Origin of the sequence: Vibrio ponticus, from assembly GCF_009938225.1 — a bacterium.
Taxonomy (GTDB): Bacteria; Pseudomonadota; Gammaproteobacteria; order Enterobacterales; family Vibrionaceae; genus Vibrio; species Vibrio ponticus.
In genome coordinates this window covers 230,687-1,153,432 of record NZ_AP019657.1, presented here as the reverse complement: position 1 = coordinate 1,153,432, position 922,746 = coordinate 230,687, and the positions used below count along the sequence as shown (strand labels likewise).

Annotated in this window: 792 protein-coding genes, 10 tRNA genes, 2 other RNA genes, 10 pseudogenes, 6 riboswitches and 1 other annotated feature (1 of these 821 running past the window's edge); of the genes and pseudogenes, 315 read left to right on the top strand and 499 right to left on the bottom strand. The window is 45.0% G+C overall.

Features of this window, described 5'->3' with window-relative positions:
* The first annotated feature begins 147 nt into the window (after positions 1 to 147).
* Together GZN30_RS05070 and GZN30_RS05065 are read left to right on the top strand one after the other, a co-directional pair.
* The gene (locus GZN30_RS05070) at positions 148 to 924 is read left to right on the top strand and encodes a RelA/SpoT domain-containing protein (RefSeq protein ID WP_075650166.1); all 777 of its coding nucleotides are present in this window, start codon (positions 148 to 150) and stop codon (positions 922 to 924) included.
* A 132-nt stretch (positions 925 to 1,056) separates the two neighbouring features.
* Positions 1,057 to 2,037 carry a DUF3187 family protein gene (locus GZN30_RS05065; RefSeq protein WP_075650168.1) on the top strand — a complete coding sequence of 327 codons (981 nt, stop codon included), beginning with the start codon at positions 1,057 to 1,059 and terminating at the stop codon, positions 2,035 to 2,037.
* On the opposite strand, the gene GZN30_RS05060 is transcribed toward GZN30_RS05065, so the two are convergent.
* The gene (locus GZN30_RS05060; RefSeq protein ID WP_075650170.1) at positions 2,034 to 2,777 is read right to left on the bottom strand and encodes a sporulation protein; all 744 of its coding nucleotides are present in this window, start codon (positions 2,775 to 2,777) and stop codon (positions 2,034 to 2,036) included. The two genes, GZN30_RS05065 and GZN30_RS05060, sit on opposite strands and share 4 nt — an antisense overlap.
* A 278-nt stretch (positions 2,778 to 3,055) precedes the next feature.
* Between GZN30_RS05060 and hutC the strand changes: the two genes are divergently transcribed.
* The 6 genes from hutC (at position 3,056) to GZN30_RS05030 (ending at position 10,477) form a co-directional block, all read left to right on the top strand.
* Entirely contained in the window at positions 3,056 to 3,766 is a 711-nt protein-coding gene (gene hutC / locus GZN30_RS05055; protein WP_075650172.1) for a histidine utilization repressor, read from the top strand.
* A 272-nt stretch (positions 3,767 to 4,038) separates the two neighbouring features.
* On the top strand, positions 4,039 to 5,277 hold the full coding sequence (gene hutI, locus GZN30_RS05050) for an imidazolonepropionase (RefSeq protein ID WP_075650174.1): 1,239 nt from the start codon (positions 4,039 to 4,041) through the stop codon (positions 5,275 to 5,277).
* Positions 5,270 to 6,268: a formimidoylglutamase gene (gene hutG, locus GZN30_RS05045; protein ID WP_075650176.1), complete on the top strand. Its 999-nt coding sequence runs from the start codon at positions 5,270 to 5,272 to the stop codon at positions 6,266 to 6,268. The genes hutI and hutG overlap by 8 nt, the downstream gene beginning before the upstream one ends.
* Positions 6,269 to 6,289: 21 nt before the next feature.
* Positions 6,290 to 7,987: a urocanate hydratase gene (gene hutU, locus GZN30_RS05040; protein ID WP_075650178.1), complete on the top strand. Its 1,698-nt coding sequence runs from the start codon at positions 6,290 to 6,292 to the stop codon at positions 7,985 to 7,987.
* A gap of 10 nt (positions 7,988 to 7,997) precedes the next feature.
* A complete protein-coding gene (gene hutH / locus GZN30_RS05035; RefSeq protein ID WP_075650180.1) occupies positions 7,998 to 9,530 on the top strand; it encodes a histidine ammonia-lyase in 1,533 nt (510 codons plus the stop codon).
* 218 nt (positions 9,531 to 9,748) lie between these two features.
* Entirely contained in the window at positions 9,749 to 10,477 is a 729-nt protein-coding gene (locus tag GZN30_RS05030) for a DUF3581 domain-containing protein (protein WP_075650182.1), read from the top strand.
* Between the two features lie 74 nt (positions 10,478 to 10,551).
* Here GZN30_RS05030 and GZN30_RS05025 read toward each other — a convergent pair whose 3' ends face one another.
* Positions 10,552 to 11,466: an alpha/beta hydrolase gene (locus GZN30_RS05025; RefSeq protein WP_075650184.1), complete on the bottom strand. Its 915-nt coding sequence runs from the start codon at positions 11,464 to 11,466 to the stop codon at positions 10,552 to 10,554.
* 306 nt (positions 11,467 to 11,772) lie between these two features.
* Between GZN30_RS05025 and artP the strand changes: the two genes are divergently transcribed.
* The 4 genes from artP to artM all read left to right on the top strand — a co-directional run bounded on the left by artP (position 11,773) and on the right by artM (position 14,663).
* On the top strand, positions 11,773 to 12,501 hold the full coding sequence (artP, locus tag GZN30_RS05020; protein WP_139312248.1) for an arginine ABC transporter ATP-binding protein ArtP: 729 nt from the start codon (positions 11,773 to 11,775) through the stop codon (positions 12,499 to 12,501).
* A 71-nt stretch (positions 12,502 to 12,572) separates the two neighbouring features.
* Entirely contained in the window at positions 12,573 to 13,307 is a 735-nt protein-coding gene (locus GZN30_RS05015) for a lysine/arginine/ornithine ABC transporter substrate-binding protein (protein WP_075649831.1), read from the top strand.
* Between the two features lies 1 nt (position 13,308).
* A complete protein-coding gene (gene artQ / locus GZN30_RS05010) occupies positions 13,309 to 13,998 on the top strand; it encodes an arginine ABC transporter permease ArtQ (RefSeq protein WP_075649832.1) in 690 nt (229 codons plus the stop codon).
* The gene (artM, locus tag GZN30_RS05005; RefSeq protein WP_075649833.1) at positions 13,995 to 14,663 is read left to right on the top strand and encodes an arginine ABC transporter permease ArtM; all 669 of its coding nucleotides are present in this window, start codon (positions 13,995 to 13,997) and stop codon (positions 14,661 to 14,663) included. Before artQ ends, artM begins: the two co-directional genes overlap by 4 nt.
* A gap of 106 nt (positions 14,664 to 14,769) precedes the next feature.
* On the opposite strand, the gene GZN30_RS21440 is transcribed toward artM, so the two are convergent.
* Positions 14,770 to 14,901, bottom strand: coding sequence for a hypothetical protein (locus GZN30_RS21440; RefSeq protein ID WP_260338217.1), 132 nt, complete (start codon positions 14,899 to 14,901; stop codon positions 14,770 to 14,772).
* Positions 14,902 to 15,144: 243 nt separating this feature from the next.
* Here GZN30_RS21440 and GZN30_RS05000 point away from each other — a divergent pair, with 243 nt between their 5' ends.
* Positions 15,145 to 15,393, top strand: coding sequence for a DUF3297 family protein (locus GZN30_RS05000; RefSeq protein WP_075649835.1), 249 nt, complete (start codon positions 15,145 to 15,147; stop codon positions 15,391 to 15,393).
* Between the two features lie 60 nt (positions 15,394 to 15,453).
* Here GZN30_RS05000 and GZN30_RS04995 read toward each other — a convergent pair whose 3' ends face one another.
* Both GZN30_RS04995 and GZN30_RS04990 read right to left on the bottom strand, forming a co-directional pair.
* The gene (locus GZN30_RS04995; protein ID WP_075649836.1) at positions 15,454 to 16,320 is read right to left on the bottom strand and encodes a pirin family protein; all 867 of its coding nucleotides are present in this window, start codon (positions 16,318 to 16,320) and stop codon (positions 15,454 to 15,456) included.
* A 104-nt stretch (positions 16,321 to 16,424) separates the two neighbouring features.
* Positions 16,425 to 17,357, bottom strand: a complete 933-nt coding sequence (locus tag GZN30_RS04990) for an ROK family protein (protein WP_232060455.1) — start codon at positions 17,355 to 17,357, stop codon at positions 16,425 to 16,427.
* Positions 17,358 to 17,882: 525 nt separating this feature from the next.
* On the opposite strand from GZN30_RS04990, the gene GZN30_RS04985 reads away from it, so the two are divergent.
* From GZN30_RS04985 to GZN30_RS04970, 4 genes are all read left to right on the top strand, one after another.
* On the top strand, positions 17,883 to 18,902 hold the full coding sequence (locus GZN30_RS04985) for a GGDEF domain-containing protein (RefSeq protein WP_075649837.1): 1,020 nt from the start codon (positions 17,883 to 17,885) through the stop codon (positions 18,900 to 18,902).
* A 227-nt stretch (positions 18,903 to 19,129) separates the two neighbouring features.
* Complete coding sequence (locus GZN30_RS04980) at positions 19,130 to 19,570, top strand: NUDIX hydrolase (RefSeq protein WP_075649838.1); 441 nt, start codon at positions 19,130 to 19,132, stop codon at positions 19,568 to 19,570.
* 195 nt (positions 19,571 to 19,765) lie between these two features.
* The gene (locus tag GZN30_RS04975) at positions 19,766 to 21,367 is read left to right on the top strand and encodes a long-chain fatty acid--CoA ligase (RefSeq protein ID WP_075649839.1); all 1,602 of its coding nucleotides are present in this window, start codon (positions 19,766 to 19,768) and stop codon (positions 21,365 to 21,367) included.
* Positions 21,368 to 21,505: 138 nt separating this feature from the next.
* The gene (locus GZN30_RS04970) at positions 21,506 to 21,721 is read left to right on the top strand and encodes a TIGR02450 family Trp-rich protein (protein WP_075649840.1); all 216 of its coding nucleotides are present in this window, start codon (positions 21,506 to 21,508) and stop codon (positions 21,719 to 21,721) included.
* A 79-nt stretch (positions 21,722 to 21,800) separates the two neighbouring features.
* On the opposite strand, the gene GZN30_RS04965 is transcribed toward GZN30_RS04970, so the two are convergent.
* The 5 genes from GZN30_RS04965 to GZN30_RS04945 form a co-directional block, all read right to left on the bottom strand.
* Positions 21,801 to 24,083: a hypothetical protein gene (locus GZN30_RS04965; RefSeq protein ID WP_075649841.1), complete on the bottom strand. Its 2,283-nt coding sequence runs from the start codon at positions 24,081 to 24,083 to the stop codon at positions 21,801 to 21,803.
* Positions 24,084 to 24,311: 228 nt separating this feature from the next.
* Positions 24,312 to 24,560 (bottom strand): DUF6482 family protein, encoded by a 249-nt coding sequence (locus GZN30_RS04960; RefSeq protein ID WP_075649842.1) that lies wholly within the window; start codon positions 24,558 to 24,560, stop codon positions 24,312 to 24,314.
* 273 nt (positions 24,561 to 24,833) lie between these two features.
* The gene (locus tag GZN30_RS04955) at positions 24,834 to 25,487 is read right to left on the bottom strand and encodes a DUF2726 domain-containing protein (protein ID WP_075649843.1); all 654 of its coding nucleotides are present in this window, start codon (positions 25,485 to 25,487) and stop codon (positions 24,834 to 24,836) included.
* Positions 25,488 to 25,588: 101 nt separating this feature from the next.
* Positions 25,589 to 26,278 (bottom strand): response regulator, encoded by a 690-nt coding sequence (locus GZN30_RS04950; RefSeq protein WP_075649844.1) that lies wholly within the window; start codon positions 26,276 to 26,278, stop codon positions 25,589 to 25,591.
* Positions 26,279 to 27,892 (bottom strand): ATP-binding protein, encoded by a 1,614-nt coding sequence (locus GZN30_RS04945; RefSeq protein ID WP_075649845.1) that lies wholly within the window; start codon positions 27,890 to 27,892, stop codon positions 26,279 to 26,281.
* A 319-nt stretch (positions 27,893 to 28,211) separates the two neighbouring features.
* Between GZN30_RS04945 and GZN30_RS04940 the strand changes: the two genes are divergently transcribed.
* From GZN30_RS04940 to GZN30_RS21365, 5 genes are all read left to right on the top strand, one after another.
* Positions 28,212 to 28,946 (top strand): amino acid ABC transporter ATP-binding protein, encoded by a 735-nt coding sequence (locus GZN30_RS04940; RefSeq protein WP_075649846.1) that lies wholly within the window; start codon positions 28,212 to 28,214, stop codon positions 28,944 to 28,946.
* Positions 28,946 to 29,743 (top strand): amino acid ABC transporter permease, encoded by a 798-nt coding sequence (locus GZN30_RS04935; RefSeq protein ID WP_075649847.1) that lies wholly within the window; start codon positions 28,946 to 28,948, stop codon positions 29,741 to 29,743. Before GZN30_RS04940 ends, GZN30_RS04935 begins: the two co-directional genes overlap by 1 nt.
* 10 nt (positions 29,744 to 29,753) lie before the next feature.
* The gene (locus tag GZN30_RS04930) at positions 29,754 to 30,575 is read left to right on the top strand and encodes a transporter substrate-binding domain-containing protein (RefSeq protein WP_075649848.1); all 822 of its coding nucleotides are present in this window, start codon (positions 29,754 to 29,756) and stop codon (positions 30,573 to 30,575) included.
* A 114-nt stretch (positions 30,576 to 30,689) separates the two neighbouring features.
* Positions 30,690 to 31,544: an amino acid ABC transporter permease gene (locus GZN30_RS04925; RefSeq protein ID WP_232060490.1), complete on the top strand. Its 855-nt coding sequence runs from the start codon at positions 30,690 to 30,692 to the stop codon at positions 31,542 to 31,544.
* A gap of 204 nt (positions 31,545 to 31,748) precedes the next feature.
* Positions 31,749 to 31,973, top strand: coding sequence for a hypothetical protein (locus tag GZN30_RS21365; protein WP_075649850.1), 225 nt, complete (start codon positions 31,749 to 31,751; stop codon positions 31,971 to 31,973).
* 63 nt (positions 31,974 to 32,036) lie between these two features.
* Here the strand turns inward: GZN30_RS21365 and GZN30_RS04920 are convergent, their stop codons facing one another.
* The 10 genes from GZN30_RS04920 to cadC all read right to left on the bottom strand — a co-directional run bounded on the left by GZN30_RS04920 (position 32,037) and on the right by cadC (position 45,534).
* Positions 32,037 to 33,209: a tetratricopeptide repeat protein gene (locus GZN30_RS04920; RefSeq protein WP_075649851.1), complete on the bottom strand. Its 1,173-nt coding sequence runs from the start codon at positions 33,207 to 33,209 to the stop codon at positions 32,037 to 32,039.
* Positions 33,206 to 33,826, bottom strand: coding sequence for an energy transducer TonB (locus GZN30_RS04915; protein WP_075649852.1), 621 nt, complete (start codon positions 33,824 to 33,826; stop codon positions 33,206 to 33,208). The genes GZN30_RS04920 and GZN30_RS04915 overlap by 4 nt, the downstream gene beginning before the upstream one ends.
* Positions 33,826 to 34,230: an ExbD/TolR family protein gene (locus GZN30_RS04910; protein WP_075649853.1), complete on the bottom strand. Its 405-nt coding sequence runs from the start codon at positions 34,228 to 34,230 to the stop codon at positions 33,826 to 33,828. Before GZN30_RS04910 ends, GZN30_RS04915 begins: the two co-directional genes overlap by 1 nt.
* The gene (locus GZN30_RS04905) at positions 34,227 to 34,790 is read right to left on the bottom strand and encodes a MotA/TolQ/ExbB proton channel family protein (protein WP_075649854.1); all 564 of its coding nucleotides are present in this window, start codon (positions 34,788 to 34,790) and stop codon (positions 34,227 to 34,229) included. The genes GZN30_RS04910 and GZN30_RS04905 overlap by 4 nt, the downstream gene beginning before the upstream one ends.
* Complete coding sequence (locus tag GZN30_RS04900) at positions 34,790 to 36,157, bottom strand: MotA/TolQ/ExbB proton channel family protein (protein ID WP_075649855.1); 1,368 nt, start codon at positions 36,155 to 36,157, stop codon at positions 34,790 to 34,792. The genes GZN30_RS04905 and GZN30_RS04900 overlap by 1 nt, the downstream gene beginning before the upstream one ends.
* 1 nt (position 36,158) lies before the next feature.
* Positions 36,159 to 36,920 carry a DUF3450 domain-containing protein gene (locus GZN30_RS04895; protein WP_075649856.1) on the bottom strand — a complete coding sequence of 254 codons (762 nt, stop codon included), beginning with the start codon at positions 36,918 to 36,920 and terminating at the stop codon, positions 36,159 to 36,161.
* Positions 36,921 to 37,101: 181 nt separating this feature from the next.
* Positions 37,102 to 39,198, bottom strand: a complete 2,097-nt coding sequence (locus tag GZN30_RS04890; RefSeq protein WP_075649857.1) for a TonB-dependent siderophore receptor — start codon at positions 39,196 to 39,198, stop codon at positions 37,102 to 37,104.
* Between the two features lie 312 nt (positions 39,199 to 39,510).
* Positions 39,511 to 41,646: a lysine decarboxylase CadA gene (locus tag GZN30_RS04885; protein WP_075649858.1), complete on the bottom strand. Its 2,136-nt coding sequence runs from the start codon at positions 41,644 to 41,646 to the stop codon at positions 39,511 to 39,513.
* Between the two features lie 120 nt (positions 41,647 to 41,766).
* The gene (gene cadB, locus GZN30_RS04880; protein ID WP_075649859.1) at positions 41,767 to 43,104 is read right to left on the bottom strand and encodes a cadaverine/lysine antiporter; all 1,338 of its coding nucleotides are present in this window, start codon (positions 43,102 to 43,104) and stop codon (positions 41,767 to 41,769) included.
* 819 nt (positions 43,105 to 43,923) lie between these two features.
* Positions 43,924 to 45,534 (bottom strand): lysine decarboxylation/transport transcriptional activator CadC, encoded by a 1,611-nt coding sequence (cadC, locus tag GZN30_RS04875; RefSeq protein ID WP_075649860.1) that lies wholly within the window; start codon positions 45,532 to 45,534, stop codon positions 43,924 to 43,926.
* Between the two features lie 373 nt (positions 45,535 to 45,907).
* Between cadC and GZN30_RS04870 the strand changes: the two genes are divergently transcribed.
* Positions 45,908 to 46,363 carry a DUF417 family protein gene (locus tag GZN30_RS04870; RefSeq protein ID WP_075649861.1) on the top strand — a complete coding sequence of 152 codons (456 nt, stop codon included), beginning with the start codon at positions 45,908 to 45,910 and terminating at the stop codon, positions 46,361 to 46,363.
* Positions 46,364 to 46,487: 124 nt separating this feature from the next.
* On the opposite strand, the gene GZN30_RS04865 is transcribed toward GZN30_RS04870, so the two are convergent.
* The 5 genes from GZN30_RS04865 to GZN30_RS04845 all read right to left on the bottom strand — a co-directional run bounded on the left by GZN30_RS04865 (position 46,488) and on the right by GZN30_RS04845 (position 53,173).
* Complete coding sequence (locus tag GZN30_RS04865; RefSeq protein WP_075649862.1) at positions 46,488 to 47,057, bottom strand: 1-acyl-sn-glycerol-3-phosphate acyltransferase; 570 nt, start codon at positions 47,055 to 47,057, stop codon at positions 46,488 to 46,490.
* A gap of 110 nt (positions 47,058 to 47,167) precedes the next feature.
* Complete coding sequence (locus GZN30_RS04860) at positions 47,168 to 48,475, bottom strand: histidine kinase sensor domain-containing protein (RefSeq protein ID WP_408646778.1); 1,308 nt, start codon at positions 48,473 to 48,475, stop codon at positions 47,168 to 47,170.
* A 70-nt stretch (positions 48,476 to 48,545) separates the two neighbouring features.
* Positions 48,546 to 49,214 (bottom strand): response regulator transcription factor, encoded by a 669-nt coding sequence (locus tag GZN30_RS04855; protein WP_075649864.1) that lies wholly within the window; start codon positions 49,212 to 49,214, stop codon positions 48,546 to 48,548.
* A gap of 182 nt (positions 49,215 to 49,396) precedes the next feature.
* Entirely contained in the window at positions 49,397 to 51,991 is a 2,595-nt protein-coding gene (locus GZN30_RS04850) for a TRAP transporter permease (RefSeq protein WP_408646832.1), read from the bottom strand.
* Positions 51,992 to 52,201: 210 nt separating this feature from the next.
* The gene (locus GZN30_RS04845) at positions 52,202 to 53,173 is read right to left on the bottom strand and encodes a TAXI family TRAP transporter solute-binding subunit (RefSeq protein ID WP_075649866.1); all 972 of its coding nucleotides are present in this window, start codon (positions 53,171 to 53,173) and stop codon (positions 52,202 to 52,204) included.
* Positions 53,174 to 53,730: 557 nt separating this feature from the next.
* On the opposite strand from GZN30_RS04845, the gene GZN30_RS04840 reads away from it, so the two are divergent.
* The 4 genes from GZN30_RS04840 (at position 53,731) to GZN30_RS04825 (ending at position 57,625) form a co-directional block, all read left to right on the top strand.
* Positions 53,731 to 54,438 (top strand): glycerophosphodiester phosphodiesterase family protein, encoded by a 708-nt coding sequence (locus GZN30_RS04840; RefSeq protein ID WP_075648882.1) that lies wholly within the window; start codon positions 53,731 to 53,733, stop codon positions 54,436 to 54,438.
* Positions 54,439 to 54,750: 312 nt separating this feature from the next.
* Positions 54,751 to 55,140, top strand: a complete 390-nt coding sequence (locus tag GZN30_RS04835; RefSeq protein WP_075648881.1) for a SulA-like leucine-rich domain-containing protein — start codon at positions 54,751 to 54,753, stop codon at positions 55,138 to 55,140.
* Positions 55,141 to 55,445: 305 nt separating this feature from the next.
* On the top strand, positions 55,446 to 56,549 hold the full coding sequence (locus GZN30_RS04830) for a phosphoribosylaminoimidazolesuccinocarboxamide synthase (RefSeq protein WP_075648880.1): 1,104 nt from the start codon (positions 55,446 to 55,448) through the stop codon (positions 56,547 to 56,549).
* Between the two features lie 161 nt (positions 56,550 to 56,710).
* On the top strand, positions 56,711 to 57,625 hold the full coding sequence (locus GZN30_RS04825; protein ID WP_075648879.1) for a LysR family transcriptional regulator: 915 nt from the start codon (positions 56,711 to 56,713) through the stop codon (positions 57,623 to 57,625).
* Positions 57,626 to 57,890: 265 nt separating this feature from the next.
* Here GZN30_RS04825 and GZN30_RS04820 read toward each other — a convergent pair whose 3' ends face one another.
* The 6 genes from GZN30_RS04820 to GZN30_RS04795 form a co-directional block, all read right to left on the bottom strand.
* Positions 57,891 to 58,853 carry a transposase gene (locus GZN30_RS04820; RefSeq protein WP_232060453.1) on the bottom strand — a complete coding sequence of 321 codons (963 nt, stop codon included), beginning with the start codon at positions 58,851 to 58,853 and terminating at the stop codon, positions 57,891 to 57,893.
* A gap of 240 nt (positions 58,854 to 59,093) precedes the next feature.
* Positions 59,094 to 59,972 (bottom strand): YjjW family glycine radical enzyme activase, encoded by an 879-nt coding sequence (locus GZN30_RS04815; protein WP_075648878.1) that lies wholly within the window; start codon positions 59,970 to 59,972, stop codon positions 59,094 to 59,096.
* A 20-nt stretch (positions 59,973 to 59,992) separates the two neighbouring features.
* Positions 59,993 to 61,534, bottom strand: coding sequence for a YjjI family glycine radical enzyme (locus GZN30_RS04810; RefSeq protein ID WP_075648877.1), 1,542 nt, complete (start codon positions 61,532 to 61,534; stop codon positions 59,993 to 59,995).
* A gap of 234 nt (positions 61,535 to 61,768) precedes the next feature.
* Positions 61,769 to 63,652, bottom strand: coding sequence for a methyl-accepting chemotaxis protein (locus GZN30_RS04805; RefSeq protein WP_075648876.1), 1,884 nt, complete (start codon positions 63,650 to 63,652; stop codon positions 61,769 to 61,771).
* A gap of 495 nt (positions 63,653 to 64,147) precedes the next feature.
* Positions 64,148 to 64,777: a LysE family translocator gene (locus tag GZN30_RS04800; RefSeq protein WP_075648875.1), complete on the bottom strand. Its 630-nt coding sequence runs from the start codon at positions 64,775 to 64,777 to the stop codon at positions 64,148 to 64,150.
* A gap of 181 nt (positions 64,778 to 64,958) precedes the next feature.
* A complete protein-coding gene (locus GZN30_RS04795) occupies positions 64,959 to 65,540 on the bottom strand; it encodes a TfoX/Sxy family DNA transformation protein (protein WP_075648874.1) in 582 nt (193 codons plus the stop codon).
* Between the two features lie 374 nt (positions 65,541 to 65,914).
* Here GZN30_RS04795 and GZN30_RS04790 point away from each other — a divergent pair.
* From GZN30_RS04790 to GZN30_RS04770, 5 genes and pseudogenes are all read left to right on the top strand, one after another.
* Positions 65,915 to 66,839 (top strand): annotated as a pseudogene (locus tag GZN30_RS04790) (HDOD domain-containing protein).
* Between the two features lie 16 nt (positions 66,840 to 66,855).
* Complete coding sequence (locus GZN30_RS04785; protein ID WP_075648873.1) at positions 66,856 to 67,761, top strand: lysine exporter LysO family protein; 906 nt, start codon at positions 66,856 to 66,858, stop codon at positions 67,759 to 67,761.
* Between the two features lie 66 nt (positions 67,762 to 67,827).
* Complete coding sequence (locus tag GZN30_RS04780) at positions 67,828 to 68,340, top strand: hypothetical protein (protein WP_075648872.1); 513 nt, start codon at positions 67,828 to 67,830, stop codon at positions 68,338 to 68,340.
* 152 nt (positions 68,341 to 68,492) lie between these two features.
* Positions 68,493 to 70,142: a pyridoxal-dependent aspartate 1-decarboxylase PanP gene (panP, locus tag GZN30_RS04775; protein WP_075648871.1), complete on the top strand. Its 1,650-nt coding sequence runs from the start codon at positions 68,493 to 68,495 to the stop codon at positions 70,140 to 70,142.
* 287 nt (positions 70,143 to 70,429) lie between these two features.
* The gene (locus GZN30_RS04770) at positions 70,430 to 71,284 is read left to right on the top strand and encodes a MurR/RpiR family transcriptional regulator (protein ID WP_075648870.1); all 855 of its coding nucleotides are present in this window, start codon (positions 70,430 to 70,432) and stop codon (positions 71,282 to 71,284) included.
* A gap of 77 nt (positions 71,285 to 71,361) precedes the next feature.
* Here the strand turns inward: GZN30_RS04770 and GZN30_RS04765 are convergent, their stop codons facing one another.
* Complete coding sequence (locus GZN30_RS04765) at positions 71,362 to 72,612, bottom strand: iron-containing alcohol dehydrogenase (protein ID WP_075648869.1); 1,251 nt, start codon at positions 72,610 to 72,612, stop codon at positions 71,362 to 71,364.
* A 250-nt stretch (positions 72,613 to 72,862) separates the two neighbouring features.
* Here GZN30_RS04765 and GZN30_RS04760 point away from each other — a divergent pair, with 250 nt between their 5' ends.
* Both GZN30_RS04760 and GZN30_RS04755 read left to right on the top strand, forming a co-directional pair.
* Positions 72,863 to 73,126: a GrxA family glutaredoxin gene (locus tag GZN30_RS04760; protein WP_075648868.1), complete on the top strand. Its 264-nt coding sequence runs from the start codon at positions 72,863 to 72,865 to the stop codon at positions 73,124 to 73,126.
* A 214-nt stretch (positions 73,127 to 73,340) separates the two neighbouring features.
* Positions 73,341 to 75,023, top strand: a complete 1,683-nt coding sequence (locus GZN30_RS04755) for an aspartate:alanine antiporter (protein WP_075648867.1) — start codon at positions 73,341 to 73,343, stop codon at positions 75,021 to 75,023.
* 93 nt (positions 75,024 to 75,116) lie between these two features.
* Here GZN30_RS04755 and metE read toward each other — a convergent pair whose 3' ends face one another.
* Positions 75,117 to 77,399, bottom strand: a complete 2,283-nt coding sequence (metE, locus tag GZN30_RS04750) for a 5-methyltetrahydropteroyltriglutamate--homocysteine S-methyltransferase (RefSeq protein WP_075648866.1) — start codon at positions 77,397 to 77,399, stop codon at positions 75,117 to 75,119.
* Between the two features lie 255 nt (positions 77,400 to 77,654).
* On the opposite strand from metE, the gene GZN30_RS04745 reads away from it, so the two are divergent.
* Positions 77,655 to 78,566 (top strand): LysR substrate-binding domain-containing protein, encoded by a 912-nt coding sequence (locus GZN30_RS04745; RefSeq protein ID WP_075648865.1) that lies wholly within the window; start codon positions 77,655 to 77,657, stop codon positions 78,564 to 78,566.
* A gap of 50 nt (positions 78,567 to 78,616) precedes the next feature.
* Here GZN30_RS04745 and GZN30_RS04740 read toward each other — a convergent pair whose 3' ends face one another.
* Both GZN30_RS04740 and GZN30_RS04735 read right to left on the bottom strand, forming a co-directional pair.
* The gene (locus GZN30_RS04740) at positions 78,617 to 78,817 is read right to left on the bottom strand and encodes a DUF4250 domain-containing protein (RefSeq protein WP_075648864.1); all 201 of its coding nucleotides are present in this window, start codon (positions 78,815 to 78,817) and stop codon (positions 78,617 to 78,619) included.
* Between the two features lie 99 nt (positions 78,818 to 78,916).
* Positions 78,917 to 79,594 carry a hypothetical protein gene (locus GZN30_RS04735; protein ID WP_075648863.1) on the bottom strand — a complete coding sequence of 226 codons (678 nt, stop codon included), beginning with the start codon at positions 79,592 to 79,594 and terminating at the stop codon, positions 78,917 to 78,919.
* Positions 79,595 to 79,850: 256 nt separating this feature from the next.
* Between GZN30_RS04735 and GZN30_RS04730 the strand changes: the two genes are divergently transcribed.
* Both GZN30_RS04730 and GZN30_RS04725 read left to right on the top strand, forming a co-directional pair.
* The gene (locus tag GZN30_RS04730; protein ID WP_075648862.1) at positions 79,851 to 82,232 is read left to right on the top strand and encodes a YgiQ family radical SAM protein; all 2,382 of its coding nucleotides are present in this window, start codon (positions 79,851 to 79,853) and stop codon (positions 82,230 to 82,232) included.
* Between the two features lie 467 nt (positions 82,233 to 82,699).
* On the top strand, positions 82,700 to 84,319 hold the full coding sequence (locus tag GZN30_RS04725; RefSeq protein WP_075648861.1) for a methyl-accepting chemotaxis protein: 1,620 nt from the start codon (positions 82,700 to 82,702) through the stop codon (positions 84,317 to 84,319).
* Positions 84,320 to 84,393: 74 nt separating this feature from the next.
* Here the strand turns inward: GZN30_RS04725 and GZN30_RS04720 are convergent, their stop codons facing one another.
* The 3 genes from GZN30_RS04720 to GZN30_RS04710 form a co-directional block, all read right to left on the bottom strand.
* Positions 84,394 to 84,969 carry an HdeD family acid-resistance protein gene (locus tag GZN30_RS04720; protein WP_075648860.1) on the bottom strand — a complete coding sequence of 192 codons (576 nt, stop codon included), beginning with the start codon at positions 84,967 to 84,969 and terminating at the stop codon, positions 84,394 to 84,396.
* A 256-nt stretch (positions 84,970 to 85,225) separates the two neighbouring features.
* A complete protein-coding gene (serC, locus tag GZN30_RS04715) occupies positions 85,226 to 86,308 on the bottom strand; it encodes a 3-phosphoserine/phosphohydroxythreonine transaminase (RefSeq protein WP_075648859.1) in 1,083 nt (360 codons plus the stop codon).
* 141 nt (positions 86,309 to 86,449) lie between these two features.
* Positions 86,450 to 87,718: a DUF945 family protein gene (locus tag GZN30_RS04710; protein WP_075648858.1), complete on the bottom strand. Its 1,269-nt coding sequence runs from the start codon at positions 87,716 to 87,718 to the stop codon at positions 86,450 to 86,452.
* A gap of 224 nt (positions 87,719 to 87,942) precedes the next feature.
* Between GZN30_RS04710 and GZN30_RS04705 the strand changes: the two genes are divergently transcribed.
* The 3 genes from GZN30_RS04705 to GZN30_RS04695 all read left to right on the top strand — a co-directional run bounded on the left by GZN30_RS04705 (position 87,943) and on the right by GZN30_RS04695 (position 91,105).
* Positions 87,943 to 89,886 (top strand): ATP-binding protein, encoded by a 1,944-nt coding sequence (locus GZN30_RS04705; protein ID WP_075648857.1) that lies wholly within the window; start codon positions 87,943 to 87,945, stop codon positions 89,884 to 89,886.
* Between the two features lie 3 nt (positions 89,887 to 89,889).
* A complete protein-coding gene (locus tag GZN30_RS04700) occupies positions 89,890 to 90,387 on the top strand; it encodes a response regulator (RefSeq protein WP_075648856.1) in 498 nt (165 codons plus the stop codon).
* Positions 90,388 to 90,559: 172 nt separating this feature from the next.
* Positions 90,560 to 91,105, top strand: a complete 546-nt coding sequence (locus GZN30_RS04695; RefSeq protein ID WP_075648855.1) for a hypothetical protein — start codon at positions 90,560 to 90,562, stop codon at positions 91,103 to 91,105.
* Between the two features lie 60 nt (positions 91,106 to 91,165).
* On the opposite strand, the gene GZN30_RS04690 is transcribed toward GZN30_RS04695, so the two are convergent.
* Both GZN30_RS04690 and GZN30_RS21265 read right to left on the bottom strand, forming a co-directional pair.
* Positions 91,166 to 91,906, bottom strand: coding sequence for a chromosome partitioning protein ParA (locus tag GZN30_RS04690; RefSeq protein ID WP_075648854.1), 741 nt, complete (start codon positions 91,904 to 91,906; stop codon positions 91,166 to 91,168).
* 18 nt (positions 91,907 to 91,924) lie between these two features.
* Positions 91,925 to 92,083: a hypothetical protein gene (locus tag GZN30_RS21265; RefSeq protein ID WP_167521307.1), complete on the bottom strand. Its 159-nt coding sequence runs from the start codon at positions 92,081 to 92,083 to the stop codon at positions 91,925 to 91,927.
* A gap of 249 nt (positions 92,084 to 92,332) precedes the next feature.
* Here GZN30_RS21265 and GZN30_RS04685 point away from each other — a divergent pair, with 249 nt between their 5' ends.
* Together GZN30_RS04685 and GZN30_RS04680 are read left to right on the top strand one after the other, a co-directional pair.
* Positions 92,333 to 92,671, top strand: coding sequence for a 50S ribosome-binding protein YggL (locus GZN30_RS04685; protein ID WP_075648853.1), 339 nt, complete (start codon positions 92,333 to 92,335; stop codon positions 92,669 to 92,671).
* 334 nt (positions 92,672 to 93,005) lie between these two features.
* A riboswitch (glycine riboswitch) is annotated at positions 93,006 to 93,103 on the top strand.
* A gap of 118 nt (positions 93,104 to 93,221) precedes the next feature.
* Entirely contained in the window at positions 93,222 to 94,592 is a 1,371-nt protein-coding gene (locus tag GZN30_RS04680) for an alanine/glycine:cation symporter family protein (protein WP_075648852.1), read from the top strand.
* Between the two features lie 71 nt (positions 94,593 to 94,663).
* On the opposite strand, the gene GZN30_RS04675 is transcribed toward GZN30_RS04680, so the two are convergent.
* Positions 94,664 to 95,293, bottom strand: a complete 630-nt coding sequence (locus tag GZN30_RS04675; protein WP_075648851.1) for a LysE family translocator — start codon at positions 95,291 to 95,293, stop codon at positions 94,664 to 94,666.
* A gap of 155 nt (positions 95,294 to 95,448) precedes the next feature.
* On the opposite strand from GZN30_RS04675, the gene GZN30_RS04670 reads away from it, so the two are divergent.
* The gene (locus tag GZN30_RS04670; protein WP_075648850.1) at positions 95,449 to 96,939 is read left to right on the top strand and encodes a carboxypeptidase M32; all 1,491 of its coding nucleotides are present in this window, start codon (positions 95,449 to 95,451) and stop codon (positions 96,937 to 96,939) included.
* 213 nt (positions 96,940 to 97,152) lie between these two features.
* Here GZN30_RS04670 and GZN30_RS04665 read toward each other — a convergent pair whose 3' ends face one another.
* Positions 97,153 to 97,644 (bottom strand): DUF523 domain-containing protein, encoded by a 492-nt coding sequence (locus GZN30_RS04665; RefSeq protein WP_075648849.1) that lies wholly within the window; start codon positions 97,642 to 97,644, stop codon positions 97,153 to 97,155.
* 104 nt (positions 97,645 to 97,748) lie between these two features.
* Positions 97,749 to 97,880: a hypothetical protein gene (locus GZN30_RS21435; protein WP_269472798.1), complete on the bottom strand. Its 132-nt coding sequence runs from the start codon at positions 97,878 to 97,880 to the stop codon at positions 97,749 to 97,751.
* 202 nt (positions 97,881 to 98,082) lie between these two features.
* Between GZN30_RS21435 and uhpT the strand changes: the two genes are divergently transcribed.
* From uhpT to uhpC, 4 genes are all read left to right on the top strand, one after another.
* Positions 98,083 to 99,480: a hexose-6-phosphate:phosphate antiporter gene (gene uhpT / locus GZN30_RS04660; RefSeq protein ID WP_075648848.1), complete on the top strand. Its 1,398-nt coding sequence runs from the start codon at positions 98,083 to 98,085 to the stop codon at positions 99,478 to 99,480.
* Between the two features lie 184 nt (positions 99,481 to 99,664).
* On the top strand, positions 99,665 to 100,273 hold the full coding sequence (gene uhpA, locus GZN30_RS04655) for a transcriptional regulator UhpA (RefSeq protein WP_075648847.1): 609 nt from the start codon (positions 99,665 to 99,667) through the stop codon (positions 100,271 to 100,273).
* Positions 100,273 to 101,772, top strand: coding sequence for a signal transduction histidine-protein kinase/phosphatase UhpB (uhpB, locus tag GZN30_RS04650; protein ID WP_075648846.1), 1,500 nt, complete (start codon positions 100,273 to 100,275; stop codon positions 101,770 to 101,772). The genes uhpA and uhpB overlap by 1 nt, the downstream gene beginning before the upstream one ends.
* Positions 101,773 to 101,777: 5 nt before the next feature.
* A complete protein-coding gene (gene uhpC / locus GZN30_RS04645) occupies positions 101,778 to 103,118 on the top strand; it encodes an MFS transporter family glucose-6-phosphate receptor UhpC (protein ID WP_075648845.1) in 1,341 nt (446 codons plus the stop codon).
* Positions 103,119 to 103,520: 402 nt separating this feature from the next.
* Here the strand turns inward: uhpC and GZN30_RS04640 are convergent, their stop codons facing one another.
* Complete coding sequence (locus GZN30_RS04640; RefSeq protein WP_075648844.1) at positions 103,521 to 104,072, bottom strand: carboxymuconolactone decarboxylase family protein; 552 nt, start codon at positions 104,070 to 104,072, stop codon at positions 103,521 to 103,523.
* 39 nt (positions 104,073 to 104,111) lie between these two features.
* A complete protein-coding gene (locus tag GZN30_RS04635) occupies positions 104,112 to 104,354 on the bottom strand; it encodes a DUF2798 domain-containing protein (protein WP_075648843.1) in 243 nt (80 codons plus the stop codon).
* Between the two features lie 148 nt (positions 104,355 to 104,502).
* Between GZN30_RS04635 and GZN30_RS04630 the strand changes: the two genes are divergently transcribed.
* The gene (locus GZN30_RS04630) at positions 104,503 to 105,426 is read left to right on the top strand and encodes a LysR family transcriptional regulator (RefSeq protein ID WP_075648883.1); all 924 of its coding nucleotides are present in this window, start codon (positions 104,503 to 104,505) and stop codon (positions 105,424 to 105,426) included.
* A gap of 86 nt (positions 105,427 to 105,512) precedes the next feature.
* Here GZN30_RS04630 and GZN30_RS04625 read toward each other — a convergent pair whose 3' ends face one another.
* Positions 105,513 to 106,028 carry a hypothetical protein gene (locus GZN30_RS04625; protein ID WP_075648842.1) on the bottom strand — a complete coding sequence of 172 codons (516 nt, stop codon included), beginning with the start codon at positions 106,026 to 106,028 and terminating at the stop codon, positions 105,513 to 105,515.
* Positions 106,029 to 106,456: 428 nt separating this feature from the next.
* Here GZN30_RS04625 and GZN30_RS04620 point away from each other — a divergent pair, with 428 nt between their 5' ends.
* Positions 106,457 to 106,960, top strand: coding sequence for a GNAT family N-acetyltransferase (locus GZN30_RS04620; protein ID WP_075648841.1), 504 nt, complete (start codon positions 106,457 to 106,459; stop codon positions 106,958 to 106,960).
* A gap of 136 nt (positions 106,961 to 107,096) precedes the next feature.
* Complete coding sequence (locus GZN30_RS04615; RefSeq protein WP_075648840.1) at positions 107,097 to 107,354, top strand: YjhX family toxin; 258 nt, start codon at positions 107,097 to 107,099, stop codon at positions 107,352 to 107,354.
* 252 nt (positions 107,355 to 107,606) lie between these two features.
* Here the strand turns inward: GZN30_RS04615 and GZN30_RS04610 are convergent, their stop codons facing one another.
* Positions 107,607 to 108,173, bottom strand: a complete 567-nt coding sequence (locus tag GZN30_RS04610) for a CAP domain-containing protein (protein ID WP_075648839.1) — start codon at positions 108,171 to 108,173, stop codon at positions 107,607 to 107,609.
* A 399-nt stretch (positions 108,174 to 108,572) separates the two neighbouring features.
* Here GZN30_RS04610 and GZN30_RS04605 point away from each other — a divergent pair, with 399 nt between their 5' ends.
* The 5 genes from GZN30_RS04605 to GZN30_RS04585 all read left to right on the top strand — a co-directional run bounded on the left by GZN30_RS04605 (position 108,573) and on the right by GZN30_RS04585 (position 114,888).
* Positions 108,573 to 108,956 (top strand): hypothetical protein, encoded by a 384-nt coding sequence (locus tag GZN30_RS04605; RefSeq protein WP_075648838.1) that lies wholly within the window; start codon positions 108,573 to 108,575, stop codon positions 108,954 to 108,956.
* Between the two features lie 156 nt (positions 108,957 to 109,112).
* Positions 109,113 to 109,817, top strand: a complete 705-nt coding sequence (locus GZN30_RS04600) for an ABC transporter ATP-binding protein (protein ID WP_075648837.1) — start codon at positions 109,113 to 109,115, stop codon at positions 109,815 to 109,817.
* Entirely contained in the window at positions 109,804 to 112,329 is a 2,526-nt protein-coding gene (locus tag GZN30_RS04595; protein WP_161987031.1) for an ABC transporter permease, read from the top strand. Before GZN30_RS04600 ends, GZN30_RS04595 begins: the two co-directional genes overlap by 14 nt.
* The gene (locus tag GZN30_RS04590; RefSeq protein WP_075648835.1) at positions 112,329 to 113,447 is read left to right on the top strand and encodes a lipocalin-like domain-containing protein; all 1,119 of its coding nucleotides are present in this window, start codon (positions 112,329 to 112,331) and stop codon (positions 113,445 to 113,447) included. The genes GZN30_RS04595 and GZN30_RS04590 overlap by 1 nt, the downstream gene beginning before the upstream one ends.
* Positions 113,448 to 113,550: 103 nt before the next feature.
* On the top strand, positions 113,551 to 114,888 hold the full coding sequence (locus tag GZN30_RS04585; protein WP_075648834.1) for an MFS transporter: 1,338 nt from the start codon (positions 113,551 to 113,553) through the stop codon (positions 114,886 to 114,888).
* Between the two features lie 57 nt (positions 114,889 to 114,945).
* Here the strand turns inward: GZN30_RS04585 and GZN30_RS04580 are convergent, their stop codons facing one another.
* Positions 114,946 to 127,647 carry a tandem-95 repeat protein gene (locus GZN30_RS04580; protein WP_161987030.1) on the bottom strand — a complete coding sequence of 4,234 codons (12,702 nt, stop codon included), beginning with the start codon at positions 127,645 to 127,647 and terminating at the stop codon, positions 114,946 to 114,948.
* Positions 127,648 to 128,309: 662 nt separating this feature from the next.
* Here GZN30_RS04580 and GZN30_RS04575 point away from each other — a divergent pair.
* The 4 genes from GZN30_RS04575 to GZN30_RS04560 are packed head-to-tail and all read left to right on the top strand — an operon-like array spanning position 128,310 to position 131,728.
* Positions 128,310 to 129,332: a TRAP transporter substrate-binding protein gene (locus GZN30_RS04575; protein WP_075652494.1), complete on the top strand. Its 1,023-nt coding sequence runs from the start codon at positions 128,310 to 128,312 to the stop codon at positions 129,330 to 129,332.
* A gap of 58 nt (positions 129,333 to 129,390) precedes the next feature.
* Entirely contained in the window at positions 129,391 to 129,966 is a 576-nt protein-coding gene (locus tag GZN30_RS04570) for a TRAP transporter small permease (protein WP_075652493.1), read from the top strand.
* Positions 129,967 to 129,981: 15 nt separating this feature from the next.
* Positions 129,982 to 131,265: a TRAP transporter large permease gene (locus GZN30_RS04565; RefSeq protein ID WP_075652492.1), complete on the top strand. Its 1,284-nt coding sequence runs from the start codon at positions 129,982 to 129,984 to the stop codon at positions 131,263 to 131,265.
* A 22-nt stretch (positions 131,266 to 131,287) separates the two neighbouring features.
* Entirely contained in the window at positions 131,288 to 131,728 is a 441-nt protein-coding gene (locus GZN30_RS04560) for a universal stress protein (protein ID WP_075652491.1), read from the top strand.
* 85 nt (positions 131,729 to 131,813) lie between these two features.
* On the opposite strand, the gene GZN30_RS04555 is transcribed toward GZN30_RS04560, so the two are convergent.
* The 11 genes from GZN30_RS04555 to GZN30_RS04505 form a co-directional block, all read right to left on the bottom strand.
* On the bottom strand, positions 131,814 to 132,263 hold the full coding sequence (locus GZN30_RS04555; RefSeq protein WP_075652490.1) for a hypothetical protein: 450 nt from the start codon (positions 132,261 to 132,263) through the stop codon (positions 131,814 to 131,816).
* A gap of 2 nt (positions 132,264 to 132,265) precedes the next feature.
* Positions 132,266 to 133,288: an AAA family ATPase gene (locus tag GZN30_RS04550; protein WP_075652489.1), complete on the bottom strand. Its 1,023-nt coding sequence runs from the start codon at positions 133,286 to 133,288 to the stop codon at positions 132,266 to 132,268.
* On the bottom strand, positions 133,278 to 133,550 hold the full coding sequence (locus GZN30_RS04545) for a hypothetical protein (RefSeq protein ID WP_075652488.1): 273 nt from the start codon (positions 133,548 to 133,550) through the stop codon (positions 133,278 to 133,280). The genes GZN30_RS04550 and GZN30_RS04545 overlap by 11 nt, the downstream gene beginning before the upstream one ends.
* The gene (locus tag GZN30_RS04540) at positions 133,543 to 133,812 is read right to left on the bottom strand and encodes a hypothetical protein (protein WP_075652487.1); all 270 of its coding nucleotides are present in this window, start codon (positions 133,810 to 133,812) and stop codon (positions 133,543 to 133,545) included. The genes GZN30_RS04545 and GZN30_RS04540 overlap by 8 nt, the downstream gene beginning before the upstream one ends.
* A gap of 1 nt (position 133,813) precedes the next feature.
* Positions 133,814 to 136,681, bottom strand: coding sequence for an FtsK/SpoIIIE domain-containing protein (locus tag GZN30_RS04535; protein ID WP_075652486.1), 2,868 nt, complete (start codon positions 136,679 to 136,681; stop codon positions 133,814 to 133,816).
* Positions 136,682 to 136,697: 16 nt separating this feature from the next.
* Entirely contained in the window at positions 136,698 to 137,348 is a 651-nt protein-coding gene (locus GZN30_RS04530; protein WP_075652485.1) for a hypothetical protein, read from the bottom strand.
* Positions 137,349 to 137,703: 355 nt separating this feature from the next.
* Entirely contained in the window at positions 137,704 to 139,329 is a 1,626-nt protein-coding gene (locus GZN30_RS04525; RefSeq protein WP_075652484.1) for an acyl-CoA synthetase, read from the bottom strand.
* A gap of 54 nt (positions 139,330 to 139,383) precedes the next feature.
* On the bottom strand, positions 139,384 to 140,754 hold the full coding sequence (locus tag GZN30_RS04520) for a solute carrier family 23 protein (RefSeq protein ID WP_075652483.1): 1,371 nt from the start codon (positions 140,752 to 140,754) through the stop codon (positions 139,384 to 139,386).
* Positions 140,755 to 141,096: 342 nt separating this feature from the next.
* On the bottom strand, positions 141,097 to 142,323 hold the full coding sequence (locus tag GZN30_RS04515; protein WP_075652550.1) for an ABC transporter substrate-binding protein: 1,227 nt from the start codon (positions 142,321 to 142,323) through the stop codon (positions 141,097 to 141,099).
* Entirely contained in the window at positions 142,320 to 143,714 is a 1,395-nt protein-coding gene (locus GZN30_RS04510; protein WP_197739795.1) for a sigma-54-dependent transcriptional regulator, read from the bottom strand. The genes GZN30_RS04515 and GZN30_RS04510 overlap by 4 nt, the downstream gene beginning before the upstream one ends.
* The gene (locus tag GZN30_RS04505; RefSeq protein ID WP_083627243.1) at positions 143,698 to 145,422 is read right to left on the bottom strand and encodes a sensor histidine kinase; all 1,725 of its coding nucleotides are present in this window, start codon (positions 145,420 to 145,422) and stop codon (positions 143,698 to 143,700) included. The genes GZN30_RS04510 and GZN30_RS04505 overlap by 17 nt, the downstream gene beginning before the upstream one ends.
* 214 nt (positions 145,423 to 145,636) lie before the next feature.
* On the opposite strand from GZN30_RS04505, the pseudogene GZN30_RS04500 reads away from it, so the two are divergent.
* Positions 145,637 to 145,894, top strand: a pseudogene (locus GZN30_RS04500) (DUF2301 domain-containing membrane protein); the annotation flags it as partial.
* Positions 145,895 to 145,999: 105 nt separating this feature from the next.
* Here GZN30_RS04500 and GZN30_RS04495 read toward each other — a convergent pair.
* The 7 genes from GZN30_RS04495 to GZN30_RS04465 form a co-directional block, all read right to left on the bottom strand.
* A complete protein-coding gene (locus tag GZN30_RS04495; protein WP_075652547.1) occupies positions 146,000 to 148,072 on the bottom strand; it encodes a sialidase family protein in 2,073 nt (690 codons plus the stop codon).
* Positions 148,073 to 148,191: 119 nt separating this feature from the next.
* The gene (locus GZN30_RS04490; RefSeq protein WP_075652546.1) at positions 148,192 to 149,298 is read right to left on the bottom strand and encodes a Gfo/Idh/MocA family protein; all 1,107 of its coding nucleotides are present in this window, start codon (positions 149,296 to 149,298) and stop codon (positions 148,192 to 148,194) included.
* An 82-nt stretch (positions 149,299 to 149,380) separates the two neighbouring features.
* Complete coding sequence (locus tag GZN30_RS04485; protein WP_075652545.1) at positions 149,381 to 150,697, bottom strand: MFS transporter; 1,317 nt, start codon at positions 150,695 to 150,697, stop codon at positions 149,381 to 149,383.
* A gap of 16 nt (positions 150,698 to 150,713) precedes the next feature.
* Positions 150,714 to 151,220, bottom strand: coding sequence for an N-acetylneuraminate anomerase (gene nanQ, locus GZN30_RS04480; RefSeq protein ID WP_161987029.1), 507 nt, complete (start codon positions 151,218 to 151,220; stop codon positions 150,714 to 150,716).
* Positions 151,193 to 152,080, bottom strand: coding sequence for an N-acetylmannosamine kinase (locus GZN30_RS04475; RefSeq protein ID WP_075652543.1), 888 nt, complete (start codon positions 152,078 to 152,080; stop codon positions 151,193 to 151,195). The genes nanQ and GZN30_RS04475 overlap by 28 nt, the downstream gene beginning before the upstream one ends.
* 2 nt (positions 152,081 to 152,082) lie before the next feature.
* Positions 152,083 to 152,769, bottom strand: coding sequence for an N-acetylmannosamine-6-phosphate 2-epimerase (locus GZN30_RS04470; protein ID WP_123781897.1), 687 nt, complete (start codon positions 152,767 to 152,769; stop codon positions 152,083 to 152,085).
* Positions 152,770 to 152,978: 209 nt separating this feature from the next.
* The gene (locus tag GZN30_RS04465) at positions 152,979 to 153,848 is read right to left on the bottom strand and encodes a MurR/RpiR family transcriptional regulator (protein WP_075652541.1); all 870 of its coding nucleotides are present in this window, start codon (positions 153,846 to 153,848) and stop codon (positions 152,979 to 152,981) included.
* Between the two features lie 201 nt (positions 153,849 to 154,049).
* Here GZN30_RS04465 and GZN30_RS04460 point away from each other — a divergent pair, with 201 nt between their 5' ends.
* The gene (locus GZN30_RS04460) at positions 154,050 to 154,775 is read left to right on the top strand and encodes an alpha/beta hydrolase (protein WP_075652540.1); all 726 of its coding nucleotides are present in this window, start codon (positions 154,050 to 154,052) and stop codon (positions 154,773 to 154,775) included.
* 71 nt (positions 154,776 to 154,846) lie between these two features.
* Here the strand turns inward: GZN30_RS04460 and GZN30_RS04455 are convergent, their stop codons facing one another.
* Both GZN30_RS04455 and GZN30_RS04450 read right to left on the bottom strand, forming a co-directional pair.
* Positions 154,847 to 156,040, bottom strand: coding sequence for an ISL3 family transposase (locus tag GZN30_RS04455; RefSeq protein WP_083627258.1), 1,194 nt, complete (start codon positions 156,038 to 156,040; stop codon positions 154,847 to 154,849).
* A gap of 140 nt (positions 156,041 to 156,180) precedes the next feature.
* Entirely contained in the window at positions 156,181 to 157,389 is a 1,209-nt protein-coding gene (locus tag GZN30_RS04450) for a NupC/NupG family nucleoside CNT transporter (protein ID WP_075649868.1), read from the bottom strand.
* Positions 157,390 to 157,846: 457 nt separating this feature from the next.
* Between GZN30_RS04450 and GZN30_RS04445 the strand changes: the two genes are divergently transcribed.
* Entirely contained in the window at positions 157,847 to 158,755 is a 909-nt protein-coding gene (locus GZN30_RS04445) for a glucosaminidase domain-containing protein (protein WP_075649869.1), read from the top strand.
* 130 nt (positions 158,756 to 158,885) lie between these two features.
* On the opposite strand, the gene fdhF is transcribed toward GZN30_RS04445, so the two are convergent.
* Positions 158,886 to 163,091 carry a formate dehydrogenase subunit alpha gene (fdhF, locus tag GZN30_RS04440; protein ID WP_075649870.1) on the bottom strand — a complete coding sequence of 1,402 codons (4,206 nt, stop codon included), beginning with the start codon at positions 163,089 to 163,091 and terminating at the stop codon, positions 158,886 to 158,888.
* A 349-nt stretch (positions 163,092 to 163,440) separates the two neighbouring features.
* On the opposite strand from fdhF, the gene GZN30_RS04435 reads away from it, so the two are divergent.
* The 3 genes from GZN30_RS04435 to GZN30_RS04425 all read left to right on the top strand — a co-directional run bounded on the left by GZN30_RS04435 (position 163,441) and on the right by GZN30_RS04425 (position 164,692).
* Complete coding sequence (locus GZN30_RS04435) at positions 163,441 to 163,866, top strand: DUF3429 family protein (RefSeq protein WP_075649871.1); 426 nt, start codon at positions 163,441 to 163,443, stop codon at positions 163,864 to 163,866.
* Positions 163,859 to 164,239: a thiol-disulfide oxidoreductase DCC family protein gene (locus GZN30_RS04430; protein WP_075649872.1), complete on the top strand. Its 381-nt coding sequence runs from the start codon at positions 163,859 to 163,861 to the stop codon at positions 164,237 to 164,239. The genes GZN30_RS04435 and GZN30_RS04430 overlap by 8 nt, the downstream gene beginning before the upstream one ends.
* Positions 164,240 to 164,341: 102 nt before the next feature.
* Positions 164,342 to 164,692 (top strand): rhodanese-like domain-containing protein, encoded by a 351-nt coding sequence (locus GZN30_RS04425; RefSeq protein WP_075649873.1) that lies wholly within the window; start codon positions 164,342 to 164,344, stop codon positions 164,690 to 164,692.
* Positions 164,693 to 164,777: 85 nt separating this feature from the next.
* On the opposite strand, the gene GZN30_RS04420 is transcribed toward GZN30_RS04425, so the two are convergent.
* Together GZN30_RS04420 and GZN30_RS04415 are read right to left on the bottom strand one after the other, a co-directional pair.
* Positions 164,778 to 165,161 (bottom strand): DUF2541 family protein, encoded by a 384-nt coding sequence (locus GZN30_RS04420; protein WP_075649874.1) that lies wholly within the window; start codon positions 165,159 to 165,161, stop codon positions 164,778 to 164,780.
* 277 nt (positions 165,162 to 165,438) lie between these two features.
* Entirely contained in the window at positions 165,439 to 166,551 is a 1,113-nt protein-coding gene (locus tag GZN30_RS04415) for an NADH:flavin oxidoreductase (RefSeq protein ID WP_075649875.1), read from the bottom strand.
* Between the two features lie 588 nt (positions 166,552 to 167,139).
* Between GZN30_RS04415 and GZN30_RS04410 the strand changes: the two genes are divergently transcribed.
* A complete protein-coding gene (locus tag GZN30_RS04410; protein ID WP_161987028.1) occupies positions 167,140 to 167,304 on the top strand; it encodes a hypothetical protein in 165 nt (54 codons plus the stop codon).
* Between the two features lie 231 nt (positions 167,305 to 167,535).
* Here the strand turns inward: GZN30_RS04410 and GZN30_RS04405 are convergent, their stop codons facing one another.
* The 3 genes from GZN30_RS04405 to GZN30_RS04395 all read right to left on the bottom strand — a co-directional run bounded on the left by GZN30_RS04405 (position 167,536) and on the right by GZN30_RS04395 (position 168,943).
* Positions 167,536 to 168,129 (bottom strand): class I SAM-dependent methyltransferase, encoded by a 594-nt coding sequence (locus tag GZN30_RS04405; RefSeq protein ID WP_075649876.1) that lies wholly within the window; start codon positions 168,127 to 168,129, stop codon positions 167,536 to 167,538.
* 136 nt (positions 168,130 to 168,265) lie between these two features.
* A complete protein-coding gene (locus GZN30_RS04400) occupies positions 168,266 to 168,598 on the bottom strand; it encodes a DMT family transporter (protein WP_139312250.1) in 333 nt (110 codons plus the stop codon).
* A gap of 48 nt (positions 168,599 to 168,646) precedes the next feature.
* Positions 168,647 to 168,943, bottom strand: a complete 297-nt coding sequence (locus GZN30_RS04395; RefSeq protein ID WP_075649878.1) for a hypothetical protein — start codon at positions 168,941 to 168,943, stop codon at positions 168,647 to 168,649.
* Positions 168,944 to 169,172: 229 nt separating this feature from the next.
* Between GZN30_RS04395 and GZN30_RS04390 the strand changes: the two genes are divergently transcribed.
* Positions 169,173 to 169,505: a PBPRA1643 family SWIM/SEC-C metal-binding motif protein gene (locus GZN30_RS04390; protein WP_075649879.1), complete on the top strand. Its 333-nt coding sequence runs from the start codon at positions 169,173 to 169,175 to the stop codon at positions 169,503 to 169,505.
* A 59-nt stretch (positions 169,506 to 169,564) separates the two neighbouring features.
* On the opposite strand, the gene phnR is transcribed toward GZN30_RS04390, so the two are convergent.
* The gene (gene phnR / locus GZN30_RS04385; protein WP_075649880.1) at positions 169,565 to 170,269 is read right to left on the bottom strand and encodes a phosphonate utilization transcriptional regulator PhnR; all 705 of its coding nucleotides are present in this window, start codon (positions 170,267 to 170,269) and stop codon (positions 169,565 to 169,567) included.
* Positions 170,270 to 170,404: 135 nt separating this feature from the next.
* Positions 170,405 to 170,761, bottom strand: coding sequence for a DUF3316 domain-containing protein (locus tag GZN30_RS04380; RefSeq protein WP_075649881.1), 357 nt, complete (start codon positions 170,759 to 170,761; stop codon positions 170,405 to 170,407).
* Between the two features lie 595 nt (positions 170,762 to 171,356).
* Here GZN30_RS04380 and GZN30_RS04375 point away from each other — a divergent pair.
* Entirely contained in the window at positions 171,357 to 173,354 is a 1,998-nt protein-coding gene (locus GZN30_RS04375) for a methyl-accepting chemotaxis protein (protein ID WP_075649882.1), read from the top strand.
* A 90-nt stretch (positions 173,355 to 173,444) separates the two neighbouring features.
* On the opposite strand, the gene GZN30_RS04370 is transcribed toward GZN30_RS04375, so the two are convergent.
* The 8 genes from GZN30_RS04370 to GZN30_RS04335 all read right to left on the bottom strand — a co-directional run bounded on the left by GZN30_RS04370 (position 173,445) and on the right by GZN30_RS04335 (position 181,530).
* Positions 173,445 to 174,500, bottom strand: coding sequence for a YjhT family mutarotase (locus tag GZN30_RS04370; protein WP_075649883.1), 1,056 nt, complete (start codon positions 174,498 to 174,500; stop codon positions 173,445 to 173,447).
* Between the two features lie 2 nt (positions 174,501 to 174,502).
* Complete coding sequence (locus GZN30_RS04365; protein ID WP_408646774.1) at positions 174,503 to 175,660, bottom strand: N-acetylneuraminate epimerase; 1,158 nt, start codon at positions 175,658 to 175,660, stop codon at positions 174,503 to 174,505.
* Between the two features lie 163 nt (positions 175,661 to 175,823).
* On the bottom strand, positions 175,824 to 176,657 hold the full coding sequence (locus tag GZN30_RS04360) for a MurR/RpiR family transcriptional regulator (RefSeq protein ID WP_075649885.1): 834 nt from the start codon (positions 176,655 to 176,657) through the stop codon (positions 175,824 to 175,826).
* Positions 176,658 to 176,757: 100 nt separating this feature from the next.
* The gene (locus GZN30_RS04355; protein ID WP_075649886.1) at positions 176,758 to 177,627 is read right to left on the bottom strand and encodes an N-acetylneuraminate lyase; all 870 of its coding nucleotides are present in this window, start codon (positions 177,625 to 177,627) and stop codon (positions 176,758 to 176,760) included.
* A gap of 102 nt (positions 177,628 to 177,729) precedes the next feature.
* Positions 177,730 to 178,626: a dihydrodipicolinate synthase family protein gene (locus GZN30_RS04350; protein WP_075649887.1), complete on the bottom strand. Its 897-nt coding sequence runs from the start codon at positions 178,624 to 178,626 to the stop codon at positions 177,730 to 177,732.
* A 60-nt stretch (positions 178,627 to 178,686) separates the two neighbouring features.
* Positions 178,687 to 179,970: a TRAP transporter large permease gene (locus GZN30_RS04345; protein ID WP_075649888.1), complete on the bottom strand. Its 1,284-nt coding sequence runs from the start codon at positions 179,968 to 179,970 to the stop codon at positions 178,687 to 178,689.
* 6 nt (positions 179,971 to 179,976) lie between these two features.
* Complete coding sequence (locus tag GZN30_RS04340; protein WP_139312251.1) at positions 179,977 to 180,498, bottom strand: TRAP transporter small permease; 522 nt, start codon at positions 180,496 to 180,498, stop codon at positions 179,977 to 179,979.
* A 66-nt stretch (positions 180,499 to 180,564) separates the two neighbouring features.
* Positions 180,565 to 181,530, bottom strand: coding sequence for a sialic acid TRAP transporter substrate-binding protein SiaP (locus GZN30_RS04335; protein ID WP_075649890.1), 966 nt, complete (start codon positions 181,528 to 181,530; stop codon positions 180,565 to 180,567).
* Positions 181,531 to 181,779: 249 nt separating this feature from the next.
* On the opposite strand from GZN30_RS04335, the gene GZN30_RS04330 reads away from it, so the two are divergent.
* Genes GZN30_RS04330 through nagA (GZN30_RS04320) form a run of 3 tightly spaced genes read left to right on the top strand, consistent with a single transcriptional unit; the run spans position 181,780 to position 184,480 of the window.
* Positions 181,780 to 182,478: a putative N-acetylmannosamine-6-phosphate 2-epimerase gene (locus tag GZN30_RS04330; protein ID WP_075649891.1), complete on the top strand. Its 699-nt coding sequence runs from the start codon at positions 181,780 to 181,782 to the stop codon at positions 182,476 to 182,478.
* Entirely contained in the window at positions 182,478 to 183,353 is an 876-nt protein-coding gene (locus tag GZN30_RS04325) for an N-acetylmannosamine kinase (RefSeq protein ID WP_075649892.1), read from the top strand. The genes GZN30_RS04330 and GZN30_RS04325 overlap by 1 nt, the downstream gene beginning before the upstream one ends.
* Positions 183,347 to 184,480 carry an N-acetylglucosamine-6-phosphate deacetylase gene (gene nagA / locus GZN30_RS04320; RefSeq protein WP_075649893.1) on the top strand — a complete coding sequence of 378 codons (1,134 nt, stop codon included), beginning with the start codon at positions 183,347 to 183,349 and terminating at the stop codon, positions 184,478 to 184,480. The genes GZN30_RS04325 and nagA (GZN30_RS04320) overlap by 7 nt, the downstream gene beginning before the upstream one ends.
* Positions 184,481 to 184,533: 53 nt before the next feature.
* Here the strand turns inward: nagA (GZN30_RS04320) and GZN30_RS04315 are convergent, their stop codons facing one another.
* The 8 genes from GZN30_RS04315 to GZN30_RS04280 all read right to left on the bottom strand — a co-directional run bounded on the left by GZN30_RS04315 (position 184,534) and on the right by GZN30_RS04280 (position 194,449).
* Complete coding sequence (locus GZN30_RS04315; protein WP_139312252.1) at positions 184,534 to 186,036, bottom strand: efflux transporter outer membrane subunit; 1,503 nt, start codon at positions 186,034 to 186,036, stop codon at positions 184,534 to 184,536.
* 15 nt (positions 186,037 to 186,051) lie between these two features.
* Positions 186,052 to 189,132, bottom strand: a complete 3,081-nt coding sequence (locus tag GZN30_RS04310; protein ID WP_075649895.1) for an efflux RND transporter permease subunit — start codon at positions 189,130 to 189,132, stop codon at positions 186,052 to 186,054.
* Between the two features lie 9 nt (positions 189,133 to 189,141).
* Positions 189,142 to 190,224, bottom strand: a complete 1,083-nt coding sequence (locus GZN30_RS04305) for an efflux RND transporter periplasmic adaptor subunit (protein ID WP_075649896.1) — start codon at positions 190,222 to 190,224, stop codon at positions 189,142 to 189,144.
* A 96-nt stretch (positions 190,225 to 190,320) separates the two neighbouring features.
* Positions 190,321 to 191,202 (bottom strand): LysR family transcriptional regulator, encoded by an 882-nt coding sequence (locus tag GZN30_RS04300; protein WP_075649897.1) that lies wholly within the window; start codon positions 191,200 to 191,202, stop codon positions 190,321 to 190,323.
* Positions 191,203 to 191,258: 56 nt separating this feature from the next.
* Complete coding sequence (locus GZN30_RS04295) at positions 191,259 to 191,867, bottom strand: sugar O-acetyltransferase (RefSeq protein ID WP_075649898.1); 609 nt, start codon at positions 191,865 to 191,867, stop codon at positions 191,259 to 191,261.
* A 37-nt stretch (positions 191,868 to 191,904) separates the two neighbouring features.
* A complete protein-coding gene (locus GZN30_RS04290) occupies positions 191,905 to 192,474 on the bottom strand; it encodes a GNAT family N-acetyltransferase (protein ID WP_075649899.1) in 570 nt (189 codons plus the stop codon).
* 249 nt (positions 192,475 to 192,723) lie between these two features.
* The gene (locus tag GZN30_RS04285; RefSeq protein ID WP_075649900.1) at positions 192,724 to 193,431 is read right to left on the bottom strand and encodes a DUF4336 domain-containing protein; all 708 of its coding nucleotides are present in this window, start codon (positions 193,429 to 193,431) and stop codon (positions 192,724 to 192,726) included.
* 76 nt (positions 193,432 to 193,507) lie between these two features.
* Complete coding sequence (locus tag GZN30_RS04280) at positions 193,508 to 194,449, bottom strand: LysR family transcriptional regulator (protein WP_075649901.1); 942 nt, start codon at positions 194,447 to 194,449, stop codon at positions 193,508 to 193,510.
* 124 nt (positions 194,450 to 194,573) lie between these two features.
* Here GZN30_RS04280 and GZN30_RS04275 point away from each other — a divergent pair, with 124 nt between their 5' ends.
* Positions 194,574 to 195,902 (top strand): MATE family efflux transporter, encoded by a 1,329-nt coding sequence (locus GZN30_RS04275; RefSeq protein WP_075649902.1) that lies wholly within the window; start codon positions 194,574 to 194,576, stop codon positions 195,900 to 195,902.
* A gap of 42 nt (positions 195,903 to 195,944) precedes the next feature.
* Here GZN30_RS04275 and GZN30_RS04270 read toward each other — a convergent pair whose 3' ends face one another.
* Positions 195,945 to 197,093, bottom strand: coding sequence for a hypothetical protein (locus GZN30_RS04270; RefSeq protein WP_075649903.1), 1,149 nt, complete (start codon positions 197,091 to 197,093; stop codon positions 195,945 to 195,947).
* A gap of 37 nt (positions 197,094 to 197,130) precedes the next feature.
* Positions 197,131 to 198,630, bottom strand: coding sequence for a thrombospondin type 3 repeat-containing protein (locus GZN30_RS04265; RefSeq protein WP_075649904.1), 1,500 nt, complete (start codon positions 198,628 to 198,630; stop codon positions 197,131 to 197,133).
* 336 nt (positions 198,631 to 198,966) lie between these two features.
* Here GZN30_RS04265 and GZN30_RS04260 point away from each other — a divergent pair, with 336 nt between their 5' ends.
* Both GZN30_RS04260 and GZN30_RS04255 read left to right on the top strand, forming a co-directional pair.
* A complete protein-coding gene (locus GZN30_RS04260) occupies positions 198,967 to 199,416 on the top strand; it encodes a hypothetical protein (RefSeq protein WP_075649905.1) in 450 nt (149 codons plus the stop codon).
* A 186-nt stretch (positions 199,417 to 199,602) separates the two neighbouring features.
* Positions 199,603 to 200,532 carry a DUF7916 family protein gene (locus GZN30_RS04255; protein ID WP_075649906.1) on the top strand — a complete coding sequence of 310 codons (930 nt, stop codon included), beginning with the start codon at positions 199,603 to 199,605 and terminating at the stop codon, positions 200,530 to 200,532.
* Between the two features lie 36 nt (positions 200,533 to 200,568).
* Here the strand turns inward: GZN30_RS04255 and GZN30_RS04250 are convergent, their stop codons facing one another.
* Positions 200,569 to 201,567 (bottom strand): LacI family DNA-binding transcriptional regulator, encoded by a 999-nt coding sequence (locus GZN30_RS04250; RefSeq protein ID WP_075649907.1) that lies wholly within the window; start codon positions 201,565 to 201,567, stop codon positions 200,569 to 200,571.
* A 238-nt stretch (positions 201,568 to 201,805) separates the two neighbouring features.
* On the opposite strand from GZN30_RS04250, the gene GZN30_RS04245 reads away from it, so the two are divergent.
* Together GZN30_RS04245 and GZN30_RS04240 are read left to right on the top strand one after the other, a co-directional pair.
* On the top strand, positions 201,806 to 202,726 hold the full coding sequence (locus tag GZN30_RS04245) for an aminoimidazole riboside kinase (RefSeq protein ID WP_075649908.1): 921 nt from the start codon (positions 201,806 to 201,808) through the stop codon (positions 202,724 to 202,726).
* 244 nt (positions 202,727 to 202,970) lie between these two features.
* Complete coding sequence (locus tag GZN30_RS04240; protein WP_075649909.1) at positions 202,971 to 204,620, top strand: methyl-accepting chemotaxis protein; 1,650 nt, start codon at positions 202,971 to 202,973, stop codon at positions 204,618 to 204,620.
* Between the two features lie 70 nt (positions 204,621 to 204,690).
* Here the strand turns inward: GZN30_RS04240 and pheT are convergent, their stop codons facing one another.
* On the bottom strand, positions 204,691 to 207,096 hold the full coding sequence (pheT, locus tag GZN30_RS04235; RefSeq protein WP_075649910.1) for a phenylalanine--tRNA ligase subunit beta: 2,406 nt from the start codon (positions 207,094 to 207,096) through the stop codon (positions 204,691 to 204,693).
* A gap of 18 nt (positions 207,097 to 207,114) precedes the next feature.
* A complete protein-coding gene (gene pheS, locus GZN30_RS04230; protein ID WP_075649911.1) occupies positions 207,115 to 208,098 on the bottom strand; it encodes a phenylalanine--tRNA ligase subunit alpha in 984 nt (327 codons plus the stop codon).
* A 250-nt stretch (positions 208,099 to 208,348) separates the two neighbouring features.
* Here pheS and GZN30_RS04225 point away from each other — a divergent pair, with 250 nt between their 5' ends.
* Positions 208,349 to 208,831 (top strand): GNAT family N-acetyltransferase, encoded by a 483-nt coding sequence (locus tag GZN30_RS04225; RefSeq protein ID WP_075649912.1) that lies wholly within the window; start codon positions 208,349 to 208,351, stop codon positions 208,829 to 208,831.
* A gap of 54 nt (positions 208,832 to 208,885) precedes the next feature.
* Here the strand turns inward: GZN30_RS04225 and GZN30_RS04220 are convergent.
* The 5 genes and pseudogenes from GZN30_RS04220 to GZN30_RS04200 all read right to left on the bottom strand — a co-directional run bounded on the left by GZN30_RS04220 (position 208,886) and on the right by GZN30_RS04200 (position 215,353).
* Positions 208,886 to 209,868, bottom strand: a pseudogene (locus tag GZN30_RS04220) (diguanylate cyclase).
* Between the two features lie 150 nt (positions 209,869 to 210,018).
* Positions 210,019 to 211,218 (bottom strand): hypothetical protein, encoded by a 1,200-nt coding sequence (locus GZN30_RS04215; protein WP_075649913.1) that lies wholly within the window; start codon positions 211,216 to 211,218, stop codon positions 210,019 to 210,021.
* 7 nt (positions 211,219 to 211,225) lie between these two features.
* Positions 211,226 to 212,020 carry an outer membrane lipoprotein-sorting protein gene (locus GZN30_RS04210; protein WP_083627182.1) on the bottom strand — a complete coding sequence of 265 codons (795 nt, stop codon included), beginning with the start codon at positions 212,018 to 212,020 and terminating at the stop codon, positions 211,226 to 211,228.
* A 22-nt stretch (positions 212,021 to 212,042) separates the two neighbouring features.
* Complete coding sequence (locus GZN30_RS04205) at positions 212,043 to 214,406, bottom strand: efflux RND transporter permease subunit (protein ID WP_075649995.1); 2,364 nt, start codon at positions 214,404 to 214,406, stop codon at positions 212,043 to 212,045.
* Between the two features lie 170 nt (positions 214,407 to 214,576).
* Positions 214,577 to 215,353: a TetR/AcrR family transcriptional regulator gene (locus GZN30_RS04200; RefSeq protein ID WP_075649915.1), complete on the bottom strand. Its 777-nt coding sequence runs from the start codon at positions 215,351 to 215,353 to the stop codon at positions 214,577 to 214,579.
* A gap of 221 nt (positions 215,354 to 215,574) precedes the next feature.
* Here GZN30_RS04200 and GZN30_RS04195 point away from each other — a divergent pair, with 221 nt between their 5' ends.
* Positions 215,575 to 216,657, top strand: a complete 1,083-nt coding sequence (locus tag GZN30_RS04195) for a PQQ-dependent sugar dehydrogenase (protein ID WP_075649916.1) — start codon at positions 215,575 to 215,577, stop codon at positions 216,655 to 216,657.
* On the opposite strand, the gene GZN30_RS04190 is transcribed toward GZN30_RS04195, so the two are convergent.
* The 8 genes from GZN30_RS04190 to uvrY form a co-directional block, all read right to left on the bottom strand.
* On the bottom strand, positions 216,654 to 218,129 hold the full coding sequence (locus GZN30_RS04190) for a diguanylate cyclase (protein ID WP_075649917.1): 1,476 nt from the start codon (positions 218,127 to 218,129) through the stop codon (positions 216,654 to 216,656). The genes GZN30_RS04195 and GZN30_RS04190 overlap by 4 nt on opposite strands.
* Positions 218,130 to 218,538: 409 nt before the next feature.
* A tRNA-Gly gene (locus GZN30_RS04185) sits at positions 218,539 to 218,614 on the bottom strand.
* A gap of 31 nt (positions 218,615 to 218,645) precedes the next feature.
* Positions 218,646 to 218,732: transfer RNA gene (locus GZN30_RS04180), tRNA-Leu, on the bottom strand.
* Positions 218,733 to 218,877: 145 nt separating this feature from the next.
* Positions 218,878 to 218,953: transfer RNA gene (locus GZN30_RS04175), tRNA-Gly, on the bottom strand.
* Positions 218,954 to 218,957: 4 nt separating this feature from the next.
* Positions 218,958 to 219,031, bottom strand: a tRNA-Cys gene (locus GZN30_RS04170).
* A gap of 265 nt (positions 219,032 to 219,296) precedes the next feature.
* The gene (gene pgsA, locus GZN30_RS04165) at positions 219,297 to 219,854 is read right to left on the bottom strand and encodes a CDP-diacylglycerol--glycerol-3-phosphate 3-phosphatidyltransferase (protein ID WP_075649918.1); all 558 of its coding nucleotides are present in this window, start codon (positions 219,852 to 219,854) and stop codon (positions 219,297 to 219,299) included.
* A 75-nt stretch (positions 219,855 to 219,929) separates the two neighbouring features.
* Positions 219,930 to 221,762 (bottom strand): excinuclease ABC subunit UvrC, encoded by a 1,833-nt coding sequence (gene uvrC / locus GZN30_RS04160; protein WP_075649919.1) that lies wholly within the window; start codon positions 221,760 to 221,762, stop codon positions 219,930 to 219,932.
* A complete protein-coding gene (uvrY, locus tag GZN30_RS04155; protein ID WP_075649920.1) occupies positions 221,762 to 222,406 on the bottom strand; it encodes a UvrY/SirA/GacA family response regulator transcription factor in 645 nt (214 codons plus the stop codon). Before uvrY ends, uvrC begins: the two co-directional genes overlap by 1 nt.
* Before the next feature lie 430 nt (positions 222,407 to 222,836).
* Between uvrY and GZN30_RS04150 the strand changes: the two genes are divergently transcribed.
* From GZN30_RS04150 to GZN30_RS04140, 3 genes are all read left to right on the top strand, one after another.
* Positions 222,837 to 223,322: a DUF3015 domain-containing protein gene (locus GZN30_RS04150; protein WP_075649921.1), complete on the top strand. Its 486-nt coding sequence runs from the start codon at positions 222,837 to 222,839 to the stop codon at positions 223,320 to 223,322.
* 130 nt (positions 223,323 to 223,452) lie between these two features.
* The gene (locus tag GZN30_RS04145) at positions 223,453 to 225,309 is read left to right on the top strand and encodes an Lnb N-terminal periplasmic domain-containing protein (RefSeq protein WP_075649922.1); all 1,857 of its coding nucleotides are present in this window, start codon (positions 223,453 to 223,455) and stop codon (positions 225,307 to 225,309) included.
* Between the two features lie 129 nt (positions 225,310 to 225,438).
* Positions 225,439 to 227,802, top strand: a complete 2,364-nt coding sequence (locus GZN30_RS04140; RefSeq protein ID WP_075649923.1) for a DNA polymerase II — start codon at positions 225,439 to 225,441, stop codon at positions 227,800 to 227,802.
* On the opposite strand, the gene GZN30_RS04135 is transcribed toward GZN30_RS04140, so the two are convergent.
* Entirely contained in the window at positions 227,788 to 229,824 is a 2,037-nt protein-coding gene (locus tag GZN30_RS04135; protein WP_232060452.1) for an EAL domain-containing protein, read from the bottom strand. The two genes, GZN30_RS04140 and GZN30_RS04135, sit on opposite strands and share 15 nt — an antisense overlap.
* Positions 229,825 to 230,021: 197 nt before the next feature.
* Complete coding sequence (locus GZN30_RS04130) at positions 230,022 to 230,789, bottom strand: nucleotidyltransferase (protein WP_075649925.1); 768 nt, start codon at positions 230,787 to 230,789, stop codon at positions 230,022 to 230,024.
* A 169-nt stretch (positions 230,790 to 230,958) separates the two neighbouring features.
* Between GZN30_RS04130 and yeiP the strand changes: the two genes are divergently transcribed.
* Positions 230,959 to 231,528, top strand: coding sequence for an elongation factor P-like protein YeiP (yeiP, locus tag GZN30_RS04125; protein WP_075649926.1), 570 nt, complete (start codon positions 230,959 to 230,961; stop codon positions 231,526 to 231,528).
* A 2-nt stretch (positions 231,529 to 231,530) separates the two neighbouring features.
* Positions 231,531 to 231,851, top strand: a complete 321-nt coding sequence (locus GZN30_RS04120; RefSeq protein ID WP_075649927.1) for an HI1450 family dsDNA-mimic protein — start codon at positions 231,531 to 231,533, stop codon at positions 231,849 to 231,851.
* Between the two features lie 145 nt (positions 231,852 to 231,996).
* On the opposite strand, the gene ihfA is transcribed toward GZN30_RS04120, so the two are convergent.
* On the bottom strand, positions 231,997 to 232,293 hold the full coding sequence (gene ihfA, locus GZN30_RS04115; protein WP_075649928.1) for an integration host factor subunit alpha: 297 nt from the start codon (positions 232,291 to 232,293) through the stop codon (positions 231,997 to 231,999).
* 664 nt (positions 232,294 to 232,957) lie between these two features.
* Here ihfA and GZN30_RS04110 point away from each other — a divergent pair.
* The 7 genes from GZN30_RS04110 to GZN30_RS04080 all read left to right on the top strand — a co-directional run bounded on the left by GZN30_RS04110 (position 232,958) and on the right by GZN30_RS04080 (position 238,271).
* On the top strand, positions 232,958 to 235,435 hold the full coding sequence (locus GZN30_RS04110; protein ID WP_075649929.1) for a hybrid sensor histidine kinase/response regulator: 2,478 nt from the start codon (positions 232,958 to 232,960) through the stop codon (positions 235,433 to 235,435).
* 119 nt (positions 235,436 to 235,554) lie between these two features.
* Positions 235,555 to 235,776: a hypothetical protein gene (locus GZN30_RS04105; protein WP_075649930.1), complete on the top strand. Its 222-nt coding sequence runs from the start codon at positions 235,555 to 235,557 to the stop codon at positions 235,774 to 235,776.
* A gap of 100 nt (positions 235,777 to 235,876) precedes the next feature.
* Positions 235,877 to 236,416 carry a septation protein A gene (locus tag GZN30_RS04100; RefSeq protein WP_075649931.1) on the top strand — a complete coding sequence of 180 codons (540 nt, stop codon included), beginning with the start codon at positions 235,877 to 235,879 and terminating at the stop codon, positions 236,414 to 236,416.
* A gap of 136 nt (positions 236,417 to 236,552) precedes the next feature.
* Entirely contained in the window at positions 236,553 to 236,948 is a 396-nt protein-coding gene (gene yciA, locus GZN30_RS04095; protein WP_075649932.1) for an acyl-CoA thioester hydrolase YciA, read from the top strand.
* Between the two features lie 110 nt (positions 236,949 to 237,058).
* A complete protein-coding gene (locus GZN30_RS04090) occupies positions 237,059 to 237,355 on the top strand; it encodes a YciI family protein (protein ID WP_075649933.1) in 297 nt (98 codons plus the stop codon).
* Positions 237,356 to 237,357: 2 nt separating this feature from the next.
* Positions 237,358 to 237,747 carry a GspS/AspS pilotin family protein gene (locus GZN30_RS04085; RefSeq protein ID WP_075649934.1) on the top strand — a complete coding sequence of 130 codons (390 nt, stop codon included), beginning with the start codon at positions 237,358 to 237,360 and terminating at the stop codon, positions 237,745 to 237,747.
* Between the two features lie 302 nt (positions 237,748 to 238,049).
* Positions 238,050 to 238,271 (top strand): hypothetical protein, encoded by a 222-nt coding sequence (locus GZN30_RS04080; RefSeq protein WP_075649935.1) that lies wholly within the window; start codon positions 238,050 to 238,052, stop codon positions 238,269 to 238,271.
* 30 nt (positions 238,272 to 238,301) lie between these two features.
* On the opposite strand, the gene GZN30_RS04075 is transcribed toward GZN30_RS04080, so the two are convergent.
* A complete protein-coding gene (locus tag GZN30_RS04075) occupies positions 238,302 to 238,553 on the bottom strand; it encodes a DUF1289 domain-containing protein (protein ID WP_075649936.1) in 252 nt (83 codons plus the stop codon).
* A 153-nt stretch (positions 238,554 to 238,706) separates the two neighbouring features.
* On the opposite strand from GZN30_RS04075, the gene GZN30_RS04070 reads away from it, so the two are divergent.
* The 5 genes from GZN30_RS04070 to GZN30_RS04050 all read left to right on the top strand — a co-directional run bounded on the left by GZN30_RS04070 (position 238,707) and on the right by GZN30_RS04050 (position 243,564).
* Positions 238,707 to 239,153 carry an META domain-containing protein gene (locus GZN30_RS04070; protein ID WP_075649937.1) on the top strand — a complete coding sequence of 149 codons (447 nt, stop codon included), beginning with the start codon at positions 238,707 to 238,709 and terminating at the stop codon, positions 239,151 to 239,153.
* A 229-nt stretch (positions 239,154 to 239,382) separates the two neighbouring features.
* On the top strand, positions 239,383 to 240,525 hold the full coding sequence (locus GZN30_RS04065) for an ABC transporter substrate-binding protein (protein WP_075649938.1): 1,143 nt from the start codon (positions 239,383 to 239,385) through the stop codon (positions 240,523 to 240,525).
* 61 nt (positions 240,526 to 240,586) lie between these two features.
* Positions 240,587 to 242,287: an ABC transporter permease gene (locus tag GZN30_RS04060; RefSeq protein ID WP_075649939.1), complete on the top strand. Its 1,701-nt coding sequence runs from the start codon at positions 240,587 to 240,589 to the stop codon at positions 242,285 to 242,287.
* The gene (locus GZN30_RS04055) at positions 242,253 to 242,942 is read left to right on the top strand and encodes an ATP-binding cassette domain-containing protein (protein ID WP_075649940.1); all 690 of its coding nucleotides are present in this window, start codon (positions 242,253 to 242,255) and stop codon (positions 242,940 to 242,942) included. The genes GZN30_RS04060 and GZN30_RS04055 overlap by 35 nt, the downstream gene beginning before the upstream one ends.
* Positions 242,932 to 243,564 (top strand): CDP-alcohol phosphatidyltransferase family protein, encoded by a 633-nt coding sequence (locus tag GZN30_RS04050; protein ID WP_075649941.1) that lies wholly within the window; start codon positions 242,932 to 242,934, stop codon positions 243,562 to 243,564. The genes GZN30_RS04055 and GZN30_RS04050 overlap by 11 nt, the downstream gene beginning before the upstream one ends.
* Positions 243,565 to 243,661: 97 nt before the next feature.
* On the opposite strand, the gene GZN30_RS04045 is transcribed toward GZN30_RS04050, so the two are convergent.
* The 4 genes from GZN30_RS04045 to GZN30_RS04030 form a co-directional block, all read right to left on the bottom strand.
* The gene (locus tag GZN30_RS04045) at positions 243,662 to 244,597 is read right to left on the bottom strand and encodes a class I SAM-dependent methyltransferase (RefSeq protein WP_075649942.1); all 936 of its coding nucleotides are present in this window, start codon (positions 244,595 to 244,597) and stop codon (positions 243,662 to 243,664) included.
* 8 nt (positions 244,598 to 244,605) lie between these two features.
* Positions 244,606 to 245,301, bottom strand: a complete 696-nt coding sequence (locus GZN30_RS04040) for a TIGR01621 family pseudouridine synthase (RefSeq protein ID WP_075649943.1) — start codon at positions 245,299 to 245,301, stop codon at positions 244,606 to 244,608.
* Positions 245,302 to 245,359: 58 nt separating this feature from the next.
* Entirely contained in the window at positions 245,360 to 246,976 is a 1,617-nt protein-coding gene (locus tag GZN30_RS04035) for a methyl-accepting chemotaxis protein (RefSeq protein WP_167521306.1), read from the bottom strand.
* Positions 246,977 to 247,259: 283 nt separating this feature from the next.
* Complete coding sequence (locus GZN30_RS04030) at positions 247,260 to 248,690, bottom strand: sodium-dependent transporter (RefSeq protein WP_075649996.1); 1,431 nt, start codon at positions 248,688 to 248,690, stop codon at positions 247,260 to 247,262.
* Positions 248,691 to 249,093: 403 nt separating this feature from the next.
* Here GZN30_RS04030 and cls point away from each other — a divergent pair, with 403 nt between their 5' ends.
* A complete protein-coding gene (gene cls / locus GZN30_RS04025) occupies positions 249,094 to 250,548 on the top strand; it encodes a cardiolipin synthase (protein WP_075649945.1) in 1,455 nt (484 codons plus the stop codon).
* Positions 250,549 to 250,672: 124 nt separating this feature from the next.
* The gene (locus tag GZN30_RS04020) at positions 250,673 to 251,878 is read left to right on the top strand and encodes a cystathionine beta-lyase (protein ID WP_075649946.1); all 1,206 of its coding nucleotides are present in this window, start codon (positions 250,673 to 250,675) and stop codon (positions 251,876 to 251,878) included.
* Between the two features lie 90 nt (positions 251,879 to 251,968).
* Here GZN30_RS04020 and GZN30_RS04015 read toward each other — a convergent pair whose 3' ends face one another.
* From GZN30_RS04015 to pspA, 7 genes are all read right to left on the bottom strand, one after another.
* Entirely contained in the window at positions 251,969 to 252,535 is a 567-nt protein-coding gene (locus tag GZN30_RS04015; protein WP_075649947.1) for a DNA-3-methyladenine glycosylase I, read from the bottom strand.
* A 48-nt stretch (positions 252,536 to 252,583) separates the two neighbouring features.
* Complete coding sequence (locus tag GZN30_RS04010; protein ID WP_075649948.1) at positions 252,584 to 255,682, bottom strand: efflux RND transporter permease subunit; 3,099 nt, start codon at positions 255,680 to 255,682, stop codon at positions 252,584 to 252,586.
* Complete coding sequence (locus tag GZN30_RS04005; protein ID WP_075649949.1) at positions 255,675 to 256,757, bottom strand: efflux RND transporter periplasmic adaptor subunit; 1,083 nt, start codon at positions 256,755 to 256,757, stop codon at positions 255,675 to 255,677. Before GZN30_RS04005 ends, GZN30_RS04010 begins: the two co-directional genes overlap by 8 nt.
* Position 256,758: 1 nt before the next feature.
* Positions 256,759 to 257,790, bottom strand: coding sequence for an efflux RND transporter periplasmic adaptor subunit (locus GZN30_RS04000; RefSeq protein ID WP_075649950.1), 1,032 nt, complete (start codon positions 257,788 to 257,790; stop codon positions 256,759 to 256,761).
* Between the two features lie 161 nt (positions 257,791 to 257,951).
* On the bottom strand, positions 257,952 to 258,368 hold the full coding sequence (gene pspC / locus GZN30_RS03995; protein WP_171972064.1) for an envelope stress response membrane protein PspC: 417 nt from the start codon (positions 258,366 to 258,368) through the stop codon (positions 257,952 to 257,954).
* Positions 258,331 to 258,564 (bottom strand): envelope stress response membrane protein PspB, encoded by a 234-nt coding sequence (pspB, locus tag GZN30_RS03990; RefSeq protein WP_075649952.1) that lies wholly within the window; start codon positions 258,562 to 258,564, stop codon positions 258,331 to 258,333. The genes pspC and pspB overlap by 38 nt, the downstream gene beginning before the upstream one ends.
* A gap of 78 nt (positions 258,565 to 258,642) precedes the next feature.
* Positions 258,643 to 259,311, bottom strand: a complete 669-nt coding sequence (gene pspA, locus GZN30_RS03985) for a phage shock protein PspA (protein WP_075649953.1) — start codon at positions 259,309 to 259,311, stop codon at positions 258,643 to 258,645.
* 183 nt (positions 259,312 to 259,494) lie between these two features.
* Here pspA and pspF point away from each other — a divergent pair, with 183 nt between their 5' ends.
* The 7 genes from pspF (at position 259,495) to GZN30_RS03950 (ending at position 266,614) form a co-directional block, all read left to right on the top strand.
* Positions 259,495 to 260,478 (top strand): phage shock protein operon transcriptional activator, encoded by a 984-nt coding sequence (gene pspF, locus GZN30_RS03980; RefSeq protein ID WP_075649954.1) that lies wholly within the window; start codon positions 259,495 to 259,497, stop codon positions 260,476 to 260,478.
* 120 nt (positions 260,479 to 260,598) lie between these two features.
* A complete protein-coding gene (locus tag GZN30_RS03975) occupies positions 260,599 to 262,215 on the top strand; it encodes an ABC transporter substrate-binding protein (protein ID WP_075649955.1) in 1,617 nt (538 codons plus the stop codon).
* The gene (locus GZN30_RS03970) at positions 262,216 to 263,178 is read left to right on the top strand and encodes an ABC transporter permease (protein ID WP_075649956.1); all 963 of its coding nucleotides are present in this window, start codon (positions 262,216 to 262,218) and stop codon (positions 263,176 to 263,178) included.
* Positions 263,165 to 264,052, top strand: coding sequence for a putrescine export ABC transporter permease SapC (sapC, locus tag GZN30_RS03965; RefSeq protein WP_075649997.1), 888 nt, complete (start codon positions 263,165 to 263,167; stop codon positions 264,050 to 264,052). Before GZN30_RS03970 ends, sapC begins: the two co-directional genes overlap by 14 nt.
* Positions 264,052 to 265,047 (top strand): peptide ABC transporter ATP-binding protein, encoded by a 996-nt coding sequence (locus GZN30_RS03960; protein ID WP_075649957.1) that lies wholly within the window; start codon positions 264,052 to 264,054, stop codon positions 265,045 to 265,047. Before sapC ends, GZN30_RS03960 begins: the two co-directional genes overlap by 1 nt.
* Positions 265,044 to 265,829, top strand: a complete 786-nt coding sequence (locus tag GZN30_RS03955; protein ID WP_075649958.1) for a peptide ABC transporter ATP-binding protein — start codon at positions 265,044 to 265,046, stop codon at positions 265,827 to 265,829. The genes GZN30_RS03960 and GZN30_RS03955 overlap by 4 nt, the downstream gene beginning before the upstream one ends.
* Positions 265,830 to 265,867: 38 nt before the next feature.
* A complete protein-coding gene (locus tag GZN30_RS03950; protein ID WP_075649959.1) occupies positions 265,868 to 266,614 on the top strand; it encodes a DUF2927 domain-containing protein in 747 nt (248 codons plus the stop codon).
* Between the two features lie 79 nt (positions 266,615 to 266,693).
* Here the strand turns inward: GZN30_RS03950 and GZN30_RS03945 are convergent, their stop codons facing one another.
* The 10 genes from GZN30_RS03945 to GZN30_RS03900 form a co-directional block, all read right to left on the bottom strand.
* Entirely contained in the window at positions 266,694 to 267,599 is a 906-nt protein-coding gene (locus tag GZN30_RS03945; protein WP_075649960.1) for a manganese-dependent inorganic pyrophosphatase, read from the bottom strand.
* Between the two features lie 296 nt (positions 267,600 to 267,895).
* Entirely contained in the window at positions 267,896 to 268,531 is a 636-nt protein-coding gene (gene hisIE, locus GZN30_RS03940; RefSeq protein ID WP_075649961.1) for a bifunctional phosphoribosyl-AMP cyclohydrolase/phosphoribosyl-ATP diphosphatase HisIE, read from the bottom strand.
* Complete coding sequence (gene hisF, locus GZN30_RS03935; RefSeq protein WP_075649962.1) at positions 268,528 to 269,316, bottom strand: imidazole glycerol phosphate synthase subunit HisF; 789 nt, start codon at positions 269,314 to 269,316, stop codon at positions 268,528 to 268,530. The genes hisIE and hisF overlap by 4 nt, the downstream gene beginning before the upstream one ends.
* Positions 269,298 to 270,035: a 1-(5-phosphoribosyl)-5-[(5-phosphoribosylamino)methylideneamino]imidazole-4-carboxamide isomerase gene (gene hisA / locus GZN30_RS03930; RefSeq protein WP_075649963.1), complete on the bottom strand. Its 738-nt coding sequence runs from the start codon at positions 270,033 to 270,035 to the stop codon at positions 269,298 to 269,300. The genes hisF and hisA overlap by 19 nt, the downstream gene beginning before the upstream one ends.
* A 12-nt stretch (positions 270,036 to 270,047) precedes the next feature.
* A complete protein-coding gene (hisH, locus tag GZN30_RS03925; protein ID WP_075649964.1) occupies positions 270,048 to 270,662 on the bottom strand; it encodes an imidazole glycerol phosphate synthase subunit HisH in 615 nt (204 codons plus the stop codon).
* 8 nt (positions 270,663 to 270,670) lie between these two features.
* Entirely contained in the window at positions 270,671 to 271,744 is a 1,074-nt protein-coding gene (hisB, locus tag GZN30_RS03920; RefSeq protein ID WP_075649965.1) for a bifunctional histidinol-phosphatase/imidazoleglycerol-phosphate dehydratase HisB, read from the bottom strand.
* Positions 271,745 to 271,831: 87 nt separating this feature from the next.
* A complete protein-coding gene (hisC, locus tag GZN30_RS03915) occupies positions 271,832 to 272,872 on the bottom strand; it encodes a histidinol-phosphate transaminase (protein ID WP_075649966.1) in 1,041 nt (346 codons plus the stop codon).
* On the bottom strand, positions 272,872 to 274,173 hold the full coding sequence (gene hisD, locus GZN30_RS03910) for a histidinol dehydrogenase (RefSeq protein WP_075649967.1): 1,302 nt from the start codon (positions 274,171 to 274,173) through the stop codon (positions 272,872 to 272,874). The genes hisC and hisD overlap by 1 nt, the downstream gene beginning before the upstream one ends.
* 5 nt (positions 274,174 to 274,178) lie before the next feature.
* On the bottom strand, positions 274,179 to 275,075 hold the full coding sequence (hisG, locus tag GZN30_RS03905) for an ATP phosphoribosyltransferase (protein WP_075649968.1): 897 nt from the start codon (positions 275,073 to 275,075) through the stop codon (positions 274,179 to 274,181).
* A 49-nt stretch (positions 275,076 to 275,124) separates the two neighbouring features.
* Positions 275,125 to 275,260 (bottom strand) — a sequence feature (His leader region).
* 266 nt (positions 275,261 to 275,526) lie between these two features.
* A complete protein-coding gene (locus GZN30_RS03900; protein ID WP_075649969.1) occupies positions 275,527 to 277,119 on the bottom strand; it encodes a Na+/H+ antiporter NhaC family protein in 1,593 nt (530 codons plus the stop codon).
* A 106-nt stretch (positions 277,120 to 277,225) separates the two neighbouring features.
* A riboswitch (Lysine riboswitch) is annotated at positions 277,226 to 277,409 on the bottom strand.
* A 635-nt stretch (positions 277,410 to 278,044) separates the two neighbouring features.
* On the opposite strand from GZN30_RS03900, the gene GZN30_RS03895 reads away from it, so the two are divergent.
* On the top strand, positions 278,045 to 278,449 hold the full coding sequence (locus GZN30_RS03895; RefSeq protein ID WP_075649970.1) for an H-NS family histone-like protein: 405 nt from the start codon (positions 278,045 to 278,047) through the stop codon (positions 278,447 to 278,449).
* Positions 278,450 to 278,551: 102 nt separating this feature from the next.
* Here the strand turns inward: GZN30_RS03895 and GZN30_RS03890 are convergent, their stop codons facing one another.
* A complete protein-coding gene (locus GZN30_RS03890) occupies positions 278,552 to 279,856 on the bottom strand; it encodes an inosine/guanosine kinase (protein WP_075649971.1) in 1,305 nt (434 codons plus the stop codon).
* Positions 279,857 to 279,949: 93 nt separating this feature from the next.
* Entirely contained in the window at positions 279,950 to 280,219 is a 270-nt protein-coding gene (locus GZN30_RS03885; RefSeq protein WP_075649972.1) for a hypothetical protein, read from the bottom strand.
* Between the two features lie 243 nt (positions 280,220 to 280,462).
* Here GZN30_RS03885 and mnmA point away from each other — a divergent pair, with 243 nt between their 5' ends.
* The 3 genes from mnmA (at position 280,463) to purB (ending at position 283,742) form a co-directional block, all read left to right on the top strand.
* Entirely contained in the window at positions 280,463 to 281,584 is a 1,122-nt protein-coding gene (gene mnmA, locus GZN30_RS03880; RefSeq protein ID WP_075649973.1) for a tRNA 2-thiouridine(34) synthase MnmA, read from the top strand.
* A 29-nt stretch (positions 281,585 to 281,613) separates the two neighbouring features.
* Positions 281,614 to 282,231, top strand: coding sequence for a high frequency lysogenization protein HflD (gene hflD, locus GZN30_RS03875; protein WP_075649974.1), 618 nt, complete (start codon positions 281,614 to 281,616; stop codon positions 282,229 to 282,231).
* A gap of 140 nt (positions 282,232 to 282,371) precedes the next feature.
* Positions 282,372 to 283,742 carry an adenylosuccinate lyase gene (gene purB, locus GZN30_RS03870; protein ID WP_075649975.1) on the top strand — a complete coding sequence of 457 codons (1,371 nt, stop codon included), beginning with the start codon at positions 282,372 to 282,374 and terminating at the stop codon, positions 283,740 to 283,742.
* Positions 283,743 to 283,791: 49 nt separating this feature from the next.
* Here purB and GZN30_RS03865 read toward each other — a convergent pair whose 3' ends face one another.
* The 10 genes from GZN30_RS03865 to htpX form a co-directional block, all read right to left on the bottom strand.
* Complete coding sequence (locus GZN30_RS03865) at positions 283,792 to 285,123, bottom strand: IS4 family transposase (RefSeq protein WP_075649976.1); 1,332 nt, start codon at positions 285,121 to 285,123, stop codon at positions 283,792 to 283,794.
* 139 nt (positions 285,124 to 285,262) lie between these two features.
* A complete protein-coding gene (locus tag GZN30_RS03860) occupies positions 285,263 to 285,766 on the bottom strand; it encodes a DUF3833 domain-containing protein (RefSeq protein WP_408646831.1) in 504 nt (167 codons plus the stop codon).
* A gap of 17 nt (positions 285,767 to 285,783) precedes the next feature.
* Positions 285,784 to 286,371 carry a chalcone isomerase family protein gene (locus GZN30_RS03855; RefSeq protein WP_075652193.1) on the bottom strand — a complete coding sequence of 196 codons (588 nt, stop codon included), beginning with the start codon at positions 286,369 to 286,371 and terminating at the stop codon, positions 285,784 to 285,786.
* Positions 286,343 to 286,870 (bottom strand): DUF2878 domain-containing protein, encoded by a 528-nt coding sequence (locus GZN30_RS03850; RefSeq protein WP_075652194.1) that lies wholly within the window; start codon positions 286,868 to 286,870, stop codon positions 286,343 to 286,345. Before GZN30_RS03850 ends, GZN30_RS03855 begins: the two co-directional genes overlap by 29 nt.
* A gap of 20 nt (positions 286,871 to 286,890) precedes the next feature.
* A complete protein-coding gene (locus GZN30_RS03845) occupies positions 286,891 to 288,132 on the bottom strand; it encodes an SAM-dependent methyltransferase (RefSeq protein WP_075652195.1) in 1,242 nt (413 codons plus the stop codon).
* A gap of 4 nt (positions 288,133 to 288,136) precedes the next feature.
* Positions 288,137 to 288,901, bottom strand: coding sequence for a DUF1365 domain-containing protein (locus tag GZN30_RS03840; RefSeq protein WP_075652196.1), 765 nt, complete (start codon positions 288,899 to 288,901; stop codon positions 288,137 to 288,139).
* Positions 288,902 to 290,194 carry an NAD(P)/FAD-dependent oxidoreductase gene (locus GZN30_RS03835; RefSeq protein WP_075652197.1) on the bottom strand — a complete coding sequence of 431 codons (1,293 nt, stop codon included), beginning with the start codon at positions 290,192 to 290,194 and terminating at the stop codon, positions 288,902 to 288,904.
* A 59-nt stretch (positions 290,195 to 290,253) separates the two neighbouring features.
* The gene (locus GZN30_RS03830; RefSeq protein WP_075652198.1) at positions 290,254 to 290,979 is read right to left on the bottom strand and encodes an SDR family NAD(P)-dependent oxidoreductase; all 726 of its coding nucleotides are present in this window, start codon (positions 290,977 to 290,979) and stop codon (positions 290,254 to 290,256) included.
* Positions 290,976 to 291,395 (bottom strand): nuclear transport factor 2 family protein, encoded by a 420-nt coding sequence (locus GZN30_RS03825; RefSeq protein WP_075652199.1) that lies wholly within the window; start codon positions 291,393 to 291,395, stop codon positions 290,976 to 290,978. The genes GZN30_RS03830 and GZN30_RS03825 overlap by 4 nt, the downstream gene beginning before the upstream one ends.
* A 219-nt stretch (positions 291,396 to 291,614) precedes the next feature.
* Positions 291,615 to 292,487 carry a protease HtpX gene (gene htpX, locus GZN30_RS03820; RefSeq protein WP_075652200.1) on the bottom strand — a complete coding sequence of 291 codons (873 nt, stop codon included), beginning with the start codon at positions 292,485 to 292,487 and terminating at the stop codon, positions 291,615 to 291,617.
* 325 nt (positions 292,488 to 292,812) lie between these two features.
* Here htpX and GZN30_RS21260 point away from each other — a divergent pair, with 325 nt between their 5' ends.
* Positions 292,813 to 292,980, top strand: coding sequence for a hypothetical protein (locus GZN30_RS21260; RefSeq protein ID WP_123782914.1), 168 nt, complete (start codon positions 292,813 to 292,815; stop codon positions 292,978 to 292,980).
* A 60-nt stretch (positions 292,981 to 293,040) separates the two neighbouring features.
* Here GZN30_RS21260 and bioD read toward each other — a convergent pair whose 3' ends face one another.
* The 4 genes from bioD to bioB are packed head-to-tail and all read right to left on the bottom strand — an operon-like array spanning position 293,041 to position 296,714.
* Positions 293,041 to 293,721, bottom strand: coding sequence for a dethiobiotin synthase (gene bioD, locus GZN30_RS03815; RefSeq protein ID WP_075652201.1), 681 nt, complete (start codon positions 293,719 to 293,721; stop codon positions 293,041 to 293,043).
* A complete protein-coding gene (gene bioC / locus GZN30_RS03810) occupies positions 293,718 to 294,530 on the bottom strand; it encodes a malonyl-ACP O-methyltransferase BioC (protein WP_075652202.1) in 813 nt (270 codons plus the stop codon). Before bioC ends, bioD begins: the two co-directional genes overlap by 4 nt.
* 5 nt (positions 294,531 to 294,535) lie before the next feature.
* Positions 294,536 to 295,690 carry an 8-amino-7-oxononanoate synthase gene (gene bioF / locus GZN30_RS03805; RefSeq protein WP_408646772.1) on the bottom strand — a complete coding sequence of 385 codons (1,155 nt, stop codon included), beginning with the start codon at positions 295,688 to 295,690 and terminating at the stop codon, positions 294,536 to 294,538.
* Positions 295,662 to 296,714, bottom strand: a complete 1,053-nt coding sequence (gene bioB / locus GZN30_RS03800; RefSeq protein WP_075652204.1) for a biotin synthase BioB — start codon at positions 296,712 to 296,714, stop codon at positions 295,662 to 295,664. Before bioB ends, bioF begins: the two co-directional genes overlap by 29 nt.
* Before the next feature lie 225 nt (positions 296,715 to 296,939).
* Here bioB and bioA point away from each other — a divergent pair, with 225 nt between their 5' ends.
* Complete coding sequence (gene bioA, locus GZN30_RS03795; RefSeq protein ID WP_075652205.1) at positions 296,940 to 298,217, top strand: adenosylmethionine--8-amino-7-oxononanoate transaminase; 1,278 nt, start codon at positions 296,940 to 296,942, stop codon at positions 298,215 to 298,217.
* Between the two features lie 65 nt (positions 298,218 to 298,282).
* Here the strand turns inward: bioA and GZN30_RS03790 are convergent, their stop codons facing one another.
* Positions 298,283 to 298,978: a DUF2057 family protein gene (locus GZN30_RS03790; protein WP_232060451.1), complete on the bottom strand. Its 696-nt coding sequence runs from the start codon at positions 298,976 to 298,978 to the stop codon at positions 298,283 to 298,285.
* Positions 298,979 to 299,062: 84 nt separating this feature from the next.
* The gene (locus GZN30_RS03785; protein ID WP_075652206.1) at positions 299,063 to 300,091 is read right to left on the bottom strand and encodes a porin; all 1,029 of its coding nucleotides are present in this window, start codon (positions 300,089 to 300,091) and stop codon (positions 299,063 to 299,065) included.
* Between the two features lie 511 nt (positions 300,092 to 300,602).
* Here GZN30_RS03785 and dinG point away from each other — a divergent pair.
* The 8 genes from dinG to GZN30_RS03745 all read left to right on the top strand — a co-directional run bounded on the left by dinG (position 300,603) and on the right by GZN30_RS03745 (position 311,327).
* A complete protein-coding gene (dinG, locus tag GZN30_RS03780; protein WP_075652207.1) occupies positions 300,603 to 302,675 on the top strand; it encodes an ATP-dependent DNA helicase DinG in 2,073 nt (690 codons plus the stop codon).
* Between the two features lie 50 nt (positions 302,676 to 302,725).
* Positions 302,726 to 303,505, top strand: a complete 780-nt coding sequence (locus GZN30_RS03775; protein WP_075652208.1) for a TSUP family transporter — start codon at positions 302,726 to 302,728, stop codon at positions 303,503 to 303,505.
* Positions 303,502 to 304,050, top strand: a complete 549-nt coding sequence (locus tag GZN30_RS03770) for a primosomal replication protein (protein ID WP_075652209.1) — start codon at positions 303,502 to 303,504, stop codon at positions 304,048 to 304,050. The genes GZN30_RS03775 and GZN30_RS03770 overlap by 4 nt, the downstream gene beginning before the upstream one ends.
* A gap of 1 nt (position 304,051) precedes the next feature.
* Positions 304,052 to 304,228 (top strand): pleiotropic regulatory protein RsmS, encoded by a 177-nt coding sequence (rsmS, locus tag GZN30_RS03765; RefSeq protein ID WP_075652210.1) that lies wholly within the window; start codon positions 304,052 to 304,054, stop codon positions 304,226 to 304,228.
* A gap of 86 nt (positions 304,229 to 304,314) precedes the next feature.
* A complete protein-coding gene (xthA, locus tag GZN30_RS03760) occupies positions 304,315 to 305,124 on the top strand; it encodes an exodeoxyribonuclease III (protein WP_161987027.1) in 810 nt (269 codons plus the stop codon).
* A gap of 172 nt (positions 305,125 to 305,296) precedes the next feature.
* Positions 305,297 to 306,979, top strand: coding sequence for a type I secretion system permease/ATPase (locus GZN30_RS03755; RefSeq protein WP_075650032.1), 1,683 nt, complete (start codon positions 305,297 to 305,299; stop codon positions 306,977 to 306,979).
* On the top strand, positions 306,972 to 308,321 hold the full coding sequence (locus GZN30_RS03750; RefSeq protein WP_075650000.1) for an HlyD family type I secretion periplasmic adaptor subunit: 1,350 nt from the start codon (positions 306,972 to 306,974) through the stop codon (positions 308,319 to 308,321). The genes GZN30_RS03755 and GZN30_RS03750 overlap by 8 nt, the downstream gene beginning before the upstream one ends.
* Positions 308,322 to 308,380: 59 nt before the next feature.
* A riboswitch (cyclic di-GMP riboswitch) is annotated at positions 308,381 to 308,460 on the top strand.
* A 32-nt stretch (positions 308,461 to 308,492) separates the two neighbouring features.
* Positions 308,493 to 311,327, top strand: coding sequence for a hypothetical protein (locus GZN30_RS03745; RefSeq protein ID WP_075650001.1), 2,835 nt, complete (start codon positions 308,493 to 308,495; stop codon positions 311,325 to 311,327).
* A 71-nt stretch (positions 311,328 to 311,398) separates the two neighbouring features.
* On the opposite strand, the gene fabV is transcribed toward GZN30_RS03745, so the two are convergent.
* From fabV to GZN30_RS03715, 6 genes are all read right to left on the bottom strand, one after another.
* On the bottom strand, positions 311,399 to 312,601 hold the full coding sequence (gene fabV / locus GZN30_RS03740) for an enoyl-ACP reductase FabV (RefSeq protein ID WP_075650002.1): 1,203 nt from the start codon (positions 312,599 to 312,601) through the stop codon (positions 311,399 to 311,401).
* 194 nt (positions 312,602 to 312,795) lie between these two features.
* Positions 312,796 to 315,081, bottom strand: a complete 2,286-nt coding sequence (locus tag GZN30_RS03735; RefSeq protein ID WP_075650003.1) for an acyl-CoA dehydrogenase — start codon at positions 315,079 to 315,081, stop codon at positions 312,796 to 312,798.
* A gap of 72 nt (positions 315,082 to 315,153) precedes the next feature.
* Positions 315,154 to 315,780, bottom strand: a complete 627-nt coding sequence (locus GZN30_RS03730) for a TetR/AcrR family transcriptional regulator (protein WP_075650004.1) — start codon at positions 315,778 to 315,780, stop codon at positions 315,154 to 315,156.
* A 353-nt stretch (positions 315,781 to 316,133) separates the two neighbouring features.
* Positions 316,134 to 316,553 carry a GtrA family protein gene (locus GZN30_RS03725; RefSeq protein ID WP_075650005.1) on the bottom strand — a complete coding sequence of 140 codons (420 nt, stop codon included), beginning with the start codon at positions 316,551 to 316,553 and terminating at the stop codon, positions 316,134 to 316,136.
* Positions 316,554 to 316,561: 8 nt separating this feature from the next.
* Entirely contained in the window at positions 316,562 to 317,962 is a 1,401-nt protein-coding gene (locus GZN30_RS03720) for an ArnT family glycosyltransferase (protein ID WP_075650006.1), read from the bottom strand.
* The gene (locus GZN30_RS03715; RefSeq protein WP_075650007.1) at positions 317,959 to 318,963 is read right to left on the bottom strand and encodes a glycosyltransferase family 2 protein; all 1,005 of its coding nucleotides are present in this window, start codon (positions 318,961 to 318,963) and stop codon (positions 317,959 to 317,961) included. Before GZN30_RS03715 ends, GZN30_RS03720 begins: the two co-directional genes overlap by 4 nt.
* A 152-nt stretch (positions 318,964 to 319,115) precedes the next feature.
* Between GZN30_RS03715 and GZN30_RS03710 the strand changes: the two genes are divergently transcribed.
* The 11 genes from GZN30_RS03710 (at position 319,116) to GZN30_RS03660 (ending at position 329,104) form a co-directional block, all read left to right on the top strand.
* On the top strand, positions 319,116 to 319,793 hold the full coding sequence (locus GZN30_RS03710; protein WP_075650008.1) for a response regulator transcription factor: 678 nt from the start codon (positions 319,116 to 319,118) through the stop codon (positions 319,791 to 319,793).
* Positions 319,790 to 321,067: a sensor histidine kinase gene (locus GZN30_RS03705; RefSeq protein ID WP_075650009.1), complete on the top strand. Its 1,278-nt coding sequence runs from the start codon at positions 319,790 to 319,792 to the stop codon at positions 321,065 to 321,067. The genes GZN30_RS03710 and GZN30_RS03705 overlap by 4 nt, the downstream gene beginning before the upstream one ends.
* Positions 321,068 to 321,104: 37 nt before the next feature.
* A complete protein-coding gene (locus tag GZN30_RS03700) occupies positions 321,105 to 322,001 on the top strand; it encodes a 1-aminocyclopropane-1-carboxylate deaminase/D-cysteine desulfhydrase (RefSeq protein ID WP_075650010.1) in 897 nt (298 codons plus the stop codon).
* A complete protein-coding gene (locus tag GZN30_RS03695; protein WP_083627184.1) occupies positions 321,998 to 322,297 on the top strand; it encodes a DUF1496 domain-containing protein in 300 nt (99 codons plus the stop codon). The genes GZN30_RS03700 and GZN30_RS03695 overlap by 4 nt, the downstream gene beginning before the upstream one ends.
* 114 nt (positions 322,298 to 322,411) lie before the next feature.
* On the top strand, positions 322,412 to 323,320 hold the full coding sequence (locus GZN30_RS03690; RefSeq protein ID WP_075650012.1) for a DMT family transporter: 909 nt from the start codon (positions 322,412 to 322,414) through the stop codon (positions 323,318 to 323,320).
* Positions 323,321 to 323,864: 544 nt separating this feature from the next.
* Positions 323,865 to 326,279, top strand: coding sequence for a DMSO/selenate family reductase complex A subunit (locus tag GZN30_RS03685; protein WP_075650013.1), 2,415 nt, complete (start codon positions 323,865 to 323,867; stop codon positions 326,277 to 326,279).
* A 4-nt stretch (positions 326,280 to 326,283) separates the two neighbouring features.
* The gene (locus tag GZN30_RS03680) at positions 326,284 to 326,907 is read left to right on the top strand and encodes a DMSO/selenate family reductase complex B subunit (protein WP_075650014.1); all 624 of its coding nucleotides are present in this window, start codon (positions 326,284 to 326,286) and stop codon (positions 326,905 to 326,907) included.
* Positions 326,908 to 327,675, top strand: a complete 768-nt coding sequence (locus GZN30_RS03675; RefSeq protein WP_075650015.1) for a dimethyl sulfoxide reductase anchor subunit family protein — start codon at positions 326,908 to 326,910, stop codon at positions 327,673 to 327,675.
* Positions 327,676 to 327,716: 41 nt separating this feature from the next.
* Complete coding sequence (locus GZN30_RS03670; RefSeq protein ID WP_075650016.1) at positions 327,717 to 328,307, top strand: TorD/DmsD family molecular chaperone; 591 nt, start codon at positions 327,717 to 327,719, stop codon at positions 328,305 to 328,307.
* Positions 328,307 to 328,762, top strand: a complete 456-nt coding sequence (locus tag GZN30_RS03665) for a 4Fe-4S binding protein (RefSeq protein WP_075650017.1) — start codon at positions 328,307 to 328,309, stop codon at positions 328,760 to 328,762. Before GZN30_RS03670 ends, GZN30_RS03665 begins: the two co-directional genes overlap by 1 nt.
* Positions 328,763 to 328,855: 93 nt before the next feature.
* Positions 328,856 to 329,104, top strand: a complete 249-nt coding sequence (locus tag GZN30_RS03660; protein WP_075650018.1) for a hypothetical protein — start codon at positions 328,856 to 328,858, stop codon at positions 329,102 to 329,104.
* Between the two features lie 85 nt (positions 329,105 to 329,189).
* Here the strand turns inward: GZN30_RS03660 and GZN30_RS03655 are convergent, their stop codons facing one another.
* The 8 genes from GZN30_RS03655 to GZN30_RS03620 form a co-directional block, all read right to left on the bottom strand.
* Complete coding sequence (locus GZN30_RS03655; protein WP_075650019.1) at positions 329,190 to 330,620, bottom strand: amidohydrolase; 1,431 nt, start codon at positions 330,618 to 330,620, stop codon at positions 329,190 to 329,192.
* Between the two features lie 179 nt (positions 330,621 to 330,799).
* Complete coding sequence (locus GZN30_RS03650; RefSeq protein ID WP_075650020.1) at positions 330,800 to 332,095, bottom strand: methyl-accepting chemotaxis protein; 1,296 nt, start codon at positions 332,093 to 332,095, stop codon at positions 330,800 to 330,802.
* Between the two features lie 185 nt (positions 332,096 to 332,280).
* Complete coding sequence (locus GZN30_RS03645; protein ID WP_075650021.1) at positions 332,281 to 333,183, bottom strand: LysR family transcriptional regulator; 903 nt, start codon at positions 333,181 to 333,183, stop codon at positions 332,281 to 332,283.
* A gap of 256 nt (positions 333,184 to 333,439) precedes the next feature.
* Positions 333,440 to 334,195 (bottom strand): LutC/YkgG family protein, encoded by a 756-nt coding sequence (locus GZN30_RS03640; RefSeq protein WP_075650022.1) that lies wholly within the window; start codon positions 334,193 to 334,195, stop codon positions 333,440 to 333,442.
* Between the two features lie 11 nt (positions 334,196 to 334,206).
* Positions 334,207 to 335,622 carry a LutB/LldF family L-lactate oxidation iron-sulfur protein gene (locus GZN30_RS03635; RefSeq protein WP_075650023.1) on the bottom strand — a complete coding sequence of 472 codons (1,416 nt, stop codon included), beginning with the start codon at positions 335,620 to 335,622 and terminating at the stop codon, positions 334,207 to 334,209.
* A gap of 12 nt (positions 335,623 to 335,634) precedes the next feature.
* Complete coding sequence (locus GZN30_RS03630) at positions 335,635 to 336,354, bottom strand: (Fe-S)-binding protein (protein ID WP_075650024.1); 720 nt, start codon at positions 336,352 to 336,354, stop codon at positions 335,635 to 335,637.
* A gap of 122 nt (positions 336,355 to 336,476) precedes the next feature.
* Positions 336,477 to 338,072 carry an L-lactate permease gene (locus tag GZN30_RS03625; protein WP_269472797.1) on the bottom strand — a complete coding sequence of 532 codons (1,596 nt, stop codon included), beginning with the start codon at positions 338,070 to 338,072 and terminating at the stop codon, positions 336,477 to 336,479.
* A 458-nt stretch (positions 338,073 to 338,530) separates the two neighbouring features.
* The gene (locus GZN30_RS03620; RefSeq protein ID WP_075650026.1) at positions 338,531 to 339,343 is read right to left on the bottom strand and encodes an enoyl-CoA hydratase/isomerase family protein; all 813 of its coding nucleotides are present in this window, start codon (positions 339,341 to 339,343) and stop codon (positions 338,531 to 338,533) included.
* A gap of 148 nt (positions 339,344 to 339,491) precedes the next feature.
* On the opposite strand from GZN30_RS03620, the gene GZN30_RS03615 reads away from it, so the two are divergent.
* The 4 genes from GZN30_RS03615 to GZN30_RS03600 all read left to right on the top strand — a co-directional run bounded on the left by GZN30_RS03615 (position 339,492) and on the right by GZN30_RS03600 (position 343,714).
* Positions 339,492 to 340,424, top strand: coding sequence for a LysR family transcriptional regulator (locus GZN30_RS03615; RefSeq protein WP_075650027.1), 933 nt, complete (start codon positions 339,492 to 339,494; stop codon positions 340,422 to 340,424).
* A 277-nt stretch (positions 340,425 to 340,701) separates the two neighbouring features.
* Positions 340,702 to 341,787 carry a hypothetical protein gene (locus GZN30_RS03610; protein WP_075650028.1) on the top strand — a complete coding sequence of 362 codons (1,086 nt, stop codon included), beginning with the start codon at positions 340,702 to 340,704 and terminating at the stop codon, positions 341,785 to 341,787.
* A gap of 63 nt (positions 341,788 to 341,850) precedes the next feature.
* Positions 341,851 to 342,174 (top strand): hypothetical protein, encoded by a 324-nt coding sequence (locus GZN30_RS03605; RefSeq protein ID WP_075650029.1) that lies wholly within the window; start codon positions 341,851 to 341,853, stop codon positions 342,172 to 342,174.
* Positions 342,175 to 342,328: 154 nt separating this feature from the next.
* Positions 342,329 to 343,714 carry a tryptophanase gene (locus GZN30_RS03600; protein WP_075650030.1) on the top strand — a complete coding sequence of 462 codons (1,386 nt, stop codon included), beginning with the start codon at positions 342,329 to 342,331 and terminating at the stop codon, positions 343,712 to 343,714.
* Positions 343,715 to 343,769: 55 nt separating this feature from the next.
* On the opposite strand, the gene GZN30_RS03595 is transcribed toward GZN30_RS03600, so the two are convergent.
* The 6 genes and pseudogenes from GZN30_RS03595 to yecR (GZN30_RS03570) all read right to left on the bottom strand — a co-directional run bounded on the left by GZN30_RS03595 (position 343,770) and on the right by yecR (GZN30_RS03570) (position 348,932).
* Complete coding sequence (locus tag GZN30_RS03595) at positions 343,770 to 345,389, bottom strand: methyl-accepting chemotaxis protein (RefSeq protein ID WP_075650031.1); 1,620 nt, start codon at positions 345,387 to 345,389, stop codon at positions 343,770 to 343,772.
* A 411-nt stretch (positions 345,390 to 345,800) separates the two neighbouring features.
* The gene (locus tag GZN30_RS03590) at positions 345,801 to 346,352 is read right to left on the bottom strand and encodes a hypothetical protein (RefSeq protein ID WP_075647884.1); all 552 of its coding nucleotides are present in this window, start codon (positions 346,350 to 346,352) and stop codon (positions 345,801 to 345,803) included.
* Between the two features lie 232 nt (positions 346,353 to 346,584).
* Positions 346,585 to 347,007, bottom strand: coding sequence for a universal stress protein (locus GZN30_RS03585; protein ID WP_075647885.1), 423 nt, complete (start codon positions 347,005 to 347,007; stop codon positions 346,585 to 346,587).
* 163 nt (positions 347,008 to 347,170) lie between these two features.
* Positions 347,171 to 347,326 carry a YecR family lipoprotein gene (yecR, locus tag GZN30_RS03580; protein WP_232060450.1) on the bottom strand — a complete coding sequence of 52 codons (156 nt, stop codon included), beginning with the start codon at positions 347,324 to 347,326 and terminating at the stop codon, positions 347,171 to 347,173.
* Positions 347,307 to 348,636 (bottom strand): annotated as a pseudogene (locus GZN30_RS03575) (IS4 family transposase). Before GZN30_RS03575 ends, yecR (GZN30_RS03580) begins: the two are co-directional and overlap by 20 nt.
* An 89-nt stretch (positions 348,637 to 348,725) precedes the next feature.
* Positions 348,726 to 348,932: a YecR family lipoprotein gene (yecR, locus tag GZN30_RS03570; protein WP_139312282.1), complete on the bottom strand. Its 207-nt coding sequence runs from the start codon at positions 348,930 to 348,932 to the stop codon at positions 348,726 to 348,728.
* A 313-nt stretch (positions 348,933 to 349,245) separates the two neighbouring features.
* Between yecR (GZN30_RS03570) and GZN30_RS03565 the strand changes: the two genes are divergently transcribed.
* The 4 genes from GZN30_RS03565 to GZN30_RS03550 all read left to right on the top strand — a co-directional run bounded on the left by GZN30_RS03565 (position 349,246) and on the right by GZN30_RS03550 (position 355,194).
* A complete protein-coding gene (locus GZN30_RS03565; RefSeq protein WP_083627223.1) occupies positions 349,246 to 350,283 on the top strand; it encodes a BMP family ABC transporter substrate-binding protein in 1,038 nt (345 codons plus the stop codon).
* The gene (locus tag GZN30_RS03560) at positions 350,280 to 351,806 is read left to right on the top strand and encodes a diguanylate cyclase domain-containing protein (RefSeq protein WP_075652319.1); all 1,527 of its coding nucleotides are present in this window, start codon (positions 350,280 to 350,282) and stop codon (positions 351,804 to 351,806) included. Before GZN30_RS03565 ends, GZN30_RS03560 begins: the two co-directional genes overlap by 4 nt.
* A 583-nt stretch (positions 351,807 to 352,389) precedes the next feature.
* Positions 352,390 to 353,862, top strand: coding sequence for an alanine/glycine:cation symporter family protein (locus tag GZN30_RS03555; RefSeq protein ID WP_075652318.1), 1,473 nt, complete (start codon positions 352,390 to 352,392; stop codon positions 353,860 to 353,862).
* A 318-nt stretch (positions 353,863 to 354,180) separates the two neighbouring features.
* Positions 354,181 to 355,194, top strand: a complete 1,014-nt coding sequence (locus GZN30_RS03550) for a DNA cytosine methyltransferase (protein ID WP_075652317.1) — start codon at positions 354,181 to 354,183, stop codon at positions 355,192 to 355,194.
* Between the two features lie 63 nt (positions 355,195 to 355,257).
* Here GZN30_RS03550 and GZN30_RS03545 read toward each other — a convergent pair whose 3' ends face one another.
* Positions 355,258 to 356,088 carry a hypothetical protein gene (locus GZN30_RS03545; protein WP_083627222.1) on the bottom strand — a complete coding sequence of 277 codons (831 nt, stop codon included), beginning with the start codon at positions 356,086 to 356,088 and terminating at the stop codon, positions 355,258 to 355,260.
* Positions 356,089 to 356,494: 406 nt separating this feature from the next.
* Between GZN30_RS03545 and GZN30_RS03540 the strand changes: the two genes are divergently transcribed.
* Positions 356,495 to 357,283, top strand: coding sequence for a hypothetical protein (locus GZN30_RS03540; protein WP_075652316.1), 789 nt, complete (start codon positions 356,495 to 356,497; stop codon positions 357,281 to 357,283).
* Positions 357,284 to 357,316: 33 nt separating this feature from the next.
* Here GZN30_RS03540 and GZN30_RS03535 read toward each other — a convergent pair whose 3' ends face one another.
* The 15 genes from GZN30_RS03535 to dpdA (GZN30_RS21350) form a co-directional block, all read right to left on the bottom strand.
* Entirely contained in the window at positions 357,317 to 357,568 is a 252-nt protein-coding gene (locus GZN30_RS03535) for a YeeE/YedE thiosulfate transporter family protein (RefSeq protein WP_075652315.1), read from the bottom strand.
* 14 nt (positions 357,569 to 357,582) lie between these two features.
* On the bottom strand, positions 357,583 to 359,289 hold the full coding sequence (locus GZN30_RS03530; protein WP_075652314.1) for a class I SAM-dependent methyltransferase: 1,707 nt from the start codon (positions 359,287 to 359,289) through the stop codon (positions 357,583 to 357,585).
* A gap of 184 nt (positions 359,290 to 359,473) precedes the next feature.
* Complete coding sequence (locus GZN30_RS03525) at positions 359,474 to 360,688, bottom strand: hypothetical protein (protein WP_075652313.1); 1,215 nt, start codon at positions 360,686 to 360,688, stop codon at positions 359,474 to 359,476.
* The gene (dpdK, locus tag GZN30_RS03520; RefSeq protein ID WP_075652312.1) at positions 360,672 to 361,235 is read right to left on the bottom strand and encodes a phospholipase D-like domain-containing protein DpdK; all 564 of its coding nucleotides are present in this window, start codon (positions 361,233 to 361,235) and stop codon (positions 360,672 to 360,674) included. Before dpdK ends, GZN30_RS03525 begins: the two co-directional genes overlap by 17 nt.
* A complete protein-coding gene (gene dpdJ, locus GZN30_RS03515) occupies positions 361,232 to 365,665 on the bottom strand; it encodes a protein DpdJ (RefSeq protein ID WP_075652311.1) in 4,434 nt (1,477 codons plus the stop codon). The genes dpdK and dpdJ overlap by 4 nt, the downstream gene beginning before the upstream one ends.
* Entirely contained in the window at positions 365,665 to 366,399 is a 735-nt protein-coding gene (gene dpdI, locus GZN30_RS03510) for a protein DpdI (protein WP_075652310.1), read from the bottom strand. Before dpdI ends, dpdJ begins: the two co-directional genes overlap by 1 nt.
* A 293-nt stretch (positions 366,400 to 366,692) precedes the next feature.
* Positions 366,693 to 368,227, bottom strand: a protein-coding gene (locus GZN30_RS03505) for an IS3 family transposase (RefSeq protein WP_408646770.1) whose coding sequence is annotated in 2 segments (ribosomal slippage) — positions 366,693 to 367,774 and positions 367,774 to 368,227 — 1,536 coding nt in all. Because the reading frame shifts where the segments join, the coding sequence is not laid out codon by codon here.
* Positions 368,228 to 368,237: 10 nt separating this feature from the next.
* On the bottom strand, positions 368,238 to 371,249 hold the full coding sequence (gene dpdH, locus GZN30_RS03500) for a protein DpdH (RefSeq protein ID WP_075651004.1): 3,012 nt from the start codon (positions 371,247 to 371,249) through the stop codon (positions 368,238 to 368,240).
* Positions 371,246 to 372,268, bottom strand: a complete 1,023-nt coding sequence (gene dpdG / locus GZN30_RS03495; protein ID WP_075651006.1) for a protein DpdG — start codon at positions 372,266 to 372,268, stop codon at positions 371,246 to 371,248. The genes dpdH and dpdG overlap by 4 nt, the downstream gene beginning before the upstream one ends.
* Before the next feature lie 2 nt (positions 372,269 to 372,270).
* Positions 372,271 to 374,682 carry a protein DpdF gene (gene dpdF / locus GZN30_RS03490; protein ID WP_075651008.1) on the bottom strand — a complete coding sequence of 804 codons (2,412 nt, stop codon included), beginning with the start codon at positions 374,680 to 374,682 and terminating at the stop codon, positions 372,271 to 372,273.
* A 2-nt stretch (positions 374,683 to 374,684) separates the two neighbouring features.
* Entirely contained in the window at positions 374,685 to 377,774 is a 3,090-nt protein-coding gene (gene dpdE / locus GZN30_RS03485; protein ID WP_075651010.1) for a protein DpdE, read from the bottom strand.
* 429 nt (positions 377,775 to 378,203) lie between these two features.
* Positions 378,204 to 378,818 (bottom strand): GTP cyclohydrolase I FolE, encoded by a 615-nt coding sequence (gene folE, locus GZN30_RS03480; protein WP_075651012.1) that lies wholly within the window; start codon positions 378,816 to 378,818, stop codon positions 378,204 to 378,206.
* A 4-nt stretch (positions 378,819 to 378,822) separates the two neighbouring features.
* Positions 378,823 to 379,494, bottom strand: a complete 672-nt coding sequence (gene queC, locus GZN30_RS03475; protein WP_075651014.1) for a 7-cyano-7-deazaguanine synthase QueC — start codon at positions 379,492 to 379,494, stop codon at positions 378,823 to 378,825.
* A gap of 9 nt (positions 379,495 to 379,503) precedes the next feature.
* Complete coding sequence (gene queE, locus GZN30_RS03470) at positions 379,504 to 380,169, bottom strand: 7-carboxy-7-deazaguanine synthase QueE (protein WP_075651016.1); 666 nt, start codon at positions 380,167 to 380,169, stop codon at positions 379,504 to 379,506.
* Entirely contained in the window at positions 380,153 to 382,474 is a 2,322-nt protein-coding gene (gene dpdA, locus GZN30_RS21350; protein WP_197739794.1) for a tRNA-guanine transglycosylase DpdA, read from the bottom strand. The genes queE and dpdA (GZN30_RS21350) overlap by 17 nt, the downstream gene beginning before the upstream one ends.
* Before the next feature lie 100 nt (positions 382,475 to 382,574).
* On the opposite strand from dpdA (GZN30_RS21350), the gene GZN30_RS03455 reads away from it, so the two are divergent.
* Genes GZN30_RS03455 through GZN30_RS03445 form a run of 3 tightly spaced genes read left to right on the top strand, consistent with a single transcriptional unit; the run spans position 382,575 to position 386,146 of the window.
* Entirely contained in the window at positions 382,575 to 383,513 is a 939-nt protein-coding gene (locus tag GZN30_RS03455; RefSeq protein WP_075647976.1) for a DUF6884 domain-containing protein, read from the top strand.
* Positions 383,510 to 384,925: a tRNA-guanine transglycosylase DpdA gene (dpdA, locus tag GZN30_RS03450; RefSeq protein ID WP_075647977.1), complete on the top strand. Its 1,416-nt coding sequence runs from the start codon at positions 383,510 to 383,512 to the stop codon at positions 384,923 to 384,925. Before GZN30_RS03455 ends, dpdA (GZN30_RS03450) begins: the two co-directional genes overlap by 4 nt.
* Before the next feature lie 3 nt (positions 384,926 to 384,928).
* The gene (locus GZN30_RS03445; RefSeq protein WP_075647978.1) at positions 384,929 to 386,146 is read left to right on the top strand and encodes a DGQHR domain-containing protein; all 1,218 of its coding nucleotides are present in this window, start codon (positions 384,929 to 384,931) and stop codon (positions 386,144 to 386,146) included.
* 68 nt (positions 386,147 to 386,214) lie between these two features.
* Here the strand turns inward: GZN30_RS03445 and GZN30_RS03440 are convergent, their stop codons facing one another.
* On the bottom strand, positions 386,215 to 386,454 hold the full coding sequence (locus GZN30_RS03440) for a hypothetical protein (RefSeq protein ID WP_075647979.1): 240 nt from the start codon (positions 386,452 to 386,454) through the stop codon (positions 386,215 to 386,217).
* Positions 386,455 to 386,620: 166 nt separating this feature from the next.
* Here GZN30_RS03440 and GZN30_RS03435 point away from each other — a divergent pair, with 166 nt between their 5' ends.
* The gene (locus GZN30_RS03435; protein ID WP_075647980.1) at positions 386,621 to 387,499 is read left to right on the top strand and encodes a 6-pyruvoyl trahydropterin synthase family protein; all 879 of its coding nucleotides are present in this window, start codon (positions 386,621 to 386,623) and stop codon (positions 387,497 to 387,499) included.
* Positions 387,500 to 387,594: 95 nt separating this feature from the next.
* Here the strand turns inward: GZN30_RS03435 and GZN30_RS03430 are convergent.
* Both GZN30_RS03430 and GZN30_RS03425 read right to left on the bottom strand, forming a co-directional pair.
* Positions 387,595 to 388,085, bottom strand: a pseudogene (locus GZN30_RS03430) (integrase core domain-containing protein); the annotation flags it as partial.
* Positions 388,086 to 388,112: 27 nt separating this feature from the next.
* A complete protein-coding gene (locus tag GZN30_RS03425; RefSeq protein ID WP_075647981.1) occupies positions 388,113 to 389,705 on the bottom strand; it encodes a DUF4145 domain-containing protein in 1,593 nt (530 codons plus the stop codon).
* A gap of 97 nt (positions 389,706 to 389,802) precedes the next feature.
* On the opposite strand from GZN30_RS03425, the gene GZN30_RS03420 reads away from it, so the two are divergent.
* On the top strand, positions 389,803 to 390,813 hold the full coding sequence (locus tag GZN30_RS03420) for a helix-turn-helix transcriptional regulator (RefSeq protein ID WP_075647982.1): 1,011 nt from the start codon (positions 389,803 to 389,805) through the stop codon (positions 390,811 to 390,813).
* Positions 390,814 to 390,868: 55 nt separating this feature from the next.
* Here GZN30_RS03420 and GZN30_RS03415 read toward each other — a convergent pair whose 3' ends face one another.
* Together GZN30_RS03415 and GZN30_RS03410 are read right to left on the bottom strand one after the other, a co-directional pair.
* Positions 390,869 to 391,468 carry a hypothetical protein gene (locus GZN30_RS03415; RefSeq protein ID WP_075647983.1) on the bottom strand — a complete coding sequence of 200 codons (600 nt, stop codon included), beginning with the start codon at positions 391,466 to 391,468 and terminating at the stop codon, positions 390,869 to 390,871.
* Positions 391,469 to 391,639: 171 nt separating this feature from the next.
* Positions 391,640 to 392,080, bottom strand: a pseudogene (locus GZN30_RS03410) (alpha-hydroxyketone-type quorum-sensing autoinducer synthase); the annotation flags it as partial.
* A gap of 108 nt (positions 392,081 to 392,188) precedes the next feature.
* Between GZN30_RS03410 and GZN30_RS03405 the strand changes: the two are divergent.
* Positions 392,189 to 393,826 carry a hypothetical protein gene (locus tag GZN30_RS03405; RefSeq protein WP_075647984.1) on the top strand — a complete coding sequence of 546 codons (1,638 nt, stop codon included), beginning with the start codon at positions 392,189 to 392,191 and terminating at the stop codon, positions 393,824 to 393,826.
* A gap of 360 nt (positions 393,827 to 394,186) precedes the next feature.
* Here the strand turns inward: GZN30_RS03405 and GZN30_RS03400 are convergent.
* From GZN30_RS03400 to GZN30_RS03390, 3 genes are all read right to left on the bottom strand, one after another.
* Positions 394,187 to 394,274: transfer RNA gene (locus tag GZN30_RS03400), tRNA-Ser, on the bottom strand.
* A gap of 120 nt (positions 394,275 to 394,394) precedes the next feature.
* Positions 394,395 to 394,895: an L-alanine exporter AlaE gene (locus tag GZN30_RS03395; protein WP_075647985.1), complete on the bottom strand. Its 501-nt coding sequence runs from the start codon at positions 394,893 to 394,895 to the stop codon at positions 394,395 to 394,397.
* Positions 394,896 to 395,129: 234 nt separating this feature from the next.
* Positions 395,130 to 397,541, bottom strand: coding sequence for a hybrid sensor histidine kinase/response regulator (locus GZN30_RS03390; protein WP_075647986.1), 2,412 nt, complete (start codon positions 397,539 to 397,541; stop codon positions 395,130 to 395,132).
* A 126-nt stretch (positions 397,542 to 397,667) separates the two neighbouring features.
* Here GZN30_RS03390 and GZN30_RS03385 point away from each other — a divergent pair, with 126 nt between their 5' ends.
* Positions 397,668 to 398,240, top strand: coding sequence for a UPF0149 family protein (locus GZN30_RS03385; protein ID WP_075647987.1), 573 nt, complete (start codon positions 397,668 to 397,670; stop codon positions 398,238 to 398,240).
* 120 nt (positions 398,241 to 398,360) lie between these two features.
* On the opposite strand, the gene GZN30_RS03380 is transcribed toward GZN30_RS03385, so the two are convergent.
* The 20 genes from GZN30_RS03380 to torE all read right to left on the bottom strand — a co-directional run bounded on the left by GZN30_RS03380 (position 398,361) and on the right by torE (position 418,258).
* Positions 398,361 to 399,395: a potassium channel protein gene (locus GZN30_RS03380; protein WP_075647988.1), complete on the bottom strand. Its 1,035-nt coding sequence runs from the start codon at positions 399,393 to 399,395 to the stop codon at positions 398,361 to 398,363.
* A gap of 173 nt (positions 399,396 to 399,568) precedes the next feature.
* On the bottom strand, positions 399,569 to 400,630 hold the full coding sequence (nadA, locus tag GZN30_RS03375) for a quinolinate synthase NadA (protein WP_075647989.1): 1,062 nt from the start codon (positions 400,628 to 400,630) through the stop codon (positions 399,569 to 399,571).
* Between the two features lie 157 nt (positions 400,631 to 400,787).
* Positions 400,788 to 401,552 (bottom strand): tol-pal system protein YbgF, encoded by a 765-nt coding sequence (ybgF, locus tag GZN30_RS03370; RefSeq protein WP_075647990.1) that lies wholly within the window; start codon positions 401,550 to 401,552, stop codon positions 400,788 to 400,790.
* 15 nt (positions 401,553 to 401,567) lie between these two features.
* Positions 401,568 to 402,083 (bottom strand): peptidoglycan-associated lipoprotein Pal, encoded by a 516-nt coding sequence (gene pal, locus GZN30_RS03365; RefSeq protein WP_075647991.1) that lies wholly within the window; start codon positions 402,081 to 402,083, stop codon positions 401,568 to 401,570.
* A gap of 34 nt (positions 402,084 to 402,117) precedes the next feature.
* On the bottom strand, positions 402,118 to 403,470 hold the full coding sequence (tolB, locus tag GZN30_RS03360) for a Tol-Pal system beta propeller repeat protein TolB (protein WP_075647992.1): 1,353 nt from the start codon (positions 403,468 to 403,470) through the stop codon (positions 402,118 to 402,120).
* Between the two features lie 15 nt (positions 403,471 to 403,485).
* Complete coding sequence (gene tolA, locus GZN30_RS03355) at positions 403,486 to 404,592, bottom strand: cell envelope integrity protein TolA (RefSeq protein WP_075647993.1); 1,107 nt, start codon at positions 404,590 to 404,592, stop codon at positions 403,486 to 403,488.
* 13 nt (positions 404,593 to 404,605) lie between these two features.
* Positions 404,606 to 405,049, bottom strand: a complete 444-nt coding sequence (gene tolR / locus GZN30_RS03350) for a protein TolR (protein WP_075647994.1) — start codon at positions 405,047 to 405,049, stop codon at positions 404,606 to 404,608.
* Positions 405,050 to 405,052: 3 nt separating this feature from the next.
* Positions 405,053 to 405,736 (bottom strand): protein TolQ, encoded by a 684-nt coding sequence (gene tolQ / locus GZN30_RS03345; protein ID WP_075647995.1) that lies wholly within the window; start codon positions 405,734 to 405,736, stop codon positions 405,053 to 405,055.
* The gene (ybgC, locus tag GZN30_RS03340) at positions 405,726 to 406,190 is read right to left on the bottom strand and encodes a tol-pal system-associated acyl-CoA thioesterase (protein ID WP_375732246.1); all 465 of its coding nucleotides are present in this window, start codon (positions 406,188 to 406,190) and stop codon (positions 405,726 to 405,728) included. The genes tolQ and ybgC overlap by 11 nt, the downstream gene beginning before the upstream one ends.
* Positions 406,191 to 406,313: 123 nt before the next feature.
* Positions 406,314 to 406,616: a cyd operon protein YbgE gene (gene ybgE, locus GZN30_RS03335; protein ID WP_075647996.1), complete on the bottom strand. Its 303-nt coding sequence runs from the start codon at positions 406,614 to 406,616 to the stop codon at positions 406,314 to 406,316.
* Complete coding sequence (gene cydX, locus GZN30_RS03330; protein WP_061781641.1) at positions 406,609 to 406,716, bottom strand: cytochrome bd-I oxidase subunit CydX; 108 nt, start codon at positions 406,714 to 406,716, stop codon at positions 406,609 to 406,611. Before cydX ends, ybgE begins: the two co-directional genes overlap by 8 nt.
* A gap of 12 nt (positions 406,717 to 406,728) precedes the next feature.
* A complete protein-coding gene (gene cydB / locus GZN30_RS03325) occupies positions 406,729 to 407,865 on the bottom strand; it encodes a cytochrome d ubiquinol oxidase subunit II (protein ID WP_075647997.1) in 1,137 nt (378 codons plus the stop codon).
* A 16-nt stretch (positions 407,866 to 407,881) separates the two neighbouring features.
* A complete protein-coding gene (gene cydA, locus GZN30_RS03320; protein ID WP_075647998.1) occupies positions 407,882 to 409,468 on the bottom strand; it encodes a cytochrome ubiquinol oxidase subunit I in 1,587 nt (528 codons plus the stop codon).
* A 530-nt stretch (positions 409,469 to 409,998) separates the two neighbouring features.
* Positions 409,999 to 411,003: a Holliday junction branch migration DNA helicase RuvB gene (ruvB, locus tag GZN30_RS03315; protein ID WP_075647999.1), complete on the bottom strand. Its 1,005-nt coding sequence runs from the start codon at positions 411,001 to 411,003 to the stop codon at positions 409,999 to 410,001.
* 21 nt (positions 411,004 to 411,024) lie between these two features.
* The gene (ruvA, locus tag GZN30_RS03310) at positions 411,025 to 411,642 is read right to left on the bottom strand and encodes a Holliday junction branch migration protein RuvA (protein WP_075648000.1); all 618 of its coding nucleotides are present in this window, start codon (positions 411,640 to 411,642) and stop codon (positions 411,025 to 411,027) included.
* Between the two features lie 73 nt (positions 411,643 to 411,715).
* Complete coding sequence (gene ruvC / locus GZN30_RS03305) at positions 411,716 to 412,237, bottom strand: crossover junction endodeoxyribonuclease RuvC (protein WP_075648001.1); 522 nt, start codon at positions 412,235 to 412,237, stop codon at positions 411,716 to 411,718.
* A 163-nt stretch (positions 412,238 to 412,400) separates the two neighbouring features.
* Positions 412,401 to 414,140, bottom strand: coding sequence for a glycoside hydrolase family 36 protein (locus tag GZN30_RS03300; RefSeq protein WP_075648002.1), 1,740 nt, complete (start codon positions 414,138 to 414,140; stop codon positions 412,401 to 412,403).
* A gap of 215 nt (positions 414,141 to 414,355) precedes the next feature.
* Entirely contained in the window at positions 414,356 to 416,818 is a 2,463-nt protein-coding gene (gene torA, locus GZN30_RS03295; protein ID WP_075648003.1) for a trimethylamine-N-oxide reductase TorA, read from the bottom strand.
* A gap of 25 nt (positions 416,819 to 416,843) precedes the next feature.
* Positions 416,844 to 418,028, bottom strand: a complete 1,185-nt coding sequence (gene torC, locus GZN30_RS03290; RefSeq protein WP_075648004.1) for a pentaheme c-type cytochrome TorC — start codon at positions 418,026 to 418,028, stop codon at positions 416,844 to 416,846.
* Positions 418,029 to 418,078: 50 nt separating this feature from the next.
* Entirely contained in the window at positions 418,079 to 418,258 is a 180-nt protein-coding gene (gene torE / locus GZN30_RS03285) for a trimethylamine N-oxide reductase system protein TorE (protein WP_005450728.1), read from the bottom strand.
* 438 nt (positions 418,259 to 418,696) lie between these two features.
* On the opposite strand from torE, the gene GZN30_RS03280 reads away from it, so the two are divergent.
* Together GZN30_RS03280 and GZN30_RS03275 are read left to right on the top strand one after the other, a co-directional pair.
* Positions 418,697 to 419,488 carry an ABC transporter permease gene (locus tag GZN30_RS03280; protein WP_075648005.1) on the top strand — a complete coding sequence of 264 codons (792 nt, stop codon included), beginning with the start codon at positions 418,697 to 418,699 and terminating at the stop codon, positions 419,486 to 419,488.
* A 137-nt stretch (positions 419,489 to 419,625) separates the two neighbouring features.
* A complete protein-coding gene (locus tag GZN30_RS03275) occupies positions 419,626 to 419,793 on the top strand; it encodes a hypothetical protein (RefSeq protein ID WP_161987026.1) in 168 nt (55 codons plus the stop codon).
* Between the two features lie 60 nt (positions 419,794 to 419,853).
* Here the strand turns inward: GZN30_RS03275 and focA are convergent, their stop codons facing one another.
* Entirely contained in the window at positions 419,854 to 420,705 is an 852-nt protein-coding gene (gene focA / locus GZN30_RS03270; RefSeq protein WP_075648043.1) for a formate transporter FocA, read from the bottom strand.
* Positions 420,706 to 421,164: 459 nt separating this feature from the next.
* On the opposite strand from focA, the gene GZN30_RS03265 reads away from it, so the two are divergent.
* A complete protein-coding gene (locus GZN30_RS03265) occupies positions 421,165 to 421,404 on the top strand; it encodes a TIGR02647 family protein (RefSeq protein ID WP_075648006.1) in 240 nt (79 codons plus the stop codon).
* Between the two features lie 57 nt (positions 421,405 to 421,461).
* On the opposite strand, the gene GZN30_RS03260 is transcribed toward GZN30_RS03265, so the two are convergent.
* Entirely contained in the window at positions 421,462 to 421,902 is a 441-nt protein-coding gene (locus GZN30_RS03260; protein ID WP_075648007.1) for a PACE efflux transporter, read from the bottom strand.
* 87 nt (positions 421,903 to 421,989) lie between these two features.
* Between GZN30_RS03260 and GZN30_RS03255 the strand changes: the two genes are divergently transcribed.
* From GZN30_RS03255 to GZN30_RS03245, 3 genes are read left to right on the top strand one after another with little or no spacing between them, the layout of a single operon-like run.
* Complete coding sequence (locus GZN30_RS03255; RefSeq protein WP_075648008.1) at positions 421,990 to 422,874, top strand: LysR family transcriptional regulator; 885 nt, start codon at positions 421,990 to 421,992, stop codon at positions 422,872 to 422,874.
* Positions 422,875 to 422,890: 16 nt separating this feature from the next.
* Positions 422,891 to 423,712 (top strand): NAD-dependent epimerase/dehydratase family protein, encoded by an 822-nt coding sequence (locus GZN30_RS03250; protein ID WP_075648009.1) that lies wholly within the window; start codon positions 422,891 to 422,893, stop codon positions 423,710 to 423,712.
* A 48-nt stretch (positions 423,713 to 423,760) separates the two neighbouring features.
* Positions 423,761 to 424,345, top strand: a complete 585-nt coding sequence (locus GZN30_RS03245) for a YdcF family protein (RefSeq protein ID WP_075648010.1) — start codon at positions 423,761 to 423,763, stop codon at positions 424,343 to 424,345.
* A 70-nt stretch (positions 424,346 to 424,415) separates the two neighbouring features.
* Here the strand turns inward: GZN30_RS03245 and clpA are convergent, their stop codons facing one another.
* Positions 424,416 to 426,683, bottom strand: coding sequence for an ATP-dependent Clp protease ATP-binding subunit ClpA (clpA, locus tag GZN30_RS03240; protein ID WP_075648011.1), 2,268 nt, complete (start codon positions 426,681 to 426,683; stop codon positions 424,416 to 424,418).
* A gap of 47 nt (positions 426,684 to 426,730) precedes the next feature.
* Positions 426,731 to 427,051: an ATP-dependent Clp protease adapter ClpS gene (gene clpS, locus GZN30_RS03235; RefSeq protein ID WP_075648012.1), complete on the bottom strand. Its 321-nt coding sequence runs from the start codon at positions 427,049 to 427,051 to the stop codon at positions 426,731 to 426,733.
* Positions 427,052 to 427,578: 527 nt separating this feature from the next.
* On the opposite strand from clpS, the gene cspD reads away from it, so the two are divergent.
* Positions 427,579 to 427,800, top strand: a complete 222-nt coding sequence (cspD, locus tag GZN30_RS03230; RefSeq protein ID WP_075648013.1) for a cold shock domain-containing protein CspD — start codon at positions 427,579 to 427,581, stop codon at positions 427,798 to 427,800.
* A gap of 159 nt (positions 427,801 to 427,959) precedes the next feature.
* On the opposite strand, the gene GZN30_RS03225 is transcribed toward cspD, so the two are convergent.
* The gene (locus GZN30_RS03225) at positions 427,960 to 430,185 is read right to left on the bottom strand and encodes an NADP-dependent isocitrate dehydrogenase (RefSeq protein WP_075648014.1); all 2,226 of its coding nucleotides are present in this window, start codon (positions 430,183 to 430,185) and stop codon (positions 427,960 to 427,962) included.
* A 343-nt stretch (positions 430,186 to 430,528) separates the two neighbouring features.
* Here GZN30_RS03225 and GZN30_RS03220 point away from each other — a divergent pair, with 343 nt between their 5' ends.
* From GZN30_RS03220 to GZN30_RS03210, 3 genes are all read left to right on the top strand, one after another.
* Entirely contained in the window at positions 430,529 to 431,221 is a 693-nt protein-coding gene (locus GZN30_RS03220) for a pseudouridine synthase (protein WP_075648015.1), read from the top strand.
* Positions 431,222 to 431,948: 727 nt separating this feature from the next.
* Positions 431,949 to 434,024: a protein-disulfide reductase DsbD family protein gene (locus GZN30_RS03215; RefSeq protein WP_075648044.1), complete on the top strand. Its 2,076-nt coding sequence runs from the start codon at positions 431,949 to 431,951 to the stop codon at positions 434,022 to 434,024.
* On the top strand, positions 434,021 to 434,536 hold the full coding sequence (locus GZN30_RS03210) for a protein disulfide oxidoreductase (RefSeq protein ID WP_075648017.1): 516 nt from the start codon (positions 434,021 to 434,023) through the stop codon (positions 434,534 to 434,536). The genes GZN30_RS03215 and GZN30_RS03210 overlap by 4 nt, the downstream gene beginning before the upstream one ends.
* 103 nt (positions 434,537 to 434,639) lie before the next feature.
* On the opposite strand, the gene aspS is transcribed toward GZN30_RS03210, so the two are convergent.
* The gene (aspS, locus tag GZN30_RS03205; RefSeq protein WP_075648018.1) at positions 434,640 to 436,418 is read right to left on the bottom strand and encodes an aspartate--tRNA ligase; all 1,779 of its coding nucleotides are present in this window, start codon (positions 436,416 to 436,418) and stop codon (positions 434,640 to 434,642) included.
* A gap of 331 nt (positions 436,419 to 436,749) precedes the next feature.
* Here aspS and GZN30_RS03200 point away from each other — a divergent pair, with 331 nt between their 5' ends.
* The 9 genes from GZN30_RS03200 to GZN30_RS03160 all read left to right on the top strand — a co-directional run bounded on the left by GZN30_RS03200 (position 436,750) and on the right by GZN30_RS03160 (position 445,047).
* Positions 436,750 to 437,616, top strand: a complete 867-nt coding sequence (locus GZN30_RS03200; RefSeq protein WP_075648019.1) for a DUF72 domain-containing protein — start codon at positions 436,750 to 436,752, stop codon at positions 437,614 to 437,616.
* A gap of 103 nt (positions 437,617 to 437,719) precedes the next feature.
* Entirely contained in the window at positions 437,720 to 438,457 is a 738-nt protein-coding gene (gene cmoA, locus GZN30_RS03195; RefSeq protein WP_075648020.1) for a carboxy-S-adenosyl-L-methionine synthase CmoA, read from the top strand.
* 70 nt (positions 438,458 to 438,527) lie between these two features.
* Positions 438,528 to 439,499, top strand: coding sequence for a tRNA 5-methoxyuridine(34)/uridine 5-oxyacetic acid(34) synthase CmoB (cmoB, locus tag GZN30_RS03190; protein ID WP_075648021.1), 972 nt, complete (start codon positions 438,528 to 438,530; stop codon positions 439,497 to 439,499).
* A 359-nt stretch (positions 439,500 to 439,858) separates the two neighbouring features.
* The gene (locus tag GZN30_RS03185; RefSeq protein WP_075648045.1) at positions 439,859 to 440,599 is read left to right on the top strand and encodes an ATP-dependent zinc protease family protein; all 741 of its coding nucleotides are present in this window, start codon (positions 439,859 to 439,861) and stop codon (positions 440,597 to 440,599) included.
* Between the two features lie 17 nt (positions 440,600 to 440,616).
* A complete protein-coding gene (locus tag GZN30_RS03180; RefSeq protein ID WP_075648022.1) occupies positions 440,617 to 442,125 on the top strand; it encodes an inactive transglutaminase family protein in 1,509 nt (502 codons plus the stop codon).
* A 3-nt stretch (positions 442,126 to 442,128) separates the two neighbouring features.
* The gene (locus GZN30_RS03175) at positions 442,129 to 443,109 is read left to right on the top strand and encodes an alpha-L-glutamate ligase-like protein (protein WP_075648023.1); all 981 of its coding nucleotides are present in this window, start codon (positions 442,129 to 442,131) and stop codon (positions 443,107 to 443,109) included.
* A gap of 194 nt (positions 443,110 to 443,303) precedes the next feature.
* Positions 443,304 to 444,152 carry a DMT family transporter gene (locus GZN30_RS03170; protein WP_075648024.1) on the top strand — a complete coding sequence of 283 codons (849 nt, stop codon included), beginning with the start codon at positions 443,304 to 443,306 and terminating at the stop codon, positions 444,150 to 444,152.
* A gap of 128 nt (positions 444,153 to 444,280) precedes the next feature.
* A complete protein-coding gene (locus tag GZN30_RS03165) occupies positions 444,281 to 444,814 on the top strand; it encodes a DUF2975 domain-containing protein (protein WP_075648025.1) in 534 nt (177 codons plus the stop codon).
* An 11-nt stretch (positions 444,815 to 444,825) separates the two neighbouring features.
* A complete protein-coding gene (locus GZN30_RS03160; protein ID WP_075648026.1) occupies positions 444,826 to 445,047 on the top strand; it encodes a helix-turn-helix domain-containing protein in 222 nt (73 codons plus the stop codon).
* 55 nt (positions 445,048 to 445,102) lie between these two features.
* Here the strand turns inward: GZN30_RS03160 and mukB are convergent, their stop codons facing one another.
* The 4 genes from mukB to cmoM are packed head-to-tail and all read right to left on the bottom strand — an operon-like array spanning position 445,103 to position 452,418.
* Complete coding sequence (gene mukB, locus GZN30_RS03155) at positions 445,103 to 449,560, bottom strand: chromosome partition protein MukB (RefSeq protein WP_075648027.1); 4,458 nt, start codon at positions 449,558 to 449,560, stop codon at positions 445,103 to 445,105.
* Positions 449,557 to 450,306 carry a chromosome partition protein MukE gene (mukE, locus tag GZN30_RS03150; RefSeq protein ID WP_075648028.1) on the bottom strand — a complete coding sequence of 250 codons (750 nt, stop codon included), beginning with the start codon at positions 450,304 to 450,306 and terminating at the stop codon, positions 449,557 to 449,559. The genes mukB and mukE overlap by 4 nt, the downstream gene beginning before the upstream one ends.
* Positions 450,287 to 451,624, bottom strand: a complete 1,338-nt coding sequence (gene mukF / locus GZN30_RS03145; protein WP_075648029.1) for a chromosome partition protein MukF — start codon at positions 451,622 to 451,624, stop codon at positions 450,287 to 450,289. The genes mukE and mukF overlap by 20 nt, the downstream gene beginning before the upstream one ends.
* Positions 451,625 to 451,626: 2 nt before the next feature.
* Positions 451,627 to 452,418: a tRNA uridine 5-oxyacetic acid(34) methyltransferase CmoM gene (gene cmoM / locus GZN30_RS03140; RefSeq protein ID WP_139312182.1), complete on the bottom strand. Its 792-nt coding sequence runs from the start codon at positions 452,416 to 452,418 to the stop codon at positions 451,627 to 451,629.
* A 391-nt stretch (positions 452,419 to 452,809) separates the two neighbouring features.
* On the opposite strand from cmoM, the gene elyC reads away from it, so the two are divergent.
* Complete coding sequence (elyC, locus tag GZN30_RS03135) at positions 452,810 to 453,613, top strand: envelope biogenesis factor ElyC (RefSeq protein WP_075648030.1); 804 nt, start codon at positions 452,810 to 452,812, stop codon at positions 453,611 to 453,613.
* A gap of 81 nt (positions 453,614 to 453,694) precedes the next feature.
* Here the strand turns inward: elyC and torR are convergent, their stop codons facing one another.
* Positions 453,695 to 454,405, bottom strand: a complete 711-nt coding sequence (gene torR, locus GZN30_RS03130) for a two-component system response regulator TorR (RefSeq protein ID WP_075648031.1) — start codon at positions 454,403 to 454,405, stop codon at positions 453,695 to 453,697.
* Positions 454,406 to 454,644: 239 nt separating this feature from the next.
* On the opposite strand from torR, the gene torD reads away from it, so the two are divergent.
* From torD to GZN30_RS03105, 5 genes are all read left to right on the top strand, one after another.
* Complete coding sequence (torD, locus tag GZN30_RS03125) at positions 454,645 to 455,298, top strand: molecular chaperone TorD (RefSeq protein ID WP_075648032.1); 654 nt, start codon at positions 454,645 to 454,647, stop codon at positions 455,296 to 455,298.
* Positions 455,299 to 455,501: 203 nt separating this feature from the next.
* Entirely contained in the window at positions 455,502 to 456,506 is a 1,005-nt protein-coding gene (gene purR, locus GZN30_RS03120; RefSeq protein WP_075648033.1) for an HTH-type transcriptional repressor PurR, read from the top strand.
* A 200-nt stretch (positions 456,507 to 456,706) separates the two neighbouring features.
* Positions 456,707 to 456,804, top strand: a riboswitch (cyclic di-GMP riboswitch).
* A gap of 111 nt (positions 456,805 to 456,915) precedes the next feature.
* On the top strand, positions 456,916 to 457,506 hold the full coding sequence (locus tag GZN30_RS03115; protein WP_075648034.1) for a TfoX/Sxy family DNA transformation protein: 591 nt from the start codon (positions 456,916 to 456,918) through the stop codon (positions 457,504 to 457,506).
* Positions 457,507 to 457,648: 142 nt separating this feature from the next.
* Complete coding sequence (locus tag GZN30_RS03110; protein ID WP_075648035.1) at positions 457,649 to 458,338, top strand: TVP38/TMEM64 family protein; 690 nt, start codon at positions 457,649 to 457,651, stop codon at positions 458,336 to 458,338.
* Positions 458,339 to 458,369: 31 nt separating this feature from the next.
* Complete coding sequence (locus GZN30_RS03105) at positions 458,370 to 458,681, top strand: putative signal transducing protein (RefSeq protein WP_075648036.1); 312 nt, start codon at positions 458,370 to 458,372, stop codon at positions 458,679 to 458,681.
* On the opposite strand, the gene GZN30_RS03100 is transcribed toward GZN30_RS03105, so the two are convergent.
* The 4 genes from GZN30_RS03100 to topA form a co-directional block, all read right to left on the bottom strand.
* Positions 458,678 to 459,475 (bottom strand): alpha/beta fold hydrolase, encoded by a 798-nt coding sequence (locus GZN30_RS03100; RefSeq protein ID WP_075648037.1) that lies wholly within the window; start codon positions 459,473 to 459,475, stop codon positions 458,678 to 458,680. The two genes, GZN30_RS03105 and GZN30_RS03100, sit on opposite strands and share 4 nt — an antisense overlap.
* 174 nt (positions 459,476 to 459,649) lie before the next feature.
* A complete protein-coding gene (gene glgA, locus GZN30_RS03095) occupies positions 459,650 to 461,107 on the bottom strand; it encodes a glycogen synthase GlgA (protein WP_075648038.1) in 1,458 nt (485 codons plus the stop codon).
* A complete protein-coding gene (gene glgC / locus GZN30_RS03090; protein WP_075648039.1) occupies positions 461,097 to 462,314 on the bottom strand; it encodes a glucose-1-phosphate adenylyltransferase in 1,218 nt (405 codons plus the stop codon). The genes glgA and glgC overlap by 11 nt, the downstream gene beginning before the upstream one ends.
* 439 nt (positions 462,315 to 462,753) lie before the next feature.
* Entirely contained in the window at positions 462,754 to 465,375 is a 2,622-nt protein-coding gene (gene topA, locus GZN30_RS03085; protein WP_075648040.1) for a type I DNA topoisomerase, read from the bottom strand.
* Positions 465,376 to 465,819: 444 nt separating this feature from the next.
* On the opposite strand from topA, the gene GZN30_RS03080 reads away from it, so the two are divergent.
* The gene (locus GZN30_RS03080; RefSeq protein WP_075648041.1) at positions 465,820 to 466,068 is read left to right on the top strand and encodes a YciN family protein; all 249 of its coding nucleotides are present in this window, start codon (positions 465,820 to 465,822) and stop codon (positions 466,066 to 466,068) included.
* A gap of 509 nt (positions 466,069 to 466,577) precedes the next feature.
* Here GZN30_RS03080 and aroA read toward each other — a convergent pair.
* Both aroA and GZN30_RS03070 read right to left on the bottom strand, forming a co-directional pair.
* Entirely contained in the window at positions 466,578 to 467,861 is a 1,284-nt protein-coding gene (aroA, locus tag GZN30_RS03075) for a 3-phosphoshikimate 1-carboxyvinyltransferase (protein WP_075651819.1), read from the bottom strand.
* Positions 467,862 to 468,018: 157 nt separating this feature from the next.
* Entirely contained in the window at positions 468,019 to 468,477 is a 459-nt protein-coding gene (locus GZN30_RS03070) for an outer membrane lipoprotein (protein WP_083627210.1), read from the bottom strand.
* A gap of 15 nt (positions 468,478 to 468,492) precedes the next feature.
* On the opposite strand from GZN30_RS03070, the gene aat reads away from it, so the two are divergent.
* The 3 genes from aat (at position 468,493) to infA (ending at position 470,210) form a co-directional block, all read left to right on the top strand.
* The gene (gene aat, locus GZN30_RS03065; protein ID WP_075651817.1) at positions 468,493 to 469,215 is read left to right on the top strand and encodes a leucyl/phenylalanyl-tRNA--protein transferase; all 723 of its coding nucleotides are present in this window, start codon (positions 468,493 to 468,495) and stop codon (positions 469,213 to 469,215) included.
* Positions 469,212 to 469,910: an arginyltransferase gene (locus GZN30_RS03060; protein ID WP_075651815.1), complete on the top strand. Its 699-nt coding sequence runs from the start codon at positions 469,212 to 469,214 to the stop codon at positions 469,908 to 469,910. The genes aat and GZN30_RS03060 overlap by 4 nt, the downstream gene beginning before the upstream one ends.
* 81 nt (positions 469,911 to 469,991) lie before the next feature.
* Complete coding sequence (infA, locus tag GZN30_RS03055; RefSeq protein WP_001040192.1) at positions 469,992 to 470,210, top strand: translation initiation factor IF-1; 219 nt, start codon at positions 469,992 to 469,994, stop codon at positions 470,208 to 470,210.
* Positions 470,211 to 470,311: 101 nt separating this feature from the next.
* Here the strand turns inward: infA and GZN30_RS03050 are convergent, their stop codons facing one another.
* A complete protein-coding gene (locus tag GZN30_RS03050) occupies positions 470,312 to 470,890 on the bottom strand; it encodes a thymidine kinase (RefSeq protein ID WP_075651812.1) in 579 nt (192 codons plus the stop codon).
* Positions 470,891 to 471,202: 312 nt separating this feature from the next.
* Positions 471,203 to 472,585: a cysteine--tRNA ligase gene (gene cysS, locus GZN30_RS03045; protein ID WP_075651810.1), complete on the bottom strand. Its 1,383-nt coding sequence runs from the start codon at positions 472,583 to 472,585 to the stop codon at positions 471,203 to 471,205.
* Positions 472,586 to 472,787: 202 nt separating this feature from the next.
* Between cysS and GZN30_RS03040 the strand changes: the two genes are divergently transcribed.
* The 4 genes from GZN30_RS03040 to GZN30_RS03025 all read left to right on the top strand — a co-directional run bounded on the left by GZN30_RS03040 (position 472,788) and on the right by GZN30_RS03025 (position 475,954).
* Positions 472,788 to 473,282: a peptidylprolyl isomerase gene (locus GZN30_RS03040; RefSeq protein ID WP_075651808.1), complete on the top strand. Its 495-nt coding sequence runs from the start codon at positions 472,788 to 472,790 to the stop codon at positions 473,280 to 473,282.
* A 45-nt stretch (positions 473,283 to 473,327) separates the two neighbouring features.
* Positions 473,328 to 474,089, top strand: coding sequence for a UDP-2,3-diacylglucosamine diphosphatase (gene lpxH / locus GZN30_RS03035; RefSeq protein WP_075651806.1), 762 nt, complete (start codon positions 473,328 to 473,330; stop codon positions 474,087 to 474,089).
* Positions 474,090 to 474,139: 50 nt separating this feature from the next.
* The gene (locus tag GZN30_RS03030; protein ID WP_075651804.1) at positions 474,140 to 475,354 is read left to right on the top strand and encodes an EAL and HDOD domain-containing protein; all 1,215 of its coding nucleotides are present in this window, start codon (positions 474,140 to 474,142) and stop codon (positions 475,352 to 475,354) included.
* 108 nt (positions 475,355 to 475,462) lie between these two features.
* Positions 475,463 to 475,954: a YchJ family protein gene (locus GZN30_RS03025; protein WP_075651802.1), complete on the top strand. Its 492-nt coding sequence runs from the start codon at positions 475,463 to 475,465 to the stop codon at positions 475,952 to 475,954.
* Positions 475,955 to 476,060: 106 nt separating this feature from the next.
* On the opposite strand, the gene GZN30_RS03020 is transcribed toward GZN30_RS03025, so the two are convergent.
* On the bottom strand, positions 476,061 to 476,348 hold the full coding sequence (locus GZN30_RS03020) for a YeaC family protein (RefSeq protein WP_075651799.1): 288 nt from the start codon (positions 476,346 to 476,348) through the stop codon (positions 476,061 to 476,063).
* Positions 476,349 to 476,448: 100 nt separating this feature from the next.
* On the opposite strand from GZN30_RS03020, the gene GZN30_RS03015 reads away from it, so the two are divergent.
* The gene (locus GZN30_RS03015; protein ID WP_075651797.1) at positions 476,449 to 477,270 is read left to right on the top strand and encodes a DUF2989 domain-containing protein; all 822 of its coding nucleotides are present in this window, start codon (positions 476,449 to 476,451) and stop codon (positions 477,268 to 477,270) included.
* A gap of 114 nt (positions 477,271 to 477,384) precedes the next feature.
* Here GZN30_RS03015 and msrB read toward each other — a convergent pair whose 3' ends face one another.
* Positions 477,385 to 477,804 (bottom strand): peptide-methionine (R)-S-oxide reductase MsrB, encoded by a 420-nt coding sequence (msrB, locus tag GZN30_RS03010; protein WP_075651795.1) that lies wholly within the window; start codon positions 477,802 to 477,804, stop codon positions 477,385 to 477,387.
* A 336-nt stretch (positions 477,805 to 478,140) separates the two neighbouring features.
* Between msrB and gap the strand changes: the two genes are divergently transcribed.
* The 6 genes from gap (at position 478,141) to GZN30_RS02980 (ending at position 484,668) form a co-directional block, all read left to right on the top strand.
* A complete protein-coding gene (gap, locus tag GZN30_RS03005; RefSeq protein ID WP_075651793.1) occupies positions 478,141 to 479,136 on the top strand; it encodes a type I glyceraldehyde-3-phosphate dehydrogenase in 996 nt (331 codons plus the stop codon).
* Between the two features lie 149 nt (positions 479,137 to 479,285).
* Positions 479,286 to 480,167, top strand: a complete 882-nt coding sequence (locus tag GZN30_RS03000) for a D-hexose-6-phosphate mutarotase (protein ID WP_075651791.1) — start codon at positions 479,286 to 479,288, stop codon at positions 480,165 to 480,167.
* 106 nt (positions 480,168 to 480,273) lie between these two features.
* Positions 480,274 to 481,092 carry a 23S rRNA (guanine(745)-N(1))-methyltransferase gene (gene rlmA, locus GZN30_RS02995; RefSeq protein WP_075651789.1) on the top strand — a complete coding sequence of 273 codons (819 nt, stop codon included), beginning with the start codon at positions 480,274 to 480,276 and terminating at the stop codon, positions 481,090 to 481,092.
* Positions 481,093 to 481,216: 124 nt separating this feature from the next.
* Positions 481,217 to 482,158, top strand: coding sequence for a ChaN family lipoprotein (locus GZN30_RS02990; RefSeq protein ID WP_075651787.1), 942 nt, complete (start codon positions 481,217 to 481,219; stop codon positions 482,156 to 482,158).
* Between the two features lie 164 nt (positions 482,159 to 482,322).
* On the top strand, positions 482,323 to 482,667 hold the full coding sequence (locus tag GZN30_RS02985; RefSeq protein ID WP_075651785.1) for a hypothetical protein: 345 nt from the start codon (positions 482,323 to 482,325) through the stop codon (positions 482,665 to 482,667).
* A 120-nt stretch (positions 482,668 to 482,787) separates the two neighbouring features.
* Entirely contained in the window at positions 482,788 to 484,668 is a 1,881-nt protein-coding gene (locus GZN30_RS02980) for a BCCT family transporter (RefSeq protein WP_075651783.1), read from the top strand.
* Positions 484,669 to 484,863: 195 nt separating this feature from the next.
* Here GZN30_RS02980 and GZN30_RS02975 read toward each other — a convergent pair whose 3' ends face one another.
* Together GZN30_RS02975 and GZN30_RS02970 are read right to left on the bottom strand one after the other, a co-directional pair.
* A complete protein-coding gene (locus GZN30_RS02975; RefSeq protein ID WP_075651781.1) occupies positions 484,864 to 486,519 on the bottom strand; it encodes a mechanosensitive ion channel domain-containing protein in 1,656 nt (551 codons plus the stop codon).
* 199 nt (positions 486,520 to 486,718) lie between these two features.
* Positions 486,719 to 487,156 (bottom strand): YcgN family cysteine cluster protein, encoded by a 438-nt coding sequence (locus tag GZN30_RS02970; protein ID WP_075651779.1) that lies wholly within the window; start codon positions 487,154 to 487,156, stop codon positions 486,719 to 486,721.
* Between the two features lie 132 nt (positions 487,157 to 487,288).
* Between GZN30_RS02970 and GZN30_RS02965 the strand changes: the two genes are divergently transcribed.
* A complete protein-coding gene (locus GZN30_RS02965) occupies positions 487,289 to 487,540 on the top strand; it encodes a GlsB/YeaQ/YmgE family stress response membrane protein (protein ID WP_075651777.1) in 252 nt (83 codons plus the stop codon).
* 143 nt (positions 487,541 to 487,683) lie between these two features.
* Complete coding sequence (locus tag GZN30_RS02960; protein WP_083627209.1) at positions 487,684 to 487,983, top strand: YkgJ family cysteine cluster protein; 300 nt, start codon at positions 487,684 to 487,686, stop codon at positions 487,981 to 487,983.
* Between the two features lie 72 nt (positions 487,984 to 488,055).
* On the opposite strand, the gene GZN30_RS02955 is transcribed toward GZN30_RS02960, so the two are convergent.
* The 3 genes from GZN30_RS02955 to GZN30_RS02945 form a co-directional block, all read right to left on the bottom strand.
* Positions 488,056 to 489,036: an aldo/keto reductase gene (locus tag GZN30_RS02955; RefSeq protein WP_075651775.1), complete on the bottom strand. Its 981-nt coding sequence runs from the start codon at positions 489,034 to 489,036 to the stop codon at positions 488,056 to 488,058.
* Between the two features lie 14 nt (positions 489,037 to 489,050).
* Positions 489,051 to 490,385 (bottom strand): 6-phospho-alpha-glucosidase, encoded by a 1,335-nt coding sequence (locus GZN30_RS02950; protein WP_075651772.1) that lies wholly within the window; start codon positions 490,383 to 490,385, stop codon positions 489,051 to 489,053.
* Positions 490,386 to 490,571: 186 nt separating this feature from the next.
* The gene (locus GZN30_RS02945; protein ID WP_075651821.1) at positions 490,572 to 491,270 is read right to left on the bottom strand and encodes a GntR family transcriptional regulator; all 699 of its coding nucleotides are present in this window, start codon (positions 491,268 to 491,270) and stop codon (positions 490,572 to 490,574) included.
* Positions 491,271 to 491,489: 219 nt separating this feature from the next.
* Between GZN30_RS02945 and GZN30_RS02940 the strand changes: the two genes are divergently transcribed.
* Positions 491,490 to 493,067: a PTS transporter subunit EIIC gene (locus tag GZN30_RS02940; protein ID WP_075652722.1), complete on the top strand. Its 1,578-nt coding sequence runs from the start codon at positions 491,490 to 491,492 to the stop codon at positions 493,065 to 493,067.
* Between the two features lie 104 nt (positions 493,068 to 493,171).
* Here GZN30_RS02940 and GZN30_RS21430 read toward each other — a convergent pair whose 3' ends face one another.
* The 5 genes from GZN30_RS21430 to GZN30_RS02920 form a co-directional block, all read right to left on the bottom strand.
* A complete protein-coding gene (locus tag GZN30_RS21430) occupies positions 493,172 to 493,297 on the bottom strand; it encodes a hypothetical protein (RefSeq protein WP_269472796.1) in 126 nt (41 codons plus the stop codon).
* Positions 493,294 to 493,698: a hypothetical protein gene (locus GZN30_RS02935; RefSeq protein ID WP_161987025.1), complete on the bottom strand. Its 405-nt coding sequence runs from the start codon at positions 493,696 to 493,698 to the stop codon at positions 493,294 to 493,296. The genes GZN30_RS21430 and GZN30_RS02935 overlap by 4 nt, the downstream gene beginning before the upstream one ends.
* Before the next feature lie 218 nt (positions 493,699 to 493,916).
* Positions 493,917 to 494,204, bottom strand: coding sequence for a SemiSWEET transporter (locus GZN30_RS02930; protein ID WP_075652724.1), 288 nt, complete (start codon positions 494,202 to 494,204; stop codon positions 493,917 to 493,919).
* 74 nt (positions 494,205 to 494,278) lie between these two features.
* Positions 494,279 to 495,616 (bottom strand): 6-phospho-alpha-glucosidase, encoded by a 1,338-nt coding sequence (locus GZN30_RS02925; RefSeq protein ID WP_075652725.1) that lies wholly within the window; start codon positions 495,614 to 495,616, stop codon positions 494,279 to 494,281.
* Between the two features lie 84 nt (positions 495,617 to 495,700).
* A complete protein-coding gene (locus tag GZN30_RS02920) occupies positions 495,701 to 497,323 on the bottom strand; it encodes an alpha-glucoside-specific PTS transporter subunit IIBC (protein ID WP_075652726.1) in 1,623 nt (540 codons plus the stop codon).
* Positions 497,324 to 497,609: 286 nt separating this feature from the next.
* Between GZN30_RS02920 and GZN30_RS02915 the strand changes: the two genes are divergently transcribed.
* Entirely contained in the window at positions 497,610 to 498,311 is a 702-nt protein-coding gene (locus tag GZN30_RS02915; protein ID WP_075652727.1) for a GntR family transcriptional regulator, read from the top strand.
* A 147-nt stretch (positions 498,312 to 498,458) separates the two neighbouring features.
* Here the strand turns inward: GZN30_RS02915 and GZN30_RS02910 are convergent, their stop codons facing one another.
* Complete coding sequence (locus GZN30_RS02910) at positions 498,459 to 499,115, bottom strand: helix-turn-helix transcriptional regulator (RefSeq protein ID WP_075652728.1); 657 nt, start codon at positions 499,113 to 499,115, stop codon at positions 498,459 to 498,461.
* A gap of 312 nt (positions 499,116 to 499,427) precedes the next feature.
* Complete coding sequence (locus GZN30_RS02905; RefSeq protein WP_075652729.1) at positions 499,428 to 499,808, bottom strand: RidA family protein; 381 nt, start codon at positions 499,806 to 499,808, stop codon at positions 499,428 to 499,430.
* Between the two features lie 303 nt (positions 499,809 to 500,111).
* On the opposite strand from GZN30_RS02905, the gene aqpZ reads away from it, so the two are divergent.
* A complete protein-coding gene (aqpZ, locus tag GZN30_RS02900; RefSeq protein WP_075652730.1) occupies positions 500,112 to 500,804 on the top strand; it encodes an aquaporin Z in 693 nt (230 codons plus the stop codon).
* Positions 500,805 to 501,455: 651 nt separating this feature from the next.
* Here the strand turns inward: aqpZ and recR are convergent.
* The 7 genes from recR to GZN30_RS02870 form a co-directional block, all read right to left on the bottom strand.
* A complete protein-coding gene (gene recR, locus GZN30_RS02895) occupies positions 501,456 to 502,055 on the bottom strand; it encodes a recombination mediator RecR (protein WP_075649826.1) in 600 nt (199 codons plus the stop codon).
* A 17-nt stretch (positions 502,056 to 502,072) separates the two neighbouring features.
* A complete protein-coding gene (locus GZN30_RS02890; RefSeq protein WP_075649825.1) occupies positions 502,073 to 502,402 on the bottom strand; it encodes a YbaB/EbfC family nucleoid-associated protein in 330 nt (109 codons plus the stop codon).
* A 104-nt stretch (positions 502,403 to 502,506) separates the two neighbouring features.
* Positions 502,507 to 504,723, bottom strand: a complete 2,217-nt coding sequence (dnaX, locus tag GZN30_RS02885; RefSeq protein ID WP_075649824.1) for a DNA polymerase III subunit gamma/tau — start codon at positions 504,721 to 504,723, stop codon at positions 502,507 to 502,509.
* A gap of 12 nt (positions 504,724 to 504,735) precedes the next feature.
* Positions 504,736 to 505,281, bottom strand: a complete 546-nt coding sequence (apt, locus tag GZN30_RS02880; RefSeq protein ID WP_075649823.1) for an adenine phosphoribosyltransferase — start codon at positions 505,279 to 505,281, stop codon at positions 504,736 to 504,738.
* A 146-nt stretch (positions 505,282 to 505,427) separates the two neighbouring features.
* Positions 505,428 to 505,820, bottom strand: a complete 393-nt coding sequence (locus GZN30_RS02875) for a YbaN family protein (protein WP_269472805.1) — start codon at positions 505,818 to 505,820, stop codon at positions 505,428 to 505,430.
* Positions 505,821 to 505,838: 18 nt separating this feature from the next.
* Positions 505,839 to 505,970 carry a hypothetical protein gene (locus GZN30_RS21425; RefSeq protein WP_123782946.1) on the bottom strand — a complete coding sequence of 44 codons (132 nt, stop codon included), beginning with the start codon at positions 505,968 to 505,970 and terminating at the stop codon, positions 505,839 to 505,841.
* Between the two features lie 154 nt (positions 505,971 to 506,124).
* Positions 506,125 to 507,228, bottom strand: coding sequence for a response regulator (locus GZN30_RS02870; protein WP_075649822.1), 1,104 nt, complete (start codon positions 507,226 to 507,228; stop codon positions 506,125 to 506,127).
* Between the two features lie 299 nt (positions 507,229 to 507,527).
* Between GZN30_RS02870 and GZN30_RS02865 the strand changes: the two genes are divergently transcribed.
* On the top strand, positions 507,528 to 508,403 hold the full coding sequence (locus GZN30_RS02865) for a LysR family transcriptional regulator (RefSeq protein WP_075649828.1): 876 nt from the start codon (positions 507,528 to 507,530) through the stop codon (positions 508,401 to 508,403).
* Positions 508,404 to 508,594: 191 nt separating this feature from the next.
* Here the strand turns inward: GZN30_RS02865 and GZN30_RS02860 are convergent, their stop codons facing one another.
* From GZN30_RS02860 to fadI, 4 genes are all read right to left on the bottom strand, one after another.
* Positions 508,595 to 509,143, bottom strand: coding sequence for an NAD(P)H nitroreductase (locus GZN30_RS02860; RefSeq protein ID WP_075649821.1), 549 nt, complete (start codon positions 509,141 to 509,143; stop codon positions 508,595 to 508,597).
* 155 nt (positions 509,144 to 509,298) lie between these two features.
* On the bottom strand, positions 509,299 to 510,522 hold the full coding sequence (gene trpB, locus GZN30_RS02855; protein WP_075649820.1) for a tryptophan synthase subunit beta: 1,224 nt from the start codon (positions 510,520 to 510,522) through the stop codon (positions 509,299 to 509,301).
* Between the two features lie 198 nt (positions 510,523 to 510,720).
* The gene (fadJ, locus tag GZN30_RS02850) at positions 510,721 to 512,844 is read right to left on the bottom strand and encodes a fatty acid oxidation complex subunit alpha FadJ (protein WP_075649819.1); all 2,124 of its coding nucleotides are present in this window, start codon (positions 512,842 to 512,844) and stop codon (positions 510,721 to 510,723) included.
* A complete protein-coding gene (gene fadI / locus GZN30_RS02845) occupies positions 512,844 to 514,151 on the bottom strand; it encodes an acetyl-CoA C-acyltransferase FadI (protein ID WP_075649818.1) in 1,308 nt (435 codons plus the stop codon). The genes fadJ and fadI overlap by 1 nt, the downstream gene beginning before the upstream one ends.
* Positions 514,152 to 514,822: 671 nt before the next feature.
* Between fadI and GZN30_RS02840 the strand changes: the two genes are divergently transcribed.
* The 4 genes from GZN30_RS02840 (at position 514,823) to GZN30_RS02825 (ending at position 519,266) form a co-directional block, all read left to right on the top strand.
* Positions 514,823 to 515,329, top strand: coding sequence for a sigma-70 family RNA polymerase sigma factor (locus tag GZN30_RS02840; RefSeq protein ID WP_232060487.1), 507 nt, complete (start codon positions 514,823 to 514,825; stop codon positions 515,327 to 515,329).
* Positions 515,322 to 516,053 carry a DUF3379 domain-containing protein gene (locus GZN30_RS02835; RefSeq protein ID WP_075649816.1) on the top strand — a complete coding sequence of 244 codons (732 nt, stop codon included), beginning with the start codon at positions 515,322 to 515,324 and terminating at the stop codon, positions 516,051 to 516,053. The genes GZN30_RS02840 and GZN30_RS02835 overlap by 8 nt, the downstream gene beginning before the upstream one ends.
* A 240-nt stretch (positions 516,054 to 516,293) precedes the next feature.
* Positions 516,294 to 517,616, top strand: a complete 1,323-nt coding sequence (locus tag GZN30_RS02830) for an outer membrane protein transport protein (protein WP_075649815.1) — start codon at positions 516,294 to 516,296, stop codon at positions 517,614 to 517,616.
* Positions 517,617 to 517,991: 375 nt separating this feature from the next.
* Positions 517,992 to 519,266, top strand: coding sequence for an outer membrane protein transport protein (locus tag GZN30_RS02825; protein WP_075649827.1), 1,275 nt, complete (start codon positions 517,992 to 517,994; stop codon positions 519,264 to 519,266).
* A gap of 131 nt (positions 519,267 to 519,397) precedes the next feature.
* Here the strand turns inward: GZN30_RS02825 and GZN30_RS02820 are convergent, their stop codons facing one another.
* The 23 genes from GZN30_RS02820 to sixA all read right to left on the bottom strand — a co-directional run bounded on the left by GZN30_RS02820 (position 519,398) and on the right by sixA (position 540,710).
* On the bottom strand, positions 519,398 to 520,162 hold the full coding sequence (locus GZN30_RS02820) for an MlaA family lipoprotein (RefSeq protein ID WP_075649814.1): 765 nt from the start codon (positions 520,160 to 520,162) through the stop codon (positions 519,398 to 519,400).
* A gap of 80 nt (positions 520,163 to 520,242) precedes the next feature.
* Positions 520,243 to 521,460, bottom strand: coding sequence for a c-type cytochrome biogenesis protein CcmI (gene ccmI, locus GZN30_RS02815; RefSeq protein ID WP_075649813.1), 1,218 nt, complete (start codon positions 521,458 to 521,460; stop codon positions 520,243 to 520,245).
* Positions 521,460 to 521,939 (bottom strand): cytochrome c-type biogenesis protein, encoded by a 480-nt coding sequence (locus tag GZN30_RS02810; RefSeq protein ID WP_075649812.1) that lies wholly within the window; start codon positions 521,937 to 521,939, stop codon positions 521,460 to 521,462. Before GZN30_RS02810 ends, ccmI begins: the two co-directional genes overlap by 1 nt.
* A complete protein-coding gene (locus GZN30_RS02805; protein ID WP_075649811.1) occupies positions 521,939 to 522,490 on the bottom strand; it encodes a DsbE family thiol:disulfide interchange protein in 552 nt (183 codons plus the stop codon). Before GZN30_RS02805 ends, GZN30_RS02810 begins: the two co-directional genes overlap by 1 nt.
* Complete coding sequence (locus GZN30_RS02800; protein ID WP_075649810.1) at positions 522,491 to 524,449, bottom strand: heme lyase CcmF/NrfE family subunit; 1,959 nt, start codon at positions 524,447 to 524,449, stop codon at positions 522,491 to 522,493.
* The gene (gene ccmE, locus GZN30_RS02795) at positions 524,446 to 524,931 is read right to left on the bottom strand and encodes a cytochrome c maturation protein CcmE (protein ID WP_075649809.1); all 486 of its coding nucleotides are present in this window, start codon (positions 524,929 to 524,931) and stop codon (positions 524,446 to 524,448) included. The genes GZN30_RS02800 and ccmE overlap by 4 nt, the downstream gene beginning before the upstream one ends.
* Positions 524,928 to 525,134, bottom strand: a complete 207-nt coding sequence (ccmD, locus tag GZN30_RS02790; protein WP_075649808.1) for a heme exporter protein CcmD — start codon at positions 525,132 to 525,134, stop codon at positions 524,928 to 524,930. Before ccmD ends, ccmE begins: the two co-directional genes overlap by 4 nt.
* A gap of 2 nt (positions 525,135 to 525,136) precedes the next feature.
* Entirely contained in the window at positions 525,137 to 525,889 is a 753-nt protein-coding gene (locus GZN30_RS02785; RefSeq protein WP_075649807.1) for a heme ABC transporter permease, read from the bottom strand.
* A 102-nt stretch (positions 525,890 to 525,991) separates the two neighbouring features.
* Positions 525,992 to 526,648, bottom strand: a complete 657-nt coding sequence (ccmB, locus tag GZN30_RS02780; RefSeq protein WP_123782961.1) for a heme exporter protein CcmB — start codon at positions 526,646 to 526,648, stop codon at positions 525,992 to 525,994.
* 14 nt (positions 526,649 to 526,662) lie between these two features.
* Positions 526,663 to 527,283 carry a cytochrome c biogenesis heme-transporting ATPase CcmA gene (gene ccmA, locus GZN30_RS02775; protein ID WP_075649805.1) on the bottom strand — a complete coding sequence of 207 codons (621 nt, stop codon included), beginning with the start codon at positions 527,281 to 527,283 and terminating at the stop codon, positions 526,663 to 526,665.
* A 221-nt stretch (positions 527,284 to 527,504) separates the two neighbouring features.
* Positions 527,505 to 527,987: a DUF2802 domain-containing protein gene (locus GZN30_RS02770; protein ID WP_075649804.1), complete on the bottom strand. Its 483-nt coding sequence runs from the start codon at positions 527,985 to 527,987 to the stop codon at positions 527,505 to 527,507.
* Complete coding sequence (locus GZN30_RS02765) at positions 527,987 to 528,481, bottom strand: chemotaxis protein CheW (RefSeq protein WP_075649803.1); 495 nt, start codon at positions 528,479 to 528,481, stop codon at positions 527,987 to 527,989. The genes GZN30_RS02770 and GZN30_RS02765 overlap by 1 nt, the downstream gene beginning before the upstream one ends.
* A gap of 35 nt (positions 528,482 to 528,516) precedes the next feature.
* Positions 528,517 to 529,548: a chemotaxis protein CheW gene (locus GZN30_RS02760; protein ID WP_075649802.1), complete on the bottom strand. Its 1,032-nt coding sequence runs from the start codon at positions 529,546 to 529,548 to the stop codon at positions 528,517 to 528,519.
* Positions 529,541 to 530,317: a ParA family protein gene (locus GZN30_RS02755; RefSeq protein ID WP_075649801.1), complete on the bottom strand. Its 777-nt coding sequence runs from the start codon at positions 530,315 to 530,317 to the stop codon at positions 529,541 to 529,543. The genes GZN30_RS02760 and GZN30_RS02755 overlap by 8 nt, the downstream gene beginning before the upstream one ends.
* Before the next feature lie 10 nt (positions 530,318 to 530,327).
* Positions 530,328 to 531,470 (bottom strand): protein-glutamate methylesterase/protein-glutamine glutaminase, encoded by a 1,143-nt coding sequence (locus GZN30_RS02750; protein WP_075649800.1) that lies wholly within the window; start codon positions 531,468 to 531,470, stop codon positions 530,328 to 530,330.
* Between the two features lie 25 nt (positions 531,471 to 531,495).
* Positions 531,496 to 533,694, bottom strand: coding sequence for a chemotaxis protein CheA (locus tag GZN30_RS02745; RefSeq protein WP_075649799.1), 2,199 nt, complete (start codon positions 533,692 to 533,694; stop codon positions 531,496 to 531,498).
* Positions 533,695 to 533,703: 9 nt separating this feature from the next.
* Positions 533,704 to 534,426, bottom strand: a complete 723-nt coding sequence (locus GZN30_RS02740; RefSeq protein ID WP_075649798.1) for a protein phosphatase CheZ — start codon at positions 534,424 to 534,426, stop codon at positions 533,704 to 533,706.
* A 45-nt stretch (positions 534,427 to 534,471) separates the two neighbouring features.
* Entirely contained in the window at positions 534,472 to 534,840 is a 369-nt protein-coding gene (gene cheY / locus GZN30_RS02735) for a chemotaxis response regulator CheY (RefSeq protein ID WP_075649797.1), read from the bottom strand.
* Between the two features lie 45 nt (positions 534,841 to 534,885).
* The gene (locus GZN30_RS02730) at positions 534,886 to 535,620 is read right to left on the bottom strand and encodes an RNA polymerase sigma factor FliA (RefSeq protein ID WP_075649796.1); all 735 of its coding nucleotides are present in this window, start codon (positions 535,618 to 535,620) and stop codon (positions 534,886 to 534,888) included.
* Entirely contained in the window at positions 535,613 to 536,500 is an 888-nt protein-coding gene (locus GZN30_RS02725; RefSeq protein WP_075649795.1) for a MinD/ParA family protein, read from the bottom strand. The genes GZN30_RS02730 and GZN30_RS02725 overlap by 8 nt, the downstream gene beginning before the upstream one ends.
* A gap of 9 nt (positions 536,501 to 536,509) precedes the next feature.
* Positions 536,510 to 537,991: a flagellar biosynthesis protein FlhF gene (gene flhF / locus GZN30_RS02720; RefSeq protein ID WP_075649794.1), complete on the bottom strand. Its 1,482-nt coding sequence runs from the start codon at positions 537,989 to 537,991 to the stop codon at positions 536,510 to 536,512.
* 32 nt (positions 537,992 to 538,023) lie between these two features.
* Complete coding sequence (flhA, locus tag GZN30_RS02715; protein ID WP_075649793.1) at positions 538,024 to 540,120, bottom strand: flagellar biosynthesis protein FlhA; 2,097 nt, start codon at positions 540,118 to 540,120, stop codon at positions 538,024 to 538,026.
* A gap of 125 nt (positions 540,121 to 540,245) precedes the next feature.
* Positions 540,246 to 540,710, bottom strand: a complete 465-nt coding sequence (gene sixA, locus GZN30_RS02710; protein ID WP_075649792.1) for a phosphohistidine phosphatase SixA — start codon at positions 540,708 to 540,710, stop codon at positions 540,246 to 540,248.
* A 339-nt stretch (positions 540,711 to 541,049) separates the two neighbouring features.
* On the opposite strand from sixA, the gene GZN30_RS02705 reads away from it, so the two are divergent.
* Positions 541,050 to 543,824: an insulinase family protein gene (locus GZN30_RS02705; protein ID WP_075649791.1), complete on the top strand. Its 2,775-nt coding sequence runs from the start codon at positions 541,050 to 541,052 to the stop codon at positions 543,822 to 543,824.
* A 20-nt stretch (positions 543,825 to 543,844) separates the two neighbouring features.
* Here GZN30_RS02705 and GZN30_RS02700 read toward each other — a convergent pair whose 3' ends face one another.
* Entirely contained in the window at positions 543,845 to 544,438 is a 594-nt protein-coding gene (locus GZN30_RS02700) for a VOC family protein (protein ID WP_075649790.1), read from the bottom strand.
* A 237-nt stretch (positions 544,439 to 544,675) separates the two neighbouring features.
* Between GZN30_RS02700 and argS the strand changes: the two genes are divergently transcribed.
* Positions 544,676 to 546,409, top strand: coding sequence for an arginine--tRNA ligase (argS, locus tag GZN30_RS02695; protein ID WP_075649789.1), 1,734 nt, complete (start codon positions 544,676 to 544,678; stop codon positions 546,407 to 546,409).
* Between the two features lie 551 nt (positions 546,410 to 546,960).
* A complete protein-coding gene (locus tag GZN30_RS02690) occupies positions 546,961 to 547,389 on the top strand; it encodes an HIT family protein (protein ID WP_075652270.1) in 429 nt (142 codons plus the stop codon).
* Between the two features lie 81 nt (positions 547,390 to 547,470).
* On the opposite strand, the gene GZN30_RS02685 is transcribed toward GZN30_RS02690, so the two are convergent.
* The 5 genes from GZN30_RS02685 to znuA form a co-directional block, all read right to left on the bottom strand.
* Complete coding sequence (locus GZN30_RS02685; protein WP_075652269.1) at positions 547,471 to 547,701, bottom strand: FeoC-like transcriptional regulator; 231 nt, start codon at positions 547,699 to 547,701, stop codon at positions 547,471 to 547,473.
* The gene (gene feoB, locus GZN30_RS02680) at positions 547,698 to 549,971 is read right to left on the bottom strand and encodes a Fe(2+) transporter permease subunit FeoB (RefSeq protein ID WP_075652268.1); all 2,274 of its coding nucleotides are present in this window, start codon (positions 549,969 to 549,971) and stop codon (positions 547,698 to 547,700) included. The genes GZN30_RS02685 and feoB overlap by 4 nt, the downstream gene beginning before the upstream one ends.
* Positions 549,971 to 550,198, bottom strand: a complete 228-nt coding sequence (locus GZN30_RS02675) for a FeoA family protein (RefSeq protein WP_075652267.1) — start codon at positions 550,196 to 550,198, stop codon at positions 549,971 to 549,973. Before GZN30_RS02675 ends, feoB begins: the two co-directional genes overlap by 1 nt.
* A gap of 918 nt (positions 550,199 to 551,116) precedes the next feature.
* Positions 551,117 to 554,293 carry a helix-turn-helix domain-containing protein gene (locus GZN30_RS02670; protein ID WP_232060443.1) on the bottom strand — a complete coding sequence of 1,059 codons (3,177 nt, stop codon included), beginning with the start codon at positions 554,291 to 554,293 and terminating at the stop codon, positions 551,117 to 551,119.
* A gap of 317 nt (positions 554,294 to 554,610) precedes the next feature.
* Positions 554,611 to 555,480 (bottom strand): zinc ABC transporter substrate-binding protein ZnuA, encoded by an 870-nt coding sequence (znuA, locus tag GZN30_RS02665; protein ID WP_232060442.1) that lies wholly within the window; start codon positions 555,478 to 555,480, stop codon positions 554,611 to 554,613.
* 118 nt (positions 555,481 to 555,598) lie between these two features.
* On the opposite strand from znuA, the gene znuC reads away from it, so the two are divergent.
* Together znuC and znuB are read left to right on the top strand one after the other, a co-directional pair.
* Positions 555,599 to 556,387 carry a zinc ABC transporter ATP-binding protein ZnuC gene (gene znuC, locus GZN30_RS02660; protein WP_075652264.1) on the top strand — a complete coding sequence of 263 codons (789 nt, stop codon included), beginning with the start codon at positions 555,599 to 555,601 and terminating at the stop codon, positions 556,385 to 556,387.
* Entirely contained in the window at positions 556,380 to 557,162 is a 783-nt protein-coding gene (gene znuB / locus GZN30_RS02655; RefSeq protein WP_075652263.1) for a zinc ABC transporter permease subunit ZnuB, read from the top strand. Before znuC ends, znuB begins: the two co-directional genes overlap by 8 nt.
* Before the next feature lie 89 nt (positions 557,163 to 557,251).
* On the opposite strand, the gene purF is transcribed toward znuB, so the two are convergent.
* From purF to fabB, 10 genes are all read right to left on the bottom strand, one after another.
* Positions 557,252 to 558,766: an amidophosphoribosyltransferase gene (gene purF / locus GZN30_RS02650; protein ID WP_075652262.1), complete on the bottom strand. Its 1,515-nt coding sequence runs from the start codon at positions 558,764 to 558,766 to the stop codon at positions 557,252 to 557,254.
* Positions 558,767 to 558,801: 35 nt separating this feature from the next.
* On the bottom strand, positions 558,802 to 559,293 hold the full coding sequence (locus tag GZN30_RS02645; protein WP_075652261.1) for a CvpA family protein: 492 nt from the start codon (positions 559,291 to 559,293) through the stop codon (positions 558,802 to 558,804).
* A gap of 62 nt (positions 559,294 to 559,355) precedes the next feature.
* Positions 559,356 to 559,892, bottom strand: coding sequence for an SPOR domain-containing protein (locus tag GZN30_RS02640; RefSeq protein WP_075652260.1), 537 nt, complete (start codon positions 559,890 to 559,892; stop codon positions 559,356 to 559,358).
* Positions 559,893 to 561,158: a bifunctional tetrahydrofolate synthase/dihydrofolate synthase gene (gene folC / locus GZN30_RS02635; protein WP_075652259.1), complete on the bottom strand. Its 1,266-nt coding sequence runs from the start codon at positions 561,156 to 561,158 to the stop codon at positions 559,893 to 559,895.
* A gap of 43 nt (positions 561,159 to 561,201) precedes the next feature.
* Positions 561,202 to 562,128, bottom strand: coding sequence for an acetyl-CoA carboxylase, carboxyltransferase subunit beta (gene accD, locus GZN30_RS02630; RefSeq protein ID WP_075652258.1), 927 nt, complete (start codon positions 562,126 to 562,128; stop codon positions 561,202 to 561,204).
* Positions 562,129 to 562,351: 223 nt separating this feature from the next.
* Positions 562,352 to 563,146, bottom strand: coding sequence for a tRNA pseudouridine(38-40) synthase TruA (gene truA, locus GZN30_RS02625; RefSeq protein WP_075652257.1), 795 nt, complete (start codon positions 563,144 to 563,146; stop codon positions 562,352 to 562,354).
* Between the two features lie 125 nt (positions 563,147 to 563,271).
* Positions 563,272 to 567,990 (bottom strand): FimV/HubP family polar landmark protein, encoded by a 4,719-nt coding sequence (locus tag GZN30_RS02620; RefSeq protein WP_161987024.1) that lies wholly within the window; start codon positions 567,988 to 567,990, stop codon positions 563,272 to 563,274.
* Between the two features lie 201 nt (positions 567,991 to 568,191).
* Positions 568,192 to 569,205, bottom strand: a complete 1,014-nt coding sequence (locus GZN30_RS02615) for an aspartate-semialdehyde dehydrogenase (protein ID WP_075652674.1) — start codon at positions 569,203 to 569,205, stop codon at positions 568,192 to 568,194.
* Positions 569,202 to 570,335, bottom strand: coding sequence for a 4-phosphoerythronate dehydrogenase (locus GZN30_RS02610; RefSeq protein WP_075652675.1), 1,134 nt, complete (start codon positions 570,333 to 570,335; stop codon positions 569,202 to 569,204). The genes GZN30_RS02615 and GZN30_RS02610 overlap by 4 nt, the downstream gene beginning before the upstream one ends.
* A gap of 362 nt (positions 570,336 to 570,697) precedes the next feature.
* On the bottom strand, positions 570,698 to 571,909 hold the full coding sequence (gene fabB / locus GZN30_RS02605) for a beta-ketoacyl-ACP synthase I (RefSeq protein WP_075652676.1): 1,212 nt from the start codon (positions 571,907 to 571,909) through the stop codon (positions 570,698 to 570,700).
* Between the two features lie 128 nt (positions 571,910 to 572,037).
* Here fabB and mnmC point away from each other — a divergent pair, with 128 nt between their 5' ends.
* Entirely contained in the window at positions 572,038 to 574,047 is a 2,010-nt protein-coding gene (gene mnmC / locus GZN30_RS02600) for a bifunctional tRNA (5-methylaminomethyl-2-thiouridine)(34)-methyltransferase MnmD/FAD-dependent 5-carboxymethylaminomethyl-2-thiouridine(34) oxidoreductase MnmC (protein WP_075652677.1), read from the top strand.
* Between the two features lie 48 nt (positions 574,048 to 574,095).
* On the opposite strand, the gene GZN30_RS02595 is transcribed toward mnmC, so the two are convergent.
* Both GZN30_RS02595 and GZN30_RS02590 read right to left on the bottom strand, forming a co-directional pair.
* Complete coding sequence (locus GZN30_RS02595; protein WP_075652678.1) at positions 574,096 to 574,623, bottom strand: NADPH-dependent FMN reductase; 528 nt, start codon at positions 574,621 to 574,623, stop codon at positions 574,096 to 574,098.
* A gap of 78 nt (positions 574,624 to 574,701) precedes the next feature.
* Positions 574,702 to 574,965 carry a YfcL family protein gene (locus GZN30_RS02590; RefSeq protein ID WP_075652680.1) on the bottom strand — a complete coding sequence of 88 codons (264 nt, stop codon included), beginning with the start codon at positions 574,963 to 574,965 and terminating at the stop codon, positions 574,702 to 574,704.
* Between the two features lie 153 nt (positions 574,966 to 575,118).
* Between GZN30_RS02590 and GZN30_RS02585 the strand changes: the two genes are divergently transcribed.
* Together GZN30_RS02585 and GZN30_RS02580 are read left to right on the top strand one after the other, a co-directional pair.
* Positions 575,119 to 577,314 carry an LruC domain-containing protein gene (locus GZN30_RS02585; protein WP_083627255.1) on the top strand — a complete coding sequence of 732 codons (2,196 nt, stop codon included), beginning with the start codon at positions 575,119 to 575,121 and terminating at the stop codon, positions 577,312 to 577,314.
* A 16-nt stretch (positions 577,315 to 577,330) separates the two neighbouring features.
* Complete coding sequence (locus tag GZN30_RS02580) at positions 577,331 to 577,777, top strand: hypothetical protein (protein ID WP_075652679.1); 447 nt, start codon at positions 577,331 to 577,333, stop codon at positions 577,775 to 577,777.
* 241 nt (positions 577,778 to 578,018) lie between these two features.
* Here the strand turns inward: GZN30_RS02580 and GZN30_RS02575 are convergent, their stop codons facing one another.
* Positions 578,019 to 578,549: an elongation factor P hydroxylase gene (locus tag GZN30_RS02575; protein ID WP_075647777.1), complete on the bottom strand. Its 531-nt coding sequence runs from the start codon at positions 578,547 to 578,549 to the stop codon at positions 578,019 to 578,021.
* A gap of 287 nt (positions 578,550 to 578,836) precedes the next feature.
* Here GZN30_RS02575 and GZN30_RS02570 point away from each other — a divergent pair, with 287 nt between their 5' ends.
* Positions 578,837 to 579,460: a trimeric intracellular cation channel family protein gene (locus GZN30_RS02570; protein ID WP_075647778.1), complete on the top strand. Its 624-nt coding sequence runs from the start codon at positions 578,837 to 578,839 to the stop codon at positions 579,458 to 579,460.
* A 90-nt stretch (positions 579,461 to 579,550) separates the two neighbouring features.
* Here the strand turns inward: GZN30_RS02570 and aroC are convergent, their stop codons facing one another.
* Entirely contained in the window at positions 579,551 to 580,636 is a 1,086-nt protein-coding gene (gene aroC / locus GZN30_RS02565; protein WP_075647779.1) for a chorismate synthase, read from the bottom strand.
* A gap of 191 nt (positions 580,637 to 580,827) precedes the next feature.
* Positions 580,828 to 581,760: a 50S ribosomal protein L3 N(5)-glutamine methyltransferase gene (prmB, locus tag GZN30_RS02560; protein ID WP_075647780.1), complete on the bottom strand. Its 933-nt coding sequence runs from the start codon at positions 581,758 to 581,760 to the stop codon at positions 580,828 to 580,830.
* A 74-nt stretch (positions 581,761 to 581,834) separates the two neighbouring features.
* Here prmB and smrB point away from each other — a divergent pair, with 74 nt between their 5' ends.
* Positions 581,835 to 582,365, top strand: coding sequence for an endonuclease SmrB (smrB, locus tag GZN30_RS02555; protein WP_075647781.1), 531 nt, complete (start codon positions 581,835 to 581,837; stop codon positions 582,363 to 582,365).
* Between the two features lie 244 nt (positions 582,366 to 582,609).
* Here the strand turns inward: smrB and flhB are convergent, their stop codons facing one another.
* The 27 genes from flhB to GZN30_RS02420 all read right to left on the bottom strand — a co-directional run bounded on the left by flhB (position 582,610) and on the right by GZN30_RS02420 (position 609,685).
* Complete coding sequence (gene flhB / locus GZN30_RS02550; protein ID WP_075650580.1) at positions 582,610 to 583,740, bottom strand: flagellar biosynthesis protein FlhB; 1,131 nt, start codon at positions 583,738 to 583,740, stop codon at positions 582,610 to 582,612.
* Positions 583,741 to 583,773: 33 nt separating this feature from the next.
* On the bottom strand, positions 583,774 to 584,556 hold the full coding sequence (gene fliR / locus GZN30_RS02545; protein ID WP_075650578.1) for a flagellar biosynthetic protein FliR: 783 nt from the start codon (positions 584,554 to 584,556) through the stop codon (positions 583,774 to 583,776).
* An 8-nt stretch (positions 584,557 to 584,564) separates the two neighbouring features.
* On the bottom strand, positions 584,565 to 584,834 hold the full coding sequence (gene fliQ / locus GZN30_RS02540; protein WP_075650576.1) for a flagellar biosynthesis protein FliQ: 270 nt from the start codon (positions 584,832 to 584,834) through the stop codon (positions 584,565 to 584,567).
* A gap of 12 nt (positions 584,835 to 584,846) precedes the next feature.
* Complete coding sequence (fliP, locus tag GZN30_RS02535) at positions 584,847 to 585,677, bottom strand: flagellar type III secretion system pore protein FliP (RefSeq protein WP_375732255.1); 831 nt, start codon at positions 585,675 to 585,677, stop codon at positions 584,847 to 584,849.
* Between the two features lie 43 nt (positions 585,678 to 585,720).
* Entirely contained in the window at positions 585,721 to 586,113 is a 393-nt protein-coding gene (gene fliO, locus GZN30_RS02530) for a flagellar biosynthetic protein FliO (protein ID WP_075650572.1), read from the bottom strand.
* 3 nt (positions 586,114 to 586,116) lie between these two features.
* Positions 586,117 to 586,527 carry a flagellar motor switch protein FliN gene (gene fliN, locus GZN30_RS02525; RefSeq protein WP_075650570.1) on the bottom strand — a complete coding sequence of 137 codons (411 nt, stop codon included), beginning with the start codon at positions 586,525 to 586,527 and terminating at the stop codon, positions 586,117 to 586,119.
* Between the two features lie 21 nt (positions 586,528 to 586,548).
* Positions 586,549 to 587,598, bottom strand: a complete 1,050-nt coding sequence (gene fliM, locus GZN30_RS02520) for a flagellar motor switch protein FliM (RefSeq protein WP_075650567.1) — start codon at positions 587,596 to 587,598, stop codon at positions 586,549 to 586,551.
* A gap of 8 nt (positions 587,599 to 587,606) precedes the next feature.
* Positions 587,607 to 588,101: a flagellar basal body-associated protein FliL gene (gene fliL / locus GZN30_RS02515; protein WP_075650566.1), complete on the bottom strand. Its 495-nt coding sequence runs from the start codon at positions 588,099 to 588,101 to the stop codon at positions 587,607 to 587,609.
* Positions 588,102 to 588,154: 53 nt separating this feature from the next.
* Entirely contained in the window at positions 588,155 to 590,146 is a 1,992-nt protein-coding gene (locus tag GZN30_RS02510) for a flagellar hook-length control protein FliK (protein WP_075650564.1), read from the bottom strand.
* A gap of 189 nt (positions 590,147 to 590,335) precedes the next feature.
* Positions 590,336 to 590,785, bottom strand: a complete 450-nt coding sequence (gene fliJ / locus GZN30_RS02505) for a flagellar export protein FliJ (RefSeq protein ID WP_075650562.1) — start codon at positions 590,783 to 590,785, stop codon at positions 590,336 to 590,338.
* Positions 590,786 to 590,792: 7 nt separating this feature from the next.
* Positions 590,793 to 592,115, bottom strand: a complete 1,323-nt coding sequence (gene fliI / locus GZN30_RS02500) for a flagellar protein export ATPase FliI (RefSeq protein ID WP_075650560.1) — start codon at positions 592,113 to 592,115, stop codon at positions 590,793 to 590,795.
* Positions 592,115 to 592,912, bottom strand: a complete 798-nt coding sequence (gene fliH / locus GZN30_RS02495) for a flagellar assembly protein FliH (protein WP_075650558.1) — start codon at positions 592,910 to 592,912, stop codon at positions 592,115 to 592,117. The genes fliI and fliH overlap by 1 nt, the downstream gene beginning before the upstream one ends.
* A 28-nt stretch (positions 592,913 to 592,940) precedes the next feature.
* Entirely contained in the window at positions 592,941 to 593,996 is a 1,056-nt protein-coding gene (fliG, locus tag GZN30_RS02490) for a flagellar motor switch protein FliG (protein WP_075650556.1), read from the bottom strand.
* A complete protein-coding gene (gene fliF, locus GZN30_RS02485) occupies positions 593,989 to 595,734 on the bottom strand; it encodes a flagellar basal-body MS-ring/collar protein FliF (protein WP_075650554.1) in 1,746 nt (581 codons plus the stop codon). Before fliF ends, fliG begins: the two co-directional genes overlap by 8 nt.
* A 15-nt stretch (positions 595,735 to 595,749) precedes the next feature.
* Positions 595,750 to 596,061: a flagellar hook-basal body complex protein FliE gene (gene fliE / locus GZN30_RS02480; RefSeq protein WP_075650552.1), complete on the bottom strand. Its 312-nt coding sequence runs from the start codon at positions 596,059 to 596,061 to the stop codon at positions 595,750 to 595,752.
* 98 nt (positions 596,062 to 596,159) lie between these two features.
* Positions 596,160 to 597,566: a sigma-54-dependent transcriptional regulator gene (locus GZN30_RS02475; RefSeq protein ID WP_075650550.1), complete on the bottom strand. Its 1,407-nt coding sequence runs from the start codon at positions 597,564 to 597,566 to the stop codon at positions 596,160 to 596,162.
* Position 597,567: 1 nt separating this feature from the next.
* Positions 597,568 to 598,602 (bottom strand): sensor histidine kinase, encoded by a 1,035-nt coding sequence (locus GZN30_RS02470; RefSeq protein ID WP_075650548.1) that lies wholly within the window; start codon positions 598,600 to 598,602, stop codon positions 597,568 to 597,570.
* A gap of 132 nt (positions 598,603 to 598,734) precedes the next feature.
* Complete coding sequence (locus GZN30_RS02465) at positions 598,735 to 600,201, bottom strand: sigma-54 dependent transcriptional regulator (protein ID WP_075650546.1); 1,467 nt, start codon at positions 600,199 to 600,201, stop codon at positions 598,735 to 598,737.
* A gap of 249 nt (positions 600,202 to 600,450) precedes the next feature.
* Positions 600,451 to 600,861: a flagellar export chaperone FliS gene (gene fliS / locus GZN30_RS02460; protein WP_075650544.1), complete on the bottom strand. Its 411-nt coding sequence runs from the start codon at positions 600,859 to 600,861 to the stop codon at positions 600,451 to 600,453.
* Between the two features lie 12 nt (positions 600,862 to 600,873).
* Positions 600,874 to 601,197: a flagellar protein FliT gene (locus tag GZN30_RS02455; protein WP_075650542.1), complete on the bottom strand. Its 324-nt coding sequence runs from the start codon at positions 601,195 to 601,197 to the stop codon at positions 600,874 to 600,876.
* Entirely contained in the window at positions 601,181 to 603,220 is a 2,040-nt protein-coding gene (gene fliD / locus GZN30_RS02450) for a flagellar filament capping protein FliD (RefSeq protein WP_075650540.1), read from the bottom strand. Before fliD ends, GZN30_RS02455 begins: the two co-directional genes overlap by 17 nt.
* 22 nt (positions 603,221 to 603,242) lie before the next feature.
* Positions 603,243 to 603,671, bottom strand: a complete 429-nt coding sequence (gene flaG / locus GZN30_RS02445; protein WP_075650538.1) for a flagellar protein FlaG — start codon at positions 603,669 to 603,671, stop codon at positions 603,243 to 603,245.
* Between the two features lie 75 nt (positions 603,672 to 603,746).
* Positions 603,747 to 604,877: a flagellin gene (locus GZN30_RS02440; protein ID WP_075650536.1), complete on the bottom strand. Its 1,131-nt coding sequence runs from the start codon at positions 604,875 to 604,877 to the stop codon at positions 603,747 to 603,749.
* Between the two features lie 278 nt (positions 604,878 to 605,155).
* Entirely contained in the window at positions 605,156 to 606,298 is a 1,143-nt protein-coding gene (locus GZN30_RS02435) for a flagellin (RefSeq protein WP_075650534.1), read from the bottom strand.
* Positions 606,299 to 606,847: 549 nt separating this feature from the next.
* The gene (locus GZN30_RS02430; RefSeq protein ID WP_075650532.1) at positions 606,848 to 607,981 is read right to left on the bottom strand and encodes a flagellin; all 1,134 of its coding nucleotides are present in this window, start codon (positions 607,979 to 607,981) and stop codon (positions 606,848 to 606,850) included.
* A gap of 214 nt (positions 607,982 to 608,195) precedes the next feature.
* Positions 608,196 to 609,098: a Dyp-type peroxidase gene (locus tag GZN30_RS02425; protein WP_075650530.1), complete on the bottom strand. Its 903-nt coding sequence runs from the start codon at positions 609,096 to 609,098 to the stop codon at positions 608,196 to 608,198.
* A gap of 128 nt (positions 609,099 to 609,226) precedes the next feature.
* On the bottom strand, positions 609,227 to 609,685 hold the full coding sequence (locus GZN30_RS02420) for a DUF2919 domain-containing protein (RefSeq protein ID WP_075650528.1): 459 nt from the start codon (positions 609,683 to 609,685) through the stop codon (positions 609,227 to 609,229).
* 181 nt (positions 609,686 to 609,866) lie between these two features.
* On the opposite strand from GZN30_RS02420, the gene GZN30_RS02415 reads away from it, so the two are divergent.
* Both GZN30_RS02415 and GZN30_RS02410 read left to right on the top strand, forming a co-directional pair.
* Positions 609,867 to 610,214 carry a DUF2956 domain-containing protein gene (locus GZN30_RS02415; RefSeq protein ID WP_075650526.1) on the top strand — a complete coding sequence of 116 codons (348 nt, stop codon included), beginning with the start codon at positions 609,867 to 609,869 and terminating at the stop codon, positions 610,212 to 610,214.
* A complete protein-coding gene (locus GZN30_RS02410) occupies positions 610,195 to 610,536 on the top strand; it encodes a DUF4156 domain-containing protein (RefSeq protein WP_075650524.1) in 342 nt (113 codons plus the stop codon). The genes GZN30_RS02415 and GZN30_RS02410 overlap by 20 nt, the downstream gene beginning before the upstream one ends.
* 6 nt (positions 610,537 to 610,542) lie before the next feature.
* On the opposite strand, the gene GZN30_RS02405 is transcribed toward GZN30_RS02410, so the two are convergent.
* Entirely contained in the window at positions 610,543 to 610,830 is a 288-nt protein-coding gene (locus tag GZN30_RS02405) for a winged helix-turn-helix domain-containing protein (RefSeq protein ID WP_075650522.1), read from the bottom strand.
* 200 nt (positions 610,831 to 611,030) lie between these two features.
* On the opposite strand from GZN30_RS02405, the gene GZN30_RS02400 reads away from it, so the two are divergent.
* From GZN30_RS02400 to GZN30_RS02385, 4 genes are read left to right on the top strand one after another with little or no spacing between them, the layout of a single operon-like run.
* On the top strand, positions 611,031 to 611,378 hold the full coding sequence (locus GZN30_RS02400) for an ArsC family reductase (RefSeq protein WP_075650520.1): 348 nt from the start codon (positions 611,031 to 611,033) through the stop codon (positions 611,376 to 611,378).
* A 14-nt stretch (positions 611,379 to 611,392) separates the two neighbouring features.
* A complete protein-coding gene (dapE, locus tag GZN30_RS02395) occupies positions 611,393 to 612,526 on the top strand; it encodes a succinyl-diaminopimelate desuccinylase (RefSeq protein ID WP_075650518.1) in 1,134 nt (377 codons plus the stop codon).
* A gap of 2 nt (positions 612,527 to 612,528) precedes the next feature.
* Positions 612,529 to 613,209 carry a M15 family metallopeptidase gene (locus tag GZN30_RS02390; protein ID WP_075650516.1) on the top strand — a complete coding sequence of 227 codons (681 nt, stop codon included), beginning with the start codon at positions 612,529 to 612,531 and terminating at the stop codon, positions 613,207 to 613,209.
* Entirely contained in the window at positions 613,209 to 613,394 is a 186-nt protein-coding gene (locus GZN30_RS02385; protein ID WP_075650514.1) for a DUF2897 family protein, read from the top strand. Before GZN30_RS02390 ends, GZN30_RS02385 begins: the two co-directional genes overlap by 1 nt.
* Positions 613,395 to 613,421: 27 nt before the next feature.
* On the opposite strand, the gene GZN30_RS02380 is transcribed toward GZN30_RS02385, so the two are convergent.
* The 5 genes from GZN30_RS02380 to syd all read right to left on the bottom strand — a co-directional run bounded on the left by GZN30_RS02380 (position 613,422) and on the right by syd (position 619,546).
* Positions 613,422 to 615,323, bottom strand: a complete 1,902-nt coding sequence (locus GZN30_RS02380) for a diguanylate cyclase domain-containing protein (RefSeq protein ID WP_075650512.1) — start codon at positions 615,321 to 615,323, stop codon at positions 613,422 to 613,424.
* Positions 615,320 to 615,853: a YfiR family protein gene (locus tag GZN30_RS02375; RefSeq protein WP_075650510.1), complete on the bottom strand. Its 534-nt coding sequence runs from the start codon at positions 615,851 to 615,853 to the stop codon at positions 615,320 to 615,322. Before GZN30_RS02375 ends, GZN30_RS02380 begins: the two co-directional genes overlap by 4 nt.
* A gap of 14 nt (positions 615,854 to 615,867) precedes the next feature.
* Entirely contained in the window at positions 615,868 to 617,955 is a 2,088-nt protein-coding gene (locus GZN30_RS02370; protein WP_075650582.1) for a TonB-dependent receptor plug domain-containing protein, read from the bottom strand.
* 266 nt (positions 617,956 to 618,221) lie between these two features.
* On the bottom strand, positions 618,222 to 618,998 hold the full coding sequence (locus GZN30_RS02365; protein WP_161987023.1) for a Zn-ribbon-containing protein: 777 nt from the start codon (positions 618,996 to 618,998) through the stop codon (positions 618,222 to 618,224).
* A gap of 2 nt (positions 618,999 to 619,000) precedes the next feature.
* Positions 619,001 to 619,546 (bottom strand): SecY-interacting protein, encoded by a 546-nt coding sequence (gene syd, locus GZN30_RS02360; protein ID WP_075650446.1) that lies wholly within the window; start codon positions 619,544 to 619,546, stop codon positions 619,001 to 619,003.
* Positions 619,547 to 619,632: 86 nt separating this feature from the next.
* On the opposite strand from syd, the gene queF reads away from it, so the two are divergent.
* The 6 genes from queF (at position 619,633) to GZN30_RS02330 (ending at position 628,082) form a co-directional block, all read left to right on the top strand.
* On the top strand, positions 619,633 to 620,478 hold the full coding sequence (gene queF, locus GZN30_RS02355; protein WP_075650448.1) for an NADPH-dependent 7-cyano-7-deazaguanine reductase QueF: 846 nt from the start codon (positions 619,633 to 619,635) through the stop codon (positions 620,476 to 620,478).
* A gap of 13 nt (positions 620,479 to 620,491) precedes the next feature.
* Positions 620,492 to 622,762 carry a tetratricopeptide repeat protein gene (locus GZN30_RS02350; RefSeq protein WP_075650450.1) on the top strand — a complete coding sequence of 757 codons (2,271 nt, stop codon included), beginning with the start codon at positions 620,492 to 620,494 and terminating at the stop codon, positions 622,760 to 622,762.
* Positions 622,763 to 622,873: 111 nt separating this feature from the next.
* The gene (locus GZN30_RS02345) at positions 622,874 to 624,439 is read left to right on the top strand and encodes a GGDEF domain-containing protein (RefSeq protein ID WP_075650452.1); all 1,566 of its coding nucleotides are present in this window, start codon (positions 622,874 to 622,876) and stop codon (positions 624,437 to 624,439) included.
* Between the two features lie 398 nt (positions 624,440 to 624,837).
* On the top strand, positions 624,838 to 626,205 hold the full coding sequence (gene ppnN / locus GZN30_RS02340; RefSeq protein ID WP_075650454.1) for a nucleotide 5'-monophosphate nucleosidase PpnN: 1,368 nt from the start codon (positions 624,838 to 624,840) through the stop codon (positions 626,203 to 626,205).
* 59 nt (positions 626,206 to 626,264) lie between these two features.
* Entirely contained in the window at positions 626,265 to 627,041 is a 777-nt protein-coding gene (gene xni / locus GZN30_RS02335; protein ID WP_075650456.1) for a flap endonuclease Xni, read from the top strand.
* A 261-nt stretch (positions 627,042 to 627,302) separates the two neighbouring features.
* On the top strand, positions 627,303 to 628,082 hold the full coding sequence (locus GZN30_RS02330) for a DUF2076 domain-containing protein (RefSeq protein ID WP_075650458.1): 780 nt from the start codon (positions 627,303 to 627,305) through the stop codon (positions 628,080 to 628,082).
* Between the two features lie 338 nt (positions 628,083 to 628,420).
* Here the strand turns inward: GZN30_RS02330 and rlmM are convergent, their stop codons facing one another.
* The 7 genes from rlmM to pomA all read right to left on the bottom strand — a co-directional run bounded on the left by rlmM (position 628,421) and on the right by pomA (position 635,391).
* A complete protein-coding gene (gene rlmM / locus GZN30_RS02325; RefSeq protein WP_075650460.1) occupies positions 628,421 to 629,512 on the bottom strand; it encodes a 23S rRNA (cytidine(2498)-2'-O)-methyltransferase RlmM in 1,092 nt (363 codons plus the stop codon).
* Complete coding sequence (locus tag GZN30_RS02320; RefSeq protein ID WP_075650462.1) at positions 629,513 to 629,908, bottom strand: DUF423 domain-containing protein; 396 nt, start codon at positions 629,906 to 629,908, stop codon at positions 629,513 to 629,515. It lies immediately after the preceding gene.
* Positions 629,908 to 630,537, bottom strand: coding sequence for an alpha/beta fold hydrolase (locus GZN30_RS02315; protein WP_075650464.1), 630 nt, complete (start codon positions 630,535 to 630,537; stop codon positions 629,908 to 629,910). The genes GZN30_RS02320 and GZN30_RS02315 overlap by 1 nt, the downstream gene beginning before the upstream one ends.
* Positions 630,527 to 631,441 (bottom strand): transcriptional regulator GcvA, encoded by a 915-nt coding sequence (locus tag GZN30_RS02310; protein WP_075650466.1) that lies wholly within the window; start codon positions 631,439 to 631,441, stop codon positions 630,527 to 630,529. The genes GZN30_RS02315 and GZN30_RS02310 overlap by 11 nt, the downstream gene beginning before the upstream one ends.
* A gap of 616 nt (positions 631,442 to 632,057) precedes the next feature.
* Positions 632,058 to 633,506: a tRNA uracil 4-sulfurtransferase ThiI gene (gene thiI, locus GZN30_RS02305; RefSeq protein ID WP_075650468.1), complete on the bottom strand. Its 1,449-nt coding sequence runs from the start codon at positions 633,504 to 633,506 to the stop codon at positions 632,058 to 632,060.
* A 163-nt stretch (positions 633,507 to 633,669) separates the two neighbouring features.
* Positions 633,670 to 634,617: a flagellar motor protein MotB gene (locus tag GZN30_RS02300; protein WP_075650470.1), complete on the bottom strand. Its 948-nt coding sequence runs from the start codon at positions 634,615 to 634,617 to the stop codon at positions 633,670 to 633,672.
* A 9-nt stretch (positions 634,618 to 634,626) separates the two neighbouring features.
* Positions 634,627 to 635,391, bottom strand: coding sequence for a flagellar motor protein PomA (gene pomA, locus GZN30_RS02295; protein WP_075650472.1), 765 nt, complete (start codon positions 635,389 to 635,391; stop codon positions 634,627 to 634,629).
* 283 nt (positions 635,392 to 635,674) lie between these two features.
* Between pomA and xseB the strand changes: the two genes are divergently transcribed.
* From xseB to dxs, 3 genes are read left to right on the top strand one after another with little or no spacing between them, the layout of a single operon-like run.
* Entirely contained in the window at positions 635,675 to 635,917 is a 243-nt protein-coding gene (xseB, locus tag GZN30_RS02290; RefSeq protein WP_075650474.1) for an exodeoxyribonuclease VII small subunit, read from the top strand.
* 23 nt (positions 635,918 to 635,940) lie between these two features.
* Complete coding sequence (ispA, locus tag GZN30_RS02285; RefSeq protein ID WP_075650476.1) at positions 635,941 to 636,825, top strand: (2E,6E)-farnesyl diphosphate synthase; 885 nt, start codon at positions 635,941 to 635,943, stop codon at positions 636,823 to 636,825.
* Positions 636,826 to 636,845: 20 nt separating this feature from the next.
* Entirely contained in the window at positions 636,846 to 638,711 is a 1,866-nt protein-coding gene (gene dxs, locus GZN30_RS02280; protein ID WP_075650478.1) for a 1-deoxy-D-xylulose-5-phosphate synthase, read from the top strand.
* A gap of 87 nt (positions 638,712 to 638,798) precedes the next feature.
* Here dxs and truC read toward each other — a convergent pair whose 3' ends face one another.
* A complete protein-coding gene (truC, locus tag GZN30_RS02275) occupies positions 638,799 to 639,524 on the bottom strand; it encodes a tRNA pseudouridine(65) synthase TruC (RefSeq protein ID WP_075650480.1) in 726 nt (241 codons plus the stop codon).
* The gene (locus tag GZN30_RS02270; protein WP_075650482.1) at positions 639,525 to 639,839 is read right to left on the bottom strand and encodes a YqcC family protein; all 315 of its coding nucleotides are present in this window, start codon (positions 639,837 to 639,839) and stop codon (positions 639,525 to 639,527) included.
* 77 nt (positions 639,840 to 639,916) lie between these two features.
* On the opposite strand from GZN30_RS02270, the gene GZN30_RS02265 reads away from it, so the two are divergent.
* Together GZN30_RS02265 and GZN30_RS02260 are read left to right on the top strand one after the other, a co-directional pair.
* On the top strand, positions 639,917 to 640,954 hold the full coding sequence (locus tag GZN30_RS02265; protein WP_075650484.1) for a DUF3549 family protein: 1,038 nt from the start codon (positions 639,917 to 639,919) through the stop codon (positions 640,952 to 640,954).
* 17 nt (positions 640,955 to 640,971) lie between these two features.
* Complete coding sequence (locus GZN30_RS02260) at positions 640,972 to 641,271, top strand: DUF3301 domain-containing protein (protein ID WP_075650486.1); 300 nt, start codon at positions 640,972 to 640,974, stop codon at positions 641,269 to 641,271.
* On the opposite strand, the gene GZN30_RS02255 is transcribed toward GZN30_RS02260, so the two are convergent.
* The gene (locus GZN30_RS02255) at positions 641,219 to 641,737 is read right to left on the bottom strand and encodes a GNAT family N-acetyltransferase (RefSeq protein WP_075650488.1); all 519 of its coding nucleotides are present in this window, start codon (positions 641,735 to 641,737) and stop codon (positions 641,219 to 641,221) included. The genes GZN30_RS02260 and GZN30_RS02255 overlap by 53 nt on opposite strands.
* Positions 641,738 to 642,379: 642 nt before the next feature.
* Between GZN30_RS02255 and GZN30_RS02250 the strand changes: the two genes are divergently transcribed.
* Positions 642,380 to 642,658, top strand: a complete 279-nt coding sequence (locus GZN30_RS02250) for a hypothetical protein (protein ID WP_075650490.1) — start codon at positions 642,380 to 642,382, stop codon at positions 642,656 to 642,658.
* Positions 642,659 to 642,953: 295 nt separating this feature from the next.
* On the opposite strand, the gene sucD is transcribed toward GZN30_RS02250, so the two are convergent.
* The 8 genes from sucD to sdhC all read right to left on the bottom strand — a co-directional run bounded on the left by sucD (position 642,954) and on the right by sdhC (position 652,588).
* Complete coding sequence (gene sucD, locus GZN30_RS02245; protein WP_075650492.1) at positions 642,954 to 643,826, bottom strand: succinate--CoA ligase subunit alpha; 873 nt, start codon at positions 643,824 to 643,826, stop codon at positions 642,954 to 642,956.
* Positions 643,826 to 644,992, bottom strand: coding sequence for an ADP-forming succinate--CoA ligase subunit beta (gene sucC, locus GZN30_RS02240; RefSeq protein ID WP_075650494.1), 1,167 nt, complete (start codon positions 644,990 to 644,992; stop codon positions 643,826 to 643,828). Before sucC ends, sucD begins: the two co-directional genes overlap by 1 nt.
* Before the next feature lie 197 nt (positions 644,993 to 645,189).
* Positions 645,190 to 646,395, bottom strand: a complete 1,206-nt coding sequence (odhB, locus tag GZN30_RS02235; protein WP_075650496.1) for a 2-oxoglutarate dehydrogenase complex dihydrolipoyllysine-residue succinyltransferase — start codon at positions 646,393 to 646,395, stop codon at positions 645,190 to 645,192.
* A gap of 11 nt (positions 646,396 to 646,406) precedes the next feature.
* The gene (gene sucA, locus GZN30_RS02230; RefSeq protein WP_075650498.1) at positions 646,407 to 649,262 is read right to left on the bottom strand and encodes a 2-oxoglutarate dehydrogenase E1 component; all 2,856 of its coding nucleotides are present in this window, start codon (positions 649,260 to 649,262) and stop codon (positions 646,407 to 646,409) included.
* Positions 649,263 to 649,365: 103 nt separating this feature from the next.
* Complete coding sequence (locus GZN30_RS02225; protein ID WP_075650500.1) at positions 649,366 to 650,076, bottom strand: succinate dehydrogenase iron-sulfur subunit; 711 nt, start codon at positions 650,074 to 650,076, stop codon at positions 649,366 to 649,368.
* A gap of 14 nt (positions 650,077 to 650,090) precedes the next feature.
* Entirely contained in the window at positions 650,091 to 651,857 is a 1,767-nt protein-coding gene (sdhA, locus tag GZN30_RS02220) for a succinate dehydrogenase flavoprotein subunit (protein WP_075650502.1), read from the bottom strand.
* Positions 651,858 to 652,202: a succinate dehydrogenase, hydrophobic membrane anchor protein gene (gene sdhD / locus GZN30_RS02215; protein ID WP_075650504.1), complete on the bottom strand. Its 345-nt coding sequence runs from the start codon at positions 652,200 to 652,202 to the stop codon at positions 651,858 to 651,860. It lies immediately after the preceding gene.
* On the bottom strand, positions 652,196 to 652,588 hold the full coding sequence (gene sdhC, locus GZN30_RS02210) for a succinate dehydrogenase cytochrome b556 subunit (RefSeq protein WP_075650506.1): 393 nt from the start codon (positions 652,586 to 652,588) through the stop codon (positions 652,196 to 652,198). Before sdhC ends, sdhD begins: the two co-directional genes overlap by 7 nt.
* A gap of 397 nt (positions 652,589 to 652,985) precedes the next feature.
* Here sdhC and GZN30_RS02205 point away from each other — a divergent pair, with 397 nt between their 5' ends.
* The gene (locus GZN30_RS02205; protein WP_075650508.1) at positions 652,986 to 654,275 is read left to right on the top strand and encodes a citrate synthase; all 1,290 of its coding nucleotides are present in this window, start codon (positions 652,986 to 652,988) and stop codon (positions 654,273 to 654,275) included.
* A gap of 516 nt (positions 654,276 to 654,791) precedes the next feature.
* Here the strand turns inward: GZN30_RS02205 and GZN30_RS02200 are convergent.
* Complete coding sequence (locus GZN30_RS02200) at positions 654,792 to 655,550, bottom strand: Nif3-like dinuclear metal center hexameric protein (protein ID WP_075652176.1); 759 nt, start codon at positions 655,548 to 655,550, stop codon at positions 654,792 to 654,794.
* Positions 655,551 to 655,639: 89 nt separating this feature from the next.
* Here GZN30_RS02200 and GZN30_RS02195 point away from each other — a divergent pair, with 89 nt between their 5' ends.
* On the top strand, positions 655,640 to 656,398 hold the full coding sequence (locus tag GZN30_RS02195; RefSeq protein ID WP_075652177.1) for a DUF1853 family protein: 759 nt from the start codon (positions 655,640 to 655,642) through the stop codon (positions 656,396 to 656,398).
* Between the two features lie 302 nt (positions 656,399 to 656,700).
* On the opposite strand, the gene pgm is transcribed toward GZN30_RS02195, so the two are convergent.
* Together pgm and seqA are read right to left on the bottom strand one after the other, a co-directional pair.
* A complete protein-coding gene (gene pgm, locus GZN30_RS02190) occupies positions 656,701 to 658,347 on the bottom strand; it encodes a phosphoglucomutase (alpha-D-glucose-1,6-bisphosphate-dependent) (protein ID WP_075652178.1) in 1,647 nt (548 codons plus the stop codon).
* A gap of 82 nt (positions 658,348 to 658,429) precedes the next feature.
* Complete coding sequence (gene seqA, locus GZN30_RS02185; RefSeq protein WP_075652179.1) at positions 658,430 to 658,969, bottom strand: replication initiation negative regulator SeqA; 540 nt, start codon at positions 658,967 to 658,969, stop codon at positions 658,430 to 658,432.
* A gap of 93 nt (positions 658,970 to 659,062) precedes the next feature.
* Here seqA and GZN30_RS02180 point away from each other — a divergent pair, with 93 nt between their 5' ends.
* From GZN30_RS02180 to fldA, 3 genes are all read left to right on the top strand, one after another.
* Positions 659,063 to 659,827 carry an alpha/beta fold hydrolase gene (locus GZN30_RS02180; RefSeq protein WP_075652180.1) on the top strand — a complete coding sequence of 255 codons (765 nt, stop codon included), beginning with the start codon at positions 659,063 to 659,065 and terminating at the stop codon, positions 659,825 to 659,827.
* Positions 659,828 to 659,911: 84 nt separating this feature from the next.
* Entirely contained in the window at positions 659,912 to 660,133 is a 222-nt protein-coding gene (locus tag GZN30_RS02175; RefSeq protein ID WP_075652181.1) for a DUF2788 domain-containing protein, read from the top strand.
* Positions 660,134 to 660,180: 47 nt separating this feature from the next.
* Positions 660,181 to 660,714: a flavodoxin FldA gene (gene fldA / locus GZN30_RS02170; RefSeq protein WP_075652182.1), complete on the top strand. Its 534-nt coding sequence runs from the start codon at positions 660,181 to 660,183 to the stop codon at positions 660,712 to 660,714.
* 94 nt (positions 660,715 to 660,808) lie between these two features.
* Here fldA and GZN30_RS02165 read toward each other — a convergent pair whose 3' ends face one another.
* Positions 660,809 to 661,306 carry a DUF4442 domain-containing protein gene (locus tag GZN30_RS02165; RefSeq protein ID WP_075652183.1) on the bottom strand — a complete coding sequence of 166 codons (498 nt, stop codon included), beginning with the start codon at positions 661,304 to 661,306 and terminating at the stop codon, positions 660,809 to 660,811.
* A 201-nt stretch (positions 661,307 to 661,507) separates the two neighbouring features.
* On the opposite strand from GZN30_RS02165, the gene fcrX reads away from it, so the two are divergent.
* Positions 661,508 to 661,954 carry a ferric iron uptake transcriptional regulator FcrX gene (fcrX, locus tag GZN30_RS02160; RefSeq protein ID WP_075652184.1) on the top strand — a complete coding sequence of 149 codons (447 nt, stop codon included), beginning with the start codon at positions 661,508 to 661,510 and terminating at the stop codon, positions 661,952 to 661,954.
* A 110-nt stretch (positions 661,955 to 662,064) separates the two neighbouring features.
* On the opposite strand, the gene glnS is transcribed toward fcrX, so the two are convergent.
* Positions 662,065 to 663,735, bottom strand: a complete 1,671-nt coding sequence (gene glnS, locus GZN30_RS02155) for a glutamine--tRNA ligase (protein WP_075652185.1) — start codon at positions 663,733 to 663,735, stop codon at positions 662,065 to 662,067.
* Between the two features lie 247 nt (positions 663,736 to 663,982).
* Entirely contained in the window at positions 663,983 to 665,557 is a 1,575-nt protein-coding gene (nagE, locus tag GZN30_RS02150) for an N-acetylglucosamine-specific PTS transporter subunit IIBC (protein WP_075652186.1), read from the bottom strand.
* Between the two features lie 480 nt (positions 665,558 to 666,037).
* Between nagE and nagA (GZN30_RS02145) the strand changes: the two genes are divergently transcribed.
* The 6 genes from nagA (GZN30_RS02145) to GZN30_RS02120 all read left to right on the top strand — a co-directional run bounded on the left by nagA (GZN30_RS02145) (position 666,038) and on the right by GZN30_RS02120 (position 674,779).
* Complete coding sequence (gene nagA / locus GZN30_RS02145; RefSeq protein WP_075652187.1) at positions 666,038 to 667,174, top strand: N-acetylglucosamine-6-phosphate deacetylase; 1,137 nt, start codon at positions 666,038 to 666,040, stop codon at positions 667,172 to 667,174.
* Positions 667,175 to 667,176: 2 nt separating this feature from the next.
* A complete protein-coding gene (gene nagC / locus GZN30_RS02140) occupies positions 667,177 to 668,391 on the top strand; it encodes a DNA-binding transcriptional regulator NagC (RefSeq protein ID WP_075652188.1) in 1,215 nt (404 codons plus the stop codon).
* A gap of 87 nt (positions 668,392 to 668,478) precedes the next feature.
* Positions 668,479 to 670,065: a cation:proton antiporter family protein gene (locus GZN30_RS02135; RefSeq protein WP_075652189.1), complete on the top strand. Its 1,587-nt coding sequence runs from the start codon at positions 668,479 to 668,481 to the stop codon at positions 670,063 to 670,065.
* A 209-nt stretch (positions 670,066 to 670,274) separates the two neighbouring features.
* Positions 670,275 to 671,939 carry an asparagine synthase B gene (asnB, locus tag GZN30_RS02130; RefSeq protein ID WP_075652190.1) on the top strand — a complete coding sequence of 555 codons (1,665 nt, stop codon included), beginning with the start codon at positions 670,275 to 670,277 and terminating at the stop codon, positions 671,937 to 671,939.
* A gap of 277 nt (positions 671,940 to 672,216) precedes the next feature.
* Positions 672,217 to 673,608 carry a peptide MFS transporter gene (locus GZN30_RS02125; RefSeq protein ID WP_075652191.1) on the top strand — a complete coding sequence of 464 codons (1,392 nt, stop codon included), beginning with the start codon at positions 672,217 to 672,219 and terminating at the stop codon, positions 673,606 to 673,608.
* Between the two features lie 301 nt (positions 673,609 to 673,909).
* Positions 673,910 to 674,779, top strand: coding sequence for a TraB/GumN family protein (locus GZN30_RS02120; RefSeq protein ID WP_075652192.1), 870 nt, complete (start codon positions 673,910 to 673,912; stop codon positions 674,777 to 674,779).
* Between the two features lie 297 nt (positions 674,780 to 675,076).
* Here the strand turns inward: GZN30_RS02120 and GZN30_RS02115 are convergent.
* Both GZN30_RS02115 and GZN30_RS02110 read right to left on the bottom strand, forming a co-directional pair.
* Positions 675,077 to 676,314, bottom strand: a protein-coding gene (locus GZN30_RS02115; RefSeq protein ID WP_408646766.1) for an IS3 family transposase whose coding sequence is annotated in 2 segments (ribosomal slippage) — positions 675,077 to 675,940 and positions 675,943 to 676,314 — 1,236 coding nt in all. Because the reading frame shifts where the segments join, the coding sequence is not laid out codon by codon here.
* Between the two features lie 346 nt (positions 676,315 to 676,660).
* Positions 676,661 to 676,737: transfer RNA gene (locus tag GZN30_RS02110), tRNA-Pro, on the bottom strand.
* A 257-nt stretch (positions 676,738 to 676,994) separates the two neighbouring features.
* Here GZN30_RS02110 and GZN30_RS02105 point away from each other — a divergent pair.
* The 4 genes from GZN30_RS02105 (at position 676,995) to GZN30_RS02090 (ending at position 680,842) form a co-directional block, all read left to right on the top strand.
* The gene (locus GZN30_RS02105) at positions 676,995 to 677,135 is read left to right on the top strand and encodes a DUF3149 domain-containing protein (RefSeq protein WP_075651770.1); all 141 of its coding nucleotides are present in this window, start codon (positions 676,995 to 676,997) and stop codon (positions 677,133 to 677,135) included.
* 165 nt (positions 677,136 to 677,300) lie between these two features.
* On the top strand, positions 677,301 to 677,879 hold the full coding sequence (smrA, locus tag GZN30_RS02100; protein WP_075651768.1) for a DNA endonuclease SmrA: 579 nt from the start codon (positions 677,301 to 677,303) through the stop codon (positions 677,877 to 677,879).
* A gap of 100 nt (positions 677,880 to 677,979) precedes the next feature.
* A complete protein-coding gene (gene rluF / locus GZN30_RS02095; RefSeq protein WP_083627207.1) occupies positions 677,980 to 679,278 on the top strand; it encodes a 23S rRNA pseudouridine(2604) synthase RluF in 1,299 nt (432 codons plus the stop codon).
* Between the two features lie 163 nt (positions 679,279 to 679,441).
* Complete coding sequence (locus GZN30_RS02090) at positions 679,442 to 680,842, top strand: Fic family protein (protein WP_075651766.1); 1,401 nt, start codon at positions 679,442 to 679,444, stop codon at positions 680,840 to 680,842.
* 356 nt (positions 680,843 to 681,198) lie between these two features.
* Here the strand turns inward: GZN30_RS02090 and upp are convergent, their stop codons facing one another.
* Positions 681,199 to 681,825: a uracil phosphoribosyltransferase gene (gene upp / locus GZN30_RS02085; protein WP_075651764.1), complete on the bottom strand. Its 627-nt coding sequence runs from the start codon at positions 681,823 to 681,825 to the stop codon at positions 681,199 to 681,201.
* A gap of 179 nt (positions 681,826 to 682,004) precedes the next feature.
* On the opposite strand from upp, the gene purM reads away from it, so the two are divergent.
* The 5 genes from purM to GZN30_RS02060 all read left to right on the top strand — a co-directional run bounded on the left by purM (position 682,005) and on the right by GZN30_RS02060 (position 685,180).
* Complete coding sequence (purM, locus tag GZN30_RS02080; protein WP_075651762.1) at positions 682,005 to 683,045, top strand: phosphoribosylformylglycinamidine cyclo-ligase; 1,041 nt, start codon at positions 682,005 to 682,007, stop codon at positions 683,043 to 683,045.
* A 3-nt stretch (positions 683,046 to 683,048) separates the two neighbouring features.
* The gene (gene purN, locus GZN30_RS02075; RefSeq protein ID WP_075651760.1) at positions 683,049 to 683,687 is read left to right on the top strand and encodes a phosphoribosylglycinamide formyltransferase; all 639 of its coding nucleotides are present in this window, start codon (positions 683,049 to 683,051) and stop codon (positions 683,685 to 683,687) included.
* 255 nt (positions 683,688 to 683,942) lie between these two features.
* Positions 683,943 to 684,596 (top strand): tellurite resistance TerB family protein, encoded by a 654-nt coding sequence (locus GZN30_RS02070; RefSeq protein WP_075651758.1) that lies wholly within the window; start codon positions 683,943 to 683,945, stop codon positions 684,594 to 684,596.
* A gap of 186 nt (positions 684,597 to 684,782) precedes the next feature.
* Positions 684,783 to 684,986, top strand: coding sequence for a YaeP family protein (locus tag GZN30_RS02065; protein WP_075651756.1), 204 nt, complete (start codon positions 684,783 to 684,785; stop codon positions 684,984 to 684,986).
* A 2-nt stretch (positions 684,987 to 684,988) separates the two neighbouring features.
* Positions 684,989 to 685,180 (top strand): DUF4250 domain-containing protein, encoded by a 192-nt coding sequence (locus GZN30_RS02060; protein ID WP_075651754.1) that lies wholly within the window; start codon positions 684,989 to 684,991, stop codon positions 685,178 to 685,180.
* 77 nt (positions 685,181 to 685,257) lie between these two features.
* Here the strand turns inward: GZN30_RS02060 and GZN30_RS02055 are convergent, their stop codons facing one another.
* Together GZN30_RS02055 and purL are read right to left on the bottom strand one after the other, a co-directional pair.
* A complete protein-coding gene (locus tag GZN30_RS02055; protein WP_075651752.1) occupies positions 685,258 to 685,593 on the bottom strand; it encodes a DUF3622 domain-containing protein in 336 nt (111 codons plus the stop codon).
* 247 nt (positions 685,594 to 685,840) lie between these two features.
* On the bottom strand, positions 685,841 to 689,734 hold the full coding sequence (purL, locus tag GZN30_RS02050) for a phosphoribosylformylglycinamidine synthase (protein WP_075651750.1): 3,894 nt from the start codon (positions 689,732 to 689,734) through the stop codon (positions 685,841 to 685,843).
* A gap of 386 nt (positions 689,735 to 690,120) precedes the next feature.
* On the opposite strand from purL, the gene mltF reads away from it, so the two are divergent.
* On the top strand, positions 690,121 to 691,716 hold the full coding sequence (gene mltF / locus GZN30_RS02045; protein WP_075651748.1) for a membrane-bound lytic murein transglycosylase MltF: 1,596 nt from the start codon (positions 690,121 to 690,123) through the stop codon (positions 691,714 to 691,716).
* 339 nt (positions 691,717 to 692,055) lie between these two features.
* The gene (locus GZN30_RS21420) at positions 692,056 to 692,190 is read left to right on the top strand and encodes a hypothetical protein (protein WP_260338245.1); all 135 of its coding nucleotides are present in this window, start codon (positions 692,056 to 692,058) and stop codon (positions 692,188 to 692,190) included.
* 73 nt (positions 692,191 to 692,263) lie between these two features.
* Here GZN30_RS21420 and tadA read toward each other — a convergent pair whose 3' ends face one another.
* The 7 genes from tadA to GZN30_RS02010 form a co-directional block, all read right to left on the bottom strand.
* Positions 692,264 to 692,839: a tRNA adenosine(34) deaminase TadA gene (gene tadA / locus GZN30_RS02040; RefSeq protein WP_083627205.1), complete on the bottom strand. Its 576-nt coding sequence runs from the start codon at positions 692,837 to 692,839 to the stop codon at positions 692,264 to 692,266.
* Between the two features lie 36 nt (positions 692,840 to 692,875).
* Positions 692,876 to 694,156 (bottom strand): hemolysin family protein, encoded by a 1,281-nt coding sequence (locus GZN30_RS02035; protein ID WP_075651745.1) that lies wholly within the window; start codon positions 694,154 to 694,156, stop codon positions 692,876 to 692,878.
* 111 nt (positions 694,157 to 694,267) lie between these two features.
* Positions 694,268 to 695,827: an AbgT family transporter gene (locus GZN30_RS02030; RefSeq protein ID WP_075651743.1), complete on the bottom strand. Its 1,560-nt coding sequence runs from the start codon at positions 695,825 to 695,827 to the stop codon at positions 694,268 to 694,270.
* Between the two features lie 258 nt (positions 695,828 to 696,085).
* Complete coding sequence (locus tag GZN30_RS02025; protein WP_232060441.1) at positions 696,086 to 696,532, bottom strand: type IV pilus modification PilV family protein; 447 nt, start codon at positions 696,530 to 696,532, stop codon at positions 696,086 to 696,088.
* A complete protein-coding gene (locus GZN30_RS02020) occupies positions 696,525 to 696,962 on the bottom strand; it encodes a hypothetical protein (protein ID WP_075651739.1) in 438 nt (145 codons plus the stop codon). Before GZN30_RS02020 ends, GZN30_RS02025 begins: the two co-directional genes overlap by 8 nt.
* Entirely contained in the window at positions 696,959 to 697,561 is a 603-nt protein-coding gene (locus GZN30_RS02015) for a PilW family protein (protein WP_232060439.1), read from the bottom strand. The genes GZN30_RS02020 and GZN30_RS02015 overlap by 4 nt, the downstream gene beginning before the upstream one ends.
* Complete coding sequence (locus tag GZN30_RS02010; RefSeq protein WP_075651735.1) at positions 697,539 to 698,048, bottom strand: GspH/FimT family pseudopilin; 510 nt, start codon at positions 698,046 to 698,048, stop codon at positions 697,539 to 697,541. Before GZN30_RS02010 ends, GZN30_RS02015 begins: the two co-directional genes overlap by 23 nt.
* A gap of 102 nt (positions 698,049 to 698,150) precedes the next feature.
* Between GZN30_RS02010 and GZN30_RS02005 the strand changes: the two genes are divergently transcribed.
* Positions 698,151 to 698,579, top strand: coding sequence for a type IV pilin protein (locus tag GZN30_RS02005; RefSeq protein WP_075651733.1), 429 nt, complete (start codon positions 698,151 to 698,153; stop codon positions 698,577 to 698,579).
* A gap of 85 nt (positions 698,580 to 698,664) precedes the next feature.
* Here GZN30_RS02005 and dnaJ read toward each other — a convergent pair whose 3' ends face one another.
* The 3 genes from dnaJ to GZN30_RS01990 all read right to left on the bottom strand — a co-directional run bounded on the left by dnaJ (position 698,665) and on the right by GZN30_RS01990 (position 702,398).
* A complete protein-coding gene (dnaJ, locus tag GZN30_RS02000) occupies positions 698,665 to 699,813 on the bottom strand; it encodes a molecular chaperone DnaJ (RefSeq protein WP_123782797.1) in 1,149 nt (382 codons plus the stop codon).
* 280 nt (positions 699,814 to 700,093) lie between these two features.
* Positions 700,094 to 702,007 carry a molecular chaperone DnaK gene (gene dnaK, locus GZN30_RS01995; RefSeq protein WP_075651729.1) on the bottom strand — a complete coding sequence of 638 codons (1,914 nt, stop codon included), beginning with the start codon at positions 702,005 to 702,007 and terminating at the stop codon, positions 700,094 to 700,096.
* Positions 702,008 to 702,077: 70 nt separating this feature from the next.
* Positions 702,078 to 702,398: a hypothetical protein gene (locus GZN30_RS01990; protein WP_161987022.1), complete on the bottom strand. Its 321-nt coding sequence runs from the start codon at positions 702,396 to 702,398 to the stop codon at positions 702,078 to 702,080.
* A 68-nt stretch (positions 702,399 to 702,466) separates the two neighbouring features.
* Between GZN30_RS01990 and GZN30_RS01985 the strand changes: the two genes are divergently transcribed.
* Complete coding sequence (locus GZN30_RS01985; RefSeq protein ID WP_075652290.1) at positions 702,467 to 702,817, top strand: four helix bundle protein; 351 nt, start codon at positions 702,467 to 702,469, stop codon at positions 702,815 to 702,817.
* Positions 702,818 to 702,962: 145 nt separating this feature from the next.
* On the opposite strand, the gene grpE is transcribed toward GZN30_RS01985, so the two are convergent.
* On the bottom strand, positions 702,963 to 703,568 hold the full coding sequence (gene grpE / locus GZN30_RS01980) for a nucleotide exchange factor GrpE (RefSeq protein WP_075652289.1): 606 nt from the start codon (positions 703,566 to 703,568) through the stop codon (positions 702,963 to 702,965).
* Positions 703,569 to 703,712: 144 nt separating this feature from the next.
* Between grpE and nadK the strand changes: the two genes are divergently transcribed.
* On the top strand, positions 703,713 to 704,597 hold the full coding sequence (gene nadK, locus GZN30_RS01975) for an NAD(+) kinase (protein ID WP_075652288.1): 885 nt from the start codon (positions 703,713 to 703,715) through the stop codon (positions 704,595 to 704,597).
* 114 nt (positions 704,598 to 704,711) lie between these two features.
* Here the strand turns inward: nadK and GZN30_RS01970 are convergent, their stop codons facing one another.
* A complete protein-coding gene (locus tag GZN30_RS01970) occupies positions 704,712 to 704,996 on the bottom strand; it encodes a GIY-YIG nuclease family protein (protein ID WP_075652291.1) in 285 nt (94 codons plus the stop codon).
* Positions 704,997 to 705,662: 666 nt separating this feature from the next.
* Positions 705,663 to 706,052 (bottom strand): YybH family protein, encoded by a 390-nt coding sequence (locus tag GZN30_RS01965; RefSeq protein WP_075652287.1) that lies wholly within the window; start codon positions 706,050 to 706,052, stop codon positions 705,663 to 705,665.
* A 102-nt stretch (positions 706,053 to 706,154) separates the two neighbouring features.
* Here GZN30_RS01965 and GZN30_RS01960 point away from each other — a divergent pair, with 102 nt between their 5' ends.
* The 3 genes from GZN30_RS01960 to bamE all read left to right on the top strand — a co-directional run bounded on the left by GZN30_RS01960 (position 706,155) and on the right by bamE (position 709,422).
* On the top strand, positions 706,155 to 707,012 hold the full coding sequence (locus GZN30_RS01960) for a LysR family transcriptional regulator (RefSeq protein ID WP_075652286.1): 858 nt from the start codon (positions 706,155 to 706,157) through the stop codon (positions 707,010 to 707,012).
* Between the two features lie 230 nt (positions 707,013 to 707,242).
* The gene (recN, locus tag GZN30_RS01955) at positions 707,243 to 708,907 is read left to right on the top strand and encodes a DNA repair protein RecN (protein WP_075652285.1); all 1,665 of its coding nucleotides are present in this window, start codon (positions 707,243 to 707,245) and stop codon (positions 708,905 to 708,907) included.
* Between the two features lie 155 nt (positions 708,908 to 709,062).
* A complete protein-coding gene (gene bamE / locus GZN30_RS01950; RefSeq protein WP_075652284.1) occupies positions 709,063 to 709,422 on the top strand; it encodes an outer membrane protein assembly factor BamE in 360 nt (119 codons plus the stop codon).
* 68 nt (positions 709,423 to 709,490) lie between these two features.
* Here bamE and GZN30_RS01945 read toward each other — a convergent pair whose 3' ends face one another.
* Positions 709,491 to 709,844 (bottom strand): RnfH family protein, encoded by a 354-nt coding sequence (locus GZN30_RS01945; protein WP_075652283.1) that lies wholly within the window; start codon positions 709,842 to 709,844, stop codon positions 709,491 to 709,493.
* Positions 709,834 to 710,277 carry an SRPBCC family protein gene (locus tag GZN30_RS01940; RefSeq protein WP_075652282.1) on the bottom strand — a complete coding sequence of 148 codons (444 nt, stop codon included), beginning with the start codon at positions 710,275 to 710,277 and terminating at the stop codon, positions 709,834 to 709,836. Before GZN30_RS01940 ends, GZN30_RS01945 begins: the two co-directional genes overlap by 11 nt.
* Positions 710,278 to 710,396: 119 nt before the next feature.
* On the opposite strand from GZN30_RS01940, the gene smpB reads away from it, so the two are divergent.
* The 3 genes from smpB to GZN30_RS01925 all read left to right on the top strand — a co-directional run bounded on the left by smpB (position 710,397) and on the right by GZN30_RS01925 (position 712,144).
* Positions 710,397 to 710,882: an SsrA-binding protein SmpB gene (gene smpB / locus GZN30_RS01935; protein WP_075652281.1), complete on the top strand. Its 486-nt coding sequence runs from the start codon at positions 710,397 to 710,399 to the stop codon at positions 710,880 to 710,882.
* Positions 710,883 to 710,949: 67 nt separating this feature from the next.
* Positions 710,950 to 711,317: a transfer-messenger RNA gene (gene ssrA, locus GZN30_RS01930) on the top strand.
* 320 nt (positions 711,318 to 711,637) lie between these two features.
* Positions 711,638 to 712,144: a GNAT family N-acetyltransferase gene (locus GZN30_RS01925; protein ID WP_075652280.1), complete on the top strand. Its 507-nt coding sequence runs from the start codon at positions 711,638 to 711,640 to the stop codon at positions 712,142 to 712,144.
* Between the two features lie 64 nt (positions 712,145 to 712,208).
* Here GZN30_RS01925 and GZN30_RS01920 read toward each other — a convergent pair whose 3' ends face one another.
* The gene (locus GZN30_RS01920; RefSeq protein ID WP_075652279.1) at positions 712,209 to 713,105 is read right to left on the bottom strand and encodes a LysR family transcriptional regulator; all 897 of its coding nucleotides are present in this window, start codon (positions 713,103 to 713,105) and stop codon (positions 712,209 to 712,211) included.
* 99 nt (positions 713,106 to 713,204) lie between these two features.
* On the opposite strand from GZN30_RS01920, the gene GZN30_RS01915 reads away from it, so the two are divergent.
* A complete protein-coding gene (locus GZN30_RS01915; RefSeq protein ID WP_075652278.1) occupies positions 713,205 to 713,813 on the top strand; it encodes a short chain dehydrogenase in 609 nt (202 codons plus the stop codon).
* A gap of 111 nt (positions 713,814 to 713,924) precedes the next feature.
* On the opposite strand, the gene GZN30_RS01910 is transcribed toward GZN30_RS01915, so the two are convergent.
* Genes GZN30_RS01910 through GZN30_RS01895 form a run of 4 tightly spaced genes read right to left on the bottom strand, consistent with a single transcriptional unit; the run spans position 713,925 to position 717,411 of the window.
* A complete protein-coding gene (locus tag GZN30_RS01910) occupies positions 713,925 to 714,773 on the bottom strand; it encodes a metal ABC transporter permease (RefSeq protein ID WP_075652277.1) in 849 nt (282 codons plus the stop codon).
* A complete protein-coding gene (locus GZN30_RS01905; protein ID WP_075652276.1) occupies positions 714,766 to 715,647 on the bottom strand; it encodes a metal ABC transporter permease in 882 nt (293 codons plus the stop codon). Before GZN30_RS01905 ends, GZN30_RS01910 begins: the two co-directional genes overlap by 8 nt.
* Entirely contained in the window at positions 715,640 to 716,527 is an 888-nt protein-coding gene (locus tag GZN30_RS01900; protein WP_075652275.1) for a metal ABC transporter ATP-binding protein, read from the bottom strand. The genes GZN30_RS01905 and GZN30_RS01900 overlap by 8 nt, the downstream gene beginning before the upstream one ends.
* Positions 716,524 to 717,411 carry a metal ABC transporter substrate-binding protein gene (locus tag GZN30_RS01895; protein ID WP_075652274.1) on the bottom strand — a complete coding sequence of 296 codons (888 nt, stop codon included), beginning with the start codon at positions 717,409 to 717,411 and terminating at the stop codon, positions 716,524 to 716,526. The genes GZN30_RS01900 and GZN30_RS01895 overlap by 4 nt, the downstream gene beginning before the upstream one ends.
* 290 nt (positions 717,412 to 717,701) lie before the next feature.
* On the opposite strand from GZN30_RS01895, the gene GZN30_RS01890 reads away from it, so the two are divergent.
* The gene (locus GZN30_RS01890; protein ID WP_075652273.1) at positions 717,702 to 718,964 is read left to right on the top strand and encodes a mechanosensitive ion channel family protein; all 1,263 of its coding nucleotides are present in this window, start codon (positions 717,702 to 717,704) and stop codon (positions 718,962 to 718,964) included.
* Between the two features lie 200 nt (positions 718,965 to 719,164).
* Here GZN30_RS01890 and GZN30_RS01885 read toward each other — a convergent pair whose 3' ends face one another.
* The 14 genes from GZN30_RS01885 to GZN30_RS01820 all read right to left on the bottom strand — a co-directional run bounded on the left by GZN30_RS01885 (position 719,165) and on the right by GZN30_RS01820 (position 732,790).
* Positions 719,165 to 719,734 (bottom strand): DJ-1/PfpI family protein, encoded by a 570-nt coding sequence (locus tag GZN30_RS01885; RefSeq protein ID WP_171972072.1) that lies wholly within the window; start codon positions 719,732 to 719,734, stop codon positions 719,165 to 719,167.
* Positions 719,735 to 719,923: 189 nt separating this feature from the next.
* Positions 719,924 to 720,778, bottom strand: coding sequence for a tagatose bisphosphate family class II aldolase (locus tag GZN30_RS01880; protein WP_075652271.1), 855 nt, complete (start codon positions 720,776 to 720,778; stop codon positions 719,924 to 719,926).
* A gap of 107 nt (positions 720,779 to 720,885) precedes the next feature.
* Complete coding sequence (locus GZN30_RS01875; RefSeq protein ID WP_075649019.1) at positions 720,886 to 722,367, bottom strand: DUF2264 domain-containing protein; 1,482 nt, start codon at positions 722,365 to 722,367, stop codon at positions 720,886 to 720,888.
* A 128-nt stretch (positions 722,368 to 722,495) separates the two neighbouring features.
* Entirely contained in the window at positions 722,496 to 723,545 is a 1,050-nt protein-coding gene (locus GZN30_RS01870; RefSeq protein ID WP_075649018.1) for a glycoside hydrolase family 88/105 protein, read from the bottom strand.
* A gap of 87 nt (positions 723,546 to 723,632) precedes the next feature.
* The gene (gene kduI, locus GZN30_RS01865) at positions 723,633 to 724,463 is read right to left on the bottom strand and encodes a 5-dehydro-4-deoxy-D-glucuronate isomerase (RefSeq protein WP_075649017.1); all 831 of its coding nucleotides are present in this window, start codon (positions 724,461 to 724,463) and stop codon (positions 723,633 to 723,635) included.
* Between the two features lie 17 nt (positions 724,464 to 724,480).
* Positions 724,481 to 725,659 (bottom strand): N-acetylglucosamine-6-phosphate deacetylase, encoded by a 1,179-nt coding sequence (gene nagA / locus GZN30_RS01860; protein WP_075649016.1) that lies wholly within the window; start codon positions 725,657 to 725,659, stop codon positions 724,481 to 724,483.
* A 2-nt stretch (positions 725,660 to 725,661) separates the two neighbouring features.
* Positions 725,662 to 726,105 carry a PTS galactosamine/N-acetylgalactosamine transporter subunit IIA gene (gene agaF, locus GZN30_RS01855; protein WP_075649015.1) on the bottom strand — a complete coding sequence of 148 codons (444 nt, stop codon included), beginning with the start codon at positions 726,103 to 726,105 and terminating at the stop codon, positions 725,662 to 725,664.
* Positions 726,106 to 726,160: 55 nt separating this feature from the next.
* Positions 726,161 to 727,054 (bottom strand): PTS system mannose/fructose/sorbose family transporter subunit IID, encoded by an 894-nt coding sequence (locus tag GZN30_RS01850; RefSeq protein WP_123783145.1) that lies wholly within the window; start codon positions 727,052 to 727,054, stop codon positions 726,161 to 726,163.
* A complete protein-coding gene (gene agaW, locus GZN30_RS01845) occupies positions 727,044 to 727,814 on the bottom strand; it encodes a PTS N-acetylgalactosamine transporter subunit IIC (RefSeq protein WP_075649013.1) in 771 nt (256 codons plus the stop codon). The genes GZN30_RS01850 and agaW overlap by 11 nt, the downstream gene beginning before the upstream one ends.
* A gap of 48 nt (positions 727,815 to 727,862) precedes the next feature.
* Positions 727,863 to 728,363: a PTS N-acetylgalactosamine transporter subunit IIB gene (gene agaV, locus GZN30_RS01840; protein ID WP_075649012.1), complete on the bottom strand. Its 501-nt coding sequence runs from the start codon at positions 728,361 to 728,363 to the stop codon at positions 727,863 to 727,865.
* Positions 728,364 to 728,376: 13 nt separating this feature from the next.
* Complete coding sequence (locus GZN30_RS01835) at positions 728,377 to 729,540, bottom strand: SIS domain-containing protein (protein WP_075649011.1); 1,164 nt, start codon at positions 729,538 to 729,540, stop codon at positions 728,377 to 728,379.
* 10 nt (positions 729,541 to 729,550) lie between these two features.
* The gene (gene kbaZ, locus GZN30_RS01830) at positions 729,551 to 730,837 is read right to left on the bottom strand and encodes a tagatose-bisphosphate aldolase subunit KbaZ (protein WP_075649010.1); all 1,287 of its coding nucleotides are present in this window, start codon (positions 730,835 to 730,837) and stop codon (positions 729,551 to 729,553) included.
* Between the two features lie 51 nt (positions 730,838 to 730,888).
* Positions 730,889 to 731,662 (bottom strand): transcriptional repressor AgaR, encoded by a 774-nt coding sequence (gene agaR, locus GZN30_RS01825; RefSeq protein WP_075649009.1) that lies wholly within the window; start codon positions 731,660 to 731,662, stop codon positions 730,889 to 730,891.
* Between the two features lie 528 nt (positions 731,663 to 732,190).
* Positions 732,191 to 732,790, bottom strand: a complete 600-nt coding sequence (locus GZN30_RS01820) for a DUF2913 family protein (RefSeq protein WP_075649007.1) — start codon at positions 732,788 to 732,790, stop codon at positions 732,191 to 732,193.
* A gap of 330 nt (positions 732,791 to 733,120) precedes the next feature.
* Here GZN30_RS01820 and GZN30_RS01815 point away from each other — a divergent pair, with 330 nt between their 5' ends.
* From GZN30_RS01815 to GZN30_RS01805, 3 genes and pseudogenes are all read left to right on the top strand, one after another.
* Entirely contained in the window at positions 733,121 to 733,414 is a 294-nt protein-coding gene (locus GZN30_RS01815; RefSeq protein ID WP_075649006.1) for a hypothetical protein, read from the top strand.
* A gap of 321 nt (positions 733,415 to 733,735) precedes the next feature.
* Positions 733,736 to 735,283, top strand: a complete 1,548-nt coding sequence (locus GZN30_RS01810; protein ID WP_075649005.1) for a bifunctional GNAT family N-acetyltransferase/carbon-nitrogen hydrolase family protein — start codon at positions 733,736 to 733,738, stop codon at positions 735,281 to 735,283.
* 225 nt (positions 735,284 to 735,508) lie between these two features.
* Positions 735,509 to 736,828: pseudogene (locus GZN30_RS01805) on the top strand (MBL fold metallo-hydrolase).
* A gap of 150 nt (positions 736,829 to 736,978) precedes the next feature.
* On the opposite strand, the gene GZN30_RS01800 reads toward GZN30_RS01805, so the two are convergent.
* From GZN30_RS01800 to GZN30_RS01790, 3 genes and pseudogenes are all read right to left on the bottom strand, one after another.
* Positions 736,979 to 738,490, bottom strand: coding sequence for a PTS transporter subunit EIIC (locus tag GZN30_RS01800; RefSeq protein ID WP_075649004.1), 1,512 nt, complete (start codon positions 738,488 to 738,490; stop codon positions 736,979 to 736,981).
* 164 nt (positions 738,491 to 738,654) lie between these two features.
* Positions 738,655 to 739,575: a DUF808 domain-containing protein gene (locus GZN30_RS01795; protein WP_075649003.1), complete on the bottom strand. Its 921-nt coding sequence runs from the start codon at positions 739,573 to 739,575 to the stop codon at positions 738,655 to 738,657.
* Positions 739,576 to 739,770: 195 nt separating this feature from the next.
* Positions 739,771 to 741,079 (bottom strand): annotated as a pseudogene (locus GZN30_RS01790) (O-acetylhomoserine aminocarboxypropyltransferase/cysteine synthase family protein).
* 218 nt (positions 741,080 to 741,297) lie between these two features.
* On the opposite strand from GZN30_RS01790, the gene GZN30_RS01785 reads away from it, so the two are divergent.
* Positions 741,298 to 742,686, top strand: coding sequence for a DUF4397 domain-containing protein (locus GZN30_RS01785; RefSeq protein ID WP_075649002.1), 1,389 nt, complete (start codon positions 741,298 to 741,300; stop codon positions 742,684 to 742,686).
* Positions 742,687 to 743,061: 375 nt separating this feature from the next.
* Positions 743,062 to 744,612: an alanine/glycine:cation symporter family protein gene (locus GZN30_RS01780; RefSeq protein WP_075649001.1), complete on the top strand. Its 1,551-nt coding sequence runs from the start codon at positions 743,062 to 743,064 to the stop codon at positions 744,610 to 744,612.
* 115 nt (positions 744,613 to 744,727) lie between these two features.
* Here the strand turns inward: GZN30_RS01780 and GZN30_RS01775 are convergent, their stop codons facing one another.
* The 3 genes from GZN30_RS01775 to guaB all read right to left on the bottom strand — a co-directional run bounded on the left by GZN30_RS01775 (position 744,728) and on the right by guaB (position 748,826).
* Positions 744,728 to 745,324: an acetate uptake transporter gene (locus GZN30_RS01775; protein ID WP_075649000.1), complete on the bottom strand. Its 597-nt coding sequence runs from the start codon at positions 745,322 to 745,324 to the stop codon at positions 744,728 to 744,730.
* 372 nt (positions 745,325 to 745,696) lie between these two features.
* The gene (gene guaA / locus GZN30_RS01770) at positions 745,697 to 747,250 is read right to left on the bottom strand and encodes a glutamine-hydrolyzing GMP synthase (protein WP_075648999.1); all 1,554 of its coding nucleotides are present in this window, start codon (positions 747,248 to 747,250) and stop codon (positions 745,697 to 745,699) included.
* A gap of 112 nt (positions 747,251 to 747,362) precedes the next feature.
* Positions 747,363 to 748,826, bottom strand: a complete 1,464-nt coding sequence (gene guaB / locus GZN30_RS01765) for an IMP dehydrogenase (RefSeq protein WP_075648998.1) — start codon at positions 748,824 to 748,826, stop codon at positions 747,363 to 747,365.
* Positions 748,827 to 749,056: 230 nt separating this feature from the next.
* Between guaB and xseA the strand changes: the two genes are divergently transcribed.
* Entirely contained in the window at positions 749,057 to 750,388 is a 1,332-nt protein-coding gene (gene xseA / locus GZN30_RS01760) for an exodeoxyribonuclease VII large subunit (RefSeq protein WP_075648997.1), read from the top strand.
* Here the strand turns inward: xseA and GZN30_RS01755 are convergent.
* The 13 genes from GZN30_RS01755 to GZN30_RS01695 form a co-directional block, all read right to left on the bottom strand.
* Positions 750,385 to 750,612, bottom strand: coding sequence for a zinc ribbon domain-containing protein (locus tag GZN30_RS01755; protein ID WP_075648996.1), 228 nt, complete (start codon positions 750,610 to 750,612; stop codon positions 750,385 to 750,387). The genes xseA and GZN30_RS01755 overlap by 4 nt on opposite strands.
* A 317-nt stretch (positions 750,613 to 750,929) precedes the next feature.
* On the bottom strand, positions 750,930 to 751,814 hold the full coding sequence (locus GZN30_RS01750) for a metal-dependent hydrolase (RefSeq protein WP_075648995.1): 885 nt from the start codon (positions 751,812 to 751,814) through the stop codon (positions 750,930 to 750,932).
* A 79-nt stretch (positions 751,815 to 751,893) separates the two neighbouring features.
* A complete protein-coding gene (gene der / locus GZN30_RS01745; RefSeq protein WP_075648994.1) occupies positions 751,894 to 753,381 on the bottom strand; it encodes a ribosome biogenesis GTPase Der in 1,488 nt (495 codons plus the stop codon).
* 175 nt (positions 753,382 to 753,556) lie between these two features.
* A complete protein-coding gene (gene bamB, locus GZN30_RS01740) occupies positions 753,557 to 754,717 on the bottom strand; it encodes an outer membrane protein assembly factor BamB (RefSeq protein ID WP_075648993.1) in 1,161 nt (386 codons plus the stop codon).
* A gap of 11 nt (positions 754,718 to 754,728) precedes the next feature.
* Positions 754,729 to 755,343, bottom strand: a complete 615-nt coding sequence (locus GZN30_RS01735) for a YfgM family protein (protein WP_075648992.1) — start codon at positions 755,341 to 755,343, stop codon at positions 754,729 to 754,731.
* A 65-nt stretch (positions 755,344 to 755,408) separates the two neighbouring features.
* Positions 755,409 to 756,677, bottom strand: a complete 1,269-nt coding sequence (gene hisS / locus GZN30_RS01730; protein ID WP_075648991.1) for a histidine--tRNA ligase — start codon at positions 756,675 to 756,677, stop codon at positions 755,409 to 755,411.
* A gap of 35 nt (positions 756,678 to 756,712) precedes the next feature.
* Positions 756,713 to 757,831 carry a flavodoxin-dependent (E)-4-hydroxy-3-methylbut-2-enyl-diphosphate synthase gene (gene ispG / locus GZN30_RS01725; RefSeq protein ID WP_075648990.1) on the bottom strand — a complete coding sequence of 373 codons (1,119 nt, stop codon included), beginning with the start codon at positions 757,829 to 757,831 and terminating at the stop codon, positions 756,713 to 756,715.
* Between the two features lie 8 nt (positions 757,832 to 757,839).
* Entirely contained in the window at positions 757,840 to 758,775 is a 936-nt protein-coding gene (gene rodZ / locus GZN30_RS01720; protein WP_075648989.1) for a cytoskeleton protein RodZ, read from the bottom strand.
* 407 nt (positions 758,776 to 759,182) lie between these two features.
* A complete protein-coding gene (locus tag GZN30_RS01715; protein ID WP_075648988.1) occupies positions 759,183 to 760,307 on the bottom strand; it encodes a bifunctional tRNA (adenosine(37)-C2)-methyltransferase TrmG/ribosomal RNA large subunit methyltransferase RlmN in 1,125 nt (374 codons plus the stop codon).
* A 186-nt stretch (positions 760,308 to 760,493) separates the two neighbouring features.
* The gene (gene csdE, locus GZN30_RS01710) at positions 760,494 to 760,922 is read right to left on the bottom strand and encodes a cysteine desulfurase sulfur acceptor subunit CsdE (RefSeq protein WP_075648987.1); all 429 of its coding nucleotides are present in this window, start codon (positions 760,920 to 760,922) and stop codon (positions 760,494 to 760,496) included.
* Between the two features lie 9 nt (positions 760,923 to 760,931).
* Positions 760,932 to 761,741 carry a tRNA cyclic N6-threonylcarbamoyladenosine(37) synthase TcdA gene (tcdA, locus tag GZN30_RS01705; protein ID WP_075648986.1) on the bottom strand — a complete coding sequence of 270 codons (810 nt, stop codon included), beginning with the start codon at positions 761,739 to 761,741 and terminating at the stop codon, positions 760,932 to 760,934.
* A 112-nt stretch (positions 761,742 to 761,853) separates the two neighbouring features.
* Entirely contained in the window at positions 761,854 to 762,954 is a 1,101-nt protein-coding gene (gene mltA, locus GZN30_RS01700; protein WP_075648985.1) for a murein transglycosylase A, read from the bottom strand.
* Between the two features lie 74 nt (positions 762,955 to 763,028).
* Positions 763,029 to 763,544, bottom strand: coding sequence for a DUF2850 domain-containing protein (locus GZN30_RS01695; RefSeq protein WP_139312233.1), 516 nt, complete (start codon positions 763,542 to 763,544; stop codon positions 763,029 to 763,031).
* A gap of 70 nt (positions 763,545 to 763,614) precedes the next feature.
* On the opposite strand from GZN30_RS01695, the gene argA reads away from it, so the two are divergent.
* The gene (gene argA / locus GZN30_RS01690; protein WP_075648984.1) at positions 763,615 to 764,955 is read left to right on the top strand and encodes an amino-acid N-acetyltransferase; all 1,341 of its coding nucleotides are present in this window, start codon (positions 763,615 to 763,617) and stop codon (positions 764,953 to 764,955) included.
* 218 nt (positions 764,956 to 765,173) lie between these two features.
* Positions 765,174 to 765,353, top strand: a complete 180-nt coding sequence (locus GZN30_RS01685) for a hypothetical protein (protein ID WP_075648983.1) — start codon at positions 765,174 to 765,176, stop codon at positions 765,351 to 765,353.
* Positions 765,354 to 765,413: 60 nt separating this feature from the next.
* Here the strand turns inward: GZN30_RS01685 and recD are convergent, their stop codons facing one another.
* The 4 genes and pseudogenes from recD to GZN30_RS01665 form a co-directional block, all read right to left on the bottom strand.
* Complete coding sequence (recD, locus tag GZN30_RS01680; RefSeq protein WP_075648982.1) at positions 765,414 to 767,588, bottom strand: exodeoxyribonuclease V subunit alpha; 2,175 nt, start codon at positions 767,586 to 767,588, stop codon at positions 765,414 to 765,416.
* Positions 767,585 to 771,199, bottom strand: a complete 3,615-nt coding sequence (gene recB, locus GZN30_RS01675; protein WP_075648981.1) for an exodeoxyribonuclease V subunit beta — start codon at positions 771,197 to 771,199, stop codon at positions 767,585 to 767,587. Before recB ends, recD begins: the two co-directional genes overlap by 4 nt.
* 291 nt (positions 771,200 to 771,490) lie before the next feature.
* Positions 771,491 to 774,961 (bottom strand): exodeoxyribonuclease V subunit gamma, encoded by a 3,471-nt coding sequence (gene recC / locus GZN30_RS01670; protein ID WP_075648980.1) that lies wholly within the window; start codon positions 774,959 to 774,961, stop codon positions 771,491 to 771,493.
* 151 nt (positions 774,962 to 775,112) lie between these two features.
* Positions 775,113 to 776,092 (bottom strand): annotated as a pseudogene (locus GZN30_RS01665) (TDT family transporter).
* 111 nt (positions 776,093 to 776,203) lie between these two features.
* Between GZN30_RS01665 and GZN30_RS01660 the strand changes: the two are divergent.
* Both GZN30_RS01660 and GZN30_RS01655 read left to right on the top strand, forming a co-directional pair.
* Entirely contained in the window at positions 776,204 to 777,094 is an 891-nt protein-coding gene (locus GZN30_RS01660; RefSeq protein ID WP_075648979.1) for a LysR family transcriptional regulator, read from the top strand.
* 144 nt (positions 777,095 to 777,238) lie between these two features.
* A complete protein-coding gene (locus GZN30_RS01655; RefSeq protein WP_075648978.1) occupies positions 777,239 to 777,544 on the top strand; it encodes a YebG family protein in 306 nt (101 codons plus the stop codon).
* A 107-nt stretch (positions 777,545 to 777,651) separates the two neighbouring features.
* Here the strand turns inward: GZN30_RS01655 and vexH are convergent, their stop codons facing one another.
* Both vexH and GZN30_RS01645 read right to left on the bottom strand, forming a co-directional pair.
* Entirely contained in the window at positions 777,652 to 780,765 is a 3,114-nt protein-coding gene (vexH, locus tag GZN30_RS01650) for a vibriobactin export RND transporter permease subunit VexH (protein WP_075648977.1), read from the bottom strand.
* Positions 780,765 to 781,817 (bottom strand): efflux RND transporter periplasmic adaptor subunit, encoded by a 1,053-nt coding sequence (locus tag GZN30_RS01645; protein WP_075648976.1) that lies wholly within the window; start codon positions 781,815 to 781,817, stop codon positions 780,765 to 780,767. The genes vexH and GZN30_RS01645 overlap by 1 nt, the downstream gene beginning before the upstream one ends.
* Positions 781,818 to 782,088: 271 nt before the next feature.
* Here GZN30_RS01645 and GZN30_RS01640 point away from each other — a divergent pair.
* The 9 genes from GZN30_RS01640 (at position 782,089) to GZN30_RS01600 (ending at position 786,620) form a co-directional block, all read left to right on the top strand.
* A tRNA-Tyr gene (locus GZN30_RS01640) sits at positions 782,089 to 782,173 on the top strand.
* A gap of 92 nt (positions 782,174 to 782,265) precedes the next feature.
* Positions 782,266 to 782,350: transfer RNA gene (locus GZN30_RS01635), tRNA-Tyr, on the top strand.
* Between the two features lie 72 nt (positions 782,351 to 782,422).
* Positions 782,423 to 782,507: transfer RNA gene (locus GZN30_RS01630), tRNA-Tyr, on the top strand.
* Between the two features lie 72 nt (positions 782,508 to 782,579).
* Positions 782,580 to 782,664, top strand: a tRNA-Tyr gene (locus GZN30_RS01625).
* 228 nt (positions 782,665 to 782,892) lie between these two features.
* Positions 782,893 to 783,645 carry a copper homeostasis protein CutC gene (locus GZN30_RS01620; RefSeq protein ID WP_075652738.1) on the top strand — a complete coding sequence of 251 codons (753 nt, stop codon included), beginning with the start codon at positions 782,893 to 782,895 and terminating at the stop codon, positions 783,643 to 783,645.
* An 80-nt stretch (positions 783,646 to 783,725) separates the two neighbouring features.
* On the top strand, positions 783,726 to 784,673 hold the full coding sequence (locus GZN30_RS01615; protein WP_075652737.1) for a LysR family transcriptional regulator: 948 nt from the start codon (positions 783,726 to 783,728) through the stop codon (positions 784,671 to 784,673).
* A 71-nt stretch (positions 784,674 to 784,744) separates the two neighbouring features.
* Positions 784,745 to 785,371: a hypothetical protein gene (locus GZN30_RS01610; RefSeq protein ID WP_075652736.1), complete on the top strand. Its 627-nt coding sequence runs from the start codon at positions 784,745 to 784,747 to the stop codon at positions 785,369 to 785,371.
* A 55-nt stretch (positions 785,372 to 785,426) separates the two neighbouring features.
* Positions 785,427 to 786,101: a hypothetical protein gene (locus GZN30_RS01605; protein WP_075652735.1), complete on the top strand. Its 675-nt coding sequence runs from the start codon at positions 785,427 to 785,429 to the stop codon at positions 786,099 to 786,101.
* Positions 786,102 to 786,110: 9 nt separating this feature from the next.
* Positions 786,111 to 786,620 carry a hypothetical protein gene (locus GZN30_RS01600; RefSeq protein WP_075652734.1) on the top strand — a complete coding sequence of 170 codons (510 nt, stop codon included), beginning with the start codon at positions 786,111 to 786,113 and terminating at the stop codon, positions 786,618 to 786,620.
* On the opposite strand, the gene phoU is transcribed toward GZN30_RS01600, so the two are convergent.
* From phoU to GZN30_RS01580, 4 genes are read right to left on the bottom strand one after another with little or no spacing between them, the layout of a single operon-like run.
* Positions 786,617 to 787,315, bottom strand: a complete 699-nt coding sequence (gene phoU / locus GZN30_RS01595; RefSeq protein ID WP_075652733.1) for a phosphate signaling complex protein PhoU — start codon at positions 787,313 to 787,315, stop codon at positions 786,617 to 786,619. The genes GZN30_RS01600 and phoU overlap by 4 nt on opposite strands.
* A 25-nt stretch (positions 787,316 to 787,340) precedes the next feature.
* On the bottom strand, positions 787,341 to 788,159 hold the full coding sequence (gene pstB / locus GZN30_RS01590) for a phosphate ABC transporter ATP-binding protein PstB (protein WP_075652732.1): 819 nt from the start codon (positions 788,157 to 788,159) through the stop codon (positions 787,341 to 787,343).
* Between the two features lie 2 nt (positions 788,160 to 788,161).
* Positions 788,162 to 789,808 carry a phosphate ABC transporter permease PstA gene (pstA, locus tag GZN30_RS01585; RefSeq protein WP_075652739.1) on the bottom strand — a complete coding sequence of 549 codons (1,647 nt, stop codon included), beginning with the start codon at positions 789,806 to 789,808 and terminating at the stop codon, positions 788,162 to 788,164.
* 24 nt (positions 789,809 to 789,832) lie between these two features.
* Positions 789,833 to 792,019, bottom strand: coding sequence for an ABC transporter permease subunit (locus tag GZN30_RS01580; protein ID WP_075652731.1), 2,187 nt, complete (start codon positions 792,017 to 792,019; stop codon positions 789,833 to 789,835).
* 598 nt (positions 792,020 to 792,617) lie between these two features.
* On the opposite strand from GZN30_RS01580, the gene ppk1 reads away from it, so the two are divergent.
* Together ppk1 and ppx are read left to right on the top strand one after the other, a co-directional pair.
* Positions 792,618 to 794,702 (top strand): polyphosphate kinase 1, encoded by a 2,085-nt coding sequence (ppk1, locus tag GZN30_RS01575; protein WP_075650381.1) that lies wholly within the window; start codon positions 792,618 to 792,620, stop codon positions 794,700 to 794,702.
* Positions 794,686 to 796,191 (top strand): exopolyphosphatase, encoded by a 1,506-nt coding sequence (gene ppx / locus GZN30_RS01570; protein WP_075650383.1) that lies wholly within the window; start codon positions 794,686 to 794,688, stop codon positions 796,189 to 796,191. The genes ppk1 and ppx overlap by 17 nt, the downstream gene beginning before the upstream one ends.
* A 68-nt stretch (positions 796,192 to 796,259) precedes the next feature.
* On the opposite strand, the gene GZN30_RS01565 is transcribed toward ppx, so the two are convergent.
* From GZN30_RS01565 to phoB, 3 genes are read right to left on the bottom strand one after another with little or no spacing between them, the layout of a single operon-like run.
* Positions 796,260 to 797,252 carry a PstS family phosphate ABC transporter substrate-binding protein gene (locus tag GZN30_RS01565; protein WP_075650385.1) on the bottom strand — a complete coding sequence of 331 codons (993 nt, stop codon included), beginning with the start codon at positions 797,250 to 797,252 and terminating at the stop codon, positions 796,260 to 796,262.
* Entirely contained in the window at positions 797,253 to 798,551 is a 1,299-nt protein-coding gene (gene phoR, locus GZN30_RS01560; RefSeq protein ID WP_075650387.1) for a phosphate regulon sensor histidine kinase PhoR, read from the bottom strand.
* 18 nt (positions 798,552 to 798,569) lie between these two features.
* Positions 798,570 to 799,259: a phosphate regulon transcriptional regulator PhoB gene (phoB, locus tag GZN30_RS01555; protein ID WP_075650389.1), complete on the bottom strand. Its 690-nt coding sequence runs from the start codon at positions 799,257 to 799,259 to the stop codon at positions 798,570 to 798,572.
* 269 nt (positions 799,260 to 799,528) lie between these two features.
* On the opposite strand from phoB, the gene rdgC reads away from it, so the two are divergent.
* The 3 genes from rdgC to GZN30_RS01540 all read left to right on the top strand — a co-directional run bounded on the left by rdgC (position 799,529) and on the right by GZN30_RS01540 (position 802,278).
* Positions 799,529 to 800,443, top strand: coding sequence for a recombination-associated protein RdgC (rdgC, locus tag GZN30_RS01550; RefSeq protein ID WP_075650391.1), 915 nt, complete (start codon positions 799,529 to 799,531; stop codon positions 800,441 to 800,443).
* Between the two features lie 177 nt (positions 800,444 to 800,620).
* Complete coding sequence (gene trhP, locus GZN30_RS01545) at positions 800,621 to 802,021, top strand: prephenate-dependent tRNA uridine(34) hydroxylase TrhP (protein WP_075650393.1); 1,401 nt, start codon at positions 800,621 to 800,623, stop codon at positions 802,019 to 802,021.
* 2 nt (positions 802,022 to 802,023) lie between these two features.
* On the top strand, positions 802,024 to 802,278 hold the full coding sequence (locus GZN30_RS01540) for a YfhL family 4Fe-4S dicluster ferredoxin (protein ID WP_075650395.1): 255 nt from the start codon (positions 802,024 to 802,026) through the stop codon (positions 802,276 to 802,278).
* 46 nt (positions 802,279 to 802,324) lie between these two features.
* On the opposite strand, the gene GZN30_RS01535 is transcribed toward GZN30_RS01540, so the two are convergent.
* From GZN30_RS01535 to queA, 8 genes are all read right to left on the bottom strand, one after another.
* Positions 802,325 to 802,633, bottom strand: coding sequence for a hypothetical protein (locus GZN30_RS01535; protein ID WP_075650397.1), 309 nt, complete (start codon positions 802,631 to 802,633; stop codon positions 802,325 to 802,327).
* Positions 802,634 to 802,906: 273 nt separating this feature from the next.
* On the bottom strand, positions 802,907 to 803,785 hold the full coding sequence (gene mepA / locus GZN30_RS01530; RefSeq protein ID WP_075650399.1) for a penicillin-insensitive murein endopeptidase: 879 nt from the start codon (positions 803,783 to 803,785) through the stop codon (positions 802,907 to 802,909).
* Between the two features lie 11 nt (positions 803,786 to 803,796).
* Entirely contained in the window at positions 803,797 to 804,129 is a 333-nt protein-coding gene (locus GZN30_RS01525; protein ID WP_075650401.1) for a DUF1904 domain-containing protein, read from the bottom strand.
* Between the two features lie 137 nt (positions 804,130 to 804,266).
* Complete coding sequence (gene secF, locus GZN30_RS01520) at positions 804,267 to 805,214, bottom strand: protein translocase subunit SecF (protein WP_075650403.1); 948 nt, start codon at positions 805,212 to 805,214, stop codon at positions 804,267 to 804,269.
* Between the two features lie 14 nt (positions 805,215 to 805,228).
* Positions 805,229 to 807,085 (bottom strand): protein translocase subunit SecD, encoded by a 1,857-nt coding sequence (gene secD, locus GZN30_RS01515; protein WP_075650405.1) that lies wholly within the window; start codon positions 807,083 to 807,085, stop codon positions 805,229 to 805,231.
* 20 nt (positions 807,086 to 807,105) lie between these two features.
* The gene (gene yajC / locus GZN30_RS01510; protein WP_075650407.1) at positions 807,106 to 807,432 is read right to left on the bottom strand and encodes a preprotein translocase subunit YajC; all 327 of its coding nucleotides are present in this window, start codon (positions 807,430 to 807,432) and stop codon (positions 807,106 to 807,108) included.
* A 192-nt stretch (positions 807,433 to 807,624) separates the two neighbouring features.
* Complete coding sequence (tgt, locus tag GZN30_RS01505) at positions 807,625 to 808,758, bottom strand: tRNA guanosine(34) transglycosylase Tgt (RefSeq protein ID WP_075650410.1); 1,134 nt, start codon at positions 808,756 to 808,758, stop codon at positions 807,625 to 807,627.
* A gap of 352 nt (positions 808,759 to 809,110) precedes the next feature.
* On the bottom strand, positions 809,111 to 810,163 hold the full coding sequence (gene queA, locus GZN30_RS01500) for a tRNA preQ1(34) S-adenosylmethionine ribosyltransferase-isomerase QueA (RefSeq protein WP_075650412.1): 1,053 nt from the start codon (positions 810,161 to 810,163) through the stop codon (positions 809,111 to 809,113).
* Positions 810,164 to 810,447: 284 nt separating this feature from the next.
* On the opposite strand from queA, the gene GZN30_RS01495 reads away from it, so the two are divergent.
* Both GZN30_RS01495 and GZN30_RS01490 read left to right on the top strand, forming a co-directional pair.
* The gene (locus GZN30_RS01495) at positions 810,448 to 812,388 is read left to right on the top strand and encodes a HAMP domain-containing methyl-accepting chemotaxis protein (RefSeq protein WP_075650414.1); all 1,941 of its coding nucleotides are present in this window, start codon (positions 810,448 to 810,450) and stop codon (positions 812,386 to 812,388) included.
* 231 nt (positions 812,389 to 812,619) lie between these two features.
* The gene (locus GZN30_RS01490) at positions 812,620 to 813,063 is read left to right on the top strand and encodes a CBS domain-containing protein (RefSeq protein WP_075650416.1); all 444 of its coding nucleotides are present in this window, start codon (positions 812,620 to 812,622) and stop codon (positions 813,061 to 813,063) included.
* A gap of 216 nt (positions 813,064 to 813,279) precedes the next feature.
* On the opposite strand, the gene aceA is transcribed toward GZN30_RS01490, so the two are convergent.
* The 3 genes from aceA to GZN30_RS01475 all read right to left on the bottom strand — a co-directional run bounded on the left by aceA (position 813,280) and on the right by GZN30_RS01475 (position 817,909).
* A complete protein-coding gene (gene aceA / locus GZN30_RS01485) occupies positions 813,280 to 814,587 on the bottom strand; it encodes an isocitrate lyase (protein WP_075650418.1) in 1,308 nt (435 codons plus the stop codon).
* A gap of 120 nt (positions 814,588 to 814,707) precedes the next feature.
* Positions 814,708 to 816,345: a malate synthase A gene (gene aceB / locus GZN30_RS01480; RefSeq protein ID WP_075650420.1), complete on the bottom strand. Its 1,638-nt coding sequence runs from the start codon at positions 816,343 to 816,345 to the stop codon at positions 814,708 to 814,710.
* A gap of 658 nt (positions 816,346 to 817,003) precedes the next feature.
* Complete coding sequence (locus GZN30_RS01475; protein ID WP_075650422.1) at positions 817,004 to 817,909, bottom strand: hydrogen peroxide-inducible genes activator; 906 nt, start codon at positions 817,907 to 817,909, stop codon at positions 817,004 to 817,006.
* 199 nt (positions 817,910 to 818,108) lie between these two features.
* Between GZN30_RS01475 and GZN30_RS01470 the strand changes: the two genes are divergently transcribed.
* The 5 genes from GZN30_RS01470 (at position 818,109) to mltC (ending at position 823,484) form a co-directional block, all read left to right on the top strand.
* Positions 818,109 to 818,717 (top strand): peroxiredoxin C, encoded by a 609-nt coding sequence (locus GZN30_RS01470; RefSeq protein WP_075650424.1) that lies wholly within the window; start codon positions 818,109 to 818,111, stop codon positions 818,715 to 818,717.
* A 256-nt stretch (positions 818,718 to 818,973) separates the two neighbouring features.
* Positions 818,974 to 819,049, top strand: a riboswitch (Fluoride riboswitch).
* Between the two features lie 123 nt (positions 819,050 to 819,172).
* A complete protein-coding gene (locus GZN30_RS01465; RefSeq protein WP_075650426.1) occupies positions 819,173 to 819,865 on the top strand; it encodes an iron-sulfur cluster assembly scaffold protein in 693 nt (230 codons plus the stop codon).
* Positions 819,866 to 819,888: 23 nt separating this feature from the next.
* The gene (locus GZN30_RS01460) at positions 819,889 to 820,872 is read left to right on the top strand and encodes a GGGtGRT protein (RefSeq protein WP_075650428.1); all 984 of its coding nucleotides are present in this window, start codon (positions 819,889 to 819,891) and stop codon (positions 820,870 to 820,872) included.
* Positions 820,873 to 821,194: 322 nt separating this feature from the next.
* Positions 821,195 to 822,226: a 2,3,4,5-tetrahydropyridine-2,6-dicarboxylate N-succinyltransferase gene (gene dapD, locus GZN30_RS01455; RefSeq protein WP_075650430.1), complete on the top strand. Its 1,032-nt coding sequence runs from the start codon at positions 821,195 to 821,197 to the stop codon at positions 822,224 to 822,226.
* Between the two features lie 145 nt (positions 822,227 to 822,371).
* Positions 822,372 to 823,484, top strand: a complete 1,113-nt coding sequence (gene mltC, locus GZN30_RS01450; RefSeq protein WP_075650442.1) for a membrane-bound lytic murein transglycosylase MltC — start codon at positions 822,372 to 822,374, stop codon at positions 823,482 to 823,484.
* Between the two features lie 39 nt (positions 823,485 to 823,523).
* Here mltC and GZN30_RS01445 read toward each other — a convergent pair whose 3' ends face one another.
* Entirely contained in the window at positions 823,524 to 824,708 is a 1,185-nt protein-coding gene (locus tag GZN30_RS01445) for an NnrS family protein (RefSeq protein ID WP_075650432.1), read from the bottom strand.
* 254 nt (positions 824,709 to 824,962) lie between these two features.
* Here GZN30_RS01445 and GZN30_RS01440 point away from each other — a divergent pair, with 254 nt between their 5' ends.
* The 3 genes from GZN30_RS01440 (at position 824,963) to GZN30_RS01430 (ending at position 827,826) form a co-directional block, all read left to right on the top strand.
* Positions 824,963 to 825,517, top strand: a complete 555-nt coding sequence (locus GZN30_RS01440) for a gamma-glutamylcyclotransferase family protein (RefSeq protein ID WP_075650434.1) — start codon at positions 824,963 to 824,965, stop codon at positions 825,515 to 825,517.
* A gap of 146 nt (positions 825,518 to 825,663) precedes the next feature.
* Positions 825,664 to 827,007 carry an MATE family efflux transporter gene (locus GZN30_RS01435; protein ID WP_075650436.1) on the top strand — a complete coding sequence of 448 codons (1,344 nt, stop codon included), beginning with the start codon at positions 825,664 to 825,666 and terminating at the stop codon, positions 827,005 to 827,007.
* Between the two features lie 147 nt (positions 827,008 to 827,154).
* Positions 827,155 to 827,826, top strand: coding sequence for a hypothetical protein (locus GZN30_RS01430; RefSeq protein WP_075650438.1), 672 nt, complete (start codon positions 827,155 to 827,157; stop codon positions 827,824 to 827,826).
* Positions 827,827 to 827,894: 68 nt separating this feature from the next.
* On the opposite strand, the gene GZN30_RS01425 is transcribed toward GZN30_RS01430, so the two are convergent.
* Positions 827,895 to 828,818, bottom strand: a complete 924-nt coding sequence (locus GZN30_RS01425; RefSeq protein WP_075650440.1) for a LysR family transcriptional regulator — start codon at positions 828,816 to 828,818, stop codon at positions 827,895 to 827,897.
* Between the two features lie 116 nt (positions 828,819 to 828,934).
* On the opposite strand from GZN30_RS01425, the gene chrA reads away from it, so the two are divergent.
* From chrA to GZN30_RS01410, 3 genes are all read left to right on the top strand, one after another.
* Positions 828,935 to 830,077 (top strand): chromate efflux transporter, encoded by a 1,143-nt coding sequence (gene chrA, locus GZN30_RS01420; protein WP_075652245.1) that lies wholly within the window; start codon positions 828,935 to 828,937, stop codon positions 830,075 to 830,077.
* Positions 830,078 to 830,376: 299 nt separating this feature from the next.
* The gene (locus GZN30_RS01415; RefSeq protein WP_075652246.1) at positions 830,377 to 832,065 is read left to right on the top strand and encodes an AMP-binding protein; all 1,689 of its coding nucleotides are present in this window, start codon (positions 830,377 to 830,379) and stop codon (positions 832,063 to 832,065) included.
* 370 nt (positions 832,066 to 832,435) lie between these two features.
* Positions 832,436 to 833,089, top strand: coding sequence for a LysR family transcriptional regulator (locus GZN30_RS01410; RefSeq protein WP_075652248.1), 654 nt, complete (start codon positions 832,436 to 832,438; stop codon positions 833,087 to 833,089).
* Between the two features lie 81 nt (positions 833,090 to 833,170).
* Here GZN30_RS01410 and fusA read toward each other — a convergent pair whose 3' ends face one another.
* Positions 833,171 to 835,258 (bottom strand): elongation factor G, encoded by a 2,088-nt coding sequence (fusA, locus tag GZN30_RS01405; RefSeq protein WP_075652249.1) that lies wholly within the window; start codon positions 835,256 to 835,258, stop codon positions 833,171 to 833,173.
* A 202-nt stretch (positions 835,259 to 835,460) separates the two neighbouring features.
* Positions 835,461 to 836,801: pseudogene (gene radA, locus GZN30_RS01400) on the bottom strand (DNA repair protein RadA); the annotation flags it as partial.
* Between the two features lie 298 nt (positions 836,802 to 837,099).
* On the opposite strand from radA (GZN30_RS01400), the gene GZN30_RS01395 reads away from it, so the two are divergent.
* Together GZN30_RS01395 and GZN30_RS01390 are read left to right on the top strand one after the other, a co-directional pair.
* Positions 837,100 to 837,720, top strand: a complete 621-nt coding sequence (locus GZN30_RS01395; RefSeq protein WP_161987021.1) for a hypothetical protein — start codon at positions 837,100 to 837,102, stop codon at positions 837,718 to 837,720.
* Complete coding sequence (locus GZN30_RS01390) at positions 837,721 to 838,692, top strand: Kiwa anti-phage protein KwaB-like domain-containing protein (RefSeq protein ID WP_075652250.1); 972 nt, start codon at positions 837,721 to 837,723, stop codon at positions 838,690 to 838,692.
* A gap of 135 nt (positions 838,693 to 838,827) precedes the next feature.
* Here the strand turns inward: GZN30_RS01390 and GZN30_RS01385 are convergent, their stop codons facing one another.
* The 3 genes from GZN30_RS01385 to GZN30_RS01375 form a co-directional block, all read right to left on the bottom strand.
* Entirely contained in the window at positions 838,828 to 841,914 is a 3,087-nt protein-coding gene (locus GZN30_RS01385) for a type I restriction endonuclease subunit R (RefSeq protein ID WP_083627221.1), read from the bottom strand.
* A 78-nt stretch (positions 841,915 to 841,992) separates the two neighbouring features.
* Positions 841,993 to 843,291 (bottom strand): restriction endonuclease subunit S, encoded by a 1,299-nt coding sequence (locus GZN30_RS01380; protein WP_075652251.1) that lies wholly within the window; start codon positions 843,289 to 843,291, stop codon positions 841,993 to 841,995.
* Positions 843,281 to 844,828 (bottom strand): type I restriction-modification system subunit M, encoded by a 1,548-nt coding sequence (locus tag GZN30_RS01375; RefSeq protein ID WP_075652252.1) that lies wholly within the window; start codon positions 844,826 to 844,828, stop codon positions 843,281 to 843,283. The genes GZN30_RS01380 and GZN30_RS01375 overlap by 11 nt, the downstream gene beginning before the upstream one ends.
* Before the next feature lie 119 nt (positions 844,829 to 844,947).
* Here GZN30_RS01375 and GZN30_RS21255 point away from each other — a divergent pair, with 119 nt between their 5' ends.
* Positions 844,948 to 845,112: a hypothetical protein gene (locus GZN30_RS21255; protein ID WP_165388033.1), complete on the top strand. Its 165-nt coding sequence runs from the start codon at positions 844,948 to 844,950 to the stop codon at positions 845,110 to 845,112.
* Between the two features lie 378 nt (positions 845,113 to 845,490).
* Here GZN30_RS21255 and GZN30_RS01370 read toward each other — a convergent pair whose 3' ends face one another.
* From GZN30_RS01370 to radA (GZN30_RS01350), 5 genes are read right to left on the bottom strand one after another with little or no spacing between them, the layout of a single operon-like run.
* The gene (locus GZN30_RS01370; RefSeq protein WP_075652253.1) at positions 845,491 to 846,000 is read right to left on the bottom strand and encodes a hypothetical protein; all 510 of its coding nucleotides are present in this window, start codon (positions 845,998 to 846,000) and stop codon (positions 845,491 to 845,493) included.
* Between the two features lie 8 nt (positions 846,001 to 846,008).
* A complete protein-coding gene (locus tag GZN30_RS01365) occupies positions 846,009 to 848,183 on the bottom strand; it encodes a phage integrase family protein (RefSeq protein WP_161987020.1) in 2,175 nt (724 codons plus the stop codon).
* Between the two features lie 18 nt (positions 848,184 to 848,201).
* Complete coding sequence (locus GZN30_RS01360) at positions 848,202 to 850,622, bottom strand: hypothetical protein (protein ID WP_139312265.1); 2,421 nt, start codon at positions 850,620 to 850,622, stop codon at positions 848,202 to 848,204.
* 14 nt (positions 850,623 to 850,636) lie between these two features.
* Entirely contained in the window at positions 850,637 to 851,986 is a 1,350-nt protein-coding gene (locus tag GZN30_RS01355) for a tyrosine-type recombinase/integrase (protein ID WP_075651295.1), read from the bottom strand.
* Positions 851,987 to 852,017: 31 nt separating this feature from the next.
* Positions 852,018 to 853,430 (bottom strand): DNA repair protein RadA, encoded by a 1,413-nt coding sequence (gene radA, locus GZN30_RS01350; RefSeq protein WP_075651293.1) that lies wholly within the window; start codon positions 853,428 to 853,430, stop codon positions 852,018 to 852,020.
* A 404-nt stretch (positions 853,431 to 853,834) separates the two neighbouring features.
* Here radA (GZN30_RS01350) and GZN30_RS01345 point away from each other — a divergent pair, with 404 nt between their 5' ends.
* Positions 853,835 to 856,174, top strand: coding sequence for a PilZ domain-containing protein (locus GZN30_RS01345; protein ID WP_075651291.1), 2,340 nt, complete (start codon positions 853,835 to 853,837; stop codon positions 856,172 to 856,174).
* Between the two features lie 67 nt (positions 856,175 to 856,241).
* On the opposite strand, the gene serB is transcribed toward GZN30_RS01345, so the two are convergent.
* Positions 856,242 to 857,222, bottom strand: a complete 981-nt coding sequence (serB, locus tag GZN30_RS01340) for a phosphoserine phosphatase (RefSeq protein ID WP_075651289.1) — start codon at positions 857,220 to 857,222, stop codon at positions 856,242 to 856,244.
* Between the two features lie 152 nt (positions 857,223 to 857,374).
* Here serB and GZN30_RS01335 point away from each other — a divergent pair, with 152 nt between their 5' ends.
* Positions 857,375 to 857,980, top strand: a complete 606-nt coding sequence (locus tag GZN30_RS01335) for a YtjB family periplasmic protein (RefSeq protein WP_075651287.1) — start codon at positions 857,375 to 857,377, stop codon at positions 857,978 to 857,980.
* Positions 857,981 to 858,340: 360 nt separating this feature from the next.
* On the opposite strand, the gene deoD is transcribed toward GZN30_RS01335, so the two are convergent.
* From deoD to GZN30_RS01305, 6 genes are all read right to left on the bottom strand, one after another.
* A complete protein-coding gene (gene deoD / locus GZN30_RS01330) occupies positions 858,341 to 859,060 on the bottom strand; it encodes a purine-nucleoside phosphorylase (protein ID WP_075651285.1) in 720 nt (239 codons plus the stop codon).
* A gap of 108 nt (positions 859,061 to 859,168) precedes the next feature.
* Entirely contained in the window at positions 859,169 to 860,389 is a 1,221-nt protein-coding gene (locus GZN30_RS01325; protein WP_075651283.1) for a phosphopentomutase, read from the bottom strand.
* A 57-nt stretch (positions 860,390 to 860,446) separates the two neighbouring features.
* Positions 860,447 to 861,775, bottom strand: coding sequence for a thymidine phosphorylase (gene deoA / locus GZN30_RS01320; protein ID WP_075651281.1), 1,329 nt, complete (start codon positions 861,773 to 861,775; stop codon positions 860,447 to 860,449).
* Between the two features lie 226 nt (positions 861,776 to 862,001).
* The gene (gene deoC, locus GZN30_RS01315; protein WP_075651278.1) at positions 862,002 to 862,781 is read right to left on the bottom strand and encodes a deoxyribose-phosphate aldolase; all 780 of its coding nucleotides are present in this window, start codon (positions 862,779 to 862,781) and stop codon (positions 862,002 to 862,004) included.
* Between the two features lie 524 nt (positions 862,782 to 863,305).
* Entirely contained in the window at positions 863,306 to 864,589 is a 1,284-nt protein-coding gene (locus GZN30_RS01310) for a NupC/NupG family nucleoside CNT transporter (RefSeq protein WP_075651274.1), read from the bottom strand.
* Positions 864,590 to 864,794: 205 nt separating this feature from the next.
* Complete coding sequence (locus GZN30_RS01305) at positions 864,795 to 865,568, bottom strand: TatD family hydrolase (RefSeq protein WP_075651272.1); 774 nt, start codon at positions 865,566 to 865,568, stop codon at positions 864,795 to 864,797.
* 325 nt (positions 865,569 to 865,893) lie between these two features.
* On the opposite strand from GZN30_RS01305, the gene GZN30_RS01300 reads away from it, so the two are divergent.
* From GZN30_RS01300 to GZN30_RS01285, 4 genes are all read left to right on the top strand, one after another.
* Positions 865,894 to 866,889: a BMP family lipoprotein gene (locus GZN30_RS01300; protein WP_232060436.1), complete on the top strand. Its 996-nt coding sequence runs from the start codon at positions 865,894 to 865,896 to the stop codon at positions 866,887 to 866,889.
* A 110-nt stretch (positions 866,890 to 866,999) separates the two neighbouring features.
* Positions 867,000 to 868,562 carry an ABC transporter ATP-binding protein gene (locus GZN30_RS01295; protein ID WP_075651270.1) on the top strand — a complete coding sequence of 521 codons (1,563 nt, stop codon included), beginning with the start codon at positions 867,000 to 867,002 and terminating at the stop codon, positions 868,560 to 868,562.
* Positions 868,559 to 869,683, top strand: a complete 1,125-nt coding sequence (locus GZN30_RS01290) for an ABC transporter permease (RefSeq protein WP_075651268.1) — start codon at positions 868,559 to 868,561, stop codon at positions 869,681 to 869,683. The genes GZN30_RS01295 and GZN30_RS01290 overlap by 4 nt, the downstream gene beginning before the upstream one ends.
* Positions 869,684 to 869,685: 2 nt before the next feature.
* Complete coding sequence (locus tag GZN30_RS01285) at positions 869,686 to 870,651, top strand: ABC transporter permease (RefSeq protein WP_075651266.1); 966 nt, start codon at positions 869,686 to 869,688, stop codon at positions 870,649 to 870,651.
* Positions 870,652 to 870,717: 66 nt separating this feature from the next.
* Here GZN30_RS01285 and GZN30_RS01280 read toward each other — a convergent pair whose 3' ends face one another.
* The 3 genes from GZN30_RS01280 to GZN30_RS01270 all read right to left on the bottom strand — a co-directional run bounded on the left by GZN30_RS01280 (position 870,718) and on the right by GZN30_RS01270 (position 873,203).
* Positions 870,718 to 870,858 (bottom strand): DUF5363 family protein, encoded by a 141-nt coding sequence (locus GZN30_RS01280; protein ID WP_161987019.1) that lies wholly within the window; start codon positions 870,856 to 870,858, stop codon positions 870,718 to 870,720.
* A 22-nt stretch (positions 870,859 to 870,880) separates the two neighbouring features.
* Positions 870,881 to 871,654 (bottom strand): peroxide stress protein YaaA, encoded by a 774-nt coding sequence (gene yaaA, locus GZN30_RS01275; RefSeq protein WP_075651264.1) that lies wholly within the window; start codon positions 871,652 to 871,654, stop codon positions 870,881 to 870,883.
* 118 nt (positions 871,655 to 871,772) lie between these two features.
* Complete coding sequence (locus GZN30_RS01270) at positions 871,773 to 873,203, bottom strand: alanine/glycine:cation symporter family protein (protein WP_075651261.1); 1,431 nt, start codon at positions 873,201 to 873,203, stop codon at positions 871,773 to 871,775.
* Between the two features lie 693 nt (positions 873,204 to 873,896).
* Here GZN30_RS01270 and GZN30_RS01265 point away from each other — a divergent pair.
* Positions 873,897 to 874,079 carry a DUF3545 family protein gene (locus GZN30_RS01265; RefSeq protein ID WP_075651259.1) on the top strand — a complete coding sequence of 61 codons (183 nt, stop codon included), beginning with the start codon at positions 873,897 to 873,899 and terminating at the stop codon, positions 874,077 to 874,079.
* 43 nt (positions 874,080 to 874,122) lie between these two features.
* Here the strand turns inward: GZN30_RS01265 and GZN30_RS01260 are convergent, their stop codons facing one another.
* The 3 genes from GZN30_RS01260 to nfo all read right to left on the bottom strand — a co-directional run bounded on the left by GZN30_RS01260 (position 874,123) and on the right by nfo (position 876,666).
* A complete protein-coding gene (locus GZN30_RS01260; protein WP_075651257.1) occupies positions 874,123 to 874,674 on the bottom strand; it encodes a hemerythrin domain-containing protein in 552 nt (183 codons plus the stop codon).
* 128 nt (positions 874,675 to 874,802) lie between these two features.
* Positions 874,803 to 875,489 carry a uracil-DNA glycosylase gene (gene ung, locus GZN30_RS01255; protein WP_075651255.1) on the bottom strand — a complete coding sequence of 229 codons (687 nt, stop codon included), beginning with the start codon at positions 875,487 to 875,489 and terminating at the stop codon, positions 874,803 to 874,805.
* A 295-nt stretch (positions 875,490 to 875,784) separates the two neighbouring features.
* Positions 875,785 to 876,666: a deoxyribonuclease IV gene (gene nfo / locus GZN30_RS01250; RefSeq protein ID WP_075651253.1), complete on the bottom strand. Its 882-nt coding sequence runs from the start codon at positions 876,664 to 876,666 to the stop codon at positions 875,785 to 875,787.
* A 328-nt stretch (positions 876,667 to 876,994) separates the two neighbouring features.
* On the opposite strand from nfo, the gene grcA reads away from it, so the two are divergent.
* The 3 genes from grcA (at position 876,995) to GZN30_RS01235 (ending at position 880,294) form a co-directional block, all read left to right on the top strand.
* Positions 876,995 to 877,372 carry an autonomous glycyl radical cofactor GrcA gene (gene grcA, locus GZN30_RS01245; RefSeq protein WP_075649274.1) on the top strand — a complete coding sequence of 126 codons (378 nt, stop codon included), beginning with the start codon at positions 876,995 to 876,997 and terminating at the stop codon, positions 877,370 to 877,372.
* A 248-nt stretch (positions 877,373 to 877,620) separates the two neighbouring features.
* A riboswitch (cyclic di-GMP riboswitch) is annotated at positions 877,621 to 877,708 on the top strand.
* Positions 877,709 to 877,815: 107 nt separating this feature from the next.
* Positions 877,816 to 879,276: an N-acetylglucosamine-binding protein GbpA gene (gbpA, locus tag GZN30_RS01240; protein WP_075649275.1), complete on the top strand. Its 1,461-nt coding sequence runs from the start codon at positions 877,816 to 877,818 to the stop codon at positions 879,274 to 879,276.
* 148 nt (positions 879,277 to 879,424) lie between these two features.
* Positions 879,425 to 880,294, top strand: a complete 870-nt coding sequence (locus GZN30_RS01235) for a LysR family transcriptional regulator (protein WP_075649437.1) — start codon at positions 879,425 to 879,427, stop codon at positions 880,292 to 880,294.
* Here GZN30_RS01235 and GZN30_RS01230 read toward each other — a convergent pair.
* The 6 genes from GZN30_RS01230 to secA form a co-directional block, all read right to left on the bottom strand.
* Entirely contained in the window at positions 880,221 to 881,000 is a 780-nt protein-coding gene (locus tag GZN30_RS01230; RefSeq protein WP_075649276.1) for a TSUP family transporter, read from the bottom strand. The genes GZN30_RS01235 and GZN30_RS01230 overlap by 74 nt on opposite strands.
* 172 nt (positions 881,001 to 881,172) lie before the next feature.
* Positions 881,173 to 884,403, bottom strand: coding sequence for a carbamoyl-phosphate synthase large subunit (gene carB / locus GZN30_RS01225; protein ID WP_075649277.1), 3,231 nt, complete (start codon positions 884,401 to 884,403; stop codon positions 881,173 to 881,175).
* A 16-nt stretch (positions 884,404 to 884,419) separates the two neighbouring features.
* On the bottom strand, positions 884,420 to 885,574 hold the full coding sequence (carA, locus tag GZN30_RS01220; protein WP_075649278.1) for a glutamine-hydrolyzing carbamoyl-phosphate synthase small subunit: 1,155 nt from the start codon (positions 885,572 to 885,574) through the stop codon (positions 884,420 to 884,422).
* A 527-nt stretch (positions 885,575 to 886,101) separates the two neighbouring features.
* On the bottom strand, positions 886,102 to 886,911 hold the full coding sequence (gene dapB, locus GZN30_RS01215) for a 4-hydroxy-tetrahydrodipicolinate reductase (RefSeq protein WP_075649279.1): 810 nt from the start codon (positions 886,909 to 886,911) through the stop codon (positions 886,102 to 886,104).
* A gap of 116 nt (positions 886,912 to 887,027) precedes the next feature.
* Positions 887,028 to 887,426 carry an 8-oxo-dGTP diphosphatase MutT gene (mutT, locus tag GZN30_RS01210; protein ID WP_075649280.1) on the bottom strand — a complete coding sequence of 133 codons (399 nt, stop codon included), beginning with the start codon at positions 887,424 to 887,426 and terminating at the stop codon, positions 887,028 to 887,030.
* 346 nt (positions 887,427 to 887,772) lie between these two features.
* Positions 887,773 to 890,505: a preprotein translocase subunit SecA gene (gene secA / locus GZN30_RS01205; protein ID WP_075649281.1), complete on the bottom strand. Its 2,733-nt coding sequence runs from the start codon at positions 890,503 to 890,505 to the stop codon at positions 887,773 to 887,775.
* 323 nt (positions 890,506 to 890,828) lie between these two features.
* On the opposite strand from secA, the gene GZN30_RS01200 reads away from it, so the two are divergent.
* Entirely contained in the window at positions 890,829 to 891,287 is a 459-nt protein-coding gene (locus GZN30_RS01200) for a DUF721 domain-containing protein (protein WP_075649282.1), read from the top strand.
* Between the two features lie 43 nt (positions 891,288 to 891,330).
* Here the strand turns inward: GZN30_RS01200 and lpxC are convergent, their stop codons facing one another.
* From lpxC to rsmI, 16 genes are all read right to left on the bottom strand, one after another.
* Complete coding sequence (gene lpxC / locus GZN30_RS01195; protein ID WP_075649283.1) at positions 891,331 to 892,248, bottom strand: UDP-3-O-acyl-N-acetylglucosamine deacetylase; 918 nt, start codon at positions 892,246 to 892,248, stop codon at positions 891,331 to 891,333.
* Positions 892,249 to 892,344: 96 nt separating this feature from the next.
* Complete coding sequence (gene ftsZ / locus GZN30_RS01190; protein ID WP_075649284.1) at positions 892,345 to 893,571, bottom strand: cell division protein FtsZ; 1,227 nt, start codon at positions 893,569 to 893,571, stop codon at positions 892,345 to 892,347.
* A gap of 30 nt (positions 893,572 to 893,601) precedes the next feature.
* A complete protein-coding gene (gene ftsA, locus GZN30_RS01185) occupies positions 893,602 to 894,876 on the bottom strand; it encodes a cell division protein FtsA (protein ID WP_075649285.1) in 1,275 nt (424 codons plus the stop codon).
* Entirely contained in the window at positions 894,860 to 895,651 is a 792-nt protein-coding gene (locus tag GZN30_RS01180; RefSeq protein WP_075649286.1) for a cell division protein FtsQ/DivIB, read from the bottom strand. Before GZN30_RS01180 ends, ftsA begins: the two co-directional genes overlap by 17 nt.
* 174 nt (positions 895,652 to 895,825) lie before the next feature.
* Positions 895,826 to 897,283 carry a UDP-N-acetylmuramate--L-alanine ligase gene (gene murC, locus GZN30_RS01175; protein ID WP_075649287.1) on the bottom strand — a complete coding sequence of 486 codons (1,458 nt, stop codon included), beginning with the start codon at positions 897,281 to 897,283 and terminating at the stop codon, positions 895,826 to 895,828.
* A gap of 11 nt (positions 897,284 to 897,294) precedes the next feature.
* Entirely contained in the window at positions 897,295 to 898,356 is a 1,062-nt protein-coding gene (murG, locus tag GZN30_RS01170; protein ID WP_075649288.1) for an undecaprenyldiphospho-muramoylpentapeptide beta-N-acetylglucosaminyltransferase, read from the bottom strand.
* Positions 898,346 to 899,536: a cell division protein FtsW gene (gene ftsW, locus GZN30_RS01165; protein ID WP_075649289.1), complete on the bottom strand. Its 1,191-nt coding sequence runs from the start codon at positions 899,534 to 899,536 to the stop codon at positions 898,346 to 898,348. The genes murG and ftsW overlap by 11 nt, the downstream gene beginning before the upstream one ends.
* A 116-nt stretch (positions 899,537 to 899,652) precedes the next feature.
* Positions 899,653 to 900,969, bottom strand: a complete 1,317-nt coding sequence (murD, locus tag GZN30_RS01160) for a UDP-N-acetylmuramoyl-L-alanine--D-glutamate ligase (protein ID WP_075649438.1) — start codon at positions 900,967 to 900,969, stop codon at positions 899,653 to 899,655.
* A gap of 18 nt (positions 900,970 to 900,987) precedes the next feature.
* Positions 900,988 to 902,070 carry a phospho-N-acetylmuramoyl-pentapeptide-transferase gene (mraY, locus tag GZN30_RS01155; RefSeq protein WP_075649290.1) on the bottom strand — a complete coding sequence of 361 codons (1,083 nt, stop codon included), beginning with the start codon at positions 902,068 to 902,070 and terminating at the stop codon, positions 900,988 to 900,990.
* A complete protein-coding gene (murF, locus tag GZN30_RS01150; protein WP_075649291.1) occupies positions 902,067 to 903,425 on the bottom strand; it encodes a UDP-N-acetylmuramoyl-tripeptide--D-alanyl-D-alanine ligase in 1,359 nt (452 codons plus the stop codon). The genes mraY and murF overlap by 4 nt, the downstream gene beginning before the upstream one ends.
* On the bottom strand, positions 903,422 to 904,903 hold the full coding sequence (murE, locus tag GZN30_RS01145; protein ID WP_075649292.1) for a UDP-N-acetylmuramoyl-L-alanyl-D-glutamate--2,6-diaminopimelate ligase: 1,482 nt from the start codon (positions 904,901 to 904,903) through the stop codon (positions 903,422 to 903,424). The genes murF and murE overlap by 4 nt, the downstream gene beginning before the upstream one ends.
* Before the next feature lie 15 nt (positions 904,904 to 904,918).
* Complete coding sequence (locus GZN30_RS01140; RefSeq protein WP_075649293.1) at positions 904,919 to 906,676, bottom strand: penicillin-binding transpeptidase domain-containing protein; 1,758 nt, start codon at positions 906,674 to 906,676, stop codon at positions 904,919 to 904,921.
* Positions 906,673 to 906,990, bottom strand: coding sequence for a cell division protein FtsL (gene ftsL, locus GZN30_RS01135; protein ID WP_075649294.1), 318 nt, complete (start codon positions 906,988 to 906,990; stop codon positions 906,673 to 906,675). The genes GZN30_RS01140 and ftsL overlap by 4 nt, the downstream gene beginning before the upstream one ends.
* Before the next feature lie 6 nt (positions 906,991 to 906,996).
* Positions 906,997 to 907,947, bottom strand: a complete 951-nt coding sequence (gene rsmH / locus GZN30_RS01130) for a 16S rRNA (cytosine(1402)-N(4))-methyltransferase RsmH (protein WP_075649295.1) — start codon at positions 907,945 to 907,947, stop codon at positions 906,997 to 906,999.
* A gap of 753 nt (positions 907,948 to 908,700) precedes the next feature.
* An RNA gene (gene rnpB, locus GZN30_RS01125) (RNase P RNA component class A) lies at positions 908,701 to 909,130 on the bottom strand.
* A 415-nt stretch (positions 909,131 to 909,545) separates the two neighbouring features.
* Entirely contained in the window at positions 909,546 to 910,409 is an 864-nt protein-coding gene (gene rsmI / locus GZN30_RS01120; RefSeq protein ID WP_075649296.1) for a 16S rRNA (cytidine(1402)-2'-O)-methyltransferase, read from the bottom strand.
* Positions 910,410 to 910,472: 63 nt separating this feature from the next.
* Here rsmI and GZN30_RS01115 point away from each other — a divergent pair, with 63 nt between their 5' ends.
* From GZN30_RS01115 to GZN30_RS01100, 4 genes are read left to right on the top strand one after another with little or no spacing between them, the layout of a single operon-like run.
* A complete protein-coding gene (locus GZN30_RS01115; RefSeq protein WP_075649297.1) occupies positions 910,473 to 912,296 on the top strand; it encodes a penicillin-binding protein activator in 1,824 nt (607 codons plus the stop codon).
* Complete coding sequence (locus GZN30_RS01110; protein ID WP_075649298.1) at positions 912,271 to 912,639, top strand: YraN family protein; 369 nt, start codon at positions 912,271 to 912,273, stop codon at positions 912,637 to 912,639. Before GZN30_RS01115 ends, GZN30_RS01110 begins: the two co-directional genes overlap by 26 nt.
* Positions 912,640 to 912,642: 3 nt before the next feature.
* The gene (locus GZN30_RS01105) at positions 912,643 to 913,233 is read left to right on the top strand and encodes a phosphoheptose isomerase (RefSeq protein WP_075649299.1); all 591 of its coding nucleotides are present in this window, start codon (positions 912,643 to 912,645) and stop codon (positions 913,231 to 913,233) included.
* Between the two features lie 4 nt (positions 913,234 to 913,237).
* Positions 913,238 to 913,807, top strand: coding sequence for a BON domain-containing protein (locus tag GZN30_RS01100; protein WP_075649300.1), 570 nt, complete (start codon positions 913,238 to 913,240; stop codon positions 913,805 to 913,807).
* Between the two features lie 81 nt (positions 913,808 to 913,888).
* On the opposite strand, the gene sspB is transcribed toward GZN30_RS01100, so the two are convergent.
* The 8 genes from sspB to zapE form a co-directional block, all read right to left on the bottom strand.
* Positions 913,889 to 914,374, bottom strand: coding sequence for a ClpXP protease specificity-enhancing factor (gene sspB / locus GZN30_RS01095; protein ID WP_075649301.1), 486 nt, complete (start codon positions 914,372 to 914,374; stop codon positions 913,889 to 913,891).
* A 10-nt stretch (positions 914,375 to 914,384) separates the two neighbouring features.
* On the bottom strand, positions 914,385 to 915,020 hold the full coding sequence (gene sspA / locus GZN30_RS01090; RefSeq protein WP_075649302.1) for a stringent starvation protein SspA: 636 nt from the start codon (positions 915,018 to 915,020) through the stop codon (positions 914,385 to 914,387).
* A 98-nt stretch (positions 915,021 to 915,118) separates the two neighbouring features.
* Positions 915,119 to 915,856 carry a cytochrome c1 gene (locus tag GZN30_RS01085; RefSeq protein WP_075649303.1) on the bottom strand — a complete coding sequence of 246 codons (738 nt, stop codon included), beginning with the start codon at positions 915,854 to 915,856 and terminating at the stop codon, positions 915,119 to 915,121.
* Positions 915,853 to 917,118, bottom strand: a complete 1,266-nt coding sequence (locus GZN30_RS01080) for a cytochrome b (RefSeq protein ID WP_075649304.1) — start codon at positions 917,116 to 917,118, stop codon at positions 915,853 to 915,855. Before GZN30_RS01080 ends, GZN30_RS01085 begins: the two co-directional genes overlap by 4 nt.
* The gene (gene petA, locus GZN30_RS01075; protein WP_075649305.1) at positions 917,118 to 917,711 is read right to left on the bottom strand and encodes a ubiquinol-cytochrome c reductase iron-sulfur subunit; all 594 of its coding nucleotides are present in this window, start codon (positions 917,709 to 917,711) and stop codon (positions 917,118 to 917,120) included. Before petA ends, GZN30_RS01080 begins: the two co-directional genes overlap by 1 nt.
* A gap of 322 nt (positions 917,712 to 918,033) precedes the next feature.
* Entirely contained in the window at positions 918,034 to 918,426 is a 393-nt protein-coding gene (rpsI, locus tag GZN30_RS01070) for a 30S ribosomal protein S9 (protein WP_038866232.1), read from the bottom strand.
* Between the two features lie 15 nt (positions 918,427 to 918,441).
* The gene (rplM, locus tag GZN30_RS01065; RefSeq protein WP_075649306.1) at positions 918,442 to 918,870 is read right to left on the bottom strand and encodes a 50S ribosomal protein L13; all 429 of its coding nucleotides are present in this window, start codon (positions 918,868 to 918,870) and stop codon (positions 918,442 to 918,444) included.
* Positions 918,871 to 919,117: 247 nt separating this feature from the next.
* Positions 919,118 to 920,221 carry a cell division protein ZapE gene (gene zapE / locus GZN30_RS01060; RefSeq protein WP_075649307.1) on the bottom strand — a complete coding sequence of 368 codons (1,104 nt, stop codon included), beginning with the start codon at positions 920,219 to 920,221 and terminating at the stop codon, positions 919,118 to 919,120.
* Between the two features lie 191 nt (positions 920,222 to 920,412).
* On the opposite strand from zapE, the gene zapG reads away from it, so the two are divergent.
* From zapG to degS, 3 genes are all read left to right on the top strand, one after another.
* Positions 920,413 to 920,856: a Z-ring associated protein ZapG gene (gene zapG, locus GZN30_RS01055; protein ID WP_075649308.1), complete on the top strand. Its 444-nt coding sequence runs from the start codon at positions 920,413 to 920,415 to the stop codon at positions 920,854 to 920,856.
* A gap of 182 nt (positions 920,857 to 921,038) precedes the next feature.
* Positions 921,039 to 922,406: a DegQ family serine endoprotease gene (locus GZN30_RS01050; protein ID WP_075649309.1), complete on the top strand. Its 1,368-nt coding sequence runs from the start codon at positions 921,039 to 921,041 to the stop codon at positions 922,404 to 922,406.
* Positions 922,407 to 922,580: 174 nt separating this feature from the next.
* Positions 922,581 to 922,746 carry the 5' portion of an outer membrane-stress sensor serine endopeptidase DegS gene (degS, locus tag GZN30_RS01045; RefSeq protein ID WP_075649310.1) on the top strand. It continues 899 nt past the right edge of the window, so only the first 166 of its 1,065 coding nucleotides appear in the window; the start codon lies at positions 922,581 to 922,583; its stop codon lies off the right edge, out of view.

Here is a 922,746-nt window from a genome sequence, read left to right as displayed (position 1 = left end):
CTAGTTAAAACTTTTGAACTATGACTTTTTGCTAGGATTGAGTTTGCTCAGGTAGCCCCCATAAATAGGGTAACGAACTGTTTTGTTTAGGCGTAATTACTTTTTAATTCCCTTTTTTCTAAGCAACGACAATTCTGAGGAGAGTGAATGAGCTTATTCCTACGCACCACGGCACTAATGCTTTTGATGCTGAGCCGTTCTCCAGCTTTTGCCGCGATGCCGATGCCATCTCCAACCAATGATGGCAGCCGAAGTGCAAACCAAGATCAGGTTTGCTCTAAAGCCTTCAAACACAATCTAAGTGGTTTGTATGGCATTTCTTCAACCGATTCAAAGCCATTACAGCCTTATTCTGATTTCGACGTGCTTTACAGTAAAGCGCACCAAGCTCAATTCGAGCTAGAAACTATCTGTAAAAGTACCGCCCTACTCACTGGCACCGACGCCTACTTTGCTGGCGTAAAATCTTCTCAGCGTGCCCAAGAAAAAATTGCATTAGAACTGGATGGTCAAGTTAACCGTATCACTGACCTTGCCCGTGCAACTATCGTGGCAAATGATGTAGCAAGCTTGATGGAAGCGTTTGAAGTTCTGGATCGTGAAACTACCATCGTTAAAGTGAAAAACCGCTTTAAAAAACCGGCAGAGTCAGGTTACCGTGACTTGAACGTCTTGGTGAAACTGCCAAAAACAAATCTGGTTGCTGAAGTGCAATTGCACCTAAAAGCCATTGCGGATGTAAAATCTGGTCCTGAACATAGCTTCTATGAACAAATTCAGCGCATTGAACGTACCGCAGATATCGAGCAGCGCGCCATGACTGAGTTTGAATTAGCACAAATTAATAGCATGCGTAGCCAATCTCGCCAGCTGTATCAGGATGCATGGCAACCCTACATTACCACTCATTTGAGTGCGGCATAATACTCACTCAACAGGCTGAACTCTCAGCCTGTTGTTTTACTTACCTTGAAAACTTACCTTGCCCAGCTTATTTACCAGTTCGCCAGTTCTTGACCTATAGTCAAAATAAGTACTCTCTTTCAAATAAGCGATATGGGCAAAATCTTCTTTTGTGCTGCTTCACCGCTGCTGGTTGCAATCAGCAGCTTCGCCTCTGAGGTCTCTTCAACACAATTTGGACCTTTGCATACTTACGCCCAATCCCCTTTTATCACTAACGGTCTTGCCCCCCAGTTACGTTCTGGCTTTTCGATGCCAAATCACGCAGTCGAACTCAATGCCTCATTAGCATTAGCCAGTATTTGGGCGAACAACAGCGTATACGAACTGGACTATTATCAAAACCAACTGCATCTCAACGGCAAATGGCAGATAAATGAAGCTTGGCAATGGGAAATTGGTTATCGCATTAATCATGCGGGCAACAATAGCTTAGATTCGCTCACGATAGCGTTTCATGACTGGTTTTCGATTGACCAGAACGGTCGAGATGAAGTGGACAACGATCGATACATCATTTCTGCGCCAAGTTACGGTATCGATGAAAAAGACTTTCATGGAGACATCATCAGCCAAGGCATTTATAGCTACTTACAATACCAACTTTACCAACACGATAATCACGGACTTTCGATAGGGCTAAGCCTTTACTACAGTGATTTAGGCAGTGGCTTTTTTGCTCATAGTGACTGGGAACAAGCATTACAGCTTAACTATGGTTTTTTAACTGGCAATCACGCTATTGATGTCACCTTAAGTCAAACTTTTCGTGACGTACCGACAAATTTTGACCAAATGCCCTATGTCGACAACAACTGGTTTGTCGGCGGGAGCTACCGTTATCAGTGGTACCAAAATCATTTTTTAGTGATGCAACTAGGCGTTTATGAAGGGATCTCTGAAGCTGACGATGAGTTCGCCAACGTCTCTACCGATGTCACCTTGGGGTATCGTTTTGAAATGGAACAATCTGCGCTGGAGTTTTCAGTAATCGAAAATATGATAAATGCAGACAACAGTACCGATATTGCGTTCACTTTCGCTTATCGGTACCGTTATGGCGGCTCTAATTAGATCGATAGTACGCGAGCAACTGCAGACTGCACTTCAGCATCTGAGGCGCCGCGAGATAGCGTAAATGACACATACTGATCGCCACGCAAGCCTAAAGAGCGATCCACTTCCGCTAAGCAATGAACATAATTGCCTTCCAACACAAATGACAACTCAATCTCTTTCTTATTGATAAAGCTGCCACCTCGAAACTCGATTTCTTGATAACAGCCTGACTTAGAACTGAAGTTACCACCGCGTAAATACCCTTTTTCAACGTCGGCTTTCACCATCTCGAAACCATTGCTTTGGATCATTCCAATCACTTTCGCCACCACTGGCAATGGCTGGACTTCAACATAATCACGATCTTTAGGATCTATCGCAAAGTCGATATCAAGGGTGGTTTCCACCCACACATGACACTGGTTTTTAATCGCATTAAGCGCAGTAACTGGCGTTTCATCATGCAATTTAAATTCGAATGGCACCTGCTTGTTTTCATTTGGCGCAATTACAAATGGCTGAACCGCCTGTAAACTACCTAGAATGAACTCTTGATAGCTGACACCATTATCCGATTCCACTTTCATCTCGGTACAAAGTTTTAAGTTAATCGCGTCGATCTGCTGCTCTACATCACCACCTTGGATATGAACCACACCTTTGATGCTCTCACCTTGCATGACAGCCATGCTGTCCAACACAGTATCCACTTTTGCTGCACCAATACCGAGCGAAGCTTTTAACTTGGCAAACATTCTCTATTCCTTTTGTAGCTTTTTGTAATTGAGTTAATTCATCAATAGGAAACACTATTTCGCATCAGTTCAAATGTGAACAATACGTATCAACAAACCAATAATGTCGCCAAATCAGATTGATAGTATCGGTATCTCATATCCTAGGCTTATCCATCAAGCACTTTACTAACAGATTGCGCCCTATCTCATTCGTTTGCTGAGATTTTAATCTTACCTTGCAATTGTATGGCGATTACAGTTACATTTGTATATACCTAAATTATTCAGGTTTCCCCATGACATCACTACCCATTTATCAGCAAATCAAGCAATACATCATTGAACAAATCGAGTCTGGTAGATGGTCGGTTGGGCAGCGCATCAGTACCGAATTTGAGCTCACTGAGCAATTTAATGTCAGTCGTATGACGGTTAACAAAGCAATTCGCGATCTGGTTACGGAAGGTAGACTTGAAAGAAAGCCGCGTCTGGGTACTTTTGTTTGTCAGCTACCAGACAAAGCGGAATCCCCCCTGCTGGATATTCGCAATATTGCTTTGGAAGTCACTGAGCGTGGTAAACATTACAGCAACCAAGTCTTGGCACAATCGCAAATCAATGCGGATGAGAAAATCGCTACTCAGCTTGGCGTGATGCGTGGCACTAAGGTTTTTTATAGCGAGATCATTCACTACGCCGATGAACAGCCCATCCAGCTCGAACTACGTTGGGTTAACCCAGAGTATGCGCCAGCCTATCTAGAACAAGACTTTAGCCTACAAACACCAACCCAATATCTTTTTGACGCCTGCCCACTTTCGGCTATTGAACACAGTGTTGAAGCAGTCATGATCGATAAATCAAAGCAGCAACAGCTTCGTTTGAAAGAACATGAACCTTGCTTATTGCTCAACCGTCGCACCTGGAGTGGTAGCAACTTAGTCAGTAGCGCGTTGCTTTACCACCCGGGCTCTCGCTACAAGCTCAGTTCAACCGTCAATTTCTAATGCCAGCTTGTCTGGTTAACTTTTGTCTGTCGATTGCCCTGTGGCAATCGCATCCGCTACCTAGCGATACAAATCCAGAACGCATGAATCAAGCATAAACAAATCAATGAGTTACCTTGTTTTTTAAGTTATCAATAAAATTGCAATCACTTCATAGACACGAATTAGTAGATAATAATTCCATAAATTGATCACATTTCTATTACATAATCATTGCACAATCATCATGTTCGAACCATTATTTGTATATACATTAAATATGGACGACGACGATGACCCTGCCAACGCAAGATTTAGCATCACCTCTGTATGACTTACATTTAGCCAATGTACGTTATGTCTCTCTGGTGCCAAACGCTGAGGGGTATCAAGTACAGCACGGTCATATCTATATTAAACACGGCAAGATTGCCGCAATCAGTGCAACGCCTTTAGCCGATGACGCTGCTCAATCGCGAGACTGCCAAAACAAGCTGGTCACGCCAGGGCTGATTGATTGCCACACTCATCTTATCTATGCCGGCAACCGAGCCAATGAATTTGAGATGCGCCTTAACGGCATTCCGTATCAAACCATTGCCCAACAAGGCGGCGGTATCCTCTCAACGGTGAAAGCGACTCGACAAGCCAGCCAAGAGCAGTTAACTGAGATCGCTTTGCCGCGTCTTGATGGTCTGCTTACCAGTGGTGTAACGAGTGTCGAGATAAAGTCCGGCTATGGGCTGACACTTAACGATGAAATCAAAATGCTGCGCGCTGCCAAATCGCTTGAAAGCTATCGAAATGTGCGTATTTCGACGACTCTCCTCGCCGCCCATGCTGTCCCACCCGAATTTACCTATGCACCTGATCAATATATTGATTTAGTCTGTAACGAAATTATTCCCTCTGTTGCCGAAGAGAAACTCGCCAACAGTGTCGATGTGTTCTGTGAGTCAATTGGCTTTAATCTCGCTCAAACAGAACGAGTTTTTCAAGCGGCTCACCAACATGGCTTGGCAATCAAAGGTCATACTGAACAGCTCTCTAACCTAGGTGGTAGTGCGTTAACTGCACGATACAACGGATTATCTGCCGACCATATCGAATACCTCGATGAACAAGGTGTTAAAGCGATGGCAAGCTCGGGAACAGTTGCGACACTCTTGCCGGGCGCTTTCTACTTTCTACGCGAAACACAGACGCCACCGATCGAGTTATTACGTAAGCATCAAGTGCCGATGGCGATTGCAACCGATCTCAATCCAGGTACCTCACCATTCGCAGATTTGACTATGATGATGAATATGGGCTGTACCTTATTTGGACTAACACCTGAAGAGACGCTGAGAGGTGTCACAGCTAATGCAGCCCAAGCCCTTGGAGTGAGCGACAGTCGTGGACAGATCGCGCTTGGTTATGATGCGGACTTAGCGCTCTGGGACATTGAACACCCCGCTGAATTAAGTTACCTGCAAGGCGTAAAACGACTCTATGCACGACTCATTCAGGGAGAGATCAGCTATGTCTAATCTACCAGTTACGCAACAAGATTTTCATTGGCAAGGTCGTATTGATGAAGAAGATGGCGCGGGCGGGAAACGTATTCACAGTGTCATCAAGACCATGCAAGTGAGCGAACTACAACCCTATCGCAATGCTGTGAGTATCCTTGGCTTTGCCAGCGATGCGGGTGTGGCTAGAAATAAAGGGCGCATTGGCGCTCGCAAAGCACCAGATTTGATTCGACGCGCGTTAGCTAACATGGCTTGGCATAAAGAGAGCCACTTAATAGACTTAGGCACTGTGGTTTGCGATGACGATTTACTTGAACAAGCACAATCTGATTGCGCTGAGATCATTGCTACAGCGCTGCGCTCAACACCAGTCATTACGTTAGGTGGTGGACATGAAGTCGCTTGGGCTTCCTTTCTTGGCTTAGCGCGCTATTTTGAGTACATCAACCCGGTTAAACCGCCACGGATTGGGATTATTAACTTCGACGCTCATTTCGATTTACGGGCATTTGAGCACAGCAACGTCAGCGTAAAACCAAGTTCAGGAACGCCGTTTAATCAGATCCAACACTACTGCCAAGAAAAACAGTGGCCATTTCATTACGCTTGCTTAGGTGTCAGTCGAGCCAGTAATACCGCAGCCCTCTTTGAGCGCGCCGATGAACTCAATGTTTGGTATGTTGAGGACAAAGATCTCTCTCATCTCAACCATGTTTATCACCTTACTCAACTACAACATTTCATCGATAACTGTGACTACATCTATCTCACCATCGATCTCGATGTTTTTCCTGGTGCGATAGCTCCAGGGGTCAGCGCCCCAGCAGCTCGAGGTATTAGTCTTGATACCATTAACCTCTTTTTAGAGCGCATCTTGCACTACAAAAACAAATTGGTGATTGCAGATATCGCCGAATATAACCCGACATACGATGTCGATAGCCAAACTGCCCGGCTCGCAGCCCGGTTGTGTTGGGATATCGCCAACGCATTTTCAGAGAAATAGTGAAACACAAGGAGTCTTCTTATGACGGAACGCAGCAGTAACGACACGCGTCTCGACACTCAACGAACCATTCGTGCTCCCCACGGCAATGAGCTTCGTGCTCGCTCTTGGTTGACCGAAGCCCCATTGCGCATGCTGATGAATAACTTAGACCCAGATGTTGCTGAACATCCACATGCACTTGTGGTGTATGGCGGCATCGGTCGTGCGGCACGCAATTGGGAGTGTTTTGACAAGATCGTTGAAGTACTGGAACGTTTGGAAGAAGACCAAACCTTGTTAGTGCAATCAGGTAAACCTGTGGGCGTTTTCCCAACACACAAAGACGCGCCGCGAGTGCTGATCGCTAACTCAAATTTAGTACCACACTGGGCGAATTGGGATAACTTTAACCAACTCGATAAACAAGGGTTAATGATGTACGGTCAAATGACCGCAGGGAGCTGGATATATATTGGCTCTCAAGGCATCGTGCAAGGTACCTATGAGACCTTTGTCGCGGTGGCGAAGCAGCATTTCCAAGGCGAAGCCAAAGGGCGCTGGATCTTAACTGGTGGTTTAGGTGGCATGGGTGGCGCTCAGCCACTAGCCGCAACCATGGCAGGTTTTTCAATGTTGGCCGTTGAATGCGATGAGTCGCGCATCGATTACCGACTGCGTACTGGTTATGTCGACAAAAAAGCCACCAGCTTAGACGAAGCACTGGAAATCATCTATAGCACTGATAAGCCTGTTTCTGTGGGTTTACTCGGCAATGCCGCGGATGTGTTCGCCGAGTTAGTTGAACGAAATATTACACCGGATGTGGTGACCGACCAGACCTCTGCTCACGATCCGCTTAATGGTTATCTACCACAAGGTTGGAGTATGGAGTACGCCGCCGAAGTGCGCACAACCGATGAAGCGAAAGTGGTCGCTGCTGCGAAAGCCTCAATGGCTATTCAAGTTAAGGCGATGTTGGAGCTACAATCTCGTGGCGCTGCAACGCTCGACTACGGCAACAATATCCGTCAAATGGCGCTTGAAGAAGGCGTTGAGAACGCCTTTGACTTCCCTGGTTTTGTGCCCGCTTATATTCGCCCGCTTTTCTGTCAGGGTATAGGACCATTCCGATGGGCTGCGCTTTCTGGCGACCCAGAAGATATCTACAAGACCGATCAGAAAGTCAAAGAGCTGATCCCTGATGACCCGCACTTACACAACTGGCTCGATATGGCTCGTGAACGGATTCAATTCCAAGGTCTACCTGCACGAATCTGTTGGGTTGGATTAAAAGATCGAGAGCGCCTAGGTCAAGCCTTCAACGAGATGGTGAAAAATGGTGAGTTAAAAGCGCCAATTGTAATTGGACGTGACCACCTCGACTCAGGCTCAGTCGCCAGTCCAAACCGCGAAACTGAAGCAATGATGGATGGCTCGGACGCGGTCTCCGATTGGCCACTGCTCAATGCGCTACTCAACACCGCAGGTGGCGCAACTTGGGTCTCGCTACACCATGGTGGCGGCGTTGGTATGGGCTTCTCACAACACTCAGGTATGGTGATCTGTTGTGATGGTACAGGCGATGCAAGCCGTCGCATTGCTCGTGTGCTACACAACGATCCAGCAACTGGAGTAATGCGTCATGCCGATGCTGGCTACGACATAGCGAAACAATGTGCAGCCGAGCAACGACTCGATTTGCCGATGCTAAATCAAGAACTGGCTAAACTACGTTAGGAGAATGAAGATGTTGAACCTCGTTTTAAAGCCGGGTCATTTAAACCTCAGTCAATTGCGCCAAATTAGCCGCTCGCCTGTCAACCTAAGCTTAGACAGTGCGGCTTTTGAGGCGATCGATCAAAGTACAGCCGTGGTTGAGCAAGTCATTGCTGAAGATCGCACGGTGTATGGCATCAATACCGGTTTTGGTCTGCTCGCTAATACACGCATCGAACCACAAGATCTCGAAGTACTGCAAAAAAGTATTGTCCTGTCACACGCAGCAGGCATCGGTGAATTTATGTCCGATGAAACTGTCCGTTTGATGATGGTATTGAAAATTAATAGCCTCGCTCGTGGTTATTCCGGCATTCGCCTCGCTGTGATTCAAGCCCTGGTTGAACTGGTCAATGCGCAAGTTTATCCATGTGCCCCCAAGAAAGGCTCAGTCGGCGCATCTGGTGATCTTGCGCCACTTGCGCATATGAGTACTGTGTTACTTGGTGAAGGTCAAGCGCGCCACAATGGCAAAATACTCTCAGGCGTAGAAGCGCTGGCGATTGCTGGCCTAAAGCCAATTACACTCGCGCCTAAAGAGGGCTTGGCTCTCCTTAATGGTACACAAGCCTCTACTGCCTTTGCCTTAGAAGGTCTGTTCGCAGCTGAAGATCTTTACGCCTCAGCCACCGTTTGCGGCGCAATGTCGGTCGATGCCGCGCTCGGAAGTCGCCGCCCGTTTGATCCACGTATTCACCGTGTGCGCGGTCATCGCGCACAAATGGATGCGGCAAGCGCCTATCGTTATATGTTGGATAACAGCAGTGAAATCGGCGAATCCCACACCCAGTGTGAAAAAGTACAAGACCCATATTCACTGCGTTGTCAGCCACAAGTGATGGGCGCATGTTTACAACAGATCCGTAATTCAGCGGAGATCCTTCAAGTCGAAGCTAACTCGGTATCTGATAACCCACTGGTGTTTGCCGACGATGGCGACATCATCTCAGGCGGCAACTTCCATGCCGAACCTGTGGCCATGGCGGCTGACAATCTGGCTCTAGCAATTGCCGAAATTGGCAGTCTGTCTGAACGCCGCATGGCGCTGCTGATCGATAGCGCACTGAGTAAACTGCCCCCTTTCTTAGTCGATAATGGCGGCGTTAACTCTGGTTTTATGATTGCGCAGGTCACCTCAGCCGCCCTAGCAAGTGAGAATAAAACTCTGGCTCACCCAGCATCGATTGATAGCTTACCAACCTCTGCGAACCAAGAAGATCATGTGTCGATGGCAACGTTTGCCGGTAGACGACTAAAAGATATGGCTGAAAATACCCGTGGCATATTGGCGGTTGAGTATTTGGCTGCCGCGCAAGGTCTCGATTTTCGCGCACCGCTGAAGTCATCAGAGAAAATCGAAATCGCCAAGATGAGACTGCGTGAAAAAGTACAGTTCTACGACAAAGACCGTTACTTCGCGCCAGATATTGAACAAGCGAACGCGTTGTTAAAACAAGCAATACACAACGATTTAATGCCTAGTGGCACATTAACCAGTCTGTAATAGCCAAACTGTTTAAAAATAGCGCATCGATTCGTTGCGCTATTTTTACTTTCTCCTCTATCTCAAGCAATTACCTCAAGCAATTGATTATCTTTTGTTCTCTCGTCAAGGCAGCGCTTACAAAACTCTTGATTTCACTCGCATCACTGACTGGATTGACCAGTCAAATAAATTCCTCATATATAATCGCAGGCAGTTTTGGTTACTAAGCGTAAGATATGTTTTTAACACCGTATTTTTCTTCTCAAGAAGAGCAGTTCCAGTTCACTCGCCTACAAGCAAGCCATTTTGCTAAGAAAGTCGCGGGCGATTTCAACCCAATCCACGATGAAGATAACAAGCGTTTCTGTGTACCTGGGGATCTACTGTTTGCCGTTCTACTCAGCAAACAAGGGATCAGCCAAAAAATGCGTTTTGACTTCTCTGGTATGGTCAGTGACGGTGTTGCCCTACATATCGAAAACAAATGTAGTAAAGAAGCCTCGGTCGTTGATGCAAACGGCAAAGAGTACTTGCACATGAGCCGTGAGGGTGACGTTAACCTGAATCCTGAGTTTATCGAACACGTGGTCACTAACTACGTTCAATTCTCTGGCATGAATTTCCCACACATCATGGTGCCACTGATGGAAGAGAAGCAGATGATGATCAACTGCCAACGCCCATTAGTGATCTATGAAAGCATGGAAGTTGAGTTTTCTCGCTTAGACATTTCTGCACCAGAAGTTAACTTTGCTGGCGCTACCTTTGATGTTGAAGGTAAGCGTGGTCTGGTCACACTTAACTTTGACTTTATTCAAGATGGCGAAGTAGTCGGTAAAGGCATTAAACGCATGGTAGCAAGTGGTCTAAAACCTTATAACCAAGAAGACATTGATGATTTGGTGAGCCGCTTCAACGCGCTAAAAGACAGTTTTTTAGCACAATTTGATAAAGCCGCTGCTTGAAAGTAACGGTCTACGTCAAACTGATTAACAACGCCCTGCCTTCGTGCAGGGCGTTTTATTGTCAAAAATAGTAACTATGTACGTATTTCTGCAGCAACCGCAGCGAGACAACGTTTTGCTGACTCACTGACGGCACCAAGTTGGAAAAAGCCGTGAATGGTTCCTAAGTAACGCTGACAGTATGCATCGACACCTTGAGCTCGCATTCGTTTATAAAGCTCCTCGCCTTCATCACGTAGCGGATCAAACTCCGCCGTTATAATGTGAGTCGGTGGTAAATCTGAAAAATCCGCATCTAACAAATTCAACTCAGCGCAATTACGCAAAGCCGCAGTATTTCCCGCATACATCTCAAAACCAGACAACAACATCCGAGCCGTTATGATGTAATCAAACCCATTCTCTTGATAACTCTGTGAACGCCCTAGCGGATCCAACATTGGATAGATTAATACTTGCTTTGTTGGTAACCAATCTTGCTGCTGCTTCAAGCGTATCGTCGTTGCTAATGCAAGTTGACCACCCGCACTGTCTCCCACAAACGTGATCTTTTCTATATTCCCTCCATACTTACCACCTTGACGATAAATACCTAAAACCGCTTGATAAACATCATCATGGGCACACGGATAGGTGTTTTCAGGAGCTAAGCGATAGGCAACACAAATCACAACGGATTGCCCTTGATGAGCAAGGTTTCTTAATTGCACATCGTGGGTCTGAAAACCACCACTGATAAAACAACCACCATGGAAGTACACTGTTATAGGTAAGTTTTCAGCATCACTTGGTCGATAGACTTTGACTTCTATTCCATCTACTACGTCGACAAATTCTTGATACATCTCAACATCAGCACCTGCTAGAGCAGTACTAGCCTCATAGCCAATTCGACGACTTGCGACATTAAAACTCGCCGGGCAAATTTTACCATTAGCAATAAACTCATTCACTAGGTCTTGAATCCCTAGTTCTAGCTTTGTGGTCATTGAAATACTCTATAAATCAAAAAATCGCACCTATCATATGGAGTAAAATCAAACTGTATATAAATACAGCTTAAATTTGTGATTGTGGATTGTTTTGGTGATTATCACACCAGTCTATTGCTCACCTGCCTCTTCATTGCCTATCAATGACAATTAAATTGCATATAAGCGCCAGAGTTATCTGTTGATCGACCGATTATTATTTATACATAACTTCAACAAAATAAATTTATATACATTTTTATTGCATAATCCATCAGTTTAGGTAGTATGAATGCCATATGGTAATTAATGCAGTTTTTAAGCATGAGTATTCAAGTAAAGCAAATTAATAAATCTTACGGCGAGACCCAAGTTCTGCACGATGTAAGCTTCGAATGCAACAATGGTGAAACCCTGGTTCTGCTTGGTCCAAGTGGCGCAGGCAAAAGCTCTCTACTAAGAGTACTGAACCTGCTTGAAAGCGCTGACAATGGGCAATTGTCGATTGCTCAAAACGAGTTTGATTTCGCAGCTCCCATTGCAGAAAAACAACAAATGGAATTGCGTCGTAAAGTTGGCATGGTATTTCAGCAGTACAACTTATGGCCGCACATGACGGTGATGCAAAACCTTATTGAAGCACCAGTTAAAGTGTCGGGCATGGCAGCCGATGAAGCCAAAAGCCAAGCAATTGAGATACTTACAACTTTGCAACTGGCAGACAAAGCGGACACATGGCCGCTACAACTTTCTGGTGGTCAACAACAACGTGTCGCGATTGCACGCGCACTGATGATGAAGCCAGATGTGCTGCTATTTGATGAACCAACTGCGGCACTGGATCCAGAGATCACGACACAAGTGGTCGAGATCATTAAAAAGCTAAGTGCCACTGGCATTACTCAGGTTGTCGTTACGCATGAAGTCGATTTCGCTAAGAAAATCGCTTCGCACGTCCTTTACCTTGAGAAAGGTCGCATCGTAGAACACGGTACACACGACGTATTTACCAATCCGCAAACCACACAGTTTTCCGATTATCTTAAACACTAATTATTCAGTTCTAGTCACACGTTCGCTGCCCATTGACGGAGTCAGCAATTGTAATTTTATGGAGTAATACAATGAAAAAAGTCCTTCTAGCTTCGTTAATCGGTTTAGTTTCTACTCACGCACTAGCTCAAGATGAGATCAAATTTGTGATGGAAGCGACCTACCCTCCGTTTGAGTTCATGGATGAAAGCAACCAAATCCAAGGCTTCGACGTGGATCTTGCCAACGCACTGTGTACAGAGATGCAGGCAAAATGTACTTTCCACAACCAAGCATTCGATAGCTTGATCCCTGCCCTAAAATTTAAGCGTTACGACGCGGCAATTTCAGCAATGGACATTACTGATGCGCGTCTAGAACAAGTGGCGTTCTCTAATGCCTACTACGATAACGCGGCAGCATTTGTTTCTCTAAAAGGTAAAGTTGCCGATCAAGCGGCACTAGAAGGCAAACGTGTTGGTGTTCAAAATGGCTCAACGCACCAAAGCTTCCTGATTGAACAAATGCCAGGTGTGACTGCGGTTCCTTATTCAAGCTACCAAGATGCGTTTATTGATATGAAAAACGGTCGTATCGACTCAGTCTTTGGTGATAACGCAGTCGTAGCTGAATGGTTTAAAGGCGACAAAGGTGAACTTGCTTACGTTGGCGACAACATCACTAACGCGAAATACTTTGGTAACGGCTTTGGTATTGCTGTGAACAAAGACAACCAAGCACTGGTTGAGAAACTCAACAAAGCGCTAGAAAAAGTGGCAAGCAACGGCGTTTACCAGCAGATCCACACTAAGTACTTCGGTAACTAATATGGCATTAACGGGTTATTCTCTTTCGCTCGTTCAGGCAAGCTGGATGACTATCCAGCTCGCTTGCGCCAGCTTGGTTGTTGGGCTAGTTCTCGCGGTCATTTTTGCCACTGGTGAAATGTCACGCCGAGTTGCATTCAAATGGCCAACAACCGCATTCGTCACAGTGGTTCGTGGTTTACCAGAGCTGTTAGTGGTTCTATTTATCTATTTTGGCTCTACCCAAGTGTTGTTTCTTATCACTGGTGAGTTTATTGAGATAAGCCCGTTTATCTCTGGCGTTATTGCGCTATCACTGATCTTCTCTTCATATGCCTCGCAAACCATTCGTGGGGCGCTAAAAGCGGTAAATAAAGGACAAAGAGAAGCGGCATTAGCGCTCGGTATGGGACGCGCTCATACCTTCTTTAGAATTGTGTTACCCCAAGCGGTACGTCATGCCCTTCCGGGTCTAACCAACCAATGGCTGGTATTGCTTAAAGATACCGCATTAGTCTCTCTAATTGGTGTGACAGACTTGTTGAAACAAGCTCAATTAACGTCAGCGTCTACTCATGAGGCGTTCACTTGGTACGCGACAGCGGCAGCAATTTATCTTGTTATCACTTTGATTACTCAATATTTGGTCAAAATCATCGACAACAAATTTGCCATCAAAGGCATGGGTGAACTTAAAGGAGCCAAAGCATGAATCAAGCGCATCTAATGCAAATGCTCGATGGGTTGGCAACCAGTTTCCAACTCACCGTAGCCTCACTACTTGTTGGCTGCTTACTTTCTCTTTTGATGACGGTTATTTTGGTGATGCGCACACCAGTGTTGCATTGGCTCAGCCGTGGTCTCATCATCCTCTTTACAGGGACTCCACTGTTAGTACAAATTTTCCTTGTCTACTACGGACCGGGGCAATTTGAATGGATTCGTGAAAGTATTCTATGGACTTGGTTAAGCCAACCTTGGTTCTGTGCGATGTTCGCATTGGCACTCAATACCGCCGCATACAGTACGCAGCTGTTTAAAGGTGCTTTTAACACCATTCCAACTGGTCAATGGCAGGCATGTAAAGCATTAGGCATGAGTAAAGCACAGAGTTTAAAAGTACTGTTGCCTTACGCTCTGCGCCGTGCGGTACCGGCTTACTCGAATGAAGTGATCTTGGTATTTAAAGGCACATCACTCGCCAGTACCATTACTATCATGGATTTAATGGGCTATGCACAACGCATTAACGCACAAACCTACGACACGTTAACCGTATTTGGTATTGCGGGCTTGTTCTACCTAGTCGTTAATGGCGTATTGACGCTGCTATTTCGTCAATTGGAAAGAAAAGCCTTGGCTTTCGAGGCTGCATAAGCAACGTTCGCTTATAGTCAGACAATGAAGTATAGATTTCAGAACGGGATACAAACATGAAAAAGGCGGCAGTTTTTACACTGCCGCCTTTTTATCAATTCTCTCTTTAGCGCTTCACTTTCACATACAACATAATCATGGCGAAAAGCATTGCCACGGTGATAGATGGAACTACCCAGCTAACAAACACGATTTGAGCCACATTCACCGCCCAATCAGAACTTAACATTACGTCCATTTTTACCAACTTGCTGTCTGTAAAGAAACTAAACAAGTAAATACCATTGAAACTCTCAATGAACAACACAAATCTATCATTAAGCAGTAACTAATGTACTGAAAGCAGACTTTCAGCATAGTTCACTGATTTTTAATCAAAACGCGGATGATTAAACAGAGCATCTAGGTTCAAAACTCACTTGAGCCCAATGCGCTCATTGACTACAATGACGCACTTTTTAATGACACTGGGTCAAAAACCATGAACGATACAACAGCTAGACCAGAGCTACCAGATCACCTATCAGGCAACCCACGTAGCCCATTCTTCGTGGCTGAGTGTTTTGAGCACCAAATCGGTATCCGCTTTAACGGTAAAGAACGTACTGACGTTGAAGAATACTGCGTTAGTGAAGGCTGGATTAAAATCGCGTCTCCTAAAGCTCTAGACCGTCGTGGTCAACCAATGCTAATCACGCTAAAAGGTACGGTAGAAGCTTACTACGTATAATTAGCTGACAAGTTACTAAAAGCTCGGCAATGCCGAGCTTTTTTGTCTCTGCCTAAAACGCTAGTAAGTGTGGAACACCCCTGAGTTGTAATCCTTAATGGCTTGATTAATTTCTTCCATGCTGTTCATCACAAACGGGCCATAGTGCACCACTGGCTCATCAATGGGTTCACCGCTAAACAGCAATACCCCACTCTCTCGTTTGGCTACTAACTCTAGTGCATCACCTTGAGTTAACAGCGCCATCTGCCCTTGCGTCACCAGTTGACCAGCAACGTCAATCTCACCTTGATAGACATACAGCATCGTATTGTGATCAGCAATTAGCCCAAGACGAATGGTTTGATCGCGATCGGCACGCCAATCTGCAACCGTGACTGCCACACCAGTTTTTTGCAGTGGTCCACTCAAATGCTTACCATCGATACTTAAACCACCAGAGAGTAAACGCACCAAGCCACCCGCATCGAAATGAGCTTCCGTGATCGTCTCTGGTTGAAAGTCGTAATATTGTGCTGGTTGCATTTTGTCGCGAGCAGGCTGATTAATCCAAATCTGAAATCCGTGTAACGAACCGTCCTGCATCACAGGCATCTCACTATGGATGACGCCCCTTCCAGCAGCCATCCACTGAGCACCGCCACTACGGAGTTGACCAACATTGCCCATGTGGTCTTCATGCTGAAAGTGCCCTTGCAGCATATAAGTCAACGTTTCGATACCACGGTGTGGATGGGGAGGAAAGCCGCCAACATAATCCGCTTTATCATCGGACTTAAGCTCATCAACCATGAGAAACGGCGAAAAAGTGCGATTGTTGAATCCGACAACGCGACGAATTTTCACTCCATCGCCATCAGATGTTGGGGTTGAATCAATAATCTGGCGCACTTCTCTGAGGTTTACCGCTGTTGCTTTTTTGTTCATATCATCACTCCTTTAAACTATTTATAATCAGTTTATAGAGTTCCTACACTGACAAACTCAGGTAAATTTGGTCTAGTCATTCGATAATTTTGAATGAGTGGCTCTTAACCCTGTCGCATTAGTTGGAAGTGCTCAACCGCCCCGATCAAATTGGCATCATTACCATATTTTGCAGCAACGACTTTCGGCACAATATGACAATATGGCATCGCTTGACGATATTTTTCTAACTCTGCATTTAGCAAAGGAATAAGCAGCGGTTGCTGGCTAATCGCCCCTCCGAGAATGATCACTCCAGGATCAACGGTATACTGAAGATTAAACAGGGCTGTCGCTAAATAACCGATCCAACACTGAACCACATTAAGCGCTGTCTCATCACCAGTGCGGTATAGTTCAAACACCTTTTTACCGTCGAGCTCACTTTTAGGGAGCTTCAGTGCCTTAGCCGCTTGTTTAATTAATCCGCGAGTCGAGGCGAGTTCAGACATAATCTGTGGAGCACCATTTTCGAAGCCAAGAATTGAGTAACCAAACTCTCCAGTATATAAATGATGCCCTTTAACCAATTTGCCATCAGCAATAACTGCACCACCGACACCCGAACCAATAACCACTAAACAAAGATGGTCTGAATCGTAGTTCTGACCATATCGGTATTCACACAAAGCAGCACAACACGCATCATTCTCAACCTCGACAGGTAGGTGGTAACGCTCGGTAAAGAGTGCTTTGACATTCACATCCAAAATATAGCGCAGTAAACTACCACCAAACACTAGACCTTGTTCGACATCTACCGCACCACAAGCGCTAATCGCAATGCCATTAATCGAATATTCACGCTCAAATTGAGCAAAAATAGGGTCAAACAAATCAAACCACAGCGAAAAGCTGGTCACTCTGCTTGGTACTGAGAATCTCTGAACTATCTTGGGGGCATGTCGGCTATCTCGAGAGGGTTCGACAATAGCGCCTTTTACTAGGCTCCCACCAAAATCCAACACGATATAAGCCATAATCTCTACAGACAACATTACAATTACTTTGCACTGTGGGCGATTAAAACACCTGTGGCAAGTCCACAAACTCCGTTCTGCTAGCAGACTCTTAGATCATCAGTGTTTGTCGTGTAACGGTGTCAACCCAATGTTCAATTTTGCAATCTAAACCAATCTAGTTGTCGACCATTACCTTTATCGTCATTTGTTTGTCTATTGGAGAGCATTGAATAATAGAATTAGGATCGATGAGCGTCTTGATAGCAAATATGATCTACCGCAATTTACGTTTGGATTTTTTCGACCAATACGGAACTAATGTATCAAATTTAATAGCCAGCCTTTATTCGAAGCCACGTTTTTACCATTGCAATGTCAATTTAGTGACAGTTTTGTGATGTGTGCTCGTAATTGCTATTGACCCTATTTCATAAAAACCTAACATACGCAATTAGACAATGAATACTCACACCGCATCCGTTAGGTGTGAGTATTCATGCAAGATCATAAACACAATAGAACCTGACTGTTTTCCAATAATAGCAATTAGAGGCACTAGTGATGGAACTAGACATATTTAATCCCTCTCAGCATTTAAGACGTGCTGTGCTATTCTGGTTAAGCATGTGTTTATCGGGTGCCGCCTTAATCGTCGCTTACCTAACGATCAGCACTAACAACTACCATTTTTTCCCAATAGTTGAATTAATCTTTGGCTTATTTTCAGCCTATATCTGCTACCAAACATACCGAGATAACACACCATCCATCTTACCCAAAATCTATGTTTGGTCGTTCATGATGACTATTGGTATCGGCGTGCTCTATCATCCCATTCAGCACGGCGTTTATGTTTGGGCAAATCTATTTCCTGTTATGTGTTACCTAATTTTAGGCAAAACTTCGGCTAAATTTGTATCACCGCTCGGGCTCGCCATCGTTGGTTCATTGTTGATGGTTCAAATTGTACAAAAGCCGCTAGATGCCCATGCCCACTTAATGGTTAACTTTGTATTAAGTTATCTCAGTATTTGGGCTGCCTCGCACATTTTAGAAGTCAAACGCATCAACTCTGAGGTTTCATTAGGCAACATGGCTTCACGTGATGCATTAACGGGAGTCTACAACCGCCATGCGCTAAGCCATAACTTTCAACGTTATCGCCAAGAAAGTGCCAAACTACCTTTATCGCTACTTATTTTAGATTTGGACTACTTCAAAAAAGTAAATGACCAGTATGGTCATGATGTAGGTGACCGAGTACTAGCGCAAACAGCTGCTCTGCTTGAGCACTTTAGCGATGAACATTTGGTGTACCGCATTGGCGGAGAGGAATTTTGTATCGCCTTTCACAATACCAGTATTAGTCAAGCAACGGCAAAAGCGGAACAGATCCGCCGAGGAATTGAATCGCATCAATTTCAAGTCGATGAAATAAATATATCCCTAACCGCAAGCATAGGTATATATGAGTGTCACCACTTCAACTCACTCGAAAATGTACTAAAAAAAGCCGATGAAGAGCTATATCGAGCCAAACAAAGCGGTCGCAACCAAGTCATGATTTCGCAGTTTAGTTAACTCCTAAACCATTCCGCATATGTGAACCAACAAAAGCGAGCCTGAACTCGATCTCTTATCGACATAAACGATGTCATTCCTTTCAATTGGTCACACTACTAGTACAAAATCACTTAAGCTTGATATAAATAAACCAATAATGACCTAAATTCACTCGACCATTTGTCATCAATGTACCGTTGATACAGCGGTCAATACGGATAATCCCAAGCAAAGTGAGCAATACTATGGACACAACCAAGAACCATTTAACTGCACCTCGCGTTGGCGTTATCGCTGTGACATATAAAGGCGATGATCTTCTGTTGATCCAACGAGGCAAAGAGCCAAATAAGTATGGGTGGGGTTTCCCCGGTGGTTCTGTCAATCCAGGAGAACCGTTACACCATGCTGCTTGCCGCGAATTATTAGAAGAGACACAAGTTAAAGCAACTGCCGAGCAAAATATTGATGTCATCGAGGTGAATGAATTTGATAAGCACGGCATACATCACCACTTTGTTTTGGTTGCGGTCCTCTGTCGCTATGAGTCAGGTAATGCCGTCGCGTCCGATGACGCACTTGATTGTAAGTGGCTGTCGATAGAGCAAATTACATCGGGTCAGCATGATTTGATACACCAAGTACCATCAGTGGCAGAAAAGACCGCCAGATTAATCCGCAACTAAACTAAAAGTATAATAAGCCAACAATCCCCAGTATTTTGACGCTGAAAAACTTTACCCATGTAACAGTTGGAAACTATCCTAATTGCTGTGTGGAAAAGAATATAACACTCTAATGCAAGCAATAAGCTCCTAAACCAAGGTGTGAGCTTGTTAGTAAACACAATAATCGAATAAAAAAGAAAACGAAGAATATATATGAACCAGTACGTAAATGAACCATCCAACTATCAGTTGCTGATCAAAAACCTGCTTTTCTCACCCGTTGCTTTCGATCCTAAACAAGAGATTGTCTACGCCAACCATCGCCGTCATAGTTACGAAACATTCCACAACCGAGTAAAACAGTTTGCTAATGCTCTGACCAAAATGGGCGTAAAAAAAGGTGACACTGTAGCGGTCATGGATTACGACTCACATCGCTATTTAGAGTGTTACTTCGCGATTCCTATGATTGGCGCTAAGTTGCACATGATTAACGTTCGCCTCTCTCCAGAGCAGATTCTTTACACGATTGACCACGCAGAAGATGACATCGTACTAATCCACGAGGAATTCTTGCCAATTTTAGACCAAATCAAAGGTCGTATTGATACCGTGACGCGCTATGTCGTTTTGCGTGATGGTGAAGGTTGTGAGTACGAAGAGTTACTTGAGCAAGAAGAGCCTCACTTTGATTTCCCTGATTTTGATGAAAATACCGTAGCCACAACCTTCTACACCACAGGTACGACTGGCTTACCTAAAGGCGTATTCTTCACCCATCGCCAACTTGTGCTGCATACGCTTGGTATTTTAAGCACCTTAGGCACCAATGCCGTCCAAGGCAGATTGCACCAAGGCGATATCTACATGCCAATCACGCCGATGTTCCACGTGCATGCATGGGGATTACCTTACATGGCGACAATGCTTGGTGTTAAGCAGGTTTATCCGGGTAAATATATCCCTGATGTACTACTCAACCTCATTGAGCAAGAGAAAGTCACCTTCTCCCACTGTGTGCCAACGATCCTGCATTTGCTACTTAGTTCACCTAAATCTCAAAATATCGACTTGTCACAATGGAAAGTGGTAATTGGTGGCGCTGCTTTACCTAAGGCGCTATGTAAATCGGCGCTCGAGCGAGGCATTGATGTGTTTGCAGGTTACGGTATGAGTGAAACTGGCCCAATCCTATCGATTGTTCAATTGAGCCCAGAACATTTAGAACTGGATATTGATCAGCAAGCTGAGTATCGCTCTAAAACCGGTAAAAAAGTGGCGATGGTTGAAGCGCACATCGTTGATGAAGAGATGAATCAGCTTGAGCATGATGGTGAAACCAGTGGTGAAATTGTCGTGCGTGCGCCATGGCTGACACCAAACTACTACAAAGAAAACAAGAACTCCAAAGCACTATGGCGTGGGGGTTATCTGCATACTGGTGATGTCGCGACTATTGATGATGAAGGCTTTATCAAAATCACCGACCGTGTGAAAGATATGATCAAAATCTCCGGTGAATGGGTCAGTTCATTAGAGCTTGAAGACATTATCCACCAGCATAAAACCGTTTCTGAAGTTGCTGTAATTGGCATGCCCCACAACAAGTGGGGTGAAGTTCCGTTGGCTCTGGTAACCCTTAAAGAAGGCGCAGTAGTGACAGAAAAAGAACTACTCAGTTTTGCCAAAGACTTTATCAGTAAAGGGATCCTTGCTCGCGAAGCACTGCTGTTGAAAGTGAAATTTGTCGATGCCATTGCCAAGACGAGTGTCGGTAAAGTTGATAAAAAAGAACTACGCAGACTACACCTCTAACGGATATTCATCTTTAACTAGAGTACAGATCGTCAACCGAGCAGCTCATTACGAGCTGCTTTTTTATATCGCTACCGTGAACCTTCTCTTATGTGCTTCGTAAATAGCTGGGTATAAACCATAATTTAGGCTCGCGCCATGAACCAAATAAGCCCTAAAAAACTACTCAACAGCAAATGGACAGCCAACCTGGCACAGAACAGGGAAAAACACTTCATCATAACTAAAGTTGAGTTTGATGAAGATGGCGTGGTAATCGCCTGTTTTATTGAGGCGATCATGTCGAAAAAACAATATTCAATAGACTGGCGCGATCTTAAAAACAACCAACAGTGGCGACAAGGATGGAAATAAGAGTCCGAGACTCCTCGACCGCCTAGATTAAATCAAAGTGAGTGTTAGACTGCGCTGTTTACAGGAACATTGTTGCTCACTAGGCGCACTCATTTAATCTGTTGTTAGATTGCTCCTCTGCTACATTGACGCTTTCACAAGGGATGCTTTTCACACCATCAATAAGTTCAGTGGCGATAGCTGTATCGTCAAACCATGCAGCTAAGCGGTCATTGTTAACATGCAGCGCACGACCGACAAACTGCTTACTACTTTCCCCCCAAACAACATTTTGCAGCGCTGATGTTTTCAATTCAATTTTCCACCCAACATTCACCTGCCCCTTTCGACACGTCAGATAGTTATATTGTCCGCTATGTGCTGAAATGACCGACTGCTCAAATTTATTGACTCGCTCTAGCCAGTATTTAACTTTAGTGAATAACTGTTGGCGCTCATGACAAATTAAACTCATTTGCTCATCGTTTTCGTCTAGTGCCTGTTGCCAAAGTTCGAAATACTCGACTTCTTTCTGATCAACATCCTTAAAAGTAAGATGCTGCAAATCCTCTGCCATTGTTTTCAGTAAAGGCGGTGCTGTCGCTAGATACCGGCTTGACTGTTCAGTTTGCAGTAACTCACCGATTCCCTCGTTTAGAGAACTCTCTAAAGAGGCTAACCGACGCCTTTCGAACTGATACCTATGGTACTTCGAATCTTTTTGCTTAATAAAGACTCCCCATAATATTACTAGTGCAATACCCACAATCCAGAATGGAATAGGTAATGTAAAGACCACAGCCAAAAGCGCCATAAGTAACGCAGCTAACACGCCCCAATCCCTCAGTTTTGTGTCTTCGATTTTCTTTATTTTTTGCTCTTGGCTAACGATATTTAGGCGGCACTCTTCTCGTTCGGATAGTACCTCTCTAAGACCGGTGAAAAGTAATTGCATTGATGAATTATCAGCATCAAGATTGTCACGAACTTTGGGTAATGCACTAAGTTTTGCTGTTATTGCTACATATCGCTCTGATAACGTTGCCGCCGCTTTCCTGAGGGTACTGTAGTTAAGCCATACATGTTGAGACGCGGTATAAACTCGTTGTAACAAGGAGGGATTATCAGCTATTTCTGGTCGTTGACTCTCTCTTTGCTCAAGTCGGTTTTGACTCCAATCGCGGTTCTCTTGCAACGAGCGACTCACGTCTAAGTAAAAACTATCTTGCTGTTCAAGGACTCGGCGATTAACTAGGTTCACAAATTTAGGAAACTCTTGTTGTAAGCGATTGATTACCGTGATGTATTGCGAAACTCTCTGCTTGAGTAAACGCTCCATGGTTTCTTGAGCCAACTCTAAACGCTCTGCTTTGCCTAGCTCCACCTGAGTTAAATAAACCTTGGTTAACAGCTCTAAAGACTCATAATTACGGTAATAGTCGTAGGCTTGGGTTAGTACTGACTCTGCTGTCTCAAGATCATTCTGTTTAAGATGCACCACCCCCTTATGATTTAAATACAGTGCATGCGTAAGCAAATCCTCATCCACCAGCATCTTTGCCAAGCTATTTGAGTACTCTAAGCTGGTTCGCCAATGCTCTTCGGTTGTGCCATAAAGAGCAAATAACCGGCTCAACCAAAAACAGACAAAAAAGTCCGAGCCAAAATCTTCACCCGCTTTTTGCAGACTCTTTATCGCGTGTTCTTGGTGACCGACTTCCAAACTCTTTAGCGCCCATACCTTGCGCTGATTTACATTTGCTGCGAGCCCACTTTGAGTAGGCTGCCTATCCGTTGGGGAATAAATACGCGCTAATTGTTGCTGGGCATGAACGGGTAAAGATTTGAGGTTGTCACGTGGGAACCCTGAGATATCGATTAAATCATGACTATCTGATAACTGATGAGCCTCACCTAACGATAACCACACATCCGCTTCGATTTTGTTGACTATCTGTCGGGCAATGTAATCGAAATCTTCGGTTGCCAAGGTACTTATGATGACATGGTCGCTCAAAGACGCGAAAATATCCGTCATGCCTTGTGGCAAAGTCGAATGCTCTTGATAATCGGCTCCGATTAAAAACGCAAACACATCAACGCCAGCATCAATAGCAGCTTCGATTTCTAACTCAATATCCGTTTTTCCATCACGAGTTAAGCAGCCGGCATTATTTCCCAGCAAACAAACCAAATAGCGGCTTTCTCTTACACTATTGAGGCGGCTTTCAAGCGACATATCTTTATATGCTTCTATCCTTGCCATTTGATGAGGAACAAGCCCACATTGCCTCAATGTGTCTGACTCTAACATACGCGGGCTAACGAGCTCAACAAGCGGCTTAAATTCAGAGAGAGAAAAGGAAAAGAAAATGTTATCCATAACGATTGAGGTTCCTTGAACAACCAATAGGCGCACAGTAGAGTGAGAATTGTATTCACTCTCACTGCTGTAGATTATCGGACGATTCTATCGTGCACATTAGCGTCCATAAAATGCACGCGCGATCAATTGGAGGGAATTCACGCTATTATGTCGTTATGAAAATCAGAGGAATGGAGCCCAAAATAGCCCCTTTAACCATCGAGTTAACCCTTATCGTTTATCGAACTAAGACCAGTCAAGCAAAGTAGTATTAGTCTCAGTCGACACAGTTTCACCGCACATTTCGTCATAGAGGTTACGCTGCACTACGCCGATAGATGCGTAGTTTCTTTCTGCAAGTGAGCTCCTGGCTTGTGCCAAACTTTGGAATTTGATGAAGGAGTCATCAGCTGCGCGTAATACTCTTCTCGACTCTCCATCAATTTCTACTGCCAGATAATTACCACCTTCAATTAACTCAAGTTCTAAGTTCATACTAAGTTCCCTTGTCTGATTTAATGGCTAGCTCAGCCGATTTAGGTTTAGTACGTAATTAAAATGAGTTTGGGGTCAAATATCAGCAGATTGAAAAAATTAATAGCATTGATTAGTCATGCAGCCAGATTCTAAGTTCTGCCCTTGTGGGAAAGACAGCCTATACGCTGAGAGATCGCTTGGGATAGAAACTAACTAAAATAAGATAATTCTAAATCACAATTATATAAGGCGACTTTAGGGTTAACAAAGTCGCCTTAGCGGACAGTGAGATTACTCTTCGTCAAAGACTACATTGTAGTTTTCTGTGTAGGTACAGTGTGGTTGGCGACTGCAAGTAAAGAAACGACGACCTTTGTAATCACCTTGAGCGGCGGTTTTGATGTTCATCGGGCTGCCGCAACGTTTACAAAAACGGACTTCTTTATCCGCTTCTATCAGGTCGATATGCGCAGCAAGTAAGCGGCGTAATTTACCAACTTGATAACTGTGTTTCACTGAAGTGCCAATTAAAGGGATACCGGCTGATTTACATACATGCATCAGCAGTTTTTGTCGTTCAACTTTACCCTTGCTGAGTGGCGCACCATCATCTAACTCAATTGCAACACGCACTTCTAAGCTACGTGGGTCACAGACCACAAAATCAAAGTGGCTCTTTGCAATTCGGTTGTTGGCAATAAACCACTGCTTTTTATCGGTAGTCTTTGGTGTGATCACTTTAGTCATAGTCACTTTCGACATCACAATTCCTTGTTGCCCAACAGCCGCGATCAAAGCGTTATAGAAAGCCGATTCCTTACTGTTAAGTAACGGACCTTTCTTTTTAAACGCACTGTCTTTCAACGTATCCTGTTTAAGGTAACGTTGATGAACAAAAAGATAAAATGCCACAAATAGAATGACTAAAATTGCAACGTATTCCATTGCGAGAGACACACCTTAAGTTTTGAAATGATGGATTAATATTACCCGCAAACTGTTTTTCAACAAAGAGTTATCAGTAGGTCGCTCTGATTCAAGCCTACTTAACGCCCTGCCATTGCGCGTTTATACGTTCGCTCTGGTCTACCAACTGTACCGTAATGCAGATCAGCCACCAACTCTCCTGTGCTAATCAAATATTCCAAATAGCGCCTTGCCGTGGTGCGACTCGCACCAATCTGTGAACCGGCATCTTCTGCGGTCAGGCTTATCGCCTGACTAAACAGTGCTCGAATCTTATCCAAAGTCACGCTATCAATGCCTTTTGGTAAACGCGCTTTTGGCGCTTCAGCGGCATGAGACTGCAACATTTTATCGACTAAACCTTGGTCAACATCACTGAGGTTATTGAGTTGCACTTTTTGCTCTTGATACTTTTTCAGCGCCATTTCTAAACGAGTAAAAATAACCGGTTTAAGCAGGTAGTCTACCACTCCGCCACGCATTGCTTGTTGCAGAGTATCGACATCGCGCGCAGCCGTTACCAGAATCACATCACAGCAGTTCTTTTCGCTACGGATTGACGCCAAAATATCTAAACCACTGCCATCTGGCAGAAACACATCCAGTATGACTAAGTGTGGATTTAAGATCTCAATTTGCAGCAGTGCATCGGCTTGCGTGGTCGCAATGCCCACAACTTGGTAACCATCTAATTGCTCAATATAACGTTGATGAAGCTGAGCTATTTTTAGATAATCTTCGATGATCATTACATCGACTACAGCAGTCATTTATTTTTCATCCTTTGGTAAATACACCGTGACTCTTGCTCCTGAGTCATCGTTATCAATCATTTCAATTTGCCCTTCATAGCGGGCAACCAGTTGTTGAATGAGATAAAGACCAACCCCGCGCCCCTCTTTTGCTTTACTCGAGACGCCCATTTCAACCAACTGCTCTATCTCTATGTTTTGTGGCAAGCCGATCCCTTGATCGCTTACCTCAAGGATAATTTCATTGCCATAATCCGTCAGCGAAATATCAATTTGCCGACGTTGAGCATCGATTACCACTTCACGCTCAATCACACTACGAACTGAATCAAACGCGTTATCAATCATATTGCCAAGAATCGTCACCACATCTTCGGCATTGATCCTATCTGGTAAAAATGACAAACAAGATCCCGCTTCTAATTCTAGGTTTAACCCTAGCTCTCTCGCCCTTTCAGTTTTGCCTAATAGTAAGCCTGCAATAAGCGGCTCATTGATGGTTTCCCGCAAGTTCTCCATCAAACTTTGGTAGTGCGCCGTTTCCTGACCAATTAAGGTCTGCACCGCTTCCAACTCACCCATTTGCACCATACCACTGATCGTACTCAGCTTGTTGCGATGTTCATGAGTCTGTGAACGCAGCATCTCCGCATACTCTTTGGTTTTTGATAATTGTTCCGTCAACTCAGTGAGTTCATCTCTTAAACGAAAGCTCGAAACGGCGCCGACCACTTCATCATCAACCACGATCGCGCTGCGGTTGGCAATCAGCCTTTGTCCGTTTAAATAAACGTTAATGTCTTTGTCGATACGCGGATTGGTCAACAAATTGTGTAGTTCGCTATCCGGTAAGACTTGTCGCAACGGGCGGTTAAGGCACAACTCTCGTTCTAATCCAAGAATTTGACAGGCACTCTTATTAAGTGAACGCACCCTTCCTTGTGAGTCGATACCAATGATGCCCTCTTTTAACGTTGCTAAGGTCACATCAAGCTCTACGTATAAACGGGCAATTTCTTCCGGTTCAAAACCAAGTATCGCTTTTTGAAAGCGTCGCGCAGCATAGTTCGAAACAATCGCATTAGCAGCCAGAACCATCAACGTCATCGCGAGTAAGTACGCCAAATAGGGCTCTATGCGGTCTTGCAAACGATCGATTAAATAACCCACCGAGACCACACCGATAATCTGACCTTGGCGATCAAAAATGGCGGTTTTACCGCGTACAGAGTGACCTAGCGAACCTTCCGCATAAGAGACGTATGACTCGCCCTTGACCAGTGCACGGTCATTGTCCCCTCCTTTCATCGGCTTACCGATACGTGAGTCTATCGGATGGACTAGACGAATCCCTTGCTTATCACCGATAACAATAAACGCGGCACCAATTATCTGACTAAGATCGCGATACTTATCTTGGTCAACCGTCCCGCCTTGGCGAACGATTTGAATCACTTCTGGTGATTGAGCCAAAAACGAAGCTACGCCCATCGCTTTGAGCCCCATCTCTTGCTCTTGGGAATGTTTAATATAGAGAAACCCTGCCGCAACCAGCACCAACAGTTCAATCATTCCTGATAAGGTCATGATCACAAGCATTCGCCTGCGAAAACTCATACCGCTCCAGTTCATTCCCTTTCCCTAGTTAAGCTTGCTCGTTAACTACAACATCAATCCTTATCGCTATAGATTAACAGCCAGTTAACAACAAGTGCGCTAACTGGCGCGCAAAATTGTGTTTCATCTATCAATAACTGGAGTTAATCGACGATAAGTTGTTCAATCAAGCTCGCCGTTGTTACTGTTGCCATAGCTTACTTTGCTGAAATTGTTGATAAAAACAGCAAAAGCGTTACAAAATCCGCACTTATTCCGCGAGTTTAAGTTAATCATGTGCAAAGAGTTCGATAAGTTGTTATTGTATCCAAAACAATAACAATACTAAGCAGCCTTGAAAGATAAAAATTCCATAATAGAGTTTCACGAGCTGAATAAGTGGTACGGTGAGTTCTACGCGCTTAAAAACATCAATCTCTCAGTCAAAGCCGGAGAAATCCTTGTCGTATGTGGTCCATCAGGCTCAGGTAAGTCGACCCTCATACGCTGTATCAACCATCTAGAGCAATTTCAGCAAGGTTCACTGAGCGTATTCGACAGTCCAGTTGGCAGCAAACATATCCAGCCCGGCAAAGTTGGCATGGTGTTCCAGCACTTTCATCTCTTTCCTCACCTAACGGTATTGGAAAACTTAACCCTTGCGCCACTGCGCACGCTCAAGCTTTCCAAGCAAGAGGCAGAACAACGCGCAATGAAATACCTAGAGCGCGTGAACATTGCCGAGCAAGCTAATAAATACCCAATTCAGCTTTCTGGTGGGCAACAGCAGCGTGTCGCCATCGCTCGTTCACTCTGTATGGAACCCGATATTCTCCTTTTCGATGAGCCAACATCAGCACTTGATCCAGAGATGATCAATGAAGTGTTAGATGTGATGGTAGAACTGGCGAATACTGGCATGACAATGGTGTGTGTTACCCATGAGATGGGCTTCGCTAAGAAAGTGGCTAACCGCGTGGTATTTATGGATGAAGGCGAGATTGTTGAAATTGGCGAGCCAAATAGCCTATTTTCCGCGCCGAAACATCAACGTACGCAAACATTCTTAAACCAAATATTGAGCTATTAATGATCTATCGAATTGTTAAGCCCGTCTTACAAGCCATACTGCAAATTGCTCTGATGATCGTCGCGATTGTATGGCTATTGGATTCTGGAGCCAAAGCGATGGACTATCAGTGGCAATGGCATCGTGTACCCGACTTTATCGCTTTTTATGAAGATGGCGAGTGGTGGTCTGCCGAGCTGATTGAAGGCTTATTGGTCACGATCAAAATTTCAGCGCTAAGTCTTGTCTTTACCTTACTGTTTGGTCTCGTCACTGCGCTCCTGCGCATGAGCAATTCGCGCGTTGGGCGTTTTCTTGCCACTAGCTACGTTGAGCTGATTCGAAATACGCCACTTTTAGTGCAAATCTACCTGCTCTATTTTGTTTTTGGACCAGTAATAGGACTGGATAGATTTAGCACTGCCGTATTAGCCCTTGCCCTCTTCCAAGGTGCTTATACAGCAGAGATCCTACGAGGTGGTCTACAAAGTATTCCCCGCGGGCAATTTGAGGCAGCAAAAACTTTGGGGTTATCTCCTTGGTACGCTTATAAAGATGTCATCTTGCCGCAAGTTATTCAACGCACGCTGCCACCATTGACCAACGAAGTGGTTTCTTTGATTAAGAACTCTTCAATCGTGAGTGTAATGGCGATATTCGATCTCACCACTGAGGCGCGTAACATCGTTTCAGAAACCGCGATGCCATTTGAAATCTGGTTTACGGTAGCGGCAATATACCTCGTATTAACTTTATCACTTTCTGCTCTGTCCGCTTGGTTGGAGCATAAATTAGGAGCCAGTTGGCGCAAATTATAAGGAGATAACCATGAAGTTATTCAAAGCATCTATAACGGCACTACTAGGACTTGCGCTTGCACTTCCGTCCTTTGCTAAAGCCGCGGATAGCACCACGCCGAACCTCGACACGATTAACGAACGCGGCACGCTGCGCGTTGGTATGTCAACGTTCGTACCTTGGGCGATGCGTGACAAACAAGGTGAACTGATTGGCTTTGAAATTGACGTAGCCAAGCAACTTGCTGCTGATTCAGGCTGGAAAGTCGAATTTGTGCCAACCGCATGGGATGGCATTATCCCTGCCCTGTTGGCGAAAAAATTCGATGTCATCATCGGCGGTATGTCGGTGACGCCAGAACGTTCTAAGAGCGTACTTTTCTCTACGCCTTACTCTCACTCCGGTGTTCAAGTTGCCGCGAGCAAAGAGCTTGCAGAGGGTTTTACCAAGTTCTCTGACTTTGACTCACGACGCATCAAGATTGCTGCACGCCGCGGTGCTTACACCGTACAAATCGCTCGCGAGACTTTCCCGAAAGCTAAGATCCTTCAATTTGATGATGAATCGCAAGCCTTTCAAGAAGTACTGAACGGCAACGCTCACGCGGTTATCGCATCAAGCCCAAAACCAGAGCATGAATCCATTAAACATGCAGACAAGCTATTCCTACCGTTTGATGAGCGCCTGTCACAAGGTAACGAAGCGTTTGCGGTTCGCCTTGATGAAGCAGATAAAAAAGCGTTCTTTGATGCTTGGATTGAAAAACGCACTCAAGATGGCTGGCTAAAAGAGCGTTACGAGTACTGGTTCTCAACGCTAGATTGGCAAAACCAAGTAGCCCAAGGGCAATAGTAGCAAACTGAATAAACCTTATTTTATTCGGAATAATTTTCGTAGGAACAGATAGTGACAGAGCACTCTTCCACCCAAGGCGTAACAGCAACAAAGCCTTCGTTGAAAAAGCGAATCCGCTTAAACAAGTTAGATATCGGTTTGATTATCGTGTCTATCGCCTTTGGCGCTTGGCTCTATTACCGCTCGTCGGTTGGAGTTAATTATATCTGGCATTGGCAAGAGGCTCTTTCACTACTTTTTACCCCGCGTGCTGACGGCAGTCTGCCTTATTTCTTTCAAGGCTTTATTGCTACCATCCGTTTAAGTATTTGGGGGCTTATCTTTGCCTTGGTGGTTGGAACTCTTTTAGGGCTCGCCAAATTCTCCACGTCATCTTGGCTAAACAAACCTGCCAATGCGTTCATCCAACTAGTGCGTAACATTCCACCTTTGGTGTTCGTGTTTATTTTCTATTTCTTTATCTCCAATCAGCTAATTCCATTACTTGGCTTGGAAGATCTTCTGCGTAATTACCCTAGTGAAACCAGCGCAGTTCAGGCATTCTTTTTCGGTCCTGCCAATCTTTGGGAAAACCTACTCTCTGGTGTGCTGTGTGTGGGTTTACTCTCTTCCGCTTATGTTGCCGAAGTCGTCCGTTCTGGCTTAGAAAGCATTGATAAAGGACAGTGGGAAGCGGCAGATTCATTAGGCATGTCAGGTTGGGTCAAGTATCGCTACGTCATTGCACCCCAAGTGTTAAAAGCGATCACACCCGCGCTTGCAGGACAAACAATCTCATTGGTTAAAGACACCTCGATTGTCTCTCTAATTTCGATTCAAGAGATGACTTTTGTTGGCACAGAGATCGCCAACTCATCAGGCTACATTTTCGAAATCTGGCTGATCGTCGGTTTTGCCTACTTTATACTTTGCTTTGGTCTTTCGACTTTTTTCCGTCAATTGGAAAAACGCCATCAATCACGCTGATATTTTCTTATGTAGTGAGAATGACTATTTTGGCGAACAAAAAACGCTCAATTCTTTGATCTATCCCACAGGAAATAATGGTCAAAAATCAAGCAATATCACGACTCTGTTCGTATAATTAAGATGATCTGGAGAAGTGTAGTTGCCAACACCTGCGTCAGATTAAAACCATTACAATGACGCTCAACGTCTAGGGGATTAGCCATGAAACGGGATGTTTATGGTATTTGTTTATCAAAGAATTTGCTGTCTAAAAACCTGTCTAGCACCTTTACCCATGTGCGCGCCTACTCTAAAACTGAAGTAATAGAGGACGCTTGCGTACGACACGCTTTTCCACAAATGTCGGGGAAAGACCTGCTAACATCTGTTCAAACCGACGCGACGCTGTTCTGGCGGGCAGAATTTGTTTGCCAAGCCAATAAATAGCGTCATCTGGTTGATAAAAAAGGAGCTATTCAGCTCCTTTTTCTATTGATATTAGCACTTCGGTTATCCAGCTTGTTGCTCGCTTACCTTACGCAGTTGTGACAAATATTTAATCCAACCTTTCGACTGATTGGTACTCGCGATGTTGTCGGCTTTTTTCGCTTGGATCAGCGCTTGTTCTAATTGGTTCAGCTTGTAGTATGCACGGGTTTTCGCCAATGCCACTTCTTCGCCACGACCTTGCACCTTATCAAGCACCACAAGAGCCTTCTGATATTGACCTTCTTGGACCATAATTTGAGCGACATTCCAGTGATATTTCGCATTGTGCTTGGCAGCGATTTGCCACTGAGTTAGCGCTTTATTCCACTCTCGTGCATGTTGCCAGTAGCTGGCTTGAGTAACAATAAGATCAAGATCGTTACCTGCATCATCAAGTTCACTTATCTCAATTGCCGCACGCTCTGGAATACCACGTTGGGCATAAAGCTGAGCTAAAAGCTTACGATCTTGCTGTGATAAAGCTAAACCTTGCTGCTTTGCTAACGCTAACGTGCCTAATGCACCCTTGTTGTCGTTAACCTGCATCTGTAAACTCACCAATTGACGCCACCAGTTGATCTTATCCGGTTGCAGGACAATAAGACGCTCTAGCGTCGGTATCGCATCTTTCCAACGTTTGAGTTGCAACTGCGCACCCAATTTAAGCGAGAGCGGTTGAAGCTCATCTTTGCTTTGAAAACGGCGGTATTTATCGACCGCTGGGATCACCTTCGTCCACTCACTCACTTGGTAGTGCGCTTGAGCAATACGTAGCCAAAGCTCATCCGCTTTCTGCTTGGCTGGTACTTGCTGAGTCAAATGATAATAATGTGGTAGAGACTTTTTGAACTGCTGATCACTTAACAGTAAATCCGCCAACATTTTCTGCGTTGTCCAAGCCTGCTCATCTTGTAATTGCTTTGAATCAACCGCGAACTGAAGCTGCTTAATTGCATTTTTTGCTTGCCCATCTTGCCAATAAAAAACGCCCAGCATGCGCGCAACAAAAGCTTGGTCATAAGCTCGTGAAGTATCAATCGCTTTCAGTGCCGTAATCGCTTGTTTGAATTGCTCGTCTTGAGCCATTTCATTAGCTTTTTGTACACGCACAGCGGTGTACTGACTTAACTCTGCCGCAACAGAGCTAAAAGCACTCAAGCTGAGTAAACTGATCAAGAGTGTACGTTTAATCATTTTGCTAACTTAAACTCCAATCTAACCGTTTGACCAAATTGCGATAGCGCGCTGCCATCTTCCACTTTCGGTTGATATTTCCATTTACGCAAAGCACGTACGGCTTCTTTTTCAAACATACGACGTGGGTTTGCATCAACCACTTCAATATCGGTTGGGCGACCGGTTGGATCAATCGTAAATTTCAGTACCACAAAACCTTCGGCACCGCGGCGCAGTGCTTTTGCTGGGTAACGTGGCTCAACACGGTAAAGTGGCATTGCTTGCTGGTTAACACCAAAATCGCCAAACGTTGGCGTACTAATCGCCAAGCCATCGATGGCAGTATCGAGCCCTAACGTTGGCTGCATTGCCATTGGTGACACACTAGCCGTTTCAGTACGAGCTTGCGATACTTCCATTTGCTTAGGTACTTCCGGCGGCTTAGGTTGCTCAGGCACACTGCGTTGACGGCGCTGAACTTCCTGTTCAGTTTCCATCATCACCATGTTAAAACTCATCGTTTCACTCGCCTCTGGCGCACGTTGATGACCGTTGTCGACCATCCACGCCATAAAGCTAAACAGTGCCAGAGCAATGGCGCCTGCAATCGGTATCGAGAATAAGAGACGAATCACTATTTCTTCTCCGCTGCCAGCGCGATGTTTTTCACTCCTGCCCCTTTCGCGGCATCCATTACTTTGACAACCGTACCACTGTAAGCATGCTCATCCGCTTGAATAACAAGCGACGCATCAGGCTTATCCAATAATAAATGCTCGAGTGTCGCTTCCACTCGCTCGACATCAACCACACGTTTATCAATGTAGATATCGTTCGCCGAGGTAATCGCAACAAAGATGCCCGCATCTTTCTGGCTCACCACGTTTGACGCTTGTGGACGGTTCACTTCAACACCAGACTCACGTACAAATGAGCTGGTTACGATAAAGAAGATCAGCATGATAAATACAATATCAAGCATCGAAGTAAGGTCGATCTGCGCCTCTTCTTGTTTATGTTGGCGTCTACCGAGTCTCATCGCTGACTCCTTAAAGATTTTTCTAGTTTAATTTCTCGAAGTTGACATGCTTTTGCTAATCGAGCGTGAACAAACATGCCAGCCAATGCGGCAACCATACCCGCCATAGTCGGCAGTGTGGCAAGTGAAATACCTGAAGCCATCAATTTAGGGTTACTGCTGCCTTGGTTTGCCATGACATCAAACACTGAAATCATGCCAGTCACCGTACCCAGTAACCCAAGCATTGGGCAGATAGCCACAAGCACTTTGATCATATTTAGGTTTTGGTTGAGTGCCATATGCGCTTGAGCGATCCAACTGTCGCGAATCGACAAGGCATACCAAGAGTGTTGCTCTGCTCTGGCATGCCACTGAGTGATCCATTCAGAGCGCATCTTTGGATATTGGAAGTAAAGAAAAATCACGCGCTCTACCACCAACATCCAACTCACTAACACCACTGCACCTAACCACCAAAGTACCTGACCGCCCTGCTCCATAAAGCTTTGCAGCGAAAGCAGCCAGTCACTCGACTGTAGGCTGCTTGGTAACCATGATAAGGAAAACAGTGAAGACATTAGGCAGCGCTCTCCACTGCATGAGGTTTTTCACTCTTAACCAATGTCGCTTTTTCAGCTTGCTCAGCCACTAAACCAATCCCTTGTTTCTCAAGGATGTTGCGAATACTTTCGGCTTGCGAACTCAATACATTGTGCGCAAGTAGCAGCGGCATTGCCGCGACAAGACCCAATACTGTGGTCACTAGAGCCATTGAAATACCACCCGCCATCACTTTTGGATCGCCGTTACCAAACTGAGTGATCACTTGGAATGTTTCAATCATACCCGTTACGGTACCCAGTAGACCCAACATTGGCGCCAGCGCCGCCAGCAATTTTAGCATCGACAAGCCGCGCTCTAAGCTCGCTTGTTCGTCAACAACCGCTTCAAGTAGACGCAGTTCTAACGCTTCTACGGTGCGATTTTGCTCTTTACTGTATACCGCTAAAATGCGACCTAATGGGTTATTGCCTGGCTCAGTTGGTTTCTTCAACTGTGCACGAATTTTCTGACGAGCGACAGCGAGACTCACTCCGCGAACCAGCGCGATAATCGCACCAATTGCCAGCAAGCCAAGGATGATATTACCTACCACACCACCTGCTTGTAGGCGATCTTTTAGGCTTGGTGCTAAAGCAAGTTGCTCCAGCATGACACCGCGCGACGGGTCCAGAATCACATTTGTCACTTGCCCTTGCGACACCGTAGACAAAGAAGCCATTGTTGGACCATTCTCAGGCTGTTTAATATACGCAGTGGCTTCGCCGCGAGCACCATTCCAAGCCAAGTAGCCTTGCTCACCAACAAGACCAATCGCACCTAAGCGAAGAGCTTCAACTTGACTCTTTTTACCTTCACCATCGATGAACGCTACTGAGGTTTGCGCAATTTTATCACTCGCGTGGATCTGTTCATCCATCGCCTGCCACAACGCCGTAAGCTGTGGCATTGAAGGCAATGTCGTCGCCGCAATAATCTCATCAATTTGCGCGTTGTATGACTGAGCACCCGCCCCTGTCACTGAATAGTTCAATTCACTTTGTAGCTCTTTAGCATTTTGGCGCACTACACCAAATACTTCACCTAAACTGCCCGTTTCAAGACGAAGCTGCTCTTCTAATCGGGCTAGCGTATCTTCGTTCTGGCTAAATTTCTCAGCCAATTTGTCATTATTTGCTTGTAAGCGATCACGCTTTGCCACCAACTGCGCTTTAAGCTGCTTCAGCTCTTGCTCAGTGGCTTTAAAACCTGACTCGCGCACTTGGTTGTGCTTGGCTTGTTGCTGGTCCTCTTGGCGTGCTTCACCAACAAAATCTGTGCTGGCAAAAGTCGAAAACGAAAGTGTGCTAGCAGCAAGAATCGATGCGATTAATTTCAGTTTCATATTATTTCACCTCCGCGATAAGAGACACCGGCAAGGTGATTAAACTTGGTGCCGTCTGTTTCGCCGCCACACCGTATGCTTTGTCTAACTCAGACTTCATTGCGCTATCGACTTCCACCCAAGCGTTGTCTTGTTTGTCCCAAGACCAAAACTTAGTGCCATTTAGGCTGCGTGCAACTAGAGCAACACGTCCAAGGTGAAGGATATCCGCTTCACGAGCTTCGCCTGCGACTTGGATCTGACCTTGGTAAAGACCTAACTTAGTACCGTAATCCATTTCAATCTGGTAAGCCTCTAGGATACGACGGTATTTTTCCGCATCACTAACATCAGCACGAGTCATGAGCGATTCAAGCTTAGCAATGCGTTCTTGACGTTGTTGTAATTTTATTGGCGCATCTTGCTCTACGATTGTTTTTAGACCCGCAACCATCTGGTACATCAAAGGCACCACACCTTGACGAGTGATCTTGATATCTTGGATTTGACCATCAATGCTGGTCATCTCCTCACTTTGGTTCGCGACCAAAGCCGTTAGGTGCGCCTGATACACTTCCAAGTTTTTGACTTCTTCTTGTAGCTGCTCAATCTCAGCTTGTAGCGACAACGCGGCATCATTACTTTTGTTGATGCGCTGCTGGCTAGACGCCGAAGCGGCATTGGTTTTGTTTTGAATAGATTGAGCAGTATCGAGATTCGATGCTGATGCTGGGCTGATCGCCGCAGCAATAAGAATAGCTAAACTGGTTTTAAGTAGGTTCATAATCGTAGTTAGTTAGATTAACAATCAAAAGCATTCGCTATGATTGAGGTTCCAATAAATCCCAAAATTCTATTTGATAAATATTATCATTCACAATTAACAACGCATATTAGCGAAATTTATTAAATTTGCAAACGACTAAAGGGGGAAGGTCTCCCTTCCCCCTATTATGCGGCGCAGATTAGTATTTTACCTGCAATGTAGCCATGTAGTTGCGACCTTCGCCAATAACTACATTCTCTGCATACACTTTACCGTTCACTTCACTTGTTGAACCACCGCCTGCTAGGTACTCTTTGTCAAACAAGTTTTCGACTGTAAAGCGAGCAACAATATCTAGGTTCTCATCATACTTCAGGTTGTAAGCCAAACCCATATCAACGCGAGCATAACCATCTTTCTTAAATAGGTTTGCTTCATCGCCGTAACGTGAACCTTCGTAAACAAGACCAAGATTCATATCCACGTTTTCAGTCGCTGCATAGCTTGACCAAATACTTGCAGCAAACTCTGGTACATCTGCCGGACGATTACCTGCATAGGTCGCGTGATTAGTAATTTCAGCGTCCAAATACATCGCTGAACCCGTAATGCTTAGTGACTCTGTTACTAGACCTTGCGCAGTTAGCTCTGCACCGCGGTGGTGTTGCTCACCATCTTGTGTGCGCTCGTATACATTCGCAGTATCGGTTTCGACATCTAGGATGATGTTTTCTTGAGTAATGTCGAATAGTGCACCTGATACGAATAGCGAGCCATCCATTAGCTCCCACTTGGTACCCACTTCGTAAGAAATACCCGTTGCTGCATCTAGCAGTTCACCATCGTTAGCGTAAACGGTACGACCAGAAGTCACCATACCTTGCGGCTCAAAACTTTCAGAGTAACTAAAGTACACGCTACCATTATCTGCTGGGTGGTAAATCACGCCAAATTTAGGAGATACATATTCTTCCGCTACACCATTCGCCACTTTACGATCAAAACGCACACCCGCCAGTACTTGCCATTGATCATTCAGCGTGATCATATCTTGTGCATAGAAACCCCATGTTTCGTATTCACTGTACGTGTCTGTTGGCTTCTTAGCCGTATTCCACTCAGGGCTACCTACAGTATCACCCGGTGCTACATCTTGCGCCACTAAGCTGCCTTGGTAACGGTCATAGCGGTAACCTAACCAGTTAGAACCAAACAATAGTTGGTGGTCTGCGCCAAGAAACTCAACATCACCTTTCAGGTCGAAATACGCTGTGCGGAAACCCCATTTATCCGTACGATCTGCACCGCCGTGAGTTACTGTGCCGTCTGATTCTAGTTTGCCGAAATCAGGGAAACTCTCTACGTCGTGACGCTCATAGCTTTGGTAGTTAAAGCCCGTCGTTGTCGACCAGTTGTCTGTTAGATTCGCATTAATGGTGATACCTGTATTTTCTACGGTATTTTCAATGTTAGACCATTGAGCATCCCAGATATGTTCACGGCTGCCGTAGCGCTTGCCATCAATAAATAGCGCACCAGAATCTACGCCACCATCATCGTTAGTGTAATCATGGTATACAGAAACCATCACATCATCGTTGATGTCGTAATCAACAAATAAACCACCCACGAAACGTTCTGTTTGTGGTTTTGAGCCATCACCGTATTCGCGCCAAGAGCTGTAACTCTCTTTTGCCAGTACAGCGCGAGCACGCAGAGTTTCCGCTTCGTTCAACGAACCGCTAACATCAACCACTGTGCGAGTGTGGTCGTTTGAACCTACATCTTGGCTAACGTTAACTTGGGTATCGTAAGTTGGCTTTTTCGAAACCATGTTAACTAGACCACCAGGTGCAGATTTACCAAATAGTAAACCAGAAGGACCTTTTACCACTTCAACACGCTCGAGCAGTTCGATTGGCTGACGGTAGTGAGACCACTGCTGGTGACCATCACGTAGGAAGCCACTTGAACTATCTAGCTCAAAACCACGCAGTGAGAAACGCTCACGGTTACGGTCTGTACCACCAGCACTTACACTCGCATCGTTTTTCAGTACGTCGCCTAGCGTGCTTGCACGTTGTTCATCAATAAGTTGTTCACCAATAACTGCAACTTGCCCAGGAGTTTCAAGCTGGGTTGCTTCCATACGCATTGCCGTTGAGTTGGTATCGGCTTTGTAACCGTACTCGCGACCTTCCACAACCATGTGCTCATCAGTTTGTACACTCTCTGCCATTGCAGGAGCAGCTAATACAGCGCCAATCACAAGCGCTAGCTGGCTCTTAGTAAACATCTTATTCTCCGATTTTTTATTAACAGTCCCACTGCGACTGCTTTTCATTTCGGGGGAGAATATAAGTGATAATTAATATCATTAGCATTGAAATTTACATTCTTTGCATTCGTAACAAATGTAAAAAAGCACGCCATGAGGCGTGCTTGGGAAGAAAAGACGTTCCGTGTCTTCAAAAATGCTGGGACTCTCCTTGCAAATACTTGGCTTTAAAAGCTTTTATTGTGTACTCCCATTTGCGGGTAGTTGACGATTTCTGCCGTGTGATTGGAGCATGCATTGCGTAATCACTCGCTTCATCAATCTATCTCATTAGTTTTTTAGAACTTTAACTGTGTAGCTACCATCGTCTTGTTGGTACACACCGTGAATATCAGTTTCAAAGCCTGGGTAATGGGCACCGATTTCACAAAGCATTTCCAAGAAGTCCAGTACTGGACGAGACTCTTCAGTTACCATTTCACCTGGAAGAACTAGAGGCACACCTGGTGGGTAAGGAAGGATCATATTCGCACTGACGCGATTCACCATCTCTTCCAGTTTAATCTCCTCAACATTGCCTCTTAACTCTTCTTGCCATGCTGCGTGTGGTGTTACTTTCATTTCTGGTAGTACGTCAAACGCTTTGTACATCAGCTCTGGCAAGTTGTATTTTTTGGTCAAGTCGTGGATAGCTTGAGCCAACTCTTGCACGCGCATGTCTTTGTAGAAATGTGGATCTTCTTGGTATAGCGCTGGCAACATATTGCGTACTGACAGGTTCAAATCGAAACCACGTTTGAAGTCTGTTAGTGCACGTAGCAGTTGCATTGCTTTTGATTTATCGATACCGATAGAGAACAAGAACAATAGGTTATATGGACCTGTTTTCTCTACCACAATACCACGTTCATCAAGGAATTTGGCAACAAGTGACGCTGGAATACCTGACTCTTCTAGCTCACCATCTTTACTCATCCCTGGAGTCAGTAGTGTGATTTTGATTGGGTCAAGATACATATGGTTATCATCCATATTCTTGAAGCCATGCCAGTTGTCTTTTGGATCCAGTTTCCAACATTCTGTTGTGTCAATGTTGTCTGGTTGCCATACATCGAAGAACCAGCTGTCACTTTCAGCACCCAGTTGTTTGATCTCTTTACGGAATCGAATTGCGCGGTCAATTGAGTCTTGCATCAATTTACGACCAGTATTGCCTCTCATCATCGCTGCAGCTGTTTCAGTTGAAGCAACAATACCGTATTGAGGAGATGTCGAAGTGTGCATCATGAACGCTTCGTTAAACGACTCTTTGTCAAACTCACCTTTTACGTGAATCATAGAAGCTTGAGAGAAAGCCGCTAGCAATTTATGGGTTGATTGAGTTTCGTAGAACACTTTGCCAGGCATTGCGTCACCACTCATACCACATTTACCTTCGTAAATTGGGTTGAAGTTAGTGTAAGGCACCCATGCACTGTCGAAGTGGATGTGTTTACAATCGAGTGACTCTTTAATGAATTGAGTATTGTAAAGCAAACCATCGTAAGTTGAGTTAGTCACAACCGCGTAGCTTGGCGCTGTTGCACCTGGTGTTTTCGCTACTTTTTCAGCGATCACATCGCGGTTAAATTCACTTTGTGGAATGCCACCTAAAATGCCGTAAGCGTTACGTGTTGGGCGGAAGTAGATTGGCGTTACATCGCTCATCATCATTAAGTGAGTTAATGATTTGTGGCAGTTACGGTCAACCAGTACTGTGCTACCCGCTGGCGCTGAGTACATACCAACGATCTTGTTTGAAGTAGAAGTACCGTTAGTCACAATGTATGAGCTATCAGCATTGAACGTTTTCGCAATAAACTCTTCTGCTTGTTTGTGTGGACCTGAGTGGTCTAGCAGTGAGCCTAGTTCAGGCATTGAGATTGATACGTCCGCTTTGAATGTATTTGGACCGTAGAAATCATAGAAAATACTACCTGCAGGGCTTTTTTGGAATGCGGTACCACCCATGTGACCCGGAGTACAGAACGTGTATTTGCCTTCTTCTACATATTTAAATAGTGCTTTAGTGAACGGAGGCATGATTGCATCTTTATACTCTTCCGTTGCTTGGTTGATTTTCACTGTAATGTCATCAGCCATGCCTAGTGCGTATTCAAAGAAATGAATGTTTAGGCGTAGATCGGTTAGTGAAATATCAAGTGTCGACTGCTCGTTAGCAAATGCGTAAACCGGTAGTTTTTCATTTAAGCCGTTAATTTCACGACATAGGTCTAGCGAGTATTTATCCCAGTCAAATAACACACCACAAATGCGTGGGTTCATTTCGATCATTTTGATCAAGTCTTTATCATCGACTGGGTAAACAACTTCGTAGCCAGCTTTTTCAAGCGCTGCGTGAAGTTGACGTACAGGCTCTTCTTTAAAGAAAACACCCATGTGGTTTAGGATTGCGAATATATTCATTTGGACATCTCCAAGACGAAAAGAGGCGCTCTTTGTCTAGCGAGACAATGAGAAATAAGAGCGCCGTGGAATATTTAAGTTATTTAGTCAGTCAGCAAATATTGGTGCTGAACCGTCAAATTAGTGTGTTGCGACTGGGTCGTTTTTGTGTTGCTCAACGTATTGAGCTAGACCTGCTTTTTTGCTGTAGAACATCAAGATGATTAGCGACATGATGAAGGTTGCTGCAAGCGTGGTGCTCTCAGCACCTGCAAGTGCGACCATACAGAAGACACATGCAATGCCAGAGAAGAACATTACGAAACCATTACGAGTTGTCATGCCTTCGAAGCGAATCAAGTTAATGCTTGAGTAGAAGTAAGGCAGCATAGTAAGTAGTACTGCGTCAGTAGTTAATTGGTTAAATAGGTCTGCTGCGTGCGCTGTTTTAGAGCTAAAGATTGTCAACACAACCATAAGCGCAGTCATTTTTAGCGAAGCTAGGATTAGACCTTTTTTAGGCACACCGTTTTTATCTACTTCACCGTAGATTTTAGGGAAGTTACCATCGTTAGCAGCACGACGACCCGCCTCACCTACCAACATCATCCAAGAACCAAGTGAAGTAAAACATGCTAACGCAGTGAAAGCAGATACGAATGGCGCTGACCAGCTACCAAAGATCTCTGTTGTTGCCAAAGCGAATGGTGCACCAGATGCAGCGACTTCAGACGCTGGGAACATACCACCAATCATTTGAGTCGATGCAATGTAAATCAAACCTGCTAGAGCGGTACCTAGCATAGTTGCTAGTGGTACAGTACGTTTAGGGTTATCAACCATACCTGAAGAAACGGCTGCCGATTCAACACCAACGAAAGACCATAGACAGATCAGTACTGCTGAAATCACTGCGTGGCTGTTGGTACCTGCTGATACGTTCCAGTTTTGTTGGTAAATCGCTGGGTCAAAGTGCGTCCAGCCGAATACTGCTGTGCCTACTACAGGGATAAGAATGAGCACCAAACCCAATGTACATAGTCGGCTTACCCAGCTACCGCCAAGCAAGTTAACCAATGTAAATAGCCATACCGCTGCAATTGTTGCGATACCCGCTGGAATTGGGTCGTTTAATACTGGGAAGAAGACCGATAAGTAGGAAACGCCGGTAATTGCGATTGCTAAGTTACCAATCCAGTTTGCGTGGTAATAAAGCACACCGGTTTGGAAACCGAATACAGGGGAAACCTCACCTGCATAAGCAATAGGACCACCCTCTTGTGGGTTTTTAGTTGCTAATCTAGCGAATACGAATGCAAGGCTAAGCGCACCAACAAGACAAATAAGCCAACTAAAGATTGAGATAGAACCCACGCTGGCAAGACTAGAAGGAAGTAAGGCAATACCACTGCCCATCATGTTACCGGCTACTACACCTGTACAGGCGATTAAACCAATTTTCTTTGTATTAGATGACATAACGTCTCCAAGTTTTTCTGCGAGCACATACGCTCAATTTGCTTACTTAGCGAGATGTCATCAGAAACTTATCTGCCTACCTCGCTAGATTTGCGATGCAGATTACGCCCAAAGTTGGAGAAAGAAATAATGATGAGATTATTAATAAAATGATGAGTTAATCATCATAATCCTGATATAAACTTGATTGTAATTTCAATATAAACCAAACAATAACAACCACTTAGACTAACATCAAAAACGCTATTTTATTTTTCCTAAAAACATAAACTTTATATAAACCCGTCATTCGTCACCCTACCCTTATACCAACACGCATTTATGACTATTCCACCCTATACCCAAGTGACTTCAAGATGCAGGATTCAGAGCGTTGTTATTGATTCGGTGAAAGTTTTTCCTAAACCAGACCCACAATCGTCACTATTTCTCGCGACTTTAGTCACTTAATTTGTCTCTTTAGCCGAACATCGCGATTGATTGGATACCAATATAAAACATATCAGCCAAAATGGGGCTCACCTGCTAAGTATCCGTTGCCAAATAGATGGGGAGAGAAACACAAGGATGCGGTCTTTGCCTGGATGAAGCTTCGCTGCAAGCGTAATTTAACGCTTGGTACACGCTTATAAATACTTTTCTAACGAGCTGATTTTGATTCAGCAAGTCTGTAGTACAACGCGAGTCACCACGGTTTAGTTTACCGTCACTCAAATACCACTGGGAATGAACGAGCACCAATCAGAACAAGATGAGCTAAATTGCAGGAATAAAAAACCCTCGCCTAAGCGAGGGTCGAAATACAATGGCGATTGATTATTAAAGCAAATGAACAACCGATGGATGAACAGAGCGATACAAAGAGTGATCGAGCGACTTAAGATTGGTGTAAAACAGCAAGTTTTCACACAACATATAAGTCTCCATCGACGTATCGATATAGAAAGCCTCGCTATATGCCTCGCTTGCCCTGTCTAAATCTCCCGTCAATTCGGAATATTTACCCAGTAATACGTACGCCATGGCGGAATCTCGCATCTCCATCGCTTGAGTGAGATGACGATGCGCCTTATCTAAGTTGTTGTTGAGCATTTCATACAACGCCAACGCTTCGTAGATTCTCGGCTGAACAGGCTCTACAGCATCAACCAAACTTTCATTTAACTCTTCAATTAGATTGCTCATACGCGAATAATCTATTTGGAAGGTAGGTTCGAGTGACTTTTGTGCGTAATAAGCGATCAACAACTCCGCTTGAACGTAGTTGTTTTGCGGTTCAATTTTCAATGTTTCCTCAAGCAGCGCCACACCATGTTGGAATTTATCTAACTCAGAAACATTTAAATAGTGATTAGCTTCGATTAACAACTTCAACGCTTCTGAACTGTTGGGTAAACCCGCGATGAGGAGTTGGGATTTTTTCTCTGCGTCCGGCACTTTTAATGCGGTCATCAAGTCAATCGACACTTGGCGTAACACCGCTTTAAGATGTGGCTGACTTAACGGATACTGGCGACTAAACAGTACTTTCTCCGAAGTATTGTTGATGTACTCCACTTCCAAAAATTGATTGCCGGATTCATTTGCAACCCGCACCGTAATCGTCTTTCCGGGTAGATTCCCTGAGGTAAACTTCACTCGGTCTAATTTGACTCGATAAGGCGTGACCTGAGTGATGTCGGACATCAGTTTTTGCACAATACCGTCCGCTAACTCTACGCTTTGTGTATCTTGATTAAACTCATCAACGAACTTGAATTCAACCAGATGGGAGTCAATCACTTGTGTGATTCGTACATTGCTCTGTTGATAGGTAAAAACGGCAACCGCAGCAATAAGCAAGCTGACCCAAAGTGCATTCAAACAGTTATGCTTAAAGCGCTTATTGAGTTTGCTCGATGGCTGATTGGCTTGGGCGATTTTATTCTGGCACACAGCGCGTGTCAGTGGCGCCGCAGGAAATGCCATTGCCTGCTCAGATTCTGACTCTGCTTCTACGTCGTGCGAATCTTGCTGGCGACCACCATTTTGGAGTTCTGCGTGGTGATGATTCGGCGATGAATGAATTGCGTGATGTGGCGTAGCGTGATGGTGAAACTCCTCACTTGGCACGGATTCGACTTGCGCCACCAGTTTATACCCGCGCTTGGGTACGGTGACAACATAGTGAGTCTGCTCTTCTCTTCCATCTTTTAATAGCTTGCGCAACTCAAAAATAGATTGAGTCACGACTTGGTCGGTAACGATCGCACCATCCCAAACATGCTCGATAAGCTCTTCACGACAAAAAACTTCTCCTGCATGTTCGGCTAAAAAATGCAGCAAATTTACTAATCTAGGCTCAACCGACACTTCCCTGTCTTGGCGATAAAGCTTATTTTCATCAACGCTTAAAATCCAATCGTCGATTTGAAAATAGATTCCAACCATTCGACACTCTTAATTAGTTGAAACGTCTGTCCCCGCAAATAAGGTGACATCGTTTCTGCCTGTAACCAAAGCGCATGAGTATACGCCTGTATAGCAAAAGCACCTATCAAACCGGCACGACAAAAATGCAAACTAAGTTTATTTATTGATGACATCAACCTTGATAGCTCATGCCTCTGTTTGGCGTTTATCTCTTTTGAGATTTTGTCATATGTGCTGCTAGACCTACTCACTTGTTAAGTAATTTAGTCAGACATTCAAGGTGTTAATTATAAATATTGATAACCTTTATTCTTTTATGTTTGTTTATAAACGAAATTAATGCCCTGTTTGTGCGGTCATCTATGCGAACTTAATTACAAGGAGAACCGCAATGAACGTTCAAAACGCGAAATTAGCGCAAGGTAACATTGGGTATTACGTTGGTGTCTTTGGGGTTGCACTCGTGTTAGCGTGGATTGGTATCTATAAATTCACGCCTACAGAAGCAAAGCTTATTGAACCTTTGGTCGCCAACCATTTTGCTATGGGATGGTTGTATAACGTGCTGTCCGTACAAACCGTTTCTAACCTCATCGGTGCCACGGAGATTGTTGTCGCTATCGGCTTAATCATCGGCTTTAAATACACACGAGTGGCTTACTATTCAGGGATAGCTGCTGCGATTATCTTTGTGGCAACGCTGAGCTTTCTGCTTACCACCCCAAATACATGGAAAGTCTCTGACGGGATTTTGATCTCAAACTTCTTCTTGGTAAAAGACATCTTGTTTTTGGCGATTGCGATTAGCGTAATTGAGAGAAATAGAGAATTGAGAGCTGAGAACTGAGAACTGAGAACTGAGAACTGAGAACTGAGAGCTGAGATTAGCCAAAGAGCCTTGTCAAATATGACAGGCTCTTTCACTAACACCACACATCAATGTAGAAGCGGCTACCCGTAAACCTTTGAGGTTATAACTTTAAAAAACGCTCTGGGTGCTTAGGATGAATTTGGTTGTAGAAATCGTATATCTCGCGTAGGTCTTTATCTAAGTCGCCACTTGGGTATATCACTTTGCCTATCCCTGCCTCACGCTTTTGATAGTCAAGATAACCGAGCAAGATAGGTACATCCGCTTTTAGTGCCACTTGATAGAAGCCTTTCTTCCAACGTTTTACTGGTGAACGCGTGGCTTCAGGGGTGACTAATACCGTGATCTCATCGGACTCTTCGATAAAACTCACCATCTCATCAACCATACTCGGGCGTTTTTCTCCTGGCTTTTTAGCCGAGCGATCAATGGCAATCGCACCAAGAGGTGACAAGATCAAATTGAAAGGAAACCGCAACCACTCTTTCTTAATCGTGAAGCGAGGGTTATTGATTCCCATATACGAATATGCAGCCATGGAATAAACAAAATCCCAATTACTGGTATGGGGAGCACCTATCATCACACAGCGTTTAATATCGGCTGGCGGATAGGAAACCACTTTCCACTTATTGAGTTTAAAACACGCTTTGAATATCGATTTGAACATCTAATTCATCAACCACTTCATACAACAGGAGTGCGCATAATGCAGGTTTTTGAATTCAGAATCAACTCAGCGTACAAGTGTAAGCTGTAATTTAAATGAAAATTTAGCGGTCAATCCAAAGGAAACAGTAACTCGATATGCAAGCCACCTTCGTTACGGTTGTAAGCATTGACCTTTCCTCCCATCAGGTGCATTGATTCTTTGACAATTGCCAGCCCCAAGCCATACCCTCCGGATTTTTTATCACGAGAAGACTCTAAACGCGTAAATGGTTCAAATACCATCTTGAGTCGGTTTTCTGAAATACCACACCCATTATCTTGAACTGCGAGCGCCATATACGGTTTGTTTGCTTCAACCACGCGATAAAACAGCAAGTCAATCACCGCCTCATCACCTGCATATTTGATTGAGTTTGTGATTAAGTTGCGCACACAACGCACCACCAACCTTTCATCAGCCAGCACCTGTGTGGGTTCATTCGCTGACCAGAAATTCAGGGTTTGATTGCCTTTTAGTTCAAGTCGGCTCTGTTTTACTTGAGAATCGGCATAACTTTCTAAGCTCACAGGCTTTAGATCTAATTCGTAGCGAGCATTTTCGAGTTGGCTAAAAGTAAGGATTTCAGCCACTAGGTTGTCCATCTCTTCAACTTCACGCTCAACACGTTCAACCAACTCCAATCCCTTATCAGAGACCTTGTGCTTAAGAAGATGTAATGCGAGGTTTTGCCTTGCCAACGGCGTGCGCAGCTCGTGAGAGACATCGCGAATTAAACGCTTTTGTTTTTCTGCCAATGAATGAATCTGGCGACTCATTTCATCAAAGTCTCGCGCCAACTCATTAAACTCTTTGGTCGAGGATTGCAGCTCCGACACCACACTGACCTTGAACTCTCCTTGAGCAAGGCGATGACTCGCTTCTCGAAGTCGATTTAGGGGTTGCTGCAGCTTACGAGCCAGAATAAGAGAAAATAGCGTTAATATGGCTAATGCGATAACCACTTTACTTGCATTTAAGTAATTGATGAAGCGGTGTGCAGGGTGCAACTCAGAGGGCAGTTGAATAACTAAAGTGCTTTTATTGGCGAGCGGAATACCGATTAGCGGTTTATTGACGTGTTCACCCATGTTACCACCCAGTTCACGCAAAAATTTTAGCTTAAATTCAAAGTGTGGGTGCATATCCCGATGAGACAAAGGTTTATTGTTCTTATCGAGAACAAACAGATAATAGGGTTGAGCATTCTCCCAATCGGCAAGCTCATCCATATCGCCATCTTCGATCAGCACATTGGCTTGATACGCCAAATCTCGCATCTGCTCTTTCACTGGCTCGGGCAGCACTAACATAGTACGGATCAGGGCCTGCTCGGTCACGGTTTGCAGGAGTAATATACACAGAACAACACCTGACATATAACTAAAAAGCTCAAATGCCAAGCTATGTCTGTAGCGAGCAAACAGCGTCGATATTACCCGCATCAGACTAACAATCTCTTACACTGGCAACAAAACTATACCCTTTGCCACGCACCGTTTTGATATGCTGTTTTGACATGCCCGCCTCAACTAACTTACGGCGTAAATTACTGATATGCATATCTAAGTTACGGTCAAAAGGACTAAGCTCTTTCTTGAGCACTTCAATTTGTAGTTCAGCCTTAGAAATCACAATACCTTCATTGCGTACTAAGTAGTTCAGCAAATCAGCCTCAGTACCGGTAAATGGTAGTCCCGAAATCGCGTCACCAAAGCTATCTCCTACCAACGCGCTATTTTGACGCTGCTTCTCCAGACCAACACGACGGAAGATCGCTTTAATACGAGTCAGCAACTCAGGCACTTTAAATGGCTTGGCAACGTATTGATCCGCCCCTGCTTGATAACCATCGAGCATAGATGTTTCATCATTGAGCGCAGTCAGCATTAAAATCGGTGTAGCAAAGCGCTGGCAAATACGGCGCGCGACTTGTAAACCACTCAGTTTTGGTAGCATCACGTCTAACAATACTAAGTCGACAGAGTTCTTTTCGATATATTGCAGCGCACTTTCACCACAATGCACGCACGTTACGTGGTAACCTTCAACAGTAAGAACTTCTGAGATGAGCTCACACAGCTCTAAATCATCATCAACAACTAGGATCTTAGACATTTTCATTCGCAGCCAACAAAGTAGGCGCTGATTCTAAATCGCAATTATTATCAGTACAAGCAAGAGTGACAAATTACTTAGTAATCAATTTCTGACATCTATTTTTCTGCACAACACGTCAATATAAAACAGACACAAAAATGCCCAGAAATCTCCGGGCATTGATATCATACTTGGGCATCCTACTGAGCCGCTGAACCCTCTTTCGCGTCAAGATCGGGCTCTTTGCTTAGGCGTCTGCGCTGCATCAGCACCACTAGACCAAATAGGAGTAATGCAGGAATCCACATCCATTCTTTCGCAAAACGCTCCACTGGTACGCGTACATCAACAATTTGTTGATCGAACTGCAACCCCGCCGCTTCTGCTGGGCTTGCAAAACCAACCACATCAATTAAAGTCGCTTGACCTTGCTGGTAAGTGGCAATACCTAAAGCATCCAATCTATCCTGCCCGGTTTCACCAGCGGGTACTTCGAACAACACCGAGAAATCACGCATCTTACCGACACTGTCTTCACCACTAATTCGCATGCGTACAACGCTGCCCTCTTCAAGCGTGCTCAGTGTCTGTGCAAGCTCTGCAGGCGAGCTGGATTGATAAGGCTCAACCACTTGGTCAACCCAGTAACCTGGTCTAAACAGCGTAAAAGCGACTAATAACAGCAGCACGCCTTCGTACCATTTATTACGAGTAAGGAACCAACCCTGAGTGGCGGCGGCGAAGATCAACATCGCAATCGTCGATATGACAAAAATAGCGATACCGTGCGCCCAATCCACATCAATCAACAATAAATCGGTGTTAAAGATAAACAAAAATGGCAGTGCAGCGGTACGTAAACTGTAGTAAAACGCGGTTAACCCCGTCTTGATTGGATCACCTTTTGAAACCGCAGCAGCAGCAAATGAAGCCAAGCCAACTGGCGGTGTCACATCAGCCATAATGCCAAAGTAAAACACAAATAGGTGCACCGCGATTAATGGCACGATCAAACCATGCTGCTCACCTAAGGTAACAATTACTGGTGCCAGCAAACTCGAAACCACAATATAGTTGGCGGTGGTAGGCAAACCCATTCCAAGGATAAGGCTAAGCAGCGCCGTCAAAAGCAGCATGAGTACTAGATTGCCCATTGAGAGGATCTCAACCAGATCCGCCAACACCAACCCAACCCCAGTTTGCGATACCGCACCAACGATAATCCCTGCCGTTGCTGTCGCGATGCCGATACCAATCATGTTCCGTGCGCCAGCGACTAAGCCTTCGCGCAGATCCTCCACACCATCTTTGGCGCTGCCGTAATTGTGCTTACCATCTTTGCGCAGCCAATTTAATAGCGGACGCTGGGTGAGGACGATCACCACCAGAATAACCGATCCCCAAAATGCTGATAGCCCAGGAGATAGACGCTCAACCATCAAACACCACACCAATACCACCACAGGTAGCAGGTAATGCAAACCCGATAACAGTACTTGACGGGTATTTGGTAATTGATCCAGCGGCTTGTCGGGATCTTCCTCAGGCAAAGGCTCATTGCTCGCCGCAATTTTGAGTAAACCAAGGTAAGTAAAGGCAAGCAGCAGTCCAACACCTTGCAAGGTGTAATCACCGAGCATTGGTTTTAGCCAACCTAAACCATAATAAACCACCAGCGAAATACCACTGACTAAGGCAACCCCAAAGGCAAAGCCAATTAAACGGGTCAGCCAAGGCTTGGACTTAGCGGTATCAAGCGGCTGCATGCCAAGCTTTAACGCTTCTAAATGCACAATATACAGCAGCGCAATATAAGAGATCGCAGCTGGCAAGAAGGCATGTTTGATGATTTCCACATACGGAATACCGACGTATTCCACCATCAAGAACGCCGCAGCCCCCATCACCGGCGGCATGATTTGCCCGTTAACCGAAGACGCCACCTCAACTGCGCCCGCTTTTTCAGAGCTAAAGCCAACTTTACGCATCATTGGGATGGTGAAAGTGCCTGTCGTCACGACATTGGCAATCGAAGAGCCTGAAATTAAGCCGGTTAAACCCGATGCCACCACCGCGGCTTTCGCTGGACCACCACGCAGGTGTCCCAACATACTAAACGCCAGTTGAATAAAGTAGTGCCCAGCCCCTGCTCTTTCTAGCAACGCGCCAAACAAGACAAACAAGAATACAAAACTGGTTGATACCCCAAGCGCGATACCAAACACACCTTCGGTGGTGATCCATTGGTGATTCGCCAGCGCTTCTAACTGAACACCGCGATGCGATAACAACCCCGGCATCCATGGTCCCGCTAAACTGTATCCGATGAAGACTAACGCGATTAGCGGTAGTGCTGGACCTAACACGCGGCGCGCCGCTTCAAGCAATAATGGCAAACCAATTAACGCTGTAGCAAAGTCGCCAGTGGTCAAGATACCCGGACGAGTAGCTAACTCTTCGTAGAGGACAAATAGATAAAGCGAAGATGCACAGGCAATCAAACCAAACATCAGGTCAGTGACCGGGACACGATCACGTGGGGAACGTTTAAAAGCAGGAAAAACCAAAAACGCCAGAAGCAATGCAAAGCCTAAGTGAATGGCGCGGGTTTCTGTATCATTCATTACACCAAAGCCAATAATAAACGGCAGTGGTGACGCAATCCAAAGTTGAAATAGTGACCAAAACAGCGCGAGTAGCGCGATAGATTTCTCCATCACGCCACCAGGTAAACGAGCGCCAACATCCTGAGCGATCAACTCTTCCGCCGACGTCGGGGCTGCAGTTGCAGACATCGGTTTATCCATAATAAATCTCGTATAAAAAGCTAAGCCTTACCGATAATGGGACCCTAGTAAGGCTTAGAAGCAAAGGGAAATCAAAATCATCGGTAAGTCCAGATGGACTTACCTTTCAATCGTGGCTTTTTATCAAGGACGATTTAAAGACATTATGTAAAGCCACGATTTAATGCCATTTTTTAGGTATACGGGCTTGGTAACTGACTACATCCAGCCGCGCTCTTTGTAGTAACGTACTGCGCCTTCATGCAGCGGTGCAGATAGACCGACTTTGATCATTTCACTTTCTTGTAAATCTTGGAATGCTGGGTGCAATCGTTTGAAACGGTCAACATTGTCAAACACTGATTTCACAAGCTGATAAACAAGCTCAGGATCCGTTTCTGCTGTGGTAGAGAGTACAGCTTTCCCCCCAATTGACGGTGTGTCGTCTGGGTTACCGCGGTACATACCACCAGGAATGACAGCTTTGGTGAAGTACGCTTTGTCGGCGAGTAGCTTGTCAATTTCAGGACCGGTTACTGCCACAAGAACCGCATCTGTCGTCGTCGATGCTTCTTGAATTGCACCATTTGGGTGACCAACAAAGTAGCTCATTGCGTCAATGTTATTATCACTCATCGCTGAAGCTTGTTCTGCTGGCTTAAGATCGGAAACTAGACTGAACACTGAAGGTTCCCAGCCCTTCTCAGCCATAATTTGTTCGAAGGTGTCACGCTGACCCGAGCCCGGGTTACCAATGTTAACTCGCTTGCCTTGAAGCTGTTCAAAATGGGTTACGTTGGCATCTTTGCGAGCCAAAATGGTAAACACTTCACTTTGCAACGAGAATACTGCGCGGATATCTTCCATTGGCTGGCTATTTTGGAATGGTGCAACACCGTTCATCGCCTTAAATTGATGATCAGATTGCATGATGCCAAAGTTATATTCACCGCTGCGAAGCCCATTCACGTTAGCAACACCACCCCCACTTGCCGGCGCATTACACTTAATACCATGCTCTTCACCACCGCGGTTTACGAAACGACAGATCGACTGACCAGCAACGTAATACACACCCGTTTGACCACCAGTGCCGATGGTGACAAATTTATCTGAAGCCACAACATTCTCACTAAAAGAGAATCCACCTAAAGCCACAGACATCACAGAGACAAGTGCTAATCCTTTCATTTAACAATTCCTTATAATTCCCCATAAATGGCTCATGCATAGAATTTTCATCTAGATCAGACTGAGTTTCACAATGAATTTCCGTCAAACCTAGATAGAAAGGCAAATGCACACCAAAAACCTGTAGGGATACCACTTAAAAATAATGTTTAAACTGCATAAATATTTCATCAGCTTTTCTGTCCCTGATGAATACATATCAATTTTCCTACCTATGTCTTCAAAAAAATTAACATGCACTGATAAAATCCGGTAAGAAACAATTCATTCACTTTCTCATACTTCGAGAATGAGGGTTAAATTTCAATTTTAGAAATTGCTGATATTAATGATTAAATTTTCACTAAAGCATTGTTTTATCGAAGTTTGAACAGTGAACAAAAAAACAACGGATGGCAGAACTATCTGATGATAAACCACCTCGTTAATTCTCACTGAGTGAGACGGCTTTCTGAAATTCACGGTATCTAATGGTTTCAGGCACTTAATGATGTCGCTAAAATAACAACTACAAGCAAGCCGAATTAGTTAGGCGAGATAATCTTAGAGGAATATCAATGGCGTTAACCATCGTTGGGCACAGAGGAGTCGCAGGGCTCTATCCCGAAAATACCCTAGTCAGCATTCAGGCAGCCATCGATATGGGATTAAAGTGGATTGAAGTCGATGTTCAGCCAACAAAAGATCATCAGTTAGTGGTATGTCACGACCATACCATCGATCGTTGCAGCAACGGCTTTGGTCGCGTGGACCAATATACCTTAGAAGAACTTCAACAGTTTGATTTTGGCGGTTGGTTTGCACCACAATTCAACTACCAACCCATTCTCACTTTAAAGCAGTTACTAACGTTAATAGAGCCATTGGAAATTGGTTTAAACATTGAAGTGAAGATTGATACCAATCGCTACAGCGAAACGGTATCCGAGCTTAAGTCGCTACTCGCACAGTTTAAGCTAGCACAAGAGCGCATTCTGATTTCAAGTTTTGATCACCCAACGTTACGAGCAGTACACCAAGCACAGATCGGTTATCCGATTGCGGTATTGAGTGAAAAGCTTTCAAGCCAAGATTGGCAGCTTTTGCAAGAGATTGACGCTGTGGCGTGCAACTTAAATGTCCACAAAACCAATAAGCAGCAAGTCGCGCAATTGCAACAAGCCGGCTATCAAGTGTGGTGTTTTACCGTAAACAACCCAAATCAGCTTAAACACTTACAGAACCTAGACGCGATTTTTAGCGACTATCCACAAAGGTTCTTCTAGTCACACCCCACTCTAATGATATAAATCAGTCCAAAGACACTGTACAAAAGTACTGTACAAAAGTACTGTATACATTCGCTATACAGTACTTTGCATCAACCATATACAGTGCTTTTTTACCTGCCTTTACAATTCAAATTACCTTTTACCCAATCAACAACTTCTAAAAAATATTATTAATTATCAGGTAATTATAGATACATCCACATACCTATTGCTTTTAATTCGTTTATTTATCAAACAAACTGCTTGACCTGAATATGCAAAACAACTACTGTATAAGCATACAGCATGTATATAAGGACAGTAATCATGATTCGTTCACATACTCAAACTATCTCTAAGTACAATGTTTTGGCTCAACCTACGCAGCCAATGAATATTGACGATAACGTAATGAATCGTCTTGCTGGTCTTTCTATGCAACAGCAATGGATTTTCTTTACTGCCGAGTGCCCTCGTCCTGACTACTCGCAGTTTTCAGCCAACAACGTTAGCTGCCAAAAGATCATCCAACTTAAGTCTTCAAATTCTCAATCTGAGCTAGACATTGTCATTAAGGCAATTAAGTCAGGTAATGCCAGTGCAGTCGTTGCATCTACACAAATTGATTGCGTTAATCAGTCACTGCTACAAGATTTAGCTCTAAACCATGGCTGCGAAGTATTTTTTGTTGAAGGCAGAAAAAATCAGTTCCACTAATTCTGTTGGTAACTGATACGAATAAATCTCAAGTTCAACAAAATTCAGCACTGTCTTTAGCCCCTAACTTGTCCTAGGGGCTTTCTTTGTAGCCACATCACCGCAAGATGCTTGAGTACCACTCCCACAACTCCGCAAATCGTCATTTGTAGCTAATAGTTTTTTGTTTATGAGTGTTAACAATCCATTTGCGCAAATTTTTGCGCAATCGTTTGCTTTTTATCTGGAAGCTGAAAACTTTTCTGGTATGATGCTTGTCATATTGCTTCACTTCACTCATTTCATGTAAACGATAGGAATGTCTCATGAGTCTCGCTGATCAAGTCCTCGCCGTTAACGACGATCTCCCTATTCGCACTAACAAGCCGGTTCACAGTGGTAAAGTTCGCTCTGTTTACTGGTTAACCGAAGAAGATAGCCAACGCCTAATTAAAGAGAAAGGCTACGATGTAGCACCTGATGCGCCTCTTGCCATTATGGTGATCAGTGATCGCATCTCAGCATTCGATTGTATCTGGCGCGGTGAAGGCGGTTTGAAAGGTGTTCCTGGTAAAGGAGCGGCGCTAAACGCGATTTCAAACCATTGGTTTGAGCTTTTTAAACAAAATGGACTCGCAGACAGCCATATTCTCGACATCCCTCACCCGCTGGTATGGATCGTACAAAAAGCCAAACCGATTATGATTGAAGCGATCTGCCGTAAATATATCACGGGATCTATGTGGCGCGCCTACAGCAAAGGCGAACGCGATTTCTGCGGTATTGAACTGCCAGAAGGTTTAGAGAAAGACAAAGTCCTACCTGAACTACTGATGACGCCATCAACCAAGGGCATTCTTAAGGGTATTCCAGGTGTTCCAGAAGCCGACGATGTCAACATTACGCGCAACAACATCGAAGACAACTTCGCTGCGTTTAACTTTTCTTCTGCGGCAGATATTGCTGAGTATGAAAAGCTACTTAAACAAGGGTTTAATGTTATCAGTGAGGCATTAGATAAAGTTGACCAAATTTTTGTCGATACTAAGTTTGAGTTTGGCTATGTCACCGATGCTTCTGGCAATGAAAAACTGATCTATATGGATGAAGTAGGCACACCTGACTCGTCACGTATTTGGGATAAAACCGCTTACCAACAAGGTCAAATCGTTGAGAACTCCAAAGAAGATTTCCGCCAGTTCTTGCTTAATCACTTCCCAGATGCCGACATCTTGTTGAACAAAGATCGTATGCCAGAACGCGAAGCACTGGCGCGTGACAACGAGCTCCCACTCGAAGCCTTAATGGGGGTTTCCAAGACCTACACCGCTATTGCAGAAAAAGTGACGGGGCGCCCGATTGTGTTAAGTGCGAACCCAAAACAAGAGATCATTGATATTCTTGGTTCACAATACGGTCTTATCGACTAATTGCTCTTAATTGCACGATTCTACCGATTGAGAAAACGCTCTTTTAAGGGCGTTTTTGTTTTTCTACAGCAACGTATCGCGTTAGCTATAGTGCAAGCGAGCCTTTAGGGTTAATATCCTGTCACTGCTGCTTTCAATTATTGTTTTCAAAGACGCTCACTATGGATTTTCTCGCCCTTTCACGTATCAGCCTTAAACATTTAACGGTGTTACATGTCATGCTAAGCACCAATAGCGTGACTCAAACCGCCAACACTTTGTACGTGACAGCTTCTAGCGTAAGTAAAATCATTAGCCAATTGCGAGAGCAACTTAATGACGACCTGTTTTACCGTGACGGTTCACACCTGGTCCCTACTCCATTCGCACTGAGCATTGCCCCGCAGATCCACAAAATTCTCGCCAGTATGAATGGCATTTTGCATCAAGGGGATTTCAAGCCTGAAGCTTTCACCGGCTCGGTGTCACTGTCGATGCGAGAAAGCACCTTCGAGCTGTTTGCTGCTAAGATTAATCAGATTTGCAGCAAGCTACCACAAGCAAGTCAGATTAAAGTCTATGCCAAAGAGCAAATGAGCTTTGATGCGCTTATTCGCGGTCAAGTCGACTTTATGCTTTTGCCCCATGATATCAGCCAACCGCCAACTAAAAGCCACGAGCTCGTTTGGCAGCAAATACTCAGTGATGAGATGGTGTGTTTGATGAGCCCTGAGCACCCGTTAGTTGATCAGTCATTAACCGTTGAAGCTTATCTTGCCTATCAACATATTGGTATTCACGACAAAGACCTATCCGAACCATTTTTTGAGCAAAACCTCAAACAGCAGCATGGTGAGCGTAAAGTCGCGATCTCTGTTTCAGATTTTGGTTCCGCGGCTGTTATGTGCCATCAATCAAATTATCTCCTAACATGCTCGAAAATGTGGGCAAGCAAAGCATTTCAAGCAAATGGCTTGGTACAAAAGACCTTACCATTTGAGTATGGAAAAGTTGCCTACAGCTTAGTGTGGAACCAAGCCAGCCTAAACGACCCCGCCTTACAGTGGCTTCATTCGCAATTACTAGACAATAGTTAACCTTTTCTTCTCGGGACACACGTTACAACGACTATCGCTTTTCTCTAATACGGACATACGCTTCAACGGCTGTTAACACTCCCTATTGGGACACACACAATAAACGTAACAAGATTTTGTTGCTTTGCTATTTTTCAGTGGGTTTTGATGAGAAAAAGAGGTCTCAATACTTGAAGACTGGACGATAAGAATCGCTTGCTCACGAACTATTGTGTTTGTTCGCAAAATTAATGTTCAAGTAGGAAAAAGGCGGGCGTTAAGCAGACTAACAATCTAAACGATAAAGATGCAGCCGTGTTTTATTTAGTGTTCGTTTTACAAATTCAACGTTATAAGCACACCCTACTGCAGTGCTGCGATATTTTTCTAGCTGCTTACAGACTTTAAGCCAGGTCTGTTGATTGATATTCAGCCTTTGCAGTATTGGCGGCATGCAGCCTGACATACTCGCTTTGTTCTCTCTAAACTGACGAGCAGTCCAATCAACCAATTCAATATAATCCATTAACCTAAAAGGAATGCCGTCTAATTTTTCATTGGATGAGTGACCAACAAACGGATAAAGACAAGGTGCGGTTTCTTGCTGGACATTTATCGCTTCCAGTCTGGCTTGAATTGAAGTGAATTCCGATGTTTCCGGTTTATCTGCAATACCTGCTCTTAAAGGATTTAAATCCACATACGCCATCGCTGCTGCCAATGCTTGCTCATCCAGCAAAGCTTGACTCTTGAAGCGGCTCTCCCAAAAATGCCCTTTGCATCCCTCTTCCCTATTGGCTTGGCAGGCGATATCAAAATTCAATTCTTTCATAAACCAACTTAAGCTCCAAAGACGGGAGCGCCAAGAATCGATGATTGACAAGCACGCCTCCTCTTCAGCCCGACTCGCCAATTGACCAGCGATCCAGCGTGAAACTAAGCTTGGTAGTTTGTGGTCTTGTTTCCAACGTTCGACAACTTGAAGATTAGATAAGGAAAGTGCTTTCTCTCGGTTAATATGCACCACCAGATGGTAGTGATTGCTCATGATGGCGTAGGCACAAATATCAATACAATAGACTTGAGAAAGCGCATAGATTTTCTGCTTAATCCACTCGCGGCGATGTTCGTAACTTTGCTCAGTAAGCGGATCGATACCACATAGATAACTGCGCCTCACACATCGAGAAACGCAGTGGTAGTAAGGGGTGACATCTACGTCTATCTGTTGGTTTCTTGCGGTCGTCATGGTTTGCCTCATGCAATTCTAGTCTCACCAGAATAGTGAAGCCATTAGCAACCGCAATATCAGTCAAACAAACTTATAACGAGCTTATCATCAAACCATACTTTGCTTACTTTAGGGTGTCTGTCCTTTCTAAGGTCTTTCTAAGGTCCATGGCAGCGTGATCGTACTTTGAAACGTGTGTCCTTCCAACTGATTCAACTTTGTTAGAAAACATGAAGTGTGTGTCCCCATTAAAGAAAGCTAGATGTAAACACTCGGCAGCGTGATCGGGTTAGATACTTTCGCCTGCAAAGTCTGATGAAAAGCTTCCATCTGATCTTTTGAGCATTTGTCCCAAGTTAGCGCTTCACCAACCACACCATGATGCTGGAAAGCATTAAGGCGGATTTTGACTTCATTCGATAAGCTCTTGATCAATCTTGAAATTGCGTCGACTTCTTGGTCCAAATCACTCTTGCCAGGGATGTGCAGCAATCGCAACTCATGCAGTTTTCCTGCAGCAGCAAGTATCTGAATTGATTGAATCACGCGGTGATTGTCTCTACCTACCAACCATTGATGCGTTTCATTTTGCCAAGATTTTAGATCAATCATCGCCCCATCAAGATACGGCAATACGCGCTGCCACCCTGTCTCAGGTAAGTAACCATTACTGTCAATAAAACAGGTTAGATGACGCAGCTCTTGATCCGCTTTGATCGCTTTGAATAACTCGACAATAAACGGCAATTGCATCGTCGCTTCGCCACCCGAGATGGTAATACCGCTTAAAAAGAAATGCTGTTTACGTATCAAGGCAAGCACGTCACTCACTGTGTAGTGCTTTACTTTAGGGCTCGAGCTGCTTGGACAGACGTCTAAGCACTGATCGCACTGAGTACAAAGGCTCTCATCCCACACCACTTTGTTTTGCTCATTGATGCTTAAAGCTTGAGTTGGACACCCAGCCACGCAATCCCCACAGTGATCACAGTGGTTGATGGTATACGGGTTGTGGCAGTTAATGCATTTGAAATTACAGCCTTGAAGAAAAATGACCAGGCGATTGCCTGGTCCATCAACACATGAAAAATTCAGAATGCGGTTAACAATCGCCTGTTTTTCAGAAACTAACGTCATTGTTACCACGTATCGGTGTGTTATTTGTAAGTTGGTTGCATTTCCATGCTCACTACACGTGGTGCACGATTTAGAATACCCGTGTACTCTGCTGCATCTGCGCCTAGGAATGTCGTATTCGTGCGAGAACCTTCTTCAGCGAACTTAGCAATGTCAGACAATTTCACCATGTAACCTGTTACGCGCACTAGGTCGTTTGAGGCAACGTTTGCAGTAAACTCACGGTAGCCCATTGCTAGTGCACCTTTACATAGGTTGAACATCGCTTCAGGGTTTGATTTTACTGTTTCATCAATAGTTAGAATGTCACTGATACCTGATGTGTAGTACTTATGGTGAGCAGCAGTTGCTTGGACATAAGTCACTGGATCGGGTTCTGTACCGTAAGGGATACGCACACCTGGAGTCGTGGTTTCGTCGATATTGATACCACCTTGAGCATGCAACAATGAGCGACCTTCTAGACCGTATTTCACTGGTGAGCTTTCTACGATTTCCGCCAGTTTCGCTGAAATCGCGTGACCAAGTTCGTTCGCTTCCACTGCATGACCGTATTGTGCTTGTTTACCTTCTTTCTCAAGAAGAACGTTCACCGCTTCAGCCATACCGAAGATACCGAACATTGGTGCAAAACGTGATTCGTTGATCAAACCTTCTTCCGTTAGGAAGCCTTTGAAGAAGTTAGATTCTTCATGTAGGAAACTACTACGTGCATCAATCAGTTCAATCATCGTTGCACAGTACTCAGGCAGCACTTTGATTAGGAAGTCTTGCGCATTTTCTGCTTTGTTTGCTGCTTCTTTTAGGTTCATACGAACAAGTGTGTTAGCGCCACCAGCAAGAGGCAGTGAGTTGTAGCAGCTCACAATACCAAAGTTCTTGTCACCGTAGCTTTGCGCGTGAACTGGGTAGTTTGCAATGTGCGGCTTGCTGCATTCACAAATATTCGTTGTTGCTTGCAGTAGTAGATCATCAGGGGTTACCGCTGGATCGTACATAAAGGTCAAGTTTGGCGCGATTTGCTTAAGCTCAGCATCGACTTTCAAAATAGTACGGCAGATGATGTTATTTTGAGGACCGATGTTTACGTGCATAAACGCGTCTGGCAATGTACGGTCCAGCATGATCCAGAAACGCTTCATTTTCACGTAGATTTCGTGATCAGACAGGTCGCCTACATACGGCATTAGCACGTCATCAAGTTGACCTAGGTAAACTGGAATATTAGTCACTGATGGTACGTGGTGATAGATGATTGTCAGTAGGTTAAGTGCATCATCAAAATCTTGCGCAGGCTCTAGTTCAAGGTATTTAGAACCTTGTTTTAGGAATTTTGCGTAATCAGGTAGCACGTAGCGTGGTTTGAACGGTGCATTACCTTCAAACATGTCACACAAGATACCCTCTTCCATCGCCTTTTCTACATCCACTGAAACCGCCATGTATGGTTGGCTTGATTCTGCAGTCGATGCTAGGAATTGGTTTTTCTGTTTCGGGTTTAGGTTCACATCCGTGATGATTTCACGAACGCGTTGTTGGAATGAATCTAGAGTATGGGACATGTGAGTATTCCTTATAATTTTTAAGGATTTTATGGTTTAAATCAGATGTCCACAATTGAAATTAGATGAAATAGACTTTTCCATTTTGGAAAACAAGCGATCGTTTAACTCGGCTTTAACAGGTTACATTTAATCATTAACCTTAAGTATCAATTTCCACCTTTATCCTAGGAGCAAAATGCTAGATAAAAAAAGAGCCCAGAAATCTGGACTCTTAAGTGATTGGTTAATCATTTATAGCTTAAAGCGATTGATCTCGTTTTCTAGCTCATAAGATAGCTGAGACAATTGCGCAGCTTGCTCTGCTGCTTCATTGGCTTCATCGGCTAGGTCTTGTGACACATCACGAATACCAATGGTATTGCGCGTGATTTCAGACGTTACCGATGCTTGCTCTTCCGCCGCTGAAGCAATCTGCGTTGCCATGTCGCTAATCACTTCCACCGCCGCTTGAATTTGCGTTAAGCTCACTGCTGCAGAATCTGAATCCACCACGCTGGTATCGGCTAGCTGGCGACTATCACCCATAATGCCCACCGCTTTAGCAGTCGTGGCACGCAGGGTTTCAATCATCTGTTGAATCTCTTGCGTCGATGAATGCGTACGCTGACTTAACACGCGTACTTCATCGGCAACCACAGCAAAACCGCGACCTTGCTCACCTGCTCGCGCCGCTTCAATCGCCGCGTTCAATGCAAGCAAGTTGGTCTGCTCAGCAATACCTTGGATAGTTGATAGAATCGTATTGATGCTGTGACCATGCGCTTCCAGCTCTTGAATCACTTGAGTCGCCACTTCGACTTCACGGGCTAGATTTTGGATAGATGATTGTGTCTGCACCACTTGCTGACCACCATGTCCACACACTTCTACCGCTTGTGAAGATTGTTGAGCGGTATTATCTGCGTTGCCCGCGATCTCTTGCGTCGCAGCAGCCATTTCGTTGATCGCGGTTGCTACCATATTGATTTCGTCTTGTTGCGTACGAATTCGTGTGCTGCGCTCTTCCGCTTGCTGCGCCGTCGTTTTCGCTTGTTCGCTTAATGACGCTGATACCATACTCAGCTTAGTCACCATTTGATGCATATTGCCAACAAAGGTATTGAAGCTCGTCGCAAGGCGACCTACCTCATCATTACTATGTGGTACGAGGCGTTGAGTTAAGTCAGCATCACCAGAGGCAATGTCTTCCAACGCTTGCGATACACGCACTAAATCACGGAACAAGAAACTCACCAACCAAGAAACAACCACACCCACCAGCACAGTAATAATTGCAGCAGTAATTAGCAGCTCAGCAAGTAATTTACTGTGCCCTGCTTCTTCAGTCTCACGATCCATCTCAATCGCAAATAGCCAATCAGTACCTGGAACAGGTTCAAAGTAGTAAAGCTTTTCGACACCATTACGCACAACGATCTCAATATCACCAGATTGTGCGTAGCTCTCGATTAGGTTCATATTTAGCTCAGGAGCCAGAGAAGAAACTGGTTTTAACAGTAAAGATTTGTTTGGATGAGCTAAGAAAGTACCGGTTTGTTTGTCAATCAACATCGCATAGGCGTTTGTACCCGCATCAAGGATGATCACATCATTAATTAGTTGATCGATCAGTACATCGGCACCTACAACACCGACAAGTTGACCATTGTTACGAATCGGCTCTGCGATAGTCACCAAAAGCGAGCCGGTGATCGCATCTTGGTATGCAGGCGTAATCACCTGCTTACCCGCACGAGTCGCATCAGTATACCAAGGGCGTGTACGTGGATCGTAATCAGCACGGTTGCGCTCTGGATGAGAACGGTACATATCCCCCGATGGTGTACCTAAGAAAATGTCATCAAAACCGCCCGCCATGCGTGCCTGTTTAAGAAATGGAACCACGTCAGATTGGTTTGCGTAGCCATTAAAAGCACTCGAGATGCTCTTACGGATATCAATCCAATCCGAAATTCCCGTCGCCGCGGTATTTGCCATACTTTCAGCGCGTGAATACATTCCGTTACGCGTTTGTTGATATAACTGGTCAGCAGATAACCAAGTGAGGGCACTTGCCATTAGCACTACCGCTAATAAGCTTGCACCGATGAGTTTTTGTTTTAGTGATAGGTTCATCGAAGTTTTCGTAGCAAGACAGAATAATAAGTATGCGAATACTAGCTATAAAAAATACAGCATGCACGAAAATTCCTACAAATTTAGATATTTAGCCTAATTTACAAACAATCAGTCAAACTCCAATATGCACAAAATTTAATAAAACAGTGTGATTTTATCATGGAGTGAGAGGGGCTGTTTTTCGCTATTTTGGTTGATTTTGCGTCCATTCAATTAACTCTCTGCGCTAAAACACTTCCGTCTGCCAATGCATAAACAGCGAGAATAAAAAGAGCGTAAAAGTCAAAGGTTGAAATGTCGGGCGTAGTGAGTTTTGTCATCAACGCAGAACAATGTTTGTGCTGTGACACGAGCGAAGGGATAAATAATAACAATGGCAATCAGAGCGATTAAATAGTGGCTTAATGCCATCCGTGTGAGTTGTCCAACAGGCTAACCCATTTCCTCAATGAAATGGGTTATTACCATAATAAAATTACGACTAGCTGGCGGTTATGCTTTGGTTGCCGTGGACAATACGCTACCCGCGCCAATAAAGACACCACCCGTGACACGATTGAAGATCTTCGCTCTACCTTTGGCAAATAACCAATTCGATGACTTCGCGCCTAAAAAGGCATAAATCGCTAACCAAGAGAATTCCATCACTATAAACGTAGCCGTAAAAATCAGGTATTGGCTAACAAGAGATAACTCAGGGTTAATAAACTGCGGAAACAATGCGGTAAAAAACAGAATCGCTTTTGGGTTGCTACTACCAACGATAAAACCGGACACGTAATGTTTAAGTGGTGAAACGACTTCTCGCGTTTGCCCTTGTTGGAGTTGATACTCTTCTTCTTTTGACATTAATGCACGGATACCTAAATAGATAAGGTAAGCCGCTCCAACATATTTAATCACATTAAACACCAGTTCAGATGACGCAATGATCAGACCAAGACCGGTGAAAGATAGCGTTAGTATTATTGTAATGGCGCTCAAACTGCCGAGTGCCGTAAGCACTCCGACTTTGAAGCCTTGTGTCACGCCTTTAGTCATGCACAATAATGAGCTTGGTCCTGGCGAAGCCGTTAAAATCAAAATGGCAATAAAGTAGAGTGCCCACGTTTCTAAACTCATACTCATATTCTCCTTGTTGAGTATTTAGACTCCCATTTGGAAATCGTTAAATGTTACCATCCTGTAACACTTCTAATTGAACAGAAATCCTTTCGCTTGTCTAGTTGATAGACCGCACTGTCACTCAGAAACAAAAAAACCGAGCATAATGCTCGGTTTTCAGAATTAACTAGTGTGATGATTATTGGCAACTGTCTAAAAGCTGACGTTTGCGTGGCTCTTGGATTAATTTCCAGTGAATACCTTCGATTGCACCATCAAATTTCCATAGTAACTTAACATCAACATCACTGCCGTATGTTTGCTTAACGCGAGAAAATACTTGCGCAGCACCTAACTCGATAAACTCGTCAACGTCATCAACACCAGATTTCTTAACCATGCGCTCCAAAGTCAGCTGCATGTTTGGTAAATCTCTTAAACGACGGTTTGCGGAAGAACGCTTGAATTTACGTTGCGAAACCGAGTAGTCGATCGACTGTTTAACTAAATCATCCAGCTTATCGTCACGAGAATTGTAAAGATCGCTGATATCGTAATAATTTACAGTCGCTGTAGTTTGTTTTTTAACATGCTTGTACTTTTCACACCCTAAAGCACAAAGCTCGTCATCTAAATTATCTCCACCGCGAATGAATACCTTTTCGTTACTCAACAAAGCGAACATAGCGTCATCTTTGAATAAACCGGTACCACCAAACATCGAACGCTTTTGGAAGTCACCATATTTACTTACGTACTGAATAAACGATTGTTCTGTCATATCCTTAGATCCTTCTAATCTTCCCCGATTATTGGTGATCACCAGATAGCAGCATAAAAAAATAAAATCTGTTTCTGCCTTTATTAAAATTGTACCAGTTGGCAGTTATTTGGTTCTTATGACCTAGTGGTTAAGATCATAGTTAACGTAGCAAATTAAGTCAGGTCAAAGTTCACATCAATGAGCCCAAAAACCACGTTTTATTGGACTAGTATCACATAAATCAAAATCATATGCCACTGAAGTGTCAAAAGTTTAACTTTTTCGAACAGCGTAAAATTATTGACTGAAATATCACTCAATAATATTCAGCCATTGCTTGATAGCTCTGAGAAACGTTACACTGCCGCTTCAAAACACATAATAACAACACTATGACTCATTTATCTTTTTATTGGCTACCGGAAAATCGAGCATTAATTAATAGAGAAAGGCATTCAAAGCGAATTTGCTGCATTTCTTGAAAGTTCAATCGAATCAGGAAAAATTACACTCCCTCCCATTCCTGAAGTGGTGACAAAAATTCAACGCTTGTGCTCGCTCGACAGCACAACCGTAATGGACGTCGCCGATTGCTTAGTTGAAGACCCAGGCTTAACTGCAGCGGTAATTCGCATCGCTAACTCAGTCATTTTCAATCGCCGCAACATTCAGTGCACTGAAGTAGTAACTGCCGTTTCACGACTCGGCATTGTACGCGTACGTGACATTGTCACAGCACAAGCGATTGAACAGTTAAAGAATTCGGTAAACTTGTCAAAAGAATGTAACCGTGTTCTACGTCAAAGCGCGTACACCTCTAAAGAACTTGCCGCCACTATGGTGATGGTAACCAAAGAATTCCGACAAACCCAATCACCTGATTATGCTCACCTCATTGCAGATAAAGCACTATTAACGGGATTATTGGCAGATATTGGCTTGTTCTGTCTGGTGCACGAGTACTACCTCTACTTAGAGAAAGGAAACTATCTCGATAGTGAATTGGCACTGCGAATTTTCAACGCCCTTTGTCCTATCGCGAGTCGCATGGTTTTGGAGAAGTGGGGATTTGACCCTGACTTTATTGATGTCGCAACCAACCAAAACAGCCAAAACCTTGATGTCGAAGTTTCTTATCTAGATGTTGCTCGTATCGCTAACCACATTCTGATGTTCCGCCGTAAAGATGAAAACATCGATGAGCATGAGGTAGAAGTTGATATTACAGGTGCAGATATTCTGTACAACCTCACCAATTTAAGCGATAGTGAGTTCCATACAAAAGTACAAGAACTAATAAGAGCTTGCGGTCTATAACCCTCTAGGAAGTCGTATGTTTTCAGGGATGTTGTTCATTTTTGCCCCACTGGTGGTGGGGTATCTAATTGCTGTTTCCAATCAAAAATTACTCGAGCAAATTAACGCCACAACTGCGCGCCTAGTGTTCGTGATCTTAGCGTTAATGGGCTTAAGCCTTGCCTCACTGGATAACTTAAGTGAGAACCTGCAAACCATTTTGAGTTATACCGCCACCTTTTTTGCCTGTCTTGGCGTATGCAACTTAGCCGTGCTGCCATTGGTGGATCGCTTTCTGCCTCTCGAAACTGATGCCAAACACACTAACCTTCCGCTTTCATCCATGGCGATGGAATCACTGAAACTGATCCTTGTGGTGGGTGGCGGCTTAGTGATTGGGTTAATGCTGCCGTTTGACTTATCTTGGGTGGATACAGCCAGTGAGTGGATTCTCTTCATTCTACTGTTCTTCATTGGTATTCAATTGCGTAACAGTGGTTTGACGCTCAAGCAGATCCTGATCAACAAACAAGGGATGTGCATTGCGACTTTAATTATTGCCAGCTCAATGTTGGGTGGCGCAATTGCCGCGATGATCCTCGATATCGACATTTATCGTGGTTTTGCCATGGCATCGGGTTTTGGTTGGTACTCACTTGCGGGCATTTTGATGGGGGATGCGTTTGGTCCTGTTTACGGTGGCGCTTCTTTCATGTTGGAGCTTCTGCGTGAACTTGTCGCTCTAGTACTCATTCCACTGGTGATACGTACTCGTCCATGTACTGCTATTGGTTATGCTGGCGCAACCGCAATGGACTTTACGCTTCCGGTGATACAAACCACAGGCGGTGTGCGCTGTGTCCCTGTCGCTATCGTAAGCGGATTTATCTTAAGTCTCCTAGTCCCTGTGTTGATGTTGTTCTTTGTCTCACTTGCGGGCTAGATCGCGGGAAATAATTTAAAATTCTCTTAAACTACGCCGACAATTAATAACAATTAGGAAGTTACCATGAAACGTACGTTGATTGCGTTGCTTTTAAGCGCGACTTCTACGGCGGCGTTTGCCGCAGACAATTCTTGCCTATCTGAAAAATACGATGCTTACATTGAAGCATCCATTCACTGGTACGAAGATTTAGCTCAACTCACTGCTCAACAATATCCGGATTTAGAAGAAGTGGCTAACTGGTATCTCGATGGTCGCAAAAATCACTTCATGTTTAATGCAGAAGCGGTGAAGTACTACCTCGACAATGATCCAGCTAAAGTAGCTACCGAGAAGAACGTTGAAGCGTGGTTACAACTCGATCAAAAAGAGATAAAGACGCTCGCCTCTCGTAGCGACACGCTGGGGTATATGGCAGCAAAAACGTTTGCCGATCGTCAATCTAAGCCACACCCAGACAACTATGAACTGCGCTCCGCTTTCGCTGATCTGCTCAGCCACCCAACCAAAATTGATAGTGCGCTAAAACGCTATAACTCCTCAATAGCTAAAGTCGAATCAATTACTTGCCCTTAGTCTGAGTATGGTTAATTAACCATCACTCAAGCGACATTTTAACCAACAGCCGAAGTTACAATCTAAGTTTCTTTAATTAAGACGGGACATTGTTTTGTTTTTCGTTTAGATTGTTCGGCTGCAACAAACTATGATAAGAGCAATGTTATTGCATGGTATCGGAACAAAAAACGGCCGACGCTAGCTTCGAAAGTTTACTTCGAATCTTTACCGTCCCAGAAGGCCCAGACTCAACACTTACTCAAATCGAAGCTGAACTGTCGCGCAACTTAAATAAGTTTTTGCGTGAGCATATCGTCGCGGAAGAAAAACCTCTTAAAGAGATCGAGAAGGATTTCTCATCTCCAGCTATCCCTGAACAGCCAGAGTTTGTCTCCGACCACACGCAACATTTGCTTGATACCTTGGTTTCGCATTCGGTGCATACCTCTGCGCCGAGCTTTATCGGGCATATGACTTCTGCCCTACCATATTTCTTGATGCCGTTATCAAAGATCATGATTGCGCTCAACCAGAACTTGGTAAAAATCGAAACCTCTAAAGCATTTACGCCTCTTGAGCGTCAAGTATTGGGCATGCTACACCGCCTTATTTACGCGCAAGATAATAGTTTCTACAGTCAGTGGATGCACAGCGCGAACCACTCTCTCGGTGCATTTTGTTCTGGCGGGACTATCGCCAACATTACCGCGCTATGGGTTGCGCGCAACAATGCATTGCGTCCACAAAACGGTTTCCGTGGCGTAGAAAAAGAAGGTCTATTCAAAGCGATGAAGCATTATGGCTATGAAGGCATGGCTATTCTTGTTTCTGAGCGCGGTCACTACTCGTTGAAAAAAGCCGCTGACGTATTGGGCTTAGGTCAAGATGGATTAGTTGCGGTCAAAACCGACAGCAACAACCGTATCTGCCCTGAGAGCTTGAAACTTAAGATCCAAGAACTAAAGGCGCAAAGTATTAAGCCATTTGCGGTTGTTGGTGTGGCTGGTACAACTGAAACGGGTAACATCGACCCACTCACTGAAATCGCTGCCATCTGTGCCCAAGAGCAGTGCCATTTCCACGTCGATGCCGCTTGGGGTGGTGCAACGCTGATGTCAAACAATCATCGTCATCTACTCAATGGCGTTGAACTCGCTGACTCTGTGACTATTGATGCGCACAAACAGCTCTACATCCCTATGGGAGCTGGCATGGTACTATTCAAAGATCCAAGTGCGATGAAATCTATTGAGCATCATGCTCAATATATTCTACGCAAAGGATCAAAAGACTTAGGTAGCCACACGCTCGAAGGTTCTCGCTCTGGTATGGCAATGCTGGTTTATGCCGCGATGCACATCATCAGCCGACCAGGCTACGAACTGCTCATCGATCAAAGCATTAGCAAAGCGGCTTACTTTGCTAGCCTAATTAAACAACAGAGTGACTTTGAACTGGTTTCTGAACCAGAACTATGTCTGCTCACCTACCGCTACGTACCTGAAAATGTACGTAAAGCACTGTCAGTCGCATCGAATGAGCAACTTGCAGAATTAAACAACTTGCTCAACGAGTTGACAAAGTTTGTACAGAAACGCCAACGCGAACATGGTCGCTCATTTGTTTCACGTACTCGCCTCAACCCAGAGCAAGTTAAAGGTCTTAACACGATTGTTTTCCGTGTCGTTCTTGCGAATCCACTGACCACGTATGAGATCTTAGAAAGCGTTCTGGAAGAGCAACGTGAAATCGCACAAACTGGTGCTCCAACACTGCTAGCAAAGATTAATCAAGTTGTAGACGAGATATTAGCAAACTGAAATTTTCTTTCTGTTTTAGTGTAATTTGTTATCAATAGTGGCTAGATAATCGACATGTGGCGCGAACATGAGCAGAATTTTTGTAGTTTTCACAAAATTTTGTTTGAGGCTTGTCATATTCTAGCCAATTGGTCTGTATAAAAATTACTGTAAAACTTGATGTTCGGTTTATACTGGTTCAACGGCGCTGTCAGGCATTTATTATCTCTTATCAGCTACGCTGATTTGCTTTTAATAAATACTAAAAGCTTGTTGAGCGAGTTGTTCTCTATACCCTTGTGAACACTATGAATACATTAGAAAAAATACAGAAAAATCTAGAGAATTTCAGTAAGTCTGAACGCAAGGTCGCGGAAGTGATTATGGCGTCGCCTCAGACTGCTATTCACTCTAGCATTGCAACATTAGCTAAAATGGCTGATGTCAGTGAGCCTACCGTTAACCGTTTTTGTCGCCGCTTAGACACTAAAGGCTTCCCTGATTTTAAATTACACTTGGCACAGAGCCTCGCAAACGGCACACCTTATGTGAACCGTAATGTCGAAGAGGACGATGGTCCTGACGCTTACAGCCACAAGATTTTTGAATCAACCATGGCATGCTTGGACGTAGCAAAAAATAGCTTAGATCCTATGCAAGTAAACCGTGCGGTTGATTTACTTACTCAAGCTAAACGAATTTCATTTTTTGGTTTGGGCGCGTCGTCAGCAGTTGCGAAAGACGCACAAAACAAGTTTATTCGATTCAATATTCCAATTACTTGTTTTGAAGATATCGTGATGCAACGTATGAGCTGCATCAACTGTACCGACAACGATGTTATCGTGCTGATTTCTCATACCGGTCGTACTAAGAGCCAAGTTGAAATCGCTAACCTAGCGCGTGAGAACGGCGCTACCGTTATCGCAATTACAGCCAAAGACTCACCACTAGATAAAGCAAGCTCGCTGACTATCTCCTTGGACGTACCAGAAGACACGGATGTGTACATGCCAATGGCTAGTCGTGTAGTACAGATGACGGTAATTGATGTTCTGGCAACCGGCTTTACGCTACGCCGTGGCACAGGTTTCCGTGAAAACCTACGTCGCGTGAAAGACGCACTAAAAGATTCTCGCTACGACAAGCTTTCACACTTCTAAACAGACGTTTGAAGCAACCCCATTAAAAAAGAGGCTTAACGCCTCTTTTTATTTGCCAGTTCAACCGTGCTGAACTGTTACGTTTGTTCGAATAATGACGCCCCACCGGTACCGGATTGTTCAATAACTGCAACTTCGCTCTGGTTATCAAAACTCGGCTCTTTTTCACAACTCCCATTACATTGGCATACCTGCTGCAAAATGTGCATCAAACGATCTTGAGTTAACGGCAGTGGGTTACCTTTGATTGCCACCGATTTAAGCGCATCATCAGCGACCTGCTCAAAAGAGGTTTGGCAAACCCCAAACTCGTTTAAGTTAGGCAGTTGAAGCTTTTCAAGCATCATATTGACCCACAATACCGCATCATCACGACAGGCGTTGGTTCGCCCAGTCAAGATGTGCGCCATCTTTCGATAACGCGCTAACACATCCGCCCTACCCGCCTGTTCCGCTGCACGTATATTCTCCTGCATAACAAAGGGCGCTAAACGAGCGGTAATCACACTATGAGGAGCCGCCAGCTTACCGCCTAGAGCGGATGCCAAACCATGCGCCGCCCCCAATTTAGCATTGGTAATCGCCATTCCACCCAGCATTGCAGCAAACGAGAGATCGCCGCGTGCAACAAAGTTATCTTCCAAGCAGCCAGCTAACACGGAATCACTCAACCTTCTTAACCCCTCTTCACAGATCATATCGGTGATGGGGTTTGGCTCACCACAAACATAGGCCTCCATTAGGTGCGTAAACGCATCCATCGCCCCCCGCCCTGATGTATATGCGTCAGTACCATAAGTGAGTGTAGGATCGACAATCGCCACATCGGCCAACATCTCCGGACTACGCAAACTGACTTTGACTCGATCTTGCCCTGAACGCAAAACGGCATTCTTGGTCACTTCGGAGCCAGTACTCGCCGTCGTAGGTATAGCAATAAATGGGATGGGTTTGGTTTTAAGAGGAACATTGCGCCCAACCACTTCAACGTAATCATAGACGTCACCTTGGTTGGGTATAATGGCGGCAAGCGCTTTACCCATATCAATCACACTACCTCCACCGATAGCAATGACCATATCAGGCTTAAACTTGCGCCCACTTAATGCGGTTTCTTCCACCATAGTGATATTGGGCTCACCCGATATCGCCACGTGTTGATAACGCATGCCTTGCATTTTTATATACTGAATAATTGGCGACGCGCGTTGTGTGTTCTTCCCTGACACCAACAAAACACTATAGCCAAACTGATTTATAACCGAGAGAGAGGATTGCAGCGCACCTTCACCGAAAATAATGCGCGTGGAGGTCATAAACTGGAACATACCAAATAGACTCCTTAGGCTAAATATTGAGCTAAATCTAGCTTGCCTCGTGGCGTAAAAAATTAATTTGACCTACAGCACCTTGTTGCAATTAACCATGTAATAAATATGGTTTTCGCGATTCTGGTCGCTAGTTTTGTTCAAAATTATAGCGATAGATTTTCCCTATTGAATCAAGAGGTAATTGCCGCTTTATTTTCTTTTAGCTTTGCGGCATAGTGACTACATCAAAATAAAGGAGAAAGATTCTATGTTCGTAGTTATTTTCGGTCGCCCAGCATGTCCATACTGTGTTCGCGCTAAAGAGCACGCTGAAACTCTTAAAGCAAAACGTGACGACTTCAACTACCGCTATGTTGACATTCAAGCAGAGGGCATCTCAAAAGCTGACCTAGAGAAAACTGTAGGTAAGCCAGTTGAGACAGTTCCACAGATCTTCATCGATCAAACTCACATCGGTGGCTGTGACGACTTCGAAGCATACGCGAAAGAGAACCTAGGTCTATTTGACTAATCGTTCCAATTCGAATTGGTAAGAAAACCGCTGCTTGTCAGCGGTTTTTTCATATCTACCAATTAATTAGCCATCACGAAGAAATTATTTTTCTACTGATAAAAATAATAGTACTTTCTGCTTAAGTTTTTTTATTAATCAGTTACAATTTGCAAAACTTATCCCAATGCTCAAACTTCTGGGTATTGGCTGGCATTGATACAAGAACTGCCCTGTGAATATTGACGTCGTACTCTTGCTCAAACAAAACCCAATTCTGCTCATCTTCGTGGTGTTAGCGATAGGTCTCGCTATCGGTAAAATTCGCTTTGGTAACCTACAATTAGGAAACTCAATTGGCGTACTCATCACCTCACTCATTATGGGTCACCTCGGCTTCTTCTTTAGCCCAGATGCATTAACCATCGGCTTTATGCTGTTTATCTATTGTGTTGGTATCGAAGCGGGTCCGAACTTCTTTGGTATCTTCTTTCGAGATGGTAAACACTACTTTATCTTAGCCTCAATCGTGCTAGGCACTGCCCTGCTAATCACCCACTTTAGTAGTGAAATGTTTGGTCTCGATTTCGGGCTTGCCGCCGGTATGATGGCAGGCGCGCTCACCTCCACTCCTGTGCTGGTAGGTGCGCAAGACGCACTTAATTCTGGACTCGCTGAAGTTCCACGTAACATGGACTTTGGTCTCGTATTGGAAAACCTGTCCGTTGGTTACGCAATGGCGTATCTGATTGGTTTAATCAGTATGATCATGTTCGCCAAGTTGCTACCAAATCTGCAAAAAGAAAACCTGTCAGATTCTGCTCAGCAAATCGCTCAAGAACGTGGCTTAGGCGGTTCTAGCCAGCGTAAAGTTTATCTGCCGATTATCCGCGCCTACCGAGTGGGTCCTGAACTGATTGATTGGACTGATGGTAAAAACCTGCGCGAGCTGGGTATCTACCGTCAAACCGGTTGTTATATTGAACGAATTCGTCGCGGGGGCATTTTGGCGCATCCCGATGGTGATGCTATCTTGCAAGAAGGCGATGAAATCGCACTGGTTGGCTTCCCTGATAGCCATGCACGATTGGATCCAAGTTTCCGTAACGGCAAAGAAGTATTCGACCGCAACCTACTTGATTTGCGCATTGTCGAAGAAGAAATCGTGGTAAAAAGCGACGCCATTGCAGGAAAACGCCTATCAGACCTCAACCTCTCTGAGTATGGTTGTTTCCTTAACCGCGTTGTACGCGCGCAAATCGAAATGCCGATGGATCTGGATATTGTGTTGGCTAAAGGTGATGTGCTGCAAGTGAGTGGTGAGAAAAGTCGAGTCCACGGTCTTGCGGAGAAAATCGGTTTTATCTCAGTACATAGCCAAATGGCCGACTTATTGGCATTCTGTAGCTTCTTTATTCTCGGTATTCTGTTTGGTTTGATTACCATGACCTTTGGTCAAGTATCGTTTGGTCTTGGTAACGCAGTTGGTCTACTACTCTCAGGAATTACCTTAGGCTTCTTACGCGCGAATCACCCAACCTTCGGTTACGTTCCGCAAGGCGCACTCAATATGGTCAAAGACTTAGGTTTGATGATCTTTATGGTCGGCATCGGTTTAAGTGCGGGGGGTAAGATGTTCGAACATCTTGCACAAGTCGGTCCTCAGGTCATCGGTTTGGCGTTTATTGTTAGTGTGGTGCCCGTCGCACTCGCATACCTATTTGGCGCATACGTTTTGAAGATGAACCGAGCACTACTATTTGGTGCGATCATCGGTGCCCGTACTTGTGGTCCGGCAATGGACATCGTTAACGACTACGCGAAATCGACCATCCCTGCTCTCGGTTACGCGGGTACCTATGCGATTGCCAATATCTTAATGACGCTTGGCGGTACGGTACTGATTATTTTAAGCTAGTCCCAAAAAACAGGCTCAGCAAAATAGTCACCCTAACACCAAAACTCCCCACGCAAAAACGTGGGGAGTTTTGTTATGTGCTTAATTTAAGCTTTAAGCAAATTCTTTACGTAACTTCTTCGCCGCTGAAACCATGTTCGCAAGTGACGCTTCTGTCTCCGCCCAGTTACGTGTTTTCAAGCCACAATCTGGATTGACCCATAAACGCTCTGCCGGAATTTTCTTCGCTGCGGTATTAATTAACCCTTCAATCCATTCCTCAGTTGGAATGTTTGGTGAGTGAATATCATAAACACCCGGACCAATCTCATTGGGGTAATTAAACTCTTCAAATGCTTTGAGTAGCTCCATGTTTGAACGGGATGTTTCAATAGTAATCACGTCTGCATCTAATGCCGCAACCGATTCAATGATTTCATTGAACTCTGAGTAACACATATGAGTGTGGATCTGAGTCTCTGGTTTGGCACTTGCTGCTGAGATCTTAAACGCGTCTACAGCCCACTCTAGGTATGCTTTGTGGTCACGCTTTTTCAAAGGCAGACCTTCACGAATCGCCGGTTCATCGATTTGAATAATGTTGATCCCTGCATCTTGCAGATCCGAAACTTCATCACGCAATGCCAAAGCAAGCTGATTGGCGATCTCTTTACGAGAAATATCTTCACGGGGGAACGTCCAACATAAAATCGTTACTGGACCAGTAAGCATACCTTTCATCTGCTTAGTCGTGAGCGATTGCGCGTAGGTCGACCACCCCACAGTCATTGGTTTCTCGCGTTCTATATCTGCCACGACAATAGCCGGTTTCACACAGCGAGAACCATAGCTTTGCACCCAACCGAATTTGGTCGTTTGGAAGCCCGCCAAGTTCTCCGCAAAGTATTCCACCATATCGTTACGCTCTGCTTCCCCATGGACCAAAACATCGAGATCGAGTGCTTCTTGACGCTTAACCGCATCTTCAATGTGGCCTTTTAACGCCGTCTCGTATTCGGTTTCACTTAACTTACCCGTGCGATAAGCGCTGCGCTGTAAACGGATTTCACTGGTTTGCGGGAATGAGCCAATCGTCGTTGTTGGGAATAGTGGCAACCCTAGCACTTCGGCTTGATGTGCTGCACGTTGTTTATAAGGCGCGCTGCGCTCAGCTAATGCCTTAGTAATATTACTTAGACGCTGCTGCACTTGCGGCTTGTTAACGTGAGTGGCACTCTTGCGGGCCTGGATTGGCGCACTGTAAGTATCGCACGCTAAAATCGCATTCTGATCGCCATCGAGTGCTTTCCCCAGCAGTGCCACCTCTGTGACTTTCTGTTTGGCAAACGCAAACCAACTGCGAACTTCCTCACCTAATGCTGGCTCTAACTCTAGGTCGACAGGGCTATGCAGTAATGAACAAGAGCTCGCTACCCAAAGTTTATCGCCCAGCTTCTGTTTCACTGGTGCAAGTAATGCAAGTTGCTTAGACAGATCAGCACGCCATACATTACGACCATTAACGACACCAGCAGATAGCACCCAATCTTGCGGAATTTTTGCCACAATCGCATCTAACTGCTCTGGCGCTGCGGAAAGATCCACATGTAAGCCGTCCACATTCAGTTCGATAATTTTATCTAGGGTCTCTTCTACAGAATCAAAATAAGTAGTAAGCAGTACTTTTACGTCACTACGAATCACTTGATAAGCGAGCTTAAACGAATCTACCCAACGCTTTTCCAACTCCAGACCAAGAATCGGCTCATCGATTTGTACCCATTCGACGCCATGTTTGGCTAACTTAGCTAAAATGGCTTGGTAGGCGGTCAATAAACGAGGCAGCAATGTTAAACGGTCAAAACCTTCATCGACTTCTTTGCCTAAGTAAAGGTAACTCAAAGGCCCAAGTAACACAGGTTTCACCTGATGACCTGCTTTGGTCGCTTCATTCACTTCTTCAAACAATTGTGGCCAACTAACCTCAAAAGAATCATCTTTACTGAACTCAGGCACGATATAGTGATAGTTGGTGTTGAACCATTTCGTCATATCAGAAGCTGCGCTACCCGCACAACCACAGTTGGCTTGAGACTGACCACGCCCAACACGGAAAAGTGTATCGAGATCAGGAAAACCATTATTGTGACGCTTTGGCACATGACCCAGAAGAAGTGTCGTAGTTAACACATGGTCATACCAAGCGAAGTCGCCCGCGGTAACGAAACTTAAATTGGCATCGGCTTGAGTTTGCCAGTTTTTGCCACGAAGCTCCGCCCCGACTTGCTTGAGCTGTTTTTGATCAATTTCGCCACGCCAATATTTCTCTAAGGCGAATTTAAGTTCGCGTTTCTCGCCAATTCGCGGGTAACCAAGAATGTGAGTTGTTGTTGTCATTTTACCTAGTCCTTGTACTGAGTGATTGGGCTGGACTATTTAGGAAGTCCGGATGGCTAAACTATCTCGCTTCTCGGCATCATGAACAACGTCCAATTATTCAACTTGTTTATTAAAAAAATTCATGTTCCGCTCGCAATCCAACCAAAGCCATGAATTTATAAAGTAAATTTAGACGTCTAGACGTTTACATTACATGCAAGACACGTTAGGTTAATAACATTCAAGGATTGAATTGGGGGATGAAAGGAATTCATGATCGAGCTCAAGCATCTACGCACACTGACATCATTACGCGATACCGGTTCGCTAACGGCTACGGCCACCGCATTGCATTTAACGCAATCGGCTCTCTCTCATCAAATCAAAGATTTAGAGGCTCGCCTTGGCGGACAGCTTTTTTTGCGTAAAACCCGCCCGGTAAAGTTCACCTCAGAAGGCGAAATTTTGCTGCGTGTTGCGGACGATATTCTGCCACGCCTTGCCAAAGCCGAAAATGAATTGGCGAGTCTAAAAGAAGACGTCAACGGTCGACTGCATATGGCAATAGAGTGCCACTCCTGCTTTCAGTGGCTAATGCCTGCACTCAAGGAATACCAAGTAACTTGGCCAAGCGTCACGCTAGACTTTTCATCCGGTTTTGGATTTGAGCCACTTCCAGCATTAATGAGCGGTGAATTGGATTTAGTGATCACCTCCGATATTCAAGCCCGATCGGAAGTGCATTTTGAACCTTTGTTTGATTTTGAGATGCGCTTGATCACTTCAGTCAATCACCCACTCGCCAGTCAAACGCTGATTCAACCGCAAGATCTCGCCGATCAAACTATGATTTCCTATCCAGTACAAAAACAGCGATTGGATGTAGTGAAGCATTTCTTGCAGCCAGCGGGAATAGAGCCGGCGAAATGGAAACAGTGTGACAACACCTTAATGCTGGTGCAGATGGTCTCTGCTGGTCTGGGAGTTGCAGCGCTACCAAACTGGGCGATCAGCGAGTTTTCTCGTCAAGGATTGATTACCAGTATCCCTTTGGCTGAAGGACTATGGCGACGCTTGTTTGCGGCAACACGTAATTCAGACAAAGATAAACGCTATCTGCAGGCTTTCTTTACAACCGCCAAGCAACAATGTAAGAGCCACTTGGACGGTATCAAGCTCGCATAAACAAAAAAGCCCCATCGTTAGTTCGATGAGGCTTTAAAATCTTTAAACGCTTAACGTTGATAAGCTTTAAATTGATTGGTCAATGGATCGTATTGGTAACCAAGTACATCGAGTTTGCCGACCACTTGCTCCACATCCATTTCATACATGCTTACCAACTCTTCAAAGCTGTCGCACTCGAGACGTAATTTCTCATTGACGATGCCCAGTAGAATGATGCTATCTAGGCTACGAACATTGCTCAGATCCATATCTCCACTCCCAATTTAAATGGCTTACTACAAGCCTAGCTCTCATTGAGTAAATTAACAGTGAAGAAGATCCAATTAGTGACTTAAAACGACCAGAGGTTAACCAAAGATTGGCTGACCTGCTAGCGTTGCTGCAACCAGTGCCAACAAGCCTAAGCCCAACTGTACTTTGTTTGCTGCTTTACCGCTAAACAGATGCCAACACCAAATCACCACACCAGTGATCATTAATGCAAATGCAGTCAGCAACGGTGTCACTAATGTTTCTAATTGTGCTTCAGGCAAATCATAAACGTGCAGCAGTACCGTCAAGCTAGTTAGCATCGCTGCAACCACGCCTGTAACCGGTAAAATACGGTGGAACGCTTGTAATCGCGAGCGTGCAATCACAAGCAGAAGCTGAGCAAAACAAGCGCCAAGTAAGAAGATTTGCATAAACACGTTTGCACCTGCAGCAAAGCTGCTTTGCTCACCCATCATGATAGCAACGTAAGCAATCGCAAGACCATTGGCTAGATACATCACCCATAGCGGACCTTGTTCGCGTGTCTTCTTGGTCTGGACTTGTGAGAAGAAATACATCAGCGCCGCAGAAACCATGAACGCTTGAATCTTAAGTGAAGCAACCGCCAGCCACATGACCGCCAATGTTGGCAACATTTTGTGCACACGACCACGTTGCCCTGGGCAAATTTCACCCTTAACCAATACTAGAGTCAAAATAAACTGCGCACCCAACAACATAGGTGCAAACGTTGCTAATAAATTTTGGATCATAATGATGTTACTAACGGAAAAATGAATTGCACCGGATGATACCAAACTGACGGGTTTTCGCTATCTTAATCACCGATTAAACTCTGGCTGAAGTGTAAAAACATTCTGCAAGTCAATATGGGTGTAACCCTTGTGTTTATAAGGGTTTGATGTAATTTCCCTCTATTGACAGAATGGCAAAATAACCGCTCTCCGACTATAGATAGATAACAGATAAGCCGCTATAATTCGCGCTCACTGGATCTAAGAGCAAAATATGTACAACGATATCACCCCTATTCATGAGCATAAAAAGTACTGGGCAGAATGCTTTGGTACTGCGCCTTTTTTACCGACTAGCCGTAAGGAAATGGATGCCCTCGGATGGGACAGTTGTGACATCATCATCGTCACTGGTGATGCTTACGTCGATCACCCTAGTTTTGGTATGGCGATCATCGGTCGTCTACTTGAATCTCAAGGTTTCCGCGTGGGTATTATTGCTCAGCCAGACTGGAACAACAAAGACGCCTTCATGACGCTAGGTAAACCAAATCTATTTTTTGGTATTACCGCCGGCAACATGGACTCTATGATCAACCGTTACACGGCGGATCGTAAACTGCGTCATGATGATGCCTACACGCCAAACAACGAAGGCGGCAAACGCCCAGATCGCGCAACACTCGTTTACTCACAACGCTGTCGTGAAGCCTACAAAGGCATACCAATCGTACTTGGTGGCATTGAAGCAAGCTTACGTCGTCTTGCACACTACGACTACTGGTCAGACAAAGTTCGTCGCTCAGTACTGTTTGATGCCAAGGCAGATATTCTGCTATTTGGTAACGCAGAGCGTGCGCTGGTTGAACTGGCTCATCGCTTGTCTGAAGGCGAAGATATTTCGACTCTCACCAATATTCGTGGTACCGCAGTAAACCTTGCCACTGCGCCAGAGGGTTACAACGTTATTGATTCATCTCGCATTGAAAAACCACGTAAAGAAGCGTTTGTTCCGCCAAACCCTTACGCGGTTGAAGAGCAGTGCGAAACAAAAACAGAAGAGAAAGCGGAAGCGCAACCAATTACGATTCGCCCTTCTCGCCACGATGCAGCAACCACTGCGGTACGTTTACCTCCGTTCGAGAAGCTAAACAATGACCGTATCCTGTATGCACACGCAAGCCGTATCATGCACCTTGAGACTAACCCATACTCAGGTCGTGCACTGATCCAACGCCATGGAGATCGCGAACTTTGGATCAACCAACCACCTATCCCACTTACAACGGAAGAGATGGACTTTGTGTTTGGTTTACCTTTTGCTCGTGTACCTCACCCTGGTTATGGCAAAGCAAAGATCCCTGCGTACGACATGATCAAAACTTCAGTCAACATCATGCGTGGCTGTTTTGGCGGCTGTTCTTTCTGTTCAATTACCGAGCACGAAGGTCGCATCATTCAAAACCGTTCGCAAGAGTCAATCTTGAACGAATTGGAAGAGATCCGCGATAAAGTACCAGGCTTTACGGGCACTATTTCTGACCTTGGTGGTCCTACTGCGAACATGTACCGCCTAGGTTGTAGCGATCCGAAGGCAGAGGCAAACTGCCGTCGTCCTTCGTGTGTTTTCCCTGGCATCTGTAACAAACTGAACACCGATCATAAGCACACAATCGATCTCTATCGTGCGGCGCGCCAAGTCAAAGGCGTGAAAAAAGTGATGATCGCATCCGGCGTACGTTATGACCTTGCGATTGAATCACCAGAGTATGTGCGTGAGCTGGTTACCCACCACGTTGGCGGTTACTTGAAGATTGCACCTGAGCATACTGAAAAAGGCCCATTGGATCTGATGATGAAACCAGGCATGGGTACCTACGATCGCTTTAAAGAGATGTTCGAGAAGTACAGTGCTGAAGCGGGTAAAAAACAGTACCTAATTCCATACTTTATTTCAGCGCACCCTGGCACTGAAGATGAAGATATGTTGAACCTCGCGCTATGGCTTAAAAAGAACAACTTCGAATGTGACCAAGTACAAAACTTCTACCCATCACCGATGTGTAATGCGACGTCAATGTACTATTCAGAGACTAACCCGCTTAAACGCGTGAAGTACAAACAGCGTGAAGTGGTTCCAGTGGCTAAAGGTGAACGCCAACGTCGTTTGCACAAAGCACTGCTGCGTTACCACGATCCTGCTAACTGGCCAATGATTCGTGAAGCACTGATCGAAATGGGTAAAAAGCATCTGATTGGTGATAAGCCGAACTGTTTAGTACCCTCTGAAGATCAGGATGTACTAACACCGGCTGAACGTCGAAAGTCGGGTCGTCATGGTTCACAACGTTTCGCAACTAAACATACCAAGAATCAACCTGGTTTTGGTAATCAAAACCATAGTAATCGTGGTGATAGCGGCAGACGCGGTGAAAATGGTAAACGTGGCGAGAATGGCAACCGTCAAGGTGGTCAAGCGCCAGCAAAAGGTGGATTTATTAAGCCGGGAGCGAAGAAACCTGGCGCAAATAAATCACAACCACGCGGTAATGAACAGTCTTCTCAAGGTAGCAATAAAGGTGGTGCCAATAATTCGCGTAACCAACAAGGTAATCGTGCGAATCCACAAGGCAACCGTAAACCTAAACGCCGTTAATCGCCGCTAGTATAAATAGAAAAGGCTGAGTCAAACTCAGCCTTTTCTGTGTCAAATCCATGTTCAAATCCCAACAATCATGTGGCATACCACATCAGCACCTGTTACTTAAATGTTGATAAGTCGTACAGATTATATCCCATTCCTTCCAAAGCCACGCTATTAAAATCGTCGATTAACCGATTATCCTTTGAGAGAATATTCTCACAGAGGCGACATTATTTTATTGACCCTACCGCAAACCTTGGTGACATCAGTTCAAGTTTAGTGCAATTTATAAACTAACAACTTAAAGTAATAAGTTTTCTTACATTTCAACTTAATCTCATGATTAATACTATGATCGACTCCTGTTAATCATAGTGCAACATAATGTATACATATAAAGCATGATTTGTGTCATTTGTGTTTCAGCGCAAATTGATAAAGTGACCACTAATAAATACACAAATTAGAGTCAGTTTGTTATGAAATTAAGCAATCTAAAGATCAAGTATAAGCTCGCCTCGATTGTTACTTTATCTATTTTCCTTATCGTAATGGCGTGTTTATTTAACCTGTTGCAACAAAAAAACACCTCATTACAAGAGCGAAAAGATAAACTCAGCGCCCAAGTTGAAACCGCAATCAATCTAGCCCAACACTATTATCAGCAACGCGATACTCTAGGTAATGACATTGCCCAGCAAAAGGCGCTGCAAGCCATTCAAGCGCTACGCTACGATGGTAATAACTACTTCTGGATTTTAAACCAGCAACTACAAGTGGTCATGCACCCTTTAAAGCCAAACCTCAACGGTAAAAATGCTGACAACTTTAAAGACGGCGCAGGGAAATATCACTGGCGTGAAATGGTCACTATCTCAAAAACGCCAAGTCAAAAAGGCTTTTTGGATTACCAATGGAAAAGCCCGCAAGGTGAACTAAAAGATAAGATTTCCTATGTGCAATTACTGCCAGAATGGGGTTGGATTATTGGGTCTGGGATCTTGGTTGCTGACATTCAAGAAGCGTTTTATGACTTGGCGGTCAAAGAAGCCATTGTCGCCGTTGTATTGTCAGCGGTATTATTTGCTCTCGGTTACGCAATTTCCAACAACATCAATATTCCACTAAACAAGTTAATCGAGAACACCCAGCAAATTGCTCAAGGTAATCTGCGAGTGCGTATGAATATGTCGCGCAAAGATGAACTTGGAGCAATGAGCACTCAAATTGATGAAATGCTCGATAAATTGCAAGAAACACTGGCGACTGCCAATGATTCCGCTGCCCAATCCAGCAATATGGCAAGCAATATCGCTCAAGCGAGTGAGGAAGCTGCCACCAGCGTCAACTCGCAACATGCACAATTAGAGCTGCTTTCCACTGCGATGACAGAAATGAGCGCCACCATTTCTGATGTCGCCTCAAATGCTGAAAGTACTTCTGTCAGTACCAATAAGGTTACCGAGCATGCCCATCTTAACGATCAAGCCATGGCACATACCTCTGAGACCATCGCAGAAGTTTCACAAAATACTGGTACGGCTAATGACTTAATCAAAGAGCTGCAAGTTGGCGTGAATGAAATCAGCAACGTTGTCGATGTTATCCGTGATATTTCAGAGCAAACCAACTTACTAGCACTTAACGCAGCGATTGAAGCAGCACGAGCTGGCGAACAAGGACGTGGGTTTGCAGTGGTCGCCGAAGAAGTACGTAACCTTGCCAGCCGCACCCAAAAATCCACCGACGAAGTACAGCAGACAATTGAAAAACTCACTGAGCAAGCAGGCAAGACCGTGAATGCGATGGAAAGCAGCCATGAGAAAGTGACTCAAAGTGTTCAGGCATCAGAAGACACACGCGAAAAGCTGAATGTTATTGTCGAAGAAATGCAGAAAGCGAACGATATGGTGGCGCAAATTGCCGCCGCGTCCGAGCAGCAAAGTACCGTCGCAACAGAGATGAATCAAAACGTCGCCAGCGTTCATTTATCAGCGAACGAAATCCTTCAAGCATCACAATCTCTGGCAACCGATAGCCAAGAAATGGCAATGACAGCAGAACAATTAAGTTCGCAACTTAAATACTTTAAAGTTTAAATGCCCTGCCCTTAAAATCACAAAGCCCCAAGCTATTGAGACTTGGGGCTTTCATCATCTCTTTGACAAGCCGACTATTTAAGCGCTTTTTTCATTTGTAAACCAAGGAAGATAAAGCTGATGCCTTCAAACAACAGAGAAATGCCGACAAAGGTACCTAGTAGCGACAGAGAGAACGCTGGATCATCAAGTAACGTAAAGAAGTAGCCACCGATAAGAAGTGAAATTAAGCCACTGATAATGATCCAACCACTACCTGGTAAAGCACGGCTGCGCAGACCAAAAATCATACGTGTTGCACCGTTAAACATCATTACAACCACCATCAACATGGTCATGGTAATCAATCCGGCAAAAGGCTTAAACAGAATAAACAAGCCGCCAACGATGTAAAGCACAGCGCTGAGTACATACCAGAGCTTGTCTTTCCAAGCTTGAATACTGAATGTGTGGTACGCCTGAACAAGACCGCTAAATAAAAATAGCCCACCAACAATAGTTGTAATAGTAACGCCTGCCGCTACCGGAAGGCTCAGAGCGCCAAACCCTGCTAGAGCCACTAAAACACCTACGATGGTGAACCATTTCCAACCTTTAGAAAGTAAAGTTTGCGCCGCTGCTTGAGGGGAATCTTGTTGAATATTACTCATGGTGAATTCCTATTATTTTTATTTGTCTATAAGCACAATCACTTAGCGACTATAAACCCAATTTACGCTTATAAATCTGCCTCGCAACCATCTATAGCAAAAGCAAATATTTCATTATTAATGCTTGTGTTCGGTCAATAACGCCAAGACAAACATCACTAATTCGCTCACCTAAGTGTAGTCAAACCTCATGCTACACAGACAAAAAAGCCGGCAAAAGCCGGCTCTAAAAATCAATAAGTGTTCATCAATACGATTAAGCGTTAGCTGCTTCAAATTCACGCATGAATTCAACCAAAGCTTGTACACCTTCCAATGGCATCGCATTATAAATAGAAGCACGCATACCACCTACGGCGCGGTGACCTTTTAGCGCAACCAAACCTCGCGCTTTCGCCTGCTCTAAGAACAACTCGTCCAACTCAGGTTTCGCCAATTGGAATGGAACGTTCATACGTGAACGATTGTTGCTGTGGATGTTATTGCGGTAGAAATCTGAAGTATCAATGTAGTTGTATAACAACGCCGCTTTTTCACGGTTCACTTGTTCCACTGCCGCAACACCACCCTGCTCTTTTAGCCACTTAAACACTAGACCAGATAGGTACCAAGCAAATGTTGGCGGTGTATTAAACATCGAATCTTTTTCTGCCAAAATCTTGTAGTTTAAGAAGCTCGGTAGAATATCACTCGCGAAATCCAATAGGTCATCACGCACAATAACGATACATAGACCTGAAGGACCAATGTTCTTCTGCGCACCTGCGTAGATCACACCATATTTAGACACATCAATTTGACGAGAAAGAATGTTCGAAGACATATCGGCAACGATTGGCTTATCCGTTTGCGGGAGATCGTCAATCTCAACACCGTCGATGGTTTCATTTGGACAAAAGTGCACAAACGCCGCATCAGAAACGATTTTCCACTCGCTCGCAGGTGTTACCGCAACTTTACCATCGATTTCCGTTTTCGCGTTGAAAACGTCTACTTCACAATATTTTTGTGCTTCGTCAATAGCACTCTCTGCCCAGTAGCCAGCATCGACATATGTCGCTTTGCTGTTTGAGCCAAGAAGGTTCATTGGAACCGCAGCAAATTGAGCGCGCGCACCACCATGGCAGAATAGAACTTTATAGTTATCTGGGATGGATAGCAGATCGCGTAAATCTTGTTCTGCTTCTGTTGCGACTTGAATAAATTCTTTACCGCGGTGACTCACTTCCATCACCGAGGTTCCTAATCCATTCCAGTTAATCAATTCCGACTGGGCTTGCTCCATTACCGCTTTCGGTAAAGCCGCTGGGCCGGCACTAAAGTTAAAAACGTTATCCACGGTTTCTTTCCTTGCTCATGCTTTATATAAGACTGGTATCATTAATAACACTTTTTGCCACATAGAAAAAGCGACAAAAGAGGTCTTAAGACCTCTTTTGTTTGGATAGTGTAAATTTGTTTATACTGAGTAAGCGCTAAGCTACATCATCAAAGGAAGTAAAAGACTCATTAGCGGCACTTTTTGTCCATTTTCAAAGACAATATTCCCTTCCTTAATTTCCGCTTTTACTTGGTAGCCTTTGTCGGTCTGCTTAACAAATTCCATAATCAAACCTTCATCGATAGTTTGTCTGATTGATGGGTATTGCTCGACCAACGCATTTGAAACAAACGAATCAAAGTGCCCTTGCAGCGCAGGCATCACTTTCATTGGGTCTTGAGATACGTTATCAGTCCCTTCTGGCACCACAAGTTTCCACTGCGACGTAAACTCACCTTCACCGATATTCATCGCGATCTTGTCGCTGGCTAAATAAAATCCTTTCGCAAACAGGCTATCTACATAAGGCAACATCTGTTGAATATCTTGTGCAGTCAATACTGGGGAGTTTTGGTATAGAGTAACCAATTGTTCAAATGCCACTGCATCCAAATCACCAAAAGAGAAATCCACCTCTAAATTATCGAGACTCTCTTGGTCGACACTGATTTCGCTCACGCTAACGCCATGCTTGCTCGCCACACGCTGGGTGGTCTCTGCATACTCTGCTGCGTAGTGGTATTGACCATTTTTCAGGCTAAACATTGAATTTTTCTGTGCGTCACTCACTGACACTTGACCAATGTTCATTTCCTGATCACCAATCCAGAAGCTATTAACTTTCTTGCCCGAACCCTGACCCGAAACGTTCTCAACCATCAGTTTCTCACCAGTATTAAAGTCCACCTCGATAGAAGGGACATCAAGTTGGTAATCGACTTGACCAAGTACCGTTGCGTGACCTTTTAGCGTTGATGGCGTGATCAACATCATCGCACCTTCGTCGCCTTCGGTGGTTTGACGCCAAGTATCCAGTTTAAACTCGAAATCCGTGTTGCCATTAAGTTGAGTCACTGTATGCAGCGTTAACGGCATTTCTGGCCAATTTTCTAATACCGAATCTGCCGTCAGGCTAATTAATCCATGACTTAATTCACTATTCACCAAAATTTCTGCCGGTACGCCATCCGCAGCCAACTGCGCGGCAATAATCGGATCAGTAACTTGATAGCGCGTGGTTACAGTTGAAGATAAATAACCTCTGTCATAGCTAACAATTTCAGCTTTAAGCGAATCAGAATTTAGGTTCGCAACGCTATCTTGAATAACATTTTGACCAATTTGACCAACAGCCAAAGGCCAGCATAGTGCCAAAGATATCGCGCCACCAATCGCAGCATATTTTTTTAGTTGTTGCATCGAACTCATTTATCTCGTTATCGGTTTTCTAAAAAGTATAGCGGCTGTTTTACCATAAATTAGTAAAATAGCAGCACTATGATGTTTAAAGGATACACTAAAAAAGCTTGAGTTAAATCAGACTATTGGAAGTTTTCAGTCAAGGTTAGTAATTTCTCAAACTCAGCTCTCAACACGCTTTTCTTATGATTGCTACATTAAAGGACTCGTAAGACATAAGGTTGGATACCCATTTGAACCAATACGCCTTAATCTATCTCGACAACAATTTAGCGAACATTGAGCGCCTTCGAGGCGAACTAAATGTGTTTGCTTCACGATTTGATCTTCACTTTGCTCACTCATCAGCAGCCGCTGAAGCTTCATTACAATCTTGCCAAGAAAATAACCAAGCGGTAGCACTCGTGATTGCCAATCACAATGAAAGCTTCAATGGCGCGGATTTTCTTATTCAATTGGGTAAATCACCCCTGACACAAAAAACTCGCAAAGTGCTAATAAGTTGCGGACAAGATATCCAGGCGATTCTAACTGCTGTAAATGAGGGACGTCTCGACCACTGTTTAACCCAGCCGCTACAAGAAAATCTCGTATACAAAACCGTTCAAAACGAATTGACCAACTATGTTGTCGAAGAGGATAAAGAGGACCTGCTTTCCTACGGCTTAATCCTAGACCAACAAAGATTGTTGCGTGCACATATCGATTTAAAGATGCGTAGCTACCAAGCTGGTTTTATCTCTGATCACCACCGAATGTCTGATAGCGAACTGGCAGAAAAAGTGATCAATGCCCTAAAGACATTTTTTGCCAACGGAGACGAGACCAACGCCGTCAGGCACTATTCCCGAGAGCACTTACTCACCGTCGAAGGTGAAGAGAACAACTTCCTTTGGTTTATCACCTCAGGAGAGGTCGCGCTGTATAAAAAAGACGAAATGGGAATGCAACGCGAAGTAGTACGACACCGTAAAGGCAATTTAGTTGGCGGTATGTCATTTGTCACTGGCGAACCCTCATTCTCTACCGCGGTTACCTTAACTGAAACCGATGTGATTAAACTCGACCGCGAAGTATTCAGCCGAGTAATGTACTCCGACACCGCCCTACTGCCATTGTTTACTAACTTACTCCTGCGCCACTTTAACCGCCGCTTGCAACGTAACATCAACACGAAAATACAATTGCAACAGACCTTAGAATCACTGGAATCAGCCCATCACCAGTTAATCGAAAGTGAAAAAATGGCCATGCTCGGGCAATTAGTCGCTGGCGTTGCCCATGAGCTCAACAACCCAATTGCGGCGATTTTACGCGGTACAGAGACGCTAACAGATAGCATTACTCATCTTGTCAATGGAGAGAAACGGTGCTCGCCAGAAATGACCAGCTACATCATGACACGAGCCCTGTCCGCGCGTCCTAACTCAACGGCAGAAGAGAGACAAAAAACCAAAGCGGCAGAAAAGATTGTTGGTGATCGAAGGCTAGCCAAAAAACTGGTTAAACTTGGGTTACACCAAGATGAACAATGGCTATCAAAATCCAAAAGTAACCCAAATCAAGCGAACGAAGAACTAACCGAATTGGAGAGTTTTCACGTTGCTGGCGCGACGCTGCGCTCGATTAATGTGTGTGCACAACGCATCGCTGATATGGTAAAAAGCTTAAAAGGTTATGCACGCCAAGACGATGAAACTTTCCACTTCGTCGATATTCATGAAGGCATTGAAGACACTTTGGTGATCTTTGAGAATAAACTCAAACTGCACCAAGTAGAAAAACACTTTGCTCCCCTGCCCAACATCCGCTGTCTGCCCATTGCTTTACAACAGGTTTGGACTAATTTGATCTCCAACGCGATTGATGCCTTTCCACCTCAAGGTGTGCTTACCATCACCACCAGCATGCAGCATAAAGATGGCAAACAATGGGCAGTTATTGAGGTACAAGATAATGGTAGCGGCATCTCACCCGAGCTTAAAGAACAGATCTTTGCCTTAAACTTCACCACTAAAAAGGAAGGAAACTTCGGCTTAGGTATCGGTTTGTCGGTTTGCCAGCAGATTATTCACCAACATGGTGGCATTATTGAAGTCACTTCAAATGTTAACCAATACACCAAAATGTCGGTTTGGTTGCCGATAGATCAACCACCCCATAACAGCGAGGGATAGACCATGAATAAATACCTCATTCTATGCGTAGATGATGAACGAGAAGTATTAGACAGTGTGCTTCAAGATCTCGACTGTTTCGAAGATCACTTTTTATTAGAAGGGGCGGAATCAGTCGCTGAAGCCAAAGAGATCATCGAGGAAGCAGAAACCGAAGGTACTCAACTAGCTTTGATCCTCTGCGATCACATAATGCCTGAGCAAACGGGTATCAGCTTTTTAATCGAATTGAACGACAATAAATTGACGTCAAAAACGAAGAAGCTGCTGCTAACCGGACAAGCCGGTTTAGAAGACACCGTCGAAGCCATTAATCACGCTAGCCTCGACTTCTACCTTGCAAAACCATGGGGTGGAGAACAAATACGCTCAGCCGTTAAAGATTTACTCACTCAATACATCATCGATAACGATCCCGAGCCAATGCCTTGGGCGCAAGTATTGGATACAGAGAAGATATTTAATGCGATCGCCGAAAATCGCATCAGTTTTGGTGAATAAGCTAACAGTTTTATCCCTGTTAAAGGCATCAAAATTGCATAAATTATAAATATCGACAAAACAATGACATTTAGCCCTAGAGATACCGTGCAACTATCAGTAATATGCACAAGGTATTAAGGGCTGTATTGTCGCCCAAACATGGACAAATAACTTAAAGGTTCAATTCCTTATGCGTAAAACCATCTTAGCTGCAGCGCTAGTGCTTGTATCTGGCCAATCTTTTGCAATGACTGATCCAAACAGTCCTACAGTTATGAGTAACTTTAGCTACGATTACCTTGAAGCTCGTATTGGCGCTAGCCCTGGTACGTTCGGTGCAGGTATGAGCAAATCTATCCACCCTAATGCTCACGCTATCGCTCGCATTGACTCTGAATTCGAAGGTGATTTTGACTCAGCAGCAGGTTTCGGCTTCCACGCGCCAATCAACAACTGGGCAGACCTAACGGGTGAAATGCTATTCCGCATGGTTGAAAACGATGCAATGGGCACAGAAACCGGTATGGAACTCAACCTAGGTATTCGTCAATGGCTTGGTCCACAACTAGAGGTTGGTGGTAAAGGTGGTTACGTATCTATCGATGACAACGAAGAGTGGACAGCTTCTGCTTACGCGCGTTTTCATGCGACAGAGCTATTCTCACTTGGTGGCGAAGCGCGTTTCAACGAGTTCTACGGTGACCAACTAATGTTTAGCGCGCGTTTCAAATTCTAATATAGCGCGACAGATAAACAAAAACCCGGCATTGCCGGGTTTTTTCGTTTTCATTACACGTTATTCAAGACCAAGTTGCTCAGAGATAGCTTGAATTTGTTCAAGATCCATTTCGTGTACGCGAATCATCTGATTAATTTGACTCATTCGTGAACTCGCCTCATCTTGTTTATCACAGGAATCTGATTTCGCATCCCATGATGTACCATCAAGATAAGCGTTACACTCTACTTTCAATGCTTCAAATTTTGGCTCTAGGGCTGCCAACTCCTTCTTTAAAGATTCAAGCTCTTGCTTCACTTTCAACTCATGTTGGAACAGCTCGCGCGAACGCTCAAGCAATGAAGATTGCATATCTGCTTGCTGATTTAGCTTAGTATTTACCTGTTCAGCTTGGTTCAACTGGCTTTTCTGTGAATCCAATTGCTGTGCTAAAACTTGCTTTTCTTTATCTAACTGAGCGATTTCTTGCTGCAATGCATCTAATTCTGCTTGATGGTGTTGCTGCACTTCTGCCATTTTTGCCGCAAGCTTCTTCTCTACTTCAAAGTCAATGTTAGCCACACGCTCTTCGACATCATTCACCAGTTGCTTTTGCTCACCCTGCACCGCTTGGTACTGTTGTTGCAACTCAACGTAGGTCGTTTGCCATTTATCTGCCGTTACCGTAGAACCCAGCAGCCCACCAAGCGCAAGACCTAACACACCAGCAATAGCGATATAGAGATAGCTGCGTTTATCGCGCTCCTCAATTACTACTACATCATCTTCGCTATTATCTAAATCAGGTGATTTATTCACTGTTGGCTCCTAAGACCGCTAACGCATAAGTTCGGTGATCATGATGCTGGCAGTGTAGACTAGAAAGCCGGAGATCAGCGTGATGACGACATACTTTTGCAGTTTCTCGTTAGTGCGGTAACGAATCAACACAAACGCAAGAGCAATAAGAAATACAATCGCAATTAATCTCGTCATAACTTCTCCTTAGCTAGACTCTACGCTAGGCACCATAAAAACTGGATTCTAAACACTTCTTTTATACCATTTTTTTGCTTAAAAAGGTCAGAGCTAGGTAGTTTTCTCCGCTTAAATATAGCCTACTCTACACTTCAACGATTCGATTGCTTAAGATCCACACGATCAAACCAAATTATTGGTATTATATTTGGGTGATGACGATATTTACTGTATAAACAGATTGTCCTAACTATTTGAGGCAAAGACATGAAACCATTTAAACAAGAAAACAAAAAACGTCGTATTTTGAAAAAAATGTACCTAGGCGAGTTCGCGATGCTAGGTTTCGAAGTAAGCTGCAAAACTAACATTGCTGACTTCGATCGTTACGACGTATTCGTTGATGAGTTCATCGACTACATTGACAGCCTAGGTCTATGCTTTGGCGGCGGTGGTCTTGAGCTATTCGAAGGTTTCATCTGTGCATCTAAGCGCTACCAAGACGTAACTGAAGAACAACAAGCTCAAGTTGTTGCTTGGCTGCAAGCTCGTGAAGAAGTGACTGAAGTCATTGCTAGTGAACTAGTAGACGCTAACTACTTCTAATTACGCGCATATTAATGCGGATCAACGCCCCTTTTTGGGGCGTTTTTGTTTTCTAAAGCCACACTTTTCTTCCACTCGACATCCATTTAAAACCAAGCAAAGGTTTTCGTTAATTTTTCTGCTTAAAAACCTATTGAATTGTTCAAAAAAAGTGATAAAGTCCCACAGTCGATAGCAACCAGTGCTAACGACTAGCATTTACTCACTATATGAGTAATTGTTCCGATGAAGACTGCAGGAGAGTGGTTATTAACCAAATTTTAACATTTGGTTAGCGTAACCTACCGAAGAAGTAAATCTTTCAGGTGCTACCTAGGTAGCGGGGACTGTAGTTGGAGGAACCTCTGGAGAGAACCGTTAAATCGGTCGCCGAAGGAGCAAGTTTTGCGCAAGCAAAGTGAAACTCTCAGGCAAAAGGACAGAGGAGTGGAAAGAAACATCCTGTCACTTAGACTCGTCTAAGTGCTCTATCTATTGATCGTCCTTTTTTATATTGGGCTGTCATGCCTTTCCCTCTTCTCCTTAAAGCGTTATTAATTAAGGGGAAACCATGGATAACCTTCATACATTACTAAAAACTATCGACGACTTTGTCTGGGGTCCACCACTACTAATTCTGTTAGTTGGTACCGGTATATACTTCACTTTTCGTCTAGGTCTACTGCAATTTAGATACCTACCAACCGCGTTTAAAATGATCTTCAGTAAAGAAGATTCAGATAAGCAAGGTGATGTATCGAGCTTCGCTGCGCTGTGTACAGCACTCTCAGCCACTATTGGTACTGGTAACATCGTCGGTGTTGCTACGGCGATCAAACTGGGTGGTCCTGGTGCGCTATTTTGGATGTGGCTCGCTGCCCTATTCGGTATGGCAACCAAATACGCTGAATGTCTCCTGGCGGTAAAATATCGCCGTATCGATGACAACGGTGAAATGGTTGGTGGTCCAATGTACTACCTACAATATGGCGTCGGCTCAAAAGCATTAGCGATCATGTTTGCTATTTTTGCGCTTGGCGTGGCTTGCTTTGGTATCGGTACATTCCCACAAGTTAACGCGATTCTTGACGCAACTGAAATTTCATTTGGTATTTCCCGTGAAATTGCAGCCAGCATTTTGACTCTCCTGGTGGCATTTGTAACGCTAGGCGGTATTCAGTCTATTGCGAAAGTGGCGGGTAAAGTGGTACCAACCATGGCGCTATTCTACGTGCTTGCGTGCTTAAGCGTGATCATCATGAACGCCGACCAACTGCTACCAGCTGTGGAGCTGGTGCTTACTTCTGCGTTTACTTCAACGGCAGCAACTGGCGGTTTCTTGGGTGCAAGCATTATGCTGGCTATCCAATCGGGTATTGCACGCGGTGTTTTCTCTAACGAATCTGGCTTAGGTAGTGCGCCAATGGCAGCAGCGGCCGCGAAAACAGACTCTTGCGTAAAACAAGGTTTGATTTCAATGACGGGTACGTTCATTGATACCATCATTATCTGTACCATGACGGGTCTGGCGCTGATCCTTACCGGTGCTTGGCAAAGTGATTTCGCTGGTGCCGCGATGACAACGCACGCATTTGCAGTTGGCTTGAACATGGACACATTTGGTCCAATGCTGATCTCGATTGGTCTAATGTTCTTCGCGTTCACCACCATTCTGGGCTGGAACTACTACGGTGAACGTTGTGTTGTTTTCCTATTGGGTACTAAAGCGGTACTGCCATACAAAATCATCTTCGTGGCACTCGTTGCATCAGGCGCTTTCTTGCACCTTGATATGATTTGGATTATCGCTGATATCGTCAATGGTCTAATGGCAATCCCTAACCTAATTGGTCTGATTGCTCTGCGCCAAGTGGTGATTGAAGAGACAAAACTATTCTTCTCTGCCAATAACGAGAGCACACTGGACTCAGTGAAAGCCTAACCACTTCGATAGATTCCAATGCAAAAAAACGCGGCTACTTAGCCGCGTTTTTGTCTCTAACTTTCTCAATCTTATTTATCTTCAAGTAACAACTTTACACCCAACGCCACCAACACGACGCCTGTTGTTGCTTCCATCCAAGTCATAAAACGGCTGCTCTTAAGTAAGCCTTTTGCGGTATCTAAAGCGCCAGCTAAACCACATTGCCAAATCATCGCAATCACAAAGTGAATTGCCGCCATCAGTAGTGACTGGGCGAAAGCTGAGCCTTCTGGGTTAATAAATTGCGGCAAGAAAGCGAGATAGAAAACCGCGGTTTTAGGGTTCAATACGTTAGAAAGAAAACCTTCACGTAATGAACGTTTCAAGTTCAAGCTCTGCTGGTTCAAGGTTAATTCTGAAGGCATCGCCTGCCCTTTCATTAAAGCTCGTAAACTCGAAAAGCCTAACCAAATCAAATACGCCGCACCCACCAATTTGACCGCAGCAAACAACTGAGCCGATTGCGCCAACAGCGCTGAAATACCAATGGCTGAAAATGTCGCATGAACAAACAAGCCCAAACATATACCTAAACTGGTTGTCGCACCATCAACCACGCCTCCGCGTGATGAGTTACGAATCACCAATGCGGTATCCACGCCCGGTGTTAACGTTAAGATAGTAATCGCGATTAAAAACGCTTCAAAGTTGACGATCATACTGCTGCATCCTTGTACTGAATGTTCTTTATACCGCTAAGCCCTACTTTCAACAAACTATTTGTTGTGTCGCACCTCACTTAAAGTGAGTTGAACTTTATCTAAACTCGTTGTTAGACTTGAGAATATATCTCACCTATTTAAGGGCTAAACGCATGAGCGCATTCGAAAAACTGGTTTCTCACTCCAAAAAGATCGCCAACTTTAACCACCTCTCTTCTATTTGTAGTTGGGATCAAGCATCGATGATGCCAGAAGGCGGTAATCAGGCGCGCTCTGAAGCGATGGCTGAGTTATCTGTACACATCCATTCATTACATACTCAACCGCAGCTAGCTGACTGGTTTGCCGAAGCAGAGCAAGAAGCTCTAACCAAAGAACAAACCGCGAGCCTGCGTGAATTAAAACGTGAATGGCAACAAGCCAACCTACTACCAGAAGATTTGGTTCAAGCGAAGTCGCTTGCAGGTTCAAAATGTGAACATGCATGGCGCTCTCAGCGTAAATCGAATGATTGGCAAGGTTTTGAAAAAAACTGGGCTGAGGTGGTGAAGCTCTCACAAGAAGAAGCGCAGTTACGAGCAGAGGCAAATGGCTTAACACCGTATGACGCAATGCTCGATATCTATGAACCAGGCACTTCCTCTGCATCGCTGGATACTTTGTTCGCGGATGTGAAGCTTTGGCTACCAGAGATGATCGATCTGGTAATTGAAAAACAGGCACATGAGGCTTTTATCGAGCCAACAGGTCAATTTGCCGCAGAAAAGCAAAAAGCGCTAGGGCTTGAAGTGATGCAGCTGCTGCAATTTGACTTCAACCATGGGCGTCTAGATGAAAGCGTGCACCCGTTTTGTGGCGGTGTGCCAAGCGACGTGCGCATTACCACTCGTTATAACGAACAAGAATTTGTCCAATCACTGATGGGGATTGTTCATGAAACAGGTCATGCGCGTTACGAACAAGGTTTGCCAAAAGCATTGGCTGGCACGCCTGCGGGTGAAGCGCGCTCAATGGGGATCCATGAGTCACAATCGCTATTCTTCGAGATGCAAGTTGGTCGTAGCGACGCGTTTATTGCACACTTAGCAAACCTTGCCAGCAAGCACTTTGACGGTGCAAATCCTGATCTGTTCTCACAGCAGAATTTCCAGAAGCTTTATACTCGCGTGAAGAAAGATTTCATCCGCGTCGATGCCGATGAACTCACCTACCCTGCTCACGTCATTCTGCGTTACGAGATTGAACGTGACCTTATCAATGGCAATATCAAACACACTGATGTTCCTGAACTTTGGAACCTGAAAATGCAGCAATACCTCGGTCTATCAACCGAAGGGAATTACATCAATGGTTGTATGCAGGATATTCACTGGACAGATGGCGTATTTGGTTACTTCCCTAGTTACACACTAGGCGCAATGTATGCGGCACAGTTTATGGCAGCGATGAAACAATCGGTTGATGTCGATGCAGCAATTCGCTCTAGCGACCTGACGCCTATCTTCAGTTGGTTAGGTGATAACATTTGGAGCAAAGGCAGCCTACTTACCACCGATGAGCTAGTGAAAGGCGCAACCGGTGAGACGCTAAATGCGAAATACTTCCAAGAGCATTTGAGAAGTCGTTACCTAAATAACGTGTAAGTCGTTAACGCTTAGAAGTTCATTGCCTGATTGATGACCTCTCTCAGGCAATTTTTTTCGATTTTTCTGTACGTTTAGTTGGATTGTACGTCCCGCTTAAAGTCGTCGCGACCTCAGCAAGGCTAACGTATAAAGCAAACGAGTAAAGAGAAAGGCATTTTTGGACAAAAGTTCTTTAGGTCTGAATTAGCGCACCTTAATGCATTCCTCGTTTTAGCTTAAGGGCATGTCCAACATACTTCGTAGTTGGTCTACGGTATGCTGACTAAACACCTTGATGCCCTTGCTCTCTAATAATGCAGTTGTCACCCCTGCCCCTTTAACCTTGGTTCCACTAAATGTTCCATCATAAATATTGGAACTACCACATGAGGGACTGCCCTCAGCAAGGACCGCATACTTGATTTGGTATCGCAGACAGAGATCTAACGCATTCTTCGCGCCGGCAACAAATTGTGTCGTCACATTCATGCCATCATTTCCTAAAACTTTCGAGGAACCTCTAAGCACGTCTTCCCCTTTTCCCGCGATAATTTCAGCAGGAGCTCTCGGAATAGGTAGGCCTGCCGAAACTTCGGGACAATAAACCACCAAATCAAATATTGACTGAAGCCAGTTCAAATCAAACTCAGGAATCGACAAGCAACTCGCGTTGTAGCGCACTTTATTTCCAACCAAGCATGAACTCACCAAAACTTTTTCCACACCACACTCCTTTATATGCGAAAACACCCAGCACAAAACTAAAAAAAGTCACAACCGTGACCTTTTTACTTTTACACTTTGAACTCGTCAACCTGTCTGTTGAGTTAATCACTTTCGGTACCTAACAGTCCGCACAGTTCATCGGCATGATTAAGCATTTGCACCATTTCACTACTATTTGACGCGATCTGCTGAATGTTTTGATTAATTTCTTCACTTAACGGAACTCGATTCAAAAATATGCTCTTCGCTACTAGGTACCTCCCACAGAATGTGATGATTTTCACGCTTTCTCGCACATTCGTAGTTTTCTAGGAATTCGCCCTAATTGAAGTAAGCCCTCCTCTCATGTGATTTAAAAGAGGACTCTCTAACATCGCCGGCAGATAAAAGAAAGCGAGCACGCAAGTGCATCACACTAATACAAGAGAGTTCACGATGTTAAAATTCCTTGAACAAGTCCGGAAGCCTACCCTCGACCTTCCTGTCGAAGTGCGTAGAAAAATGTGGTTCAAACCATTTATCCAATCTTACCTAGTGGTATTTATTGGCTATTTGACCATGTACCTAATTCGTAAAAACTTCAACGTCGCGCAAAACGACATGATTTCAACTTACGGCTTGTCGATGACAGACCTAGGTTTGATCGGTCTGGGTTTCTCGATTACTTACGGTATCGGTAAAACCGTAGTTTCCTACTACGCCGATGGTAAGAACACCAAGCAATTCCTTCCTTTCATGCTTATCCTTTCTGGTCTGGCAATGCTTGGTTTCAGCTTCAGTATGGGTGGCGGCAGCGCAAGTTTATTCTTGATGGTGGCATTCTACGGATTAAGTGGCTTCTTCCAAAGTACTGGCGGCCCTTCTAGTTACTCAACCATCACCAAATGGACACCGCGTAACAAGCGTGGTTCTTACCTAGGTCTTTGGAACATGTCGCACAACGTAGGTGGTGCAGGTGCTGCAGGTGTGGCTCTATTCGGTGCCAACTACCTGTTTGACGGTCACGTTATCGGCATGTTCGTATTCCCTTCTATCATCGCGATCATCGTCGGTTTTATCGGTATGCGTTTTGGTAGTGACTCTCCAGAAGCATACGGTCTAGGTAAAGTAGAAGAACTATTTGACGAAACAGTTAGCGAAGAAGATGAAGCGGCTGAAGAAAATCAAATGACCAAGAAAGAGATCTTTGTTGAATACGTTCTGAAAAACAAAGTGATCTGGCTACTTTGCTTCGCAAACATCTTCCTCTACATCGTGCGTATCGGTATCGACCAATGGTCAACAGTTTACGCTTACCAAGAACTGGGGCTATCAAAAGAAGCAGCAATCTCTGGCTTTACCCTATTCGAAGTTGGCGCGCTAGTCGGCACGCTGATGTGGGGTTACCTGTCTGACCTTGCCAACGGTCGCCGTGCGCTAGTGGCTTGTGTTTCTTTGGGCTTGATCATCGTATCACTTGAGTTCTACCAACACGCAACAAGCGAGTTCATGTACCTAGCGTCGCTATTTGTTCTTGGCTTCCTAGTGTTTGGTCCTCAACTTCTTATCGGTGTTGCCGCAGTTGGCTTTGTTCCTAAAAAAGCGATCAGTGTGGCTGATGGTGTAAAAGGCACATTCGCTTACCTAATTGGTGACAGCTTCGCCAAGCTAGGTCTAGGTATGATTGCAGACGGTACGCCAATCTTCGGCCTAACTGGTTGGAAAGGCACATTCGCAGCCCTAGATACCTCCGCCATGATTTGTATTGTTTTGCTTGCTTTCGTCGCTATCGCGGAAGAGAAAAAGATTCGTCAAAACAAGAAGAAGCTTGAACTTACAGAAAACCAAGCTTAACCAACTCGCGCGCTTTGCCAGTCAAAGCGCGCGAGATCATTAAATTAACTCGGTCAATTTAGTATCATTGTTGGTTCTTATTGAGCTCTCTATATCAAAAGGTGCCAAAGGATTGTCTCCTATTGCGCGCCAATTGGTATTGAGCTCATTTTCGTTTGTGTATTGCTGAAGTTTGGTATTTAAGATGATTAACGTAGCGCTTGTTGATGACCATGTCATTGTTCGTTCTGGATTTGCTCAACTGCTGAGCCTAGAAACAGACATGAATGTTGTAGGTGAATTTAGCTCGGTAGCAGAAGCTCGAGTAGGATTACCTGCATGCAAGCCTGATGTGGTGATCTTAGATATCTCGATGGCAGACGAAAGTGGGCTTACCCTACTCTCCGATATTCCTTCAGGTATTGCTTGTGTCATGCTCAGTGTGCATGACTCACCAGCGATGGTCGAAAAATCACTCAAACTGGGGGCGAAAGGTTATCTGAGTAAACGTTGTAGTCCAGATGAGTTAATTCAAGCGGTTAAAACCAGTGCATCTGGAGGTTGTTACCTAACGCCGGATATCGCTTTGAAATTAGCGACGCCAAGTGATAAAACCACCATGCTGACTCACCTCACTCGTCGCGAAAATGAAGTGTGCCAATTGCTGACTCGCGGTTTAGATGTGAAATCCATTGCTGCTGAGCTTGGCCTAAGCCATAAAACGGTTCACGTTCATCGTGCAAACGCAATGGATAAGCTTGGCGTAAAAAACAACGTTGAACTTGCCAAACTGTTTACGCAAGAGTCATTTTAATGCGTAGCAACACCATCACCTCTATTTGCGGCTTATTCACGACTGGATGCTCGTGGTTCTGTCTGTGGGTGATCGCTTATTACTTTGTGAACGATGCGGAGCTTGCGATCTTGCTGTTCCCCTTCGCCTTGCGTTTGGGGTTAACACTGCACACGCGCACAAAGTATTGGACAACAATTTATCTTGCCGAGTGGGGATTGACCGTTGCACTCGCTCTGCTTCTAGAACAACCACAATGGTTGATGGTGTTAGTTGCTAGCGTATTAAGTATTCCAGTGGTTTACTTTGCTAAGCGCTATTACAAAGGCGATCAAAACCAACGCTTGGTGGTTATGGCTGTCGTATTGCTCGTCACGTCTTGCATTAACGTGCTTGCGGTAGGCTATCATGTTCAATCTGTCTACATGGTCTGGCTGGCAAGCATTGCTGGCGGATTGTTGGTTCTGCCAATGTGTTACCTACTTTGGAATTATCTCTTCCAAAGCCCTTGGTCGCCACTGACCTCGAACTTGTTAGCTAATGAAGTCCAATTCAAAGTTCGTCATATCTTGCTTTATAGTGTGCTATTGGTTGCGAGCATTTTGGTTCAAACCAGCTTGCCGGATGAACTAGCTCGATTTGCGCCTTTCTGTATGGCAATCCCAATCATAGTGCTTGCGCTGCGCTACGGTTGGCAAGGCGCACTGCTTGCGACCATGTTGAACAGTATCGCCTTAATTGCTGCGCGGAGCGGTGTGTCAAATCTAGAGATCACTGACCTTCTGTTGTCCCTTTCGGCACAAACTTTAACGGGCATTATGCTTGGTTTAGCGGTGCAAAAACAAAAAGATCTCAACCAAAAACTTCGGGGCGAGTTATCCAGAAACCAAACCTTGTCTCGCCAGCTTATTCAAGCGGAGGAATCGGTACGTCGTGACGTAGCAAGAGAGCTTCACGATGAGATTGGTCAAAACATCACAGCAATTCGTACTCAAGCGAGCATCATTAAACGTGTAGATAATGCAGAAATGAACACGCGCTGTGCCGATATGATCGAGCATTTGTCGCTCAATGTTTACGACACCACTAAACACTTGCTGAGCAAACTACGCCCAAAAATGCTCGATGATTTGGATTTGAAAGAATCCATCCACCAATTAACACGTGAAATGGAGTTCGACAATCATGGCACCCACGTTGCCATTGATTGGCAAGGTGACTATGAATCTCTGGGCGACACATTAAAAGTCACCCTATTCCGCCTGTGCCAAGAAGCGTTAAACAACGCTGCCAAGTACGCAAATGCGACGTCTATTGTTATCGAGTTATCTATTGAAGAGAACATTTCATTAAACATCGCTGACAATGGCATTGGTTTTAAAACCGAAGACTGCATGACAGGCATGGGCGTGCGCGGCATGCAAGAACGCGTGCAAGCGCTTGGCGGAAAAATGTATATCTACTCTTTGAGCGATCATGTGGAAGGCACTCAAATCGCCATCACATTACCTAAGGTATAAAGAGCATGTTTGGATTATTTCAGTCTCCGAGCTACAACCAAGCTCCCCTTAGTAAAGACCAAGTGGATGAACGCTATCGATATTGGCGTCTGCATATCATGTTAGGTATGTATCTGGGCTATGCGGGCTTTTACTTTACCCGCAAAACATTCAACTATGCTACACCAGCGATGATTGCCGATCTCGGTTTAGATAAAGCAGATATCGGTATGATTGGTACGCTTTTCTACATCACCTACGGTTTATCAAAGTTTATTTCAGGCACCATTTCTGACCGTTCTAATCCTCGCTTTTTCATGGGTGTCGGCTTAATCACGACGGGGTTGATCAATATCGCGTTTGGCTTCTCTAGCTCTTTAATTGCACTCGCCGCACTATGGGTAATCAACGCTTGGTTTCAAGGCTGGGGTTGGCCTTCTTGCTCTAAGCTGCTTACCACTTGGTATTCACGCTCAGAGCGTGGCTTCTTGTGGGCGATTTGGAACACAGCCCATAACGTTGGTGGTGCTTTGATTCCGCTACTTGTTGGTTTTCTTACCATCCATTACAGCTGGCGTGAAGGCTTTATTGTGCCGGGTATTATCGGCGTGATTCTTGGTGTTGTCGTTTGTTGGCGCTTACGAGATAAACCGACAACTCAAGGTCTGCCGACTGTTGGTCAATGGCGTAACGATGCATTAGAACTTGCCCAAGAGAACCATGGACAAGGACTGAGCTACAAAGAAATCCTCAAACAATACGTGTTCAACAACAAGTTTATTTGGTTGCTCGCATTTAGCTACGTACTGGTTTACATCGTGCGTACAGCAATCAATGACTGGGGTAACTTGTACCTAACAGAACAACACCACTACAGCCTAATCAATGCCAACGCGGCACTGTCGATGTTTGAAATCGGTGGTTTTGTTGGTTCTCTCGTAGCTGGTTGGGGCTCAGACAAATTATTCGGTGGTAACCGAGGTCCAATGAATCTCTTGTTTGCGACTGGCATTTTCTTGTCTGTCGCTGCACTGTGGTTGATGCCGTTAACCAATTTTGCGTTCCAAGCTGCGGGGTTGTTCTCTGTTGGCTTCTTCGTATTTGGTCCACAAATGTTGATCGGCATGGCTGCCGCAGAATGTTCCCACAAAGATTCCGCAGGCGCTACCACTGGCTTTGTTGGTCTCTTTGCCTATATGGGTGCCGCACTTTCTGGTTACCCATTAGCATTGATTCTTGAAGAGTACGGTTGGACTGGATTTTTCATCACTATCTCGGTTTGCGCAGCCGTAATTGGCTTGCTGTTATTACCGTTCTTGCAGGCTCAGCCTACGAGAAAGCCGCTCGCTCCCAAGCTTAGGTTGTAGACATCTCATTGGAGATGCAACTTCTACTTCACAGCAAGACCAAATATAAAATCGGGTTCATCACGGCCACGTACACAGGGCTTAAAATTGGAGAATTGGCTGCGTTAACGGTATACAGGACTTACCCAATTCAAGCCACACAATCAAACCTCACAATCAAACCTCACAATCAAAGGCTTTCTGGGAGTTAGTATCACAGGCAATCAGCAGCCCTTGAAGCTCCGAATTGGACAGAAACGAGTTAAATTTTATGCTCTAACGCATCAATGCTTGACTATCAAACCTTATCAACCAGCACTCAACTTCTTCGGATACTCAAATAGCACTTTCTATCTCAACATCCCAATTTTCGTAAAAAAGAGCGAACTTACTCGTTCGCTCTATGAAATTTAGCGCGTGGGACTATTTCTTTGACCAAGCAAACTTCTCAAATACTTTGTCTACTGGCGTGTGAGCAACGTGGTTGACGTAGTTACTGATCACTTTTTGCGATAGACCAAGGATCACTTCCAGTACCTGTTGCTGACCGTAACCTGCCGCAAAGAATGCCGCTAGGTCTGCTTCTGATACATTGCCACGTTCACGAACTACTGCAAGAGTGAAGTCTTTCAGAGCTTGAAGCTTTTCAGTTGGCATTGCCTCATCGTTACGCAGTGCTTCACTCAATGCAGGATCAACCTTCATTGAGTGCGCGATCCCAGTGTGTGCAGGGACGCAGTAGTGACACTCGTGTTCAACGTTGATGGTCTGCCATACCACTGTTAGTTCTTCGGCATCAAATGATGTGTTGGTGAATTGCTGATGCAGTTGCGTGTACGCTGTTAGGATTTGAGGAGACTCAGCCATTACTGCGTAGAGACCAGGAATCATACCCATTTGCTTTTGTGCGCCTTCAAGAATTGCTTTGCTTTTCTCAGGTGCAGACTCAACAGTGTGTAGTTTAAATTCACTCATTTTCTCTTTCCTATTCTTTAACTTGTTAACTTTACTAACTTATTTTGCTTCTGGCTCTAGCAGCACTTTGGTTACGAAAAGACGAACAGTTGGTGCTACAAGGGCTAAAACTAACAGTGCAGATGGCACCATTTGTAAAACTGCGTTTAACCATGCATCAAAGAATGCGCCGTTCTCTGGCAGTGTTTTAGCTACCATGATGGCTGGCATGCTAAGAAGCATAGTAGGTAAAACCATAGAAACCATTAGTGGGTATTGGAACTTACGTGAAAACTTTTTCATGATTGACTCTCTTATGCCTGACTTCGATTGGCTAACTGATGGGGTTATATTAGCCCCGCCCATCACAATCAAAAATAGACAACATTGAACTTGAATCTTTCATATTTGAATGATTAACTCAGAGTGCAACCCTCAAGAGCGATCAACTATGAAAGCAAAAGACATCTCCAATCTCTATCTGTTTTGCCAATCTGTCGAGTGCGGTGGCTTTGCAGCGGCGAGCCTTAAAACACACGTTTCAGCCCCAACGTTATCAAGGGCTGTAGCGAGCCTTGAGGATAAATTGGGTGAAAAACTGGTACACCGTAATGCAAAACAGTTCCAGCTCACGACAGCTGGTGACGAATATTACCAGCGCTTCGCAGCCCTCTTTGTGCAGTTGAATGATGAATGGACACAGCTTTCGAATAGTCAGCCCGTATTAACGGGGGAAATCCGAGTATCTTGCCCAGAGCCATTTGCTGACAATTTCCTGCAAAAAATGGCGATTGAGTTTATGCAGCTTCACCCTGAGGTCTCCGTAACAATTCAATTTAGCGCAGGTACAGAACGTTTCTTTGATGAGCAGATTGATCTTGCGATAGTGACGACGCCTCCTCATGCCAATCATTTAATACAGCGTCAGTTGTTTGAATCACAATTAATGCTCGCGGCATCACCCAGCTATATTGAAAAATATGGTCAGCCAGAACGAGCAGAAGAGTTAATTAACCATCAGCTACTATCGGGTAATAACTTGCCATATTGGGAGCTAAAAGAAGACGGCAAAACACTCCGTATTCCCTATCAACCTCGTTACTCAATCAGCAGTCTACGTTTAAATATTGATGCGACATTGGCAGGTGCTGGGATCTGCATGATGCCAAGAGCAGTTTTTGAAAAGCATGCAGATAGAAAAGAGTTGGTCGAGGTATTGCCAGAACTTGAATACCCAACGGGTAAAGCATTCTTGGTGTGGGCAGACAGAAAGCTGATAGCGACCAGAGTGGTTGCCTTTAGGGACATGATTTTTGAACGGTTTGGGCAATCTGCTGAGTTTCTGGCTTCGATTCACTCTGAGCGAGACTCGTAGTTGTTATATTTATGAAATGCCTATTTATAAATGAAATGCGCCAGACTAGACGAACTAATCTGGCGTTTATTATGTGACTTTAGCGATTACTTTTTACGAAAATATAAGAATGCATTCAACCACGCTAAACCAAGAATAGTCAGCGTCATTACAGGTGGTTTAGACTGAAGCGGTAGCACTTCGGCAGGCACATTTGGCAGTAGGTGAACATACACTGCAACGATCATAATTGCTGTCGTTAATAGCGTTGATAACTCTATGGCTTTATCTTTAATCGGTGCCGCAAGTGCCTTATTACCAATCATCACCACAAGCAACAGTAGACCTGCAAAAATCTCACCTAATTGACCAGCCCAGCGAGACAACGTTGGTAAAGGCAGTTCACTCAGTGCAATTTGTTTTGCAAACATAGCCGTGAACGGGTCAAAGAATTTTACCATTCCCGCCATCACCATAAAGGCGCCAAGTAGACCTGTTAGGAGCTTTTGAACTTTTGTTCCTACGCTGTCGGTTTTGTCATAGCTACGAACCAAAAAAATACCCGTAACGAGTAGCATCGTGCCAATAAGAAATAGCTCAAGAATTAATTGTGATGTGCTCATAGTAAACCTTCATTATGTGTTATCAAGTTGATGGCACTATTCTACGAAGCACTCTAAGGTTCAAAAATAGACAACTTTGTTCTATATCCATGCAAAAATGAAAGATTGAATTGTTTATAGATTTACTTCCTAGACCGTTTTTGGAAAAAAAACGTTACTCAACCTCGAACAAAGACCGAGACTCCATCATTCTTGTAAACGGCAAACTCAAGTTTTCACAGCAAGTGCGTAAATGTCTTGACAAACTCAATCGTGATCTTTAAATTGCAAACCGACCGGACGGTCAGTAGAATTTCAATCAACGAAATCAAGCCAGAGTTTACCAATGGATAATGTTAACTCGCCGGTGATCACGCATCTCAATATGCGTGATTTTTTTAAATAAAATAACAGACTGACCAGTCAGTCTTTGACGTGAGAAGAATCGAGTGAACACGCCATATCAGATCCAGTTTGAAGCATTTAATGCGGACGATTTTTATACCGAAGCACATGCAAAATTGTATGCTCAATTTGCAGAAGATTTAATCGCTGAGGGTAACTATTCAATCGTTTACAAAGATGTCGCGCACGCATGCTACACCCCAATCACAATCGATGAAGCCCCTACCCTCAAGTGCTTTGTATTAGCGCCATTAGCGGTATTACCAGAACACCAAGGCAAAGGTTACGCAACGAAACTAATGGAGCAAGCGGAAAGCGAATTAGACGCTGATGTCATCTTCGTGCTAGGAGATCCAAAACATTACGCTCGACGCTTCAACGCGAAACATAATGTCGCCTTGCCTATTGGCACAGGTGAGTCACCGGATTTTTGGTTTGCTCGAGAGTTAACACCGGGGGCACTTGATGGTGTTGGTAAATCGTCATCAAGTATTAAGGGCGTATTCTCCAATCCGATTATGTGGAGCAATCCAGACGACCAAATTTAGAGACAATAGATAAAAGGTAATTTTTTGATTAGAACACTATTTAGCATTGTATAAATACGTGTTTGATGCCTAAGCAACAAACACATTTTCAAAATCAACCAAGAGGAAAAATTTAACATATAGACGGAGAGATCCTTTGAATATCTCAAAACAAGAACAGAGAGTACTTCATACATTAGCGATGGGCGGTGAAATCCGTCGTTACTTAGACGAAGATGGAAAGTTAACCGAAATAATCTGCTTTACCAGAGAAGGTTATGGTCTATCTAACTGCACCATGGAAACCTTTAAGAAATTAAAAAGTAAGAAGCTGATCAGCTCTAAAGGTGGGCTACCTTACCGTATCACCCAGCTTGGCGCGACATCAGTCCAAGCACAAATGAATCAACGTTAACTGCTTATCAAGGCAAAAATGCAAGGAAGCATTTTTAGAACTTCGGTGTCTGGAACGCCTAAATCCGTCCGAACAACATAAAAAACTAAAAGCGCCTTTCTGGTTGCTCTTTGCCCTTTATTGATAGCCAAGACAAAGAGTAACTGGAGCGCTGGTGAAAAGGTTCAAGAAGTTGAAAGCCTTCTAAGCGGGACATACGCAGCAAGAATTCAGTGAGTATGAAAAACGCAAACATAGACGTCAAAGCTCCCATCACTGCGGCTTAGCAAACACCTGCGTCCAGTAGTAACCATAACTTCCTGAGTGGTTCTCCACCAGCGAAGCACCCATCTGTTCAAAGTCAGCATTCATTATATTCATACAATGTCCTTCGCTGTTTAACCAAGCGTTAACCACTGCATTAATTGAACTCTGCCCTACCGCAACATTCTCCCCTATGCGGCTCCAAGTATAGTTCGTCGCATTTACACGATCTGTCAGCGTACTGCCATCCGAGCCGGTGTGACTCATAAAATCGCCATTCGCCATATCGCTAGAATGCCTAAACGCGGCACTTTCCAAGTCATAATCCCATGTGAGGGCGCTTACTGGCGGCATATATGTTGAACCACACTGACGTGACGTTGCTCGAGCGCTGTTCACCGCTGCAAGCATTTGTTCTGCAAACGTCGCTTGTGGATCACTTGGATCTGAGGGTTGTGATCCGCCACCGCCACTCGGCTGGCTGCCAGTCTGATTAGATTGAGAAGAACCACCTTCCCCTCCACCACACGCACTCAAAAGCAAAGCGAGAATAGGTACAAATATCTTGGTTGGCATCGTCGTTCCTTATTAAATGGCAAAGAGAACACGCTCTTTCATATAACTTCGCCCAATAAGCTAACAAACGACCATAAAATAACCATATGAAACATTAATGTTTAGCTCAATACTTACACAAATTTGTCATTTATATGTGTGTGGTTGAGTTGAAAAATAAGCATTAAATTATCATACACTTGCATATTTAACCATTTGAATAGCGTTCAGTTAAATTGCACTAATAAACATATCGATAATCTAAAAACCTGAAACGGAAAACCTGAAACGGACACACACCACTCCCACATAAATAAGGAAGTAATCCCAAAAAACTTCACCGTAATTCCTTTCTCTGTTTCATGGTTAAATTATTGGCAACCAAATTGTTTTAACCAACAACACTGAGGGAATCTAGTCATGAACCGTGAAGCAAAAGCCCTGCTCAATCACCTTTGTGCTGAATACGACAAGTTGTCGAAGAGTTTCGACGCTCGTCCATTTCCTGAATTCTCCGCAACCATTAACCATCCGTTTGGTCATTGCTTTGTGCGCTGCCCAGCAGGTAGTCAGCGTTTTTCCATCGTATCAGTGAGTTTTGCGCCGTTGGTTCGCGGACAAGGTGTGTTAACCGCCTTTCTCAACTACGTTGACCGTCATCGCTATCATTACCAAGGCGTTGAAGTTGCTATCATTGAAAACAAAAGTTTGGCGAAACGGCTTTTTAACTTGGACTGGCAATACAAGTCCCTATTTAGCAAATTGTTTTGCTCCAACAGACCGACTCTGGTTAAGGACTTTTAGTAAATTTGGTGCGTTTAACTGTTATCCGACAACGACCACCAAATAACTATCTGATCTTTCTTTGTCTATTGATTAACCGTTCCTAATATTAATTTATTGAACGTAAAAGTCTTAATGCTCGTAAGCATTAACAATCAATAACTAAAAGGAAATGAGATGACTTTGCCTCTGGTTAAACTGCACAATGCGACCAAAATTTTTGTTGATGGCAAGGAGCAACACCGTGTGCTGCATAACATCGATTTTGCTTTAGCCAGCGGGTCTAGTATTGCTTTAACAGGTGCCAGTGGCAGCGGTAAAAGTACCCTACTTAATCTTATTGCAGGGTTTGAGCCGTTAACCAGTGGCGAGCTTATTTTAGATGGACAAAACGCCTCAACCTGGATGGACAAACACTGGAGTCAGTTTCGTCATCAAAAGCTTGGTGTGGTATTCCAGCAATTCAACTTGCTTACCCCACTTAACGTTAAACAAAACATTGAGTTTCCGCTGCACCTTAATCAGCAAAAATGGGGAGAGTGGTGCGACTATCTAATCAACAAATTGGGTATCGAACACCTGCTCAATAGGCATGTATCTGCTTTGTCTGGTGGGCAACAGCAACGTGTCGCGATTGCCCGAGCCTTAGCTCATCAACCTCAGCTTCTGCTCGCTGATGAACCAACGGGTAATTTGGATCAAAAAGCGGGCATTGAGGTCATGCAACTACTCAGTGACATCACAACTCAAGGTAACACCGCGGTTCTGCTAGTCACTCACAGCCCAACTTGTGCTGCGTTTATGCAAGCCCAACTCCACTTACGCAATGGTCAGCTCTCTCAGCAGATGCCTGCATCTGAGATTAGCTATGAAATCGGATAACGCAGTCATTTCTGCCCTCTCCCAAACCTTTCTCACTTTGAGGGTGTTTGCTGCCCACTATCGGCAAGCGCCATTGCAAGCTGTGGCGATTCTGATTGGTATTGTGCTGGCGGTAAGCTTGTTCGTCGCGGTGCAAGCGATCAACCTTAACGCAAAACGCAGTTATAGTGGCGTTTCTGAGCCACTTAGCATTCAAGCTAAACAGCTCATCATTCCTCCAACTGGTCAGCGCTATTTGTCCGAATCGCTCTATTTTTCGCTACGTCAACTTGGCATTTCAAACATTTTGCCAGTGGTAGAGGGACGCGTACGCGATGACAATGGGCGCCGCTGGTCGATACAAGGCATTGATGTGGTCGCAGCCGTTACTGCTAGACAAAAAGCAAAGGATGATCCGTCATTGTCCGTCCAAACCAAGGACAATAGTTCAAACAATGTTTCGCTTTCCAGCACCGAAATCCCCTTAGCTGAGCTTATTTCGGGTGAACCTGTATTAATGATGAGCCAAACCCAGCACCAAAGTATCGACGAGGTGCGTTACCTTTTCTTAGATAAGAAAAAAATAAGGGTAGCGGTATTGCCCGACGAATGGCAGCTAGGAAATCGAGTATTAGTGGATATCAGCTTTGCTCAACAGCTACTCGGTCAATCAGGCAAGCTCAGTTATATCGCGATTTTAGATACCGATGCAGATAAAGCACTTATAGAAAAGAGCATCGGCAACCTCGGTCAAATAACCATTAATAAAAAAGAGACTCAGCTTGATTCGCTTACCGATAGCTTTCATCTGAACCTAACGGCAATGAGTTTATTAGCTTTCTTCGTGGGACTTTTCATCGCGTACAACGGCGTTAAGTACAGCTTATTAAAACGTCATCGCTTGCTGGTACAGATCCAACAAACGGGTGTCGCTCAACAATCGGTTTTAAGTGCTCTGGTATTTGAGCTGACGATTTTAGTCTCATGTGGCACCACACTAGGGTTTGTGCTTGGTCTTCAACTCAGCCACTGGCTTCATCCGACCGTGGCACTAACACTAGAACAGCTCTACGGCGCAACGATTCTACCAGGCTCTTGGCAATGGCAATGGTGGCTGCAAGCTTTGTTTCTCACGTTAGCCGCAACGATTCTGGCGAGCTGGCAACATTTACGCCAACGTGTTCGTCAGCCTCTCTCGTCACACGGAGGTTTTTATCATGCTCCTGTAGTTACGAACAACAATGCTTTATTTGTCGTCGCAGTTACACTGACCTTGTTCGCCCTATTTGGATTGTTCCTAAGCCACCATCATCGACTCACAATGGCGTGGCTTGGGGTTCTTGTGACTGCTATTCCACTCTACCTCCCCAAAGTTCTTTATGTACTGGCTGGTTGGAGCGAGCGACACACCCAACATGGGCTAATGCTCTATCTATTCGCTGAACTTAAAGAGCTTATCGCCCCACTCTCTCTTGCTATGATGGCGCTCCTACTCGCAGTCACCGCCAATATTGGCATGAATACTCTAGTAGGCAGTTTTGAGTACACACTCAAACAATGGTTAGAGCAGCGCCTACATGCCGATATCTATATAAGCCCAGCACAAAGTGAAATGGCAGAAATAGAACAAGCACTCGATCAGATGGATAGTGTCGACAAAGTCTATAAGCAGTTTTATGTGGATGAACCGCTGCTTGGTTTGCCGATCTTACTCGGCACCAAAGATCGCGATACTTTAGAACAAACCATGGTATTTAAATCTCATATCGATGACTTCTGGCCGCTATTTTTTGCCGGAAAAGTGGTTGCAATAAGTGAACCAACAGCAGTCAAACTGGGATTGTCATTAAACAGCCAAGTAGAGCTAGAAGCATTACCTAAACAAACTCTGATTGTTGGGGCGGTATTCCATGATTACGGCTCCCCCAAAGGTGAAGTACTAATCGCACCTCAGCTGTGGCAGCAAAACGGCTTTACTCAACTGCCAACTAGCCTTGGTGTTAAAGCCGCCAACGACCCACAAAACCTACATCAGCAGCTCATCGAGCGATTCCAACTTCACCCGAGTCAGGTTTATGACCAAACGGAGATCAAAACAATCGCGTTAGAGATTTTCTCGCAGACTTTTGCTATCACGCGTGCACTCAATGGCGTCACTCTGCTGGTTGCTGTTATTGGTTTATTCTGCTCTTGTTTTATGCTTCTCGATGCTCGTAAGGCTGCAATCGCAAGGCTTTACTCCCTTGGAGTAAATCAGCAAAAACTTATGTTGATGGTGGTTGGGCAGATGTTCGTGTTGGTCGTATTTACCTTAAGTATCGCCCTACCATTGGGAGCATTGGTGGGATTTGTCTTGACCGATATTGTCACGCTGCGAGCATTTGGCTGGAGCCTAGAGTTTGTTTGGCGTTGGCAAGATGCACTGATCATCGCAGGTATTACGCTGATCGTCGCCATCATCGCAACCTTCACCCCCCTCTGGCGTCTTGTTCGAAAACCGATCATGACCAGTTTGCAAAACGAGGTGCTGTAATGATTAAAATAAGGAAAATCGTCGCTCTATTTGTTGCCGCATTATTATTGATAGGCTGCGATGAGCCAAAATCTAACAGTATGGGTAACTGGCTAGGTGATAGTACAAAACCAAGTGAATCTTCCTACGCACCTGTGGTGAAGGGTGTCGATATTCACTTTCCTGACGATCACCAAGCTCATTACAGTTTTCGTCATGAGTGGTGGTACTTCACCGCGAATCTAGTCGACCAAAAAGGTAATCCGCTGGGTATCCAATGGACACAATTTCGTTTTGCAACCGCCCCGCAGGATAAGGATGGGGATGAGACGCCAAGAGAAGCGTATAACTCATGGCATAGTCGACAACTCTACATGGCTCATAGCGCAGTAACGACTGAAGCACACCACTCTGCTGATGAAAAATGGTCACGACAGCACACCAAACTGGCTGGCGTCGAAAAAAATCCCTTGCGAGTCTTTCTTGATGATTGGCAATGGCAATCGCAAAGTGAGGAACTGTTACCTGCCAAGCTGAATGTTAAGTCAAAGCGGTTTAGCTACACGTTAACGCTTGATAGTACAGCCCCTTATCAAAAGCAAGGAGAGCAAGGCTACAGCATAAAAAGTGCGAATGGTGAGGTCGCTTCTTACTATTACAGCCAACCTTTCATTGAAGTTGCAGGTGAAGTCGTCATTCAAGGCAAACGCCATCAAGTCAGAGGCAACGGTTGGATAGACAGAGAATGGAGTTCTCAGTTTCTGCTCGACTCGCAGCAAGGTTGGGATTGGTTCGCTTTGAGGCTTAATCATCAAACCACGCTCGTCGTCTTCCAGCTTCGTGGAGATGATAAAAACCAAGCTCATTACGCTCACGCACGGCTTATGCTCAAAAATGGCGAAAGTGTCACTATCTCGCAAGAGGACTTCCGTTTAAACCCTATCAAACAAACCAAAATTCAAGGTGTTGATTACCCAACTTTTTGGCAACTTCAGATACCGAAGCACAAAATCGACCTAACCATCTCAGCACTTAATCCAAACGCAAAGATGCCTTTGTCTGTACCCTATTGGGAAGGACCCGTTGAAATTGGAGGCTCTCATAATGGTACTGGGTATATGGAACTCACGGGGTACTAGAGTAGCGTGAGCAAATTAATACAACTTCATTTTAAACAGAACCTTAACACCTATTATCAAAACGCAGTTATACTTCTACATTATCCAAAGTGCTGTACTGTTCATGACGCTTAAAGACATTCTTCAAATTCGCAACGTGCGCTACTTCTTAATGTTTAGATGTAGTTACTTTGCTCGATTTTATTACCCTATTTTTACCCTGCTCTATTTAGACTACGGATTAACCCTTTCTCAGTTCGCAATGTTAAACGTTGTTTGGGCAGCCACTATTGTCTTAGCGGAAGTCCCATCAGGTGCGTTTGCCGATACGTTAGGTCGAAAAAAACTCGTCGTGTTGTCATCGCTTGTGATGTTTGTTGAGATCGCAATGATTGCGTTTGTGCCCACAGGCAACTCAACACTGGTGTTTATGGTGTTCTTTATCAATCGAATACTCAGCGGTCTTGCAATGGCATTAGCCAGTGGTGCCGATGAAGCGCTGGCTTATGACACGTTGAAGGAACAAGGCAAAGAAGACCTATGGCCTCGAGTGCTACAGATCCAATTACGTATCGCTTCCAGTGTCGGTATCTTTGTCACCCTAGTGGGTGCGGCAATGTACGATGTAAACTTCATGGCTTCTGTATTTAATCTGATCGGATTTGAGCCCCCAACAAGCACTCAAGACATCATGCGCATACCTGTTTATGCCACCTTAGGCGTTGCGATGATTGCCATCTATTCTGCTTTGAATATGAGGGAAGAAAAAAAGGTTTTACCCGCGAATAGCACAAAACTATCGACGACAATTGCAAGCCTTAAGCTAACGTTAAACACTGGCAAATGGGTACTCTCTACGCCTTACGTTCTATTTATCCTGCTCTACTACAGCTTGTTTGAACATACTTCACGCATGTTTTTAACCATGAACAGCCAATATTACCGAGCAATTGATATTCCCACCATTTACTTTGGTTTAATCGGGGCTGGAGTGAGTTTACTCAAAATCATTTTAGCTGGGCAAAGTCGCCACTTGGCTGAAAGCATGGCACCAAAGACATTTATCGCGGTGATGGGGATTGCTTCCATTGCGACCTACTATTGGATCAGTTTAGGTTGGTCAATTTACGGGGTGATTCCGGCGCTCATTTTAATATTCATCATTATGACCATGAATATTTTCATTAGCTATCACCTGAACAAAAGAACAGAGTCCCATAACCGAGCGACGGTACTGAGCTTTAAGGGCCTCATGTTTAACCTTGGATATGGTTTGATTGGCATTCTATATGCCTATTATTACAAACTACTTTCGCAAAACTATACACAAGAACAAATCGAGCAGCACATTGACTTTATCGCGTCACTCTCTTCGTTTGTTTACTACTTTGCATTTTTGTTTGTACTCATTAGCGTGGCTTTTTATATAAAAGATCAAAAAGAAGCAATTTTTGATAAATAACCAAAGACTCGTTTTGCAACTGATATAAAAAAAGGACCTCTCGGTCCTTTTTGTTTGTTATGTATGACCAGAATCAGGAACTGTTAGTAAATCTCGAATGATTGTGTCTGAATCCAGCAGGCTTCCCCCTTCTTTATATTGAGACGTGGCATTCTCCAATATCACTGTATGGGTTGAATCGCCAGATGATATCGTTAACTTGAGGTCATCACTGTCATTCTCATCTGGAGCAATGGCTAGGCTTAACAGGTCTTCCACGTTTTGACCTTCTACGACATCTAAAATATCGCTGATATCCAGTGCATCTTCACCTCTGGTGAAATCCTTGATGATGTCGACTTCACCGTCTCTAATTCCATCACCTTGATCGACAAACTTGAACAGGTCGAAGTCATCCCCACCCATGAGAATGTCATTTCCGAGACCGCCGATGATTACATCGCTGCCTTCTCCACCATCGATATAATCGTTGCCGGTACCACCTCGAATAACATCATAACCATCCCCACCAAAGATAGTATCATTACCCGAGCCACCAAAAATCGCATCAGATCCGCCTTCACCAAAAACAAAATCATCACCGGCACCGGCATGAGCTGAATCAAGATTCGCAACGCCTTGAACTAATAAAGAAGAGTTTTCCTCAGACTCACTCATTATGTCATTATTATTTGGATCTAAATCAGTAAAACGATCATCCGTAGCTTCTAAATGGACTCCATCAGCACCTTGAGCATAATTACGCAATGTCTCATTGACTTGATCTATACTTGCTTGCTGATTAGCGTGCTCGTCAAGTGGAGAGTGGCTATCACCCATGTATATCGTATCATTACCTCCGCCAAGATAAACCGTATCTCCCGCTTCACCGACATCGACCAAGAGCCCCTCTTTGTGGTCTGAAATTGCCTCATGACGAACTCCAGATGTCGACCAATAAAGAGTCTCATTGGCGCTCAGATAGTCAACGATCGCAACCTGGTCGACATGATTAGGGTGGATAGATGCAACCATTCTCTCCGTAGCCAAGTTGGCCGTTGCTTCGCTGCTGTATTCGCCCATTGAATCAATAGCTCTGTAATCAAATGCATCATTAACATTGTTCGCAGAACTAACTTGAACACCTTGTAATACATAGCCTGGACTACCATTTTTTGCATCAAGTACTAAGCGTACTTCATCAAAGCTGATGCTACTATTCAGACTAGTCACACCTTCCTTATTGTGACCATCGACTCGTTGGCTAATCGTTAACTCTTGATCTCCAACTAACTGCCCATCTTTGTAGTACAAAGCTGTAAGGGTTGGGCTATTCTGGCCGCTGTTGAAAAGCCCATTAACGCTGCCAAGGAAAACGTCAGCGTGGGTAACTTCAAGTGTATCGAATTTTATTGAAATATATTCACCTGGGCTATTTTCATCACCATTATCATTTGGTCTTTCACGCCCTGAAGTGTTTATCGCCAAGCCTTTTTCTCCAGCAGCTTGATCGTATACCAAGACTCCTTCTTGGGTGAAGTTATAGCTTTCATTCGTTTTATCAACCGTACCACCAGAAATGGTATACATTCCGCCGACCGATACACTTGCGCCACTCAGTTGGTTGAAATCTTCATCTTCAGCCTTCCACAAGCTGTTTTCTTTTAACATATCTGCGCTAACGACATACTCAATTGATAGGTTCTCTGAAACAACGTCACCAACTGAAAGGGTTGTTATTACACCATCAGCATTGGTATAAAATAGTTCGCCAAACTTAGGCTCTGACTCAATCACAACACGAACTTCTGCACTGGATTGATCATCTTCTAGGTCATCGACCAAATCAGTAAAAGAAAACTCTTTTCTACCTGCTACAGTATCAAAATCTGCATCCATCGCATTCGGAGGAGTATTCGGGAAACCATCCACCTTGTCGATGACGGTGACATTGATCACCACAGGATCGGATGTTGATGAATCATCATTACTTTTCTCAGTCGAAGTCGCAGTAATCGTTAATGGAATACTGCTGTCACTCGCGTTAGTGATCATGATCTGTAAATCAGCGAGTTGGTCTTGGTATTTGGTCAAGTCAGCAACACCGTCAACTACTTCAATATCAATAATTTTATCGCCGCTATTAATTCTTAACTCGGCATCATCAGGAATACCTTCCATCTTAATCGTCAGCGTTTCAGAGCCATATTGATGCCCTGCCATGCCAATGACATCCGATGCAGAAATATTGATATCGCTAAGGTTAATAAACTCGCCTTCATAGCCATAATTATCGGTCTTAGCTAATTGGATATTGTCGAGTAAAACGCCAAAAGTATCCGTGTCACTAGCGTTACCATGATCCGACTCAAACACCAGTTTGTATTCGCCATCGGTAGGAATTTGAAAATGCTGCTGAATGCTTGACCAATCTTTAGATTGCTCGTAAACAAACACTGGCGTGCGAATACCATCTGCATCTTCTAAGAAAACAGTGAGTGGTGAGCTGCCTGGTCTTCTTGCGGCGGCATCAAAAGAGATCTCATAGAACGCACCTGCTACACCTGTAAATTGGACAAAGAGGGAGCTGTCGCCAGTGTTACCTTCCAACTCCATAACCTGGTTGTTACTGTTACCTGCTCCGTAAGTGCTTTCTAAACCTACTTCAACCGTACTCGGGTCATTGTACGTCCCCCAAGTTCCGGAATCTGCACCGCTCAGATCTTCACCTATGACTTCTCCAGTCCATTCGGACCCATTAAGTTCGATGCTTTCGAAGTGTTGCGAAGCGATGATTTTCTCGTCTGCTAATTGAACAATTGGCTTATCCGCGACGGCTTCAACTTTTATATCAACCTTTTGAGCGCTCCCTAAAGGCTTACCCTCGACATTATTTGGCTGAACATTGAGAGTAAAGTCGCCATGACTGTCTTTAGGTGGTAAAAACTCGATTGTGGTATTGGCATCGATATCGAGGGTCGCTGACGAGTCATTCAGATCAACCGGTTCACCATTCACCAAAATTTTTCCGCCATCAGGAACATTAGAAAGCGTCAGACTGCTAATAAGAGATAAATCGACATTGGTAAGACCAAGGTCAATCGGTTGATCTTCAAAACCATGGGCATCCGCAACCACATTAATGATGTTGCCAGAAGCGGAAGCTGTACTGCCATCTGGTGAGGTGATCGAGACTGTATAATCCTCAAGATGCTCAAATTTACTATCATCAACGGTTGGGATAATAATTGAGAAAGAGCTGACACCCTGCGGCACAATCAACTGACCATTTTCAAGCTTAACGCCATGGGTAAATTGCGCATTACTGAGGTTAACATCGCTATCATTTGCAGCGTCGCCCGCCTTGCCAAATGCAATTTCATATTTAGCATTATCACCGGTGGCAAGTACGCCCTGCTTTAGTGCCACCAAGTAAACTAAGTTATCTCCCTCTGCCACTTCAGATTCTAGAAGCGACACCTGGGTAACTGGTACGGCATCTGGATTTGGGTTAACTATCACACTGACAGTCGCTTCAGCAAAGCCGCCTTTGTCATCGGTAATTTGGTAATCAAAGGTCGTTTTGCCCGGCACTGACGACTTGAAGTGCACCAAGCCGTCTTTGATATAAACTTCGGCGTCATCGCCACTTTTAGTTATAGCAGTGATGCGAATTGCATCGCCATCTATATCTGTATCGTTACGAAGTAGTTCACTCAGTGGAATTTTAAGCTCGCTGCCTTGATTAACGACGTAAGCACCACCACCCTTACCTTCAAAACCTGTTAAAAAGTAGTCTGAAGAATCGTCGCCTTTATTTGGATCCGGCTGAATAACAAAATCGGTCGCTTCGAAAACGATACTATCAAAAGCAATATCACCAAAATCATTTGAGTTAAATTCGTACTCACCTTTGTTGTTACCATCGTTAGCGGTAAACATCCCACTGGCGACGGCTACACCCTTAAAATAAGCGACCCACTTACCCTGTTCATGATTAGTCGTTCCACCCTCATTTTTATAAAGGTTTGACACTGAAAATTTGAATTCTGTAATTGGTTCTTTGAAGTTAATCGTTACCTGCTCTGATTTACCGTCTTCACGATTATATTGAATTTGGTTGCCCGGTCCGCCATTGACATCGCCATCAACGCCCAACTTATTACCGCTCGTATTCAGCGTTTTATCATTACCTCGATAACCCGCACTTAAGCCGTTCTTATCAGTTAAGCCATCATGTTGCCAGCTACCTTGGTTGTATCCACCTAGCAAAACAGTAAACGTACCAACAGGATCATCTGTAGCGACAGGCGGAGCATTCGCTTCATCAATAGTTACCGTCGATTGGTTACTTACATTACCATCACTATCAACTGCATGATAATCAAAACTGTCCGACAGTTCCGTTTCAAGATAACGCAGTTCCCAATTACCCTTGCCTTGTGTGCTCAGCTCAACACCGTCAACTAAAGCACCTTCTGGTAATGAATCTCCAACAGCGATTAACGAGCCATTTGGCATGTTTTCCGGATTTGGTGGGATGGTAATTTCATGGAAAAGATCAACATCTCCCGATGAATGCTTTTGATAAGTGTATTGGGCTGAGCCTGTAATACCATTTTGATCAACATAACTGATTGTAATAACAACTGAGGTCTCTTTATTTGTGCCTAGCCCTTCTTCAAAATAGCCTCCCAATCCATCAAGACCTAGGGTGATGCTATCCGCTGGACGACTACTAAATTCAATTGCTAGTGTTTCATTTTTATTAATGCCGTAATCACCACCAACACCGATACCATAGCCAACATGATTCTTGTTTGCTTCACCATTATATTGAGTAAGCGTGGCATCTTTATTTTTTGTGGAAGTCGAAGTAATCGTTACCACATCAGTATCGTTCAGTTTTAACTCTCGAACTGTATCGCTAACTTTTTCGCCCCAATTATAGAAATCAGTTGTGCTAGAGCCTTTGTTGTCCTGACCAAGAGGTTTTGATTCGGCATCACTATTAATACCTAAAATAAACCCTTCTGAATCTGCATCCGGTTCGTAATGAATTGAGTCTTGGTCAAACTGCTTATACTGGTCCGAACTCTTATCTGGGTGATATAAGTCATCAGCAGTGATTTCTATATAATTATCACCGTCCTTATAATAAAGCGTACCGTGATCCGGTAATTCACTAATTACAATCTTGAGGTCGATGTTAGCGGCATCATCCTCTAAATCGGAGATTCGGTCGTCAGACGTGTCAGTAATTGGGGTTTTGGCGGTATCAAAAACAACTTGTGTCTTACCGCTGTGACTAACCTCAGTGTCGAAGTCTTTTGACTCTGGTGGGTTGTTTTTAACCACCGTCACATTAATTACCACAGGATCGGAAGTTGATGCATCATCATTACTTTCCTCAGTCGACGTAGCTGTAACCGTTAATGGAATACTGCTGTCACTCGCGTCAGGGATCATGATCTGTAAATCCGCGAGTTTATCTTGGTATTTGGTTAAATCAACTACACCGTCAGTCACTGTTATGGGAATAATTTCATTACCGCTATTAATTCTTAACTCGGCACCAGCAGGAATGCCTTCCATCTTAATCGTCAGCGTTTCAGAGCCATATTCGTGCCCTGCCATGCCAATGACATCCGATGCAGAAATATTGATATCGCTAAGGTTAATAAACTCGCCTTCGAAGCCATAATTATCGGTCTTAGCTAATTGGATATTGTCGAGTAAAACACCAAAAGTATCCGTGTCACTGGCGTTACCATGATCCGACTCAAATACCAGTTTGTATTCGCCATCAGTTGGAATTTGGAAATGCTGCTGAATGCTTGACCAATCTTTAGATTGCTCGTAAACAAACACTGGCGTGCGAACACCACCGGCGTCTTCTAAAAATACAGTCAGTGGCGAGCTGCCTAGTCTTCTTGCGGCGGCATCAAAGGAAATCTCATAAAACGCTCCGGCAACTCCGGTAAACTCGACAAACAAGGAGCTATCGCCACGATTGCCTTCCAACTCCATAATCTGGTTATCGCTTTTACCTGGTCGATAAGTCCCTTCAAGACCTACTTCAACCGTGCCAGGGTTGTTATTCGTCCCCCAAACACCTGAGTCCGCATCAGTTAAATCATCACCCGTTACCTTTCCGGTCCATTTTGATCCATTAAGTTCGATGCTTTCGAAGTTTTGCGAAGCGATGATTTTCTCGTCTGCTAATTGAACAATTGGCTTATCCGCGACGGCTTCAACTTTTATATCAACCTTTTGAGCGCTACCTAAAGGCTCACCCTCGGAATTATTAGGCTGAACATTGAGAGTAAAGTCGCCATGACTGTCTTTAGGTGGTAAAAGCTCGATTGCGGTATCGTCATCGATATCGATGGTCGCTGACGAGTCATTCAGATCAACCGGTTCACCATTCACCAAAATGTTTCCGCCATCAGGAACATTAGAAAGCGTCAGACTGCTAATAAGAGATAAATCGACATTGGTAAGACCAAGGTCAATCGGTTGGTCTTCAAAACCATGGGCATCCGCAACCACATTAATGATGTTGCCAGAAGCGGAAACTATACTGCCATCTGGTGAGGTGATCGAGACTGTATAATCCTCAAGATGCTCAAATTTACTATCACCAACGGTTGAGATAATAATTGAGAAAGAGCTGACACCCTGCGGCACAATCAACTGACCATTTTCAAACTTAACGCCATGGGTAAATTGCGCATTACTGAGGTTAACATCGCTATCAGTTGCAGCGTCGTCCGCCTTGCCAAATGTAATTTTGTATTGAGCATCCTCACCTGTAGCCAGTACGCCTTGATCTAGCTTGACAAGGTAAACAAGGTTATCTCCCTCGGCAACTTCAGACTCGTGCATGGTTATGCTGTCAATTGATGCAGATGCAGGACCTGGGTTCACGATGACGCTTACCTCGGCTTCATCAAAACCACCTTTGTCATCCGTAATTTGATATGTAAAAGTGGTTGCTCCTGGTTTTGATGAGGTGAAATAAACATAGTCACCTTGAACGTACACGTCGGCTTGTTCACCACTTTTAGTAATAGCAGTAATGCGAATGGCGTCGCCATCTATATCTGTATCGTTACTCAGCAGTTCACTCAGTGGAATTTTAAGCTCGCTGCCCTGATTAACGACGTAAGCACCACCGCCTGTACCTTCAAATCCTGTTAAAAAGTAATCAGAAGAATCGTCGCCTTTATTTGGATCCGGTTGAATAACAAAATCGGTCGCCTCGAAAACGATACTATCAAAGGCGACACCACCTAAAGCGTCGCTATCAAAGGTGTACTCGCCTTTATTGTTACTGTTGTCATCATTAGCGGTAAACATTCCGCTGGCAACGGCTACGCCGTCAAAATAAGCGACCCACTTACCTTGCTCATGATTACCCGTGCCCCCCTCATTTTGATAAAGGTTTGACACTGAAAATTTGAATTCTGTAATTGGTTCTTTGAAGTTAATCGTTACTTGCTCTGATTTACCGGCTTCACGATTATATTGAATTTGGTTGCCCGGTCCGCCATTGACGTCTCCGTTGACGCCCAACTTATCGCCATTGGTATTCCAACCTTTATCATCACCGTTATAATCAGCGTTTAAGCCTTGATCATCAGTTAATCCACCATGGTGCCAGCTACCTTGGTTGTATTCGCCAAGCGAAACAATAAATTCACCTACAGGGTCATTATTAGCTTTAGGAGGGGCATTCCCTTCATCAATAGTCACTGTCGATTGGTCACTAACGTTACCGTCACTGTCCACGGCATGATAATCAAAACTGTCCGACAGTTCCGTTTCAAGATAACGCAGTTCCCAATTACCATTCCCCTGTGTACCGAGCTCAACGCTACTTATCAATGCACCTTCCGGTAACGGGGCTCCAACAGCTACTAATGTGCCATTTGACAAGTCTTCAGCGTTTGCTGAAATGGTAATTTCATGGAAAAGGTCAACATCTCCCGATGAATGCTTTTGATAGGTATATTGGGCGGTGCCTGTAATGCCATTCTCATCGGTATAATTGACAGAGATAACGACAAATGTTTCGTTAGGCTCTCCCACTCCTTGCTCGAACCAGCCACCTAAACCATCCAAGCCCAATGTTACTGTGTCTGCCGGACGAGTCTTGAAATCAATCGTGATGGTTTCGTCTTTTTGAATACCACCGTCATTTTTTACTCCAATACCATGACCGATATGGTTGGCATTCGGATCACCTAAGTATTGCACTAATTTGCCGTTGCTCGCGGTAATAGTGATTTCATCGCCACCAAGAGTTAAAATTCGCTCTTTAGCATTGGTACCTTCAGCTCCCCAATTAAGGAAATAGTCAGAGGTCGCTTTCTCTTCAGTGCCCAAATTAGCGTCTTTTATGCCGAGAATAAATCCTTCGGAATCAGCATCAGGTTCATAGTAAATTGAATCTTGATCGAACTGTTTATACTCATTAACACTTTTATCTGAGTGATATAAGTCATCAGCTGTGATTTCTATATAGTTATCACCGTCCTTGTAAAAAAGTGTGCCGTTATCCGGTAATTCACTAATTACAATCTTGAGGTCGATGTTAGCGGCATCATCCTCTAAATCGGAGATGCGGTCGTCCGACGTATCCGTGATTGGGGTTTTGGCAGTATCAAAAATGACCTGTGTCTTCCCGCTGTGACTAACCTCAGTTTCAAAGTCTTTTGACTCTGGTGGGCGGTCTTCTTGATCTTGAATAGTTGCTTGACCCAACTTCGGTGTTGCTTGTGTCTCTGTCGCGACAGCTAGGGTGAAGGTTTCATCCCCTTCGTAAATAGGAGCGTTCGCATCAGATGTGGTCTGCACCGCCACTTTAAAGCCCGTGTTCCCCGCCGGCAGGTCAAAACTAAACTGGCCGTTGCTGACCTCAACTTCTTTCGACTCTGACTGCCCTTTATTTATAAAAGTCACAACAACGGTGGTACCGGTATAGTCACTACCATTCGCAGTGCCATCCGCAAGACTCATCTCAATCTTTGTTGGAAGCTCACTGGCATTGCTCAACGTGACATCAAACGTCGCTAACTGACCTTCTTCCACCGTTAGGCTGGAAACCTGTGTGACTTCTGGACGATCGTCATCACTCTGCGCACCACCTTCACCACCATCTTGGATCGTCGCTTGCCCTGAGGTTGGTGTAGATTGTGTCTCTGTCGACGCGGTCAGGGTGAAGGTTTCATCCCCTTCGTAAATAGGTGCATCAGCATCAGATGTGGTCTGCACCGCCACTTTAAAGCCGGTGTTCCCCGCAGGCAGGTCAAAACTAAACTGGCCGTTGCTGACCGTCAGAGTTTGTGATTTTTCATCATCACCATCAAGATAAGTCACCACCACCTGGGTGTTGGTGTAGTCACCGCTCTCCGCGGTGCCATCTGCAAGACTCATCTCAATCTGTGTTGGAAGCTCACTGGCATTGCTCAACGTGACATCAAACGTCGCTAACTGACCTTCTTCCACCGTTAGGCTGGAGACCTGTGTGACTTCCGGACGGTCGTCATCACTCTGTGCACCACCTTCACCACCTTCACCACCATCTTGGATCGTCGCTTGGCCTGAGGTTGGTGTAGATTGTGTCTCTGTCGACGCGGTCAGGATGAAGTTTTCATCCCCTTCGTAAATAGGTGCATCAGCATCAGATGTGGTCTGCACCGCCACTTTAAAGCCGGAGTTCCCAGCAGGAAGCTCAAAACTGAACTGGCCGTTGCTGACCGTCAAAGTTTGTGATTTCTCATCATCACCATCAAGATAAGTCACCACCACCTGGGTGTTTGTGTAGTCACCGCTCTCCGCGGTGCCATCTGCAAGACTCATCTCAATCTTTGTTGGAAGCTCACTGGCATTACTCAACGTGACATCAAACGTCGCTAACTGACCTTCTTCCACCGTTAGGCTGGAAACCTGTGTGACTTCTGGACGATCATCATCACTCTGCGCACCACCATTGCCACCATCTTGGATCGTCGCTTGGCCTGAGGTTGGTGTAGATTGTGTCTCTGTCGACGCGGTCAGGATGAAGTTTTCATCCCCTTCGTAAATAGGTGCATCAGCATCAGATGTGGTCTGCACCGCCACTTTAAAGCCGGAGTTCCCAGCAGGAAGCTCAAAACTGAACTGGCCGTTGCTGACCGTCAAAGTTTGTGATTTCTCATCATCACCATCAAGATAAGTCACCACCACCTGGGTGTTTGTGTAGTCACCGCTCTCCGTGGTGCCATCTGCAAGACTCATCTCAATCTTTGTTGGAAGCTCACTGGCATTACTCAACGTGACATCAAACGTCGCTGACTGACCTTCTTCCACCGTGAGGCTGGAAACCTGTGTGACTTCTGGACGATCGTCATCACTCTGCGCACCACCATTGCCACCATCTTGGATCGTCGCTTGACCTGAGGTTGGTGTAGATTGTGTCTCTGTCGACGCGGTCAGGATGAAGGTTTCATCCCCTTCGTAAATAGGTGCATCAGCATCAGATGTGGTCTGCACCGCCACTTTAAAGCCGGAGTTCCCCGCAGGAAGGTCAAAACTGAACTGGCCGTTGCTGACCATCAGAGTTTGTGATTTCTCATCATCACCATCAAGATAAGTCACCACCACCTGGGTACCGGTATAGTCACTACCATCCGCAGTGCCATCCGCAAGACTCATTTCAATCTTTGTCGGCAGATCGCTAACATTACTCAACGTGACATCAAACGTCGCTAACTGACCTTCTTCCACCGTGAGGCTGGAAACCTGTGTGACTTCTGGACGATCGTCATCACTCTGCGCACCACCATTGCCACCATCTTGGATCGTCGCTTGGCCTGAGGTTGGTGTAGATTGTGTCTCTGTCGACGCGGTCAGGATGAAGTTTTCATCCCCTTCGTAAATAGGTGCATCAGCATCAGATGTGGTCTGCACCGCCACTTTAAAGCCGGAGTTCCCAGCAGGAAGCTCAAAACTGAACTGGCCGTTGCTGACCGTCAAAGTTTGTGATTTCTCATCATCACCATCAAGATAAGTCACCACCACCTGGGTGTTTGTGTAGTCACCGCTCTCCGCGGTGCCATCTGCAAGACTCATCTCAATCTTTGTTGGAAGCTCACTGGCATTACTCAACGTGACATCAAACGTCGCTGACTGACCTTCTTCCACCGTGAGGCTGGTGACCTGTGTGACTTCCGGACGGTCGTCATCACTCTGTGCACCACCTTCACCACCATCTTGGATCGTCGCTTGGCCTGAGGTTGGTGTAGATTGTGTCTCTGTCGACGCGGTCAGGGTGAAGGTTTCATCCCCTTCGTAAATAGGTGCATTAGCATCAGATGTGGTCTGCACCGCCACTTTAAAGCCGGAGTTCCCCGCAGGAAGGTCAAAACTGAACTGGCCGTTGCTGACCGTCAGAGTGTGTGATTTCTCATCATCACCATCAAGATAAGTCACCACCACCTGGGTGTTGGTGTAATCACCGCTCTCCGCAGTGCCATCCGCAAGACTCATTTCAATCTTTGTTGGAAGTTCACTGGCATTACTCAAAGTGACATCAAACGTCGCTAACTGACCTTCTTCCACCGTGAGGCTGGAGACCTGCGTGACTTCTGGACGATCGTCATCGGTTACATTATTTTCATCAGCCGAGCCAGTACCATCGTCTTTAATCGTCGTCAGACTTGAACCGCCGCCGACTAAACCTGTAACTGGAGTAACAACTAATTGGAATGACTCGTCACCCTCGTAAACGTTGTCTTGGTTAGTTTCAATGGTAACTTCAAGAGACGTCACACCAGAAGGGACTTGGATGGTGCCATCAGGATTGACTGTTAAAACCTCCCCAGTAGAAGATTTCACCGTCAGTAGCTCAAGATCCTCGCTTTCAGCACTAGTGAAGTTTTTCGTTAACTTAAGAGTCGTAGTTTGGTCAGAAGATTTATCGAAGTTTATCGTATAGTTCGCAGTAGAGCCTTCGTTGACATCCCCACCGCCAGTAATGCTTATTTCAGGAATTGGCGTAACGTTAACATTAACAACCAGTGTATCTGAGCCACCTTTACCATCACTCACAATGACTTCGAAACTGTCCAAACCATCATAATTTTCGTTTGGCGTATAGGTCCATGTTCCATCTGAATTGACTATAACGCTGCCATTTTTTGGGGGACTGGATTGGGTAAACTCGAGAACATCATCTACATTTGCATCTGTCGCTTGCAGGGCTCCTGTTACAGATGTATCTTCATTCGTTGTTACAGTTACGTCATCACCAATTGGTTGGCTATTTTGAAACTCGACGGCATCAGCACCATCATTGTTTGGTAGGTTATACTGTTGCAATAGCGTTAAGCTTTGAGTCTTTGAAAGTCCTAACTCTTCTAAATCTTGCGTTGTGAACGCTGTATCCGCGATAGTTTCATCACCGATTCTCACTACCGAAGTGGAATTGATTAAGCTTGAACCATCCACTGTACCGGCCGCGGTCGCAAAACTGTCATTCAACTGTGTCGGATCATCGCCTTGTTCTAGCGCTTCAAAAATCTCTGCTATGTCAGCAGTTAAATCTGTAGCGTTACCAGTTTGACCAAACAGTTGCGCTGTGATTTCGGGGGGATTATTTGGTTCATTGGTAATAACTTGAGCGAGCAGCAAATCACCCGCCTGGGGGGTATCATCCCCGTTTAGTATCCGTACATTTCCCAGCTCATCAATTACTGTCGGTTGCCCTGATACTAACTTGTTCAGTATTGCCATTTACCTAACCCCTTCTGTTGCGACAAGAAATGTTAAATGCGTCGATATTTATAAGTTGTTATTAATTTATCAATTACACGAATAATGTAACATTATATGCAACAACATTTAAACATTTGACCTTGTCCGCATATTACAGATTGTTAATAGTTTTACTGGCATCACAATTTAAAGTGTTGATGGTCTCGATTAGCGGTAATAATTGACTGTTAATAATCACCAAACAGCTCACCACACTAGTTTGCTAGTACGCATTGTCATTTAATCTGTTCAGTCGATATTCATCATGGATAAATAAAGAACTTAGGCATTTTAATTCGTGAAGAACAACGAAATACTTCATTCCAGAACGAGAACAAAATGATTACAACTGTAACTATTTTTACAGCTAATCCATCCAGACCAAATCAAGCAGCCACTTTGCGAACACACCTATTAAATCTAAATAATACCATATTACACTGAATTATTCGGTGCAGATCACAACACCAGCAACAGCTTTAAAACTCGCCTTATTGATTACAACTCTAACGTTTAGACTTGTAAATGAAATCTGTAACTCGTTGCTTATTTTAATTGAATTACGCAGTACTGAAACACTGTCAATTCAATAACAAATCTTGCTTCGAATCAGAAATAAATGACAAAACTGGAGGGACATGATGTCCATTTTTAACCATTTTAAGCAATTGACTGCGGTTTCATGCGTTGCGGCTGCGCTAAGTTTTTCATCTATCGCCAATGCTGATACTTGGCGTTACGCTCACGAAGAATACAAAGGCGACGTACAAGACGTATACGCACTGAAGTTTAAAAAATATATTGAAGATAACTCTGAGCATACGTTGCAAGTTTACCGCTTTGGTGAGCTGGGTGAGTCGGACGATATCATGGAGCAAGCGCAAGCTGGCATTCTTCAGTTTGTTAACCAATCTCCAGGTTTTACTGGTGCACTTATTCCAGAAGCTCAAATCTTCTTTATACCTTACCTAATGCCGACTGATATGGAATCTGTAGTTGAGTTTTTCCGTCAGAGTAAAGCGGTGAACGAAAACTTCCCTAAACTTTACGAGGCGCAAGGTCTAGAGCTACTTAAGATGTATCCTGAAGGTGAAATGGTGATGACCGTTGATGAGCCAATCACTTCACCTGAAGATCTAAAAGGTAAAAAGATTCGCGTCATGACTAACCCGCTACTTTCATCTACCTACGAAGCTTTCGGGGCAACACCTACGCCACTACCTTGGGGCGAGGTATACGGTGCGCTACAAACCAACATGATTCAAGGTCAAGAAAACCCTATTTTCTGGATTGAGTCTGGCGGTTTATATGAAGTATCTCCAAACCTTGTCTTTACTAACCACGGTTGGTTTACTACTGCGTCGATGGCCAACAAAGACTTCTTCGATAAGCTTTCCGCAGAAGATAAAAAAGTGGTTCACGATGCAGCTGATTACGCATTCGATGAAACCATTAAACACATTAACGGTTTAGCTGACAAATCTCTGCAAAAAATTCAAGCAGCTAGCAAAGATGTCACCGTAACTCGCCTAACAGACGCGCAAATCGCTAAGTTCAAAGAACGCGCACCACAAGTAGAAGCCACTTTCTACGAAATGACTGGTGATAGCGGAAAACAACTACTTGATCAATTCAAGCAAGATCTTGAAGCCGTAACCAAATAGTCGTTTATCAAACGGGCACTCCACTTGGGGTGCCTGTTTCTTTGCAGGGAAGTACGCAATGACTGATGCAGAAGCACTGACCTATCGTTCAACACTGCCTGGTTTTCTTGGCTTGTTGGACGATTTTATTTGTAAACTCGAATCTTTTTTACTCGCCGCTGGCGTCCTTTTGATGGCACTCAATACCTGTGTCAATGTCGTCGCCCGCTTTGTGTTTGGTGAGGGGCTATTTTTCTCCGGTGAGATCAACCGAATCCTGATTGTCCTGATCACGTTCGCGGGTATTGGCTACGCCGCTCGTTATGGTCGTCATATTCGGATGTCTGCCATTTATGACGCCCTGCCATTTAAAGGGCGAAAAATCCTAATGACCATCATCGCACTGTTCACTTCTATTGTGATGTTTGTCCTCGCCTACTTTTCTCTTGAGTACATCATATCCATATACGAACGCGGAAGAATTCTCCCTGCGCTGGGGTTTGAAATCTGGTGGATCTACGTATGGGTACCACTTGGCTTTGTCATTACAGGCATCCAATACGCCTTAACCATGTACAAAAACCTTACCTCTTCTGATGTCTATATTTCTGCTGGCGTTCTGGATGGATACGCTGAAACTGAAAGTGAAGTTTAATAAGGCAACTTTTCTATGGCTTTAACCTTAATGTTCATCATGATTGCTCTGTTGATTCTTGGCTTTCCAATGATGATCCCTCTAATTACAGCGGCACTGACGGGGTTCTATATGACCTTCGGCGGTGTCGGACAAATGGATACATTTATCCAACAGGTGCTCGGTGGTATTCGCCCTGCCTCGTTAATTGCGGTACCGATGTTTATTCTCGCTGCAGACATTATGACTCGTGGTCAATCAGCTGCGCGCCTGATCGATATGGTCATGGCTTTTATCGGTCATATTCGTGGCGGTTTAGCCATCAGCACCGCTACCTCCTGTACCCTTTTTGGTGCGGTTTCAGGTTCAACACAAGCAACGGTTGTGGCGGTGGGTTCTGCACTCAGACCTAAGCTACTAAGAGCAGGCTACAGCGATTCTTTTTCGCTGGCACTGATTATTAATGCTAGTGATATTGCCTTTTTGATCCCGCCAAGTATTGGCATGATCATTTATGGCGTCATCTCGGAGACTTCCATTGCAGAGCTATTTATCGCGGGTATTGGTCCAGGGCTAATGATCTTGTTCCTGTTCTCGCTCTATTGTCTCTACTACGCCACTGTCAATAACGTGCCAACCGAAGAGAAAGCAAGCTGGAGCGAACGTTTTCAGGCGACCAAACGCGCGCTGTGGCCACTCATGTTCCCTATTATCATCGTTGGCGGTATTTACGGTGGCGTATTTAGCCCTACGGAAGCGGCAGCCGTTTGTGTGCTGTACGCCTTTATTCTTGAGTTTGTTATCTTCCGTTCGCTGGGAACTCACGATATCTTCACCATCGCGCGCTCAACTGGCTTAATCACCGCCGTGGTATTTATTCTGGTTGGTGTGGGTAATGGATTCTCTTGGATAATCTCATTTGCACAGATCCCGCAAGCGATTCTTGAGGCAGTTGGCATCAGCGAAATGGGTCCAATGGGCGTATTAGCGGCGATCTCAATCGCGTTCTTTATTGCCTGTATGTTTGTCGATCCAATTGTGGTCATTTTGGTGCTCACACCTATCTTTGCCCCTGCTATTGAAGCGACTAACCTCGATCCGGTGCATGTCGGTATTATTATCACCCTGCAAGTGGCGATCGGGTCGGCAACACCACCTTTTGGCTGCGATATCTTCACTGCGATTGCCATTTTTAAAAAACCTTACTGGGAAGTAATCCGCGGTACTGGTCCATTTATCGCTATCTTGTTGCTTTCAGCAGCGTTGTTAGTTTTCTTCCCGCAAATCGCCCTATTTTTGCGTGATATTGCTTTTGCCTAATTGGCAACCTGAGGAGATAAAAATGTTTAAACGAATATTGGTTGCGGTCGATGGCTCATACTCAGCACTCAATGCTCTGGATAAGGCGATCGAGTTACAACGCCTTACCGATTGTGAATTGTTTCTATTAAGCGTTTATAAACACCATAGCTTATTTGAGAGCTCTCTTTCGATGGTACGCCCAGATGACTTGCAGATCCCTGATCAAGCTTTAAGTGAGTATGCTCGAAGCATCGTCGAGCAGGCAAAGCAGCATGCAAAAGAGCAAGGCGTGACACAAGTACGTGGCTTTGTAAAAGGTGGGCGTCCTTCACAAACCATTATTAACTTTTGCAAAGAGAAAGAGGTCGATTTGATCGTCATGGGAGCAAGTGGCACACATACAGGCAAAGATGGTATGTTTTTAGGTAGTGTGTCACACCGAGTTGCCGGACACGCGACATGCCCAACAATGGTTGTTTAACTAGTTACTGTTCTGAATCAAAAAGAGCTACCAAACACGAAGAATAGTCCGGTAGCTCCTTACCTATCTCTAGCACACAGCTGACTTAAAGTGGATTGACATAACTCTGAGCTTGACGGTTCATTTGCTCACTTTTATAAGCAAATTCAACCCCCTTATCTCGTTGTCGTTCACTAATTGCCGTCACCCTGTGATATTCATCATTAACGCGCAAAACGTCATCTTCTCTCTCTTCCAAGCTTGAATGTAGACCAGCATATTCACTAATCAGTCGTTTCATCTCATAAAAGCTTCTCAAGCGCTCTTCACTTGATTGAAGATATTGTTTTGCGGTGCCTTCAAATAATCCATATTGCTCTACCAAAGGGAGCATATGAATTTGTCTGATTCTACGTCCAGCATCATCCGACCAAATTGCGGATAGGGTTTGAGACTGTTCTTTGAAGCTCTGTACCGCAAGAGCAAGCTTCATTAACTCGTCTTCCAAATCCATATGATTGCGCTGGTAGAAAGCTGTATCAAATGTTGGTTGCATAGTTATCCTAGAAATACAGGGGCATCAAATGCCGCAAGCAAATTGGCTTTATTCTCGAGCGCGTAACGAACTTTATAAATTTCATAAACCAGATCCTCTTGGATCTGTTCATTATTACGTAAAGCTGTATTAGCGACAGAGTTATGCTGATGAAGTTCACGTTGACAGTTTTGTTGGCTGAAAACACAACTTTCAATACTGTTTAGAATGTCGTCCATCTGCTCCAATACTCGACGCTCTTCATCCAAACTGTATCGAGCGTTTAGTGTATTAGTTTTGGCATCTTCCGCACTAGAAAGGGCTGAATAAGAGTGCTTCTTGGCTACTTCCATATCCGCAACCGCTGACATACTGCCCTCGACTTGGTGAGAAGCACGAGAGTACTCTTCACGCGCGGCGCTGAGCTCTTGCCTTGCCACTTGTTCTTGCGATCTTGCTGAATCCAATCGACTAGAAGCCGCATTCAACGCATGAAGTTCTGCAGTCGCTGGATTGCGACGGTACTCATATTGCGCATTGCCACGGCTATCTTTACCAACATAAACTTGAATCATCTGCGAACGAGCATAATCATAATTTGACTTTGCTGAACGGTAATCGCTTTCAGCTGCTCGAGTTTTTCTCTCTGCTTGGTCGAGATCATATTCAGCCGATGTCACTCGCTTATGAGCGCGAGATTTCCAGTTTTGAGCTTGAGCCAGCTGATTTTGCCAAAATGAATGAGACTTTTTGGTGCTTTCGAGATCCAGTTGCGCTTGAGTTAACTCTTTTTCACGCTCATCTAGAGTACGTGCCGTTTGCTGATAGTTTCTCTCATGGCGATCCCAGCGTATTCTTTGCTCGTCCATTAGTTCTGCATAAAGAACCGCAAAACGATGAACGTCACTATCAAGTCGATTAGTATGCTCCACACCATGACTTTCCGTCAGTGTTAATACTTTTCGCACTTCATCACTGAGTACACTTTGAGATTGTGACAAGAAAGAAAACTCTTCAAGCTGAGCGATTAACCACCTAGGTTGCATGTGCTTCTCCCCTTTCTTTCAGCTCAGCAATCTCTTGAGCACACTCCATTATGAGTTGTTCCAGCAAATGCTGATACTCAGAGAATTGACCAGCTAAGACCTGAAATTGCATATCGGCCTCTTCAGCGCCTTGTCCCTCATAGCTCTCTTTTAACACAACCCAAGCAACATGCAGCTCATGATGCGCCTGTTCTAGATTTTTTAAACTACGCTGAGAACGTTGCTCTAAAGTTTCCAGCGCGGTTAACTGATGACTATTCATGCAAATAAGTCCTCAATACGTGCAGGCGGTATTCGAGACCTGATTGCAAGCCAGGAGCTAGGCTATGCGTGAGTTTGGATGCAACAGTATCTAGGTCAGTCGAAAGCGTTCGAAATGTATTAGCCTTAGAATGAGGCAACATCGCTGTCACCTCATCTGTTGGGTCGAGTAGCTCTCGCTGGCACTGACGGACAGCTTCAGAGAAGCTGTCCAATTGCGTCACAAACTGTTGTAGGTTTTGCTCTACATCGTTTAATGACACGTTATTTACTCCATGATTGTAGATAGTTATTTAGCTGATTTAGCTCACTAACATGATCTTCTACATCGCGGTAGCAATACGGCTTAAATTTAACTGGGTAGTTCTGTGATGCATTTGCGTATAAAGCATAGACAGGAACACGAGTCGTTTGTTGAAGTAAAGCAGCATGACGAGACTTAATTACACAGAAGCTGTCATCTTCTGACATTTGCAATACTACTTTGTGTTTGAATAAATCAACATCACGGCGGTCAAATACCTTGGTTACCGCACGTACGTTGTCAAAACTCATTACGATGTGGATGCCGTATTCAGCACCTTGCTCTAGCAGCTCTGAAATAATAGCACCTAAGTCACCGTGCTCTTTAACGCCATAGCGTCCAGCTTGTTGCTGTAGTTCTGTCGCTCGTTGCGCTTCATTAACCACAACATAGATGGTCGATTGAGCCAGCATTTGTTCTTCGTCCATTGATTTTCGACGCTCGAACTCTGCTTTGATGTTTTCCATATCACTCGCAAATTCAGCAACATTTTCGCGATAATGAGTTGCGGAACTGTCGCACATTTCCAGAGCTCGGCTCATAATACCATGCCATGGAGAACCTTTAATCGCACGTTCAAGCAAATATACCTGATATTCACCAGCCGCATGATTGATTGGCAATTGAGCCAGCATATAGCTTAACATTCCCGAACGAGCTTCAGCTGATTCACCAACAAGTAGCAAGTGTTCGTTAGTACGTCGGCGGATAACGATGTTCGCTTGACCATGAATATTCATCTCGCGACCAAGCCAGAAGTTAGCTGGCTTCTCAACCGGATACCACTCTTTTTGTCCCAAACCCTGTTGGTGCTCAGGCATGTTGGCGAAGTCAATCCACTCTTGCTGAGTTGGTTGCGATGTATAGGTAGCAAATAGTTTTTCTAGCTGAGGGTTTTCACTCAGATTTGGCTGACCAGAGCCATCAAGTAAAATTGAGTGATGGTGGTTAGCCAGCGCTTGTTGTTGCCATTTTTCTGCAAGTTGCTTAATCAGATCTAAACGTAACTTATCTGACAAGTACGTCACTCGACCAGCACGGTTTTTATCATCGTTAGCCGCAGAGTCATTGATAACAACTTGACCAGCTTCTTTACAAGCACGCAGTAGTCGTTTGCCATTTGGACCAAACTCTTGCAGTGCCGTCACATCAGCCTCGCTCATCTGCATACCAATACGCAAGTGAATGTTACCGAAGATGCTCTGCTGATTCTGCATGCCAGACGCACCAAAGCGCTGCGAGCCAACTAACATATGGATACCCGCACTTCGACCTTGCGTCGCCAGCTTTTCCATCAAATCCGAACCTAAACCGTCACGGTCATCTTCAAACAGAGTTTGATATTCATCCACAACAAGAAGAATTCGTGGTAAAGGCTTCTTAGTCTCTTTACGATAATCTCTTAAATTTTCGAAGCCTTCACGCTTAAACATTTCATTGCGTCTAACCATTTCTTCTACTAACTCGCCAAGCACACTGCGCGATAAGTCAGGAGAAGTATTGAGTGATACAACCTTGGCATGTGGTAACGTCGGATAGCACTTAAACTCCACACCTTGTTTGCCATCAATCAAATAAAGCTGTAGCTCATCTGGGCTATAACGACAAGCAAGACCCATGATAAACGCATGATATAGGTTCGATTTACCTGCACCGGTCATCGCACCCAACATACCGTGGGCACAGATTTGGCGACCATTACTTTCACCAAACCATAATTCAAGGTCATCTTTTTTAGCGCCAGTACCACCAACAGCTACGCGAATCTCGTGTTCCGTATCGCCTTTCCACCATTTCTCTGGGTTGGTGTCCGTCACGTCAGTAAACTCAAGCTTATTCTCTTTTGGTTTCGCTTTCGCCACGCAATCTAAAATGGTATTTATCGTCTCGTCACAGATAGCTTCTGAGGCAATCATATACATATCAAGATCAGGGATCGCTTTAGTATGATTTTCGCTAGCTCGAATGTTTTTTAAAGACTCAAACCAATCCATTGATGCACCATTAGGTAACTCAATGTCCTGGTTATGTTGAATAAGCACGTATTTACCAGCAACAGAACCTGTATTAGCTATTTGCGCCAAAAGTTCAATTGAACGGCGGTCATAACCTTTAGGGAAGTTTGACGCCACAACGAATTCAAATTTCTCACTACCACGAATTTCAGGATCAACATCGATCAAACGACGAGTACGGTTATCAAGGTAGTTTTGCTTAATGCGTTTAATGTCATCCAATACTTCCTCTAAAGTACGAGAAATATCGTTACTCAACGGACGCTTAAATGGTAACTGCTTAATGTATGGAAAGTTTTCACCCATCTTTGCCGGATCTAGTAAGCAGAACTGCGCACCATATGGCAACATAACACTCAAGCGCATGATAATTGTATGCAATGCATCTTGAGTCCACTCTAAACTATCTGCTCCAGCTGGATAGTAATAAGTATCATCGCCAGACATAAAAGGAACCGTGACCGGAATTTTAAAGCTCTCGTCTTCAATCACTAGCTCCTGATAACCGATCACCAGCTCATTAGGGATATACTGAGTATTAAAAGGGAAGTCATTCCAGTTTTGGGCTTTCAGTTCAGGTGCATCGACTTGCGATAGCCACGACATCGCTTGTTGAATAGTTTGCTTTGCATCTTCAAGCTGCTGCTTTTGCGATGCAACTTCTTGTGCCAGCACACGTTCCGCACATTTTAGGATTTCATTTTGAACTTTGGCATGTTCAGCAACACTACTTTCGATGTTTGGATATTGCTCAGCTTGATCAAAAGTATATTTAATTTTACTGCTGGTCAGATTTTGGATTAATTTATTCATATCGAGTTACACGTGTTTATAAGTTGATCATGTTTTTGACAAGATTTACGTAGTGCTGAAAGAGCTGAGGATCATTTTCCTTGAGAGCAAAAGCGAAGCCGCCCGCACACAGAATAACTGCGATAATGCTATTGCGCATAAAGCGACGCTTCTTCAATACTCTTTGTCTTTCGGTCTCGATTTGCTGACCAAGTACCGCCCTTTGTAGATGAGCATCCTTAATTGGTTTAGTAACTTCTTCGAACTGTTTTGCCACTCGTTGTTCATCTTGAGACAGCTGATTAAACTGCTCGTCGTTTAATAGTACGCTCTTAGGATATGCTGAGATTTTATCCATACTAGAAATGGTAAACGCTTTAGGATTAATGTTATCGCAGCGCTCAAAAAGTGAGTGCAGCGATTGTTTTAATTCAATTAATTTCGGGTCGTCTAGGACTTGCGGAATTTGTCCTGCATTTTTGATCGAGCTGAGTTGGTCATTCAATGAAGGAGATTTGAACTTTCCCGCATAGTTCAGCGCAGACTGGCTACTATGCTGAAGGTTCTGAAAGCTGTGATTACATTCAGAAATACGTTTTTCGGAATTAACTTTTTTATCGTATTCCTTTTTAAAAATATCGTGAAGTTCACGAACAGTTCGGTGCTCTTTTAGTTCTGCAACTGACATTTTAATTGATACCTGATTTATGTTATTTCGGTTCCATTTCTAGCGATAGGCAAAGCCCTGCTTAAGCTAACGCATTTTTATAAATGAATGAATTAACAATTAGATATATTGCAAATGAAAGGTTGCATATGTGACTCAACTCACAATAGGTACACCGCACAAATGAGACTTTGAATAAAACATAGTTGACAATAGAAAATAATGACTTGTTTACTTTCCGATCAATATGGTTATACATCAAGCAAAGAGTCTAGAGCACGGAAAAAAGAGAGCTACCCAACACTGACAAAAGGTAGCTCTCAAGCACAATTCTGTGGCTTCAAACTTAACAACTTAGAGCAGTAGATATCATTGCTTACTCGTTAACACGATCACGTAAGACGTATTTTTGGACTTTACCCGTCGATGTTTTTGGTAATGCGGTAAAGATGAACTTCTTCGGCACTTTAAAATGCGCCATTTGACTGCGGCAAAATGCTATCAGTTCTTCTTGAGTCAGGTCGATATCGTTTTTGGTTTTAACGAATGCGCAAGGCACTTCACCCCACTTTTCATCCGCCATGGCGATAACTGCGACCTCTTCCACATCTTGGTGACGGTACAAGACATCTTCAATCTCAATACTCGAGATATTTTCACCACCCGAAATGATGATATCTTTAGAGCGGTCTTTGATTTCAATGTAGTTGTCTTGATGCCATACCGCTAAGTCACCGGTATGGAACCAACCTTCTGCTAATGCTTCATCGGATGTACTTGGGTTTTTCAAATAACCTTTCATCACGATGTTACCGCGCAAGAAGATTTCCCCCATCTCTTGACCATTTTTCGCTACGGGCTCCATGGTGATCGGGTTGGCAACCATTAACTCGCCTTGCATAGGCGCACGCACACCCTGACGGGCTTTCATGCGGGCACGTTCAGTATTGTTAAGGCTATCCCAATCACGTTGCCAATCACATACTACACATGGTCCAAAGGTTTCCGTTAAACCATAAACGTGAGTCACTTCGATGCCTAATGCTTCCATACCTTCGATAACCGAGGCCGGTGGCGCAGCACCCGCGGTCATTGCTTTAATCTGATGGTGAATGTCCGATTTTAAGTCCACATCAGCATTGTTCATCATATTAAGCACTATGGGTGCGGCGCAGAAATGGGTCACTTTATTTTGTTTGATCGAATCAAAAATCGCATCGGCACGCACGTGGCGCAAACTCACACTCACACCTGCCGCCGCTGCAATCGACCAAGGGAAGCACCAGCCGTTACAGTGAAACATAGGTAAGGTCCAAAGATAAACTGGGTGTGAACCCATATCCCATGACATGATGTTACTCACCGCATTTAAGTGCGCGCCACGATGGTGGTAAACCACCCCTTTAGGATTGCCCGTTGTACCGGAGGTGTAATTTAGTGAGATCGCTTGCCACTCATCGCTTGGTGGGTAGTACGAATACTCTGGATCACCATCAAGAATAAACTCTTCATAGGTCAGCTCGCTGATCAGGCTGCCTTCGGTATACAGAGGGTCATCAATTGAGATAACCAGTGGTCGGTGAGCGATCATCTTTAACGCCTTCTTAACCACCTCGGTAAACTCTTTATCGACAATAACTACTTTGCTTTCCGCATGCTGGAAAATAAAGGCAATCGCATCCGCATCCAAGCGGGTATTTATGGCGTTAAGCACCGCTCCTGACATAGGCACACCAAAGTGCATCTCAAACAGTTCAGGTAAGTTCGGGGCAATCACAGACACCGTATCCCCTTCACCAATCCCTTGCTTTTGCAAAGCGGATGCGAGCTTGCGACAACGAGTTTCTGTCTCTTGCCAAGTTTTATGAATATTCCCGTGTACCGTTGCGGTGTAATTCGGATAAACACTCGCTGCCCTTTCTAAAAAACTTAGCGGACTGAGGCTTTCGTAGTTTGCTGGCGTTTTTTCTAAACCAATGTGATAGATATTATGTTTACTCATAGCAATTCTTCCTTAGCGCCCGGCGTAAACCGGGCGAAAACATTCCTTACTTGATCAATCTTCGAGAACTTCAATCGGCTCTTCGGCTTCCATTGGCTCCGCATTTTTACGGCGGTACTCAATTAGGAAATAAAGCGCTACACCCGCCAATAACCCGTAACCTGCGCCATAAACGGCCAGCACGACACCCATGGTGCCTGCTACGCCCATTTGAGTCGCATTACGAACTTGCTCTACACCCACAGAGATACACAGATAACCGGTGATCAGCAGCGTGATAGACAACGCGATCGGCAATACTGGTTTAAATAGCGTGATCAGAGGAAGTGCAAACAGTGCGATAAAACCAACAATCCAGAACACACCCGCGCCACTGTAAATACTGTCCATCGCACTACGACCATGACGGTATCGCTCCGCGATTGTCGCCATCGCACCAGTAAATAGTGGCCCAGCTAAACCTGGGTAAGGAGCAAAGAAAGAGTGAATTAAGTTACGCAGTGCGGTGACTAAGTGAACTCGGTCAACGTTGACTTCAATTTCTTCATCTGGACGCAAATGATCAACACGGTCAAGCAGGCTTTTCCCGACAATGATGTCACCAAACGCGATAACGTAAGCAATCAAGGCAGTAGGAATCGCCATCCAAAGCATTTCCAAACTTGGTAGACCAACCGTAAATGGCAGATAATTAATCATCTCGCCAAATGCTGGCGTAGAGACACCAAATTGAATATCCGGCAATGGATACTCACTGACTGCCCAGCCAACACCCATCGCAACTAAGGTGCCTGGAACCATGCCATAGCCAGCAATCACTTTTGCCCACTTATGATTATTTACATAGTCACGAAAATTGAGAGAGAAAAGGACATACGCGGTGACTAAGAAACCAATAATTAAGGAAACCGGAGTGTTTGCTAATCGCCCGCCTTCACTGATTTCACCAGTTAACGCCGCAATACCAGCACCAATCAAAATACCGGCTTTGATTGAATCAGGGAAAAGATCAACCAATTTGCTGCCCAAGCGGGTAATACCTAGTATGAAAAAGATCACAGTAACAATCAGTTGTAGCCCCACCAGCGCACGAATAGCTTCTGGACCTGGCTCAAAGTTACCTAAAAACAGCAGTACCACTGGAATCGCTGGTGTGATCCAACCGGGAACCATTGGCACCCCGAGTAAGTTCGGCAGCATAAAGCCAATGCCACAGACTACGACATACGCCAACGCAACGTCATAAGGTAGACCGAGGTATTTTTCGAGTAACGGAATCATTGCCATCCCGACCACAAACATGATCATTCCTTGGATGGTTTCCGCCATTTCCCAGCGGTAGTGAATAAACGGCAAGCGAATCTTAAAAGGTCCAGCGGGCCAGTATGGCTGCTCTTTTCCATGAGAGCGTTTAATGACTGACATGCGTACTCCTATTTTTAGTTAGTATTACTTGTAGGTATCAGTGAGTAAGTTTTTTATTGCAACTCAACCTTGTAATAGCAACCATGATGCCAGTGTTAATTTTTTGTATAAAACAATTAAACTTAAACATTCACAATGAAAACAACTGCGTTTCAATTAACCCATAAGCAATTGAAATGAATTAAATAATATAATTGATAATGTTTTATTTATATATGGTACGACCAGAACTAAAATGTTAAACAAAGGTAAATAATGACAGTATTTTATCTATCGAGAGATTGTTATGAGCGCCAATCGCTCACTAACTTGAGCGGTTAGCGCTCAGAGCGCTCAACGTATCTAGTCAGGCAAAGAAGATGGTGGGTAGGCATACCAGTCACCAAGCATACGCGTGGCAGGGAAAAAGCCGTCAACTTGTTGGGTTGTACCAATCGCTTGATACTGCATTATTTTGTGTGTCACAGGGTCAATATACGACTGAAAACCTTGAGGGTCTTCGGGCAGAGAAACTTTCAGGCCGGGCAATGCTTGATGCAAACCAACTAAACTTTTTCGATCAGCCTGATACCAAGCCGCTTCTAGTACTTTCATTACCGTGTAAGCATCTTGGGCAATAAAGGTGGGAAAGCGTTTGGTTCGCTGGAAAAATGCCTCAATATAAGCTCGATTCTGCTTGGTATCAGGCCAGTTCACATGTGAGCGCCCAGATAAAACGACGCCTTCGGGTAAAATATCGCCCAACCGCGAAAGGACAAAATAACCACCGCCGGTATCAAAATTAACGAAGTGAGTGTTATCAAGCAGTCCGGAGCGCGCGGCTTGCTCTAAAAAACTGACTAAATCGCGAGTCCAATGCCCACTGATCAACACATCGGGTGGGTCCGCCAACAACGCTTCAATGTATAACCGATAGTCGGTCTCCCCTAGCAGACTGTAGAACTCATCTTTAATTTGATACTCAACATTATAAGCGTCAAGGCTGGTCATCATCGTCTGCCAAATCTGATGACCATATTCGTAATCTGGACCAATATAAGAAACGGTCTGCCACTCCAATGTTGGCTTCACATCACGCAGGTAACGCGCACCCGCATCACTTGACTGAGAAGCATCATTGTTCAGGTGGAAATACCAAGCATGGCGCTCATCTTCGGTTAATCTTGCTGAACTATGTCCGGCTCCCAAAAACAAGATTTGGTACTGCTTGGCAAGTTGTGAAACCTCTAAAGCAATATTGGAGTTCACCACTCCACACAACACATCGACCCCTTGATTGACAAAGCCCGTGGCGATTTCACGTGAACGAAACTGCTTACCCATAGTATCGGCTACATACACCCTTATCTTTGGCGAGTCAGGTAACGCATGGATCTCTTCCAGTGCCATAGCCAATGCCACTACAGCGTCGTTTCCCCACAGCGCAGAAGGACCCGTTAAAGGGTACATACACCCTACTTCGAAATCCGCTTGTTGCTTACTCACACCCAGTACGATTTGACTGTGAGCCATGGTGCTCACCAGTAAGCCAATGACCAATAATGTAAGAGAAGTCAATCGTTTACTCATGCTTCTATTCCTAGCTTCTGCAAGCGCCGTTTAAGTGCATGACGGGAAATATTAAGCAGCTTTGCAGCATTGCCCTTGTGTCCGCCACTTTGCTCTAAAGCATGCAGAATCACTTGTTTCTCTTCATCAGCTAGACGAGATGAGATTGCTTCTAAACGTTCGTCATGACAAGGCTCATTATGAACTTCTGCACCTTGGGATAATCCCGCTGTTAAAACAGGCTGCGATGATGCCAACGCACCAAACTCAACGGGTAATTTATCCGTGTCTATCGATACGCCGCTGTACAACACCGATAAGCGCTCTACAAGGTTCTTTAACTCTCGAATATTACCCGGCCAAGAGTAATCAATAAGTCGTTGCAGCGTTGCGGGCTGGAAACCAATCGGCGCACTCTTACCGGCATATTGCTTGGCAAAATGCGCCAATAGCAACGGAATGTCATCCGCCCTTTGGGCGAGCGATGGCAAGGTTAATGGCATCACATTGAGGCGATAGTACAAATCAGCACGAAAACTCCCCTCTTCCACTGCGGTCGCTAAGTCACGATTAGTCGCGGTGATGACTCTGACATTCGCTTGTTTCTCCTTAGTCGAGCCTACAGGGCGATACCGCTGGCTCTCAAGAAATGAGAGCAATTTCGCTTGCAAAGCTAAGGTTAATTCACCCACTTCATCCAAAAACAGAGTGCCCCCATCAGCACTATCAATTAAACCCGAACGTGAGGTATTCGCCCCAGTAAACGCGCCTTTCTCTACACCAAATAGCTCCGACTCAAGCAAACTTTCTGGCAATGCTGCACAGTTCACCTCAACGAATGCCTTATCCGCAAGTTCACTCTGACGATGCAATTCATTTGCCGCTACGGTTTTACCCGTCCCAGAATCGCCAAGCAGTAACACGGTTCGCGCTTGGCTTCTGGCCACTAATACAAGATCACTGACTAACTTAGCCATAATCGATGTTTGTCCTATCAAACCTTGTTTGGTCGGCTCTGGTCGAGAGAGATAAGGACTCAACTGTGTTTTCAGTTCGGTCACATCAAAGGGTTTGGTGATAAAATCCTTCGCCCCTTGTTTGACGGCTTCAACGGCCGTTTTTATATCTCCATGTGCTGACATCATAAATACCGCACTATCGGGCAGCATCGTATTGAGCCTTTGCAGAGGCTTAAGATCTGCACAATCTGGTAATCGTAAATCGAGTAAAATTGCACTCGGGCGTAGCGCATTCGCTTTACTCAAACCTTCTTGCGCATTGTGTGCGATTTCGACGTGAAACTCTGGGTCACGTAACGCGATTTGCAGTGAACGAGTTAGCGCGACTTCATCGTCAATGATCAATAACGTGGGTTTTATTTCAGCAAGAGCATGATCAGCTGTTTGATTCACAAAAAGACTCCCTATCAAACCTCAATATTGCCTCAGTGCCCATCCCGGGCTGGCTGTAGAATTCCAAAACGGCGTGGTTCATCTCCGCAAGACGCTGTGAAACCGAGAGACCTAAACCTGTTCCGGTGGTTTTTGTTGTATAAAATGGCTGGCTAATCGTCGCGATTTGCTGCTCTGACATACCACAACCTTGGTCAGTAACCACTAAAGAGATACTGTGGTTTGTCACTACAATGCTTAATTCAATTTCACTGCCAGGCTCAGATGCCTCTAGCGCGTTAATCAGCAGGTTCATCACTATCTGTTGCAGTTGATTTTCATCCGCTTCGACAGAGACCTGATTTTGCAAACAAGTGTCATCTAGCTTAACCATCACCCCACGCTCTTTTGCCATTGGGGCAATGAGCGAAGATAGCCGTTGAATCAAATTCGCCAATTGCACTTGTTTCGTTTCTGGATCCGGTGGGCGAGCATAATTTAGCAAACTGGAAATCAATTGATTGATACGATCAATCTCACCCACCATCAAACTCTGTAGCTCTCGGTCTTCTTCTTTGCCCTGTGATAAAGTTTGCACGCACACTTTAATCGTTGCCAAGGGATTACGAATTTCGTGGGCAATACCAGTTGCAAATTCACCCCATACCGCTTTGCGCTCTGCTTCCCCCCGAGCCAGCATTAACGAGTCTAAGTGAGTAGTCATACGATTGAATGCGCCAGCCAGTAGAGAGATCTCATCATTGCCAGAAACTGGAATTTTCACCGCCCAGTTGCCCGCTGATACGGCATTGGCAACGTCGATCAAAGGGACGATCCGACGCCGCACTCTTTTAACTAAGAAATAAAAAAATGTTGTCACTAAAGAGAGCACCAACACCGCCATTAGCAATACCAGCAAACGTTCATGCTCTCTCGCGAGCAGCGGTTCGCTGCGCGTAAAGCTAATCAGTTGCCAATCGGCTACTATGGCTTCTGCTTCTCCAATGACAGTTGGTTTATCAACCTCTCTGGCCAACGCATCAAAGCAAGATTCATTGGTGCTAGAAAATGGACAAAGCATGGTGTCATCATAATCACCAACGGACAGATAATAGGTTAAGCTGGCAAGACGTAACTGAAAGGCCAGATAGCCAACCAACTGCTGGCGGTTACCTGATGCATAGACGGGCTGCGCCATTAGATACCAAGCCGACTTCCCTGGCGTAGCCATTTGTGGGCCGATTAAATAAGCGGAAGCAAACCTCTGCTTACTCAAGGCGGAAATATCAAACTCACCACGCCCCCAATAGGGATAACCGCTGGCGCTTTGCCCAGGCAACGCATTAATTAATTGCCAATTAGAATCGAAAAACAGCGCCCCATAGATTTCCGGTCGGTCAATATCAAAATGAATCAGACTTAATGTGGTTGAGGAGTGCTGAAAACGCTCTCCTGGTTGGAATAGCCCTGTGATTTCAGGTAGTTCAGACAGTGCTTCTAAGGCATGCAGATGCTGACGACTGTAGTGATAAATACTGTTTTGGGTCTGCAAAAGATCTTGCTGTGATCGCTCTCTTGCCATCTCTGCAACCAATCCGGCGGTTAATCGATCATACACCACTATCGTGACTAATAATGGTAGGCTCGCCACCAACAGCGATAAGAGAAAAAAGCGTCTAACGAGGCTATTTTTCCAAAACCGGATCGATTGTCTACTGGTGTAAGCCATAGCGCCGCCTAGCAAGCTTAAGTTAGGGTTCTCTCCTGCTTAATTATTATTTGATAAATGTTCTATGCAGGTTCATGGTTTACATTAGCATATTGTAAACATACCGTTAACAAGACTTATGTCGAACATCTAACTGGGTCACTCGTCACGTCGTCAGCCTAAATAAACAACTAAGTGAATTGCGAAATGAATGGTCGTATATTGAAAAAGCAGTGTATGGCTATCTCTTGGCTTTCTGTTTGTTACGTTCTCTGGCATTGCGCTCAAAGAGTCATTTTGTTTTAAAGTGGTTGGATTAAAACTCGTCCCGCTGTTACTTGCCAGTACGGTGCTACTGCTTTGGCTAAACTTAGCCTTGTATGCGGCACTCGTCATGATTGTTGCTAGTTTAATTATTGGTTATTTGTCGTATCAAAAATGGCGCATGCCACTGCACTTCGATATCGGCATTAAAGCTAATTACGAAGTGTAATTGCATTGAGTTGCAAAACGCCGATTCTTTTGATGTTATCGCATAACTGCCAAACACTATGGTTCGTAGTGTTTGGCAGATGTTCGCTTTTAATTTGCTGACACTTTATGGTAAAAACTTCAGTGAATCTAAAGTAAACTCACTGTATATAAGATGGAATAGTTTGTAGCGAGTATTACTATCCTCATAAAGGATGGCAATGTTTCCATTTTCTAATTCGGTTAAATTAGAGTAAGCAAATTCATCCGGCATGATGATTCGAGCATACTTCCAAGTGAAAGTGTAGCGAGGCTCGCCATTATCATAAAAACCATTCTCATTTATCAACCCAACCCGAATAGTGCCATTTGCACGTTTCGTTGCTGCGGGGTTACTAAAGATCACAGCTGGTTGCCCATCAATAAAACCTGAGTAATTGATGACGGATAACTGACATCCTGTTGTGTTACTCATCACTAAAGTAGTGTCGTACTCTACATCATCAAGCCAAGTGATACCTCCATCGAGACTTGTTGCAACCGCCGCTTTACCCACACTGCGAGCAAACATTTTGATCTGACCGTTAGGCATTTCAACAAACTGAGCTTCATGCAATTTTTCAGCCCCACCGATACGCCCATCATTCGGTGACTCGCCAAGCCTCCAGCTTACTCCATTATCATCACTGTACATCGCTGCAGCATACTCGGTCGTGTTGAGAGTTGAAGTGTAATAAATTGGGACCAAAATGCGACCTTGATTAACACCGTTTTTAATCGTAATAGCTCCACCTGGTGAAACACCTAAGAACTTCATATCAGACGTTTTAATCTGGTCGTTGACAATTTCCGGCTGACTCCAAGTTGCTCCCTCATCATCCGAATAAATCATTACAATAAATGAAGTAGAATCAACCACCAATGGTGAACGTTTGTAGAAAATATTACTCACCTCAATACCATCTTCAAACAATGTAAAACCATCGCCTACAGTATAACTTGTCGCATTTCCATCTAAGGTATAGACACGATCGTCATGACCAAGGTAGTACTGTATTGCCGGTTGATTCGTGCTCGTTAATGAAAGATATTGCTGACCATCTATGACGCGATACCCCGTGCCAGAAGTAGAATTAGCTTGACCAATCCCGCCTTTAAACGCATCGGCAAACAAGAAAATACGATTTTCATGCCCTTCTACAATCACTGAATCTATGTATGACGCACTATCTGTAATCTGGCTCGATGGCACACTAGGGTAATCATCGAATGCCAATATCACCTCTGGCTCACTCCAAGTAAGCCCATTATCGGAACTCCGACGGATCCCTACGTCAATATTATTAGGAGAATCATTACTGTCACCGTAACGGATATCAGCAGCAGTAATGATGGTGTTTTGTGCAGTACGAATCATCGCTGGAATCCGGAATGCAGCGGTATTCCATTCTTCTTTGTCATACAATTTAAAACTCTGCACGGGAGCCCGATCTGAAACATCAAGAAACGTCTTACTTCGTAGGGTTTCATCGTCTAGTGCTACGTTGTAAAGCTCAATTAAATCAATATCACCGACATAGTCATAACTATTGGCATTATAACGAATAGTTCGGCCAATTTGTGCGTTATTAATTCCAGGGATATCCGAAATCAGTCCATAGTTTGAGGGCGTTGGGACATCAAGGATCTTCTCACCGTTAAGAAACAACTTGTAACCTGTTTGTGGAGAAGCGGAAAAAGCGACAATATTGTCCGTACCATTAAGCAAGTTAATATCCACTTTGCTCGCTTTGTGGATATCACCTCCTCTCTGGCGACGGATCTCAAAGCCCAACTTCAAATCAGACACATATACATGAAAGTGATTATTCGGGTAGCCTGAACGACTATCACTTGCACCAAAAATAGAGTGGAAACCGTCAATCTGCGGATTAATTTTGGCGACTAATGTCATTGAGTCTAATGTTTTTACTTGCTCTACGACATTACTAGGTAATGCAATTGCGTCAGAGGGATTGTTAATTATTACGCTTGCCGCCTGATAAAGCGGCACTGACTGGTTACGCTGATTTTGGGCGTCTTCAGCCTGTTGTAACTGACTAAATTTATGATCTAGATAACTACTTACTTCATCAGCTTGAGTCGTTGGGATCATAGCTGACAGAACGAGTACGACAGGAAGTATTGCGTTTGCTTTCATTTTAACCTCAAGTATCGATATTTGATTATTAGGGCAGACAAAAGAAAGTCGTTCGCATAAAACGACAGCAATCTATATTTCAAAAAAAAGGTCAGCAATGCTGACCTCAAATACTTTAATTAGTGACCTAATACCTCTGAGAGACGCACTTTTCGATCTTCAAAGCGGGATTTGGTTGCAGCATCGGCTGTTGCGATCACCGATGTAGCAGCTTCACCTGTTATCAAAGCAACAAACTCTTCAGTGGGCTTCATCCCATTCAATAAATCATGTAAATACTGCATCTCAAGCTTCATTACAGACGACAGCCACATTGGTGTTTTTTTACCTGGTTTACCGTAAGCAATCGCACCATCCATCTCACTACTCATGTTACCAGCTCGACGGTCATCATCTTCTTCTTGACTCTGGTGTACGAGGAAATGCTCATTCTTTCCGTTAAGACGAAGTGTTCCTGCCGTTTCCTGCATGTCGATCTTAATGGCACCTTTTGAGCCTTGGATCAAAACATAATGTTCAGGCCAGTGGAATGCGCCCCCCCACTCTAGCGTTGCAAAACGTCCATCTGCAAATTCAAGATTTAAAAACAACATGTCATCTTCATCGCCAAAACCTGGTCCTTTATGAGCAAGATTGCCTGCCGTCATCGTGACTTTTTCTGGCGCTCCCCCCATCAAAAACTGAACACAATCTAATTCGTGTATATGGTGATACAAGTGCCCGCCTGAGATATTGCGCATTTTCTTCCACGAAATAGTTGGCTGTTCGTCTTCCCAACCATTTCGCTTGGTATGACAAGAGAGCACCTCACCAATCACACCATCTTTAATCAATTGCTTAGCATGACGAACCCCATTGAAAAAGTTCATCACATGACCCGCCATAAACTTCACACCTGCATCTTTACAGGCTTGTACCATTTCACTGCAATCTTGGTAATTTAGGGCTATTGGCTTTTCACAAAAAACGTGTTTGCCATTTCTCGCAGCAGCAAGTACCGGTTCTTTATGTGCATTATTTGGCGAAGCGACAATAACACAATCGATATCATCGCGAGTAACTAGGTCTTCTAAACAAGCTGTCGCGATACAATTCAATTCTTCTGCAATCGGTCCCGCATTTTCAGGATCATAAATAGCAACAATCTCTGCGCCTTCTATGCGCTGCATAAAGCGAGCAAGCTCTGCTCCAAAATAACCAGTACCAACCACACCGTATCGAGTCATTTTCATTATCCTTCTAAAATTGAAATATTGGAGTTCAGGCTGTACTTTCGTGTACAGCCTGATGGTTGTGATTCAACTATTTCTATACTTCTGCAGATTCCAAAGTTACTTCTGGTTGCTGTTTAGCACGAGCCGCACGTTTCTTATTCGCGCGCACTAGCAGCCAATCAGGAATACCTAGACCCACGATGCTAACGAGAGTAAATGTCCAGAATGAAACCACAAAGGTCAAAGCGGTTCCCAATCCATAAGTCATACCAATATAGGTCGCTGCCATAGAGTTAAAAGTGCCAGATGTAGCGGCTAAGTTATAAATCAAGCCCGTACCTAAACCACGAACTTCAAGCGGGAAGTAATCGTAGATAAATTTAGGCATCAAGCCGCCTACACCGACGTTTGTGAACATCAAACCAAACAAGCACAAACCAAGTAAGAAGTTATTACCTTCTGGGATCATAAACAGAGGAATTATGAAGAAAAACGATGATAATAAGCCGAAAACAAACGTCTTTTTCAACCCAAATCGGTCAGCAAGTAGTCCCCAAGTAATGTTACCCGCGACCGTACCAAATGCTGCAGCCGTCATAAGCTGTGAAATCACTGCAGTTTCAAAGCCTACACCCGCCATATACGTTGGTAATAAACCGAAGATTGGCCAGTTCGCACCGAAAATTGAGAAGAGTACGATGAAAACGACTAGTGTTAGTGGTAGCTGTATAGGGTTAAATAATCCTTTTAATGCCCCCCACAATACCGACAAGAAACCTTGATATTCCGGAGCTTCCCCGGTTGCTTCACGCTTAATTCGAGCAGCTTCCCACTCTTGAGATTCTGGAGCTTTAGAACGAATGTAAAGTACGAGCAGAATTGGTGTTAGACCGACAAAAAACGCCATGCGCCAACCAAACGCTTCGGCAAACGCAGGCATAAAGTACGCTGCGATGATATTACCAACCCCGAATCCACTGACTAGGAACGCACTTGCCTTTGCTTTAAGGTGTTTTGGAAAGCTTTCTACAGCATAAGTTGAAGCACAAGCGTATTCACCAGCCATACCCATACCAACTATGAAACGGGCTAATGCTAACGTTAAACCACTCACCGCAATGCCACTTAAACCTGTACCAACTGAATAAGCGACAATTGCCCACATCATAAGAGGCTTACGTCCATATCGATCTGCCAATAAGCCAAATATTGCACCACCCAGAGGGCGACCAATAAAGGCTGCAGTTGATAAAAACGCACCTTCCATATCCGTTAAACCTAATTCCGGTTTGATCAGATACATAATGTAGAAAATAAGCATGAAATCAAAACCATCAAAGACATACCCAAGCCAAGCTGAGAATATTGCCTTCTTCTGTGGTGATGTAACCTCTTTATACCACGCAAACATAATAAAGCCCCTTAAGTTAATTTTTCCGTAAATAACTAGTGTGTACTTTGATTACCGCTTTTTTCACCGTTCTCTCCTCATCTATATTACAAGTCGGCTTATGAGGCTCATTAGGATAAAAAACAGCAAACATATTTGGTTTTAAATTTAGAGTAGATATATTTGATAAAGGAACAACAGATTGAAAATCGTTGTTACCATCGTAATCAGACATAACCTCGCAACGTTCTGTAATTGATGCAAATTCCATACATTCTTGACCATGAATTAAAATTTGAACATCTGCATAATCACGATGAATTTCGAAGTTTTTTGAGTTTTTACAAACCGTTTTTACTGTCATGACATTGATATAAATTTTATCACCATCAATCTCATAACGACCATCATCCAAAATACTAAGGTCATTATCTCTTACGAATTTCAATGCGCTCCAAATATTACTTGGAATAGTGTACTTTAGATTTTTGTCATTTAAATCACCAAGAATCATACTTACCTCATCTGAATGTTTTTTGCCCAAAGGTATGCTCCAAGCAGACCTGATGAATGACGACATACTGCTGTTGTTACTGATATTTGATATATCTCTGGTAGTTGGCTTAGCCTGAGTTGAATTAGTTCAACATAACCTTCAGCCAATCCAACACTTCCGCCAATGACAATATATTCCAAATCAAGTACAACCTTGAGATCCGCGATAGCATCAGCGACCGAACTCGCTGACATTTCAATAATCCTTTTCGCTACTTCGTCTCCCAAACGATAACGCTCAAAAACGTCTTTAGCAGTACATATGTGATTAGTCTCTTTCTCCATAGCCATCGCTATCGCTGTACCTGAAGCTATTACTTCAAGGCAATTGTCTCGACCGCACTTGCAACGCTTCGCAACACCGTCATAAGAAATTTGACTGTGCCCAATGTGACCAGCTACTCCATTACAGCCTGTCAGCAATTGACCATTAATGACTAATCCACCTCCGACACCAGTTGAGACTGTAATAAATCCCATATCTCCTTTTCGATCACTTTTAATATATTCACAATAGGCTGCAGCTTGAGCATCATTGATAATATAAGTGGGAACATTTAAAATACCCTCTACCAATGTCTTTAAATCAAAGAATTTATGTCCCCAAAGATTATTAGCGCTCATTGCTCTAACTCTTCCTGCAACAACAACTCCTGCAGTTGCAATAGAACAATACTCAACATCACCTTTATACTTTGATATTAGATTAACCAATACATCTTTTATTATTTGATGCGAGCCATTTGTTTTTGGAGTTTGTAACTCCTTATTTTCAACAATTTGATTATTAAATATCTTTGCTGCCGATATCTTAGTTCCGCCAATATCTATCGATAACCAAACTGTCATGATTACACCTTCAATAGGCGCGCATTATTAACACTACGATTAAACCAATCACAAATATGTTCAATTCTGGTAATTGCTGAGCCAATAGTCACACAGTCAGCACCAGATAAAATCGCTTTTTCGGCAAGTATTGGTGAGTTATAGCGCCCTTCTGCCATCACGAACATATCCATTTTGCTAATGGTCTCTACAAACTCAAAGTCAGGCTCGATAGGAGTATATTCACCACAATATCCCGACAAAGTTGTACCAATAATATCTGCACCTAACTCAGAACAAGCGAGGGCTTCTTCAACGGTAGAACAATCAGCCATTGCTATGCAGCCATGATGATGAATTGTATCAATGATATTTTTGATGTTATCCGGACGCGCTCTATCTGTTCCATCAAAAGCAATGATCGAGGCACCCGCTTTAGCAAGATCGACCACATCGGTAAGATAAGGAGTAATTCTTATTGGAAAGTCAGTAAGGTCACGTTTCACAATGCCGATAATAGGAATCGATACTACCTTTACTACCGCCTTAAGGTTTGCAATGCCTTCTATACGCAATCCAGCGGCGCCGCCATCTTCACTAGCTTTTGCCATTGCCGCTATGATCTCAGGGGTATCCATAGGGCTGCCATCCACTGGTTGACAAGAAGATACAAAACCACGTCTAAGTTGAGATAAGATGTTTTCCTTCATAAAGTAAAACTCCATAATTTTTACTCAAAAGTAAACTTACATTCACAATAGATCTTATGGAGTTTTACTTCAACATGAAGTTGATGAATAATTGAACAACATCACAAGCGTAATGATCAAAAAGGCAGATAAATGAGATTTAGACAAGCTTTGGTAATGAAGATAAAGGGAAGCATTGCGCTTCCCTGTTTTACGGTAGGTACGAAATTTTACTTCACAACTACTTTAATAGTTTTCGATTTCATATCCATTTTCCCAGTCATATCAGTTTTAACTAATACGCTGTAAATTAGATCAACTACGAACAATTGTGCGATTTTTGTTCCGATAGAGTCTCCTTGCAGTTGACTCTGTCGATTGCCATTTATCAGGACAAAATCTGCGTGTTTTGCTAACGGAGATCTCGGGTTGTGCGTTATTGCAACCGTAGTTACTCCATTTCCTTTTGCAATTTTAAATGACTTAATCAGTTCACTGGTTACCCCTGAGTGGGAAATGCCTAGCAGTACATCTCCCGGTCCCATCAAAGCCGCTTTCATAGACATATTATGACCATCAAAGAAAGCATCTACATTCATGCCGATACGCATAAACTTGTGCTTGACTTGAGCAGCCGTAATACCCGATGAACCAATTCCAATTGCTGCAAAGGTGTTTGCGTTACTTATCGCCTCAACAACCTTGTCTAACTCACTAAAGTTCAGCAGGTTGATGGTTTCAGAAATCACATTATCCAAGCGCGATTTTAGTTTCATCGCAACAACACTAGACTCATCCTCAGGTTCTATATTGGTATCCAGAATTGAATTGTCGTAATTTAGCTTCGCGACTTCTATACCTAAGCTAGCCTTGAAATCCTTCAAACCTTTAAAGCCGATATAGCGACAAAATCGGATAATAGAAGCATCGCTTGAATCAGTAACTTTAGAGAGTTCAGATACCGAGAGCTCAACAGCTTCACTGGGAGATTCCAATACGAAATCAGCAATTTTTTTCTGCGCAGGAGATAGGCTTTCGTAGACACTACCAATTGTCGCGATAATCGCGCCAATATTCGTTTTTATTCTCTTCTCTCCCATGAGTATTTTCCATTTTCCTAATTAGTCTTGCAGAGATACTAACGTAACACCGTAGTCAAATGAAGTATTCCTTCACAAATCGCAACATATTCAACTTCTAACTTCACAGATTTAACGTGAACAATTTGCGAAACAGTCTCTTTACACTAAATTGAAGCTTAACTTCATACATCACTTAAAAATAGTAGTTGGACTTCTTTTATGAGTGAAAAAATCAAACTGTTTTATGGTAAACATGAAAAACAATTTGGACAGTTGTCCATACCAGACTCTACTACCCCATTACCTATAATAGTGGTCATACATGGTGGCTATTGGAAGGATAAAAATACTCTTGATATTTACCCTACTAAATTCATCGTCGACGAGTTTAATAGAAGCTTCGCAATTTGGGACCTAGAATACCGCGGTATTCCCGAAACAGGAGAAATTAGTCTCGAAACAATTCTAAGTGACATTAAACAAGGCTATGAGTACTTAACCAAGCTTACTCACCATAACCTTGACCTAGACCGAATCCTCCTCGTTGGGCACTCTGCTGGAGCTCACCTTGCTTGCTGGTTACTTGGCGAAAACCTCAGCATCGCTCCAAAACGAGCAATATCTATCTCAGGCGTGCTAGATCTCGCACAATATGAGTTACTTAATGAACCGATTCAAGTGAAAAAACTTCTGAATCATGACTTAAAAAAAATGCCATTCGCTAACCCGGTGGCACGCGGTCATGGAGAAACGCACCTTACAGTGATACACGGGCTGGAAGATCAAACCGTCCCCTACTCTATGGCAACTCATTATGCAGATTTGTGGGATGTAGAACTACTGTTACTCGAAAAATGTGGACATTTTAGTATGCTGCCACTGGAAGAAGGTGAATACTGGCAAACAATGAAAAACATCATCCAAAGTAATATGGAGCAACTCTAAAACTCAAGATGTGATTTACGATCGATACATTCTGAATAGTTTTCACTCTTCATTAGAGTGAAAAAAAAGGTTCATCGCGGCTTTCCGGGGAAAGCCGCTTTTATCTTTAAGAAGAAATAATCGGTATCTCGATAACCATAACCCATCCGCTTGATTAACTTTATTTTGTTGTTTATCCCTTCAAGAGTGCACGTATTCAACGGATAAATGGCTGAAGCGGTAATACCATGAAGGTAAGGAAGAAGCTTTCTAGCAAACTCTTTTAATGGCTTTATCCCGCTCTCATTCACTTGCTCCCACCATACCTTCCATAAGTTTTTTGCCTGAAGTTCAGACTCACAACGCCAGAGTTCCTTTAATTGCGCTCCCAGTACATAGGTAGTCATCAAGTCCTGATTTATCTTCAATATTTCAGTGAGATAGCTCTCCTGTTGTGTGTTTAAATTATCTCTATTTTTCAATAATACCCAACGAGAACGCTTGACCCATTGTCTCGCTTTTTTATCATGCTTTAGCTTATTGGCTTGATCGACTCGGACTCTATCTATGACCTCACGACCGAACTTAGCCACAACATGGAACAAATCATAAACGATACGTGCATTTGGGCAGTGCTCTTGGACTTCAAGGTCAAAAGCAGTATTCATATCCATTGCTACCGCCTCGATATTTTTACCATATTCGCCTAACCGCTCGAAGAACGGTCGAATGTCCTTACGACTACGACCTATACCTATCCAGATAACCTGATGAGTCTTTGCATCAGCAATGACAGTGGCATAACGATGTCCCTTAAAAATGGCGAACTCGTCCATAACGAGTTGCCTTAATTCGCTCCATTTAACTTGCGGTACCACTTGTTGAAGTCGACGCTTATCTATCTCTTTAATTGTGTGCCAATGAACACCAGTGATTTGTGCGATATGCTTAATGGGCAAAAGTGGCAGTAGCTGTTCGATATAGCTTCGTAAGCGATTAGTGATGCGAGAATAAGGCTCTAACCAAGATAACAGCTCTGTTTTAATGCCACATTTACTACACCTAACTCGTCGAGTTTGAACAAGTAACTCAACAGATATTCCAAGCAGTGTTGCGTCTTTCACGTTGCGCCATTGGTACTCATGTATTGCTTGAGCGTGAAGTCCACAGGGACATCTAGCGAGAGAGTTAGGTTTAAGGGTGAGTGTAATAAGTGATTCTGTCTGATGAGACTTTGCTACATGAAAGCCTTCCCAGAACGAAGATAGGAAAGTATGATTCGGCATGAAAACGGTAGTTTGTGTAGGTTTTGTTTGGCGATAAAACTCTATCACTTACTACCGTTTTTGTTTTGAGTTCCCGCTTATCCGCGATGAACCAAAAAAAAGGCAGATTGCTCTGCCTTAACGATCTATTTTAATTTTCATTACAGCGCGATAAATAGACCCGCTAGTGCTGCACTCATCATGTTTGCTAGTGTCGCGGCAGTTACTGCGCGTACACCCAGTTTCGCTACGTCATGGCGACGTTCTGGCGCCATAGCACCAATCGAACCTAGTTGGATTGCGATAGAACCGATGTTAGCAAAACCACACAGAGCAAAAGTGATGATGATTTGGCTGTGAGCAGATAGCGTCTCTTTCACTGCAACGAAATCTAGGAATGCCACGAACTCGTTCAGTACCGTCTTTTGACCGATAAGTGCTGCCGCCGCGAATACTTCATCCATTGGGATACCAGCAAATAGCGCTAACGGTGCAAATAGGTAACCGAAAATGGTTTGCAGAGTTAGGTTTTGCACGCCAACAAGTTCGCCTACCATTTCAAAACCAGCGTTCACCATAGCAATCACACTGACAAACGCGATCAACATCGTACCCACCGCAACAGCAACACGCACACCGTTCATTGCACCTGAAGCAAGCGCATCAATAATATTACTATCGGTGCTCTTTTCTAGCTCAATTTCATCTTGTGCTGCTGAAGCTTCACGCTCCGGCACCATCATTTTAGCCATTAGTAGACCGCCTGGAGCCGCCATGAAGCTTGCTGCAATTAGGTATTTTAGTTCTACACCTAGAGCTGCATAACCACCCAGTACCGAACCCGCTACTGATGCCATACCACCCACGATAACCGCAAACAGTTCCGAACGAGTCATCTTAGCTAAGAAAGGACGTACAATTAGTGATGCTTCGCTCATTGATAGGAAAATGTTACTCGTTGCAGCCAATGACTCCACTTTTGACGTACCCAGCGCGCGAGCAATCGCACCACCAATCACTAAGATTAGTTTTTGCATGATACCTAGGTAGTAAAGTAGAGAAATGATCGCAGAAAGGAAGATAATCAGAGGAAGAACGCGAATTGCGAAAATAAAACTGCCTGTTGCTAGCTCACCAAACACAAAGCCAATGCCTTCGTCAGCAAATGCCAGAATGCCCGATACACCATTACTGATAGAGCCAAGTAGAGATTGACCAAGAGGGAAATAAAGAACCAGTGCGGCAAAACCTGCCTGAAGTGCGAATGCGCCTAAAACAGTGCGCCAATTGATGTTTTTGCGACTTTCTGAAAGTGCGAATGCGCACGCTAAAATCGCGAAAATGCCAGCCAAGCTGTAGATGATTTGCATTTTGTTACCTTGCTATGTATCTGTGCTAAATATCTGTATTAAGGCGGAACCAAAAATCAGACGCGCACACGCGCAGGTAACATCAAAAAAATGTTATCTTGCCCGGTAGCGGATTTATGGCCCGTAAACGCTCACAGTTACGCTGGGCCCTGTTCCTTGGGGCAAGTTTCCATTTTGCAGCTGATTGAAAGCCGACCAGGTAAACGTTTTCGTTCCCAGTCGAGCGCGGAGTATAGTGACTCGATTTCACTGTGACAATGATCACTTTTGTTAAATTTGCCAGTTGGAGAATCGTTTAGTCAAAAAACAACCAATTTTTTACATAAAGCATGCAAACTTAATGTTTGATTTTGATCGCTGGCTCTAACCGAATATCAGACCGTATACTAGTAGCACATTAATCCTGCTTATTTTGCATACACAAAGCGGATTTACCTGACATTATGGAGAAACCTGAATGTCCTCATTAACACTTTCTCGCTTTACAACCTTTGGCCTTCTGGCACTGCTCTCAGTTTCGGCTCATGCCTCAACATCTTTACCTCTTTCTCCTGAGCAAATTGCGCACCCGTACCCAACTGAGCAAATCACTGAACTCAACTCAGCCAAGCAACTCATCACTAATTTTGCGCATAACCATTATCAACTCGACCAAGTCGCGACAAGCAAGAAACTGCCAAGCTATTTCATCGAAAACTTACCAAAAGACTTAAATGCTCTCCCGGTTGAACAGAAAACGTCAGGGTTTATTCGTCTGCTGCTACCAACCATTAAAGCCGTTAACGATCAGATCCTTGAAGTACGCGCTGAGATAAAACAGTTAGCGCAAAAACCGCGCACCCACTGGACCGCACAGGAACAAGCTTGGCTTAAACAGCTTATGATCTCCTATGATGTGAAATCCAACGATATCCATGATCTTCTACTGCATGTTGATATCATTCCTGTCGGAATGGTGCTGGCTCAAGGTATTGATGAAAGTGGTTGGGGAACCAGCCATTTTGCGGTTCAAGGCAATAGCTTGTACGGTGAACATCTCCCTGCCCATGGCGGTAAATACCTCACCACACCAGGTGGTCATGTCAAAGTTGCTGCGTTTGATAATCTTTATGCTGGTACCGCAAGTTATATGCACAACCTAAATACCACTCGCGCATACCAAGAGTTGTGGCACATGCGCCAAAACCTTCGCATGCAAAATAACCTTAACGGTTATGAGTTAGTCGCTGCGCTTGCCCATTACTCAACCCGCGGTGAATCCTATGTCGACAACTTACGTGCGCTGATTAAACGCCATCACTTAGACAGCTTCGACCATGTAACACTAGAGACGGCTAACTCCGAAGTCATCCGCTTTCGCCATTAATGATTTCATCTCTCTCTAAAACAATCACCACCGTCCTAGGCGGTGGTTTAGAGCTGACAATAAAATAAGGGGCGTATCTCAAATAGATACGCCCCTTTTACATTAAACAGGTTAAAGTCAGTGACTTTTACTACGCCATTTCTGCTTGTAACACCTCAATACGAACCGCGGCTACTTTGAACTCAGGGATCTTGGCGTGCGGATCGGTTGCCGTGGTCGTCAAACGGTTAACTGGCGACTCAACAAAGTGGAATGGAATAAAGACAACCCCTTGCTGAATACGCTTAGTCACGAATGCATCAATCTCTATCGAACCACGGCGCGTTGAGACTCGTAGACGCTGACCATTACCAATACCCATCGCTTCGGCGTCGTGAACGCTAATCATCGCCCTAGGTCCTGCCAAATTGTCTAACCCTTTGGTTTTACGTGTCATCGTACCGGTATGGAACTGCTCAAGTATGCGACCAGTCGTTAATACTAGTGGGTACTCTTCGTCAGGCAACTCAGCTGCATAACGGAACGGTACGCCCACCATCTGCCCTTTACCTCGAGTAAACTGCGTTTGGTGCATAATACGTGTGCCATGTGGGTTATTTTTACAACTTGGCCACTGCACACCGTTTGGCGTGATACTTTCCCATTGAAGACCTGCGTATTGTGGTGTTACACGCGCTATCTCACTGGTGATGTCAGCCACGCCTTGATAGTGCCAATCAGAGCCCATCGCATTGGCGATTTCTTGAATGATCCACCAATCCTCTTTTGCCTCACCCGGTGCTTTTAACGCTGCATTAACCCGTTGAACTCGACGCTCAGTATTAGTGAAGTGTCCTGATTTTTCAGCAAATGAATAAGCTGGCAATACCACATCCGCATACTGCGCCGTTTCCGTCAGGAAGATATCCTGCACTACTAAGAAATCTAACGCTTCCAAACCTTCAATGACGTGCTGCTGGTTAGGATCGCTCAGAACTGGGTTTTCCCCCATGACATACAATCCGCGCACTTCTCTATGGCAAGCGGCGTGAATAATTTCCGTCAAGGTTAAACCTGGCTCAATTGGCAGATCCGGCGCGTCCCACTCAATGGCAAACTTTTGGCGTACCATAGGGTTATACACTTTCTGATAACCTGGATAGCTATTTGGTAGCGCTCCCATATCACATGCCCCTTGCACATTCGATTGACCACGCAGTGGGTTAATACCACCGCCTTCAATACCAATGTTGCCGCACAGCAGCTGCAAGTTCGCGATCGAGCGAACATTATCATGCCCCGTGGTGTGCTGAGTGATACCCATCGAGTAGTAAACGGCAGTACGTTTAGCGGTACCAATGGTACGTGCCATCGCGAAGATATCGCTCGCACTGACCCCGGTAACCAGCTCTACTTTATCCAACGCGTAAGCCGGTGACATTACCTCTTGCAAGAAGGTATCGAAGCCATCAACGCGCTCTTCAATATACTCTTCGTCATACCAGCCATTTTTGATGATTTGTTGCATCACACCGTTTAGCAGCATCACATCTGTACCCGGACGATGAGCAAGATACAGCTCTGCATGATCAACCATATCAATGCGTTTCGGGTCTGCCACGATCAAACGGGCGCCATGATGACGTATTGCTTGCTTAATATGTGAAGCAATAATCGGGTGTGCTGAGGTCGTGTCTGAACCGATAATAAAAATCACATCCGAGTGCTGAATACTTGGAATATCATTGGTCATTGCCCCACTGCCTAACGACGCTTCTAAACCCGTCACCGTCGATGCGTGACAAAGGCGCGCACAGTGATCGACGTTATTAGTGCCAAGCTCTCGGCGAATGAATTTTTGGAAGGCGTAGTTATCTTCATTAGTGGTTTTAGCCGATGAAAAACCCGCCAGTGCATTGCTGCCAAAGTCCTGCTTAATCGCAGTGAACTTTTTGGCGATCAGCGTAATCGCTTCTTGCCAACTTGCTGGCTGCAACACGCCATCTTTACGAATCAGCGGCGTGGTTAAGCGCCCTTCATCACCGATAAAGTCAAAACCAAAACGACCTTTCACGCACAGCATGCCTTGGTTAACCGGTGAGTTTGCCCCCGTTACATACTGAATGCGGTTTTTCGCTTCATCAACATGCATGGTCAACTTACAACCCACACCACAATAGGTACAAATGGTATCCACTTTCTTTAAGTGCTCGACTCGCCCTTGAGAGCGGTCTCGCTTATCAACCATTGCCCCGGTCGGGCAAGCTTGCACACATGCACCGCACTGCACGCAGTTAGAGTCACCCATCAACAATTTGCCATCACAGCTCTTGCCGAAATGAGGGCGATCATCAGGACGCAACGCCGGTCGACCATTTTGGTCGTGCACAAAATTGAGAATGCCATGGACAGCTTGCTCGCTACAGGCTTGGATACATTGACCGCAACTAATGCAGCGGTTGGCATCAAACTCAATAAACTCTGAACTGCGGTCGACGCTGAATTTATGGCGAGGATCTTTTACTCGCAGATTAAGCCAGTCATGATGCGACTGTACATTGAGCGAATAATCAAACTTTTGCTCAGCTTGGTACTCAGTCGAGTAATCGCGCAGATCACAACTGGTATTCGCTTGGCAGCCACACTCTAAGCAACGCGCCGCTTCTTTGATTGCCTCATCATTATCAAATCCGAGTTCCACTTCCGCGAAGCTTTGCTCACGTTGCGCAGGCGTAAGCTCTGGCATAATGGTGCGCGCGACTTTTTGTAAGTTTTCAAAATGAACCGGATCCACTTGTTTCAGCGCAGGCTCTTTGCGTGAGTTGAATGCAGGTTTTGGCATATCAGCCATATCACCATTTAAAAACAGATCGATCGCTTTTGCTGCAACTCGCCCATCGCCTACCGCTTCCACGGCAGTCGCCGGTCCGCGGCGAAAATCACCAATACTGAAAATATTGCCCGTGCCTGTATGCATGGTGAGCGGATTCGATTCTGATGTATTCCAGCGCGTTAGTGGCAGAGTCAGCTCATCGTTTTCTAAGAAACTTAAATCTGGCTTTTGTGATACCGCAGCAATCACAGTATCAAACTCTTCGGTGAAAAACTCGCCCGTTGCCTTTGGACTGCGACGCCCTGAAGCATCGGGAGCGCCCAGCGCCATTCGCTCTAGGCGAACAGATTGCACTCGACCACTTTCATCGGCGATATTTTCTACAGGGTTGGTTAAGAATAAAAATTTAACCCCTTCATGCTCTGCTTCAATAATCTCATAGTCTTCTGCTGGCATCTCTTCGCGAGTACGGCGGTAGATGATTGTGGTATCAGCGCCGGCACGTCGCGCAGTACGCGCGCAGTCAATCGCGGTATTACCACCACCGATAACCGCCACTTTTTGCCCAGTGGTATAAGTCTGTTCAGTAACAAAATCTTTAAGATAGTCGACACCTAAATAGCAACCGGCTAAATCACTGCCGGTATAGTTCATCTCAACCGCCAGTGAAGCGCCAACGGCGAGACAAACAGCATCGTACTGCTCACTCAGTTGGGAGAGCGTAAAATCGTCTCCAAGCTTTTGCCCGGTTTTTACCTGCATGCCGTTACGACACATCAGTTCTATTTCTTTGTCGAGAATAGCTTTCGGTAAACGATATTCAGGAATGCCATAACGAAGCCAACCGCCTGCTTTAGGCATCGCTTCAAATACCGTTACATCATAACCTTCGTTAGATAGATAATAACCGGCGGTTAAGCCACCCGGTCCACTACCGACAATAGCAATCGATAGTTCCTTGTTTGGTTTTTTCTCAGGGACATACGCCTCTTGCGCAGCGAGATCCGCGTCAGCGGCGTGACGTTTTAACTGACGGATCGCTATCGAATCATCAACTAAAGAACGGCGACATTCGCTTTCACAAAATGCAGGGCAAACTCGACCAATAGAGAGTGGCATCGGTAACGTGCGTTTAATCACTTCAATTGCTTTTTGATGATCGTTTTGTGCAATGAAGTACAGATAAGATTGGATATCCACACCCGCTGGACAAGCGGTTTTACACGGAGCTTCACAATCCGCATAATGGTCTTGCATGATACGGTTTAACGCTTTTCTACGGTGTTCTGTTAGCTGGTCAGATTGAGTGATCACATTAAGACCAGAGTAGACTTTGGTTTCACACGCACGCACAGTGCCGCCACTTTCTACTTCAACCACACACAAATCACAGGGCACTTTTTGGTTTGATTTATTTAGCCCACATAGAGATGGAATCTCCACTCCACAAACTTTGGCAGCTTCCAGAAGTGTCGCACCTTCCTCTACAAAGCGATACTTGCCGTTAATCACGATTTCAATCATAGGGTACCTACAGCAAAGCCTAAATAGCCTTATAAAAGTTAAGGATACCCTCTAGCCTATAAAATTCGTACCACAAATATCACACAAACTTAATTTCCAATTCATGACAACAACAAAAATTAGAATTACTGCTCGCATTATTAATCTTAAGGCATTGATTTATTGATAATTAATAAATGTTGGATGTTAGGGGTCAACTGGTATCGATGCTGGTCTTATCAGTTATCTCTATCGGAAAAGAACAACAAATTTGAACAGTGATTCACCCTGCTGTACTAAATCAAACCTTCAATCCTTACCATCATCGACCATACTTGATCTTAAAACAGCTTACTACGTAGGTAACTGCATGATTAAAAAGCTTGGTTACTTTGGGTTAATTCCCTTCTTGGTGTTGCCACTTTTACTTTTAGCACCAAACTTAGTGACACCGTCACTTACTGTAAAGCTCTTTACCGCATACAGCGTCTGTATCGCAGCGTTTATGGCGGGCACTCTGTGGGGACGAGAGGTTGATAAGCCGTGTGCTAAGCCTTACATGCTAATGGTTTCTAATGGTATTGTGCTTTGCACCATCGCATTTGCACTGATAGCGGAAGTTAAGATTGTCGGTGCTATTCTTGGCTTAATGCTGACCCATTTGATGAACTTCATTAGCGAACGTAAACGACGTAACCAACGCTATTATCATTTACGTAAAGTGCTGACCATTGTCGTCATAGCGTGTCACGCTTTAATGATTTTATTGCTTTCTTGGAGTGTAAGCGTTGAATAATATTGCTGTATTTTATGATGCGAGCTGCCCGCTATGTGTCAGGGAGATGACTGCCCTTAGTAAGTACCTCGCCAAGCGAGTCACTTTTGTGAATGTGCTCGATAGCGATCTGATGTCAAGTTATCCAGAGATTTCCATTGCCGAAAGCAAACGGGTTTTGCATGTCATTGATGATAGCGGCGCATTGAGGTTGGGCGTAGACGCTAATGTGTATCTTTGGGAACTTACGGGAACCAAACGTTACTTAAGTCTACTCAGGTTGCCAATTATCCGCAACGTCGCCAATATTGGTTACTGGCTCTTCGCTCGCAATCGCTACCAATTGTCACGTTTACTGACTGGAAAAGCGAAATGTGAGCAGTGTCAACTCTAGAGATTTTCGTCAGTTAGCTCACCAAACCAAAACAATTCTGTCATCAGTATGTCTAATCCCTTGATATACTTTCGTTACTAACAAACGAATCACGGAAGAGTTATGAGAAAGGTTTTCCATTTATTGGTTTTATCGCTGTGCTTAGGTCTATCAACCCTCTCTGTGCATGCTTCAGAGCGCGCTCAAATAGGTTGGCAAAAGATCCAGCAAGGTGCACTGATCGTTGATGTGAGAACACCGCAAGAGTTTTCAGCAGGTCACTTGGATAATGCGGTAAATTTCCCTTTATCTGAACTAGACAAGCACTTCTCGAGCATCGATAAAGACCAAGCTATCGTGGTTTACTGTCGCAGTGGCAACCGCTCTGGTATTGCTTATGATTACCTAGTTGAGCAAGGCTTTACTCAAGTGCATAACGGCGGTGGCTTGGTAGAAATGCAATCCGCCAAATAGCCAAATCTGAATGCAAAAAATCGCCCTCGATGGGCGATTTTTCTATTTAAAACCTTGATGTAAATGCGATTTTGCGCTAGCTCAATTAGTTCTTTTCTTTGCCGTAAACTCGCACGCCTGCTTTTGAGCCTTCTGAATTACCATAAACGTCAATGCTCTTCACGCAGCGACGCTTACCGAAATAACGCCAATCGCTCTTTTCATCTTTATCAAAGCCACGGTAGAAGTTAAATGTTTTGCTTTCACCATTTTGGAACTTCACCACCGCTTTACGCAGATCAAGATCCTTTTCAGCTTTAACCTGAATCGCATTGGTGTAACGACAAACCAGTAGCGGGATCTTCGCAGCATGCTTGCCATGCTCAAGTAAAATTGTACGACCTAAAGTAAATTTGTCATCGGCATGTACGTTCGCGCTAAGTAATAGCGAACCTAACAGTGCGCTAACGATTAAAGATTTCTTCGCCATTTTAACTCAATCAATAAATGTTAAATCGGCGCGCATTCTATGGTTTCATCGCTAAAGGTGTTAGTTCTTTTTTGTCCAAGTGAGTAAATTTAGCAAGCCGCTGACAGTAACCTTGCAAAGCGTCGAGCTCTGGCGCATAACTGTCCAAATTGCTCACCTAACGCTTACGCTTTATAACTCAGGCAGTTAACGACCATGAGCTCAATACTTTGCTTCAATCTAGCCACCAATACAAAAAAGCTCCCTTGAAAGAGAGCTTTGGTCATTGAGCGATTAATTAAGCGGCTCGATTGCGCTGATTTGGCTTGTTATACACCACGCAGAAGTTACCGCGTTTGGTGCGGCACTTTGAACAACGTTCACAATCTACTGGTTTGCGATCAGCTTCTAACCAACGCTTAACTAGCAGTGGTTCAGCCATCAGAGGACGTGACAAAGCAAAGTATTGGATATTGGTGCGCTCAGCGATCTCTTCAATCGCGCAGATATCACCTAAACCACCAACGGTAATCACCGGCACATTCACTTCTTGACTGATCACATCGCCATATTCGTGGAAATAGCCTTCGGCTTGTAACGTGTAGCCATCAAATTGTTCGCCAATCATAGTGCTAGCATTACCGTGAATATTGCCGGAAATGATGATCGCATCAACACCTAACTCTTCTAGCTTCTTACACACGACACGTGTTTCATCAAAGGTTGCACCACCCTCAAAAAACTCAGTGGCAGTAAGCTTAACCAAGATTGGGAAATCATCGCCAACAAGTTTACGCGTTGCTTGATAAATCTCGACTAAGAAACGCATGCGGTTTTCTAAGCTACCGCCATATTCGTCTTCACGCTGGTTGTAGTATGGGCTTAAAAATTGGTTGATCAGGTAAGTGTGCGCCGCATGGATTTCAACGCCATCAAAACCGGAGTCTTGTGCACGCTTGCTTGCCAAGGCAAAAGCTTCAACAATGTAGTCGATTTCGGCTTTTGTCATCGCCTTACCTTGCGTTTTGGTACCACGTTCAGGCACTTCACTTGGCGCAAAGATTACACGCTCACCCACATTAAAGGTGGTTTTAGTGCCGCCATAGGCAAGCTGCATAACAATTTTCGAGTCGTATTGATGTACCAAATCCGTGAGTTTTTGATATTCAGGGATAAATGAATCGTTGTACATTCCCATCATACCAGCGTTCGGCTTCTCTTCTTCGACGATGTTGGCATAACCCGTCACAATCAAACCGACTTCACCTTGCGCCAGTTCCTCGTAGATCTCATACAGACGATCTGTCATATGTCCATCTTCTGTAGCAAGGTTTTCCCACGTTGCGCTGCGCACAAAGCGGTTTTTTAAAGTCATGTTGCCAATACGGCTTGGGGAAAATAGGAAGCTCACATCCAATCCTCTAATGCTTATTATTTTAATTGCCTCAGTATTCGCGAGGTTTCATCGCTTGAGAGCAAGAACAAAAAAGAGAACAGCCATACATCACTGCATAGCTGTTCTCTTTTGTGCACTTAAACCACAAAGTTTATCGCGTGATGATACGCTCTAGCGGCGACAAAACCTTAATCTAGATTAACTATTTATTGTAAATTTAAAAAAAAGTGGAGGTTTTTTACGCTCGATATGGTTACAACCATACTTTCTTCCACTCAGTGCAATCACGCCTCCACCCCAAATAGTTGATTTGACCCTTTGCACCAAAGTAGAGATAGCTAAATTATTAAATACAAATTTCGAGGACAAGTTGATAAACGATAATTTATAAAACCAGACATCTCTGAGGTGGTTAATTTTATAAATTAAGCCGTAGACATTGTCCTATAAAGGATTGAAAAAATACTGCCAAATCAATTAGAAAAGCTAATCTAAACATTACAAAAATAATTGTAATTTTCTTGCAGTTTTAATTTGACGAATGTCACATTTTGAGTAATATTTACCCTGTCTTTTGAAACTTGATTACATAAGGTGGAGACTATGAACTCAGCACTACTATCAATGTTGGACACTGAAAAAGCTACGCAAATAGAAACTAAAAATACCCAACAAGTATCGACTCTAGAAGAAGTCCTAACACTTGCAGTAATGTTCGTTTCTACCTCAGCAGTAGTTCTGTTACTAAGCCTATTTTGGGTACTGTAACCAGCCTTTCACGGAATCGAAAAAGTGATACTCTCAGCAAGTTTTTGTGAGAGTATCGCCTTAAATCATTAGTTTATCTAACATAAACCAAACTCCTAAACCGCTGCTTCACTGTTAGACATTCGTCTATCAAAACAGTGTTGACCACTGCTGTCACATTTCAGTTCATTGGTTTAAATCGGCGTTACTGCCTAAATATCACAACTAATATATGCTTTGGAACACCTCCCACTAGCGCTTAATTGCTATTACAGAATAGGTATGCCAATGCTTCACTACACCCAGAGATGTGGGCGCTCGTTCGTCTCGCTCAAAAAATCGGACAATTTCGAAATCATCAAATAACGCGAGAACTTGTTGCTCACTAAGGGGCGCAGTTGAACTGTGATAATTGCTCGCCCAACTGTCTCTTTCCCCCATAAAGTCACCAGCAAAAACGCCGCCAACTTCTAAACAAGTCTCAATGTTTTGCCAAGTGATCGCAAACCGCTCTGGCTTAGCAAAGAATAGACTGGAATTAGCTAAGACCACGCCGGCTTTAGGGTATTCAAACGATTCAAATGACGATTGCGAAATCTCTACCAATGATTTGCCCTCGAAACGCTTGTGACAAATCATCACAGAGTCTTGGTTGATGTCAAAACCATAAACTTGATAGCCGCTCTGCGCTAAATAATCGACGTCACTGCCGGTGCCGCAACCACAATCGATGGCAACTCTGGTTGTCGACTCGTTCAACTTTAGTGCAAATTCGGTACGTTTCAAATGGGGGCGCGATAATGCTTTTTGATAATATGAACGCCAGATTTCATCCACTTGCGTCATAGTTAATGATCCTTACTTATGTGTTTAGTTTCGTTACCTCACGTAACCATCCAACCCTAACATAAGCACTAAGCACTTCTCTTTACTCTTGACGGAAAATAGAAATTGGTCGCATCAATCGTACAGATCAATTCAACTAGTGGCTTGAAGTATTAGAAAACAAATTAATCACCACCACTCCGCTCACAATCAATACCATGCCAATCACAGCAGCTAAATCCAGTTTCTGCTTAAATACTACTGCGGCAACTAAAGAGATCAACACCACACCTAAGCCAGACCAAATTGCATAAGCAATACCAACCGGAATCGTGCGCAGCACCAAAGAGAGAAAATAGAAAGCGACGCTGTAGCCAATCACCACCACAACACTTGGCATCAGTTGAGTAAAGCCTTGAGAGGATTTTAGCGCACCGGTCGCGATAACTTCAGCGACAATAGCAATCGTCAAATAAATGTATCCCATAATTCAACCTCAGTAGTGACAAACAGCTTAAACTGACGTTAAAAGCCATTATCAAGCCAACATACTACCCAAAAGCATAATTACGCCGGCGGAAACCAGCTTGGTAAATAACACCACCCAAATGCAGTCGCCAAAACTGGCGTTAGCGGCTTTACTAAGCAAATAGATAAAGAGAACTAAGCCTCCAATCCAGCCAACAACAGGGATCAACGACACCAACGAAACGATCACAGCAATGATCAATAGCGCTCGAAACTCTACTGAAACAAATGAAAGCCGAGAGGCGATAAACATACAGCAAGTGGTGATAAATACATCAGTGGCAAAGATTAGAGCTTCCAAACCCATAGCGACCTCAACAACATCATAGATTTACGCAAAACCCTACTCACTTTTTACCTTTATGTCAGTGAGCTTTGATTGAAATTTAGACAGACAGAGAGTTAGACTTAGATCAAACGTGCACCACGCGAGTGAGATCGTTAACACGCTCTACATCCAACATATTTCTTTATCATTCGCAAATGATACGTATAATCCCCTGCTCTTTTATTCCACACTCAAACAAGAGTTAAACATGTCAAAACTGTTTTTTAAGGGTCGCATTGACGCTCGACAAAACCACGTAATTTCTGGTTACAACGTAAACCGCGATGTGAAACCTGGCAGTGAAGAAGCGCCACTTTCAGTGACTGTTGCTAGCGAAGCTCGCAAAGCTGAAATTGAAGCCATTGTTGAACAGCACGCTCTATTTGCCAACATCGTGGTTGATGCCAGCAAAGAAGAAAATACCATTGAATTGGACACAGTAATCAACAAGCCGACTACGACTGTTTTTGAAAAGACACCAAACAGAAACGATCCATGTAGCTGTGGTAGTGGCAAGAAATACAAGAAGTGCTGCGCTTAAATACGCAATAGTAAAAGTGGGTGATACATTCGCCCACTTATCTCTCCTAAGCGATGAGGCTAAAACGCCTTTTCCACCCAAGATTCAATACTGATGGCATCATGACGCCACGACTCAATCACGCAGTCAATCAATTCACCATGACGGTCATAATTCACACGCTCAACTACAATTGCCGGAGTGCCTACAGTCGCTCTCAATGCTTGTGCCGGTTCACCCAATAAAGACGTGGTCGCGATTCGAAAACTCGACTTATGGTAACTCACTGCGAAAGCGTCACGATAAACATCGCTCAGAGGTTGGCTAAGATCATTCTTCAACAAATTAGGGAAACGTTCTGAGCGGATGTATTTCGTCACATACGCCACTGGACGGTCTTCTAAATAACGTACCTGTTCGACACGATAAACATCAGTAAAAGGGGCTAAGTTGAGCAGACGAGTGGCAACCTTGTCGGCTAAAATACCTTTGGCTGCTATCAACTCGGTTTTGGCAACTCGATTCTGTGCTTGCGCCATGTCAGAAAAATTGGGCGCTTGAGTGAGATCGTAGCGCAATGGTAGCGGTGAGATAAACCAACCACGGCGGTCTTCACGATAAATTCGACCTTCGGCTTCAAGCAGCGACAACGCTTCACGTAAAGTCACTCGAGTCGTATCAAATGATTCAGCAAGTTTGCGCTCTGCGGGCAATTTTTGCCGTGGTGATAACATACCCGCTTCGATTTGCTCTACTATCGAATCTTTAATCTTTACGTATTGCACTCGGTGCCCTTTTCTATTTCCGTCGCTCTTTGCTTTAACGCATATTACCTGAGAAAAATTCGCTAATACATTGGAAAATGGAAAAGAGAGCCATTGCTCTCTTTGAACTAATTCAGACTTGGATAATATCAACGATTAGCGACTACCCGGCTCGCGCTTTCTGTATTCATAACGCACATCAAGTACAGGTTGGTAAGCCACTTTACCGTCACCACGTAAAAACTCATCAACCGTGACTCTCGTATCAGTAATGGAGAATGAGTTGCGGTCTACATAATCAAACGCTGACGAAAACTCGTTGCGCAGTTCTCGTGATGACTTATTGCGATAGTCATTGATCATATTTAAACCTGCGTCATAAGCCGCTTGTTTAGAATGGACAACATCGCCCTCTATAGTGGTGACTTTGCTTTGCCAATGGTAACCGCCTGCAAATACACTTGATGCAGCGGTAAGCGCTAATAGACCTGCAATAGTTGTTAAGCTTTTCATATCTCTTCCCTTCCTAGTGATTTAACTTAATGCATTAGGATATGGCTGACTGCTTGCTCTTATCCTTGCTCGAAACTCGTGTCTAACAAGTTTGTTGCCGATAGAGACCTTGCCAGTTTGTAAGGAATTTCATCGTATTCTATGAATTAAATCTAACTCTTTTCGGAACTTTTTTTGGAGAGAAAATTGCTTAAACTCATCGCCATTGCAAGCCACTGTTTAATCTAATTGATTCTCGAGCAATAGCCATGAAAGAGTTTGGCCGACCAAATATGAGCTTAAGGTTTTTATATTGAACCGTTCTTAATAAGATCTCATTGCGATATAGATCGGTGAACTAAACTGAGACTAAATAGAATCATCTGCTTGTCGAGGTCGAAGGCAACACATCACTTTTCCTTTTACGATACGAATCCTTTTTCCACTTAAAACTGTCGTTTTTTTAAGCTTTGTCACTATTGATTGGCTTCAATGCACAATATTTCATCCGTTCATCACTCTTTGATAATTTACTGATTAGTAACACTTTAGTACCAGCAAATATACAACTACACTAATAATATTTGCTTGCTATCGCGTCAGGGAGACAATAATAATGCAGTCAATTCTACGTCGGTTTCCACTCTACTTTGTCGTAAGCCTTGCTGTGGCAATACCTGTTGTTATCGCTATTGCGCTTGCAACTCTCGATATTTTTGCCCTCAACAACAAGTCACAAACCACGATCAAAGACGAACAACTGGTTAATCTCGTGATTCGCTATGACGATCTCGCTCATAACTTGGCGGTTGAGCGTGGTTTAACTGCGGGTGTACTCGGAAGTAAAGGTAATCAAGAAATCGTCGACAATCTAAGAAGCCAAAGAGCCAAAGTCGATACCGCAATTAACCAACTCGAACAATTCAAATCGCAAGCGATTGACAGTCAATTAACTGGCTCACTACTGCAAGATATCAACTCACAGCTAGCTAAGCTTAATGATGTTCGTCAAGGGGTCGACAGACTCAAACCACAAATTGCACCATTTGGTTACTACTCAAACCTTAATCAACTTATCATCGACAATATTGACTTGTTAATAAGCGAAACTCGCAGTCATGAGCTGAGTGCGCTTGGTAAATCGTTAATTTCTGTGGTGGTAATGAAAGAGCGAGCGGGACAAGTTCGCGGCGCGTTAAACGGTGTCTTCGCCAGAGGCAGCGCGACTGCCGTTGTCTATAACGACATCAAAGGCTACATCCAATCCGGTGAATACGCACTACGTAGCGCTAAAATCATCATGCCTGTCGAATTTGCTAGCCAACTCGATCAACTGCAAAGCAACCGTGCTTGGTTAGATGTAGAACAAGTACAACAGCAATTTCTAGCCCAGAGTCACTCGCTTGATGCCATCCAGGGACCCAAAGCCACTGAGTGGTTTCCAATGGCGACACAACGAATCGGTTTACTCAATCAGCTTCGCAATGCAATTCAAGCAAACATGCAATCCTATGCCTCTACCGTGTCAGCCCAATCCATTTTCGATCGTAACTTACTCGCTGGGATAACCATTGTTAGCACGCTAGTTATCGCATTTGTCTTGCTATCAATCGTCTCGGGACTGAGAAATCGCGTGGGTAACATTAAACGCTCACTTAACTCCATGTCGGATCAAAATGACTTAACGTGCCAATTAACAGTAAGTGGCAACGATGAGATCTCCTCCATAGCCAAAAACACCAATAAACTTATCGGCAACCTAAAGCACCTATTGCTCGATGTCACCAAAACCAACAATCACAATACCGAGCGTTTGGTTCGTATCGTGAACTCTTCAAAGCAGTTAGAGCAAAGCAGCCACTCTACGATTGCCAAATGTGACAACATCGCCACTGCGATGACTCAACTGGCACAATCGAGTGTGGGTATTGCTGAATCGGCAGAACGAGCCATGGACGACACGACAGCAATGAACAACCAAGTTCACGAATGTCAGCAACAAAGTGCACGTTCATTTAAATCGGTAGAAAGTTTAATTACGCAGATCAATGCAACCGAGCAGTGCATGGCTGAACTGGCAGCTGATACGCAAAGTATTGGGCAAATTGTTGAGACGATCAATGGCGTCTCAGAGCAAACCAACCTACTCGCACTCAACGCGGCTATTGAGGCGGCAAGAGCTGGCGAGCATGGGCGGGGCTTCGCTGTCGTTTCGTCAGAAGTTCGCGATTTAGCCCAACGTAGCCAAGTAGCAACCGAAAATATTGAGAAGCTATTGGCGAAAATTAGTGAGAAAACCCGCTTCTCTGTTGAAAGCATGGCGAGCAGTAAAAAAGCCAGTGATGCAACTTTCGAGTCCGTGAAGCACGTAAACGAGAGTGTCGCTATGCTTGAAACAAGCATTGAGCACGTCAATAGCCATATTAGTTCAATTGCCCAATCAACGATTGAACAGTCGAAAGCATGTGAAGCGATTGATAAGGACGTCGATATTCTTAACGAGATCGCCCACCAAACCAGCAGCCAAGCGGATGATCTCAACCAAATCGTTAACGGTTACCAAGCAGAAGCGGATGAACTTAAAGAGCAGCTAGACCGCTTCAAACTCAGTTAATTTGTGTTCCGCGACTAGACTTGGATAAAAAAAGCCCGATATCAAACTAAGATTATCGGGCTTTGGGGGGATACTAGAATCCAGACTCAATTAGGTCATCAATAAACACTGAGTGAACGCCTCACCTTGTTGCGACTCACCACCAATCAAAGCCAAACCGTATGGTGTTGTCAGAGCCACACCATACGCAGCGCCTTGTGGTAATTTGCCTGCCAATTGCCATTCACAGCCATCAAAACACCATAGATTGTCAGTAAATGTTTTGGTCAAGCCTTGGTGACTGTAGTATTGCTCTGAGCGGTAGTTATTTTGACTGCCAACAAAATATGCCCCACCCGCAACAACCCATAAATCACCAATCTCACCACAAAATGCGCCTGCAAGCCCTTCATGAGAAGAGTCCGCTTCAAAGATAGAAGGCAGATATCCACTTTCAACCAATTTGCCGTCACTGAATTGAAACTGTTTGGTCTGCAAACTCCGTAGCCCAGGTTTCACTTCACCTTCGACCAGCACCAAACCTTGTTCTGAGCGAAATACACCGGCACCACAGTTCGCTTGGAACGGATTCGCTGCCACTCGGCTCCACTGTTGCGTCACACAATCAAAGCGGTAAATTTGGTCATTCCATTGATAAGCTTCAATCGGACGTGACATAAATTCAGCCAAGGTTGCTTGCTTTAGCTCTGGCTGCTGCGCTAACTCCGGAGAGCTCAACTGAGCCATCAAACCATCAAATTGGCTCTTGTTATAGCCACCGACAAAGTAAAGGCTACCTTCGCTAGCCCAACCGGCTGCCCCAAGCAAACCGACTGGGATTTGCTCGGTAACTAAACTCCAGCTATCTTGCTCGCAATCATAGTAATAGCCATCATCCAAGACCGTGGTATAGCCCAGCTCTGCGGTTGTCCCTGCGCCAGAAAACACGTAACAACCACCATCAACAGGTACACATACTGAGTCGTTTCGCGCCACGCCGGGAAAAGCGGCTTTTTCTTGCCAAGCTTGCTGAGCGTCGAGATCAAGCATCAACCATTGATTACCTAGACTTCCTAGACCCGCATAGATGGTTTGATGATGAGAAAATCCCACACCGTTCTTTAACCCCGCAGGCAAAGAAGGCAACGGTGAAAACTGCATTTTCATGTTTAATCCTGTTGTTCGATTTGAGTGCCGTTCCATGTCAGCATCGCAACTTTGGTACTTGCTGATTTATCGGTTTTCTCGCCACCAACCATCAGCACACCTTGAGGAACGGTGAACGAAAGTCCATACGCAACGCCTTCCGCAAGGTCGTTACCTTGCTTCCACGCGCCATCTTTAAATACATAAGTTTCGGTGTTGAAAGCTTTCGCCAAACCGTTATGAGCAAACATATTGCCTTGATCAAAAGCTTGTTTAGCACCATGGAAGTTTGCGCCACCAGCGACCAGCACTGCACCGTTACTCATCCCTGCAAATGCCCCCGCGACACCTTCTTGCAATGGTTGAGATTCAGGCGTTGGCAATGGATGCTCGCTTATCCATGGTTGTGCTTGACCAAATTGATAAGTTTTCACTTCAGCAGTGCGTAACCCTGGCTTAATTTCACCGCTAATCAGCAGTGCATTTTGTTTATCGGTGACTAACGCCGCACCACAGTTAGGTAGATAAGGAGATGAACCTAAATCTTGCCATTGATTAGTGTTTGGATTAAAGCTCAATACTTGTCTATTCCATTGGTAATCAACCGGTTTTAGACCCATGTAATCATCAACAATTTTTTGCCATTTTTCAGGCTGTGCTTTTTGATCTGTGGTTAAAATGTCAGATAAATACTTGTCAAAAAGAGGTTTGTTATAACCACCAAAGAACACTATTTGTTGATTATCTGGAGAATAAGAAGCCGCACCTAGCAACCCAACAGGCGCTGTGGTTTGCATTTTCGACCAACTGTTATTCTGTGAATCGAAACGATAAACAGTATCGAAAATGACCGGTGATTTTGCTTTGGCATCCGCTTTACCCGAGCCACCAAAGATATAGATATCCTCACCAATCACTGACGCTGTCGCGCCATCTCGAGCAGGACCAGTAAATTGGGCTTGTTTTTGCCAACCCTTTTCAAGGTTGTCCAAGTCCAACATATAAAAGTCCTGACCAAGTGAGCCCAAACCAACATAAATCTTGGAGTCGACTTGCGCGCCAACGCCATTTTTTACGCCTTGTGGTAAATCCGGCCAAGTTTGATCTGCAGATACAGAGAAGGCAGCAAGCAAAGGTGCCGTCAACAGTACAGGGTACAACGTTTTGAGGTAACAGTTCATGTTCATTATTTCCTTATTAAACATGGAGATTGGTCTCTATCGGACTTTATCTTCCATAAAATAAAACAAAAATATTTTCCACTACCACATCTAAATAAAAATATTTCCTTTACAAAAGTTACAAAATAAAGCCCGCACAATGCAGGCTCATAAAATAAACCACTTATTTCAGTAGCGGCATAACCACTTGTGCGGTATCCAATACTGACTCTGAGTACTCAGGGTAGCTCTCTATCAAGTTGTTCACTAGCACATCAACCAATAGCAATGCGCCCACTTTTGACGCAAACGCCCCACCGGTTAACGGACCTTCTGGTCTTGCCGCCACCAACATCTCAGTACAAATGGCACTTAGAGGGCTATGACTGATGTTGGTTAACGCAATCACAGGAATATCGCGCTCATGAGCTTGCGTTACCGCGTGGATCACTTCACGAGTTGATCCCGAACTTGAAATCGCAAACCACAAATCGCCCTGTTCACTGCGCACCGCATTCATAGCAGCTAAGTGTGTGTCTTCAAACATGGTGACTTTCTTACCAATTCGCAGCAAACGATAAGCAAGATAACGTCCCACGATGCTTGAGGCGCCAACACCGACACAGTTAATAAACTTGGCTTCATGCACACGTTCACTGATCTTCGCTAAGGCTTTGCGATCAATCAGTTTCGCGGTATCTAACAGACCTGCTGCGGCATTTTGTGCCGACACATCACAAATATCCCCTTCGATATCTTGTGCACTTTGAGCCTGAGTTTGAGATAGCTCAACCGCCAATGCCATACGAAAGTCGGAATAACCTTTGTAACCCATGTCGCGGCATAAGCGAACCACGGTCGCTTCACTGGTCGCGGTATTACGCGCCAAGTCAGTAATTGTTTGATACTGAACTTCATTGGCGTTTTCTGAAATGTATTCCGCTACCACTCGCAATTTCTTGCTTAACGGCTCGATATTCGAACGTAGTCGAACTAGTAAATTTTTAGGTGAGCCCATACGTTGCCTCATGTCGACATCATCATTTTTGCTGCGGCAAAAATATCAAAAACGGCGTATTATTGACACTGTTGACCAGCAAAACGCCTTACAATTCATGTTACTTGAAGTAAATATCGTCTATTACGCGAGCGAGTAGACCTTTTTGCTGATTCGATAGCGGCAAAAATGGCTCGCGGCAATGTCCGTAATCTACACCTTTCTCGTGCATTAGGAATTTAATCGACTGATACACACCGTGTTTCAACAGCTCCGCGGTAACGCTATTCACTTTACGTTGCAGCGCCATCGCCGTTTCAGTGTCACCACCTTGCATCGCGTCGAACATCGCGACATAGTCAGCCGACATTAGGTTATAGGTGCTACCGATACCGCCACTTGCCCCCATCTGCAAGCCATTCACCAACATGGTATCTTCACCGTGGAAAATCGCGCTGTCGGCAAAGCGTTGACGCAGTTGCTCGATAAAGAACATATCGCTGGTGGTATGTTTTAGCCCAATCACATTCGGCAGCTCTGATAACTCAAAGAGCTCTTGATGAGTAAAATTCACCCCTGTCGTACCAGGGATGTTATACAAGAGCAGCGGCACTAAAGAATACTCTGCAATACTGCGATAAAAATGCCCTACTTCAGCTTTACTAAAGCCGTAATAAAATGGTGGCGTGGCAGAAATCGCGCTGTACTCGGCAGCAACCGCACTGTCGATTAACTGCTTTACCTCAAACAGAGAGATAGCCCCAACATGGGCAATAAGCGGCACTCTACCGCGATTGATTTTGGCAATTTCGCCCAGTAACCATTGGCGCTCTTTAATTGACATCATAAAACATTCAGAAGAGCTACCACCGACATAAAATCCGTGTACGCCTTGACGTATATGATGTTCAAACATCGCTTCTAAACAACCAAAATCAATCTCACCATTTAATTTAAATGGTGTCATTAACGGCAGGTAGATCCCTTGCATATCGCACTCCAACGTTCGATTTTCAGGCTAGTTGCTATCTAAAGCCCGCAACAAAGAGTCTTGCCCTTTGTTGCGGCTTAGACGGATTACATGTTGATCCGATTACATATTGAGAAAACCTGCATCACGCATTTTCGCAACAACATCTGCTTTTTGTGCTTCAGTCAGAGAGCGAATTGGTGTACGTGGGTTACCCGCGTCGATACCGTGCAGTTGCATTGCTGCTTTACCAGCCGCCACACCGCCGTATTCCACCAGTACGCGAATAATCGCAATAACGTTATCCATTAACGACGTTACCGTTGCTTGGTCGCCTTTGTTAAACGCTTCGATGATTTTTAGGTAAAGTGGCGCTGCGTAGTTATATGTACTACCTACTGCACCTACCGCGCCTACCGCAAGACCAGCTGGTAAGAACTCATCCACACCAAATGGCACGTCAAACTTACCACCACAAGCGCGCACAGCACGTTGGTATTCATAAAGATCTGAGTTATTGAATTTCGCGCCCGTTAGGTTTGGAATGCGTTGTTCACCTTTGATCAGGAACTGCTCTAGATCTAGGTTTACGCCAGACATGCCTGAGTGGTAGTAGTAGAAACCTTTTGAAGGTGCTGCGGCGGCAATTTGCGCGCAGTATTCAACTAGGTCATCAACGCTACCAGGTTTAAAGAAACATGGACCAATCGCAGACGTCGCAAGAATATCTAGCGTTTCTGCATGTTGAGTTAGCTCAATTGAATCCGCAATACTTAGCGCACCAGTATGAAGTACGATGTCCAGTTTGCCGTCCGCTGCTTTAACCCAGCGCTCTGCAATCGCTTTACGCTCTTCAACTGAACAGTGGATGCCTTCGCCGGTGGTACCACAAACATAAGCACCAGTAACGCCCTGTGCAATCAACAGTTCAGCAATTTGATCAATCGCGGCAAAGTTAACTTTGTTATTTACATCAAACGGAGTATGTGGAGCAGCAATCAAACCAGTCAATTTGTTCATTTTTACATCCTACTTAATCGGAGCCACCACAGTGGCTCACTTGTTGTTTTAATCTAAATTTTATTGTCCGTAACCGAGGAATAGCTCAGGTAAGAACAGAGTGAACTGAGGGAAAATCGCCACTAGCGCAAGTACGATAAACAGTGGCACTAGCAATGGAATCACGCCGCGAGTCAGCACGTGGAAAGGAATGTCACCAACCCTTGCCACCACGAACAACGCCATGCCCATAGGCGGAGTCAAGATACCAATCATTAGGTTCAAGATAGCCATTACACCAAAGTGAACAGGGTCAATACCAACCGACACCGCCACTGGCACTAGGAATGGAACCAGCAGTAATAGCAGCGCTAGTGATTCAATAAAGGTACCCAAGAACAACAGCAGTAAGTTGATCAGCAGTAGCAGCACTAGTGGGTTGTCACTGATGCTTAGGAAGAAGTCAGCCAGCATTTGCGGCAACTGTTCGCGAGCAACAATCCAACCAAATACGGTTACACCCATTACCATTAGTGCTACAACCGCAGTGTTATTAACGGTCTCTTTTAAGATCTCAACAAAACCGGCTAGCGTTAGCTGTTTGTAAACCACAGTGCCTAAGAACAGAGCGTACAGTGACGATACTGCAGCCGCTTCAGTCGGAGTAAACTTGCCCGAGAAAATACCGCCGATGATGATGATTGGCGTCAGTAGTGACAGGAAAGCTTCTTTAAACGCAACGAGACGTTCACGACCGCTCGCTTTTGGCAGCACCATGTAGCCACGCTTTTTACAGATGAAGTAACTCATGATCATCAAAGCAAGACAGCAAAGAATACCTGGTACTGCACCAGCTAAGAATAGTGCGCCGATCGAGGTGCCCGATACCACACCGTAAATTACCAGTGGAACTGACGGTGGTACAAGTGGACCAATAATACAAGACGCAGCAGTAAGACCGCCTGAGAAGTCGTCATCGTATTTCGCATCACGCATTGATTTGATTTCAAGCTGGCCAAGACCGCCCGCATCTGCCAACGCAGAACCTGACATGCCCGAGAACAACAAGCTAGCCATGATGTTTACGTGACCCAAACTACCGGTAATATGACCCACCATCGCTTTAGCAAAGTTAAAGATACGTTCTGTAATGCCCGCACTATTCATTAAGTGACCGGTTAGAACGAAGAATGGTACAGATAACAGAGTAAAGTTATCGACACCGGTGATCATTTGTTGCGCAGCAAAGTTAATGCCCGTACTACCCGTTAGAAGAAGAAACAGCAGCGCGACGAAAATTAGGGAAAATCCCACTGGCATACCTGCAAACAGCAGACCTAGCCAACCAAAAATAGAAGTTGCCATAATTTACTACCTCTCAGCCATCTGCGAATCAGATGCCACTAACTCTTTATCGCTATTGGAAAATTGCTTAGCAATACCCACCATTTTCTGCACTTGACGGAACACCATAAAACAGCCACCAATTGGCAATGCGTAGGTTTGCCACTTACTAGAAATGCCGAGTGTAATCAGTTCAAAAAACGCGGTACGTTGAACGTACTGATAACCAAGATAAATAATGGCGAAAATCGATAGAAGAACAGCAAACTCAAGCGAAAGAATTAAAGCAATGCGTGCTTTTTCAGGTAACTTGTCAGAGAAAAACGTAATGTTGACGTGAGCACCGCGTTTGATTGCCATTGAACAGCCAATCATACACATGTACATAAATAGAACCCTTGCGAGCTCCTCACTCCACAATGATGGAGAGTTGAGAAACCAACGAGTAAATATTTGCCATGTAAGGACCGCTAACAAAGAAGCCATTAGCGGTACGGTGATGATCTCTTCTATATTATCGATAATCTTGCGTAACATTTTGAGCTCCATGGCTGGCCGCAAGTGGCCAGCCTAGATATTGATACTTAAACTCGAGCCTTATTGGGCTCAGGATGTTTACATTGCTGCAAGTTTTTTCACTACAGGCTCACCTAGTTTCTCTTCAAACTCTGTGTATAGCGGCTGCATCGCTTCACGGAATGGCGCTAGGTCTGGGTACGTTACGGTTACACCTTCAGCTTCGAAGAATTCAATTAGCTCGGCTTCTTGTTTCTTAACGAATGCAGTGTGTGATTCACCCGCTTTCGCTACCGCTTTGTTAACGATTTCACGTTGCTCTTCGCTTAGACCTTGCCAAGTCGTTTCAGAGATGATCACCATTTGGTCATTTACGATATGGTTAGTCATCGCCAAGTTCGCCTGAACTTCGTAGAACTTCATGGTTTTGATCGCTGGCAATGGGTTTTCTTGACCGTCTACCGCATTGGTTTGTAGCGCTAGGTAAACTTCAGAGAACGCCATTGGTGTTGGTGACGCGCCAGAAAGACGAGCAAAGTTCAAGTTTGCTTTCGCATTTGGTACACGCAGTTTTAGACCTTTAAAGTCTTCGATGCTGTTAAGAGGACGGTTAGAAGAAGTTTCACGAGTACCGTTGTACCAAGTATCAAGCGCGCGCCAGTTAAACTTGGTTAGCATTTCTTCACGTACACCCTTACCGAAGTCTGAGTTAAAAATGGTTTGTAGGTGCTCAAAATCGCGCGCTACGTAAGGAAGCATGACCGCTTCAGCACGTGGGATCCAAAGACCCATGCGACCAAACTCTGCATAAGTAATATCTAGGTCACCCATTGATAGTTGTTGCAGCATTGCACGGTCATCACCGAGTTGTGCACTTGGGTAGATCGCAACTTTCATCTCACCGTTACTAAGTTCTTCAATGGTGTCTGCCAATAGTTTTGCAGAGTTGTATTCCACTGAACCTACTGATGGTTGCATACCCATTTTCAACGTAGTCGCAGCTTGAGCGGATACTGATAGTCCTAAAGCAAGCATAGCGAAGGTAATCTTGTTCATGGCTTTCATAGTGTTCCCTTTTTTGTTGTTCTCTACCTAGTTTCACGGATTTCAAAAAAATTTTTATTTTGTTTGAAAATTATTTTCGTTATGAATTATTATGGTGGTGAAGATTATTTTCAAACCAACTTTTTTTGAAATGTGATCGCGGACAAAAATTCGACAGAGATATGATTTCTACCTGCTTACTCTACGAATTGTGTAAGGCATAAAACTGCCCTCACTCCGCTATAGAAAGTCTTTTTTGAGAGGCCAAGCGTGAGAACAAATAATTTAAATATCAAACAGTTAAAAGAGTCACTCCACGGTCAAACGGTAGTGTCAATCCAGCCTGTTCCGGATAGTCCATTAGAGAAAACTGAGTTTATCGTGGCGATGGCACAAGCAGCAGAGCAAGCAGGTGCAAAAGCGTTGCGTATCGAAGGTGTCGATAACGTAAAAGCGGTGTCTCAGGCGGTAAATATACCAATTATCGCCATTGTTAAACGTGATTTAACGGACAGTCCTGTACGCATTACGCCTTATCTTTGTGACGTTGCTTCCTTAGCTGAAGCTGGCGCGACCATCATCGCCTTTGATGCGACAAATCGCCCTCGTCCAGAAAGCCGTGATGCGATAGCACAAGCGATTCAAGCATCAGGCTGTTTCGCCATGGCCGATTGTTCAAACTTTGAAGATGGTTTGTGGGCCAATGAAGTTGGCGTTGAAATCATTGGCTCAACTCTGTCTGGATACGTTGGCGGTGAAGAGCCTACTGAACCAGATTTGCAACTGGTCGAACAGTTTTCTAAAGCGGGTTTCTTTACTATGGCAGAAGGACGCTACAACACACCGGAACTTGCCGCGCAAGCCATTGCTCACGGCGCAACCGCAGTGACTGTCGGCTCAGCATTGACTCGACTTGAAGTAATGATCGGTTGGTTTAACGCACAAACTCAAAAGGCAGGAGCACACTAATGGCAACATTGGCGATTGATATCGGCGGTACAAAAATCGCAATCGGGTTGGTAGAGAACGATGCTATTGTCGAGCGTCGCCAATTCCCAACACCAATCGTGCAACAAGCTGAGCACTTTGCTGGCACGATATTGGAACACGCAACTGACTGGATTGGTCAATTCAGCCGCATCGGTATTTCCACTACAGGCTTAGTCACAGAGCAAGGGATCTCAGCAATCAACCCAGATACCCTTGCCTTTCCAGCACCTTTCCCGCTGGCTCAAGCACTAGAAAAATTAACCAAATTGCCAGTAGCCATGCTTAATGATGCTCAAGCTGCGGCTTGGTATGAATACACTCAACTCGATAACAACACCAAAAATATGGCTTTTATCACCGTGTCGACGGGTGTTGGCGGCGGGATCATTATCAATGGTCAGTTACACAGTGGCGCAACAGGTTTAGCGGGTCATGTCGGACACTTTTCCATTGACCCCAATGGTCCTCATTGTGGTTGCGGTCAAATTGGCTGCGTCGAAGCGATTGCCTCCGGCACCGCTATCAAACGTTTCAGTGATGCGCAATTCACCCCAAACATCAGTAATATTGAATTGTTTAGCCTAGCGCAAAGCAACCCTATTGCTAATGAGATCATTGAACAAAGCGCCAAAGCGATTGCGACTCTTTGTTGCAATTTGAAAGCTACGCTTGATTTAGATATTGTCGTATTAGGCGGTGGTGTTGGATTAGCCAACACCTACCTCGAGCGCGTACAACAGCACATTGTTGCTCGTCCAAAAGCTTTTCAAGTTACCGTAGTGCCTGCCAAAGGTGACTATGATGCTTGTCTGTTAGGCGCGGCATTTCAGTTCAACAAGGAAGAAATATGGTAATGAAAGCCATCTCAGCTCCACGAATATTTGATGGAGACAATTATCACCAAGATGCAGCGCTGGTGTGGGACGGTGAGCATATCCATGCCATTATGCCGATTAGCGCACTACCAACGGATATCGAGCACCAGCACTATGCTGATGGCTTAATTGCACCTGGTTTTATCGATATTCAAGTCAATGGTGGCGGTGATGTGATGCTCAATAACGACATCACGCCGACGGCTATGGACACAATTTGCAAAGCGCACCGAACCCACGGTACAGCTTACCTATTGCCAACGTTAATTAGTTCGACACCAAATGAAATCGCGCAGGCATTAACCGCCGCAGAGATCGCCTTTGAGCAACGTATCCCAGGAGTGCTCGGGGTGCATATTGAAGGCCCGTGGATCAATACCGCTAAGAAAGGGGCGCACAATGCTGAGCTGTTCTATTCACCAAGCATAGCCGATCTTGAAGATTTCCCTTGGCCAAACAATGCCAAAGTGCTCGTCACAGCAGCAACTGAAAAAATGTCTCTTGAAGCGCTTAATTACCTGCAACAGAAAGGCGTGATTGTCTCTTGCGGGCACAGTAATGCCACAGCCAATGAACTTAGCAACGAAAAGCTTTCACAGGTGAACGGTTTTACCCATTTGTTTAATGCCATGTCTCCTTTCGAAGGGCGTGAACCTGGGGTGGTAGGCACTGCTCTCAATAGTGATCACGCTTGGTGCTCGATTATTACAGATGGGATACATGTGCATCCACAAAGCTTTTTGCTGGCACACAAAGCCAAACCACCAGGCAAGCTGCTAATTATCACCGATGCAATGGCGACGGTTGGCAGCAAAACCAATCGCTTTGAGCTAGATGGGCAAATCATCGAAGTTATTGACAACAAATTGGTTAATGCTGAAGGGAGTCTCGCTGGGGCACATATTGGTATGGACGAGTCTGTTGCCAATGTGATTGAGTGGGGTATTGCAGAGCAAGAGGCTCTAAGAATGGCTTCAACTTATCCGGCGCAAGCTATGAAGTCATCTGACTTAGGTAAACTGCAACCAGGTTATCGCGCGGCAGCAACTGTGTTAAACAGCCACTATCGCTCCGAGGCAGTACTGGTCGATGGTCAGTTAATGTAACGACTTTTAAACTGAAAATGCCGCCTCAAATAGAGGCGGCATTTGATCAACAGCTAAATTTTCCAATCCCCCCCGAGCGATTTATACACGCCAACCGTGGTTTGCGCAGTTTGCAATTGAGCCGCAAGTTGCCTATCGAGCATCATGCGATGTTGTCTTTGCGCATCCAATACTGTCAAGTGATCCACTAGCCCCGCCTTGTAGAGCGATTTCGCTTTATTAAGCGCTATCTGAGATGACGATACCGCCTCATCAATCTGCTGCTGATTCTCTTGACTGCGCCCGTAAGCAAACAACATTGAATCCACTTCGGTAATCGCGCCATTCACCGCGTGCTGATAGCCCAACATCGCACTCTCTAAACGCGCATCGTTGATCTCAACTAACGCCTCACCTCGACCACCATCAAAGACATTCCAACTCATGCCAACCGAGCCAGCCCAGCCAAATGAATCACTGCTAAACAGATCATCAAAGCTGCTCGCCGATACGCCCGGCGCGCCGGTTAAGAAAAACTTGGGATAACGATTGGCGACTGACGCAGCAAGTTCTGAGTTAATTGCGGCAATTTCACGCTCGGCAATACGGATATCAGGGCGTCGTTGCAATAACTCAGAAGGCAAACCGGTTGGAATCCCCCCTTCTATACTAGGAATCGATACCCTTGTTTTTGCATCGCTAAGGTCCAAACTATTAACGCCCAAACGCTGATCAATGCGACTCAACGGCTCTCCTAACAAAGTCGCCAGTCTTTGCTTGTGTACCTGCTGGGCAATTTCAAGTTGTGGCAGCAAAGATTGTGTTGCCGCCAACATCGCTCGTGCTTGCGCCAGATCTAAGTCTGAACCATAGCCACTGGCGACCACTTTCTGTACTAAATCTAACGTCTTACGCTGATCGGCGATATTCTCTTTCAACAAGTCGGTGCGCGCCTGCGCGCCGCGATATTGAATATAGTTGTGAACTAAGTCAGCAGTTACCAGTGTATTGAGCCCACTTTGATAGATTTCAGCTTGCTCGACCCGAATTTCAGCCGCTTGGGCTTGGTGCTCAATGCGACCGAATAAGTCCATCTCCCACATAACCGATGCCCCAACAAAGGCGCCGTCATGCTGATTGTCGAGCATCACCGCACTGCCCATTTGTGGCGGTAAGCCCGCTACGCTGTCACCAATGGGATTAAGTGCTGGTCCCATGAGCGAGTCATTTTTACTCAGTTGATAATTGTAATAGCCCGCACCGATATTGACCGTCGGAACCTTGAATGATTCCACCACGGATTGATAACTGCGTGCCATATTGATGCGCTCAGCGGCGATCTTTAACGGAATATTTTGCTGTTGTAGATCCTTAACCAAGCGATTCAAAGTTTGATCGTCAAACTGCAACCACCAATGATCGTTGTCGATCGGACTCGCATCTGCGCTGTAGAGATAACTTTCTGCCAGTGTTACTGTGGGTACTTGATAATCCGGACCGACGGCACAACCAGAGAGAGCCACAGCCAAGGCTAATGGAGCAAGTTTTAACGCGAATTTAAGCGGTTGGTGTTTCATTGATATCTCCATAAACTACACTGGCTTTGAATCTGTTCCAGCCACAGAGACTGGCGTATCGAGCGTTTGCGCAGCAGGCAAAGTCTCTTGGTATGCTAAGCGATACAGCGCAGGCATGATAAATAACGAAAGCACCGTTGCCGCGGCAAGACCACCGATAATGGTTGCTGCCATTTGATCAAACAGCAGATCACTTAACAACGGAATCATCCCCAACGCAGTGGTTAGTGCCCCCATCGAAATCGCCATAGTACGGTTGATAGTCGCTTCCTTAATCGCATCGGATAACTGACGACCATTACGACGCTCAAGCTCAATTTGATCCATCAATACAATGCCATTTTTAATGATCATCCCCATCAGAGTTATTGCACCAATCAGCGCCATAAAACCAAACGGTTTGTTAAATAACAGCAGTGCAAATGTCGCCCCAGTTGCCGCTAACGGAATCGTGGCTAGAATAATGGCTGGCTGCTTAAAGCCATTGAACATTGCGACTAAAATGATCACCATAATCAGTAGCGCTTTAGGCAGTTGCTGCAAGATATCTGACACCGCTTTATGCTCGTCATAGTACTCACCGCCCCACTCCATGCTGTAACCCGGCGGTAATTCAATCGCTTCGATATCCGCTTTAATTGCGTTGCGCACTTTTGCAGGGGTCGTTGATCGTGAAACGCCAGCTTGAGCGGTAATGGTTTTCACTCGGTCGCGACGCCAAATCATGCTCTCCTCTGCACGCAACTCAAAACCATCGACCACTTGTCCTAGTGGCACCGAATGAAGCCCAAGTAACGATTTGACCGGAATAGATTCCAGCGACGCCATAGTTTGCTCTGTGCTGCGCAACTGAATCGGAATCAACTCATCATTGAGTTTCATTCGTCCTAACGGCATACCATCAGAGGCTCGCTTCATGGCAAAAGCAATATCAGCCCGGTTAATACCGGCGCGTCTTGCTCGTTCTTGGTTGATAATAGGCTCTAACAACTTGCTTTGTTGACGCCAATCGTCACGAACATATTTTGCATCCGGGTGGCTTGCCATAATGGTTTTAGCCTGTTCAGCCAATTGATGTAGCACCGCTTGATCAGGACCAGAAAAACGCGCTTCGACCGAATACTTATCCGTTGTGGCAAGTTTCAGCGAGCGAAAACGTGGACGCGCATCAGGGAATTGCTGTTTTACCCACGCATCCCCTCGTTCCACCAAGGCAGAAATGGCGTGGTAATCGGTGGTATTGACCAAGATCTGTCCGTAGGCTGGGTCTAACGGCTCTGGCTCTACCGTCACCGAGAACCTCGGCACACTAGCACCGATGCTACTTGCAATACTCGTCACTTCCGGCTGTTCAAATAACCACTGCTCGACTTTTTTCATATCGGCTGAGGTCTGCTCTATCTTAGCTCCATTGGGTAACCAATAATCGAAAAATACGATTGGGCGGTCGGACTGAGGAATGAAGTTAACCGACACATAAGGGACCAATACAGCAGTCACAACTACTAAAGGGATGAGCGTTGTCAGTGCTTTTTTAGGATTGTCGACGGTCCAACCGACCAGTTGTTTGTAGCGAGAAACTTTACTCTCATCTTTGCCCTTACTTGGATTAATAAACAGCCAGCACATCAACAACGTAAAGGTCATTGCCACCAGCCAAGACAACAGCAATGAAGAAGCGATAATGGAGAATACTGAAGCGGAAAACTCAGCCGCATCAGTCTTGGAGAACAACACAGGGCTTGCACCCATAATCGCGATAACAGTCGCCCCAAATAATGGCAGTGCTGTTTCTTTGACCGACTCCAGTGCCGCTTGCGTACGCTCAATGCCTTTATTGAGCTTAGCAATCATCATATCGGTGATCACAATCGCGTTATCCACCAACATGCCCAGAGCGAGAATAAAGGTCCCTAACGAAACTCGGTGTAAGTCAATCTGATTGATATTCATGAATATCAACGTCAGTAAAATGGTCAGTAGTAAACTGCCACCCACGATTGTGGCACTTTTAAAGCCCATGAAAATAAGCAGGACGACAAAGACAATCGCGACACTTTCTAACAGGTTGCCGACAAAATTATCGATCGACTTCTGCACTTCGTCCGGTTGATAAGCCACGGTGGAGATCTGCACGCCAAGAGGTAAAGAGGCTTGATAGTCATCAATGATCGCCCGAATGGTATCTCCCAGAGAAACCACATTAATGCCATTGACTGGGCTCACCGCTAATGTCACCGAAGGCTCACCGTTATAGCGATTTTCAGTCAACGCGGGCGTTTGGTAACCCATGCGAATATCCGCCACATCGCCTAAACGGACCAGTCCAGTGCCAAACTCGCTTACACCACCTTTGATTACCAAATTGCGAATATCGTCTAATGACTGAAACTGGCTACCTTGATGTACGCGAATGCGCTCGCTTCCGGCATCAAACTTACCCGCCTCATACGTCATATTTTGTGTGCTGAGTTGATTCCATACTTGTGCAAAGGAGACGCCATATTGTGCGAGGCGTTCGTCAGGCATATCGATGTAAACAGTACGCGGTTGTACGCCGTGCAGTTCCACCTTCTTGATGCCATCAACGGTTTTGATACGTCGTTGCAGTTCCTCAGCATAACGGCGTAACTCTTCGGGTTTGGCATCTTGACTGTGAATAGCAAACAGCATTCCATACACTTCTGAGAACTCATCTTGCACTATGCTGATCTGAGCCGTGCTTGGGAGCTGCAATTTGACATCATTCACCTTACGTCGCAGTAAATCCCACTGTTGAGGCAGATGCTCTGAATTTAGGCTCTCTTTAAGATCGACAAACACCATCGACATACCCGGTCTCGAAAGAGAACGTAAGCGATTCAGCTCGCCCATTTCTTGCAACTTGGTTTCGATAGTATCTGTTACTTGCAGTTCGACTTCTTCAGCAGAAGCGCCCGGATAGAGCGTAACCACCACTGCCGTCTTAACGGTAAAGCTTGGGTCTTCAAGCTTGCCTAGATCAAAGTAGGAGTAGATCCCTGCAATGATGCTCAGGGCAGTAAAAAAGAGCAAAAACGTTCTTTGACGAATTGCAAATTCAGCCAACTTAATCATGGTTCACCTTTATAACTCGCGAATAACGATATCGTCGGCGCGTTGCCCATTCGACAAATACTGACTACCGCTCACGACCACGTAATCATCAGCATTTAACTCGCCTTTAATACAAGCTTGATAAGCATCGAGCGAAGCAAGCTCAACCGGCAGCCCCACGACACGGTTGTCGCGAACTAAATTGACGTGCATTTGCTCCTTACTACCCACCAACGCTGAGTAAGGAATGCAGTAGCTTTGCTGGCTGTTACCGATATGAGTCGAAATTGAGACCGATTTGCCCGGGAAGAGTTGTGCACTGCCTTTTTCAATACGATAAGTAACGGTATAGGTTTGCTTGATTAGGTGGGGCAGCGGCGCAATTTCTGTCACGTAAGCATTGAGAACATGTTCTGACTGATACCAGGATACCGAGCTAATTTGCCCAACCTCAAACGCTTCAATTAAGGTTTCAGGCACATCAATTTCGACCTCAAGCTGACGATTGTCTTGCAACGTCGCGACTGCAATCCCCGGCAATACCTGCTCATGCTGCTCAAAGTCCACACGACCAATTACGCCATCAAACGGGGCTTTTAACTCGGTGTACGCCAGAGTATCTTTGGCGCGTTGAATGTTTTTTTCGACCACTTTAATCGCCGAGAGACTGCGCTCATAGCCACTGATCGCTCGGTCAAGATTCACTGAGGCGATAGCATCATCTTGTGTTGCCTGTTTAACGCGTTTCAGTTCTGCTTTTGCCAATTTATGCGCAGATTGCGCTTCAAGCATCTTAGCTTCTAGCTCTTCGTGCACGACCTGATAATCATGTGGATCTAAACGAGCGATAATTTGCCCTTTAGTCACCTTTTGCCCCTTAGTCACCAGCAGTTGTTCAATGGTACCCGGGACACGAAAGGCTAAAGCGGCTTGTTCTTGTGCGGTCACCAAGCCGCTAAAATGTTTCGCAGTTTGTCCTTGAGACTCGCTTAACTGGATAACTTGTAACTTGGTTTGTACAACTGGTTTTGTTTGCTCGACTTGAGCTTGATTGCAACCAGATAACCCCAGTGCAACACTGCAAGCCAGTGTGAGTGTGCTGATTCGATTCATGATAAATAGCTCCATGTTGATGGCGCTATTCTATTATTGAACAGTGTTCGAATAAGCCATCAACCACAAGACTTAATGTCATGAAAAATGAGACAATCAGGCGAGTTTAGGGATTTCTTGGATCAGATATTGTATCAGTTCGCGACTGGCATAATTGAGGGTTCGCGGCTGAGGATAGAGCAGATAGCCGTGTTCAGTTTTTGCGCTAACTTCTGGTAAAATCTGGTAAAGTTCACCATTTTCCAGCTCTTTCTCAACTAATATTTTAGGTAGAAATGCAATGCCGCGCCCTGAAAGAGTAGCATCTTTAAGAAAAGCGATACTGTTCGAAACCAAAGGCGAATTAACTTTTACCTCGCCCTCAACAAACTGCCAGAGATCATCAATCTCTCCACTCGGCCAGCGAAAACAAAGCGCGGTATGCTCAACTAACTGGTGCACATCCTCTGGCAACTGCTTTGATTGAAGATATTTTGGTGATGCGACTAAGCAGCGATCTAACGGTAATATCTGGCGAGCAATCAAGTCTGAATCAATCAGTTCTCCACCGTGAAACGCGATATCTAGCCCCTGCTGGTACATATCAATAAAGCCATTTTGGATAACGCGTACATCCAATTCCACTTCGGGGTGAAGATCCAAAAACGTAAACAGAATCGGCTGCAGTAACTCATGAGTCTCGGACAAAATGCCGAGTTTTATTTTGCCTTTAATCAGCGTATCGGCTTGAGTAATGGCTTGATTGGCGTTGTCGAACAGCGCTAAAGCTTGGAGAATCTCTTGGTAGTAAATTTCACCATGATTAGTGAGGGATAAGCTACGTGTCGTGCGATGAAACAGTGATGTGTGGAGTTGTGCTTCTAATTCATTGATTCGGCGGCTCACATTCGCGCGGGGAACATCAAGAGCGTTGGCTGCCGCAGTAAAACTGCCCAGCTCTACTACTTTGACGAATAATTTTAGATCTTCAATTTTCACACGCGTATCCCTATCGATCTCGATAAGGCATATTGTAGAGAATCTAGTCTGTGGTACTAGCAGATTTCGTCATCGAAGCGCAGATTTTTAAAGTAGTGCTCTTTATCTCTTGCGGAAATCTCTCTTAATACCCGACACGGGTTGCCGACGGCGACTACGTTTGGCGGAATGTCTTTGGTCACCACACTCCCTGCCCCCACTACACTGTTTTCACCGATCGTGACACCGGGAAGCACCTCAACATTGGCGCCAAGCCATACATTATCTTCAATTGTAATTGGAATATTGAACTGCGCCACTTTGCGCCGCCTGTCAGGATCAACCGGATGACCTGCGGTAGTTAGAACCACATTGGGACCAAACATCACGTGGTTTCCAATAGTGATTGTTGTGTCATCCACTAGGGTTAAATTGAAGTTCGCGTAAAAATTGTCGCCAATGTATGTATGCTTGCCCCAATTCGCTCGCAGTGGTGGTTCGATATAACACTCTTTGCCCACGCTGCCTAATAAAGTGCGCAGAAGCTCATCTCGCTGCACAAACTGACTTGGTCGACAATGATTAAAGTCATAGAGTATTTCTAGACACGCTTGCTGCTCAGCAATTAAAGATTGATCATCGCAATAGTACACTTGACTGCTGTGCATTTTTTCTCGGACACTCATACTTCATCCTTGTAGTACAAACATTATATTGACTCTTTTAGGACAGAGTGCCCAGCTGAGTCCCTGATACAACCGTCTGTTTATCAATCCTATATAAACAATGTCTTTGCAACTCGTGACCATCTGGCAACTTAGGATGGTTGAAATCAAGACGTGTATTTATCATACCGAGGCGTTTCATCACCATTTGTGAAGGAATGTTACTGAGCGCAGTAAAGGAATAAATCTCTTCAACACCAAGGACAAAAAAAGCATAGCGAAGTGCCTGATCAGCAGCTTCCGTAGCATAACCTTTATGCCAGAATTTCTCGTCAGTGCGCCAACCAATTTCCATCATTGGCGCACCCGGAATACCACTCTCGCCATCAAGCGTATTTAAGCCAACAAAACCAATAAATTCGCCGGTAGATTTGAGCTCTACTGCCCAAAATCCCCAGCCGTGAATATCAATCAAAGCTCGCAGTCTATCAGCGAGCTGAAAGCTTTCGCTCTCACACAAGGTCGCTGGAAAATATTTCATGACTTCCGGATTAGCACACATACGCGCAAAATGAGGATAATCCTCATCTTCCCATTGGCGCAGTATTAATCTTTTGGTTTCTAACATATGTCCTCGAGCTTATCATCCGATCCTGGAATGTTTATGATCATCAGTTGTGAGACGATGTGGTCATTACCACAATAATAACATTTTTAGTAAGGTTTAATGACGGCTCGAACAGAGGAATTGCGCCGATAAAAGGGATTTTCGACGCATATTTAATAAATACTTTGTTTTGAAATTGAGACACGCTCTAACTCCAGCAAGTAATGAAAACGTGCGATTTCAGCAAACTATTTTAATCACTGAAGCAGTTTAAACATTAGAAGCTTCGATTGCTCCCAACCAACCAAATGAACGCTGCAAAAAAGCAACAGCATTACTCTCTATGATTTTGCCATGGGCTAAAATAATCCGTTCTGGCTGCCAAGCGATTATCTGCGCGAGATGCTCTCTAGCTAACGGTTTATTGAACATGAATGTGATTCGCCAATCTAACGGCATCTTGCCTTCCGGCGCTAGAATACCAATCGCTTTGGCGATATTACGTTGCAGTGGTTTAAAGTGCTGCGGATCGAAGTTCTCTATTAGGTCAGTCACAATCAAAGTTTGGCTGTGTTTATGCAAAAAAATGCTCTCTTCCATCACCGATGAACCGGTAAAAAGCAGATGTTCTATTTCTTCTTGCCATGGAAATATCGCTGATTGCGCTAAACAATTTTCAAAGGTGAGATCTTGGCGCTTATTCACCACTTGCGCCGTACCGTAGGTAAACGCTTGAGGATAAGCTTCTTGCCACTGCTTAATGAACAAGTGATGTAAACTATTTGGGGCGATGAGATAACGCACGGTGCCAAGGGAATCCACTTGCTGGCGAACTTCTTCATTCAGCTCAATCGGGCTATGTAGCCAGAGGTCGCCACCAGCCAAACGTACTACCGTCATGCGTGTTGAAAAAGGAAAACTAAGAAAAGAGACATTGCCCCCGTTAAATATCCATAGGTTCGGTTGAATCTCAATCATTTGACGCTCCTTTCAATATGCAATCACACAAATACTATACCTAATAAAAGCCATGCAAAACTGAAACAAACGCAGGTTAAGCGAGTTTCCATTGATGCTTTTCTGCTAATACCTCTAAACGCTGTAGCTCTTGCTCAAACAAACTTTGCAACCAAACCAGCAAATCGCTCGCAATGTCACTTTTCTGCGGCAGATATGCGAAATATTGCCAAGGGCTACTGCGCACTGGCGCATTTCTCGGCGTGCGTAAAAATCCCCGCTCAAGCTCAGGTAACACCAGCAGTAAATCGGTTACGGTTGCCCCATGCCCTGCTAAGCTCGCACTTATCGCCAAATCTAGGCTGATAAATGATGTATCGCGACTTGGCTTGATCGCGAGATCCTCCTCCTGATTAAGCCAGGTACGCCAATCTAAGTGATCATCGGTTGCATGCAATCTTGGCATCTCAAGAACCTGCTTGATGCTTTTTTCACTGTGCTCGTCGCTTGGGGTGTAAATCGGCGCCATATATTCATCACGTAAGAAAGTCGCTTTAGGATGCCCGCGATAAAGCTCTGGTTGCCTGGTGTTAATAATAGCCAAATCGCTTTGTTCTGCGGACAAATCCCAGTCCCCTTCAATCAAAGGAATAATGACTATTTCATAGTCAGGGTAACGTTCATTTAGCTCTCTGACTCTTGGGATCAGTATCCGTGTAGCAAAACTGATGGCACTTTTGATCACCAAACGTTTCTTTTCAGGTTGAGTCCATTTCTCAAGTAACGTTTGTAACTCAAGATAGTTATTTCTTAGCACCTGAAATAGCGCCATCCCTTTTTCCGTCAGCTCAATCGAACGATGCTTACGAATAATCAAGGCAGCGTTAATTTCGAGTTCTAATGACTTTATCTGTCGGCTAACCGCACTTTGCGTCACATTAAGCTCTTGCGCCGCTTGCGTAAAACTCAATAAGCGAGCAACGGTTTCAAACACTTTCAAACTATTGTGGCTAAACGGTAGGTTCGGGTAGGCTTTCATTGCACTTTTCACATAACTTCAAGTCATGCAAGAGTGACATATTAATCATTTGATAGCGAATAGGAATCAGCGTTTAATTAGCGCAAATCACAATACACTTTATAAAAATCAAACTTGAGCCATCATGAGAAAAATTCTCTCTTTAGCATTCCCTCTTATCATCTCTCAGCTCATTGCCATGTCACTGGTGTTAACTGACGTTTGGATGATGTCACGCCTGAGCATTGAAGCATTAGCGGCTGGCGGTTTAGGCGCGGCAATTTTCAGCTTTATCTTTATTATTGCCAGCAGCACAATAGGTTGTGTCGCTAACCTCGTCGCCATTGCCTATGGGCAACGTGTTGCTAGACCTGAATTTGGTAACCAACAGATCCGCTTTGCGATTAAAGGCGCAGTGTTACTCGCCGTTATTCTCTCTGCATTGCTTGTTGCCAGTTTCTCGTTCGCTCCTCATTTATTACGACTTGCACAACAGCCCGAAATGGTTATCGCACCTGCGATGGAGTATGTAAACGCGTTAAAATGGACTATGTTGCCATCGCTATTTCTTTTGATTCTACGTGGTTTAACTAGTGCATTCGGTAACGTGCGCTCTATTTTGGTCATGTCAGTTGCTAACATATTCCTCAACATTCCAATTAGTTACCTTCTCGCGTTTGGTTTTAACTTGGGATTAAGTGGCTTAGGCGCAGGTACCGCGCTCTCCTCGCTGATCGTCTCTATCGGCTACGGTTACTGGGTGTTTAACCGTGCTGAGTTTGCTGAATTTGCACCTTGGAAAAATCGCCATGAGTATTCGCTCGCACTGACCAAACCGCTACTCGCAATGGGTTTACCTATCGGCTTGGCGGCATTGCTGGAGCACGGCTTAATTTACGGTGGCACACTCATGGCGGGCACCGTCGGCGTTGCCGCACTTGCTCTACACCAAATTTTGCTACAGTGCTTAAGTTTTACATGGAACATTAATTTTGGTTTTTCTCAAGCCGCGGCAATTTTAGTTGGACAAGACTTTGGCGCTGAAAACTATTCCGGCATCAAACAAACAGCAGTACGCAGCTTTGGTATCACAACGGTGATTAGTATTGTGCTTGCAGGCGGATTTATTCTCTATCCCGAGTTTATCGCCGCCATTTTCAACCTTGATGCTCATTTAACTGAGCTACTCATCTCGGTTCTTTGGGTGGTCGCGCTCGCTTTTGTCGTCGATGCTTGGCAACTTCTCGCGATTAACCTGCTGCGTGGTATGAAGATTGTAATGATACCAACCGTAATGACTGCCGTTGGTTACTGGGCGTTTGGCATTCCTGCCGCTTGGCTACTGATGAAATCCTATCAGCTAGGAGGTATTTGGGCGGGTATCGGAATTGGTCTCGCGGTAACCGGGGTACTACTTTTAGTACAACTGATGGTTTCAATACGCAAGCAAAATAGCGTAATGAGCCTCGCGTGAAAGTAAAAGAGCTGGCAATGCCAGCTCTTGCTGATTCTAAAACTATTGATACAACTCAGTCCAACTACCATTGATCGCGGATGAATAATTATCTATGTTGACTTTATTGTCTGCTGGCGTCGTTCCTTCAAATTGTGCATGGCAGCCTTTTTGAATACTCACCCCAAACACTTCGCCATTAGAAACCCAATCGAAAGTACCCGCAATGCTCGTATCACCTTGGATCTTCATTGTAGAATTAAATTGGCACTCCAATGTATCACTGGAAAAATCACCATCAACTTCTAAAGAACTATTACCATTAAGATAAAATTCTTCGGCAAAACTAGCATTGCCCCAAACCGCAATTCTTGAGTTACCATACGCCTCCCCTCTTCCACTAGCGTTGATACTGTCAACCTCAATGTAGCTGCCCCCTTCGGCAATCACTTCGGTGGCATTAAGAGCGGCTGCAAAAATAGAACTTGTCCCTATAGCTTCAACCAATCCCACACCAGCGTTAGATTTCGTCACAATGGTAGAATTGCCATCAGCAACGACCTGAAAGGCGTTACCCGTCACATCGCTTCGAATTTCCACCGCCGAGTTCTTATTGGCATGGAGAGAAACATTATCCAGCGAGCCCGATTGGATTCTCAGATAAGCCGATCGAATATCAAGGTTTGGCAAGTAATCAACGCCACCATCATCGTTTGATTCAATCACCGGCGTCGCAAATGTCACGCCCTCTAAACGAGCCGTTGAATTACTCGTTACGGTTAAAGTACCTTGTAAGTTGATGTCTCTCAGGCGAACGTTTGATTGTTTCTCTATATATAGAGATTCACCATATTCATTATAATTACCCAAGATTGTTGCACTCCCATCGCCGTCAATAACCACATCACTGCGAGTAATGTATGTGCCGTTACAATTACCAGTAACATTGTAGGTTGTTCTGACTGTCGCATTTCTATCGCTATCTAGAGCGTCGACTAGTGCATCGGCATCTGTGCCGCAATCGAGGTCAACCGTTGCATAAACCTCTTCAATTGCAGCCAATCGACTGTCGAGATCAGTGAAATTTTCATTAACTTCGCTGGCTAATGCTGGTGTGCCACTCGTAAAGGTATTTGGTACTGCAGCGAATGCGGAAATGGTGACTAATTGACTCATACCCGCAGCCAAAAGATACTTATTAACGTTGTTCATAATTATTTCCTATTAATCCTTTGTTAAACCTGGCTGTCTATTTCCAGTTAGCCTGATTCCAATTGCTCTCATCCCATACTAGTTCTGAGACCTCACAAGCATCTCCAATCCCATTCCCGTCGACATCACTTTGAGTAGGGTTACCAACATTAGGGCAATTATCATCGCCATCATTGATACTGTCGTTGTCATCGTCGTTATCAGCCACATCCCCTATACCATCATTGTCGTTATCAGCCCATTCGGTAGGGTCGTCGTCAAATGCATCGCTGTCGTTATCATAACTGTCGTTGTCAGTATCATTCGGATAAGGATCATCTTCGTTGTCACCTAAACCATCATCATCCTCATCTGCCCATTCCGTTGGGTCGTTGACAAACAGATCGGTCTCATTGTCATAGCCATCGTTATCACTATCATTTAGATACGGATCGTCCTCGTTATCACCCAAACCGTCACTGTCTTCGTCTGCCCATTCGGTTGGATCATTAACAAACAGATCGGTGTCATTGTCATAACCGTCGTTATCGGTGTCATTAGGATACGCATCGTCTATTTCGTCGATTCCATCGTTGTCTAAATCGCCCGCTCTAGCTCGATCCGTTGGATATTGATCGACAGTATCTGGGTAGATATCATCTTCACCATTCACCGTGTCATCATTTAAGTCAGCATTATCGCCAGTTCCGTCACCGTCTGAATCGAGCCACTCAGTCGCATCATCATCAAAATCATCCAAAGTATCTGGCACCCCATCTGAATCGCTATCCGTGCCGTTTAGATCAATAACCACACTTTCCGCACTGTCAAAGTCAGGTTCCTCACCATCTTGCGTTGCCTCTTTTACCTCTACAATTTTTTGCTTCACTTGGTGGTTTACCACCGTAACAACGGCGACAAATTGTCCATCATTCTCTTCTTCAGATACTCGTTGCAAATCTTCTGGTGTTTCTGGCAGTGCGTTCGATTTGACAATGTTTTCTGCAGCATAAGCGGCATCAGGGTCGCCTTTTATAAAGAAGTCTCCTAACACATCCTCTTGATCGAGCCCCAGCTGGTCTGCAACCGTTTGTATCGCATTTTGCTTAGCTGACTCTATCGCTTCATCACTCGAGCTCTCATCAATTACTTGCTCCATATAGACATGAACTAAGGTAGAGAGAGGAGTGACTTTGTCTTCACCGGGAGGCGCTGACATAGTGAAACCTTCCGTTACGTCACCATTGTCAGAATCGGTCGTTTGCCCTGGAATCGCCCGCACTACGACTGGATATTGCTCCGGATTCACTATTCCCGTTACATCTAAGCTAGCAACACCATCACTACCGGAAGTCGCCCTCGGCTCATTGTCATCCAAGATAAAATTACGGTTTCTATCTAACCAAACCAACGCGCCATCTAAATAACCATCAATTGCCGTTACTTTATAGCGACTCGAGCCTCCATCCCCTTCACTAGATGAACTACTACTGTCGCAACCAGTGAGAGCAACTGAACTCGCCAAGCCAAGCGCAATAACTAATTTGCTCTTCTTCATTTTTATTCCACACGTTAAATTTCAATTAACTCAACAAACAATTAAGCAACAAGATTTGAACTTTTCAATTCGACAATTAATTTATGACGTGTACGAAATAATATAATTTGGGCAATATAATCATGATGATATATTGATATTTATATATTTAACTGCGCCAGATTTTTACAAATAAATTTTAATTTTATAAATTTCAGAATGTTATGAAGTTGTTTACAATTGAAGCAGGACGGAACCTTTTTGTACATTTTGAGATTTTAGTCACACCGTTTTTAAGGCTATATTGTGAAATGTAGAATTTGGTAAAATGAATCGTACAACTCATTAAATATAACCATGAACAACACTGATATTGAATTTGAACACTTAATGCTTGAGATAAAAGCCCAACGTTGGCACTTGCTTGAGCGTTTTTTATTTAGTTATTTCTGCATGCGCCAAAACTATCTGTCGAAGTCTGGCAGCCCGGATTGGCAGAAAGCTCGTGACCATTGTCCCCGTTCTGACCAAGTAACCAGCAGCAAACATGCTGAACTTGAACCTCTGGTTCCCTTGGCAACGATCGTTGGTGAATTCAAACGTTATGAACGAGATGGAGAACTCTCACGACAAACCGTAAAACGCATCCTTGATAGCCTGTTGCATTACGTAGTCATCAGCAAAGAAGAGAAACAAAAGCTAAAAGAGGCAGCTCTGCATGATGCAATGCCTAAGGAATGGTATCGCTCAAGCAACAAAGATCCGTACTCTCGACTCGCCAAAGTTGCGATACATATCAGCCTGTAGCACAACCTTAGAGCACGTCATTTTGATTAAATTAATAGTTACGCCAACTAACACTGCTAGCTGTTTCTAAAATGGTGTATTTACATCATTTCTTCCAATCAACTCTTGATAACATGATGGTCATCTGTCGCAATTAGAACTTGGCGCTTAGAGCTTAACGCCAAGTTAAGCTTTATAAGGTGTCCTATGACAAAACGTTATTTAGATTGTTCTGCTTCTGAAATTTCTCAGTTACAAGGGCAAGACTTACTCGATTCACTACGCATGAGTGAAGGACGTATTTTAATGGCGGAAACCATTGGTGCGCTACAACCGATGTTAGTTTCAGTAAGTAATGCCGAACTGGCTGCCAGCCAAAGTGCTGATTTACTACTGCTTAACCTATTTGACGCTGACCAGCCTGAAATTAACGGCATGCCGACTGACATCGAAGCTGACAATCTACTCAAAGAACTCGCTCGGTTTACCGGACGCGCTGTGGGGGTTAACTTAGAAGCAGTTGCACCGGATTATCAACCTAGCCATCAAGATTTTTGGCAAGTCTCTTCGGGGCGTTTAGCTACCGGTGAAAACGCACAAAAACTGTATCAAATGGGCGCACGATTTATCACCATTACAGGCAACCCTGGCAATGGCGTCAGTAATGAAGCGATCTCCAACAGCTTGCGCTCAATCAGACAAGCCGTCGGCAAACAAATGGTGTTGATCGCCGGCAAAATGCATGCAGCCGGTATCCTTCGTTCTGGCAGCGAGAAAATCATCACCAAAGCTGATGTCAAAGAATTTGCCGATAATGGCGTGGACATCGTATTGCTGCCTGCTCCCGGCACGATTGCCGGCATCAGCCAAGATTACGTCGCCGAGCTAATAGACTATGCCCATGAGCTGGGAATTATGGCAATGACCGCGATTGGTACATCTCAAGAAGGAGCGAGTGTGGAAACCATCCGTCAAATTGCGCTCATGAGTAAGATGGCAGGTGCCGACTTGCATCATATTGGTGACACCGGCTGCGCGATTGGTATTGCCGCACCGGAAAACATTCGCGAGTACAGCATTGCTATACGTGGTGTGCGCCATACTTACGCACGGATGGCGCGCTCTGTTTGCCGCTAATCATAGTTTAAGACTTGGGAGCATTGTCTCCCAAGTTTAGCGTCTGAAATGAATGTTGGCGCGAAGCTCAACCGTTTCTGGCTCGTACTGCGGATTTTCCAGCAACTGATTAGAGAGTCGAAACAACGCCTCCGCCATAGCTTCATTGTCTTGTTCGATTGAATCGATCTTAATCGGTAAGCAATCTAGGATGGCATAATTATCAAAGGTGCCTAAGCGAATCACATCATTCAATAATTGCTGCTCGGACAAATAGCGAAGCACCCCTTCTAACAAAGAGTAAGACGCGGTAAACACCGCTTGTGGCAGGCGACCTAATTGCACCACAGCTTCTGCCATCAAGTCATAACCAGATTGTGGTTGGTAATCTCGGCTAAAAACCTTCGTATCGCTAAAAGCGACACCAGCTTGCTCTAGCCCTGCTTGGTAGCCTTCTAAACGCTCTTGGCTTGGTGATAAAAGCCATTGCCCACCAATATAAATACATTCATCAGCACCTTGAACCATGCGAGCCACCAGCTGCTTAGTTGCTGTATAAGCATCCGTTTTAACATTGATAAACTGGCTACGGTGAAATGTACGGTCGAAGAAAATAACCGGCGTTGAGCTTTTAACGCTGTAATAAAACTCTTCGCTCGGTAAGGCAGATGCGACCAACAGCAAATCAACCTGACGTTCAATCAACCCTTTCACAACCTGCTTTTCCAACTCTTGATCATCGTTTGAACAAGCAATCAACAACTGGTAGCCACTTTCTCTGAGCAACTTTTCTAACGCTTTGGCGGTGTTAGCAAACCCCATATTGGCAAGATCAGGGATCACCAAACCAATGGTATAGGTTTTGTTTGATTTAAGCGCGCGCGCGTAAACGCTTGGCGTGTAGTGATGCTGTTTGGCAATGCGCTGCACTTTTTCGACCGTTGCTTGGTTAATACGATGCTTTTCTGCATGCCCGTTTAGCACAAAACTCACGGTAGATTTAGATACCCCAGCCAACGCTGCAATATCAGCAAGTTTCAGTTTTTTCTGACTCATTCTATGTCCATATGAGTGTAATTAAGGTTACGCACTGTGGATGCTCATCCTACCTGCTTAGCGCATCGCTGTCAGTCAGATTACGGTTTTTCCCAAACGATTCCATGATCGTTAAAGATCGCTTTTGATCACAGTTTTAAGCAAATTTCATCGCTGGCTAAACAAGTTTATTGATTTGCTAAACCGTTTTAGCAATTATATCAGCAAAGCGAAACCTAACCAATTTAAGGTATAAACTATGAGCAAAGTATGGCTAACTGGCGACGCGGTTGTTGACCTGATCCCGGATACAGAATCCACCTATCTAAAATGCCCTGGTGGCGCACCTGCTAACGTGGCAGTAGCGATCGCTCGCCTTGGTGGTAATGCGGCTTTCTTTGGTCGCGTTGGTCAAGATCCATTGGGTCGCTTTATGAAACAAACACTAAGCGATGAAAAGGTAAACACCGACGCTATGCTACTTGATGAGGCTCATCGCACATCCACCGTAATTGTCGACTTAGATGACTCTGGCGAGCGTAGCTTCACCTTTATGGTAAAACCAAGTGCAGACCAATTCTTAGAACTGGCAGACGTACCAAGTTTTGCTCAAGGTGAATGGCTACACGTATGCTCGATCGCTTTGGCGAATGAGCCAAGTCGCAGTACAACACTGGAAGCAATGCGCTTAATTAAACAAGCCGGTGGTTTTGTTAGCTTCGATCCAAACCTACGTGAAGAAGTATGGGCAAATCCTGAAGAACTTATCCCTGTGGTGCGCCAAGCGATCGCTTTAGCGGATGTGGTGAAGTTTTCCGACGATGAACTGATGCATCTCACTCAAACCTCTTCTTTAGAACAAGGTTTAGCTGCGCTAAACGAGTTTAACAATACGCTTGTGCTTGTAACTCAAGGCGCGAAAGGCGCACTCGTAATCTTTGATGGCAAGCAAGAGCTAATTTCAGGACAAGCTGTTAAACCAGTTGATACTACTGGAGCAGGCGACGCTTTCGTTGGCGGCTTACTGGCAAAACTTGCACAACATTTGCAGTGGGCAAATGATGATGTTATCCGCCAGGCAGTGCGCTGGGCAAATGGCTGTGGCGCATTAGCGACAACGCAAAAAGGCGCGATGACCGCCCTACCAACCCAAGCCGCGCTTAACCAATACATCGCATAAAGTCGCACCTCATCGGCGGCGATTGTCCATTCGGGTGTCATCCCTCTCTGACACAACCCCAAGTTTATACTTGGGGTTTTTGCGTTTATCGTCCCAATTTTGACTAAACAACATACTGTTAAATCGATAATAGTCATCCTGTCACACTTTGAAACATCTAAGTTGCTTATAAATAGTTGATTACAAATACAGCAATCGAACCCTTTTCTAACAACTATTTTTGCTTCCCAAACAGGATGTCGCTATGTTTCTTAATAATATGACGCTCAAATCTCGGTTAATTCTGGCTGTTTTAGCCCCAAGCCTTGCCTTGCTCGTCGTCGCTGGTTTGAGTGTTAACTCAATGAGTCAAATTCAAACTCAGACAGAGGCTATCTATCAAAATACCGCTGAGCCAATGCGATCCATGGCTGAAGTCTCTTCACGTATACCTCGCATGCGAGTCGGTATTGATATGATGCTGCTGCAACAAGTTGATCAACTTAAAGACCAAAAAGGGGTAATGACTCGAGTCAAAGAAACCAGAGAAGAAGACATACCTCAACTTGTACAGTCATTAGAAGCCGCTGTCGCTGCACAAGAAAACCCTGAAATGGTCAAAGAAGTGACCGCGTTAAAAGTGGCGATGGAGACAATGATCGCTCAAGAATTAGCGCCAATGCTTGATGCGTTCGAGCAAGGTAATATGCCATTAGCCAGCCATATTTATCGCGAAAAATATGCCAAAAGCTACGGGGCTCTGCGCAAACAATCTGCCACCATTCTCGACAACTTGCTTCTGCAAGCCAAAGCGCAACACAAGCAAAGTGAAGCGACCTTCTTAGCGGGTGAATACACATTATTAATCGCAATCGTCATCGGCTTAGCCCTCTCTTCAAGTATTGCTTATGTGATAATTAGTGGCATGCGTAAGAAAGTAGATTCGCTAAAAACCAATATGAACCTAGCGGCTAAAAACTTGGCGTTAGATGTGCGCCTCGATGTCTCTTCTAACGATGAGTTGAGTGACATTGGTAGAAGCTTTAATAGCTTGATGGATCGCGTGCGCGATTCTATTGCCGAAATTGCGTCTAGTAGCCATAAAATGTCCCAAGCGGCAGAAAAGCTTGCGACTCAAGCCCACCAAACTCAGCAAATTTGTATCTCACAGCGTGATCGAACCACTCAAGTCGCGACCGCGGTCAATGAGCTGGGCGCTACTGTTGGGGAGATTTCTTCGAATGCAGCAAACGCGGCAAATGTTGCCAGAGAAGCCACTGAACAAGCAAACACCAGCGTAGGAAAAGTTGCCGAAACGACAAGCAATATTGAATTCCTGTCCAGCGAAATCAACGGAGCAAAATCCGTGGTCAGCTCCCTTGCGGTCCAAGTGGAAGACATCAGCTCGATACTTGAAACCATCCGCAGTATTTCTGAGCAGACCAACTTGCTCGCACTCAATGCAGCAATAGAAGCCGCTCGCGCCGGAGAACAGGGACGCGGTTTCGCCGTGGTTGCTGACGAAGTACGTAATCTCGCCAGCCGTTCGGCAGAATCAACCGAGGAAATCCAAGGAGTCATTAACCGCCTACAGCAAGAGTCCGCCAATGCCGTAGAATCAATGTCGCGTGGGCACGAACAAAGTACCATAGTGGTCGAGCAATCCGAACACGTTGCGGTATCGCTACAGCAAATTAACGCGTTTATCGAAATGATCAATGATCAAAATACACTGGTTGCAACCGCGACGGAGGAGCAATCGACCGTCGTCAATGATATCAATATGAACATCAACGAAATCAGTAGTCTAACCGATGAAACCGCGGATGCAGCCGAACAGCTTTCTTCCAGTAGCGAAACACTCAATGCGCTGTCAAGCCAACTCGAGCAACTGGCGAATCGTTTTAAGCTATAGTCAGTTATCTTTATTCAGTCGAAAAAAAACCTGCCGCTTGGGCAGGTTTTTGTATCAGTCTATCTGATGATTAGTCGCGAAGTGTCGCGCCAAATTTGTCAGATACGTGAGCAACGATAGCTTCAACCGCACCTGCGATATCTGCATCTTCAAGTGTGCGCTCTAGAGACTGTAGTGTCAGTGCGATAGCTAGGCTCTTCTTGCCTTCTTCTACGCCTTTACCTACGTACACGTCGAATAGACGTGCGTCTTTAAGGAACTCACCACCTTGCTCTAGACAAGCATTTACGATGTCGCCAGACGCGACTGCTTCGTCTACTACTACCGCGATATCACGACGGTTTGCAGGGAACTTAGACAGTGCTACTGCTTCTGGGATCACACGAGTGTTGATTGCATCCCATTCGATTTCGAATACGATTGTACGACCATTTAGACCGAACTTGCGCTCTAGCTCTGGGTGTACAGTACCAATCACACCGATCTCTTTACCATCTAGCATGATAGCAGCAGATTGACCTGGGTGTAGTGCTGGGTTAGCTTTTTTGCTTTCAGGTGACAGCGCAACGAAAGAGTAAGCTTGTGCGTTTGCTGATAGCTCAAGTACCGCTTCTAGATCTGCTTTAAGATCGAAGAAATCAACCGTCGCTGTCGCCATATCCCAGTGCTCTTCACCGCGAGTACCCGCGATAACACCTGCTAGCATTGGCTCTTGACGCATGCCGTTTTCTGCTGCTTCACATGGGATGAAACGTAGACCGTATTCGAATAGACGAACACGTGGTTGCTGACGTTTTTGGTTGTGAACCACAGTGTTTAGCAAGCCTTGGATTAGACCTAAGCGCATTGCTGACATGTCTGCTGAAATTGGGTTCGGCAGTACAAGTGGTGCAACGTCTGGCACGATCAGTTTTTGTTGCTCAGGCTCTACGAAGCTGTAAGTAATTGCTTCGTGGAAACCACGGTCAACGAGCAGATCACGCACGCGTTTTAGCGGTTGGTCCGCTTCAACGTGGTTGTGCATAGTCAGTGCAGCAATTGGGTGTTGATTTGGAATGTTATCGTAACCGTAGATACGACCAACTTCTTCAATCAAGTCTTGCTCAATTGCGATGTCGAAACGCCATGTTGGTGCAACAGCTACCCAACCTTCAGCGTTTGCTTCAACTGTCATACCTAGACGCTCTAGGATCTCAACCACATCTGCATCAGCAATGTGGTGACCTAGTAGGTTGTCTAGTTTAGTGCGACGAAGTGCAACTTGGTTTGGCTTAGGTAGGTCAGCTTCTGACTCTACTGCTACAACTGGTGCTACTTCACCACCACAGATTTCGATTAGAAGCTGTGTTGCACGCTCAACTGCGCTGAATTGCAGTGCGTAATCCACACCACGCTCAAAACGCATTGATGAATCAGTGTGTAGACCGTAGCTACGAGCACGACCACGGATGTGGTCTGGTGCAAAGAATGCACACTCAAGCAGTACGTCTTTAGTTTCAGTCGTTACGCCTGAATCTTCACCACCAAAGATACCAGCAATTGCTAGTGCTTTGTTGTGGTCAGCAACCACTAGAGTATCTGCATTTAGCTCAGCTTCGCTGCCATCTAGCAGTGTTAGCTTCTCACCTTGCTCAGCTAGACGAACAACGATACCACCTTCGATCTTCGCTAGATCGAATGCGTGCATTGGTTGACCTTGCTCTAGCATTACGTAGTTAGTTACGTCTACTACTGGGTCAATTGAACGCATACCACAACGACGCAGTTTTTCTTGCATCCATAGTGGCGTTTCAGCTTGCACGTTTACGTTTTTGATCACACGACCAAGGTAACGTGGACATGCGTCTGTTGCTTTGATTTCAATTGAAACTGTATCAGCAATAGTTTCTGCTACTGCTTCTACTGAAGGCTCAGTGACGTCAGCACGGTTTAGAACGCCGACTTCGCGCGCTAGACCGCGAATGCTGAAACAGTCAGCACGGTTAGCCGTTAGGTCAACGTCTACTGTTACGTCGTCTAGAGCTAGGAATTCGCGGAAGTCTGTACCAACCACTGCGTCTTCTGCTAGTTCCATGATGCCGTTTGACTCAACATCGATGCCTAGTTCAGAGAATGAACAAAGCATACCGTGAGAAGGCTGACCACGTAGTTTCGCTTTCTTGATTTTGAAATCACCCGGTAGAACAGCACCAACTGTTGCTACTGCAACTTTTAGACCTTGACGGCAGTTTGCTGCGCCACACACGATGTCTAGAAGTTCTTCTTCGCCAACGTCAACTTTCGTTACACGTAGTTTGTCAGCATCTGGGTGTTGACCACACTCAACAACGTGACCAACTTTCACGCCATTGAAAGTACCGGCTACAGGAAGAACGTCATCAACCTCTAGACCAGCCATAGTAATTTGGTGCGTTAGTTCGTCAGTGGTAATCGCAGGATTCACCCACTCACGAAGCCATGATTCGCTGAATTTCATTGTGATTGATCCTCTGGATTACTTGAACTGTTTTAGGAAACGAAGATCGTTTTCGAAGAACGAACGTAGGTCGTTTACACCGTAACGAAGCATAGTTAGACGCTCGATACCCATACCGAATGCAAAACCAGAGTATTTCTCAGGATCGATGCCTACGCTACGTAGTACGTTCGGGTGAACCATACCGCAGCCTAGTACTTCTAGCCATTTGCCGTTTTTACCTTTCACGTCTACTTCTGCTGAAGGCTCAGTGAATGGGAAGTATGAAGGACGGAAACGAACTTCTACTTCTTCTTCGAAGAAGTTACATAGGAAGTCATGCAGCACACCTTTAAGCTGTGCAAAATTCACGTTCTCATCAACTAGAAGACCTTCCACTTGGTGGAACATTGGCGTGTGCGTTTGGTCGTAATCGTTACGGTAAACACGACCCGGTGCGATGAAACGGAATGGTGGTTTACCATTTTCCATCGTACGGATCTGAACACCAGATGTGTGAGTACGCAGCATCAAGTCAGGGTTAAAGAAGAAAGTATCGTGATCAGTACGTGCTGGGTGATCCGCAGCAATGTTCAGTGCGTCGAAGTTATGGAATGCATCTTCGATCTCTGGACCAGCTTCAGTGCTAAAGCCTAGCTCGCCAAAGAACTTCTCGATACGCTCAACAGTACGAGTTACTGGGTGTAGACCACCGTTCTCAATACGACGACCTGGTAGAGTCACGTCGATTGTTTCAGCTGCTAGTTTCGCTTCTAGTTCAGCACTTTGTAGTGCATCTTTACGAGCTGCGATTGCTTGCTGTACTACGCCTTTTGCTTTGTTGATCTCTTGACCAGCTTCGCGGCGTTCTTCAGGTGGCAGTTTACCTAGGCTTTGAAGTTGAGTGGTTAGCTCACCTTTTTTACCTAGATACTGAACACGCACTTCATCAAGTGCGACTAGCGATTGTGCAGCTTCAATTGCTGCACTCGCATTAGCAATGATCTCTTCTAGATGTTGCATCGTTTCCTCATCTACCTACGCCCTCTTTTAAGCAAAGCTCAAACAGAGTGACATAAGTGGTAGTATCCATAAGCGTCCCAATTGGGATCTTGGGTCTTTAAATAGCTGTACATAGTAACGAATGACAAGTCTAAATCCAATCTGAAATCACTATTCTCACTGTCTTTGCGTAAAAATTCGGCTCTAATATTGATTGTTTGAATTTTTATACCCACATCAAGGGATATAGACATGTGCAAAGGAAGTAAAAATGTCGTTAATAGTCAAACCCATCGTGGCTGAACAAAATGAAGAAATATGCAATATTATCAAAGCAGTAGGCACTGAATTTGGCGCCATTGGCGAAGGTTTCGGACCATCAGATGCCGAAGTCGAGGCGATGAGCCACTATTACACTGAGGAAAACAAAAGTTTATATTTAGTCGCCACTCTGGATGGAAAAGTGGTGGGTGGCTGTGGTTTAGCACCGTTTAGTGGCTCTAATGAAGTATGTGAGCTTAAAAAGCTGTTTCTTTTACCGCAAAGTCGCGGACTTGGCTTAGGCAAACAACTGACTTTAGACTGTTTGGCATTTGCCAAGCAACAAGGCTTCAGTCAATGTTATTTAGATACACTGAGTTCAATGAAATCAGCAATCGCGCTTTATGAAAAAGTGGGATTCCAGCATTTATCAGCGCCAATCGAAAGCACGATTCATGGTGGCTGTGATGTATGGATGCTCAAACAACTATAATATCGTTAGCTGGTGCACCCCATATTGCCACCAGCTAATTTTCCCCGACTATACTTACTCGACACTCAGCCAAGCTGACACTCGGTTACGCCCTTCCGCTTTCGACAAATAAACGGCGTTATCGGCAACTTTGATTAAGTCGTGGTAGCTTTCCATATACTCTAGACGCTCTGCGACACCAACGCTGATACTTCCGCGCCAGTACGCACGCCCCAGATCGAGTTGCAGTTCTGATATTGATTCTTGCGCTTGGCGCGCAACATGCAAGCCGCCCTCTTGGTCGGTATTCGGACAGATAACAAAAAACTCATCGCCACCCAAGCGACAAACCACATCATCATTACGGAAATGGTGCTTAAGCAAAGTGGCGATCTCTTGCAGTACTAAATCACCGGCATCGTGCCCGGCACTATCATTGACTTCTTTAAAATGATCGACATCGATCATTATTGCCACTAAAGGCTCATTCTTACTTAATGCAATATCCCACAATTGCTTAAGTTGACGCATTGCACAGCGGCGATTAGGCAACTGAGTTAACGAATCCGTTAACGACAGCTCTTCTAACTTATGGTTGGCTTTGACCAACTGTTTAGTGCGCTCTTGAACCATATCTTCGAGGTTTTGGTTTAACTCAAGTAGTGCCTTATTGCGTTCAGAAACCTGCTCGAACAAGCCGGTTAACGCAGCAAGTAACGGCTCAGTACTGCTATCTGAACCGCGCTCTTCCTCTTCATAAGCGACTCTAGGATCAATGCCACGTTCAATCTTAGCCAATTGGCGCGGTGGATTTTGATATGCTTGTCCAAATGTGCCGAGTAAATACCACTCTTGCGCATCAGCGCTTCTTCTTCACGAAAGTGAAATTCTGAGTATTGATAAAGTTCAAACAAGATGGTGCGAATATCCTCCATCGATATTGTGTTTTCAGCCACTAAAGCACCATAGCGGTTGATAATATCAACAAGGAACTGATGCTGCTCGTCGACTTCGTCGATGCCAGTCTCATAGCAGCTGTCCCATTGGAAAGAATTCATCAGCAAACCTCAAAATTTCAGTATATGCCCAAATGCACTTATATTTTTTGCAATATTCTAGCCATTTTTTAACAAAACTCATTCATATTGTGTAAAAAAAGGGAGCTCGATCTGCTCCCTAAGTTTATTTTTGACCAATTACCTACTAGGTCAGAAGTAATACTCTAGCGATAGCTCGATAAAGTCATCCTTTCTAGCGAAATAGAGCAAGTCTGAAGGAGTCCGGTTTTCAAATAACCATGCATTGGCGCGCCATTTAAAATGATTACTTAAACGACTGGATGCTTCAATTTTTGCATTATAGACATCGCTATGATCAAGGTCTTGAGTGACACCAAACAGTACTTCGCTGCCAGCTTCGTCATTGAGGACCAAGCGGCTGCCGACAAACAGATCGTTTTGTCCAATCGTTTGAGCATTTTCACCGCGACTGTCATATAGATATTCTGCAATCCAGCCAATATCCCAAACCGAGTCAAACACTCCCACACTGGTGTATTCAAAGCCGCCGACAAAGCCCGTGTAGTTTTCTAAGGTATCGCGATAGATCCCCTCAAACTTCCACAACCAATCACCGACAATACCCTGCACATCAACGCCAAGCTGTTTTGATTGAGCATAAAATGGGGTCAATTCTAACCCCTCACCAGTCGGTGTCACATCGAAGTAAGGGTCTCGATTGGTCCCTTGAAAGTAGCTCACCCCTAAGTCCCAATCATCAAGCATTACCGAGTAACGCAAAGCGTAATCAATATGCTGTTCTTGCCGAGACGATTGGTAGTTAACATCATCATTGATAAGTAACGGTGCTCTCAGTCGCCCATCTTCTCCGGCAAAAGTCCGCTCTCTGAAATAGGGCAACAACAACGCATCGACGGTGCCCCAATCCTTAATCGCGGTGAGATGCAGCATAGTTTGACCGAGTTTCTGCTCGCCATCCACTGACTCAACGCTATCGGTTTGGTTGATCACATCGACTAAGTGCGCTGACTCCGTCACACCCCAAAATAGCTTGCTGATCCCGACGCGAACTTCATAATCATCCCAATAACTAAGAAACAGAGCTTCTCTAATGTCACCATGACTGCGCTTAGCATCGAGGCTATCGTATCGATAGAAAGGGGAAAATGTGAAACTAGCGTCACTGTTGAATAACGACCAGTAAAGTTCGGGGTTAATGACTATCGAACTTTGCTCCTTTGCTTGCCCTTGCAAACCGCGGTCAATAAATTGTCGGTGTTCTAGGTTAATCTGCCCCCCTAGTTCCACTGCGGTAACCGGCGCAGAGAGCACACCCAATGTAACTAAACCCGCTTTACTTAATGAATTCGAGATACGACTTAACCTCATCACTCACCTACCTTACGCGCTTAAGAACATTCTTTTGAAAATCTTTCTCTGTCAGACCCGTTTTAAATGCCATGCCACTGGTAATCAGCTCGGTACTTTTACCTGATTGATGATTCACCATCACCATCTTATGAGCCCGCCAGTATTTGTTTAGATGCTGCTGATAATCTTTGAACGTTAAAGTTTTCAGCAGAGCACCTCGTCGGTCATAAAATTCCACTTTCATTGGTCGATAGTGCTCACTATCCAGCCAAGCAATTTGCTTGGTGTAACCAGAGTTTTTGTCGGTCGGAATTTGCTCTAAAATATACGTTTCAACACCGTTTAGCTGCTCTCGATTTACATAGTTGAAGCTGTATTTCTCAAGTTCAAACGAACTCAAATCTTCATAAGAAAACTCACTGCCCATAAATGGTCCTGACTTATTACGAGAAGAGATTCGTTTAACGCGTTTTAATGCTGGTAAATAGAGCCATTGGTCATCGGCTTCAGAAATATGGGAATGGTTTAAAAATGCCGTTCCTTTGACGTCTCTCGGCTGGTCAAAAATAGTTAGACCTTTATCGCCATCGCCGTCAACCTCGAGATTTTTAATACGCATCAGACGAGTGCTGCTTGCACCTTGAGAGTCCTTGAGAACCATTTCCATGGTTGATAATGAATCTCCCCATCCTTGATCGCGCTGCTTGCGCTCCTGTGCTATTTCAAGACCTCGAGCTGCATCAGCCCAAGCCAAGTGGCTGACGCTAGCAAAAGCAACAGAAGCAATCACTACGCCTTTTATCCATTTTGTGGCTGTCATATTCATCATTTACTCCTTGTATTTAGTGACTTTCTTTTGCGGTCAAACCCGATATGGATGACGTTTGTTCGTCGAGCGCGTATTCCGCTTTATCAAATTTCATCAGTAGCGCAGGTAGGAAAATAAAGTCGACCACTAGCGCGAGGAAGATAACAATCGCACTCAACATGCCCATGTCGGCATTGAGTCTGAAGCTAGACATCGCAAGGATTGAAAAGCCCGCGACCAACACAATGGTGGTAATCCAAAGTGCTCGTCCAACGGTTTGAAACGCGTAGCGTACCGCCTGCTCTGCGCTTTGCCCCATCTTGCGTGCGCGTTGATACTTAGAGAGGAAATGGACAGCATCATCAACCACAATGCCCAACGTCAGTGTTACCACCACGGAAAGCCCTAAGTTGATCTCACCGGAAATCAGTGCCCAAAGCCCAAAACCAATCACTGCTGGCGCAATGTTCGGCACTAAGCTAATCACACCAAGTCGCATGGAACGCAGCGCAAAAATCATCAACGCAGAAACGAGAACTAAGGTAATGGGCAAAGTAGTCAACATGCTTTGCATATTCGTTTCGCCGATATGAGCGAACATCAAGCTTGGGCTGGAAGCAAGAACTTGATAGCTTGGCGCATGTTCATCAAACCACTGATAGATGCGATTTTCTAAATCAACCAACTCAACGCTACCAACATTCTTAGTCGTCACGACTAACTTTGATGAAGACTTATCTATGCTGATTTGATTATTGAGATCCAGTCCAAATGGTAATGACATCTCATACAACAGGAGATACTGCGCAGCTAACTCACGATCTTGTGGTAAGCGATAGTAGCTTTGCTGATCACTATGCATGTTTTTGTTCAAACGTTTATAGGTATCTGACAGCGTCGCAACATGATCGACCTCCGGCTGTTGACGCAACCACTCGCTGAAATTGCCTAAGGTAGAGATAAACTCAGGTGCAGCAATGCCCTGTGCTTCACCAGACTTGATTGCGATACTGATGTTAGTCATACCACTAATATTCTGCTCCATAAAATCCACTGCTTGGCGAAACTCATGGCTTTGATCGAAATATTTTACTGGCTCGTCGTTAACTCGATTGAGTGGAATTGCCGCAGCCGCAAGACAAATAACAACAATAGACGCGGGCAGTAATGGCGATCGATAAGCAATCACAAAATCCGCCAATTTGTCGAACATACTGGATGGTTGTTCACCAGGGTTGCTATCGACAGCAAATTTAATTGGCAATAATTTCAACAGCGCCGGTAGCAGCGATAACGACAACACACAGGCAAGCATTACCCCTAACGCAGCAAAGTTACCGAAATCTCTCAACGCTGGAGAATCCGACATATTCATCATCAAGAAACCAATAGCGGTGGTTACAGAAGTGACCAAAATTGGCATAGCGTTAATCGTAATACTGTAATTGATAGCATCCACTTTGCTGTAGCCTTGCTTCATTCGCTGGCGTAGCGTGGCTATCACATGCACACAATCCGCCACCGCGAGAGTCATGATTAAGGTCGGAATATTCACTGTTGCCGTTGAAATAAACATCCCTGCCCACCCCGTCAAACCAAGCGTCGATGAAACTGACGCGACAATCACGACAAGAGTGGCAATTACGCTGAGCAATGAGCGCAACATCAGAGTCAAAAAGAATAAGATCACAACAAACATGGTTGGCACCAACGTCGCAGTGTCCCCTTTGGCTGAGGACATAAATGCATAGTTTTGAGCAATAATGCCCACTTTGTGCAATTCAACCTGTGGATAGAGATGACGATATTTGTCCATCATCTGGTCAACAAATTCGTTCACCTCCATCGACTCAGCAGTCTTATCAATTTCCGGCAGTTGAATCGTGATGTTAATCACCGAGACAGCGCCAGAAGAAGCTATCATTGAATCAATTAACGCCGGTTCACTTAAAGCGATCTGTTTTACCTTAGCTATCCGTTCCGCCGAGAGATCAATATCCTCACTGAGTAGATCTGTGACTAATAAGTCATCTTCAATCGCTTCGGTATGTTGATAGTTAGCCAGTGAGTCAACACGGCTTGAATAAGGTACCTGCCATGCGTCTTCGGTTATCTTTTGAATAAGCGTTAATGTTTCACGACTGAAAACCTGATTATTACTCGGCGCGACGACAATAGAGACGCTGTCAGATTTAGAAAACGTGGCTTGAATTTCGTCAAATGCTTGTAATTGAGGGTTATCCTGATCAAAAAAGATTTCATAATCTCCCTCAAAGTAGAGGTTCTTCGCGCCTAAGGTTGCCAGTACAACCAGAGTCGCGGACAGGAGCAAGACTTGCAAAGTTTTACGGGTGGGTAAAGTAAGCCACCTTCTGGGGTCGGGCTGATTGTTATTCATCACACTCTCCATTTGTGACGTTTCGTCAAAAAAGTTGAAATAAAAACCAGATTTCTCTGGTTTAGCGCTCAACTTACTCATTGTGTGACTAGCCTTAGCAGGCTAATCCAATCAAAAGTGACGAATCGTCATTAAATGGTATTTTTTAAGCCCCGAAGGGCTTAAAACAACTAGCGACCAACCGACTGGAGATATTCAATTTCTTCTTTGAACAGCTCTTGCTCGACGCGTTGCCAAGTTTTCCGGTAATCCCACTCAGAAGAGAGCGGCTTCCAGTTTAAACCGTCCAGCAACATGTTGGCGTTGTTGAGTACCGTAAATGGATCTTGTAAACGACTGATACAATGGCTTTGAGATGCATTTTGAGCTAATGCGTTTGAGCCAAAAGCTATCGACCAGTTAGCAAACACGATAGAATCAGAACCAATCCCAGCGGTAAACCTTAAATCGCCCGCTTTAACAGCATTCTGCACCAAACCATCAGCATAAGAAATCACTTGCTCTTCCAGATCATTCATCTGCTTGACGCGCTCAGGTGACGCTTTTTCAAGTACCCAAGGGCTCTTCGCCATAATGGCACAAGTAGACAATACGGGCTCCATACGAGCAAAAATTCGATAACTTACATGCATCGCAACCACCTGTTCTCTGCTGTTTCCAGCAAATTGTTGCGCGCGAGCAAACAGCATCGCCTCGGCTTTGAGCGTATGGATACATAACGCAATAATCACATCTTCCTTGCTGCAAAAATGATTGTAAATCGTACCTTTTGAATAAGCGCTCAACGCTGTCAGCTTATCCATGGTTAAATTACTAAAGCCTTGTTCTTGTACTAACGACTTAGCTAATAGCACTAACTCAACTTCACGATCTGCAATAGATTGTTGCTTCTTACTTAAGCCAAGCTTGGCGCCCTGCTCTTTTTTCTCACAACGAAAACCAAACATGATGATATTGCCTGTATTGACTACTCCCTTGGCTGCCGATTATACCACGTTTAAAATCCATCAACGAATTCATTTGATGACACTTCGTCATTTTTGACGCTTCGTCATATTATGCTAGATATGCAACCAATTCAAGCGTTACGATAAATATAATTTGCTGTTTTGATAAGTTATGGTTTTGCTAAACTATTGATAAGTTGTTACTCAGACAAGGAAGTAAGATGAAATGGATTTTATCTTTAGCGGTACTCGTAGCCAGCTATACCTCCTACGCCAGCGAATGGCACACTCATCTCATTACTGATGGCCTCAACGTTCCTTGGGGGATGAGCGAGATTGATCAAAAACGGATCTTAGTGACTGAGCGTAATGGTCGAGTTGGTATTCTCAATTGGCACTCTGGTCACTATCTACCAATACGCAATTTCCCCAATGTCGCGGCGACAGGTCAAGGCGGACTCTTGGATGTGGCACGCTCGCCATTTAACTCAGGCGATTATTACTTTACTTATAGTCGTGATGTTTCTTCTGGCATCGAAACGGTATTAGCTAAAGGACAATTAGTCGAAAACAAGCTGATCAACCTTGAAGATATTTTTGTCTCTTATTCTGGCTCAACCTCAGGTCGCCATTATGGCAGCCGTATCACCTTCGACGACTCACACATCTATGTCTCGATCGGCGATCGAGGTGAACGCGGCAACGGGCAAAATTTACAAACTCATGCCGGCAGTATTATCCGGTTAATGCCTAACGGTAGTATCCCGTCCTCGAATCCATTTCTTTCTGCCGGTAAAGCTGCCAGCGCAATCTGGAGTTATGGACATCGAAACCCGCAAGGATTGTTTTACGATAACGTTGGTAACAACCTATGGTCAGTCGAACATGGTCCGCGTGGGGGCGACGAGATCAACTTAATCCAAAAAGGAGAGAATTATGGTTGGCCTATCACCTCACACGGCAAAGAGTATTGGGGACCGATTAGTGTGGGTGAAGCACAGGAAAAAGCTGGCATTCAATCGCCACGTAAAGTTTATATCCCATCAATTGCGCCTAGTAGCATGGTGCTCTACCGTGGTAAACAGTACGCCGAGCTTAACGGCAAACTACTGATTGGCGCGCTAAAGCTCACTCATCTCAATGTCGTCAGTTTGAATGGTCAAAACGTCATGGTTGAGCAGCGCATTCTTGAAGATCTGGGGGAAAGAATTCGGGCTATAATCGTCACATCGGATGATAACATTCTATTTTCAACCGATAGCGGAAAAATCTTTCAACTACTGCCCAATGAAAAGCAACTTTAGCTAAGCAGCACTGGCTTTTCGGTCCAGGCAGAGCAATTTCTGCCTGACTTCTTACACTGGTACATTTTTTGGTCCGCAGCATTAAACAGCGACTCAATAAGGCGCTCAAAATCCACACTGGCGTATTGTAAATGATTAACATGAGCGAACGAGCCGCCAATAGAAACAGTCACCACACTGTAATTCGAGTTGCCCTGATGTGCTAAATCCATTTCCTCAACAGAGCGACGCAAAAACTCACCAACATGGAGCAGTTCTTCACGATTGCGGCGACAGCACACTACCACAAATTCTTCGCCACCATAGCGAAAAGCAAGATCGACGTTGGTCAACTTAGACTCGAGCTGATTTGCGACCTTAATCAACGCTCTGTCTCCTTGCATGTGGCCGTAAATATCATTGTATGCTTTAAAATTATCGATATCACACACCATTAAACCCACCACTCTGCCCTCCGCTAAGTGGTGTTGTAGATAAGGTAGAATCGCATTACTGTATTTATAACGAGAACCCAAGCCTGTCAGTGTATCGGTGTCTGACTTCGCTCGCAGCGAATTTAACTGTTGATCATTCTTAAGCAACAAACTTTTGTAAGCACGAGCCAACTGCCCGATCTCATCATTGCGTTCTAACTCTTCAAAACCATCCAAACTTGATGAGTTGACGGCACTATTCATATTTGAAGCAAGCTTTTTTAAAGGTCTAGCAATCCAGAACACCGCCCAAAACACCACCACTAATGCCAGCAAAATGGCTATTGAAGCTTCACGTAAAATAGTAACGGCGAGATTAACATGCACATCTTTCAGCTCTTTCGCATCAAATACTGCCCAAATTGTGCCGCCATGTTGATTTCTCAGTGGCATAACAATATGCAGTAGATAATTCTCGGCATCGAGAAAATAGTTCCTCTCGAGTTGACTTGGTCGATGCCAATCCATAACGAATTTCGCCGCTATCTGATCACTACTTTCAATCAGAGACTTCTCTGCCCGAGCCTTATTTAACAAATAGTTCAGTTTTCTAGACTGTAATGTATCGTCACTATCGAGTTGTTTAAGCAGATACTCTAATTTATTCACACGCGAGGAAGATTTATACAAATCGGTATTTTTCAAATCCGCGCGCCATACTGTTCCTGTTGCGGGTACATATCTTACCGAGACCGGCTTTTGTCCCACATCCGATTGACCGGCAACTTCAACAAACATTACATTGTCCATATTAGCCAGCGTTTGAATAGTTGTAGGCAATGTCATGGTTGCGTAGCTGACACTTGCAATCGCTGAAGAGAATAGCTCGGTTTGAGGATAAATCGCCTGCTTGGCTAGCGTCGCAGAAAAATGAATTTGTCGATGCCACTCGCTCTCATATCGAGCGACACTCATACCACCGATAGCCAGTGAAGCAATGAGTAAGTGTGTACAAAATAGCGTTTGACTGACTGTGAGTTTTTTAAGCAATGTGATCATAGCTATCAATCCCGACACGGTTTCATTCATAGTTCAGGGTGAATGAAGCAATACACCGCAAAGACAAATATTGATATGTAAGTAGATAACGGCGTTCATAGCACTATGCGATCAAGCAAACGATCACAAAGAGAAAATTCATAGTGTATCCATGAGTTGATAACCGCTATATGAATCATGAACTTGATATATGGTATGGTAAATCGTCAATAATTGAAGCGATTTGCTTCAATTTACACTCGCTAACATTCAGCATGCGGAGCAAGTCTTGATCTAGTACTTTAGTTGCACTTATTGCAATAAGGAAGACGTGACTAAGACTCGGTGTTTTTAATAAATTGTGTAATTGACAGAATTAACGCAGGACATACGAAAAAGCCCTAATCTTTCGATTAGGGCTTTTAAGATTTGGAGCGACACACGAGGTTCGAACTCGTGACCTCAACCTTGGCAAGGTTGCGCTCTACCAACTGAGCTAGTGTCGCATTTGTTACATACGTAACGAATAAGGTTAGATGGTGCCCCGGGCCGGACTTGAACCGGCACAGCGCGAACGCCGAGGGATTTTAAATCCCTTGTGTCTACCAATTCCACCACCAGGGCACACAAATCTAAATTCGTGTGGGTTTACTGAAGTAAGTAAGACACCATCTAGTTATCGATTTTAAATCGTTAACTTAAATTTGGAGCGACTCGGCTGGATTCAGTCACGAGGTTCCTCGTGCAAGCCAATCATTCCAATAAAACTTGGAGCGACACACGAGGTTCGAACTCGTGACCTCAACCTTGGCAAGGTTGCGCTCTACCAACTGAGCTAGTGTCGCAAGATGGAGGCGCCTCCCGGAGTCGAACCGAGGTCCACGGATTTGCAATCCGCTGCATAGCCACTCTGCCAAGGCGCCATCTCTAACACCCTTAAGAACTTTGGTGAGTTCCTCTTGGGTACGGGATGCATTCTACGGATTCGCACTGATGAGTCAACACTATTTTTCGTTTTTTAAATCGTTTGAACAAAATACAATCAAAAGCCGTTAAATTGCTCACTTTATTGTCAATTCAAACGCTTATAAGACGAACTTATTGTAGATTTCTACAACTCGACGAGCTCGCGCCTATGGCTTTCTCCTAAACTAGGGTAATAAAAAAACGGGCTAACGCCCGTCTTTTTTAGTGATGCTCTTCGTTTAACAGATCGTCCTTGGCAGCTAACAAGTATTGCACCATAGACCAATAAGTCAAAACGGTTGCAACATACAGGGCCGCATAACCAACCCAAACCATCACATCGTTGTGTTGCCATATCAGTAGCCACAACGCCAACATTTGTGAGGCGGTTTTTACCTTACCCACCCATGAAACTGCGACACTCGCACGTTTACCGATTTCAGCCATCCACTCACGCAGTGCGGAAATGATGATTTCTCGAGCAATCATAGTCACTGCCGGAATAGTAATCCAAATGGTATGGTAATCTTCTGTGATAAGGATTAGTGCGGTAGCAACTAACACCTTGTCCGCAACGGGATCAATGAAAGCACCAAAACGAGACATTTGCCCAAGCTTACGAGCAAGCATGCCATCAAGCCAATCGGTAAAACCAGCAACCCAAAAAATCATCGCGGCAGCGAATGGGGCCCAGTCATAATCTAAATAAAACGCTACTACAAAAATTGGAATAAGGAACAATCGTAGTAGAGAAAGGATGTTCGGGATGTTGAAACGCATATTATTGGCTCTTATGGTGTGCGTATTGCGCTGTTTGCTACCTAAAAAACAGGCTCTTATGGTGCTGGATTTTTACTATTGTTTCAATGCTTGATAAATGTTTTCTGCTAAAGAATGACTAATACCCGGCACTTTGGCGATTTCTTCTACACTGGCGCGTTTTAACTCCTGTAAGCCACCGAGATATTTAAGCAGTGCTTGACGACGCTTAGGACCGACTCCTTCAATTCCCTCTAAGGCACTGGTTCGTCGAGTTTTTCCGCGTTTAGCTCTGTGCCCTGCAATGGCGTGATTATGGCTTTCATCACGAATATGCTGCATCAAATGCAGGGCAGGCGCATCACTTGGAAGGTGGAACTCTTCACCATCAGTAGTAATCAAAGTTTCCAATCCAGGTTTACGCGTTACTCCTTTGGCAATACCAATCAACCTCGGTCGCTTTGGCCAATCAGTCCAATATTGACTGATTATTTCGTAAGCACGATTAAGCTGCCCTTTACCGCCATCAATAAACACAATATCGGGAATTTTCTCGACATCGAGTTGCTTAGAATAACGTCGCTCCAATGCTTGCCCCATTGCCGCGTAGTCATCCCCACCGGTAATACCCGTAATATTGTAACGGCGATACTCTTGTTTAACTGGACCTTCTTGGTTAAACACCACGCAAGATGCGATGGTACTCTCACCCATAGTGTGTGAAATATCAAAGCACTCCATACGAAGTATTGAGTCGAGTCCCAAAAGCTCCCGCAACTCTTTGAAGCGTTGAGAGATGGTCATCTTATGATTAATCTTGGTGGTAATTGCCGTCAAGGCGTTAGTATTCGACAACTTTAAGTATCGAGCACGTGTACCTGTCGGGTTGATATGGAATTGAACCTTACGGCCTGCGATAGAAGACAACGCTTCTTGCAGCGAGCTGGTATCTTCAAGCAAACCTTCATTGAGAATAATACGCGTAGGTACCGTTCTCGCCTCGTTATGGCTGAGGTAATATTGACTTAAGAAGCTATAGAACACTTCTTGCTTAGTCGTATTATTAGGAATCTTAGGGAAATGACTACGACTGCCGAGCACCTTGCCTTGCCTAATCATCAAGATGTGAATACATGCAATGCCATTTTCCTGTGCAAAACCGAGTACATCGAGATCCTCCATCGAATCTTCCGACACAAATTGCTGTTCTTGCACACGTCGTATTGCTTGAATCTGATCGCGAAACTTGGCGGCATCTTCAAATTTCAACGCTTGACTAGCCACTTCCATTTTTTGCACAAGCGTTTCCAACACCTGTTTATCTTTACCACGTAAAAACAGACGTACGTACTCGACTAATTCCTGATACTCCTCATCAGAGATGATCGTACTGACACAAGGTCCCGCACAACGACCAATCTGATACATCAAACATGGTCTTGTTCGGTTAGCGTAAACCGTGTCTTCACACTGGCGCACCGGAAAAATTTTTTGAATTAAATGCAAGGTTTCTCGCACCGCACCAGAATCAGGGTAAGGTCCGAAATATTCCCCTTTACGCTTTTTTGCACCCCGATGCATCGATAGACGCGGGTGCTTATGGGCACTAATGAAAATATAAGGGTAAGACTTATCATCACGCAGCAATACGTTGTACTTAGGTAAGTACTGCTTGATGTAGTTGTGTTCAAGTATCAGTGCTTCAGTCTCGGTATGCGTGACTGTCACGTCTATCTTGGCGATATGGCTCACCAAAGCGCGTGTTTTTTCACTGTCTACTTGCTTACGAAAGTAACTAGAAAGGCGTTTTTTGAGGTCTTTTGCTTTACCGACATAAATAACAACCGACTCGGCATTATACATACGGTAAACGCCGGGTTGGTTGGTTACTGTCTTTAGAAACGAGACCGAGTCGAACGATGAACTCACTACAATGTCTCGGTATCTAGCATTCCATGTCGGATAGCAAGGTGCGTTAGCTCAACATCACCACTGATGCCTAGTTTAGCAAATAAGCGGTAGCGGTAACTATTCACCGTTTTTGGACTCAGACTCAACTGCTCAGAAATATCGGTAACTTTCTGACCTTTGGTAATCATCATCATGATTTGCAATTCGCGCTCTGACAGATCGGCAAACGGGTTTTCCGATGCTGGAGAAAATTGACTTAACGCCATCTGCTGAGCAATTTCAGGCGAAATATAACGCTGTCCGCTATTCACTACGCGGATCGCATTAACCATTTCGTCTGGACCTGCGCCTTTGGTTAAATAACCCGCTGCGCCTGCTTGCATCACTTTGGTTGGAAACGGATTTTCCGTATGAACAGTTAAAACGATGATTTTCATATCTGGATTAAAACGCAAGATCTTCTTGGTCGCTTCTAAGCCACCAATACCAGGCATATTCATATCCATCAATATAACGTCAGCATGGTTGCTTCTGCACCACTTAACTGCGTCTTCACCGCTTACAGCTTCCCCTGCTACGTTCATTCCACGGACGTCTTCAATAATACGTCGTATCCCTGTGCGAACCAGCTCGTGATCATCTACAAGGAAAACACTAATCAATCTTGTATCTCCACACTATTGTTTTGGCTCTGCACCCACCGAGGACAGTGGATAGCAACTTGGTTGCCTAGTTTAACTCAAAAATGAAAATTTCATTACTCCGAATATGTGCGCAAACGCAAAGTTTAGCAAGTACTAATTTTCGGATATCGAACTAGCGCAACAAATATAGTTCATCACTATAACTTAGTGCTTAAGCATTCGTCATCTACCTATCACTCAATTACTAAGAAAGCGATTTAAGCTCATGATGTTACAAAAATATGTTGTTGTAGCCCGAGCAGAACAGCTTCATTTTCATAAATTTTGTTACATAGATTGAAAATGAAACCAATTTCATTTATTTTTTCGCAATGGTAATTATCTAATTATCATGCATCTTAATGCTAATGAGTAACAATTAGCACGGTATAACGATTAAGGACATATTATGAAAAAGCTTCTAGCGGTGGCTGCACTAGCTGCAACTCTTCCACTATCTCAAGTTGCAATGGCTGATCAAGACATCGGTTGTGGTCTAGGTACTATGATTTTTGACGGCAAGTCAGGCAAAGTATTTAAAGTACTAGGTGCGACTACTAACGGCACTTCTGGTAACCAAACTTTCGGTATCACATTTGGTACTCTTGGCTGTGACGGCAACGGCACTATCTCTTCTTCTGAGAAACTAGCTCTATTTATCGATGGCAACATGGATAACCTAGCTCGCGACATCGCTAAAGGTGAAGGTGAGACTCTAGCGACTCTATCTGAAGTATGGGGCGTACAAGAAGCTGATAAAGCAGCATTCAACACTCTTGCTCAAGAAAACTTCGCAGAAGTATTCAAATCTGAGAACGTAACTTCTCAAGAAGTATTTGCTAACCTAAACAACCTAGTAGCTGAAGACGCAGCACTAGCTGGTTACGCTATCTAATTTCAACTTAAGTTGAACTCAAAGTGCCCTCGTTAGGGCACTTTTTTGTAGCCGTTTAGATAGTTAAGCTTTTTTAAACGAAAACCAAAGTGCTTAACTATCTAAATACAAAACACTTCTACGGATTTGAATGAAACATTCACTGATTTCTAAAGTACTGCTCGCTGGATGTGGGCTAAGTACGGCATCTTTCTCAACTCTCGCCGCACCTGTATTTGATGTTGACGCTCTCGCTCAAGATCCTTATTGGTTAAAACTTGGTCATTATATCCCGAAAACCATTTCTGGCTACAAAGGCACCGTAGACAGTGAGGAGTTCTACCTCTCCCCTCAAGGAGCGAAGTCACCGAGAAGTGAACTGAACGCCACGATAGACGCGCTATACAACCCAGACCAAGCCATAGCAAAGCAAAAACGCTGTGAGTACCCTGCTCGATATACTTGGCTTGAAGCCAAACAAGGCAACAGGGCTCAATTAGACTGCCCAGAGCTTGAAACATGGCGGGAAGTCTTGGACCCTGAAGGTATGACGCTGGTTTTCCCGACAGCCTTTATGAACAACCCATCCTCAATGTTTGGTCATACGCTATTGAGAATTGATGCCAAAGATCAAACCCGCCATAAAGAGTTAGTTGCCTTTGCGATTAACTTTGCCGCAGAGCCTGAAACTCAAGACAATGCAGCACTGTATGCGATTAAGGGCTTGGTTGGTAGCTACCCTGGGCGTTTTACCGTCATGCCTTACTACCGTAAAGTGCGTGAATACAACGATATCGAGTCTCGCGATATTTGGGAGTACAAACTCAAGCTAAACGAACAAGAAGTAGAACGAATTCTACTGCATTTGTGGGAAATGCAACGTGCTGAGTTTGATTACTACTTCCTTGACGAAAACTGTTCATACCAATTGCTCGCATTACTCGAACTCGCGCGTAACGACTTACAATTAATCAATAATTTTCCATTGCACGCTATCCCATCCGACACCGTTGAAGCGTTGAACAATGCCAATTTACTCGAGCGCCCAGCTTATCGAGAGTCGTTTGGTACGCGCTTGTTACATCAAGCCAATGAAATCGACCCTGAGCTTTTCGACGCAGCAGTGCGTGCTAAGCAAGGTGAATTCCCTAGTGCTGATCAATACAGTGAAGAACAACGTGCTGCCATTCTCGAGTTTTCTTACGAATGGCTTAACTTTGAACTCTATGATTTGGGGCTTGAGCGCGATCCAACTGCGAAACGTTTGACCGAATTGCTCTATCAACGTAGCCGCATCAAAGTTGACTCGCCTTTTAGTGAAGTGCCAACCCCGGCGATTTCACCAGAAAAAGGACATGCTTCTGCTCGTGCTGGTCTTGGTTATCAATATAGCGATTACTACGGCGCAATGATGACTTTTGAAGGGCGAATTGCCTATCATGATTTGCTTGATTCCCAGCAAGGATTTATCCCTGGTGCAAAAATTAGTTTCTTAGATACTCAATTGAGCGTCGATGAACAAGGCACATCTCGCCTTGACCGTTTCTACTTTATTGATGCTATGGCGCTAGCACCGAGTAATCGCGTTTTTGATAGCTTAGCTTGGAATGCACGTATTGGTTATGACCGTATGCCAAACGAGGGCAAGCTTGAGAGTCGCTGGTTTGGTCAAGGCGGCTACGGCAAAGCATGGGGAGATGCAGAATCACTGCACTTCTATGGTTTGCTGTCAGCAGAAGTGAGTGGCGGTGAATTGACTGATTATGACGCGACACTTGGCGGAGGCTTAGAAGCTGGGATGATTTATCAGCTCGCTGAAAACCATCGTATTGGTCTCCAGGGGCAATATCTCGCCCTAGTTGATAGCAACGCGGATCAAAATGCAAAAGCGACCGCGAATTGGCACTGGCAAATTGAACGTAACTTTGCGTTACGCAGTCAAGTGAGCTATCTACATTGGGGAGAAGAAGAAGTTATGGGTAAGTTAAACGCTTACATCTACTTCTAAACATCTTCTGAAGGTCTTTCAACTCTGCATCTTGCAGTGACTTGGGTATATAATAGGGCGAGTTATCGCCCTTTTTAATACCGATATTGGTTCGCTTTGGGCTCTTTAATATCAGCGCAGGACTTCCCTTTGACCATCCACCAAGGCTTTTTACTTACCCGACAAGCTCGTGACCTAAACGGCAAAACTCAAATTGAATTATGGGTAACGGGAGAGTCAGGTCCCTGCCAACTGCTGATTGATGGCGAAAGACCGGTGTTTTTTGTCGCACAACAAGATCGACAAACTGTGGCTGATATTGCCAATCAACTTAACATTCACTGTGAGCTAAAAACGCTCGATCTCATACATTTCGACCAAACGCCCCTGGCAGCATGCTACTGCTGGAGTATTAAAGAATCCCAAAAGCTATCACAACAACTTGAACAACGAGATATTGCCCGCTTTGAAGACGACATTCGCTTAGCCGATCGCTACCTAATGGAGCGCTTTATTCAAGGTGGCATTGAATTCACTGGCTTGCGAAAGTCCCAGCAAAACTACTTGTCGATGAGTCAAGTCAAATGTCGCAAGTCTGATTACACGCCTTCGCTTAAAGTCGTCTCTCTCGATATTGAATGTTCAGAAAAAGGGATTCTCTACTCGGTTGGTTTAGATAGTCCAATGGATAGCCGAGTCATTATGATTGGAGAACCACAGCAGTGCGATACCCCAATTGAATGGGTTAAAGATGAAAAAGCGCTACTCGAAGCGATGATGCGCTGGTTCAAACATTATGACCCTGATGTGATTATTGGCTGGAATGTGATTGATTTTGACTTTCGCTTACTGCACAAGCGCGCCGAGTGGCACAAATTGCGTTTGCTGATCGGGCGAGCAAATCAAGCCAGTTTTTTTCGCACCTCAAACACGACTCAGCAAGCATTTATCTCGATCCCGGGTCGGGTCGTCATGGACGGTATAGATACCCTAAAAACGGCGACCTATCATTTCCGTCGCTGGTCACTCGAGTCAGTTGCGCAAGAGCTACTTGGTGAAGGTAAGCAGATCCACAATGTTCACGACCGTATGGCTGAAATTAACCATATGTTTCGCCATGATAAAGCCTCGCTGGCACGCTACAACCTGCAAGACTGTGTACTGGTTAATAAAATTTTCGCCCACACTCACCTACTTGAGTTTGCAATTGAGCGCTCTAAACTCACTGGTGTGGAGCTTGACCGCGTTGGAGGGTCAGTTGCCGCGTTTACCAACCTATACATGCCACAATTGCACCGAGCCGGGTACGTAGCACCAAATTTATATCCTGAAAACTGGCTTGCCAGCCCTGGCGGCTATGTAATGGACTCGATACCAAACCTGTACGACTCAGTATTGGTACTCGACTTCAAAAGCCTCTACCCGTCAATTATACGCTCATTCTTAATCGACCCTATGGGTTTGATAGAAGGCTTGAAACTCCCCATCGGTAAACAAGACGATCAGGCTGTGCCGGGATTTCGTGGCGGTCAATTTCATCGCACCGCTCACTTCCTCCCAGAGATGATCGAAAAACTTTGGGCAGCACGTGATATTGCTAAGCGCAACAATGAAAAAGCGTTTTCTCAAGCGATAAAAATTATCATGAATTCATTTTATGGCGTACTCGGCTCATCTGGGTGCCGCTTTTTTGATACTCGCCTCGCTTCTAGCATCACTATGCGCGGACACGAAATCATGAAGCAAACCAAAGTATTAATCGAAGCCAAGGGATATCAGGTCATTTATGGTGATACCGACTCTACTTTCGTCTCTCTCAACGGAGAGTTTTCACAACATCAAGCCGATGCGATTGGACAGGAACTGGTGGGCTATATCAATCAATGGTGGAGCGATCACTTACGCCAAGAATATGCCCTTAACTCAATGTTAGAGATCGAATACGAAACCCATTATCGTAAGTTTTTAATGCCAACGATCCGAGGGCAAGAAACGGGTTCAAAAAAACGCTACGCTGGGCTTATTGGTGAAGGCACCAATGAGCGGTTGATCTTTAAAGGTCTTGAGAGTGCACGAACCGACTGGACGCCATTGTCTCAATCGTTCCAACAGCAACTCTACACCATGATATTCCATGGCGAGGATCCCGCTGTATTCGTTCGACAGTTTGTTGAGCAGACGCTTGCTGGTAACTATGACGACCGCTTGGTCTATCAAAAACGCCTAAGACGCAAACTTAGCGAATACCAAAAGAACGTCCCACCGCAAGTCCGAGCGGCGAGAATGGCTGATGAGATCAATCGCCAGCTCGGTCGACCGTTACAATATCAAAACCGTGGTCAAATCGAATATTTGATCACCTTGAATGGTCCAGAGCCAAAAGAGTATTTAAACAGTGCTATCGACTATCAACATTACATTGAGAAACAACTCAAACCGATCGCAGACGCAATACTGCCCTTCATTGGTTTGGACTTTAAAACATTAAGTGAGCCACAATTAGGTTTGTTCTAGTGTCATGTCGACATTGTTCGCATTACGACTTGCGATATACTCTCGCAGTGCTTGATGTGGCAGTGACTTACTGTAATACCAGCCTTGAATGGCAAGATGATTACGTAAAGGGATGCGTTCTAACTGTGTCTCGGTCTCAACACCTTCAGCAACGACCGCTAAGTTGAGATCTTGTGCGACACTGATGAGTCCATTGAAGACTTTCTGCCCTTTTGCATTTTCTAGCGTAGTCATAAAGGTTCGATCAATCTTGATCACATCAACGTCAAACATCGATAGATAGCTCAAGGATGAATAGCCAGAGCCAAAGTCATCAATACAGATTTTCGCTCCTACTTTATGCAAAGCGTGCAGAGCAGAAGAAACCTTCTCACGATCTCTCAGTAACGACTCTTCGGTGATCTCAACATGAACATATTCACCAACACGACTGATGTAGCCCGCAATCTGCTTCATTAACTCCGAGTCCAATATGGTTTCTGGTGTCAAATTCACGCTGGTAGGAATCGCCCACCCTTCTGCGATGGCAATTTTCAAGTCATGAACGGTCTGAATCACCGCCCAACGATCAATGTCTTTCATCAAGCCCGCTTGCTCGAAAGCGGGCAAAAATGAACCGGGATATTCGATATTACCGTTTTTGTCTACCGACCGGATCAGAGCCTCACATCCCACCACTTGTCCGGTTACACGGCAAACCTGAGGTTGATAGTGCAAACAAAACTCTTTGTCACTAAAGGTGTGTAACTTTAGCTCCAGATCCTGCTGCTGCTTTTGTGCAGTGACCATTTGAGAAACACGGTCATCGCTTAAGGTATGCGCCTCTTCAGCACGGCGTGAATAGGTGGTGTCTAACGAAGAAAATAAGATCGTTCGATCGCTGGTCGTACGATTAAGCATCAAGACAAATGGCGCATAGACTAAACAAGAAACAAAAATATTAAATAACTGCAATAAACAAGCATTCATGTCCCCTTGAGTGACAATCCATGCATTAAAAAATACCGGGCTACTAAAAGGCATGTTAGTAATAGGAACAGAAACCCATCCGCCACCAATCACCAAATAAGCGATCACCGTATTAATCACTGGTGCAAGGAAAAAGGGAATAAATAAGCGCGGATTAAAAATAATCGGCAAACCGAACAGTAATACTTCATTAATATTCAGCATACCCAAAGGTAAGCTCGCCAAGGCAATTAAACGGAATGCTTTGTTATTACTAAAAAAAAGCAAAGCTAACACTAAACCTAATGTTGCCCCTGCTCCGCCAAGAAAAGTAAATACCGCCATCGAAGAATGGTTAATAATAAACTCGGTCGTGCCTTGGAGTTCCATTTGGTAGTGCGCCGAATCAACCGCACTCTGCAACACATCAACCATCGGCAACAAGGCGTAGTAGCCGTGGATACCAACAAACCAAAACATCGAGTTGACCATCGCGAATATGGCACCAAACCCTAACGGCGAGTCACTATATTCTATCGAGAATAAATTCGACACATTGGTCGCCTCGATCGCTATGATCAAGCTTGAGTTAACCGTTAGGACAATAATGCCCACAATAATAGAAGGCAAAATTAAATTGAGTGACTCTTTAACTATTCTGCCTAAATGATTGTTAGTAACAAACTTCATCCAACGCAAACTGTAGATATAGGCGATGAGAGGAACCGCATACAGAGGGGTAACTAACGAGATCAGCAGTTCAAACACGACCGTGGTGTCACGAACACCAAACAGTTGGTCAAAAATGGAGAGATAAACAATTAAAACTAAAGCGATTGGAGGACGTGGTAAGCGCCAACGCATGGCAAGAATGTAGGCGAGTGCTGCGGTCAATAATATCGGAAAGAGTTCATTAACGAAGTGGTAAAGCTCGAACACCGCTTTGACCCACGGCTCCTCATTGCCAAAGAGGAACTCCCCTAAAGAAGCCGTGAATAGCGTCAATGAAATGATCATCAAGCACGGCAATATCCACAGCAAGCTCTCCCTGATCGCCTGAAGCTGATCTGCCATTATTTTCTTTAAACTTTCGATATTACGGACTAATAAGAACGTCAACTTGAAGCTCATCCATGAACAACACTTTGGTTTATTATAAGTTAAATAATTTCAGCACTTTGTGAGTAATTTCAATTTAAGCACTGCCTCTCAACTATGATGATAAGTTTTAGCCCGTTTGCTGTATTTTGTGTGAGACACATCAAGTCCCTTTAGCCGATCCTAAATTCCGTTTTTTGATACTGCTTAATCAGCCAATCACCAAAAGAATCAATCATGCCAATTGTTGCTCGCTTAGGTAAAACCCGCGAAGAAAGCATAATAACTAACCGTTCTACTTCTACTTGCATGTCAGGATAGTAACGCAAAAAGTGTTTACCGCACTCTACTGGAGAGTCGTACCACCCACGATCTTTGGGTATAACCAGCGAGTAGCTAGCGCGCAATAATTTCTTACCGACAAGTCTCTGAACGTAATGAAGCTCTTTGTCGTCACCAGCGCGTGCAATTCGGTTGCGATACACGGGCAACCACTCAATTAAATCCATGTTCCAATGCTTGGCAATTTCCCAGCTCGGTTCATAGTCGCCAAAGCACTCAGACAAATTCTCACCGTGCACGCAAACGGCACAATGGCGGAGCAAAAATCCCCAAGAAAAAATGCTCTCTAATGAGGCTACCTCACCTACTAAAGCGGTCTTGACGTTAATTTCAGTGATGTGGGGATAGCTCTTTTGGAATCGCCACTTAATGGTATTTAACAAAGTAGACCATTGCGTACCCGGACTTTGCTGTACCACAACTATAACGTCAAGATTAGAACGATAAGGAACCGCCGTTTTTCGCGCGACACTGCCATAGACATAAAGGCTATGCAATGTATGACCGAGACCAGAGCGCATCGCTGTCACTAGTTCGCTGACAGCTTGGCTATAATCAGGTTGAAATGGTTGTTTAGGATCTATTGCCGATAAAATCATCAAAGAATCTGAAGCTAATTCACTTGGTTGGACATAATCCCTTACTGAGGTGATTCAATCAAGACTATCACGCGGTTTATTACTGGTTAGATGCGATTTCAGATATTGTCGCCACTCATATAACGAGGATATAATGCCGCCCTTATAACTCATATGAAGGAAATTGTTCATGCCTAAGGCAAGTGAGCTAAAGAAAGGTTTTGCAATCGTTGACTCTAACGGCAAAACTCTACTAATCAAAGATATCGAAGTAACTACTCCAGGTGGACGTGGCGGCGCAAAAATTTACAAACTACGCTGTGTTGACCTAAACACTGGCGCTCGTGCAGATGAGCGTTACAAGTCAGATGACGTTGTAGAAACAGTTGATATGTTCAAACGTGCGGTATCTTTCTCTTACGTTGACGGCGACGAGTACATCTTCATGGACAATGAAGACTACACTCAATTCAACTTCAAGAAAGCGGATATCGAAGACGAACTAATGTTCATCACTGAAGAAATCCAAGGTGTGATGGTTGTTCTAGTAAATGGTTCTCCAGTTGCTATCGAACTACCTGCTGCAGTTGAGCTAGTGATTGAAGAAACTGACCCTTCAATCAAAGGTGCATCAGCATCTGCACGTACTAAACCAGCTCGCCTATCAACAGGTCTAACAGTACAAGTTCCTGAATACATCGCTCAAGGCGACCGTATCATCGTGAACACTGCTGAACGTAAATACATGAGCCGTGCGTAATTATGACTGAACTGATTTCTTACGATGATGCGATCGACACCGCTTATGACATTTTCTTAGAAATGGCACCAGACAACCTAGAAGCGGCTGATGTCATTCTGTTTACTGCGCAATTTGAAGATCGTGGTGCAGCCGAACTGGTTGAAACCGGAGATGATTGGGTAGCTCACGTTGGTTTTGACGTTGACAAAGAAGTGTATGCAGAAGTGCGTGTAGGTCTAGTTAACGAAGAAAACGATGTTCTGGATGATGTTTTTGCGCGCCTATTAGTGAGCCGTGATCCAGACAATAAGTTCTGTCATATTCTATGGAAGCGTGACTAAGTCAAATCGCTTCACTAGATACAAAAACACCCAAGCTTGCTTGGGTGTTTTTCTATTACTTGCCCAGTATTAGCAGCGTCACTACGCTACTATCACTTAGTCCCCTCACAAGTAATAGCAAAGGTTCGGTCCGTCGACAGCGTTATTAACTTTCGCCTTTAATAGTCTCAACACGAGCTTTTAATTTTTGCCCAGGGCGGAAAGTTACCACGCGGCGCGCGCTAATTGGAATATCCTCACCTGTTTTTGGGTTGCGACCAGGGCGTTCGTTTTTTTCGCGTAAGTCAAAGTTACCAAATCCTGAGAGCTTCACTTGCTCACCGTTTTCCAGTGCCTTGCGAATCTCTTCAAAAAATGCCTCAACCGTTTCCTTGGCATCGCGTTTACTGTATCCAAGCTTTTCAAACAGGTTCTCGGCCAAATCGGCTTTTGTGAGCGCCATAGATTTATCCTCAAAAGCTGTGTTAAACATCACTGCCCAAAGGCAGCGCCAAAGCATTTCACCCAGCCAATCAATGACATAGGCATATCAACAGGAAGTGTATGCCAACCTTATGATTTTCGCCAACTTTTTTCTATGCAGATAGCCACAATACTCACAAAATAGTTAGGTGAATTATCTATATATTAAACAATTGCAGACTTAATAACCCAAAAACCACCATAAAACGGAATTTAAATCCACAAAAACAAAGCATCACAAAATATAAACCCAGAGTGCAATATCAACGTTTTTGCGACATAAAAGTAACTTTATAAATTAGAACCGCGTTAGTTGTTGCTTTACAACTCTTTTCTCTGCGCTTTTGTCGTAAAGCGATCTCTTAGATCAGAAGGACTCCACCCTGCGGCTATTACGCATAAATCAAGCTTTATCCTGAGGTTGCTTTTTAATCTAGATAACTAAACTTACGATTAGATTAACCGATAATGCGACCTAGCACGCGTGACAGTGGTTTACAACACCTAGCAAAATATGGATAAATTCAATACAAAAGTCGTAAATTAACGAATGATTGCTTATATGGAAGTAGCAAAGATCATTATCACACCTCGAACAATCGCTGTACACACCCACGAACCGAAAGCGCATTTCGGAGTCGTCAATGCTTGAATCAGCTCTTCATCCTGTGTTTCTCGTCCTATTGGGAGCAGCTACTGTCGTCGCGAGTTGGACGATCTGCTTTATCCGCTCATTCCGCCAGTCCCACTCTGGCTTTGATCAACGAATTGGCACGCCATATTTACTTTATTCATCGTCGATTATGATGTGGATATTAAGCAATGCGTTTTTTTATTCGCCATTTGTCATCAGAGCCGACAGCACACTGGTTGTCAGTATGGCGCTTTTCTCAAATCTGACTTTGTTTTCCAGTTTTGTATTTGCTTGCATTATTACCCAAATACTCGTCACCGAAGTGATCAGCATTTGGGCAAAATATCTCCAAAACGGGAGCATTTTTGCCGTATCAATCTTGGCCATTTATCTCAATTATCTACCAGGGCATACCGTTGTTGACGTGACAGTGGCGGAGATTGGCAGCTTCGATGTCCATTTTGGTCAAAAGGCAGGACTGTTTTTCTGCATTATCTTGCTACTCGTTGCCATCAGTGTACAAAACATTGTCCTATACGCACGCAAAGCTCGCGCTTTACAGCAGGTAAAATCACTTTACATGCTAACGGGCATCAGTGTTTTTATGATCTCATCTGTATTAGTTAATGGCGCAATACCATTAATCTGGCACGACTTCTCAATGTCTTGGATACCGCCAGCATTCGCTATCACAGAAATGCTTTTAATTGGTTATGCCCTGATTACGTCAAGGTTTTATAGCAACCGCTATGTCATTTACTCTAGCCTCTCCCTTGTTCTCACTAGCCTAATAATCATCGCACCACTCACTCTGATTATGAGTGTATTGTCTACTTACGATCCGGCGTTGATCATCGTAATCAGTTGCCTATTTACTGGACTGATCTGGCGTCAACTATCCCAATGGATTAATCGGCTTTGTAGCCAAATTGTTTTTGGAACCAGCCAATCTCCAGACCGACGTATCCGCTCTCTTGGGGATGAGTTTCAAAATTCGACCAGCCATGCTTTTGCCAAGATCGAGAAAGCACTAGCGATCAATCCAGGGGACTTACAACTCGTATCTAACCTACAAGACGAGAAGCTATACACCTCTCAGCTCTACAAGCAAGACAGTGTACTTATCTTTGAAGAATTGGAGGAATTAGTTCTAGGCGAAGCTGCTGTCGGCAAAATGCTAAAAAAAATCTACTTCAAAATGAAGTCAGAGCAAGTTTCGTTGGCGCTGCCAATCTTCGACCAAAACAACCGCATGAGCCACCTTTTGTTAGCTAAAAACAAGCCCTGTGGACAAATGTACTATTTTGAAGAAGTTAAAGCGCTGCAATACGTATTAATCAAAGCGCAAGGCTATATAAATGCAGATAGAAAAGTACACCAAGCCCAAGCTTTAGCGAATTCAATTGCTCATGAAATGCGTAACCCTTTGGCACAAGCTCAACTGCATTTCGAATTGCTCAATGAGAAAATTCTCAATCAAGCCACCAGCGAAGAACTTGAAGTTGAACTCAGCAAAGGTAAGTCGTCGATTGAGCGAGGACGCCAGTTAATCGATATCATATTACGTGAAGTGAATCACGCATCACTTGAGCAAGAACCCACCAGCGAGATGTCGATTAAGCACGCTGTCAACATGGCAATAGACCGTTACGCCTATGAATCAAGTCAAGTACGTCGTCGAATATCTATCGATATCGCACAAGACTTCTCAGTCAAGGTCAATGAGACTCTATTTAACTTTGTCATTTTTAATTTGCTGCGTAACGGTATCTACTATTTCGATTCTCATCCCGAGTCGCAAATTGAAATCAAAACCCTTTCATCCAAGTACGAACACTTTTTAATCATTAGAGATTCCGGTCCTGGTATCCCGAGCTCGCTGCTTAATCGCGTCTTTGACGATTTTTTCACCTACAACAAGCCTGGTGGTAGCGGTCTTGGTCTGGGCTATTGTCGACGCGTTATGAAGTCATTTGGAGGCTCGATTCAGTGCTACTCCAAAATCAATCAATATACCGAATTTCATCTTTCCTTTCCGGCTGGCGCCGTATCACCTCAGCCACTGGCACTGCCAGAAGAGCAACCGACTATAGAACCTTCTGCGTCAAGCTTTAGCGATATTCCCGCATATAACAGTACTAAAATAATGGTTGTGGATGACAAAGAAATCCAAAGACAACTAGTCAAACTGTTGCTAAATCAACTCGGTTATGAGGTTGTGCTAGCTAACAATGGTCAAGTCGCCGTCGATATGCTGGACCAATCAAGTGTCGACTTCATCTTTATGGATGTGCAAATGCCAGTCATGGATGGATTTGAAGCCGCTAGGCTTATAAAACAACGCCACCCTAATCTGCCGATTTACGCACTTTCTGGCGAGTCAGGGCAGATTGAATTAGCGAAGATAAGGCAAATCATGGATGGGAGACTTACCAAGCCAACCACTAAACAAGCGCTGAAACTCGCCATAGAATCTGGACTCGCATAACTCATCAAGTTAACCGCTTAGACAAGTGAATAACGACCTTTCAACATAATTGGCATTTATTATGCTTCTTTCAATCCGTGCGGTACAAGGTTGCCGTGTATTTTGAGAGGAGCAAAGATATGAACCGTCTTACCTATTACAATCTGATTGAACACGGTATTCAAAGCCTACTTGATGATCGTTTTGGGCAAATCGCTCAATTAGACCCACCACACTACCTAAGCCTTATCATTGGCAAAGAAAGCTGCTCAGAGATGAGCGACGAGGAGCTTATTACCGTTGTTGAAAGTTTACGTAGTGAAGGGTATCTCGAAGACAGAAAATCAATGATCCCATATTGATAGCGATAGAAAATGGAAACTAACATTGGTTAAAACAGAGCATTGTTTAGTACCGGTATTTATGTAGACTGAGTTGATTACTTTGTGATTTGGTTATTTCATGAAACAACTGCTCGACTTCATCCCTTTAGTCATCTTCTTTATTCTCTACAAAGCTTTCGATATTTATTTCGCAACCGGGGCGCTAATCGCAGCCACTGCCGTTCAACTCGCCGTAACTTACGCTTTGTACAAGAAAATCGAGAAGATGCAGCTAGTGACCTTTTTACTTGTAGCCATCTTCGGTAGCATGACCATCGCTCTCCATGATGATAACTTTATCAAATGGAAAGTGACGATTATTTATACACTCTTCGCGCTAGGCTTAATCGTGAGCCATTTAATCGGCAAGTCAGCGATCAAGAGTATGCTGGGTAAAGAACTCTCATTGCCTGACCGAGTATGGGCTAAACTCACTTGGGCATGGGCTTTTTTCTTCAGTAGTTGCGCACTTCTAAATCTTTATGTTGCATTTCGCTTGCCACTTGATGTCTGGGTCAACTTTAAAGTGTTTGGATTATTGGTTGCTACCTTTATCTTTACCCTTCTCTCTGGGGTCTATATTTATAAACAATTACCCAAACAGAGCGACGAAGAATAACCGTTTGCCTAACAGGTGATTTTCCCTCTATCTGAGGTATAATTAAGGCATATAGATGCGACCATAGCGGGTCGCTTTTTTGTTATTAACTTACCGTTGCTCACTGAAGTGACGTCATTATGTTGTGGATGTCAAAATGAGTCAGGAAATTTGCTCACCTCGAGGACAACTTCTTCTTCGCACCCTTGCTATGCCAGCAGACACCAACGCCAATGGTGATATTTTCGGTGGCTGGATCATGTCACAGCTTGATTTAGCTGGCGGTATACTTGCCAAAGAAATCTCTGGCGGTCGTATCGTTACCGTTTCGGTCTCAAGCATTACGTTTAAAAAGCCAGTCAAAGTCGGTGACGTTGTATGCTGCTACGGTGAATGCACCAAAATTGGTCGTACTTCTATGAGTATCGATCTGGAAGTGTGGGTTAAACCAGTCAAAGAGCACGGTCTTGAAGATAGATTTATGGTTTGCGATGCGACATTCAACTATGTAGCAATTGATGGTAATGGCAAACCACGTGCAATTAATTGCTAACGAAGCATAAAATCAATCACATTTTCGATAATCAGTAACCTAACTCTCTGTGTGATAAGTTAGAGTTATGCCAACAAACAACCATTGCCTAAAACTAAAAGGAAATTCGCATGTGGTACGTTATTTTTTCACAAGATGTTGAAAACTCGCTTGAGAAACGTTTAAGTGTTCGTCCTGAGCACCTAGCTCGCCTACAGACGTTACAAGATGAAGGTCGCCTATTAACGGCAGGTCCAATGCCTGCTATCGATTCAGACAATCCAGGAGAAGCAGGCTTTACTGGTTCAACTGTTATTGCACAATTTGACTCACTAGAAGCAGCACAAGCATGGGCAGATGCGGACCCATATATTGCTGCTGGCGTATACCAATCAGTGATTGTTAAGCCATTTAAGAAAGTATTTTAATTATGAAACTGCGCTTTTTCACCAGCCTTTTTGCTCTAGCGACGCTAGCGGGATGTGCCGGTAATGCCCAGCAACAGCACCTAGAACTTCTTGCGAGTAATCGTGCCAGTGTGCTTGCTGGTGAGCTTCCACTGGAAGCAGGACCACTTTCGATTATGCGCGCGACAGCTAAAGGCACGACAATTGAAATCATGATGGTGTATAACCAAGATCAAACCGGTGCCAAGCCGATTGAACAAGTAATGAATCGTGGTATTAGTTACTACTGTTCTAACAAAGACACCAAAGCAAACTTGGAAGCCGGTCTTAGCTACCGCCTGAAAATGCGCAATACCCGTGGACAACTGATGCTTGACCAATTTATCAGTGAAGAAAGTTGCACTTCGAACTAGAACAACTTAAACGGATTAATCATGCCTTGGTTTGTGCCAAGGCATTTTTGTTTGTCTGAACCATGCTCATTGCGCAACACCTTGATTATTACCCTTCCATGATGACAATATGAATCTTTTTTTGCATTTTTTTTCTTCGCACTGACAGTTAAATATATGGAAATTAAACCATTTAATCGCAAAGTCACATCATAAAATATTATCAACCTAGCTAAAACGAAGAAAAAACATCTATTCACACATTGACGCTATTTCTAAGCAGTTCTAAGTTTTGTAAAGGCTGATCAACAAAGGACATCGCTATGAAACGTGCAAGTAACTCTTATCGTCTGCAAATCATTAAAGAAGTCGCAACGCGACAAGAGAGGCTGCATTGCGGAGACCCACTCGCCACCTACATCCAGAAGTTACTCGATGAACAACCCGATGTTGAGAAAAATAATGAAAAAAACCAGCACTTCTCTGGCTGTCACTTCGACGATCATGCGGGCGGTTGGGTAAGCGATAAGTGGGGGCTCAAGTAATCAAACGCAAAAACATCTCACCAAATAACTTTAGAACAGATCTTGTTGCGGCGTACTAACGTCACTGTTTGACTCTTTCTCCGCCGCAGCATTAGCTAACATTTTACGTCGATAACGTTGACGACAGAGTTTTAGGACATGCAGTTGTTGACCAGGCGTCATCGATAACCAATTAAATCGTTCATCGCGCTTGCGCATGCACCCTTGGCAATACCCTTTCTCATCCACACTGCAAACCCCTACGCAAGGGCTCGGCACAACAAAAAACTCTAATTGCTCCATACGCTCCTCCTAAGCAGTGTGAATATAAAAAGAAATCAAAAAACTATGACTAAATACTGACACAATTACCAACTTGTTGCCTATAATAAGCAACGATGAAAGTTCATCGTGGTGTACCTCTGTATACCTTATTGTTTTTTGGAGTTTAATACTATGAAGCTTAGTTTAAAAACGTTGCTAGCGGCAGTTTCTCTTCCTGTACTAATGACTGCTTGTGCATCAAACGGTGACGATGTGAAAACTATTACTGAAGCTGATCTACAACACCACAACTGGGAACTTGTTCAAATCGACGGTAAAGCAATTCAAGTTGCAGAAGGCGAACAAGCACCTAACTTAGAAGTTGGCGAAAAGATGACTGCAAACGGCAACGCTGGTTGTAACACTTTCTTTGGTCAAGCAGAGCTTAAAGAAAACCAATTCCGCATCGAAAAAATGGGTATGACCATGAAGATGTGTATGGGTGAAGCGATGAATGTAGAAAGCACATTCTCAAAAACTCTGTCTGATTGGAGCGACATGACGCTAACTAAAGATAGCCTAGTTCTGAAAAACGACGCACACACTCTAGTGTTCAAATTAAATGATTGGAAAAACTAATCGCCAATCATAATCGATTGAAGAGCAGCATCAAGCTGCTCTTTTTTTTCCATTTTCTCGCAAAAATTCGTCACAGAGCAGTTTTAATTCTTCCCCCCGCACACTTTAAGTACAATTAAGTAACAACAAACACAAATATCTAAAAAGTTTCAGTTTTTTTAGTTCATAATGAATGAAATTGTCGCGAGACTCGGTCTGTACCTAAACCTCAATTGCAATAGGAACCATTATGACAAGGCTGTTTACCCTTCTCTCTACTCTTCTGCTCACCTTCACGGCTTCGGCTACGGATAACTGGCAGATGGTCACCGATCAAGCCAAAGGTCAAACCGTCTATTTTCACGCTTGGGGCGGTAGCCAAGAAATTAATAATTACCTTCGCTGGGCGGCAGGTGAAATTGAAGATAAATATGACGTCACTCTAAAACACGTTAAAGTGACTGATATCGCTGAAACCACTTCGCGCCTTATCGCAGAAAAAGCGGCTGCCAAAAATAACGGCGGTAGTGTTGATCTAGTTTGGATCAACGGTGAAAACTTTAAGTCGATGAAAAACAATGGTCTACTTTACGGACCGTTTGTCGAAAAACTACCGAGTTGGCAGTTTGTCGATAAATCGCTACCTGTCGACAGTGATTTTACCGAACCAACGCTAGGTCTAGAAGCGCCTTGGGGTGTTGGGCAGTTAGTCTTTATTCACGATGCGGCGCGATTGAATAATCCACCACAATCTTTTGCCGAACTGTTGAGCTACGCTAATGCTTACCCGAATCGTCTCAGCTACCCTCGCCCGCCAGAATTTCATGGTACTAGCTTCTTAAAAGCACTACTTATTGAACTGACTAATAATGACCCAAGTTTAAGCCAACCTGTTGAGCAAGCGGACTTTTCTCTTATCACTCAACCTTTATGGCAATACCTCGATGATTTTCACAAAGTTGCGTGGCGCCAAGGTAAGCAGTTTCCATCTAGCTCTTCAGAAATGACCCAGCTGCTCGATGATGGACAAATTGATCTCGCGATCACGTTTAATCCAAATGCGGTATTTTCTGCACAGGCTACCGGCAAGCTAGCACCAAGCACCGCCACTTATGCGATGAACGCTGGCGCGCTGTCTAATATCCACTTTCTCGCCATTCCTTGGAATGCTACTGCGTCAGAGGGGGCGCAAGTGGTGATTAACTTCTTATTGAGCCCTGAGGCGCAATCTCGTAAAGGTGACCTAAACATTTGGGGTGATCCTTCAGTATTGGAAAATCAATACCTTAAGGGTTCAGCAAAAAATACCAAGCTGTTTAAATCCATCGCAGAACCGCACCCTAGCTGGCAAGTCGCATTAGAAAAAGAGTGGCTTCAACGATATGGCAATTAACATCAATAGCATAAAGCCTTATCAAGCATTCCCTTGCCGAATCGTCGTTTGCGAGTATTAGATGCTTAAAATTAGCTATTTAGTTTTAATTGTCATCTGCAGTTTACCGCTAATCCCTGGTTTATCTGGCGTAGTGGTAGCCTCGTTCGGCTTTATCCCGCCGTTGGACATGAACACGGTTAGCCTGCAAGGCTATCATCAACTAATGCAGTGGAGCGGTCTTGGACAGTCTATTGCTGCATCAGTGTTTAGTGCTACCTTAAGTACTCTAACCGCCGCTGCTTTTTGCTTTGCTATCTTACAGCGCCTTTGGTTAAGTAAATATTGGCATCGGGTCGAGACCCTCCTTGCCCCGCTGCTCGCCTTACCGCATGTGGCGTTCGCTATCGGCTTTGCTTTTTTGTTCGCGCCAACTGGCTTTGTGGCGCGAATCGCCTTTGATGCTTTAGGGTGGCAGAGCGACAGCAGCTCACAAGCATTATTGGTTAATGACCCATTGGCTCTGGGGCTGACGATTGGTTTAGCCTTTAAAGAGCTGCCTTTTTTACTGTTGATGAGCATCCCTGTTCTACAGCAATTAAAATTGGGTCAAACCGTTAAGGTTGCCACCATGCTTGGTTATTCACCCGCACAAATGTGGCTTAAAATTGTGTTTCCGCAATGGTTGGCAAAAATGCGTTTCCCACTGTTTGCGGTGATTTGCTATGGCATATCTGTGGTTGATGTTGCATTGATATTGGGTCCATCAAACCCTCCAACCTTCGCCGTATTGGTTTGGCAGTGGTTTAGTGATCCAGACTTGAGCTTAATGCCAAGAGCATCCGCCGGCGCCGTCAGCTTACTTCTGCTTGCAAGTTTGATGATGCTATTGGTGGTTTTGATTGAGAAAGCGCTGACGACAAAATTCAACCATTGGCAATACTCTGGACGAACAGGTGTTAAGCTACCGGGAATTGCGGTATTAGGCATTGCGATGGTCATCAGTGTCGCTATTGTGCCACTTTTGGCGATTTGGAGTTTTGCCCAACGTTGGCGATTCCCTGATCTCATGCCCAGTCAATTGAGTACGCGTTTTTGGCAATTTGAGTGGTCAAATATGCTGCCAACGTTACTCAATAGTATTGTATTGGCGGCCATCGTCGCGTCGATTAGCCTTTTGCTTGCCCTTATTGCACAAGAGTTCAAACTCAAACAGCGCTGGCATTTACCAGACTACGTCATTGCGCTACCAATGTTAATCCCACAGCTTTCAATGCTGTTTGGTATTCAAATCATGACTCTGTATATCGCCAGCGGGCAATTTGCTTTGTGGGTGATATGGTCACATGTCTTCTTTGCCTTCCCATTTGTCTACCTTGCGATAGATGGACCATGGAAAAGTTATGACAACAACTACACCAAAGCAGGTTTGAGTCTTGGTAAATCGCCCATGATGGTGTTTTTGAAGATCAAAATGCGTTTGCTTCTGCCCGCGATTCTTTACGCATGGGCGGTAGGTGCAAGCGTAAGCTTAGCTCAATACTTACCGACCCTGATGCTGGGGGGCGGACGCCTAACGACCATTACAACAGAGGCCGTGGCACTTTCAAGTGGCTTTGATCGACGCGTCACAGCGATCTATGCCCTTTGGCAAGCACTGTTGCCGTTAATCTTCTTTTCTGCCGCGCTGCTTATTAGCCGTATCACCACAAGACGCTCTGCCGATTTTGTTAAGGAATCAACTATCAATGACGCTTTTACTAAAAGACCTCACCGTTTATAAGCCCCACCAAGAGGCGCTTTTTCAACACCTCAACCTCACCATAAAGCCAGGGGAAGTGGTCGCGGTTATGGGACCAAGTGGTTGTGGCAAGTCAACTTTGCTCAATGCGATAGCGGGGCATCTCAGTGACGATTTTGAGCTTGATGGAACATTGAGTTTATGCGGCGAACCCATTGACCAGACTCCGCCCCATTTACGCAAACTTGGCGTGCTTTTTCAAGATGACTTACTGTTTCCACACTTAAACGTGTGGCAAAACCTCGCTTTTGCTTTACCTAATGATGTGCCAAAAGCACTAAGAAAAACGCGCGCGCTCGAGTGCTTACAACAAGTAAACCTACTCGATTTAGCAGCCTCCTACCCTGAACAAATATCCGGTGGGCAAAGAGCACGAGTAAGCTTGTTACGTATGCTGTTGGCACAACCTAAGGCTGCATTATTGGACGAACCATTTAGTAAACTTGATAAAGCACTTAGAGCTCAATTTCGTGACTGGGTATTTGAACAACTGGGGGCTGCGAATGTACCAACATTACTTGTGACCCATGATATTGACGACGTTCCGCCCGGAGCAAAAATACTCAACTGGCCTTGGCAGGCTACCTCTAATCAAACAAATAACACCAATAATTCAGAGACCGACCATGCTAGATAAATTCAGCATTAAACTGATTCGCGCGCCTTTAGCTTCAGCCGCGTCACTATTGAGCAGTAAAGGTATCACTGCCAATCAAACCACACTGTTTGGTTTTGCAGTGGGTTGCTTGGCACTGCCTGCTTTGGCTCTGCAGGAATATAACTGGGCGTTGCTGTTCATTGTTATCAATAGAGTATGCGACGGACTTGATGGGGCTTTAGCGCGGATTCACGGCATTACGGATGCGGGCGGATTCTTAGATATCAGTCTCGATTTTCTTTTCTACTCACTGATCCCATTTGGTTTTGTGATTGCCAACCCAGAGCAAAATGCGGTTGCCGGAGCATTTCTGATTTTCTCTTTCATCGGCACAGGTTCAAGTTTTCTTGCATTTGCAGTCATGGCTGGAAAACGCGGTATTGAAAATCCGGTATATCAAAACAAATCTCTCTATTACATGAGTGGCTTAACCGAGGGCACAGAAACCATTGCCTGTTTCGTATTATTCTGCTTGTTCCCACAACACTTTGCCTTGATAGCCTATATATACGGTATCGCCTGCTGGTTCACAACTTTTACCCGCATTTGGGCAGGCTATAAGACGCTCAACAATGAACCTCAAGAAGCAGACTCACCCTAGCGGCTTAATACCAAAACGCAGATTAACTAGAACATAAAATGTCCCAAAACGTAAAAAGCCCCAAACGGGGCTTTTTTCTTATCAGGATGTTTGGTGGTTATTTTTTAAATACTAAACATTTCAGTGACGCTTGCTCATCAATATCGGCAAATTCTTCTGGGTTTGCCAAGCGCTCGACAAAACTTAACTCTGGCGCCGCTTCCGCCATGCCATCAATTAAGAAATTACAATCCACCGCTGGTGAGTTCACACACGCTAGCACCTGACCATTGTCAGTCAGCAAGTCTGGCAAACGACGTAAGATTTTGGCGTAATCTTTTGTCAAAGCAAAACTGCCCTTCTGAAATGAAGGCGGATCAATGATGATCACATCATACGGACCCGACTTCTTAATCTTACCCCATGACTTGAAAATATCATGCCCCATAAACTTAACCTGATTTAAGTTATGACCATTCAATTTGTGGTTTTCGCGCCCTTTACTTAGCGAAGCTTTTGCCATATCGACGTTGACCACTTGATCGGCGCCGCCTGCAATTGCAGCAACGGAAAAGCCACAAGTATAAGCAAACAGATTAAGCACATTGGCGTGCTTAGCATTATCACGGGTCCACTCTCTTCCCAAACGCATATCTAAGAACAAACCAAAATTCTGGTTGCGTCCAATATCCAACTGGTATTTAAGACCGAGCTCTTCAACTACTGGGCGAGAATCTAATTCCCCCAGCAGCACTTCGGATGGTGCGCCGTCCGCATAACGGTGTTGCAATAAAATCACTCGTCCTTGGCGTGCTTGCCAAACGTCTGATTGTGATAATGAGATAAGGCCCGATTTTAATTGGTTAATAAACTCAGCATCTGCGGCTTTGAATAGGTTAACGATAAGCTGACCTTGTAACCAATCGCAAGTAAGCTGCTCTAAACCCTGCCAGCGCTGCCCGCGACCATGAAATAAACGGCGAACTTCATTTGGCACTGTGTGCAGTTGTTGCTCCACATGGCTTAAAAATACTGGGATCTGTTCTACTTGCATTACTGTCGCTACTTTTTAATGTTGGGCCATACTAGTTGCCAAGGTGGCAACCACGCATCAATACCCGGTTGAATTTCGGTTTCTAGCCATTTTTCCCCAAGAGAGGCAAATTCTCTTGGATCGCAAATCAATTGATGTGTCTGCCCTTGATAAGGGAAAGCCAGCGCAAAGGCATGTAAATAGCCCCTGTCAGCCACACTGCCGGTGTTATATATTGGGTCACCAACAATCGCTGAACCTATCGATTTCAAAGCCACTCTGATCTGATGAGTCTTGCCAGTATACGGCTTACATAGAAACAGCCTTTCCCCCGGTTTTGCGCCAGCAGAGAAAAACTGTGTAACTGCGGGGTTATTGTGACTATTAATCAACTTCCATGACGAACGGCGCGAGCGCTCCATGTCTCCACTGATCAAACCTTGCTTTTTTTTCGGCTTTTTAGCACCAATCGCAAGATAAAACTTTTCAACTAATCGATTAGCAAATGCTTGAGACAGCTCACTCGCCGCCTCTGAACTGCGCGCAAGTAGCAAAATACCTGAGGTCATCTTATCAAGACGATGCACCAAATAAAGCTGTTGGTCACCACTTTGTTTCGCCACTTCGGCTAATAACATCGTGTCACCATCATCTTTGTGCACAGAGACTCCCGGGTGCTTATTGATGATCAAAAAATCGTTGTGAGTGTATAAGATATCAAACATGAAAACGGCTCCATTGAGGAGCCGTGAGTATATACTTAATTTATCCTTGCCTAAACAGTTAGGCTAAACGGAATTGCTTCATCAACTGCTCTAATTCGCCAACTTTGTCACTTAGACGTTGAATATCTACCGAGCTTTCACTCGCCATTTGCAATGATTGAGTCGAAATATCACTGATCATGGTGATGTCAGAGGTAATTTCACGCGTCACCGCCGTTTGTTGCTCCGCCGCAGTCGCTATCGAGTTAATCATACTCTGTACATGAGAGGCGCCTGCCACGATTTCTTCAAGAGCACTTACCGCCCCAGAACTTTGACTGACACCAATTTCCACCAAACGACGGTTATCTTCGGTAAAGGTGACCGCTTCTTGGGTACCGAGTTGAATCGCTTGAATAATACCTGCAACTTCTTTGGTGGCATTAGTCGTACGTTCAGCCAATGCACGAACCTCGTCAGCAACAACGGCGAACCCACGACCAAACTCACCAGCACGTGCCGCCTCAATCGCTGCGTTTAGTGCCAATAAATTGGTTTGCTCAGCGATATCTTCAATCACTTTAATCACAGAACCAATCTTTTCACCATGATTACCGAGTGTCGACATCTGAGACGACATCTCCTCCATCTGAGTACTCACTTGCTCAATACTTGCTACCATTTCGACAATAACATCGCGTCCTGAATTGGCAACCCCTTCCGAACTGCTGGCTTGTTCATAAGTTTGAGTACTCTGATGCGCGACTTCCGCGATGGTTTGGCTTAGTTCTTCTGAAGCCGTTGCAATTAACTGCGCTTTATCAGCTTGATCCGAGGCACCCTTTACCAAGTGCTGACTCACATTGCTCAACTCAGAAGTGACTGTCTTCACTTCGCCGGTAACGACAGTAATTGAACCAATTAAAGACTTAAGCGATGACTGCATCATATTAATCGACGCCGCAACACTGGCTAGTTCGTCACCAGACGCATCTTTAATTTCAGTCGCGGTTAAATCTCCCTGCGCTACGCGCTGAGCAACCTGATCCAATATAGTCAGTCGGCTCGTAATCGAAGTTGATAGCCAGTATGCCACACCACAAGTCAGTACAATCGCGACCGAAGATAAAACTAAAATCGTCGTTTCAATGGTATTAAATGAATCACTCAATCCGAGTAGAGAGGCTTTAGACTCTTCAATTTCACCATTCGATACGTCATCCAAAATATTTTCAATCGGCACTAAGTTCGCTTGATAAATACGGCGCAATTCCGTTGTCGCAACGTCCAGTGACATACTCTTGCCAATGGCAGGGATAATGTTGCGCTCAAACTCTTGAGTAAACTGAGTCATGTACTGCTCAACTTGATGCACTTTTTGTAAATCCGATGTACTGCCTTGCTCTAACACCTTTACATTAGCAAGCACTTGCTCAAATTCTTCCTTGTTTGCATAGTAATCATTCAGTGCGTTAGCCGTACCAATCACAACACCCGTCGCGTCACGGTATACATCACCAGCATCATCAAGCAATACCAAGTAACCAACCACTTCTGGCACATCGTCCGTTCTGATTTCGTCGGCCACTCTATGGGACGAAAGCACTTCCATCCAAATAATGCTAACCATCAATAGAAGAGTTGCTAATACAGCACCAAATCCCAAATACAATTTCTTCCTGACAGAGAGTGTCACGATTCACCTTCCAATGTTTCTTTATCGTACTTTTTCAAACAGAGTCTACTGTTCGGTAAACGATAAATATTCCATTAGTAGCGCATGAGTGACAATCAAAAATCTTCGTTTTACGGCTCAGTATTGATTAAATACTCAACGTCTATGTTTTATATGCGACACATATCACGCTATTTAGAAATCCAACCTCATCTACGTCCCTGCCATATCGACATCACTCAAAAAACAAAAAGCCCACAGGATCACTCCTATGGGCTTGAGATTTTATTGACCAATTAACAGGTTATAGTTTTTTCGATAGTAGTGCGGCTAAGCCGATAATGCCTAAACCAAGTACCATAATCTCACCTTTGCCACTGTCGAAACCGGCTTTCACACCTGCAAAAGCGACGATAGCAACAGCGAAAGGAATCACGTATTTCACTAGGTTGTACCAAACACCGAATAGAGGGAACTTCACTTCACCATCGTTAGTGATTTCTTTCTCTAGTTCTGCGCGGTTTAGACGCCAACCAGCAAAGATACACACGAACATACCACCAACTGCTAGGAAGATTTTATCTGTTAGCAAGTCAAAAATATCAAATGCACCCGTATCAAATAGTTTCGGACCTGTACCACCAAGTGATAACGACGCGAACACACATAATGCTGCCATTACCGCACTTGCACTTAGTACCGCCGTTGGACGCTTCATGCCCTTTTCATCAATTAGGTATGACACAACAACCTCGAGTAGTGACACTGACGATGTTAAAGCCGCAACACTCAAACCGATAAAGAACAGTAGTGCTAATAGTAGACCAATCACGCCACCCATTTCAGCAAACAGTTGTGGTACAACGACGAACACCAAACCAGGACCTGCGGCAGGTTCCATGCTGAATGCGAACATTGCAGGGAACATTGCAACACCAGCAAGTAGCGCAACGCCCGTATCCATCGCGGTTACCATTGCGGTAGTTTGCACTAAGTTTTCTTTCTTACGCAGGTAACTGCCGTAAGTAATCATACAACCCATACCAAGGCTCAATGAGAAGAAAGCTTGGCCTAGCGCTGCCAGTACAACGCCACTATCTACTTTAGAAAAGTCAGGCTTAAACAAAAACTCTAGACCTGCCATTGCACCCGGAAGACTCAAGCCTTTAACTGCTACAAGGATAAGAATCATAAATAGTAGCGGCATGAGGATTTTACCCGCTTTCTCGATACCGCCTGATACACCACGAATAACGACAAAGATATTCAGTACTAGGTATAAACCCATCCACATCAGTGGTTGTACAGGATCAGAGATAAAGCTGCCAAAGCTATCACCAATCGCTTCCGGTGTACTTAGCAGACCTGTAGCAATCTTATAGATATAAGCAACAGCCCAACCACCCACAACTGGGTAGAAGCCCATGATTAATAGGCCACTTAGCACCCCAATTACGCCGACAAACGTCCAGCGGCGGTCGGTTGACTTAAATGCACCAACGGCTGATACACCTGTCTTACGACCAATCGCAAATTCGGTCAGCATTACGCTAAAACCAATAAAGATTACAAAAAGAAGATAGATTAGAACGAAAGCACCGCCGCCACTCTCACCAGCGGTGTATGGGAACTTCCAAATATTACCAAGACCAACTGCAGAACCTGCAGCGGCCATAACGAAACCTAATTTCGACCCCCAGCTATCGCGGGGCTTAGTGCTTGTAGTTGTAGCCACATTATCACCATTCATTTTATTGTTGTGTTTGCTTAATGTCGGCGTCTTAAAAGTTGTAGGTGTATTATTATTTTTACACTACGAAAAAGTTTGTGTGACGCTCTGTGTATAGCGAGTAAAACAGTTTCAGATTAAAATTGGAACCCCATCAGATTAAATTTCCACCGCGAAGTCTATTTTTACGTCTTAACTGCTGGATTTTTACTCAGTTTAAACATTTTATAACAATTCCATTCAATTTGTACACATATCAAACTCACGGAAAACACAATCTGAGTCGAAATCCGACAACTTTTACTAACAAATTTATTTTTAACTAGATGCAGCAAATTAGGCAGCTTTTGTTGTTAACTGCCTGGAATTAGGCTTAGTATTTAACTAATTGTTCTTACTGAGATCGTTAATGGAAAAGTTCTACCATTTCGTCACCTTGGCTAGCATTGTTCTTTACTGGGTTTTAGTCGCCGGTGTTACGCTTCGTGTTGTATTAAAACGTCGTGCTGTCAGTGTCTCTCTTGCTTGGCTGATGGTGATTTACATCATTCCTATTGTTGGCGTCGCCTGTTACTTTTTATTTGGTGAACTAAACCTTGGTCGCAAACGCGCCGATCGCGCCAAAGAAATGCTCAAACCATTTATTGACTGGTTTTCCCAGCTCAGTGATTGCCATGCTCACTCACCAGAAAACTTCGGTCGTCACATCTACCGTATTGATGAACTGTGTAACAATCGATTAGGGCTTCCTGCTTTGAGTGGTAATGAACTATCACTACAAAACTCGCCTGAAGCAATTATGCGTTCGGTGATAGAGGACATTAATCAAGCCAAACATAGCATTCGTATGGTGTTCTATATTTGGCATCCCGGCGGTATGGCGGACGAAGTCGCCAATGCACTGATTCTCGCCGCTCATCGTGGTGTGGATATCAAACTTTTGCTCGACTCCGCGGGTAGCCCTCGCTTTTTCCGCAGCCCATGGCTGGCAAAAATGCAGCAAGCAGGGATCAATGTCGTGCAAGCACTCGAAGTTAAGCCTTGGCGAATCTTCTTACGTCGACTTGATCTGCGCCAGCATCGCAAAATTATCGTCATCGATGAAAAAGTGGCTTATACCGGTTCGATGAATATGGTTGATCCTGCCTACTTCAAGCAAGATTCGGGGGTAGGACAATGGATCGATATTATGGTCAGAGTAACCGGTCCTACCGTTAACGTACTTTCGGCAATTCATTGCTGGGATTGGGAGGTCGAAACGGGTCAACGTTCGTTCCCTAACCTACCGGAATGTCCAATAGACCAGGATGCCGCTCAACATCCGATTCAAGTGGTGCCATCTGGTCCCGGCATGCCAGAGTATTTGATTTATCAAGTGCTGACGTTAGCGATTAACCAAGCCAATAAATCAGTACGAATCACGACGCCCTACTTTGTGCCTAGTGCCGACTTGTTAGAGACATTGAAAATGACGGCTCAGCGAGGCATTAACGTTGAGCTCATCATTCCTCATAAAAATGATTCAATGATGGTGCAATGGGCCTCACGCGCTTTCTACACCGAACTGATGATGGCAGGCGTAAAAATCTACGAGTTCTATGGCGGCTTATTGCATACCAAATCAGTCGTGATTGATGAGCAGTTCTGTCTGGTCGGTACGGTGAATATGGACATGCGCAGTCTCTGGCTCAACTTTGAAGTCACTCTAGCGATTGATGATCAAGAATTCACCCAGAAAATGCATCAATTACAAGATCAGTACATTGCACAGTCCCACACGGTTTCACTCGATGTTTGGCGACAACGCTCAATCTTCTCGCGTTTTCTGGAGCGAACCTTTTATCTGTTTAACCCTCTGCTATAACCTTCGTAGACCGAGCTAAGCCTCGGTCTTTTTTATCTTATCCCTAAACGCTCTAAGCGAGGGTCTTGCTTTGTCTCTTGGGGCATGTTTTAAATATACCCATGATTAAGGACAAGGACTGAAAATGTCAGAAGGCAAAAAGACTCAATATGTCACCGCTGGACGTGATAAAAAATGGACGAATGGAGTGGTAAACCCACCCGTTCAGCGCGCTTCAACCGTTGTATTTAACACTGTTGCAGAGAAAAAACACGCCACCATCAATCGTGCGAACAAAACGCTTTTCTATGGTCGTCGTGGTACTCATACCCATTTCGCCCTGCAAGATGCGATGGTGGAAATTGAAGGCGGCGCGGGTTGTGCTCTATATCCTTGTGGCACAGCAGCTATCTCTAATGCGATTCTCGCTTTCGTTGAGAGCGGCGATCATATTCTGATGGTCGATACTTGCTACGAGCCTACTCGCGATTTTTGCGAAAAGATCATGAAGAAGATGGGCGTCGAAACGACTTACTTCTCACCCACTATTGGTGAGGAGATTGCCGATCTAATCCAACCCAATACCAAGGTTCTATTTTTGGAGTCTCCTGGCTCTATCACCATGGAAGTACAAGATGTGCCTACCCTAGCGCGCATTGCCCATCAACATGACGTGATTGTCATGCTCGACAACACTTGGGCTGCGGGTGTGAATTTCTCGCCATTTGAACATGGCGTTGATATTTCGATCCAAGCGGCGACCAAATATATTGTTGGCCACTCAGATGTGATGCTCGGTACAGCGGTTGCGAGCGAAAAATACTGGGATCAACTGCGTGAACAGAGCTACTTGATGGGACAATGCGTATCCGCCGATGATGCTTATCTTGGTTTACGTGGTATTCGCACTCTAGATGTTCGCCTTCGCCAACACGCCGAGAGCAGTTTAAAAGTCGCCCAATGGTTACAAACCAGACCGGAAGTTGACCATGTGCGCCACCCAGCGCTCGAGACTTGTCCGGGTCACGAGTTCTTCAAACGTGATTTCACCGGCGGCAACGGTCTGTTCTCATTTGTAATGAAAACAACCAATCCAACCGCGACGACCGCTCTACTAGATGGCATGAAGCATTTCAGTATGGGTTATTCTTGGGGAGGTTTTGAGAGCTTGATTCTAGCCAATGAGCCCAAGAGTTTTAACTACTTACGCAGCGTAGCAAACCCGAACTTTGATGGCACTTTGATCCGTATTCATATTGGTTTAGAAGATGTCGATGATTTAATTGCTGACCTTGAAGCTGGTTTGGCTCGCTATAACGCGGTGATCCTCGAACAAGCTACTTCGCTCTAGCGGCTATCAGCATTTAAGCTTCAACTTAACACCAAACAGCCCGCTAAGCGGGCTGTTTTTTTATTCGGCATGCACTGAGCAGTAATGCCACTAAATCGCCTTGCCTTTCATCGGGCAGTTCACCAAGTGATCATCAACCATACCAACCGCCTGCATAAACGCATAACAGATCGTCTCACCAACGAACTTAAACCCTCGCTTTTTGAGAAATTTACTCAAGGCTTTAGACTCTTCAGTCGACACTGGCACCTGTGACATCTCTTTCCAATGGTTCACTTTGGGCTTGTGATCGACAAACTGCCACAACGCGTTCGATAAACTGCCGTACTCCTCAATCAAAGCCAGCGCCGCTTGAGCATTGGTAAACACGGAAGCTATCTTGCCGCGATGTTTAACAACATCATAATTGGCAATGATCTCTTCAGCCCGCGCTTGATCCTGCTGACTCAGTTTCACTAAATCATAATCCTCGAACGCTTGTCGATAACCGTCACGCTTTTTCAAAATCGTGATCCAACTTAATCCCGCTTGCGCACCTTCCAAGGTTATAAACTCAAACAAGGTTGTGTCATCAAAAACAGGCACGCCCCACTCAGCATCGTGATAAGCCTGCTCCAATGGGTGTTTCAGTGCCCACGCACACGTTTGTGATTCCATAATGATTCTCTACTAATCCATCTTGCACCTAGACTAACTTGGAACCGACTAACTTGGAACCGCTACCTTATGGAATAGGCGATATAGCACTGGCACCACAATCAAAGTGAGCACGGTAGCAAAACCTAAACCAAACATAATCGTTACTGCCATTGGCTTAAAGAAAATATCCGGTAACAGTGGCACCATTCCCAAAATGGTGGTGATTGCGGCCATACAAACCGGTCTGACACGGCTGAGCGCTGCCTCAACTACCGCGGTATACGGCTCTTTACCCGCACCTATCTCAATATTGATTTGATCGAGCAATACAATACCGTTTTTTAGCACCATCCCCGACAGACTGAGGAAACCGAGTAGTGCCATAAAGCCAAATGGCGTATTCAGCGCCAGCAAGCCAGTAGTCACACCGATTATCGCCAAAGGCACGGTACACCAAACTATCAACGGCTCTTTAACTGAATTAAATAAGAACACGGTTATTAAGAACATAAACAGATAGCCAAGTGGCATGGTAGTAAATAGGGACGCTTGAGCATCACCCGATGACTCATACTCTCCCCCCCACTCCAAGCTATAGCCCGGTGGCAGTTCAATCGCTTCAATTTGACCTTGAATACGTTTTTGCAGTGTTGCCGCCGTCTCTTCGCCTAAAATGTCGGGATCCGCCATAATGGTCAGCATACGTTTACGGTCTTTACGCACAATGATCGGATCTTCCCACAACATCTCGTAACCCAACGTCACTTGTTGCAGCGGTATATATTCGCTCAGCGCCGGGCTCCAAATTTTCATCCCTTCAATATTACGAATATCAACTCGCTCTTCTTCTGGTAGGCGCGCAACAATCGGCATCAATGTGGTACCGTCGCGATAAACACCAACCGCCTTGCCTGAGAAGGACATCGCCAAGAAATCATCGACATCCGATTTGGTAATACCATAACGTCGTGCTTGGCTCTCATTAAACTGCGGTTCAAGGATCTTAGTTCGTTGACGCCAGTCATGACGAATATTCGTCGCACCAGGATCGGCATGCATAATGGCCGTCACCTGCGCCGCTATCGACCGCAGCACGGTCGGGTCTGAGCCAATAATGCGCGCTTCAATCTTAGCTCCGCCGCCAGGACCAAGTTCAATCTGCTTAAGTTTATAGTTTACTTCTGGGAAGTTTTGCTCAAGATGCTGACGGAAGCGACTCATGAGATCCGCCAAGATCTCGTAGTTATCAACCCGGGTGGTAATTTCCCCGTAAGCTGCATAGCTTTTTTCAGGCGCATAAGTCAGCATGAAACGCTGTAAGCCTTTACCTGCGGTGGTGGTTACATGCTCTACGCCATCTTGTTCTGCAATCCAACTTTCAAGCGCAGTCAGTTTGGTGTTGGTTGCACGAATATCAGTGCCTTCAGGCAACCAGATATCCGCTTGGAATATAGGCGTGGTCGAAGAAGGAAAGAAAGACTGTTTTACATGGGTAAAGCCATAGATGCTCGCCACCAGACCCAGCACTAACACAGCCATAGTGACCCAAGCGCGCTTCATACAAAACTCTAAGAAGCCCTTATAAACAACAAAGATCATCCCATTATATGGGTCGCTATCTTCGTCTCCTTGTGGTGTCTTTTGCCCGCGGAAAAACAGATCGGCAAAAAATGGCGTTAGAGAGATCGCGGTAAACCAACTCAGCATCAAAGAGATCAGCAACACAGTAAACAAGGTGCCACAATACTCACCAGTTGAGTCCTCCGAAAGTCCGATCGGGGCGAAAGCGGTAACCGCAATCACCGTTGCGCCGAGCAAGGGCCATTTGGTTTGTGTGACAATGTCGGTGGCAGCTTGGAGCCGCGTCCTCCCTCGCTGAGTACCGATCAATATTCCCTCGACCACCACAATCGCGTTATCCACCAACATCCCTAAGGCGATAACCAACGCACCTAACGAGATACGCTGCAAATCGATTTGGTAGTACTTCATAAAGATAAACGTACCCAAAACGGTCAGCAGCAAAATCAAGCCAATTAGCAGCCCAGAACGTAGCCCCATAAAGAACAGCAAAACGATAATAACAATCGCCACCGCTTGTCCAAGGCTGACCACAAAACCACGTACCGACTTATCCACCTCTTTCGGTTGACTATAGATTTCAGAGATCTCAACCCCAACAGGCTGCTGATATTTAAGCTCAGCCAAACGACGGTCAAAGCTTTCACCAATTTTCACGACGTTAACGCCTTGCGCAAATGACACCCCGACGTTTAGCGCCACGCGACCATTAAAGGTGATCACATTGGTTGGCACATCGATATAGCCGCGTTTGATTTCTGCTACATCTCGCAGGTAAATCAAGCCTTGGGCGCCACTTTCAGTGATAATCAAATCCCCCAACTGGTCGACGTTTTGAAACTCTCCAGTCGGATGAATTCGAATATATTCGCTACCGATACGTACCGCCCCAGCACTAGAAACAATGTTTTGGGTCGAAAGCAAGTTAAATACCGTGGTCGGCGCGAGCCCGAGGCTGCTTAAACGCTTCATGGAGATCTCGATAAAGACTTGCTCTTGCTGCTCACCCGTGACGGATATTTTGCTTACCCCATCAACCAGTTCGAGCTCTCTACGTAAATAATCAACGTAATCGAGCAGCTCTTTGTAGCTATAACCTTCGCCTGTCACTGCCAGCAAAATGCCGTATACATCACCAAAGTCGTCAATCACTTGCGGATCGTTCACCCCTGGTGGCAAGGAACCTTTGAGGTCATTCACTTTTCGGCGCAATTCATCCCAAATCTGCGGCAGGTCATCGGGGCCATAGTTATTTTTCATTGTCACGGTGATCTGTGACAAGCCACGGCTAGAAATTGAGTTAATTTCATCGACGTAAGTAAGCTGTTGGATCGCTTTTTCGAGTGGATAAGTGACTTCCTCTTCCACTTGTTGTGGCGTCGCGCCTGGGTAAGAAGTGACCACCATGGCGTCTTTAATCGTAAACGCGGGATCTTCCAGTCGACCTAAGCCGAAAAACGAGGCGACACCGCCAATCAAAAAGATCAGTGCAATCATCCAACTGATCACACGATTACGAATAAAGTACGCCGCAATCCCCGTTACATCATCATCCGATTGAGGCTGTTGTTGTGGGTTATTCATTACCTGCCTCCTTGGCGACAACTTGTACTTTTACACCATCAGTTAATCGTGACATTCCGCCAATCACTACTTTTTGCCCAGCAGACACACCTGAAAGGATCTGAATTGAACGTTTCGTCGCTTTACCTATCACTACTTGTTGCTTAGAAACGGTTTGGTCTTGATTAAGCAACCAAACAAACTTATTGCTTCGTTCTAAGTCATCGCCGTCTTGATTAAATATCGCCTCAATGGGCAACTGCACCCCTTTCTTCAGATCCAAACCTACTTCTTCATTATTTGAGGTCACCTCAACCGCCATACCATCGAGAATGTATTCATCGTCTGGCATGGGTAGTGACAAGGTCACATTAAACGTGCCCGTTTGTGGATCGGGTTCAGTAGTGAATTCTTTGATGGTGGCGTGGTATTCATTACCACTTGGTACTTTGACAATCGCGTCAATTTGCTCAAGCTGCTCTTGATCGGGCTGATTAACGTAGATACGGTCGGGTAATTGGATAAGGATCTCCACGCTGTTTAAGCTATGGATGTTGACGATGTTTTGTCCGACTTGAATGTTTTCAAATTGATCGACTGAAACTCGTGAGATGATGCCTTCCACCGGCGCTTTCAGTTTGGTGAATGATAGCCGTAATTTCGCCAGTTCTAGCTCTGCCATCGCGATGCGTCTTTGAGCTGCAATTTCGTCAAACTGCGACTTGGCCAATAGGCCTTTTTTAACCAGCGGTTGAGAGCGACGATATTGACTATTGATTACTGAAAAGCGTGCCGCAGCGTTATCCACTTCCAATTGATAGTCCGTTGGTTCGAGCTCAGCAATTAACGCGCCCTTTTCGACTTTATCGCCTTCTTTGACGTAGACGCGGCTAATTTCCCCAGCGACGCGGAAACTCAAATGTGAACGCTCGGCCGCATTGGCAACTGCAGGAAAATAGAGACTCTCGGTCGGGGGATCAGATTCAACCTCAACCACTTCAACTTTGGGTAACCCAGCATCAAAATAAGTCACTTGCTCACCGCAGGCTGTCATCAAGGTACTGGCAAGCAAGGCGAATAGTATTTTGTCGGTCATATTACAATCCTCGCTCTTTAATCCATTCGCGCACTTTGATGCCGCTGTCGATGCCACTCACCCCAGAAATCACGATTTGGTCACCATCATTGAGCCCTGAGACTACTTGTTGACGTTCGTTTAACTCAATCGCCGCTTTCTCGACAATACCCTCTTGATTCACTCGCCAAACACACGTTTTGCCGTTCTCTTCAAACAGTGCAGAGGTCGGGATACTGGTTGCGGTCGAACTTGCGGCGACAACTCTAATCGAGCCAGCCATGCCGGGTAAAATACCGGTATCTTGTGGACGCTCCATAACCATGGTCACTTTATACGAACCCGTTTTAGGGTCCGCTTCGGTATCAATTTCTTGGAAAGTCAGCGGGTACTCATTGCCAGGAAAGGCATCAAACGACATATACGCCTCAGGATTGGCGCCGGTTGAAAAACGATTTAACAGATGATCAGGAAGTTGGAAAAACACCTTCATTAAGACGTTCGTCTGGATGTTCATCACCCCTTGCTTCGCCTCAATATATTCATGATTCTCGGCAGGAATCAGTGAGATTGTGCCATCGTAAGGGGCAACTAATTGGGTATAACGCAAGTTTGCATTGGCTTGATCCAACGTCGCTTTTGCTGAGTTTCGATTGGCTTTTGCTTGGTCAAAATCTTGCTCAGATACAACTTTGTCACGGCGCAACTTCTTATTGCGTTGATACTGGACATCGGCGAGTTGATATTGAGCCTGTGCTTGCTGCGCCAGCAGTTCATATTGATCGGGGTTAAGAGTCGCTAACACTTGCCCTTTCATAACCGGCTGCCCGGCGACCACATCAATAGTTTGCAATAATCCGGGGACACGAAACGCAAGAACCGCTCGATCGCCCGCTTCGGTGGTAGCTGGAAAACGACGTTCAAAAGCAGAATTCCCTACGGTGACAGAGAAAAGTTTGGCGGGTCGTGAGTCAGGTTCGGGGACAGGAGGAAGCTCTTTACCACAGCCTAACAGCATTAGAGCTATAGTAAAAATCAGTAAAATCTTGGGCATAATCAATCATCCATTTGCTTAGCGGGCTTGTTAGCCTTTACCAAAAGATAGATGACCGAACTCTACTCTGCCACTTTGAGTGGTTATATTCGTTAAGGAAATGAATAGCTTGAGAGGTCATGCAACCTCTCAAGTTTTAGATGTGGAATTGAGTATTGGCGTTACAACTTGCTAAACTCACGATTCACTTTAAACGTATCTGAAGTGACATAAGCCTCCATACGGCGCACTTTACCTTCAAGCTGCGCGAAGTCTTTGTCTAAGGTATCCAGTAGTTGCTCTGGTGATTGCCCTGCTTGCCACGGTTTATTTTTTAGTTTGTGCTCTTGTTTGGCTCGTAAACTTTCTACATAGTTTGCCGGCTGTTTCTCCAGCATCAACGTCAAAGCGATATAGGCCAGCAATACTAGGAATGAGCCACCAAGCAGTGCTGCCGAAATCACTAAGATACGCACCACCCAAACTTCTGCACCAATATAGTTAGCAAGACCCGCACAAACACCACTTAACTTACCATTGATCGTATCGCGATACAGTTCTTTACTCATAGTTGCGCCTCCAATTCGGCGACTCCGCATCCAAGATTCGCTCTAACGTATCGACACGCTTTTGCATTGACTCAGCACGCTCTGAAAGCTGCTCCAAACGCTGAAAATCTTCTTGCGATAATCCACTGCTGGTTTTGCGCTTACTGCGGTAGTGAAGAATCAACCATAATGGAGCCACAAAAATCAGGAAAACGATCAGTGGTCCTGCAATCCAAAACGAAGACATAAGTAACTCCTAAATTCATCGACACAAGGCAGGTAGGTCTACCTGCCTATTTTGTTGGTATAAGCTGAGCAGTAACAACTATTTCTTTTCTTCCATTTGTTGCTTTAGCTTTGCTAGCTCTTGCTCAATCTCATCTTGCGCTTGTAGCTCAGCAAACTCTTGATCAAGCGACTTACCTTGACCTGTTTTCGCATACAGATCTGCTTCCGCTTCAAGCTCATCAATCTTACGCGAATATTGGTCAAATTTCGCCATCGCTTCGCTTGTACGAGCTGTGTGCAGATGACGCTGAACATCGCGACGATTTGAGGCAGTTTGGCTACGAATCGCTAACGCTTGCTGTTTAGCACGCGTTTCAGTGATTTTGCTCTCTAGCTTACCAATTTCACCAGTTAACTTATTAATCGTCTCTTCAACTAGCGTTTGCTCAGTGTGAAGACCTTTTAACACATCTTGCAACTTCTGCTTTTCAATCAAAGCAGCACGCGCCAAATCTTCACGCTCTTTAGTCAGCGCTAACGTTGCTTTTTGTTGCCATTCAGACACTTGGTCTTCAATCGCTTCAACTTTACGCGCCAACTCTTTTTTATCTGCAATGGCTTTTGCAGAGTTAGTACGTACTTCCACCAGCGTGTCTTCCATCTCTTGAATAATCAAGCGGATCATTTTTTCTGGATCTTCAGCTTTATCCAGCAAAGCACTGATGTTTGAATTTACGATATCGGCGAAACGAGAAAAAATACCCATGGACGACTCCTTTACATTTATCATTTCGAGTTAAGACATATGTGTATAATCAAACTCCGTGCCAAGTTTATAATTATTTATATTTCAACAACTTAATAAATAACACTCAAATGACCCCTTGTATACATGACAAATTTAACCAACTATAGGTGAAATTTACCAACTCTATGAGCGCAGCTGACTATGAAACAAAACTTGATAGGCGAGTCCCCGGCCTTTCTCTCGGTCTTAGACAAAGTTTCTAAGCTGGCGAATATCGAACGACCTATACTTATCATAGGTGAGCGAGGGACCGGTAAAGAGTTGATTGCACAGCGCCTCCACTATCTGTCGAAACGATGGGATCAGCCACTCATATCACTCAACTGCTCAGCATTAAGTGAAGGCTTGATTGACTCAGAACTGTTTGGTCACGAATCAGGGTCATTTACTGGCTCTAAAGGTCGACATAAAGGTCGATTCGAGCGCGCTGAAAATGGCACGTTGTTTTTGGATGAACTCGCGACCGCACCGTTAATGGTGCAAGAGAAGTTATTACGCGTGATTGAATATGGTCAGTACGAACGAGTTGGTGGACACGATATGCTCAACAGCAACGTTCGCTTAGTCTGCGCCACCAATGCGGATTTACCAGCAATGGCAGAACAAGGACTATTTCGTGCAGACCTTCTCGACCGCTTAGCCTTTGATGTGATTCATCTGCCGCCGCTACGAGAGAGAAAAGAAGACATTTTGCTTTTGGCGGAATACTACGCGATAAAAATGTGTCGTGAGTTATCACTCGATTATTTTGTCGGTTTTACTGCCGAAGCACAGCAAAAATTATTAGAGTATTCATGGCCGGGTAACGTGCGAGAACTCAAGAATGTCGTAGAGCGCGCAGTATATCAAAACGGCAATTCGGACTTTGCGATTGATGAGTTGGTGTTTAATCCTTTTGCACGAGAAACACCAAACACGGACGATAATCAAAAAGAAGCCGACGATATCAGCAGTTTTTCCTTTCCACTCGACTACAAGGAGTGGCAGGAACAGCAAGACAGACAACTACTGCGAGCTGCGCTCGAAGAAAGTAAGTTTAATCAGCGTAAAGCTGCCGATTTGTTAGGTCTAAGTTATCATCAACTACGTGGTATGGTTAGAAAGTATGAGCTAACTGGTAAATAACCAGTACAGGTGGCTACTTAGGTGTACACAAGTAAGCTGTTTTATCAAAACAATTAGTAGTCATTGCAATGACCGTTAGGCATAATTAACGGTTCCTTTGCGCTATAAACGCTAGATCTTATGAGAGCAATCATACAATTGACAATCAGTTTCTTCGCCGCTGGCCTATTGGCTGGGTGTGGTGAAGAAATCAGTCACGAGAAAGCACGCCAAACTGGGTTCGTATTTTGTGGTCAAGCAGGACCAGCAACCTTTAACCCGCAGTTGGTGGATAGCGGTATTACTTCTGAAACACTCAGTTCTCAGTTATTTGATACGCTTTTGACGCTAGATAGCAAAACTTACCAACCTAAGCCAAGTATTGCGGAAAGCTGGCAGGTGAATGAAGCAGGCACGGAATATCAGTTCACGTTAAAACCGAATGTCGCTTTTCAAACCACCGATTGGTTCACACCAACACGCCCACTAAACGCAGATGATGTGGTGTTTAGCTTCCGTCGCATTATCGATCCTAACCACCCTTTTCATCATGTTGGCAGCGGCTACCCTTGGTTTAATGGTATCGACTTTCAAAACCTTTTGCTGGACGTGGTTAAGTTAGATGACTATCGAGTTAAATTTATTCTCGCTAAGCCTGACAATACATTCTTGTCTAATATCGCCACCAGCCATGCCGTCATTCACTCGAAAGAGTATGCCGACCAACTGCTGATGAGCGATGAATTGAGCTTCTTAGATAGCAAGCCGGTCGGTACGGGTCCTTTCTACTTAGATGACTACCAAGTCAACGATCTTGTTCGTTTAAAACGTCACGATAATTATTGGGCTGGTAAAGCGAAGATGAAGCAAGTGGTGTTTGATATCTCCCACCGTGGCACCGGCACACTGGCAAAATTACTGCGCAACGAATGTGATGTATTGACCTCTCCACGCTCTAGCCAAATTCCGACTATCGAAGCGCATGAACAGTTAACACTCACAGCCAAGCCAGCAATGAACATCTCATACATTGCGGTGAATACTGAGCATCCAGCACTAAGTGATGTACGAGTAAGACGTGCGCTAAACCACGCAATCAATCGTCAAAATATCCTCGATTCGGTTTATTACGGCACAGGTAGCCAAGCCTTCTCAGTTCTGCCACAAAACTCTTGGGCCTATAATGGCGACAGTATCCAAGTACGTTATGATCGCAACTATGCGATTGCGCTATTACGTGATGCGGGTTATGCCGATGGACTGACACTGAATATGCTCGTACCGCTTGAGCCTCGCTCTTATAATCCTAGCCCGAGAAAAACCGCGGAACTGATCCAAGCCAATATGGCAGATATCGGTATTACGCTTAATCTGTTAACCGATGACCGATTTAGCGGGGTGGCGAACGAAAATAGTGATAAAATCGATCTGTACTTAACGGGATGGATTGCGGACACTGGTGACCCAGATAACTTCCTAAGACCATTACTCTCGTGTAATGCAGAGCTTGCTGGTCCAAATATCTCTAGCTGGTGTAATCCGGACTTCGACTTCCTACTAGATTTAGCTTTGGAAGTGGAAACGCCTCGTTATCGCATTAACTTATATAAACAAGCGCAGAACATTCTCAATTCTGAGTTCCCGGTGATACCACTGAACCACGGAATGCAGTTCCAAGCGCATGATAGTTCGTTAGTAGGTTTTAAAATGAGCCCATTCAATGCTCAGCCATTCGACCAAGTAGAGAGGATTCGCTAGATGTTTCTCTACACAATTCGACGACTGAACTTATTTATTATTACGTTACTGATCTTAACCATTGTCGGTTACAGCTTATTACGTCTCGACCCAAGCTCACATTGGGCAATGCAAAGCTTCTGGGGCGGTTGGACCAGCTATATTGGCGAGCTCACCCACCTCAATTTTGGTGTTAACAAAGCCGGCGTACCGATTATTGATGAGCTAGAAACGGTGTTCCCAGCCACTCTAGAGCTAGGGTTAATTGCCTTTATAATCTCATTGATCATCGGCATCCCTGTCGGCACTATCGCGGGTATGAAGCAAGGAAAATGGGTTGATACCATTATCTCGTTTACCTCGATGTCTGGCTACTCAGCGCCAATCTTTTGGGTGGCACTATTAATGATCATGGTGTTCTCACTCCATTATCAAATGTTCCCTGTTGCCGGACGTTACGATCTGCTTTATCAAATTGATCACATTACTGGTTTCGCGCTAATTGATGCATTTTTAACTGAAGGACCACAACGTGCTCATGCGCTACAAAGCGTGATCAACCACCTGATCTTGCCGTGTTTTGTTCTCGCTCTGGCACCGACAACACAAGTTATCGGCTTAATGCGAGCATCGGTTTCTGAAGTGATGAGTAAAAACTATATTCGCGCGGCACGCATCAAAGGTCTATCTACGCGAGAAATCGTTATGCAGCACGTACTGCGTAATGCCATTCCGCCAATCATCCCGAAAATCGGGGTACAGCTCTCTAGTATGTTGACCTTAACGATTGTCACAGAATCCATTTTCAACTGGCCAGGCATCGGACGTTGGTTGTTAGACGCCCTCGCCAACCAAGATTACGTGGCGATTCAAGCTGGCGTAATCGTTGTGGCAACATTGGTACTTACTGCCAATATTCTTTCAGATTTGATTGGCGCGATGATCAACCCATTGGTAAGGAAAGAGTGGTATGCTAACCGATAACGTCTATCAAGAAGAGCGCATCCCTACTCAGTTTGAGCGCTTTTGGCGTAGTTTCCGCGCCAATAGCTTAGCCATGTTTGGTTTGTGGTGCCTGATCATTATTGCGCTTCTCACCATTATCGCCCCATGGATCACACCGCACGACCCACAAGTACAAAGTGGTGAACTGCTCTTACCTCCTTCTTGGAGCCCTGCGGGCACGGTTGAGTATTTTCTTGGCACCGATGATTTAGGGCGGGATATCTTGTCGCGCCTGATCATTGGTTCGCAACCAACGTTTGGTGCAGCGGTACTGATTACCGTTATCGCTGCGGCAATAGGCAGTGCTATCGGCACTCTAGCGGGCATGACCAAAGGCTTAATATCAAGTACGTTAAACCACCTACTTGATACCGTAATGTCTATCCCGTCGCTGCTGCTTGCGATTATCTTCGTTGCCTTTCTCGGCTTTGGTGAATTCAATGTGTTACTGGCGATCTGTATCGCATTGATCCCGAGATTTATTCGCTCGATCTATATCGCTGTCCATACTGAAATCGAGAAAGACTACATTATGGCCGCCCGCCTAGATGGTGCGAATAACTTCTATCTCCTGTGGAACTCGATCCTACCTAACGTATTAGTGGTGTTTGCCACCGAATTTACTTTGGCGCTTTCTATTGCCATTTTAGATATTACTGCGTTGGGTTTCCTTGGTTTAGGCGCTCAAGCCCCAAGTGCTGAATGGGGTGCGATTTTGGGTGATTCAGTAGAGCTGATTTATCTCGCTCCGTGGACAGTAACACTACCGGGATTGGCCATCATGTTTACTGTCGTGGTTGTAAACTTAGTGGGTGAAGGCGTGCGCCAAGCTCTAAATGCAGGGGTAGAATAATGCCGTTGTTAGATATTCGACACCTGACGATTGAAATCGAAACGCCACAAGGTCGCGTGAAAGCCGTTGACCGTATGAGTATGACACTCAATGAAGGTGAAATTCGTGGTTTAGTGGGTGAGTCTGGCTCAGGCAAAAGCTTGGTCGCGAAAGCGATTGTCGGCGTTTGTAAAGACAACTGGACTATCACTGCGGACCGTATGCGCCTTGGCAACATTGACCTACTTCAGCTCACCCCTCGTGAGCGACGCCGCGTAATCGCGCGTGATATCGCGATGATATTTCAAGAACCGTCTACCTGTCTCGACCCTTCAGAAGAGGTGGGAAAACAATTAATTGAGTCCATTCCTTCACGCTCTTTTGACGGGAAATGGTGGCAGCGTTTTCAATGGCGTCGCAAACAAGCGATCGCCCTGCTGCATAAAGTCGGCATCAAAAATCACCGCCAGATCATGAGTAGTTATCCGTATGAATTGACCGATGGTGAGTGTCAAAAGGTCATGATTGCGATGGCAATTGCCGCCAAGCCAAAATTGCTGATCGCCGATGAACCGACCAACGATCTGGATCCAATCACTCAATCACAAATTTTGCGTCTGCTAAGTCGCATGAACCAAATCAACAATACCAGTATCTTGTTGATCGGTCATGACCTGACAACCATTACCCAGTGGGCAAATCGCATCACCGTAATGTACTGTGGGCAATCGGTAGAGTCGGCGGATACAGATAAAATCCTCGAGAAACCAAAACATCCTTATACAGCAGCACTGCTTAAAGCGATGCCAGATTTCTCAGAGTGGATTCCACATAAGCAAAAATTACAATCGCTTCCGGGCTCGATACCGCCATTGCAACATTTGCCGATTGGCTGTCGCCTTGGTCCTCGTTGCCCTTATGCTCAGCGTCAGTGCGTAGAAATTCCGATGCCAAAACGAATTAAAAACCACAAATACGCTTGCCACTTCCCACTCAACACGGAGAAGAAAGGATGAGTGCATTATTAGAAGTCACCGACCTGTCCAAGGTTTTCATCAGTCGCCCGGGGCTATTTCGTAAGAAAGAGCACGTTGCGGTGCAGCCTGTCAGCTTCAGTTTAGAAGCGGGACAAACTATTGGTTTTATTGGTCAAAATGGCTCGGGAAAATCGACACTTGCACGCATGCTGGCTGGCATGGTTGAGCCGACGTCGGGAGAGATCCGAGTCAACGGCGATTTGCTGGAACACAAAGATTATTCGACTCGCTGTAAGCTCATTCGCATGATCTTCCAAGATCCCAACACCTCACTGAATCCAAAAATTCAGATTGGTAATATCTTAGAAGGTCCATTGAAGCGTAATACCAACATGCCGCCAGAGGCGCGAGTAAAACGTGTAAAAGACACGCTATTGCGCGTCGGCTTGTTACCAGAGCATGCGTACTTCTATCCACAGATGCTCGCAACAGGTCAAAAGCAGCGTGTATGTTTGGCTCGGGCACTGATTCTGCAGCCGTCGATCATCGTCGCGGATGAAGCGTTGAACGGTCTCGACATGGCAATGCGCTCACAGATCATCAATCTATTTCTTGAGCTGCAAGAAGAGATGGGCGTGTCATTTGTTTACGTATCGCAACATATCGGCACGGTTAAACATATCACCGATAAAATTATGGTGATGCATGAAGGCGAAGTGGTTGAAGCTGGCGATACACACACTGTATTGAGTAACCCGCAAAGCACTATCACTCAGCGTTTGGTGGATAGCCACTTTAATAAGGCGCCAAATTTCAGATAAGGATGTGAATTGTGGCAAGGATCGCCTCACTTCTCCTAATGCTACTCTGTTCGAGTTCTGTCCACGCAACTGGACAAACTTGGCTCGATATCAGTTTTGTGCGCGCTGCTTTCCTTGATGTGGCGCTGAAAAATGAATACTCGTCGGGCGATAAACCCCTAGTGAAGTGGCAGCAGCCAATCAAGGTTTGGGTGAAACATAAAGTGGGCGATCAAGATCTGCATGATGAATTGGTCGACGCCCACCTTCAACATCTTCAGCTAGTCACTAACCATCCCATCTATCGCGTTGCAACTCGCGAGCAAGCCAATGTGGTATGGATATTTACCCGCGAGTCACTGTGGCATCAGGATATCAGCCAAGAAATGGGCAAAGATGCACTGCAGCATATTCGCGGCGCCATTTGTAAAGCCAGTTATCGCACCTCAGTACAAAACAAAGAGATTGTTAAGGCGACGATTATCATCCCTGTCGATCAAAGCCGTGCACATGGTAAGTTGCTCGCTTGCATTGTGGAGGAGATCACCCAAGTGATGGGGCTACCGAATGATTCACAACTCGCCTACCCTTCTATCTTTAATGACTACACGCCGGATGATCTTTTATCACCGCTCGATGTGGTATTACTCAAACTCCTTTACGAACCATCGCTCAAAAGTGGCATGACCAAATCGCAGGTCACAAAGCAGCTTGATTTTTTACTGCCACAGTATCAACGCAGTGGTCTGCTAAAGGATGCAGTCAATATTTCACGCTCTGCACCACTACGAAAAATGCTGGAGTAAATTGCTAAAGTAAATTGATATAAAAAAACCCATCCGAAGATGGGTTTCAAAATCATTCTGTGCTCAGTTAACCAATGGATTAAGCAAGCTCAGTTTGTAGCCATGGCCAGCCTTGCTTCTTACGGCTTAGCGTGTTTTCCATCATTAGCATGCCGTCTTGTTCATGCTTAACTAGCTTCTCAGCCCACTCACCTTTGTAAAGTAGACGAGTTTGCGCTGTTGTGATGTCTGTTAGCATCACAGCTGCGAATGCTAGACCTTCTTCAGCGCAACGGCGCTCTAGGTCAGCTTCAAGTGCATCGATCATGCCGTCAACTTGCTCTAGAGTTGCAAGCTCAACTTGACCTACTACTACGTCACGACCGTTGAATGGGTAACCTTTAAGGTCTTTCTCAACAAGTTCAGCCGCAGATAGACCTTCGATGTCTGTCTTAGCGATCAGTAGATCTTTGATGAAAGCGTCAACATCTTGTACATCAGCAATTGCTGCTAGTTCAGCAACCGCATCTTTATCTTTTTGCGTACAAGTTGGAGAAGCAAAACCTACAGTGTCAGAAAGGATTGCTGACATCATAAGCTTAGCGATTTGAGGAGTGATTGCGTGACCTTCAATCTTGAACATGTTGAATAGTACAGTGTTTGTACAACCTACAGGCCAGATCCAAGCTTCCATTGGGTTCACTGTCATCACGTCACCTAGACGGTGGTGGTCAACGATACCTAGGATTTCTGCTTCAGCCACATCGTCTGGTGCTTGTGCTAGATCTGAGTAGTCAACTAACCAGATTTGCTCGCCAGCAACAGAAGTACGTAGAACTGGAGTTTCAGCGCCAGCTACTTCTAGAATGTGTTGAGTTTCGCGGTTGATCTCGCCTTGGCGAATTGGCATTGCTTCAACGCCACGTGCTTTAAGTAGCTCAGTTGCTACGATTGCACTACAGATACTATCACTATCAGGGTTCTTGTGACCTACAACTAGAATCATTGCTCTTCCTATTTAAGTCTTACCACTTGCCTAAATTATGTTTTTACCACGTAAACGCGGTTTTCTAGGCAATTACTTACGAAAGCCGATACTTTACCTGATTTTTGCAATTTGTCATCGGTAAATTAATCGGAACGCTTCGCTTACGGACGACGGATTACGGATTACGGATTCGGGAAGACGGATTACGGAACGCTCAACTTTGTTGAGCTACGGATGCAAGGATCGAGAAAGGAGAAAATAATAAAGGGTTGCCTTATTTCAGCAACCCTTGAGTGGTTTTAGTCAACAAGTGGTTATTTGTGGCGCTCTTTAAGCTTGTTGATCACATCATTGAACGACAAGCCTTGGTCTTGAAGCAGAACAAACAAGTGGTAGATGAGATCAGCAGATTCACAGACTAATTCCGCCTTGTCACCCGACGTTGCCGCAAGCGCGACTTCAACGCCCTCTTCGCCCACTTTCTGCGAAATACGTTTGGTGCCACGGGCATAGAGACTAGCGGTGTAGGATGACTCGGGATCGGCATCTTTACGAGCAGCCAAGAGCTGTTCAAGTTGATGAAGCCAAACCAATTGCGACTCTTCTTGCTTATCGCCATCCCAACAGGTTGTGGTACCCGTGTGGCAAGTCGGACCGATTGGATTGACTTTAACCAATAAGGTGTCGTTGTCACAATCAAGCGCTGCATTAACTAAGTTCAATACATTGCCCGAGGTTTCTCCTTTGGTCCAAAGACGCTGCTTGGTACGGGAATAAAAGGTCACATGCCCTGTTTCGCCGGTTTTTGCCAACGCATCTTGGTTCATGTAACCCATCATTAATACTTGGCTTGACTGGAAATCTTGCACAATTACAGGCAACAAACCATCCACTTTATCCCAGTCAATACGCTCGCTTAGTGCCGCGATATCGCTCACTTGAAAACTCATAACTTCACCTCAACTGGTCGTGCTACTACGCCTTGTGCTAGTAGGTACTGCTTTAATTCGCCAATATTAATCACTTGTTTGTGGAACACCGATGCCGCCAGTGCGCCATCAACGTTCGCTTTATGGAAAGCTTCCGCAAAGTGCTCCATCGCGCCAGCGCCGCCCGATGCAATCAGTGGTACCTTACACACTTCACGCACCATATTAAGCTGCTCAATATCGTAACCGTTACGCACGCCATCTTGGTTCATCATGTTGAGGACAATTTCACCCGCGCCACGCTTTTGCACTTCTTGTACCCAATCACGGGTTTGCCATTGGGTTGCTTTGGTGCGCGCTTCATCACCCGTGAATTGATACACCTGATATTTGCCCGTCTCTTTGTCGTAGTAAGAGTCGATGCCCACAACGATGCACTGCACGCCAAATTTATCGGCGAGTTCAGTGATAAGCTCAGGGTTTGCCAGTGCTGGCGAGTTGATTGACACTTTATCCGCGCCAAATTCTAAAATACGCGCCGCATCTTCTGCCGATTTAATACCACCGGCAACACAGAAAGGAATATCAATCACTTCCGCTACGCGTTTCACCCAGCTTTTGTCAACCACGCGACCGTCACTTGATGCGGTAATATCGTAAAACACCAACTCATCTGCGCCTTCTTCTGCGTAACGCTTTGCTAGCGGAACAATATCGCCGATGATTTCATGGTTGCGAAACTGAACGCCTTTTACTACCTGTCCATCCCGCACATCGAGACACGGAATTATTCGCTTTGCCAACATGCAAATGCCTCCTCTGCGGTAAACTTGCCATCCAGTAGAGCGCGACCAACAATGACACCTGCCACGCCAGTGCCTTTCAGCGCTTCAATATCAGCTAAGCTGCCGATACCGCCAGAAGATTGAAACTGCACTTGTGGGTACTGCTTACAAAGGTCGACATAAAGCTCAACGTTAGAGCCTGCGAGCGTGCCATCACGCGATATATCGGTGCAGAGCACATGCTTTAGACCAACCGTTAAGTAGTCATTGATCAGCGCTTCAATGGTGACGCCGGAGTCTTCTTGCCAACCTGAAATCGCCACTTTGCGTGTACCGTCAGCATCGATATTGATATCCAGTGCCAAGACAATTTTCTCCGCACCATATTTCTCCATCCAACCTTTCACTAGCTCTGGCTGCTTAACGGCAGTTGAGCCAACAACGACACGTTGTGCGCCCGCTTCTAGCAAGTCGACCACATCTTGCTCGCTGCGCACACCGCCGCCTATTTGAATGTTGGCAGGCGTACTGGCGAGTAGCTTAGCGATAAGATCAAGCTGACGAGCGGTGGTGTCTTTCGCACCCGTTAAATCAACTAAGTGCAACCAATTGGCGCCCGCTTGGTGGTAGAGGTTGAACTGCTCAGCCGGATCAACCTTGTATTCTGTTACTTGACCGTAGTCACCTTGGTAAAGGCGAACTACTTGTCCTTCAATTAAATCTAACGCTGGAATGATCACGTGTAGGTCCCTCTACAAATTTAAGAAATTCTCGATAAGTTTTGAGCCTGCGCTGCTTGAACGCTCAGGGTGAAATTGCACCCCATAATAGTTACCACTTTGCACCGCGGCGCTGAACGGCTGACCATAATCACATTCCGCAATAGTGTAGCCACCAACAGGCATGGCAAAGCTATGCACAAAGTAGAAATACTCGCCTTCTTCAATGCCTTTAAATAACGGATGTTCCGGTAGAGATTTGACGGTATTCCAGCCCATGTGTGGTAATGGCAGTTCACCGGTTTGCATCAGCTTTACTTCACCGTCACACAAACCTAAACACTCAACTTGCGCGTCCGCTTTCTGACCTTTCTCTTGGGAAAATTTGCCTAAAAGTTGCATACCAAGACAGATGCCAAGGAGCGGCTTTTCTACCTGCTTTACCAAACTAATCAGATTGCGCTCTTCGAGGTTTTTCATTGCCTCACTCGCCGTGCCTACGCCGGGTAGAAACAGCTTATCAGCAGCCAAAACCACTTGAGGATCTTTGGAAATTTCAACTTGGCAGCCCAAGCGTTCAATGGCAAATCGAACCGAGGAGACATTGGCACAACCGGTATCAATAATGACGACTTTCTGTTGTTTCATAATGCCTCCTACAATACGCCTTTGCTGCTTGGTAGTTCTGTACCTTCCACTTTGATGGCTTGGCGCAATGTACGACCAAAAGCTTTAAATAAGCTTTCGATGATGTGGTGATCATTATCACCAGACGACGATAAGTGCAGCGTACAAGCGAGAGTATCGGTTAATGAGCGGAAGAAATGCACCACCATTTCAGTCGAAAGGTCACCTACCTGCTCGCGGCTAAACTCGGCGTCAAACTTAAGGTACGGGCGACCTGATAAGTCAAGTGCACACTGCGCCAAACACTCATCCATTGGTAAGCTAAAACCAAATCGACCGATGCCGCGTTTGTCACCGAGTGCATCTTTAAGCGCTTGCCCAAGTGCCAGTGCGGTATCTTCGATTGTGTGGTGATCATCGATATGCAAATCACCTTCCACTTGGCAAATCATCTGGAAACCACCGTGGGTGGCAATCTGATCCAGCATGTGGTCGAAGAAGCCTAAGCCTGTTGAAATCTGGTTGCCACCTTGCTCATCAAGATTAACGCGCACTCTAATATCGGTTTCTTTAGTGGTGCGAATCACTTCCGCGATACGTGCGTTAACCGTCAAATCTTTGAGGATTTGCTGCCAACCCATGGTTTCTGGATGATATTGAATGCCACGAATCGCCATGTTCTCTGCCAATTGCAGATCCGTTGCGCGATCGCCAATCACCACTGAATGCTGGAAGTCAACCTTGCCACTTTGGAGATACTCTTTCACCATGCCAAGCTTTGGCTTACGACATGAGCAGTTGTCCTCTTCAAAGTGCGGGCAGATCAAAACATCGTCGAACTTCACGCCTTGTGAGGAAAAGATCTCCATCATCATGTCATGTGGGGCGTCAAAATCGGCTTGTGGGTAGCTGTCGGTGCCTAAACCATCTTGGTTCGTCACCATCACTAGGCGGTAACCTGCATTTTGCAGTGCAAGTAAGCTTGGAATAACGAAAGGTTCAAGTTTTAGCTTATCGAGGCGATCAACTTGGAAGTCGATTGGTGGCTCAACGATCAACGTGCCGTCACGGTCGATAAACAAGATTTTTTGCTGCTTGCTCACTGGAATATCCTTATCAATTTAGCGCCCTCGCCCTCAAGCCAGAGCGCACTATCTTATTTGTGGTGTCTCTAATTTGACAGCCCGTTACTAAGCGTAGAAATTACGAATAAAACCTAAGGTCTTTTCACATTCGTCGCGATTACCGACACTAATACGCACGCAATTTTCAATCGGCGAGTTACGCAAAATAATGCCGCTGTCCCAAGCCGCTTTAAATAGCGCATCGCCATCAGGGAATTTCACCAGTAGGTAGTTACCCCAACCATCGAACACTTGCACATCGGCAATCATCGATAAGCCGACTTGTAGATAAGCGCGGTTAGCGTTGAGGTCTAAAACTTGGAACTTCGCGCGTGCCAGTCCGGCTTCAGACAGCGCTTGAATCGCAATATCCGCCACTGGCACTGGCACTGGGTAAGGCGCGATCACCTTATTAAGCACACCAATTAGCTCTTCATTCGCAAGCGTAAATCCGCAGCGCAGCCCCGCAAGCGCAAACGCTTTTGATAAGGTGCGCAGAATCGCTAAGTTTGAATATTGCGCGAGCAAATCGACCGTTGAAGCTTCAGGGCAAAAATCAATATACGCTTCATCCATCACCACAATCGCGCGGTCTTTGGTCATCTCTAGTAAGCTGATAATGTCTTCACGCTTAACTAAATTGCCGGTTGGGTTATTTGGGCTACAAACAAACACCAATTTCACCGCATCTAAGTTGGCTTCTATGCTCGCTAAATCAAGTTGCCAATCCGCTGTTAGCGGAACAGTCTTGCGCTCCACCCCGATAGTCTCAGCACTGATGGCATACATACCATAAGTCGGTGGACAAAATAGAATCGCATCTTCACCCGGCTCGCAGAATGCGCGAATTAAAAGTTCAATACCTTCATCCGCACCACGTGAAGTTAAGGTTTGCTCTGGCTTCACGCCCGCATAGGCAGCGTAAGCTTCAATTAAGGCTTTAGGCTGACACTCACTGTAGCGATTTAAACGAGTAAAATCGGTCTTATATTCATTGTCGAACGGAGATTCATTCGCGTTGAGCCACACGTCGCCACTGCCGCCGATACGACGCGCAGAAAGATAAGGTGTTAACTGCTGAACCTGTTTACGTGCTAACTTTTCCATTACGCTTCTCCTCGTTGAAGCAACTTCTCTACGCGAATTGTAACAGCTCGCTTGTGCGCGTCTAAGCCTTCTGCTTCTGCCATCGTCACGACCGTTGGCGCGAGTGTTTGTAAACCTTCGGCTGATAGTTCCTGAACCGTCATACGCTTAGAGAAATCCGCCAAGCCAAGGCTCGAATAGGTGCGGGTATAACCATAAGTTGGCAGCACGTGGTTAGTACCAGAGGCGTAATCACCCGCGGATTCTGGCGACCAATCCCCTAAGAAAATCGAGCCCGCATTATCCAATAAAGGCAAAAGCTCACGTGGGCTCTTAGTCTGTACAATCAAGTGTTCAGGACCGTAGTAATTCGAGATAGAAACCGCTTGAGTCAGCGATTCAGAAATAATGATCAAACTCGAAGCCAGGGCTTTTTCGGCAATGTCGGCGCGAGTTAGCTCTTTGAGCTGACGCTGCACTGCATCCGATACTTGATCCGCAATCACTGGTGAAGGAGTGACTAGCACCACTTGTGAATCCGGACCGTGCTCTGCTTGGCTTAGCAAATCTGCGGCGATAAAGTCGGCATCAGCGCTTTCATCTGCAATCACTAACACTTCTGAAGGTCCGGCTGGCATATCAATCGCCGCACCGCGAAAATCGTTACTCACTTGTCGCTTAGCTTCTGTGACATAGGCATTACCCGGACCAAAGATCTTATCAACTTTCGCGACAGTTTCAGTACCGTATGCCATCGCCGCCACCGCTTGACCGCCGCCTACATTGTAAACTTCATCAATATTGCACAGCTTGGCGACATAAAGAATTTCATCAGCAATCGGCGGTGGTGAACACAATACCACTTTCTGACAACCCGCGATTTGCGCGGGTACACCAAGCATCAATACCGTTGACGGCAGCGGTGCACTACCACCGGGAATATACAGCCCCACTTTTTGAATCGGGCGAGTGACTTGCTCACACAACACGCCCGGCTGTGTTTCAACTTTAATTGGCTGTGGCTTTTGCGCCTTGTGAAACTTAGCGATATTGGCATACGCTTGCTCGAGCGCTTGCTTCATTTGCTCAGTCAGTCGCGCTGAAGCGGCATCAATTTCCGCTTTAGAGACGCGAATGGATTCTGGCTTTACGCGATCAAACTTTTCCGTTAATTCAACTAACGCTGCATCACCTTGCTGGCGAACTTGCGCAATCACTTCAGCAACCGCAGCGGTAATATTCGCCCCTTCAGCTATCGCTGGACGCTCTAATACCGCATCTTGCTGGGTTTCACTTAATGATTGCCAAACAACAGTTCTCATGACAATTACTCCATCATTTTTTCAATTGGCAATACTAGAATTGAACTCGCACCCAACTCTTTGAGTTGTTCCATGGTTTCCCAGAACAGATTTTCGGTACTAACTAGGTGAACGGCGACTTTTTGTTTTTCCGCAGAAAGCGGCAGTACAGTTGGGTCTTCTGCTCCCGGCAGCAGCGCTTTGATTTGATCCAAGCGGTCTACTGGAGCGTGCAGCATAATGTATTTCGATTCTTTGGCTTGTTGTACGCCTTGCATACGAGTCAGGAGTTTGTCGATAAGCTCTTGTTTCTCAGCATCAAACTCGCCTAAGCGCTGAATAAGCGTCGCTTTCGAGCGGAAAATAACTTCAGCTTCTTTTAAACCATTGGCTTCGAGCGTTGCGCCCGTTGAAACCAAGTCAGCGATTGCATCCGATAAGCCTGCGCGTGGCGCTACTTCAACCGAGCCGGTCAGCATACAGGTGGAGAAAGGGATACCCTCTTTGTCCATATACGCCTTTAGCAGTTGCGGATAAGTGGTGGCGATACGTTTACCAGCAAGGTCTTGCGGACCTTTGTACTCTTGATCTTTATTAATCGCGATAGACAAACGGCAGCCACCAAAATCAAGACGACGCAGCTGAACAAACTCACAAGGTTCACCCAGGGCTTTACGATCGAGACGAACTTCTTCTAATTCGTTTTCACCGATAAAGCCAAGATCTACCACGCCATCCATAATCAAACCTGGAATGTCGTCATCACGAACCAATAGCAAGTCAATTGGCATATTGAGTGAGTGAACAACCAAACGCTCACCCATAATGTTAAATTTTACGCCGCACTTTTTAAGCAATAGTTGGCTCTCTTTGCTTAGGCGACCTTTTTTTTGAATAGCGATTCTTAGGCGTTGTGTTTGCATTGCGTTATCCCTGTGCAAGTAATACTTAGATATTTTATAAAGCCGTAAAACTGAAAAACCCTCGGAAGATCTTTGTCTCCCGAGGGTTAATTCTTAAAATCTCTGACTTAAGCCTCCGGGAGTATCCTGTCCCCCGGGTACGCGTACATCTCCCGAAAGACTACATTGGGTGATGGTGATGATGAATATTCATGACAAAATTACGCATACTTATTTAAGCTCTTCATTTCTGCTTGGTTGATAACCACACTAACCAAGCTGTTAACTTTTTTCAACCATTAATTTAAGTTTTTTTCATCTTATAACAATATCCAGTCCATTGCGGCGTATTGATTGAACTTGGCTATATGTTGTTTGCTTTGGTTAGCTTTTCCCTTTCGCCTAAATCACTTTTCAACGGGCACAAAAAAAGGAAGCCGAAGCTTCCTTTCTATCATTGTTTTATCGAATTTTAGCAAGAGCTCATTTTCGACTTAGACAATACACTCAGCACGAAACATACCGCGACAAATGCCGCTGTTGCTGCTGCGAAAGAAATCGCTAGGTTATCCGTAATACCAAGCACGATAAAGCCAATACAAGAAACAAGCGCTACCGACAGTGCGTATGGCAACTGTGTCGCAACGTGGTCGATGTGGTTACAACGTGCACCTGTCGATGACAGAATTGTCGTATCAGAGATTGGCGAACAGTGGTCACCAAATACTGAACCTGCTAGTACCGCACTTAGCATAGGTAGCATTAAAGCGATGTCCGTGTTACCAGCCATGTCACCCGCGATTGGTAGCATGATACCAAACGTACCCCATGAACTACCGGTTGAGAATGCCATCACACCTGATAGTAAGAATAGGATCACTGGCAACCATTGTGGGTCAATATTGCCTTGTGCCATTGTTGACAGGTAACTACCTGTTTTCATATCACCAATTACAGTGCCGATTGACCAAGCAAACACAAGGATTAGAATCGCACCGAACATTGATTTTGCACCAATCCATAGTGTGCGATTAATTTCTAGTGCTGGCAGACCCTGTTTTACTACCGTAAACAGCGCAACAAACAGACCAACCAAACCACCGTAAATTAGCGATGTACCAACATTGGTATTTTCAAACGCACCAAGTAGTGCAAATGGCTTACCTGCTTCTGCTAGAGCTTGACCACCGGTGTAAAGCATAGAAGCAACCGTTGCGATAATTAGCGCAACAATCGGCAGAACAAGATCAGATACTTTGCCTTTTTCGCTCTCAGTAATGTCTAGCTCTTCATCTAAAGCACGCGCTTCTTCAAAATCGTCACTTTGCTCGTCATCAAAGCCGCGACCTTGCGCTGCTGCGATTTCGTGATCACGCATCTTACCAACATTCAAACCAAACCAAGCAACTGCAAATACCATCAGTAGAGCAAAAATTGCGTAGAAGTTCATTGGCACTAAGCGCATATAGGCACCCAGCGCAGAATATTCGGTAATACCGTGAGAAACTAAGATACCGCTGATGATGGTCATGATGTACGCACCCCAGCTTGAGGCTGGCATAACAACACACATTGGTGCAGCTGTTGAGTCTAGGATGTAAGCTAGCTTAGCGCGTGATACATAAAAACGGTCAGTTACAGGGCGAGAGATAGCACCAACTGCCAAGCTGTTAAAGTAATCATCAATAAAGATAAAAATACCTAAAAACGCAGCTAATAGTTTTGCACCACGTTTACTTTTTACTCGCGACTGAGCCCAGTCAGCAAATGCACGAGTACCACCCGATAGGGTTAATAATGCGGTCATCATACCCAGTAATACTAGGAAACCGATGATGCTCATATTACCTGCGTTGATCGAACCGTCTTCAACAAATACGCCAAACACCGTGTTTTTAACGTAAGTTAAAGCGTTACCCAACGAGTAATCAGCCAAAAGAATAGCGCCTAGTAGAATACCCATACCAAGCGATAACAATACACGACGCGTAACAATTGCTAGCGTCAAAGCTACTACCGGAGGCAGCAGTGATAAAGGAGATGATGCAAAATCGATTAAATTCATGATCTTCGAAACCAGTAATAAATGGTTAGAGATCTACTGCAGACACATAGATACCAATATCTATGCATGTTGAACATAGCGACAGGGAAGTGAACACTCCACCCAACCCTACAGTAGCGCTCCATAGTTATACAAATAATAGACTATGGCAGTGTTGCCCCTATTCGAACGCAACCCCAGCGAGTGGTTTTGATATACCGGTTCACTTCGGCGGATAAGACCTTTCACGCTTGTTCATTGGCATCACCCCAACAAACGTTACTGATTCATTCCGCTCCTCTACCGCGACAGCCAAAGATTAAGCTGAATTAAACATTCTTTAACACAACTTTAACCAATGTGACGCATTAGGTAACGGTCATTGTACTTATAAAAATCTCATTTACAACAGATATTGCTACAAAATCTTCAGCGCCATTTTCCCAACATACAGCGGAAAATTGTCACCCTCTCGCTTCAAGTACCCCATAATATTCCCGACAGTTTTGCGAAATAGAATACGGATTCATAATACATGCGATAAAATCACTGAGATTATAGAATGCTCATTATGATTTATTTTCACTCAACAAGCGCCTACAGATTATTGACTCTTACTCCACTCTCTGCATATCTATATTGTTTTCTAACACATCATTTCCCTCTTACTATTTGTCTTATGAAGCGATGCAAATGTAACAATAAATGAATTGGATATTATTTAATGCATTAAACTGGCGGTTATGAAACCAGGCACTATACTTATAGGCTGATTAAACCATCGTAACCACTATTTGATTAAAAATAGAATGTGAGGTGAGTTTAAAAGTTTCGCCTCTTATCCTCGTGAACAATTTATTTTATTTAATTTACAATATTTGAATTGTATTATTCGGAATACGATATTAACATTACTTTGTCGCTTACAATATATTGGTGAGATTTTATGTCGGAATTAACAAAAACTCTGTTGAACATTCGTAGCCTTCGCGCTTTCTCTCGTGAACTAACTCTTGAGCAACTAGAAGAAGCTCTAGAGAAATTAACTCTTGTAGTAACTGAACGTAAAGAAGTTGAAGAAGAAGAGCGTGCAGCGCAAGCAGAACAAGAAGCTAAACTAGCAGCAATCGCAGAACAAATCGCGAAAGACGGCATTGACGTTTCTGCACTAATCAGTGCACTAGCTGGCGAAACTAAAGCAAAAGCTAAATCTAAGCGTGCTCCACGTCCAGCAAAATACAAATACCTAGACAACGGTGAAGAAAAGACTTGGACTGGTCAAGGTCGTACACCTTCTGCAATCCAAGCTGAATTAGACGCTGGTAAATCTCTAGAAGATTTCCTAATCTAATTTATCTAGATACAGATATAGAAAAAGCTCCCATCAAGGGAGCTTTTTTGTATTCGTAGCTTTTATTAAAGCCCACATTATGGTGAGCTTTAATAATGTCGCTTATCTTTCCCAGTAAGCTTCTTCTAAGCTATCTTCTCGTTCAGGCAAACCACGAGACAAACGTGGAGAATGCTGAACAAGCACTTCATAACTTGCACGGTTTGAGTATTTACATACTTGAGAGAATGAAGAATAAGTTAAGAATGCATAAGCGTGCTTGCTTGAGTTAGGCACGTTTTCTTTGTGGTATTTATTTGCCGCCATATCATGCAAAAGCGCAGATAGAGCTGCATCACCAGCACCGTTAGTATTCTTAATTTTCTCCGGACCACCCATATAAGGTGAAATATGTGAGTAAACTTTGATCGGATTTTCACATAGTGATTTTGTCGCTGGACGGCTAAATTCATAACGGTTGAATTCAGCAATACAACCAGGAAGAAGTGGCAAAGTAGTTTCACGTTTTGCTTCGTCTTCACTGTAGCCAGCCATATATAAGCCAACTGGACCTGCAGTACACAATACCAAATCAACCCAATCTAGCGCTTTATCTGAAGCCGCTAGTGGATCATGTTCACCTGTTAATGCTTCCGCTTCATCTTCATTCATCGCAACAACACTTACGTGATCACGTAAGAAGTCTTGCCAGAATTTAGGGTCGTCTTGAATAACGAATTTAGTACCTAGCGTTAATACCACTGGCACATCATATTTTTTCGCATATTCAATTGCACGCATTGTTGCTTCAGGCATTGGATCACCTGGTTTACAACGTACTAAATAAGCAGTCAGTACTAACGCAGACGCATTTTTAAAGATTTTCTCTGGAATGCTATCTGGACGAAGTTGGTTCATTTGACCTTCGCTAATTGCGAAAGTGCGTTCGCCATCTTCCGTAATAAGAGCGAAACAACGACCAATTGCACCTTCAACACCTTGTAGGTAGTTCAGGTCCATACGGCTCGAGGTATTACATAAATAGCGGTAACCGTAGCTGCCAATTTTAATGTCTTGGCTCATTACGCCTAACAGCGTTGATTTGTCATCAGCGAGTACAGAGTAGTTGTGCAGCGTATTACCGATAGTGCCACCCGCATATTCATTAGTAATAAGGCAGCTTTCTTTTAGCTCGTTGTACAACGCTTCTGCTGTTTGATCATCAATCACTAATGAATGACCTTTACTCAGACCATATTTTTCGATCAGTTCCGAGTCAACTTTTGCTTCAATGTCCACCAATGTTTGATCGATACCAATAATATGGGTTCGAGACATTTTCTTACTTGTTTGCGCTTGGCTCACCAAAGGATCACGCGCATGTACTGGAAAGTAGTGCTTTGATTTACGTTGACCGGGAAATTTCATAATTCAGGTTCTGATTAAGGGAAAGACAGGAAAATGGATTCTACTGCGCTAGCGAATACGCTGCAATAACTGCGAGTATAGCAAACGTTTACTCTACTCACCTTCCATAAAACTCAGGTCAGGAAGACGTTCTAGATGCTCAGAATAGCGCTTCAAATTGAATTCCCCTTCGTTTTTCATAACATCAAAAATCTCAATTGATACTGCACATGCCATCATCGCAATTGCATCATCACGGCTGGTCCCTGTCATCATTAAACGCATTAAGGTTTCTTTGACTTTTAATGGATTACCATCAGCCAATTGGTTCTCAATCACTTCAATTAAATCTGATTCTTGGAAAACTTGGTTCTCATCACTCATGGTGCTTATATTACCTAATACAATACGAATTCAACTGTCAGGCGAAGATTGTTTGCCTAGCAGCGCTTGATTTTCGCCTACTATGCCATATATAGAGGACTTATCGTTATTAATAACGCGGGTTTTAACCGATAAATTGATAAAAAGACCATCATTTCGAAGTGTGATTTCGATCTCGGATCTGTCGCTGTGGAATGCTTTCTGTTAAAATCTGCCCCCAGTTAATTTTTGTGGTGTTAAGCAATGTCTGAGAACTGTACTGACAACAGTCAAAAGAAAGTCATCGTTGGTATGTCTGGCGGTGTTGATTCATCGGTTTCTGCGTATCTTCTAAAGCAACAAGGCTATCAAGTTGAAGGCTTGTTCATGAAGAACTGGGAAGAAGATGACAACGAAGAATACTGTACTGCGGCGCAAGATCTTGCCGATGCTCAGGCAGTGTGTGACAAGCTTGGCATTCACTTGCACAAGATTAACTTTGCTGCTGAATATTGGGACAACGTCTTCGAGTACTTCCTAGAAGAGTACAAAGCAGGTCGTACGCCAAACCCAGATATTCTGTGTAACAAAGAAATCAAATTCAAAGCATTCCTAGAGTATGCTGACGAAGTGCTTGATGCGGACTACATCGCGATGGGTCACTATGTTCGTCGTTCTTTCCCAACCAATGGAGAGAAGCCACAAATGCTACGTGGTCTTGACGGTAACAAAGACCAAAGCTACTTCCTCTACACACTTAGCCATGAGCAAGTTGGTCGCAGCCTATTCCCTGTGGGTGAATTAGAAAAGCCAGAAGTTCGTCGTATTGCTGAAGAGCAAGACCTAATCACGGCTAAGAAAAAAGACTCAACCGGTATCTGTTTTATCGGTGAGCGTAAGTTTACGGATTTCTTAGGTCGCTACTTGCCAGCACAACCAGGTAAAATTGAAACACCTGAAGGTAAAGTGATTGGCGAACACCAAGGTTTAATGTACCACACGCTAGGTCAGCGTAAAGGTCTACATATTGGTGGCACTAAAGGTGGCGGCGGTAACGAAGATCCTTGGTACGTTGCTGAAAAAGACCTAAAACGTAATGTACTGATCGCGGTACAAGGTGCAGACCACCCACTTTTAAAATCTAATGGGTTAATTGCATCACAATTACATTGGGTTAATCGCACACCAATTAATGAACCGTTACAATGCACTGTGAAAACACGTTACCGTCAAACGGATATTGCGTGTACTATCATCCCTGTGGATGACAACACAATCAAAGTGATTTTCGATGAGCCTCAAGTTGCTGTGACTCCAGGTCAATCAGCAGTTTTCTACCAAGGTGAAGTATGTCTTGGTGGCGGTATTATCGAACAACGAATTTAATCAGACGTATTATTCAGGAGTAACTCTACGTGGCTAACACTCTTTATGACCGCACCATTGCTTTTGCAGGTATTTGCCAAGCTGTGGCTTTAGTTCAGCAAGCAGCAAAGAACGGTTATTGTGACACTGACGCGTTTGAAACTTCACTGAAAGCGATTCTGAATACTAACCCAAGCAGCACACTCAATGTGTTTGGTCGCGAATCAGACCTAAAGCTTGGCTTAGAGTGCTTGGTGAAAGGCATTGATAGCACCCCAACAGGTAGCGAGATCACTCGCTACATCATTAGCCTTATGGCGCTAGAACGTAAGCTTAGCAGCCGTAATGATGCAATGGCGCAGTTGGGTGACCGCCTACAAATGCTGGAACGCCAAGCCGACCATTTTGCTCTAACTGACGACCAAATGATCAGCAACCTTGCGAGTGTTTATCTTGATGTCGTAAGCCCAATTGGTCCACGCATCCAAGTGACTGGCACACCAACAGTACTGCAGCAAACCAGTAACCAACACAAGGTTCGCGCCTTGTTGCTATCGGGGATTCGCTGCTCTGTACTCTGGCGCCAAGTGGGTGGTAAACGCCGACACTTGATCTTTGGACGCAAGAAAATGGTCGAGCAAGCACAAATTCTACTCGCTCGAATGTAATGTAAACACGCGGTCCACCGCGTGTTTATTTTTTCAGAGTAAAATAACCTTTGCGCAAACGTTTGCGCAACTTTAGTGACAAATGCCAAACTTCTTGGTATAAAGCTCACAAATTCTAGAAACCAATTCAGGAGAACATCATGGAACTGTCAGCATTGACTGCTGTTTCACCAGTAGACGGTCGTTACGGAAGCAAGACTATTGCTTTGCGCGAAATTTTCAGTGAATACGGTCTTTTAAAGTACCGTACTATCGTTGAAATTCGCTGGCTACAAAAGCTTGCTGCTACTGCTGAAATCGCCGAAGTGCCTGCATTCAGCGCAGAAGCTAATCAATTCCTAGACGATCTTGCTGCTAACTTCTCTGAAGAAGACGCACTACGCATCAAAGAAATTGAGCGTACAACTAACCATGACGTAAAAGCGGTTGAGTACTTCCTAAAAGAAAAAGTAGCTGATGTTCCTGAACTTCACGCAGTTAACGAATTCTTCCACTTTGCTTGTACTTCTGAAGACATCAACAACACCTCACACGCTCTAATGCTTAAAGAAGCGCGTGAAACGGTGATTCTTCCAGAAATTCGCAACCTAATTGATGCAATCAAAGCACTTGCAGTGGAATACCGCGACATTCCTCTATTGTCTCGTACACACGGTCAACCAGCCTCTCCATCTACCATGGGTAAAGAGATGGCGAACGTAGCGTACCGTATGGAACGTCAATTCAAGCAAATCGAAAACGTTGAGATCCTAGCGAAAATCAACGGTGCAGTAGGTAACTACAACGCACACCTTTCAGCTTACCCAGAGCTAGATTGGCACAAGTTCTCTGAAGAGTTCATCACTGAGTCACTAGGCGTAACTTGGAACCCATACACTACACAGATCGAGCCACACGATTACATCGCTGAGCTGTTCGATGCAGTAGCACGTTTCAACACTATCCTTATCGACTTCGACCGTGACGTATGGGGCTACATTGCTCTAGGTCACTTCAAGCAAAAAACCATTGCGGGCGAAATCGGTTCTTCAACGATGCCACACAAAGTTAACCCAATCGACTTTGAAAACTCAGAAGGTAACCTAGGTCTGGCGAATGCAGTATTCGGTCACCTAGCACAAAAACTGCCTATCTCTCGTTGGCAACGTGACCTAACCGATTCAACGGTTCTTCGTAACCTAGGTGTGGGTGTGGGCTACGCAATCATCGCTTACACTTCTACGCTAAAAGGCATCAGCAAACTAGAAGTAAACCGTGAAGCGCTACTTGCTGAACTAGACAAAAACTGGGAAGTACTTGCAGAACCAGTACAAACTGTTATGCGTCGTTACGGCATCGAAAAACCATATGAGAAGCTAAAAGAGCTGACTCGTGGTAAGCGTGTCGACGGCGAAGCAATGCGTAACTTCATCGACGGTCTAGAGCTACCTGAACATGAAAAAGCGCGTCTAAAAGAGATGACGCCAGCGAACTACATCGGTCAAGCTATCGAGCTAACTGACAAGCTGTAATTGCTTACAAATACTTAATTATTGAAGCCTCCCTTGGGAGTAATGCCAGTCAGTTAAGCTGACTGGCATTTTTTCTATTTGTCGCATATTTCTTGGGTTTCAGTTTCACCCAACGAGGATAACTTCTATCTTCTCTTCGGGGGGGTAGGATAAACATGGATATTTGCTGTAGTAGCACTTCATAGTGTTTAGGGAGTTTCCCTGGACTCGTTAAAGGTAAAGCTGCAAAGTATTGAGTCACAGCCATGGCACTACTCGTAAAGCTTAATTGGTTCGGCCAAACGCTATCTAACTTGCTCGCCGCTTTTGTCATAACCTGCCTTATAAGGTTATAGGCTAGCAAAATCCCCCAGAGCTCCTGTCTAACCATATCTGGGCGCTTACTTCGCAATGTATACTCACTATCAAGCAAGGTTTGCTTCATTTCTCTATAGCCTAATTCGATTTCCCAACGATAGCGATAGAGCTCTACAATGTCTTCTCCGGGAAAGCGCAACCCATCACGCATTGAGGTAAGAACCTGATACTCCTTACCTTTAATGGCTTTCGATACCAACCTTGCTTCTATTATCTCAGGCAGGTCACTGAACTTCTTCCTTGCCTGAGGTGATGTTTTTATAGCAACGATAGCATCACTCTGACTGTATTTATGGACAACTTCATACTGAAAGTCTTTTCTCACAGGGAGCATCCAATGCCTTTCTTGACCTACTTTGTTCCAGCGATTAAGCAGCCCTAAAGAGTAATATCCTTTGTCAAAAATGGTCAGTGATTGATCTGGCGTTTGTTCAATAAGCTCTTCTGCGAGCCGCATTTCGCTGGTGCGATAGTCAGAGAATGCACTATCGATTAGCTGATGACTTGTAAGCTCCATCAAGCAAACCATGCGGACCTTAGGGTAAATATTCTCAGATGATTGATTGCGCTGCGCTTTAAACTCTTGATGATTTTCGGGTGTATCTGTCGTTCTCCAAACGACACCATCGACAGATAGAAGGTTTAGTCCACACCAAGTTTCGAAGTTAGACGACTGATAGCTATGCGCAGCCATCTTCTTAAAGACTTGCTTTACACCTTCTTCGCCTAATCTCTGTCTCGCTTGAACAACTGCACTTGGTGCAACAAAACGTTGTTTGTCTGGCAAGACAATATCGAGTTGGTTAGCAATATCCCAAACAGATTGTTGACGAAAGAGACTCATTCCAACAACGGACCAAAGTACGGCTTCTAAAGGTAACCGTCTTCTTCTAACGGTTGCTACACCAGCTTGCTCAAAACCTTGCTGGATAAGCTCTGGACTAAGAATGTCAGAGTATTTATCAAAGTGGTGGAAGGTATTACATGACCGAAAAGTATTGGCAAGTTGGCTTTCTAAAGACATAAAAAAATCCGATATTAGTTTCCTAATATCGGATTTTGAAGCCTTTTGAGGATCGGTCAAATGATCTCACAAATTTCTTAACTGATCGGCATTACTCCCTTGGGAGGCTTTTTTCTAGGTTTTTAAATTTAAAACGCCATTACTGCTTCTGAAAAAAAATCGTCACCGTGGCGACCTGCACACCAAATTTTTCCACCTTAGTGATATTAAACAGGTGCTTGTCATCTTGGCGAAACAACCAATCGTCCATTGCCACAGTTAGCGTAGATCCATCGTAAGGCAGTTCAAAGTCGTATTGCCAACGCATCGCGTTGCCCTGCTCCGCTCCAGTCGCAATACCAATAATATCTTTCGCTGTGCCTTGATATGAACCATCTTGCAACCTTTCAATGTTCCAAATACGCTGCTCTTCAACACCATCGCTATATACAAAGTCTTCAACCAAAGTGAGCTTATTTCCCTCAACGGTCCCGACAATATCCACTTCAAAGCTTCGCGTCTTTTTTCCGGAAAAATCTTGCACCATCCCCCAAGCTTTTACGTCGCCTTGGAAATAATCAAATAACGCGAAATTAGGACTACTCTGTTTATAATCATCAAGCTGTGTACCACAACCAAACAATGCTAATAATGTTGAGAACATAACCAGCAATTTCATTTTCATCGTTTCATCCCTATTAGTTGTCGCCTTAAATCAGCATATTCCGTTTTCGGTGATAGCCAGATGGACAAAAAGGCATCATTGAGTCGCTCGTCAGATATGGTTCCAATCTGTCGACTGGTTGATGGTAACGGTGAATAAACAAATTGCCCTGTCTCACCGTTGGTTATATAAGTCAGCTTTTGTCCTGACTTAATATTGGGGAAAATAACTGACAGCTGCGCTATCCAGCGTTTCGCATCTTGTTCACGGTAGCCAAGTTTCAACCATTGCTCATAAGTCGCATCGAGCAGTTGATCTTGGGTAATATTGCGCTGGTATTCGATTGAAAGCGCCAGTGGGTGTGGTGACACATCTAAAGTCTGCTGTTGATATATCCCCGTGGGAGAGAGCAACTTTGATTGGTAAATATCGAAAAACAGAATTGAAAGTTGTGCCTCACCAACTTTGCGCCAACTTTGCCAATTATCTGTTTGTTGAAAACTTAATTGGTTCCCTGAGGATAAAGACGCTACCGAATATGGTGATGCAACCAAAACGACACCTAACAATAGCAATCTAAACCATTTTATCTTTTTCACCTTCATGATACTTTGCCCCAACATTTATCATTTTCATGCAGAGGAAAACAAACGCAACCCACTGCACAAAAAATAACACAAATGCCACAGGCATCGAAAACCCAAGTGACACCGCTCCTAGTTTGTAACCCGCCAGATAACTCAATGCTCCGGCTAGACCACCTACTATAGATACGACCCACAATGGGTAATGGCTCAATACTTTGCCAAGAAAGAGTGCATACCAGCAGAACGCCGCCCACAAAGCCACCAGCCAGATGGGAATAAAGGCACTATCAAAGGCAATCAAACCAAATTTAATGTTAACGCTATCGATCACAATCCCGATCATTGTGAGAATAAGCCAATTACGCCAAGTAAACTCTTCACGTGCTGCTGTCACTAAAATCAAGCAAGTTACGCCGGTCAAGACAACCCACTGCCATGCTTCTTTGCCGAGCACTGCTGCAAACCAGACCAATTGAAACAATGTCGAGATAATGAGTAAGCGCTTTAATTGACTCATAAATTACCTACATCATTACCCTAAGGTCGCTGAAAAGTCATATGTACGGTGCTTATCGTTTTGGCTTTAAAGCCGCCTTCACAGTAACAGAAGTAGTAATTCCACATCCGTACAAAGCGTTCATCAAAGCCTAATTCAGCCACTCTTGCCAGGTTCGCATTAAAACGTTGGTGCCAATGACTAAGTGTCATAGCGTAATCTTCGCCAATATCGAATAAGTCGCGTAACACAAGATCGCTACTTTTGGTTGTAGTCTGCGTTAATGCGGTAATCGAGGGTAAGAATCCTCCCGGGAAAATGTACTTTTGAATAAAGTCGACACTGTTGCTGTAACTCTTATAGCGTTGATCGGCAATGGTGATGGCTTGAATTGCCATCAAACCTTGTGGTTTGAGTAGTGACTGGCACTTTTGAATGTAAGAGGTTAAATACTCTTTGCCCACCGCCTCTATCATTTCAATCGAGACGAGTTTGTCGTATTCCCCTTCCAATAAGCGATAATCCTGCTTGAGCAATGTAATTCGGTTCTCGAGCCCCAACTCTTCTACTCGCTGTTGAGCATAATCAAACTGGGCATCAGAAATAGTCGTGGTTGTGACGTGACAGCCATAGGTTTGTGCCATATAGATTGCCATCGCGCCCCAGCCTGTACCGATCTCTATCACGTGGTCAGTCGGTTTGAGTTGTAACTGCTGACACAAACGTTCCATCTTGTTGATTTGCGCCTGTTCAAGAGAATCTGTCTCACTGCTAAATATCGCTGAAGAATAGAGCATGTTTTGATCGAGAAACGTCTGGTAAAGATCATTACTCAAATCGTAATGGGCGTGAATATTCTTCTCGGAATTTTCCAACGTATTGCGATTAAACCAATGGGAGACGCGATAAATAATATCGGTAAGAAAGCTAGTGCGACTCTCTAGGTTGTCTAACATCGCCAAGTTGCGAGCCATAATTTCAGTTAATGCTGTCAGATCAGGACTGTCCCACCATCCATCCATATAAGCTTCTGCTGCTGCAATACTGCCACCTTTCAGCAGGCGAGTATAAAAAGCTGGATTACGCACGATGATCACCGCAACAGGTTGTGAGTCATTGCCGCTACCGAAATTCTCTCGATGCACTACCTTACCGGCTTCAAATTCTTCAACCACGGTTAAGGTGCCGATAACGATCTTATGTATACAACTGAATACTACACTTCTAGCGGTTTTCTCAACCGATGTCAGTCGCTTTGGAAGGGTTAGAGTTTGAGTTGTCATCTTCCTATGCTCCTTTGCTGCTATTACTGCTCTGGTCTGAACTTTGCTGATATTTAGGGTGTGAGTAGAACGGTGCCCCTTTAACCCACAACTTTAGCGCATGCCAATAAATTCCTATGGTCACTTTTACTGCCATCGCTGGGGTAGCGATCAGTTTTTTCGCCAATGAATATCCACCAAGCGTTTGTTTCTGCATTGAAAGTGTCGCATCAAACTCTTTGCTGTCACGATGACACTCAAGATGAACGTGTAAACGCTTAGTTAACGGTTTCACCAGCCACTTATAACGCTGCTCGACTGGGTTAAAAGGCGAGACATGAAAGGCTTTTTGATGTTCAAAACGCCCATCTTCACTGGCTGGAATAGCGTAGTAGTGACGTTCATTCCAAGGGGTATTGCTCACCTCAGCTAACAGATAACGCCACTGTTGTTGCTCGTCATACACATAGTAAAAGTTGACGGGACTAAAATAGATACCCAAGTAACGTAAATGGACGACTGCTTCAACACGACCGTTGTGAAACCGCTCCCCTGTCAGTTGGAAAACTTTTTCAAGCACCGCTGTTTTTAAGTCTCCTTCACCTAGGTAATCTTCACGACGAAACCGTGCCCAATGCCACCATTGGTCACCCAGCCCCCATACTTTTTGAAATACCGTGTCTAACTCGTCCAAGTCCAGACACGGCATAAACAATGGATAATTGAGTGAGTGTTTAACCGGTGAGAAGCGGCGATGCCTCACTGTTCCCACAAGAAGCGAGCTATTCATCTAAGCGGCTCCTTTGATCACAAGTTTTTGAGGCTCAGACTTCAGCGCCTCAACCACATCCAGAGCACTACGCACACCATCTTCGTGGAAACCGTTATACCAATAAGCGCCGCAGAACCAGGTGCTTTGTTTGCCATTAATTAACTCGCGCTGCTGCTGTGCAGCCATCGACTCGGTATTAAATACCGGATGACTGTAATTGAACGTTCGTAAAATCTTATCCTTAGCAATTAAATCGGCGCTGTTCAATGAAACGCAGAAAGTCTCTGGGCTGTCGATATGTTGCAGGATGTTCATATTGTAAGTCAGTGTCGGAGGCGCGAGCTGTTCGCTGTCACTGCCGATAAGGCGATAGTTCCAAGACGCCCATGCTGCCTCTCGCTGAGGTAATAGGCTCGTGTCAGTGTGCAGCACCACCTCGTTGCTTTGGTAAGCTAATGGAGCTAACACTTTCTGCTCATCAAATGATGCATCACCAAGCAAAGCCAGTGCTTGGTCGCTATGACAGGCGAATATCACTTGATCAAAACGCTGAGTTTGACCATTCACTGTAATGTTTACGCCGCTGGCGTCTCGCGTCACACGCTCAACTGGCGAATTGAGCTGAATTCGATCGACAAAGCCCTGTGTCAGTGCCGGAATATATTGCTTCGAGCCGCCTTTAATCACATACCATTGCGGTCGATTAACTACATCCAGCAAACCGTGATTTAAGAAAAATCGGGCAAAGAAGCCAAGTGGAAAGGCACGCATGTCTGCCAACGTAGAGGACCAGATCGCTGCGCCCATCGGCAAGATATAGTTATCGCTAAAATAATCACTAAAACCATGCTCAGTCAAAAATTCGCCCAAGGTTTTATCTTCTTCACTGGCAGACAGTTGGTCGTTTTCCGCTCGCTCTCTAACGAGTTTGTTAAAGCGTAAGATCTCAAGAATGAACTTGTAGAATTTAGGGTTAAGCCAATTGCGCTTTTGCGCAAATAAAGTGGGAATGGTGTGACCGTTATATTCCAAACCATTGGTTTTGTTTGAAACCGAGAAACTCATTTGGGTTGCCAAACCTTCCACGCCCACTTCATTCATCATCCTGATGAAATTAGGGTAGGTTCTGTCGTTATAGACAATAAAACCGGTATCAACCGCGTAACTCTTACCTTCAACTTCCACATCAACAGTGGCGGTGTGACCCCCAATGTAATCGTTCGCTTCAAATAGTGTAATGTCATGCTGCTTGTGTAAGTAATAGCCGCACGTTAACCCAGATATACCAGTACCGACGATTGCGATTTTCATTGTTATTGTTCCTCTGTCCTTGGGTTTTATCAGTAATTAAGTATGCCGCACGGGCATCACTATCCTTTCAATAGCTTGGAACTTAATGCGTTTTGCCAGCGATATGGCAGTAAGCCAATCACACGTAAAATTGATGTGAAACGAGATGGGAAGTAAATATAAGGCTGACGCTTCTCTATACCACGACGAATAGCAACCGACGCCTCTTCCGCGGTCACAATCATCGGCATATCAAAGGTATTTTTGTCGGTCAGTGGCGTTTTAACAAATCCTGGATAAACGACTGTCACATCTATCTGCTTAGGCTTAAGTGTCATTTGTAGCGTGCGAGCAAGATAACTCACGGCGGCTTTTGATGCGCCGTATGCTTCAGCACGTGGCAAAGCCACTTCACTGGAGATAGAACCAATCACGATGACTTGGTCTCCCGGTTTGAAAAAGCGCTGTGCTGCTTGCAGCGAATTGACCAACCCTAGAAAATTGGCTTCAAACACTCGTTTCATCAACGCGCTATCGATTTCACCGCTCTCGATGTATTCACAATTACCAGCGTTAAAGATCCAAATGTTAGGTTTGGACTGCATGCCTTCGAGCGCCAAGCCCGTCGCCTCTGCATTTGTGATATCAAACTGTAAGGTCTCAACATTGGTACCTTGTTGCTCAAAATCTTTGAGTGCAATAGGGTTACGACCACACACGACAACCTGATCGCCATTTGCCAAGTAATCTTGCGCAAGCTGGAAACCAATTCCGGAGGTAGCCCCTGTGATCAGCACAGTACTCATTCACCCAGCCTCGACTTGATAGTTTTTACGATTGAACCTAGTAAAGGCAGGTTCTCGTAGAGCATTTCGCCCAGATCAAAATAGTCTCTGTGGTAGATGACACGTCCTTCAGAAAACTTCAGGTGGCTAACGCCATTAACGAAAATGGTTGCGCCTTTCTGCAGTTTCGGATGTTTGAGCTCCATCGTCCAAGTGATAAAACCGCTATCACCCTGTTGCTGCTGATCTTGAATATTGAACTGACAACGGTCGACGTTGCGATAAAGAGAGTCAAAATAGCGTTTGAGCTCACCCCAGCCTTCAAGGCGATGGGCAGCGTCTTCGAACACTACGTTTGGATGGTAAACATCGTTAAGCAGATGAAGATTAGACTTATTGAGTTGTTGATAAACTGAACCGACGGTTGCTACATCCATGAGAAACTCCGATAAATTGTACACAAATATTTTTTTTGTATAACATGTTCACTCTAGAACATATCAAAAAGTTGTACAAATTATTTTTTTGTATAACTTATTTCAGTTTACGGATGGTTTTCAGATTGGATCAAAAAAGGCTTGGATAAAAATCCAAGCCTTTTGTAACAAATTTAGCGTGTTAACTCTGGTGTCTAATGGTTAGCCACCAAGCAACAATTACAAGCCGCTACGCAGAGCTGCGATACGCTTATCAAGTGGTGGGTGGCTCATCAATAGTTCTGTCATAGAACGTTTACCATTGATACCAAACGCCATCATCGAACCTTCAAGCTGCGACTCGTGGCTCATCTTTAAGCGCTCAAGTGCTGCAATCATCTTCTCTTTACCCACTAGGTTTGCCGCGCCAGCATCGGCATGGAATTCGCGGTGGCGGCTGTACCACATAGTGATAAAGCTCGCTAGGAAACCGAACACCAGTTCAAGCACCATAGACACACCGAAGTAAACCATCATATTGCTGCCGCCTTCACCCTCTTCGTCACTGTTGTTAGACGAGACGATGTTAGCAATGAAACGTGATAGGAAGATAACAAACGTGTTCACCACACCTTGCATTAGCGTCATGGTTACCATGTCACCATTAGCAATGTGGCTCACCTCATGCGCAAGCACTGCTTCAGCTTCGTCACGAGTCATGTTGTGTAGCAGACCTGTTGATACTGCAACTAGCGAATCATCACGTTTTGCCCCCGTTGCAAACGCGTTGATATCTGCTGAGTCATAAATCGCAACCGTTGGCATACCAATGCCTACTTGCTGAGATTGACGACGAACCGTTTCCAGCAACCAGTGCTCTGTTTCGTTGCGAGGGCTTTCAATAACCATACCGCCCACAGAGCGCAGTGCCATACCCTTTGACATCATCAAAGAGATAAATGAACCACCAAAACCAAACACAGCCGCCATTACCAGCAAGCCTGATAGGCTACCAGGCTGCATACCAGTGACAGCATAAACAATATTCAAAACAACGCTTAGCACAAGAACAACTGCTAAGTTTGTTGCCAGGAATAACATTACTCGCTTCATTACTTTTCTCCGAAACAGGAAGCTCTTTTTCGTGGCTTGATTATGACAACATAATCGCCTTTATGTACAAAGGTCTTAGCCTTTAGTCAACTAGACCTCGCTAAGCCATAGGCTAGCACATAGATATAGACGAATCACACTAAACTCAAGTTATAGAAGCAAATTGATACACTTGTTTTCAACCTGACTAGGATTTGCGCCTAGTCTACCAAACTCTAACCGGCTAAATAGTGCTAAGGCGTTAGACTTTGGTCGAATTGAGACGATGCAAAAAAATGCTAGATTTAGTGTCAGGAACGAAACAACGTCTAAATAGGAAGAGCTCATGGTTGAAACAAACAACTACCAAATGGCAATTGATTTGTTGTGTTGTCATCTCGGTATTTCGGAAGAAGAAGCCAAGCAGCAGTTAGGGATCTCGTCAGAGCACGCTATGCAACAAAGAGTCGCTGAAACTCAATCTGCCTTAATGGGTTTAAATAGTGACAAATAGTCTGAATTGAAACTGAAAGAGCTGCCAACTGGCAGCTCTTTTTCTTGGTTCGAAAAGCGATTAGCCCACTAACGGGGTGACATCGATGTACTTCGCCAGCTCTTTGCGCTTCACGCTCGGAACATAAGGAATTTCACCAATCTTAGGGGCATCGATCTTCTGCTCTAACATCTCAATAATTTCAGCGTAGTGCTCGGTGCCTGGGTTAATGCGATTGGCAACCCAACCCGCGACTTTTAATCCGTCAGCTTTGATCGCATCAAGAGTCAGTAACGCATGGCTCAAACAGCCTAGCTTAATCCCAACCACCAAAACTACAGGCAAATCTTCACGCTGCACCCAGCTTGATAGACAATCGGTATCTGAAACAGGCACACGCCAACCACCCGCACCTTCAACGAGTACGATGTCTGAGTTCTGTTTGTGCTGCGCCAATTTGTCACTTAACACATCATAATCAATAACTACATCTTCACGCTTTGCTGCGATGTGCGGTGAAGCTGGCAGTTCAAGCGCATACGGATTAACGTCATCGTATGCCACTTCTACCGTCGCTGCTGCTTGTAGATAAAGCGCGTCAGAGTTACGCATACCTTGCTCTGTTTTTTCACTGCCAGCGGCAACCGGTTTATAGCCAATGGTGTTTAAGCCTCGCTCTTTTAAAGCGTTCAAAATAGCTTTAGAAGCGACTGTTTTGCCTACATCGGTATCCGTACCAGCAATAAAAAATGCGTCGATCATAGATTAATTTTCCCCAAACAAACCTGGTAAGTTGCGGGAACAAGCCCCTGATGGTTATGTTGAAAATTTTGGTACTCACGTTCTAAACGTTTTAGCGACTGGCGACTCGTCAACCCATGAGAGCGACCTTGAACATGGTTCGCGCCAATGCCTTTCAAATCACGCATTAACGAGAATGCGGATGAATACCAAGCGATTATGGTGGGCAAGTCTAAGTGATGGTTTTTACACTGGGCTTGCGCTAACGCAATTTTTACCTGATTGGCAGTTATAAAATCGTTGACGTGTTGATATGAGTCAACTTTTGCCCAAGCCTGCTTGAGCTCATTTAGTGAACCGTCCAGTAATGTCGAGAAGACAATGCTCCCCCCTCGCCGAGTAACACGGCGCATTTCTGCCAACGGCACCGACAAATCGTCACACCACTGCAGCGCTAAACTTGAGAAAACATAATCAAACTGATGAGCAGCAAACGGCAGTGATTCTGCATCACCTTGTTGGTACTGCATTCCTTGATGACCACAACGTGCTTGCGCTTGTTGTAACATTTCACTCGACAGGTCGCAGCAAACAACCTGCGCGCCTCTTGCTAATAGCTGCTGACTAAAGAACCCCGTTCCGCAACCAAGATCCAATACCTGTTTACCGCGAAGATCTTGGGGTAATAAATCAAGCAAACGAGAACCGACTTCACGCTGAAACGCAGCATGCTTATCATAGCTTCCCGCTGCTTTACCAAACGCATCGGCGATCGCTTGTTTATTAGCAAAGTCCATCTGTTGCGAATTCACAAATAACGCATTATTCATCAGAGTTAACCCTCTATTAATGCTTTTAACTCATCAGCTAAATGAGTGATTTGGTTTACTGAGTGATTCGCCGTTAAAGTGATCCTCAGCCTCGCTTTACCTTTCGCTACCGTTGGGGGACGGATCGCGGTTAGCCACTGACCTCGTGATTTGAGTTGCTGCGACAACAACACGGCTTTATCTGATTGACCCACAATAAACGGTTTTATCGGTGTTTCGGTGTATTGATAACCGGTGACATCTTGCAGTGCCTTATCATAGTGATAATAAAGCTCGCTCAACTTATCTCGACGCCATTGCTGCATGGTGATCATATCAACCGCATGAGACAAAGCATGAGCCTGAGAAGGCGGCATCGCTGTCGAATAGACGTGGTGGCGAGCAAACTGAGTTAAATAATCGCCTATCGCTTGGTCGCACATAATTGCCGCTCCAGATAAACCAAACGCTTTGCCAAAGGTAACTACTAACAGTTGCGGTTTAATCCCTGCAGCATCGCAGCTGCCCCGACCTTGATGTCCCAAAACACCAATACCGTGCGCATCATCGACAGCAAGCCAAGCTTTGCCTTCAATCGCTTGATCAATCTGGGCGAGCGGCGCGGTATCGCCATCCATGCTGAACACCCCTTCAGTGACCACTAAGGTGTTCGATTGCAGCAGCTTAGTTAGGCTACTCACATCATTATGCTGAAACCGTTTCATTGTCGCAGGTGACAACATACCCGCTTCCATCAACGACGCATGATTAAGTTTGTCTTGCAGCAGTAAATCGCCCTTTTCGAGCAAACTAAATAGCATTGCTTGATTGGCAGAAAACCCTGAACTAAACAGGATTGCCCGCGAATACCCCAGCCATTGGCAGAGTTTTTCTTCCAATAATTGGTGCGCATGGCTAAACCCCGTTACCAACGGTGAAGCTCCGCTACCATTGCCGTAGCGATCAATGCCTTGCTGCCAAGCCTTTGCCAACTCTTTATCCCCAGCTAAACCAAGATAGTCATTGCTGGAAAAGTTGCTATATTCGGCATGTTGATAGGACAACACTGGATGATTGCCCAACGCCACTGGCGCAATTTGGCGATTTAAGCCTTGTTGCTTACGCAACGCTAGGCTGTCAGCAATGCGCTGATTAAACGCCTGCGTCATAAAATAGGTCATCTTTCGCTGGACGGGCGGCAACTCGCTCAACCACGCGATCAAGCAGTTCGTTTTCCTCAATCTCATCCGGTCGTTGCGAGACCTGTTGACTATTGATGCCCAACTTTGCGAATAGCTGCATGTCTTTATCTTCCGATGGATTCGGCGTGGTCAACAATTTACAGCCATAAAAGACAGAGTTGGCACCCGCCATAAAGCACAAGGTTTGCATCTGCTCATTCATATTTTCGCGACCCGCAGATAAACGAACCGCCGACATTGGCATCATGATACGTGCGATAGCGATCAAACGAATAAAATCAAATGGGTCTACATCATCCACATTCTCTAGTGGCGTGCCTTTGACTTTCACCAACATGTTAATTGGCACACTTTCTGGGTGTGTCGGCAAGTTTGCCAACTCACAAAGTAAACCGGCGCGATCGCTGGCGCTCTCACCCATGCCGATAATGCCGCCAGAGCAAATTTTCATGCCCGCATCACGCACATGAGACAAGGTATCCAAACGATCTTGGTAAGTACGAGTGGTAATAATATTGCCGTAGAACTCTGGCGAGGTATCAAGGTTGTGGTTGTAGTAGTCAAGACCAGCGTCTGCCAGTTGCTGCGCTTGTTCTGGGGTAAGCATGCCGAGCGTCATACAGGTTTCCAGCCCCATATCTTTCACGCCTTTTATCATTTGCGTTAGATGTGGCATGTCACGCTGTTTTGGGTTCTTCCACGCAGCGCCCATACAAAAACGCGTTGAACCGGCATTTTTCGCCTTGGTTGCGGCATCCAGCACACGCTCCACTTCCATCAAACGCTCTTTCTCTACGTCCGTCGTATAGCGCGCGCTTTGTGGACAATATTTACAATCTTCTGGGCATGCGCCAGTTTTGATTGAGAGCAAAGTGCTTACCTGTACATGGTTGTGCTGCTGATATTTTCGATGCACTAACTGCGCTTCAAAAAGCAAATCCATGAACGGCTTTTGCATCAGTTGTTTGACTTCATCATGAGTCCAGTTATGACGAACTTCCACATCTCTTCCTTATTATGTTCTTCGCTAGGTCTGCCCAAAAAAGTGTGCACTCCAATCAAGCGGGTCAATTAAGCGCAAGACCTTCGCAAATCGATTTTATATCCACGACCAATCAATCATCGGGATGGTTTTATGGTTGACAGTCTATCGCCACAGAGTAAGCTGTCAACAACAAAACAAAACTCAAGTTTACAATTGGTTAATTTTTAATCTTTGCGAGTAATCATGGATCTAGATTTTGATCGCCAGCATATTTGGCATCCTTACACTTCAACACTTAATCCCCTGCCTTGTTATCCAGTAGCCAAAGCAAGCGGTGTAAATATTTATCTTGAGAGCGGTGAAGAACTCGTCGATGGCATGTCATCTTGGTGGTCGGCAATTCATGGCTATAACCATCCCTACTTAAACCAAGCCGCCCATCAACAAATTGATACGGTGTCACATGTGATGTTTGGTGGGCTTACCCATGCACCCGCAATCAATTTATGTAAAAAATTGATTAATATGACGTGTGATTCACTACAGCACGTATTTCTAGCGGATTCTGGTTCTGTGGCGGTAGAAGTGAGCCTGAAAATGGCATTGCAGTATTGGCATGCGAAAGGAGAAAAGCGGGCTAAATTTCTGACTCTGCGAGATGGTTATCATGGCGACACGTTCGCTGCCATGTCGGTCACTGATCCTGATAATTCGATGCACTCGCTTTATAAAGGTTTTTTGCCTGAGCATATCTTCGCTAACTCGCCGAAAACCGGTTTTTGGCAAGTGTGGGATCCCAGCGATCTGGATGATTTCAAACAGAAGTTAACGGATCATCACCAAGAGATCGCCGCCGTGATCTTGGAACCCATTGTGCAAGGCGCCGGTGGGATGCGTATTTATCATCCTGAGTTTCTTAAAGAGGTACGTGAGCTATGCGATCAATTTGAGGTGCTGTTGATCTTAGATGAAATCGCGACTGGCTTTGGGCGTACAGGCAAATTGTTCGCCTATGAACATGCCGATATCGAGCCGGATATTCTCTGCGTGGGTAAGGCGCTCACCAGTGGCTATATGACCTTATCGGCAACCTTGGCTACCAGTAACGTTGCCAATACGGTTTGTGGGGGTGAAGCAGGATGCTTTATGCATGGTCCGACTTTTATGGGTAACCCTCTTGCCTGCGCGGTTGCCACTGCCAGCATGGAACTGCTCGAGCGCAACGAGTGGCAAGCGCAAACCCAAATGATTGAGCAACAATTTGCTCGCTTACTACCACAAATCCAAGAACATTCATTGGTGGCGGATGTGCGCTGGTTAGGCGGCATTGGCGTGGTCGAGACGCACAAAGCGGTCAATATGAAACAAATCCAAGCGAACTTTGTCGAGCAAGGGGTATGGATTCGCCCGTTTGGTAAACTTATCTATATGATGCCGCCGTACATCAGCCAAGCTCAGCATATTGAAAAGCTGGTCGCCGCCATAGAGAGCGCGCTCAATAAACCTGAGTGCTTTCAATAAATACTAAAACAATAGAATGCAAAAAGGGTTGGCACTATGCCAACCCTTTTCAGATCATTCGATGATTACTCTTGGTCAATCATCCAACGACGGAATTCTTTACGCTCTTCTGTGCTTGCTTTCAAGTACCAAGCTTTAAGCTGTTCAACGTTCTTCACTGCTGCTTTTGGCGCTTGAGACGTTGCTTTTGCTGCATTGTTTGCAGTGCTATTCGCTGTTGCTACTGCCGATGTAGTAACAACGGCTACTGGAGCCAACTCAGCGGCAACAGGCGCATCAACCAATTCACCATTGTTAAAGTAGATACCGCGCTGTTTGTTGTGCTCAGCGACTAGGTTTTCCATGCCTGCGTATGGCATAAAGCCACCTTTGCCTTTTAGCACCGCTTGCTCAAACTGAACTTCTTTGCCATCAACCAACACTTTCCAGCCTGGGTTGGCTTTTTCAAACTCTTTGTCTGCTTCGATCTCGCTATATACTTTTGGAGCGAAGATTTCGATCTCACTACCTTTAGCATCAAAATTTAAAAAGAACGGCTTAGAGGTGTAAACTTTAGCACTATTACCCACCCCCAACTTGTCATCAAAACGAACTAAAGCTTGCACAAAGCCTTCTTCGATTTGGTTCTCACCAATTCTTTGCTCCGCCTTTTCGCCATTAATGTAGAGAATTGAAACTCCATCTTGCGCAGAAAGAACCGCAGCTTGCAACGGAAAAGCCAACACACCCGCCATCACGGCAAATAAACTTTTAATTTTCAAAGGAGTTCCCCTTAAACAGCAATATAATATAAGAAAGTAAAAAGCCACCCGAAGGTGGCTTTAGTATATCTGATTAAGCAATCATTAGAATGATGCTTTAACACCGATAGCTAGTGCGTCTTCGCTATCTTTCTTGCCATCAACGTCTTGACCAGCGTATTCGATGTATGCAGTAGTGTTTGGTGCTAGGTTGTAACCTGCGTTCACGAACCAGTTAGTAGAATCTAGCTTGTCGTTATCGTGGTCAGATGTAGAAACTGCAGTAGCAAACGTCCACTTACCTAGGTAGTAATCAGCACCTAGAGTAATAACATTAGTGTCTTGGTTAGCTTCGCCAGCAGCTTCGTCGATATCCGCAACGTAGTAACCTAGACCTAGACGAATGCTTTCGATACCACGGTAATTAGCTTCGAAACCATAAGCTGTTTCATCATTACCTTTTGAATTGTCTTCAAAGTTCAGGTTAGCGATGAATACAGACATATCTAGATCTGCTACACGGTAACCAAAGCGACCATCGTAGTAGTTGAAATCACTGCCGCTTACTTTTTCTAGAACTGGGTTACCGTTACCGTCGTCAACGATTTCACCAGTGTATAGGTCACTGTGACCTAGTTTGTCTTGGATAAAGCCAAGAGTAGTGTAGAACGTGCCGTTGTCGTAGTCGTAACGGATTGCTTCGTCAGCACACGTTACGTCATCAGAACCAGCTTCGTAAAGTTTATTTACGTCAAATTGGTAATCGCTAGTGATGCCACCTAGGTCATCGACAGCAGTACATAGACGACCGAACTTGATAGAACCGTAAGTTTTTGAGTATAGAGCAACATATACGTCGCCGCTGCGAGTTACTTCTGCGTTGTTGCTTTCTGAACCGTCGAATGCCCAGTAGCCACCAAATTGTAGGTCATCGTTAAGTGCGTAACGAACATCAAAACCGAAGTCAGCGTCTTCGATTTGTTGTTTCATTGAGCTTTCTGTAAAAGAGTTTTGGTAAGTAACTTCGATATCACCGTGAATGTCTACAGTCACGCCGTCTTGGTTGTATAGTTCGATTGCTTGAGCAGATGTTGCTGCTGCAAGAATTGAAAGAGCTACTAGAGTCTTTTTCATAGTTAATCCACTGCCTTTTCTTAGATTAGGGAATTCCTTGTCCGGTTCCCTTTTATTTTTTTGGAGGTGTTTCAAACTAAACCGCTTGACACCGCCGCTTTCAAATTTCGATGCTAGATTGCAGAAGATTGTTCGGACTGTCAAATCTTATAAAAACAACTCCTAAAAAAACATCAAAACGATAAAAAACAACAACTTATATGTAAAACAGGTAATTTTGCGACCAACTTCTAACCTAGATAATAGCTTCATCAATAGTTGATATGCGCCGCACTATCAGCATAAAACACTGCAAATTTACACAGGATTTACAACTAGCAGAATTTAATATCAACAAAGCCTATTTGTTGTGGTTTTATATTTTTCGAGTTTAGAAAAAAATATAACTATTTGAAGGTTCAGTTTTTTTTGTGAAGCGGATCTAGATTTATTCAAAAAGCATTCAGAATCGTGAACTACATAACAGTTAGAGAAGTGTGCTAATATCGCTTATCGTTAGAAAGGCGCCGTTATGACCAACACAAAAATCCACCAATCAATTCGTACCAGCTACCAAAACCTGCAAGCACAACTAGAAAACTTCGTTCCTCGTCGTGCACAAAACTATTTAGTAGCAGAAATCACTAAAACCCTCTGTGGTGAGTACCATAAAAAAAATCGTATGATTGTGGCGGAAGCCGGAACAGGGATTGGTAAGTCACTCTCTTATCTTATGGCGGCGATACCGGTGGCGTTTTTAAGCCAACGCAAAGTGGTGATCTCTACCGCGACGGTTGCGCTACAAGAACAATTAATCAATAAAGATTTACCTTTATTTAGACGCATCACCGACCTAAATTTCTCTTTTTTGTTGGCTAAGGGGCGTCAACGCTATTGTTGTGCAGAAAAACTCGCCAACGCTTGCGGTGCTGACGGTCAGCAAATGGCGATGTTTGAAACCAAGCCAAAGCGCAAAGATATCGAACTGCTTGAAACCATGTACCGTTCACTTGCGCAAGGTAAATGGGATGGTGATCGAGACTCATGGCCAAAATCAATTGACGAGCATATTTGGCAGTTAATCGTAAGTGACAAACACAGCTGTAACAACAGTATGCCCTCTCACCGCGGTTGCCCGTTTCAAAAAGCACGCAGTGAACTCGATAAAGCCGATGTGATTATCGCCAACCACAGCTTAGTTATGGCAGATGCGGATCTGGGCGGTGGCGTGATTCTACCAGAGCCGGAAGAAACCATTTATGTCTTCGATGAAGCGCATCACCTCCCGCATGTGGCACGCGACCACTCAGCAGCCGCAGCCAGCCTAAAGGGTGCCGCTACTTGGTTAGAGAGGCTCAATCAGTCAGTCACCAAATTTGCAGGTCTCGCCGATGAGAAACGTGTTGCGCGTTTTCGTAACGAACTGCAAGATGCCGTGCAGCAATTAATCCCTTCACTAACTCAGCTGGCAGGACGCTTTGACCCCGCGCATTTTAGTGAAAATATCTATCGCTTTGAGCATGGTGATCTACCTGAATGGCTAGCAGCGGAATCGAAAGATCTGAAACAACTGTCGCAAAAAGGCGCGCAAGCGACAGCCAAGATCGCTGATCTGATTGCCGAAAGAGTAAAAGACGGTGAAGTTGCGGCGCGTTTAGCCGAACCTGCGTTAGCTGAATTGGGCTTCTATATCCAACGTATGGATAACTTGGCGCAAGTCTGGCAACTGATGGCGGAGCCACCGCGTGATAAAGGGGCACCGCTCGCTCGCTGGTTAGAGATAAGCCCTGAACGTGAAGGCGACTTTATTGTTAACGTTTCCCCTCTCGAAGTCGGTTGGCAGCTTGACCAACAAATTTGGAGTCGCTGCTTAGGTGCGGTGTTGGTATCAGCAACGATGCGCGCACTCAATTCATTTAACTTTTTCTGCCGCCAAGCGGGAATCAGTGACAAAGCAGAAGATGGCACCAGATTCTTAGCGCTCGCATCACCGTTTGACTACCAAAACCAAGCTGAGCTGCGTGTACCCAAGATGAAATATGAGCCGCAAGCAAAGGAGTTTACGGAATATCTTATTGAAATTCTGCCTAATCAAATTAAAGACAAGCAAGCCAATTTAGTTTTATTCTCTTCCTATTGGCAGATGAATCAAGTGGCGGAAGCACTTGAAAAAGATTTCATCAAAAAAGGTTGGGCACTGCAGATCCAAGGTAAAGAGTCGCGCAATGAAATTCTAAATAAACATAAAACACTGGTGCAATGCGGTAAAACCAGCGTACTTTTTGGTACAGGAAGCTTTTCAGAAGGATTAGATTTACCCGGCGAACTGCTTGAAAATCTAATTATCACTAAGATTCCGTTTGGCGTACCTACCTCTCCAGTAGAACAGGCACATGCTGAATATATTGAGCACAAAGGCGGCAACCCGTTTATGCAGATCACGGTTCCAGAGGCAAGTAAAAAACTGATCCAGTCGGTTGGACGCTTACTGCGTAAAGAGCGAGATTCTGGTACAGTCATCATCTTAGATAGACGCCTGGTAACCAAACGTTATGGCAGTGCATTACTGGATTCACTACCGCCTTTCAAACGCATTATCGAATAACTAACGACCTCGCTGTCTATATTGAGCAGCCAGAATAAGAAGAATCATCAATGGAAATGTTTGAACCAACAGTGTTGTTGGTACTCGCGCTGGTCGCTTTTATTGCTGGGTTTATTGATGCTGTCGCCGGTGGCGGCGGCATGCTCACTGTCCCTGCCCTATTATCACTAGGCTTGCCACCTCATATTGCCTTAGGAACCAATAAACTTGCGGCTACCTTTGCATCATCAACTGCGGCTTTCACTTACTATCGCAAGCGGCTCTTTCATCCGCAATTTTGGAAAAGGGCTTTTATCTCAACGTTAATTGGCGCAACTCTTGGGACCTTGTTCGTTGATTGGATTAGCACAGAGTGGCTAGAAAAAGCGTTACCACTAATCATCTTAGCGGCTGCGATTTACTCTATCTGGCATAAAACCCCAAAAAATAGCAGCAACGAACTGCCACCAGCTTGCGCAGTGTTCAATAAAAAGCAGTACCTGCAAGGCAGTATTCTCGGTTTCTATGATGGTGTTGCAGGACCTGGCACCGGCGCTTTTTGGACAGTCAGCACCATGGCGCTCTATCGCTTAAATATCCTCATGGCTTCGGGCGTTGCCAAGGCGATGAACTTCACCAGTAATTTTACCTCATTGATAACCTTTGCCATCTTGGGACATATCGATTGGGTGCTAGGCTTAACTATGGGTGTTTGCTTAATGGCTGGCGCATTTGTTGGCGCCCATTCTGCAATCCGATTTGGCGCGAACTTTATTCGCCCTATCTTCGTTACTGTAGTTAGTGTCTTAGCGATTAAATTAGCCTATGACGCTTGGTTTATTGCAATATGAGTCAATTGAAACAACTTAACAGCACTTTAGAACAGCTTGCACGACAAGCGGCTGATCTCGATCGCTCACGCGGAGAGCATCATCAAGCGCTATTTGACGAGCGCCTGTTTCACGGTAGTGCGCGGTTACTGGTCCCTTGTGTAAAAGAAGCGCAAGCAACTTTGGATACCTTAATACGTGAGCAAGACAACGGAAAGTTAACCGCATTACGCGCTGAGTACCTCTCAGAAAGATTACTGGCACAGATCACTGCCCTCCAGCGCGAGCTTGCTACCCAAGCCATCCGCAAAAAAGAGCCCAAGCACCACAGCCACTTCCAAAAACCGATTAATGTGTTGTACCAAGAACTTGCACAGCACCAAGATTGGGAACGCCGCTTAATGGAAATGGTGCGCGACAAACAATTCGCGCTAAACAGCGCTCCTCCTTTTGCTCAACAGCAAGCGCAACAAGCGTTGCTTGCGACAGAGCAAAGACTCGAGCGTTGCCGTGCAGCAAAAGTAAAATTAGAGAAACAGATCACTTATCGAGAGAGAAACCAATAACATGACTTCACCAGCCGCTAGCCTTGACAGCGCACCAGATGAGATCAAGCTTGCTGTCGATCTCATTTATTTACTAGAAAGTAATCAAGTCGATCCACAAGTCGCACTCGATGCGATTAAGATCGTCAAAAGTGATCTTGAAGCTAAGTTGGCGCAGCAAGCTAAATCAGCCGAATAAGTCAGCAAAGCAAGTCAGCCAAACAAGTCAGCAAAGTAATCGAATCCAAACCTAGTTGGGAAAAACCTAGCCAAAAAGGACGCATAATGAAAGTCGTATCGTTTAACATTAACGGTTTAAGAGCTCGCCTCCATCAACTCCAAGCCCTAATCGACAAACATCAACCGGATGTGATTGGTCTGCAAGAAATCAAAGTTCATGATGAAGCTTTCCCTGTCGCTGATGTCGAAGCGATGGGTTATAAAGTTTATTTCCATGGTCAAAAAGCTCACTACGGTGTTGCCATGCTGTGTAAAAAGGAACCGATTTCAATTCAAAAAGGTTTCCCAACTGACAATGACGAACATCAAAAACGCATGATCATGGCAACTTTTGAAGCAGACAATGGCGAAAAAGTTACGGTTCTCAATGGTTATTTCCCGCAAGGCGATAATATTAGCCATGAAACGAAATTTCCTTATAAGCGTGCTTTCTACCAAGATCTAATGGGTTACCTAACTGAATACCATAGTAATGATGAAAATATTATTGTTATGGGTGATATAAATATAAGCCCAACCGATCTCGATATTGGCATTGGTGAAGTAAACCGCAAACGCTGGTTAAAAACAGGCAAATGTTCATTTCAGCCAGAAGAGCGAGAATGGCTGCAAACTTTACTCGATTGGGGCTTTGTAGATACCTTCCGCAGCATTCATCCAGATCTAGGTGAAAAATACTCGTGGTTTGATTATCGCTCTCGCGGATTTGACGATAACCGCGGACTTCGCATTGATGTTATTCTTGCTACAACAAAATTAGCAAATAACTGTATTGAGTCAGACATTGACTATGAATTGCGTGGTATTGATAAACCATCCGATCATGCACCAATCTGGTCAACCTTTAACTTATAATTTTATTTACGGGTTTCTTACATATAAGAAACCCTTTGCAAACCACTGTTTTAAAAGTTTTTATAAGTCAACAACCTCCTAAACTCACTTTATCTTTTTTTCTACCCCATAGTACATCTATATATTTGAGTGTTAGCATTGCGTCAATTTTATAATGTGTGCAAATACCAGTATGAATATAAGTACAAATGAATGGAAAACTCTAACTCCATTTAATTCGAAAGTAGTAACTTATCATCTGCTCATTGGTCTAGTACTAAATATTTTAGTACTGGTCATTCCTATCTATAGTTTACAAGTATTCGATAGAATATTAACCAGTCGTAGTATTGATACTTTAATCGCTTTAAGTTCAATTGCACTTTTTTTATTATCTACACAAGTTATTCTGGACATATTAAAAAGTCGCTACGCTTTTAAAAAATCCGTTCAAATAGATGCCATTTTTTCTAGTTACTTATACAAATCTCTGCCTATTTCTACTGGCAATAATTTACCTAGTCAAAATGATGTAAGAGAAATTAAGTCTTTTGTCGTATCGCCATCATTTTCAAGTGCATTCGATATTGTTTGGACACCAATATTTATCTTGGTTATGTTTGCTCTTCATCCAGTGATCGGCGCACTCTGCCTAGGCGCGATCATTTTAGTCGGTGGTTTTTCGCTCTATTCATTCAAAAGCAAACAAAAGCAACATCAACAACTTCAAGCGAGTCTCATCGCCTGCCGCAAAGCAAATGATGAATCACAAACACAACAAGAAAGTTATCGAAGTCAACACCTGATTAGTGGGTTAACACAGCAGTATCAACATATCACCGCAGAAAGGATCTGGCATGAACAGCAACTGGGGTTGAATTCCGCTACCTTAACCTCTTATGCAAAGTTTATCCGCTTTACTTTACAGATGGCGATCATGGCAGTCAGTGCCTTATTGGTCGTCAATAATGAAATGTCAGCGGGTGGGATTATTGCAGCATCAATCTTGATGTCACGCGCTCTGCAACCCTATGAGCAACTTACGTCGACTTTACAAGGATGGCGAACTGCCTATGACGCAGATCGTCGTTTACAACGCCACTTTGCAGCTCAAACGCCTGACCAAGATCTAGGAACCGAGTTTGACCAAATCGATGGTAGATTACATATCGATAACCTTACCTGGTATACACCTAACTCCACCGTCCCATTACTAAAAAACTTACGCCTGAAACTAGAAGCCGGCAATCATCTACTTGTTATGGGGGCAACAGGTAATGGCAAAACCGCTTTGTGTAAGCTTGTTGCCGGGATTTATGCCCCTACATCGGGGTCAATAAAGATTGATGGTGCGAGCATCACCCAATGGATGCCAGAACAACTCCAACATACCATCGGTTACCTACCGCAAAAAGTTGAGTTCGCCACAGGTTCAATTAAACAAAACATTGCTCATTTTGATCCGCATATGTCTGATCAGCAAGTGATTAGCGCCGCACGGAAAATAGGTATACACGAAGCAATTATCAGTTTAGCTGATGGCTACAACACCATCATTTGCGCCAATACGAATCACATCGCAATGGGACTGCACCATGGTATTGGCTTAGCTAGGGCGATCTATTACCAACCTAAAGTGTTAATTCTCGACGAGCCGACGGCTCACCTTGATGCGGAAAAAATGCACTGCTTTAAACGGTTATTAGAGCATCTCAAACAGCAGCAAGTCTCTGTGATTATGGCTTCCCACCAAAAAGAGCTTATCAATCATGTTGATTGGGTCGTTGAACTCAACAATGGGCAAATAACCTCTGCACAAAAAGCAGAAAAAATCACTCGAGTTCAGAATGTGCAAAAGGTGGTCGCCAATGCCTAACCTAAACTTTCATCAAATCCAACACAACCAAATCTCTTATCAAGACGGTCGAGAGCTAAATTTTCAAGCATCGAGAGGTGTGAAGCTAACCTTATTAGTGGTGCTATTGATGTTAGTCGGTTTTGTCGCTTGGGCTTCAATGGCGAAATTGTCTAGCGCCGCGATAGCGCGAGGGATGGTGATCGTCGAGTCCAAGAAAAAGCCGGTTCAACACCTTGAAGGCGGGATAGTAAAAGCGATTCACGTCACTGATGGTCAAAATGTCGAACAAGGTGAGCTTCTTATCACGCTCGATTCGACCAAAGCACAAGCACGCTATCAAGGCTTAAAATCTCAGTGGCAGAGCGATCTCGCGCGCCTAAACCGTTTACAAACCGAACTTAACGAACAAGAGAGCATTGCATTTGATCCTCGCCTCCTCGAACTAGAACAGGATACTCACGTCCATTCTATCCTTGCCACCCAAACCAAACTGTTTAGTAAGCGCCGAGCACTGCAAGCGGGCGAAAAGAAACTGCTCAAAGAAAAAGTCGCGCAAGCCCGAAATGATCTGCAAGGGTTACGACAACAATATCAAGCGGATAAACAAAACCTCGCTTATCTCAACCAGCAAGTCGATATGCATGAAAAGTTGCTTATCACGGGCAACACTTCGCGATCCAAACTACTGGATTTGAAGCGAGAACATTCCAATTTAAACAGTGATTTAGCCGAACTGATTACTAAGATCAATCGTGCGATTCGCGCGATAACTGAAGCAGAGTTGCAAGATCAAAATGCTGAATATCACTATGCCAAACAACTTGGTGAAGAAATTCAGCAACTAGAAAAGATGATCAATGAAACCAGCGAAGCCATGTTTGAAGCGCAGCAAATCCTAGATCGTGTTGAAATTCGTTCACCTCAAACTGGAGTCGTGGTGGGCATGTCCATATTTTCGCCGCAATCTATTATTGCTCCGGGCGAAACCGTCATGGAAATCGTACCTCAACAAGACAACCTCATAATCGAAGCGATGCTCAAACCTGAAGATATCGATAGCGTTTATGAAGGGCTGGATACTCAAGTTCGGCTCACTGCCTATAACTTTCGCCGCACACCACCTATTCGTGGGCAACTGATCCATATCTCAGCCGACACGATTGTTGACCAAGCGAATGGCGAAGCCGCCTATCTAGCAAAAATCAAACTTGAACAAGCCGATTTACAACAACTGGACAGCGTTAGCCTCTACCCCGGCATGCCAGCGGAAGTCATGATTCTACTCAGTGAGCAGACGCCACTTGATTACATTCTAAGCCCACTTTCCGTGAGTGCTTATCGAGCGATGAGAGAAATTTAAGGGCGATAGATGAATCCCCTGCCCTTATTCAATGCCAAAGGGATTCAAACACAATAACAATTGAGTAAAGCCAAACTTACTGTGAAGTAAGGACGGAAAGCTTCAGGTCTCACAGGAATGAGATAGCTGAGCCGCCTCACATTAATCATCAGATTGATAGAGGAAACATTCATGACGAGTAATCAATCCACAACTCGAAACGAAGCATTAACAGCCACGATTGCCGCTGAACTTTCAGGAACCCGCGATGCCACCCCTGTTTTTACCGCTGGTGACGACGAAATACACGGTTCAAGTGCCACCGATCTGATTAATGGTGGACCAGGTAATGACACAATAATCGCGGGCGATGAGATTGATTTCATCAACGCAGGAAGTGGCGATGATTTGGTCTTAGCTGGGGAAGGGAATGACGTTGTCATCGGCGATAACTTTGCTACTGGTTTTAGTGTTGACCCGACAACAGGCGAAGTTACGCTAGATTTCAGTGATTCGGTTGTTAACGATTTGAGTAAAGCTCAGGTCTTTAATCCTGATGGTACAGAAGCGGTGTTGTATCGCAAGAACTCTGCCTATGGCGTTAAAGGGAACTCCGAATCAGGTGACAACGGACAAATTGGCTATAGCTTTGTAGAAAATGATCCTGCTGGTGACCGTGCAGGTGCATCCGAAGTTTTATCGATTAGCGTTGATGAACATAGTTATGCAGCTCAAGTAACGATTGACCGTTTATATGCCAATGAAGGTCGCATCGAGGACGCCGGTAAAACGCAAATAAATGAAGTCGGAGTCTGGACTCTATTACGTGATGGCGTGGTAGTTCAACATGGTTACTTCAGCGCTCATAGTTTTGATCAAGCAACACTAGACGCTTACGGTTTAGATCCCGCAACTGACAATCTTAAAGTGTTAGAAGGTGGAAATGGCTACTCCAACGGAACCTTCACCATCGACCCAACAGAAACTGGATTTGTTGCTTTTGATGAAATCCAATTTTCAGCAGCGATCGGGCATTACTCCAATAGCCGTGGTGGTCTAGATTCGAGTGACTTCTTAGTTAAAGAGGTAAAAACGCTCGAACTTGGTTCCGATTCCACAGTGAGCAACAAAGACTTTCTATTGGGTGAAAACGGCGATGATGTACTTCTAGGCGTTGATGACAACGATTTTCTCTTCGGTGACAATCAATACGATTTTAATATCGCCACTGAAGTTGACCTTGCGTCTGCTCGAGTGTTTAATCCCAACGACCCAAGCGCGACTTTAAGCCGCAAAAATGACACGGTTGGTGTTTCGGGTAATGAAGAAACTGGATCATCAGAGCAATTAGGCTTCAGTTTTGACTCTGCAACAGAAGAAGGTCAATCTGAATCAATCACTTACTCATTTGGTGAGCCGCAAGGTGCTGCTAGATTAACCGTTGATCGTCTGTATTCCAACGAAGCAAGCAATGGTGCCAACGAAGTCGGAAAATGGACCGTCTATAGCGATGGTGTTCAAGTTGCATCCGGCTACTTTACCAGTACCGATATTGATCCAAATACCCTCTCAGAACATGGTCTATCACTCGCTGATAACATCAAAGTTCTGCAAGGCACTGACAACAAGAGCGGTCACTTTGACATCACTTTACAAGACACGCATGGTCTAAGCTTTGATACACTCGAATTGTCTGCAGCTGAAGGGGTATATAACTTTGACAGCAGTGGCGCTCTTGATTCAAGTGATTACTTCATTAAAGAGATCAAAACGATCGATTTCGACTCTACTCTAGCGACTCAAGAAGGCGATGATTGGCTAGATGGCGGAAAAGGTGATGATTTTCTTATTGGCGGTTACGGCAAAGATGTGGTGATTGGGGGCTCTGGCGATGATGTATTGTATGGGGATTACGCTCCAGCAACAGCACTGACTCAAGGCAAAGCAGAAGCGCTAGATGAAAGTGTCGCAATGAACCCAGACGGCTCTTTGGGCAAACTCGTCACCTCTGGCGGTAGCTACGGTATCCTTGGTAACGACGAGAGCGGTGTGTCAAAACAAATCGGATACAGTTTTGAAGATAACGGCGCTGTGGGTGATGTCCAAGGCTTATCGGAGACTCTATGTGTATTTGTCGATCAGCATACTGTTGCTGCTGACATTTCAGTCGATCGCCTATTTAAAGATGAAGCATTCGACGGCACAAACGAAGTGGGTTTCTGGAAAGTTTTGGATCAAGGTGTCGAAGTTGCTCGTGGTTACTTTACTGTTGGCGAATTCGATGCCAATACCTTAGCTACGTTTGGCATTAATCCCGAAGTCGACAACGTTAAAATTCTCGAAAATGGTAACGGCGTATCAAATGGCAGCTTGTCGATCTCTCCGGCAGACATCGGCACTGCAACATTTGATGAAATTCAACTCTCAGCCGCTCCTGGCGTGTTCGATATTACAGCGTCTACTGCTAGCGCAGACTCAAGCGATTTCTTAGTCGAGTCTGTCGTCACTTATCAAAATGACGACCTACTGGTCGGTGGTTTAGGCGATGATATTCTCGATGGCGGATGGGGTCTGGACGTTGTCAGCGGTGGTGAAGGTAATGACACCATTTACGATAACGGTAACGACTTTATTGACGGTGGCGAAGGCTTCGATGTGGTGATCACGGCTAACTCACCACATGCCGTAGAGTTAGAGTTAACCAGTGACTCTAAAATCCAAAATGTTGAAGCTCTAGTTGGCTCGCATCAAGTGGATAGCCTGCTATTAGATATCGATTCGGTGGCAGAAAATACCGATGAACTGTTTGTAGCCGATATTGAAGCGCTTGAGTACAGCTCAGCCAACTTCTCATTTAGCGGCTCTGAAGTGGTTGATGTCGCAACGGCTGACTTCAATGACACCGTAATGAGTTACTTAACTGACACCAGTACTGACCAAGTGCATAAGTACAGCTTCGATAACGAAGATGGTAGCTCGGTTAGTGTTTACTCTAACGTCGCATTTGATAATGTCGACCTAGTGTAATCAACCTGTCTCACTAAACAAAAACGGAGCTAAAATGCTCCGTTTTTTTAACTGACTAAGTAATTGTTTACTTAGATGTTGATAAAGCCAGCATCAACGGCAGGGTTTACTTCTGCTTCGTAATCTACGCCTTCAACGCCGAAACCAAACAGTTTCAAGAACTCTTCCTTATACTCAACGTAGTCAGTTAGCTCTTTTAGGTTCTCCGTTGTGATTTGTGGCCAAAGCTCACGACAGTGCTGCTGAATATCTTCACGCAGTTCCCAGTCATCTAGACGTAGACGATTTTGCTCGTCAACTTCCGCTGCGCTACCGTCTTCTTTGTATAGACGTTGGCTAAACATGCGGAAGATCTGCTCCATACAACCTTCGTGTACGCCTTCTTCACGCATCTTCTTAAATACCATCGCAATGTACAACGGCATAACTGGAATCGCTGAACTTGCTTGCGTTACTACTGATTTAAGTACTGCTACGTTCGCACTACCGCCTTTTTCAGCGAGTTTAGTGTTAAGCGCAGATGCAGCACGATCTAGGTCCATCTTAGCTTTACCTAGTGCGCCATCCCAGTAGATTGGCCAAGTTAACTCGGTACCAATGTAGCTGTACGCAACTGTCTTACAACCATCAGCTAGCACACCCGCATCAGCAAGTGCGTTAACCCAAAGTTCCCAGTCTTCACCGCCCATAACAGTCACTGTGTCTTTGATTTCTTGCTCAGTTGCAGGTTCAACACTTGCTTCAATGATCACATCTTTGTTGGTATCTACCGCTGTTGATGTGTAAGTCTGACCGATTGGTTTTAGCGCAGAACGAATAAGCTCACCCGATTCAGGCATTTTACGTACTGGAGAAGCCAGCGAGTAAACCACCATATCGATTTGACCAAGATCTTGCTTGATTAGATCAATCGCTTTTTGTTTTGCTTCATTAGAGAAAGCATCGCCATTTAGGCTTTTCGCATACAGACCTGCTTCGCCAGCTAGCTTGTCGAAAGCCGCAGCATTGTAGAAACCTGCAGTTCCCGGCTTCTTCTCAGTCCCTTCTTTTTCGAAGAAAACACCGATAGTTGATGCACCGCCGCCAAAAGCAGCCGCGATACGAGAAGATAGACCGTAGCCACTTGAAGAACCAATAACAAGTACACGCTTAGGTGCGTTTTTGATTGGACCTTGTGCTTTGGTGTAAGCAATTTGTTCTTTTACGTTAGCTTCACAACCCACTGGGTGTGTTGTGGTACAGATAAATCCACGAATTCTAGGTTTGATGATCATATTCAACTTCCTTTAAAAAACTTGGCTAGGATAAAAGGTTCAAAGCTAAATCTCACCAAATTTCTTGCAAAATCGCCGCTAAATGTAAGTGGTTGGAGCTGTTTCAAGCAAAAAGCTGGCATTGAGAAGAATATTACAATGTAAAAAGGCACCGCTTTCGGTGCCTTGGGTAAGACTATTTCATTCTAAGCTGATTACGCCACGCTATTGAGCTTTGGCTTGCGCTCATCGCTATGAGTTCGCACTTCAGAAAAGTCGTGGCTAAAGTGGTCAACTTGAATCGCTTTGTAACGTAGCTTCTCTGCCGCCAATACTTGTTCGATTTCTTGCTCGGTCAACACACCAGCATCTTTCGCTTGGGTAAGTCTATCACTCAGTAAGCCTTTACGCGCCACTTTGCCCTCTTTCGCTGCTGTAATGAGTTTGCGCTCAATCGACTTAACGCCATACATCGCTAAAAATGCATTCTCCATCAAACCAACGTTGTCATCTTCTTGCTTGCCGATATAGCACAGATGAGTTAAACGATCGCGATGTGCACCAGGCGTCATTAAGCTTTCCGCTAGCTTAACCGTTAGCTCATCACTCGGTTTCTCAAAATGGTTCCCCACTGGGAAGAGCAGTACTTTCAACAAACGACCTACTGACTTTTGTGGATAGTTACTAAACGCTTCCTGTAAAGACTTGGCTGCATGGTATAAACAGTGCTGCACCGCATAATGCACGTAATTAAGATCTTCTTGCTGGCGTCCATCATCTTCGTACTTTTTCAGTGCGGCTGAACCCATGTATAGGTAAGCCAACGCATCACCTAAACGCGCCGAGATCATCTCTTTACGTTTTAGTTCACCACCAAGCGTTAACATAGCAAAGTCAGCGCTCACCGCTAACGCACGGCTCATACGAGTTAAGTCTTTATAATATGGCTGAGTCGGACCGCTAATATTGGCTTTAATAAAGCTCGAACCAGTTAGCGCCGCACCAAAGGCACCAAAGGTATTTTTAGTGGCATGACCAATATGCTTAAACAGGAGTTTATCGAACTGTTTTGCTGCTTCTTCTTGATCCGGATTAGCCGCCGCTTCCATCTCTTGCAAAACGTATGGGTGGCATCGGGTCGCACCTTGACCAAAGATCATCAAGTTACGTGTCAGGATATTCGCCCCTTCAACCGTTATTGCAACTGGAATCCCCAAATAATGCTTAGCCAGATAGTTCATTGGGCCATCTTGGATTGCACGACCCGCGTGAATATCCATCGAGTCATTCAAGATGGTACGAGCCATCTCCGTCATATGATATTTGGCAATCGCCGTAACAATGCCTGGCTTTTCTTTCATATCCAGTGACGTTGTGGTTAGTGTGCGCGTCGCTTCAAGCAGATAAGTCAAACCACCAATGCGACCTAGCGCCTCCGCAACCCCTTCAAACTTACCAATCGACATACCAAACTGCTTACGTACATAAGCATAAGCACCAGTTGTACGGGACGTTAGATGACCGATAGCGGTCCCCAAAGCAGGCAAAGAGATACCGCGCCCTGCTGAGAGACATTCCACCAGCATACGCCAACCTTTACCGGCATATTCTTGTCCGCCAATTAGCCAATCAAGCGGAATAAATACGTCTTTACCACGCGTTGGACCATTCATGAAGGCTGAGCCAAGCGGATCGTGACGCTCACCAATCTCAACCCCTTGGTGATCCGCGGGGATCAGCGCACAGCTAATACCAATATCAACTTTATCGCCTAACAAACCATCAGGATCTTTCATTTTAAATGCTAGACCAAGCACTGTTGCCACAGGTGCCAGCGTGATGTAACGCTTATTCCATGACACACGAATACCCAGCACTTGATCACCTTGATGCTCGCCCATGCAGACAATACCTTCATCAGGAATACCACCAGCATCGGAGCCCGCTTCAGGACCAGTTAACGCGAAACATGGAATGTCAGTACCGTTTGCCAAGCGCGGTAACCAATAATCTTTCTGCTCTTGAGTACCGTAGTGAGACAGCAGTTCCCCAGGACCTAGGGAGTTAGGTACCATCACCGTTACCGCCGCGCTGATACTGCGCGTGGCAATGCGTGAAACGATGGTCGAGTTTGCTAGCGCAGAAAATTCTAAACCACCATAATGCTTGGAAATGATCAGTGAAAAGAAACGCTCTTTACGTAGGTACTGCCACACCTCTTCCGGTAGATCGCGATCATCCTTATTGATCTTTTGATCGTCTAACATCGCCAGCAAGGTTTCTAGCTGATTGTCCATAAAAGACTGTTCTTCAGCGGTTAGCGCAGGTTTAGGGTATTGATGTAAAGTTGTAAAGTTAGGGCTACCCGAGAAGAGCTCCCCATCCCACCAGACACTTCCCGCCTCCATTGCTTCTCTTTCTGTATCCGATAATGGTGGTAATACCTTTTTAAACATTTTGAAAGCAGGATCACTGACCCATTTTTTTCGTAGAGAGCTCATAACCAGTTCCTTTTGTTCACGGTTTCTATATTGGATCCAATCGTCGTTGGAAAATTGTAGTTATATTTTTGGTTACTCTGCTGACACCCCAGCAGCAAGATATGGAATCAGTTGGTCTAATACACATTGTGCGTCGATTTTTCGACCATAGTCATTAAAGGCAATCTCAGACAACGCTTGGCTCGAAGCCATAGTGAAAACACAAGTACCTAACGTAAAGTGCAATCGCCAAAACACCTCCTCTCGGCTGAGCTTCGGATTGGCTTTCATTACTGAATCAACAAACAGAACTAACGTTTCTTGATATCGCGTGGTGATAAACCAGCGAAGATGCCCCTGCACGTCGGTATAACCACGGCCAAGTAGCAACATAAAACGGCTGGTACCATTAGGACGCACATGATTCAGCGACATAAATGGGTCTCGCACCGCCTCAAATACCTGTTTCATCGTGTAGTCATTATTGAGATTAAGCGTGATCAATGCATCCGACACTGCTGGCATAAACGCTTCTAAGTAACGATCCAAAACCGCACGTACTAAGGTTTTTTTGTCACCAAAGTGATAATTCACCGACGCAAGATTCACTCCGGCTTTACTGGTTATGGTTCGCAAAGAAGTATCGTTAAAGCCATGCTCAGCAAACAAAGCTTCCGCAACATCTAGAATCTTCTCTTTGGTCTTATGCCTTGCACTCATTTCAATCACCTGTATTAAACGCTTGTTTGAAAATATACATACTTCAAACACCATTAACAACTGAGCAACATCACAGTTTCATATTTGAGTTATCAACTAAGACAATTAGCTAGATTTAGATCATTGAAAAATAAGAGAATTAAAAAAATTAATTTTTTTTGGGAACTGAATGGGAAATGGCTAGTCCTAATAAGTGTAGATAGCAGAGTATTGAACGTTTACTGGCCGTCAACTTTTCTGAATTGAATCTGTTATTTACACTGCTTTTTCCAAATTAACTCCTACCAAATTAGTTTGTATCAGCCCAGCGCAATTTGCCCTGGGCATTTTTTTATCTGCAATATCCATGTTGATTAACGTGAGCAAAACACCCAACGGCTACTCAAAATAAAGTTGCTGACCATACCGAATAAAACTCCGCATATAAGCGCCACATAAGGCATTAATCCATTGCTGCCAAATAGCAGCAAAATTGATTTGAAAACAATCAAATTGGGTATTGCAGAGAGAGTCGCGCTACTCATAAACTTCCCCCATTGCGTAGCCAATCCTCGCCAATAATGGTCGCTGTTTTGTGTATGAGAGGAAAACGTAAACACTCGGTTGCCTAACCAAGTGACGCTAGCAGCACCGAAAAATGCAATCAGTCGCGCTTGAAAAAGGGGCAATAAAAGCAGTTTAAAACACGAGATAAAAATTAAGGTGTCGGCAATAAAGCCAACACCTCCGACTAAAGCGAACTTAAACCACTTATTAGAGACAAAATTTCGCATGTCACTCCCTACGATGTTACGCAGCGGTAGAGAGTTCGCTTGCTTTTGGCTGTATACTCAACCACACAACTCAATGATTGTTGCTCGACCAACTGAGAGACTTGATCCTTACTGCCAATCAGTTGAAAACGAGGATAAGTCGACAACTTGACCTGATCCGTTAGTTGCATCGCTTGACCTTGGCTATAAAATTGTCCAGAAAAAGGTCTTTTCCCTACATAAAGCGTCGGCAACGAAGGATCTACTTTCTCAAAAATCACTTTGTCACTCTTCTTATCACCAACACTGATATTGATGATCGCAAGTGCAATCACAAGCAATACCGGTATAACTCCCGCACAAAGTTTAAACCACTTAGGATCATGTTTAGTATCAGAGAGCAAGATCGAAACTAACAGCCCAATAGCGGGAATCCCGGGTAACACATAAGCAGGTAGAATGTTGCCTGAGAAGGTAAACAATACGAGAGGAGCGATCATCCAGCAAATAAGAAAACTCACAATGCCTGACTGTTGTAATTCGCCATCTCTCAGACGCTGACGCTTTTTCCATAGCAACACTGGTAGCACAATTGACCAAGGCGCGGCTGAATAAAGCCAAAATAACCAAATAGTACCTCGCGGCTCATCATGAGCACTCCCATATAAATCCCCTTCCCAGCCACTGACCAAGAAACGTTTAAAATGCTCACCAACAATAAAGTAATCAATAAATCCTGGGGTCGCTTGCTCCGCCATCACATACCAAGGTAAAGCAATAGCTAACATCAACCCTAAACCGGAAAGTATTGGGAAACGTTGCCACAGTACTTTCAATGCCCCAACCACTCCGTGCTGGATAACGAGCCAAGGCACAACCGCAAGTCCCATCAGCACAATGACTAGCGGTCCTTTCGCCAATAAACCAATTGCTAAGCCAACAAAGCCGACATAACCCCATGTACGAGTTCCTTGCCAACAACGATAAAAACCAACCATGGCAATAGTCATACCTAGCGTTAACGCCATATCCGTCATCACTGCGCCCGCAGCAATCGCGAAAATCGCACAAGTGGCAAGTACAACCGCCGTAATCAGCCCACTAAAGCCGAGCTTACGGGCAAATCCTGCCATCAATCCCACAACCAAAAGCCCGGCTAGCCAATGCGGAACTCGAACAGCAAACTCATTAATACCGAATAACTCAATCCCACCAGCACTCATCCATGTAAACAGGGGGGGCTTGCCCCAAAAAGGGATGCCGTAATCAAACTGCGGGGTTAACCAATTACCTGTTTCTGTCATGATTCTCGCCATTTCACCATAGCGAGCTTCGGTGGTATCCATCAAAGGATAAGCGCCAAGCGAAATAAGACGAATAAGAAATGCTGCGCCTAAAATTGCCCAAAGGTGCACTCGATTAAAACTCACGCGCGCTTCTCCATCTGCTCAAAAATCATTACTGCTGGCTTTTCTTTAACTGAATCGACCAAAAATAGAGGACGTTGTTTAGACTCGATAAAAATTCGTCCGATATACTCACCCAACACACCAATTGACAGTAGTTGAATCCCGCCAAGCGCCAACTGCACCACCATCATCGATGGATAGCCTGTGACATCATTACCCCAAAGTAAGGTCTGAGCGACAATCACTAAACCGTAAATAAAAGCGCCACTCGCTATCAGTGCACCGCATACTGTGGCAAGTCGCAATGGTCGAATCGAGAAAGAAGTGATGCCATCGACTGCAAGACCAATCAGCTTGAAGTAATTCCACTTCGTTTCGCCACTAAAGCGTGCATCACGATCAAATTGCATCGTGTATTGCTTGAAACCAGGCCATGAAAAAATCCCTTTCATATAGCGATTTCTCTCAGGCATGCGATTGATTTGCTCAACAACTCGACGACTGAGCAGACGAAAATCACCGACATTTTCTGGAATTGATGACTTAGCAAGATGATTTAACAAGCGATAAAACACGGCGGCAGATTGACGCTTAAACCACGTTTCACCATGGCGTTCTTTACGCTGCATATTCACTACATCGTAACCTTCACGCCATTTAGCCAGCATTTGTGGAATAAGCTCAGGTGGGTCTTGCAAGTCGGCATCGATCAAAATTACCGCTTCACCACGGCTATACTCTAGCCCTGCACTCATTGCCGACTCTTTACCAAAGTTACGGCTTAATGAAATGCTACGTACAATGCTGCTGGTAGAACGAAAACCTTCAACGATTTGTAAGCTTTCATCACTACTGCCATCATTCACATAGATAATTTCGCAACGTTCTGGCATGCCATCGAGTACATTCGATAAGCGCGAATGAAGTGTTGGGAGTACTTCCGCTTCATTAAAATAAGGAACGATGACTGATAAAGTAATCGCCGATTCATATCGTCTTTGAGTGATTGAAATTAAATCCATAACGCCGCCATCATTAATTAGCTGTTATTAAAGTGCCTCTATGCCACTAATCTATGTCACGGTATGTGGAAAGAATGTTATTGACGTTTTTTTCACATCGAATTTGATGTTATATAGTGGACGTCAAAACTCGATTTCCTTTGGTACAACGCATGCACAAAATATTACTCGTAGAAGACAACCGTGAAGTCGCAGGAATCCTGTTTGATTATTTCGAATGCTTAGAAATGGAACTAGATTACGCCGACAACGGCGAGCTAGGGCTACAACTCGCTCTAGAGGGTAATTTTGACATGATTATTCTCGATTTAATGCTGCCAAGAATGGATGGTCTAACCGTATGCAATAAACTCCGCGAAGCCGGTAATACTACGCCAGTGTTAATGCTCACCGCGTTAGATAATCGCGATGATATGCTAGCGGGTTTCAGTCATGGTGCTGACGATTACCTAACTAAACCCTTTGATCTCGAAATCCTTGAAGCGCGCATGCACGCATTGATTAAGCGCTACCGTGGCACGATTGCCGCTACTAAGTTGAATGTAGGTCCAATCACCATCGACCAAAAAACGCGCAAAGCATACCGAGATGATAAGTTATTAGCCCTCAACCCCACCACTTACACTATTTTAGAAATGTTATGCTTGCGCGCTCCCGAAGTGGTCACTCGCAGAGACATTGCTGAGAAATTGTGGGATGAAGCTGAACCGAATAATGATGTCCTACGCAGTCACATCTATCAATTACGTGGACAACTCGATAAACCATTTGAGCAACAATTGCTGGTTACCATACCTAAAATTGGCTTTCGCTTAGAGATCACCCCATGAAACGCCTGCTACGCAGTACACAATCACTTACCAACAGCCTAGCTGCATTCTTTATCGGCATTTCCATTATTATTGGTGTGGTTTCTTTCACCGTGTTTGCACTAGCCATTCATTGGTCTGAAGACCGCATGGGTGAAAGAAGAGCCTTACTCGATAGAGATATCGCTATCGAGAGATTTATTGCCGGTGAGCAGGGTAAAATTAAGGTTGATGTCCTAACTGATGCATACAATGATATCGCGTTAGTACCAGATGAATACCGCCAATTCCTCAACAACCATGACTCTTTCTTGGGTGAGGTAGAAATGGATCACCTCAACATTTCTCGCATGGTTTACAAAGGCTCTTACAGCCACAATGGGAAAAGCTTCGATATTGTCCTGCTTTCTCGCATCGATAACGTCGAGTTTGACCTTGATGAGATTGTTTATTCAAGCCTAATTGTTGTTACTATTGTCTCTATCTTGATGTGTATTTTCGGCACGGTCCTATATCGTTTATCTATTCGATTAATCGAGCCTCTCAACGACATAGCCAAGCAACTTGAAAGTCACTCTGGCAATAGTGAAAACGAGTTTTCCATCTCAGAAGAAGCCGCAGAGGAGTTTCAAATTCTCACTGAGCGTCTCAATCAATATCGCACGGATTTAAACTTAGCGTTAAAACGCGAGCAAGCTTTTGCGCGTTATGCCAGCCACGAGCTTCGTACACCATTAACTGTGGTAAAAGGCGCCAGCAAGTTACTCGCACGCAAAGAGCAAACCGAGTTTAACCAACGTCAAATCGAACGAATTGATGGAGCCACTAGCCAAATGATCACTATGGTCGATGCCTTATTAGGTTTGGTTCGCTATGAAAGAAACGCGGATGATGTGCCACTTCGTGAAGTTACCCTGCAAGAACTTCAAACGATCGTGGCCGATAACAGTATGCAGGCGCGAGAAAAGCAGTTAGAAATCGAACTCAATATCGAGTCACTCCCTACTCTAAAAGCAACCCAACCTGTGTTAAACATGGTTATCGGTAACTTGATTCGCAATGCTATTGCAGCGACTCCTGAAGGAAAAATTACGATTGAAGTCAATCAACAAAGAATCCGTATCATCGACGAAGGCTCTGGGCTAAAAGATGCTCCAAACAGTGAAGGGCACGGGTTAGGATTATTAATTGTTGATGATTTAAGTCGCCGTTATGGTTGGCAATTCCAATTAACTAATCATGCTGAAAATGGCTGTGTTGCGACCATAGCGTTTAACCCAACGGCTAAGGTATGATTAGGCTGATTTTTCTTATGATCACTACCTAATCACCATGAAGCTCGCAAACACAGCAATCACTCACCATGTGTTTAATAACATCCCGTTCTACCTCAAACGGGATGATCAACTCCACCCGCAGTTCTCTGGCAATAAAGCGCGCAAATTTATGGCGCTACTGGACGGCGACTACGCATCAATCAAAACCTTAATTGGTTACGGCAGTCCTCAAGCAAACTCGCTCTATTCCATGGCAGCCCTCGCCCAACTAAAGGGCTGGCAACTCGAATTTTATGTCGACCGTATTCCTGACTGGCTTAAACAAACACCCATTGGCAATTATCAAGCGGCGCTAGAGTTAGGAGCAGAGATTATTCCGGTCGCCGAGAGTAACCTGCACCCAGCAGAGTATATTACTCACATTCGCCAACCAGATGAGACGTGCCTATTTGTGCCTGAAGGTGGTCGTTGCCAATTAGCTGAATATGGTGTCACCAAGCTGGGCAAAGAGATCTTAGACTGGGTACAAAACCAGCCTAAACAAGCGTTTGTTGTTGCTCTGCCGTCTGGCACCGGAACCACTGCTCTATTCCTACACAAATTCCTAAGTCAATATGACATTCCAGTACTGACCTGTGCTTGTGTAGGAGGGAAAGAGTACCTCACGGAACAATTTAATCAGTTAGGTGAAAGCTCACATCCAGAAATTCTTGAGTTAGAAACTAAGCATCATTTTGGCAAACTCTACCAACAAGATTATTTGATCTGGCAACAGCTCAATCAACAAACTGGCGTAGAATTTGAATTACTTTATGACCCGATGATGTGGCGTTGCCTGCTTGAATGGTATCCGCAAAATCAAGATAAACAGCTAATCTATATTCATCAGGGAGGCTTGCTCGGCAATGCCAGTATGTTGCCGCGTTATCAACGTAAATATGGAGAGTTATGATGAGAGTAAGTGGATTCTTTTTAGTTTGCCTGTTACCAATTTCTGCCAGCGCCGCAGAAAAGAGCTACTCCACACCCAATCACCGTGCAGCGGTCGTAGTTAACAGTGAGCAAGCCAACCATAGAATTTGCTACTATCAAGATCATGCATACTCGGAAGGTGCCCTGTTAGAAGTTGGCGGCTATCTAATGCGTTGCGAAAATGCCAATCAATATGAAACCAACGGCAAATTAAAGTGGGTAACCTTTGCTAAATCACAGCAATCGAGCGGGAAAAATCAAAGCAGCACAAAATAGCTTACGCTCGTAAATCATTCTAAACGACACCAAGTAGCCGAGATTGAGTTCGTCTCTGTCACTCTGAATTTTGATGACGTATGATATCGTTCTAATCCGTCACCTTGAAAAACCATGCTTTCTAAATTCAACGACATCATCCCTGTAGGGGTGCGCTTCATGCTGTTGTCAGCACTGGGATTCGCACTTATGTCTGCTTGCGTTAAATACGTGAGCGTCCATGGCATCCCTGTTTTCGAAATCGTCGCTGCCCGTGCTCTAGTTTCGCTTATCCTTAGCTACCTTGATGTAAAGCGCAAAAAGATCTCCATTTGGGGCAACAATAAAAAATTGCTGTTACTGCGTGGTACTGTCGGCACCTTGGCACTAATGTGTGTCTACTATGCCGTCACTGCTCTACCTCTAGCCGAAGCGACGATTTTGCAATACGTTCATCCGGTATTTACTGCCCTACTTGGTGTGCTGTTTCTCAAAGAACGTATTCAAGGCGCAACCATGATTTGTATCGCACTGTGTTTGCTAGGCGTTGGGCTTATGGTGCAGCCAAATATGTCGGATTCGATTACCGCACAAGCCCTACCGATTCACAGTGTGATGATTGCGTTGCTGGGCGCATTTGGTAGCTCCATAGCCTATGTCATCGTACGTAAACTTAGCCAAACTGAAGATAGCTCGGTGATCATTTTCTACTTCCCGCTAGTCGCACTGCCTGTTTCAACGTTCCTAATGTGGGATGAGTTTGTCGTACCAAGTTTGACCATCACGCTCTTATTGGTCATGGTGGGCATCTTCACTCAAATTGGTCAATATGGCTTAACCAAAGCGATGCAAACCCAAGAAGCGGGCAAAGCCTCAGCCTACTCTTATGTACAGATCGTGTTCTCAACCCTACTTGGCGTGGTGATCTTCAGTGAAATCCCATCGATCTGGACTTACATGGGTGGCGGTTTGATTGTCACTGGTGCCTTGATCAACGTGTTTGGCAAAAAGCTGTTACCCAAAAAGCTTCGCTACAATAGCTAACACGCACTAAATAAATGGAGGCTGTAATCAACCAGCCTCCTATCTCTGAATTAACCCCATGTGTCGATTTGTCGCAGTTTGGTGTAGCTGTTTATGTCCCGCTTAAAGATCATCCTGAATTTTTTCCTAGTAATGTTGGTTATCTTTAACCTGTTTTTAAAAATAGCTCATTGAGTAACTTGATTGAAAACCCACGCTTCGAAAACATTCCATACAAGTCAGTTACATACGCCACAACAATAGAACATCCACCTATACATAATTACCATTTATTTCAGAAAGTTATACTCACAGTTTCATCAAGAACACCAGCTAAGATTTTCGAAAAACCACGTAAATATCACAAATCCAAACTCTTCTCTCTGTCGAAGTTTTACCAGATCACATATCGATAAATCAGCCCCTATTGCTAAACCCTTACAGTTGTTAGGGTCTCATCTGGATGAGTGCTCAACCATCAAAAAATCCAATAGGAACAATGACATAAAAATAAAAATCATTCCTATTTGAATTAATTTTTGTCTTACACTGTAAAGGAATATCTATGGCTACTCTGCCGTTTCTAAATATAGAAACCACCCGCCGTAAGCTACTCGAGTATTCAAGCAAACTCAGCGCAACCGCTGCTGTTGCTGGCTCTCTAGCCACATTACCACTGAGCAAAAAAGTCAGTGCTGCACCAGCCTCCACTCCGGCTGAGTTTAAGTACAGCGCCTGTCTCGTTAACTGTGGCTCACGCTGCGCGCTAAAAGTAAAAGTTCAAGATGGGCGCATCCTACAAGTTGAGCCCGCTGATACAGACAGCGATGCTGTTTTTGGCGAGCACCAAATTCGCCCATGCTTACGCGGTCGCTCAAACAAATTCCGCATCTACAACCCTGACCGTTTAAAATACCCAATGAAGCGCGTTGGCAAACGCGGTGAAGGTAAATTCGAGCGCATCAGTTGGCAAGAAGCGACACAAACCATCGCCAATCAACTCACCCGCGTTTATGAGACTTACGGACCAGAAGCGGTCTACTTCCAGTACGGTACTGGTGCGTATTACCACACCCAAGGTCGTGAAGCTTGGCTACGTATGCTGACTCAAGCAGGTGGCTACCTCAACTACTTCAACTCCTACTCTACCGCACAAATCAACGGTATGACGCCATTCACTTGGGGTAAGTATGCCGGTACCCACTTTACCGAAATCGAAGATTCAGATTTGGTGGTGCTATTTAGCCTCAACCTATCTGAGACGCGTATGTCAGGTGGTGGTCAGGTTGAAGAGATGCGCCGAGCACTAGAAAAATCGGGCGCGAAAGTGATCCTGATTGACCCTCGTTACACTGACTCTGGGGTTGTGAGCGATGCTGAGTGGTTACCAATCAAACCAACCACGGATGCCGCTCTAGTTGCTGCCCTTATTCATACCATGATCAAAGAAGATCTGCTCAATGAAGAACAGATCCGCAAATACGCAATCGGCTTTACACGCGATACACTACCAGCCAACGCGGCACAAAATGGCAGCTACAAAGACTACATCTTAGGGACTGGCAAAGATGGCATTGAGAAAACACCTCAATGGGCGGCAACGATTACGGGCATTCCAGCCAAACGCATCGTACAGCTCGCGCGTGAAATCGCTAACGCCAAAGCGTGTTACATCGCACAAGGCTGGGGGGCGCAGCGCCACCATAACGGCGAGCACAGCGTGCACGCGATTCAATCTCTGTGTGTCGTGTCAGGTCATTTTGGTCGCGCAGGCACCAACACGGGTAACTGGGCATACTCAACCAAATATGGTGTGCCACTACTGCCTCGCCCTGCCAACCCAGTCAAAACGTCGATCCCGGTGTTCTCTTGGACCGATGCAATAGCCAACCCAGAAGTTTTCACTCCTGAGACGCACGGCTTAAAAGGTGCGGATAAATTACAGCACGGCATTAAGCTGATGATCAACCAAGCAGGTAATGTGCTGGGTAACCAACATGGTGACTTAAATCGTACCCGTGAAATATTGGCTGATGACAGCAAATGTGAGTTTATTGTCGTGGTCGATAACCATATGACGCCAACGGCGAAATTCGCTGATATCTTGCTACCTGAAACCACTTACCTAGAAGCATCAGACTTGGTTGACAACGCTTACGCGTCAGGCTCTAACCACTTTATGATCTCAATGGAAAACACCATTGAGCCGATGTGGGAAGTGCGCTCTACCTATGACGTATGTGCGGACATTGCCGAGCACCTTGGCTTTAAACAAACCTTTACTGAAGGTCGCAGTCAAGCCGAGTGGATTGAAAAACACTACAACGATATTCGCGCCAAACGTACTTACCTACCTGAGTTTGCAAAAGTACGCGGCAGCGGTGTTATCGACCAGCAACGCGCGAAGAAAGAAGACAGCATTCCGTTCGCGGATTTCTACCAAGATCCAGCAGCCAATCCATTAACAACGCCTTCAGGCAAATTCGAAATCTTCGCCACTAAGGTGCAAGAGCGCGTTGATACTTGGGTGCTACCTGAAGGTCACTACATGACGGCAATTCCTGAGTATGTGCCAGTACCAAACTCACACATGGATCTGGAGAAGTTTGCCCAATACCCACTGCAAATGACGGGTTTCCACACTAAAGGTCATACCCACTCAACGTATGCCAATGTTGGCGTTGTCGCCGAAGCGGTGCCAGATGAAATCTGGATCAACCCGATCAATGCCGAGCAACGTGGGATCAAAAACGGCGATATGGTTCATGTATTCAACGAATACGGCAAGATCCTTATCGCTGCTAAAGTGACTAACCGTGTCATGCCTGACGTGACCGCAATGCCGCAAGGTGCATGGTCGGTTGTGAAAAATGGTGTCGATATTGGTGGTTGTATCAACAACCTGACCAGTCACCTATTCTCGCCTATCACTAAAGGCAACCCACAACATACCAACCTAGTAGAAATTCAGAAGGCATAACTAAATGAAACAATTAGGCTTTTATATTGATTCATCTCGCTGCTCAGGTTGTAAAACTTGCCAAGTGAGTTGCAAAGATAAAAACGATATTGATGTCGGTCGTAAGTTCCGTCGCGTGTACGAATACGGCGGCGGCTCTTGGGCAAAAGATAGCGATGGTGCATGGACAAACCAAACCTTCGCTTACTACCTATCAGTTGCTTGTAACCATTGTGACGATCCAATTTGTGTCGCAGGGTGTCCAACCCAAGCGATGCATAAACGCCAAGACAATGGCTTAGTGCTGGTTGACCAAGAGAAGTGTATTGGCTGTCGTTACTGTGCTATGCGCTGCCCTTACGGTGCGCCGCAATATGACAAAGAGAAAAAGGTGATGTCAAAGTGTGACGGTTGCCTTGACCGCCTAGAGCAAGGGCTTAACCCTGTGTGCGTCGACTCATGCCCTCAACGTGCGATTGAGTTTGGTGACATTAATGAGCTGCGCGCCAAATATGGCAACCAACGTGATGTCGCGCCGCTGCCTGACTCACGTATTACCAGCCCGAACTTAATTGTACGTACCCATAGCCATGCCGTTGCGAACAACAGCAATGTGGGCGAGCTACAAAACCCGGCGGAGGTAAAATAAATGCACGAATTATCTTTGGTTTTCTTCACTTTCCTCGCACAAACGGCGGTTGGAATTGTGGTGTTATCAACCCTCGCATTCTTGATTGGCAAGATGAATCGCAAACAACATGAGAAAGCGTTGTATGCAGCATTTGTGGCATTGGCGTTCGGTGGCATCGCATCACTCACCCACCTTGGTCAACCACTTAAAGCACTTAATGCTCTTAATGCGATTGGGCAATCACCGATGAGTAACGAGATCATTGCCACCATCATGTTTGGTGGACTGCTGTTTGCAGCCATGGTGTGTTTAAAAGTTCGTCAAGGCAGTAACACGGTTAAAGCGGTAAGCCTATTCTCTAGCTTTGCTGGTATCGTGTTGGTGCATACCATTCCAACCATCTACACCATTGAAAGTGTTGCGGCATGGAATAGCGCATATACCTCGATCTACATGATCCTGACGGCATTTGTGATGGGTGCAACAGTTGTGTATCTAATCTGTGGTTGCCGCTTGTTTAAATACACTGCGCTGATTAGCTTACTAGTCGGCATCATATTAATGCCAAGCTACTTTGCCCACATCGGCTTAGCCGCACCAAGTTTGTTTGGTCAAGATGCGTTGTTCTGGATGCTCAAACTGGCGTTTGCAGGTCTGGCGATTATCAGTCTCTCATCCAGACAAAAAGACAACACACAGTTCGCTTCTTTAGCGGTGGTGTTTGTTGCCGCTTCAGAGATCGCTGGTCGAATCGGCTTCTATGAACTTTGGCAAATCGGTATGTAATAGATTATGGGGAGCTTAGCTCCCCTATTTTGGGATTTTCAATGAACAACTTAGCCCTACTACCACGCGCACTTGGCGCTCTGTTCTACTACTCACCGGTAGAGCAGATTAACTTGGCGACCCTCAATAACCTCGAATCTCTTGCTAGCGCCTATCAATGGCAAGATTTAGAGACCGTCAATCATCTAATCATTTCTCTAAAGCAAGAGCGTTACTCGGCAAACAAATACAATTTCTCTGTATTGTTTGAAGGGCAAGGTGAAATGTTGGCACCGCCATGGGGCTCGGTGTATCAAAACCGCGAAAACCTGGTCATGGGCGATTCAACTGCGGCTTACTACCAGTTTTTAGACCGTGCTGGCATTGCGTTTGAGATTAACAATCAACCACTGGATCATTTTGGCTTAATGATGTGGGCGCTGGCTCTGCTTATCGAAGAAGGCAACCAGGTCGCCCTAGTAGAGTTTCTCTCTGTGCATCTACTGCCTTGGAGTGGTCGCTATCTAGAATTACTGCAAAGCAACCAAGAGAGCCCATTTTACGCAGACTTAGCTAAATTAACTGAGCTCTTTTTAGAACAGGTTAAAACTGAAATCGGATTAACAATTGAACCTATAAAACTGTATAAATAATGACAGTAATCAACCCATCACGCAGGGCGTTATTTGAACGTTTTCGACCAACGCATGTTGAGTCGTCGAGCGGATTTATTCGCCCTCCGCAAGCGCGAGAAGAGCTACAGTTTTTGCGCATGTGCGATCAATGCATGCGCTGCTCAAACGCTTGCCCAAGCAACGCTATCACCCAAGAGCACGGTTATCCGGTGCTATCCGGAAACTGTGATAGTTGCTACTTGTGCGTGCATGCCTGCCCAACCGGCGCGCTGACGCATTCAGCGCTCAAGGCTAAGGTTGACTACCGTTGCAACCCGAAACTGGCGCAATACTGTAAATCCTGCAGTGAGGTGTGTCGTAGCAAAGCCATTTCGGTACAAGCTGGTGAAGCCGCAATGATTGATAATGAACTATGCTCAGGTTGTGGTGATTGTTTAAGCGCTTGTGAGTTTTTTGCCATAACTCTTGATTGATAAATGGATTTTGCGATTGAGACTGGTAAAGTACGCCTCAATCACTTGAGTGCAACCTATCGCGCACCATTCATATAATCCGAGAGTTTGAAAATGATTAAAGACGAACGCGTAATTGAAAATCTAGATGAATTAGCGGCATTTCTAACCGCAGTAGAAAGTGGCATTCTAGGTCTACAAAACATCGGTGGCGTGGCTCTAGCAACCAGCAATGCTGATGGTCGCCACTTCGTAGCGGTGTTGGATGATAAACACCAACTGATCTTAGGTCGCTGGGTAAGTGAAGAAGTCTTTAAGACTGGTCAAGACATGGTTCGTAACGGCGTTAATCCGAAACACTAATCCATTGTTCTACCGCAATGTAAAAAGCCCGTGCTTACACAGCCACGGGCTTTTTTCTAAGCTCTCAAATCTTGGCTCTCAATTCTCAATCCATCAAGCTCTTCGATTTAATCGCTTTCTTAGCCAGCTCTTTAGCAAAGTCGCTGATATCGGCTTCCATCGCATCAATCTCTGGGCGGATCTCTTCCATGGTAACCGTCTGCATTTGGCGATTTTCCATCACCACTTTACCGTTAACAATGGTGGTATCGACGTTACTTGGGTTCGCTTGGAACACCAAGGTCGCGTATGGATCGTAGTTTGGCATCATGTTGGCAGATTGGGTTTCAACGATGATGATATCCGCTTGTTTACCCACCTCAAGTGAACCGATCTTATCTTCCATATGCAGCGATTTTGCACCGCCAATGGTTGCCATTTCGATCACTTGCTCTGGGATCATGATAGTACGGTCATCATGCTTTAAGCGTTGCATGGTCGATGCATAGCTCAGTGTGCGCCACAAATCGACTTGGTTAGAACTCATTGGTCCATCAGTACCTAAACCAATACGTACGTCATCACGGTACATATCCCACGCTGGCGCCATACCTGTCGCGCCTTTGGCATTCGCCATTGGGTTATAAGCAACGCCTGCATCCGCAGCTTTGACTAGCTCAATGTCTTTTTCAGAGAAATGGATACCATGAGCCAACACCACACGCTCATCAAGAGCGCCAATTTCTGCTAAATATTCCACTGGTGAATTTGCGCTGTGGGCTTCTTTAATGCGCGTCTCTTCATTCGGAAACTCAGCAACGTGGATCAGCACTGGCACATCATGTTGCTTAGATAAGCGATTGATCTCTTGCAGCTTATCTTTACTTACGGTGTACACCGCATGCGGAGCATAAGCTGGCGTGATCAAAGGATCGTTTTTGTACTGCTGAATAAAGCTCTCTGCGTACTCAATACCGCCATAAGGCTGCTTACTGTCTACTACAGGGAACTTAATCACGGTTTGACCTAACACTGCGCGCAAGCCAACCTCTTTGGTCGCTTTTGCCATTTCATCCATGTGGTAATACATGTCAACGTAAGTCGTCACGCCACTTTGCGCCAAGTCGATTGTGCCAAGCTTAGTCGCATTATAGATAAGCTCACGGCTTAGCTTCTCACCTTCCAACGGGAAGAAGTAAGCAAACAAGCGATTGGCAATGCCTTCTTCACCTAAACCACGAAATGCAATCATCGGTAAGTGGTTATGAGTGTTAATCATCCCCGGCATCACAATGCCATCGTTAGCATCGATGGTTTTTGGCGCGCGGTATTGCTCAGCAATATCCGCCTCACCAACGGCGATAATTTTGTCGTCTTTCACCACGACCACGCCATCTTCAATCACCTGCATGGTTTGGTTAATCGTCAGCACTTCACCGTTAGTAATGATCAGGTCTGCATTGTAGTTAGGCGTGAACTGCGCACAGCCTGTAACAGCAACGGCGACAAGGGAAGCAAGCAAAGTCGGCTTAAGCATGAAATGTCTCTTCTGAAGGAGGATTATAAATTCGCGCGCATCATAGAAGAGCTTATAAATCAAAGCGACGCAAACGTTTCAATTTAGTGATTTCGTAAGCAAATTTGAGCGATAAAAAAGCCTCGCAGTAATTTGCATACTGCGAGGCTCCCAGTCAGTGTATCCGAAAAGCAATGTGCTTAAGCTAACTTCTGCTCATTCAAACTCATCACGGTATTAGAGACGTTCTCAGCCCCTTGGTAGATCTCTTCCATTACGGTAGAAACCTCAGACATTTTGGCACTACCCAAATCAGAAATTGTCGCCACTTCTTGCATAAACTGAGTAATATCTGCGGTTAAAACTTGGTTTTCATCCACTACATGAGTGATCTCTGCGGTGGATTCAGCGGTTCTAGAAGCCAGTTTTCTCACCTCATCTGCAACCACGGCAAATCCACGTCCCTGCTCTCCGGCACGAGCCGCTTCAATTGCAGCATTTAACGCTAATAAGTTGGTTTGCTCAGCAATACCTTTAATGGTTGAAACAATCTGTGAAATACTCTGCGAACGCTCATTAAGATCGGCAATTTTAGCCGCAGCACCAGCCACTTTGTCACTAATTTCATGCGACACTTCAACAGATTCTTGCAGCAGTTTAGAACCTTCCAATGCTATCTGTGAGGTCTCAACCGAAGTACTGTAAGCCACTTCTGATGCTTGTGATATTGCTAAATTTCGCTCTACTCGATCAGAAATATCCGATGCAAACTTAACCACACGACTTACATTACCGTGTTCATCAAATATTGGGTTGTACGTAGCTTCAATCCATACATTACGCCCAAATGCGTCTTTACGTAAAAACTGTCCAGATTTAAAACGACCCGCTCTTAAATCATCCCAGAAATCTGGATTCTCGCGATAGAAATCATCGAAACAAAACATGCGATGATGTTTACCAATAATTTCATTCTCGCGATATTTTAGAGTATTTAAGAAATTATCGTTGGCACTGAGCACGGTACCATCGGTAGAAAACTCAATCACCGCCATCGACTTATTTAGCGCATCAATCACGCTTTGCTTCTGCGCGTCGGTTTTATGTACTTGAGTAACATCCGCGGCGATTTTAAATACTCTTTCGACTTGCCCTTGATCATCAATAACTGGGATATAAGTTGCCGATAGAATTACATAATGACCATCTTTGCAGATACGCGTAAAAGTCCCCTCAAAGGACTCTCCCGCAGCCAGCGCACGCCAAAACTCTGCGTACTCTGAACTGTGCGTATAGCTCGGCTCACAAAACATACGGTGGTGCTTATTTTGCACTTCATCAAGTGTGTAACCAACACAGTTTAGAAACTTATGGCTCGCGGTAAGAATGTTGCCGTTTTTATCGAACTCGATGTATGCGGTATTTTTAAATATTGCGGTGTATAAATTCTCTTCAAATGAAGGTTTTTTAATCTCTTGTTTCTTTCTGAAAAACATAACTTAACCTGGACTTATTTTTATTATTCACATACCAACAACATTCAGTACGCTGTACGATTTTATCGCAAAAGTGTAATAAAATGTTAGTCATTTATTCTTATTGAATCTATTTTTAGACGGATAATGAACTAACCAATAAATCGCAAACAGAAAGTAGCAATTCGATTAATTTTCATGCAGGGCTAGAATCTTTCTTGCATATCCAAATAGCGCTGGCGTATATGTTCGATCAACACTTGAATACGTTTGGCTGGCTTTCTGGTGTATGGATAAACAGCATAAACACCAACCACTTTGGCGCTATACGGTTTGAGCACTTCAACTAAACTCCCCTGCTGGATATCATCGTAAATCAAACACATTGGTAAATAAGCGATGCCATTGCCAGCGAGTACCGACTTACGCAGTGCCGCGGCATTATTGGATGAAAAGTTACCGTTGACTTTAACGGTATAAACGTCGCTGTTGTTTTTAAACTGCCACTCAAAAGTGCCGCCACTTTCGTGGGTGTAACCTAGGCAATTGTGCTTACGCAGATCATTGGGTAACTCAGGCGAGCCATTCGTGGCTAGATAGTCTGGCGAAGCACACACCGCCCAATGCGAGTTGAAGATAAAGCGCGCAATCAAACTGGAGTCTTCGAGATAACCAGTGCGGATCACGAGGTCGTAATTGTCTGCTATCAAGTCGACAAAATTATTATCCATCGCCATATCCACGGTTAGACCTGGATTTTGCTGACAAAAATCAGAAATAGCTTCAGCGAGCAATAGCTCACCTGAAATGGTCGGCACCGACATACGAATATGACCCGAAAGGTTTTCGTTGTAACCCGTCACCGCATCAAATGCCGCTTTCGCTGTGGCATTAATGTCTTTGGCACGATAATAGAGTACTTCACCCGCTTCGGTGAGCGTCAGCTTACGGGTGGTGCGATAAAGCAACTGAGTACCTAAATCACTCTCAAGTTTGCTGACTCGCTTGCTCACCATCGATTTAGTGATGTGGTTCGCCTGTGCAACTTGACTAAAAGAGCCATGCTCTACAACTTGGGTAAATAAAACCAGATCATCTATCTGTGCCATCACATGCTCTTTATGCCTAATAACTCATTGAATCAATTATACACCCAAGTAATTTCAATACTTAACTGGATTGCGTTGATACGATTAAAAAGGCACACCCTAAAATAATAGAGTGTGCCTTATTGCTCTACTTCCTGTTCCCATTGAGTAATGGGTAAAGAGTTCCCAAAGAGCAAATTCTTACCTGCGTGACGTTACACCATCACGTCTTATTAACATCACTTCCCTAGCGTTGATACTTTCCTAGATTTGATAATCACATATCATCAATGATCACATAAGTCGCAAATACTGGACCGTGTACCCCAACCACCTTGATTAGCTCGATATCGGCGGTGGAACTTGGACCCGAGATGAAGTTAACGCAAGATGGCACGCGTTCACCTTGGCTAGCTTTTTGATGCAATAGCGCGGTTGCTTGGGTTAAGCGTGGCATCAGATTGCTCTTAGCCACCACAAAGACCGAGGCTTCTGGTAATAAGCTCACCGCTCGACCTTGATTCACTTGGCTATAAAGCACCATGGTACCGGACTCTGCCAATGCCTGCTCTGCAAGCACAATGCCGACTTTAGCGCGCTCAGCAATGGTTACATTCGCTTCAAAACCTGCCGCAGCATCCCAAACATGCACGCTATGCTGATCTGTTTCTAGCGCTTGCGGTGAGACTAGCTCAAGCAACTCTGCCGAGGCTGACAATATAGTCTCACCTGTAAGCGCTTCACCTAGCTCATCTTTGCAATAATCTAGACACACCTGTTTTAACGTCGCTTCCAGTTCCGCTTTGGTGGTGACCACCGCATGCGCACCGAGTGATGTTTCGGTGTAACGTACCAATTCATCTTTTAGCTCATCTTGGCTAAAACTTGCCATAACCTCTTTTTGGCAAGTATGGCGCAGCGCTGGACGCTTCACTTCTGTCAGTGGTTTGTCACGCCCAAGCTGGCGTGCAATGTTAGCCAGAAATGAAGTGCGGTTGTGCAAACGCTGCTCTTTATCTGTGGTATTAGACATGCCCATCACTCCTATTTCTTGTCTCGAGATTCAAACCAACTGCGGAACGACTCGCCGTCAGGCTCTGGCAAGTCACGAGTTTGTGACCACTTACCAATCGCGCCAACATTAAACGGCATTTTGCCATTTTTAATCAGCATGCCGCCCATCACCGCGCCCACTTTGACACCGAGGTTCCACACCAATGGCGTCGCATTAGCAATGGTAAAGCCCTTCACCACCGCGCGTTCGCTTAGCGGTGTAATGCCTTGCTCACCCATTTTTTCACGGTGTTTAAGCAACAAATCGGATAACGGGATCTTCACCGGACAAACATCGTGACACGCTTTGCACAAGCTGCACGCGTATGGCAATTCTTTAAAGTCATCATAGCCGCCAAGCAGTGGCGATAGCACCGCACCAATTGGACCGGAGTAGATTGAGCCATAAGACTGACCGCCAATATGACGATAAGCTGGGCAGGTATTCACACAGGCTGCGCAGCGCACGCAGCGTAAAATATCGCGAAACTCTGAACCGAGGATGTCGGAGCGACCATTATCAACAATCACAAGATGGAACTCTTCTGGACCATCACACTGATCGTTCTCACGCGGTCCGGTTAACGCAGTCACATAACCAGTCAAAGGCAGTCCCACTGCACTGCGGCACAGCAAGCTAATCACAATATCCAACTCTTCAAAAGTTGGCACCATGCGCTCCATACCCATCACGGCGATGTGGGTTTTCGGCAAGCTAGTGGCAAGACGGGCGTTACCTTCGTTGGTCACCAGCGCAACCGTACCTGACTCAGCAACGGCAAAGTTACAGCCGGTAATACCAATATCCGCTTCTAAAAAGTCATGGCGAATATGATTGCGCACAAAGCGCGTCATCTCTTCCGGATCATCACTGCCTTGATAGTTAAGCTTGTCTTTAAAGATGTCTTTAATCTGAGTACGGTTTTTGTGCAGCGCCGGGACCACGATGTGTGACGGTGGATCGCAATCATCAACTTGCAGAATGTATTCGCCCAAGTCGGTTTCAATCACTTCACAGTCATTACGCTGAATCATTTGGTTCAGACCGATCTCTTCGGTCACCATCGATTTCGATTTCACCACTTTCTTGGCGTTTTTCGCCTTGAGGATGCCTTCAATATAATCGGTCGCATCTTGCGCGGTTTTGGCAAAGAAAACATGCCCGCCATTATCGAGCACTTTTTCACTCAACTGGTGCAGGTAATAATCCAAATTTTCCAGTACATGATTGCGAATATCCATCCCCATTTCACGCCACTGTTCCCAGTTACCGAGCTTATCTGCGGCAATCTGACGATTGGCGAACATACGCTCTTGAGCATTAGCGACCGATTTGAGCATAAAGTCGTCTTTCATATGCACATCGATACGCTGCTTAAAACTTTCGTTACTGGTTTTCATCGACATAACCAATCACTCCTATCGGCTTAGCAGCACATCAACAATGTGCATTACTTTAACTGGCTTGCCTTCACGTGAAATGCGACCACCAATATTGAGTAGACAACTGCTATCAGCGCCAATCAAAAAGTCCGGTTCAACCTCGCTAATGTGTTGCACTTTTTCTTTGACCATCTCGCCAGAGATTTCTGCCATCTTGACCGAGAACGTACCGCCAAAGCCGCAACAGGTTTCTTGGTTTTTAATTGGCAACATTTCTAAGCCTTCAACCGCGCCTAGCAATGCCAATGGCTCTTCACGCACACCCAGTTTACGGATCAAACTGCATGATGGATGGTACACCGCACGACCTTTAAGACGAGCGCCAACGTTAGTCACACCGAGTTCATTAACGATAAACTGAGTGAGCTCATACAAACGGTCAGCCACATTTTGTGCTCGCGCTGCCCATTCTGGTTCATCGGCTAAATACTCTGGGTATTTCTTGATCGCTGCTGCGCAAGATCCCGCAGGAGTCACGATTGGGTAGTCATTGCCTTCAAACGCTTCAATCAAGTTTTTCATCGCAGGTTTGCTCTGCTCGATGTAGCCACTATTGAGTGAAGGCTGACCACAGCAACCCTGCTTTTTAGGGAATAGAATTTCACAACCGAGCTCTTCAAGCAGTAACACGGTTTTCTTTGCAACTTCAGACTTCACTGTGTCGCAAATACAGGTGACAAAGAAGTTAATCTTCATAACATTGCTCCGATTAAGGAATTTTTTATAGATATATTTATTTATTTATTTATTTATTTATTTATTTATTTAAGCGTAGCGCTCTGCACAAACTCGAGTGCTACGCATTTCAATTTTTTTACTTACAGCGCCAAACTCACAACGGCGACGATTGCGCCATATAACACCATTGGCACCACGGTACGCTTAATGATGTAACCTTCTTGGTTAGAAATACCTAAGATGGTGGAAACCGCGATAATGTTATTGATGCACACCATATTGCCCATCGCGCCGCCAACCGATTGCAGCGCCAACACCAAATGCTCTGGCAAGCCAACGTTATGTGCGATGGTTTGCTGAATACCACCAAAGGTAAGGTTTGAAACCGTCGCTGAGCCTGAGAAGAAAGCGCCGAGCGCGCCAAGATATGAAGCGAAGAACTGCCAGTTAGTGCCCATCAAATCAGAGAATGCGCGACCTGTGGTCATGATTGGTGAGTTGCTGCCGCCCATCATCATAAACTTGACCATGATGAGCGCGCCCACCAAGGCAATAAATGGAATTTTGATTCGGCTACCCGTCTCGGCAAACACTTGTGTGACTTGCGAGCGCGACATGCTGAAGATAAAAATCGAAACAAACACCACCAGCAAAAATGGGATAAGCGCTGGCACGTAAAGTGTTTTGTATGACCACGCAGCATCAGTACCAAGAATATGAGCAAACTTGATGATCAGCGCATGGCTTAGGCTAAATTCCCCCAGCGAACCGAGATTCAAGCTAAACATTGGGGTCGTATCAGTAAGCAGAGCTTTGATGCCCAATTGCTGGATACGGGTAACAATCAAAATGGCGATCAGCAGTAGTGTTGGACTCATCGCTTTGAACACTTGGGCAACGGTAACTTGAGCACTAGGTTGCTCGCTCTGCTCAACACGTTTTTCCATACCAATATTGTAACGAGCAAGCACAACCGAGAGAGCCAAACCAATTGCGCCCCCCACAAGAGCAGGAAACTCATAGTTCCACTGGGCAAACAAAACGTAAGGTACAGTGCAAGAGAGCACACTTAATTGAATAAAGACCAGGTTGCGTCTGATGGCTTGCCAATCCACCACAAAACTCAGCGCAATAACGGGAATCACAAACGCTGCGACAGTATGCAAAATAGCCGAGTACTGACCGATATTGAGCAGCGCCGCTTCATCCAAACCTAGACCAGCAAAGCCAAACCAAGTCGGCGTACCCACCGCGCCAAAAGAAACCGGTACTGAGTTCATCACCAATGCCAACATCGCCACACGCAGCGCGGGAAAGCCTAATCCAACCAGAATCGGTGCGGCGATCGCCGCCGGTGTACCAAAACCAGAAGCACCTTCAATCATAAAAGCGAACGCCCAGCCGATGATCATCAACTGCGCCACTTGGTTACGGCTAATGCTCTCTAGCCAATAACGAATCACGGTTTCAGCGCCAGTAATGGCTATAGTGCGGTTAAGTAAAATAGCGCCAGCAATAATGGAAATTGGGGTAATAGCAGAAAGGGAGCCAGCAATAATATTAGCGATTAAATGGGTGCTATCCGCACCAAAGTAGAAGAGTTGAATCAGTCCTATCAGTAATGCAGTCAGAGGTAGTGCAATGTGCGACGGTAAAGCATTTTTCTTGGTCATCATCCAGATTAATAAAATAATCGGAATAGTAGAAATAATCAGGTTTAGCATTCTTTTGTCCACGACATAGTTATTTTTGTTAATGATTAACACCTAGATAAAGTAAAAATCTGGTGCAAATTCGATAACCTTTGTAGTGCCCCACATCTTAGACAAATTTAACATTCACGCTATAACTAAAAAATTCCGTCCATTTTAAAGACCTTAACTTTTGTGATGCCTTACAGATTGCCGTTTTACAAATCTAGACACAATCACATGAAAACAACAACTTATCACCAAACCTCATTTCACCCACTCTCTTATTGTCGCCATTTTGGAAACAATCAAAGTCAGATTGAAAACCAATAACATTTGAAATCAATATTTAACAATATGAACAACCACTATCTAATTGAAAAAAGAATATTAATTAATTGGTTTTAAGTAAAAATATTAATAGGAATATAAAAATACCCAGTGAGTTAGCAACCATCTGGGTATATGAAAGTGTTTTATCTATTAAGGCAATTAAGAGTAGCTTATTGGCTAAGTTCAGTTGCTGTATCAACAAAGATGCCTTGAATATCTTTCGCCTCGCGCTCCGTTTGTCCGCCATGTTTCAAAAACGCAGCAATAATCGCAGCGGTTTTTTGCTCTTTTGCGCGCTCTAAGAAGTAACGCAACTCTAACTCTGCGCCTGCTTCTTCATCTTGAATTGAAGCGGCAATGATCTCTTTGTACATCACAATGTCACGCACTTCTAAACTACTAATCACCGCCAGTGTGGTTTGCAGAAATGCCTCCAACTCAGCTTTTGGTACAAATTGAGTAATGATGTTGTGTTGCTCTGCTTGCTGCGCAGTAAAATCATTCCCCATCAAAAGCGCCTGCAATGCTTTACCTTTGCCCATGCGGCGAGCAAATTGCACCGCACCTTGACCGCCAGTAGGAATATTGACGTGAATTTCTGGTTGAGCAAACGCCGCATTTTCAGTGCCATAAGCCAAATCACACGCCATAACAAATTCATTACCGCCGCCTCGTGCGACACCATCAACAACCGCAACCGAAAGCTGTTTCATCTTTTTGATATTGGCAATCATATGATTGAACTCAATCGATGCAGCTTGACCGCCTTGCGTGCCATTAATCACATTCAAATCAAGGTGCGCTAAAAAGAAAGACTCATGCATCGATTTAAACACCACGGCTTTTGTCTCTCTGTCGTCTTGTAGAGAAAGCAGAAATGCATTGATCTCATTGATTAAATCAATAGTCAGCACATTCACTGGTGGATTATTAATCTCAACTGTTGCGATGCCATTTTCTTGAGTGATAGTTAGCTTATTCATAATGAGTTTCCTCTTTGCTTTGCGCTCAACACTTTGTGGTGAGCACGGTATTCTTGGTTAGTGGTGCTACTATAATCACTGGCTTTGCTGGGAAAAATACAGCAATTGGCATAATATTGATGCCATAGAAGCAACAATAGGAATCAACATGGATTTCTCTAGCCGACTACTGCTATTACTTGAGGTGATTGAGCTCGGCTCCTTTACTAATGTAGCAGCACAGAAGAACGTCGATCGCTCAGTCATTTCAAAACAGATAACTCGTTTAGAGCAGGAGCTCGGTGTTCGCCTACTCAACCGCACCACTCGCTCACTCTCATTAACGACAGCGGGTAACGAAGTACTCAAACAAGCGAAAGATCTGCGCGAGTTACTGAACAACACCCATCGATTGGCGCAAAACCACCACAGCGAACCGAGAGGGCTACTCAGAATCACCAGTTCAATGATGTTTGGACGCCAATATGTGCAAGAGGCAATTTGTCAGTTTCAAGCCGAGTATCCGCAAGTAACCTGCGAGTTGCGCTTGGAAGACAAGCTGGTTGATTTGGTTCAAGAAGGATTTGATATTGGCTTTCGCATCGGCAAACCTAAAGACTCGAGCTTAGTCAGTCGCAAAATTGCCAGAAGTCGGCTGTTAATCGTCGCGGCACCGAAATTTATTCAGCGACATGGCAAGATCGATAGCTTAGAGCAATTACAAACCCTGCCTGCAACGGTCTACTCTGCACCAGGTTTGTTTCTGAATAAGTTTCGTTACTTCGATAGCGAGCAGCAGGAGCACTACTTTCAACTCAACCCTGCCTACAAGGTTAATGATGTTGAGATGGTGGTAAAAAGTGCGGTGGCTGGCAATACCTTAGCCGTGGTAACTGCGCAGATGATTCAAAATGAATTTAGAGATGGTCTGCTGGTGCCAATCATGCCTGAGTTAAACCTTGATGATTTCGGCACTTTTTATGCGGTCTATCCGCACCGTGATGCGCCAATAAAGACCAAGCTGTTTTTAGAGACCTTACAAAATATGATTGGTAAAGATGTCCCAATCTGGGAGAAAAATATCGCTGCATTTTTGCCATAGTTACAGAAACTGCAGCTGTTTTTGGACTGGTTATCCAAACAAGTTGATACCGTGTAAGCGAATATCCCATCTAGGCAAACTGGTACTGATCAATTTAGCCGACTAATTCGCTACTTTGCTCGCAGAATAACTGAACTTCAGCACACTTCGCCTCAACTGTGATTCTCGGCTTCAATTACATCTCTTTACCAGTTTGAGTGTGAAACCTAACCTGAAATCCATCTAAGCGCTGTTTACCCTACTCCACTCAACAGGAATATAGGGAGAGGAAAACAGCATGAAGCATATTTGGTGGGTGGCACTGTGTGTGGTGAACTTAAGTGGTTGCGCGACCACACCGATAAACAGCATCGCCGAATTTGGCATGTCGATGAATCAGGTATCACAGCAAATCGACAGCGATCTCGATAAACTCGGAGAATTAGCCATTCAAAGCCAAGCTGATTCCCTCGCCTACTTAACGTTAAATCAGTCTCACGACCAACCCTGTCAAACCAGTGCGACCGAGGTGATTCAAGGCTTAGCCGATATCACCCCAACTCAATGTAATCTTGCGCTGCAAATGAGTGACCTTGGATCAATCGTTAACCCAACCTCGCCACTATTGAGAAAGCAGATGCCTATCTTAGAGGCGAACCAACAACTCTCCGCCTACTCCGTCGCATTAACAGAGCTTGCCAACGCATCATCTAAAATAGCAATACAACAAAACGCCATTGAGCTTACAGGCGCGCTAAGTTCACTTAACGATAGATATTTAGATCTGCGCTACGCAACCGATGCGAATGGTGAGACCATAATTTTAACCAAGCAACAAGCCTTTCGTGACAATGAAGCGTTAATCGCTACTACGATTGCTGGCTTTGCTCAAACCATTACTGAACAAAAGCGCCGCAGCGCATTAAAAGAAATCGTCAACCAAGCTCAGCTGATCATCGAACAGCTCATACCCGCGATCATTGCGGAGTTGGAGTACGCCCAACTGCACCAATCAATGGCAACTTTTGAACGCTCTGCATTGACCGATGCCATTAGCCGCTACAATCAAACCTCAGCTAAGAAAGCTCAAAAACCCACCAAAGCCGCAGCGAGCATCCAAGAATTTCACCAGCGTTATTTAGAGATCCAAGCCGCTGCACTGAAAGATCAGCAGATGATCACCGCATTTAAGCAGATCGCCACCAGCCATCGCGAGATCGCTCAAGAGATCAATAAAAATCGCTTCTCAAGTAAAGAGATTATCAGCTCGATCTCTGCGCTAAACAAAGAGTACCAGCAGCTACACAGCTTTAAGACACTCCTTGCCAGTTGCCAGGGCAACATCGTCAAAAACAAGCAGGGATTTTTAATATGTAAGTCTTAGGAACACTTACTACTTTACTACTACCACCACCCAACTGTTTAATTCGCGATAAGGAAACGCACTATGCCAAACGTAAGACAAGCTATTGTCGATGCCATTAATGAAATCAATGAGGTGTTACCTACCATTGTCAACGATAACGCTCAATATTCACAACTGATGTTGCAACGCGCGCAACTCAATCGACAACTTACCCTGGTACTCTCTGAGAGATTAACAGGCACTAATGATGAGCTAACCGAAACAGTAATTGCGTTAAAAGAATTAGTCCGCAGCGCAGAGCAAGCCCAGCAAGATGTCCTGCAAGTGCAGCACTTAGTCGACAAGGCAATCAAAGCCGTGAAAGCGGTAGACAATGTTATCCAGGGCGTCCAAGAGACCATCTAAACCTCGAAATAGTGAGACTAGGATCATGCTTCACTAACGTTAGCCAACAGCAAAATCGTGTTACATGACCTAGCGCCTTGTTTTGAGAAAGCTAAAATAGAAAATGTCTCCAAAATTATTTCCAAAAACGCAGTAATAAATTGGAGAGATAGTAATGCTTTACCCTGCAGAACCCTTTCGTATCAAAGCGGTAGAAACCGTTGCCAAACTCGACCGCGAAACACGCGCGCAAAAAATGGCGGAAGCGGGTTACAACACCTTCTTGCTAGAGAGCAAAGATGTCTATTTTGATCTACTGACAGACTCGGGCACCAGCTCACTTAATGCCAGACAATGGGTCAGCATGATGAATGCGGGCTCATCGAGCCAAGCGAGTGATGTACCTTGTGAACTTGAGCAAACACTACAAACCACCTTTGGTATTAACCACGTTATTCCTACCACCAGAGGTCGTGGCGCAGAAAATATTCTCGCGATGCTGACTGTCGTACATGGTAGCTGTGTCGTCGGTAATATGTGTTCAACCTCACATCGCTTCCATATCGAAAGCCAAGGTGGTCGCTTTATTGATGTCATATGCCAAGCCGCCTATCAGCCAGCACTCAACAAACCGTTCAAAGGCAACATTGATATCGCTAAACTTGAACAGGTTATCGAACAGCAAGGCGCAGAAAACATCGCTTATATTCGCTTGGCTGCAACCGCTAATCTAGCTGGCGGTCAACCGGTTTCGTTGGCAAATATTGCTGCTGTTCGAGCAGTCGCTGACCAACACAAAATCAAACTATTCTTTGATGCAACCCACTGCGTAGAAAATGCTTTTTTCATTCAAGAGCAAGAAGCAGGCTATAGTGACGCGTCGATTCAAGATATCCTCAAGCAGATGTTCAGCTACGCCGATGGCTGCATTATCAACGGCACCAATAAAGAGTGCTTAGTCAGTAGCGGCGGCATTCTGTGCCTCAATGATGATGCGTTGTTTGAAGAAGCCAACGACATCATTATGCTCTACGGTGGCATGCCGATGGTCGACCAAGATACACAAAATATGCTGAACGGGATTCGTAAGTCTCTTGCCGTCGCTCTGCGTGATTCGATGGAACAAGATTACATCGAGCACCGCGTCAAACAAGTGCGCTACCTTGGTGAACAACTGCAAGCTGCAGGTGTGCCGGTGATTGAACCGATTGGCGGACATGCGGTGTTTATTGACGCGAGCCGTTTCTGCTCTCATTTAAGCCCAGAGCACTTACCAGCCCAAAGCCTTACCGCAAGCCTTTACATTGAAACCGGTATTCGAGCCATGGAACGCGGCATTGTTTCCGCTGGGACAAAAGCACCAAACACCGAACACGCTCAACCATTGCTTGAAACCGTGCGCTTAGCAATTCCACGCCAAGTTTATACTTACGCCCATATGGACACGATAGCGAACCAAATCATCGAACTTTACCACCAGCGCGAGTCGATCCCAGCTCTTAAATTCAGCTACGAGCCCAAATGGCTGCGTTTCTTTACTGCTCGCTTTGAGCACGCCTAAACAGATAAAGCGGAAGATTGACTTCCGCTTTATTTAACAATCGAACTTTTCTAGGTTAACTGACACTAAAAAACGACAGTTGTTGCTTTTGTGATTCTGCCAATTCTGACAATTGACGAGAAGCACTAACACTTTGTGTTATGCCTGCCGCATTCATATTTATTATTTCGGAAATATTATTAATATTGCTATTCAGTTCCATTGTAACCTGAGATTGCTGCTCTGAAGCGGTAGCGACTAGAGTATTAATTTCCGTTATCTCAGTTATTGAGGTTGCAATGGAATACAGAGCAGAATTTACTTCTTGAGCAAGCTCCTGGTTACGCTCTACTAAACTCAAGCAGGTATCCATGCTAACCATAGCACTCTCTGATTGGAGTTGTAATTCTTCAATAATAGATTGAATTTCAGTAGTTGAGTCCGATGTTCGTTTAGCAAGCATACGCACCTCATCAGCGACAACAGCAAAACCACGACCAGACTCACCAGCTCGTGCAGCTTCGATCGCAGCATTCAATGCTAGTAAATTCGTTTGCTCAGAAATTGAACGAATAACATCAATCACAGTGCTAATTTTATCAGACTGATTTTTTACAGAGTGTACGATATCAGCCATCTCAGATAGCCCCATACTAACATCTTTATTTGCTTCGAAACTTTCATTAAAGATAGTCACGCCTTTTTCTGTTATCTCTTCAATTTCGCGTGATTTAACATCAGCCGCTACTGCGTTATCACGTACATTATCAGCAGTGCTTGATAGTTCATTAATCGCAGAGGCTACTAGCAAAACCTCATTGTTTTCTCTATGTGCATTGTTTTCTGATTCTTCCATAATTGTAGATAGCTCCGTAGACGCCGCTGCAACTTCATCACTTACAGTAAGTAGACTTTGAACCGTCGATGACAAATTTACGCACGACTTTTGCAAATCATTATTCAGAACAAAAACTTCATTGGTTCCATTACAATCCAAATCGATATCTGACAGGTTACCATTAGCTAACAAGTTAATATTACATTGCGCACTGATTATTGGTTTTACTATTTGTTTAGAGAGAAAATAGGCTGCTACAGTAATAGAAGAAAATACGAAAAGACACAATCCAACACTGATTACAATCATTCGATTCAAATCTACATAAGAATGTTCAATCTCATTCTCTGCACTTTTTTTGATTAAATCACTTAACGCAAAAACTGAGGATACCATGTTGTTACCTGCGGCAGTCGCTTCCTCATCAAAACGTTGCCAATCAGCTTGAGAACTATCTCCTCTCTCATATTTACTTTTTTCAGAATATAAATTACGCGCAAAATAGGCATACTTTTCAACCTGACTACTTGTCTCGCTAACGTAACTCTTTATCGCATCAATTTTTTGTAAACTAGATAGGCTTTTATTTATTCCTGAGAACCAACTTTCGACATCACTAAGATAGTTATCGTTATGAACAAATGACGAAGAAGTCAGTATAAGACGAATTTTATAGGTATCTTCAATCACCTTTGCTATAAGTTCTTCTTCCCCTAAAACCTCAACAAATTTCCCATTAAGTGATTCAACATTGTTTTTTATGCTGTAAAACGAATATGCGCTCATTGAAGCAAGACAGATCCCCATCAGCAACGCTGGAAACAAGACTAAGTATCTAATTGATATATTATTTAACATTTCTCTCCCCCCCGAGAGCGATGACTGTTAATTATGAATAATTTGTAACACTTGAAACAACCAGTTACAAATCGGGGGCACTATAACGATTAATATGAAATTATTTCCATATTTTTAGCTGATTTGTTTTTATCGAGATGACAACAAAAGAAAATGATGAATATTTAGTTAGGTATTCACCATATGATACGGATAAGATTTACAAGCGTTGAATTTTTATTCGAAAAAATATTAATGACCATTGAGAATTTAATTAATGGAAATTCAATCTTACTTTATTTATTGTCACGCCTGAGGTCTTTTTTTATAAAACCAACCAAGTATCAACTTATCTTCCATAAATTATAGGGGATAATATTCTGATCCATTTAATGTGCAGACTCCTCTATTATTGAATTAAGCTTAAACATGTTACTCAAGATACTTCGCCGCATTGTCATAGGCTTCGATTTCGATTGGTGCTTCGCGATAACCAAACAACTTAATTTGTAAAAAATACTGTTTGGTCAGTTCTTCAAGCCCCAACTCTTCAGCTTGTCTAACATGAATAAATTCATGGGCGAGTAATAGCTTGTCACCTCTGGATTTTTTATTGATCCACACGCCATATCCGTAAGTCATACCCGCCAAAAATGGCGAATCTAGCCCTAACCTTTGCATTTGTAACAACAAAGATTCATTACTCGGCATGGGCAAAGCATCCACATAATGAATTCTTATTTTCTCAGGGTGCTTAACCCCGACTCGATTCGCTATCTGCAAATATTGAGGTAGCAGCGGTTCACCTTCTGATAACGCTATTCGCTCATTTTCTTTGGCAAAATCAATCGCCATCGGCAAGTAAGGTTCGATTTGTTCGACGATGTAAGCTGGAGGGTTTTGCAACAAATCGGCTTTATCTTCACAACCGACAAGAGCCAAAAGCGGCAACCCAACAGACACAAAAAACCAGCGTTTTTTCATAGCGCAATAATCCTCGGAAATGCGAAGTTTAATGCGCAGTTGCGAGTTCATTCCCCACTTTGAATTGCGCACAAATGGTCGATAGCTAAATAGCATAATGTGCGTTAATCGATTTGGCTTGAGAGAAATATGTTGGAGGCGCTTATTTTCGATGGAGTTAGCACTATTGGAAAAGTAACGATGGCTAGCACTGAGACTCGCACTAGCCACACAACTAAACTTACTTCTAAAATTACTTAACCGGCACCACCAAAACATCGACATTGGCTTTATTGAGTAGACGGCGAGAGTATGAGATGAAATGACTTAGCAAGTCATGATGATGACCAAAAATGATCAAATCGATACTCTGCTCTTGGCAAAGATCTTTAAGCTTTTCTGCCAAATCTCCAGTACCAACAAAAAAGTGCGAAAGAGGGTATTCGATATACTCTTGATACTTGTGCAACACTTCCATCGCGTGCAGATTAAGTGGGCGTTGATCGGGCTCTGCCTTGATATCAATAAGCTCTGGGTAGATTTCACCAATGCTACCATCAACGTGAATAAATGAGACTTTAGCGTTTACCAATTCGGCATGGTAAACCGCTTTATCAATCAATAAATTGCTTTCTTCTGATAAATCTAACGCTACAAGAATATGTTGGTATTTCATATCAATGTCCTCAGCTAACGGCTCTTTAATCAGCATAGCCTTGATTGATAGAAAATTGTGTATCGGTGATCGCGGATTGAATAAAAAACGCCCAAGCATTTGGCTCAGGCGTTCAAATTTATTGCAAGAAAGAGAGTTCTCTTTCTTCCTCAACTAGTGAGTCTTAATTAGTGCACTGATAGATTTGTGTGTAGCGAGTAGAAATACAGCCCAATAGCTTATCTTTACGTGCACAATGATCCAGTGGTGTGCCTAAAGCCTGAGCGCTCTTAAAGCCCCACGCTTTGCAGTAATGCCAGTCAGTTAAGCTGACTGGCATTTTTTCTATTTGTCGCATATTTCTTGGGTTTCAGTTTCACCCAACGAGGATAACTTCTATCTTCTCTTCGGGGGGTAGGATAAACATGGATATTTGCTGTAGTAGCACTTCATAGTGTTTAGGGAGTTTCCCTGGACTCGTTAAAGGTAAAGCTGCAAAGTATTGAGTCACAGCCATGGCACTACTCGTAAAGCTTAATTGGTTCTACCAAACGCTATCTAACTTGCTCGCCGCTTTTGTCATAACCTGCCTTATAAGGTTATAGGCTAGCAAAATCCCCCAGAGCTCCTGTCTAACCATATCTGGGCGCTTACTTCGCAATGTATACTCACTATCAAGCAAGGTTTGCTTCATTTCTCTATAGCCTAATTCGATTTCCCAACGATAGCGATAGAGCTCTACAATGTCTTCTCCGGGAAAGCGCAACCCATCACGCATTGAGGTAAGAACCTGATACTCCTTACCTTTAATGGCTTTCGATACCAACCTTGCTTCTATTATCTCAGGCAGGTCACTGAACTTCTTCCTTGCCTGAGGTGATGTTTTTATAGCAACGATAGCATCACTCTGACTGTATTTATGGACAACTTCATACTGAAAGTCTTTTCTCACAGGGAGCATCCAATGCCTTTCTTGACCTACTTTGTTCCAGCGATTAAGCAGCCCTAAAGAGTAATATCCTTTGTCAAAAATGGTCAGTGATTGATCTGGCGTTTGTTCAATAAGCTCTTCTGCGAGCCGCATTTCGCTGGTGCGATAGTCAGAGAATGCACTATCGATTAGATGATGACTTGTAAGCTCCATCAAGCAAACCATGCGGACCTTAGGGTAAATATTCTCAGATGATTGATTGCGCTGCGCTTTAAACTCTTGATGATTTTCGGGTGTATCTGTCGTTCTCCAAACGACACCATCGACAGATAGAAGGTTTAGTCCACACCAAGTTTCGAAGTTAGACGACTGATAGCTATGCGCAGCCATCTTCTTAAAGACTTGCTTTACACCTTCTTCGCCTAATCTCTGTCTCGCTTGAACAACTGCACTTGGTGCAACAAAACGTTGTTTGTCTGGCAAGACAATATCGAGTTGGTTAGCAATATCCCAAACAGATTGTTGACGAAAGAGACTCATTCCAACAACGGACCAAAGTACGGCTTCTAAAGGTAACCGTCTTCTTCTAACGGTTGCTACACCTTTTGCTCAAAACCTTGCTGGATAAGCTCTGGACTAAGAATGTCAGAGTATTTATCAAAGTGGTGGAAGGTATTACATGACCGAAAAGTATTGGCAAGTTGGCTTTCTAAAGACATAAAAAATCCGATATTAGTTTCCTAATATCGGATTTTGAAGCCTTTGAGGATCGGTCAAATGATCTCACAAATTTCTTAACTGATCGGCATTACCACGCTTTGCAGCCATTTTTTGCCATATCCAATGCTTGTTGTTCATCAACCACAGCTTGTTGAAGTAAGCCTTCATCATAAGCGATAGTGATAACCGCATCACTTTTACTGCCGTCAGTAACGAACCAGTCTTTATTTACCGGGTTGGCACAGCCCGCCAAAGTCGCAGCTGCCGCAAGCGTAATAATCAGTTTGAATCTCATTGATGTTGATAGTGTTCAGATTCTTAAAAAGGTGGCGCATTTTACACAACAAATGCCTTTTCGCATCACAAAATTAGCCACTACTCAAAAACCAACTAGATTGGCGTACACAATGCCGCTATCCCGCTTTGCCCTGATGTTTTCAACACCAGTAACGCCCCATCGCAATTGATACCAAACTTGATACAACAAATGAGAGCTAAGTCCTTGATATTGCCGTTTGAAATAATAAACTTGGCGCATAATCAACCAATATAATACGCAGCAGACCAATATCTGTCTGAGATAACAACAATAATAAAGAATCTACCCTATGAAACCTAAATCGCTCAGTCATATCTGCCGAATAATTAAACCTGCCTGCTCAGTGCTCGCCCTACTTTTAGCACCCACACTGTCGTTTGTGGCTCAAGCCGAGCGCAATGATTTTAAACCGATTGTGGTTTACCAAAGCGAGCTGATTGAAGGCTCCTATTTATCAATGGTTGATAAAGGTATTACTCAATTTGAGCAGAAATCCTCAATGGCAGTAAAACGCCAGCAAGTTGGGGATGGTGATTATATTGAGCAACTAAGCCAAGCCGCGACACAAGGCTATAGCCCAATTGTCGTGGTTGAAGCCAACTCGTTAGAGGCTTTTTCTCAAGTGGCAAAAGCTAACCCCTCGGTACACTTTATTTCATTGGATGTGTCATACCATGTACCAAACGTTTTGGGCTTAACCTTTAACCATGCCGAAGGCAGCTACGTTATCGGTTATCTTGCCGGCTTAAAAACTAAATCAAACCAAGTGGGCTTTATTGGTGGCATGGATATTCCTACCATCAATAACTTTAAATGTGGCTTCGAATTAGGGGTTAAAGATGCGAACGCCAAAGCGAATTTGACCACCAAATACATAAACAACGGGTTAAGCTCGTGGAATGACGTCGCTGGCGCTCAAGCCATCGCACAAACGATGTTAGACCACGACATCGACGTTATTTTTCCAGTCGCTGGCTTTGCCAGTGTTGGGGTAATGCAAGCGGTAAAACAAGATGGTGACGCGTTTAGCTTTGGCGTAGATCAAGACTATTCTCAGCAGTTTCCTGATACCAATATTGCTTCTCTCGAGAAGCGCGTCGATATCGCGGTTTTCGCCTCGCTAATGCAATTGAGAAACGGAATTTGGAATGGCAACCGCAAACACTTTGGTATTAAGCAAGGGGTGATAAACGTCGCGCTTAACCCAAATAGCCATGTACTGAACGCGGATGAGCATCAATTGGCAACCCAGCTATTGCGTGACTTTAAGGGCAATAACAACGCCATCGCACAGAAAATTGCACAAGGCTGTCCATCAAGGCTATGAAAACGCTCTCTTCCTACATTATTTCTGTATTCTTAACGCTGACCACCGTGCCAATCGCTCTGTTTGGTGGCACTTACATCATCTATGACTTGTACCATCAGCATCAGAGCCAAACCGCACGCTATGAGCAAGTGATTGCCCAGCAGTTACTCGACGCGCATGTGGCGTTAACTCAATTCGACTTGCTGCAAGCGGAGCTGGTAACCACGGAAATCGCGCAGCTTGACTACATTATCTCTGCAAAGCTCGATTCAATGGAATATGGCATCACCTTAGCCGAAGTGATCAACCCGATTAACGCGCAAGGTGATTTAACCACCTTTGTCTACCCGATTAACAATTTACAACACAAGCAAATCGGGCTGCTCACCGTCGATAAAGACAAAACCGCATTGATTTGGGATATTGCAAAATCCACCGTACCGAAAGTATTTAGTCTTGGTTTAATATTATTGGCGGTGTCACTCACCTTTACCCGCACGATTCTGGCTGCACTCAATAAACCGTTCACTGAGTTACAAAAAGTCGCGTTTCAAATCGCCAATGGTGACTATCACACCCCATCAAAAACCGATTCCAAGTTTCTTGAAATCACCACCATATTCAGTGCACTTGATGCAATGCGCGCTCAACTTAAGAGCACCATCTCCCTACTTAGAGATAGCCAAGAGAAACACGCCAGAACCTATAATCTTACCCAAGTTGGTCTGTTTGTGGTCAACATTAAAAAACGAAAAATCGTGCGTGCCAATTCAACACTCTCGAATATTTTCAAACCTTTTACCGAGCAACAAAAGCAATCCGCACTAGAAGCGTTTTTACCTAAACTGCTCCAAGAACCTCACACTAATAGCTTTAATTACTCCATCTCAATTGAAGGTAAAACACGTTATTTTCAGATCAATCGCAGCCAAGTGATCAATGATGAGATAGAGTGTTCTGGACTTGATATTAGTGAGTTAATGCAAGCGAAACTGACCACAGAACGCATGCTCAATACGGATGCTCTTACCCAAGTACCGAACCGACACCGATTTAATCTCGACGTGCTAGCAATAGAAGAACAGAGCAACCCTGAAGTCACCATTATGGTGTTAGATTTAAACGGCTTTAAAGCGGTTAATGACACTTTCGGTCATCTCGCGGGCGACCAAGTGTTAATCAATATCGCCCAGCGCGTAACAGCAATGCTCGCCAACCAATCGGCGACACTCTACCGCTTAGGCGGTGATGAGTTTGTCATTTTGGTTAATCAGCCCTATCACGCTGAGCACGTAACCCAACTGGTTGACAATATTCGCGCTACGATAGCGCTACCCATTGAGTTTGAGCACAACCAGTTTGCGGTTGCCACCAGTATTGGTATTGCGCACTACAATCGTCATTCGACCGATCTGCAAATCACCATCAAGCAAGCGGATAAAGCGATGTATCACGCGAAAACAACAGGCTTAAACGTGGCCTATGCGGCGCATCTTATTGATCAAACAGCCCTTGAACACAACCCTCTCGCCACCGTCTAAACACGCACCGAGGCTAACGGCTCACCAACCAAGCGAGACCGAAACACCATTGCCGCTCTCCCCGTCACGGGGAGAGTGATTGACCAGCCTGTTAGATGTTCTCATTAAATAAGAAATTACTTATATAAGCCTTATCCAGATGTAAAACGCTCCAAGTGATATTTTCAGCTCACTTAAGCAATAAAAACCCTTCAACTCGTTCAAGCAGCCGCCATTCTCATCTTTTCAACTAGCAGCAATCGTTTGCTAAAGATACGGGGTTGACGAAAAAACAATCAAAGCACAGAGCACAACCAGTACCCTTGAGTTACTGCTTTCTCATTAAATGATAAAGAGATACAACTCACACTGCTGAGCTTATTGCCGTTGCGGTTGGATAAATCTAGAATCCGGCAGATTAATTTACGAACTGCTTTTTGTTTTGTAAATCAGATCCATTAGCCAAGCTAATTTTAACTATCCATCGCGGCAAGACTGCGACCAGAAAGATAATTAAATGGATAGTTAATCAATGGTTAAGCTCATCAACTAAGGATATTCCCATTAGTTCTATTTAATAGATCATCATATACAGGAAATTAATATGATCGTTACGAATGAATCGTGGCTAGCTGCGTTAAATACGGGGTTAAATAACGTGGTAGGCGCCATCAATGGCGTACTTTGGGGTCAAGTACTGGTATATCTACTAGTGATTGTGGGCGTTTACTTCACCGTGCGTCTTGGTTTTATTCAATTGCGTCAATTCAAGCACGCGGTACAAATTCTCAAAAGTGGTCGTGAAGTTGACCAAGGTCTTAGCTCTTACCAAGTCTTCTGTACGTCAATGGCGGCTCGCGTTGGTACAGGTAACATGGCTGGCGTTGCAGTAGCGCTTACTGTGGGTGGCCCAGGTGCTATCTTCTGGATGTGGCTCATCGCCCTATTTGGCATGTCGACTGCCTTTATCGAATCAACCTTAGCGCAACTTTACAAAGTCAAAGACGTTGACGGTCAATACCGTGGTGGTCCTGCTTACTACATGGAAAAAGGCCTAGGACAACGTTGGATGGGCTCACTTTTCTCAATCTTCCTAATCATTGCTTTCGGCCTCGTGTTCAACGCCGTTCAAGCAAACACCATCACTGGCGCACTTAGCCACTCATTCGGTTTTAATGAAACCATCGTCGGCGTGATCATCGTTGCCTGCTCTGCGTTCGTTATCGTTGGTGGTATTACTAAAGTTGCCAAAGCGTCAACCAGCATCGTACCTGTAATGGCGATCGGTTACCTAGCGATTGCGCTGGTCATCGTATTGATGAACATCACTGAAGTACCAGCCGTACTGGCTTACATCGTTAAGAGCGCATTTGGCTGGCAAGAAGCAGCAGCTGGCGGCGTAGCATTTACTATCTCGCAAGCCATGCAAAGTGGTATCGCACGTGGTTTGTTCTCAAACGAAGCGGGTATGGGCTCTGCTGCTAACGTTGCGGCAAGTGCAACACCAAACCCGAACCACCCTGCTTCACAAGGCTTTGTGCAAATGCTGGGCGTATTTGCGGACACATTAGTTATCTGTACTGCTTCTGCTGCGATGATCATGCTAAGTGGTGTGATGGATCAACCAGACGCAGCAACTGGTATCGGTCTACTGCAACAAGCGCTAACTAATGAGCTAGGTTCATGGACAACCTACTTTATGGCCGCTGCCATTATCTTATTCTGCTTCTCGTCAATCATTGCCAACTACAGCTACGCTGAAACTAACGTTATGTTCCTAAACGGTAACAGCAAGAAAGGTTTGATGGCGTTCCGCATTTGTGTGCTTGGCATGGTGATGTTTGGTTCAGTGGCTTCGCTACCTGTAGTTTGGAACCTAGCGGATGCGTCAATGGGCGCAATGGCACTGATCAACATCGTTGCACTGGTACTGCTTTCTAAACTGGCAATCAAAGTAGTTAAAGACTATGAAGAGCAGCTAAAAGCAGGTAAAACACCAACCTTCGACCGCTCTAAGTTCCCTGAACTGGATGATCTAGAAGAAGCTTGGCAAGGTACACCTGCGGAAGTGAAATAACCGCTTACCTTTACGCTTATATCTTTTGCATGATCGTATTCATCAAGGGATAGCGTGTAAATGTTAAGTTCGCTATCTATTTATTGCCATACGACGTAGATAGCGAAACCTTCGAAGCATAAAAAGGAGTGCACTTTTTAGTATCAGCACTCCTTTTTCATTTCTACGGCTAACCATAAGGTTAGACCGCAAACTGCAACACTAACTACTATCCGTTACATCTCTGTAAGCCTTTGACTTTTCGCTAAAAAAAATCACTGACTAAACGTACAGTAATTTGTTAATATAGCGACCCAATTACACATCAAACAAAAACTCATGACAGACAAAATCGTTTCATTTTTCGCCGGAGCAGGCGGTCTAGATCTTGGTTTCGAGCAAGCCGGTTTTAACGTAGCGTGGGCTAACGAGTACGATAAAGATATTTGGGCAACGTACGAGAAGAACCACCCACATACCACGTTAGATAGACGTAGCATTACAAATATTGAAGCGGATGAAGTACCTGAGTGTGATGGCATCATTGGTGGCCCACCTTGCCAAAGCTGGAGTGAGGCTGGCGCGCAACGCGGTATTGAAGATAAACGCGGTCAGCTATTTTTTGACTTCATCCGAATCCTTGAAGCGAAAAAGCCCAAGTTTTTCCTAGCTGAAAACGTAAGTGGCATGCAGCATGGTCGACACGCTGAAGCGCTGAATAACATCAAGCAAATGTTTAAAGATGCCGGGTACGATCTTTACTACCAAATGATGAATGCTGTCGATTACGGTGCTGCTCAAGATCGTAAGCGCGTGATCTTCATTGGTTTTAGAAGCGATTTGAACATTCAATATAGCTTCCCTGAACCGATTGAAAAAGAAGAACGCCGAGCACTGAAACACATTCTACGTGACCTAGATGGCACCGCAGTACCCGCGCTTGATAAACAAAAACCAAACCCAGACGTGAAGTTTTTAAACCATGAATACATGATTGGCGGGTTCTCTACGATGTATATGTCACGTAATCGCGTAAGAACATGGGATGAGCCATCGTTCACGATTCAAGCTGGCGGACGTCATGCACCGATTCACCCAGGTGCGCCGCGAATGGAAAAAGTGGAAACCGACAAATTTAAATTTGTTGAAGGACACGAAGAAAAATACCGTCGTTTGAGTGTTCGAGAGTGTGCTCGAATTCAGGGCTTCCCAGATGACTTTGAGTTTGTGTATAACAACGTTGCCGCTGGCTACAAAATGATTGGTAACGCAGTTGCCGTACCTTTTGCCAAAGCGATCGCTCTGAGTATTCAACAGCACCTCGCGGAAGCGAAAGCGCGCCAAGCAGCCTAACGCGTGATTATCCCTGATAGCCCCTATCAGGGATATATACCCCAAACCACAATCAGCGCCGAGTTACTTTACTCTCACAGCCATATTGTATTGGTGGCGCAGTGCCTTTATATGGCGATTGTGGTTCAGCCGATACTCATGGTTTAAATCGACACTCTCAAAACGCCCAAACCTCAATAAATCGGCTTTACTCTCTAGCAATGTAGTTGCTTCAAATCGCTCATAAGGCACAAATTTTGTGTACGTTTGCTTGCCACGATTAGAGCCCTCCGTCATTGGGTTTATTGGACGAAAGACAATTTTGACACTCGAAAACAGCTCGCTAAGTAGCGCATCGTCAATGACTTGCAACTCTTCGACAACCTGCTCAACGCTGCCTGCCATCCCATCCGTGTGATAAATGACATTCGCTGTGGTATCTAAACAGTCATTGTGCCCTGCGACAATCGAACGGATGTCTCGCGTGGTAAAGATCTGATTGAAATCTAAGTAGGTATTGCCGGTACGCTCACCAAAATTGATGCTCACCCCTAGGAAAAAACTGCTTCTTTCATTCTCGATCCATTGGTTTGCCCACTCAGTGGTTTTTTCAACCAATCGATCAAGTGCCTGTTGCCCAAACTCTTGCTCAACTCGCTGATGGGTATACCAATTACCATAGTAATGAGCATTCTCTTTCTTTACCGAAATTTTCAGCTTACCGCCACACTCGAACACGACTAAAACATCTGTTTTTGAATCATGCTGACGCGCGATATCAGGATCAACCTCAATAATACGACTTGACCTAATACCAAGCTGTTGTTTTAGCCTGTCAGGCAACGCAATATTCTGCCCTATACTTTGGTGGAACAGTGACCACACTCTATCTTCTACAGCTTGGTAGCCAATCATTTTCAATCCTTAGGAATTATGTTCGCAGCAATTCTACACTACCTTGCCTGAGGCTAGATACTGAATAAGGACTCAAGTTGCCGATAACTGTTGTGAATAGGGGCGTAGCTTCCATCGCAGCACGGATCGTTTATACCTGTGGGCAATCGTGCAGAATCAGTAAGAAGCAATATCTATATGTCGTTAGCTGAATTTGCGCTGAAATCGGCAGTTTTACATAACAAAATGACATAGCATACGAACCAGAGTGATATGCAACGCATGGAAATTAAAGGCTTTTCATTTCTATAACGTTGTTATGCAAGACATTCTGAGGGCTGGACTTGAATAGCCATAGTAATTGAACAGAATTGCCAACCAGTCACTCAATAATAAACAAATTCTATTCTATAAGGTTATACAGGACATGACTGCAACAATCTCTGTAAGCAAAAGCGCAATATTTGAATTAATCATGGCAGGTATAGAGGCATACGCTGTAAAACATCAAGGCAGTAAACAAATTTCGGTAGAGACCGCTGCACACCTATGGGGTTACGTTAATAAGACCCACCCATTTAAATGTACAATAAACCATGTTTCAGTCGAAACATCAGCAAAAAGAACACGTTCATCTGTAGCTTTTAACTCGAAATCTCTGCTAATCAAAAAAGACATTGCAAAAGTTTTTGGTGAGCAATATCAATACATTGGCACTGCACACTCTCATCCATATCTTAGAAAAGAGGTGAACGACGCAGCTGAAATCCGAAAAAATAGTTTATATCAATTGTCAGAACCAGATCATCGCTGTGAAATTGGATACCCAGAAATAGAAGTTTCAGGAAAGCTGTATAGCGTCGCTCTTATATTAACCGTTCACTCGATGCTTAAGGCTAATGATAAAAAAGACGGACGTCATTTCGATAAGCCCTTAACTGAATTCTCTCTTGGCAACATAAAATTCTGGCTATATGGTCGTGTTTTTCAGCATAAGACTAAAGCTTCATTAAGTAACGAAGAAAAGCTAAGCTGTGGACGCTATGGATTAGATATCAGCAAATACTCTGACAATCAATTAATAGCCATTCCTATTGATACAGCTTTAGATAGTGATGTCTTTATAGATACTTTGTGCTCTGACTTTGGAAGACTTAAGTTCACAGACAATGACTCAGAATATAATTTGGCTGAATTAGCTGAAGGTCGATGGTAACCAGCCCCTCACCCAAAGTATTCCTATGCAGCGTTATATCTTGTGCAGTTTTGTACTCATAAATTTAACTCCAACATAGATCCCCAAAACAATAATCGCCACTGCGGTGAAACCATGTGGCGATAATGCGGGCATTGAAACTAAAAGTTGAGTATCGTTTCCACCTTGAGCCATCACTGCCCCCACTCCCATTAAAATACCAGCCAATAAGTGCTTAACCATTAGAACGGCGCTCGGCGTTTTTAGTTTAAAGAGCCCTGTCAATCTGCCGCAACGCTGTAGCACTCTGCATCTTCACACTACCATTCAGAGACTAATAGACGGCTTTTTACGCCTATTATTTGTAACCCCATCGCCTCGAAAACCTCTGCAAAGTCATTACACTGAGCTGACAAGTTAGGCAGAGAAAACTGAGCTTCTGTAAAAAAGCGCTGTTGATGCTCATCACTGCCCCACGCTATCTGCCACCAATCTAGGATTCGCTGTCGTGATTCTGATAGACGCTTAGCCGTGGGCACGCGGTCACTTTTACTTTGATTTTCACTCGATGAAGTGGGTAAAAGGTTCCACTTGTCATTATTTGGCCAGTAAGCAAAAGGCAAGCAATGGTCAACGTCATACTTCCCTTTAAGCGCGGCATTGCTCCAAACGTTGGGAATTTTGACCCCCTCCACTCTCAGCTCTTCCACACGTTTGCGCACATCGCGCGTATCACGGGTCGAATCAATCCAAACCAAGCATTCATGATAAGTTTGCAAGGCGATATTTCGGCTGCGATTGAGCTCAAAACGTTGCATCTCACGAACCCACTGGTTGACCACCAGCGGTTCGATCCAAGAGTTATAGAGCCTAAAGCAATCCCACAGCTTCTCATCGAGAATAAACTGACCATACCCAGCAAAAAATTCGCCATCCAAGATGATAGAACCTGAGTGTGCTCTGCGTTTACCTGCCGGCTGTATCTCAAATAGTTTGTTGGATTTGTCACCTTGATAGATAAAGGTAACCGGTCCGACTTTGATGGTATTCAGTGTGTGGGTAAATAATTTTTGTATCGCCGCCGCTTCTTCTCCCATAAAAAGGGAACCAATAGAGAAATCATCGGCAGCGAGGTGCTTTAGCTTGTTCCATCCATCCTCTTTTACAAAACCTAGTCCCTTACTCGTATTCGAATTTTGTTGAATACCAGCGCCCTCGATATCAACATCAATAAGGCGCTTAAACTGCCGAATCCAATACAGTGCGACAAGCCCCGCCGAAATCGCCACCCTGCCATCACTGCGATCAAGTACCGCACCTGGGTGTACATCAGCAATACGCAGTAAAGTTCGCAGTAGTGCTAGTTTGTACGTTGCAGATTTACTGTCATTAACGATAACCCGACGAACAGTATTTAGATTGCCAGAACCATCATCCGGTAGACTGAAGACAACAGTCTGCCATGAGACGCTTGTCCTATTGAGGTTATCTGCACTCTCAGAGACCAATTGCACTTGCAAAGCATGCTCGCTGGCCAACTTTTCCAATTCTTCAACCGAAACAGGGTAGCTTTGACGCCCATCGGTAAACTCGCCATGACGGAGGCTTATCACGAGCTTGCCGTTGGCAGACAATAGATTTGAGAGTTTACGAAATGCCCTAGCACGCACTGAAGGCGCTAAATGCATCCATACCGCACTCACCAAGATGAGGTCAAAGCGCATACCAAGGTTATTGACGTTTTTAAGCGCCGGTAATGAGTCATTCAACCATGTGACATCAGGACCGGTATTGTGCTTGCCTATTTGACGCAGCGCATCACTTGGTTCAACGGCAACAACCTCACAACTTTGCTCACTCATCCATTTCGCATCACGGCCCGACCCCGCACCAATATCTAATACACTGGCACCAGATTGTGGCCAATAACGCTTCCATGATTGATGCACAGACTCAAAGTCGAGACCATCATATTGCTTCGCCAGTTCAGTTGCATTTTTGTCGTAAAAAGAAGATGTTAAAACCATAAGCCATGCCGTATACCAATCTAAGCCGATGATATACGTGTTCGAATGTAATGGCGATAAAGTAGTAAAAAAGTATTAAGTTATGTGCGAGTTGTCATATTGGGCATGAACTTCAGTATGTGGAAAACAAAAAGCCCCAGCGTTTCGACTAGGGCTTGGATCACGACCGAGTCAATCTATTAAATCAACTACTTAGCCTCATAAATGCTAAGGCACTTTCTTCTAATTTAGACCACAAACGATAGTATAAACAATCCTGTTTAAGCTTTATCTTTAGAGATAGAGGAGCATTCTCTAGCCATTCATAAATCTGCTTCACCTCACGTTCATTACATGTTTGCGCATAATTAAGTACAAATAATATAGACTCTTGGTCATGAACCTGTGAGGTTAAATCTAACTTAGTATCAATATGTATCGGTAGAGCATTGACACTGGTATCTTGTTTAACGAGTGTATTCAACCATACTTCGTCTAGGTGAGGTTTGGCTTTATCAAATCCCTGCTCTATCTTAAATAAATGAACCAACACTGACCATAATTTCCACTGTTTCTCACCTTCGAATAACGGTGGCTTGGTAAAAATGGGTAAAAACTCAATGGCTCTTTCATACATTGAAGGCCAGTCTAACTCGAACGAATTTATCCCTTTATCGCTTGCGGTAGACAGAGAAATAACAGCGTGCATGATAGCTACACTGACACCACTCGAAATAACCTGAGCTGATACATTTCTTTGACGAGCAAACTCAATGATCTGTTCCCATTTCTCTTCTGCCTCAAGCAACATGAACTTCAACGTATCTTTGTTGCGGCGCTCAATGTCTTCACTGCTCGCAATCAAATCATAGTACTCAACCATCGATGCATGATCATTATTTTCGTATGCATCAATGAAGCCTTTCGCCAGCATCCCAATTGGTTTTGAGGTCTTACTATTTATCACTGGCGAACTCAGATAGCGAGCAATCAACCTGTTCAACCTCTCTTGACTCTGCTTCATCGCTTCTGGCAAAAACATGCGGTATTTGGCTTGCTCCATACCTACATTCTCACGTCTCCAAACTGTAACCTTGAGAAATCCATGTGGCCAATGCTGAAGTAATACTCCTTCAAAGTCATATTCTGCTGTTTTACAAGGGCGTGCAAACTGACAGTAATAGCGGGGTAAAGCGCAATTTAACCAATCTTTGGTATGCTCCATTAACTCTTCACTATCACACAGTATATAAAAACTTGGTGATGAACCTTGAGGGTAGCCGACCATATATTTGATCGCACTGCCACTTTCCAGTTGAGTCTGTGCATTGTTCACTTTTTCATGCCATTGACTGTTAGGGGTGATCTTATTCTCACCATTGAAAAAGCCTTGTAATATTTGATTAGAATAACCAGTCATCATCTTCCTCCTCATCTACCGTTGCAACAAGGTTGGAGAAGTACAAATCTTCATACGTGTTTTTCTTTTCTGCAATCGCACTCGGGTTAGTGGTGTAGGTAATTCCTTCGAAATTGATACTTGCACCAAAAAAGGTAAAGTTCATCGAACCACGTATCAAACATGAATCCGTGAGCAAACCCTTTTCGTGTAGGTCTTTATGTTCAGCGACCACAAATCGGCTCGGATAGTTCTTTAACGCTTGCTCTAACAAATATATTTTGTCTCTGTTTTCACGAATGGCTAATTTCAGCGTCGCACCTGCTTCAACACAATTTTGCAACAATTCAAAAAAATGAATTTGGCGGTGTCCCCAAGCAGGGTTTATCGAATCAAAATTGCCAGATGTATTATCTAAAACAGGAAAATCAGAAATCCATGGGCTTAATATATAGATCTCTCCAGGGTTTAAAGCCTCGCCCACTAATATAGAGGTGAGAAGATCTTTGACATGGGCTCGACCTATCGCTTCTTTTGTCTCAATAGAGCGCTCTGTTTGAATCATCATTGGAGGATATCCCTCACTTCAACCGTGATATGCATTGCTGATAAACGAGCTTGAACTTTCGTTATCCGCGGATAGAACATCATCTTATTGTATTCAATCATGCTAACATTTAACTCACAGAGCACAGATTTTACTTGTGACCTATCCCCACCGTTAAACACCAAGATACACTTACCTGATAATTTTAACTCAGCTGACAGTTTGTCACGCCAAGTTCCTATAGTATCGAAATCGACCAGAACATCTTTCGCAGTGATAATTTGAGTTAACAGAAGGCGTTCGGTCTTATTTTTATCTGCGCTAAACTGGTTATAAAAACCTAACTCTTGCTCTCGGATCATTGCACCACGCTGCCATAATTGAGACTGGATACGGTTTTTATTGCTATAAATATCGCTATGCGTACCTCCTAGGTTACGAGATGCAAGATAAGCCACAATATGCAATGGAATCTCGATATCTACACACGCCTCGTAATTACTCCATTCCTCGAGCAAATCTACAAGACATTGATCCGTCGAAGAATTAGCACCTTTTTTCAGGATGCGAGAATAAAGCACACTATTCCAAGCATGTGAAGGTAAGATACCTAATCGAGAGATCTGCAACTTCAGCGCTTTTGTCGCTTGTGAACGGTCATCTAAACTATTCGCTGAACGAATATTATTTACACCCTGCTGCAACACTTGATTTTGAGATAACTCTAACAAGAAATGCTGTAGATCAAAGTTTACCTGCTCATACTCGCCAGTCTCATACGCATGACTTAGATAACCCAACGTACGAAGTGGATCTTCCCGATATACCTCTCTGAACTTAGTGATATAACCAATCCCACCGACTTCGTTTTCATTCAACCAGATGTTTAATTTATCCCCTTCCCAACTATGATCGATATTAAATGACTGCTCCGAGACATCAGATACCAACTTCAAGAACATCGCATTAATACCCCCGCACAAAGTCTGCCCTAGAACCTTTTTGCCCCACTCAAAATAGCGCTCCGATTGCCCGTAACAAGGATCAAGATCAAGTGCACACCTAACTGCGCTCATGTTGGAATCACTTTCAAAATAGTCTGATAGGCGCTGATGTAAACCTTGCTCTTCATCCCCAACCTCTGTGCTACGGCGTTGGAACATACCATTCACCACCTCAAGCAACAATTGTTTACCAGTAGGTGAACAAAGAACTTCAAAGGCATCATTCAGTGCTAATTTTCTTTCATGACAAATTACAAACAATGCCGACATAACACATTCAAATATCCAGTTCGCCAAGAAGTACTCATGTTCGAACTGGTCTGAATTTAGAAAAGTGTCATGTAAATACTGATAATAAAGACCTTTCTGGTTATCGTTATGCGAGAGCAACTTTTGAATTTTCTCCTCAGAAAACTCAAAACTAAATTTCGCACTATCGACCCACAATTTAGTCCCTATAGCAACTTGCGCATTTTTCTGTTGCCATTGAAAAAATATGTTTGCTGGGTCTAGACCTTTTTGAGCAAATGGAATATTTGCTTTTGCTCCTGTACAAAATCGAATCAATTCTACTGACGTGGAGTGGTCATGTGTAAAAAAGTCGATAGACTTCAACACTTCAAACCATTCGCTATTTTTCGGTACCGGTGTCAAATTACTGTTCGAAGGCTCACGAATATCAAAGTGCCACTGAAGAACACTACTGCTTTTATTAGTAAGCGTTTTGTTCATCGCTCGCGTGGTTTTAACGAACCTAGGCTGATAAACTGCTATTTGGTTACCATCAAACTCGACATAATCTTGCAACACTTGCTTGCTTACATCACCGAAAGCATCTTCAATATCAAACCCTAAAATGTCTTTCTGGCCTGGCGTGGGTTCGAAATTTACAGGTACTAACCAGTCCGGTACATTCAACGCCCTAACCGTGTAACGTTTAGACATTCGCCCCGGAGCAAACTCCTTAAGAGTCTGAAAGAAAGCCATGTTTTCTCGTTTATAGCATTCTTCATTCTTAGTCGAGCGATCCAGTACAACCGATAGACCTTGAGTGTTGAGTCCAGAAAACAACTGAGATGCAATGTATTTAGGCATTGGTCCTGAATTACCATCGCCAATTCCCTGCCAATACTGACCTCTTGCTCCCCAACTATATGCGAGATTTTGTTCAAGCTCAGGAAGAAAAGACATCATTATTGAACGAGGTGGAGCCCACATAACCACTTTAACTTGCTCATCGTTCAGCCCCAGCGTATTTTTTATGTGGTTGGTTAATTGCGCTATCTTTGAAGGGTTGTCCAACAATTCACTCACTGCGCGATGTAAATTCTCGAGCCTTTCTGCATTTTTCTGCGGGTCTTTCAATGCGCTCCAAATATTTAACCATTTTAGCTGATGGTCATTTTTAACAAACCACTCCAAGGTAGCAAGAGAGGCGTGCATCTTATGGATATGCGAATTTTCTACCGGCAACTTAGTGGTACTGACTTTAGGGTCAATGAGTTGCTCATACTGCTGAAAGGCAATCCTATCTCGGCCAAAATCAGACAAAATAGTATACATCCAAGGTCGCATACCGCGTCGACGCCCAGCTCGTCCCTTACGCTGTAGATAAGATGCTACATTTCTTGGCGCTTTATGTTGAATTACAGCACCTACTGTAGGATCGTTATAGCCAACTTCTAATGAAGCGGTTGCAACAACCACATTTGCACCTTGGTTAACACCACTATCCTGACTTGATGTGCGCTCAACAATGTTAGCTTGTTCAAGATTGTGACCAATACCCTCAGTAGCAGACCAGTCTTGCCCAAGTTGACGCTTAAGCGCTCGTGAGCAATTCGTATTGTCAGAAGAACGTAAATAAGCTAACGGCTTTTCATTTCTTAAGCTCGGCCGTAATTGTCCAAAAAAGTCTTGCTTACCTTCTGCATCCAAATAATCGTTGTAAAGACGGTTAATAACATCAAGATCATCGGTAAACACAAAAGCCTTTTGACCAAATACATCGTCCGATATATTTCTCTTTACACCGACATGGGTATCCAGCATGCGACTTCCAAGCATCGTAGCCTGAATCGTTGCAGAAAGAAGACCTGTTTGAGAGGCAGGGTCTCCACGAAGTGCTAATAGATATTCAGCACCTTCTTCCTCAATCTCTCGCTCAAATGACTCAACCAATTCGGTATTTTGGGGCAAGGTGCCAGTAAGATCTGCAAAGAAGTTCTTTGCATCAGCAAGCGTTGCAGATAAACCAACAAAATGGGGGTTAATACCGCTAAATGACATCCAGCGTTTCAATAGAAATGAAGTTTGCGCTCCGGTACTGCCTTCATAAGTGTGCACCTCATCAAGCAAAACCAAAGGTATAGCAATGTTACTGTCGTTTACACCAAAAAGCTGATTGAAATTCTTGTCACTAAGACGCTGGTTCAACATTTCTGTTGTTGTAAAAAGGATATCAGGGGGATTTTTTTGAGCACCTTCTCGTGTGGTGATGACTTCCTCGGAAGAAAGAGTCGCATGACAGCTCGAGCAAACCACCTGTTTTGATTGCTTATTGAACTTTAGGATGCCACCACAATCGTGTTTTGGGCAAACCATTGGCCCAAATACCGCACCATCATCTGCATAACACTCAGATAACGTATCACCATAAAACGTGCCAATGGTGATTTTTCGCTTACCTTTGGATTCTAAGAAATCATCCAACTTACGTGCTTCTCGATAGGTTTCCGAAAACTGGTCTTTCAGAAGTTCTTTACGAGGATAAATCGCAAGAATGCGTACTCGTCGATCATCATCATTAATTAAATCGGCTGCCAGTTTAGTCATCGCAGGTAGGTAAAAAGAGAGTGTTTTACCGCTACCAGTGCCGGCACAAACAATCGTCGCGCTAGGATGATAAGCCCTTTTACGTCTATGCTGCTCATATTTTGTAAGGATGCGCTCTGTCGAGCGCACCTGAAAACCTGACAACTGAAACCAGTCGTCTCCTTTTTTCAATAAATTACTAAGAATGGCTTTCTCATTCGATGACTGGAATAGATTCTTTCGCTCCCATTGAGTAATTAGCGTTTGTGCATCGTTATCTCGCTTTGGATATTGGCGCGGTCGTTTTAGAAAACGAAAGTCCGATATTAGCGGTTTAGCGTCTTCAATTTCTTGTTTAGAGAACCACTGGCGAGACAACACTTGCAAGCGCACCGTCTCTGCCATTCGTGTTCGATAGCCATCATTATCAATCGAAAAGATAAAACAACGCTCTATAAGAGCGTCAAAATAATCGTTCACATGATAGTCAGAAACCCCGACATCTTTAAGGCTAGACTCAATCTCCGCGCGGGTAGAGAAAACTTCAACGTCCCCCCAAGCCAATAACTCAGATTCTTTGTCTTCTATTTTATCTAATGCTTCAATGAGCTTATCTTTATCGATCGTGGTCATTATCTTTGTTTTACCATCAATGTATCGAGTTTATTGTTCTTTTCTAACCAATCCATAACTTCTGGTGTCAGCATGGATACGAGCGCAACAGCACCGGCGTTGTTCAACGCATCAAAAAGCTTCTTTACACCTTCCGGCAACGCTTCCGTATTCATTTGCGATTTGAGTTCCGCACACTGTTTCGCAAACTGTTGAATTCTAGCTAACTGCCCTTGATCAAAAGTAAAGCCATCCATTTGGCTATCAAAATCCCTTTTCCTATCTATATACTTTTTATACAAATCAACATTGCGATGGACGGACTTCTGCTGCTCCAGAATCACGTCATTTACGTTTGCTAGGCTTTTTTGCTCTTTCGCCCACTCTTGCCAAATAACCTGGTGATTCTCAGAGAATAAGCTAGCAGTCGTGCTAACAGCCTGCGTCATTTCATAAAGAGTGTTTGCTTCATCAGCCAAACTTTGGGCTTCAATCGCTCCCCATAGGGATTTAAATGCCACATATCGTTCTCTAGCCGTTTCTAGCGATAACTCTCCGCCCTCACAATAGAGATCAACCCCATCAATCAACTTAAGGCACTCTAATTTCTTAGCCTCTTCTTCAATTCGGCTAGAGGGGTTAGCAATGCGCGTAGAGATCGTCTTAAGTGCGCTCATCTGGTCTTCCAAGTTCGCACTGTTATGGTAATACCCAATTTGCTCGTTCAGTTCTTCTATTTGGCGTTTAAGACTCATGCGCAACTCCTAAAATTTGTAAAGACTTTTCTACACATGAAAGACGATCATTTATCACTTTTTTGTAGGTCTCGATTTGGCTAACGCCATTCTTAGCGTTAAATTCTCTAATGTTTTTATCTACTTTTGGAGATATTGCTTTCCAGTCATTTAGCACTTTTACCCAAAGATCTAGTTCGACTCCGTTGATTTTATTCAGTAATTTCACAGGATCGTCTTGAGTTAGGTTTAGAGCAATTGCTGATTTAGGGGTCCGGCGTTTTTCAAGGTTGTTGTCATCATTCGCTTAGTTATTAAGCGGCTTCTCTTTCTGGATTTAGATGAACCTCACCAACGGGTTCACAGTTCCTAATTTTGCCTGACCAACGCGCAGGGTGTCGTTTTCTTGCTATCGACAATACATCAGAACGACGCCTTAAAATCTCGCTATCTTTACCACTGTGACGCTCTGATGGCGTAACGTAATTTAACTTACTGTGCTTGTGCTCGGTGTTGTACCAACGCACGAACGCCTCAACCCAACTACGACTTGCATCGAGTTGTTCAAAGCCTTTTGTTGGCCAGCTAGGCATGTACTTCACTGTGCGGAACAGCGACTCAACATACGGGTTATCATCACTGACTCTCGGGCGACTGTATGATGAAGTAATACCAAGCTCATCCATTTTCGCTCTGAACGTCAGTGACTTCATTGGCGCACCATTGTCCGAGTGAAGTACCAGTGACTGATTAAAGCACTGCTCGCGCATCAGCGTCCGCTGTAATAACTGTGATGCTAACTCACCGCATTCACATTCATAAACATCGTAACCAACGATTTTTCGGCTATAAATATCTTCAATCACGTAGAGATAATAGTGCTGACCGCGAACCCTAGATGGCAAGTAAGTAATGTCCCATGTGTACACTTGATTGGGACCTGTTGCCGTATAACTTGTTGGCTTAGCCTGCCTTTGTCGACTTCGCTGACGACCTCGGGGATGAAGTTGACCTTCCGCTTTCAAAACCCGATAGTAGCTCGACTCCGAAGCGATATACTCACCATTATCAAGCAACGTCGGAACAATTTGAGTTGGTGGTAAACTCGCGTATTCAGGGCGGTTGCACACCTCGATAATCGCATCACGTTCTTGCTGTGAGAGTTTGTTAGCAGGCGCAGGTCTGGTGCATGTCGGTCTTTTGTCTGCCCTTATTTCACCTTGCTGATACCAGCGTCGATACGTCCTCAAGTCGATTTGAACCTCATGGCAAGCGTACTCCAATCGGCAACCACTTTGCTGAGCGTCGTGGATAAGAGTGACCAAGTAGTGCCTTTCATCGGTTGAGGTTAATCTTCCTCTGGCTCTTCCCCGTAAAAGGCTCTCAGCTTTTTTCGCAGAACCAAGAGTGCTGCGGTTTCAGCTAACGCTTTTTCTTTAAAGCGTAACTCTTTTTTCAGCTCTTTAATTTCAAGCTTGTCAGCTTTAGCTTGTTTCTTGGCTTCAGCCTCACGCTCTTTAACAGACATAAACCCTTGCATACACTCACTTCGCCAATCTTGCACTTGTTCAGGGAACAAGCCTTTCTCGCGACAATACTGACTGAGTTCATTCTCCGTCATCGAGTAGGTTTCAGCGACAATGGCGAGTTTAGTTTGAGCAGACCACTGCTCTGATGAAGTATTACTATTTGGCACAGCGGCTCCTGAACGTCTAAGTTGCTGCCGCCAATGATACAGGGTTGCTGGGCTAATACCTTCCTCTTTTGCTACTTGGCTTACAGACATTGAATAAGGAGGTAGTAGCTTCTTCAATATGGCTTCTTTTCTTTCTGTTGGAATGCGATTCAAAACTCACTCATTACCACCCAAACTGGTTAAATTTTAACAGTGACAACAATCCTGCCAGAGGGGGGGTCTGAGAGGTCACTATTTCACCCAATTGCTTAACTCTCAAGCGCACGGTTTTTACACTCACTTCATAATCAGGCATCATCTCTGCTGGAATGTTTTTATAACTGATGTCCAGTAGTTCTAATAATTCTCGAAGTTGTTCTTTCGTTTCTGAACCTTCCAAGTACTCTCTTAATGAAGTACTAGATGCCTTTACTTCTTGCATGACAGCGACTAGTTCACTGGTCGACCTAACGACTTTGTCTCTGTTACGAAATGCATTAGCGAACGTAACTGGATGTATCGCGTTGTTTGTACCAATTAACATGGTGTTTAACCACTTGGTTCGCAATTCATCCCACTCTATCAGCCATTTATCGAATACAGCTTTATGTTGTGGATTGATTGCCGGTGGCAGTTCACTTTTAATCTGGCTCGACGTTTTTACTAACTGATTTAGGGCCTTGTCGATACCTGATAACTCAAACCCCATGCTATTTGCTAACGCGGCATGATTGCTAATTGGAGTGTGTGCCGTTTGCTTTGCTAACTCCATACATCTTGCCATAGCGACCGGTACCCATTTCTGCGCAAACTGCATGTATAGTGCGTAGTCTTCCAGTCCTTGATCGTATGACCAACCAGGTCTTTGAATGTTTTTATCATTATTATCTATTTTATTTTCAAATGCATAGCGCATAATAGCTATCATTTGCTTCTTTAACAGCAAGGCATCAAGAGAAGACGATAACTCTTTATCACCAAAAGCGTTCACTTTCGAATTTTGAGGGTTTGATCTAGAACCTGGTAAATAGATTAAGGTTAACGCACCTTGCTTAAAAAACGCGTTCAATAGACTCTGGTTTTTTCCGCCCCATACGTTGTTTGTATTTACCGAATAGTCAGCGAACCCTTTCTGTTGTTCAAGCATTTGGAAAAGTGCTAGTCGCAATGCATTACTAGGTTTTTGCTCTAACGCTGATTTTCCCGAGAACCATGCATTCACTATTTCAACAACTTCATCGTCATGTAGATTTACTTTTGATGTTCCTTGTGAACCTGAGGTTTTCGAGTCATCTTGTTTACGCTTCTTGTCTTCAGTGCTAGACGGTTTCATCCCAATATCTTCAAGCCTACCAGGGTTCGGTTTGAATACTGCTTGACCTGTCGCTTCTAGGGAAATTTCTTCAGGCAACAATGAAGCATCTAGACCAAAGGCTAGAGCCTGTCGTTTAGAGACTTGTTTGAAACAATCTTCACTTGTAGCAGCGTCCGAGTACAAAGACATAAAGCCAATCAGACGCCTTACCATACCTTTGTCCTGGATGTTTCGGTCAACTATCATAGCCGTTTCATCATTACGAAACTCACTAAGTTGCTCTTCAAACCAAGCACTTGGGTAACCATTTTGAATAAAACGTTCTCTATGATCGCGGAGAATAGCCAATAATACTTCTTGGATCACTACCCGAGGATTGAATCGAGTTCGGTTTCCTTTAAAAACATGCTTCTTAGCTAACTTTGTAATTGCTTGCTTGTTGTATGGAAACAGAGGAATTCCATTTTCTCCAGAACTGTCAGAGGATATGGAGACGTTAGAATAACCAAAGTCATCCAACGTCTTTTGCTCTGATTCTTCTAGGTCAGTACTCCAGGTTATTAACCCTGCCTCAATCTCTTTAACATTAATCAACCCGTCAAGTGCGTCAACACCGTGACGGGCAGCATTTAAGTAGCGTGCACAAAAATCAACGACATCCTCGGATGTAAACTTAAGTTCCGGGAAGTTCTCAACATCGAAATCCGTTGGCAGTCGCCACTCAAAACGACCTCGAGTCCAAATTGTATTTCGGTGACTCTTGTAACTCTCTAGATCATCTGTTGTTGCAATCACGGACTTCATAGGACAGAGTACTTGTACTCCGTCATCTATATCCTGCTCCAAAAGACTTTCTATCAGCACATCATCGATGGATGAAATCGCTGCAAGGTCTTCAACTAGCACTACCAAAGTTCTGTTTTGCTTCAATAGATACTTTCGGATCTCTTTGAATAAATCTTGGAAGTTACCCGTGCTAAACTGAAATAGGCGATTGAACATTAACTTACAAGCTCGTTCAATAGCCTTATTTGTCATCTCTGCGGCCATTTGACGCTTGGCCCCATCTGGTGCTTCTAATTGGAGATTAGCATAGGCTCTACGTGCTCTAGCGCCCAATTGCGTTGAGACCTCGTCGCCACTGGTGAATTTGAAATCGTCGGCAACAACTTGAAAATTATCTTCTAAAAGTTCCGCATAAGACTTAATTTCAATCAATCGTGAAACCCGGGCACTAACCGCTGAATCTTTGCCAGAAAATTTTGCTTTAATATGTGGGTCATCAAAAAAGTGCTGGAGTTCACTCGCAAATGACATTTCTGCCATAAACTCTCGCCCTTTTTCTTGAGTCATTTTTCCTTCAGACTGGAGCGCTTGATGCTGTTTTTGCAGCCTAGCAGGGACTTCTCGAAACGCTTCGACAATATGTGCGAACATTAGGCTTGTGGTTGTGTCACGGTCTAGGGAATTGGCGACTTTACCTATTTGATCGCGCGCATTGTCAAATATATCGCCTTCCAAGTCGCGAAGTAGAATCTCTAGTACTTGAGATAAACTCGCATTCTTTGGAATCCTAATAATATGCCACTTCTCTTGCTCTGCTTTAGGATGATTGTTAGCAACAGCGTTCAACCAACGTATCAAGTGAGACTTACCGCTACCAGATTCTCCGACTAAGGGAATAATATTATTATGAGCTAACAGTTGTTCCAGCAATTCCTGCTGAGTTTTAGCAAGTATTTCTTCTGAGCCGTAAGAAGTCACAACTAACTTCATTGGGTGATGTACTGCAAGAAGCAACTTATCACTCAATCGTTCGGCTTCGCTCAGAATGCAGGTTTCAATATTTTTGAAGCTTGGCCAATATGCTTGGATACTCATTTTTGTTCCGCTCTATTAAATCTGATGTTCGTAACTTCCGTGATCGTCGCCTTCGGCAACGTCAATTCAAAACGCTGACTACTGTCTGACCGAGCTTCTAGACGAAGAACATTCATCGCCTCCAAACGAATAAGGGCAAGGCTAATAGATGAAGAAAGTCGAATACTGCCAACACGTGATACGAGTTCTGGTCTGTTGGTATTGAGATATCTCTGAGCCGAATCCTGTTGCGGATTGGAAAGTTCAGTTTGATATGATCCAGTATCGAAGATCGGCAAAATACGGTTTAATTGGTCAAGAAACTCTTGAAGAGACATTTCACTTTCGGACTCAAAAATACTGTCCAAGTGCCACTGTATAAACCTCGTCGGATCTGGAATGTAGGTGTCTTTACCTACGATCTCTAAAAATCCGAGCATGTGTCCGTAATTAATTACCCCAGCAGACTCATTACTTCTGTTGTAAGTAATTTTTGCTGCTTGAGGAGTCACACTACTAACCATCAATTCATAAGCTTCAGATACTGTGAACGGCTTGTTTTTTACAAATGTTAACTCTTCTTGATACAGGAAAAAGCACATCGCCAATACAAACAACGAAAAGTCTTTAGATAGGTCGTCATCTTTGACGTAATCATATAATGAGATAATTAACTCGCCATCTCTAATATACTGTTTAGAGATAACATCGATAATACGCTTGGGCAGGTTGGAAGAATTACAGAGAGGACTAATTGCAGAATATGCTTTTCCCTCTTCTGACGTAGATACCTCCCAAAGCCCATATTTACCCCAAAAGGATAAAGATTCTCGCATCTTTTTATGGGCATTTTCATTAAGTTTAAGATCACCATCAGAATCCTGCTTTAAATAAAGAGCATCAGGCATCGTTGAACTGAGTAGTTTTGATTCTAATATTGTTGCTTCACTTTTTTTTGACTTTATGTTGTTCAACAGTTCATCTATTAATTGTAGCGTCGGTATATGACTACCTGGGTGTGCGTTGTTAATAATTGCCATAATTATAAATTTGCCAAAGTGGTTATATTCTTAATGTTGTTGCTCGACTCCCACCATTTTCTGTGGTCGTTCAGCGGATCTTTTAATTCGGAGTTTCCAAAATAATAATTAGGAAATTTTTCCATAAAGGTGATTGGCACCTTTAATATTGAATTCATGTCGGTTTCATTCTGTACGATGAATTTCCTGTGCTCATACAACATTTGATCATTATATTCGTATTGACTAAATGGGATATGGAACCAAACCTTATTAGCAAAGTTATCTAAATAAGGTTTTGCTAACTGTAAAAAATGTTCGCTACAAACAAGGGTTGTCACCTCTTCCCTGATTACTTTGTGTTTAAATACACTAATCAAACGTTCGACAAAGCCTGATGTCGGTTCGAAATAAAACTGATAAAGATTGTTCGAGTCACAGGTAGGTTGAGATACAGTGAAAACATCGCCCACTAAGGTCTTGTCTCTCGTCCTTCCGTTCTCTACATCGCTTCGACCACATACTTTCAATGGAATAAAGTTATCTAGCGTAAAGCTTTCTTGCAAAACTTCGCCTAGAGGATTTTTATCAGTGATCCAATCAAGCAATAACTCTCCACGCTTGTTGAGAACTTTGTTTTCTTGAGCACGGTGTGCATTAACCAACTCTTCCCATGTATCCTTGATTACGTGCCTATCATGGGTCACTTCTACCATTACTTTATTGGTAAAATCAGACCAAAATTCATCCCAACACTCTTCATTATCCGGGACTAACGTGGCGTCTGGGTAGCACAAACGCAGCAAACCTGCACGTTGCATCAGTAACAGCGTTTTCCAGTTCCATGTTGCGTTAGCATCAGAGTTTCTTTCTATATGACTTGCCTGAGTATTTACCTTAATCTCAAATAAGTTATCACCGACTTCAAAACGCTGTTTCCACATTGAGTTCCAACGTTCAAAACCCAGTTCAATACCAATTGTATTACTGCGACTGCGATTGGTAAGTTGGCCGCTGTGATAAATCACTTCACAGTACGAAGCTTTTCCATCTCGACCACTTCGACCTATTTCTTGATAATAGCCATCAATATTTTGGCTCAAGCCAGCATGAATTATTGTTCGTACGTCACCTTTATCCATACCAACGCCGAAAGCTGTCGTTGCTACAATAATATCTAAGTTGTTGGCATCCCATTTTTCAATGATATCCGAGCGTTGAGTGTCTCTCGTATCTCCAGTAAACAAGCAAACTCTATTGACGCCTTTTGCCGATAGTTGCTGAAAGATATCTGTACATTCTTGCTTAGTAGATGCATACACAATCAAAGGCTTTGGGGAGCCAATTACCTTTTTAACCACCGTTGATATGTAGTCTTCCTTTTTAACTATTTGCTTTAAGCAAATAGGTTCCGGGCGTAAGAAAGCACCGTTGATCAAAGTCGGTCGGTTGTGAGTAACGCCGAACAACGCTCGGATAGTAGCAAGAGACTGATTGGTAAATGTTGCGGACAGAAAAACTTTCCTAAAACAACCACCTTTCTTTTTTAGCGCCTCTAATAATGCACCTAGTTTTTGAAACTCTGGTCTAAAATCATCTCCCCAAGTGTCAATTAGGTGAGCCTCATCAAACACAACATTCTTTAATATTTTAGACTCAGCCGCTTTAAACAGAGTTGGCAGAATCCCACTCACCATAGATTCCGGCGACACAAACAACACACGTTGCTTTCCGGACAAAATATCCGACTTTATCTGAGCTTTCGTATCTTTACTCAACTCTCCTCGCCATGCGTACTCAGCACAGGGTTGGTAACCCATTCGAGATATCGATGCTTTCATACGTTTAGCTTGATCCAGTGCCAACGCAGTGGTTGGTATCACTACAATGGTGAGTTCATCCGCGCAACTCAACCCGGTAAGCGTTTCAGTGACCAGAGTTTTTCCACACCCCGTTGGCAAATTAACGATGACTGTAGCATCAGGCTTTGAAGCAAGCGTCAAACGCACCGCCTCACGCTGCGCAGGCGTTGTATAAGTGTCAAACGGCAGGTTTAGTTTGTCTAAAATAGGATCATGTGGTGGTTGCTCGGAATAACGCTTTACCACCTGTTTATAAACAGGATCAGCATAGGCATCTATAGCACCCGGTTCCAAAGCTACTGAATCACAAATTGGATCGAATTTTAAGCCAGCACTAATTCCAGCGGCCAACTCCTCTTGAGTTGGTCTTTTGCCAAGTCTCAAGCGCGCACTATCTAGATCTTCTTCTGTTGCCAGTAAATCTTTGGTTAAATACCAGAACTCTGTCAGTGTTAATTCCGGAGAATCCAATGCTTGTATAAAACGGTTCTTGAATTGAGAATCAAAAAAGAACTCAGCCTCTGACTTAAGGTTTTCTAACATGTAATTTGGATAAAATTCACAGAATTTCATAGCTAAGAACCAATCAACAATACATACTTCAAAGTCAGCAACTTCGCTTTAGAAACAACATCCACAAATTCACTTTGTTGTTCAAACTTCTCGATAGCAAGTGCCTTACTTTTCACGAGCACTAAATCTAGTGCACTAATAAACCGATCCTTACTCACTAGCGACTCAATGAGTTGCCATAGATCCGTATTAGAGTCATCAGCTTGGATAGTGATATTGGTGTCCTGATATGGAACCTGATTGCCCCCAATTTCAACTCGTCCATTTTTAGTACTGTACGCACCTCTTACTAGAGTCGCCATATTTGGTGGAATGAGATCACCACTTTCCCCAAACACCTCCTGAAAAACAACAGGTGGAAATATGGCGTCAACAGTGATTTGCTCAGATGTAGAACCTGCCTCTCCTTCTACCAACCATTGTGGTACAAAACACAATTTCGGCTCCTGGTTGAAAGGGAGCTTACGTATAATTGCGCTACAGTTGCCTAGTGGTGATAGTAAAGATGCCTCGGCTATTGCATCAACAAAAGGTTGCCCATATCGCAATGGGTAACTGCCATTCCTCACACTGTTCACTCGTGAAAGAGACAATTCTTGAGTCACTGGCGATGAGTAATCTGATGCTTCAATATCAAGACCAACAATACATTTGTCGATTAACGTTGACGATCGCATTTTGGTTAAACCTGACGCATATTTAAAACGATAAAGGTCTTGGGTTTCACCGCGAAGCTTTTGGAATAAAATACCTTGCGTGATCCACTCAGTAAGTGCAGAAGACTCTTCAAAGTTCTCGTCATCTTGCCGCATTTCTGCTAATAGTTTTTCTGCCTTTTCAGCATCGGTATCTACTGTTGCAAGCTTAGCGATAATATCTAAGTGCTCATACGTCTGCTTTGTCTTATCTTTTAGCTTTACTTGAGCATCTTCAAATGCAAGGTAACCCTCTTCCCAAACCGCTGGCCACACTTCTTGGTTTAGCAATGTATCGATTTCATCTTGAATATTGGCACGATAGTGAGAAAAACAACCGACTCCCATCGTCAACGCTTGGAGCCACTTACTGTACAGTGTGGGTCTCTGCGTCGATAGAATCATAGTATCGATAGGATGCACTCCGGTCGACAGTGCACTGTATCGATTCAAGCGACCATTGCGCTGCTCAATGCGGCTAATCTCCATTGGCATACTGTAATGTATCGCTAGACGACGCTGTCCCTGGAGGTTCAAACCATCTTCACCTTTTTCATCACAAACCAAAACTCTTACTCCGCTATCGGTAACAAAGTCTGGCGTTTTACCTTGTTGATGACGTTCCACGCCGGTTGAAATGTTGTCAACAAGGAACTGATACACATTGTCGGCAGTTAAACAATCTCCGCAAAAAATGACCGCCTTACCGTCAGGCATATCCTCCAACCATTTTGTTAGCGCAAAGACTGTTGCTTTGTTTTTGCTTAATTGCTCACGATCGGATTGCTCTAGCATATACTGCCAGTAAGAAAGTTCATCGCTGGTAGAAGTCACGGTTTTCAGATAGCGGTCAACTTCTGATTTGAAAGAAATTGGACTAGTTAGCAATGCTTCAACTAACTGCTTAAACTGCGAGATGTTCAATTGCTTAAACGTATCATTGCCCACCATTTCAGAGCGATACTGCTCAAAATGCTCGTCTAGGTAAGCTTCATTGTTTGGTGCATTCCATATAACCGTTTGGACAGGATTTAGGCCAGGGAACAGGTTTTCAATTTCATTAGCGTCATTATCTAATAGACCTGTTGATCTCGAGGTACGAATCATTCTGTAACTAAACAAGCACTTATTATTCAAATAAGACGACAGTTCACCGATGAGACGATCTCGTAACTCAAGGTCTTTTTCCAGCGCAAACATGTTAACCTGAGGAAGCAACGCTTCTGCCATTTCGTCTACGTTAGGATCACCAATCTCCAAATCCAATAAGTCATTGAGTGACGTATAAAGAAGAAAGTCTTCATTCTCAGGTACAAAGATACGGCTTAACTCACGAATTCGATCTTGAATCGGCAATAACTTATTGAACAGTTCAATCGTTCTATCAGTCAATGGAAAGTCATCGCCATTCAATAAGTGCAGCAATGCCAAATAAGCCGAATCGTGCCCAGCCATCGGTGTCCCCGTAAGCAACAGAGTCACGCCTGAATGATTGGCGAGTTTGGAAATTGCAACGAACAGTTCTTTCTCTAACCAATTTCCGTTAAATGGATAGCTTGATATTTGATGAGCTTCATCAATAACCACCATCGTTGGCTCAAATGTGTACGTCAGCGCCTGGGTGTAGGTCAAAATATGAACATTTGGATCTGCATTATCTTCATCTGTATTGAGTAACGATCCGAGATGGAAACGATCTGACAGTTCTCGCTCCCATTGTTGAGTCAATGCGTCTGGGACCAATATAAGTACCTTTGATTCTCGGCCTCGTTCCAATACATGCTGCCGAATGATAAAACCAGCTTCGATCGTTTTGCCCAAACCCACCTCATCACAAAGCAAGTATTTCTTTTCTGAGTCTTTGAGTACCTCATAAACAGCCGCAAGTTGGTGTTTTTCTAACTCAACCGAGCTTGATAGTAACGCCGAAATTGAACGACAAGAGCGTCGCTGAGAAAAGTATTCTTGATAGAAATTCGCTAATGCATTACAAAGAAAAGGAGATGAAGTACCTTGCCCTTTTAGAAATTCTCCAACAACGAATTCTTTAGCAGGATAAGCATTCGGAATGAATAAATCACCGAAATCATAGACACCTTTCACCTCTCGAGAAAAAGAGATGAGTGCTTGCTCATTTGGTCTTTCCCCTTGGTAGTGCCCCATTTTCCACGAATGAGAACCCGGGAACTGCACAAACACCTCGGTATTAAGGCCAAGAGAAGTCACTGCACGTAACTCACTCGCTGGCACATCAATGGTGCTGTCCAAAGGACGGAGTGGTGACGCAAAAAAACCAATTGTCGCAGATTGATCTTGAGCGTTAATAGAAACAATTTTACCAATACCACGAAAGGCGGTAGGACTCTTTACCAATGCCCCAACTCTCACCGACGACATGAATACCTCAAACTAAACAGCGAAACTAAATGACTATTCTTATCACACATCACAACAAATAAGCACCTAGTTACTTATAAATTACATAAAAACATCGTAAAAACTTAATAAAGGTCACTAAGGACCCACTCGTAATTTTCTTCAAAAGATACTGTTATTGGAAAAACCAACTCCGCAAGGAACTCTAAATATTTAATGGTCCTAACCCGGTATAACATACGAGAATTATATAAAAAATGCGTTACGATAAGCGACTTACAATAAATGTAATTGGTATAAACCCCATAGAGATGCCATCAATAACTATCTAATGTACATCGTCATCCTAAGACAACAGACGACAAAAAATGTCGCCTCCTTAATCCTGACAATAAAAAATCCTCACTATGAGGATTTTTCATTGGAACCGAGACTAACTTCAGTATTGCCTTACTTCTTAAATTTACCACCAGATTTTACTGTTGTTGTAGAACTTGTCGTGTCCCTGATACCTCGACTCTTTACGCAATAATGAGTGGCTTCAAGTTTAACGTAAACATCTTCAACCTCTAGCAGGGTTTTAAGGGCTACAAAAATCTGAGAAGTTAATCGCTCTTGAACCTGAGGTCTCTGAGAGAAAAAGCGAACCAAACGATTGATTTTTGACAAACCAATCACCTTATCATTAGGTATATAGCCGACAGTTGCCATTCCATCAATAGTCACCAAATGATGCTCACAAGTGCTAGTAAAAGAGATATCTTTCACTACGATTTCCTCATCAATAGCCATCTTGTTATCAATTGTTGTTATCTTAGGAAAGTTCTCATAACTCAAGCCTGAGAAAATCTCTTCAATGTACATTTTTGCGACACGTTTGGGCGTATCAGCAAGGCTATCATCATGTAAATCTAATGATAGTGCACTAAGTATATCTCTGGTCGCATTCTCAATGATTTCAAATCTATCTTTTGAGCTTAAGTCATTGTCAAACATCGGCGTTTCAAGTCCATTTTCTAGTAACGCTTGACGGACCATTTGCGCTTCTGGGCTAATTGCATTCATGGAGTTACACTGTTCCCAAATAGTGTTCTTTATTTTTTTCGTAAGCATCTAAGCCTTCACTTCTTAATTTGCATGAAGGACAATCACCGCAACCACTGCCAATAACCCCATTGTAACAAGTTAATGTTTTGTTCTTCACAAACTCTAGATGCTCGTATTTATCCGCTAAAGCCCAAGTTTGCGCCTTATCTATCCACATTAAAGGGGTTACTAGTGATAATCCATATTCCATACCTTGCTGCAACGCATTTTCCATTGCTTTAACAAATGAATTGCGACAATCCGGGTAGCCAGAAAAATCGGTTTCACAAACACCAGTAATGACTGAAACTGCACCTATTTGATAAGCATAAATACCAGCTAGAGTTAAAAACAAAATATTGCGCCCAGGGACAAACGAATTTGGCAGACCGTTGCTCTGAAGCTCATGAGAAACGGGAATATCATCTCGAGTAAGGGAACTAATAGCTAACTCATTGAGCAGTGATACATCTAATACCTTATGAGCTTTCACTCCTAACTCTTTAGCAATCGTTTTTGCGACTTCAATTTCAAGTTTATGTCTTTGCCCATAATCAAAAGTAATAGCATGGACTTCATCATATTCTTTCATTGCCTTAATCAAACATGTGGTTGAATCTTGTCCACCACTAAAAACAACGACAGCTTTTTTCATAAGGTACTCCTAAGCAATTTGTAGGTATTTGTGTGTTTGAATAGACAAACGCCAATTGTTTACAATGCAGTGATGTATACACAACTCAGTGGCTCTATCTTTTTGACTAATCGGCTGCAAAGCAACAACGACATCGTCCCGAGTAGAGTGCTCTTCTAGCATACGTTTGAGGTTCTCAATATCTTTCTCGGTTCCTACTGGATGCTTAATTTCATTAGCACGCCCAACCGCAGAACCAAGCACTTTAAAACCGCCCTTCATATTGACCTTCGGAGATACTGTTACCCATGTTGCTTCCGACGTTTTGACCTCAAATGTACCGCTAGTCTCAATCTGACACGAGAAACCTTCTTGTTCCAACTTCATAGTCAAAGCGGTCAGGTCATACATACATGGTTCTCCGCCTGTAATCACAACATGTTTGGCGGTCCATGTTTGTTTAAAATACTCAATTAACTCAGATGCACTCGTATTAGACCAAAGTGAGGAATCCTGCTGTTTGGTCACGATTTCAGTCAAACTTACCTCATTGCTTAGTTCCACATCCCAAGTATGCTTTGTATCACACCATGCACATCCTACTGGGCATCCTTGCAAACGAAGAAAAATGGAAGGGACGCCTGTATATACCCCTTCACCCTGAATTGTTTCAAATATTTCATTGACTTTTAACAAGTACAACCTCTCTTTCTTGTAAGTCGTATAAACGCACCAGATAGTCCGTTACTAAGCTAATATCTTGCGATAAATTTTGGATTTGATTCCATTTTTTCACTATAGGTTGCCCGTCAGGGTCTAAGCCAAAATCCCAAAAGCCCGAACTCCAGTTACAAAATGGTTTCAATCTTTCGAGCTTTTTCTTTGCACATTCACAAAACGATATTTCACTATCATCTATGTCAAATGTGTAAAATATCTCATCAAATAACTGGCCAAGAGCAACTATCCCTGCCCCGTGAAAAAGCCTAGAGTCTTTAGGCTTCTTCCCCCAATCATTTGAAAAAACACTTTTTACGGCTCTAAAATAATCAAAGAGCAGGCTGAGCATTTTAGCACAATCTTCAGGCTCGCATGTTTCTTGTGCCCTATCACTAAACGCGTACAAAGCCCCCTCTCGCAAACTGTTATCAATCATTTTCATCAGTGAATTATCAGCAATAATACCTGTGGGATTGGTAATAAGCTTAACCAAGCCATAAAGTGGAGAGTCTGCTTGATAATTAAGCAACTGAACAATTAGTGATGGTAACTTACGTCTGGTTAACTCTTGATTAAAGAAACCGTTCGCATGAGGAAGCAACTCATAGATTAAGCTTTTCGACAAGGGTTTCGCTGAGTTGATCAACAAAAACTGCTGTCGCTCAAACTCCTCATCATCATTAATAAACACACATACTGGTAGGTAAAAATCTTGCCTTCCTGACAACCGCAATGCTGCTATTCTTTGCTGGCCATCAACAATCAAAGCGCTTCTCGCCCGCTCAGGAATGGTTAATTCAAATAAATCATCGGCTATCCATTTACACTCTACATCACTATTTAAACTCATAATTATTGAGTTAGGGATAATCGCACCCTCAGAGTCAATATAGTCAGCTATATTACTGATATGGTTACGAACCTCTGTTCTTTGGTAACCTTTGAGTTCATGTTCGTCACGCATTACCCGAGTGATTGTTGATATTGCTTCTATTTCCTTTAAGTTCATATTGAGTTGGAAAAGTTCAACCTCACTGCTTTGCTGTATTCTCAACGCTTTTTTTTTATCATATATCCCTACCAAATTTTTATAGAAATCCTGCAAGTTATGAAATGCCCTTCGTTTATTCCTTTCAGTCCCACGAAAGACAACCACCTCAATACCAATATCGCGACAAATATTGCAACCACAACTCTCCCAGGGGCGTGCTTCCAAAGTACGCTTATATTCAAACTCAAGAGCATGTTTTCGACCAAAAACTAAATGTTCATAATCCTGTACGGCAGATAATGTTTCACCCAAGCCCAATTGGCGTAAACCATACAATCTAATCGCTTCAAGAGCCGTATACTCCAATTTTCGAACCAAATCTTGGCTGATTCTTCCAGAAGATATCAACTGCTTTACTTTATTGTTTGCAAATGACTGTGGTAAACGTATCGCGCAAAAAGACTCGCCATTTAATCGAAAATTACGCTTTTCACTGAGGAAAGACTGCTTTAAAGGTGTCGTACTGTCTACACTAATCACACCGCGCTTCGCAACGTACGGCAAAATATCGACTCGCCCGATGCCAAGCAAATGAATGCCATAATGCCCCGGCACCTGATAATGAATTTCATCCAACAAGTTACAAATCTGCGTTGAGTCTAAAGTAACTATTCCGCCAATAGTGATATGCTTGTAACCCATAGATTTCAACGATCGAACTGATTCGATGTAACTATCTAAGTCCCAACCTTGAGCCACCCCGTACGGCACAAATGAATACTCACTCTTTCTGGCTAAAAGCTCTTCTGCATTGTTTAGAGATATCTCAACTCGCGTTTCATTTTTTATTTGAACATCATCTGGTAAATGGCACTTACGATCGTTATACCCCACTATCACATGGTCTAAAGAAACGCCACTATCAACTTTTGACTTAACGTAAAAGTCGATCAAGTCGTCCGTTGTATACGGTGGTGTATCTTCACTGATATATGAAAAAGCACCGCTATCACCCATAACTAAATAGTTGTCATCAAACCGGAAGAATCGATGGGCACCCTCTCGATACAACCTGTATTTCTGTCCTTTTGTGTACCGAGTTCTATCTGTTCTTCCAGGCAAACCCTCAACAATTGACTTTGAAATTAAGATACCATCATAAGGGCGAGGTAGTAGATGATGAGCGTACACATCGTCGCGCTGAATGACTCGCAAAGGTTTGTGCTTCTCAGTTTCAAAATTAAAATTCGGATCGACGAAGTCTTGGCTATCTGGAAAAAAGTACTTCATATTCACCTCCTGATGAAACTAAGCATATACGAAGTTTCCTCTTTCAGCTAGACTCCCTTAGTAAGAAAAAGACGACGATTAAAACTCTAATGGTAATTGCATGAGCCAAATACACTTACTAATTCCTTGTACAGCCAGAAAGACTTTAGATGTTCCACTCGCTATGAATATCAAAGAACATGTTTCTGACTCAATACAAGAAACTCTAACTAACTGGCAGACAGCGTTCTCTGAGCAACAAACTAATAAAGTACAAGCCAGGGATTTATACGCAGGACAAGCATTTTCTAGTCTCAGAGCACTTGCTGATAAAATGGGGCTCTCTCTAAAGATTCTTTCGGCTGGATTTGGCTTAATTGACGGCACAATTGAGTTACCGAGTTACAATGCCACCTTTGCGCCTAACGTGAACCGCGTTCCTACACCGAAAAAACTATGGTGGAATGCCGTAAGCAGTTCTGCTCTTCCAAGTTCATCAATAGTCGAAACCTTCTCAAGGCATAAAAGTGACTACTTTATTATCGTTGCAAGCAATGAGTATCTACAAGCGATACAAGATGACTTAGTAGAGACCCTCCGTACTTTCTCAAATGCGTCTAATCAAATGGCTATCATCGCGACATCCATTCCATCAACATTAATAGAGTATTCTTCGTGCTTCGTTCAATGCTCAAGTGCTGTGTTAAGACATTCTACATCCATTAAACCTGGACTAAGCCTTACAAATAGGCATATTACCGCAATAGCATCACACTTGTTTTTAAGTAAATTAGATCTTACAAATCCAAACTTCAATGATACTATCTGCGTCCTAAATGAAGAGTTCGCGAAGCTAACCCACAAAACTAGAGTTGATAGACCGAAACAAACAGATAAGTTCATAATAGAGTTCATTGAAACTCAGATACTTACTGATGGAAAACGACAATTACCTGTAGCACAAGCACACAAGCGACTTCGAGATGCTGGCTATGCATGTGAAGATAAGCGATTCTCGAATCTCTACAAACAAGTTAAATCAGAAAAAGGTTTATCGTGACTAAGTTCCGTTTCTACTTTCCAGACAACAAAGACTTTGTCGACCCAAACTTTGATGGTCGTGACAACAGTCGAACTAAATATCATCGTGCATATGATGATGACCACTACCCACATGAGATCCTAACGGAACTTCCATTTGATGGAATGCTAATTTCTTTAGCGGGTGTTGGCACAATGCAAAAGCGTGGCAAGTACTACGAGCAAGAACTGACTGAAGACTTTTACTTCCTCGGCGCACGCGAATTTCTGCGTCTAAATAAATCGAAGTTTCAAGACGTAAAGCTAATGGGTGACTGTGGAGCGTTTGACTATCACGCAGAAAAAGAGCCTCCATTTACAGTAGAAGAACTTATTGAGTTTTATGACCGTGGTGGTTTTGACTACGGCATCTCACTCGACCACATTGTTTTCCCATACTTTAAAAACGAAGAAGCAAAAGACGAGTTCGTCAAAAACAATGGTTCACATGTATTCCATGAGTTAATACAAGAAAGCGAACGTCGCATCAAAATTACGTTAGATAATGCTGAGACCTTCTTGGAAAAGTCACAAGGTTATTCATTCGAAGCCTACGGTGTTGCTCATGGCTACGATAAAACCTCATTTATTCGCTCAGTAAAAGAGCTTCAAGAGATTGGATACCGAAGAATAACTATCGGAGGTATGATCAAAGCTAAAACTGACGAAATTCTTGATTTACTTGAGAGCCTAAATCAAGTTCGCCATCCAGATACTGAATTCCATTTACTAGGCATTTGCCGTTTTGACAATATTCCAGCCTATGTAAAGGCGGGGGTAACTAGTGCAGATAGTACATCCCCTCTTATGCAAGGACTTAAAGGTGGTAAGTACTACTCACTTTCAGAAGAAACTGAGAAAGCCAAAGTTGAAGAATCATTAATGATTCGAGCAAGACAATGTGATCACAAAAATGTTCAAGATCATATTGAAAAATATCGTGACGAGTTACATAACCATATCCGAACGATGGGTCAAAACAATGAGTACGATATCGATCTGTCCAATACTGCACTATCAGTCAATGAATGCGTAAAGCGTCTAGAACTAGATTGCCTTAAAAAGTTGCAACAATATGATGAAACGGCGCTTGATCTTGAAGGTACAGTCAAAGCACTAATTGCTTACGAGAAAGTAACAAATGAAGCATATCTCCCTTCAAAAATGACGCCATCGAAACTTACGGCGTTAAGTCGTGGAGAAGTCAAATACCGGAACTTTCTTGAGGAACGCAAGTGGCGTCAATGTACTTGTGGTATTTGTAAAGGTGGATTGATGAACATTATTTTCCGTTCAAATCAGTCAAATCGCCGCCGTGGTATCCATAACCTAGCGATAGTTACTAAGCACAAAAATCGTGTAATTAGATCACTTGAGACAATAGTGAAGTAATCCATGTCAGAAGTATTAAGAATTAAAGTTATTCAAGAGGTAGTAAATGGTGTAACTGTTTACACTGGTTGGATAGAAGGAAAAAAAGTTCGCGACGTTGCTAAAATTGTGCATATTACTCGTGAAGGTGAGTATATACATGGCTACCAACGTAGTGAACTACCAAAGCATATTGAGTCCATTACCGACTACGTTGAGTCAAAAAACTCTACAATTTTGGCTAACTTGGTTATTGGTTTTAATGAGTCAGTAAAATTCGAGCCTATCGCTGAAGGCTCTGAATTTGGTCATTTAGTTGTCCCTTATGATCCTGAGCTTCCATCAAGTGAACTCCCTGGTGCAATTGTAGATGGTCAACAACGTTCTGGCGGTGTTAAAAATAGTCATCATGAGAGTTACCCTCTTCCGGTGTCTATCTTCATCTCAGAAAACGAATCTGACTACATCCAGCAATTTCTAATCTTGAATTTAGGTAAACCACTGACATCTGTGCAATTGAATGCGCTAGCCCTTTATGATGATATTTATAAACCACCAGCGTTAGCAGAAAAAGCGTTCCCGCTTTCTATGTGTGAAGAGTTAGGTTTCCGCAATGCCGACTCACCTCTCTACGGTTTAATTAAGTCAAATGGGAACAAAGATGGCATGATAGCCGAGTCATCTATCACTGAGTTTGTTACAAACGTACAGCGACAACTTCTAAGTGTCGTGGGCGTTCGCGTATATCAAGAACTAGATGACGTTACTCGCGCGCAGTTTATTCAGGTAATCAAAAATTTCTGGAGTGCTGTTGCTACGGTTTTTGTTGACGATTGGGCAAAGAAATCTCGTGATATGAAGCGTACTTACATCACTCACGGTACCTCTATCATCGGTTTTTCATACTTATGTCGCCACATGTTGCGAGTGTTCTTAACGCCTGCAAAGAATGTGAATAACGAATCTATTTTGAGCTCTGAATTACCATCCCCGGCATTTTTTATTAAAGAGTTATCTATTATAAAGGATGACTGCCACTTTAGTAGTGAGCACTGGGAATTGGGTTTGCTGAAAACTAATCAAAAAGATGAAAATGGCGATGACCTGACGATCAAATATACACGCCGTTGGAATGATTTCCAAAATACAACATCAGAAAAACAATTGTTTGCAACAAACATTCTTCGTATTTACGAAGTGAATAAAGGTTGGCGTGAAGATTACGATATCTACATCGACTAAAACAATCACCACCGCCATAGGCGGTGGTTTAAGCTAGACAAAAAAGAGAAGTAAACCTTCTCTTTTTATTATTCTAATTCATCGATCAACTCAAACACCAACGCTAAACGCTCATATTTGCATAATGTAACTAACTCTCGCAACTCTTGGGGATTTAACAGGTTATTTTGTGCCTTATTTTTAAGCTCAGCCCACTTAGGTGAGTTACTCTCAGGAGCGATCTGCCCACTTGATACCCCTATTAGAAACGGGGTTAACTCGAACTCAAGTAGACGCGTGCACAAAATAGTTAGTTTACTAGACTCCATTTACATACCTCTGTCCTACTGGAAACATAATAACTCATTCAACAAATTTAACATCAAACCAGATACAAAGTAACTTCATATGTAGTGAACACGACTAACTAAAATACGATCTATGCTGTGCTGTTTGATATAATGTTGGGTAACTAACACTTTAAAGGATTTGGATGTGAACCTTTTTGTTCGAGATCTCACCGTTATAGACTCTTCTTACCTATGTGATAAACGTGGAATGGTAGGTGAGAGTTGGATTTTAGATATAAGCCTATCTGGTGAACTTAACGAGATGAGTATGGTGCTGGATTTCGGTCAAGTAAAAAAACAAATCAAGCAATTAGTTGATAATCATGTTGACCACAAACTATTAGTGCCAACTAAAAGCAAACAAGTATGCGTCACCAGTACACAACAAGGATACTCAGCCGTCGACCTGATCCGCGGAGAGCAAGGTATTCACTTACATTGCCCAGATGAAGCGCTTTGCTTAGTAGATGCTAATAGAATTACTATTTCTAGTGTTATCAAGCACCTCTACGCTATACTCAAAGCACATCTACCACAGAATGTGAATGACCTAGAATTAACTTTGAGAACTGAAAATATCGATGGTGCTTTCTACCATTACTCGCATGGTTTGAAGAAACACGACGGTAACTGCCAGCGCATTGCTCACGGACACCGTTCTCCAATTGAACTGATTGTGGATGGTGCACGTGATTCACAACTAGAAGCGCAGTTTGCCTCTCGCTGGCGAGACATTTATCTTGGTTCAAAAGAAGATCAAACAACTATTGCCGATCTTTCAATGAATACTCGCAGCACTGGAATCAGCGATGATACTCACTACGCTTTCAAATACACAGCCCCACAAGGTCAATTCGAACTTGCTATTGCAAAAAATGAAACCGAAGTGCTCGAATCTGACACCACCATCGAGTTACTCGTCAATTACATCGCCGATGAAGTAAAAAAAGAACTAAAAAATGAGCAACATTTAAAAGTAGTTGCTTATGAAGGTGTCGGTAAAGGTGCGATCGCAGTTAGATAAAAGAAAAGACGCTCTAATTATCTGAATAATATGAACTAGTTCAGACCTAATCTGACAGTCATCCCCCTTTCGACTCGGTGCCTGTCAGATTATCTCTAGGCTAGATTATTTTCAGCCCAGATTGATTTCCCATCCTCTAATGTCTCTATAGGCGTTCTACCACAGTACATTTTTCCTTGATGAGTACAATGATTGTTGTAGTAGTCCATTCGTCCAAATCTTTCTGTATCTCTTCCATTGAAGCATATAGTTTCGTTCTCAATGTTACTTGGAAGAACTCATTCAATATGCTCTTGTAGAAGCGCTCACAGATGCCATTTGTCTGTGGCGACATCGTTTTGGTGTGGTCGATATTATTGATGGCTAGATAGAGTTGATAGTCGTGTAGTCCAACGCGACCACAGTATTCAGTGCCTGGGTCGGTTAAGATTCTGAGCATAGGTAGCGCGTGAGTCTCGAAGAACGGTAGGACTTTGTCATTGAGAATATCTGCTGCCGTGGTTGCTGTTTTGGTTGTGTAAAGCTTAACGAAAGCCACTTTGTTATAGGTATCAACGAACGTCTGCTGATAGATGCGTCCAACACCGATGACTCAATTATTATTAAATTAGGTTCACTTGCGCTTTACTTTCTTTACCATCTTACGCTTACGTTTATTCTTCAGTTTTTGTGCTGCATCTTTCTGCATTTTCCCCTGAGAAGTAAAGCCAACTTTTTTCAGCACGGCTTTACCCTCTGCGCTGTTTACGAAGCGTCGAGCCTCAGCGTGCCCTGCATCTGCGGCTTCTTTTAACAAGGTAGGAATTGGCTTGGGCGTTTTCACGCCCGCACGTAGTTTGAACTTCTCTGCCGCGATAACCAACGCATGTTTTACGATTGAATACTTTACATCTGCAACTCCTAACTCATCTGACGCTTGTTTTAATGCGTCGTGATAGATGTCTAACATCAAATCATAATGCGCTGGATCTTCGGCAATTTGTTTAAATAGAAGCAGTTCAACCTCTAAATAGGTTGGCATGCATGGGTACTCATCGACCATTTTCTTTCGCGCACTTTGGGTATCCGATACTTTGTTAACCGTTAGTTCAACGTAAGATTGGAAGAAACCGACTGCTGGCGCACGGCGAGCCTGTGCGGTGACTAACGAAGAACGTAATGCTTTTAGCGCACTTTCCGTTTGCTCTGCTTCAAAAGCCTTCAGTTTGCATGCAACATCAGCAGTAAATGCTTCGGGCACACGATGTTCTAAAGCAAGTTCCAACCACTCACTTTGTTGAACTTTTGTTTTAAATGCTCGACTCAGCTCAGATGATAACGCTGGGTGGTAGCCTTGCTCGGCAGCCTGGCGAATATAGTTTACGCCAAGTTTATGCTCTTCTCGTTCAATCAAGTAAGAACCAAACTCAAATGCAGCCTCGCCCGATTGATCTATATTCAACGCCTGCTTAAAACACAGTTTCGCATCGCGTGAACTTTCTTCTTGCAGCAACTTATTTGCATAACACTTTGCTAAAAGTAACCAACTCTGTTCATGCCCTAAGCGATGTGTTTTTTCAAGCCAGTATGTTAAATCAGCCTGCTTATCAAGATAATGCTCTTTTCGCCACCAGCGTGTGTCACCCACTTGCTGACTCATTTCTAACAGTTCATTATAGAATCGAGTTGCAAGGTAGAAGCTCGCTTCTTTTGAGCCTTTAAGTGCATCGGCAACAAATAAACTCAGTTCACAAGAGTTTGGCTCTTGCCACGTATAAGTACACCGTGCTGGAGTTCCTAAAACCATTTGTCCAACATAATGAGCAATCTCATACAGACTATTCATGTGTTTTTGCATGCGTGCGCGAGAAATCGAAAGTTTCGCAATATAGGCACCATTCACTTCTGTCATGTGTACTGAGCGATTGCCGTCATATCGCAAATGATTCATCTCATCGATCACCCATTCATCAACACGTTGCGACGCTTGAAGCATCTTAATTTTGTTCGCAAGATCACCATGAACAGGTGGGCGCAATTTAAACTGCTTACCCAACTCGTGGCATGCTAATTCAACAAATAGGCGCATTTTTGCTAAGCTCGACTGAGGGTCGGTGAAGTAATAACGCTCTGCTAATACTGCTTGGTTATACAACTCCTCTAGACCATCTTTAAGAAAAGAGAAGTTGTCTTGGGTATTATTCTCAAAGTGTGGTTGAACATGCATTTTAAAGCGTTCCTATTTGCTGACTATGAACGCTATACTAACCATGAAGGCGACAATTATTGTCGCCTTTAGTTGTTCTTTTTTCACAGGCTAATTCATGAGTTTACAAATACAACGTTATCAAAAAGTCCTAGAATCAATTCCCTGCTATCCAGAAAGAATCTCCAGCTTGGAGATTAAAGAACGATTACAATCATCTGGACTATTGAGTACCAAAGCGGATGAGAAAAGCCAACTACGTACAGTTCAGCGTTGTATCAATGCTGTTGTTGCAGATCATGTCAGTATAGAAATAGATGATTCCAGCAGACCTTACACATACCAGATCGCCAGTGGGCATCGTCACCCCATCAAGCCTGATGGCATGTCTTCAGTTGTCTCTTTACAAGTCATTGAAAAAGAAATTAAGTCGATGCTTCCACCTACCTTGCGCGGTGATGTCGATTCAATTTTTTCATCACTTAAGCAAGTTAATACCAAACAAACCAAACTGTGGAGTGAACGATTCTGCTATTTCCAAAGCGAATACCCTTTGATTGCACCGTCAGTAGGCAATGAGTTCTTCAAGTTAATCGAAGAAGCACTACTAAACAAAAAAGATATCGCATTTACTTACCAAAAACGCGGAGCTAACGAGCCAAGTAATTACACCTCTACTCCACTGGGTTTATTTTTATATGGCAACAGCTTTTATTTGGTCGGGCTTGTCCCTGGAAAGCTCGACGATATTCGGACTTATGCTCTACACCGAATTCATAGCCTAAAACTCACTTACAGTAGTACCAAAATTCTGGATATATTTGATGTTCGATCCTATGTACAGCAGAACGCTCGCCACTTTTCTGGCGGAAATATGCATAAAGTGACCTTACGAATAGAGAATTACCGCGGCTTGCATTTAATTGAAGAATCCCTACTCTCTAGCCGTCAAACCATTATTGCTCGAGATGACGAGTACACTACGATAACTGCCGACGTAAGAGATAGTCATACATTTGAATGGTGGTTAATGAAGCATGCCAATATTATTGAGGTTATTGCCCCATCAGCGCTTCGAGATAAAATTATCGATAACCTCAAAGTAGGCTTAAGCTTGTATGGCATTTAGTCTAACGTAGCTTAAACCATGGTTGACGCACTGATTCACCCCTAATATCGAGTCATTAGAAGAGGCTGAGATCATACGTAACCGTTTCTAGCCTATCCGAGCATTGATCCGCTGTTGGCGCATCAGGGTTCCAAATATGTTTTACGACCTGTAACTGATTCCCTTGGACATTAGCAGATTCAAAACAAGGTACCCATGTTTGACTTAACTTGGTTAAAACACTGACTATCTGGTCATCTGACTCGCCAAAATCAAAGCGAACCTGCTTGGCTTCTAACCGATATAAACCAATGTATCCCGAGTGCAACACAGCAAACACATCATGCTCAGTTTTGCCTAACACTTCGTATTGGAAACTGAAGTTCTCGTCATTGGTGTTCGAGGAATAAGAGTTTGCACCTCGCGAAGTTATACTATAGTCGCGTCCCTCAAACGCAAGATTGCTCTCTTGGCAGCTATCAAGAATAACCGAGCGAAGAATAATGCCATACTTAGACGACTCACTCGGCCAAGCCTGCAGTAAATTGACACATTTAGGGTTGATGATGCTGCCCTTATAAACAAAGCCGTGATCAATAGCGGCAAGCGTCTCTCCATCTTGCGCAATTGCAAAGCTACTCAAGCCTATCGCCATTAATACAATAAGTTTCTTCATGTAGACCTCTCTACGACTATAAGTTTGAATAGCACCGAAATACCGTAAGATTAATGATTTGTAAACTGTTAAAAAAACGCTACCGCTCAGATCAGGAAAATGTCAGTGTTCTATATTTTCCTAATCTCCTTAATTCTTGGGAACGAAGGACAGCCATGGTTACTAAGTATGCTATGACGCGAACTCTAACTCAGGATGATTAAACGCTTCTTGGCACGCTGATAACACACGATCGATATCAGAAGCGGTTAAATCTGCATTTATGGAAAAACGAATGATGTTGTTGTATTTCCCGGTAACTGGGCGACAAAACACAGCGCCAAACACTCCTCGTTGTTCCAAGAAATCACGCACTCGTTCAGTATTCCTCTCACTGCCACATTCTAGAGCGATAATCTGTGACTCACTCTGGATGCGAAAACCAATATTCCTCAACCCTGATGCTATTGCCTCTGCATTTTTAAACAGTTTTACTCGCCTAGCATCCGCTCCTTTAATCACCTCTAACGTTTTCTCTAAACGCACAAGTTCTTGAGGTAATACGGTTGAGCTAAATATCGCGGGATAAGCAACAAATGGTAACGTCTTAGCCAGTTTAGCCGGGCCTAATATGTCACAAGCGCAAACCGCCAAATTCAAAAGGAAGTAGAGTTTTTCACTGCATATTAGTAATATTGCGCCTCGAAAATCATTTCGTTTACAAAATTAAAGAATATAAATATGAAAATCACAAAAACATTGGTGGCTAGCCTAATTACTTTATCTCTATCTGGTTGCGGATCAGACAGCGAAAGCCGTGTGACCAACCTAGCTTCTAACCACGTTAAAGCTGACGGTGCGGCTACACTAAACATCGTTGAAAATTTCGAAGATACTATCTTTGACAAAGATAATCTTCTTTACACAACACTTACACTACGCTCAGTTCAAGGTGGTTTCCTAATTACTCCGAACAAGCCAAACGGCACAGATTTCAGTAACAATGAACGTAATATTGAAATCCAAAAGCTTAAAAACGCTCGTACCATCATTGCTGATCTCGATGTTTCAGATGAAACAAAAGAAAAGTACTTTGATTTCATTGATTACTACACTGACTTGTACGAAAAGAATCAGGCTTATGAAAATGGACTAACCAAAGATCACATCGAATCTCTAGTGTATAAGAAATACCCAGAGATTAAAGATTATGTAGAGTTCCAAGAAAACCTTTGGGGTGAATCACGTTATGAAAAGAACCGTGAATCTTACGAACAAGTGGTCGCTGCACTAAAAGAAAGAGATAGTGCGTACCAAGAACTGCATGATGAATTTTCGAAAGTTGGTCGAGAGCTTCATATCACCCGATCTGAACCTCAGCAGAAACGATTTGAAGCTTTCAACAAGCCATTTGGTGAAAAACTAACGTCTGATTTTAACTACGGATTCGGCATCAGTTCAGGTTTCACACTAACGCCTATGAATGCAGATGGTACGTGTCCAGACATCAAAGTAATGGACCAACACGATAATGTGATTAAAAGTTTGCCAACTAACAAACAGCTTCATGGAAACCGTTGCTACACATTCACTTATGTCGGTGATCACGTCACCGTTGACGAATACCTTACACCAGAGGTTTACGACAAACTGTTCGACTTAGAAGAGGATTTGGTGGCAGCGGGTATTAAGCATTACAAAGCGGCAGAACAGCTGAAATCAGCAGAGAAAGAGTTTGCTCAAGCGAGAACTAAGCATAAGCGTGAAAGTCGCCCAACGAGAGAAGATCGCATCAAGATGAATGCATTTGATTATAATGACAAGACACGTGCATTTGCTCGAAACTCTGATGTACGTACTTTGTTTTTAGTTGAAACAAATGAGTTTGGCTTACCACTCCATGCTCGTGGCACTGAAGAAGCATATCGCTTTGTAAAAGCAATGGATGGCGTGCTTGAAGAGCTTTCGTTTAACCCTGAGAAATACTTCGCTAAACACCCAGAAGCAAGAGGTCTTTTCAGCGACAAGGGTATTTATGAATTGTTGAATGAGAATGCGGAGCGAATCCTAGCGTCAGCAACAAAAATTGAAGTTGGCGAAGATGGTGGTACTAGCATCAAAGAAGGCGAATACCTCAACATTCCAAAAGTGCTTGTAACCCCAATCGAGGGTGGTCGTTCAGTTTACTCAACAGTAGGCGAAGCTGTGAAAACACCGTCTCTAACTGATGAGAGCGAAGAGATTACACTCGCAGCTAAGACGCCAACAGCATTAGTGGAAAGCGTATTAACAACCGTAAATGAATACAACACATACTCTATGCCAAGAGGCTCATTTAACACTGTATTAAATGTAGAAAGAATGGCAGTTAACCAATAACACAACGTGGTCAATACATCAAAAACCTGCTTCGGCAGGTTTTTTTTATCTATCAAACTATGATGACATATTGAAAGTATGCGCTTGATGACACTACGGGGTGAGATTACTAATATCTAATATTTTCAGACCGTACCAATCCGTGAACGATTCAAGTTGACCATTACAATATGTTCCGCTGTTAGAAATATTCCAACGAAAAGAGTAAATACCAGTACGACTTTGCACCAGATACATGCATTCCCGACAAGATGGGTTGTGAGAAGATTGATGTGCCATTGTGCGCTCCATTGGGCCCTCTGGCAGCTCACTAGGCTTTAGATATGAAAAAAGGTCTGATAAATCAGACCTCTTAGAATGTGGCGGTGAGTGAGAGATTCGAACTCTCGATACGTTGCCGTATACACACTTTCCAGGCGTGCTCCTTCAGCCACTCGGACAACTCACCGAATCAAATTGTGGTTAACGATGTTCGCTAACGAGGCGCTAATTTAATGATTCTAGGGGGTTAGGTCAAGAGCTAAGCCCAAAAAATCCCATTTAGCGCGTTTGATTGGTTACGTTGTGGCTAATCTGCTGCTGGTTTGTCCACTAATACTTCAGGAACAGCGTCTTGAATCACTTCTTGTACGTAGTAACCCGGTACTTTAAACCAACGGCGGCATGTATCAAGAAAATGACCATATAGCACACCCATCACACATGAAACAACCGCATTAGAAGCGACTGCCGTTGCAATCTGCTCAAGGTTCGCCCCTACCACCAGCAAAATACAAGCGTAAACCGGTGATTGGAATAATACGTAAGCACTTAGATCAGAGATGTTCTTCATTAGATGAGATGGCGAGATTCGACCGCCCATGCGCAACATAAAATCTCTAAACACGCCATAAGGCCATGCTATCGCGATATTCACTGGGATAGATAAGGTACGCGACGCTAAAGACTGCTCAAACGTCATACCTGAAATAAATATCTCAATAATCATGCCAGTAACAAAACAAAACACGACCATAGCAAAAGTGTCTGCTAATGCATTTCGAATACTGAATGAACCACGGATTTTCATTACCACCTCAACATATAATTCTGCTGAAACAACATTTTAACAACATCAATATCTAGTCTTTTTGAAATAACTAGCAATTGGCGCTATTAGAACACTAAATAAGCAGAATTAGATTCCATATTTTATATTGCAAGGTGGATAAATCACTGTTTTTAGAACGAAAAGCAGCTAAAGCCACTACCATGACTTTAGCTGTTTATTAGAAGGTTCGGTGTTTATAAATTACTCAGTAAATTACGCGTCTTTTAGCAAAACTGTCAATACATCAAGCTCTTGTTGGGAAGGGAGTTGTTTGTCTTTAACCAGCGGTGCCAGTAGGGCTCCGGCATCACTTTCTGCGTCGTGGTTAAAGTAGCGGTATATGTTAGTCAGTATCTGGTGCGCTTCATCTGGCTTTTGGTCTTCCACGGCAATATAGAGCGAAACTAACTGCTCTTCAGCATTGAAAGGTGCTGCTGATTGTAGATCTTGTAGTGATTTATACTGATAGAGCTTATCTGAATGACGATAAAGCATATCGTCGAGTTCTTTCTCATCAATCGGTTTAGAGACGATGCCATCCACACCGGCAGCGCGCATGCGCTCTTGCGTCTCTTTAAATAGGTCAGCAGTACAACCAAAAATGAGTGTATTGGCAACGCTCGTTCGCAGCGCTCTAATCTCTTGTGTCGCAGTAATGCCATCTTTTACTGGCATATGGTTATCCATCATGATCAGATCAAATTGGCTAGCTTGAACGGCTTCTACCGCTTGCTCACCATCTGCCACGCAATGGCATTCAAAGCCTTTGGCTGACATAAAGCTCTTAATTATGATGGTGTTGGTGCGGTTATCTTCCACAATCAGCGCTTTGAGTCCTTTGTAGTTGAGCTTTCTATGCTCACTGTTTTCAGCTTGCTTAGGTTCGCACACTTCCATCTCAAGAAGCACATCAAATGTGGTGCCTTTGCCAAGCTCACTCTGCACTGAAACATCACCATCCATCAATTCACTGATCTGTTTAACTATCGCCAGCCCCAGTCCTGTACCACCAAATCGGCGCGTGGTTGAGGATTCAGCCTGCACAAACGGTCTAAAGATCTTCTCTAGTGCGGATTTATCTATCCCTACCCCAGAATCTGTCACTTTGATATTCAGGCAATTACGACCATCCATCTCAATTTCATCAAAGCTGATTTTGACAAAGCCTTGCGAGGTAAATTTGACGGCGTTATTAAGCAAGTTAAACAAGATCTGACGCAAGCGCGCTTTATCGGAGGTGTACCAACGCAAATTATTCACGTTGTTTTCAATCTCAAACTTAAGCCCTTTTTCAGCGCATAAGGTGTGATAAACACTATTAATACTGCCAATGATTGATTGGAGTGGAAACGGTGCTTTTTCTAGCTCTAAATGCCCTTGCTCAATTTTAGAAAAGTCTAAAATCTCATTGAGCAGCATCATCATGTGGTCGCCCGAGTCATAAAGCGTTTTCAAATGCTTGCGTTGCTCGTGGGTGAGATCGGTTTTGAGTAGAATTTGTGCGGTACCTAAAACCCCATTCATCGGGGTGCGCACTTCGTGGGAAATCGTCGCAAGGAATGCACTCTTGGCGTGCATAGAAGCGAGCGCTTTTTTCTTCTCTTGTTCTAAGAACACGGTCTTTTGATTAAACACATCGATGAGGTGTTTAATTTCGTCATCATTTTTATAGTCAAGGTTGATTAAGCCGCCATGCTTGGAGTCATCGACTTCACGGGCAATCTGTGAAATAGGGTCAATCAGCGAGCGGTTAATTACAACATAGCCCACCAATACGCACAGTAACATTATAGGTACAATGCCCATCTCAACTTTGGTGACCAAATCATAAGCTTGGTCGGCAACCAATCTGTCGGCATTCACCACATCAATCGTCCAGCCAAAATCACCAAACTGATGTTCGCTGATGTAGATCCCCTCAACCACCTTGAAGTTGTGCTCAATCACCACTTCCCCTTCGCTGTCTCGGATCAAGATACCCAAATCATACTGCTCAGAGTTAAGTTTGATAAATTCGACTAAGCTCTCGAGAGAGAGATCGACAGTAGCAACGCCGGCAAACTGGTTATCGACATAGTAAGGAGAGGATGCAGTAATCATCTGCACGTGAGTAAAAGGGTCTATATACACCGAGGACCAAGCAACGGTACCCAGTGGTTTATTGACAACATCGGTGTACCATGGCTCACCATCGTAGCCGCCTGTGGCGGGGTTGTCCCAAGAGTAAATGCGGTCTATCGCGCCGTCTTCGGCTCGGTTAAAAAATTGGCTTTTGTAAGGGCTGTTTTCATCATTGAGATCTGCCTTGGGCCATAAGCCGCCGCTTACGGCAGCACCATCGATTAGGCTAAAGAGGTTACGTAGAATGTCCGCCTGTAGCTCAGGAGCCTCACCGGTATTACCAATACTAACAATACTTTGCAGCACGCCCAGCGGGCTCTCTAATGACGCCTCAATCTCGCTAGAGATAATTTTTGAACGCGTGTCGAGATTACGGATCAGCTGCTCGCGAATTGGTGGTTCCATAACCAAATAGCTCACCGTGCCGACTATCGTGACGACAAAAACCATGTAGAGAGTCAGTGCAAAAATACTTTGTCGTTTTAGAGATGAACTCGTAGCCATAACCAACTGAATTTTTGATGTTTATAAGAAATTATAGTTAATAGAATCCAACCGCAAACTATTTTTGTTAACAATGGACTGTTACTATACCTCTATCCAAATATTAAAAACTTAATGGTATTGATTTTGACTTTACAAGAAATCCTTTCACAGCCAGAACTTGAAGGTAAGCTAATTAATGAAGCGAAGACTCACGGCTTCGTGACTGCAATGGCTGCTGCGCCTCATACGCTTGACCCACACGAGTGGCTACCATTCCTATGGGGTGGTGAAGAAGTGGCACCATTTAGCGATGGTGAACAGCTAGAGTGTTACATCGAGCAAGTGATTGGTCTTTGGAACCAATACCGCCCAGCACTAATGGGCAACCAATGGCAATGGCCTGAAGGTTGTGCGCTGGATGAAGAAGAGATCGTGACAGCTGAAGCGCGTGACTTCTGTGAAGGTCTACTGCAAGGCTGGCAGCTATCTCGTGATGATTGGGAAGCAATCATGCCTGAAGATAGCCAAGACAATGCGCTGCTTGGCGGTGTGCTATTGTCACTGACAATGCTTTACGATCCAGAAACGTCTATCGCGACGCTAGCAGAGCAAGGTATTGAAGGCTTAGAGCAGTTTGAAGAGATCTTCAACGCGATGCCAACCATGCTATGCGGTCTAACCATGCGCGGCATGCAGCTAGTCGAAGCTGGCGAGTAAGCTTTGTAGTTAGGCTAGTAGATACGAAAGGCTTCACGACAGTGAGGCCTTTTTTGTATGTGTTGGAGTAATGAAGAGCGAGATTCCTGACCACGCCTACGGCTATCAGGAATGACAACACTAACTAATTTTCCCCCACTCAAACTGATCAATGCGCTCATCGGCAATATAGAACAATTTATTTCCAGGCTTAATGACCGCATCCAGATCCGGGTTTAACTCAATACTGCCCTCGCCTTCAACCGCAATTAACGTCGCTTGATGGTGCTTTTTCATAAACAAGAACACCTTCTCTACCGAAACCTCTAGTGCCGCAGCCGGATAGTAGGTCGAATATTGCGTCATTCCCCGAGTTGATGCCAACAGCTCTTGGTGCAAGGCACTTGAGCCTGGGTCTACGGCCGCTTTGGCGATCATCTCAGCCCCGACGGCAGGAATACATTCTGCATTCGGGCAATGCTGGCTTAACAGCGCGCTCAGGGCCTCATCTTTAAAGTAGGCGACCAGATGCGCTTGGGCGTTAATATTGGCGCAGTAGAGCGCCGCTGAGAGCGTTATATCGTCTTCAAGGTTATCGACAATAATACAACTCGCCGCCTCAATACGGGCATTTTGCATCTCTTGCGCATCGGTGTAGCTGCTGACTTTTACAAAGCCGATCTCACCTGGAAGCGGGTTTTCAATATCCGAACGGGTACAGAGTACGATTGGTCGGTTGCCCTCTTCTTCATGCTGCAACATACGAATGAGATGCAAAGTTCGTTGACCATTCCAACCTAAGAGTAAAATGTGGTTATCTGTATTCACTTTTCTTTTCCCTAATACGCCAGCACGCCAATATTCCACAACATTCGACGCTAATCGCCCCAAGATCGAAGCAAACAACGCCAAGCCACCCGGAATCACAAATAGCACGACCACCCACTTGCCCATATCGCTGGCTGGCGAGTAATCGCCATAACCGACAGTGGAAGCCGTCACCATGAGGTAATAAATAAAGTTGGAGAAGTTATCGGTGAGATCAGATTCGCCAGCAGCGCGCAATAACAGCCATGACAGTGCGATATACACCAGTGTCAGCAGCGCAAGGTTGCGCCCGCTGAGAGTAAACAGTGTCGCGTGCAATTTACGCTTTAGGTATAGCCATAAACCCATATACCATCCCTAGTGGTTATCTGTCTTAATCCTATCTTCTATCGATAATTGTAAGCAAAGTTCACCGCAAAATGCCAAACATGCACAAATCACTGCGATCTCAAAAGCAAAAAAGACAAAAAAGCCAGCATAGTGCTGGCTTAGAAATTGGATATTGACTCTAAGGTAGGCGTTTAAGCGTTACCTTTCACTTGCATATTAAGCTGCTCGGCAAAATCAAGCATGCGGTTCAGTGGGATAAGAGATTTAACACGTAGCTCGTCATCAACGAAGATTTCATGCTGTTCGCCACCTTCAGTTAGTGCCGCTTCAATCGCTTGTAGACCGTTCATCGCCATCCAAGGGCAATGTGCACAGCTACGGCACGTTGCGCCCGCACCAGCGGTTGGCGCTTCAATCAACTCTTTCTCTGGCACAAGTTGCTGCATCTTAAAGAAGATGCCTTTGTCTGTTGCAACAATCATTTGTTGCTGTGGTAGCTCTTTTGCCGCTTTGATCAATTGGCTAGTTGAACCTACCGCATCCGCCAGTTCTACAACGCTTGCTGGTGATTCAGGGTGCACAAGAATCGCCGCATCTGGGTAAAGCCCCTTCATCTTACGCAGTGCATCAGCTGAGAACTCATCGTGTACGATACACTCGCCTTGCCACAGTAGCATGTCTGCGCCAGTTTTGTTGGCAATATACGAACCAAGGTGACGGTCAGGACCCCAGATAATTGGCTTATCTTCGCTATCTAGGTGCTCAACAATTTCAAGCGCAATACTTGAGGTAACTACCCAGTCAGCACGAGCTTTAACCGCTGCTGAAGTGTTCGCGTAAACCACGACCGTGTGATCAGGGTGCGCATCACAGAATTCAGTAAACTTATCGGCTGGGCAGCCAAGGTCTAGAGAACACTCTGCTTCTAGTGTTGGCATTAGAATGCGTTTTTCTGGAGTAAGAATCTTGGCTGATTCACCCATAAAACGCACGCCAGCGATAATCAAAGTGCTAGCAGGATGGCGGTTACCAAACTTCGCCATTTCCAATGAGTCACCAACAAAACCGCCTGTCTCTTCAGCCAGAGCTTGGATCTCAGGATCGGTGTAGTAGTGAGCGATAAGTACAGCGTCTTTTTCTTTCAGTAGACGCTTGATCGCCTCAATATGAGTGCGCTTCTCTTCTTCGCTTAATTTTTTTGGTTTAGGAGGAAAAGGGTAAACTGTATCGATTTTATCTAGAATGTGACTCATTGCCTTGCTCTACGCAACTTCCGTTAGTCCGAGTATTGTAACTCCGATCGACATCAAGAATCAAAGAGCTTTGGCTTATACCAAAGTCGTTAGGTGCGTAACAAAGCAGCAGATAGAAAAAGAGGTGCACATGGCACCTCTTTCGATTGATTGGATTTTATTTCAGCTTTTCTTGCGCAATATTCGCAGAAGCACTGCCTGGGTATTCTGTTACCACTTGTTGGTAATACTTCTTCGCCTGTTCGGCATTATTATTGCGCTCAGCGATGTCGCCTAACTTCACTAGGGCATCGGCACGCTTGTTAGAATCTTTGTAGGTAATAACCGCAGCAAAGCTCTTAACCGCCTCTTTATCTTGCTTCTTAGCAAAATAAAGCTGACCTAGCCAGTAATGAGAATTCGGCGTAAAGCTTGAATCTGGAAAATCTTTTTGGAACTGAACAAAGGCTGCAATTGCGCCTGTGTAGTCGCGCTTTTTAAGGATAAGATCAACCGCGTTTTGGTATGCTGTCTGTTCATCCACATTGCTACTAAACGTCCCTTCAGGCTCGCTCTCTTTCGCAGGTGTTTCAACAGGCACAACCGCCGTTGCTTTTTCTTGGCGCACTTTATCTAATTCGATAAACAGTTCACGTTGACGCTGCAACATCTGCTGCATGTCGTAGTTATTTTTTTCAATTTGACCACGAAGTTCGCTGATCTCAAGAGCCATTGAGTCTAGTTGTTGCTGCATTTGCAACTGAACACGGTTACGGTTCTCTAGAAGGCGCTCTAGACGTTGAATATCGGTCTCGTTTGAGTATGAGCGGGAGCTACTGGTACTGCCACCAATATCAGATACTGGGGCTGGTGCAGCGAACGCTAGGTTCGCTGCACTTGCCAGTAACGTAAGCGAGATGATGTGCTTTATGTTACTGAACATGAGGTCTTCCTCAAATTAGTACACTAGAACTGCGCGGCGGTTCTTAGCGTATGCTTCGTCAGATTGACCTAGCACTAGAGGCTTCTCTTCACCGTAGCTAACGATAGCGATTTGGTCAGCCTGTACACCTAGTGCTTGTAGGTACATAGATACTGCTTGTGCACGACGCTCACCTAGGGCGATGTTGTACTCAGGAGTACCACGCTCATCCGCGTGACCTTCGATCGTTACTTTAAGCGCAGGGTTAGATGTTAGGTATGCAGCGTGAAGCGCTAGAACTTTTTCGTAGTCGCTAGAGATGGTTGCATTGTCAAACGCGAAGTAAATTGTTGACGCTTGCATTACTTGATCTTTTAGCTCTTGCTCAGCTAGCTGACCGTTTTGATCGATCGGCGTTGTAACTGTAGTCGATGAACCGTTGTTAGTTTCTGAGCCAGATGCATTTGCTGCATCGTCGCTTGAACTACACGCAGTAACCGCTAGAACTGGTAGTGCAATTAGTAGCCCTTTAAGAACTTTATTAAGTTGCATTGCTATGTTTTCCTTACTTATTGATACTTACTTGCTACAAAAACGGTGACCACGCTGGTGCACGGACGCGACCATTTGTTGCGGGTAATCGAGCTTTAAATCGCCCATCTATTGAGACCATCGAAAGAACGTTAGTCTTGTTGTAGATCGAGCTATAAATAACCATTCCACCATTTGGTGCAATACTTGGAGATTCATCCAACAATGTTTTGGTTAAAATTTCTACTGTACCGGTCTCTAAATCTTGCTTCGCCAGATTAAAGCCAGTATTGCTTCGATTCACCATCACCAAAAAACGACCGTCAGGCGTAATTTGACCACCGAGGTTTTGACTGCCCTGCCAAGTTATACGGCTGGTGTCACCGTTTGCCAAATTTACTCGATATATCTGAGGTTTACCACCCCGATCGGAAGTGAAAATCAAGGATTTTCCATCCGGATACCAGAAAGGTTCTGTATTATTTGATCTGCCCCGCGTTATCTGAGTCAATTTTCGTGTAGCCAGATCTAGGGTGTAAACCTGTAAACTGCCCGATTTAGATAAAACCAGTGCTAGCTGCTTACCGTCAGGCGAGAATTTTGGCGCACCATTATGACGTGGGTATGACGTCACTTTCTCACTTTGACCGGTATAAATGTTCATAATGAAGATTTCAGCTTGACCATTTTGGAAGCTAACATACGCCAGTTGTTGACCATCTGGAGACCAAGATGGCGACATCAATGGCTGCTTCGAACGCAATACCAAACGCTCGTTATAACCGTCGTAATCTGCAACGCGCAGCTGGTAAGGGTATGAATCTTTGTCATTGACAACCACGTACGCGATACGAGTTAAGAATGCTCCACGCTCACCCGTCAGTTGCTCGTAAACCAAATCTGAAATGCGGTGGGCATATTCACGTAAACGGTTCTTAGGCACTGTCGCGCGCTTATTGAATAGTAGGTGGTCTTTTGATAGAACTAATTCACCATCACTGCCTAATGCACGGCTTTGACCTTTAGTTAACTGACCGCGAACTACATCCACCAATTGGTAGTTGATCACGTAGTCGCCTTTGGCATCTTGCGTGATGCTACCCGTAAGTAGTGAATCGACGCCCAAACTGGTCCAAGCATCGAAGTTAACTTCGGCTTCACTGTAAGGGGTCTGTGGCATTTTACTGGTTGCCACTGGGCTGAATTTGCCGCTGCGCTGTAAATCTGAAGCAATCACCGCTGACACATCTTGCGGCAAGGGTGCTGCGCCTTCCCATTTAAAAGGAACGATAGCAATCGGGCGAGCCGAGTCGATACCGTCGGTGATGACCAATTCCAGCGCCGCGTTGGCTACTTGAACGGTACTAGAGATAATAAGTGCTAGTCCTAATATAAGTCGCTTTAACACAAGCTAATCCTTTAATTACAGTTCAACGGTTAAATTGATGTTTTTCAGTTTGTTTACCACATCCGCCTCTTTAGGCAGCGGGAAACTCGGTACTTGAGCGACGGCGCGCTTAGTTGCCGCACATACGCGGCTATCACCTTCGAGTATGCTAAAGTCACCTACAATCGCTCCTGATCCGGTTGGGATCAAACGTAAGTTAACTCGACAAGACTTTCCCCGAAAGTAGTCCTCCACTAACAGGTTTTGCTTGATCAGTTGCGTGTAGATCGCACCAAAGCGTGCCACTTCACTATCCACAAATTGACCGCGCGCTGCGCTGTTCTGTTCTGATTCAGATTCTAGCCCGGCAAAGATATCGTTAAGTGCCGCTTCTTGCTCTTTGCGTTCGCGCTCTAGTCGCTGTAAACGCTCTTTCTCTTTACGCGCTTTTTCTGCAGCTTCTTTCGCGGCTTTTTCTTTGGCAATGCGCTCTTTCTCTGCTCGCTCGGCAGCTTCGCGCTCTTTACGTGCCTTTTCTTCAGCCGCTTTTGCTGCTTTTTCACGCTCAATACGTTGCTGCTCGGCTTTCGCAGCCGCTGCCTCTTTCTCGATGCGCTCTTTTTCCGCTTTGGCAATAGCCGCTTCTTTGGCTAAACGCTGCTCTTCAGCTTTACGCACCGCTTCTTCTTTGGCTTTACGCTCTTGCTCTGCTTTTGCTGCACGCGCTTTTTCTTGGCGTACACGCTCTTCTTCTGCTTTGCGCTCTTGCTCTTTCTTCACGCGTTGCTTTTCAGCCTCACGAGCGGCTTTCGCTTCACGCGCTTGTTGCTCTTTGAGCTTACGAATGCGTTCTTCTTCGGCTTTGCGATTCTTCTCAAGCTGCTCGCTTTCACGGCGCAACTTATCTAAGCGATCTTGTTCTTTACGCGCCGCTTCTTCCCGTTGGCTGCGGATTTGTTGCGCTTGTTGGCGCACCAACGCCGGATCAATCACAACAGCTTCAACCATACCCGCCGTTGGGGTTGGCTCCGACATTGTAAAGTCCGTGCCCCAAATCAATGCAGCAACAAGAGCCGCGTGCAGAGCCACCGATATTACTATCGGTTTGCCCATTTTGTTTTTGTTAGGCTTACTGTCTTTCATGAAGCGACTGAACTTATTCCTTGATGTCCGTTAGCAAGCCGACTTTCTCGATACCTGCTTGGCTCAACTCATCCAAAATCAACACAATCTCTGCGTATGGCGTCGCCGCATCACCACCAACTGCCACTGGGGAGTTCGGTTTAAGGCTCAACTCTGCTTTTACACGCACAATCAGATCTTGCAGTGAAATACCACGCATCACTTCTTCATCATTCACGCTCAAACCCAAATTACCATCACGGTCAACTTCAACGATGATAAAGGTAGTGTTGGGATCTTGCGCCATATCTTGCATTGATTCTGCCGCTGCTGTTTTTGGCAGTTCGACTTCAACGCCCTGAGTAACAAATGGTGACGTCACCATAAAGATGATCAGCAGCACCAGCATAACGTCGATATAAGGAACAACGTTAATTTCTGCGGTCATTTTACGCTTTTTAGGTTGATAACCCGCCATGCGTTACTCCCTGCCAGCCATAACTTGACGGTGAAGAATACTGTGGAACTCTTCTGAGAACGTTGCGTAGCTGTGCTCAAGCTTAGAAACTTTGTTGCTCAGGCGGTTGTAAGCCATTACCGCAGGGATTGCCGCGAATAGACCCATTGCAGTCGCGACCAGCGCTTCTGCGATACCCGGTGCCACCATCGCAAGCGTTGCTTGCTTGACTTCACCTAGCGCGATAAAGGCATGCATGATGCCCCAAACCGTACCGAATAGACCGATGTATGGGCTAATAGAGCCAACCGTTGCGAGGAAAGGTAGGCTATTTTCCAATTCATCTACTTCACGCGCAACTGCCACTCGCATTGCGCGACCAGTGCCTTCCATGATGTAGTCTGGAGAATTAGCATTTGATTTACGTAGGCGGGCGAACTCGGTAAAGCCTGAGTAAAAAATCTCTTCTGTACCAGACAGTTCGTCTTTACGTTTTGCGACAGATTGGTAGATCACCGATAGGTCGACACCTGACCAGAATTTGTCTTCAAAAGACTCAGACTCTTTTGCCGCCTGAGACAGCACTTTACTGCGCTTAATGATCATCGCCCAAGAGACGATAGACATGCCAAGTAGGATCAACATCACCATTTTTACCAGCAAGCTTGCTTGCAAAAACAGATCAAGAATTGAGATATCAGCGGTCACTTCGAGAAAACTCCATAAATATTGCGTGAGGGATGGCAGTTGGTCGCATCCTCTCGTTATTGATACATGCTACCTTAACCATTGCTCGGCACAATGTTTTGCCATCAGGATTTACGATCTCCTGACAGAATGTTAACGATGCTTTCTTTAGCTCCGCAATAGAGGTTCTCACCACCAGCTGATCGTCAAGCCTAGCACCCTGTAAAAAATCTATGTCCATATGTCGGACTACAAAACCGATGTTTTGTTCCAAAAGAACCTGCTGCGATACGCCAGCACTGCGCAGCATTTCTGTGCGCGCTCTTTCAAAAAATTTCAAATAGTTTGAGTGATACACCACGCCACCGGCGTCAGTATCTTCATAATAGACAGTGATTGGCCACTCAAATGCTACCTGTACGTTATCCACGTTTACGCCCGATGTTGATGCTATTAGTCCAATACTATAACGCATTCCAATAACTTATGCGCAAGCAGTGTTAAGGGATTTCAGACCTTTGACGTAAAAAAAAACGCCAGTTTAGATAAACTAGCGTTTTTTCAATATCTTCTTGATGAATTTTTGTGCGATTAAATTCTATAAAACGTAAGCAACTGTTAAATAGATTAAAATCCCTAAACTGATGTATGGGCTGAATAAGACCTGCCAGTACCAATTTCTTGGCTTAAACGACAGACCAAATACCATACTTGAACATACCGCCCAAATCAGCAGAGGCGAAATCACAGCATTGAAGCCGCCAATCGCTTCTGAGTAGGCATGCGGGTTCCACATCAGCATCGCGACATGAAAGAACCCAAGCACCAGAGATAAAACCCTAAGTAGGGTCTTATCTAAAGGGGCATGCAGTTTGGTCATCAAGTCAGCGAGATTACTCACTGTCTTGGTCCATCATTTCAGAGTGCTCTAGCCAAAGAGCGTTGATGATACCGAATGCACAAGCAAGTAGTACACCTAGAATCCATGCGAAATACCACATAGTAAATGCTCCTTAGTAAAGTGAGTTTTTGTTTTCTTCAATGAACTTGTTATCCAAGCGACCGAACATCTTGTAGTAAGTCCAAGATGTGTAGCCAAGAATAACTGGCACGAACACAGCTGCAACTGCAGTCATTAGGTTCAGTGTTAGTTCAGATGAAGTTGCGTCCCACATAGTCAAGCTGTGTGAAGGTACTAGGCTTGAAGGCATTACGAATGGGAACATTGCAAAGCCAGCTGTTAGGATCACACCTGCGTTACCTAGACTTGAGAATAGGAACGCAAACCCACCTTTTTCGAAACGTGACGCAATTACCGCTAGTAGTGGCATCGCTACACCTAGTGCAGGTGCTGCCCACATTAGTGGGTAAGTTTCGAAGTTGTTCATCCACGCACCCGCTTCACGAATCACTTCTTTGTTCAGTGGGTTAGACGCAGCGTTAGTGTCGATCACGCTAGTGATCACGTAACCGTCGATGTTTTGGATCCAGAAGCCCGCAGCAACGAACGCGGCAACAGTCAGTAGGCCCATTAGTTGAGCAACTGCACGTGCACGAACGTGTACTTCGTCAGTGGTCTTCATTTGTAGCCAAGTTGCACCTTGCATCACGATCATGAACACACTTACTAGACCACATAGGATCGCAAATGGGTTTAGTAGACCGAAGAATGAACCATGGTAAGTTGGCATCATAAAGTCGCTAAGTTGGAACGGCACGCCTTGCAGTAGGTTACCAAACGCTACACCGAAGATTAGCGGCGGAACAAAACCACTGATCGCGATACAGATGTCCCAAGTTTGACGCCATTTTTTGTCTTCGATCTTTGAACGGTAATCAAGACCAAGTGGACGTAGCCATAGCGCCGCAAGCGTTAAGATCATCGCTAGGTAGAAACCTGAGAATGACGTTGCGTAAACCAGTGGCCAAGCAGCAAATAGTGCACCACCAGCGGTGATTAGCCATACTTGGTTGCCGTCCCAGTGTGGAGCGATAGTGTTAATCATTACACGACGCTCAGTGTCGTTTTTACCGATGATTGGCACAAGCGCGCCAACGCCCATGTCAAAACCATCAGTGATAGCGAAACCTACCATCAGAACGCCGATAAGCACCCACCAGATAAGTCGCAAGATTTCGTAATCAAACATAATGTATCTCCTTACCTTACGCTTCTACTTGGCGGCTAACTTTGTCTTCTACAGAGTCAGCATTTTGCTCGAAGTGGTAGCGACCCGTTTTCAGGCTGCTTGGACCTTTGCGAGCGAATTTCAGCATTAGGTACACTTCTGCAATTAGGAACACAGTGTACAGCGCTAGGATTGCAAATAGAGATGTCCAAATCTCACCTGCAGTCAGTGCAGAAGCCGCAACGTGAACAGGAAGAATTTCACCTACTGCCCATGGTTGACGACCGTATTCAGCAACGAACCAACCTGCTTCAACTGCAATCCATGGTAGTGGAATACTGAATAGCGCAGCTTTTAGAATCCAAGGTTTCTGTTCGATCTTCTGACGACAAGTTTGTACAAATGCCGCACCGAATACGAATAGCATGATAAAGCCACACGCAACCATGATACGGAATGACCAGAATAGCGGCCATACGGTTGGGATAGAGTCATCCGCTGCTGCTTGGATTTGGTCTTCAGTCGCGTCAACAACGTTGTCTGTGTAGCGTTTTAGAAGTAGACCGTAACCTAGGTCACCTTTCACTTCATCAAATGCTGCCATGTTCGCTTCTGACTTATCGCCAGCACGTAGTTTCTCAAGTAGCTCGTACGCGTACATACCGTTACGGATACGATCAACGTGGTCATCACGTAGGTCACGTAGACCCGTTACTTGCTCGTCTAGAGAACGTGTCGCGATGATACCCATTACGTAAGGGATCTTAAGGGCGAAGTCAGTTTCCATCGTTTCTTGGTTTGGTAGACCAAACACAGTAAACGCTGCTGGTGCTGGCTCTGTGTGCCATTCAGCTTCAACCGCTGCTAGCTTCACTTTTTGCACTTCACCTAGCTCGTAACCTGATTCATCACCAAGAACGATAGTCGATAGGATTGCTGCCATACCGAATGATGCTGCGATAGCAAATGAACGACGAGCAAATGCTACGTCACGACCTTTTAGCAGGTACCATGAGCTGATGCCTAGAATGAACATCGCACCTGTGGTGTAACCAGAAGCAACCGTGTGAACGAACTTAACTTGCGCAACTGGGTTTAGCACAACTTCAGCGAAGCTCACCATTTCCATACGCATAGTTTCGAAGTTGAACTCAGCGCCCACTGGGTTTTGCATCCAGCCGTTTGCAACCAAGATCCAAAGTGCCGAGAAGTTAGAACCTAGAGCAACTAACCAAGTTACTGCGAGGTGCTGACGTTTCGACAGTCGATCCCAACCAAAGAAGAATAGGCCCACGAAAGTGGATTCTAAGAAAAAGGCTACTAGGGCTTCAATGGCAAGAGGTGCACCAAAAATGTCACCTACATAGTGAGAGTAGTATGACCAGTTAGTACCGAACTGGAACTCCATGGTAAGGCCGGTAGCCACACCTAGAGCGAAGTTAATACCAAATAGCTTACCCCAGAACTTGGTCATGTCCTTGTAGATTTGCTTGTTGGTCATTACGTACATTGATTCCATAATGGCAAGCAGGAATGCCATACCTAGAGTCAGTGGTACGAATAGGAAGTGATACATCGCTGTTAATGCGAATTGCAACCGCGATAGATCAACTATGTCAATCATGAGAACTCCTATGTGTCGGCTGAAAGACACGCTTTACGTTCATTGCTTTAGCATCTCAAGTGTTAGCCACTTATGAGAAATGTTTAAATAAACATCACATTGTTATAAATATGTACTGCAATCGTTAGTTAATTGTTAAGCATCAGCTAATATAGCTATCACTAATATTACTGCGAAAAGCCGGATGTTTCAAAAGGTTTATAAACGCAAATCGTCTTGATCTGTATCAAGTAAAAAACGCGAAAAATGGACAAAAAACACGCAGATTGATCTAAATCAAACTAAATTAAAGTTTGATGTTAAAAAAAGATGAAAACGAGAGATTGAAAGGGTTGCATTTTTCACACAACAATCACATTGAGTGATTTTTGATTACCTAAAAAGTATTAGATGGGTTTGGTAAAATGTGAGCTTATCCACACCAAGCCAGTGTCAAGCTCTATTAATCAATAAAAAAGCCCAAATATTCACAATCTATTTTATTTGATTACAAACACTTGAGCTTTAATTACCGGAAATGAAAACAAAGTTTACTTTTCAATACCGAAGTGCAAGTAAGCTCTATCGGTCGCGATACGACCACGCGGCGTACGTTGCAAGTAACCTTGCTGGATCAAGTAAGGCTCCAATACGTCCTCAATGGTGTCTTTCTCTTCACCGATTGCCGCTGCCATATTGTCTAAGCCCACCGGACCACCACCAAACTTCTCCATAATCGCTAGTAGAAGTTTGCGGTCCATGTAGTCAAAACCTTGGACATCCACATCCAGCATATTCAGCGCTTTATCAGCAACGTCAGCACTGATGTGACCATCCGCCTTTACTTCTGCATAGTCACGCACTCGGCGTAGCAGACGGTTAGCAATACGCGGTGTACCACGAGCACGTCGCGCCACTTCTAACGCCCCCTCAGACTCCATTGAGAGACCAAGGCAATCGGCACTGCGCTGCACGATATGTTGCAAGTCATCCACTTTGTAGTATTCAAGACGCTGGGTAATACCAAAACGGTCACGCAGTGGTGAAGTTAGTGAACCAGCACGCGTGGTTGCACCGATCAAAGTGAACGGTGGTAAGTCGATTTTAATTGAGCGAGCCGCCGGACCTTCACCAATCATAATGTCGAGTTGGTAATCTTCCATCGCGGGATAGAGCACCTCTTCAACCATTGGGCTAAGACGGTGGATCTCGTCAATAAAAAGTACATCGTTCTCTTCAAGATTGGTCAGAAGTGCCGCTAAGTCCCCTGCCTTCTCCAATACTGGACCCGATGTGGTGCGAATATTCACCCCCATCTCATTAGCCACGATATTCGCGAGTGTGGTCTTACCAAGACCTGGCGGACCAAAAATGAGCAGGTGATCGAGCGCTTCACTGCGCAGATTAGCGGCTTTAATAAAGATCTCCATTTGATCACGCACGTGATCTTGACCTTGATAGTCGGCGAGCTTCTTAGGGCGAATCGCACGATCAATGACATCTTCATCACGAAAACTGGGATTGTCTGGGGCAATTAAGCGGTCAGCTTCAATCATCTTGTTACCTTAAACTCTCGGTTACACCATGGACTTCAGCGCTTCACGGATAAGCTCTTCACTGCTCATGCCCGGTTTTTGCACTTGAGATACCACTTTAGAAGCTTGGGTTGGTTTATAGCCGAGTGCAAGCAAGGCACTTACTGCTTCCTCTTCCGCATTGCCTTGTGATGGCGTTAAGCCATTATCCAGTGGCGCAGCATCAGTAAACGGTGTAAATAGATCGCCCGCACTCCAACCTTTTAGGCGGTCTTTCATTTCAACCACTAAGCGCTCAGCGGTCTTTTTACCCACGCCTGGCAGCTTGACTAGCGTTGAAATGTCTTCACGCTCAACGCAAGCAACAAACTGAGTGGCGGTCATACCAGATAGAATACCCAAACCAAGCTTTGGACCTACGCCGTTGGCTTTAATCACTTCTCGGAATAAAGCGCGCTCTTTAACGGTGTTAAAACCGTATAGTAGCTGGGCATCTTCACGCACGACAAAATGCGTATAGATAATAGCCTCTTCACCGACATTTGGTAGTTCATAGAAGCAGCTCATTGGCATTTGTACTTCATAGCCAATGCCATTGACTTCAATCAGGAGTTCAGGAGGTTGCTTTTCTAGCAAGATGCCACGAAGACGTCCAATCACGGTAGGTACCTAGAGTTATAAATAGTTGCAGCGATAATAATAAATAACTGGATGGATAGCCAGTTAAAATCGACTAACGATAGCGTCCACGGCGTGCACCTGTGGCTTTGCCTGCTAGTGCAATCAGTGTTTTGTTGGTGTTAGCATGACAGATTGCCACACCAAGCGCATCGGCGGCATCCGCCTGCGGGCAAGCGGGCAGTTTGAGCATCTGCTGCACCATGTGTTGCACTTGTTGTTTATCCGCGCCACCGGTGCCAGTCACCGCTTGTTTAATCAACCTTGCCGCGTACTCATGTACCGGAAGATCAGCATTGACCGCCGCGACAATCGCGCTACCACGCGCTTGACCAAGCTTTAGGGCTGAGTCGGCGTTACGCGCCATAAACACTTGCTCAATTGCAAATACGTCTGGTTGAAATTGCGTAATGATTTCGGTCACACCAGCATAAATTTGCTTTAAGCGACCTGGCAGTTCTTTTTCTGAGGTACGAATACAGCCACTACCTAAATATTGTAAATGGCGACCTTGCTGACGGATCACGCCGTAGCCTGTAATACGAGAGCCTGGGTCAATCCCCAAGATAATGGACATAAAAAACCTAACCAATGTCTTTAATCGGTGCTTAGTGTATAGCAGCCGCCGTTTTATGGCGACTATTATGCCCAAGTAACCTCGAGATGCTAGGTTCAGCGAGAATGACTTGGTTTGTAGACGCGGCGGTGATTTAAAGGTCTAGTGGGTATATGCCCTGTGGTTATTCAACAGTAACGATTGCTCGAGCTGATAGCCCTGACTCAAGCGTCACTTCAAAGGCTTGTGTGGTGATCGAGTTGAGCTTTTCACCCGTCCAAAAGTCATACCAATCCACTGGATGATTTGCAGTTAACACCAAATCTCGTGCCGTTTGATGATAGTTGAACAGGCAATGTAGATCATTCGTTGGGGTAAGTTCTAACGTTGCATGTTGCAGCGTCATGGAGGAGAAACTCGCCGATTGCTGGCTATCAACATGGCGGATGATCAATCGTTTGATCGAATCGACAGCAAACGGCGTCATATCATCAAGTGGATCGCCAGAAAATAGCACCCCACCAGAGGCAAGCAATACGGTGCGGTGGAAGTCATAAAACCTTCTTTCACACCCTTGGTTTGGTAGCGAGGTTAATACCAAGCGATCAGGGTCAATGTGCCATAACTTGCCATTTTGCCAACTGCGTAAGAAGGTCGCTAAGGCGTTTTGCTCAAACTGGCGCGTGTCGCGAATCACGTCATCGGTGACTCGCATGCCATCAGCTAAACCTAATGACGGCCACAGTGGTGCTCTGCTCAAAAGTAAATGGGCACCGTTAGCGGCTTGATTGATGACACCAAGACCAATGCGATACGCCTCAATGCTCGTGATGCCGTCGTCTCGTCGCTGCCCTTTCATGGCGCCCCAATACATACCATCCAGCTTAAACAGCTCAATACCTAATTCTTGGCTCAAACATGCAATCAATTCATAGAGATGATCTTGCACTTCCTCATGGGTCATATCGAGTACATAGCAAGGCTTTCCATCCAGCCCTGCCCACGTCACTTTGTCGGCTCGAAGTGGCGCACCTTGTTCATCATGTACCAACCAATCAGGGTGCTCGATGAACAGCGCAGATCCGGGAGCGACGGTAAATGGCGTCAGCCACAAAGCAGGTTTTTTACCTGCTTGTTTGATCGGTTCGACAATCTCTCTCAGCTTCTCAACAAAAGGCTGTATACCTTCACACCAATCACCCAGCACCGCTTGATAGCCCTGATCGATGAGGACGTAATCAAGTTGGGAGTGTTGTTGGTATTGAATGGCTAAGTTTTTCAGCAGTAACTCGCTATCAAAGCCTTCGCTCTGTGACTGCAACGAACTCCAGCCTGTTGGCGGAGGGAGTGACTGACTCTCACGCGGTGGATGGTGTCGATGGATGTGCTCAACATACTGCTGATAGACCTCGTTAAAGTCTGCTGACTTTAAAATTACTACTGACTCTAGCTCATAGGTTGACCAATCGCGCGGTGAACTCTCTTCCCCATCAATGTAGGCGGTAATTCTGTGCCCACCAGGGCGCTTGGATATTTCGAAAAACCCAGCAAAACGATGGCAAGACGTAAAGCCAATTAAGGTGTAACCGAGCGAGTCACAGATCAACAAGTGGTTGTAAAAACGTTGAGGATCGGCACTTGAGTAGACGCGCAGCAAAGAGCTGTTATCAGGGTAATTACCAATTGAACGCAAGTTAGAGAGCGTACCAAGGGTTTGGCAGCCCATTTGGAAACCATCACCATAAAGCAAGGCATCTGGCTCGATATAGCCATCTAGCGAAAACAGCGTGTAACGGCTACTGATAGGATCATTGCTAAGCCCACTATAGGAAAAGCTCACCTCATCACCACGCTGTTTAACCAACAGATTATGGTTAGCAATGGCAATCTCAGCATGGCATTGTAAGGTGATTAGCGGCGACATAAGCAAGCTCTACAAAACAGTAGCGCAGGATTAAATCACCTCATTAAAAGTAAGTCTATGAAATGTAGATATATTAATTTTATGTGACTCACGTTTTCCAAATAACAGTTCTTTCGTACTAGAACTTCGCGTGACAAAAGACGCATCCATGTTGCAACAGGCATAAAAAAACCAGCCCGAAGGCTGGTTTTTATCACGCTTAATCAAATTTGCTATTAAGCAACTTCGATTGGACCACCGAATGAAGTTACTGGTGGTACTTTGCCTTTGAACTTCTCAAAGTCAACGATACAAGTGTTTGCAGACGTTGCTTGAGCTAGCTCAGAAGAGCCGATATCTAGCGTTAGTGTGTTTGGATCGCCGTAAGTACAGATTGCGCCCTCTTTCTCGTTAAGAGGACCGTACCATGCACCTTCTTCGATACGGATAACACCACGTGGGTAGCTGTCAGTTAGTACAGCACCAGCCATTAGCTGACCACGGTCGTTAAACACGCGTACTAGATCACCATCTTTGATGCCTTTTTCTTTTGCATCAAGAGGGTTGATGTATACAGGCTCGCGACCTTGAACAGCGTAAGTTGCGCGGAACTCTTCTGACTCACACATTTGTGAGTGCAGACGCTTGTCTGGGTGGCAAGATTGTAGCCAGAACGGGTGTTTCTCAGAACCAGGACCACCGTGTGAACGTTCTGTCTTTTCGAACCACATTGGGTGCTCTTGACAGTGTTCGTAACCGTAACGGCCGATCTTACGAGAAGTGATCTCGATAAAGCCAGACGGAGTACCTAGTGGGTTGATCTCAGGGTCTTGGCGGAAGTCCGCGTGACGAACCCAAGGTTTACCTTCACCGAAGTCTAGTACGCTCTCTTTCCAGAACTCTGCGAATTCTGGCATTTCGAACTTACCTTTGTTCGCTTCTTTACAATCGTTGTATAGGCTCTCGATCCATTCCATTTCGCTCATGCCACGAGTGTACTCGTCACGACGACCAAAGCGTTGAGTTAGTTCACTCATGATTTGGAAGTCTGGCTTAGATTGGAACAGTGGGTCTACTAGACGGTGCATCGCCACTAGACCTTTGTTCGAGTAAGAACCGTATACGTCGATGTCGTTACGTTCCCACTGTGTACATGCAGGAAGTACGATATCAGAGAAACGACATGTTGCAGTCCAAGCAAACTCGATAGTTACCACAGTCTGAAGCTTCTTAAATGCTTTCTTCATGCGGTTACGATCTTGGTGGTGGTGCCATGGGTTGTTACCCGAGATCACCATCATCTTGAAGTCTGGCAGGATTACTTTACCGCCGTTGTAACGGATCTCTTTACCTGGTTCTAGTAGACAGTCGATCCAACGCGCAACAGGGATCGTGCGGCTGTAACCGTTAAAGTCGTTGTTGTCCCATTTTGGTTTCATACCTGTATCTAGGTTACGAGGGAAACCACCAGGACCAGCAAAACCAGTTGAAGGTACACCGATACTTGAGTAGTGGTGACCGTAAGAGATACCACCGCCAGGTAGACCGATTTGACCAACCATTGCTGCAACTACTGCTGCTGCCCAGTATGGCTGTTCACCGTGCTCTTGACGTTGGATACACCAACCCATAAGGATCTGTGTACGACCGTTTACTAGCATGCGTGCGAATTCGCGGATCTTGTCAGCTTTAACGCCACAGATCTCTTCCGCCCACTCAGGAGTCTTAACTACTTTATCTTTGGTTTCGCCTTGAACGTAACCGATAAAGTCTTCGAAACCTAGACAGTAAGTTTCAATGAACTTCTTGTCGTAAAGGTTTTCGTTGTAAAGCGTGTGAGCTACAGCAAGCATGAACGCCACGTCTGTCATCGGGTTGATGTACAGGTGATCGTTCTCTAGGTAACGTTGAGTCTTGTTCTTAACTGGGTCTACAGAAAGAACGTTGATTTCACCCTTCGCTACTTTTTCTTTTAGCTGTGCTAGGTACTTAAACGACTCGTGAGTTTCACAGTTCCAACCTACTTGTAGGTTTTTCACTGGGTCGTTTGCCCATAGGACGATGTTGTCTGAGTTCTCTAGGATCTCTGACCAAGATGTACCTTGAGCGTAAACTTCTGTTGAACCTAGTACGTAAGGCATGATGGTTTGACCAGCACCAGTAGAGTAGTCGCCTACTTTAGTGATGAAGTTACCATGCATACCTACTGCACGTTGCATGTGCGCTGTACAGTTGTTGAATGCACCAGTTTGGTTCCAACCAGTTTGACCTGCGTGTAGAGCCCATGGACCGTAGTCTTTTTGTACGCGTTCTAGTTCACGGTAGAACAGGTCTAGCGCTTCATCCCAAGTTACACGGATGAAACGGTTGTTACCGCGAGTCTCAGCGCTGTACTTGTGTTTTTTCAGCCAGTCTAGACGTACCATTGGGTAACGTACACGTGATGGGCTGTAGATAATACCTTTGATACCGTTAAGCATCTCAGTTGGGTTCTTATCTAGTTCTAGCGGTTTGATCTCTTGAACTTTACCCGCGTAGATGTGGGCGCGGAACGCGCCCCAGTGAGAACCTGTTACTTTCCAAGTACCAGTAGTCTCAGCTGCACTAGCCGAAGCAGACGCTAATAAGCTAGGACCAATTACAGTCGCTGCACTTGTCGTTGCTACGCCTTTAAGAAAACTTCTTCGTGTAATAGCCATTAAAAATTACTCCATCCGACGCTTATTAGTGGTGACCTTCAGCGAAATCTGAAGAGTGCATTTGTAGATACTTCAGAATCAATGCTTCGCTGTCTGTGTCTAGGTTAACGAATGCAAGCATACCGTCAAACATACCTGGCCAAGTGTTCGCATCGAAGTGCGCTTCAGCAGGTTGAGTGTGACATACTGAACAGTTAGTTTTGTATGCTTCAGCTGATTTTTCCCAAACTGGCGTGATGTCGTTTAGCATAGACTCTTTCTTGATCCATACTTTCGCTGCCACTTTCTCCCAAGGAAGACCAGTTAGTTCGTCAACTTTCTTCTCACCAGTAGTCACAACATTGCTGTCTGTTGATGCTTCTTTAAGAAGAGATGCCACTGCGATGTTTTTACCGAAGTCAGCTTGGATTACGCGACCAAAGCCTTTCGCTTTACGCCAGCCGTCAATCTCAACTTCAGCGTAATCGCCTTTGTCAGCAATTACTTTTACTTCTGACGCTGGGTTTAGAAGACCTGCTTCTTTCTCGCCTTTGTCATCGAAGTAGATAGGTAGGTGACGAACGCTCACTAGAGTTTGACCAACATCGTAGTTAGTGTTTGAAGCTAGTGCTTCTAGGTCGCCTACGATACCGCCAATGCTATCCATACCCGCTGGAAGTTTGTGCGCGATACCTTTGTGACAGTCTACACAGCTCTGATCTTTCTCAGCAGCCTGCTTCATTTGGATACGAGCTGTTGGAGACATTTGCTCGAAGTCCATTGAGTTGTAGTTGTGACAGTTTTTACACTCTAGAGATTTGTTTGCCGAGAAACGATCCCATTCGTGTTTAGCAAGTTCGATACGGCGCTCTTCAAAAACACCTGGTTCGTCGTAGTTGCCAAATACTTGTGCAAATACTTCTTTAGAAGCCTGCATCTTACGTGCAATTTTGTCAGTCCAGTTGTGTGGAACGTGACAGTCTGGACAAGTCGCGCGAACACCAGAGTGGTTTTTCCAGTGAACGGTTTCTTGTAGTTCAACGTATACGTTGTCACGCATAGTGTGACAGCTGATACAGAATTTCTCTGTGTTAGTCACTTCTAGTGCAGTGTTAAAACCACCCCAGAAGATAACACCAGCGATAAAACCACCCATGGTTAGAACACCAAGGCTGATATGAACCGCTGGACGCGTCATTGTGCGCCACAGTTTAATGATTAATGATTTCATTGCTTGCTCTCTTAAAATCTTTTCAAAAGTGTGTACATGAGCTCAACGGCTTACATGCCGTGTGCGCCTGGAGGACCAAAGAAGAACACTTGTAGTGCCCAAACAATAAATCCGTAGCCGCCTACGAACGCCACACTTAGAATTGGGAAGAGAACAACTGCAATGAAGAGGAAAGATTTCCACTCCAGTGAGCGTTTTTCACCACTCTCAATTTTGTTAACATCACTCATACATTTGCCTATCGTGTACTTAGTGTTATTTATCAGCCCCGCAATTAGAACTGACTGTTCGACTGTTTCTGATAAAAATTTTAGACCATACTCTTTATAGGGTTCAATCAATTACTCCTCTTCAAGCCCTTTTAATCACTACTTTTTTGAGTTGATACAGAGATGTGTTCGAATAAAAATTCATGTGTAAAAATACCTATTTTTATTAAAATATGTTAACAGCATTTCTATCATGAACTCGCAGTTAGATGTGATCTGTATCACATGAAAATCTGTCGAATTTTACAGCTTCTTTTCGCAGAAATCTCCATTTAAGTTAGTCACTTGTTAATAATAGGTAACATTTTAATTCTTGCCGAGAAACTGATGTAAACAAAAAAATCCACCTGAAAAAGACCCGTTTTGCGGTACAATTTGCCCAATTCAGGGAGAAGAATTATGTCATCTGTTGTCGATATTCATTGGTCAGTATTAGCGCTATTTTTTACCACGCTACTCATCCCTTTTGCACTCAGTCGCTACTTACAATTAAAGATAGAAAAAGAGCTAATCATCAGTGTTGCTCGAATGACGATACAACTCGCTCTTGTCGGGATTTACTTAGAATATCTATTTAATATCAATAACTTGATTATAAATTTAGCTTGGTTAGTTGCGATGATAATGATTGGCGCAAGCTCAATCGTCAGTAAAGCAAAACTGCCGAAAAGCAAAGTGATGTTGCCGGTTATAGCGGGGCTACTTGTCGGGTTATTGCCCCTGCTTAGTGTGATTTGCTTAATGATCATCAAACCCACGCCGTTCTACAACGCCCAATACCTGATTCCTTTAGCTGGTATGCTGCTGGGCAATTGCCTAAGCGGCAACATTGTTGCATTACAAAATGTATTTACAAGCCTTGAGCAACGCAAAGCAGAATATGAGGGCGCGATATCGCTAGGCGCGTCTCCTCGCTATGCCACACTGCCATTTATTAGAGAAGCCCTACAGAAGTCGCTCGCACCTTCCCTCGCCTCTATGAGTACCACAGGTCTTGTGACACTACCGGGGATGATGACCGGGCAAATCCTCGGCGGAGCTAGCCCAATGATTGCGATTAAATATCAACTGATGATCATGGTCGCTATCTTTGTCATGCTCTCTATTTCCATCGCCATTACCTTGACGCTGTGCATAAACAGTTGCATTCATCCAAACGGCAGAGTTTTGGTCAATATGGGCAATAAATAGTCTATATTTTTAGTTGTTTAAGATCTTATCCACAGAATCTGTGGATAAGGCTGTAGGCAGAAATGGAAAAGATCATTTTCTATCCACCGAATTTGTCATCAAGTTGCAATTAAGTCGACCTAGATTGAACATCAATCATGTGGATAAAGGGAACTTCGATGCTGCCAACGATGATGGATACTGACTTGCCTCTCTATCTGTATAGTGAGTTAGAAATGAATAAGGATGAGGAAAAGAACTGGCTTGTAGATGAGCCCAAAGAGATCACGACTTCAGAGCGGCTTTTCTATTACGCAAAGCGCTAATCAAGTGATAAAAAAAAGGCTCGCATGGCGAGCCTTTTAGCATTTAAGTGGAACGGTATATCAGTGAATATCATCACGTAAGTAGATTAGCCAGTACCACATACCAACGAACAATCCGCCACCAATAATGTTGCCTAATGTAACTGGGATCAGGTTGTTCAGGATAAAATCAACCAGATTTAGATCCGCGTAGTCCGCGATGTTCGCCCCGGTCATTTGCCAAAACTCAGCCGGTGCAAAGTATTTGATGCCAATTGCCATTGGGACTTGGAACATGTTCGCAATACAGTGCTCAAAACCCGCTGAGACAAACATTGCCACCGGCAGGATCATGACCATGATCTTATCTGTTAAAGTGCGACCACTGAACGTCATCCACACCGCAATACAGACGAGTACGTTACACATAATGCCAAGCGCAACGGCTTGGAAGAAACCGTGGTGCAACTTATGCTGCGATATTGCCATCGCATTTAAGCCCACTTCCCCATGACCGAACATGTACTGTTTGGTGACTAGCATACAACCAACCAGCAACAACGCACCAATCAGGTTACCTATATACACCACTACCCAGTTTTTAAACAGCATACCCCAAGTGATCTTACCGCTTGCGCGGGCAACTAGAGTCAATACCGAACTGGTAAATAGCTCTCCCCCTGTTACAACAACAAGGATCAAACCTAAACTGAAGGCGATACCACCAATTAAGCGACTCATGCCCCAAGCCATGTCGGAAGCACCGGTCGTTACTGTGGTATAAAAGATGAAAGCGATACCAATGTGAATACCAGCTGAGATTGCCAGTAATAGAGATTTCATTGGATCTTTAGTTGCTTTGCCTAGGCCAATTTCCGCTGCGCGTTCAGCCATTTGTGGCGGCAATAGAGAGTCAAATTGGTTTAAGTTTATCATGGGTTAACAATTTGAAGCGGGTTAATAAGTGGTCGCGAATACTCCTCCTAAATGTGACTTTATTCAAGTGCTAATTTTTAAGTTAACTGAAAATGTTTGTAACGAGACTAACCACACAGAGTTATATTGAAAATTACCGTACAAAATTAGCTAAACCGAACTAAACCAAAATCAAATATTTTAAATAAAATCAACAACTTGATATTTTAATAAAAGTGTAATATTTGCTATTTCTGCTCTTTAGGCTAATTTTTCATAATAAAGCCATCCGTTATGCAAAATTCTACTTTTATGGGCGAGATAACAATTCTTATCAGATAACGTTGTTTCATCGCACTAATCGCAGTACTTTGAGCTAAGCCAAGACGCTCAACCGCATCACTTAAGTGAAGACGGTTATTTATTACCCACAGTGGCTGACGAGCACTTGGCATGACTAACTATAAGGAACAAACCATGAAATACTTGCCAGAACATCTATCTGAATTAAATTTGCTACTGCAATTCGATCTTAGTAGCGCAGCTACTGGCATTAAAGTTCATAGCGACGCATCAGAAGAAATGCAACAAGCAGTGACTCGCCTTTACGAGAAAGGTCTATGCACACTGCCAGACGGTGGCTACCTAACCGACGAGGGTATCGAGGTAGCAGAACACGCGGATAAAATTTTACGCGTGCTGAAAAGCGCGAAATAATCCCCAAACAAGAAAAGAGCACCAAACGGTGCTCTTTTGCTATCTCACGCCAAACGCTTAAGCCTTAGCGGTTGCCTTCGCTTTGTGACCGAATAACCATTTGTAAGGCTGAATGCGGTCGTACGCCATATTAAAGCCCGTCGCATAGAAGAAGAAAAAGACTAAGAATCCCGCTTCCAGCAACAATGCCGCGCCAATACTGATTTGTAAGAACCAAGCAATGGTTGGCACAGTCAGGAAAATCAAACCGCCTTCAAAGCCAAACGTATGCCCGATACGCATCTTCAAAGATCGGTTGCTACGATCACTACCAAACCAACGATCAAACAAGATGTTGTAAAAGTAGTTCCAAACGACAGTAAACAAACTTAGGCCAATACCCACAATCGCTAAGTCACCCGTCGCTTTGCCTGTAATCAAGGCAGTTGCAGGAATGATGATCGCTAGAGCAACCGCTTCAAAGGTGATGGCATGGAAAATACGCTCTTTAGTTTGCATGGTGTTTCTCTCAGTGTGTTTCGATTTGCGCTTATTATTATCTTGAAATATGATAGTTAAAAGTTAGGTACCATCAGTAAAAACGATATGTTCAGCATCGACCAACTAGAAGCATTTGTCAGCACAGTAGAACAAGGCTCTTTTTCAGCTGCTGCTCGTCATCTCAATAAAGTTCAATCAGCGATTAGCCAGCACATCATCAATCTAGAAATCGATTTTGGTGTAGAGTTATTTGATCGCTCTGGTAGATACCCAGTATTAACCGCCGAAGGCGCAAAGCTGTTGCCCTATGCCAAAGCGTCTTTGGTACAACATCGCCGTCTGCTGCATTGTGCCAATCAACTCGAGCACACATCGCATAAAGATATTACGTTAGCGATTGACGAAGGCATTCCGCTCACTCAATTATCTCAAGCTCTTAAGGATGTCTCTGAGCGCTTTCCAACTTTGCGCTTTGAATGTTTATCCGCTTCAAGTATTGATATTCGTCAGTTAGTGATTGATAAGCGCGCGACAATGGGGATCATGTTTAGTGAGGCTTCACTGGATGATAATGTCGACTTTGAAGGGCTTGGCGGGATTGAGTTTGATGTGTATGTCGCGAAAGAACACCCGTTATCCAATGAGACATTACCTCATCTTGATGTACTGCGTTTACACCGCCAAGTGGTTATCCGTTCGAAAACCAGTGAGATGAGCAGCTTTCAGCAAGCCTACAGCCCAGATGTATGGTTTGCTGACAATTACTATATGCTGATTGAGTTAGTTGCGAGTGGCTTTGGCTGGGGAATGTTGCCTAAGCACCTTGCTGAAAGTGATATCAGTCAAGATAAGTTGGTCCGTTTACGCTCTCAGTTTGAAAATTTGACCTGGCAAGCCAATATAGATGTGATACAACATCAAAGTGTGGGCAATTGTCCGGCACACAGTTATTTTCGCCAAAGACTACGTGAATTACGTAATGCCAGTTAATAACAAGGAGTCCAACATGAAACGAATTGGAATCGTCGGTGGCGGTTGGTTAGGGTTACCCTTAAGTAAGTTTTTAGCTAACCTTGGTCATGCGGTCGTGGTAACCAAAACCAGCTTAGAAGGCGCACAACATATCGACTGCGATGAAGTACCAGCGACAGTGGTTGATCTGTCACAAGGCGAATCTCACGTTGTCACTGCCCTTGCCCCTTTTCAGCCACAAATTTTAATCGGCTGCTTTCCACCCGGCTTTCGCCGAGGCAACGGCGATGAATACGCGCATTACTGGCAAACCTTGGTTGCCGCCGCTGAACGCTTAGCAGTCGAAAAAATCGTGATGGTCAGTTCAACCACGGTTTATCCCAACCGCGCTGAAAGTATGTCGGAAGAGATGGCAAGCTTGGTACTAACACAAGACTGCGATGACTTTTCTGCCAATGCCAAAGTTATGCTTCACGCAGAGCAATGTCTAATTGATAGCGGCATCGACTACGCGGTAGTACGTTGTAGCGGTCTCGTCGGTCCTGAGCGTAACCCTGCTCGTTTTGTCACGCATTTAAAACAAGTCAGTGATCAAGCACCGGCCAATATGCTGCATCTTACTGATGCCATTGGCGCGGTAAGTTACGCGGCACTACATATCGATAATCAAGTAGTTAATGCCACCACGCCCAATACCACCAGCAAAGCTGAATTTTACCAAGCTGCTATCGATCGCAGTGGTCTAGCTCTTAGCCTACCAGCTTTAGTTCACCACGCTGACAAGCACATCAGTGCAGATAAGTTGGTTGAGCTTGGCTACAAATTCCATTTCCAGCACACGCTTGAAATTATTTAAGAGGTGAATGTGAAACTCTATCAACACATCGATACCCTTTGGAACTACATGCAACTTGAGCATGCACTCGAGCCTGCCGACTGTCTGTTTGTTCTTGGCAGCAATGATCCTCGCGTCGCCGAGCATGCGGTCAGTCTCTATAAGCAGGGCTTAGCCAGCAAGATTCTGTTTTCGGGTGGGTTTGGTCGTTTAACCGATGGCGTTTTTGAGCAGAGTGAAGCGGAAACTTTTGCGGCGATCGCAAGGGATTTATGTGTACCCTCGCAAGATATTCTGATTGAAAACCAATCGACAAACAGTGGTGAAAACGTGCTGTTCAGTGCTCAGTTGTGTAACAAACTCGGCTTAACACTGCGCCGGATTATCTTAGTGCAAAAGCCCTACATGGAAAGGCGTGCCTACGCGACCTTTGTTAAACAGTGGCCTTATGAAGTGGAGTACGTTGCGGTAAGTTCAGCCAAACAGTCTTTCACTGATTATTTTAGCGAAGATATTGATTTGTTTACCGCACTAGAGGCGATGCTGGGCGATTTCGAACGCATTAAGCACTACCCTGCGCAAGGTTTTCAGATTGAGCAGCCTATTCCAGCAGAAGTGGAATTTGCCTATCAAGCGATTAAAGCCAAACTCTAATCGGTTTTAAACGGTAGAAAATGCAAAAAGCCAGAACACTGTTCTGGCTTTTTATTAGGCATGCTTAAGATTAATGAACTGGCTCTGCTTCTTTATCGAATTGGAACTTCAATTCATCACCTTTCAAGGTCACTTTCACTGAGCCGCCATCAACCAGTGAGCCGAACAATAGTTCGTTCGCCAGTGGCTTCTTCAGCTGCTCTTGGATCACACGACCCATTGGACGCGCACCCATCGCTTTGTCGTAACCTTTAACCGCCAACCATTGGCGAGCTTCGTCTGATACTTCCATCGATACGCCACGCGCATCCAGCTGTGCTTGCAGCTCAACAATGAACTTATCAACCACTTGAGCGATGACTTGCTCATCTAGGCTATTGAACCACATGATGTTATCAAGACGGTTACGGAACTCTGGTGTAAACACTTTCTTGATTTCCGCCATCGCATCTGGGCTGTGATCTTGTTGCACCAGACCAATCGAACGTTTCTCTGTTTCTTGTACACCAGCGTTGGTCGTCAGAACCAGAATCACGTTACGGAAGTCAGCTTTGCGACCGTTGTTGTCCGTTAGAGTACCGTTATCCATCACTTGCAGTAGCAAGTTAAAGATATCTGGGTGTGCTTTCTCAATCTCATCCAGCAGTACCACTGAATGTGGGTGTTTGATAACGGCGTCGGTTAACAAACCACCTTGATCGTAACCGACGTAACCTGGAGGCGCACCAATCAAACGGCTCACCGAGTGACGTTCACCGTACTCCGACATATCAAAGCGCAGAAGTTCGATACCCAGCAACTTCGATAGCTGCACCGTAACTTCGGTTTTACCTACGCCAGTAGGACCTGCGAATAGGAACGAACCGACTGGTTTATTCTCTGCACCAAGACCTGCACGAGTCAATTTGATCGCTTCGGTTAGTACATCAATCGCACTGTCTTGACCGAACACCAACATCTTCATTTTCTGATCAAGAGTTTGCAGTGTTTCTTTATCAGACGATGAGACTGATTTCTCTGGAATACGAGCCATCTTCGCGACCATCGCTTCGATATCCGCAACGCCAACGGTTTTCTTACGACGGCTTGCAGGAGCAAGACGACTACGAGCACCCGCTTCATCGATAACGTCGATGGCTTTATCTGGCAGATGACGCTCGTTGATATACTTCGCCGATAGCTCAACCGCAGCACGCAGTGCTTTGTTGGTGTAACGAACTTCGTGGTGCGCTTCATATTTTGGTTTTAGACCCATCAGGATCTTAGTCGTGTCATCAATGGACGGTTCGACAACGTCAATCTTCTGGAAGCGGCGAGATAGTGCACGCTCTTTCTCAAAGATGTTGCTGTACTCTTGGTAAGTTGTTGAGCCAATACAACGTAATTTGCCACTGCTCAATAATGGTTTGATGAGGTTTGCCGCGTCTACTTGACCACCAGAGGCCGCACCCGCACCGATGATGGTGTGGATCTCATCAATAAATAGGATTGCCTCTTCTTCTTTCTCAAGTTGCTTCAAAATGGTTTTGAAACGTTTCTCGAAATCACCACGGTACTTAGTACCAGCCAATAGCGAACCGATGTCTAATGAGTAGATCACGCTGTCTTTGATGATCTCAGGCACTTGCCCTTCCACAATGCGCCAAGCTAGACCTTCAGCAATCGCCGTTTTACCTACGCCTGCCTCACCCACCAACAGCGGGTTATTCTTGCGGCGACGGCAGAGCACTTGAATAGTACGCTCAAGTTCTTTATCACGACCAATCAGCGGGTCAATCTGACCTTTCTTCGCCACTTGGTTTAGGTTGGTCGCAAAGCTCTCTAGACGCTCCTCACCGTTCGCTTCTTCTGGCGTAGTATCGTTACTAAACGAATCTGAGGAAGGTTCGTCGTTTGATCCAGAACCTTTGGTAATGCCATGAGAGATGAAGTTAACGATATCAAGACGACTAACGTCATTTTTTTTCAGTAGGTAAGCCGCGTGAGATTCTTGTTCGCTAAAAATAGCGACCAATACGTTGGCACCGGTCACTTCACTGCGACCAGATGATTGAACATGGAAAACCGCACGTTGCAGCACGCGTTGGAAACTCAACGTTGGTTGCGTTTCTCGCGTTTCGTCATTTTCAGGAATTAATGGCGTGGTTTGATCAATAAAAACGTCAAGCTCATTGCGCAAAGCGTCAATGTCAGCTTGGCAAGCCGCCAGCGCATCTCGCGCTGCGTCGTTTTCTAATAACGCTAGCAGGAGGTGCTCGACAGTCATAAACTCATGTCTTTTATCTCGTGCACGGGCAAACGCGCCATTGAGACTCGACTCTAACTCTTTATTCAGCATAAGGACCTCCTAAAAGAACAACTTAATTGTAATTGTTCGACCAAGCTTTACGCTTGTTCCATTGTGCACAGTAGTGGGTGCTCGTTTTCCCTTGAATACATGGTAACTTGCGCTACTTTTGTTTCTGCCACTTCTGCAGTAAAGGTGCCACAGACCGCTTTACCTTCGTAGTGGACCTTAAGCATTACTTGCGTCGCTTTATCTATGTCCATAGAGAAAAAACGCTCAAGGATTTCAATTACAAAGTCCATTGGCGTGTAATCATCATTGTTCAGAACAACGTTATACATAGCCGGTGGCTTTACTTTCGTTTTCTCTAACTCCAGAAGATCTGAGTCCGGAGTTACCCATTCAAAATGCTTGCTCATGATACGTATCGTTTAGCTAGTTTCGCCGTTATTTTAACACTTTGCTGTACGGAAAAGGTGGATAGATCTCTTAATAAAAGCAAAAAGCACAAGCAGTTAAAAAAAGCCCATACTTAGAGACTAATCTAGCAATTGTATCGCTGCAAATAAAACATTTCTTTCTTACGTCGAATCACGACAAAGTGATTAAAATAACAACAAAAGCCACTCAATTTAGGTGCATTTTTATGATACGGCAGTGAAATGCGTTATTAAAATGTAAAAAGTGACGCAAGTTTGTATTCAAATATTTAGCATGTAATACCTTTTTACTATTGACTGTGCTCTCTCATTGACTACTCTGGAAAATAAGTGATTGAAATTTCGGCAGCGCTTGAATGGATATTCACTGTTATTCAAACGGCTTCAACTTGAAGAACGAAGCTTGGCTGGTTTGCTCGCTTTGAAAGCTCTTTGAGTACTAACTATTGGCGTACAGGAGTGCCGCCAATTGGGAAACTAACAACAATGCATGAGGGATGTATAGCATGGCTACAGGTACAGTAAAATGGTTTAACAATGCCAAAGGATTTGGTTTTATCTGTCCAGAGGGGGAGGACAGTGATGTGTTCGCACACTATTCAACTATCCAAATGGACGGTTATCGTACTCTGAAAGCAGGCCAACAAGTCACGTTCGAAGTAGAAGAAGGTCCTAAAGGATACCACGCTAGTGTAGTAACTCCGCTGGAAGCTCTGCCAGTAAAATAAACGCTGCCGATGTAGAACAAAGTTAGAAACGATAAACCCGCTCGACAGCGGGTTTTTGTTTGGTTGTAGATATCACACTCACTATGCCCAGTTAGCAAAAAGGCTTGGGGTCTCCCAAGCCTTTGCTTCATATCAACGATGAGCTATCAATATAGATAATTATGCATCAATGATTGCGTTCAGTGCCGTACTTGGACGCATCAATGGCGCCGCTTTATCAAATACAAGTGCGTAGTAACCACCTAGGTCACCTTTCACACCCTGTGCGTCATTGAGTTCTGCAACAATCTTCTCTTCATTTTCACCTAGCGCTTTCGCGATTGGCGCAAATTGTGCCGCTAGTTCAGCGTCCGCAGTTTGTGCAGCCAGTGCTTGAGCCCAGTAAGTGGCTAGATAGTAGTGACTACCACGGTTATCAAGTTCGCCCACTTTACGTGATGGTGACTTGTTGTTGTCGAGGAACTCACCTGTTGCTTTATCGAGAGCATCCGCCAATACCTGTGCTTTCGCATTGCCTGTGACCACACTTAGGTGCTCTAGAGAAGCCGCGAGCGCCAAGAACTCACCGAGCGAGTCCCAACGTAGGTGGTTTTCTTTCTCTACTTGTTGCACGTGTTTAGGCGCTGAGCCACCCGCACCCGTCTCAAACAGACCACCACCATTCATTAGCGGTACAATTGATAGCATTTTCGCTGACGTACCTAGCTCCAGAATTGGGAAGAGATCGGTTAGGTAGTCACGCAGTACGTTACCCGTTACTGAGATCGTATCGAGACCTTCTTTGATGCGTACTAGTGAATACTGACATGCTTCTACCGGTGCCAAGATCTTGATTTCAAGGCCATCAACATCATGCTCCGGTAGATAAGCATTTACTTTCTTGATGAGTTCTGCGTCATGTGCACGTGCTTCGTCCAACCAGAATACCGCTGGTGCGCCAGTTGCACGTGAACGCGTTACCGCTAGCTTAACCCAATCTTGGATTGGCGCGTCTTTTACCTGACACATACGGAAGATATCACCTTCTTCAACCGCCTGCTCAAGCAATACGTTGTCGTTGGCATCAACCACGCGTACTGTACCTGCTGCATCGAGGATAAAGGTTTTATCGTGTGAGCCGTACTCTTCTGCTTTTTGCGCCATTAGACCAACGTTTGGCACGCTGCCCATGGTGGTTGGATCGAAGGCACCGTTCTCTTTACAGAAGTCGATAACCGCTTGGTAGATACCTGCATAGCAGCGATCTGGGATCAGTGCTTTGGTGTCTTTTTGCTTACCATCAGGACCCCACATTTGACCTGAAGCGCGTAGCATTGCTGGCATTGATGCATCGACAATGATGTCACTTGGTACGTGTAGGTTAGTGATGCCGCGATCTGAATCAACCATTGCCAATGGTGGCTGTGTCTCGTAAACCGCTTGCAGTGCTGCCTCGATTTCTGCTTTTTGCGCTTCTGGCAAGTTCGCAATCTTAGCGTACACATCACCGATACCGTTGTTGACATCAACGCCAAGTTCAGCAAATAGCTGCCCGTATTTAGCAAATACGTCTTTGTAGTAAACCTTAACCGCATGACCAAAGATCACAGGGTCAGACACTTTCATCATGGTTGCTTTCATATGCAGTGATAGCAACACATCTTGAGATTTCGCCGCTTCGATTTGCTCTTCAAAGAAGGCAACCAATGCTTTCTTGTTCATTACTGAACTATCAATGATCTCTTTGTCTTGTAGCGCGAATGGCGCTTTAAGTTGTTTCACTGCACCATCTTGTGCAACGAACTCGATTTTTACTTCCGTTGCGCCATCAATGGTGGTCGATTTTTCGCTACCGAAGAAGTCTTTCTCTGTCATGCTCGCCACATGTGACAGAGAGTCTTTTGACCATGCGCCCATTGAGTGTGGGTTTTTCTTCGCATAGTTCTTCACTGAAAGAGGCGCACGACGGTCTGAGTTACCTTCACGTAGTACTGGGTTTACTGCACTACCCTTAATTTTATCGTAAGTCGCTTTAATCGCTTCTTCTTCGTAAGTGCCTGGCTCTTCAGGGTAGTTTGGTAGGTTGTAGCCTTTAGCTTGAAGTTCTTTGATTGCTGCGTGAAGCTGCGGCACAGAAGCTGAGATGTTCGGTAGTTTGATGATGTTCGCTTCTGGTGTTTTTGCTAGCTCACCTAGCTCCGCAAGTGCGTCACCGATACGTTGTTCTGCCGTTAAATGCTCTGGGAAGTTAGCAATAATTCGCCCAGCAAGAGAGATGTCACGAGTATCAACGTCAATACCTGAAGAAGCAGTGAAAGATTGAATAATTGGCAATAGAGAGTAAGTCGCTAGTGCTGGTGCTTCATCAGTAATGGTATAGATAATTGTCGGTTTTTCGGTAGGCATGAAATTTCCCTATTGTTCAACCAAAGCCTGTCGGATGAATGGCTCTGGGTTTGTGGTCGCTTACAAGCTAATGCTTCATCCCCTCACTTGTCGCGATTTGTCTGTCTCTTTTATTTATTTCAGCCACAAATGGCTAAATCCATGAGATCTATCTCCAAGTACCATACATCTCGCGGCTACTTGGGTACAATTGTTATAATTAAACAAAAGCTGGATAATAGTCTATTATCGTGTTCAACAATGTGTGTGCCAATCCAGATTTTGGCGCGCAAATAATAGCTTAAAACGCATTTCCGTTAAACCGAACAATACATTTTATTTACAAAATTGCAGGGTAGTTAACATGCAGACACGTTCAAGTCGTCCGTCTTCAAAAAATTCCACTCAACGTACGACAAAGCGTTTCAAACAATCAGATAAGTTCGGTAAAGCGAAGCCACACTCGTCTTCTCAACGAAAAAAAACGCCCTCAAATAAACCGCGTGTCCGACCAGAAGATCGCAAGGTTCTGATCTTTAATAAGCCTTTTGATACCTTGACGCAATTTACTGACGGTGACGGACGCAAAACGCTGGCAGATTTCATCCCAGTAAAAGATGTCTACGCCGCAGGTCGTCTCGATCGCGACAGCGAAGGCTTACTGGTGCTCACTAATGATGGCATCTTGCAAGCTAAGCTGACGCAGCCGCAATCAAAATCACCTAAGACTTACTGGGTGCAAGTGGATGGTGCACCAACTGAAGCCGATCTCGACAAGCTACGCAAAGGGGTTGAGCTCAAAGATGGTATGACGCTACCTGCGAAAGTGGAAGTGATGGCGGAGCCGCAAGTATGGGAGCGCAATCCACCCGTACGTTTTCGCGCTAATATCCCCACCACTTGGCTCGCGATTACGATTATTGAAGGACGCAATCGTCAAGTGCGCCGTATGACCGCCAACATTGGCTTCCCTACTCTGCGCTTAATTCGTTATTCGATGGGTGATGTTGTGCTGGGCGATCTACAACCAGGCGAATGGAAAGAAATCACGCTGTAAAATAGCGCGATAAGGACAATTAACAAGCTGGGCAAAAGTAACCCAAACAGCCACAGTAGGCTTTTTGTTTACAAATCTCAGCTTGAATCCGCCTACTATCTTCACTACGCTTGGCTCTCAACCATCAGAGACTTTAAACACGCGATGCACGGTCAACCTTCTCGACAACGTTTTCATGCAATCTGGGCAACTCTATTGGTCGCCTTAGTTGTGATCTCTTGTCTAAATAAAACCCTGACCGCTTCCACCCAATTGCTCTCGTCACAGTGGCGTTCGCAATCTAGTGCATTAAATAACAACCATCTTCAGCAACTTTACTTCTCTCATTTTACTGCGCAAATCGACACGCCTTCGAGCAGTGAAGATTCATGTCATCTAATTTCACAGACGCAGCCACAGATACAGTCAAAGACTGACTGGTTAGCACCGTTTTTGGTGTTATGTCTCATCGCACTTTTGGCTAACCATGTGCTGGTGCATCACTCGGTAAGATTAAGTAAAGTTTCTCTGGTGCCCAAACGGCGATTGCATCTCACTCAGTGTGTTTTTCGCGAATGATCTTGGTTTATCACTAAGTCAGCGCCCATCGTCGCGTCGACTTGTTGAACGTATTTCTATCACGCCCACATCGTGGGTAAATGAACCAAAATCAACTGAATAAATGGAGCAACAAGTGTTGCCATCGCTGAATAAAATTAAACGCTCACTAAACCGCCCAAGCTTAGTGATGCTTACTCTCTCTATCGCGCTACTATTTAGCGCACTGTCATCCTCGTTTGCCTATGCACAAACGACTGGTTGGATAACGGATGCCAAGCATCCTCCGGTCAAATTACGTCTGCTTTTAACCGGGGAACAGCAACCTCAGTTAAAACAAGTGCAAGCCGTATTAGATGTGCGCCTTGAAGGTGAATGGAAAACCTATTGGCGTAGCCCTGGCGAAGCCGGTATCGCCCCTGAATTAAACTGGTCAGATTCTACCAATATTGCAGCCGTTGAATGGCATTGGCCAATCCCCCACTATTTTGAACAGCTGGGAATCATGACCTTAGGCTATAAGCATCAAGTCAGCTTTCCGCTTACTCTGACGCTCGACAATGCCAATCAAGCAGCCAGACTTAAAGGCAATCTAAGACTGCCTTCCTGTACCGATATCTGTGTGATCACCGATTATCCTATCGATCTTAGCGTTGATCCAACGGCGCTGACACTCGATTCGGACGCGATGTTTTTGTTCAATCAGGGGATGAGCCAGAGCCCGAAAGCCAACCCTGATGTTAGCGTAACAGCCACCTATTGGAACGCAGAGCAGCAGCAGTTTATCGTGCAACTCAATAACCAACGACCATGGCAGACACCGCAAGTCTTGGTTGATGGCAAACAAGTTGAAAGAGAGTTTTTCGCCAAGCCAAAGCTTATCATCGACAACGATAAGGGACTCGACAGCCACCAGCTCACCGCTGTATTTGATGTGACCAACTGGAAAGGCGATGTGGATTTAACAGGCAAATCTGTCGCGGTCACGATTTCAGATCACACCTTCGCCACTGAGCATCAAGCCAGTGTCGGCACTTTACCGATTCAATATCGCCAAACTGGCTTAGTCACTATGCTCGGCTTTGCACTACTGGGTGGCTTGCTGCTCAACATTATGCCTTGTGTGCTGCCAGTGTTAGGTCTCAAGCTCAATACCATTGCGTTGCAACAGCAAGCATCGACAAGCCATATTCGCACCTCTTTTATCGCCTCTGCTCTAGGCATCATCAGCTCTTTTGCGCTGATTGCAGGCGTACTGAGTTTGCTAAAACTTGGCGGTGAAAGCATCGGTTGGGGCATTCAATTCCAGAGCGTAGAGTTTCTGCTATTAATGCTGATTGTCACTCTGTTATTCGCGCTTAACCTACTTGGTTTGTTTGAATTTAAACTCCCGGCAGGTTTAAACACTTGGATGGCAAGCCGAGGTGATAGCAGCCATCTGGGGCACTTTATTCAAGGTATGTTCGCTACTCTACTCGCGACGCCTTGTAGCGCGCCTTTCTTAGGCACTGCAGTCGCTTATGCGCTCGGCGCAAGTTATCTCGAATTATGGATTATCTTTATCGCTCTTGGCGTTGGAATGAGCTTGCCTTGGCTGCTGTTCGCTATCGCTCCAAGTTTAATGAGATTGATGCCTAAGCCTGGGCTTTGGATGAACCGCATCAAACTGCTATTTGGCTTTATGATGCTCGCTACGTCGATTTGGTTAGTCAGCCTGCTTATGCCGTTTTTTGGTAAGTTTGCGGTGCTGATGATTGGTAGCATTATCTTGATCGTCACGGTGATCTGGTTGGGTCGTGTTCACGGTCGAAAACTGCTGATTCCGTTGATCGCTTCATTGACCCTTTTCGCCGGTGGCAGCTTAGTAGTTGGCAGCCTAACAGCGGGAAACTGGGCGACACCTGTGGTCGATGATTTGCCTTGGCAAAGACTGCAAGCAGACAAAATTGACTCACTCACTCGCCAAGGTAAAACCGTGTTTGTCGAAGTGACTGCAGATTGGTGTATTACCTGTAAAGCCAATAAGATTGGCGTGGTGCTGCAAGACCCGGTTTATACCGCACTGCAACAACCTAACATGGTGTTGATGCTGGGTGATTGGACAACGCCAAACCCTAGCGTGACCGAATATTTGCAAAGTCATGGTCGTTACGGCGTGCCATTCAATATTGTTTATGGTCCAAGAGCGCCTCAAGGTATTCCTCTGCCCGTGATTTTGTCGGAAAAACAGGTAATGGATGCAATTAGCAGAGCGAGTCAACCATGAGTAAGACTAAGAATAAATCCGGTTGGAAATATTGGTTAAGAGAGCTCGGCTTTGCCTTCGTGATCATCGCGGGCGCATCTTATGCAATGGACTTTTATCACAGTAGTTCCGCCCCTAAAGGTAAAGCACCTGAGATCCAAGCGATGGATATTGAGGGCAACCCAGTTGATGTGAATGCACTCAGTAAACAAGGCGAGCCAGTGATTGTCTATTTCTGGGCGACTTGGTGCGGCGCGTGTAAGTGGGTTAGCCCAACTGTGGATTGGTTTGCCAACGATCATCAAGTGGTGACAGTGGCGCTTTCGTCCGGCGACGATGAGCGAATCCAGTCGTACCTAGATGCGAAGCAACACCAGTTTACGGTAATCAATGATGTTGAGCAGCCCGTAAGTCAAGCTTGGGGCATTAGCGTTACGCCAACCATTGCGGTGATTAAAGATGGTGAGATCAAGTACCTCACTGCCGGTATCACGACACCATGGGGACTGTGGTTAAGGATGTTGTTCGCTTAACTGCGCTGTTTCAATCGCGATATGCTTCAATTGCAAAGTTTGCAGGTATAAAAAAAGCCACTTCATCGGAAGTGGCTTTTTACTATCTGATTAGCAGGGTTAATTACTCTGCTGCTTTCTCTTTCGCTACTGTAACCGCAATTGCTAGCTCTTCAAGAGCTGCTGGGTTAGCAAGGCTTGGTGCGTCTGTTAGTAGACACGCAGCAGCTGTTGTTTTAGGGAATGCGATAACGTCACGAATATTATCAGTACCACAAAGCAGCATTACTAGACGGTCTAGACCGAAAGCAAGACCTGCGTGTGGAGGTGTACCGAATTTCAGTGCGTCTAGTAGGAAGCCAAACTTCAGTTTTTGCTCATCTGCATCGATACCTAAGATATCAAATACTGCTGCTTGCATTTCTGCGTTGTGGATACGTACTGAACCACCGCCCACTTCGTAGCCGTTGATAACCATGTCGTATGCGTTTGAGTTAGCTGATGCTGGGTTCGCTTTCAACTCTTCAGCAGTTAGACCTAGCGGCGATGTGAATGGGTGGTGCATCGCGTGTAGGTTACCTTCGTCGTCTTCTTCAAACATTGGGAAGTCAACAACCCATAGCGGTTTCCAAGCTGACTTATCAGTTAGCTCAAGGTCAGTACCTAGTTTAAGACGTAGTGCACCCATCGCTTCTGTTACAACGCGTTTGCTGTCTGCACCAAATAGGATGATGTCACCAGTTTCCGCTTGAGTGCGATCAAGTAGTTGTGCCACAACTTCTTCATTTAGGAACTTAGCTACTGGAGATTGTACGCCTTCAAAGCCTGCTGCACGGTCGTTTACTTTCATCCATGCTAGACCCTTCGCACCGTAAATACCTACGAAGTTAGTGTATTCGTCGATTTGCTTACGAGATAGCGCAGCGCCACCTGGTACACGAATCACTGCCACACGACCTTTCTCGTCATTAGCAGGACCAGAGAATACTTTGAAGTCGACATCTTTTAGGATATCTGCAACGTCAACAAGCTCAAGAGGGTTACGTAGATCTGGCTTATCAGAACCAAAACGGCGTGCCGCTTCTTCAAATGACATTACTGGGAACTGACCTAGATCAACGTTCAGTAGCTCTTGCCACATTTGACGAATCATCTCTTCCGTTTTTTCACGTACTTGATCAGCCGTCATGAATGACGTTTCGATATCGATCTGAGTGAATTCTGGTTGACGATCAGCACGTAGGTCTTCGTCACGGAAACACTTAACGATTTGGTAGTAACGGTCAAAACCAGACATCATTAGTAGCTGTTTGAATAGCTGTGGTGATTGAGGTAGCGCGTAGAAGCTGCCTTTGTGTACACGGCTTGGTACTAGGTAGTCACGTGCACCTTCTGGCGTCGCTTTAGTCAGTACTGGCGTTTCGATGTCTAGGAAGCCGTTGTCATCTAGGAAACGACGTACGAAGCTTGATGCTTTAGCGCGTAGTTTGATGCGGTCGCTCATTTCTGGACGACGTAGGTCTAGGTAACGGTACTTTAGACGTTGCTCTTCAGAGTTCTTTTGGTTGAAGTCTAGTGGTAGAACGTCGCTGCGGTTGATGATTTCAAGACCTGTTGCCAGAATCTCTACTTCACCTGTCGCCATGCCAGCATTTACTTGGCTTTCTGGACGTGCGCGAACTTCACCGGTTAGTTTGATACAGAATTCATTACGTAGTTGCTCTGCTACTTTGTAAGCATCAGCCATATCTGGATCGACAACTACCTGAACAACGCCTTCACGATCTCGCATATCGATAAAAATCAGACCGCCTAAATCACGACGACGGTTAACCCAGCCGCATAGTTCTACAGTTTGTCCTGCAAGGGACTTGTTCAGGTGACCACAGTAATGGGTACGCATAATGAAATTCCCAATCTCTCAAATAATGTTAATACTGTCCGCTGGGCACGATATTGCCAACGGACCAAAGTTCCATTTATACGCTGAAAGCCAGATAAAATCGACCATTCAGCATACAATTTATTGCGATTTACTCTCTATTGATGCTTTTTAAACCAGCAAAAGGGCAAAACCACATCAATAGCAAAAATTGGCAGAGATTATATACCCAACTTACCTCAAGATGCTAGGTTCAGCGAGTGCAGTGAGCACGACTAATTGGCACCAACGGTTGTCTCGGATCGCTATGCTCAGGTAAAGTCTCTTTATAAGGAATTACGTAGCTATCATTATGACATCATTACCTTTGCGTCTCGGCTTAACGATGTGGTCGCATAATCAATGGCAACAGAGCTTTTATGGCAGTGGCACCAAGCCAGCTGAAAGGCTAGAAAAGTACGCCAGTGTGTTTCATACCGTAGAGGGCAACACCACCTTTTACGCCACGCCAAACCTGACCACGGTACGTAACTGGCACGCGGCGACGCATGATGATTTTAAATTCACCTTCAAGCTACCTAAAGCGATTACCCACCAGCAAATGCTCAAAGGCTCTCAAGCTCAGCTGAAAGATTTCATGCAGATTATGGCGCCGCTGCACGAACGTATTGGGCAATGGACAATTCAATTGCCGGCGGCTTTTACCCCAGCCGATTTGCCGACATTACAAAAGTTCTGTGCGCTGTTTCCGCCTAATTTTCCTCTTGGTGTTGAAGTGCGCCATCTGGGCTATTTTGCCAAAAATGATGATGAAAAACGTTTCAACCATTGGTTAATCGAAGCTGGCATTGATCGCATCATTATGGACAGCCGCCCTGTGTTTGCTGCCGAACCCATTAACGAAGTGATCATCGATGCTCAGCAAAAGAAACCGCGCGTACCTGTGCATGCAATCGCAACGGCTCATCACCCGATGATTCGCTTTATTGGTCATCCTGAACTGGACGCTAATCTGGACTTTTTTAAGCCATGGTTGAGCAAACTGCCGCAATGGATAGCCGACGGAAAACAGCCCTATCTCATGATTCATACCCCAGACAATGTATTGGCTCCTGAATTGGCGCTTAAGCTCTATCAGAAGCTGGCTCAGCAGGTTGCACTGCCAGAGCTTGCGCCCTTCCCTGCCAACGATGGTCAGTCACAAATCAGTATGTTTTAACCACTACTGACGATTGGCTTGATGCAAAACATGACATGGACGCGAATTTTTCATAAAATACGCGCCCTTTTAATGCTGACTGTAAGTAGCAAGAGATAAATCTATGAACCCAAAGAGCAACCCAGATACCATTTTTTCGGCGCCAATCGACAAAATTGGTGACTTCACGTTTGATGAGCGTGTCGCGGAAGTCTTCCCTGATATGATTCAGCGCTCTGTACCGGGCTATAGCAATATTATCTCAGCTATCGGCATGTTGGCAGAACGCTTTGTAAAACCACACAGCAATATTTACGACCTTGGTTGTTCATTGGGTGCGGCTACGCTGTCGATGCGCCGTCACATTCAGCAAGAAGGTTGTCAAATCATCGCAGTTGATAACTCTTCGGCAATGGTTGAGCGCTGTAAACTGCACGTCAATGCTTACCGCAGTGACACGCCAGTAGAGGTGGTGGAAGCGGACATTCGCGATATCGAGATCGTTGATGCTTCGGTTGTGGTACTGAACTTCACCCTGCAGTTCCTGTCACCTGCGGATCGTTACGCTCTGCTGGAAAAGATCTACGCAGGTCTGCGCCCGGGCGGTATTTTGATCTTGTCAGAAAAGTACGTGTTTGAAGATGCCGTTTCTAATGAGCTGTTGATTGATCTGCACCACGACTTTAAACGCGCTAACGGTTACAGCGAACTTGAAATCAGCCAAAAACGCAGCGCAATTGAAAACGTGATGCGTCCGGATTCAAAGAAAGAGCACAAAGAGCGCTTCGCCCAAATCGGCTTTAGCAGTTATGACGTGTGGTTCCAATGCTTTAACTTTGGTTCAATGTTCGCGATTAAGTAGCGAGAAGCGAGAAGTGTCTAGCTGCCAGTACTTTATGTCAATTTTTTAACCTATTACTCTGTGAAAAACTATGTTTAATTTTGCCAATTTCTACCAACTTATCGCCCAAGATACGCGTCTGCAGCCATGGCTAAATGTATTGCCACAGCAACTGACCGACTGGCAAAACGCAGAGCACGGTGACTTTGATCGCTGGCTACGTGCGCTAAATAAAATTCCTGCTGGCACGCCAGATAACATCGATATCAAAGAGTCAGTAACGATCACAAACAACGAGCCAATGCACACCGGTGAGTTGAAAAAACTTGAGAACTTACTGCGCACCTTCCACCCATGGCGCAAAGGTCCTTACCACGTACATGGTATCCACATTGACACCGAATGGCGCAGTGACTGGAAATGGGATCGCGTATTGCCACACATCACTCCGCTGAAAAATCGCAGTGTACTTGATGTGGGTTGTGGTAACGGCTACCACATGTGGCGCATGTTAGGTGAAGGCGCACGCCTTACTGTGGGGATTGACCCATCGCACCTATTCCTGATCCAGTTTGAAGCGATTCGTAAAATGATGGGCGACGATCAACGCGCTCATCTATTACCACTTGGTATTGAACAGCTACCAAAACTCGAGGCGTTTGACACCGTGTTTAGCATGGGTGTGCTTTACCACCGTCGTTCACCACTGGATCACCTTATCCAACTAAAAGATCAGCTAGTTTCTGGCGGTGAATTGGTGCTTGAGACGCTAGTGATTGAAGGTGACGAGACTTCTGTACTTGTGCCGGTCGATCGCTACGCGCAAATGCGTAACGTTTACTTCTTCCCTTCAGCCAAAGCGCTAAAAGTTTGGCTGGAGCAAGTTGGCTTTGTCGACGTGCGTATTGTTGATGAAAATGTCACATCAACCGATGAACAACGCACCACCGACTGGATGACACACAACTCACTACCAGATTACTTAGATCAAAACGACCCAAGTAAAACGGTTGAAGGTCACCCAGCACCACGTCGCGCTGTATTGGTTGCGACTAAGCCATAGTACCAACAAATAAATCCTGGCGACTATTATCAATAATTGACATGGATTTAACTCAAATTGACTGCTCTATCAGTAACCTAACGAGGATGCATATTGCATCCTCGTTTTTTATTTGGCGAAAGTTAAAGTTGTGGTCACCGGTTTATTGACAAATCGGCTCTAGATCACATTTTATTCCTTTGCAGATATAGACTTAGGTTATTCCTTCTTCACTCAACACAACTTTTTTAAGTTCTTCTATGAGGTTTTGTGCACCTTAGTCTAAAATTAAAAACGTTAATTAACTCATACCATTATCAATGGGTGCTTCGCGATAACCACCTGTTGTAATGAAACAAAAAGAAAACGTAGGCATTTTAATGTTCATCCGATTAACACCTGTAGTAGCGCTTACTCTGTTATCTGGCTGTACCCTTACTAACAGCACACAAAATCATCAAGAGACTTTAGCCGCGATTCAAGCGGTTGAAACGAACCTTAACGCACAAATCTCAACCCTTGGCACTCAAGTTGATGCTCAATCTGAGTACATCACCAGCCTAGAGAAAAAAATCCAGCATCTGCAAGATAAAACCATCGACATGCAAACCGTGACGTTGGCAAAAATTGTTGAGCAAGAGAAAAAAGTGGTTGCCCCTGTTGTCATCCCGCCAGCGCCACAACCTGTTGCGCATGGCGTAGTTCTCGGCGCGATTGAGAAAGTGACGATTGATTCTATCAAGCAAACTTTCGATGCTCGTGTGGATACTGGTGCAGCAACCTCATCGCTGAATGCTGTTGATGTCGAAGAGTTCGAACGCAACGGTAAAAAGTGGGTTCGCTTCCATTTATCAGATGAAAATACCCCGTCTGATGACAGCAACTGGATTGAAGCGCCGATCGTCAAGTTTGTGAAAATCCGTCAATCAACCAATACTGAAGTAGAACGCCGCGCAGTGGTCGAACTTTGGGTTCAAGTTGGTAAAATTCATGAAAAAGCGCAGTTTACCCTGGCAGACCGCTCTCAAATGAGCCACCCTGTGCTGTTAGGTCGTGAATTTATTCAAGATATCGCGGTGGTAGACGTAAGCAAAAAGTACGTTCAGTCTGAACAAGAATAAAACCAATAAGGCTTGCTATGACTTCTAAGGTCCCTTTATACATATTCGTCGCGCTGCTTATCGGCGTGGGTGCTGCCCTAAGTATTTTCCGTCATGAAAGCTACGGTGTGCCTTGGACACCGGGTGAAACTCGTCAGGTCTGGGATATTGAGGCTCGAGTACAATTCGATGCGGAAGGTAAACCAGTCAAAGCGTCACTGGCAGTGCCTGATACACAAACTGGTTTTACTAAAATCAGTGAAAACTCATCTTCTGCGGGTTACGGTGTTGCCTATGCCAGTAACGAGCAAGGTCGCCGCGCCGAGTGGTCTATTCGCCAAGCAACGGGGCCTCAGACCATCTACTACAAGGCGCAATTCCTAGTCGACCCACAAGCGAAGGTAACACCTATTCCGCCGTCTGATGAAATCATCGCTCCCACTTTTGATGGTCCAACGGAAGCGGCAGTAGTTGCCCTTACTGAGCGTGCGAGCAAACGCTCAGCGGATGACATTACCTTTACTCGTGAGATTATTAAGCAGCTAAACGACAACGACAGTCAAAATGCCGCACTAATCCTAAACGGCATGTCCCGTGTACAAGCGGTTGATAAAATTCTGGCTTACAACAAAATCCCAAGCAAAATTGCTGGGGTGATTGAGTTAGAAGATGGTCGCCGTCGTCAAACGATCCAGCAAATGAACCAAGTTTGGGATGGTAAGCAGTGGCAACTGTTCAACCCAAGAACCGCTGATCAAGCGATCTCACCAAACATTCTGGTGTGGGATGAATCAAACATCTCACTGCTTGACCTAATGGGCGGTCAAAATAGCCAAGTGCATTTCTCAATGCTGGCGCAGGAAATTTCACCACAGCAAGCGACCCGAGACAAAGTAGAAGCGGACGCGCTACTTAACCTCTCAATTCACAGCTTACCGCTGGAAGAGCAAGCGATGTTTAAAACCATCATGCTGATCCCTATCGGTGCTCTGATCGTGGTATTCCTACGCGTCATTATCGGTCTGAAGACTTCTGGTACCTTTATGCCGGTACTGATTGCTGTTGCCTTTGTGCAAACGCAGTTGCTCACTGGTATTGTAGGCTTCTTGCTGATTGTCGGTACGGGTCTGGTGATCCGCAGCTATTTGTCGCGACTGAACCTATTGCTTGTTGCCCGTATCTCCGCGGTGATTATTACGGTAATTATGATTATCTCCGTATTTACCGTGGTGGCATTTAAGATCGGTTTGACTGAAGGTCTGTCGATTACCTTCTTCCCGATGATCATCTTGTCATGGACAATTGAACGTATGTCGATTCTATGGGAAGAAGAAGGTCCGAAAGAAGTAGTTATGCAAGGTGGCGGCTCACTGATGACTTCGGTTTTGGTTTACCTAGCCATGACCAACGAATATGTGCAGCACCTGACCTTTAACTTTATTGGTCTTCAGCTGATTGTACTGGCATGTATTCTACTGCTGGGTACTTACACTGGTTACCGTTTGACTGAGCTTCGTCGCTTTAAGCCATTAGTTGATGGGGAGTAAGCCATGTTTCTATCTCGACTTAGAGAGCGTTACACCTCCCCTTTTAAGCTAAAGCATAAGGGTATTATGGGCATGAACCAACGTAACCACAGTTACATTGGTCGCTACAATGATCGCTCAAAATACCCTTTAGTGGATGACAAGCTTAAAACCAAAATCATCGCCGAAGCGGCTGGGGCAACCGTACCAAAACTGATTGGTGTGATCGCCAACCAAGCGGATGTGCCAAAGATCCATGATATGGTCAAAGATTGGCCGGGCTTTGTAATTAAGCCTGCCCAAGGCAGTGGGGGTAAAGGTATCCTAGTGATCACCTCTCACAAGGATGGTACTTACACCAAGCCTTCAGGCTCAAGCATCAACAAAGAAGATGTTGAACGCCACATCAGTAACGCGTTAGCAGGGCTATTTTCACTCGGCGGTAAAAACGACGTTGCGGTGGTCGAGAACCTAATTAAATTCGATGACTGTTTCGATGGTTTTAGTTACGAAGGCGTGCCAGATGTGCGCATCATCGTATTTAAAGGCTACCCTGTAATGGCGATGATGCGTTGTTCTACCGCAGCGTCTGATGGTAAGGCAAACTTGCACCAAGGTGCGGTGGGTGTTGGGCTTGATATCGCTACAGGTAGAGCGATTCGCGCGGTGCAATTTGACCGCCCGATTAGCCATCACCCAGATACGGGTAAAGACCTGATGACCTTACAGGTACCACATTGGGAAAAACTGTTGGTGCTTGCCTCTAGTGCGTGGGAAATGACCGGGCTCGGTTACATGGGTACCGACATGGTACTCGATAAAGAAGAAGGTCCGATGGTACTAGAGCTCAATGCTCGACCTGGTTTAGCGATTCAAATTGCCAATGGCGCTGGTCTATTGCCACGCTTGCGTCATATTGAAAGTTTGGGTACCCCGGGGCGCTATCCTACACCTGAAGAGCGCGTTGCCTACTCGGCTAAACAATTTGGCTCTCATAGCGAGTAACTCAAGCATTGTGATAACAAGCTGCCAGATGGCAGCTTTTTTATTGTCGAGCATTTTTATCAACGCGTAATTCACGCACTCTCTTGGGTTTATCACTCGACTCAATTAAGAATAAGTAATAATCCTATCAACTAATTAACGCAAATTATTACTGCTACACTCCAGCATACCCACATAAACGATCTGGACAGCGAATGTCTCACTTGCCCATCATTGCACTAACCATGCTCGCCTTTGCTGCAAACTCAATCTTATGCCGGCTTGCTTTAGCCGAAGGGTTAATTGATCCTGCCAGCTTTACCTTATTGCGTTTATGGTCAGGAGCCATCACGCTGGCGCTTATCATGGCATGGAAAAATCATTGGCGGCTCGATTACCACACCGTGTCGTTGCGTTTTACTCTTTATGCGGGGCTCAGCTTATTTATTTATGCTGCGCTGTTCTCTTTTGCTTATCTTGAGCTGACCGCGGGTAGCGGTGCACTGCTTCTGTTTGGCGCAGTCCAATTGTCTTTATTGCTACTGCATTGGTGCCAGGGGCAAAGGTTTAATCGTTTTGAGATACTAGGGATGACAATTTCACTAGTGGGATTTATCTGCTTAATGTTGCCATCTGCCAGCCAACCCGACTTACTTTCTGCCCTACTGATGGTTGGTGCTGGTGTTGCTTGGGCGATGTTTACCGCATTAGGTAAACAAACCCCAACCGCAACAATTGGCACTACCTGGGGATTTATTGCCGCCGCTTTTATTAGTTTACTTTTACTGCCAATGACTCAAATCGATAGTGCCAATTTCACCGGGCTCGCCCTCGCAATTTTGTCCGGCACAGTGACATCCGCATTAGGTTATCTACTGTGGTATCACGTGATGTCAAAGATAAGCTTACTGCAAGCCGCCGTTAGCCAACTCTCTGTGCCAGCAATCGCTTTAGTGTTAGGGGCGTTGCTACTCAATGAACCGCTAACATTACGTGATAGCTTAATAAGCTGCGCAATCCTCGGTGGTATTGCGTTGGTGTTTATCAAGAAAACCTATCACTGACGCATAAGCTCAATATTTAAAAACAGTAAAAACTTATCGTTTTACGATAATTAATTATTGATCTACATTTCACTCGCGCATATTATCTAACCATCAACGATAGATAGCTGAAAATCTGGAGATCAACAATGAACAACCTCGATGGAATACGTACACTTAGTCAACGCCTACTCATCTGCTTATGGATGGTGCTGATAATAAACCCTCTTTTTAACGCTTTTCTTTGGTTTAACACGGCGTTTTCAGATGGGAGCGGTGATTTCATTATGCCACTCGCTCACGACATTGATTTACCGATGACAACAGGATCAGCATTAGTCGGATTCTTGGTGACCAATCTTGCGGTGATCGTTTCATCATTGATGATATGGCAATTAATCAAGTTGTTCCGCTTATACCGAGAAGGACAAATTTTCACCGTAGACAACGTCACTTGCTACAAACAACTTGGCAATTACCTAATACTATTCGTTGTTGTCAGTATTTTTGATGGTCTACTGATGGGTCCGGCGTTAAGTTTTCAACAAGAGGAAATGGACTTTTATTTTGAAATTTCTGACGGAGACTTAATGCTACTGGGCACAGCTGTTATCATTCGTCTTATTGCCAAAGTAATGAGTGAAGCTAAAGGGTTACACGAAGAGCAAGCTCTAACCATTTAGCAGGAATTTCTATGCCTATTGTTATTAATATTGATGTGATGCTCGCCAAAAGAAAAATGCGCTCTAATGAGCTTGCGGCAAAGATTGGCATCACCGAACAAAACTTGTCTGTGCTAAAAAATGGCAGAGCCAAAGCGGTCAAACTCGCGACGTTAGACAGTATTTGCAAACATTTGCAGTGTCAGCCCGGTGACATTTTAGAGTTCGTACCCGACTCAGCAGAAAGTGAATGATAGAAAAAAGGCTACCCGAGGGTAGCCTTTGATTTATCTAATTCGCGAGACGCTATTATAGCTCTTCGATCAACTCTTGAACTTCACTCTTAGGTTTGTCTGTTTGACCAAAGCCGCGCAGACCCACAACGTGTACATGTTCGTGGTCTTTAAATACCTTACGAACCAGTTTGTACGTGGTACCTTTCTCTGGGCTGATGTTCTCTGGCGCCGCGATAAGAAGCTGCATATCCAGACGGTCACAAAGTTCGAACAGTGTCGAGATTGACTTACCATCCAGACGAGCCGCCTCATCCAAGAACAGTAGACGACAAGGTACAATGTCTTTACTGCGTAGACGACGTGACTCTTCTTCCCAGCTTTGTACCACCATCAATAGAATTGACTGACCAGTACCGATCGCCTCACCAGTTGATAGAGCGCCCGATTCCGCTTGTAGCCAGCCATCAGAACCACGGTTTACTTCTACGCTTAGCTCTAGGTAGTTACGGTAATCCAGTAGCTCTTCACCCAGAACTTGCGGTGAACGTTGACCCATATCGATATGTGGGTTCACACGTTGGAACAGCTTCGCCATCGCTTCAGAGAAGGTGTAACGCGTCGTTTCAAACAAGTCTTTATGTTGTTCTTGCTGCGCCGCTAGACCGTTAAGTAGCACTTCGTGACTTTCGCGGATCTTCACGTTTAGACGCACGCCTTTCACCTGACCGAATGAGATGTTCGACAAGCCTTGGTTTAGCATACGAATGCGGTTTTGCTCGCGCTGAATCGTCTTCTTGATGATGCTTGCTACCGAATCTGAGCTGATCGCTAGACGGTTTTCACGTTGCGTTAGCTCTTCAGTTAGACGCGCTAGCTCCACTTCCATCTCTTCGATAGCTTCAACCGGATCATCGGTACGGATGATATCTTGGCGAATACGCTCACGTAGGTGTTGGTAAACAGCAATGTAGAACAGAACCTTACGCTCTGGATGCGCGGTATCTTCCGATAGGCGCAGTGAATCACGTAGGTCGTCATTGTCTGCCACAGCAAGACGCAATGCACCCAGTGATTTATCCGACATTGAACGCAGTTCAGCCGCTGACATGTAAGCCAGTTCACGCTTGTGTAGTCGACGCTCAACGTCGTTTTCACGCGCAAGACGCAATACTGAGCACCAGCCTGCTTTTGCTGCCACGACGAAAGTACGTAGCTCTGCATAATCTTTCTGAACTTTCTTCATGCGCTTAGCCAGCGCTTTCATTTCAAGCTCAGTAGAGGTGATGGTACGCTCGTACTCGCTCTTACGGCTACGTGAGGTGTGTAGGCGCTCATTAAGCTCGTCACGACGACGTTGTGCACGCTCTGCTGCACCTTCGTCAGCGGTTACGCCGTACTCTTGCAGCTCTTGTTTAAATTCTTGAACCGTTTCCAGTTTCGCTTGGTGTGAACTCTTCAATGATGCCAATACTTGGTTGTATTGGTTCATTTGGTTTTGCAGCTGTTTTAGCTCATTACGGCTACGAGTACGAAGCTGTTCCGCTTGGACCAATTTCGCTTTTAGCTGTTCACTAAGCTCACTGCTCTTACTCAAAAGATCCACTGAGTCAGAGTAAGCAAAGTAGTGGCGACGCTCTACCAGATCAGACAAGGCAAAAATCTGGGTTTTCAGCGTTTGTAGCTGTTGGTCAGCCGCTTGGTATTCCGCTTCTAGCGCTTCAAATTGCTCAGGGTCAGCATCAAGCGCACCAACCACTTTCTCTAGTGAGTCTAATGCTTTGGCGTGTTGCGTTAGGAACGCTTTCGCTTGAGAAACTTGTGCTAGTTTCTCTTCAATTTCAGCAAAACGCGCTTCTAGCGTGTCATCTTCGATAAAGCGCATGGTTGGCGCAAGTTTATCAAGTAGTGAAATAGCCTGTTTGCTACCCAGTAGCTGGGCACGTTGCTGCTGCTCTTTGCCATCTAGCTCGGTAAGCAGACGAACAAATTGGTTACGCTTATCACGTACTTTTTGCAGTGCTTGTTCAGGGTCCGCTTCGAACGCCACTTGAATGTGTTTAGCAACAAAGTTGTTGAACGCTTGGTATAAGCGCTGGAGTTTTTGTGAATCGAATGCCGCTTTCGCGTGCTCTTCTACCACTTCTTCGCGCTCGCTGCGTAGCAACTCCAAACGTTGCTCGCGTGCTGCGCGACCAAACAATGGAATTTCCGGCAAACGTGAATAACGCATTTGGCGATCGTTCAAACGAACGCACACCGCGCCTTCTAGCTCTTCTGCATTGAATGAGCTGTCATCAAAGGCATCAATATCACCTTCGATGATGTACAAATCTTCTGGACAGTCATCCAGCTCAACCAGCTTCTCTTCGATGCCAGAAAGATCAGAGACCACGATCGCGTGACGTGCTGGACCGTACATTGCACTGAAGTATGGCGCGTCATCAATCGTGATGTCGTCGTAAATTTCAGATAGCAGTACACCGCCTAGTGTGTCAGCCAAACCTTTTAAGCGTGAGTCATTTGAGCCACCTGGCGAGGCGAGGCGTTCGATTTCGCCGTCAAGGAACGTACGACGTTCAGCCAGCTTGTCTTTAGCAATCGATTGTTGCTTCTCTTGCTCAAGCACTAGCTGCATTTGGCTCATAACCGCTTGGCTATCAACCAGCTCTGCCCCACTTTGCTCACGCAAGCTTTCTAGTGCATCGTTCGCAGCAATCCAAGTTGGCGCAATGCCTTCAAGCTTAGCAATTTCTGCGGCTGCATCTTGCTCTAAACGACGCTGTTCACTGCGCTGCTCGCGCAGTTCTTCTTGCGCGTACTCAAGTGATTCGATCTGCGCACTGTGACGCTCACGCTCTTGTTCAAAGCTTAATTCATCAGCTAATTCAACATGGTGCTGCTTTTGGTACTCTTGCACCAATTCACGCGCTTGACGCTGCTGGTTTAAGCTACGCTCAAGGTCACGGTGCTGCGCGCGCCATTGTGGCTCGTTGTCATTCAGTTGCTTCGCTTCACGACCTTGCGCAAGCGCACTTTTCGCTTGCCCAGCGGCTTGGCTGCGTTCAACCGTACCAACGATGCTCGTCACCAATTGTAACGCGGTCTCAAACTGCTGCGCTGCCGCCGATGACATGTCTAGCTTATGCTTTAGAGCAAGCAGTGTGGTGGTGCTGTCGGCTTCACGCTGCTTGAGTTCTGCCACCAATGCTTGCGCCGATTCCGCGGTTAGAGCGTCATTGCTTAGCAGTTGCTTCGCTTTATCTAACGCTTGAACCGCTTGTTGATATTGCAGTGCACGAGTTTGCTGCATATCCAACGCTTGTTGGTAATCAGCAAGCTGAGTTTTTAGGCTATCAACTTCTTCTTCTGCAACCGTCGATTGCTCTTCAGCCATCAGAACGCGCTCTTGCGCTTCTTCCACTACCATCAACTGCTCTTCTAGACGCTCGCTTAGCTGCTCTAGATCTTCTTGGTAGCGTTCGATCTTCTCTTGTTGGCGCAGTGCGTTTTGCACTAACTGCAAGTGGTCAGATGCTGCTTGGTAGTCTTGCTCAAGTGCCGCTTCACTTTCCACCAGCATTTCCAGCTCTTCGTGAACGCGGTTTAGCAGTGAGTTTTGCTCAATCAGGCTTTGACGAGAGCCAAACAGTTCGCCACGCAGAGTCATGGTTTGCTCAAGCTTGTTACGACGATCGTTGGCGTGACGCATGTAGTCAGCCGCCACGTAGTTGGTCGACTCAGTGATCAAGTGTTTGAATAGATCACGGTCCGCCTGAGTAGTTTTAATCGCTTCAAGCGTCATGCGGTTTTCACGCAACGCCGATTCCATATCTTGGAACGCTTTTTTAACCCCGCCATTTTGTGGCAGTAGGTAGTCACGCAGTGAGCGTGTAATTGCACTCGAGATACCACCGTAAAGCGATGCTTCGATCAAACGGTAGAATTTTGAACGATCTGAAGAGTTACGTAACTTCTTAGGGATCACGCCAAATTCAAACATTTGCGCGTGGTAATCCACCACAGAAGAGAACGCTTTAAATTGCACGCCTTCGTACTGAGCAATGCTCTCTTTGACTTCGTTAATTTGGCGTACACGTGCTTGAGTCTCTGATACGCTTTCGATCAGCACGTCCGTTGGTTTAACGTGGCTTGGCAGACCTTGAATAACGAAAGGTTTGATGTCAACTTTCTTATCACGACCCGCCACTTGCTGCAGTTTTACCGCAAACAGTAGGCGTTGGTTGCGCGAGTTGACTACGTCTAATGCGGCGTAACACGCACCTGGCTGCAGTTTACCATACAGACCTTTATCGCGAGACGACTGGCTACTGCCCGCCTCTGTGGTGTTACGGAAGTGCAGTAGTGTTTGGTCAGGAATAAGCGCTGTGATAAACGCCGCCATGGTGGTCGACTTACCTGCACCGTTACCACCAGATAGTGTGGTGACTAGACCATCGATATCAAAAGTACGTGCAAAGAAGCCGTTCCAGTTGATCATGGTCAGCGATTGATATTTACCGCGTTGAATCATGCTTCGCCCTCAATGTCTTGGTGCACGTGTTGATCGTGATCAGCGTCTTGGTGATCGATGTCTTGCTGCTCATCATCCATTAGCAGGCTGCCTTGGCTTGGCTCTTTGGTATGCACTACCGCTTCACCATCACGGATCAGGCGTAGTTGTGCTTCACGCATGTCGTCACCAACACGCACGTCTGCACCAAAGCGGAATACCGCTTCGCTAATACGGAATTTACCGGTTTCACCGATATTGATGATCATGCCAAGACGACGCAGGCGACGTAGCGAGGTACGAACTTTCTCGAACAGTTTTTCTTTATCCAGATCTGAACCCGTTGCGCGGTTAGTCACCAGCTTCATTAGCTTGGTTTCGTCGGTCAACTGAACCAGTTCTTCATACAGTTCTTGGTTGGTAAAAATACCTTCGTGAGCCAAACGCTCAGGGCTTAAGTAAAGGAAACACAACACCTTACCCACCAGCATATCAAGCTCAGATAGCACGCTGCGGCTAATCAATGAGGTTGAACGTGGACGTAGGTAGAAAAAGCCTTCAGGTGCTTTGACCAATTCAGTGTTGTAACGCTGGTAAAACAGCGCCAATTCGGTTTCGAAATCCGCCAATAGTGCATGGTTGTCCAAATCTTCACTTGAGATGTGGCGACCCGCACGCAACATGCTATCCAGTGCTGGAAACAGCGGATTAGAAATTGCTTTTGCCAGATTCTCTGACATGTATTCGTTAGTATCTGTCGATGACATTTGCTTGTACCTTTGCACCAAATTCGTTGATCGCTTGCCAGTCTGGCTGAATCGCTTGGTAATCCGCTTCGGAGTAACCAAGTCTTACTGCTTGATCGACGACAATTCGTGCTAAATCAAAGTGATGAGTTCTTGGGTGTGCGGCTAAGTAGTCACGCAACACCGCCCCAAGATCGATTGGCATGCCCTGATCTTTATGAGCTCTAAGCATCTCGCCAATGCGCTCGGAAAGCTCATCATTGACTTGTTGAAACTCTTCGTATTCCACTTCCATTGGCACTTGACCCGTGACCTCGTCATCACGCAGCACTAGGGCTTCATCACGTAGGTCAACCAAGCGCTCTGCATCGGCATAAGTTAAGTACCAAGGCATCTCGAAGTAGTCTTTCAGTGATTGACGCAGACGCGTACTGAAAGCACGGTTCTTATCCATATCAATTGCGGTACGGATAAATTTGTGCACGTGTCGGTCGTAACCAATCCATAGGTCAATCGCTTGTTGACCCCAACTGGTGATACGGTCCAGCTTCATCTGCAAGCCAAACAGCGTCTCTTCGATAAACTCCAACTCGTCATCACCATAGACAATTTCTTGAATATCGAGAATTTGAGTTTGCAGTTCATCACCTGCCGCTTGCAGCGTATCTTGCAGCTCACGTAGGGTGGTCGAGGTTTCAGACAACAGCGATTCACAGTTATTGATCGCTTCGCGCCAATCTTTATTCAGCAGTTCAGCAATTTGCAGTTTTACCGACTGCTGCTGCTCATCCATCACACGTTGGTTAAGATCGATCTGATCGAAGATCTCGCCTACTGAATATTTCAATACGCCGTAAACGTTTTTCTTCCAGTGACCTGGTGTGCCACCTTTTTGCGCCGCTTCAATCGCTTTTGCCATCTCATCTGCCACCATGGACAGCTGAATCGAAAGCTTAAGCTTTGAGAACTCACGGTGACGAACGTAGTAATCGGTAATACCAATGGCTAGGGGTGATAGACGGTAAATACTCATGCCATCGGTAATTTCACTGGTAAAGCGGCTAATAAGGCGCTGCTTAACCATTTCGTTGATGGCGTTGTTGGCACGAAATGCCGACGCCTCACCGGTATCTTCAAATAATCGAGTGACGATCGTGAACGCATCATGGAGTTCACCTTCACCCAATTCTTCATCAAACCTTTCATTACTTAACACTGCAATGGCGATAAGAAAAGCCAACCTTTCGCTTGTTAGGTTCAATGAGAAATCGTGCTGCTTGACCCAACCTACCAGTTCATCGATAGGTTGATCGGCAACATTGAGAGTCATCTCACTCATTGTTATTCCTGTTTATCTTTCTTTTGTGCCCATACATGTATGTATCGACCTAATGAGAGGTATGGCTCTTGTCGACAAAGTTTCTCTTCAAGTGCCAGTACATCTTCAAATTGGTAATCGCCCATGTTCATTCGGTTGCCAATGTAGTCACTGAAACAACGAATGCCGGATTTACCGCAGATTTCAAACCCTGCGTCTTCAATCCACTGATACACATCTTGTGGCACTAAGCCTTTTTGTGGTTGCAGTTTAAAGCGCTTGCGATGAGGCATCCCTTCTAACACATGAGGAAGGTTGCCACAAACAACATTCTTGTAAACCAAGCCATGGTGGTTATAGAACATAATGGAAGCAATGCCGCCAGGCTTCACTTGATCCAATACTGTTTCTAGGGCGGATTTTGGATCCACCAACCACTCCATCACTGCGTGAAACATCACTAAGTCCACTGGTGCGGGCATATGCTGCGCAATATCCTGCACGGGAGAATGAATCAGGCGATAATTATCTAGCAAGCCATTCGATTCAATGTCCTGCTTCGCTAACTGAAGCATTTCAGAAGATAGATCACATAGCGCCACTTGGTGTCCGAGTTTGGCTATTTTTTGTGACATTTGTGCCAGACCACCACCTGCGTCTAAGACTTGCAGGCGTTGTTGGTCACTCTGTAGCATGGCGAGAGCTTGTGCAAGATCTTGCCAAACAATTACTTGGCGGATCTCACCTTTGTCGGAACCATAAATATTTTTTGCAAATTTGTGGGCAATATCGTCGAAATTGCGGTCTTCAGTCACAGCGGCTTGGGTTATCATGTTAAAGGTCTGCTGACCTTTTGTGGTAAATTTTGTTCGAGCAAAAAACGTTTTAGTCGCGACGAGAGGTTGGTAGCCTAGCATTCTAAGCACAACACTCTGACCAGAGCGAAAATGTTCTTTAGTCGAACCCATCATGCAGTGTTTGTCGCTCCCTTCTCTTTGTGCGGTTGAGTCAAAACCAGTAGTGAAACTACCGGTCAACGCCAACGCATACTCAAAAAAGAGTGGAAAGAAGCCAACAACAACTGTAAAAAATCATCTCAAAAGGTCAATAGACCCTTCGCGACGCTATTCTGTCACAAGAAAAGCAGATATAAAGAGCGATTCTCTTAATTTATAATCAACTGGTGTTTTTTCGGACTATTTTAGTATGTTTGAGCTGAAAAAAATCGTTTCGTCTTTACTCATGCCTCTGCCAGCGATGCTGATCATTGGTTTTTTGGGCTTAATGCTGATCATGTTTACCAGAAAGCAGAAAACCGGCTGCTTTGTGGTGCTGTTCTCTTTTATCGGTATCTTTTTGATCGCGTTCCAGCCTCTGTCTTCTCGTTTGTTGATGCCACTTGAACGCCAATACACTGCCTTCTTACCCGTCGATAAGCCTATCGATTATGTCATGGTGTTGGGCAGCGGTCATGTAGTCGACGATCAGATTCCACCGACTTCAGAGCTTAGCCGCACAGCATTAATGCGTCTATCTGAAGGCATTCGTATTCAACGTATCTACCCGGGCTCAAAGTTAATCTTGTCTGGTTATTCAGGCGGTTCAGAAGTTAGCAATGCGCGTATGATGGCAAAAGTGGCTCTGGCACTTGGGGTGTCTAAATCCGATATCGTGTTGCTGGAAACAGCCAAAGATACTTGGGAAGAAGCGCGTCAAGCGGCAGCATTTGTGCAGCATAAAGAGTTGGTATTGGTCACTTCTGCCAGTCACATGAAACGTGCACTGAATGAGTTCCATTCTGCGGGATTGAAACCTTATCCAGCGCCAACCAACTATCTAGCACAAAATGAAATTGATCAGTTCTGGAACAAGTACATGCCAAAAGCAATTTACTTAGAACAGACCGAGCGTTACTGGCATGAGACATTGGGTCGACTGTGGCAAGATTTACGTGACTGGGTTTCAAATACCGAAGAGTCCGTAATCGAACCATCACAAAGTAAGGTCTAATCCCTTAGCGGCTAACTTACTTAAGATAAAAAAACCGAAGCATCTGCTTCGGTTTTTTTGTTTTCAACTTCGGTTAGTCACTTAATCGCCAGCGAACATGTAACCTTCACCGTGAACCGTAACAAAAATTTGTGGGTTCTTCGGATCAAATTCCATTTTAGCGCGCATACGACGAATCAGTACATCGATGGTACGGTCGTTTGGCGCATCAACACGATGACTAATCATATTCAAAATACGTTCACGGCTTAGTACTTGGTTCGGGTACGAAGAAAGCGCTACCAACAACTCGTATTCTGCTTTAGTCAGTTTTACTGGCTCACCGTTGCGGCTTAACGCGCGACGTTGAATGTCAAACATCCATTCGCCAAAGCGAACAATATTTGCGTCATTCTTCTGATCAACCATAGTGCCCGCGTTACGTGCCGCAGAGATGCGCCACAATAGGTTTTTCACGCGCACTAACAATTCACGAAGTTCGAACGGTTTTGTCACATAATCGTCTGCGCCCATTTCTAGACCAACGATTTTATCAATGCTATCCGTGCGTCCTGTTACCAGGATAATTCCAATGTCCGATTGACTACGCAGTTCGCGAGTTAACATCAGACCGTCTTCACCAGGAAGGTTAATGTCTAACATAACTAAGTCGATCGAATGATTTTGTAGGGTGTCGCGCATCTGCTCGCCGCTTTCAGCTTCGCTGACTGTGTAACCTTCATTTTGAAAGTAGCCAACTAGCTTACTGCGAGTGACCGCATCATCTTCTACTACTAATACGTGATAGCTCATCTAAACCACTTAATTTACATTGGGAATTAATTTCAAGTGTATTCTATTCATAAATCGTAACATTTCTAGTATTTGTTATATTAAAATCTAGAAAGATGATTTTTTATTGATTCAAGACAAAACTAGCGCAGTTGTTAATCTTTTGCCATTTTTTGACTCATTTAATCACAACATGTGTTATCGCTATTCATTTTTGTTCGCTAAAATATTAATAGTACTGAAACTTGGAGCATTGCGAGATGCAAGAATTAAAAGCGTTTAATGAAAAACGTGCAGAGATTTACTGGTGGTTTTCTAGTCTGTTCGCTAAAGAGCTAACAGAAGCAGAACTTGAGCAATATCAAAGCCCTGCTATTCGAGGCTTTCTTGCCGGTCTGGGTGAAAACCCAACGCTAAAACCTGCGGTTGACCGCCTTGTTGATGCGTTAAATCGTCAGATTGACCGTGAAGATGGTCAGCTTGAACTTGCCGCTGACTTTTGCGACTTGTTCTTGAAGTCAGACAAAGAATCAGCACTGCCTTATGCGTCTATGTACGTTGGCACGACTGGTTTGCTGCATGACGAACCAGCAAACGAGATGGATGCCCTGCTGACTAAGCATGGCGTAGCCGTTAACCAAGATTTGAACGAGCCTGCTGATCACATTGCCATTGAGCTCGATTTGCTTGGTAACATGATCATTCGTTCTAACGAACTTGAACAAGAGCGTCATCTCAACGATGCACTGCTAGAGCAAGAAGCGTTTATTCGTCAGCACATTTTAAACTGGGTGCCTAAGTTTGCCGCGAAAAGCCAAACTTTAGATTCATTCGGTTTCTACTCTTCTGTGGCGTCACTGCTGGTTGCTTTCTTAGAATTGGACTGCAACTACCTAGTGGGTGAAGAGAGCTAAAACACTCATTCGTCAACAATGAATGGGTTTTTCGTTTGCTACTGGCGACGATGCGGTCTAAAATCGAAGCCGCAAACGATAAAAAAATACGAATCAAGTACAAACCGCTGTAAAAAAGCGGTTTTTGTATTTCTATTACTTTCTGCCAGTTTTATTCAAAAATGTGAATAGCCATGTGGCAGCTATAAATAGGATCATACCTTATGGCCACTATTAAAGACGTTGCTCGCCTCGCTGGCGTATCAACTACGACAGTCTCACACGTAATTAACAAAACGCGTTTTGTTGCAGAAGCGACTCAAGAACGCGTTATGGAAGCAGTAAAAGAGCTAAACTACGCACCAAGTGCGGTGGCTCGTAGCTTAAAATGTAATACCACACGTACGATTGGTATGTTGGTGACTCAATCAACGAACCTTTTCTTCTCTGAAGTCATTGATGGCGTAGAGAGCTACTGCTACCGTCAAGGTTACACGTTGATCCTTTGTAATACCGGCGGTATTTACGAGAAGCAACGTGACTACATTCGCATGCTTGCAGAAAAGCGTGTCGACGGCATTTTAGTAATGTGTTCTGACCTAACTGAAGAACTGAGCGAGATGCTAGATCGCCATAAAGACATTCCTAAAGTGGTCATGGACTGGGGTCCAGAGAGCTCTCAAACCGACAAGATTATCGATAACGCAGAAGAAGGTGGCTACCTAGCAACCAAATTCCTTATCGACCATGGTCATAAAGATATCGCTTGTTTGAGTGGTCACTTTGAAAAAGCAGTTTGCCAAGAGCGTATTCAAGGCTTTAAGCGCGCAATGGGCGAAGCGAACCTGACGGTTGATGAAGACTGGATTTTAGAAGGTAACTTCGAGTGTGACACTGCTGTGTTAGCGGCTGACAAGATTGTTGCGATGGACAAACGCCCAACGGCAATTTTCTGTTTCAACGATACGATGGCACTAGGCTTAATGAGCCGCCTACAGCAAAAAGGCATTCGTATCCCTGAAGATATGTCAGTGATTGGTTACGACAACATTGAACTAGCAGAGTACTTCTCACCACCGCTAACCACGGTTCACCAACCTAAGCGTCGTGTGGGTAAAAACGCATTTGAAATCTTACTTGAGCGCATTAAGGACAAAGAGCACGAAAAACGTGTGTTTGAAATGCACCCAGAAATCGTTGATCGCTCTACCGTTGCGAAAATCAACTAAATCAGAGTACCGAGCAATACGCTGGCAAATGTCCGAGCATAGTACTTTGAAGTAACTCGCATTTATATCAATAGCTGATGGTTAAACTGTCAGCTATTGTCTTTTCTATTCAACTTAATTCTTGCATTAGATTCACAACTATTTCATAGTAATAAGATACTTAGCTGCTAAGTAAACAATCTTTAGCAAAGCAAATTAAGTCACGCACAGGGCAAACCAGACTGAAAAGCTGGGACGCAAAGCCACCGGCCTAAACATCATTGTCATCGACAATATGTATGGTAGCGGGGTTGCCGATGGTAGAAATGCGCACGTTAACGGATTACTCTCCTATTTCCTGCACAACTGCTATTCTCTCGGACCTGATTTGGTGGCGTATTGACATACACATACACCGAGAAAGTACTGAATGGATAAACCAATTCTTAAAGACTCAATGAGGCTATTTGAGCCGCTAGGTCGTATTAAATCTCGATCTATGTTTGGTGGGTTTGGGATCTTTGCAGACGAAACAATGTTTGCACTAGTGGTACATAATAAGCTTCATATTCGCGCAGACAGTGCTCTAGCTGCACAATTTAAATTACAAGGCTTCGAACCATACGTATATCAGAAACGTGGCTTCCCGGTAGTAACCAAGTACTTCGCTCTTAGCGAAGAGTGGTACAACGACAGTGAAAAAACACTGCAGATCGGACGTGAAGCTCACACTCAAGCGCAGCAAGAGAAGTCGGTTCAAGCCGAAACCAAGCCGACTCGTATTAAAGATTTGCCAAACCTGCGCCTAGCAACAGAGCGTATGCTGAAAAAAGCAGGCATCGACAATGTCGAACAACTCGAAGAAGCAGGCTCTGTAGAAGCGTATAAGGCGATTCGAGACACTCACAGCAGCGACGTCAGTTTAGAGCTCCTCTGGTCATTAGAAGGCGCGATAAAAGGCACACATTGGTCTGTGGTTCCCCAGACTCGTCGAGAAGAACTGCTCTCTCGACTACAGTAGAGTAAAAAAGTCAGCAACTGCTGGCTTTTTTTATGAAAGTTTTTCTTTGCTTTGAGGTTCTTATTAAACAATAGGAACAAATTACCCGATAAATGAACTAAATTAACTCAAGGGCGTAGAGAAGGGTTAAAGGAGAGCAAAGATGAATAAGAAACTGATTATTGGCATTGCATTGATTGCACTGATTGCCCTATTGATCACTCAGTTTGGCGATCAGTTAACGTTAGAAAACGCGAAAGCCCAGCAAGCAGCCCTAGGCTCTTTCATTGATCAGAATTTCGCTGTTGCCGCCATCACATACTTTGCCGCCTATGTCGCGATTACTGCCTTTTCAATTCCAGGAGCGGCTGTCGTCACCCTCCTTGGGGCGGCTCTATTTGGTTTCTGGACGAGCTTGCTGCTGGTCTCATTTGCCAGCACTCTAGGCGCTACCCTCGCCTTCCTCAGCAGCCGTTTTCTACTGCGTGATTGGGTACAAGGTAAGTTTGGCGATAAACTCACTGCCATCAACCAAGGCGTTGCCAAAGATGGCGCATTCTATTTGTTTTCGTTGCGCCTAATTCCAGTCTTTCCGTTCTTCTTAATCAATTTATTAATGGGGCTAACTCCAATCACGACCGCCCGTTTTTATTTGGTCAGTCAAATTGGCATGTTGCCGGGTACGGCAGTGTACTTAAATGCAGGGACACAATTAGCGCAAATCGATAGTTTGTCAGGAATCGTGTCACCTTCGGTGCTGGTCTCCTTTGCACTGCTTGGCTTATTCCCAATCATTGCTAAATGGGCAATGAACAAATTTAGAGGTCAGCCTCAATCTCAGAGCCAAGCATAACCGCCCTAATTAGCCTGACACGGAGATAAAGGTGAAAATCTATAGTGCGACTAACCCTCCACAAGCTCACATCGTGTGTGAGCTTCTACGCTCGTACAATATCGCTTGTGAAGTAAGAGGCGAAGGTATCTTTGGTCTACAAGGTGAAGTGCCGTTTGGTGAGGCAAGTGCGCCCCATGTCTGGTTATTAGATCAAGACAAGAGCGCGGAAGCCAAACAGTTAATTGAGCAGTTTGAGCAACCACACACAGAGGCATCTTGGCAATGCCCTGAATGTGGAGAAATCAATGAAGGTCAATTCGCCCTGTGTTGGCAGTGCGGAGAATCCTTGGTTGAGGCTTAACCAATTTGTTGCTGGATGAAGCGAATCGAGTGCTGGTTAAATTCGTCTGGTCTTTCGATATTGCAAACATGACCACAATTGGCGATTTCCAATAGCTGGCTTTGCTGGTGCACCGCGACCATCTCTTTTACCGGTTTGATAAACATATAGTCTCTATCCCCCATCAGATACAGCGTAGGGATAGGTAACTCTCTTTCCTTAAAATAGCGCATTAAGGGATTCACATCAGACGCTAATCTAAACCAACGTTTAAATTCTTGCTGACAAAGCTTTTTCGCCTCGCGGATAAACAGGTGGCGAGATTGCTTTTGAGTTTTTTGCGGCATCACGATGTAAGCAAATAAGCTATACAACCACATATATGGCACAACATGCTTGAAAGCGTTGCCAACCGTGACTAAGAACTGTGAGCGAGTATTGAGACGGGTTACCGCCCCACCCAGCACCATTGATTTTACACGCTCAGTCGCGAGCTCTGCCAGATTGCGTACTATGATGGTGCCTAACGACATACCCACAAAGTGCGCCGACTGAATCTTCAAATGATCGAGTACTTGGAGAATATCCAGCGTCACTTCTTTGAAGGTATAGCGATTAGAAATAAGGTCTTTAAGCAGTTGGCTCGACTTGCCGTGACCACGTAAGTCAATCAGCAGTAAGTTGAAGTGCTGTTTGTATGCTTTAATTTGCTTGAACCAAATCGATGAGCTACCGCCAGCACCGTGGACAAACACAACCCATTCAGAACTTGTTGGGTGTAAATAGGTTTTATGAAATAACAAACCAGTACTCATTGCGGTTAAAAATTACGTTTGATGTTACCAAAGGATAAGCAGCCTAACATAGGTTTCTTGTGGCTTAACTCAGCTTATATCACTTTATATGAAGTTGAGACGAGAAAAGTGTAAAAAAAGGCATCAATTGATGCCTTTTTAACACTATCTGTTCATCTTTTTTGTCAGTTATGCTCAATGAAGTGCACTGCGATAGAGCGCAAGATACTCATCTGCCGCACGCTTCCAGCAAAATTGTTTCTGCATCGCGTACAGTTGTACCCTTGTCATCTCTTCTCGCTGCTGTAAATAGAATAACAAGGCGCGCTGCATAATACTCAGTAGCTCAACCGGCTCAGGGTTTAGGAATGCAAAACCCGTTGCGTTGTCTGGGTCATCATCATAATCCACTACGCTATCTTTCAAACCGCCGACCGCGCGAACGATAGGCAGCGTGCCATAAGCCATGCTGTAAATCTGGTTAAGACCACAAGGTTCAAACTCCGACGGCATAAGGAAGAAGTCCGAACCTGCCTCCACTAGATGAGCTAATTCGTTGCTGTAAGCTTCAACAAACGCAAACTTATCACTATGACGCGCAGCTAGCTCTGCCAGTTGGGTCGCCAGAATCGGATCGCCTGTGCCCACGATCACGAGTTGAGCATCCAGCTTTAGAAAACGCTCTAAGATCGGAAGAAGATAGTGAACGCCTTTTTGGTTGGTTAAACGACAAACCATGCCAAATACCGCGACTTCTTTGTTTGGCAAGTTAACTCGGCTTTGCATCGCCTGTTTACACGCTAATTTGCCCGCCTGCATGCTCGAAAGCTCTGCATGGTATTGGACCGGTAAGAAGCTATCCTTTGCCGGATTCCAATCGCTATAATCGCAGCCATTCAGTATCCCGACTAAGTCATGCTCGCGTGCGCGAAACTCTCTCGCCATACCATGGCTACCAAGTTCCGTTTTTAACTCTTCTGCGTAGGTTGGGCTCACTGCATTGATTTTATCTGCGGTCATTACCCCTGCCTTTAGCATCGTAATATGCGTTGGGCTCACCGCGGCATCAGGCGCATAGTGTCCTTGCATCTCAGCTAAGTTCGGCAGTTCTTCGTAGCTGAATACCCCTTTAAACACCGCGTTATGAATTGAAATCACGCTACGGGTATGGCTAAAGAATGGGTGTTCAGCATATCGATGTTTGAGCAGATAAGGGACAAAACCAGTATGCCAGTCATTGGCATGAATGATATTTGGTTGGAACTCAAGCTTAGGTAGCATGTCTAGACAAGCAGCGCTAAAGAACGCGAATCGCTCGCCATTGTCGGCATACGCTTGGTTGTATTCAGAATACATTTCATCACGAGAAAAGTATTTGTCACATTCAATCGCATACACAGTAACTTCACCAATCGCGAGTTGACGAACTTGGTATGGTGTATGCGGCCAATGATCAAGCTTAGTGTTCAGAACCAATTCAGCATTTTGTAATGCTTCGATTTTACGATAACCCGGCAATGCAATACGTACATTTTGGTTTAACGCGTGCAGTGCTTGAGGCAGAGCCTTGGCGACATCCGCCAAGCCTCCACTTTTGATCAAACCTTCAACTTCTGAAGCAACAAAGAGAATTGATAATTGATCAGTAACCAATGCGAGCTCCTTTCGGAATAACCACGATGCCTTCTTCAGAGACATGGTAAAGCTTACGGTCTTCTTTCAGATTGACACCAATTTGAGTGCCTGGGGCAATATCCACGTCTTTGTCGATAATGACACGACGTAGAACACAACCATCGCCAATCTTAACGTCGCCTAGCAAAATACTTTCACTAATGTCACACGCTGATGCGATATTGCTGCGGAAGCCCAGTACTGATTTTTCAATCCGTGACCCGCGCACTAAACTGCCGTTACAGACTAAGCTGTCAATGATCTGTACACGCCCGTTGTCTGAATCGGTAAAGGTTGCAGGTGGCAATGGTGGGTAGTAAGTGTGTAGCGGCCACTTACGGTTATAGAGTGAGAATGGAGCATCTTTCTTGAGAAGGTCCATGTGCGCTTCCCAATACGCGCCAATAGTACCGACATCACGCCAATAAACTTCTTCTTTCTCACCGGTAATTTGGTTACAACTGAAATCATAAACAAACACGTCGCCACGTGGGAACATCTTTGGAATGATATCTTTACCAAAATCATGAGAAGAATCTGGATTGTCGGCATCTTCGATAAGCTCTGCAAATAGGGTTGGTGCCTCAAACACATAGTTACCCATAGAGACTAACGCGTGTTCAGGATCACCCGGGATCGCTTTAGGGTTAGCCGGTTTTTCTTCAAAACCAACCATGCGACCTTCAGTGTCAACTTCGATAACACCAAATTGCGAAGCTTGTGAAAGTGGCATACGTAGCGCTGACACCGTCAGTGCCGCCTCTTTCTGTTTGTGAAAATCAAGCATCTGCTTGATGTCCATCTTGTAAATATGGTCTGAACCAAAAATACATACCTGATCAGGCTCAGCCAACTCCATAAAGCGGAGGTTTTGATAAATTGCGTCAGCGGTCCCCTCATACCAACGCTTGCCTGTACGCATTTGTGCAGGGATTGGATCGATAAAGCGATCTGTTATGCCATTGATGTTCCACCCTTTTTTCAAATGATGGAACAAAGATTGCGATTTAAATTGTGTCAGTACATAAATGCGCATCAGATCAGCATTAACGAAGTTGTTAAGCGCGAAATCAATTAGGCGATAGCTTCCTCCGAAAGGAACAGAAGGTTTACTACGAGATTCAGTAAGTGGACGTAACCTCGAGCCCTCTCCACCAGCAAGGATCATACCTAAAACACCAGCCATCGATTATTCTCCATATTATTTTTTATCATTTGGTGTCAATTGCTGACACCTTTTCCCTAGGTAGGCAAAGCCTTAACGGTTGGCGTTATTATCTGGATTGACTCCATTATTATCTGCAACCCGTCGGTTATAAACTATCCTATCCAATGAAGATTACAATTTTAATTAACCCATACTGCTGCATACTCACAGGTTGCTTCACAAGCACCTGATCTAAGTCACACTGCGACTCATTAATGACACAATTCAATAACAGTCAATGAACAGAAGTATGACGTTCATCATAAATTTCGTTCAAAAAACAGTCAGACGAAATTTTTTATTTTGTGAACTTCTCACATACAGAATGCTTGCATTATAAAACAGAATATTACTAGGCAATTTGACGCATAAAAAAAGCAGCGATAAATCGCTGCTTTTTCAATCAAACTTAATGCGCCTATTTTTTCTTACGCTTGTCGGTCACTTCCCATTTACCGTCAATGTAGAGCGCTGTGTAGCCTGATGGTTTACCATCGACTTCAGAACGAACGTAGTTCTCTTTGGTCTTGCGGCTAAAGCGCACAACCATTGGCAAACCATCTGGATCTTTCTCTGGCGCTTCCGTTAAGTAGTGGAATTTCGCTGAGATGCGATCCTTGAAGCGTTTCAGCTCTTCCACTAATGGAGCACGAGTTTCACGTGATTTAGGAAAAGTGCTCGCGGCTAGGAATAGACCTGACGCGCCATCGCGTAATACAAAGTAAGCGTCTGAGTTTTCACATGGCAATTCAGGGAAATGCACTGGATCTTCTTTTGGTGGCGCAACTTCGCCATTCTTTAAGATCTTACGGGTGTTTTTACATGTTTCGCTGGTGCAATCCATGTATTTACCAAAACGACCGTTTTTCAGTACCATGTCGCTGCCACACTTGTCACATTCAACAACTGGACCGTCATAGCCTTTTACTTTGTACTCACCAAACTCAACCACGTAACCTTCACAGTTCGGGTTGTTACCACAAACATGCAGTTTACGTTTGTCATCGATCAAGTACGCATCCATCGCTGTTTCACAGATTGGACAACGTTTCTTAGCGCGCAGAGCTGCGGTTTCAACGTCTTCCTCTAGAACATTGATGATGCCTTCTTCATCGCCAAGGTTAATGGTTGTCTTACAACGCTCTTTCGGTGGCAATGCATAACCAGAACAACCTAGGAATACGCCTGTTGATGCCGTACGGATACCCATAGGACGTGAACAGGTTGGACATTCGATATCGGTGTAGACGATGTGGTTTGGTTTCATACCACCTTGGTCTTCTTCTTGTTCTGCTTTCTCAAGATCACCTGAGAAATCACTAAAGAAGTTGTCTAGCACTGATTTCCATTTCGCTTCACCTTCCGCGATTTGGTCAAGCTTCTCTTCCATGCGTGAAGTGAACTCATAGTTCATTAGCTCATGGAAGCTACCGTCAAGACGGTCAGTAACAATCTCACCCATCTTTTCTGCATAGAAACGACGTTGGTCAACTTTCACGTAGCCACGGTCTTGGATGGTTGAAATGATTGATGCGTAAGTCGATGGACGACCAATGCCGCGCTTCTCAAGTTCTTTAACCAATGCCGCTTCCGTAAAGCGTGCTGGCGGCTTAGTGAAGTGCTGCTTAGGATCGAGCTCAACAAGATCAATCTTATCACCCACTTGTACCGCAGGCAGAATTTGGTCTTCGTTTTTACCTAAAGGACGTTGAACGCGTGTCCAACCATCAAACTTCAGGATACGACCTTTGGCTTTTAGCGTGTACTCAGCCGCTTTAACGCTCACTGTAGTTGAGTCGTATTGCGCAGGCGTCATTTGACAAGCGACAAACTGATTCCAAATTAGGGCATACAGTTTATGCGCGTCCGCTTCCATACCTTGTAGGTCTTCCGCTTTCACAGTCACATCAGAAGGACGAATCGCTTCGTGCGCCTCTTGTGCGCCCTCTTTGCTGCCGTATACATTGGCTTTAGCCGGTAGGTACGCATCACCAAATTCGCTGCTGATGTAACCACGAAGAGTTTCAACCGCTTCCGCACTCAGGTTAGTCGAGTCGGTACGCATATAGGTGATGTAGCCCGCTTCATATAAACGCTGCGCTAGCATCATCGTTTTCTTAACACCGTAGCCAAGGCGCGTACTCGCCGCTTGTTGTAGTGTTGAAGTGATAAACGGTGCTGACGGCTTGCTCGACGTCGGACGGTCTTCACGCTTACATACTTCGTATGCTGCGTTTTCCAACACAGACATCGCAGCCTTCGTCTCTGCTTCGTTAACCGGTTTAAAGGCTACGCCATCTTTTTGAGAGACTTGCAGACGGAAGTCCGTTTTATCCTGTGTTTTGGTATTCGCGTGAATATCCCAAAACTCTTCTGGAATAAACGCTTTGATTTCGCGCTCGCGCTCAACCAGCAGTTTTACCGCTACTGACTGTACACGACCAGCTGACAAGCCACGCGCCACTTTCTTCCATAGTAGTGGAGACACCATAAAGCCCACTACACGGTCCATGAATCGACGTGCTTGCTGTGCATTAACGCCATCCATACTCAGCTCACCAGGACTCTGGAAAGCTTGTTGGATCGCGTTTTTAGTAATTTCGTTAAATACTACGCGTTTATATCGCTCTTCATCGCCGCCGATGATCTCACGAAGGTGCCAAGCGATAGCCTCTCCCTCGCGGTCCAAATCGGTTGCGAGATAAACGCAATCTGCGTCTTTCGCCAGTTTTTGCAGCTCGGCAACTACTTTCTCTTTACCTGGAAGAACTTGGTAGTTAGCTTCCCAGCCGTTGTATGGGTCGATACCCATTTTTTTGATCAGCGATTTACGATCTTTTTCTTGTTTAATGCGGGCTTTTTCTTCGACGCTTAAACCTTTGGTAGATACCGCTGCCGCTTTCTGACCGGTGCTTTGACCTGCAGTTGGTAGATCACGCACGTGACCCACACTAGACTTTACTATGAAGTCCTTACCGAGATATTTATTGATGGTCTTCGCCTTAGCTGGCGACTCCACAATAACGAGTGACTTGCCCATAACTGACTCTGGTGTCCTTTAAAATGACTGATGCGAATTTTATCGCACAACATACTTAAAACATTGCTTCTTTTTTTACTATTGAGCGAGATTGCCAGAAGATCAATATCTTTTTTGAAAATCAACTTTGACTGCTCGACAAATCGTCGATCTTTGCGTTTACGAGGCAGAGATCGTTTCAACGCAACACGCAGACCGTATCCCTGCGATATATAAAGGGAATAAGCCTGTATCTGAAGTGCCACATACTAAACGGGGGATTCATGGTTCCGCCAATGGAGTAAACAGATTTATGTAGCCCGTCACAAAACATTTTCTCTCTTTAAATACAGTTGGATAGCAAACCAAGTTCCATTTTTATTGCGACAAGTCATTGGCATTTATATTTTCTTACCTTTAAAATCCTTGCCCATCTCGCCAAAATCACAGCCTAAGGTAACTATCATGAGCGATAAAAAAGTAATTTCTACATTCGACCTACTACTGATCGCCAACCAAATCATTCAAGAGCATGACGATTACATCGAAGGCATGCGCGCAGACAGCGTTGAAGAAAAAGAAGGCGTATTGGTTTTCAAAGGCAACTACTTCTTAGACGACAACGGTCTACCAACCAGCCAAACGACTGCGGTATTTAATATGTTTAAGTACTTGGCGCATCACCTTTCGAAAGAGTTCACGATCGAAAAATAATGAGCTGAGCTCATAATTTTTGGAACGCGAAGCTGAGCTTTGCTTCGGGAATCGGGAACGCAGAGCATAGCTCTGCTTCGAGATACGAGAAAAATCAGATTCCTTACTCGCGCTTACGCGCTCTATGGAATAACAAAAATAACAAAGGCTGACGCCACGTCAGCCTTTTCTTTTGCGTTTCAGAACCCATTACGTATGTTCGGAACGCGAAGCGAAGCTTCGCTCCGGGAATCGGGAACGCAGAGCATAGCTCTGCTTCGAGATGCGAGAAAAACCAGATTCCCTACTCGCGCTTACGCGCTCTATGGAATGACAAAAATATCAGCCCGCAATAAACGTTCGTTTTACGTTCCAGTATCCGTCGTCCGTAAGTAAAACCCCGTTTTACGTTCCCGCATCCGTAGTCCGAAAGTAAAACCTCGTTTTACGTTCCCACATCCATCATCCGTAAGTAAAACCCCGTTTTACGTTCCCGAATCCGTCATCCGTAGCCGAAAGGCGTTCCCTCATTAAGCTACGCTTAATGATTCCAGCTTCTCAAAATAATCTGGGAAGGTTTTTGAGGTGCATTTCGGATCGTTGATCGTCACTGGTGTATCGCTTAGCGCCACGAGTGAGAAGCACATTGCCATACGATGATCATCATAAGTATCGATTGCTGCATGTTTAAGTTGCGCAGGTGGGGTTACGATAATGTAATCGTGTCCTTCTTCTACTTCTGCGCCGACTTTGCGTAACTCTGTCGCCATTGCCGCTAAACGGTCGGTCTCTTTTACGCGCCAGTTGTATACGTTGCGAATCGCGGTTGTCCCTTCAGCAAAAAGCGCTGTCGTTGCAATCGTCATGGCAGCATCTGGAATATGGTTAAAATCGAGATCAACGGCGTTTAGCTTACCAACGCGGGAAATCACGTAGTCATCGCCCCATTCAATTTCTGCGCCCATTTTTTCAAGCGCATCAGCAAATTGAATGTCACCTTGAATACTGTTTTTACCAATACCGGTTACTTTGATTGCGCCACCTTTAATTGCGGCAGCCGCTAAGAAGTAAGAAGCCGATGACGCGTCGCCTTCCACCAAGAAATCACCTGGTGCGACGTATTGTTGCCCCGCTTTAATCGCGAACTCTTGGTAATTGCGGTTTTCAACCTCAACACCAAACTGCGCCATAATGTGTAGCGTGATATCGATATAAGGTTTTGAAACTAAATCGCCGACGATTTTAATGGTAACGTCATCTTGAGCCAGTGGTGCAGACATTAAAAATGCCGTCAAGAACTGGCTGGAAATCGAACCATCAATTTCAACCGTACCACCATTGAGACCACTGCCGATGATCTTAAGTGGTGGATAGTTTTCATTTTCAAGATACTCAATTTGTGCACCCGCTTGACGCAGAGCATCCACTAAGTGACCAATTGGACGCTCTTTCATGCGCGGTTCGCCGGTAAGAACAAACTCACCTTCACCCAAGCATAGTGCTGCGGCTAAAGGACGCATCGCCGTACCTGCGTTACCCAAAAATAGCTCGAGAGCTTGAGATGAATGGAACGCCCCACCTAAGCCTTCTACTTCACAAACCGTTTTGTCGGCAGACAAGGTGTAATTAACACCGAGTTTAGTTAGCGCATTGAGCATGTGACGGATGTCGTCACTATCAAGAAGGTTGGTTAGACGTGTTGTGCCTTTTGCTAACGCAGCTAAGAGCAACGCGCGGTTTGAGACACTTTTTGAACCCGGTAAGTTGACCTCACCATCGACTTTATTGATTGGTTGTAACGTAAGGCTTTCCATTAAAAACTACTATTCCTTGCTCGCACTCTTCCATAGGAGCGATGAAAAATTCTTCGTCGTTTCAGACTATCGAAAAAGCCCGAGTAAAACCAGACCTAATCTGGTTTTAACTCGAATTAGCTTGCAAGCAGATTTAATCGCTATTTTTAGGCAAATATCAGTATTCTTTATCTACCCTAACGCCATCATTGAAGTAAAGAATGCGAACACGGTCACCACGTTGGAAGATCATATTACTGTCGACATCCTGAATGACATTAATCAGACGCTTATCTTCAGTTTGGATCAGCAATTCGACTAAGCGATACTCAACCCGATAGCTTTGATTGGCTCGATTTCGCGCCACACTTGCCCCGGCAACAGCCCCCACTGCCGTTGCCACTTCACGACCCGTACCGCCGCCAAATTGGTTGCCGATGACACCGCCAACTACTGCCCCTAAAAATGTTTCCCAGCCGCTGCTTTCCGCTTTGACTATGTCTTGTTGCGTCATGTAACGGACTGAATCAACCTTACCAAAAACCACTTCATTGACTGGGCGTGCAACATTACGTTGGTATGCTGCATTGGCAAACAGTGGAAAAATCAATAATATCCATACCCACTTCTTCAACATAATTCGATTCCTCTGATGGCTATATATCTGACAGAACTAGACAGTGAAAACTTAAGCTTCCCATCTCCATTTGAAGCCCTCGACGACCCCAATGGTCTGTTGGCTTTCGGTGGCGATCTGTCAGTTGCGCGTTTGATGACAGCTTATCACAATGGCATCTTCCCATGGTATGGACCAAGCGAACCAATTTTGTGGTGGAGCCCATCGCCACGCGCTGTGTTTGATCCTAAGACCTTTAAACCCGCCAGAAGTGTCAAAAAATTTCAGCGTAAACATCAATACAGAGTGAGTATCAACCACGCTTTTGATCAAGTGATTGACCAGTGTGCTGCACTGCGTAGTGCTGAAGAAACGTGGTTAAGCCCTGAAATGCGCGCCGCTTACAAACAACTTGCCGCACTAGGGCACTGTCACTCAGTAGAAGTATGGCAAGAAAACCAGCTGATTGGTGGGCTATATGGTATTTCGGTTGGACAGCTGTTTTGTGGCGAATCGATGTTTAGTTTGCAGAGTAATGCCTCCAAAATCGCTTTGTGGTTTTTCTGTCACCATTTCAAACAACATGGCGGGCAGCTTATTGATTGCCAAGTACTTAATGATCACACCCAGTCATTAGGTGCATTTGAACTTGAACGCGAAGATTTTATTAAAAGCCTGCTATTCTTAAGGCAAGAAGCTATTAATAAACAGTGCTTTCAGCCACAATGGCTTTCATCACCAGTTGAGGAGCAACCATGAGCTCGGATATCCAACATATTCGTATCGGATTAACTGATAACCACCCTTGTAGCTACCTGCCAGGTCGCCAAGAACGAGTGGCGGTTGCGCTTGATCCTAGCTTACATTGCTCATCCAATTATGAAGTGTTACTCGCCAATGGCTTTCGACGCAGTGGGGATACCATCTACCGCCCGTTGTGCCAACAATGCAACGCTTGCGAGCCAATCCGAGTCTCGGCACATAAATTTAAGATGACCCGTAGCCAGAAGCGACTGCGCAATAAAGCCGGAGCAATTACTTGGCAGTTCAAAGAACAATTGGATGCGGATTGGTATGAATTATACGCGCGCTATATCGAGGCTCGTCATAGTGCTGGGTCGATGTACCCACCGAATCGACAAAGTTTTGAGCAGTTTACTCACTGCAACTGGCTAAACACTCAATATTTACACCTATATGAAGATGACACGTTAATTGGTGTGGCGGTAACAGATATCTTGTCCAACAGCGCCAGCGCTTTCTATACCTTTTACGAGCCTTCTCACCCGCTATCTCTTGGTACACTTGGCGTTTTATTGCAATTGGAGCATTGCCAAGAACAGGGGAAACAGTGGCTCTATCTCGGCTATCAAATAGATGAATGTCCGGCAATGAATTACAAAGTCCGCTTTCATCCTCATCAAAGGCTAGTAAATCAGTCTTGGCAAGGGTAGAATACGCCCCAACTTTGCTTAATTCATTTTTATCAGCTGAATATACCTGATAAAAACGCCCATTTATTTAAAGAGGATTAGATGGCTAAAGAAGACGTTATTGAGATGCAAGGCACTGTCCTTGATACTCTTCCAAACACAATGTTCCGTGTTGAGCTTGAAAACGGTCACGTAGTTACTGCTCACATCTCTGGTAAAATGCGTAAGAACTACATCCGTATTCTTACTGGTGACAAAGTAACTGTAGAGATGACTCCATACGACCTATCAAAAGGCCGCATCGTCTTCCGTGCTCGTTAATCTTAGATTACCGAATACAACAAAAAACGGAGCCAATGGCTCCGTTTTTTGTATCTATAATATACCCAGAGTTCTATAAACTTCCTGGGTATGCTACACGGTTACTTACCTAACGCTTCTTTGTAGTGTTGGCGGCATACCGAAACGTAGCGATCATTACCACCAATCGCCACTTGGTCACCTTCTTTAATCGCATTACCATGCTCATCAGTACGAATCACCATGTTCGCTTTGCGACCGCAGTGGCAAATGGTTTTCAATTCAACCAATTTGTCCGCCCAAGAAAGCAGGTACTTACTGCCTTCAAATAGCTCACCTAAGAAGTCTGTACGTAGACCGTAACACAATACTGGAATATGCAGCTTATCGACCACTTCGGTTAATTGATAAACCTGTTGTTTAGACAGGAACTGACACTCATCAATTAAAATACAGTGACGTTTCTCTTGTTCATTCAGCTCTGCAATTGCTTTAAACAGATCGGTTTCTGCTTGGAACAAATGCGCTTCAGATTGTAGACCAATTCGAGAACTCACTTTACCGACGCCATAACGGTTATCAAGAGCCGCAGTAAAGATAAGTGGATTCATACCACGCTCTTGGTAGTTAAATGATGACTGTAGAAGCGTAGTTGATTTACCGGCGTTCATCGCCGAGTAATAGAAGTACATCTGTGCCACAGAGAGATTCCCGTAAAATAATAATTCTTGTAGAAAAAAGGGCTGACAACTCAGCCCTAAAAATTTGCTTTATCTATTCGCTGCTTGATGTTGTTGTCAACAACGCCAAGAAGGACGTCTATACCAATACCATTGACTGAGTGTTCATCAGCAATTTAAGCAACATTGCTCAATCTAATTGGTGTTATCTACTAACTTATTGACGTTGTAGCTAGGCGACCAGGGAGAAAAGCCTCTGAGCATAGGTTTACTATGTGATGAGGTTTTCGAGTGCAGTCAACAACGCTACAACATCAAGAAGGACGTAGATACTTATTTGCGACGCCAGGTTGTACCTTCAGCACCATCTTCCAGCACCACACCTAGCTCATTTAGCTTGTCACGAGCCATATCTGCGTTCGCCCAGTCTTTTGCTGCGCGAGAATCGTTACGCAATTTAATGAGTGCTTCAATTTCAGCCACTTCGTCGTCGCTGCCTGCATCGCCTTTTAGGAACGCTTCTGGATCTTGGTGCAGAATACCGATCACGTCTGCCAGTTCACGCATTAGAGCACCTAGTGCGCTTGCTTGCTCAAGGTTTTCCGTTTTTAGACGGTTGATTTCACGCGCCATTTCAAACAACACTGAGTATGCTTCTGGCGTGTTAAAGTCATCGTTCATCGCTTCAGTAAAGCGAGTTAGGTACTCTTCACCACCTGCTGGTGCTGCTGTCAAATCTAGACCACGTAGAGACGTGTATAGACGCTCTAGTGAAGCACGTGCTTGATTTAGGTTCTCTTCACTGTAGTTTAGTTGGCTACGGTAGTGACCAGACATCAGGAAGTAACGAACCGTTTCTGCATCGTAGTGACCTAACACGTCACGAATAGTAAAGAAGTTACCTAGCGATTTAGACATCTTCTCTTTATCAACCATCACCATGCCACTGTGCATCCAAGTATTTACATACTGAGTGTCGTGTGCGCAGCATGACTGAGCAATTTCGTTCTCGTGGTGTGGGAACTGCAGATCCGAACCGCCGCCGTGAATATCAAAGTGGTTGCCAAGAATGGACGAGTTCATCGCTGAACACTCGATGTGCCAACCTGGGCGACCTGGACCCCATGGCGATTCCCATGTTGGCTCACCTGGTTTAGACATTTTCCATAGTACGAAGTCAAGCGGGCTACGTTTAGCGGTTTCGATATCCACGCGAGCACCGGCTTGTAGCTGCTCAAGATCTTGCTTAGACAGTTTGCCGTACTCGTCAAACTTACCGACTTCAAACATAACGTCGCCATTGTCTGCAACGTAAGCAAAGCCACGTTCAATCAGCTTCTCAACCAGCTCGATGATCTCTTGGATAAACTGAGTCGCACGAGGCTCTACATCTGGACGCTTCATGTTTAGCGCATCAAAGTCGGCGTGCATTTCGCCGATCAGACGTTCAGTCAGTGAATCACAAGTCTCACCATTTTCGTTCGCGCGCTTAATGATCTTGTCATCGATATCAGTAATGTTGCGCACAAACGTCAAGTCATAACCCAAATAACGTAGGTAACGTGACACAACGTCAAAAGATACGAAGGTACGACCGTGACCAATATGACAGAGATCGTAAATGGTTACCCCACAGACATACATGCCAACTTTGCCAGCATTGATTGGTTTGAATTCCTCTTTCTGTCTTGTGAGTGTGTTATATATCTTTAACATGATCTCTATACTTAATCTGGGCTAAATAAAATAGTGACTCAGTATACCAACTCATGCTCCGTTAGGTAATCCCTCAATCGCTCAAAAAGCCATCATTAGCGCCTATACTCAAGTCTGATTCACAGCTTTTCGCGTATGAATGTCAGAAAAGTTAAGTTAGAATCCCAAGCTCAAATCAAAAACATAGGTTAAGGACATAATCATGATCACCCTTCACACTAATTTTGGTGACATCAAAATTCAGCTAAATGAAGAAAAAGCACCAGAAACAAGTGCAAACTTCCTACAGTACTGCCGTGATGGTTTCTACGACAACACACTATTTCACCGTGTTATCGATGGTTTCATGATTCAAGGTGGTGGTATGGAGTCTGGTCTTCGTGAGAAGGCTTCTCGTGCACCAATTAAGAACGAAGCGAACAACGGTCTAAGCAACAAAGTAGGCACGCTTGCTATGGCGCGTACTATGGAACCACATTCAGCGAGCTCTCAGTTCTTCATCAACGTGAACAACAACACTTTCCTAGACTTCCGTAGCGAAAGCCTAGACGGTTGGGGTTACTGTGTATTCGGTGAAGTCGTTGAAGGTATGGACATTGTTAACCAAATCAAAGGCGTTAGCACTGGTTCTTACGGCATGCACCAAGATGTACCACTAGAAGACGTGGTTATCACTGGTACAACTATCGAAGAATAATCGATTTAAGAAGGGTGTTTATCACCCTTCTTTTCTATTGCTATTATGACCACACTATTTATCTCTGATTTACATTTATCACCCAATACACCTGAGATTAACGCTAGCTTTAAGCGCTTTATGCGTAACGAGGCGATCCACGCTGATGCACTCTATGTCTTAGGCGATCTCTTCGATTTCTGGATTGGTGATGACGATAACTGCGAATTTGCCCAACAAATTCGTGCTGAGTTTAAACGCCTCACCGACAGTGGTGTACCCTGCTTCTTTACTAAGGGTAACCGCGATTTCCTCGTGGGTAAGCGATTTGCAAAACAAACTGGTGTAACACTGCTGGGCGATGAAACTGTCATCAACCTCTACGGTCGCAAAGCGGTGATTTTACATGGCGACACCTTGTGTACCGAAGATGTGCAATACCTTGCTTTTCGAGCCAAAGTGAATCAGCCATGGTTACAATGGATCTTCAATCGCCTACCAATGGCAGTCAAAACACCGATTGTACGTAAAGTCCAATCTGGTGCTCGCGACACCAAAAAATCGAAATCCCTAACAATCATGGACGTCACGCAAAGTGAAGTAGAACGAGTGATGCTCGATCATCAGGTTGATTTGATGATTCATGGACATACACATCGTCCAAATATCCACAAATTCACTATTGAAAACAAAGAGATGACCAGAATTGTCCTCGGTGATTGGTACGAGCAAAGTTCAATTTTGTGCATTGACGCGAATAAATTTAGTTTACAAGCTTTCTCCCTAGATACAGAACAGCGTTTGTTTGAACTCGTTCAAGAAAAATAATACGGTTCAGTCTATTATCGACCTTAACTAAGTACGAGTTGATGTAGATTTTGAAATATTCCTATTTCGCACGCCAGCCGATCATGGACGTGGATAAACAAACCATCGGTTATGAACTGTTGTTTCGCGACGGTCCCAAAAACTGCTTCCCAGATATCGATGCCGATCTGGCAACTTTGCGTTTGTTGTCAGATCATATCTTAACCACTAAGCAAGATACGCTTGGCGATATGTTTGGCTTTATCAATTTCCCCTATCAAAGCTTGATTGGTGATGTGCCTAGTTTATTTCCGCCAGAAAAGTTGGTTATTGAGATCCTTGAGGATTGTCCACCTACCAAAGAGCTTTTAGCCACCGTTAAGCGCCTCTCTGAGCAGGGATACACGTTAGCGCTGGATGATTTTGTTCCGAGTAAAGAGTGGCTCCCCTTTATCCCTTATATCAACATCATTAAATTTGATGTACGCGCACTGTCTATCGCCAAAGCAGGTGAATATATTTCACTATTAGCCAATGGCAAAATTCGTTTCTTGGCTGAAAAAGTAGAAACTGCCGAAGAATTCGAGCATGCGAAAAAAGTCGGCTTTGACTACTTCCAAGGGTATTTTTTTAGTAAACCTGAAGTCATTCAAAAGAAAGCGCTTGAGCCTTCAATGCTTACCGTCATGCAACTGCTCACGGAAGTGTCGAAGCAACCGTTAGACTACAACTCTTTAGAGCACCTCATCACTCGAGATCTGACTTTATCTTTTAAACTACTTAGCTACGTTAATTCATCGGCATTGGTCTCCAACAAGATCCAATCATTCCATCAGGCATTGGTGTACCTTGGTGAAGATCGTCTACGTAAATTTATCTCCTTAGTCGCGCTGGCTTCGAGCGAGCAAAATAAGCCTGACTACCTATACAGTTTGTCGATTCAACGGGCAAAATTTTGCGAGATTCTAGCCAAGCAGTTGCAAACTCAGCCTCACTCCAGTGATGCCTTTCTCACCGGTATGTTTTCACTCCTGGACTGTTTACTCGATAGACCCCTCGAACAGTTACTCGAAGAAATACCCATCAGTACGGAGGTCAAGGTCGCGTTACTGGAAAAGCGAGGCGTATTAGGCGGTCTACTGGTGTTATCGAAGGCAATTGAAAGAGCCCGCTGGCAGAATGTCACCAAAGTCGCCGCTAAGCTCAGGCTCAAGCAAGATAACGTTTTCGCCGCCTATGATGAAGCCACTATTTGGACTGCGGAACTGATGGACGTGTATAACTAACTCGATCAGAACAATGTAATTTTGCGCTACAAAGACAGAAAGACTTTACTGACCAAGAGGTGCTCAATACACTTAGCCTCAATTAGAAGCACAACAAAGCATAGCTGAATGACTCATTGTCCATGCGGAAATGCAGCACCGTACGAATCATGCTGCCAACCTATTCATCAACAACATGCCAACGCAATCGTTCCTGAGCAACTGATGCGTGCGCGCTACAGTGCCCACACTCTTGGGCTGGTTGATTTCGTCATCAATACCTATCATTCGAGCTGTCATGCTGAGCAACAACGTGAAGCGATTGCCGATTCGGTAAATAGCGAATGGGTAGCTTTAGAGGTTTTAGATAGCAGTAGTGGCAGCCACGATGACGAAGGTTTTGTTACCTTTAAAGCCTTCTTTAATGAAGAAGGCAAACAGTATTGCTTAGAAGAGCGCTCACGTTTTATTCGTGAGGATGGTTTATGGTTCTATATTGATGGTGAATACCCACAAGTAGAAGATCCTCGTCTCTCGCAATCAGTTCAAAGTCTCAAAATTGGTCGTAACGACCCGTGTATTTGCGGTAGCGGCAAAAAATTTAAGAAGTGTTGCGGATAATTAAACAAAAAAGGTAGATGTACCCACATCTACCTTTTTATTATCTGTATAAATGAAATCGCAATTTTGAAACTAATTTGCGTAATTCAGAGTATTTATGCGAGAGCTATTCGCTTTTGTTCGGGTTAACACGCAATATATCTGACTGCTGCGGCTGAAACTGTTTCTTTAACTCCGCTTTGGATTTGAAACTCACTTCTCCACCTTGGGCTACAGTCATGTGCTGAGCTTCTGCATTGTGCTTAGATTGATATAGCATCACTGCTTGCATGCATGAATCGCGTTGTTCCTGCGACAAGACAGTTCCTTCTGGCCATTTGCCCGTTTCTACCGCATAAAGTAGACGTTGATAGGCTTCTGGTGTGATTGTATTGACGAGTTGCTCGACATCCATAGTTTATCCTTAACTTTTTTCTGAGAAACATAACTCTCTGTTACGGTGAGTCAAGAAAACCGCTCAGAATAAGTGTAATTGATCACAAGCAGCGAAAATTATGAACAAACTAAAGTTGGCGTGTATTGTTGGTATCAGTGTTCCCCTTCTCGGTTGCTTCGAAAGCAGAAAGAACACAGAGCAACTCTGCCAAGCAAATCCGGCTTTACAGTGCCAAGAGCTCAACATGAATGACGGGCAATGTCGCTTGCCAAGAACCGACCTGATTTGGCATCGCTTTGAAACACTCAAAAACCCCTCAGAATCCAATAAGATCAAGGAATTTCATTTTCTAGCTGCTTATGAAAAGTGCATGCACTTAGCCGCGCAAATCGAGACACTGACCCAATCAGAACGCAAAACGAAACGAGTAACTGCGGTGGTACATGCAAAAGATGAGCAACAGCGATTAATCACCGAGTTGCAAGGCTCTCGCTCACCACAAGCTCTTTATTTCCTTTGGAGCCAAACTGGGGATGAAAATGCCAGACGCCTATTTTTACAAATGGAAGGCTCTCCTGAGTTAGAGACAGCTGAAATGCAGTACGCTTTAGCTACCTTTTATACTCGAAGGGATTCTGAAAAAACCTTAGCGTTGCTTAATCGCACTCTAGAACTCGGCAGTCGCGATAACATCAATGTAGATGCAGTAAAATCATTAGCAAGTTTAAACCTACAACAAGGACACAAAGAGTTAGCTTATATTTGGTCTCAGGTTGCAGAGAAGCTTGCCGTACAAACCACAGCCGAGCACAACTATGCACTGATTTATGGCTTTAGTGATGAAAAGTACCAACAACTCGATCAAGTCGCGAGTAACGTGTACCAGGCACTACAAGAGGGTAGATTCCGCGTTAGCATGACCGCACTTCCGACTATGTAATTCGATCAGCGGAAAGTTTCAAAACTGTAAGTTGAGTGTTTACTAGAATTTAATCAGCTATTTACGCCATCTACCCGCTGAGACAATTGAAAGGATAAAACATTTAGCGGTGATTTAATCACCGCTTTTTTGTAGATTGTTGAAAATTAACGACACTGAATTAACACAGAATCTTTCACCTGTCGTCGGAGGTCCATCAGGAAAAACGTGACCTAAATGGCTATCACACACCGCACAACGAATTTCAGTGCGAACCATTCCGTGACTTAGATCTTCTATATAATGTATAGCTTGGTCGTTTATTGCCGCATCAAAGCTTGGCCAGCCACAGCCTGAGTCATATTTGTTTGAGGATTGAAATAAATCCGCGTTACAGCACGTGCATTGATAAATACCCGTTTCGCGATTATGCAGCAATTTACCGCTAAAAGGCGCCTCTGTACCTTGTTGTCGGCAAACACGATACTCTTCGTCAGAAAGGCGCTCACGCCAGTACTCATCAGGCTTCACCAACTTTTCAGGCTGTTTTTTCATTGACTTTCTTCTCCATTTTTTACGTTATTATTATCTAAATTTTCGTTAAAAACTTGCGTCGCACGGGCTTTGTAGCACATACTTTCTCACCATGATAGAGTAGCAATATCTGGCTGGGTTCAGTTTGCCCTCGCCCCTATTTTACGACAATAATTGGGAATAAGATTTCAACATCCGCGCAAAAGATAGCCATTTGCGACTAATTGTGAAAAAAAGCGTCGCTTTTTTTTGACTTTAAACAATTTAAGTCGGATTATCACTTGCAGATTGTTACTGGATTCTGTAATTTTACTACCAGTTATCTTTAATCAGAAATTAAGTTGTGGAGCAACTATAATGACTATCAAAGTAGGTATTAACGGTTTCGGCCGTATCGGTCGTTTCGTATTCCGTGCAGCGCAAGAGCGCAACGACATCGAAGTTGTAGGTATTAACGACCTTATCGACGTAGATTACATGGCATACATGCTGAAGTACGACTCAACTCACGGCCGTTTCAACGGTACTGTTGAAGTTGAAGGCGGTAACCTAATCGTTAACGGCAAAACTGTACGTGTAACTGCTGAGCGTAACCCAGAAGATCTAAAATGGGATGCAATCGGTGTTGACGTAGTAGCTGAAGCAACTGGTCTATTCCTAGACGACGCTACAGCTCGTAAACACATCACAGCTGGTGCTAAGAAAGTAGTTCTTACTGGTCCTTCAAAAGACGCTACTCCAATGTTCGTAATGGGTGTTAACCACACTTCTTACGCTGGTCAAGACATCGTTTCTAACGCTTCTTGTACTACTAACTGTCTAGCGCCTATCGCTAAAGTTCTTAACGACAAGTTCGGTATCGAATCTGGTCTTATGACTACAGTTCACGCAACTACAGCTACTCAAAAAACTGTAGACGGTCCTTCTGCTAAAGACTGGCGCGGTGGTCGTGGTGCTTCTCAAAACATCATCCCATCATCAACTGGTGCTGCTAAAGCTGTAGGCGTTGTTCTTCCAGAACTAAACGGCAAACTAACTGGTATGGCTTTCCGCGTACCAACTGCTAACGTTTCTGTAGTTGACCTAACAGTTAACCTTAAGAACGGCGCATCTTACGAAGCTATCTGTGCAGCAATGAAAGAAGCTTCTGAAGGCGAACTAAAAGGCGTTCTAGGTTACACTGAAGATGCAGTAGTTTCTCAAGACTTCATCGGTGAAGTTCAAACTTCTGTATTCGATGCTAAAGCTGGTATCGCTCTAACTGATAACTTCGTTAAAGTTGTATCTTGGTACGACAACGAAATCGGTTACTCAAACAAAGTTCTAGACCTAATCGCACACGTTTCTAAGTAATTTTTACTGAAACTATGATTAGTGAACTTATGTTTGAAACATAAGTTAGACAAAAGGCGGCTCTCGAGTCGCCTTTTTAGTATCTGAAATTCCTGCAAAAGATTACATTAGATAATTGTCATCACACGTAAAATTTAAGGATTTGCTAGATGGATTTACTCTCTCTACCGACTGTTTCGGTTCTTTCTGACAACGTCACTATCGTTGAGCAAGACCAAGTAAAAATCGTCCGTGTTATCCACGACAAAGCCACTGCGGGTATCGCCTTACACGGCGGTCATGTGGTGTCTTACCAACCAGCGGGTCAGCAAGATCTGATTTGGATGAGTGACAAGGCTATTTTTGATGGTAAGGCTGCTTTACGCGGCGGCATTCCTGTTTGCTGGCCTTGGTTTGGTCGAATTGCTGCACCAGCCCACGGCTTTGCCCGTACATCTGAATGGGAATTGGTTGAACACCGTGAAAACGACAACGGTGTGATCGTCGAGCTTGCGCTATTCCCAACCGAAGAGACGCATGACATTTGGCCAAATATGTTTGATGCGCGCCTACTGGTCGAAGTGGGTGACGAGCTGAAAGTTACGTTGAAAGTCACCAACATTGATGACCATGAGTGGACTTTCTCTGGAGCGTTACACACTTACTTAAATGTCGGTGATATTCTGCAAGCAGAAACCACAGGTATGGGTGGTGAGTACATTGATAGTCTACTTGAAAATCAAGTATGCCAAGGCGGTGATACACTGGTATTAACTGACACTATCGACCGCGTATACACCAAACCTGAAGCGCAAATCAAAGTAGAAGATAAAGTGCTGAACCGTACGTTGACTATCGAAAACAGCGGGCACAACTCAGCGGTGCTTTGGAACCCTTGGTCACAAGGTGCACAAGGCATGACTGATATGGCGGATGATGGTTATAAAACCATGTTATGCGTAGAGTCGACTGTTCACGCACCGTCTATCCAGCAAGGTATTACCCTGCAACCTGATCAAAGCTATGAACTAAGCACGGTTATCTCTGCTTAATTCCTGCTAATGAGCCAGCAAAATCGCTGGCTCTTTTGATCGCCTCTTTTGCCCTTGGCGCTTTCTTGCTAGACTCTGCCGCCTAAATTCATCTGTTGAGCTTGTTATGTCTTATCAATGCCCTCTTTGCCATCAATCGCTTTCATTCGCTGAGCGCACTTACCGCTGTAGCAACAACCACAGTTTTGACCTCGCCAAAGAAGGCTATGTCAATCTTATGCCAGTGCAACACAAGCGCTCAAAAGATCCAGGCGATAACAAAGAGATGATGCAAGCTCGTCGTCGTTTCCTTGAAAAAGACTACTACCAGCCAATGAAGCAGGCGGTAGCAACGCTGTGCGCAGAGTACCTGAAAGGGACCACTCACCAATTACTTGATATCGGCTGTGGCGAAGGTTACTACACTGATGAAGTAGCCGCACAATTAAAGCAACAAAACGCCCAAGCGGAAGTTTTTGGTCTCGACATTTCAAAAGTCGCGATCCGCTACGCAGCCAAGCGTTACCCAAATTGCCAGTTCACCGTTGCTTCTAGCCATCGCTTACCTTTCTCAGAGCAAAGCCTTGACGCAATTTTGCGTATCTATGCACCTTGTAAAGCAGAAGAGCTAGCCCGCACCCTCAAAGACGGTGGCATCGTTATCACTGTCACGCCTGCTGGTCGTCACTTGTATCAACTACGTGAACATATCTACCAAGATGTGCGCTTACACAGTGAAGCTGCGGAAGATTTGGCGGGTTTCACACTAGAGCACGAACAAAAGCTGAACTACGTGATGGATCTTGCCCAAGGCGATGGCTTTAATTTGCTGCAAATGACACCATTTGCGTGGAAGGCAACGGACGAGCTGCGTAATATGCTGAAAACCGCTGATCATTTTGCTTGTGAAGCTGACTTTATGATCCGTATTTATCGCAAAGGCTAATCTGCTACTGCACTCCTCTGGCGAACTATTTGCATCTTAACTGAGCCCTATTTAAGCTAAAAGAGTATTAAGTAATTTGGTATTCACTATCAAGTTACTCACTTTTGTTCATGGATAGGGCTTTATGCTAAAGAACTTACTACCGATACTCATTGCGCTGCCCCTTTTAGGCTGCGCCAACACCTCTCTCAACAGCAGTGAACACGCGCCTATCGCCAGCTTTTATGACTACCAGCTCTATTCGCCTAGTGCTCAATCGATTTCGCTAGAGCAATTCACCACGAAAGTGAAGAGTGCAGATGTGATATTGGTGGGTGAATGGCATACCCATTCCGCCATTCATCGCTTTCAAACCGATCTACTCAAACAGTTAGTGCAAGACGAAACAAAAATCGCGCTCTCAATGGAGCAGTTTACCCGCGATAAACAAAGTATTATTGATCAATACTTAGCCGGAGAAATTGGTGAGCAACCACTAATAAAACAAGGCAATGCTTGGCCTAATTACGAAAGTGACTATCGTCCACTGATCGAGTTTGCCAAAACAAATCAAGTAGACGTTATCGCAGCCAACGCGCCACGCGCTATCGTTCGCTGCATTGGTAGAGTCGGCAAAACTTATGTAGAAAAGCTGCCGTTAGAGCAAAAAAAATGGGTTGCTGCAGAGATAAATACTGACCAATCACCGTACAAAGCCAAATTTATGCAATCCATGCATCATGGTGAGACTGAGCAAAGCGAAAAGCACTTTGCCGCACAAATGACATGGGATGAAACCATGGCAGAGAGTATCGTTAGTTACCTGGCGGAAAACCCAACACATCAAGTGATGCACATCGCAGGCAAATTTCACATTGAGGGCGGTCTTGGTACCAAAGCCAGTATTCTGCGCCGCAATCCCAATCTAAACGTTATTGTTGTCACGCCAGTCACTGAATTGACGCCAGATTCCGATGATTACTTGCTCAATGTATTACCCCCACCTCTGCGTTACGTACAACAAGAAAATCGCATCAAAGCCATCCAAGCGATGGGACATAGTCGTAAGCCGATTAGCTGTGATTAAGATTCTGTTGACTCTAAATGGGGTGCTAAGCAAATAAATTTCGCTCTATGCTTATATTGGCTCAATTTTTGCTGATAAAAAATTCATCAGTTGTAGCTATATTTCGCACAAGTTTTTCACGCCTCGGTCGATACAATAGCTGAGGAATGTTAAAGGAGAAATTTATGACGCCAGTAGGAATGGGGCCAGCATCGCTGACGCCAACCCAACAGGTCACACCTCAAGCCAAGACTGCCGAGGTAGGTACTAGCTCTGCACCACTTAAAGTGGAGCAAAACACTGTGACGCTGTCTGACGAAGGGAAAGCACTGCTTGCCGCACTGCAAGAACTGGAAAAAGAGTCGAAACCAGAAAAATCTGTCGGTGATAAAGTGGAATCATTTGCCGCTGGCGCACTAGGTATGGACCACCCTGACACGATCAAAGAGGAAGAAGACGATTCTTACTCGGCAGGGCAGTTTGTTTCCGCTGCGGCAACCATTGGTGGTTTATTACTCATGCTTGCCTAATCACAACGATTAGGCAAGCTTTAAACATTTTTAATCTTCACGGTAAAATCTGTCGTTTGTCGACAATAAGCTCATATGAACATAATGGTCTAGTAATAGACTTTATGGATGAAGCTTACTATGAAAGACTCGTTTTCTTTGATCGACAAACCCACGTTCTTTGGCGCAATCGGCATGTTGCTGTCAGTGGTCCTTCCGCTGATGATTTTCCCTGAGCAAGGTGCCGAATGGATCGCAATCGCGAAAACCTTTATGACCGACAAGCTCGGTTTCCTCTACCTCGCGCTGGGTTTAGGCGCTTTCTTCTTTATGATCTATGTTGTCTTCAGCGACATGGGTCAAATCAAACTTGGCGAAGCTAACGAAAAGCCGGAGTTTTCCACCGTCTCATGGGCGGCAATGCTATTTTGTGGCGGTATCGGTGCCAGTATTCTCTACTGGGGCTGTATTGAGTGGGCTTATTACTATCAATCCCCTCCTTTCCAACTCGAACCTGGTAGTGAAGAAGCTGTTCGCTGGGCGGCTACCTACGGCATATTCCACTGGGGACCAATCGCTTGGGCTATTTACCTAATCCCTGCCCTACCAATTGCTTACTTCTACTACGTGCGTAAACAGCCTGTGCTGAAAGTATCCAGTGCCCTTATGCCTGTACTAGGTGAAACTCGCAGTAAAGGCGCGGCTGGTAAAATCGTAGATGTGTTATTTATCTTCGGTTTACTTGGCGGTGCAGCAACCAGTTTAGGTTTAGCGGCTCCTCTGATCGGTGAAGGTCTCAATTACTTATTTGGAATTCCAAAAAATACGTTTAGCCAAGTGATGGTGTTGCTGATCTGTACAGCCATCTTCGCGTACTCTTCCTATGCGGGTTTAGAAAAAGGCATCAAGATACTCAGCAATATTAACTTCTGGGGCGCAATGGGCTTACTGGCATTTATCTTAATCGCCGGTCCAACCATTTTTATGTTAGAAACAGGTCTCGATTCAATTGGTCGTATGCTGTCTAACTTCTTCGTTATGGCGACTTGGGCTGAGCCTTTTGGAGGCTATGGCTCATTTGAAGATACCCACTTCCCACAAGACTGGACCATTTTCTACTGGGCATGGTGGTTGGTGTTTGCGCCAAGCATGGGGCTGTTCGTTGCCCGTATTTCACGTGGTCGCACCATCAAGCAAATGGTGTCGGGCTCGATCTTCTTTGGTTCATTAGGCTGCTTCCTATTCTTTATGGTGCTCGGCAACTACGGTCTGTCGTTGCAACTTTCGGGCGAGTTAGATGTGGTCGGCATTTTAAATGCGGAAGGGGCAACCAAAGCGATCTTCTCAATGCTAGAAGCGCTACCAATGGGCACACTGGTTATCGCAGTATTTACCGTGCTGTGTATTATTTTTACCGCGACGACGTTTGATTCTATCTCCTACATTCTTGCATCTGTGGTGCAAAACAACGTCACTGAGGAACCGATGCGCTGGAACCGTATGTTCTGGGCATTTACCCTATCATTCTTACCAACCGTACTCATGTTTATGGGCGGTCTCAGCACCTTACAAACCGCCGCGATTGTGGGTGGCTTACCGCTACTTGGTATCTCTGTGATGCTAATGGTGTCTGCGGTACGAGCTACCTCACTCGATCTGCGCCATCAAGAGGATTACGTTGAACCAACGATTAACATTGAAGAGCTACCTGATATCGATCCTTGGTCATCAGAAGGTATGGCATTAGCACGCTTTGAAAAAGCTCGCGATACTGCACAGGAAGCTGCTGAAGCGGAACGTCTGGCGATGAATGAACTTATGGTGGTACGTAAACAGATCCGCGCTTTTGCTCTTGAGCACAGCCTAGATGAGCATTTTAGTGACCATCATTTACCGCAAGAGCTGCAAGATGCGTTGCAACAGGCGCAAGATAATGTCGCTAAAGCCAAGGAATATAAACAACAAGCTTCGGAATTGTCACAACAAGCTCGTATGGACTTTAATGATTTAATTCCAAGCTAAAGAATTGAGGCTCGGTGGTTCGCCATATCACCAAGTTTCGATGTGAACTAATGGCTCTATGAGCCATTCTTCTCTTCTCCTTCCGTAAGTCAAAGCCCACTTCTGTGGGCTTTTTTTGATCGTTCGCAATGATTGACGCTCAATAAAAAACGTCTCGGGTAAGCCGAGACGTTTGCTAATACACTTTCTGGTTAATTAAGCGTTTTGCTTCTCAACCATATGCAGATGAACATCTTGTTGCGGGAATGGGATCGAGATGCCTTCACGGTCAAAACGCAGTTTCACCTCTTTGGTGACGTCCCAATAGACATCCCAATAATCGTCTGTTTTCACCCAAGGGCGGACAATGAAATCAATCGAAGATGTATTTAGCACATGCACTTTGATCATTGGCTCAGGTGTGCGCAGTACCGATGGATGCGAAGTAACAATATCCATAAGTACCGATTCCGCTTTGAGTAAGTCATCGCCGTAACCGATGCCAAATACCATATCGACGCGGCGAATACGCTCATGAGTCACGTTTTTAATCACATCACCCCAAATCTTACTGTTCGGCACAATGATAATTTGGTTATCGAAGGTACGGATCGTGGTGTTGACTAAACTCATATGGCTTACCTTGCCATCCACGCCACCAGCGTAAACAAAATCACCCACATCAAATGGACGATAAATCAGTAGCATCATACCTGCAGCGAAGTTCGATAACGTGTCTTGCAACGCAAAACCGATAATCACACCCGCGATACCAAAACCGGTTAGGATTGGCGCAAGGTTCAAGCCTATCTGCGACAAACCTACCATAATACCGATGATCCACACCGCTTTGCCTGACATCGAGACAAAGAAGTCTTGCATCAATTGCGACATCTTGAGGTTTTTAGACGATACGGTTTTGGTGACAATTTTGCGTGCAATGTTTGCCAAGCCCTTGGCGATCAGCAAAATCAGCGCAAACACCATCAGCTGGAAAAGGTGTTGTGGCGCGTTATCAACCAACCAATCCAAAGCGTTACTTGACCAATTTGAGATGATCGCCCAGATCACTTTGGTATTAAGCAGATCATGAGTGATGTTACCCGTCACCTCAAATGCTAAACGCTTATAATCTGACGTTTGCAGCCCTAAATGGTCACCAATGACAATCAGGTCGCGTAAGCTCTTGGTTGCGATATCAAGACGTTGTTTAAGAATTAACTGGTTGAGCTGTATTGCCGCCTTTTCTGATTCTGGGCTTGTTGCTAGCTGACTAGTCGTAAACTCATGTTGCTGGTTGAGATACTCAATCGATGCAGACAGCAAACGTAAACGTGTATTGGTCGCATCACTTAGGCTTTCTTCTAACTTAGTATCCGGTTTTTCTAAGTCTTTAAGCCAATTTATATTTTGCCAACTCGCCTGATAGGTCGAATCAAGGTAGAACTGCAGTTCTCGGTAATGATTGATTAACGAGAGTTTATCTTCCGTTTTCGCTTCATTAATTTGTTGATTTATCGCTTTGATTTTTTCATCTAAAAAGCTGCGCGCGCCTTGAGAATATTTGATCTGCTGCTTAATTTGCTTTAGCAATACATCCTCGGGCAAACCTTTATGGTTCACTGCAATCGCTAACTGACTACGTAAATCTTCATTTTTTTGAAAAAGCTGCAATTGAATCGCATCACGCTCGTCACCGGTCGCCGTTTTCAGACTCTGGGTTAAATCCACGATATCTTGGTTGATAGACTCAATAGCGAGCTCTGCTTTTGACGGCTCTGGGGGTGTTTGCGCTTGCTGAGCAAAACCAGTGATTGAGAAAAAACTAATAAACAGTGCAAGAAAAAGATTCTTACTCGAAATGAATGACATATACACCTCACTTGCCAAGCTAGTCATAACAGTCTAGCTGCATCCATTCAACGCCACATCAGGTTGTGGTCAAAAGTAAGTGTAGTGTTAATAAAAAACTTTAACTGTGATTTTACTTGGCAGAGATTTAAATTCTCTTAAGAAATTTTCACTATCAGAAAAACAAAAAAGGCTTACTAACGTAAGCCTTTTCAATCAATTAACGATTGGGATGATTCAGGATGTGGTCTTCCCAGTTCACTACTTCAATCTCGTAAACCACTTTATTGCGTACGCTCTCGCCGGCTTTATGCATGGCTGACTTTGAGCCTGTGATCAGTGGATGCCACTCAGGAAGTTGCTCACCATTCGCCAGAAGGCGGTACGCGCATGTGTGCGGTAGCCACTGGAAGTCCTCGATATCTTCACGAGTCAACTTGGTGCAGTCTTCATCTGAGGTAAAGCGGTTTTCGTAATCTTTACACGCACACGTTTTGGTATTTAACCAGCTACACGCCACATTGGTGTAGTAAATCTCGTCGGTGTCTTCGTCCATGAGTTTATGCAGGCAGCACTTACCACAACCATCACAAAGTGCTTCCCACTCTTGATCGTTCATCTGCTCTAGGGTTTTCGTTTGCCAAAATTGTTCGCTCATAAACTCATACTTCGATTCCAAACAGGGTGCGATTTATACTCCTCCAAGCCAATAAGTTCAAGTCTAGCGCAACAATAAGCCATCTGTTCTATCCTTATAACGTCATTTCGACTTATTGATAAAGGAGTAAACATGGGAGTTATTTCATGGATTATTCTCGGCTTAATTGCCGGAGCTCTCGCTAAATGGTTAATGCCTGGTGATGACGGTGGTGGTTGGATTGCCACAATGGTGCTCGGTATTGCTGGTGCGTTTGTCGGTGGTTTTGTCGGCGGTTTCTTCGGCTTTGGCGGTGCTGACGGCGTCAATATAGGCAGCATTGTTACCGCAACACTTGGGGCTTTTATCCTGCTCTTTGTCTACAACCGATTCATTCGCGGCTAAGTGTAATCGGTATAATAAAGCTTGCACTCTATTCTTAGCCCCGCAAGGGGCTTTGTCATCACATAGACTAGTAACCAATCCAACATTGCTCTAGAATCGCCCCTCTTTACGATTCCAACTGATTTATTGCTCGAGGTGCCAGCATGACTATTTCAACTATCGATGTTTCTGATTGGTCACCGTGTATCTCAGCCAAACTGAATCGAGGCTGCGGCGCTTGCTGTATTGCCCCTTCGATTAGCTCTCCCATTCCAGGTATGCCAAACGGCAAACCAGCCGGAGTACGCTGTATTCAACTCAATGAAAAGAATCTCTGTAAGATCTTCGGTCAGCCTGAACGCCCTAAAGTCTGCTCGGCCTTTGATAGTGATGATGCCATTTGCGCTGGCGGACCTGATAAAGCACTGGAGATCTTGCTCGACCTTGAAGGTGCAACCAACTAGCTTGCAGAGATAAAAAAATCTCGCCGGGAGGCGAGATTTTGATTTAGGCGAGTGGACGTGCGATGCAAACGCTTATTTAAGGTTCCACTTCGCAACAATTTCTTCAGCACGCTTCAGAAGTTCGATGCTTGAAGTTGATTGTACAAATGCCGCATTGTCACGTACTTGCTCTTGCGTGTACGCACCAGCGATCACCGGACCGACTTCCTCTTGAGCAACTAACCAGTGAATAGCAAGATGCGCAAGTGGGATATTGGCTTCTTTTGCTAGCACTTTCAGCTCTTCAACACAGTTGAAGTATGGTTCAAATGCTTCACCGTTTAGTTTCGGGTTATTACGGCGGTCATCGTTTTCATCCCAGTTGCCGCTGCGCTTTAACGTACCCGTTAGCAAACCTTGCATTAGCGGTGAGTAAGGCAAGTACTTCATATCGTGCTGGTTACAGAAAGGTAGAGCTTCTTCACGCGCACGGTATTGCAGTGGAATGTTGTGGTAATGCTCTGGATTCTGCTCAAGCAAATTGTACAAGCCTTGGAACGTCGCCACTTCCACGCCAGCCATCATTTCACGCGTCATGTCCAGTGAGTAGTTAGAGACACCCACGTGGCGGATCTTACCTTGCTTTTTAAGTTCAGCTAGCGCTTCAGCCGTCTCGCTGATTGGCGTATTAGGATCTGGCCAGTGCACTTGATACAAGTCGATATAATCGGTTTGTAGACGAGTTAGTGAGTCATCGATCTCTTTAAAGATGCTCTCTTTAGTTAGATCTTTGCGCGTCTTCTTACGCTCGTCTTGTGACCAAGGCAAACCACATTTCGTCGCGATGATGATTGACTCACGCTTTTCATCTTTCAGTGCTTTACCTAGTACTGTTTCAGCGTGACCTTTGCCATAAACTGGTGCAACATCGAAGAAGTTAATACCCGTATCAATTGCCGTTTTAATCGCGCGGATTGACTCATCATCCGTCACGTTGTTCCAAGTACCACCGATAGCCCAGCAGCCAAAGCCTACTGCTGATGCGTTCATATCTTTAATTTGTTTGAATTTCATAATTCTAAATTCCGTTATTTAAGCTCTGGCCAGTAACCTTTATTCGCTTCGATCATTTCATCAAGGATCAGCTTAGCAACACGTGCTGAAGGAATGGTCTTGTTCAATGCAAATGCTTGTAACGCTTTTTCGTATGAGCCTTCCAGAGCCGCGTCTACTAGACATTTTTCAGACATCAATTGTTGCATAAGCATACCTTGGTAGAAGTGTGGCACTTCGCCGACTTGAATTGGGTAAACTTTGTCACGACCGAGCAGAGCTGGTACTTCTACCATTGCATCATCCGGTAGACCTTTGATTAAACCATTGTTTGGAATGATCACTAGCCATTTTTGACGTAGATCGTAAGCCATAGACATGGCTACGTCAGCAATAAACTCGCCATGCACACCTACGTGGAATTTGCCTTCAACGTTGCCGTCAGATGCTTTGATTTGTTCAATCGCTTCAAACATCTTCTTCTCACGACCTTCCATTACTTCGTTTGCACGAGTACGCTCTGGGTTAGATTGCTCAACAATCTCATCCGCCATGAGGTAGTACTGTAGGTAGGTGTTTGGTAAGTACTCAGGGAACATCTGTACCAGCGGCTTAGTGTTCTTAAATGTCTTGATCCAAGATGGCTCTGAGTGACAAGCATTCTCCACTTCTTGCTCTGTGAGCATGCCGAACTTTTGAATATGTTCGCGTAACGCCGGTAGTTTTTCTTCGCCATCCACTTTCACTGAAGTAAACCAACCGTAGTGGTTTAGACCGAAGTACTCAACATCAAGCTCGTAACGGTTTACACCAAGAATATTAGACAGGTTACGCTCAATAGCTACCGGCATATCACAGATATTCAGTACGCGTGAGTTTGGACGTAGACGGTTAACTGCATCTGCTACGATTGCAGCTGGGTTTGAGTAGTTCAGCATCCAACACGTTGGCTTAGCAAAGCGCTCCATATAATCGATAAGTTCAACCATAGGGAAAATAGTACGCATACCATAAGCGAGACCACCAGCACCACAGGTTTCTTGACCAACACAACCATGACGTAGTGGGATCTTCTCATCTTGCTCACGCATTTTGTATTGACCAACGCGGATTTGAGCGAAAACGAAATCTGCATGAGAGAACGCCACTTCAGGCTCTGTCGTGACAGTTAAGTTCACGTGTGGAGCGTGCGTTTTCACTACGTAGTCTACTAGCACTGCTACATTGTCTTGACGCTCAGCATCGATGTCGTAAAGACGAATTTCTGCGATTGGGAAGTCCTCGCCTTTCATCAATAGCGCTTTAACAATCCCAGCTGTGTAAGTAGAACCGCCGCCAGCAATAGCAATAATTTGTGGTTGTTTGTTCATAACCATCCTCGAGCAAATATCAGTAATTCATTATTCTTTAAAGGTTATATTTCATATGACCTATTTCTTAATTGGTCCCATCCTATCCTCAAGATAAAACATGACAAATAATTAAAGTGGATAATGTGATCTCAGCGCATTTATTTCGAGTATTGGTTATGGATATATTAAATTTGAAATACCAATTTAGCGTGGCAAGTAAATAGCGAGTTTGTGTGCATCTGGATGGAACCATGCTTCGGTATAATCAAATCGGCGACCATCTTTTAGATTGGAGACCGAACGCAAATTCATTACCGGATGGCTCTTGTCCATATCCAAAAGTTTCATCAAGGCTTCATCAGGCTCAACCGCCGTAAACTCTTGGCGACTGCCTTCAATTTGCATGCCTTTATCTCGCTCAACATAATCAAATTTTGACTTCTCTAAAGTTGAGATATTTAAGTCGGGAAACAGTGCTACCGGCATATAGCTATCTTCAACAATTCTAGGAAAATCATCGATATACTTAACTCTTCTGATGTAATAAAGCGGCTCACTATCTTCGATATCGAGCATTTTATGTATTGCGGGACTATCGGTAACCATACTGAATTGAAACACTTTATAGCGCACCGCTTTGTTGCAACTGCCCAATATCTCACTGGTGCCCGCTAAGCCTCTCAGCTCGTGGGAGTATTGTTTACCTAGCACATAAGTGCCTGAGCCTCGACGTTTCTCAACCAAATTCAACTTAACCAGTTCATCTACTGCTTTACGAATGGTGATACGGCTAACGTCATAGCCCGCAATTAACTGCCTTTCTGTTGGCAGCGCGGTCCCCACTTCATACACCCCGCTATTTATCTTTTGTTTAAGATCATCCAAGACCTTTTTGTATAACATTTTATTGATAACTCCAAAGTAAAGGTTATATGAAATATAAGATAACATGACATATTAAATTATAGATAGGTTATATATCACAAATATTAACTCTCTAAGTTGTCATGACATTTTTAGACAATAAAGTACTCAGCAACCTACTAAGGAATGACAGCTTGTCGTTTACTGCGCATTGGCTGCCATCTAGAAAAATTACTAATAATTAATCGAGACAAAAACATGAACAAGGAAGCAATCACCACTTACCTCAGTGATTTATCACGGGCAATGTTGGCTCCTATTTACGTACTGCCGCTAGTCGGCTTTGTTATCGCGATTGGCGCTGCTGTGACTAACCCGGGAATTGTTGAACTATTGCCATTTTTAGATGCACCTTTTTTCAAGGGTATGGGGGAAGTTCTGGTTTGGTCTACACTGAGTGTGCTGATCAACCTACACATTATCTTTGCGGTTGGTATTTCTGTCGGTCTAGCGAAGAAAGATAAGCATCTGGCTGGCTTTAACGCCATGATCCTCTACTTCGTTTATCTCTACACCATGAACACCTACATGAAGTTCAATGGTCTACTGATTGATGGCGATCTAGGAGGTACCGGTCAAGCCAGTATTATGGGCTTACAGGTTGTTGATACTGGTATTTTCGTTGGTATGCTGATTGGTATCATCAATGCCTACTTCCACAATAAATACAGCCAAAAGGTATTGAGTGGCGCGCTGTCACTTTATGGGGAATCTCGCTTGGTGCTGATCATCATGCTGCCAATTACCATTGGTCTTGGTTTATTGTTTGCCCATATCTGGCCACCAGTACAACAAGTAATTTTCCAATTTGGTGAGAACATTCGTGGAGCAGGCTCCATGGGTGTGGGTGTTTATGGTTTCCTTGAGCGTATTTTGATCCCAACCGGTCTGCATCACCTACTTTGGGTACCAATGCACTTCACCGATCTGGGCGGTTGCCAAGTGATTGCCGAGCAAACTTACTGTGGTGTAGAAAACATTTTCCTTGCTGAAATTGGTGACCCAGAGACAGCTCGCCTATCTAGCTCAATCATTTTTGACTCACGCAGCCTAGTGAAGATCTTTGGTCTAACCGGTGCTGGTCTTGCGATGTACCACTGCGCTGATGCGGACAAACGTGAAAAAGTAAAAGCGATTGTGTTCCCTGCTATCGCGTCATCTATCTTGGTGGGTGTCACTGAACCGATTGAATTCTCTTTCCTGTTTGTTGCACCAATTCTATTTGTTGTACACGCAATTCTAACCGGTCTGTTTATGTCTCTACTGGCGGTATTCGATATCGTTGCAGTGGGTAAAGGTGGTCTGATTGACTTTATCGTTTACAACGTACCACTAGGTACTGAGAAAACTGATTGGCCATATTACCTCTTAATGGGTCTGGTTCAGTTAGCGGTTTACTACGTCGTGTTCCGTGCGCTTATCACCAAGCTAAACCTAAAAACGCTCGGGCGTGGTGAAGCAGAAATGAAGCTGCACAACAAAGCGGATTACAAAGCGAAACAACAAGACCAAGCGATTGATGCGGCGGCGGGGCAATACAACTCAGCGGCGATTATCAAAGGTCTGGGCGGTAAAGAGAACATCATTGATGTGCAAAACTGCTACACTCGCCTTCGTGTTGAAGTACGAGACCCAGAACTGGTCAATGAAGCCATTATTCGTGAATCAAACCCTATGGGTGTGGTACTCAAAGGCACCAGCATTCAAATCATCTTCGGTAGCCACGTTGCGTCAGTAAGACAAGAAGTGAATGAACACTTACAAGTGATGGCTTGATGATTCACACTCAAAAAGCTTAGAACGCCGCACTCCAAGATACGAGAGTCGAGAGTCGAGAATATGAGAGTCGAAAGGAACTTCTTCTCGGCTCTTTTCTTTGTCTAGGATGCAGGATCTTTCTTTATGTACCCGCTCCTGGCGCTCAGTTCCCTCTCCTCCCCAGATCTCATCTCTTTCTCTTTCTCTTTCTCCTCTCTCTGGTCTCCTTCCTCCTTCTCTGCTCTCATTTCTCATTTCTCCAATAAGAAACAAACACCCAAATAAAGAACAGCATAAACACCAAGTCGTTAAGACCATAGATTGAGTAAAACAAACCAGCGAACAAATCTTGTTGGTAAACGTCGGCGAGACTATTGCTGTTTATCCAACGTAGCCAAGCGACCACATACACCAACTTCTCTAGAGAAAACGCAGCCGCTAACCAAGTTAAATTCGATGATATCGTTGCCGCGCCAAGATAGGCCCCCCCCCATACCATAATCATCAGCAAGCCAAAGTTAGACATAACCACTGGATCAAACTGGTTGATCACTTGATTGGTCAAGCCGCGTGAAAAGAGCAATACTCCGCCAATATTCATCCCAGCTGCGGCAATAAACCCCCATTTAACCTTGTTGCTATGCGTCATCTCATCGCTCCAAATTCTGTTCTATCCAAATCAGTTCGCCTCAAGCAGGACATTTACTACAAAATATAGGTAGCCACACCATACCGCGCTATGGTTGATTCAAACTAATTGATAGAAACAAGCATGTTAGGTAAGTCTAATAAGCCAGAAAAAGAAAAAAGCCAGAGGGTATCTGGCTTCGGTGGGGGGGATATTTCATTAAGGAGCAAGAATAGTCGCTAAGCACTCACGGGAGACGCTTTCTTATTACGCATTACATCACGAATTTTGAGCAGTAAAATCATACTCGCAAGCAGCAGCGTAATCGCATTAGCGACAATAATTGGCCAATCTTGCATTGTAATGCCGTACACCAGCCACAGAAACACACCAAAAACAAAGCAACTGTACATCGCCAAAGAAATCGATTTGGTATCGCTGGTTTTTAAGATGTGAAGTACTTGAGGAACAAAAGAACACGTCGTACAAAACGCCGCAACGTAGCCAAGAACAGTAATATCTATCATCTACTTATACCCAAGATAAGTCGTTCGACAAAAAAAATGCCCCGCTTATGCAGGGCATTCGTCAGCGTTTAGGCTTATTTCATTTCAACCCAGAACTCTTTGTTCGCTTCTAATAGGTCGTCTAGAATCGCTTTCGCAACTGTCGCACTTGGAATCGTTGCAGACAGAGTAAGCGCTTGCCATAGTCGTTGTTTAGACTGTTCTACGTGAGCTTGAACAACCAGTTTTTCTACCGATACTTGTTGGCTCATCATACCTTTTTGGAACTCAGGGATTTCACCAATTTGTAGCGGTTTCGCACCCGTGTTATCAACGATACATGGGATTTCAACCATTGCTGTTGGGTCAAAGTTGCTGATAGCACCATTGTTAGGAACAATCAGTAGCATGCGCTCTTTGGTATTGAATGCAATCGCTGTTGCAAGGTCAACAATGTAAGACGCGTGTTCTTCAACCTCGATCGTTGTATCTACCGCGGTACCCGCAGCGATAATGCGGTGACACTCTGTAAACACTTCTTTCTCACGACCTTCCATAACTTCGTTAGCACGAGTGAACTCTTTATTTGAGTGCTCTACTACATAGTCTGGGTACATGTAGTATTTTAGGTAAGTGTTCGGAATTGTTTCCGGGTCTAGTGCGTATACATCACGTACCTTGATAAAGGTCTCTTTCCAAGATTCATCTGTGTGCTGAGCACCATTCATCGCGCTTGGTGGTAGGTAACCAAACTCTTTGATGTACTCTTTGATGCGTGGCATCAAATCTTCACCCGTTTGTGCATCTTTAAACTCTTTCCACCAACCGAAGTGGTTTAGACCGTAGTACATGATGTCGAACTGTTTACGATCTTCGTAACCCAAGATTTCTGCGATACGCGTTTCGATACCAATTGGCATGTCACAGATGTTCAGTACTTTTGAGTTTGGACGCATTACACGGCAAGCTTCAGCAACGATAGCGGCTGGGTTTGAGTAGTTCAGCATCCAAGCGTTTGGTGAGTATTTTTCCATGTAATCGATCATTTCGATTACCGCTGGGATAGAGCGTAGACCGTAAGCCATACCACCAGCACCACAAGTTTCTTGACCTACACAGCCGTGGCGTAGAGGGATCTTCTCATCTTGCTCGCGCATTGCGTATAGACCAGCACGGATGTGCGCCATACAGAAATCGATGTCAGTGAACGCTTCTTCTGGATCAGTGGTGTAAGAGAACTCGATGTGTGGAGCACGTTCTTTAAGGAGGATCTTACACGCTTCAGCGACTGTTTCCTGACGCGATGCAAAGTTATCGTAGAATTTCAGCTTACGAATCGGAAAACGCTCTTGGTTTTCAAGTAGCATCATCACGATACCTGGTGTGAATGTTGAACCGCCGCCTGCAATAACTACTGAGAATTCTTTTTTCATGATATGCCTCTTTTATATTGGGCGGCGTCTAACCGCCCATTCGATAATTGTTGAAAATAAAGTTGGTAAATTTTGTTGTTTGTTTTAACTAGCCGGACTCGGTGTTAGCTCATCCATTTGTTGTTCTGTTTTATAAACGTCCACTATCTTTTCGCATTCTTCACGCAATTGCGGGACGCTTAAGCCAATGATTACTTGCACTGCGTTGCCGTTTTTCACTAAGTTCACTGCGCCAGTACTCATAAAGTATTCTGCTGATTCAACCTTGGCTGGGTCTTTCACCGTGACACGTAGTCGCGTTGCACAGTTGCTCAAGTCAGCGATATTTTCTACACCACCCAATCCCTCGATTGTCTCTACTGCTTGGATTTGCAGTGGGCTAACTTGTGCACCTTTTGGTGTAATACCGTGTTTCTTGTTGAAATCGTCTTTAGTGTGAAGTTTCATTTCCGCATCACCACGACCAGCAATTGGCACATCAAACTTGATGATCAAGAACTTGAATACGACGTAGTAAATCACGGTGAAACATAGACCAATCGCGATTTGCGTCACCACCATACTGGTGTGGTTACCCAGTAGTGGAATCCAGTTACCTGTCACGAATTCGATTAAACCACCACCCATGTTGCCGACTACGCCAAAGCTGTACATCACCATAGCCATCGTGCCTGCTAGTACTGCATGAATGGCAAATAACCAAGGCGCAATAAATAGGAAGGTAAATTCAAGTGGCTCGGTAATACCCACTAACACTGCAGTAAACGTCGCAGGAATCAGTAGAGCAGCGACCTTTTTACGGTTTTCTGGTTTTGCGGTGTGGTACATTGCTAAGGCGATACCTGCACAGCCAAATACTTTTGAGTTACCGTGGAGAGAGAAACCACCAGCCGGGAACAGTTCCTTCATACTTTGACTTGATTGAGTAAACGCTTCTAAGTTAGTGAACCAATCAACCGTAATACCATTAGGCGTCACTACGTTGCCAAACTGGAACGGGGTATAAATAAAGTGATGCAGACCTGTTGGGATCAAGATTCGTTCTAGTGCAGTAAATAGCCACACACCAAACGCACCAGATTCGACGAAAAATGTTTGTAAACCTAAAATACCGTGTTGAATCGAAGGCCATACATAAAGGGTTAACCAAGCCGCTGGCAGCATGGCAAAGAAAGAGATCATCGCGACAAACGAGGCACCTTGGAAAATACCTAGGTAAGCCGGTAGCTGCTTTTCAAATGTACGGTTGTGAATCCAAGTCACTAGACCTGAGATGATAATTGCACCAAAAATACCAGTATCTATGGTCTTGATACCTGCAATTTCAGTGAGACCTGACGTGCCGCCAATCGGTTGTGAGAAATCCACACCAAAGAATTCACCCCAGAAGCCACCCATCGCACCAACAAAGTAGTTAAAGGTTAAGTAAGAAACCATGACCACCATAACTGCGCGAGCGTGAGCTGTTTTTGCTAAGCCAATTGGCAAGCCAACTGCGAATAAAAGCGCCATATTGCGGAAGATGGTCCAGCCTCCCTCTTCTATGACTTGTAACACTTGATAATACAGACCGTTTTTATCAGCTAGATCGCCAACAAAAATCGGGTTTTTAAGAACAATGGTCAATCCGACTAATATCCCAACAAACGGGAACAGCAAGACCGGTGTGAACATTGCTCCGCCTAATCGTTGTATCGCACTCAACATGGGCAGGGTCCTTAATTTGTTATATATCTTTTTCAGAGTGTTCCGTCTTTCGACAAGGTTTAAATTACTCCCACAAAACAGATATGACAAATATAAGATATGTTAAACGTGATCAATGACAAATAAGAGATGTATTTTGAGATTTTGCTCAATATTTAGCACCAATGAATAACAATTAATCGCATTCTTACTTTAAACCTCTAATTTAAATGTGTGATAGAGCTCAAAGGTTATTGATTTGTACCATTAAAACGTGCTAGATTTGGACTCTTAAGAGAGGTGCAATATGCTTTATAAGAAGGTGATGCAAGATTTACGTTCTCGCATCGATTCAGAAGAATTCTCAATTGGTGATACGTTACCAACTGAAAAAGAGTTAATCGCGCATTACTCCGTAAGCAGAATTACTATTCGTAAGGCTATCGATGAGTTAGTGGCACTTGGCATGGTCGAAAAGCGCCAAGGCGCCGGTACAACGATTATCGGTAAAACCATGATTAGCTCTATGCTGGCGCTAAAAAGTACCAAAGAATATGTCGGTGACCCTGCGATTAAACTGGAATATAAAATTTGCGAATTTTCGTTGATTGATCCAGATGAAGACTTAGCCGAGATCCTAAAGATCGATATGGATGAAAAGGTCTACTTTATCCGTCGCTTTAAATTAGTTAACGGCGTACCTTGCGTCTATGAAGACTCTTACATGCCTGCGGCGATGTATCCGAAAATGAATGTGATGTCTTTGGAGGACTCTAAATACAGCTATCTAGAGCAGGAGCTGGGGTTTGAAATTGATGGTGCTTACCAAGACTTTGAAGCCATCATGCCCGATGAACATATGTGTGAAACATTGCAAGTCGACGCGAATAAACCACTGATGTGTATTTTATCTACGGGTATTCTGAAAGATGGTCGCGTATTTGAATACACCAAAATCACCTCTAAACCAGGTTCAACCTCATACAGACACTATCTAAAACGAGGTTAATAACTTAGGAGTCTAGTGATAACAAACTAGGCTCTTGATCAACCTTTGTCGCGCGATCAGAAACAAAAATCGCCCCGAAAGGCGATTGTTTGTGCTTATTTTACCGATGTAAAAATTATCGGTTTAATAGGATACCGTCAAAGAACACTATCCATTGTTACCCAATTCACGTAGGTATAGGTAAATCGTATCTCGCGAAATACCCAATTGATTTGCAACCATCAGCACCGCATCTTTAATTTTAAATACGCCCAAACCATGTAAGCGTGTCACAACCTCTCGATTACGTTTTGAAGGGGCAATCGCTTCATTTTGCCAAACTTCGGTTTGCACCGAATCGATGGTACTTTCAATCGTCTCATCAATGTTTCTGGCAAAAGTCTCAGGCGATGTGATCTCCAATTCATTATCGGTACGAGGTGGCAATAACGTTTTTAGAAATGACTGAATAGGTGCATCCATATCAACGTTAATACACAACAGACCGATCGGCTTATTTTTTGGGTTTCTAACGATGGTTGTAATAGAGTGCAATGTCTTGCCGCATTGAGTTTTAGTCAAATACGAATCAGAAACATCTTTGCCCTCTTTTAGTTTCATTAAAGCTAAGTTAGTAATTGGCGCACCTTCGCCTCGTTCTGTCACATGGCCGTTCGCGATTTTTATGATAGCCGGAGATTCGGCATCTAAGCTGTGGAGCACGACTTCGGTATGTTCGCCATACATGCGAGCAATTCCATCAACCACGTTTTTCATCGAGTGAAGGATATCTAAATCACTTTTGGTCAGTTTTTTAATTTCCAATGTACTTACCTTAGCTAAAATAAATGGGGCTTGAAAACAGACTCCAGCAATCGGCTGTAATGAATCATGTAGTCAAGCCCAAGCTCACCATAATGTGTAACTCTTCGCTTACTATACCTTGATAAAATAACCAAGGTTGTTGATGACTCTCACTTTCCTCTAGAAGTTGCAGCAAGCGCTATCTCATTTTCAATCCTTAAAAACTCGATAGCTGATACATAGCGCGTATCTATGTACGAGGGAATCATTCTATTGCTGCCAAATTACCCTTTAGTGGACAGTGATTTCACCGAAGCGAATTGTGATTAACAATTATAGTTTGTGAGCAATCGCTTCAACTTCAATAAGAACGCCTAGTGGCAGATCTTTAACTGCGAAACAGCTACGAGCTGGGCAGTCAGTTTTAAAGAAATCTGCGTACACTTTGTTGAACTCAGCGAAGTCAGAAATATTTGCTAGGTAACAAGTTGTTTTAAGAACTGTGTCGATGCTACCGCCGCCTGCTTCTAGAACAAGCTTAAGGTTTGTTAGTGATTGAACGCTCTGCTCAGTGATACCACCTTCAACTACTTTACCAGTCGCGCCATCTACAGGTAGCTGACCAGAAGTAAAGATCATATCGCCACAAGAAGTACCGTGTGAGTATGGGCCAATCGCTGCTGGAGCTTGTTCCGCGCTGATCACTTTTTTCATGATTTTCCTCATATATATTTTATTTTTTTAATCAAATTGTTTTGAGAAACAACTTATCACGGGGCTATACTCTCAACAAAATATGATTAAAACAACCGAATTGGATCACATTTTGATGAAAAATCGCGTTATAACCTAAAAATCCTCAAATATTTCTGATTCCAATCCCCACAAAAAATTCAAATTAATGCGAGTTTTTAATAAAACGTCTCTGATAGAAGCAAAACCGAGGCAAGCAAATTAGGCAAAAGTGACATTCCTTGACTATGTTCAGCAGGTACTCTTACAGAGGATCCTGTCACTATGAATAAACTTCTTGCAGAAACATTTGGCACTTTTTGGTTAGTTTTAGGAGGCTGTGGTAGTGCCGTACTCGCCGCTGGATTTCCTGATGTAGGCATTGGCTTACTGGGGGTTTCACTGGCCTTTGGTTTGACGGTAGTCACTATGGCGTACGCGATCGGTCATATATCTGGTTGCCATTTAAACCCAGCGATTACCGTTGGATTGTGGGTTGGTGGTCGCTTTGCTGCCAAAGATGTCTTGCCTTATATCATCGCGCAGGTCATTGGCGGCATTATTGCAGGTGGTATTCTTTATGTCATCGCCACAGGGCAAGCTGGTTTTGATGTGCCCGCCTCTGGATTTGCGGCAAATGGCTATGGCGAACACTCGCCAGGTCAATACTCACTGGTCGCGGCTTTGGTGTGCGAAATTGTCATGACAATGATGTTTCTGCTCGTCATCATGGGCTCAACTGACTCACGTGCGCCGCAAGGCTTTGCACCACTGGCGATCGGGCTATGCTTAACCCTGATCCATCTAATTTCTATTCCGGTGACTAATACCTCGGTCAACCCAGCTCGCAGTACTGGCGTGGCTGTATTCGTAGGCGATTGGGCTGTCAGTCAGTTATGGCTATTTTGGGTCGCACCTATCATTGGCGCGGCTTTAGGCGCATTAGCTTACAAGATGATTGCGGGGGAAGAAGGGTAAAGGGAACGCGTTGCTACGGAACGCTAGCGCTACGGATTTGGGAACGCTTCGCTACGGAAAGATAAGATGGAACGCTGACGCTACGGACTCGGGAACGCTTCGCTACGGAAAGATAAGATGGAACGCTGACGCTACGGACTCGGGAACGCTGCGCTACGGAAAGATAAGATGGAACGCTGACGCTACGGACTCGGGAACGCTGCGCTACGGAAAGAGAACAAGGCACTCTGACGCTACGCTTCCACACCCGTGAGTGAGGCGTCAGCCGAGCGTTCCCACATCCCGTATCCGTAAGTGAGGTGACAGCCGAACGTTCCCAAATCCCGTATCCGTAAGTGAGGTGACAGCCGAACGTTCCCAAATCCCGCATCCGTAAGCAAGGCAACAGCCGAGCGTTCCCACATCCCGCATCCGTAAGCAAGGCGACAGCCGAGCGTTCCCACATCCCGCATCCGTAAGCAAGGCGACAGCCGAGCGTTCCCACATCCCGCATCCGTAAGCAAGGCGACAGCCGAGCGTTCCCACATCCCGCATCCGTAAGCAAGGCGACAGCCGAGCGTTCCCACATCCCGCATCCGTAAGCAAGGCGACAGCCGAGCGTTCCCACATCCCGCATCCGCTCTACAAAAAAACCGCCTTGAGGCGGTTTTTTTAAAGCTTATGGCGTCCAAGTAGCGAATGGGACAGCGTGGTTCCATCGACTAGCTCGAGCTCTCCACCTACAGGGACACCATGCGCGATGCGGCTTGCATCAACTTGGTGCTCTCGGCACAGTTCCGCGATGTAGTGAGCGGTCGCTTCACCTTCCACGGTTGGGTTGGTGGCTAGAATCACTTCTTGAATATCACCACGACGTAGGCGGTAATCAAGTACATCTAAGCCGATATCACTTGGACCAATGCCATCAAGAGGCGATAAGTGCCCCATCAGAACAAAGTATCGACCTGAGAATTGACCTGTCGCTTCCACCGCTGCGATATCAGCAGGGCTTTCGACCACACAAAGCTGACCGTTTTCTTGGCGCTTGTGATTGGTACAGATATGACAAATATCTTCTTCAGTAAAGGTACGACACTCGCTGCAGTGACCAATTTCAGTCATCGCTTGGCTTAGTGCATCAGCCAACTGTAGGCCGCCTTTTCTATCTCGCTGTAACAAATGAAAGGCCATACGTTGTGCCGACTTGGGACCAACCCCAGGTAGACAACGTAAGGCCTCCATCAATTGCTCCAGCATATGACTGGTGCGCATCTACTAACCTTCAGTGATTAGAATGGCATTTTCATGCCTGGTGGTAGTTGCATACCGCCAGTCACTTGCGCCATTTTTTCTTTTTGCGTTTCTTCTACGCGACGCGCTGCATCGTTAAATGCTGCTGCGATTAGGTCTTCAAGCATCTCTTTGTCGTCTTCCATTAGACTCTCGTCAATTTCTACACGACGTACGCTATGGCTACCAGTGATAGTCACTTTAACTAGGCCAGCACCTGACTCGCCAGTTACTTCCATATTTGCGATTTCTTCTTGAAGCTTTTGCATACGCTCTTGCATTTGCTGGGCTTGCTTCATCAGGTTGCCCATACCGCCTTTACCAAACATGTTTATCTCTCTGGTTATGCTTAGCAAAACCTTACTCAATTCAGGTTCTACTAACTGCTTGTGGTTTTAATACTTAAATGGGGTCAAAAGGCTTACTTTCAACCCTAAACTGGTCTCACGCTATCTTTATCTAGCTCCGCTGAAAAACGTCGCTCTATAAATTGTACATGAGGATCTTGTTCTAAACTGTCAAATGCCTGTTGTAATTTGCCTTGGTAGAGCGCATCACGCAGCTCTAGCGGCGTTTGGCCTTTATCGCCAATTTCGACACTCAGGTGACACTCTTCACCGAGCTCACCATTCAATGCCTCTAGCAATTCCGCTTGGGCTCGATCGGTATTTAAGTGCGCCTGCTCTGCTCGAAGGGTCAACGAAATGGTTGAACCATTCTTCTCATAAAACGAGTTCAAAGCGAGCTGCTCAACTAATTTGGCGGTATTCAAACGAGTGATTAACGCTGCCCACTCATTTTGTTCTACCGATTCGTCAGCCAATTTTTTAGCCATTTCAGGTGTCTTTTCGTGCTCTAGCGCCTGTTTAATTTGCGTTGGCGTGAGCTCGTTTTTCTCTTGCTTGACTTGCGGAGAGGTTGGCGTCCAACGATAGGCCTCATCCTTTTTCTCCTCTGTTACTGGAACAGAAGGTAAGCCATGCTTTTGCAGCGACACCTGCGCAGAACCCGCGTGTTTTTGTGCTACACGATCGAGAACTGATTCTTTCTTAGCGGCAGATGTCGCATTAGCCTTTTTTGGCGTATTACCACCAGCAGGCGTTTGACCTGTGCGTTGCGAACGCAATTGGTGGCGCAAGCCCGCCATCGATGGGCGTGCTGGCGGAGTTGACTCATGCTGCGCAGCTGGCTGAACAGGTACACTTGGTGCAGACGTAGAGCCTTGCATTGGCGCTGAGTCATACTCTTCGTAATAATCTTCTGGTGGTGGTGCTAAATCATACTCAGGCGCCATTGGGCGAGCAGTTTGCTGTTCAGTGGTTTGTTGAACAGGAGCTTGTTGAACAGAGGCTTGCTGCATCGGCTGAGGTGATTGTTGAGCAGCCGTTGGTTGTGGTGTCACATGCTGTGGCGCCACTTGCGGCGGCAGTGATGGTCGCGTTTGTGCTGCCATATTAGCAGACGGCGTTGTCGCTGCTTGCGCTTGTGTTTGAGCCGGAGCCGCTGTTACTGGAGCCGTTACCTGTGGCTCTGCACTTTGCGTAGAAATCACATTCGCACTGGCTGGAGCAGGACGAAACGCCATCATACGCAGAACAACCATCTCTAAACCAACACGTTGAGATGGGGCAAACGGTAAGTCTTGGCGACCTTTCAAGGCAATTTGGTAGTAAAGCTGCACATCTTCAGGAGAAAGCGAACGACTCAGCAATTCCACTTTTTCGGCATCAGGCTGCGCTTTATCTAATGTTGACGGCAGAGCTTGGTACATCGCGATGCGGTGCAATTGCGTCGCCAATTGGTTGAGTAGACCATCCCACTCGACGCCATTTTGCGCTAAACGCAAAATCGCATCCATTGCCGTTTGCGCTTGCTTAGACGCAATCGCTTCGAGTAGATGCAAAGCTTGATCAGTATCCAAGGTACCAAGCATGTGACTAACCAGCTCAGTTTGAACCTGACCATTACCCAGAGCAATCGCTTGGTCTGTCAGGCTCAAAGCATCACGCATACTGCCATCAGCGGCATGAGAAATCATGCCTAATGCACGCTGCTCAAAACCCACGCTTTCATGATTTAAAACGTGTTCAAGTTGCTGATGAATATCATCAACACTGATTGGCTTAAGATGGAACTGCAAACAGCGCGATAAAATAGTGACGGGCAGCTTTTGCGGATCGGTCGTCGCTAGAAGGAATTTCACATACTCAGGCGGCTCTTCAAGCGTTTTCAACAACGCGTTGAAACTGTGACGCGAAAGCATGTGCACTTCATCGATTAGATAAACTTTAAAGCGACCACGTGCAGGTTTGTACTGCACGTTATCTAACAGTTCACGAGTATCTTCCACTTTGGTGCGCGAGGCCGCATCGATCTCTAGTAAGTCAACAAAGCGACCTTCATCAATCTCACGACAAGTATCACACTGACCACAAGGCGTCGAGGTTATCCCTGTTTCACAGTTCAAACCCTTGGCAAACAAACGCCCAATGGTGGTTTTACCTACCCCTCGCGTACCACTGAACAGGTAAGCATGGTGTAAGCGGTTCTGCGCTAAAGCATTCTCTAGTGCAGTTAATACGTGGGTCTGACCAACCACTTCATTAAATTTGGTTGGTCGCCATTTTCGCGCTAAGGCAAGATAACTCATGAACTATTCCGATTAGTGACCGTCGAACTCGCAGATGCTGTAAACATTCAGACCTAGTTTCTCTAGGCGCTTGTCACCACCGATTTCTGGTAGGTTGATAACGAATGCTGCGTGTTCCACTTCACCACCAAGTTGGCGGATAAGTTTAGTTGTTGCTTCAATGGTGCCGCCTGTTGCTAGTAGATCGTCGACTACTAGTACTTTGTCGCCTTCTTTGATGGCATCAACGTGGATTTCTAGTGTGTCTGTGCCGTATTCAAGATCGTAAGTTTGTGCAACTGTTTCACGTGGCAACTTACCTGGTTTACGTACAGGAACAAAGCCCACACCCAATTCTAGAGCCAGTGGCGCACCAAATAGGAAACCACGCGCTTCAGTACCAACAACTTTGGTAAAGCCCATCTCTTTGTATTTATCAACAAGTAGCTGGATAGTTGCTTGGTAAGCTTGCGCATCTTCTAGCAGACTGGTCACATCACGGAAAAGGATGCCTGGTTTTGGGTAGTCAGCAATGCTTTTGATGCTTGCTTTGATCAATGAGATTGTTTCAGTCGTCATAATTCTTTCTTAAGATTGGCTACGCAGTCGTAATCACTCTTGCTCACGACTTGCGAGTTAATTGTTTTCACCTATTCAAAGCTTAAAAAGCTTATGGTGAAAAAACAAACGCCCACTAAAATATGTGGGCACACTTCTCGCCAATCTTAGTGATTTTCTTCTTGGTCAGCAAGGTGCTCTATCACAGGCAAACGAATAAACCAGCTCAGCAACACCGCCAACATCACTGCTAGCATAATCTTTAACCAATCATGCGGCACGATATAGATAGAAAATGAAAAACTTGCCACCATCACGATAGCGCCACGCAATTTTACTTTTTGCGAAACAGCACGGTGTTGATGCCAATTAGAGATAATAGGACCAAATGTTGAGTGTTCGCTCAGCCAACGATGGAAACGTGGACTACTGCGCATAAAGCAAGCGCTAGCGAGAAGCACAAATGGTGTTGTGGGTAATACAGGTAGAAAGATGCCAAGGACACCTAAACACAAGCTGAGACCACCTATCAGGTTATACAACAAACGACGAATAACGATGGCTCAGCTCCAATTCAGTTAATAACCAGCGTAACCGTTAAAGACGCGAATCCATGTCAATGTTGCTGGTAAGGTTGGGATCAGTAGTACTGCGATAAACCCAAGGAAGTAAAAGATATTATAGGGCTCTTTAAAATCTTTGTCTGCCATTGCTCAATCTCAAATCTGTAAGGAAAAGATAAAAGTTTCAAATCGAAACAATCTTGTTATCGAATTGTATTCTTTTTGTTGAGTTTGGCACTATACATCAATATAGTGCCGACAAACACGGAGAGGAAATAGGGTTATTAACGAGGAAGAGCACTCAATTTTTAGAAACATCACTAATGTCGAGAGAAAAACTGCTGGTACCTAAACGGCTAGAATTGAGCGTACAACGACGACCAATTATCACATCACTGAGTCGTTGATTACGCAGTGCACGCTCACCAAGACGACGACCAGGTTCAGGTCGAATCGCACTGTCACTATTTGCAACTAAACTCACATCAAGTCCGGCAGGCAAAATACTCACCGTACCATCTACCGCATTAGCAATACCAAATACCGCATCAATTGGCGCGACACACTCAGTGCATGCCATCCCTTTCTCGATGATATCCACTAAGTCTCTCAAATTAGCGTTTTGTGACTTCAGCCCACGAACGTAATCGTGGAACAAGGCTCGCACCAGTAAAGTGGTTGCTGCGCCATGGCCGCTTTCCATATCAGAATCAATCAAATAGAAAACGAACTGTCCATTCATTACCCAAGCGTAATCAAACACCAAAGGCATCACTTCGGTCGATTGCAGCAAGCGATAGCTGCAACGCCAACTGCCTTGAGAGGTGTCTTTTTCTGGTAGCAAAGCTAAAAGAAAATCTTTTGCCGCAATAGGATGACTTTCAAGATAATCGAGATGCCAATGCAACTCCTGTTCTTCAGGTAGCTCGGCACCATCGACTCTAAACCATTGTGACGAGAAATCACGCTGATCGATAAGATGATTGTCAGCATCTTCTAGCGTACTCTCTATGGCATCGACCAAGTTATTTGGGTTGGAAATGGGTTTGGTAAGAAAGTCCTTAATACCGCATTTCACTACTTTGGCTACATCAGCAATGCTTTCTGTTGCCGAAACGACGATCATTGGTAAGGAAGGATAAGCAACACTCACCTCTTCAACGAACTCGACACCGTTTAGCACCGGCATAGACAAATCACACAGCACTAGATCAGGCTCTAGTTCACGCAGATGACGAAGCCCTTCTAATCCATCTTCAGCTTCGACAACCTCAAACCCTTGTGCTTCAAGGTAAGCACTGGTGATTCGGCGAAAAATAGGATCATCATCAACCAGCATAATACGTCTCTTTTGCGCAGAGACACTGCCTGCTGGCAACAGTCGCGCTTGTGAAATCTTATGCATGGTACAGCCTCTATATCTAAGTCATCAAAGACACTTTAACTATAGTCCGCCCGACATTACTCACCACTTAGACAGTTGAAGTTTGAGAGCCATCACACGAACTATGATTAGTTAAAAATAAAACTCTCATTACCTTAGTAGTGGAGACCGATTTATACAAACTGGAGAAATTTATGCAAATTTACATATTAGATATGCTAAAAATAACATAAGATCTCATTAGTTGTTGATGTGTCTCAATCTTTAACAGAGATGATCGATATAAATTAACCCGATTCGTAAAAAAATGTGTCCGAATGATGAAACTAGATGATTTAAACCTCTTTCGACTGGTTGTCGAAAATGGGAGCTACACTGCAACATCACGCAAAACAATGATTCCGGTTGCAACAATTACGCGACGTATTCAAGCGTTAGAAGACTCTCTGAACCTACGTTTACTGAATCGTCACGCACGCAAGCTATCATTGACCGAGGCTGGGGAACGCTTTTTCAACGAATGCTCACCTTTATTGCAACGTCTCTCCAATGTTACCGAAGAAATTTCTGACGAGTGCCGAGGTGCCGCGGGCAAGATTCGTATTTCATCCCCTTCGAATCTAACCAAGCGCATGATGATGCCAATGTTCAATGAGTTTATGCGTCAATTCCCTGACATCAGCATTGAACTGACCACCAGCAATCACGCTGATCAACTTGATCCTACTGAGTGGGATGTGATCTTCCGTGTAGGTCCGCAACGTGATTCGAGCTTAATCGCCCGCAAAATCAGTTCTGTAAAAGATATCTTGGTTGCAAGCCCTGACTATCTGCATCACCACCCTGCACCCGTTCACGCAGAAGAATTGCATAACCACCAACTGCTTAAAGGTCACCCATTATTAAAATGGCAACTGATCAATGAAAGCGGTGAAGTGGTTGTCAACAATGACAAAGGTCGCTTCCAAGCAAGCGCACTTAATGTGGTTCGCAGTGCATGTTCGGAAGGTTTGGGCATTACGCTAATGCCAGATGTGATGATCCGCGAGTTCATCGAAGATGGCAGCCTAGTACAAGTACTACGCGACTGGAGTGCCAACCCGCGCGACATTTACATGCTGTACAACCACAAAGATCACCTACCTGAGAAGGTACGCCTATTTATCGACTTTGTGATTGCCTACAACATTCACTAATCCTAAAAAAGCTTGGCTCAGCCAAGCTTTTTTCTTATCAACAAATGTTGGAGTGACTATGCGCTCTAAACTTTCGATTTCTGCCTTTCCGTCAGTGAGGCGATAGCCGAACGTTCCCGCATCCATATTCCGTATTCCGTATTCCGTATTCCGTATTCCGTAGCGAAGCGTTCCCGCTTCCGTTCCCTCCCCTACAGAAACTCAACAAACTTACTCAAATCACGCTCTGGCACTTTCATAGGGGTACAACCCGGCGTACCTAAATAAAGGAAGCCCACAATCTGATCTTCCCCTTCTAGGTTAAATGCTTGGTGTACTTTTTCGTGAAACATCCATTTACCTGAGCGCCAAAAGCCTTGGAAGCCTTGCGCAACTGCCGCCATTTGCATCGCGTGAGCCGCGCACCCAGCAGACAAATGCTGCTCAAACGCTGGTACTTTTTCATGGGCGGTAACTTTAGCAATCACGGTGATCACCATAGGGGCGCGAAACGGTGCGTTAGTCACTTTATCTAATACCGCTTGCTCACTGTTTTCAGCTTTAGCGGCTTCAAGCAAGATATCTGACAATTTTTGCAGCCCCGCACCTTGAGCAATCACAAAACGCCATGGCGTCAAACCACCATGGTCAGGCGCACGAAGACCAGCACGAATAATATTTTCTAACGCCTTACCTTCCGGAGCCGGCTCTGATAAACGCGCGATTGAGCGGCGATTAAGAAGTAAATCTAAAGCATCCATAACCATTCCTTACTAACTTTACTGTTTGTTTTTATTTATCTAGTTACCTAAACATAATAACCAACTGACAACATAGGGTGCAATTTCAGACATAAAAAAAGCTGGCACAGCACCAGCTTAGTTTTATTCGCCGTTATCTAGCTAAAAGATACCAATCAGATAAGCGACTCAATACCATATTGCTTACCGTAGTTTTCAACCACAAAGTCGATATCTTTATCACCGCGACCTGATAAGTTAAGCAAAATTGAGCCTTTCACGCCCTGCTTCGCCAGTTTCAGCGCATAAGCAACCGCATGTGAGGACTCAATAGCAGGAATAATCCCTTCGAGTCGCGACAGTTCAAAGAAGGCATCAATCGACTCTTTATCATCAGCCGTGCCGTACTGCACTCGTCCCAAATCTTTAAGGTAACTATGCTGAGGACCCACAGACGGGTAATCAAGACCACTGGCGACTGAATAGACTTCCTGCGGCTCGCCAGCGTCATCTTTCAACATGTAGGATTTAAAGCCATGCATGACGCCTGGTTCACCCAGGGTTAAAGTTGCAGCATGCTCGCCCACTTCAACCAATGAGCGTCCCGCAGGCTCAACACCATGAATCGCGACCTCTTGGTCGTCAAGGAATGCAGTAAACAACCCCATTGCATTTGAGCCACCACCAACACAAGCGACTAGGTTATCAGGCAATTTACCGGTCATCTCTTGGAACTGCTCGCGAGCTTCATTACCGATGATTGATTGGAAATCACGCACCATCATTGGGAATGGATGCGGCCCCACCACCGAGCCAATCGCATACAGTTGATTAATTGGATCTTTTAAGTACGCTTCAAACGCGGCATCGACTGCTTCTTTCAAGGTTTTACGCCCGTGAGTGGCAGGAATAACATTCGCGCCAAGAATACGCATGCGCACTACATTAGGGTGCTCTTTGGCGATATCGACTTCACCCATATAGATATCACACTCCAAGCCTACCAATGCTGCAGCCGTTGCTAACGCTACGCCATGTTGACCAGCGCCAGTTTCAGCAATGAGCTTCTGCTTGCCCATCTTCTTCGCCAGCAGAGCCTCACCGAGGCAGTGGTTGATTTTGTGCGCACCGGTATGGTTAAGATCTTCACGCTTTAAATAAATATCAACGCCATATTTGTTCGACAAGTTCTCCGCATGAAAAATGGGACTAGGGCGACCAACAAAATGCTTATACAGACGCGCCAGTTCTTTTTGAAACTCGGGATCTTGTCGGCACTCATTGTAAGCCGCTGTGATTTCATTCATCACCGTTTGCAGCTCTTCAGGAATAAAACTGCCGCCGTACTCGCCAAAGTAACCTTGAGCATCCGGTAAAGCATGATTGAATGTATTTTTCATGGGACTCCTTGTCCTATCCAACTAGTACGTGCAGTTATCTTATGGTTAAACCGTACAGCCGACAAACAACACAAGCCGCAATAGTTAGCAAACTCACATTTTTTAACAAAACTATAAACTTAGCGATATTTTATACAAAAAAGGTGGGCTATTGAGCCCACCGATGTTTTGTAATGATGATAACTAAATCAACTTAAGTTAAGACTCGCTGGAATAAAAAGATTCCCCAACGCTGGCACGAGTCAGTAGCCCGTCACACGGCGCAAAGCGATCGCCATATTTCGCGGCATGTTCATTCATCATTTCGACCAATTTCGCGATGCCAATTTGATCCATATAGCGGAATGGTCCACCTAAGAACGGCGGGAAACCAATACCAAAGATCGCGCCAATGTCACCATCACGTGGAGAGCGAATGATCCCCTCATCGAGACAGCGCACCGCTTCATTTAACATCGGCAAGATACAGCGCATGGCAATTTCCGCTTCGGCAAGTTTCGCTTCAGGCTTTAAGTTCAGTAGTTGATAAACCGTCTTATCAACTTTCTTCTCTTTACCTTTGTAAGTGTAAAACCCTTTGCCACTCTTACGTCCTTTACGCCCATCATTCAGTAACGTATCGAATACATCCGGACCTTGGAAACGTGGACCTAACTCTTTGACCAAAATAGGCATAATTTTCGCGCCAATATCTACACCAACTTCATCCAGTAGTGTGATTGGACCAACAGGGAAACCAGCATTTAACAAGGCATTGTCGAGTTGCTCAATCGGCTCACCCGTCAATAGAACCTGCGCCGCTTCGTTCATGTAAGGAGCAAGGATACGGTTAACATAGAAACCCGCTTGATCTTTTACTACGATTGGCGTTTTACCCTGTTTACGAGCAAGCTCTACCACCGTTGAAATGGTTTGATCGGACGTGCCCTCGTGCGGAATCACTTCCACCAATGGCATCTTTTCTACCGGGCTAAAGTAGTGCAAACCGACAACATTCTCTGGTCTTGCCGCTTTTTCAGCAATTTGTCCAATTGGCAAAGACGAGGTGTTAGTAGCAAAAATGGTTTCCGCTTTGGCATGTTGCTCAATGTCTGCCACCATTTGTTGCTTAAGGTTGAGATCTTCAAATACCGCTTCAATCACCACGTCTAACTGGTTAAAAGTGGTGAAATCCGTACCGCCCGAGATCTGGTTCATCTTAGCTTGCAACTGCGCTTTGCTGACAATGCGGCGTTTGCGCTGTTTATCAAACAGCTTGAAGTTGTAATTGAGTGCGTTCAGTACGCCATCATTACTCACATCTTTAATTCGCACCGGTACCTTGGCTTTCGCCACCGAAACATGCGCGATACCCGCGCCCATTAGACCGCCGCCAAGTACACCGACACGCTTAACCACAAGTGGCTCAGCATCTCCACCGTGCTCTTTTTTCATCTCAGTGGTGGCAAAGAAAATCGAACGCAACGCTTTTGATTCTGGCGTCATCACCAGCTCACCAAAGCGTTTCGCTTCATATTCTAAACCTTTGCTTAAGCCCTTCTCTAAACCATAGCGAATCACATCTAAAATAGCTGTGGTTGCCGGATAGTTACCCCGTGCTTTCTGCTCAGTTTTCTTTGCCGCTTGTTCAAAGATGACTTTGCGCCCTAATCCGGTATTCGCCATCAACTTCTCTTTGGTTGAGGCTTTGTGTTTTGCTTTCTTGTTTTTCTCAAGCAGTTGCTTAGCCACATCGAGTAAGATTGTTTGCGGTACGCAAGCATCCACCACACCCAGCTTTTTGGCTTTCTTGGCGCGCAGCTGCTTACCAGTTAGGATCATATCAAGCGATGGCAGTAAACCAATCAAACGTGGCAGACGCTGAGTACCGCCTGAGCCCGGTAACAGGCCCAATTGTACTTCTGGCAAACCAATGCGAGTTTTATCGTCGTCACTACAGACTCGATAATCACACGCCAGTGCGAGCTCCAATCCCCCTCCTAAACAAGGACCGTGAATTGCCGCAACGACCGGAAAAGGCAAGTCCGCCAGCTTTTGGAACATCTCTTGTCCCTTTTGCGCTAATGCTTGCGCTTCTTCACTGGTGCGACACGCATCCAACATGCGTACATCAGCACCAGCGACGAAGTTATCTGGCTTACCAGAATGAAGAATTAACCCTTTAATGGTTGATTTATCTTGTTCAATTTCAGCGAACACTTGCTCCATATCCGAGGCAAATGCCGCTTGTAGTGTGTTCATCTTTTCATTTGGAACATCAATGCACAGCCATGCGATCTTCTGTTCATCAATGGTTAGATTGAATGCTTTAGTATCCGTCATTACTCAACCTCCAAAATCATCGCCGCGCCCAAACCACCAGCAGCACAAGCGGTATTCAATGCTAAACCGCCGCCACGACGTTTTAACTCGTGCAAGGTTTGCGTCATCATCCGCGCACCTGTTGCCGCAAACGGGTGACCATAAGCAATGGAGCCGCCCAATACATTGAACTTGTCCATATCGATTTCACCAATCGCTTTGCTTCGCCCAAGTTTCTCTTGGGCAAACTTATCGCTAGCGAACATCTTCACATTCGAGAGTGCTTGAGCGGCAAAGGCTTCATGCATGTCGATTAAAGTTAAATCGTTGAGACTGATACCGGCACGATCAAGTGCGATTGGCGTCGCGTAAGAAGGTCCCATCAGCATATCTTTCTCAACGCCAATCGCTGAGAAAGCGTAAGAGCGAATGTAACCAAGGATATCTAAACCTAACTCTTTCGCTTTACCTTCGCGCATTAACATCACCGCCGCAGCACCATCGGTTAACGGGGTACTGTTTGCGGCGGTTACACTGCCGTATTGACGATCGAAAGCAGGTCGCAGTTTGGCGTAGCTTTCTAAAGTTGAGTCGTGACGGATATTGTTGTCTTCCGCCAACCACTTTTTGTAAGGTTCAGGGAATGCCGTCATCACCTCTGCGGAAATCTTACCCTCTTTCCAAGCTTGTGAAGCCAGCGTATGAGAGCGGTGAGCAAGCGCGTCTTGTTCTGCGCGTGTAATGCCGTGACTTTTCGCCATCTGTTCTGCAGTTTGCCCCATCGACAATCCAGTGGAGTACTCTGCAACCGCAGGTGGCACTGGCATGAGGTCTTTCAATGATAGGTTTTTAATAATGTTGAGCTTTTGCGACATGGTTTTGGCTTTACTTAGCGCTAATAAGTTTGCCGCGAGCTTTTTAGAAACGCCGATAGGCAGTACTGATGAAGAGTCCGCTCCCCCTGCGATCCCGACATCAATGGTGCCTGCCATGATGCTTTCTGCCACGTTTACCGCCGCTTGAAAACTGGTCGCGCAAGCACGAGTCACACTGTAAGCGTCAGTATGGATGTTCATTCCAGTACCCAAAACAATTTCGCGTGCAATGTTTGGTGCCTCTGGCATCTGAACCACCTGACCAAACACCACTTGCTCAATCAATTTAGGATCAATATCTGTTCGCGTCAGCATTTCGCTAACCACCATTTTGCCTAAATCAACCGCAGGTACTTGGCTAAATTCGGTACTCTGCCTAGCAAATGGCGTACGCAACCCCGCTACGATGGCAACTCGTTCTCCTGAGCGAGTAGTCACTTCCTGCTTGCCCATTGTTTCTCCTTTGTTATAAGAGGTCTGACCAGAATTATTGTAACCAGTTTGTTAATTAATTCAAACGCTCGTTTAATTAAACGTGATGTACTGTAAGTAAATATAGCTAAGTTGATGAATAATAAGGTTGTCGCAGAGTAGAATTACACTATAGTTAACGCAGGATTGTTTCGAACACAAGGTTGATGTCTTAGTGACGGCAGTGTGTGACAAATATCGGCTAGATGAAAGAGGAATGACAGGCAAAAAAAAACCACACGAAACTGTGTGGTCGGAATGTATAAAGCAATTAACTCACGCCAATTGAAAATAATCAGTTTCCTGATTAGGAGAAAGTAAAGTCAGCCTTCAAAAGGAAGTGTCATCTTGCTCAACTGTTAGTGCAAGCACTAACTAGATGACAAGATGTACTATAACCGCTCAGTTATGATCTTTTTTGAAATAGATCAATTTTTATTGCGATTTCTGACTCTATCACTCAGGTAATTGTTTTGAGCTGGCAAAACACGCCAATTTATGACGGTTTTATTACAGAATTACGTAATTTATAGACCATTTGCGCAAACTAACTGTGGTTCTCATCACATGAGATAACTGGCAATGGGAGGCTTTTCGTGGCCATCTTAGATTTTTTTGGAAAGAAAAAGTCCAAACGTCCGGTCGACTCTGATATGGACAGACAAAGAAAATATGAAGCGCTGGTTCGAGCCTATCATCGCGATCTTTACCGCTACGCCTACTGGCTATGTAAAGATCCAACGATTGCTGAAGACCTAGTGCAGGAAACTTGCTTACGAGCATGGAAATCTCTCGACAGCTTGCAGGATGATAAAGCCGCTAAGTCATGGCTGATTACCATTTTGCGTCGAGAGAATGCCCGCCGCTTTGAGCGTAAACAATTTGATTTGGTTGATATCGACGATCACGCTAACGAGGCGAGAGTCAGCGATGATTCACATCACCAGTCAGAATGGATTCACGCCCAAATCATGAAGCTTGAAGTCGACTATCGCGAGCCGCTGTTTCTACAAGTAGTGGGTGGATTTAGCGGCGATGAAATTGGTGAAATATTAGAGTTAAACAAAAATACCGTAATGACGCGGCTATTTAGAGCAAGGAACCAACTCAAAGAGATGTTGGAGTCCGAAGAGCAACATAAAGGAGCGCACAATGGATGAGTTAGAATTCCGTCGTCGTATTATGTCTGACCCTAAAGAGCGGGACAGTGACATTCTCGATGCGATGCGTACCAATGACAACAACAGTAAGTTTGCCGAAGAACTCTTAGATCTCGACAGCCGCATAGCTAAGGCTATGAATGTTGAGGTGCCAGAAGATCTCGCTGACCGAATTTTGTTTAATCAGAGTTCGCACAGCCAAAGCAATGTAGTGAGACCGAACTTTATCAAGCGCAGCATGGCGATGGCCGCTTCGGTTGCATTTGTTGTGGGATTGCTGGTCGGTCAAATCAACTGGGGCAATATTGTGGTCGCCCCCGCACAAGCGAGTATCGCCGATACTGCGATTGAACATGTGATGGCTGAAAAGCCGTTTATTGCCAACTTAGACGAAAAGGTTAACACCGCACAGATCAACGCCAAGATGGCGCCTTTTACTCACGAACTGAGTAAACAGTTTCCTTACCACGTCTATTACCTTAACCACTGTGGTTTTGGAGAAGCTAACGCGCTGCATATGGTGTTTGAAGGCGAAAAAGGCAAGGTCACACTATTTATGACGAGCATGCCTTCTGATGGCGTAGTCGATTTCCAAAAACAAGGCATGGATGGCGTGGTTGAGCCGGTCGGCAATAACAGTATGGTGATTGTGGGCGAAAAGGGTGAAAACGTCACTAAGATCGCCGATTCAATCAAACAACTTATCCAACCAGTTGCTATCTAACTGAATGAGCTTCGGTAATCCTCCGAGGCTCTTTTTTCACCACAAAATTAGAGCATAAACTCTAAAAAGACGACTTTTACAGCATTTTCCTGCCTGATCACCGATATTTCCGCAATTTTATCATCAAATTAGACAATGGTCGGATTTCTATATTCTATACTTCGGCTTAGGATCAGCCCCAACTGAGCAAAAGCTCAAAAAACAGCGCCCATAAGAGGCGACTAAAAAGGAAAAAGCACAATGAATAAAACGCGTCTGTTTAAAAAGACACTGTTAGCAGTGACCGTTTCAACAGTTACACTAGCATCGCAACAAGCTCTCGCCGCTGGTTTCCAGCTTAACGCACAATCTGCAACAGGTATCGGCCGTGCATTCGCTGGTGACGCAGTAATTGCTGATAACGCATCAGTAATGGCTCGTAACCCTGCTGCAATGGCTCTATTTGATAAAACTGAGTTTTCTATTGGTTTTGAAAGCATCACTTCAATGATTGAAGTTAAAGATGCGGAGTACCGCAGCGCAGGCTTAGCAGCAGGACCTTCAATTGTTACAAATAAAACCGATGTCCCAGATACCGATGATGTAGGCGCGACGTCAATTGCACCAAATATTCACCTTATTGTTCCTGTTAATGACAAATTTGCCTGGGGTGTAAACGCGTACTCTAACTTTGGTACTAAAACCGAATTTTCTGACGACTATATCGCTTCAGAATACGGCGGTTTGACTGATGTTAAGAGCTTTAACTTTGGTCTCGCAGGTTCATACCGCCTGAATGAGCAATGGAGCTTTGGTGCGGGTTTAGATCTAATCTATGGTCAAGGCACAATGAAACGTACTGGTAGTGATCTGCTGCTAAGTGGCGCAGGAGAAGATCTACTAAACGTTGATAAAGCAGATGGTTTCGCATTCGGCTTTAATGTAGGTACGGTTTACGAACTCGATGAAAATAATCGCTTTGGCTTCTCTTACCGCTATAGCCCAGAATTTGAAGCAGAAGACGATAAAGGTCAAAAGATCACTTTACCACTACCAGATATGGCAGAGTTCTCAGGCTACCACAAAATCGAAGATACTAAATTTGCGGTACACTACTCTATCCAATACATTGGTTGGGGTGCATTCGATAAAATTAAATTCCGTAATCTTGACGAAAACGCTTCACCTGTTGGCAATGACTCAGGCGGTTCTTACGACAAACAATACAAATGGCAAGATGGTTGGCACTACGCGATTGGTGGTACTTACTACCTAAACAATGACTGGACACTACGTGCAGGTTACATGTATGACACCAGCGCACAAGACAGTTTAACTTCTATCTCTGTACCAGACTCTGACCGCCAATGGTTCTCGACTGGCTTCACTTACCACATTGATAACAGTTCAAATATCGACTTTGGCTTTACTTACCTATTAGGTGATGATGTTAAAGTTGATGAATCAACACCTGTTGATCTGCCTGCATTCTTAGGCGGAGCTACAATTGAAGGCTCAGGTATCTCAGCTACAACTCGCGCTAACGCGATCCTAGTTGGTCTACAATACAGCCGCAGCTTCTAATCGCTAACGCTAACTAATTTCCAAGGGCTGGTTTACCAGCCCTTTTTGTTGCCTTGTCCTAAATTCCGTATTCCGTATTCCGTAGCGAAGCGTTCCCACTTATTCTCAACTCCCCATCGCTTTATAAACTTTCAGCGCACACACGAACACTCATTTCTAGAGTACAGTTGTAAAATTTTTTCGAAATTTAGCGATACACGCGTTAGCTGAAACAAGAAGTGGTCATACCACTTTTCTGGTTTTTAATTCCTTTAAATTTCAATTTATTAGAATTTAACTCCAAAAATGCCATTTGGTGTGTTTTTTATTTTTAAAGCTTTTACTCTAAATTTAACATTCACGCTCTCACGAAAAACATATTCAGCGAACATTACAATGAAAACAAACAAGTCTCTCCTATCACTTGCAGTGGCATGTGGTTTAATGTCAGCTTCAGCAACAGTAAACGCAGCGGGTTTCCAGCTAGCAGAATACTCAGCAACAGGTCTTGGCCGCGCATACGCAGGCGAAGCAGCAATGGCTGATAACGCAAGCTCACAATGGCGCAACCCAGCGCTTCTAACTTACCTAGAAGGGACTCAAGTTTCTGTTGGCGCTATCTATGTTGACCCGAATATTGATATTGAAGGCACATCTAAGTACTTCACAGAGCACGATGCAAAATCTAAAGACTTTGCCCATGATGCGGTAATTCCCAACTTTTATGTTTCGCACAAATACAACGACAAGTTTGCACTAGGTTTTGCTCTTGGTACTAACTACGGCATGGAAACTGATTTAGGCACAGACTTCGCGGCTGCTAACCATGGTAATGAAGCAAGCATCATCACTAAAGAGGCAAACCTAAACGCAGCATATCAAATTACTCCAGCAGTAAGTCTGGGTGGTGGTTTACGTATCGTACAAGCTGAAGGTAGCTTTGGCGCTGTTGCTTCTGAGCATTCTGCAATCTTTGCTGGTGACACTCTAAAATACATGGAAGGTGATGACACCGCATTTGGTTGGCAAGTTGGTACAGTTTGGCAAGTTAACGATGCTAACCGCATTGGCTTCACTTATAAGTCAGAAGTAGCACTCACCCTTGAAGGCTTCGCTAAAGGTCGTGGTTTTAACCGAGCAGACCCACATGCACATAAGAATGGTGCAATGAACTTAGATTTGCCAGCAACTGCAGAACTTGCAACCTACCACCAATTAACTGATAAGGTTGCTGTTCATACCAGTATTAACTGGACTGATTGGAGCAGTTTCAAAGAATTAGTAGCCGACTTCCCTAATGAAGAAAGCGTACTCATCAAAGAAGAGAACTGGGAAGATAACTATCGTTTCGCTGTAGGTTCAACCTACCAATACAGCAATAAACTGCAACTTCGCACCGGTGTTGCTTACGATACTTCAGCAGTTAGTAACGAACACCGCACAGCGACGATTCCAGAGACAGACCGCCTATGGCTGAGCATTGGTGCTGGCTACCAGTGGTCAGAGCAATTAAGTCTAGATGCTGGCTTTACTTATATCATGGCGAAAGATGCAACAATGCATGAAAGCGACAGTAAACCATTAGGTGCTGATACTTTCGGTGGTTCATTCGAAGGTGAAGTAACTGGCAGCATCTGGTTAGTTGGTGTGCAAGCGAACTACACATTCTAATTTAGTTGGCTCACTAATTAAACTTTAGTCGTATTAGCTGACTCGCGAATAGCAAAAAGGCTTGGGTTTCCAAGCCTTTTCTACATCTAAACTATCTACATCTAAACCAATTGAAGTTCACTCAAGCGGGTTTACAGCTCATCAAGATACTCATCCAAGTAAGCTTCTTCATCGTGGTCGACCTCTTCAGCTTGAGTTTCAATTTCTGCTTTAAAGTCTTGATGCTGAATGTATACGTCACGCGTTAATGCGTATGGATCTGGTGAGTTTTCTAACATGGCTTCTTGATTGACCAATGTTGCACGAGTCTCCATCCCTTCAAACGCCCACTTACCAAGCCCAGCCCAGAAATTAAGCAGTGAAAGAGGTACATACATGCCATCAGCGAAATCGGCGGTTTCGCGCACTGTCCAAGGTCCATACCCCGGAACCATTACGTAAGGACCGTTACCAACACCGTAGTGACCAATCGCGTCACCCAGCGCTTTCGAGCCATGGTTAGTGATTCCCGCGTCAGAAGCGATATCAATAAAGCCTAACAGACCAAACGTAGTGTTAATCCAAAAACGGTTAAAGTGATCTAACGCTTTACCACCATTACCCATGATTAGGTTGTTGACCATACTGGATGGTTCATCAAGGTTGGCGAGAAAGTTAGCAATACCAATTCGTACTGGGCGTGGAGTGTAACCCACATAAGCAAGAGAAACTGGGCGTACGATATAAGGATCAAGATAGTCGTAGTTCACATCCCACATGGTGCGGTTAAAGCTTTCAAATGGGTCGTTAACATTGGAGATAGAGGTTTCAGACTCATCGTCTGGTGCACTTGAACACCCCGCTAAAAGCAGTATCGATAACAGTGACGTCCATACCTTTGAGTTAAGGCTCTTCATTATAATTATTTCCATGAAAAAGGCCGGTGAATGACCGGCCTTAGTTTACTGAGATTTGATGCGTATTAACAACAGTTAGTTTAATACTGCTCGTTTACGATAACCTCAACCGCTTCTCCCATTTTAGCGGCTGAACTCTCACCGTACCAGTCGCCTTCTTTGGTTGCAACGTTGCCGTCGTTATCTACGCGTACACGCACCATGTAATCTTCAAGTTGAGAGAGCTTCTGCCCTTGCATCATACTGTTGCCATCATCCAACACCACTGTGCGAGGGAACGTACCCAATGGGTAACGCGCAGCCGCCACAGGCATTGGTGAGCCATCTGCGTTGTGTACAGAGACAATCAACGCCGCGTCTGGATTAGCATTTACCTGCTCACCAAGATCGATGGTTACCGACACGGATTTTCCATTCGCACCAGTCACGCCCAACTGTTTCTGAGCATTCTCAATACTGCGACCTAGCATTTCGTAGCGTTCGTCTTGCGGGCCAATCATCTGCTGCATAATGCTCCAGTAACGGATCGCCGCGGCAAAATCTTTACGCTCGTAAGCATCAAAAGCCAGAAGCGAGAACACGCGAACGTCCATAAAGTTGCGCTGCACCAGCTTACCTAGCGTTGAACGCGCGGTATCTTGGTCAACTTCGTCTTGCGAAAGCATCAGCGCCTGAGCCAACCCAAGCATGATATCTGGATCGTCAGATTTCAGGCGGTAAGCTTTGTTCATCGCACCAATGGCAGTATCGATATCACGATTTGCCAGAGCAATACGACCAAGTAGTAACCAGCCGGTCGCATCACTTGGTTCGTAGTGAAGACGAGTACGTAGCGCCAGCGTCAGATCCTGCATTTCGTCATCACTTAGCGCAGCACCTTCTGGTGACATTAGTTTCTTCGACAACGCCGGTAGATTAGACGTCACTTGTTGCCACTGCTGAACATCATCTGCAGCACCAAATTTAGCGTACAAACCGTAACTCAAGGCGACTGTAAGCAGCACAGATGGAATAATCACCGCCCAAGGGTTGAGTTGTGCGCTCTCTTCTTGCTGATTGTCGCTAGGAATATCATCCAGTAGTGATTGTTTAAGATCATCAATCAGCTCTTGCTGGTTAACCACCAAGCCTTCTTCATCTTCTTCTTGAAGCTCAGAAAGACGATCTTTATACAGCGCTTTGTTGAGTTCATCACGTAGCGCAGCGTCATTGTTCGCTTTCTTTTTTACAAAAGGCAGAGCAATAAACACCGCACTTATCGCGATTAGAACGATTGAAGCAATCCAAAATAGAGTCATTACTGCTTATCTCCGTCGTTCTTCTCTTCATCGAGTAGCGCTTTTAGACGCTGTTCTTTATCTTGATCCCATTTGTCGTCTTTCGCGATCTGTTTGCTCTTACGGCTACGCACGACAATCACGCCAAAACCAAGCAATACCACAGCCAGAGGACCTAACCAAAGGATAGAAGTGGCTAGAGTAAATGGCGGATTGTAAGTGACGAAATTACCGTAGCGAGCAATCATGTAATCAACGATTTCGTCTTTTGATTTACCCTCTTTGGTCATCTCATACACTTTATGACGCAGGTCTTGTGCCAGTTCAGCGTTTGAGTCGGCAATGGTGTTGTTCTGACATTTCGGACAACGCAAAGTGTTGCCAAGCTCTTTAAACTGCTGCTCTTGCTGCAGAGTTTCGAACTCGTACACCTCGATGGTGGCATGCGCCGCCATCGAAAATGTCATTGCTGCGAATAATGCAATAATCCACTTTTTCATTATTTCGCCTCCGCTACCATTTCGCGATACATTGGCTCTAGCTTCTCTTTCCAGTTACGTGGGTTTACATCTCCCACATGGCGATAACGAATGATGCCGTTAGCGTCGATTAAGAAAGTTTCTGGTGCGCCATAAACGCCCAAATCAAGACCCAACATACCATTACCATCAAATAGGCTGATCAGGTATGGGTTGCCTAGATCGTTTAGCCAGCCAACCGCTTTGTCACGTTGGTCTTTGTAGTTAAGACCAATGATTTTTACGCCTTCGTTCGCCAGTTCATTTAAGTACTGGTGCTCTGCATAACAGGTTGGACACCACGTCGCCCAAACGTTCAGCAGCAGCGGCTCACCTTTAAAGATCGCTTGATCGTAAAGTTTGCCTGGTTCAGCTAAATCTTCCAAACGGAACTCTGGGACATGCTTACCCACCAACACTGACTCGAGTTTGGTTGGGTCGTCACCTTCAGAGTTACGTACTAGCTGGGTCATAAATACTGCCACTAGACCGAGAAATATCACTAGTGGAATAAACAAAAGTTTCTTGTTCATTTATGCCTCCTGCTTCTTAGCTTTCTTTCTAAAGCGGTAACGTTTGTCGCTGATCGCGAGCGCACCACCTAGAGACATGATAATTGAGCCAGCCCAAATCCAGTTTACGAATGGTTTGTAGTAAATACGTACCGCCCAAGATTTGTTGTCATCTAGACGATCACCCATCGCCACGTATAGGTCACGAGTAAAGCTGCGATCAATCGCCGCTTCAGTCATCATCGAACGTGCGGTGCGGTAGAAACGTTTTTCTGCATGCAGAGTATTGATGTATTTACCATCTAGCGTGATTTCAAAATCGGCAATGTAACCATCGTAGTTAGGACCGTCTTTGTCACGCACACCTGAGAAGTAGAAGTTGTACTCTTCAAGTTGGAAGTTATCGCCCGGCGCTAGACGTACATCACGCTCAATACTGTGCGTTTGTACCATTGCGATACCAATGATAGAGACAGCAAGACCAATGTGACCAAGCATCATCGCCCAGTGACTACGTGGTAGTTTAAAGATGCCGCCAAAGAAACTGTGGCGGTGCGTCGCACGCTCGTGCAGTTCATAGCAGTGCATCACAACAATCCACATCGCCATTAACCAACCTAGGTAGGTCATAAAGACGAAGTAATCTGAGAAGATCCAGTTCAGTAGACCCGCGAGGACAATTGAGATAACGCCCGACACTAGCATTGGTTTGGCTAGATCAGATAGGTTGTCACGTTTCCAACGGATCAGTGGACCAATACCCAATACAAATGAGAATGGGATCATTAGCCATGCGAATAGCATATCGAAGAATGGTGCACCGATAGAGACCGAGCCTAGACCGATTTGTTTGTGCACAAGTGGTAGCAGCGTACCAACGAGCACCACAACCAGTGCCGCCATTAGCAGGATGTTGTTCGCCAATAGTGCATTTTCACGTGATACCAATTCAAAGTTACCACGCGCACGCACGGTTGCGCCTTTAACAGCAAATAGCAGTAGTGAACCACCGATAACAAATACGAGGAAGCCTAGGATAAACATACCGCGCGATGGATCTGAAGCAAACGCGTGCACGGAAACTAGGATGCCTGAACGAACTAGGAAGGTACCCAGCAAGCTTAATGAGAACGCTGAAATCGCCAGTAATACTGTCCACGCTTTAAAGGTACCGCGTTTTTCGGTTACCGCTAATGAGTGCATTAGCGCTGTACCCGCTAGCCAAGGCATAAATGATGCGTTTTCTACTGGATCCCAGAACCACCAGCCACCCCAGCCAAGCTCGTAGTAAGCCCACCAAGAGCCTAGTGCGATACCTAGCGTTAGGAATAACCATGCTGCGGTTGTCCAAGGACGAGACCAACGAGCCCAAGCCGTATCAAGACGACCAGTCATCAGCGATGCAATCGCAAACGAGAAGGCTACCGAGAATCCAACATAACCCATGTAAAGCATAGGTGGGTGGATGATCAAGCCCGGGTCTTGCAGTAGTGGGTTTAAGTCACGACCATCAACTGGGAAGAACGGCAGTGTGCGCAGGAACGGGTTAGACGTAAGGATGATGAACAGTAGGAAGCCCACACTGATCATACCCATTACCGCTAACACACGCGCAACCGATTCTTGAGGCATACCGCGACTAAAGGTTGCCACCGCGACTGTCCACGCAGCTTGGATAAGTACCCAAAGCAGTAGTGAACCTTCATGCGCACCCCAAACCGCGGTTAAGCGGTAATACCAAGGCAACTGAGTATTAGAGTTGCTAGCAACGTAGTTGAGGGTAAAGTCGTTGGTGTAAAATGCCCACAATAGAATCGCGAACGATAGCGCAAGCAGTAAGAACATCGCCCAAGAAAGAGGACGAGCAGTGTTCATTAATACGGTGTTATTCTTGGAAGCACCTACCAAAGGCAGGATACTCAGCAGCACTGCCATCGCAAGCGAGACGATCAGTGCAAAGTGGCCGATTTCTGCAATCATTGACTGCTTCCTTGTTTCTGTTGTTCAGAGTACTCAAGTGGCGTGTGCGATTTTTCCATCGCTTCAGCAATTTCAGGTGGCATGTATTCTTCATCATGCTTCGCCAAAACTTCGAACGCTTCTACGGTGGTCGGATCAACCAATACGCCTTGAGCAACGATGCCCTGACCTTCACGGAAAAGGTCTGGAAGAATACCGTCGTAAACAACGGTCACGTTAGGACCAACATCGTGCAGTTGGAATGATACGCGTAGAGACTCAGAATCACGCTTAACCGAACCCACGGTAACCATGCCACCAATGCGAAGACGTTGACCGACTTCGGGCTTAGTACCATCTGGTTTGCCTTGTACTAACTCAGTTGGAGTGTAGAACAAGTCCATATTTTGCCCTAATGCATAAATCATCAGACCAATCGTTGAGCCGATACCAAGGAAAATGGCTAGAACAATTGCGAGCCTCTTTTTACGTCTTGGGTTCATAGAGTGTTCTCCATATTCTTAGCTGCATCAATACGTGCTTGACGAGCCACTTTATTCTGAACTTCGTTCAGTAGCGCTTTGTGACGACGCACGCTGCTAATTAGCAAAGCGATCATCACGAAAAAAGTAATGCCGAACGCACTCCACACATAACCTGCGTAGCCGCCCATAGCAAAAAAATCACTCAAAGATTCAAAATGCATGCTTAATTACCTCTCTGAGTTAAACGAGCCGACATTTCTACCACCCATGGGCGGTGACTTTCTTTGCTTATAATTTCGTTACGTAGACGAACCAAGGTCAGTGCACCGAAGAAGAAAGCAAAACCGAAAATATTCAACAGCAGCGGCCAAAGCATATCGTTCGAGATAGAAGGCTTGTCGAACTTAGTGATGGTTGCGCCTTGGTGTAGCGTATTCCACCACTCAACTGAGAAGTGAATAATTGGTAGGTTAACCACACCAACGATAGCCAAAATACCCGCTGCTTTCGCTGCAGTTTTTTGATCGTCAAATGCGTGATAAAGCGCGATAACACCAAGGTAAAGGAAAAGGAGAATAAGCTCTGACGTTAAGCGAGCATCCCATACCCACCATGCGCCCCACATCGGCTTACCCCAAATTGCACCAGTTAGTAATGCAATAAAGGTAAACACTGCACCAATCGGTGCCATCGCCAGTGCCGCCATGTCTGATATGCGAATTTGCCAAACTAGACCAATAAAGGCCGCGATCGCCATCGACATATAGACACCCATCGACCAAATAGCAGAAGGTACGTGAATATAGATAATTCTGAAACTATCACCTTGTTGGTAATCAGAAGGTGCGAAAGCTAACCCCCACACAGTACCAATTGAAAGGCAGGCAAAGGCTAATATCGCAAACCATGGTAACAACTTACCGCATAGGCGATAGGCAGACTCAGGCTTTGCATAAGGATGGAGCCATTTCCACATTGTCGGTCTCACTCTTTACTTCATTTATTACCGAGTCGAGCTCGGTTTTTAGTAGCGTTGTAATTTATATACTGGGAAAATTTCGTGCTTGATCGAAAACAACTAATTAACACTTACTCGTAACGCAGCGCTAATTGCAAACGGGGTTAAGGTCAATGCTCCCATAAACATTGCGCCTAAAATTGCTAGCTGTCCGTTATACGCCATACCTAGTGAGGCGGCATCAATCGCCGAGGTAGCAAAAATCAAAATCGGTATGTAAAGCGGTAGGATCAATAAGCTTAATAGCACCCCACCCTTTTGTAATCCTACGGTTAATGCCACACCTATCGCACCGATAAAGCTCAGTGTCGGAGTACCCACTAACAAGGTCAAAACCACCGCTAGCCAAGTATTAAAGTCCAAAGAAAGCAATATCGCCAATAACGGACTGATAATAATCAACGGCAACCCCGTCAGTAGCCAATGGGCGATCACTTTTGACATCACCACCAATGGCAGTGGGATCGGCATCAACATCATCTGCTCAAGTGCACCGTCTTGATAATCATCACGGAACAGGCGCTCTAACGACAATAGAGCCGAGAGCAACGCCGCAACCCAAACAATCCCAGCCGCAATACGAGCTAACAAGTTTGGCTCAGGACCGATACTCAGAGGAAACAGCGTGATAACGATGATAAAAAACCAAAGTGGGTTAAAAATATCCGCTTGGCGACGATACGCAATCAACAATTCGCGTCGGATAATGTTATTCATAATGCCTAACACTCTTAACCACCTAGTTTAATTTTTCGTAGCTTCGGATTATCAGCAAACATGTCTTGGTGCGTGGTCAAGACAACGATACCACCCTGCTCTGCATGGTTTAAAAACAGCGCTTCTAATACTTTCACGCCTTGCTTATCGATCGCCGTTAATGGCTCATCCAAAATCCACAATTTATGTTTACTTAGCCACAAGCGCGCCAAAGCAACGCGACGCTGTTGACCTGCGGAAAGCTGTGCGACAGGGACATCTTCACGTCCAGCCAATCCAACTTGAAGCAATGCTTGATAAATGGTCTCTTTATCTGCTGGTTGATTGCTGTGTACCGAGATATAAAAACGTAGATTTTCATACGCTGTTAGCTCACGCTTTACGCCAGTTTGATGACCTAAAAACAGTAAATCATGATGATAGCTATCGCGGTTAGACTCAATATTTTCGTTGTTCCAAAATATTTCACCGGCGTCTCGGTCACCAAGCCCGGCAACGATACGCAAAAGCGTGGTCTTGCCCGTACCGTTTCGACCTTCAATTTGGACTAATTCACCACTGCCAATCGTAAAAGACAGGGATTCAAATAAAATTCTTTCGTCACGAATTGCTGTTAATTGTTTTACTTCTAGCATTGGCAACCACTGTAGAGATTTAAGCGCTTATATTACCACAGGCTATTTTCTACATCATAGTGAATGAGCTTTACGAATCACGAAACTAAGTAAGAAGTTATTAATATTTAATCATAGTTTGCATTATCTCACGCCCCGCGTTCACATTCAGAAATATGCACTCACAACAAAGCCTCTAGATAATAAAAAAGGATGCATATTGCATCCTTTGTTCAATTATTCTAATTTCTGCGCCGACGCTCAACATGTTGCTCTGGCATACCTTCAAGAGGTGGAATTTTTTCTCGACCCGCCAACTTGTTTTGCAAAGACATCATCAATTCTGCTTCCGCTTTTGGCAATTCACATTCTTGAATAAGTTCATTCAAATCAGCACCAAGCTGTACCATCTTGGTTGCGCGTGAATACAAACGCCCATCACCATCCGCTTGTTCAAGATCTTTGATGCGTTCAAGCAAATGTTGAATGATGTCCTCTTGCTCACTCACCCGTTGACCAAGTCCAACCACGACAGAACGAACCTCTAACAATTGCTTATTGGTTTTTTGCAATTCTCGATCAAGGTGACGATGTCGCTGCTGAGCTTGCTCAGCCGCTTTACGCTGTGCCACTCTCAGTCGCACTAGACCAATCAGCAACACAAGAACTAAAAAAGCAACCGCTCCTGCTAACACAGGAGCATTAAACATCACGCTGGTATCCATTATAGATGAGCCATCTCATCCCATTCTTCGTCAGAAAGCAGTTTGTTCAGATCAACTAGGATCAATAGTTTACCATCACGGTTGCTAACGCCTTGGATAAACTTCGCACTCTCATCAGTACCCACGCTTGGCGTAGTGTCGATTTCAGATGAGCGTAGGTAAACTACTTCAGCAACGCTATCAACTAGGATACCAATAACTTGGTGCTCAGACTCAATCACGATAATACGGGTATTATCAGTGATCTCACCTTCCATTAGACCGAAGCGTGAACGAGTATCAATCACGGTTACTACGTTGCCACGAAGGTTGATAATACCCAGTACATAATCAGGAGCCCCTGGTACAGGCGCAATTTCCGTATAACGAAGAACTTCACGAACTTGCATTACGTTAATGCCGTATGTTTCTTCTTCAAGTTGGAACGTCACCCACTGAAGTACTTCATCATTTGAATTTTCTTTTCTCACTTCAAGTTCGCTAGTTTGAGACATACCTTATCCTCTTTAAGCCTTTTTCGGGCACATATCTATTTGTCTAATGCTTTTACATCTAAACCCGCGTTTAGCATAGCAATCAATGCTTCTACGTGGATCAGAGCGCACATTTTTTCTTTAACCATACCAGCAAGCCAAGGTCGTTTGCCTGCCATTTCACGCCAGCGTACTTTCTCTGGGTCAAGCAGCTCGGTACCCATCAACTGAGTAGAAGCCAGTCCCCATTTACTCGCACCTAACATAACAATGTACTGGTATCGCTCTTTGTAACTGTCATCAACCAGCTTTTCTGCCATCACCCATTTCGCAGTATCAACGACATCAAGCTGCGCTTCACGGCTGGACTGTAAACCTAAATACCATTCTGGACGACCAATTAGGTGATTTAGCTCGGCTAAACGATGAATGCCACCTAGCTCATCCAATGGTACGGCAAACGTCACACCATTGACGTCGAAGTAGAGGACTTGGAAAGCTTGTTCTCTCTGAGTACTTTGCCAATCAGCAGCAAAACCGCCTCCTTGCTGAGTCTCTAACTCAACTTGAGGTTCGACTTCTACCGAGGGTTCACTAACCGATTCAATCGTCACGTCGACTTGTGGCTCTGCCTTCACTTCAAGCGGCATTTCCACTTCGGGCGTAACATATGGCTCAGGAACCCAATCCTGAATCTCTTCTTCAACAACTTGTGTTTGTGTCGCTTTAGCGATTTCTAGTGTGTTTTGCTCCATCACACTAGCAAGTTGTAACTCATCGACCGGATTGGAAGATTCAAGCTGCTTTAATAGGCGCTCAACGTCTTCCAAATTAGGGATTTCAATTTCAGCCGTAGTCGGATGATAAAATCCTTTGGTTTGTTCCGGTTGAACCATAGGCTCAAGCTGATAGTTGCTACCGGCAACATCTGGCTCTGGCTCTGGCTCTGGCTCTGGCTCTGGCTCTGCAGGTATTGTGTCATCAATACCTGGCTTAACAAGCGCTTGTAACTCATCATCTTCAAACAATAACGAGTTAAAGTAATCGTCCAGTGCTTGTTCACTCGAGAGTAAAGTGTCGTCACTCATCAAATGCCAGCCTCTCTAAATGCAATAGCAACTGTTTATAAGCAAAGACACCACGACTTCCAGACGCAAAATGCGATACCGGCAAATGCTTCAAGCTCGCGTCCCTAAATTTAGTATCAATAGGTACGGCAGATGACCACACTTGATCGGGGTAATCTCGTTTAAGCTGCTGCAAGGTCTGCAATGATGCACGAGTTCGCTTATCGTACATTGTTGGCACGATCGTGACTTTAAACGCTTTATTGCGCGACTTTTGCATAATAGCCAAAGTACGTACCATGCGCTCTAAACCTTTCATCGCCAAAAATTCAGTTTGAACTGGAATCAAGATGCGATTACTTGCGGCTAACGCATTCACCATCATCACACCCAAAATTGGCGGACAGTCGATTAATACGTAGTCATAATGATCTCTGATAGCCAACAGCGCACGCTTTAAAATCAAGCCCATTCCACTGCGGTTACCCATGACACGGTCAAGGGTCGCCAGTGACATATGTGCGGGAATAATATCAATTCCTTCAATGTCACTGCCCATAATCAAAGGCTTTACTGTGTTTTCGGTAAACTCTTTAATTTGAAATAGGTCAAACAGGCTAGATGGTACGTTATCCGAATCAAAACCTAAGTAAGTCGTCAACGAAGCATGCGGGTCTGTATCAACCAGCAGTACTTTTTTGCCTTGCTTGGCTAACAGCCCAGCAAGTGTAATGGTGGTCGTGGTTTTGCCCACACCACCTTTTTGGTTGGCGATACTCCAAACGATCATAGCCTTACCTCTACGCGAGACCTACTTCGACCAGCATACGTTCTGCAATACGCTCTAAAGGTAGATCTTCTGAAGAGATCCCCTCTTTAGCCACGGCTTGCGGCATACCGTAAACCACGCAGCTTTCTTCATCTTGTGCCCAAATGGTTGCACCGGCATTTTTCAGCATACGTGCACCTTCGCGACCATCAGCGCCCATACCAGTCAGCACCATAGACAAGACTTTATCGCCATAAATTTTTGCTGCACTACCAAAAGTCACATCAACGCATGGCTTGTAATTCATTCGATCGCCGCCATCAATAATGCGCAATTTCGCACTACCAGCACGACCATCAATCATCATTTGCTTACCGCCCGGCGCTAGGTAAGCCACACCCGCTTGCAGCACATCACCATCAGCAGCCTCTTTCACCTGGATCTTACACAGTGAGTTTAGACGGCTAGCAAAAGCTGCGGTAAACGTCGCAGGCATATGTTGGATCAACAGAATCGGATGCGGATAGTTCGCCGGCAGTTTAGTCAGAATCTTCTGTAGAGCAACCGGACCACCCGTTGAGGTACCGATCGCAGTCAACTGATATTTTTTACCACTGGCTTTAAAGCGCGCGGGGGTCGACGTTGGGCGACTCACCGGTGCTGCAGTGGTACGCGACTGCAGAGCACTGACTGCCGGACGAGAAAGACTTCTTTCCACTGGTGCCGCAGTCGTTGTTGTCATAGCGCGAGGTGTTAGCGGACGACGCATAAAGGTGCGGCGCGAAGCGATTTGTAAAACTCGCTGTTGCAACAACTGCACGGCTTCATCTCGGTTACGTGCTACATCTTCAAACTTCTTCGGTAAAAAGTCTAAAGCGCCCGCATCCAAAGCATCCAGTGTTGCTTTGGCACCGTCATGAGTCAGCGATGAAAACATCAAAATTGGGATCGGATTTGATGCCATGATTTCACGGACGGCTGTGATACCGTCCATGATTGGCATTTCAATATCCATGGTGATGACATCTGGCTTTATTTTAAGCGCTTTCTCAACCGCTTCTTTACCGTTCGTTGCGACGTCAATAACTTCTAATCGCGCATCTGAGTTAATGATTTCACTGACTCGACGGCGGAAAAAACTTGAATCGTCAACGACTAAAACTCTTATTGCCATGTTTGTCCTTTTTAATACTTAACGATTAAATACGCGATGCTGCTGCGTAACGTTTCAATAGATCTGGCACATCAAGAATCAAGGCAATATGACCATCACTGGTGATGGTGGCGCCAGCCATACCCGGCGTACCTTGTAGCAAGTTGTCTAGTGGTTTAATCACCACTTCTTCTTGTCCAATCAAAGTATCCACAACAAAACCAACTCGTTGGCTACCAAGCTGAACGATGACGACATGACCGTGCCCCTTGCGTTGCTCTACCGCGGCAGAACGTGGCGCAAGCCAGTTTTGCAAGTAGAACAATGGGATAGACTTGTCACGCACAATGATGGTCAATTGACCATCCACCACGTTGGTGCGGCTAAGATCTAAGTGGAAGATTTCGTTCACACTTGCTAGTGGCAGTGCGAATGGGTTACCACCGACGCCGACCATCAAGGTTGGTAGGATCGCTAGAGTCAGCGGTACTTTGATAGAAATCTGCGTACCTTTACCCATCTCCGAATCGATATCGATCGAGCCATTTAAGGTATTAATCGCAGTTTTTACTACGTCCATACCTACGCCACGACCAGAGATATCAGAAATCTTCTCTTTACTTGAGAAGCCCGGCATAAAGATCAGGTTAAAACACTCTTTATCGGTCAAACGAGACGCCGCATCCTCATCCATCATACCGCGCTTAACGGCGATACCGCGAAGCACATCAGGGTTCATACCGCCGCCATCATCAACGATAGCCAATTCGATATGGTCACCTTCTTGCGCCGCAGAGAGGATCACTTTACCAGTGCGAGGTTTACCCGCTTTAACGCGGTCTTCAGGCATTTCGATACCGTGGTCAACGGAGTTACGCACCAAGTGGATCAATGGATCCGCCAATGCCTCAACTAGGTTTTTGTCCAAATCGGTATCTTCACCACGCATTTCAAGCGTGATGTCTTTATTCAAGCTACGTGCAAGGTCACGTACTACGCGCGGGAATCGACCAAACACCTTTTTAATTGGCTGCATGCGGGTTTTCATAACCGCACCTTGCAGATCCGCAGTCACTACGTCGAGGTTAGCGACAGCCTTAGCCATCTCTTCGTCGTTGCTATTCAGTCCCAAGCTCAGTAGACGGTTACGCACCAATACGAGCTCTCCCACCATATTCATGATGATATCAAGCGTTGATGTATCCACACGTACTGTTGCTTCCGCTTTCTTCGCTGGCGCTGCCGCTTCTTTCTTAGCCGGCGCTTTTGCTTCCGCTTTAGGTGCTGAAACTGGCGCAACCGGCGCAGAAGCAACAACCTCAGCCACAGGGGCCGCTACGGGCGCCTCTACTGGTTGTTCAATGCTGTTTTGGTAAGCTGGCTTGGTCGCAAAATCAAGTTCTTCAACACTTGGTCCTTTGCCTTGACCATGTAGCTGATCAAGCAGTTTCTCAAACTCATCATCCGTCATCAGATCATCATCGAATGAATTCGATGACGCCGGTGCAGGTGGTGGAGTGACTGGCGCTGCAGGGGCTTCTTTACCCGGTCCTTTACCAATACCGTGCAATTCATCAAGCAGCTTTTCAAACTCATCATCAGTGATGTCGCCACTATCCGAAGCCGGTGCTACTGGTGCTGGTGCAACCGGTGCTGCAGGCGCTTTATTCGCACTTGGCGCGCCGCCGACACCATGCAGTTCATCGAGCAGTTTCTCAAACTCGTCTTGAGTAATCTCATCAATAGAGCCCGCATCAACTTGAGTCACTGGTTCAACAACCGGAGTCGGTTCGATTACTGGAGCTGCGACTACGACCTCAGGTTCAGTTGGAGCTACAACAACTTCTTCATCAGTGCCCGGCTTGCTCAAGCGATGAAGTTCATCAAGCAGTGATGGATCTGCCGCTTCAAGTGGCTCACGATCTTGCACAGCTTGGAACTGTTCGTTGACGGTATCCAATGCTTTTAGCATGGTATCCATTAGACTCGCGGTAACTTCACGCTGACCATTACGCAAAATATCGAACACGTTTTCTGCACCATGGCAGGTATCAACGAGTTCAGTCAGCGCCAAAAAGCCTGCGCCACCTTTAACAGTGTGGAACCCACGGAAGATAGCGTTGAGCAAATCCTTATCTTGCGGGTTATTCTCAAGTTCAACTAGCTGCTCTGACAGCAACTCAAGAATTTCACCTGCCTCAACTAAAAAATCCTGAAGAATATCTTCGTCTAATTCGTAGCTCATAAGTTACCTCTAAAACCCAAGACTTGAGAGTAAGTCATCGACTTCGTCTTGTGATGAAACCGCATCGCTCCTCTCTAGAGGATTGATAATTGGTCCCTCAGCTTCGGTTGATACTTTTTTCTTGTTATTGGATACTTCTTCATCCAACTGGTTTTGACCAAAAACTGTAAGAATATCAACGAGTCGCGTTTCAACTTCGTTAACCAACTCAATGACTCGACCTATGATTTGTCCAGTGAGGTCTTGGAAGCCCTGAGCCATCAAAATATCGGTTAACAAACTACGCAGTTCGCTGCTGTTGCCTTCTATTTGACCTAAAAGGTTATCGATACGGTGACAAAGCGACTTAAACTCAGCTAAATCGATCTTGCCGTGCATAAGCTGGTTCCACTGCGGTCGTACTTGCAGTAGACCATCGTGAAGACTATCGGCGATTGGCATGCAGCGATCGACGGCATCCATCGTTTTATTCGCTGCCATTTCAGTATTTTCAATAACGTATTGAAGGCGATCCCTAGCATCAGGGATTTCGTCATTGGCTAATTGAGAAAATCGCTCATCGATATGAAATTGCTTAATAGCTTCATGCAGATCGCGAGTGAGCTCACCTATTTCTTGCAACATTGGCTCACTAGGTGCGCTGTGGATACTTTTTACTAAGTCATCAGCTTGCTGCTGTTCACCGTTCTCCAAAAGCGTAACGAGTTGTCTAGCTTGTTCTAATGAAATCATTCCTATTCGGCCTTTTTGCCCAAATCTATACAGTCAAATATTTGACTATAAACGCTCAAAGATTTTGTCTAGTTTTTCTTTTAGCGTTGCTGCCGTGAATGGCTTAACGATGTAGCCATTAACACCAGCTTGAGCGGCTTCGATGATCTGTTCACGTTTAGCTTCTGCTGTGATCATTAGAACCGGAAGATGCTTCAACTCTTGATCCGCACGGATATGCTTAAGTAGGTCGATGCCTTGCATACCTGGCATATTCCAATCTGTAACAACAAAATCGAAATCGCCCTTCTTGAGCATAGGCAATGCTGTTAAACCGTCATCCGCTTCTTGGGTGTTATTAAAACCCAAATCACGAAGTAGGTTTTTAACGATACGGCGCATTGTTGAGAAGTCATCAACAATCAAGATTTTCATGTTTTTATTCAAAATTGCCTCCACTGAGTATGATTTCAGTGATTTCTAGTCATTGTTTGTCCAGGCACTTAACTTAGTGCGCAGACGCTGCATTGATTGGCTCAGTATTTGGCTAACTCGTGATTCGCTAACCCCAATTACTTCACCGATTTCTTTTAGGTTTAGCTCTTCATCGTAATAAAGAGATAACACCAAAGCTTCTCTCTCCGGCAGAGATTTGATTGATTCTACCAAAGCTTTCCTAAAACTTTCATCCGCAACACCTTGAAAAGGTGTATTTTCTTCTTCCATTTCCTCGGAAGAGAGTGCGTCTTCTGAGACGCCAAGGTCTTCAATCCCGACCAAACGAGAACAATTGATGTCGGTTAATACCGTATGATACTGCTCTAGTGACATCCCCATATGGTTTGCCACTTCCGCATCACTAGGATCTCGATTTAGTTGACCTTCTAAAACAGCAATAGCCTGATTAATATCACGGCTATGTTTGTGTACCGAGCGTGGTACCCAGTCTCCACGACGAATGTCATCTAGCATAGCGCCACGAATCCGTATTCCAGCATAGGTCTCAAAACTCGCCCCTTTGCTGCCATCGTAGTTCTTTTGCGCTTCTAGAAGCCCAATCATTCCCGCTTGGATAAGATCTTCAACCTGTACACTTGGGGGCAATCTGCCCAGCAAGTGATGAGCAATACGCTTTACCAGCACCGAGTACTTTTCAAGAAAGACTCGTTGGCTGTTGTGTTTGCCGTATTGGTCATAGGTCAACGCCTTATTCACCAAATGGTTCCTCTAATGGTTGTGGTCGGTTAAGCAAACGCTCAACAAAAAACTCTAAATGCCCGCTTGGCGTTTTCGGAATAGGCCAAGTTAACGCTTTATTGGCCAGTGAGCCAATCGCTAAAGCAGCCGGAGAGCGTGGGAACGCATCAACAACAATCTTTTGTTTTTTAACTGCTTGACGAACTTTATCATCTAATGGAATGCAAGCGACGAGCTCGAGGCTCACATTCAAGAATCTCTCTGTGACTAAGGTCAACTTTGCGAACAATTCTCGCCCTTCACGATAGCTACGCACCATATTGGCAACGATCTTAAAGCGTTGCACCTGATGCTCTTTGCTCAGTAGCTTGATGAGTGCATAAGCGTCGGTAATCGAGGTTGGTTCATCACACACGACAACCACGACATCTTGTGCTGCACGTGAAAAACTGATCACCATGTCGGAGATACCCGCCGCGGTATCAATCAGCAGTACATCCATCTCATCTTCAAGGCTACCAAAGGCACGTATTAACCCAACGTGTTGTGCATGGGTTAGCTCGGTCATCGACTGAGTACCCGATGTCGCTGGAATAATCTTAATCCCAAACGGACCTTCAACAATCGCGTCTTTAAGGTCACATTCACCGGCTAAGACATGACCTAGGTTACGCTTTGGACGAATGCCAAGCATGACATCGACATTAGCCAAACCTAAGTCAGCATCCAGAACCATCACTTTCTTGCCTTGGCGAGCCATACAAATCGCAAGCCCTAAAGTGACATTTGATTTACCCACACCGCCTTTACCGCCAGTTACCGAGATAACCTTAGTCAGTGATGGTTGAGTTAAGCGGCGCAATCCGCTAGCTTGATCTTGTATCATATTCTCTGTCATCATCGCCGCCTAGAACCTCTCTACTTCACTATTCCAATAGTGCGGTTCATCATCCGCCGACTTCTCAAGTAAATCATTTGCTTTAGCAACCATATACTTAGGTTGAGCAATCACGATATCTTCTGGTACGCGTTGTCCGTTCGCGATATAAGCAACTGGCAGAGCATTCTGCACCACCACGCTTACAAATTCACCCAAGCTTAATGACTCATCAAGCTTGGTCATAATGCATCCAGAGAGTGGGATTCGTTTAAAGTGATCGATGGTCTCTTGCAATACCTTGCGCTGTGCCGTTGCCGGTAAAACAAGGTAGCTATGGATCATCTCACCACTTTCTTGCATTAAGGTGTCCAATTGCTCTGATAAACGAACGTCTCGTTGTCCCATACCCGCGGTATCAACTAACACAAGACGGCGATGACGCAATTGGTATATTACATCGGCTAACTCTTTGGAATCTTTAGCCACTTTTACCGGACAACCCATGATTCGACCATAAATTGCCAATTGTTCATGCGCACCGATACGATAAGTGTCGGTCGTCACCAGTGCGACATTGTCTGAGCCGTACTCCATTGCAGCACGCGCTGCAAGTTTGGCGACTGTGGTCGTTTTGCCTACGCCCGTTGGACCAAGCAAAGCAACAATGCCACCACGTTTTAAAATATCTTGCTTTGAAATAGGGATTTGATCAGCCACCAATCCAAGCAGCGCTTTCCAAGCTTTCTTCGGCGGCGTATCTTCCGGGATATAACACGCCAACTGATCAGCCAGTTCAAGTGATACTCCCATACGTTCCAAACGCTTGATAAGCATGGCGCGTAGCGGTTCACGACGCTCTACTTCTTGCCACATCAAACCCGAAACTTGATGTTCAAGTAAGCGACGAATCGACATCATCTCTTCACGCATGTCACTCAGTTCTTCATTCGAGACTGATGGTTCACGTGAACTTGAACCGCGTTCGTAACGAGTGGGATCAAGCTGAGGTTTTGGACGATCTAATCGACGGTCCTCAGCAATCAATCTCGCGAGAGGTGAGTCCTCTTGTACTCTAACTTCGCTGCCTTGCATGCGATGTGAGGACTGACGCTTTAATAGTGCGCTCAAAGAGTCTTCGGCTGGCGCATCGTCTGTATCATCATGACCAGGGCGATTGTTGCTGTACTGCTTCAACATGCTGGCAAAACGCTTAGTCATCGAGCGCCCCGCTTCAGCACTATTGTTTAGGCTGACTCGGTCTTCATCCAACGCTCGTGCGTTGGTGCGTGCTTCTAAATTCGGCGAGACTTGTGTCGTTGTAGTTCGTGGGCGTGAGCTATAGCCACTCTCTACGCGTGCTGGGGATGTATCGCCATCCACCGCCGCTACAATTTCGACACCACCAGCGACTTTTTTGTTTGACATGATCACAGCATCAGAACCAAGCTCTTCCTTCACTTGAAGTAGAGCGGTTCGCATGTCTTTTGCAAAAAATCGTTTAATTTTCAAAGTTGATATCCGTTATTGATTAGTAACAGAAACTAGTTACCTACCGCTTGTACGATGCGAATCTGTTTCTCATCAGGGATCTCTTGGTATGAGAGAACACGTAGCGTAGGAATTGTATTCTTAACAAATTTCGCCAGAGTAGAGCGAAGTACACCTGAGGTTAGCAATACTGCCGCCTCACCTTTTAACTCTTGCTCTTGGGTCGCTTGGCTGAGCGACATTTGCAGACGTTCTGCTAGACCAGGTTCAATACCTGCCGACTCCCCTCCTGAAGCCTGCATTGTTTGATGCAAGATTTGTTCCAACTCAGGAATAAGGGTAATAACAGGTAACTCTGGCTCTATACCATTGATTTCTTGAACAATTAAGCGCTTAAGCGAGATACGAACCGCAGCGGTTAAGATGTCAGGTTCTTGACTCTTCGATGAATATTCGGACAAGGTTTGTACGATTGTGCGTATGTCTCGAATTGGCACGGCTTCGTTAAGCAAATTCTGCAGCACTTTCACTACCACGCCAAGCTGTAGCTGATCCGGCACAAAGCTCTCCACCAGCTTAGGTGCGCTGCGCCCAAGCATTTCGAGTAAGTTCTGCACTTCTTCATGCCCAATCAATTGAGAGGCATTATTGGTAAGTAACTGGCTTAAATGGGTCGCCAGTACCGTAGACGAATCCACCACGGTATAACCCAATGCTTGCGCGTGTTCACGCTGATCTTCGCGGATCCACACCGCCTCTAAGCCAAAGGCTGGGTCTATGGTTGGTTCACCATCAATCATGCCATATACCTGACCAGGGTTAATCGCCAATTCTTGATCTGGGCGGATCTCTGCTTCACCTACCGCCACCCCCATTAAGGTAATACGGTAGCTATTCGGAGTTAATTCGAGGTTATCGCGAATATGAACGGCTGGAATAAGGAAACCAAAATCTTGCGATAGCTTCTTACGTACACCTTTAACGCGCTCAAGCAGTTCACCACCTTGGTCTCGGTCCACAAGCGGGATCAATCGGTAGCCGACTTCTAGACCGATAATATCGACAGGTTGAACATCGTCCCAAGAAAGCTCTTTAGGCGTGCTAGGCTCGGCTGAAGTGGTTGCCGGGAGGTTAGTTTTTTCTTCCTGCTTGAGTTTTTGCTTACGCGTCATCCAGTAAGCGCCCGCACCTGCCATTGCTGCTAACAACAAGAAAGCAAAATGCGGCATACCCGGAACAATACCCATAACAAACAAGATGATAGCTGTGATCATCAGCGCTTTAGGGTTGTCAAACAGCTGGAAAACAACTTGCTGCCCCATGTCTTCATCGGTGTTCTGACGAGTCACCATGATCGCCGCGCCGATAGACAATAGTAGCGACGGAATCTGCGCAACTAGACCGTCACCGATGGTCAGCAAGGTGTAGATTTGCATCGCTTCAGCAAAGCCCAAGCCATACTGCGCCATACCAATCGATAGACCACCGATGATGTTGATAAATAGGATCAGGATACCGGCGATCGCATCGCCTTTTACGAATTTTGAAGCACCGTCCATCGAACCATAGAAGTCCGCTTCTTTGGTCACTTCTTGACGGCGAGTACGCGCTTGCTCTTGGTCGATGAGCCCTGAGTTCAAATCCGCATCAATCGCCATCTGCTTACCCGGTAAAGCATCCAAGGTAAAGCGTGCACTTACTTCCGAAATACGACCCGCACCTTTGGTTACTACCATAAAGTTGATGATCATAAGGATTAAGAAGACCACGAAACCCACTGCGTAGTTACCGCCAATCACTACGTTACCAAACGCTTCAATGACGTTACCTGCTGCGCCCGGTCCTTCATGACCGTATAACAAAACCACACGAGTAGAGGCGACGTTCAGCGCCAAACGCAAAAGCGTTGCAATAAGCAGTACGGTAGGGAAAGCAGCAAAATCGAGAGGTCGACGTGTATAAACCGTTACCAATAACACCACCATCGAAAGGGCGATGTTAAAGGTAAAGAATAAGTCGAGCAGCAAAGCTGGTATCGGAAGCACGACCATTGCCAAGGTCGCCAAAACCATAACAGGTGCGCCAATTGCTGGCATGGCTCGCTTAGATAACGGCGGCAATTTATCCGAAAACGGTAGAGTAAACTTCATAAATCCGAGGCTAAAACAACGTAATTATCTTTTATCACAGAGAGTTAGCCATTTATGCAAGGATTAGTCCACAAAAAAGTCAAATAGTTGTCACTTTAACGCTAAAAAGACACTTTGCGAGGCGTTTAAGGTTTTAGGTGCCATAAGAGTTCACCACGTTGCTGGTTAGTATCGTAGTCGATACATACCATACCGGACGTAGGAAACATCGGTGGAGCAATATCCTTCACGAGATCAGCGGTTAAGTAACCTACAAGTGGCAGGTGTGATACCAGCAAAACCGAATCAAGCTGCTCTAACTCGATGATCGCATTGAGATACTCAACCACGGTTTCTGAGTCGCCATACGGCGTAATATCTTCACACAGCTGAAGATCTTTGGCAGAAAAAATGCCTTCCAGCTCCTGCCAAGTTTGTTGTGCGCGTTTGTATGGGCTCACCAATACTTTGTCAAACTCAGCAATACCTTCTTGTTTACAAAGTTGAGCGACATCTCTTGAAGCACTGCGACCAAACTTAGTGAGTGCACGATCGGCGTCTGTCTGAGCAAAAGTTTCTGCTTCACCATGACGCATAATCACGATTTTCATAATATTTCCTGTCGGTGAGCACTTCGCTGGTCTCACTCTATTCTGGGCTTAATTCATATACCCAATAGACCTCAATTAGGATCGTTTTTTAATACAACCAAATAGTAAGGTCGCTTGGGTATAGCAAAATTAATTATATCAAGTAACTTGCCAAAGACTCAGACATTCTTAACAATCTTAAAGGATAACCAAGTGTTTTTGTTTCAATTTGTGGCGAACTATTAGGCTACAATTACTAAAAAATTCCAGCATTTTAAGTAAATACATCAATAATAGTTGTTTGCAGTGCCACTAAACGCGGTCATACTTAAATACACTCTCAAGGTTTGGAGAAATACTGTGCATGTAAGCCCAAATGATACCCATCAATATCGCTACTTAACGCTTGAAAATGATTTAAGGGTGCTGTTAATTCATGATCAAGATGCACAGAAATCTGCCGCCGCACTCGCGGTCAATGTCGGTCACTTCGATGATCCGAACGAGCGTCAAGGCATGGCGCACTACCTTGAGCACATGTTATTTCTCGGCACTGAAAAGTACCCAAAAGTGGGCGACTTTCAGAGTTACATCAGCCAACACGGTGGGTCTAACAATGCTTGGACAGGTACCGAACATACCTGCTTCTTCTTTGATGTAGATCCCAACGCATTTAGTAATGGCTTAGATCGCTTCAGCCAATTTTTTACTGCGCCACTTTTCAATGCCGAAGCTCTCGACAAAGAGCGTCAAGCCGTTGACTCTGAGTACAAAATGAAGCTCAACGATGACTCTCGCCGCTTGTATCAAGTGCACAAAGAAGTGATCAATCCTAACCACCCTTTCGCTAAGTTCTCCGTGGGTAATCTTGAAACTCTTGGCGATCGCGATGGGCAATCTATTCGCGATGAAATCGTCGATTTCCACACTCAGCAGTATTCCGCTGATTTAATGACGTTAGTTTTGATTGGTCAGCACTCGCTCGATGAGATGCAAACGTGGGCAAATGAGAAGTTCGCCAATATCAAAAACAACCATCTGAATGGTAAAAGCATCAGCGAGCCGTTCACCGATATCCGCTCTACCGGAATATGGGTCGATGTGGAGCCGGTGAAAGAGATCCGCAAATTGATCATGGCATTTCCGATGCCAAGCACAGGTGAGTACTACCACACCAAGCCACTCTCTTACTTTGCGCACTTGCTGGGTTATGAGGGCGAAAACAGCTTAATGCTCGAACTTAAAGAGGCAGGGTGGATCACCTCACTGTCTGCTGGCGGCGGCGTCAGTGGCAGTAACTATCGTGAATTTAATATCAGCTGCACACTGACCCAAGAAGGTCTCTCACATGTCGATGAGATCATCCAAGCGGTGTTTAACTATATTGCTATCATCAAAGCGCGTGGTTTTGATGAATGGCGCTATTTAGAGAAAAAAGCCGTCTTAGAATCCGCGTTTCGTTTTCAAGAGCCGACCCGTCCTATGGATATGGCGAGTCACTTAGTGGTGAACATGCAGCACTATGAAAGCGAAGACATTATCTATGGCGATTTTAAAATGGCGCAATATCAAGCCGATATCCTGCGCGACCTCGCCCGTTATTTCACCACTGACAATCTGCGCGTAACGCAAATCGTGAAAGGGCTGACTTACGATGAGCGAGCGAAGTGGTACGACACGCCTTATTCAGTAAAACTGATTAGCCCTGAACAAAAAGAGTTCTACCAGCAACCATCGGCGATCAAAGCTGAATTACCAGAGCGTAATCCGTTTATTTGTTACGATTTAACGCCCAAAGCGCTACAAAGTAATGATGAGACTCCAAGTGTGATCTCGGATTTACCGGGCTTTAAATTATGGCACCTGCAAGACAGCGAATTTAGAGTTCCTAAAGGCGTCATCTATGTCGCCATCGATAGCCCCCATGCGGTTGCCAATCCTATCAATATTGTTAAGACTCGCCTCTGCGTTGAGATGTTTCTTGATGCGCTCGCTAAGGAAACCTATCAAGCAGAAATCGCTGGTATGGGGTACAACTTGTACGCCCATCAAGGTGGTGTCACTTTAGCGGTATCAGGTTTCACTGAGAAGCAACCTGAGCTGATGAAGATGATTTTAGAGCGTTTTGCGAAACGAGAATTTAGTGAAAAACGCTTTAACACGATCAAAACTCAGCTATTAAGAAATTGGCGTAATTCCTCTCAAGATCGTCCAATTTCGCAGCTTTTCAATGCAATGACTGGCATTTTACAGCCAAACAACCCACCCTATCCGGTGCTCGTTGAGGCGCTCGAAAGTATTGAAGTCGACTCACTTGCCAGCTTTGTCCAAGCGATTCTTGCTGAGTTGCATGTGGAGATGTTTGTCTATGGTGACTGGACAAAAGATGATGCATTGGCTTTAGGCGAAACCTTAAAATCCGCGCTGCGCGTACAAGATCAGCAATATGAAGAGGCGCTACGTCCACTGGTGATGTTAGGGGAAAATGGCACTTTCCAAAGAGAAGTCGACTGCAATCAAGAAGATTCTGCGATTGTGGTCTATTACCAATGTGACGACAATTCGGCAAAAAACATTGCGCTCTACTCGTTAGCCAATCACCTAATGTCGGCAACCTTCTTCCATGAAATTCGCACTAAACAGCAACTGGGTTACATGGTGGGAACTGGCAATATGCCACTGAATAAACACCCTGGCATTGTGTTGTATGTGCAATCACCCAATGCTGCACCAATTGACTTAATCAGCTCCATCGATGAGTTTCTTAATGCGTTTTACATGGTGTTGCTTGAATTAAATGAATACCAATGGCACAGCAGTAAACGTGGGCTCTGGAATCAAATCTCAACCCCTGATACCACGCTGCGCGGAAGAGCTCAACGACTGTGGGTGGCGATTGGCAACAAGGATGAGCAATTCGATCAACGCCAACGGGTGCTCGCTGAACTGAAAAAGTTAACCCGCAGTGACATGATCCGTTTTGTCGTGAATGAATTAAAACCACGCACCGCCAACCGTTTGATCATGCATACCCAAGGCAACGCTCACCAAGACGCTGAGCCATTAAGCCTTGGGTTAGAAATCGGTTCAATTGAAGAGTTTCAACTGCGACCGAAGGATATTGAACTCGGCTAACTGTTGTTAAAGCGATTGGGTTAAAGCGATTGCTCTGAGGCAACAATCGCTTTAAGTGTATGGGGGTGAAGCTTAATGCACACTCCCTGATGCTTAAACGCTACAGTTGGGTTATTCAGGCGTTCACCTTCACCTTTCGGGCTAGATAGTTTTACTTTGATGCCCATTTCCGCCAAATTATCCCATTGCTCTGCCAATGCAGGGAAACGCTGCTTGAGTTCGTCAGCAAACTCGTCCGCTGTTTGCGCTTGAGAAGGGATAACAAACTCAACATGCTCCCAACTCTGCTCTGGGTAGATTTTACCTTCCGCCGGATAAGGCAATTCCAGACATTCGATTTGCCAATTTAGCGCCGCTAATGGTTGGTGAAAGGCTAAAACAATGATTGGGCGCCCATTAATTTGCGCATTAGAGATTTCAACGCCTTCTTTTAGCCATGCTTGATGCGCTTGCTCAGCAAGTTCCTGCTCATTAATGCGCAATGCAATGTGATCCGCTTGAAACTCGGCTAAATCGATTTGCAACTTTTCACTTAAACTCTGAATTTTAAGCATAAATTCTGGCAGTTTTTGTTTTAGTTGCTCTGGTAATAGTTCAGCACTTGCTAGCGACATGATGCTTTTTCCTTAAGTAAAAGGTTACTTTTTTCCTAATAGTAACAAGATCATCAAGAAAAGTAGAAAAATACTCAAATTACTCCCTATATGCGGTTTAAGAAAATTGGTATCATGTGCGCCAATTTGTGAACTCGATTTGGTTTGCCGCTATTTTGAACGGCGCCGATACGTTAAGTATCCATTTTCGCCACAATCGGCAAACCCCAATATTTCCTAGATTTGAAGGAAGCGCGTGTGAATATCCAAGCACTTATTAATGAAAAAGTTTCTCAGGCTCTAGAAGCCGCTGGCGCACCTGCAGGCAGCCCTGCAGCCGTTCGTCAATCAGCAAAACCTCAGTTCGGTGACTACCAAGCTAACGGCGTAATGGGCGTGGCTAAACAACTAGGTACGAACCCTCGCGAGTTTGCGCAGAAAGTATTGGATGTTCTCGATCTAGACGGTATCGCAAGCAAAACTGAAATTGCAGGTCCTGGCTTTATCAATATCTTCCTAAGTGAAGAGTTCCTAGCAAAACAAGCGGATCTTGCGCTTGCTGACGCTCGTCTAGGTGTTGCAGCTGAAGAAGCGCAAACTATTGTTGCTGACTACTCTGCACCAAACGTAGCAAAAGAAATGCACGTAGGTCACCTACGTTCAACCATCATCGGTGATGCTGTAGTACGCACGCTTGAATTCCTAGGTCACAAAGTGATTCGTGCCAACCACATCGGTGACTGGGGTACTCAGTTCGGTATGCTGATCGCAAACCTAGAGCGTGTACAACAAGAGTCTGGCGAAGTTTCTATGGAACTGGCTGACCTTGAAGGTTTCTACCGTGAATCGAAAAAGCTGTACGACGAAGACGAAGAATTTGCAGTAAAAGCACGTGGCTACGTAGTTAAGCTGCAAGGCGGTGACCAGTTCTGCGCAGAAATGTGGAAGAAGCTGGTTGACGTAACCATGATTCAAAACCAACGCAACTACGATCGCCTAAACGTATCACTTACTCGTGATGACGTAATGGGTGAAAGTATGTACAACGATATGCTACCTAAGATCGTTGCAGACCTTAAAGCACAAGGTTTAGCGGTTGAAGATGACGGTGCGCAAGTTGTGTTCCTTGACGAGTACAAGAACAAAGACGGCGAACCTATGGGTGTTATCGTGCAAAAACGCGATGGTGGCTTCCTATATACCACGACTGACATTGCATGTGCAAAATACCGTTACGAGCAACTAGGTGCGGATCGCGTTCTGTACTTCATCGACTCTCGTCAACACCAGCACCTAATGCAAGCTTGGACTATCGTTCGTAAAGCGGGTTACGTGCCAGAATCAGTCTCTCTTGAGCACCACGCGTTCGGCATGATGCTAGGTAAAGATGGTAAGCCATTCAAGACTCGTGCGGGCGGTACTGTTCGTCTAGCTGATCTTCTTGATGAAGCAGAAGTTCGTGCAGCACAGCTGATCGAATCTAAGAACCCTGACCTAGCAGAAGACGAGAAGAAAGCGATCGCTAACACGGTTGCAATGGCGGCAGTTAAATATGCTGACCTATCTAAACACCGTACTACTGACTACGTGTTCGACTGGGATAACATGCTTGCATTCGAAGGTAACACAGCACCTTACATGCAATACGCATACACTCGTGTAGCTTCTATTTTCGCTAAAGCTGGCGTATCAATGGATGAGTTACAAGGTGAAATTAAGATCACTGACGAGAAAGAGAAAGCACTGATCGCTAAACTCATGCAGTTTGAAGAAGCAGTACAGTCTGTTGCTCGCGAAGGTCAACCACACATCATGTGTAGCTACCTATTCGAACTCGCTGGTCAATTCTCTAGCTTCTACGAAGCATGCCCTATCCTTGTGGCAGAAGACGAAGCAGTGAAACAAAGCCGTCTAAAACTTGCAGCGCTAACCGCGAAGACTATCAAGCAAGGTCTATCGCTACTAGGTATCGAAACTCTAGAGCGTATGTAAAAGCCGAAGCGGGAGCGCAAAGCTTCTTTGAAGCTTAGCTTCGAGATGCGGGAACGCTTCGCTACGAGAGAAAAGAGAACCGACGTGAGAACGTCGGTTTTTTTCGTTTTAAGAGGTGGGAACGTTCAGCTAAAGCTGAACTTACGGAATACGGAATACGGAATACGGAATACGGAATACGGAATACGGAATACGGAATACGGAATACTTATCTAAAGATAAGCTCACGGCAAGAGCAAAAACGTCCAACACCGTCTAAGTATCCCTCTGTCCGTAGCGTAGCCTTCGGCTGCGCGTTCCCGAACCCCACATCCGTAGTGAGACTGCAGGTCGAACGTTCCCGTGCCCGTAGCGCAGCCCTCGGCTGTGCGTTCCCAAATCCCGCATCCATAGTGAGACCGCAGGTCGAACGTTCCCGCATCCGTAGCGAAGCCCTCGGCTGAGCATTCCCAAACCTCGCATCCGTAGCGAACCACATCCGTAACCAAGCGTTGCTGCGCGTTCGATTCCGCTACGTTATAATCACCAAAACTCCCCAACCGGAAACAATAATGAGCTTTGAACTGCATCCTCAATTGGCTAAAGACACCACGGTACTTGGTCACTTTCCTTTAACGGTGGCGCTACTGCACAAAGACAATGCGGTGCCTTGGGTCATTTTGGTCCCTAAGCGCGCGAATCTAAAAGAGCTACACCACTTGCCAATGCAAGAACAGCAACAGTTCCTACTTGAATCTCAAGCGGTGAGCCAAGCGCTGGAAGCGACGTTCCAACCCGATAAATTAAACCTTGGCGCACTGGGTAATATGGTGCCACAACTGCATATTCATCATATTGCTCGCTTCAAAGATGATGTTGCTTGGCCTGGTCCTGTTTGGGGCAATACCAAAGGCGAATTTCGTAGTGAAGAAGAGCAGCAAGCAATCGCCACTCGCATTGGTAATGTGCTTGGGTTAAGTAGCCTTTTTACTAAAGCTTAATAAATGTAGTACGCGACACTACGCCCAATATGCAAAAAGCCACTTCAAATGAAGTGGCTTTAATTTAAAACGGCAATTGCTTTACATGGTCACTGTCAGTGACAAGGCATTAGCTTGATTGGCTGAATATCGAACTCGCGTTACTTTGTCAGCTTTATTGGTATCAATCATGCGCGAAATCACGCCTTTCTTCACCCATACTGACAGCATCGCATCAATACCATCTTCACTTAGAGCAAACTGCTTCGCCAATTCCTGACGAGATGCACTGCCCTGTGCGTCAATGTATTGTTTCAGTTCAGCTAAAATCATGCCATTTGCACCTCTAAAGTTTGTTGTTTCTTACCCGCAGCTTTTAGCGCTCGGTAAACCAAAGCAGCCACAACTAGAATACCGGCAATCCACGCACTGCTGGTCGCTGGGTGATCAGCAAAGTGTGTTGCTTGGTAATACAATGCCGCACTACCGTAAGCTAAACCCATGGTCCATACCGCGATGAAACGCGCGTATTTTTGACCAAATTCACGAACATAAGCGCCCATTGCTGCGACACATGGCGTGTAAAGCAAGATAAAGATCAAGTAGGCAAATGCTGCGTTACTCGATGCAAAATAGCCTTTCAAGTTACCGAAGATAGTGGCATCTACTTCTTGCTCTTCTGCAACCGCCGAGCTGTCGGTCAAATCACCCACTTCGACACCAAGAGGATCTGAGTAATTTAGACCCGCCAAGTTATCAGGAATGGTCATTACGGCTTCTTCCAAGCTTGCCATTAGGTCGTATTCGCCACCGTCTTCACCTTCACTCGGCGCATATAGACTGTTTAGCGTACCAACAACCGCTTCTTTCGCAAAAATACCGGTGATAATACCAACCGTTGCTGGCCAGTTATCTTCCTGTACGCCAATAGGAGCAAAGACTGGCGTTACGATTTGTGATGCTTTAGATAGTACTGAGTTTTCTGAGTCTTCGTTGCCAAAGCTACCATCCATACCTAGTGAGTTGAAGAAGCTAAGAATCGTCACAACAACGACAATAGTTTTACCTGCACCAAGCACGAAACGCTTAAGCTTTTGCCATGTTTTGATCATCACATTCTGCATGGTTGGCAGTTCGTAATCCGGCATTTCCATTACTAAGCTATCGCTTGAGCCTGGGTAAAGTGTGTGCTTAAGCACTAAACCAGTAAAGACTGCAGCGAAAATACCTAATAGGTACAGCGCAAATACCACATTTTGACCACTTTCAGGGAAGAATGCCGCAGCAAACAAGGCATAAACAGGAAGGCGAGCACCACATGACATAAACGGAGCCATAGAAGCGGCCAGTTTACGCTCACGTTCTTGGTCTAAAGTACGCGTCGCCATGATTGATGGCACATTACAACCAAAACCAAGTACCAATGGTACAAACGCTTTACCCGGCAAACCAATCTTTTGCATCACTTTATCAAGCACGAACGCAGCACGCGACATGTAACCAGAACTTTCCAATACCGCTAGGAACAAGTACAGGCCAGCAATTACAGGAATAAACGTCGCAACCGTTTGGATACCGCCACCTACACCATCAGCGATAAGCGTTACAAGCCATACTGGTAAATGACCATCTAATAAGTAGTGACCACCATCAACCAATAGCGCACCAACACCGATGTCAAAGAAATCAATGAATGCACCACCGATATTAATCGCAAACATAAACATCAAGTACATCACAACGAAAAAGAACGGTACACCGACCCACTTATTCAAGATGACGTTATCAACTTTTTCGGTAAAGCTACGGCTCAGCTTACCTTCACTTCGGCGTACTTTTTTGCACTGTTCATGAAGGAATGTGTACTTAGTATCAGCAACATGTAAATCGACGTCGACATCCAGGGTAATTCGCTGTTGATTAACCAGTTCACGCTGCTCTGATTTCAATGAATTGATTACCAGCACATCTTGTTCTAACGCGCGAATCGCTAATGCGCGTGGCGCTGATTCTTGACCAACAAACATTGGCTCTAACGAATCTAACGTTGCTTCAAACTCCGCACTGTACTCTAGCTTCATTGCATCAAGTGTTACGCCCTGAACCACTACTTTATGCAGTAGTTCTTTGAATTCATGGATCTGCGCTTTGTTATTAGCCGAAATTGCAATAACTGGACAACCTAGGATTTTTTCTAGAGCTTTCGCATCGATGACTTGTCGCTCACGCTTCAGTGCGTCCATCTTATTCAGTACAACCACCATTGGACGACCAAGTTCGCGCAATTGTAGTGTCATGTATAAGCTACGCTCCAAGCAAGTCGCATCTACCACGTTAATGATAAGATCCGCTGGATGAGTTAGAACGGCACGTGAAGCAATCGACTCATCAATACTATTGCTATCGTTACCACTATCTAAAGCATAAATACCAGGAAGGTCGGTTAATAAGAATTCATCGCCAGAGTGTGTGTATCGACCTGTTTTTTTCTCAACGGTTACGCCAGCCCAGTTACCAACTTGCTGTTTTGCCCCCGTTAAACCATTGAACAACGTTGTTTTACCACTATTCGGATTACCAACTGTTAGAATTTGGTACTGCATTATTTAACCTCTACCAAGATTGCGTCAGCAATGTTTGTGCGTACAGCAATAGAAACGCCACGCACTTCTACTTGCAGTGGATCGCCCATCGGAGCAAAACGAATCAATTTGATTGGTGTATTAGGCAGTAACCCCATCACCATCAACTTTTTCCGCACATCATTTGATAAATCAGCAAAGCCCGTAATGGTTGCTTGTTGACCTTGTTGTAGTTTTGTCAGTTGCATCACTTTTCCAGTTTGGTAATCGCAGTTAATAATGAGAGTAATTACTATTAACTTCTATATCAGCAATGATACCTAAAGCAAATGTAACAATTCTTGTCTGAAATCAAACTTTACGTTTATGAAAAAATCCACCACAAATCTTATCAAACGTAAATTTCGTCAATTTAAGCCACGTCAAAAACGTTAAAATCAACACTAAACCAAATTTTCACAATATTTAATAATTTTAAATTATTTATTATTTCGAGAATAAATCATTGTAAATCAGTGACTTAATTCAGGTGTCGCAAATCTTATGTCAACTTGGCGTTAATTTTATAAGTAAAGAAAGTTATCTTGCTTATAGTGAACCTCGTCGGGCAAACAAAGCCTTTTGACAAAGAATTCCAGAGGTGGTGCCCCCGCACCACTCCGGCAGCAAGCGAAGGTGTCCTTGACACCCGTGGTATAGTCCCCCCGGCTATACCACGATATTTTTTTCTTAATCTCTATCCCTCTGAATTTAAATACCATTTCCCCAAACACCGTGCTAACAACCTACATTAGCTATCATTTTTGTTTAGTCATTTGGTTATTTCTCGATGAGAATTTAAGTACTAGCAAACTAATTCACAACTGATTGCTATTTTAATTGGCAAATTATTCAGACTTCAACAGGGCCTATGAGCGTAGAAGCGCCTCGTTATCGACGTGTAACGCAGTTAGTCATACGAAAAGAAGTGATCGCTATCAGCTCCACAGCAACAACGCGAGAACCAAAGGGGCGTTTAAATAGAAAGGGATTTTACCTATATCGTTGTACCAGCGGGGCGCTGACCACACAAACACACAAAGGTATAGACTGTGTCCACCCTCGTGGGTTACGTCAATCAACACACCTAAGTACAGATGCCACTACCCGGTAAAATAGGAAAGGAACTAGAAAGCCTCTTCGTGAGCATCGCTCTGTTCAACAAATTGAGTCGGTGAGACACCAAATCGGTGCTTAAAGCGCTGACTAAAGTATGACGGGTCATTAAAACCACAGTCAAAGGCGACATCAGCAACCTTAGCACCCGCCAACAACAAGCGACAAGCATTGTCCAAACGAACCTCACTTAAGTACTCCGAGAAACGTCGCTGAGTCGCACCTTTAAATCGACGCTGCAAACTACGCTCAGAAACAAACAGCATTTTAGCGGCTGTAGAGGTACTAAATTCCGGATCGGCGTAATGTTCCATCACTAACTGCTCTAGTCGGACGATAAATGGATCGCTAGAAGTAAAGGCTGCCGTTTCTCCGGCTAGCTCCTCCACATTCACAATTGAATTCTCATCAAAGGTATGGCTTCTTAGCCAACTCAAACTCATTTTGTTATTACGGCTATTCTCATCGACTTCTAACTGACCACCGCTGACATTAACTAGCTTAACCACTTCCAGCCAATGTTCATCTTGATTGACGTCTGCCAAGATACCATCGTCCATAAAAGTAAGTTGAACTTCGGCTTCGCTGCACTCGAGCTTGATATATACATTTTGATGACGTGAACAACGCTTAACCAGTCCGTCAAAAACTAAGTTGAGTAAGACGTCTAAATTGAAATAATTTAATACCACGTACGCATTTTGCGCCGCAGACATATCCAACTCGACCTCAATTCCGGCTTTGGTAAATTCTTCTCGCCAGCCACCTAAGGTCGATTTCAAAATCATCGACAAATTATAAGCGGGCGAATTTTGCCCGTGTGACTCACGAACATTCAATAATAACTCAAGCTCAGACGAAATCTGTTCAACCATGTGAGATTGCGTCTTAACGCCATCTGGCGTGATATTTCCGTCGGCTGCTCTTAGTCGGTCTTTAAAAGACTGAATCGCTTGACCAAAGATCAAACGTCTCACTTGCAATTGTTTACGCAACTGATGGTTGTTGCTCAACAAAATTCGACTCTGATGGCGCAACTGATTAGTCTTAAGCGCGACTTGTGCTTTGAGCCTACGGTTAGCGCTTGCCATCATTCTTGATCGCCAATACACCGCACCAAACAATAGCGAGAAACCAGAAACCACATACAATACGAGCGCGAATGAGTTCAGATACCAAGGCTCTGAAACCTCAAACTTTAAGCTACGTACTCCACCGCGACCAAGACCATTTACCACAGGACGAACATACAAGGTATATTCTCCCGGGGTTAATCCCTCCATCGCAATTTGATAACCATCTAACGGCGTCCAAATTTTCTCGTTATTTAGACGATACTCGAGTGAAGAACCACTAATACGTGGCATCGTCCCCATTTGAATCGAGATAGAGTCGCCATAAGGAGCAATAATTTTTGACTCATTATCAGCACCAAATGCCACCAACTGTTGATTAACGAGAATTTGAGAAAACAGTACGTTGGTATCAGGTAAAGGCGTTACCGTCAGATCTTTACTTTGTACGCGTATCAGGCTGTGCCATGAGCCCAAAAGTAGTGAGTCCGAATCATTCGCATCGAGTAAACAAAAGCTGTTTCTAAACTCATTATTGATCACGCCAAATGGCTGCCCGTAATGCGCAACAAGTTTACCGTCAAGTGTGTAGTGCGTTAGCCCAGCCGTTGAGGTTAACCATGCCCCCGTGCGATTTTTCATTAAACACTGTGGACTAATATGCTCGTCTACTAAAGGAACCGGGAGCACGGATAGCATATTGATATCGAGGATATTTACGCCATAATTGCTGGCAAGCCAAATCTGCTGCTCACTGCCTTCCGTCATGCCATGAATCGCACCAAATGGAGCACTCTGGGCGATATATTTCAGTTGTCCCTCTTGTAACAGATAAACGCCTCTTTCCGTCCCAAGTACCAGATCATCACCACTTGAAACCAACATTTGGGTGAGTTTACTGCCTAGACTTGAATTAGATTGCCACTGTTCCGCAATGAGTTTTACCCCCTGCTTATTAGGGTCATAACACCAAACACTGTGACTATTTGCTATCCAAATCAGACCCTTACTATCAATAGCAATATGAGTAATCTTTTGACCGTCAAACTGGGCGCTCAATGCGGTATTAGTGATTCGTTCGCCGGTTTTTGCATCCAAAACAATCACGCCTTGGTTTGTCGCTAACCATACTTTGCCATCATACTCGAGCATGTTGTAAACACGACCAGAGTAAACACGTTCTTTGCGCTTATCTTTCTCTATGAAGAAACGGTATAAGCCTGACGACTTCATCACCCAATAGCCTTGCTTATCCTGCATCGCCACCATATTGCTAATTGGAGTATGGATCTGATTCACGCTCAAATCTTGACTTGGAAAACGCTCGAATTTTTCGCCAAACAATGAAAAATACTGAATACCCTTATTGGTTGAGATCCACATTCCACCACTATTATCGTTAACCAGCGATAGAATACGGCGCCCAGTGAGTGCAAACCCCGCATCCTTCTCGCCCGAGTGTTTTTCCATTTCCCCGCTGATAAACGAATAAATATAAAGTCCGTTCTGCGTACCAATCCAATACGATTGTGGCGTTTCAGCAATGACCGTGACATTCGGGGCAGGAATGATGAACTTTGGCTTCGAGGTATTATTAATGTCATACACGACCGCCCCTCGACTCGAACCAAGAATCAACTCTCGACGTGAACTGGAATAGTAAAGTTTATCTATACCGTTCCCTTGAGAACGTGGTACATGACGAAAACCTTGGCTTTCAGACACAAAAACACCGTTATCGGTGGCGATAACCCAACGTTGTTTCACTAACAATGCGTCATTAATCGACAGTTTGAGAGATTCACCATAACGATAAAGCTCCATCAAGGAGTAACTGCTGTATTCGCCATCGGCTATTCGGTAGGTGTGAAAGTGAGCGTCATCTGTGAGCCAGATGTAACCATCGTTCGCGCCCATACTTTCAATTTCAGTACCAGGAGGGAGCTCAAATACAGTTTCACGTTGGCTATGAGACGTCGAGCGATAGACGACATTATTTTCATAAGACCAAAACAAATCATCGTAAATAATGACCTTCTTGGTGCGATAAGGTAAGGCAGAGCCGGTCTTGGGTGCGACGGATTGACCATCGAAGAAGAGCACCTTGTCTCTCACATCGTGGATCCAAAGACCACCGTTTGAGGAAAGGAAAAGTTGTTTTGCAGCGAACACCTTCCCCTGACTCTCGCTCGGCAATGGGTAAAACACTGAAGGCGAAGAATCAAAAGCGTAAACTATCTGTGTTACGAATAAGAGCAACGTAACCCAAAAGGTGCGTTTCACTAACCAATCCTTAAAGCATAAAAAAGCCAGCAATGAGTGCAAACATAAATACACTCATTGCTGCTAGTCGGCTTTATTCTATTGGATAAACGCCTAGTTGAATACTTAAACTATTCTATTTACTAGAGATCACGCAATAAAAAGTGAGTTTATTTGCTTAAACAGTCAGCAAAGCTGTGGGATATTTGATCGATAAAAGTGAAGTAACTACCATTTTTCACTTCGATTTCAGATGCGACCGGATCGAGTTTACCCAGCTTAGCGTTGCTCCCACGCATCACCGACTCAATCACTGCAGGCGTAAACTGTGGCTCAGCAAAAACGCATTTGGCATTCTCATTACGTAGTTCACTGCGAATTTTAATCAGCGTTTTAGCGCCAGGTTTTCGGTCCGGAGTGACGGTGAAATGCCCTAAATTATTCAACTGGTAATCTTGCTCAAAGTAACCGTACGCATCGTGGAACACGTAGTAACCTTGCTGTTGCACTGGCTCTAGTAAAGCTTTGACTTGATCATGTTTAGCGCGATACTTCTCAGCAAATTGCTCATAATTTTTTAGATAGGTTGCTGCATTGGCAGAATCATTTTCCGCAAGTTGCTTGGCAATTGCCTCGGCGACTTGCAGTGTTGGCTGATAACCGAGCCAAAAATGCGGATCATGGCTGCCGTGATCGTGACCATCATGGTGATCATGCCCTTCATGACTAAACTCACGCAGCTTTAAGCCTTCAATTTTTGAAATTTCTAACGTCTGCGCTTTTTGACCGTTTCTTTGCTCCATAACACCAGCAAGGAAAGGCTCTAAATCTTTACCATACCAGATAACCAAATCCGCATCTTTCACTTGCTTAACGTCTGATGGTTTTAGAGCATAGTCATGCGGAGAAGCATTCGATTTTAAAAGTACGTCAGGGTTAGCAACGCCTAACATAATCTCATGGGTGATCATTTGAATCGGTTTAATACTGGTTAAAACTTGCTGCTGTTGAGCAAGCACAGAACCACTGATTGAGGTCATTAAGGGGACAAACAAAAGAGCGAATTTAGTTTTCATGGGAGTAAAGCACGACTGTATAGAATTAGTGAGGAATAAATGTTACATTATAACATTAGTCAATTGCAAATGAGTTCTATTCATGACCGCGCTCATCGAGCTATCCAATATCAATGTTCAGTTTGACGGACGACAAGTATTAGACAACGTCAGTTTGAGCATCAATAAAGGCGAAATCATTACCCTCGTTGGACCTAATGGAGCAGGTAAATCAACCTTGGTTAAAGTTTTGCTCGGCTTACAGAAGCGCTACCAAGGTTCCATCATAAAACCGAAGAAACTCAAAATTGGTTATGTTCCGCAAAAACTGAAACTGAATGAAACGTTGCCATTGGATGTTTCGCGCTTTCTACGCCTGGCTGGACGCTTTAGCCAACAAGAAATTCAAGAGTCACTGACTCTAACCGGAGCACAGCACCTACTCAACAGTGACATGCATGCGTTATCCGGTGGCGAAACTCAACGAGTTCTATTGGCGCGAGCACTGTTGCAAAGACCTGATTTACTGGTATTGGATGAGCCAGCTCAAGGCGTCGATGTTCAAGGACAAATCGATCTTTATGATCTTATCGATACCATTCGTCACCGTTTTAACTGTGCGGTATTTATGGTTTCGCACGACTTGCATTTAGTGATGGCAAAAACCGATCATGTGATCTGTTTGCATCACCATATCTGTTGTTCCGGTGCGCCAGCAACGATTACTCAGCACCCAAAATACATTGCATTATTTGGCGAAACGCGCCAAGAAAAACTCGCGTTTTATCATCATCAACATGATCACCACCACCACGACTTAGCAGGTCAAGCTGTTGGTGGTGAACGCTCAAGCTGCTCTCATCATTCACACGGTCACCATCATCATGATTGAGTTTTTACTTCCCTCTATTCTCGCAGGTCTGGGAATCGCTTTAATTGCCGGTCCGCTTGGTTCATTTGTTGTATGGCGAAAAATGGCTTACTTCGGTGACACTTTAGCGCACGCTTCACTGATGGGTTTAGCGTTTGGATTTCTATTTGATGTCAACCTATATCTCGCCCTTGTTGTATGCTGCTTAGTGTTAGCGGTGATTTTGGTGACGCTGCAGAGACAACAGGTTGTTGCTGCCGATACATTACTTGGCATTCTCGCCCATAGCGCCCTCTCGCTTGGCTTGGTCGCAGTAAGTTTTCTTGACGACGTACGAATCGATTTAATGAGTTACCTATTTGGTGACTTGTTGGCAGTATCACCACAGGATTTAATTTTTATCTATTCCGGTGTTGTCGTGGTCGGGCTTATTTTGATGCTATTTTGGCGTCCACTGCTTTCAACCACCATCAACGAAGAGCTGGCGAGCGTAGAAGGTCATAATGTTGACTTAATGCGCCTTATTTTGATGCTGTTGGTTGGCTTAGTTATCGCTGTTGGAATGAAGTTTGTCGGCGCATTGATTATCACTTCGCTATTAATTATTCCAGGCGCAACAGCAAGACGATTTGCTCGCACTCCTGAGCAAATGGCTATGGTGGCATCCATTATTGGTATGATAGCGGTACTCGCCGGACTGAGCCTCTCTTGGCACTTCGATACCCCCGCCGGTCCTTCGGTGGTTATCAGCGCTGCTGCGCTATTCCTACTGAGTCAGTTCAAGAAAATCGCATAAAAAAACGGCTTCCCTCGGGAAGCCGTTTGGTTTTAACCAACTGAGTTATTATTTCTTATCTATACATTTAATATATGTTAGCCGCGGTGCTATGCACCTTCGTTATAGAGTTCTAGGCTGGCTAAATCTTGTTGAATCTCAAGCTGAGTTTTCGCGTCATCGCTACGCAGCGATTCTAGATATTCTAAATATTGCTGCGTGATGTCACCGGTCACATACTCGCCACTGAATACTGAGGTTTCAAACTTGGTAATATCATTGTTACCAGAACCTACCGCAGCGACTAGATCTTCCAACGTTTGGAAAATCAGTTCATCAGCACCGATTTGTTTACAGATTTGTTCGTTATCACGACCATGCGCGATTAGCTCATTGGCAGTTGGCATATCAATTCCGTATACGTTCGGGAAACGAATCTCTGGCGCAGCTGAAACCATGAATACTTTTTTAGCACCAGAATCACGCGCCATTTCGATGATCTGCTCTGAAGTCGTACCGCGAACGATCGAGTCGTCGACCAACAGAACATTCTTATCTTTAAACTCTGAGCGAATCGCATTCAGTTTACGGCGAACTGATTTCTTACGCTGCTGCTGACCCGGCATGATAAAGGTACGACCAACATAACGGTTTTTAACAAAGCCTTGGCGGTAAGGCGCATCAATCGCTTGCGCAATTTGCAGCGCAATATCACACGATGTTTCAGGGATAGGAATGACAACATCAATATCGAGGTGGCTGTATTCATCACGAATACGTTCACCCAGCTTTTTGCCCATCTCTACGCGCGCGGCATACACTGAAATCTTGTCAATGAACGAGTCTGGGCGCGCAAAATAGACGTATTCAAACATACAAGGGTTAAGTTGTGGATTATCCGCACACTGCTGAGTATGTAATTGACCATCAAAAGTCACATATACCGCTTCACCTGGAGAAACGTCACGGATAAAGTCAAAGCCAACGGCATCTAATGCCACTGACTCAGACGCAACCATATACTCTGTTTGACCTGCAACTTCACGTTTACCTAAACACAGAGGGCGAATCCCTTTAGGGTCTCGAAAAGCAATCATGCCGTGACCAATGATCATCGCCGCAACCGCGTATGCGCCGCGAATAGTACGGTGCACATTCATCACTGCGCGGAAAACGTCTTCTGCGGTTACTGTACCTTTGACAGTATCGATTTCGTGAGCAAGGACATTGAGCAGAACTTCTGAATCAGAAGTGGTATTGAGGTGACGACGGTCTTTAGCGAAGAGTTTTTCACGCACATCGTTGGCGTTAGTGAGGTTGCCGTTGTGGGCGAGAGTGATACCGAATGGAGAGTTTACGTAGAAAGGTTGAGCTTCTGAGGCACTGGAACTGCCTGCGGTTGGGTAACGAACATGTCCTATTCCGACGTTACCTTGCAACCTTTGCATGTGCCTCGCTTCAAACACATCCTTGACTAAACCGTTCGCCTTACGCAGACGAAAACGATTGCTTTCTATGGTACAAATACCGGCGGCATCTTGGCCACGGTGCTGCAATACAGTCAAAGCGTCATAAATAGACTGATTAACAGGCGTTGTGCCCACGATTCCAACAATACCACACATGTCCTAACCCTCGATTTGCGACAATGGCTGGCGCGTTAAATCGCGCCAGATAAGAAACTCGATGATGCTTGTAGGTGTTCAAAAAACGGTTCAATAATCAATTTGAAATGAGGAACTAACTCCGAAGTCGTCCACCATTCACTTTGATTGAACGTCGTGAAGGTATCAACAAAGAACAGAACTGCAGCAACAATTAATACGCCACGCAATCCGCCAAAGACAATCCCCAACACTCGGTCTGTACCCGACAAACCCGTTTTTTGGATCAACTGCCCAATCACATAGTTAACCAACGCACCTACAATCAGCGTGGCAACAAAAAGAGCAGCGATGGCTGCGCCATTACGAAACATTTCATCTTCGATTTTGGTGAAGTACACAGCAAGTCGTGCGTAGTACTGACTGGCGATAAAAAACGCACCAAACCAAATAACCAGAGACAAAGCTTCTTTAGCGAAACCACGTACAAGGCTGATTAAAGCCGATAGGCTAATCACACCCAAAATTACAATATCTAACCAATTCATGTGTATTCACATCTTCAGTTGGCGCGCATTTTAACAGAAAAAACGGCGACGCAAACGTTTTCTTAAGGATTTAGTGGTTTAAATTTAAGCAATCGACCTTTTGAGCCGGTAATTTTTTCCAACTCCGCGATCTGACGCTCTAGTTTATTTTTTGACACATCTGGACCAATTATCACTCGAGTAAAACCATTATCGAGTTTTGTATGAGCCTGATAGCCACGCTTTTGCAGATCTTTAACCACGTTAGCGGCATTGTCAGCATTCTTTAGCGCCATCAATTGAATAATCCATGCGCTTTCTTGATATTGATTACGCTCAGGCACCTCTTTTTCAACCACTTTGACGGTGGCTACTTCTTCTGGCTGACTTTGTTCAATCACCACTTCAACGGGAGTTGGCGGTAAAGAAGCGCTGTCATCTTCAGGAGCGAGTACCTCAAAAGTTTCAACATCACTGTCCAACTCCGGTTTAATTGGAATGCTTGCTGTCTCTTCTTTGTAATGCGTTTTTTGACCATCAAGTACGTCAGGCAGCACGATCACCCCGATAGAAACAAGGATGATGGTACCGACTAAACGATTTTGGAACTTACTTGCCATTTATTCTCCTTTTGTCTGCCAGTGTTCTAATACTTCACCAACAGTATGGAATGAACCGACAACGATAATGACATCTTCTGCTTTCGCCTGTGTCATTGCCGCATCAAATGCTTCAACTGGCGATGGATATTGCGTCTGCTCTGCAGGCAGATGTTGGCACAATTCATCTGCTGTCGCGGCACGAGGTCCCGTCAATGAAGCCGGATACCATGCACTTGCAAGCGGTGACAAGATCTCTAATGTCGATTTAATATCTTTGTCATGCAGCATCGCGACTACCATGTGAATGGTTTTATTCACATATTGCTGTTGCACTCGATCAACTAGATACTGGGCAGAATGCGGGTTATGTGCGACATCAAGCAACACCATCGGTTGTTGATGAATGATCTGCATACGACCCGGCAAAGTCGCATTATTTAAACCGTTAACGATATTAACGTCACTGATATCAAGGTTAGCGGTGGCGAGTGCCATTAATGCCGTTGCCGCATTTGGCAGAGGCAAACTTGGTACCGGTAGCGCTTCAAGTTGATAAGAGCCATGAGTCCAACACCAAGTGTTATCCTCTGTCAGGGTGTAGTTGTACTGAATACCCACTTGATAAAGCTCTGCTTGAATATCATCAGCATGGGCTGCCACTGTTGCTGGAGCTTTAGGCTGACCACAAATTGCCGGTTTACCGCTGCGGAAAATCCCCGCCTTCTCATAGCCGATCACATTGATATCATCACCCAGCCAATCGACATGGTCGATCGCCAAACTGGTAATGACCGAGACATCGTGATCGACAACATTAGTGGCATCTAAGCGACCACCAAGACCAACTTCAAGGAGCACCACATCAACTTTTTCAGTTTGGAATAAGCGCAATGCTGCCAAAGTGCCATATTCAAACAAGCTTAAGCTAATATCGCCGCGTTGCTTTTCAATAAAGTCGAAGGCTTGAGTATGCTTTTCATCACTGAGATCTTCACCATTTACGCGTACTCGCTCGTTGTAGCGAATCAGGTGTGGAGAACTGTAAACACCGACTGAGTAACCAGCATCCAGTAAGATGGCTTCCATTAACGCACAGGTAGAGCCCTTACCGTTGGTTCCGGCAACAGTTATTACAGTTGGAGCAGGTTTGATCAAATTGGCTTTCTGAGCGACCGCTTGAACGCGATCTAAGCCGAGGTCGATTGCTGAAGTGTGTATATTTGCTAAATAATCAAGCCACATCGCGAGTGGAGATGTGGCTTGAGGAATAAGAGTCTGACTCATCTAACTTTAACCAATGATTCCGTGGTTGTTTGTTAGTGGTACTTTACCCTTTTTCGTCCGCTTCTGGTACAGAATACTCAGCTTCTTGCGGAGAATCATTCACAGAAACAACAAGTGGTGAAGCTGAATTGGTCAATTTCGCGAGCATGCTGCTTACACGTTGACGCATTTCACGGCGGTCAACAATCATATCGATCGCGCCATGCTCAAGTAAGAACTCACTGCGCTGGAAACCTTCTGGCAAGTCTTCACGCACCGTTTGTTCAATTACACGACGACCCGCAAAACCGATCAGTGCTTTTGGTTCACCGATGTTGATGTCACCCAGCATGGCTAAACTTGCCGATACACCACCCATGGTTGGGTCAGTCATAACCGAAATAAATGGTAGACCTTTTTGTGATAAACGTTCTAGAGCCGCACTGGTTTTCGCCATCTGCATCAGAGACATTAGTGCCTCTTGCATACGTGCGCCGCCACTGGCTGAGAAACAAACCAAACCACAGTTGTTTTCCATTGCCGCTTCTACTGCTTTAACAAAGCGAGCGCCAACAACAGAGCCCATTGAACCGCCCATAAATGAGAACTCAAAAGCACAAGCTACAACAGGAATACCTATAACTTCACCCTGCATTACAACAAGTGCATCTTTCTCACCACTGCTTTTCTGTGCAGCAGAGATACGATCTTTGTAACGCTTAGAGTCTTTAAACTTAAGCTTGTCTTGTGGCTCAAGATCGTTGGCAAGTTCTACACGGTTAGTATCATCCAAGAATGTTTCCAGACGACGACGCGCTTTCATACGCATGTGATGGTCACATTTCGGACATACTTCTAGGTTACGCTCTAGTTCAGCATGGTAAAGCACTTGCTCACATGAAGTACATTTAGTCCAAACACCTTCAGGGATAGACGCTTTACGAGAACTTACGATATTGCTTTTTTCTAAAATCTTTTCAAGCCAACTCATGGAAGACCTTTTCTCTATCAATCCTCCGCGCAAGGCGAAAGATATAAAATCTGAATTTATACGTGAGGATTAAAGCATATAAAATGCCAAGTGTAGACAAAAAACTGGTTGTACCTATTTTTGTTACCCTACTCCAACACGGCGTTCGACTGTCTCGTTAGCTCATATGTAACACACTGACCTAACGAGGTATTACTCTTATTTATGAACTAAATACTATAAATTAGTTCAAATTATCTGGCAAAAATAGCGGACCGATCGGAGCGCGTGGCAGATCAAATTCTTGCGGGTAATCCACATCAACCAGATACAAACCTTCTGCTTTTGCCGTTGCGCCCGCCAATTTACGATCTTTTGCTTCGAGTAACCATTTGATCCACTCGGGATCTTGTTCACCACGTCCAACACACAGCAGACTACCAGTAATGTTGCGCACCATGTGGTGTACAAACGCATTGGCTTTGATATCAATCACCACATATTGACCGTGGCGAGTCACGTTTAAGTGCATCAAATTACGCCATGGACTGTGTGACTGACAATGAACTGCACGGAATGAAGTAAAGTCATTTTCACCCAGCAAGTATTGACCTGCTTGGTGCATTTTTACTTCATCTAAGTCGCCATGATAGTGGCTGACGCCAGAATGCAAAATGCCTGGTCTTAATGCGCTATTAAAGATGATGTAACGATAACGGCGTGCTGTCGCAGAAAAACGCGCATGAAACTCTTCTGGAACCTCTTTTGCCCATCTAACCGCAATATCTTTGGGAAGATTAGCATTCACACCCATCATCCAAGCCACCATTTTACGGTTGGCTGTTGTATCAAAGTGGACAACCTGACCAGTGCCGTGAACGCCGGCATCAGTGCGTCCTGCACATTGAACTTCCACCGGATGATTGGCGACAATACTTAATGCACGTTCAAGCTTCTCTTGCACGCTTTGAACTTCTCTTTGACGTTGCCAGCCAAAGTAGTGAGTACCATCATACTCAATACCTAAAGCGATTCTCATCTTGGTCTCTCTTAGAAAATGGGGTCGGAAGTATAACTAAACTACTATACCCTCGCTACCCCATGATATAAAAACAAAAGGGGCATAAGCCCCTTTAATAATGTTTCGTGGTTAACGATAAGCGATTAGGCGCGACTATTGATGCTATCGATCAGCCTTTTCGCTTCACGACGGATCTCATCACTGCCATCGACAATCGCTTCTTCTAGTAGTCTGACCGCGCCAGAAGCATCATTCATCTCGATATAAATCTTAGCTAAATCCAGTTTACCTGCCGCTTCAGAGTTCGAATCGACATCGATGTCGCTCATTTCGCCGATAACATCAGGGAAATCCGCTAACCCCACATCTAGCTTGAGCTCTTCTGTATCAGGGTCGAAACCAGCCTCTTGCTGCTCAACTTCAGCCATCAATTCGTCGATGGTGCGATATTGATGATCGCGAGGGTTAAAGTCAGCGAGATCCTCTTGGCTTTCCCAATCTTCGTTATGAACCTTCGCTTGAGCGGGTTGGTTATCGTTAGACCAAATTTGCTGCTCATCTTCAGGAATATCATCTGAGATACTCGCTTGCTGCTCCGGAGATAAACTAAAGCCATTCCAATCTTCACCGCCGAATTCAAGCATGGCATCGATATCCATACCTGCTGAATCGCTCACTTCGCGATCTACCGGTTTAGTGATTGGCTGAAACTCTTCGCCTTCTTCATCGAGAAGTTCACTCAAAGTGCGCTCATCATCGTAATCGCTCGGCTGAACACTCGGTGCTGCCGCTTGCGATGAACCGGTAACAAAATCCTCTCCGCCAAATAATCCAGCTAATACATCGCCTTCATCTAAGGTACGATCTAAGAAGTGATCTTGAATCGTTTCATCTGGCTCGCCGGAAGCGGCAGATTCTGCGCTTGGCAAATCCAACTCATCGAAGTCAAATTCAATTTCATCGCTGTCGAGCTTTTCTACTGGTGCTGGCGTTGGCGCCGCTTCACTTTCAATTTGAGGTTCAGCAACACTGTTTTCAGCCATTGGCGCATCAACACTTTCTAGGCTTGTTGCATCAAAGCTTGGCTCATTTGCAAAGTCCGCCAGTGCTTGCTCTTCACCATATTCTGGTAAATCCCGCTCATCGAAATCAAATGCAACGTCATCGCTGTCGAGCGTTTCTGCTGGCACTGGTGCCGCTTCACTTTCAACTTGTGGTTCAGCAACAGCGTTTTCAGCCGTTGGCGCATCAACACGCTCTGCACTTTGTGCATCAAAGCTTGGCTCATTAGCAAAATCTGCCAGTGCTTGCTCTTCACCGTATTCTGGTAAATCCAGCTCATCGAAGTCGAATTCAATTTCGTCGCTATCGAGCATTTCTGCAGACGCTGGAGCCGCTTCACTTTCAACTTGAGGTTCAGCGACAGCGTTTTCAGCCGTTGACTCATTAGCAAAATCTGCCAATGCTTGCTCTTCACCGAATTCAGGCAAATCCAACTCATCGAAGTCGAATTCAATTTCATTGCTATCAAGCGTTTCTGCTGGCGCTGGCGCCGCTTCACTTTCAACTTGAGGTTCAGCAACTGCGTTTTCAGCCGTTGGCGCATCAACACGCTCTGCACTTTGTGCATCAAAGCTTGGCTCATTAGCAAAATCAGCCAGCGCTTGCTCTTCACCGTATTCAGGCAAATCCAGCTCATCGAAGTCGAATTCAATTTCATCGCTATCGAGCGTTTCTGCTGGCGCCGCTTCACTTTCAACTTGAGATTCAGCGACAGCGTTTTCAGCCGTTGGCGCATCAACATTCTCGACGCTTTTTGCATCAAAGCTTGGCTCATTAGCAAAATCAGCCAGTGCTTGCTCTTCACCGTATTCAGGTAAATCTAACTCATCAAGCTCAATTGGAGTCTCTTCACGCTCGCTCAACTCGTCATCAATCGATTGATGAGTGGTTAATTCTGGTTGTTCTGATAACTGCGGCTCAACAGGCGACGTTTGTTGCGCTGCTTGCTGTTTGTCCCACTCTTTATCCCATTCAGCCACCTCAGCCCAATCAGCATCAGAAACCGGTTGATACTCATCATCCTCTGAAATCTCAGCGTTCGTTACAGGTTCCTCACCGCGCAACTCAGCTAATGCGTTCGCGGTTTCCTGATCATCATCCACCAGCCAGTCATCATCACTTGGCATACCAAATTCATTTTCAACAGCCTCTAGTGCTGCTTTAGGCTGCTCTGGCTCTGGCTCTGGCTCTGGCTCTGGCTCTGGCTCTGGCTCTGGCTCTGGCTCTGGCAACGATTGTTCTACCGCACTGTTGTGCTGGTCAAGCTCTGGTTGCTGAGCATCATCACCAAGCTGGTCAAAACTGAACTCACCTAACAGAGGATCTTCTTCTGGCGCCACGTCAAGCATGTCATCAACAAAATCTTCACTTGAAAATTCACGTGATGGTTCTACCGACGGTGTATTCTGCTCTTCGGTCGCCAGCAGATCTTCACTATCGCTTTGCGGCAGCTCTGACTGAACGTCGTCAAGTAATTGGTCAATATCAAATGCTGAATTCGTTTCAGCTTGAGGCTCGCCCTTTTCAATCTCGAGCAGTTCTTCGAACAACTCCGTACCATCGTCACCTATTGATAAATCATCTTCGCTGTCATCATCTTTAAAAAGTTCATCTAATAAGTCGGTACTGTCTTGGTCATATGGCGATTGAGTTGCCGATTCATCGTCATCATCAAGCATCTCATCGAGCAAATCGATTGAATCGATATCAAACGCATCATCCTCAGCTTCTGATGAGTCGCTCTCAGCCGTTAAGCTGTTTAGCTCGCTCGCAAAATCACTTTGCGGCTTGTCAATCTCAGGCGACGCATCATCAGATGTGTCATCATCAAGTAGCTCATCGAGGAGTGCGGTCGACTCTAGATCAAACTCATCTTGCTCTGCTTGCTCGTCATCACCATCGAGTAATTCATCGAGCATTGCCGTTGAATCAGCATCAATCGTCTCTAACGAGTCATCATCACTGTCATCTAGCCACTCATCCAACAATGCCACATCGTCATCATCTGAGCTCAAATCAAACTCATCTTTGCCACTGTCGAGTAGATCATCCAACTCACCTGACTGAGCAAGTGGCTGTTGTGCGTCTTCGTCGCTAGCTAGCAACTCATCAAATAGCGCGGTTGACTCTTGTTCTAACTGGCGTATAGCGTCTTGGTCCGGTTCAGTTGCTTGCGATTCAACTTGGGCAAACAAAGCGTCAATTTCATCATCCGACGTGACATTGAACGCATCGGATTCAGCCGGATCTTTTTCCGCCTCAATTTCATCGCTCGCTTCTGCCAACAGATTGTCGAAATCTAATTCAGAACCATCATCTTCGATTTCAACATCACCACTTAAGAGCTCATCTAGCATGGTTTGGTCGAGCGCATCATCTAACTCAACGTCCTTCTGCGCTGAATTAAATAGATCATCGATATCATCTTGACCCACTGGTGAATCAGACAGGTCGAACTCATCGTCAGACAGGTCATCTTCAATGATGACGTCATCCAACGCGCGCTCCATTTCTTCAAGACCTAGCGCTTTCTCTTCTGCATCAACGCTGATACCGTTACTGCTAATACCTGGTGATGCAATAGACTCATCCAATACCCCATCTTCATTGATTGCGGCAAATGGATCTTCGTCATCATTCTCTAAATTGAAGTCAAGATCATTATCATCAAGGTCAGCAAAGACGTCTAAGTCATCATCTTTACTCGGCTCACCATCCAGTTCTGCTGAGAATAACAAATCATCATCACTGGATTCGCCAAATAGATCGTCATCAAGATCAAGCTCATCTTCAACGTCCTGATCTAAGGTATCAGGAACCACAGGCGCAATCGGTGCATTAGGTGAAGACTGGAGTTCATCAGAGTTAGCTTGTTCAGATTCATCCTTCTTGCGACCCAATAGGGTCATCACAACCAGACCAATCAACAACGCCGGGATCACTGCCATCGCACCTACTAGCCAACCATTGGACAAAATGTTATCCATCGTGCTTGGCGCATTGCGGCTCTCTTCCGCTAATCGCTGACGCTCTGCTTCTAATAATTTCTCGACTTCTGAGCGAATACGGTTTTCATCACCTAGCTCTTGTTTCAGACCATCAACTTCAGTCTGCACGTCTGCTAACATCAAACGCAGTCTGTGGTTCTTCTCTTCAAGCGCAGCGAGTTCCGACTCTGACGATTGCAGTTGCTGCTCAAGATTAACCACTTCTTTTGGCTTACCCGTTGGTGCAACTGGCTTAGGCTCCACCGCTGGCTTGGTAATAGCTGGTGTGCGGTTTGGCAACTGCGGTTTTTCAACCACTGTCGGGGCTGGAGTCGCCACAGGTTGAGGCTTAGCTGGCAACGCACTTGCTGGCGCTGGCGCGTTACCGTCCAAGCGAGCTTGGTGAAGGTTCATAATACGAACAGCTTCATCGGTCGAAACACTGCGAGCCTGAGCAAGAGAAGGGATACGAAGAGTACTGCCCGGGATCAGTGTATGGATATTTTGATTTTCAAACGCTTGTGGGTTGAGCTGATAAATCGCCAACAGGGTTTGTTGGACTGACACTTGATTAGATGGGCGAAGTTGTGACGCCACTGACCATAGTGTCTCTTGTCCACTAGTCGGACCATAAAAACGAGATGGTTCGCTAGCAGAAGAAGCTCGGCGCGTAATTTGTTCAGAAAATTGTGGTGATGATTGAATCTCACCATTCGGTCCCGTAAGGCGAATACTCTCTGCACTTACAATGGTTGTCTGAGTCACGGCTACCAATGCAATCGGCATTAATAGACGTTGAAGAAATCGACGCATAGAAGGCTCAGCTCGGTGCTCTTAATAATTAATTTCGATGATCTGCTAAATATATCGGATCATAGAGGCAAAACTATAGCCGTAGAGCCAAAAAATGTGTGCCTAGCTTAATAATCGCATTAATCTCACACATTTTTTTCAATATCGACTAAAAAAGCCCCGCATATTGCGAGGCTTGAAGGGCTGGTTCAAATAAACAGCTTAGTAGTAATCGCGGATTAACACTTCAGCGATTTGCACGGCGTTCGTTGCCGCACCTTTACGCACGTTGTCCGCAACTACCCATAGGTTGATACCGCTATGGTGGCTAATATCGTTACGAATACGACCCACCATTACGTGGTCTTTACCACCGGCATCACGTACTTGAGTTGGGAAATCTTCACCATGGAACACTTCAACACCTTCGGTGTTCTCAAGTAGTTGAATTACTTCTTGCGCATCGATTGGCGCGCGAGTTTCAACGTGCACTGCTTCAGCGTGACCGTAGAAAACAGGTACGCGCACACAGGTCGGGTTAACCGTAATTGAAGAATCATTAAAGATTTTTTGTGTTTCCCACACCATCTTCATCTCTTCTTTGGTGTAACAGTTTTCCATCATTTGATCGATTTGCGGAATACAGTTAAACGCGATCTGTTGTGGGAATTGCTCCGCTTCCGCAGGAATACCGTTCAGCAGTTTTGCCGTTTGACCAGCAAGTTCATCGATACCACCTTTACCTGCGCCAGATACTGACTGGTAAGTCGATACGTTGATACGCTCAATACCGACTGCATCATGAATTGGTTTTAGAGCAACCAACATTTGGATCGTTGAGCAGTTTGGGTTAGCAATAATGTTGCGGTTACGGAACTCAGCAATTGCTTCTGGGTTCACTTCAGGAACCACCAGTGGAATATCGTAGTCGTAACGGAATTGTGATGTGTTATCGATTACGATCACACCTTCCTCAGCTGCAACTGGTGCCCATTTTGCTGACAGTTCGCCACCCGCTGAAAACAGAGCAATATGCGCCTGAGACCAGTCAAACTCATCGACGTTTTGTACGCGAATTGTTTTGCCATTAAAGCGGTAAGTTTTACCTTCGCTACGTTCACTTGCTAGTAGGAACAATTCGCCTACTGGGAACTTGCGCTCTTGCAACACTTCAAGAATCGTTTCACCGACAGCGCCCGTCGCACCTAGTACGGCCACATTGTATTGTTGGCTCATTCACTTACCTCAATTTGAAAACCTAATTTCGCTAATGGTGCCAAATTACACGCTTGGCTACCCACTAACGTTACCGCGCCATATTCGCGGCGATCCCAATAATCCTTGCGCATTTTATCAAATGAACCTGGTTTTGCGATCTCACGGCGGAACAACGCATCATCTTTACGCACATCATAGATGATCTGAGTCAGATTGTGCAGCGTCGCTTCATCCCAAGCATATTGCAATGTCGCGGTTGGTACTGGCGCAATCGGCAGTAGATCGGCAGCCGCGGCGGTTTTTGCTTCACCAAGGAACTCACAGTAACTGTTGAAAATCATCGTGGTTCCGCGCGCTTTACCCTCAAGACCGTAACCTGCAACATGCGGGGTCGCGAATGCTAACAGAGGTAGAAGCTCCATATCAACTTCTGGTTCAAACTCAAACACGTCTAACGCGGCTGCGAAACCATCTTGCTTTTGTAAGCGCGCTTTAAGTGCTTGGTTATCAACCACTGGACCGCGTGCCGCGTTGATAAGAATTTGGTCACCACGTAATGAGTTCAACACTTGCTCATCAATCATATGGTGAGTTGGGTAATCACCTTGGCGGGTGATTGGTGTATGCAACGAAATGATGTCAGCTTGTGCAAGTAGCGTTTCCAGCGGAGTAAATTCGCGCGCATCACCTTCGGCTTGCTTAATTGGGTCATTAATCAGCACCTTAATGCCAATGCCTTCAAGGCAGTGTTGTAGGTAGCTACCCACCTGACCTGCGCCCACAATACCGACTGTTTTTTCAAACACTGAGAAGCCTTGCTGTTGTGCCAGTACCATCATTACGCTGAATACATATTCGGCAACACCAACTTTGTTACAACCCGGCGCAGCGGTAAAAAAGATACCACGTTCACGCAACAACTCTTGATCGACGTGGTCCATACCCGCCGTTGCAGTACCGACAAATTTGAGTTTATTCGCTTTAGCAATAAGCTCTGCATTTACTTTGGTCACCGAGCGGATCATTAATGCATCCACATCCACTAAATCATCAGCAGTTAAAGTACGACCAGGCTTTAAAATCACTTCGCCAAGCTGCTCAAATAATTCTTGAGCGTAAGGCATGTTTTCATCAATTAGAATTTTCATTTCACTTCGTATTCTTTTGCGGTTTTACTGGATTGTGCAGAATTCAATAACAAGTGTCGAGCGCTGCGTTTTGCCTATTATGAATGGTTTGAGACGACTTATCAGATACCCACTTCGCAAACTGTTCGTCAAAAGCATTCAACTTTGCTTACTTTGCCAGCAAATGGCTCATTTTGTTTAGATTTGACAAATTTTAGGCAATAAAAAACCGGCCCCAGATGAGGCCGGTAAGATCCAGAACAAAAGGATTTGACCCGCTCTCCATGGGCCAAATTTTGCGTCTGTTCGACCAGAGTTGTTACACTCCGATCAAGCTCTGGAAACTGGGTTGTCAGCTACATAACTCTAACTGACGAATTCAGTTAACCTTGATACTTTTTAATCACTAGCGTGGCGTTAGTGCCGCCAAAACCAAAGCTGTTAGACATAACAGTGGTGAGTTCTGCTTCACGCATTTCAGTAACGATATCTAAACCGTGCGCAGCTTCATCTAGCGTTTCAACGTTGATGCTTGGTGCAATAAAGTTATTGTCTAGCATTAGCGTTGAGTAAATTGCTTCGTGAACACCAGCTGCACCTAGCGCATGGCCAGTCATTGCTTTAGTTGCAGAAATTGCAGGGCTGTTGTCACCAAATAGCTCTTGGATAGCACCAAGCTCTTTAACGTCACCAACTGGCGTTGATGTGCCGTGAGTATTCACGTAATCCACGCTTTCAACTGCCTGCATTGCCATCTTCATACAACGCACCGCACCTTCACCTGATGGCGCTACCATGTCGTAACCGTCAGAAGTCGCGCCGTAGCCTACGATTTCACCGTAGATTTTCGCGCCACGGGCAAGTGCATGCTCTAGTTCTTCAACCACTAGCATGCCGCCGCCGCCAGAGATAACAAAACCGTCACGCGCTGCATCGTATGTACGAGAAGCTTTTTCTGGCGTTTCGTTGTATTTCGTTGATAGTGCGCCCATTGCATCAAACATCATAGTTTGCGACCAATCTAGCTCTTCACCACCACCCGCAAATACGATGTCTTGTTTACCAAGTTGGATAAGCTCCATTGCGTGACCAATACAGTGTGCAGATGTTGCACAAGCTGAACTCATTGAGTAGTTTACGCCACGGATTTTAAATGGTGTTGCCAGACACGCAGACACTGTTGATGACATAGTACGTGGCACCATGTAAGGACCAACACGCTTAACGCCTTTCTCACGCATTGTATCAGTCGCAACAGTTTGGTTTAGTGCTGAAGCACCACCAGAACCTGCTACGATACCAGTACGGTCATTAGATACCTGCTCTTCAGTTAAGCCGGCATCTTCAATCGCTTGTTGCATTGATAGGTATGCGTACGCAGCCGCATCACCCATAAAGCGCATCTGCTTACGGTCGATGAACTCCGCTGGGTTGATTTTTAGATCACCCCAAACTTGTGAGCGCAGACCGTGTTCTTTGAACTGCTCAGAAGCAGTGATACCAGATTTACCCGCTTTAAGAGACGCTAACACTTCTTCGACGTTGTTACCGATACTTGAAACAATACCCATACCGGTGATTACGACTCGTTTCATTATCACATTCCTATAATTCAAAATACTGCTAGATAATAACTAAGTTGACTGACAAAAGTGGTCAGCTTTCCTTTAAAACCGTACAATCGGCACAACTTTACTGTCGATAATCACAAAATTTAGACATTATGACTACGATAACCAATGCCCAACTTGGCTGGAACGAAGCGGGAACGCCTGTTTCAGACCAATTCGATGACGTCTACTTTTCCAATGTAAATGGATTAGAAGAGACGCGTTACGTCTTCTTGAGTCAAAATCATCTGCCACAAAGATGGCAAGAATATGATCACCGTCGCTTTGTGATTGCCGAAACTGGTTTTGGCACTGGACTCAATTTCCTTGCTGTCTGGCAATGGTTTGAAGCATTTCGCCAGCAAAATCCGGACACCACGCTAAAAGAGCTGCATTTCATTAGCTTTGAAAAGTACCCTTTAAGCCAGCAAGACTTAATTAAAGCCCACCAAGCATGGCCTGAGTTAGCACAATACGCAGAACAACTGCAACACCACTACCCAATCGCCGTACCTGAATGCCATCGCATTGTTTTAGCCGATGGAGCGATTACTTTAGACCTTTGGTTTGGTGATATCAAAGATTGTATGCCTCTAGTGCCTGTACCTGAACAAGGTTTAGTCGATGCTTGGTTCCTTGATGGCTTTGCGCCCAGCAAAAACCCTGAAATGTGGAACCAAACCCTATTTGATGGCATGGCAAAGCTTGCCAAGCAAGATTGTAGCTGTGCAACCTTTACCGCAGCAGGTTTTGTGCGTCGTGGTTTAATTGAAGCCGGCTTTGATATGAAAAAAGTCAAAGGCTTTGGTACCAAACGCGAAATGATCGCTGGACGTCTATTAGAGCGTCAGACTGAAACCAACATCAAGCCTTGGTTTCACCGCTCACCAAGTACGGCGCATCAAAATATCGCTATCATCGGCGGTGGCATTGCCAGCGCCACACTAGCCAACACCCTGGTTCGTCGCGGTCAGCATGTCACTTTATATTGCCAAGACCAACAACCAGCGATGCGCGCTTCAGGGAATCGCCAGGGAGCGGTTTACCCACTACTAAACGGTGAACACCAAGGTGTCTCACGCGTATTTGCACCGGCATTTTTGTTTGCTCGCCAGTTTGTTGAGCAAGCGGCTGAACAGTTTAGTTTTGACCATGATTGGTGCGGTGTCACCCAACTCAAATGGGATGACAAGTCTGCAAGTAAGCTCGATAAAATGCTAGAAGGCAAGTTTGACCCACAATTGATTCATGGTTTAGATGAGACTCAAACCAGTGAAGTGGTGGGTTTACCTGTCGATATGGCAAGCGTTCACTATCCTCTTGGTGGTTGGCTGTGTCCAGCAGAGCTGACCCAAGGATTGATTGCGCAGCTTGAAAAAAATGAATGCTTTAATGCCAAATTTGCTCACAAGGTAGAATCGTTTAAGCAAACAGACAATGGCTGGTCACTACAGATTAATGGTCAAGAAATTCAACACGACTGCGTGATTATCGCAAACGGTAATGAGTTCGCCTCTTTTGCCCAAAGTGCGTTTGTCCCCCTTGGACAAGTAAAAGGGCAAGTCAGCCATATTCCGACCACCGAATCACTGACTCAGCTAAAGAGCGTGCTTTGTTACGATGGCTATATGACCCCTGTGAATCCAAATAACCAGCATCACTGTATCGGTGCCAGTTACGACCGCAGCCAACTCAACTATGAGTTTGATCCTGTCGCTCAGCAAGATAATGGTGACAAATTACGTCATTGTCTGCCAAACCAAGCTTGGCCAAACGATGTGGATACGTCGAGCAACCAATCACGCCAAGGTATTCGCTGCGTGAGTCGCGATCATCTACCGTTTGTCGGTAATCTGGGTGATTTTGAACAAATCAAAGCTGTGTATGCTGATCTGGCTGATAATCAGCAAGCCGCCCCAACGACACCGCATCACGACAATTTGTTCTGTTTGTTGGGTTTGGGCTCGCGTGGCTTAAGTTCAGCGCCTCTTATGGCGGAAGTATTGGCATCGCAGATCTGTGGTGACCCGCTACCGCTGCCAGTGGATTTACTCGAGCAAATCGACCCGAGTCGTATGTGGATACGTAAGCTACGCAAAGGCAAAGCGATTACTGAGCTTTAAAGGCAAATAAAAAACTCCCGCATGGGAGTTTTTATTCCTAACCACCGGTTAATCCAGCAAACTATTCATTGCTCGCTGCACACTTGCCGCGATTTCGACTGCGGTAAACTGTCCACTAACCATATCAAAGTTGTCATAGAAACTCGGGATAGAGAGCGAGGCTTTCAGTTGCGCGCCAAAATAACCCGCTGATCCGCTTGCGGCAGCCAATACATTCCCCGCCCCACCAGGACCTGGTGAGGTAGCAAAATAGACAGCAGGCTTATTTTGAAACACTTCACGCTCAATTCGTGATGCCCAATCAAATAAGTTTTTGTATGCGGCAGTATAAGCGCCATTGTGCTCAGCAAACGAGATAACCAAAGCATCTGCCTGCGCGATATCCGCAAGAAACGCTTTTGCCCCCTCCGCCTGACCGATCTGTTTTTCCATATCTTCGCTGAAAATAGGCACAGAATAGTCATTAAGATCGAGCAGTTTTACTTGAGAGTCTGGCAGTAGATGCGCAGCATAATTGGCGAGAGTGCGATTAATCGAGGTGGAACTGGTAGAAGCGCCAAAAGCGACGATAAGCATAGGGGTTGTCCTTTGTTTGATGAGCTCTTTTCAGCATAGAAAGAGAGCTTAAAAGCGACAACCACCCAGAAGGCAAAGTTAAGCGTTATTCACTAACTCAAGCCACAAATCATTAACAATGATGCGATCCGCTGGCGTCAATTCCGAGCGCGCTTGATCGAGACTCGCCACAATACGTTGCTTAAGTTCTTCAACATCATTAATGCCTTCTTCTTCACATGACGCGGCTGATAGCGAAATGTGACCACGTAAATAACCACCAGCAAATAACTCATCATCTGATGCGGTCGCAATACGTACATCAATAAGCTCAAGTAGCTTTTCTTCAAATTCAATAATCATGTTGTGCTCAATCAACTCAGTTTGATTCTCAAAAAGGATGGTGAAGCTTCTCATATTGAGAAATTTAACGCAAACCCTATGTCTGACGGGCTTCTAGCATCTGGCACACACTATGCAGTTCCCCTCTTACGCCCCATTATCAAGAGAAGAATTATGTCAGCAACGTTAACACGACTAGGTACGCTATTCACGCTCGGAACCGTCAGTTTCATCTCTCCATTCTGCTACGCTCAACAACCGTTTGATAACTGCCCAACCGAAGCCTTCTTATTTCAAAATCCATCAGGAACCCCTGTCGCTTATGGGATTGATATCGATCTTGGCAGTTATCGCACCATGGATTCAACCTTGGGCAGTGCCAAGCTTAATGGTGTTGGGTTTAGCCAACACGACAATTTCATCTACGGCTGGGATTACGGTGCCAAATCACTCGCTCGTATCGACGGCAATTTTGTCAAATACTCGCTTTCGGTTACCAAACCAGGTGATGCACCTAGCGCAATTTATGTGGGTGATGTCTCTCTGGACGAAAATGCATGGTACGGCTACCGCCCTTCAAACGGTTTGTACAAAATCGACCTGACAACAATGCAGATGACTTTAGTCGCTAATAAAGCGCAGTTTGGCTCGCCGGCGATTTTCGACATTGCATTCCATCCAGACAATTCTTACGCCTACAGCATCGATTCATCGGGTTACTTGTGGCAAATCGACGTCACCGCTGGCACCAGCACTCGTCTCAATCAACTGTTAGACAAAGACGTTTTGGGCTTTAGTTTGACCTTTGGTGCGGTCTATTTTGACGTCGATGGTAACTTTTATGGCAGTAATAACGGCAACGGTTATATCTACAAAGTCGCGATTAACGGCAATCAATCCTCTGCTGCATTTTTTGCTTATGGTCCCTCGAGCAGCTCCAATGATGGCGCTCGATGCGCCCTCGCGCCGGTTGAAGCGAGCGAAAATACCGACTTTGGCGATGCACCGGACAGCTACAACACACTTTATGACAATTCTGGTGCTCGCCATGGCATTACCGATTTAATGTTGGGCAGTAAAGTGGATGGTGAAACCGAAGCTTATGTCTTTCCCAACAGTGACGACGCCTCATCAGCTGAAGACGATGAAGATGGCGTGGCATTTCCACTGCCCATCCAAGTTGGTCGAACTTCTAAGCTAGACGTGACAGTCAGTGGCGCAACCGCCAGCAGTGTCCTCACGGCTTGGATGGACTTCGATCAAGACGGCGCGTTTGAGGACGATGAGAAAATTGTCACGAATGCGGCTGTCAGCGATGGTGTGCAGAGCATTTTCTTTGACGTTCCTCCGTGGGCTCAAGTGGGACAAACTTGGGCGCGCTTTAGATTAAGTGAAATCCAAGATATTGGACCATCCGGTGGGGTGCCAAGCGGCGAGGTAGAAGATTATCAAGTTGATATTACTGAAGATGGCGTGACCACGCAGACCTATCCGAATGGTGCTGACTTCACCACTTTTGCCTATGAAGACCAATACCCAATCGCGGGTGATTACGACATGAACGACGTACTGATGAACGTCAAGTTCACCGAGTACCAACTGGACGACAAAGTGATTCGTTTAAAATTCGAAGGACAAGTTGCGGCACTCGGTGGTGCTCGCCATTCTGGTTTTGCAATTCGATTACCCGGCATAGCACCTAGCGATATCAAAGATGAATTGATTACTTTGATGATTAATGGCGTCACTGTAAACAGAACCGTACTCGAGTCGGGTACCAATGATGCGGTGTTTATCATTCAAGATGATCTGTGGGACTTAGTTGATGCAGGCGAAGCGGAAGGTTGTACCTATTTCCGCACCCAAACTAATTGCGGAACCAACTACCGTGCGACTTGGCAGTTAACCGTCACAATGCGCAATGCGATTGACAATAGTACCATGCCCGCTTTTCCTTATGACCCATTTATCTTCGCAGCGCCCGGTCACTACTATGGTGATATTGGTCTAGAGGTCAGTGGTGGCTACCCAGGTCGTGGGCTAGAAATCCACCTCAAAAACCAAGCACCGACCAGCAAATTCAATACTGAATACAAATCGCGTGGTATTGATGCTTCCGATGGTGATCAAACTCACTTCCACACTGCCAACGGTTTACCTTGGGCAATTGAGATCCCACTAGATTGGCAGCATCCACTGGAGCAGATTAACATCTTGCAAGCCTATCGATACTTTGCTGATTTTGCAGGCGATGCGACTGGGCAAACTTACCCAACATGGTATCTCGCCACGGAAGAAGAAAAAGACAATCGCACCAGCAGTGATACCAGTAACGATCACATTGACGAAAACAATGTCTACTACGACTAGGGCGAGGAGAAACATAATGAAAATGCAAACTCAATGGTTACTAACAGGTATGTTTACCCTTGTTCTTGTCGGCTGTGGGGGGGGCGGCGGCGGTAGTAGTGATAATGGAGGCGGCTCAGCAGCAGCGCCCAGCGCTCCAACCCGAGCAATGTCTGACATTGTGGTTGCCAGTGACAATACCTTGTCATCCACTTATCAATTAACTATCGACGTAAATTTAACTCAACTATCAGGTAAACAAGCGTATATCGTGATATGCCCAAATAACGGGCAAAAAATTGATTACGATAGCTGCTTTACCAAAGCGAGCCTAGACGACGGTATCGGTAAATTCGAATTGCTGCTGCCTAACCACCAGCTGTCACTGATCGCAGAAGTGACGCCAATGGAGGCAGGCAGCAATCCACTTACTTTCACTTGGCAGTATGACAACCAAGCGCAAAGTACTTGGCTTATCCCATAACGGAAAGCCAAAAACCAACCGAACCCCCTACTTGATACACAAAATAGGGGGCTCGGTTCTCTCATCAATTTCAATGCTTATGCCAATCAGGATAAGTAAGGGGTCAGAAAATTGCGCAAGGAAAATCGCTTAGAACTAGGCGCAGATTGCCGCTAACTAGTTATTCTAATTACAAAATCTGCAACAACGTTATCAGCGATTTTAATCAGCAAGAATGATCAAAGACTTATGCTGATTGGTATTACTTAACTTGAAACATCTCAGCAGTCAGTGGCGCAACTTGATAAAAAGATCGCATCGCCTCAGAGAGCATTTTCACTCGCGGTGGAATGCCTTGTTCAAGAATTGACAGCACTTCAGCGTGTACTTTCCCCATAAACGCTAATCGATCTGGTTCGAAATCACCATTTAAGTTATCGCAGCTAACATTAAATGGAAATCCTGCGCTCAGCGCTAAAATCCACTCATAAGCTTGCGGGCGAATTTCTACTTTTTCAAATTCAGCTTGAACTTGCGCAGTGCGCCCATCAGGTTCATACCAGTAACCAAAATCTTCCAGTAAACGACGCTCAGGTCCCGCCACACACCAGTGCGCAATTTCATGCAGCGCCGACGCGTAGAAACCTCGGGCAAAAATAATCCGGTGGTAATCGAACTGCTCATCCGCCGGTAGATAAATTGGCTCATCACCACCTAGCTCCAATTTGGTATTAAAGCTGGTGTAAAAAGTGTCATTAAAGATTTTGATAAGATCTTGGTAATCGTGTGTCATGGTCGCTTTATAGTAAAATCGGTTACAGCGCAGGCATTCTCTCACATTTCTTCGTCATTGCAATTCCCTACTTTCGCTAATGACATTAGAAAAAATTATCTGAAAAACGTTTTCGCGACCAACAAAACTCATTCGCCTTTTGCCTTCACAACCACTACACTCGCCTATCCGTTTTATAAGATGGGGTTTCCTATACCTGCCTCACTGAGAATTGCATCAGCAATATTTTCGTGATCACAGGTGAGTAACCGTGTCTATCTCCCCCTTGATTTAGTCGAGTAATCGTTATGCTACTGAGCGTGTTATACATTATTGGTATTACAGCAGAAGCGATGACCGGAGCCCTTAGTGCTGGTCGTCGTAAAATGGACTGGTTTGGTGTGATGTTAGTTGCAAGTGCAACCGCGATCGGTGGCGGCACAGTGCGTGACATTCTGCTTGGTCATTACCCACTTGGATGGGTAAAAAACCCTGAATTTTTAGCGATTACGTGTATCGCTGGTGTGTTAACTACTGGCTTGGCAAAATGGGTCATCAAACTCAAAGGGTTGTTTATTCGCCTTGATGCTCTCGGTCTGATCGTATTCAGTATCATTGGTACTAAAGTAGCAATGGGCATGGGTCTGCACCCTGGCATCTGCATGGTTTCTGCTTTGGTAACTGGTGTATTCGGTGGTCTACTGCGTGACTTGATCTGTCGCCAAACACCGTTGGTTTTGCATGAAGAACTGTATGCTTCAGTCGCCCTAGTTGCCTCTGGTCTTTATCTGTTGTTGCTGGAATTTGGTATTGATGATGTTACAGCAACCATTACGACCCTTGTGGTGGGTTATCTACTACGTATGGCTGCAGTACGCTTTAAATGGCGTTTACCTTCATTCCATTTGGAAAGTGAAGAGCCGCTACACTAAACGCATTTCGCTATGGGCAACCCATCAAGATCAAAAAAGCCAATCCTCGGATTGGCTTTTTACATTTTAGCTGTTTACATCGCGGTAGCGTTAGATGCGTGGCGTTTCCGTTGTCACGCCATGGTTTTGACCGCGATGACGCAGCAAATGATCCATCACAACAATCGCCAGCATTGCTTCAGCGATGGGCACCGCGCGAATACCCACGCAAGGATCGTGACGACCTTTAGTGATGAGCTCCGTCGGCTGACCTTGACGATCAATCGTTTCTCCGGGAACGGTAATACTTGAGGTTGGTTTAAGTGCAATATTGGCAACGATATCTTGTCCCGTCGAGATGCCACCTAAAATACCACCAGCATGGTTACTGCCGAAGCCTTGTGGCGAAAGCGTATCACGGTGCTCACTGCCCTTTTGGCTGACCACATCAAAACCATCCCCGATTTCAACGCCTTTAACCGCGTTGATGCTCATTAGTGCATGAGCAATGTCCGCATCAAGACGATCAAATACCGGCTCACCAAGCCCGACTGGCACATTGGTTGCGACGACTTGGATCTTGGCACCAATCGAGTCACCTTGTTTTTTCAAATCGCGGATCAGTTGGTCAAACGCTTCCACTTTGTCGACATCTGGGCTAAAGAATGGATTATTTTCAATCTCGTTCCAATCCACTTTCTCAATCGCGACATCACCCATCTGTGATAGATAAGCGCGGATCTCGACACCAAATTCTTGTTTCAAGTACTGCTTAGCAATCGCTCCCGCCGCAACACGCATTGCCGTTTCACGTGCTGACGAACGACCGCCACCACGATAATCGCGCACACCATATTTTTGATGGTAAGTGTAATCCGCATGCCCCGGACGAAATTTATCTTTGATATCCGAGTAATCTTTTGAGCGTTGATCGGTGTTTTCAATTAACAAACCGATCGATGTGCCAGTGGTTTTACCTTCAAACACACCAGATAAAATCTTAACTTGATCGGGTTCACGACGCGCAGTGGTATAACGAGAAGTGCCAGGACGGCGACGGTCCAAATCCACTTGAATCATTTCTTCTGAAATTTCTAACCCCGGAGGGCAGCCGTCAACGATACATCCTAGTGCGATACCGTGACTTTCTCCGAATGTCGTCACTCGAAAATGTTGTCCGATACTATTTCCTGCCATTGCTTCCCCAATTATGTCGCTGTAAATGACCTGTTTACAGCCTTCCTTCCTGTTATTCGTGTTTTCATAGTCGCTTGATTACGAATTGATGTAAACCCCCAATTCGCAACAAATTTAGCCTTTTTCCTTGCCACTAATAACAAAAACGCCATGCATAAGCATGGCGTTGAACAACTGAGTATCGGCTCACATTAGTCGATGTACAGTTTAAAATCTTCTGCACACTCAACTAGCTGATCGCGAGTTAGCATAAATACGCCGTGACCACCGTTTTCAAACTCTAGCCACGTAAATGGAATGTGTGGGTACTGTTCCATCATGTGCACCATAGAGTTACCTACTTCACAAACAAGGATACCTTGCTCTGTTAGGTAATCCGGTGCATTAGCCAGAATACGACGTACCAGTTTAAGACCGTCAGTGCCCGCCGCTAGACCCAGTTCAGGCTCGTGAGTGAACTCTTCTGGCAGACTATTCATATCTTCCGCATCAACATATGGTGGGTTAGTCACGATAATGTTGTACTTCTCTTTCTCTAAATCACGGAATAGATCTGAACGGATAGGGAAAACTTGCTGTTCCATACCGTGATCTTGAATGTTCTGTTCCGCAACTTGCAGTGCGTCAGTCGATATATCAATCGCATCCACTTCTGCGTCTGGGAACGCATGCGCACACGCGATCGCAATACAGCCACTGCCCGTACATAGATCCATAATGCGCACAGGCTCTTCAACTAGCCATGGTTGGAATTCAGCTTGGATGAGTTCACCGATTGGTGAACGTGGCACTAATACGCGCTCATCAACAAAAAATTCTAATCCACAGAACCAAGCTTTGTTGGTTAGGTAAGCAGTTGGCGTACGCTCATTAATGCGTTTTACCACGCGCTCAACGATACGCATGCGCTCGCTGGTTGTTAGGCGTGAGTTAAGCACATGTGGAGGCACATCAATTGGTAGATAAAGGGTTGGCAGGATCAGCTGAACCGCTTCATCCCACGCGTTATCTGTACCGTGACCGTAAAACAGGTTCGCTGCGTTAAAGCGGCTCACTGTCCAGCGGATCATATCTTGAAGGGTATGGAGTTCCGATACCGCTTCTTCTACAAAAATCTTATCCAAAATTGTCTCCGAAAAGCGCTACAATACTGCCAATGCAAATTAGTGATGCTGAAATTAACATCAAAGTTTATCCCATGAGTAAAAAAGACATCGATGCCGACGACGATTTCGCCCTATTTAGGGATGCAGTACAAGGCGTAAAAAAGTTGCCACAGGATACCATAGTCCAGCAACCAAAAAAAAATACTAAGCAAAAAGAAATAAAACGCTCTGCGCGCGAAAGCAGTGACGCTGAGTTCTATTTCTCTGACGAGTTTGTGCCACTTCTTAGCGAAGAGGGACCAACTCGTTATGCCCGTGATGACGTATCTACCTATGAAGTAAAGAGATTACGTCGCGGCGTTTACGTTCCTGACGTATTTCTCGATATGCACGGTATGACCCAACAAGAAGCCAAACGCGAGTTGGGGGCAATGATTGCCTATTGTATCAAAAACGAAGTGCATTGTGCGTGCGTTCAGCACGGTATCGGCAAGCATATTCTTAAACAAAAAGCGCCACTTTGGCTGGCTCAACATCCTGATGTAATGGCGTTCCACCAAGCGCCACTAGAGTTTGGTGGTGATGGTGCGCTTTTGGTGTTGTTGTCGATACCTGAGAAATAGAGAAGCAAAGCTTCTCGGATTCGAGATTTGGGATGCGGGAACGCACGGCGTGGGTCGCCGTGCTACGGATAACGGATAACGGATAACGGATAACGGATAACGGATAACGGATAACGGATAACGGATAACGGATAATTTTGCCCGGTCTTGTTTACTAAGCAAGAGTGTTGAGATTCATTCCTTAAGCGAGGAGGAACCGAGCGTTCCGTAAGCGAATGCGTTCCCGAGTCCGTTATCTATGCGGTTATTGCCTCAAGTCCGGCGGGATCGGTAGCTCTGACGCTTTTAGATTTGGACGCTGACCACCTTTTCTGCGGTATTGCTTAAGCTGGAATACATACGCCAGTACTTGAGCAACGGCAGTAAATAGCCCATCAGGGATCTCTTGCTCAAGTTCAGTCGAATGATAGAGCGATCGAGCCAATGGTGGTGCGGGTACGATATAAATATTGTGCTCTCGCGCCACTTCCCGGATTTTCATCGCCATGTGATCGACCCCTTTAGCAACGACGACTGGTGCGCGATCTTTACTTTGGTCATAACGCAGCGCGACTGAGAAGTGCTCCGGGTTGGTAATAATAACGTCAGCTTGCGGTACTTCTGCCATCATGCGTCGTTGCGCCGCTTCGCGTTGGAGCATCCGAATACGACCTTTCACTTCCGGCTTACCTTCGGTCTCTTTGTATTCGTCTTTTACTTCCTGCTTGGTCATTTTTAATTGGTTCGCGTGTTGCCAGATCTGGAATGGAATATCGATAGCCACCACGATCAACAGTGAACAACTGATTAATAGAATAAAGTTGAGCAGAATATCTAAGGCGTGAAAGATGTTTTGTGGATAGACATCCAAACTGAGCTGGAACAGATCTTCTTTGGCGGCATTAATCAGATAAAACGCCATGCCTGAGACGAGAGTGACTTTAAGGATAGACTTAATCAACTCGACCCAGCTTTGCATGCCAACCATGCGTTTTAAACCACTGAGTGGATTCATTTTCGACAATTTTGGCATCGCCGCTTCGGTTGAAAAGCTCACCCCTCCGACGCCCGCTGCGCCAACCAGTGCCGCAATAAACAACACCAACAAAATCAACAGTAGTGGCAAAATAAGTGCGCCCATCGAACCCAACGCGATATCAAACAGTTTGGTTTGGTCGAACACTTCTTCACGGGAGAGATCGAATAGTCGCTGCATAATCCGATATAACGCGTACGCTAACCCCTCGCCAAACCACATCAAGGCGATTGAACCCACCACTAATACCGAAACCGACGCTAACTCTTTTGACCTTGCAACCTGCCCTTTTTCTCGAGCCTGTTGCAAGCGCCTGGGCGTGGCGTCTTCGGTACGTTCTTGACCGTCTGATTCTGCCAAAGCAGTCTCCTGTCTATCGGTTCAATTTAAGGACTAGCAGTCCAAACGAATAAAACGACAAATTTGTTGTTCGCCTTCTAGCCAAATCAACTCGTAGTGGGTAAACAAACCACCAAGGATGTACCAACACAATAACAAGCCGACGATCAAAGCGAAGGCAAAACCTAACGAGAAAATATTTAACTGCGGCGCTGCACGGGTCATGACACCAAACGACAAGTTAATCGTTAACAGCGCAATAATGCCTGATAGTGACATACTCAGCGCAAACTGGAACATGGTTCCAAGCCACAATGCTAGCTCACGAAAATCCACCGCCGTTAATGAGCCGACACCAATCGGTAACGATTTAAAGCTCATCACCACCAGCATCAACATTTTCAAATGCCCATCAGTAGCCAAAAAAAACATCGTCGCTAAAAACATAAACAATTGACCAAGCAACGGAGTATTTTGACCGTTGGCTGGGTCAACCATTGAGGCAAAACCTAAGCTTGATTGCATACCCAGTATTTGACCTAAAATGACAAAGATCTGGATCATAAACTGGGTCACAGTGCCCATCGCTACGCCAATCACAATCTGTTCAAACAACACCATAAAGCCCTCAAACGAGAGCAATTCAATACTCTCAGGGACCTTAGGTATCGCTGGCATAACCGCGAGTGTAATCGCTAAACCGAGATACAATCGCACGCGGTTAGGCACAAACCGCGCACCCGTAACCGACATCACCATTAACATGGCTGCTATGCGGGTATAAGGCCAAAAGTAGTTGGCGATCCACTCAAGTACGATATGCGCTGGATATTCCATTGACGAGCCTAGTACAGCACTTGTGGCAGACGTTCGATGATGGAATAGAAATACTCCGTCATCATTTGCGTCATCATATGACCAAAGAACATCAAGGCGAGTAATGTCACCACCAAACGAGGTAAAAAGCTCAGTGTCTGTTCGTTGATTGAGGTTGCCGCTTGAAAAATCGCCACGACCAAACCAATCAACAGACTGGGAATAACAATCGCACACACCATGATAAGAACCATCCACAGTGCATCACGAAACAATTCCACAAACATTTCAGGAGTCATAATTTTCTCCCGCTACAAGGCAAAACTGCCGGCCAAGGTGGAGAGAATCAAGTTCCACCCATCAACGAGTACAAAGAGCATCAACTTAAATGGCAAAGAGACAATCATCGGTGACAACATCATCATACCCATTGCCATTAGCACCGACGCCACCACCAAATCGATAATCAAAAATGGCAAGAACAGCATAAAGCCAATTTGGAACGCGGTTTTCAGCTCAGAGGTAATAAACGCTGGGATCAATACCGCCATTGACACCTCTTCTGGACTGGTCGCCGTTGACCCGGAAATATTCACAAAGGTTTCCAAGTCTTTAACTCGCGTCTGTTTCAACATAAAGTCGCGCATTGGGATCTGCGCTAAATCAAACGCTTCTCGAGCTGAGATTTGCTCATTAATATAAGGTTGAACCGCCGTCTCATTTACCTTGTTGATCACCGGCGACATAATGAAGAAGGTGAGAAACATCGCAATACCAATAATCACTTGGTTTGATGGTGTCTGCTGCAAACCCATTGCCTGACGTAAAATCGACATCACCACCACAATACGGGTAAACGATGTCATCAAAATCACCATGGCTGGCAAGAAGCCGAGCATGGTCATCAAAGCTAAGATCTGTAAATTAACGGAATAGTCTTCAGTGCCGTCAGTATTGGTCGTGACGGTAAATGCAGGGATGCCGCCACCGCCCCCCGTAATAGTACCGGTGGAGATGGTTTTCGCTGCGCCCTGCTCTCGCTCCATAGCAGATACGGTGACAGAGCTCGAAGGAGCGGCACTGTTTATCGGGGTTTCCAGCTCTTGTGTTGCAGAGGCAAATGCCGACATCATCGACACCATTAAAGCCAACAGCAGTGACGTAAAGTGCTTAGCCACCGAACGATTAGTTCTTGTCATTCTTTTTCATTAGCTGAGTCAGTTGATTTGCAAATGGACTGGCTGCCAGCTCCTCCTGAGACAATGGTTTTTCCAGTTTGGCGATCAATTGAATTGATTGTGGTGTGATCCCAACCAGAAACTGCTCTTCTCCAGCTTGAATAATCGCCACGCGTTCACGTGTCCCTACGGCGATTTGACGTACGACACTGAGTCCTTTTTGATTGGTCATTGAGGGCACGCGCATACGCTTTAGCACCCAAGCCAAAAACAAAATCAGGGCTATAACGAACAAGAGCGACCCAAACGTGGTCGCCCAATCAAGCTGGCTAGACGGCGCTGAAGGCGCCGCCATTGCAGTAGGAGATAACATCAGTAGCCATAATAAATTCGGCTTCATAGGCTACCTAAGTTTCTTAATTCGCTCGGTTTGGCTGATCACGTCAGTCAAACGAATACCAAACTTATCGTTCACCACAACCACTTCACCATGGGCGATAAGCGTACCGTTAACCAATACATCGAGAGATTCACCAGCAAGGCGCTCTAGTTCAACCACCGAACCTTGGTTTAGTTGCAGTAGATTACGAATACTGATTTGAGAACGACCCACTTCCATCGAAATCGTTACTGGGATATCGAGAATCGTATCAAGCTTACGACGTTCATCTTCAGAAATTGGCGATGAGGTATCTTGCAATTCATCTAACTGCGCTGCCATCACTTCATCAACATCAATGCTTGGCGCACTTGGATCTTCACCTAACGCTGCCGCCCATTCGTCGGCTAGTTTTTGATCGTCACTTGGTTCCATACCTAATACCTATTTTCTCGCTTAATCTTCAATTTCGCCATCATCGCGCTCTAACTCGGAGAGCACATCTTTACCGAGGAAAGCGATGTCGGTTTTCACCACATCTGGGCGTCTAATTTTTTCGGACACTTGTACCGCTAGTTTTTCGCCAGAGCGTCCCATTTTCACGCGATAAGTTGGCAGTTCTTCAACAAACATCACCGCGTGTTCAGGCATATCAATCGGAATAATGTCACCTGGCTGCAACTCCATTAAGTCGCGCAACGAGATCTCTTTTTCCAACAAATCAACCCGGAAGTTGACCGGAACATCCATAATTTCTTCACGCAGAGCGGAACTCCAACGAACATCCGTTTCCATTTTGTCTGACTGGACACCGGCATCAAGCAGTTCACGGATAGGCTCCACCATGGAATACGGCATCACCATATGGAAGTCACCGCCACCGCCATCGACTTCGATGTGGAATGAACTGACTACGATCACTTCTGTCGGGCTAACGATGTTCGCCATGCTTGGGTTCACTTCTGAGTCGAGATACTCAAAATCCACCCCCATCACTGGCGACCAAGCTTCTTTGTAATCTTCAAATACAATTTTCAACAGCAGTTGAATAATACGGCGTTCAGTTGGGGTAAATTCACGCCCTTCAATACGCGCATGGAAGCGACCATCACCGCCAAAGAAGTTTTCCACTAAGATAAACACCAAGCGTGCTTCCATAGTGATCAAAGCGGTACCTTTCAATGGTCTAAAACGCACCATGTTCAAGCTGGTCGGTACATACAAGGTGTTCTGGTATTCACCGAACTTCATCATCTGCACGCCGTTAATCGACACTTCTGCCGTTTTACGCAGCATGTTAAACAAGCTAATGCGCATGTGGCGGGCAAAACGCTCGTTGATAAGTTCAAGGGTCGGCATGCGACCACGAACGATGCGGTCTTGTGAAGAGAAGTCAAAGTCTACTGCATCACGACCACCGACGACCTCTTCATCATCGACGTCATCAACATCGTCTACCCCATGCAGTAGCGCATCAATTTCGTCTTGGCTTAATAGATCGGTCACACTAATTCCTACTGAATAACAAAGTCAGTAAACAGCACGCGTTCAATCACCGGCTGCCCTACTGCGCGATTCAAGCTCGCTTTAATATCTTCGGTCGCTTTTTGGCGCAATTCTACGCGACCATTGGCACTGCGTAGTTGTTCAACCGTCGCGGAAGCAAAGGTTGCCAAAAGTGAACTTTCAATCAAAGGGGAATGGTAGCGAGCGAGGTTTTCATTCTCGACACCACGCACCATTAATTGCACGTTGATTTGCACTAGGCGATCTTTCTTATCACCCGTGACATTAAACAAAAATGGCTGAGGGATACTAACGTAAGAAACCGGCAATTCTGCCGGAGCTGCCGCACTTTGAGTTGCTGCGGCAGTCGGAGCCGTCTCACTTGAGCCCATCATGAAAAACGCAGCTGCGCCACCACCAACTAAGAGCACCAGTACCGCAACGATTATAATGATCAGTTTGCCTTTGCCTTTAGGCGCTTCGTTTTCAATTTCTTCTGCCATAATCCAAAATTCTCTAACCAATCAATCCATTAACTTATACACAATGGCATAGTTTAAGCGTAATAGCTGATTCCATCACGCTTTGATGCCACATTCAAATCAAGTTTGACGTCCGCTTCAAGGTTTTCTTGCCCATCGAAGTGCTGATTGTTGTTACCTTGACCAGATCCACCTTGTTCATGGCTTGCATAACGTCCTTGCTGCTGTCCTGAGGCTTGCTGTTGTACCGAGGAGTCACTCAACTGCATACCTTGTTGCGCTAGCATTTCTCTAAGCCTTGGCATCGCTTGTTCGACGATGTCACGAGCTTGAGAGTTCGCCACAGTGAAGTGAACACTGGCAGTATCACCATTCATATTCATGCGGATCTGCATACGTCCCAGCTCCGGTGGGTCGAGACGAATATCGATGTTCTTGAGGTTCTTTGACAGCATCATTTGAATACGCTCAGCCACTTGCTCACTCGCCATTTCACGACTGAGTTGCAGGGTTGGCTGCGCTTGAGCGGTCTGTTCTGCACGCGCGGTTTGCGTCAATGCATTTTGACCAGCCGCTTGACTAAGTTGCTGAGCAAACGTGGATTCACTGCCGTTGTTACTCGCCTCACCCGATTGGGCTAACTTACCAAGCGTCGCAGCTGCTTTGGCACCAAGGCTTGCTTGTAAAGCCATTTGCTCTGGTTTCACTGCCGCTGCCACATTCAACGGTATTTGCTGTGCCGCAGAAAGATCCATTGGCGTCGATGGCGTCAACGCGCTAGGCGTCGCATTTGCCATGGCGATGGTTTGACTGGTTGTCTGCGCGCCATTCGCTTGGTTCAACTGTTGCGCATTGGCTGTCGTTAAAGAGTGAAGCTCTGCGCTCGAAAGCTTATGTGCCACTTTGGTTTGTTGCTCAGCCAATGCCAATTTAGCGGCTTCATCGACCACAAGGTCCGCATCAACAGGCGCTGCGGATGTCGCGGCAGTGGCACTGCTCGCCCACGCAATCGCTGGAGTCACAACCTCTGCTGAGGCAGGCTCGCTGTCAGCTGCGCTATCATTACCTGATTGTGGCAAAGTTTGACTAAGCAGCACCCCTTGCTCAGCCACTGCCTGATTGTCACTTGCCAGCAGCGACGCTTCTCCCGCAGCCTGTGGCTCAATAGATTGAGACTCCACCATGGTTTGCTCGGTCAGCTGCCCGTTACTTTCGACGGCAGCACGGTTCAACAACTCGCTCTCTACTACGCTGGCGGTTTGGGTCTCAGCTTCTACTTTAGCCAACAATTGTTGCTCGTCTCGCTCGCTAAAGCCAGCCGTCACATTGGTAGTCGCAGCTTGACTCATACCGGCTGCCGATGCTTGTTCACTCGGTATATCTAACGCTTGAACATCTTGCGTTAATTGTGGTGATGATGGTTCTAACACTGACTGTGCTGGTAATGTTTGCCCCGTCGCTGCAGATAAAAAGTCACCCTCAGCATTCGGCTCCATTGTATTCGATGCGGCAGTCACGCTCGCATCTGCGACTGATGATTGAGACTCAATGGATTCAACGTCGGTTTGTCGTGGCAAAGCTTTGCCGTCTTTCGCTTGCAAAGTGTTATTTGCTTGCTCTAATCGCCCGAGTAGGGCTTCACTCTCAGCAACCGCCTCATCAACATTCGCTTGCAGATTATTTTCATCAAGCGGTTTCTCAATGAATTTCTCTAATGATTGAGGAATGTTGCCCGTCGATAGCTCAACTTCACCTTCTGACTCTTGCGCCAGTTGAGACGCGCTTGAATTACTTTCATCGTGATCATTAGCACCGCTGATTTCACTGCTTGCCTTAGCTTCAAGCATCTCATCAGTACTTTTATTACTTGCAGCTTCCGCTAGCACTTCAGCTTCTTCTGGAGTGGAAACGCCTTTTGACTCTGCTTTGCTGTCACCTTTTAACATCGCCGTTAACTTGGCGAAAAAGCCCTCCGACTCAGAGACCTCATCAGCCGAATTCGCCATTTCACTGACTCCCTTACTGAGTTTGGTTGATTCTGTCACGGATGTTAAATTGACATTCATAGAGGCTAGCTCGCTAATAACTGACTGATTTTCTTAATGTGTTCTTTTGCAAACGCGGTACATATCGTCACACGGTAATGACATTGCAACGAAAAGCTTTACGTTGTTCAAAAAAGAAACACCAACTAAAGAAAAATAAAGCAAAAATCACGCCAGTGTTTGAGGATTTGTGGAGAGGCGCGCTCGGTATTAACCGAGGCGCTTGGCATTTAAACGGGCAAATTGAAGCGTTGAAAACTCATCCATCTGTTTCTGTTCGCGTAGATTTTCAAGACGCTGCTTTTCTGCTTGCTTCTTCTCGATCATCCACTCATAGGAACGGCGCTGCTTGCGACACTCAAGCCAATTGCGTTCGCAGCTTTCAACTTGATCTTTAAAGTGTGACTCCGCCTGTTTCTGCTTACTTAACGTGCCATCTAAGGTGGTTAAAAAACGATTTAAGTGGTTGTATTGGCTCGCCGTTAAACCTTGCTTACCGCGATCTATCAACTGCTGGCAATAGTCGAGTCGGTATTTTTCAATCTGTTGTAGCTGTTGGTAGTAAGCATCCAACTCAGTGCGAGCTTTATTGAGTGCCAGAACGGCTTGGTTCTCACGTTCGTTTGCTTGTTCGAGTAAAAAATCGAGCGCATTATTCATCGCCTAGTTACTCTCCTCGAATCAAGCGGTTGAGCATATTCACGCACATCTCGTAAGGCACACTCTCTTTCATGCCTTGTTGTAGATAAGCGTCTAATTTTGGTTTGAGGGTAAACGCAGCATCAATCGCCGGATCGGTACCAGGTTTGTAGGCTCCGATTGAAACCAAGTCTTGGTTCTTGCGGCAAAGTGACAGTACCTGGCGTACCGCTTTCGACAACAACACGTGCTCTTCTGACGTGATCTGCGGCATAACACGACTGACCGATTTCTCGACATCAATCGCTGGATAGTGACCTGCATCCGCCATTTCACGCGAAAGCACCACGTGACCGTCCAAAATCGCACGAGACGCATCGGCGATCGGATCTTGTAAGTCATCACCTTCGGTTAGTACGGTGAAAAATGCCGTGATTGAACCTTGATCTGGACTGCCATTACCCGCGCGCTCTACTAGTGCTGGCAACTTTGCAAATACTGACGGCGGGTAGCCTTTGGTTGCTGGCGGTTCACCAACCGACAAAGCGATTTCACGTTGAGCTTGGGCAAAACGTGTCAATGAGTCCATTAATAACAGTACGTCTAAGCCTTGATCGCGGAAATACTCCGCGATAGTTAGTGCGGTCTGGCAACCTTTTAGGCGCATCAATGGCGAAGCATCCGCCGGTGCCGCCACGACCACTGAACGTTGGCGACCATCAACACCGAGGATCTCTTCGATAAATTCCTTAACTTCGCGTCCACGTTCACCGATTAGACCCACGACCACCACTTGGGCAGTGGTACCGCGCGTCATCATCCCCAACGTCACCGATTTACCCACACCCGAACCGGCAAACAGACCGATACGTTGCCCTTTCCCCACGGTTAACAGACCGTTAATCGCTTTCAAGCCCACATCCAATGGTTCAGTAATTGGCTTGCGAGACAACGGGTTAATCGGGTCGGCATTAAATGAAGCGCGCTTTTCGGTATAGATAGGTCCTAAACCATCGAGTGGGTTACCGACACCATCGATAACTCGCCCTAATAGTTCCATGCCCACTGGCAATCCAGCCTCGCTGGTCAGCGGCGTCACCTTTGCCCCAGGTAACACGCCGGTAATTTGCTCACTTGGCATTAAGAACAGGTTATCACCCGAGAAACCGACCACTTCGGCTTCCATCTCGCCGTGCATAGTTTCCACTTTGCATAGACTACCGATAGGGGCGCGACACCCGGTAGCTTCCAGTGTGAGACCCACCACTCGCACCAATTTTCCTGATGCAACAGGTCGGCAAGTCAGCCCTTGGGTCTTATATTGAGAAAGGCGGTCAGCCAGCGCTAGCACTACTCACCACCTTGATGACGATTAACACCGCAGAAGCTTTTAAGCACGTTACGAATACGTTCTTCCATACGGTAGTTTACGCTCGATTCGCCCGCTTCAATTTGGACATCGCCACGGTTGAGTGCTGGCTCATCGACCAATGTCCAATTACGAAACTCTAGCGATTCTTCACCATAAGAAGAGCGGATAATAGCGACATCTTCCGGGTGTAATTTGAGGGTGATCGCATGACCAGAAATAGGCAGTGCTTCGACAGATTGTTTGATGGTGTCGAGGATCACTTGAGGATTAGTTTGCACTTCCACATGGACGACCTCTTTTACTAAAGTAAGCACCATGTCGACCAATTGTTTTTCCACTTGAGCGTTCATCAACTCAAGAGGTTGAGCAAATTGATTTGCCAGTCCAACAAAGACTTCAACCTGCTGCTGAATAAACTCTTGCCCAGCAGTTACGCCTTCGAGCTTACCAGCCTCAAGACCTTCTTGATGACCTTGTTCTGACCCTTGCTCTTTGCCTTTATCATAGCCTTGCTTGAAACCCGCTTCCTGACCTTGTAACAAACCTTCTTGATAGGCTTGTTGCTTGATCAATTCAATCTCTTCATGAGTAAGCTCTGCCGGGGCTTCTTCTTCTGGTTCAGAGAAGTTTGGCACCCAACTTGGGTCATAATTCAGCGCCGTTTGACGCGCTTGAGAATGGTCAGGCGTATAATCAGGCAAGCCCCAGCGCTCGGCTTTTTCAACCTGTTGGTCATCATCGAGACGCAAAAATCCGCGTTTTCTCTCACCTGACATACTTAATCACCTTGCAACAGCAATAATATTATAGGAACTCGTCTGCGCCGCCAGATAGCATCAGCTCACCAGCATCCGCCATACGTCGAGCAATGGTCAGCACTTCTTTTTGTGCTGCTTCAACGTCAGAAACTTTGATTGGTGCCATCGCCTCTAGGTCGTCACGCATCAATTCAGCCGCACGCTTAGACATGTTCTTGAAGATCTTGTCACGCAAGCCATCATCGGCACCTTTCAGTGCACGCTGTAGGACATCTTGTGGCACATCACGCAGCAGCTTCTGAATACCTTGGTCGTCGACTTCGATAAGGTTTTCGAATACGAACATGAGATCTTGAATTTGGGTCGCCATATCTTCGTCTTGGTCGCGGATCTGCTCCATCAACACGCCTTCGATATTGTTGTCCATGTAGTTCATGATCTCGGCAGCCGCTTTCAGACCACCGATCTTCGCCGCTTGCGCGCCCGCTTGACCAGCAAACTGTTTCTCCATGATTTCATTTAGCTCTGCCAAAGCAGAAGGCTGAACTTCTTCAAGGTTGGCGATACGCATCATGAGATCGAGGCGATCACGCTCGGCAAACTGAGATAAGATCTCTGCCGACTGATCCGGTTCGAGGTAAGAAAGCACAATGGTTTGGATTTGCGGGTGTTCATTCAAAATGATGCTCGCCACTTGACGCGGATCCATCCATTTCAATGAATCAAGACCTTTAGAACCGGTGCCCAGCAAGATCTGGTCAACGAGGTTATTCGCTTTATCTTGACCTAATGCGGCAATCAATGTGTTGCGCATGAAGTCTTCGCTGCCCATACCAATGTTGGTGTATTTTTGAATATCTTCCAAAAAGGCACGATGAACCGCGCCGACCTTGTCTTGGCTAAGGTCAGCCGCTTTTGCCATCGCACTACCCACGCGTTGAACTTGCTTAGGTTCAAGATGGCGAATAATACCAGCGGCATCTTCTTCATTGAGACTCAGTAACAGAATCGCAGCACGCTCCTCACCGGGAATGGTAGAAATATCTACCGTGCCTTCTGTTACTTCACCGCCTTCTTGTTGAGGTACGATTTCGTTAGCCATCTTTCATCCAGTTCTTCACAACTTGTGCGGCAAGCTCAGGCTCATTCGCCACCAGCGCGCGCACCGCTTTTAATACATCTTCGTCTTTATGCAGGTTTGGTAGATCGATACTTGAACCGAATTCAAACAGTTCGCCACCATCTAAATCACCACCAATCAGACTGGTTTCGCCATCGGCACCGATAGGCATACCGTCTGGACCGTACATTTGTTCTTCTTCATCAGCCGCTGGGTTAAGCAGTTTCTTCATTGCAGGACGAACAAGGACTAACACCACGATGATGATCACCAAAGCACTAGCAAGCCAACGAATCCAATCGTTGAAATTTGGATGTTCCCAAATTGGAACATCAGCAATCACGTCCACTTGAGGCTCAGCAAATTGCATACTTAGTACATTCAGCAAGTCACCGCGTTGCTGATTAAAGCCCACTGCCCCAACGAGTACTTGGCGGATAGAGTCCAACTCGGTGGCAGATAATGGCTGATAACTGGTTTCACCGGTATCAGGATTCACGATGGCGCGATTCTTAATCGCCACCGCGACCGTTTGACGATTGACCACACCAGTTTGACGACGCTCATGACTGATCGTGGTATCCAGTTCGAAATTACGTGTCGCTTCTTTATGCACTGAGCCTTGACCAAGCACTGAACCATCTTTCATCTGTGCCACATCTTGTGGAATCGACGCATCTGCTGGCGGCTGATTGCTTAGCGCCCCCGGCACACCGGCAACAACGCTTCCGTTGTTGTAATCTTCCAGCGTGTACTCACTACGGGTTGCAGGGGTATTAGGATCAAAACTTTTACGCGTCTGTTCAACGGCACTAAAATCCAGTTCGATATCCACTTGCGCGGTATAGTTACCAAAACCCAGAATTGGAATCAGTACCGAGTCGATTTTCTCGCGCAGCGCCGCTTCCTGGTTTTTCTCTAACTCATGCTCTTTGCGACGAGCCATTGATGCGGCATCTTGTGAACCTGAGCTAAGCAAACGACCATGCTGATCCGTTACTGTCACGCGTGATGGCTTCATTCCAGGCACGGCGCTCGAAACCATATCAACAATAGAGTCGACCTCTTCTTGTTTTAAGCCGTTACCGGTTTTCAGGGTCAAAAATACTGAAGCCGAGGCTTCTTGATTATGACGAACAAATACGCTCTGTTTTGGCAGTGCCAGTAGCACACGGGCACGGCGTACTTGAGTCATCTCTTCCATCGCTTGAGAAAGTTGACGCTCGCGACTGAGTTTCAAACGCTCAAGTTCTAGGCGTTGAGAAACACCAAAGCCCATATCTTGCAGTAAGATCTCATCACCCGCTTCCGTCGCTTGGTTTAAGCCTGCGCGGGCAAGGTTGAGTTTGAGGCTGTTGTATTCGCTGACAGGTACCATCACCGTGTTACCTTCGAGCTTATATTCAAGCTGCTGGGCATCAAGATGATCGAGAATTGGGATAAGTTCTTCTGTTTCATACGCGCCGAGCGGGCGCATTTCTGGCTCTTTGACCCAGAAAAACAGCATGACAATCAACGCAACACAGATGGAAATAGCCAGCACCAATACCACCTGACGGATGAGGTCAAGATCACCCACCGCCATATCAAACTTGGAGCTGCTTTTTTCATCTAGATCTGGATTTTGACCTTGGTGATCTAAGTCATTATGAGCGACAAGCGCACCATCTGACGAAGAGCCTGACAAGGCTAAATCTGTTGATTTGTTTTGATCAGACACTGACGATACCTAAATTTAGACTGGCATATTCATCAATTCTTTGTACGACTCAACAAGTTTGTTACGTACTTGAATTGTTGCTTCAAACGCGACACTCGATTTGTTACGGGCGATCATCACATCAGAAAGTGAGACATTCTCATCGCCGCGATCGAAGCGTGTTTGGAGATCGCTGGAGGTTTTAGCAAGGCTATTAACATTGTTAATTGCGTTGTTTAATAGATCTTTAAAGTCAGCGCCGACCGTTTGACCGGTTGCCACAGGTTTACTGTTGGTTGCTTCCAACATCAACGCCTGCATTTCACTATTAAAGCCATCTATTCTCATTGTTACCCCACAAGTCAATTCTTTGACTGCTCTCTCCGTTATAAAAATGACACTGCAAAGGCTATGCCATCAAGTTATGAATTTACGAAAATAGCACGTTAGTTTGGAATATCAATCCCTGCATCGCGCATTTTTGCGAGCTTATAGCGCAAAGTGCGTGGGCTAATACCTAGCTTGTCCGCCATTTCTTTTCTGCGACCACCACACTCAACTAAAGTGTCGAGGATAATAGCATACTCCTGGTCTCTAAGTTCATTACCGAGACCTGAATTGTTCGACAATCCACTCAAGCTCTCAACTTCAGCAATCGGCTTAACATTAGGTGCAATTACTGATGCATTTTCAACCACTTGCTGCAAACTAGTGGCATCTTGCCAATCCAGTCCTTCCAGCAGGATATTTTCTCCAGTAATCGAGCCATTTTCACTCAGAATCAGCGCGCGCTGCACGACATTATCCAGCTCACGTACGTTGCCTGGCCATGAGTACGCGAGCAGTTTACGAATCGCTTCTTCACTCAGAGCAGGAACAGGTAAACCTTGCTTTTGACAGTGACGTTCAATCAAGTGTTTTGCCAATGGTTCAATGTCCCCTTGGCGGTCGCACAACGCTGGCCATGCAATAGGGAATACGTTCAAGCGATAGTAAAGGTCTTCACGGAAATTGCCCTCTTGAACATATTGTTTGAGATCGCGGTTACTGGTTGCCAAAACACGCACATCCAACTTGATGCTCTTGCGGCTACCTAAGCGCTCCACTTCACGCTCTTGCAGGACACGCAGCAGCTTTGCCTGCAAACTCAGATCCATCTCACTGATTTCATCGAGCAAAATGGTACCACCTTGCGCCTGTTCAAACTTACCAGGGCAGGCTTGTACCGCGCCAGTAAAGGCACCTTTTTCATAACCGAACAACGTCGCTTCCAGCATATTGTCTGGAATCGCGGCACAGTTAATCGCAACGAAAGGACCATCTTTACGATTAGACGCATTGTGAATGTAGCGAGACATCACTTCTTTACCCGAACCACTCGGACCTAAAATCATGACATTCGCATCGGTTTTCGCGACTTTTTCTGCCAACGCAAGTAGTTTTAGGCTCTTTTCATCAGCCACCACGGCATCGCCGTTGTCGTCTGATTTTACTGGTGCGTAACGGCTGACCATATTCAGTAATACTTCTGGAGCAAATGGCTTTGCCATATAGTCAATCGCGCCATCTTTCATTGCAGAAACGGCATCTTCTATATTGGCGTAAGCAGTCATCAGTAACACCGGTAAATTCGGCCAATGCTGTTTAATGTTGCGCAGCAAAGCCAAACCACCCATGCCAGCCATTTGTACATCAGAGACAACGATATCGACACTGTTTGACTTCAGCTTCACGAGTGCGTCTTCTGCGCTATCCGCTTCAAGCCATTCGTAACCTGCAAGCGCTAAGGTGTCTACCAGCGCTTCGCGTAGACCTTCGTCATCTTCAACGATAAGTACCTTGCTCTGAGCCATGTTATTCTCCAGTCGTTACTGATTGGTCAAGAGGTTGAGTTCGCTCGAGCGGAATGCACACCGTGAAACATGCACCCTCACCCTCTTCAGAAATAAGTTCTAACCTTCCATCGTGAGCGCGACACACCATCTGGACAACGGCTAGCCCTAAGCCTGTGCCTTGTGATCGCGTAGTAAAGAAAGGTTCCATAATTTTTTGCTGCAGCTCTGGTGGTACACCAGGACCGCTATCTTGCACAGAAATCTTAAGCTCATTGTTTACCGGTCTAAAGAACACATCGAGTTGAGACTCTTTACCTGCAATCTGAATCGCATTCATCACCAAATTACTCAATGCCGAAGCAATGGCATTGGCGTTTCCGATTAAGCAGGTATCTTGTTCTTCAACCTCCAAACAATAATCTATTGCATTATTTTTTATCGCGGTTTCTACCATTGGCGAAAACTCGGCGACAAGATCGGCAATGGTAAATGGTTTAACGACTTTATTGTCGCCGCCTTTAGCAAAGAGCAACATGTCGTTGACTTGCTTTTCAAGATCATGGAGACGATCGAGTAATTTAGTTTGAAAACGTTGTTTGGTTGCCGCCGGAAGATTTGGCGCACCAAGGTTAGCGGCATAAAGCATCGCACTTGATAACGGTGTGCGCACTTGATGGGCAAGCGAAGCAACCATGCGACCAAGTGAGGACAAACGCTGTAAATCACTCACTCGCGATTGAAGCAACCGCGTTTCAGTTAGGTCGGTAATAAGAATGAGTTGCCCAGAATTTGAAGCCGATATAGCTAAACGAACTTTGCGTCCATTGCGCAAAGAGATCTCATGACCATCATCTTCACGAGGAGCGAAAGCCCATTGGATTACCTCAAACCACTTATGCCCCACTAACGGTACTTCAAGTAAGCGTTCCGCTTCCGGGTTCACTTCTCTTACGACACCTTGGGTGTCAAGCAAAATGACCCCAGCAGGCATCACATCCAGCACCTGCTTATAGCGCTCTACTTGTTCTTCTAAAGAACCTAAATGGTTTTCCATTGCTGACCAACTCAATCGTCGTTATTTTGCCTTAAAAACTGCAATGGCTTGGGATGCAAGAAGCACGCCAAGCCATTATTATTTATTTTTCAACAACTTAATTCAAAGTCAGTTTTTTGACGCCATTAAAATCTAACGTTGTAGATTATATTTACGCATTTTTTCCACCAGCGTAGTTCGGCGCATACCCAACATATCTGCTGCGCGAGCGACAATACCACCCTGAGCGTCCAGCGCCTGATTGATCATATTTACTTCAAGATCAGCCAACATCTCTTTCAAATTCACACCCTCTGGTGGAAGCGATTGAGGAGCATTATCTGATGAACCAAACAGATCCATTTCATCCATGCAGAAATCTTCAGCAAAGATATTCTGTAAGACATCACGCTCTTGCTCTTCCACAGAAACCGTTGGATTGTATTCAGGTTGGAACTCTGGAATATCACTGTAGCGGTATTTGGTTGGTAGATGATTCACATCTACCAAACTATTTGGATAGAGAATAATCATACGCTCAACCAAATTAGCCAATTCACGCACATTACCTGGCCAATCGTGTTCCATTAATGAATTGGTAGCACGAGGAGTAAAGCAGATCGGCTGTGAGCCCTCCGCTTCCAATCGCGTCATTAACTCTTGCAACAACAGTGGAATATCTTCTTTGCGTTCACGCAGAGCAGGCATTTCAATTGGAAACACATTCAAACGGTAGTAGAGATCTTCTCTGAATCCGCCATCATTGATCATGTGATCTAAATTGCGATGGGTTGCCGCAATCACGCGCACATTGGCGCGAATGGTGCTATTGCCGCCTACTCGTTCAAAGCAGCGCTCTTGCAGCACTCTTAATAGCTTCACCTGCATTGGCATCGGCATGTCACCGATCTCATCCAAAAACAGAGTGCCACCTTCTGCGAGTTCAAAACGACCTTTACGTGACGTGATTGCGCCAGTAAATGCGCCTTTCTCATGACCAAACAGCTCACTTTCCAACAGATCTGGTGGGATAGCGCCACAGTTAATTGGCACGAAAGGTCCACCACGACGCGGTGAATGGTAATGAATATTGCGCGCGACAACTTCTTTACCCGTACCCGACTCACCAAGAATCAGTACGTTGGCTTCACTCGAAGAGACTTGCTCGATGAGGTGACGCACTTCTTTTATGCCGTGGCTTTGCCCAACAAGGCTGCGAAACAGGGTATTCTTACGCTCACTAGAAACAACATTAACCCCTTTACGTCCTAGGAAGTCCTTACAATGGCGCAAAGCTTCACTAAGTTGTGGGTAGTTGAGAGGGTAAGCAAGGTCACCAACGTAGTTGGTAAAATCTTCCGCGTAAGCAAAAGAAGAATTAAGGATTAGGAGCGGGATATGGCTTGCATATGAAAGTTTTTCATTCAACTTTGCTGCGTGTTCAGCCTTATCAATGGATCCAATAATGCAACCAGACCAGATACCGGAAATATCTAGCGAGTCAATTTGTGCAGCATTGACTACTTCGCATTGCTCACCAACAAAATCTAGAATCGAAGCTAGATTGATTTGTGCTTGAGCGTCGTCTTCAATGACAAGTAATTTTGCTAAGCCTTGCATAGATATGAATGATTGCCTTCGTTAATACTTTGGGTTGCCAAACTCAATATCACTTTTATAAATTTGAGTGATTTTTAAGCAATTAATTATGCTAATGTTTATGCAACAAAATTAGCCACTAGGGTTATAGTGGCTTATATTCTATTTGATATAAAAAATAAGGCAACCAAGCAATTATAGGGTGTGATGTTTACCCAAATGCTTTAGCTCTAAAATCTGACAATCAACCATACAAAAGTTACGTAAATGTTAGATACCTACCTCATTGGCAGTTAGGTTGTGAAACTCAGTTGGTATCTGATCCCAAGCTGATTTTATCTCGCGGATAATCTCAATCACATCGTCAATCGGTTGTGGGTCATTTTTGTGGTTCGCCGCAGTTATCTGTGTAATCATGAATTCGTATAATTGATCGAGATTTTGCGCGATATCACCACCATCATCCATCGATAGACAGCTTCTCAAGCTAATAATAATGTCCAAGGCTTTACCTAAACGCTCACCTTTTACCGGAATATTGCCTTGCTGCATCGCAGCCTTACCTTGAATCAAACGCTCAATGGCACCAGCCATCAACATTTGCACGATTTTATGCGGGGAGGCCGCACTCAGTTGGCTATCTACCGATACCTTCTTGTAAGCCTGTAATGAACCACGCATAACATACCTCTTTTATAAAAATTTCTTATATTGCTGAACAGACTTATTGCCATGTCGATATTTGTGCAATGATTGACCAATGACTTTGGTTTTATCTTGCATCAAATTAACCACTTTTTGCGTCTGCTTAACTGCAATTTGCCAATGCTCAGTGTTTGCCAATTGCGGCGACTGATTAATTAATTGCATTAGGCTATTCAATAATTGTTCCCTTTTATCGACCAAATCCGCTATTTCTTCAGAATTAATCTCTGTCGATAAAAGTTCCCTGATGATAGTTTGATCTAGATCACTTAGTTGAGCCAGCATCGCTGGAAAATCATCCGCCCATTGCATTCATCATTCCTGCTAGTTGATGCTGCATCTTGCTGGTCGACTCTTGCATCGCAACAAACTTGGCGTGCGTACGCTTTTCTAGCCCTTCCATGCGGCGATCTAAATTCACTTGTTCGTCTTGCATGCGGTAGTTGCGCTCAACCAGGCTCTTTTCTCGAGTCCGTAGAGCACCTTGCACCCCAGTGATACCATGAATAGCATCTTCCACCTTTTTGGCGAAACCTTCATTCCCGCCAAAAAAGTCTTCAAGCTTGTTAAAGTTATTATTCAATTGACGATCGAGCATTGAATAATTGATTTCTAAAGAGCCCTGACGCGTGGTGGTAATACCAAACTCGGTTAAGGACTTTAACTCTTCTGGCGCTGGTTCGACAGGAGATGAAAACACCACCTTCAAACGAGAGTCCGCACTGCGTACCACGCTGTCACCCGCCAACGGTCCCCGTTCACCGGTAACGGGATCAACATTAGACAGTTGCTGCGATAATTGGTGGAATTGGTTATAGGCAGCAACAAACTGCTCAATGTCCTCACGAACCCCTTCACGGTTGTACTCAATGTCAATTTCAGAAGTTGGCTTGCCTGGCTGGGTGCGCCCTTTCAACGTCAAATCGACACCATCTATGGCGTTTTCAATCACATTATTATTGCTTGAGAGCTGAGCGACACCATCGAGCAACACTTGCGAGTCTTGTGCGGCTTGAACTTGGCTCATGCCACTGTAAACATCAAACGCCTCTTGAGCTGCTTTCAGTTCTTGCTGGGCTGTTTCTACTCGCTGAATATAGTTACGCTGCTCTTCAGGCAGCAAGTCCTGCTTCGCTTGCTTGGCCTGTGCATCGTTAAGATCGCCCGCTTGCAACGCCGCATCAATCTTGTCGATCTCTTGTTTGTTAGCCACTTCAATATTGGCTTTCTCAATCGCGAGTTTTTTATCCAACTCTGCCTGCGCCTCTTTTGGCGTAACATAAGAGTCGGTCAAAGTACCTGAGGCAGTATTAGACCAGCCGGGTACATCACCTGACTTTTCTAGTGCTTTGGCATCTAATTCAGGCTCTGGCTCCCAGTAAGAATCCAACAATGTCCCCGATGCGGTTTCAGTCCAACCAGGGATTCGATCTTCCGGTTTGATGTATTTATTCGCTGCTTGACCAGCACTCGCCGCCGCGGCTAACGCTTGTGTGGAAATTTGATTGGCAGGCGTGACATCATTAGCCGCTTTCGGATCGACAATCGTTGCCGCTTGCTTGGTCGCATCGGCAATTTCTTGGTCGACATTTCTTGCCGCTGTGATATTGCGCTCGGCAATACGGTCGGCAACCAATTGTTCCTGAGGGGTAAGCGGGCTAATTAACTCTTGGGCCTTCGCGCGTGCTTTCTCCAAATCAGAGACGCGTTGCTCAAGGGTTTTATATTCGAGTTTTTTGAGAGGGTTATCGGTTTTATCCGAACTAACGCTCATACTGACCGCATTCTCTTGCCCTGAGAGTTCAGAAGCAACAATCAATCGCGGTCCATTAACGTCATTGATAACAGATGCACGAACGCCTGGGTTACTTTTATCCCCATTAATACTGCGCACGATGTCTGTAATTTTGGCATTCTCTCTTACATCAACAGTAAAAGATTTCTTACCCATCGAAATTCGCAACTCACCAGCGCCAAATTTCGTCTCTTCAGAAAAAACATCTGAAGCGACTTTATGACTCTGAGCAAGTTGCAACACATCGACAGCATAACGACCAGCAATCGCTTCAGTGGTTGCGGTTGCTGACACGACAGCATCATCAGTCGATTCTGCTTTTCGCGCCGCAAACGCCTTCTCTTGGCGAAAGCTCGTCATTAAGTTTTTCATCGTATCCAGCGACTCTCTGAGCCGACCATAGGCACTGATACTAGAATCAATCTGGTTAAGCTGCTTGTTGATGCTTTGCTGCTTTGGTGCGCGCTCAGCTTCAACAATTTTGCTTACCATGGCATTGATATCCATGCCAGCATTCATCCCTATTGGGCCTAAACTCATTCAATCACCTCAAAAAATACGATCACACCTTGTCAATCAACAACCCTGACGAATAGCGAGCTGTTTGATCTCTTAGGCGACGCAAGACTTCTAGCAACTCCTCATCTGGAATCTGGCGAATAATGTCACCAGTACTCTGTTCATAGATAGTGACGACATCTCGTCCAGATTGCTCATCTGTACGAAATGATAAACCTGTATTCATAGAAGAGATAAAATCATTCATGTGCTCAACTGCTTTTTCACGCTCCTTTTCAGAGAGTGTTTGTTGAGCCTGAATCACTTCTACCGCTTGCTCGACCCCACGAGAGGTCAACAGGTCCATTTCCGATTTCACTACCTTCTCAGAGAGAAGCGAAGCATCCTGCGGCTTATCATATTCCGAAGCAATTTTAGTGCCACTTTGTGAGCCATAAGACTGGATGTTTGATGTGTAGGATGGAATATCCATAACAATCTCCCTTCCACCTCATAGGTAAGCCTATCCTGTTACGCGCTTACCTAGTCGGCTCGGCAAAATTTATTATTATCCTAGAAGGCTCAATGCTGCGGTTGGCGTTTGCTTAGCTTGCGCTAAGACAGAAGTACTCGCTTGTTGCAGGATTTGCGCCTTAGTCATCGCTGTGGTTTCTTTCGCGTAATCAGTATCCAAAATACGGCTACGAGACGCATTAACGTTCTCGTTAATGTTGTCTAAGTTATTGATCGCATGTTGGAAACGGTTTTGATACGCACCTAGAGAAGCACGCTGACTATCAACAGTCTTTAATGCGCCATCAATCACAGATACAGCAAGTTGAGAACCTGCAACATCAGTAATATCGATATCAGCGACGGTGACATCTTTACCCGCAGTAGGGAAACCCAGATCGGTACCCAAATCACCCGCAACTTCAACTTCACCCGTCACTTTGGTTGTCGCTGCAAACAGTTGCAACTTACCATCTTCGCCAACTGATGCTTTGATATCGTCGCTTTGACCATTAATGTAGGTCGCCACTTCTTCAATATCATCGCCCGCTTTTGCGTTAATCGCTAGCGACTTAGCTTCACCAAAGTTATCGGTGTAGCTCAAAGTGATTTCAGTTGCATCCGCTACCGTCCAATCTGCGTCTTTACCTGCAGCAACATAAGCTTTACCGCCCATTTCTGCTGTGTCTGAACGCATATTGCCCATAGTGATTTGCATTGCCTCACCGGAGCTTGCACCGATTTGGAATGACTGACTGCCGTAGGTACCGTTAAGTAGCTTATTACCGCCAAATGAAGTGGTTTCAGCGATACGGTTTAGTTCGTCGTTCAGTGCGGTGACTTCTTCTTGCAGTGCAATACGCTCACCACGAGAGTTTGAACCATTCGCAGATTGAAGAGATAGGTCGCGCATACGTTGCAGAATATTGGTGGTTTCATTCAAAGCACCTTCTGCTGTTTGCGAAATCGAAATACCGTCATTGGCGTTTTTAACTGCCATATCTAAACCGCGGCTTTGTGAAGTTAAGCGGTTAGAAATTTGCAGACCTGCAGCGTCATCTTTTGCGCTGTTGATTTTATAGCCAGATGACAAACGTTCCATCGATTTCTGCAACCCGTCGGTTGAATTATTCAGATGTCGCTGTGCTGTCATCGCTGACACGTTAGTGTTTACGTTGATAGACATAGTTGATCTCCTTAGGTATTTGGCAATGCATCTCCGTGTCTCTCACCTCACATCGATGCAAAATCATTTCTCTCAGCCTTTGTAACGACCAAGAAAATGTAACCTTTAGGGAAAAAATGAACTTTTTTAAATTTATGTCTACTTAAGAAGAAAAACGTGAAGCTTCTCGCTAACTAACGCCATTTAACTGACGCTGACATTCAATTAACCATTATGTAACCTGCGGGGTTCAAACGAAAAAAATCCAGCCGAAGCTGGATTTTTCAATCCTCTTCACATTAGCCAAGTAGGCTTAGTGCTGAGTTTGGAGCTTGTTTCGCTTGAGCAAGAATCGAGCTTGAAGCTTGAGAAAGGATCTGCGATTTAGTCATTGCAGTTGTCTCTTTCGCGAAGTCTGTATCACGGATACGGCTCTTAGATGCATTCACGTTTTCGTTGATGTTATCAAGGTTGTTGATAGCGTGGTTGAAACGGTTTTGAATCGCACCTAGCTCTGCACGGTGGCTATCAACGTACTTAAGCGCTGAGTCGATGATTGCAACAGATTCTTGTGCGCCACCTACTGACGTTACGTCGATAGTATCTACTGTTACCGCTTTACCTGCATCCATACCTAGCTCGCCAGATAGTGAACCTGCAAAACTTACCGCACCGTCAACTTTGTTTGTACCAGCGAATACTTGTAGACGACCTTCTTCGTCAACAGATGCGGTTACTTTATCAGTTTGACCGTTAATGTAAGTCGCTAGCTCTTCAATATCATCACCCGCTTTCGCTTGGATAGAGATTGTTTCAGGAGCCGCTGCGCCTTTTTCAGTTAGAGTAATTTCTAGAACGTTGGCATTACCATCTACTGTCCAGTTTGCATCTTTTGCATTTTCAGCAGAAGCTTTGTAGCTCGTACCACCCATGCGAGTGTTGTCACTACGCATGTCGTTTAGCGTTAGCATTACTGCTTCACCGTTGTCCGCACCAATCTGCATAGATTTAGTTGCGTAAGTACCGTTTAGTAGTTTGTTGCCACCAAATGAAGTCGTTTCAGCGATACGGTTTAGTTCGTCGTTTAGTGCTGTTACTTCTTCTTGGATTGCTACACGCTCAGATTTCGAGTTTGAACCGTTCGCAGATTGTAGCGAAAGGTCACGCATACGTTGCAGAATGTTCGTTGTCTCATTCATTGCACCTTCAGCGGTTTGCGCAATTGAGATACCATCGTTCGCATTTCGTACCGCAACGTCTAGACCGCGGCTTTGCACGTTTAGACGGTTAGAGATCTGTAGACCTGCTGCATCGTCTTTTGCGCTATTGATCTTTGAACCAGATGATAGACGCTCCATTGATGTTTGCTGTGCGCTAGTCGCTTGGTTTAGGTAACGCTGAGCTGTCATTGCTGAAACGTTAGTATTTACATTCACTGCCATAGTAGTTACTCCAACTGATTTTCCGATGTTTCCGGTTTCCGACGTCTCGGAAAACCAAGTAGTTCTCTCAAAGTTACTTCTATTAACGGCACTGTTCGGTAAAGCTTGAGGAGAAATTTAGCTTTTTTTGATAAAAATACCATTTACAGTGAGTTGGATAACAAATGTGAAGAAAGTCGAAAAAAAATCGCTGTTATCACTAAAGTTATCACTTTACTCGTCGATACAGTTTCCCTTTATTGATAATTCAGCCATTTAATCGAACAATATTTAATCAACCCAATAACAACAAGGGCTTGCAGAAAAATTTAATCGCTCAAAAATCACCCAGTCGCATTTCTTTTTCCATTAAAATGCTCACAACCTAATCATTCATGAAACAAAGCCAAACGCTGATGACCGATTCTCGGCAAGCGGATTAGAGCTGCATATGTAAGTCAATGAAGTAAGTTGACCATCAACACATCAATCCAGCCAAACAGAGCGGCGCGATAGTTAGGTCTTCAGCCAAAGCTAGGGGAAAAAATGCGGAAAGATAAGAGTGGGAATTTAACCCAATAACGTTAATACCATGTTTGGCTGCTGTTTAGCCTGAGCCAAGATTGAAGTGCTCACTTGTTGCAGGATTTGCTGCTTAACCATTTGCGTGGTTTCTTTCGCGTAGTCGGTATCTTTAATACGACTATTAGATGCCGCAATATTCTCGTTGATGTTACCAAGATTATTTATCGCATGACCGAAGCGGTTTTGCATTGCCCCTAGCTCTGCGCGATGACTGTCGACAAACTGCAACGCAGTATCAATAATCGAAACGGCTCGCTGAGCACCGCCCACCTCTGAAATATCGATATTGTCTACCGCCTCGTAACCACTCAGATTCATCCCTAGCTGTTCGGCTAAACTGCCGGAAAAACTGATTGTCCCTGCGGTCTCTTTGCCTGCCATAAATAGTTGCAATTGACCATCTTGATTGACTGATGCAGAAACTTGATCGGTTTGACCATTAATGTACGTCGCTAACTCTTCTATGTCGTCGCCCGCTTTGGCTTCAATTTGAATATTTTCTTGCTCGCCTCGTGCATTAACGAAGCTCATATTGAACTGTTGCTTACCTTGAGTCACTGTCCAATCTGACGATGCCTTTCCCGCAGCAAGGTAACTAAAACCACCCATTTCAAGGCTATCGCTACGCAGATTTTTAAGAGACACTTGAACGGCTTCCCCCGAATCAGCGCCAATTTGGAACGAAGCCTCTTTGAACGAGCCATTAAGCAATTTACGCCCACCAAATGAGGTCGTTTCGGCAATACGATTTAATTCATCATTAAGCGCAGCCATCTCCTCTTGCAGAGCGGTGCGTTCTGCTCGGCTATTTGACCCATTAGCCGATTGGAGTGACAGGTCGCGCATACGCTGCAAGATGTTACTTGATTCTTGCATCGCGCCTTCTGCCGTTTGCATAATCGAGATGCCATCATTGGCATTGCGCATCGCAACATCTAAGCCACTCATCTGAGTTTCAAGCCGATTAGAAATCTGCAATCCGGCTGCGTCATCTTTTGCACTGTTAATACGGCTCCCTGAAGAGAGTCTCTCCAAAGATTGGTTCAGCAAATGCGTCGCATTGTTTAAATGACGTTGCGCTGTCATTGCTGATACATTGGTATTAACGGTAATACTCATCGAATACATGATCCTGTTTGCTATACCCAACTAACCTCAAGGTGCTTGGGTATCACTCTCGATAAAAATAACGAAGCCGAGCGCTAACATAATCAGCGCTATTCTTCTTATCGGCTTAAATCACAGAACTTTAGCGAATTTTTGCTCAAATACCGATGTAAAAAAGCCGAGCATCTGCTCGGCTTCTGAATCACTGTTATGAAACGATCACAAATTATTTAACTGCAAGAGCTTGAAACATCTCATTGCTAGGGGCAAAGAAGTATGCGCCTGTTACAGCATGGGTGAAACGCAACAGTTGGTCAGTCTTACCATCCGTTGCACCGTACATGCTCTCTAGCATCGCTTTAAAGTTATGCAGAGTATTACAGTAAGCAATGAACAGTAGACCATGTTCACCGCTCGCGCTGCCGTAAGGTAAGCTATGACGTACGATCTTCAGACCTTTACCTTCTTCCTTAATATCAACACGACCTACGTGAGAAGCAGCTGGCACATCATCCAGCTCGATTGAGTCTGGTTTTGTACGACCAATCACTTTCTCTTGAGCAGCAACATTCAAGCGATTCCATGCTGGTAGATTGTGAATAAAGCGTTGCACCATTACGTAGCTACCGCCAACAAACTCACCTTCAGGAATGATCGCCACTTCTTGACGCGCTTCTGCTTTCGGGTTTTCAGTGCCATCAACAAACATGGTCATATCACGCGCGTCTAGGTAACGGAAACCTGCCGTTTCATCCACTACATTTACGTCATCTGCGATTTCTGCCAATAGCTTACGCATTACATAGAAATGTAGGTCATGTCGGTTTGAGTGTAGGTGCACCAATACATCAACATCACTACTTGGAGCAACAATGTCACCTTCACCCAATTGTGGAAACTCAATGAGCTCTGCTGGCATTGATTGGTTCAGTTGACCCCAAAAACCATGCGTGAAAGCAATTGATAGCGTCAGGTTAGCATCAGGTTGTTGCTGGTTTAGTTCCGCAACTAATGCTGGTAATGATTGCAATTGAGTTAGCACATATTGAGAGTTTTGTTTCACTTTCAAAAGTGTGTACTGTGCGAACGGTTCCGCTTCCGGAAGAATTGCCGATTGAGGAAGTGACATTTATTAGCTCCTTTTCTATACCCCTGTTACGTCAAAGTCTGTCAGCAAAACATAACGACTCGATGACTTGGGTATACCTTTATTTTTGCTCAGTGTAATGTTTATTCGGAGTACCGTATTGATTACGATCATTTTGTTTCATTGAGTTTGAAACAATCTCTCACCGTCTTACTTTGGTATACGTAGATGATAAACCAAAGTAACACCAACATGATCACTCCGTTTGCCCAACTAAACTCGCCAGCTTGCAGGTAAACATGATAGGCGCTTTGCATCAATTGGCTGATTGCTGTGATTAAGGTGATCGGTTTGCCCCAAGCAACAAAGGCATCAGCCCATCGTCTCTCTGGGGAACGCAAGCTAATCAACCACATTAGCGCAATACTCGGCAAGCCCATTGCCAATCCCAAATAAAGCATTTGATGGTCTGGATAAACATAGCTCAATATCGTATTGCCGCTATCGCGACTCACGCCAGCAACTACGAATACCACCCAAGCTTTTGCGAGTAGCATCCAGCCAAGCCATAACCACTTAGGAGCATGAAGGTAGCCATTCTTATCATAGGCTTCGAGGGCGTAACGCATAAAAATATCAATTGGTAGTGAGTTTGCTCTACACTCTACTCTTATTCCGTCAACATTCTATAAAAAATCACACTCCATTGAAGCGACTCATCACTCTCAATCAGATTGGCTATTTTGCAGGCAGCAGATAGAGACATCTCGTGTTAGCATAATCAAAGACGAAATTTAAGATGAGTTTGCTATGAAAAACAAAGTTGTACCCTCTCAACAAACCCAACAAGAAGCAATGAAAGTCGCTAAAGCGACTCAGAAACCAGGTCAAACTAAAGAGCAAACCAAACTCATTGCTCAAGGTATTGAGAAAGGGATTGCGCTGTATAAAAAGCAGCAAAAAGAAAAAGCACGCCAAGCGGATAAAGCCAAAAAGAAAACCCTCAGAGCAAAGCGTGATGAACAAAACCTAGATCACGAAGTGGCGCAAGAAACCACTAACGAGCCTACAAACCAAACCAAAAGCGCTATACTGCCATGGATGTTATTGGTTGTAAGTTGGATGGGGTTCTTTGTTTATGTTACTCAAACCGCGTAGTATTTTTTCTACTCTAGCTTTAATAACTCTCGCTGGATGTGCGTCTCCACACACCCAGCTTAATCAAGGCGCGCAAGATGTGCATGTGCGTTTAGATAGCGGTTTTAATGCCGATAAATGCCAATGGCTTGGCGAAGTGACCGGTACTGAGGGGCATTGGTATTCCTATCTATTTTTTACCAATGACGCGATGGTACAAGGCGCGATGAATGACATAAAAAATCGCGCCAAGAAACTTGGCGCGACTACAGTATATATGATAGCTCCACAAGACTTTACCACCTCATTTACCGTGGTAGGGAATGCGTATAACTGTGGATGAATTCGACTAGGCTTTAAAGCCTAAACTTGCTGCAATATCAGGCTCTCGTTCACTCACCCACTGACTATCAAACGGTCCCCAGTCAGAAAGTTGGTAGTAACCATCATTATGACGTCGACCATCTTGCACAAACGCAAGTTCAATGCCGATGCCAGGAAGAGCTTTAATAACGTCTTGAATAGTGCGACGTGGCCAGCCAGTCTGTTCAATTAACTTAGGAACATTTGGGCGCTCTAAACTTTCGACGAGTAGAGCCAAGTATAAACGCCGTGCAAACACAGGACTCAGTTCCATTGATACCTCCTATAAACTTCAGCCCTCATTATTTCCTTTTATGCAATAAATTACTTGCGTTTGATCAATAACTCGTCGTCATTCACGGCGATTAAGGGTATTTTTTACTCGTCAAAATATATACGTCACATTTTTTGTTTCCCTTCGAAGTTCCTGATAGGATTAAAAAATAATAAAAATGTCACTTCAAAAGGTTCATTATGACGATCACTATGTATGGAATTCCAAACTGCGATACGATTAAAAAAGCCAAAAAATGGCTGGAAGCAGAAAGTGTTAGCTTTGATTTTCATGATTATCGAAAGCAGGGAATAGACACAGAAATGGTTACCACGTTTTGCCAAGCTCTTGGCTGGGAAAACGTACTCAATAAACGCGGAACAACATTCCGTCAACTAAGCCAAGAACAAAAAGATAGCCTTAACGAACAATCAGCGATTGCATTGTTGGTCGAGCATCCAGCGATGATTAAACGCCCTATCTTATTGGTCAACGATCAGTACCATATCGGATTTAAAGCGGATCAATACGCCGCTATTTTTGCATAAAAAGGATTTCAAGGATGACAGATAGCCCTGTATTGGCTTTGGCAAAAGATCTCATTAGCCGTCAATCAGTTACACCAGAAGACGCAGGCTGCCAACAAGTAATGATTGAGCGCTTGCAAGCACTTGGGTTTGAAATTGAAGTGATGGTATTTGAAGATACCACTAACTTCTGGGCTCGCCGCGGTAACCAAGCTCCCCTGTTTACTTTTGCTGGGCATACGGATGTGGTACCTGCTGGTTCACTAGAGCAATGGCACACGCCGCCTTTCGAACCGACCGTTATTGACGGCTACTTACATGGCCGTGGTGCCGCCGACATGAAAGGCTCACTCGCGTGTATGGTTGTCGCTGTAGAACGTTTTATTGCCCAACACCCTGATCATAAAGGCTCATTAGCTTTTCTGATTACCTCAGATGAGGAAGGACCATTTATTAATGGTACCACCCGAGTGGTGGACACCTTAATGGCTCGTGATGAGATCATCGATATGTGTATCGTCGGTGAACCTTCAAGTACTCACGCGGTAGGTGATGTGGTGAAAAATGGTCGCCGCGGTTCAATTACGGGTGATTTACGCATCAAAGGTACCCAAGGGCACGTTGCTTATCCGCATTTAGCCAATAACCCGGTTCACCAAGCATTACCGGCTCTAGCTGAACTCGCTTCGACCAAGTGGGATAACGGCAATGACTATTTCCCACCAACCAGTTTCCAGATCCCGAATGTTGCTGCTGGTACTGGGGCATCGAATGTGATCCCTGGTGAATTTGATGTGCAGTTTAACTTCCGTTTTAGCACTGAGTTGACGGACACGGAAATCAAACGCCGCGTTCACTCAACGCTCGATGCTCACGGTTTGGACTACGATCTAAAATGGACTCTAAGTGGACAGCCGTTTTTGACCGATACTGGTACACTGCTCGAGGCAGTCGTTAAAGGTGTGGCAGATGTGAACCATAAAGCGCCAGAGCTACTGACAACGGGTGGGACTTCTGATGGTCGCTTTATCGCACAAATGGGCGCTCAAGTGGTGGAACTTGGTCCGGTCAACGCCACCATTCATAAAGTAAACGAGTGTGTCAGCATTGCTGATTTAGAGAAGCTGACTGACATGTACCAAAACATTCTGGAGAACGTACTCGCGTGAAAATGACGCCTGAGCAGCTTTGCGGAGTCACCAGTGATCATCTGGTTGAACTTCTATTTGGACAAAAGGTTTTCCTTGTCCACCCAGCAGTGCAACAAGATTTGCTGGCACTAAAAGACGGTGCCGCTCAGGCTGGTTTTAATCTCAATATCGCGAGCGGCTTTCGTGATTTTGAACGCCAGAAAACGATTTGGAACAACAAGATGGCTGGTATCAGTACTCTCTTAGATAGTCATAGCCAGCCACTTGATAGTGATACACTTTCTGAACAAGAAAAAGCCATGGCGATTTTGCGCTGGTCTGCACTACCGGGAGCCAGTCGCCATCATTGGGGGTGTGATTTTGACGTATTTGATCGTGCATCATTACCACAGGGGGTGACATTGCAGCTTGAGCCGTGGGAGTATCTACAAGGGCATCAAACTCAATTTTACCAATGGCTTAAAGATAACCTTACTCAGTATGGTTTTTTCTTTCCTTATGCCAAAGATCTCGGCGGTGTTGCCCCTGAGCCTTGGCATATCAGTCACCAAGCCACAGCAAAAGCGTGCCTAAATCAGCTAACCATAGAACAATTGCGTTTTCGTTTGCGTTTATCTCCAATATTAGGCAACCAAGTAGTGCTCGATAACCTCGAAAACATCTACACTCAATTTATCACCAACATCAGTGGAGAATCATGATGGACTTACTGACTAACCCTTGGGTGATCATTGCCATCGTGCTGGCTGTGATTATCGGCAACATTAGCGTGCTGAAATACACTGCCAACATGAAAACCACCCAAATGAAGAAAAAGCCTGACGCAGCAAAGCCTCAAGAGCCGAAAGCTGATGAGAGCTCTGATAAAGATCAAAGCCCTCGTTAATGGTGCTAAGCCACAATAACACCAGAACTACTGAGCATAATAAAATCGGTTTTTACCCAAGCGTTTAGCAGTGTACATATTACTATCTGCTTGCTGAATCTTATCTTCAATAATACTGCCATCACTGGCCGACCAATAACTAATTCCTAAACTCGCTGTCACATGACATTCTTGACCATTGATTACGATTGGATTGGACAAGGTATCAATAATGCGCTGAGCAATAGGCTGACACTGATTGGTACCACGGATACCAATTAAGAACTCATCGCCAGCAATGCGTGACACTAAATCATGTGCCGAAATACAGCCTTCTAGGCGTTTGGCGACAATGCAAAGCAATTCATCGCCAACACTGTGACCGAACTGATCGTTGACCGCTTTAAAGCCATCTAGGTCAAGGAAAAAGACAAACTGAGATTCACCTTTACTATGACGATCTTGTAGATGTTTTAGGGCTTTAGAACGGTTCGCAAGCCCGGTTAACGGATCATGATTGGCGGCAAAATCAAGGCGCTTAAGCTCAATACCCACACTAAGGTCAGTAATACTGATCACAAATGCTTCAACGCGACCATCGTTACCCTTTAGTGCCCGGGCTTTAAGTTCATATGGCATCCAACACTTGCTCTGATGCTCAATTTCAAGCTCACGGAACAACAGACCAGCATTGAGTAAATCTCGCTTCATCTGCTGAGTCACTTGAATCGGTTGTTTAAACACCAAGTCATGTATTGAGCTTATTTCACCAAACCATTGGCGCGCCGTATTGTTTTGGGTTTCGACCTTAAGATCCCGATCCAGTACCAAAATCGCGTCTTGGAATTGAGCAAACATCAATTCAAGCAACATACGGCGCTTTTCCGCAATATTGATTTGGGTAACATCTTGAAATTGAAGCAAGGACTGCCCTGCTTCCTTAAGCGGATGACAACTAACGCGGTAGCGCTGTTCACTGGCTTGAGCTCTAAGTTCAACACTCGGTAAAGCAAGGTGATGTTCAACAGCATTGAGTACCATTTCAATCGCTGATTTAGGCTCGAAATTGCTTTCCATTGCAATGCGAGTATTGGTTAGACGTTTGTCATTAAAGATTTGATTCGCGACTGGATTACAATACTCGACCTTGTTGCCTGGTGATACAACCAATACACCACGCTTCATCACACCGAGTGCACTATGAATATAGCGGTTCTTCTGTTCTACGCTGAGTAAAGCGCTTTGTAGCTGAGATTCACGGTCGAGCAAGTTGGCAATCATGTCATTAAAACAGGCGGTAAGTTTACCTATTTCATCATCATGGTATATCTCGATGCTTTTTTTCGTCATACCTTGCGTAATGGTCTGCTCCATCGATTCATGCAAAGCATTAAGCGGGGTAACAATGAGACTGTGTAGCACCCGAGCAAAAAACCAAGAAAAAAGTGAGACAGCAAGGGCGAGAATACCAAGGTAGCTAAATAGCTCCTTCTCTTTATCTTCTATCGCTTCTAGCGATTCCCACACGATTAATTTACCGAGACTCTCTCCTAACATTGAGATATCGGTCTCTACGGTCGAAAAACTAAATCCATCACACACAAGGTGTTGTTCTGACCATCGACATGCATCGGGTAGCTGTTCAATATCCGCGACTCTATTACCGCTTTGATTGACCACTTTGGCTGCGATAATGACCGGATCAAAATTAAGATTCACCAACTGCTCTTTGGCAGTAATCGGGTCATCAAACATCAATGCCGCTTGTAAAGTTGCGGCCACACCTTGAGACAGAATATGAATTCTCTGCTCTTGTGCATCACGTTGCGACAGCATCAATAAGTGAATCGCAGGCGTACCAATCAAGCCGACCAACAGCATCACCATAAACCAGGTCGGCAGCATCATCTTGTAGCGCAATGGTAACTGGGTAAAGCGGAGGAAAGTCATGAGGTACCTGCCTCATAAATCTCGGACACTTCAAGAAGCTGAGAGCGCAGTAATACTTGAGACTGTTCGACATTGGAACGTGAAACAAGCGGACGAATACGGTTTCTCACTTTAACAAAGGCTATCATGCCGCCATTAGCAACAAAATCGACACCTTCCCCCACCAGCAACGCATGAGGGAATTGCTGCCGCAGCCTTTCTATCGCTTCCGCGTCTTCTGTTTTGGTGTAGAGAATGTGGCAAACCTGCGCTTCGCTCGCTTCAGACAACAAAAAGAAGCGAGCCATCTGCGCCTTGCTCGCAACAATCGCTTCAAGACGCAAGCTGATATCATCAATATCCGTCGCACAATACTCAAGATAGTCCGACTCTACCCCTGTATTTTGCCAATCCGCTAACAAGGCAAAACGGAACAAGTAGACCGCTTTAAGATCGACATCATCCACTTTGGCCGCTGCGGCTTGTGAAAAAGAATACAGCCCAATCAGTAGTAGGATGCTGGCTAAAGTTGGTTTAAATTTCAATACCATGTTCATTATTCGTTTTATCTTAACGCGCCATATTGCCATTCAAGGGTTAACCAATATTGTGTGCCGTTTTGGAACGGGCTTTGATACTCCGCAAACTCTTTCGATTGCTCAGCACCAAGGTTTTCTGCACTAAGTGTCAATCGTGGCGCTTGCTTGCTCAATTGCCAACTTGCCGAAGCGTCAAAGCTAATCACTTCAGGCCATTCATAGGCTTGATTGGTCGTGTAGTCTGGATGCGGTGAGGACTTACCAACATAGTGCATCGTCGAACTAACCCACCACTGCGGATTGATGTCCCAAATAAGCTGTGCATTGACAAAGTGGTTTGGTTGATTCTCAAGTTGTCTTTTAGCCACATCACTGCCTGCGCATAACGCACCTTTACAGTGACCAACAATACGTTTATAGCTGTAGTTAGTATTCAACTGCACATCTGACAGAGGTTGCCATTTCAGCGCAATTTCCCCTCCCATAGTTTCAGACCATAGCGGATCTTCATATTGAGAAACGTAAATGCCATCAACTGGTTTGTCTTGCGGAGATTCAGGATAAACTTGTCTTCCCGCCCTTATATTGTCATGACGACTATAGTATCCACTTAAACTAAGTTGGATCTGATTTCCCTGCCAAAAACGATAACCCAACTCAAACGTCTCTATCTTTTCAACGTCCATGTTATCGTTGCCGTTCATCTGCATACTACCAATATACTCATACGCGTCATTTTGAGGCTTATACATATTCTGCTGAAAAGTAGTATCCATTTCTAACCGAGAAGGGGTCACCACTGCTCGCCCCCATCCCGCCCACACGCGTTGGTTACTGGCAAGATTATAGCTAACGCGTGCTTGAGGCTGAGCATAGACCTTGTCTGTCAAGTTATGATATTGCCAACGATTGCCCAACGTAAGATGCGTTTTCTCGCCAAGTTCGATATCCCAGTTTGCATAGAGACCATAATTTTGACTAAAAAATTCATGGTCATCTGTAACCCGAAGATATGGCATAGAAAACTGATCAATTTCGCTGTATTTACCCAGCTTTTCATCAATTAAACGAATATTGCCACCGATACTTAACTGAGTACCCCATAAGTCTGCAATGGTATAATGTGAATCAAGATCAAGACGCCAAAAGTTTGCATTGCGATCAGGTCCATCATTTGAACTGTAGGTTAACCAAACTTTGTTATCCCAACTGTCACTATTTTGGAAATCATGAATATGTTGTAAACCTGCAAAATATTCCTGCATGGTCATTTCTGTATCATAGGGGTCGCCACCATATTTATTGCTTCCTATCGGTAGATATTCAATCCATTGATAGTCCTCTCGAGAGCGAATCCCCCCAACTTGAATACTCAAGGTATCTGCGAATTTTTGATAGTCGAGGCGAGCCCCAAAGCGTTCAGTATAGACATTAAAATGCTGCGCGATTTGAACTCGTTCTTCTTCACTGGTCCATGGCATATGATCAACATATTCAAAGTAACCACTTAAGTTCGCATATTCACCGATCTCTGTCGAATCATGAATCTGGTATTCTGAATAATGGTAATTACCTTCCTTGACGGTCAATTTACCTCGTGGTGTTTTTTCCGCTTCTTGGGTAATAATGTTGATTACACCATTGGTTGCATTACCACCCCAAATAGTACCGACCGGACCTAACACCACTTCAATTTGGGCAATATTATCCAAACTCACTGGAATTAAATCCCAGTCCACACCTGAAAACATTGGGTTAAATACACTGCGACCATCGACCATTACCAATAGTGTATTACTTAACGGTTTATTTTGGCCACGAGCAGTAATACCCCAATCATAGTTAGAATATTTGGCTACATGAAGCCCTGGAGCGAGTGCAAGGGCATCAGCGACAGAGCGAACACCAGAGCGGTTAATTTCTTTAGCCGTAATTACATAAACAGAAGCTGCAATATCAGACAAACTCTGTGCTGTTCGAGTAGCCGAGACAACTTTGGTATCGGCCAAAGAATCAAGAGGCATATCTAACAAAGCATCTAGATCGAATTCTGCAGAAGATATTGGAGAAAATAGAATAGCTGACGAAACAATGAACGGAATTGGGTAACGCATGAATAATATCTCTTCACCCGCCATGCTTGAGCATTGTTATTTTAACGGCGAATGTATAACTTAAGGGCAAAGCAATTATATCATTGCATCACGATTCATACTGTCCCATAACGTACGTTGTATGATTATTATTTTTATCATCACAACAAAAAACAATTGAAATAAAAAATAAAGTCATTATTTTCAACAACTTAACTTAAGCGACATTAAAATTATCATGTCAAATTAATGTCGCTCCAGATCGTTCTATATTAACTCAAGATAAATTATTTAATATGATCCCAAGAAATATTAGAAACAATTCGGCACTCATCGCACTTAAAATAAAACACATCATGCAATGGTTCATCTAATAGCCATTCACCACCACATTTAGGGCATTTTCGTGCCTGCTCGTCTGCAAGGCTTTTGCCCCCAACGCGATATTGGTAATAATATGTCGGGATCTTAGTAATATATTCAATACGACCACGTAAATCCCAGCCGCGACGAAATAGCACACTATCAGTATCACAAATTTCATGCAGCGCAGCATGCTCTGCACGACATCCACCTGCCATTTGTAATTCGTCACACGCTTGCCACTCGGTCTGCCATTTAACGACAGCCTTGTGATCACCATTCAAGGTGGGCGGATTACGGTAGAGAGGGATTGGCAATAAGGTCTCACCACTGCGTAACGGCGAACATGTATGCACATAAGTGGTGTAAAGCACCTGCCAACTTGGCGTTTCTTCTTCAGCTGCCTGCTCAGAGTTTAAATCACGACCGAGCAAGCGTACTTTCGGTGCCAGCAGACATGCATCAGCAAGACGATTAATACACACCTTGACGAAATCTGAATGATATTTGGGATGTAGGCTTTCTTTCTCAGGACAAACTGCTCTGACATAGAACTCCCCCTCACCCATGACGATCGGAAACTCGCGACCAAGTACCTGACCGTTATAACGCAATGCATCCATTAAACCATTGATCGCTTTATCAACGGCGCTAATAGTGGTGTTATCAAAACACTCAAATTGAAGTTCAACTACGTACACAATTATACCACTGGCTCAAGGTTTGTTAGAAACTCAGCCAAACTGTCAGCCAAAACATCACGCTTATCCGTACCTAAACGCTCTAGCAACACGTTCCCCGTAATATTACAAATCGAGATAACATCCAGCTCCGCATCGGTTGCCGCAATAAATACGGTCGGTTTAAGTTTTAAGCGACGCTGAGTAACCAAATGCCCCAAAATATTCTCTTGCAAACGAACGAAGTCGTCATCATTCCATACCTGCAATAGTGATAACTCATTGCCATTCCAAGTGGCTTCCATATCCGCGCTGTATTGTGCGCCATAAAAAGTCTTAATATCTTGGTGCAGCGTCAGTTCAATGCCTGTCTCTACATTCGAAAAATCTGCAAACTGCTCTCGAGGGTAAGCCTGCCATTCAACACCGTCGGCACGTTTTTGCTCGACACATGGAGAAACTAACTCGGCTAACTCTTCACTAAACGGAAAACTGCCATGTTTTTCTTGGTATTGAGAACGGTATTTTTCACTAAATGCACGTAAAGCTTGCAAGGCATTATCAGCCATTCGAGTCTCCAGGGTTGTTGTGTTAATGACACTGAGTAAGAGATTGCGTAAAATTCCCGTTATTCTAATCGAAATCCAGCCTAAGTATGAGCAAATATTCAGACGCAAAAGAGTTAGCAGGTCTAACTCTAGGTCAAAAGACCGAGTACGCTAGTCAGTACAACCCTTCACTTCTTCAACCTGTGCCACGCAGCTTAAACCGTGATGATCTTGAGCTAGGCGATAGCCTACCATTCAAAGGCTGTGATATTTGGACTCTCTATGAATTATCTTGGCTTAATGACAAAGGCTTACCGCAAGTTGCGGTTGGTGAAGTAAGCATCCCAGCCACCAGCGACAATTTAATCGAGTCAAAATCATTCAAACTGTATCTCAACAGCTTCAACCAAACTCGTTTCTCTTCTTGGGATGATGTCGAGAAGACGCTAGTTAAAGACCTATCCGCATGTGCTGGAGAAGAGGTTTCTGTCACCGTTCGTTCGGTAGTGGATTATACCGACAGTCTGATTGTGACCATGCAAGGTGACTGTATCGATGAGCAAGATATCGAAATCACCAGCTATGAATTTGATGCTTCGCTACTCGCCAATGCTGCTGGCGAAGAGGTGGTAGAAGAGGCGCTGCATAGTCACCTACTTAAATCTAACTGCCTGATTACTAACCAACCTGACTGGGGAAGTGTTGAGATTCAATACCAAGGTCAAAAAATCAATCGCGAAGCTTTGTTACGATATATCGTTTCGTTTAGAGAACATAATGAGTTCCACGAGCAATGTGTTGAGCGTATCTTCACCGACATTATGAAGTACTGCCAACCAGAAAAGTTAACGGTTTACGCACGTTACACTCGTCGCGGTGGCTTGGATATCAATCCATTCCGCTCTACCGAGCAGCAGCAGCCAAACCACAACCAACGCATGGCTCGTCAATAAGGAAAAGCTAAGGATGCTAGATTTACGCTGGGAGCGTTGGCTATCTGTTTTGGTGCTATTTTTAACCACGCACGCGATTGCCAACCCTGTATACACATCACCGACACTCAATGAGGCGAATAACCTCGTAGATATCGTGCCACAACAGGCTCGTCAACTCGCGAGTGATTACCTTGCCCAGCGTAAACTGTCAGACAGTTCAGAAAAAAGCCCAGCGGCGATTTCTCGTGATGAATCTGACAGTCGAATCCGAACACCCGGCGCAACAATTGATGCGCTGAGTATTTTAGCGGATGCCGAGTTTAATCTCGGCAATCCTCAAGCCGCATTAAAGCACCTAGCAGAAGCGAAAGCGTTAACCCAAACTTATGAACTGCCTTACTTAGGTATCGGTGTTCGTCTGCATCAAGTCAGACTGCAATGGCGTTTTTCTGGCAATGGCATTGTTGCCAGAGAGCAGCTCCATCAGGTTGAACAAGACTATAAAAAGGTCAAGAACCCTGAGCAATTAGCCAAAGGTCTGCAATACCAAATCACCATGCTGAAAGCTGAGATAGCCTCTAAAGAAGGTGAACTCGACTTAGCGAACCAATTGTTCACACAAGCTAAGCCATTTATTGATACGGTAAAATCTTCGTACATTGTTATCAGCTACCACTTAAAAGTCGGTCAACACTTACTGGCACACAAACAGTACAACAAAGCACTGTCTGAGTTTTTGATTGCCTATTGGAAAGCGATTGAGGAAGACTCACGAGCGCTGCTCGGTAAGACCAACTACTGTCTTGGTCGACTGTTTTATGACCGAAAAGTACTCGATAAAGCGAGCAATCACTTATCACAAGCGGCTGATTTCTATGATAACTATGAGAACTCACCCGTATTACCAAAAATTCTTAAACTCATGGGTGACAGTTACTACTATCAAGGCAAATATAACCTAGCTCTGGTGCAATACTTTAATGCGATGGACCACGAGCGAGTCAACAACGATATCGAAAGTGAAATAGATATTCGTATCGCGTTATCTGCCACTTACCTGAGCCTGGTCAACTTCCCACTGGCGGAGCAATATTTAGAGCGTGCAGAAGCGCTACTTAAAACTGCCGATGTTCCGCACCTGCAAGCCTACGCTTACTTGCTGCGTTCAGGGATTTCTTCAGAAAAACGCCTAGCGAAAGAAACGATTGAAAATGGGAAAAAAGCACTAAAAATTGCCCAAGAGATCAATGAACTTTCTACGCAAAAATACGCTTATCGCTTGATTAATCATGGCTATGAACTCAAAGGCGATTACAAAACCGCACTCGAATACTTCAAACAGTACAATGCGTTAGTCTCTGTCGAGCAAAGAGAGATGGACCTGATCAGTGAAGATGCGTTCCGCCAGCAAAAAGCTTTTGTTGAGCGTAATATTCACCTAACAGGAAAAGAACAAGAGTTTACTCACGCACAAGTCGAGTATCGCAAGTTTCAAAAAATCGCCTTTGCGATGTTTGTCACCGCCTCCTTGCTGTTCATCTTCTTACTGCGCCGTGGTCATATCATGCGCCTGCAAAAAGAAGAGATCGATAAGCTTAATCAAAACTTATTTACTCACTCACGCTCAAGACTTAGAAACTTACGCATGCTCAATGCCAAATTGCCTGCCTCTTTAGAGGCGAGCAGCGATCAATTTGAACGTTGGCATGTGGGTGAACTGATCCATGAACCACTCAATGATCGTTTACGCTTTGTCATGATCGATGTGCCATTTTTACGTAACCTACACATGCAGTACGGATACATCGATGGTTTAAAACTAGAGAAAGAGTTTGGCGAATATCTCGAGTCTAAGATCTTGGCACCTGCGCGTATCTACCATTTCTCCGATGCTAACTTGCTCTACATTGAGCCAAATAGCGATCGTAATAGCTCACCAGAAGCGCTGGTAGAAAAGATTCAGCAGTGGGTGGAACAATTTAAACCCCAAACCAAACTCAACCGGATTGTGCGACTCGGCATGATCGACTACCCATTTTTGCCTCGAGCGTACACCGCGCTCAATGACAAAGAGCTACTCGACATCCTGCTGATGGCAACGGGCGCCGCGCGCACGCTCAGTCTTGAAGAGAAGAAGAGTCATTGGGTTTACTTAAAAGCAATCGAGAATGCTCCTGCGGCAAGTTTAGCTACGGGAAATGTGCGCAAGGCGTGCAAACACTCCATCAATCAGGGGTTAATAAAAGTACACTCTTCGTTCAATAATGAGGAGAGCCTCAAAAAAATATTAAAAGATGACTGATTTCAGCCAGTTCCTTGCATAGAGGCAGTGACGAAGCCCTTTTATTTGTTAGTATGTTTATTAACGAATAAGTTAATAGGGCTACCTGCCCATAAAAACAAGAACATATAGATGGGCGCGCTCGAACAAGATCTTCAGTCACAGCTTCATAAGCTGAAATCTCAATTGGAACAAGCTCGATTGACACAAAGGGATTCTTCTCTAAAGTTCAAACGAGAAATTCAGGTATTACAACGCGTTGTCACCTCTTTGAGCAGCGCGTGTACGATTGATAACCCGAATTTGCAATCTGGGCTCTTAGAGCTTAAATTGGCTATTGAGAAACAAAAAGATGTGACAACATTAATACCAAAGCTTTTGGTAATTGAACGTTTAATTAAACAAAATACAGTGGCTATGGACTCGCACAGGCAACAGTTAGACGCGCAAGTAAAACATGCAGGTGAAACGCTTCTCCGTGTCGCCGGCATACCTTCAAAAGTAAAACGTGATTTACGTGACCTACTCAGCTTTAGTGTCGCCACTGACACTCCTCGCACCGAACAAGCGCTCAAACTGCTCACTATCTACGAACGTTCCGTTAAAATTTTAGTAACCAATAACGCATCAAAAGCCGCTGTGTTGGCTAATGATACCGACAAAGAGCTGCTAAAAAGCATCAAGAACGAGTTACAAAACTTAATCACCGAACTTGATTTCGTTGGTGAGTCTGGCGAGTTGCTCAATGATATTCGTGCCAAACTGCTGCTCGGGGTAAATACTCACACCCTGCTTGAAGAGACTCTACATGTCCTTAAGTTGGTAATTCAGGCGACACACTTTGAACGCAAAACATCCCAGCAGTTCCTAATACACGTCAATGATACGATTGATAGCTCACTGAAAAGCTCGGCTCAAATTGCCGATCAAAGCGAGAGTTACTTTGCCCAACGCGTTGAGCATGGCAGAGCGCTCGGCGAGCTCGTTAACAGCAGTCAATCCGCCTTAGAGCAAGCGCAAACTATTGAGGAAGCTAAAGCCAATCTTTCTCCACTTTTGAGTCAAATTGATGCGCTTAACCAACGATTACAACATGCCAAAGAGCGTGAAAAGTCGCTCCTAGAGCGAATGAAGTTTAATCACTGTCAGTTAGAAGCGTTGCAAGACACAGCACAAGATTACCGACGCCGTCTCGAAGATCAAACTGAGCGAATGCAGCAAGATCCGTTGACCAAGGTGCTCAATCGCACCGCATTCAACGAACGTCTTGAAGTTGAATATCGCCGTTGGATTCGCAACCAGCACAATTTACGTATCGTTCAATTTGATATCGACAACTTTAAGTCAATCAATGACAGTTTTGGCTACAGCGCAGGCGACAAAGCACTTAAGATCATTGCTCGCAATATCAAATCTGAATTGAGTGAAGCTGATACCATTGCTCGAATCTCCGGAGAAGAATTTATTGTGTTGCTGCCAGAGCGTTCAGATGAAGATAGCTATGAGCTTATCAAAAAAGTGCAGCGTCAAATTTCTCGTCTGCCCTTTAAATTCCGCGAACAGCAAATCTCAATCACAGCCACGATAGCCAGCACCAACTTTAAAGATTCAGATACACCGGAAGAGATCCTAGACCGTTTAAGAACCCTGCTTCACCAAGCTGAAAACTTAGGTCCTGAGCAAGTTATTTGGAAATGATTTGACCCCGTGGGATTTGATAAATAACCCTAGCCGCTTACGCAACTCCGCTAAGCGGCTTTTTTATTGCTATTATTTTTGTGATAGGTTTAAAGATATCAATTGCTTACTACTACAAAGTTGAGCAATTGATGTTATACCGAATTTAGCTTGCTACAACTTAGGTTTAGTGAGTCACAACCTCTACCATTGACGACTCAATATAACCAATCAAACAATGGTATCGATGGTAAACAACAATAAGAACAACACGGATAGCTTTACGTATAACGCTAACCTGACTGATTCAAACCGTACCTGCCTAAATGCCAGTACGGCGATGAAATCAAGATCGAAATAACAAATCGATCGACAACTATCAGGAATTAAAGCTGCCAAACATAGTCAAGGAGGCCACTATGATCACCCATATCAGTCCTGCGGGTAGTATGGATTTGCTTTCTCAACTTGAAGTTGAGCGCCTTAAGAAAACCGCATCGAGTGATCTGTATCAGTTGTACCGAAACTGCACCCTCGCAGTATTGAACTCTGGTAGCCATACTGATAACTCCAAAGAGTTATTAGACAAGTACAAGTCATTTGATGTGACTGTGATGCGTCGCGAACGCGGGATTAAACTCGAACTCACCAACCCACCAGAACATGCTTTTGTTGATGGTCAAATTATCAAAGGCATTCAAGAACACCTGTTTTCGGTGTTGCGTGACATCGTTTACGTCAATATGCACCTCGCGGACAATCAACGTCTCAACCTAACCAATGCCACTCACATTACGAACTTAGTGTTTGGTATTCTGCGTAACGCAGGCGCATTAACTCCGGGGATCGACCCAAACCTTGTCGTCTGCTGGGGCGGTCACTCTATTAACGAAACCGAATACCAATATACCCGTTTAGTGGGTAACGAACTCGGTCTAAGAGAGTTAAATATCTGTACTGGCTGTGGACCTGGTGCAATGGAAGGTCCGATGAAAGGAGCCGCTATCGGTCATGCCAAGCAGCGTTACACAGACCAACGCTACCTGGGCTTAACTGAGCCTTCTATTATTGCTGCTGAGCCGCCAAACCCAATCGTGAATGAATTGGTGATCATGCCTGACATCGAAAAACGTCTCGAGGCATTTGTGCGTATGGCTCATGGCATTGTGATCTTCCCAGGAGGTCCTGGTACTGCAGAGGAGTTACTCTATATTTTGGGCATCATGATGCACCCAGAAAATGCTGACCAGCCTCTACCAATCGTATTAACCGGTCCAAAAGAGAGTGAAGCCTACTTCCGCTCCATTGATCAATTCATTGGCGACACATTGGGTGAAGCTGCGCAGAAACACTACCAAATTGTGATTGATGACCCAGCTCAGGTTGCACGCATCATGAAACAAAGTATGGAAGATGTTCGAGAGCACCGTAAAGAAACGGGTGATGCGTACAGCTTTAACTGGTCGCTAAAAATCGAACCTGAATTCCAACTGCCGTTTGACCCAACCCATGAAGCAATGGCGAGCTTAGACCTACACCTTAACCAACGCCCGGAAAACTTAGCTGCAGCCCTGCGCCAAGCTTTCTCTGGTATCGTGGCGGGTAACGTCAAAGCCGAAGGCATTCGTGAAATTGAACGCAAAGGTCCATTCATCTTAGATGGTGACGCACAGCTAATGAAGAAAATGGATCGACTGCTAAAAGACTTCGTAAATCAGCATCGTATGAAACTTCCCGGCGGCAGTGATTACGTACCATGCTACAAAATCGCTACTGAGACGAAATAAGACTTTCGCACTCAGTTCTATTACAATAAGGGCCATCGGCCCTTATTTTTTATACCTTTATGTCTATTCATCTCGTTATTATCGATGCACTCAACTTGATCCGTCGTGTTCACTCGGTTCAGCCCGATCCTACTGATATCGCCAGAACGATAGACACAACGGGGCGCACAATCACCCGCATCATCAACGAAGCACAGCCGACTCATATCATTGCGGTATTTGATCACCATCTGCAAGACAGAGGTTGGCGAGGTGAAATTTTACCCGAGTACAAACAAAACCGAAAACCCATGCCCGAGCCTCTGGTCAACGGCTTAGATGCCATTCAAGATGCATGGTGGAAGTTAGGTATTGATTCACTACTCTCAGAAGGTGACGAAGCCGATGACCTGGTTGCAACCTTAGCGATCAAAGTCGCCAGTCACAATGAAAAAGTGACTATCATTTCAACCGATAAAGGCTACTGCCAACTGCTTTCTCCAACCCTGCAGATTCGCGATTATTTTCAACATCGCTGGCTAGATGAACCGTTTATTGAAAATGAGTTTGGTGTAAAGCCGACTCAACTCGCTGACTACTGGGGACTAACCGGTATTAGCTCAAGCCAAGTCCCTGGCGTGGCAGGTATTGGACCAAAAGCCGCAAAGGAAATTTTGACTCAGTTTACCGATATTGAGCAAGCCTTTGCCAGCGAGGAATTACCATCCAAGTACCGTAAAAAATTAGATAAAGATATTGAAATGGCGCGCAAGTGTAAGCAAGTTGCAGCACTAAAAACCGATATCGATCTAGGCTTTAACTTACAAGACCTACGCTACAACGGTCCAAATCAGTAATTCCTCTCGAGGCACAGTTAACTCAATTGTGCCTCTGACTCTCACTTCTCAGATCTTAAGCGTCAGCGCTCTCTATTCTCAACTCTCCCTCTCTCAATTCTCAGTTCTTCCCCTCTCGGCTCTCAATTTCAATTCGCGCAAAGATAGATTTCACTACTGTTGCATCGCTCAACGCAGGCATACACTGCGATCATCCCGCGCGCGCTAGCATCGCCAATGGGGATCTAGCAACAGCCGAATATGATTTGAGGACTTGGTTATATGACTCCACAAGAACAAACAATGATCGAGCAGTTAGCCGACAAGCTGGCTGCAAAACAAGATATAAACCGAGACCAGGCTGCAGCAGAGCTGATTAGCAATAAAATTGCCTCACAACCCGATATTATCTATCGCCTCAGCCAGTTAGCTCTTGCTCAAGAGCTGGCGCTCACCGAGTTGAAAAAGCGTAATGACTACCTGCAAAGCAACGCAGAGTATTATCAACAAGAAGCAAAACGCGGCACCATGAGCAAAATGTTTGGTGAGACTCGTCAGCCACCACGCCCGCCAGCACCAAGCTATCAACCCAGCGCTTTTGGTGGTTTTATGCAGACTGCAGCTGGTGTAGCGGCGGGTATGGTCGCAGGCAGTGCTCTAAGCCATTTGCTCTTTTCTGACTCTCACGCTGCAGAGCCAATGACAGAAAACATTACCAATAATTATTATCAGCAGCCCGACGATAGCGCAGATAGCAATATTGATAACAGTCCGACCGATAACACTCAGAGTGACACAGCAACGACAGATGATAGCGCCAGTTCATTTTTAGCGGGTAGCGATGATTATACCCAAAGCTACACCGGGGGTTGGAACACCGATACCGGATTTGGCAACCCAGATGAACTCAATTTTGATAACTCAAGCTTTAGTGATTCGAGTGTGGATGACTCGAGCTTTAGCGATGACTCAACGCGCTGGGGCGGCGATCAAGATTCGGGCGACGGTTTTGACTTTGGTGGCGATGATTCCGGCAGTTGGGGCGACGACGACTCCTGGTAATTAATGCCTGTCATTACCCAGCTAAAGACACGCCCCCTACTGGTCAATTCTAAGAAGGAGGCTCGACCCATAAATTGTCATTCCCGAGAGGGAGGAACGACCGAGTTGGGAATCTCGCTTTCATAAAACCAAAAAGCAGATTCCCTGCTCGCGCATACGCGCTCCATGGAATGACAAATAGTGTTGTGCCCTTGAAAAGGAAAAATAGTGGTGCGAACCAAGGAATGACAAAGGTGTAACTAAGCGCACTACCGAAGGACAAAAATGGCTTGAGCCTGTGATACAAAAACAAAACCCGCGTTAAACGCGGGTTTTATCAAACACTAAAAAGCCAATATTTAGTGTGGCGAGATGTTCGATAGGCACTGAACGTGCACTGTGATCTCTTCACGGTCATGATATAGATGCTTCGCTTGCAGCTTAAACTTCACGCCGTTCTCGATTAAGAACACCTTTAAGTTTTCGATATCTTGCAGAACTTCGTCGTAACGACCTTTCATTGGCAGCTTAAGGTTAAAAATCGCCTCTTTTGCCCAACCACTGATGATCCATTCACCCATAAGTTGTGCAACGCGAGATGGTTTTTCAATCATGTCACACACCAACCAAGTCACGTTCTTACGCGCTGGCTCAAATTTGAAACCATCTTCTTGATGGTGTTTAACTTGACCGGTATCCATCAGGCTTTGCGCCATCATGCCATTGTCTACCGAATGTACGAACATCGAGCGCTTCACTAGTTGGTAAGTCCAACCACCCGGGCAAGCACCCAAGTCAACGCCCCACATACCTGAAGCTAATCGCTCATCCCACTCATTACGTGGAATAAATACGTGGAAAGCTTCTTCAAGCTTCAAGGTTGAACGGCTTGGTGCATCCGCTGGGAATTTAAGACGCGGGATACCCATAAAGAACTGCGAGTTGTTACCTGGTAATGAGTAACCCACGTAGCAATGACCTGGTTGTACAAAGCAAATATGCAATACCGGCTTTTTCGCATGCTCTTTGTTCATTAGCACGCCTTTGCCACGCAGTGCTTGACGCATTGGCACAGTGAACTTACGACAGAACTTTAATAGCTCTTTTGCTTCATTCGTATCTGGCGTTTCAATGCGAATATCACCACATAGAGGCATCGCATCGACTTCACCAAGCTGATCAAGAATCGGTGAAATACGGTCTTCACGCGGTAAATCCGTAATCTCTGCCGCAACGGCAAACATTTGGCGAGCAAAAATCAATGAGTTGAAATCTAACTCTTTGACTAGCTTTTGCGCATCTCCTGCTTGGTAGCACTCAAACAGCACGTAGCCTGAGTTCTTTTGTAAACGTGGAAAACCAAACACTTCCAACGCCGTAGCACGGTCTTGAATTTCACCGGCACACTCTTTTTCAAAGCCCGAACGGCAATAAAGCATCAGTTGTTTCACTTACTCACCTCTTTTGATCTGTAGTGCTGCGAAAACGAACAGTGCCCAACCTAGCATAAAGGTGAAACCACCCATCGGCGTGATTGGTCCAAACCATTTCACCCCGGTTAACGCTAGCGCATAGAGACTGCCGCTAAAACAAAAGATGCCGATGATAAAGCAAATTGCGGCGATGAAAAAATACTTTTGTGCTTTCTCACCAAGATTAAGTAATAACAGCGCCCCACACAGCACAATCGCGGTGGCATGGATAAACTGATATTGCACTCCTATTGAGAACACTTCTAATAAATAAGGCGAAAGCATTTTCTTTAAACCGTGAGACGCAAAAGCGCCGAGAGCCACACCTAGCCCCGCGAGAACACCGCCCACCGCAAGAAGATTATTAGCGCGCATTAATGATCTCCCTTATAACAAGCAAAAATAAACTGACTCAATACTTCTACTGCATGAGCAAGGTTACCTGCTTCCGTATAGCCTGAGCTTTTACGCGGTTTAAAGCTATGGTCACCATCCGCAATAAACTCTACCTGTACACTGTCTGCCAAAGCAAAATCGGTAAACTCTTCACGCTTACCAAAGGTATCTCGCTCGCCCTGCAAAATCACGCATGGCTTAGCCAAACTCGCTAAATGCTCACCTTTGTATTTCTCAGGTTTACCCGGTGGATGAAACGGGTAACCTAAACAAGCAATACCCGCAACCTGAGCGTTATCGCCAAGCAGGCTTGCCATACGACCGCCCATCGATTTACCGCCAATGACAATCGGTTTATCCGCATAGTCAGCAATCACTTGCTCAAATGCTTCAAGCAATTTAGGCGCTCGATCGGGTGGACGCTTCTTGCCGTCTTCAGCGCGCTTGACCATATAAGGAAAATTAAAGCGGATAACTTGAATACCCTTTGCCGCGAGCCCATTCGCGACTTGCTGCATAAATGCATGGTCCATACCAGCGCCTGCACCATGGGCAAAAACAAATAATGGCGAACCTTGTTCGCCATCAACGATTCGATTACTCGTCATCTTCTAGTAGTTCCTCTTGCTCACTCTGTGCTTTGGCTAGCATCCAATCACGGAAAGTGGCGATACGCCCCATGTCAGCTTGCTTTTCATGACAAACAACGTAGAAAGCATTTTTTGAAACCAACACTTCGTCAAAAGGGGCTATCAAACGCCCAGCATCCAACTCTGGCTGCGCTAACACGTTGTTACCTAGAGCAACACCTTGCCCGTGAGCAGCCGCTTGCAACACCATTGTCGAGTGGCTAAAGATTGGACCATGATTAACGTTAACACCTTCAATGCCATGCGACTTAGCAAATTGTTTCCAATCTTTACGCGATGTATCGTGCAATAAGGTGTGATTTTTTAAGTCCGCTAATTCAGCGAGCGGTTTAGGACCGAGTAGCAGTGACGGTGAACAAAGTGGGATTAGAAATTCTTGATAAAGTTTATCGGCACGTAAGCCCGGCCAATTGCCTCGACCATAGTAAATCGCCACATCAACATCATCGGTTAACGAACCTTCTTCAATATCGACCGCTTTTATTCTAACGTCGATATCTGGCTCTTGCTGATTAAAGTCCGCTAAGCGAGGAACCAACCATTGAATCGCGAAACTTGGTGATAAACTAATCGTAAGCGCACCTTTTTCACTGCGTTCTAATACTTTGTCAGTGGCTTCTGCTAGTGACGTGAAAATATCTTTGATGTCGAGAAAGTAACTTTGCCCCTCTTCGGTTAGCAAGAGTGAACGGTTGCGGCGGCGAAACAGTTTCAAACCAAGAAACTCTTCTAAAGCCTTGATTTGATGGCTAACTGCGGCTTGTGTCACAAATAACTCTTCTGCTGCTCGCGTAAAACTTAGGTGGCGAGCCGCTGCTTCAAATACCTTCAATGAGTTTAAAGGCGGTAGTCTTCTGGACATAGGAAGCCCTCAATGTATTGGATTAGTTTTTTTTATCTGAAACATTATAAAATGTCCATTGCCTGACGACCAGAGAAATTCTATATTTCGTCTCGCAACGCGAGCCTGAACGGCTTGGTTTATTTTAAATCAATTGGCTTTGTTGTTGCGATGTTGTGTTTGCAAACTCGTATTTCGAGTTCGGTAGATTTCTACCATGGTTTTGTTTCATTTATCCCAAGAAACAAAACGTATACTTCCTGTATTTATTTTGACCTGTCTGTCAAATTTTTTAGCACCGCCTAATAGGCGGTGTTTTTTTATGCCCGGAGTTTACTCCTACCCTCAGTTCAAACATCGAAAGCGAGATTCCTGACTACGCCCTGTGGGCTATCAAGAATGGCAAAAAATAGTACTCAGTTCTCTAATCTCGCTTCCCCCTACATTTTGTCATTCCATGCAGCGAGGCACGAGCGTGACAGGGAATCTCTCTAGCTACCCAAAACCAGATTACTGACCACACCCTACAAGCCTTCAAGAATCACAAAAACGAGACAAAAAAAAACGCAAACCGAATGAACGATTTGCGCTTAATTGATTCTTTTAACAACGCTGATTAATTAGCGCTGCACCACCATTATGGGCGGTAAACCTTCACGTTTGCGAAGCCTTGCTCTTGCAAGTAAAGCGCTTGCAAGCGGCTCATTACGCCACGCTCACAGTACAATAGGTAGGTCTTGCTCTGGTCAAGATCACCAAACTGAGTCGATAGCTTGTAGAAAGGTAGGTGCTTAACTTCAACACCGTCGATTTCTAATGGGCTTTCATCTTCTTCGTCTGGGCTACGGATATCCAGCACGATTGCGTGCTCTTCTACCGCTTGAACTTGCTCAACTTCAGGTGCCGCTTGTTCTGTCTCTTTCGCGATATCACGAATGTCCATTTGGCGCGCTTCGTAAACCACTTTTTCTAGAATAGAGAAGTCGAATTTCTCTTCTTCGGCTTCTAGGCGACCTTTCACCGCTTTCACTGTTGGTTTCTTCGAGATCACACCACAGTATTCAGGCATGGTCTTAGCAAAATCTTCAGTACCGATATCGCGAGCAACGTTGATGATATCTTCTTTATCCCAGTTGATCAGTGGGCGCAGAATCAATGTATCCGTTACGCCATCAATGTGGCGCAGGTTCGTTAGCGTCTGGCTTGATACCTGACCTAGAGCTTCACCAGTCACAAGCGCCTGAATGCCAAATTTCTCAGCAATCATGCCCGCAGCACGCATAAACATACGTTTTAGGATAACGCCCATTTGACCGTCATCCACTTTCTCTAGGATCTCTGCTACAACAGGTTCAAAGTCTACTGAGATAAAGCGTACTTTTGCTGATGAGCCGTACTTATTCCATAGGTAGTGAGAAACTTGCTTAACGCCGATCTCGTGCGCAGGACCACCTAGGTTAAAGAAACAGTAATGTACTTTTGAGCCACGCTTGATGTGTAGATAGCTTGAAACACCTGAGTCGAAACCACCAGAGATCAGGCTCAACACATCTTCTTGTGTTCCTAGAGGGAAACCACCAAGACCTTTGTGACGAGCAAGAACTTGGTTTAGCTTATCGCCAGACACTTCAATGTTGATTGTCACTTGTGGGTTACGCAGCTTCACGCTTGCGGTTTCTACCGCTTGGTTTAGACCGCCACCAACATAACGCTCAAGTTCAAGTGAGTTAAACTCATGCTTACCACGACGCTTAGCACGTACTACGAACGTTTTGTTCTCGATAAGTGAACCACTTAATTCAAGCACTTGCTCGTAGATGTTGTGCATATCGGTAAAGTCAGACTGCTTCACTTCCAATACGTGATGGATACCTGGCGTATGCGTTAGGATTTCTAACACCTCAGCATGGTATTGGTCGCTCTCTGACGTCACTTCGATATGGTCGCGACGGTTAAACACCGCTACAGACTCGGTACGAAGCTTGATAATGTTGCGAATGTTACACTCAAGAATCTTTGTGAAGCGCTTACGCACCGACTCACTTTTTACAAAAATTTCTGGATGGGGCTTTACAATAAATTTCATACTTCACTTCACTGGTTAACAGTTTTCGCAATCATCACTTATGTGCGGTTCAATTTGGTAAACATGGCACACAGGACCTTAAGGGCGCAAGATTATACATGATGAAAAGAGCATAAAAAAGACGAGCGTGATGCTCGTCTTATAGTTTAGCTTGAATTCGGCACTAGTTCTGCGTTACAGGGACCGTTTCACTATAAAGTGGCTCACCCTGCATAATGCTAATTTCAACTCGTCGGTTTCGTGAACGCTGTAGCTCAGTATCGTTAGGTCCCAGCGGCTCAGTATCTGCCATACCCCGTACACGCAGACGCTGATGCGAGAATCCACGCACTTTTTCCATCTCTTGAGCAACAGAAACAGCCCGTTGAGCAGAGAGATCCCAGTTTGAACGGTAAAGCTCCGAATCTAACCGCTGATTATCAGTATGACCTGAAACGCGAACAATACCTGGCACATCTTTGACCAACTCTGCCACTTGGCGCACCAATGGGCGGAACTTAGGCTGTAAGAAAGCCGATCCGGCAGGGAAAGCACCCTGCTCGCGAATTCGAATCACGATCTGTTGTCCGAGGTTTTCCACTTCAATCGCACCTTGGTCGATTTCACGCTCGAGCGCCTTCTTAATGCTCTCAGTTAACGTTTCCATCTCTTCTGTGGATTGGGCTTGCTGCTGCCTTTCTTGGTCTGAATCTGAGTTTTGATTCTTTTGCGTCGAAGTTTCTGGTGACTGACCACCGGTTAACTTACCTTGGTCACGCTGAGTACCACCCGCACGATCAGACTCACCTTCATGAAAGTCGAGCGTCTGCTGAGTAATATCAATCGTCTGCTGCATAATCACGTCAATCGGTGTTGGCTCTGGGCGACCAGGGCGAAACTCTTGCGCAATAATACTGGTACCCTTAGGGATGTCTTTCACTTCGAGCTGGTTTTGTACCCCGAAGGCAAACTTCATTGAACCCGCGATCTGTTTAAATTTCAGTACATCCATTTCCGAAAACGAAAGGAGCAGTACGAAAAAACACATCAACAGCGACATCAAGTCAGAGAAGGTTGTCATCCACAAGGGGGCACCGGGTGGCGGACATTTGCAATCGTTATCTTCATCCATAACTCAACCTTAACTGTTGTCGATGTCGAGTGAACGTTTACCCTCGTTGAGGTAGTTCTTCAAGTAACTGTCGATTACACGGGGGTTTTGACCATCTTGAATCGCTAATACCCCATCCATAATTAGACGGCGGTTTAGCTTCTCTTGCTCACGACGCAGCGACAACTTATCTGCGATCGGAAAAAACACCATGTTAGATAACACCGCGCCGTACAAAGTCGTCAGAAGCGCTACCGCCATCGCAGGACCAATCGCTTTAGGGTCATCCATGTTCGATAGCATAGCAACCAGACCCACCAGAGTACCGATCATCCCCATCGCGGGAGCTACGTCACCGTATGCCTTGAACGCACCAGCACCTTTCTCGTGGCGCTCATCGGTTAAGGCGATATCTTTTTGCAGTGCTGAGCGCACCACGTCAGCATCATGACCATCCACTAACAGGTCGATACCTTTTTGCATAAAGCTGTTGGAAATTTCCATCTCTTCTAAAGCAAGGAAACCACCTTTACGAGCAGCGTCTGCCATTTCGACAATCTTAGCAATCAGGTCTTCTGGTTCATCCGCTTTGAACATAAAAGCTTTGCCGGCAATTTTAGCCGCACCAAAAAACTGTCCCATGGTGAATTTCATCAATACTACAAAAGTTGAGCCACCAACAACGATCAAAATGGATGTAACGTCTACGTACATCCCAATACTTCCGCCTAGGACCATTGCCATGATAACGAAAGCGAAGCCGCCAATTAGGCCCAAAAGGGTAGCTAAATCCACACAGCACTCCTCATGCTAACTTATTACTCTATCTTTGGAATTATATCGGCAGGCTTAATGAATCTTTAGCTTTTTTATTGGTATCACTCTCACAAACTCCCTAAAACCATACCCAATTAGGCAATATTCCATGGTTGTGTCAGCAAAAGCTGATGCGTAAGGCAGAATAAAAGCGTAATTACACCGAACAAACTCGATTTTTCTGACAATTTTACTCGGTTAAATTTGACCATCATTCAGTGCTAAGGTAACTTTCGTGCATCTTTCCAAAACTAGTAAAATTATGGCGAGCAAGAAACCAGAAAATATGACCTTTGAAGCAACCATCGAAGAGTTGGATTCAATTGTTGAAGATCTCGAAAATGGTGACCTAGCATTAGATGAGGCACTAAAAAAGTTCGAACGTGGCATCTCTTTAGCTCGCGCAGGCCAAACTAAGCTCAATGACGCCGAGCAACGTGTTAGCATTTTGTTGCAAAATGATGATAATGCTCCACTGTCTGAATTCACTCAGCAGCCTGAATAATAATATTGTTAGAAGATCGCTCTATGCTTGAGGCATTAATCTCGTTCCAGCAACGAAACAACCAACAATTGGAATGGTGGCTTAGCCAGCTTCCTCATCAAAATCAGCCGCTCATCGATGCCATGCGTTATGGCTTGCTGCTCGGAGGCAAACGCGCGCGTCCATTCTTGGTGTATATCACTGGACAAATGCTTGGCTGCAAAGTCGAAGATCTTGATACTCCTGCTTCAGCGGTAGAATGTATCCATGCCTATTCTTTGATTCATGATGACTTACCTGCAATGGACGACGACGAGCTGCGTCGTGGTCAACCGACTTGCCATATCAAGTTTGATGAAGCAACCGCCATTCTTACCGGTGATGCGCTACAAACACTTGCGTTTACTATTCTTGCCGATGGTCAGTTGAATCCAAATGCCGAAGCAACGCGTATAAAAATGGTCAAGTCATTGGCAGAAGCCTCTGGGGCTGCGGGCATGTGTATGGGGCAAGCTCTCGACCTTCAAGCCGAAAATCGCAGTGTGGATTTGCAGGAACTTGAAGAAATTCACCGCAATAAAACCGGTGCATTGATGAAGTGTGCGATTCGACTTGGCGCACTGGCAGCTGGCGATAAAGGTATCGCTGTAATGCCATTACTCGACAAATACGCCGATGCGATTGGTTTGGCGTTTCAAGTGCAAGACGACATTCTTGATATCATTAGCGATACCGAAACGTTAGGTAAACCGCAAGGCTCAGACCAAGAGCTAAACAAAAGCACCTACCCAGCTCTGCTAGGATTAGAGGGTGCGATTGAGAAAGCTAACAATCTGTTACACGAAGCGCTTCAAGCGCTGGATGCGATACCATACAATACTGAATTACTGGAAGAGTTCGCCCGATACGTCGTCGAGCGCAAAAACTAACAAAACAAGCGCGCATAATTATGACTCTTGATATTTTAAAGTACCCAACACTAGCACTGGCAGATACGCCAGTTGAGCTGCGTAGCCTACCGAAAGATATGCTGCCAAAGCTGTGTGATGAGTTACGTACTTACCTTTTAAACTCAGTAAGCCAATCGACTGGTCACTTGGCTTCAGGCTTAGGTACGGTTGAATTAACCGTAGCGCTTCACTACGTCTACAACACGCCGTTTGATCAACTCATTTGGGACGTAGGTCATCAAGCTTACCCACACAAAATTTTAACCGGTCGCCGCGAACAGTTGCCAACTATCCGCCAAAAGGGTGGATTACACCCATTTCCGTGGCGCGAAGAGAGTGAATACGACACGCTATCGGTCGGTCACTCATCCACGTCGATCAGTGCCGCTCTAGGCATGGCGATTAGCGCTCACAAAGAGAATCAAAACCGTAAAGTGGTCAGTGTGATTGGCGATGGCGCGATTACCGCAGGCATGGCATTTGAAGCCATGAACCATGCTGGTGACATTCACCCAGATATGCTAGTGATTCTCAACGATAATGAAATGTCGATTTCAGAAAACGTTGGCGCGCTAAACAACCATCTTGCTCAACTGCTATCAGGCAACTTCTACACCTCAATACGAGAAGGTGGTAAACGCGTACTCTCTGGCGTTCCGCCGATTAAAGAACTGGTACGCCGCACTGAAGAGCATCTGAAAGGCATGGTGATCCCTGGAACTCTGTTTGAAGAGCTTGGCTTTAATTACATTGGTCCAGTTGATGGTCATGATGTGATTGAGTTGGTCAAAACTCTTAAGAACATGCGTGAACTTAAAGGTCCGCAGTTCCTGCATATCATGACTAAGAAAGGTAAAGGCTATGAACCAGCGGAGAAAGATCCGATTGGTTACCATGCCGTGCCTAAATTCGACCCAAGCCACTCGAGTCTGCCAAAAACGAGCAGTAGCAAACCGACCTTCTCAAAGATCTTTGGTGACTTCCTTTGTGATATGGCCGCCCAAGATCCTAAATTGATGGCGATAACACCAGCAATGCGTGAAGGCTCAGGTATGGTTCGTTTCTCGAAAGAGTTCCCTGAACAATACTTCGACGTTGCCATTGCAGAGCAACATGCGGTAACGCTTGCAACAGGTATGGCGATTGCGGGTAATAGCCCTATCGTTGCAATCTACTCAACATTCTTGCAGCGCGGCTACGACCAATTAATCCATGATGTTGCCATTATGGACTTACCCGTGATGTTTGCTATTGACCGCGCAGGTCTGGTCGGTGCCGATGGTCAAACTCACCAAGGCGCGTTTGATATTAGCTTTATGCGCTGCATTCCAAACATGGTGATCATGACACCAAGTGACGAGAATGAGTGTCGCCAAATGCTTTACACTGGCCACAACCATACCGGACCTAGCGCCGTTCGTTACCCTCGTGGTAGTGGCATGGGTACACCGATTGAGCAAGAGTTTACCGCACTTGAAATTGGTAAAGGTCGTATGATGCGTCAAGGTGAAAAAGTGGCCATTCTAAACTTTGGTACCTTTATGCCAAATGCCCTAGAGGCAGCAGAAGTGCTCAATGCTACCGTGGCTGACATGCGCTTTGCTAAACCACTCGATCATGAGCTAATCAAACAACTTGCGGCAGATCATGATGTGCTTGTTACGCTGGAAGAAAATGCCATTGCTGGCGGTGCGGGTGCGGGTGTCGTTGAGTTTATGATGCAAGAGAAGATCATTAAGCCTGTGCTTAATCTCGGTCTACCTGACCGCTTTATTGCTCAAGGCACACAACAAGAATTGCACCAAGAACTCGGTCTTGATGCAAAAGGCATTGAGCAGTCAATTCGCGACTACTTAAGCAAATAATATTCTTGTGCAATCACTCACTACGACAAAGCCCTCAATTGAGGGCTTTGTTTTTATCTCGTGTTTCAATGTAGTGATAAATCTGGGCTAAACCTGCGGCTCTTGCCACTCAAACTGCTCAAACAGACGATGCCAAGTGTTATCAAAACCGGCGGTAATTACTAATGTCTCACCGCTAAATGGATGGACAAACTCTAAGCTTGTTGCGTGTAACAATAAACGGTGTGAGTCATACACATCACGAAATAGCTTGTTGTGCTTGCCATCACCATGGGTGGTGTCACCCACCATAGGGTGGCGTAGATGAGCCATGTGGCGACGCAGTTGATGTTTACGCCCGGTATGAGGGTTTAACTCCATCATACAGTAGCGAGTAGTTGGAAAACGCCCTGTTGAGTGTGGTATTTCTACTTTAGCCAACGGACGATAATCCGTTACCGCTTCTTGAGCTTCTTTTTCTTGGCTGGCAAATTTATCGGCAATTTTATCCAACTCGACTTTTAATGGATAATCCAGCGTTCCCGCCTCTTCTATCCAACCACGTACAATTGCATGATAGGTTTTCTTCATCTCATGATTGGCAAACATGGGCATCACTTGCGCAGCAATTTCACTCGATAACGCAAAAATCAATACACCCGAGGTTGGTCTATCTAAACGGTGTAGAGGGAATACATGCTGACCAATTTGATCACGCAGGGTTTGCATCACAAACTGGGTTTCATGCTTATCCAGCCAACTGCGATGCACCAGCATTCCCGCTGGTTTGTTCACCGCAACAAAATACTCATCCTGATAAACGATGTCTAACACTTAAGCTGCCTCTGAATCAATCTGGCGAATCACCGTAATAACGGATACATAGTGAGTATGCTGTTTCCAGCACTCTTCAAAATATGGCGCAATGGCAAAACCTTGCGGTAGCGAAAGCTCTGCTTCGATCAACTGACGCATTTTAGGCAAGAAGATCCATTGCAGCCATTCATGTGGCTCTAACGTATCAATGGCGAAAGGTTGCTCGCTCGCAAGTGCCTGTGCAGATGGCGGCATATCTTGCCACAACTCTACCTCGCGAAGTTGTTGCTCAAGCTGGTTAAGTAAAACCGTGAGCGAAGTATCCTGTTTCATTTATCTTTTGTCGTTGACCTTGAAATTGGCCTATAGAGTACCATTTATAAGGGAAAGAAAGTTAGGAAAAGTCTCCCATGGATACCATTCATACCCTGAGCGAACTGCTACGCAACAGTGACTGTACATTTAAGATCTTCGATTTAGGTCGTCGTATTAAGACTATCGATAATCAAGTCTTTGAACAGATCGAGAAAGGTCAGCAGCCATACCCTTATCCTCTGCAGCGCAAAGCACATATGGCGATTGCCTATTGGAATGAAGCTAAGCAACCTTGGATTTGGTTTTTAAAGTTTGAACTCGATGAACGAGGTCTACTAAAACAAGCTGATGTAGGTAACTTTATCAAGTTTGTCGTCGAAGCGATGGGAACACGCTTGAATCAGGATATGAGTGAGGAGCAGCAACAAAAGCTGGCGAATAACCCTTACACTTTCAAACCATCAGAAGACAAGATGGCAGTATTCCACAGCCAAATTCGCGCCGATTTAGACCTGCCATGCAGCCAGTATTACGAACATGCCCAACACTACTTTAAAGGTGGTTTGGGGTGGCAAAACTGGCAAACGGTCGGGTTACAGGGGATCACTGATATCGCCGCACGTCTTGGCACAGAGCAAAATGGCGTAGAGCTACGTAAAGCCCTGCCTAGTTTACCCTCTGAACCGCTCTACGCTCTACTTGGTGCTCTTGAGCATACAGAGCTAACCGATAAGCTTGCTCAACGTATCGCTGAATTGGCGCAGGCACAAATTGACAGTAATGAGCCGGATCTGTTTCTTCTCTCCGCTCTGACTCGCGCACTAGCGGGAGCTAATCATAAAATCGCATTACCCATTTTAGAGCAAGTGTTAGCTAGCCCACGCCTCAGCCACCAAGAAATTCTGATTGGTGTTGCCGGACGTTGTTGGCACTTATTGGCTAACGCTGATATTGCCGAACAATTCTTACTGCGTCTTGCCCAGACGGGTAACCAAAATTTATTTAACCAACTGTTCGCGGACTTAGTCATGCTGCCTGAACTGCGTATGGTTCTGCTGCCTTTACTCCATTCATCGCCATCAGCAGAATTAGCCAATGCGTTGATAAATTTACAACAAGCAGCCAAAGCTTAAACTGGTGACGAATAAACATGATCACGGATTTGTTGGCTATTTTACTTCTTTGTCTAGTTTGTATGTTGTTTTGGCAGCAACGACGCCAATCTGAACTGGCTAAACTTGCTATCCAACGCAAATGTGACCAACTCGATCTGCAGTTAATTAGTACCGCTTTAAAAGCCCATAAAATCAAAACGCCAGACGGAGTCTGGCGTTGGCATACGGTCTATCAATTTGAATTTTCGTCACTTGGTGATGATTGCTATCAAGGTGAGTTAACTATGATAGGCTTTCAAGTAGTTCATTTTCATTTACCGCCTCATCGGATGTAAATTGAAATTCATAGAAAGGTCCATAAGCGTCGCTGTTGAGACCTTTTTTTTCAAACCCAAGTTTCTCTAAAATGCGGATAGAGGCAAAATGATCGACATTTGCCGTCGCTCTCACTGAGGCTAAATTTAAATCTCGCATTGCTTTAGTGAAAAAAGCACCTAAAGCTTCAGTTGCAATACCCTGCCCCCAATAAGCCTTATCAAAGATAAATACTAATTCAGGTTCAGTGGCGATATCGTGAATGGAAATATGACCAATATATTCACGAGTAAAATTATCTAACACCGCTCGGGTATAACGAGTGTTGTCACTTAGAATACTTTGAAATACTTCTCTAGCTTTAGACACAGTGTATGGACCGTTCATTTGCGCACGGTTTTTCACACAGCAGTTAAGTACCACAAAGTCAGATAATAACGAGTCATTATAAGGTACTAATAATACGCGTCGAGTTGCGATAGTCACAAATCTTCCTTGCTTTCAGCAAACTTAAATTAAGCTCTTCACTTCTCAATAAAAAATGTATAAACAAACCATTTGAGATTGTTCAATAGTTTGCATATATAAGCCGATACGTTAGCCGACGTATAGCAAAACCTAAGCTAGAAAAGCTAAGGTAAATCGCGTTTAATTTTTATTTTAATAAAGATAGGTGGTAGCCAGAGATTAAAAATCTGGGAATAGAATAGCTTAGGCGAGCGCCCTTTGAATCCATTCGTCTATCATCCTTAATGGCTATTTCCTAATCAATAGCCGCTGCGTTACTTTAGCAAAACCAACTAAAGTCACAGTTTCCTTAATGTTAACCTTATAAATAAGGCTCTTTTTTGAACGCACAATGTAACTGAAAATCCATTTCAAACAATGATCTATCTCGCATATCTTCATTTGTAAGAACAAATGACGCATATCGTATTTTCATATTTTTCAAATGGTTATTGAAAGCTAAAAACAATCAACAATTTACACCATGGACATTAACTTACATGCAGAATGGTTAATCTCTTACACGAAACTACCATTTTTACCATTCGCCATAGCTAATATAAGGCGGTAAAATTAGAACCAGATCCGGTTTACCGATTATAAAACTCACAAGGAAAGATAATGCTTACTAAAGATGTTAGCCAAGAGTTAGAACAGGTTATTGAGACACTGGTTCAAGAAGGCAAAGAGCCAACCGTTGCTTTGGTCAAAGCACGATTAAAAACATCAATTCCTATGCCGGCTCTTATCAGTACGATTAAAAGCTGGAAAAACTCTCAACGTGTACCAAAAATTGAAGTCTCGGCTGAGAGTAAACCGCAACCAGACCGCATCACTGAACTGGAAGCGCAGGTAAAAGATCTGCAGCAACGACTGGCTGCGATTGAAGCGAAGCTGTAATAGATTGGAACATTCAGCGCCAATGCGCTGACTACGGATTACGGATTACGGATTACGGATTACGGATTACGGATTATCGTTACACCCAGCAACGGCATCTACAACATTTTCTGCCGCAAACTTATCCCGAAGTGAAGCTTTAGCTTCACGTTCCCAACTCCGTAAACGAATCTCTGATTCGTGTTCCCCAAGCAAAGCCTCAGCTTTGCGTTCCCGCATCCAAGAGCGCAGCTCGTCGCCAAAAAAGAAGGCCCAGCCGAAGCTGAGCCTTTGATCTTCTTTTATTGCAGCGAAATTACCAACCGGTCACTTCGCGAAGCGCTTTACCGATGTCGGCTAGAGACTTAACCGTCTTAACACCGGCTTCTTCAAGAGCCGCGAATTTATCTTCAGCAGTACCTTTACCACCAGAGATGATCGCGCCAGCGTGACCCATACGCTTACCTGGAGGCGCCGTTACACCTGCAATGTAAGAAACCACAGGTTTAGTCACATTGTCTTTGATAAATGCAGCTGCTTCTTCTTCCGCTGTACCACCGATTTCACCGATCATCACAATCGCTTCTGTCTCTGGGTCTTCTTGGAATAGCTTTAAGATGTCGATAAAGTTTGAGCCCGGAATTGGGTCACCACCGATACCAACACAAGTCGATTGACCAAAACCTTCGTCGGTAGTCTGCTTAACGGCTTCATAAGTCAATGTGCCAGAGCGCGATACGATACCCACCTTACCTTTCTTGTGGATATGACCCGGCATGATACCAATCTTACACTCATCCGGCGTAATAACACCTGGACAGTTAGGACCAATCATCACAACACCCGCTTCGTCTAGACGTACTTTTACGTCCAACAGGTCAAGTGTTGGGATACCTTCTGTGATCGTCACAATCAACTTCACGCCAGCATCAATGGCTTCAAGGATTGCATCTTTACAGAAAGGCGCAGGAACGTAGATAACTGATGCAGTTGCACCGGTCACTTCTACCGCTTCACGTACCGTGTTAAACACTGGTAGACCTAGGTGAGTTTGACCACCTTTGCCTGGTGATACACCACCAACCATTTGTGTGCCGTAAGCGATAGCTTGCTCAGAGTGGAACGTACCTTGACCACCTGTGAAACCCTGACAGATAACTTTAGTATCTTTATTAATTAGTACTGACATTATTTGCCCTCCGCTGCCGCAACTACTTTTTCTGCTGCTTCAGTTAAAGAGTTTGCAGCGATGATATTTAGACCACTTTCAGCCAGTTTCTGCGAGCCTAGCGGTGCATTGTTACCTTCCAGACGAACAACGACTGGTACTTCAACGCCAACTTCTTCAACAGCGCCAATGATACCTTCTGCAATCAGGTCACAACGAACGATGCCGCCGAAAATATTAACCAGTACCGCTTTCACATTGCTGTCAGATAGGATGATCTTGAAGGCTTCAGTAACACGCTCTTTAGTTGCGCCGCCGCCTACATCAAGGAAGTTTGCCGGTTGACCGCCATGTAGGTTTACGATATCCATCGTACCCATCGCCAGACCTGCGCCGTTAACCATACAGCCGATGCTGCCATCCAGAGCTACGTAGTTAAGCTCCCATTGCGCTGCATGTGCTTCGCGCTCATCTTCTTGTGAAGGATCGTGCATCTCACGCAGCTTTGGCTGACGGTAAAGTGCGTTAGAGTCGATATTAATTTTACCGTCTAGACACAGTAGATCACCTGCTCCAGTGATAACCAGAGGGTTGATTTCAAGTAGTGCTAGATCATATTGAGCAAACATTTCACCAAGACCAACAAAGATCTTCACGAACTGTTTGATTTGGTCACCTTTAAGACCAAGTTTGAATGCCAGTTCACGACCTTGGTAAGCCTGTGGACCAACAAGCGGATCGATAGCGGCTTTGTGGATGAGCTCTGGCGTTTCTTCTGCCACTTTCTCAATTTCCACACCACCTTCTGTCGATGCCATGAATACGATGCGCTGAGTCGAACGGTCAACTACCGCGCCCAAGTAAAGCTCGTTAGCAATGTCAGATGCTTCTTCAACCAAAATTTTAGACACTGGCTGACCATTGGCATCTGTTTGGTAAGTTACTAGGTTTTTACCTAGCCACTTTTGAGCAAATTCTTTCACGCCATCTTTGGTGTCATGCAATTCAACGCCACCCGCTTTACCGCGGCCACCAGCGTGTACCTGACACTTAACGACTTTCTTCTCTGTGCTAATGCGACCTGCTGCTTCGAACGCTTCTTGTGGGGTATCACAAGCGTAACCTTCCGGCACAGGCAAACCGAATTCTGCAAACAGCTGTTTGGCTTGGTATTCATGCAAATTCATTTTGATATTCCGTTTGTTCTTCCCTTAAGGGATTTATAATTTCCATTAACGTTGCAGTAGAACTCTGCTTACACGTCTGTAGGGTCTTCTCATATCAATCGCAATACGATTCAAATGAAGGCCAGACAGTTGAGCCAGTCTAGCCCCGTGAGCTAAAGGCGTCGAGTCATCCAAGACAACTCGACGTTTTAGCGATATTAAACGTCTAATAACAGACGCGCTGGATCTTCTAGTAGCTCTTTAATCGTTACTAAGAAACCCACTGACTCGCGACCATCGATTAAACGGTGGTCGTAAGATAGAGCTAGGTACATCATTGGTAGAATTTCTACCTTGCCATCCACAGCCATCGGACGATCTTGGATCTTATGCATACCCAAGATAGCTGATTGTGGCGGGTTAATGATTGGTGTTGACATCAACGAGCCAAATACACCACCGTTAGTGATAGTGAAGTTACCGCCCATCAACTCATCAACCGTTAGCTTGCCATCACGACCTTTGATCGCTAGCTCTTTGATGCCTTTTTCAATGTCAGCAAAGCCTAATGTGTCGCAGTCTTTTAACACTGGAGTCACGAGACCGCGTGGCGTAGACACTGCCATGCTGATATCGAAGTAGTTGTGATAAACAATGTCATCACCGTCAATCGACGCGTTCACTTCTGGATAGCGTTTGAGTGCTTCCGTTACCGCTTTCACGTAGAAAGACATGAAGCCAAGACGAATACCGTGACGATCTTCGAATTGGTCTTTGTACTGTTTACGAAGATCCATGATTGGCTTCATATTCACTTCGTTAAACGTGGTTAGCATTGCGGTGCTGTTCTTCGCTTCTAGAAGACGGTTTGCCACTGTCTTACGTAGACGAGTCATTGGCACACGTTTCTGGCTGCGCGCTGCTGCTGGAGCTTGCGCCACTGGCTCTTCTGCTTTAGCACTCGATTTCGCGTTAGCTAAATGCGCTTCGACATCTTCACGAGTAATACGACCACCAACACCAGAGCCTTTCACTTGAGAAGCCTCTAGACCATGCTCAGCAAGTAGACGACGAACCGCTGGGCTTAGCGCATCGTTGCTCTCTTCTGTTAATGCCGCTTTATGACGCTTGTCTGGCGATGCCTCGGTCTCAGCAGTGGTATCTGTTGTTGGTTCACCAGCAACGGCACCCGGCTTCAACTTAGCGATTAGCTGCTTAGAAAGTACTGTCGCACCTTCTTCTTCAATAATGGCTTCTAAAACGCCTGCTTCTGGAGCAGGAACTTCAAGTACAACCTTATCGGTTTCGATATCTACAAGAACTTCATCACGCTCAACCGTGTCACCCGGTTGCTTGTGCCATGTAGCGACGGTTGCGTCTGCAACTGATTCAGGTAAATCTGGAACCAGAATTTCAATTGTCATTTCTATCTTCCTTATGCTTCTAGTTCTTTATCTGAGGTTTTCGAATCTGATGTATTAGAACCAGTGGTCAAAGCGTCTTCTACTAACGCTTTTTGTTGTTTCAAGTGTACCGACATGTAACCTACCGCCGGAGATGCTGAAGCTGGGCGGCCTGCATACTTAAGATCAGCGCCCGCTGGGATAGCAGCGCGGAAATTATGCTGGCTACAGTACCAAGCGCCTTGGTTTTGTGGCTCTTCTTGGCACCAGACAAAATCTTCAACATTGGTGTATTGAGCAATCGCTTCTTTCACTTCTTCCAATGGGAATGGGTAAAGCTGCTCGATACGCACGATAGCAACATCGTCTTGCTCGTTCTTGCGGCGTTGTTCAAGCAGGTCGAAATAAACCTTACCAGAACAGAACACTACGCGTTTCACCTTGCTTTCTTCCAATGGGTCAATTTCTGGAATTGCAGGTAAGAACGTGCCGTCCGATAAATCTTCTAAACTTGAAACACATAATGGGTGACGTAGCAGTGATTTCGGTGACATCACAATCAGTGGGCGACGCATTGGACGCACAACTTGACGACGAATCATGTGATACACCTGAGCTGGTGTTGATGGAACAACCACCTGCATATTCTGCTCAGCACAAAGCTGTAGATAACGCTCTAGGCGCGCCGAGGAGTGCTCAGGGCCCTGACCTTCATAACCATGTGGCAGAAGCATTGTTAGACCACACAAACGTGCCCACTTTTGCTCACCAGAGGAGATAAATTGGTCAATCACAACCTGTGCGCCGTTGGCAAAGTCACCAAACTGCGCTTCCCAAATGGTTAAACCACTCGGCTCAGCCGTTGCGTAGCCATATTCAAACGCCAATACCGCTTCTTCAGACAGCACTGAGTCAATCACTTGGAAAGGTCCCTGCTTATCATGAATATTCGCTAGAGGAATATAGGTGCTCGCATCAGATTGGTTGTGCAGTACTGAATGACGGTGGAAGAAAGTACCACGTCCAGAATCCTGACCTGAAATACGAATGCGCTTACCATCATCAACTAAGGTCGCGTAAGCCAAGGTTTCTGCCATACCCCAATCAACCGCTTTCTCACCGCTCATCATTGATAGACGATCGTTGTAAAGCTTGTTAACTCGGCTTTGTAGCTTGTGACTATCTGGGTACTGACATAGACGGTTACCGAGTTCAACTAGGCGATCTTTGTCGTACTGACTATTCCAAGGTGTATCCCAGTCGTGACCTAGATATGGAGACCAGTCTACTGAATGTAAAGCCATTGGACGCCACTCTTTAACCACCACTTCACCACGGTCTAATGCGTCACGGTAATCATTGATTAGCGCTGTTGCCGTCTCAATGTCGTTATCACCGCGCTCAATCAGAACGTCAGCATAGAGCTTACGTGGCGTTGGATGCTTCTTGATTTTTTGATACATCAACGGTTGAGTCGCATTTGGCTCATCCGCTTCGTTGTGGCCATGACGACGGTAACAAACCAAGTCAATCACGACATCACGCTTAAATTCATTACGGTAATCAAGTGCAATGCGTGTAACAAACGCCACTGCCTCTGGATCATCCGCATTCACGTGGAAGATAGGTGCCTGTACCATCTTAGCGATATCAGTACAGTACATGGTTGAACGCGTGTCGTTCGGATTCGACGTTGTGAAACCAACTTGGTTATTCACTACGATACGAACCGTACCACCTACACGGTAACCACGCGATTGTGACATGTTAAATGTCTCAGCAACCACACCTTGACCAGCCACCGCTGAGTCACCGTGAATCGTAATTGGTAGTACTGTGCTGCCATTCTTATCGCCAAGGCGATCTTGGCGCGCACGTACCGAGCCAATCACTACTGGGTTTACAATCTCTAGGTGCGATGGGTTAAACGCCAATGCTAAGTGAACATCACCACCCGGTGTCGCGAAGTCTGCCGAGAAGCCTTGGTGATACTTAACATCGCCCGTACCCCAAGAATCACTATGTTTACCGGCAAACTCGTCAAACAGATCTTGCGGCTTTTTACCCAACACGTTAACTAACATGTTTAAGCGACCACGGTGAGCCATACCAATAACCACCTCACGCATACCGCTCTTACCAGCATGTCGAATCAGTTCTTTAGTCATTGGGATTAGCGCATCACCACCTTCTAGAGAGAAGCGTTTTGCACCAGGGAATTTTGCACCCAAATAGCGCTCAAGGCCTTCCGCTGCTGTTAGCTCTTCTAGAAAGTCACGTTTTTCTTCTGCAGTAAATGTCGGTTGACCAACCACAGATTCTAAACGTTGTTGGATCCAACGTTTCTGTTCTGTGTCGGTCATGTGCATGTACTCAGCACCGATCGATCCACAGTAGATTTTCTTCAATGAGGAATAGATGTCTTTTAGCTTCATGGTCTCTTGACCAATCGCAAAAGAGCCAACGTTAAATGTTTCTTCTAAGTCATCATCGTTGAGATTGTGGAAGGAAGGGTCTAGCTCTGCCACCGTAGGGCGGTTCCATAGACCTAGAGGATCAAGATCAGCTGCTTCATGACCGCGGAAACGGTACGCGTTGATCAGCTGTAGAACTTTTACTTGTTTAGCATCGACGTCGGGGTCACTAACTTGGACATTGTAATGCTTTGTTTCTTGAGCGAGTCGACGGAAGTAATCACGGACACGTGAGTGCGGTTGTTCCACCACATCTTGCGATGGTTTTGGCAAACCATCAAATACACGAATCCACTCCTCACTTACCAGATCGGGGTCACTGAGATACAATTCGTAGAGATCCTCTACGTATGTCGCATTTGCGCCTGCCAAGTGTGAAGACTCGAGCCATGCCTTCATCACACCGTTGTGCATATTTTCCCTTAACCAGTAGTTTTCACGTTTGCAGCGGTCTATGCCGCGCTTCTATTGAATAGGCCGCTACCCGAAATTGAATAGCGGCAATTTTATCAGTTCACTAAACCGAGCGATTCACCAACATCGACTTGATGTGACCAATTGCTTTCGTAGGATTTAGTCCCTTAGGACAAACACTTACACAATTCATGATGCCATGGCAACGAAAAACACTAAATGCGTCGTCGAGATCGGACAATCGTTCATCAGTTGCCGTATCTCGGCTGTCAATTAGCCAACGATAAGCGGCTAATAGACCAGCAGGTCCGATGAATTTATCAGGGTTCCACCAGAACGATGGGCATGAAGTGGTACAACATGCACACATGATACATTCATACAAACCATCAAGATGCGCACGATCTTCTGGCATTTGTAGATTCTCACGTGACGGCGGCATCACGCCATCAGAGATCAAGAATGGTTTCACCTTCGCGTAGTTATCGTAGAACTGAGTCATATCGACAATCAGATCACGTACGACTGGTAATCCAGGCAGTGGACGAATCACGATTTTATCGCCCTGCAGAGCAGAAAGCGGGGTGATACATGCCAAACCATTTTTACCATTCATGTTCAAACCATCTGAACCACAAACACCTTCACGGCATGAACGACGGAACGCAATACTAGGGTCTTGTTCTTTCAATAGGATAAGTGCATCAAGCACCATCATATCGGAACCTTCCTCGACCTCAAGCGTGTAGTCTTTCATGTAAGGCTTGTTATCAACATCAGGGTTATAGCGGTACAAAGAGAAGTTAAGTTTCATTTTTTATTCCTCCCTTAGTACGTACGAACTTTCGGCGGGAACGCATCACGATGCACAGGTGTCATGTTGACATCACGCTTCGACATCTGTTCCGTTTCCGGGTTATAGATTGAGTGACATAGCCAGTTCTCATCATCACGCTCAGGGAAGTCAAAGCGAGCATGTGCGCCACGGCTTTCTGTACGGTAGTTAGCCGCAACCGCAGTTGAGAAAGCAGTCTCCATTAAGTTGTCTAGTTCTAGACACTCAATACGTTGAGTATTGAACTCTTTCGACTTGTCAGATAGATGCGCTTCTTTTAAGCGCTCACGAATCACTTTCAACTCTTCTAGACCGGTAGCCATTGCATCGCCTTCGCGGAATACCGAGAAGCTATTCTGCATGCACTGTTGCAGATCTTTACGAATTTGGAATGGGTCTTCACCGCTTGCGCTATTCTCCCAACGCATTGTACGTGCCAACGACGCTTCGATATCTGACTCAGACGCAGGGCGTGCTTCAGATTGTGCCGCAAGTGTTTCACCAAGGTGTAAACCAGTTGCACGACCAAATACCACCAAATCAAGTAGTGAGTTACCACCTAGACGGTTAGCACCATGCACCGATACAGACGCGATTTCACCACAAGCAAATAGACCTTGAACTTCGACATCGCCACCGTCTGCTGTTTGCTTAATCGCTTGACCTGAAACCTGTGTTGGCACGCCACCCATCATGTAGTGACAAGTTGGGATAACTGGAATCGGTTCTTTCACTGGATCAACATGCGCAAAGGTACGAGATAACTCACAGATACCTGGCAGACGCGACTCAAGCACTTCTTTACCTAGGTGATCCAGTTTCAGTTTAATGTGTGGACCCCATGGACCATCACAGCCGCGACCTTCACGGATCTCAATCATCATTGAACGTGCAACAACGTCACGACCAGCTAAGTCTTTCGCGTTTGGTGCGTAACGCTCCATAAAGCGCTCGCCATCTTTGTTAAGTAGGTAACCACCTTCACCACGACAGCCTTCTGTCACCAGTACACCGGCTCCCGCAATACCCGTAGGGTGGAACTGCCACATCTCCATATCTTGCATCGGTACGCCAGCACGCAGAGCCATACCAACACCATCACCAGTATTGATGTGTGCATTGGTTGTCGATGCGTAAATACGACCAGCACCGCCCGTAGCAAGGATGGTTGCTTTTGATTTGAAGTAAACAATTTCACCCGTTTCCATGCAGATAGCGGTACAACCGACCACGGCACCATCTTGGTTCTTCACCAAATCCAGTGCATACCACTCGGAAAAGATCATCGTTTTGTGTTTCACGTTTTGCTGGTACAACGTATGCAGCAATGCGTGACCAGTACGGTCAGCAGCCGCAGCCGTACGTGCCGCTTGCTCGCCACCAAACTCTTTAGACTGACCACCAAATGGACGTTGGTAAATTGAACCGTTGTCAAAACGTGAAAATGGTAAACCCATTTTTTCAAGTTCGATTACCGACTCAGGACCATTCTTACACATGTATTCGATCGCATTTTGGTCACCAATGTAGTCCGACCCTTTTACGGTGTCGTACATGTGCCACTGCCAATCATCCTTGTGTGAGTTACCTAACGCTACCGTGATACCGCCTTGTGCTGATACCGTGTGCGAACGTGTAGGGAAAACTTTTGAAAGTAGAGCACAAGTTAAACCTTGCTCTGAAATTTGTAGAGCGGCACGCATACCTGCACCGCCTGCGCCGATTACCACGGCATCGAATTCACGAACTGGAATAGACACTTACGCACCCCACAGAATAAACAGACCAGAGAAGAAGTAGCCAAGCAATAGCGCGACTACGCCGACTTGCAAACCACCGCGCAACTTAGTGCACTTGATGTAGTCAGTCAGCACCTGCCACAAACCGATCCAAGCGTGAATCAACACGCAAGTCAGTGCGACCATTGTGAATGCTTTGGTGAAGTTACCAGCAAAAAACTGGCTCCATGATGCGTACGAGATATCAGCAAAAGCCACAAAGCTCACTAGATAAATCGTGTATAACGTCATAATGATTGCAGTTGCACGAATCAATAGGAAATCATGCACACCATTACGACCAAATGATGAAACGTGGTTTACCATACCAATACCCCCGCCAATAGAGACAGCACAGCTGTAACACCAAATGAAACCTTCGCGCTCATCGCGCCAGTGTCCAGCTCTTCAAAATAGCCTAGGTCCATCAACAAGTGACGAACGCCACCCACAATGTGGTAGGCCAAAGCGGTTAGGATTCCCCACAGGATAAACGTGAAAAACCAGCCATCAACAATATCGACAGCTTTCATATATCCGACAGGAGATGATAGAGATAAAGACAGCAACCATAACAGGATACCGACTGCTACAAACGTGATCACACCGGAAACTCGGTGAAGAATAGATGCGATAGCAGTGATCGGAAAGCGTATGGTTTGCAAGTCTAGGTTTACAGGTCTTGACTTTCTTTCTTTCACGGGCTTGCTCACTCAGCTCACTAGAGCATTTATAGTTATTGACGAAACTTGGAAGCTGAACCCTTTAAAATTATAACATTCCGATAACAAAACCCAACAAAAGCAAACGAGTTAATTGTAAACAAATTGTTAACATCAAGGCTTAAGAAAATAGACGATAATTCTTTCAATCCTTGAATTTATTAGGTTTCTCCCAGATTTCACGCCACCAATATACGGTTGGCAACATTCTAATACAATTAGCGTAACAATTTTTGCTACACAGAACAGATTTTTAACTTAATGTACGCAAAAAATCATAACAAGAGCACACATCAGAGGAGAAAAATTGACTTTGTTAACGAACAGACGTACAAAAATGGCACACAAACATCCTGGATGGATTAAATAATAAACAAAGGAGATTGTTATGGCGGAAAAGAAAGCTACCCTTCATATTGAAGGTCAAGCGCCGGTCGAGCTGCCAATTATGGAAGGGACTATTGGTCCTGACGTAATTGATGTTCGCAAACTTGGGGCAACAGGCCACTTTACTTTTGACCCAGGTTTTCTTGCCACTGCATCTTGTGAATCTCAGATTACCTACATCGATGGCGGCAAAGGTGTACTACTGCACCGAGGCTTCCCTATCGATCAATTAGCGAATAACGCGGATTATTTGGAAGTCTGTTATATTCTTCTTTACGGTGAAGCCCCAACCCGTGAGCAATACGAGAAGTTCAAAACGACGGTAACTCGTCATACGATGGTGCATGAGCAGATTGCTAGCTTCTTCCACGGTTTCCGCCGTGATGCACACCCTATGGCGGTTATGTGTGGTGTGGTTGGTGCTCTAGCAGCTTTCTACCACGATTCACTTGATATCAACAATGACGTACACCGTGAGATCGCGGCTTATCGTCTGATTTCAAAAATGCCGACTCTGGCTGCCATGTGTTACAAGTACTCAATTGGTCAGCCATTTATCTACCCACGCAACGACCTAAACTACGCGGAAAACTTCCTACACATGATGTTTGCTAACCCATGTGAAGAATATGAAGTGAACCCTGTTGTTGCACGTGCAATGGATAAAATTTTCACACTACACGCAGACCACGAGCAAAACGCATCAACGTCAACAGTACGTCTGTCTGGTTCTTCTGGTGCTAACCCATTTGCATGTATTGCAGCGGGTATCGCATCACTGTGGGGACCTGCGCACGGCGGCGCTAACGAAGCGTGTCTGAAGATGCTGGAAGAAATCGGTAGTGTCGAAAACATTCCAGAGTTCGTTGAGCGTGCGAAAGACAAAGACGACCCATTCCGTCTAATGGGCTTTGGTCACCGCGTGTATAAGAACTATGACCCACGCGCAACCGTAATGCGTGAAGCATGTCATGAGGTTCTGACTGAGCTAAACATCCAAGATCCACTGCTAGATGTTGCAATGGAACTTGAGCGTATTGCTCTGTCTGACGAATACTTCGTATCGAAGAAACTGTACCCGAACGTAGACTTCTACTCAGGTATCATTCTGAAAGCGATCGGTATTCCAGTATCAATGTTTACTGTAATCTTTGCCATGTCTCGTACTATCGGCTGGATTGCACACTGGAACGAAATGCACAGCGACCCGACTAACCGTATCGGTCGTCCTCGTCAGCTATACACTGGTGAAGACCAGCGCGAGTTCCGCCCTCTACATGAGCGTGAATAGGCGATAGAGCATAGAAAAGCAAAGGGCTGCCGTGAAACGTCAGCCCTTTCTTTTTGGATGCGGGATGCGGGATGCGGGATGCGGGATGCGGGATGCGGGATGCGGGATGCGGGATGCGGGATGCGGGATATTTTGTCGTTTGGAGCACAAGTTGAGTCAATGATTTTTAGTAATCGAGAGTGAACATCAAACCTTACGCCCCTCAAGAGCGAGACACTTTATATATTTGTCATCCTCAAGAGCATAACCATACCCCTGTCATCCTCAAGAGCGAGGAACGAGCGAGTTGTGGATCTCGCTTTTACACAACAAAACAAGATTCCCTACTCGTGCTAACGCACTCTATAGAATGACAAACTTAAGCCAAGCACTCGATAAGACAAAGCCGGCCCATATTCCGTAAGGCGAAGCCTGTTCCCATATCCGTAAGCGAAGCATTTCGTAAGGCAAAGCCCGTCCCCGCATCCCGAAGCGCAGCGTTCCGTAGGATGAAGTCCGTTCCTTTTCCTCGTCCCTTTAAACCGGATTATCGATATCAATAAAGGTCACATCCAAGCCATGTTCGCTTGCTAGCCACTCACCAAGGGCTTTGATCCCGTAACGCTCAGTGGCGTGGTGCCCAGCAGCAAAGTAGTGAATATCCAGCTCGCGCGCACTGTAAGTCGTGCGTTCTGAGATCTCACCCGAAATAAATGCATCCAAACCATGTTGTGCAGCAAGCTCGATATAGTCTTGCCCGCCACCTGTGCACCAACCGACAGTTTCAATACGCTTTTCTGCGCTCTCAGGTGCGATATGGAGAGGCTTACGCTTTAATACTGTGTCAATACGTGCGGCAAACTCAGCGCCCGTTACAGGCTGTTTTAGACGACCATGCATCGCGACCGATTGAGGATGAGCTTCTAATCCACCTACTACTTCAATCTCGAGTAAACGCGCCAGTTCAGCGTTGTTCCCGAGTTCAGGATGAATGTCTAAAGGCAAGTGATAACCAAACAGGTTGATATCATGTTTAATCAAGGTACGAATACGTTTACCTTTCATGCCTCGAATCGGCTCTGGCTCGCCTTTCCAAAAATAACCGTGGTGAACCAATAGCGCATCAGCGCCAAGCTCTACCGCTTTATCAATCAGTGCTTGTGAAGCCGTCACACCTGTCACGATTTTTTTTATTTGTTCGCCACCTTCGACTTGTAGACCATTTGGACTGTAGTCCTTAATCAATTGTGGTGAGAGTTTTTCGTTAAGTATCTTTTCAAGTTGTAGATTATTCATCTTACTTTCCAGTATCCTGACTTTAGCGAAGTTATAACAACTTCATTCTCAATTGTCGAAACAAACCCGATACAAAATAGTGAGTAGATATGAGTGCCTTGGACGAGTTTTATCAATGGATTACCACCAGCCCAAACCTTATTGAGCACCATGATCTATTTTGCGATTTAACTACTCTAAATTCCCAGCCACTCGCCAACAATGCGGTATACAGCGGTAACCAACGTTTAGGGTTTATCTATCAACACTTATGCACTCAAGCTTTTGCCAACAGTGCTAACTATCAAGTGCTCGCAGAAGAGATCCAACTCTCTGAGCAAGGGCGAACGTTAGGTGCCATCGATCTCATCGTACGCAATAAACTCAAGCAAAAAAATGAACATTGGGAAGTGGCGGTAAAGTTCTATCTATTGCACAACGGTAATTGGTTTGGCCCGAATGCCCATGATCAGCTAGAGACAAAACTACCGCGCATGCTCAACCATCAGTTGGCGATGTCTACTACCGCGCAATTTCATCAGCAACACCCAGAATTAGAAGTGGCGACTCACCATCTGCTCATGCAAGGCAGGCTCTACATTAATCCATTTAATTCCGAGCCTACCCCAACCCACTGCTTAGAATACCCGCTAGATTCGAGCCAAATCAGCGGTTACTGGTGCCACTATTCTCAAGCCCACCAAATACAAGAAACGCTGTATGAACTGCCAAAAATCCGCTGGGCAACGGGTAAAACGCCTGACGCAACAATCATCAAGCCAAACCCAGAGCGCTTTATCCACGCCCAAACCGATAGTGGACAGTTTTGGTTTGTGGTGCCAGATGTGTGGCCGGGGCGGAACGCATAGCTTACGGAAAACGGAACGCTGCGCTCACGGAACGCGAGCTACGGAAAAGCAGAACAAGGGGCTCAGGGCTACGCCGCATGAAACCAACTGAAGAGCAAGATTCCCTACTCGCGCTAATGCGCTCTATGGAATGACAAAGTTTAATATTTCGCTCTATGGAATGACTATTTTAAAAATTGAACGTTGTTATTTTCCGTAAGTGAGGCAAAGCCGAACGTTCCGTCTTCCCAACTCCGTATTCCGCTTCCAAAAACAAAGAGCCGACTTTCGTCAGCTCTTCTCAATCAATGCTTAGCTTAAGCTTATAAACCAGCGTCTTTAAATACTTGATTGACGATCTCTTGCGCTTCTGCTTCGATCTGCTTTAGATGCTCAGCACCTTTGAAGCTCTCACAGTAGATCTTGTAGATATCTTCCGTGCCTGATGGACGCGCAGCGAACCAACCGTTAGCGGTGATAACTTTTAGACCGCCAATTGCTGCGCCATTACCTGGAGCGTGCGTTAGACGTGCAGTAATAACATCCCCCGCAAGTGTCTCTGCAGATACCATTTCTGGGCTCAGTTTCTTCAACACATCTTTCTGCGGACCGTTAGCTACCGCTTGAATACGGTTGTATTGAGACTCACCATGCTTGGCTGCTAGCTCTTCATAGTAGTCTTGTGGGTTTTTGCCCGTCACAGCGGTAATTTCAGCCGCTAACAAACATAGCAAGATACCATCTTTATCTGTTGACCATGGCGTGCCATCTTTACGTAGGAAAGAAGCGCCTGCGCTCTCTTCGCCGCCAAAACCGAATTTGCCGGTGTAAAGCCCATCGACAAACCACTTAAAGCCCACTGGTACTTCACACAGTTCGCGACCGAGATCAGCAACAACGCGGTCAATCAATGCACTTGAAACCAGTGTTTTACCCACTGCAACCTCTTGACCCCAGCCTTGACGATGGCGGTAGAGATAATCAATACACACAGCCAAGAAGTGGTTTGGGTTCATTAGACCTTTTGGCGTTACGATACCGTGACGGTCGTAATCTGGATCATTACCAAATGCCAAGTCATATTCGTCCTTAAGTGCTAATAGACCTGCCATTGCGTATGGAGAAGAACAATCCATGCGCACAACGCCATCTTTATCTAATGACATAAACTGGAAGCTAGGGTCGATCGCTTCACTGACTAAAGTCAGATCTAGATTGTAAGCCTGAGCGATTTGACGCCAGTAATCGATACCACTACCACCTAGTGGGTCAACACCAATTTTCAAGTTGGCTTTTTGAATCGCTTCCATATCGATCACGTTCACTAGATCATCGATATATGGCTTAACCAAGTCCACTTGCTTAAACAGCGGTGATGCTTTCGCTTCTGCCAATGGCATGCGTTTAACACCTTGCAGACCTTCTGCGATCAAAGCATTTGCACGATTTTCAATCGCTTTGGTCAACGCGTCTTCAGCCGGACCACCATGAGTTGGGTTGTATTTAATACCGCCGTCTTGAGGTGGGTTGTGCGATGGTGTGATCACGATACCATCAGCTTTATTAGCGTTAGCTAGGTTGTAAGTCAAAATTGCATGCGAGATACCCGGAGTCGGCGTATAGCCATTATCCTGCTGAGCAATCACTTCAACACCGTTGGCGATTAATACTTCTAGTACACTTGAAAATGCTGGCTCTGACAGTGCATGGGTATCTTTACCGACAAACAGAGGACCTTTTGTTCCTTGTTCAGCACGCACTTCTGCAATTGCTTGAGCAATAGCAAGAATATGATTTTCATTAAACGTCGTTTTATCAGCGCTACCACGGTGACCCGAAGTGCCGAACTCAACTTTATGAGCTGCGTTCGCAGAATCCGGTTGTAATAAGAAGTAATTGGAAACTAACGCTGGAATATTGTGCAGATCCTGTTGCTGGGCTTTCTGTCCAGCGCGCGGGTGCATAGCCATTTTGACATCCTTTCTAAATTAACAAGCCATAAAAAAGCCTCATAACACTGGGCAGTGATTATGAGGCTAGTAATTAGATTACTTAGATTGAGATAGCCACTTTCTCAATCAAGTCTGCTGGGAAGCTCATGCGTGACATCAGCTGCTCAACCATTTGTCTCTTACGACTAGTGTTGTTGTTAGTGATTACCCAGAAAGGTGATGCTGGGATCGCTTTAGGTTTAGTCGTATTACCGTTTGCTAGGAGTGTCTGTTCGTTGTCGGCAAAGTAAACACGTTTGCGACCTTTAACTTGAGTTGCTTCAGAGAAGCCCTCAGGATCGAGACGATGTAAAGTAGACAATACCATCATAAAACGATCGATCGCCTTTTTCAGACCAGCAAATTCATCAGAGATCAACAGAGAACGCATTTCTTTTACGCAATCTACCTGCACATCTTTTACTGCATCTTTGCTAACCACCAGACCTTGTGCAGCTTTGTTTCGTTGTGGAGCCTCAACCGGAGCATCTCCATCTACATTTAACAAACGGCGCAAAATATCCGAAGCACTCTCACCAATGTGTTGGGTTTGACTTGCGATATAACGGTATAGATCTTCATCTACCTCAATTGTTTTCATTCGCTTTTCACAATCTCTATGTTTAAACTCTGGGGCGATTATAGCGAGATCTTCTCTCAGACTCTACGTTAAACCAGTCACGAATAAGATAAAATGTCACAACTGCTCAACTACAAACTCGAAGGTGAGGGTCACACCATAGTCTTGATCCACGGATTATTTGGTAATCTCGATAATCTAGGTCTACTCGCCCGCAATTTAAAGCAAGATCATCAAGTGCTTAGCATTGATCTACGCAACCATGGGCTTTCATTCCACTCAGAGCAACACAGCTATCAAACTCAAGCCGAAGATGTCTGTCGACTTATTCAACATCTTAATCTTGATCGATTTACCCTAATTGGTCACTCAATGGGTGGCAAAGTTGCCATGAAAGTGGCTGAACAGCTTCACTCTGCGGTCGATAAGTTAGTCGTGCTGGATATTGCCCCAGTGAGCTACTCTGAGAATCGTCATGACAATGTGTTTGCTGGTCTGCTCGCCGTGGAAACCGCGAAACCTACCTCACGCAAACAAGCGTTGGACATTCTAGCGCAACATATTGAGATCGAGGGTGTCAGACAGTTTTTAGGTAAATCGCTCTATAAGAGTGATGAGCATTTGGCTTGGCGATTCAACGTGAGCAATCTGTTTAATAACTACCAAAACATCATGAGTTGGGAGCCACTGCAACCTGTCAATGTGCCGACTATGTTTGTCAAAGGAGCTAATTCAGACTATTTACTTGCCGAACATCAAGCGCAGATCCAAGCGCAATTTAGCCAAGCAAAAGCCCACATAATTGCTAACACTGGTCACTGGTTACATGCCGAGAAACCCGAGGAAGTCTTACGAATCATTCGTAAATTTATTGGATAAACGTAAAGTGAGAAGCTTCCACATTAACTTTGCAAGATAACAGTGGTATAGTGCAGCGCAAGTAAATTAGCATAAAGGGATATCATGCTTTACGACTACATGAACATGCTTGAGTCTATTGGTCTCGATCTATTGTTTGCCTCGATCTTTTTTCTGATTGGTATGGCAATTAAAGATGTACTTCACGCAGGCAATGTTCCGCCATTTGGTCGTAGAATAGTATGGTTGGTGCTGTTTCTTGGCTGTGCCGGATTTGTCGCAAAAGGACTGATCCAACTCAGTTGGGAAGGAACCGGTTTAGGCTAATCCACTTTTGATGCTAGTAAGTAGACAATTTTAAAGGTAACGAATCTATGGCAAGTGTAGGTATCTTCTTTGGTAGCGACACAGGTAACACTGAAGCTGTTGCAAAGATGATTCAAAAAGAACTAGGCAAGCAACTAGTTCACGTTCAAGACATTGCAAAAAGCAGCAAAGAAGACATCGATAATTTCGATCTTCTGCTTCTAGGTATCCCAACTTGGTACTACGGTGAAGCGCAGTGTGATTGGGATGACTTCTTCCCTGAACTTGAGCAAATCGACTTCTCTACTAAGCTTGTTGCTATCTTCGGTTGTGGTGACCAAGAAGACTACGCAGAGTACTTCTGTGATGCAATGGGCACGGTACGTGACATCGTTGAGTCAAAAGGCGGTACTATCCTTGGTAACACGTCTACTGAAAGCTACGAATTCGAAGCATCTAAAGCACTAGTTGAAGGTGACGACAGCCTATTCGTTGGTCTATGTATCGACGAAGATCGTCAACCAGAACTGACTGACGAGCGCGTAACTAACTGGTGTAAACAGATTTATGATGAGATGTGCCTAGCTGAACTAGAAGGCTAATCATCAAATCTGATAAAAACCTCCCTTGGGAGGTTTTTTTGTTTTAGAGCAGAGTAAAGTCATGCATTGACCCCACCATTGAGGGTATTTAGCTTCACGCCTGAGACTCAACTGCCTCACGGTACTTAGGCTTCTTACGCACATAGAGTTTACGCTCAACTTCAGCAACCACTTCGCCTCGTTCATCTTTAACGTGCACAATAAACTCAGGGAAAATCTTATCTCCCATCGCTGTATGTTGATAAATCTCATCTAACTGAGAAGCATGCAACTCAAAATCAGCATATAAGTCACCTTTACCCGGCTGAATAAAATTGATGCTCGCCTCTTTATCCCAGACATAATATTCCTCGCCTAAAATCCCCATTAACATCAAAGCATAAATAGGATCGGTGAGAGAAAATATGCTGCCTCCATATTGGGTTCGATTGGCATTTTTGTTCCACCAACGCAACTTCAACTTAACTTTTACCTGACGAAAATCAGCGCTAATTGAAACAATTTTTATGCCACTGCCCCAAAATGGTGGCCAAGAATTTAAGGCAAACTTTACAAAGCCTGGCTTGTAAACCTTTGAAAATAAAGAACTCATTACGAAAAGCATCCATGCTTGATATTGATTAAGTTAATAAATTGTAACTAATCTGACCAGTTTTATCCGTGACACCACACAACTTTGGCAAAAATATAAGTAACCCCTTGAACTTCGTGGTTTATTGTTAAGGTAACCTGCCCTATAATGGTAGGAATATTGAATTCTGTTAAACACTGCAGATCATCAACGGGAAAGTATATGTCAGACAATAACCAAGCGCTCAAGGATGCTGGTCTTAAGGTAACCCTACCAAGACTGAAGATTTTAGAAGTACTACAGCAACCTGACTGCCAACACATCAGTGCTGAAGATTTGTACAAAAAACTGATCGATCTAGGTGAAGAGATTGGCCTGGCGACAGTTTATCGCGTTTTAAACCAATTTGATGATGCAGGTATTGTAACTCGTCACCACTTTGAAGGTGGCAAGTCAGTATTTGAACTATCTACTCAACATCACCATGACCACTTAGTGTGTCTTGACTGTGGTGAAGTAATTGAGTTTTCAGACAGCGTTATCGAAGAGCGTCAACGTGAGATCGCAGCTAAGTACAATGTAACTCTTACTAACCACAGCCTTTACCTATATGGTAAATGTGGCGATGGTACGTGCAAAGATAATCCTGACGCACACAAAGCTAAGTAATAAAAGAGCGCCTTAAAGGCGCTTTTTTATTACCTAAAACATGGGTTAAAAACATGGGCTAAAAAAAATGCCAGTCATTTGACTGGCATTTTACTATTCTCAATCAGAGATTATTGAGCTTCAATCTTTGCCCAAGTATCACGTAGACCTACTGTACGGTTAAATACTAGCTTGTCTGCTGATGATTCTTTTGCGTCAGCACAGAAGTAGCCCATACGCTCGAACTGGTAACCTTTTTCCACTTCAGCAGAAGCTAGGCTTGGTTCAACAAAACCGTTCAGCACAACCAGTGAATCTGGGTTAATTGTTGCCGCAAAGTTATCTGCTGCCGCTGGGTTAGGTACAGTGAATAGGCGGTCGTATAGACGGATTTCAGCTGGTAGACCTTGATCTGCTGATACCCAGTGAATAACGCCTTTCACTTTACGACCGTCGGCTGGGTTCTTACCTAGCGTCTCTGCATCGTAGCTACAGAAGATAGTCGTGATATTACCTTCAGCATCTTTCTCGATACGCTCAGCTTTGATCACGTAAGCACCACGTAGGCGAACTTCTTTACCTAGCACTAGGCGCTTGTACTTCTTGTTGCCTTCTTCGCGGAAGTCTTCACGCTCGATCCATACTTCACGAGTAAATGGCACTGCGCGCTCACCCATCTCCGGTTTATTCGGGTGGTTAGCAACGGTTAGCGTTTCAACTTTACCTTCTTCGAAGTTCTCAATCACAATTTTCACTGGATCAAGTACCGCCATTGCACGTGGCGCGTTTTCGTTTAGGTCATCACGAATACAAGACTCTAGAGAGCTCATTTCGATCATGTTGTCTTGCTTAGTCACACCGATACGCTTACAGAACTCACGGATAGCCGCAGGCGTGAAACCACGACGGCGTAGACCAGAGATAGTTGGCATACGAGGGTCATCCCAACCGTTAACCAATTTCTCAGTCACTAGTTGGTTAAGCTTACGCTTAGACATTACCGTGTATTCTAGGTTTAGACGGCTAAATTCGTACTGACGTGGTTGGCAGTCGATAGTAATGTTATCTAACACCCAATCGTATAGACGACGGTTGTCTTGGAACTCAAGCGTACAGATAGAGTGCGTAATGCCCTCTAGTGCATCCGAAATACAGTGTGTGAAGTCGTACATTGGGTAAATGCACCACTTGTCACCTGTTTGGTGGTGAGAAGCGAAACGTACGCGGTATAGCACTGGATCGCGCATCACGATGAACGATGATGCCATGTCGATCTTCGCACGAAGACACGCTGTACCTTCTTCAAAGCCACCATCACGCATTTTTTCAAATAGCGCTAGGTTTTCTTCTACGCTGCGGTCACGGTATGGGCTTGGCTTACCTGGTTGAGTAAGTGTGCCACGGTACTCGCGAATCTGCTCAGGACTTAGCTCTTCAACATACGCTAAGCCTTTATTAATTAATTCCACGGCGTACTCGTATAGCTTGTCAAAGTAGTTTGATGAGTAACAAACTTCACCATCCCACTCAAAGCCTAACCAAGACACATCATTCTTAATTGACTCAACGTATTCTACGTCTTCTTTTTCTGGGTTAGTGTCGTCAAAACGTAAGTTACACTTACCCTGATAGTCCTGAGCAATACCAAAGTTTAGGCAAATTGACTTAGCGTGACCGATATGCAAGTAGCCGTTTGGCTCTGGCGGAAAACGAGTATGCACGCTTGTGTGTGTTCCATCTGCTAAATCTTTATCAATGATTTGGCGAATAAAATTCGATGGACGAGCTTCAGCTTCACTCATCTATAACACCTCAGATATTTAGTATTGTTCAGAGAAAAAAGGCTCTGAAACGTAAAATAGACTTTTCAGAGCATATAACGACTAATCATCCACAATTCTAGCCAAAGACACAACTAGATCTGAGCTAATATTGAGAAATAATCACTTGTGACTGTTGCTTATTTAACCAGCCTAAATTTTAAATGTGCGCAAACGCAAAAAAGCCTCCCGAAGGAGGCTTTTACACTGACATTCTAACTAGACGTTATTATGGAAGTTTTACATCAGATAGGTCTTCGTTAGCACCGATAGCTTTCATTTCGCCAGCGACGATTTCTGCTAGAGGACCAAGGATAACTTGTAGGTTGTTCTCACCTAGTTTCACTACACCTTTCGCACCAAGCTTCTTAAGAACATCTTCGTTAGCTACAGAGCGGTCTTTTAGAGTAAGACGTAGACGAGTGATACATGCATCAATTGAAGTTAGGTTGTCGTGACCACCTAGAGCTTTTAGGTATTGACGCGCTAGGTCGCCTTTTGCAGCGTCAGCTGCTGGTGCACCGGCTGTTGCTTCATCATCATCTTCACGACCAGGCGATTTTAGGTTGAACGCGCGGATAGCGAAGCTGAAAGTGAAGAAGTATAGAGCACCGAAACCAAGACCAATAACTAGAAGCATTAGCGGTTTAGTTGCTAGACCCCAGTTTAGTAGGAAGTCGATTAGACCTGCAGAGAAGCCAAAGCCGTGCAGAGTACCGAACATGTTAGCAACTACTAGAGATAGACCAGTAAATACTGCGTGCATTGCGTATAGTGCAGGCGCTAGGAATACGAACATGAATTCTAGCGGCTCAGTGATACCTGTTAGGAATGAACAGAATGCTACTGAGAATAGTGCACCACCAACTTGGCTGCGTTTTTCAGCTGGAGCTGCTAGGTACATAGCAAGAGCTGCACCTGGTAGACCAAACATCATTACAGGGAAGAAACCGTTCATGAATACGCCAGCAGATTTGTCACCACCGAAGAAGCGGTGTAGGTCGCCTGACTTGATAGTTTCAGTCACAGTGTTAACCGTTGCCGTGATTTCTGGCGTTACAGAGTTAACAAAGTTGAACGTGTATTCTTGACCAGCAACTAGAGTTTTCGCTAGAGCTGGGTCCACACATAGTTGTTTTAGGTTTGGAAGAGCTTCACCTGCTGCAGACGCTGCAGAGATTACGATCTCTTGACATGAACCCATACCGAACCAGAAGTAAGAGTTCAGTACATGGTGAAGACCTACAGGAATAAGTGCACGGTTAAGAGTACCGTATACGAATTGACCTACTGCGCCAGACGTTGAAACTGCGTGCGCTAGAGCGTCAAGACCACCTTGAATTGAAGGCCAAACAATGCCCATTACCGCACCAGCAACTAGCGCGAATAAACCAGACATAATAGGTACTAGACGTTTACCTGCGAAGAATGCTAGCCACTCAGGAAGACGAGTTTGGAAGAAAGCGTTGTATGAGTGACCTGCGATGATACCAGCGAAGATACCGCCGAAGAATGACATATTAACGCTTGCATCAACAGTCGTTGCTGTAGCAGTTAGTACAAAGTATGCAACTGCACCGGCTAGACCAGCAGCACCGTTACCGTCATTAGAAAGACCGATAGCGATACCTAGACCGAATAGTAGAGGCAGTTGAGAGAAGATTGCGTTACCTGCTTGTGCCATAAACGCAATGTCTAGTAGGTCAGGTTGACCCAAACGTAGTAGAAGCGCCGCAACAGGAAGCGTTGCGATAGGTAGCATAAGTGCTTTACCTAGCTTCTGTGCATATCCAAGAATATTCACCTTAAGTTCCCCCTATAGGATTTGTATTTTGGCCGAGCTACTTTTTTATGTTGCTCAATTTAGTCAAAGCCAGTTTATGCCATTAATTTTGCTCCGCAAATTAAAACCTTATCATTTGTGATCATAATCACCAGAAACAGGCTTACTGGAAGGTTTTTGCTAGCGAGATCATAAAACTTATTTTACAATTCAAAAAAATACCCAATAGCAGATATTATTCTTGCTATGTAGAGTGACTCATATCGTCGGTAAAGTCTGTTTGGTTAAGGCTTTATGCGTGATGATACAATTATAAATAAAGATAGATTTTTTTCGCGACGGAAAGCACGAAAGTGAAGCAAGAACAGGACAAAATCATCCTTTGCTAAAGATATTTTGCGGCCTAATTGAAGCTCACAAATTAAGTAGACAAGTGAGGAAATTTCCTTCGATTTGAGTGGCCATGAACCCCAGATTTCAACATATAAGGATTAGTTAATCATGTATGCGCTAACCAACTGTAAAGTTTATACAGGCAGCGATGTTCTCGTTGACCATGCTGTGATCATCAATGATGGTATTATCGAGTCTGTATGCCCAATCGCTGAGCTTGCAGCGGACATCGAAACCTATGATCTAAAAGGCGCGAACCTGAGCCCTGGCTTTATCGACCTGCAACTAAACGGTTGTGGCGGTGTCATGTTCAACGACGAAATCACGGCTGAAACTATTCAAATCATGCATGAAGCAAACCTAAAATCGGGTTGTACTAGCTTCTTGCCAACACTGATTACTTCATCTGATGAGAACATGCGCCAAGCTGTAGCAGCAGCTCGTGACTACCATGCACTGCATCAAAACCAATCTCTCGGTCTTCACCTAGAAGGTCCGTATCTTAACGTTGCAAAAAAAGGCATTCATAGCGTCGACTATATCCGTCCATCTGACGACAGCATGGTTGATTTTATGTGCGATAACGCAGATGTGATTACAAAAGTAACGCTTGCACCTGAACACAACGATCCTAAGCACATCGAACGCTTACGTGATGCAGGTATCGTAGTCTCTATCGGTCACACCAACGCAACCTACGCAGAAGCACGCCAAAGCTTTGAAAGTGGTATTACTTTTGCCACTCACCTATTCAACGCAATGACCCCGATGGTCGGTCGTGAGCCAGGTGTTGTGGGTGCCATTTATGATACGCCAGATGTGTATGCTGGTATCATCGCAGATGGCTTCCATGTCGATTATGCTAACATTCGAATCGCTCACAAAATTAAGGGTGAAAAATTAGTATTAGTGACCGATGCCACAGCTCCTGCAGGTGCTGAGATGGATTACTTTATTTTTGTAGGCAAGAAAGTATATTACCGAGATGGTAAGTGTGTTGATGAAAACGGCACATTGGGCGGCTCAGCGCTAACTATGATTGAAGCAGTTCAAAATACAGTTGAGCACGTCGGCATCGCATTGGATGAAGCACTACGCATGGCTACTTTGTATCCAGCAAAAGCAATCAAGGTTGATAACAAACTTGGTCGCATCAAAAAAGGTATGGTTGCAAACCTGACTGTTTTTGATCGTGACTTCACTATCCAAGCGAATATTGTTAACGGACAGTACGAGCAAGTGTAAACATGAATGGCGGACAAATAGGTAACGTAGATTTAGTCAAACAGCTAAATAGTGCAGCGGTTTACAGGCTGATTGACCAGCAAGGTCCTATCTCTAGGATCCAAGTGGCTGATGTAAGTCAGCTAGCGCCAGCTAGCGTAACAAAAATTACCCGCCAACTACTTGAACGCGGCCTTGTTAAAGAGGTCGCGCAACAAGCCTCTACCGGAGGTCGCCGAGCGATCTCCTTAACTACGGAAGTGGAACCCTTCCATTCCGTCGCAGTGCGTCTAGGTCGAGACTACATTCAATTTAGTCTGTTTGATCTCGGTGGCAAAGAATTAGCAACAGACTACCAAGAGTTTTACTACACCACCCAAGGTGAGTTGGTTGATGGTCTACTGCAATTTCTGAAAAACTTTATCCAAGACAACCAAACCATTATCAACCAACTGATTGCTATCGGTATCGCTCTGCCAGGTTTGATTAACCCTGAGACAGGTGTGGTTGAGTACATGCCAAACATTAACGTCGACAATCTCGCGATTGGTGACTTAATTCGTAATACCTTCCATGTTGAATGCTTTGTTGGTAACGACGTACGTGGCATGGCATTAGCCGAGCACTATTTTGGCGCGAGTAAAGATTGCCAAGACTCTATTTTAGTCAGTGTCCATCGCGGTACCGGTGCTGGTATTATCGTTAACGGTCAAGTCTTCTTAGGTTATAACCGTAACGTCGGTGAAATCGGTCATATTCAGATCGACCCACTGGGTGAACAATGTCAATGTGGTAACTTTGGTTGTCTAGAGACTGTAGCGGCAAACCCAGCAATCGTAGATCGTGTGAAGAAATTAATTGCGCAGGGCTACGAGTCGAGCTTAGCTCAACTAGAAACCATTACCATCAAAGATGTGTGTGATCATGCTAACCTTGGCGATGAGCTCGCGAAACAGAGCTTAGTTCGCGTTGGTAATCAGCTTGGTAAAGCCGTCGCTATCACTATCAACTTGTTTAACCCGCAAAAAGTGATCATCGCTGGTGACATTACCTCATGTGAAGATATTCTCTTCCCTGCGATTCGTCGTAACGTGGAAAACCAATCTTTAACCACTTTCCATACTGATTTGCCAATTGTTGCCTCAGAAATTGACAAACAACCAACATTAAGTGCCTTTGCAATGATCAAACGCGCAATGTTAAACGGCGTTTTGTTACAAAAATTGCTCGAAGATTGATAGATTAAGCACATTGTTGCGTTAGAATAAGAGGCTGCGTCAGTGACGTGGCCTTTATTTTTTTGTAGGAAGTAAAACTTTAACTATATGGAACTTACATTAATCACCGCTGCATTTGCCGCAGGCTTTATCGCGCTCAAATGCAACTTACCGCCATTGGTTGGATTCTTGTTAGCTGGTTTTGGCTTAAATGCCTTTGGCTACACGAGTAACGAGACCATTGTGACCCTAGCCGATCTTGGTGTGACTTTACTGTTATTCACCATCGGCTTAAAACTGGATATCAAAACCCTACTTTCAAAAGAAATTTGGGCAGGCGCGACGGTACACAATCTCCTTTCGACCGCACTTTTTACCGCCGCACTGCTGTTATTAAAAGTGCTTGGTGTGAGTAGCATCGCTGCCATGAATATTGAGCAAATCATGCTGCTTGGCTTTGCACTCTCGTTCTCAAGTACCGTATTCGCAGTAAAATCGTTACAAGAGAAAGGTGAGATGAATGCCACCTATGGCACGCTCGCGATCGGTATCTTGGTTATGCAAGATATTTTTGCCGTCATTTTCCTTACTGCATCTACTGGCAAAATACCTGAATGGTACGCCATCGCACTGTTTGCCCTGCCGCTAATGCGCCCCCTCTTCTACAAACTGTTAGATAAAGTCGGTCATGGCGAAATGTTGGTCCTGTTTGGCATCTTCTTCGCACTCGTTGTGGGAGCAGGTCTATTTGAACTGGTCGGCATGAAAGCAGACCTTGGTGCGCTCATTTTAGGTATGCTGCTCGCGGGTCATAAAAAAGCCTCTGAGTTGTCCAAATCTTTGTTCAACCTAAAAGAGCTGTTCTTAGTCTGTTTCTTCCTCAACATCGGCTTATCTGCCCAACCTACTATGACCGGGTTGGCACTCGCACTGCTGTTCTTGCTATTGCTGCCGATTAAAGGACTACTTTACTTCCTAGTGCTTAACGCATTTAAGTTCCGCGTACGCACTTCCCTACTCGCGTCACTGAGCCTATTTAACTTCAGTGAATTTGGTCTAATTGTTGGTGGACTGGCATTTAAGATGGGCTGGATGAGTGGTGATATTCTTGTCGCGCTCGCGTTAGCCGTTTCGATTTCGTTTGTTATCTCCGCACCGATTAACCGCAAAGGGCATGAGATTTATCAACGCTCAAATCGTTGGCTAAAAGAGCATGCCGCTGAAAAACTTAACCAACGCGATCAGTTGATTAATCCTGGCAGCGCACAAGTGTTAATTCTTGGTATGGGACGCATCGGCACCGGTGCCTATGATGAGCTCGTGAGTAATTACGGCAATATCAGTTTAGGCATTGAAGTACGTGACGAAGCAGCGAAATCTCACCGAGAGAAAGGACGGAATGTGATTCAAGGTGATGCCACCGACCCTGATTTCTGGGAACGCATACTCGATACCGCACATGTAAAACTGGTGCTTCTTGCCATGCCACATCACCAAGGTAACCAAATCGCACTGGAGCAGTTGCAAGCACGTAATTTCCGAGGGCAGATTGCGGCGATCGCTGAGTACCAAGATCAAATGGACATTCTGTTAGAGAATGGTGTCGATGCCGCATTTAATATCTACAGCGAGGCAGGTGCCGGTTTTGCCAACAACGTTTGTGACCAGCTCCAACCAAATTTCCAAAAGCCTTAAGTTTAGTGATGGTTTAGACAAAACCCTACGCTAATTTGTACTAAAATCCACCAAACGGTGGATTTTTTTTAACATTTAAGAAATATATTAAATATTATTTAATCCAATCGTTGTTTTGTCATTTTTTTTATCGCTTAAGGTTGATTTTATTAACCAGAATGGCAAGTTTATAGCTAACAGATTAAATAAAGTTTACATGAGGGATTTGTATGTGTTCGATTTTTGGCATTTTAGACATCAAAAGTGATGCAGCCCAATTACGCCCAATCGCACTTGAGATGTCGAAAAAGTTGCGCCACCGTGGCCCTGATTGGTCAGGTATCTATTCATCAGACAAAGCGATCCTAGCGCACGAGCGCCTGGCCATCGTTGGTCTAAATAGTGGGGCTCAGCCTCTCTACAGTCCTAATGGCAAACACATCCTTGCAGTTAACGGTGAGATCTACAACCACAAAGAGATCCGCGCTCGTTACGAAGGAAAATACGAATTTCAAACCGATTCTGACTGTGAAGTCATTTTGGCGCTTTACCAAGATATGGGTGCAGACCTACTGGAAGAGCTAAACGGTATCTTTGCTTTTGTGTTGTATGACGAAGAGAAAGATCAATACTTAGTTGGTCGTGACCACATTGGTATCATCCCTCTATATCAAGGTTATGACGAACACGGTAACTACTACGTCGCTTCTGAAATGAAGGCTCTGGTTCCTGTATGTAAAACCATCAGCGAGTTTCCTCCAGGCAGCTACTACGCAAGTAGCGACAGCGAACCACAACGTTACTACATTCGCGATTGGAACGAATACGCAGCAGTACAAGGTAACCTATCAAGTAAAGAAGAGCTGACCGAAGCATTAGAGGCGGCAGTGAAACGTCAATTAATGACGGATGTACCTTACGGCGTATTACTTTCCGGTGGCTTGGACTCTTCGATTACTTCTGCGGTTGCAAAACGCTTTGCCGCAATGCGTATCGAAGATGATGAAAAATCTGAAGCTTGGTGGCCACAACTGCACTCATTTGCGATTGGCTTAGAAGGCGCACCCGATCTAAAAGCGGCGCGTGAAGTCGCTGACCAAATTGGTACGGTTCACCATGAAATGACCTATACCATCCAAGAAGGTTTGGATGCGATTCGCGATGTGATTTACCACATTGAAACTTATGATGTGACCACCATCCGAGCTTCGACACCAATGTTCCTTATGGGACGTAAGATCAAAGCGATGGGCATTAAAATGGTCCTTTCAGGCGAAGGCGCTGACGAGATCTTTGGTGGCTACCTATACTTCCACAAAGCACCAAACGCGCAAGAGTTCCACGAAGAAACTGTACGTAAACTGCTGGCACTCAACATGTTTGACTGTGCTCGCGCCAACAAATCACTGGCGGCGTGGGGCGTAGAAGGTCGAGTACCATTCCTCGACAAAGAGTTTATTGATGTCGCAATGCGTTTAAACCCGGCAGATAAAATGTGTGGCAACGGCAAAATGGAAAAACACATCCTACGTGAGTGTTTTGAGCACTACCTACCAGAGGCCATTGCTTGGCGTCAAAAAGAGCAGTTCTCAGACGGTGTTGGCTACAGCTGGATTGATACCTTAAAAGCAGTCGCTGAAGAGAAGGTCACTGACCAGCAATTAGAAACCGCTGCGTATCGCTTCCCATACAACACGCCAACCACCAAAGAAGGTTACGTTTACCGTGAGATCTTTGAAGAGTTGTTCCCGCTACCATCGGCTGCTGAGTGTGTTCCAGGCGGTCCGTCAGTAGCGTGTTCATCGGCAAAAGCGATTGAGTGGGATGAATCGTTCAAAAACAACGCTGATCCTTCAGGGCGCGCGGTAAAAGCGGTTCATAACGACGCATATTAACATTGAATTAACTTTATAGACAAAAGGGCGCTGAGCGCCCTTTTTTATTGGCTTTAAACCACAAAAAAGCCAAACAAATCAAACTACCACCAAATATGAAACCTAAGTTTTAATCATGTGGGAAAATCAAATTTAGACTCTTCAACACACCACAAAACATACACTTGTCACATTTTTTATGCAAATTCCAACAAATTAATAATTTGCAATACTTAATCTCATCCTGTATAGATATTTCCCACATAAAATTCTTTAACAAAATCTATTAGTAAAATTTATGTCAACACAGCATCATCAAATCCTAGGACACCCACGCGGACTGTTCTTATTATTCGGTACTGAGCTTTGGGAGCGTTTCTCCTACTACGCAATGCGCGCAATCTTAGTGCTATATCTAACAGATACAACTTTAAACGGCGGTTTAGGCTGGTCGACTAAAGATGCTCTAGATCTCTACGGCATCTATACTGGACTCGTCTACATCACTCCCCTAATCGGTGGTTGGTTAGCAGATAACTACTTAGGTCAACGTCGCTCTATCCTTATCGGTGGTGCGCTGATGGCAATTGGTCAGTTCACACTCGCTATTCCTGCCGATATGCTTGGCTTAAGCGTGCTACACAGTTTCTATCTAGGTCTTGCACTGCTTATCGCTGGTAACGGTCTATTTAAACCAAACATTTCAACAATGGTGGGCGACCTATATAAAGAAGGCGATAACCGTCGTGACGGCGCATTTACTATCTTCTATATGGGTATCAACATCGGTGCACTACTGGCAGGCGTAGTATCAGGCTCTGTAACTAACGAATTTGGTTGGAAAGCAGGCTTTGTTGCAGCAGGTATCGGTATGCTGATGAGCTTAGTCATGCAAATGACGCTAGCACAATCATGGTTGGGCGATATCGGTAGAGAGCCAGCAGCGAAACGCGATCTTGAGCTTAAAAACTCAAACAAGAAAGAGCCGCTAACTAAAGAAGAATTCGATCGCATCAAAGTTATCCTAGTGATGAGTGTATTTACCATCGTATTCTGGGCGGGCTTTGAACAAGCTGGCGGTCTAATGAATATCTACACTCAGCAATATACTGATCGTATGATTGGCGGTTTTGAAGTTCCTGCGGCTTGGTTCCAGTCACTTAACCCATTCTTCATTATTACTCTAGCGCCGTTACTTGCTGTGCTTTGGGTTAAGCTGGGTAAACGTGAGCCAAACTCACCAGTAAAATTCGCTTTAGCAATGTTCTTCCTAGCACTTGGCTTCCTATGTATGGTAGGTGCTGTAATGGAACAAGGTGGCGACACAACAGTGAAAACTTCTATGCTTTGGCTAGTTGGTGCATTCTTCTTCCATACTTTGGGTGAACTGTGCCTATCACCAATTGGTCTATCACTGGTAACCAAACTTGCACCACTGCGTCTAGCATCATTAATGATGGGTGCATGGTTCGGTTGTAACGCTATCGCAAACTATGTAGCGGGTTACGTTGGCTCACACGTGGGTGAACTAGGTGCGCTATCTATCTTTAGCGGCATTGCAGTTACAGCAACCATCAGTGGCGTTGTTCTACTATTGTTCTCAAACACGCTAGTTCGCTGGATGCACGGCGCAGAATCGCCAATCAGCACTGAACAGCAAATCGAAGAACAGCAAACTCAAGTCGCTTAATCGCATTCGAGTTCAGTGTTATAGCCCAGCATCACATGCTGGGCTTTTTATTGTCTGAACAATTCAAAGGAAACAAACACGCTCTAAAGTCCCCCACTTTCACTCTGTATTTTGCGAGTTATTTCACACCGAAAATTTAGTTGACCATCTACCATGCTTATTTCATTCAGTAAACTAATGCGTCATAGATCACGAATTTATCCCTCTCTCGCGAACTCTATACCCTCGCCTTACTTCACATTCCTGATTTCTATCACTAAGTTGTTATAGTAAAGAGGTCATATCGATACCTGAGCATGCTATGAAAAAATTCTGCTACCTATTACTTTTTATACTCTTTACTCCCCTATCCCAAGCGGAGCCACTTTACTGGCAAGCAACCAAAGGGAAGTTAACTTATCTGCTGCTCGGTTCAGTGCACGTTGGTGATCAATCCATGTACCCACTGCCAGTCAACATCACCACTTTTCTAAAACATTCCGACGGCTTAGTCGTAGAAACCGACATTCGTTCGCAACAAAACATCCGCTTTCCGGAAACGAAAGTGACAACCGAACAAGTGCTGAGTGACAACAATATTCGCGAATTGAAAGGGATTGCAGGATTACTAAATCTCGATCCTCAGCAGCTCCTACTCGCTTCGCCCTGGGTCACGGCATTAACCATACAGCAGAAACAGATTGAGTACTTGGGTTACCGAGCTCAAGATGGCGTTGATTTAGCGCTCCTAGGGCAAGCCTCATCACTGACAAAACCGATCTACAGTCTCGAGTCCGTCCAATTTCAAATTGATATGTTGGCAAGCCTGCCAAATGATGGTGAAGAGTTGCTCACTTCGGCTATCGAGCAATTTGATATCAATGAAGAAGCTGCCCACTGTTTAATTAACAGCTGGAAAAGCGGTGACATCGAAAATCTTAATGAGTTTGCCAAACTCTCTGAAATGTCACCACAAATGGAAGAAGCATTCATGCACCAAAGAAACCGCGACTGGGCTGAGAAGCTCGCCCATGGGTCAATCTTCCCCTCCCATGAAGGCAACTACCTGATTGTCGTGGGCGCCCTACACTTGATTGGTCCCGAAAACCTACTGACTCTGCTAGAGAGCCGTGGCTTTAAGGTCACCCAACGCTCTCAAAGCCAAGCTGCTATTTGCCAGTTTAATTTCTAATAGTACAAACGTAAAAAAGCCGCAGTATTTCTACTGCGGCTTCTTCGAAGATGGTGTGAAGAGGGATTCGATGCGACTGGGCTGCCAGCCCCCGATTACGCCTCTCCTTAATCTATACCTCTAAATGCGAAAAAGGCTCTACATTACTGTCGGGACGCGCAGTCAGAGCCTTTATCTTAAGATGGTCGGTAAAGGGGGATTGATCGGACTGGCGCTCCAGGTAGGCGGCATTCCGCACCCGACCTCATACGCAGCTAATGCGCATGTCTCGTCCTAAAATACCTTGACAGTTTTATACTAAGCCAACTGCGTTAGCAGTTGGCTTTTTTCATGAACCTCATTTGGGGTTTTCATCCCGAGACTAAGATGCGGTCTCATATTGTTATAGATACTAATAGACTCTTTTACTAGTTGGTTGAGCTCTTTGATGTCTTGACACCTATCGAGTAGGAACTCTTGTTTTAGTATCCCGTTGACTCTCTCTGCTAACGCATTCTGGTAGCAGTCATACCCATCAGTCATGGATGGCTTTATGTGCCCACTTTTCAACTGCTCTTGATAAACTGTTGAGCAGTATTGAAGACCGCGGTCTGAGTGATGAATGCAAGAGCATCGATATTGACGTGCTTTTATCGCCTTGCGCAGAGCTTTTACAACATCTGTTGCTTTCATCTCATTACTCAACTCATACCCCATGATTTTTCGACTAAATGCGTCTGTCACAAGAGATAAATAGTGAACACCTTTATCCGATTGGACGTAGGTGATATCGCTGACCAATACTTCTTCGGGATGACTCGGCTTAAGCTCCTTCAGTAAGTTAGGGTGCTTTTGCATCCAGTGTCGGCTATTGGTTGTCTTTGTAAAACTGCGTTTTGGTCGAACAAGGAGTCTCTCATTACGTAAGTAGTCAAAGAGCGCATCCCGACCTAGTTTAATGCCTGCTTTTTCTAGCTTTGGCTTGAGTAAGAAATACAGTTTTCTTGTTCCAACTCGAGGCATATAACGTCGGAGCTCTAAAACCATTTGCTTTACGGGATCGAGCTTAATTTGACGGGCAGCTGCTCGCTTTTCTCTTTGGTAAACACTTTGTCTCGATATGCCACATAGGCGGCAAATTCTAGCTAAGCTGATCCCTTTCTGTTTTTGAAGGCTTCTCGCTCCTTGGCGAGATACTTTTTTCTTAGGCTTGTCCCATGCTCAGCGTCAAGAATATCAACCACTTCATTCAAGAACAGATTTCTTATTCGCTCATCTTCGAGTTCTTTTTCAAGACGTTTAATTTTTTGAGCGGGAGACTCACTAGGTTTGGTAGTCTCATGCATAGCGTTCTTCCTTGGGTTTTGCGTCCAATCCATTTTCCCGTGCTTCCTCAGCCAGGTTAAAACAGTTGAGCGACCTTGGATACCATAAATGGCTTGTGCTTGCTTGTAGGTCATTTCGCCTTTTTCTACAGCATCAACAACCTGCAATTTAAAGCCTAGTGTGTAATCACGCTGAGTGCGCTTAATGTAGAGTTTATTTGACGTGGTCATAATTCGTCCTCAATGTGTAAACACATTTCAGGACGGGACAGCAAACGTAAAAAAGCCGCAGTATTTCTACTGCGGCTTCTTCGAAGATGGTCGGTGAAGAGGAATTCGATGCGACTGGGCTGCCAGCCCCCGATTGCGCCACTCCTTAACCTATACCTCTGAATGCGAAAAAGGCTCTGCATTACTGTCGGGACGCGCAGTCAGAGCCTTTCTCTTAAGATGGTCGGTAAAGAGGGATTGATCGGACTGGCGCTCCAGCTGGGCGGCATTCCGCACCCGACCTCATACGCTGCTAATGCGCAAACGTAAAAAAGCCGCAGTATTTTTACTGCGGCTTCTTCGAAGATGGTCGGTGAAGAGGGATTCGAACCCCCGACCCTCTGGTCCCAAACCAGATGCGCTACCAAGCTGCGCTATTCACCGAGATGTTTTATTCGAGCGTTTTGCCCGTCAACGGATGCGTATATTACTGATTATTCCGAGCAACGCAAGCGCTTTTCATCACTTTATTCGTCATTTCGAACCGTTTGCCTAAAACACCATCAACGGGCTACAAGTTGTGAGCAAAAACACATTAAATGAAATGTTTCGGCAACCTTAAAAACACAATTGATCCAGATCATTAATAATTTTTATCCAAAAGTTAACCTAGACCTTGTCTTCGGAACTTTGGAGGAAACATGGACTTTTGGCTCGATCTCCTTTTTGGTAATGCAGTTGGACTTTCGTCAATGATCGTTATTTTCGGCGCTTTAGGTCTAATGCTATTTTATGGCGGTTTCTTCGTTTACAAGGTGATGACTGACAAATCTCCTCACTAGAATCGCTAAGCTCAGCTAGTAGTAGCCCAACGCTTTGCACCGAAGTGGATTATCTGTTCACTTCGGTTTTTTCTTTTTGTTATACCCGACAACAACAAATATTGATCACTCTCGTGCAAGACTAGGTATAATTGCAGTATTGAACTCTTAGCCTGAGATGCAGTTATGTCTCAAGACGACTTCGACTTATTTCAACAAATGATGGGCGACGTAAAGCCTCTTCACAATGACACGGCCGATCTTAAAAAGACGCACCAAGTCAGCGCAGCGCAACTTGCTAAGCGAGAAGCCGCAATTTGGTTAACAGAAGATGACCCTGAATACCTTTCTATCGATCATGCACCAATGATTAAGCCCGATGACATTATCGAGTTTAAGCGTGATGGCGTACAAGACGGGGTCTACCGCAAGTTGCGTTTAGGCAAATACCCCATTCAAGCCAAACTCGATTTGCACCGCAAAACATTGAAAGATGCACGTGATGAAGTGGTGAACTTCCTTAAGCAATGCATGCGTATGGACATTCGGACCGTGATGATTGTCCATGGTCGTGGTGAACGTTCAAATCCACCAGCCATGATGAAAAGTTACCTCGCGCAGTGGCTAACTCAAATTAACGATGTGCAATGTGCCCATAGTGCACAACGTTTTCACGGTGGCACTGGCGCTGTCTATGTATTGCTACGAAAAAGTAACGATAAGAAGCTAGAAAACCGCGAACGTCATCAAAAACGAATGGGCTAATCCCTCTTCGACTGCTACAATCGCCGCGCTTTAACATGCCATGGGAAGGAATCACATGGCAATTTACAATTTGCCGTTGGGAAACGTTGAGAGAAATTCTATGTCACAAGATAATACCAAACGCCTGAACAAATACATCAGTGAAACAGGTTACTGCTCACGCCGTGAAGCCGATAAACTGATCGACCAAGGTCGTGTCACCATTAATGGTCAATTACCGGAGATGGGTACTAAAGTACTTCCTGGTGATGATGTATGTATCGATGGTAATCCGCTAAAGTCGAAAGAAAAACCGGTCTACATTGCTCTTAACAAGCCAACAGGTATCACCTGTACCACTGAGCGCAACATCCCGGGCAACATCGTCGACTTTATTGGTCACAAATCGCGTATTTTCCCTATTGGTCGTTTGGATAAACCTTCTGACGGTCTGATCTTTTTGACTAACGATGGTGACATCGTTAACAAGATCCTGCGCGCAGGCAACAACCACGAAAAAGAATATGTGGTGCGTGTCGACAAACCGATCACTAACGAGTTCATTAAAGCAATGAGCTCAGGTGTGAATATTCTTGATACCGTAACGCTACCTTGTAAAGTCACCAAAGAAACTAAATTCTCTTTCCGTATCGTACTGACACAAGGCTTGAACCGTCAGATCCGCCGCATGTGTGAAGCACTGGGCTATGAAGTATTTAAACTTCGCCGCGTGCGTATCATGAACATTAGTCTTGATGGTATTCCTAATGGTCAGTGGCGCTACTTAACCGACGACGAAATCAACCAAATTCACGCGATGTGTGAAGGCTCGGTAAGTACTGAAGAAGCCTCTAAATTAGATGCGAAAGGTCAGCGTATTCGTAAAGCAACCGATGCAAAACTGTTTGATAGCCGTGAAGAGAACCAAGGTTCAACAGCACGCCGTAATCAAAAAGAACGCACGTTTAAAGGTCGCAACGCTGATGAGTTCCGTCACGCGCCGAACTCGAAAAAAGGTCGCAACCAAAACAATAGCTATAACAGTGAGCGTCGCGGTGAACGCAATGACGAGCGTAACAATGAGCGTGGCCATTCTCGTAATAACGAACGCAGTTATGAACAGGGTAATGAACGCAATCGTGATCGCTTCAATGACAAACCAAGCTACAAAGATCGCGCAAACGACAATAAAGGCAAAGGTTACAGCAAGCCAAACCGCGATGGCGGATCTTACAAAGCAAAAGACGACAAAGCGCATGGCGGCAAACCACACCATAGCAAACCAAGCCACAATAAATCTGGTAACGCGAAGCCAAACTATTCAAAACCAAGTGGTGCGAAGGCTACCAATCGTAAACCTGCCGATCACAAACCAAGTTCAGCCCCACGCGTAGGCGGGACACTAACGCTGAAAAAATAAAAAGAGGAGCCGAAGCCAAGCCTTTGCGCTTTCGTGGTGTTATAGGTTCGAGTATTCATCGTGTCCTTAGTGCTTAAATGTGTCCTCAACTGTGTCCTTAGTGGTTGTTAATTGTCCTTAGTGGTGCTATGTTTTCACTATTAAGGACAGTTATAAGTAGACCATGAAGCAAGATTTAATCACTATTGAACAAGAGCTTGAGTTCATTCAAAGTGCTATCGATAGAGCGAGTAAGCCTCTATCAAGAAGTGAGATTCATGAACTATTATTCATTAATATCACTGAAAAGACACTTCAAAGACGCCTAAAGAGGCTCACAGATGAGTCTCGCATTGCTACATCTGGTCAAAGAAGTGGCCTTAGATACCTGTCCCTAGTCGAAAATAAGGACACATTGCCAGAGGATCCAGAAAATGAGTCAGAGCATGACAAAGCTATCTTGCTATCTCAAGAGTCCTTAAAAAAGCTTAAGCGCCTTGAATCCCCCTCCTATACACGCGCTAAAGTGTCCTATGACCACTCTTTAGTTGAAAACTACATCCCTAATAAGACGCGCTATGTGCCAGAAGATACCGCATTCAAACTCAGGGCGTTAGGTAAACGCTTCAACAAGAAACTGGCTGCTGGGACTTATGCTAAGGACATTGCACAAAAACTTCTCATAGACTTGTCGTTCAACTCTAGTCGATTAGAGGGGAACACATATTCAATTCTTGATACCGAAAAGCTACTGCAAGTCGGCGAGGCTGCTGATGGTAAGTTCGATGAAGAAACCATTATGATCTTAAACCACAAAGAAGCCATTCTGTTTTTGATTGAGAATGCCGAAGAGCTTTCTGTAACTCCTTTCGTGATCAGGAACTTGCATCAGCTTCTATCGCAGGATTTACTCTCTAATAGCTTCGCATGCGGTCAGATCAGACAAATTGAGGTCAACATTACCAAGACTTCTTACATGCCGCTAAATGCTCCGCAGCAACTCGAAGAGTTGTTTACACTACTGCTAAGAAAGGCTGAGAAAATTGACGACCCATTTGAGCAATCATTCTTCTTACTCATGCACCTGTCATATCTTCAAGCGTTTGAGGATGTAAATAAGCGTACCGCACGTTTAAGTTGCAACTTACCGTTCATCCAAGAAAATCTTTGCCCATTAAGCTTTGTCGATGTTCCTAAAGATGACTATGTTAAGTCTCTGATTTATTTCTATGAGACAGGCGATCATATGCCTGCACTAGAGGTGTTTGCTTGGGCTTACGAGCGTTCTAGCCATCAGTATGAGGTTGTCGAGAAATCTATTGGTGTTATTGATTCGTATAGAATCAAGTACCGCAGCGAGCGCAAACAAGCCATCGGCCAAATCATCAGAGAAATGATTGTCGGTGATGAGGTGCAGAGTCAGTTAGAGCAATTCTGCGTTGAGAATCAGATTAAAGATGCTGACAAGTTCATCTCCATTGCGACGGTTGAACTTGACAAGCTACATAGTGGCGCGATTGTGTCCCTTGGCGTGACAGAGATGATGTTTCTTACTTGGAAAGAGAAGTTCGACACCACTAAGTAACACCGAACATGAGCTTATAGATGGCTCTGTAAACGTTAGTTTTTGGTGTGTGATTTTTAAACTGTAACTTGATTGCCGCTGATTTTGAATACGGGGATGGGATCGTTTGTTTATGGCTTGTAAGGAGAAGTTATCACATAGAGGATTGCGACACCTGTTGATTTTTACGCCACACCAACAGCTTCGGGTACTCGAACTTGAATTATCTTTGAGCCAGTTTTTTGTCCAATATAAAAGCCCCATACGTATCTGTGACGGTACGAGTATGGGGCTTTGATGAGTATCATGCTATGACATTAGCACCTCGAAAGCGCAATGGCTTGAGCCGAAGCTCCTCTTTTTACATTTAATTCGGTCTACTTAGTACCGAAAATCTTGTCACCTGCGTCGCCTAGACCCGGAACGATGTAACCTTTATCGTTTAGCTTCTCATCGATAGCTGCCGTGTAAAGTTCTACGTCTGGGTGTGCACGCTCAAGTGCTTCGATACCTTCTGGTGCTGCTACAAGTACAAGTACTTTGATTGCCTGACAACCTTTCTCTTTAAGAAGGTCGATGGTTGCAATCATAGAACCACCCGTTGCAAGCATTGGGTCAACAACTAGCGCGATACGCTCGTCAATGTTAGAAGCAAGCTTATTAAAGTAAGGTACTGGCTCAAGTGTCTCTTCATCACGGTAAATACCTACCACACTGATACGTGCGCTTGGCATGTGCTCTAGTACACCGTCCATCATGCCAAGACCTGCACGTAGGATAGGCACTACAGTTACTTTTTTACCTTTGATTTGATCAACTTCTACTGGACCATTCCAGCCTTCAATGGTTACTTTCTCGGTTTCAAAATCCGCGGTTGCTTCATAAGTTAGTAGACTACCAACTTCTGTCGCTAATTCACGGAAGCGCTTTGTGCTGATGTCACCTTCTCTCATTAGACCAATTTTGTGTTTAACAAGCGGGTGTTTAACTTCAACAACTTTCATGTCCATCTCCGGCTTTTTAGTATTTTTTAAACAAACCTTCAGATTATATACGATTTCATTCTGTTTTTCTTGATCTAGGGTAAGAGAAAAAACTTGCGCAAACGTTTGCTATTGCACTTTATCCACTGTTAGAATAGCGCCGTTTTCTCATATCCAATTGACTAGACCGAGGACTTCCCGTGAGTGGCAATAACACATCTCTTAGCTATAAAGACGCTGGCGTTGATATTGATGCAGGTAACGCACTTGTTGATCGTATCAAAGGTGCCGTAAAACGTACTCGTCGCCCTGAAGTAATGGGTGGTATTGGTGGCTTTGGTGCCCTATGTGAACTGCCAACCAAATATAAGCAACCAGTGCTAGTCTCTGGCACTGATGGCGTCGGCACTAAACTGCGCCTAGCGTTGGATATGAACAAGCACGACACCATCGGTATCGACCTTGTGGCAATGTGTGTTAATGACCTTATCGTACAAGGTGCTGAGCCACTATTCTTTCTTGACTACTACGCGACAGGCAAACTCGACGTTGATACAGCCGCTGACGTAGTGTCTGGTATTGCCGAAGGCTGTGTACAAGCTGGTTGTGCGCTTATCGGTGGTGAAACGGCTGAAATGCCGGGTATGTATGAAGGTGAAGACTATGACGTCGCTGGCTTCTGTGTTGGTGTGGTTGAAAAAGAAGACATTATCGACGGCACTAAAGTAGCCGCTGGTGACGCGCTTATCGCTGTTGGTTCAAGTGGTCCTCACTCAAATGGCTACTCACTGGTACGCAAAATTCTTGAAGTGTCTGGCGCAGACAAAAATCAAGAGCTAGAAGGTCGCACGATTGGTGAACACCTACTAGAACCAACCAAAATTTATATCAAATCAGCGCTTAAGATGATCGAAAAGCATGACATCCATGCAATTTCGCACATCACTGGCGGTGGTTTCTGGGAAAATATCCCACGCGTATTGCCTGAAGGCACCAAAGCCGTTATCGATGGCAACAGCTGGGAATGGCCAGTCATCTTTAAGTGGCTACAAGAACAAGGCAATGTGACCACGCACGAAATGTACCGCACCTTTAACTGTGGTGTCGGTCTTATCGTTGCACTACCCGCTGAGCAAGCTGATGCAGCGGTAGAACTGCTTCAGCAAGAAGGCGAAAATGCTTGGGTTATTGGTACCATTGCACCAGCACAAGCAGATGAAGAGCAAGTAGAGATCAACTAAGTTATGAAGAGTATTGTTGTTTTAGTATCCGGAAACGGTACCAACCTGCAAGCGATTATCGACGCCTGCGAAAGCACGATTACGAATGGTAAAGTGACGGCGGTTTTCTCTAATAAAGTGGAAGCCTACGCACTTGAACGTGCAAAAATCGCAGGAGCGGCAGGCGTGTTTCTAGACCCTAAAGCATTCGATACTCGTGACGCATTTGACCATGAGCTAATGCGCCAAATGGATGAGTTTAAACCTGATTTAGTCATCCTTGCTGGCTATATGCGTATCTTAAGTGGCGAGTTTGTGCGCCACTATTTAGGTCGTATGATCAATATCCACCCTTCTCTACTGCCTAAGTACCCTGGTCTAAATACTTACCAGCGAGCGATCCACGCCGGTGACGAAGAGCACGGTACAAGTGTTCACTTCGTCACTGAGCAACTCGATGGCGGTCCAGTGATTTTGCAAGCAAAAGTGCCAATTTTCGACGAAGATAACGTCGAATCACTCACTGAACGCGTGCAAAATCAAGAACACCGCATCTACCCTATGGTCGCCAAGTGGTTTGTGGACGATCGTCTAGAAATGCGTGAAGGCAAAGCCTACCTAGACGGCGAACAGCTCGGCATCCACGGCTACGCAACGGAATAAAAACAGAACGCAAGCTCACGGATGACGGAACGCTGCGCTACGGAATGAAGGCGCTGTGAGAATGTCGCTTAACGATCACGACTATATTAGACGAGAGTCTGAGTTTATCTCGACTCTCGTTTTCTTCCGCTAATTTCTTTACCCCGCATCCCACATCCGTATTCTCGATTCCATTTCATTAATCCCCCGTTCATTTTCCTTCGGTTAATCTGGCTTATGTGATCTTCCCTTCACAGCCAATAACTAGAGGTATTTATGGATATCAAATCATTGCTTAATCAGGCGCTTAATTCCGATGTGGTTCGCCAAGGGCAACAACAACTCAAAAGCGCATCAACATCAAATACTCTAAAATCTCTTGGTGCTGGGGCGGTTGGCGGCGGACTGGTCAACCTACTTATGGGCTCAAAAAAGAGTAAAAAGATCGGTAAAAAAGTCGGCAAAAATGCACTTAAAGTCGGTGGTGCAGCCGCTCTAGGCGCGCTGGCTTACAAGGTATATAACGATTGGCAGGGCAAACAATCCAATCCGCAAGCAGCACCAGAAGCCTTTGATGCCAACGACACTGTCCATGATCAACTTATTCTCAAAGCAATGATTGCCGCAGCCAAAGCCGATGGGCATGTTGACCAAGCTGAAATGGCGCATATTGAATCAGCAATGGAACAAGCAGGTGCTGATCCGCAGTTGCAAGCCCTGATCCATGCAGAGCTCAACAAACCGCTCGACCCAACTCAAATCGCTCAACTGGCTCGTACTCCGCAACAAGCATCAGAAGTGTATCTTGCATCACTGATCGTGGTTGATGAGCAGAACTTTATGGAAAGAGCCTATCTGCAAGAGTTAGCCAAACAACTTAACCTTGCACCAGAAGTCACTCAGCAATTAGAACTGCAACTGAATCGCTAGAACTGAATAACTACAGCTCAATAAATAAGGCTCAATAAGTAAGGCTGAATAACAAAACTGGGCAATATAGCAGCAAACCTAAACCGGCTTTGAGTTAGCGCAATCTCAAGCGTTTATCAGGCTTTGAACTTAACCAATAGAAACAGTATAGTGAGAGAAGTTCTCATTTATAGTGGAAGTAATACGATGAAAGTTTACGATTGTTGTGATTTGGTACGCGAGCTTTACGCACAAATTGGTAGTGGTGACCAAGGCTATATTCCTCAGGCTATTACCTGTGCCGTACGCACGCTAAACGAAATTGCCGCCGATACTAATCTAGATATGCAAGTTCGTGAAAAAGCGGCTTTCGCGGCGGCTAACCTTCTTATCTCTGACTTTGAGGACTAAGCATGGATCTCAGCAAATTTGAGAGCATGGACCCGATCATGCTAATGAGCATTGTTAACTTGAAACTGCGTGATGACTTCGCTGGCGATCTGGATGAGTTAGTAAAGTTTTTTGATATCGACCGTCAGGCGCTAGAGGCAAAACTCGCCACGGCTGGCTTTGAGTTTCTACCTGACGCTGGTCAGTTCCGCTAAGTTCGTTCAAAGCTTTACTGAATAGAAACAAAAAACCGCCTCTCGGCGGTTTTTTTAGATTCAGATTTTATCAGCGATTAGAAATCGTCTTCATCTTCTTCGTCAGCTTCTGCTGCAAGTGCTGCTTCGCTGCGGCGACGCATTGCTGCTGCTTTACGCTCTGCTGCTTCACGCTCTTGACGCTCATTGCGCTCTGCACGTTGATCCGCTTTACGCTCGTTGCGTTTAACTTGGTTCTCAACGAATTGTGCTAGCTCTTTTTCAGCCCACTCTTGTGCAAGTGCTTCAGTTTCAAAACCTTGTTCACGCTTTGATACTACTTGCTTACGAGAAGTTACTTGGCGAGTGATCTCTGCACACCAACCGTTACGCTTTTCTGATACGCGAATTGCAAACTTTTTACTTGTGGTCATAGTCTTTGCTCTAATGAATTATTAACAATGACTTCGCCTGCTGCATTCCCGCTCAGCTAAGTCGATCATTCCCCTCCTTTGGGGCGGCGTATTAGAGCACAAACCGCGCTCTCAATCTAGCCATGCGCCATTTTTCTTCATATTAGTCGCGACGCTACGACCGGAATCGAAAAGAGAAGCCGCCATTGCGATTGCGTTGGCGGCTCATTTGCTAGCGGTTACTACGAACAGTTAACCCATCTCTAACTTAACCTAGGTTCTTGCGCGCATTTTGGAACATGCGCATCCAAGCACCATTCTCACCCCAGCTATCTGGATGCCATGAGTTTGCCACAGTGCGGAATACACGTTCTGGGTGTGGCATCATGATCGTCACTCGACCATCTTGAGTGGTTAGACCCGTGATAGCGTTTGGTGAGCCATTCGGGTTATTAGGGTATTGCTGAGTTGGATTACCAAAATTATCCACGTAACGCACAGCAACCGTTCCTGAAGCTTCAAGCGCCGCAAGATGCTGCGTATCACGTACTTCTACACGACCTTCGCCATGTGATACCGCGATTGGCATACGAGAGCCAGCCATACCATCAAAGAATACCGAGTCCGACTTCTGAACTTCAACCAAGCTAAAGCGCGCTTCAAAACGTTCTGATTCGTTGCGAACAAAACGCGGCCACAACTCAGCACCCGGAATCAACTCTTTTAAGTTAGACAGCATCTGACAGCCATTACACACACCGAGTGAGAAAGTATCTTGACGGTTAAAGAAGCTTTCAAACTGCTCACGTGCTTGGGCATTGAATAGAATCGACTTCGCCCAACCTTCACCAGCACCTAATACGTCACCGTATGAGAAGCCGCCACACGCAACTAGACCGTTATATTCATCCAGTACCGCTTGTCCGCTAAGAATGTCGCTCATGTGCACATCAGTGGCTTCAAAGCCTGCACGGTCAAACGCAGCGGCCATTTCTACATGCGAGTTGACACCTTGCTCACGCAGGATTGCCATTCTTGGCTTGCTACCTTTCGCTATGTAAGGCGCAGCAATATCTTCGTTTACATCAAAGCTCAGCGACACATTCAAACCTAGGTCCGAGTTATCTTTCTTCGCCGCAAATTCTTGGTCAGCACAAGCAGGGTTATCACGAAGTGCTTGCATCTTATGTGTGGTCTCAGCCCAAATAGTGCGAAGGTCGGTACGTGAACGCTCAACCAATACCGTCTCACCGGAAGTGATGGTAATCGAATCTGACGCTTCCACCTCACCGATTACGTGTGAACACGTTTCAAGACCATTCGCTGCCAGAGTTGAAAGTACCGCATCTAGGTCGTCATTTTTAACCTGAACAACCGCACCCAACTCTTCGTTAAATAGTGCCGCCAGTGTGTCTTCACCCAGCGCCGCGATATCGGCTTTCACGCCACAGTGACCCGCAAACGCCATTTCAGCTAGAGTCACAAACAGACCGCCATCGCCCTTATCGTGGTAAGCCACCAGCTTGTCATCACGCACTAAGCTTTGCATCGCATTAAAGAAGCCTTTTAGCTGCTCTGCGCTATCAACATCAGCAGGTTTATCACCCAACTGCTTATAAACCTGTGCGAGTGCCGTCGCACCTAGGCGGTTTTTACCGTTGCCTAGGTCGACAAGAACAAGTGAAGTATTACCTTTATCGATACGAAGCTGAGGCGTCACCGTCTTACGTACATCCTCTACTCGACCGAAGGCAGTGATGACAAGAGATAAAGGAGAAGTAACTTCTTTGTTTTCACCGTTCTCTTCCCATTTAGTCTTCATCGACATTGAGTCTTTACCCACAGGGATAGTGAGACCTAATGCAGGACAAAGCTCTTCACCCACGGCTTTTACCGCTTCGTAAAGACCGGCATCTTCACCAGGGTGACCCGCAGGAGACATCCAGTTAGCCGACAATTTAATGTGTTTAATATCGCCAATATCCGTCGCAGCAATGTTGGTTAATGACTCACCAACCGCTAGACGAGCAGAAGCGCCAAAATCAAGCAGAGCCACAGGTGTACGCTCACCCATCGACATTGCTTCACCATGGTATGAATCATAGCTTGCCGCGGTTACTGCGCAGTTTGCTACCGGCACCTGCCATGGACCAACCATTTGGTCACGTGCCACTAAACCGGTGACAGAACGGTCACCAATGGTGATTAGGAAAGTTTTTTCTGCCACAGTCGGTAGACGCAATACGCGGTTAACTGCATCGTTGATCTCAATGCCGTCGCGGCTGATCGCTGGGCTGTCGACTTTTAGCGTTGTCGCATCACGGTGCATCTTCGGTGGCTTGCCAAGCAGAATGTCCATTGGCATATCAATTGGCGTATTGTCGAAGTGTGAATCTTCTAGAGTTAGATGACGCTCTTCCGTCGCTTCACCCACCACCGCATACGGAGCACGCTCACGCTTACAGATGGCATCAAATACTGCCATATTTTCTGGCGCAACCGCCATTACGTAACGCTCTTGTGATTCGTTACACCAAATCTCAAGTGGGCTCATGCCCGGTTCATCGTTTGGTACATCGCGTAACTGGAATTTACCGCCACGCTCACCATCGTCAACAAGCTCTGGCAACGCGTTTGAAATGCCGCCTGCACCCACATCGTGGATAAAGGCAATCGGGTTTTGCTCACCAAGTTGCCAACAACGGTCAATCACTTCCTGACAGCGGCGCTCCATCTCTGGGTTTTCACGCTGTACCGATGCAAAGTCGAGATCTTCAGCCGATTGACCCGATGCCATTGAAGATGCAGCCCCGCCACCCAGACCGATGTTCATCGCAGGACCGCCTAGCACGATAAGTTTCGCGCCTACTGGGATCTCTTTCTTCTGCACGTGTTGGTCACGGATATTACCTAGACCACCAGCAATCATGATTGGCTTGTGGTAACCACGCACTTCCTCACCAGCATGCGAAGTCACTTTTTCTTCGTAAGTACGGAAGTAACCGAGTAGGTTTGGACGACCAAATTCGTTATTAAATGCCGCGCCACCCAGTGGACCTTCTAACATAATGTCGAGTGCGTTTACGATGCGTCCTGGCTTACCAAAATCGGTTTCCCATGGCTGTTCAAAACCAGGAATACGTAGGTTTGATGTAGTAAAACCGACCAGACCCGCTTTTGGCTTACCGCCAATACCTGTTGCGCCCTCATCGCGGACTTCACCACCTGAACCGGTTGAAGCACCTGGCCATGGCGAAATTGCCGTTGGGTGGTTATGGGTTTCCACCTTCATCAAGATGTGCGCATCTTCGTGATGGTAGTTGTACTGACGTGTTTGCGGATCAGGGAAGAAGCGACCAACTTTAGAACCCACCATAACCGCTGCGTTATCTTTGTAGGCAGATAACACGTGATCTGGCGTCGTCTCGAAAGTGTTCTTGATCATCTTAAATAGCGACTTCTCTTGCTCGACGCCATCGATAGTCCAATCGGCATTAAAGATTTTATGACGACAGTGCTCTGAGTTCGCCTGCGCAAACATCATCAGCTCGATATCATTTGGGTTACGACCAAGCTTAGTGAAGTTCTCCACCAAGTAATCAATCTCATCTTCTGCCAGAGCAAGACCTAGGGAAACGTTTGCCTCTTCAAGCGCAAGACGACCACCGGCTAAGATATCAACATGCGCCACAGGCGCTGGCTCAGAGACCTTAAACAGCGCATCAGCCGCTTCCAGTTCCGTGAACACTGTTTCCATCATGCGATCATGAATAAGCGCTTTCACAGCGTCGATTTGCTGCGCCGAAAGCGCAACTGACGATTCGATATAGTAAGCCGTACCGCGCTCTAGACGTTTTACTTTGTCCAGACCACAGTTACGCGCGATATCCGTCGATTTTGAAGACCAAGGCGAGATAGTGCCAGGGCGTGGCGTCACCAACAACAGCAGACCTTGCGGCTCGTGCTCTTCGATAGTTGGTCCATAGGTAAGAAGCTTCTCAAGCTTATCTAATTCAGACGCATCTAAATCAGCGCTTAAATTAGCAAAGTGCATAAACTCTGCGTAAATATCGTTCACAGGCAACTGCTGTTCACGGCAAAGTTCTAGTAGTTTGTTAACACGAAACTCGGAAAGAGCTGGGGAGCCACGCAAAATTCTCATGTGCTTAGGTCTCTCTGCAATTGATTAAGGTGATATTGGAATAAATTCAGTTAGTTAGAATATAAAAACTGATAACCCATACCAATTTCACCTCGGGTTGCGGGCGCATTATAAAGGATTTATTTTTGTGATGTAACATCAAAAGCAAACGTTTGCTTTATTTTTTTGTCAAATTTGAATTACAGCCCACTGCTGAAAATTCAAGCGCGGCTCATCACCCCAGTCACCGCCTTGCCTGAGGCACTTTTGGGGGACAAAAAACATCACGTGAAATTTTTTCGCATCGAACAGAAAAACTAAGCCGCCCTCGCGAACACTTCAGCTTTACTTTGCCTCGCCCGCCTACTCTGATATAAATGCGGTACATGAAGTACGAGACACTATGAATGAGTAGCCAATTTCTAATAAAAGCACGCACATACATCCTGCTTACCATCAGCGCAGTTATGTTGGTGGGTTGTCAGATCGAGTCTGCCCCTAAAAGCGATTTAGATCAGATTCGTGAGCGCGGCGTATTGCGTGTCGGCACATTAAACAACCAACTTTCATATTACATCGGTCCCGATGGTCCGGCGGGTTTGGATTATGAAATAGCGCGTCAGTTCGCAGAAGAGCTGGGCGTTCGCCTTGAAATGAAACCTGCCTATCAAATCTCTAACCTTTATCCTGCATTGGAAAATGGCGAGATTGATATTATCGCCGCTGGTTTGACCCAATCCCCTGAGCGCATCAAACGCTTTCGACCAGCGCCAGCTTATTATTACGTCAGCCAACAGCTCATTTACAAGAAAGGTCAGTGGCGTCCACGCAACCTTGATCAGTTACTGAAAAAACAAACAGAACTGGTTGAAGAAAATAACGGTGAACCTGTCGTTACCATCGTGGGAGATTCCCACTTCAATCAAACCCTAAGTAAGATCAAAAGTGACCATCCTGAGTTTCAATTTAAGATTGATCAGTCAGCTGATGTGAGCGATCTGCTTAAACAAGTTTCACAAGGTAAGATTCTATTTACTGTCGCAGACTCGGTTGAGGTGTCACTTTCTCAACGTATCTATCCCGATATCGCTACTGCGTTTGAATTGACTGAAGACCAACCAACCTCTTGGTTCTTACGCCGCTCTGATGATGAAAGCCTATACGCGATGGTGATTGAGTTTTTCGGCAACCTAAAACAATCGGATCATCTTGCTCAGCTAGAAGAAAAATACATTGGTCATATTGGCAGCTTTGATTACGTCGACACGCGCGCCTTTATTCGCGCTCTGGATGACAAGCTACCAAAGTGGGCACCACTATTTAAAGAGTATTCAGAAGAGTTCGACTGGCGCCTCATTGCTGCCTTGGCGTACCAAGAATCACACTGGAACCCAATTGCCCGCTCACCAACTGGGGTGCGTGGCATGATGATGCTTACGTTACCTACAGCGAAAAGCGTTGGCGTAACCAACCGTCTAGATCCGGAACAATCGGTTAAAGGTGGCGTGGAGTACTTACGCCGCATGGTTAACCGCATTCCGGATTCAATTGACCAACATGAGAAAATTTGGTTTGCCCTTGCCTCTTACAACGTCGGTTATGGTCACGTCATGGATGCGCGTCGCTTAACCAAGAAACAAGGTGGCAACCCAGATCAATGGTCCGATGTAAAAGAGCGTTTACCACTGCTACGTCAGGCGAAATACCATCGCCAAACTCGTTATGGTTATGCTCGTGGTGACGAAGCGTTGAATTACGTTGAGAACATCCGTCGCTACTACCAGAGCATTATTGGTCATATCGAGCAGCAAACACCTGATGAAGGTGACGTAGATATTAATGATTTAACCGTGATTGAGATCGACCCAGCACTACTCTCTGCAGCCGAAAGTACTCTCTCTGGCGCAGCTTCAAGTGCGACGTCAGCGGCAGTCTCTGCGGCAGAAGCCACATCGGCAGCGACCCCAGCAAAACCGGTAAGCGCAACCGATAAAACCAACTAAAATATTGGTTTCATATCCTAAATCAAGGGAAGTCTCGATTTGTAGAGATTTCCCTTGAATTTCTCCCCACAAACCATACATACTCACTGCCCTTTCAGAGTTGATATACCTAATCGGTATTTCGCCACTGATATTCAAATCCAATGAAATGTACCCAAACTGTTTGCAAAACCAGTTCGGCAAGTTGTGCGCAAGTCCTAGCAAATAAAGGGATTGATAGCGTGCAATAACGACACTGACAGAGCAAATAGAGAGGGAAAGAAACTAATTCTCATCGCAGTTGGGTGAGAATTTTCGGTTTTAACCGGTATGCAATTCGTATAATTTGGAGGTTGTTTTATGCGAAAACGTAGCATGCAATCAAAACGCCTTAAAAAGACTGTTTCCGCTAACCGCCGTAAACGCAAGCTAGCTAATAACAAGAAAAAGGTGATTGCCCGCCATCGTGCATTTGTGCAATTGTCTAACCACTAATCTAGTCAGTGGTTTAGCAAGACGTTAGCAAACATAGCCCTATGTTTGCTAACGGTAGTTTGCTAACTAAAAACTAGTTATTTTCGCCCTTACTGCCCTTTTCCTGCTTCAACGCTTTAATTTCTTTACGACGACGTTTAAAGAAGGCTTGTAACTGTTCACGGCACTCATCTTCCAATAAACCACGTTCTACCGTGGCATAGTGATACGCGGCTTGATGCTCAAACAAGTTCAGTACGGTACCAGCAGCACCTGCTTTTAAATCCGGCGCGCCAAAGACAATCCGTTTAACGCGGCTATGAAGCAATGCCCCTGCGCACATTGGACAAGGCTCTAACGTGACATACAGCGTGGTATCAAGTAGACGATAGTTCTCTAAGGTTTGCCCTGCTTTGCGCAGTGTTTGCACCTCCGCGTGTGCGGTTGCATCATGGCTACCAATCGATTGATTCCAACCTTCAGCAATCACTTGACCATCTTTCACCAACACCGCACCAACTGGCACCTCACCTTCTTGCTCTGCTTGCGCTGCCAACGCCATTGCGCGACGCATAAATTGCTCATCGAGCGCGGAAAACTGCTCTGCCAATCTGGGCTCCCAATAGAAAATAGCGAAAATGGATAAAAAAATAGGTATGCCGCGAAGCATACCTAATCTTTGCTATCAAACACAACTTAAGTCGTGCTATTCAGACGCGTCACCCACAGCAGGTGTGGCTTTAACACTCATAATCCGGTTGTGCTCCACCACGAGCACTTCAAACTGCCATTGTTGGTATGTAAACACCTCACCTTGCGCGGGCAAGCGACCAGCATGCCAAGTTAACCAACCATTAAGAGTTTGGAAGCCTTCTTCCTCACCATCAATTTCCGCCAGATCGAGTCGGTTTTTCAGCTCGCTAATCGGGATCAGCGCATCCAGTACCCAACCATTGTCAGATGGTTCTGCCCAAAGGTCATTTGGATTATTTGATAGTTCACCCGCAATCGCTTCAAGCACGTCATAGTGGGTCACAACACCTTGAATATCACCATATTCATCGACGATAAACGCCATCTCAGAACCTGATTCTTTGAAGTAAGTGAGCAGTCGCAAACCTTTCATCGATTCAGGAATGTAAACCGGCGCCTTACACAATCCAACAATAACCTGAACACTCAAGTTATTGGCTTGGTTCAATAACGCTTTCGCCGTCACGGTGCCGACCATCTTATCCATATGCCCTTGGCAAACCGGAAACACGCTGTGTTTGGTGGTGCGCAAGCGTTTAAGAAGTTGATCGATCGGCTGATCGATATCGAGGAAATCGATATCACGACGTGGCGTCATCAGCGAACTCACCAAGCGATCATCCAACTGGAGAATATTACGGATCATCTCTTGCTCACCCTGCTCAATCGCACCTGACTCGGAACCTTCGCGCACAATGGCGTGAATATCGTCTTCAGTCACGCTATCTTCTTGGTTCTTCTGTCCCATTAACTTGAGTAACGCTTCTGTCGACCATGATAGGAGCCATACAAATGGCGTGGTGAGCTTTGATACCCAGTAGATAGGCAATGCCACCAATACCGCAATGGTCTCTGCCTGAGACTGCGCAAAGCGCTTAGGCACCAACTCACCGACCACAATCGCGAAGTAAGTGATACCGACGACTACGATAAGCGTGGAAAGCACATTCGCCTGATCAGCTGGTAGGCCCCAGAGTTCCATTTGCTGTGCAAGCGGAGCCGATAACGTCGCTTCACCGACAATACCGCTGAGTAGACCAATGACCGTGATACCAATTTGAATCGTAGAGAGGAAGCGCGTGGGATTTTCTTTTAGATCAAGCGCGACTTGCGCTGCTTTGTGTTTTTCCGCTAAACGCTTTAATCGACTTGTTTTTGCAGCAACCAATGCGATTTCTGACATCGCAAAAAGACCGTTTAATACAATTAACCCTACTAAAAGCAGAATTTTCATAAATTTTATTTTTCCAGGAATAACGGCATTTGCCGCCGATTGCAGTGTATAGCGAGTTGCAGATAAAAAAAAGCCTACCCGTGTGGGTAGGCTTGTAACCATTTATGTCGCTTACATAGTGTAAGTGTATGGCGCTTGTACACCTAGTGGAATACCAAGCATCCAGTAAGCGATTAGGAAGATTGACCAACCAATTAGCATCGCGATAGAGAATGGCATCATTAGAGACGCTAGAGTACCGATACCTGTCGACTTCACGTAACGCTGACAGTAAACAACCACAAGTGGGAAGAATACCATTAGTGGTGAGATGATGTTCGATACAGAGTCACCCACGCGGTATGCAGCTTGAGATAGCTCAGGAGAGATACCAACAGCCATTAGCATTGGCACTAGGATTGGACCAATTAGCGCCCATTTCGCTGAAGATGAACCGATCAGTAGGTTTACAGAAGCCGTTAGAAGGATCATACCCACGATGGTTGCTTCACCAGGAAGGTTCATCGCTTTTAGACCTTCAGCACCGTATAGCGCAAGCATCGTGCCGATGTTTGACTGTGCAAATGCAGATAGGAACTGTGCACAGAAGAACGACATTACGATGTAAGCACCCATAGTCGACATTGTTGTCGCCATCGCTTTGATGATGTCGTTGCTGGTCTTGAATGTGCCAGACACTTTACCGTAAACGTAACCTGGAATGATAAACAGGATAAAGATTAGCGGTACGATAGACTTCATTAGTGGCGCAGAGAACGCTGTGATTTCGCCTTCAGGAGAACGTAGCGCTGATGTTTCAGGAATGATTGCTGCAATAAGTAGCGCAATACCTGCCATCATTGACCAACCCGCTGCGCGGAATGCTTTCGATTCTTCTTCAGTAAAAGTACCTAGATCCGGTGCTTTTTCTGCATCTTCATCAATTGGCGTACTCGCTAGGCGAGGCTCGATGATTTTCTCAGTTACGTACCAACCGATAAGGATGATTACGATAGAAGAAAGACCCGTAAAGAAGATGTTTGCTAGTGGGTTAACAATGTATTCAGGATCTAGGATCTGAGCAGATGTTTGCGTGAAACCTGCTAGTAGTGGATCGATACCTGATGGGATGAAGTTTGCAGAGAAACCGCCCGATACACCCGCAAATGCAGCAGCAATACCCGCTAGAGGGTGACGACCCGCCGCGTGGAAGATGATACCACCTAGAGGAATAACCAGTACGTAGCCCGCGTCAGCCGCTGTGTGCGATACGATAGCCACAAGGATTAGCATTGGCGTTAGCAGTTTAGCTGGCGTCACGTTCAGCATCTTCTTAAGACCTGTGGTGATAAAGCCAGAAGAGTCTGCAACACCAACACCTAGCATCGCTACCAGTACGATACCTAGTGGAGCAAAGCTAGTGAACGTTGTCACCATGTTTGCTAGGAAGCTTGCTAGCGCTTCACCTGTTAGCAGGTTGCTTACCGTTAGAGCATCACCAGTACGAGGGTTGATTAGATCGAACGTCACGTTCGACAAAAGAGCTGATGTTACCCATGTAATAATTAGAGCCCAGAAGAACAGGATCGCTGGATCTGGAATTTTGTTGCCGACGCGCTCAATCGCGTTTAGAAAGCGATCCATACCACTCGGCTTCGGTGATGGTGCTTTATTTACAGCTTGGTTACTCATGGTAATTCCGTTTGTGATGTTGTTTAGTCTGACCTGTAAAAATAGTTATAGCGGTCTATGTTCAGTTGAGCATTTTATTAAATACATCACACAAAAGCACATCCCCCTACAGAAAAAACCACATTTAGAGACATATTTTGCAATTTTACCCTGTTGACACAACATTAAAGACACAATACCGCACATTAGCAATAAACAATATTGAAACCTTTTTGAAACCTTTACCGTATTTTTCGTGCTAGAAACATTTTGTTACATTTAGAATTCAGAAAACGCTGACACATAACTGACCAAAACCAGCTGATAATGTGTCTCACTGGCAACCAATCCATTCACTCGCCTCGCCCAACGAACCGTCATGGTAATCTTGCTTAATTTGCCGGTTAAAACACCTGAAACATCTTCTAACTGACAATCCAACTCGTAAGGTGAATCTGCTAACTCTGCAATATGCCCACCGCAATGCGTCGCTAGCGCAAGATCGCTATATGGGATCAAGCCTACCACGCCAGACACGGATTCCGCTCTCGCCAAATAGCGCTCTAACTGACGCTCGGCGATATGCAGCGCTTCAACTTGTTGGCTGGCAAATACTGCCTTTTGTGCCAGTATCGCTTGTAGTTTAAGTAACCCCAAAGCTGCGATACTGGTCAATGCAAAACACAGCATCACTTCAATTAGGCTAAAACCCCTTTGTCTAGCCATCATTCCAAGTGCCCTCTTGCCACTGATAGCTGCCAGCTTGCAGCACAATCGCACGGCTTAATTGGGTAATGCCATTACGCTGATACACCAAGCGATAGTGACCACTTACCGGGCTTGCCATCAAAGGAAGCTCTAAATAGAGACTCTCCATACTTACATCACTCAGGCATAACGCCTGCATCGCATCAAAGTGGCTATCAGTACTGCCGATAAGCAGCTGATCCGGATTGACGCCGCTGACCTGTATATAAGCATAAATGCACTCCACCGCGCCCTCGGCAAGCCAGTGTATTCGACGTGTTTCAAGCTCATTTTGACTAATCTTGATTTGATAGAATACCGCGCGGTAACTGCCAAGCACCAACAGCAACAATGCCAACAATAAAACCGCGGTAGTCAGCAAAGAGATCGCTCCACGCTGCCACTTCATTGCCAGTTCCGCTGTTTAATATTGGTGGTCAGCGTTTGTGCGTAGCGCAAGTCGTTAGTTTGTGCCGAGACAGATAACTGCCAAAAAGCAGAAGTTGCCTTGGAACTGGCTAAGGGAAGCGCGCTTAGCGCCAAGGAGGTGACTTGTAACACTCGCTCGTCCAGCATTGAGCGGCAACTGCTGATGGTTAGCCGCGCCATCATATCGTCAGGATCGAGCACGCCTTGCTCACAAACGATCAACTTACCGTCCGAGAGGTAATAACGTACGTTACGATAATGCCGGTTATCAGCCATCTCACGATAATAAGCCAGCGCAAAGTCATCAGCTGCGGCTAACTCTACCACCACACTGCTACTGGCAAGAGTCAGCACTTCTCCTTGATAATGATTAAACCCCGCCCGGCGAAGATCATCCTCAATGGTCTGATAAGCTCGGGTCAAAGCTTGCTGTAAATAGAGTTGCTGTGATCGCGCCTGAGCGGCTTTTTGCGCCGAAAGAAATACGGAACCCATCATGCCGATCGCGATCACGCCAAGTGCGGATGCCACTAAGCACTCCACCAAACTAAAGCCTTTAGTGGCACTGCGCATAACCATATAACGCTCCATTCACTCCACATACTCGGATCCGCCCCGGAGGATTGGCGATCACCGCCTTTAGCCGCTCATTGGTATTTGTCACCGGAAAGAACTCTATTGATCCACCCGTCGGTCTACCACGCACGCCATCAAAGCTGAGATAACCAAGCCCGTAATTGTGGGTGACTGCCAGCCCTAAAAAACCTTCGCCACTAAGATAGAGAACTCGCTCTCCACCAGCGGCACTGCTATCGGTGAGTTGAATATACCAATCACCGTTGTCTTGGAGAGAGGCGGCAGAAAATGAAAAGTGTGCATAGAGCCTTTGGTTACGTAACACCGCTTCACTTTTCGCTTGGATCACAAAGCCGCTCAACTCACTGGCTAAGCGCTTCATTTTGACTCGGTTGAGCAACGCCTGATAACTGGGTTTTGCCAGCCCAAGCATCACACTGAGAAAAACCAGCGTGATGGTGAGCTCAAGCAAATTAAAGCCCCGACTCATTTCCCACAATCCTCTGCAAACATCGTGATGGGTAAATTCAATCTTGCTTCGATGCTAACAGCTCGCAAAATCAAACCCAAAGTGGATCAACAGGGACGGGAAATGAAGCAGAACAACGGCTGTATCAAGAGTAAAAAACGATTAGAAGCGATGACCTTAATCGAAGTACTCCTTACTTTGGTCATTATTGCTACGCTGACGACTATCGCTTACCCCAGCTATCAAAACCAATTGATAAAAGGGACGCGACATCTCGCGCTCAGTGATTTGAGCCGCTTACAACTCGAGTTAGAAAACCGCTATGACAATGGTTATATCAGTGCCCAAAATGCCCTCTTATCGGCTGGGGTATGTCTAATTTGCCAAACAGATAGTAATGACTACCTGATTTCGATTTCAGCCAGTGTGAATAGCTATCTTATCTCAGCGCAACCACAAGGTAAGCAGCAGCAAGATCCTTGCTTAAGCACGCCCGGTCAAAGCATCACGCTTGATCACTCCGGTTACGGCAGCCCAACGGCTTGCTGGTAACGAACGTTAAGAATTGACTGGGTAATAGACGCAAAAAAGCCTGCATAAAGCAGGCTTTCAAAATAAGGAATTAACTTGCCAACAATTAGCTAGTTAGGTCATCAAAGAATTTCTTCACGCCGTTGAAGAAACCTTCAGACTTTGGCTTGTGCTTAGTTGCCGCTTCGCCACCGCATGACTCTTCAAACTCTTTCAGAAGTTCTTTTTGACGAGCGCTTAGGTTAACTGGTGTTTCCACAACTAGCTTAACGATCAAGTCACCGATGCCGCCACCGCGAACACCTTTCACGCCTTTACCGCGCATGCGGAACATACGACCAGTTTGCGTTTCAGTTGGCACTTTTAGATTAACGCGACCATCTAGCGTTGGGACTTCGACTTCACCACCTAGTGCTGCCATCGCAAAGCTTACTGGTACTTCACAGTACAAGTTGTTGCCGTCACGCTCAAAGATGTGGTGCTCTTTCACGTGAACTTGAACATACAAGTCACCGGCTGGTGCACCCATTTCTCCCGCTTCACCTTCGCCAGATAGACGAATACGGTCGCCAGTATCAACACCAGCAGGGATCTTAACATTAAGCGTTTTGGTCTTCTGTTTACGACCTTGACCATGACATTCGTTACATGGGTCTTTAATGATCTTGCCTTTACCATGACAGGTAGGACAGGTCTGTTGTACCGCAAAGAAGCCTTGACGCATTTGCACTTGACCGTGACCGTGACAGGTGCCACAAGTGTCTGCCGACGTGCCTTTCTTCGCGCCGCTACCATTACAGCTATCACAATGTACGAGTGTTGGTACTTCAATTTCTTTTGAAACGCCACGAACCGCTTCTTCAAGCGTCAGTTCCATGTTGTAACGCAGGTCTGAACCGCGCTGCGCACGTTGACCGCCGCCACCACGACGACCGCCACCGAAGATATCACCAAATACATCACCAAAGATGTCACCGAAATCAGCGCCGCCGCCACCAAAGCCGCCACCGCCGAAGCCGCCGCCACCTTGTTCGAATGCTGCATGACCGTATTGATCATAAGCCGCTTTCTTTTGTGGATCCGTCAGGATTTCGTACGCTTCTTTTACTTCTTTAAACTTGTCAGATGCAGTTTCGTCACCCTGATTACGGTCTGGGTGGAATTTCATCGCTAGGCGTTTGTACGCCTTTTTAATATCGCGCTCAGATGCATCGCGGCTTACGCCTAATACTTCGTAAAAATCACGTTTTGACATGCTTTAGTCACCAATTTATTACTGCAAACGAGCCAGAATCAGCATCGCTTGGTGTTTTTTGTATCGTTCTAGCTAAAAGCTTTTTACTCAAAGAGCTTAGCTAGAATGACAATCCTACTTACAAACATACGGGCGTTAGAGTTACCTCTGACGCCCGCCGAAATTTTTATAAGAATGAATTTTCTAAGCTAGGAAGTTTGATTTCTAGAAGGAAGCGCGCAGCTTACAAGTGTAAGTGAGCACTTCCGACAACGAAATCACGCTGCCCTAGCGACGAAAATTATTTCTTATCGTCTTTAACTTCTTCGAACTCAGCATCTACAACGTCATCGTCTTTAGACTGAGCACCTGCGTCAGCACCTTGTGCTTGCTGAGCTTGAGCTTGCTGTTGAGCGATTTCCATTAGCTTTTGCGCTGCTGCTGCTAGAGCTTGAACTTTCGCATCGATCGCTTCTTTGTCATCGCCTTTACGCGCTGTTTCAAGTTCTGCGATTGCTGCTTCGATCTTCTCTTTCTCGTCTGCTGGAAGTGCTTCACCCGCTTCTTCCATTTGCTTACGAGTACCGTGGATCATTTGGTCTGCTTGGTTACGTGCCGTTGCTAGCTCTTCGAACTTCTTGTCCGCTTCTTTGTTAGCTTCTGCTTCTTGAACCATTTTCTCGATGTCTTCATCGCTTAGACCGCCTGAAGCTTGGATAGTGATCTTCTGCTCTTTACCAGTCTGCTTATCTTTCGCTGATACGTGTAGGATACCGTCCGCATCTAGGTCGAAAGTAACTTCGATTTGTGGCATACCACGTGGTGCTGCTTGGATGCCTTCTAGGTTGAATTGACCTAGAGACTTGTTGTAAGACGCTTGCTTACGCTCACCTTGTAGCACGTGGATAGTTACTGCGTTTTGGTTGTCTTCTGCAGTTGAGAAAACTTGGTTCGCTTTAGTTGGGATAGTTGTGTTCTTCTCAACTAGCTTAGTCATTACGCCGCCCATAGTCTCGATACCTAGAGACAGAGGAGTAACGTCTAGTAGTAGAACGTCTTTAACATCACCAGCTAGTACACCACCTTGAACTGCTGCACCCATTGCTACTGCTTCATCTGGGTTCACGTCACGGCGTGGCTCTTTACCAAAGAATTCTGTTACTTTCGCTTGAACCATTGGCATACGAGTTTGACCACCAACTAGGATAACATCAGTGATGTCGCCTACAGATAGGTCTGCGTCAGCTAGAGCAACTTTTAGTGGCTCAAGAGAACGTTGTACTAGGTCTTCAACTAGAGATTCTAGTTTCGCACGAGTCACTTTAACGTTCATGTGCTTAGGACCAGTCGCGTCAGCTGTCACGTATGGTAGGTTTACGTCAGTTTGAGAAGTAGAAGAAAGCTCGATCTTCGCTTTTTCTGCTGCTTCTTTAACACGTTGCATCGCTAGTGGATCGTTCTTAAGGTTGATACCTTGCTCTTTGTTGAACTCATCTACTAGGTAGTTGATTAGACGGTTGTCAAAGTCTTCACCACCAAGGTGAGTGTCACCGTTAGTTGCTAGAACTTCGAAAGTTTTCTCGCCTTCAACTTCATCGATTTCGATAATAGAGATATCGAATGTACCACCACCAAGGTCGTATACCGCGATAGTGCGGTCGCCGCCTGACTTGTCTAGACCGTAAGCTAGCGCTGCTGCAGTTGGTTCGTTGATGATACGTTTAACTTCTAGACCTGCGATACGGCCAGCGTCTTTAGTTGCTTGACGTTGAGCATCGTTAAAGTAAGCAGGAACTGTGATAACTGCGCCAGTTACTTCCTCACCTAGGAAGTCTTCAGCAGTTTTCTTCATTTTTTTAAGTACTTCAGCAGATACTTGAGGAGCAGCCATTTTTTGACCTTTCGCTTCTACCCATGCATCACCGTTGTCAGCCTTAACGATTTTGTAAGGCATGATTTCGATATCACGCTGAACTTCTTCGTCTTCGAAACGACGACCGATTAGACGCTTGATTGCAAATAGCGTGTTAGTTGGGTTTGTTACTGCTTGACGTTTAGCAGGTTGACCAACCAGCGTTTCACCATCTGTGTATGCAATAACTGATGCTGTTGTACGCTCGCCTTCCGCGTTTTCGATTACGCGTGGCTTGTCACCGTCTAGAACAGCAACACAAGAGTTAGTAGTACCTAAGTCAATACCAATGATTTTACCCATCAGGCTATCTCCGAATAAATTCTATTTTCGTTTTGCTATATCCCCTATGTGGGGGATAGAGAATCGGGTTTCAACCCTTGCTCACAAACAAAAGTTTTAATGTTTGCTTCTCGTATGCACCATAGATAAGGGCGCTAAACAGCATTTCAAGGGAACAAGGGAAAAAAATTAAAAAAAATGCGGGATGCGGGATGCGGGATGCGGGATGCGGGATGCGGGATGCGGGATGCGGGATGCGGGATGCGGGATGCGGGATGCGGGATGCGGGATGCGGGATGCGGGATGCGGGATGCGGGATGCGGGATGCGGGATGCGGGATGCGGGATGCGGGATATTTTGTTTTTTTGGGGACAAGCATTGTCAACTGTTGAATCAACTTCCAATCTCTCATCCTATTTTCCCACTAGATAACAATGCCCTTCGGCAAAACTAGCGTTTTCGCAAACGGGGAACATCACCATGAAATACCAGAACTTAGACGTATGGAAATTAAGCTTTGCATTGTGTAAAGAAACCTACCAGCAATTTCGATTCACCAATGACTATGCTTTTCGCGATCAAATTCGCCGGTCAGCATTATCCATTCCCAGTAATATCGCGGAAGGTGTTGAGAGGTATAGCGATAAAGAAACCGCGTATTTTTTTAACGTTGCGAAAGGTTCAACTGGAGAACTTAAAACCCAATTGATGATGGCAAAAGAGCTCAATTACATACCTCAATCAGATTGTGACTTACTTTGCGAGCAATGTGAGCGGATAAGTAAAATGTTGTTTAGCCTAATCCGCAAACATCGCAGGTTTACCGCTTAAGTCCAAAGCTTAACAACAAACATCCATTGCTCCGTAGCGCCAGCGTTCTGTAAGCGAAGCGCCCGTAAGCGAAGCGCTCCAAAAAAAACGCCCCATCCGAAGACGAGGCGTTAGATTCAATTTTAGCGCGAGCGCTGAAGCGCGTTTACTTCGCAACCATAACCATGGCAGGGCGGATCACGCGACCGTTAAGCTCGTAGCCTTTCTGCATTACGAACATAACTGTGTTTGACTCATGGTCTGGGCTCTCTTGAATCGACATCGCTTGGTGGAATTCAGGGTTGAATGCTTCACCTTCAGGGTTGATTTCTTTCAAGCCGAACTTCGCAACTGCGTCTGCGAAAGTTTTGTGCGTCAGTTCTACGCCTTCAAGTAGTGGCTTCACTACTTCGTTTTCACCGTCAGCGGCTGCAATAGCGCGCTCTAGGTTATCGATTACTGGCAGTAGCTCTTCAGCAAACTTGTTAAGCGCGTATTTACGCGCTTTATCGATTTCAGTTTCAGTACGACGACGCATGTTTTCTACTTCTGCTTTCGCACGTAGCACGCTGTCTTGCTGATCTTTGATTTTCGCTTCGCTAGAAAGTAGAGCTGCTTCTAGTTGAGCAATCTTCGCTTCTTGCTCGTCTAGCTCAGTCTCTTCGTTCCATTCGATATCAGCGTCTGTACCAACTGCTTCTACGTCAGACTCAACTGCTTTCTCTTGCTGCTGAAGCTCTTCTTCTTGGATCTTTTTCTCTTCGTTGCTCATGATATCTCCAGAATTCACGTATTTGTGCTGCCCGCGTGTCACGAATACACGCTATAAATACACAAAAATTCGCATATTTAGCTAACTTGCCATTATTATGGGGATGAAGATTATCGAATCAAGCCTAATTGTGCCGGAAAAGACATGAAAAAACCTTTTGAAGTGATCGCTATCATTGGTAAACCTCGAGATCAGCAAGCAATTCAAACCCATAGAGAGCTGTTTGATTGGTTAACCGCTGAGGGTTACAGCGTATACATTGACGACCGCTTAAGCGACATTCTTAGTGACATCCCACAAGAGCATTTTGCGAGCCTTATCCAACTTGGCAAAATTGCCGATTTGGCAATTGTTGTGGGTGGTGATGGCAACATGCTGGGTGCAGCGCGTGTACTGTCACGATTCGATATCTCCGTCATTGGCGTCAACCGCGGAAATCTTGGCTTTTTGACCGATCTTAACCCTGAAGATTTCCAGACCGCACTTAAAGCGGTGTTGGATGGCGAATTTATTGAAGAAGAACGCTTCTTGCTTGAAGCGGAAATTCATCGTCATAAGCAGATCAAAAGCCACAATGCCGCGTTAAACGAAGCGGTGCTCCACCCAGGGCAAGTGGCACACATGATTGAATTTGAAGTGTATATCGATGACAGCTTCGCCTTCTCCCAACGCTCTGATGGTTTGATCATTTCAACGCCAACTGGTTCAACCGCTTATTCCCTCTCTGGTGGCGGTCCGATTCTATCCCCAAGCTTAAACGCTATTTCGCTGGTGCCGATGTTCCCACATACCCTATCAAGCCGCCCACTGGTGGTTGATAGCAAACGCCGCATCAAGCTCGTAGTATCTCCGGACAACCGTGGCACGCAAGAAGTTAGCTGTGACGGACAAGTTTCACTACCTGTATCCCCAGGTGATGAGATCCACATTTACCAAAGCCCAAATGTGCTAAAGCTGATCCACCCGAAAGATTACAGCTACTACCATGTACTGCGTAACAAGCTGGGTTGGTCGAGTAAGCTGTTTTAGAGGCGAGAGTTGAGAAGCGAGAACGCGAATCATGATTCGCTTCGGGAATACGGAACGTAAAGCTCGCGCTTTACTTACGGACAAGAGCGAAGCTTTGGGCTTCGCTTTTTTGATTTATATATCCGAATACAAATCCTTCCATGAAGGATTCACTTTTTCGATCAAATTGTTCTTCCATGCACGCTTCCAGTTTTTTATTTGCTTTTCACGAGCTATAGCATCTCTTATATCACTAAAAAGTTCGAAATATACCAATCTGTTAATTCGATAGCGCTTGGTAAACCCTTCACAAACACCGCTCTTATGCTGCCATACTCGCGCTTTTAAATTTGTCGTTACCCCAACGTATATTGCTCGTCTTGTATGATTAGATAGGATGTAAACCGCTGGTTGTTTCATCGATATATTAATGGCATAGAGTTTAAGACTTAATTTGCCACAGCAAACTAATACAGTCGCATTGAAATAGTATGAAGCCCGAGGAATTCTTTCACACTTCAGCGTTGTCATTCCCGAGAGGGAAGAACGACCGAGTTGGGAATCTCTATTTTAAACGAAAAAACAAGATTCCCTGCTCGCGCTGCGCGCTCCATTGAATGACAAAAGTAAAAGTTAGTCAGTCCCGAGAGGGAGGAACGACCGAGTTGAGAATCTCGCTTTTAAACGACAAAAACAGGATTCCCTGCTCGCGCTTGCGCGCTCCATGGAATGACAAAAGTAAAAGTTAGTCATTCCCGAGAGAGAGGAACGACCGAGTTGGGAATCTCGCTTTTAAACGAAAAATACTAGATTCCCTGCTCGTGCTTGCGCGCTCCATGGAATGACAAAAATAAAAGTTAGTCATTCCCGAGAGGGAGGAACGACCGAGTTGGGAATCTCGCTTTTAAACGAAAAATACTAGATTCCCTGCTCGCGCTTGCGCGCTCCATGGAATGACAAAAGTAAAAGTTAGTCATTCCCGAGAGGGAGGAACGACCGAGTTGGGAATCTCGCTTTTAAACGACAAAAATAAGCTCCCCTGCTCACGCTTACATGCTCCATGGAATAACATCAACAAAGCAACGATTAACGTTCGCCCAATACTTCAAAGTCATCGCTGGCTAAGCGGGCTTTACCATCGGCTTCTAGTTGCCACACTTCTTTGTGCACAACACCAAAAGCTTGGTTCATAGTCCACTTGGCGGACAGAATAAACGCATCGTCACCATGAGGTTGCCACTCTACTTCGGTGTAATCGACGTCTTTAAAACCTTTATCCATGATGTCTTGCCAAAAAGCTTGGATCGCTTCACGCCCAGTAAACTCGCCAAATGGTCGAGCGTGCATAGTGCAACTTTCCTGATACTGCGCCGCGCAGCCTTCGGCATCTTGTTGATTAAATGCTGTTTGCCACGCTTTAATGCCTTGTTTGCACGCCTCTAACACTGCGTTTTGCTCGGTAGTATTCACTGTCATATCCATTTCTCATTAATAATTTTGATACCCCAAGTGTAGGTAGATTGATTACAATGAAATACAAAGACAATAGAAAACACTGTTTAGAAAAAGAGAACAATAATGACTAGACTGAGACAAATGTCGATCTTCGCTCATATCGTCGAACAAGGTTCCGTTTCTGCTGCGGCGGATAAACTCGAACTTTCCAAATCAGTCGTCAGTCAGCACCTCAAAACCCTTGAACATGAACTCGGTGTAACGTTATTAAAGCGAACAACGCGCCGCCAAACCTTGACTGAACTGGGTGAACAGTTCTACCTGAGTTGTAAAAACATCAACACCATTGCTGATCAAGCGTGGGACACCACTCGCCAGCACCAAGCGGAACCAGCAGGAAGAATCCGCATTACCGCACCACACGCTCTGATGGATACGCTCGTCGCTCCGGTGATCGCAGAGCTTATCAAACAGTACCCGAAACTGCGCCCAGAGCTAATCAATGACGATCAGCGACTCGACTTCATGCAGCATGACATCGACCTTGCTATTCGCGTCGGTAACTCCCCCGACAGCACACTCAAACAAAAGCGTATCGGGCAATTTCGCGACGTTTTATGTGGCAATAAGGCTATGGTCGGAAAACCGCTAGAAACTTTGCCCTATATCGCTAACTCATGGCAGGGGCAACAGTACATACACCAATTTCAAGCCACTTCAGGCGATGTACCACCATTTTCGAGCAACGCAACCTGCATGACAAACTCATTCCATAGCTGCCTTGCACTAATCTGTGCCGGAGCCGGCATTGGCCTAATCCCTGACTTCTATCTTGCGCGTACATCGACAGAGATCGTCAATCTTACGCCACAATGGACACTGCCGACCAACACGGTCTTCGCCCTCACCGCTTTCAACACGCATCCACCGATTGCGGTGCAAAAAAGCATAGAAATGTTAGCAAAACGTTTAGCAAACTAAATTGCGCCAATCACACCGCTGTATAAATTTTGTCATATAGAGCAAACACTTAGAAATTGCCCTTTGCTTATTTCCTCAGCAAAACAGCCAAGAAATAAGCAACACATGTAAGCTAACTTTGATTTTCCTCCACTTTCCTCACAATTTTTTGGTTACCTGTATTTACTGTATAAAGAAACAGTATATACTGAATCTATATACAGTATTGTTCATTTAAACAGGTAATAAAAATGCTGGCTCATCTAAGTGTTAATAATTTCGCTATTGTTAAATCTTTGCAGCTAGAACTTTCTAAAGGCATGACCACCATTACAGGTGAAACGGGCGCAGGTAAATCCATTGCGATCGATGCACTCGGGTTGTGTTTAGGCGGGCGCGCTGAAGCTTCAATGGTACGTCAAGGTGAAGAAAAAACCGAAGTGAGTGCGGCTTTTTCACTGGAGAACAACCTCCACGCCACCCGCTGGTTAGAAGATAATGAACTGTTAGATAGCAATGACTGCATCTTGCGCCGCACCATCACCAAAGACGGTCGCTCACGCGCCTTTATTAACGGTAGCCCTGTTCCCCTTTCTCAACTTAAATCTTTAGGGCAACTGCTGATTAATATCCACGGTCAACACGCGCATCATCAGTTGATGAGAAGTGAATACCAACTGGCGATGCTCGATCAATACGCCGGACACCTAAACTTGCTGAAAAGTACCCGCAACGCCTACCAAACATGGCGTCAAGCGGATAACAACCTAAAACAGCTACGCGAAAATAGCGCACAAAACCAAGCGCAGAAACAGCTGTTGGAATACCAAATCAAAGAACTTAATGAACTTTCACTTGGTGAGGAAGAGTATGAAGAACTCGAACAAGAACACAAACGCTTGTCCAATAGCGGAGAACTTGCCTCAACTTGCCAACAAGCCATCGAGCTTATTTATGAAGGTGAAGAGGTTAATGCGCTTGGTATTTTGCAATCAGCCAGTCACACCTTAATTCAGCTTGCTGAACTGGATGAAAAACTAGCGGAACTGCCAAATATGCTGGCAGAAGCGATCATCCAGGTAGAAGAAGCCAACAGTGAACTGCGTAACTACCTGGATAACATCGATGTTGATCCTGCTCGCATGGCATTTGTTGAAGAGCGTTTCTCAAAAGTGATGTCGATGTCACGTAAACACCATGTGTTGCCAGAAGAGCTTTACCAGCACCATCAAGACTTGCTCGCGCAAATCGAACAGCTTGATTGTTCGGATGAAAAGCTTGAAGAGCTCGCTCAAGACGTCGAAACCAAATACCAAACATTTTTGGCAAGCGCGGAAAAACTGCATAAATCACGTTGCCGCTACGCAAAAGAACTCAATAAACTGATCACCGAAAGTATGCATGAGCTTAGCATGGAAAAAGCGCAGTTTAGTATCGAGGTGAGTAACCAAGGTACGCATCCATCGCCACTAGGTTTAGACAGCGTATGTTTTGTGGTCTCAACCAACCCAGGTCAACCAATGCAGCCAATTGCCAAAGTTGCCTCTGGTGGTGAGCTTTCACGTATCTCACTGGCGATCCAAGTGATCACCGCGCAGAAAGTCGATACCCCTAGCCTGATCTTCGATGAGGTGGACGTGGGTATCAGTGGTCCAACAGCGGCTGTCGTCGGTAAAATGCTGCGTAAGCTTGGCGAGTCAACCCAAGTGCTGTGTGTAACGCATCTACCACAAGTGGCAGGGTGTGGACATCAGCAGCTATTTGTTGCTAAGCAGACCAAAGGTGGCAAAACCGAAACACAGATGAATCAATTGGCAGAAGAACAACGCGTCGCAGAACTTGCTCGCCTACTTGGCGGTAGCCAAATCACAGAATCTACGCTTGCCAACGCACGTGAACTGCTGATTGCGGCGTAATCGTGCTGTTTTGTCAGATTTGTGTCGTGACTTTGCAACCTAATTCAAAAATCATGGTCTGAAATAATTCAAAACAAGATGAGCTTTTTACATTAGAGCCAAGCTTGTTTATTATCAGCCCAGATTAACAAATGGATAGTTACAAGAATTTGAGTATGCAATTTAAAAAGTGGCTTATCGCACTACCACTCGCTATGACAATGCTGACGGGTTGTTCACTGTTGGAAAAGTTGGTTTATCGTATTGATATCAACCAAGGTAACTACATCGAGCAAAAAGCGGTAGACAAGTTGAAGTTTGGTATGAGCAAGGAGCAAGTACGCTTTGTTATGGGCTCACCAATGTTGGTAGAAAATGGATACCCAAATACTTGGTATTACATCTACTCCCATACTGAAGGTCATAATCCATCAATTCAACGTGACTTAATCGTAAGCTTTGATGACCAAGGTCGCTTGGTTGAAGTTACTGGTGATTACCCAATCAGTGAATCTTTCTACGAAAGTATTAACTAATTCACTGAATTGAAAACATTAAAAAGGCTCGCAACTGCGAGCCTTTGTTTTATCTAAACCAAATACGTTTAATCTTTCTTACGCAGAGCATTAGGTTTGCCGCCAGTTACCGGATCAGCAGAACCCGCCGCTTTAGCTTGCTCAGCACGTTTACGGCGAATCTCTTTTGGATCCGCCAGCAGCGGGCGATAAATTTCAATACGATCGCCATCACGCACTGTCGCGTCTAAACGCACATTACGGCTGTATACGCCGACTTTGTTCTCTTTCAGGTCAATCTCTGGGTAAAGCTCAAGTACACCCGATTGTGCGATGATCTCTTCAACCGTCATCGCCTTATTTACCACCAGAGTAAACACACGTTGTTCGTGTGGCAGTGCGTACACTACCTCCACATGAATCATATCCGACTCAATACTCATAACACTCGTACACCTGTTTCGCGCGCTTGGTAAAAGCGTTCACCATGTTACCGGTCAGCTCATTAAAAATTTTGCCGAAAGCGATTTCAATCATCTTACTGGAAAACTCAAATTCCAGTTTTAGCTCAACTTTACACGCTTGTTCATCAAGAGCAGTAAAGAACCAGCCACCTTTAAGGGTTTTAAATGGACCATCCACTAGGTTCATCAAAATTGCCTCGCCTGCCACAAGCTCATTAGAGGTTGTGAAGGTTTTGCTGATCCCTGCTTTAGAGACATCTACCGAAGCAACCATACCAGACGCGCTCGCTTCAAGGACGCGCGAACCGGAACAACCAGGCAAGAACTCTGGGTAACTGGCTACATCATTAACTAGATCAAACATCTGCTCGGCACTAAATGACACCAATGCAGAACGAGTGACTTGCTTCATATATTCTCCTAATTCAGAACAATCTAAGCGTTAAGCTCAGTGCAATTTTACTTTTATTTGCCTTGAGCGCAAATAAAGGGATTTGCTAACCCATCAGTGCACCGTATAATGTCGCCATTATGGCAAAGAAAAATTCAAAACAAAAAGCGGGTAGCAATACTATCGCGCTTAACAAGAAAGCTCGCCACGAATACTTCATTGACGATGAAATAGAAGCTGGCTTGGAGCTACAAGGCTGGGAAGTGAAAGCCCTACGCCAAGGCAAAGCCAATATCGCAGAAAGCTATGTGTTTATGCGTGACGGAGAAGCCTTTATCAGCGGCATGACGATCACTCCTCTTAATCAAGCATCGACCCACGTTGTCGCAAACCCGACACGCGTGCGTAAACTACTAATGAGCCGTCGCGAACTCGACAACTTGTTTGGTCGAATTAACCGCGAAGGTATGACACTAGCTGCGCTATCACTATACTGGTCTCGCTCATGGGTGAAGATTAAGATTGGTGTAGCGAAAGGTAAGAAACTGCACGATAAACGTACTGATCTTAAAGAAAAAGATTGGGCTCGTGAAAAAGCACGCGTAATGAAGAGCGGATTGCGCTAATCTTGACCACTTAAGAGGTAGAGTACTAGACAGGCTTGGCTTTTCTGGTACTATGCTTCCAACACTTGGGGCTGATTTAGGATTCGACGGGAATTCAGAAGTCTGAGGTGCATGCCGAGGTGCGGTAGGCCTCGTTAACAAACCGCAAAAAAATAGTCGCAAACGACGAAAACTACGCACTAGCAGCTTAATAACCTGCTCAGAGCTCTCTCGCCCTAGCTTCCGCACGTAAGACGGGGACCAACGAGGGATCAAACCCAAACGCGCTAGTCCGGATTCTCCCGCCTGAGAGATGAACGACGAATTATAATTCAGGATAGCCATCAGCTAGCGTGTCGGTTCGCAGGTCGGTGGTGAAATTAAAGATCGACTAAGCATGTAGTACCAATGATGAAAGGTTTTCGGACGCGGGTTCAACTCCCGCCAGCTCCACCAAACGTTTGGAAAGGGCCAACTCGAAAGAGTTGGCCCTTTTTGTATTGGTCGTAATTTCAAGTAGATAACGACTAACTAGTCCATATCCATCTCCAACCCTATACAGGGTTTACCTCCTACCCTAATCCCTTAGTAACACGTTTGGTAACACGCCTTAAAGAAATACACTCGTGTTACCAATACATCTACCGGTGCTCCATCCCCCTCCAATCTCAGCTATTTTTTGTTTAAACGAACAGAAATTTAGAATCTGTGGCAAAATCAGCTTTGATTAGTAATCTCTGCGATTACACGATTTTAAACGCTCAGAGGAAACTCACATGACTGTGGTATGTGAAACAGAAAAACTGATTGTTCGTCATTTTGGGTTGAGCGACGCCGAATTTATTGTGCGTTTACTGAATCAAGATTCGTTTATTCGCTACATCGCGGATAAGAATGTGCGCACGGAAGAAGACGCAATCAATTACCTAAAACAAGGTCCGATGGCGAGCTACACCAAGTATGGCTTTGGTCTTAGCTTGGTGGTACTCAAGCAGTGCCAGACGCCAATTGGTATGTGTGGCGTGCTAAAAAGAGATGAGTTGGAACACCCTGATTTGGGCTATGCGTTTTTAGATCAGTTTGCAGGCAAAGGCTATGCCAGTGAAGCGGCTAAACAAGTATTGGCGAGCACGATGAGCGCGTGTCAATTGGATACCGTGCTTGCGGTTACCCTGCCAGATAATTTGAGATCGAATAAACTGCTTAAAGCGGTTGGGTTCGAGTTCAACCAAACCATGGAACTCTACGGCATGCTCAATAATTTGTACCAATACCACGCTTAAATTACGCATCCTATCACCTGCCAAGCCGCTCAGAAGCAATACTTGGCAGGTTATCTCGCTAACCCTAAATCAGATACCTCGGGTTTGCTCGCAACCACTCAATGACCGCTTGGTTGAACTTCACCAACTTTGAAGGGGTGATCCTACGCTGGGCGTAAATCAAACTTAGCTTATGGGATTTCACCGACCACTCTGGCAGCACCTCAACCAACTCGCCTCGATTGATCATACTCTCTGCATGCATAAACGGCACGCAAGCAAGCCCCATCCCTTGCTGCGCTAAAGACAAAATCGCTGTATAGGTATTGGCGCGAAGATTACCAATCACTTGCTTGAATAGCGTTTCATCCTCCCGCACCAATTGCAGATGATTCCAGCGCTCGTTTTGGCTATTGAGAACAAATCGCTGCTGTTCGAGATTGTCTATCGTAACTGGCGCGACAGAATCTAAATAGACTGGCGCCGCTACCAATACGTTGCGCATATAGCCGAGCTCTTTTGCCACAACATCATCTGGCAGCGCGTCAAAGGCGCGAATCGCCACATCACACTCGCCTAGCTCAATACGTTTTTTCCCGGGACCGAAATCGCAAATTACCTCGACTTTGGGGTTTTGTTGGCAATAGTTGGGGATCACGCTTTGACATAAGGAGCGACCAAATTCTAATGGTGCGGTAATACGGAGCTCGCCGCTGATCTCTTGCGCCATATCTCGCACGCGCATTTCTGCTTCGGTTGCTAATAGCTGGATCTGTTGCGCGCGGGTCAGTAAATCACGCCCTGACTCCGTCAAACTAATCGAGCGCGTGGAGCGATGGAACAGCTTACTGTTTAGTGAGCTTTCTAATCGCTGAATATGGCGCGACACCAAACCTTTGGAAACATCCAGTTCCTCTGCGGCCTTGGTAAAGCTGCCCTCTTGCGCCACGGTCAAAAAAGTTTGTAGATAGGTGAGATTCATGATTAACACCATTTAGTAAACAGTGCGCTCATTTTGTGTGGTTTTTCCGCAACACTCAAGGAAATAAGATACAAAACGTAAACACAACGGAGAGAAATTATGAAAATTTTAGTTATTGGCGCAGCAGGTACTATCGGTTCAGAAATCACTAAAGCTCTTACCCACAACCACCAAGTGATCACCGCAGGGAAAAACAGTGGTAATGTGCAAATCGATATTGCGGATGCGAATTCGATCCAAGCGGCGTTAGATAAAGTTGGCAAAGTGGATGGCATCATTTGTGCCGCTGGTGATGTGGCTTTCAATACCTTTGAACAAATTAGCCGTGAAGAGTGGGACGTCGGTATTAATAGCCGCCTGATGGGACAAGTTAACCTCAGCCAAATTGCACTTAACCACTTAAATGACAAAGGTAGCATTACCTTAACCAGTGGCATCATCGCCGATTACCCAATTGCTTATGGCGTTAGCGCAGCGACACTTAACGGAGCCCTTGAGCATTTCGTTACCGCAGTATCCCACGAACTGCCACGTGGTATTCGCATTAATGCCGTTAGCCCAACCGTGGTCACTGAATCGCTGTCTATTTATGGTGACTATTTCCCAGGCTTTCATTCTATGGATGCCAAAGACGTGGCGCAGTTTTACCTTCGCAGTGCTCTAGGCGTCGAGAATGGTAAAACCTTTAAAGCCTTTGCTGGAAACTAACCACATCGTAGACACTTACGATAGAGCATCAATGCCAGTCACAGACTGGCATTGCTATTTATTGGGGTGACCTCTTTGCCCCCATGTCCTCTACTGAGTAACTTGTGCTCCCTACTGAGCGACTTGGCTTAGTTGACGATGCGAGGCTTTGCTCTGCCACTTAGAAAATGCCAATGCGGCAATAAACAGCGCAGATTGAATTAAGATAATGCATGAACTGGTGGCACCATCAATGTGGTAACTCACCACTACCCCAGCGAAAGTGCTAAGCAGCGAAACAATACACGCGGTAAACATCATCCAACCAAACTGCTTGGTCAGCATCATGGCAATGATCCCCGGCCCTATCAGCATCGCTACAACCATGATCACACCAACAATCTGAATTGAAGCTACAATCGCCAGTGCCATCAACGTGAGTAAGCCATAATGCAGCAGTTTTACGTTTAACCCTGCGACTTTAGCGTGGCTTTTATCAAAGCAATACAGCATAAAATCTTTGTATTTTACCGTCAGCACTAAAGTCACGATGACTGAAGTGATGATGATCTGCCACATATCAGCGCTCGATACACCGAGCATGTTGCCAAACAAAATATGAGTTAGGTGATGCTCGGTTTCAATTTTGGCAAACAGTACGATGCCAAGAGCAAAGAGCGCCGAGAACACAATTCCCATCACCGTGTCTTCCTTAATACGACTATTATCTTTGACATAACCAGTTAGCAAGGCACAACTGAGCCCTGAAACAAACGCGCCGACACTCAATGGCAGAGCCAGCACGTAGGCGAGAATCACCCCCGGCAATACCGCGTGAGAAACCGCATCGCCCATCAGTGCCCAGCCTTTGAGAACTAAATAGCAAGAGAGTACCGCGCATACAACCGCAACCGCCGCACCAGCGAACAGTGCGTTTTGCATAAAGCTAAAGCTCAGTGGCTCAATAAAATATTCAAACATCACGCTCTCTCCATTGCTTGGTTTGCGCACCTGTCAACTGAATGGAATAGCGCGTCTTGAGCAAGCCATATTTAGGCGCAAATAGAAACGCGACAATAAACAGCGCGGCTTGAGTAAGAACAATCAAGCCGCCGGTTACGCCATCAAGGTAGTAGCTCAAATAAGTACCAAATAGTGCTGAGACCACACCGATAACCGTTGCAAGGGTTAACATCACCCCAAACCGATCGGTTAATAGGTAAGCGGTCGCGCCTGGAATGATCACCAAAGCAATCACCAATACCGCACCCACCAGCTGCAACGAGGCGACAGTGCAAGCGCTGAGCAAAGCGAAAAACAGTACTTTGAGTTTACCGGCTGATAGTCCAACTGAAGCGGCTTGGTTTTCATCAAAAAACAGCAGCATTAGGTCTTTCCAGATGAACAGCAAAATGGTTAACGAGACACAACCAATGATCAGCATCTGTTGTAAGTCGCGACTATCAACAGCGAGGATGTTGCCGAAGATAATGGTTTGTACATCCACTGAGGTCGGGTTAAGCGAAATCATCAACATGCCAGCGGCAAAGAAGGTGGTAAAAACAAAACCTATGATGGCGTCTTCACGCAGTGAAGAGAGAGATTTAATAAAAAAAATACTGCCCGCAGCTAGAAAGCCAGAAAAGAATGCGCCAACTGAAAATGGTAAGCCGAGTGCATACGCCCCTGCGACACCGGGCACCACGGCATGCGACAAGGCATCGCCCATCAAAGACCAACCTTTAAGCACTAAAAAAGCGGATAAAAATGCGCAGACGCCCCCCACCAGCGCGGCGGCGATCAGCGCATTGGTCATATACTGGTAGCCAAACGGCTCAATCAATGCCTCAAACATGCTGCGAACTCCCCGCGCCTTTGTCGCTCACAATTACCGCCTCTGATTTAGATTTTCCATAGAACACAGCCGGTTTATCGTGATCGGAGATGATCAACATATTGCGCTCGTCATCGTCTTTGTGCAGCGTTTTACCTGCAATATCGACTTGTTTTAGCACCCCACCAAAGGTGGCATGTAAGTTATCTTGATTAAAGGTAGTCTCGATTGGACCTGCGGCAATAATGGTGCGATTAATAAACAACACTTGATTACAGTAATCAGGCACGCTGCCTAAGTTATGCGTCGAAACGAGAATCAAATGCCCTTGTTCTTGTAGCTCTTTGAGCAATGCCATGATCACGTTCTCGGTATTGAAATCCACGCCGGTAAAAGGTTCATCAAGCAGGATTATTTTGCTTTTTTGCGCGAGAGCGCGAGCAAGAAAGACGCGCTTTTTCTGCCCGCCAGACAGTTCACCAATTTGGCGACTGGCAAGATGAGCGATACCCATTTTCTCCATCGCTTCATCGACAGCATGATGGTCTGCTTTGCTTGGAATGCGTAAAAATCCCATGTAGCCATAGCGGCCTTGCATCACCACATCACGGGTGAGTATCGGAAAATTCCAATCGATATCTTCGGTTTGAGGCACATACGCCACCAAGTTTTGTTTCAGCGCTTGTTTGACGTTTAAGCCAGCCAATTGAATCGAGCCGGAAGTCAGGTCAACTAACCCCATAATGCCTTTAAACAGCGTCGATTTACCGCCGCCATTGATTCCAACTAGGGCACAAATCGTGCCCTGTTCGAGTGAGAACGAAACATCATTAATCGCACTGTGTCCATTGCTGTACACCACACCTACGCCATTTGCGACAATACTGACTCCACGACTCATAATTCAAACCCTTTCGCGATGGTCTCTGTTGTGACTCGAAGTAAATCAAGGTAAGTCGGTACGGCACCATCAGCGGTCGTCAGTGAATCAACGTATAACACGCCTCCATAATTTGCATTGGTCTCTTTCGCGACTTGCTTAGCTGGTTTTGGCGAAATGGTGCTTTCACTAAATACCACCGGTATTTGGTTTTCACGCACTTGATCAATCAAAGCTTTTACTTGCTGAGGGGTGCCTTGCTGATCAGCATTCATCGGCCATAAAAATGCCTCTTTAAAGCCGTAATCATGTGCTAGGTAACTAAATGCCCCTTCACTGGTCACAAGCCACTTACTGTCCGCGGCGATATCAGAAAATGCCGCGCGATTTTTAGCATCCAGAGCCAGAATTTGCGATTTGTACTGTTTTGCATTAGCACGATAGACATCGGCGTTATCCGGATCGTACTTCACTAATGCATCACGAATGTTGTCGACATAAATTAGCGCGTTGGAGGCAGACATCCACGCGTGTGGATTGGGTTTGCCAGTGTATGGACCGGAGTAAATAGAAATCGGTTCGATACCTTCCGTTACGATCACAGAAGGGACGTCTTTAACGTTTTGGAAAAACTTCTCAAACCACAACTCAAGGTTCATGCCGTTCCATACCACCAAATCCGCTTTTTGCGCTTTGACGATATCTTTCGGGGTGGGTTGATAACCGTGGATCTCCGCACCCGGTTTAGTAATAGAGACGACTTCGGCAGCCTCACCCGCCACATTTTGTGCGATATCTTGAATCACAGTAAAAGTAGTCACTACCTTAAACTTCGCTAGTGCAGGAAGGCTAAAGCTGCATAATGCGATGGCGGTTAAAAGCGAAGCTCTAAAATTTATTTTCATTTCATTCCCTGTGATAAAAGTATCGATGATTACTTGATGATAATGGTTATCATTTACAAGTAAAGCGATATTTTACTTTGTTTTGTGACTTCTTTACTTAGCATCATCTCGAGATCAATCTTCTCTCTCCATGCATTTCCTCTCACCTACTGATAACATGCTGATTAAAAAGCGCGAATAAAATCAAATCGCCCTTGCCAAATGGCAGCTACAATTTCAAAAACCATTGAGAGTTAACTTTCTGAGTATGGTTCAGACCCTCAAAGACAATAAAAATAGAGGATGATATTTTGCTTGAGCATCATGTACGTAATTACATTGCCGCCAAATTGGCCGATGTAGGAATAAGCAGCGATCCTTATGGGGTTGAGCTAACCACTGTTTTCGTTCTCTCAGTATTGGCCGTTGCAGCAGTCAGTTACCTGATCGTTCATCACGTGATTGTCCGCTCAGTTAAAAACGTTCTGCAAAAAACCAATAAACCGCTCAGTGAAAGCCTGGCGAAATATGATTTGCTGGGCAAAATCTCTTTATTGGTTCCGGTGATGGTGCTCGATGTGCTGATCCCCATAGCGGTTGGGCACTACAGCTTGCTGGCAGGTATTCTCGATCGCCTATTGGGCATATTGATTGTGTTGATGATCACTTGGGTTGTGTTTGCCCTGCTTGATGCCCTCAACGACATTGCCACCTTTAAAGGCATCACCCGTAAGATGCCAATCAAAAGCTTTGTTCAGCTCACAAAGCTGTTTACCTTCTTCGTTGGGCTGATAATCGCAGTATCTATCCTTGCGAATGAGTCCCCGGTGATATTCCTCTCCGGTTTAGGTGTCGCGACTGGCTTTGTGATGCTGGTATTTAAAGACACGATTCTGGGTTTTGTTGCCGGTATACAGCTCTCCGCCAACCAAATGATCAGCCTTAATGATTGGATTCAAATGGATGCTTACGGCGCCAATGGTACGGTCGAGGAGATCTCGTTAACCACGGTTAAAGTGAGAAACTTTGACAACACCATCAGCATGTTGCCAGCTTACGCGCTGGTGCAAAACGCCTTTATTAACTGGCAGGGCATGTCAGATTCAGGTGGTCGACGCATTAAGCGTGCGGTGAATATTGATGTAACCTCGATTCGTTTTATGGATGATGAGGAAATTGAATCAATGAAGAAAATCCGCATTTTACGTCAGTATATCTATGAGAAATCACGTGATATTGATGAGTACAACCAAGGTCTAGAAGCAGAAGATAGAGAAACAGGTAACCTGCGCCAAATGACCAACCTAGGTCTTTTCCGCGCTTACCTGAATGCTTACCTGCGCGCCAATAACGACATTCATCAATATATGTTGATCATGGTAAGACAACTGGAGCCGACCCCAGAAGGTATTCCTCTACAGGTGTATGCGTTTTGTAATGATGTCGACTGGGTCGCCTATGAAGGAGTGCAAGCGGATTTATTCGATCATATCTATTCAGCAATGCCGATGTTTGGACTGCGTCCTTATCAAACCTTAACCAGCCATGACGCTCATAGCCTTAAACTCAATTAGGGCAGAGAATAAAATAAGGGCTAATCAAACCGATTAGCCCTTTAAGCACACATCTCTACTGATGAGCCACAACGAGAGATGATTTCGTCCGCTTATTCTTTGCTTCAGATGGGTGAGCAGTATCGTTAGTTAAGAATCAAACCAGACTCAATTTTGTTGTTATCGTTCTGCAAAGTTTACTGACGTTGATTAGTGAGCGTTTATTGCCAATATTCGAAATAAATATGATTAGCTTGATGGTCAACTTTAGTTTGATCATTGGTAAGTAGTGCTTTGGCAACCGTAAAGGCAAACTCAAAGCTTACGCCTAAACCTTTGCCAGTAATGAAATTGCCATCGACCACAACCTTCTGGTCAAGATAATGCCCATCAACGAACTTCTCCGCCAAACCATCACCAGTTGTATAATTGCGCCCTTGCAAAAGGTGATGGGCAGCAAGCACTTTTGCTCCCGATGAGCAAAGTGCACAAATCAGTTTCTCTTCAACGATATGACGCTGCAAAAACTCAAGCACCATTGGATTTGCCGATAGATTATCAGTCCCCTTAGGACCGCCTGGCATCATCACCGCATCATAACTATGTTTAACTTTATTTGCTAAAGTGTCATCGGCACTAATACGAGTTTCGAAGTAGCTGTTGAGTTGGGTTGTCTCCATACAAGAGAGCACATCGACTTTAATATCTAGGCGACGCATAATATCGATAAAGACGACCGCCTCTCCCTCTTCAAACCCATCTGCCAACAGTACTGCTACGTGTTTTTCCACTCTGCACTCCAATTCACTATGTTAACTTGTCAAGTTTGCTCGCCAGATTCAAAACATAAAATCTTATTCTCGCGATAAGAATTAGCGAGCTTGCTATCAACACCCAACCATAAAGGGGGCTATGGACTCGGTCATAGGGGAAAGCGAGTCCATAGCCAAGAGCATCAAGGATAGCTGGAGTAACGAGGCTTACATTTTGCCTTCGCTACCACAGACTCGAATTTTATCGATCACGACCTGCTTCATTGCCGCTTTACCTGGAGCGATATAATGACGCGGGTCATTTGCCGATGGGTTTTGATTAAAGTAGTGTTTCACCGCATCAGAGAAAGCGATTTTCAGTTCGGTCGCAACGTTCACTTTAGTAATGCCGAGCTCGATACAACGGCGCACATCTTGATCAGGTACACCCGATGCTCCATGCAGAACCAAAGGCACATCTGTACGGCTACGAATAATCCCTAAACGATCAAAATCTAAACGAGGTTCTTCTTTGTACATACCGTGTGCAGTACCAATCGCAATCGCGAGTGAATCAATGCCCGTTTGTTGAATAAACTCCACCGCATCGTTTGGATCGGTAAAGAGTGCATCTTTACTATCAACAATCAGATCGTCTTCTTGCCCTCCTAGTCGACCGAGCTCAGCTTCAACTGAACAATCCCAACGGTGACAGAAAGTGACGACTTGCTTAACTAGCTCAATATTTTGCTCAAAAGGTAAATGTGAGCCATCAATCATCGCTGACTTGATCCCCGCTTCCACTTTCTGACGGATATCAGAAAAAGACTCGTGATGATCAAGATGCAAAGCAATCGGCATCTTGTAACGTTTGGCTGCTTCTTGACAAATACCGACTAAGTAATCAGTGCCTGCATAAGAAAAAGTCCCTGGTGTACCTGCCAAAATCACTGGCGATTGCATTTCAGCGGCGGTCTCCACCACGACTTGTACAGTCTCTAAGTTGTGAATATTGAATGCAGGTACGGCATAACCACCAATCTGCGCTTTATGAAGCATTTCTCTCGATGAAACCAAAAACATACAAAACCCTAAAAACTTTCGTTAACTTTCGATTTAATATTATTCGAAAAACAAAGAAAGTAAATAGATCAAGATCACACATACTTTCAAAGCGAAAACTTTCGAAACTAAAAGAAATGCGCCATTTTCGATGAATAGCAAGTAATCCCTTTACGTAACAAGTTGTTTTTCGGTCTAAAAGCCCTTCCAGAAATCAGCTCCAAGCCCTTATAAACTAAGGGCTGCGACTCTAATCGACGAGTGAGTGGCGATTGTTCTTGGGTATAATCTGATAAAAACAACACGGTGATCTCTTTCGTTTTGAAAGTCCCGATCACTTGCGCTTCAATCGCGGGAATACAAAAGGAAAAATCGCCTTGCTCAATTTCTAGCGGTAACTCTTCCGCTTGCCATAGCCCTGTTCGGCTTCCCATAAATAGCGCAATATTCAGCGCTCGCAGCGACCAAAAACTACTAGCCGGACCACTGTAGTTATCAACCAAACGAGCATCGTCATCAAATACACCTTGCGTCGGCGCACCATACTTTAAAGCGCCATTGGCAATGAAATATTGCAGACTGGTCTTAAATGCTCGCTTCGCTTGACCTAACTCAATAGCACTCGACCGTTGATCCACTGCCGCAAGCAATGGCGCCGCAGCCGATAGGCGGTAACAGGCACTGCGTCCAAAAAGCGGTAAGCCTTGTGCGCTAAAGAAATATCGATAATTGGCAACGAAATCACTCATCGCTTGATGAATAAAATCAGCATCAAAATCCGGATCGATTTGATCAATCCAATAAAGTGAGTAATGAAAGCCCCATGCGTTGTAATAATCATAGTTGCCTTTGGCGCCATCACGGAACCAACCATCCCCTACGTAGAATTGTTTAATTCGATGATATTTGCTGATATCCACTTGATGCTGACCGGTCAAATCTTTGAGCACTAAGCTCACTGTCAGTGTAAACAGCAGCCAGTTGTTATCGACGGTTTTTAGTGGCGGAATTTGCTCGAACCAAGCAACGATCTGTTGCTGATAACGGGGTTCTAAATCAAGCCAAACGCTCTCTTTGCTCAGCCAAAGTGCTAACGCCAAATCCGCACTTTCACAAATTCTCTGGTCGTAATCATGCAGCCGCCCCCAGTATCCCGGATGTTCAGGATCTGTCCCCGCAATAAATGCTGAGCGGATGATGTTAACCACATCGATCGACTCGCCATTTAAGCCATGCAATTGCTGCTTGCCCACTGATTTGTCGTATAACCATGTCGCCAAAGTCGGCAACACGCGACTCACGCCTTCAAGCGCATCAGTTCGTGCTCCTTGCTGGCTCGGTCTACCTGGGTAGTATGCATGGGTGTAGTCTTGGGTCGCATAGTGTTGAAAAGCTTCCGCGGTATAACTAACCCATTGGTTGCACAGCTCTTGTAACGGCACTTGTTCATCTCTAAACAATTGTCGTATCGCATCGTCATGTCGACCATAAGCGGATTTTCGCTGACGCAGGCGAACGAGATTCTCTTTAAACAACTTAATATACATCGCAGCGTCAGGATGCTCTGAAGGAATAATAGGACGAGGCGAAGCAGCAATAATCTTGGACATAACGAATCTCTTTTGTGATTGATTGTGGGTGCAAAGACGTTGATTTCCGGTCCGGCAATAAGTTCTTAGTGAAAAAAATGCCGAGACTAACGGCTCAGCATTTCATTCAATCGTAGGGGTGGCGTCGATTAATCAGCTAGTCGGGCGACTTCAGTTGCCGCCAGCATAAATGCCCCAGCACCGTAATCGATATTGTGCTCAAACTTAACATCGCGTGGGTTAAAGGCCGGCAATTGAACCCAACCGATCATGCCGTTGTCATGGATACAGGTTTGCAGTGCTGCCCATGCTTTTTCGACCACTGGCAAGTAAGCCTCACGCTCAAGCAAGCCGTTATTGATCCCCCATGCTAAGCCATAACAGAACAAAGAGGTGGCACTGCTCTCCGGAGCGGGGAAGCTATCAGGATCAAGCAGACTTGTGCGCCAAAAACCATCAGGCTGTTGATATTTGACCACTTCGGCGGCTAAATTTTTGAACAAAAGCAAGTAGCGCTCACGTTCATTGTAATCCTCAGGCATGCGAGCGATTAAGCGCGGTACTGCGGCTAATACCCAGCCAATACCACGGCTCCAGAACACTTTGTTACCATTCGCTTCGCGCAGTTCATTACCACTGCCATCCGGAATATAGCGATAATCACGATAGAACAAGCCTGTCTCAGTATCTAACAGATGATCGACCGAATCCCAAAAGGCGCTGTTCATGTAATCAAGGTATTTGTTATCACCCGTGACTTGCGACAAAGCGGCAAAGCTTGGCGGCGCCATAAATAATGAATCGCACCACCACCAATCTTTGCGCCCTAGCTCTGGATTTTCCAACATCAAATCAAGCGCTTTAATCGTAGGCTCTAAGGCTTCTTCTTGCTCAATGACTGGGTAGACATCTAAATATGCCTGGCAGCAAATATGATCATCGGCAAAACGGGGATTAGGTCCAGCGCGAAACCCGGTATGTAGGGTGTAGTTCATCACCCCATCTAAGTATTCAGCATCGTCAGTGGCTAGCCATGCCGCTGAAGTGCACGACCAAAATACCCCGCGTTCCCAATCGGTATCTTTAATAAAACGCGTTTTGCCACTTCGACGCACGACACTGCGAGTTTGATTCGCCGCTTGGTAACGGTAGACTCGCTTCATGGTCTCTAAAATCGTGTGTTTATTCCCTAATGCCATTGCTATTCCTAATTCAAGTTGAGCAAAGCAGCCACCAGCCTAACCAGTTAAGCGTGCAGCTGCCGCATTGATTATGCCGAAGATAGGTTATTTCAAATCGCTCATTGCGACGTGGTCCATATCGTGGAAGGTTTGGTTCTCACCCACCATGCTCCAAATAAAGGTATACGCCGCAGTGCCTACACCGGAGTGAATTGACCAGCTTGGGCTGATCACCGCTTGTTCATTACGCATAATGATATGACGCGTTTCTTGCGGTTCACCCATGTAATGGAACACGATGTTGTCATCTTTCATATTGAAATAAAGATACACTTCCATACGGCGCTCATGAGTATGGCAAGGCATGGTATTCCATAGGCTACCCGGAGCAAGCTCCGTTAAGCCCATCGAGAGTTGGCAAGTTGGCAATACTGATGGGTGAAGGTATTTGTTGATCGTTCGTACGTTACAGTTTTCTTGGCTACCTAGTGTTTCTGGCGAAGCATCTTCACGAGTGATTTTACGCGTCGGATAACTCATATGTGCTGGTGCACTATTGACATAAAAACGTGCTGGCTTGTCTGCAGATACGCTAGCAAACTTCACCTCTTGGACACCTTTGCCTACGTAAATGGCTTCACGCGTGCCAATCTCGTAAGTTTCAGCGTCAACAATAACTAAGCCCGGTTCACCGATGTTAATCACGCCCAACTCACGACGCTCAAGGAAGTAGTCCACGCCAATTTCCTTGCCGCCTTCTAAGCTTAACGTCTCTGTCGTCGGAACCGCGCCCCCGACAATAATGCGGTCAATGTGGCTGTAAGTTAAGTTGAGTTGCCCTTCTTGGAACATATTCTCAATAAGAAACTGTTTACGAAGACCTTCGGTATCTAATTGTTTCGCGTGGTCACTATGAATAGGTTGACGAATTTCCATGATAAATCTCTTTTTATTCAGCAAGGTAAGGGGTGGCTCTGGGTGGTCTCAGTTTGATAAGCCCAGTCGCCTCTAATTAAAGTACCTTGTACTTCTAATGCTTGATTCATAATTGTTAGGCTGGCATCCATACCGACAGCAATACTGCCTAGTCGATGGGCAAGCCCAAGATATTTGGCAGGAACCCATGATGCCATTTGTACAGCATCCCAAACGGGAACATGGCTATCATTCACCATATTGCGCAGCGCTTGAGCTAAGCTGCAGGTGCTTCCCGCAAGCGAGTTACAGGCGGTACGCGCGGCGCCATTAGTGACGGTTATCATTTGAGTACCGAGTAGGTATTCACCATCTTCCAGCCCACCAGCGCGCATACAGTCAGTAATCAAAGCGATGCCTTGATAGCCTTTGAGACGATAAACCAACTCCATCATCACGGGATTGACATGTACACCATCGGCAATCAACTCCGCTAACATGTCGTGGTACAGCAGCGCGCCGCAACAACCGGGCTCTCGATGGTGTAAACCACTCATACCGTTAAATAAATGCACGCCACAATCTGCACCGCGTTGATAGGCTTGGGTGACCTGCGCAAACGAGGCATCTGTGTGAGCAACGGAAGCTTTAATCTGATGTTCTGAGAGCCAGTCAAACGCGCTCATCGCGCCTGCTATTTCTGGGGCAAGTGCGACTCGCAATAAGGAACGCCCTGCCACTTGATATAACTGTTCTAACTCAGTGATTGATGGTGCTTTTAGGTACTCGGTTAAGTGAGAACCGCGACGAGGCTCAGTGAAATAAGGACCTTCAAGAAAACTACCGAGTAGCTCTGCACCTTGGTTTTTCTCACCTAAAGTAAACTGCTGTACCTGTTGTAATGCGTTTAGAATATTTTGCCACGGGGCGGTAACCGTGGTGCCAACCCAAGCAACCACACCCGTTTGTGGTAGCGCGTTAGCAATAGTTTGCAATGCCGAATGTGTCGCATCCATCACGTCTGCACCTGAGCGCCCGTGAATGTGCATATCCACCAAGCCTGGCAGCAGTGATTGACCTTCTAGACGTATCACTGGACAGTCTGTCGGTGTCTCTCGCGTCAACGCCTCAATTTTACCGTTGGCAATGATCACCACGAGATCGTCCACTATGCCTTGTGGTGTAAAAACGCGATCAGCGAGCAAAGCATAACGCATGGTTATAAACCACCTTCAAATTCAAGTTCAGGTTCTGACTGCATAGCCGCTGCTAATTGCTGACGCATATCTTGCATACTTGAGCCACCAATCTCTAACAACATTGCGACTAACTCTTGCAACGTTACGCCTTCTCGTTCAAACGCAGCATTGGCGATCATTGGTAAGTTCACACCACCAATGAGTTCAACATTTGGGGTATCCATCATAATTGCCATCGCACGGTTACATGGCGAGCCACCGGGGATATCCGTCAGAAACAACACCCCTTCACCTGAATCTACATCTTGCGCCGCTTGGCGAAGTAGCGCCTCAAGCTGATCCGTTGAAATAGACTCGACAAAATCAATAAACGCCATCTGCTCTTGCTCACCGGCAATCGCTCTCACCGCGGATTGCATACCAGTAGCAAAATTGATGTGACCTGAAACAACAATACCAATCATCTAAAAATCCTTGATAAGGGGGGAATACTCCCCCCATGTTATCGATACAAATGAATTACAAAATGCCGAAGAAGTGACCGATTACACCCGCTGCCAGGGTCGAGAAAATCAGTACTGGCGGTTTCGCCCAGAAGCCCGTGCCTTTCACCATCTTGAGCATGAAGAACACCAGGGCTAGAGGCAGGATGTTTGGCATAATTTTGTCAAACAAGGCACTTTGCAGCTCCACCACTTTGCCACCGAGTTCGAGTGACGCGGTGGTCTGCACCTTGATAAAGGTGGCAGACAGCGCACCGATAACAAAGATACCCATGATGTTTGCCGCCTTCGCCAGCTTCTCTGTCGCCGAGCTCATGTTCACCATTGCGGCGGTACCCGCTTTGTAACCCATGAACATCAAACCGAAGTACACTAAGAAGTGAACAACTTGGTACAAGACGAAGAATACAAATGGACCCGCGATAGAACCTTCAATTGCAATCGAAGCACCCAACGCCAGGGTAAGAGGCATCAACGTCATGTGGTCGATTGCATCACCGATACCCCCCGTTGGACCCATACCAGCCACCTTCATAACGTTTACCGTTGATGGCTTCTCTTTGTTCTCTTCCATTGCAATGGCAGTACCAAGCAAGAAAGTAAACAGTTTCGGGCTCGCATTGAAGAACTGTAGGTGGTTCTTCAATGACTTGGCGTAATCACGTTTGTTATCGCCATGGATTTTCTTCAATGCTGGGATGATTGAGTAAGCAAAACCACCTGCCTGCATACGTTCGAAGTTAAAGTTACCTTCCATAAACAGACCGCGTAGCGAACAGATCCAAAGATCTCGTTTAGTAATGACTTTGCGCGGTGTGGTGTCTTCGTATGAATCAATATCATCAACCAGACTTTCATGAACCTTGGTATTTTTATCGGCTAGAGTGCCTGCTGTGATATCAGATGCCATCTTCGAATTCCTCTGCTTGTTGGTTGTTAGAATTTCCGTTATTTCCACTGAAGAAGTAGTAAAGTGCTGCTGCTGACGCGCCTAGAATCGCGACTGCCATGATTGGCAATTTTAGGTAAGTCGTCATGACGAAACCGATAAAGAACACACCTGCCACTTCTTTTGACCACATGATTTTCAGTAGCATTGCGAAACCGATAGCTGGAACCATCTTCGCACCGATACCTAAACCTTCTAGCAACACTTTTGGCGCATTTTCATCAATCCAACTTGCGGCATGCTCACCAAAGTAGACTGTGATAAAGGCAACTGTCGAGTACAACAAGGCACGTAATGAAATGGTGGTGACAAGTAGCCTATCTATGCCATCTGAATCGCCTCTTTCCGCAAATTTGTCTGCTTTGCCCATTGTGAATGATGTAAGAGCAAAGAAGCCGATCACTAGCATTTGCATAAGTACAGCAATTGGCATACCCACGCCCATTGCCACTTCCGGTGATTGACCGGTCATCACTGCGAACGCAACAGCAGCAATGGTACCTAGAGTTACATCTGGCGGCTGAGCTCCCGCATTAGGCACGAGACCAAGCCAAGCCAATTCCAGTGTGGCACCAGCCACTAGACCTGTTTGCATGTCACCCATGATCAGACCAACAATTGGACCGGTGATGAGTGGGCGGTGGATGTTCAGCGCGACATCGTATTTATCGATACCACAGAAGAACGCCCATATTGCGACCAACGTAGCTTCCAAAAACATAATTGATTCCTTACTTAATCCTATGTTTGCAATGAAGTATGACGCGGCTTACGCCGTCGCCATGGCAAGCTCAAGAACGTTCACTGGGTTTTGATCTGGTGTGTTTTGCACGGTACAAACCACCCCGCACGCCACCATACGTTCAAAAGCGTTAATATCTTTTTCGTCAACTGACACTGTTTTAGCGATTTGACGTTTACCTTCATGGAAGTGCATGTTGCCAACGTTACAATGTTTAATTGGCACACCACCTTCAACTAAGCGTGCAACGTCCGTTGGGTTGTTACACAAGATGAAAATCTTCTGCTTCTCTGATGCCTTGTGGATGACATCAATGGTTTTTTGAATAGTGAAAAAACGTACTGCATATTCACCACCAGCTGAGGCTTTCATACCTGCCTGCATAAACGCCGCATTTGGTCCTTCGGCTGCGTCATCGTTAGCAACTAAAATCAAGTTTGCTTCGGTATGCTTGCCCCAAGTGATGCGAATTTGTCCGTGTAATAGACGCTCATCAATGCGGGTCCAAACGATGTTAGGTACAGTCATAGAGTCTTCCTATCTACATATTAAAATTATGAATTGTTACTCCTTGAACAACGCGGTTTACTTCACCGGTTGGGCAAGGGTTATCAGGGGTATTACCCAGTGCTAATGCACGATGAAATGCATAGATCTGAGCAAACAGAATGTATGGAAAGAGAAGTTCAATATCGGTTGCAGTTTCCATTGCAGGTACATGCCAGTAATCACCGTTGGTCACTTGCTCATCCAATTGAGCGGTAATTGCGATCACTTTGCATGCGATCTTGTCACGGCGAAGTTCATTCAGCAGATCGAGATCGTATTGACGTGTGTAAGGATTGTTCGAGATATACACCACAATCAATGTTTGGTTATCAACAATCGACTTCGGACCATGACGGAAGCCAAGTGGAGAGTCATAGGTCGCCACTACTTTGCCTGCTGTCAGTTCGAGAAGCTTCAATGCTGACTCCTGCGCTAAACCTTGAAAGCCACCACTACCTAGGTAAATAACGCGGCGTATATCTAGGTTCGCTATATTACTGATAGGCATATTAATTTCCTTGATAAGCCCCTCAGAACATAAGGTTATTCTTTCAAAACCTTTCGAATGATCACGTTTCGCGTCAAGAACCGAAAATGCCGCAACCATCATCGAAGAAAAACTCGACGTCATCGCAAAAGATTTATCGTTGGTTTCTGCTGGCATTAATAGCGCGAAACAACGGTTATCATCGGCACATTTTTGATAAAGCTGCCCTTCTCCGTTGCAGGTCAACACTAGGTGATAGCAAGTAGTAAGACACTGGTTCGCTAATTCCACTGCCGCAACACTTTCTGGACTGTTGCCCGAGCGAGCAAACGAAACCAAAAGTGTTGGTAAATCTTCAGCGAAATATTGATAAGGGTTTGAAACTAAATCTGTCGTCGCAACTGCATCAATTCGACGTCCCGTTGCTTCAGACAGCGCCGGAGCCAATGCACGACCGGCAAATGCAGAGGTGCCGGCACCTGTCATCACAATACGCAAGTCTTGATGGGCGAGTACCTGTTCCATAAAAGCACTGATTGCTGGTCGGCATTCACTGAATATGGCTTGGGTTTTACGCCAACATAAAGGCTGTTGTTCAATCTCTTTGGCAGTCCAGAAAGCGTTCAAACTTTCAAGATCTTGCTGTGAAAAGCCCAAATAATGGTTCATTTTGTACCTCTTAACCTCTGAATTGCTTACAGGCTTTAGCGTAGCTACGCAGCACCTGCTGAATCTTGTCGAGAACCAGGGCTTGTGGCTTAGGTTCAATCAGTCCTGCACGAACGGCTTGGAATTGCTCTGGCAAATACTGACTCAATAATGGAAGTGGGATACCTGTGCGCGCTAAGTTAGCAAACAGGGTTTCTTGGGCATGGTGAATCGCTTCATCTGGCCAGTAATAACGAATGCGATCACTAAAACTGTAGCAACGAGCAAAGCGCTGTTGGTGTTCATCACCGTGGTAATATTTATTCCAATATTCCGGCATCTTGCACATCTGCTGTTCGATCATTTCACGCAAGTTGGAACAATGTGCTTTAGCGACAATCTCTTCTTCGATATCGCAAAGATTAAACAGGGCTTCTCGCATTGCGAATGTCAGTGCGGGTCCCACTTTCAAAATGGCAAAATGACCGGCGACTAATGCTTGGTAAGCTTTATCTGTTTGGTAATCTGTCGAGTGAGCCTCAAACAGCATGTGGTCAAATTGATCGACAACTTTACTCAGTTCGAGGGCTTTCTCTGGGCAAAAGTCGATAACGCCAGTGTGGTCAAATTCAACGCCAGGCTGAACAACTAAACCAATCACACGCGTCCAACACTCAGAAACACCCGCCTGCGCAAAAGCGGCTTTATGACATTCGATGGTTTTCATCGCCGCTTGCGGTGACGTCACCTCCAGCTCGGCTAACTCTTCAGCAGCCCCACCAGGTACCGGCACTTCGGTGCCAATCACATAGCAAATATCACTTGAACCAAAATGGTAAATAGCCGTACTTTCTGCAATTTTTGCCAATCTTGCTGCACGTTCGGCAACAATTTCGTCAGAAAGAGGCACAGGGTCGCCTTGGCAAGACATACTGCAATCAAGATGAATTTTCTTAAATCCTGCGGCAACGTAAGCGGCAATCAAATCCTCAGCATTACGCATGGCTTCATCAGCACTGAGCGTTTGCCAGCGATTGGGACCCAAGTGATCACCACCAAGGATAAGTTTTTCAGTTGGAAAGCTGAGTAATTCAGCTTGCTCTAAAACGAAATTACGGAAATCAACAGGTGTCATACCTGTGTAGCCGCCGAATTGATCGACCTGATTGGAGGTAGCTTCGATTAGCAATAAAGAATCGTCGTTCAACGCCTGCTTAAGGGCAGCCTCAATCACGAGAGGATGAGCAGAGCAAACAGCATAGATGCCATTGTTGTCGCCTGCTTTATGTCGTTGAACGATTTGTTGAAGGGTGTTCATGTACTAACTCCATAATCCACATCTGCGATGCTGTTAAGGAGTTAGCTAGGGTTACTCTTTGTCGACGATAATAACTTCAACTTTCATTTCGCGAAGACTCTGTACGTACTCTTCGGGAATATCAGCGTCAGTGACTAAGATATCAATGTTTCCGAACTCGCGAATCATATGACAGCTGCGTTTACCAAACTTACTAGAGTCAGCAACTGCAATCACTTGTTCCGAAATCTCACACATCAAGCGGTTTAGACTGGCTTCCTGCTCGTTGTGTGTGGTGATACCGGCTCTTAAATCAAATCCATCCACACCTAAAAAGACTTTATCAAATCGATAGTTCTTTAAGCTGTGTTCGGCTTGTGAGCCCGAAAAAGAGAGTGCATTCTTTCGAAGTACACCGCCTGACATCAAAACCTCTATTCCAGGTGCTGATGCCAACTCCATTGCAACATCCAGACCATTGGTCATGACTACTACGTCTTCCAGCGACTTCAAGCTGGCAGCGATTTCACGAGTAGTCGTGCCCGAATCCAGAATAACCGTGTCACCATTTTCGATAAGTTGTGCTGCAGCCTGACCAATGAGAGTTTTCATACCCGCGTTTTGACGACGCTTCTCATGAACAGTAAGTTCAGCAATTACCCCAGAATTCGGAATGGCTGCACCATGAGAGCGGACAACATAACCATTTTTCTCTAGAAAACTGAGATCACTTCGAATTGTGACACTAGAGACATCAAACTGTGCGGCAAGGTCTTCGACACGGGCTTTTCCATCTCGGTTCACCATGTTGACGATTTCCATGCGCCTTTCGACTGCACTTTTCACTTTTACTTTGTCTCCTTACGAAACCAACGAAATTAACTTTCACTTGATTTCGAATACAGAATACACCTAAAAACGAAAGCAACAACGTAAGAAATGGAAACTTTTGATCTCTTTCACAATCTTTCGTTATGTTACGTTTTGCCTTGCGTAAGCTTACGCATTTGCGCCTATCATAACCCTGACGATCGGCAAAGCCAAACCAATACCGCCAACAAAGATCGCAAAATTAGCTAGTTTTGTGAGACAAGTCAGATAAAACCTTTCGCTAATCACGGCAAAACCCCTTTCGTTTTTCGTTTTTTGGTGGTGATAAGGGGTGGAAGAGTTGAGAAACAGAGAGTTGAGAAACAGAGAGTTGAGAAACAGAGAATTGAGAGAAAGAGAAAGAGAAAGAGAAAGAGAAAGAGAAAGAGAAAGCAGACTAGAGGCGAAAAGTGTAAAAGAAAAGGAAAAATAACAAAACGAAAGTCGGCACGTTGCCGAAAACAAAATGCTATCGAAGCCCAGAGGTCAGGCTCCGATATTTACTTACCCTTTGAGCGCAAAGCGTAAAAACTCATTGTCCTCGTAGAGCACATCGTGACTAAATTGCTCAAACTTATACACAGAGCTTAACACCGCCGAACGCTCGTAAACGCTCGCCCTCACCAAAAACGTAATCGGCGCAACCATCTTGCCATCAGCTGAGAAGTGATTGTTGAGATCCGCCGCCAAGACACAAACAAAGTCTTTACCTTGTTGGAAGTTAAGATCCACATCGTGCGGCGATGAAAGCAACACCGTCAGCCCCAGATCTTTTTCAATTGAGCGTACCAGCAACAAATACTCTTCTAACTGAGTCAGAGAATCTTCTGCGCTGAAATTAATCAACTCAAGGAACATCTTCTCAAGGTTATAGTTATTGCCTTGTGAATGTTGGATCAAGACTTTGATTTTCTTCTTCAACAACTTATAGCGTTGCGAAGCTGACTGCTTCTTTAGCCAAAGGCGAAATAGCGAGTTCTTGTCAGCGACATTGAGGCGACGCCCTTTATCTAGCTGATGAAATTCAATGTGTAACAAAGCACTTAGAGCTAATTCTCTAAGTAATAAATGAGTGCGTTCTTGTGGTGATAAAAGAGGTTTCAAAACTACTTATTAACTAGGGTAACGAGAGAAAGACTCATGCCTATTGTGTAGGCGCTGGTTGTTGCTAACCAGATAATCATCAGCTGTCTCAATGCAGTGATGTTGAGTAACGTTTTTGGGCTTGTTAGCTCAAGAGGCAAGAGGATAACCAAATATAAAATGCTTGTACAGTGGGATGAAAAATCAACAGCACTTCCATGCCACAATTTAGCTCAATTTATTAAATATTCCTCGCCATTGTCGAGGATCAAGCTTAATGATTATTTCACTCAAGATTCAAACATGATTGGCTACACTCAATAGTGACGATGCCAAGGCAAGGAGGCAACCATGATTGTAACCCATAGACAATACTGTTTAACTAACAGACCAAACTTACATGCCCACTTTCAAGTCAACCCTGTCGGAAAGCTGGAAGTTGAGATCATCGAACTTCAGGAACACCACAGCACCGAATTTGACGACCTGAGTTTCGAATCGAAAGGCAGTTGCATTAAGGTAAGCGGTAAAGAGCAATCGGTGCCTTGGCAGTGTCATTTAGCCATCTCTGACGCATTAGAACTTTCGTCACTGGTTGAAGAAGCCAACGAAGAATATGAAATGTTAATGCGGGATTTGATGTAACGCCCTAAACCGATAAAGAAACAGCGTTAGCCGTTAAACCTCCATTTTGGAGGTTTTTTGTTCACCTAAATCAACGCAATAAAAATATTTATCGTCTCCAATGGAAACCTTTACCGTAGCGTATTGAAACTGTGAGTTCTTAATATGTTTGCCATACTTAAACTCTGGCATTCTGGTCCATAACTATACCCAAGTGGCTTTGACGGTTTGAGAGTTGAGAACTGAGAAGCGAGAAGCGAGAAGCGAGAAGCGAGAAGCGAGAAGCGAGAAAGGCTACTTGGGTATATTTAATGGAAGAAAAGAAAAAAGGATAGGCAGAATATGGATGGCAACACTCCCAAGCTTTCTCTGCGCACAATTGAACCAACCGATTACCCTGAACTCGCCACACTAATGGATCTTGTTTTTCATGATGTGGGTGGCTCTTGGCCACGACTAACTATTATGGATCTGATCCATCAGTTTCCCGATGGGCAAATCTGTATTGAGGACAATGGTAAAATTGTCGGCGCGGCGCTCACCATCAAGGTCAACTACAACCGCTTCTCTTTGCCTCACCTTTACACTGATATCATCAATGAAAACAATGTGATTCAAAACCAAGTAACTGGCGATGCGATGTATGGCTTGGACGTATTTGTTCACCCTGATTATCGTGGTTTACGTTTAGGTCGCCGCTTGTACGATGCGCGCAAAGAACTCTGTCGCAGTAAAAACTATAAAGCCATTTTAGCCGGTGGACGTATTCCCAATTACCACCAGCACGCCAATGAGCTGAGCGTGACCGAATACATCGAGAAGGTCCAACGCCGAGAATTACACGACCCAATTCTCTCATTCCAGCTTGCGAACGGCTTTGATGTTAAACGCATCATGCGTGGTTACTTGCCAGAAGATGACGCCTCACAGGGTTATGCGACCCTACTAGAATGGGACAATTTCTTTTATGAAGAAGACATTGAGTCTATCCATGATGTCGAGAAAACTTTAGTCCGCATTGGCGTGGTGCAGTGGCAAATGCGTGCGATGCACGATTTGAATGACCTAATCGACCAAGCCGAATTCTTCATCTCGTCGCTCGCCAATTACAAGGCTGACTTTGCGCTGTTTCCTGAGTTTTTCAACGCGCCACTCATGGGGCTGCAAAAAGGGCAAAACTCGGTAGAAGCAATCCGCTTTTTAGCCGAGTTTACCGAAGAGATCAAAAACCGTTTCTCTCAAATGGCGGTGACCTACAACATCAACATCATTGCCGGTAGCATGCCGGAGATCCGTGATGGTAAGTTATACAACGTCGCTTACTTATTGCAACGTGATGGTCAAATCAACGCCCAAGATAAGATCCACATTACCCCGCACGAAGAAAAAGACTGGGTCATCGATGGCGGTGACAAGGTGCATGTATTTGAAACCGATGCGGGTAAAGTGGGTATTTTGATCTGTTATGACAGCGAGTTCCCTGAGCTGGGGCGCATGATGGCAGAAGAAGGGGTGCAGATCCTATTTGTACCATTTTGGACTGACACCAAAAACGGTTATCAACGGGTTCGACTCTGCTCACAAGCTCGTGCGATTGAAAACGAGTGCTATGTCGCGATTGGCGGCAGCGTAGGTAACTTGCCAAGAGTGGATAACGTTGATATTCAGTACGCACAATCTGCGGTGTTCTCGCCATCGGATATCTACTTCCCACATGATGCGACGTTAACCGAAGCCAATGCCAATACTGAAATGATCATCTTTGCCGATGTCGACCTCACCAAACTTAAGCAGCTCAATACGGAAGGTTCGGTGACGAACCTTCGTCACCGTCGACTTGATCTCTATGGCGGATTTACTCGCGCCAAAGAGATGCCAAACGACGTGTAACTCCATCTCGATAACCAGCCGCGAGCCATTCTCGCGGCTTTCTCTATTCGCTCGCTTTTGGCAAATAGTCATATGCTTCGTAACAAGCCCTACTCGGCTTGCAGCAAAAAGCATCAATAACCATTCCTTCCTCACAGTTAATTCGACGGCGGTTGAGTAAAGTAGAACCAGAAAACTATTCTGGATGATCAAGTGCAACGCGCTAACGCTGCTTTGGAGGTCGATATGGAATTAGTGCATCATGGTGGTAAACATACGGTGACGGGTTCATGCCATGAACTCAGCTCTGACGGGCAATCTATCTTAGTCGATTGCGGTTTGTTTCAAGGCGCAGATGAGCGACCTTTAGAGATCGATTTTGCTATCGAACACATCTCTGCCCTACTGCTTACTCATGCTCATATTGATCATATTGGTCGCGTTCCTTGGTTAGTTGGACATGGTTTTCATCAACCTATCTATTGCACCGAAGCGACGGCAGAACTCGTTCCGCTCATGCTTGAAGATGGTCTAAAACTTCAACTTGGTTTAAGCAACAAAGAAGTCCAATACGTCCTCAATCAAATCGACTGTCTGCTACGCCCGCAGCCTTATAACCAATGGTTTAGCATCGACCCAGAAGGAAAATTGCCACTTAAAGCGCGTTTTCAGCCCGCGGGGCACATACTCGGCTCCTCCTACATCGAAGTGCAGCTAGGTAATGGCGAAATCGTACTTTTTTCCGGTGATTTAGGTCCAAGTAATACACCACTATTGCCCGATCCCGTCTCTCCAGAACGGGCGGATTATCTGCTGATTGAAACCACCTATGGTAACAAGCGACACGATGAAATAGAGAGCCGCGCTGAACGGTTGAAGGCGATCATCGATCGCTCATTAGCTGATGGCGGCGCGATACTGATCCCGGCTTTCAGCGTCGGTCGTACTCAAGAGCTATTATTCGATATCGAGCAGCTGATCTATGAACACAAAATCGATATCAATATACCGATTATTCTCGACTCACCCATGGCGCAAAAAGTCACGGAGTCGTATCGAAGCTTTAAAAAGCTCTGGGGAGAAGAAGCCAAAGACCGCCTGGCGGCTTCACGTCACCCTCTCGCCTTTGAGCAGTGTATTACTGTCGATGATCACCGCTACCATCTCAAACTGGTGAATCGACTGAAATCAACCGGTGAAGCATCGATTGTCGTAGCCGCATCCGGAATGTGCCAAGGCGGGCGGATCATGGATTATCTTAAGGCGCTACTACCAGATGAACGCACAGATGTTTTGCTGGCGGGTTATCAAGCTCAAGGTACCCTTGGTCGCGCCATTCAAAGTGGTGAGATGTTGGTCGACATTGATTAAGAAGAAGTGGAAATCAACGCTCAAGTACACACGATGTCAGGCTATTCAGCCCATGCAGACCAAGCTGATTTGCTCAAGTTTATTCAAGGCATTGAGTCCAAGCCTAAAATCATCCACTTAATTCATGGTGAAGACGAAAGTAAACGAGAGTTTGCTACGCAACTGCGTAATTTAGGCTATCAAGTGGTTGAGTAACTGAATAATCTCAATATGACCGATAAGCAAAGAGCTCCATCTAATACAAGAATGGAGCTCTATTGCTAAAGGGGAGTGCTAATTGACTAAATTAAGCGTTGCTCTACCCTTCGTCGCTTTTCTTAAAATATCGTCTCTTAGTCGTGACCTTTATGCCGTAACCGGTTGATGACCACTGGCACCGTCATTCATGATATCGGCAACAAATTGTGCTCTTGCGCCAAGGATCACTTGTACACCATGCTTGCCGACTTTAATTACGCCCATCGCGCCAAGATCATTAATGCCATCTTCATCGATAAGAGACTGATCTTTCACTTCCAGACGCAGACGAGTGATACATGCCCCAACCGTGGTAATGTTAGTGCGACCACCAAGTAGTTTCGTAATTTCTGCTGCAAGCTCATCATTCTCAAGCGTGATTTCTTTGCGCTCAGTGTCTTCTCGACCGACCGTTTTGAAATCAAACTTACGAATCGCAAAGCGGAATACTGAGTAGTAAATCGCGAACATGCACGAACCCCACAATAGAACGTTAACCCAATTGGTTTTAAAGCCATCCATCGCCGGTAATACACCAAACGAAACGAAGTCGATAATACCCGCAGAGAAGGTTTTACCAATATGAACATCAAGTGCGTAAGTGACTGCGTAAGAGACCCCCGCCATAATGGCTGAGAACACGTACAGCAGCGGCGCAACGAAGATAAAGGCAAACTCAACTGGCTCAGTAATACCGGTGACAAACGAGGTTAATGCCGCTGAACCTAAGATACCTGCGGCAATCTTTTTGTTCTTATCTTTTGCTTCGTGATACATCGCTAAACACGCTGCAGGGAAAGCAAACATGTAGATAGCAAAGTTACCTGATAGGAATTTACCCGCGTCGACATACTCGTCTGTTGAGAAGGTTTTTACGCCATCTTCAAGCATTTTGAACCAAATCGTATGGTCACCATTAACGACTGTACCTGCCGCCGTAGTGTACTCACCAAATGAGAACCAGTAAGGGCTGTAGAAAATATGGTGCAGACCAACCGGGATCAGTGCTCGCTCCATAAAGCCGTAAATAAAGGTAGAGATGTACATATTACCGCTGTTCGCCATGTGCGAGAGCGCATCGATCCCCGATTGGATATAAGACCAAATGTAAGGCAGGATAAGCCCAATTAGGAACGCCGAAAATGCAGTAACAATAGGAACAAAGCGTTTGCCAGCAAAGAAGCCGAGGAAGTCTGGTAACTTAGTATCAAAGAACTTCTGATACATGAATGCGGCGAGTATACCGGCGATCAAGCCGCCAAATACACCGGTTTGCAGGGTTGGAATACCCATCACCATCGCATAGCGACCGCCTGCCATTGCCATTTCAGGCGTAATACCTAATGCGACGCCCATCGTGGCATTCATCACCGCCATCGCCACAATCGCCGCGAGCGCTGCAATACCAGACTCTTTGGTTAAGCCTACCGCCGCACCAACCGCAAACAGTAGTGCTAGGTTGTCAAAAATAACCCCGCCAGCACGCATCATTAGCGGCATATCGAGTTTTGCGCCGAAAGCCAATAATAGACCTGCGGCAGGGAGAATAGAGATTGGTAACATCAAAGCTTTCCCGATCGAGGAAAGCTTGGATAGACCACCTTTTAGACCTTCTATCATAGTTATAATCCATTTGTTGTTATACACGTTGCCAACAACAATTCTATCGATTGATATCCAGTCTAAGGTTGCAATTTGCTATAGGTTTGTAAGCCCACTCTTACAATCAGTTAGCGCACGATGTCGTGCTCTACAAGCAGTTGGATCATGATGATCCAAATGCTCTATTTGCCTGGTTTTACTCGCTGGTACAGGCTGATGAGCGCCAGAATAATGTAGCCGCTGATAAGACCCACAATGCCATTACCGATCACCGAATACGTTGCGGACACATAAGGCACGCTAGGTAACAGGCTTAATACACTCGCTAAGCCATGATGAACAAACGGCAAGCTGTGCACTACGATTCCCCCACCCACAAGAAACATCGCGATAGTGCCCACCACCGTCAATATCTTCATCAGTTTAGGCGCAGTGGCTACTAAGCCGTCACCGAGCGAACCCATTACGCCTTTGCCTTCACTCTTACGCTGAAGATAAAAGCCGAGGTCATCCATTTTAACGATGCCTGCCACTAAACCATACACACCGACGGTCATTAGGATGGCGATCAAGCTCATCACTAACACCTGCGTAATAAACGGGTGTCCTTGCACGGTGCCAAGCGCAATCACAATGATCTCTGCCGAGAGAATAAAATCGGTTCGAATCGCACCTTTGATTTTTCGCTGCTCGTAGTCGGCTAAATCCGCTTCACTTTGTTCAATCTGTTGATCTTCCTCTGCGCTGTGAGATTCTACATCATGGTGATGAAAAAACTTCTCATGGATTTTTTCTGCCCCTTCAAAGCAAAGAAACAAACCACCAATTAGCAGCAGTGGTGTGATTAACCACGGCGCTATCGAGCTAATCAATAACGCAGCAGGCACCAATATCAGCTTGTTTCTAAACGAGCCTTTCGCCACTCCCCATACCACCGGAATTTCACGCTCAGCTCGCACCCCTGATACTTGCTGCGCGTTCAGCGCTAAATCGTCCCCTAACACGCCAGCGGTCTTTCGAGCCGCCACTTTTGACATCAATGCCACATCATCAAGCACCGTTGCAATATCATCTAAAAGCGTCAGTAAACTAAGTCCTGCCATTGGTTACCCTTACTCATCTGCAATACTTATCTTGCGCACGACACGCGCAAATAGCTTTTAGATCATCATAAGCCAAAAACTCCCGCTTGGTATGAGCATTGTTGGATGGCAAGATGGCTACCCAATAGAAAAGGCGCCATTTACGGCGCCTTTTTACACAAATTGAGACTGTTAAAACTTAGTTTTCAGTTTTTACTATGCCTTCAATGCTTGATCGAGGTCTTGCAGAATATCTTCAATATGCTCGATACCAACAGACAAACGGATCATCTCTGGTGATACGCCTGCCTGGCGCTGCTCAGCTTCATCCAATTGTCGGTGCGTGGTAGAAGCTGGGTGACAAGCCAGTGATTTTGCATCGCCAATGTTCACCAAGCGTTTGAAGATCTGCAGCGCATCATAAAAACGCACCCCAGCTTGATAACCATCTTTCAGACCAAATGACAAAATTGCCGATGGCTTACCTTGCATATACTTTTCTGCCAACGGATAGAATGGCGAGTCTGGCAAACCAGCATAGCTCACCCAACTGACTTTCTCATGCTGTTTCAAAAACTCTGCCACTTTAAGCGCATTTTCCGTATGGCGCTCCATTCGTAGTGACAAAGTCTCTAAACCTTGCATCAACATAAAGGCATTCATTGGTGACATGGCTGAGCCGGTATTACGTAAAGGCATTCATTGGTGACATGGCTGAGCCGGTATTACGTAAAGGCACAGTACGTGCACGACCAATAAAGGCAGCGGGACCAAATGCTTCGGTGTACACCACGCCATGATAAGAAGGCTCCGGTTGGTTAAATACCGGGAAACGTTCCTTGTGCTCTGCCCAAGGGAATTTACCTGAATCAACAATAATACCGCCAAGAGTCGTACCATGCCCGCCGACATATTTTGTCAGCGAGTGAACCACAATATCAGCACCAAATTCGATTGGCTTGCACAGCGCTGGCGTAGCAACGGTATTATCGACAATCACAGGGACACCTTGTGCGTGGGCAAGGTCAGCCACTCGCTCGAGATCGATAATGTTTCCAGCAGGGTTGCCGATACTCTCGCAGTAAACCGCTTTGGTTTTCTCATCAATCAGTTCCGCTAAGCTCTCTGGTTTATCATCTTTAGCAAAACGAACCTCAATACCCTGTTTTGGCAGCATATGCGCGAATAAGGTGTAAGTACCCCCATATAACTGTGGTGTAGAAACAATATTGTCCCCAGCCTCGGCTAACGTAAGAATCGCGTAGTTAATCGCCGCACTACCTGCGCTCACCACCAAACCTGCAATCCCCCCTTCTAGCGCCGCCATGCGCTTCTCAAGAACATCATTGGTCGGGTTCATAATGCGCGTGTAGATATTACCCGGTACTTCCAAGTTAAACAGATCCGCACCATGTTGTGCGCTATCAAACTCGTAAGCCACGGTCTGGTAGATCGGTGTTGCTACCGATTTAGTGGTTGGATCGGTTTCGTAACCAAAGTGAATCGCTAACGTTTCGTCTTTCATAATTCATCCATGAGAATTGCTGTGAAACTTTGATAATGCGCCTTTCTTACTGGTGAATAAAGCAGCAAGAAAAAGAGTTTTGATATCGGTCGTTAAAAACAATTTTATCAATAGCGTGATCTTGTAGCAGTCACGGGCGTAGGAAACCCTGCTAGCAGTAAGTGAATTATGGAGTTGTGTGCCTAGGAATACAGGCTCCCTACCATAGAGAAAATATTATGAGAAAAGTGATTTCAACACTGTGTCTACTATCAGGTTCGCTATTTTTAAGTGGATGTGATGATGACAACAATGACAACACAAGTACGCTAGCAGCATCTCTTCAGCAAGAGGGGACAACTTCTCTTCAAGCGGTGCATGCCTCGGCTGATGCCCCTCGAGCGAACGTAATCATCAACGGTAATCCGGTGCTTGAAGGTGTCGACTACGCCCAAGGTTCCGGCTATTTGGCAGTGCCAGCTGGTCTAAATACTGTCCAAGTGGATGTCGCGTTGCCTGGCAACAGCACTGCGACCGTCGTACCCGAAACTATTGTCGATTTGTCACCTGACTTGCGCTATACCGCTTTCGTGGTTGGAGATGCGGATGGCAGTCCAAATGCCGTCGAACCCCTCATCGTTACTCGCCCCGCGATTGGACAAGCAAACAGTCAAACACTAGACGTTCAAGTGGTTCATGCTGCTTCAGGTGTCGGTGACGTCAATCTCTATGTATCTACACCAGGCGTTGCCCTTAGTACGCTAACTGCAATTGATACCCTTGCCTTCAAAGACGCAACCACTGTTTTAAATATTCCTGCCGGAGATTATCAAATTCGTTTAGAGACCGTGTCAGGTGGCATTGTTGCCTTTGACTCTGGTCCGGTCACGCTGGCAGCAAACAGTGAACTGACGGTTGCTGCCGTGCCTCGCGCAGATTCCAACCCTGCCTCGCCGGTCAAATTATTGATCCTTGATGGCAGTGGCAGTAGCGTCATCTTTGACAATCGAGAACCAGCAGAAACGCGCGTTGGTCACCTCATTGACGGTGCACCTAATGTCGATGTGTATGCTAATAGCGGCGTCATCAACGGCTTAACTGATGTCGCATTTAAAACCATCAGTCCGTATCTCGAACTTACCGCAGGCAGTTACGATTTAGAAGTGTTCGCAACGGGTACTAATACTAATGCCTTTATCACAGCGAACGGCGTAGCTTTAAATGGCGGAATTGATTACTCGGTTTTTGCGGTAGGAACACCGAACAGCCCAGAAGCGCTTGTTGTAGAAGATAACCGCCGCGCTGTCGCAACCAGCGCTGTACTTAATGTGACTCATGCAGCTGCAAACCCTATCGCAGCATCTGTAGACGTTTATCTTACAGCCAATGCCTCCATCACCGGAGAAACACCGGCACTAGAAGACTTTGCCTTCAAGCAAACCGTCAGCGGCATCTATGTGCCCGCGGGTGATTACTTTGTCACAGTGACTGTGGCAAATGATCCCTCAACCATTGCCATTAATGCAGTCCCTATCACGCTCACTAATGGCGCGGTATACCAAGCTACCGCCATCGATGATAGCGCTGGCTCAGGTTTCAATCTCATTGCCGAAGCCATTACTGACTAAGATTTTAACTCAGCATTTCTTCACTAGGAGGCTTTGAACAGCCTCCTTTGCGATCCAACAATCCATCTAGCATTTACCACTAATTTCTGACTATAAGGCAGAGATGTTTACCTCCAGCCAGTGCAACCAATAACCCATTCATATTGCTGCATAATAAATCACAACAACGTTAATATTACGAATGGATCTTTAAACTGCCTATTAATCGCCTAAATGGATTAACAGTTTAGATTTTTGTGCTATTCATCACTAACTTCACAAATATAGCCTTTTTAATTTAACATTGGCGTTACATAAGGGTTAACATCCATTCCAAATAAAATTACAACAAACACAACATCTCGATTACAACCATCACTAACAGGGAAAATGCTTATGCAGTCTTTAGTTGATTTTCTGAATGGAATCATTTGGAGCCCCGCACTGATTTACTTGTGCTTGGGCGCCGGCTTGTTTTATTCGATCATTACACGCTTTGTTCAAATCCGTCATTTCTTTGAAATGTGGCGACTACTCTTTTCAGGTAAAAGTTCCAAGAAAGGTATCTCATCTTTCCAAGCTCTTGCCGTCTCACTTTCAGGTCGCGTTGGTACGGGTAACATTGCAGGTGTAGCAGCCGCTATCGGTTTTGGTGGTCCAGGTGCGGTATTTTGGATGTGGATGGTTGCCTTCTTTGGCGCCGCGACTGCCTATGCAGAATCAACCTTGGCACAAATCTATAAAGAAGATGACGATGGTCAGTTCCGCGGTGGTCCAGCTTATTACATCGAAAAAGCGATGGGGCAAAAATGGTACGCCTGGATCTTCGCCATCGCGACCATCTTTGCCTGTGGTGTACTGCTACCGGGCGTGCAATCAAATAGTATCGGTAATGCAGTAGAAGCTGCATTTGGCTCCGGTCAAATGATTGAAACTGCGGTTGGCACCTTCAGCTTTGCCAAAATTCTTACTGGTACCGTTATCTCTATCATTCTTGCCTTCATTATCTTTGGTGGCGTGAAGCGTATTGCCCACTTCACACAGATTGTCGTGCCATTTATGGCACTGGCTTACATTGTGACGGCATTCGTTATCATCCTGCTCAACATCAGTGCGGTTCCTGTTATTTTCGCCATGATCATCGAAGATGCATTCTCACCAATGGCTGGTGTTGGCGCTGCAATTGGTTGGGGGGTGAAACGTGGCGTTTACTCAAACGAAGCAGGACAAGGTACAGGTCCTCACGCAGCCGCTGCTGCAAACGTAGAACACCCTGCACAGCAAGGCTTAGTACAGTCGTTCTCAATCTATATTGATACTCTACTGGTTTGTCCTGCCACTGCATTTATGATTTTAATCACTGGCGCTTACAACGTACACGGTGCTAGTGAAGCGTTCTTGATTCAAAACGTTGCCGCTGAAATCAGTGCCAATGGTCCTGTGTTTACTCAAATGGCGATTGAAAGTGCACTACCTGGCGTAGGTAAGCCATTTATTGCTGTCGCGCTGTTCTTCTTCGCCTTCACCACTATTCTGGCTTACTACTATATCGCAGAAACCAACATCGCTTACATCCGTCGCACTTTCAAAGTCAGCGGTCTGATGTTCATTCTCAAACTGGTATTAATTTCTGCGGTATTCTACGGCACTGTGAAAACCGCTAACCTTGCGTGGGCTATGGGTGATGTGGGTGTCGGTCTGATGGCATGGCTTAACATTGTCGGTATCTTGATTATTTTCTTCTTGTCAAAGCCGGCGATCAAAGCGCTAAAAGATTACGAAGAGCAACAAAAAGCAGGCGTAACAGAATACACCTTTAACCCGGTAAAACTGGGGATCAAAGGCGCTGATTACTGGGAAGATCGTTACCGCCGAGAGCATGGCAATCCAAAAGCGGCAGTAGATAAAGAAGTCGACGTAGAAGTGGTAAACAACACTTCATCATAAGAAAAGCAGTGGTATATAGCTGTAACTGTCCAACAGCATCAACGATGTTTAGGGCTTAAAAAAGGGGCTAACCAAATGGTTAGCCCCTTTCTTTTATCAAACTTTTAAGCGTTGATTACGCTGTTGCTTGCTCAGCTGCAACGATTGGCTTGATGCGCTTCTCACCGATTGGAAGAACTACGCGACCAAATTCGTTATTTAGTACTTGAGCCATTGCAAAGTAGATCGCGCTTGCGCCACAGAAGATACCTTCGATACCAGCGATAGTGCCGATTACTGTGCTACCAGTGAAATCGCGAGCTGCTAGTAGGAAGAATAGAATAGTTAGAGAACCAAACACAACTTGCTTCGCTGTTGGGTAGCATAGTGAGCCAATGAACATAAAGCCAGTGAAGATACCCCATAGAGTTAGGTACCAACCCATGAAGCTGTGTGGGCTTGGTTGTAGACCCATTTCAGGCATTACTAGTAGACCAACTAGTGTCAGCCAGAATAGACCATAAGATGTAAATGCAGTAGTACCAAACGTGTCACCACGCTTAAAGCACATCATACCTACAAGCACTTGACCTAGACCACCGTAGAAGATGCCCATAGCCAGAATCATAGAGTCAATTGGGAAAAAGCCTGCGTTATGGATGTTTAGCAGGATGGTTGTCATACCGAAACCCATTAGACCTAATGGTGCTGGGTTAGCCAGTTTTGTAGACATGGGGGCGTACCTTTCAAAAAATGTGATAAAAATTACGCGCAGATTTTAGTGGCGCCAACAGTAAACACAACAGCTAACGACTGAAAACTTATATTACACAAATAAACAATTCATCACATAACGATGAAAGTGCTGGCATTTTTCATGAAAAATCAGAAAAAACACGACAAAATGCAGTTAAAATTTCAATCCCACCCAGCAACATTCGCTCGAAAAAACAGCAACTTTCATGCTAATTGCTAACAAAACATACAAAAAAACCAGCCCCAAAGGCTGGTTTTACTGTTTTGATCTTTACGTCAAAGACGCAAACTTATTACCAAAATAATTGCAGCAGTCAACAATGGTGCTGCTACAAAGATAACGGTAATCTTATTCCCACTCGATTGTCGCTGGTGGCTTACCAGAGATGTCGTAAACCACGCGAGAAATGCCATCTACTTCGTTGATAATGCGGTTAGAAACCTTACCTAGGAAGTCGTATGGTAGGTGTGCCCAATGCGCTGTCATAAAGTCGATGGTTTCTACTGCACGTAGTGATACTACCCAGTCATATTTACGACCATCGCCCATTACACCTACAGAGCGTACTGGTAGGAATACGGTGAACGCTTGCGATACTTTGTCGTAAAGGTCTGCATTGTGCAGTTCTTCAATAAAGATAGCATCAGCACGACGTAGCAAGTCACAGTACTCTTTCTTGATCTCGCCAAGAACACGAACACCTAGACCTGGACCTGGGAATGGGTGACGGTAAAGCATGTTGTACGGTAGACCTAGCTCTAGACCAATCTTGCGCACTTCGTCTTTAAATAGTTCACGTAGTGGCTCAACAAGACCCATCGCCATATCTTCTGGTAGACCGCCCACGTTGTGGTGTGATTTGATCACATGCGCTTTACCTGTTTTAGACGCCGCTGATTCGATTACGTCAGGGTAGATAGTACCTTGCGCCAACCATTTAGCGTTTTTCAGCTTCTTAGACTCTTCGTCGAATACGTCCACAAATACGTGACCAATGGTCTTACGCTTCTCTTCTGGATCCGATTTGCCTTTTAGTGCTTCTAGAAAACGCTCTTCTGCATCAACTTTGATGATGTTTAGACCGAACTTGTCGCCAAACATATCCATTACTTGTTGACCTTCGTTTAGACGAAGTAGACCGTTATCAACAAATACACACGTCAGTTTGTCGCCGATTGCACGGTGAACAAGCATCGCGACTACTGAAGAGTCCACACCACCAGATAGACCAAGGATAACTTCATCGTCACCTACTTGCTCTTTGATACGTGCAACCGCATCTTCAATGATAGATTCAGAAGTCCATAGACGCTCACAGCCACATACGCCAAGAACAAAGTTCTCAAGCATTTGTAGACCGCCTTTGGTGTGCGTTACTTCTGGGTGGAATTGTACGCCGTAGTATTTCTTCTCTTCGTTCGCCATAGCAGCGTAAGGACAAGTGTCTGTCTCACCTACTTTTACGAAGTCTGCTGGGATTTCTACTACTTTGTCACCGTGGCTCATCCACACGTCTTGAGTAAGCTCAAGATCTTTAAAGATTGCAGATTCGCCAGAAACTTTAACTTGTGCGTAGCCAAATTCACGTTCAGTTGAACCTGCTACTTTACCACCTAGCTGCTCCGCCATAGTTTGCATGCCGTAACATACACCTAGTACTGGCACGCCAGAGTCAAATACGTATTGTGGAGCGCGTGGAGAGTTTTCTTCTGTTACGCTTTCAGGACCACCAGAAAGGATGATGCCGTCTGGGTTGAATTCACGAATATCCGCTTCTTCTACATCCCAGCTCCATAGTTCACAGTAAACACCGATTTCACGAACACGGCGTGCAACAAGCTGAGTGTATTGAGAACCGAAGTCCAGGATCAGAATACGTTGGTCATGGATATTTTTAGTCATTTTGAGCAGTCTTATAAGCTAGGTTATGAAAACGAGGCGAGTTTACCCGCCTCTTATCAATGCTTCAAGGAAAAAAGCAAACGTTTACGTCGGTTGTATTCTGGTAAAGAAATTAACCGCGACGGTAGTTTGGTGCTTCCTTAGTAATTTGAACGTCGTGTACGTGCGATTCAGCCATGCCCGCACCTGAGATGCGAACAAATTCAGCTTTAGTACGCATGTCTTCGATCGTTGCTGAGCCAGTAAGACCCATGCTTGAACGTAGACCACCCATTTGTTGGTGAACGATCTCTTTAAGTAGACCTTTGTATGCGATACGACCTTCAATACCTTCTGGTACTAGCTTGTCTGCTGCGTTGTCAGACTGGAAGTAACGGTCAGATGAACCTTGTGACATTGCACCTAGTGAACCCATACCACGGTAAGCTTTGTAAGAACGACCGTTGTAAAGAATCACTTCACCTGGTGCTTCTTCAGTACCAGCAAACATAGAGCCAACCATTACACATGATGCACCCGCTACGATTGCTTTACAGATGTCGCCAGAGAAACGGATACCGCCGTCAGCAATAACTGGGATACCGAATTCATTCGCTACTTCTGCCGCATCTGCGATAGCTGTGATTTGTGGAACACCTACGCCTGTAACGATACGAGTTGTACAGATAGAGCCAGGACCGATACCCACTTTAACTGCGCTTACACCCGCTTCAATCAGAGCACGAGCACCCGCACCTGTTGCTACGTTACCGCCGATGATGTCTAGGTTTGGATGCGCAGCGCGAGTTTCGCGAATACGGTTTAGAACACCTTCAGAGTGACCGTGTGAAGAGTCGATAAGTAGTACGTCAACGCCCGCTTCAACTAGCGCTTGAACACGCTCTTCGTTACCAGCGCCAGCACCAACTGCTGCACCAACACGTAGACGACCTTGCGCATCTTTACATGCGTTTGGTTTAGTTTCCGCTTTATGGAAGTCTTTCGCGGTGATCATACCGGTTAGTTGGAAGTCATCGTTCACAACCAGCACTTTCTCAACACGCGCTTCGTGCATTTTCTCTTGCACTTCAGCACGCTCTGCACCTTCTTTAACAGAAGCTAGGCGCTCTTTCGGCGTCATTACTGCTGATACTTTCTTAGATAGGTCAGTTACAAAACGAACGTCACGACCAGTGATAATACCCACTAGCTCGTTGCTTTCAGTTACTACTGGGAAACCAGCAAAACCGTGCTTTTCAGTTAAAGCAACAACATCAGCAATCGTTGCGTCAGGGCTTACAGTTACCGGATCGGTAACCACACCTGATTCGTACTTTTTAACCGCACGAACTTCCGCAGCTTGCTGCTCAATTGACATGTTTTTGTGGATAAAGCCAATGCCACCCTCTTGCGCTAGCGCGATTGCTAGACGAGCTTCAGTAACGGTGTCCATAGACGCCGAAATCATAGGGATGTTTAGGGTGATGTTCTTAGTTAGCTGAGTGCGAAGATCAGCAGTGTTTGGGAGAACAGTGGAGTGAGCTGGCACGAGTAGTACGTCATCGAATGTCAGCGCTTCTTTGGCAATTCTTAGCATTTGCAATATCTCACAATAGATAGGTAGAAAGAAAATCCAATCTCATCGTTTCGCATAATGAGCACAGAAAGTAAGGAAACTTTGCTGCATTTGGATTAGATATTGCGGTGGGATTATACGGTGAAGATTGACGCTTGACCACAAATTTTTTTAATTTTTTTCTTGCAATTACCCCCTTGCTATGTATTATATTGCCGCTAATTTCCATACTCACGCCTACGAGATTAGCTGTGTCATCTCTGACCAATCAAAATATCTTTACCGTATCGAGACTTAATGCAGAAGTACGCCTTTTGCTTGAGAATGAAATGGGGATCGTTTGGTTAGTTGGTGAGATATCTAACTTCTCTGCACCAGTCTCCGGTCACTGGTACTTCACTCTTAAAGATGCTCGTGCTCAAGTCAAATGTGCCATGTTCCGTGGTAACAATCGTCACGTCTCTTTTAAGCCGACTAACGGTAATCAAGTGCTAGTTAAAGCTCGCTTGTCGCTCTATGAGCCACGCGGCGACTACCAGTTGATCATCGAAAGTATGCAGCCAGAAGGTGACGGTCGCTTGCAGCAGCAATTCGAAGAGCTGAAGATGAAACTCGCAGCAGAAGGTTTATTTGCTCAAACCAGCAAACAGCCTCTGCCTGAGCATCCAAAGTGCGTGGGTATTGTCACCTCGAAAACTGGCGCTGCGCTATTCGATATTCTTGATGTGTTAAAGCGTCGTGATCCTTCCCTACCCGTCATCATCTATCCAACTATGGTGCAAGGTGAAGAAGCGGCGATTCAAATTGCTCAAGCGATTGGCTGTGCCAATAGCCGTAACGAATGTGATGTGTTGATTGTCGGTCGTGGTGGTGGCTCCCTAGAAGATCTGTGGTGTTTCAACAATGAAATCTTGGCGCGTACCATTGCGGCAAGCCAGATCCCGATCATCAGTGCGGTCGGTCATGAAGTTGATGTCACCATTGCAGACTTTGTTGCTGACATGCGTGCGCCAACACCTTCTGCGGCCGCAGAGCTGGTTAGCCGTGATAACAGCCATAAAGCGCAAGGCTTAGCGACTCGTGAACAGAAACTGTTTACGGCGATGCGCTACTACTTTGCTGAGCAAAAACAGAGCCTGCGCCAACTAGAGCACAGATTAGACAGACAACATCCAAATCAGCAGTTGCAGCGTCAAAGCCAGCAGCTTGATGATTTAGATGCGCGCCTTCAGCGTGCGATGCAGCGCTTTATTGCTCAGCATCAGCAGAAAATCGAGCGCCAGCTGCACCGTATTCAACTCCATTCGCCAACCAAACGCCTCAGTGCACAGCAGGCAACTCTTGCTCGCCTTGAGCAAAAGCTATTCGATGCGATGGACAGAAAGCTACTTAAATCTCGCCATCAACTGGCACTTGCGGCTGAAAAGCTCGATACAGTAAGTCCATTGGCGACACTCAAACGCGGTTACTCGATCACTCAAACTGAGCAAGGCGATGTGGTTCACTCTGCGCAAGACGTAAAAACGGGCGATACCCTGATCACCCGCTTAGCTGATGGCGAACTACGTTCAACCGTCAATTAATCTACTTTTTTCTCAAACTCGAACCGTACTCGCGACTTCGATTTCAACTCATTGCAGCTATTGCAAAAATAGTTCGCGGCTCCACATGCCTGCAACTTTTCCAGTTGTGCCTGACAATCTGGGCAATAACCAACCTTTAAAAATGACTCTGCGCAGTTGTTACAGTGGTAGTGACCTTGCCAATCAAGTTCTTGCTGGCATTGTGGGCACACATTATCACTCATTATTTTTCCCTCATGGTTCCACTGGATCCTATTGTGACGGTATGGTGCACATCACTCTATGATCTTTGTCACGTCAATATAGTCGTCACATTGCGAGCATCGATTAATTGACTAAAAAGCACTCTATCTGCCAAGATGATCTTCATAAGATCATCTGCTAAATCCATTTTGATCAGCGATCTACCCCAAAAAGAATATTTATATAACCACACACCGAAAGCATAAGTTACATATCCTGTTTTTGGATTTTAAACGATATTTAAATCTTAAATTAATCTATTAAAACCAACTTTTTAGTATTTAATAAAAAGATCGCATTAGACTGTCGCTGCAATTACATCGGTCTGCATTTCAATGTAATTTGGACTCGTTTCGCGCAGGCTCACTCTAATGCTCGCATACTCTTTCAGGCTGTGAACATGGGTGCCGCCACAAGGAATCTCAGCAAGATTGCCGTTGCCTAAATCACAGCGCCAGTAACGTGAGTCAGTTAATGCTTGCCCCTCACAGTGCATATTCACATCACCTCCTTGGGCTAACCAATCACTAACCATCTGATTTACATAATCTTCTATCGATTGAAGTTGCTCGGATACATCAGCACTATTGAGCCCGCGTTTGCGTAGAGTTTTGCCTAAACGATAACTGTCTACACATTTGTCGGCAGTCACGAAACTGGTCTCTTGCGCATAGTTATTAAAATCATAGCTACCAAGGGTATCTTTTCGATCGGCATCTTTACGCCAATAACCCTGCTCGGTGAGGACTTTGTTGAGAGCCAAAAAGGCAAGATGCCCGGCACTATGACCGCGACTTAATGCTTGCTGGTAGCTCTTATCAACCGATAAGACCAGGCTATCACCAGTTAAAAATACTGCGTTTGTATTTTCAACCACATGAACCACTACAAATGCCCAGCCTGCCTCATCGCGTTTTACCGGGATGGCTTTATCAACGTAGAGGGTATTAGTAGCAAGCTCGACGGCGCCAACGAAACAGTCGACTAACGAGTACTCGGTGCCATGCAATGCAAGCGTACCTTTATCGGCTGGGTGATCAGGCCAAATATGGCTGACAGGATGACATGGGGTTTTATCGGTAACGATATAAGTGACATCACCAGATGTTTGGCTAAGTTGGATTTGCGCGGTAAGTTGCCAAGTTTGATGGCAGAACTGGGTAATAGTTGGCGTTACATTCATTGTAATTTCGATTTGGTTATTCTGTAGAGATAAAAAAAGCGCCTACATTGTAGGCGCTTTTCAAGTAAATCGTTAGTGGTTACTTTTTACGGTTTTTAACCATGCTCATTAGGCGTTTACGGTTACGCTCTTGAGACAGTGTCATTTTAGTCGTTTTACCTTCAAATGGGTTTTCACTGTTCTGGAACTGGATACGAATTGGCGTACCCATGATCTCTAGCGACTTACGGTAGTAGTTCATCAAGAAACGCTTGTATGAATCTGGTAGTTCGCGTACTTGGTTACCGTGGATAACGATAATTGGTGGGTTATAACCACCCGCGTGCGCGTATTTTAGTTTCACGCGGCGACCACGAACCATAGGCGGCTGGTGATCGTCGGTTGCCATCTTCATGATACGAGTCAGAACAGAAGTGCCTACACGTGTCGTTGCTGACTTGTATGCTTCTTGTACTGATTCAAATAGGTGACCAACACCTGTACCGTGTAGAGCTGAGATAAAGTGAATACGCGCGAAGTCAACGAAACCTAGACGACGGTCTAGCTCTTTCTTCACTGATTCTTTTACATCATTATCCAGACCATCCCACTTGTTTACTGCGAGAACAATCGAACGACCCGCGTTGAGTGCAAAGCCTAGCAAGCTTAGATCTTGATCTGAGATATTTTCACGTGCATCGATGATCAAAAGAACCACGTTGGCATCTTCAACCGCTTTCAGCGTTTTAACGACTGAGAATTTCTCAACCGTTTCGTTGATACGTGTACGACGACGAACACCCGCAGTATCAATCAATACGTACTCACGACCATCACGCTCCATCGGAATGTAGATAGAGTCACGGGTGGTTCCTGGCATATCGTAAACAACCACACGTTCTTCACCAAGAATACGGTTAGTTAGGGTTGATTTACCAACGTTAGGACGACCGATAATTGCCAGTTTAATTGGCTGATCTTGCAAGCGCTTGAATTCTGCTTCCGCTTCTTCTTCGCTGTAATCTAATTGTTCTTGCTCTTCGTCTTCAAAGTCAGTCAGGTCAGTGATCTCACCTTGAGTCTCTTCAGCGAATTTTTCTGCAAATGGGTTTAGCGCAAGGTCGATAAGCGCAGCAACACCGCGACCATGAGCGGCAGCAATTTGGTACATCTCTTCCATACCTAGTTGCCAGAACTCAGCGCTCGCTGCATCTGCATCGATACCATCAATCTTGTTTACTACCAGCATCGCTGGCTTTTCAAGTTTACGTAGGTGTTGTGCGATAGCTTCATCCGCAGCTGTTAGACCAGCGCGACCGTCTACCATAAATAGCACAACATCAGCTTCATCAATCGCCGCTAGCGATTGCTGAGCCATTTTTGTTTCTACGCCTTCTTCTGTGCCATCGATACCGCCGGTATCGATCACAATAAATTCATGCTCACCAAGCTTAGCTTGGCCATATTTACGGTCACGAGTTAAGCCAGGGAAGTCCGCCACTAGCGCATCACGTGTACGAGTTAAGCGGTTAAACAACGTAGACTTACCTACGTTCGGACGCCCTACAAGAGCAACAACAGGAACCATAACAACCTCTACAATATTCTATTCTTATGTAGTTATAGGTAACGACTGACAAGATTTCCTCTCGCCAAATTGTTACCTATAGCAACACTACTATTAATTAAATCACTGTTTTATATAAACAAAACGACTCCTAACTGTCACCAGCCAGGAGCCGAATGTGAATTATATCACGAAATTATTCGCTGAGCGTTAGTTTCTTTACATTGCCATTTCGGGTTGTAATAACGAAACCATCATCAAGTGCAACAGGCGCAACCGCGAAACCGTCACCGCCCTCTTTTTGCATTGAAACAAACTCACCGGTGCTGCGATCGACCCAATATAGGTAGCCTTCGCTATCACCAACCACTAAATAGTCACCCATCACTTTAGGCGCAGTCAACAAACGGTGCTCTAACTGCTTGTTTTTCCAAAGTTCGGTACCACTACGCGCATCGACAGCAACTAAGTGATCTTTATCAGTCACGAGGAAAATACGGCTACCATCGTTAGCCATATCCGTTGCAGAAGAGTAAGTACGTTTCCAACCTGGTTGACCAGAACGCAGATCAATCGCGGTTAACTGACCATTGTAACCCACCACGAACAAAGTACTGCCCATCAGCATTGGCGATGCATCAACATCAACAATACGGTCAATCTCAGTCGCGCCTTTAGGCGTACCAATTGGCTGTTGCCAAATCAGTTGACCACGTTGAACGATAGCGGCAGCAAGTCGACCATTAGCCGTACCCCAGAATACACCACCAGAAATAGTGGTTGGTGCACTGGTACCGCGCAGTGTCAGCGTTGGCACTTCAGTGCTGATCGCCCACTTCTGCTCACCGTCTTGCTGATCTAAAGCAATCAACACACCTTCACTGGTATGTACCATGACTAAGTTGTCATCAGTTGCTGGTGCTGATAGCACTTCACCTTGAACTGAAGTGCGCCACAATAGCTCACCCGTTTCTTGATTCAGTGCAATCACTTCGCCATTTTCGCTACCGATAAATAATTTATCGTAAGCTGGTGAGATACCACCAGATAAGCGAGCGGGTACATCATCTTCTAGATCAATTTGCCACAGCTCGTCACCGGTTTGGGGATCCAGTGCTTTCACCTCACCGTTGCGGCTTGCAACAAATACTTTGCCGTAAGCATATGCCGGTGCCAGCTTAGAGAAGTACTGCTCGACACCATCGCCAATAGAAGCACGCCAAGCCGATGAAGTGGTAAATTCGTTATCCACTTGCGGTACTGGCGCCATGATGATGGTATCTTCTTCACTCGCACAACCAGCCAATACGCTGATGACTGCAACTGTCGTCAATGCCTTATTCAGCAATTTCTTCATGCAACGTGCCCTTACTTGGCTAGATCATCCAATTTCATTTGTAGTGCTTCGCTTGCATCACCCGCTTGTTGTGCTTCTGTGTATGCTGCGTATGCACCAGCTGCATCTCCTTTGCGCAGTAAGATGTCACCTTTTAGTTCTTCAACGCGACCAGCCCAACCCTCGTCAGTGATCTTGTCTAGTTGTGCGATTGCCGCATCAAACTTACCTTGCTCTGATTGCAGGCGAGCCAAACGGTAGTTAATTACTGCTAGTAGAGCTTGGTCTTTCGATGCCGTTGTTGCCCATTGCAGTTGTTCAATAGCCGCGTCCAATTGGTTTTCTTCAACTTGTACTTTCGCTAGCTGTAATGCCGCAAGAACTGAATATTCAGTCTCACCGTTAGCATCGATAAAGCTTTGTACTTGTTGTTCGGCTTCGCCACCTTGTGTTGCTAAGGTTGAAATTACTTTTGAGTAGCTTTCAGAAGCAGCTTCTTGAGCAGCAATAGTTGAATCCTGGTAGTAACGCCAGCCAAATAGACCGCCAAGACCGATTACAGCACCAAAAATGACTGCTTTACCGTTCTCTTTCCACCAATCTTTAATCGCTTCAACTTGTTGTTCTTCAGTATCGTAGAGTTCCACTTCCTGTCCTCTTAATATCACAAAAGTGGCGACTCTCATCGCCACTTTCTTAAACTTAAATTTGGTTAGATTAGCTCTGCTAGTTTCGCAATAACATCAGCTTGGCTGTAAGTCTCTTGCGTACCACCAACAAGGTCTTTCAATACTACGCTGTTGTCTGCCACTTCGTTCTCACCGAGAACAAGAGCAACCACCGCACCAACTTTATCTGCACGCTTAAATTGCTTTTTAAAGTTGCCACCACCGAAGTGGTTCATCACACGTAGACCTGGTACTTGTTCACGTAGCTGTTCAGCCAGCTTCATACCCGCCATCATAGTACCTTCGCCTGCAGTCACCATGTAAACATCAACACTGCGACGAACGTCGGTTAGTTCTAGAGTTTCTAGCATTAGCACTAGACGCTCAAGACCCATTGCAAAACCCACTGCTGGTGTCGCTTTACCGCCTAGTTGTTCAACTAGACCGTCATAACGACCACCACCACACACTGTACCTTGTGAACCTAGGCTTTCTGTGATCCACTCAAATACAGTACGGTTGTAGTAATCCAGACCACGCACTAGACGCTCATTTACTGTGTATTCGATACCAGCCGCGTCAAGAAGTTCACATAGACCTGCAAAATGTTGCTTAGATTCTTCATCTAGGTATTCAGATAGACGTGGTGCATCACCAAGGATCGCTTGTACATCTGGGTTTTTGGTATCCAGTACACGTAGCGGGTTAGTGTGCATACGACGTTTACAATCTTCGTCTAGCACATCCATATGTTGCTCTAGGAAAGCAATCAAAGCTTCACGGTAGTTAGCACGCGCATCAAGTGAACCAATTGAGTTCAGCTCAAGGCGCACATGCTTATCAATACCTAGCTCACGCCATAGACGCGCAGTCATCATGATAAGTTCTGCATCAACGTCAGGACCGTTTAGACCAAACACTTCCACACCACATTGGTGGAATTGACGGTAACGACCTTTTTGTGGACGCTCGTGACGGAACATAGGACCCATGTACCATACACGTTGTTCTTGGTTGTACAGCAGACCGTTTTCGATACCTGCACGCACACAACCCGCAGTGCCTTCTGGACGTAGCGTTAGGCTGTCACCATTGCGATCTTCAAAGGTGTACATCTCTTTTTCTACAACGTCAGTCACTTCACCGATTGCGCGACTAAATAGATGCGTCATCTCAACGATTGGCATGCGCATTTCGTTATAACCGTATGCGCTAATTACGTTCTTCACTGTATTTTCTAGCTTTTGCCACAGTGGTGATTGAGTTGGGAGACAATCGTTCATGCCTCGAATTGCTTGAATTGGTTTTGCCACAATATTTACCGTAATTTTAATTACTTCGTTGAGATTTAGTTTTGCACTTTAATTTCGATGCGATTGCTTTCATCCAGCACGGCTGCTTTCGCTCGAATTTTTGCTTCTAGCTGATTAACCAGATCGTCGTTGTCAAAACGCTCTTTCTGACGTTTACCATCTTCGTAAAATGCGCTCTTCTTGTTACTACCAGCCAAACCTAGGTGTGAAACCTCAGCTTCGCCTGGACCGTTTACTACACAACCGATGATAGATACATCCATTGGGGTAATAATGTCTTCAAGACGCTCTTCAAGCGCATTCACCGTACTGATCACATCGAACTCTTGACGAGAACAGCTAGGGCAAGCAATAAAGTTAATACCACGTGAGCGAATACGCAGAGATTTAAGAATATCAAAGCCAACTTTGATCTCTTCAACCGGGTTCGCTGCAAGGGAAATGCGCAGTGTATCACCGATACCTTCTGCCAGTAGCATTCCCAAACCTACCGATGATTTAACTGCACCAGCACGTGCTCCACCCGCTTCCGTAATACCTAAGTGAAGCGGTTGATCGATCTTCTTCGCTAACAGACGATATGAATCTACTGCGAGAAACACATCGGATGCTTTTACGCTGACTTTGAATTGATCAAAGTTAAGGCGATCGAGAATATCGACATGACGCATCGCAGATTCAACTAACGCTTCTGGTGTCGGCTCGCCGTACTTCATCTGGATATCTTTTTCCAGAGAACCACCATTAACGCCAATGCGAATCGGAATGTTCTTGTCACGCGCACAATCAACAACCGAGCGGATACGCTCTTCGTTGCCAATATTACCTGGGTTAATACGTAAACAGTCGACGCCATATTCTGCCACTTTAAGCGCGATACGGTAGTCAAAGTGAATATCCGCAACTAGCGGGATGTTCACTTGCTGTTTAATTAACTTAAATGCCTCGGCGGCATCCATGGTTGGTACAGATACACGCACGATATCTGCGCCAACATTTTCCAATGCTCGAATTTGTGCAACAGTCGCTTCCACGTCTGTTGTTCTGGTGTTAGTCATTGACTGCACCGCAATTGGTGCGCCATCACCAATAGGCACATCGCCCACATAGATTCGAGTCGATGGGCGACGTTTAATAGGAGATTCGTGTTGCATAATCTTTTCTAAGGTAAGGTGAATCTTGCTGCTTTGCCTGCAGTATACCCAGAAAGGTCGACAGTTTCACTCGCTAAGGTGATAGAAACGTTTTGTGGCGCACCTAAAATCACGTTGTAAGGCAATTTACCTTCAAGTTCTACGGCTTCACCACCACGTTTGATACCACTAATCAGTGTTTTACCTGTTGCATCTTTCACTTGTACCCAGCATTCGCCATTGAAACTAATCTCTAAGCGGTTAGCGACGACTTCTGGTTTGACAACTTCAGGTTCTACTGGCGCGGTGACTTCTGTTGCTGCTTCAGTGGTCGCTTCGGCAGCCGTGTCACTGCTTTCAACTACAGGCTCTTGGCTAGTTGGTTGGCTTTGCTCTGTGGCGGTGTCACTCGGTAACGTAACAGGCTCACTAGGCTCAGCGGAAATTTGATCAATAGCAGTATCAAGCTCAGGTTGTTGCTCTGTTTCAGCAACCAATGCACTGTCTTCTTCAATACTTAGCTCAAGGGCGTCTTTTTGTTGATTTTGCCACCACCATACCGAAGAGATGGCAACAATAACGATCACAATACCCCAAGTTAATGCCATGATACGGCTGTCATGCTTTTCACGATTGGTCTTGCGTGAAAAGCTCTTCATTTCTTGTTCTTGTGGCGCTTGAGTACCGACCGTTGCATCCAGAGCCGCTAATACCTCAGCTTCATCGGCATTGACTACTTTGGCGTATGAACGCAAATAACCACGTGTAAATGTCGCGACTTGATCCGGTTCAAACTCGTTTTTCTCAATTTGCTCAATGATGGCTATGCGAAGACGTAAACGGTCAGCCACTTGTTTTTTACTTAACCCAGCCTCTTCGCGCTTTAGCTTTAAAATCGTGCCAGGCTCAATGTGAAATTTCTCTGTGTTCTCTTCTACAACTGCAGTCGGTTGCTCTGTATTCATGTTGTTGTGTCTCTCGTGTCACTTCAGGTCAACCGGTCTTGGTTATTTTTAGTTGGTAGTTGGTTAAACCTAATGTTGGTAAGTTTGCTAACTAATTTATCAGTTAAATGCATCTTGCAGACAAGATTAGAGAATGTCACTGATAAAATTGTTACGACTGTTCCTTAAGAGTTTAGTTAAACGTCCAGATCATCTACTTAAGGATGTAATTATTAATTCTAATAGATATAAAGCACGAAACAACATAATCGGGTGAGATAAATTACAGCAAGCTCAAGGTTTTTCTAAAAACTGACATTTTTAAATAAGATAAAACCAAAAAACTGCGAGAAAGCTTTATTTTTGTAGAAATAAGTTGCAACAAAAAAGCCAGAGCATTGCTCTGGCTTTGGTCGAAAACGATTTAATTATAGCGCTTTAATGTCAATTGACTCGCCTTTGGCAGCTTTTGCCATCGCGGTACGTTTTGTACGGTCGATAACATCGCCCACTAACTGACCACATGCCGCATCAATATCGTCACCACGAGTCTTACGAATGGTTACCGTGTGCTCGTATTGCATCAATGTTTTCTGGAAGCGGTCGATACGTGAGTTACTTGGTTTCTTGTAAGGTGAACCTGGGTACGGGTTAAACGGAATCAGGTTAATCTTACATGGCGTATCTTTCATTAGCTCTGCCAATTCACGCGCATGGTCCATATCATCGTTAACATGATCCAATAGCACGTACTCAACGGTTACTTTACCGCGGTTGGCATTTGAAGATGCTAGGTAGCGGCGAACTGACGCTAAGAACTCTTGAATGTCCCAACGGTCGTTGATCGGCATGATTTCGCTACGTAGCTTGTCATTTGGCGCATGTAGAGAGATCGCTAGTGCAACGTCAATGCGACCTGTCATTTGGTCAAGACCCGATACCACACCAGAAGTTGATACCGTTACACGGCGCTTAGACAGACCAAAACCAAGATCATCCAGCATGATTTCAAGCGCTGGAATAAGGTTTTTCATGTTAAGTAGTGGCTCACCCATACCCATCATTACCACGTTGGTAATTGGGCGGCGACCGGTTTCTTTCTCAAGACCCACTTCACGCGCAGCACGCCATACCTGACCGATAATTTCAGACACTTTCAGGTTACGGTTAAAGCCTTGCTGAGCCGTTGAGCAGAATTTACATTCCAATGCACAACCTACCTGTGAAGAAACACATAAGGTCGCGCGATCATCTTCAGGGATGTAAACCGTTTCTACGTCTTGGTCACCGACACGCATTGCCCATTTGATGGTGCCATCAGATGAGTGTTGAGCTGCCGATACCACTGGAGCTTTAATCTCACAGCGTTGCTTTAGCTTCTCACGCAACTGCTTGTTGATGTTGTTCATGTTGTCGAAATCATCGACACCAAAATGGTAGATCCACTTCATCACCTGTTCGGCGCGGAATGCTTTTTCGTTTAATTCTTCTGCAAAGAATTTACGCAATCCTTGGCGATCAAAATCAAGCAGGTTGATTTTTTCAGTAGTCATGAAGCCTCTCAACAACGGAACAATAAATAAGGGCGCGAATTTTACAGCCTTTAACCAAAGACAACAAGTGTGACAAGACCCTGTTTTTGCTAAGACATTAAAAAAGCAGTGATTAAAAATTAACCATTACTATATTCAGATATAAAAAATCCCGCTAGACAGCGGGACTTAGTAAGATATTTAGGCTTAAGCAGCGAGCTGTTTGATCTGCTCAACAATCGCTTTTAAACCATTACCACGAGAAGGGCTCAGGTGGTCAATTAAGCCTAGCTGCGCAAAATAGCCATCAATATCAAACTGTTGGATCTGCTCACTGGTTTTATGATTGTAAGCTGCCATCACCAAAGCGATCAGTCCACGTACGATACGTGCATCAGAGTCAGCACAAAATGACCACATCTCGCCGGCTTGTTCACTCACCAACCATACTTGGCTTTCACAACCCGATACCGTGACTTGCTGCGACTTTAATTCTTCTGGCATCACCGGGAGTTTTTTTCCCCATTGGATAACCTGACGGTAGCGATCTTCCCAACCACGCATACCTTGCATGGTCTCAACGATCTCTTCAGCAGTAATTTGCGTGCCAAATGGATTTAATGGAAATGTCGACATCACACCACCCTATTTCTTGTGCTTTTGAATCAGTTTTTCAACGATACGTGCGACAGCGACAAAACCGAATGTCGCGGTAACCACGGTTGCTGCGCCAAAACCGCTAGCACAATCCATACGCTTTGGACCTTCCGCAGTCGCTTTTACGCCACACACCGAACCGTCCGCTTGTGGGTATTTAAGCTGCTCCGTTGAGAACACACAGTCGATGCCAAATTTGCGTTGTGGATTTTTCGGGAAATTATGGTGACGACGCAGCGTATCTTTAATCTTCTTCGCCAACGGGTCTTGAATGGTTTTGGTCAGATCCGCCACTTGAATTTGGGTTGGATCAACCTGACCACCAGCGCCACCTGTGGTAATCACTTTGATTTTATTGCTGCGACAATAAGCCAACAATGCCGCTTTCGCTTTTACACTGTCGATCGCATCCAGTACATAGTCGTACTCTTTCGATAGGTATTCGTGCTGGTTGTCTGGCGTAATAAAATCATCAATCAAATTAACCTTACATTCTGGGTTAATCAGTTTAACGCGCTCCGCCATCACTTCAATTTTGCTTTGACCAACGGTACCACTCATGGCATGAATTTGACGGTTAATATTGGTCACACATACGTCATCCATATCGATCAACGTCAGTTCACCAATGCCCGTACGCGCCAACGCTTCAACTGCCCACGAACCTACACCACCAATACCGATCACACATACGTGCGCAGCACGGAGTATTTCCACTTCGCTATTGCCGTATAGACGGCGTGTACCACCAAAACGCTGGTTGTAATTATCTGAAGCTGGAGTGTCTAATTCACGCATAGTTTAAGCCCGTAAATCGGTTACAAAAAAGAAGAGTGCGATTTATACGCACTCTTTATGAAAATGTCTATACTCGCTCTTTGCACCACAACGTGGCTTGAACGGAAAATCGTTAGTTTTGTTTCTCAGGCGGCATTGCCCACGGCGCTTGCGTCGGAGAGTTCTCTAAACCTAACTTCCACACGCGACCAAAATGTTTGTAATGACCTGCCTCTGTACCCGCACGTGGTCCCATGCCATGGTAAAGGTCGAGATGATTCTGTTTCACCGCACCACCAGTGTCTAAAACGATCAGCAAACGCAGTTGATGTGCACCACTCCACGAGCCATCAGCATTTAATAGTGGTACTTCAGCAAGGATTGGGGTTCCCATAGGCAAAATGCTTCGGTCACCCGCTACAGATGCCATCGGCAACAGTGGAATGCCTGCCGAGCCTGTTACTGGCGCATCTGCTCGTGGGGCAAAAAAGACAAATGATGGATTTTGCTCCAGTACTTCACGCACCGTTGCCTCATCATTAGCGAGCACCCAATCCTTAATTGCTTTCATCGACATTTTTTCACGTGAGACTTCACCACGTTCAATCAATACGCGACCAATACTGACGTAAGCTTTATTGTTTTTACCGCCGTAAGCGAAATATTCAAGTGTGTCGTCATCTTCAAAATGAACAAAACCGCTCCCTTGCACTTCCATCAAGAAAGGGTCGATCATGTTAGCCGCATAACCCAACTCCAAACCCTGCCCTTCTAAAGCACCTGCATAAATCTGCGCACGAGTTGGGCACTCTTTACCACAATCAGGCTTGGCATAAACTGGATATTTATAGGTCTCATTGGCTTGATGACGAAGCTCCATTACCGGGGAAAAGTAACCGGTAAAGAGAACATTACCTTTTTTATCGCCACCACCTAGTTGCGCAGTTTGGATACCAAAGTTGCCCAATTCACTTGGATCGCCACTTTGCAGTACCCACTCATTGAGCGTTTCATACAGTGGTTGATATACCTTCGCCATTGAGGGTGATTTATCGACCACCTGCTCGGCTTGTTTATGGAACTCAGTAAAATCTCGCGTCACATTTGATTGCACACTCTCAGTGCGATTGAGGGTAGTTTCAAACTCTTGATCGAAATATTGTTGTGCTCGGTCGGTTGGTTGAGCACAGCCAAACAGCAGCGTCACCGCCGCTAAAGGAAAAATCTTTTTCATTGGTTATTAAGGAGTCCATTAACGAGATAGCTTGAGCATGACAAACTATCGCTATCATCGTCAATGTAGATGAATTATTTTGAAGCAGTTTTGACAAAGATTGGTTGATAAGCGTTCCCAGTCAACAGTCTCATCTCATTCCAATTCTGATTTTGAAACTTAAAGCGGCGTTGCTCAGTGCCATGTTGATACACTAAATAGTCACCATCAAAGTCATACTCGGTGGCGACTATCCCACCTTCAAACACGATACCTGAGGAATTGATCTCTAAACGCTCGGCACGATAAGGTGCCACATCACTCTCAATCCAGACACCATAAATAAGCGAATGAGGATGACTGATTCGCTGATATTTATCACTCAATACTATCGCGCCTTGAATAATGAAATAAGTACTGGCTAAGACCACCAGCCATATCGATGCGATGCTCCATTTGCTCTGAAAGGCGAGTAGCCCTGCTCTTTTTTCCTGTCTTGAGTTGCTATTTACACTAACGTTCATTGGTTCTTGCCTTGCAGAAAAAACCTCTATATCACGCGCTATTGAAGCGCTCAATGCGAGGTAAGCTTTATTGGACTTTTGTTCCAAAAAAAACACTTGCCTATTACAGAATAAATTTGCACTATAATCACATATAAATTCACAAAATGGACTCACTGTGAAAATACGTAGTACAGCGCTAGTAAAAGGATTTCGCCAATCTGCCCCGTATGTAAATGCTCACCGTGGTAAAACCGTGGTGATTATGCTCGGTGGCGAAGCGGTAGCTGATGTAAACTTCAAAAATATAATCAGTGATTTAGCCCTGCTTCATAGTCTTGGGGTAAAAATCGTCTTAGTGCACGGTGCCAGACCGCAAATTAATTCGATTCTCTCTACGCATGATGTCACCAATGCCTACCACAAAGGTATTCGTGTCACTGATGAGCATTCCTTACCACTAGTTATGCAAGCCGCCGGGCAATTACAGTTGGCGATCACTGCCCAGCTCTCAATGAGCCTGAGTAACACCCCGATGGCGGGTACGCAACTCAATGTGGTGAGTGGTAACTTTGTGATTGCCCAACCGCTTGGGGTCGATGATGGGGTGGATTACTGTCACAGTGGTAAAATCCGTCGTATTGATATTGCCGGTATTAACCGCATGCTAGAGCAAGGCTCAATTGTACTCCTTGGTCCTATTGCCAGTTCAGTCACGGGTGAGTCTTTTAATCTCACCTCAGAAGAAGTGGCAACCCAAGTCGCCATTCGCCTCAATGCAGATAAGCTGATTGGTTTTTGTTCGGCGCAAGGTATTTTGGATCAGCAAGGTAATGTCATTGCAGAACTCGTCCCTCGAGAAGCTGAGCAGATCTTAAGTAAATTGGAACAAGATGTTGATCAGTCTAATGACAATGCTTCAGGCTCTCTACGTTTCTTACGTGCCGCGATTACCGCTTGCCGTGCAGGCGTGCCTCGTAGCCACTTGGTAAGCTACAAAGTTGATGGCGCGCTAATCCAAGAATTGTTCTCTCTTGATGGTATCGGTACGCAAATCGTCTACGCCAGCTCAGAACGAGTGCGCTTGGCTGCAATCGATGATATCGGTGGTATTTTGGATTTGATTCGTCCTTTAGAAGAACAAGGTATTTTGGTGCGTCGCTCGCGTGAGCAACTGGAGCAGGAAATCCACCAATTCACCATTATAGAAAAAGACGGATTAATCATCGGCTGCGCTGCACTCTATCCATACATTGAAGACCGCATGGCAGAGATGGCGTGTGTCGCAATTCACCCCGAATATCGTGATGGTAACCGTGGCTTAATTTTGCTCAATCATATGCGTCAGCAATGCAAACAACAGGGCATTACCCAGTTATTTGTTCTTACGACACACAGCTTGCACTGGTTTAGAGAACAAGGTTTTTACGAGGTTGGGGTGGAGTCGCTACCATCGCAGAAGAAGAACCTTTACAACTACCAACGTAACTCAAAGATTCTCGCTATTGGCACCGCTTAAGTTGAACACAGGTCAAGCAAACGGTTTCGTAACATACGGTCGAAATAAAGCTCACTATTTGATCGATTTTCTCATTTATGAGCTTTATTTCATCAACACTGTTGTATATTATTCACCCGCCTCAAACCCGAGGTCGAATTGGACTCACCTAACTAGCTCGACTAGACCGCATGGATTGCTTAAGTAGATAAAAACAACGTCAACTATGAGCAAACATCATGAAAACCGTTATTTGTAACTCGCTGCAAAGCTTTTGGGATATGGCGGAAAACGAACTGCTGACCGATCTCAGCGTGCATTGCGTTTTCCCTGTCACAGACAGTTTGAAAGACTTTATCCTTAACTATCAAAAACAATATCAAATCCGCAGTATCTCCTTTACTACGGTATTTAACTAAGCTTCACCTTCGCTTTGCTGGCGACAACCACGGATGGTTTTCTCTATTCTCTATTCCCTTTTAACCTTTCAGCCTTTCCACCAAGCCGCTGGCACGCTCAGTCATCACTTTAATTCCCCGCTTAACCACATCAGGTTGAACGTACATCGCCAAACGTTTTTTCGCGCGAGTAATGCCGGTATATATCAGCTCGCGGGTTAAAATCGGACTAAACTCTTTTGGTAAAATCATCAAAGTAAATTCAAACTCACTACCCTGTGATTTGTGAATCGTCATCGCGTAAGCGGTTTCATGCTCCGGCACGCGACTTGGCAATACCGATTTCACACTACCATCTGGCAACTCAAAGAAGACCTTTAAGCGTGGTTCTTCCAGCGAGTCATCCCAAATACAGATACCGATATCACCGTTATACAAACCTAAAGCGTGATCGTTACGGGTGATCATCACTGGTCGACCGTGATACCAAAGCTCATCTTGAGTTTGCACCAGTTTGCGCGCGACTAACGCACGCTCAATACGCTGGTTTAAGCCCGTCACGCCAAAATCGCCTTCGCGTATCGCACACAACAAACGGCAACCAGCAAACGCGTCTAAACCCGCCTTTGCCAAAGCTGTGACTGATTCAAGCTGTTCGGTTTGAGGATTCACTTCGCGCTTGGCGATGCGCTTGAGGTATACACTGTATTCACTGACCATGGTTTGAATCAGCTGATTGTAGTGCTGCATATCAAGTGGGTACTGGGTAATATCAGCAAAGTCACGCTGCCACACGGCATCGTACTTAAAGCCCGAGCCCGCATTGACGGCTTTGGCAAGCTGACCAATTCCCGAGCGAGCATCAAAACGATAACTCTTTTGCAGCATACAAAGACTATCGCCGACTTGGCTGCCTTTTTGCTGACTTTGCGCCAGGGTATTAAAGCCAGTTAGCTGAGCGATCAGTTCGCCTTGCTGGCTGCTATAGCCATATTGATGGAACGAACAAATATCGCCCAGTACGGCGCCAGCTTCTACCGAAGCGAGCTGATCTTTATCGCCCAGCAAGATCACACGAGCATGCTTTGGCAGGGCATCCACCAGCTTGTACATCATCGACAAATCAACCATCGACGCTTCATCGACCACCAAAATATCGAGGTGCAGCGGGTTTGCTTGGTTATGGCGAAACTCGACACTATTTGGCAATGCACCTAACAAGCGATGCAAGGTGCTCGATTCGGTCGGGATCGCCGCTTTTAGCTCTGGACTAACCGGCAGCTCAGCTACCGCCTTACCAATCGATTCGGTCAAGCGTGCCGCGGCTTTACCCGTTGGAGCCACCAGCTTGATAGTAGGAACGACATTAACACCACTCTCAGAGTTTTGCGCTTGTTCAATTAAGGCTGCCAGCAACTTAGTCACCGTAGTGGTTTTACCGGTACCAGGTCCACCCGAAATCACCGCAAAACGTTTAGTCAACGCGATAGCAGCCGCAACTTTCTGCCAGTTGACACACACCGCTTGAGGAACCAGCTGATCCAATGGTGCCAATTGTTCGGCGCGTTTTGCTTGCAGCAATACTTGATCAATTGCCGACCAATCCAGCGAGCTATCTTCAACCACATCTAAATGATCACACACCAACTGCTGGCGCTGCACTTGACTAAAGTTTGGATTTTTCGCTGCACTACTTAAGGTGGCAAACAAGTATTGGTAACTACGGGCGAACAAATGATCGAGCAAATTGGTCAGCTTTTTGATCTCGATAGGCTTTAAGATCATCGGTGTCCCAAAGCTATTTAATCGCTCGGCGAGTGTCACTTCATAATGCCAGTAACGGTGCAAATAAACTCGCTCACCGTCAAAGACTAACGGTAAAGCTGAAGCCTTGTTGTGAGTCGGATTGGCAACCCAAATAGAGTGACTCAGCAGCTGCTGCCAATCAATCGCGATTAATACTTGGTTAAGCTCTAACGCCGCATCGCCAAACAGACCTAGCTTGCTAGCAAGATCGACCGGTTGCGATTGCGCGTCACGTAGCGGCAAGCAAATATGCCCTTTGCCCAGCTCACTACTCACCACTCCAGCAATAAACGCTAATTGATCACTGTGAGATTTACTGAAAATAAAGCGCGCTAATTGGTAGTCCAACTGACGCAGTGAACCTTTTTGTGCCAAACGTTGTAGCGTCGCCATTAGTGGGGCATTGCCTAGTGGCGCAGCAGATAACGAAGGGGTGATTACATTACTCATAGATCTAGCGCCATTTGTCCTGCTGAATTGCCACGTACTTCAATGGTCTCGCCATCAATCAGTTGGTCTAACTCGGTTAAAAACTGCAAACTTGGTTTGGCGGAAAAGATACCATGTTCACCTTCCCCATCCATGCCACGTAAGAATAGATAGTAAACCCCACCAAAATGTTGCTGATAATCATAATTGGCTAAGCGACTACGCAGAAAACGATGTAAGGCGAGCGCGTAAATTTGATATTGCAGATCATAACGGTGGTCCGCCATCGCTTGACGCAGCGCATCACCGTGATAGTCGTGGATCTCATCACCAAGATGGTTCGACTTCCAGTCGAGTACATAGTATTTGCCTTGATGCTCAAACACTAAGTCGATAAAACCTTTCAACATGCCCTGCACGGTTTGAAAACCGAGATCGCCCGCTTTAGCCGAAAGGGTATCGTTGCGCTGAATCACGCGATTCAGTTCAGCGGATGCCAATACTTCAATCGGCAGCAGAAACTCCATTTCAACTAAACGTTGGCTGGGTGATTTCTGATTTAAACGCAGCTCTTTACCATCCAATGGCGTGGCTAATACGGTATCCACCAGTTGTTGCAAAATTGGCAACCACTCAAGATCCAATTGCTCACTTTCCATCAAAGCGATGATCGCTTGTTGATTGGCTTCACTGTTGGCAGGTTCGGTGAACTCTACCTCTTCAAACAAGCTATGCAAAAACGTACCCGGACGCGCGCCACGTGGGAAAGTAAAAATTGAACGCTCAGGCTCTAGCATTTCTTGCTCATCCTCTTCTTGAGAGGAGTCGACATCAAGCCGAAGTAAATCGTCATCGGCTGAATGGTGCGAACCTTGCTTAATCAGCCCTGAATAACTGGTAATACGCCAGCTGCGATCAATCTCTTGCGCCAACTCACGGGCATGTAAAGTCGCTTGCTGTTGCTGCTCGGTAACAAATGGCGCGTCATTACTGTCAGGTAAGCCACTTAGCGTGACACACGCTAAAGCTTTCGCTTGCTGTTCAATTGATTGAGTAAGATCGCTAATGCCACCCGCTTGACCATTTTGCAGCAAGTAACCCATGGCACTATGGTGCACGCCCGTTGGCTCTTTGGTCGAACGACCATTTCTCAGTGGCGCAGCGCCAATGAAACAGCCATAAACTGCACGGGTTAGGGCTACATAAATCAGACGTAAGTCTTCCGCTAGACGTTCTTTGTCCGCCTGCGCCAGTGCCGCTTCATTTTTGGTGATATCCAAAATGGTCGAGTCAGTTTGCGCATCGTAGTATTTCGCTTCACTTGCCTCACGGTAACTCAGCACAAATGGTAAAAACACCAAGTCATATTCGAGACCTTTCGATTTATGGATGGTGACGATCTGCACCAAATTGCGCTCTGATTCCAAACGCTGAATTTGATCCTCACTGCCGCCAAGACCATTTTGCGCGTCGCTGATCGCTTGCGCCAACCAACGCAACAAGCCATGGTCGCTATCGAGTTCGCCGCTCGCTTGTTGCAATAACTCACCAAGGTGCATCAAATCGGTTAAGTGGCGTTCACCACTCTCTTCTTCCAATAAACGTTCAGCAATATGACGCTTGCTCATCACCGCACGCAGCATAGGTAGCACGCCGCGTTGCAGCCACAGTTTGCGATACTCTTTAAACTCATTAACCGCGTTTTCCCACACGCTTTCGTCGTTATTGAGCGCATCAAGACTGCCTGCATCGAGTGCAAACAATTCCGAAGCCAAACTGGCACGCAGCGCGCGGTCATTTTCTGGGGTTAACACCGCTTGCAGTAAACGCTGCACATCTTGAGCAATAATGGCGCTAAATACACTATCACGGTTAGAGAGATAAACACTGGCAATACCCTGTTTCGCCAGCGCTTTTTTGATCATTCGCCCTTCACTACCGGTACGCACCAGCACGGCAATGTCACCCGCTTGAATCGCGTGATCGACTTTACCAGTGTGAAAGCTCGCTTGCCCTTGTTGGGAAGCAGTCAATATGGTCTGGATCTGATCAGCGGTCGCTTGTGCCATCGCATCAAGGTATTCGCCTTTAGCGAGCGGTTTGTCTTCCGCCTCTTGCAACCAATAGGTCAAGGCAGGTTGAACCTGACCGCCCAGTTGCCACTGACGCTTATCGGCATTTGGGCTGGCGGCGACAGGGATAAAGGGAATATCTTGATCATAGATAAAGGCACTGTCAGGCAAAGCAAACACTTGGTTAACTGCCGCGACCATATCGGCGCTCGAACGCCAGTTAGTGCCGAGAGTAAAGTGAGACGAAACCTGATTACGCGCCTTGATATAGGTAAAAATGTCCGCGCCACGGAAACCGTAAATCGCCTGTTTAGGATCGCCGATCATAAACAAACCACACTCAGGATGCGGAAGATAAATGCGGCTAAAAATGCTGTATTGCAGTGGGTCGGTATCTTGGAATTCATCAATCATCGCCACTGGATAGAGCTCGCGAATGCGCCCTGCCAATAAGCCATCATCATCGTTATCAAGCGCCGCCGATAAGTTGGTCAGTAGGTCATCAAAAGAGAGCCACTGCTTTTGCTGCTTGGCTTTGGCTAGCATAGTGCGGCAATGTTCAATTGCATGGGCGAGCAGTGGCGCTTTCAGACTAATCGGCTCGGCGAGAAACGCTTCTATCGCTTCAAACACCGGATGCTGTGGCGCACTGCCTTTAGGCGTTTTCTCTAGAAGTACATTCTGAGCAAATTTTTCTAACTGTTCTGGGTAGTCATAACCGGTGGTTTCAACACTGGCCCATTGATCGACAGCGGCAAGCCATGTCGGCAGTGATTTTTTACTGTAACTGCGCTTATTGATGTCCGAATTGGCAATCAGATCATGGTAGTCTTTTTGCTCACTGCACCACTGCGCTTTAAGCTGGTCAATCTGTTCAAGGTTAGCTTGATGCAACTCAGCCAAATCACCTTGCATCGCCGCAACCGAGAGTTTCAGTGGTGCGCCAGTTAAATAACCGGAAACATCACCAAGCAATGCGGCTGGCGAGCCCCAAATTGAGCGCACTTCACCCGCCAGTTTTAATGGCAATGGGTAGAAGTTGCGACGCCAGTAATCCGCCACGATTTGCGCTTTAAGATGACTTTCGTCGGTGACAAATTCATTGTCAAAACGGCTACCAGATTCAAACGCGTTTTGCGTTAGCATACGCTGACAGAAACCGTGAATGGTGTAGACCGCCGCTTCATCCATCTGACGTTCTGCTTGCAGCAAAATCGCAGCCGCCTGTTGATGATCGCTAATTTCAGTTAATAAAGGCTGGATCACCGGATCGCTACTTTCGCCACGAGCGAAGGCAATGCGCGCATCATGAATTCGCGCCCGAATACGATCACGCAACTCAGCGGTTGCCGCTTCGGTAAAAGTTACCACCAAAATTTGATCGACCGTCAAAGGTACTTGATGGCGCGTTTCTTGGCTGCCATGCCCAAGCAAGAGACGTAAATATAAGCCAGCAATGGTAAAAGTTTTACCTGTCCCTGCTGACGCTTCGATTAATCTGGCACCATGCAGAGGAAATGTCATTGTTTCCAATGGTGTGACAACTGATAAAGATGTCATAACAATCAAACCTTTATGTAACTTTTAAAGCAATTAATTCACACGACGTGGTGTGATCTAATCGTGATATTGGCGGTTTAGCTGCATGTTGCAGCCATCATTCCGATTTAATGGGATCGCACTCACAGAAGATCCTCTGCTAAGGCTTTACTATCCGCGCCACGTGTTCAGTAATCGCAAGCGATACTGTAACCAAGCGAATCATGGTCCCTCTGACCTGTGGCCGTACAGCGAACGCCCTACACAAAATAATGATTTTCTGGCGGCCACTTATTCCTTTGCTTTTCCCCGTTATACATCGTGTGCATCTCGCATCTGCAATCTCGGTGCTTGCATCACAAGCGCAGCCAATGTGCGCACCTCTTGTGCTAACTGCTCATTCCATTGCGGCCAAATGCGCGCAATATAAGTATTTTTGCCTTCGCCTGGCGCGATAAAACTATCGTTAAACACATCGGCCATTTTCTTCAGTGACTTTTCTTCATCATCCGCCCATTCGCCACCACGACTAAAGCCCGCTTCTATCGCTGCCAATGAGGTTTTCGGGAAATAAGCCAACGGCTTAGTCATGCCTTGATAGAAAAGTCGCACCAACTCGGAAAGCATGCTTTTTGCCTGCTGAGCGTCATCAAGCGCAGGATAAACCAAATGCACCACACCTTCTTTGCGATCGTAACCCAGCATGTGGGTGCGCTTAGCCACGCCCATTGCCGACATCGCCAAGTGATCAATCCAAGCAGCGAGGTAATCTTGCGGACGAATCTTACCGCTACGGTAACGCACCAAACCTGCTTGGTAGTTTTGCGTCAGCCAACCTTGTAAATTGACCAGTTTGTCCTCACCGAGCACATTGATACTGAGGTTAATCTCAATATCGTCACTCGGTGCATTTGAGACAAAACTCAGCGCTTCGAGCATCTGCTCTGCTTGCACGCGGTTGGTCTCAAATTCAATCTCACCAAATGCCGCCACCGGCAGTTTGCCCTGCGCTCTTTGCTCGGCAACAAATTGCTGCACCACTTGGTCATTGGCACTTTGCTGAGCCAATAACTGATGCAATAAACCATCACGCATCTGATAGCTCTCTAGACCATTTAACACAAACGGCTCATCGTCAGGTAAGATCGGTAGTGGCGGCTCAAAAATCACTTTTAAGCGGCGATTAAAGAAGTACTGCACCGGCAAGCGCCAAAAACGTTGTAACTCGACCATATCCAACTCAAGTGGATAGGTGACATCCAGCAGATAGTCACTGAGTTCGCGGTTAAACTCACCGCTGCGCTGACCGAGACGATTAGCCGCAGGTAGCCACTCTTTGGCGTAGCTGGCATAAGTTAGGCTGGCTTGATCATGACTAAACGCGGTCGGACTAAATGGCACCATAGTGTGGTGTTGATGCAGATGCGCGAGAAGCTGATCACCGGAATCATCCACACTCTGCTCTTCGTCGCCAACCAGACAATAGTTTTGATGGCAGTATTCCATTAATTCCGACACCAATACCGACGGTACACGCTCGGTATTGTCTTGAATCGAACGCCCTACGTAGCTGATATACAGAGTTTGCTGCGCGGAGAGAATCGCTTCTAAAAATAGGTAGCGGTCATCATCGCGACGCGAACGGTCACCAGCACGCGTGCGACCATTCATAAGATCAAACCCTTCTGGTGGCATCGAACGCGGGTAGACACCATCATTCATACCAAGCAGACAAACGGTCTTAAACGGGATCGAGCGCATCGGCATCAAGGTACAGAAGTTGACTTGACCAGCGAGAAAACGCTGGCTCACGCGCGTACCAGAGAGTTTATTGTTGAGGTACTGCGCCATAATGCTTGGTGCCAGCGGTTGATTAAATGCAGCGTCATCTAACTGCTCTTTTAGCGCAGCTAAAGTATCGCGAATTGACTTAAGCGCCACTTCCCCTTCCAGTTCAACACTGAAAAAGTCATCGAGCATACTGGTTAACAGCTGTCGCCAGCTATCAATGCCTTGAGTTTGCGCTAGCGCATGACGATAGTGACTAACAGTTTCGATAAAGTGCGCCAACTTACCGGCAAGTTCAGCGCCCATCCCCTGCGCTTCATTGTAAGGGGCTAGCGTTTGCTCACCATCGTCAAATAGACCCACCGATTCTGGCATTGCATAGCCGAGCAACATACGCTCGATACCAAACTGCCAAGTATTTTGCGCAGTGGCTGGCAAATCAAATTCACCACCAGTGGCTGGGTTTAAACCCCAACGAATACCGGACTCTTCTACCCATAACTTCGCTTGCAAGAACTCATCTTCACTGAGTCCAAAGCGGCTCAAAATGGTCGGAGTTTCCAGCAGCTCTAACAGCTCTGAAGCTAGGCAGCGAGTATTGGGCAAATTCACCAACTGCATAAACGCCGCTAGAATTGGGCTCTCTTGGTCAGCAGTACGGTCGGAAATTGAGTAAGGGATATAACGCTCACCCGGCGCATTACCAAACACCGCTTGGATAGCTGGACTATACGCATTGATGTCTGCCACCATGACTATAATATCGCGTGGTTTCAGGCTTAGATCGGCATCAAACATTGCCAAGAGCTGATCGTGCAGTACTTCGACTTCACGCATTGGGCTGTGGCAGGCGTGTAACGTCAGCGAGTGATCGCCAAGCGTCACCGCTTGTTTGTGGTGACTGGTGATCAGCTGATGATCATCTTGATGCTCTTCAAGATTTAAGATATCAGCTTGCAATTGATGCAGCAGTGAATCACGTTCAATCTCAACAAAGGCTTCAATCTCATGGGACTCGAGTTGCGACAATAAGTACATATTATCGCGTCCCAATTTACCCATTGATGCCAGTAAACTATTGCCCACAACATCAGTGTGCAGTTCATCGCCAACAGCGGCAAGATTATCTTCAATCGAGCCTTTTAGCTGCTCGCTTTCCCCTTCATGATGCGATTGCTCATCACGCCATACCAAGTGTTTACGCTGCTTGGCTGCCAGTTTGGCGAGGAATTTACGGTCTCGCACTTCGCCCCAGTAGTAGCGACATGGGTTGGTAAACATCAGGTGGACATCAATATGTTCACCAAGTGCTTTAAGCGCATCCATGTAGCGTGGCGGCAGAGAAGAAATACCAAACACAAATAAACGTTTTGGCAGCCCCTCGAGTGAACCTTGGTAACTCTCTAGGCTATCGATGAAATGCTCATAAAGATTGGCACGGTGATAAGGTGACTGCTCCAGCGCCACAGTGTGATCGTAAAGCGCTTGCCATAAAATCGGCTGCCATGGATGTTCATCGCCAATTTCAGCCACCACTTGACCAGACTCCCAACTCGCGATCCATTCTGGGCGATATACTAGGTAGCCATCAAAAATATCGGCAATTTTTTCCGCCAATTGATACAGCTTAGAACTGTCCTGATCATCTAACAGGTAACGCTGCAATGGTGCGAATTCAGGCAGGTCGAGCATGGTTGGCAGAATGTGCATCAGCTTCCAGCTCATCGACTCTTTATTAAATGCACTACGCTTAGGTACGTCGGGTAGAACCTCGGTAAACATGTTCCAAATAAAGGTCGCCGGCAGCGGAAACTCAATATTGGCGGCAACGCCAAATTCCTTTGCCAAAGCCATCTTCAACCACTGAGACATGCCGGGGCTTTGCACCAGAATTTGTTCTTTATCGAAAGGATTTTCCAGCGGGTCAATTCTGACCAGCTCAACAAGTAGCGACTTTAAAACATCAACTTGGTTGGAGTGATAAACAGTAAACAAAATGCGCGCTCAAATGGTTGACTCAATGGAGCTGAGATTAGCATAGCTAAGGGAGGTTTACTGAGGGAAAAACGAGAGTTTGCGCTAGGTTGCAGCTTCTTTATACAAAAAGTCAGACCTAAGCTAGGTCTGACTCTCAGCGCGAAAACGATTAATCTTCTGATGATTCACGGCGTACAATCACGCGATGTGGCTGGTAGAAATGGAAGTAACGCGCCGCAACATAACCCACCACTAAAGTTGCAATCCAAAGTTCACCCACCGCAAGAGCGTGGACTTGCGCAACATAATGATCCGCAATATTCATATGTACCATCCAAGCGCTGAGTTTAAATAGCGCAGTTGAACCAATCACCATAGGGAAGGTAAACGCGGCATAACCTGGGCTAAATGGTAAGCGAAGCAATTTAATAAACGCTAAGTAAATCACCACTGTCATCAATACTGCGATACCAAATAGCACACCAACAATCACTGGTGATGGATCGGCTGTTACGCTGAAGTAACCGGCTAGCGAGAGACTTGCTGGCGCCGCCATAATTGCTAATGTTGGTTTGGCTGCATCAGGGATCTCACCGGCAAAAATCAAACGGTAGATCATCGCAGGAAGCATCACTGCATAAGCCACTAGACCGAAGATCAGTGTTGCTTGAGCTATCCACGCTAAGTGTGGGTTACCTGAAAACGAGACATCCGCAACCACAATGCCCACTGGTGGTACGAACCAGCTTGGCACCATATGTGACAATTCAAAACTTTTTGCACGGTGATAAACAAAGCTTGCGAGGAAGCTAATGTGTAATGCTACGGCTATTAACCATAGCGTATCACCAGCAGCAGGAGACCATTTACCAAGCGCATTGGAAACCACCATGGTTGCCATCGCGAAGGTAGGGACTACGCTACCAACCACAGGGTGAGCAAGGTCTTGCGCCAATAGGTGGCGATGAAAAAGGAATTTTACGCTCAAGATAACCAGTACACTGAGGCGATCACTGCCCCTGTCATTTGTCCATAACCATTGAGTGCCGCACCGTTTTCCCAGCACCAGCCAAGGCTAGCAATACCAAGCGCTAAACCTGCCATTGGGGTTGGCGCGCCGAATACTTTTGCTTTAGTTGCGTTAATCATGGTTCACACTCTTTACTTTCTTTCTGTTCTGGCAAGGATTCTACGCTTGTATTTTGTTTAGTTATATCTAATTATTTAGAACAGTAGTTCAATTTAACTAAACATTACCTTATGGCTGTCAATATTTCGCTCAAACAACTCAAAGTTTTTGCCACCATCAACCACTACGACACATTAACCGAAGCGGCAGAAGCGCTGTTTCTTTCGAAAGCCGCAGTGAGTATGGCGCTGTCTGAACTGGAAAAGCAGCTAGGACATTCGCTGTTTGACCGCGTGAATAAGCGCTTGGTACTAAACCAAGAAGGACAAAAATTACTGCCTTTGGTCGATGAACTTCTTCACCGAGTACAAGATATTGAGTTGCTATTAGATGATGATTCTATGCTCACGGGGCAATTACGCATTGGAGCCAGTGATACCATTGGCAATCAAGTTGCACCATACTTATTGAGTGACTTTCGCCAAGATTCAGGGCATCACGAGCAGAGTTTATTTATCTCAAATTCAGCATTAATTTGTCAAAAGCTGGTCGAGTACGAACTGGATATCGCCTTGATTGAAGGTAAAACCCTCCACCCAGAACTTATCTCTACTCAGTTTAGCCAAGATGATATGTGCGTGATTTGTAGCCCGAATTCGCCACTGGCTCAGCTGGCTAATCCGTGCGTCGGCGACTTAGAAAATAGCGAATGGATTTTACGCGAGCCGGGATCGGGCTCACGAGAGTTTTTCCTACGTGCCATCGCGCCACGCATTGAACATTGGCACGAAGCGTTTCAGCTGAATACCACTGAAGCCTTGATCAACTGCGTTTCTGCCGGGCTTGGCTTAGGCTGCCTATCTCGCCTAGCTGCTGCGCCAGCAATTAAAGATGGTCGAGTGGTCACCATTGAGCTGCCGCTCGATATGAAGCGTCGCTTTTGGCTGCTGGTTCATAAAGAGAAATACCAAAGCCCTCTACTCAAAGCCTTTATTGAGTTTTGCTATCAGTGGCGCCAATAAGTAGAATTATGCCCCTACGTTTAGCATGTGCATTTAGCAAGCACGTGAGTCGCAGTTTTGCTGCCTCTCCTAGACTTAGTTAAACAAAAACTGTATAAAAAGACAGTAATTAATCAACCATTCATTCGAGCTAGAGGAATAACCATGGCTGTAATCGTTAAGTACGTGGTAGAACGCAACGGAGAAGAGAAAATGACTTTTACCTCTAAAGCGGACGCTGACGCATACGATAAAATGCTGGATATGGCAGACGAACTTTTCGGTCTGCTAGGTAAAAGCGAACTACTAGAAGACGAAGCGAAGCAAGAAGACTTAGCGATGTTCTTAGCGCAAAACAAAGAAGAAGTGCTTTACGCACTAGGGGCAAAACGCCGTCCTACGCCTAAGAAAGCGAAGAAAGTTGAAGCCGTAGCTGACGTAGAAGAAGAGCAACAAGAAGACGCAGCGTAAGCAATTTGCACTGCACATTTTCGCTCTAGCGCTGATGTTAGAATCGATGAAAAAAACCGAGGCAAATGCCTCGGTTTTTGTTTTTAATCGCTTTGATTTCTCAGCGATTAACCGTGAGAAACACGCCCTTTGACATCATGATCCAGTTCGCGCTTAAGCTCCGCTTCGACATGACCTGGTGCTTGAGTATTGCCCGAAATTAAACGGTACATCGCAGGAATGACAAACAGCGTTACCAGTGTCGCAAAGCCCATACCAAAGAAGATTACCGTACCGACAGCCACTCGGCTTTCGTAACCCGCGCCAGTCGAAATGATCAACGGAATCGCACCGGCTAGCGTAGTAAATGCCGTCATTAGGATTGGACGCAGACGGCGTGCTGACGCATCAATAACCGCTTTTTCAAACTCTAATCCACGGTCACGCAGTTGGTTGGCAAATTCCACAATCAAGATACCATTTTTGGTTACCATACCAATCAGCATAATCATACCAATCTGGCTGTAGATATTGAGACCTTGTCCCATAATAAATAAGCCAAGGAAACCACCAAATACCCCCATCGGCACGGTAAACATCACCACCAGCGGGTTAATAAAGCTTTCAAACTGCGCCGCTAACACCAAATAAGCCACCAGTAACGCAAGAGCAAACACCACTAGGATACTTGATTGGTTCTCTTTGTAGTCTTTTGACTCACCCGAGTAGCTCACGCTGATATCATTTGGCAGATTATCAATCGCTTGTTGGTCGAGGTAATCAAGCGCATCACCCAGTGTATAACCATCCGATAAATTGGCTTTTAGCGTCACTGACTTTTGCTTGTTGTAGTGCGACAAACGCACCGCAGAAGCCACTTCTTCAATCTTGGTCACAGAGTCGAGCGTGACTAACTCACCCGAGGCAGTGCGCATGTAGATTTGGCTTAAGTCAGCAGCGTTATTAAAGCTATTTTCATCACCACGCAAATACACATCGTACTCTTCACCACGCTCCACAAAGGTCGTTTCACGTTTACCGCCAAGCATTATTTCAAGCGTATCAGAAATATCGGCGACACTAATGCCAAGTTCTGCCGCGCGCTGCTTGTCGACCGTGACTAGAAGTTCAGGGGTTTTCTCAGAGTAGTCTATCTCTGCACCTTCCATAAGCGGTGACTCTTCTGCGAGCACTTGTAGCTGTTCCGCGTATTTTTGTAGCTCTTGATAATCAGAACCGCCCAACACAAACTGCACTGGCTCACTTGAACCACCTCTAAAGCCCGGCATAAATGGGAATACACGCACGTCAGCCATGCCGTTCAGGGCTTTACGAATTTCACCTAAAGCCTGTTGCGCCGTGACAGTACGATCATTCCAATCTTCAAGAATCATGATCACAAAGCCGGTTTGGTCACCAGCCATACCGCCAAAAGCCGGCGATTGCAGTGAGAACGATTTCAAGTAACCTTGACCTAGCAGCGGCATTAGACGGTTTTCTACATCATCCATATTCGCCGCCATGCGGTTATAACTGGTTGCATCCGCACCACGCACAAAGGCAAAGATGACGCCACGGTCTTCACTTGGCGTGAGCTCTGCAGGCACTTGCTGCATCAAACCATAGCTACCACCAATACAGGCAAGGATAACCAAAGGTGCCGCCCATTTAGCTTTAAGCGCATAGCCTAAAAGCTTGCGGTAACCCGCTTCCAAACGACCAAATAGACGGTCAACCACTTGAGTGAAACGACCCGGTTTGACATTGGCTTTTAAGATCTTGCTGCCCAGCATTGGCGTCAGCGTTAAGGCAATCAGTGATGAGAAGATCACTGACATTGCGAGCAGCACTGAGAACTCAGTAAAGAGTAGCCCTACCATACCATCCATAAATGAGATCGGTAGGAATACCATGACGAGAACCAAGGTCGTTGCGATAACCGCAAACCCCACTTCACGAGTACCTTTATAGGCGGCAAGTAGTGGTTTTTCACCACGTTCAATGTGGTGGAAAATATTCTCTACCACAACGATGGCATCATCCACCACCAAGCCAATCGACAAGATCAGCGCCATTAGCGTGATGAGGTTGATCGAAAAGCCAAAATAGTAAGCCGCAATAAAAGAAGAAATCAGTGATACCGGTACGGTGACCGCAGGGATCAATGTCGCGCGTGCTTGACCGATAAATACGTACAGCACCAGCACAACAAGACCACCAGTCACAAACAAGGTGCTATACACCTCAGCGATCGAGCGTTCGATGAATACTGTCGAGTCATAGTCAACCGCAAGGCGAGTGCCTTGAGGCAAGAATTTCTGTACAGCTTCCACTTCGGCATGGACGCGTTGCGCGACTTCAAGCGGGTTCGCATCCGACTGTGGCACAATACCTAAACTGACGTTAACGACACCATCGCTTTTAAAGGTTGAGTTTTCGTTTTCAGCACCAATGTAAACATCCGCAACATCTTTTAAGTAGATTGGTGTGTTGTCACTGGCACGACGCACGACGAGATATTCAAAATCTTCCACATCTTGGTAAGTACGAGCCGTACGCACCGCCATGACCGTTTGGTCGTTACGAACCTGACCACCCGGGCTTTCCAAGTTTTCACTGCGTAACGCTTGCGTAATGTCAGCGGTAGTCACGCCACGACCCGCCATCAATGCTGGCTTGAGTTTGACGTACATTACCTTGTACAGACCACCAGAAATATCTACCGAGCTGACCCCTGAAATCAGACTAAAGCGGTCCATCAGCACACGCTCGACATAATCGGTCAACTGGGTACGGTCCATTTCAGAGGAACTGAGGTTGATATAGAGTGAAGCTTCACCCGAGCCGTTGTTCTTATACACAATCGGATCGTCAGCTTCTTCCGGCAATGAACGCTGAGCACGCGCTACCGCATCGCGCACATCACTGACACCGGTATTAAGATCGTAACCTAGCTCAAAAGTGATGGTGATACGTGACATACTATTACGGGTGGTCGACGTGATTTCATCGATGCCACTGATCCCCGAAAGTTGCTCTTCTAAAGCTGAAGTAATTTGGCTTTCAATAATGGTCGCAGAAGCGCCCTCATAGCGAGTAGATACCGAAACCACTGGGTTTTCGATATCCGGCATTTCACGCACTGCCAGTTTGGAAAAAGAGACAATACCGAACACACACAACAGCATGCTCAGTACGAGTGCCGAGACCGGTCTTTTTACCGATACGTCAGATAACCACATTATTGATCACCCTTTTTTTTCGGTGCGCTACCTTGCTCAATCACGGTTGCGCCATCACGCATATTGACAATGCCTTGCACCACAATGCGCTCACCAATCTCTAGACCTTTGTTGATCACCACTTGGTTATCAACACGCGCGCCCAAAATCACTTCGGTGCGCTTGGCTTTATTATCTTCACCAATCACATACACATAACGTTTGGTGCCTGAGTATTCGAGCGCTTGAACCGGAATGATTGGGGCGTTAATTGGCGTAAAGTCCATATGAGCGGCCACTAGCATACCTGGCTTTAACTGTTGCTCTTGGTTATCAAAATGAATGCGTACGCGCAAGTTCAAGGTTTCTGGGTTAATACGTGAGTCGATGCCAACTACTTCACCATTAAAGATGCGCTCACCCCATGCACTGGTTGTGGCGGTCACTTGCATACCTTGACTGATTTTAGAGAGGTAACGCTCTGGAATTTGCAGATCAAGCTCCATCACTGAAAGATCGTCTAGTGATAACAATTCCATACCTGACGAGACCATTTTACCGCGGCTAAAGTCGATAAAACCGACGGTACCAGCGAACGGAGCGCTGATATGCAGATCTTTTAGGTTTGCATTGGCAGCGTCGAGACGAGCTTGGGCAATCTCAACGCTGGTTTTTTGCGCATCAATTTCGGTTTGCGTGATGGCATTGCGCTTTACTAGGCGCTCAAACTCTGCCAGTTTACGCTTTTCATCTTTTAGATAAGCACTCGCTTCTTTAACGGAAGCACGTGCCTTGTCATCATTCAGCTGGATAAGTAACTGACCCTTTGTCACTTGTTGGTTCGCTTTAACTGCGATATTTTCAACTTTACCTGAGGTTTCAGGCGAAACCATGACCGATTGTTCCGCTTCCAATTTACCCACAAGAGAAAGTGATTGTGAAACTTGGTGGGTTTGGACTTGCTCAGAGACAACGGTTATTGCCATCGGACCACGCGGTCCTTTAGCAAATAGTGCAGGCGAAGCACTCAACATTGAAACCGTCAATAAGCTTAAAATCAGTTTATTTTTCATTGTTTGTATTCATCCAGAAAATTCTACCGAATATTGTAAGCGTAAAAGCGCGGGAGTAACGTCAAGGAATGTAAATCCTCCCACACTATTCGCAAATTTATCCGCTCAATAAGCGAGCGAAATGTTCATTTCTACGCTTCTTTGCCCAAAAAGACATCATTCAACTCAAAAACCTAAGAAAAACGCTTTACAGTGTTTATGAGTTTGCTATGATGCGCTCCGAACTTGAGGGAAGCGTTGGGAAAACAACTCTTAAGTATAAAAATCCCCTGGAGGGGTTCCCGAGTGGCCAAAGGGAGCAGACTGTAAATCTGCCGGCTCCGCCTTCGATGGTTCGAATCCGTCCCCCTCCACCATATTTCTTCTTGTGACGCTCATTAGAGATAGTCGTGAGAAACAGCTTGGTTGTTCGTGTTGGGAAAACATCAACTAAGGATAAAAATACCCTGGAGGGGTTCCCGAGTGGCCAAAGGGAGCAGACTGTAAATCTGCCGGCTCCGCCTTCGATGGTTCGAATCCGTCCCCCTCCACCATATTCCTCTCAGTAGAGAGAAAAGCTTGGTTGTTCGTGTTGGGAAAACATCAGCTAAGGATAAAAATACCCTGGAGGGGTTCCCGAGTGGCCAAAGGGAGCAGACTGTAAATCTGCCGGCTCCGCCTTCGATGGTTCGAATCCGTCCCCCTCCACCATATTCCTCTCAGTAGAGAGAAAAGCTTGGTTGTTCGTGTTGGGAAAACATCAACTAAGGATAAAAATACCCTGGAGGGGTTCCCGAGTGGCCAAAGGGAGCAGACTGTAAATCTGCCGGCACTGCCTTCGATGGTTCGAATCCGTCCCCCTCCACCATATTTAAAAGCCAGCTCATCGAGCTGGCTTTTTTCATATCTGCTCACTCGATTTACTCCGCTAAACCTTCTCTACAATCTCAATCTCAATCTCAATCTCAATCTCAATCTCAATCTGCATCGGCTCTATCGCTGCATATTGTGGAAATCAATCTCTGTATCTTTACCCTATTCACTCCACATCACTTAGTTACAATAAGCTTGTCTGTATCTATACGAGAATCAAACCATGACATACCAAGTAGAAGTATGTATCGACAATCTAGAATCGCTGCATTTTGCCATTGCGGGTGGCGCAAGCCGTATTGAACTGTGCTCTTCCCTTGCACTTGGCGGCTTAACCCCAAGCCTTGGTTTTATGCAACAAGCTGGCAAGATCTCAACCATTCCAGTTTATGCCATGATTCGTCCGCGCCAAGGCGACTTCCTCTATAGTGAAGAAGAGATCGAAACTATGTTGCTTGATATTGATGCGGCAGCGCATGCCGGTCTGCAAGGGGTCGTATTCGGCACCTTAACCGCCAAAGGCGACATCGATATGCAGCAGGCCAGTCGTTTAGCAAAGCGCGCTCAACAACATAATTTGGCAATGACCTTCCATCGCGCTGTCGATCAGTGCCGCGATTTCACCCAAGCAATCGAGCAAGTTGCCGAGTTAGGTTGTGAGCGGATTCTAACCTCTGGACTAGCAACGAATGCTGAGCAAGGCATCACGGTACTAAAACAGATGGTTGAGTTGGCAAATGGTCGCTTTGCGATTATGGCAGGCGCTGGCGTAACCCCTGCGAACGCCGAAAAAATTGCCACCATGACAGGTGTCACTCAACTGCATCTATCCGGCAAAACCACCCGCGCAAGTGGCATGGAGCTCGTCGCTGAGCAAGCTAAAATGGGTAATCAAGATCTGGATGATTTCATTGTTCCTATCACTTCAACGCAAACTATCGCCCAGGTCGTGAAAACACTCTCTGCTCTGGGTTAATCTCTCGCGACGTCGCTATAGCGCAGTCACTCCTTGTGATGCTAGGATGAAAGCATTGCAAGGAGGCAGCAGATTCCCCGATGAACAAAGATCTATTTTTTAGTTTGGATTTAAACTTACTGCGAACCTTTCGGGTATTAAGCCAAGAGCGTAATATGCGTAAAGCGTCACAGCGGTTATTTGTTTCCCAACCGGCGATCAGTCAAGCACTACAAAAGCTGCGCCACCACTTTGATGATGAGTTATTTGTCAAAGTACATGGCGGACTTGAACCGACACCCTTTGCCATCGACCTCGCCAACGCCATTGCTCCCCATTTGGATGGTCTTGCCGCGACCCTCAATCAAAACGATGAATTTGACCCAGCCAGTTTAACTCAGCCATTAAAAATTGCCGTCTCACCAATTGTCTTAAGCTGCTTATCAGGCACGCTTTATCAGCGACTCCAACAGCAAGCACCAAACTGTACTCTTGAACTGGTGGCTTGGACAAAAGCTACCTTTAGCGAACTGCAAAACGACGACGTGCTATTTGGCGTAAACTATGAGATTGAGTGCCCTAAACAGATTTATCCACGCGAACTAACCGAATTGACTTCGTATGTCATCGTGCGCGAAGGACACCCTGTAAACAAAGAAATAATCAACGCAAAAGATATGCAAGGGTTTGATATTGCGTCCATTATTACGTCAGGATGGAATGATCAATTTAGTCTAGCTGCCGAAGTCATGAAACGGGAAGGTATTGAAGCAAAAGTAAAATTTCGTACCGAATTCACCATGGCAGCGGTTGAAGTGATCACTCACAGCGATCTCTTTATGCCCCACTCCGACCTATTTCCAATCCAACACTACCCACAACTGCGTGCAATGCTTGCCCATGTAAATGGTGAGCCATTTCGCTACCCAGTCTTTGCGTATTACCACGGCAAGTATCGCCATGATCCAATGGTCAATTGGCTTTATCAGCAGATCTTAGATGTCATACAACAACAAATAGCTAATAAGCAGAGCTTATCACGCATATAACCACACGCCATTAGAGTCATTATTCATTATCAATATCATAGTCCCTGTAACCAATGACTGTAGGTATAGTAATGAATAAAACGCTTATCGCCACTGCAACTCTTAGTGCTCTTTTTTTGGCTGGTTGTTCTTCTTCTAATGACAACCGTGGTAGTTCAGGAGCAGATACGGAAGCAACGCCTGATAGACTTCCTCCAACCTGGCATGAACCAGAAGATAGTAACAATACACCGGATCGCCTGCCACCAGTCTGGAGCGGTCCTGAAGATACGGTACTAGTTCCTGACCGCACACCACCAACATGGAGTGGTCCTACCGATGATGGTAATACTCCAGACCGTTTACCACCAACTTGGCATGCCCCTGAAGATCAACCAGTATGGGGTGGTCCTGAAACCACTTATACATTTAACGGCGACACCATAACCGACGTAGATGGCAACAGTTATACCATTACGAATCAAGACTGGCGCAGCAATGAATTCACCGTACAAGACACAGATGGCAATGAGTTTACTGTTCGTCGGATTACAGAAGGGGAACATGCTGGAGGCTATTGGGTATTTGCCAATGGCGGCGGTTTCTATATTGGTGGTGATACCGTCCAAGGTGGTATTAGCCCGTTTATAGAAAAGCCGAGCAGCAATATTGACCGAGAAGCTATCCGCAATTCCATTCGTGCTCGTCTCAATCAGTAATCTCTTTCAATGTTAGCTCTCTGACACAACAGAGAGCTAACAAATAGGCTTCTCCATGAAAACTATTTCAATTGCTTGCAGCGCAATGATGCTCTGCTTTCCAGCTATGGCCGGAATCAATATTTCAATTGAAAAGGATGTCTCTGAACTCAACCTCTCCGCATCAGTAACCGACAACATCTATTTGTCGATTGGTGCAGATACTGACGACTGGGTTGGCATTGGCGCAGGATATCAAACCTTCATTACCCCCTCACTGACGCTGAACGCTTACTACGAATATGGGCTCTATGATGACTGGCTACTGAATGAAGTGGCAGACATTGATGGCGTAAAGACCAAAAGCCATAAGATTGATCTATCCCTCAATCGTTACTTTGCAAGTTTCTCTCTCAAAGCGGGACTAACAGCAGAAAGAGTACGTAATGGTTTCACTTGGCTGACGGTTGACGATGCAAATAAATACTCGGTTTATCTTGGCACTGCACACTATTTTGAACACGCCTACTTGGCAGGGCGATATGAACATCACTACGCCACTGACGAGTCAGACATGCTGGATTTTAATCAAGGTCACGCCAACGAATGGGAAATCTCTGTCGGCACTATGAAACCCATTTGGCATGTTTATCCCTACGCAAAAGTGAGCCTTTTTACGCCCAATGGCACCTACTACGGTCTGGAAAATAATGAGGTGACTTGGACGATTGGAGCTTCTCTCTCTTTCTGAGGATATAATATGAAAAAAACGATTTTATTAATGTGTTTAATGGCGAGTAGCAATGCGCTAGCCACAGGGTTACATATTTCACCCGATATGAAAATTGGACCTTACTTTGGCTCAGGGATTTCTGGCGGCGGGCTACAACTCGGCGTGACTGACACGGCTGGACTCGATGCTATCTATTTGAGTTATAGCCACACTTCAGCAGAGATTTTGACGGATAAAGACCGCCTCAAAACCTATCGTCTTGGCGCGCAATACAATTTACCGCAAGTGCCGATGCTGGGTTTTCAGTTAGAAATCGGAGGGGTGAAATACGAAGGCAGCCGCTACTATTTTTGGAACAAACCAACCGAGTATCGTGAAGGATCTGGGGTCAGTATGGCGGCTGCATGGGTCTTAGCTGTGAATGATAACCTGGCACTAAGAGCAGGCATGGATGTGAACTACATTGATAGTGACAAAACCTATCTCAGCAGCAATTTTTCCACCACGCTCAACACTGGGATTGTGCTGCGCTTTTAACGCAGCACATCGTCAATACTCTGCTCACCTAAGTGACGAATATCTTTGCCTTTAACAAAGTAAATAATGTATTCACAGATGTTCTGACAACGGTCACCCACACGCTCAATCGCACGCGCAGACCACATGACCTGCAAGATCTGCGGAATGTTCTTCGGATCTTCCATCATGTAAGTCATGAGCTGACGGATCACCGCTTCGTATTCGCTATCGATGCGATCATCCATTTTGTAGACGGCTGCTGCTGCATCCACATCCATGCGAGCAAACGCATCCAGCACTTGATGCAGCATGTTCACCGCTTGACGGCAAAGTGGCTCTAACGAAACATTAAAGGGTTTATCTTGCGATGATGGGTTTTCAATCGCCACTCTGGCGATACGAGTTGCAACATCACCAATTCGCTCAAGGTCGGTAATGGTTTTGATGATTGCCATAATCAAACGCAGATCTTTTGCCGTTGGCTGACGTTTGGCAATAATGCGCGTACAAGCTTCGTCAATCGACACTTCCATCGCATTCACTTTATGATCATCACGCACCACTTTACGCGCCAGCTCAATATCATCCTTATGCAGCGCCTGCATCGCGAATGAGAGCTGCTGCTCGACCAAGCCGCCCATGGTTAAGACATGGGTACGAATCGACTCTAGTTCGACGTTAAATTGACCTGAAATGTGGCGTCCAAAGTTCATTGGGATCCTTAGCAAAAAGTGATGATTATCCGTATCGACCTGTAATGTAGTCTTCTGTCTGCTTTTTCAATGGGGAAGTGAAAATAGAATCCGTATCTGAGTACTCGATCAATTTCCCCATATGAATAAATGCGGTGTGATCACTCACACGCGCGGCTTGCTGCATGTTATGCGTAACGATAACTACAGTATATTTGGTTTTGAGCTCATTAATAAGCTCTTCAATGGTTAAAGTAGAAATCGGATCCAGCGCTGAGGTCGGTTCATCCAAAAGTAATACTTCTGGTTCAATCGCGATTGCACGCGCAATCACTAATCGCTGCTGTTGACCACCCGATAGACCAAACGCATTTTCATGCAAACGATCTTTAACCTCATCCCAAAGGGCGGCTGCACGCAGTGCTCGTTCAACCGAGTCATCAAGCACACGGCTGTTTTTTACCCCTTGTAGTCGCAAACCGTACACCACATTCTCATAGATGGATTTAGGGAATGGATTCGGACGCTGGAACACCATGCCAACACGGCGGCGCAGCGTTGCAACGTCGACGTCAGGATGATACACATTCTTGCCGTGTAGCTTCACTTCACCTGTGACACGACACCCTTCAACCAAATCGTTCATGCGGTTAATACAACGCAGCAGTGTGGATTTGCCGCAGCCAGACGGACCGATAAATGCTGTAACTTGCCCTTTCGGAATGCGCATCGAAATATCGCTCAGCGCTTGGCTGCTTTGATAGAACAAATTCAGCCCTTCAATCGCGATGGCAGTCTGCTCATCACTGAGGTTATTCACATCTAATGGGGCTTGGTAGCCCAATGTTTGATTGACTGAAAACATACTTAGTCTTGTCCTAAAGTTCGGTATTTCTCACGCAAATTATTGCGAATGCTGATTGCGGTTAAGTTTAGCCCGACAATCACGGTCACGAGCAAGAATGACGTGGCGTACACCAATGGTCGCGCGCTTTCGATGTTGGTGGTTTGGAAACCGACATCATAAATATGAAAGCCAAGATGCATAAATTTACGCTCAAGGTGGATATAAGGGAACTGCCCATCCACCGGTAAGCTTGAGGCCAGCTTTACTGCACCAACGAGCATCAGTGGTGCTACCTCACCGGCTGCTCGTGCTACCGCTAAGATTAATCCGGTAATAATCGCTGGGCTTGCCATCGGCAGCACAATGCGCCACATGGTTTCAAACTGCGTTGCCCCAAGGGCTAATGAGCCATGACGTACCGAGTTCGGGATACGGGTTAACCCCTCTTCTGTCGCCACTATCACCACTGGCAAAGTCAATACCGCCAAGGTTAATGCTGACCATAACAGACCTGGGGTACCAAAGGTTGGTGTTGGCAGACGTTCGGCGTAAAACAGGTTATCAATTGAAGCGCCCAGAGTATAAACAAAGAACCCTAAACCAAATACGCCGTAAACAATCGAAGGTACGCCAGCCAAGTTAATCACGGCAACGCGTATGATGCGAGTAAAGATATTGTTCTTAGCATATTCATGGATATAGATCGCAGCGATAACCCCTAGTGGCATCACAATCACTGACATGATTAACACCAGCAACACCGTACCAAACATCGCAGGGAATACTCCTCCCTCGGAGTTAGATTCGCGTGGTGACGTCGACAAAAACTTCCATACTTCTTTGCCCCACTGCACCGCTTTATCGCTGATGCTCATTTGATTGGGATACCAAATATCAAGAATATGACTCAATGGGATCAACACTTGTTGTCCTGTCATATCTTCCACCAGCAATCCTTGTTTCGCGAGCTTACTGCGCAAATCATCCAACTTGGCTTCGGCTTGTGAAAGTTGCTGACTAAACTGTTTTGACTGAGAGTTGTACTGAGCTAAATAGTCTTCATCAAGCTGGTTATTGAGTTCGCGCTTGCGCTTTTCTAAGCGTAAGTCATTCGCCTTAGCACTGATGGTTTGAACGTCATCTTCAATCACTCGTTCAATTTCATCACGCACTAACTGACTGAACTCAAGGGATTCTGCTAGACGAGCTTGGAAGTCGCTATGTATTTCGCCTTGCGCGTCTTGGTAAGCGACAGGCTGTCCATAAAAGTCGCCACTTCGAGTGCGCTCAATCACCGCCCACTGTTTAGGTTCCGTGCGACTTTGAATATTAATATCCAAAATCGAGATAAAATCGGCTGGATAAATATCACGGTTAGCGACCTTAATATTTAACCGCTCAACCTGACCTTGCTCAACCACCGATAAAGGCAGTGGAATACCTAATTCTTGTAAGTAATCGACCGAAACTGAATCTTGCGCGTAGAGCTGTCCAACTAAGATCTCACCATCGACCTTCGTCCATTGATATAAAGGCGCTGGCCAGAAATAGGATAGACCTTTCCAGCCGATAAGCAGCAACAAGCCAAGAACAGACAGCAAACTAATGCTAACTGCACCGCCAGTTAACCATATCCAAGGCGCGCCTGATTTTAGCCACTTAAACACAAACAACAGTCCTATTCATTCAATCTATAAAGCTCGGTACTTTTCACGCAGACGTTGACGAACCCATTCAGCAATCGAGTTAACCGCAAACGTAAATACCAGTAGAATTAACGCGGCTAAGAAAAGAATCCGGAAGTGCGAGCTGCCCACTTCTGATTCTGGCATCTCAACGGCAATAGTCGCAGACAAGGTGCGCATACCTTCAAGAATATTCCAATCCAAAATTGGTGTATTACCGGTCGCCATTAACACAATCATGGTTTCTCCTACCGCACGACCAAGCCCCATCATAATCGCTGAGAAAATCCCCGGACTTGCGGTAAGCAGTACGACATAAATCAATGTCTGCCAAGGTGTTGCACCCAGTGCTAAAGAGCCATCAGATAGATGTTTCGGCACTGAGAAGATCGCATCTTCAGCAATAGTAAAAATGGTCGGGATCACAGCAAAACCCATGGCAAAACCCACCACAAGTGCGTTGCGCTGATCGAAATCGATGCCTATCTCAGCAAGGTAAATCCGCACATCACCATTAAATAGCAGCGCCTCAATGTTGTAGCTTTGGCTTAATATCAGCGCGGTGATAATCACCAAACAAGGCATCAAAATCAGTGCATGCCAGCCATTAGGTAGGCGACGCGTCCAGCGAGTCGGTAAACTATGCCACAGTACACCAATCGCAATGATGGCCACAGGCAGAAACAGCAACAAGACCACGACTGCCGTTAAGTGACTTTCCACAATTGGCGCAAACCAAAGCCCCGCAAGAAAACCGATGATGACCGTCGGTAGCGCTTCCATCAGTTCAATCGATGGTTTTACAAAACGGCGCATACGTGGCGTCATAAAGTAAGCGGTATAGATCGCCCCCAACACCGCAATCGGAATCGCAAACAGCATCGCAAACGCCGCGGCTTTTAATGTACCAAAAGCAATTGGCACCAAACTGAATTTCGCTTCAAACTCATCACTGGCCGAGGTGGTTTGCCAAACATAGGCAGCCTCAGGGTAGCTTTCATACCACACTTTTTGCCACAGCGATGACAGCGATACCTCCGGGAAAGGGTTATCAAGGTGAGCCACACTTAACATGCCATCAGCAAACGCGACCAAGTACTGCTCATTGTCTGACATCGCCGCAAATTGAGGGGCTTTGTTATACGCTCGCTCAAAAATCACCAACTTTTCGCTGGTGGTGTAATGGCTCTGTACCATGCCATTGATATAGAAACTGTAAAAGCCTTTACGATATGCATCCGGCAGCAAAAACTGCAGCTCAGCGGCCAGTTTGAACTCTCGAATAAAGGTCAGATGACGCTGCTGATCTTTCAATACATCAAACCATTGCGATACCAAGCCATCTCGATGCGTCACCAATAGAGAAGACGCGCCAGAGAGGACATCAATATGACTCACTGCGTGCTTCGCTTCACCTTGGCTCAAATCAACAATCTCTCGCACCGCATAATGGTCGTCATGTTGCTTGATCACAATAAGCTCTGACTCTTGGCGCAAATAAATTGTTTTGCCATCTGGGGCGACAATCAATTGGTCGACCGTTGCAATAGCTTGCGGGAATTGATGGGTATAAATTTTTCCTGCGCTATCTTGCCAACGAATGCGCAATTTCTGGTCATTGTAGTAACCGACTAAAACCAGTTGTTTACCTTTAGCAAAAGCAAACTGTCGCAGCTCAGCATCGGAAAACGTTAAATCAATCGGAGCGTTGTATTGCTCTACTTCAGGCGCGAACACTCGGCGATCGTTTTCGATCACATGGTTCATTTGCGGCTGGAACAGTTTCACTTGCCCTTGCGAGGTCGCAAACGCAAACCAATCCTCAGCCGTTGGCATCGCAGCAAAGAGCGTAAAATCTTGAGCAAAATCGACTGACAATTTAGGCTCTGCATGCGCTTTATCCATCGCCCAAAAATCCACCTGCCCTTGCTTGGAAATCACAAAAGCATGTTCGCCATAGTCATCAATTCCCGCCGCAAGAGGTTCTGGCGTAGTAATTGACTGCTGGGCAATATTGGGCGTCAGCTTGGCATCAGAAAACAGAGGCAAGACCATCATGGCTAAATAGACGAAGATCAACACCAGTGCCGCCAACACCCCAACCCCACCAGCAGACACCGCAAATTTGACGAGACGATCTTTAACCAATCGCTTGCGGTCTTTTTCTTTGAGCGAAAAATCTGCTTTTGTCATTGCGGTAAATACTCTGTTTCGGTTAGTGCGATGGGTCGCGGTTCAATCATTACAGCACGCTAGCGCGTGTTAGGTCTTACTTAGGCTATCTTTTTTGCTCGAGAGGATCGGCGGCATCTATCACTCTATGGCTAACAACTTAGCTTGACAGTGACGATAAGATCACGAATTGCTCAATAAAATCCCAGCACTGGTGAGAAAACACGCTAAAACGCACCAAGATTCTATTTACGCTCGAGGATATACTATTTTGCTTTGATGACAATTATATTACAGTGATTAATAAATTACTGAATATAATCAAATATCTTTTCCAACTAAGCGTGATGCATTTCGAGTATCGACGATTAAAATCTGTTCAGCTTTTGCAATAAAACCTTCACAAAAATGCCTTAGTTTTTTTTAGCTAACCTATACTTTTTTATAGTTATACCCAAGTTGCTTCAATATTGTGGATTCTAATACTTGTTAGGGATATTCACCGTCATAATCCGCTAGGTTGTTGACTGTAAAACTTTTTGCTAAGCATAATCAGTATCCAATTTACCTAGTTTAATTAACGAGCGCATCTCGGTGTAAAAATGATAAGGATCGTCGGATGAGTTCAGAGAAACTGTACATAGAGAAAGAGCTAAGTTGGTTGTCATTTAATGAGCGCGTACTGCAAGAAGCGGCGGATAAATCAGTCCCATTAATTGAACGTGTGCGCTTTTTAGGCATTTTTTCCAATAATCTTGATGAGTTTTACAAAGTCCGCTTTGCCGACGTAAAGCGCCGAATTCTTATCAACCAAGAACGTGGCGGCAATGACAACTCCAAGCATTTGTTGACTAAAATGCAGTCTAAAGCGTTGAAACTCAATGAACATTTTGATGATCTTTACCAAGAGTTGATCCGAGAAATGGCACGTCACCGTATTTTCTTGGTCAATGAGCATCAACTCAGCGATACCCAGAAAGGCTGGATTCAAAAATACTTCCGCCGCCAAGTTCTGCCGCACATGTCACCAGTGCTGCTAACGCAAGAAATCAACCTACTGCAGTTTCTCAAAGATGAATACGCTTATATTGCGGTTGAATTAAAACGTGATGAGCACACTCAATATGTATTATTAGAGATCCCAACCGATCACCTGCCGCGCTTTGTAATGGTGCCAGAGCAAAAAGGCAAGCGACGCAAAACCATCATCCTGCTCGATAACATTATTCGCTACTGTCTCGACGACTTGTTCCGCGGCTTTTTTGAATACGATGAGATCAACGGGTATGCCATGAAGATGACCCGTGATGCTGAATACGACCTGAGTCGAGAAGTAGAATATAGCCTGCTAGAGCAGATGTCTGAAGGGGTTAGCCAGCGTCTTACCGCCATGCCCGTGCGCTTTGTTTATGAGCGCGATATGCCAGAAGATATGCTCAGTTTTCTCTGCAAGAAGCTTGGCATTTCGAGCTATGACAGCCTTATCCCCGGCTCTCGCTACCATAACTTTAAAGATTTCATTGCTTTTCCCAATGTGGGTCGCGACTATTTAGAAAATAAGCCGCTGCCGCCAATGCGTTGTGCCGACTTCAATGGCTACAAAAACAGCTTTGATGCGATCAAAAACCAAGACATCTTACTCTACTACCCCTACCACACCTTTGAGCACATCACCGAGCTGGTACGCCAAGCTTCGTTTGATCCCAAAGTCTTAAGTATCAAAATCAATATTTACCGTGTCGCTAAAGATTCTCGCTTAATGAACTCATTAATCGATGCGGTGCACAATGGCAAAAAAGTCACCGTGGTCGTTGAACTGCAAGCGCGTTTTGACGAACAAGCCAATATCGAGTGGGCAAAAGTGCTTACTGAAGCGGGCGTCCAAGTGATCTTTGGCACTCCTGGGTTAAAGATCCATTCGAAATTACTGCTGATTAACCGTCGAGAAGGCGATGAGATTGTTCGTTACGCCCATATCGGCACCGGTAATTTTCATGAGAAAAACGCACGTATCTACACCGATTTCTCGCTCTTAACTGCCGACCCTGAAATCGCCAACGAAGTGCGTAATGTGTTTGGCTATATTGAAAACCCATATCGTCCGGTTAAGTTTAACCAACTGATCGTCTCACCACGCAATTCACGCAGCCAACTCTATCGATTGATCGACGCAGAGATTGCCAACGCCAAACTAGGTAAAAAGGCGCAAATCACCCTTAAAGCGAACAATCTCGTTGATAAGGGACTGATCAATAAACTTTATGGCGCCAGCACATTTGGGGTCAAAATTCGCATGGTGATTCGCGGTATGTGTGCACTGGTACCTGGAGTGGAAGGGGTCAGTGACAACATTACAATAATCAGCATTGTCGATCGATTTCTAGAACACCCTCGCGTTCTTATCACCCATAACGACGGCAATCCTCAGGTCTATATCTCTTCAGCAGATTGGATGACACGTAATATCGACCATCGAGTCGAAGTGGGTGCACCAGTTCGTGACCCGCGTCTGAAACAGCGCATTATCGATATCGTAAACCTGCACTTTATCGATACAGTAAAAGCTCGTTGGATAGATAAAGAGATGAGTAATAACTACGTTGCTCGCGGGAATCGCAAAAAAGTACGTTCACAGTTAGCGATTTATGACTATCTTAAAAATGTAGAGAAGCAAGCTAAGAAAAACAATGAAGCAAACGCCTGATGTAAGAGATGTCGCCGCTATCGATTTGGGATCGAATAGTTTTCATATGGTGGTAGCCAAGGTCGTTGGACAAGACTTACAACTCGTTAGCCGCCACAAACAGCGAGTTCGACTTGCCGAAGGACTGGATGGACAAAATAACCTTGATAATGCCGCCATTGAACGTGGCTTAGAGTGTTTGGCTATGTTTGCTGAACGCTTGCAGGGCTTTGCCCCCAGCAATGTTCGCATCGCAGCAACGCACACATTAAGGCAAGCCAATAATGCGCATATCTTTATCCAACGAGCACGTGAAGTGTTGCCTTTTGCTATCGAAATCATCCCAGGAGAGGAAGAAGCGCGTCTGATTTACCAAGGTGTGTCTCACACCCAACCTCAATCTGACTCTAAGCTGATTGTGGATATTGGTGGTGGCAGCACTGAGATCATTTGTGGTCAAGGGTTCGAGCCTCAACTGCTCAATAGTAAGCAGATGGGCTGTGTCAGCTTTACTAATCAGTTTTTCGCCAACGGTAAGCTATCGAACAAGAACTTCACTAACGCGATTCTCGCTGCGGAACAAAAACTCGAGTCCCTCGCCCAACGCTATCGCAAAAAGGGTTGGTCGATTGCTTTTGGCTCTTCAGGCACCACCAAAGCGATTCGCGAAGTTCTGATCGGTTTAGGTCATGAAGATGGCATTATCACCGCCAAACGCCTCAATGCCCTTATCGATAAGCTCTGTGAGTGGAAACAAATTGAGGATATCGAGCTTGAAGGATTAACGCCGGAACGAAAACCGGTGTTTGCGGCTGGTGTGGCGATTATGTATGCCATTTTCCTCGATCTTAAAATCACTGAAATGCACTTCTCTGAAGGCGCCTTGCGAGAAGGCTTGCTGTACGAAATGGAAGAGCGATTTAAGCGTTCTGATATTCGTATGCGCACCACAGAAAATTTAGCACAAAAGCATTTGGTCGATCTCGAACACGCTGCGCGAGTCAAAGGGCAAGCGAGCGAATTTCTCGCGCAAGTGCATAAAGAGCTCGGCATCAAAGCAAAATCTGAGCTGTTTGATTTACTCGAGTGGAGCGCGCTGCTGCACGAGGTCGGACTCAGTATCAGCTTAAAAGCCTTCCATCGACATTCTGCCTATATTCTTCGTCATACCACTATGCCCGGCTTCAATGTTGAGCAGCAACGCGTGCTGGCAACCTTAGCTCGCTTTCAACGCAAGTCACTCAAACTGCATGAGATGGAAGAGTTCGCCCTTTACAAGAAAAAGCACATTGTCAATTTAGTTCGAGTGCTTCGTTTGGCGATTGTACTGAATGGGCAAAGAAGTGATGACCCTCTACCAGAGATCACGCTTTCGGTCGACTCTGATGATAAGTGGTCACTCACTTGCACAGAATTAAATTGGCTTGAGAACAACAAATTACTCCATGCCGATCTGATGAGTGAGCAAGCTTCTTGGCAGGATGCAGAGTGGCATTTGACGTTTAGTTAACAGCAGCTTGGTTCAAAAACAATAAAGGCGCTGAACGCGCCTTTATACTGATACATCCATTACTGCGATTAGTTGAACTCTATTCCTACCTTCGCCAACTCTTGTTCTGCCAGCTCTGGTGATATCGCAACATAACCGTCTTTTTCAACTAAGTTTTGTCCCTGCTTAGAGTAAATAAAGCGAATAAACTCACGCTCTAGCGGTGACAAGGCTTTACTTGGATGCTTATTAATATAGACGTACAAGTAACGTGATAGTGGGTACTCACCTGAGAGAATATTTTCTCGGGTTGGTTCTACGTAGTGACTGCCTTCACGAGCGATGGGAATGCGCTTAACCCCTGACACCTGATACCCCACTCCAGAATAACCAATGGTATTGATCGATGAGGCGACCGACTGCACAACCGACGCCGAACCAGGTTGTTCATTGACGGTATTACGAAAATCGCCGCCACACAGAGCATTCTTCTTAAAGTAGCCATACGTGCCAGACACCGAGTTTCGACCAAACTTTTGAATCGTACGTTTCGCCCAAGAGTAGTTCATACCAAGGTCCGCCCAAGTATGCACTGGCTTAGTCGCACCGCAACGTAAGGTAGCAGAGAAGATACTGTCTAACTGTGAGAAGTTCATGCCTTTAATTGGGTTATCTTGGTGAACAAAAATACCAATCGCATCAATCGCGACTCGCAACGCGGTCGGTTTATAGCCATGAGCACGTTCAAACGCTTCAATTTCACTGTTGCGCATTGGTCGGCTCATGGGACCAAACTGAGCGGTTTGTTCGGTCAGTGCCGGCGGCGCTGTCGAAGAACCCGAAGCCTGTACCTGACCATTTACGCCAGGATAGAGTTGTTTAAACTCTTCCACCCACAAAGTGGTCATCCCAGCCAGCGTATCCGAACCCACACTGGTGAGTTCACCACTGATGCCCGGCACTTTGTTATAGACGCGGAACTCTTCTTGCGCGGTCACTGACGCGTTAACGGATGCATAAACGGATGCAGTGATTAAACCTGTCATGATTGACACTATCGTAAGCGCGATCCTTGCTTTCATCTATTTCACCACCAAACGTTCAGGTAGGATAAATGAGAACTTACTGCCAACCCCGACTTTACTTTCTATATCAAGATGAGAGTCGTGGTGAGTCAAGGCGTGCTTCACAATCGCCAAACCTAAACCACTACCGCCGGTATCGCGTGAGCGCGCTTTATCAACGCGGTAAAAACGTTCCGTCAGGCGGTGTAAATGCTGTGGCTCAATTCCCTCGCCGCTATCTTCGACTTCCAGACAAGCACCTTGTGCTGTGAGGTACCAGCGCACATTCACGTCGGCACCCGCTGGGGTATATTTCACCGCGTTATACACTAGGTTGGAAATTGCGCTGCGCAGTTGGTCATCATCCCCCAGTACCAATAGCGATTCATCAACCTCAAACTTCAACTTGTGGTTTTGCTCGCCACTGAGACTCACTGCCTCTTTTTCGAGCACTTCGAGCATCGCGGGAACATTGACGACTTCTTCTAACTCGTGCATCGGTGCCGCTTCAATCTTCGACAGCGTCAATAGCTGATTAACTAAACTATTCATACGGTTAAGCTGCTCTGTCATCACGCCATGTGCACGAGACCACATGGGGCCGACCAACATATCGGGATCTTCCGTCATCTCAAGATAACCCTGCAACACCGTCATTGGTGTACGAAGTTCATGAGAAACGTTAGCAAAGAAGTTACGACGCATCCCTTCAAGCTGTTTTAACTGAGTAACATCACGCACCACCATTAGGTGTTCACCTTCGGTGTACGGCACGATACGCAATTCCAGCATACGTTCGACATTCAGTGGCGAACGCATTTCCAAAGGCTCTGAGTAATCTTGCTTGTTGAGGTATTTGATAAAGTCAGGGGTACGAATCAAGTTCGAGATTGGCTGACCTGAATCATCCGGCCAACGAAAGCCCAATAAATGCTGAGCGAGCTTGTTGCACCAAACAATGTTGCCTTCACTGCGAAAAACCACCACCGCATCGGGCAGCGATTCAGCACCATTACGGAAACGACGAATCAAATTGGTCAGCTCTTTACGTTTACGACGCTGACGCTGCTGCAAACGATAAATACCGTTAAACAGTTCTTCCCAGTTTCCGGTACCCGACGGCGGCGTCAGGCGCTTTTCATCCCACAACCACGCCGAAAGACGCATTTGGTTATGTAGATGCCATACAAGCTGCAAAACCGTGGCAGCGAGCAGCAACCACGGCATATATCCGAAAATCCAACCAACAATCACCCAAGGGGTGTAAAAAAAAGCCAGCTCCCAGACCAGCCTTTTCCAAGTTAACCTTTCAACCACTTACTTCTCCATACGGTCCTAAGCTTTGGTTGAGAAACGATAGCCAGCACCACGAACAGTTTGGATCAGTTTATCATGACCTTCTGTTTCAAGTGCTTTACGCAAACGACGAATATGAACATCGACCGTGCGATCTTCAACGTAGACGTTGGTGCCCCAAACATTGTTCAATAGTTGCTCGCGGCTATATACGCGCTCTTGGTGAGTCATAAAGAAGTGCAGCATCTTAAATTCGGTCGGTCCCATATCCAGCGGCTGATCGTTTGCCGTCACGCGGTGAGAAACAGGATCAAGCTTGAGACCTTGCACATCAATCACATCTTCTAGTGCTGTGGGTGTTACACGGCGAATCACCGCTTTCAGGCGAGCCACAAGTTCTTTTGGTGAGAATGGCTTCGTGATGTAATCATCCGCGCCTACTTCCAGACCGCGAACTTTGTCTTCTTCTTCACCACGCGCCGTTAGCATCACTACGGGAATATTGCGGGTTAGCTCTTCGCGTTTCATGTGCTTAATGAAGTTGATCCCACTACCACCCGGTAGCATCCAATCCAGTAGTACTAGATCTGGGAAGGGTTCTGCTAGTTTAGTTACCGCCGTGTCGTAGTCTTCTGCTTCTACCGCTTGGTAACCTTTCTGCTCAAGAACAAAGCACAGCATTTCGCGAATTGGTGCTTCATCTTCAACAACTAGAATCCTTCTAGACATAATAAATAAACCTTTTTCGTTAAGCTTGAGTGAAGAGAGGATCACACCTCTCGATGCATAGGCATTATTACTAGCAATTATGACACTTTTGTGACCTTTGCAAACAAATTTTCATACAAGATTCTCTATTGAATGCTTGCAATTCAATCAATAAGCGCTAGTGATTTGTCAAATGTTCACGACGTCATTCATATTTTTCACATCCTGACAGACAAGCGAAGAAAATTTGCCTAAGATGGGCGTCTTCAATGTTCAATTAGAGAAAATGTATGTGGTTTAAAAACTGTCTGGTGTATCGCGTTAACCGTGAAATCGACTTCAAAGCAGACCAGCTAGAACAGCAACTGGCTGAGTTTCGTTTTACCCCTTGCGGCAGCCAAGATAAGCAAAAATTTGGTTGGGTTTCAGCAATGGGTCGCCATGGCGATATGATGACTCACGTATCAGAAAACCACATCCTAATCTGTGCTAAGAAAGAAGAGAAAATGCTGCCAGCTTCAGTGATTAAAGAATCATTGAATGCCAAGGTCGAAGCGATGGAAGCACAAGAAGGTCGCCCTCTGAAGAAAAAAGAGAAAGACAACCTTAAAGACGACATCGTGATGGATCTGCTGCCACGCGCGTTTAGCCGCAGCAACCACACTTATGTGCTGATCATGCCAAAGCTCGGTTTTATCCTTGTTGATGCGAGCAGCTACAAAAAAGCGGAAGATGTGCTTGCTCTGCTACGTAAAACCATGGGTAGCCTACCGGTCGTTCCTGCGATCCCAGAAAATGCTGTAGAGCTAACACTGACTGAGTGGGTGAAAACAGGCAATACACCAGCCGGCATCACGATGCTTGATGAAGCAGAACTTAAATCGGTACTGGAAGAAGGCGGCGTGATCCGTTGTAAGAAGCAAGAGTTAACCGCCGATGAAATTCGTAGCCATATTGAAGCGGATAAAATGGTGACTAAGCTGGCGCTTAACTGGCAAGATCGCATTGAATTTATTCTTGCCGAAGATAGCAGCATCAAACGCTTGAAGTTCTCTGACGAACTGAAAGATCAAAATGATGATATTCCTCGTGAAGATCAAGCTGCGCGATTTGACGCAGATTTCTCACTAATGTGTGGCGAAATGGGCGCTTTCTTACCGAATTTGTATGAAGCACTGGGTGGTCTACCAAACCCAAATGCATAAGCAATCGTACTAATTACTTGCTCAAAAGCCTTCTTCGGAAGGCTTTTTTGATCTTACGGCTCGCTCGCTTCAGAGTTTTTCCTAGTCACATATCACATTTTGACGTAAAATTTGCGCCCCAATTCCATCAGGTGGAATTGCCCTGACTTGAGATCAGATTACATAGAGAATTGAGCAATGACGACAGATAAAGTATTCGTACCTGAGCTACTATCACCAGCAGGTAGCCTTAAAAACATGCGTTACGCATTCGCATACGGCGCAGATGCAGTATACGCAGGTCAGCCTCGCTACAGCCTACGTGTACGTAACAACGAGTTTAACCACGAGAACCTAAAGATTGGTATCGATGAAGCACATGCCCTAGGCAAAAAGCTTTACGTGGTATGTAACATCCAGCCGCACAACTCTAAGCTAAAAACCTTCATTCGCGACCTTAAGCCGGTTGTAGAAATGGGTCCAGACGCACTGATCATGTCTGACCCTGGTCTAATCATGATGGTTCGCGAAGCGTTCCCAGAAATGCCTATTCACCTGTCTGTTCAAGCGAACGCAGTTAACTGGGCAACAGTAAAATTCTGGTCGACTCAAGGTGTTGAGCGCGTAATCGTGTCGCGTGAGCTTTCTCTAGAAGAAATCGAAGAAATTCGCGAGCAGTGCCCTGAAACAGAAATCGAAGTTTTCGTTCACGGCGCTCTTTGCATGGCTTACTCTGGTCGTTGCCTACTGTCTGGTTACATCAACAAGCGTGACCCGAACCAAGGTACTTGTACTAACGCATGCCGTTGGGAATACAAAGTAGAAGAAGGCAAAGAGAACGACGCAGGTCAGATCGTTGAAGCGTTCGACCCAAGCGAAGTACAAGCGATTGAAGTGCAGGATGAGCGTCCTGAAACCACTATCGGTCGTGGCAAACCAACTGACGAAGTCGTACTACTATCTGAAAGCCACCGCCCTGAAGAAAAAATGGCGGCGTTTGAAGATGAGCACGGCACTTACATCATGAACTCAAAAGATCTACGTGCTATCCAACACGTTGAGCGTTTGACTCAGATGGGTGTTCACTCACTTAAAATCGAAGGTCGTACTAAGTCGTTCTACTACTGTGCACGTACTGCGCAAGTTTACCGTAAAGCAATTGATGATGCCGTTGCGGGTCGTCCATTTGATGAGTCTTTAATGGGTACTCTTGAAAGCCTAGCACACCGTGGTTACACCGAAGGCTTCCTACGTCGTCATACTCACGATGCATACCAAAACTACGACTACGGCTACTCCGTCTCTGACGCACAGCAATTTGTAGGTGAATTTACTGGTAAACGTCGTGGTGATCTTGCTGAAGTTGAAGTGAAGAACAAATTTGTGGTTGGCGACAACCTAGAATTGATGACGCCAAAAGGCAACGTAAACTTCACGCTAGAAGCGATGGAAAACCGTAAATCAGAAGTAATTGACGATGCGAAAGGCAACGGTCACTTTGTGTTTATTCCAGTACCACAAGACATGGATCTTGAGTACGCGCTACTGATGCGTAACCTGAACGACGGTCAGGACACTCGTAACCCAACGGGTAAGTAATCATGGCACTACTAATTACAGATAAGTGTATCAACTGCGATATGTGTGACCCTGAGTGCCCAAATGGCGCAATCTCAATGGGTGACAGCATCTTCGAAATCGATCCTAATCTGTGTACTGAGTGTAAAGGTCACTACGAGAAGCCAACGTGCCAATCCGTTTGTCCGATTACCAAGTGTATTATCACTGACCCAGACCATGTAGAAACGGACGAAGAACTACTCGAGAAGTTCGTTATCATTCAAGGTTTAGCATAAAACTAGAAGGCTCATCCAGTGATGAGCCTTTTTTGTATCGTCGACCTCAGCCAGATTTGATGATCGGAAAGATATTACAGTACAACTCTTTCTCATATTGATACTCCAAATGTTCTCGCCAATTAACTGCTTTACCTATCGGTACTAGGAAGAAAGTCTCACGCGAAGTATCGGTTACAAATGCTAAACCATGTGGCATCAACTCAAAATGTACATCATGAACGAAACCAGGGTCTAATCTCTGCCTTCCAGTAAGATGATTTACCTCTTCACGGGAAATCGTTACTGACTCTGTAGCACTGCCAAATCTCAGCTTGAGCCACTCGGCAAAATCTTTTGCGCATACCATAGTCATGGGAGTGTCCTTGCTTATATTCTCATAGGAAGTAAGCCGAGCATCCTATTTATAATCCAAACGTCGAGTTAACCAACTTCGTTCATATCGTTGTTATTATGCGACTTCAATCAGGATGAGTATCTGCCTCACTGTTGGAACCTTCAGTTAACGCATCTAGATACATATCAATCCTTAGACCTTTTAAATCTAGGTGAGTATGAGATGATTCTCCAGCCAATATCGGTCAAATATCATCATATCTGAGTTATTCGATGGCGCTTAACAGGATATTTATCTAGTTTGATCAATAAGCTGTGCACATTGTAAAGGTAGGATTTTTTTTGGTTTTGGCTTTGCCTTGGCAATCACTACTGGCTCTTTTTCCTCAACTTTAGTGCTATCTTTTGAGCCTCGATAGGTTTTGACGTTGTGCTTTGGTTTCGGTTTCCAGCTGGCAACTTCTGCACCACACCCATCCCCCTTCGGTGGTGGTTTTTGGTCAACACAACTCGCGTCATCTTGCGGACATTTTAAGCGCACGTGCATATGGTAGTTATGCCCCCACCATGGTCTGACTTTACGCAGCCATGTGCGATTCGCCCCCTCTAAACTGCACAATTTCTCTTTGATCACCGGATGAACAAAAATTCGCGCCACTTCTTCATCCTGAGCCGCCATTTTAACCAAGCGAAAATGACGATTGTCCCAGTTCGTAGAACTGATCTTGTATGCCGACATATCAACCAAGGTTTTCGGCTTTGGTAGTTTGAGTTGGTTCGCCGAGAGTTTGGTGTCTGCTAAGCGAAACCAAATGTCGATATCCAGACCGGTTTGATGGCTTGTGTGTCCAGAAGAGAATCGCCCACCTTGCGGTAGCGACATATCACCGATCAAAAGATGGGTACGCAGATCTTTGCGCGCTTTTGCAGATAAACGCTCAATGTAGGCAATGGTGTTAGGGTGACCGTAGTAACGCTTGTTTTGACTACGCAATACTTGGTAACCATAGCCATTTAAAGGCAGTGCTTGAGCGCCAAGCAGGCAGCCATTGGCATAACTACCAATGGCTTCTGGAGTGAGTCGATTGGGTTTAGCAAATGACTCCCAAGGAGAAGCGGATAATGAAAACGACCACAAGCAAGCTAAAATAACTATCCATGTCGTTTTCATTGCTTCACCTCTTAGTAATGTACTGCGTTATCGTAGTAAGCACTTGGATTAAGCGCAGTGAAGATAACCGCGACATTCACGTCTTGTCCCATGATACCGCGAACTTGATCAGTAATGATCTTCGCCACCGCATCTTGTTTCTCTTGACCACGGTCGAACCAAAGCACTTCGACAAATGGGTAAGCTGGGTTTACTTCACCTTCATGGTAAAACGTAGTGTAGACATACTCAAAAGTGAAGTCTTCACGAGGAGAGCCCATGATCTCTTGTAGTTCATCAATCAGAGGTTTTGACAGTGTTTGTACCGTTTGTGGTTCAACTGCTCTAAAACGAAAATGTGGCATCTTTTGCTTCCTAATTATGGTTATGGTGCAACTATCATACTTGTTTCGCTTACCCACGGCATGCTCAACATTGAGCAAGGCTCGCAAAGCAAACAAAAAAGCCGCTGATGACAGCGGCTTTTAACTCTTTTTATGCGTTATGGCATCTCATCGAACTCTGCACCCTCTTTTTCAACTTGAGGTGGCATTAAGTGTTCTTTAGTAATACCCAGCTTCCATGCTAGTGCCGAAGCCACATAGATAGAAGAGTATGTACCAACCGTGATACCAAGTAACAGCGCCGTCGCGAAACCATGAATCATTGCACCACCTTGAGTAAACAACGCGATTACTACGAACAGCGTGGTACCTGAGGTGATTAATGTACGGCTTAAGGTTTGAGTGATCGCGCTATCAATAATTTCAGCAGGACCACCTTTACGCATACGACGGAAGTTCTCACGAATCCGGTCAAATACTACGATGGTATCGTTGAGTGAGTAACCCACTACCGTCAGCAAAGCAGCTACGATAGTTAGATCAACCTCAATCTTCATGATTGAGAAGACACCCAACGTAATGATGATATCGTGCGCCAGTGCAAGTACCGCACCCGCAGCAAGACGCCATTCAAAACGTACCGATACGTAGATCAAGATACAGATCAGCGATACCAAAATCGCTAGACCGCCCGCTTCAGTCAGTTCGTCACCTACGTTAGGACCGACGAACTCGATGCGGCGCATCTCAACTTCTTTGCCTGTGCCATCTTTGATTGCCGAAATGATTTGGTTGCCTAAAGTCTCACCTGAAACATCTTCACGTGGGCTTAAGCGCACCATGACATCACGTGCACTACCAAAGTTTTGTACAATCGCATCGCCAAAACCGTTCGCTTCAAGCGATGTGCGGATTTCATCTAACTGAGCTGGCTGTTCAAAGCCAACTTCAATCAATGTACCGCCGGTAAAATCTAGCCCCCAATTCAACCAGTTAGTTGAAAGAGTGTAGATTGACGCACCGATCATCAACAAAGAGAACATAAAGGCGAACTTTGACCAACGTAAAAAGCCGATCGTTTTTTCTGCTTTTAGAATCTGAAACATATTAATTCCTAGCCTTAGATCGACAATTTATCAATGCGTTTGCCACCATACAGTAGGTTAACCACACAGCGGGTACCAATAATAGCGGTAAACATTGAGGTCAAAATACCAATTGATAATGTAACAGCGAAACCTTTAACCGCACCTGTACCTACCGCAAACAGAATAATCGCTGTCATTAGTGTAGTGATGTTGGCATCGGCAATGGTACTAAACGCGTTAGCATAACCTTGGTGGATTGCTTGTTGCGGCGAGCGACCTTCAAGCAACTCTTCACGTATCCGCTCAAAGATCAGTACATTGGCATCGACCGCCATACCGACCGTTAGAACAATACCAGCAATGCCTGGTAGCGTCATTGTCGCCCCTGGAATCATCGACATAATACCAATGATCAGTACGAGGTTAGACATCAATGCCAAGTTAGCAATCAGACCAAACTTACGGTAGTAGACTACGGTAAACAGCATTACTGCCACCATACCCCAAATACACGCTTGGATACCCATATCAATGTTTTGTTGACCCATTGATGGACCAATCGTACGCTCTTCAACAATCGAGATTGGCGCAATTAGGGCACCAGCACGAAGTAGTAACGCTAAGTTGTGCGCTTCTGCTGCTGAATCAATACCAGTGATACGGAAGTTACGACCAAGTGCCGATTGAATCGTCGCTTGGTTAATCACTTCTTCGTGCTTAGACAGGATAACTTTGCCTTCAGCTGTCTTACGACCGCTGTCTTTGTATTCAGCAAATACCGTTGCCATTAGCTGACCGATATTCTTTTTCGAGAATGCCGACATCTTGTTACCACCTTCGCTATCTAGCGTGATGTTAACTTGTGGGCGACCGTACTCATCGACACTTGAGCTTGCATCTGTGATGCTCGCACCGCTTAGAATGACACGTTTTTTCAGAACAACGGGACGACCGTCAGTATCGAACTTGATTTCAGAGCCTGCTGGTGCACGACCATTAGCCGCAGCTGCAAGATCAGCTTTTGAGTCCACTTCACGGAACTCTAGCGTTGCAGTAGCACCAAGGATCTCTTTTGCACGCGCAGTGTCTTGTACACCCGGTAGCTCAACCACAATACGGCTAGCACCTTGGCGTTGAACCAATGGTTCAGCAACACCGAGTTCGTTTACGCGGTTACGAAGAATGGTAATGTTCTGTTCAACGGCATAGTTACGAATTTCAGTTAGACGCTGCTCAGTGAACGAAGCGATCAAAGAGAAACGACTATTTGCGTCTGAATCCGTAAACACCATATCAGGATGGTTCTTCTCCAACAGGGCTTTCGCTTCTGCTAACTGCTCTTCATTACGAAGTAGCACTTCTACAGCGTCTTTACCTGATGGGCGAATTGCACGATAACGGATCTTATCTTCACGTAGTTCACTACGGAAAGCTTCTTCTTGCTGACCGACCAGTTTTTCCATTGCCGCGTCCATATCCACTTCCATTAAGAAGTGAACACCACCACGTAGGTCAAGACCTAGTTTCATTGGTGAAGCACCAATTGCTTCGAGCCAAGTTGGTGTTGCCGGAGCAAGGTTAAGCGCCACAATAGTATCTTTATCGAGGGCTTCACTAATAATGTCGCGCGCACTGATTTGGGTATCGGTGTCGTTGAAACGAACAAGAATCGATCCATTCTCTAAAGCAATGGATTTAAATGAGAGGCTCTGTTTATCAAGAGCTTGAGTGACAGAATCCAGCGTAGCCATATCTACAGAGGCGCCACGCGCCCCTGTAACTTGAATTGCCGGATCTTCACCGTAGATATTAGGAAGTGCATACAATGCAGCGATAGCGATGGTAAACATCACCATCAAGTACTTCCATAACGGATAACGGTTTAGCACAGCGAGGATCCTTTAGCTGTCTATAGAGATTTCAGTGTACCCTTTGGTAGCACTGCTGATACGAAGTCTTTCTTGATAACAACTTCGTTGTTCGCGTTTAGCTCGATAGTGATGTAGTCGTTGTCTTCAGCGATTTTCGTGATTTTACCCACTAGACCACCGTTAGTTAGTACTTCATCACCTTTGCCCATCGAAGACATTAGGGTTTTGTGTTCCTTAACGCGCTTAGCTTGTGGACGGTAGATCATGAAGTAGAAGATCACCGCGAACATCGCTAGCATGATAATCATTTCGAAACCGCCACCTGCTGGTGCTTCTGCTGCTGCGTGAGCCTGAGAAATAAACATGAAAATATCCTCTATTATATTTTTGATTATCCAACAAATTGGGCTTTGGCTGGTTATATTCAAGCGTGCTGATCGCTATTAGAGATCGCACTCTCAAAAATATCGAGCTTTTGCTCATTTGTTAGGCTGGTTGTTACTTTACAGACCAGCCATTAATAAAAGCCTTAGGCGAAACCTAAGGCTTAAATTTGTTTACTGTTTGCCTAGTGGCGGCACTTCGCGGTTACGACGTGCGTAGAACTCTTCAACAAACTGGTCGAAGCGATCTTCATCAATCGCACTGCGAATGCTTTCCATCAAGCGTTGGTAGTAACGCAAGTTATGGATGGTATTCAGACGCGCACCTAGGATTTCGTTACAACGATCTAAGTGATGTAAGTACGACTTAGAGTAGTTCTTACAAGTGTAACAGTCACAGTGCGGATCTAATGGTGTTGTATCGGTTTTATGTGTCGCATTACGGATCTTGATCACACCACCAGTCACAAATAGGTGACCGTTACGTGCGTTACGCGTTGGCATTACACAGTCGAACATGTCGATACCGCGACGTACACCTTCTACTAAATCTTCCGGTTTGCCAACACCCATTAGGTAACGAGGTTTGTCAGTTGGAAGTTGTGGACAAGTGTGCTCAAGCACGCGGTGCATGTCTTCTTTCGGTTCGCCTACTGCTAGACCGCCAACAGCGTAACCGTCAAAGCCGATTTCAGTCAGACCTTTAACCGATACATCACGCAAGTCTTCGTATACACCACCTTGAACGATACCGAATAGGTTGTTCTGGTTGTCTAGCTTGTCAAAGTGATCGCGTGAGCGTTGCGCCCAGCGCAATGACATTTCCATCGATTTCTTCGCTTCATCGTGCGTCGCTGGGTATGGCGTACACTCGTCAAAGATCATTACGATGTCAGAACCTAGGTCTTTTTGGATTTCCATCGACTTTTCTGCGTCCATGAAAATCTTGTCACCGTTTACTGGGTTACGGAAATGCACACCCTCTTCAGTGATTTTACGGATGTCACCAAGGCTGAATACTTGGAAGCCGCCTGAGTCAGTCAGGATAGGACCTTGCCAGTTCATGAAATCATGCAGGTCACCGTGCATTTTCATCACTTCTTGACCAGGACGTAGCCATAGGTGGAAAGTGTTACCTAGCAGGATTTCTGCACCAGTATCTTTCACTTCTTCCGGAGTCATACCTTTAACCGTACCGTAAGTACCAACAGGCATGAAAGCTGGAGTTTGAACTGTGCCGCGTTCAAACGTTAGCTGACCACGACGTGCATTGCCGTTGGTCTTTTTTAAATCAAATTTTAACTTCACGAAGCCTCCAATGTCAGAGAAACAGTCTGACTTTGATCTCGGGCATACAAGCCCATAAAGGAGCGGTCGCATATTCCTTGCGAGATATGAAAAGTTGCCTTTTCACCCCTAGCCTACTGCTAGCACTCGTAAACTTTTAAGACAAAGAGATTCCCTACTTGTTCGTTCCTCACTCTAGGGAATGACAAAGTTTGAGATTATTTCACTCTGAGTGACGGCAACATTATATGCTGCCACCCACTATAAATAACGCTTTTGTCATTCCTGAATCGAGCAACGAGATGTCAGAAATCTCTGTTTTACTTTTATCTGCTTCAATCAACCTGATAGCAGGTTGATGTGCAAAGTAACGTTAGCTTGTCTTTTTCTTAATAAACATAGAATCACCGTATGAGAAGAAGCGGTAATTATTCTCTACCGCATGCTTGTACGCATTCATCGTGTTCTCATAACCAGCAAACGCACTCACAAGCATGATGAGCGTAGATTCTGGCAGGTGGAAGTTAGTGATCAAGCAGTCCACCAGCTGGTATTCATAACCTGGGAAAATGAAAATTTCGGTATCACCGAAAAATGGTACGAGTTCAGTGCCTTTTTTCACGGCGTCTTGCGCAGCACTTTCTAGAGAGCGTACTGACGTTGTACCCACCGCAATCACTCGACCACCGCGTGCTTTAGTCGCGTTAATCGCGTCAACCACGTCTTGTGTCACTTCAACGTATTCAGCGTGCATGTGGTGATCATGGATATTGTCGACTTTCACTGGTTGGAAAGTACCCGCACCCACATGCAGCGTCACGTATGCCAGTTCAGCACCCTTCGCTTTAATTTTTTCTAGTAACACTTCATCAAAGTGTAAGCCTGCCGTTGGAGCGGCAACCGCACCTGGTTTTTGGTTATAAACCGTTTGGTAGCGCTCTTTATCCGCATCTTCATCAGGACGATCGATGTATGGCGGCAGTGGCATGTGACCAATCTGCTCTAGAATCTCTAGAACGGTTTGCTCAGCATTAAATTTCAATTCGAATAGTGCATCGTGACGAGCTACCATCTGTGCCGAAAACTCATCGTTCTCACCGAGTAGAATAGTAGAACCCGGCTTTGGCGATTTTGAGCAGCGAACATGAGCAAGGATGCTCTTCTCATCTAGCATGCGCTCGACCAACACTTCTAGTTTACCGCCTGACTCTTTGCGACCAAACATACGCGCTGGGATCACGCGAGTATTGTTGAATACCACAAGATCGCCCGACTCAATATGGTTCAAAACATCGGTAAATGTACCATCCACCAATGCACCGCTGTTACCGTCAAGTTGGAGTAAGCGACTCGCAGTACGTTCCGGTTGTGGGTAACGTGCGATCAATTCATCAGGAAGGTCGAAATGGAAATCAGATACTTGCATGTCTTTGGTGTCTTAAGTCGAGTTAACAATAGGTGTCACGAAGCTTTTCGCAGCCGACTAGTATATGTCGCCCAAGCGCAATAGCAAGAATAGATGTTGTAATCAAATTTGATCTGAAGATAAAAATTTGCACTTTGGTCAAACCAGCGAAAATAAAACCGGAAAACCGTGGTACTTCCACCCTATTTGTAACAAACTATTACCACTATTAATAAAAATAATAATAACGATAAAAAAAACAAATACTCAGTAACCAATCATGTTATTAAAGGTGGATAATCAATATGACATTAAAGCAGCAACTTACGTATGGTTTTGGATGCATCATACTATTGCTTCTCGTGACTAGTGCTATTTCTATATTTCGCTTCAGTGAGACTGACCAAGGGTTTAATACCTATCGTAACCTAGCTCGAGCTAGTGTGAACAGTGGGCAGATTCAAGCTAACCTGCTTGACGCCCGCTTAGCCGTCAATAAATACATAAAAGATCAACACAGCAATGACTTAGACACCTTCCATAGTCGTATTGAGTCAACCGCATCATTAGTTGAACAAATCACCCACCTCGAACTGAGTGATGCTCACAACCGTGAATTCAATGCCCTAAGGCAGCAAATTCGCGACTATCAGAGTGCCTTTGAGCAAGTTGTTGAACTAATCAAACACCGTAATGCGTTGGTGAACCAACAGCTCGATCCAAATGGCATGACCATGCGTGAAGTTTTATCTTCCATGATGAGCGCAGCGCACCAAGCTGGTGATATCGAACAAGCGCTTTACACCAGTGAACTACAAGAAAGTGTATTGACCGCCCGGATCAATGCCATTAAGTACCTAGTCAATAATAGCGACAGCGATGCTCAAGCAACACAGCAAGAGTTTGCTCACATCAAGTTACGCGCTCAAGCACTAAAATCCTTTTTACAGACTTCTCAGCAACGCGCACAATTCGCCTCTTACCGCACTGCTTTTATTGCCTACGAACAAGCGTTCAACGATATCGTTGCCACAATCTCTAAACGCAATCAGGTCATTACCCAAAAATTGGATGTGATTGGTGCCCAAGCCGCCCAGTCGATTGAAAATATCAAACTGTCTGCGAAGCAAGAGCAAGATACCGTGGGTCCTAACATGGTTGAACAGCTCAATAGCGCTCAAAGTATTATTCTTTGGTTATCAACGGTTGCCATTGTGATCGCGCTTGGTGTGGCGATTTTTATTTTCCGCAATATCAATCGTGTCGTCGGTGGCGAGCCGAGTGATATCCAACAATTGGTGCAACAAGTATCAAAAGGGGATCTCTCAAGCGAGATTGCAATCACGGGTAAAGAAAGTGGTATTTACGCCAATATTCTCGAAATGCGCGCTGAACTACGCCGTATTATTGAAGGGTTTCATTCGATTTCTGACAGTGTCTCATCCGCCTCTGTCGAATTGGCGGCAGTGATGACGCAAACCGAGAACAACGCCCAGCAAGAGCTGAGTCAAATTGAGCAAATTGCTACTGCTATCAATGAGCTTTCCAGTACCGCCAGCGAAGTGAGCCACAATGCCTCTTCTGCCGAGCAAGCCGCTTCTGGTGCAACAGAGAATGTGGTCACCGGACAAACCGCACTGCGCTCATCGGAGGAACTGTCACGCAAAGTCGAGCACTCAATCGAAGAAACGACCAATATCGTCAACCAACTGCGTGATTACTCAATTGAAATTGGTACCGTGGTTGAAGTGATCAACACCATTTCCGAGCAAACGAACCTACTCGCATTGAATGCAGCGATTGAAGCAGCGCGCGCGGGTGAACAAGGGCGTGGCTTTGCAGTCGTCGCCGATGAAGTACGCTCGTTGGCGGCAAAAACTCAGCAATCGACCGTTGATATTCAAGAGATTATCTCGCGCCTACAAGCTCAAGCGGAAGAAGCAAATAAGTTTATGTCTGCTAATGTGATGCTGGCTGAAGACTCGCGCTCGCTCAGTCAGCAACTGGGAGAGTCGTTTGTTGCGATCGCGGATTCTGTTACACAAATTTCCGATATGAATACCCATGTCGCGACCGCTTCAGAAGAGCAGTCGAGTGTCACACAAGATATCTCACAGAACGTTAGCTTAACCTTTGAAATCGTTAACCAGAATGTGACTGGGGTGCAAGAAAGCCAGAAGGCAAGCGAAGAGCTTTCGACTCTCGCGGCGCAGCAGAAACATTTACTCAACTTCTTTAAACTTTAAACCATTTTATCTAGGCGCTCACCGTTGTGAGCGCCTCACTTTAACGGCAATTTCAACCCAACCTCTCAGTGGATAAAATTCCTTACCAATTTTAAGGATAATTTACTAAGAATCTCGGCTCAGCTCCCAAAACCTTCCCCCATTTACTCCTATAGTAATTAGTACAGAGTTTAAACAAATTACCTGCATTCACGCGGTAACAATCTGCGCAAGAAAACCAAGGAGGTTACCATGATAAAAGTCGAAGACATGATGACCCGTAACCCGCACACCTTGTTACGCTCTCATCTCCTTTCCGACGCCAAACACACCATGGAAGCGTTAGGTATCCGACACATCCCAATCGTTGATAGTGATAGACACTTACTCGGCATCATTACTCAACGTGACGTACTGGCTGCCCAGGACTCTAGCTTACAAAAAGAGACCGATGAACAGTCGTTCACTTTAAGCACCCCACTGTACGAAGTGATGCGCACCAATGTCATGAGCGTCAGCCCGAAAGCGGGGTTAAAAGAAACCGCTATCTATATGCAAAAACATAAAGTGGGTTGCTTGCCTATTGTCGATAAAGGTCGCTTAGTTGGCATTATGACCAACAGTGATTTTGTCGCAATCGCCATCAATTTGTTGGAACTGCAAGAAGAAGTAGAACCGGAAGAAATCGAAGATTAAGCGTTAATAAATTTCGCTTTAACTACCGTATAAACAAAAAAAGAGCGGCCCGAGCCGCTCAAAGAACATCAAAATTTATGCCTAAAAAATGTGTCTACCCACATTACTGGGTATATTCCTAGGGGTGTAAATAGGAACAGAAATGAAGTAGTTGCATTGTTAAGTGACTGCGTACGTCCGACTCGAGCAATCACTTAACCGCAACAACTACTTTGACTAGAACTGGTCTTCTTCAGTAGAACCAGTTAGAGCCGTAACCGATGAGTTACCACCTTGGATGGTGTTCGTCATCTTATCGAAGTAACCAGTACCCACCTCTTGTTGGTGAGCAACGAAAGTATAACCTTTCTCAGCTGCCTCGAATTCTGGACGTTGAACTTTCTCAACGTAGTGACGCATACCTTCGCCTTGTGCGTAAGCATGTGCCAATTCAAACATGTTGAACCACATGTTGTGGATACCCGCTAGCGTGATGAACTGGTACTTGTAGCCCATGTTCGCCAGTTCTTGCTGGAATTTCGCGATGGTTTCTGCATCTAGGTTCTTCTCCCAGTTGAAAGAAGGTGAGCAGTTATACGCCAGTAGTTGGTCTGGGTACTCAGCGTGAATCGCTTCTGCAAACTTACGCGCTTCTTCCAGACAAGGCGTCGCCGTTTCACACCAGATCAAGTCTGCATAAGGTGCGTAAGCAAGACCGCGTGAGATTGCTTGGTCAATACCTGCACGTACACGGTAGAAACCTTCTTGTGTGCGCTCGCCTTCAATAAAGTCTTTATCGTAAGCGTCGCAGTCTGACGTCAGTAGGTCAGCCGCATTTGCATCAGTACGTGCAATCACTAGCGTTGTCGTGCCTGATACGTCAGCAGCTAGACGAGCCGCAACCAGTTTTTGAACCGCTTCTTGAGTTGGAACTAGTACCTTACCGCCCATGTGACCACACTTTTTCACTGACGCTAGTTGGTCTTCAAAGTGTACGCCTGCCGCACCGGCATCAATCATTGACTTCATTAGTTCGTAAGCGTTTAGTACACCACCAAAGCCGGCTTCTGCATCTGCCACGATTGGCAGGAAGTAATCGATGCCGCCTTCTTCTGGCGACTTGCCATTTGCCCATTGAATTTGGTCCGCACGACGGAATGAGTTATTAATACGCTTAACCACTGATGGTACTGAATCTACAGGGTATAGCGATTGGTCTGGATACATGGTTGACGCAGTGTTGTTATCTGCAGCCACCTGCCAGCCTGATAGGTAAATAGCTTCAATACCCGCTTTCGCTTGTTGGACCGCTTGACCACCCGTTAGTGCACCAAGACAGTTTACGTAACCTTTTTTCGCACTACCATTTACCAGTGACCATAATTTATCGGCACCACGTTGAGCGATGGTGTTAGCTGGCACCATTGAGCCACGTAGCTCTACCACTTCTTCAGCAGTGTATGGACGTTTTACATTTTTCCAGCGTGGATTCGTTGCCCAGTCTTTCTCTAGAGCTTCAATTTGTTGGCGTCGAGTTAATGTCATTGGTCTATCCCTCATATTTATGCGCAGTGCGCTTTGTTATCTTTGCTAGCGGTACATCCTTCTCCGCCAGTATTCCTTCACGTTATAGGTAGGTTGTTGATTAGGTAATCACCCTCTTAACTAATCCAAATAGTCATAACCTGGAATGGTTAAGAAATTAGTTAATTCATCACTGGTGGTCAGTTGCGACATTAACTCTGCCGCCTCTGCGAAGCGCCCTGCTTGGAAACGCGCTTCACCGACTTCTTGTTTCACCACTTCAATTTCTTCACTGAGATATTGCTCAAACAGTGCTTTCGTCACGACCTGTCCGTTATCAAGATCTTTGCCGTGTTGAATCCATTGCCAAATCGAAGCACGAGAAATCTCTGCTGTCGCGGCATCTTCCATCAAGCCGTAGATTGGTACGCAGCCATTTCCGGAGATCCACGCTTCAATGTACTGAAGTGCCACTCGGATATTGTGACGCATCCCCTGCTCAGTTCGCTCACCCGTGCATGCTTCTAACAATTGTTCCGCTGTAATCGGCGCATCATCGGCGCGACTGACATCTAACTGATTGGTTCGCTCACCCAGAACCTTGCTAAATACATCCATGGCAGTGTCGGCAAGACCTGGATGAGCAACCCAAGTGCCATCATGACCGTTGTTCGCTTCCAATGATTTATCGTTATGAATTTTGTCGAGTACCTGCTGGTTCTCTACTGGATCTTTAGCTGGAATGAACGCCGCCATTCCGCCCATCGCAAACGCACCTCGCTTGTGACAAGTTCTAACCAGCAGTCTCGAATAGGCATTGAGGAAAGGCTTATCCATAGTCACCACTTGGCGATCCGGCAGCACGCGATCTGGGTGTCTTTTCAATGTTTTGATATAGCTAAAGATGTAGTCCCAGCGTCCACAATTCAGACCGACGATGTGCTCTTTCAATGAGAACAGAATTTCATCCATCTCAAATACCGCCGGTAGGGTTTCAATCAAAACAGTCGCTTTAATTGTGCCGGTATTGAGACCAAAGTAGTCTTCAGTAAAGTGGAACACGTCACTCCACCATTTCGCCTCATGATGAGACTGCAATTTAGGAATGTAAAAATAAGGACCACTGCCTTTCTTCAATAATGCTTGGTAGTTGTTGTAGAAATAAAGCGCGAAGTCGAACAAAGCGCCTGGAATGATCTGATGATTAAACGTCACGTGTTTTTCTTTAAGGTGAAGACCACGCACACGACAAATCAGTACCGCAGGATCTTGCTTCAGTTCATAGTGTTTACCGTTACCTGGATTGGTATAACTGATGGTTCCTCGTACCGCATCACGCAAGTTAATTTGCCCATCCAATACCTTGTCCCACGCGGGAGACATTGAATCTTCAAAGTCAGCCATAAACACTTTAACGTTAGCGTTTAAAGCATTAATCACCATCTTTCTGTCTGTTGGACCGGTGATCTCCACGCGGCGATCTTGCAAGTCAGATGGAATACCTAAAATTTTCCAACTGCCTTCACGGATATCTTGTGTCTCTGGCAAGAAATCAGGTAATTCGCCAGCATCAATGCTCGCCTGTTTCTGTTCACGTGCAACGAGTAACTCTTCAACACGGGGGGCAAATCGTTCACAAAGCAGCGCTAAAAATGTCTGCGCTTCTGTTGGGAAAACGGCTTGCTGCTCTTGTGACAGCTCACCCGTCGTTTGCAATTGAGATAAGGAATCTTGGGCTTCCTTGGTCGATGTTGTTTTATCAGGCGTTTGAGCAAACATGATTTCTTCCTTTAAATCCGTTGTCGCAATTACATTTGTAACTTATGGACGACATTTCTATTTATATTTCCGACTTTACCAGACAACTTTGATTGTGCTCTTAGGCTCTAGACTCTCTCAAAAAAGAGGGGGAATCAATCTAGACATAAGTCTTACCGAGCCTTTAATTAACTTACATCAGGAGGATTGCTAGAAAAAGAGGGGAAGTGAAGTTTGAAGTTTTATGCGGTGGGCATAAAAGCCCTTACCTAGCGCACAAAAATGTAATGAGTTACGTAATTTAATTTCAGTGAAATTTAGACTGTAAAAATAAATCAAACGAACGTTTAAATGTCTAACCAGTCAAAATTGAGATTAAAAATCAGAAGCTTGTGATTGCTTTTAAATCGAGTTTCAAACAGTGTGAAAATAGCCAAATGTAAAATTCACACTGTGAAATTTCACTATTTCATGAAAGCTTCAAAAATTTTTTTCTGTAAAATTTTACAAGTTAAACTGCACCAACAGAATTTAATACTAAAAAACGCACTCTATGGAGTGCGTTTTAATAGTGAACATCATCAATAACGGCTAATACTTATCGCTAGATAGCTTCTCAAAGCAACTTTAACAATGATTCATTTAGTTCTTGAGTATGAGTTTTCGCCACAAAGAGAGATTACAGCAGCTCTGATACCACATCTGCCAATTGAGTAAATGTATTCACACGAGACGAGCTTGGGCGCCAAACCAATCCAATATGGCGGTGAGCTTGCTGACCTGGAGGGTCGACAACCACTAAGTTTTGGTTATCGATAAGACCATGATCGATCGCCATTTGCGGTATAAAGGTCGTGCCTAAGCCATTCGCCACCATTTGTACTAAGGTGTGTAAACTGGTCGCAGAGAATGGATTAATCTTCTCTTTTTCGGTTAATTGGCAAGCGGACACGGCATGCTCTGTCAAACAATGTTCCTTCTCTAATAAGAAGACAAACTCGTCTGGCAGATCGTCATAGTGGATCGGCACTTTAATCGCTTCGGCTTGATTGCGACTAATGATCATGCGAAATGGATCGCTACCAACAATCTTACTTTCCATTCCATCAATATCGACAGGTAAGGCAAGAATCAAGACATCCAACTCACCATGACGCAAAGCCGCCAGCAAGTTGGTGGTGGTGTCTTCTCGAAGCAACATATTTAAGCTTGGGAAGCGTTTATTCACTTCTTGCACTAAATCACACAGTAAAAAAGGCGCAATGGTTGGAATACAGCCAACCTTAAGTTGCCCTTCCATATCCCCACCTTGGCACAAACGTCCAAGCTCAACTAAATCTTGACCTTTCGCCAGCAAGTCGCGCCCTTGCTGTACCACCAGCTCACCAGCGTGAGTAAAAACTAGCGGGCTTTTTTTATCCTTCTTTTCATATAGAGGACAACCAATCAACTCTTCAAGGTTTTGAATACCTTTACTTAAGGTGGATTGACTGACAAAGCATTTTTCCGCCGCCTCACTAAAGTGACGGGTTTCATGCAGTGTCACCAAGTAGTGCAGTTGCTTGAGACTAGGCCATTTATTCATAGTTTTATCGTTAACTCTTGCTCGGGCAGTGATCAGAATAGCAAATTGCGATTTTATCGCTTTTTTCGATTAACTTAATCTATTTAATTCGCTTTTTTCAATACTACAATCTGTACTATAGTTTGTCCCGTACAAACACGGACCAAACCAGAATTGATTAAAAAGGTTTGGAACTTACCAAATATTTAGGAGCAAAAAAATGGTACTAGTTGGTCGTCAAGCCCCTGACTTTACTGCAGCAGCTGTTCTAGGTAACGGCGAAATCGTTGATAACTTCAACTTTGCAGAATTCACTAAAGGTAAGAAAGCGGTTGTTTTCTTCTACCCACTAGACTTCACTTTCGTTTGCCCATCAGAGCTGATCGCATTCGACAACCGTCTTGAAGACTTCCAAGCGAAAGGCGTAGAAGTAATCGGTGTGTCTATCGATTCTCAGTTCTCTCACAACGCATGGCGTAACACTGCTGTTGAAAACGGCGGTATCGGTCAAGTTAAATACCCTCTAGTTGCTGACGTTAAGCACGAAATTTGTAAAGCTTACGACGTTGAGCACCCAGAAGCTGGCGTTGCGTTCCGTGGTTCATTCCTAATCGACGAAGAAGGTCTAGTACGTCACCAAGTAGTGAACGATCTACCACTAGGTCGTAACATCGACGAAATGCTACGCATGGTTGACGCACTAAACTTCCACCAAAAACACGGTGAAGTGTGCCCAGCACAATGGGAAGAAGGTAAAGCAGGTATGGACGCATCACCAAAAGGTGTTGCAGCGTTCCTATCTGAGCACTCATCTGACCTAGCTAAGTAATTAGCAGGCACGAGCTATAACTAGCTCACTATTACCCCCGCTCAACGGGTAATCGGTTGGACAAAAATAAAGCATAAGCGCAAAAAGCGCAGCGCCAATCAGTAATAGTAAAGTCTTTAATAGAAGCCCAATGCACCGCATTGGGCTTTTTTGTTTTAGTCACCCTCCATATATTGCTATTGATATATTGATTGATTTTAATAGTGCAACTTAGTCTAAAAAGTCGGTTGGCGATCACACTTTCCTAGCGCTATGATGTGACTACGGTGATGGGGTGCCACCGGAATCAAACGATTCAAACCGCTTTTAATGCTGATGACTCCTACAGAAACGAAAACAGGTTAGCCCTGTTGGAATGCTTTTGCCTATGTTGTAAAAGCGAGAGTTCTGTAGTGAGCAATTCAACTCTTCTCCAACCTGCCCCTGTTTTCTCACACTCTCAATGGGAAAACACTATGCAATACTCACACGAAATTCAGTCAATGTGCCCGATCCAACGCGGCGATCTTCATGCATCTGCGCCAATCCCAATTGAAGGCGCGATGATTAACCCAAAAGACGTGATCGCCATATCTGGTCTTAGCCACGGTGTTGGGGCTTGTGCTCCGCAACAAGGGGCAGCAAAACTCACCTTAAACGTCAAAAACGGCATCATTGAAGAAGCGTTAATTGAAACCATCGGCTGCTCAGGCATGACCCAATCAGCCGCGATGGCCGCTGAAATCCTTACAGGTAAAACCATCCTTGAAGCGCTAAACACCGACCTTGTCTGTGATGCGATCAACGTCGCGATGCGCGAAATCTTCCTCCAATTTGTTTATGGTCGCAGCCAATCGGCGTTCTCAGAAGGCGGTTTAGAAATTGGCGCTGCACTGGAAGATCTTGGTCAAACCCAGCGCAGCCAAGTGGGGACCAGCTATGCGACCAAAGCAAAAGGAGTGCGATACATGGAGCTGGCAGAGGGCTATGTGACTCAATTAGCTCTGGATGACAATCGTGAAGTGATTGGCTACCAATATCTCAATCTCGGCAAAATGATGAAAGCCATTAATGAAGGGACACCTGCCGCAGAGGCAGCCGCTCAAGCTACGGGCACTTACGGCCGTTTTGACGAAGCCGTAACCACCATCAACCCACGCCAACAATAATTGCCATCAAGAGGAAAGAGATTATGAACACTCCAATGACTGAATCTGTGCGTCACACATTAAACGAGATGCAGCTTTCTTCTCTTGAAGAGGCATACCAATACTGTACTGATCGCGGCATTGACCCTAAAGCACTAGTACTCGACACTCAGCCCATTGCTTTTGAAAGTGCAGCTGAGGCCTACACGCTGGGGGCCGCATTAGCCATTTTCCGCGGGGCACAAACCGCCGAACAAGCGGCGAACATCATCGGTGAAGGACTTCAAGCGTTCACTAAACCTGGCAGCGTCGCTGAACAGCGCCAAGTGGGGATTGGTCACGGTGCATTAGCCGCGCGACTTTTAAATGAACAAAGTGGTTGTTTTGCATTTCTCGCCGGTCATGAATCTTTTGCCGCAGCAGAAGGCGCAATTAAAATTGCCTTAAACGTCAATAAATCACGCCAATCGCCCCTAAAAGTGATCTTAAACGGCTTGGGTAAAGATGCAGCCTATCTGATTTCTCGTATTAACGGTTTTACTTATGTGCGGACTCAATTTGACTATCAGACTGGGGAGCTGCACGAAGTAGAACGCCGCCGTTTCTCCAACGGTCCGCGCGGTGAGATACTTTGCTATGGGGCTGATGATGTACGTGAAGGCGTTGCCATCATGCACAAAGAGCAAGTGGACGTGAGTATCACAGGTAACTCAACCAATCCGACACGCTTTCAACACCCAGTTGCCGGTATCTACAAAGCCGAACGTAACCGCGCAGGTCTACCTTACTTCTCAGTAGCATCAGGCGGTGGTACCGGTCGTACTTTACACCCAGATAACGTTGCGGCAGGTCCAGCTTCTTATGGTATGACTGATACTATGGGGCGCATGCACGCTGACGCACAATTTGCTGGCAGCTCTTCGGTACCGGCACACGTAGCCATGATGGGCTTTATCGGTATGGGTAACAATCCTATGGTAGGCGCAACGGTGGCTTTAGCTGTCGCGGTAGGTGAGCTAAGCCTTTAAGTCACGATAGCAGTCAAGAGTGTGCTTTAACCAAACCCAGTGTAGGGGGAGTGACTTCAGTCCTCCCCTTATTTTATTACCGCTATACTCCCTGCTCTCTTTGCGCTGATTTCGCTCAAAAACCAGTCAGCACAGGCTTTAGCGACACATTTCTCATAAGACAAACATATCGACAGAAAGACAAAAGGTATCCATCTACGGACTTTCTCCATTTCCCCTCTTTAAACTGCTCACCAGTCTCATTATGATGACTGTCAACAAATTCCAAGTTCTTGCCAAGCATCGGCGAGAACCAAAAAGACTCAACACATGGAGATTTACTATGGCTTTCTTTTCTCTAGCATTTGGTACTGCAACTAAAAACCGCGATGGCAAAATCATCGAGGCATTTTTTCCAAACCCAGTGCTTAACCCAACAGCTGAACTTGTTAAAGCGCTAGCAGCAGTAGCCGGCTACGAGCAAGGTAACCAAGCAATCGAAATCTCTGCAGCACAAAGTGCCGAGCTAGCTGTTGCATTTGAAGCAAATGGTGATGCAGCAAACGCCTCTTTCGCAGCAAAAGCAGCACAATCAGCACAGCCACTTGTATTGGTTTTCCTAGCTACGGATGAGCAGCCTCAATCAGTCGCTGAAGGCTTCCTTAAACTACAACTGATCTCTAACCGTTTAGTGAAACCTCACGGTACTGTGCTAGATGGTATCTTTGGTCTACTGCACAACATCGCATGGACTAATGAAGGTCCAATCGATCTACCAGAACTGGCAGAGCGCCAAATTGAAGCGCGTCTTGCTGGTCGTGCACTAAGCGTAGATTGTGTCGATAAGTTCCCTAAAATGGTGGACTACGTGGTACCAACTGGCGTGCGTATTGCAGATACTTCTCGCGTTCGTCTTGGCGCGCACGTGGGTGAAGGCACCACTGTTATGCACGAAGGCTTTATCAACTTCAATGCGGGTACTACTGGCGTGAGCATGGTTGAAGGTCGTATTTCAGCGGGTGTAGTCGTTGGTAATGGCTCTGATATCGGCGGTGGCGCTTCTATCATGGGTACGCTATCTGGCGGCGGTAAAGTTGTGGTTTCTATCGGTGAAAACTCACTACTTGGTGCAAACGCAGGTCTTGGCTTCCCAATGGGTGACCGCTGTACTATTGAATCTGGTCTATATGTTACTGCTGGTTCAAAAGTACGTATGCTTGATGCACAAGGCAACGAAGTTGAAGTGGTGAAAGCTCGCGATCTAGCCAACGTCTCAGATCTGCTTTTCCGTCGTAACTCTGTGACTGGTCAAATCGAATGTTTGGCAAACAAGAGCGCGGTTGAACTTAACGCGGAACTGCACAAAAACAACTAATTTGCTCATCAGTTAAATTAGATTAGAATCCCCGCCCTTGCTTGCGGGGATTTTTATTATTTCGATAAAAACAATTAATTATCTCAACTTCCTCTCGCTACTTATTATCAAACCGCTTAACGTTGGCGATAACCTAATCATTACCATGAAAAAACTGACTTATTTACTACTTTTACTGCTTAGTGGCTGCTCTGTCGCACCTGAACCCGAGCCATGCTACTGCCCTTCAACTCCACCACCGGTTGTGACGCCGCCGTCAACTTCTCACCAAGAGAATATCAATCAGTTGCTTGCCTATGTGGCAAAACTGGCGAAAGAGCGCTGGGGAGAAGATGAGTTTGTCGAAGCTGGTAAACATCGCTACGTAAAATACTTAGACGGTTACTCAACCCGTGCTCATATTGATTTTGAAACCGGTAAGATTTATGTCTCGACGATCTCTCAATATCAGCCTGAGCAGAAGCTACAAAAAGCGATTGTTCAAACATTACTCATGCCCGCAGACCCAGCTCATGCAGAACTGTTTAGCGATAAAGAGGCTGTTTTACGTGGTAAGCCCTTCTTGCTTGGTCAAGTTTTGGACCATGAAGGCAAGCCTATTGAGTGGGAATGGCGCGCAAATCGCTACGCCGATTACTTAATGGCTAACTCGCTACAAACTAAATCAATCAAACGCGGTCAAGCACACTATGTAGTGATTAACATGGTGAGCGACCACCTTGAGCAACGCGAATACCAATACGCAGGCTTAATTCGTGATGCCGCGCGCCGCTATGGTTTGTCTGAAGATCTTATCTACTCAATTATTAAAACTGAGAGTAGCTTTAACCCTTACGCGGTAAGTCATGCTGGGGCATATGGTTTGATGCAAGTGATTCCGAAAACCGCAGGTGCGGATGTATTTAACTTGGTGAAGAACAAACCTGGCATTCCAACTAAGGAGTACCTGTTTGATCCAGCCAACAACATTGATACGGGCGCGGCGTACTTTTACATCCTGAAAAATCGCTACCTCAAAGAAGTTAAAAACCCAACTTCGATGCATTTCAGTATGATTTCAGCCTATAACGGCGGCACTGGCGGCGTGTTATCCGCCTTTGATAGTAGTGACCGTAAACGTGCAATGGTGAAATTAAACAGCTCTACGCCACGACAAGTGTATGACACTTTAACCACTAAGCACCCGAAGGGCGAAGCGCGTCGATACTTACAAAAAGTGCTCTATTTCCAAAAAGATTTTAACTTGGGCAATCTATAACAAACAAAGGCTTGGTCATCGACCAAGCCTTTTTCGTTGCTATCCAGGGTGACCATCCACTCGCGGCGTCAACAGCATATAACCGAACTTGGCTATAAATAATGCGAAAGCCAGTATCCATAGCGCACCACTGATATCAATCATCAGCATCATATGGGCAGGGAACATGGCAACCCCAAAACTACGCACCATTGCCGCGGCTATCAAACTTACAAATGCCAGCCCCATCTTAGGTCCTTGATAAATATTACGACCAGTGTGACCCATTGTGACGCGAGCAATCATCGCCAATATCAAACCACTCAGTGCACCAATCGCAAATAGGTGGATCATATTGTGCGCAGCAAATGCATCTTGCCACAAGCCACGCGCCAATAAACTTAATGGAATACAGATATAAGCCGCGTGCAAGGACCAAACGAGAGGCTCGTTTAACGTTTTCCATGGTTGCCAACGTAACACTCGAATCAATTGAGCAATACCAGCCAACACCATTAAATAGCCACCGAGTTGCGCCATTGCCAAAGGAAAGAAACTGAGCAAAAACAGCGCAACTAGAGGTAAGTTTGCCGCCCACTCTAGCCAAATTTGGGGCTGAGGTTTGTCAAAATTAAAGCGCCTTGCGGTAAAAAATGGGATCACACGTCCACCCATTATCGAGAGCAATAACGTAAACCACCATAACATCGCCTGCCATACTGCCGAGGCTGAAAATGGCGGCATACCTTTGACACAAGCGTAACTGGCAAAATTCGCCACAATCGCTAACACAAATAGAGGGACAAAAAATAGGTTACGGTAACCTTTAGCTTTGATCACTCGCCACGCCACTTCATAGGCAACCAATGCCAAAAATAGTGCATCGATAATAGAGATTAGCCAAAGTGGTGCGGGCGTCCAGAGCAGCAAGCGCGGTGTCACCCAGAGCACCACAATGGCTAAAAGTCGATAACTTTTGCTACCGTTAATTCCAGTCCAGTTTTGTACCGCGGTCAGAACAAAACCGACCACGATAGCCATGGCAAAACCAAATAACATCTCGTGTACATGCCACCACAATGCCGGCACTTGTAGAGCTTGTGGTTGACCTGAATGAAACATCCATATCCAAGCGGGAATCGCGATCAGGGCATACAATGCCCCAAGCAAGAAAAACGGACGAAAACCAAGGCGTAAAACTGCGGGTATTTTTTCTTCTACCCGTTTGTCGGTAATGTTGAGCACTTTAAGACTCCTATAATTGTAGCTAAGGTCTTAAAGCATGAATTAAGCCAACTTTTAAACCATTAATAATCATAAGCTTAAGTAAAAGCCACCAATCAATCATGTCATAATGACCGAATTAAAAATAAGTCAACATGACATTAATAGGTGATAATGACATATAACTAAGGGTGATAACCCTAAACGCAATGCTCTTTGTTTCCTTGGCTAAATCTCAGTAGTATGGCGTCAGTTTCAACTTTAATAGTAACTGTATGATGCAATATATTTTTGGCTATGGCAGCCTTATGAACTCCGCTTCTCGTCAGCTTACTGGGCAAACCTCAGAGGCGATTCCTGCCGTCGCACATGGGTTATGCCGTTATTGGGGGAAAGTGGATGACAGTTATATTCTGGCACCACTCGTTGTCACCCGAGGTGATGGTCTGGTTAACGGGGTGCTTTTACAAGTCGATGATAAGCAACTCGTCGAGTTTGACCGCCGCGAACGTGGCTACCAGCGCATCAAAATCGAACATGACAAACTAGATAGCCAGCTCTCCCTTGCAAACGGTGATAGCGTCTGGATTTATGTGACTGACCAAGCCATGCCGCCTTGTGAGCGCAGCCCTATCGTGCAAACTTACGTCGATACTGTATTGGCGGGATGCTTAGAAATCTCCGAGCAATTTGCTGAGCAGTTTGTTGCTCACACTATTGGCTGGCATCACCCACGTGAAAACGATCGCCACCAGCCGAAATATGGCAACCTTGCAGGTGTAACACGTGAGCACCATCCAGTTATCGATAAGTTGCTCGCTTCCTGCTAGTTCTCGCTAATCTTATCTCTCTACGATCGCTGAATTAGCGGTCGTTTTACCATCAAATAAGAAAAAACCTATACGCTCAAATTTTCGTCGATATAATAGCCCGCCATTTCATATGGCTATTTCTATTAATCCACTGAGCAAACCGAATGTCATCACTACCTAATGCCATTGATAAGCGCATGAGCATCCTCGCGCTTACTTGGCCACTTTTTGTCGAAATCATGCTACGTACAGCAATTAATACCAGTGACGTATTCATGTTAAGTGGCTACTCCGATAAAGCCGTATCGGCGGTAGGTGTGATCACTCAAATCTCATTTTTCCTTATCATTATTTCATCAATGGTGAGTAGTGGTACCGGTATTTTAATTGCGCAGTACAATGGTTCTGATCGCCATACCGAATCCTCGCATGTTGCGATTGCGAGTATCATCATGTCGGCTATGGTTGGCGTTTTCCTCAGCCTGTTTGCTGTTAGTGCCGCTTACTATTTACTGCCTTACTACGGTTTAGAGCTGCAAGTACAAAACTACGCACAAGAGTATCTACTGATCAGTGGCTCAATGACCTTTAACGTCACCATGGGTATTGTCCTCACTACAATACTGCGCAGTCATGGCTACTCGCGAGCCCCAATGGTGATTAACTTAATCGCCGGCGTACTTAACATTGCCGGTAACTACGTCGCACTTTATCAACCTTTTGGTTTACCTGTGTATGGCGTACAAGGCGTGGCTATATCCACGGTTATCAGCCAAGTGATCAGTACTCTGATGCTGTGCTATAAGCTACGTAACACCGAAATTGCGCTACCTTTTGCCGAGTGGCGCGCTATTCCTAAAGTGATTTACCAACGTATCGTGCGCATTGGCATGATGAACGCGGGTGAGATGCTGTCCTACAATCTCGCGCAGTTAACCATCATCTATTTTGTGGTGCAGATGGGCACAGCCTCACTGGCCGCCTTTACTTACGCACAAAACATTGCCCGCGTCTCTTTTGCTTTTGCCCTTGCGGTTGGGCAAGGCAGCCAAATTCAAGCGGGCTACTTTATAGGACGTGGCTGGATAGATTCTATTTTGATGAGAGTGCAAAAATACTTTGTTGTCGGTTTTATTGTTACCAACATCGTCACCATCACCACCTTCCTGTGTAGCGATATGATCATACCGCTATTTACCGATCAGCCAGAGATTGCCGCCTTAACGGCTAGCTTAATCGCAGGTTCAATTCTTCTTGAAGCAGGGCGTGTCTTTAACCTGATCTTTATCTCTGCGCTTAAAGCGGCGGGTGACATTCAGTTCCCAGTCAAAATGGGCATTGTCAGCATGTGGGGACTTGGCGTGGTTTTCAGTTATCTACTTGGGGTACATTGGGGCTATGGTGTTTTCGGCGCATGGATGGCAATTGCCATGGATGAATGGTTCCGCGGTGTGATCATGGCGAAACGCTGGCGCAGTAAAGTCTGGACACGCTATCAGCTAACCTGATCAAGCAGTGTAGATGCTGTTTCTCATCATATGAAAAAGGGTGATGTCTATCAATTGTACAGCGTTCGATTCATGACATTCCCCTGACAATACTGTCATTAAAATAATCGATCATTGTGGGTCTCCATTTTATTGGGTGCTGCTGCTATGAAAACAACCACATATTCTAACGAAAAAAAAATCGAAAACGATTATTCACTTACTCCTTCAACATCACACGCAATCTTAAAGTCTGGCTTAAACTTTCTAATTGCTGTCGCGTTCTGTGCACTGGTAAATCTTGCATTGCGCATTGATTATGTTGTCCTTGGAAATACCTTAGGCGAGGAGTCAGTAACAGAATTTATGGAGCAAATTATGCTCATAATTTCTGCTAGCTCATTCTACTACTTAGCGAAAACCAAGCCTCAACTAAAGCATGCTGCTGTGCTTATCGGCTCATTTTTCTTGGTTATGTTAATCCGTGAAAATGACGGTTTCCTTGATCATATTGCCCACGGTTCTTGGGTTTACCCAGCGCTGTTCGTTACTTTTTCTGCTCTTTTTTATGCATTTAAAAACGGTAAACAAACGCTTGATCAAATGGCTGTGATTTTAAGTAGCAACTATATGAACATGTTGATTCTTGGCGTGGTTTTGCTGCTGGTATACTCACGTCTGTTTGGTATGGGTGATTTCTGGAAAGGTGTCATGCAAGAGCACTACATTCGTGACGTGAAAAACATCGCTGAAGAAGGTACAGAGCTGTTAGCCTACTGCATTATCGCCTTCTCATCATTCAAGATTATGCGCGGCTTCCGCAAGCAAAAAGCTCACTAAGCTCAAAACTATTCGCGCTATCAAACTTGCCATTTTGGATGATAAGGATAGCGCGGATTTTTCCACCACTAACTCGCAACAATGACGTCTTGAACTAACGCCCTCAACCAAATATTCTTTTCCTCTCCCGCTCGGCTAGAATGCCACAACATCGCAATATCAAAGTCTGCAACCGGCACTGGTGGGATAAAGGTCGTTAGGCTGTCATCAAAACCCTCTGCTTTCGCCATTCTTTCCGGCACAATCGCAATTAAGCGGCGCTGTTTGAGCAAACTTCGCACGGTGAGAAAGTTGCGAGAAGCCACCGTCACTCTGCGCGTCAAACCATGCTCAGCTAACTTCTTATCCACCTGTGTTGCAAGACTACCATCCGGGCTAACCAGCGCCTGCTCAATGCCCGCAAAGGTCTCTAAGCTTAACTCCCCCGCTAGCCCCAGAGTATGACTATCAGCCAAACAGACATGCTTTTCGGTATAGAGAAACTGACTTTCAAACTCATCATCTAGAATCGGCATACTGCCGATCACCACATCCAGCTTCTCTTGCTCTGTTAAGGTGACATAGTTACTGCGATTAACATTAATAAAGCTGATTTGTGCACTTGGCGCTTGCTGGCGAATTTGGTCATAAATCACAGGCGCAAAAATAAACTCAGCGTAATCAGTCAAACCAATTCGGCACACACCTGAATATTTCTGCGGCGAAAAATGTTCTTTCGTCAGTAGGTTGTGAGTAATTGAGTCGAGCAATTGAGTAACAATAGGTGCTATGTGATGTGCATGCTCGGTCGGTTCCATTTTATGCCCCTTGCGCACAAATAACGGGTCATCAAACAACTGGCGCAAGCGAGCTAAACTGTGGCTCATTGCCGATTGGCTAACAAAGCTTTTGTCTGCGGCGGTACTGACACTGCGGTAGCGGTAGAGATAAGAAAATGTCACCAACAAATTCAAATCAATATTTCGCCATTGTAAATCTTCTGCGCTTGGCATTTCTCATCCCATTTGATTCATAGATGAAATTAAAACTATCAATTTGAGTCATCATACTATTTTTTTTATTCTAGATGCAGTAACGAGCAGTAATGAATTTAGAAGGAAATGCTCACATGCTCACAATCTTTAAAACCTTTTTCTGGCTTGGTTGGATAAGCTTTGGCGGACCAGCGGCTCACATTGGTTACTTTCGCCAAACCTTTGTTGAAAAACTCAAATGGTTAGACGACAGCGAATACGCACAAATCGTGGCACTGAGCCAATTCTTGCCTGGTCCAGGGTCAAGCCAAGTTGGCTTTGCGCTTGGTTATAAGCAAGGCGGACCAGCTGGAGCTTGCGCGGCATTCATCGGTTTTACTCTCCCTTCCGTGCTCATCATGGTATTGCTCGCGGTAGTATCTAGCCAACTCACTGAGACCACAGCATTTCAAAGTATCGTCCATGGTTTGAAATTGCTAGCTGTGGTAGTGGTCGCTGACGCAACATGGGGAATGTACAAAAATTTCTGCAAAAACACCCTTTCAGTAAGCTTATGTTTGGTTACTGCTATCGCATTGCTGACGATGCCAAGCATTGCCACCCAAATGATCTTGCTCGTGATTGCGGCACTGATTGGCGCGAAATATCTCAAAGGTGATGCCCCTGCTGAACCAAAACCGTTTACACCGAGTATCCTGCCATTGGCGCTATTTGCTGTAATCCTGTTGGGTCTGCCATTTATCGCCCATTTAGCACCAACCCTTGGTCTGTTTAACGACTTCTTCCAAGCGGGCAGCTTAGTGTTTGGCGGCGGTCATGTAGTACTGCCACTACTACAAAACATCGTTGGTGATCAGCTCAGCCAAGATGCTTTCTTAACTGGTTATGCTGCGGCACAAGCCGTACCAGGTCCCATGTTTACCTTTGCAACATACATTGGCTACGAGCTGCAGCCAAACGCACCAATTACTGGCGCTTTAGTTGCCACGATTGCAGTGTTCTTACCTGGTTTCTTGTTACTACTTGGCGTACTAAAAAACTGGCAGTCACTGGCACAAAAACCACAAGTGGCTGGCGCAGTAAGCGGAGTGAATGCTGCTGTGGTGGGGTTACTAGTATCCGCTTTGTACCAACCTGTATTTACTAGTGCGGTATTCAATCCTATTGATCTCGCGTTAGTGCTAGTGGGCTTCTATTTAATGAAACAGCTAAAACTACCAATTATCTGGATGGTGATTACCTTTATCCTTGCGGGTCTTGGCATGGGAATGATTTGATTACCTCTAATAACAACAGCCGTGCTAAGTACGGCTGTTGTTTACTGTAAGTCGAACCAATCGACTAAACTCAATTCAGCTGCCCCCCGCCAATCACTGACTCGTGATCACTCAATCAGTTTAAAGAGATCTTGATCGCCTTATGCTTCCCAATACACACTTCAACATGCTAAGGTTAACATTGTGTTAACAAAAAACATTTCCTTCTGAGTTGGTAACGTTGCACGCGCGGTTTGCTCTCTACTGTGTGGTGAGTATCAAATCCAGAGGGAGCATCATAAATAACAGGGAGTTAACCAATGAATCAGCCGCACGAGTTGAAAATAAAAGGATGCACCTTACCACCACCGAATGAGATGATTTTAAAATGGGCAGCGGAACGCCCTAATGAAATCTATCTCAAGCAAATCATTAATCGCCAGTTTGTCGAATACACCTACGCTGAAGTTGCTGATAAAGCACTACGCTTAGTCACGGCACTACGTAACTTAGGCATTCAGCCCGGTGACAAAATAGCACTGATCTCGAAAAACTGCGCCGAATGGTTTATTTGTGATATTGCCATGATGCTGGGTGACTACGTCAGTGTTCCGGTGTTCCCTACTGCCGGTGCCGAAACTATTGAGCACTGTGTTACTCACAGTGGCAGTAAAGTTCTCATTGGTGGTAAGTTGGATGATGCAGCCGCGACCGAACAAATCATCGAAAAACTGGATGATCTCATCACCATCAGCCTTGCTTATGACAGCGCACCAAGTAATTGTCAGTATCAGTTTGAAGCACTGATTAAAGACGCCAAGCCAAGTGAAGAGCGCCCAATTCATTACGACGATAAGTTAATGTCGATTGTTTACACTTCTGGCACATCAGGCTTGCCGAAAGGGGCAATGCTCACCTATGGTGCATTTTCATGGTCAGCACAGCAATTAATCAATCATATCGGTATTGAAGAGCAAGATCGCCTGTTCTCCTATCTTCCGCTCGCCCACATTACAGAGCGCGTCTATATCTTTGGCTCATCAATTATGGGTGGCGTACAGACTGCATTTCCTGAGTCCCTCGATACCTTTATCGAAGATGTGAAAATGCAACGCCCAACACTATTTATCTCAGTTCCACGCTTATGGACGCTGTTCCAACAACGTATCCAAGATAAGCTACCGCAGAAAAAGCTCAATTTCTTACTTAAGATCCCATTTGTGAACTCATTAATTAAGAAAAAGCTCGCCGATGGTCTGGGGCTTGATCAAGCTCGCGTACTGGGCTGTGGCTCAGCGCCTGTCTCACCAGCTTTGCTCGAGTGGTACCACAGTGTCGGTCTCAACATCACTGAGGCTTGGGGCATGACCGAGTCATTTGCTTACAGCACTCTGAATTACCCATTCCGTGCCGATAAAATCGGTACCGTGGGTAATGCCGGACCAGGTATCGAGCTAAAAATTGCTGATGATGAAGAGATCATGGTACGCGGTAAAGGTTTGTTCTCAGGCTACTACAAAAATGATGAGGCGACCCAAGAAACCTTCGATGACCAAGGTTGGTTACACACCGGCGATATCGGCTTCCTCGATTCTGAAGGCTATCTCACCATTCAAGGACGCAAAAAGGACACCTTTAAAACCGCTAAAGGTAAGTTCGTTGCTCCGGTACCGATTGAGAAAAAACTGTTTGAATACAGTCGCGTAGAAATGATGTGTTTGATTGGCTCTGGTCTGCCAGCACCGGTACTTTTAGTGGTACCACATGATTTCCCCAACTTCGATCGCGAGCGTTATGAGCGTACCACAGAGCGGGTTATCAAACGCATGAATCAAGATCTCGAATCCCATGAGCAGATCAAAGGCGTGCTGATGATCAAAGACCCATGGAGCATCGAAAACGGTATTCTAACTCCAACCCTCAAAATCAAACGTCATGTGTTGGAAAAACAGTACCACGATGTTGGTGCCAACTGGCCAAAAGGCAAGTTGGTAGTTTGGGAAGAATAAATATTTATGTCGAACCCAAAGGGCGCTCTGCGCCCTTTTTTATTAGTGCAATCAAACCATCACTTACAGTTATAATAAAGCTACCAATATCTAAGATAATTTGGCCTTTCTGGCTGATTTTCAATAAGTCCCAAATCCTTTTGCAAATGAGGTGTGAGCATACTTGGTAGTTCAGTTCTATTGGTACCAAATCCCCATTTAAAGTGAATTTTCTTGCCTATTTTCGACAGTTTAAGCTCGATCTTAAAATCCACATGCAACGCAAGTAACATCCTGTTCTCTCTTTTTCTCCCTTCCTTACTGGGTATTATGGAAACCCAGTCGAGTTTTAACCAACCACCATTTCTTACAAAAGGTATAAGTGAGAGTTATGGATAAGCGATTACGTTACCTTGCCGCACTGCGTTACTTTGAAGTCGCCGCGCGTTATCAAAGCTACAGCAAAGCCGCTGATGAGCTGTGTGTAAGCCAAGCCGCTGTGAGTCAAACAATCCGTCGCCTTGAAGAGGATTTAGCCTGTAAGTTGTTTGTGCGTAAAGGTCGTCATATGGCACTGACCGCTAAGGGTGAGACACTACTTTGCCATGTATCGAAAGGTTTTGAACAAGTTCTATCAGGTCTGAATAAGATTCAAAATGAACCTCTGGAAGGTTTGCTTAAAGTCAGTGTGCCGCCTTCATTTGCTTCTCGTTGGTTACTGCCAAGATTGTGGAAGTTCTCACTGATGTATCCCGGAATTCCAATCCGCATTATCACAACTTGCGAGGCGCTGGATATCCAACACGGTGAAGTCGATGTGGCAATGAGCGCGGTCATCGCAGGGCACGGTGCGTGTTTGGCTAGTGACTCTATCACCGCCGATTTTATCGAGCGCGGGCTACTTGTGAAGCCTTTTGATCTGCCTCTTTCGCCAGGTATTCAATTCCACCTTTTCACCCTAGATGAATCAGCTCGCCGTGAACGCATCAACGCCTTCACCACTTGGCTTAAAAATGAAATCAATCAACACGGAGTGATGGCTTAATCGCCTCCATTTGCAGTTTCTACCCGCATAAAAAAAGCCTCGCATCCGCGAGGCTTTCTATTCAAGCTATTAACTTAAGAATTACTTCTTAGCGTTACGCTCTTTAACTTCTGCAATCACTTGCTCCGCCACGTTGTTTGGACATGGGTTGTAGTGAGAGAATTCCATAGAGAACTGACCACGGCCAGAAGTCATAGTACGTAGAGTACCGATGTAACCAAACATTTCTGATAGAGGTACATCACCCTTGATACGTACGCCAGTAGTACCAGCTTGTTGATCTTTGATCATACCGCGACGACGGTTAAGGTCACCGATTACGTCACCAACGTGGTCTTCTGGAGTGAACACGTCAACTTTCATGATTGGCTCAAGAAGTTGCGCGCCAGCTTTAGGCATAGACTGACGGAATGCGCCTTTAGCAGCGATTTCGTAAGCGATAGCTGAAGAGTCAACTGCGTGGAAACCACCGTCGAATAGTTCAACTTCTACGTCTAGAGTTGGGAAGCCAGCTAGAACACCGTGGTCCATCATGCTAGCAAAACCTTTCTCAACTGCAGGCCAGAATTCTTTAGGTACGTTACCACCAACAACTGTTGACTTGAACGTGAAGCCTGAACCTTGCTCCCCTGGGCGGATGCGGTAGTCGATCTTACCGAACTGACCTGAACCACCAGACTGTTTCTTATGCGTGTAGCTATCTTCAATTGCTTGAGTGATAGTTTCACGGTAAGCAACCTGTGGAGCACCTACTTCTAGCTCAACGCCGTAAGTACGCTTCAGGATATCAACTTTGATGTCTAGGTGAAGTTCGCCCATACCTTTAAGGATGGTTTCGCCTGAATCTTCGTCAGTTTCAACTTGGAATGATGGATCTTCTGCAACCATTTTACCGATCGCGATACCCATTTTCTCAGAACCGTTCTTATCTTTAGGCTTAACAGCGATAGAGATTACTGGTTCTGGGAAGATCATTGGCTCAAGAGTAACTTCGTGCTTAGGATCACATAGAGTGTGACCAGTCTTCACGTTCTTCATACCAACAACTGCGATGATGTCACCAGCTTGTGCTGAATCGATCTCGTTACGGTCGTTCGCGTGCATCTCAACCATACGGCCGATACGCTCAGTTTTACCAGTAGCTGAGTTAAGGATAGTGTCACCCTTCTTCATCTTACCAGCGTAGATACGGATGAACGTTAGTGCACCAAAGCGGTCGTCCATGATCTTGAACGCAAGCGCTTTTAGTGGCTCATCTGCAGATACAGTTGCGAATTCGCCAGTTGCTTCACCAGTGTCTGGGTTAGTTAGTGGTTGAGGATCTACTTCTGTTGGAGAAGGTAGGTAGTCAACTACTGCGTCAAGAATAAGTTGGATACCTTTGTTCTTGTACGCTGAACCACAGTAAGTTGGGAAGAATGCTAGGTCACGTGTACCTTTACGGATACAACGCTTGATGTCTTCTAGAGAAGGCTCTTCACCTTCCATGTAAGCCATCATTAGCTCATCGTCTTGCTCAACAGCAGTTTCGATTAGCATTTCACGGTATTCAGCTGCTTGGTCTACTAGATCAGCAGGGATATCTTCTACTGAGTAGTTTTCTGGAAGACCAGAGTCATCCCAGATGTAAGCTTTTTGGCTTAGTACGTCAACAACACCACAGAAGTCATCTTCGATACCGATTGGTAGAGTCATAACTAGTGGAGTAGCACCTAGAACGTTTTGTACTTGGTCAACAACTTTGAAGAAGTCAGCACCCATACGGTCTAGTTTGTTAACGAAGATTAGACGAGATACGTGAGACTCGTCCGCGTAACGCCAGTTAGTTTCAGACTGAGGCTCAACACCACCTGAACCACAGAATACACCGATACCACCGTCAAGTACTTTTAGAGAACGGTAAACTTCGATTGTGAAGTCAACGTGTCCAGGAGTATCGATGATGTTTAGGCGGTGATCGTTCCAGAAACAAGTAGTAGCTGCAGACTGGATTGTGATACCACGTTCAGCTTCCTGCTCCATGAAGTCAGTAGTAGTTGAACCGTCGTGTGTATCACCGATCTTGTGGATTTTACCAGTTAGCTTAAGGATACGCTCTGTAGAGGTAGTTTTACCCGCGTCTACGTGAGCAAAAATACCAATGTTTCTGTATTTTGATAAATCAGTCATTGTCTTACTCTGTTAATAAGGTATAAAGTGCGCGCAGAGTATATCACATTCTGTCAAGACTGATACCCTTGCGTGCGGCTATGTATAAAAAATATTTAGCGGGCGAATCTACCCCAAAATAATAGCCAAGTGTAGTATTTTGCGGTTAAAAATCCCAGTTTTTCGCCTTTCAATTATTGTGAGTGTCTAAGTTGGCAGCAACTTACAGCTCATCAAACGCTTCAATTGCCTCTGATAGCTTTTTCACGCCGTGAATTTGCATTCCCTCAATACCACCTTTGGGCATATTGGCCGCCGGCACTATTGCTCTCTTAAAGCCGTGCTTAAATGCTTCATTAAGACGCTCTTGTCCGCTCGGTACCGGGCGAATCTCACCAGCCAAGCCCACTTCCCCAAACACCACCACGTCTTTAGGCAATGGACGATCTCTAAAGCTAGAAAGCAGCGCCATCACTAATGCAAGGTCAGCACTGGTCTCTGTCACCTTGACCCCGCCAACCACGTTGACAAATACGTCTTGGTCTGCCATCTGCAGACCACCATGCTTGTGCAGTACCGCTAATAATAGAGACAAGCGGTTTTGCTCAAGACCCACAGCAACTCGACGTGGATTCGCTAGTTGCGAATAATCCACCAGCGCTTGAATCTCGACTAGTAGTGGTCGTGTGCCTTCCCATACGACCATCACCGAACTGCCTGAGGTTTCTTCATCACCGCGCGAGAGGAAAATCGCTGACGGATTACTCACTTCACGCAAGCCTTGTCCAGTCATGGCAAATACGCCCAGCTCATTAACTGCACCGAAACGGTTTTTATGGCTACGCAGAGTTCTGAAACGGCTGTCTGTACCGCCATCAAGCAACACAGAACAGTCAATAATGTGCTCAAGTACTTTTGGACCAGCCAAGGTACCATCTTTAGTTACGTGACCAACGATAAACACCGCAACATTGTTTTGTTTGGCATAGCGTGTCAGTGCCGTTGCCGACTCACGCACTTGCGCCACGCTACCCGGAGAAGATTGCACATCGGAAACATGCATTACCTGAATCGAGTCAATCACCATGATCTTTGGCTGCTCTTTTTCAGCAATTTGGCAAATGCGGTCAACGTTGGTTTCAGAAAGCATTTTTAAATGATCTTTCGGCAACCCTAGGCGTGAAGCGCGCATGGCAACTTGCTGAAGCGATTCTTCACCCGTGACATACAAAGTCGGCATTTGGGCAGATAAGTAACACATGGTTTGCAGTAGCAACGTCGATTTACCAGCTCCAGGGCTACCACCGATCAAAATCGCTGCTCCCGGCACAATACCGCCACCAAGCACTCGATCAAGCTCTTTGAATCCACTAGTAAATCGAGGCACTTCTTGCAGGTCGATTTCTGACAAAGTCTGAACTAAGCTTTCGGAGCCAGTACCCGCATAACCGGTTAAACGTTCATTGCGAGCCGCTGCAGGAGACGCCGCTAGACGCACTTCACTGATCGTATTCCATGCTCCACAAGCACTACATTGCCCTTGCCAGCGCGGAAAATCTGCGCCATAACCTTGGAAATGAAATTAGACGAAAACTTAGACAAAATCAAGATTTCCATTATTTCGTAGTAGGTTACAGCACTCGGCTAACAAAACGACAAGAACCTAAGGTTTTGTCTAACTTTTTGGTGATTATAACATTACGTCTAACCATTATCTAAAAAATTTAGACAGCTTGAACATCATCACTCCACTGAATATTTTTGCTATTGCGATGTTAACGCGCTAAAGCACACTCCTAAACTAAATGAGTTGCATAGATATTTGAGCATACATAAGATAGTTCAATCGAATTGAGGGTGCTATGAATCGAAAAAGCAAAACTAGGCTATTGTCGTCAATTGCCATTTTTATCAGCGGGTACACACCTTTATTTTTGATTATGGTAATCAAAGATGTGAAGGCAATCACTTGGTATGAGCATAACCTTGATAGTTCAATCTTATCTTTCAGTAAGATCTCTATTCCCTACTGGTTTGAATTTAAAAATGTAGAAATAGTTGTATCACTTCTTCTTTTCTCGCTCTTAAGCTTAGCTCTTTTAAGCTATGTCATTAAAAATGTTACGAAAAAACCATTTCCTATCCACATAGTAGCTGCCAAAAGCCGTTCAAGTGAAGTAGTCAACTATACGATTCCATACATGATTTCGTTTGTTGCTTTTGATTTAAGCAAGTGGCAAGACATACTATCGTTATTTTTGTTCCTCTCCGTTTTATGCTTGCTATCAGTTCGAAGCCAAAGTGTATTCATAAATCCTATTCTAGCTGCACTTGGTTATGGGCTGTATGACTGTAAATACAATGAAGAAGGTAATGATAAAGAGTGTGTTTTACTGTCTCAACATGATCTTTTGGCTGGCAATAATGAAAGCTATGTAAAGCTCAATAATTATATGGGAATCATCTCCAATAAAGGTACTTAAATGCAAGAAAAATTGCAGGTTCTAAATCGAATCCAAGATATTCAGTTTAACGATCTTAACGTGCGGCTGTGGGTTGTTAAGAAAAGCACAAATTCTGCTCAAAACTCATACCGAGCATTGAGTGCCTCCATCGAAGGCTTAGATACAGACTTAATTGCGACATTACGTAAATTCTTTTTCGGGCTTGAAAACCAAGTTGAACCGATACGAGAACTATCTGCCTATTCTGCTCTTACAGTCGATATCGATGAAGATAGAGCACTAGTTCATGATATCGAAGCAACTGATTTTTCTACAATCGTAGAAAAAATTCGGCTTGGAGCAGACAACCCTCCAGTAACTGATATTCAAGAATTCCATAATGCTTGGGCACTAGTTGTTGAATTTAGTCTGAACAACCACAGGTTTTATGCCTTCTCCAAGGTCAAAGGTGGCTGGAATCTAAAACGGGTATCTAGTGTTTCTAACTGGATCTTTTCTGATGGCGATTTCAAAAAAGTAGAAGTGAAAAATACATTTGCGTTTAGAGATTACTTCGATTTCGTTGCATATAATGATGATGTCTTTATCCGAGACAAAGCTAACTATGAGCTTGGCTTAAATATTCGTGAAGGTCTTGAAGCCAAACGAGATGTGTTAGTTGATGCTCTTGCTGCACATGGAATCATCACATCTGTGGATGATTTAAAAATAGCTATTGGTACTAACAAGACGCTACTCCGACGCTTAGTTTCAGCGGAAGAAACCCGTTACTTTGAAGACCAACAGTTCATTGAGGATATGAAATCAATCATAACGGAACATCAGTGGCAAATCGGCGTAGATGATAACGGAAAATTTATTGTTGATGAGAATAATATTGACCTGTTCTTGAAGTTAATCAACGATAAACGCTTTATTTCTCTAATCAAAAAGCAAATGGTTGATGCCGATAGAGTTGAGATCGTAGAAATAACGAACAACACCAATTAGTTGTATACAACGGTGGAGTTTTAATCATAAAACTGGCATTAGCCTAGTTAAGAGCTGTTTTTATGATGATTGAATGGTTGCTAGCCTAATGGCAGGCAGTAAAAAGGCGCATCCAAAATGAATGCGCCTTTGTTCTTACGGGTTAACCAGTTCCGCTTGCTGCAAAACAAGCTCAACTGCATCTTCTTGGCAATCAGGCGGGTAGCCCGTTCTCTTAAGAATCTGCTTGATCTTAATTCTCATACGAGAACGTAGGTTCTTACGTTTAGCCCAGTCAGGTTGAGCGCTTTTACGAATCTCTGCTGCCAACTCTCGTGCAATAAATAAGATGTCTTCTTGCTTCATTGCATCTTTAGCAGATTCATTTGCAAGTAAGGCATCAAAGAAAGCTAACTCTTCTTTTGTTAGATCAAGTTCATCACCACGGTCAGCCGAATCTCGCAGTTCTTTAGCCAGCTTGATTAACTCTTCGATTACAACACTCGTTTCAACCGAGCGGTTGCGATACTTATCCAAAGAGTTTCGAAGCATTTCAGAGAATGTTTTGTATGCCACAGCGTTCTTCACGGTACGAGTTTTTATCTCATCCTGAATTAACTTTTTGAGCATCTCCACCGCAAGATTCTTGTGTTCAGTCTTTTCAACTTCTGCAAGGAAATCATCATCAAGAATACTGATTTCAGGCTTATTCAAGCCTGCGGATTGGAAAACATCAACAATGTCACCAGAAACAATCGATTCTGAAACCACCTGGCGTAGAGCTGTTTGTACATTCTCGTCAGACATGCGTTGCTTCGATGTCGTTGTCTTTTTGATCGCCGCTCGCAATGTTTCAAAGAATGCAATTTCTTCTTTGATGTCTTTCGCTTCATCCATACAGCTACATAAGCTGAATGCTTTCGACAAAGATAACGCCGCTTTATCAAAGCGCTTCTTGCCATCTTCTAGGCTCAGAATATGGTTCATTGCTTTTGCGAGCAAACCAAGTGTATTAGTCTTGTAATCGCTGTAATCAAAGCCATGCATAATACCACGGCATACGTCTAACTTAGTCATCGTCACTTCAAGGGCTTTTGCTAAGTCAATTGTCGGCTCGCCCTTACCGCTTGCCGTGTAGTTGCGGATTGCGTTTCTTAACTCTGGAGCAATACCAAGGTAGTCAACAATCAAACCACCTTCTTTGTCGCGGAATACGCGGTTTACACGAGCAATCGCCTGCATCAAGTTGTGACCTTTAAGCGGCTTATCGATGTAAATCGTATTTAGGCATGGAGCGTCAAAACCCGTTAACCACATATCACATACGATAATTAGCTTAAGCTCGTTATCTGGGTTTTTAACGCGCTTCGCAATTTTTCGTTGAATCGGCTTCTTATGGATGTGTTTTTGATACTTTTCAGGATCCGATGATGTACCTGTCATGATAACTTTCATGCATCCTTTTTCGGGATCGTCATCATGCCATTCAGGTTTTAATTCGCGCAGTTTATCGTATAACTGAACACAGGCTTCACGGCTAATACACACCGCCATCGCCTTGGTTAGCGTTACTTCTTCACGTTTACCGAAGTGTGATAGTAAATCTCGTGCTAAACGATCAATGCGGTCTTCGGCGCACACCAATGCTTCCAGTGCTGCGTTTTTAGATTTAGTCTTAGACTGGTCATCTTCGTCATACTCCGCCACCAAGTCCTCAACGGTTTGATCAATGTCTTCATCCTTGACGTTTTTGTTCATGTTAAGTTTGATTAATCGGCTTTCGTAATACAGTTTTTTCGTTGCGCCATCACGTTGCGCTTGTTCAATGTCGTAAACCGATACATCCTGACCGAATACAACACGGGTATCACGGTCTTCCATTTCAACTGGAGTCCCTGTAAAACCGATAAAACCTGCGTTTGGAAGCGCATCTCTCAAGTGCTGAGCATAACCATACTTCATCTCACCCGTTTTACTGTCTACACGCGCTTTCAAACCATATTGTGAACGGTGAGCTTCATCTGCCATTACCACAATGTTATTTCGCTCTGTAAGCGCAGGGTAGCGAGTTTCACCCTCATCAGGAGAGAACTTTTGCATTGTTGTAAAGAAGATACCACCTGATTGCCTGTTATCTAGCAGCTCTTTTAGGTGGTGACGATCTTTTGCTTGAATTGGTGTTTCACGTAGTAACTCAGCATTGATGCTGAATGTTTCAAACAACTGCTCATCAAGGTCATTACGGTCTGTTACGACGACAATCGTTGGGTTGCGCATTTCTGGCGCAGCCATTAGCTTCGCACTGTAGAAGCCCATTGATAAGGATTTACCTGAACCTTGAGTATGCCAGAACACACCACAACGCTGATCACCATCGTGTCTCGTTGCTCGGATCGTGCTTTCAATCGCAGCACGAACACCGTGGAACTGGTGATAGCCTGCAATCTTTTTAATTACTTTTTCGTTATCACATTCAAACGAGATAAAGTATTGCAAGTAATCTAAGAGCAATTCTTGATTAAAGAAACCTCGCACCATCACTTCTAGCGCAAGCGTATCTTCAGAATCATCACGAGTGCCATCAATGGTACGCCAAGGTGTGAAACGGTCTCTATCTGCGGTCAGAGAACCGATGTAAGCCTCAGTACCATCAGAGATGATGACTGACTCATTAAATACAAACAGGTCTCTTAGGACGTTCTTGTACGTTTGAATTTGATTGTACGCTTTCCATACATCGGCTTTTTCATCTGCTGGGCTTTTAAGCTCAAGAACCGAGATTGGAAGACCATTCAGGAATACAACGATATCTGGGCGGCGATTGTCTTTCTCACCATTTGTGACACCATCAACGGAGAACTGGCGCAATGCTAACCAATCGTTATTCTGATTCGTAAAATCGACTAGGTAGACTTTATCGCCTTTAGGATGTCCTTCGCTGTCTTCGTACTCTACCTGAATACCATCAATCAGTTGGCGATGAAACGTATGGTTTGCATGAGCTACTGACGGTACGGTAGTAAGAAGTGTGTCGATAGCGGTATCGATACAGTCTTCAGGTAGGTGAGGGTTGATTTTCATCAAAGACTTTTTGAGACGTGGTTTTAAAACCACGTCAGAAAGCGATTGGCGTTCTGGTGCCTTGCCCGTTGGCTCCAGGTCTCCGCCATGAAGAGTTTGGTAGCCGAGACTGCCAAACCAGACCATACAATGGTCTTCTAGCATTTCTTCAGTTATTTTCATAATTTTATTCTTAGTTATTGTTTTTATGATATTAAACTCAAAAGCCCAGCTCTTTCAATGAGCTAGGCTTTGATTGTTTTAGATTGCTTCTGCAAGTTCCTTTTGTGCCTCACCAACTGTGATCTGACCTGAGATCAGTTTTGGTAGGAGGCGGTCGCGAATTTTTTCTAGAACAACAGTGCTTTTTGTATTTTCAGCAATTTTAGAGAAAAGCGGCTCCGCAATGCGATGGAACTCTTCAACGATAGAATCACTTGGATTGACAATTAAATACTCTCCAACTAACGCTCCACTAACTCGTTGCCTTCCACTAGTCCCTGTCATATTCTTAATTGCATAAGCCCTTAATTCTTCCGTTCGAGCTAACAAATATACATACTCTCGAAAGAATTTAAGTTTTGGGTTCATGACAATAAACTCAGTGGATCCCCATGCTATCTCATTCTCTGGAATGCAGTTTACATATGCTGTTTTTCCGTTTTCTAAACATGGCGTGATTCGAGCAAGTAAAGTATCGTGGTTTTGAAACTTTGTCCCTGATTTAAACTCTTTCTCGGCAACTTCACTGATACTCATTGAACTGGTAGGTAATGCCTTCATATCAATATGATGAGTCACAATCCCTTTTTTAAGAGTTCTTTTGGGGTTAATGTTCACTCGCTCAGAAAGTGATGAAACTCCCCAAGTTTTAGGAATCATCCCCAATTCAGACTCTTCAAATTCGCTTGGGAACAAAGCTTGGATCTGTGGAGATAAACCATCGAATGCCACGCCTTCTTTGTTCGCCCTAACAGGATCGAAGTCGATGAACCAAGACTTAAAGATGCGCTGAGCTATCTTTTCGAGGGTTTGGTTCATTGACTTATTAATTGCGATTTTTCCGTCTAGAGAACCCAAAATAGTCGCTATTTTTTCCTGAACATTAATATCAGGTAGCTCTAGCTCAAGTTTCCTTAACTCACTTTGCTTGATACCTTTCACTGTAGAACCAGAGGAACGACCGTCCAAGGCGGATTGCATTTGGGATGACATTAACAAGTATTTGAGATAAGTATTATCTAAAACGCCTTTCTTCCCTCTCAGCGTTACAACTCTTTGTGCTAGAGCTACATAGCTATCTTCAAGTTGAGCAACTTGTCCAAGAGGTGCTTCAACAGTTAGAACGACATCCCCAGTTTTTGGTAATCCCCTGACCATCCACGAGTCATAGTTTTCGGGAGCTATAAATTCGTTTGGCTCTAGTATCTCACCATTTTTTATTACTTTCGCTGTAATCAAAGGAACTCCCGAAAGCGTTTTCTTAGGGGTTTTTCCTCTGTAATCAATTAAAGCCTCAACTGCATCTTCAAGGGCGACACATGTTGTCTTAGATGTCATAACCAACCTCCGCAAGCGAAGCCTTGATTTTATCATCAAGCAAAACTGATTTATTAATCTGCTCAGATAGTTGACCAGTTAGGATAGCCATATCTTCTTGGTATGAAGCTTCATCTTCTTCAACTTCCGCAGCACCCACGTAACGACCTGGGGATAGCACAAATCCAGCTTTCTCAATATCTTCCAGTTTGGCTGACTTACAGAAGCCTGCAATATCAACGTATTTGCTATCTTTCTCAGCAAAATCAGTCTTAGCCCATGCATGGTAGGTGTTAGCGATTTCCATGATGTGCTCTTCATCAAAAACAAGCTGAGCACGGCTTTCTAAGCGACCAAGATGACGAGCATCGATGAACAGAGTTTCACCTTTACGCTTCTTATTCTTGTTGAAAAAGAAGATACAAGATGGAATTTGAGTATTGATAAATAGCTTCGGTGGTAAAGCAACCATACACTCAACTAGGTCATCTTCAATGATTGCTTTACGGATCGCATCTTCGTTGTTAGCAGTTGATGTCATTGCACCATTTGCCATTACCACACCTGCACGACCTGTTTCGTTTAGGTGGTAAAGCATATGCTGGATCCAAGCGTAGTTGGCATTGCTATCTGATGGTTGTCCCCATTTCCAACGAACATCACCTGCGACTTTTGCTGCACCCCATTTCTCTTGGTTGAATGGAGGGTTAGCCATGATGTAATCAGCACGTAGGTCTTTATGTAGATCATTTAGTAGCGTATCGGCATTCTCTTTACCCAAGTCAAAATCTAGACCACGAATGGTCAAGTTCATCGCTGCCATCTTCCAGGTGGTATGGGTATATTCTTGGCCGTACACACTGATGTCGCCGCGCTCACCACCGTTGCGTTCCATGAACTTTTCAGAACACACAACCATACCGCCAGAACCAATAGCTGGCTCATACAATTGCCCTTTAGTTGGTGCAATCACTTCAACGATAGTCGAGACAATACTTTCTGGAGTGTAGAAAGCGCCAGCCGAGGCACCCTCTGCCAAAGCGAACTTACCAAGAAAGAATTCATACGCCTGACCTAATACGTCAGCAGAGCGATGTTCTTTCGAGTTAAAGGTCAACTTACCTAGCAAGTCAATTAACTCACCCAACTTCGATGATGGAATTTTTAGCAAACCAAAGCCACGATACAACATGCCTTTCAATTGAGAGTTGTTGTCTTCAATCGCTTTAACTGCTTCATCTAGCAGTTTCGCAATATTGGTTTGTTTTGCGGATCCTACAAGGAAATCCCAACGAGCTTCTTCTGGAACCCAGAATACGTTTTCAGCTTCGTATAGGTCTGGATCGTTAATGTCCATTCCGTAGTAATCATGGTTTTCGTCTGCAACCCATTCTTTTAGGTTTACTTGAAGCTCAGTGAATGAATCACTTACGTATTTAATGAACAGTAAGCCTAGCACTGGGTGCTTGTATTCTGATGGTTGCAACGCACCACGTAGTGCTACTGCTGAATCCCAGAGCGTATCGAAAAAGGCTTTTTCGCCAACATTCTTAACCATTTGTATAGTTCTCATAATAAGTAGGTTTTGTATGATTAATAATCTATCATATTGCTCTTGATATGTCCACTTATGTTATGTAACATAAGGAAAGGTTAATTTATTTAAAACAGTAACTTATGAAAAAGATGAAAGGCGAATCTGGACGCATCGTGTTAGAGATTGATCCTAAAGTAAAAAAGCAGCTTTACAGTAAAATTAACCGCGATGGAAAGACGATGAAAGATTGGTTTTTGCAAAAGGCAGAAGAGGAATTCCCTGAGCTGTTTAAAAAGCCCAATTAAATCTTGCATCATGAGACCCGTAACTGTTCACCCGCGAGGCATAGACAGTGAATAGGAAATATGCATTGATGATATCTTTAGCACTGACTGCTATTCATATTGGCTGTAGCCACTAATTTCAGTTTATTTCGCTAGACAGCATAGATCGCGAGACAAAACAAGATGCTCTGGGTGAACAGTTACCATGAGACCCTGCTACAGAATCTCAATTTATTCTTAGCTATGTTTTGAAATAATTATTGCATCTGAAGATTATGATTCTGTCGAATACAACTCTTCAAGATCAATAAGATGCATGTTAACAATATCATTCACACCTAAACAACCTAATTCCAATTAGAACCAAAGGCTCAACTGAGCCTTTTCTTATAGGGCTAATCATGAACGTTTAAAATCCAAGATATTCTCCGTTTTTTGAATCATCAGTTTTCTTTGCTCATCTCTTGGAATCAATGCCCACATTGAACTAATCACCTCATCAAGTTCTACCACCTTTTCATTGAGCGCTTTATCCTTCAGATCTAACTCCTCTTTCAACTTTTTCAAATCAATTGTCAGTTTTTTCTTTGCTTCCTCTGAACGTTTTAGTTTCGATTCTAGTTGTTGATAAATAGGAGACGACATAATATCACTTTCCGAAATATTTTCTGAAAGTTGACTTTTTCCATGTACCCGCTCGGCTTCGGCCTTGGCAATATCTATAAGAATCTCTGGGTAGTGCCTTAAACAATTATTAGAAAGCTCAGCCTCTTTCTCAACTCCAGACTTAGTAATTTGATATGGCTTATTAGCTTGAACTTTTCGCTTGAATCCTATTGTATTTGGTGTTCTATTGATAAGTCTTTCTAATGCTTCTCTCAATTTAATTTCTGTTGATTTATCCGTCATATCCCCTCCTAATGATTGTTAGCTTTAATCAACATTTTCGACAAGCTTTCATTTAAAACATAAGGTTCATATTTAAAATTCAAGTCGTCCATGATCTTCTCCGCCGCTCTTATTGTCATCAGGAGCTTAGATAAAGAACTATGATTAATCTCATTTCTCTCATACAGTAAATGTAGATTTCGCATCGCATCAATTCGTGATGTTTCAGCAAAGGCGACATCTTCGATGAAATCAAATTCACAATCCACGCACTCACTGAGATCAATATTGATCCTCATTGAGCAGAGCTTGTTCGTACACACCATGCTTGGGGCAATAACATGCAAATGTTTAACATCGTTTTTCAACTGCTCAACCCAATACTCTCTAGACAACAAATTTTTATTAGCTCCATCTTTGAAATAACTGACCCCTTGTCGTGAGATCTCTTTCGCGGCTTCCTTACCTTTTCCTCCTGCAACTCGTTCACCATTGGCTAATTTGCTATAAATTCGCACATATATATCTGCAAGTTGCTCAACCCTTTCCTTTTCAACTTCTTTATAAATTTTAGGGAAATTACTACTATTTCTGGCATACCAACGAGTCATTGAAATAGATAAATGACTAAATTGCTGCTTCAATGCAGGAAAAGAGCAAAGCTCGTAACCAACTAAGTAATAAGCTAAAGATCGTCTTAATGTATGTGGCGTAACTGAGAATTTATCACCTAAGCCGAGTTCTTTTGTCGGATCAGATACATTAAGATAAGCAAGATCTTCACTAGAGAGAGATAGACTTACGTTAGAAAGATTTTCTATCGCTTGAACAATAAAATTACTAATTGTGGATTTATTGCAAGGCTTTACTGACTGACAACTTCTAAATCCCGCCCACATCCTACGTTTATCTTTACCTGAAAAACGTTTATTGAAGTTCCTATAGACAGCAGAGAGAACCTTAAATGCATCATATCCGTCTTCTGTTGTTACAAATGTATCTTTTTTTGTTTGAATACCTTTCTTTATCTTTGACTGCCTTGTAGTCAATATATAAACCATATCTTTTTGTGACGTTCTTTTATTGTCTGACGTTTTTAAAACCTGGGCACCAAACTCAACATGCGCCCCATATAATTCATCAATTCGCATACCAGATAATTGTAAGCATACAAAACCACATGTTCCGACAATATCTCTAAGTAATTTTTTAATCTCTACAAGACCGTAGAGCTTTCCATCAATAATTGTTTTAAATGCGTCCCTTCTAGCAGGATTAATTGTTATTTTATAATCTATTTTCTTAAAGATACTCATCCATAATGGATTTGTTTCATAGTCAATAAGATCAACACCTTGCTCATTTAATTTATTAACAAACTCAATTGAACGTTTAGTTGGTTTAATAGCAAGCTTTCTTTTACCATGCCTAATTTCCTTAATCGCTTTTTCTAACTCTATTTCTTCCCAAGCGAGCAGCTTCTCAACTGCTAATTCAATCTCCCAAGCAATCGACTTATAATATTTCACTCTATCTTTCCCCCACTTCATTAAGTCGAAGTAAATTCGCAAAGGTACAACAGAAAACTGGTCTGGCTCTTTCCATTCTTTAGAGTATAAGGCCGATTTCAATCGACTAAATTTTAATTCAAAAGGAAGCCAAGGAATTAGATCGTAAAGCGCATTTAAACCTTCTAAACGCGTTCGAGTATTAAATACAAATGGAGTAGAATCATATATTTTATCTAACTCTTGATTTGTGACCATTGAAAAATCATAAATACCATTATCTATTAGAGTAGGTATGATTCTTTTTAATTCATTCAATCTGTTTTTTATTGATTGTAATTGAATTTGATTAGGCGATAGGTATATAGAAACAACTGCAAACACTTTTAATTGGAACTGAAATTCCAATGTAGGGTCTTTCAATAATAATACATTACTATAATTTTCGATATCTATACAAAAATCTAGGTTTGTATTACCACCATCAAATTTCAAATCTGCATCTGAGAAAGCCCAGCAATCATCTCTAAAGTGAATGGAAATGCCGTCATCCTGAAATACTATTAACTCATTTAAAAATTCTGAATTACCACTGGCTAACAAGCGTTCTAAGGTATCAATAAAAGTTTCTTCATCAGGTAAAAAAGATGAAAGTATGTTAAACTTACGTGATTCGATAAGAGCTGCTGAGATCATACCTTGCCTTTATGTTTGTTATTTGAACAAAAAATAACGCCCATTCTCTTCAAATAGAGCATCCGCTTTTTCTAGTGTTTTTTCAGGTAGTAGCTCTAATAAGCTTTCATACCTGTCAATCCGATTCTGAAAGGACTCCACTCTATCTGGCATTTTTTCAATTGCATCGTACAAAGAATCTATAAAGCTGACTAATTTATACACAGACTCAGCATCATCGATTAATTGCATATTTTTACAGAAAATACATAGATCATACTGAAAGCAAGTAATATCTTCTCCATCAGCAATAATGCCATTTTCTTTGGCAAATTTTTGAGCCGCATAATGTTCATTCTTCCCTTCAATAAGTTCAATCTTGCCATTACAAGCTACACCATTTGGATTGGATGGGTACTTACTGAGCTTCCATTCCTCGTAAGCTAAAACATTTATCTTACGTTTTACTTTTAGCTTTGTTTTAGCATTGTCTAGAGAATCACCATCAGCAAGGTGTCCGATAATTTCCAACCCTTGACTTACCTGCTTCATATTGAGCATGGGATGCCCATTTATATAACTCTTACTCTGTGTTTCCTTACTATGTTGCATTACATCCCTAGCTTGCCTGCCAAGGTCAGCATCAGTATAAAAATTGTGACTGTTGTGCGCTCGGATTCTACTAGAACCAGTGCTGAGTAAGTAAGCTCCATGATCAATCCCTAGTTCTAATAAAAATTTACGCTTTACAGGCATCTCATGACCAGGCCATTGATATGTCTCAGATCTCACCCCCATAGGTAGAAAATATGCAGGACGCGTTACCTCCCTTCCTCTAAAACCACTTTTCGTTGGATTAAATGTTTCCGCTCGGGTTTCTATTCGTTTCAAAGTTTGCAAATAGCGCTTAGCTGTAAAAAAACTCCGTCTTGAACCATCTAGATAGTCAATACATACTTCTATATCTCCACTTTCCTCGCACGCTCTATAACTAAGAGGAATTAGTGCCCCTTTTAATGGTATGTCGGTTAAACTCCGAACAAATGCGTAAACAAGAGAATGCACTCGTGTTGATTTCATCACATCCGTTGTAGTTTTTCGGGAGATAGTTCTAAAGCCTGTCTCATCCATCTTAACAGAGATCCTTTCCCATTCTCCTTTATCTAAGTATTTGCAAACCACCATCTTCAGATAGTCAGAAAGACCAGATCTATCTTCTGCAAGTAAACCAAGTCTGAAAGTTAAAGCGTTTAGAAGACCATCTAAATCAAATTTTTTTAACTTACCATCACTATCTACAGTATAAAAAAGTTTGCCGAATTTCTCTGAACTACATTTTCTTGATAATTCAGAGAATGTATTAATAAATACCAAGCCATCTGTATGTTTGTAATTTCCTCTTTTTATAAAATCAGCCAAAATAAAACCAGATTTATTTCCTTTAGCCTCAGTATCGTCTAAAGTTCCATCTTCAATACCAACAAAATATGCCTCAACATCAGAGCCTTTCCGTCCTTTATACCCTTTCACTTTTACATATTTTTCAGTACGACCTTCTCTTCTCTGAGTCACGACGGTTAATGGGTGACGCACATCTCTAATTTGAGTATCATTAAATGAAGTATAATAACAAAAAAGTATATATGCTGAGATCATCATTTGATTAAACGGTAAATTATTATGATTTTTTGTATCATCGACCCGACTACCTAAGTCAATTAATATTTCTTGTTCACCGCGTTCAAAACCAAATTTACCTATAGATATATCATCCAATCTCTGAGGTAACTTATTATATTCATCGAAGTAATTTGATATCTGTTTAGCCAAAGAGAAAAAATACTGTTGAACTCTTGACAAAATAACATTCAACTCATTATCGGTGTGAGGTTCTACATTACTAACATCAGCGTCTACATTTGGTCTCCTAGCATACTTCTCTATCAGAGAAACAGAACAACCTGCTATACGTAACGATTCTTTTATTGCACTTGCATAGGAATTAGCACTTGATGATTTAATGCCTAGCTCATCTCCATCCGAGTAGTTAAATTTAAAAGGCATTGGCTCGTTAGCTAATTTTTCCTGCCTAGCTAACTCGCCTTGCATTCCTAATATTCCTTCTATTCCATCTCGACTAAATGGATTTAAACTTTTACGATCACAAAGCTTAATATATCGTTTAAAGCATCTAACCTGGTTATCTTTACTAGCTTCAGATAACTCACAATTACGAAAGTGATTATATATTTTCCGAATAAAGTCATAACGACTAGGTATCGCAAAATCATTACTTGGTTCACAGTCAATATGGCAAAAATCTCTAAGATTAAATTTTGACACCTTGTCATGTTTAAGATGAAACGTTAATGACATAAAAATATCATCAGGTTTAGTATTCTCTGACTGTTGATTTACATTTTCTTGTGTTAACAATGCAGATATTGGACTTTTTGCCACAACTTAACCCCTTGTTAGTTTGAGAATTTATTCGCCCTAGCGTTTTGCATTCTGGCAAACTTGAACCAGTTATCCCTGACATTCATAAACTTAGTGTACTTCTCTGTCATCGAGGGATTTTCGTGTCCCATAATCTCTTTTAGATCTTCCAGTAACGTATCAAATGGTAATCCCGTTTCCAAATATCTATTACATAACCAATGTGTTGCGAACGTAGATCTAAGATCGTGAACTCGATAATACCAAGTAGGATGAGTTTTCATTATCAAATTCCTTATGGCTTCAAAATGTTTTTCAAGCGTATTAGGAGAAAATGGATAACCATCAGACTTTACAAATAAACAATTATGATTCAACCAAGATTTATTTATTGCATTTGCTCTCACTGTACTCAAACGATATTGATTTAATTCGTTCATCAATTCAAAAGGTACTTCGATAGTACGCTCTTTATTAAACTTCGTTTTACAACCATTTCTAATCTCACTAATTGTGCATTTTACAAACTCTGCTTTTGGTTCTTGGACTTCAGATAAAGGAAATGTAATTAACTCCTCAAGTCTTAGACCTGTTCTTATCGAAAGTTTAAGCATAAGATCTTTAGGATTATTAAAATCATCATCTAGTCTATCTAAAAATAACTGCATATCTATATCAGACATAGGTTTTAACTTTTTATGAGGCTCTGTAGATTGCTCATAACCAAATTTTTTTGTTAATCCTGTTGTCAAAACAATTATGCTATTCATTTCTTTTTCTAAATGACCAAGTTTACGACTATCAACTTTATTTTGCTTTAATTTTCTTCTACTGACAGTGATCGATTTATACTCAAACGGTACAAAACTCTCACTTATTTCAATAATCTTTGAAGCATTTAAAAAGTTATAGTATTCCACAACCTTTAATATGTAACTTTTTGCCGTACTTCGAGAATAAAAGCCAACGTTCCCATCCCCTGTGTCACGTTTTAAGTTTGCTAACAAAAAATCACGAAACTTATAAACAACCCCATTTTCTTTATCAGAATTAACATCATATATAGTCAATCTATTGATAAGCATAAATCGATAGAACGCTAATAAAGCTTGAGCATAATCTTTTAATGTTTTGTAATCAGAATGAGGTTTAGCTTTAAATCTAAGGAACAGATTTGCTGGAATAACGTTTCTACCTCTTCCATCACACAAAAGAGGTATTTCAATCAAGATTGGATATTGTGATTTAGTTAAGTTTGGTTGTAAATTCAAGTCATTTTCATCTTTCCTGAAAAAACACTTTGGATACTTATCTACTGTTGTTCTTACAATGGAATAATCACCATTCCCAAATGATTTTGATATTGACCGAATTTTTTTCGCCATAAACACACCTGCGTAGCAGTTTAATGCACTTCTACTGAAGAGCTTCAATCACATCACTAATTTTTGCGACGGGAATTATTTTTTGGTCGGGATTAAGTTCTTTAAGCATCGAGCTATGATAGTTTGCTTTAGGTATGTAGATTTGCTTCTTACCATGCTTTACAGCCTCTTTAACGCGAGCAACACCACCTTGTACTTGGCGAATTTCCCCTGTTAAAGCGACCTCACCAATAAATACTGAGTCTTCTGGTGTTGGTTTTGAGTTTATAGAGCTAACTAATGCAGCCATAACAGCAAGATCAGTTGATGTCTCTGTATCCGCTATTTTAAGACCACCGACTAAACTGATGTTGATATCATAGTAGGTACTAATTCCACCATGTTTTTTCAAAACGGCTGTTATTAATGCGAGCCTTGAATAACTAATTCCAATACAGTTTCGAATTGGTTTTTCACCTTCAAACTCTGTCGCTAAAGCTTGAATTTCTATCAAAAGATTTCTCGCACCATCTTTAATAACGGTTACAGCAGATCCTTCATAACGTTCTTCGCCCCCACTAAGGAAAAGGCGGCTAGGATTATCGACACTAATCATTCCTCGCTCAGTCATTTGAAAAATACCAACCTGATCTGTGTCACCAAAGCGGTTTTTGTCGGATCTCAGTATTCTCACATTGCTTTCCGTGACATCAATATGAACGGTGGTATCGATGATGTGCTTTAGTGTCTGAGGACCTGCCATTTTGCTATCTTTATTTACCTGCCCAACTAATATCAGCGTAATCCCCTCAGTTTTGCATAAACGGTTTAGTATCTGGGCACAAGTTTTTACCTGTGTAATACCGCCTGCACTTCCCTCCACACTTGTTGATTCAAATGCCTGGATTGAATCAGCAATAAGTAGCTTAATTCCATACTCTTTAACAGCAACAACGATATCTTCAATACAATCTGAATCATCAACCCAAAAATTCTCGTCATTGAACTGAAGCCCTAATCGTTCTTGTGCCCTTTTTTTCCATTGACTTAAGCTTTCTTCAGCCGTTACATACATCGTTGGCATTGTGTGACTCATATGCGAAGCAATTTGGGTTAATAACGTTGTTTTACCTGCCCCTGGATCTCCCGACGCTAGAACAACTGAACCAAGGGTTAAACCGCCACCAAGAACTCGATCAAACTCGGACTGACCAGTTGAAACGCGATTAGCCTCTATAACCGATACAGCCTCAAGCTTCCTTGCTCCTTTCCCACTTGATCCCGCATAGCCTCCTGAACTACTCCCTCCCGTCGCTCTATTTAATGCGGAGGTAGTTTTTGATACTGCTGTAGGTCTAAATTCATTCATTGTGTTCCAAGATTTACAACTTGGACATTGACCTACCCAGCGTGGCGAGTCATAACCACACTCATTACATAGATACGCTATTTTACTTTTTGCCATTTTCTCGCTCTTATTTTGCAAAACAAATACAAGTAACCTATTCCTCACCAACTACCACTTGCTAAAACATATAAGCGATAGAAGACCTAATATCCGAAACTCCTAAAGTAAAATACATTCCCGTTTACAGCTTCTAATGACAAGCATATAGGGACCAGTCGCAGAATGTCTAACTTTTCCTCCAACAAAAAATCAAGACTATGCGTCTAATCAAAAAATCAAGACTAGCACCACAGTCGTTACATACGTATGCGCGTTTTGCTTTTGCCATGTGACCTCATTTAAATTTTGTGATGGTGGCTACTGATTGAGCTCTCTATTGACTTGATTCGCAGTAACATATCACTAAAGATCTATTACGCAAGGTCGATATTATACTAACAAAGGACATTCGCTAAAAAAGCATGCAAACTGAAATTTTCTCCATCGCTGAAAAATTGCTTCCGGTATACAAAACGGAAGATTTTGAACTGTTGCTGTCTAAATTGACGGACGGAGAACATCCGTCGTTAAAAATTCTGGTCAAGATGGAACTCAAACGCCTAATGTCCCCCTGCTATCGTTCCATCGATTTGCGTGGTCGAGTGAAAGGCGAATGTCGAGAATATGAATTGGATGGCATCACCCATTGGCTGGATGATGTTGCGTTCAACACTTACCACAAAAATGTACGTAAGTATCACGGTTACACTGAAGGCGTCTTCGATGCGTTAAGCAATACACGCAATAGCTTCAAAGTCATTAACCAAAACGCACAGCCGAAGCCGATTGAAAACGAGGAAACCACCAACGTTTTTAATGCAGAACCTGTAGTAATGGGCTTTGATCTTAAACGCAAAGAAAACCGTCTTAAACTGTCGACTCAGATTGTGATTCATCTTTCCAACGAACAGTTGGTCCATGGTGTGACTTCTGATATTTCACCTTCAGGCGGCAAATTCAAAGTGCCTTCTGCGTTTCACTATAAATTAGGTGAAGTGATTACCATCCAGTTTTCAGAGCTGGCAAAATCCACCTCCATCGGCAAGATAACAGAGAGCATTTGCTATCGCATTGTCGGTATCGATGAGTCTTTTGAAAACGACGCGGTTAACTTTCTGCGCGTAATACGTCTTGATAACGCTGAGTTGATTAACAATATCATGGCGTACTGTCTGCATAATCAAGTGCAGCGCTCTCGCCACGACAATCAAGATAAAGTGGTTCGTGCTCGCTCAAGAGGCTATGAGCATAACTACTTAAAGCACACCTTTAGTCTGCCAATTTTCTTCAGCGGTAACGAACTTAAGCTGGTTCTGATGACTGAAAACAATCAGCATATTTGGCAGTACTGGAATGATGATCGCAACCAACTTACGCTTGCCAATCTGTTCAACCCTGAACGTCTAGAGCAAATGACAAAGCCGGGGATGCGTGGCAGCAACAGCGTGCTTTACACGTTCAAACATAAACACGCGGATAAAGACCTGTTTTTCTCAATGATGATCCCAGAAGCAACGCGTGAACTTCGTCAATTGTTCTGGCATGTTGGGGCGCATCGTGACAGTTGGAAGGTATTTCGCATTTCCGTTTTTGAACTCAACGATGAAGAGCGTAACGTTTTTAATGATTTACCAAAAGAGACGATTGATTTAACCAATGGCTTAACGCATGTCGCCATGTTGCAGGAAATATCGGATCACAGTGCAGGTTCTGACTACCTGCTTAGTGAGAAACCTCGCCTAGCGAGTTCCGAACTCAAACGTTTTTGTCATAAACGTAATAGCTCGCATATTCCTGTTAGTATCTACTTTGACGCACAGAATCGCCGCAAAGAACCTCGCTACCAGTTCCGCTCACCGCTGTTTTTAACTTATGAAGACCAACAAGCCTCTGGTGTGACGCTCGATATTTCAAAACACGGGTTGTATATCGCCTTAAGCTCACCGATCGAACTTAAAGCCGGTCAAATCTGCACTATCAACTTCAGCGAGCTGCAGTTATACGATAAATCACTGCCACTTAATAAAGTGCCATACAAAGTGATTCGCGTCAGTCCAGGAGGAAAGCGCGTCCAACTCGTGATTGAAGATACCTCAAAGAACATCAATACCATGAAGTTTTTTGGTCGTCTCATCGAGCATAATCGCAATAAGTTAGTCGCCACTCAAGAAACACTACCAAGCAATGAAATGCTGGAAAATCTGCATAACATCCTACTTGAGAGAATGATTAGTACACCTTTGTTTGTCGAGAAGAAAAATAACAATCTCAAACCCAAAGTGGTCGGTGTGAGATACCCATTACCGGGCTACCTCGCGCTCTTTGCGAAAGTGGGACGCAACAACCGACTGCTACTGGATAGCGTGTATAAAGGGCGCACCACAACTCTTTTAGCTGCACCAATGAAACGCATTGAAGGCGCAAAACCACAAGCCCATGAGTTATATATCTCCGCGATTAAGTTTGGTACTCGATTACAAACCTTAGCAGCAAAACTATGTACTGAGTTTGAATCAACACGAGAGCGTATCGACTTTATTAAGAACAGCCAAAATATGGGCGAATTCTATGCGGTGCGTATCTGCTCAACACCAATTTTTGACCCACTCACCGCAATGTTACGCAAAGACATTGAAGAGCTGACAACCATTAGTTTGCATCAAGCACGCAGCTTGGAAAAAGAGATCTCTACTCTCGTTGGATTCAGTGAGTTCGTCGATATCACTGAGGAAGTATTGATCCGCCTCGAACTAACTCAATAACCCATTGCGGTATATTCCAAACGCAAAAAGCGAGCTCTATGGCTCGCTTTTTCTATTTAATCCTTGCTCAGGGTAAAGGCTTAAAGCTGACTTTTTGCTGCTTTAATAACTGTGCGGATAGAATACATAACACCCCACCAAGACCAACGTATCGGATAGCGGTTTGCGCTTGTTGCTCAACTTTAGGTTTCGCATGATACGCAATCCCTAAGCCCGCCGCGCTCATCATCACTAGGTCATTGGCGCCATCACCCACCGCGACAGTATTGTGCGGTTCAATATCATACTGTTCAGCCAATTGAAGCAAAATATCTGCTTTGGTTTGAGCGCTTACGACGTCTCCCAATACGTTGCCAGTCAACTTACCATCGACAATTTCGAGTTGATTTGACTGCGCATGATCGAGATTCAACATCTGTTTAAGATGATCGGAAAAATAGGTGAAGCCACCTGACGCAATCGCGGTTTTCCAACCAAACTGTTGCAACGTTGCAATCAGCTCTGGGAAATCTGGCATCAAAGGTAACGCGTGCCTTACCTGCTCCAAAATAGATTCATCTGCACCAGCTAATTTGCCAACCCGTTGACGCAGGCTCTGCTCAAAGTCCAACTCACCCTGCATTGCCCGCTCAGTGACTTCAGAGACTTCCTCACCTACCCCGGCTAATTTTGCGATCTCGTCAATACACTCGATCTGAATCGCCGTCGAGTCCATATCAAACACCATCAAACCTGGCTTGGTCAGTTCAGGAAACTCTCGCAGAGCCGCATAGTCTAATTCTAAGGCTTGCAATATTTCCTCAAGCTCAGCCGTCAGTTGACCTGCCATCAGCGCAACTTCATATGCGCCAACTTGCCACACATCAACGATAGCGTTGTACTCTCCGGTGAAGAAATCAATATCTTCAAACTGCTGCGGGTTTAAATAGTGCCCAAAAACAATCCACCCCGCTTTGCTGCGGTCAAAGTTGGTCGATGTTTGCGCTTCAGGTAGGCGGTTTAACAATGTAGTACGACGTTTAATCGCCAATTTTTTCAACATATCCATGTAAAGCATTCCTATTAAAGTTGCTTCCAAGTTACCCTATTGCAATTTGGTTGCGCAAGTCTCAATATGCGCACTGTACAAGATAAATATAGATTTTTAGCCAATTATCACTACCATCAAAGCATAGTGTAGTGAGGTTGGGAAGGTAACTTATGAACTCATCTTTGTTCTCATTCCGTATGGCAATTCGAGCGCTGATCATCCTGTTTTTGATTGCGGGCGGTATTATGATCGCGATTAACAGCGTTAAGATCACCAAAGGTAATGAACAGATCCAAGCGAACCAATTAGAGACGCTCACCAAAGTACTCATTTCTCAAGCCTCATTATCCGCAGGCTCGATGATTGCCGATGCAGACCAAGAGCGCCTGCTCAATCTTACCAACCAACTAGCCGAAGATAAGTTGGTATTTGATGCAACGATCTATGATGCAGAAGGGATTCGTCTCGCTTCAAGTGACAAGGCAAAGTCGGTGCGTGAAATTTTAGGCTTAGATACCCCGTTAGAAACTGCTCGAATTGGACGCCAACAGTTAGTTGAACCTATCATGCACGACAACGCGATCGTTGGCTTTATTCGTATGACGTTTGAAACCGGTAGACTCACTGCGTTTTCTGATCACTATTACCGCAAGAGTGATCGCTACATGTACTCAATGGTAGGCGTGAGTTTTATCGCTGGCTTCTTACTGGCGTTTATTATTCGCCGTAAGCCACAAGCCAAAGGCGAGAACTTGTTGCTGAAAGAGATGAATTAGACAGAAACCGGCGTAAGCCGGTTTTTTTATTCGGGAACGCTGACGCTACAGATGCGGGATGCGGGATGCGGGATGCGGGATGCGGGATGCGGGAAAGCATAACGCTATCAGGTTGTCATTCAATACCATGCGTAAACAAAAGCAAGATTCCCGACTCGCTGCGCTCTCGAGAATGACAAGTTTTTAGTAAGCCTGCACATATCTACAATGACAGGTGAAAAACGTATGCGCATAAAAAAAGGGCTGGCACTTAAGCCAACCCTCATCGTTCTTACGCTGTTTTGCTTATCCGTAGCTGAGCGCTCCGTAAGTGAAACGTTCCCGACTCCGTAAGCACCGCGTTCCTAAAGCTTCGTTCGATTACTCTTCGTCACCCAGTAGAACTGAATCTAGTGCGATAAGCATCATCTCGTTGAACGTGTTTTGACGCTCTTCAGAAGTCGTTTGCTCACCTGTTTTGATGTGGTCAGAAACAGTACAGATAGTTAGTGCTTTTGCACCGTACTCTGCTGCAACGCCGTAGATGCCAGCCGCTTCCATTTCAACACCCACGATGCCGTACTTGTCCATTACGTCGAACATTTCTGGATCTGGCGTGTAGAAAAGCTCAGCTGAGAATAGGTTACCTACTTTCACATCGATACCACGAGCTTTTGCTGCTTCTTCTGCTGCGCGAACCATTTTGTAATCCGCGATAGCTGCAAAGTCGTGACCTTTGAAGCGGATACGGTTTACTTTAGAGTCTGTACAAGCACCCATACCGATCACAACGTCGCGTACTTTAATGTCTTCGTTTACTGCGCCGCAGCTGCCCACGCGAATCACTTTCTTCACGCCGAAGTCTTTAATTAGTTCAGTCACGTAGATTGAGCATGAAGGAATGCCCATGCCGTGACCCATTACAGAGATCTTGCGACCTTTGTAAGTGCCTGTGTAACCGAACATGTTACGAACATCACATACTTGAACTACGTCTTCTAGGAATGTTTCTGCAATGTATTTCGCACGTAGCGGGTCACCCGGCATTAGTACTACATCTGCAAACGCACCCATTTCAGCATTAATATGTGGAGTTGCCATCGTGTTTTCCTTTTCAATATAGAAGAAGGCGCCAAATGAACGGCATTGACGCCAATAGTATTCAGTTTACTCTGACTCAAGCATCCATCGATGCTTGAGTGTCATAATTTACAAGAAGCTCTTACCGTAATCCATTGGTGACGTAGCAAAATATTCTGCAAGTGTCTGACCAATATCAGCAAAAGATTCGCGAAGACCTAGTGAGCCTGCTGGGATCTTTTGACCATAAACCAATACAGGGATGTGCTCACGTGTATGATCAGTACCTTGCCACGTTGGGTCACAGCCGTGGTCAGCGGTTAGGATCAAGATGTCATCTTCTTGCATCAATTCTAGTACTTCGTTAATACGACCGTCGAAGTATTCTAGCGCCGCAGCGTAGCCTGCAACATCACGGCGGTGACCGTAAGCTGAGTCAAAGTCAACGAAGTTGGTGAATACGATCGTATTGTCACCCGCCGCTTTGATTTGCTCCAGTGTTGCTTCAAACAGCGCTGGAATACCGGTTGCTTTCACTTTCTTGGTGATACCGCAGTTCGCGTAGATATCGGCAATCTTACCAATAGAAACCACTTCACCTTGCTTCTCTTCCGCAAGCTTTTGCAGCACAGTAGCTGCTGGCGGCTCAACCGATAGATCGCGACGGTTACCAGTGCGCTCAAATTGACCTTTACCTGGACCCACAAATGGACGAGCGATAACGCGACCGATGTTGTAGTCAGCCAATTCTTCACGCGCAATTTGGCATAGTTCAAGTAAGCGTTCTAAACCAAACGTCTCTTCATGACAGGCAATTTGGAATACTGAATCTGCTGAAGTGTAGAAAATTGGCAAGCCAGTTTTCATGTGTTCTTCACCAAGATCATCCAATACTTGCGTACCTGATGCGTGGCAGTTACCGAGGAAACCATCAAGACCTGCGCGAGCAAGAATGCGATCGGTCAACTCTTTAGGGAAGCTGTTTGCTTTATCAGTGAAGTAGCCCCACTCAAATAGCACTGGCACGCCAGCGATTTCCCAGTGACCTGACGGAGTATCTTTACCAGAAGATAGCTCCGCTGCATGACCGTAAGCACCAATGATCTCTGCATCTGCGTCTAAGCCAGGTGCAAAATGACCAGTCGACTCTTTGTGTGCCATCGCCAAACCCAATTTAGATAGGTTTGGTAGCGTTAGCATGCCGCTACGCTTTTCATTGTCAGCCAAACCTTTATCACACTGTTCTGCGATATGACCTAGCGTATCTGAACCTACATCACCGAACTTATCAGCATCCGCTGTCGCGCCGATACCAAATGAATCTAGGACTAAAATAAATGCTCTTTTCATTGCTCGTTCCTCAGGCCCACTTAGAAATCGTTGTTGTGAAAGCAGGCCTTATTATTATTAAACGTCTTCTGCGCGGATCTGGCAGTAAACGTTTGGAGTTGGGGTGTACTCACCACCAATAGTAATTGCTTTGCGCAGCGCGTTCGCTGCATCTTGCCACTGCTCCTCACTACGTGCGTGAATCACAGCCAGTGGTTTGCTTTCATCAGCAACTTCACCCAAACGAATGAAGCCATCAAAGCCTACCGCATAATCAATGCTGTCAGTCGCAACGCGGCGACCACCACCCATAGAGACTACTGCCATACCAATTGCACGTGTATCCATCGCAGAAACCACACCATGCTGTTCTGCGAACACAGGTTTGATAATCTCTGCTTTTTCTAGGTAGTTGTCGTAGTTTTCAACAAAATCAGCTGGACCGCCAAGACCTGCAACCATCTTACCGAAACATTCAGCCGCTTTGCCGTTGTCTAAAACTTCCATCAACTTAGCGTTCGCAGCTTCTGTGTTTTCTGCCAACTTACCAAGTACTAGCATTTCCGCACACGATGCCAAAGTCACTTCAAGTAGACGCGGGTTACGGTATTCGCCCGTTAGGAAACGGACCGCTTCACGCACTTCCACAGCGTTACCCGCTGATGAAGCCAACACTTGGTTCATATCGGTTAGAATTGCCGTGGTCTTAGTGCCTGCGCCATTTGCCACAGCCACGATAGACTTCGCAAGTTCTTCAGATGCTTCATAAGTTGGCATAAATGCGCCAGAACCTACTTTTACATCCATCACAAGTGATTCAAGACCTGCTGCCAGTTTCTTCGATAGAATTGACGCAGTAATAAGAGAAATGTTGTCTACGGTAGCGGTGATATCACGAGTTGCGTATACACGCTTATCAGCAGGCGCTAGATCGCCAGTTTGACCAATAATAGCAACGCCAGCGTCTTTGGTTACTTGACCAAACACATCATTGGTTGGCGTGATGTTATAGCCAGGAATCGACTCAAGCTTATCTAGCGTACCACCCGTGTGTCCGAGACCACGACCAGAAATCATTGGTACAAAGCCACCACATGCTGCCACCATTGGGCCAAGCATCAGTGAAGTTACATCGCCCACACCACCAGTTGAGTGTTTATCAACAATTGGACCACCAAAGTTCATGTGGCTCCAATCGATAACCATGCCAGAATCACGCATCGCACACGTCAGTGCAATTCGCTCATCCATTGTCATCTCATTGAAGAAAATCGTCATCGCAAACGCTGCGATTTGACCTTCAGAAACGGTGTTGTTGGCAACGCCTTGAATAAAGAAGTTAATTTCGTCAGCGGTTAGCACTTCGCCATCACGCTTTTTACGAATGATCTCTTGTGGTAAATACATTAGGTCCTCCCGTACTCGTATGAGTAAGGTTGTAAGGTAAAGAGGTAGAGATTGAAGTGGTGGCGAGCACCACTTCATCAAACAGACTAAATTTTTACGCTATCTTCTAAATAGTTGGAGCTGCAACTAGGCTGCCAGTAAATTATCTCTATGAGCATAGACAACTATGTGATTAGAGATAATTTATGCAGCAAACGACGTTGCAGTTTCAAATATGACGAAGATATTAGTAAGCGGCTGGATCCGCTTTCTCGTCTGTCACTTCTAATGTATTAAGAAGGTTAGTCAGTAGGCTCGATGCACCGAAACGGTAGTGACGAGCATCAACCCAGTTGTCACCTAGAATTTCGTCAGCCATTGCTAGGTAAGCTTGCGCATCTTCTGCAGTACGTACACCACCCGCTGGTTTGAAACCAACAGTCTCAGCTACGTTCATGTCACGAATCACTTCTAGCATCATGCGCGCGTATTCTGGTGTTGCGTTCACTGGCACTTTACCAGTTGAAGTTTTAATAAAGTCAGCACCTGCTTCGATACAGATTTGTGATGCTTTCTTGATTAGCGCTTCTTCTTTCAGTTCACCTGTTTCGATGATTACTTTAAGTAGAACGCTGTCACCACATGCTGCTTTACATTGTTTAACTAGCTCAAAGCCCACTTCTTCGTTACCTGCGATTAGGGCGCGGTAAGGGAATACTACGTCTACTTCATCAGCACCGTATGCTACAGCTGCTTTCGTTTCCGCTACTGCGATTTCGATATCGTCGTTACCGTGAGGGAAGTTAGTTACAGTTGCGATACGTACTTCTGGCGTACCTTGCTCACGAAGTGTCTTCTTAGCAATAGGAATAAAGCGAGGGTAGATACAGATCGCAGCTGTGTTACCTACGGCTGTTTTTGCATCGTGACAAAGTGAAATAACTTTCGCATCTGTGTCGTCGTCATTTAGCGTCGTTAGGTCCATAAGTTGAAGTGCACGTAACGCTGCTGCTTTTAAATCGCTCATTTCTATCTCCGATCAATATTCAAAAATGTGACTGATTCTCTGCACTCTGAGTATAGGCTGAGAAAACAGTTATTGATGAACGGACTTGGTTCCTTGAAGACTCGGTGGCAAACAGCGAATTTGCCCCAATTGCTATCCTTGTCACCGCACAGTACCAGTTTGGCCCTATGGCACAACAATCAATGATTGCGGTGTCTTTAATAGCATATAACCTCGCACCTGGCTCGCGCTATATGCATTGTCAGGTAAATCATTTACCTGATAGTGAGAATTCATTGCTAATTTGAACGCAATTTAATCCAAATTCAATCAATGACGCTTACCTTATAAAGAAACCGCACAAAACTGTAGTGGCAAATAGCGCGCAAACGGTTTGTATCTCAAAAAACTTTACCGGGTATTCGCCTTTATTCACAAGCCTTGTGAAAAAGAAAATTACCCTAGGTAAAAACAAAAAATGCCCCGCAGCATATGAGTGCTACAGGGCATAATTTCAAGTGGCGTCTATATTAAACGAGCTCGAATTATAGAGCTGCTAGGCTTAGACAGAAGCCTGCAATTGTTGCTGCCATTAAGTTAGATAATGTACCAGCAAGAACTGCTTTCATACCCATACGTGCGATATCGCCACGACGAGCTGGAGCCAAGCTACCTAGACCGCCTAGTAGAATCGCGATAGACGATAGGTTTGCAAAGCCACATAGAGCGAACGAGATGATTGCCACTGTCTTGTCAGACATGATCTCACCTGTTGCTGCAACTACTTGTGCACTCTCACCGATGTAAGGTGTGAAGTTCAAGTAAGCTACGAATTCGTTGATTACCAGTTTTTGACCGATAAATGAACCTGCAACGATTGCTTCATCCCATGGCACACCAATTAGGAATGCTAGTGGAGAGAATAGGTAACCTAGGATTAGTTGTAGTGTTAGATCCGGCATACCGAACCAACCACCGATGCCACCTAGCATACCGTTAACTAGAGCGATTAGACCTACGAATGCGATTAGCATTGCACCTACGTTAAGTGCTAGTTGTAGACCTGATGCCGCGCCGCCTGCTGCTGCGTCGATAACGTTAGTTGGTTTGTCATCGCCACCGTCCATTGCCGCTGCGATATCTTCTTCAGGCTTTTCAGTCTCTGGGTGAAGGATCTTAGCGAATAGTAGACCACCAGGTGCTGCCATGAATGATGCCGCTACTAGGTACTCTAGAGGAACCCCCATTGAAGCGTAGCCAGCAAGTACACCACCAGCAACAGAAGCTAGACCACCACACATTACCGCAAACAGCTCAGATTGAGTCATTTTAGGAACAAATGGGCGAACCACTAGAGGTGCTTCAGTTTGACCTACGAAAATGTTAGCTGCTGCAGACATTGATTCCGCGCGAGATGTACCTAGCGCTTTCTGTAGACCACCACCAAGGATTTTGATAACCCATTGCATCACGCCTAGGTAGTACAGTACTGAAATCAGTGCTGAGAAGAAAATCAGTGTTGGAAGTACACGGAATGCGAAGATGAAGCCGCCGCCGCCAAATACTTCGAACATCTTGTCAGAAACAAGACCACCGAATAGGAAAGAAATACCATCGTTACCGTAGTTGATAACGTTTGATACACCTTGAGAGAAACCGTTTAGTAGATCACGACCCCAAGGCACGTATAGAACGAATGCACCAAGTACAAATTGGATAGCGAATGCGCCACCTACAGTTCTTAAGTTGATAGCTTTTCGGTTTGATGAGAATGCAAATGCAATAGCAAGAAGCACTACCATACCGACTAGGCTCATAAACAGGCTCATAGTTTATGACTTCCTTATGTTATTTATTGGCGTGTTACAAAGTGGAGCTACAAAAGCGCGGTGGATTATACTTATCGAACTCAGTAAAAGTAGTACCCACCTCGCATTTTTTACCACACAACACGAACTATACATTAACAATTGAGATATTAATCACAAAACGCAACCGTTTAAATGAGCCAGACAACACTAAACACACAATAAATCAGCAAAATTTAAACATTTTTTCGGTCGTTTTTGCCACTATTTTGCTAATCGTTTGCTCAGACTCATTTCGCAGCAATATAAAAGAAGATAGAACATCTTTGACGAATTTGGGTTGATTTGCTTCTCCTTGATAACCACTCAATGGCATATCGGGCGAGTCGGTCTCAAAAACAATACATTCCAAAGGAAAGCGAGCGACCGCATTACGAGTTTTATTCGCTCTTTGATAAGTAATTGAACCACCGACCCCGAGACACAAACCAAGCTTTATATACTCCATCCCCTGTTCATAGCTGCCAGTAAATCCGTGCACAACTCCCCCGCAAGGCAATGGATATTGCTTGAGTACTTTAATTAGCTCTTGGTGCGCTTTTCTTACGTGCAGCAATACTGGCAATTCAAACTGCTGTGCTAGCTTAAGCTGCTCGACCAACACCTCAGTTTGGAGTTGCTGATTATCTCGACCATGGTAAAAATCAAGCCCACACTCTCCAATCGCAATACAGCTTGCATTTGACTCAAGGCGCATACGCATACGATTAATTTGCTCAAGACTCTTTGGAGCAACAAACATTGGGTGGATACCGATAGCCCAATTCACCATAGTGTATTGCTCGGCATAATCGGCAATGCGGTCCCAATTGCTTTCATCGACAGCTGGCACCAATATCTGCTCAACACCAGCCTGTTTTGCTGCACTTAAAGCCGCATCGAGATCAATCCCTTTTTCAACCATTAAGTCCAAATGACAGTGAGTATCAAACAAGCTCATAGTTAACTTTTTCCTCGACACAAAAAAATTGCATTTTTCCAACAAATGCGTACATCACAAATATGATCTTTATCTGACTGACGGTAACGTTTTCTATTGATATGCATCACATTTTTATATTCTTGACTGGTTTCAAATAAACCAAGCAAACGATAAAATGACTAGTTAATGGTCAAGAGTGTCACCACTCAAATTGGTTAATTTTGACAACAATTTGACCTAATTTACTCTATGTAGCGAAACATTGATTTCATAATTGTTATTATATTGTGAAAACAGAGAGCAGCTACTTTCATATCGCATTTGCACTACTAAGGATCTGATAGTGAAAAATCCAATTCTGAAACTCTCTACTCTAGCGCTTGCTATGTCATCGTTCAGTGTTTTCGCAGCCAAGCCAGCGGTTGTTTATGATACAGCTGGTAAATTCGATAAATCTTTCAACGAAGCAGTTTACCAAAACGGCGTGAAAGTATTTAACGCAGATAAGGGCATCACAGTACGTGAATTTGAACCACAAAACGAAGCACAGCGTGAGCAAGGACTGCGTCGTCTAGCAAGCCGTGGCTTTACTCCTATCGTTGCAGTGGGTTTCAACATGTCTTCAGCTGTTGAAAAAGTAGCAACAGAATACCCAGACATCCAGTTCACTATCATCGACTCTGTGGTTGATAAGCCAAACGTACAATCAATCGTGTTTAAAGAGCACGAAGGTTCTTTCCTAGTTGGTGCTCTTGCCGCTAAAGCCTCTGCAACAGGTAAAGTTGGTTTCGTGGGTGGTATGGATATTCCACTGATTCGTAAGTTTGAGTGTGGCTACCGTCAAGGTGCAAAATACGCAAACCCTGGCGTTGAAACTTTCTTGAACATGACAGGTTCTACACCAGCAGCGTTTGCTGACCCTGCAAAAGGTTCAGAGCTTGCAAAATCTCAATTCTCTAAAGGCGTTGACGTAATCTACGCAGCGGCGGGCGGCACTGGTATGGGCGTTTACCAAGCAGCGAAAGATGCGGGTAAATTCGCTATCGGTGTTGACTCAAACCAAAACCACCTACAACCAGGCACAATGCTGACGTCAATGGTTAAGAAAGTAGGCGTTGCTGCTTACAACTCATGGGATCAAGCTGAGAAAGGCACTTGGACTCCGGGCGTTAAAGTACTAGGTCTTAAAGAAGGTGCTGTTGAATGGGCATACGATGACAACAATAAGAACCTTGTTTCTGCTGAAGATCGCGCTTACTTGGAACAAATCCAAGCGGACATCATCAGCGGCAAAGTTGCAGTCCATGACTACATGACTAACAACTCATGTGACATCTAATACTATCTGTAACGCATAAAACCAGCACTGCCACAGTGCTGGTCTAGCAATACGATAAACGCCGCTGCTGACGTGTAGCGGCGTGTTGTTATCTAAAAAGGCTTTATCCTGTGACACAAAAAATTGCGATAGAACTAAATCGTATCGATAAACGATTTGGCTCAGTACATGCAAACCGTGAAATCGATTTAAAAGTCCCAGCAGGCACCATCCACGGCATTATCGGGGAAAATGGTGCGGGTAAATCGACTCTGATGAGTATTATTTACGGCTTCTATCACGCTGACTCTGGCACTATGTCCGTGAACGGCGCTCCATATAAACCAAATAACTCTCAAGACGCTATTCGTGCAGGGATAGGTATGGTGCACCAACACTTTATGTTGGTGGATACATTTACCGTACTAGAAAACATTATTCTGGGGGCGGAAGAAGGCTGGAAGCTGGAAGACACCCTATCAAAGGCGCGCAAAAAGCTCGAAGCTCTGGCAAAAGACTACGGACTGGATGTTCCACTCGACACCCCTGTCGGTCAGCTACCTGTAGGGCTGCAGCAACGCGTTGAAATTCTCAAAGCCTTATACCGTGACGCTAAGATCCTAATCTTAGATGAACCAACTGGCGTATTGACGCCACAAGAAGCCGATCACTTATTCCGCATTCTCGATAAACTGCGTGAACAAGGTACCACGATCATGATTATCACGCACAAACTGCGTGAAGTGCTGGCGATTACTGACAACATTTCAGTTATGCGCCAAGGCGCGATGGTATCGCACGTGGTGACGGCAAACACAAACAAAGAGCAGTTGGCTGAATTGATGGTGGGACGTAAAGTTCGCCTTAAAGTCGACAAAGAACCTGCCCAGCCGCAAAAAGAACTGATCACGGTAAAAGATCTGCAATACTTTGACCAATCAGGCGTAGAGCGAGTCAAGAAAGTTAACTTTTCAGTACGTCAGGGTGAAGTCGTAGGTATTGCGGGGGTATCTGGCAATGGTCAATCAGAGATCTTGAGCCTACTCTCGGGGATCATCCAGCCAACCTCAGGCACTATTCATCTTAACGGCAGTGAAATCACCGCCGATCAGGCACTTGATCCTCAACAAGTGCGCGCTATCGGTGTTAGCCATATTCCAGAAGATCGCCACAAGCAAGGCTTGATCAATAAGTTCTCAGCCAAAGAAGCGTTTATTCTCGGTCATCAGCACCTAGCGCAATATAACCAGGGCTTTTTACAAGACAAAAAAGCGATTGAAGATGCCTGCCAAACCAGTATGGATAAGTGGGACGTGCGCCCAAATGATCCATCACTGAAAACCGCTAACTTCTCTGGTGGTAACCAGCAAAAACTGGTGATTGCCCGTGAAATGGAGCAAGACCCAGATGTAATTCTCATCGGTCAGCCAACTCGTGGGGTCGATATCGGTGCAATTGAATACATCCACCAGCAAGTGATTGCCGCTCGTGATGCCAACAAAGCCGTTTTACTGGTCTCAGTAGAATTGGATGAAATCTTAGCGCTTGCCGACCGTATTTTAGTGGTCTTTGATGGCACAATTGTCGGTGAAGTCTCTGCCGAGCAAGCCGATGAGAAAACCCTAGGTTTGATGATGGCAAACATTTTGCCGGATCACCTTAAACAACCAGAGACGCAAGGAGCGCAATCATGAGTCAAGCGAAAGTACCCGCTTGGGTAACCATGGCGTTACTACCCGCCATTAACGTGTTAGTCGCGTTTCTTGTTTCTGCTTTGCTGTTTATCTATATCGACATTAACCCGATTGATGCGGCAAAAGTAATGTGGACCGGTGCCTTTGGCTACGCGGAAGGTCTTGGCTATACCTTGTACTACGCCACAGGCTTTGTGTTTACTGGTCTAGCGGTTGCCGTCGCCTTCCATGCTGGTCTTTTCAACATTGGTGGTGAAGGTCAAGCGTATATTGGTGGTCTAGGTATTGGTCTTATCTGTCTTACTTTGGGCGAATTTGCTCCATGGTGGGTGGTGTTTCCAGTGGCGATTCTCGTCGGCGGTGCGTTTGGCGCGGCATGGGCGTTTATCCCTGCATACCTGCAAGCTAAACGTGGCTCGCACATCGTAATTACCACCATCATGTTCAACTTCATTGCCTCATCGCTAATGGCTTACTTGCTGGTTGATGTCCTGAAACCAGATAACACCATGGCGACTGAAAGCCGCGTATTTGCCGCCAGCAGTTGGCTGCCTAAGATGCATGAAATCTTAGCGGTATTTGGCATTGAAACGGCGCCAAGTCCTCTCAACTTAAGCTTTATCTTCGCCCTACTCTGCTGTGTGTTTGTGTGGCTATTGATGTGGAACTCACGTTGGGGCTATGAGATCCGTGCCGTCGGTGCCAATCCAACCGCTGCGGGCTATGCGGGCATCAAATATGTCAAAGTGATCGTACTGACGATGGTCATTTCGGGCATGTTAGCCGGCTTCTTTGGTCTCAACGTACTGCAAGGTGAGCTGCACCAAATCAAGCTTAACTTTGTCGAAGGCTTTGGCTTTACCGGTATCGCGGTAGCGCTAATGGGACGTAACCACCCAATTGGTGTCCTGCTGGCAAGTTTGTTGTTTGGTTTCCTCTACCAAGGCGGCGCAGAGCTTAGCTTTGAGTATGGTGTTGACCGTAACATCGTTGTGGTACTACAAGGTCTGGTGATCCTCTTCTCTGGCGCCTTAGAGCACATGTTCAGACCTCACTTAGAGCGTGCATACCTTAAGTTTGCTGCTAAGAAACATCAGCAACCAACGGAGCAAGGAGCCTAAGTATGTTTGAAACTGTAATCTTAATGTTGGACGCGACACTACGCGTGGCAACGCCGCTGATCCTTGCAGCCCTTGCGGGTATGTTCTGTGAACGTGCGGGAATTGTAAACATCGCCCTTGAGGGTAAACTTCTGGCGGCAGCCTTTACAGGTGCTGCAGTCGCTCACGTAACGGGGTCCGCTTGGCTTGGTCTGTTTGGGGGGATTGGTATTTCAGTGCTGCTGTCTCTACTACACGGCTTTGCTTCAATCACCCACCGCGGCGATCAAGTGGTCAGTGGTATGGCAATCAACATCCTCGCCACAGGCTTAACCATCACTCTCGGTCGTCACTGGTTTAACCAAGGCGGTCAAACGCCAGCGCTGTCCGGTGATGCGCGCTTTGCGCCTATCACGCTACCTGGCGCGGATGCCCTTGCCGATGTGCCTGTGATTGGTCTGCTTTACTCTGAGCTGATCAGTGGTCACTCGATGCTGGTGTATCTATTGATCGCTATCGTACCCGCCACTTGGTATTTGATGTTCAAAACCCGTTTCGGTCTGCGTCTGCGCGCGGTAGGTGAATCGCCATCGGCGGTCGATACGGCGGGTATTTCTGTGGCAAGAATGCGCTATAGTGCCGTACTCATCTGTGGCGTATTAGTGGGGATTGGTGGTGTCTACCTATCGGTCGCACAAACGGCTCAGTTCATTCCCAATATGAGTGCTGGTAAAGGCTATATGGCGCTAGCCGCGCTTATCTTCGGTAAGTGGCGTCCATTTACCGCAATGGCTGCATGTTTGCTGTTCGGCTTCCTAGACGCACTGGCGATTCGTATGCAAGGGGTCACCATTGGGGACTTCCCAATCCCAGTGCAAGCCATCGAAGCAATGCCATATGTACTGACGGTATTCCTACTGGCTGGCTTTATCGGTAAAGCGATCGCACCAAAAGCGATTGGTGTACCGTACAGCAAAGAACGTGAGTAATTGACTCGCTAACACGAAATAACAAAGGGAGTGCTAAGCACTCCCTTTGTTTTTCGAACGATTCTATTAAGACTTCGCTTTATCTGACGATTCTGCTGGCGGATCACTGCGGTATGGCACACAGCTACGCTTTTGTTCAGGGGTTAACCCCATCGACTGGCACCAAGCATCATACTTAGCGACCCAGCGTTTTAACCATTGCCACATAAACCCTCCCGCCAGAATTGCCTTACTGCTCTTCGCGTTTAAACACTAGCTCGGTTGGCGTCGACTCTTCTTCAACAAAGTAATAACCCGCCACATCAAATTGGGTTAAGTCCGCCACGCTACTAATGCGATTTTCAATAATATAACGCGCCATCATGCCACGTGCTTTTTTAGCGTAGAAGCTGATCACTTTATATTGACCATTTTTGCAATCTTTAAAAATTGGCGTGATCACTTGAGCGTCCAACGCTTTTGGTTTTACCGCTTTAAAGTATTCGTTTGAGGCAAGATTGATCAGCACATTATCACCTTGCTCTGCAATCGCTTGATTGAGTTTATCGGTAATCACATTGCCCCAGAACTGATAAAGATTACTGCCTTTATCGTTGGCAAGCTTAGTGCCCATTTCCAAGCGGTAAGGTTGCATCAAATCCAGAGGCTTTAGCAGACCATATAGACCCGAAAGCATACGTAGATGCTGCTGTGCGTAGTCAAAATCAGCTTCAGATAGGGTTTCAGCCTCGAGACCAGTATAGACATCACCTTTGAAGGCTAAAATCGCTTGGCGCGCGTTTTCAGTGGTAAAGGTTTCACTCCACTCTTGGAAACGGCCGACGTTAAGGTCGGCAATCTTGTCACTCACCTTCATTAAGCTTGCCACATCAGCAGGCGTTAGCTGACGACAAACATCAATTAACTGTTTGGAGTATTCCACCAACTCTGGTTGGGTGAATTTTTCAGTGGCAAGAGGCGACTCATAATCGAGCGTCTTAGCAGGAGAAACAACTATCAGCATGACTTTACTCTATCCTTATTGATTTTCTCTGCTTAGAGTACAAAAAAAGCCATGCATTGTCTGCATGGCTTGATTGATTAGTTTGATAGCTTATAGCTATGACTGAGGCTTTACGCTGTTAGTCTTTTCTCGGATTGTCCCAAATACCTTCTTCAAGCTGAGATTTCAGCTCAGGGTATTCGTTGGCATCGAATGTTGGCAATTTGCCTTCTTTTAACTGACGGTTGTAATCTTTCGCCAGTTTGATCACCGTGCCTGATAGCAAGATGATTGCCACTAGGTTGACGATTGCCATCATACCCATAGAAACGTCAGCCAATGACCAAACTACCGGTAGAGAAGCGAGTGCACCAAACATCACCATGCCAAGTACCACGATACGGAAAATACCTAGACCCGCTTTATGGTTGTGCTCTAGGAACAACAAGTTAGTCTCTGCGTATGAGTAGTTAGCAATGATCGATGTGAAGGCAAAGAAGAAAATTGCTACCGCAACGAAAATGCCGCCCCATTCGCCAACTTGTGAGCTTAGTGCCGCTTGAGTCAGTTCGATACCGGTTACTTCACCGCCAGGCACAAACTCACCTGACATAAGGATAATCGCCACTGTTGCCGAACAAATAACAATAGTATCCATAAATACGCCCAGCATTTGCACATAACCTTGCGATGCAGGGTGTGGCGGATACGGTGTTGCTGAGGCAGCCGCGTTAGGCGCGGAACCCATACCTGCCTCATTCGAGAACAGACCACGTTTGATGCCGTTAATCATTGCTTGCGCAATGGCATAGCCAACACCACCAGCTGCTGCTTCTTGGAAGCCAAACGCACTCTTAACGATCAAGGTTAAAATCGCAGGCAGCTTCTCAATGTTTGAGAACATTACAAACATTGCAAGCAATAGGTAAGCAAGCGCCATTACAGGCACAATCAGTTCAGCAACACGAGCGATACGCTTAATACCACCAAAGATGATCACTGCTGATAGCACCACCACTGCGATACCAACATACTTATCTTCCCAACCGAAAGCAGTATGCATCGCGTTGGCAATAGAATTCGCCTGAACTGCGTTAAATACCAAACCGAAAGCGATGATAAGGAAAATCGAGAACAATACGCCCATCCAGCGCATGCCTAGACCTTTTTCCATGTAGTAAGCAGGACCACCGCGGTAGTTGCCATCATCGTCTTTGGTTTTGTATAACTGTGCGAGTGTACTCTCTGCAAATGCGGTTGCCATACCTAACATAGCAATTAACCACATCCAGAAAATCGCACCAGGACCACCAGCAGTCAGTGCCACAGCCACACCCGCCATGTTACCTGTACCGACACGCGCAGCTAAACTAGTACAAAGTGCTTGGAAAGAAGATATACCAGCGTTGTCTGCTTTGCGGCTGTTCTTAAGAACAGAGAACATGTGCCCAAAATGGCGAAACTGAATGAAACCAAGGCGGATAGTAAAGTAAACGCCCACACCGACCAAAAGATAAACAAGAATAGACCCCCAGAGTAGGTCATTCATTAAATTGATTAAGTCTGTCATAACATCCTCAAAGTGAGTTTCGTCAATCCCTGCATCCCTGCCTTCCATCTAGCTGCGTACTAAGTGTCAAGTTAGTCTTAGTATTTATGATTTATTCTTTTACAGCTGAGATATGTAAAACCCGCTTCATGCTTCCCTTTTACGTATCGACGTATTTTTTGACGGGCGGATAATGCAGTGAAGAATGGCAAAAATCAATATGCAAACCTATGCATTTGGATGTTATTTTTTACTATAAACTCACCATCGATTAACACATCTCAAGACAAAGAATTAACTATTGATGATCATTTTGTTCAATCATTTACAACATCGTGATACTCAGCAAGTCTTGTGACTCACGTCGGTATCCAAACAGGTCAATCCCTTGTCGAATCTGGTAGTTAGACCAGTCGTACGGCTAAATTATTTCTATCTGCTGCGTAGTTTGGATTATCTGTCGCGATCAAACGCTTTCGCTCGCAATTGGACGCAATTTAAAACAGCCAGTTAACATCAAAAATAGCCAAGTTTGATGAAATTGACATGATTAAATGATTAATTTTTGTTCTTTTGTCATCCATAAAAAGACGACTCGAGCACAAAAAATATAAAAAATTCATTGGATCGCAACAAATGAGAAATCAATCATAGATAGGCTTACCCCTCAATGGTATTAATCTCAGCATAACAATCAAACAGAGGTGGCAGCATATGGATGGCTTAAACTTTGATGAAATGATGGAGATGGATTTCTCCAGAGGACGTTCAGCTAGAAACAAACCGGTAAAACGTAAATGGCGTGAAATTGAAGCGATTAATGACCGTCGCCGTTTAGAAAAAGAACTGCGGGACATGGATATCGGTCTCGATAACTTTGACGACATCGATTGGTAATAATAGATTAGAAAAAAGAGGCTCAATGCCTCTTTTTTTGCTTTTAAGTGATTTCGTTATCAGTCTCGCGCACCCGCTGAGCTAGTTGCGCATACTGCTCTGCGATCGTTCTGCCAAAAACCGGGTCTTCATCATCATGGTAGAACTGCTGCTCGACTTCCTGCCAATCTTGCACCGTAAAGCGCTCACAGATCATCGGTATAATCTTGCGCTCCTCAAACTCCAAGTGCTCGCGCTGCGCTTCCATAAACTCTTCTAACTGTTCAATAAACACTTGATGAGGAACCACCGCGTCTTGCAGGATCATTTCAACCGTGGTTTGGAATGAGCGCGTTTTGCACTCTAAAAGCTTATGTTCAAACTCCAAGTTCTCCATTTCATCCTTATCACCATAATGATCTTGGTAATAATGATAGAGAACATCTTCTTTTGGGTGATGAGAGTTTTCTGCATGTTCCGATAAGTAATCCACTACTTCTTTTATCAAGCTGTAGTTGACCGGTTGCTCTTGCTTCAGGCGTTCGACTTTATCCGCAAGGATCGCCAACAGGCGAATCATATAGCCATGTTCACGTCTGATCTTTTCAATCATCATTGTGCCTCTCCTTAAACACACACTCTTTGTAAGTGTATATAAGATTCAGGCAAAAGGTTTCGAGAGCGCTCAAGAAAACGAACAAATATTGAGCGCTCTATCGTAAGTTGAAATATTGCGCTTATCGATTACTCAACGATAAGGGGAAGCGTCCAATCTATCGCAGGCAATCCTTGCTGCTCGAGCAGTTGATTTGCCTGAGAAAAATGCTTACAACCAAAAAAGCCGCGATGTGACGACAATGGTGAGGGATGCGGCGCCTCCAACACATGATGTTTATCACGATCGATAAAGCGACCTTTTTTCTGCGCGTGAGCGCCCCACAGTAAGAATACAACGCCTGAGTTGTGCTGGTTAATCGCCTCTATGACTCGATCGGTAAAGGTTTCCCAGCCTGTCGTTTTAGCGTGAGAGTGCGCTTTACCTTGCTCTACGGTTAAAACCGTATTGAGCAACAATACCCCCTGCTCAGCCCACTTCTGTAAGTAGCCATGCTGCGGGATCTCAAAGCCTGCTATGTCTTGCGCTAACTCTTTATACATATTGACCAGTGAAGGTGGCGTTTTTACCCCAGGCAAAACAGAAAAACACAACCCATGTGCCTGATTCGGTCCGTGATAAGGGTCTTGACCAAGGATCACGACTTTAACCTGCTCAAATTCAGTCGCGCTAAATGCATTGAACACATCCGCTTCTGGTGGAAAAACGGTCTTTCCACTGGCACGCTCTTGTTCAACATAACTCAGGGTTTGCTGAAAATAGTCTTGCTGCTTTTCACTACCAATCACGTCATGCCAAGTAAGCGTTGAGGTCATGATCTGTTCCTTCTTTAATATTGGAAGATTTCTTGCGCTTTATTGTAAGAAAAACTCGTGAAGGAACAAGAGTTAGGTTATTGGTGTTGATGCTTCAGATTTCGCTGAGGGGTTCGATAATGCCCTTGCCCATGAATGTGTCGATTGGGAACAGGCATACGAGCAGGATAAGTGCGAGTAGTTGGCGAGTAGGTATTCATAGCGGCACCTTCTTTATTAGTAAACGCATTGCGGTGTAATGAGCTTATTAATGAAAGATTAGTGCCACTTTTAACTAAATGACTAGTCAGACATATCAATCAGCGAGTGCTTGGCGGTGAAATGCTCGCAACTGATTAATTTCTTGCTGCCAAATGTCAGGTTCGATTGTCTCTAAGATCAACGGGATACCATCAAAGCGTGGATCTTTAGCGATATACTCAAAGCAATCCCAACCAATCTCACCTTTGCCGAGCGCATGGTGCCTATCGACCTTACTGCCTAACGCAGATTTTGAATCATTGATGTGCATTGCACGCAAATAATGCATACCGACAACACGGTCAAACTCGGCAAATGTCGCCTCGCACGCTTCTTTGCTTGAGAGATCATAACCCGCGGCGAAGGTATGACAAGTATCAATACAGACACCAACGCGTGATTTATCTTCTACCTGTTCAATAATCTGCGCTAGATGCTCAAACTTCCAACCTAAGTTAGAGCCCTGCCCCGCGGTATTCTCAATCACAGCAATCACATCTGGCACCGCTTGATGAGCAAGGTTAATCGATTCGGCAATCTTCGCTAGGCACTCCTGTTCAGAGATTTTATTGAGGTGGCTACCCGGATGGAAGTTCAACAGAGTTAAACCCAGTTGCTGACAACGCGCCATCTCATCAATAAAAGCAGCGCGAGATTTTTCCAGTTTCTCTTCTTCTGGGGCGCCTAAGTTAATCAAGTAAGAGTCGTGGGGAAGAATTTGGTCAGCAGAAAAGCCCAACATTTTGCAATTGGCTTTAAATGCACTGATGGTTTTTGCTTCCAGTGGCTTTGCCACCCACTGACGCTGATTTTTTGTGAACAGTGCAAATGCATTGGCACCGATCTCACGTGCTCGCATCGGCGCTTGGTCAACACCACCCGCTGCCGATACGTGAGCACCAATATACTTAATTTGTGAGTTTGATCTCATTGTCATTTAACCACTTTACTCTTTCAGTTTGGCTACCTAAATACAGATAGTTAGCGCAATTTATCACCATCAAACACTCCATTTTGTAGTAAATTTACAACAAAATGAGCTTTTAACTATTTTTTAAATTATAAAATAAATTGTAATTGGCAGTTTTTAAAGGGTTTATTGATTTAACTCAATAAAATCACCTTCAAAAAATTAAGGTTTTTAGTTGTAATTTGACCTAAATCAATATTAATATAATGGATATTCGCTATATATTACCTAGCTCAACAAATAATTGAAAATTAACACCATTAAAAACCACAACATTGTGGAATAGGAGAGAGTGATGATTCAAGGTATTCAAATTACTAAAGCAGCTAACGACGATCTACTAAACTCTATCTGGCTACTAGATAGCGAAAAGAACGAAGCACGTTGTGTTGCTGCATCTGCTGGCTACGAAGCTGACCAAGTTGTTGCTATCAGCGACCTAGGTGAGTACGAGAGCCGTGAAGTTGCAATCGAAGCTGCACCAAAGATCGAAGGTGGTCAACACCTAAACGTAAACGTACTACGTCGTGAAACTCTAGAAGACGCAGTTGCTCACCCAGAGAACTACCCACAGCTAACTATCCGTGTATCTGGCTACGCTGTGCGTTTCAACTCTCTAACTCCAGAGCAACAACGCGACGTTATCGCTCGTACTTTTACTGAGTCTCTATAATTTCTATTGCCACTCGGCACTAAAAAATTAGACACTAAATTCGAAAAGCAGGCGCCAGCCTGCTTTTCTTCTTTTCATCGCTCAAAAAGTGATGAAAAACCATTCAGAACGGCGATAAAAAAAACAAAACCATCTGAATAACATGTAGTTACACATCTATCAGTTAACTTTTGTCGAGTTGGGATTTTTGTTCCACAAACCACTCAAACTCATAGTTGCGCCTGATAAATTTAAGCTACATTCCTTTGCTCAACTTTCGGCAAACCATTTGAAAAAATGGGACGCAAAGCTTCCGGTCTAAAGATGCTGGTCATCAATGATAGCGGGGTCGCCACTTGTTCAACCCAGTTCAAGTGTTGTGGATGTTTATCAAATCTCTTGATAAACAGGCTTTCGCATGCGCCGAGGTGAAGCTTTTAGTCAACCTTATAAAGGAGCATGTGATGAAATCACTGCCAAATAAAACTCTACTAGCGCTTGCTCTAACTGCGCTAAGTGGTCAAGTAGCAGCTCACGGCTACGTTTCTGAATTCGACGGTGGTATCGCTGGCAGCCGCGCAGCGCTGTGTAAATACCCAACCGCTGACACCAATGAAAAAAACACCAACTGTGGTGCGATTCAATACGAACCACAAAGTGTTGAAGGTCCTGAAGGTTTCCCTGAAGCAGGTCCAGCAGATGGCAAAATTGCTAGCGCACAATCTGCACTGGCAACGGCGCTTGATGAGCAGACTGCCGATCGCTGGGTAAAACGCCCGATTACTGCTGGTATGCAAAGCTTTGAGTGGACGTTTACTGCTAACCACGTCACTCGTGATTGGAAATACTACATCACTAAAACTGACTGGAACTCAAACCAAGTTCTGTCCCGCGACTCTTTTGATCTCAATCCATTCTGTGTGATTGAAGGCAACATGGTGCAGCCACCAAAACAAGTTAGCCACGAGTGTAATGTACCTGAGCGCGAAGGTTACCATGTAATCTTAGCCGTTTGGGATGTGGGCGATACAGCTGCCGCTTTTTACAACGTGATTGACGTTAAATTTGATGGTCAAGGTCCGGTTGTGCCTGAGTGGAACCAAGCAGGTCAAATCAACCCAACCATGGATCTTAACCTCGGCGATAAAGTCTTTACGCGCGTATTCGATAACAGCGGTGAAAATGTCGCTTATCGCACTGAGCTCACCATCAGCGAGCAAAGCTTAACTCAAGCGAAAAACTGGTCACATGCCCTAGCGACCAAGATCAACCAAGAGCAAACGGCGATCAAAGCTGGTCAATACCGCGAAGATAAATTTACCCCAGCATACGGTAGCAACCCTGTTTACCTGCAAGCGGGTAGCAGTTTGGAGCGTGTTGAAATTGGCTACCAAATTGAAACGCCAGAACCAGAGTACGCTTTGACCATTGAAGGTCTTGAGTCTGAGTACACCATTACCGAACAAGCAACAGAGCTTAATCTCACTCTAGCCGCTGAAGGCGACATTGACGTAGAACTTACCGTCTACAACCATGGTCGTGCAGCACTAGCGAGCTGGACTGGTCAACTAAGCGATGGTCAATATCTGCCAGTTTCACTGACATTGTCGAAAGCAGAGCCAGGTCATCACATTTTAGTCAGCCGCATTAAAGATCAGGCAGGTAACCTTGTTGATCAAGTAAACTACGATTTCCACTTGGTTAACGCGCCAACACCGCCACCAGCAGGCGACTACGATTTTATCTTCCCTGAAAATGTGAAGAGCTACACCGCAGGCACAAAAGTATTGGCAAGCGATGGTCAGATCTACCAATGTAAGCCATTCCCATACTCGGGTTACTGCTCACAATGGACAGAAAACGCCACTCACTACACTCCAGCAACCGGTTCTCACTGGACAATGGCTTGGGACAAAGTGAACTAATGCTAGGCAGCATTTGTTGTCGTTCTGCTTCCATCGCAGATTGATAAATAACACGATTACGGCACTCAACTTGAGTGCCGTTTTTCTATGCAAGTGATCAGTAAATGCGGTAGATTGAAACACTCATTCCACTTGGTCATTAATGGATATGTTGTTAGAAGGTATTGAAACGCTGATCACGCTGAGCAAAGCGAAAACCATGAGTCGCACAGGTAGCCTGCTCTATATTAGTCAATCGGCAGTGAGTAAACGCATTTCCAATTTAGAGAAAAAACTGGGTAAAAAGCTGATTGTACCGGATGGTAGGAATGTCCAGCTCACCAGCGAAGCGTTAACGCTGATCGACAACATCGGTCCGACCTTCAATGAGTTAAGAGGGCTGATCTATGAACAGCAAAACATGGTGGAACATAGCCAAATTCGGCTTGATTGCTCGGAAACGTTAGTAGCGGGCTTTCTTTCGCCAATTCTCGGTGGCTACTTTGCACAAGATCCTTATTTGACCCTGACGACCAACCATACTCCGCGCATTATCGAACATGTCCAATCCGGCAAAGCCCATCTTGGCATCTGTGCTGGCTACCTGCCCTCTCAACACCAGTTGATGACTTTTGCCCTCTTTGATGAACCGTTTTATATCGTCGCCAAACAACCGTTGGCTGAATTACCACAAACCATCATCACCAACGATTTGAGTAACCCTGCCAATACTTACCAATACGGCATCTTAACTCAGCTCAACATTAAGCCTATCATGCAGATGGACTCTTACGCTGCAGCAGCTCAACTGGCACTCTCCGGTATCGCGCCAGCATTGGTACCACTCTCGGTGATCAATACGTTGCAGATTGACGCGCAGTACTGCCATCACTTTAACCAACTGCAGTCACTGTCTCGACCAATCAATATCTGCCTGCGCCCTGCCACCTATCGCAATCAACGTATCAGAAAATTGATTGCAACCATTGTTGGTGCTGTTCCCAAAGTAATTTCGTTGCCATCAGCATCGACATCGTGATCACAAGCGGTCTTATCCAGCGCTGACCTTTGGTCACCACAACGCGCGCACCAAGTTGCGCGCCAATAAAGCCACCGACCGCCATCACTAAACCCAACTCCCAAATTGGCAAGCCCGCTAAAATAAAGAACAGCAGCGCAGCAATATTAGAGGTGAAGTTCAAGACTTTGGTACGTGCGGTTGCCTCCACCAGAGAAAACTGCGCAATCGCGACAAAACAGACGGTAAAGATAGACCCTGTACCTGGACCAAAAAAGCCGTCATAAAAACCCACCCCACCGCCGACACAGAGTGCAAATGCGGCTTCTGGTAACTTACTCTCTCCCTGTTCAGGTTTAGTGGTTGGGGCGAGTAAAAAGTAGAGAGAAATCGCAATCAGCAGCAAAGGAATAAGACTTGTAAGCACCCCTGCATCTATATATTGCACCGCTTCGGCGCCAATCGCTGAACCAATAAAGGTGCAAGCAATTGCCAGGCGCATCTCTTTTAGATTAACAATGCCATTGCGCACAAAGTACCAACTGGCAGAAAAGCTGCCAAATGAGCTTTGCAGTTTATTGGTGGCGAGCGCTTGAGTAGGAGGCACGCCTGCTGCCAGTAACGCGGGTAACGTTAATAAGCCGCCGCCACCAGCCATGGCATCAATAAACCCTGCAGCAGTGGCAACCAGCGCAAGCAGCGCAAGAATCTCGAATGTAATTTCCATCTATTATTCAGTAACTAAGTAGGTATGACGCTAACGTTACCACCTCTTGCTCTATTGAGTTAGCGAAAGATTCGATTACGACCTATTCCTAATTTTCAACAATAAAAAAGCACTAATATTGAGACAAAAAAAGCCCACTCAGTTGAGTGGGCTGTTACTAACTATTTGCCAGTTAAGCTAGGCTAGCTTTCACTTTCGCGTGTAGCTCTTGTACTGATGTTACTGAGCTCTTCGCATCCGCAGTGTGTGCCATACAGGTTGCAAACGCTGCGTTTAGCGTCGTGGTGTAGTTCACCTTCTCTGCTAGTGCGCCGCGACGTAGTACTTTAGAGTCTTCAATCGCTTGGCGACCTGCTGCCGTGTTAACGATGTAGGTGTACTCATTGTTCTTGATACGGTCAAGAATGTGAGGACGACCTTCATGTACCTTGTTCACTAGACGAGGGTTAATGCCCGCTTCGCCAAGAATAACCGCGGTACCGTGAGTCGCATCAAGTTGGTAGCCCAATTTAACTAGCTTAGATGCTAGGTCAACGACGCGTTGCTTGTCTTCTTCACGAACTGACAGCAGTGCACGACCACCTTCAGGGTAAACGCTGCCACAACCTAGTTCTGCTTTCGCGTAAGCTTCAGCAAACGTTGCACCAACACCCATGACTTCACCTGTAGAGCGCATTTCTGGACCCAATAGTGGGTCAACGCCAGGGAACTTGTTGAACGGCAGTACCACTTCTTTCACTGAGTAGTAAGGTGGAATAATCTCTTTAGTAAAGCCTTGAGACTCAAGAGATTGACCCGCCATAACACGTGCAGCGATTTTCGCTAGTGGTGCGCCGGTTGCTTTTGATACGAATGGAACCGTACGTGCAGCACGAGGGTTAACTTCGATTAGGTAAACTTCGTTGTCTTTCACTGCGAACTGCGTGTTCATTAGACCACGTACACCCAATTCAAATGCTAGCTTCTCAACTTGCTCACGCATCTTGTCTTGGATTTCTTGGCTTAGCGTGTAGGCTGGTAGCGAACATGCTGAGTCACCTGAGTGAACACCTGCCTGCTCAATGTGCTCCATGATACCGCCAATCACAACACGCTCACCGTCACAGATAGCGTCGATATCTACTTCTGTTGCGTCATCTAGGAAACGGTCAAGTAGAACTGGCGACTCGTTCGATACGCTTACCGCTTCGTTGAAGTAGCGACGTAGATCCGCTTCGTCGTAGACGATTTCCATCGCACGACCACCCAGTACGTATGAAGGACGTACCACCAGTGGGAAACCAATTTCTTTTGACTTCTCAACGGCTTGTTCCATCGTCGTTACGGTTGCGTTTTCTGGTTGTAGTAGACCTAGACGCTCTACTGCTGCTTGGAAACGCTCACGGTCTTCTGCACGGTCAATTGCATCAGGGCTAGTACCAATAATTGGTACACCAGCGGCTTCTAGTGCACGAGCCAGTTTCAGTGGCGTTTGACCACCGTACTGAACGATCACGCCTTTTGGCTTCTCAACACGTACGATTGAAAGTACATCTTCTAGCGTTACTGGCTCGAAGTATAGACGGTCTGACGTGTCGTAGTCAGTTGATACTGTTTCTGGGTTACAGTTAACCATAATGGTTTCGTAACCGTCTTCACGCAGTGCTAGTGACGCGTGCACACAGCAGTAGTCAAATTCGATACCTTGACCGATACGGTTTGGACCACCGCCCAATACCATGATCTTGTCTTTGTCTGTTGGGTTTGCTTCACACTCTTCATCGTAAGATGAGTACATGTAAGCCGTATCCGATGAGAACTCAGCCGCACAAGTATCCACGCGCTTGTACACTGGGTGGATATTAAATTGGTCGCGTAGGCGACGAATTTCGCTTTCAGAGACACCAAGCAGTTTCGATAGACGCGCATCAGCAAAGCCTTTGCGTTTCATCTGACGTAGAACCGCTTCAGTTAGACCGGCAAAACCGCCCGCTTTCACTTGCTCTTCCAGTTTCACTAGCTCTTCAATTTGCACTAGGAACCAGCGGTCAATGTTAGTCAGGTTAAATACGCCGTCCACTGACATGCCCGCACGGAATGCATCGGCGATGTACCAAATGCGCTCTGCGCCTGCTTCTTTCAGCTCGTGACGGATTTTGGTTAGTGCATCTGGAGAATCTAGGTCAACCATTTCGTCGAAACCATTAGCACCTACTTCTAAGCCACGCAGGGCTTTTTGTAGTGACTCTTGTTGGTTACGACCAATCGCCATTACCTCACCAACCGACTTCATCTGTGTGGTTAGACGGTCGTTTGCACCAGCAAATTTCTCGAAGTTAAAGCGAGGAATCTTAGTCACAACGTAGTCGATAGTTGGTTCAAATGACGCTGGTGTCGTGCCGCCAGTGATGTCGTTTTGCAGCTCATCTAGCGTAAAGCCAACTGCCAATTTCGCCGCGATTTTCGCGATTGGGAAACCTGTTGCTTTTGATGCCAATGCAGATGAACGAGATACACGTGGGTTCATCTCGATGATAACCATACGGCCATCTTTCGGGTTAATACCAAACTGTACGTTTGAACCACCAGTTTCTACACCGATTTCACGTAGTACCGCTAGCGATGCGTTACGCATTAGCTGGTACTCTTTATCAGTTAGAGTCTGTGCTGGTGCCACAGTGATTGAGTCACCGGTGTGGATACCCATTGGGTCGAAGTTCTCGATTGAACATACGATGATACAGTTATCCGCTTTGTCGCGAACCACTTCCATCTCGTACTCTTTCCAACCGATCAAAGATTCATCAATCAGTAGCTCGTTAGTTGGTGATAAGTCCAAACCACGGCGACAGATCTCTTCAAATTCTTCTTTGTTGTAAGCGATACCGCCACCCGTACCACCCATAGTAAATGAAGGGCGGATAATACATGGGAAGCCGACCATATCGAGCACTTTGTATGCTTCTTCCATGGTTTTTGCAGTATCTGCACGCGGACACTCAAGACCAATCGACTTCATCGCTTTATCAAAGCGAGAACGGTCTTCTGCTTTATCGATAGCATCCGCAGTTGCACCGATCATCTCTACGCCGAACTCTGCAAGTACGCCTTGACGCTCAAGTTCAAGTGCACAGTTTAGAGCCGTTTGACCACCCATGGTTGGTAGTACTGCATCTGGACGCTCTTTCTCGATGATCTTACGTACCACTTCCCATTGAATAGGCTCGATGTAAGTTGCATCAGCCATATCTGGGTCAGTCATGATAGTTGCAGGGTTCGAGTTCACTAGGATTACTCGGTAACCTTCTTCACGCAGTGCTTTACATGCTTGTGCGCCAGAGTAGTCAAACTCACATGCCTGACCGATAACAATCGGACCAGCACCAAGAATAAGAATACTTTGAATGTCAGTACGTTTTGGCATTATCTACTACTCCGAATTAAGCGCTGTGTTTTTTAATTAGTTCGATAAAGTGGTCGAATAGCGGTGCTGCGTCATGAGGACCAGGGCTCGCTTCTGGGTGACCTTGGAAGCTAAATGCTGGCTTATCGGTACGGTGGATACCTTGTAGTGAGCCATCAAATAGCGATACGTGAGTAGCACGTAGATTGTCTGGTAGTGTTGCTTCGTCAGCGGCAAAACCGTGGTTTTGCGAAGTAATCATTACTACGTTACGGTCTAGGTCTTTTACTGGGTGGTTAGCACCGTGGTGACCAAACTTCATTTTCACCGTTTGTGCGCCTGACGCTAGCGCCAGAATTTGGTGACCAAGACAGATACCGAAAATTGGTAGACCTTTGTCTAGGAATACTTTGGTTGCTTCAATCGCGTAAGTACATGGAGCTGGGTCACCAGGACCATTTGATAGGAATACGCCATCTGGATTCAGTGCTAACACTTCCTCAGCAGATGTTTCAGCTGGAACCACTGTTAGGCGGCAGCCGCGGTCAACCAACATTCGTAGGATATTGCGCTTGGCACCGAAGTCGTAAGCAACAACGTGGTATGGCAGTTCGCTGTCATCTTGCGCTTCTGGAAGACCACCCGTGAGCGTCCACGAACCTTGTTTCCATTGATACGCTTCTTTTGTTGTAACTTCTTTCGCAAGATCCATACCTTTTAAGCCAGGGAATTCTTTCGCTTTTGCTAGCGCCAATGCTTCGTCTAGGTTCTCTCCATTTATAGAAGAACCTGCGACGATACAGCCATTTTGGGCGCCTTTTTCACGAAGAATACGAGTGAGCTTACGAGTATCAATGTCTGCAATGCCGACAATGTTTTGCGATTTGAGGTAATCAGAAAGAGATTGTTCGTTACGGAAATTAGAAGCGATAAGAGGAAGATCGCGGATCACAAGGCCTTGAGCGTGGATTGAAGAGGATTCTTCGTCTTCGGAATTGGTTCCGGTATTGCCAATGTGAGGATAAGTTAGTGTAACAATTTGCTGGGAATAGGAAGGATCAGTGAGGATTTCTTGGTACCCCGTCATCGAGGTATTAAAAACGACTTCACCAACGGAAATACCATCCGAACCAATGGACACTCCGCGGAACACTGTCCCATCTTCCAGGACTAACAGTGCTAATTTACTCAAGACAACCTCCAGAATAAAAATGCATAAATAATAAATTAATTTGCAACTTTGCCTTCCATTTCGCAATAAAAACGCGTTTTTTGGTGTTACAGACAAATTGGCGTAATTCTAAAGAGGCTAGTGAGCGGTGTCAACATTCATAATAAAATAAAATGCATTTTTTGAAAGATTCACAAGAAAAAAAGCTAAAGCAGCTAAAATAGTAACTTTAACTGGCATTAGCCGTGTGATTATGGCGACATTTTTCAAAAGAGTGAAAAAACACCAACAAAAAGTGACTAAGAAATTAAATAGACTTTAGCAAACGTTACGCAAGCTAGATAAGTTGAATTTAAGGCGAACTAAAAGAGAAAAGCACACTAAACCTCGTAAAACACAGGTTAACAGTAAGGATTTTGGTGATATTTATGAACAAAAGAGAGAGGCGGATTGTATCGCAGATAAAGAAAGCGCCAGCCTTGGCTGACGCATAATTATCTAAATTAGGGTATTAGACACACTGACTCGCTCAATGTGCAATTTGATGACTAAAGTTCGTTTAAACCGAGTACATCGGTCATGGTATAAAATCCAGCTTGTTTGTTATTTAACCAAACGGCTGCTTTCACTGCACCATTAGCAAATGTCATGCGATCGGTCGCTTTATGGGTGATTTCGACTCGTTCGCCAATATCGGCAAACATCGCGGTGTGCTCACCGACAATGTCGCCGGCGCGAATCGTCGCAAAACCAATCTCATCTTTGGTGCGCTCGCCAGTAATGCCTTCACGAGCATAGACAGCCACATCACTGAGTTTGTTACCCATAGCGCCAGCAATCGCTTCACCCATACCAATCGCGGTACCTGATGGCGCATCAACTTTATGACGGTGGTGTGCTTCTACAATTTCAATATCGCAATAGTCACCCATCACCTTGGCCGCTTTTTCCAGCAACTTAAACACAAGGTTCACGCCCACTGAATAGTTTGGCGCCATGACAACAGGGACTTGTTGAGCAATATCATCAATCAATGCACGTTCTTGCTCGGTAAAGCCAGTTGTGCCAATGACGATGCTCTTACCGTGTGCTTTACACAGTTCAAGGTTCGCTAGTGTGCTAGCTGGGGCGGTAAAATCAATAATGACATCGAAGTTATCAACTGCTTTCGCGAGGTTATCAGTTAAAACAATCTCCAGCTTGCCTTCACCACATAATTCACCAATATCGACACCGACAAGTGATGATTCAGGGCGCTCAGAACCTGCGCCTAACTGAGACTCAGGGTTTAGCTGGGTTGCCTTAACCAAATTACGGCCCATACGACCGGCTGCTCCTGCAACTGCAATTCTAACCATTGCGAGATTTCTCCATGCTTAAGTGCCAAGATGAGATGATCCTCATCTCGTATAAAAGATCTTCGTATCTAAACTACCAATAAACGATTGTGCTGGCTAGTGTTTTGCGACATTGATCATGAAAACTCTCTAATCACGCGTTGTAAGATTGGCACATTGGCTTCAGGAAAAGCGTAATTTTCCAATTGGTTAATCGCTACCCATTCGCCCTGCTGACCCTCACGCCCAAAGGGTTTCCCGCTAAAATCAGTGACGAGAATAAAATCAAATTTGAGCGACTTATCAGGGTAGTCATACTCGAGGTGCTCGAACAAAGATTGTTCGGTCACTTGGATGCCAATTTCTTCATCAAGCTCACGCACCATCGCCTGCTCGATCGTTTCATCTTGCTCAACTTTGCCACCCGGAAACTCCCAAAAGCCGCCTTTGTGCTTATCATCAGGACGCTTAGTAATAAAAATCTGCGACTTATCCTGATTAAATATCACTGCCGCCACAATATGAATTCTTTTCATACTTTCCTTTCCCTCAAGTGGTTTGCTCCCTATCCCGCGAACTATTCACTTATCCACGAGAAAGACCAAACCCAAATTTTACTTAAAAAAAGAGCCGCCTAAGCGACTCTTCATACAATACCTAAGTTTTTTGAAGCTAACCAAATACTAAGATTGATTTAGGTTAAGCTGTAATGGCTTAGAACAAGGCAGCGACGCGCAATATTCAGCCTTTACTGCAACACATTTAACATAGTTAGAAGCTAAGTTGTGTAGTTTGAGTACCAGGAGATGACGCGCAGTTTACAACTGTAAATGAGCATCATCGACACAGTAATCACGCTACACAACGACGATTCAGACTAAGTTATGCAATCTTGCCGTGGCACTGCTTATACTTTTTACCACTACCACATGGACACGGCTCATTACGACCCACTTTACGCTCATCACGTACCATTGGCTGTTGCGCACCTTCTTCGATGTTCTCTTCACCATCTGCAAGTTGGTTTTCAGCGGTTGCGTGTTGTGCTTGAGCTTGACGTGCAGCCGCTTCAGCTTGAGCACGACGCTGCTCTTCCATACGCTCAACTTCTTCTTGCTGTTGAACACGTACGCGAGACAGTACTGTGATAACGTCCGTTTTCAGTGACTCTAGTAGACCTTCAAACAGTTCAAACGATTCACGTTTGTACTCTTGTTTCGGGTTCTTCTGTGCGTAGCCACGTAGGTGAATACCTTGGCGTAGATGATCCATTGCTGCTAGGTGCTCTTTCCAAAGCGTATCTAGCGTTTGTAGCATCACTGATTTCTCGAAGTTACGTAGCACTTGCTCGCCAACAACTTCTTCTTTGCCTTTGTAAACTTCTACCGCTTGAGTGATGATCTTCTCACGTAGCGCTTCTTCGTACAGTTTGTCGTCAGCCGCTAGCCACTCTTTCACTGGCGCATCGAGATCGAAATCATTCTTCAGACGATCTTGCAGACCTTGTACATCCCACATCTCTTCTAGAGATTGTGGCGGAATGTATTCGTCGATAATTGCGTTCAGTACGTCGTCACGGTTTTGCTCGATCATCTCACTAATGTCTTCTACGCTCATTAGCTCGTCACGCAATTCGTAAACCACTTTACGTTGATCGTTCGCCACGTCATCGTATTCAAGTAGCTGTTTACGGATATCGAAGTTACGACCTTCCACTTTACGTTGTGCTTTTTCAATTGAACGTGAAAGCATTTTCGATTCGATCGCTTCACCTTCTTCCATACCGCTTTGGATTAGGCTTGCCATGCGGTCAGAAGTAAAGATACGAAGTAGCGCATCTTCCATTGATAGGTAGAAACGTGAAGAACCCGCATCACCCTGACGACCAGAACGACCACGTAGCTGGTTATCAATACGGCGAGATTCGTGACGCTCAGTACCGATAATGTGCAGACCACCTGCCTCTAGCACTTGGTCGTGAACCACGCGCCATTCCGCTTTAATCTGATCGATTTGCTCTTTCGATGGGTTATCTAGCTGCTCAACTTTCGCTTGCCAGCTACCACCTAGCACGATATCCGTACCACGACCAGCCATGTTAGTTGCGATAGTTACTGCGCCTGGTGTACCCGCTTCAGCAACGATTTCCGCTTCTTTCTCGTGGAATTTCGCGTTCAGTACGTTGTGCTTAATGTTGGCGTTTTTCAGTGCGTTTGAAAGTAGCTCTGACTTTTCAATCGACACCGTACCCACTAGCGATGGCTGACCTTTTGCCACACGCTCTTTGATATCCTCAATGATTGCCGCAAATTTCTCTTGCTCAGTACGGTATACCACATCTGGCATATCGTTACGGATCATTGGTTTGTTGGTTGGGATAACCACCGTCTCCAAGCCATAGATTGACTGGAATTCGAATGCTTCTGTATCCGCGGTACCGGTCATGCCTGACAGTTTGTCGTATAGACGGAAGTAGTTCTGGAAGGTAATCGATGCCAGAGTTTGGTTTTCATTCTGGATCTTAACGCCTTCTTTCGCTTCCACCGCTTGGTGCAGACCTTCAGACCAACGACGACCTGGCATTGTACGACCAGTATGTTCATCAACGATGACCACTTCACCTTGCTCGTTAACGATGTAATCAACGTTAATTTCAAACAATACGTGTGCACGAAGTGCCGCATTTACGTGGTGTAGCAGGCTGATATTCGCTGGCGAGTAAAGTGTGTCACCTTCTTCCATCAAGCCGTTTTTAATCATCAGTTCTTCAACGAACTCTTGACCATTTTCAGTTAGGTACACTTGCTTCGATTTTTCATCAACTGTGTAGTGACCGTCACCGCGGTACTCTTCTGAGTCTTCCTGATCTTGTTTTTGCAGATGTGGAATTAAAGTGTTGATGCGAGTGTATAGCTCAGAGCTATCCTCTGCAGGACCAGAAATAATAAGTGGTGTACGTGCTTCATCGATAAGAATCGAGTCCACCTCATCGACTACCGCAAAGAAGCGTTCACGTTGTACACGGTCTTCAACACGGAATGCCATGTTGTCACGTAGGTAGTCAAAACCGAACTCGTTATTAGTACCGTATAGAATGTCAGCTTGGTAAGCTTCTTTTTTCTCTTGCGGTGGCATGTTTGGTACGTTAACGCCAACGGTCATACCAAGGAATTCAAATAGTGGGCGGTTGGTCTCTGCGTCACGCTTCGCTAGGTAGTCGTTGACAGTAACGATGTGGACACCTTTACCTGGCAGTGCGTTTAGGTAGGCTGGTAGTGTTGCAGTTAGCGTTTTACCTTCACCAGTACGCATCTCTGCGATTTGACCAGCGTTAAGTACCATACCACCGATAAGCTGCACATCGAAATGACGCATACCATAAACACGCTTTGATGCTTCACGTACGGTTGCAAATGCTTCAGGAATTAGCTTATCTAGATCTTCGCCTTGCTCTAGACGTTGGCGGAACTCGACGGTTTTTGCTTTTAGTTCTTCATCAGATAGAGCTTCAAACGTTGGCTCGTAATTATTGATTTCTTTTACAATCTTTCTCAGGCGGCGCAATGTTCTGTCGTTGCGACTGCCAATTACCTTTGTCAGTAGCTTAGTTATCATCTTGTGTGAATCTCTCTATCAGTCGATCGGGCACGATCTCTACTTAATGCCTTCAGTCTCTTTCAGTTTTAAACTAAGAATACTGCGTTAAATCATTAATCACAGATATTGTGGTGAGAACTTAGATTTTCAAGGCTTGAGTGTTTATTTATAGCCGCTTAGTGTAAGGGCTTTTGCCCTCAACAACCAATCTCTTATTGAATTGTTTGAAGCACTTGTGATTTTTTGCCGACGAATGGCGCATCTTTATCCGTTAAAAAGACTATTCGATGGTGCTGTGGTTAGCTAGAATGAAAAATGAATTTAAATATTAAGGCTTAGTGATGCGCGACCACCGCCCAACTTTAGGCAACGAGATCATCTCTGACTCCCGTTTTGCAAACTTGCAAAAACATGCCGAAGAGATCATGACGATCAATCAATTGCTAAAAACGATCTTGCCTAAGAATACGGTTGATCATTGCCGTGTGGCAAACCTAAGGGATAATCATTTAGTTATCGAAGTGGCAAGTGCGGCGATCATGATGAAGATCAACTACGATCGTCTCAATATTCTCAATCAATTGCGTTCACAAGGCTTTGCTCGCTTAATTGCGGTTGAAGTGCAGATTAATCCTGATCTTTACCGAGTAAAAACCAGCGCCCAACCCAAGCAGACGAAAAGTCGTGACCCAATTTCAGACACCGCGGCAGAATACCTAAAAACTGTCGCGCAAAATGCGCCACCAAAAATAAAGGCACGATTGGAAAGTTTAGCGCAGCTTGCTAACAAAAAGGCATAAAAAAACCAGGCTCAAAGCCTGGTTTTTTCTAATCTGGGGAAGCTTACGCTAAAACCATGTTTGGTTCTGCAAATGCTACTGGAGAAACTTCTTCTTGTTCGAATGTTACCCATTCCCACGCTTCTTGATCAGCAAGCACTGAACGCAGTAATTGATTATTCAGACCGTGACCTGATTTAAACGCACGGAATTCACCAATGATTGGATGACCACACATGTAAAGGTCACCAATTGCATCCAACACTTTATGAGTCACTAGCTCATTATCAAAACGTAGACCTTCCTCATTCAAAATGCGGTAGTCATCCAATACGATTGCATTGTCAAAACTGCCACCTAGAGCAAGGTTTTGCGATTGAAGATATTCAATATCACGCATAAAACCAAAAGTACGCGCACGAGAAATATCTTTTACAAAGCTTTGTGATGAGAAATCAAAAGCAAGACGTTGTACGTCAGATTCAATCGCTGGGTGGTTGAACTCAATCTCAAAGTCCATACGGAAACCGTTAAATGGTAAAAATTCTGCCCACTTATCTTCGTTTTCGAAACGAACTGGTTTCTTAATACGAATAAAACGTTTTGCTGCATTTTGCTCTTCGATGCCTGCTTGTTGTAGCAAGAATACGAATGGGCTTGCACTGCCATCCATGATTGGGATTTCAGGTGCGTCAACTTCGATAATAATGTTATCGATACCCATGCCAGCTAATGCTGCATTTAAATGTTCTACCGTTGAGATACGAATACCTTGGTCGTTCACCAATGCTGTACATAGCATTGTATCGCGAACTGATTCAGGATCCGCTGGGAAGTCCACTGGTGGGTTTACATCTACACGACGGTAAATAATACCAGTGTTTGCAGCTGCTGGGCGAAGAGTCAAAGTTACTTTACGCCCAGAGTGTAGACCTACACCTGTCGTTTTCACTATTTCTTTCAGAGTACGTTGTCTGATCATCTACTTGCCTCAGTATTGGTGCTACAAATCGCAACCGATGTAATTATCGGTCGCGTATCGTACCACATTTTCGAACCATGTCAAATTATGACAGTGTTAGTCAGCTTGACGGCGTAGGAAAGCTGGGATGTCTAAATAGCCATCTTTTTCTACTTTCGGTGCAGTGCTCTGCGCCGCGCCATTACCTGCTGATGTAGATTGAGTTGCCGGTTGAGTGGTCACTGCTGGTTTTTCCTGCAATGTTTGTGCCGGTTTCTCTTCTACTTTTACCGCTGCTGGTTGTTGTGTCGCAACTTGTGACTGAGGTTGTGCCACAGGAGCAACTTTAGCTTTTCCACCTGCTACTAATGTAATATCAGGCTTCTTCTCGTTACCAATACCTGTTGCTACCACAGTAACACGGATTTCATCCGCCATGTCAGGGTCAAGTGAGGTACCAATAACCACTGTTGCATTGTCCGATGCAAATGCTTTCACTGTATTACCTACAGTTTCAAATTCATCAAGACGCATATCTAGACCTGCAGTGATGTTAACTAGAACACCACGAGCGCCAGCAAGATCGATATCTTCAAGAAGTGGGCTAGAAATTGCCATCTCTGCCGCTTCTTCAGCACGGTCTTCGCCTTTTGCGACACCGCTACCCATCATTGCATGACCCATCTCAGACATTACTGTACGCACGTCAGCAAAGTCGACGTTGATCATGCCTGGACGAGTAATTAGCTCAGCAATACCTTGAACTGCATTTTTCAGTACGTCATTTGCGCTTGCAAACGCTTCAAGTAGTGTAATACCACGACCAAGTACTTTTAACAGTTTCTCGTTTGGAATCGTAATTAGAGAGTCAACGTGTTTCGACAACTCTTCGATACCTTGCTCAGCAAACGCCATACGCTTCTTACCTTCGAAGCTAAACGGCTTAGTTACTACTGCAACGGTCAAGATACCTAACTCACGCGCAACTTCAGCGATAACGGGTGCCGCACCTGTACCGGTACCACCACCCATACCAGCTGCGATAAATACCATATCGGCGCCAGAGATAGATTCTTTAATTCTTTCGCGATCTTCGAGAGCAGCGTCACGGCCCACTTGTGGGTTTGCACCTGCACCAAGACCTTTAGTCATGTCGCCACCAATCTGGATGACGCTGTTTACGCTAGTCTTGCGTAGTGCTTGAGCATCAGTGTTGATGCTGATGAATTCAACACCTTCAATGGACTCACGTACCATGTGTTCAACGGCATTACCGCCACCGCCACCAACCCCAACGACTTTAATTACCGCATCGTCAGACATTTCCATCATCGGTTCAAACATGTGTTATCTCCGTTTTTCCTGCTGCTCAGGTTAAAACTCTTTTAGTATCTTTAGTACCCAATTACGCGAGCGACTAAATAATGAACCGTCAGTCATCTGACGCTTTGGCTCATTGTATTCAGTCTCATCGTTGATTTGACTGTCTCTTGCGTAATGAAGTAAACCAACTGCCGTAGAATGACACGGCTCTTTTACGTAATCTGTAAGCCCGCTCACCTCTAGAGGTTTGCCAACTCGAACTTGGTTACGGAACACGCGTTCCGCACACTCTACCAATCCTTCAATTTTTGCCGCACCGCCGGTTAGAACTACACCCGCAGCAAGATGGTGTTTAATGCCATCTTCACGCAATTTATCTTGAATAGTATCGATAGTTTGGTTAACTAGTCCCATTAATTCAGTATATCGTGGTTCAATCACTTCCGACAAAGTTTGTCGTTGTAAGCTACGTGAAGGACGACCACCCACACTAGGAACATTAACCGTATCGTCTTTACTGACTAGCTCACTAAGAGCACAGCCATATTTTACTTTGATTTCTTCAGCATCACTGACTGGTGTACCAAATGCGAAAGCGATATCACTCGTTACCGCATTACCTGCGTAAGAAAATACTTCCGTATGCCTTAACGCGCCGCCAGTCCAAATTGACACATCCATGGTCCCTGCACCGATATCCACGACACAGACACCTAATTCACGCTCATCTTCGGTAATAACTGCATTACTTGCCGCTAAGCCTGAATAAACCAAGTGTTCAACAGTTAAGCCACAACGCTCAACCGCTTTAATAATGTTTCTTGCCATATCATTGTGGCAAGAGATCAAGTGCACACTCACTTCCATGCGCACCCCTGATAAACCTAGCGGGTTTTTAATCCCCTCTTGGTAATCAATGGTAAATTCTTGCGGAATTACGTGAAGAATGCGCTGCTCGTCACCAATTTTGATTGATTTTGCAGTATGAATCGCACGATCCATATCTTCTTGAGAGACTTCTTCATCAGAAATAGTTCCCATTCCTTTTTCTATACGGCTCGCAATATGGCGACCAGAAATGGAAATATATACATTGCGAATCTGACATTCCGCCATCAGTTCCGCTTGGTTTACAGCTCGCTGTACCGATTTAACTACGGACTCAAGATCGTTTACGCCACCTTTGTCCATACCACGTGATGGACTGGTACCCGCGCCAATGATGTTGATTTGACCGTCAGGTAGAACTTCCCCTACCAGTGCTGATACGGTTGCAGTGCCTATATCTAGACCAACAATAATGTTGTCATCAGCGGTCTTCGTCATCTGTACTCTCTTGCTCTGACTCTTGTTCTGGGAACCAGCCTACTGCGGCTCCCGTATCGTATCTAAGGTCAATGTAGCTAACTCGCTGAGCATCGCTACCTAAACTGTTATACAACGAGATAAAGCGATTAATACGCTCATCAAGTGACTCTTTGCCTAACTCTAAACGAATACCGTTGTCGAGGATAATCTGCCAAGCACGTCGGTCATTTAAGACCAGTGAGGTAATCGTCAAACCCAGCGGTTCAAATAATTGGCTAATGCGCTGCCAAGTTTGCAGCACTTCTAGGTTAGAACCTTCCGGGCCATAGAGTTTGACTCGATCGCCTTTTAGCTTACCTAAATCACCATTAAATATCTGACCATTGCTGTCTAACAGCGCATCACCGTTCCAAATGGCACTCGCATGATGCTCGGTTAAAAACACTTTGATTGTATCGGGCCACTGTTTGCGGATTGATACATGGGAAACCCATGGAATCTGTTCGATTACACCCTGCAATACGTCTATGTCTTGTGACATAAAGGTTCCCACGTGATCTAACGTGGAAAACGCCCGTTGTACATCTAGCGCAGTGACATATTCCAACTCACCTTGAAGGACAAGTTTGGATAATGGCAGTCGTTGATCATCCCACATCCAAGAAACAGTCGAGAAGAGCAGAGAGCCAATTAAGACTATCACCATAACAAAAAAGCTCCCGCCCACTAAATGTTCTTTAATGACGGGAAAGCCTTTTAGACGACGGTCTTGGGGAAAAGGTGTGCTAATCAAAGTCCGTTGTCCTTGTTATACGCTCGCAATTCTTACTTCCTATCCCTTCGTATAGGCTAAAGCATTCACTATAACCCTCGGATTATACTGGGGTCGTAAAAAGTATCAAACCTTGAAAGTGAGAAATCCTTTTTTTAACGCAATAAATGCGCTAAATCTTCAAAAATCTCACTATCAAGCCTGCATTTTAGCAATGTTGAGCTCTAAAGCAGCCAGTTGCTTAGCAATTTTACCCACATCACCCGCTCCTTGCGTCAAGACCAGGTCACCATCTTGCAACACATTGGCTAATACTGACGGTAGAGTCGCGCTATCTGAGACAAAAATAGGGTCAATCTTGCCACGACTGCGAATCGTACGGCATAAAGAGCGACCATCAGCCCCAGCGATTGGCTTCTCGCCCGCCGCGTACACATCCAACATGATCAACACATCGACCTGCTCAAGTACGTTAGCAAAATCATCGTACAAATCACGAGTTCGGCTATAGCGGTGAGGTTGGAAAACCATCACTAAACGCTTATCTGTCCAACCGCTTCTTGCGGCTTGAATGGTAACGCCCACTTCTGTTGGGTGGTGACCGTAATCATCGACTAACATTGCGTGACCATTGCCGGTTTCAAATTCACCTAAATGATCAAAGCGGCGCCCCGTACCTTGCGTGCCTAGCATCGCACTTAAAATAGCTTCATCGGCGATATCATCTTCCGTTGCCACCGCAATTGCAGCCGAAGCATTCAGTGCATTGTGACGACCCGGAATGTTCAACGTGATATCAAGATTCGCACGCCCTTTACGTACCACAGTAAACTTACCTTGCTGACCTTCTTGACGATAGTTTTCAATACGTACGTCAGCATCCTCCGAGAAACCATAAGTGATCACTTGACGACTTACGCGCGGGATTAACTCACGTACAACCGGATCATCAATACATAGGATCGCTTGACCGTAGAACGGAAGGTTATGTAGAAAATCGATAAAGGTTTGCTTTAAGGTTTCAAAGTCACCACCATAGGTATCCATATGGTCTGCTTCGATATTGGTGACGATGCTTACCATTGGCTGCAAGTGAAGAAACGAAGCATCACTCTCATCCGCTTCGGCAATCAAGATACGACTTGAGCCTAAACGAGCATTCGTGCCGGCACTCTTAACTAAGCCACCATTAACAAAGGTTGGATCAAGCCCTGCTTCGGAATAGATTTGCGTAACTAGTGCGGTCGTGGTGGTTTTGCCGTGCGTACCTGCGACTGCAATACCATGACGAAAACGCATCAGCTCCGCCAGCATTTCTGCGCGGCGTACCACTGGAATACGCGCTTCACGCGCCGCTTTAATTTCTGGATTCTCTTCGTTAATCGCAGTGGATACAACCACGACACTCGCTTGAGCAACATTTTCTGCTTGATGCCCAATAAATACCGTTGCGCCTTTTTCAGTTAAGCGCTCAGTGACTGCATTTTCTGCAATATCAGAACCGGTAATTTGGTAGCCTTCGTTAAGGAGTACTTCGGCGATACCACACATACCAGCACCACCAATACCAATAAAGTGAATCGACTTAACGCGGCGCATTTCTGGCACCATAGCTCGAATTTGAGCCAAATCTTGTGTGTGTTTTACGGTCATTCTGTATCTCGTTATTTGGTTAGTGCGATAATCGCATCTGCGACAACGCGATCCGCGTCTAACTTAGCCGCTCCCCTTGCTAGGATAGCCATCTGTTGCAATTTGCTGCGATCCAACGACAGGATCTCATCGGTTAGCTTCTCGACGGTTAGCTCAGGTTGCTCAATCATTTTTGCAGCGCCGCACTCAACCAAATGGTCAGCATTCAACGCTTGCTGTCTGTCTTTGTGCATAAATGGAATAAAGATAGCACCAACACCCGCAGCTGATACTTCTGAAACGGTCAAGGCGCCAGAGCGACACACGAGTAGATCCGCCCACTCATACGCAGCAGCCACATCATCGATAAACTCCGTACTCTCTGCTTGAGTTACTTGGTTTGCCTGATACGCCTCAGCCACTTCTTGTTGGCTATTTTTACCCGCTTGATGACGAACTTGATAACCGTCACCGAGCTTTGCCATCACCTGTGGCATTGTTTGGTTAAGGATACGTGCGCCTTGGCTGCCACCCATGACTAAGATGCGAATTGGACCTTGGCGATCTTGCATACGCTCTTGTGGTGCCGGCAACGCTACTACATCTTCTCGCACTGGGTTACCAACAACTTGTGCGGTTGGAAATGCACCCGGAAATGCTTGAAAAACTTTTTTCGCAATTTTCGCCAGCCATTGGTTGGTTAACCCTGCCACAGCATTCTGTTCATGCAGCACCACTGGAATGCCGAGTAACCATGCCGCCACTCCGCCAGGCCCGCTCACATACCCACCCATGCCAAGTACCGCATCCGGGCGCCATGCTTTCATGTGCGCGCGAGCTTGAAAAATCGCATTGATAATTTGGAAAGGCGCAGCTAACAAACGCGTGATCCCTTGTCCACGCAAGCCTTTCACTTTAATAAAGTCAATCTCAATGCCATGCTTAGGCACTAGGTCGGCTTCCATTCGGTCAGCGGTGCCTAACCAACGGATCTCCCAACCCTGCTGTTGAAGTTTTTTTGCAACCGCTAGCCCCGGGAACACATGTCCTCCCGTACCACCAGCCATTACCATTAATCGTTTTTTATTGCTCATCTTCTGTGTTCTTTTCTAGTTGTTGTGCTTTAAGACGGCACTCATGGTCGATACGTAATAAAATAGATACGGCAACCGACATAACAATCAAACTCGAGCCACCATAACTGATCAATGGTAGCGTTAGACCTTTAGTCGGCACGATACCCGCTGCCGCACCAACGTTGACTAAGGTTTGGAAAGCGAACCAAATGCCAATACCAAATGACAAATAGCCACCAAAAAACTCTTCAATTTCAAATGCTCTGCGACCAATAAATATCGCTTTAAGCACTAAACTAAAGATCAACATCAAAACCAATACCACACCAACAAAACCTAACTCTTCCGCAAGTACCGCGAAAACAAAGTCAGTGTGGGCTTCAGGTAAGTAAGCCAGCTTTTGGATCGAGTTTCCGAGCCCTTGACCAAACCACTCTCCGCGACCAAATGCCATCAAAGATTGAGTGAGCTGATAGCCGTCACCAAACGGGTTTTCCCAAGGGTCTAAGAAGGACGTCATGCGTCGCATACGGTAAGGCTCAAAAACGATCAGTGCAATTACGATCGCGATTCCAACCACCATAAGAGCAATAAACTGAGTCAGCTTTGCCCCAGCGATAAACAACATGCCAAATAAGGTCACCAGCATTACGATCACCGTACCTAAGTCCGGCTGTGCCAGCAATAGCAGTGCGAGTGTTCCGAACACTATGATCGGTTTGATGAAGCCACCTTTAAAGGTTGCACGCACTTCCTCTTGCTTGCGCACTAAATAGCCAGCCATAAAAATAAACAACGACAGCTTGGCGACTTCTGCCGGCTGTAAGTTAAACAGACCGAGTGGTATCCAGCGAGATGCACCATTTACCGACTTGCCAGCAACCAAAACCACAAACAGTAAGAATATCGAGGCAATGAGAAGAATATAACCGTACTTAAACCAATGTTTCATCTGCACTTGTAAGATGACCGTCGAAGCCATCAATGCAAGAATAATGAAAACTGCATGACGAAACATAAAGTGGAAAGGACCATCGGTCAGACGATAGCTGATAGGAAATGAAGCGGAGGTCACCATCACCAAGCCTGTTAACATCAGCCCGAGCGAAATCCACACTAATTGACGGTCAAAGAGTGCTTCAGGTGCTGGTCGAGTAAACCACTGTTTAAAACTGGCGACGTGTTCTCGCAACGGCATGTAGTTATTTATCTCTTTTTCTAGCTAAGCTCTTATCCATAAGCTGTAACGAGCGCGGCAAAGTAATTTGAACAAGCAATAGCCATTGCTTAATCAAGCCGCGCACTCGATGTAAATTAAGCGTACTGTTTTGCTAAACTCGCAAAAAAATCACCACGCGCCATAAAGTTATTAAACTGATCAAAGCTTGCACAAGCTGGAGAGAGTAAAACCATATCCCCTGACTGCAACTGAGGCTTACTCCATTCAACAATCTCTTGCATGGTTTCAAAGCGCTTTGCTGACGGATGCAGTGGCATAAACTTATCACCATCTGCGCCAAAACAGCACAGCTGTACGTTAAGACGCGCTAAAGCCGGGGCTAACTCACTAAAATCGGCACCTTTTCCTTCGCCCCCTACCAACAGATAGAGTTTTCCAGCCAAGTTTAAGCCAGACAACGCGGCTAAGGTACTCGCCACATTGGTCGCTTTAGAATCATTGACCCACTTAATACCTTGATTATCCGCAACAACTTGGCAGCGATGTGTCAGACCACGGTAAGATTTCATTGCCTCTAAGCCCGCTTTAACATCCACCCCAGCTTTGTATAGCAGCGCAATCACCACTAAAGCGTTAGCGACATTATGGCGTCCAACTAAGCTCAATGACTCAACGGCAAGGATCGGTTGACCATCGAAGGTGAGGTACTCGCGACCATCTGTGTGAGTAACACACGCGTCGGCATCAGTGTCCACAGAGAACGTAACCAAGTTTTTGCTGACATCTGGATAAGTTGCAGTATCGTCAGCATTCACAATACAAGCTTGAGCGTGGTCAAAAATACGCAGCTTAGCCTGGCGGTAATCAGCCATACCTTGGTAGCGATCCATATGGTCTTCAGACAAGTTCAAAAACGCGGCTGCAACGAGTTCAAGGCTCGACGTAGTTTCGAGTTGAAAGCTCGATAACTCAAGCACATAGAGATCTGCATCTTGCTCGAGTAGGTCGAGTGCTGGCACACCAATGTTACCACCTACGCCCACTTGCAAGCCTGCGGCTTTTGCCACCACGCCAGTGAGGTCCGTCACGGTGCTTTTGCCGTTTGAACCCGTAATCGCAACTACAGGCTTAGTCACATGCCAAGCAAACAGTTCGATATCACCAACGACTGGGATATTGGCTGCGAGCACTTGCTGAATTTCAGGCGTTGCTAACGCGATACCAGGGTTAGTGACGACAAGATCCGCTTCTAGAAGCCAATCTAAGCGCCAACCACCCGCATGCAATTCCACATCCGCTGGCAATTCTTCTTTGCCTGGAGGGTTGTCTCGCGTATCAATGACTTTGACCTGCAAACTCGCAGGTAAGCGCATCAAATGTTTTACAACAGAGAGCCCGGTGATACCGAGCCCTACTACCACAACTTTTTCAATACCTTGCCAGCGCTGCATGGTCATGGTGTTTATTCCTTAACGTACTTTCAGTGTTGCAAGACCAATAAGAACTAGCACAATTGAGATGATCCAGAAACGTACAATGACGCGTGGCTCTGGCCAACCTTTCAATTCATAGTGGTGGTGGATTGGCGCCATACGGAAAATACGCTGACCACGAAGCTTATAAGAGCCAACTTGCAAAATAACCGATAGTGTTTCCATTACGAACACACCACCCATAATCACCAACACAAACTCTTGGCGCACCAATACCGCGATCGTACCTAATGCACCGCCAAGAGCGAGTGAGCCGACATCGCCCATAAAGACTTGTGCTGGATAAGTGTTAAACCATAGGAAACCAAGACCTGCCCCAACAATTGCCGTACATACAACCACAAGCTCTGAAGCGTAAGGCACGTGCGGGATATGCAAGTAATTAGCAAACTGAACGTTACCAGTCGCCCATGCAATCGCGGCGAAACCTGCTGCAACCAACACGGTTGGCATGATCGCTAGACCATCAAGACCGTCAGTTAAGTTCACCGCATTACTGGTACCGACAATCACAAAGTAAGTCAGTACGATGTACAGTAGACCAAGCTGTGGCATTACGTCTTTAAAGAACGGAACCACAAGTTGAGTTGCACTCGTATCATGACCATGAGCGTATAGAGCAAATGCGACAATCAGAGCGATCACCGACTGCCAAAAGTATTTCCAGCGTGCAATCAAACCGTCGGTGTTCTTGCGTACAACTTTGCGGTAATCATCGACGAAACCAACCGCACCATAGCCACCTAGGACAAAAATCACCGCCCAAACATAAGGGTTACTCAGATCAGCCCAAAGCAAAACGGTGGTAATAATAGCCGCAAGGATCATCACCCCACCCATGGTTGGTGTACCACGTTTGCTGAAGTGAGACTCAGGACCTTCGTTACGCACTACCTGACCGATTTGCAGCATCTGCAAACGGCGGATCATGTGCGGCCCCATCCACAATGAAAGACCTAATGCCGTCAGTACACTGACAATCGCGCGAAACGATAGGTATTCAAATAAGCGGAAGAATGAAAAATATGGCTGTAGCAGCTCTGCAAGCCAAATAATCATGAGTAGATCTCCTTCAACGCAGTTGCGACTTTACTCATTCCAGCACTGTTCGCGCCTTTAACTAATAAAGTGTGAGGGCCCGTATGATTTGGCAACTGCTGTACAATAAATTCAATCATGCGGTCATGTGAGTCGAAGTGTTTACCCTGACAAACCTCACTGATCGCTTTTGCGTCAGCGCCATAAGTCAGCACTTGCTCGAAATTAAATGGGGCTGCATGTTCCCCGACTTGACGGTGAAGTTCAAGACTTTCGTCACCTAACTCTGCCATATTCCCCAAAATAAGCCAGCGAGTGCCGCTAAATCCAGCTAAAAGATCCGCAGCCGCTTTCATAGCAGGAACACTGGCATTGTAACTGTCATCAATCAGTTTGAGGTTATCGCTTAATGCGACAACTTCCACTCGACCTTTCACTTTTGCTAAGTGCGCCAAACCAGAAGCGATCATTGTTAAATCTGCCCCAAGCTCAATGGCTAATGCGGCGGCAGCTAATGCGTTTGCCACATTGTGTTGTCCAATAATACCTAACTGAACATTAACGCTACCGAGCGGAGTATGCATAATAAAGTGAGCTTCACCTTCAGCGTTTAACCCCACATTATCAGCAAAAAAGTCCGCACTCGCATCTTGAGTCGAGAATGTTTTAACTTGCTTATCCGCTAATGCCGCTTGCCAGAACTCACCGCCATGGCTTTCAAGGTTCACGATTGCGACACCACCAGCTTTCAAACCTTGGTAGATTTCCCCTTTGGCTTGTTTCACACCATCGATCGAACCAAAACCTTCTAAGTGCGCCGCGGCAACATTGTTCACCAGCGCCACATCCGGCTGGACTAATGCTGATGTATAAGCAATTTCGCCGATATGGTTGGCACCCAACTCAATCACGGCATAGTCATCCTTTGGTGTCGAGCGCAGTAGAGTCAACGGTACGCCGATATCATTGTTAAAGTTACCCGCAGTAAATAAAACCTGACCGCTTTGCGCCATAATGCTGGCCGTCATCTCTTTCACCGTGGTTTTACCGCAACTACCGGTGATCGCAACGGTTGGCGTCGCACATTGTTGGTGAACATAAGCCCCCAACTGACCAAGTGCCACTTTACTATCCGCTACAACGAGCTGCGGCACTGCGAGCTCTAAAGGACGAGAAACCAATAATGCCGATGCGCCTGCTTCAACCGCTTGCTGCACAAAATCGTGAGCATCAAAACGCTCGCCTACGAGCGCAACAAACAGCGCACCAGATTCAATGTTGCGCGTATCGGTTGAAACTTGAATGATTGAGCAATCGTCGCCAATTAACTCGGCATTCAATACGCCAGCCAGTTGGCTTAAAGTGAGTGAAATCATGATGTAAGTCCTAATAGTTGCTGCGCTGACTCACGATCGGAATAATGAATCGTTTCATTGGCGAGCACTTGGTAATCTTCATGACCTTTGCCGGCAAGCAAAATGATATCTTGCTCATTTGCATGCTCAATAGCATGAAGCAACGCTTTAAAACGATCATGCTGCACAATGGCTTTGTCAGGATGAGTCATCCCTACCAACATATCTTGAACGATCTCAGCTGGGTTTTCGCTACGAGGGTTATCATCGGAAATAATGACATGATCAGCCAAACGCTCGCCGATTTCTGCCATCATAGGGCGCTTACCTTTATCGCGGTCGCCACCACAACCAAAAATCGCCCACAAGTGACCATGGCAATGAACTCGCAGTGCGCATAATGCTTTTTCTAAAGCATCGGGGGTGTGAGCATAATCAACCACAACTTTGGCTTTTCCTTGATGAGCAAACAACTCCATACGACCCAACACTGGCACCAACTGTGGCGCCATTTCAAGTAGTAAGTGTTTATCAATACCAAGCGCTAACAAGGTGGTAAGTGCCAGCAACACATTGGAAGCGTTAAATTCACCAATCAGTGGAGCATGGAGCTGACCTGCACCAAACTTGCCATCAAATGCAATCTCGATACCTTGCTCAGAATAAGTGACCGATGTTGCCCAAACCGCATTGGCATCTGTCTGCGGATAGAGTGAAACCGCAATGGCATCTTCCAAGCGTTCGCACCACTGCGCGCCCACTTTATCATCAATATTGATGATCGCTCGCTGGCAGAGATGTTGGCTAAATAGGCTAAACTTCGCTTCGGCGTACTCTTCCATTGTGCCGTGATAATCTAAGTGGTCACGGCTAAGGTTCGTGAATACACCAGCGGCAAAAGGCAAAGCGCGCACGCGACCTTGAACTAAACCATGCGATGAGACCTCAAGCGCCGTATATTGAGCCCCTTGTTCAGCAAGTTGCGCGATAGTACGTTGCACATCAACCGCGTTGCCTGTGGTGTTGGCTGCTGGCTGAAGATCTGCAAGGAACCCATTACCTGTGGTCCCCATCACTGCCGCTCGATAATCGACCAGTTCAAGCCACTGTGCGATAAGTTGCGTGATGGTCGTTTTACCATTGGTGCCTGTTACCGCAATCAATTGATTATCATGCTTGGCGTATAAGCGACCCGCAAGTTGAGATAGGATCTCAGCCAAGTCATTGATGTATATAATCGCGATTTCGCCTTGATACTCTATCAGCCCATGCTGTTTTGTATCACATGCCTGAGCGATAACGGCATTGGCACCCTTGCTAATCGCAGAATCAATAAATTGTCGACCATCAACAGCATGACCTTTAATCGCAACAAAAGTCACGCCAGTTTCAACTTGGCGGCTATCTAACTCTAGCTGACTCACTGTGGTTGCAGCGAGAGTTTGCGGCACGGTAAACCATGGCGCGAGTAATTCTTTTAACGTGAGGCATAAAGACATTTAGAAGGTCTCACTCTATTCCTGCTTAAATTTATTTTCGTCCGGTGCGATATTAAGGATCTGCAATGTCCCTTTCATAATCTCAGAGAACACGGGACCCGCTACAGAACCACCATAGTAGTTATCACCTTGCGGCTCATTGACAATCACCACTAGCGCAACACGCGGATCACTGGCTGGCGCCACTCCTGCGGTATAGGCAAAGTATTCATCACCATAACCACCGGCGACCGCTTTACGCGATGTCCCCGTTTTCGCTGCAATACGATACCCAGGAACGGCAGCTTTGGTTGCGGTACCACCCGGTTGAGTCACCGTTTCCAACATATCCAGAACCATACGGGCATGTTTTTTATCGATCACTTGGCGTGAGAAATCTTGCTCATTGTTCTCAATAATATGCACTGGTTGGTACTCACCAAGGTTACCCAATGTTGCGTAAGCGTGAGCAAGTTGCAGCGGCGTAATAGTTAAACCATAGCCAAACGACAAGGTGGCAATTTCAAATTGAGACCAACGGCGGCGATTAGGAAAAATACCGTCTGTTTCACCGACTAAGTTCAATCCTGAGCGAGAACCAAACCCAACCGAACTATACATACCCAGTAAGGCTTCAAGCGGCATTTTCAGCGCTAGTTTTGCCACACCGATGTTACTTGATTTCTTCAAGATAGTGGTTAGGTCAGCTTTACCTACTTTAGAGGTATCACGCACGCGGCTACCACCAATCTGCATAATGCCGTTGCCGGTATCAATCACTGTGGTTTCATCTGCCACACCATTTTCTAATGCAGCTAATACGACGAATGGCTTAACCGTTGAGCCCGGTTCAAACGCATCGGTGATCACTCGGTTACGCATTTTCGCCGATTGCAAATCAGAGCGATTATTCGGGTTATAAGATGGCGCATTCACCATCGCTAACACGGCGCCAGTTTTCACGTCCAGCACCACCGCTGAACCTGACGTAGCGCGATAATCCGCTACCGCTTGTTTAATGGCGCGATACGCAATCGCCTGAAGGCGCTGATCGATAGTAAGTGTTAACGGCTTACCCTCTTCTCGATCTTCAAGGGCAATATTTTCGACCACTCGACCATAACGGTCTTTGCGGATAATACGCTTGCCTGCTTCCCCTGTGAGCCACTTGTCATAACTGCGTTCAACGCCTTCTAGACCATGACCATCAATCCCTGTCACACCAACAAGGTGCGCACTCACTTCACCGGCAGGATAATAGCGACGAGACTCTTTCTTAAGACCGATACCCGCAAGCTTTAATTCACGAATATAGTTCGCCATCGCAGGACTAACTTGACGCTGTAGATAGATAAAACGGCGAGTCTTATTCTTTTTGATCTTCTCAATCATTTCTTGACGATCAAGACCAAGCACATCCGCAAGCGCGTGCCAGCGGTCAATATCTTGTGGCCATTCGCTTTGCTGTGCTTGTTCATCATCATCTTTCTTAAAGATGGTCACCGGATCGGCCCATACTGCCTCAACGGGCACACTCACCGCCAAAGGCTCACCATTACGGTCAGAAATAATACCACGCGCAGAATAGAGCGTTTGAGCTCGAATCGAACGCATATCACCTTGTTTGATTAGATTATCCGGTTCGATAATTTGGATATAGCCGATTCGCGCGACGAGCGCAGCAAAGATAAGAAATACGAAGAATAGAACGAGATTAAAGCGCCAACGAATCAGTTGTGGCGCTTCAACAGTAGTTGGTTGGGTCGCAGGTTCGACCTTTTTTTTGGAACTCATGGTAAATCAATCACCACTTCTTTATCTGAATCAGGTCGCTTCATGTCCAAGTCTTGTTTCGCCACCGCTTGCACGCGACTATGCTCTGCTAATGCCGTTTCTTCTAGCAAAAGGTTTCGCCACTCATCATCAAGACGTTCACGCTCCTTCAATGCTTGGTCTTTCTCAGAAATAGCAGCGCGCGTATGGTGGGTAGTAAAAACCACAGCCATTGCACTTGCAAAAATAAGCAATAACATCGCTAATGGAATGCGACCGACGGTGATCAGGTCAAGACCAATCAACTTTGCAAGATTCGGTGTGGTTTTCTTCATAGCAAATTAAAGCTTTTCTGCAATGCGCAATACTGAACTGCGTGAACGCGCGTTCACTTCAATTTCCTGCTTGCTTGGCTTAATGGCTTTGCCGACCGCTTTTAGGTTAGCACTGCCTAACGCTTTAATTTGTTCTTCCGTCAAAGGAATACCGTGTGGTACTTCCGGACCTTTACTCTCTTTACGAATAAAGCGTTTAACCATGCGGTCTTCCAGTGAGTGGAAGCTAATCACTGATAAGCGACCTTCTGGCGCAAGAATGCTTGCTGCGCCTTTCAACGCAGTATCGATCTCTTCTAGCTCACTGTTGATGTAAATACGGAATGCTTGGAATGCACGCGTTGCTGGGTGCTTCTTCTCTTTGAAGCTTTTTGGTGCCGCTTCAGAAATAAGCTTAGCTAACTGACCAGTGCGCGTTAGTGGCTCATTCTCTTCGTTTTCACGGTAAGCAACGATCGCTTTGGCAATGCGACGAGCATGCTTATCTTCACCGAACTCACGGATAACCCAAGTGATATCGTCCAGATCCGCTTCCATCAACCATTGCGACACAGGAATCCCTGATGTAGGGTCCATACGCATGTCCAATGGACCATCTTTCATGAAGCTAAAACCGCGCTCAGCATCGTCAAGTTGTGGTGACGATACGCCTAAGTCAAACAGCACACCGTCGACCTTACCCACTAAATCATACTGCTGTGCGTAAGTTGCAATGCCCGAGAATGGACCGTGAACAATCGTAAAACGTGGATCATCAATCTTCTTTGCTTCTTCAATGGCTTGAGGGTCGCGGTCAATACTAAACAAGCGACCATTCTCACCCAGTTTAGATAAGATAGTGCGGCTGTGTCCGCCACGACCAAACGTACCATCGATGTAAGTGCCATCTGGCTTAATTGCCAACCCATCAATGGATTCATTTAGTAATACAGATATGTGTTTGAATGCTTCTGTCATAGTTATCTCATCTAGCTAGCGTAGTAATACGTGCTCACTCTCAGTGTACTGATTTCATCACTTAACGCCACCTTGATAGGGAGGCTTCACGTGATATTGCGCTAAGTTTATTGCTTACAAAATAAATTTCGTCAATAAAAAGCAAAAAACCCATTATAACGAATGCGTCACAATGGGTCTCGAAAATGTATCGTGGTGGAATATTGCTGTCACAGGCAAGCTCTCGCAATCGACAAGTCAGCTTAACCACTAGTGCAACCACCTCTTTTCAAGCGGCACGGAGATTAGCATACCTAAGAGTGCTGGGTAAACGCTCACTACCGTTAAACCCAAAACAAACTTGAGACATCGGTAAAAACCATTGCGTGAAAACTAAAAATCGTAAAAAAAAGCCGCCATTATAGACGGCTCAAGCAACACAACACTCATAGTTTGCTGACCAATTGAGCGTTGCTTGATAAGCATGAACGGGGGACGCTCACGCTCTCTTCGCTAACTACAGCGTAGTCTACGTAGTTCCTTAATACCAATTTATAACTAGCACTTTGGTTTATAAAACTTAGCGTTTAGTTATAAGTCTGCAAAATTAAAGCGTCGAATAAAGACGGTAATACCACCAGATAAGCGCCAATGCATGGATGGGCACTTAAATAATGTAACGAATGCGATGTGGAATTTTTGTGAGAGGCAGAAATTTTCTCGTCCCAAGATCACAAAGACCCCGCATAAATGCGAGGTCTTGTGAATCCAAAGGATTGGAGCCGACATATAAGCCGGGTTCTGTTCCGCTTGCGCGGCGGTAGCCATTCGTCTAGGCCAGCAATCGCTCACTGGCTCGAGCAACCTACCCGCCTCCTTACGCGAGCAACGCAATGTGGAGGCCTATTTGGTCTTGCTCCGGGTGGAGTTTACCCTGCAACGAACTGTTGCCAGTCGTCCGGTGCGCTCTTACCGCACCCTTTCACCCTTACCTGATCCCTTGCGGGCCATCGGCGGTCTTCTCTCTGCTGCACTTGTCGTAGGCTTGCGCCCCCCAGGCGTTACCTGGCACCCTGCTCTATGGAGCCCGGACTTTCCTCCCCTTTGTCAGTCTCCCGAAGGACGTCAACGTCAGTTTCCCAAAGGACCTCAACGTCAGTCTCCCGAAGGACATCAACAAAGCAGCGACTACCCAGTCAACTCCGAGGGCGGATTGTATAGAGTTAGGCGCACCCTGTCTAGCAAGATCACAAATATGGTGCAATGAACGGTTTAAGTGATTAGAAAGTGGGCGATGCGGGATGCGGGATGCGGGATGCGGGATGCGGGATGCGGGATGCGGGATATTTTGTTTTTTAGAGAACGAGTTGAGTCAATGGTTTTTAGTAATCAAGACTGAACATCAAACCTTACGCCCCTCAAGAGCGAGGAACGAGCGAGTTGGGGATCTCGCTTTCACACAACAAAACAAGATTCCCTACTCGCGCTAACGCGCTCTATGGAATGACAAATCTTAGACTAGCGCGTACTAATGCAACGCACTTTACTACGTCGGGAAGCAAAACGTTCCGTAGGACGAAGTCCGTTCCCACCTCCCGAAGCGCAGCGTTCCTATTACCTTAATCCAGATTCTCCAAACCCCACTTGTAGAGTGCGTTCTTTTTCAGATTGTAAATTTCTGCTGCCAGTGCTGCGGCTTTTTTCAATGGCAACTCTTTAGTCAAAATCGCCAGTGTACGTAACGCTTCATCTGGCAATGTGTTGTCAGCCACTTCACGGTGACCATGTACCAGCAGTACCATTTCGCCACGCTGCTGGTTTTCATCAGCTTTAACCCATTCAACCAACTCACCCAGCGGCAAACCTTGGAAGGTTTCAAACGTTTTGGTGAGCTCACGCGCCAACACGACTTCACGCTCAGGACCGAGGATATCCAACATATCATCAAGTGAGTCTAAAATACGATGTGGCGACTCATAGAAGATACAAGTGCGCTCAACTTTCGCGATTTCTAGCAACTTATCTTTTCTTGCTTTACTCTTTGGTGGTAAAAAGCCTTCGAAGCTAAAGCGATCAGAAGGCAAGCCAGATGCACTTAACGCTGTGATAACAGCACAAGCACCCGGCAGAGGTACAACTTTTACGCCCGCTTGACGACATTGCGACACAAGATGGTAACCTGGGTCACTGATAAGTGGTGTTCCCGCATCAGAAACTAACGCGATAGATTGACCCGATAATAATTTTTCCACCAAAACTTGTGCTTTTTGCTGCTCATTATGGTCATGCAATGGGAAAGTTTTGGTCGAAATATTAAAGTGAGCTAGTAACTTACCGGTATGACGGGTATCTTCTGCTGCAATAAGATCTACACTATTTAGGACTTCAATCGCACGTTGGGTGATATCACCTAAATTACCAATTGGAGTCGGTACAATGTAGAGAGTTGGGATCTGTGCAGGTAAGGTTTTATTATCTGTCATTTGTTTAGCATCACTTCAACGATTAATATAGACACAATCTTATACGGAATTTACAAAGAACTCATGGCCAAGAATAACCACAAGCGATTAAGTGTACCACGCTTACTCACTCCTGTAGCCCTCGCGGTCGTTTTAGCGGCGTGTTCGTCTACTTCATCGACATCTCGAGGCGTCGATATCACAAGTGATCCGACTCGTTCTGTCACTGACTATTTGATCCAAGCAGACAGTAGCCAAGGTAGTTTGCAAAGTGATTGGTTAATCATGGCGCTGAAAGCAGCCGTTGAAGCGAACGATACAAATCAAGCTAACCTGCTTATCGCACGTCTCTCACGCCAACCGCTGACCGATATGCAACAAGCAGAGTGGCAGTTGGCTCGTGCACAAATGCTTTATAACAACCAACAGTTTGTTCAAGCTGGTGAATTACTTAATTTCCGTCCAACTTGGCGCTTAGCCAATGAGCAATGGCAAGAATATTACCAATTGCGCGCCGACATTTTTGCCAAACAGCAAAACTACTTCGCTGCAGCACGTGAGCAGTCTTTGCTAACTGAGTTTGAAAGCAAGTCGCAACAGAGCTATCTTGCACAAAGCATTTGGGAAAACCTCACGCAATACTCAGCGCAAGAATTAAACCAATTTACTGTCAATCCAAATGAGACGGTATTTGCAGGTTGGGTACAACTAGCGACTTATAATGCCACTCTCGCAGGCAATATTACTCAGCTGAAAAGTAGCATTGAACAATGGCTCGTGGATAACCCAAACCATCCAGCAGCACTATACACACCAGAAGCGATTGAAAACATTCTCTCGCTAGAAATCACCAAACCTGTTAATACGGCACTACTATTACCGCTATCTGGTAAGTTTGCTAAACAAGCTCAACTGATCCGCGATGGCTTCATTCTACAGATGATGAACGACGAGCAGCGCGATCCAAACGCCACGCTAACGGTGATTGATACTAACGTTAATGATCCGGCAAGCCTGCAGCAAACCTTCATCGACAAAAACATCGATTTTGTTGTTGGTCCACTGGTGAAGAGTAACATTGCCGCACTGCAACAAGCGCAGACCGCAACAGGCGCGCCACTACCAATGCTCGCGCTTAATATTCCTGATGATATTCAGTCAGGTAGCAACGTATGTTACCTAGCACTATCGCCAGAGCAAGAAGTGGCGCAAGCGGCGAAACATTTATATCAACAAGGCTACCGTTACCCACTGATCTTAGCACCGAAAGGTCGCTTAGGTCAGCGAGTGGTTGAAGCATTTGATCAAGAGTGGGATAAATACAGCACCAATAAAGTTGCGGTAAACCTATTCACAGACAAGCGCCAACTTCAGCGCAGCATTAACACAGCGTTCGGCTTACAAGAGAGTCAGCAGCACATCGCACAAATGGAATCACTGTTAGGCATGCAGTTGGAAAGCCAACCTCGTAGCCGTCGTGATATTGATGCGGTTTATATTGTTGCAGGTAGCAGTGAACTAACGCTGATCAAACCGTTTATTGAAGTGGCAATCAACCCAGACACCAATCCACCAAAACTGTTCTCAAACTCACGCAGTAACAGTGGTCGTCAGCAATATGAAGATCTGACCGGTGTTATGTACAGCGACATTCCATTGCTGATTCAGCCAAACAGTGCCATTGAAGCACAAATGAATCAAATGTGGCCGAAAGGGTCAAACGCAGAGAAACGCCTACAAGCACTGGGGATGGATGCCTACCTACTGATGGAACAGTTACCACAAATGAAAGTCGTTCAAGGTGCGACGGTCAACGGTAATACGGGCGTGCTTAGCATCGACAGTAACTGTGTTGTACAGCGAGAGATTAGCTGGGCAGAGCATGGCACTGCTGAGCAAGCTGAATAAAGGGCTGTTCTTTGAATCACAAGCGGAGAAACACCTTTCCGCTTGTGGTTTGACACTGATCGCGCGTAACTTCCGCATCAAAGGTGGTGAACTCGACCTTATCATGCAAGATAACGACTGCATTGTTTTTGTCGAAGTGCGCTATCGTAAAAATCAACATTTTGGACATGCTGCCGAGACAGTGACTTACGCTAAACAGCAACGACTGTTGAAAGCGGCCAACTTATGGCTGCTTAAACAAGGCTTGTCTATTCACACAACTCATATTCGTTTTGACTTAGTCGCTATTCATCACAATGGTGAACAAGTAGAATGGATAAAAAACGCAATCACGCAAGGATAACTGATGCTCGATAGCATTAAAGAGAGCTTCACAGAAAGCATTCAAATTCAAATTGCAGCGGCAGAAGCACTACCAGATGCCATTACTCATGCTGCTCAAGCGATGGTTTCTAGCCTACTGAATGGCAACAAGATTCTCTGCTGTGGTAACGGCGGCTCGTCTTCCAATGCACAACAGTTTGTTTCTTGTCTACTCAACCGTTTTGAGACTGAACGCCCTAGCCTACCAGCGATGGCGCTAACCTCTGACAACACGACGTTAACCGCAGTAGCCAATGACTACCACTACGAGCAAATCTTCTCGAAACAAGTGCGTGCATTTGGCCAACCAGGCGATATCTTACTGGCGATATCTACCAGTGGTAATAGCAAAAACATCATCAAGGCGATGGAAGCGGCAGTAACCCGTGACATGACCATTATTGCACTTACCGGCAAAGATGGTGGTGAAATGGCAGGGCTGTTGGGTGAGCATGATGTGGAAATTCGTATTCCATCTCACAGAACGGCAAGAATTCACGAGGTCCATATGGTGACCTTACACTGCTTATGTGATTTGATAGACCAAGTTCTATTCCCAGCTCACGAAGAGTAATGAGATGAAGTTTGTAAAAGCCCTATTTGTTAGCCTAGTTTTACTCTCTAGCACCGGATGTGCAGGTTTGTTCGTCGCCGGCGCTGCTACCACAGTCAACTTAGTCACCGACACGCGCACCACCAAAGAGATTTGGAACGACAGCAATATAGAGCTTGAAGTTGCCGGTCTGACGAACAAGGCCCCTTATAAAGGCGCGGTTCGCATCAGTGCCAGCTCTTACAAAGGTATTGTTGTTTTGATGGGGCAAGCGAGTAACGAGCAGCTGCTGAATGAATTTGAACAGCAAGCGCGTCAAGTGTCAGGCGTGACGCAAATTCATAATCAAGTTCGTATCAAACAGCCACTGTCCATTGGTGAGATCAGCCACGATAGCTGGATTACGACCAAAGTGAAGTCGGCGATTGTGACTGACAAAGAATTAGCTTCAGTGAAAATTAAAGTGATTACAGAAGATAGAGAAGTGTTCTTGCTGGGTTACGTTTCTCACGCGCATGCCGATCAAGCGGCTGAGATCGCACGCAATGTCTCTGGTGTTAAACAGGTAATCAAAGCCTTCCAATACGGCGATTAATCCATTCCTATTGTTTTCGGCAACAAAAAAGCAGCGTGAATACGCTGCTTTTTTTATTCTACTTGCTACCTACGAGCAGTACTATTTAACTACACGTAGACTTGGACGACCTTTTGGTCGTGGTGGTTCATCATCAGGCGTAACAGAATCTTCAACCGATTCCTCCGCTAGTGATAAACCTGCGCTCTCTTCCACTTCTTCAATGAAGCCATCTTCAGTGTCGTCAAACACATCCATGTAAGCTTCTTCTGGGTCAAACATTGTACCCGCACCGTTTTCACGGGCGTAAATAGCTTGAACCGCATACAGAGGCACAATCACAACGTGTGGGCGACCGCTAAAGCGAGCGTTAAACGTGATTTCATCATCACCAAGTTGCAAATTACCAACTGCGCGTGGTGCCACGTTAAGAATGATTTGTCCATCTTGAACAAACTCTTGTGGTACACGCACACCCGGTAGCGTCGCCGCTACAACTAAGTGAGGCGTTAAATCATTGTCCACCAGCCACTCATAAAATGCGCGTAGCAAATATGGGCGGCGAGGTGTCATATTAGAAATATCCATTGCAGTGAAATTAACGAACTAGGCGCATTTCACGTTCAGCTTCAGTTAGTGAAGCTAGGAATGAATCACGTTCAAATACGCGGTTCATATACACTTTCAGCTCTTTAGAGCCAGGACCTACAAGCTCGATACCTAGTTGAGGTAAACGCCATAGTAGCGGAGCAAGGTAACAGTCGATTAGGCTGAACTCTTCGCTCATGAAGTATTCGAATTCTGCGAAAACTGGACCTAGAGTTAGTAGGTCGTTACGTAGTTTGTTACGCGCAGCATCTGATTCTTCAGCTGTACCATTTACCACTTTCTCTGCTAGTGAGTACCAGTTCTTTTCGATACGGTAGATCATTAGACGGCTGTTACCACGAGCAACTGGGTAAACAGGCATTAGAGGTGGATGAGGGAAACGCTCATCTAGGTACTCCATGATGATTTTTGAGTCATATAGAGCTAGCTCGCGATCAACCAGAGTTGGAACAGTTTTGTATGGGTTTAACTCAATCAATTCCGCAGGCAAGTTCGCTTCATCAACTAGCTCAACCTCAACGCTTACGCCCTTTTCAGCGAGAACAATACGCACCTGATGGCTATACATATCAGATGCACTTGAGAATAGAGTCATCACAGAACGTTTATTGGCAGCTACAGCCATGGAGCCCTCCAGCACACTTACAGAAATAAAAAACAATGGAGGCTAAGCCTCCATTGTAAACAGTCAAATATGGTAATTAGCACGACATGATAGCACAATTAATGCACATCACGCCAATACTCTTTCTTAAGCAACACTACCACAATCGTGAAGATCACTAAGAAGCCCATTACCCACCAACCTAAGGTGTGACGTTCAAGTTTCACCGGGTCGCCTGAATATTCAAGGAAGTTAACCAAATCACGAACAGCATCATCGTACTCTTCTGAGTTTAGCTCACCAGAACCATCTGTCTCGATACCAACCACGACTTGTACTTCTTCACCATCAACCACTTTCGTGCCCATAACCGGTGTAGGAATACCTTGTAGCTCTTCCAACACATGCGGCATACCAACACTTGGGAACACCACGTTATTCACGCCAAACGGACGAGAAGGATCTTCATAGAACGAACGTAAGTAAGTGTATAGCCAATCAGTACCACGAACGCGCGCCACTAGAGTGAGATCTGGAGCTGGACCACCAAACCACTTAGCGGCTTGCTTCTCTGGCATGGCATTTTCCATCAGATCACCCACTTTGGCATTCGGGTCAAAGATCAGGTTCTCTTTCATCAGCTCAACTGGAATGCCGATATCACGTGCAACGCGCTCGTAACGTTGATACTGCGCTGAGTGACAGCCAAAGCAGTAGTTCATAAATAGCTTAGCGCCATTTTGCAGTGATGCTTGATCACTCAGATCGTTATTGGCTTTATCTAACGGTACGTTTGCGCCCGCAGCCAGCGCCAGTGATGGCAACATGGCAAACAAAACTAAAATCCACTTTTTCATTTGAATGTCACCCTCTCTGGTAATGGTTTCGTCGCCTCATTCTTACTGTAGAAGTACAGTAGAACGAAGAACATGAAGTAACCTAAGCTAAAGATCTGCGCGAGTAGCGTGTATAGCGGTGTCGCTGGAAGCGCACCTAAGATACCCAACGCGATAAAGCTGATGGTGAACTGAATGATGTTGATTAAGTGGAACTTACTGCGGTAACGGTAAGAGCGAACTTTACAACGGTCTAGCCAAGGCAGAACAAATAGCACTGCAATTGACGCACCCATTGCAATAACACCAAGTAGTTTGTCTGGAACCGCACGCAAAATTGCGTAGAACGGAGTGAAGTACCAAACAGGAGCAATATGCTCTGGTGTTTTCAGTGGGTTAGCGGCTTCAAAGTTAGGTGGCTCAAGGAAGTAGCCGCCCATCTCTGGGTTAAAGAACAGCACATAGCAGAACAAGAATAGGAAGCCAGCGACACCCACCAAATCTTTCACCGTACCGTAAGGGTGGAACGGGATAGAATCGATGATGTCGTACTTCTTCGAGTAGTAATCATGGAACTTGAACTGCGTTTGGTAATCGTCGCCCATCGTGCCTTTTGGCAGTTTGGTCTCAATACCATCCGGGTTGTTTGAGCCCACTTCGTGCAGTGCCAACACGTGCAATACGATAAGTAGTAACAGTACGATTGGCAGCGCAATAACGTGAAGGGCAAAGAAACGGTTTAGCGTTGCACCTGAAATCACGTAGTCACCACGAATCCAAAGCGTTAGGTCATCGCCAATCACCGGAATCGCACCAAACAGCGAAATGATTACCTGTGCACCCCAGTATGACATTTGTCCCCAAGGCAGTAGGTAACCCATAAAGGCTTCAGCCATCAACACGAGGAAGATCAGCATACCAAACACCCACAGCAATTCACGTGGCTTTTGGTACGAGCCGTAAATCAAACCGCGGAACATGTGGAGGTAAACCACGACGAAGAATGCTGACGCGCCCGTTGAGTGCATATAACGCAGCAACCAACCGTATTCCACATCACGCATAATGTATTCAATCGAAGCAAACGCACCTTCACCAGAAGGAACGTAGTTCATGGTTAACCAGATCCCGGTTAGGATTTGGTTAACAAGCACCAACATTGCTAGTGAGCCGAATAAATACCAAAAGTTAAAGTTCTTTGGCATTGGATATTCAGAAAGGTGCTTCTTGTACGCATTCATTGCGGGTAAGCGTTTTTCTACCCAATCCAGTAGAGCTTGCATTATGCCTCCCCTTCTTCATCAACACCGATCATGATCCTGGTATCGCTTAAGTACATATGCTTAGGCACCACCAGGTTTAATGGTGCTGGTACGCCTGAGAATACGCGTCCAGCCATATCGAATTTTGAACCGTGACATGGGCAGAAGAAGCCCGACTTAACACCTTGAACCTGCTCGCTGAAACTGTCAGGCAAATAGGTAGGAGAACATCCAAGGTGAGTACAGATGCCCACGGCAACAAAGTATTCTGGTTTGATAGAACGGAAAGCATTCTGTGCGTAAGCAGGTTGCTGCTCTTCGCCAGATGCTGGGTCACGAAGTTGACCATCAAGTTCGTTTAAAGTATCCACAACTGTCTGTGCGCGGCGGACAACCCATACAGGTTTACCTCGCCATTCCACGCGCACCATCTGCCCCTCTTCCAGTTTGCTGACATCAACTTCAACTGGGGCACCTGCTGCTTTCGCTTTTTCACTTGGGTTCCAAGATTTAATAAAAGGCACGGCAACCGCTGCAGCTCCCAAACCACCAACAACGGCTGTTGTTGCGGTCAGAAAGCGTCTACGACCGTTATTTAAAGGCGCATTGCTCATCCAAACATTCTCCCATTTGCTCCTTATGGATTATTGTTATTCCTTACCAAGAGCATGGCTAACAAATTGAGTTTTGTTGTATTTATTTGAGCGCAAATGATAATTAAAACCCTACTTTTTGACAAGGTAAAGCTACTTTTTTGCAACATTTATGAATACAAACGCTAAAGTCGTCACAAAAGCAGAACATTGATGTGGGAAGTATTTTTGCAGATGAGATTGGGAAAAGATTTACTTGGCGCAGAAAAACAAAAAGCCTGGCATATAGCCAGGCTTTTGACGCCACATCCAGTAAAACTGGAAGCGAATCTTTGTAAAAAGATTAACGCTTAGAGAACTGTGGACGACGACGTGCTTTACGTAGACCAACTTTCTTACGTTCAACGCAACGAGCGTCACGAGTAACGTAACCAGCTGCACGTAGAGCAGGACGGAAAGACTCATCGTATTCCATTAGAGCGCGTGTGATACCGTGACGGATCGCACCAGCTTGACCAGAAATACCGCCACCTTTAACAGTAACGTATAGGTCTAGTTTCTCAGTTAGTTCAACTAGCTCTAGAGGTTGTTTAACAACCATGCGAGAAGTTGGACGACCGAAGTATTCATCAAGGCTACGCTTGTTGATTACGATGTTGCCGCTGCCTGGTTTGATGAAAACACGTGCAGCTGAGCTTTTGCGACGGCCAGTGCCGTAGTATTGATTCTCTGCCATTTTCGAAATCCCCGATTAGATGTCTAGTACTTGTGGTTGTTGAGCAGCATGGTTGTGCTCAGCGCCAGCGTAAACTTTTAGCTTACGGTACATAGCACGGCCTAGAGGACCACGTGGAAGCATACCTTTAACCGCTAGTTCAAGAACCATTTCTGGCTTACGATCGATCAGCTTTTCAAAAGTGATTGATTTAAGACCACCAGGGAACTCAGAGTGACGGTAGTAAACTTTGTTCTTAGCTTTGTTACCAGTTACAGCAACTTTTTCCGCATTGATAACGATGATGTAGTCACCAGCGTCACAGTGTGGAGTGTATTCAGCTTTGTGTTTGCCACGTAGGCGAGATGCAATTTCACTTGCTAGACGGCCAAGAGTTTTACCTTCAGCGTCTACAACGTACCAGTCGCGTTTTACAGTTTCTGGTTTAGCAACGAAAGTTTTCATGCTAATAATAACCCGTTAAATTAAGATTAAACTTTACAGGAGTACCCACGGTACTCCCACACTGTCTAAGAGCCCAGTCATCACCCCTTCGAGCGGTTGGCACTCTCGACCAAATTCCGAAATAACTTCGATATCAGGTCTGCAGTAACGGTGGGTCGCAGGATTATATTGAAGTGAGCTGAAAAAATCATCTCTTTTTTTTAAGAAAGATCCCACTTTTTACTTCAACAGCAAAAATTTTGTTTACTTAGGCTAAATGCTCTAACGCTAAGTAGTCATGGCTCTGCATCTCAGTTAAGCGAGATATACAACGTTTAAATTCAAACTCAAGCTGCCCGTTAGTATAAAGCGCTTCCAACTCAACCTCTGCCGAGATGATTAACTTCACATTACGCTCATAAAACTCATCCACTAAGGCAATAAAACGACGCGCGGCATCATCAATGGTGCGATTCATCTGCAATACATCAGCCAGCAATACCGTATGGTAGATACGTGACAGCTCAATATAGTCATTTTGGCTGCGAGCCGTTTGGCACAATTGGGCAAAGGTGGCATGAAGAACACCATCTGCTGCTTTTTCTACCGCGATTTGGCGGTGGTTGATTTCAATCTCTTGAGTCCCCCCTTTACCTTCACCGACCAATTGTAAGTAATAACGCTGCATATTCTCACTGGCAACTTGGTCAAGAGGATAATGGTATATCTCCGCCTGCTCTAAGGTTCTTAGCCGATAATCAATACCACTATCGACATTCATAATTAAGCAGTGCTTTTCGATTAATTCGATTGCAGGCAAAAAACGCGCTCGTTGTAAGCCATTGCGATATAGGTCATGGGGTGGGATATTCGACGTCGCAACTAAAATCACACCACGCTCAAACAGCGCTTGAAACAAAGTACCAAGGATCATCGCGTCGGTGATGTCCGAAACAAAAAATTCATCAAAGCAGATAATCTCCGCCTCTTGCTTAAATTTGTCAGCCACCACATTGAGTGGGTCACTTTTATCGCCCAATGCATTCAACTCATCATGCACACGCAACATAAAGCGGTGAAAATGGACACGCATTTTTTTATCGCTCGGCAGCGCATCAAAGAAAGTGTCCATTAGATACGTTTTTCCGCGACCGACTCCACCCCAGAAATAAAGCCCTTGTGGCGCTTGAGGCAAAACGTCTTTTTTGCCAAACCAGCTCTTCCATTTAGGCAGAACCTCGACGGGTGTTTGCTGGTAAGCAATGAATTGATGATAAAGATTGTCGAGGGCTTCGACGGCTTGAAGCTGTGCACTATCTTGTTGGAAGTTGTGCAGCTCAATATCAGATTTATATCTTTGTAACGGTGTCATGGGCTAGACCTTAGTTTCACTGCAGCGCCTAGCTATCCAATCTCTCTGCTCTATACTATGTTTTGCGCAGTTTCGCTGGATAGGGTCACACGCATTTTTCTTTATTGGTTTAATTTCTCATAGTACCATGTGATATGAGCATGTGTAACCACTTGGTAAACAACATGTAAAACAAATAATAAGGAGCAATTATGCCTTGGATTTATGCCCTTGTAGGTGTGCTTGTTGGCGCAGTGATTGGATTTGCTATTTCCCGCTTTACCGCACCTGACTACAAGAAACAAAAGAAACTCTACAAAGATTTAGAAACAGCAAAGTTTGAACTTGAACAGCAAAAACAAGAGTTGACTGATCACTTTGCTCAATCAGCTGAAATGTTGGACTCTCTAGGTAAAGAGTACACGAAGCTTTACCAGCACATGGCGAAAACCTCTTCTGAACTGCTGCCAAACATTCCAGAACAAGATAACCCATTTGCACAAAAAGTCGCTCAGCAAAAAGCGGCAGCGAGTGCAGATGAATCTTTAGAAGATGCACCAAAAGATTATGCCAACGGGGCTACGGGTCTGCTGCGTGAAGAGAAAAAAGAGTACGTCGACGCACCGGAACCAACCGAGGAAAAAAAAGCCTCTTAAAAACTGAATAAATTTAGTCCTCTGTGAACTAAGTAGGTTTTTTCGAGTCATATCTCCCATAAGTAACTATTGTTCTGCTATTTGTTACGTAAATAGTTACGTAACAAAGTAGAACGTAACGAGCCAACCCAGCGATTCAGCGGTTGGCTCTTAATAGGTCCTCACTTTATAGGAGTTATTCGATGAAAAAACCTTTGCTTGTCTTAACAGCATTATCTCTAAGCTTAAGTTCGATCATCACATCATTGCCTGCTACCGCAGCGCTTCCAGTCTCAGTTGGTGGTGAGCAATTACCAAGTCTTGCACCTATGCTAGAAAAAGTAACCCCAGCGGTGGTTAGCATTGATGTAGAAGGTACCCAAGTTTCCCGTCAACGTATTCCAGAGCAGTTCCGCTTTTTCTTCGGTCCTGACTTCCCTGCCGAGCAATTACAAGAACGCCCATTTAGAGGGCTAGGTTCTGGTGTCATTGTCGATGCGAAAAAAGGCTATATCGTTACTAACTTCCATGTAATTAAAGGCGCTGAAAAAATCCGCGTTAAACTGCATGATGGTCGCGAGTACGATGCCGAGCTGATTGGCGGTGATGAGATGTCGGATATTGCACTGCTAAAACTCGAAGAAGCAAAAAACTTAACTCAAATCACGTTGGCTGATTCTGACCAGTTACGCGTTGGCGATTTTAGCGTTGCGATTGGTAACCCATTTGGCTTAGGTCAAACGGTGACATCAGGCATCGTATCAGCCCTAGGTCGTAGCGGGTTAAACATCGAAAACTTCGAGAACTTTATTCAAACTGATGCGGCGATCAACAGTGGCAACTCGGGTGGCGCACTGGTGAATCTCAATGGTGAGCTGATTGGTATCAATACTGCTATTCTCGGACCGAATGGCGGTAACGTCGGCATCGGCTTTGCCATTCCGTCGAATATGATGAAAAACCTCACCGAGCAAATCCTTGAATTTGGTGAAGTGAAACGTGGCATGCTTGGTGTTCAAGGTGGTGAAGTCACGTCTGAACTTGCAGAAGCCTTAGGTTATGAATCGAGCAAGGGGGCGTTTGTTAGCCAAGTCATGCCTGATAGCGCCGCAGAAAAAGCCGGGCTAAAAGCGGGCGATATCATTGTGTCAGTCAATGGTAAGGCAATCAGCACCTTCCATGAACTGCGCGCCAAAATTGGTACGCTAGGCGCAGGCAAAGAGGTTGAGCTTGGCGTTTTGCGTGATGGCAAAGAGAAAAGCTTTGATGTAGTGCTGGGTGAGCAAACCAACGTTAAAACCACCGCCGATAAACTGCACGAAGGTCTTGCGGGTGCGGAGCTCACTAACACCAACGCTAGCGATAACGCAACGGGAGTAAAAGTAACATCCGTTGCAGAAGGCTCTCCTGCTGCCAGCTATGAATTGCAGCAAGGCGATATCATCATTGGCGTCAACCGCCAAAGAGTAAAAAACCTAGCGGAGTTCCGTGCAATTGTTGAAAAGCACAAAGGGATTTTGGCACTGAATATCCAACGCGGTGATCGAACGCTTTACCTAGTTGTGCGCTAAAGGTCAAACGCCCTAACGTTAAAGGGACAGTAAAGCAATTTACTGTCCCTTTTTACTGCCTCATGATCAGCGGATGTGAAGAAATAGACATCTATACCGAATCAACCTGACACAGTACTGGGTATAATGCTATCCTTCTGATTTTGTTCTGTCTGTTATTCATTTGGGGAATGTATGCTCAGTTTTTTATTGCGCTCAGTAGGACTCGGTCTTGCAACAGCGGCACTGCTGCTGGTAGCCGTACCGTCACTGCGCACAAATGTGCTGCCAGACAACATCACTGACCCCATTAGTGATATCACCTCATTACAAGTCTCATTTAATGATGCTGTGCGTAAGG

Bases quoted from the DNA above. Each gene is read 5' to 3' on its own strand.
- GZN30_RS05070 (WP_075650166.1), top strand. From the start codon at position 148: ATGAGCTTATTCCTACGCACCACGGCACTAATGCTTTTGATGCTGAGC.
- GZN30_RS05065 (WP_075650168.1), top strand. From the start codon at position 1,057: ATGGGCAAAATCTTCTTTTGTGCTGCTTCACCGCTGCTGGTTGCAATC.
- GZN30_RS05060 (WP_075650170.1), bottom strand. From the start codon at position 2,777: ATGTTTGCCAAGTTAAAAGCTTCGCTCGGTATTGGTGCAGCAAAAGTG.
- hutC (WP_075650172.1), top strand. From the start codon at position 3,056: ATGACATCACTACCCATTTATCAGCAAATCAAGCAATACATCATTGAA.
- hutI (WP_075650174.1), top strand. From the start codon at position 4,039: ATGACCCTGCCAACGCAAGATTTAGCATCACCTCTGTATGACTTACAT.
- hutG (WP_075650176.1), top strand. From the start codon at position 5,270: ATGTCTAATCTACCAGTTACGCAACAAGATTTTCATTGGCAAGGTCGT.
- hutU (WP_075650178.1), top strand. From the start codon at position 6,290: ATGACGGAACGCAGCAGTAACGACACGCGTCTCGACACTCAACGAACC.
- hutH (WP_075650180.1), top strand. From the start codon at position 7,998: ATGTTGAACCTCGTTTTAAAGCCGGGTCATTTAAACCTCAGTCAATTG.
- GZN30_RS05030 (WP_075650182.1), top strand. From the start codon at position 9,749: ATGTTTTTAACACCGTATTTTTCTTCTCAAGAAGAGCAGTTCCAGTTC.
- GZN30_RS05025 (WP_075650184.1), bottom strand. From the start codon at position 11,466: ATGACCACAAAGCTAGAACTAGGGATTCAAGACCTAGTGAATGAGTTT.
- artP (WP_139312248.1), top strand. From the start codon at position 11,773: ATGAGTATTCAAGTAAAGCAAATTAATAAATCTTACGGCGAGACCCAA.
- GZN30_RS05015 (WP_075649831.1), top strand. From the start codon at position 12,573: ATGAAAAAAGTCCTTCTAGCTTCGTTAATCGGTTTAGTTTCTACTCAC.
- artQ (WP_075649832.1), top strand. From the start codon at position 13,309: ATGGCATTAACGGGTTATTCTCTTTCGCTCGTTCAGGCAAGCTGGATG.
- artM (WP_075649833.1), top strand. From the start codon at position 13,995: ATGAATCAAGCGCATCTAATGCAAATGCTCGATGGGTTGGCAACCAGT.
- GZN30_RS21440 (WP_260338217.1), bottom strand. From the start codon at position 14,901: ATGGACGTAATGTTAAGTTCTGATTGGGCGGTGAATGTGGCTCAAATC.
- GZN30_RS05000 (WP_075649835.1), top strand. From the start codon at position 15,145: ATGAACGATACAACAGCTAGACCAGAGCTACCAGATCACCTATCAGGC.
- GZN30_RS04995 (WP_075649836.1), bottom strand. From the start codon at position 16,320: ATGAACAAAAAAGCAACAGCGGTAAACCTCAGAGAAGTGCGCCAGATT.
- GZN30_RS04990 (WP_232060455.1), bottom strand. From the start codon at position 17,357: ATGTTGTCTGTAGAGATTATGGCTTATATCGTGTTGGATTTTGGTGGG.
- GZN30_RS04985 (WP_075649837.1), top strand. From the start codon at position 17,883: ATGGAACTAGACATATTTAATCCCTCTCAGCATTTAAGACGTGCTGTG.
- GZN30_RS04980 (WP_075649838.1), top strand. From the start codon at position 19,130: ATGGACACAACCAAGAACCATTTAACTGCACCTCGCGTTGGCGTTATC.
- GZN30_RS04975 (WP_075649839.1), top strand. From the start codon at position 19,766: ATGAACCAGTACGTAAATGAACCATCCAACTATCAGTTGCTGATCAAA.
- GZN30_RS04970 (WP_075649840.1), top strand. From the start codon at position 21,506: ATGAACCAAATAAGCCCTAAAAAACTACTCAACAGCAAATGGACAGCC.
- GZN30_RS04965 (WP_075649841.1), bottom strand. From the start codon at position 24,083: ATGGATAACATTTTCTTTTCCTTTTCTCTCTCTGAATTTAAGCCGCTT.
- GZN30_RS04960 (WP_075649842.1), bottom strand. From the start codon at position 24,560: ATGAACTTAGAACTTGAGTTAATTGAAGGTGGTAATTATCTGGCAGTA.
- GZN30_RS04955 (WP_075649843.1), bottom strand. From the start codon at position 25,487: ATGGAATACGTTGCAATTTTAGTCATTCTATTTGTGGCATTTTATCTT.
- GZN30_RS04950 (WP_075649844.1), bottom strand. From the start codon at position 26,278: ATGACTGCTGTAGTCGATGTAATGATCATCGAAGATTATCTAAAAATA.
- GZN30_RS04945 (WP_075649845.1), bottom strand. From the start codon at position 27,892: ATGAACTGGAGCGGTATGAGTTTTCGCAGGCGAATGCTTGTGATCATG.
- GZN30_RS04935 (WP_075649847.1), top strand. From the start codon at position 28,946: ATGATCTATCGAATTGTTAAGCCCGTCTTACAAGCCATACTGCAAATT.
- GZN30_RS04930 (WP_075649848.1), top strand. From the start codon at position 29,754: ATGAAGTTATTCAAAGCATCTATAACGGCACTACTAGGACTTGCGCTT.
- GZN30_RS21365 (WP_075649850.1), top strand. From the start codon at position 31,749: ATGAAACGGGATGTTTATGGTATTTGTTTATCAAAGAATTTGCTGTCT.
- GZN30_RS04920 (WP_075649851.1), bottom strand. From the start codon at position 33,209: ATGATTAAACGTACACTCTTGATCAGTTTACTCAGCTTGAGTGCTTTT.
- GZN30_RS04910 (WP_075649853.1), bottom strand. From the start codon at position 34,230: ATGAGACTCGGTAGACGCCAACATAAACAAGAAGAGGCGCAGATCGAC.
- GZN30_RS04905 (WP_075649854.1), bottom strand. From the start codon at position 34,790: ATGTCTTCACTGTTTTCCTTATCATGGTTACCAAGCAGCCTACAGTCG.
- GZN30_RS04900 (WP_075649855.1), bottom strand. From the start codon at position 36,157: ATGAAACTGAAATTAATCGCATCGATTCTTGCTGCTAGCACACTTTCG.
- GZN30_RS04895 (WP_075649856.1), bottom strand. From the start codon at position 36,920: ATGAACCTACTTAAAACCAGTTTAGCTATTCTTATTGCTGCGGCGATC.
- GZN30_RS04890 (WP_075649857.1), bottom strand. From the start codon at position 39,198: ATGTTTACTAAGAGCCAGCTAGCGCTTGTGATTGGCGCTGTATTAGCT.
- GZN30_RS04885 (WP_075649858.1), bottom strand. From the start codon at position 41,646: ATGAATATATTCGCAATCCTAAACCACATGGGTGTTTTCTTTAAAGAA.
- cadB (WP_075649859.1), bottom strand. From the start codon at position 43,104: ATGTCATCTAATACAAAGAAAATTGGTTTAATCGCCTGTACAGGTGTA.
- cadC (WP_075649860.1), bottom strand. From the start codon at position 45,534: ATGGTTGGAATCTATTTTCAAATCGACGATTGGATTTTAAGCGTTGAT.
- GZN30_RS04870 (WP_075649861.1), top strand. From the start codon at position 45,908: ATGAACGTTCAAAACGCGAAATTAGCGCAAGGTAACATTGGGTATTAC.
- GZN30_RS04865 (WP_075649862.1), bottom strand. From the start codon at position 47,057: ATGTTCAAATCGATATTCAAAGCGTGTTTTAAACTCAATAAGTGGAAA.
- GZN30_RS04860 (WP_408646778.1), bottom strand. From the start codon at position 48,475: ATGTCAGGTGTTGTTCTGTGTATATTACTCCTGCAAACCGTGACCGAG.
- GZN30_RS04855 (WP_075649864.1), bottom strand. From the start codon at position 49,214: ATGTCTAAGATCCTAGTTGTTGATGATGATTTAGAGCTGTGTGAGCTC.
- GZN30_RS04850 (WP_408646832.1), bottom strand. From the start codon at position 51,991: ATGTCTGCAACTGCAGCCCCGACGTCGGCGGAAGAGTTGATCGCTCAG.
- GZN30_RS04845 (WP_075649866.1), bottom strand. From the start codon at position 53,173: ATGAAAGGATTAGCACTTGTCTCTGTGATGTCTGTGGCTTTAGGTGGA.
- GZN30_RS04840 (WP_075648882.1), top strand. From the start codon at position 53,731: ATGGCGTTAACCATCGTTGGGCACAGAGGAGTCGCAGGGCTCTATCCC.
- GZN30_RS04835 (WP_075648881.1), top strand. From the start codon at position 54,751: ATGATTCGTTCACATACTCAAACTATCTCTAAGTACAATGTTTTGGCT.
- GZN30_RS04830 (WP_075648880.1), top strand. From the start codon at position 55,446: ATGAGTCTCGCTGATCAAGTCCTCGCCGTTAACGACGATCTCCCTATT.
- GZN30_RS04825 (WP_075648879.1), top strand. From the start codon at position 56,711: ATGGATTTTCTCGCCCTTTCACGTATCAGCCTTAAACATTTAACGGTG.
- GZN30_RS04820 (WP_232060453.1), bottom strand. From the start codon at position 58,853: ATGACGACCGCAAGAAACCAACAGATAGACGTAGATGTCACCCCTTAC.
- GZN30_RS04815 (WP_075648878.1), bottom strand. From the start codon at position 59,972: ATGACGTTAGTTTCTGAAAAACAGGCGATTGTTAACCGCATTCTGAAT.
- GZN30_RS04810 (WP_075648877.1), bottom strand. From the start codon at position 61,534: ATGTCCCATACTCTAGATTCATTCCAACAACGCGTTCGTGAAATCATC.
- GZN30_RS04805 (WP_075648876.1), bottom strand. From the start codon at position 63,652: ATGAACCTATCACTAAAACAAAAACTCATCGGTGCAAGCTTATTAGCG.
- GZN30_RS04800 (WP_075648875.1), bottom strand. From the start codon at position 64,777: ATGAGTTTAGAAACGTGGGCACTCTACTTTATTGCCATTTTGATTTTA.
- GZN30_RS04795 (WP_075648874.1), bottom strand. From the start codon at position 65,540: ATGACAGAACAATCGTTTATTCAGTACGTAAGTAAATATGGTGACTTC.
- GZN30_RS04785 (WP_075648873.1), top strand. From the start codon at position 66,856: ATGTTTTCAGGGATGTTGTTCATTTTTGCCCCACTGGTGGTGGGGTAT.
- GZN30_RS04780 (WP_075648872.1), top strand. From the start codon at position 67,828: ATGAAACGTACGTTGATTGCGTTGCTTTTAAGCGCGACTTCTACGGCG.
- panP (WP_075648871.1), top strand. From the start codon at position 68,493: ATGGTATCGGAACAAAAAACGGCCGACGCTAGCTTCGAAAGTTTACTT.
- GZN30_RS04770 (WP_075648870.1), top strand. From the start codon at position 70,430: ATGAATACATTAGAAAAAATACAGAAAAATCTAGAGAATTTCAGTAAG.
- GZN30_RS04765 (WP_075648869.1), bottom strand. From the start codon at position 72,612: ATGTTCCAGTTTATGACCTCCACGCGCATTATTTTCGGTGAAGGTGCG.
- GZN30_RS04760 (WP_075648868.1), top strand. From the start codon at position 72,863: ATGTTCGTAGTTATTTTCGGTCGCCCAGCATGTCCATACTGTGTTCGC.
- metE (WP_075648866.1), bottom strand. From the start codon at position 77,399: ATGACAACAACAACTCACATTCTTGGTTACCCGCGAATTGGCGAGAAA.
- GZN30_RS04745 (WP_075648865.1), top strand. From the start codon at position 77,655: ATGATCGAGCTCAAGCATCTACGCACACTGACATCATTACGCGATACC.
- GZN30_RS04740 (WP_075648864.1), bottom strand. From the start codon at position 78,817: ATGGATCTGAGCAATGTTCGTAGCCTAGATAGCATCATTCTACTGGGC.
- GZN30_RS04735 (WP_075648863.1), bottom strand. From the start codon at position 79,594: ATGATCCAAAATTTATTAGCAACGTTTGCACCTATGTTGTTGGGTGCG.
- GZN30_RS04730 (WP_075648862.1), top strand. From the start codon at position 79,851: ATGTACAACGATATCACCCCTATTCATGAGCATAAAAAGTACTGGGCA.
- GZN30_RS04725 (WP_075648861.1), top strand. From the start codon at position 82,700: ATGAAATTAAGCAATCTAAAGATCAAGTATAAGCTCGCCTCGATTGTT.
- GZN30_RS04720 (WP_075648860.1), bottom strand. From the start codon at position 84,969: ATGAGTAATATTCAACAAGATTCCCCTCAAGCAGCGGCGCAAACTTTA.
- GZN30_RS04710 (WP_075648858.1), bottom strand. From the start codon at position 87,718: ATGAGTTCGATGCAACAACTAAAAAAATATGCTGCGATTGGTGGCGCG.
- GZN30_RS04700 (WP_075648856.1), top strand. From the start codon at position 89,890: ATGAATAAATACCTCATTCTATGCGTAGATGATGAACGAGAAGTATTA.
- GZN30_RS04695 (WP_075648855.1), top strand. From the start codon at position 90,560: ATGCGTAAAACCATCTTAGCTGCAGCGCTAGTGCTTGTATCTGGCCAA.
- GZN30_RS21265 (WP_167521307.1), bottom strand. From the start codon at position 92,083: ATGACGAGATTAATTGCGATTGTATTTCTTATTGCTCTTGCGTTTGTG.
- GZN30_RS04685 (WP_075648853.1), top strand. From the start codon at position 92,333: ATGAAACCATTTAAACAAGAAAACAAAAAACGTCGTATTTTGAAAAAA.
- GZN30_RS04680 (WP_075648852.1), top strand. From the start codon at position 93,222: ATGGATAACCTTCATACATTACTAAAAACTATCGACGACTTTGTCTGG.
- GZN30_RS04675 (WP_075648851.1), bottom strand. From the start codon at position 95,293: ATGATCGTCAACTTTGAAGCGTTTTTAATCGCGATTACTATCTTAACG.
- GZN30_RS04670 (WP_075648850.1), top strand. From the start codon at position 95,449: ATGAGCGCATTCGAAAAACTGGTTTCTCACTCCAAAAAGATCGCCAAC.
- uhpT (WP_075648848.1), top strand. From the start codon at position 98,083: ATGTTAAAATTCCTTGAACAAGTCCGGAAGCCTACCCTCGACCTTCCT.
- uhpA (WP_075648847.1), top strand. From the start codon at position 99,665: ATGATTAACGTAGCGCTTGTTGATGACCATGTCATTGTTCGTTCTGGA.
- uhpB (WP_075648846.1), top strand. From the start codon at position 100,273: ATGCGTAGCAACACCATCACCTCTATTTGCGGCTTATTCACGACTGGA.
- uhpC (WP_075648845.1), top strand. From the start codon at position 101,778: ATGTTTGGATTATTTCAGTCTCCGAGCTACAACCAAGCTCCCCTTAGT.
- GZN30_RS04640 (WP_075648844.1), bottom strand. From the start codon at position 104,072: ATGAGTGAATTTAAACTACACACTGTTGAGTCTGCACCTGAGAAAAGC.
- GZN30_RS04635 (WP_075648843.1), bottom strand. From the start codon at position 104,354: ATGAAAAAGTTTTCACGTAAGTTCCAATACCCACTAATGGTTTCTATG.
- GZN30_RS04630 (WP_075648883.1), top strand. From the start codon at position 104,503: ATGAAAGCAAAAGACATCTCCAATCTCTATCTGTTTTGCCAATCTGTC.
- GZN30_RS04625 (WP_075648842.1), bottom strand. From the start codon at position 106,028: ATGAGCACATCACAATTAATTCTTGAGCTATTTCTTATTGGCACGATG.
- GZN30_RS04610 (WP_075648839.1), bottom strand. From the start codon at position 108,173: ATGCCAACCAAGATATTTGTACCTATTCTCGCTTTGCTTTTGAGTGCG.
- GZN30_RS04605 (WP_075648838.1), top strand. From the start codon at position 108,573: ATGAACCGTGAAGCAAAAGCCCTGCTCAATCACCTTTGTGCTGAATAC.
- GZN30_RS04600 (WP_075648837.1), top strand. From the start codon at position 109,113: ATGACTTTGCCTCTGGTTAAACTGCACAATGCGACCAAAATTTTTGTT.
- GZN30_RS04595 (WP_161987031.1), top strand. From the start codon at position 109,804: ATGAAATCGGATAACGCAGTCATTTCTGCCCTCTCCCAAACCTTTCTC.
- GZN30_RS04590 (WP_075648835.1), top strand. From the start codon at position 112,329: ATGATTAAAATAAGGAAAATCGTCGCTCTATTTGTTGCCGCATTATTA.
- GZN30_RS04585 (WP_075648834.1), top strand. From the start codon at position 113,551: ATGACGCTTAAAGACATTCTTCAAATTCGCAACGTGCGCTACTTCTTA.
- GZN30_RS04580 (WP_161987030.1), bottom strand. From the start codon at position 127,647: ATGGCAATACTGAACAAGTTAGTATCAGGGCAACCGACAGTAATTGAT.
- GZN30_RS04575 (WP_075652494.1), top strand. From the start codon at position 128,310: ATGTCCATTTTTAACCATTTTAAGCAATTGACTGCGGTTTCATGCGTT.
- GZN30_RS04570 (WP_075652493.1), top strand. From the start codon at position 129,391: ATGACTGATGCAGAAGCACTGACCTATCGTTCAACACTGCCTGGTTTT.
- GZN30_RS04565 (WP_075652492.1), top strand. From the start codon at position 129,982: ATGGCTTTAACCTTAATGTTCATCATGATTGCTCTGTTGATTCTTGGC.
- GZN30_RS04560 (WP_075652491.1), top strand. From the start codon at position 131,288: ATGTTTAAACGAATATTGGTTGCGGTCGATGGCTCATACTCAGCACTC.
- GZN30_RS04555 (WP_075652490.1), bottom strand. From the start codon at position 132,263: ATGCAACCAACATTTGATACAGCTTTCTACCAGCGCAATCATATGGAT.
- GZN30_RS04550 (WP_075652489.1), bottom strand. From the start codon at position 133,288: ATGCAACCTAGGTGGTTAATCGCTCAGCTTGAAGAGTTTTCTTTCTTG.
- GZN30_RS04545 (WP_075652488.1), bottom strand. From the start codon at position 133,550: ATGAATAGTCATCAGTTAACCGCGCTGGAAACTTTAGAGCAACGTTCT.
- GZN30_RS04535 (WP_075652486.1), bottom strand. From the start codon at position 136,681: ATGAATAAATTAATCCAAAATCTGACCAGCAGTAAAATTAAATATACT.
- GZN30_RS04530 (WP_075652485.1), bottom strand. From the start codon at position 137,348: ATGTCAGTTGCAGAACTAAAAGAGCACCGAACTGTTCGTGAACTTCAC.
- GZN30_RS04525 (WP_075652484.1), bottom strand. From the start codon at position 139,329: ATGAGTAAACATAATATCTATCACATTGGTTTAGAAAAAACGCCAGCA.
- GZN30_RS04520 (WP_075652483.1), bottom strand. From the start codon at position 140,754: ATGTCAGTCATTAAACGCTCTCATGGAAAAGAGCAGCCATACTGGCCC.
- GZN30_RS04515 (WP_075652550.1), bottom strand. From the start codon at position 142,323: ATGAGTAAACGATTGACTTCTCTTACATTATTGGTCATTGGCTTACTG.
- GZN30_RS04505 (WP_083627243.1), bottom strand. From the start codon at position 145,422: ATGGCTTACACCAGTAGACAATCGATCCGGTTTTGGAAAAATAGCCTC.
- GZN30_RS04495 (WP_075652547.1), bottom strand. From the start codon at position 148,072: ATGAAAGCAAACGCAATACTTCCTGTCGTACTCGTTCTGTCAGCTATG.
- GZN30_RS04490 (WP_075652546.1), bottom strand. From the start codon at position 149,298: ATGACTCGATACGGTGTGGTTGGTACTGGTTATTTTGGAGCAGAGCTT.
- GZN30_RS04485 (WP_075652545.1), bottom strand. From the start codon at position 150,697: ATGTTTGCGTGGTATAAAGAGGTTACATCACCACAGAAGAAGGCAATA.
- GZN30_RS04475 (WP_075652543.1), bottom strand. From the start codon at position 152,080: ATGACAGTTTGGTTATCGATAGATATTGGCGGAACTAAGATATCGGCA.
- GZN30_RS04470 (WP_123781897.1), bottom strand. From the start codon at position 152,769: ATGAAGGAAAACATCTTATCTCAACTTAGACGTGGTTTTGTATCTTCT.
- GZN30_RS04465 (WP_075652541.1), bottom strand. From the start codon at position 153,848: ATGGGAGAGAAGAGAATAAAAACGAATATTGGCGCGATTATCGCGACA.
- GZN30_RS04460 (WP_075652540.1), top strand. From the start codon at position 154,050: ATGAGTGAAAAAATCAAACTGTTTTATGGTAAACATGAAAAACAATTT.
- GZN30_RS04455 (WP_083627258.1), bottom strand. From the start codon at position 156,040: ATGCCGAATCATACTTTCCTATCTTCGTTCTGGGAAGGCTTTCATGTA.
- GZN30_RS04450 (WP_075649868.1), bottom strand. From the start codon at position 157,389: ATGCAAATCATCTACAGCTTGGCTGGCATTTTCGCGATTTTAGCGTGC.
- GZN30_RS04445 (WP_075649869.1), top strand. From the start codon at position 157,847: ATGTCCTCATTAACACTTTCTCGCTTTACAACCTTTGGCCTTCTGGCA.
- fdhF (WP_075649870.1), bottom strand. From the start codon at position 163,091: ATGATTGAAATCGTGATTAACGGCAAGTATCGCTTTGTAGAGGAAGGT.
- GZN30_RS04435 (WP_075649871.1), top strand. From the start codon at position 163,441: ATGATTAAAAAGCTTGGTTACTTTGGGTTAATTCCCTTCTTGGTGTTG.
- GZN30_RS04425 (WP_075649873.1), top strand. From the start codon at position 164,342: ATGAGAAAGGTTTTCCATTTATTGGTTTTATCGCTGTGCTTAGGTCTA.
- GZN30_RS04420 (WP_075649874.1), bottom strand. From the start codon at position 165,161: ATGGCGAAGAAATCTTTAATCGTTAGCGCACTGTTAGGTTCGCTATTA.
- GZN30_RS04410 (WP_161987028.1), top strand. From the start codon at position 167,140: ATGAACTCAGCACTACTATCAATGTTGGACACTGAAAAAGCTACGCAA.
- GZN30_RS04405 (WP_075649876.1), bottom strand. From the start codon at position 168,129: ATGACGCAAGTGGATGAAATCTGGCGTTCATATTATCAAAAAGCATTA.
- GZN30_RS04395 (WP_075649878.1), bottom strand. From the start codon at position 168,943: ATGGGTTTGGAAGCTCTAATCTTTGCCACTGATGTATTTATCACCACT.
- GZN30_RS04390 (WP_075649879.1), top strand. From the start codon at position 169,173: ATGTCAAAACTGTTTTTTAAGGGTCGCATTGACGCTCGACAAAACCAC.
- GZN30_RS04380 (WP_075649881.1), bottom strand. From the start codon at position 170,761: ATGAAAAGCTTAACAACTATTGCAGGTCTATTAGCGCTTACCGCTGCA.
- GZN30_RS04375 (WP_075649882.1), top strand. From the start codon at position 171,357: ATGCAGTCAATTCTACGTCGGTTTCCACTCTACTTTGTCGTAAGCCTT.
- GZN30_RS04370 (WP_075649883.1), bottom strand. From the start codon at position 174,500: ATGAAAATGCAGTTTTCACCGTTGCCTTCTTTGCCTGCGGGGTTAAAG.
- GZN30_RS04365 (WP_408646774.1), bottom strand. From the start codon at position 175,660: ATGAACTGTTACCTCAAAACGTTGTACCCTGTACTGTTGACGGCACCT.
- GZN30_RS04360 (WP_075649885.1), bottom strand. From the start codon at position 176,657: ATGGGCTCACCTAAAAATTTACTAGTTCGACTACGTTCGAATATCGAG.
- GZN30_RS04355 (WP_075649886.1), bottom strand. From the start codon at position 177,627: ATGCAAGGGATCTACCTGCCGTTAATGACACCATTTAAATTAAATGGT.
- GZN30_RS04350 (WP_075649887.1), bottom strand. From the start codon at position 178,626: ATGAACAAATTGACTGGTTTGATTGCTGCTCCACATACTCCGTTTGAT.
- GZN30_RS04345 (WP_075649888.1), bottom strand. From the start codon at position 179,970: ATGGCAACTTCTATTTTTGGTTGGCTAGGTCTGCTGTTTGCAGGTATG.
- GZN30_RS04340 (WP_139312251.1), bottom strand. From the start codon at position 180,498: ATGGAGCTCAAAATGTTACGCAAGATTATCGATAATATAGAAGAGATC.
- GZN30_RS04335 (WP_075649890.1), bottom strand. From the start codon at position 181,530: ATGAAAGCCATGAACAAGATTACCTTCGCTATGCTTGCTTTAGGACTA.
- GZN30_RS04325 (WP_075649892.1), top strand. From the start codon at position 182,478: ATGGCAACATTGGCGATTGATATCGGCGGTACAAAAATCGCAATCGGG.
- nagA (WP_075649893.1), top strand. From the start codon at position 183,347: ATGGTAATGAAAGCCATCTCAGCTCCACGAATATTTGATGGAGACAAT.
- GZN30_RS04315 (WP_139312252.1), bottom strand. From the start codon at position 186,036: ATGAAACACCAACCGCTTAAATTCGCGTTAAAACTTGCTCCATTAGCC.
- GZN30_RS04310 (WP_075649895.1), bottom strand. From the start codon at position 189,132: ATGATTAAGTTGGCTGAATTTGCAATTCGTCAAAGAACGTTTTTGCTC.
- GZN30_RS04305 (WP_075649896.1), bottom strand. From the start codon at position 190,224: ATGAATCGAATCAGCACACTCACACTGGCTTGCAGTGTTGCACTGGGG.
- GZN30_RS04295 (WP_075649898.1), bottom strand. From the start codon at position 191,867: ATGAGTGTCCGAGAAAAAATGCACAGCAGTCAAGTGTACTATTGCGAT.
- GZN30_RS04290 (WP_075649899.1), bottom strand. From the start codon at position 192,474: ATGTTAGAAACCAAAAGATTAATACTGCGCCAATGGGAAGATGAGGAT.
- GZN30_RS04285 (WP_075649900.1), bottom strand. From the start codon at position 193,431: ATGATTGAGATTCAACCGAACCTATGGATATTTAACGGGGGCAATGTC.
- GZN30_RS04280 (WP_075649901.1), bottom strand. From the start codon at position 194,449: ATGAAAGCCTACCCGAACCTACCGTTTAGCCACAATAGTTTGAAAGTG.
- GZN30_RS04275 (WP_075649902.1), top strand. From the start codon at position 194,574: ATGAGAAAAATTCTCTCTTTAGCATTCCCTCTTATCATCTCTCAGCTC.
- GZN30_RS04270 (WP_075649903.1), bottom strand. From the start codon at position 197,093: ATGAACAACGTTAATAAGTATCTTTTGGCTGCGGGTATGAGTCAATTA.
- GZN30_RS04265 (WP_075649904.1), bottom strand. From the start codon at position 198,630: ATGAAGAAGAGCAAATTAGTTATTGCGCTTGGCTTGGCGAGTTCAGTT.
- GZN30_RS04260 (WP_075649905.1), top strand. From the start codon at position 198,967: ATGAACAACACTGATATTGAATTTGAACACTTAATGCTTGAGATAAAA.
- GZN30_RS04255 (WP_075649906.1), top strand. From the start codon at position 199,603: ATGACAAAACGTTATTTAGATTGTTCTGCTTCTGAAATTTCTCAGTTA.
- GZN30_RS04250 (WP_075649907.1), bottom strand. From the start codon at position 201,567: ATGAGTCAGAAAAAACTGAAACTTGCTGATATTGCAGCGTTGGCTGGG.
- GZN30_RS04245 (WP_075649908.1), top strand. From the start codon at position 201,806: ATGAGCAAAGTATGGCTAACTGGCGACGCGGTTGTTGACCTGATCCCG.
- GZN30_RS04240 (WP_075649909.1), top strand. From the start codon at position 202,971: ATGTTTCTTAATAATATGACGCTCAAATCTCGGTTAATTCTGGCTGTT.
- pheT (WP_075649910.1), bottom strand. From the start codon at position 207,096: ATGAAATTCAGCGAATCATGGCTTCGTGAGTGGGTGAATCCTGCGATT.
- pheS (WP_075649911.1), bottom strand. From the start codon at position 208,098: ATGCAACATCTAGAAGAGATCATTGCTAATGCGAGTGCAGCAATTGAA.
- GZN30_RS04225 (WP_075649912.1), top strand. From the start codon at position 208,349: ATGTCGTTAATAGTCAAACCCATCGTGGCTGAACAAAATGAAGAAATA.
- GZN30_RS04215 (WP_075649913.1), bottom strand. From the start codon at position 211,218: ATGAGGTTAAGTCGTATCTCGAATTCATTAAGTAAAGCGGGTTTAGTT.
- GZN30_RS04210 (WP_083627182.1), bottom strand. From the start codon at position 212,020: ATGACAGCCACAAAATGGATAAAAGGCGTAGTGATTGCTTCTGTTGCT.
- GZN30_RS04205 (WP_075649995.1), bottom strand. From the start codon at position 214,406: ATGAATAACAATCAGCCCGACCCCAGAAGGTGGCTTACTTTACCCACC.
- GZN30_RS04200 (WP_075649915.1), bottom strand. From the start codon at position 215,353: ATGTTTGGTTTTCGTTGTGAGAAAAAAGAGCAGGGCGCCAAGCTTGGC.
- GZN30_RS04195 (WP_075649916.1), top strand. From the start codon at position 215,575: ATGAAATGGATTTTATCTTTAGCGGTACTCGTAGCCAGCTATACCTCC.
- GZN30_RS04190 (WP_075649917.1), bottom strand. From the start codon at position 218,129: ATGATCACATTGCTTAAAAAACTCACAGTCAGTCAAACGCTATTTTGT.
- pgsA (WP_075649918.1), bottom strand. From the start codon at position 219,854: ATGCGTTTCAACATCCCGAACATCCTTTCTCTACTACGATTGTTCCTT.
- GZN30_RS04150 (WP_075649921.1), top strand. From the start codon at position 222,837: ATGAAAAAGCTTCTAGCGGTGGCTGCACTAGCTGCAACTCTTCCACTA.
- GZN30_RS04145 (WP_075649922.1), top strand. From the start codon at position 223,453: ATGAAACATTCACTGATTTCTAAAGTACTGCTCGCTGGATGTGGGCTA.
- GZN30_RS04135 (WP_232060452.1), bottom strand. From the start codon at position 229,824: ATGGCAGATCAGCTTCAGGCGATCAGGGAGAGCTTGCTGTGGATATTG.
- GZN30_RS04130 (WP_075649925.1), bottom strand. From the start codon at position 230,789: ATGATTTTATCGGCAATAGATCCTAAACAACCATTTCAACCTGATTAT.
- yeiP (WP_075649926.1), top strand. From the start codon at position 230,959: ATGCCTAAGGCAAGTGAGCTAAAGAAAGGTTTTGCAATCGTTGACTCT.
- GZN30_RS04120 (WP_075649927.1), top strand. From the start codon at position 231,531: ATGACTGAACTGATTTCTTACGATGATGCGATCGACACCGCTTATGAC.
- ihfA (WP_075649928.1), bottom strand. From the start codon at position 232,293: ATGGCGCTCACAAAAGCCGATTTGGCCGAGAACCTGTTTGAAAAGCTT.
- GZN30_RS04110 (WP_075649929.1), top strand. From the start codon at position 232,958: ATGCTTGAATCAGCTCTTCATCCTGTGTTTCTCGTCCTATTGGGAGCA.
- GZN30_RS04105 (WP_075649930.1), top strand. From the start codon at position 235,555: ATGAACCGTCTTACCTATTACAATCTGATTGAACACGGTATTCAAAGC.
- GZN30_RS04100 (WP_075649931.1), top strand. From the start codon at position 235,877: ATGAAACAACTGCTCGACTTCATCCCTTTAGTCATCTTCTTTATTCTC.
- yciA (WP_075649932.1), top strand. From the start codon at position 236,553: ATGAGTCAGGAAATTTGCTCACCTCGAGGACAACTTCTTCTTCGCACC.
- GZN30_RS04090 (WP_075649933.1), top strand. From the start codon at position 237,059: ATGTGGTACGTTATTTTTTCACAAGATGTTGAAAACTCGCTTGAGAAA.
- GZN30_RS04085 (WP_075649934.1), top strand. From the start codon at position 237,358: ATGAAACTGCGCTTTTTCACCAGCCTTTTTGCTCTAGCGACGCTAGCG.
- GZN30_RS04080 (WP_075649935.1), top strand. From the start codon at position 238,050: ATGAAACGTGCAAGTAACTCTTATCGTCTGCAAATCATTAAAGAAGTC.
- GZN30_RS04075 (WP_075649936.1), bottom strand. From the start codon at position 238,553: ATGGAGCAATTAGAGTTTTTTGTTGTGCCGAGCCCTTGCGTAGGGGTT.
- GZN30_RS04070 (WP_075649937.1), top strand. From the start codon at position 238,707: ATGAAGCTTAGTTTAAAAACGTTGCTAGCGGCAGTTTCTCTTCCTGTA.
- GZN30_RS04065 (WP_075649938.1), top strand. From the start codon at position 239,383: ATGACAAGGCTGTTTACCCTTCTCTCTACTCTTCTGCTCACCTTCACG.
- GZN30_RS04060 (WP_075649939.1), top strand. From the start codon at position 240,587: ATGCTTAAAATTAGCTATTTAGTTTTAATTGTCATCTGCAGTTTACCG.
- GZN30_RS04055 (WP_075649940.1), top strand. From the start codon at position 242,253: ATGACGCTTTTACTAAAAGACCTCACCGTTTATAAGCCCCACCAAGAG.
- GZN30_RS04050 (WP_075649941.1), top strand. From the start codon at position 242,932: ATGCTAGATAAATTCAGCATTAAACTGATTCGCGCGCCTTTAGCTTCA.
- GZN30_RS04045 (WP_075649942.1), bottom strand. From the start codon at position 244,597: ATGCAAGTAGAACAGATCCCAGTATTTTTAAGCCATGTGGAGCAACAA.
- GZN30_RS04040 (WP_075649943.1), bottom strand. From the start codon at position 245,301: ATGTTTGATATCTTATACACTCACAACGATTTTTTGATCATCAATAAG.
- cls (WP_075649945.1), top strand. From the start codon at position 249,094: ATGGAAAAGTTCTACCATTTCGTCACCTTGGCTAGCATTGTTCTTTAC.
- GZN30_RS04020 (WP_075649946.1), top strand. From the start codon at position 250,673: ATGTCAGAAGGCAAAAAGACTCAATATGTCACCGCTGGACGTGATAAA.
- GZN30_RS04015 (WP_075649947.1), bottom strand. From the start codon at position 252,535: ATGGAATCACAAACGTGTGCGTGGGCACTGAAACACCCATTGGAGCAG.
- GZN30_RS04010 (WP_075649948.1), bottom strand. From the start codon at position 255,682: ATGAATAACCCACAACAACAGCCTCAATCGGATGATGATGTAACGGGG.
- GZN30_RS04005 (WP_075649949.1), bottom strand. From the start codon at position 256,757: ATGACCGACAAAATACTATTCGCCTTGCTTGCCAGTACCTTGATGACA.
- GZN30_RS04000 (WP_075649950.1), bottom strand. From the start codon at position 257,790: ATGCCCAAGATTTTACTGATTTTTACTATAGCTCTAATGCTGTTAGGC.
- pspC (WP_171972064.1), bottom strand. From the start codon at position 258,368: ATGCGGAGTCGCCGAATTGGAGGCGCAACTATGAGTAAAGAACTGTAT.
- pspB (WP_075649952.1), bottom strand. From the start codon at position 258,564: ATGTCTTCGTTTTGGATTGCAGGACCACTGATCGTTTTCCTGATTTTT.
- pspA (WP_075649953.1), bottom strand. From the start codon at position 259,311: ATGGGTATTTTTTCTCGTTTCGCCGATATCGTAAATTCAAACATCAGT.
- pspF (WP_075649954.1), top strand. From the start codon at position 259,495: ATGAAACAAAACTTGATAGGCGAGTCCCCGGCCTTTCTCTCGGTCTTA.
- GZN30_RS03975 (WP_075649955.1), top strand. From the start codon at position 260,599: ATGAGAGCAATCATACAATTGACAATCAGTTTCTTCGCCGCTGGCCTA.
- GZN30_RS03970 (WP_075649956.1), top strand. From the start codon at position 262,216: ATGTTTCTCTACACAATTCGACGACTGAACTTATTTATTATTACGTTA.
- sapC (WP_075649997.1), top strand. From the start codon at position 263,165: ATGCTAACCGATAACGTCTATCAAGAAGAGCGCATCCCTACTCAGTTT.
- GZN30_RS03960 (WP_075649957.1), top strand. From the start codon at position 264,052: ATGCCGTTGTTAGATATTCGACACCTGACGATTGAAATCGAAACGCCA.
- GZN30_RS03955 (WP_075649958.1), top strand. From the start codon at position 265,044: ATGAGTGCATTATTAGAAGTCACCGACCTGTCCAAGGTTTTCATCAGT.
- GZN30_RS03950 (WP_075649959.1), top strand. From the start codon at position 265,868: ATGCTACTCTGTTCGAGTTCTGTCCACGCAACTGGACAAACTTGGCTC.
- GZN30_RS03945 (WP_075649960.1), bottom strand. From the start codon at position 267,599: ATGATTCTAGTTGTAGGTCACAAGAACCCTGATAGTGATAGTATCTGT.
- hisIE (WP_075649961.1), bottom strand. From the start codon at position 268,531: ATGAGTTTTCAAGTGAGCGATATCGCGGCACTAAGCGAGCGTATTGAC.
- hisF (WP_075649962.1), bottom strand. From the start codon at position 269,316: ATGTTGGCAAAGCGAATAATTCCGTGTCTCGATGTGCGGGATGGACAG.
- hisH (WP_075649964.1), bottom strand. From the start codon at position 270,662: ATGAAACAACAGAAAGTCGTCATTATTGATACCGGTTGTGCCAATGTC.
- hisC (WP_075649966.1), bottom strand. From the start codon at position 272,872: ATGGAAAAGTTAGCACGTAAACAGGTTCAGCAGTTAACACCTTATCTT.
- hisD (WP_075649967.1), bottom strand. From the start codon at position 274,173: ATGAGAACTGTTGTTTGGCAATCATTAAGTGAAACCCAGCAAGATGCG.
- hisG (WP_075649968.1), bottom strand. From the start codon at position 275,075: ATGCAAACACAACGCCTAAGAATCGCTATTCAAAAAAAAGGTCGCCTA.
- GZN30_RS03900 (WP_075649969.1), bottom strand. From the start codon at position 277,119: ATGAATTTAATCGATTTTGCATCATCTCCTTTATCACTGCTGCCTCCG.
- GZN30_RS03895 (WP_075649970.1), top strand. From the start codon at position 278,045: ATGTCGGAATTAACAAAAACTCTGTTGAACATTCGTAGCCTTCGCGCT.
- GZN30_RS03890 (WP_075649971.1), bottom strand. From the start codon at position 279,856: ATGAAATTTCCCGGTCAACGTAAATCAAAGCACTACTTTCCAGTACAT.
- GZN30_RS03885 (WP_075649972.1), bottom strand. From the start codon at position 280,219: ATGAGTGATGAGAACCAAGTTTTCCAAGAATCAGATTTAATTGAAGTG.
- mnmA (WP_075649973.1), top strand. From the start codon at position 280,463: ATGTCTGAGAACTGTACTGACAACAGTCAAAAGAAAGTCATCGTTGGT.
- purB (WP_075649975.1), top strand. From the start codon at position 282,372: ATGGAACTGTCAGCATTGACTGCTGTTTCACCAGTAGACGGTCGTTAC.
- GZN30_RS03865 (WP_075649976.1), bottom strand. From the start codon at position 285,123: ATGTCTTTAGAAAGCCAACTTGCCAATACTTTTCGGTCATGTAATACC.
- GZN30_RS03860 (WP_408646831.1), bottom strand. From the start codon at position 285,766: ATGTTCTCAACATTATTAGCATTGTTTGGTTGTGGTACACAGCTTGAT.
- GZN30_RS03855 (WP_075652193.1), bottom strand. From the start codon at position 286,371: ATGAAGGTGAAAAAGATAAAATGGTTTAGATTGCTATTGTTAGGTGTC.
- GZN30_RS03850 (WP_075652194.1), bottom strand. From the start codon at position 286,870: ATGAGTCAATTAAAGCGCTTACTCATTATCTCGACATTGTTTCAATTG.
- GZN30_RS03845 (WP_075652195.1), bottom strand. From the start codon at position 288,132: ATGACAACTCAAACTCTAACCCTTCCAAAGCGACTGACATCGGTTGAG.
- GZN30_RS03840 (WP_075652196.1), bottom strand. From the start codon at position 288,901: ATGAATAGCTCGCTTCTTGTGGGAACAGTGAGGCATCGCCGCTTCTCA.
- GZN30_RS03835 (WP_075652197.1), bottom strand. From the start codon at position 290,194: ATGAAAATCGCAATCGTCGGTACTGGTATATCTGGGTTAACGTGCGGC.
- GZN30_RS03830 (WP_075652198.1), bottom strand. From the start codon at position 290,979: ATGAGTACTGTGCTGATCACAGGGGCTACCTCCGGAATTGGTTTCCAG.
- GZN30_RS03825 (WP_075652199.1), bottom strand. From the start codon at position 291,395: ATGGATGTAGCAACCGTCGGTTCAGTTTATCAACAACTCAATAAGTCT.
- htpX (WP_075652200.1), bottom strand. From the start codon at position 292,487: ATGAAGCGAGTAATGTTATTCCTGGCAACAAACTTAGCAGTTGTTCTT.
- GZN30_RS21260 (WP_123782914.1), top strand. From the start codon at position 292,813: ATGGTTGAAACAAACAACTACCAAATGGCAATTGATTTGTTGTGTTGT.
- bioD (WP_075652201.1), bottom strand. From the start codon at position 293,721: ATGATCGACGCATTTTTTATTGCTGGTACGGATACCGATGTAGGCAAA.
- bioC (WP_075652202.1), bottom strand. From the start codon at position 294,530: ATGAATAATGCGTTATTTGTGAATTCGCAACAGATGGACTTTGCTAAT.
- bioF (WP_408646772.1), bottom strand. From the start codon at position 295,690: ATGACCTATTTTATGACGCAGGCGTTTAATCAGCGCATTGCTGACAGC.
- bioA (WP_075652205.1), top strand. From the start codon at position 296,940: ATGGATCTAGATTTTGATCGCCAGCATATTTGGCATCCTTACACTTCA.
- GZN30_RS03785 (WP_075652206.1), bottom strand. From the start codon at position 300,091: ATGAAAAAGACTCTAGTAGCTCTTTCAATTCTTGCAGCAGCAACATCT.
- dinG (WP_075652207.1), top strand. From the start codon at position 300,603: ATGACCAACACAAAAATCCACCAATCAATTCGTACCAGCTACCAAAAC.
- GZN30_RS03775 (WP_075652208.1), top strand. From the start codon at position 302,726: ATGGAAATGTTTGAACCAACAGTGTTGTTGGTACTCGCGCTGGTCGCT.
- GZN30_RS03770 (WP_075652209.1), top strand. From the start codon at position 303,502: ATGAGTCAATTGAAACAACTTAACAGCACTTTAGAACAGCTTGCACGA.
- rsmS (WP_075652210.1), top strand. From the start codon at position 304,052: ATGACTTCACCAGCCGCTAGCCTTGACAGCGCACCAGATGAGATCAAG.
- xthA (WP_161987027.1), top strand. From the start codon at position 304,315: ATGAAAGTCGTATCGTTTAACATTAACGGTTTAAGAGCTCGCCTCCAT.
- GZN30_RS03755 (WP_075650032.1), top strand. From the start codon at position 305,297: ATGAATATAAGTACAAATGAATGGAAAACTCTAACTCCATTTAATTCG.
- GZN30_RS03750 (WP_075650000.1), top strand. From the start codon at position 306,972: ATGCCTAACCTAAACTTTCATCAAATCCAACACAACCAAATCTCTTAT.
- GZN30_RS03745 (WP_075650001.1), top strand. From the start codon at position 308,493: ATGACGAGTAATCAATCCACAACTCGAAACGAAGCATTAACAGCCACG.
- fabV (WP_075650002.1), bottom strand. From the start codon at position 312,601: ATGATCATCAAACCTAGAATTCGTGGATTTATCTGTACCACAACACAC.
- GZN30_RS03735 (WP_075650003.1), bottom strand. From the start codon at position 315,081: ATGAGCTCTCTACGAAAAAAATGGGTCAGTGATCCTGCTTTCAAAATG.
- GZN30_RS03730 (WP_075650004.1), bottom strand. From the start codon at position 315,780: ATGAGTGCAAGGCATAAGACCAAAGAGAAGATTCTAGATGTTGCGGAA.
- GZN30_RS03725 (WP_075650005.1), bottom strand. From the start codon at position 316,553: ATGCGAAATTTTGTCTCTAATAAGTGGTTTAAGTTCGCTTTAGTCGGA.
- GZN30_RS03715 (WP_075650007.1), bottom strand. From the start codon at position 318,963: ATGGATTTAATTTCAATCACTCAAAGACGATATGAATCGGCGATTACT.
- GZN30_RS03710 (WP_075650008.1), top strand. From the start codon at position 319,116: ATGCACAAAATATTACTCGTAGAAGACAACCGTGAAGTCGCAGGAATC.
- GZN30_RS03705 (WP_075650009.1), top strand. From the start codon at position 319,790: ATGAAACGCCTGCTACGCAGTACACAATCACTTACCAACAGCCTAGCT.
- GZN30_RS03700 (WP_075650010.1), top strand. From the start codon at position 321,105: ATGAAGCTCGCAAACACAGCAATCACTCACCATGTGTTTAATAACATC.
- GZN30_RS03695 (WP_083627184.1), top strand. From the start codon at position 321,998: ATGATGAGAGTAAGTGGATTCTTTTTAGTTTGCCTGTTACCAATTTCT.
- GZN30_RS03690 (WP_075650012.1), top strand. From the start codon at position 322,412: ATGCTTTCTAAATTCAACGACATCATCCCTGTAGGGGTGCGCTTCATG.
- GZN30_RS03685 (WP_075650013.1), top strand. From the start codon at position 323,865: ATGGCTACTCTGCCGTTTCTAAATATAGAAACCACCCGCCGTAAGCTA.
- GZN30_RS03680 (WP_075650014.1), top strand. From the start codon at position 326,284: ATGAAACAATTAGGCTTTTATATTGATTCATCTCGCTGCTCAGGTTGT.
- GZN30_RS03675 (WP_075650015.1), top strand. From the start codon at position 326,908: ATGCACGAATTATCTTTGGTTTTCTTCACTTTCCTCGCACAAACGGCG.
- GZN30_RS03670 (WP_075650016.1), top strand. From the start codon at position 327,717: ATGAACAACTTAGCCCTACTACCACGCGCACTTGGCGCTCTGTTCTAC.
- GZN30_RS03665 (WP_075650017.1), top strand. From the start codon at position 328,307: ATGACAGTAATCAACCCATCACGCAGGGCGTTATTTGAACGTTTTCGA.
- GZN30_RS03660 (WP_075650018.1), top strand. From the start codon at position 328,856: ATGATTAAAGACGAACGCGTAATTGAAAATCTAGATGAATTAGCGGCA.
- GZN30_RS03655 (WP_075650019.1), bottom strand. From the start codon at position 330,620: ATGCTTAAGCCGACTTTGCTTGCTTCCCTTGTCGCCGTTGCTGTTACA.
- GZN30_RS03650 (WP_075650020.1), bottom strand. From the start codon at position 332,095: ATGTTTTTCAGAAAGAAACAAGAGATTAAAAAACCTTCATTTGAAGAG.
- GZN30_RS03645 (WP_075650021.1), bottom strand. From the start codon at position 333,183: ATGGCACAGATAGATGATCTGGTTTTATTTACCCAAGTTGTAGAGCAT.
- GZN30_RS03640 (WP_075650022.1), bottom strand. From the start codon at position 334,195: ATGTCTAATACCACAGATAAAGAGCAGCGTTTGCACAACCGCACTTCA.
- GZN30_RS03635 (WP_075650023.1), bottom strand. From the start codon at position 335,622: ATGTCGATGAAAACCAGTAACGAAAGTTTTAAGCAGCGTATCGATGTG.
- GZN30_RS03630 (WP_075650024.1), bottom strand. From the start codon at position 336,354: ATGAAGATTAACTTCTTTGTCACCTGTATTTGCGACACAGTGAAGTCT.
- GZN30_RS03620 (WP_075650026.1), bottom strand. From the start codon at position 339,343: ATGAATAAGCTAACTATCACTCAAGAAAATGGCATCGCAACAGTTGAG.
- GZN30_RS03615 (WP_075650027.1), top strand. From the start codon at position 339,492: ATGGATTTCTCTAGCCGACTACTGCTATTACTTGAGGTGATTGAGCTC.
- GZN30_RS03610 (WP_075650028.1), top strand. From the start codon at position 340,702: ATGAAGCATATTTGGTGGGTGGCACTGTGTGTGGTGAACTTAAGTGGT.
- GZN30_RS03605 (WP_075650029.1), top strand. From the start codon at position 341,851: ATGCCAAACGTAAGACAAGCTATTGTCGATGCCATTAATGAAATCAAT.
- GZN30_RS03600 (WP_075650030.1), top strand. From the start codon at position 342,329: ATGCTTTACCCTGCAGAACCCTTTCGTATCAAAGCGGTAGAAACCGTT.
- GZN30_RS03595 (WP_075650031.1), bottom strand. From the start codon at position 345,389: ATGTTAAATAATATATCAATTAGATACTTAGTCTTGTTTCCAGCGTTG.
- GZN30_RS03590 (WP_075647884.1), bottom strand. From the start codon at position 346,352: ATGAAAAAACGCTGGTTTTTTGTGTCTGTTGGGTTGCCGCTTTTGGCT.
- GZN30_RS03585 (WP_075647885.1), bottom strand. From the start codon at position 347,007: ATGAAATACCAACATATTCTTGTAGCGTTAGATTTATCAGAAGAAAGC.
- yecR (WP_232060450.1), bottom strand. From the start codon at position 347,326: ATGCCAGTCAGCTTAACTGACTGGCATTACTGCAAAGCGTGGGGCTTT.
- yecR (WP_139312282.1), bottom strand. From the start codon at position 348,932: ATGAGATTCAAACTGATTATTACGCTTGCGGCAGCTGCGACTTTGGCG.
- GZN30_RS03565 (WP_083627223.1), top strand. From the start codon at position 349,246: ATGAAACCTAAATCGCTCAGTCATATCTGCCGAATAATTAAACCTGCC.
- GZN30_RS03560 (WP_075652319.1), top strand. From the start codon at position 350,280: ATGAAAACGCTCTCTTCCTACATTATTTCTGTATTCTTAACGCTGACC.
- GZN30_RS03555 (WP_075652318.1), top strand. From the start codon at position 352,390: ATGATCGTTACGAATGAATCGTGGCTAGCTGCGTTAAATACGGGGTTA.
- GZN30_RS03550 (WP_075652317.1), top strand. From the start codon at position 354,181: ATGACAGACAAAATCGTTTCATTTTTCGCCGGAGCAGGCGGTCTAGAT.
- GZN30_RS03545 (WP_083627222.1), bottom strand. From the start codon at position 356,088: ATGATTGGCTACCAAGCTGTAGAAGATAGAGTGTGGTCACTGTTCCAC.
- GZN30_RS03540 (WP_075652316.1), top strand. From the start codon at position 356,495: ATGACTGCAACAATCTCTGTAAGCAAAAGCGCAATATTTGAATTAATC.
- GZN30_RS03530 (WP_075652314.1), bottom strand. From the start codon at position 359,289: ATGGTTTTAACATCTTCTTTTTACGACAAAAATGCAACTGAACTGGCG.
- GZN30_RS03525 (WP_075652313.1), bottom strand. From the start codon at position 360,688: ATGACTGGTTATTCTAATCAAATATTACAAGGCTTTTTCAATGGTGAG.
- dpdK (WP_075652312.1), bottom strand. From the start codon at position 361,235: ATGATGATTCAAACAGAGCGCTCTATTGAGACAAAAGAAGCGATAGGT.
- dpdJ (WP_075652311.1), bottom strand. From the start codon at position 365,665: ATGACCACGATCGATAAAGATAAGCTCATTGAAGCATTAGATAAAATA.
- dpdI (WP_075652310.1), bottom strand. From the start codon at position 366,399: ATGAGTCTTAAACGCCAAATAGAAGAACTGAACGAGCAAATTGGGTAT.
- dpdH (WP_075651004.1), bottom strand. From the start codon at position 371,249: ATGAGTATCCAAGCATATTGGCCAAGCTTCAAAAATATTGAAACCTGC.
- dpdG (WP_075651006.1), bottom strand. From the start codon at position 372,268: ATGGCAATTATTAACAACGCACACCCAGGTAGTCATATACCGACGCTA.
- dpdF (WP_075651008.1), bottom strand. From the start codon at position 374,682: ATGAAATTCTGTGAATTTTATCCAAATTACATGTTAGAAAACCTTAAG.
- dpdE (WP_075651010.1), bottom strand. From the start codon at position 377,774: ATGTCGTCGGTGAGAGTTGGGGCATTGGTAAAGAGTCCTACCGCCTTT.
- folE (WP_075651012.1), bottom strand. From the start codon at position 378,818: ATGAATGCAATTAGCCCAGAAGCGCAAATGGTCCGTCAAGCGTTACTA.
- queC (WP_075651014.1), bottom strand. From the start codon at position 379,494: ATGAAAAAAGCTGTCGTTGTTTTTAGTGGTGGACAAGATTCAACCACA.
- dpdA (WP_197739794.1), bottom strand. From the start codon at position 382,474: ATGAAGTACTTTTTTCCAGATAGCCAAGACTTCGTCGATCCGAATTTT.
- GZN30_RS03455 (WP_075647976.1), top strand. From the start codon at position 382,575: ATGAGCCAAATACACTTACTAATTCCTTGTACAGCCAGAAAGACTTTA.
- GZN30_RS03445 (WP_075647978.1), top strand. From the start codon at position 384,929: ATGTCAGAAGTATTAAGAATTAAAGTTATTCAAGAGGTAGTAAATGGT.
- GZN30_RS03440 (WP_075647979.1), bottom strand. From the start codon at position 386,454: ATGGAGTCTAGTAAACTAACTATTTTGTGCACGCGTCTACTTGAGTTC.
- GZN30_RS03425 (WP_075647981.1), bottom strand. From the start codon at position 389,705: ATGCATGTTCAACCACACTTTGAGAATAATACCCAAGACAACTTCTCT.
- GZN30_RS03420 (WP_075647982.1), top strand. From the start codon at position 389,803: ATGAGTTTACAAATACAACGTTATCAAAAAGTCCTAGAATCAATTCCC.
- GZN30_RS03415 (WP_075647983.1), bottom strand. From the start codon at position 391,468: ATGAAGAAACTTATTGTATTAATGGCGATAGGCTTGAGTAGCTTTGCA.
- GZN30_RS03405 (WP_075647984.1), top strand. From the start codon at position 392,189: ATGAAAATCACAAAAACATTGGTGGCTAGCCTAATTACTTTATCTCTA.
- GZN30_RS03395 (WP_075647985.1), bottom strand. From the start codon at position 394,895: ATGAAAATCCGTGGTTCATTCAGTATTCGAAATGCATTAGCAGACACT.
- GZN30_RS03390 (WP_075647986.1), bottom strand. From the start codon at position 397,541: ATGGCTACGAGTTCATCTCTAAAACGACAAAGTATTTTTGCACTGACT.
- GZN30_RS03380 (WP_075647988.1), bottom strand. From the start codon at position 399,395: ATGGGTTTATGGCTATACCTAAAGCGTAAATTGCACGCGACACTGTTT.
- nadA (WP_075647989.1), bottom strand. From the start codon at position 400,630: ATGAGTCACATTCTAGATAAAATCGATACAGTTTACCCTTTTCCTCCT.
- ybgF (WP_075647990.1), bottom strand. From the start codon at position 401,552: ATGTTCAGTAACATAAAGCACATCATCTCGCTTACGTTACTGGCAAGT.
- pal (WP_075647991.1), bottom strand. From the start codon at position 402,083: ATGCAACTTAATAAAGTTCTTAAAGGGCTACTAATTGCACTACCAGTT.
- tolA (WP_075647993.1), bottom strand. From the start codon at position 404,592: ATGAAAGACAGTAAGCCTAACAAAAACAAAATGGGCAAACCGATAGTA.
- tolR (WP_075647994.1), bottom strand. From the start codon at position 405,049: ATGGCGGGTTATCAACCTAAAAAGCGTAAAATGACCGCAGAAATTAAC.
- ybgC (WP_375732246.1), bottom strand. From the start codon at position 406,190: ATGCGTTATAGTATTGGACTAATAGCATCAACATCGGGCGTAAACGTG.
- cydX (WP_061781641.1), bottom strand. From the start codon at position 406,716: ATGTGGTATTTCGCATGGATTCTAGGTGTACTACTTGCTTGTGCATTC.
- cydB (WP_075647997.1), bottom strand. From the start codon at position 407,865: ATGTTTGATTACGAAATCTTGCGACTTATCTGGTGGGTGCTTATCGGC.
- cydA (WP_075647998.1), bottom strand. From the start codon at position 409,468: ATGATTGACATAGTTGATCTATCGCGGTTGCAATTCGCATTAACAGCG.
- ruvB (WP_075647999.1), bottom strand. From the start codon at position 411,003: ATGATTGAAGCTGACCGCTTAATTGCCCCAGACAATCCCAGTTTTCGT.
- ruvC (WP_075648001.1), bottom strand. From the start codon at position 412,237: ATGTCCATTATCTTGGGGATTGACCCAGGCTCTCGTATTACAGGCTAC.
- GZN30_RS03300 (WP_075648002.1), bottom strand. From the start codon at position 414,140: ATGTCGCCGCTAATCACCTTACAATGCCATGCTGAGATTGCCATTGCT.
- torA (WP_075648003.1), bottom strand. From the start codon at position 416,818: ATGGCTATTACACGAAGAAGTTTTCTTAAAGGCGTAGCAACGACAAGT.
- torC (WP_075648004.1), bottom strand. From the start codon at position 418,028: ATGAAATCATTAATCATTAAACTGTGGCGCACAATGACGCGTCCAGCG.
- torE (WP_005450728.1), bottom strand. From the start codon at position 418,258: ATGAGTGATGTTAACAAAATTGAGAGTGGTGAAAAACGCTCACTGGAG.
- GZN30_RS03280 (WP_075648005.1), top strand. From the start codon at position 418,697: ATGTCATCTGTTGTCGATATTCATTGGTCAGTATTAGCGCTATTTTTT.
- GZN30_RS03275 (WP_161987026.1), top strand. From the start codon at position 419,626: ATGTGGATAAAGGGAACTTCGATGCTGCCAACGATGATGGATACTGAC.
- GZN30_RS03265 (WP_075648006.1), top strand. From the start codon at position 421,165: ATGAAATACTTGCCAGAACATCTATCTGAATTAAATTTGCTACTGCAA.
- GZN30_RS03260 (WP_075648007.1), bottom strand. From the start codon at position 421,902: ATGCAAACTAAAGAGCGTATTTTCCATGCCATCACCTTTGAAGCGGTT.
- GZN30_RS03255 (WP_075648008.1), top strand. From the start codon at position 421,990: ATGTTCAGCATCGACCAACTAGAAGCATTTGTCAGCACAGTAGAACAA.
- GZN30_RS03250 (WP_075648009.1), top strand. From the start codon at position 422,891: ATGAAACGAATTGGAATCGTCGGTGGCGGTTGGTTAGGGTTACCCTTA.
- GZN30_RS03245 (WP_075648010.1), top strand. From the start codon at position 423,761: ATGCAACTTGAGCATGCACTCGAGCCTGCCGACTGTCTGTTTGTTCTT.
- clpA (WP_075648011.1), bottom strand. From the start codon at position 426,683: ATGCTGAATAAAGAGTTAGAGTCGAGTCTCAATGGCGCGTTTGCCCGT.
- clpS (WP_075648012.1), bottom strand. From the start codon at position 427,051: ATGAGCAAGCATTTTGAATGGGTAACTCCGGACTCAGATCTTCTGGAG.
- cspD (WP_075648013.1), top strand. From the start codon at position 427,579: ATGGCTACAGGTACAGTAAAATGGTTTAACAATGCCAAAGGATTTGGT.
- GZN30_RS03225 (WP_075648014.1), bottom strand. From the start codon at position 430,185: ATGCCTACCGAAAAACCGACAATTATCTATACCATTACTGATGAAGCA.
- GZN30_RS03220 (WP_075648015.1), top strand. From the start codon at position 430,529: ATGCAGACACGTTCAAGTCGTCCGTCTTCAAAAAATTCCACTCAACGT.
- GZN30_RS03215 (WP_075648044.1), top strand. From the start codon at position 431,949: ATGCTTACTCTCTCTATCGCGCTACTATTTAGCGCACTGTCATCCTCG.
- GZN30_RS03210 (WP_075648017.1), top strand. From the start codon at position 434,021: ATGAGTAAGACTAAGAATAAATCCGGTTGGAAATATTGGTTAAGAGAG.
- aspS (WP_075648018.1), bottom strand. From the start codon at position 436,418: ATGCGTACCCATTACTGTGGTCACCTGAACAAGTCCCTTGCAGGACAA.
- GZN30_RS03200 (WP_075648019.1), top strand. From the start codon at position 436,750: ATGACATCATTACCTTTGCGTCTCGGCTTAACGATGTGGTCGCATAAT.
- cmoA (WP_075648020.1), top strand. From the start codon at position 437,720: ATGAACCCAAAGAGCAACCCAGATACCATTTTTTCGGCGCCAATCGAC.
- cmoB (WP_075648021.1), top strand. From the start codon at position 438,528: ATGTTTAATTTTGCCAATTTCTACCAACTTATCGCCCAAGATACGCGT.
- GZN30_RS03185 (WP_075648045.1), top strand. From the start codon at position 439,859: ATGTTCATCCGATTAACACCTGTAGTAGCGCTTACTCTGTTATCTGGC.
- GZN30_RS03180 (WP_075648022.1), top strand. From the start codon at position 440,617: ATGACTTCTAAGGTCCCTTTATACATATTCGTCGCGCTGCTTATCGGC.
- GZN30_RS03175 (WP_075648023.1), top strand. From the start codon at position 442,129: ATGTTTCTATCTCGACTTAGAGAGCGTTACACCTCCCCTTTTAAGCTA.
- GZN30_RS03170 (WP_075648024.1), top strand. From the start codon at position 443,304: ATGTCTCACTTGCCCATCATTGCACTAACCATGCTCGCCTTTGCTGCA.
- GZN30_RS03165 (WP_075648025.1), top strand. From the start codon at position 444,281: ATGAACAACCTCGATGGAATACGTACACTTAGTCAACGCCTACTCATC.
- GZN30_RS03160 (WP_075648026.1), top strand. From the start codon at position 444,826: ATGCCTATTGTTATTAATATTGATGTGATGCTCGCCAAAAGAAAAATG.
- mukB (WP_075648027.1), bottom strand. From the start codon at position 449,560: ATGATTCAACGCGGTAAATATCAATCGCTGACCATGATCAACTGGAAC.
- mukE (WP_075648028.1), bottom strand. From the start codon at position 450,306: ATGTCATCGACAGATACTAACGAATACATGTCAGAGAATCTGGCAAAA.
- mukF (WP_075648029.1), bottom strand. From the start codon at position 451,624: ATGAGTGAGATGACTCTCAATGTTGCCGATCAACCTATCGATGAACTG.
- elyC (WP_075648030.1), top strand. From the start codon at position 452,810: ATGTTTGAGCTGAAAAAAATCGTTTCGTCTTTACTCATGCCTCTGCCA.
- torR (WP_075648031.1), bottom strand. From the start codon at position 454,405: ATGAGCTATCACGTATTAGTAGTAGAAGATGATGCGGTCACTCGCAGT.
- torD (WP_075648032.1), top strand. From the start codon at position 454,645: ATGCAAGAATTAAAAGCGTTTAATGAAAAACGTGCAGAGATTTACTGG.
- purR (WP_075648033.1), top strand. From the start codon at position 455,502: ATGGCCACTATTAAAGACGTTGCTCGCCTCGCTGGCGTATCAACTACG.
- GZN30_RS03115 (WP_075648034.1), top strand. From the start codon at position 456,916: ATGGATAAACCAATTCTTAAAGACTCAATGAGGCTATTTGAGCCGCTA.
- GZN30_RS03110 (WP_075648035.1), top strand. From the start codon at position 457,649: ATGAATAAGAAACTGATTATTGGCATTGCATTGATTGCACTGATTGCC.
- GZN30_RS03100 (WP_075648037.1), bottom strand. From the start codon at position 459,475: ATGAGTACTGGTTTGTTATTTCATAAAACCTATTTACACCCAACAAGT.
- glgC (WP_075648039.1), bottom strand. From the start codon at position 462,314: ATGGCTGGTGTTTTAGGTATGATCCTTGCTGGTGGAGAGGGCTCGAGG.
- topA (WP_075648040.1), bottom strand. From the start codon at position 465,375: ATGGGCAAGTCACTCGTTATTGTGGAGTCGCCAGCTAAGGCGAAGACC.
- GZN30_RS03080 (WP_075648041.1), top strand. From the start codon at position 465,820: ATGAGCGATAAAAAAGTAATTTCTACATTCGACCTACTACTGATCGCC.
- aroA (WP_075651819.1), bottom strand. From the start codon at position 467,861: ATGGAAAGCCTTACGTTACAACCAATCAATAAAGTCGATGGTGAGGTC.
- GZN30_RS03070 (WP_083627210.1), bottom strand. From the start codon at position 468,477: ATGTTGAAGAAGTGGGTATGGATATTATTGATTTTTCCACTGTTTGCC.
- aat (WP_075651817.1), top strand. From the start codon at position 468,493: ATGGCTATATATCTGACAGAACTAGACAGTGAAAACTTAAGCTTCCCA.
- GZN30_RS03060 (WP_075651815.1), top strand. From the start codon at position 469,212: ATGAGCTCGGATATCCAACATATTCGTATCGGATTAACTGATAACCAC.
- infA (WP_001040192.1), top strand. From the start codon at position 469,992: ATGGCTAAAGAAGACGTTATTGAGATGCAAGGCACTGTCCTTGATACT.
- cysS (WP_075651810.1), bottom strand. From the start codon at position 472,585: ATGTTAAAGATATATAACACACTCACAAGACAGAAAGAGGAATTCAAA.
- GZN30_RS03040 (WP_075651808.1), top strand. From the start codon at position 472,788: ATGATCACCCTTCACACTAATTTTGGTGACATCAAAATTCAGCTAAAT.
- lpxH (WP_075651806.1), top strand. From the start codon at position 473,328: ATGACCACACTATTTATCTCTGATTTACATTTATCACCCAATACACCT.
- GZN30_RS03025 (WP_075651802.1), top strand. From the start codon at position 475,463: ATGACTCATTGTCCATGCGGAAATGCAGCACCGTACGAATCATGCTGC.
- GZN30_RS03020 (WP_075651799.1), bottom strand. From the start codon at position 476,348: ATGGATGTCGAGCAACTCGTCAATACAATCACACCAGAAGCCTATCAA.
- GZN30_RS03015 (WP_075651797.1), top strand. From the start codon at position 476,449: ATGAACAAACTAAAGTTGGCGTGTATTGTTGGTATCAGTGTTCCCCTT.
- msrB (WP_075651795.1), bottom strand. From the start codon at position 477,804: ATGAAAAAACAGCCTGAAAAGTTGGTGAAGCCTGATGAGTACTGGCGT.
- gap (WP_075651793.1), top strand. From the start codon at position 478,141: ATGACTATCAAAGTAGGTATTAACGGTTTCGGCCGTATCGGTCGTTTC.
- GZN30_RS03000 (WP_075651791.1), top strand. From the start codon at position 479,286: ATGGATTTACTCTCTCTACCGACTGTTTCGGTTCTTTCTGACAACGTC.
- rlmA (WP_075651789.1), top strand. From the start codon at position 480,274: ATGTCTTATCAATGCCCTCTTTGCCATCAATCGCTTTCATTCGCTGAG.
- GZN30_RS02990 (WP_075651787.1), top strand. From the start codon at position 481,217: ATGCTAAAGAACTTACTACCGATACTCATTGCGCTGCCCCTTTTAGGC.
- GZN30_RS02985 (WP_075651785.1), top strand. From the start codon at position 482,323: ATGACGCCAGTAGGAATGGGGCCAGCATCGCTGACGCCAACCCAACAG.
- GZN30_RS02980 (WP_075651783.1), top strand. From the start codon at position 482,788: ATGAAAGACTCGTTTTCTTTGATCGACAAACCCACGTTCTTTGGCGCA.
- GZN30_RS02975 (WP_075651781.1), bottom strand. From the start codon at position 486,519: ATGTCATTCATTTCGAGTAAGAATCTTTTTCTTGCACTGTTTATTAGT.
- GZN30_RS02970 (WP_075651779.1), bottom strand. From the start codon at position 487,156: ATGAGCGAACAATTTTGGCAAACGAAAACCCTAGAGCAGATGAACGAT.
- GZN30_RS02965 (WP_075651777.1), top strand. From the start codon at position 487,289: ATGGGAGTTATTTCATGGATTATTCTCGGCTTAATTGCCGGAGCTCTC.
- GZN30_RS02960 (WP_083627209.1), top strand. From the start codon at position 487,684: ATGACTATTTCAACTATCGATGTTTCTGATTGGTCACCGTGTATCTCA.
- GZN30_RS02955 (WP_075651775.1), bottom strand. From the start codon at position 489,036: ATGAAATTCAAACAAATTAAAGATATGAACGCATCAGCAGTAGGCTTT.
- GZN30_RS02950 (WP_075651772.1), bottom strand. From the start codon at position 490,385: ATGAACAAACAACCACAAATTATTGCTATTGCTGGCGGCGGTTCTACT.
- GZN30_RS02945 (WP_075651821.1), bottom strand. From the start codon at position 491,270: ATGTTATACAAAAAGGTCTTGGATGATCTTAAACAAAAGATAAATAGC.
- GZN30_RS02940 (WP_075652722.1), top strand. From the start codon at position 491,490: ATGAACAAGGAAGCAATCACCACTTACCTCAGTGATTTATCACGGGCA.
- GZN30_RS21430 (WP_269472796.1), bottom strand. From the start codon at position 493,297: ATGAGAGCAGAGAAGGAGGAAGGAGACCAGAGAGAGGAGAAAGAGAAA.
- GZN30_RS02935 (WP_161987025.1), bottom strand. From the start codon at position 493,698: ATGACGCATAGCAACAAGGTTAAATGGGGGTTTATTGCCGCAGCTGGG.
- GZN30_RS02930 (WP_075652724.1), bottom strand. From the start codon at position 494,204: ATGATAGATATTACTGTTCTTGGCTACGTTGCGGCGTTTTGTACGACG.
- GZN30_RS02925 (WP_075652725.1), bottom strand. From the start codon at position 495,616: ATGAAAAAAGAATTCTCAGTAGTTATTGCAGGCGGCGGTTCAACATTC.
- GZN30_RS02920 (WP_075652726.1), bottom strand. From the start codon at position 497,323: ATGTTGAGTGCGATACAACGATTAGGCGGAGCAATGTTCACACCGGTC.
- GZN30_RS02915 (WP_075652727.1), top strand. From the start codon at position 497,610: ATGCTTTATAAGAAGGTGATGCAAGATTTACGTTCTCGCATCGATTCA.
- GZN30_RS02905 (WP_075652729.1), bottom strand. From the start codon at position 499,808: ATGAAAAAAGTGATCAGCGCGGAACAAGCTCCAGCAGCGATTGGCCCA.
- aqpZ (WP_075652730.1), top strand. From the start codon at position 500,112: ATGAATAAACTTCTTGCAGAAACATTTGGCACTTTTTGGTTAGTTTTA.
- recR (WP_075649826.1), bottom strand. From the start codon at position 502,055: ATGCGCACCAGTCATATGCTGGAGCAATTGATGGAGGCCTTACGTTGT.
- GZN30_RS02890 (WP_075649825.1), bottom strand. From the start codon at position 502,402: ATGTTTGGTAAAGGCGGTATGGGCAACCTGATGAAGCAAGCCCAGCAA.
- dnaX (WP_075649824.1), bottom strand. From the start codon at position 504,723: ATGAGTTATCTTGCCTTAGCGCGAAAATGGCGACCAACCAAATTTAAT.
- apt (WP_075649823.1), bottom strand. From the start codon at position 505,281: ATGACGACTGAAACAATCTCATTGATCAAAGCAAGCATCAAAAGCATT.
- GZN30_RS21425 (WP_123782946.1), bottom strand. From the start codon at position 505,970: ATGGCAGACAAAGATTTTAAAGAGCCCTATAATATCTTTTACTTCCTT.
- GZN30_RS02870 (WP_075649822.1), bottom strand. From the start codon at position 507,228: ATGCATAAGATTTCACAAGCGCGACTGTTGCCAGCAGGCAGTGTCTCT.
- GZN30_RS02865 (WP_075649828.1), top strand. From the start codon at position 507,528: ATGAAACTAGATGATTTAAACCTCTTTCGACTGGTTGTCGAAAATGGG.
- GZN30_RS02860 (WP_075649821.1), bottom strand. From the start codon at position 509,143: ATGGATGCTTTAGATTTACTTCTTAATCGCCGCTCAATCGCGCGTTTA.
- trpB (WP_075649820.1), bottom strand. From the start codon at position 510,522: ATGAAAAATACATTCAATCATGCTTTACCGGATGCTCAAGGTTACTTT.
- fadJ (WP_075649819.1), bottom strand. From the start codon at position 512,844: ATGACGGATACTAAAGCATTCAATCTAACCATTGATGAACAGAAGATC.
- fadI (WP_075649818.1), bottom strand. From the start codon at position 514,151: ATGGGCAAGCAGGAAGTGACTACTCGCTCAGGAGAACGAGTTGCCATC.
- GZN30_RS02840 (WP_232060487.1), top strand. From the start codon at position 514,823: ATGGACAGACAAAGAAAATATGAAGCGCTGGTTCGAGCCTATCATCGC.
- GZN30_RS02835 (WP_075649816.1), top strand. From the start codon at position 515,322: ATGGATGAGTTAGAATTCCGTCGTCGTATTATGTCTGACCCTAAAGAG.
- GZN30_RS02830 (WP_075649815.1), top strand. From the start codon at position 516,294: ATGAATAAAACGCGTCTGTTTAAAAAGACACTGTTAGCAGTGACCGTT.
- GZN30_RS02825 (WP_075649827.1), top strand. From the start codon at position 517,992: ATGAAAACAAACAAGTCTCTCCTATCACTTGCAGTGGCATGTGGTTTA.
- GZN30_RS02820 (WP_075649814.1), bottom strand. From the start codon at position 520,162: ATGAAGAGCCTTAACTCAAAGGTATGGACGTCACTGTTATCGATACTG.
- ccmI (WP_075649813.1), bottom strand. From the start codon at position 521,460: ATGACTCTATTTTGGATTGCTTCAATCGTTCTAATCGCGATAAGTGCG.
- GZN30_RS02810 (WP_075649812.1), bottom strand. From the start codon at position 521,939: ATGAAAAAGTGGATTATTGCATTATTCGCAGCAATGACATTTTCGATG.
- GZN30_RS02805 (WP_075649811.1), bottom strand. From the start codon at position 522,490: ATGAACAAGAAACTTTTGTTTATTCCACTAGTGATATTTCTCGGTCTA.
- GZN30_RS02800 (WP_075649810.1), bottom strand. From the start codon at position 524,449: ATGATTGCAGAAATCGGCCACTTTGCACTGATCGTCTCGCTTGCGATG.
- ccmE (WP_075649809.1), bottom strand. From the start codon at position 524,931: ATGAACCCAAGACGTAAAAAGAGGCTCGCAATTGTTCTAGCCATTTTC.
- ccmD (WP_075649808.1), bottom strand. From the start codon at position 525,134: ATGCATTTTGAATCTTTGAGTGATTTTTTTGCTATGGGCGGCTACGCA.
- GZN30_RS02785 (WP_075649807.1), bottom strand. From the start codon at position 525,889: ATGTGGAAATGGCTCCATCCTTATGCAAAGCCTGAGTCTGCCTATCGC.
- ccmB (WP_123782961.1), bottom strand. From the start codon at position 526,648: ATGAATAACATTATCCGACGCGAATTGTTGATTGCGTATCGTCGCCAA.
- ccmA (WP_075649805.1), bottom strand. From the start codon at position 527,283: ATGCTAGAAGTAAAACAATTAACAGCAATTCGTGACGAAAGAATTTTA.
- GZN30_RS02770 (WP_075649804.1), bottom strand. From the start codon at position 527,987: ATGGATACCAGCGTGATGTTTAATGCTCCTGTGTTAGCAGGAGCGGTT.
- GZN30_RS02765 (WP_075649803.1), bottom strand. From the start codon at position 528,481: ATGTCTCAAACTAGCGAACTTGAAGTGAGAAAAGAAAATTCAAATGAT.
- GZN30_RS02760 (WP_075649802.1), bottom strand. From the start codon at position 529,548: ATGAGTGACGACACTTTACTCTCGAGTGAACAAGCACTGGACGATTAC.
- GZN30_RS02755 (WP_075649801.1), bottom strand. From the start codon at position 530,317: ATGATCGTTTGGAGTATCGCCAACCAAAAAGGTGGTGTGGGCAAAACC.
- GZN30_RS02750 (WP_075649800.1), bottom strand. From the start codon at position 531,470: ATGGCAATAAGAGTTTTAGTCGTTGACGATTCAAGTTTTTTCCGCCGT.
- GZN30_RS02745 (WP_075649799.1), bottom strand. From the start codon at position 533,694: ATGAGCTACGAATTAGACGAAGATATTCTTCAGGATTTTTTAGTTGAG.
- GZN30_RS02740 (WP_075649798.1), bottom strand. From the start codon at position 534,426: ATGATTTCATTAGAACAAGCTAGACAACTCGTTACGCTTTTGGAGAAC.
- cheY (WP_075649797.1), bottom strand. From the start codon at position 534,840: ATGAAAATCTTGATTGTTGATGACTTCTCAACAATGCGCCGTATCGTT.
- GZN30_RS02725 (WP_075649795.1), bottom strand. From the start codon at position 536,500: ATGACAGAGAATATGATACAAGATCAAGCTAGCGGATTGCGCCGCTTA.
- flhA (WP_075649793.1), bottom strand. From the start codon at position 540,120: ATGAAGTTTACTCTACCGTTTTCGGATAAATTGCCGCCGTTATCTAAG.
- sixA (WP_075649792.1), bottom strand. From the start codon at position 540,710: ATGAAAATCGTGATTATGCGTCATGGTGAAGCAGAAACTTTTGCTCAG.
- GZN30_RS02700 (WP_075649790.1), bottom strand. From the start codon at position 544,438: ATGTCGCTAGCAAGTGCTGAACTATTACCAGAGCAACTAAAACAAAAA.
- GZN30_RS02690 (WP_075652270.1), top strand. From the start codon at position 546,961: ATGAGCTTTGAACTGCATCCTCAATTGGCTAAAGACACCACGGTACTT.
- GZN30_RS02685 (WP_075652269.1), bottom strand. From the start codon at position 547,701: ATGATTTTAGCTGAACTGAAACAATACATTGACGCACAGGGCAGTGCA.
- feoB (WP_075652268.1), bottom strand. From the start codon at position 549,971: ATGCAGTACCAAATTCTAACAGTTGGTAATCCGAATAGTGGTAAAACA.
- GZN30_RS02675 (WP_075652267.1), bottom strand. From the start codon at position 550,198: ATGCAACTGACAAAACTACAACAAGGTCAACAAGCAACCATTACGGGC.
- znuA (WP_232060442.1), bottom strand. From the start codon at position 555,480: ATGACCTCAATCAGTGGTTCTGTGCTTGCTCAACAGCAGCAAGTTTTA.
- znuC (WP_075652264.1), top strand. From the start codon at position 555,599: ATGACCGCGCTCATCGAGCTATCCAATATCAATGTTCAGTTTGACGGA.
- znuB (WP_075652263.1), top strand. From the start codon at position 556,380: ATGATTGAGTTTTTACTTCCCTCTATTCTCGCAGGTCTGGGAATCGCT.
- purF (WP_075652262.1), bottom strand. From the start codon at position 558,766: ATGTGTGGTATTGTTGGAATCGTGGGCACAACGCCTGTTAATCAGTCT.
- GZN30_RS02645 (WP_075652261.1), bottom strand. From the start codon at position 559,293: ATGAATTGGTTAGATATTGTAATTTTGGGTGTGATTAGCCTATCGGCT.
- GZN30_RS02640 (WP_075652260.1), bottom strand. From the start codon at position 559,892: ATGGCAAGTAAGTTCCAAAATCGTTTAGTCGGTACCATCATCCTTGTT.
- folC (WP_075652259.1), bottom strand. From the start codon at position 561,158: ATGAGTCAGACTCTTATTCCTCAAGCCACATCTCCACTCGCGATGTGG.
- accD (WP_075652258.1), bottom strand. From the start codon at position 562,128: ATGAGTTGGCTTGAAAAGATTTTAGAAAAAAGCAATATCGTAAGTTCT.
- truA (WP_075652257.1), bottom strand. From the start codon at position 563,146: ATGAGAATCGCTTTAGGTATTGAGTATGATGGTACTCACTACTTTGGC.
- GZN30_RS02620 (WP_161987024.1), bottom strand. From the start codon at position 567,990: ATGCGTCGATTTCTTCAACGTCTATTAATGCCGATTGCATTGGTAGCC.
- GZN30_RS02615 (WP_075652674.1), bottom strand. From the start codon at position 569,205: ATGAGCCAACAATACAATGTGGCCGTACTAGGTGCGACGGGCGCTGTC.
- GZN30_RS02610 (WP_075652675.1), bottom strand. From the start codon at position 570,335: ATGAAAATTCTAATTGATGAAAACATGCCTTACGCTCAAGAATTATTT.
- fabB (WP_075652676.1), bottom strand. From the start codon at position 571,909: ATGAAACGAGTCGTAATCACCGGTATGGGTATTGTTTCAAGTATCGGT.
- mnmC (WP_075652677.1), top strand. From the start codon at position 572,038: ATGACTACGATAACCAATGCCCAACTTGGCTGGAACGAAGCGGGAACG.
- GZN30_RS02595 (WP_075652678.1), bottom strand. From the start codon at position 574,623: ATGCTTATCGTCGCTTTTGGCGCTTCTACCAGTTCCACCTCGATTAAT.
- GZN30_RS02590 (WP_075652680.1), bottom strand. From the start codon at position 574,965: ATGATTATTGAATTTGAAGAAAAGCTACTTGAGCTTATTGATGTACGT.
- GZN30_RS02585 (WP_083627255.1), top strand. From the start codon at position 575,119: ATGTCAGCAACGTTAACACGACTAGGTACGCTATTCACGCTCGGAACC.
- GZN30_RS02580 (WP_075652679.1), top strand. From the start codon at position 577,331: ATGAAAATGCAAACTCAATGGTTACTAACAGGTATGTTTACCCTTGTT.
- GZN30_RS02575 (WP_075647777.1), bottom strand. From the start codon at position 578,549: ATGACACACGATTACCAAGATCTTATCAAAATCTTTAATGACACTTTT.
- GZN30_RS02570 (WP_075647778.1), top strand. From the start codon at position 578,837: ATGCTACTGAGCGTGTTATACATTATTGGTATTACAGCAGAAGCGATG.
- aroC (WP_075647779.1), bottom strand. From the start codon at position 580,636: ATGGCAGGAAATAGTATCGGACAACATTTTCGAGTGACGACATTCGGA.
- smrB (WP_075647781.1), top strand. From the start codon at position 581,835: ATGAGTAAAAAAGACATCGATGCCGACGACGATTTCGCCCTATTTAGG.
- fliR (WP_075650578.1), bottom strand. From the start codon at position 584,556: ATGGAATATCCAGCGCATATCGTACTTGAGTGGATCGCCAACTACTTT.
- fliQ (WP_075650576.1), bottom strand. From the start codon at position 584,834: ATGACTCCTGAAATGTTTGTGGAATTGTTTCGTGATGCACTGTGGATG.
- fliP (WP_375732255.1), bottom strand. From the start codon at position 585,677: ATGGTGTCGATGATGTCGGCATTTGCCTCTGCAACACAAGAGCTGGAA.
- fliO (WP_075650572.1), bottom strand. From the start codon at position 586,113: ATGAAGCCGAATTTATTATGGCTACTGATGTTATCTCCTACTGCAATG.
- fliN (WP_075650570.1), bottom strand. From the start codon at position 586,527: ATGGAACCAAGTGACGATCAAAAACTAGCCGACGAATGGGCGGCAGCG.
- fliL (WP_075650566.1), bottom strand. From the start codon at position 588,101: ATGGCAGAAGAAATTGAAAACGAAGCGCCTAAAGGCAAAGGCAAACTG.
- GZN30_RS02510 (WP_075650564.1), bottom strand. From the start codon at position 590,146: ATGAATGTCAATTTAACATCCGTGACAGAATCAACCAAACTCAGTAAG.
- fliJ (WP_075650562.1), bottom strand. From the start codon at position 590,785: ATGAATAATGCGCTCGATTTTTTACTCGAACAAGCAAACGAACGTGAG.
- fliH (WP_075650558.1), bottom strand. From the start codon at position 592,912: ATGTCAGGTGAGAGAAAACGCGGATTTTTGCGTCTCGATGATGACCAA.
- fliG (WP_075650556.1), bottom strand. From the start codon at position 593,996: ATGGCTAACGAAATCGTACCTCAACAAGAAGGCGGTGAAGTAACAGAA.
- fliE (WP_075650552.1), bottom strand. From the start codon at position 596,061: ATGAGAATAGATGGCTTTAATAGTGAAATGCAGGCGTTGATGTTGGAA.
- GZN30_RS02475 (WP_075650550.1), bottom strand. From the start codon at position 597,566: ATGGCTCAGAGCAAGGTACTTATCGTTGAAGATGACGAAGGTCTACGC.
- GZN30_RS02470 (WP_075650548.1), bottom strand. From the start codon at position 598,602: ATGGAAAACCATTTAGGTTCTTTAGAAGAACAAGTAGAGCGCTATAAG.
- GZN30_RS02465 (WP_075650546.1), bottom strand. From the start codon at position 600,201: ATGCAAGGCTTAGCAAAATTACTTGTCATTGAAGACGACGCTCAAGCA.
- fliS (WP_075650544.1), bottom strand. From the start codon at position 600,861: ATGCGTGGTTCATTACAGGCTTACAAGAAGGTATCGGTAGATAGCCAA.
- GZN30_RS02455 (WP_075650542.1), bottom strand. From the start codon at position 601,197: ATGCAATGGGCGGATGATTTTCCAGCGATGCTGGCTCAACTAAGTGAT.
- fliD (WP_075650540.1), bottom strand. From the start codon at position 603,220: ATGAGTTTAGGCCCAATAGGGATGAATGCTGGCATGGATATCAATGCC.
- flaG (WP_075650538.1), bottom strand. From the start codon at position 603,671: ATGGATATTCCATCCTACACATCAAACATCCAGTCTTATGGCTCACAA.
- GZN30_RS02440 (WP_075650536.1), bottom strand. From the start codon at position 604,877: ATGTCTATCAACGTAAACACTAACGTGTCAGCGATGACAGCACAGCGA.
- GZN30_RS02435 (WP_075650534.1), bottom strand. From the start codon at position 606,298: ATGGCAGTGAATGTAAATACTAACGTTTCAGCAATGACAGCTCAGCGT.
- GZN30_RS02430 (WP_075650532.1), bottom strand. From the start codon at position 607,981: ATGAGTATTACCGTTAATACCAATGTATCAGCAATGACAGCGCAACGT.
- GZN30_RS02425 (WP_075650530.1), bottom strand. From the start codon at position 609,098: ATGTCACTTCCTCAATCGGCAATTCTTCCGGAAGCGGAACCGTTCGCA.
- GZN30_RS02420 (WP_075650528.1), bottom strand. From the start codon at position 609,685: ATGCGTTACGCCCTCGAAGCCTATGATAAGAATGGCTACCTTCATGCT.
- GZN30_RS02415 (WP_075650526.1), top strand. From the start codon at position 609,867: ATGAAAAACAAAGTTGTACCCTCTCAACAAACCCAACAAGAAGCAATG.
- GZN30_RS02410 (WP_075650524.1), top strand. From the start codon at position 610,195: ATGTTACTCAAACCGCGTAGTATTTTTTCTACTCTAGCTTTAATAACT.
- GZN30_RS02405 (WP_075650522.1), bottom strand. From the start codon at position 610,830: ATGGAACTGAGTCCTGTGTTTGCACGGCGTTTATACTTGGCTCTACTC.
- GZN30_RS02400 (WP_075650520.1), top strand. From the start codon at position 611,031: ATGACGATCACTATGTATGGAATTCCAAACTGCGATACGATTAAAAAA.
- dapE (WP_075650518.1), top strand. From the start codon at position 611,393: ATGACAGATAGCCCTGTATTGGCTTTGGCAAAAGATCTCATTAGCCGT.
- GZN30_RS02390 (WP_075650516.1), top strand. From the start codon at position 612,529: ATGACGCCTGAGCAGCTTTGCGGAGTCACCAGTGATCATCTGGTTGAA.
- GZN30_RS02385 (WP_075650514.1), top strand. From the start codon at position 613,209: ATGGACTTACTGACTAACCCTTGGGTGATCATTGCCATCGTGCTGGCT.
- GZN30_RS02380 (WP_075650512.1), bottom strand. From the start codon at position 615,323: ATGACTTTCCTCCGCTTTACCCAGTTACCATTGCGCTACAAGATGATG.
- GZN30_RS02375 (WP_075650510.1), bottom strand. From the start codon at position 615,853: ATGGTATTGAAATTTAAACCAACTTTAGCCAGCATCCTACTACTGATT.
- GZN30_RS02370 (WP_075650582.1), bottom strand. From the start codon at position 617,955: ATGCGTTACCCAATTCCGTTCATTGTTTCGTCAGCTATTCTATTTTCT.
- syd (WP_075650446.1), bottom strand. From the start codon at position 619,546: ATGGCTGATAATGCCTTGCAAGCTTTACGTGCATTTAGTGAAAAATAC.
- queF (WP_075650448.1), top strand. From the start codon at position 619,633: ATGAGCAAATATTCAGACGCAAAAGAGTTAGCAGGTCTAACTCTAGGT.
- GZN30_RS02350 (WP_075650450.1), top strand. From the start codon at position 620,492: ATGCTAGATTTACGCTGGGAGCGTTGGCTATCTGTTTTGGTGCTATTT.
- GZN30_RS02345 (WP_075650452.1), top strand. From the start codon at position 622,874: ATGGGCGCGCTCGAACAAGATCTTCAGTCACAGCTTCATAAGCTGAAA.
- ppnN (WP_075650454.1), top strand. From the start codon at position 624,838: ATGATCACCCATATCAGTCCTGCGGGTAGTATGGATTTGCTTTCTCAA.
- xni (WP_075650456.1), top strand. From the start codon at position 626,265: ATGTCTATTCATCTCGTTATTATCGATGCACTCAACTTGATCCGTCGT.
- GZN30_RS02330 (WP_075650458.1), top strand. From the start codon at position 627,303: ATGACTCCACAAGAACAAACAATGATCGAGCAGTTAGCCGACAAGCTG.
- GZN30_RS02320 (WP_075650462.1), bottom strand. From the start codon at position 629,908: ATGCGCGCTAATAATCTTCTTGCGGTGGGCGGTGTTCTCGCGGGGCTA.
- GZN30_RS02315 (WP_075650464.1), bottom strand. From the start codon at position 630,537: ATGACGAGTAATCGAATCGTTGATGGCGAACAAGGTTCGCCATTATTT.
- GZN30_RS02310 (WP_075650466.1), bottom strand. From the start codon at position 631,441: ATGTCCAGAAGACTACCGCCTTTAAACTCATTGAAGGTATTTGAAGCA.
- thiI (WP_075650468.1), bottom strand. From the start codon at position 633,506: ATGAAATTTATTGTAAAGCCCCATCCAGAAATTTTTGTAAAAAGTGAG.
- GZN30_RS02300 (WP_075650470.1), bottom strand. From the start codon at position 634,617: ATGGATGAAGATAACGATTGCAAATGTCCGCCACCCGGTGCCCCCTTG.
- xseB (WP_075650474.1), top strand. From the start codon at position 635,675: ATGGCGAGCAAGAAACCAGAAAATATGACCTTTGAAGCAACCATCGAA.
- ispA (WP_075650476.1), top strand. From the start codon at position 635,941: ATGCTTGAGGCATTAATCTCGTTCCAGCAACGAAACAACCAACAATTG.
- dxs (WP_075650478.1), top strand. From the start codon at position 636,846: ATGACTCTTGATATTTTAAAGTACCCAACACTAGCACTGGCAGATACG.
- GZN30_RS02270 (WP_075650482.1), bottom strand. From the start codon at position 639,839: ATGAAACAGGATACTTCGCTCACGGTTTTACTTAACCAGCTTGAGCAA.
- GZN30_RS02265 (WP_075650484.1), top strand. From the start codon at position 639,917: ATGGATACCATTCATACCCTGAGCGAACTGCTACGCAACAGTGACTGT.
- GZN30_RS02260 (WP_075650486.1), top strand. From the start codon at position 640,972: ATGATCACGGATTTGTTGGCTATTTTACTTCTTTGTCTAGTTTGTATG.
- GZN30_RS02250 (WP_075650490.1), top strand. From the start codon at position 642,380: ATGCTTACTAAAGATGTTAGCCAAGAGTTAGAACAGGTTATTGAGACA.
- sucD (WP_075650492.1), bottom strand. From the start codon at position 643,826: ATGTCAGTACTAATTAATAAAGATACTAAAGTTATCTGTCAGGGTTTC.
- sucC (WP_075650494.1), bottom strand. From the start codon at position 644,992: ATGAATTTGCATGAATACCAAGCCAAACAGCTGTTTGCAGAATTCGGT.
- odhB (WP_075650496.1), bottom strand. From the start codon at position 646,395: ATGACAATTGAAATTCTGGTTCCAGATTTACCTGAATCAGTTGCAGAC.
- sucA (WP_075650498.1), bottom strand. From the start codon at position 649,262: ATGCACAACGGTGTGATGAAGGCATGGCTCGAGTCTTCACACTTGGCA.
- GZN30_RS02225 (WP_075650500.1), bottom strand. From the start codon at position 650,076: ATGAAACTTAACTTCTCTTTGTACCGCTATAACCCTGATGTTGATAAC.
- sdhD (WP_075650504.1), bottom strand. From the start codon at position 652,202: ATGGTAAACCACGTTTCATCATTTGGTCGTAATGGTGTGCATGATTTC.
- GZN30_RS02205 (WP_075650508.1), top strand. From the start codon at position 652,986: ATGGCGGAAAAGAAAGCTACCCTTCATATTGAAGGTCAAGCGCCGGTC.
- GZN30_RS02200 (WP_075652176.1), bottom strand. From the start codon at position 655,550: ATGAATAATCTACAACTTGAAAAGATACTTAACGAAAAACTCTCACCA.
- GZN30_RS02195 (WP_075652177.1), top strand. From the start codon at position 655,640: ATGAGTGCCTTGGACGAGTTTTATCAATGGATTACCACCAGCCCAAAC.
- pgm (WP_075652178.1), bottom strand. From the start codon at position 658,347: ATGGCTATGCACCCGCGCGCTGGACAGAAAGCCCAGCAACAGGATCTG.
- seqA (WP_075652179.1), bottom strand. From the start codon at position 658,969: ATGAAAACAATTGAGGTAGATGAAGATCTATACCGTTATATCGCAAGT.
- GZN30_RS02180 (WP_075652180.1), top strand. From the start codon at position 659,063: ATGTCACAACTGCTCAACTACAAACTCGAAGGTGAGGGTCACACCATA.
- GZN30_RS02175 (WP_075652181.1), top strand. From the start codon at position 659,912: ATGCTTTACGACTACATGAACATGCTTGAGTCTATTGGTCTCGATCTA.
- fldA (WP_075652182.1), top strand. From the start codon at position 660,181: ATGGCAAGTGTAGGTATCTTCTTTGGTAGCGACACAGGTAACACTGAA.
- GZN30_RS02165 (WP_075652183.1), bottom strand. From the start codon at position 661,306: ATGAGTTCTTTATTTTCAAAGGTTTACAAGCCAGGCTTTGTAAAGTTT.
- fcrX (WP_075652184.1), top strand. From the start codon at position 661,508: ATGTCAGACAATAACCAAGCGCTCAAGGATGCTGGTCTTAAGGTAACC.
- glnS (WP_075652185.1), bottom strand. From the start codon at position 663,735: ATGAGTGAAGCTGAAGCTCGTCCATCGAATTTTATTCGCCAAATCATT.
- nagA (WP_075652187.1), top strand. From the start codon at position 666,038: ATGTATGCGCTAACCAACTGTAAAGTTTATACAGGCAGCGATGTTCTC.
- nagC (WP_075652188.1), top strand. From the start codon at position 667,177: ATGAATGGCGGACAAATAGGTAACGTAGATTTAGTCAAACAGCTAAAT.
- GZN30_RS02135 (WP_075652189.1), top strand. From the start codon at position 668,479: ATGGAACTTACATTAATCACCGCTGCATTTGCCGCAGGCTTTATCGCG.
- asnB (WP_075652190.1), top strand. From the start codon at position 670,275: ATGTGTTCGATTTTTGGCATTTTAGACATCAAAAGTGATGCAGCCCAA.
- GZN30_RS02125 (WP_075652191.1), top strand. From the start codon at position 672,217: ATGTCAACACAGCATCATCAAATCCTAGGACACCCACGCGGACTGTTC.
- GZN30_RS02120 (WP_075652192.1), top strand. From the start codon at position 673,910: ATGAAAAAATTCTGCTACCTATTACTTTTTATACTCTTTACTCCCCTA.
- GZN30_RS02105 (WP_075651770.1), top strand. From the start codon at position 676,995: ATGGACTTTTGGCTCGATCTCCTTTTTGGTAATGCAGTTGGACTTTCG.
- smrA (WP_075651768.1), top strand. From the start codon at position 677,301: ATGTCTCAAGACGACTTCGACTTATTTCAACAAATGATGGGCGACGTA.
- rluF (WP_083627207.1), top strand. From the start codon at position 677,980: ATGTCACAAGATAATACCAAACGCCTGAACAAATACATCAGTGAAACA.
- GZN30_RS02090 (WP_075651766.1), top strand. From the start codon at position 679,442: ATGAAGCAAGATTTAATCACTATTGAACAAGAGCTTGAGTTCATTCAA.
- upp (WP_075651764.1), bottom strand. From the start codon at position 681,825: ATGAAAGTTGTTGAAGTTAAACACCCGCTTGTTAAACACAAAATTGGT.
- purN (WP_075651760.1), top strand. From the start codon at position 683,049: ATGAAGAGTATTGTTGTTTTAGTATCCGGAAACGGTACCAACCTGCAA.
- GZN30_RS02070 (WP_075651758.1), top strand. From the start codon at position 683,943: ATGGATATCAAATCATTGCTTAATCAGGCGCTTAATTCCGATGTGGTT.
- GZN30_RS02065 (WP_075651756.1), top strand. From the start codon at position 684,783: ATGAAAGTTTACGATTGTTGTGATTTGGTACGCGAGCTTTACGCACAA.
- GZN30_RS02060 (WP_075651754.1), top strand. From the start codon at position 684,989: ATGGATCTCAGCAAATTTGAGAGCATGGACCCGATCATGCTAATGAGC.
- GZN30_RS02055 (WP_075651752.1), bottom strand. From the start codon at position 685,593: ATGACCACAAGTAAAAAGTTTGCAATTCGCGTATCAGAAAAGCGTAAC.
- purL (WP_075651750.1), bottom strand. From the start codon at position 689,734: ATGAGAATTTTGCGTGGCTCCCCAGCTCTTTCCGAGTTTCGTGTTAAC.
- mltF (WP_075651748.1), top strand. From the start codon at position 690,121: ATGAGTAGCCAATTTCTAATAAAAGCACGCACATACATCCTGCTTACC.
- GZN30_RS21420 (WP_260338245.1), top strand. From the start codon at position 692,056: ATGCGAAAACGTAGCATGCAATCAAAACGCCTTAAAAAGACTGTTTCC.
- tadA (WP_083627205.1), bottom strand. From the start codon at position 692,839: ATGCTTCGCGGCATACCTATTTTTTTATCCATTTTCGCTATTTTCTAT.
- GZN30_RS02035 (WP_075651745.1), bottom strand. From the start codon at position 694,156: ATGAAAATTCTGCTTTTAGTAGGGTTAATTGTATTAAACGGTCTTTTT.
- GZN30_RS02030 (WP_075651743.1), bottom strand. From the start codon at position 695,827: ATGAGTAACCAAGCTGTAAATAAAGCACCATCACCGAAGCCGAGTGGT.
- GZN30_RS02025 (WP_232060441.1), bottom strand. From the start codon at position 696,532: ATGGCTAGACAAAGGGGTTTTAGCCTAATTGAAGTGATGCTGTGTTTT.
- GZN30_RS02020 (WP_075651739.1), bottom strand. From the start codon at position 696,962: ATGAAGTGGCAGCGTGGAGCGATCTCTTTGCTGACTACCGCGGTTTTA.
- GZN30_RS02015 (WP_232060439.1), bottom strand. From the start codon at position 697,561: ATGGTTATGCGCAGTGCCACTAAAGGCTTTAGTTTGGTGGAGTGCTTA.
- GZN30_RS02010 (WP_075651735.1), bottom strand. From the start codon at position 698,048: ATGAGTCGGGGCTTTAATTTGCTTGAGCTCACCATCACGCTGGTTTTT.
- GZN30_RS02005 (WP_075651733.1), top strand. From the start codon at position 698,151: ATGAAGCAGAACAACGGCTGTATCAAGAGTAAAAAACGATTAGAAGCG.
- dnaJ (WP_123782797.1), bottom strand. From the start codon at position 699,813: ATGTCAAAACGTGATTTTTACGAAGTATTAGGCGTAAGCCGCGATGCA.
- dnaK (WP_075651729.1), bottom strand. From the start codon at position 702,007: ATGGGTAAAATCATTGGTATTGACTTAGGTACTACTAACTCTTGTGTT.
- GZN30_RS01990 (WP_161987022.1), bottom strand. From the start codon at position 702,398: ATGAGAGATTGGAAGTTGATTCAACAGTTGACAATGCTTGTCCCCAAA.
- GZN30_RS01985 (WP_075652290.1), top strand. From the start codon at position 702,467: ATGAAATACCAGAACTTAGACGTATGGAAATTAAGCTTTGCATTGTGT.
- grpE (WP_075652289.1), bottom strand. From the start codon at position 703,568: ATGAGCAACGAAGAGAAAAAGATCCAAGAAGAAGAGCTTCAGCAGCAA.
- nadK (WP_075652288.1), top strand. From the start codon at position 703,713: ATGAAAAAACCTTTTGAAGTGATCGCTATCATTGGTAAACCTCGAGAT.
- GZN30_RS01970 (WP_075652291.1), bottom strand. From the start codon at position 704,996: ATGAAACAACCAGCGGTTTACATCCTATCTAATCATACAAGACGAGCA.
- GZN30_RS01965 (WP_075652287.1), bottom strand. From the start codon at position 706,052: ATGACAGTGAATACTACCGAGCAAAACGCAGTGTTAGAGGCGTGCAAA.
- GZN30_RS01960 (WP_075652286.1), top strand. From the start codon at position 706,155: ATGACTAGACTGAGACAAATGTCGATCTTCGCTCATATCGTCGAACAA.
- recN (WP_075652285.1), top strand. From the start codon at position 707,243: ATGCTGGCTCATCTAAGTGTTAATAATTTCGCTATTGTTAAATCTTTG.
- bamE (WP_075652284.1), top strand. From the start codon at position 709,063: ATGCAATTTAAAAAGTGGCTTATCGCACTACCACTCGCTATGACAATG.
- GZN30_RS01945 (WP_075652283.1), bottom strand. From the start codon at position 709,844: ATGAGTATTGAGTCGGATATGATTCATGTGGAGGTAGTGTACGCACTG.
- GZN30_RS01940 (WP_075652282.1), bottom strand. From the start codon at position 710,277: ATGAAGCAAGTCACTCGTTCTGCATTGGTGTCATTTAGTGCCGAGCAG.
- smpB (WP_075652281.1), top strand. From the start codon at position 710,397: ATGGCAAAGAAAAATTCAAAACAAAAAGCGGGTAGCAATACTATCGCG.
- GZN30_RS01925 (WP_075652280.1), top strand. From the start codon at position 711,638: ATGACTGTGGTATGTGAAACAGAAAAACTGATTGTTCGTCATTTTGGG.
- GZN30_RS01920 (WP_075652279.1), bottom strand. From the start codon at position 713,105: ATGAATCTCACCTATCTACAAACTTTTTTGACCGTGGCGCAAGAGGGC.
- GZN30_RS01915 (WP_075652278.1), top strand. From the start codon at position 713,205: ATGAAAATTTTAGTTATTGGCGCAGCAGGTACTATCGGTTCAGAAATC.
- GZN30_RS01910 (WP_075652277.1), bottom strand. From the start codon at position 714,773: ATGTTTGAATATTTTATTGAGCCACTGAGCTTTAGCTTTATGCAAAAC.
- GZN30_RS01905 (WP_075652276.1), bottom strand. From the start codon at position 715,647: ATGTTTGAGGCATTGATTGAGCCGTTTGGCTACCAGTATATGACCAAT.
- GZN30_RS01900 (WP_075652275.1), bottom strand. From the start codon at position 716,527: ATGAGTCGTGGAGTCAGTATTGTCGCAAATGGCGTAGGTGTGGTGTAC.
- GZN30_RS01895 (WP_075652274.1), bottom strand. From the start codon at position 717,411: ATGAAAATAAATTTTAGAGCTTCGCTTTTAACCGCCATCGCATTATGC.
- GZN30_RS01880 (WP_075652271.1), bottom strand. From the start codon at position 720,778: ATGTTTTTGGTTTCATCGAGAGAAATGCTTCATAAAGCGCAGATTGGT.
- GZN30_RS01875 (WP_075649019.1), bottom strand. From the start codon at position 722,367: ATGTCCAAGATTATTGCTGCTTCGCCTCGTCCTATTATTCCTTCAGAG.
- GZN30_RS01870 (WP_075649018.1), bottom strand. From the start codon at position 723,545: ATGGCATTAGGGAATAAACACACGATTTTAGAGACCATGAAGCGAGTC.
- kduI (WP_075649017.1), bottom strand. From the start codon at position 724,463: ATGGAAATTCGTCAACCTATTCATAGTGACCACGCGAAACAATTAGAT.
- nagA (WP_075649016.1), bottom strand. From the start codon at position 725,659: ATGCGTTATGCTTTGCTCGCTGATCGCGTTTTTACACCACAAGGCATA.
- agaF (WP_075649015.1), bottom strand. From the start codon at position 726,105: ATGATTGGTATTGTTGTTTCAGGTCACATCAATTTTGCTACTGGTATG.
- GZN30_RS01850 (WP_123783145.1), bottom strand. From the start codon at position 727,054: ATGGCATCTGATATCACAGCAGGCACTCTAGCCGATAAAAATACCAAG.
- agaW (WP_075649013.1), bottom strand. From the start codon at position 727,814: ATGTTTTTGGAAGCTACGTTGGTCGCAATATGGGCGTTCTTCTGTGGT.
- agaV (WP_075649012.1), bottom strand. From the start codon at position 728,363: ATGACTGTACCTAACATCGTTTGGACCCGCATTGATGAGCGTCTATTA.
- GZN30_RS01835 (WP_075649011.1), bottom strand. From the start codon at position 729,540: ATGAACCATTATTTGGGCTTTTCACAGCAAGATCTTGAAAGTTTGAAC.
- kbaZ (WP_075649010.1), bottom strand. From the start codon at position 730,837: ATGAACACCCTTCAACAAATCGTTCAACGACATAAAGCAGGCGACAAC.
- GZN30_RS01815 (WP_075649006.1), top strand. From the start codon at position 733,121: ATGATTGTAACCCATAGACAATACTGTTTAACTAACAGACCAAACTTA.
- GZN30_RS01810 (WP_075649005.1), top strand. From the start codon at position 733,736: ATGGATGGCAACACTCCCAAGCTTTCTCTGCGCACAATTGAACCAACC.
- GZN30_RS01800 (WP_075649004.1), bottom strand. From the start codon at position 738,490: ATGATAGAAGGTCTAAAAGGTGGTCTATCCAAGCTTTCCTCGATCGGG.
- GZN30_RS01795 (WP_075649003.1), bottom strand. From the start codon at position 739,575: ATGGCAGGACTTAGTTTACTGACGCTTTTAGATGATATTGCAACGGTG.
- GZN30_RS01785 (WP_075649002.1), top strand. From the start codon at position 741,298: ATGAGAAAAGTGATTTCAACACTGTGTCTACTATCAGGTTCGCTATTT.
- GZN30_RS01780 (WP_075649001.1), top strand. From the start codon at position 743,062: ATGCAGTCTTTAGTTGATTTTCTGAATGGAATCATTTGGAGCCCCGCA.
- GZN30_RS01775 (WP_075649000.1), bottom strand. From the start codon at position 745,324: ATGTCTACAAAACTGGCTAACCCAGCACCATTAGGTCTAATGGGTTTC.
- guaA (WP_075648999.1), bottom strand. From the start codon at position 747,250: ATGACTAAAAATATCCATGACCAACGTATTCTGATCCTGGACTTCGGT.
- guaB (WP_075648998.1), bottom strand. From the start codon at position 748,826: ATGCTAAGAATTGCCAAAGAAGCGCTGACATTCGATGACGTACTACTC.
- GZN30_RS01755 (WP_075648996.1), bottom strand. From the start codon at position 750,612: ATGAGTGATAATGTGTGCCCACAATGCCAGCAAGAACTTGATTGGCAA.
- GZN30_RS01750 (WP_075648995.1), bottom strand. From the start codon at position 751,814: ATGAATGTAACGCCAACTATTACCCAGTTCTGCCATCAAACTTGGCAA.
- der (WP_075648994.1), bottom strand. From the start codon at position 753,381: ATGGTTCCTGTTGTTGCTCTTGTAGGGCGTCCGAACGTAGGTAAGTCT.
- bamB (WP_075648993.1), bottom strand. From the start codon at position 754,717: ATGAAGAAATTGCTGAATAAGGCATTGACGACAGTTGCAGTCATCAGC.
- ispG (WP_075648990.1), bottom strand. From the start codon at position 757,831: ATGCAACACGAATCTCCTATTAAACGTCGCCCATCGACTCGAATCTAT.
- rodZ (WP_075648989.1), bottom strand. From the start codon at position 758,775: ATGAATACAGAGCAACCGACTGCAGTTGTAGAAGAGAACACAGAGAAA.
- GZN30_RS01715 (WP_075648988.1), bottom strand. From the start codon at position 760,307: ATGACTACTGAAAAAATCAACCTGCTTGATTTTGATCGCCAAGGATTG.
- csdE (WP_075648987.1), bottom strand. From the start codon at position 760,922: ATGTCGACATTTCCATTAAATCCATTTGGCACGCAAATTACTGCTGAA.
- tcdA (WP_075648986.1), bottom strand. From the start codon at position 761,741: ATGCGTGAATTAGACACTCCAGCTTCAGATAATTACAACCAGCGTTTT.
- mltA (WP_075648985.1), bottom strand. From the start codon at position 762,954: ATGAAAAAGATTTTTCCTTTAGCGGCGGTGACGCTGCTGTTTGGCTGT.
- GZN30_RS01685 (WP_075648983.1), top strand. From the start codon at position 765,174: ATGAAAACCGTTATTTGTAACTCGCTGCAAAGCTTTTGGGATATGGCG.
- recD (WP_075648982.1), bottom strand. From the start codon at position 767,588: ATGAGTAATGTAATCACCCCTTCGTTATCTGCTGCGCCACTAGGCAAT.
- recB (WP_075648981.1), bottom strand. From the start codon at position 771,199: ATGACATCTTTATCAGTTGTCACACCATTGGAAACAATGACATTTCCT.
- GZN30_RS01660 (WP_075648979.1), top strand. From the start codon at position 776,204: ATGGCTGTCAATATTTCGCTCAAACAACTCAAAGTTTTTGCCACCATC.
- GZN30_RS01655 (WP_075648978.1), top strand. From the start codon at position 777,239: ATGGCTGTAATCGTTAAGTACGTGGTAGAACGCAACGGAGAAGAGAAA.
- vexH (WP_075648977.1), bottom strand. From the start codon at position 780,765: ATGTGGTTATCTGACGTATCGGTAAAAAGACCGGTCTCGGCACTCGTA.
- GZN30_RS01645 (WP_075648976.1), bottom strand. From the start codon at position 781,817: ATGAAAAATAAACTGATTTTAAGCTTATTGACGGTTTCAATGTTGAGT.
- GZN30_RS01620 (WP_075652738.1), top strand. From the start codon at position 782,893: ATGACATACCAAGTAGAAGTATGTATCGACAATCTAGAATCGCTGCAT.
- GZN30_RS01615 (WP_075652737.1), top strand. From the start codon at position 783,726: ATGAACAAAGATCTATTTTTTAGTTTGGATTTAAACTTACTGCGAACC.
- GZN30_RS01610 (WP_075652736.1), top strand. From the start codon at position 784,745: ATGAATAAAACGCTTATCGCCACTGCAACTCTTAGTGCTCTTTTTTTG.
- GZN30_RS01605 (WP_075652735.1), top strand. From the start codon at position 785,427: ATGAAAACTATTTCAATTGCTTGCAGCGCAATGATGCTCTGCTTTCCA.
- GZN30_RS01600 (WP_075652734.1), top strand. From the start codon at position 786,111: ATGAAAAAAACGATTTTATTAATGTGTTTAATGGCGAGTAGCAATGCG.
- phoU (WP_075652733.1), bottom strand. From the start codon at position 787,315: ATGAACTTTGGACGCCACATTTCAGGTCAATTTAACGTCGAACTAGAG.
- pstB (WP_075652732.1), bottom strand. From the start codon at position 788,159: ATGTTTTCAGTCAATCAAACATTGGGCTACCAAGCCCCATTAGATGTG.
- GZN30_RS01580 (WP_075652731.1), bottom strand. From the start codon at position 792,019: ATGACAAAAGCAGATTTTTCGCTCAAAGAAAAAGACCGCAAGCGATTG.
- ppk1 (WP_075650381.1), top strand. From the start codon at position 792,618: ATGAGTTCAGAGAAACTGTACATAGAGAAAGAGCTAAGTTGGTTGTCA.
- ppx (WP_075650383.1), top strand. From the start codon at position 794,686: ATGAAGCAAACGCCTGATGTAAGAGATGTCGCCGCTATCGATTTGGGA.
- GZN30_RS01565 (WP_075650385.1), bottom strand. From the start codon at position 797,252: ATGAAAGCAAGGATCGCGCTTACGATAGTGTCAATCATGACAGGTTTA.
- phoB (WP_075650389.1), bottom strand. From the start codon at position 799,259: ATGTCTAGAAGGATTCTAGTTGTTGAAGATGAAGCACCAATTCGCGAA.
- rdgC (WP_075650391.1), top strand. From the start codon at position 799,529: ATGTGGTTTAAAAACTGTCTGGTGTATCGCGTTAACCGTGAAATCGAC.
- trhP (WP_075650393.1), top strand. From the start codon at position 800,621: ATGACGACAGATAAAGTATTCGTACCTGAGCTACTATCACCAGCAGGT.
- GZN30_RS01540 (WP_075650395.1), top strand. From the start codon at position 802,024: ATGGCACTACTAATTACAGATAAGTGTATCAACTGCGATATGTGTGAC.
- GZN30_RS01535 (WP_075650397.1), bottom strand. From the start codon at position 802,633: ATGACTATGGTATGCGCAAAAGATTTTGCCGAGTGGCTCAAGCTGAGA.
- mepA (WP_075650399.1), bottom strand. From the start codon at position 803,785: ATGAAAACGACATGGATAGTTATTTTAGCTTGCTTGTGGTCGTTTTCA.
- GZN30_RS01525 (WP_075650401.1), bottom strand. From the start codon at position 804,129: ATGCCACATTTTCGTTTTAGAGCAGTTGAACCACAAACGGTACAAACA.
- secF (WP_075650403.1), bottom strand. From the start codon at position 805,214: ATGTTTCAGATTCTAAAAGCAGAAAAAACGATCGGCTTTTTACGTTGG.
- yajC (WP_075650407.1), bottom strand. From the start codon at position 807,432: ATGTTTATTTCTCAGGCTCACGCAGCAGCAGAAGCACCAGCAGGTGGC.
- queA (WP_075650412.1), bottom strand. From the start codon at position 810,163: ATGCAAGTATCTGATTTCCATTTCGACCTTCCTGATGAATTGATCGCA.
- GZN30_RS01495 (WP_075650414.1), top strand. From the start codon at position 810,448: ATGACATTAAAGCAGCAACTTACGTATGGTTTTGGATGCATCATACTA.
- GZN30_RS01490 (WP_075650416.1), top strand. From the start codon at position 812,620: ATGATAAAAGTCGAAGACATGATGACCCGTAACCCGCACACCTTGTTA.
- aceA (WP_075650418.1), bottom strand. From the start codon at position 814,587: ATGACATTAACTCGACGCCAACAAATTGAAGCTCTAGAGAAAGACTGG.
- aceB (WP_075650420.1), bottom strand. From the start codon at position 816,345: ATGTTTGCTCAAACGCCTGATAAAACAACATCGACCAAGGAAGCCCAA.
- GZN30_RS01475 (WP_075650422.1), bottom strand. From the start codon at position 817,909: ATGAATAAATGGCCTAGTCTCAAGCAACTGCACTACTTGGTGACACTG.
- GZN30_RS01470 (WP_075650424.1), top strand. From the start codon at position 818,109: ATGGTACTAGTTGGTCGTCAAGCCCCTGACTTTACTGCAGCAGCTGTT.
- GZN30_RS01465 (WP_075650426.1), top strand. From the start codon at position 819,173: ATGCAATACTCACACGAAATTCAGTCAATGTGCCCGATCCAACGCGGC.
- GZN30_RS01460 (WP_075650428.1), top strand. From the start codon at position 819,889: ATGAACACTCCAATGACTGAATCTGTGCGTCACACATTAAACGAGATG.
- dapD (WP_075650430.1), top strand. From the start codon at position 821,195: ATGGCTTTCTTTTCTCTAGCATTTGGTACTGCAACTAAAAACCGCGAT.
- mltC (WP_075650442.1), top strand. From the start codon at position 822,372: ATGAAAAAACTGACTTATTTACTACTTTTACTGCTTAGTGGCTGCTCT.
- GZN30_RS01440 (WP_075650434.1), top strand. From the start codon at position 824,963: ATGATGCAATATATTTTTGGCTATGGCAGCCTTATGAACTCCGCTTCT.
- GZN30_RS01435 (WP_075650436.1), top strand. From the start codon at position 825,664: ATGTCATCACTACCTAATGCCATTGATAAGCGCATGAGCATCCTCGCG.
- GZN30_RS01430 (WP_075650438.1), top strand. From the start codon at position 827,155: ATGAAAACAACCACATATTCTAACGAAAAAAAAATCGAAAACGATTAT.
- GZN30_RS01425 (WP_075650440.1), bottom strand. From the start codon at position 828,818: ATGCCAAGCGCAGAAGATTTACAATGGCGAAATATTGATTTGAATTTG.
- chrA (WP_075652245.1), top strand. From the start codon at position 828,935: ATGCTCACAATCTTTAAAACCTTTTTCTGGCTTGGTTGGATAAGCTTT.
- GZN30_RS01415 (WP_075652246.1), top strand. From the start codon at position 830,377: ATGAATCAGCCGCACGAGTTGAAAATAAAAGGATGCACCTTACCACCA.
- GZN30_RS01410 (WP_075652248.1), top strand. From the start codon at position 832,436: ATGGATAAGCGATTACGTTACCTTGCCGCACTGCGTTACTTTGAAGTC.
- fusA (WP_075652249.1), bottom strand. From the start codon at position 835,258: ATGACTGATTTATCAAAATACAGAAACATTGGTATTTTTGCTCACGTA.
- GZN30_RS01395 (WP_161987021.1), top strand. From the start codon at position 837,100: ATGAATCGAAAAAGCAAAACTAGGCTATTGTCGTCAATTGCCATTTTT.
- GZN30_RS01390 (WP_075652250.1), top strand. From the start codon at position 837,721: ATGCAAGAAAAATTGCAGGTTCTAAATCGAATCCAAGATATTCAGTTT.
- GZN30_RS01385 (WP_083627221.1), bottom strand. From the start codon at position 841,914: ATGAAAATAACTGAAGAAATGCTAGAAGACCATTGTATGGTCTGGTTT.
- GZN30_RS01380 (WP_075652251.1), bottom strand. From the start codon at position 843,291: ATGACATCTAAGACAACATGTGTCGCCCTTGAAGATGCAGTTGAGGCT.
- GZN30_RS01375 (WP_075652252.1), bottom strand. From the start codon at position 844,828: ATGGTTAAGAATGTTGGCGAAAAAGCCTTTTTCGATACGCTCTGGGAT.
- GZN30_RS21255 (WP_165388033.1), top strand. From the start codon at position 844,948: ATGAAAAAGATGAAAGGCGAATCTGGACGCATCGTGTTAGAGATTGAT.
- GZN30_RS01370 (WP_075652253.1), bottom strand. From the start codon at position 846,000: ATGACGGATAAATCAACAGAAATTAAATTGAGAGAAGCATTAGAAAGA.
- GZN30_RS01365 (WP_161987020.1), bottom strand. From the start codon at position 848,183: ATGATCTCAGCAGCTCTTATCGAATCACGTAAGTTTAACATACTTTCA.
- GZN30_RS01355 (WP_075651295.1), bottom strand. From the start codon at position 851,986: ATGGCGAAAAAAATTCGGTCAATATCAAAATCATTTGGGAATGGTGAT.
- radA (WP_075651293.1), bottom strand. From the start codon at position 853,430: ATGGCAAAAAGTAAAATAGCGTATCTATGTAATGAGTGTGGTTATGAC.
- GZN30_RS01345 (WP_075651291.1), top strand. From the start codon at position 853,835: ATGCAAACTGAAATTTTCTCCATCGCTGAAAAATTGCTTCCGGTATAC.
- serB (WP_075651289.1), bottom strand. From the start codon at position 857,222: ATGGATATGTTGAAAAAATTGGCGATTAAACGTCGTACTACATTGTTA.
- GZN30_RS01335 (WP_075651287.1), top strand. From the start codon at position 857,375: ATGAACTCATCTTTGTTCTCATTCCGTATGGCAATTCGAGCGCTGATC.
- deoD (WP_075651285.1), bottom strand. From the start codon at position 859,060: ATGGCAACTCCACATATTAATGCTGAAATGGGTGCGTTTGCAGATGTA.
- GZN30_RS01325 (WP_075651283.1), bottom strand. From the start codon at position 860,389: ATGAAAAGAGCATTTATTTTAGTCCTAGATTCATTTGGTATCGGCGCG.
- deoA (WP_075651281.1), bottom strand. From the start codon at position 861,775: ATGTATTTACCACAAGAGATCATTCGTAAAAAGCGTGATGGCGAAGTG.
- deoC (WP_075651278.1), bottom strand. From the start codon at position 862,781: ATGAGCGATTTAAAAGCAGCAGCGTTACGTGCACTTCAACTTATGGAC.
- GZN30_RS01310 (WP_075651274.1), bottom strand. From the start codon at position 864,589: ATGAGCCTGTTTATGAGCCTAGTCGGTATGGTAGTGCTTCTTGCTATT.
- GZN30_RS01305 (WP_075651272.1), bottom strand. From the start codon at position 865,568: ATGAGCTTGTTTGATACTCACTGTCATTTGGACTTAATGGTTGAAAAA.
- GZN30_RS01290 (WP_075651268.1), top strand. From the start codon at position 868,559: ATGAGTCAAGCGAAAGTACCCGCTTGGGTAACCATGGCGTTACTACCC.
- GZN30_RS01285 (WP_075651266.1), top strand. From the start codon at position 869,686: ATGTTTGAAACTGTAATCTTAATGTTGGACGCGACACTACGCGTGGCA.
- GZN30_RS01280 (WP_161987019.1), bottom strand. From the start codon at position 870,858: ATGTGGCAATGGTTAAAACGCTGGGTCGCTAAGTATGATGCTTGGTGC.
- yaaA (WP_075651264.1), bottom strand. From the start codon at position 871,654: ATGCTGATAGTTGTTTCTCCTGCTAAGACGCTCGATTATGAGTCGCCT.
- GZN30_RS01270 (WP_075651261.1), bottom strand. From the start codon at position 873,203: ATGACAGACTTAATCAATTTAATGAATGACCTACTCTGGGGGTCTATT.
- GZN30_RS01265 (WP_075651259.1), top strand. From the start codon at position 873,897: ATGGATGGCTTAAACTTTGATGAAATGATGGAGATGGATTTCTCCAGA.
- GZN30_RS01260 (WP_075651257.1), bottom strand. From the start codon at position 874,674: ATGATGATTGAAAAGATCAGACGTGAACATGGCTATATGATTCGCCTG.
- ung (WP_075651255.1), bottom strand. From the start codon at position 875,489: ATGACCTCAACGCTTACTTGGCATGACGTGATTGGTAGTGAAAAGCAG.
- nfo (WP_075651253.1), bottom strand. From the start codon at position 876,666: ATGACAATGAGATCAAACTCACAAATTAAGTATATTGGTGCTCACGTA.
- grcA (WP_075649274.1), top strand. From the start codon at position 876,995: ATGATTCAAGGTATTCAAATTACTAAAGCAGCTAACGACGATCTACTA.
- gbpA (WP_075649275.1), top strand. From the start codon at position 877,816: ATGAAATCACTGCCAAATAAAACTCTACTAGCGCTTGCTCTAACTGCG.
- GZN30_RS01235 (WP_075649437.1), top strand. From the start codon at position 879,425: ATGTTGTTAGAAGGTATTGAAACGCTGATCACGCTGAGCAAAGCGAAA.
- GZN30_RS01230 (WP_075649276.1), bottom strand. From the start codon at position 881,000: ATGGAAATTACATTCGAGATTCTTGCGCTGCTTGCGCTGGTTGCCACT.
- carB (WP_075649277.1), bottom strand. From the start codon at position 884,403: ATGCCAAAACGTACTGACATTCAAAGTATTCTTATTCTTGGTGCTGGT.
- dapB (WP_075649279.1), bottom strand. From the start codon at position 886,911: ATGGTTAGAATTGCAGTTGCAGGAGCAGCCGGTCGTATGGGCCGTAAT.
- mutT (WP_075649280.1), bottom strand. From the start codon at position 887,426: ATGAAAAGAATTCATATTGTGGCGGCAGTGATATTTAATCAGGATAAG.
- secA (WP_075649281.1), bottom strand. From the start codon at position 890,505: ATGATAACTAAGCTACTGACAAAGGTAATTGGCAGTCGCAACGACAGA.
- GZN30_RS01200 (WP_075649282.1), top strand. From the start codon at position 890,829: ATGCGCGACCACCGCCCAACTTTAGGCAACGAGATCATCTCTGACTCC.
- lpxC (WP_075649283.1), bottom strand. From the start codon at position 892,248: ATGATCAGACAACGTACTCTGAAAGAAATAGTGAAAACGACAGGTGTA.
- ftsZ (WP_075649284.1), bottom strand. From the start codon at position 893,571: ATGTTTGAACCGATGATGGAAATGTCTGACGATGCGGTAATTAAAGTC.
- ftsA (WP_075649285.1), bottom strand. From the start codon at position 894,876: ATGACGAAGACCGCTGATGACAACATTATTGTTGGTCTAGATATAGGC.
- murC (WP_075649287.1), bottom strand. From the start codon at position 897,283: ATGACCGTAAAACACACACAAGATTTGGCTCAAATTCGAGCTATGGTG.
- murG (WP_075649288.1), bottom strand. From the start codon at position 898,356: ATGAGCAATAAAAAACGATTAATGGTAATGGCTGGTGGTACGGGAGGA.
- ftsW (WP_075649289.1), bottom strand. From the start codon at position 899,536: ATGCCGTTGCGAGAACACGTCGCCAGTTTTAAACAGTGGTTTACTCGA.
- murD (WP_075649438.1), bottom strand. From the start codon at position 900,969: ATGCAGCGCTGGCAAGGTATTGAAAAAGTTGTGGTAGTAGGGCTCGGT.
- mraY (WP_075649290.1), bottom strand. From the start codon at position 902,070: ATGATTATTTGGCTTGCAGAGCTGCTACAGCCATATTTTTCATTCTTC.
- murF (WP_075649291.1), bottom strand. From the start codon at position 903,425: ATGATTTCACTCACTTTAAGCCAACTGGCTGGCGTATTGAATGCCGAG.
- murE (WP_075649292.1), bottom strand. From the start codon at position 904,903: ATGTCTTTATGCCTCACGTTAAAAGAATTACTCGCGCCATGGTTTACC.
- GZN30_RS01140 (WP_075649293.1), bottom strand. From the start codon at position 906,676: ATGAGTTCCAAAAAAAAGGTCGAACCTGCGACCCAACCAACTACTGTT.
- ftsL (WP_075649294.1), bottom strand. From the start codon at position 906,990: ATGAAGAAAACCACACCGAATCTTGCAAAGTTGATTGGTCTTGACCTG.
- rsmH (WP_075649295.1), bottom strand. From the start codon at position 907,947: ATGACAGAAGCATTCAAACACATATCTGTATTACTAAATGAATCCATT.
- rsmI (WP_075649296.1), bottom strand. From the start codon at position 910,409: ATGACAGATAATAAAACCTTACCTGCACAGATCCCAACTCTCTACATT.
- GZN30_RS01115 (WP_075649297.1), top strand. From the start codon at position 910,473: ATGGCCAAGAATAACCACAAGCGATTAAGTGTACCACGCTTACTCACT.
- GZN30_RS01110 (WP_075649298.1), top strand. From the start codon at position 912,271: ATGGCACTGCTGAGCAAGCTGAATAAAGGGCTGTTCTTTGAATCACAA.
- GZN30_RS01105 (WP_075649299.1), top strand. From the start codon at position 912,643: ATGCTCGATAGCATTAAAGAGAGCTTCACAGAAAGCATTCAAATTCAA.
- GZN30_RS01100 (WP_075649300.1), top strand. From the start codon at position 913,238: ATGAAGTTTGTAAAAGCCCTATTTGTTAGCCTAGTTTTACTCTCTAGC.
- sspB (WP_075649301.1), bottom strand. From the start codon at position 914,374: ATGGATATTTCTAATATGACACCTCGCCGCCCATATTTGCTACGCGCA.
- sspA (WP_075649302.1), bottom strand. From the start codon at position 915,020: ATGGCTGTAGCTGCCAATAAACGTTCTGTGATGACTCTATTCTCAAGT.
- GZN30_RS01085 (WP_075649303.1), bottom strand. From the start codon at position 915,856: ATGAAAAAGTGGATTTTAGTTTTGTTTGCCATGTTGCCATCACTGGCG.
- GZN30_RS01080 (WP_075649304.1), bottom strand. From the start codon at position 917,118: ATGCAAGCTCTACTGGATTGGGTAGAAAAACGCTTACCCGCAATGAAT.
- petA (WP_075649305.1), bottom strand. From the start codon at position 917,711: ATGAGCAATGCGCCTTTAAATAACGGTCGTAGACGCTTTCTGACCGCA.
- rpsI (WP_038866232.1), bottom strand. From the start codon at position 918,426: ATGGCAGAGAATCAATACTACGGCACTGGCCGTCGCAAAAGCTCAGCT.
- rplM (WP_075649306.1), bottom strand. From the start codon at position 918,870: ATGAAAACTTTCGTTGCTAAACCAGAAACTGTAAAACGCGACTGGTAC.
- zapE (WP_075649307.1), bottom strand. From the start codon at position 920,221: ATGACACCGTTACAAAGATATAAATCTGATATTGAGCTGCACAACTTC.
- zapG (WP_075649308.1), top strand. From the start codon at position 920,413: ATGCCTTGGATTTATGCCCTTGTAGGTGTGCTTGTTGGCGCAGTGATT.
- GZN30_RS01050 (WP_075649309.1), top strand. From the start codon at position 921,039: ATGAAAAAACCTTTGCTTGTCTTAACAGCATTATCTCTAAGCTTAAGT.